The organism is Actinoplanes sp. L3-i22 (assembly GCF_019704555.1).
GTDB lineage: Bacteria > Actinomycetota > Actinomycetes > Mycobacteriales > Micromonosporaceae > Actinoplanes.
On sequence record NZ_AP024745.1, the window covers coordinates 1,760,989 to 2,683,734 of the forward strand.

Consider the following 922,746-nt stretch of genomic DNA (forward strand, 5'->3'; position numbering starts at 1 on the left):
CCTGCAGGGCGCGTTCGGCGCGGCGCTGGCCCCGGCCGCGCTGTCGCTGCTCTCCACCACGTTCACCGAGGCCACCGAGCGTGGCAAGGCGTTCGGCATCTTCGGCGCCATCTCCGGCGCCGGCGGCGGCATCGGCCTGCTGCTCGGCGGCGTGCTCACCGAGTATGTGTCCTGGCGCTGGTGCCTCTACGTCAACCTGGTGATCGCCGCGATCGCCGTGGTCGGCGCGCTGCTGAAGCTGAAGGACGAGCCGGTCGACAAGGCCGGCCGGATCGACGTGCCGGGCGCGATCGCCGCGATCATGGGTCTGGTCGCCCTGGTCTACGGCCTGGGCCACAAGGAGGGCCACGCCTGGACCGACTTCTGGACCCTCGGCCCGATCCTGTTCGGCCTGGCCGTGCTGGTCGCGTTCGTGCTGATCGAGCGCCGCTCGCCGCACCCGCTGCTGCCGCTGCGCGTCGTGCTCGACCGTAACCGTGGTGGCTCGTACGCCTCGATCGCGATCGCCGGCGCCGGCATGTTCGGCCTGTTCCTCTTCCTCACCTACTACCTGGTCCAGGTGCTGGGCTTCACCGCGGTGCAGACCGGCCTGGGCTTCCTGCCGATGCTCGGCTCGGTCATGCTGACCGCCACCACGGCCGGCTCGATCCTGACGCCGAAGATCGGCCCGCGCCCGCTGGTCCCGCTGGGCGCGCTGATTGCCGCCGGCGGCATGCTCTTCCTGACCCGGCTGGAGCTCGACTCGACGTACGCCAGTGGGGTCCTGCCCGGCCTGATCATCGTCGGCCTGGGTCTCGGCCTGGTCTTCGCGCCGACCCAGAACGCCGCCACCGCGGGCGTCGAGCACCACGACGCGGGTGTCGCCTCCGCGATGATCAACACGGTTCAGCAGATCGGCGGCTCGATCGGCACCGCGTTGCTCAGCTCGTTCGCCGCTTCCGCGGCCAGTGACTACCTGGTCGGCAAGAACGCCGGCGACAAGCTGGTGCAGGCGCAGGCCGCGCTGGAGAGCTACCACACCGTGTTCTGGTGGTCGACCGGCTTCTTCGTGCTGGCCGCGGTCGTGGCGGCGGTCCTGTTCCGCACCGGCCCGCTGGACGTGGACCCGGACGCGCAGCCGGCGATGGCCCACTGATCCCGGCTGGTCCTCGGGGGTGCCCCATCGGCGGGGGTCACACCTCCTGAGGGCCGGCCGAACCGTGAGCCCGGTCGCGCGACATGCGCGGCCGGGCTTCGGCGTTCCAGCGGGGCTTTGGTGTCCGGCAATGCGAAGCAAAAACCCGGCCGCGCGAAGGTCGCGCGGCCGGGTTTCAACGTTCTTGCTGCTCAATGGGCCTGCCGGTTATCCACACCGCGAGGTTGTCCACAGGGTGTTCGCGTGATCTTGCGGAATCGCGGGACAATGTCGGCGAGGCGGTCAGCCCCCGTGGTGGGTGGGGACTCTCTATCGGGTCAGCCCGTGGCCGTAGGGGAACAGCGGGTCCGTGGTGTCGTTCGGGACGTCCTCGCGGGACGCCTCGACCGCGGCCATCGATGAAGGTAGCTCGAACGGGAGGGTCCCGGTCCACGGCGCGCGGCCGAACAGCACGTCCAGCAGTGCCTCGTCGCTCACCCCGAACGTGCCGGTCAGCGCGGCCGCTGTCCCCGCGAGCGGGGTGAGCACCGCTGGCCGGTCCAGCCAGACGTCGACCACGGTCGGCAGGGCGCCGGCCAGTTCGAGGACCGGGTCGAGTTCCTCCTTCGTCCATTCCAGCCGACCGGCGTGGAAGAAGGCCTCGAATCCGCCGCCGCGCGGCTCGTAGGGCGCCGCCCGCCGGACGATCGCCACGTCGGCTTGCGCCGGGTCCTCGGTCACCTTCGCGTAGCCGGCCGCCACCACCGGGTCGACCCCGTCCAGGTAGACGGTGATCCCCTCGGTCAGCGGCAGCACCGGGGCCGGCGCGGCCGCCGGGGTCGGGGCGGCCGCCGGGGTCGGGGCGGCCGCCGGGCGGTCGGTCAGGACCACCACCGAGCGGCGCTGTCCCTCCAGGCCGGCGGCCCGGAAGGCGGCCTGGCCGGCGATCTTCTCGGCGGCGGCCGGGTCGACGAAGCGGCGGTCGTCGAACAGGCCCAGGCGGAACTTGTCGCGCAGGATGCGGCGGGCCGAGACGTCCAGCCGGGCCTCGGTCAGCTCGCCCCGCTCGACGAGTTCGATGATCAGTTCCGGGCACTGCTCGCCGCCGAGTTGGTCGGCGCCGGCGTCCAGGATCTTGCGGACCCGGGCGTGCCGGTCGAGGTGTTCGACGCCCCAGGCGCGGGCCGGCATCGGCGTGCCCATGATCTCGGCGTCGGTGACCAGGCCCCAGTCGGTGCAGACCACGCCGTCGAAGCCGTAGCGCTGCCGGAGCAGGCCCTCGATCACGTCCCGGTTGAAGCCGAACCCGACCTCCTCGTACGTGGTGTCCACCGGCATCCCGTAGTACGGCATGATCTGCGCCGCCCCGGCCGCGAACGCCGCCTCGAACGGCTTCAGGTGGTAGTCCCACATGCCGCCCGGGTAGACCTGCTCCCGGCCGTAGGCGAAGTGCGCGTCCTCGCCACCCTTCTGCGGGCCGGCGCCGGGGAAGTGCTTGACCATCGCGACGACGCTGTCCGGGCCGAGCGAAGGACCTTGAAACCCTTGGACGTACGCCGTGATCAGCGACGACACCACGTCGGCGTCGGAGCCGAGCGTGCCGCTGGTGCGCGCCCAGCGCGGCTCGGTGGCCAGGTCGGCCATCGGGTGCAGGGCGACGCGGATGCCGGCCGCCAGGTACTCCTGCCGGGCGATGTCGGCGAACCGCCGTACCAAATCGGGGTTTTTGGTGGCCCCCAGGCCGATCGGCTCGGGCCAGGCCGAGAAGCCGCCGGAGGCGGCCGAGGCCGCGGGGTTGTCGATCACGCCGTGCCGGGGGTCGGTGGAGACGGTGACCGGGATGCCGAGCCGGGTGTCCGCGGCGATCTGCTGCACCCGGTTGTGCCACTCGGCGATCTTCCGCGGCGTGACCGGGCCGAAGGTCAGGATGTTGAAGTGGTTCAGCTGACCGGTTCGGATCAGCTCCTCGGTGGCCGGGATCATCGGGTCGCCGGCGGCGAGCGTGCCGTCCGGGTTGACCGCGGCCATCGTGTGGAACATCAGTCCGGCCTTCTCGGCCAGGGTCATCCGGCCGAGCAGATCGGTGACCCGCTCCTCGATGGGGAGCTCCGGGTTCTGGTAGTCGTGCATGTCCAACCCCTTCAACAGATTCAGCGAGCGCCGCGGATCATGCGGACCAGCACCGAGCCGGCCACCGCGACGACCGCGCCGAGCAGGAACAGCAGGCGGTAGTTCGAGCCGCCGGCCCCGACCGCGAGGATCGGCGCGGCCAGGATCGGCACCAGCGACTGCGGCAGCGCGTTCGCGATGTTCAGCACGCCCATGTCCTTGGCGGCGTCGTCCGGGTTCGGCAGCACGTCGGTGGCGAGCGCCAGGTCGACCGCGAGGTAGACGCCCTCGCCGAGGCCGAACAGCGCGGAGGCGATCAGGAAGACGGTGAGGTTGCCCGCGAAGGCGATCAGCGCGAGCGAGGCCGCGATCACGATGCCGGCGCCGAGCACGAACGGCTTGCGCTGCCCGGTCCGGTCGGAGAGCGTGCCGCCGAACGACGAGCCGGCGATCAGCCCGACGGTGCTGATCAGGGTGGCGACCAGGATGCCGCCGGCCACGTTGTCGGTGGTGTAGCCGAACCGGTCGATCAGCAGGTAGGCCTGGTAGGTGGTGACGCAGGCCAGGCCGGTCCAGATCAGGAACCGGCTGAGGATGTTCCAGGCGAAGTCCGGGTACCGGCCCGGGTGGATGTAGAAGGTGCCGAGGAACTCCTTGAACCCGTACGGCGCGAAGTGGCCCTTCTCCGCCGGGCGGTCCTTGAGGACGACCACGAGCAGCCCGATCGTGGCGACGCCGATCGCCGCCGGGACCATGAACATCAGCACGGTGTTGGCGAGGGCGGCGGCGAGCGCGCTGCCGGCCAGGATCGCGACCGAGGTCATCAGGCCGAGGATGCCGCTGACCTTGCCGCGCTGCTGGGGCGGGATCTGGTCGGGCAGCAGCGCGGTCAGCGTGGCCAGGGTGGCGTTGATGCCGAGCTGGGCGAGGGCCCAGCCGGCGGTCAGCGTCGGGATGTTGTCGCCGAGCGCGACGATCAGCAGGCCGATCGAGCCGAGCAGCATGCCGCCGAGCAGCCAGGGGCGGCGGCGGCCGAACCGGGAGGTGGTCCGGTCGGACATCGCGCCGAAGAACGGGTTGCCGATCAGCGCGAGGACCGCGCCGACCGAGAGCACGGTGCCGAGGGCGGCGGACTTGTCGTCCGGGGCGATCTGCGCGACCCGGATCGACATCGTGACGATGACCGGGGTGAGGATCGTGAGGTAGGCGCCGAGCATGGCGAGCGCCATCGCGACGATCAGCTTGGTGGGGGCGTTCGGCCGCTCGGACAGCACGGGCGTCGTCGTCGGCCGGGATTCGACAGTGGTCATCGCACACCTCGGAACACGGGTTATCGGGAGAGGCGGGGACCGGGCCGGCTTCCGGTTTGTTAACGCCTTGTTTTCGTAAGGTATCGATTGGAACAGCACCGAACCAGAGGCTGTGAGGCCTGGTCACGGCCGTGAATTGCCTGTGTCGCCGTTAAATATGTACGGTTTGCGGCTTTCCGATCGTGATCACGGTCACCGTGCGGCGTGGATTACGTCCAGGTACGGCAAAACCCCGGCGTAGGCTCGAACGGTGACCGGCCGTCGCGTTCACCTCGTCCGCCGTGACCTGATCTTCGCGGCGGTCCGCGAGGCGGGCCGGATCAGCCGCGCGGACCTCGCCAAGCGCACCGGCATGGCCCGGATGACGATCACCGGACTGGTCGCCGAGCTGATCGAGGCCGGCCTGCTCGCCGAGACCGACGCGGCCGCCGACGGCAGCCGTCCCGGCCGCCCGGCCCGGCTGCTGACGCTGGGGGAGCGGGCCGGGGTGGTGGTGGGTGCGGTCGTCGGCGGCGACGGCATCCGGATCGCGGTCGCCGATCTGTCCGGCCGGATCCTCGACGAGCGGCTGCACCCCGGCGGCGACCCGGCCGGGCTGGCCGATCTGCTCGGCGCGTGCACGAGCCAGCGCGTCTGGTCGACGGTCGTCGGACTCTCCGCGCCGCTGCTCAACGGCGTCGTGCAGCCCGGCACCGTGCTGCCCGGCTGGGCCGGTCACGACCCGGCCCGCGAGCTGACCGCCCGCCTCGGCCACCGGGTCACCGTCCGCAACGGCGCCGACCTGTGCGTGCTCGGCGAGGTCGCGCACGGCGTCGCGGCCGGCCGGCGGGACGTCTGCTACCTGCGCGTCTCCACCGGCATCGGCTGCGGGCTGATGCTCGGCGGGCACGTGCACCCGGGCGCGTCCGGGGTGGCCGGCGAGCTCGGGCACGTGCAGGTCGACGAGACCGGGGCGCTCTGCCGTTGCGGCAACCGCGGCTGCCTGGAGACGATCGCCGCGCCGCGGGAGATCCTGGCGACGCTGGCGGCGACGTACGGCGAGCCGGTCACCGCGGCCCGCGCGGTCGAGCTGTCGCACCACGACGCCACCGTCGAGCGGGTCCTGGCGGACGCCGGGCGGATGGTCGGGCGGGTGCTGGCCGACCTGGCCAACACGGTGAACCCGGAGCTGGTGGTGCTGGACGGGCCGCTGATCGAGGCGGACGGGCCGGTGCTGGCCGGGGTGCGGGAGGCGATGCGGCGGTACGCCCAGCCGGAGGTCGCGGAGAGCACCGAGATCCGGATCACCGGGCTGGACGGCCGGGCCGGGCTGCTGGGCGCGGTGACGCTGGCGCTGCGCACCACGCCTGCCTCACGCGGCGACCGCACATTGCAGGAAATATCCATAAAAGTCGGGCAGCACGAACGGATCGTTCGCCGCGAAGTGATCACCGATCTTCTACGGGCCCGTGGTGCGACCACTCGCAGCGACCTCGTCCGCCTCACCAAACTGCCCCGCGCCGCGATCTCCGAAGCTCTCGCGGAGATGCGGCACGACCGGGTGATCGAGTCCTGCCCGCCCCCGGTCCGCTCCGGCCGCCCGTCCCCCGCGTTCCGCCTGGCCGCCCCGCCCGGCGTCGTGCTCGGCATGGCGATGGACCTGGACGGACTGCGCGCGATCCTGACCGACCGGGCCGGCAACCGGCTCGCCGAGGGGTTCCGCCCGCTCGCCGCGGGAGTCGACGGGCGGGTGCTGATCCGGGCCGCCGCGGAGTACGCGGCGGAGTTGCTCGCCGGCCACGACCCGCGGGCCGCCGTCGCGCTCAGCGTGCCCTCGCCGGTGCATCCGGTTACCGGTGAGTTCGGCGTACGCAGTGTTCTTCCGATGTTCTCCGGCTTCGCCCCCGCCGAGATGATCTCCGGGATGCTCGGCTGTCCGGTCGTGGTCGGCAACAACGCCCAGCTCGCGGCGCTTGCCGAGGCCCGGCGAGGGGCCGCCCGGGGCGCCCGGGACGTGCTCTACCTGAAGGCCGCGCAGTACGTCGGCGCCGGCATCGTGGCGGCCGGCCGGTCGTACGGCGGCGCGATCGGCTACGCCGGCGAGATCGGTCACCTGACCGTCCGGGACATGGGCCCGCTCTGCGTCTGCGGCCGGCGCGGCTGCCTCGGGGCGTTCCTGATGCCGTCGTACTTCGGCGCGCTGCTCGACAAGCCGACCGAGGACCGGCTGCTCGAGCTGGCCGGCGGCGGCCACGGCCCGGCCCGGCGGGCGCTGCTGGACGCGGGTCGCCTGATCGGGCGAACCGTCGCGGTCGTCTGTGACCTGCTGAACCCGGCCGTGGTGGTGGTCGGCGGACGGTTCACCGAGCCCGGGCCGTACGTCGTCGACGGCATCCGGGAGGCGTTGCAGCGGCACTGCGCGCCGAGCGCCGCCGCGAGCCTGACCGTGGTCCCGGCCGCACTCGGCGCGGAGGCCGAAGCGCTCGGGGCGGTCGAGTCGTTGCTGTGAGGGAAGCGGGTGCGGGAAGCGGGCAAAGGGCCGCGTTCAGCCGTGCCCGGGGCGGAGACTAGAGTTCGGCTTGCGGCTCGCCCCGGGCCGGCAACGCTGCCGACGAAGACGCTCCCGGGGGCTCTGACGAGCTATCTGCATCTCGCTACCCGTTCAGGGGAAGGACGAGGAGAAACAATGCGTATCGGCGTGCTCACCGGTGGCGGCGACTGCCCCGGTCTCAACGCGGTCATCCGTGCCGTGGTCCGCAAGGGCGTGACCGCTTACGGCCACGAGTTCGTCGGCTTCCGCGACGGCTGGAAGGGCCCGCTGGAGGGTCTGACGAAGCCGCTCGGCATCGCGGAGGTCCGCGGCATCCTCCCGCGCGGCGGCACGATCCTGGGCTCCTCCCGCACCAACCCCTTCAAGATCGAGGGCGGCGTCGAGCGGATCAAGGCCAACCTGGCCGAGCAGGGCGTCGACGCGCTGGTCGCGATCGGCGGCGAGGACACCCTCGGCGTCGCGACCAAGCTGAACGACCTCGGCGTCAACGTCGTCGGCGTGCCGAAGACGATCGACAACGACCTCAACGCGACCGACTTCACCTTCGGTTTCGACACCGCGGTGAACATCGCGATGGAGGCCATCGACCGGCTGCACACCACCGCCGAGTCGCACCACCGCACCCTGGTCGTCGAGGTCATGGGCCGGCACGCGGGCTGGATCGCGCTGCACGCCGGTCTCGCCGGTGGCGCCAACGTCATCCTCCTGCCGGAGCGCAAGTTCGACGTCGAGCAGGTCGCGACGTACGTGACCAAGCGCTTCCAGGTGGAGTACGCGCCGATCGTCGTCGTCGCCGAGGGCGCGCAGCCGCTCGACGGCCAGATGGTCACGCACAACCAGGAGCTGGACAGCTTCGGTCACGTCCGCCTCGGCGGCATCGGCCAGTGGCTGGCCCAGCAGCTGGAGGAGAAGACCGGCAAGGAGGCCCGCACGGTCGTCCTCGGTCACATCCAGCGCGGTGGCACGCCGACCGCGTTCGACCGGGTCCTGTCGACCCGCTTCGGCCTGCAGGCGATCGACGCCGTGCACGAGGGCGACTTCGGCAAGATGATGGCGCTGCGCGGCACCGACATCGTCCGGGTTCCGCTGATCGAGGGCACCGGCGAGCTGAAGACCGTTCCGCTGTCGCGTTACGAAGAGGCCGAGGTCTTCTTCGGTAACTGATCGTGTTGTGATGAAGGCCGGCGTCCTCGACGCCGGCCTTCATTCATGAACGGAGAACGCGTTGCCCAAGCACACCGTCGCGATGCTCGGCACCGGCAAGATGGGCGAGCTGGTCGTCGCCGGCCTGATCCGGTCCGGCCGACCGGCCGACCGGGTGCTGGTCACCGTCCGCCGTCCGGCCCGCGGCGCGGAGCTGACCGGGAAGTACGGCGTCACCGTGGTCGGCACCGCCGAGGCGGTCGAGCGCGCCGACATCCTGGCGGTCGGCGTCAAGCCGCAGGACGCGGGCAAGCTGCTCGACGAGATCGGCCCGGCGCTGCCCGCCGGCAAGCTGGTCGTCTCGCTCTGCGCCGGCCTGCCCACCGGCTTCTTCGCCGCCCGGCTGCCGGAGGGCACCCCGGTCATCCGGGTGATGACCAACACCCCGGCGATGGTCGGCGAGGCGATGACCGCGATCTCCGCCGGCGCGCACGCCACCGAGGAGCACCTGGCGATCGCCGACGAGATGTTCGCGCCGCTCGGCGCGACCGTCCGCGTCCCGGAGTCGCAGCAGGACGCGGTCACCGCGCTCTCCGGTTCCGGCCCGGCCTACTTCTACCTGATGGCCGAGGCGATGATCGAGGCCGGCGTGCTGCTCGGCCTGCCCCGCACGGTCGCCCACCAGCTGATCGTCCAGACCGCCGTGGGCTCCGCGACGATGCTCCGCGACTCCGGCGAGCACCCGGTCCAGCTCCGCGAGGCGGTCACCTCTCCGGCCGGCACCACCATCGCCGCCCTCCGCGAGCTGGAGAACCACGGCGTTCGCGCGGCCCTGCTCACCGCCCTGGAGGCGGCGCGCGACCGGGCCCGCGAGATCGCCGCCCAAGCCCTTTAAAACCTTTCCGCGGTACGGCCGAGCCACCCCACAACCGCAGCCCGGAGCCCCTGGTCCAATTCCGCGACGCCGCGGCCGGTCCAGGCCCCGGCCCGCGGCTTGCGCGTCAGTCTGTGGCCCGCGACCCGATCCCGCCGCCAGGCCCGGCCGCGCCTCCCGGCCCGGCTGGTCCTCAGTGCTGCTTCAAGACCGCTGAAGCAACCCTGACCACCAGCCGGCCGGGCGCGAGTCGCGGCCGGCGCCCGCCCCGGGATCGGTCGCGGGCCACCGACTGACGCGCAAGTCGCGGGCGGGGCCGGGGCCGGGATCGCGTCGCGCCGGGCGGGGCGGGCGGGTGCTCACGTCGTACCAAATCGGGGTCTGAAGGTTTTTCAGTACCAGATGGCGATGCGGGAGCCGTTCTCCTCCTCGGGGGGTGAGGGGAAGGACAGCGCCGTGTCGGTGGCGACGCGGTGGGCGGTCCAGGCGACCGCGGCGGCGTCCAGGATGTCGTCGGGTGGGGCCTGGCCGGCCGGGCCGAGCTGGTCGGGGAGGGTGATGCCGTTGCGGGCGAGGAGCTCGCGGCGGCGGGACTGACCGCTCCAGGTCTTCTTGGCGAACGGCAGCGGCTCGCCGGCCATGGTGCGGAAACTGACCTCCGGATGGGCCTCGAAGAGCAGCCGGGGGTGGCGTTCCCAGAGGGCGTTCGCCTCGAGCAGCTTGGGCCGCAGCGCCCAGGACTGGCGGCTCAGGCCGGCGCCGGTGAGCTCGCGGCAGAGCCGGTTGGCGGCGGCGAAGTCCGGCTCCATCCAGACCGCGCGCGGTGGCACCCGGAAGACGCTGCCGCGACGCGGGCCGAGCTGGTCGGCGGCGAGCGTGTCGGCGGCCCGCCAGCGGTCCGGCAGCATGCCCAGGGGGATGTCGACGCCGATCACCGCGGCGCCGGAGCTGCCCGCGACGATCTCGTAGAGGGTGGAGGCGAGGACCGCCCGCCCGAAGGCGCCGTCGCGGAGCTCGACCCCGACCCAGCCGAGCGCGTAAGCGTCGACCCCGATCACATGGATGCTCATCGGCCGCTCAGCGGGGCAGCAGCTTCTCGACGGTCGCGACCAGCTCGGGATCGTCCGGCTCGACCCGCGGGCTGAACCGGGCGGCCACCGTGCCGTCGGGCGCGACCACGAACTTCTCGAAGTTCCACTGGATGTCCGGCCCTCCGCCGATAAGCTCGCCGTAGAGCGGATGCCGGTCGGCGCCGTTCACCTCGGTCTTCGCGGTCATCGGGAAGGTCACGCCGTAATTGGCCCGGCAGAACTCGTCGATCTCGGTCGCGGTGCCGGGCTCCTGGTTGCCGAACTGGTCGCAGGGCACGCCGAGCACCACCAGACCCCGGTCGCGGTAGGTGTCGTAGAGGGGCTGCAACTTGTCGTACTGCGGGGTCAGACCGCAGCGCGAGGCCACATTGACCACGAGCAGAACCGAACCGCGGTAGCGGTCCAAATCGGTCGTGCCGCCGGTAAGGGCGTCAATGTCGACGTCGTAGATGGTCATGGCGAAAGCCTACGCGGTGTAGTGGCTTGAACGCACGCCGTGTTCAGCTCGCGGATGCCGTTAAAGAAACCTTAAAGGTCTTGACCTCACTTGACTGGTGTTAATCAATGTGACTACGGTCTCCTCATCCTCTCTCTGGAAAGTTTCCTAAATATTAAAGGAGACCCCGTGGGCAAAACCCTCCGCCGGGCGCTGCTCGTCAGTGCGGTGGTGATCGGCGCTTCGGCCTCGGTCCCCCTCGTGCAGGCGAACGCCGCGACCGCGTGTGCCACCGCCTGGTCTGCCACCGCTACATATGTGAAGGACAACGTCTCTTCGCAGAGCGGCCACAACTACACCGCCAAGTGGTGGACCCAGAACGAGTCGCCGGCCACGCACAGCGGCCAGTGGGACGTCTGGATCGACAACGGCGCGTGTGGTGGCACGACCACCCCGACCACCGCCCCGACCACCACCCCGCCCACGACCACCCCGACCACCGCGCCGACGACGACGCCGCCCACCACGACGCCGACGACCGCCCCGACCACCGCGCCGCCCGGAACCAGCGGCAAGAACGTGGTCGGCTACTTCGCCGAGTGGGGCATCTACGGCCGGAACTACCACGTCAAGAACCTGGTGACGTCGGGCTCCGCCGCGAAGCTGACGCACATCCTGTACGCGTTCGGCAACACCACCGGCGGCCAGTGCTCGATCGGTGACTCGTACGCCGACTACGACCGCGCGTACTCCGCGGCCGAGAGCGTCGACGGCGTCGCCGACACCTGGGACGCGGGCGCTCTGCGCGGCTCGTTCAACCAGCTGCGCAAGCTGAAGAAGCAGTACCCGAACCTCAAGGTGATCTGGTCGTTCGGCGGCTGGACCTGGTCCGGTGGCTTCACCCAGGCCGCCGCGAACCCGACGGCGTTCGCCGACTCCTGCTACAACCTGGTCAAGGACTCCCGCTGGTCGGACGTCTTCGACGGTATCGACGTCGACTGGGAGTACCCGAACGCCTGTGGCCTGAGCTGCGACGCGTCCGGCCCGGACTCGTACAACAAGGTGATCACCGCGCTGCGCAACAAGTTCGGCTCGAGCTTCCTGGTCACCTCGGCGATCTCCGCCGACGGCTCCAACGGTGGCAAGCTGGACGTGGCCGACTACGCCTCCGGCATCTCGAAGCTGAACCTGGTCTTCCCGATGACCTACGACTACTTCGGCGCGTTCGCGGCGCAGGGCCCGACCGCCCCGCACTCGCCGCTGACGTCGTACACCGGGATCCCGACGGCCGGGTTCTACTCGGACGCCGCGATCCAGAAGCTGAAGAGCAAGGGCGTTCCGGCCAGCAAGATCCTGCTCGGCATCGGCTTCTACGGCCGCGGCTGGACCGGGGTCACCCAGGCCGCTCCGGGTGGCAGCGCGACCGGCGCCGCGCCCGGCACCTACGAGGCCGGCATCGAGGACTACAAGGTCCTCAAGACCAGCTGCCCGTCGACCGGCACGGTCGCCGGCACCGCCTACGCCAAGTGCGGCAGCAACTGGTGGAGCTACGACACCCCGGCGACGATCGCGGGCAAGATGACGTACGCCAAGAACCAGGGTCTCGGCGGCGCGTTCTTCTGGGAGTTCTCCGGCGACACCAGCAACGGTGAGCTGATCACCGCGATCAAGGGCAACCTCTGATCCGCAAGCGGTAAATGCGGGGCACCGGGTCCAGACCCGGTGCCCCGTTTTCGTAGGCTCTACCCATGCGCCGTGAATGGCATCAGCTGAGCCATCCGGGAGTCGCGACCTCCCGCCCGTCCACCGATTCCGCCGAGGACGAGGCCCTGGGCCTCGACCGATGGCGTGCACTGCCCCGGGTGCAGATGCCGCCCTGGCCGGACATGGACGAGGTCGCCTCGGTCTGTGGGGTTCTCGGCAACGTCCCGTCCATCGTCGCGCCGTACGAGGTCGACCAGTTGCGGGCCCGGCTCGCCGAGGTCTGCGAGGGCAAGGCCTTCCTGCTCCAGGGCGGCGACTGCGCGGAGACCTTCGCCGACAACACCGAGAGCCACCTGCTGGCCAACGCGCGGACGCTGCTGCAGATGGCGGTGGTGCTGACGTACGGCGCGTCGATGCCGGTGGTGAAGGTGGCCCGGGTCGCCGGGCAGTACACCAAGCCGCGGTCGTCGCTGACCGACTCGCTGGGGCTGCCGGCGTACCGGGGCGACATGATCAACGCGCTGGACCCGGACGAGAAGGCGCGGATCGCCGACCCGCAGCGGATGATCCGGGCGTACGCGAACTCCGCCGCCGCGATGAACATGCTCCGCGCCTACCTGGCCGGTGGCCTGGCCGACCTGCACGGCCTGCACGACTGGAACAAGGACTTCGTCCGGGCCTCGCCGGCCGGCGAGCGCTACGAGGCGATCGCCCGCGAGATCGACCGGGCGCTGGACTTCATCCGCGCCTGCGGCATGACCGACAACGAGGCCCTGCGTACGGTCAGCCTCTACTGCTCCCACGAGGCGCTGGCCCTGGAGTACGACCGGGCCCTGACCCGGGTCTCCGGCGGCAAGGCGTACGGGCTCTCCGGCCACTTCCTGTGGATCGGTGAGCGCACCCGGCAGCTGGACCACGCGCACATCGACTTCATCAGCCGGATCTCCAACCCGATCGGCGTCAAGATCGGCCCCGGCACCAGCCCGGAGACCGCGATCGAGCTGTGCGAGAAGCTGAACCCGGAGAACATCCCGGGCCGGCTCACGCTGATCAGCCGGATGGGCAACGGCAAGGTGCGCGACGCCCTCCCGCCGATCGTGGAGAAGGTGCACGCCACCGGCGCCAAGGTGGTCTGGCAGTGCGACCCGATGCACGGCAACACCCACGAGTCGTCGAACGGGTACAAGACCCGGCACTTCGACCGGATCGTCGACGAGGTGCTCGGCTACTTCGAGGTGCACCGCGGCCTCGGCACCCACCCGGGCGGCATCCACATCGAACTGACCGGTGAGGACGTCACCGAGTGCCTCGGCGGCGCGCAGGGCATCGAGGACCTGGACCTGCCGGACCGGTACGAGACCGCCTGCGACCCGCGGCTGAACACCCAGCAGAGCCTGGAGCTGGCCTTCCTGGTGGCGGAGATGCTCCGTGGTTGATCTGCGCTCGGACACCGTCACCCGCCCCACCGACGGGATGCGCGAGGCGATGGCGACCGCCGTGGTCGGCGACGACGTGTTCGGGGACGACCCGAGCGTCAACGCGCTGGAGCAGCACGTCGCGACGATGTTCGGGCACGAGGCGGCGCTGTTCGCCCCGTCCGGGACGATGGCCAACCAGATCGCGCTGCAGCTGGTCGCCCCGCCCGGCGGGGAGCTTCTCGCCGGGGCGGACGCGCACGTGGTGACGTACGAGCTGGGCGCCGCCGCGGTCTACGGCGGCATCTCCACCCGGACCTGGGCGTCGACCGGTGCCGCGCTGAACGTGGACCGGATCGCCGCGATGATCCGCCCGGCCGGCTTCCCGTCGGTGCCGACCGCCGCGATCGCCGTCGAGCAGACCCACAACCTGGGCGGTGGCGGGGTGATCCCGCTCGCGACCCTGCGCGACCTGCGCGCGGTCGCCGACGCGCACCGGGTCGCGCTGCACTGCGACGGTGCCCGGATCTGGCACGCGCACGTCGCCGACGGGGTGCCGCTGGCCAGCTACGGCGCGCTCTTCGACACCCTCTCGGTGTGCCTCTCCAAGGGCCTCGGCGCCCCGGTCGGCTCGCTCGTGGTGGGCAGCCGGGAGCGGATCGCCCGGGCGCGGGTGATCCGCAAGCGGATGGGTGGCGGCATGCGGCAGGCCGGCATCCTCGCCGCGGCCGGCCGGTACGCGCTGGACCACCACGTGGATCGGCTCGCCGAGGACCACGCGCGGGCCCGCCGGCTCGCCGAGGGCCTGGCCCCGCTCGGGGTGGTGGACCCGGACCGGGTGCGGACCAACCTGGTCCCGCTGGACCTGACCAAGGCCCCGATGGACGCGCCGGAACTGGCCGCCGAGGCGGCGCGGCGGGGCGTGCTGATCGCGGCGATGCTCCCGAAGCTGGCCCGCCTGGTGGTCCACCTGGACGTCGACGACGAGGGCATCGACGAGGCGATCTCGGTGCTGAGCGTGCTGCTGGCGTAGGAAGCAATCGACTGGCAACCCAGATCGGCGCCGGATATTCGCAGGTCCGGCCGGGTGGGCCCGATACGTGGTTTCGTTATGACGAAGACACCTCGGGCCCGCCGGGCCACCGCAATCACCGCCGCCGTGGTCGCCGTTGCCGGCACCGTCGCGGTCGCCATCGCTGAACCGTCCGCCGCGTTCTCCGCGCCGGGCCTGGTCCGGGTTGCTGACGTGGGCCCGGTAATCTCCAGCATCACGCCGCTGATGGGCGTCGCCGCCGGCGGCACCTCGGTGACCATCTGGGGCTCCGGCTTCAAGGGTCTCACCTCCGACGACGTCCCCACCGTGATGTTCGGTGACCAGCCGTCCACCGACGTCTGGCCGGTCTCGGACACCAAGCTGATCGCCGTCGCCCCGCCCGGGAGCATCGGCAACGCCCTGATCAAGGTCACCACCCCCGCCGGGACCAGCAAGAACACCGCGTCGATCTTCGGCTACCGGCTGAAGCTGGGCGTCGACTTCGACAGCGCGCCGGCGAAGGCCACCGGCGGCAACGAGGTGGTCGCCGCGGTCGCCGACGGGACCGTCGGCGCCACGTCGTCCCAGTTCGCGGCGCTGCGGATCACCGCGAAGGTGGGCGGTATCCCGGTCACCAAGGTCTCCTGGGTGGACGAGAGCCACGTGAAGATCGTGCTGCCGGCGGTCACCAAGGCGGCGCCCACGAAGATCCAGCTGGTCCAGGACGGCTACTCCGGCCCGGAGTCCACGTCGGTGGTCAACTACTACCCGGTGATCAGCTCGGTGACGCCCGGCTCGGTCGGCGTGGCCGGCGGCGACACCGTCAAGATCACCGGGACCGGGTTCGGCGGGGTGGACCCGAACGACACCGGCGCGGTGACCTTCGGGGGCGTCAACGCGTCGTACTTCCAGGTGGTCTCCGCCGTTCAGATCGACGCCGTGGTGCCGTCCGGTGACGTCGGCAACGCCGTCGTGAAGGTGACCACCACGGGCGGCGTCAGCCCGGACGGGGTCAAGGTCGCGTACCGCAACCCGCTCACCTTCGACAGTGGGCAGTACCTGCGGGCCAACGGCGGCGTGCACCTGCTGACGGTCACCGGCGGCACGCTCGGCGCCAACCTCGCCGAGTTCACCGCCGCGACGATCACCGCCCGGATCGGCAACACCAAGCTGCCCGTCGCCTACGTCGACCCGACCCACCTGAAGGTCACGACGCCGGCCATGAACGCCGAGACCGCCGACCTGACCCTGTGGCAGGACGTGGTGTCCGGCCCGGCCACCACGATGCCGGTCGCGCCGGTGGTGACCAGCCTGTCCAAGGTCGACGACACGATCGCCGGCGGCGCCATGGTCAAGGTCAAGGTGGCCGGTGCCGGGGTCGCGAAGTCGGCGAACTTCATGTTCGGCGACAACCCGGCGGTCTGCCCGGCCAGCGGCGCCGGCTCCGGACTGGTGTTCACCTGCACCGTCCCGGCCGCCGACGAGGCCGGCCCGGTCTGGGTCACCTTCACCGCGGGCACCGGCACCACCAGTAAGTTCACGGCTCCGGCCGCCTTCAGCTACACCGACATCGACTGATCGGGCGGGCAGCATGACGTACTCGAAGAAGTCCCGCGCGGCGGCGGGCGTCGCGGCCGCGGCCGCGGTCCTGGTGACCGGCGCCGCGAGCCAGGCCGGCGCGTTCGCGTCGGTCCGCGCCGCGGGCACCGCCGACCCGGTCGAACTGAGCGTCGACTTCCCCGACCGGACGCCGGCCCGCGCGGCCGGCGGCACGGTCATCCCGGTGACCGTCAGCGGCGGCACCGTCGGTGCGACCGCGGCGCAGTTCAGCGCGCTGCGGATCACCGCCCGGGTCGGCGGCCTGTCCGCCCCGGTCGCCTGGGTGGACGAGACCCACCTCAAGATCACCACGCCGGCCACCACCAAGGCCACCGCGGCCCCGATCCAGCTGAGCCGCAAAGGCACGGCCGGGCCGGAGTCCGCGGCGAGCGTGGCGTACTACCCGGGCCTGGTGGCGGTGAACCCGGCCAAGCTCAGCTCGCTGGGCGGCACCACGGTCACGATCAGCGGCACCGGCTTCCTCGCCGTGGACCCGGACGCGCCGGACGCGGTCACCTTCGGCGACGCGGCCGCGACCGCGGTCACCGTCATCTCCGCCACCAAGCTCACCGCGGTCGCCCCGGCCGGGACGAACGGCCTGGCCAACGTGCGGGTCAAGACCGACGGCGGGACCAGCGAGGTGAACTCGGCCAGCCGGGTCAACTACCGGGCCGCGCTCAGCATCGACACCGCCGCCGGGCCGACCGCGAAGGCCAGCGGGGGCTCGATGCTCGTCACGATCAGCGGCGGCACGGTCGGCGCGAGCGCCAAGGAGTTCTCCGCCGAGCGGATCACGGTGGCCGCGGACCGGAAGAGCCTGCCGGTCACCTGGGTCGACGAGACCCACCTGAAGGTCATCATGCCGCCGGTCGCGGCCGACACGTCACACCTCACCGTCACCCACGACAACATCGCCGGCGAGCCCGCCGAGGTGAACATCGCCCCGGTGGTGACCAGCCTCTCGGCGAAGTCCGACACGATCGCCGGTGGCACCAGGATCGTCGTCCGGGTGGCCGGCGCGAACGCCGCCGAGTCGACCGGCTTCCGGTTCGGCGACAACGACGCGCAGTGTGCCAAGCAGGGCTCCGGGGCGACCCTGGCCTTCCTGTGCACGGTCCCGGCGGCGACCGCGGGCGGCCCGGTCGCGGTGACCTTCGCCTCCGGCTCCGGCAAGGCCAGCCACTTCACCGCGGCGGCGATCTTCAGCTACACCGACAACTGAGCTGAGTCCGATGGCCGCGCTCCGCTCGGCGGCATAGCGCCCCTGCAGGCCGATGGCGAGGGCACCCTCGCCATCGGCCTGCTATGCGTGCTGGGTCGCCGTCAGAGCGGACGCCGCTTGCGCGAAGCCGCGGATCAGCGGGTGGGCGAGACCGCCGTCGCCGGCCAGTTCCGGTTGGAAGAGGGTGGCCAGGTAGAACGGGTGGGCGGGGAGCTCGGCCACCCGTACCTCGCCGGTCTGGTCGTGGCCGGTGAAGCGCATCCCGTGCGCCGCCAGCAGGTCCAGGTACGCGGGGGACAGCCCGTACGAGCAGTGGTACCGCTCGACCGTCCGGGACGAGCCGAGCAGCCGCTCCACCAGGGAGCCGGAGACCAGGTCCACGGCCGCCTCGTGGCCGGCCAGCGAGCAGGACAGTGCCACGATCAGGTCGTCCCCGGCCGGCGGCGCGCCGTTCTCCGCGTGCTTCGCCGAGGTGAGCCCGCAGACGTCCCGGGCGAAGTCCAGCATCGCGTGCTGGAACCCGCCGCAGGTGCCGAGGAACGGGATCCGCCCGGTGCGGGCGGTCCGCGCCGCGGTGACGGCGCCGGCCTCGCTGCGGTACGGACTCCCCGGCACCAGCCAGATCCCGGCGAACCCGCGCAGCACCTCGGGGTCCTCCGCGTCCGGCGTCGGCACCCAGTAGACGTCCAGGTCGAGCCCCTCGCTCTCGCGCAGGGCGTCGACGATCACGGGAATGCGGCTGTGCGCGCGAACGGTCGGGGAGCGGTCACCGACCAGGGCGATCGAAATCATGCTCCCATCGTCGGCCGCGATCGAGATCAGGTCCAACGATCGTTCCTGCATCGTGCATTAGGGTCGCTGATGTGGATCCGCATCTGCTGCGCACCTTCGTCGCGGTCGCCGAGACCGGTTCGTTCTCCGCCGCCGCCGAGCGGCTGAACTTCACCCAGTCCGCGGTCTCCCAGCAGATCGCCGCGCTGGAGGCGGACCTGGGCACGCCGTTGCTGACCCGGCGGCCGGTCGCGGTGACGGCGGCGGGCGAGCGGCTCCGGCGCCACGCCACGATCCTGCTGGTCCGTCTCGAGGCCGCCCGCGCCGACGTCACCCGCACGTCCGCCCCGCCGGGCCGGCTGACCCTGGGCCTGACCCCGCTGGCCTGGTCCGCCCCGGTCGCCGCGGCCCTGACCCGGATCCGTGCCGAGTCCGCCCGGCTCGCCACCCGCCTGCTCGTCGCGGACCTGGACCGGGTGGTGGCGGCGACCGCCACCGGCGCGATGGACCTGGGCCTGGTCGACGGCTTCACCGCGCCCAGTGACCCGCTGCGCCTGCCCGAGCCGGGCGACCCGGGCGCGCTCGGGGTGACCGAGTGCCCGGCCGTCGTCGCCGTGCCGGCCGGGCATCCGCTGTCCCGGCGCACCTCGGTGGACCTGGCCGACCTGGCCGACGCGTACTGGATCGACGCCCCCGCGGTCGCCCCGTTCCGCCGGCTGCCGGTCGACGGCCTGCGGGCCGGGCTGCACTACGACGGCGCCGAGGTGACCGTGCTGACCGGGCTGATCGCGGCCGGCCACGGCCTGGCGGTGCTGCCCGAGCGGCTGCTCGCCGGCCGCTCCGACCTGGTCGCGGTGCCGATCGGCACCCCGCGCCTGGTGCACCGGGTCGAGCTGCTGCGCGCCCCGGGCACCGACCCGGCGGAGCCGGCCAGTCGCCTGACCGCGCTACTCAAGGCCTGATTTTGCTGATCGCGCTGATCTCGGCGGCCGGCAGCGCCGCCTGGTAGGCGCGGACGTCCGCGATCGACCCGGCGAACCGGTCGGTCCACGCCCCGTTGTACCAGGACCGGGCGATCTGGGCCGGCCCGGTCGCGTTCCACGGATCGGTGTGCTCGGCGGTGTCCTCGGACTTCCCGTTGACGAAGAGGGTGATCTCGTCCTGGCTCGCGTCGTACCGGGCGGCCAGGTGCGTCCAGGTCCGCAGCTTCGGCGTGCTGGTCGACGACGGGCCGTCCACCACCGGCTTCGCGACGTCCGACTCCGGCATGATCAGCCGCCACGAGTCGGTCAGCTTCTCGTACTTGAGGATGAACCCGCTGCTCACGTCGCCGGGCTGGGACAGCACGCCGTGCGGCGCGCTCTTGTCGGTCAGGTACACCCAGGCCGTCACGGTGAAGCTGCGGTCGGTGCGGACCGCCGGCGCGTCGGTCGCGGCGTAGCTGTCGGCGGTCGCGGCGGTCAGGCTCAGTGCCTTCGGGCCGGTGGCGCGCCAGCCGGCGGCCGAGCTCAGCGTCGCGGTGTTGCCGTTGCCGGACGCGTCGCAGGCGACCGGGCCGGCGCCCTCGTCCAGCGGCCACCACGCGGCCGGGGCGTGATCGCCGCCGGCGACCAGGTCGGTGGTGGCGGGCGGGCAGGCCGGGGCCGCCGCCGCGCCACCGGTTCCGGCGGCGACCGGAACGGTGGCGGCCGGGGTCGCGGCCGGGGGCGGCGCGTCGGTGCCGTCGGCGCGGATCCGGAGCACGCCTACGGCGGCTCCGACGACCAGGATCAGGGCCAGGGCGGCGATTCCGGCGAGGCGGCGGCGCTTTTTTCCGCCGTACGGCGATGAAGGTCCCGGCAAAGATGTCGGGCGCAGCGCGGCCGGAGCGGTGAGGCGGGTGTACGTCGCGTCGGACAGCACCGGGTACGTGCCGGACGGCGCCTGCAGCACCGGGAACGGGCCGGACGGGACGGCGAGTGCGGGGGAGAGCAGGCGGGCGGCGACGTCCCGGAGACGGTAGGCGAACTCGGCCGCCGAGCTCGTCGTCAGGCCGTCGCCGAGCAGCCGGAGCAGCCCGGGCACCCCGGCCAGGTCGGGGGAGAGCTCGGCCGGCGTGATCACTCCCGGACGTCCGGTCAGTGCGTGGCCCAGCAGCCCGGCCAGCGCGGCGACGTCGTCGCGCGGCGGACGCCGGCCGGCCAGGAAGGCGAAGCCGGTCAGCAGCGGCCGTCCGTCGGCGGCCAGCAGCACGTGCTCGGCGTCCAGCCGGCCGTGCGTCACCGGCGGGTGCATGGCGTGTGCCCAGGCCAGCGCGTCGGCGAGGACCGCGGTCAGGGCGAGTGCCCGGTCCACCGCGATCGGCCCGGACCGCAGGGCCGCGGCCAGCGTGTCGCCCTCGACCAGGTCGGTGACCAGCCAGGCGCGGCCGGTCGCGGTCACCCCGCCGGCCCGGACCGGGACGATGCCGGGGTGGCCGCCGAGCCGGACCGCTGATCCGTATCGGTCGGCGAAGTCCTGTTCCTGGGTGCGGCCGGCCACGTAGCCGTGCAACAGCTGGAGCACCACCCACTCCTGGGAGTGCTCCTCCCAGGCCTGGTAGACGTCGGCCTCGGCGCCGGAGCCGATCCGTCGCATCCGGGTGTAGCCGCCCGGGGTGTCGATCCCCGGTCCGCGCGCGTCGTCCACCGGTCCGGCCTCCCCTCGGCTGATCTTGCTTGGTGCCGCCCCCGAGGAAACGCGAAAGGGGCCGGTCCGGCAAACCGCCGGACGGCCCCAACAAACTCACCAAACGGACAAGACCTATGTGTCCCGCAGGCCCTTGAGCAGGGCGATGTCGGCCGCGTGACCCTCGTGCTCGACCGACGGGGTCTCCACGATGATCGGCACGCCGGTGGTCGCCGGGTGGCTGAACAGCTCGGCGAACGGGGCCGTGCCGATCGTGCCCTTGCCGATCGTCTCGTGCCGGTCGCGGGTCGAGCCGCAGGCGTCCTTCGAGTCGTTCGCGTGGATCAGCTGCAGCCGGCCCGGGCCGGCCGCGGTGACCAGCGCGTCCAGCGTCGCGGTCATCCCGCCCGGGGTGGCCAGGTCGTGCCCGGCCGCCCAGGCGTGGCAGGTGTCGAAGCAGACGCCCAGCCAGGGGTGCCCGTCGACGGCCGCCAGGTACGCCGCCAGATCCTGCACCTTCGAGGCCAGGCTGCGGCCGCCGCCGGCGCTCGGCTCGACCAGCAGCTTCGGCAGGCCCTCCGCCGCGGCCGTCTCGAGCAGCGGCAGCAGCTGCTCGTGCAGCTGGTGCATGGCCTTCTCGGCGTGCGCCTCGTCGACCGAGCTGCCGGCGTGGTAGACCACGGCCGTCGCGCCGATCGCCTTACCGCGCCGCAGCGCGTGCTCCAGCGTGGCGATCGAGCGCTCCACGGTCAGCTCGGTCGGCGAACCGAGGTTCACCAGCAGCGAGGCGTGGATGTACGCGGGCAGCGCCCGTTCGCCGATCCCGTCCCGGAACAGCACGTCCTGCTTCGGGTCGCCGGGCGGCAGCGCCCAGCCACGGGAGTTGGAGACGTACACCTGCAGGGTCTCCGAGCCGGCCGCGTCGGCGTACGGGAGGGCGGCCTTGGCCAACCCGCCCGACGTCTTCGTGTGCGACCCGATCCGGCGGTCTAGTAGCACGTGATCTGCACTCCGCTGCCGGGGTTGACCGGCGTGTTGGGGCCGGGGTTCTGCCCGTGGACCGCGGAGTTCGGGTTCAGCGGGTTCAGGTTGTTGACCTGCACCTGCAGGCCCAGCCCCTTCAGCGTGTTCTCCGCCTGGCCGCACGGCTGGTTGTTCAGGTCGGGCATGGTGACCTGCGGCGGGCCCTTGCTCACGTCGAGGGTGATCTCGGCGTTCTTCTCCACGCCGGTGCCCGCCTTCGGCGTCTGCGCGAGGACCTGGTCGGCCGGCTGGTCGCTGTCCTTGGTCCGCTCCAGCGCGGTCAGGCCGAGCGCCTGCAGCTTGCCCCGGGCCTCGTTGATGTTCAGCCCGACCAGGTTCGGCACGGTGATCGGGGCGCGGCCCTTGCTCAGCGTCACGGTGACCGTGTCGCCGGGCTTCATCTCGGTCCCGACCTTCGGGGTGGTGGAGATGACCACGCCCTCCGGCACGGTGTCGCTGTAGGCGCCCTTGCCCTCTTTGTACTTCAGGCTGAGCTCTTCGATCGCGGCCTTCGCGGCGGCCGCCTCCTGGCCGGCCACGTCGGGCACCGGGTGCACCTCGGGGCCGAGCGACAGGATCAGGGTGAGCGTCTCGCCCTTCACCACCCGCTCGTCGGCCGCCGGGTTCTGGCTGACCACCGAGTCCTTCGGGACCTGCGGGCTGTACTGCCCGGGCTCGGCGTAGACGATGCCGAAGCCGCCCTTCTGCGCGGCCGCCTCGGCCTCCGCCTTGGGTAGGTTCACCAGGTTCGGCGCGTCGGTGTAGCGGCCCAGCGTGACCCACCAGGTGCTGCCGAGCACGACCAGGGCGATCACCGCGATCAGCGAGGCCAGGGTGACCCGGCGCCGATCGGCGAAGAAGCCCTCGCGGCCGCGCGGGTCGGCCGCGCCGCGCCCGTACGCCGTGGTGCGGGGCGCGCCGCTCTGTGCGGGCAGCCGCGCCCAGGACGGCGGACGCTGGGCGCCCGGCTGCTGGTAACCACCCGGGGACGGCGGGAGCATGGCGGTCGCGTCGGCGGTCGGCACGACCGGCACGATCGTCGTCGCGTCGGCGGCCGGCGGGCGGCCGGGGACCTGCGGCATCATCGCGGTCTGCAGGTTGATCGCGCCCAGGCCGTCGCGGACCGCCTGGACCTCGGTCAACAGCCGGCCGGCGTCGGTCGGCCGCTCGGACGGGTTGCGCCGGGTGGCCCGGGCGACCAGCTCGTCGAGCGGGCGCGGCAGGCCGGGCACGGTCTTCGACGGGGCCGGGACGTCGTGGTCGACGTGCTGCCAGGCCACCTCGACCGGGTCGGCGCCGTCGTACGGCACCTGGCCGGTGAGCATCTCGTAGAGCACGATGCCGGCCGAGTACACGTCGGTGCGCGCGTCCGCCTGGCCGGCCTGGACCAGCTCCGGCGCCACGTAGGCCACGGTCGCCATCAGCTGGCCGGACTCGTCCACGGTGCTCGCCTCGATGGCCCGCGCCAGACCGAAGTCGGCGACCTTGACCACCGCGTCCACCAGGTCCGCGGCACCGCCGCTGGGCGCCTCGGCGACCAGCACGTTCTCCGGCTTGACGTCGCGGTGGACCAGGCCGGCGCGGTGCGCGGCGGCGATCGCGGCGAGCATCTGCTCCATGATCGCGAGCGCCTCGACCGGGTTCAGCCGGCGTCGCTGGGCCAGCAGGTCGCGCAGGGTGCGGCCCTGCACGAACTCCATCACCAGATACGGCAGACCCTGGTGGCGGCCCTGGTCGTAAACGGCCACGACGTTCGGGTGGGTGAGCCGGGCGATCGTCTTCGCCTCGTCGGTGAACCGGTCGACGAAGTGCACGTTCGTGGCCTGGGACGGGTGGATGATCTTCAACGCCACGGGGCGGCCGAGTCGCTCGTCGGTGGCGCGGTACACGGTCGCCATGCCACCACGGGCGACGCGACCGGTGATCCGGTAGCGCCCGTCAATCGTTGTGCCGATCAACGTATCGGCGACTGTGGTGTCCATCGGCGTGAAGTGTATGTGTCTTTCCCGTGAGGGTGCCCCAGGATGTCACAGCTGAGTCCAAACGGGTACCTGGACCACTGTGACCTGCACCGATTGACAGCTGCCCGGTACCGCATTCCGGTTTTATCCGGTTTTCTGCCAGTGCCGGCGGCCGTGCGGGCGCTTACCGACGGTGTCCTCACCGCTCGCGCCGGCGCTGGGATCCGTCGATGCGCTGGGCCCGGCGGACGCTCCGGCCGAGGTGGATCCGCCCGGCTCAGGGCCGGTGCTGTCGCTGGTGGCCGGCACGGTGGGGGTCGGCACCGGCGGAGTGACACAGTCACACTCCGGAGTGGTGGCGGGTGGGCGGTGCGGGGTCGCCCGGCCCGTCCCGCCGCCGGAGATGCCCACCTTTGCCGGTTCGGGCGCGGGCGCGTCCGTGGTGGTCGGACGCGGACGTGCGGCCCCCGGCCCGGTGCCCGTGCGGATCTTGTCGTCGGCCGGGCGCGCCGGTCGGCCGGCGGTGGTGGGGTCGTCGGCGGTCGCCGGGTCGCCGGGGGGTGCCGGGGCGGCGGCCGTGGTCGTGGCGGGCCGGTCGTCGGCCGCCGCGAGACCCCGGGTGACCAGCAGATACGAGCCGATCGCGCCGGTCAGGGCGAGCAGGCACAACGCCGTTACCGCCACAAATCGCCGAGGTGGCCGGGCGTCCGTCTCCGGCGGGACGGTGCGCCACTCCATCTGCGCGCCGGGGAACGTGCTCAGCCCGGTGGAGGTGACGTCCGGCCCGTCCGGGCGGTCGGCGGGGCGACCGCGCAGGTCGTAACGGAACGAGCGCCAGGCCCCGGCCAACTCGCCGCGCATCCTCAGCCACAGGCTCATCAACTGTTCTCCGATCTGGTCTGGCACGCTGTACGCGTGAGTGAACCCGTCATCACCGAACCGGCCGGTTGGATTAATTTGCCGGACGTTTCCGAGAAGCTCGGCGTGTCGATCAGCAAGGTCCACCAGATGCTCAAGGACGGCGACCTGCTCGCCGTCCGCCGTGACGGCGTGCGTCTGGTACCGGCCGAGCTGGTGGTCAACGCCACCGTCCTGAAGCACCTGCCCGGTGTGCTGAACTTGCTCCGTGACTCCGGGTACAACGACGAAGAGGCCCTCCGGTGGCTGTACGCGCCGGATCCGAGCATCGGCGGCAATGCCGCGATCGCGCTCGGCGGGGATCTGGCCCGGGAGGTCAAGCGCCGTGCGCAGGCGCTCGGTTTCTGACCGGAAAAATCATTAGATGCGGCATTTGACGTACGTGTCGGTGCTCGCCGGCTGCCTGGCCGGCGCGCTCTGGCTGGAGCCGTTCCTGCGGGTCAACGTGCTCCGCCGGGGGCGTCGGCTGCTGCTGGCCGTGCTCCCGGTGGCGGCCGTCTTCGTGCTGTGGGACCTGGCCGCGATCGCCGCCGGGCACTGGCACTTCGACCCGGGTCAGATGACCGGGATCTTCCTGGGCGGCGGGCTGCCGCTCGACGAGGTGCTGTTCTTCCTCGTCGTGCCGGTGTGCGCGATCCTCGGGTTCGAGGCGGTCCGGGCGGTGCTGCGGCGCCCGGTGGGGGACGAGTGAGTTACACCACGGCTGCCGCGCTCGGGGTGGTGGCCGCGGTCGCGCTCGACCTCTTCGGGCTGCGGACCCGGCTGGTGACCCAGGTGACGTTCTGGGCGGCGTACCCCATTATTTTTGTCTTTCAGTTGATCTCGAACGGCATTCTGACCGGCCGGGACATCGTGATGTACGACCCGGCCGCGATCATCGGCTGGCGCCTGGTCCATGCACCGGTCGAGGACCTGCTCTTCGGGTTCGCGCTGGTGCTGAGCACGCTCTCACTGTGGGTGACGCTGGGTCGCCGAGGCGTTCAGCGTCACCCGTCCGCGGGCGAGGGCCGGAGCCTGCTGGACCGGATCAGACGGTCCGGCGGGTAGCCGCGTCGGCGAGCCGGCGCAGCACGTCACGCGCCTCCTCGTCGATCGGCGCCGCGGCCAGGGCGGCCAGCGAGCCGGCCATCAGCTCGTCGATCCGGGCCTCGGTCGCGGCCAGGGCACCGCTGTCCCGGATCACCGTGCGTAGTCGCTGCACCCCGGCGTCGTCCAGCCCCGGGTCGCCCAGCGCGGCGTCCAGCTCGGCCCGGCCGGCCTCGTCCAGCGCCCCGAACGCGGACGCCACCAGGTAGGTCCGCTTGCCCTCGCGCAGGTCGTCGCCGGCCGGCTTGCCGGTCTGCGCCGGGTCGCCGAACACCCCGAGCACGTCGTCGCGGAACTGGAACGCCTCACCGAGCGGCAGGCCGAACGCCGAATACGCCGCGTGCACGTCCGGACCGGCCCCGGCCAGCGCCGCGCCGAGCAGCAGCGGACGCTCCACGGTGTACTTCGCCGCCTTGAACCGGGCGACCTTGCCGGCCCGCTCCAGCGAGGTGTCGCCGGTCGCCTGGGTCAGCACGTCCAGGTACTGCCCGACGGTCACCTCGGTGCGCATCGTGTCGAAGACCGGGCGGGCCCGTTCCAGGTCGGCCGGCGGCATCCCGGACCGGTGCAGCAGCTCGTCCGACCAGACCAGGGCCAGGTCGCCGAGCAGCACCGCGGCGCAGTCGCCGAAGCCGGCCGAGCCGCCCCGCCAGCCCTCGCCGGCGTGCAGCTTCTCGAACCGGCGGTGCACCGACGGCACCCCGCGCCGGGTGTCCGAGCGGTCCATCAGGTCGTCGTGGATCAGCGCGCTGGCCTGCACCAGCTCCAGCGCCGCGACGGCCGCGACCGCCTCGTCCGAGTCGGTGCCGCCGGCCCCGCGGAACCCCCAGTACGCGAACGCCGGCCGCAGTCGCTTGCCGCCGCCCAGCACGAACTCGGTCACCGTGGCGGCCACCTCGGCCAGCGCCGGGTCGATGTCCAGCAGCCGGTCACGCTGCCCGGCCAGGAAAACGGTCAGCGCCTTGTCGACACGCGGCCGCAGTCCGGCCAGTTCGAGCGGGGAGTTCGTCACACCGCGACGCTACTTGTTCGGGCAGTTTCGCCGGTAAACCGGCCCGGTAGAGTTCCCGGTGTGTCTCTCGGTCTCCCGTCCAAGCTGCCCGGCACCCCGGCGATCGGCGAGCTGATCCGCGGGTCGGCGCCGACGTTCTCGTTCGAGTTCTTCCCGCCGAAGACGCCGGACGGGGAGCGGCTGCTCTGGCAGGCGATCCGCGAGCTGGAGTCGCTGCGGCCGAGCTTCGTCTCGATCACCTACGGCGCCGGCGGCACCACCCGGGAGACGACCGTCGCGGTCACCGAGCGGGTCGCCACCGAGACCACGCTGCTGGCGATGGCCCACCTCACCGCGGTCGACCACTCGGTCGCCGACCTGCGCAACGTGATCGGCCGGCTGGCCGGCGCCGGGATCCGCAACGTGCTCGCGCTGCGCGGCGACCCGCCGGGCGACCCGATGGGTGCGTGGGTGCGGCACCCCGAGGGGGTGGACTACGCGGCGGACCTGGTCCGGCTGATCCGGGAGTCCGGTGACTTCAGCGTCGGGGTGGCGGCCTTTCCGTACAAACATCCCCGCTCGGCCGACGTGGCCGGCGACACCCGCAACTTCGTCCGCAAGTGCCGGGCCGGGGCGGACTACGCGATCACCCAGATGTTCTTCGACGCCGACGACTACCTGCGGCTGCGCGACCGGGTGGCGGCGGCCGGCTGCGACACCCCGATCGTGGCCGGGGTGATGCCGGTGACCCGGATGGCGACCATCGAACGGTCCACGCAGCTCTCCGGGGCGCCGTTCCCGCCCGCGCTGCTGCGCGAGTTCGAGCGGGTCGCCGGGGACGACGCGGCGGTGCGCGAGCTCGGCATCGAGAAGTGCGCCGAGATGTGCGCGCGGCTGCTCGACGAGGGCGTGCCGGGCGTGCACTTCATCACCATGAACCGGTCGACCGCCACCCGCGAGGTCTGGCAGCGACTCGCCCCGGCGGACGTCGCCGCGGCCGCGTAACGCGCCGATGACCTGGGACGAGTACGCGGTCGCCTGGTCCGGGCTGCACGGCGGCTTCGACCCGCGGAAGGGGTCGCGGGTCGTCCGGGGGTGGGTGCGCACGGCGTACAAAATCGGATTTTGGTTGAGCGGTAAGCGGGTGTCGCCGATGACGGTGACCACCTGCGGTCTGCTGATCTGCCTCGGCGTGCCGGCCGCGGTCCCGGTCAGCCTGCTGCTGGCCGCCGTGCTGGTGCTGGTGGCGGCGCTCGCGGACGGCCTGGACGGCGCGGTCGCCGTGGTGTCCGGCCGGGTGACCAGAATCGGTTTCGTGTACGACTCGGTCGCCGACCGCCTCGGCGAGGCCGCCTGGCTCGGCGCGTTCTGGCTGGCCGGCGCCCCGGGCTGGCTGGTGACCCTGGCCGGGGCGGCGAGCTGGCTGCACGAGTACGTCCGGGCCCGGGCGGTCGCGGCCGGGATGTCCGAGATCGGGGTGGTCACCGTCGGCGAGCGGCCCACCCGCGCCCTGGTCGCCGGTCTGGGCCTGGCCGCGCTCGCCGCGGTCGATCTGCCCTGGGCGCCGCCGGCGCTCTGGGCCGGCCTGCAGATCGCCGCGCTGGTGCAATTGTCGGTGGTCGTCCACCGAGCTCTGCGTTGACCTTTAATCAGTTGTCCGGCTTCGATGCCGCGCCTATTTTCTTTCTCAGCAGTAACGCCCTCTGAACTGCTGATTCTTGGGGAAAATAGAGTTGACGGAGGTGAAACGGAATGAGCGCGGTGCTGGTTTTGAACGCCGACTGCGGGCCGCTGCACCGGGTCAGCCTCCGGCACGCGATCCGGATGCTGTTCCGTCAGGTGGCGGTGGTGCACGAGGCGCAGCCGGACGCGACCATGGGCATCTACCAGGTGCCGACCGTGGTGCGGCTGGTCAGCTACGTGGTGACCCGCTGGCGGCACGGGCGCGGTCCGGGCTGGACCCGGGCCGGGGTGCTCGCCCGGGACAAGCGCGTCTGTGGCTACTGCGGCGAGCCGGCCACCACCATCGACCACGTCCTGCCCCGCTCGCGCGGCGGCGGGAACGAGTGGCTGAACACCGTGGCGGCCTGTGGTCGCTGCAACAACCGGAAGGGCGATCGGACGCCCGCGGAGGCCCGGATGCCGTTGCGCGTGACGCCGTACGCGCCGGCCTGGGTGACCTTCGCCTGATAGCCGGCGGCCGGCGGGTGCACACGGGGACTCGCCGGCCGCCCTTTGCACGCCGCGTGCGGCCGCTTGGCCGCCGTTGCCTCGCCGGATCGTCCGGTAGCGGATTATCCGGAGCTAACCTGGTGACATGGCCGCTCCGGAACGAACCGTGCTCGATGTCAGCCGTCTGCTCAACGAGGCCGGCCACACGCTGACGAACCGGCTGGCCGGGGCCCTCGCCGAGGTCGATCTCACGCCCCGGACGCAGTGCGTGCTGGTGCACGCGCTGGAGGAGGAGCGGACCCAGATCCAGCTGGCCGCGCTCGCCGGGCTGGACAAGACGACCATGGTCAGCACCGTCGACGACCTGGAGCGCCGGGGTCTCGCCGAGCGCCGTCCGTCGGCCGCCGACCGGCGGGCGCGGATCATCGCGGTCACCGAGAAGGGGCGCCTCGCCGCCGAGGAGGGGCAGCGGATCGTGGACCGGGTGCACGACGAGGCCCTGTCCGCGTTCCCGGCCGAGGCGCGGGCGACGTTCCTGACCCTGCTCGAGGCGATGGCGGCCGACCAGGTCTCCGGTCCGGTGCGCCGGGCCCGGGGAATGTAGGGCACCAGATCATCCCGACCTAGATAGTTCCGAAGCGGATTATCTGTTACGGTCGGGTCATGAGTCCTTCTCGTGGGGCAACACTGTTCGTGCTGTGCACCGTCGCGCTGATGATCGTGCTGGACAGCACCATCGTGGCCGTGGCGATCCCGGCCATCCAGCGGGATCTCGGCTTCACCCCGGCCGGCGTCGCCTGGGTGGTGAACGGCTACCTGGTCGCGTTCGCCGGGCTGCTCCTGCTCGCCGGCCGGCTCGGGGATCTGCTCGGCGCCCGCCGGGTCTTCCTCGCCGGACTGCTCGTCTTCACCACCGCCAGCCTGCTCTGCGGTCTCGCGCCGAACGCCGGCCTGCTGGTCGCCGGCCGGTTCGTGCAGGGCGCGGGCGGCGCGCTGGCTTCCGCGGTGGTGCTCGGCATGATCGTCCGGCTCTATCCGGAGCCGGGTCCGCAGGCCCGGGCCATGGGCATCTTCAGCTTCACCCAGGCCGGCGGCGCCGCGATCGGCTTCGTGGTCGGCGGCGTGCTCACCGGCCTGGCCGGCTGGCCGGCGATCTTCCTGATCAACGTCCCGATCGGGCTGGCCGCCTGGTTCCTCGGCCGCCGGCTGTTGCCCACGGCCGTCCCGGCCGCCGGCGGTCGCATCGATCTGCTCGGCGCGTTGCTGATCACCGCGGGTCTCTCGCTGGGCGTCTACGCCATCGTCGCGGTCGGCGAGCCGGCTCCGGCGGCCCCGGCCTGGTTGCTCGCCGCCGCCGCGGTCCTGCTGGTCATCGCTTTCGTGGTACGGCAGGGCCGGGCCCCCGTGCCGCTCGTGCCGCTCCGCCTGCTGCGCCGCCGGTGGCTGCTCGCCGCGAACGCCGCGGTGATCCTGATCCTGGCCGCCGGGATGGGCTTCCAGTTCGTGAACACGCTGTTCCTGCAGCGGGTGATGGGCTTCGACACGTTCCGTACCGGGCTCGGTTTCCTGCCCACCCCGATCGTGATCGGCCTGGTGTCGCTCTTCGCGGCGGCCCGGCTGACCGCCCGCTTCGGCGCGTGGCGGGTACTGCTGGCCGGCCTGGCGCTGCTCAGCGGTGGCCTGGCGCTGCTGGTCCGGGTGCCGGTGCAGCCGTCCTACCCGGTCGACGTGCTGCCCGCGCTGATCGTGATGGGCCTGGGTATCGGGGTGACCGTCCCGGCGGTGATGATGCTGGCGATGGCCGGGGCGTCCGATGCGGACACCGGTCTGGTCTCCGGGTTGAACAACACCGCCCAGCAGGCGGGCGCGGCCCTCGGCCTGGCCGTCCTCGCCGCGGTCGCGGCCGGGCGGTCGTCCGAGCGGCTCGCCGCGGGGGTTCCGGAGGTGGCCGCGCTGCGTGACGGGTACAGCCTCGCCTTCCTCACCGCGGCCGCCTTCGCCGCCGCGGCCCTGCTGATCGTCCTCGCCGCCCTGCGCCACCCGCCGACCCCGGCCGCTCCGGATCGCCCGGCTTCGGCCGACCCGGATCGTTCCGTCGGGGTGGCCTGCGCTGTGGACGGCTGACCGGTCCGGCGCCCTTATCCGGCTATTTCCGTCAGGTGGGCCGCCGGCTCGGGGGCTGGGCGCCGGGTGCTGGGGCGGCGGCCGCGGGAGCGGTCCCGCTCCAGCCACCATTCGGCGATCAGCAGCGGGACGGTCCAGCCCAGCCAGGCCGCCGCCGCGGAGGCCACCCAGCTCAGCAGCCCCACGTCGCCGTGGAACGTGGTGTCCAGCTGCGGGGACAGGGTGATCACGAAGACCGCGGCCCAGACGCGGTTGGTGATGATCGAGGCGGTCAGCGCGAAGCTGCGGATCATCCAGCGCCGGTGCTCGCCGAAGCGCCGGGCCCGCGCGGCCCGCCAGCCGGTGATCGTCACGGTCAGCCACAGCACGGCGAGGAGCACGTCGCTGGCCCGGGTCGCCGGACCGTACGGCGTGAACGCCCCGATCGTCAGCGCGCACAGCCCGGCCGGCAGCACGCCGCCGAACACGTAGGCCCGGCCGATCCGCCGGTGCGCGACCGGGTGCCGCCGCCGGAACCACGGCCAGATCTGGAGCACCGCGGTGACCAGCGCCACGCTGCCGAACAGCACGTGCGGCACGAGCAGCCAGAAGTGCGCGACGCCGAGCGACGCCGGCTGCGGCACGCGGGACCGCGCCGGGTCGAAGCTGAGGTACGGCGGGATCGAGAACGCCACGAAGATCACCACGATCGCCGCGAACGGGACGATCCACGGGCGGCGCCACCATCGGGTCATTGCCGGTTCTCCCATCTGCGTATGGCCTACGCAGTTAAGCGTATGACGTACGCAGTAATTGGCCAAGCCCCTACGATGTGCCAATGGCGAGCGAGTTACCCCGTACGTTGAAGGTCCTCTGGGGTGTCGCGGAGCGACCCGCCCGCGGCCCGCAGCCGACGCTGAGCCTGGACCGCATCGTCGCCGCCGCGATCGAGATCGCGGACCGCGACGGCCTCGCCGCGCTCTCCATGGCCCGCCTCGCGGAACGGCTCGGCTGCGCCCCGATGTCGCTCTACCGGCACGTGGCCAACAAGGACGAGCTGCTGGTCTTCATGCAGAACGCGGCGCCCGGCGAGCCCCCGGAGCTGCCGGCCGGCTGGCGCGACGGCCTGGCGACCTGGGCGCGGGCGCTGCGCGGCGTGCTCTACGCGCACCCGTGGATGCTGCAGGCCACGGCCGGGCGGCCGCCGCTGGAGCCGGGGCAGATCGCCTGGTTCGACCGCGGGCTGGCCGCGTTCCGGGACACCCCGCTCAGCCATCCGGAGCGCGGTGACCTGATGCTCGCCGCGCTCTACCTGGCCCGCGGCGAGGCGCACATCAACGCGGTGCTGCTCAGTGGCGTCCCGGACGTGACCGCGGACTACGGCGAGCTGCTGGCCCGGTTCGTCACCGCGGAGCGCTTCCCGGCGCTGGCCGAGGCGGTCGCGGCCGGCGCGTTCCGCGGCGACCGGCCGGACAACTCCTTCGAGATCGGCCTGGCCCGGCTGCTCGACGGCATCGAGCTGCTGATCACCGCGAAGGGCGGCTGAGGGCTGCTGATGGCTCGGACTGTCGGCAGTGGACGCCCGGTGGTCGAGGGTGCGACCAACGGCAGGTGAAGCCCTGCCGAACAGTCGACTTTCGGTAGTCGCATGATTGCATCCCGTCACTCGACTGAGCGATAGTGATCATGCAGCTCCGAGAGCCCTTGGAGGGGTGATGTCGGCGACGGCTGCCAGCTCACGGCTCGTCGCGGGCGAGCCACCGATCAACTTCGCGGCCCACCAGTTCCGTGCCGGCAACATCGCCGGCGCGCGTGACGACTTCGAGCAGATGCTCGCCGTCCTGATCACGGCGATCCACCCGGCGGCCCGGGCGATCGCCGCCAACCCCGGCGACTGGGGCATCGACGTCCTGCTCGGCGAGCTCTCCGGCCTGGTCATGATCTGGCAGGCCAAGTACTTCTGGCCGATGGTGGCCGGGTCGGCGCGGGCGCAGATCCGGGAGTCCTTCGACTCCGCGCTGGCCGCGGCGGCGCGCAACGGCTACCAGGTGAGCCGCTGGGTGCTGTGCGTGCCGTCCAGCCTGGACCCGGAGACCGCGCGCTGGTGGGACCGCTGGCGGGCGCGCCGGCAGCGGGAGACCGGGGTGGTGATCGAGCTGTGGCACGAGACGGTGCTGCGGGAGATGCTGGTGCGGCCGGACGCGCGGCACGTGCGGCGGCACTACTACGACCCGTACTTCCCGGCGGAGCCACCAGCGCCGCGGCGGCCGCTGCGGGAGCTGGACCGGGCCGCCGCCGCGGACTTCGAGCGCGCGCTGTTCGTCCGCCAGCTGCGCGCGGCCGGGCACGTCGAGGTGGAGGCGGCCAAGCACGAGTACTTCAACGCCGACCTGCTCACCCGGGAGATCCGGGACAAGGGCGTGCCGGCCGAGCTCGACGCGCTGGGCGAGGCGGACAGCGTCGCGTACGGCATCTGGGAGGCCCGGTTCAACGCCGCGAGCCAGGCCCACCCCGCCGATCCGGTGCTGCCCGGCCTGCACGCCGCGGTGATGCGGGAGATCCGCGAGTCCGGCGCGTTCCCGGCCGGCCTGAACGCCGGCCGGGTGCACCGCTGCGGCCTGATGCACCACGTCGTGCAGGGCCGACGGGCCGGCTGGGTCCGGCACTGGCGAGAGATCGCGTCGGCATGACGCCCGACGACGTGGCGGCGTTCCGCTGCGCGCGGCTGCTGGTGCTGCTGCACCTGCTGGAGCCGCTCGACCCGGAGGGCACCGACGCGGAACGGATCGGCCTGTACGACTTCTTCGCCGCCCACCCGCTGCTGCTGTTCCGGGCGGGCGACCCCGAACGGCTGAACCTGCGACTGTCCGGATTCGACGATCGGGCCCTGGCCTACGCCAGCCCCGCCCAGCGGTTCGTCACCGCCCAGCAACGACTTCCCGGCGACCTGCTGCTGCTGGTCCGCTCGGGGCTGGCCGAGCAGCGGGCCGACGGGCGGATCAGGTTCCGGCTGACCGGCGCGGGCCGGGCCGCCCGGCGGCAGGTGAATGCGGCATATGCCGTTTCGTACCGGACGGCTGCCCGGGCCGTCGTGCGACGACTGCGCCCCCTCAGCGGACGTAGGCTGCGGTGGGTCGCGCGTTTATGCCTGGTGGAGGCCACGCGATGAGAAACGGGATACGCATCCGACGGCTGCGGCTGCACGCCGGCGGCCGCACCTACGACGTCGACTTCCGCACCGGGAGCGACCTGACCAGGCCGCTTTCGATCATCGCGGGCGCGTTCGGCACCGGGAAGACGACGATCCTCGAGTTCGTCGACTACTGCCTCGGAGCGTCCGACCATCCCCGGCATCCGGAGATCACGCCGAAGATCCGGGCGGCGACCCTCGAGGCCGAGCTCTCCGGGACGCCGTACCTGATCCAGCGGATCGTCGGCGAGCCGTCAACGTTCGCCTACGTCCTGCCCGGCCGCCTCGACCACATCGGTCCGGCGGCCGTCCCGGAGCGCCGCCCGCTGCGCCCGGCCGGCGCGCCGAACAGCCTGTCCAGCTTCCTGCTCGCGCACTGCAAGCTGGAGGGCGTGCGGCTGCGGGCCGGCGACACCGACCCGCTCAGCTTCCGCGACCTGATGTGGCTGTGCTTCCTGCCCAACGACCGGCTCGACGACCGCAACCTGCTCTTCGAGAACGTGCCGATGAAGAACTTCAAGCTCCGCCAGGTGTTCGACGTGGTCTTCGACGTGCACGACGACCAGGCGATCGAGGTCGGCCGGCGGATCCGGACGCTGGAGGCGGAGATCGACGCGGCGTCCGCCGCGCACCGGACGGCCGGTTCGGTGATCGCCGAGCTGGCCCCGGGCACCCGCGCCGAGCTGGAAGAGCAGGCCCGCGACGCGAAGGCCGAGATGGCCGGCTGCACCGCCGCCCTGGCCGAGCTGGACGCCCGCGTCCGGGCCGACACCGGGTTCGCCGAGGACCTGCGCGAGCGGCACCGCGCGGCGGCCGGCTCGGCCCGTGCGGCCGCCGGGGCGCTGCGTGACCGGGAGACCCAGGCGCAGCGGATGGCCGGGCTCCGGGTCACCTACGCCGACGAGGTCAGCAAGCTCGTCATGCTCGCCGAGGCCGGCAGTCTGTTCCCGCCGATGCGGCTCGACCTCTGCCCGTCCTGCCTCAACCAGGTCGCGGCCGGCGACGCGCGCTGCGCCACCTGCGACACGCCGCTCGACCCGGCGCCGGCCGGACCGCCGGACGTGCAGGCCGAGCTGCGGTCGGCGCGGGCCCGGCTGGCCGAGCTCACCGAGTACCTGGACACGCTGGAGCGGGAGATCCCCGGGCTGCGGGCGGCAGCGGTCCGGACGACCGAGGCCGAGGCGCGGGCGGCGGCGGAACTGGACGCGGTGACGGCCGGGGCGGTCACGCCGTACCTGGCGCAGCGGGACGCGGTGACCCGCCGCCGGGAGGAGGCGAGCTGCGCGCTGCAGCAGGCGGTGGCCGCGCTGCGGCTGGTGCAGAGCCTGGAGCGCCGGGCGGCGGCGGTCGCCGACCTGTCCGCGCAGCTCACCACGCTGCGGACGGAGACGCCGCTGGGGGGCGGGCACGGCGAGCGGGCCGCGGTGGTGGCGCGGGTCAGCCGGCGGTTCCGCGACATTCTGCGCGAGTGGCATTTCCCGCGGGCCGGGGAGGCGTTCGTGGCGGAGGACCTGACCCCGTTCGTACGGGGAAAGCCCTATGCCTCGGCGTCGCCCGGCGGCCGTACGCTGATCGCCCTCGCCTGGCAGCTCGCGATCTTCGAGATCGCCTGGGAGACCCGGTCCTCGCACCCCGGATTCCTGCTGGTCGACAGCCCGCAGAAGAATCTCGGCCAGACCTCCGGGCCGGAGGCCGGCGACGGTCCCGGCATCGACCGGGTCTACCGCCACCTCGAGGACTGGCTGGCCGGCCCGGGCGCCGGGGCGCAGATCGTGGTCGCCGACAACACGCCGCCGCCGACCGCGGCCGCCGACGTGATCGTCCGCTTCTCCCGCCGCGCCGACCGGCCGCCCTACGCGCTGATCGACGACCAGTTCGACTGACCTTGGCATCGGCCCGGCCGCAGCTCGTATTTTGGAGAGGTGACCCGGGATGAGGCGTGGAGTCCCTTGACCGACGACCTCGCCACGCTGGCGGAGACGCCCGACGAGGCGGCGGCGGTCGATGACCTGCTGGTCCGGATCACGGTAGCGGCCGCCGACACGATCGCCGGGGTGGACTACGCGTCGATCACCGCGTGGCGGGGCGCCGGCTACACGACGGTCGCGGCCAGCAGCGCGCTGAGCCGGGCGGTGGACGACGCCCAGCACGCCGAACGCGCCGGCCCGTGCGTCGAGGCGGCCCGCACGGCGGTGCCGGTCGGCGTGCCGGACATCGCGGCGACGATGTCGTGGCCGGGCTTCCACCGGCAGGCCACCCGGCTCGGGCTGAGCATGTCGCTCTCGGTGCCGCTGTTCACCGCCGGTGGCACGGCGGCCGGGGTGCTCAACCTCTATGCCCGCCGGCCCTCGGCGCTGACCGCGCTGACCGCGGCCGTGCGGGACGTCTACGCCGAGGAGCGGTTCGTCCCGACCCAGGAGTTCGACGCCGGCTCGGAGCGGTTCCTGACCGGGCTCGGGCTGGCGTTGCGGACCCGCGCCACGATCCAGCGGGCCGTCGGTGCGGTGATGGCCCACGATGGATGTGACGCCGCCCAGGCCGGCCGGATCCTGCTCGCCCGAGCCGCGGCCCCGGGCGAGTCGTTGTTCACGGTGGCGAGGCGAGTGATCGGGGAGACGGTGCCGGAGTCCGGCGACGAACTGCGGGTGAGCACGGCCCGGGGCGCCGACGGCGTCACCCGGATCGTGGTGAGCGGCGACCTGGCGATGCCGGTCGACGCCGAGGTGGTCGCCCGGCTGACGGCGCCGCCGGACGGGCCGGCGGCGAGGCTGGAGCTGGACCTGTCCGGCTTGACCTTCTGTGACCTGTGGGGCCTGCGGATCCTCGGCGAGCTGCGGGACCGGACGGTGGCGGCGGGCGGTCAGGTCCGCGTGGTGGCCGCCTCCGTGTCGATGCGCACCCTGCTGGAGCTGACCGGGACGGCGTCCTATCTCGGTTACGCCTCCGGCGCCGACCCGGTGGAGTGACCGGGCAGCGGCTGACGCAGCAGCACCCGGATGCCCTGCGGGGTGCTGACGATCCGCATGCCGGGGTTGATCCGGCGGATCAGCCAGAGGCCCGCGTGGTCGGTGCTCGCCGGCCACGGCGTGTCCACCCGGATCGCGAAGCCCTCCGGCAGGCCCGGCCCGTCGTCACTGATCTCGCACCACAGCTCGCCCTCGTGCTGCCACAGCCAGAGCCGCCCGCCGCCGGCGTGTTCCCCGGCGTTGGTGGCGGCCTCGTGGATGGCGAGCAGGAAGCTGTCGGCGGCCGAGCCGGACAGCCCGGCGGCGGCTATTCGCTGCCGGACCAGCGCCCGCAGGCTGCCCAGGGTCCCCACGCTGACGCGGTGGGCCAGCAGCACCGGCCCGGCGCCGTTGGGCCGCCCGGCGATCGGCACGCCGGCGATCACCTCCCGGGCGGTCTCGCTCAGGCTCTGCCCGGTCCGCTCGGCGTGCCGGTGCAGCTCGGCGAGGGCGGTGTCGACGTCGAGGCCGAGCAGCTCGGCCAGGATCCCCCGGGCCCGCTCGACCGCGACCCGGGCGGTGAGCAGCCGCTGGGCCTGGGCGGCGAGGACGGCGTGGTACTCCGTGTCGTGCCGGAGCAGCAGCCCGGCGGTGGCCAGGTTGGCCAGCGCCTGGGCCAGCCGGAGCTCGTCGTCGCTGAACGGCCCGGCCTGCTGGCGGAGCAGGCTCAGCACCCCGACGACGTCGCCGCGCACCCGCATCGGCAGCGCCGTCATCGAGCGGAAGCCCAGCTCGGCGGCGAGCCGGGCGAACGCCGGCCAGCGGTTGTCGGCGCGGCCCAGGTCCGGGTCCGACATCGGCTGCCCGGTGACGTAGCACCAGGTGCTCGGCGCGGCGGGGGCCTCGAACAGCATGACCCGGGGGGTGTACTCGGGTGAGGCGGCCAGCAGGCGCAGCGTGCCCCGGTCGTCGGCGACGAGCACCCCGGCCGCCTGGGCGTTCAGTACGTGCACGCACCGATCGGTGATCCGGTGCAGCATCCTCTCCGTGTCGCTGTCGGTCACCAGCGTGTCGGACAACTCCACCAGGGTGTCCACCATCGCCGGTTCGTGGGCTGCGCTCACCGGTTCCTCACCTGTCCTCACCGTCGTCCAGGTCGTTGAAGCGAATCCGGCGCGTGACCACGTCGCCGGCCAGGTCCTCGAGATCACGTCCGGTGGCGAACGCGTGGGCCCGCAGGCGGGCCAGCGCGTCCTCGACCGGGAGCCCGAGTTGCACGCTGATCATGCCGGTGGCCTGATGCACCTCGGCCCGTCGGAGGAGATTGCCACCGGGCGTGTCGCCGCGCACGGACGTCTCACCGTCCGGATGCTCCGCGGTCTGGGCCAGCAGGAGCTCGGTCAGCGCGTCCGCGAAGATCAGCGCGTCGGCGAGGGTCGCGTCGGTCAGGTCGCCGGCGGTCTCACGGTACAGATCCAGCGCGCCCACCCCGGTCGCGCCGACGCGCAGCGGCACCGCGAACACCGCACGGGCGCCGGCCGACACCGCGGCCGGGGCGAACGCCGGCCACCGGCTCTGCCATCCGGCCTCGAGCAGGTCCCCGGCGAGGATCGGGACGGCCCCGGTGTACGCGTCCCGGCACGGCCCCTCGCCGAGGAGGAACTGCAGCTGTTCCACCCGGGCGCTGATCGCGTCGCTGGCGTACCAGACCAGCTGGGTCTCCGGGGTCATCACGGTCACACCGAGACCGCGGACGCCGGTCAGGCCGGGCAGACCGGCCCGGCAGAGGGCGTCGATGTCGGAGCCGCGGGCGGCGATCAGATGCTCCATCTCGGACCGTCGACCGGGGTCATCCACACCGATCACGGCCGGCCCCTGGGCGGCGTCGACGGCGAGCTGTCGTCATAGCGGGAACCTCCGGCACTGCCTCTGGAACGATCGTCCGGTCGTCCCGCCAGACGTACCTCACCCGAAAAGGCAGACTCATCGCCACCATACCGCGCGGGAACGGCGGCGCTGTCGGTGATCCGATTGACATCACCTGCGCCGGTTACCAGCCTGAGCCGAATGGCACATCGCCCGGTCGTCACGCTCCAGCCGTTGTCAATGTTCTGTTGACAATTGGTAGAGTGGCCGGATGGCCGACCTGAGCGAGCTGCGGGAGATCCGGGAGCGGCGTGCCCGCCTCGACGCCGAGGAACTGGCGCTGATCGACCGGGCCCGGCGCGACGGCGCCACCTGGCCGGCCATCGCCGCCGCGCTGGGCCTGGCCAGCCGCCAGGCGGCCGAACAACGCCGGCATCGCCTGGCTCAGGCCGCCGGCCGCGACTCCCGGCCCCGACGCGAGGCAATTGACGAGGGGTACGGCGCCGGCCCCGCCCACCTGCGCGAGGCCGTCATCGACCTGCACCACCGGATCGGCGCCGACCGCCGCTGGGACGGCCGTCTCCCGCGCGCCGCCCTGGTCCGCGAGACGCTCGCCGCCGCCGTGGACGCCCCGCCCGGCGCCCTCTTCGACCTGGTCACCGAGGCGCTCGCGGACCTCGGCCCGAGCCACTTCCCGGCCCCCCTGCGAGCCGCCGTCGACCGCCTCCGCGCGAGTCTCGAGGCCGCAAGCCCGGATTGACAGCGTCTCAGTCAACGCAGCAGGATATGAGTCCAGCCAACTCAATCCTGGGGTGACGCATGCGCCGGAACGCCGTGCTGTTCGTGCTGATCTCGCTCTGCTCCGGTTTCGGCAGTTTCGCGATGAGCCTCGCCGCCGGCCTCTGGATCCTCGACCTCACCGGCTCCGCGGGCCTGGCCGCCCTGGCCGGCCTCGGCACGTACGCCCCGGTCCTGGCCGCGCCCTGGCTCGGCGCCCTGGTCGACCGCCTCCCGCGCCGGCCCCTGCTGATCACCGTCGACCTGGTGATCAGCGCCGCCATCCTGGCCCTGCTCGCCGCCCCGTCGGCGATCTGGATCTACCCCGTGCTGCTGGTGCGCGGCCTCAGCTACGTCCTGCTCGACGCCGGTGAGACCGCCCTGCTGCCGGCCGCCCTCCCGCCGGAGCTGCTCGGCTCGGTGAACGGCTGGCGCTCCAGCGCGCAGGAGGGCGCCAAACTGCTCGCGCCGCTGGCCGGCGCGGCCCTCTACGCCTGGCGCGGGCCGCATGCGGTGGTCCTGCTCTGCGCGCTTCTCCCGCTCCTGACCGCCGCGCTGTACGCCCTGGTCCGCCCGCTCCCGGGGCGGGCGGGTCGGGAGGGGGTGGACCAGGGCGTACAGCGCGTCGCGGAGCCGGTGACCCTGGGCTGGAGCAGCGTCCGGCCCGGGCTGGTCGCGCTGTGGCGGGAGCCGCTCCGGACCCCGGTCCTGGTCGCGGCGGTGGCGATCGCGGTCTCCGGGATGACCAACGCCGCGGTGCTGCTGCACCTGGTCGGCGGGCTGCACCGGGCCGCCACCGACCTGGGCATCCTGTCCAGCGCCCAGGGCGCCGGCTCGATCGCCGGTGGGCTGCTGGCCGGTCGCCTGCTCACCGGCCGGCCGGCGGCCCGGGTCGCCGCGGCCGGGGCGGGGCTCTTCGGTGCGGCCTGTGTGGCCTGGTCGCTGCCCTGGTGGCCGGCGATGATCGCGGGGAGCGTGCTGGCCGGGGTGGGTCTGCCGTGGACGCTGATCGCCGGGATCACCGCGATCCAGACGGGCACCCCGGAAGAGCTGCTGGGGCGGGTCGGCGCCACCGGCACGATGGTCATGTTCGGCCCGATCAACCTGGCCATTCCGCTCGGGGCGGCGCTGTCCGGGCTCGGTGCCCGCCCGCCGCTCCTGCTCGGCGCCGCCGGGGTGCTCACCGTGGCGCTGCTGGCCGGCCGCCGTCGCTACCGGGCGATCAGTTTCAGGTAGTCGAGGACGTCCTGGGGGTTCTCGGTCGCACAGCCCACGTAGTTGTCCGGGCGGATCAGGAGCAGGGCTTTGTCCCGTACGTCGAAAGCATTTTGCGCGGCCGCGGCCTGGAGGTGATGGACCGGCAGGTGGTCCCACGAGCCGAGGTTTTCCCACGAGCCGAAGGCGAGCAGTGTCGGGTGCGGGCCGCGCAGCAGGTCGAAGACCCGGCGGCCGTCGCCGAGCGGCGCGTCCGGGGCGCGGTCGCCGGCCCGCACCGCACCCGGCGTCGCGCGATGTTCCGCGGCGAGCGGGCCGCCCCGGTAGTTCAGGCTGAGCTGACGCAGCACCGGGTCGTCGCGGCGCATCGCGTCGGCCTGGTTGCCGACGTGCCGGCGGTGCAGGTCGGTGCTGATGCCGAGCACGTCCGCGGCGACCGGCAGACGCTCCGCCTGGTAGGTGTCCAGCAGCGCGTCGTCGCCGGTCGCGAGCTTCCAGCCCAGGTTGTACCCGTCCTGGATACCGGTGTTGAGGCCCTGGCCGCCGGCCGGCGAGTGCACGTGCGCGGCGTCGCCAGCCAGGAACACGTCGCCGACCCGGAAGCGGGCCGCCATCCGGATGTTCGCCCGGAACCGCGACGTCCACCGCACCTCGGTGATCGTGATCGCCGGGTCGACCGACGCGGCCAGCTCCGGGACCGGGGTGTCCGTGGGCGGCGCGGTGAGCTGCCACCAGTCGCCGTCGCCGGGCAGCGGGCACAGGCCGAGCCGGAACCCGGGGTCGCCCGGCCAGACGTGCCAGTGCGAGCGATCCAAACCGGTCAACTGGACGTCGGCGATCAGCAGCCGCTCGTCCTCGTGGGTCGAGCCGAGGAACTCCACCCCGAGCGCCCGCCGGACCGTGCTGCGCCCGCCGTCCGCCCCGACCAGGTAACGCGCGGTGACGATCTCGCCGGTGTCGAGCGTGACCCGCACGCCGGTGTCCTGCTGCTCGACCGTCTCGACGCCGACCCCGAACTCGACCGGCACCCCGTCGGCGAGCAGCTCGGAGGTTCGCCACTGGGGGACCATCAGCAGGTTCGGCCACGGCACCGCGGGGGTGGGCTCGTGCAGCTCGTCCATCCGCCACTCGACGGTCGCCCCGTCCGGCCGGTGCACCCGCAACGCCGGGTAGTCACCGCCGGACTCCTGGAACCGGTCGAGCAGCCCCAGGTCGTCCAGCACCTCCAGGGTGCGCGGCTGGAGGCCCTTGCCGCGGGAGCCCTCGAACGGGCGCGGCGACTTCTCCACGATGCGGAACGGCACGCCGTATCGCTGCAGCTGGCGGGCCACGATGAGGCCGGTCGGGCCGGCTCCGGCGATTAGAGTGAACTTTGATTCAGTGAACATAGATTCACCGTAGGGCGCTGATACGCTCCGGTCAAGGCGTCGGGATTTCGGATGGTGGTGACGGGGTGCTCCGCAAGGAACAGGCGGCGCAGACCGAGGCGGAGCTCAAGGCGGCCGCGGTCCGGGTCTTCGAGCGCGCCGGCTATCTGAACACCAAGATCACGGACATCACCGCCGAGGCGGGGCGGGCCACCGGCTCGTTCTACAAGCACTTCGCCGGCAAAGAGGCGCTGCTCGCGGCGCTGCTGGAAGACCTGCTGGCCGAGGGCGACGCGAGCGCCGAGATGGCCGGCCACGGCACCGACTTCCGCGATCGGGACGCGGTCCGCTGGCACGTCGCGGCGTTCTGGCAGACGTACCGGCGGCATCGGGTGGTCATGCTCGCGCTGCAGCAGGCGGCGCTGGTGTCCGAGACGTTCGCCCAGCGCAGCCGTGATCTGATGGCGCCCGACCTGGGCCACATCGCCGACCATCTGGCGGCGCTGTCCCTGCCCGGCGACCCGGTCGTCTGCGCGTCCCTGTTCGGCACGACGATCAGCGCCTTCGCTGCGACCTGGCTCTCGGCCAACCGTCCTGAGCTGGGCCGCGAGCTCTCCGACGATGAGGCCATCGACACCCTCACCGACTTCCTGCATGCCGGATTGGGCGGCCTCAATTCCTTTTCCCGTACGTCGTGAGAGCGCGCCCGTCCGCACGTCCCGCGATCTCCGCTTGCCTTGCGGCCGCGGCGCGGCTCGCTCCGTGCGTCCTGCGACCTTTCGCGCGCCCTGCGGCCTTTGCTCGCCCTGCGGCCTTTGCGCGCCCTGCGGCCTTTGCTCGCCCTGCGGCCTTTGCTCGCCCTGCGGCCTTTGCTCGCCCTGCGGCCTTTGCTCGCCCTGCGGCCTTCGCTCGCCCTGCGGCCTTCGCGCGTCCTGCGATCTTCGCGCGTCACGCGGCCTTCGCTCGCCTTGCGGCCGCGGCGCGGCTCGCTCCGCGCGGCTGGTGCTGACGGTCGTTGCGGGGCCTGCGGGCAGCCGTGAGCGCCGGCCGGAGTCGCGCGGGCCGGCTGTCGCGGGCGGTCAGCTCAGGCCGGTGAAGATCACGGCGAGGATGCGTTCGCGGAGCGGGGCGTTCCAGCCGCCGTGCAGGGCGCCCTGGGTGACGCTGATCAGCAGGGCCATCACCTCGGGAAGCTGAATCTCCGGGCGGACCGCTCCGGCGGACTGCGCCTCGGCCAGCAGGGTGCCGACGGCCTGCTCCAGGTGGCCGATCACGTCCGGGAGCTGGAGGTCGACGCCGGCCCGGGCGAGCAGCTCGACGACCGCGCGTTTGCCGGCCGCCTGCGCGACCAGCTGGGTGAAGAACGCGAACAGGGCGTCCGGGCCGCTCAGCTCGCCGGCCTCGGTGACCAGGCGGGCGAGGAGGCGCTTCATGATCGCGGAGAGCAGGGCGTCCTTGGTCGGGAAGTGCCGGAAGACGGTGCCGATCGCGACGCCGGCTCGGCGGGCCACCTGCTCGGTCGACGCGCTCGCCCCGAACTCGGCGAAGACCGCCTCGGCCGCGTCCAGAATCTTCGCCCGGTTCCGCTGGGCGTCCACCCGCAGTGGCGGCCCGTCCTCGGCGAGCAGCGGCCAGAGCCCATGCGTCGGCGGGGTGTTCTCGCCGCGCCCTCGCGGCGGTGTGTCGCCCTCGCCGCGCCCACGCGGCGGTGTGTCGCCCTCGCCTCGCCCACGCGGCGGTGTGTCGCCCTCGCCTCGCCCACGCGGTGGCGTGTCGCCCTCGCCGCGCCCACGCGGTGGCGTGTCGCCCTCGCCGCGTCCGCGCGGCGGTGTGCCGCCCTCGGGGCGGCCTGGTGGCGGCGGGGTGCCCTCGGGGCGTGCGCGGGTCGGCTCGGCGTCCTGAGCGACTCCGTGAGCCGATGTGGCGCCTGGTGTGAGTCCGCGGGCCGGGGAGGTGGTCTCGGGAGATCTTGGGGTGGGGTCTGGCAAGTTGAGTCTCCACTCATTATTGTTGGGCGGGAAGCTGAGTTGGGACTCATCTTATCGGAGGTGTGCGGTGACGCCGCAGGAGATCTTTGCGCGGATGCGGGAGCGGTGGCTGGCGGGGGAGCCGACCTATGACGGCGCGATGCTGGCCGGTGACGTCGTGGTGGAGACGCCGTTCGCGGCGCCGGGGCGGCCCACCCGCACCGAGGGGCGGGAGCGGGTGATCGAGCAAGCGCGGGCCGGGCGGGCCGGCTTCCCGGTGCGGTTCGACGAGTGCCGGGGCGTCGTCATCCACGAGACCACCGACCCGGACGTGATCGTCGTGGAATATGAGCTGGTCGGCACGCACGAGGTGACCGGGGCGCAGGCGTCGGCGCCCTTCATCGGCGTGCTGCGCACGCGGGACGGGCTGCTCGCCGGCTGGCGGGAGTATCAGCACACGATGGCGATCGCGGCCGCCTTGTCCACATGAGAGTTCTGTCTTGGTCGGCAGTGCGAGTTGTCCCTGCGTTCCCGAACAGCTCTGAGTGCCGGCTGGGTCGGGAGGCGCGGGGCCGGCTGGGCCGGGAGGCGCGGGGGCGGCTGGGCCGGGAGGCGCGGGGGCGGCTGGGCCGGGAGGCGCGGCTGGGTCGGGACCGCAGGGGCGGCTCGCGGGGTCCTTTGAAACCGCGACCACCCGCGGACGTCGCCCTGGAGGGCCTCGCGTTTTTGGGCGCCCCGCGCCCTGCGGGGCCCGGAAGGGTCCCCGCGGGAGCGACGATCAGTTATTGGCCGCAGCCGAGGCAAGAAAGGGCTTGATCTTGATCTTCATGAAAGCCCCGAAACCGGGCGTCCGGCACGCCGTTGTGCCGGACACCTGGAGATTTGTCCGGTGGCGGAACACCTGTCGTGTTCCGCCACCGGAGCCACCGGCAGCTCCGGAGACGGCAACCTCCGGGCTCGCCCAGGCCCCGAGAGCGGCCTGGAACAGCGGCGGGATGAGGTCAGCTCTTCGCGATCGCCTTGCGGTAATCGCTGTTGAGGCGGCCGATCAGGCTCAGCGGGATGCCCTTCGGGCAGACCTCCGCGCACTCGCCCATGTTGGTGCAACCGCCGAAGCCGGCGTCGTCCTGCGCCTGGAGCATGTCGATCGCGCGGCTGTCCCGCTCGGGCTGGCCCTGGGGCATCAGGCCGAGGTGGGTGATCTTCGCGGCGGTGAACAGCATCGACGAGCCGTTCGGGCAGGCGGCCACGCAGGCGCCGCAGCCGATGCAGGTGGCCGCCTCGAACGCGGCGTCCGCGTCCTTCTTCGGCACCGGAGCGGCGTGGGCGTCCGGCGCGGTGCCGGTCGGGGCGCTGATGTAACCGCCCGCCTGGATGATCTTGTCGAAGGCGGTCCGGTCGACGATCAGGTCCTTGATCACCGGGAAGGCGGCGGCGCGCCACGGCTCGACGTCGATCACGTCGCCGTCGTTGAACTTGCGCATGTGCAGCTGGCAGGTGGTGGTGGCCTTCTCCGGGCCGTGCGCCACACCGTTGATCACCATGCTGCACGCGCCGCAGATGCCCTCGCGGCAGTCGTGGTCGAACGCGATCGGGTCGTCGCCGTCGAGGATCAGCTTCTCGTTCAGGACGTCGATCATCTCGAGGAACGACGCGTCCGGGGAGATGTCCTTCACGTCGTAGGCGACCATGCGGCCCCGGTCGTCGGGACCGGACTGACGCCACACCCGTACCTTGATGTCCATTACTTGTAGCTCCGCGTGCTCGGGTGGACGTATTCGAAAACGAGCTCTTCCTTGTGCAGGGTGGGCTTGCCGTCGGCGCCGAAGTACTCCCACGCCGCGGCGTAGCCGAACTCGTCGTCGTGGCGCAGCGCCTCGCCGTCCGGGGTCTGCGACTCGGCCCGGAAGTGACCGCCGCACGACTCCCGCCGGTGCAGCGCGTCGATGCACATCAGCTCGCCGAGCTCGATGAAGTCGGCGACCCGGCCGGCCTTCTCCAGGTTCTGGTTGAGCTCCTCGCCCTTACCGGGCACCTTGACCCGGGTCCAGAACTCCTCCTTGAGCGCCCGGATCAGGCCGATCGCCTTGGTCAGGCCCTCCTCGGAGCGCTCCATGCCGCAGTACTCCCACATGATGTGGCCGAGCTCGCGGTGGAAGGAGCCGACCGTCCGGTCGCCGTCGATCGACAGGAACTTGGCGATCCGGTCCTCGACCTCCTTGCGGGCGTCGACGACGGCCGCGTCGGTGGTGGAGACCTTCGGGAACGGGCCGGCCGCCAGGTAGTTGTTGATCGTGTTCGGCAGCACGAAGTAGCCGTCCGCCAGGCCCTGCATCAGCGCGGACGCGCCGAGCCGGTTGGCGCCGTGGTCGGAGAAGTTCGCCTCGCCGACCACGAACAGGCCGGGCACGGTGGACTGCAGGTCGTAGTCGACCCAGAGCCCGCCCATCGTGTAGTGCACGGCGGGGTAGATGCGCATCGGCGTCTGGTACGGGTCGTCGCCGGTGATCCGCTCGTACATCTCGAAGAGGTTGCCGTACTTAGCCTCGACCGCGGGCTGCCCCAGCCGCTTGATCGCGTCGGCGAAGTCCAGGTAGACGCCGAGCCCGCCGGGGCCGACACCGCGGCCCTCGTCGCAGACGTTCTTGGCGGCCCGGGACGCGATGTCCCGCGGCACCAGGTTGCCGAACGACGGGTAGATGCGCTCCAGGTAGTAGTCGCGCTCGTCCTCGGGGATGTCGGCGGCGCGGCGGGTGTCCTTCTGCGCCTTCGGCACCCAGACCCGGCCGTCGTTACGCAGCGACTCGGACATCAGGGTCAGCTTCGACTGGTGCGAGCCGGACTCCGGGATGCAGGTCGGGTGGATCTGCGTGTAGCAGGGGTTCGCGAACAGCGCGCCCTTGCGGTGCGCCCGCCACGACGCCGTGACGTTGCAGCCCTTGGCGTTGGTGGACAGGAAGAACACGTTGCCGTAGCCGCCGGAGGCGAGCACCACGGCGTCGGCCAGCTCGGTGGTGATCTCGCCGGTGACCATGTCCCGGACCACGATGCCGCGGGCCTTGCCCTCGACCAGGATCACCTCGAGCATCTCGTGCCGGGCGTTCATCTCGACGTTGCCGAGCCCGATCTGCCGCTCCAGGGCCTGGTACGCGCCGAGCAGCAGCTGCTGACCGGTCTGGCCCCGGGCGTAGAACGTGCGGGACACCTGGGTGCCGCCGAACGAGCGGTTGTCGAGCAGGCCGCCGTACTCGCGGGCGAACGGGACGCCCTGCGCCACGGCCTGGTCGATGATGTTCACCGACTCCTGGGCCAGCCGGTACACGTTGGACTCGCGGGCACGGAAGTCGCCGCCCTTGACCGTGTCGTAGAACAGCCGGTAGACGGAGTCACCGTCGTTGCGGTAGTTCTTCGCGGCGTTGATGCCACCCTGCGCGGCGATCGAGTGCGCGCGGCGCGGGCTGTCCTGGTAGCAGTACGACTTGACGTGGTAACCCTGCTCGGCCAGCGTCGCCGCCGCGGAGCCGCCGGCCAGGCCGGTGCCCACCACGATGATCGTCAGCTTCCGGCGGTTCGCCGGGTTGACCAGCTTGGCGGAGAACTTGCGGCGCTCCCAGCGGGTCTCGATCGGGCCGTCCGGGGCGGCCTTGTCGACGACCGGGTCGCCCTCTTTCCAGAAATCCGTCTCAGTCATCTCAGTCCACCAATCCGGTCAGCACCGCGAACGGCACCGAGAGGTACCCGACTACCAGGACCGCGGAGAGCACCAGCGCGATCGCCTTGGCGCGGCGCTGACCCTTCTCGGTCTGCTGGCCCAGCGTCCGGGCCGCGCTGAAGATCCCGTGCCACAGGTGGAACCCGACGGCGATGATCGCCAGGGCGTAGAAGAGCGTCACGTACCAGCGGTCGGGCGCGAAGTCCGCGACGACGTTGGCGTACGGGTGCTCGTGGTCTCCGACCGGGTTCACCGTGCCGGTGGTGAGGTCGAGGATGTGGAAGATGATGAACAGGAAGACGATCACGCCGCCCCAGCGCATGGTCCGGGCGGCGTAGCTGCCCTGGACCTTGGGCCGGTGCGCGTACTTGACCGGCCGGGCCTTCTTGGCCCGGATGGTCAGCACCACGGCCGTGTAGATGTGCGCGAGCACGGCGAGGGTCAGAACGCCTCGCTGGATCCACAGGTACCACATGTGCGGCAGCAGCGGCGTGCCGAGATCCCGCAGCCAGTGCGCATAGTGATCGAAGTCGGGGCCGCCCAAGAAGATCTTGAGGTTGCCGATCATGTGAACGTAAAGGAAGAGCACCAGCAGGATGCCGCTGACGGCCATGGTGATCTTCAAGATGATCGACGAGGGCCGGACCACCTTGCGCGGAGTGGGCGTTGCCGTCGCCCCTGCCGCGTTCTTGGTTTTAGGAACTGAAGTGTCTACCGCCACAACCTGGACGGTAAGAAGTCCTGAGCTATTCGTCTAATGCATGATCGGGCCGGTTGCCATAGAGATAGGCTATTACGGTGCAGCTGCAACAACTCCGGTACTTCTTAGCAGTGGTGGAGACGCGACATTTCACCCAAGCAGCGGACATTATGGGCATCTCGCAACCTACGTTGAGTAAGCAGATTCACACCCTGGAGTCCTCACTCGGGGCCCCGCTGTTCGAGCGGATGCGGGGCGCGGTCAACCTCACCGTGGCCGGCGAGACCCTCCTGCCGATGGCCCAGCGGATCGTCGCCGACGCCGACGCGGCCCGCGACGCGGTGCAGGACATCGTCGGCCTTCGGCGCGGTGAGGTGCGCCTGGGCGCCACCCCCAGCCTCTGTTCGTCCCTGGTCCCGGCCGTGCTGCGGACGTTCCGGGCCGACCATCCCGAGGTCAAGCTGCACATCAGCGAGGGCAGTTCGCAGGACCTGATCGCCGGCCTGCTCGCGCACTCCCTCGACCTGGCGCTGATCGTCCAGTCCGAGCAGGGCGTGGACCCCAGCCTGACCACCACCGAGCTGGTGCGGGAGAGCCTGGTGGTGGCGTCGGTGGCGGACGGGCCGCCGCTCACCGTCGCCCGGCAGCTGGAGCTCGGCGAGCTGCGGCACACCCCGATGGTGATGTTCCGGGAGGGGTACGACATCCGCGACGTCACCCTGCACGCCTGCGAGCGGGCCGGCTTCACCCCCAAGCTCGCGGTCGAGGGCGGCGAGATGGACGCGGTGCTCGCCTTCGTCGAGGCCGGGCTCGGGGTCGCGCTGGTGCCGAGCATGGTGCTGGCCAACCGGCCGCTGCTGCGGGCCACGCCGCTGGCCCCGCCCGGGATGCGCCGGACGATCGCGATGGCCCAGCGCCGGGCGGCGGTGCTGTCGCACGCGGCGGCCGCGCTGCGTGAGGTGGTGCTGGAGCACATCACCTCCGGCCGGCTCCCGTTCGGAGTACGCGCTCTCTGAGCCTCCGTCCACTTAGGGTAGTCAACTGCCCACCACTTGTTTACAGTCCAGGGTGTGTGGATTGGCGAGTTCCACGACCCGCGACTCGTCGAGGTCTACGACGCCGAGTGTCCCTGGGGCTGGGACGACGACTTCTTCATGGCCGTGCTCGCCGAGCGCTCCGCTCATCGGGTGATCGACCTGGGCTGTGGCACCGGCCGGCTGGCCATCGCGATGGCCGGGGCGGGACACGAGGTCACCGCCGTCGACCCGGCGCCCGCCGCGCTGGCCGCCGCCCGGCGCAAGCCCGGCGGCGCGGGCGTGCGATGGCTGCAGGGCTCGGCCGGGCAGTTGCCCGCGCGCTCCTTCGACGCCGCGTTCATGACCAGTCACGTCGCCCAGTCCTTCGTGGACGACGAGGAGTGGGACGGGGTGCTGCGCGGGCTCCGGCGGGCGCTGCTCCCGGAGGGGCGCCTCGTCTTCGACAGCGGTGACCCGGCCCGCGAGCCGTGGGAGCTGTGGAACCCGGAGGACTCCTGGCGCACCGTGGTGCTCGGCGACGGCCAGGTGGTGGAGGCGTGGAGCGAGTCGGAAGAGGTCGCTCCGAACGTCTGGCACGTCACTGAGCGCTACCGGTTCGACGACGGACGGGATCTGGCGAACTCGGCGACCCTGCGGTTCCGGACCGAGCCGGAACTGCGTGACTCGCTGCGCGAGGCCGGGTTCCGGGTGGACCGGATCTACGGCGGCTGGGGCCGTGAGCCGGTCGGTCTCAGCGGAGACGGCGAGTTCATCGTGATCGCGATCGCCACTCCTCGATTGATGTCTTAGTGATTGCGGATGTGCCGAGATGTTGTGCGGAACCTTAGGAGCCATTGCGTGACATAAATCCGGGACTACTATCCGCAACCATCGGTGTCGGCCTTTACTGACAGTTGTCGATCTTCACGCGATGTCGAGGTGGCATGCCAGAGAACGAGTGGTCCGACCCACGACTGCCGGAGCCGGTCGAGTGGGGCCAGCCGCATCACGACCCGCCGCCCGGGCGGGCTCGTGCGCTGCTGGCCGCCGCGGTCGTCGTCCTGGTGCTCCTCGCCGCGGGCGGCATCGCCTGGCGACTGATGAGCAACCGCGGTGGTGCCCCGGTCGCCCAGCCCAGCGCGCCCGCGCCGACCTCGGCACTGACCGCGCCGCCCTGCCCCGCGCCGAAACTGCGGGTCGCCGCCGCGCCCGAGATCGCCCCGGTGATCCAGCACGCCGCCACCGGTCTCGCCCAGAGCGGGCAGCGCTGCTCGGAAGTCCTGGTGCAGGCCCTCGAGCCCGGCGCCGCGCTCGCCGCCAAACCGCAGGCCGACGTCTGGATCCCGTCCAGCAGCGCCTGGCTGGCCGCCGCCAGGTCACGCGGCGCCGGCTACACCGTCAGCGGGCCGCCGCTCGCCTGGTCACCGCTGGTCATCGCCGGACCCGAGGCGATCGGCAGCCTCTTCGCCCCGAACGGCGCGACCTCCTGGACCGCGATGGTGCAGGGCGCCATCCAGAAGCGGCTGCCCGCGGTCCGGATGCCCGACCCGACCCTGGCCACCACCGGACTGCTCAGCGTCTTCGCCATCCACCAGGCCACCGCCAGGGCCAACGCGGATGCCGGCATCGCCCAGCTGCAGGCGCTCACCCTGCGCAGCCGGCTGGAGAGCGCCTCGGCCGACCCGGCCGGGCTGCTCAAGCAGATGGCCGGGGAGGTCGACTCGACCGCGGCCACCTACGACGTGGGCGTCTTCCCGACCACCGAACAGCAGCTCGCGGCGTATCAGAAGGAGACGCACGACGTACGGCTGACCGGCGCGCCGCCGGCCGACGGGCAGGTGGACGCGGACTATCCGTACGCCGTCCACAAAGGTGCCCAGGCCGACCTGGTCAAACGGCTGCGTGAGGCGATCACCGCCGACGATCTGACCGCGGCCGGGTTCCGGTCCGCGGCCACCAAGGGGGCGCTGCCGCTGCCCGCCGACCCGGCCGCGCTGTTCGGGGCGGCGCAGCAGTGGGCCGGCTACAAGTCGGTGGCGTTCCAGGTGCTGCTGCTGATCGACGCGTCCGGCTCGATGAACGAGAAGATCACCGACCGGGCCGGGCGGACCGTCACCAAGGCGTCGCTGCTCCGCGAGTCCGGGGCCAGCGCCGCGCAGTTGTTCGGCGATGACACCAGCATCGGCATGTGGTTCTTCGGGACGCCAGCCGCGAACAGCCCGGCGCACACCGAGGAGGTCCCGTTCGGGCCGATCATCGCGGGCAGCGACGGGAAGACCCGGCGGGACCAGCTCGCCGCGAAGATCGGCGGGTACCGGCCGGTGGCGAACGCGGGGACGCCGCTCTACCAGACCGTGCTGGACGGGGTCGCCGAGATGCGCGGCCTGTCCCGGCCGAACACGGCGACCGTGGTGGTGGTGCTCACCGACGGGTCGGACGGCGGGACGCGGTTCAAGATGACCAACGCGGACTTCCTGAAGAAGCTGACCGCCGCCGCTGATCCGGCCCGGCCGGTGCCGGTGATCGCGGTGGGCTACGGCCCGGACGCGAACATGCCGGCCCTGCAGGGCATGGCCAAGGCGACCGGCGGCCAAACGATCGCCGCCCGCAACCCCGCCGACCTGGCCGCCGGGATCGCCCAGGCATTCCTGGCGGCGCATGCCAAGTCTTGATCGCTGGGTCTGATGGCCGCGCTCCGCTCGGCGGCATTTCGCCCCGTTGGGTCGTTGCGCTCGTGGCAACGACGGGCGAAATGCGTGGTGGTTGCGCTCTCGGCGACGACGGGCGAAATGCGTGGTGGTTGCGGTCAAGGCACCGCGGGGCCGATCTGGGCGGCGGCGATCTGGGCGGAGAGGGTGACCATGGGGAGCCCGCCGCCCGGGTGCGCCGAGCCGCCGACCAGGAACAATCCGTCGACCGGGCCACGGTTGGCCGGGCGGATCAGGCCGCCGGCGGTCCCGTAGATCGCCCCGCCCGGCGCCCCGGTCGCGTCGGCCAGATCGGCCGGCGTCCGGATCTCCGCGAAGACCAGACGATTTCGTACGTCCGGTCCGCGCGCGGCGAGCACCTCCAGAACCCGGTCCCGGTACGCCTCGGCCAGCCCCGCCCGCCGCCAGTCCACCTGGGCCTCCCCGGTGCCCTGCGGCGCCGCGTTGACCAGCACGAACCACGCCTCGTGCCCGGCCGGCCGAACCGCCGGATCCGGCGCCCGGGTGACGAACACCGTCGGATCGCCGGCTGGGCGCGCCCGCCGCCCGGGCCCGCCGAACACCGCGTCGAACTCGGCGTCGTAGTCCCGCGGGAAGAACACGTTGTGATGGGCCAGCTCGCGCGTCTCCCCGCGCACGCCGAGCAGCAGCACGAACCCGGCCAGGCTGCGATCCGCCAGCCCGGCCAGGGCTCTCGGGGTGGGCAGCAGGTCGCGGTAGAGCGTGGCGGCGTCCACGTTGGAGACGACCACGTCGGCGCGGACCTCACGCCCGTCGGCCAGCCGGACGCCGGACACCTTCCGGCCTGCGCGGACCTCGTGCCCGTCGGTCGGCCGGACGCCGGGCACCTTCCGGTCGGCGACGATCGCGGCGACCGGGGAGTCGAGCTCGATCCGGACGCCCAGCTCCGCACACCGGGCCCGCAGCGCCTCGGCCAGCGTGCTCAGACCACCCGGCAGATACCAACCCCCGAAGGCCAATTCGGCGTACGGAATGGCGGCCAGTGCCGCCGGCGCCCGGCGGGGATCGGCGCCGGCGTAGGTGGCATAGCGGTCCAGCAGCATCCGCAACCGCCGGTCCCGCAGGTAACGACGGCCCAGCGCGCGCAGCGACCGGCCCGGGGCGATCGCGGCCAGGTCCCGGACCCGCCAGGAGAGCCGGGCCAGGGTGGCGGCGGTGACCGGGCGCTGCAGCACCGACTCCCACGAGGCGTGCCAGACGCGCTCGGCGCGACGCCAGAAGCGGGCCCAGTCGTGCGCCGCCTCCGGCCCGAGGGCGGTGGCGATCCGCTCCAGGAAGACGTCGTGGTCGGCGGACGAGTCGAGGACCGTCCCGTCCGGGAAGAAATGCCGGACGACCGGATCCAGCGGCTCGGGGCGCAGCGCCAGGCCCAGGCCGGTGAAGACGTCCGGCAGGGTGAGCAGGCTCGGGCCGGTGTCGAAACGGAAACCGTCCCGCTCGAAGGAGGCCAGCTTGCCGCCGACGGCGCCGGATCGCTCGTGGACGGTGACCCGGTGGCCGGCCCCGGCCAGCCGGACGGCCGCGGCCAGGCCGCCGACGCCGGCGCCGATCACCACGATCTCACTCATGCTTCCCACCCCTGCCACTTGCCTGTTTGCCTGCTTGCTTCAGCCCGCTCGCCCGTCCCGCGATGATGCGTGATTCTCGGCGGCTCCGTCGGATGGAATGCCGTTCCTGTGGATAACCGTGAGGGGGCGGCCGCGCCAGGAGAGGCGACCGGTCCGCCGCCTGTGGACAGACAAAACGATCAAGTATCCGAAGAGGAGGATGGAGACCGGATGGGCCAGGGCGTCCGGGAGGGCACGGCTGCCGGTGGCGCGGGCGGTGATCACCCGGCCGGTGACGCCGAGGAGGTAGGCGAGCAGCGCCGGGAGCACGGCGAGCGGGGTGAGCAGCGGCGGGACGACGTACAGGAGAAGGAGAAGGACCACGACGGCGGCCGCGCCCGCGGTGGAGCCGAAGCTCGACCAGAGCGATTTGGCGTAGCCGTCGGTGAGGTCGCGCCAGGAGTCGTACATGCGGCAGGTGGCCAGGTGGGAGCCGTCCGCGAGGGCGATCCGGCCGCCGGTGCGCTTGACCGCGCGGGCCAGGGCGATGTCCTCGAGGATCTCGTCGCGGACCGCGGCGTGGCCACCGGCTCGCTGGTAGCCGGCGCGGTCCAGGACCAGCCACTGGCCGCCGGCGGCGGCCAGCGACGGGCGCGGGGAGCGTTCCATCGCGCGCAACGGGAGGAAGGTGAGCCAGGACCATTGCAGGAGCGGTTGGACGAGGCGGCCGGTGCCGACGATCTCGGGGTACGGGCTGAGCAGGGTCACGCCGGTCCGGCGGAGCAGGTCGGCCGCGCCGGCGACGGCGTCCGGCGCCAGGACCACGTCCGCGTCGACGAACATCAGCACGTCCGGCCGCGAGCCCGCGCGATCCGGTAATGAGCCTGCGCGATCCGGTATCGAGGCTGCGGGATTTGGCATCGAGGCGCCGCGATCCGGCGAAATGTCCGGGATGGACGATTCGGTGGCGGCCTGGACCAGCTGGTGGCAGGCGTGCGGCTTGCCCAGCCAGCCGGGTGGGGGTGGGGCGCCGGTGTGCAGGTGGAGGCGTTGTCCGAGGGCCGGACCGGCGATCGACCGGACCACGTCGGCGGTGCCGTCGGTGGAGCCGTCGTCGAGGACGTGGATGGTCAGGTTCGGGGCGCCCTGCTGGGCGAGCAGGGATTGCAGGCACGGGGTGACGCGGCCGGCCTCGTTGCGCAGGGGGAGGAGGACGGCGATGTGCTCGGTGGTGGTCGCGTTCCGGGGCGGGCGGCGCAGCAGGAGCGCGTTGACCGCGGTGTGGCCGGTGAGCAGCACCAGCGGCACCAGCAGGAGCCAGAGCGCGGTCATCCGAGACCGTGCCGGGCGGCCTGGCGAGGGTTGGTCGTCGGCGGGCCGGGGGTGGTGAGCGGGCGAGGGTTGGTCATCGGCCGACCGGGGGCGGGGTTCGGAGGCGGGGGATGAGGGGGAGGACGGCGGTGCCCATGAGCAGGGCGCCCCAGGCGGCCGAGGCCGGCAGGGACAGGAAGACCGCGTGGGCGAGCACCGACGAGGCGTAGGTCCAGAGCCAGAGCGCGAGCGCCGGCGCGTCGGACGGTGCCGGGAGCGTGGCGGCTTGACCGGCGGCCGTCGACAGGGCCGCCATCAGCAGCAGGGCGAAGCCCAGCCAGCCCAGGTAGTTGCCGATCGGGACGCCGGGGACGCCGGGGAGCGCGGGGACCGGGTCGGCCCACCGCCAGTAGTGCTCGGCGACCATCTGCGGGTCGAGGAAGAGGTCCCAGGTGGCCAGTCCGGCGCCGGCGAGGGCGATGCGGGCGAGCCGGCCGCGGGCCACGCGCAGTGCGGCGAGCCAGGCCGGCCAGGCCATCCAGGTCCAGGCCAGCGGGATGATCAACGGGACGTCGAGCAGGCGGGGGCCGAGGCGGCCGGAGTACTCGTAGGTGCCGAACGGGAAGCCGGTGGCGACCCCGATCGCCTCGACCGCGAAGCCGCCGAGCGTCGCGGTCAGCAGCAGCGCGCCGACCGCGCGCGGGCCGCGGGCCAGCAGGGCGTGGGTCAGCGAGAACGCGACGCCGAGCAGCACGGTGGCCACGGTCAGGTGGGCGCGGGTGTCACCCTCGGTCAGCGGATAGCAGATCTGCGCGAGCACGAGCACCCCGAGCAGCCCCCAGGGCAACCAGCGGGCGGCCGCGGTCAGAGGCGAGGCGGGCCCGGTCGAGCGCTGGGCAGGATCGGTCAGCCGCCGGGTGGGGGTGAGCCCGCGGGTGAGGAGAAACGGCCGGGGGGTGGGGAGGAACGGCCGGCGGGTGGGCACGGACGGGCGCCGGGTGGGCATCGGTCAGGTGCCGGCTATGCCGGGGGCGTCCTCGACCGGGCGCTCGGCCAGCGGCAGCTCCCGGCCCAGGACGGCGAACGCCCGCTCGTCGCCCGGGAAGTAGAAGTGCCGCAGGACGTCGACGAAACCGTACCGCCGGTACAGCCGCCAGGCGCGGGACGCCTGCTCGTCGGCCTCCGGCGTGGAGAGCAGGACGGTGCGGCCCTTGGCCATCGCGAGCAGGGCGCGCAGCTGGCGGGCGCCCACCCCGTGCCCCTGGGCGGTCGGCCGGACGTGCAGCTCGACGACCTCGAAGCAGTCGCCCAGCCACTGCCGCCGGGAGTCCTCGTCGACGGCGAACTTGACCTGGTCGTGCCACCACTGGCCGGGCGCGGAGGTGTATCCGTACCCGAAGCCCATCAGCCGGCCCTCGGTGGTCAGCGTGGCCACCGCGCGGAACCCGGGCCGGCGCACGTGCGAGCCGATGTACCCCCGGCGGGTCTGCAGCAGCTCCTGGCGATAGCCCATCGCCTCGCCGTAGACACCGACCACGTCGTCGAGCCGCCGGAGCAGGTCGTCCGGCTGCCACGCTACGAGCCTCATCGCTCCGTCCGCTCCCGTCCCTGCGCCCAGCCCAGCACGGACCGGTCACCACTGATCCCGTGCACCGCGAACCGGGCGAAAAGCTCCTCGGCGTACCAGCGGTCGGCCGGGGTCCGGGCGATCGCCGCGCGATGCTCCGGCTGACGGTACGCGAACGCGGTGAGATCCGCCGCGCCGCGCCACACGCTGACCGTGCCCTGCCAGCCGATCGGCGCCTCGCCGACACCGAATCGGGCGAGCAGCCCGGGCGCCTCGGCGACCTCCCGGGCCACGGCCGGGATCGCCCGCCAGAACCGCAGCGCCCGGGTCGGCCGCAGCCGGGCCCGGGTCAGCGCCAGCACCATGCCGTCGTGGCGGCGACCGGTGGGCCGGAACGGACTCCGGCCGGACCACGTGCCGCGACTGATCAGCGGTTCCAACTCGATCCGGGCGTGACTTTCGGCGATCCGGTCCCAGGCGGGGAACCGTACCGGGAAATCGCTCACCGTGAGCGCCGCCCACCGGGAGAGATCGGCGTCGCCCGGCCCGAAGGTCGTTCCGGTCCCGGTGCCGAGGAATTTGCCGAACCGGACGCCGCGCAGGTGATGGCGGGCGAAGGCCATGCGCAGCATGGCCGGGCCGAGGGCGCGTCGCGGCACCCGCCAGACGTGCAGGGTGACGTCGTCGCGCATTCCGGTCAGGTTAGCCCCGTCGCGGTCCGGCTCGACTCCCACAGGGCGGCGGCCAGCTCCGGGTCGCGGGCGTGCGCGGCGGGGCGGGCCACTTTCCGGCCGTCGTAGTAGGCGCCGTTGGTCAGCTCCGAGGTGGTGCAGAGCCAGGCCAGCAGCGCGCCGGCGGCCTCCGGGGTGACCAGGCCGGGCGCGTACCGGTAGAAGAACCGGGTCAGCCTGCCGGAGCCGAAGTTGGTGCGGACCACGCCGGGGTGGAAGGAGACGCTCAGCACATCCGGCCAGCGGCGGGCGGCCTCCGCCGCGAAGAGGATGTTGGCCGACTTGCTGGCCCCGTAGGAACGCCATTGACTGTACGACTTGTACTCGTCCGCGAAGTTCGTCCCAGGCCGGCCCTGCATGTGCGCGCGGGACGCCGTGTTCACCACGCGACCGCCGGCCAGCCGCTCCCGCAGCAGGTTGGTCAGCAGGAACGGGCCCAGGTGGTTGCACTGCATGGTGGCTTCGAAGCCGTCCACGGTCTCCCGCGGGCGGGCGATGATGCCACCGGCGTTGTTGGCCAGGACGTGGATCTCCGGGAGTTCGTCGAGCAGGTTCGCGGCCAGTTGCCGTACGTCGGCGAGGTTTTCGAAATCGGCCCGGAAGTGCAGCGGAGCGCGACCGTTCCCGGCCGCCTCGACCCGGGCGGCGGCCGCCGCCAGGCGGTCCGGATCGCGGCCGACGAGCACGATCTCGTCGCCGGCCGCCGCCAGTTGCTCGGCGGCGGCCAGGCCGATGCCCGAACTGCCGCCGGTGATCACGATCGTCTGCGGCATGAACGCCTCCTGGGGCCCGAACTGTCGTACGCCTAGTGCATCCTGACATCTGCACGTGGCGGAGGAGAGGGTCAATGAGCACCGAGATAAACGTTCCGGCGGTGGTGGAGCCGGTGCGCGAGCGCGTGTCCCAGCGCCCCCTGTCCCGATGGCTGCTGGCCAATCGGGTGCATCCGGTCGGCCCGGAGTCCGAGCACACCGAGCACGAGCAGGCCTGGTGGAAGGTGATGTGCCTGACCGGGGTGGACTACTTCTCCACACTGTCCTACCTGCCGGCGATCGCGGCCCTCGCGGCCGGCGCGCTCTCCCCGCTGGCCACGCTGCTGATCGTGGCGCTGACCCTGCTCGGGATGCTGCCGATGTACCGGCGGGTGGCCAAGGAGAGCCCGCACGGCCAGGGCTCGGTGGCGATGCTGGAGAAACTGCTGCCGTTCTGGCGCGGCAAGATCTTCGTGCTGGTGCTGCTCGGGTTCGTCTGCACCTCGTGGATCATCACGATCACGCTGTCCGCGGCCGACGCCACCGTGCACATGTCGGAAAATCCGTATCTGCCCGGGTTCATGCACGGCCACGAGGTGCTGATCACCGTCGTGCTGCTGCTGGTCCTCGGCTTCGTCTTCCTGCTCGGCTTCAGCGAGGCGGTCGGCGTCGCGATCCCGCTGGTCGCGATCTTCCTGCTGCTCAACGCCGTGGTCACGATCGTCGGCCTGGTCGACGTGTTCGGCACCCCGGGCGCGTTCTCGGCGTGGACCGACCGTTTGACCGAGCACGGCAGCGGGTTCATGGACATCGTCGGCCCGTCCGTGCTCGCCTTCCCCGCGCTGGTGCTGGGGCTCTCCGGCTTCGAGACCGGGGTCAGCATGATGCCGCTGATCAAGGCCGAGGACATGGCGTCCCGGGTGCGCAACACCCGCAAGCTGCTCACCACCGCCGCGGCGATCATGAGCGTCTACCTGATCGCGACCAGCTTCGTGACCACGGTCCTGATCCCGCCGGCCGAGTTCGAGGCCGGCGGCGCGGCGAACGGGCGGGCGCTGGCCTACCTGGCGCACGAGAAGCTCGGCGAGGTCTTCGGCACCGTCTACGACATCAGCAGCATCCTGATCCTCTGGTTCGCCGGGGCGTCCGCGATGGCCGGCCTGATCAACATCGTGCCCCGCTACCTGCCCGGTTACGGCATGGCGCCGGAGTGGGGCCGCGCCGTCCGCCCGGTGGTGCTGGTCTACACGGTGATCAGCGTCGGCATCACGATCGCCTTCGGCGCCGACGTGAACGCGCAGGCCGGGGCGTACGCGACAGGCATCCTGGCGATGATGGTCTCCGGCGCGGTCGCGGTGACCATCTCGGCGTGGCGGGCCCGGCAGCGCGGCGCCGGCCTCGGCTTCACCGCGCTCACCCTGGTGCTGCTCTACGCCCTCGGCGACAACATCGTCGAGAAACCGGACGGCATCGCGATCTCCGCGGTCTTCATCGCCGGGATCATCCTGGTCTCGCTGATCTCCCGGATCACCCGGACCACCGAGCTGCGCGCCGACCGGATCGAGTTCGACGAGACGGCCCGGCGCTTCATCGCCGACTCGATCGTGCACGACGGCGAGCTGAACGTCATCGCCAACCAGCGGCAGTCCGGCGAGCCGGCGGAGTACGAGGCCAAGGAGGGCGAGCAGCGCGGCATGAACCCGGTGCCCGGCCGCGCCGACATCCTCTTCCTGGAGATCGACGTCGTCGACCCGTCCGAGTTCAGCGACGTCCTCAAGGTGCGCGGGATCGAGGTCGGCCGGCATCGCGTCCTGCGCGCGGAGAGCCCGGCCGCGCCGAACGCGATCGCGGCGATCCTGCTCGCCCTGCGGGACGCGACCGGCGTGCGGCCGCACTGCTACTTCGAGTGGGCGGAGGGGAGCCCGCTCGGGCATCTGTTCCGCTACCTGCTGTTCGGTCGCGGCGACACGGCGCCGGTGGTCCGCGAGATCCTCCGGCAGACCGAGCCCGACAGCGAGAGGCGCCCGGGCGTCCACGTCGGTTGAAAAACAATTATTTGGTACGTCGTGAGCCCGGTCCCGTGCGGTCGGGCGCCGGCTCCCGCAGAGCCGGCGCCAGTGCCGGCGTGACCGCGACCGAGGCGGCCGCCAGCAGCGTGATCGCGCTCGCCGGCGAGGTCAGCTCGGCGAGCGCGCCGGCCAGCGCCGCGCACACCGCCTGCATGGTCAGCATCCCGGAGCCGTGCAGGCCGAGCGCCTGGCCACGGCCCGGCTCGCCGACGATCCGATCACCGCGGAGCGGGTCGAGGCGGCGCTGCGGCCGCACTGGATCGCGGACTTCGTCGCGCCCCCGCCGGCCGCCGTGGAGCAGCCGTTCGACGCCGAGGTGGCGGTTGTCCGGGACACCCCGCCCGCGGACGCCCGGCGGAACCTCGCGGACGGACTGGACGGGCGGCTGCCCGGGGCGCTCGACCGGGACGACCTCGGCGCGCGGATCGCGGAGTTGCTGACCTGGATCTGGCGTACCGCGATCGAGCCGGACTGGCCGCGGCGCCGGCGCCTGCTGGAGGCGGACGTGCTGGCCCGGACCCGGCAGCTCAGCCTGGGCGGATGGCAGGCGGCACTGGACCGGATGCGCGGCGGGATGCGGTGGCTCGGCGGGGGACGCCTGCAGATCAACGCCTACGACTGTCCGCCGCGGGACATCTCCGGGGCTCAGTTGCTTTTCGTGCCGAACACGCTGGGGCGGGGCTGGTGACCCGGCGGCGGGCCGGGCGGAGTGTGCTCTACATGCGGACGGCCGCGGGGGAGGCGGTTGTCGGGGCGTCCGGGCCTTCCGGCGGGATGTTCTGAGCGGCTGTTCGGGTGATTTGTGGCCTTCGCGGACCCTGCCCCGACCGGGCGGCCGGAGTTCGATCATCTGTTCGAAAAAGTGGCGCCTGGCTGCCGTGGAGGTTGCCTTTTTGTCGTAGGCGGGTGTTAGTCTCTGCAGTAGTTAGAACGGATGTTCGAAAGGGCGTTCGATCCGACCCCGGGAGCGTGTTTCGCGGCGTGTCTTCCGGGCGCGGCACCGCGAAGTGCCGCATGCGTGGTCCGGGCATTCGCGGGTTCGGGCCTCGTGACAAGGCAGGCCGTCGCTCGCTGCCCCCGACCCCCGGTGGCGGGCGACGGACCCGCCGGTAGCCGGCCGGCCGGGTGTGGTGTGGGGAAGCTTCACATCCGGCCGGTCTGCTCGCCGGGGCTCCCACTGCCCGTGGAGCCCCGGCACCCCGGCCTCACGGTCGCTCCCCCGGAGCGGCTCAGGTTTGGCCCGTTGCGCCTTCCTCCGCAGCGGTCCGGTTCGGCCAGTACGTCCGGATGCGGAACAGGCGAGGAGAAACGACCATGGCGATCACCGCGGCCCCCGGCCTCACGCCGGTCCCCGGGCAGGATTCCGCGCCCGGCGCGACCGCCCGGGCCGACGCGCCCACGGTCCCGGCGCACATGCTGCCGCACCGCAGCCCCACTCAGCTGCTGGCGATGGCCCGGCAGGGCCTGTCCGAGGCGGCGCACACGACTCCCGACGGCTTGCGATACGCGGCGGCGCACCTGGCCGCTCTGCGCGCGGCCGCGGCTCTGCTCGCCGCCCGGGCTCGCCCGGCCGCACCCGGGCGGCGTACCAGGGCGACCAGTGTCTGGTCGCTGCTGGTGCTGGTCGCGCCGGAGTTCGGCGACTGGGCGGGCTATTTCGCCCTCGGCGCCGGCAAACGCGCGGCGGCCGAGGCCGGCATCCCGCATGTGGTGAGCGCCCGGGAGGCGGATGACCTGCTGCGGGCGGCGGAGCAGTTCGTGACGGTGGCGGAGTCGTCGCTCGGGGTTTCCTATCAGCCGCCGTTGGCGGCCTGACCGCTCGGATCATCGCTCGTGGACCCGCCGGCTCGATTCGTCGCCCTGACCCGCCAGCTTGATCGGTTGGCTCGACCTCCCAGTTTGATCCGCCTACCTGAGTTGTTGGCCCGAGTTGTCGCTTTGAGCGGACGACCGGACGACCGACGGCTCGACGGCCAGACCGACCTCCCGACGTCCGGCTGCCCGACCCGGCCGCCCCACGTCCGGCCGCTCGGATGCCCGACGTCCCGGCCGGCCGGTCGGTTGGTCGGCCGGCGAGGCCGGGGGCGCTCCGCGCGGTTGGCCCGGCTGATCTGAGCGGTTGGCCTGGGCTGGCGTGGGCGGCCTGGACCGGTCGGGCCTGGGGCGGTTGGCCTGGGGCGGTTGGCCCGGGTCGGTTGGCCTGCCGGGTTGAGCGGCTGGGGTGAGCGGTTGGTTTGGACCGTGGGCTTGGTTCGTCGGCTTGAGCTGTCGGCGGGCGGTGCCGCGGGCCGGTAGCGCCTGGCCAGACACTGCCGGCCCGCCGCATCGTTCGTCGATCTTTCCGCGCTGAGCTGTGGCTTGGGCTTCGTGCGCCGCCCGCGAGGCTGTCGCTCGCTTGATCCCGTGCGGGTCGCCCGGGGGATGCCGTGGGGATGTCGCCCGGTGGGTGCGTGGGGTGTCGGCCGCTTGATTCGGCGGGAGTTGTCGGCTGGCGGGTTCCGCGAGGGGTCGTCGGTCGGGTGGGTTTCGTGGGGGTTCGGTTGGTGGGTTGCTGGGGGCCGTGCTTCGGAGAGGGGCGGATTCGGGGCTGGGGTGGGGTGTCGCCGCGGTTTGAGGAATACACGGGGAACAGAGCGGGGCACGATGGCTGGGCGCATGATCAGCGGGACGGCGGCCCTTGCCGGGCTGGTACGGCCCGCGAGCGAGACGGATCGGCCGGGTGCGCACCGGATGCTTCCGGTCGTGGCTGAGCTGGGCAATCTGTTGCCCGGCGGGGGGCTGCGACGAGGTAGCACGGTGGCGGTGGCCGGTGGCCGGGCCGCGTCCGCCGGTGGTGGGACCTCGCTGATGCTGGCTCTGCTCGCGGCCGCGTCCCGGGCCGGTTCCTGGTGTGCGGTCGTCGGACTGCCGACGCTCGGGGCGCTCGCCGCGGCCGAGACCGGTATCGCGCTGGAGCGGCTGGCGCTGGTTCCCGATCCGGGGCCGGACTGGCCGACCGTGGTGGCCGCGCTGATCGACGGGGTGGACGTGGTGGTCACGGCGGTGCCGGGGGCGGTCTCCGGGCCGGTCGTGAGCCGGCTCGCGGCCCGGGCCCGGCAGCGGGGCAGCGTGCTGATGCCGTTCGGCGCCTGGGCCGGTGCGGACGTGAATCTGCAGGTCAGCAACGGTCAATGGGAAGGGCTCGGGGACGGGTGGGGCCGTCTGCGCCGTCGTGAGGTCACGGTTACCGCCAACGGGCGGGGGGCGGCCGCGCGCTCCCGGGAGATCACGCTCTGGATGCCGGGCCTGACCGCTCGCCCGAACACCGTGGCGAGCCGCGGCGCCGGGCCGGACTTGCGTCCCGGCACTCCCGCGATCCCGCCGCCCGCGGAGGGGCGGCCGCTCCGCTCCGTGCCCGAGTCGGTCGAGGCCGCCGTGTTGCGTCCGGCGGAGGGTCGGCCGCTTCGCTCCGTGCCCGAGTCGGCCGAGGCCGCCGTGTTGCGTCCGGCGGAGGGTCGGCCGCTTCGCTCTGTCCCTGAGTCGGTCGAGGCCGCTGCTTCGGGTTCGGCGGAGGGTCGGCCGCTTCGCTCGGTGCCGGCGGTGCCGGCGGTTCCGGCGGTTCCGGCGGTTCCGGATGGCTGGTCGTCCTGTTCGGCCGGAGGGTCGGGGCGGGCCGGGGTGGCGCCGGGTGGGGCTGACAACTCTTGGGCCGGGGAGAGCGGGCGGCGGCAAGGAAGTGGGCGGAGGCGGCGTGGAGCGGGCTCGGCCGTGCTTCTGCGGGATCGGCTCGGGGTGGGTTTGGCCGTGGATCAGCAGGGTGTGAGCGCGGGCCGGGACGGTGCGGGTTCGGCTGGGGATCTCGGTGGGGCGGCCTCGGGTGCGGCGAGGGGTGGGGCGGGCTCGGGGGCGGATCGGGACGGGGCGGGCCGGGAATCTGTGGGCCGAGGTGCTGCGGGGCTGGGTGCTGCGGGGCTGGGTGCTGCGGGGCTGGGGGATGGCGGGGGGCCGCTGGGGGCGTCGGTGGGGGAGTGATGGGGGTGGCGGTGCGGACGTTGCTGGTCTGGTGTCCGGACTGGCCGGTGGTGGCGGCGGAGATCGTGCTCGGGGTGCCGGCGGCGGAGCCGATCGCGGTGTTCTCCGGTAACCGGGTGCTGGCCTGCTCCGAGGCGGCGCGGCGGGAGACCGTGCGGCGGGGGCTGCGGCGGCGGGACGCGCAGGGGCGGTGTCCGCAACTGATCGTGGTGGAGCATGACCCGGGGCGGGACGCGCGGGCGTTCGAGCCGGTGGTGGCGGCGATCGAGGAGGTCGCGGCCGGGGTCGAGGTGGTCCGGCCGGGGGCGTGCGCGCTCGCGGCGCGTGGGCCGTCGCGGTACTACCGGGGGGAGGAAGCCGCGGCCGAGCGGATCGTCGAGCACATCGCGCAGACCTGTGCGGTGGAGAGCCAGATCGGGATCGCCGACGGGGTGTTCGCGGCCGGGATCGCGGCCCGGGACGGGAAGATCGTCGAGCCCGGGCGGACCGCGGACTTCCTGGCCGGGTTCCCGGTCGAGGCGCTGGAGCGGCCGGAGCTCGCCGACCTGCTGCGCCGGCTCGGGGCGAAGACGCTGGGCGAGTTCGCGGCGCTGCCGGCCGGGGACGTGCTGACCCGGTTCGGGTTCGACGGGGCACTGGCGCACCGGCTGGCCGGCGGCGGCGATCACCGGCCGCTCGCGGTCCGGCAGCCGCCGGCGGACCTGGCGGTCACCGAGACGTACGACGAGCCGCTGGACCGGGTGGACACCGCCGCCTTCGCCGGGCGGGTGCTGGCCGAGCGCCTGCACGAACGGCTCGCCGGATACGGGCTGGCCTGCACCCGGCTCGGGGTCGAGGCGGTCACCGCGGACGGCCAGGAACTGCACCGGGTCTGGCGGCACGACGGCCTGCTCACCGCGGCCGCGATCGCCGAGCGGGTGCGCTGGCAGCTCGACGGGTGGCTGACCGGCGCCCGCCGGAACGCGCCGGCCCGGCCGACCGCGGGACTGGTCCGGCTGAGCCTGATCCCGGACGGGATCCTCGTGCACGCCGGCCTGCAGCCCGGCCTGTGGGGCGACGCCGGCGCCGAACGGGACCGGGCGCACCGGGCGTTCAGCCGGGTGCAGGGCCTGCTCGGGCCGGAGTCGGTGGTGACGCCGGTGATCGGGGGCGGGCGGTCCGGGGACGATCAGGTCCGGCTGGTGCCGTGGGGTGACGAGCGGTCGCCGAGCCGGCCGGCCGCGCCGCACGAGGAGCCGATCCCGGGGCTGCGCACGGTGCCGGTGCTGGACCGGTCGATCGCGCCGGATCTGCCCCGCCGGCCGGTCGAGCTGCGAAGTCTCCCGGCCCCGATCCCGCCGGCGGAAGGCGACGGGTCACCGGCGGAAGGCGACGGGTCACCGGCGGAAGGCGACGGGGCGCCGACGGAGAGCGGCGGGGCGCGGGCGGGAGACCGCGGGGCGCGGGCGGAGGGCGGCGGGGCGCGGGCGGGAGGCGGCGGGGCGCCGGCGGAGGGCGGCGGGGCGACGGAGGAGCGGGCCTCGCACCTGCGGCTGATCGCGGAGCCGGGCGCCGTGGCCGACGTGACGATCGGGAACGGGGCTACGGCCGTACCTCCGAAGCGGTTGGGGGTTAAAAAGCAACCACCCTGGCCTGGTCGTCTGGCCCGGCCGTCACCCGCGGTGGTGCTGGGGGAGCCGATCGCGGCGGTGGTGCATGACGAGACCGGGATGCCGGTGGGGGTTTCCGCGCGGCTCGAGTTGACCGGGGTGCCCACCACGCTGACCGTCGATCGGGCGGCGCCGCTGGCGATCCGGGGGTGGGCCGGGCCGTGGCCGATCGACGAGCGGTGGTGGGCGGGGGAGGAGGCCCGGCGGCGGGCGCGGTTCCAGATGATGCTGGCCGACGGCCGGGCGGTGCTGATCTCGCTGGCGGCGGGGCAGTGGACGGTGGAGGCGATCTATGACTGACGGCCGGGTGGCGCGATGAGTTTTCACAATCCCGAGCGGTCCTGGGCTGAGATGGAACGCATCCTGTCCGGAAAAACGGATAAATCCGATCCGGCGGCAGGCGGCAAGGGCGCGGCCCGCGGCGGCGGTCCGGCGAGCGGTGGGGGTGCGGCAGGCAGCGGCGGTCCGGCGAGCGGTGGGGGTGCGGCAGGCGGTGGGGATGCGGCAGGCGGTGGGGATGCGGCGAGCGGTGGAGGCTGGCGAAGCGGCGGGACCGCGACGACCGGGGGGAACGGGGGACCGGGGTTCGGCGGCCGCGGGCTCTGGGCGGATCCGGGCCCGGCCCCGGTCGTCGACCCGATCGCGATCGACGGCGACGGCGGGGACTCCCCGGCCTGGACCCGCAAGCGGGAGCCCTACCGAGCCACCCCCGGCCTGGTCCGAGCCGAGTCCACGGTCGACTACGCCGAATTGCACTGTCACACCAACTTCAGCTTCCTGGACGGCGCCAGCCACCCTGAGGAACTGGCCGAGGAGGCCGCCCGGCTGGGCCTGACCGGCCTGGCCGTCACCGACCACGACGGCTTCTACGGCGTGGTCCGCTTCTCGCAGGCGGCCCGTGAGCTGCGGCTCCCGACGATTTTCGGCGCCGAGTTGTCGCTCGGCCTGACCCGTCCGCAGAACGGCGAACCGGACCCGGAGGGCACCCACCTGCTCGCCTTGGCGCACGGGCACGAGGGCTACGCCCGGCTGGCCCGGGTGATCTCGCAGGCCCAGATGCGCGGCGGGGAGAAGGGCAAGCCGGAGTACGGGAGTCTGGAACAGATCGCCGAGATCCTGAAGGACCACGTCCTGGTGCTGACCGGCTGCCGCAAGGGCCCGGTCCGGTCCGCCCTGGCCACCGCGGGGATGGACGCCGCGGGCTGGGAGCTGGACCGGCTGGTCGACCTGTTCGGGGCGCCGAACGTGGCGGTCGAGCTGACCGATCACGGTCATCCGTACGACGCCGACTACAACGACGCGCTCTTCGAGTTGGCCCACCACCGCCGGCTGGAGGTGGTGGCGACCGGGAACGTGCACTACGCCACCCCGTCGCGCCGGCGCCTGGCCACCGCGCTCGCCGCCGTCCGGGCCCGCCGCGGCCTGGACGAGATGGACGGCTGGCTGCCCGCGGCCGGCACCGCCCACCTGCGCAGCGGCGCCGAGATGGCGCGCCGGTTCGGCGGCTATCCGGGGGCGGTGGCGAACGCCGCCATGTACGGCGACGGCCTCGCCTTCAACCTGGACCTGGTGGCGCCCCGGCTGCCGGACTACGACGTGCCGGCCGGGCACACCGAGATGAGCTGGCTGCGCGAGCTGACCATGCGCGGGGCCCGGGACCGGTACGGCTCGCCGGAGGCGCACCCGAGGGCCTACGCGCAGTTGGAGAAGGAGCTCCGGATGATCGAGGAGCTCGGCTTCCCCGGGTACTTCCTGGTGGTCTACGACATCGTGGACTTCTGCCGGCGGGAGAAGATCTACTGCCAGGGGCGGGGCTCGGCGGCGAACTCGGCGGTCTGCTTCGCCCTGTGGATCACCAACGTCGACGCGGTCGAGTACAACCTGCTCTTCGAGCGGTTCCTGGCCCCGGAGCGGGACGGCCCGCCGGACATCGACGTGGACATCGAGTCCGACCGGCGCGAGGAGGTCATCCAGCACGTCTACACGAAGTACGGGCGGGAGCACACCGCGCAGGTCGCCAACGTGATCTCCTATCGCCCCCGCTCGGCGGTGCGGGACATGGCCCGGGCGTTCGGCTTCTCGGCCGGCCAGCAGGACGCGTGGAGCAAGCAGATCGACCGCTGGGGCGACATCGCGGACGCCGACACCGATCTGCCGGCGGTCGTGAAGGATTTCGCCAACGCGGTCCAGAGCTTCCCGCGCCACCTGGGCATCCACTCCGGCGGCATGGTGATCTGCGACCGGCCGATCATCGAGGTCTGCCCGGTCGAGTGGGGACGGATGCCGGGCCGCACCGTGCTGCAGTGGGACAAGGACGACTGCGCGGCCGTCGACCTGGTCAAGTTCGACCTGCTCGGGCTGGGCATGCTGTCGGCGCTGCACTACGCGTACGACATGATCGACAGTGAGCTGGACATCGGCACGATGCGGCTCGACGACCCCGAGGTCTACGCGATGCTCTGCCGGGCCGACTCGGTCGGGGTGTTCCAGGTGGAGAGCCGGGCGCAGATGGCGACGCTGCCGCGGCTCAAACCGGACAAGTTCTACGACCTGGTGATCGAGGTGGCGCTGATCCGGCCCGGGCCGATCCAGGGCGGGTCGGTCCACCCGTACATCCGGCGGAAAAATGGCCTGGAGCCGCCGCACGTGCCGCACCCCCGCATGGAGAACGCGTTGCGGAAGACCCTGGGCGTGCCGCTCTTCCAGGAGCAGCTGATGCAACTGGCCATCGACGTGGCCGGTTTTGATCCGTCCGAGGCCGATCAGTTGCGGCGCGCGATGGGCTCGAAGCGGTCCGCCGAGAAGATGGCGAAGATCAAGATTCGGCTGTACGAGGGAATGGCCGCCAACCAGATCACCGGGGAGCTCGCCGACGACCTGTTCCACAAGCTCTCCGCGTTCGCCAGCTACGGCTTCCCGGAGAGCCACGCGATGAGCTTCGCGTACCTCGTCTACGCGAGCGCCTGGCTCAAGCGGTACCACCCGGCGGCGTTCTGCGCGGCGTTGCTGAACGCGCAGCCGATGGGCTTCTACTCGCCGCAGACCCTGGTCGACGACGCCCGCCGGCACGGGGTGGAGGTGCGCCGGCCGGACATCAACCGCAGCGACGCGGCGGCCGTGCTGGAGACCACCCCGGAGAGCCGGCGCGCGGCCGAGCCCGGCGAGCCGCCGCACGCGTGGGGGCTCGGGGGACCGGCCGTGCGGCAGGGGCTGAAGGCCGTGCGGACGATCGGGCCGGAGCTCGCCGAGCTGATCGAGGAGGAACGTCGCGAGCACGGGCCGTACCGGTCGATGACCGATCTTGCCCGGCGGACCGGATGCTCGACCGCGCACCTGGAGGCGCTCGCCACCGCGGACGCCTTCGCGAGCTTCGGCCTGTCCCGGCGCGAGGCGCTGTGGGCCGCCGGAGCGGCCGCCCAGGACAAGCCGGACCGGCTGCCCGGGACGGTGACCGGCACCGAGGCGCCGATGCTGCCCGGGATGAGCGAGGTCGACGTGCTGATCGCGGACGTCTGGGCGACCGGGCTGTCGCCGGAGACCCATCCGGCGCGGTTCCTCCGGTCCACGCTCGACGCGGCCGGGGCGCTGCCGATCGCCGCGCTGCCCGCGGTCGACGCCGGGAACCGGGTGCTGGTCGGCGGGATCGTGACCCACCGGCAGCGGCCGGCGACGGCGGGCGGGGTCACCTTCGTGAACCTGGAGGACGAGACCGGGATGCTGAACGTGACCTGCTCGCCGGGGCTGTGGCTGCGGTACCGGCGGGTGGCGCGGAGCAGCTCGGCGCTGCTGGTGCGCGGGAAGCTGGAGAAGGCCGAGGGGGTGCTGAACCTGGTGGCGGATCGGCTGGAGACGCTCACTCCGCCGGTCACCCCGGCGTCCCGGGACTTCCGCTGAGCACGGCGGGTGGGCTTGTCGCCGTACGGGAAGAAGGGGTTTGATTTTTGGGTATTTGCCGGAAATTGGGGGATTAGTGGCATAGGGTGCGACTCCAGGAGTCATCGGGGAGGGCACCATGTTGTTCCGGATCTGTACCAGCCTCGCCGCCGCCGCAGCGGTCCTCGCCGTCGCCTCGCCCGCCGTCGCCGGGCCCACGCCCGGACCGGCGGCCGGCTCGCGGCTGACCCTGACCCGGGTGGCCGACGCCGGCGGAGGCGCCGCCGCGGTCAAACTGACCTGCGACCCGGACGGCGGCGGCCACCCCGACCCGGTGCGGGCCTGCGCGCAGCTGACCCGCGTCGGCGCGAACCCGGCCCGGCTCAAGGCCGCCGACCGCTACTGCTTCCTGCTCTACAAGCCGGTGACCGCGCGGCTCAGCGGAGTCTGGCGGGGACGCACGGTGAAGTGGGCGCACACCTACGGCAACAGTTGCGAGATGAACCGCGCCACAGGTGTCCTGTTCGATTTTTAGCCTTGTCCCGGCCGCTACGCTGCTCGGGTGGACACCGCAATGGCACGTACCGGCCGGCCGCACGTCACCGCCCGCACCGCGGCGGTCTGGGCCGTCCTGCGCCGTGAGCTGGACCGGCACGCCGGCCGTGAGCTGACCGTCCTCGACGTCGGCGGCGGCACCGGTGGGTTCGCCGTGCCGCTGGCCGAGGCCGGGCACACCGTCACCGTGATCGACGCCAGCCCGGACGCGCTGGCCGCGCTGACCCGGCGCGCCGCCGACGCCGGGGTCGCCGCCCGGGTGCACGCCGTGCAGGGTGACGGCGACGCGCTGGCCGGGCTGGTCGAGCCGGGCAGCGCCGACCTGATCCTCTGCCACGCCGTGCTCGAGGTGGTCGACGACCCGACCCGGGTGGTCGCCGCGATCGCCACCGCGCTGCGCCCCGGGGGCGCGCTCAGCCTGCTGGTCGCCGGCCGCGCCGCCGCGATCCTCGGCCGGGCGATCAACGGCCACCTGCGGGCGGCGTCCGCGCTGGTCACGGACGCGGAGGGCCGCTCCGGGCCGCGGGACACGCTGCGCCGGCGATATGACGCGGAGACCGCCGCCGAGCTGTTGCGGTCCGCCGGGCTCGAGGTCGAGCAGACCCATGGGGTACGGGTGGTGGCCGACCTCCTCCCGGCCACGGTGATCGAGGAGGACCCGCAGGCGGTGCTGGAGCTGGAGCTGGCGCTGAGCGCGCAGCCGCCGTTCCGCGACATCGCCTCCCAGCTGCACCTGTTCGCCCGCCGGCCATGACGTCGGCGCCCTTTCCCGAGGACGGCCTGCACCCGGACGCGCTCCGGGTGATCCGGCCGGCCTACGGCACCGGCAGCCTGGCCGACCTGCTGCCCAGCGTGAGCGCCGTGCTCGGGGTTCCGGGCGCGGCCGACGTGCTCGGGCTGACCGCCCGGCTGGACGGGGTGGACCGGGTCGCCGTCCTGCTGGTCGACGGGCTGGGGGCGTACCAATTGCCGCTGGCCGCCCCGCATGCCCCGGTCCTGGCCGACCTGGCCGCCGGGGGCCGCGGGCACGCCGGCACGCTGACCTCCGGATTCCCGTCCACGACCCCGGTCAGCCTGGTCACGCTCGGCGCCGGGGTGCCGCCGGGCGCGCACGGCGTGCTCGGGTTCACCGTCCGGCGTCCGGACGGGCGCCCGCTCACCCACATCCTCTGGGGCGACGACCCGGATCCGCGCGAGTGGCAGCCGGTGCCGACCCGGCTGGAGCTCGCGGCCGCGGCCGGGGTGCGGGTCACCGTGGTCAGCAAGCCGCAGTTCGAGGGCAGTGGGCTCTCGCTCGCCGCGAACCGGGGCGGGGCGTACCGGGGCGCCGCGGACGGCATGGCGGTCGCCGACGGGATCCTGGCCGCGCTGCGTGAGGCGGACGGGCCGGCGCTGGTCTACGGCTACCACCCGGATCTCGATCACTTCGGGCACGAGGACGGGGTCGGCTCGGAGACCTGGCGGGAAGCCGCCCGCGGGGTGGACAAGCTGCTCGACCGGCTGGTGCACGGGCTGCCCCCGCGGTCCGCGCTGCTGGTGGTCGCGGATCACGGCCAGCTGAACGTGCCGCTCGAGGGCCGGCGGGACATGGCCGAGATCCCGGCGCTGCGCGAGGGCGTGGTGGCGGTGGCCGGCGAGCCGCGGGTGCGGTACCTGTACGCGGCGGACGGCGCGCTCGACGACGTGCTGGCCACCTGGCGCGGGATCTTCGGGGACGACGCCTGGGTGACCACCCGGGACGAGGCGATCGACGACGGCTGGTTCGGGCCGGTGCCGGCCGGGCACGCCGATCGGATCGGGGACGTGGTGGTGTTCTGCCGGGGCCGGGCGATCGCGGCGGCCTCCGGATGGGAGCCGCCGAAGGCGGGACAGCTCGTGGCGTACCACGGATCGGCCACCGCGGTCGAGATGACCGTGCCGTTGTTGATCGCCAGGTGAACTACGGGCATCTGTATCACTCGATGTCGCTGGCGTTTCACCTGCCGTAACTGGCCTGGTGAGACGGGCTTTTCGGACAGATCGATCTTCTGGGCCAGGAAAATCACCCGCACTCGGCCGTCGTCCCGCTTTCCGACCCGCCAACCCCCTCGTAGACTTGCGTGGTAAGGCAGCCGACGGCTGCCCCGGCCCCACGTGGGCCGGACATGCGCCCGGGGAGGAAAGCCGTGCCGCTCTCGGAGCACGAGCAGCGGCTGTTCGATCAGATCGAGCGGTCGCTTGCCGAGGACCCCAAATTCGCCTCGGCTGTGCGGGCCAACGACCCGCGTTTCCACGCACGGCGCCGGCTCATCATCGCCGCGTTCGTGATCGTGCTAGGTCTCGGTCTCGTCGTTTACGGGGCCGCCTCCGGCACGGTGTTGCTCGGGGTCGCCGGTTTCGTCGTGATGCTCGCGTCGGCGGCCTTCGCGATGCAGTCGCGTAAACGTGGCCAGGCCCCCGACCTCAAGTCCGTCGGCGGGACAGCCTCCCGGCGGACCCGCCAGGGTCGCCGTGGGAACGGTGGCCTGCTGGACCGACTTGAAGACCGTTGGAAGCAGCGGCCGGAGGGGCATCGCTGAGGGCGGCCCTCTAGCCGGCATTGACGAGCGGCGGCCATCCGGCCGCCGTCGTCATTCTTGCTGTTCTCCCACCTCTCACGCTTACCCATTTCGCGGTACGGCCTCAGCCCCGCCCCGCGCCTGCCTGCCCACGCGCCCGGTCCCTGCCCGCGCCGGGCCCCGCGCCGCACCCACCGCGCGCCCGGCCCCGCCCGCGCCTGCCTGCGCCGGGCCTCGCGCCTGCCTGCGCCGGGCCTCGCGCCTGCCTGCGCCGGGCCTCGCGCCGCCTCGCGCCTCGCGCCGCCTCGCGCCTCGCGCCGCCTCGCGCCTCGCGCCGCCTCGCGCCGCACCCACCGCGCGCCCGGCCCCGCCTTCGCACCCGCCCGGCCTCGCCTCGCGCCCACTCCCACCAGCCGAGTTCGCGCCCTGCTCGCGCTGACCTGGATGTGCGGAAGGGGCGCCGCCCTGGTGGACGGCGCCCCTTCCGGGGTGTTTCAGCGGATCCGGGTCAGCGGATCCGGGTTGGTGGGGCTGGGTCAGCGGGCCCGGGTTGGTGGGGCCTGGTCAGCGGGCCTGGGTTGGTGGAGCTGGGTCAGCGGGCCTGGTCAGCGGGCCCGGGTTGGTGGGGCTGGGTCAGCGGGCCCGGTTGAGCAGGCGGCGTGGGTTGAAGCGGGTCATGAACTCGCCGAGACGGCCGGAGAGCTCCACCGTGCGAGTCCCCGCCTCGGCCAGCCCCAGCCGCCAGCTGAGCAGGATCGACGGCGGGAACAGCGTGGCCCGCAGCCGGACCCGGGCGGTAGCCGAGTGGGCCATCCCGGAGCGAACCCGGCGCAGCGCCGACGTCAGCTCCGCACCCTGCATCGGCTGCCGCGCGTAGCGGGCCCGCTCCTCGGCCGTACCGAGCAGTTCCGCCGCGGCGGCCGGCTCGGCGGACAGGACCGATTCGCGGATCAGCCGTTGGGCGGTGAGGCGCGGGGTCTCGGTCGGATCAACCGTGATCTGGAAGTCGACCATGGTGTCGACCAGCTCGTCCCAGGCCGCGTGGGCGTCCTCCCGGGCCTGTGCGGCCTCGGTGGTGACCACGATCCCGGTGACCGCGCCGGCCGGCCCCGGTACGGACGGATCCACCACCGCGGGCGGCGGCCCGACCGTCGCCGCGTGGCGCTGGCGTCGCAGCAGGACCCGGCGTAGTGCCGGGACCAGCAGCAACGCGATCAGGGTGGCGATCACCCCGAAGATCAGCAGACCGGTCCAGTTGTTCTCGTCGGAGCTGAACCCGCCGGTCGCGGCCGCGCCGCCGCCGTCGTTCGCCTGGTCGGGGCGGTCGTTCGCCCCGGCTGCCTGGGACGCGCTGGAGCCGGGCACCGGGGCCGCCGTCGTCGAGGCGGTCGGTGCGGCGGTCTTGTCGACGTCGGGCGCCCAGTCGGAGCGGGCCGAGCCGGTCACCCCGGTCGACGGCGTCGCGTCGAACGGGACCCACCCGAAGCCCTGCAGGTAGACCTCGGTCCAGGCGTGCGCGTTGCGGTTGGTGATGACGTACGTGTTCCCGTCCTGCACGCTGCCCCGGGTGAACCCGAACGCGACCCGGGCCGGGATCCCGGCGGCGCGGACCATCCAGGCCATCGCCGCGGCGTACTGCTGGCAGTAGCCGACCTTGTTGACCAGGAACGACTCGATCTCGGAGAGGTTCCCGGTGGACTGGGTCTGCAGGCTGTAGGAGAACCCGTTCGACTTGGCGAACGAGCTGTAGATCGCCCGTACCTTGTCGTAGTCGGTGGCTTTGCCCTTGGTCAGCCGGGCGACCTCTTTGTTGACGTACGCGTTCACCGGCACGACCGTGTACGCCCGCCGGATCGGGTCGTCGCGTTGCAGCGTCGGCGCGGTCCGCAGCTCGGCCGGCGTGTAGTCCGGGCGCAGGTAGTCGATCGAGTACTTCTGCTTGCTGGTGGTGTTCCGGCCGGAGTAGAGCACCTGCTGGTTCCCGTCGTACGCCCAGCTGCCGGTGAGGTTGCTGATCCCGACCGGGTACGAGTAGAGCGGCGCCATGCTCTGCCGCAACTGGTCACTGATCTCGATGTCGGCGTGGTACCGCTGGAACGTCGTCTGGTTGGTCGCGGCCTCCCGCTGCGGGTCCGGCAGGCTGCCCTTGTTGAGCGTGGTCCCGTTCGGCGGCTGGTTCCCGAAGCCCTCGGCGGTGAGCTGGTCGGCGACGCCGAACCGGAGGTAGAACGGCTCCTTCTCGGTCGTCGTCACCTTGAGCAGGTTGACCGTGGTGTTCTGGGTGAGCTGGCCGCTGAGCGAGGCGAACAGGTCGATCTTCCCGTTGCCGCCCTTGCCGAGCCCGCCGGCGGCGCCGGGGCCGCTCTGGGTGAGCTGGGACAGCAGGCCGCCGGTGACGGTCGGCACGATCAGCGGCAGCAGCACCGCCACCAGCACGCCGACCAGGCCGAGCCGCCGGCCGGCCGAGGCCAGCGGGGACGGCTCCCAGACGTCCACGTCCCGTCCGTCGCCGGTGAACCGGCGGCCGAACCGGCGCACCCGGTCCACGTTGTCGGCGACCAGCAGCCAGAGGTAGCCGCAGGCGCCCACGATGAACGGGGTGACCGGCACGCTGTCCAGCAGGACCGCGACCGGGATGGAGTAGATCGCCAGCATCGGCAGACCGGCCAGGGCCGGCCGCCGGAACACCGCGGTGAGCAGGTCGACCACGATCGCGACCACGCCGATCCCGAGGGCCGCGACGAACAGCAGGCCGTCCCGGTCCGGCACCGGCACCGCGTACGACCGGGTGTCCTGCCCGGCCTGCTGGATCAGCTCACCGAAGTGCGCGATCGTGGCCGGCGTCGGCACCAGCAGCTCGTGCCCGCTCGGGAAGATCCAGGTGAGCGTGACGACCAGGGCCACCACCATGCCCAGCGCCTGCGCCCAGGTGGGGAAGCGCAGGGTCCGGGTGAGCACCGCCGCCCCGGCGATCATCACCACGGTGAGGATCACCTGGAGCAGCCAGGTCCACTTGTCGAAGATCGTCGAGAGCGGCGCGGCGGAGAGCACCGTGGCGCCGGCCGCGACCAGCCCGAGTCGGCGGCGGCCGGTCATCGGTTCACCCCGCTGACCGTCTCGGCCATCGCCGCGCGATAGGCGAAGCCCTGCGAGCCGCGGCCCACCGTGGGCCAGAGCGCCGGCAGCGTGTCGCCGTGCCCGACCCGCACCGACCGCCAGCCGCTGCGCACCAGCGCCAGCGACGCGGCCGCGTGCTCCCGGTCCGACTCCTGCCGGTCGCCGTCGGTCATCGAGATCCAGGTGGAGCTGTCGATCGCGAACCCGATGCAGGTCGCGCCGTTGCCCCGGAGCTGGCTGAGCAGGTGCGCCTCGGTCGTGGTGAGCGTGCCGAACAGGCCGATCACCAGGCCGCCGTCGGAGCGCCGCCGGACCTGTTCGACGAGCAGGGCCAGGTCACTGTTGGACAGCGTCTTCACGTCCGCCAGGGCGTCCAGGATCAGGCCCTCGCCGCCGCTCTCGTGCCCGTCGATGTCGTCCCCGGTCCCGGTCACCAGGCGCACCTTGTAACCGGCCTCGCGCAGGTGGGCCGAGATGCTGGCGGCCGCCGCGACCGCCCACTCGAAGCTGGCCGTCGGGCCCTCGCCGCGGTGCGCGTGCGCCCGGGTGTCCAGGACCACCGTGGCCCGGCTCTCCCAGGGCTGCTCCTCGCGCCGGACCATCAGCTCGCCGGTCCGGGCGGTGGAGCGCCAGTGCACCCGCCGCAGGTCGTCGCCGCGCCGGTACTCCCGGGTGGCGGCGTCGTCCTCGCCGTGCACCGCGATCGACCGGGCCCGGCTCTCGCCGGAGCCCGCGTACTCCCCGGCCAGCCGCACCCGGGGGAGCGGCGTGACCTGCGGGATCACGGTGAGCCGGTCGACGCTGGGGAACGAGCGGGTCAGCTCGCACAGCCCGAACGGGTCGGTCAGCCGGATCACCAGCGGACCGATCGGGTACCGGCCGCGCACGTCGGCGCGCACCGTGTACGCCACCGAGCTGGCCTGCTGCGCGCCGAGGCGTTCCAGCACCACGCGCGGGCGGCTGCCCAGCGCGTACGGCAGGCGGTCCTCCAGCAGCATGGTGCCGGTGGGCAGCCGGGACAGGTTCTGCAGGCGCAGGATCACCCGCGCGCTGGAGCCGACCGGGGCCCGGCCCGGTTCCAGCGAGCGGGTGCAGGCCAGCTTGTAGCGGCTGCGCCCGACGTACGCCGCGGCCAGCAGCGGCAGCGCGGCCAGCAGCACCGCGACCCGGAGCAGGTCGCGCTCGCCGAGGATGAGCGCCGAGATACCGGCGGCGATCGCGGCCGCCAGGAACGAGCGGCCGCGCGTGGTGAGACCCCGCAGCGCCTCCCGCATGCTCACCGCCCCCGGGACTCGTACTGCGTGCCGCCGCCGGCCCGGGTGTCGTAGGGGTTCCGGTTCGCGTGCGGGATCGGCAGCCGGTGCACGATCTCCGAGACGATCGTGTCGGTGGTCCGCCGGTTGAGCTGCGCGTCCGGCGTCAGGATGATCCGGTGGGCGAGGACCGGGACGGCCAGCGCCTGCAGATCGTCCGGCAGCACGTAGTCGCGGCCCTCCAGCGCGGCCACCGCCTTCGCGGTGCGGATCAGCTGGAGCGTGCACCGCGGGGACGCGCCGAGACGGATCTCCGGAGCCTCCCGGGTCGCGGTGACCAGGGCGATCGCGTACTGCTGGACGGCGTCGGCGGCGTGCACCGCGCGGGCCGTCTCGATCAGCCGGCGGATCGTCGCGGCGTCGGCCACGGCGCGCAGGTCGTTCAGCGGGTCGTGGTCGCTCTGGCCGCTCAGCATCGCGAGCTCGGCCCGTGGGTCCGGGTACCCCATCGCGATCCGGGCGGTGAACCGGTCGCGCTGCGCCTCCGGCAGCGGATAGGTCCCCTCCATCTCGATCGGGTTCTGGGTGGCCACCACCATGAACGGGGCCTGCAGCTCGTAGGTCGTGCCGTCGACGGTGACCTGTCGTTCCTCCATGCACTCCAGGAGGGCGGACTGGGTCTTCGGCGACGCCCGGTTGATCTCGTCGCCGACCACCAGGTTGGCGAAGACGGCGCCCGGCTTGAACTCGAAGTCGCGGGTCTCCTGGTTGTAAACGCTCACCCCGGTGACATCACTGGGCAACAGATCGGGGGTGAACTGGATCCGGCGGACCGAACAGTCGATGGAGCGGGCGAGAGCCTTGGCGAGCTTCGTCTTGCCCACGCCCGGCACGTCCTCGATCAGCAGGTGGCCCTCGGCCAGCAGCACCGCGAGGGCCAGTCGCACCGTCGCGCTCTTGCCCTCGATGACCTGCTCGATGTTGGCCGTGATGGCTTGTGCGGCGGCGCGGAACTCGGCGCTGGTCAGCGGTCCTGTCGGCTCGCCCCAGGTCGGCGTTGTCACGGGCTTTCCTCCAAGTGATACGTACCCCGAGCAGTGGATCACCCAGTGTCAGGGCACCCCAAGGTTGCGGGCGCCCAGCGGTCCGTGGGCCTCCGGCGCTCGCCGCCCGTTCCTGACAGGTTATCCCCGCCCGCACACCCCTCCGAAAGGCCGGAACGACCGGGGTTTTCTGGAAAACGGGACGAACATGGTCCATCTACCGACAGTGATCGGATTCCGGAACCGAACATCCCCGGCGGCATACCGGTCGCCGTGCGTGACGGCGGGCGGGTATCATGGCGCGCATGGCTCGGCGTGTTCTGCTCCTTAGCCGGCCGTGCTGATCACACATCGGTGACAGCACGGCGCCCCCTCCTGCGTGAGGGGCTTTTTTATGCCCGGAGCGCGCGAACCCCAGCCCTTCTGACGTAGACGAGATGGTGTTGAGAATGAGCGAGACCGAGAACCCGTTCCGCTACACCGCCGCGCTGGCCGGCGAGATCGAGCTGCGCTGGCAGCGGTACTGGGCGGAGAACGGGACGTTCCACGCGCCCAATCCGGTCGGCGAGCTGGCCGATCCGGATCACCCGCGGGCCGGCGCGCCGAAGCTGCACGTCCAGGACATGTTCCCGTACCCGTCCGGCTCGGGCCTGCACGTCGGCCACCCGCTGGGCTACATCGGCACCGACTCGTACACCCGCTACAAGCGGATGACCGGTTACAACGTGCTGCACCCGATGGGCTTCGACGCGTTCGGCCTGCCGGCCGAGCAGTACGCGGTGCAGACCGGCACCCACCCCGCGGTGACCACCGCGGCCAACGTCGAGCGGTACCGGCAGCAGCTGCGCCGCCTGGGCCTGGCCTACGACGAGCGGCGCTCGTTCTCCACCACCGACCCGGAGTACTACCGCTGGACCCAGTGGATCTTCCTGCAGGTCTTCAACTCCTGGTTCGACCCCGAGCTGAACAAGGCGCGCCCGATCACCGAGCTGATCGCCGCCTACGAGGCCGGCGAGCGCGGTGCCGAGTGGGCGACCCTGTCCCCGGTCGAGCGGCGCAAGGTGATCGACGGTCACCGGCTGGCGTACATGTCCGAGGCGCCGGTCAACTGGTGCCCCGGCCTGGGCACCGTGCTGTCGAACGAGGAGGTCACCCCGGACGGGCGCAGTGACCGCGGCAACTACCCGGTCTTCAAGCGCAGCCTGAAGCAGTGGATGATGCGGATCACCGCGTACGGGGACCGCCTGATCGAGGACCTGGACACGCTGGAGTGGCCGGAGCCGGTCAAGCACATGCAGCGCAACTGGATCGGCCGGTCCCAGGGCGCGCATGTTGATTTTTCCGTTGATTCCGACAAAATCACCGTCTTCACCACGCGTCCCGACACCCTGTTCGGCGCCACGTACATGGTGCTGGCGCCGGAGCACGAGCTGGTCGAGAAGATCGTGCCCGCGGCCTGGCCGGCCGGCACCCACGAGGCCTGGAAGGTGGCCGCGACCCCGGCCGAGGCGGTCGCCGCCTACCAGGCCAGGGCCGCCGCCAAGACCGAGGAGGAGCGGACCGCCGACGGCAAGGTGAAGACCGGCGTCTTCACCGGCGCCTACGCGGTCAACCCGGTCAACGGCGAGAGCATCCCGGTCTTCGTCGCCGACTACGTGCTGGCCGGCTACGGCACCGGCGCGATCATGGCGGTGCCGGCCCACGACGAGCGGGACTTCGAGTTCGCCACCGTCTTCGAGCTGCCCATCGTCCGTACCGTCGCAGGCCCTGAAGGGTTTGAAGGTGCTTGGACGGGCGACGGCGTCGCCGTCAACTCCGGATTCCTGGACGGGCTGAACAAGGCCGAGGCCAAGGCCGCGATGATCGTCTGGCTGGAGGAGCAGGGCAAGGGCGCCGGCGCCACCACCTACCGGCTGCGGGACTGGCTGTTCAGCCGGCAGCGGTACTGGGGCGAGCCGTTCCCGATCGTCTACGACGAGACCGGCCTGCCGATCGCGCTGCCCGACTCGATGCTGCCGGTGGTGCTGCCGGAGACCGACGACTTCTCGCCGCGCACCTTCGACCCGGACGACGCGGACACCGAGCCGGAGACCCCGCTGTCCCGCAAGAAGGACTGGGTGCAGGTCGAGCTGGACCTGGGGGACGGCCCGAAGACCTACACCCGCGAGACCAACACCATGCCGCAGTGGGCCGGCTCCTGCTGGTACGAGCTGCGCTACCTGGACCCGCACAACGACGAGGTGCTGGTCGACCCGGTCAACGAGGCCTACTGGATGGGCCCGGAGGCACCCGGCGCGTCCGGCGGCGTCGACCTGTACGTCGGCGGCGTCGAGCACGCCGTGCTGCACCTGCTGTACGCCCGCTTCTGGCACAAGGTCCTGTTCGACCTGGGCCACGTCTCCAGCTTCGAGCCGTTCCACAAGCTGTTCAACCAGGGCTACATCCAGGCGTACGCGTTCCGCGACGCCCGCGGCGTGATCGTCCCGGCCGAGGAGGTCGTCGAGCGCGACGGCAAGTGGTACTACGGCGACCAGCAGGTCAACCGGGAGTACGGCAAGATGGGCAAGTCGCTGAAGAACGTGGTCACCCCGGACGAGATGTGCGAGCAGTACGGCGCCGACACGTTCCGGGTCTACGAGATGGCGATGGGCCCGCTGGACGTCTCCCGCCCCTGGGAGACCCGCGCCGTGATCGGCTCGCAGCGCTTTCTGCAGCGTGCCTGGCGCCTGGTCGTCGACGAGGAGACCGGCGCGACCCGGGTCACCGACGAGCCGCTGGACCCGAAGTCCCGCAAGGTCCTGCACAAGGTCATCGCCGGCGTCCGCGAGGACATGGACGAGCTGCGGTTCAACACCGCGATCGCCAAGCTGATCGAGCTGACCAACACGCTGACCCCGCTGCCCACGGTGTCCCGCGAGGCGGTCGAGCCGCTGGTCCTGATGATGTCCCCGTTCGCGCCGCACCTGGCCGAGGAGCTGTGGGGCAAGCTGGGCCACCAGGGCACGCTGGCCTACGCGGACTTCCCGGTCGCCGACCCGGCCCAGCTGGTGGCCGACTCGATCACCTACCCGGTCCAGGTCAACGGCAAGGTCCGCGGCCGGGTCGAGGTCTCCCCGGAGACTCCGGAGGAGGAGGTCCGGGCGCAGGCCCTGGCCGCCGTCGCCGAGGCGCTGGGCGACAAGACCCCGAAGAAGGTCATCGTGGTCAAGGGCCGCCTGGTCAGCGTCGTCGTCTGAGTCGCTTCAAGATCAAGATCAAACCCCTGCTTGGGTACGTCGTCAAGCGCTCCGTCCGCCCGGTGCCACCGGATGGGCGGGGCGCTTGGTCGTTCCCGGACCGATCGGCCGGCCGGCGGCCGGACCGGCCTGGTGGAAAGTGCCGGGCCTCGGCTGGTGCTCAGGGTCGCATCGCGGGTCCGGAAGCGGCCCTCAGCGCCAGCCGGGGGCCTGGGCCGCGGCACGGCCTGGAGTCCGGCGCGGCTCGCGGACGGTGCGCGGCGGGACACGGTGGGGCGCGGGCGGGGCTTCGGTCGTACCGAGGGAAAGAAGTGAGCGGGAGTGGCGGCGCCTGAGTGAGCCCGGGAGGGGATCAGGCGGGCGCGGCGGCGCGGCGGGAGGTCTGGCGCCAGCGCAGCACGATCGCGGTGGAGAGGATGAAGCTGATGATCGCCGGGGCGATCGTGATCGGGCTCATCCTGCCGGGGGCGACCACCGCGGCGCCGATCACGGCGTAGGTGACCGTGGACGGGATGGCGGCGATCGTGGTGCCGAGCAGGTAGCGCTTGCGGCAGACGCTGGTGGTGCCGTAGGCGTAGCCGACCAGGCCGAACGGGGCCAGCGGAAGGAACCGGACCAGGAGCACCGCGGCCAGGCCGCGACGGTTCAGCCAGCCGTCCAGGCGGGCCAGCCGGCCGCCGGCCTTGGCCTGCAGCACGCCGCGGCCGGCCCAGCGGCCCAGATAGTAGGTGGCGGTGGCGGCGATCAGGGCGGCGGCCATCGCGGCGATCGCGCCGGTCGCGGCACCCAGCAGGGCGCCGCAGGCGACGGTCACCGCGGTGCGCGGGACCAGGACCGACAGCAGCAGGCCGCCGAGGACGGCGACCGCGACCGCGGCACCCGGGCCGAGCGCGACGACCGCGTCGCCGATCTCCCGCATCGGGAGCAGGGCGGCCGCCGCGGCGAGACCGCCGATCGCGACGGTGAGCAGGCCGAACCGGACGAACCGGTGCTTGCGGCCCACCGGCGTCCGCTCCGCCGCGGCCCGGTCGACGACCACGACGGCGGTTGAGGCTGAGGGGACCGGGTCGAGGACCGCGGTCGCGGTGGGCTGGCTGATCGGCGCAGCCTGAGAGTCCCCGGGAAGGGCGCCCGTGGAGTGATCAGGTTTGTCGGTCATGCAGGCCTACCGCCCCAACTGTCGTCGGTTCAGGACAAGGTCGTGCTGCTGTGTTCCGCGCTCGTCTTCGTCGTCATGTGGTCCTCACGCCGGGAGGGCGGCGGCGAGCCGCTCACCCCGGAGACGCTCGGACCAGGTGTCGTCAAGGGGCGCAAGCCTATCCGCGCCGGTGGACCAACGCAGTAGCAGATCGGCTAGCGCTGGGTTGCGAGACAGCGCCGGACCGTGACTGTAGGTCCCGATGATCTTCCCGGCCCAGGCTCCCTCGGTCTGGCCGTCGTTGCCGATGCCACCGGTCACCCGGGCCAGCGGCGCGGCGTGCGCGCCCAGGTGGGTGCGGCCGCCATGGTTCTCGAAACCGGTCAGCGGGGGGAGCCCGAGCCGCGGATCGATGTCGCCGCGGAGCTCGCCGACCGCGCGGGTCTCACCGCGGTCGGAGTTGATGTCGAGCAGACCGAGCCCGGCACATTTGGTCCCCTTGGCGAAGAACGAGTGACCGAACAGCTGGTAACCCGCGCAGATGGCCAGAACCGAAGCACCCTGGGCGACGGCCCGGTGCAGACCGCCGTCGGTGATCAGCCGCTGGGCGGCGAGCGCCTGCGGGCCGTCCTCACCGCCGCCGATCAGGTAGATGTCGGCGGTGGTCGGCATCTGCATGTCCGAGCGGACCTCGTAGGTCTCCACCGGGATGCCGCGCGCGGCCGCCCGGTGCGCCAGGATCAGCATGTTGCCCCGGTCGCCGTAGGTCGACAGCAGATCGGGGTAGATCCACACGATCCGCAGCGTGCTGTCGTTCATCTCTGGACCTCTGTCCTACGGTGCGGGAACGGCTCAGTTGACACGGTCGAGCCCGGCTCGGATGTCCTGGAACGCCGTGTAGTTGGCGATCACCTCGAGACGGCCCGGCGGCACCTGCGCCAGCGCCTCGTCGAAGGTGTGTACGTGCTGGAACGGGACCTGGTTCACCTGGAGGCGGACGGCCAGGTCGTACGCCCGGTCACCGGTGATCAGCACCGGCCGGTCACGCAGCGGGGCGAAGTCGACGTCCCACAGCCAGGAGGTGTCCAGACCGTCGGGGTCCCGCGCGTTGATCGAGAGCAGGGTCGGCGCCTGGTCGGCCATGTCGAACGCCTCGAGCCAGCTCGCCGGGTTCTTCGCCAGGAGCAGGCGGATGTTGCGGCCGTCCCGGTCGACCTGCGCGTACCGCCCGGCGATCGAGGTGACCCGGGAGAGGCGGGGCAGCGCCTCGATCGGGCGAACCCCGAACTCGCCGGCGACCGCGAGCGCGGTGGCCGCGTTACCCAGGTTGACCTTGCCGGGGAGCTGCAGCTTGACCAGGTGCCAGTCGCCGCGCGGGTCGATGACGCCGTCCTCCTCGACCACCCACTGCGGGGCCGGGCGGCGGAGCGGGCAGCCGGTGCACCACCAGTCGCCGTTGGCCCGCTCGATCGGGTGCCCGCTCTCCGGGCAGACGAACGAGTCGTCGTGCCAGCGCTGGCCGGCACTGAACCAGGTGCTCTGCGGGCTGGAGCTGGCCGCCCAGACGACCATCGGGTCGTCCGCGTTCGCCACCACCTTGATCTCGGGGTGGCCGGCGAGCGCGGTCTTCCACAGCTGCGCCATCATCGCCACCTCCTTCGCCCGGTCCAGCTGGTCCCGGGAGAGGTTGAGCAGCGCGACCACCTTGGGCCGGGTGGCCTGGATCACCTGGGGCAGGTAGTGCTCGTCGGTCTCCAGCACCGCGAACGGGGTGTGCCCCTCCTTCGCCAGCGCCGAGGTGTGCCCGGTGGGCATGTTCGCGCCGTACCCGTTGGTGGCGACCCGGCCGAGCACGCCGAGCGCGGCCGCGGTGAGCCGGGTCGTGGTGGTCTTGCCGTTGGTGCCGGACACGAGCGCCACGGCACGGCCGGACGCCAGGTGGGCCAGGAGGTCCGGATCGATCTTGAGACCGATCCAGCCGCCGATCACCGACCCGTCGCCGCGTCCCGCGGCCCTGGAGAGCGCGGCCGCCGTCTTCGACGCGGTGGTCGCGACAATGGCCCGTAGAGGCATCTTCCCGTCCGTCACGCCAGCGAGGGTACCGGACCCGAGGGTTACGTCGAGTTGCCGGAAGGCCTGGATCACCGGACCAGGCCGGGTAGTCCGAACGGGTTACCACGTTTGCGCCGATGGTTGACGTTCCGCGATCACGAACGGGTTACCACCTGAGTTTTTGTGTGTTCTGGTTCACTGGGGGTGATCGACAGTGCGTGTGCGGTCGACTACGAAGCGCGATGACATTTGTCTCGCGGAGGTAACAAACTGGACAGGGGCCAGTGTGCCAACTACGCACAGTGACGAGACGGCGTCTAACGTTCATGGGCGAAGTCGGGTACCAAAGATTCACCGGCGGCATCCGCTCGCCGGTTCGCGCTCAACCGGTTCACGCCGAGCCCTGCCCCGGACCGGTGGACGCGACCACCTGCACGAACAGAAACGCTGACTAAGGCATCAGGGGGCAGGGACGGGGGAACCAATACCCGGTCCGCGCCGCGCCGTCCCACCCGACGACGCGGAGGCAGGACCTTGGGGTGAAGCCACCACACGGTGGCCGGGCAAGCCTTCCCGCCCGAACCCGACAGCTAACCTCGCAGGCGTGCCGGAGGGAAAACCTGACCGTGCACGAACACCGTTCGGGCCGCCACCGCGCGAGCCGCAGCCGTCGCATGTCCGGTGCCACCACCGCGGCACTTTCTCTGGGGTTCTGCCTCTGCGCCGGCCAGCTGATGGCTTCGTCACCCGCGTCCGCGGCGACGACACCCACCGCGCAAACCGCGACCACCGCCGCCGAGTCGGCTGCGGTGAAGCCCACGTTGACCTACCGGGTCAACACCCTGAACCTCGCCTGGGGTTCGACTCTCAAGGTCACCGCCAAGGTCATCGACCCACGTACCGGGAAGATCGCCAAGGGCACCGTTCGCCTGCAGGGGTACCGCAACGGCAAGTGGGCGAACCTGGACACCGACACGTCCAAGACCGGGACGGTCACGCTCACGTCCAAGCCGAAGTCGGCGATCTACATCCGGACCGTCTTCACCGGGTCCGGGTACACGCAGTTCACGAGCATCCGCAAGAAGGTGTCGATCAAGGCCAGCGGCGCGAAGGTGCTGGCCGAGGCGAAGTCGCACACCGGCGCGCTGTACAAGTTCGCCGCCGCCGGGCCCAAGCGCTTCGACTGCTCCGGGTTCACCAAGTACGTCTACAAGAAGGCGGCCGGCAAGTCGCTGCCGCACAAGGCGAACAGCCAGCAGAAGTACGGCAAGGCGGTCAGCAAGTCGAGCAAGAAGGTCGGCGACCTGATCATCTTCCGGTCGGGGTCGTACGGGTACCACGCGGGCATCTACGCCGGTGGTGGGTACATGTACGACTCGCCGCACACCGGCGCCCGGGTCGGCAAGCACAAGATCTACGGCAGCAACTACGTCGTACGTCGTCTGGTCGCCGCCTGATCGGGGTCGATCCGCTCGGCGCGCCTGCCGGGCGGCGGTTCGCCGCCGTGACGGCTGACGCCGGGCAGTGATCCGCCGGGTGGTTGACGGCGGGCGGGGCCTGGCTGCTGGAGGTCTCGCCGGACGTATTCGGCGGACAGCACCAAGTAAATAAGGGACAACGCCAGTGGGGCGCGACCCGAACCCGGGGTCGCGCCCCACTGGCGTTCCCACCCGCCCGGCCGGGCGGGTGGGGCTGCCTCGCGCCGCCGAAAGCAGCCCTGATCGCCGGCCGCCGGTCTCGGCCGGCGTTGAGGGCTGCCTCGCGGCGCGGGAATGGGCCTGAGCGCCAGCAGGTCTTTGCCGCAGCCGGCGGCCTCGATCACGCTGCCGGCGGTGCGGGCGGTCACCGCCAGGAGCCGCCGCAGAGCCGGCGGCGCCGCCGCGGTCGAGCCGAGGGCGGCGGCGCGGCTGGGGGGTGTTTGTGGAGGGATTGCGCGCTCCACAGTCGCCGCTCGTGGGCTCCACTTTCCTCCCTCGCGGCGCTCCACTTTCCTCCCCACCCGCGGGTGAATCCCTCCACCAGGGGGTTTTCGGCCGGTTTGCGCGGGACTTATCGAACCTCGTGCGCCGGATGTCGGAAACCGGACCTCGTGGATCATGCTCGCGCCCTCCACTTCGAGCCACCCCCTGTGAACTGGGATTACGTCCGCGAAAACAGCTCGCGAGCACTCGCTTTCGGGTTGCAGGTGGAGGGAAGTGGAGTAGAGTGGGGCCCAGTGGCAGGACCGAGGAACCGAACCATGGGACTCGACCCGCGGAGCCTGCCGGCCCGAGTTGACAGGCGGTCCGCCCCCTCCGCGAAGGGGTAAACCGCCACGGCAAGGGGGTGGGGGCCGGATGTTCCTCGGCACGCATACCCCCCGGCTGGACGAAAAGGGCCGGCTGATCCTCCCGGCGAAGTTCCGCGACGAGCTGGCGGGAGGTGTCGTGATCACCAAAGGACAGGAACGCTGTCTGTACGTGTTCCCGATGCCGGAGTTCCAGCGCATCGCGGGCCAGCTGCGCGAGGCGCCGGTGACCAACAAGCCGGCGCGGGCGTACAGCCGGGTCTTCTTCGCCAGCGCGCACGACGAGGTTCCCGACAAACAGGGCCGGGTCACCATCCCCGCACATCTGCGGGAGTACGCGAGTCTCGGCCGGGATCTCGTGGTGATCGGGGCCAGCACCAGGGTCGAGATCTGGGACAAGCAGTCCTGGGACGACTACCTCTCGGCGAGCGAGCAGGAGTTCGCCGACATCGAGGAGGGGGTGCTGCCCGGCGGACTGTAGGGCGTGGCACTCGGTGGGCCGCTGGGAGTGCGGCCCGGACGCCACTGCTGCCGTACTGCGAGATCTCCAGCCGCTCCCGCTCCTGGCGCCTCTTCCCCGGCGCCAGGCGCGTGTCCGGGTCCGGGTTCACCGGGGCACGGACAGAGCGGATGGGGATCTGGCGGTACGGACGGGCGGCCGGGCCGGAACGGGCAGCGATATTGGTAACAACCGAGTGTGAAACGCGAACGGGTGGGTCAATGGGGGTCGACATGGGGGAGCCGCGCGGCACGCACGTTCCGGTGCTGCTGGAACGGTGCCTCGATCTGCTCGGCCCGGCTCTGGCCCGGCCCGGCGCGGTGCACGTCGACTTCACGCTGGGTCTCGGTGGGCACGCCGAGGCGGTGCTGGAGCGGTTCCCGGAGGCGGTCCTGATCGGACTGGACCGGGACACCGAGGCGCTGGCCCATTCGCGGCACCGGCTCGCCCGCTTCGAGGAGCGGATCCATCTGGTGCACGCCGTCTACCACGAGCTGCCCCGGGTGCTCGACGAGCTGCGGATCCCGGCGATCGACAGCGGGCTGTTCGACCTGGGCGTCTCCTCGTTGCAGCTGGACGAGGCGGACCGCGGGTTCGCCTACGCCCAGGACGCCCCGCTGGACATGCGGATGGACCAGTCCCGCGGGATCACCGCGGAAGAGGTCGTCAACACGTACGAGCCGGGTGCGCTGGTCCGCATCCTCCGGCAGTACGGCGAGGAGAAGTTCGCCCCGCGGGTGGTCTCGTCGATCGTGCGGGAGCGGGCGAAGGCCCGGATCGTCTCGACGGCCCGGCTGGCGGAGCTGATCAAGGACGCCATCCCGGCCGCCGCGCGGCGAACGGGTGGAAATCCCGCGAAAAGGTCGTTCCAGGCACTACGCATTGAGGTCAACGCCGAGCTTGACGTGCTCGAATCCGCTATTCCGGCGGCTTTGGACGCGTTGTCGCCCGCCGGGCGACTTGTGGTGATGAGTTATCAATCTCTGGAGGACAGGATCGTCAAGCGCGCGCTCACCGCGAGGGCGCGCAGCACCGGGCCGATCGACCTGCCGGTCGAACTGCCCGGGACGGGTCCGACGCTGCGGCTGCTGACCAGGGGGTCAGAACTGCCCAGCGAGGCGGAGGTGGCGGAGAACCCGCGGGCGGCTTCGGTGAAGCTGCGCGCGGTGGAACGGATCGACGAGCTTCAGAGCAGGGCGAACCAGCAGCCCGGGACCGGCCGCGAGCGGCCCCGGACGGCTGGCAGAGGTGGGGGACAGGGGCGGCGACGCCCGGGGCCGAGCCATGAGGGGGAGGGGGAAGCATGAGCGAGCGAACGAACGCGCCGCGGTCGGGGGGCCGTGCGGCGCAACCGCGGTCCACGGCCGGCGAGCGTGGACGCGGGGCGGCCCGCGAGGCCGCGACCGGCGGGATCGACGCGCGGGGGGCGCGTAGGTCCGGCCGGACCGGTGCCGGCCCACGGGGCGCCGACACGCGCCGGTCCGGGATGCGGAGCGACGAGGGGCGCGGGGGCGCCGGGCTGCGCGTCGAGGGGGACATCCAGGTGCAGATCGAGGGCACCGCGGCGAAGCGGCTGGACACCGGCGAGGCAGCCGTTCCGGTCCTGCCCCGCCTGCGGGTCGCGCCGCCGATGCCGATCCGGGCGCCGCGGCCGATGTTCGCGGCCGGCCTGATCGCCCTGGTGCTGCTCGGCGTGGTCGGCATTCAGCTGATCAACACCAAGGCCATGGAGCAGACGTTCCGGCTCGAGGCGCTGCGCAAGAACCAGGCCACCCTGGACGAGCAGCAGCAGGAGCTGCAGCAGCAGCTGAACCAGGTGTCCAGCCCGGGCAACCTGGCGGCCGCCGCGCGCCGGCTGGGCCTGGTGCAGGCGAACCCGCCGGCGATGATCCGGCTGCCGGACGGCAAGATCATCCGGACGCCGTCGCCGGGCAAGGGCCAGACCTCGGTCACCGCCCAGGAGTCGCTGACGACGGGCGCCGCGAACGCACCCGCCACGCCGGCGACCCAGGGCGCGACCGGCCAGAACGCGACCGGCCAGAACGCGACCGGCCAGAACGCGACCGGCCAGAACGCGACCGGTCAGAGCACCACGGGTCAGAACACCGGCCAGACCGCCGACGGCCAGAACGGCGCCGACCAGAACGCTGTGGGAACGGGGCAGTAAGCCGTGTCGCCGCGAGCCGACGACGAGACGCCGCGCCGGGGCACTCCGCCCCGGCGCGGCGCGTCCCGTGCCGTCCCCGCCGAGGGACAAGACGAGCCCGAGCGCCCCGAGCGGCGCGGTTTCTCCGGCATCGGTGAGGCGCGGGCGTACACGCCGCGCGGCCGCACGGTGGCCGAGCGCGGACGCACCCCGCGGACCGGGCGCACCGCGGACCCGTTCCGGCCGGCGTTGCAGGTGGTCGAGGGCGGCGAGGGCGGGACCCGGGCCCGGCAGCGCGGCGCACGCCCGGCCGAGCCCCGCGAGACCGGCCGCGAGCGGACCGAGAAGCGCACGCCGGAGAAGCGGACGCCGGAGAAGCGGGAGCCGCGCGAGGCGCGGGAGAACAAACGCGAGACCACCCGGGAGACCGCCGCGCCGGCGAAACGGCCGCGGCCGGCCGAGGCGCGCGACGATTTCCGGGTACGGCGTGATCCCCCGCCCGCCCGGGCCGCCGCTTCCCGCCGTACCCCCAAGCCGGAACCCGGACCACGGCGGACGGTGACCGAACGCAGCCGCCGCGGCCCGGTCCGGGCGCCGGCCCGCCGGCCCCGGCCGGTGCCGGCCGAACCGCCGAAGCTGGCCAACAGCACGCGCCGCCTGCGGCTCGGCACGGTGCTCGCGCTGTCGCTGTTCGTCATGATCGGCGTGCGGCTGGTGGTGCTGCAGGTGGCGACGTCGCCGACCGAGGTGCAGAGCCTGGTCAAACTGCGCGAGAAGCGGCTCAGCACGGTCGAGCTGCCGGCGCCGCGGGGCAGCATCATGGACCGCAACGGGGCGATCCTGGCGAACAGCGTCGAGGCGCGGTACATCTACGCCGACCCGGAGAACGAGAAGCTGCAGCGCGACGTCCCGGGCACGGCCGGGAAACTGGCCCCGCTGCTCGGCGTCGCGCCGTCCACGCTGATCGCGCTGATGCAGCGCAAGCAGGTGATGGGGACCTGGCTGAAGTTCCGCTACCTGAAGCGGGGCGTGGACATCTCGATCGCCGGCGAGATCGAGGCGATGAAGCTGCCGGGCATCTACACGCACATCGACGAGCGGCGGGACGTGCCCGGCAAGGACCTCGCGGCGAACCTGATCGGGTTCACCGGGGACAACCAGCACGGCCTGGAGGGCCTCGAGGCGCGCTACGACGACCTGCTGCACGGCACCGACGGCAAGCGGGTCTTCGAGACCGGTGCGGGCAATCTGAACGTGCCCATCACCGGCGGCTACGAGCAGGAGACCGCGGCCAAGCCGGGCAGCTCGCTGAAGCTGACCATCGACCGCTGGGTGCAGTACAACACGCAGCGGATCCTGGACGCCGAGGCGGAGAAGAACCACGCCACGGTGGCCGGCGCGGTGGTGATGGACATCAAGACCGGCGAGATCGTGTCCCAGGCCAGTTACCCGTCCTACAACGCGGCCAAGCCGCAGGACTACGACCCGGCGGACCGGATCGACGTGCCGACCGCGGTGGTCACCGACCCGGGCTCCAGCCACAAGCCGTTCGTGATCGGGGCGGCCCTGCAGGAGGGGCTGATCACGCCGGACTCGACGATCGAGGTGGCGCCGGCGATCCGGAAGGGCGACACCTCGTTCAAGGACAGTCACCAGCAGGCCAAGGGCACCCAGCTCTCGATCGCCGGGATCCTGGCCTACTCGTCCAACGTGGGGACCATCCGGATCGGCGACCAGCTGGGCAAGGACAAGATCTACGAGTACCAGCAGAAGTTCGGGCTGGGCACGGCGACCGGCGAGGGCATGCCCGGCGAGGCGAGCGGGCTGCTGCTGAAGCCGGACGAGTGGAGCGGCTCGGCGTACGGCTCGGTCCCGATCGGCCTGAGCGTCTCGGCGACCCTGGTGCAGATGGCGGCCGGCTACGGCGCGATCGCCAACGACGGCGTCTACATCCAGCCGCACCTGATCAAGTCGACGATCTCCGGCGCCGACGGGACGGAGACGCCCGGGCCCGCCCCGGAGACGCACCGGGTGCTGGACGCCAAGATCGCCGCCCAGCTGCGGACGCTGATGGAGGCGGTGACCGAGGACGACGGCACCGGCGTCAAGGCGCAGGTCCCCAGTTACCGGGTGGCCGGCAAGACCGGCACCGGCGGGATGGTCGTCGACGGGCAGTACACCAGCCACAACGCGAGCTCGTTCGTGGGCATGGCGCCGGCCGAGAACCCGCGCTACGTCGTCGCGGTCGCGATGGACGTGGCGAAGGGCACCGGCGGCGAGGTGGCCGCCCCGGCCTTCTCCCAGATCATGTCCTACACCCTGCTTCATAACTTTGTGCCACCGTCCACCACGAAGCCGCCGACCTTCAAGATCCATGGATGAGATCAGGGCGCATGGCGTTGACGGGAACGCGCGGAGTACCGGGTAGGGTCTGACGCCGTGTCCGGCATTCCCCGACCCGAGACCGTCGCACCGTTGCCGTTGAGCCAGCTCGCGCAGCTGCTCGAGGCCACGCTGCACGGTGGTGACATCGCTGTCACCGGGGTCACTCACAGTAGTGGCGCAGTGCGCCCTGGCGATCTTTACGCGGCGCTGCCCGGCGCGAACCGGCATGGTGCCGAGTTCGTCGCCGACGCGGCCCGGCTCGGCGCGGTGGCGGTGCTGACCAACCCGGACGGGCGCGACCTCGCGCTCGCCGCCGGGTTGCCGGTGCTGGTCGCCGAGGATCCGAGAGCGGTGCTCGGCGCGGCCGCCGCGGCGATCTACGGCGAGCCGTCCCGGCGGCTCACCATGATCGGCATCACCGGGACGGCCGGGAAGACCTCGACGTCGTACCTGGTGGAGGCCGGGCTGCGGGCGGCCGGGAAGGTCACCGGCCTGGTCGGCACGGTGGAGACCCGGCTCGGCGACTTCGTGGTCAAGAGCGTGCGGACCACCCCCGAGGCGCCCGACCTGCAGGCGATCCTGGCGGCCGGGGTGGAGCGTGGCGTGTCCGCCGTGGTGATGGAGGTGTCCAGCCACGCCCTGGTGATGGGGCGGGCCGACGGGATCCGCTTCGCGGCCTCCGGCTACACCAACTTCGGCCAGGACCACCTGGACTTCCATCCGACGTCGGAGGAGTACTTCGCGGCGAAGGCCCGGCTGTTCGACGGCCGGTCGGCGATCGGCGTCCTGAACTACGACGATCCCGCCGTCATGTCGCTCTCGTCACCTGAAACGGTGACTTATTCGGCGACCGGCGACTCGGCGGCGACCTGGTGGGCCGCCGACGTGCGGCCGTCCGCCTTCGGCCAGCTGTTCACCGCGCACGGGCCCGGCGGCCGCACCGTCGCGACCGGCGTGGCGCTGCCCGGCCTGCACAACGTGGCGAACGCGCTGCTCGCGCTGGCGCTGCTGGCCGCGGTCGGGATCGACCCGGAGGTCGCGGGCCGCGGGATCCTGGAGTGCCGGGGCGTGCCCGGCCGGCTGGAGCAGGTCGAGGCGGACAGCGAGGTGCTCGGCGTCGTCGACTACGCGCACAAGCCGAACGCGATCGTCGCCGCCCTGGCCGCGCTGCGCGAGCTGGCCACCGCCCGCGGCGGGCAGCTGATCTGCGTGCTCGGCGCCGGCGGCGACCGGGACCGGGGCAAGCGCCCGCTGATGGGCGAGGCCGCGGCGCACGGCGCCGACCTGGTGATCATCACGGACGACAACCCCAGGACCGAAGACCCTTCTTCGGTACGGGAGGCCGTGCGCCGTGGCGCCGAGGAGGCGCACACCGCCACCAAGGTGGTCGAGGTGGCCGGCCGCCGTGCGGCGATCGACGAGGCGGTCCGGCTGGCCGCGGCCGGCGACGTGATCGCCGTCCTGGGCAAGGGCAACGAACAGGGTCAGGAGGTGAACGGCCAGGTGCTGCCGTTCGACGACCGGATCGAGCTGGCCGCGGCACTGGGCGGTCGCTCATGATCCCGCTCTCCCTCGGCGAGATCGCCACGATCACCGGCGGTCGCCTGGTCAACAGCGACGGCGCGGAGACGGTCACCGGCGGGGTCGAGTACGACTCCCGCAAGGTCGGCCCGGGCGGCCTGTTCGTGGCGTTCGCCGGCGAGAAGGCGGACGGGCACGACTTCGGCCCGAAGGTGGTCGCGGCCGGCGCGGCCGGGGTCCTCGGCACCCGCGACGCCGGGGTGCCCGGTGTGGTGGTCGAGGACCAGCTGGACGCGCTGGCGAAATTGGCCCACGAGGTGGTCGGGCGGCTGCCCGAGCTGACCGTCGTCGGGCTGACCGGCTCGTCCGGCAAGACCACCACCAAGGACTACCTCGGGCAGCTGCTGTCCCGGCTCGGGCCGACCGTGGCGCCGGCCGGGTCGCTCAACAACGAGCTGGGCTTTCCGTACACGGTGCTGCAGGCCGACGAGAAGACCCGCTTCCTGGTGCTGGAGATGGGCGCCCGCGGGGTGGGGCACATCCGGTACCTGACCGACATCGTCCGGCCGTCGATCGGCGTGGTCCTGAACGTGGGGGCGGCGCACCTCGGCGAGTTCGGGTCGGTCGAGGGCACGGCGCTGGCCAAGGGGGAACTGGTCGAGGCGCTGCCGGCGGACGGCGTGGCGGTGCTGAACGCGGACGACGCGCTGGTGTCGGCGATGGCGTCGCGCACCGGGGCGCGGGTGCTGCTGGTCGGCGAGGCCGAGGGCGCGGACCTGCGGGCCACCGAGGTCGCGGTGGACTCGGCGGGGCGGGCTTCGTACGTACTGAAGCATGGTTTTGATCGGGGAGAGGTCCGGCTCGGGGTGGCCGGACGGCACCAGGTGGCGAACTCGCTGGCCGCCGCGGCGGTCGCGCTGACCGCGGGGATGGCCTTCGCGGAGCTGCTCGTCGCGCTCGGCGAGGTGGGCATCGTCTCCGGCCGGCGGATGGACGTGTTCGAGGGTCGCAACGGCGCGACCGTCGTCGACGACTCCTACAACGCGAACCCGTCGTCGACCGCGGCGGCGCTGCACGCGCTCGCCGCGATGGGGACCGGCAAGCGCACCACCGCCGTGCTCGGCTACATGGCCGAGCTCGGTGACCACGAGGTGCCCGGGCACGCCGAGGTGGGCCGCCTGGCCGCCGAGCTCGGTGTGGACCGGCTGATCGTGGTGGCGGAGAACGCCCGCCCGATCCTGGACGGGGCCGCGGAGGTGGGCGGATGGCGGGGCGCCGCGCACCTCGCCGCCGACCAGGCCGCCGCGATCGAGTTACTCCGGAACGACCTGCGCGCCGACGACGTCGTGCTGGTCAAGGGTTCCCGGTACCGCACATGGGACGTCGCCGACTGGCTCCGGCGTTCCGAGGAGGTTCAGCCCACGTGAGGGCAGTCATCGTCGCGGCCGCGGTCGCCTTTCTCATCTCGCTGTTCGGCACCCCGGTCGCGATCAGGGTCTTCTCGGCGCTCAAGGCCGGACAGCCGATCCGTACCCTCGGCCCCGCCTCGCACCAGGGCAAGCGGGGCACCCCGACGATGGGCGGCGTGGCCTTCATCCTGGCGACGGTCTTCGCCTACGTCGCCGGCCACCTCGCCCTGACCACGCTGCCGGACCGGCAGATCGCCCAGGAGCGGCCGACCATGACCGCCCTGGTCCTGCTCGGGCTGCTGGTGTTCTGCGGCGCGGTCGGCTTCATGGACGACTTCCTGAAGATCCGCAAGCGCAACTCGGACGGTCTCAGCGCCAAGGGCAAGCTGCTCGGCCAGCTGATCGTCGGCACCGCCTTCGGTATCGCGGCGCTCTACTTCCCGAGCACCAACGGCCAGACCGTGGCCAGCGAGAAGATCTCCTTCATCCGGGACGTGAGCTGGCTGGACGTCGGCAAGGTCGGCGCGGTGATGGTCTTCGTCTTCGTGATCATGGCGATGTCCAACGGCGTGAACCTGACCGACGGCCTGGACGGCCTGGCCACCGGCTCGTCGATCCTGGTCCTCGGGGCGTACTCGCTGATCGGCTTCTGGCAGTACCGGCACTGGTGTGGTGACGACAACTACCGGAGCACCAGCGCGCTCACCGAGGCGCACTGCTACCAGGTGCGAGATCCACTGGAGATCGCGCTGATCGCGGCGGCCGCGGCGGCCGCCCTGGTCGGCTTCCTGTGGTGGAACACCAACCCGGCCCGGATCTTCATGGGCGACACCGGGGCGCTCGGCCTCGGCGGCCTGATCGGCGGCCTGGCGGTGGCCACCCGGACCACGCTGCTCTCGGTGATCATCGGCGGGTTGTTCGTGATCATCACGATGTCCGTGGTCATCCAGATCATCTCGTTCAAGACGACCGGTAAACGGGTGTTCCGGATGTCGCCGCTGCAGCACCACTTCGAGCTGGCGGGCTGGTCCGAGGTGAACATCGTGGTCCGGTTCTGGATCATCGCGGGCATCTGCGCGTCGATCGGCCTGGGCCTGTTCTACAGCGACCATCTGGCGGTCATGGGTTAGCGAGGTTCGGCGTGACCGGGGGGCTGTGGCGATCGCGCCGCGGCCCCCCGGCGTTTCCCGGGGTGTTGGCCAATGCCGCCGTTTTCCCCCGAAAGGGTCTGATTTCTTCCTAGGCTGATGAGCGCCAACCATCGCCCAGAGGACGGATCCATCGATGATTTCTCGTGTCCTGCTCGCCTCGGCGGGTGCCATGGCAACCGTACTGGCCGGCGCCACCGCGGCGGTCGCCGGCGACCGGGCCACCCCACCGCCGGGCACCGCCGACGCCTTCGCCGCGGCGACCGCGGTGGTCGCGACGATGCGGGTGTGCGTGGTGCGGAAGACCGGCGCCATGCGCTGGGTCTCCGCCGACACGACGAGCTGCCGGAGTGGCGAGACCATGCGGTCCTGGAACCAGATCGGCCTGCGCGGTGTCCCGGGCCTCCCCGGCGCCCCTGGCGCGCCCGGCGAGCCTGGCCCGGCCGGCTCGGTGGGCCCGTCGGGGCCGCCCGGTGCGTCCGGTCCGCAGGGCGCTACCGGCCCGGCCGGCGCTACCGGCGCGACCGGTCCCACGGGTGCTGCTGGTGCCACCGGCCCTGCTGGTGCCACGGGCCCTGCTGGTGCCCCCGGAATGATGGGTATGCCCGGGATCAGTCTCCCCGGTATCCCCGGTCCTGCCGGTCCCACGGGCCCCGCTGGTCCCGCCGGATCGATGAGCGTCGTCTCGGAACCTACGGTTCTGAACTCCGGCTCCACTACCTACGAGGTGACCTGTAGCTCGGGTCAGGCCATCGGCGTCAGCCTCGTCGTAGCCGCGGCGGATGCCGGCAAGTTGATCGGCAGCTACCGGCATGCCTCGATTCTCACCAAATGGGAGCTCATCTTCTCGCCCGCCCTGTCGGTGAACGCCTCGGCATATACCTTGTGCGCCGCCTGACCGTGGTCGTGGCGCACGCGACAAACCCTCCTGCGACACGCCATCGACGGTGCACGTCGATGGCGTGATCGCCGGACGATGATGGGGGCATGGCGGACGACCGTTCCCCGAAGGCCCGCCCGTCACTGAGCCGGCAGTTCCTGCCCGCCGTGCACGGGCTGCTGGCCCGCCCCCTCTCGTCCTACTACCTGCTGATCGCCTGCGCCGGCCTGCTCCTGCTGATCGGGCTGACCATGGTCTTCTCGGCGACCAGCGTGAAGGCGTACGCCGCCAACGGGAACGCGTTCTCGGCGATCTCCAGCCAGGCGGTGTACGCCCTGCTCGGCCTGGTCGCCTTCTGGATCTGCCAGCGGCTGCCCGCGATCACCCTGCGCACCCTGGGCAAGTACGTGCTCGGCGCGTCGATCCTCCTGCTCACCTTCCAGAACCTGGTCGTGATGATCAAGGACATCGGCGCGCAGGAGAGCGAACCGGTCGGCCCGATCTCGGTCAGCCTGCTCTCGCTCTCCTTCGGCGGGGTCAGCCTGCAGCCCTCCGAGCTGGCCAAGCTCGGCATGGTGCTGTGGGGCGCCGACGTGATCGCCCGCAAGGGCCCGGCCCTGGGGCACTGGAAAGAGCTGGCGATGCCGCTCTTCCCGGTGATCGGCCTGCTCTTCATCCTGGTCGGCTACAACGACGTCGGCACCATGCTGGTCCTGCTGGCGCTGATCGTCGGCCTGCTCTGGGCGGCCGGCGTGCGGATGCGGGTGTTCGGCGCGCTCGGCGTGCTCGGCCTGACCGGGATCGGCCTGCTGATCGCGGCGGCGTCCCGGGGCGCCGGCTCCGGCTCGGCGGACGCGACGAACTACCGCGTGCAGCGGCTGACCGCGTTCCTCACTCCGCTCGACAAGTGCAACGCCGACGTCTGCTACCAGCTGATCCAGGGTCGCTCGGCGATCTTCGAGGGCGGCTGGTTCGGCGTCGGCCTGGGCAAGGGCGCGCTGAAGTGGGGCTGGGTCCCGGAGGCGGAGAACGACTTCATCTACGCGATCGTCGCCGAGGAGCTCGGCGTGGTCGGCTGCGCGGTGGTGCTGGCGCTCTTCTCGGTGCTGGCGTTCACCGGGTTCCGGATCGCCCGCCGCTCGGCCGACCCGTTCCGCCGGCTCGCGGCCACCGCGATCACCACCTGGCTGGTCGCCCAGGCCGTGATCAACATGGGCGGGGTGGTCGGCCTGCTGCCCATCACCGGGCTTCCGCTACCGTTCATCTCCGCAGGTGGCAGTGCCTTGATCGTGGCCATGGCGGCGATCGGGATCCTGGCCTCGTTCGCCCGTGCGGAGCCGGACGCGGCCCGGGCCCTGAACGCCCGTCCGACCTCTCGATGGGTACGACTAGTCTGGGCCCCGCTGCCGCCGGTTCCCCCGCCCCGGCGGCCGGGACAAGCGCGTGAGACGCCCGTGGGCACGGGGGGCGAGAGGAGAAGGTGATGGTGCAGCTGCGGTCGGTGGTGCTCGCCGGAGGAGGCACCGGTGGACACATCTATCCGCTGCTCGCTTTCGCCGACGCCTTGCGCCGGCACTTCCCGCACATCCGGATCACCACGCTCGGCAGCCCCAAGGGGATGGAGAACCAGCTCATCCCGGCGGCCGGCTACGACCTGCGGGTGATCCCGGCCTTCCAGCTGCCCCGGTCGCTGAATCTGGACCTGCTGCGCACCCCGGACCGGATGATCAAGTCGGCCGCCGCGGCCGGCGACATCATCGACGAGGTGGGTGCCGAGGTGGTCGTCGGGTTCGGCGGCTACGTCTCCACCCCGGCCTACGTGGCCGCCTGGCGCCGCGAGCTGCCGATCGTGATCCACGAGGTGAACGTGCCCCCGGGCGTCGCGAACCGGATGGGCATGAAGTTCACCAAGCGGGTCGCCGTCGGCTTCCCGCACCAGCTGGAGCAGGCCGAGTCGCTGCGCAACGCGCGCCTGGTCGGCGTCCCGCTGCGGACCGGGATCACCCAGATGGACCGGCCGGCGCTGCGCCCGCAGGCGCTCTACCACTTCGGACTGCGCCCGGACCTGCCGGTGCTGTTCGTCTCCGGCGGCTCCTCCGGCGCGCGGACGATCAACCTGGCGGTGGCCGCGGCGGCCAAGCGGCTGGCCCACGCCGGCATCCAGGTGCTGCACGTGCAGGGCGGGCGGAACGACCCGTTCGAGGTGCCGACCGACCTGCCGGTGCCCTATGTCGTCGTGCCCTACCTCTCCGAGATGCAACTCGGATACGCTGCCGCCGACCTGATGCTCTGCCGCGGCGGGGCGATCACGGTGGCCGAGACGACCGCGCTCGGCCTGCCGGCGATCTACGTGCCGTACCCGTTCAGCAATCAGGAGCAGCGGCGCAACGCGCTCCCGGTGGTCGAGGCGGGTGGCGGCATGCTGGTCGACAACAGTGAGCTGACCCCGGAGTGGATCGAGCGGAACATCGTCCCGCTGGCGCGTGACCGGCAGCGGCTGGCCGCGATGGGCCACGCCGCCGCCGGGTACGGCCGTCGCGACGGTGACGAGCAGTTGCTGCGCTTCGTTCTGGAGGCGGTGGACCGATGAGGCCCGTTGAGCCTGTGACTGAAGGAGAGACCTGGTGAACACGGCGGAGCTGACGCCGGCCGGTGAGACGACCGCCGAGGACCTGGGCAGCGTCCATCTGATCGGGATCGGCGGGGTCGGCATGGCCGGCCTGGCCCGTCTCCTGCTGACCCGGGGCATCCCGGTCTCCGGCAGCGAGCTGCGCGAATGGCCCGCCCTGGCGGGGATGCGCGCGCTCGGCGGGACGGTGCACATGGCCCACGAGGCGTCGAACCTGGACGGTGTCGACACGGTCGTCTACTCCACCGCGATCCCGAAGGATCACGTGGAGATGGTCGAGGCGCGCCGGCGCGGGCTGCGGGTGCTGCACCGCTCCGAGGCGCTCGCGGCGGCGATGACGGACCGGCAGACCATCGCGGTGGCCGGCACCCACGGCAAGACCACCACCACCTCGATCATGACGGTGATCCTGCAGCACGCCGGGCAGGATCCGTCGTTCGTGATCGGCGGCGAGATGTCGTCGGCCGGGTCCAACGGCCACCACGGCAGCGGGCCGCACTTCGTGGCCGAGGCCGACGAGCACGACCGCTCGTTCCTGATCTACCGCCCGCACGTGGCGATCATCACGAACATCGAGGGCGATCACCTCAACAACTGGGGTGACCTGGAGACGCTCAAGGCGGGCTTCCTGGAGTTCGGCGAGCTGGCCGACGGCTTCGTGGTGACCTGCGCCGACGGTCCCGGCACCGAGGAGCTGATCGCCGGGCTCCGGGCCAAGGGCAAGACCGTCTACACGTACGGCGAAGCCGAGGACGCCGACCTGCGGATCAGCGACGTGGTGTCGACCGTGAGCGGGGTGCGCTACCACGCCGAGCTGCACGGCGAGTCGCTGGGCGAGCTCAAGCTGGCGATGCCCGGCAAGCTGATGGGCCTGAACAGCGCGGCGACCGTGCTCACCGCGCTCAAGCTGGGCCTGCCGCTGGACAAGATCGCCGAGGCGCTGGCGTCGTTCCCGGGCGTCCGCCGCCGGTTCGAGCGCAAGGGCATCGCGGCCGGCGTGCGGGTCTACGACGAGTACGCGTACCACCCGACCTCGGTGCTGGCCGCGCTGCGCACGCTGCGCGAGGTGGCCGGCGACGGGCGTCTGCTGGTGGTCTTCCAGCCGTACCGGGTGTACCGCACCCGCGATCTGCAGGCCGAGCTGGCCGAGGGCCTGGCGGTCGCCGACCAGGTGATCGTGATGGAGGTGTTCGGCCCGGGGGAGACCCGGGGGCCGGGCGAGGGCGGGCTCGCCCTGACCGCCGCGATCGACCTGCCGGCCGAGAGCCGGGTGTTCGTCCCGGACTGGGAGGACGTACCGGCCGAGGTGGTCCGCCGCAGCCGTCCCGGCGACGTGGTGGTGACCATGGGCGCGCCGCCGATCTCGCTGATGGGTGACGAGCTGCTGGCCGCGCTGGCCGAGGCGGACCTCCAGCCGGGTCTCGCGGGCTGACCGTGGCGGGCGGGGGCACGCGCAACTGGCGCCTGGTGCGGGCGGACACCGACGCGGTGCCGCCGTCCGCGCGCCGGTTCATGGCCCGCGCCCGGCAGCGGAAGTTCCGGGCCGCCCTGCCCTGGCTGGTCGGCGCCGGCGCGCTGTTGGTCGCCGGCGGCGTGGCCTGGGTGGTCTACGGCACCTCGCTGCTCGGCGTGCGGACCGTCGACGTGGTCGGCGCCCAGACGCTGGACCCGCAGGAGGTGCGCGCGGCGGCCGCGGTGCCGGACCGGCGCCCGCTCGCCCGGGTCGACCTGGATCAGGTCAGTGCCCGGGTGCGCGGCCTGGCCCCGGTCGGCAAGGTGACGGTGACCCGCAGCTGGCCGTCCACGCTGCGGATCGAGGTGGTCGAGCGGGTCGCGGTGGCCGCGGTCCCGACCGGTGCGCAGTTCACCCTGATCGACGGCGGGGGCGTGCCGTTCCGGGTGGTCGCCGCGGCGCCGGCCGGCCTGCCGCTGGCCAAGCTCGCGACCCCGGGGCCGGCCGACTCGAGCACCGGCTCGGCGCTGACCGTGCTGGCGGCGCTCAGCGCCGATCTGCGCGAGCAACTGGTCGCCATCTCGGTGACCTCGCCGGCCGGCATCCGCCTGGAGCTGCGCGACGGCCGGGTGGTGATCTGGGGGGACGACACCCAGAGCGAGCGCAAGAGCGAGGTGGCCACGGCGCTGGTGAAGCGCGCGGGCAAGGAGTTCGACGTCAGCGTCCCGAAAATCGTGACTATTCGCTAACCGGGGTGCTAACCAGACAAAGGCGTACGAACGGAATATAAGCGTCGAGGTTACGGGTCAGTCGGATACTCACCTGGTAAGCGGACGCGACACGCCGTCCGGGTTCTTTGGTCCCGGCGCGATGTCCGCATACGTTGCGTCGAGAGGTTCTTATGGTTGACATAACTATAAACCTCTAGTAGAGGGTGAGGGTTTCCTCGCCCTCCCTTGTACGGCAGTGGATGTCGAAGTGCGGATCCCTCGTCGGAGCCGCAGGGGCCCTCGACATCCGCCAACCCCGGAAGGGAAGGCTGAGCCCGATGACACCTCCGCACAACTACCTTGCGGTCATCAAGGTCGTAGGCATCGGCGGCGGCGGCGTGAACGCCGTGAACCGCATGATCGAGGTTGGGCTCAAGGGCGTCGAGTTCATCGCGATCAACACCGATGCCCAGGCCCTGCTGATGAGCGACGCCGACGTCAAGCTGGACGTCGGCCGGGAACTGACCCGCGGCCTCGGCGCCGGCGCGCAGCCCGAGGTCGGCAAGAGCGCCGCCGAGGACCACCGGGACGAGATCGAGGAGGTCCTCAAGGGGGCCGACATGGTCTTCGTGACGTGTGGCGAGGGCGGCGGCACCGGTACCGGTGGCGCCCCCGTGGTGGCCAACATCGCCCGCAAGCTGGGCGCGCTGACCATCGGCGTGGTGACCCGGCCGTTCTCGTTCGAGGGCAAGCGGCGTCAGGTGCAGGCCGAGGCCGGCATCGACGAGCTGCGCAATCAGTGCGACACGCTGATCGTGATCCCGAACGACCGGCTCCTGGCGCTCGGCGACCGCGGCATCAGCATGATGGACGCGTTCCGCCAGGCCGACCAGGTGCTGCTCTCCGGTGTTCAGGGCATCACCGATCTGATCACCACGCCGGGTCTGATCAACCTGGACTTCGCCGACGTCAAGAGCGTGATGAGCAACGCGGGCAGCGCGCTCATGGGCATCGGCAGCGCGCGCGGCGACAACCGCGCGGTCGAGGCGGCCGAGCGGGCGATCTCCAGCCCGCTGCTGGAGCAGAGCATGGACGGCGCGCGCGGCGTGCTGCTCTCCATCGCCGGTGGCTCCGATCTCGGTCTGTTCGAGATCAACGACGCGGCGCAGCTGGTCACCGACGCGGCCCACCCGGACGCGAACATCATCTTCGGCGCGGTCATCGACGACGCGCTCGGCGACGAGGTGCGGGTGACCGTGATCGCGGCCGGATTCGACGGGGGCTCGCCCTCGTACAAGCCGGCCGAGGCGCCCGTGCGCAAGCAGCACAACCCGCCGGCGGTCAGCTCGTCGGCCTCGCTGCCGGCGATCGCGCCGGTCCCGCCGTCCACGCCGGCACCGCGCAAGCACGTGCTCTTCGACGATGTGGACGTGCCGGATTTCCTGAAGAACGGTTCCTGACCGTACTGATGGCCGATGGGAATGATCGCGGGGCGGTGGGTGGGAACTGAAGATTGGCGGCGGGCCCAGCTCGCCGCCAATCTCGAGCACGTGCATGAGCGGATCGCGGCGGCCTGTCAGGCGGCCGGTCGTCCGGCCGGGTCGGTGACCCTGACCGCGGTGACCAAGACGTACCCGGCGAGCGATGTGCTGCTGCTCGCCGGGCTCGGCGTCACCGACGTCGGGGAGAACAAGGACCAGGAAGCGTCCGGCAAGGCCGCCGAGGTGTCGGCCGCCGGTGTGCGCCTGCGCTGGCACTTCGTCGGCCAGGTGCAGCGCAACAAGGCAAAATCCATTTCGGCGTACGCCGATGTGGTCGAGTCCGTGGACTCGCTCCGCCTGGTCGCGGCGCTGGACCGGGCCGCCGCCGCGGTGCGCGGCGAGCCGCTCGAGGTGCTGATCCAGGTGAGTCTGGACGGTGATCCGGCCCGTGGGGGCGTGGCCGGTGACGATCTCTGGCGGGTATCCGACGCGGTGGCCTCTTCGGACGGTCTGCGGCTGGGCGGCCTGATGGCCGTCGCCCCGCTCGGCCAGGAACCCGGGCAGGCCTTCGCGCGACTGGCCGAATTGGCTGGTCAGCTCGTCGCGACGCATCCCGGCGCGACGACCGTCTCGGCGGGCATGAGCGGGGACCTGGAAGAGGCCGTCCGGCACGGGGCGACACACGTACGGATCGGTACATCTTTACTCGGGATGCGAAACTCGCTGCGGTAGCCTTGCGGCGGGCAGCAAACTACACAGGTGTTGTTTTACGCGACGCGTCCTCACGGGGCGGCGGTGGCGTCCGACGACGCAGCGTCGCAGCGGGTCACGGGTCCGAATCGGACTCGATGTCCGGCTCGCCAGGGGGGACGCGGCACGCCAAGAGGGGGCGCGGGCCGCAAGAGCGGACGGAGGTGGGGGCATGAGTACTTTCCGTAAGGCGGCCGTCTGGCTGGGACTCGCCGAGGAGGAGGACGACCGCGACTACGAGGAGCGTGGGTACGCGGAGCGGTCCTCCTACCGGTCGTCGTCCCGGGGCGGCCGCGACCACGATCGTGACCACCGCTACTCCGCGAGCGACCGGTACGCCGACGGCGGCTTCGAGGACGACGAGGTCGAGGAGGAGCGCCCGGTGCCGCGGTCGCGCCCCGAGCGGGACCGGTCCGAGCGGTCCGGCCGGCTCAGTGAGCGCGCCTCCTCGGTCCGCGCCGAGCTGGACCGGGACGAGGACGACCGGATCGAGCGGGGCAGCAGTGTCCGCTCTATCACCCGCCCCTCGGTGGCGCCCGAGCAGTCCTCGGCGATGACCTACTCCACCCGGGAGAACCTGGCACTCGCCCCGCAGCCGGTGCACCAGCCGCAGGTGCAGCACCGGCCGATCGAGGACGAGCAGCGGTATCAGATCACCACGCTGCACCCCACGACGTACCGCGAGGCGCGGACGATCGGCGAGCACTTCCGGGACGGCGTGCCGGTCATCATCAACCTCACCGAGATGGATGAGTCCGATGCTCGCCGACTGGTCGACTTCGCCGCCGGGCTGGCGTTCGGCCTGCGGGGTACGATCGAGCGCGTGACCAACCGGGTTTTCCTGCTCTCACCGGCAAATGTCCAGGTCACCGCGGAGGACAAGGCCAAGATCGCTGAGGGCGGCTTCTTCACCCAGAGTTGACCCGAACGAGGGATCCGCCTGACGTGCTGTCGATCGTGTTCCAGATCCTCTATCTGTTGGTGTACTTCTTCTTCCTGCTGCTGCTGGGCAGGTTCGTGTTGGGAGCGGTGCTGCAGTACGGGCGTCGCTGGCAGCCCGGGCGGGGAGCCTCGGCCACACTCGAATTGGTGTGGAGCGTCACGGATCCACCTCTCAAGGCGTTGAGGCGTGTGATCCCACCGCTGCGCATTGGTAACGTGAGTTTGGACCTGGCTTCCATCGTGCTGCTGGTTATCCTGTTCGTGCTCATGCAGTTAGTGCTGGGTAATCTCATCTTGAGCTACAGCTAGACAGCAGCCCCAACCGCGGCCGCGACTGACCCGAGGAGTTTCGATGCCGCTGACCCCGGCCGACGTGCATAACGTCGCCTTCAAGAAGCCCCCGATCGGCAAGCGGGGGTACGACGAGGAGGAGGTCGACGCCTTCCTGGATGAGGTCGAGCGCGAACTCGCCCGTCTGATCGAAGAGAACAACGAGCTGCGCGCCCAGGTGGAGCGCGGCGGTCGGGGTGGCGCGCCAGCCGGTCCGAGTGCCGACCCCCGCCTCGCGGCCGAGCTCAACGACCTGAAGGGCCAGCTTGACCGCGTCCAGCGGGACAAGTCCGCGGCCGAGCAGGCCGCCCGGCAGATGCAGGCCGAGCTGGAGCAGGTGCGCGCGCAGGGCCCCGGCCCGGGCGCCGGCGGCCCGACCGGCGCCGACGGTGAGCAGCAGGCTCTCCGGGTGCTGATGATGGCCCAGCGCACCGCCGACGACCACGTGTCCGACGCCCGCCGCGAGGCCGACAAGCTGCTCTCCGACGCCCGTTCCAAGGCGGAGGAGGTCACCCGGGAGGCCCGGGCCAAGGCCGACGCCCTCGAGCGCGACGCGCGTCAGCGGCACCAGGAGGCCATGGGCGGCCTGGACGCCAAGCGGACCGCGCTGCAGAAGCACATCGAGGAGCTGAAGCAGTTCGAGCGGGAGTACCGCACGCGGCTGAAGGCCTACCTGGAGAGCCAGCTGCGCGACCTCGACGGCCGTGGCCAGGGTCTGGAGGCCGAGATGGCGCGGGCGGACGCGAGCCGTGCGGTCGGTGGCTCCGGCGGTCTCGCCGCGGCCGGCCTGGCCGGTTCCTACGGTGGCCGTACCAACGCCATCGAATCGGGTCGCTGACCACAGCCCCGCACCTCGACGAGGATGAGCCATGATTCCTGCTAGTCTCCCGCTCATCCTCGTCGCGGTGGTATGCATCGCGATCGGCCTGGTCCGCGGGTCGAGCAGTCTTCTCATCGTGTCGATCGTGGCCAGTCTGCTGGCCGCGGTCGCCCTCGTCATCGGCGGCCGGCAGAACGCGGCTCGCCAGGCGGCGGCCCCCGAGCCGGCCGACATGCCGGACCCGGCGGATGACTTCCCGCCGCCCCCCGGTCCCGCTCCGCGCCGCACCGCGGGGGCGCCCGACGCCCACGATTCTGCCCCGGCCGGCGCCGCGTCCGCAGCCGATTCCGGGTACCCCGGCGACTCCACCACCGCGACGGGACGGACCGACCCGATCGGCTCTCCCGCCGCTGATCACGTATACGTGGATCGGCCGTCGGCAGATCAAGGACCAGACCAGGATCTTCCCCGTACGGGGGAACGCGCGCCTGACGCGGGAACACATCTGCCGGACGAAAGCGTCGTATCGCCCGGCTCCCGGGCGGACTATCAGGCCGCCTCGTCGACGATCGGCGCGGCCCGCGGCGGCGCGGACGACGACCAGGCGTGGCGCCGGCCGACCGCCGAGCCGGGGGACGAGCAGGCCTGGGCCCGCCCGGTCCCGGAGCCGGCCGCCGAGCCGTTCGAGCCCGCCGCCGGCCACCCCGGGCCGTCCGCCGGTCCGGTCCTCCCCGGGCCGGGCTCGGGGGCCGACGCCGAGGGCGCGGATCCGGCGCTCGTGGACGAGTTCGCCGAGCCGGACGACGACGATCCGGACGACGAGCCGCTGCCGCAGTCGGTCCGGCCGACCGACGCGTTCCAGGTGGCCCGGCTCGACGTCGAGGTGCTGGTGGTGGACGGGCGGCCGAGGTACCACATGGCCGACTGCCCGCACCTGGTCGGCCGTCTGACCGAGCCGCTGCCCGCGGCCGAGGCGGTCGAGCTGGGCTTCAGCCCGTGCGGCCTGTGCCGCCCGGTCGACCGGCTGCTCGGCGCGAACGTCCGCCGCTGACGCACCGCGGCCGGCTCGGGCCGGGTGCTGGAAAGGACTACGGGCATGGCGGCGCGGGGAGTGCCGGCCGGGGTTTCGGTGGCGGTCCGGGTCCGGCCCGGGGCGGGGCGGAACCGGGTCGGTGGGACGTATGCCGGGCCGCACGGTCCGGCGCTGATCGTCGCGGTGGGGGCGCCCGCGGTGGACGGCCGGGCGACCGAGGCGGTGCGGCGGGCGCTGGCGGACGCGCTCGGGGTCCGGGCCGCCGACGTGGCGCTGCGGATCGGCGCCACCAGCCGGGACAAGGTCTTCACCGTCGACGCCCCGGCCGCGGAGCTGGAGCCCCGTCTGGCGCGGCTGCTCGCCGCCTGAGCCGCCGGTCGATGCCGGGCCGAGGGGCCGCCGCGGGGGCCGGGTCCGGCTGACAGCAGGTGATGGCGAAGTGGCCCAGAGTGTATCGTCGTGTATCCGGCGGGCCGGTGGCGTGTTCGTGCCGGTTTGTCGTGGGATGCGGGGCCGGGGTGGGCGCGGGCAGGACCGCCCGGCGCGCCGCGAGGAATGCAGGGAGCCGGCGGGACTGCCGTGGAGGGCACCGTCGCCGGTTCGAGGAACCGCTGATCGCCGCGCCGGGCGCGGCCGAGGGAGCGACGATGGCCAAGGCAACCGACATCCGGTCCGCGCAGAGTGGTGCGAACGGCGGCGCGGGACGCACCCGCTCCGCGGCGGAGACCGAGGAGATCCGGGTAGCTCTGGTGACGCGGCTGGGCGAGCTGCAGGCCGAGTACGATCAGGCGCTCAGTGAGATCACCGCGCTGTCGCGCGAGCGGCTCGCCGACTCGGCCGGGGACGACCAGGCCGACACCGGCACCAAGACGTTCGAGCGGGAGCAGGAGATCACCCTGGCGAACAACCTGCTCGAGCGGATCACACAGGTGGAACGCGCCATCGAGCGTCTCGGGCAGGGCAACTACGGTTGGTGCGAGAAGTGCGGTAACCAGATTCCGGTGGAACGACTGGCCGCCTTCCCGTCCGCGACTCTCTGTGTCTCGTGCAAGCAGTTGGAGGAAAGACGCTGAACGCCGAAAAGGCCCCCCGGTTCGCCCCGCGCGCCGTGGCCGTGCTGGGCGCGACCGCGCTCATCGCGCTGGCGATCGACCAGTGGGTGAAGCACCTCTCCACCGAGAATCTCGACCCGAACGAACCGGTCAAGATCTTCGGTGGCCTGATCTATCTCTCCCTGCTGCGCAACAGCGGGGCGGCGTTCAGCTTCGGCAGTGCGTACACCTGGATCTTCCCGCTGATCACGCTGGTGGTGATCGGCTGGATCGGCTGGATGGCGACGAAGCTGCGGTCGGCGCCGTGGGCGCTCGCGCTCGGGCTGGTGCTCGGCGGCGCGCTGGGCAATCTGACCGATCGGCTGTTCCGCGCGCCCGGCCCGTTCCAGGGGCACGTGGTCGACATGATCAGCGTGTTCGCGCCGTACGGCGAAAGGTTCGCGGTCTTCAACATCGCGGACAGCTGCCTCACCGTCGGGGTCTGCCTCGCGGTGCTGCTCGAGCTGACCGGGCGGCAGCGTGACGGCAGCCGCCTGAAGGGCAAGAGCGAAGCGAAGGCGGAATCGGACACTTCAACCGGAACGGAGGAGACGGCATGAGCGGCTCACGTTCCCTTCCGGTTCCGGATGGTCTTGACGGCATGCGGCTGGACCAGGCGGTCTCCCGGCTCTTCGGGCTCTCCCGGACGGCCGCGGCCTCGCTGGTCGAGGCCGGCGACGCGCTGGTCGACGGCATTCCCCGGCCGAAATCGGACAAGGTCGCCGCGGGCTCCTGGCTCGAGGTGACCCTGCCGCCGCCGATCACCGCGCCGGTGATGGTCGCCGCGCCGGTGCACGGGCTGACCGTGATCTACAGCGACGACGACATCGTGGTGGTGGACAAGCCGGTCGGCGTGGCCGCCCACCCGAGCCCGGGCTGGACCGGACCGACCGTGGTCAGCGGCCTGGCCGCGATGGGGCAGAACGTGGCCACCAGCGGCGCCGCCGAGCGCCAGGGCATCGTGCACCGGCTGGACGTCGGCACCACCGGGCTGATGGTGGTCGCCAAGTCCGAGGTGGCCTACAGCGTGCTGAAGCGGGCGTTCAAGGAGCGCGAGGTGGAGAAGCGCTACCACGCCGTGGTGCAGGGCCACCTCGATCCGCTGCGGGGCACGATCGACGCCCCGATCGACCGGCACCCGACGGCCGACTACAAGTTCGCGGTGATGTCCGACGGCAAGCCGAGCGTCACCCACTACGACACGCTGGAGGCGTTCCGCTCCGCCAGCCTGGTCGACGTACGGCTGGAGACCGGGCGCACCCATCAGATCCGGGTGCACTTCTCGGCGATGCGGCACCCGTGCGCCGGCGATCTCACGTACGGTGCGGATCCGACCCTGGCGGCCCGGCTGAAGCTGGACCGGCAGTGGCTGCACGCCAAGGAGCTGGCGTTCCTGCACCCTCGTACGCATGATGAGGTCCGGTTCGTCAGCGAGTACCCGGCTGACCTGAAGTACGCCCTCGACGTCCTGCAGGACGTCGGCTGACCTGCTGATTCGGGAGACACACGGTGGGACCCGCGCCTCGACTGCGAGCGGTCCTCGTCAGGTTCGGGGGCGGCTCGCTCCGGTTGCAGCTGATGACCGGAGCGGCACTGGCCGCTACCGCCACGCTGGTCCTCGCCGTGGCCTGGGCCGGGGGCCCGGGCGGCCGGGGTGACGACGACCCGGGCGACGTGGTGCGGGTCGGCGTGGTCGAGGGCCAGACCGTCGGTGGCTACCTGAACTCGGCCCGGCGCGAGCTGAGCATGCTGACCGACCCGTCCGGCCCGGCCGCCGGGGACACCTGGGCGCTGGTCAGCCTGCGCGACTACACCGCGCCGGGGCAGCTGGCGGCGCTGCTGGCGGACGCGGCGGTGGCCCAGGTCTACGCCCGGGTGCCGCTGCCGGACGCGCGGACCCAGGTGTCGCTGATCCCGGTCTACACGATGCCCGCCGACGTGACCACCGGGATGCTCGACGCGGCGCTGGTCCGCGATCAGGAGCAGGCCGACTACTCGCGGCTGGAACGCTCGCTGCCCGGCGAGGGACAGCGCGAGCAGCGGCTGCGGCAGACCTACGCGACGGCTGCCCGGACGGCGGCGCGCGAGGCCGCGGCGTACCGGGAAGGGTGTTCCTGTGTGTTCGCGGCGGTGATCCGCGCCGCTCCGGCGACCCTGGACGGCATCGCGTCCCGCCCCGGGGTCCGCGCCGTCGATCCGGCCCCCGAGGTGCGCAGCCTGGACCGGACCGAGTTCCGCCCGCCGCTGCCGGAGGAGAGCGGCACGGTGTCCGCGGAACCGTCCGCGACGCCTGTGCCAACCGCGCCGCCGGACGTTGCCACGGCCCCCTCGGCCCGATTACCGTCGTCGATCGGGATCATTGTGACTTCTGCCTCACCCAGTGCCGGGGAACCTGCCTCGGCGCCTGCCGCCGGCTCGTCGGCGGAGCCGGTTGACGTACCCTCGGAGGCGGAGATGAGCACAGCTCACGCCAGTTCCGGCGCGCCTTCGCAAAGTTCCGGCGCTGAACCGGAGCGGTAGTTTTTCCGTCTGAAGAAACGTTCGGGTGGATGCACGTGCACGACCGGCGTGCCGCCATGTGATCAAGAACGACAGGGGGATGGGCACTCGGTCGGTGGCCCGAATAGGGTCTCGTCCGTAGCCTGTCTTGGCGAGACCCCCTCGCCGGAGCACGTCGTCGGGTAGGCGCAGAAAGGACACGCCGTGGACGGGACCGAGACCGGCTGGGGCCGGCCTGCGGAACCAGCCCCGCGCTGGCGAGCCCTGCTCGACCGGGCCCGGCATGGTCACCGGGCCGAGGAGCCCGCGGAGGAGCCGAAACCGGAGCCCGCCGCGGTTCCGCAGCAGTGGGACCAGCAGGCGCAGCCGACCCGTGGATCGGCCCGCCCGGTCAATCCGCTGGACAACCGGGGCTTCGAGGCGCCGCGCCGCGGCCCGGAGCCCGAGCCGCGCCAGCCGGCCGGCGACCCGGCCCAGCGGGCGATGCCGCAGCGGCCGATCAACCCGCTGGACCCGCGCTGGCAGGCCCGCCCCGAGCAGCCGCAGCAGACCAGCTTCTTCGACCCCGCGCCGCGCTCGCCGCAGCCGGCGGCGACCCCGCCGGCCGCCCCGCCGCAGCCGCCGTCGCGGGGCGCCTACCCGCCCGCGCCGGGCTATCCGCCGCCGGTGCCGCAGCCGCAGCCCAACGGGTACCCGCAGCCCAACGGTTACCCCCAGCCGAACGGCTACCCCCAGCCCAACGGCTACGCCCAGCCGCCGCAGGCGTACGCGCCGCCCGCGCCCCCGGTCGCCCCGCCGGTCGCGCCGCGGCCGGTGTCCCCGCCGCCGCCCGCGCCGATGGCCCCGCCGGTCCAGGCCGCCCCGCCCGCCGCGCCCCGGCTGGACCCGGCCTCCTCCGGCGCCCGGATCGAGTGGCGGCAGTCCCGCGCCGACGACGGGATGGAGCGGGCCGTCGGGGTGATGCGCCGCAAGCTCGGCCAGCCCCGGGTGCTGGCGTTCGCCAATCCCAAGGGCGGCGTGCACAAGACCACCGCGACCGTGCTGGCCGCGGCCACCATCGGCAGCGTCCGCGGGCGTGGCGTGCTCGCCTGGGACGACAACGAGCTGCGCGGCACGCTCGGCCTGCGGGCCGGCAGCGCCCGGCACGCCCGGACGATCAAGCACCTGCTCGCCGACCTGATGCGGATCGAGAACCTGCACGGCGACGCGCTGCTGCAGGAGCTCGACGCGTACCTGCGGCACGCCTCCGACGGGTCGTACGACGTGCTGGCCGGCGAGGAGAACCCGCGCTTCGCCCAGCGGCTGGACCAGGACACCGTGCGCCGGGTGATGGACCTGCTGCGGCGGACCCACGACGTGATCTGCGTCGACACCGGCAACAACGTGGAGAGCGTGAACTGGCAGACGGTGATGCGCACCGCCGACCAACTGGTGATCACCACGGTGCCCCGGGAGGACGCCGCCTTCACCGCGGACTGGATGCTCGACGTGCTCGAGGAGAGCGGGATGGGCGAGATGGTGGCCAACGCGGTGACGTTGATCTCCTGTCCGTCGCCGGGCGTGCTGCCGCTCCTGGAGGACTTCAAGAAGCACTTCGCGACCCGGACCCGCGCGGTCGCGGTGGTGCCGTACGACCCGGCCCTGGAGGTCGGCTCGTCGATCGAGTACGCGGACCTTCAACCGGAGACCCGGCAGGCTTGGCTGCGGGCCGCGTCGGTGATGCTCGAGCCGTTCGCGGAGTAAGCTGAGCGACCTCGCCAATAGAAGAGGGGGCCCGGGTGTCAGACTCCTTCGTGCACCTGCACGTTCACACCGAGTATTCAATGCTCGACGGAGCGGCCCGGATCAAGGAACTCATCGGGGAGGCGAAACGGCTCGGCATGCCGGCCGCCGCGATCACCGACCACGGCAACATGCACGGCGCGTACGAGATGTACAAGCAGTCCAAGGACGCCGGGATCACCCCGTTGATCGGGGTCGAGGCCTACGTCGCGCCGGACTCGCGGCTGAACAAGACCAGGGTCAAGTGGGGCCGTCCGGAGCAGAAGAGCGACGACGTCTCCGGTAACGGTGCGTATACGCACATGACCATGTGGGCCCGGAACGCGGTCGGCCTGAAGAACCTGTTCCGGCTCAACTCGCGGGCCTCCATCGAGGGCCAGCTCGGTAAGTACCCGCGGATGGACTTCGACATCATCGCGGAGCACGCCGAGGGCATCATGGGCACCACCGGCTGCCCGTCCGGCACCGTGCAGACCCGGCTGCGGCTGGGCCAGTTCGACGAGGCGCTGAAGTCCGCCGCGCGGTACCAGGAAGCGCTCGGGAAGGACCACTACTTCCTCGAGATCATGGACCACGGCCTGTCGATCGAGAAGCGGGTCCGCGACGGCCTGCTGGAGATCGGCAAGAAGCTCAACATCCCGCCGCTGGTCACCAACGACTCGCACTACACGTACGAGGAGCAGGCCGCCGCCCACGACGTGCTGCTGTGCGTGCAGACCGGCAGCAACGTCGCCGACCCGAACCGGTTCCGCTTCGACGGCAACGGCTACTTCGTGAAGTCGGCCGAGCAGATGCGCGCCGTCGACTCCTCCGAGGCCTGGCAGGAGGGGTGCCGCAACACCCTGCTGGTCGCCGAGAAGGTGGACATCGACGGGATGTTCACGTTCAAGAACCTGATGCCCCGGTTCCCGATCCCGGACGGCTTCTCCGAGGAGGAGTACTTCCGGCACGTGGCGTACGAGGGGCTGCGCAAGCGCTTCCCGGCCGGCATCCCGGACACCCACGTCACCCAGGCCGAGTACGAGCTCGGCGTGATCATCAGCATGGGCTTCCCGGCGTACTTCCTGGTCGTCGCGGACTTCATCCAGTGGGCGAAGGACAACGGCATCGCGGTCGGCCCGGGTCGTGGCTCCGCCGCCGGCTCGCTGATCGCGTACGCCATGGCCATCACCGACCTGGACCCGATCCAGCACGGGCTGATCTTCGAGCGGTTCCTCAACCCCGAGCGCGTCTCGATGCCGGATGTCGACATCGACTTCGACGAGCGCCGGCGCGCCGAGGTGATCCGGTACGTGACCGAGAAGTGGGGCGACGACAAGGTCGCCCAGATCGCCACGTTCGGCACGATCAAGGCGAAGGCCGCGATCAAGGACTCGGCCCGGGTGCTGGGGTACCCGTTCGCGGTCGGCGACCGGATCACCAAGGCCATGCCGCCGGACGTGATGGGCAAGGGCATCACCCTCGGCGGCATCTTCAACAAGGACGACAAGCGCTACAACGAGGCCGGCGAGGTCCGTTCGCTGTACGAGACCGACCCGGACGTGAAGAAGGTCATCGACACCGCGCGCGGCATCGAGGGCCTGATCCGGCAGACCGGTGTGCACGCGGCCGGCGTGATCATGAGCGCCGAGCCGATCATCGACCACATCCCGCTGATGCGCCGGGCCGCCGACGGCGTGATCATCACGCAGTTCGACTACCCGACCTGCGAGGGCCTGGGCCTGCTGAAGATGGACTTCCTGGGCCTGCGGAACCTGACGATCATCGACGACGCGAACAAGAACATCGAGCTCAACCACGGCGCGCCGCTGGACCTGCTGGCGCTGCCGCTGGACGACAAGCCGGCGTACGAGCTGCTCACCCGCGGCGACACGCTGGGCGTGTTCCAGCTCGACGGCGGGCCGATGCGGTCGCTGCTGCGGCTGATGAAGCCGGACAACTTTGAGGACATCTCGGCCGTCCTGGCGCTGTACCGGCCGGGCCCGATGGGCGTCGACTCGCACACCAACTACGCGCTCCGCAAGAACAAGCTCCAGGAGATCACCCCGATCCACCCGGAGCTGGAGGAGCCGCTGCGGGAGATCCTCGAGCCGACCTACGGCCTGATCGTCTACCAGGAGCAGGTGCAGCGCGCCGCGCAGATCCTCGCCGGGTACACGCTCGGCCAGGCCGACCTGCTCCGCCGGGCGATGGGTAAGAAGAAGAAGGAGATCCTCGACAAGGAGTTCATCCCGTTCCGCGACGGTTGCCGCGAGCACGGGTACTCCGACGAGGCGATCCAGGCGGTGTGGGACGTGCTGGTCCCGTTCGCCGGCTACGCGTTCAACAAGGCGCACTCCGCGGCGTACGGCCTGGTCTCCTACTGGACGGCGTACCTGAAGGCGCACTACCCCGCCGAGTACATGGCCGGCCTGCTCACCAGCGTCGGCGACGACAAGGACAAGATGGCCGTCTACCTGGCCGAGTGTCGTCGGATGGGCATCCAGGTGCTGCCGCCGGACGTGAACCAGTCGGCCGGGCCGTTCACCCCGATCGGCAAGGACATCCGGTTCGGCCTGGGCGCGGTCCGCAACGTCGGCGGCAACGTGGTGGAGGCGATCGCCCGCTGCCGCAAGGAGAAGAGTGAGTACACCGACTTCTACGACTTCCTGTCGAAGGTGGACGCGGTGGCCTGCAACAAGCGGACCATCGAATCGCTGATCAAGGCGGGCGCGTTCGACTCGATGAAGCACAGCCGCAAGGGGCTGCTCGCCGTGCACGCCGAGGCGATCGACGCGTACGCCGGGGTCAAGCGCAACGAGGCGGCCGGCCAGTTCGACCTGTTCGGCGCGTTCGGCGACGAGAACGGCGGCTCCTCGGCCACGGTGGCGATGCCGACCATCCCGGACAGCGAGTGGGACAAGCGCGACAAGCTCACCTTCGAGCGGGAGATGCTCGGGCTCTACGTCTCCGACCACCCGCTCGCCGGGCTGGAGCAGGTGCTGCAGAGCAACGCGGACGTCAGCATCGCCGCGCTCAACGAGGACGGCACGGTCCAGGACGGGCAGATCGTCACGATCGCCGGCATTCTGACCGGCGTCCAGCGCCGGATCACCAAGCAGGGCCGGGCCTGGGCGTCGGCCACCGTGGAGGACCTCGCCGGCGGCGTCGAGACGCTGTTCTTCCCGAACACCTACGAGGTGATCGGCCAGTACATCGCGGAGGACGCGATCGTCGTGGTCAAGGGCCGGGTCGACCGGCGTGACGACACCCCGCGGATCATGGCGATGGACATGTCCATCCCCGATGTCTCGCACAACCCGGACGGCAAGCCGGTGGTGCTGACCATGCCGATCACCAAGGTCACCCCGCCGCTGGTCGACGAGCTCAAGGACATTCTGGCCAGCCACCCGGGCGACACCGAGGTGCACGTCCACCTGCAGAACGGGAAGCGGACCACGGCCGTCCGGCTGGTCGCCGCCCGGGTGGCGGCGACGCCCGCGCTGCGGGCCGACCTGAAGATGATCCTGGGTCCCGCGGCCGTCGCCTGACGCGCGGGCCGGATCTGGAAGGATCAGAGGGTGCAACCTGAGGAGCCCTTGACACCGCAACCGGTCGGGCCGTCCTGGTGGCGGCCGCAACAGACCAGCCGCCGGCCGTGGCGGCGGACGCTCGCCGTCGCGTTCGGCAGCGCCGCGGTGGTCACCGTGCTCGGCGCCCCGCTCGGGCTGCTCTGGCACCAGGTGTCGCCGTCGGTGCCGGTGATCGACGCCGGCGCCAACGGCATCGTGGTCAACGACCCGTCGCCGGAGCAGTACATCGCCGCCGACGGCTGGCTCACCCTGCTCGGGATCGGCTTCGCGCTGATCGTGGCGATGGCCGCCTGGATCCTGCTGCGGCGGGACCGCGGGCCGGCCCTGCTGCTCGGCGTGGTCGCCGGCGCGGCGGCCGCGGTGCGCTGGATCGCGGTCCCGATCGGCGAGCTGCTCGGCAAGGACGCCTACGAGCACTGGCGGGCCACGGCCACCCAGGGCGCGACGTACCTGGCGCCGCCGGCCCTGCACTCGGTCGGGCCGACGCTGGTCCCGCCGTTCGTCGCGGCGATCGTGCTGACCCTGCTGGCCGGTTGGTCGAACGACCCGGATCTGGACCAGCCGGGCGCGCAGCCCGGTTACGGCCCGAACCACGGGGAGTACGACTCCTACGAGTCGCCGGTGGTCAGTTCGGGCTGGCCGGCCGGGCCAGATCCGACAGCGGCACCGGCACCGCCCGCACCCGGGCCAGCAGACCAGCCTCACGGTTGAGCAGCCGCAGCTCGGCGCGCAGCCGGGCGGCGGTGTCCGGCGCGGCCAGCAGCGCGTGCCGTTCCTCGACGGTGAGCTGGGCGGTCGCGGCGACCAGGTGGGAGAGCACGGTCGGGTCGTCCGGCAGCTGGTCGAGGATGTCCGCACTCGGCCGGAGCAGCTCCAGGTAGGCCTGGAACGCCGTCAGGACCCGTGGTCGCAGCAGCTCGGCCAGCTGGTCCGGGGTCTCGTCGGGCAGCCACTCGACCCGCGCGGTCAGGTAGGCCTCCGGGCCCTGGCTCACCTCGAGCACCCGGAAGCGGCGGCGCCCGACGGTCATGATGTCGAACCGGCCGTCCGGCAGCTCGGTGACGTGCCGCAGCTCGGCGGTGCAGCCCACCTCGAACAGCTCGGCGGCGCCGACCGGCGTGGGCGGCGGGGCCGGACCGTCCCCGGGCTCGGGCGCGACCTCGGTGCCGTGCCGGAAGGTGACCACGCCGAACTCAGCCGGTGGCTCCGCCGGTTGGGCCTGCAATTCCCGCACGAGGGCGCGATAACGCTCCTCGAAGATGTGCAGGGGCAGCACCAGACCGGGAAAGAGCACCGTGCTCAGCGGGAAGACCGGCAGCCGATCGCTCACGCGTTCAGCCTAGTCGTCCGCTGACCTTGGTCAACCCGGTCGGTAAACGGGTCGCGGCGAGTCGGTCGTGATCGATACCGTGCCGCGATGCCATCGAACTTCGACTGTCTGGGTCTCGGCGGGCTCGATCGGGCCGCCTTCAACCGTCTGCTCAGCCCGATCATGGCCGAGTCCGAGCTGCTCGGCGAGCGGGACGGGCGGACCGTGCGGCGCTGGACCGACCCGTCCGGCGTCCGGCTGATCCTCACCCTGCGCGGCGACGACCTGCAGGAGATGCTGCCGTCCTTCGCCGGCACGCCCGGCGCCCGGCTGCGCGCCGCCCGGCGGGTCAACGACGAGATGATCGTCGCCGACGTGGTCGACGAGGAGGGCGAGCAGGTCACCATGCTGGCCGCCGCGGCCGAGCAGCTGCATCTGCTCGACGGGCCGCTGGACGGCCTCGGCTCGGTGGTCGCGCTGGGCGGCGGGGTGACCGTGCACGCGGACGAGGCGGCCTACCACGCGTCGGACGCGAGCATCCTGGGCACGCCGGAGGAGGGGAAGGAGCCGGTCCGGATGGGCGCCGAGTCGTTCATCTCGTACGGCGTCTTCGACCAGGCCGACGGCGAGCCCTACGCCCAGCTGGCCGGCGTGGTGCTGGCCGCCGAGCGCCGCCGGGTCCGGATCTCCGGCGGCGAGTTCACCGTGGCCCGGGTGCGCACCGCCGGTTTCGAGTCGGACGTCTGCCTGCCGGGCGACCTGCCCACCCCGGCCCCGGGCGCGGTCCTCGGCGGCGTCGTGTACCTGGTCGCCGACCTGCCCTTCGAGGCCACGCCCGAGCCGCAGCGCCGTGCCTGGTGGCGCAGGTGACAGATCCCAACGCCTGGGCCGGGCCGGTCGCGGCGACGGTCCGGCCGGGGCTGCCGCCTAGACTGGTGCCGTGCTGAATCGGATCGACCTGCGCGGCTCCCGCCGGGACCCGCGCGGTCTGCTGCCCCGTGCCCAGCTCGACGTCTCCGTGGCCGTCGAGAGGATTCGTCCCGTTGTCGAGGCGGTCCATGAGCATGGGTTCAGCGCGATCCGGGAGGCGACCGAGCGCTTCGACGGCGTGACGCTGGAGCGGCTGCGCGTGCCGGCCGAGGCGATCGCCGCCGCGGCCGAGACCCTCGAGCCGGAGGTCCGCGCCGCCCTGCTCGAGTCGATCAAGCGGGCCCGCAAGGTGCACGCCGACCAGCGGCGGACCGACGTCACCACCCAGGTGGTCGACGGTGGCACGGTGACCGAGCGCTGGGTGCCGGTCAGCCGGGTCGGGCTCTACGTGCCCGGCGGCCTCGCCGTCTACCCGTCCACCGTGGTCATGAACGTGGTGCCGGCCCAGGAGGCCGGTGTCGAGGGCCTGGTCGTGGCGTCGCCGCCGCAGGTGTCCAACAACGGCCTGCCCGATTCGCGGGTGCTGGCCGCGTGCGCGCTGCTCGGCGTGACCGAGGTCTACGGCGTCGGCGGCGCGCAGGCGATCGCGATGCTGGGCTACGGCTCCCGCGGCGCAGCCGCGCAATCAGGCTCTGCCGGTGCGGTCGATTTCGAACATTGCGAGCCGGTCGACGTGATCACCGGACCGGGCAACATCTGGGTGACCGCGGCCAAGCGGCTGCTGCAGGGCCGGGTCGGGATCGACGCCGAGGCCGGGCCGACCGAGATCGCCGTCCTGGCCGACGAGACCGCCGACCCGCGGCACGTCGCCGCCGACCTGATCAGCCAGGCCGAGCACGACCCGCTCGCCGCGAGCGTGCTGGTCACCGACTCGACGGCGCTCGCCGACGCGGTCGAGGCCGAGCTGGCCATCCAGGTCACCACGACCAAGCACGACGAGCGGGTGCGCACCGCGCTGGGCGGGGAGCAGTCCGCGATCGTGCTGGTCGACGACCTGGAGCAGGGGCTCGCGGTGGTCGACGCGTACGCCGCCGAGCACCTGGAGATCCAGACGCGGGACGCGCGGGCGTGGGCCATGCGGGTCCGGAACGCCGGCGCGATCTTCGTGGGCGCCTGGTCGCCGGTGTCGCTGGGGGACTACGCGGCCGGGTCGAACCACGTGCTGCCGACCGCCGGCTGCGCCCGGCACTCGTCGGGGCTGTCGGTGCAGTCGTTCCTGAAGGGCATCCACGTCATCGAGTACGACGAGGCGGCGCTGCGCGACGTCGCCGGTCACGTGGTGACGCTGGCGAACGCGGAGGACCTCCCCGCGCACGGGGATGCCGTGAAGGTGAGGTTCGACCGGTGACGACGATCGACGAGTTGCCGATCCGGGACGATCTGCGGGGCAAGTCGCCGTACGGCGCGCCCCAGCTGGACGTGCCGGTGCGGTTGAACACGAACGAGAACTCGTACCCGGTGCCGGAGGACGTGGTCGACGCGATCGGCAAGGCCGTCCAGGCCGAGCTGCGCGATCTCAACCGCTACCCGGACCGGGACGTGATCGCCCTGCGTACCGAGCTGGCGGCCTATCTCGGCCACGGGCTGTCCACGGCGAACGTGTGGGCGGCGAACGGGTCGAACGAGGTGCAGCAGCAGCTGCTCCAGGCGTTCGGCGGGCCGGGGCGGAAGGCGTTGGGCTTCGGGCCGTCCTATTCGATGCATCCGCTGCTGGCGCAGGGGACGGGCACCGAGTGGATCGGTGCGCTGCGGGACCCCGATTTCGGACTGAATCCCGAAAGAGCCGTCGAGGAAATCCGCAAGCACGACCCTGACCTGGTCTTCGTCTGCTCGCCGAACAACCCGACCGGGACAGCCCTCGACCCCTCGGTGATCGACGCGGTGCTGGAAACCGCACGCGGCATGGTGATCGTCGACGAGGCGTACACCGAGTTCGCCCGCCCCGGCACGGTGAGTGCGCTGAGCCTGCTCCCCGGACACCCCCGCCTGGTGGTGAGCCGGACGATGAGCAAGGCGTTCGGCTTCGCCGGCGGCCGCCTGGGCTACCTGGCCGCCGACCCGGCCGTGGTCGACGCGGTCCAGCTGGTCCGGCTGCCCTATCACCTGTCCGCGATCAGCCAGGCCGCCGCGCGGGCGGCCGTGGTGCACCGCGAGTCGCTGCTCAAGACCGTCGAGGCGATCAAGGAGCAGCGCGACCGGATCGTGGCCACGTTGCGGGGTCGCGGAGTCCAGGTGGCCGACAGCGATGCGAACTTTGTCCTGTTCAAGACGCGGCCCGATCAGAAGGCCGCGTGGCAGGCCTTCCTCGATCGCGGTGTGCTGATCCGCGACGTGGGCCTGACCGGCTGGCTGCGCGTCACCGCCGGCACCGAATCCGAGACTTCCGCATTTCTGCACGCCGCCGAGGAGATTCTGTGAGCCGCACCGGGCGGATCGACCGCGTTACCAACGAGACCAAGGTGCTCGTCGAGATCGACCTCGACGGCACCGGCAAGGGCGACCTGAGCACCGGCGTCGGCTTCTACGACCACATGCTCAACCAGCTCGCCAAGCACGGCGGCTTCGACCTCACCGTGCGGACCGAGGGCGATCTGGAGATCGACTCGCACCACACCATCGAGGACACCGCGATCGCGCTCGGCGAGGCCTTCGCGCAGGCGCTCGGCGACAAGCGAGGCATTCGACGGTACGGCTCGGCCACCATCCCGATGGACGAGGTGCTGGTCCGGGCGGCCGTCGACCTGTCCGGCCGGTCCTACGTGGTGCACGACGAGCCGCTGCTCACGCCGTACATCGGGCCGGTCTACGCGACCAGCATGACCCGCCACATCTTCGAGGCGTTCGGCCACGCGGCCAGGGTGACCCTGCACGTGGACGTGCTGCGCGCCTGCCGTCCGGGCGGTCACCCGGACGCGCACCACGTCGTGGAGGCCCAGTTCAAGGCGTTCTCCCGGGCGCTGCGCGAGGCCGTCGAGATCGACCCGCGGAACGCCGGCGCGCTGCCGTCGACCAAGGGCGTGCTCTGAGATGACGAACGTGGTGATCCTCGACTACGGGTCGGGGAATCTGCGCTCGGCGGAGCGGGCCGTCGCCCGTACCGGCGTGGAGGTCGTCGTCACCAGCGACCTGGACGCCGCGGCCGCAGCCGATGGTCTCGTCGTGCCCGGCGTCGGGGCCTACGCGGCGTGCATGGCCGGGATCCACGAGCTGGGCGCCGGTCCGATGATCGCCGCCCGGGTCGCCGCGGGCCGTCCGGTGCTCGGCATCTGCGTCGGCATGCAGATCATGTTCGACTCCGGGGTGGAGCACGGGGTGGAGACCAAGGGCCTGGGGCTGCTGCCCGGCTCGGTCACCCGGCTGCACGCCGAGCGGATCCCGCACATGGGGTGGAACACCGTCACGGTGCCGGCCGGCTCGAAGCTGCTCGCCGGGCTCGCTGCCGACACCCGGTTCTACTTCGTCCATTCGTACGCCGCACGGGATCTTGATCTGTTGCGGGATGCCGCCGTGACGATCGCGGCCCACGACCAGCCGTTCGCGGCCGTGGTGGAGGCGGGCGCCCTCAGCGTCGCCCAGTTCCATCCGGAAAAATCGGCCGATGCCGGATTTGAGCTGCTGCGCACCTGGGTCACCACGCTGCGATGAGAGAGCTTGCGAACGAATCCATGGACTCAGTCTTCAGCTCAGCGCGGCGCCGGAGCGCAGCGGAGGTGACGCGCTGAGCAAGGAACGTGCGCGACGGCGGGCCGAGCGGCTCGTCGTCGAAGAGCGAGAGAAGGCCGTCCGGGCCCGGAAAGTGGCCCGGCGGCAGCGACGTCGTGCCCTGCTCAAGAAGCTCGAGCTGCCGAAGATCGGCAGCGACGGCCGCCTCTACCAGCGCAGCCGGCGCCAGCGGGCCGGCATCGCGATCGTGCTGCTGCTGGCGATCGCCGCGGTCTGGATGTTCATCCCGGAGACGGCGCTGCGGATCCTGCTCACCGTCCTGCTAGTCCTGGCCGCCCCCGCGCTCGTCGTCGTGGTGCTCGGCCGCCGTTCCTCCTAGGGAGAAAAGTGACTCTTCAACTGCTGCCCGCCGTCGACGTCGCGGACGGTCAGGCGGTCCGCCTGGTCCAGGGCGCCGCCGGCTCGGAGACCGCCTACGGCGACCCGCTCGACGCCGCGCTGGCCTGGCAGAACGACGGCGCCGAGTGGATCCACCTGGTCGACCTGGACGCCGCGTTCGGCCGCGGCTCGAACGCCGAGCTGCTCGCCGACGTGGTCCGCCGCCTGGACGTCAAGGTGGAGCTCTCCGGCGGCATCCGCGACGACGAGTCGCTGACCCGGGCACTGTCCACCGGCGCGCAGCGGGTCAACATCGGCACCGCCGCCCTGGAGGACCCGGAGTGGTGCGACCGGATCTGCGCGGAGTACGGCGACCGCGTCGCGATCGGCCTCGACGTCCGCGGCCGCACCCTGGCCGCCCGCGGCTGGACCAAGGACGGCGGCGACCTGTACGAGGTCCTCGCCCGCCTGGACAAGGCCGGCGCCACGCGGTACGTGGTCACCGACATCACCAAGGACGGCACCATGCGTGGCCCGAACCTGGAGCTGCTCCGCGAGGTGTGCGCCGCCACCGACCGGCCGGTGATCGCCAGCGGTGGCGTCTCCACCCTGGACGACCTGCGCGCCCTGGCCACCCTGGAGTCGATCGGGGTGGAGGGCGTGATCGCCGGCAAGGCGCTCTACGCCGGCGCGTTCACCGTCCGACAGGCTCTCGACGCCCTGCTCGAGACCCGGTAGTCCGACTACCCGGACGATGAAGTAATTGTCGCTGGTGCTTAACGGTTCCCGCCCGCCAGGCTGGGAGCCATGAAGCCGCGTGACATCGCCCTGGCCGTCGCGGTAGCGGCGGTCTGGGGCGTCAACTTCGTCGTCATCGAGACCGGGCTGGACCACTTCCCGCCGCTGCTCTTCTCCGCCCTGCGCTTCGGCCTGGCCGCGTTCCCCGCGGTGCTGTTCGTCGGCCGCCCGCAGGTCCCGTGGCGCTGGGTCGCCGCCGTCGCGCTGATCCTCGGCGTGGTCAAGTTCTCGCTGCTCTTCGCCGGGATGGCGGCCGGGATGCCGGCCGGGCTCAGCTCGCTGGTCCTGCAGAGCCAGGCGATCTTCACGATGCTCTTCGCCACGCTCTTCCTGCGCGAACGGCCCCGCCCGGTGCAGATCGCCGGGCTGGCCGTGGCCGGCGCCGGCGTCGCCCTGGTCGCCACCCGGATGGGCACCGGCCTGCCGGCCTTCCTGCTGGTGATCGGCGCGGCGGTGGCGTGGGGCCTGTCGAACGTGGCCACCCGCCGGGCGTCCCCGCCGGACACCCTGCGCTTCATGGTCTGGGTCAGCGCGCTCGCGACCGGCCCGCTGATCGTGCTGTCGCTGCTGATCGACGGCCCGTCCGCGGACCTGGCCGCGCTGCGCGGGATCGACACCGAGGCGATCCTGGCGCTGGCCTACATCGCGTTCCTCTCCACGCTCGGCGGGTTCGGCGCGTGGGGCTACCTGATCCGCAGGCACGGCGCGGCCACCGTCGCCCCGTTCTCGATGCTGGTCCCGTTCTTCGGCATCGCGTCGGCGGCGCTGATCCTCGGCGAGCCGGTGCACGCGATCGACGTCGCCGGCGGGGTGCTGGTCGTCACCGGCGTGCTCGTGGGACTGGTCTCTTTCCGGCCGGTCCCGGTCGTTAGGGTGAACGCATGACGGTCGCGGTGCGTGTGATCCCCTGTCTCGACGTGGACGCCGGTCGGGTGGTGAAGGGGGTCAACTTCGTCGACCTCCGGGATGCCGGCGACCCGGTCGAGCTGGCCGCCGCCTACGACGCGGCGGGCGCCGACGAGCTCACGTTCCTCGACGTGACCGCGTCGTCCGACGACCGCGGGACGATGCTGGACGTGGTCCGGCGTACCGCGGAATCGGTTTTCATCCCGCTCACCGTCGGCGGCGGGGTCCGCTCGGTGGCCAACGTGGACGTGCTGCTGCGGGCCGGCGCCGACAAGGTCGGGGTGAACACCGCGGCGATCAACCGGCCCGAGCTGATCAGCGAGATCGCCGAGCGGTTCGGCAACCAGGTGCTGGTGCTGTCGCTGGACGTGCGCCGCTCCGCGGACCAGCCGTCCGGGTGGGAGGTCACCACGCACGGCGGGCGGCGCAGCGCCGGGCTGGACGCGGTCGAGTGGGCCGCCCGGGTCGCCGAGCTGGGCGCCGGCGAGATCCTGCTGAACTCGATGGACGCCGACGGGACCAAGGCCGGCTTCGACCTGGAGCTGATCCGGGCGGTCCGGGCGGTCGTCGACATCCCGGTGATCGCCAGCGGCGGGGCCGGGGCGGTCGAGCACTTCCCGCCGGCCGTCGCGGCGGGGGCGGACGCGGTGCTGGCCGCGAGCGTGTTCCACTTCGGCGACCTGACGATCGGCGAGGTCAAGCAGACCCTGCGCGACGCCGGCAATCCGATCCGCTGATCAACGGCCGTCAGCCAGCCGCATGCTGTACTCCCGCACCGCCGCGTTGTACGTCGCGTCCTCCAGCGCCCAGTCCGTGTAACCGGGCTCGGCGGCCCGGTTGAGCTGCGCCTGCAGGGTCATCACCGCGGACGACAGCCCGCTGAACGGCCGGGTCCGCCAGAGCTGCTCCCCGGCCGGGGCGACCTCGATGATGTCGTCCTCGACGGTGATCAGGCCGGCGCCGGCCAGGCGGCGCACGGACTCCTCGAGCTCGGTGCGCGCGGGCACGCTGTGGTGCAGGAAATCGGCCGCGGCCAGCAGATCGGCGAGCGTCGCTCCGGACACCGGCAGGGCGGCGTGCAGCGCCCGGTCGCGTTCCAGGCGCTCAGCGATGACCGCGGAGACGAAGATCCACGCGTCGTTCCAGTTCCAGCCGCCGGCCCCCATGCCGCAATGATGCCGTGTGGTCGGCATGTCCGGAAGCGAATGTGTCCGGATGATCACCGGCTCATGGCGGGGGTCAAAACAGGACGTTCATCTTTAGACAAGTGCATAGGCCGCACATCGGGGTCGACCCGTCTCAGTGTGCGGGCACCGCACCGATGTGCGGCTGGCGCCCACGCTCGGGCACCGTCAGCTTCGGCAGGAACAGGTGCACCAGCGGGCCGATGGCCAGCGCGTACGCGATCGTCCCCACCCCCGCCGTCCCGCCCAGCAGCATGCCGGCGCCGAGCACGAGCAGCTCGATGCCGGTCCGGATGACCCGGATCGACAGCTTCGGGAACCGCGCGTGCACCCCGGTCATCAGCCCGTCCCGCGGGCCGGGGCCCATCCGGCTGCCGAGGTACAGCCCGGTCGCGAACCCGTTCAGCAGGATCCCGCCGACCAGATCGCCGACCTTGGCCGGGATCGTCGCGCCGGCCGGCAGCAGGGCCAGCGCCGCGTCCGCGGAGAAGCCGACGATCACCAGATTGGCCACCGTGCCGACGCCCGGGCGCTGCCGCAGCGGGATCCAGAGCAGCAGCACCGGCACGCCGACGAGCAGCACGATCCAGCCGAAGCTGATCCCGGTCGCCTCGGACAGTCCCTGATGGAAGACGTCCCACGGGTTCAGGCCGAGCCCGGATTCGATCATCAGGGCCATGCTGGCGCCGTAGAGGACCAGTCCGGCGAGAAGCTGTGTGACGCGTCGAACCAGGATCATGCTGCCACTCTCGATGCCAATTCCGCGATGTTAAAGTGCCAATCGTCGGGAGGTGGCTATGACCACGTCGGTTCGCGGGGACCAATTGGCCCGGTTGCTCGGTCGGTGGCACTCGTTGCCGGGCCGTCACCGGAGTCCGGACTATGCCGCGCTGGCCGCCGCCGTGCGCGGGCTGCTGGCCGACGGGCGACTGCCCCTCGGGGTGCGGCTGCCCGCCGAGCGGGAGCTCGCCGAGTCGCTCGGCGTGAGCCGGACGACGGTGTCCGCGGCGTACCGGGCGCTGCGCGAGAGCGGCCACCTGACCAGCCGCCGCGGCGCCGGCAGCTGGACCACGCTGCCGAACGGGCACCGGGTCGCCACCTCCGGCCTGTGGACCCCGGACGACGACCTCGACATGATCGACATGGGGGTGGCCGCGTCCGCCGCGCCGGTCGAGCTGGTCCCGGCCGCCCGCGCCGCCGCCGAGGAGCTGCCGCGGTATCTGGGCAGCGCCGGCTACCACCCGACCGGCCTGGCCGAGCTGCGCGCCGCGGTCGCCGAGATGTACACGAACCGGGGCGTGCCCACCTCCACCGAGCAGATCCTCATCACCAGCGGCACCCAGCAGGCGCTCGACCTGGTCCTGCGCCTGACCGTGCCGGCCGGCGCGCCGGTCCTGGTGGAGACGCCGACCTATCCGAACGCGCTGGCCGCACTCTCCGCCCGGCGCGCCCGGATCAGCACGCACGGCATGGACACCGCCACCGGCTGGGACGGCGAGCTGCTGCTCGGCGCGCTCCGGCAGACCCGGCCGCGGCTCGCCTACATGATCACCGAGTTCCAGAACCCGACCGGCCACCTGATGCCCGCCGACCTGCGCGAACGGATGGTCGCCACGGCCCACGCGGCCGGCACCGAACTCGTCGTCGACGAGTCCTTCGTGGACCTGCCACTCGACGATCCGGAGATGCCGCCGCCGGTCGCGGTCTTCGACCGGCACTCCCGGGTCCTGTCGATCGGGGGGATGAGCAAGCCGTACTGGGGTGGCCTCCGGATCGGCTGGGTGCGCGCGTCGGCCCCGCTCGTCCAGCGCCTCGCCGCGATCCGGGTCGGCGTCGACATGGCCAGCCCGGTCCTGGAACAACTCGTCGCCGTCCAACTGTTGCGCCTGGCGCCGTCGATCGTCGAGGCCCGCCGCGCCCAGCTCCGATTCCGCCGGGACGCGCTGGTCACGGCGTTGCGCGAACAGCTGCCGGAGTGGCGCTTCTTCGTCCCCGGCGGCGGCGTCACGCTCTGGGCCGAGCTCGACGGCCCGATCTCCAGCACCCTCTCCCGCGCCGCCGAGGACGTCGGCGTCCGCCTCGCCCCGGGCCCGCGCTTCGGCCTGGACGGCACGCTGGAACGCTTCCTGCGCCTGCCCTTCACCCTCCCCGCGGATGACCTGGTCGAAGCGGTCCGCCGGATCGCCTCGGTCCGCCACGACCTCGACCGCGGCGCCCGCCCCAGCTGGCGAACCCCCTCAGTGATCGCCTGACCAGCTCTTTCCCCAAAACCTTCAAGATCAAATTCTTCTTTGCCTCGGTCCGCCGGGGTACAGATCGTCGCTCCCGCGGGGACCCTTCCGGGCCTCGCAGGGCGCGGGGCGCCCAAAAACGCGAGGCCCTCCAGGGCGGCGTCCGAGGGTGGTTGCGGTTTCAAAGGACCCACGCGACGCCGCGCCCCACACCTCGCTCCGGCCGCACCTCCCGGCCCAGCCCGCCCGCGCCCGCGCTGCCCGCCCGAGCCGCCCGCTAGCGCCCGCCAGCGCCCGCCCGCGCCAGCGCCCGCCCGCGCCAGCGCCCGCCCGCGCCAGCGCCCGCCCGCGCCAGCGCCCGCCCGCGCCAGCGCCCGCCCGCGCCAGCGCCCGCCCGCGCCAGCGCCCGCCCGCGCCAGCGCCCGCCCGCGCCAGCGCCCGCCCGCGCCAGCGCCCGCCCGCGCCAGCGCCCGCCCGCGCCCGCGCCTGCTCCCGCGCCGCCCGAGCCGCGCCTCGCCCGGCCGCGCGCCGGCCGGCTCCGGCTGGTTCTTACGTTGTTATCGGGCTCTGGAACGACCTCGGGTGCCGGCCGGAGAGCGCGGTGCGGAGGGACGGCGGCTGGTCAGGCGGTTGGGCCCTGGTAGAGGCCGAAGCGGTTGCCGTCGGCGTCGAGCAGGGTCGCGATCAGGGGGCCGCCGACGTCGTGGATCGAGCGCTCCTCGGTGGCGCCGGCCGCGAGCAGCGACTCCACCTCGGCCGCGATGTCGTCGACGTGCCAGAAGACGACCGGGCCGGCGGCGACGTCACCGTGCGGGTCGAGACCCAGCTCCGGGCCGCCTTCGGGCCGGAAGCCCACGTAGTAGGGCGCGTCGGCATACGGCTCGACCCCGAGCAACCTGGTGTACAGGGCCTTGGCAGCGTCCAGGTCCTTGACCGGGACGGTGATCGTGCGGATCGGCATGTCTCCCCCTTCGTCACGTCGGACCCGTGCAACGTATGACGGACTCCGGCCGGGGCGGGCGACGATGAGCGAATCCGGCCGGTGCGCCCGGCTCTTCCGGGCCCGGGAACAACGGCGAAAGCCGGCCGGCCGCGATGCGGAAGCGCACCCGGTCGTCCGGGTGGTCGATGAGGGCCGGCCCGCGCCGCCGGCCGGACCCCGGCGGCGCTCGCGTGGGTCCTTTGAAACCGCGACCACCCACGGACATCGCCCTGGAGGGTCTCGCGTTCTGGGCGCGCCAGCGCCCTGCGAGGCCCGGAAGGGTCCCCGCGGGAGCGACGATCTGTACCCCGGCGGACCGAGGCAAAGAAAGGTTTCAAGCAGCAGAAAGGCCGCCTCCGAGAGCAGAGGCGGCCGTTCCGGAACGGGCTAGATCTGGGCGAGCGAGCCCTCGTACATCTTCTCGATCTGGCCGGCGAAGTTGGTCTCGACGCTGCGGCGCTTGATCTTCATCGACGGCGTGATCTCGCCGTTCTCGATGCTCAGGTCGCGGGGCAGGATGGTGAACTTCTTGACCGTCTCCCACCGGTTGAGCTTGCTGTTCAGCTCGGCCAGATAGCCCTCGACCAGCTTGTGCGTCTCCGGCGCGGCGACGATCTCCGCGTAGCTCTTGCCGGCGAGCGGCCCGTCGGCGGCCCAGCCGGCGATCGCGTCCTCGTCCAGGGTGATCAGCATGGTGACGAAGTTGCGGGACTGGCCGACGACGATCGCCTGCGACGTGTAGGGACAGACGGCCTTGAACGCGCCCTCGATCGCGCTCGGCGCGATGAACTTGCCGCCGGACGTCTTGACCAGGTCCTTCTTGCGGTCGGTGATGCGCAGGAAGCCGTCCGCGTCCAGCTCGCCGATGTCGCCGGTGCGCAGGAAGCCGTCCTCGGTGAACGCTTCCGCGGTCGCCTCGGGCAGGTTGTGGTAGCCGCGCATCACCGGCGCGCCGCGCAGCAGCACCTCGCCGTCGGTGTCGATGCGGACCTCGAGGTCGCCGAGCGCCTCACCGACCGAGCCGATCTTGAGGCGGCCGTGGCGGTTCACGAAGTTCGCCGCGGAGGCCTCGGTCATGCCGTAGCCCTCCAGGATCGGCAGGTTCGCCGCGGCGAAGAACTCGGAGATGTCCCGGCTGAGCGCGGCCGAGCCGCTGACCAGCACGCGCAGGTTGCCGCCGAGCCGGGACTGCAGCTTCGAGAAGACCAGTTTCTCGGCGACCGCGTACTGCGCCTTGAGGCCGGCCGGGACCGGCTTGCCGGCCTGCTCGAGGGCGACCTTCTTCTTACCGGTCGCGACGGCCCAGGTGAAGATCTTCGGCTTCAGGCCGGAACCGGAGAGGCCGCTGGTGACGGTCTTGTTGTAGACCTTCTCGAAGATCCGCGGCGGGGCGCACATCAGCGTCGGCCGGATCACGCCGAGCAGGTCGATCAGCTTGTCCACCCGGCCGTCGACGTAGGTCGGCACGCCCACGTGCACGATGCCGCAGAGCAGCGTCTTGCCGAACGCGTGCGACATCGGCAGCCACAGGTAGTGCAGGTCGGTGGGGGAGAACAGGCCGGTGCTCTCCTGGGCCACGCCCTCCCAGGTCCAGGCGCGGTGCAGCAGCTCGACGCCCTTGGGGCGGCCGGTGGTGCCGGAGGTGTAGATCAGCGTCGCGATGTGGTCCGGGGTCAGCTCGGCGACCACGTCGTCGATCAGGCCCGGGTCCCGCTTGAGGGCCGCGGCGCCCAGCTCCTCCAGATCGGCCAGGGTGATCTGCGGCGGGGTGGCGCCGGCGTCGGCCGCGCCGTCGATCAGCACGACCTTGGTCAGGCTGGTCGTCGCGCCGGCGATCTTCAGCGCCTGCTTCGGGTTCTCCGCGATCAGCACCTTCGACCCGGAGTCGGACACGATGAACGTGGTGTCCTCCGGCTCGGTGGTCGGGTAGACCGTGGTGGCGGCCGCGCCGGCGGCGTTGATGCCGAGGTCGGCGAGGACCCACTCCAGCCGGGTGCTGGACAGGATCGCGACCCGGTCCTCCAGCCCGACGCCGAGCTCGCGCAGCCCGGCGCCGATCGCCGTGGCCCGCTCACCCACCTGGCGCCAGGTCAGCCAGCTCATCCCGGAGTCGTCCGCGTTCGGCCCGGCGAACGCCCGCGCGTCGGGGGTCTTGGCCACGCGCTGGAACAGCATGTCCGGGATCGACCGGTAGGGAACCTCGAGAGCCATCAAGCGCCGCCTTCAAAACCTCAACGGGGGGACGTAACGTCGTTGTTACCGCAGGGTAATGGGATGGCGGTGACACGGCTAGAGCGCCCCGGAAACTGACGTCAATCCTAGTCGCTACGGTGAGCCCATGGCTTTCCTGGTGATCGGCGGGACGGGTGTCGACACCGTGGTCCCGGTGGCGGATCTGCCGGTGCTCGGCGCGGACTCGGCGCGGCCCCGCGGCCCGATCGAGGACCATGTCTCGCACACCGGCACCTGCGTGGCCCTCGGGCTGCGCGCCCTGGGCGAGTCCGTGCAGGTCATCGACACGATCGGCGACGACGGCCCGGGGCGCCGGGTGATCGCCGCGTTCCGCGAGTGGGACATTCCGCTGCGGGTCGTGCCGGCCGCCGGCGGGACCCGGCGGGCGGTCAACCTGATGAGTCCGGACGGCCGGCGGCTGTCGCTGTACGACGGGCGGGACGTGCCCGGCTACCGGTTGCCGGTGGCGTACTACGAGCCGCTGCCGGCCGGGATCCGGCACGTGCACGTGACGATCATGGACTGGGCCCGGCATCTGCTGCCGTCGCTGCGGGCGGCCGGGGTGACCATCTCCACCGACCTGCACGACTGGGACGGGGCGAACCCGCACCACCGGGACTTCGCGCTCGGCGCGGACGTGGTGTTCGTCAGCGGGGTGGCCCTGCGGGACGGCGCGGCCCGGCGGATCCTGGCCGACGGGGTGGCCTCGCACGTGGTGGTGACCCGGGCCGCCGCCGGGGCGGACCTGTTCACCCGGGCCGGGATGACGCACCGGGACGCGGCCGACCCGGGCGGGCCGATCGTGGACTCGAACGGGGCCGGGGACGCGTTCGCCGCCGCCTTCCTGACCGCGTGGACCGCGGGGAAGAGCGACGGCGAATGCCTGGCGGACGGGACGGTCGCGGGCGCCTACGCCTGCACCCGGACGGTCGGGGCGGATGCGTTCGTCACCGCGGAGGAGTTACGGACGAGAAGCGGACGGCTGTCAGAGCAGTGAGACGGCGGGGCTGCCGAGCAGCGACACCGCGGGATTGGTGAGCAGCGAGACGTCGCCGCCCGGGTTGAGCAGGGACACGCCCGGGTCCTTCGCGGCCGCCGGACCGGCCGCCACCCCGAGCGCACTTGCCACCACGAGCAGCACCACCGCTGCCCGGAACCCGCCACGTCGGATTCTCATGTCATCCCCCTCGAGTTTCTTACTGAGCTACTGATGCTCCGTTCCTGAGCGTAGGCGCGGAACTACGCTGCCGGGCATCCTGGTTTGTCTATACCGTCGAGGCGTGGATCTGGTGATCGAGACCGGTCCGGGCCCGGGCGGGACGACCGCCGCGGTGTACCGGGCGTTGCGCGCGGCGATCGCGGACGGCCGGCTGCCCGCCGGGCACCGGCTGCCGGCCAGCCGCGCGCTCGCCGCTGACCTGGGCGTCTCCCGGGGCAGCGTGGCCGGGGCGTACGAGCGGCTGGTCGCCGAGGGGCACCTGACCGCGCGGGTCGGGGCGGGAACGTTCGTCGCCGCGGCCCGCGCGCCCCGGAAGACCCCGCGCCCGGTGGCCGACCCGCTGCGGCCGAGCCCCGGCTGGGCGGTCGACCCGGTGCCGACGAGTGGGGACGGGCCGCCCCCGCGGTACGACTTCCGGGTCGGCATCCCGGACGCCGGGCTCTTCCCGTTCGACACCTGGCGGCGGATGGTCGCCGCCGAGCTGCGGCTGCGGGCCAACGGGCCGGGGACGTACGCCGATCCGTACGGTCACCCGGCGTTGCGGGCCGCGATCGCCCGCTATCTCGGGTACGCCCGCTCGCTCCGGGCGACCGCCGGCGAGGTGCTGGTCACCAACGGGGCGCAGCACGCGTTCGACCTGATCGGCCGGGTGCTGCTGCGGCCCGGGGACACGGTCGCGATGGAGGAGCCGGGATACCCGCCGGCCCGGGCGCTGTTCGCGTCGCTCGGCGCGCGGGTGGCCGGCGTCCCGGTCGACGGCGAGGGGCTGGTGGTGGACGCGCTGCCGGCGCACGCGCGGATCGTCTACGTCACGCCGTCGCACCAGTTCCCGCTCGGGCCGGTGCTCAGCCTGGACCGCCGCCGGCAGCTCCTGGACTGGGCGCGGCGCCGGCAGACCGCGATCGTGGAGGACGACTACGACAGCGAGTTCCGCTTCGGCAGCCGTCCGCTGGAGCCGTTGCGGGCGCTCGACCAGTGCGAACGGGTGCTCTACGTGGGGACGTTCTCGAAGAGCATGCTGCCCACGATCCGGACCGGGTTCATCCTCACCCCGCCCGGCCTGCGGCCCGCCCTGGCCACCGCCCGGCAGCTCACCGACGGCCACGGGCAGGTCGCCGTGCAGGCGGCGCTGGCCCGCTTCATCGAGGAGGGCGAGCTGGCCCGGCACGTGCGGCGCGCCCGGCGGGAGTACGCGGCCCGGCACGATCGGATCGTGGCGTTCCTGGGGCGGCTGCCGGGGTTGGACGTGGTGCCGTCGGCGGCCGGCCTGCACGTGACCGCGCTCGGCTCGCTCGTGACCGACATCTCCGAGAAATCGCGGCAACGCGGGCTAGCGATCGACGACCTGAGCGCCTACGACGGCGGGCGCAGCGGCCTGGTCCTCGGCTTCGGCGCGGTGAACCCGGAATTGATCGACGAAGGCCTGACGATTCTGTCCGAATTTATCGGTTAGCACCTGATAGGTCAGCGCGCCGGCCGCGAACCCCAGACTCAGCAGCGCCGGCCACCCGTTCAGCCACAGCAGGCCGCAGACCGCCACGAACGCGACCCCGGCCACCACCCGGGACCAGCCGCGGGGGAGCAGGCGCAGCGCCGCCGCCGTGCCGATCACGTAGACCAGCGTGAAGCAGCCGGTCACCAGCAGCGCCGACCGCGCCACCGGCAGCCGCAGCAGCGCGCACCCGAGGCTGACCACGAGGATGACGGTGAGGGAGCGGCGCCGGCCCCCGAACACCCGGGCCGGCAGCGCGCCGTCCCGGGCCAGCGCCACTCCGAGCCGGCCGGCCCCCGCGAAGTACGCGTTCACCGCGCCCAGCGTCAGCACCACGGCGACCACCGCGGTCACCGTCCGGACCGGCCCGCCGACGCCGATCGCCAGCAGATCCGCGAGCGGCGCCCGGCTGGTCGCCAGGCCGGGGCCGAGGGTCAGCACGCTGACCGCGGCCACCGCCAGGTAGAGCACGCCGACCACGGCGACCGCGAGCATCGTGGCCCGGGGCACGTCGCGGCGCGGGTTCCGGTACTCCGCGGACAGCGACGAGAGCGCCTCCCAGCCGGCGAAACCCCAGACCAGGATCGCCGCGGCGGCGCCCAGCCCGGCCCAGCCGTGCGGCGCGAACGGGGTCAGGTTCGCGAACCTCAGGTGCGGCAGCGCGGCCAGCACGGTCACCACCAGCAGCAGGGCCAGGGTGCCGGTGAGCACCAGCTGCACACGGCCGGAAATGCGAAGACCGAAGAGATTCATGACGTACGCCGTGAGCACCACCCCGAGGAACGTCAGCAGCTCGGTGGTCCGGCCGCCGCCGAGCGCGTCCGCCACGTACCCACCGGTGAACGACGTGGCGACCGGCGCGCCCAGTGGCACCGCGAAGAAGAAGCACCACCCCACGGCGGCGGACGCGCGTCGTCCGAAGGCCATGCCCGCGTACGTCGCCACCCCGCCCCCGTCCGGGAAGCGCGCGCCGAGCGCCGCGAACGTCCAGGCCAGCGGGGCGGAGAGGAGGATCAGGGCGAGCCACGCGAGCAGCGCGGCCGGTCCCGCGGCCGCGGCGGCCAGCGCCGGCATGGAGATGAGCCCGGTGCCCAGCACGGCGCCGATCGACAGCGCCGTGCCCTGAGCCACCGAGAGTCGGGCGGTCATGGGACGAACCTAGAGCCCGATTGGCCCGTACGCTCAGGCCAATCTTGTGGGTTTTGAATGAGCCAATCAGAACCCGAAACTGGCCCCGCGCAGTCGCTCGGCCACCGCCGGGTCGCCCTCGATCTGGACCCGGGCGATCCGCTGCCGCCCGGAGAAGAACAGCGCCAGCTCACCCGCGTCGCCGGTGATCCGCACCTGCGGGGCCGGGCCGGTGCGCACCGGCGGGAACCCGTCGGCGACCACCTCGGCAACCACGCCGGCCCGGCGCAGCGCCATCCGCGAGGTGAGCTTGCCGCTGCGCCAGAGCGCGGCCTGGTGCCCGGCGGGCAGCGGACGCGGCTCCCACGCCGGGGCGGCGCGGCGGACGTCCTCGTGGTGGATGAAGAACTCCAGGGTGTTGGCGAGACCATCGGTGAGCGGGTTGCTGACCGGGCTCCAGACCGGGGGCTGACGCACCTCGGCGATCAGGTCGGGGTACGGCAGCGCGGCCTTGGACAGGCGCACCCGCTCACCGTAGGAGTGGAGTGCCGGGACGAGCATCCCGACCGAGGCGTCCGGGCGACGGTCCCGGATCACCAGATGAGCGGCCAGATCCCGGGTGGTCCACCCGGTGCACAGCGTCGGCGCGTCCGGGCCCTCGCGCAGCAGCAGGTCGGCGAGCAGCCGGCGTTCCTGGCGGGCGTAGTCGTTCATCCACCGATCGTATGCAGGATCACGTGCTCCCCGGTAACCGGAACGAGGCAGGTCCGTGCTGAGCACGCGGCGTAGCCCAGCCTGACCTGATAGCGATCGCCGTCCCCGGAGAACGCGCCGACCCGGGTCTTCCCGCCCGGGGCCGCATGGAGTCCCTCGCATCGATGATCATGCGGCGGGGGAGGCCGGCTGGTCAGGCCACTTGTCGCTGCCCGAATTTCCGGGGGCGGGGATTCGTGGGTGTAATCGTCACCACAATGTAAACACTGGGGTGGCGGCCACTCGTTCGGCAGGATGGGATCGGTAAGGCCGGATTCGCCGGTCAATACTTACCAGTCAGGTAGGACATTGAGCAGCAGGGCCAGCCGCGACGTGCTGGGACGGGGTCTGCGGGTGCTCGGGCACGCGATCCGTACCGAACCGCGCCTCTTCACCATCGGGACCATCGGCAGCAGCCTGTTCGGGCTGCTCATCATCGCGAACTCGTACGTCGTCGGCTGGGTGATCGGCGACATCGTCGTCCCCGCCTTCGCCGCGCATCGCGCCCGCACCGGCGAGCTCGCCCTGGTCGCCGCGGTCTTCCTGGGGATCAGCGCGCTGCGCGTGGCAAGCATCTTCGGCCGCCGCCTCGGCGCCGGGTACATGCAGTTCCACCTCCAGGCGCGCTATCGCCGGGCGGTGACCGGGCGTTACCTGGCGCTGCCGCCGGCCTGGCACCAGCGGCACGCCACCGGCACGCTGCTCTCCAACGCGAACTCGGACGTCGAGGCGGCCTGGGGCCCGATCGCCCCGTTCCCGTTCGCGGTCGGCACGATCGTCATGCTGATCGGCGCGCTGATCTCGCTGTTCGTCACCGACTGGGTGCTCGCGCTGGTCGGCGCCACGCTGTTCCCCGGATTGTTCGGGCTCAACCTGGTCTACTCCCGGCGGATGTCGCCGCGGCAGATCCGGGTCCAGCAGAACCGGGCGAAGGTCAGCGCGGTCGCGCACGAGAGCTTCGACGGCGCGCTGGTGGTCAAGACGATGGGCCGGGAGGCCGACGAGTCGCGCCGGTTCGGCGTCTTCGTCGACGAGCTGCGCGACTCGCTGATCGCGGTGGGCCGGCTGCGCGGCCTGTTCGACCCGCTGATGGACAGCCTGCCCAGCCTCGGCACGCTCGCCGTGCTGCTGCTCGGCGCGTGGCGGATGCAGACCGGCGCGATCACGGTCACCGAGCTGGTCAGCGTCGCGTTCCTGTTCACCGTGCTGGCGTTCCCGGTGCGCGCGATCGGCTGGGTGGTCGCCGAGCTGCCGCGCAGCGTGGCCGGCTGGGACCGGGTGCAGGCGGTGCTCGGCGCCGAGGGCGATCTCGCCTACGGCGAGGGTTCGCTGCCCGGTCACGGCCCGGCCGAGTTGCGGTTCGAGCACGTCAACTTTCGGTACGGCGACGGCCCCGCGGTCCTGCACGACGTCAGTTTCACCGTGCCGGCCGGAAAGACCGTGGCGCTCGTCGGCGCGACCGGCTCGGGCAAGTCGACGATCGCCTCGCTCGCCGTGCGCCTGGTCGACCCGGAGTCCGGCGGCGTCGGCCTGGACGGGGTGAAGCTGCCGGATCTGGCGCTGTCCGCGCTGGCCGCCGCGACCGCGCTGGTGCCGCAGATCCCGTTCGTGTTCGACGACACGGTGCGCGGCAACATCGCGCTGGACCGGCCCGCGGTCGACGACGACGCGGTCCGGTCCGCGATCGGGCTGGCCCAGGCCGAGCGGTTCGTCGACCGGCTGCCGGCCGGGCTGGACACCGCGGTCGGCGAGCGTGGCACCTCGCTCTCCGGCGGGCAGCGGCAGCGGCTCACGCTGGCCCGCGCGCTGGCCGGCAAGCCCCGCCTGCTGGTGCTCGACGACGCCACCAGCGCGGTCGACCCGCGGGTGGAGGCGGACATCCTGAACGCGCTGCGCGGCGGGGACGCGGACGCGTCGATCCTGGTGGTGGCGTACCGGCGGGCCACCATCGCGCTCGCCGACGAGGTGGTCTTCCTCGATCGCGGCCGGGTGGTGGCGACCGGGACGCACGCCGAGCTGATGACGTTCCACGCGGGCTACCAGGCGCTGGTCACGGCGTACGAGAAGGAAGCAGAGAAGTGAGCACGGCTGAGGGAACGATGGCCACGGTCAAGCGGGGGCTGGCGCTGTCGCCGGAGCTGCGGACCGGGCTGGGCGGCACGATCGTCCTGGCCACGCTGCAGATGGCCGGCCGGGTCGCGGTGCCGATCGCCGTGCAGCAGGGCATCGACCACGGCATCCGCGCGGCCGGCGGCCCCGACCTGGGCGTGGTCGGCGAGATCGTGCTGTTCACGCTCTGCGCGCTGCTGATCTCCACGCTGTGCGGGTACCTGATGACCCGGCGGCTCTTCACGGTCAGCGAGACCGCGCTGGCCGCGCTGCGGTCCCGGGCGTTCCGGCACATCCACGACCTGTCGATGCTGCACCAGCAGTCCGAGCGGCGCGGCTCGATGGTCTCCCGGGTGACCAGCGACGTCGACCAGATCTCCCAGTTCCTGCAGTTCGGCGGGGTGCAGCTGTTGCTCGCCTCGGGCCAGCTGCTGGTCTCGGCCGCGGTGATGTTCGTCTACTCCTGGCAGCTGGCGCTGGTCGTGCTGGTCGCGTTCGGCCCGGCGGTCGGCGTGATCCGGCTGTTCCAGACCCGGCTGCGGGCCGTCTACCAGGCGTCCCGGGAGCGGACCGGGGTGATGCTCGGCGCCATCGCGGAGAGTGTGGTGGGCGCCACGGTGATCCGGGCCTACGGGGTCTCCGGCCGCACCCAGGCCCGGCTGGACACCTCGATCGAGGATCTCCGGCAGGCCCAGCAGAAGGCGCTGAAGACCAGCGTGACCAGCTTCTCCAGCGGCGAGATCGGGGCCGGGCTGGCGATGGCCGGGGTGGTCGTGGTCGGGGTGCTGCTCGGGGCGGACGGGGATCTGACCGTCGGGCAGCTGACCGCGTTCCTGTTCCTGGTGACGCTCTTCATCCAGCCGGTGCAGATCGCCACCGACATGCTGAACGAGGCGCAGAACGCGGTGGCCGGCTGGCGCCGGATCCTGGACGTGCTGGACGTCGAGCCGGACGTGGCCGACCCGGACGACCGGGGCGTGCCGCTGCCGGCCGGGCCGCTGTCGGTGCGCTTCGCCGACGTCTCGTTCCGGTATCCGGGCGGCCCGATCGTCCTGTCGGACGTCGATCTCGAGCTGGCGGCGCGGCGGAAGTATGCCGTGGTGGGGGAGACCGGCAGCGGGAAGACCACGTTCGCCAAGCTGCTCACCCGGCTGATGGATCCGGCCGCGGGCGAGGTGCTGCTCTCCGGGACGCCACTGACCTCGGTGCAGTTCTCGTCGCTGCGGTCGCGGGTGGTGATGGTCCCACAGGACGGGTTCCTCTTCGACGCCACCATCGCGGAGAACATCCGCTTCGCCGAGCCGGCGCTCACCGACGGGCAGCTGCTCGACGCGTTCACCGAGCTGGGGCTGGCCGACTGGCTGGGTGGTCTGCCGGCCGGGCTGGAGACCCCGGTGGGGGAGCGCGGGGAGGCGCTCAGCGTCGGGGAACGGCAGCTGGTGGCGCTGGTCCGGGCGTACGTGGCGGACCCCGACCTGCTGGTGCTGGACGAGGCGACCAGCGCGGTCGATCCGGCCACCGAGGTGCGCCTGCAGCACGCGCTGGACCTGGTCACCCGCGGCCGGACCACGGTGGCCATCGCCCATCGACTGTCCACCGCGGAGGCCGCGGACGAGGTGATCGTCGTGGACGCGGGCCGCGTCGTGCAACGCGGCCCGCACGCCCAGCTCGTCGCCGAGCCGGACTCCATCTACGCAAAGCTCTACGCCAGCTGGCTTGAACAGACACGCTGACCAGGTTTTACCTGGTGAGATGGTGTGTCGCTCGCCCCGGCCGCAACCGCGACCGGGGCGAGAAACCCGCCATCTCAGCGATGCATGAGCTTTATCGCGCGTAGTACTCGACGACGAGCTGCTCGTCGCAGAGCACCGGGACCTCGGTGCGCACCGGCACCCGGATCACGGTGGTGCGCAGCTCCTCCAGGACGGTCGACAGGTAGGGCGCGGTCGGCCCGTCGTTGTGCGCGCCGGTCGCCGCGATCTGGAACGGCGGCTTCTGCCGGCTCGTCTCCTTGACCTCGATGACCTGGCCCGGCTTGAGCTTGTAGCCCGGCCGGTCCACCTTCTTGCCGTCCACCGTGAAGTGACCGTGCACGACCAGCTGACGAGCCTGGTAGATGGTGCGGGTGAAGCCGGCCCGGAAGACGGTGGCGTCGAGACGGCGCTCCAGCAGGGTGACCATGGTCTCGCCGGTCTTGCCCTCGGCCTGGTGGGCGGCGTCGTACGCGGCCCGCATCTGGACTTCGCTGATGTTGTACTGGTGCCGCAGACGCTGCTTCTCCAGCAGCCGGACCTGGTAGTCCGAGCTCTTGCGCCGGCCGCGGCCGTGCACGCCCGGCGGGAACGGCCGCCGCTCGAAGTACTTCACACACTTGCGGGTGAGAGGGATGCCGAGCGCCCGGGAGAGCTTGGCTTTGGGTCGCGAGTTGTTCACGCCGGATCTCCTGTTACGGTTAGCCTTGCCTAACTTAGGTAAGCCTAACCGGTGCCCGGAGGTGCTCGACATGCAACCCAGTCCCGCCGAGATCGCGCGTACTCTCGCCGCCGGTCACCTGCCCGCCGTCGCCCACATCGCCTGCCACCCCGGACCGCTTCCGGTCCGGCACGTGACCGACGCCCAGGGGCGCCCGCTGCTGCTCGTGCCGACCGGGAGCACGCTGGTCACGGCGCTGCGGCCGCAGCCGGGGAACGATGACACCGCGCTGGTTCTCGACATCCGGGACGTCCCGCCGATGTCCACGTCGCCGGCGCTCGGCCGGGTCTGGGTCTCCGGCTGGGCCGCTCGCCTCACCGGCGACGAGGCCCGCGCCGCCGCGCTGGACTACGCCGACACCGACGCCTGCGGAGATCTGCTGGACGTCGGCGGGACCCAGGCGCTGTACCGGATGGACGTGGCCGAGGTGCGCTTCGAGCGCACCGAGAAACTGGTCGAGATCGACCCGGACGACTACGCCGAGGCGTCCCCGGACCCGCTGCGGGCCATCGAGTTCGACCTGATCGCGGACCTGGCCGATCACCACATGACCGAGATGGGCGACTACGTGCGCCGGCAGCTCGGCAAGGCCGCCCGGCCGGGCGACGAGCCCAAGGTGGTCCGCCTGGACCGCTACGGCTTCCTGGTCCGGATGGGCTCGCGCAGCGCCCGGCTGGCCTTCCCGCGCCCGGTGACGGACCGCCACGACCTGGCCCACCTGCTGCACCCGATCCTGTGCGGTCGTTGCTCGGCGTAGGGGGTTTTCCGCAACCACCCGCGGACGTCGCCCTTGCGGGCCTCGCGTTCTGGGCGCGCCAGCGCCCTGCGAGGGTCGGAAGGGTCCCCGCGGGAGCGGCGGTCAGTTATCGGCCGCAGCCGAGGCAATAAAAAAAGATTTTGAAAGGCTCGGGATCCTCTCTCCCTCCTTCTGCCGCCGTCGGGTGGGGGGATCCCGTTCGCCCCGTCCGAAGGTGCCGCGGAGGGCGGGGTAACGCAAAAGGCGGGCAGCCCCGTGCCGGGGGCTGCCCGCCTTTTCGCGTGCCGGCGGATTACAGCGAGAGGATGCGGTCCAGGAACTCGCGGTAGCCGCGCATCGCCATCCGCATGCTCTCGGTGTCCGTGGTGCCGGTGCCGCGCAGCGGGTCGAGATCGTCCCGCTCGGCCAGCAGCACCTCGGTCAGCTCGTTCACCGCGTCGGTGAGCAGGTCGTGCGCCCGGGTCAGCGCGTTCACCGGGTCGTCGACGAACTCCGCCTTCACCTCGTGCCAGGCGGCCCGGAAGTGCCGGGCGGCGTCCTCGTCCCAGATGTTGGGACGGATGATCGCGCCCTCCTCGCCGCCGAGGGACGACTCGGAACCGAGATCGTCGTCCTCGGCCGCCGCGCGACGGCCCGGCCGGCGAACCGGCTCGGCGTCCTCGAGGCTGGCCGAGCGGCGGGCCGCCGGGCGCTCGTCGTCGACCAGACCGCGCCGGAGACCGCCGACCGAGACGCCGGTCAGACCGGACTCCGGGTACGGCTGGAACTCGAGCGGCGGCGGCGTGACCGAACCGGCCTGCGGCGCGGCCGGGGTCACCGAGGCGACCCCGAAGGCCTCGCCGGAGCGGCCCAGGCTGTAGCCGGTGGTGGCCGGCGAGCCGAACGCGAACCCGGTCTCCGTGGACTGCGGCAGGTCGGACGGCGCGCGGGTGGCCGGGATCTGCGGCATCGGCGCCGGATGCGTCGGCGTCGGGTACACCAGCTCCGGCAGCTGCATGGTGGCCGAGCCGGTCACCGGCGCCGGCGGCGGACCCGGGGCGGTCGGCGGGGCCGGGCTGAACGGCTGGACCGGACCGGCCGGCTGGGCCTGGCCGAGCGGCGGGACCGGGCCGAGCGGCTGGGCCGGGGAGACCGGGGCCGCGGAGGCCGCCGGGTCGAGCGGCACCGGGGCCGGCTGCTCGCCGTTCGGCTCCGGCGTCAGCGTGCTCGCCGGGTGGTCCGGGGTGAAGTCGGTCGGCAGGTACGGCGCCGGGGCGTACCCCGGCGACACCGGCGCGCCCGACACCGGGCCGGCCGGCCCGCCCGAGGTCGGCGGCTGGACCGGGACCGACGCCCAGCCGGCGGCCGGGTGGACCTCGACCGGCTCGTCGAGCGGGCCGTCCGCCACGGGCGCCTCGTCCTGGCCCGGCATGTCGCCGGGCTGTGCGTACCCGGGGGCTCCTGCCCGTCCGTTCATGTGTTCACGTCCGTTCTCGTCGCGTGGTCCCGCCTCCTCGGCGGGGTCCTGGCCGGCCTCCGGCGACGTGTCGTCCGCCGGCTCGTCCTCCGGTGCGGCACCGGTGGACTCCTCGTCGGCCGGTGATTCGGCGACTTGAGCGTCGCCGGGCGTCTCCTCCGCGGCCGAAGCCTCCGCCTCGGAGGTGTGCCCGTTGACGCCGGCGTGCGCGTCCGGGGCCCGGCCACCGAAGAGGAAGCGCCCGGTGCCGCCGAGCCGGAATCCCCCGAAAGAGGTATCCCGTCCCGGTGTTTCGGCCTCGGGCTCCCGAGACTCTACGTCCTGGCCAGGCTCCGGCTCGTGGTCCGAAGGGACCGAGTGATCAGAATCGCCGTGCCGGGGGCGGGTCGGCGGGGTCCCGCCGCGGTCGCTCCGACCTGGGCCGGGGACCCGGCCGGCGGCCCGGTTCAGCCCGAACGGATCGCTGCCCGGCAGCTCGCCGGGGGTGCCGTGGAAGCCGTTGGCGTCGCCCGGGCCGTGCGGTCCGCGGGCCGAGGCGATCGGCGCGAACGGGGACCCCGGGTGCGGTCCGAACGGCCGGGAGGACCCGGTCATCAGGTCGATGGGCAGCGGCGGGAGGGTGAGCTCCGGCTCGATGGCCCGGCGGGAGCCCAGGGACACCATCTCCGGCTCCGGCACTGGCTCCGCTTCCCGCGTCTCCTCCGCCGGGGGCAGATAGGCGGAGGGCAGATAGCTCGACTCGGCCTCGGCATCGGGACGAACCTGCCAGAATCGGGCGAGTCCGGGTGCCGGCCGGGCATTGTCGGGGCTGGACGTCGGCTCCATCGGTAAACCACTCCCGTCGCAAGGCGCGCCCACCGGTGCTTGGAGCTGCGCAGACACACCCGGCGGCGGGCGCCGGGGCATCTAGGCGGTACGGCGCCCCGCCGACGGTACCGTCCCGATCGGTCCGGCACATCCCCTGTGACCGGATCGTGGGCCCTCCATGCCGCGTGCAAGATATCCGCCCGCGATGCGGGACAATCGTGCTCGTGTCAGATGCAGAGACTTCCCTGGACGCGGCGATCGCCGCACGGCTCAAGCGGACTCCGGACGGCCTGGTCGCCGCGATCGTGCAGGAGCACGGCACCGGCGACGTGCTGATGCTGGCCTGGATGGACGCGGAAGCCCTGCATCGGACGCTGACCACCGGCCGGGCCACCTACTGGTCCCGCAGTCGCGGGGAGTACTGGGTGAAGGGCGCCACCTCCGGTCACCACCAGAAGGTGCGGAAGGTGGCGCTGGACTGCGACGGGGACGCGCTGCTGCTGACCGTCGAGCAGACCGGGGCGGCCTGCCACACCGGCACCCACACCTGTTTCAGCGAGGAACTGGAGGTGGCTCAGTGACCAGCGGAGCGACACTTCCCGACGAAGACCGATTCGTCCGTACGCATCGTCGGGTCATCCCGGTCACCCGCAAGCTGCTGGCCGACGGGGAGACCCCGGTCGGCGTCTACACCAAGCTGGCCGGCGGCCCCGGCACCTTCCTGCTGGAGTCGGCCGAGCAGGGCATCGCGTGGTCCCGCTACTCGTTCATCGGCGTCCGCAGCGTGGCGACCCTGATCGAGCGGAACGGCGAGGCGGCCTGGCTGGGCACCCCGCCGGCCGGGGTGCCGCTCGACGGTGACCCGGTCGAGGTGCTGCGGCAGACCGTGGCGGCGCTCGCCGACGGCCCCGCGGCCGACGACCTGCCCCCGCTGACCGGCGGCATGGTCGGCTATCTCAGCTATGACCTGGTCCGGCGCTTCGAGCGGCTGCCCTCGACGGCCGAGATCGACGTGCCGCTGCCCGAGCTGGGCATGATGCTCGCCACCGACCTGGTGGTGCTCGACCATCACGACGGCTCGGCGCTGCTGGTCGCGAACGCGGTGCTGGCCGAGGACGCGGACGACGCGGCCCGCCGGGCGGCGTACCACCACGCGGTCGGCCGGCTGGACGCGATGACCACCGCGCTGTCCCGGCCCACCCCGCCGATGGTGTCCACGGTGCATCGGCGGCCGGCCGGCGAGCCGGTCAGCCGGACCGTCCCGGGCGACTACCAGAAGGCGGTGGAGCAGGCCAAGGAGGCGATCCGGGCCGGCGAGTGCTTCCAGATCGTGGTGGCCCAGCGGTTCGAGCGGCCCACCGACGCGAACGCGCTGGACATCTACCGGGTGCTGCGGGCCACCAACCCGAGTCCGTACATGTACCTGCTGCGCTTCGACGACTTCGACATCGTCGGCTCGTCGCCGGAGGCGCACCTCAAGGTCAGCGCGAACCGGACCGCGCTGCTGCACCCGATCGCCGGCACCCGCTGGCGGGGCGCCACCCCGGAGCAGGACGCCGCGCTCGCCGCCGAGCTGCTGGCCGACCCGAAGGAGCGCTCCGAGCACGTGATGCTGGTCGACCTGGGCCGCAACGACCTGGGCCGGGTCTGCGAGCCGGGCAGCGTCGAGGTGCCGGAGTTCGCCCGGATCGAGCGGTACAGCCACGTCATGCACATCGTGTCCACCGTGGTCGGCCGGCTGCGGGCGGACCGGACCGCGTTCGACGCGCTGGCCGCGACGTTCCCGGCCGGCACGCTCTCCGGCGCGCCCAAGGTCCGGGCCATGGAGATCATCGAGGAGCTGGAGCCGACCCGGCGCGGCCTGTACGGCGGCACGGTCGGCTACTTCGGCTTCGCCGGCGACATGGACATGGCGATCGCGATCCGGACCGCGCTGCTCAAGGACGGGGTGGCCTACGTCGGCGCGGGCGCCGGCATCGTCGCCGACTCCGACCCGGCCGCCGAGGAGCAGGAGACCCGGAACAAGGCGGCCGCCGTGCTGGCCGCGATCGCCGCCGCCGAGACGCTCCGAGCGGCCCGATGAGCCGTCGCTCGCACGCCGCCGCGGTCCTGGCCTGTCTGGCCGGGGCCGGCCTGACCCTGTTCGCTGTCACCCGTACGTGGTCGATGACGGTCGAGCACCGCACCGGGCTCTCGGATCTGACGACCGTCCGGACCGGCGCCGACGAGCAGCCGTGGCTGATCGGCCTGGCCGTGGTCGGGCTCGCCGGGGCCGGCGCGCTGCTCGCCACCAAGGGCCTGGCCCGGCGGGTGCTCGGCGGTGTGCTGCTGCTGGCCGGGCTGGGGGTGGCAGCCGGCGGGGTGCTGGCCCGGGCCGGGCTGGACGCCGGCGAGGCCGGGGCCGGGGCCGCGTTCTGGCCGGTGGCCTGCGTGCTGGGCGGGGTGGCGGTGGCGGCCGGCGGGTTCCTCGCCGCGCGCCACGGGCACCGGTGGGCGGCGATGTCGTCGCGGTACGAACGGACGCCGGCCACCGCGGCCGTCCGCCGGGAGAGCTCTGAGCTGGAACCGGCGGACAACCGTGCCGCCTGGGACGCCCTGGACAGGGGCGACGATCCGACCGTTTAGGGCCGGGCGTTTATTCGCGTCATCAGCAAACCCGGTTTTTTCCGCGGACCGGGTTTTTCAGCGGACCGGGCTTTCAGCGGACCGGGGCGGCGGCCGTGCGGGCGCGGTGCCGGGCCGCGGACCGGGTGCGCCGCGGGCGGGTGGCGACGATCGCGGCCACCGCGCGGCTGGTCTCGGCCCGGGCGGCGGCCCGCGCCCGGTCCGCCTCGATCGCCGACCAGGCGTTGTCGCTGGCGGTACGCATGTTGTCCGGGCCCACGACCGCCCGCTGCACGCCGGTCACGACCTCGGCGGCGATGGCGACGAGGGTCCGGGAGACCTCGGCGAAACCGGCTGTCTGAGGGGTCTGATCAGTGGCCATTGGTCGACTCCGCATCATCGTCCGGGTGGCGGCGCCGTCGGCGCCGTCGACTAGTCTGCCCGAGCCACACGATGCCGGAGCCGTATTTCCACACCGTGACGGCCCGGTCAACGCAAAGTACGGTCGGCCGTTCGGGGGAGGTGCCCCAGCACAGCGGCCTGAGGGCCGTTCGCTCGATGTGAGCGAAGTGACATGCGGGGCGGGCAGCCTGGCATTATGCCCCAGTCCAACTCGTGAGGCGCGCCATACCCCGGGAGCCCGGGGGCCTGCCTCGCCGCCTAGCATCGGGCCGAAGACACCCGGAGAGGGGAGTCATTACGTGACATCCGATCAGGCGGAAGCGGGCAGTGGCGGACCCGCGCGGCCGCAGAACGTACTCGAGGAGATCCTCGCCGGTGTGCGCGAGGACGTAGCGGCACGTCAGGCCGCGACTCCACTGGAGCAGGTACGCGAGCTCGCGGCGGCGGCGCCGCCGGCGATCGACGCGTACGCGGCGCTGCGCAAGCCCGGCGTGGCGGTGATCGCCGAGGTGAAGCGATCGTCGCCGTCCAAGGGCGCGCTCGCCGACATCCCCGACCCGGCCGAGCTGGCCGGGGAGTACGCGGCCGGCGGCGCCCGGTGCATCAGCGTGCTCACCGAGGGCCGGTGGTTCGGCGGGTCGCTGGACGACCTGGTGGCGGTGCGCGCCGCCGTGAAGGTGCCGGTGCTGCGCAAGGACTTCGTGATCTCCAGCTACCAGGTGCACGAGGCCCGGGCGCACGGCGCGGACCTGGTGCTGCTGATCGTCGCGGCGCTGGAGCAGAACGCGCTGGTCGGCCTGCTCGAGCGGATCGAGTCGCTGGGCATGACCGCCCTCGTCGAGGTGCACAACGAGGAGGAGGCGGACCGGGCGCTCGAGGCGAACGCGAAGGTCATCGGCGTGAACGCCCGTGACCTGCGGACCCTCGAGGTGGACCGGTCGGTCTTCGAGCGGATCGCCCCCGGCCTGCCGAACAACGTCGTGAAGATCGCCGAGTCCGGCGTCCGCGGCCCGCACGACCTGATCCGCTACGCGTCGGCGGGCGCCGACGCGGTGCTGGTCGGCGAGGGCCTGGTGACCCAGAAGTCGCCGCGCGACGCGGTGGCCGAGCTGGTCAACGCCGGGAACCACCCGGCGACGCCCAGGCCGGTGCGATGACGGCGCCGTCCCTTCCGGATCTGGCCGGCCACTTCGGTAGGTATGGTGGCCGGTTCGTTCCGGAGGCGCTGATCAAGGCTCTCGACGAGCTGGAGGCGGCGTACCGCTCGGCCAAGGTTGACCCGGAGTTCCAGGCGACCTTCAAGGACCTGCTGCTGAACTACGCGGGCACCCCGTCGCTGCTGTACCCGGCGAAGCGGCTGTCCGCGAAGCTCGGCGCGGAGATCCTGCTCAAGCGGGAGGACCTGAACCACACCGGCGCCCACAAGGTGCGCAACGTGCTGGGCCAGGCGCTGCTCGCCAAGCGGATGGGCAAGCCGCGGGTGATCGCCGAGACCGGCGCCGGCCAGCACGGCGTGGCCAGCGCGACCGCGGCCGCCCTGCTGGACCTCGAGTGCGTGGTCTACATGGGCGAGACGGACACCCAGCGGCAGGCGCTGAACGTGGCGCGGATGCGGATGCTCGGCGCCACCGTCGTCCCGGTCACCAACGGCTCGCGCACCCTGAAGGACGCGCTGAACGAGGCGCTGCGCGACTGGGTCTCGACCGTGGACTCCACGCACTACCTGCTCGGCACGGCGGCCGGCCCGCACCCGTTCCCGGAGATCGTCCGGGACTTCGTGAGCGGCATCGGCGTCGAGGCCCGGCAGCAGTGCCTGGATCAGATCGGCCGGCTGCCGGACGCGGTCGCGGCCTGTGTCGGCGGCGGCTCCAACGCGATCGGCATCTTCCACGAGTTCGTCCCGGACCCGTCGGTGCGGCTGTACGGCTTCGAGGCCGGCGGCGACGGCGTGGAGACCGGCCGGCACGCGGCGTCGATCACCGGCGGCTCGGTCGGCGTGCTGCACGGCAACCGGACCTATCTGTTGCAGGACGAGGACGGGCAGACCATCGAGTCGCACTCGATCTCGGCCGGCCTGGACTACCCGGGCGTCGGCCCGGAGCACGCCTGGCTGCACGACACCGGGCGGGCGACGTACGAGCCGGTCACCGACGCCGAGGCGATGGCGGCGTTCCAGCTGCTCTGCCGGACCGAGGGGATCATCCCGGCGATCGAGAGCTCGCACGCGCTGGCCGGGGTCGCGAAGATCGCCCCGCGGCTGCGCGAGGAGCTGGGCCGCACCCCGACCATCGTGGTGAACCTGTCCGGCCGCGGCGACAAGGACGTGCACACCGCGGGCGCCTACTTCGGCATCCTCGACCCGGTCGAGGCGGTCGTCCCCGGGGAGAACACGTGAGCATCGCGGACACTTTCGCGAAGGCGAAGGCCGAGAACCGCGCGGTGCTGGTCGGCTGCATGCCGGCCGGCTTCCCGACGGTCGACCACAGCATCGAGCAGATGATCGCGATGCACGAGGCCGGCTGCGACGTGATCGAGGTCGAGCTGCCGTACTCCGATCCGGTGATGGACGGCCCGGTGATCCAGAAGGCCAGCGACATCGCGCTGGCCAACGGCGTCCGGACCAGGGACACCCTGAAGATCATCGAGGCGGTGTCCGCGGCCGGCGCCACGGTCGTCCTGATGACCTACTGGAACCCCATCGAGAAGTACGGCGTGGACGCGTTCGCCCGCGACCTCGCCGCCGCCGGGGCCACCGGGCTGATCACGCCCGACCTGATCCCGGACGAGGCCGCCGAGTGGATCGCCGCCTCGGACAAACACCGGATCGACCGGACGTTCCTGGTCGCGCCGTCGTCGACCGACGAGCGGATCGCGATGACCGTGGCGAACTGCCGGGGCTTCGTCTACGCCACCGCGCTGATGGGCGTCACCGGCGCCCGTACCTCGGTCTCCTCGCAGGCTCCCGAGCTGGTCGACCGGATCCGCAAGGCCGACCCGGCGATGCCGGTCGGGGTCGGGCTGGGCGTCGGCAACGGGGACCAGGCCGCCGAGGTGGCCGCGTTCGCGGACGGCGTGATCGTCGGCAGCGCGCTGATCCGCTGCGTGCTGGAGGCGCCCGACCGGGCCGCCGGGCTGGGCAACCTGCGGGCGCTCAGTGCCGAGCTGGCCGAGGGCGTGCGCCGCCGCTGATGAGTATCAGCTGGTTGTTACGCACCCTCCCGGCGATGGCCGGCGAGCTGTCGCACTTCGACCTGGACCGCACCCCGGCCGAGCCGCGCGAGCTGTTCCTGCGCTGGTTCGGCGAGGCGGTCGCGGCCGGGGTACGCGAGCCGCACGCGATGAACCTCGCCACGGTCGACGAGGACGGGCTGCCGGACGTCCGGGTCCTGCTGCTGCGGGACGTGGACGAGCGGGGCTGGCAGTTCGCGACCGACCGCCGCAGCGCCAAGGGCCGGCAGCTCACCGCCCGGCCGGACGCGGCCCTCGGGTTCTACTGGCCGGAGCAGGGGCGGCAGGTCCGCGTACGCGGAAAGGTCTTCGATCTGGGTCTTGCGGCCTCGGCCGCGGATTTCCTGTCGCGCTCGCCGGTCTCCCGGACGGCGTCGCTGAGCAGCGTGCAGAGCGACACGATGGCCGAGGACTCGGACATCACCCTCGCGCTGCAGGAGGCCGAGCGGCTGCTGGCCGCCGACCCGGACTTCGTGCCGGAGAGCCACGCGGTCTACGCGGTGGTGCCGGTCAGCGTGGAGTTCTGGCAGGGCGATCCGGCCTCGCGACGGCATCCACGGCTGCGCTACCGCCGTTCGGCCGATTCCTGGGTGAAGGAACGGCTCTGGCCCTGAATCGGGACCTCCCTGGGCATTGCGTGCTGGCCCGGCGACGGTAGCGTGTGCACCCGTGAACTACGCCCTCATCCCCAGTCCCACCACGTCGGTGTGGCACCTGGGCCCGTTCCCGCTCCGGGCCTACGCGCTCTGCATCATCGCCGGCATGGTCGTCGCGACCCTCCTCATGGAGCAGCGGCTGCGTCACCGGGGCGTGGCGCCCTGGGCGTCGCTGGACATGGTGGTCTGGGCGGTGCCGTTCGGCATCGTCGGGGCGCGGCTCTACCACCTGATCACCTCGCCGCAGGACTACTTCGGCTCCGGGGGTGACCCGGTCCGCGCGCTGTACATCTGGGAGGGCGGCCTCGGGATCTGGGGCGCGGTCGCCGGTGGCGCGGTCGGCGCCTGGATCGCGGCCCGTCAGATGGGCATCCCGCTGAGCGTCTTCGCCGACTCGCTCGCGCCGGCGCTGCCGATCGCGCAGGGCATCGGCCGGTTCGGCAACTGGTTCAACAACGAGCTCTACGGCAAGGTCACCACGCTCCCGTGGGGCCTGCAGGTGCACGAGATGGACTCGGCCAACCCCGGCCACGCCACCATGATCGACGGTGAGCCGGTCACCCGCCCGGACCTCTACCACCCCACCTTCCTGTACGAGGCGATCTGGGATCTCGGCGTCGGCGGTCTGGTCTGGCTGCTCGACCGGAAGTTCAAGTTCGGCCGCGGGCGGGCGTTCGCGCTCTACGTGATGGCGTACACGGCCGGCCGGTGCTGGATCGAGGCGCTCCGCACCGACGAGGCCAACCACTTCTTCGGCATCCGGCTCAACGTGTTCGTCTCGATCGCGGTGTTCCTGGGTGCGGCGATCTACTTCATCGTGATGCGCGGGCCGCGGGCGTACCTGGTGCCCGTCGACGCCCCGGACGTCGCGGTGGAATCGGCCGGCGACGTCTCCGCGGTGGACGTGTCCGCGGAGGCCACCCCGGCCAAGAAGCCGGCGCCGGTGGCGTACCAGGTGGTCACCGAGGAACAGTTCCTGGCCTATCAGGCGACCGGCGTGCTGCCGTCGCCGGAACCGGTGCTGGTGACCAGCCCGGCCGGCCCGGCCGCCGACTCGGCCGACGCGGCTTCCCCCGGGTCCGCTTCCTCGGGGTCCGCCTCCGCGGACGGGGGCGACGGCGACGAGCCCGCCGACCGGCCCGCCGACGAGCGCTGACCCACCGGAAAGGCGAGCGGCACATGCGTACGGCCGTGGTGGTGGGCGCCGGAATGGCCGGTCTGGCCGCGGCCGGCGCGCTGTCCCGCACCGGATGGCGGGTCACGCTCCTGGAGCGTGCCGAACGGATCGCCGCCCCACCCACCGCCGTGGTCCTCTGGCCCAACGGCCGCCGCGCCCTGGACTCGCTCGACCCGGACGGCGGCTGGTCGGCGTGCGCGTCCCCGCTGCCCGACGGCGGGGTGCGCCGCCCGGACGGCCAGTGGCTGATCCCGCCGCGCCAGCGGGCCGGCGCGACCGGCCCGGTCCCGGCCGTCGCGCACCTGGAAGACCTCTACGACGCGCTGGTCGCGGGCCTCGGCGACACCGAGATCCGGACCGGCTTCGACGTGACCACGGTCCGCACCGGCCGCCGGGAACGCCCCGCGGTCGGCGACGGGCACACCCTGATCGAGGCGGACCTGCTGATCGCCGCGGACGGCATCGACAGCCGGGTCCGGGCGGCGGTGGCTCCGGAGGCCGCCGCGGTCGGCTCCGGCTTCGCGGCGTGGCAGGCGGTGATCCCGGCGTACCGGGTCCCGAAGCTCTCCGCGGGGCAGGCGCTCGGCGGCGAGACGCTCGGCGCCGGATACCGGTTCGTCGCCATCCCGCTCGGCGCGCACGCGGCCGGCAAGGGCGGCATCTACTGGGTGGCGACCGCGGCCGGCGCCCCGCGCCCGGAGCCGGCGGCCACCCAGCTGGCGTTGCTGCAGCGCTGGTTCGCCGGCTGGCACGAGCCGGTCGGTGAGCTGCTCTCGCTGACCCGGCCCGAGGAGCTGGTGCCGCAGGGCGTGCGGGAGTTGCGGCCGCTGCCGCGGACCTACGCGTTCCCGTCCGGCCCCGGCGGCGTGCTGCTGATCGGCGACGCCGCGCACGCCATGCCGCACCACCTCGGGCAGGGCGCGTGCCTGGCCTTCGAGGACGCGGCGACGCTGCAGTCGCTGGTCGGCGGGGCCGCGCCCGGCGCCGATCTGGCCCGGGCGCTGGAGCAGTACACCCGGTTGCGCCAGCCGCGGACCACCACGGTGGTGCGGCAGAACCGGCGGATGTCGGCGGTGGTCCAGGCTCGGGGGCGGCTCGCGCTCCGGGCCCGGGACGCGGCGCTGAACCACATGCGGCCGCGGCTCCTCGGCCGGACGCTGGACCCGGTGTCGGACTGGTCGCCGCCGGAATAGGCGGCGTCCGCGCTGCTCGCGGGCACGGCCTGGTCGCTGTCGGCTTGCCAGGCGGCGTCCGCGCTGCTCGCGGTTCCGGCCGCCGGTTCCGGCCCGGCCTGGTCGCCAACTGCTTGCGGGGTACGTCGTGACCGGCCGGCCGGGCTCGGCTGGTGGTCAGGGCTGTTCAGGGCGCTGTTTTCGACCCTCAGCGCCAGCCGGCGTGCCGGAGCCCGGGCGCCGGTGTGCGGTGCGGGATCCGGATCTTGGGACTGATGACGTTCTTCACCGGTGGTTCACATGTTGGAGACAGATCGGCCGAGCACGCCGGGACGCTCGGACGGAACGTGGATCCGAGCGCGTCGGTAACGAGCTATTGCGCGCGCGGTCCTTACGTCGTACCAAATGATGGGAAGTGTGAGGGAATCGCGCGGGGCCTCAGAGCGGCACGGCCGCCGGCTCCGCGATGCACGCCGTGCCCACCCGGCGGAAACCCACCTTGGTGTAGAGCCGCGCCACGTCGTCGTCGCCCGCGGACAGGAAGATCAACTCGACACCGCGGCTGATCAGGTTGCGGGCCAGGGTCGCGGTGAGCTGCGACGCGTAGCCGCGGCCGCGCGCCGACGGCAGCGTGGCCACCCCGGCGATCTCGGCCACGTCGCCGGCCCGCTGGCTGGTGCCGGTGGCCAGGATGCCCTCCTCCGGCGACTCGGCGACCGCGGTCTCGTAGTCCCCGCCGGCCAGCATCGCGCGGAGCCCGCCGACCGCCTCGTCGCTGAGTACGAGGTCCGCCGCGGCGTCCCGTTCGGACGGTCCGGCACCCGAGACGACCAGGGATTTCTCGGTCATCTCGACCGGTGATCGATGGGCCGGCGCGGCGAATCCGAGGCGGGCCACGGCCCGGGACGCGGCCAGGTCGGCGTGCAGGCCGGGGTCGGCCGGGTCGAGCACCCGGATCGCGGCGCCGGGCACCGGCAGGTCCGGCACCAGGGCCTGCGGGTCGAGGCCGAGCAGCGGCGCGAGCAGCACGTCGAGGCCGGCCGAGCGGGCCACCGCGAGCAGGTCCGGCGTGGTCTCGTGGACCCACTCGAACGTCTCCGGAAGACCCAGCTCACGCTGCCTGGCCCGGCAGGCGGTGAGGTCGGCCGCGGAGGGCGTGGGGGCGCCCCGCCGGGGGCGTGCGTAATAGGGCCAACCCTCGCCCTCGCGGACGAAGAGCACCAGGGAGCCGATCTCCTCGACCCGGGCCCAGGGCCGGGGCAAAGCGTCGTAGAACTGTTCGAGCCGGTCGAAGTGGTCGGAATCCGCTCGTGCCATCGCGCGAGACTACCGGTCCCCGGTGCGGCTGTGCTATTCAGTTCGTCCACACAAACCCTGATCCCGGGGCTAGGTGTGATCAATCCGCACCTGGCGGAGATCAGTGTCTCTTAACGTAGACTCAAGAGACTTTGCAGGGCCGACGTCGTCCCGACCTTGATCCGAAACACCAGAGACGACAGGAGGCCCGGTGGCATATCCGCATCCCCAGGGGTTGTACGACCCGGCGCATGAACGTGACGCCTGCGGCGTGGCCTTTGTTGCTGACATTCACGGCCGTCGTAGTCATGACGTGGTTGCGAAGGGTCTGTCGGCACTGATCCGCCTGGACCACCGGGGCGCGCGTGGCGCCGAGCAGAACACCGGCGACGGCGCCGGGATCATGATCCAGGTCCCGGACGAGTACTACCGCGCGATCACCGATTTCGACCTTCCCGAGCCCGGCGAGTACGCGACCGGTCTGGTCTTCCTGCCGACCGACCCGGCCGAGGCCGCCCGCGCCGTCAAGGTGATCGAGAAGTACGCGCTCGTCGAGGGCGGCGACCTGCTCGGCTGGCGCGAGGCCCCGGTGGACCCGGCCGGCCTGGGCGCGACCGCCGAGGACGCCCGCCCGGCGATCCGCCAGGTCTTCATCGCCGCGCACCGGCTCGTCGACTCGCCCGCCGGCCCGGCCGGCCAGCGCCTGTCCGGCCTCGAGCTGGACCGGGTGGCGTTCTGCATCCGCAAGCAGGCCGAGCGCGAGACCTCGCAGCGCGGCGTCCCGGCGTACTTCCCGTCGCTCTCCTCGCGCACGGTCACGTACAAGGGCATGCTGACCCCCGAGCAGCTCCCGGCGTTCTTCCCGGAGCTCGCCGACGAGCGGGTCACCTCCGCGATCGCGCTGGTGCACTCCCGGTTCTCGACGAACACGTTCCCGTCGTGGCCGCTGGCCCACCCGTACCGGCTGATCGCGCACAACGGCGAGATCAACACGATCCGCGGCAACAAGAACTGGATGGCCGCCCGCGAGGCGCTGCTGTCGACGCCGAACCTGCCGGGCAACATCAAGCGGCTGTTCCCGATCAACTCGCCGGAGGCGTCCGACTCGGCCAGCTTCGACGAGGTGCTGGAGCTGCTGCACCTGTCCGGCCGCAGCCTGCCGCACGCGGTGCTGATGATGATCCCGGAGGCGTGGGAGAACGACCCGGGCATGGACCCGGCGCGGCGTGCCTTCTACCGCTTCCACGCGAGCCTGATCGAGCCGTGGGACGGTCCGGCCGCGGTCGCGTTCACCGACGGCACGGTCATCGGCGCGGTGCTGGACCGCAACGGCCTGCGCCCGGGGCGCTGGTGGCACACCCGGGACGGCCTGGTCGTGCTCGGCTCCGAGGCCGGCGTGATCGACCTGGACCCGGCCGAGGTGGTCGCCAAGGGCCGCCTGCAGCCGGGCAAGATGTTCCTGGTCGACACCGCGGCCGGGCGGATCGCGCACGACGACGAGATCAAGGCCGACCTGGCCGCCGCCCAGCCGTACGCGGACTGGCTGCACGCCGGCCTGATCGAGCTCGCCGACCTGCCGCCGCGCGAGCACGTGATCTACACGCACGACTCGGTGCTGCGCCGTCAACAGGTCTTCGGCTACTCCGAGGAGGAGCTGAAGATTCTGGTCGCGCCGATGGCGCGGACCGGCGCGGAACCGCTCGGCTCGATGGGCACGGACACGCCGATCTCGCCGCTGTCGAGTCGCCCGCGGCTGCTCTTCGACTACTTCCACCAGCTGTTCGCGCAGGTCACCAACCCGCCGCTGGACGCCATCCGGGAGGAGCTGGTCACCAGCCTCGCGATGACGATCGGGCCGGAGGGCAACCTGCTCGACCCGGGGCCGGCGAGCTGTCGGCAGATCGCCATGCCGTACCCGATCATCGACAACGACGAGCTGGCCAAGCTGCTCTCCATCGACGACGACGGGGACCTGCCCGGGTTCAAGGCGGTCCGGGTCTCCGGGCTCTACCCGCTGCGGGACGGCGCGGCCGGCATCAAGGCCCGGCTCACCCAGATCTGCCGGCACGTGTCCGAGGCGATCGAGGACGGGGTGCGCATCCTGGTGCTCTCCGACCGGGACTCCAACGCGGACCTGGCGCCGATCCCGTCGCTGCTGCTCACCGCGGCCGTGCACCAGCACCTGGTGCGCGAGCAGACCCGGACCCAGGTGGCGCTGGTCGTCGAGTCCGGGGACTGTCGCGAGGTGCACCACGCGGCGGTGCTGATCGGCTTCGGGGCGGCGGCGGTCAACCCGTACCTGGCCTTCGAGTCGGTCGACGACCTGATCGCCACCGGCGCGCTGACCGGCATCGACCCGCGCAAGGCGGTGCGCAACTACGTCAAGGCGCTCGGCAAGGGCGTCCTGAAGATCATGTCCAAGATGGGCATCTCCACGGTGTCCTCGTACTGCGGCGCGCAGGTGTTCGAGGCCGTCGGCCTGGAGAACAAGCTGCTCCAGCGGTACTTCGCGGGCACCTCGGGCCGGATCGGCGGGATCGGCCTGGCCGGCATCCACGCCGAGGTCAAGGCGCGGCACGAGAAGGCGTACCCGGCGAACCCGGCCGAGCGGGCGCACCGCCGGCTCGAGGTCGGCGGCGAGTACCAGTGGCGCCGCGAGGGCGAGATCCACCTGTTCAACCCGGAGACCGTCTTCCTGCTGCAGCACGCGACGCGCAGCAAGCAGTACGACGTCTTCCGCAAGTACACCGACAAGGTCAACGAGCTGTCGGCCCAGGCCGGTCACCTGCGCGGCCTGTTCAAGATCTCGCCGGACCGGCCGCCGGTCGACATCGGCGAGGTCGAGCCGGCCACCGAGATCGTCAAGCGGTTCTCCACCGGCGCGATGAGCTACGGCTCGATCTCCGCGGAGTCCCACGAGACGCTCGCGATCGCGATGAACCGGCTCGGCGCGAAGTCGAACACCGGCGAGGGCGGCGAGGACGTCGAGCGCCTCTACGACCCGGAGCGCCGTTCCGCGATCAAGCAGATCGCCTCCGGCCGGTTCGGCGTGACCAGCGAATACCTGGTCAACGCGGACGACCTGCAGATCAAGATGGCGCAGGGCGCGAAGCCCGGCGAGGGTGGCCAGCTGCCCGGCAACAAGGTGTGGCCGTGGATCGCCAAGACCCGGCACGCCACCCCGGGCGTCGGCCTGATCTCGCCGCCGCCGCACCACGACATCTACTCGATCGAGGACCTGGCGCAGCTGGTCCACGACCTCAAGATGGTCAACCCGGCCTCCCGGGTGCACGTCAAGCTGGTCTCCGAGATCGGCGTGGGCACGGTGGCGGCGGGTGTCGCCAAGCTGAAGGCCGACGTCATCCTGATCTCCGGCCACGACGGCGGCACCGGGGCGTCCCCGCTGAACTCGCTCAAGCACGCCGGCACCCCGTGGGAGCTGGGCCTGGCCGAGGCACAGCAGACCCTGCTGCTGAACAAGCTGCGGGACCGGGTCACCGTGCAGGTCGACGGCCAGCTCAAGACCGGCCGGGACGTGGTCGTCGCGGCCCTGCTCGGCGCCGAGGAGTTCGGCTTCGCGACCGCGCCGCTGATCGTCTCCGGCTGCGTCATGATGCGCGTCTGCCACCTGGACACCTGCCCGGTCGGCATCGCCACGCAGAACCCGGTGCTGCGCGAGCGCTTCACCGGCAAGCCGGAGTTCGTCGAGAACTTCTTCATGTTCCTCGCCGAGGAGGTCCGCGAGCTCCTCGCCGAGCTGGGCTTCCGCACCGTCGAGGAGGCCATCGGCCACGCCGAGATCCTGGACGTGGCCGACGCGATCGACCACTGGAAGGCCGGCGGCCTCGACCTGTCGCCGATCCTCTACGTGCCCGAGCTGCCCGAGGGCGCGGCCCGCCGCGGCGTGGTGGCGCAGGACCACGGCCTGGAGAAGGCGCTGGACAACGAGCTGATCGCGCTCGCCCAGCCGGCCCTGATCAAGGGCAAGCCGGTCCGGCACGAGCTGAAGACCCGCAACGACCAGCGCAGCGTCGGCGCGATGCTGGGCGGCGAGGTCAGCCGTCGCTACGGCGGCAACGGCCTGCCCGACGACACCATCGAGTTCACCCTGCGGGGCACCGGGGGCCAGTCGTTCGGCGCGTTCCTGCCGCGCGGCGTCACCCTGCGGCTGATCGGCGACACCAACGACTACGTCGCCAAGGGCCTGTCCGGCGGCCGGGTGATCGTGCGTCCGGCCGAGGACGCGCCGTTCGTCGCCGAGCAGAACACCATCGCCGGCAACACCATCCTGTACGGGGCGACCGCCGGCGAGGTGTTCCTGCGGGGCCGGGTCGGCGAGCGGTTCGCGGTCCGTAACTCGGGGGCCGCCACGGTCGTCGAGGGCGTCGGGGACCACGGTTGTGAGTACATGACCGGCGGCACGGTGGTGGTGCTCGGCCCGACCGGGCGCAACTTCGCGGCCGGCATGAGCGGCGGCAAGGCGTTCGTGCTCGGGCTGAACCAGGACCTGGTGAACCCGGAACTGGTCGACCTGGCGCCGCTCACCGAGGAGGAGCGCGACCTGCTGCGCTCGCTGGTCGAGAAGCACCACGCGGAGACCGACTCGTCGGTCGCCGAGCGGCTGCTGAAGGACTGGCCGGCCGCGGCCGAGCGGTTCACCGCGGTGGTGCCGCGTGACTACAAGCGTGTGATGGAGCTGATCAGGACCGCCGAAGCCGCCGGTCGCAACGTGGACGAGGCGGTCATGGGGGTTACCAGTGCCTGATCCGAACGGTTTCCTCCGCTACGAGCGGCAGCTCCCCAAGCGGCGTCCGGTCCCGCTGCGGCTGATGGACTGGAAAGAGGTCTACCCGCCCGCGGGCGAGGAGCTGATCCGCGACCAGGCCACCCGCTGCATGGACTGCGGCATCCCGTTCTGCCACGAGGGCTGCCCGCTGGGCAACCGCATCCCGGACTGGAACGACCTGGTCCGGACCGGTGCGTGGGAGTCGGCGATCGAGTCGCTGCACGCCACGAACAACTTCCCGGAGTTCACCGGGCGGCTCTGCCCGGCGCCGTGCGAGGCGGCGTGCGTGCTCGGCATCGGGGACGACCCGGTGACCATCAAGCAGGTCGAGGTGGAGATCGCCAACCACGCGTTCGCGCGGGGCCTGGTCGCGCAGCCGGCGCCGGTGGCGTCCGGCAAGTCGGTCGCGGTGGTCGGCTCCGGGCCGGCCGGGCTGGCGGCCGCCCAGCAGCTGGCGCGAGCCGGGCACGCGGTCACCGTCTACGAGCGCGACGACCGGATCGGCGGGCTGCTGCGGTACGGCATCCCCGACTTCAAGATCGAGAAGCACGTCATCGACGAGCGGCTCGAGCAGATGTCCGCCGAGGGCGTGGTCTTCCAGGCCGGCGTCGAGGTGGGCGTCGACCTGACCGCCGACGACCTGCGGGAGCGCTACGACGCGGTGCTGCTGGCCGCCGGCGCGCTGGCCGGCCGGGACACCGCGGAGACCCCGGGCCGCCACCTCAAGGGCGTCCACCTGGCCATGGAGCACCTGGTGCCGGCCAACCGGATCGTCGCCGGCCTGCAGGACACCACGCCGATCGACGCCAAGGGCAAGCACGTGATCATCATCGGTGGCGGCGACACCGGGGCCGACTGCCTCGGCGTCGCGCACCGCCAGGGCGCCGCGTCGGTCACCCAGCTCGACCAGTACCCGCTGCCCCCGGAGTTCCGGACCGGCCTCAAGGATCCGTGGCCGACCTGGCCGGTGATCCTGCGCAACTACGCCGCGCACGAGGAGGGTGGCGACCGCGTCTTCGGCGTGGCCGTGCAGGAGTTCGTCGGCGACGACCAGGGCAACCTGGTCGCGATCCGGCTGGCCGACGTGTCGGTGCAGCGGATCGACGGTGTCCGGACGGTCGTGGTGGCCCCCGGCTCGGAGCGCGAGGTGCGCGCCGACCTGGTGCTGCTGGCGATCGGCTTCGACGGCACCGAGGACCAGCCGCTGCTGTCGCAGTTCGGCCTGACCCGCAACCGGCGGAACGTGCTGAACGCGGACAGTGACTGGCAGACCGAGGCCGAGGGCGTGTTCGTGGCCGGCGACATGCACAAGGGCGCGTCCCTGATCGTCTGGGCGATCGCCGAGGGACGCTCCGCGGCGGCCGCGATCCACGACTACCTGGGCGCCGCCGGGGACCTTCCGGCACCCGTCCGCTCCGACCAGCAGCCGCTGGCGGTCTGACCGCTCCACAGCCTCACCCACAACCCCTTTGCGCTGGTCGCAGAGGGGTTGTGGCATGTGGCGTCGGGCGCCCGGGCGGGACCGTTAAGCTGACCCGGCGGTCGCTGAAGCCCGCGGACGACGCAGCGAACCCGTGAGTTCCCGGGCTGACCTCGCCGTCGACACCCGCAATTCATGCCGAGGACGGGGGTCGGCCGCCGAGCCGCCCCAGGAGAAGGACTAGCCTGATGGCCGTGACACGCCGCGTAAAGATCGTCTGCACGATGGGCCCCGCCACCAAGTCGCCGGAGCGGATGCTCGGCCTGGTTGAAGCGGGCATGAACGTGGCCCGGATGAACTTCAGCCACGACACCCGGGAGAACCACCGGGAGATGTACGAGCTGGTCCGCGCCGCCGCGGAGCAGGCCGACCGCCCGGTCGCCATCCTCGCCGACCTCCAGGGTCCGAAGATCCGGCTCGGCAAGTTCGCCGACGGCCCGCACCGCTGGGAGACCGGCGACCGGGTCGTGATCACCAGCGACGACATCCTCGGCACCAAGGAGCGGGTCTCCTGCACCTACACGCCGCTGCCGCTGGAGGTCAAGGCCGGTGACCGGCTCCTGATCGACGACGGCAAGGTCGCCGTCGAGGTGACCGGCGTCGCCGACGGCAAGGACATCCAGTGCCTGGTCACCGAGGGTGGCCCGGTCAGCAACAACAAGGGTGTCTCGCTGCCGAACGTCGCGGTGAGCGTCCCCGCGATGAGCGACAAGGACGAGCAGGACCTGCGCTTCGCCCTGAAGCTGGGCGTCGACCTGGTCGCGCTCTCGTTCGTCCGCTCGCCGGAGGACATCAAGCTGGTCCACAAGGTGATGGACGAGGAGGGTCGTCGCGTCCCGGTCATCGCCAAGGTGGAGAAGCCCGAGGCGGTCGACCACCTCGAGGCGATCGTGCTGGCCTTCGACGGTGTCATGGTCGCCCGTGGTGACCTGGGCGTCGAGCTCCCGCTGGACCAGGTCCCGCTGGTGCAGAAGCGCGCCGTCCAGCTGTGCCGGGAGAACGCGAAGCCGGTCATCGTCGCCACCCAGATGCTCGACTCCATGATCGAGAACTCGCGCCCGACCCGCGCCGAGGCCTCCGACGTCGCCAACGCGGTGCTCGACGGCGCCGACGCGGTGATGCTCTCCGGCGAGACCTCGGTCGGTAAGTACCCGGTGCTCACGGTCAGCACGATGGCCAAGATCGTCACCACCACCGAGGGCGGCCAGCTCGGCGTCCCGCACCTGCAGCACGACCCGAAGACGCACGGTGGCGCGCTGACCATCGCCGCCGCGCAGATCGCCCGGAACATCGGCGCCAAGGCGCTGGTCGCGTTCTCGCAGACCGGTGACACCGTGCGCCGCCTGGCCCGGCTGCACGTCGACCTGCCGCTCTACGCGTTCACCCCGGTCGCCGAGGTGCGCAACACCCTGGCGCTGAGCTGGGGCGTGGAGACGTTCCTGACCGACTTCGTCGAGCACACCGACGACATGTTCCGTCAGGTCGACGCGAACGTGCTGGGCCTCGGCCTGGCCAAGCCCGGCGACTACGTGGTCGTCGTGGCCGGCTCCCCGCCGAACGCGCCCGGCTCCACCAACACCCTGCGCGTGCACCAGCTCGGCTCCCTCGTGGACCCGTCCGCCGTATGACGCAGCCCCTGTCGGGTCAGGCCGCCGTCGACCAGCTTCTGGAGATTCTCGACCTGAGGCAGGTCGACGAGGCCACCTTCACCGGGGACAGTCCGCAGACCGGTGCCCAGCGCGTGTTCGGCGGCCAGGTCGCCGGGCAGGCGCTGGTCGCCGCGGGCCGCACGGTGGATCCCGGCCGGAACGTGCACTCGCTGCACGGCTACTTCGTCCGGCCCGGTGACCCCACCGAGCCGATCACGTTCCACGTGGAGACGATCCGGGACGGAAGATCCTTTTCCGTACGCCGTTCCACCGCGAAGCAGCACGGCAAGACGATCTTCTTCATGTCGGCGTCGTTCCAGGTCCTCGAGGAGGGCCTGGATCACCACGAGCCGGCGCCGGACGGGATCCCCGCCCCGGAGGACGTCCCCACCATGCGCGACTGGGTGGAGAAGTACCCGAACCGGCGGAGCGTCTTCAACGCCAGTCCGCAGGCGGTCGACGTGCGCTACGTCGGCCAGCCCGGCTGGGTGCCGCCCGGGGACCGGGACGCCGACCCGCAGCAGCGGGTCTGGATGCGGGTGGACGGCAAGCTGCCGGACGACCCGCTGATCCACGCCTGCGCGCTGACCTACGCGTCCGACCTGTCGCTGCTGGACGCGGTGCTGTCCTACCACGGCGAGGTGTGGGGGCCCGGGGGTGTGGTCGGCGCGAGCCTGGACCACGCGCTCTGGTTCCACCGGACGTTCCGGGCCGACGAGTGGTTCCTCTACGACAGTGCCAGCCCGTCGGCGAGCCGGGCCCGCGGCCTGGCGAACGGCCGGATGTTCACCCGCGACGGCCGGCACATCGCCAGCGCCGTCCAGGAGGGCCTGCTCCGCCGCGTCGGCGCCTGACAAAAGGCGCCAGGCAAAAGGCGCTGGGCAAAAGGCGCTGGGCAAGGCGGGCGGAAAGCGCCGGAAACGCCTGTAGCTCCGCCGGCGGTGGATCCCGGCCTGGCGACCGGCCGGGTAACGGATCCACCACCGGCGGAGCCGGGGACAGGACTTACTCAGTGACCGCCGGCCGGAAGATCCGGCTTGGCGGCGTTTCCCGCCGGGGTGCCCTCGATGCCCGCCGGGCTGTCCGGCACCGGCGGCAGATCGTGCGCGTCCGGCACCGTCGGCCCACCCGGCCGCGGCCCGGTGATCCCGGCCTGCGCCAGCATCGCGTCCAGGTCCGCGGTGGTCCGCACGACCCGGTCGTGGTACGTCTCCCCGTGCACCGCGATCTCCGCCGCGGCCGCGGAGGTGGTGCCCGGGGAGGTCGAGCCGGCGGCGTCCCGGGCCCGGTGCCGGGCCGGCCGGCGCGCCTCGAAGTCGGTGTGCCCGGCGGAGTACCCGGTCAGCCCGGCGGCCCGCTCCGGCGGTAGTTCCAGCACGTCCCGGCCCTTCGCCGCGACCTCGCGCAACCGCAGCGCGGTGACCAGGTCGGCGACCGCCCGCAGCACGCCCAGCCCGCCGAGGACGACCACGACGCTCTCCGCGCCCCGGGTCAGCGGGCTCGCCGACACGAAGCCGAGCCCGGTCTCCAGCACGCCGACCGTGACGAGCAGGCTCCACACCCGGTCCGTGCCGCGGGTCATGGTGCCGACCGCCACGTCGACCGCGCCGCGGACCAGCAGGTACCACCCGGTCAGCGACGCCGTGGTGGTCCAGCCGGCGTCGTCGCTGAGCAGCATGGCCGCGCCGGTGGCGCCGAACAGGGCGGCCAGCGCGACGTTCAGCCACCAGGTCTTCGTCCCGGCCAGCGCGCGCAGGGCCTCGCAGACCGCGCCGAACAGCACGATCGGCCCGGCCACCCCGGCGATGCCGGCCGGCTCCAGCCGCAGCACGCTCCAGCCGATCACCAGCCAGGCGGCGGCCGCGAACATCAGGAATCCCCACATGCCTCCACGCAGTGGTGAAGATCCGGACCACAACATGAGGCCTCCCGCTGATGCTGTCCATGCCATGACAGCACCCGGGGAAGGTGGCGGCGGGGTGAACGCCGAGATTGCCCGGTGACCCCGGGCGATTATGAGACCCTTTTTCGGTACGGGGTAAACGTCGTACCGGAAATGTCGTAATGCTTTTTTCCGGCACCGCCGGAGGCGTGCCGCCCCGCCCCGCAGCGGCACCGCGCCCAGCAGCGCTGACGTGAGTGAATGTTTCCGCCGGATGTGTCCCGTGTCACCGCATGGTCAACGATGAATGGGAGTCTCGCCAGGTGGGGGCGCGAGATGGTATTTCTGGTGTCCCCGGTGGGATTCGAACCCACACTGAATGGATTTTGAGTCCATCGACTCTGCCGGTTGGTCTACGGGGACAGGTGGCAAGGCCACACCGCGGGAAAGCGGCGGTGCCAAGCTCAGCGAGAGACAGCCTACCTACTACGCTGGGGAGGGTGACACCCAGATACCGGGGTGTCGCGACAGAAGAGGTTGGGGGAAGAGGTTCCGTGGCCGACACGCAGGCTGGTGCCGAGCGCAGGCGGGTGCTCATCGCCGAGGACGAGGCCCTGATCCGGTTGGATCTCGCCGAGATGCTCGTCGAGGAGGGCTACGACGTCGTCGGTGAGGCCGGTGACGGCGAGACCGCCGTCCGCCTGGCCGAGGAGCTGAAGCCGGACCTGGTGATTCTGGACATCAAGATGCCGATCATGGATGGGCTGGCCGCCGCCGAGCGGATCGCCGGCGGGCGGATCGCCCCGGTCGTCATCCTCACGGCGTTCAGCCAGCGGGATCTGGTCGAGCGTGCCCGGGCAGCGGGCGCGATGGCCTACCTGGTGAAGCCGTTCCAGAAGTCCGACCTGGTCCCGGCGATCGAGATCGCGCTGTCCAGGTATTCGGAGATCGCCGCGCTGGAGTCCGAGGTGGCCGGGCTGACCGACCGCCTGGAGACGCGCAAGTCCGTCGAGCGGGCCAAGGGCGAGCTGATGACGAAGTACGCGATGACCGAGCCGCAGGCGTTCAAGTGGATCCAGCGCACCGCGATGGATCACCGGATGACCATGCGCGAGGTCGCGGACCGGATCCTGAAGGAAGCCGAGGGTGAAGCCACCCCCGCTGGATAGCCACCGTTCGACTATTGGCCCTTGACCAGAAGTTGAGGCTCAGTAACGGCTTTGTTACGGGCGACTGTGTCGCTCCTCTCTGAAGCTATGATCCCCGCCAGTCTTCGCGACATCGCTGGCGGGGATTTCTGCTGCTAAACACGAGGAGCATCGTTGCGTAGAGCCGTGATCATCTTCACGGCCGTTCTCGGATTTGTGTTGACGTCTCTGGGGTTGGGCGCCACGAGCGCTCTCGCCGCGGGTGAGTCTTTGCAAGGCACGTTGGTCAACGCCGGCCAGCCAGTGGCCGGCGTTGTGATCAACGTTTCCGACGAGAGCGGCAATTCGGCCGGTACGTCGACCTCCGCCGCGGACGGCAAGTGGTCCGTCGCGGTCAAGGGGCCGGGTACCTACAAGGTCGACCTGGACACCACGACGCTCCCTCAGGGCGTGACCGTCACCAACGGTCGCCCGAGCCTGACTCTGACAGTCTTCGAGGGTGCCGCCCGCAACGTGCTGTTCCCGCTGGGCGCGGCCACCGCGCCGGGGAGCAAGCCGGCCGACAGCGGGGGCTCGTCCACCGCTGACCGGGTGTTCGACCTCATCTACACCGGCATTCACTTCGGCCTGATCATCGCGCTGGCCGCGCTCGGCCTGTCGCTGATCTTCGGCACCATGGGCCTGACCAACTTCGCCCATGGCGAGTTGATCTCCTTCGGCGCGCTGGGCTGCTTCTTCCTCAACGTGAAGCTCGGCCTGCCGCTGATCCCGTCGGCGATCCTGGCGGTGGTGCTGGGTGGCGCGTTCGGCTACTTCCAGGACCGGGTGTTCTGGGGCTGGCTGCGGAACCGCCGGACCGGCCTGATCGGCATGATGATCATCTCGATCGGTATGGCCCTGGTGCTCCGCTACGTCTACCTGTACTTCTTCGGTGGCGACACTCGGCAGTACACCGAGTACGTGGCGCAGCCCGGCATGGACCTGGGCGTCATCTCGGTCGCCCCGAAGAACCTGCTCATGGACGGGGTCGCGATCGTCGTCCTGGTCGTGGTGTCACTGGCGCTGACCAAGACCCGGCTCGGCAAGGCCACCCGCGCGGTGTCGACGAACCCGTCGCTCGCGGCGGCCTCCGGCATCAGCGTCGACGCGATCATCCGGCTGGTCTGGACGATCGGCGGCGCGCTGGCCGCGCTCAGCGGTGTCATGCTCGCCCTGTTCCAGGGCGTGAACTACCAGATGGGCTTCCAGATCCTGCTGCTGGTGTTCGCCGCGGTCACCCTCGGTGGTCTCGGCACCGCGTTCGGCGCCCTGATCGGCAGCCTCGTCGTCGGCCTGGCGACGCAGCTGTCCACGCTGTGGATCCCGACCGAGCTCAAGAATGTCGGCGCCCTGGTGGTGCTGATCGTGATCATCCTGTTCCGGCCGCAGGGCATCCTGGGCCGCCGCGAGCGGATCGGCTGAGGGAGGCTCGATGAACTGGGACGTAATCTTCGGTGTTTCGCTGGAGTCGCTGCTCAACGCCACCATGATCGCGTACGCGCTGGCGGCGATCGGCCTGAACGTGCACTTCGGCTACACCGGCCTGCTGAACTTCGGCCAGTCGGCGTTCCTCGGCGTGGCCGCGTACGGCCTGGCCATGACCGTGTCCACCTTCAACCTGCCGTTCTGGCTCGGCATCGTGATCGGCCTGCTCGGCGCGGTCGTGCTGGCGCTGCTGCTGGGCATCCCGACGCTGCGGCTACGGGCCGACTACCTGGCCATCGTGACGATCGCGGCGGCCGAGATCGTCCGGCTGCTGTTCCGCTCGGTCACGCTGAGCGAGTGGACCGGTGGCTCCGACGGTCTCCAGCGGTTCTCGGACGACTTCTACGCGATGAACCCGTACAGCAAGGGTCTGGAGATCGGGGTTGTCAGTTTCGACAACCGTGAGCTGTGGGTGATGACGGTCGGCTGGCTGCTCATCGCGTTCTCGCTGCTGATCGTCTTCCTGGCGATGCGCAGCCCGTGGGGCCGGGTGATCAAGGCGATCCGGGAGGACGAGGACGCGGTCCGGAGCCTCGGCAAGAACGTCGTGTCGTACAAGATGCAGTCGCTGATCCTCGGTGGCGTGCTCGGCTCGCTGGGCGGCTTCGTCTTCGCCCTGAGCCGCGCGGCCGTGCAGCCGGACACCTACGGCACCGAGTTCACGTTCTACATGTACACGATCGTCATCCTGGGCGGCGCCGCCCGCGTGTTCGGCCCGGTCGTCGGCTCGATGATCTTCTGGGTCCTGCTCGCGTTCATCAACGCGCTGCTGCCGTCGCTGATCAGCGAGGGGTACATCCCCACCTGGATCATGACGCCCGTCCAGGCGGGTGCGGTCGGCTACATCCTGGTCGGTCTCGGCCTGGTCCTCTTGCTGATCTTCCGTCCGCAGGGCATCTTCGGTGACAAGAAGGAGGTCATGCTCGATGGCCGATGACATCACCGCCGTCCCGCCCGGTGTGGCCCGGGCGGCCGAGGCACTCAAGGACGTCCCGCACGAGCCCGGTGCGAAGAAGAAGGACCCGATCCTGGTCGCCGACTCGGTGGTGCGCCGGTTCGGCGGTCTCACCGCGGTCAACGTCGGCCACGTGGAGATCCAGCGCGGTGCGATCACCGCGCTGATCGGCCCGAACGGCGCCGGCAAGACCACCTTCTTCAACCTGCTGACCGGCTTCGACCGCCCGGACGAGGGCAAGTGGGAGTTCAACGGCAAGTCGCTGGCCGGCGTGCCCGCCCACAAGGTGGCCCGGCAGGGCATGGTCCGCACGTTCCAGCTCACCAAGGCGCTGTCCCGGCTCAAGGTGATCGACAACATGCGGCTCGGCGGCACCGGTCAGAAGGGCGAGAAGTTCTGGCAGGCGCTGGTTCCGGCGCTCTGGCGGGACCAGGAGAAGGAGATCACCGAGCGGGCCGACGAGCTGCTCGCCCGGTTCAAGCTCGACACCAAGCGCGAGGACTTCGCCGGCAGCCTCTCCGGCGGCCAGCGCAAGCTGCTCGAGATGGCCCGGGCCCTGATGGTCCAGCCGGACATGGTGATGCTGGACGAGCCGATGGCCGGCGTGAACCCGGCGCTGACCCAGTCGCTGCTCGGCCACGTCAAGAGCCTGCGCGAGGACGGGATGACCGTCCTGTTCGTCGAGCACGACATGGACATGGTCCGCGACATCAGCGACTGGGTGATCGTGATGGGCCAGGGCAGCGTGATCGCCGAGGGCACGCCGGACACCGTGATGGCCGACCCGCGGGTGATCGACGCGTACCTGGGCGCCCACCACGACGGCACCCAGCACGACCCCGAGGCCGTGGCCGAAGAGGTGCCCGGGGCGGCCGAGACCCCCGAGACCCCCCAGGCCTCCCAGGCTTCCGGCGAGGAGAAGGCGGCGACCACCGATGAGTGACGAGTCCAGCAACGAGGTCGGCGACCGCTCCGAGCACCTGGCGGCCGCCGAGGGCGCCCTGGTCCGGGCGGACGACCTGATCGCCGGCTACCTGCCCGGCGTCAACATCCTCAACAACTGCGACCTGTACGCCAAGGAGGGCGAGCTGGTCGGCATCATCGGCCCCAACGGCGCCGGTAAGTCGACCCTGCTCAAGGCCCTCTTCGGCCTGGTGAACATCCGTTCCGGCGACGTCGTGCTGCGCGGCGAGAAGATCACCAACCTGAAGGCGAACAAGCTGGTCGCCAAGGGGATCGGCTTCGTCCCGCAGACCAACAACGTCTTCGGCAACCTCACCATCGAGGAGAACCTCGAGATGGGGACGTTCCTGCGGCCGAAGCGCTTCAAGGAGCGCTTCGAGTTCGTCTCGGGGTTGTTCCCGGCGCTGGGCACCCGCCGCAAGCAGCGGGCCGGCTCGCTCTCCGGCGGTGAGCGCCAGATGGTGGCGATGGGCCGGGCCCTGATGATGGAGCCCAGCGTGCTGCTGCTCGACGAGCCGTCGGCGGGCCTCTCGCCGGCCATGCAGGACGAGGTCTTCTTCCGCACCAAGCAGATCAACGAGACCGGCGTCACGGTGATCATGGTCGAGCAGAACGCCCGCCGCTGCCTGCAGATCTGCGACCGCGGCTACGTGCTGGACCAGGGCCGCAACGCCTACACCGCGTCCGGCCGGGATCTGATGCACGACCCCAAGGTGATCGAGCTCTACCTGGGCACGCTCGCCCGCGCCTGACCCGTACCACCGCCGAGGCCCTGGACCGCTTGCCGGTCCAGGGCCTCTGCCATGTCAAAACCCATCCGACGGTACGGACGTGAGCCGCCCCGACCGCACCCGTCCCGGCCCCCTGGCGTGGCACGAGAGGTAGTCCGTGGTCCGGGCCGCCCGGCGACCGTCCGGGCGACGCTGTCGGCCCGCGAGGCACTCCCGGGCCGAGCTTGCGGCCGCGCCCCACCCTCCCGGCTGGCACACAGGGCTGTTTTCCGTCCTGCGGCGAGCCGTCAGCGCCGGCCGGGGGCGGGTGGCGCGGCCGGGAGCCCGCGCCGGGATCGGATCGCGGGCCACCCACCACGCCCGGATACTCGCCGGACGGCCCGGACCACGGACCACCTCGCGTCCGTGGACCAGGGACGGGGAGCGTGCTTTTGGGGGCCGGCCAGGCCGTACCGTCGCATCGGTTTTGGGGTGGAAAAGGGGCGAGGGCCCGGCCAGACGGCCGAGCCCTCGCGGGTGGTGCGGTGAATCAGGAGATCTTGCCGGACTGGTACGCGACGTTCTTGTACGTGTTGTCCGCGCCGTACTGGTAGATGCCGATGGTGGCCTCGGCCGGGTCACCGGCGTCGTTGAACTCGATCGGACCGCTCACGCCGTCGTAGTCGATGTCCTTGCCGGCGTCCAGCAGGGCCTTGCAGTCCTTGAACGTGGTGCACTTCTCGCCACCCTTGCTGACCGCGGCCAGCTGCTTCGAGTACTCACTCGGAGCGTCGCTCTTGGCGGCCGTGGCGGCCAGGGCGGTGAGGATGGTGGCGTCGTACGACTCCGCCGAGTACGAGAAGTCCTTCAGCGACGCGTCGACCGTCAGCAGCTGCTTCTTGAAGTCGTCGGTCGCCTTGGCGCCCGGCAGGGTGCCCTTCGCGCCCTCGAACGTGCCGGCCGGGAACTCCTTGCCGTAGTTCGACAGGTTGCCGTCGACGAAGTACCACTTCTTGGTCTTCGCGGTCAGGCCCGCCTCGACCAGCTTCGGGACGATCTTCTTGGTCTCGTCGAAGCCGATCATGACGATCGCGTCCGGGTTCGCGGCCTTGATCTTGCCGACCTCGGCGGAGAAGTCCGCCGCCTTCGGGTCGTAGACCTCTTCGGCGGCGACCTGGCCGCCACCGGACTCGATCGCGGCGCGGGCGCTCTTGGCGAGGCCGGTGCCGTACGTGTCCTGCATGACCAGCAGGCCGACCTTCGCGTTGCCGTCGGCGACGATGAGGTCACCGAGGACGCGGCCCTGCAGCTGGTCCGGCGGCGCGGTCCGGAAGTAGAGGCCCTTGTCGTTGTACGTCGTGAACTGGTCCGACGTGTTCGCCGGCGAGATCTGGACGACGCCCGCGCCGGTGATCTTGTCGATCACGGAGAGGGAGACCGACGAGGAGGCGGCGCCGATGATGACGTCGGCCTTCTCGGCGAGCAGCTTGTTCACGGACTGGCTGGCGATGTCGGTGGAGGTGTCACCGGAGTCGGTGTCGCTCTCCACGACGTCCTTGCCCAGCACGCCGCCGGCCGCGTTGATGTCCTTGACGGCGAGCTTGACGCCGGCGAACTCCGGCGGGCCGAGGAAGGCGAGAGAACCGGTCTGCGGCAGCAGGGTGCCGATCTTCAGCACGCCGTCGCCGGCGGCCGAGGTGGCGGCCGAAGAGGAACCGGTGGTCGGCTCGTCGCTGTTCTTAGAGCACGCGCCCAGTGCAAGGGAAGCGGCACCCAGCACGGCGACGCTGCGCCATGCGAAGTTGCGGCGGATCATCAATTCTCCTTTGTCCAGCTGCGGTGGGCGGGGTGACGCCCCAACGCCATGTTGCTGATGGAGGCAACTTAATGAGCCGGAGACCGCTGCACTAGGTGCAAAGTGCTGCTGCAACAGGACAGTTGCGTAGTCGTAACCTTACCTATCGGTCAGACCGATCCTGGCGGTCGCGTCACCGGGTGACCGGCCGTATCCCCTGGCCGTGCGGCCAGAATCGGTCGGGCCGACGGGGTGCCTCGGATGTGCGGCAGGATGACCAGGGCCGGATCCGAGCGGATCTCACACTTCCCAACCCCGGCTCGGCGCGGCAATGTATCCAGCCGTAACACCCCTGAACTTCACCTAGGAGTCACCATGTTCCGCAGCCACTCCGGCCGGGCGATCCTCGGTCTGGCTGCCGCGGCGGCGCTGACGCTGTCCGCGGCCGCGTGCGGTTCCGAGTCCGACGACACGTCCACCGGCTCCGCGCCGGTGGCCAGTGCCTCGGCGGACACCAGCCTCGCCGACAAGGTTCCGGCCGACATCAAGTCCGCCGGCAAACTGATCGTCGGCACCGACTCGACGTACGCCCCGAACGAGTACATCGACACCGACGGCAAGACCATCGTCGGCTTCGACGTCGACCTGTTCAACGCGGTCGGCCAGAAGCTGGGCCTGACCACCGAGTGGCAGACCGCCAAGTTCGACAGCATCATCCCGGGCGTCGGCAGCGGGAAGTACACCGTCGGCGTCTCGTCGTTCACGATCAACGCCGACCGGATGAAGGAGGTCAACATGATCTCCTACTTCTCGGCCGGCACCCAGTGGGCCGCGAAGACCGGCGCCACGCTCAGCCCGGACGACGCCTGCGGCAAGAAGATCGCGGTGCAGACCGCGACCGTGCAGGCCGACGACATCAAGGCCCGGTCGAAGAAGTGCACCGACGCCGGCAAGGCGGCGATCACCGTCGACCAGTACCAGGCCCAGTCGGACGCCACCAACGCCGTGGTGACCGGTAAGGACGAGGCGATGCTCGCCGACTCGCCGATCGTGGCGTACGCGGTGAAGCAGACCAGCGGCCAGCTCGCGCTGCTCGGCGACATCTACGACTCGGCGCCGTACGGCTACGCGGTCGGCAAGACCCAGACCGAGTTCGCGAACGTGCTCGCCGAGGCGGTCAAGGCGCTGATCGCGGACGGCACCTACAAGACGATCCTCGACAAGTGGGGCGTCACCGCCGGCGCGATCGACACCCCCGCGGTCAACCCCCCGGCATGACCGAGCCGACCGAGACCGGACGGGAGCGGCCGGCGGCGATCAAGGCCGTGCCCGTCCGGCACCCCGGCAGGTGGGTGGCGATCGCCGTGCTCGCGGTGCTCGTCGCGATGTTCCTGCACCTGATCTTCACGAACGCCGGCTTCCGCTGGTCGTTCATCTTCTCCTCGTACGCGCCGGGCAAGCGCGGCGTGATGTTCACCGAGCCGGTCCTGGAGGGCCTGCGCGGCACGCTGCTGCTGACGGTCTTCTCGATGCTGATCGGCGTCGGGCTGGGCATCGTCGTGGCGATCATGCGGCTCTCGCCGAACAAGGTGCTCTCCTGGGTCGCCTGGGTCTACACCTGGTTCTTCCGGGCCGTGCCGCGTCTGGTGCTCGCGGTGATCTTCGGCAACCTGAACATCCTGTGGACCCGGATCGGCTTCGGCCTGCCGTTCGACAAGCAGATCGGCCAGCTGTTCGGGATCGACAACTTCGACGGGCAGATCTTCAGCATCAAGTCGACCGACCTGCTCGCCGGGTTCGTGGCCGGCATGATCGCGCTGGGCCTGTCCGAGGCGGCCTACATGGCGGAGATCGTCCGGGCCGGCATCCAGTCGATCGACACCGGGCAGTCCGAGGCCGCGGTGGCCCTGGGCATGTCCCGCGGCCAGGTGCTGCGCCGGATCGTGCTGCCGCAGGCGATGCGGGTGATCGTGCCGCCGACCGGCAACGAGGTCATCGCGATGGTCAAGGACACCTCGCTGGTCGCCTACGTGCCGGTGACCGGGGAGCTGTTCTTCCAGCTCCAGCAGGTCGAGGCCCGGACGTTCATCGTGCTGCCCTGCCTGGTCGCCGCGCTGATCTGGTATCTGATCATCTGCAGCGTGCTGATGGGCGTCCAGTTCTTCGTGGAGCGGCACTTCAGCCGGGGCTACGGCGCGGCCGACAAGGCGCGGCTGCGGCTGCGGGACATCCAGGTCGAGCAGGGCGGGCGGGTCACCACATGACCGAGATGGTGCGGGCCGAGAACGTACACAAGTATTTCGGTTCTCTCGAGGTGCTCAAGGGTGTCGACCTGACCGTGCCGCAGGGCGGGGTGAGCTGCGTGCTCGGCCCGTCCGGCTCCGGCAAGTCGACGTTCCTGCGCTGCATCAACCACCTGGAGAAGCTCAACGCCGGCCGGATCCTGGTCGACGGCGAGCTGGTCGGGTACCGCGAGCGCGGCGACAAGCTGCACGAGCTGAGCGAGCGGGACGTCGCCAAGCAGCGGCAGGCGATCGGCATGGTCTTCCAGCGGTTCAACCTGTTCCCGCACATGACCGTGCTGGACAACGTCATGGAGGCGCCCTGCCGGGTCAAGCGGGAGAGCAGGGCGGAGGTACGGGATCGCGCCCTGGCCCTGCTCGACCGGGTCGGCCTGGCCGAGAAGGTCCGTGGCTACCCGGGCCAGCTCTCCGGCGGGCAGCAGCAGCGCGTGGCGATCGCCCGGGCGCTGGCGATGCGGCCCAAGGTGATGCTCTTCGACGAGCCGACCAGCGCGCTCGACCCGGAGCTGGTCGGCGAGGTGCTCGAGGTGATGAAGGGCCTGGCCCGGGACGGCATGACGATGATCGTGGTGACCCACGAGATCGGCTTCGCCCGGGAGGTGGCCGACGAGGTGGTCTTCATGGACGGCGGCGTCGTCGTCGAGAAGGGCCCGCCGGCCGAGGTGCTGGGAAATCCGCAGCAGGAACGCACCAAGGCATTCCTGAGCAAGGTGCTGTAAAGCGGGCGGGGCGGTCGGCAAAGTTGTCGTAGGTCCGGTCTAGAGTTCCTGGACGTGAGTGACGACGTGACGACCCCCCGCCTGCTGCTGTTGGACGGCCACTCGCTGGCGTACCGGGCGTATTTCGCGCTGCCGGTGGACAACTTCTCCACGGTCACCGGCCAGGCCACCAACGCGGTGTTCGGCTTCACCTCGATGCTCATCAACATGCTGCGCGACGAGAAGCCGACGCACATCGTGGTCTCGTTCGACCTCTCCCGCCGCTCCTTCCGGACGGAGAAGTACGCGGAGTACAAGGCCGGCCGCTCGGAGACCCCCGCGCCGTTCCAGGGTCAGGTCAGCCTGATCAAGGAGGTGCTGGAGGCGCTCCGCATCCCGGTGGTGGAGAAGGAGAACTACGAGGCCGACGACGTCATCGCCACCCTGGCCACACAGGGCCGTGCGGCCGGCATGGAGGTGGTCATCTCCTCCGGCGACCGGGACGCGTTCCAGCTCGCCGACGAGCACACCACGATCCTCTACCCGGTCCGCGGCGTCTCCGAGGTGTGGCGGATGACCCCCGAGGCGATCGAGGCGAAGTATTTCGTGCCCCCGTCGCGCTACCGGGACAAGGCCGCCCTGGTCGGCGAGACCAGCGACAACCTGACCGGGGTGCCCGGCGTCGGGGACAAGACCGCCGCCAAGTGGATCAATGAGTACGACGGGCTGGACGGCGTCATCGCCAGTGCCGACAAGATCAAGGGCAAGGCCGGCGAGAGCCTGCGCGCCCACCTCGCCGAGGTGATGCGCAACTACGACCTGAACAAGCTGGTCTGCGACCTGGAGCTGAGCCTCCGGCCGGAGGACGCGCGCTGGCCCGGGTGGGATCGCGAGGCGGTCCACCAGGTCTTCGACGCGCTGGAGTTCCGCGTCCTGCGCGAGCGGCTCTACTCCTACCTCGAGGCCGTCGAGCCGGAGGCCGAGTCCGGCTTCGACCTGGAGGGTCAGCTCCTGCGCCCCGGGCAGGTCGCCGCCTGGCTCACCGAGCACGCTGCCGCGGCCCCGGTCGGCGTCGCCGTCACCGGCAGCTTCGGCCGCGGCACCGGCCAGGTCACCGGCATCGCGGTGGCCACCGGCAGCGGCCCGGCCGCCTGGTTCGACCCGGCCGCGCTGGACGAGAGCGACGAGGGCGCGGTCGCCGCGTGGCTCGCCGACCCGGCGCGCCCCAAGGTGGTCCACGACGCCAAGCCGGCCCGGCTCGCCTTCCGCGCGCACGGCTGGCAGCTGGAGGGCGTCACCGTCGACACCGCGATGGCCGCCTACCTGGCCAAACCCGACCAGCGGGCGTATGACCTGACCGACCTGGCGCTGCGCTACCTCAAGCGCGAGCTCAAGGTCGACGCCCCGGCCGCCGACAACGGCCAGCTCGCCCTCTCCTTCGAGGTCGACGGCACGGACACCGCGGCGGAGGAGGGCGTGATGCTCCGCGCCCGGGCCACCCTCGACCTGGCCGACGTGCTCACCGCCGAGCTGTCCCGGGACGGCGGCGAGTCGCAGCGCCTGCTCGCCGAGGTGGAGCAGCCGCTCTCCGAGGTGCTCGCCGAGATGGAGAACCGGGGCATCGCCGCCGACACGGCGTACCTCTCCGAGCTGGAGTCGCACTTCGCCGCCGAGGTCAAGGCCGCCCAGCAGTCCGCGCACGAGGTGCACGGCCGCGAGTTCAACCTGGGCTCGCCCAAGCAGCTGCAGGAGATCCTCTTCGTCGAGCGCAACCTGCCGAAGACCAAGAAGATCAAGTCGGGGTACACCACCGACGCCGACGCGCTGCAGGACCTGTTCCTCAAGACCGAGGACCCGCTGCTGGCCCACCTGCTCCGCTTCCGGGACATGGCCAAGCTGAAGTCGACCGTCGACGGCCTGCTCAAGTCGGTCTCCGACGACGGGCGCATCCACACCACGTTCAACCAGACGGTCGCCGCGACCGGCCGGCTGTCGTCCACCGATCCGAACCTGCAGAACATCCCGATCCGTACTGAAGAGGGCCGGCGGATCCGCCGCGCGTTCATCGTCGGCAGCGGGTTCGACCAGCTGATGACCGCCGACTACAGCCAGATCGAGATGCGGATCATGGCCGACCTGTCGAAGGACGAGGCGCTGATCGCGGCGTTCAACTCCGGCGCCGACTTCCACGCCGCCACCGCGTCCTCGGTCTTCCACGTCGAGCTCGGCGCGGTCACCGCCGATCAGCGGCGAAAGATCAAAGCCATGAACTACGGACTTGCGTACGGATTGAGCTCCTACGGCCTGTCCAACCAGCTGACCATCGGCAACGACGAGGCCAAGGCCCTGATGGAGGAGTACTTCTCGCGCTTCGGCGGGGTCCGCGACTACCTGCAGTCGGTCGTCGTCCAGGCCGGCAAGGACGGGTACACCGCCACCATCCTCGGCCGCCGCCGCTACCTGCCCGACCTGAGCAGCGACAACCGGCAGCGCCGCGACATGGCGCAGCGGATGGCGCTGAACGCGCCGATCCAGGGCTCCGCCGCGGACATCATCAAGATCGCGATGCTGAACGTGGACAAGGCGCTGCGGGACTCGGGCCTCACCTCCCGGATGCTGCTGCAGGTCCACGACGAGCTGGTGTTCGAGGTCGCGCCGGGGGAGCGGGAAGCGCTCGAGGAGCTGGTCCGCCGCGAGATGGGCGGGGCGTACCCGCTGGCCGTCCCGCTGGAGGTCTCGGTCGGCACCGGTCAGGACTGGAACGGCGCCGACCACTGATCACCCGCCAGGGTGGGGGTTTTGGGCCCGTTCGGGGGCCGCGGGGCGTTTCGGGCACCCCGGGGCCACCCTGGTTTGCCCGGATCTGCCACGCTGGACCGATGTCGAGCCGATCGATATCGATGGAACCGACCGTGAGCGCGGCCGTGCCGCGCGTGACCGCCTCGGTGATCGGGATTCCACCCGACGGCGTGCGGTTCACCGAGGACGCCGGGCTCACCGCGGCGCCGCTGGAGGCGTCCCGCGCCACCGCCTTCGCCACGATGTTCAAGGCGCTGGGGGATCCGGTCCGGCTCCGGCTGCTCTCGATGATCGCGTCGGCGCCCGGCGGCGAGATCTGCGTCTGCGACCTGAGCAGCGCGTTCCACCTGACCGGGCCGACGATCTCGCACCACCTGCGGATCCTGCGCGAGGCCGGCCTGGTGGACAGCGATCGCCGCGGCACGTGGGTGTATTACCGCGCCGTGCCGGCGACGCTGATCCTGCTGGCCGGCCTGTTGCACGGGGGCCCGTCCCTCGACGGGTCCTGAGCGGTCAGGCCGGCAGGTCGCAGACGAAGATCGCGGTGCCCGGGAAGAGGCGGCCGCGCAGCGGGCTCCACTGGCCCCAGGTCTCCTCGTGGCCCGCCGGCCACTCCGGCTCCACCAGGTCGCGCACCACGAACCCGGCCGCCACCAGCTCCCGGATCCGGTCCCCGACCGTGCGATGCTGCTCCAGGTAGGTGAGCTGGCCCTGCTCGTCCCGCTCCACGTACGGCGACCGGTCGAAGTACGAGTTCCGGGCGAGCAGCCCGCTCTCGTCCGGCTCGTCCCAGAAGATCCAGCGCATCGGGTGGGTGACCGAGAACACCCAGCTGCCGCCGGGCCGCAGCACCCGGGCCACCTCGCGCATCGCGGCCGCCGAGTCGTCCACGAACGGGATCGCCCCGAACGCCGTACACACGATGTCGAAGGAATCCGCCCGGAACGGCAGCGCCATCGCGTCCGACTGCACCAGCGGCACGCTCACCCGGCTGCGCCTGGCCGCCGCGACCGCGTGCCGCAGCATGCCCGCGGACAGGTCCATCGCCACCGGCCGGGCGCCCTGCACGCGCAACCACCGGGCTCCGGCCGCGGCGCCGGCGCCGAGTTCCAGGATCTTTTTCCCGCGTACGTCGCCGAGCAGTCCCGCGTCGGCCTCCCGCACCCGCTCCGGGCACCAGACGAAGTCCACGTCCCCGAGGAACGCGCCGTGCTCGTCCTGGTAGTCGTCGGCGTCCAGATCCCACCAGATCCGGTTCGCGTCGCGGGTCTCGTCCTCGGTCACCCGGCGGCCCGAGCCCCCGTTCGCCCGGCCGTGCGGGGGAATTTCAGTCACTCGACCACGGTACGGCAGGCGCGGCGGGCGTCCTTATTCGGCATAAAACGGTCATGCTGGCGGGTTCTGCCCGAACAATGTGCCGCGGTCATCAGGAGGGCTTGCAACCTGTGGTAATGCGCACGGTAAGCTAGTCGATGCGCTCGCGGAACGTGTGCCTCGGCAGGGAGCAGGTTCCACGGTCGCCGGTCTCGGCATGATCGACTGGCAATGATCAACTCCTCCAGGGTTGGGTCGTCTCGTTCGTTCGTGCCGCTTCCGGCGGCAGTTCCGTCGAGCGCGGGAGACACCACGAATCCATCCGTTCGGAGCAACTGTCCACATGACGAGCAGCATCGAGGCCACCTCGAGCGCCAACCGTGTCACCGTCGACGACCTCGGCTCTGAGGAAGCTTTCCTCGCAGCCATCGACGAGACCATCAAGTACTTCAACGACGGCGACATTGTCGAAGGCACCGTCGTCAAGGTCGATCGGGACGAGGTCCTGCTCGACATCGGCTACAAGACCGAGGGCGTCATCCCCTCGCGCGAGTTGTCGATCAAGCACGACGTGGACCCCGCGGAAGTGGTGTCGGTCGGTGACCACATCGAAGCCCTCGTCCTCACCAAGGAGGACAAGGAAGGGCGTCTGATCCTCTCGAAGAAGCGCGCTCAGTACGAGCGGGCTTGGGGCACGATCGAGAAGATCAAGGAAGAGGACGGCGTCGTCCGCGGCTCCGTCATCGAGGTCGTCAAGGGTGGTCTCATCCTGGACATCGGCCTCCGTGGCTTCCTGCCGGCCTCCCTGGTCGAGATGCGTCGCGTCCGCGATCTGCAGCCGTACGTCGGCCGCGAGCTCGAGGCGAAGATCATCGAGCTGGACAAGAACCGCAACAACGTGGTTCTGTCCCGCCGCGCCTGGCTCGAGCAGACGCAGTCCGAGGTTCGCACCGAGTTCCTCAACAAGCTGCAGAAGGGCCAGGTCCGCAAGGGCGTCGTGTCCTCGATCGTCAACTTCGGCGCCTTCGTCGACCTTGGCGGCGTGGACGGCCTGGTGCACGTCTCCGAGCTCTCCTGGAAGCACATCGACCACCCCTCCGAGGTCGTCGAGGTCGGCCAGGAGGTCGAGGTCGAGGTTCTGGACGTCGACCTGGACCGCGAGCGCGTCTCGCTGTCGCTGAAGGCGACGCAGGAGGACCCGTGGCGTCAGTTCGCCCGGACCCACGCGATCAACCAGATCGTGCCGGGTAAGGTCACCAAGCTCGTTCCGTTCGGCGCGTTCGTCCGCGTCGATGACGGCATCGAGGGCCTGGTGCACATCTCCGAGCTGGCCGAGCGGCACGTCGAGCTGCCCGAGCAGGTCGTCCAGGTGGGTTCGGACGTCCTGGTCAAGGTCATCGACATCGACCTCGAGCGTCGCCGGATCTCGCTGTCGCTCAAGCAGGCCAACGAGGGCTTCGTCGAGGGCGAGGAGCACTTCGACCCGACCCTCTACGGCATGGCCGCGACGTACGACGCCGAGGGCAACTACATCTACCCCGAGGGCTTCGACCCCGAGACGGGTGAGTGGCTCGAGGGCTTCGACAAGCAGCGCGAGACGTGGGAGAAGCAGTACGCGGACGCCCGCGAGCGCTGGGAGGCCCACACCAAGCAGGTGCAGGCGTCCCGCGACGCCGACGCCGAGGCTGCGCTCAACCCGGCTCCGGTCGGTGGCGTGACCACGTCGTCGTCCACCTCTTCGTCGAGCTCGTCGGCCCCGACGCGCTCCGCCGAGGAGCCGGCCGGCACGCTGGCCACCGACGAGGCTCTCGCTGCCCTGCGCGAGAAGCTGGCCGGCGGCAAGAGCTGATCGGCCCGGCTGTTCCGGTAAGGAACCGGTTGCTCCGGTAGTGCACTGAGAAAGACCGTCTCGGCTTCGGCCGGGGCGGTCTTTCTCTGTTTCGGCTTTCTCTGTTCCGGGCCGGGGTGCTTCCGTGCTTCGGGGCGGTCTTTCCGTGTTCCGTGCCGGTTGTTCTGCGGGGTGGCCTCTCCGCGCTCCGGGCCGGTCGTTCGGTGTTCCGGGCGGTGCGGCCTTTGTGTTCCGGGCCGGGGCGACTAGCACATTCGCGGGCCTGGTTCTGGTTTTCCACAGCGCGGGGTTGTCCACAGGGCCGCCACGTGATCTTGCGAAAGTCCGGGAGAATGGAGCCTCGGGCGGTCAGCCCCCTGGTGGGTGGGGACTCGACGGTTGGCGGGGACTCGACTGGTGGGCTGCCTGGCGTTCGCCAAGTCGTGACGGGGCTCGGCGCGCCGGTTGAGCGCCGGGCCGGGATACTGATTTCATGCTGATGGTCGGTCTCACGGGTGGCATCGGTGCCGGCAAGAGCGCCGTCTCGGCACGGCTGGCCGAGCGCGGTGCCGTGGTCATCGATGCCGACAAGCTGGCCCGTGAGGTGGTCGAGCCGGGCACCGAGGGGCTCGCCGAGATCGTCGCCGCGTTCGGGTCCGGGGTGCTCACCGCGGCGGGCGAGCTGGACCGTCCGGCGTTGGGGGCGAAGGTCTTCGGCGACGAGGAGGCCCGGCGGACGCTGGAGCGGATCATCCACCCGCGGGTCCGGGCGCGCACCGCCGAGCTGGTCAAGGCCGCGCCGCCGGACGCGATCGTGGTCAACGACGTGCCGTTGCTGGTCGAGACGGGGCTGGCTCCGACGTACCATCTGGTCCTGGTCGTCTCGGCGGACCGTGACGTGCGGACGCAGCGGCTGATCCGCGACCGTGGCATGTCGGCGGCGGAGGCCGCCGCCCGGATCGGCGCGCAGGCCGACGACGCCACCCGGCAGGCCGCAGCCGACGTGGTCCTGCCCAACGAGGAGGATCTCGCCGCCCTGCACGCCCGGGTCGACGCGTTGTGGCGTGACCGGCTGGTCGACTTCGAGCGCAACCTCCGGTTCGGAGATGCCGCCCGCAAGGGCCCTGAGCTGCGCGTCGTCCCGGCCGACCCGGCCTGGCCGCAGGCCGCCGACCGGCTCGTCGCACGGATCCGGCACCACCTCGGCGAGGCCGTGGTGCATCACATCGGCTCGACCGCGGTGCCCGGCCTGCCGGCCAAGGACATCATCGACCTCATGCTTTCGGTACGAACGCTGGCCGCGGCCGACGCGCTCGCCGGCCGCCTGGCGGTGGCCGGTTTCCCGCGCCGCTCGGGGGAGTGGGTGGACAACGCCCGCGGGCTGCCCGGGGTGACCTGGCCGAAGCGGGTGCACGGCTCGGCCGACCCGGGGCGGCCGATGATCCTGCACGTCCGGGTGGTCGGCTCGCCCGGCTGGCGGTACGCGCTGCTCATGCGGGACCACCTGCGCGCGGTCCCGGAGGCGCGGGACGCCTACGCGGCGGCGAAGGCGGAGCTGGCGCTGCGGTTCGCGGACCGGGCCGGGTATGCGCGGGCCAAGGAGCCGTGGTTCGACGACGAGGCGCGGGCGGCGGACGACTGGGCGCTGGCGACGGGCTGGCAGCCGCCGCTCTCCTGACCCCGGGTCTCGATCTCGGGAGCCGGCTAGCGGCGCTCGCGGCGGTCGGTCGGCGTGTCGCGCGACCCCTCGCGGGTGCGCGCGCCGGAGCCGGGGCGCATCGACCGCGATGCGGCGCGGCTGGACCGATGGGTGGTCCCGACCGCGCGCGTCGACCGCCGCGAGCGGCCTACCCAGCCAGGGTAGGGGCGGGCGAAAGACCCGACAATGGCGTACGGCGCGGCCGAATGTGCACCATCGGCACGGCCGGGGCGACGGGAGTCCCCGGCGGGCGGCGGGCGCTGCCGGAACTTGTCATACCCCCGACGTACGGTGGTGGGCATGGCGCTCGACATCCCACGACTCGACGGCCGGTTCGAGGTCATCAGCGACTACAAACCGGCCGGTGACCAGCCCGCGGCAATCGACGAACTGGAGCGGCGGGTCCGCAACGGCGACCGGCACACCGTGCTGCTCGGCGCGACCGGCACCGGCAAGAGCGCGACCACCGCGTGGCTGATCGAGCGACTGCAGCGGCCGGCGCTGGTGCTCGCGCCGAACAAGACGCTCTGCGCCCAGCTCGCCAAGGAGTTCCGCGAGCTGATGCCGAACAACGCCGTCGAATACTTCGTCAGCTATTACGACTACTACCAGCCCGAGGCGTACATCGCGCAGACCGACACCTACATCGAGAAGGACTCGTCGGTCAACGAGGAGGTCGAGCGGCTCCGGCACTCGGCCACCATGTCGCTGCTGACCCGGCGCGACACGATCGTGGTCGCCACGGTCAGCGCGATCTACGGCCTCGGCACCCCGCAGGAGTACATCGAGCGCGCCGTCAAGGTCAAGGTCGGCGGCGAGGTCGATCGGGACAAGCTGCTGCGCCGGCTCGTCGACATTCAGTACGCGCGCAACGACGTCGCCTTCCAGCGCGGCACGTTCCGCGTCCGCGGTGACACGCTGGAGATCATCCCGGCGTATGAAGAGCTCGCCATCCGCGTCGAGCTCTTCGGCGACGAGGTGGAGAAGCTGTATTACCTGCACCCGCTCACCGGCGAGGTGGTCCGCGAGGTCGACGAGCTGATCATCTTCCCGGCGACGCACTACGTGGCCGGTCCGGAACGGATGGAGCGGGCGATCCGCGACATCGAGGCCGAGCTGGGCGAGCGGCTGGCCGAGCTGGAGCGCCAGGGCAAGCTGCTGGAGGCGCAGCGGCTGCGGATGCGGACCACCTACGACATCGAGATGATGCGCCAGGTCGGCTTCTGCAACGGCATCGAGAACTATTCGATGCACATGGACGGCCGCCAGCCCGGCGAGCCGGCGTACACCCTGCTCGACTACTTCCCGGACGACTTCGTCACCGTCATCGACGAGTCGCACGTCACGATCCCGCAGATCGGCGGGATGTATGAGGGCGACGCCTCGCGGAAACGGATCCTGATCGAGCACGGCTTCCGGCTGCCCAGCGCCGCCGACAACCGTCCGCTCCGGTGGGACGAGTTCCTCGAGCGGGTCGGCCAGATGGTCTTCCTCTCCGCGACCCCGGGCAACTGGGAGATGGAGCGGGCGCAGGGCGAGTTCGTCGAGCAGGTGATCCGGCCGACCGGCCTGGTCGACCCGCAGGTCGTGGTCAAGCCGACGAAGGGCCAGATCGACGACCTGATGCACGAGATCCAGCTCCGGACGGAGAAGGACGAGCGCGTCCTGGTCACCACGCTCACCAAGAAGATGTCCGAGGACCTCACCGACTATCTGCTGGAGAACGGGATCCGGGTGCGCTACCTGCACTCCGAGGTGGACACGCTGCGCCGGGTCGAGCTGCTCAAGGAGCTGCGCAAGGGCGACTACGACGTGCTGGTCGGGATCAACCTGCTGCGGGAGGGGCTCGACCTGCCCGAGGTGTCGCTGGTCGCGATCCTCGACGCGGACAAGGAAGGGTTCCTGCGCAGCGGGCGCTCGCTGATCCAGACCATCGGCCGGGCCGCCCGGAACGTGTCCGGCGAGGTCCACATGTATGCCGACAAGATCACGCCGTCGATGCGGGCCGCGATCGACGAGACCGACCGGCGGCGCGCCAAGCAGATCGCCCACAACGAGGCGAACGGGATCGTCCCGCAGGCGCTCCGCAAGAAGATCCACGACATCCTCGACGACATCTACCGGGAAGCCGAGGACACCGACGCGATCGTCGGCGGCGCCGGCCGCCAGATGTCCCGGGGCAAGGCGCCGGTGCCGGAGACCCGCTCGAAGGCCCGCGGCTCCACGGTCCCGGCCCGCGAGGGGATGGCCCGGGTCGAGCTGGCCCAGCTCATCCAGGACCTCAGCGACCAGATGCTGGGTGCGGCGCGCGAGCTGCAGTTCGAGCTGGCCGCCCGGATCCGCGACGAGATCGGCGAACTGAAGAAGGAACTCCGCGGAATGGACGCCGCCGGCGTGAAGTAACCGCGCCGCCACAGCGACCCGGCCGCCGCCCCCGCTTCACCGCGCCCAAACGGCGGCCCGCCTGGCCCGGCGCGGCCACGCGGCCGCCGCCCCCGCTACAGCGCGCCCAAACGGCGGCCGGCCTGGCCCGGCGCGGCCGCTGGCCGGGTCCGGGCGCGGTTGCCGGGCCGGAGGTGCGCTTGAGCACGGTCACACGGCGGCCGCCCCGCTTCATCGCGGCTCCGCGGGGGCCAGCCTGGTCCCGCGCGATTGTTGGGCCGGCGGTGTGCTTGAACGCGGCCACGCGTCGGCCGGTCTGGTCCGGCGCGGTTGCCGGGCGGCGATGCGCTTGAACGCGGCGGGCGGACCGCTTCGCCGCGATCACGCGGCGGTCGGCCTGGTCCGGCGTGGCCGCCTGGCCGAGGATCGCCCGAGCCGGCCCCGGCTCGTCAGCTGGGGGCCTGCCTGGCTGGTGGGTGGGCCGGTGGGCGCCTGGCCGGCTTGCGGACGGGGCCGGTAGGCGGCTGGCTGGGCTGGGCCGGCGAGTGCCTGGCTGGGCCGGTGGGCGGCTGGCTGGGCCGGTGGGTGCCGGGGTGGGGCGGGCGATCAGCCGGCGAAGAAGTCGTGGTCGGGGTTGGGGCGGGCGGAGGAGGCGGGGAGGTCGGCGAAGTACTCGGTCAGTGGGGGCTGGGCGAGCGTTGCCGCGATCAGGGCGCGCCACTGGGCGAAGCGTTCGGTGCGGCGGAAGTTCTGCTCGTGGGCCTCGACCGAGTCCCATTCGATCAGCAGGGCGAAGCGCGTGCCGGATTCGGTGCGGCGCTTGACCTGTAAGCCACGGCATCCCTCGGCGCCCGCGATCACCGGCCGGGCGAGCTGGTAGGCGGCGACGAAGTCGTCCTCCCGGCCGGGTAATACGTCGATTAGCGTGACTTCGAGGATCATGCCCGCAAGCGTCCCATACGCACCAGATGGCTAGCTTACTAGGATGCCTTAAGGGTCGTTCGGCTCAGCCGCGCGAGGTTGTCCTCTCTGGCCGATCTCACGGGGTTCTCCCAGCTCAAACACAACCCATCGCGGAACGATCATGTGGTGGCCGGCGACGCTGAAGAACGACATACGTGGATGGGGCGCCGGAGGCGCGCGGGCACAAAGGCGCGCCGACGAGAGGGCGCGGGCGCAAAGGCGCGGCGGCCAGACGGCGCGGGCGCAAAGGCGTGGCGACAAGGGGTGCGGGCGCGCCGACAAGAGGGCGCAGGGCGAGGCGATGGGGTGGCGCGGCAACGAGAGCGGCGTGGTGACGACGCCAGCGCGGCGCGGCGAGGCGGGGCGAAGTGGGTCGGGCGCAGGGGTGCGGTGATGAGGTGGCGGGGCGGGGAGTGATTACAGAGCGCTGACGTGCGCTACCGATCAGTGAGGTGATGGAGTGACCTGAGTGAAACGGGCGCTCCCCATCCGCGGTCCTTGCCACCTGAGAGTGAATCCCAGGTCACCACCGGCCCATGATGATCACGCCATGATGTGACCCCAGGCCCCAAAACCGCTGGTGGGGACCGCTCCGGCTCCCCGACCCAAGGTAAAAGCAGGGTTGCCCGAAAATTACGTACCGGTAATGCCTGCCCTGAGTGGTTTGAGTTGCGAACCCGGTTACTTCTCGCCGCCCGGTGTGTCGATCGGGGTCGGGATGCGCAACAATAGGCAACGTGGGAGGGGAGTATTCCCCCGCTCCGGTCTCGTCAACACGGAATGACTCGCTCGGGTGACCAGCGAGGAAACCCGGGGCCGGGGGTCGCGGAACGTCAGCGGCGGAAGAGACCTCCGACAGTCGCACGTTGCTGTTCTTTTCGCCGGATCTTGAAAAAGCTGGCAAAAGGACAGCGACGACTCGTGTCTGCCGGAGGTTCACGTTGAACGTTTCAGCCTGGGTTTGGCTCGCCACACTGGTGGCGTTGGTGGCCGTCCTCGCCGTCGATCTATTGATCATCGGGCGTCGGCCGCATGAGCCCTCCATGAAAGAGGCCAGCGGGTGGGTGGCGTTCTACGTCGCGCTCGCTCTGCTCTTCGGCGTCGGGGTCTGGGCCGTGGCCGGTGGCCAGTCCGCCGGCGAGTTCTACACCGGTTGGCTCACCGAGTATTCGCTGAGCGTCGACAACCTCTTCGTCTTCGTGATCATCATGGGCCGGTTCGCGGTGCCCCGCCGGTACCAGCAGAAGGTGTTGTTGATCGGCATCGTGCTCGCGCTGGTCATGCGGGGTGCGTTCATCGCCGCCGGCGCCGCGCTGATCGCGCAGTTCTCCTGGGTGTTCTACATCTTCGGGGCGTTCCTGGTCTACACGGCCATCACGCTCGTCAAGAACGGTGAGAACGACGAGGAGGACTTCAAGGAGAACCTGCTGATCCGCTGGGCGAAGCGGGCACTGCCGATGTCCTCGTCGTTCGGCGACGGGCAGTTCCGGGTGGTCACCGCGGCCGGCAAGCGGCTCTTCACGCCGATGCTGATCGTGATGATCGCGATCGGCACGACCGACCTGATCTTCGCGCTCGACTCGATCCCGGCGATCTTCGGCATCACCAAGGAGCCCTACCTGGTCTTCACCGCGAACGTGTTCGCGCTGATGGGCCTGCGTCAGCTGTACTTCCTGCTCGGCGGCCTGCTGGAGCGCCTGGTCTACCTGAACGTCGGCCTGGCCGTGGTGCTCGCGTTCATCGGCGTGAAGCTGTTCCTCGAGGCCCTGCACACGAACAGCCTGGACTTCATCAACGGCGGCCACGGCCTGCACTGGGCCCCGGAGATCCCGATCTGGCTCTCCCTGCTGGTCATTCTCGGCACCCTCGGCATCGCCACGGTCGCCAGCCTGGCCAAATCCTCCCGGGACCGGAAAAGGGAACTCGTAACCACAGGCCAGTAAAACCCGCAAAAACCGACTATTCGGTACGGCGTGAGCACCCGCACCACGAGCACTCCGGGCCCAGGCGACTCCCATCGCCTGGGCCCGTCCTCGTCGGCGCCCACGTCGAACCCGAGTCTCCGGAAGCCGGCCGAGCCGGGCGCGCGCGAGGACGACTACCGCCCGCGAGCGCCGTGCTCCGCCCGTACGGGAAAGCAGTCGGTCTGAAGCCGGACCAACGGCGAACCGTGAGCGAAGGGGCCGGACCGACAGCGAACCGTGAGCGAAAAAGCCGAGGGAAAGAGGAACGCCCCCGCCGAAAGGCGAGGGCGTTGCCGGATCTACCAGTTGCCGGCGGAGCGGCGTGTGACTACTGGTGCTTGCGGCGCGAGGCGGCGCGGCCGCGAGCGTTCTGGTCGAGCTCGACCTTGCGGATGCGGATCGCGGTCGGGGTGACCTCGACGCACTCGTCCTCGCGGCAGAACTCGAGGGACTGCTCCAGCGACAGCTTGCGCGGCGGGATCAGGCGCTCGGTGTTGTCCGCGGCGGCGGCCCGCATGTTCGTGAGCTTCTTCTCCTTGGTGATGTTGACGTCCATGTCGTCCTCGCGCGAGTTCTCGCCGACGATCATGCCCTCGTACACCTCGGTGGTCGGCTCGACGAAGAGCTGACCGCGCTCCTGCAGGTTGATCATCGCGAAGCCGGTGACCGGGCCGGACCGGTCGGCGACCAGCGAACCGTTCTGCCGGGTGCGCAGCTCGCCGAACCACGGCTCGTGGTCCTCGTAGAGGTGGTGCATGATGCCGGTGCCGCGGGTCTCGGTGAGGAACTCGGTGCGGAAGCCGATCAGGCCACGCGCCGGGACCAGCCACTCCATCCGGAGCCAGCCGGTGCCGTGGTTGGTCAGCTGCTCCATGCGGCCCTTGCGGGTGGCGAGCAGCTGGGTGATGGCGCCCATGTACTCGTCGGGGGCGTCGATGGTCAGACGCTCGACCGGCTCGTGCACCTTGCCGTCGACGAGCTTGGTGACCACCTGCGGCTTGCCGACGGTCAGCTCGTAGTTCTCCCGGCGCATCTGCTCGACCAGGATCGCGAGGGCCAGCTCACCACGGCCCTGCACCTCCCAGGCGTCCGGGCGCTCGGTGTTCAGGACGCGGAGCGAGACGTTACCGATCAGCTCCTTGTCCAGCCGGTCCTTGACCATCCGGGCGGTGACCTTGGCGCCCTTGACCTTGCCGACCAGCGGCGAGGTGTTGGTGCCGATGACCATCGAGATGGCCGGCTCGTCGACCGTGATCAGCGGCAGCGGGATCGGGTTCTCCGCGTCGGCGAGGGTCTCACCGATCATGATCTCGGCGATGCCGGCGACGGCCATGATGTCGCCCGGGCCGGCCTTCTCGGCCGACTTGCGCTCCAGGCCCTCGGTGATCAGCAGCTCGGAGATGCGCACGCTGGAGACCGTGCCGTCGGTCTTGCACCAGGCGACGGTCTGGCCCTTGCGGATCCAGCCCTCGCGGACCCGGCAGAGCGCCAGGCGGCCCAGGAACGGCGACGCGTCGAGGTTGACGACGTGCGCCTGCAGCGGGGCGCCCTCGGTGAAGGTCGGGGCCGGGATGGTGTTCAGGATCGTGCTGAACAGCGGCTCGAGGTCGTCGCTGTCGTCCGGGACGGCGCCGTCCTTCGGCTGGTTCAGGGTGGCGATGCCGTCGCGCGCGCACGCGTAGATGATCGGGAACTCGATCTGGTCCTCGTCCGCGTCCAGGTCGAAGAAGAGCGCGTACGTCTCGTCCACGACCTCCTTGATCCGGGCGTCCGGACGGTCCACCTTGTTGATCACCAGGATGATCGGCAGGCGGGCGTGCAGCGCCTTGCGGAGCACGAAGCGGGTCTGCGGCAGCGGGCCCTCGGACGCGTCGACGAGGAGCACGACGCCGTCGACCATGGTCAGGCCGCGCTCCACCTCGCCGCCGAAGTCGGCGTGGCCCGGAGTGTCGATGATGTTGATGACGACCGGGTCACTCTCGGCCGGCTTGTAGCTGATCGCGGTGTTCTTGGCGAGAATGGTGATGCCCTTTTCCCGCTCCAGGTCCATGGAGTCCATGGCGCGCTCGGCCATCTCTCCACGTGCGTGGGACTGACCGCCCTGTCGGAGCATGGCGTCGACCAGGGTGGTTTTGCCATGGTCGACGTGAGCGATGATGGCGACATTACGGAGGTCGGTGCGGGTCTGCATGCCTCTATTGTCCCCGGCTCAGGTTGCCGTTCGTGACACGGGGTCAAGTCCAGAACCTTGTAATCGTTTGGGCGATTTGCCGGACGGCGGAAGGTGATCTCCAGTTGTTAGTGTTCCCCTTCGATGTCTCTACGGGGAGGACTTCGTCGATGAAGGTTCGCTTGCTGGCCGCGGCCGCTGTGCTGATGGTGACCGCTGGGTGCGGTCTGCTCGGCGGTGGTGGCGACGACAAGGCGTCGGGCTCGGCCCCGGTGGCGGTCGAGTCGTCCGCGTCGGAGGAGCCGACCACCCTCGAGGAGACCGGGACGCCGGAGCCGGTGGAGACCACCTCGGCGCCGGCCCCGAAGCCGTCCAAGACCTCGAAGAAGCCGACGGCGAAGCCCACCCCGACCGAGGACCCGAACAACTTCGAGGTCTCGGCGTGCTCCACCACCAAGGGCAGCGCGATCGCCAAGACCAAGGTCAAGGCGGCGCTGAAGACGGCCGCCGGCAAGATCTACTGGACCAACGAGGCGCCGCAGCTGAAGCTGAACTATCCGCTGGTCAAGGCGATCGCGTGGCACGAGAGCGGCTGGCAGACCAACGTCTTCAACTGCGACGGCGGCCAGGGCCTGATGCAGCTCATGCCGGACACCGTCGACATGATCAACGGTCGGTTCGGGCTGAGCTACAACGTGACGAACTACACGCAGAACGCGACCGCCGGGGCCAACTACCTGGCCTGGCTGACCCGCTACATGTCGCAGAAGGCGTTCGGCGAGGACAAGGTGTTCGACCTGAGCGCGAGCAAGTGCAAGACGCACAGCTCGTGGTGCCTGCTCAACCTGGTGATCTCGGCCTACCAGTTCGGCCCCGGCGACGTGCTGGCGAACGCCAAGACGAAGAAGCTGCCGAACCCGGCGTACGTGGATTCGGTGCGCTCGCTGATGTCGTCCTGCTTCTGCGACAAATACTGATCCGGGGTGGTCCCAGGCCCGCCGGGACCGCGAGCTACACTGGTTGGCGGACCCGAGACCCCGCTTACCAGCCGTTTTGACCCTCTAGTCACAGCGGTTGTAAGGTCTCGGGGTTGTCGTGTGTCGTTGATGCTGGCGAGCTGCGTTGTCTCGGCCCGCAGCTCACCCTAAGGAGCCTTACCCGATGCCTCCCAAGAAGAAGACCCATGAGGTAACCCTCGCACTCGAGGCGGGTAACGCCGCGATGGTCGACCTCGGTAAGATGCTCGGCCCGACCGGCGCCAACATGCGCGCCGTCAAGGTGGAGTACGACGAGGCCACCTCGAAGAACCGGGGTGAGATCATCCCGGTCATCGTGTCGGTCTACGAGGACCGCAGCCACACGCTGGTCTACAAGACCCCGCCGACGAGCTTCCTCATCCGCAAGTCCCTGGGGATCCAGTCCGGCGCGTCGAACCCGCTTACCCAGCACGTGGGCACGCTCAGCGCGACCCAGGTCAAGGAGATCGCGGAGCGCAAGCTCCCCGACCTCAACGCGAACGACATGGACGCCGCCATCAAGATCGTGGCCGGCACCGCGCGTTCGATGGGCGTCAAGGTCGCTTCCTGACCCAGCGCTTCTGAAAACGGCCCCGAGCTCCGGCTCGGGGCCGTTTCCCGTTCCGGCCCCGCTTCCGGCCTTCTCTCGTTCCGGCCCCGCTTCCGGCCGTCTCTCGTTCCGGCCCCGCTTCCGGCCGCCTCGTGCCGGCCCGCTTCCGGCCGTTTCTGTTCCGGCCGCGCTTCCGGGGTCCGGCTGCTTCCGGGGTCCGGCTGCTTCGTGGTCCGGCGCGGGGTCGGTCCGGGTCGCTTCACCTAGAAGATCAACTTCTTCATTGCCTCGGCTGCGGCCAATAACTGATCGTCGCTCCCGCGGGGACCCTTCCGGGCCTCGCAGGGCGCGGGGCGCCCAGAACGCGAGGCCCTCCAGGGCGACGTCCGAGGGTGGGCACGGTTTAAAAGAACCCACGCGAGCCGGTTGCCGGCTCAAGCCCCAGCCGCGCCTCACGGTCCCGGCTGGCGCTGAGGGTTGTTCCCGGGCCCGGGAAGAGCCGTGAGTGCCAGCCGGGGACGCGAGTGGCGCTGGTGGCCAGGTTGGGGTGCGGCTTCGGGTCCGGCTGGGGCGGGGCAGCCGGGGGCGGGGTGGGGTGGGTCAGCGGGACTTCGGGGTGATTACCTCGTCGAGGAGGCCGTAGTCCAGGGCCTCGGCGGCAGTGAGGGAGCGGCCGGCGGACAGGTCGTCCTCGACGCGGCTGCGGGGCTTGCCGGTCACCTCGGCCAGGCGGACCACGACCTCCTCCAGCTCCCGCAGGTGCTGCCCGGCCGCGGCGGCCACCTCGTCGGCGGTGCCGGTCACCCCGGCGGCCCGGGGTTCGGTGAGTTTGAAGCGGGCGTGCCGGTAGGCGGCCCGCCGGTCGGCGGCGGCCAGCACGGCCAGGGCCGCACCCCCGGCCTCCGAGGTGACCAGGGCATGCACCGGCGACACCAGCGCGTCGATCACGTCGACGACGGCGAGGGCGGCGCTCAGGTCACCCCCGGGGCAGGCCACGTGCAGCTGGATCGGCGCCTGGCCGGCCGCGTCCAGGGTGAGCATCGCGGCCGAGACCCCGGTCGACGCCTCGCTGGTCAGGTGGCCGCGCAGCATGACGATCCGCTGGTCGAAGAGTCGCTCCTCGAGCCAGCCGGGAATGCCCGGGCCGCCGGGTGGCAGGTCGAACGGCTGGTGCGGCTGCTGCGGGGGAAATCCCCACCGAGACGGATCATGTCGGAAATTCACGGGCGCCTCCGCGGATCGCAGCGTCTCCGGCCAGCGTACGCGCGAAATCTGCCGATAACCGGGAGCCGTTAGGGTCCGGACATGTCCGGTCCTCGTCGCCGATCCGCCCTGTTGGCGCGCCTGGCCGACCGGCCGACCGGCAGCGTGCGGAGCGCGATCGTCGACGATCTGCGGGCGATCATCCTGTACGGCGAGGTCCCGCCCGGCTCGGCGATCCCGCTGGACGCGGTCGCGGCCGCCTTCGGGGTGAGCCGGATCCCGGTCCGGGAGGCGCTGATGACGCTGATCGGCGAGGGTCTCGTGGATCATCGGCCGAACGGCGGCTACCGGGTGGCGATGATGACCGCCGGTGAGTTCGGCGAGATCTACCTGGTCCGGGAGGCGCTCGAGGCGGCGGCACTGCGCGCGGCGGTGGCCCGGGCCACCGCGGAGGACGATCGGCAGGCGAGGTCCGCCCTCCGGGCCCTGGACGCGGCGATCGAGGCCGACGACGGGGGTACGGCGTATCACGTCGAGAGCCGCCGTTTCCATCTCGCGCTGATCAGCCCGTGCCGGATGCGCCGTCTGCTGCACATGCTGGAGGCGGCGTGGAACATGACCGAGCCGTTGCGCCCGATGTCGCATCTGACCGCTCCGGATCGCGAGTTGCTGCACTCGGACCACGCCGGGATGCTCGCCGCGTTCCTCCGCCGGGAGCCGGATGCGCTGGCGCAAGCGTGCGCCGGCCACCATCACCGTCTGCAAGGGTTCATCTCCGCATTGCCGCAGCACACCGGACTGTTCGCCGAGGGAGACTGATTTCACACTGTCCACAGTGTGGGATAGGGCCTGCCGGATCAGCGTTCGGAACGGCCGTGGGAGCGCTCCTGGCCTGCTGCGAAGGCCGGACACCGGGAGTTCAGCGCTCCGATTGACGATCGATTGACGTGCCCGGAGCGTCGCGTCGCTGACATTCGGAGACGATCTCTACCGGTAGCGTGCCGCCGTGCTGATCGCAGAACGTTACCGCCTGGTAGGGCCGTTGGGCCAGGGCGGCATGGGCCGCGTCTGGGCGGCCCGGGATGAACTTCTCGGCCGGGACGTGGCGATCAAGGAGCTCGTGCCGCCGGCCGGGCTGACCGAGGCCGAACTACGGTCGCTGCGCGAACGCTCGATCCGGGAGGCCCGCTCGATCGCCCGCGTCGAGCAGGCGAACGTGGTCCGGGTCTTCGACGTGGTGTTCGACTCCGGCGAGCCGTGGATCGTGATGGAGCTCGTGCCGTCCCGGTCGCTCTACGACGTGATCCAGGCCGACGGCCCGATGGCGCCGGAGCGGGTGGCCCGGATCGGGCTGGGCGTGCTCGCCGCGCTGCGGGCCGCGCACCGGGTCGGGCTGCTGCACCGGGACGTGAAGCCGGGCAACGTGCTGCTCGCGCACGACGGCCGGGTGGTGCTGACCGACTTCGGGCTGGCCAGCGCGGCCGGGGACTCCAGTATGACCAGCACCGGGGTGGTGCTCGGCTCGCCGTCCTACCTGGCCCCGGAGCGGGCGCTGGACCAGGACCTGACGGCGGCCGCGGACCTGTGGTCGCTGGGCGCGACGCTGTACGCGGCGGTCGAGGGCCGGCCGCCGTACGCGAAGTCGTCGCCGCTGGCGACGCTCGCGGCGCTGGCCACCGAGCTGCCGGCGCCGCCGGAACGGGCCGGGGTGCTGCGGCCGGCGCTGGTCGGGCTGCTGCAGCGGGATCCGGCGCAGCGGGCCGACGGCGAGACGGCCCATCGGCTGCTGCTGGACGCGGCGGCCGGCGGGCGACCGGGACAGTTCGCCCGGCAGTTCAGTGAGCGGACGTTCGCGGGTCCGACCGAGCGGATGCCGGCTATCGCCGTACCCCAAGCGGCAGTGACCAGGACCACGGCGAACCCGCCGCCGGAAAGCGAACCGGCGCGAAGCGAACCGGCCGGAAGCGAAGCGGCCGGAAGTGGGCAGGCGGGCGGGCAGGCGCCGGATCTGCCCGGGCCGACCGTGCGGCCGGAACCGGCGGAGAAGCCGGCGGCGCGGCCGCGCTGGCGCCGCCGCAGCCTGATCGCGGCCGTGATCGTGCTGGTCGCGACCGGCGCCGGGGTGGGCGTCCTGCTGGTGGACGGCGGCGGCGAGTCGAGCGCGCAGGAGCCCGGCGCGACCTGGATCGGCTCCGAGCCGGCCGTCGACGACCTGGCGGCGACGCCCACCGGAGCCGTCCCGTCCCGCGCCGGCGCCCCGTCCGGGAGGCCGGCCGCCAAGCCGACGCAGCCGGGCCGCTCGCCGGGCGGCACGGTGACCGTGACGGTGACCGCCCCGGGCGGCGCCGCGCCGACCGCGACCGGCACCACCGCCGCGTCCGCGCCGGGCCGCCGGATCCAGAGCCATGGCACCGGGACGTGTCTCTACGCCCCGGCGACCACGGGCAAGGTCCAGCTCTGGAGTTGTGCCGACACCGATCCGTTCCGGTTCGACTTCCCGTCGGACGGGACCATGCGGGTCCGCGGCAAATGCGCCCAGATCGACAGCACCGCCGACGGCACCCAGGTGCACCTGGCCACCTGTACCGGCGGGACCAAGCAGCAGTTCAACTACAACGCCGCGTCCGATCTGACCAGCGGCTGGGCCGACAAGTGCGTCGACGTGCCGGACAGCAGCGCGGCCAACGGCGTGGTCGCCCAGATCTGGGAGTGCACCGGCGCCGAGAACCAGAAGTGGACCTACTGAGTCACTTCAGGTAGGCCGCCAGCGGGATGTTCTGCGCCCGCAGGGCGGTGGCGATCAGGCCGGCGATCTGTTTGGCGCCGGCCGCCTCGAAGTGGGTGTGGTCGTTGCAGAAGAACGCGCCGACCGCGCCCGAGGTGTAGTCGCCGTTGTTCGGGCACAGCCCCAGCGAGTTGTAGAGGGCGACGCTCTTGGCGTGCAGGTCGATCACCGGCACGCCGTTGGCGGTGGCCGCGTCCTTCGTCTCGGTGACGAAGCCGCGGTTGCCGACCGCGACGCTGCCGCTGCAGGTGATCGCGGCGACCGGGGTGACCAGGATCGGATGCGCGCCGCGCGCCTTGGCCGCGGACGCCATCACGCCGAGCAGCTCCTTGAAGCGGGCCGAGCCGACGTGCCGCGGGCAGGCCGTGTCGCCGTCGTTGATCCCGAACTGGATGATCAGGTAGTCGCCGGACTTGATCCCGGTGCTGGCGTTCAGCATCGCGGTCCACCGGGAGCTGTACGCGGTCGAGCTGAGCGTGCACTCGCCGGCCGCGTTCTTGACGGTGGTGACGTTGCCCTCGTACAGCCAGGTCTGGACGCTGCGGCCGCCGACCGCGCTGTTCTTCACGGTGACGTCGCTGGTGAAGTACGGCGCGAACTGGCTGCCCCAGCCGATCGGGCAGGTGCTGGCGTTCATCATCGTCGAGTCGCCGGCCATCCACACGGTCACCGGCGTGGCCGCGAGGGTGGTCGTCGCCGGCGTGGTGGCCGGGCAGTCGGTGGTGGCGGCGAGCGCCGAGGTCCCGTTCAGCCGCTGGGCCAGGATCGGGCCGAGCTTGGCGGCGATCGCGGCGTGGCCCTTGTCGTTCGGGTGCACCGAGTCGCTCAGGCCGTCGGCCGGCAGCCAGCCGGTGGTGTCCACGTAGTACACGTTGGCGTCGCCGGCCGCGTTGCGGGCCTGCACCGCGGCCTGGGTCTCGGCCGCGTACCGGCCGATGAACGTGCGCATCGCGATCAGCGCCGCGTTCGGGAACTTGGCCCGGATCCGGGTGAGGAACGTGGTGTACTTCGCCTGGAAGTCCGCGCCGCTCACGCCGTGACTCTTGTCGTTGGTGCCCAGGTTGATCACCACCGCGCCGGCCGTGTAGCGGGCGAAGTTCCACTGGTCGGTGCCGGCCTGGCCGCCGCTGGACATCCAGTAGCGGGTCTCGTGCGCCCAGCAGCCGTCGGTGGTCTCGGCCAGGCACATGCCGCCGATCGCGATCTGGGTGTGGTCGACGCCGAGCTGCTCACCGGTCACGAAGCCGTAGTCGGTGACGGCGAGCTGGCTGCTGGTGGTGCCGGCGGTGATCGAGTCGCCGACGAACTCCACCAGCTTGGCCCGGGCCGGCGGTTTGACCGTGGTCGCGCCGGAGTCCAGGACCAGGCCCTGGAAGACCGCGTCGCCGGTGTACGAGCCGGCCACCTGCCGGTAGCTGACGATCAGCGTGTGGGTGCCGGCGGCCAGCGCGGTCGGCGTCAGGTTGACCGTGCCGGACACCTTGCTGAACGCGGTGAACGGCTTGCCGTCGATGCTGGCCCAGAGGTCGATCGTGTTGCGCTGCCTGAGTTTCACGGTTTTGCCGGTGAAGCCGGTCCGCAGGTACGCGCCCGCCCAGTACGGCACGTACGCGGCGCTGTTCGAGGTGTTCCAGCGGCCGACGAAGCTGATGTTGGGGTCGGTGGGCGAGCCGTCACCGGTGGCGGCCGTTGCGGGGGAGCCGACGGCCAGGCCGGCGACGAGCAGGAGCGCGGGCAGCACGAAGCGTGCCCAGGTTCTCGGGGACATGCCGTTCTTCCTTCTGCTGACTACGGGGGATGTACAGCAGCGGCGGGCACGGCTCCGAGGTTGAAAGCTTTCAGGGGATTTTCGACGACGAGGCCGCCCCGTTGCGGGCGTAACAATATCGACACATATCGATCAACACAAGATATACGGTTCCGCACATCCCCGTGAAACAGCGAATACCTAGCGTGACGCCATGGCCGACACCCTCCCGAGCACGCACCACGAGGACCTGGTCGAAGCCGCCGGCATGCCGGTCGGTAGCGGCGTCATCAAACCTTCCTACGACTTGCGTCTGACCAATCAGGACCTGGCCCCGCTGCGCAAACAGACATGGGGCTCGTACAACATCTTCGCGTTCTGGATGTCCGATGTGCACAGCGTCGGCGGGTACGTGACCGCCGGCAGCCTGTTCGCGCTCGGCCTGTCGAGCTGGCAGGTGCTGGTCTCGCTGGTGGTCGGCATCACGATCGTCTACTTCTTCTGCAACCTGGTCGCCAAGCCCAGCCAGATGACCGGCGTGCCCTACCCGGTGATCAACCGGGTGGCGTTCGGGGTGCTCGGGGCGAACGTGCCGGCCATCATCCGCGGCGCGATCGCGGTCGCCTGGTACGGCATCCAGACCTACCTCGCCTCGGCCGCGCTCGACGTGGTCGTCCTCAAGATCTGGCCGAGCCTGGCCCCCTGGGCGGACGTCGACCAGCACGGCTTCCTCGGGCTGCCGGTGCTCGGCTGGTGCACGTACGCGCTGCTCTGGGTGCTGCAGGCGGCGGTGTTCTGGACCGGCATGGAGACGATCCGTAGGTTCATCGACTTCTGCGGGCCGGCCGTCTACGTGGTGATGTTCGCGCTCACCGGCTACCTGATCCACAAGGCCGGCTGGGGCGCGATCGACCTGAACCTGGGCGACGTGAAGTACCACGGCTTCGACGCGCTGCCGATCATGCTGGGGGCGATCGCGCTGGTCGTCTCGTACTTCTCCGGCCCGATGCTGAACTTCGGCGACTTCTCCCGGTACGGCAAGTCGTTCACCGCCGTGAAGACCGGGAACTTCCTCGGGCTGCCGGTCAACTTCCTGATGTTCAGCATCCTGACCGTGGTCACCGCGAGCCTGACCCTGCCGGTCTTCGGCGAGCTGATCACCGACCCGGTCGAGACGGTGTCCCGGATCGACAGCACGTTCGCGATCGTCCTCGGCGCGCTGACCTTCACGATCGCCACCATCGGCATCAACATCGTCGCGAACTTCATCTCGCCGGCGTTCGACTTCTCCAACGTCAGCCCGCAGAAGATATCCTGGCGGGCCGGCGGCATGATCGCCGCGGTCGGCTCGGTGCTGATCACGCCGTGGAACCTGTACAACAACCCGGACGTCATCCACTACACGCTGGAGACGCTGGGCGCCTTCATCGGGCCGCTCTTCGGGGTGCTGATCGCCGACTACTACCTGATCCGCAAGCAGCAGGTGGACGTGGACGCGATGTTCACGATGGCGCCGGACGGCAAGTACCACTACAAGCGGGGCTACCACCCGCCGGCGATCATCGCGACCGCGGTCGGAGCGGTGGTCGCGATGGTGCCGGTGCTCTGGACCGGCGGGCCGCACATGCACACGATCGCGCAGTACAGCTGGTTCATCGGGTGCGGCCTGGGCTTCCTGGTCTACCTCGGCCTGGTGAGGAAGCCGGTGGACGCGACCCCGGCCGACGCGGATCCGGCGGCCGACGAGGCAGTCCCGGCCTGATGCGCATCCGGGTCATCAATCCCAACACCACGGCGTCGATGACCACGCTGATCGAGGCGAGCGCCCGGGCCGTCGCCGGCCCGGGCGTCGTCGTCGAGGGCGTCACCCCGGCGATGGGGCCGGCCTCGATCGAGAGCCACTACGACGAGGCGTTGTCGGTGCCCGGCCTGCTCGCCGCGATCGCCGCGGGGGAGCGGGACGGCGCCGACGGCTACGTGGTCGCGTGTTTCGGGGACCCCGGTCTGGACGCGGCCCGCGAGATCGCCGCCGGGCCGGTGGTCGGCATCGCCGAGGCCGCGATGCACGCGGCGACGCTGCTCGGTCGCGGTTTCAGCGTGGTGACAACCCTTGCCCGTACCCGGGGAAGGGCTCTTGACCTGGCCGTTCGTTATGCCCCGGCGGGCGCCTGCCGGGGCGTCTGGGCGTGTGACATCCCCGTCCTCGACCTGGACCGGGACCCGGCGGCGCTGGCCCGGGTGGTCGCGGTGGCCCGGCAGGCCCTGGCCCGGGACGGCTCGGACGTGATCGTGCTCGGCTGCGCCGGGATGGCCGCGTTCTGCGCCCAGGTCTCCGCGGAGCTGGGCGTCCCGGTGATCGACGGCGTCTCGGCGGCCACCCTGCTGGTCCAGTCCCTGATCACGCTGGGCCTGCGTACCTCGAAGCGGGACGAGTACGCCGCGCCGCTGCCGAAAACGTATATCGGTCCGTTGACGGAGTTCGGCATCATGCGGTCGTGCTGACCGACATCCCGGAGGCCCGGCTGCCCGCCGCGGCCGGAACCGTGCTCGACCTGGCGCCCGCCGGAGCGCCCGCCACCTGGCTCACCCTCGACGACACCGGCCGGATCGGCCGGTGGGAGCTCGGCACCGGCGCCTGGCGGGAGCTCGCCGCGACGAACCGGACCGAACAGCCCCGCCTGCACGCCGGTCCGGCCGGCACGTTCGCCGCGGTGGTCGAGGACTACGGCCGGTACGGGACGGTCGTCGACCTGCGCACCGGCCGGGTCACCATGGAGCTGGACGGCGAGGACTACTGCGCCGAGCACATGCCCTTCGGGTTCGTCCTCACCGAGCGGGCCGGCCGGACCCTGGCCGTGCACCGGACCGCCTGGAACCGGCTCGACGTCTCCGACGCCGCCACCGGCGAGCTGCTCACCCCGCGCGTCATCGGCCGGGAGGAGCACGACCTCGACTACTTCCACGGCGCGCTGTACCTGAGCCCGGACGGGTCCCGGCTGCTCGACGACGGCTGGGCCTGGCATCCGGTCGGGATCCCGGCGGTGTGGAGTCTCGCCGACTGGCTGGGCGGGAATCCGTACGAGTCCGAGGACGGGCCGAGCCGGCTCGACGTCTGCACCCGCACGTACTACTGGAACCACGCGATGACCTGGATCGGCGACGACCTGGTGGCGATCGAGGGGATCGGCGAGGACGACGACGCGATGACGCCGGGCGCGCGGATCTTCGACATCACCCGGCGGGCCGTGCCGGAAGGGTGGTCCGTGCCGGCCGCGGTCGAGATCGCCACGATTCCCGGGCCGTCCGGCCGGTACTTCAGCGACGGGCGGCGGTTGTTCAGCTCGGACGAGGCCGGCCTGCGCGCCTGGGACCCGCGGACCGGCGAGCTGCTCGGCGCCGAACCGGATTTCCGGCCGACCCACCACGACCCGGCGAACCGTATGCTGCTGCGCCTCGACGGCGATCGGGTGCACGGCGCCACTTATTTCTGACCGGCGTGCAACCCGGCGGGAACCGGAGTCGTCAGGGAGGTGTGACAGCGAAGGAGGACTCGTGAGAAGCGAGCGCGACGAGCAGTTCCACCGCTTCGTGGTGTCCCGGAGATCCGGTCTGGTGCGGACTGCCACCCTGCTGACGGCGGGCGACGCCCACCTGGCGGAGGACCTGGTCCAGTCGGTGCTGACCAAGCTCTACGTGGCCTGGCCGGCGTTCCAGCGGGCGGACAATCCGGACGGATATCTGCGCCGGGTGATGGTCAACGCGTTGACCGACGAGCGGCGACGCTGGTGGCGGCGGCGGGAGGAGCCGATGGCAGACGTGCCGGACCTTCCCGAGGCCGAGCCGGCGCGGCACGGCGAGCTGGCCGAGGGGCTGCGCGCGGCCCTGAAGCAGTTGCCCCCACGGATGCGGGCGGCCCTGGTCTTCCGCTACGTCTACGACCTCGACGTCGCTGACACCGCCGACGCCCTCGGGTGTTCCGAGGGCACGGTGAAGAGTCAGACCTCCCGGGCGCTCGACCGGCTCCGGGTGGTCATCGGCCAGAACCCCACGCTCGCCCACCGTTGAAGAGAGTCAGTCGATGACGAATTTGCGTGACCAGCTCGCCGACCTTGCCGGGTCGCCGGGCGAACCCACCACCACCCAGGCCGACGCGGACCTGGCCCGCGGCCGCTCCGCCCTGCGGCGCCGCCGGGTGCTCCAGGGCGCGACCGGCTCCGCGTTCGTGGCCGTGATCGCCGCCGTGGCGATCGGCGTCACCACCGTCGGCGGTCCCGGCGCAGGCAGCGGGAGCGCCCCGCTGGCCGGGGGCACCACCGCGGCCACCACCACCGCCACCGTGTCCTTCGAGCTCGTGGCCTACAAGGGCGAGCAGCCGGCCGGCTTCTCCGTGGACAAGGTCCCGGCCGGCTTCGAGGTGCAGGGCGTCGACGATTCCGTGCTGACCCTGGCACCGAAGGGCGCCAAGCCGCGGAACAGCGCCGAACCGCAGGGCGATGCCCCGGACACCGACCCGTACAGCTTCGTCGGCAAGGTCGCGGTGACGCTGCAGTCGCTCGACGAGAAGGGCACGCCGGCGGGCCAGAAGGTCAAGGTCGGCGACACGACCGGCACCCTGGTCAAGAAGGAGGGCGACAAGGACGGCCGCACGCTGTACCTGCCCCAGCCGAACGGCATCAACCTGCAGGTCCAGGTCTGGGACGGGATCGGCTGGACGGCGGACGAGATCACCGCGTTCGCCGCCGGGATCCACGTGAACGCGAACGCCAAGCCCGGCCGAGGTTGAGATGAGACCGGGTCCCGGGCACGCCAATTGCCCGGGACCCGGGGATCTACCAGCCGCGCTCGCGCCACTCGCCGAGGTGCGGGCGCTCGGCGCCGAGCGTGGAGTCCTTGCCGTGCCCCGGGTAGAACCAGGTGTCGTCCGGGAAACGGTCGAACAGCTTGCGCTCGACGTCGCCGATCAGCGACGCGAAGTTCGCCTTGTTCCCGCGGGTGTTGCCGACCCCGCCGGGGAACAGGCTGTCCCCGGTGAACAGGTGCGTGCGGCCGCCGCCGGGCTCCTGGTAGGCCAGGACCACCGAGCCGGGCGTGTGCCCCACGATGTGGATCACCTCCAGCGTGTGCCCGCCGACCTCGACCGTGTCGCCGTCGTGCAGCTTGCGGGTCACCACCGGCAGCGGCCCGGCGTCCGCCTCGTGGACCAGGGACCCGGCGCCGGTCGCCGCGATCACCTCGTCCAGCGCGAACCAGTGGTCCTGGTGCTGGTGGGTGGTCACCACGCTGGTCAGGCCGGTGTCGCCGATCAGCTCGAGCAGCACCGCGGCGTCGTTCGCGGCGTCGATCAGCAGCTGCTCGCGGCCGGCGCTCAGCAGGTAGGCGTTGTTGTCCATCGGGCCGACCGAGATCTTGTGCAGGGTCAGCCCGCCGCGCAGGTCACGGGTGCCGGGCGCGGAGCCGGTGTACTCCTGGGACATCTATTTCCACCTTGCCGGTCGGGGGAGCTCGCCGTCGGGCGAGACGGTCAGGTCGGCGCCGTCGGCGCGGCCGGCCAGCCACGCCGCGATCGAGCGGGTCGGCCCGCCGATCACCGGAGTCGTGTCCGAGGGGGTGCCGACGTGCAGCGGATGGTCGACGCCGGCCGGGTGCAGCACCATCGCCGGGGCCGACCCGGGCAGGTCGCCGGCGATCTCCCGGAGCAGCCGCAGCGCGAACGCGTCCGACCAGTCCGCCGGGGAGTAGCCGCGGCCCAGGTCGACGTGGTGCACCTCGACCTCGCGCAGCCGGGCCCACGGCACCGCGGCCGCGGACGGCACGATCGACGGGTAGCGGAACGTCCAGGCCTCGGCCGGCATCGCGGCGGCCGCGTCGGCGAACCGCTCGTGCGCGGCGCGGAGGTCGGCGATCTGCTCGTCGAGCGGCCGGCCGGCGCCGGCCTCGATCGCCGCGTTGCGTGCCTCGGGAGACGCGTAGGCCGGGGTCTCCACCCCGGTCCGCGCCCAGGTCAGCAGATTCGTGTACGCCTCGGCGTTGCGCGCGAGGTGGGTCAGGACATGCCCGACGGTCCAGCCGGGCAGGGCGGACGGCTCGCCGAGCACCGAGTCGTCGAGGCTCCCGGCGGTCCGCAGCAGCGTTTCGGTGGCCTGGTCCACGTCGGTCATCAGGGCCAGCGGATCGATCGTCACGCCGACGACACTAGCGTCCACGGGCCCGCGGAATTCACTTTCGCCGCGCTGGGCCGGACCGTACCGTCGGATCTCAGGACACGCCGTTGGAAGCGAACCCGCGGAGGAGGTGAAGCACGTGCTTGTCGTCGTCGCGTTCCTTCACCCGGGGGCCTCCGCCCCCTCTTCTCGACCGTAAAGGGTTCAAAATGTCGTTCGATCTGTCCCAGCTCGGCTGGGACGAGACCTTCGCATCCTCGTTCCGTCGCTATGACCGTTCCGACACCGTCCCCGGGCGGGTGCTGCGCGCCGACCGCGGCGTCAGCACCGTCCTCACCGCGAATGGCGTGACCCGCGCCGGCCTGGGCGGCGGCGCGCTGCTCGAAGCCGCCCGCGATCCGTCCCGGCTGCCGTGCGCCGGCGACTGGGTGGTGCTGCGCAACTGGCCGGACCGCCGGGTAACCCTGGAGCTGGTGCTGCCGCGGCGCACCACGCTGATCCGCCGCACCGCCGACAAGGACTCCTCCGGTCAGGTGCTGGCGGCGAACATGGACACCGTCGCGGTGGTCGAGCCGATCTTCCCGGAGCCGAGCGACGCCCGCGTCGAACGCCTGCTCGCCCTGGCCTGGGAGTCCGGCGCCGACCCGGTGGTGGTGCTCACCAAGAGCGACACCACCCGGGCGCCCGAGGCGGTGGCCCGGCAGTTGGCCGAGCTGGCGCCGGGCGTGCCGGTGTTCCCGGTCAGCGTGCAACGCGGCACCGGCCTGGACCGGCTCCGCGAGCTGGTCACGCCGGGCCGCACGCTGGCGCTGCTCGGCAGATCCGGCGCCGGCAAGTCGACGCTGGCCAACGCGCTGGCCGGGACGACCGTGATGCCGGTGCAGGCGATCCGGGACGCGGACGGCAAGGGCCGGCACACCACGGCGTACCGGAATCTGGTCACCGTTCCCGGCGGAGGGAGCGTGATCGACACCCCGGGCATCCGGGGTGTCGGTCTGTTGGACACCGGTTCCGGGCTGGACCGGGCGTTCGCCGACGTGCTCGAGATCGCCGGGCAGTGCCGGTTCGACGACTGCCGGCACGATGCCGAGCCGGGGTGCGCGGTGCAGGCCGCGCTCGCCGACGGGTCGCTGCCGCCGCGGCGGCTGGCGAGCTGGCGCAAGCTGCACCGGGAGGTCGCCGTGGAGAGCCGGCGGCGTTCGGTGCGCCTGGCGACGGCGCCGCGCCGCCGTCAGCATTGAGACGTTCAAGAACACAAGACCGCTTCTTGGGTACGGCGTGAGCCCTGTCACGTCGTACCCGGGCAAGGGTCGGCAAGGCCTTTGGTTTTGGGTGATTGTCGACGGGCTCTGGCAGAATCCGGCCGGTGCATGCGGCGGAAGAAATCGTGCAGGAGCGGGACGAGACGGTCGTCACCGAGAGCCGGAACGGGTTCACGGGCTGGCGGCGGTTCGATCTCTGGGTGCTGCTGAGCTTCCTGGCTCTGGCCGCGCTGGTGATGATCCAGCTGTGGATCGACCCGAACGGGCGGGTGCTGGCCGGCAACCGGGACGACCACGGCATCTTCCTGTTCATGCTGGCGCACGGGGAGCGCGTGGTCTTCGACGGCGCGCCGCTGTTCTTCGAGAGTCACCTGAACGCGCCGGTCGGCGTCAACATGATGGCGAACACCGCGATCCTGCTGCTCAGCCTGCCGATGGCCCCGGTCACGCACTTCCTCGGCGGCGGCGTCTCGGTGGTGTTCCTGATCACCTTCGGCCTGTTCGGCACCGCCGCGGCGTGGTACTGGCTGCTCGCCCGGCACCTGGTCCGCAGCCGTTGGGCGGCGGTGCTCGGGGCGGCCTGGTGCGGGTTCGCGCCGGCGATGATCTCGCACGCCAACGGCCATGTGAACTTCGTCAACCAGTACCTGGTGCCGTTCATCGTGTGGCAGGTGCTGCGGCTGCGCGAGCCGGGCCGGGTGGTCCGCGGCGGCCTGATCCTGGGCGCGCTGATCCTGCTGCAGATCTTCATCAACGAGGAGACGCTGCTCTTCATCGCGATCACCCTGCTGGTGTTCGTGGTGGCCTACGCGTTCCTGCGGCCCCGGGAGGTGCGCGCGGCGGCCGGGCGGTTCGTGGCCGGTCTCGCCGTCGCCGGGGGGCTGGCGCTCGCGGTCGCCGCCTACCCGCTGTGGATCCAGTTCTTCGGCACCGGGCACTACCACGGGCAGCCGTTCGAGCCGGACACGATCGTCACCGATCTGCTGTCGCTGCCGGCCTTCCCGCGGCAGGCGCTGGCCGGGATCGGCCCGGTGGCCAAGCGGCTGAGCCTGAGCCCGACCGAGGACAACACGTTCTGGGGTCCGTTCGGCGTGGTGATGATCGTGGTGGCGATCCGGATGCTGTGGCACTCGGCGGCCGCCCGGGCCGCGGCGATCGCCGGGTTCGTGCTGCTGATCTGCTCGATGGGCCCGGCCCTGCAGGTGGCCGGCTTCCGGACGTCCATCCCGCTGCCGTTCGCGCTGGTCAGCCACGTGCCGGTGATCGACCTGGTGAGCGTCAGCCGGTTCGCGATGGTGCCGGCCACGATCATCGGCGTGCTGCTGGCGCTGGCCGCCGACCGGATCGGGGAGTACCCGCCGGAGCGGCGCCGCCGGTTCTGGATCGGGATGGCGCTGGCGCTGGTCCCGCTGATCCCGAAGCCGCTGCCGGTGGTCCAGGGGGACCCGGTGCCGGCCTTCATCAGCGCCGGGATGTGGAAGCGGTACGTGCCCGAGGGCCGGACCCTGGTGTCGGTCCCGCTGCCCGAGGTGACCTACGGGCGGACCGGCCAGCGCTGGGCGACCCTGGAGAACCTGGACTACGCGACGCCGGGTGGCTACTTCATGGGCCCGGTGAACCCGCCGTCGGACGACACCGGGTCGTGGCGGGCGCCGGCCACGTTCACCAACGACCTGCTGGTCCGGGTCCAGTTGACCGGGATGCGGCCGTACCTGACCGCCGGCGATCGGGAGCGGATCACCGCGGACCTGACGCGCTGGCGGGCGGCGGTGGTGGTGCTGGTGCCGCAGGCGAAGAACGCGGCGGCGCTGCGGGCCACCCTGGTCGACGTGCTGGGCCGGCCCGAGCAGGTCGGCGGCGCCGAGATCTGGGTCGTGCGGTAACTCCCCCGGGGGAGTGACGTTCCAAGGTCCGTTCTGCGGGAATGCCCGCCATGTGGACGGCGCTGTACCTGGGCCGGGGGAAATTGTCGTACCCCGAAGCTAGAGTGGCGAGTCGTCTTTGGCACACCTGTACGGACTAGAGTGCTGACCGACTTTCATACACCTGTACGGAGAGGCTAGTAGTGGCCGACCGACTGACTATTCGTGGCGCCCGCGAGCACAACCTGCGCGACGTCAACCTCGACCTGCCCCGCGACGCCATGATCGTCTTCACCGGCCTGTCCGGTTCGGGCAAGTCCAGCCTCGCGTTCGACACGATCTTCGCCGAGGGCCAGCGGCGATACGTCGAGTCCCTGTCGTCGTACGCGCGACAGTTCCTCGGCCAGATGGACAAGCCGGACGTCGACTTCATCGAGGGCCTCTCCCCGGCCGTCTCGATCGACCAGAAGTCGACCTCCCGCAACCCGCGCTCGACCGTGGGCACGATCACCGAGGTCTACGACTACCTGCGGCTCCTGTTCGCGCGGACCGGCATCCCGCACTGCCCGGTCTGCGGCGAGCGGATCAGCAAGCAGACCCCGCAGCAGATCGTCGACCGGGTCCTGGCGATGCCCGAGGGCACCAAGTTCATGGTCCTCGCCCCGGTCGTCCGCGGCCGCAAGGGCGAATATGTGGACCTCTTCGCCGAGCTGCAGTCCAAGGGCTACGCCCGGGCCCGGGTCAACGGCGTGGTGCACGCGCTCACCGAGCCGCCCAAGCTGAAGAAGCAGGAGAAGCACACCATCGAGGTGGTGGTCGACCGGCTCAGCGTGAAGGCCGGCAGCAAGCAGCGGCTGACCGACTCGGTGGAGTCCGCGCTCGGCCTGGCCAACGGCGTGCTGCTGCTCGACTTCGTCGACCTGCCGGAGGACGATCCGGAGCGCGAGCGCCGCTTCTCCGAGCACCTGGCCTGTCCGAACGACCACCCGCTGGCGATCGAGGACCTGGAGCCCCGGGTCTTCTCCTTCAACGCGCCGTACGGCGCCTGCCCCGAGTGCACCGGCCTCGGGACGAAGAAGGAGGTCGACCCGGAGCTGATCATCCCGGACGAGGAGAAGAGCCTCGCCGAGGGCGCGATCCAGCCGTGGGCCGGCGGCACCACCCAGGAGTACTTCACCCGGCTGCTGGAGGCGCTGGCCCAGGCCGAGGGCTTCAAGCTGGACACGCCGTGGCGGGCGCTGCCGAGCCGGGCGCAGAAGACGATCCTGCACGGCTCCGAGGACCAGGTCCACGTGCGCTACCGGAACAAGTACGGGCGCGAGCGCTCCTACTACACCGGCTTCGAGGGCGTGGTGCAGTGGATCGAGCGGCGCCACAACGACACCGAGAGCGACTGGTCGCGCGACAAGTACGAGGGGTACATGCGCGACGTCCCCTGCTCGGTCTGCGGCGGCGCCCGGCTCAAGCCCGAGGTGCTCGCGGTGACGCTGGCCGGCAAGAGCATCGCCGAGATCTGCAACCTGTCCGTCGGTGACTGCGCCGAGCTGCTCTCCTCGATCGAGCTGGACGAGCGGCAGAAGCTGATCGCCGAGCGGGTGCTCAAGGAGATCAACGCCCGGCTGCGCTTCCTGGTCGACGTCGGCCTGGACTACCTGTCGCTGGACCGCGGCGCCGGCACCCTGTCCGGTGGTGAGGCCCAGCGCATCCGGCTGGCAACCCAGATCGGCTCCGGCCTGGCCGGCGTGCTCTACGTGCTGGACGAGCCGTCCATCGGCCTGCACCAGCGGGACAACCACCGGCTGATCGAGACCCTGAAGCGGCTGCGCGACCTGGGCAACACGCTGATCGTGGTGGAGCACGACGAGGACACCATCCGCACCGCGGACTGGATCGTCGACATCGGCCCCGGCGCGGGTGAGCACGGCGGCCACATCGTGCACAGCGGCACCGTCGAGGGGCTGCTGGCCAACGAGCAGTCGCCGACCGGGGCGTACCTCTCCGGCCGGAAGTCGATCCCGCTGCCGGCGACCCGGCGGCCGGCGACCGACGGGCGCGAGGTGGTCGTGCACGGCGCCCGCGAGCACAACCTGCGGAACCTGACCGTCCCGTTCCCGCTGGGCCAGTTCATCGCGGTCACCGGGGTCAGCGGCTCGGGCAAGTCGACGCTGGTCAACGACATCCTGCACACCGTGATGGCGAACCAGATCAACGGCGCCCGGCAGGTGCCCGGCCGGCACGTCAAGGTCACCGGCCTGGAGCACGTGGACAAGGTCGTCGGGGTGGACCAGTCGCCGATCGGTCGCACCCCGCGGTCGAACCCGGCCACCTACACCGGCGTCTTCGACCACGTCCGCAAGCTGTTCGCGGAGACCGCCGAGGCCAAGGTGCGGGGCTACGGCCCGGGCCGGTTCTCGTTCAACGTCAAGGGCGGCCGGTGCGAGAACTGCTCCGGCGACGGCACCATCAAGATCGAGATGAACTTCCTGCCGGACGTCTACGTCCCCTGCGAGGTCTGCAAGGGCGCGCGGTACAACCGGGAGACGCTCGAGGTGCACTACAAGGGCAAGACCATCTCCGAGATCCTGAACATGCCGATCGAGGAGGCGGCGACCTTCTTCGAGGCGCTGCCGGCCATCCACCGGCACCTGAAGACCCTGGTCGAGGTCGGTCTGGGATATGTGCGTCTCGGCCAGCCCGCGACCACCCTCTCCGGCGGCGAGGCGCAGCGCGTCAAGCTCGCCTCCGAGCTGCAGAAGCGGTCCACCGGCCGGACCGTCTACGTGCTCGACGAGCCGACCACCGGCCTGCACTTCGAGGACATCCGCAAGCTGCTGATCGTGCTCAACGGCCTGGTCGACAAGGGCAACACGGTGATCACGATCGAGCACAACCTGGACGTGATCAAGACCGCCGACCACCTGATCGACATGGGCCCGGAGGGCGGTCACAAGGGCGGTCTGGTGCTCGCCACCGGCACCCCGGAGGAGCTCGCCGAGGTGCGGGAGAGCCACACCGGGCAGTTCCTGCGGCACATGCTCGGCCTGACCGGCGACGGCAAGGGCTCGCCGGCGGCGGTCGCGCGCGCGGCGAAGGCCAACGGGGAGAAGCCGGCCGCCACGAAGCCGAGGGCCACCCGGTCGCGGGCAAAGGCGACGGTCTGAAAACCTACTTTTGTACGTCGTTCCGCGGCGGCTGTGGCTCCGGCCACAGCCGCCGCGGCGGTTTTAGAGAACTCTTAGATGACTCATAGCAACGGGCGCTACCAGGTCCCCTAGGGTCGACCGGGCGCCGCCGACGGGACATCCGTGGCGGCGTATGCGTACGAATGCGGAGAAACCCGTCGCGAGAAGCGGGGGTCGATTTCGTCGCACGCATGAACCGATCGCGGTGGCAGCCGCGTACTCAGGGGCGACTCCGCGTGACATCGGACGCGGACCATGTACTTGGAGGGCGTTACATGACTGACGTGCAGACGAGGGCCGACGTCGACACCCGGTGCGAGCAGACGGAAACGGGCAGCCGCTCCACCCGTCGCTGCGTCCTGCTGGGCGCCGGTGGCCTCGGCGCCGCGGCGGTCCTGACCGCCTGTGGCACCGCCGCCTCCACCACCAGCAACCCGAACGGCTCCGACTACGCCGCCGACCCGGCCCCGGCCGGCAGCAAGGGCGCGGCGGCCGGTGGCACCACCGGCGGCGGCACCACCGGCGGGAAGACCGGCGGCGGCGCGGCGGCGGGCGCCTCCCTGGCGCTGGTCGCGGACGTGCCCGCGGGCGGCGGCATCATCGCCGGTGACCTGGTCATCACCCAGCCCAAGCAGGGCACGTTCAAGGCGTTCACCAAGGTCTGCACCCACCAGGGCTGCGAGGTCAACGAGGTGAAGGACGGCACGATCAACTGCCCGTGCCACGGCGCGAAGTTCTCGATCGAGGACGGTTCGGTGAAGGGCGGTCCGGCGCCCAAGCCGCTCGCCGAGACGAAGGTCAAGGTGGACGGCGACAAGATCGTCGCGGCGTGATCGCCGGCCACTGAACGCGGGCCGGAGGTCCGGCGCCGTGGCGGCGGCACCGGACCTCCGGTCGGGCAATTCTGTCAGTCCCACGCACTACTGTTGTGGTTGTGCCAGACCCGTCCACTTATCGTCCGGCGCCCGGTACCATTCCCGACGCTCCGGGCGTCTACCGTTTCCGCGATCCGGCCGGCCGGGTGATCTATGTCGGCAAGGCGAAGAGCCTGCGCAGCCGGCTGAATTCCTACTTCGCCGACACCTGGTCGCTGCACCCGCGCACCCAGCAGATGGTCACCACGGCCGGCTCGGTCGACTGGGTGACGGTCGGCACCGAGGTCGAGGCGCTCCAGCTGGAGTTCTCCTGGATCAAGGAGTTCGACCCCCGCTTCAACGTGAAGTACCGCGACGACAAGTCGTACCCGTTCCTCGCCGTCACCCTGAACGAGGAGTTCCCCCGCCTGCAGGTGATGCGCGGCGCCAAGCGCAAGGGCGTGCGCTACTTCGGGCCGTACTCGCACGCCTGGGCCATCCGCGAGACGCTCGACCTGCTGCTGCGGGTCTTCCCGGCGCGTACCTGCTCGACCGGCGTCTTCAAGCGGTCCGGCCAGATCGGCCGCCCCTGCCTGCTGGGTTACATCGGCAAGTGCTCGGCGCCGTGCACCGGCCAGGTCAGCGCGGCCGAGCACCGGGCCATCGTCGACGACTTCTGTGACTTCATGGCCGGCAAGACCGACGCGTTCGTGCGCCGCCTGGAGCGCGACATGCTGCGGGCCTCCGAGGAGCTGGAGTTCGAGCGCGCGGCCCGGCTGCGCGACGACATCGCGGCGCTGCGCCGGGCGATGGAGAAGCAGACCGTCGTGCTCGGTGACGGCACCGACGCCGACGTGGTCGCCTTCGCCGAGGACCCGCTCGAGGCCGCCGTCCAGGTCTTCAACGTGCGCGACGGCCGGGTCCGCGGCCAGCGCGGCTGGGTGGTGGAGAAGGTGGAGGAGCTGTCCACCGGCGACCTGGTCCACCACTTCTGCACGCAGACCTACGGCGAGGCCCAGGGCGAGGCCGACGTGCCCCGCGAGCTGCTGGTCCCGGCCCTGCCGGACGACGCCGACGCGCTCGCCGACTGGCTCTCCGAGCGGCGCGGCAGCCGGGTCAGCCTGCGGGTCCCGCAGCGCGGCGACAAGAAATCCCTGATGGAGACGGTGGCTCGCAACGCCCTCCAGTCGCTGCAACGGCACAAGCTGAGCCGGGCCGGTGATCTGACCATCCGGAACAAGGCCCTGGAGGAGATCGCCGAGGCGCTCGGGCTGGAGTCGGCGCCGTTGCGCATCGAGTGTTACGACGTCTCGCACATCCAGGGCACCGACGTGGTCGCCTCGATGGTGGTGTTCGAGGACGGCCTGGCCCGCAAGGCGGAGTACCGTCGTTTCGCCGTACGGGGCAACGCGGACGGCACCGGGCTGGACGACCTCGCCGCGATGAGCGAGGTGATGCGGCGCCGCTTCGCGCGGTACAAGGCGCAGGTCGGCGCGGACGCCCCGCGGGACCTGCCGGAGCCGGCCGCTGACGAGACCGGGACGGCGACCGGGACGGCGACCGACGAGGTCGAGACCGCCGAGCTGCCCGGGATCGACCCGCTGACCGGCAAGCCGCGACGCTTCGCGTACCCGCCTCAGCTGATCGTCGTGGACGGCGGCGAGCCGCAGGTGAACGCGGTCGCCACGGTCCTCGCCGAGATGGGCGTCACCGACGTGGCGCTGTGCGGGCTGGCCAAGCGGCTGGAGGAGGTGTGGCTGCCCGGCGACGACTTCCCGGTCATCCTGCCGCGCACCTCGGAGGCCCTCTACCTGCTGCAACGCGTGCGGGACGAGGCGCACCGGTTCGCCATCACGTTCCACCGGGAGCGGCGCTCCAAGCGGATGACCGAGTCGGCGCTGGACACCGTGGCCGGCCTGGGCGAGACCCGGCGCAAGGCGCTGATGCGGCACTTCGGATCGGTGAAGCGGCTCTCCGCCGCCACTCCGGAGGAGATCATCGAGGTGCCGGGGATCGGCCGGCGGACCGCCGAGGCGGTGCTGGCCGCGCTGAATCCCACGACGACGCCCCCATCGGGGGAGGCGCGGAACACATCCGAGCCGCCGGCGGCTCCGTAATGGATGACATCGGGTCGATGGCGGTACCCAGGGCGGACACCGGACAACCTGTCCGGCGGCCGGACCGGTACCCATCGGCCTACCATGTTGTGTCCGTCCGCGTGGTGCGGACGAAGCGACGCGGGAGGCGTGCGTGACCGAAGCGATGCCCGAGTTCGGACCCGGCGACGTGGTCGACCCGGACGAGGCCGGCACCGACCTGGTGGTCGTCACCGGGCTGTCCGGCGGTGGCCGCAGCACGGTGGCCCGGGCCCTGGAGAACGTCGGTTTCTACGTTGTCGACAACCTGCCACAGGCGCTGATGCTGGAGATGGCCGAGCTGGCCTTCGCGGCCGGCGGCGCGGCCCGGCGTACCGCGATGGTGCTGGACGTGCGCAGCCGCGCGTTCTCCACCGATCTGGCCGGCGCGGTGCGCGCCCTCAAGGAGCGCGGCTTCTCGCCGCGCGTGGTCTTCGTGGACGCCGACGACGAGGTGCTGATCCGGCGCTTCGAGTCGGTGCGCCGCTCACACCCGCTGCAGGGTGACGGCCGGCTGGCGGACGGGATCGCCGCCGAGCGCAAGCTGCTCGAGGAGGCCCGCGAGCAGGCCGACGTGATCATCGACACCAGCCACCTCAACGTGAACCAGCTGCGCCGCCGGGTGGAGGAGCTGTTCGGCGGGGAGGACGCGCGCAAGCTGCGGATCACCGTGCTGTCCTTCGGCTTCAAGTACGGCCTGCCGCCGGACGCCGACTACGTGCTCGACGCCCGGTTCCTGCCGAACCCGTTCTGGGTGCCGGAGCTGCGCGAGCACACCGGCCTGGAGGAGGGCGTGAGCAGCTACGTGCTCGGCCAGGAGGGCGCGACCGATTTCGTGGCCACCTACGCCGGGCTGATCGCGGCCACCGCGCCCGGCTTCGAGCGCGAGGGCAAGCGCTATCTGACCGTGGCGATCGGGTGCACCGGTGGTAAACACCGGAGCGTGGCGATAACCGAGGAGTTGACTTCGCGGCTCAGCGCAATGCGCCTTTCGGCACACGCCTCGCACCGCGACCTGGGGCGCGAGTGACGGCCCGGCCGGTCCGGGTGGTGGCGTTCGGCGGTGGGCACGGCCTGGGCGCCTCGCTGCGGGCGCTGCGGCACACCGCGGCCGAGGTGGAGCTGGACATCACGGCGATCGTCACGGTCGGTGACGACGGCGGCTCCAGCGGCCGCCTGCGGGTCGAACGGGACGCGCTGCTGCCCCCGGGTGACCTGCGCCAGGCGCTCGCCGCCCTGGCCGATCAGGACCCGACCACCCAGCTGACCGCCCGGGTGATGCAGCACCGGTTCGTGGCCATGCACGAGCCGGGGGTGAGCCCGTTGCCCCCGGTGGTCCGCGGCCCCCGGCTGGAGCGCCGCGCCGACCGCAGCAAGGACAGCCTGGCCGGGCACACGGTCGGCAACCTGCTGCTGCTCGGGCTGATGGAGATGCTCGGCGACCCGGTGCGGGCGCTGGACCACGCGGCCGCGATGGTCGGCGCGCGGGGCCGGGTGCTGCCGATGGCGCTGCACGCGGTCGGCATCGAGGCGGACGTGTCGGTCGGCGACCCGGACCGCCCGGGCGAGGTGGTCACGGTCCGCGGCCAGCACTCGGTGGCGGTGGCCGGCGGCCGGGTGGAGGCGGTCCGGCTGGAGCCGGCCGACCCGCCGGCCTGTCCGCAGGCGGTCGAGGCGGTCCGTGGGGCGGACTGGCTGATCTTCGGGCCGGGCAGCTGGTACACCAGCGTGCTGCCGCACCTGCTGGTGCCGGGGCTGGCCCGGGCGATCGTGAGCAGCCCGGCGCGCCGGCTGATCACCCTGAACCTGGGCGCGGACAAGGAGACGCAGGGTCTCTCCGCCGCCGAGCACCTCGGCACCCTGCACCGCTACCTGCCCGACCTGCGGGTGGACACGGTGCTGGCCGACGTGAAATGGACGCCCGAGCCGGAACCGGTACGTGTCGCCGCGCACCAGATGGGCGCCGATCTGGTATTGGCACCCGTGGCCGTTGCGGACGGGAGCCCACGGCATGATCCTGAGGCACTGGGTGTTGCACTGGTGCCAGTATTGGGCTCCGCTCGTTAACTACTGGCGTAGGTGCGGCACACATTGTCCATGATCCGGCGCATGAGGTGACAACACGATGGCGATGACGGCAGCGGTCAAAGACGAGCTGAGCCGGGTCGACGTGCCCAAGCCCTGTTGCCGGCGGGCGGAGATGGCGTCCCTGCTCCGGTTCGCCGGTGGGTTGCACATCGTTTCCGGCCGGGTGGTCGTCGAGGCCGAACTGGACACCGGCGCGGTGGCGCGCCGGCTCCGCCGGGAGATCGCCGATGTCTACGGCTACCCCAGCGAGGTCCACGTGCTGGCCTCCGGCGGCCTGCGCAAGGGCAGCCACTACATCGTCCGGATCGTCAAGGACGGCGAGGCGCTGGCCCGGCAGACCGGCCTGCTCGACGTGCGTGGGCGGCCCGTTCGCGGGCTCCCGCCGCACGTCGTGTCGGCGAACGTCTGCTGCGCGGTGGCCGCGTGGCGGGGCGCGTTCATGGCACACGGTTCCCTCACCGAACCGGGGCGCTCCAGCGCTCTGGAGATCACCTGCCCGGGGCCGGAGGCGGCGCTCGCGCTGCGCGGCGCCGCCCGGCGGATCGGCATCACCGCCAAGGAACGCGAGGTCCGCGGGGTGGACCGGGTGGTGATCAAGGACGGGGACGCGATCGCCGCGCTGCTCACCCGGATCGGTGCGCACTCCAGCGTGCTGGCCTGGGAGGAGCGGCGGGTCCGCCGGGAGGTGCGGGCCACCGCGAACCGGCTGGCCAACTTCGACGACGCGAACCTGCGCCGCTCGGCCCGCGCGGCGGTGGCCGCGGCGGCCCGGGTCACCCGGGCGCTGGAGATCCTCTCCGAGGACGCGCCGAACCACCTGACCTCGGCCGGGCAGCTACGGCTGGAACACCGGCAGGCGTCGCTGGAGGAGCTGGGCGCGCTGGCCGACCCGCCGCTGACCAAGGACGCCATCGCCGGGCGGATCCGGCGGCTGCTGGCGCTCGCCGACAAGCGGGCCCGGGACCTCGGCATCCCGGACACCGAGGCGGCCGTGACCCCCGAGATGATGGCCTGTTAGGTCACCCGGACGGGGTGATCTCGGTCACGTGCGGGCGGCCCTGAGCCGGTCGTCCGGCCGTACCATCAATGCCTTTGGATCTTGTGGCCCGGAAACCTCGCGCGGGTCTTTCCGGGACTTCCGGCCCGGGATCTCCCGGGCGGATTTAGATAACGTTCAGGTCGCGCCCCGCTGCGCCCGGGGCGGGGAGGCTCGGCTAGGGTCACTGGTGACGGCGACGGTGCCGGCAGTTCGGCCGATTCCCCGCTGTGACGTCGCCAATGTGTCTCTGCTGCGGCGTTCATCGCTCCTTCGGGCGCGGCGGCCGGACGCCCCCTGTGCAGGCCCTTCATGCGGCCGGCACGAGATCCTCCGCCGGTCGCATAATCCGGCGGACCGAAACGAGGAGACCACCTGTGACCATCCGGGTTGGCATCAACGGCTTCGGCCGTATCGGTCGTAACTTCTTCCGGGCGGTTCTCGCCTCCGGAGCCGACATCGAGATCGTCGGTGTGAACGACCTGACCGACAACGCCACTCTTGCCCACCTGCTGAAGTACGACAGCATCCTGGGCCGCCTGCCGCACGAGGTGAAGGCCACCGCCGACGAGATCACCGTCGCGGGCAAGACCTTCAAGGCGTTCGCCGAGCGCGACCCGAACAACCTGCCCTGGGGCGACCTGGGTGCCGACGTCGTGATCGAGTCGACCGGCTTCTTCACCGACGCCACCAAGGCGAAGGCGCACATCGACAAGGGCGCCAAGAAGGTCATCATCTCGGCTCCGGCCAAGAACGAGGACATCACGATCGTGATGGGCGTGAACGACGGTCTGTACGACGCCGCCAAGCACACCATCATCTCGAACGCGTCCTGCACCACGAACTGCCTCGCCCCGATGGCGAAGGTCCTGAACGACACGATCGGGATCGAAAAGGGTCTGATGACCACGATCCACGCGTACACCCAGGACCAGAACCTGCAGGACGGCCCGCACAGCGACCTGCGCCGCGCCCGCGCCGCCGCGCTGAACATCGTGCCGACCTCGACCGGCGCCGCCAAGGCCGTCAGCCTGGTGCTGCCGGAGCTGAAGGGCAAGCTGGACGGCTTCGCGCTGCGCGTGCCGATCCCGACCGGCTCGGCCACCGACCTGACCTTCACCGCCGCCCGGGACACCACGGTCGACGAGGTCAACGGCGCGATCAAGGCCGCGGCCGAGGGCGCCCTCAAGGGCATCCTGGTCTACACCGAGGACCCGATCGTGTCCTCGGACATCGTCACCGACCCGGCCTCCTGCATCTTCGACGCCGGCCTGACCAAGGTCATCGGTGGCAACCAGGTCAAGGTCGTCGGCTGGTACGACAACGAGTGGGGCTACTCGAACCGCCTCGTCAACCTGGTTCAGCTCGTCGGAGCCTGATCTTGAAGACTCTCGACGACCTGCTCGGCGAGGGTGTCTCGGGTCGGCGCGTGTTCGTGCGCGCCGACCTGAACGTCCCGTTCGACAAGGCAAACCCGGGTGTGATCAGTGACGACGGCCGCGCCCGCGCGGTGCTGCCGACGCTGATCGCCCTGCGTGACGCGGGCGCCAAGGTCATCGTGGCGTCCCACCTCGGCCGCCCCAAGGGCGCGCCGGACCCCAAGTTCACGCTCGCGCCGGTCGCCACGCGACTGGGCGAGCTGCTGGGAACGCCGGTCGTTTTCGCGGAGGACACGGTCGGGGCTTCCGCCACCGCCGCGGTCGCCGCGCTGGCGGACGGCCAGGTCCTGCTCCTGGAGAACCTGCGGTTCAACGAGGGTGAGACCTCGAAGGACGATGCGGTTCGTGGGGCTTTCGCCGATGAATTGGCGAAATTTGCTGACTTCTACGTCGATGACGCTTTCGGTGCGGTGCACCGCAAGCACGCGTCGGTGTACGACGTCGCGGCCCGCCTGCCGCACTACGCGGGTGGCCTCGTCGTCAAGGAGGTCGAGGTCCTGCGCAAGGTCTCCGAGACCCCCGAGAAGCCGTACGTCGTGGTGCTCGGCGGCTCGAAGGTCTCCGACAAGCTCGCCGTGATCCAGGCGCTGCTGCCGAAGGTGGACAAGCTCCTCGTCGGTGGCGGGATGTGCTTCACGTTCCTCAAGGCGCAGGGGCACGAGGTGGGCAAGTCCCTCCTCGAGGCCGAGATGATCGACACCTGCAGGGACCTGCTGGAGCAGGCCGCGGGCCGGATCGTCCTGCCGGTCGACGTGGTCGCGGCGACCGAGTTCTCCGCGGACGCCGAGCACGACGTGGTGGACGCCGCGGCGATCCCCGCCGACCGGCTCGGTCTCGACATCGGCCCGAAGTCGACGGAGCTGTTCGCGTCGGCGATCGCCGGTGCGAAGACCGTCTTCTGGAACGGCCCGATGGGCGTCTTCGAGCTCGCCCCGTTCGCCGCGGGCACCCGTGGCGTCGCCGAGGCGATCACCAAGATCGACGGCTTCTCGGTCGTCGGTGGCGGCGACTCGGCGGCGGCGGTCCGCACGCTCGGCCTGGACGAGTCCGCGTTCGGCCACATCTCCACCGGTGGGGGCGCGTCCCTGGAGTACCTCGAGGGCAAGACGCTGCCGGGCGTCGCCGCGTTGGAGAAGTGATGGGTGACGTGACCCGCAAGCCGATCATCGCCGGTAACTGGAAGATGAACCTCAACCACTTCGAGGCGAATCTGCTCATCCAGAAGCTGGCCGCCAGCCTGACCCCGGCCCAGCTGGACGCGGTCGAGACCGTCGTCCTGCCGCCGTTCACCGACCTGCGTACCGTGCAGACCGCGATCGAGGGCGACAAGCTCGGGATCGCGTACGGCGCCCAGGACGTCTCGCAGCACGTGTCCGGCGCGTACACCGGTGAGATCGCCGGTTCGATGCTGGCCAAGCTGGGCTGCTCCTACGTGGTGATCGGGCACTCCGAGCGCCGCGAGTACCACGACGAGAGCGACCAGCTGGTCAACGCGAAGATCAAGGCGGCCTTCGCGGCCGGCCTGACCCCGATCTTCTGCGTCGGCGAGGGCCTGTCCGTCCGGGAGGAGGCCGGCCACGTCGCGCACTGCACGTCGCAGGTCGACGCCGGCCTGGACGGGCTCAAGGAAGACCAGATCAAGCAGATCGTGATCGCGTACGAGCCGGTCTGGGCGATCGGCACCGGCAAGACCGCGACGCCGGACGACGCTCAGGAGGTCTGCGGAGCGATCCGGGCCCGCCTGGTCGAGAAGTTCGGCAGCGAGGTCGCCGAGGCGGTCCGCATTCAGTACGGTGGATCGGTCAAGGCGAACAACATCGCACAGATCATGGCGCAGCCGGATGTCGACGGCGCTCTGGTCGGCGGTGCGGCTCTGGACGCCGAGGGCTTCGCGGCCATCGTGCGGTTCCCGGAGCACGTCGCTCGCTAATTGTTGTCTAGTGCGTGCCCGGCCGTGGTAAACGGCCGGGCACCCGCTATTGTGGGACCGCTGCTGTGCCCTTCGAGAGGAATGAACCCGACCATGCCGATCGCGTTCGCGTACACGTTGATCGTGTTGCTGATGATCACCAGCGTTATCCTGACCCTGCTGATCCTGCTGCACCGGGGTAAGGGTGGCGGCATGTCCAGCATGTTCGGCGGTGGCGTGACCTCGAGCCTGGCCGGTTCCTCGGTCGCGGAGAAGAACCTGGACCGGTACACGGTTCTCGTGGGTGTCATCTGGTTCGCCTGCGTCGTCGGGCTCGGCTTCTGGCTGAAGCTCGCGGTGGCTTCCTGACCCGCGGGTAGAGTCGTAGAATCGCCGCGCGGCCGGTTTTACCGGCCGCGCGGCTTTTGTTTCCGAACGCCGGTTTTCTTTGCTCTGCCGGAGCATCCACGCTCTTTGTTGAGCCCTCCCCATGTGACAGGAGTGACGTCCGTGTCCAGTGGCAGCGCTATCCGCGGTAGTCGCGTCGGCTCCAGCCCGATGCGACCCGACGAGCGCACCGAGCCCGCCCCCCGCCGCCAGGTGAACTACTTCTGTGCGGCCGGCCATGACAGCCGCATCTGGTTCTCCGCCGAGGCGCCGGCCCCCGACACCTGGGACTGTCCGCGGTGCGGGCAGCCCGCCGGGCTCGACCAGGAACGCCCGCCCGGGCGGCAGCGGAGCGAGCCGTACAAGTCGCACCTGGCCTACGTGAAGGAGCGGCGGTCCGAGGAGGACGGCGCGGCGATCCTCGCGGAGGCGCTGGCCAAGCTGCGCCAGCGTCGCGGCCGGGCCTGACACCCGTCGCTCAGCACGGTCCCGGCCGGCCGCCGGGGCTGTTTCCGAGGCCTTGAGCCCGCCGACACCCACCCGGGTCGAGGCGGGCCTTTCGCTTGCGCTCAAGGCAACTGCTTCCGGGGTACGGCGGGGCCGGGCTCCCGCCGTACCGAAGCCGGCCGTTGATCTTGATCTTGATCCTGGCCCGGGAAACCGGGTCAGAGCGGGCTGGTGTCCCGGCCCAGGAAGAGCGCGCCGGAGTCCTGAACCGGCAGGTCCCGGAAGCCGAGCCGCTGGTAGAACGCGTAGGCGCCGTGGTTCGACGGCGCCATGCCCAGGTGCACCCGGTGCACCCCGGCGGCCCGCAGCCCGGCCAGGAACGCGGCCATCAGCCCCCGGCCCTGCCCCCGCCCCTGCCACTCCGGCAGCAGGTCGATGTGCAGGTGCGCGGGGTGGCCGGCGAGCTCGGGGTGGATCATCCGCTCCGGGTGCCGGTGCAGGTCCAGCATCTCCTCGTCGCGCGGGTCGCCGTCGACCAGCCGCGCCGCGGTGACCGGCAGCCACTCGGCCCGGTAGCGCTCGACGAACTTCGCGGTGTCCGCGGCGCCGATCACGTAGCCGACCGCGCGCCCGGTCCCGTCGTCGAGCACGTGCGCGTGCTCCGGCTCCAGGATCACGTAGGGCGCCGCCCAGATGTCCCCGAGCAGGCGGTCGGAGCTGTACTTCCCCCGGGCGTCCTGGCCCGCGTCACCGGTGCGGACGCAGATGTCGTAGATGGCGTCGAGGTCGCTCGATCGGTAGGCGCGTATCGCAACTGGCACCTACCGAAGTCTACGGATGGCAGCATGGTCGGAATGAACTGGACTCTCGAGGTGGTCGTCGTCCCGGTCGCCGATATCGACCGGGCCAAGAAGTTCTACGCCGAGCAACTCGGCTTCCAGGTCGACCACGACACGTCCTTCGGCGAGGTGCGCATCGTGCAGCTGACCCCGCCGGGCAGCGGCTGCTCGATCGTGATCGGCCGGGGCGCGGTGCCGGACATGCCGCCCGGCTCGCTGAAGGGCCTGCAGCTGGTGGTCCGCGACATCCGGGCGGCGCACGCCGAGCTGGTGGCTCGCGGGGTCGACGTCAGCGAGGTGACCACGCTGGGGGAGAACCCGACGCCGACCCCGGATCCGCTGGACAACGTCGGGTTCGTCTTCTTCAGCGACCCGGACGGGAACGGCTGGGCGGTGCAGCAGATCTCGTCGCGCGCCTGACTTTCTAGCGCTTCGAGGCCGCCGCCTCATCAAGAAGGAACAGCGTCTTGCGTACGCCGTGAGCCTGTCCCGCCGGAAGGTCCCCGCCCCGCAGCACCGTGCCGATCGGCTCGGCCTTGTCCGGCCCGGCCGCCACCAGCCACACCTCGTCGGCGTTCCGGATCGTCGCCAGGGTCAGCGTGATCCGGGTCGGCGGCGGCTTCGGGCTGTCGTAGGTGGCCACCGCGACCCCGCTGCGCTCCAGCACCGGGTGCCCGGGGAAGAGCGACGCCACGTGCCCGTCCTCGCCCACGCCGAGCATCAGCACGTCGAAGCGGAGCCCGGCCGCGGTCAGCTCCGCGGAGTAGCGCGCGGCGGCCGCCTCCGCGTCGTCGCCGTCCGGCCCGTCGCTGGCCGGCATCGCGTGCACCCGGGCCGGGTCCAGCGGCAGCGCGTCCAGCACCGCCGCCCGGGCCTGGGTCTCGTTGCGGTCCGGGTCACCGGCCGGCAGGAAGCGCTCGTCGCCCCACCACAGGTCCACCCGGGACCAGTCGATCGCCGCCGCGGCCGGCAGCTCCCGCAGCTGACCCAGCACCTTGGCGGCCACCCGGCCACCGGTCAGCACCACGCTCGCCGTGCCGTGCACCGCCTGCGCGTCGATGATCCGGATGACGAGCCGTGCCGCCACCGTGGACGCCAGGATGTCGGCGTCCGGAACCACCACGACCACGGTCTCACTCAAGTTGGCTCTCCTTTGGTGACGAAAGGGCCGCCCGCCACCGGCGGACGGCCCCTCACTCGAAAAAACGATGCTCAGCCGGCCATCGCGTCGGTCGGGCTGGCCGCCCGGGCCGCCAGCGCCGGATCCTTCCAGACGTGCACGCGCATCGGCGGGCGGAGGTCCAGACCGGACAGGCCGGCCATCGCCCCGAGCGCCTCCGCGTAGATCTGGTCGGCGTCGAGCCGGCGCAGCTCCTCGGCGAGCTCGTCGCCGACCGGCCGCTTCGGCAGCGGCATGTACCGGTCCTCCTGACCGGTCCGGCTGAACAGCGCGGTGCCCTCCTCGCGGGTGACCCGCACGCAGTCGCCGTTCTCACACTGCAGCTCGACCGAGAGCAGCCGCGGGGACCGGTCGGTGTGCTGGAGCACCGGCTCGATGCCGAGCCGGGACTTCAGCCAGCCGAGCATCAGCCAGGCGGTCGGGTCCTTCTCCGGCGCCACGATCGTCGCGCCGGTCACCCGGGCGTCGGTGGTGTCGAAGGCGCCGGCCACCAGGGTCCGCCACAGCGTGATCCGGGTCCAGGTGAGGTCGGTGTCGCCGGGCGCGTAGTCGACCGCCCGCTGCCGCAGCGCGGCCACCGGGTCGGGCGCCTGCGCGCTGTCGGTGATCCGGCGGTCCGAGATGATGCCGAGGAAGTCGTTGGCGATCATGTTCGGCGGCTCCTCGTGCCACCAGGTGACCACCGGGACGTCCGGGGCGAGCAGCGGGATGACGACCGACTCGGCGTGCAGCGCCAGCCGGCCGTACATCCGCATCACGACCGCCTCGGCCGGGCCCAGCCGGCCGCCGACGACGATCTCCGCGTCCAGCCGGCTGCGGCCGTCCAGGTCGGAGCGGACCACGATGAGCACCCGGCACGGGTGGGCCGCCGCCGCGATCGTCGCGGCCGCCTCGGCCTCCCGGACCTTCTTCTCCTCGACCACGGCGATCAGGGTGAGCGCCAGGCCGGAGGCGACGCCCCCGGCGCTGCGGCGTTCCGCGGTGAGGGCCTTGACGACCTCGTTACCGGTGGTGTCCCACAGCCCGATCATGCTCGCCTCCAGGCGCGGCCTTCGTTTTCCAGCATTTCGTCGGACGCCCGCGGGCCCCACTCGCCGGACCGGTACGGCTCCGGTGTGGTGCCCGCCCAGGCCGCCTCCAGCGGGTCGATGACCCGCCAGGACTGCTCCACCTCGGCGGCGTCCGGGAACAGCGTCCGGTCGCCGATCAGCACGTCCAGCACCAGGCGTTCGTACGCCTCCGGGCTGGACTCGGTGAAGGCCTCGCCGTACTGGAAGTCCATCGCGATGTCGCGGACCTCCATGGCGGTGCCGGGCACCTTGGAGCCGAACTTGAGCACCACGCCCTCGTCCGGCTGCACGCGCAGGATCAGCTGGTTGTGGCCCAGCATCTCCACGTCGGCCGGATCGAACGGCAGGTGCGGCGCCTTCTTGAAGAGGATCGCGATCTCGGTGACCCGGCGCGGCATCCGCTTGCCGACCCGCACGTAGAACGGGACGCCCGCCCAGCGCCGGTTCTGGATGCCCAGGCGGACCGCGACGTACGTCTCGGTCTTGGAATCCGCCGGGATGTTCTTCTCCTCCAGGTAGCCCGGAGCGCGCTCGCCGGCCACCCAGCCCGGCAGGTACTGCCCGCGGACCGAGCCCTTGGTGATGTCGGCCGGCAGGCTGATCGCCTTGAGCACCTTCAGCTTCTCGGCCCGCACCTCCTGCGGGTCGAAGCTGGTGGGCTCCTCCATGCCGACCAGCGCGAGCAGCTGGAGCAGGTGGTTCTGCAGCACGTCGCGGGCGGCGCCGGACGCGTCGTAGAACGCGGCCCGGGTGCCGATGCCGACGTCCTCGGCCATGGTGATCTGCACCGAGTCGACGTACTTCGAGTTCCACACCGGCTCGAACAGGCTGTTCGCGAAGCGCAGGGCCAGGATGTTCTGGACCGTCTCCTTGCCCAGGTAGTGGTCGATCCGGTAGACGTCGGCCGGATGGAACACGTCGTCGACGAGCTGGTTCAGCGAGACCGCGGTGGCCAGGTCGTTGCCGAACGGCTTCTCCACCACCACCCGGCGCCAGCCGCCGAGCTTGTCGCTGTCCGCCAGGCCGGTGCGGTTGAGCTGGTTGAGCACCAGCGGGAACGCGGCCGGCGGGATCGAGAAGTAGAAGGCCGTATTGCCCTGGATGCCGTTGCGCTCGCGCAACTGGTCCAGGGTCTCGGAGAGTTTGTCGAAGTCGTCGTCGTTGTCGAACGAGCCGGGAACGAACTGGAACTGGCTCGAGAGCCGCTGCCAGACGTCTTCCCGCCAGGGCGTACGCGCGCCCTTCTTGGCGGCGGCGTAGGCCAGCGACTCGAAGTCGCCGTCGCCCCAGTCCGCCCGGGCGAAGCCCACCACGACGAAACCGGGAGGCAGCAGACCACGGTTGGCCAGGTCGTACACGGCCGGGATGAGCTTCTTACGGGACAGGTCACCGGTGACCCCGAAGATCACCAGAGCGCAGGGCTCCGGAATCCGCGGAAGACGTCGGTCCTGTGCGGTACGCAGCGGATTACCCACGTTGCCATCCTGCCAGTTTTTCGCGAACGGAGCGGCCTGTCGCGAAGTGTTCCGCGACAGGCCGCAAGGTATTCGTCAGGCGCCGGCGCCGGCCGCCTTCAGCGACTTGTCGACGTTGACGAGCAGGTCCTTCCAGGCCGACTCGAACTTGTCGACACCCTCGTCCTCGAGGACCTTCACGACGTCGTCGAAGTCGATGCCCACCGACGCCAGGTCGGCGAAGACCTGCTTGGCGTCGCCGTAGTTGCCGGTGACGGTGTCACCCTTGGTCTCGCCGTGGTCCGCGTACGCCACGATGACCGACTCCGGCATGGTGTTCACCGTGCCGGGCGCGATCAGCTCCTCGACGTAGATCGTGTCGCGGAAGTCCGGGCTCTTGGTGGACGTGGAGGCCCACAGCGGCCGCTGCGGGTTGGCTCCGGCGGAGGCCAGCGCCTTCCAGCGGTCGGTGCCGAAGACCTCCTCGTACGCCTCGTAGGCCAGCCGCGCGTTGGCGATCGCGGCCTTGCCCTTGAGGCCCTTGGCCTCGTCGCTGCCGATCTTGTCGAGGCGCTTGTCCACCTCGGAGTCGACCCGGGAGACGAAGAACGACGCCACCGAGCCGATCTTGGACAGGTCGTGGCCGTTCGCCTTCGCCTGCTCCAGACCGGTCAGGAACGCGTCCATGACCGCCCGGTAGCGCTCCAGCGAGAAGATCAGCGTGACGTTGACGCTGATGCCGGCCGCCAGCGTCGACGTGATCGCGGGCAGGCCGGCCAGCGTCGCCGGGATCTTGATGTACAGGTTCGGCCGGTCGACGAGCCACCACAGCGTCTTCGCCTCGGCGACGGTCGACGCGGTCTCGTGCGCCTTGCGCGGGTCCACCTCGATCGAGACCCGGCCGTCGACCCCGTTGGAGGCGTCGTACGCCGGGCGCAGCACGTCGGCGGCGGCGCGGACGTCGGCGCCGGTCATCAACCGGACCGCCTCCTCCACCGTCACGCCCTGGACGGCCAGGTCACGCAGCTGCGAGTCGTAGGCGTCCGCGTCGGACAGCGCCTTCTGGAAGATGCTCGGGTTCGTGGTGACCCCGACCATGTGCTGCTCGCGGCGCATCTTGTCGAGCGAGCCGCTGGTCAGGCGAACGCGGGAGAGGTCGTCGAGCCACACTGCCACGCCCTGGGCGGACAGCTCAGCCAGTCTGTCGGTCATTACCTTCAACTCCTGTCAGTTGCCGGTCTTGTGACCGGTGATCTCGCCGACCTTGGCCAGCGAGGCGTTGGCCTTCGCCACGACGTTGTCCGCGGTGAAACCGAACTGCTCGAAAAGGATCTTGGCGGGGGCGCTGGCGCCGTAGTGCTCGATGCTGACCGCCTCGCCGGCGTCGCCGAGGATGCGGTCCCAGCTCATCCGGATGCCGGCCTCGACGGTGACCCGGGCCTTCACCCCGTTCGGGATGACCTCCTGCTGGTACGCCACGTCCTGCTGGAAGAACCACTCCTGGCAGGGCATCGAGACGACCCGCGTCGGGGTGCCCTCGGCCTCCAGGCGCTCCTGCGCGGTCAGCGCGATCTGCACCTCGGAGCCGCTGGCGATCAGGATCACCTTCGGGGTGCCGGTGGACGCCTCGGACAGCACGTAGCCGCCCTTGAGGGTGCCCTCGGCGGACGCGAACTTCGTCCGGTCGACGGTCGGCAGGTTCTGCCGGGACAGCGCCAGCGCGGTCGGCCGGTCGGTGTGCTCCAGCGCGCCGCGCCAGGCCCACGCGGTCTCGTTGGCGTCGGCCGGGCGGACCACGTCGAGGCCGACGATCGCGCGCAGCGCGGTCAGCGTCTCGATCGGCTGGTGCGTCGGGCCGTCCTCGCCGAGGCCGATCGAGTCGTGCGTCCAGACGAAGGTGACCGGCAGCTTCATCAGCGCGGAGAGCCGGACGGCGCCCCGCATGTAGTCGCTGAAGACCAGGAACGTGCCGCCGTACGGCCGCGTGCCACCGTGCACCGCGATGCCGTTCAGGATCGAGCCCATGCCGTGCTCACGGATGCCGAAGTGCAGCGTGCGGCCGTACTCGTTACCCGGGAAGGCCTTGGTGGCGTACTCCGACGGGATGAAGGACGGCTCGCCCTCCATGGTCGTGTTGTTGCTCTCCGCCAGGTCGGCGGACCCGCCCCACAGCTCGGGCAGGATCGGCGCGAGCGCCTTCAGGATCTTGCCGGACGCGGCCCGGGTGGCCAGGCCCTTCTCGTCCGCGGGGAACTCCGGCAGCGCCTTGTGCCAGCCGTCCGGCAGGGTCCGGGTGGCGAGCCGGTCGAAGAGCGCCTTGCCCTCGGCGTTGCCGGCGGCCCAGGCGTCGAACGCCTTCTGCCACTCGGCGTGCTCGGCCTTGCCGCGCTCGACGGCCTGCTGCGCGTGCTTGACGACCTCGTCGTCGATGGCGAACGGCTCGTCGGCGAAGCCGAGCAGCTCCTTGGTGGCGGTGATCTCGGCGGCACCCAGCGCCGAGCCGTGGATCTTGCCGGTGTTCCGCTTCTTCGGCGCCGGCCAGCCGATGATCGTCTTGAGGACGATGAACGACGGCTTGTCGGTCACCTGCTTGGCGGCCTGGATCGCCGCCCAGAGCGCCTCGACGTCCTCCACGTACGGCTCGGAGGAGCGCCAGTCGACGGTCTGGACGTGCCAGCCGTACGCGGCGTACCGGGCGCCGACGTCCTCGGACTTGGCGATCCGGGTGTCGTCCTCGATGGAGATCTGGTTGTCGTCGTAGATCACCGTGAGGTTGCCGAGCTTCTGCACCGAGGCGAGCGCGCTCGACTCGTGGCTGACGCCCTCCTCGATGTCGCCGTCCGAGGCGATCGAGTAGACGTAGTGGTCGAACGGGGACTCGCCGGCGGCGGACGCCGGGTCGAACAGGCCACGCTCGCGGCGGGCCGACATGGCCATGCCGATCGCGTTGCCGATGCCCTGGCCCAGCGGGCCGGTGGTGATCTCCACACCGGGGGTGTGGCCGTACTCCGGGTGACCCGGGGTCAACGAGTCCCACTGGCGCAGCGACTGCAGGTCGGCCAGCGAGGTGCTGTAACCACTGAGGAAGAGCTGAATGTAGAGGGTGAGGCTGGAGTGACCGCAGGACAGCACGAACCGGTCGCGGCCCGCCCAGTGGGGGTCGGTCGGGTCGTGCCGCAGCACGCGGTTGAACAGCAGATAGGCGGCCGGTGCCAGGCTCATGGCCGTGCCGGGGTGGCCGTTGCCGGCCTTCTCGACGGCATCCATGGCCAGCACCCGAACCGTGTCGACCGCCTTGCGGTCGAGGTCGGACCAGTTGAGAGCAGGAATGTTGGCACCCACGTCTGTTGTGCTCCCTCGGGCAGGATTGTGGAACCCTTTTCGGCTTGACCCTATCCAGTAGGGCTAAACGTCTGCGCAGCGAACGCCGTAGGCACATACGCTGTGAGCGGACACACGGTTGAAGTGTGTGATGGTCTCCACCCGTGCCGGGTGCCCCGAGCAGCGGAGACGGTGGCGCGTAGGCTGTCCGGGCGGCTCGGCCGGGTCGATCATCGACCGGCAGGCGGCCGCGAGTTGGTCCAAATGCCGGAAGGTGGCTGTCCGTGAGCATGATCACCGAGCGTTCCGTCCAGCGACGGTCGCCCGGCGTGGCGGAGCCTGCGCCACGCGTCGAGACACGACGTGACCGGATGGCGGTGTTCCGCGCGTACGTCGCGCTGACCAAGCCGGCCATCGTCGAACTGCTGCTGGTCACCACGGTGCCGACGATGATGCTGGCCGCCGGCGGGTGGCCGGACCTGGTCACCTTCTTCGCGGTGCTGGTCGGGGGCGCACTGGCGGGTGGCGCGGCGAGCGCGCTCAACTGTTACATCGACCGCGACATCGACGTCCTGATGAAGCGGACCAAGCGGCGGCCGCTGCCGACCCACCAGATCACCCCGCGCGCGGTGCTGATCTTCGGGTTGACGCTGGCGGTGGTGTCGGTGGTGCTGATGGCGCTGCTGACCAACTGGCTGGCGACCGCGCTGACCGCGTTCTCGATCTTCTACTACGACGTGATCTACACGCTGTGGCTGAAGCGCCGCACCCCGGCGAACACGTTCTGGGGCGGCGTCTGCGGGGCCGCGCCGGTGGTCATCGGCTGGGCCGCGGTCACCGGTTCGATCTCCGCGATGGGCTGGGCCCTGTTCGCAGTTGTCTTCTTCTGGCAGATGCCGCATTTCTACGCACTCGCCATCAAGTACAAGGACGACTACGCCCGGGCCGGCATCCCGATGCTCCCGGTGGTGCGCTCGGTGGCCCGGGTGAACTTCGAGATCATCCTCTACACCGTCCTCACCGTGGCGTCGTCGCTCGCCGCCTGGCCGCTCGGCCGGGGCCTCGGGCTCGGCTGGATCTACGGCGGGGTGGCGATCGTGACCGGCGTCGCGTTCCTCGGTGAGTCGGTGCGGCTGGTCTACCAGACCCGCAACGGCGGCATGGTGAAGCCGATGCGCCTGTTCCAGCTCTCCATCACGTACCTGACGCTGCTCTTCATGGCGATCGCCGTCGATGCGCTGGTCTGAGATCGCCCTCGGTGATCTGGTTACGGGGAAGTCGCACACGATGCCCGGATTGTGACGCGTGTCAACTACTGTCCGTCACTCATTAGGCTGATCTTAGTTAACCGACATATCGGTCGCAATTCGGGCATAACAATGCGTCAAAAAGCTAAACCCGCAGGTAACGGGTGTCACAAAAGGCATCCGGAGTACCCCGCGGCGCGTCGCTGATTGCTTAGGCTGCGAGTCATGGCAGAAGGTTCCGTAACGACGCTGACATCTGAGATCAAGTCTTTCGCCGCCGGGCACGGCGGTGCGAAGGCGGTCATCGAGTACGTCGGCAAGCGCGGCGCCCGCATCGTTCTCGTCGGCGAGGACGGCGAGTGGTCCGACCAGTTCGCCCAGGACACCGGCGTCGCGCGGCAGGCGTGCGAGGGTGCGGGCGTGCAGATCGAGAACGAGTGGGAGCGCGAGCTCCTGGAGCAGATGCGGCCCAGCAACGACCTCTGGCGGTCGATGGCACGCCGGAGCATGGCGCGCTGATGCCCGCCGTCGACGCCCGGGTCGCCCTGGTCACCTGCGCCGCCTTCCCCGACCTGTGGGAGGACGACCACCCGCTGCGCGACGGTCTGCGCGAGCGCGGCGTGGTCGTGGACGTGGTGCGCTGGGACGACACGGACGCCGACTGGTCCGTCTACGACCTCACCGTGATCCGCTCGCCGTGGGACTACGTCGCCCGCCACGACCAGTTCGTGGCGTGGGCGCGCGGCGTCCCGCGGCTGGCCAATCCGGCCGACATCATCGCCTGGAACACCGACAAGCGGTACCTCGGCGAGCTCGCCGCCGCCGGCGTCCCGGTCATCCCGACCGGCTTCGTCGCCCCCGGTGAGACCTGGGACCCACCGGCCACCGGCGAGTGGGTGGTCAAGCCGACCGTCTCGGCCGGCAGCCAGGACACCGCCCGCTACCTCCTGCCCGCCCAGCAGGCAGCGGCCCGGGCACATGTCACCCGCCTCACCGGCGCCGGCCGCACCGCGATGATCCAGCCGTATCTCTCCGCGGTGGACACGCTCGGCGAGACCGCGCTGCTGTTCCTTCCGGACGCCGCCGGCGACCTGACGTTCAGCCACGCCGTCCGCAAGGGACCGATGCTCACCGAGCACGGCGAGCACGAGATCAACCCGGGCAGCGAGGACATCACCCCGCGCACCCCGTCGGAGGCCGAGCTCGAGGTCGCCCGCCGCGCCCTCGCCGCCGTCCCGGACGGCGCGAAGCGCCTGCTCTACGCCCGGATCGACGTCATCCAGGGCCCGGCCGGCACGCCGCTGATGCTCGAGTTCGAACTGACCGAGCCCTCCCTGTTCCTCAGCGAGTCCCCGGACGCCGCCGCCCGCCTCACCAGCGCCGTCCTCGCGAGACTCTGACCCCTTAAAGACCACAATCTTTCCGCGGTACGGCCGTTCGGCCCGCCAACCGCACCAGCCCGTCCACGACCCACGGTCCGCGACGCCCGCGCCCCACCGGGCCGCCACGGCGCCGCCGCCTGGTGCGCGGGTGCGCGAGGTGGTCTCGCTCCGGGCCGCCGCCGCGCCGCCGCGCCGCCGCGCCGCCGCCCGGTGCGCGGGTGCGCGAGGTGGTCTCGTCCCGGGCCGCCGCCGCGCCGCCGCCCGGTGCCGACCGCCGCGTCCCCTCAGCCGGTTCCGTGCCCGGCTGTGGTTCCGCCGGTGACCATCCTGGCAGGAATCGAGATGCCGCGTCGGTTGCCTGTGGACAGTGCGCCACTGTGGAAAACCGCCGCTGAGCGGCGGCGTGTGCTAGGGGATCAGGCGGCGGGGACCGGCTCCTGGGCCGGCGTCGGCGCTGCGGAGGTGGGCGCCTCCTGCGGGAGGGCCGCCCGCTCGCGCATCGACCACAGCACCCCGAGCGTCGCCGTCCAGACCAGGCCGGCGCCGAGCATGTGGGCGGCGACCAGCGCCACCGGCAGGTGCGTGAAGTACTGCACGAAGCCGATCAGCCCCTGTGCGAACTCCACCACGACCAGCGTCAGCGCCGCGCGGACGGCGGCCGCCGGGGCCGGGACCGCGCGGAGCGCGAACCACAGCGCCACCGAGAGGCCGATCAGCAGGAACACCAGGTCCGCGTGGACCTGGGAGATCGCCGCCGGGTCCAGCCCGTTGCGCTTGGCGCCGCGGTCGCCGGAGTGCGGGCCGCTGCCGGTCACGATCACGCCGACCGCGACGACGGCCAGGCTGGCCAGCGTGGTGAGCGCGCCGAGGACGCGCAGCGGGGCGGGGACCAGCGGGGCCGGGCGGGCGTCGCCCTCGTCGATCCGGCGCCAGAACGCGTACGCCACGGTGATCAGCGCGATCGAGAGCAGGAAGTGCAGCCCGACCACCCACGGGTTCAGGTGGGTCAGCACGGTGATCCCGCCGACCACGCCCTGCATCGGGATGCCGAACCCGACCGCGACCGACAGCCAGACCAGGGACCGGCGGCGCGGCCGGTGGCCGAGCGCGCCCAGGAAGCACGCGATGGCCAGGAAGACCAGCACGAACGTGAGCATCCGGTTGCCGAACTCGATGACGCCGTGCACGCCCATCGCGGACGTCGTCGTGTAGGACCCGTCCGTGCACTTGGGCCAGGTGGGGCAGCCGAGGCCGGAGTCGGTGAGCCGGACCGCCGCGCCGGTGACGATCAGCGCGACGTTGGCGACCAGGGACGCCAGGGCCAGCGGGCGCAACCAGGCGGCGAACGGGCGTAACAGCGGCGCGAAGGACTTCACCCGTGGCATCGTACGCGCCAATTTGATCTTGAATTTAAGGCCCGGTGTGGTGGATCACCGAAGGCCGGTTTGCAGCTCCCGGAGGAAATACGTAACGTTGGCGTAGTGAAATACCAGGTGCAGCTAGGCGACGGTGCCGCGGCGACTGCCGCGGCGTCGGACGGCCGCACCCGCGATCGGGTCGCCCAGCTCCTGCAGCGTGGCCCGGCCACCGCCGCGGAGATCGGCGGCCAGCTGGGCCTGAGCCCGGCCGCGATCCGCAAGCACCTGGACGCGATGCTCGCCGATCAGCTGGTCGAGACCCGCGAGGTGCGCCGCACCGGCCCGCGCGGCCGGGGCCGCCCGGCCAAGGCGTTCGTGCTCACCGCCGCCGCCCGTGAGGATCTCAACCCGCACCACTACGACAATATCGCCGCCGCGGCGCTGCGCTGGATCGCCCAGCACCACGGCCCGGAGGCGGTCTCCGCGTTCGCCGGATCCCAGATCCAGGCGCTGGAGGACCGCTGCCGCACGGCCCTGCAGGAGGCCGGCCCCGACCCGCTCGCGCGGGCGGAGGCGCTCGCCGACGCGCTGACCGCGGAGGGCTACGCTGCCAGCGCGACCACGATCGCGTCCGGCGGACAGTTGTGCCAGCACCACTGCCCGGTGGCCCACGTGGCTGCCGAGTTTCCTCAGCTGTGCGACGCCGAGACCGAAGTCATCTCCCGGCTCATCGGCACCCACGTGCAGCGCCTCGCCACCATCGCGCACGGCGACGGGGTGTGCACCACGCACATCCCCGCCCCCATCCAACCGCCCCGCCCGCCGCCCCTAAAACGGACTGCGACTGCCTTTATGCACACCGCCGCAAACACGGTTAGGACAGATACATGACTGACCAGATCGTCACTCAGGAAGAGCACCTGGCCGCACTCGGTAAGTACGAGTACGGCTGGGCCGACGCCGATGTCGCGGGTGCGACCGCGCAGCGTGGCCTCTCCGAGGCGGTGGTGCGCAACATCTCCGCGCTGAAGAGCGAGCCGCAGTGGATGCTCGACCTGCGTCTGAAGGGCCTGCGTCTGTTCGACCGCAAGCCGATGCCGTCGTGGGGCGCCGACCTCACCGGCATCGACTTCCAGAACATCAAGTACTTCGTGCGCTCCACCGAGAAGCAGGCCGCCACCTGGGACGACCTGCCCGCGGACATCAAGAACACGTACGACAAGCTGGGCATCCCGGAGGCCGAGAAGCAGCGCCTCGTCTCCGGCGTCGCCGCGCAGTACGAGTCCGAGGTCGTCTACCACGCGATCCGCGAGGACCTGGAGGCGCAGGGCGTCCTGTTCCTGGACACCGACACCGCCCTGCGCGAGCACGAGGAGCTCTTCCGGGAGTACTTCGGCACGGTGATCCCGGTCGGTGACAACAAGTTCGCCGCGCTGAACACCGCGACCTGGTCCGGCGGCTCGTTCATCTACGTGCCGAAGGGTGTGCACGTCGACATCCCGCTGCAGGCCTACTTCCGGATCAACACGGAGAACATGGGCCAGTTCGAGCGCACGCTGATCATCGCCGACGAGGGCAGCTACATCCACTACGTCGAGGGCTGCACGGCGCCGATCTACTCGTCCGACTCGCTGCACTCCGCGGTCGTCGAGATCGTCGTGAAGAAGAACGCCCGGGTCCGTTACACGACCATCCAGAACTGGTCGAACAACGTCTACAACCTGGTCACCAAGCGCGCCACCTGCGAAGAGGGCGCGACCATGGAGTGGGTCGACGGCAACATCGGCTCCAAGGTGACCATGAAGTACCCGGCGGTCTACATGACCGGCGCGCACGCCAAGGGCGAGGTGCTGTCGATCGCGATGGCCGGCGCGGGTCAGCACCAGGACTCCGGCGCCAAGATGGTGCACGCCGCGCCGCACACCTCCTCGACGATCATCTCCAAGTCGATCGCCCGTGGCGGTGGCCGTACGTCGTACCGCGGTCTCGTCCAGGTCCTCGAGGGCTCCGCGCACTCGAAGAGCACGGTCAAGTGCGACGCGCTGCTGGTCGACACGATCTCCCGCTCGGACACGTACCCGTACGTGGACATCCGCGAGGACGACGTGAACATGGGCCACGAGGCGACCGTCTCCAAGGTCAGCGAGGACCAGCTCTTCTACCTGATGAGCCGCGGTCTGACCGAGGACGAGGCGATGGCCATGATCGTGCGTGGCTTCATCGAGCCGATCGCCAAGGAGCTCCCGATGGAGTACGCGCTGGAGCTGAACCGGCTGATCGAGCTGCAGATGGAAGGGGCCGTGGGTTAAAACCCGGCCACCTATTCAAAGCGGACATAAGGAAGAAATGACAACCGAGGTCATCGCCCCGCCGAGCACCAAGTCGCAGGTGCTGCGCTCCTTCGACGTCACCGACTACCCGGCCCTCAACGGCCGGGAGGAGGAGTGGCGTTTCACCCCGCTCAAGCGGCTCCGTGACCTGGTCAAGGCCACGTCGTTGACCGGCGCCGCCCCGTCGGTGGAGCACGGCGACCTGCCCGCCGGCGTGACGGTGTTCAGCGCCGACGACGTGGACCCGGTGCTCACCCCGTTCGACCGGGTCAGCGCGCTGGCCTACGGCTCGGCCGCCGGCGTCACCGTGATCGAGGTGGCGGCCGAGGCCGAGCCGGCCGAGGCCGCCGTGATCCAGGTGGTCGGCAAGGGCGGCGACGCCGCGGCCGCGCGCACCGTGGTGCGGGTCGGCAACTTCGCCAAGGCCACGATCGTGCTGGAGCAGACCGGCACGGTCACCCTGGCCGACAACATCGAGGTCGTGATCGGCGACAGCGCCCAGCTCACCCTGGTCACGGTCGCCGACTGGGACCGCGACGCGGTGCAGGCCCAGCACGTCAAGTTCCGGGTCGGCAAGGACGCCCGGGTGCAGCACGTGCAGGTCACCCTCGGTGGCGACCTGGTCCGCCAGTTCACCAGCGTGGAATACGCCGGTCGCGGCGGCGACGCCGAGCTCTGGGGGCTGTACTTCGCCGACGCCGGCCAGCACCAGGAGCACCGTCAACTGGTCGACCACAGCGTGCCGGACTGCCGCAGCTACGTGGGTTACCGCGGGGCGCTGCAGGGCGCGTCCGCGCACACCGTCTGGGTCGGGGACGTGCTGATCCGGGCCGCTGCCACCGGCACGGACACCTATGAGATCAACCGGAACCTCGTCCTGACCGACGGGGCGCGGGCTGACTCCGTACCCAATCTGGAAATTGAAACCGGCGAAGTGGCCGGTGCGGGACACGCGAGCGCGACCGGTCGCTTCGATGACGAGCAGCTGTTCTACCTGATGGCGCGCGGCATCCCGGAGGGCGAGGCGCGCAAGCTGGTGGTCCGCGGCTTCTTCGCCGAGCTGATCAACAAGATCCCGGTCGAAGCGTTGCGCGAGCGCCTGGGCGACGCCATCGAGGCCCGTCTGGTGGAGGCCGGCGCTTAAATGGCTTTCGAGAACGTCGGCCCGGTGACCGACATCGCGAAAGGCACCGCCCTCCAGGTGGAGGTCGACGGTGTCGAGATCGCGGTGGTGCACGCCGACGACGACAACTTCTACGCGGTACGGGACGAGTGCAGCCACGCCTCGGTGGCGCTCTCCGAGGGTGAGATCGACGGGTGCACGCTGGAATGCTGGCTGCACGGATCCCGTTTCGATCTTCGTACCGGGGAGCCCTCCGGACCGCCCGCCATCGACCCGGTGGCGGTCTACCCCGTCGAGATCCGCGACGGAGACATCTACGTTTCGACGACACCGAGCAATGGAGTAGAGCCGTGAGCACCCTGGAGATCCGCGACCTGCAGGTTTCGGTGAAGCTGCCGGATGGCGAGCTGAAGCCGATCCTCGCCGGGGTCGACCTCACCATCAAGTCGGGCGAGACGCACGCCATCATGGGCCCGAACGGCTCCGGCAAGTCGACGCTGGCCTACTCCATCGCCGGCCACCCGAAGTACCAGATCACCGGCGGCTCGGTGACCCTGGACGGCCAGGACATCCTGGCCCTGACCGTGGACGAGCGGGCCCGGGCCGGCCTCTTCCTGGCGATGCAGTACCCGGTCGAGGTCCCCGGCGTCTCGGTGGCCAACTTCCTGCGGACCGCGAAGACCGCGATCGACGGCGAGGCGCCGAAGCTGCGCACCTGGGCCGGCGAGCTGCGCGGGGCCATGGAGAAGCTGCAGATGGACCCGGCGTTCGCCCAGCGCAACGTCAACGAGGGCTTCTCCGGCGGCGAGAAGAAGCGGCACGAGATCATGCAGCTCGAGCTGCTCAAGCCGAAGATGGCGATCCTCGACGAGACCGACTCCGGCCTCGACATCGACGCGCTGCGGATCGTCAGCGAGGGCGTCAACCGGGTCCGGGCGAACGGCGAGACCGGCTTCCTGCTGATCACCCACTACGTCCGGATCCTGCGCTACATCAAGCCGGACTTCGTGCACGTCTTCGTCGGCGGCAAGATCGTCGAGGAGGGCGGCTCCGAACTGGCCGACCGTCTCGAGGCCGAAGGCTACGAGAAGTTCCTCGCCAAGGCCTGAGGAGACCGAGCATGAGTTTCGACGTCGAGCGGGTGCGCAAGGACTTCCCGATCTTCGAGCGGGAGGTGAACGGCCACCCGCTGGTCTACCTGGACAGCGCCAACACCTCGCAGAAGCCGGTGCAGGTGCTCGACGTCATGCGCGCGCACCAGGAGAAGCACAACGGCAACGTGTCGCGCTCGGTGCACACCCTGGGCACCGAGTCGACCGAGATGTACGAGGGCGCGCGGGCGAAGATCGCGAGCTTCATCGGTGCGGGCAGCCCCGATGAAGTGATCTTCACCAAGAACTCCACCGAGGCGATCAACCTGGTCGCGCACTCCGCCGGGCAGTTCCTCAAGCTCGGCCCGGGCGACGAGATCGTGATCTCCGAGATGGAGCACCACTCGAACCTGGTGCCCTGGCAGCTGCTCTGCGAGCGGACCGGGGCCACGCTGCGCTGGTTCGGCATCACCGACGAGGGCCGGCTCGACGAGTCCCAGCTCGCCGAGCTGGTCAACGAGCGCACCAAACTGGTCTCGGTCGCGCACATGTCCAACGTGCTCGGCACGATCAACGACCCAGCCGCGCTGGTGGCCCGGGCCCGTCAGGTCGGCGCGCTGGTCATGCTGGACGCCTCCCAGTCGGTGCCGCACTTCCCGGTGGACGTGCGCGCGCTCGGTGTCGACTTCATCGCGTTCACCGGCCACAAGATGCTCGGCCCGACCGGCATCGGCGTGCTGTGGGGCCGGTTCGACCTGCTCGCGCAGATGCCGCCGTTCCTGGCCGGCGGCTCGATGATCGAGACGGTCACGATGGCGAAGACCACGTTCGCCGCGCCGCCCGCCCGCTTCGAGGCCGGCACCCCGCCGATCACCGAGGCGATCGGGCTCGGCGCGGCGGTGGACTACCTGACCGGCATCGGCATGGACGAGATCCACCGGCACGAGCAGGAGATCACCGCGTACGCGCTGGACCAGCTCGCGGCGGTCCCCGGCGTGCGCATCTACGGCCCGGCGTCCCCGGTCAACCGGGGTGGCACCGTGTCGTTCGGCGTCGAGGGGGTACACCCCCATGACGTCGGGCAGATCCTGGACGCGCTCGGCGTCGAGGTGCGGGTCGGCCACCACTGTGCCCGCCCGGTCTGCGTGCGGTTCGGGGTGCCGGCGATGACCCGGGCCTCGTTCTACCTCTACACGACCACGGCCGAGATCGACGCCCTGGCGCGCGGTCTCGACCAGGTCCGGAAGGTGTTCGGCTGATGCTCGACGGGCTGTACCAGGACATCATCCTGGACCACTACAAGCACCCGCACGGACGTGGGCTGCGCGACCCGTTCGACGGGGAGGCGCACCACGTCAACCCGACCTGCGGTGACGAGATCACCATGCGGGTCAATCAAGATCTTTCCGAGATTTCGTACGACGGTCTGGGCTGCTCGATCAGCCAGGCGTCCGCGTCCGTGCTGCACGAGCTGCTGCAGGGCCAGGATGTCCACGACGCGTCGCGGATCCACCACGCGTTCGTGGAGCTGATGCAGAGCCGTGGCACCGTCGAGCCGGACGAGGACGTGCTCGGCGACGGCATCGCCTTCGCCGGGGTGGCGAAGTTCCCGGCTCGGGTGAAGTGTGCGTTGCTGCCGTGGATGGCATTCAAGGACGCGGCGGCCCGGGCCGGCGTCGAGGTGGGCGCGAGCCCGGAGGTGAAGGCATGAGCAGCGAGACCGATACCGTGACCCACGACCACTCCCATGACCACCACGGCCACGACCATGACCACCACGGCCACGACCATGACCACCATGGCCACGACCACGGCCACCACGGTCACTCGGACGACGGTGACACCGCGCGGACGCTGGCGGCCGCCCCGGCCGGCGTGACGTCGGCCGCCGACGACGAGGTGCCGAACTGGCTGGCCGAGGAGCGGGCCGCGGCCGCCGACGCCGGCGAGGTCGTCGAGGTCCCGGCGGCCGGTGTCTCGGCCGTCCCGGCCGTCGCGGAGACCGCGCCGGAGAAGACCGGGCCGGTCAAGAAGGCCACCCAGGACGAGGTCGAAGAGGCCATGAAGGACGTCGTCGACCCCGAGCTCGGGATCAACGTCGTCGACCTCGGCCTCGTCTACGGCACCCACGTCGACGACGACAACGTGGTCACGCTGGACATGACGCTGACGTCGGCGGCCTGCCCGCTGACCGACGTGATCGAGGACCAGACCCGGCAGGCGCTGACCACCGGCCCCGGTGGCGGCCTGGTCCAGGACTTCCGGATCAACTGGGTGTGGCTGCCGCCGTGGGGCCCGGACAAGATCACTGATGACGGTCGCGAGCAGCTCAGGGCTCTCGGCTTCAACGTCTGACCTGCTGGGTCGGGTCGGAAACGTACGTCCAAAGGGCGGCGCGCGAGAAGCGTGCCGCCTTTTGTCATTTTCCGGTGGTAGAAACCGGACATGACTCCGACTGCGCCCTTCCCCGAGCTGGTCACCCTGGTCGAGGAGCGGTCCGCGACGCTGCGGGCCGCCGCCGCGAGCGCCCCCGACATGGGTGCCCGGGTGCCCGGCTGTCCCGACTGGTCACTGCGTGACCTGGTCGCCCACCTCGGCGAGGTGCAGCGCTTCTGGGCGCTGGTGGTGACCGAGGCCGACCCGACCGGCCCGCCGCCGCGGGACCGCAAGGGCAGCACGTTCCCACAGAGCGACCTGCTCGAATGGTTCGGCGAGTCGACCCGGATGCTCGGGGCCGCCCTGCGCGCGGCCGGCCCGGACACGCCGTGCTGGGCGTGGTGGCCGGCGGGGGCGGCGCCGTACACCGCGGGGGCGATCGCGCGGCATCAGGTGCAGGAGACGGCCGTGCACGCGTACGACGCGCTGGAAGCCCTCGGCAAGCCGGAACCGCTGCCAGCCGGGGTGGCCGTCGACGGTGTCGGCGAGTTCCTCAGCACCTGTCTCGGGGCCCTCGGGGCGTGGCCGCACCGGCCGGCGCGGGTGCAGTTCCAGGCGATCGAGGGGCCGTCCTGGACGGTCGACCTCTCGCCGTCCGGGGCGACCGTGGACCCGGCGGCCAGCGGCGAGCCGGTGACCCGGATCCAGGGGACGGCCAGTGACCTGGTGCTGTTCCTCTATCGCCGGATCGCGCTGGAGGACGTCCGCATCGACGGGGACCGGGAGGTGGCCACCCAGCTCCGCACCTGGTCCCAGATCAACTGACCCGCCCGCGCCCGCGCCCCGCGTTCGCCCGCGTTTGCCTCGGACCGCGCCCGCCCGCCGCCTGATCCCGCCCGTGCCCGGCCTCGATCCGCGGCCGGGCCGTGCGGAAACTCCGGCATCGCGCCTGGTCAGGACCAGGCGCGATGCAGGGCCACCGCGAGCCGCCGCAGCCACGGCAACTCGTGCCCCTCGGCGACCAGCTCCGGATACTCCAGGGCGAAGTTGTCCCACTGCACATCCGGCCAGCCCAGCACCGACTGCGCGCTGAACTCGTCGGCCTCGCCCCCCAGCTCCGGCCGCATCAGGTCCCGGACCAGCGCGAGGTCGACACCGGTGTGCTCGGCCAGCAGCACCGCGTCGTACAGGTCCTTGCCCTGCGGATAGCGGTCGGTCGCCAGCCACAGCAGTTTCCAGGCCAGCGACAGCCCGGCGGTCGCCGCCGGCACCGGGCGCTGCACACCGGGCACCCGAACCAGCTCCGGCGGGATCGGCAACTCCTCGCCGAAGACCAGGTCGACCTGCACGGACCCGTCCGGGATGCCGCGCTGCTGGAACGGGATCACCAGGCGGAGACCGTCGGCCCGCTCGTAGGTCCAGATCGCGGACCGCCCGACCCGGTCCGGTCGCAGCCCGGCACCGGGCCGCTGAGCCAGCTCGGCGACGACCCCCTCGATCAGCGCCTGCGCCTCCGCACCGCCGCTGGTGACGGTGGCCGGCGTGACCACGAAGTCCAGGTCACCCGGCTCCCGGGCGGCCGCGCCGACCCAGGCCGGCATGGCGGCGCTGCCGCGGAGCACCAGATACCGCCCCCAGAATCCGCCGGCCAGCACGGTGAGGACGTGTCGCAGCGCGGCCCGCCGGGCGGCCCGCCAGCGCTCGCCGACCTCCGGATCGTCGAAGACCGGCTCGCCGGCCCGGTAGGCGTCGGCATGCTGCTTCAGCGCCGGGTCGAAGACCAGCCGCTGCAGCACGCCCGTGCGCTGCGGCACCGCGTGATAGGTGGCCGGGAAGTCGCGCGAGTACTCCGGAGCGATCCGGTCCCGGCGGTCGTCCCGCGCGGCGGCGGAGCCCGGCAGCCAGCCGCTGTCCAGCCGCAGGTTGTCGTCGAGCACCACGTACTCCTGCTCGACCGAGACCACCTCGTGCCCGGCCGCCCGCAGCGCGCCGGCCAGCAGCTCGAGCCGCTCCGACGCGACCGCCCGCCCGACCCGGTGGCAGCGCTGGTTGACGAACCGGACCTCGGCGCCGTCGGCCGACCTCGCCCGCGCGTTCCGCGACAGGCGGGCGCCGTGCGACTCGGCCAGCTCGGTGATCGGCCCGAGCTCGGTCCCGGCCGGCAGGCGCAGCTTGAGATGATGCTCGAAATATCGATACGCCGGCTCGCCGTGGACGTCGGACTCCTGCTGGGGCACCCCGACGGCCCACGGCGTCGCCTCGATCTTGGCGCGGATCGGCTCCAGCCCGGCCGCCCGCAGCCGGTCGCACCAGTCCTGCACGGCGACGACCTGGGCCATGAACGTGCCGCTGCCGTGCAGGGTCAGCATCGGCTGCGACGCCGACTCGCCCCGGTCCAGCTCGATGTGCAGGAACTTCACCCCGTGCTCGGCCGCGAACCCGGCCAGCGCCCCGGCCTGCCCGGCCGGCACGGTCACATGCGTCTCGAAGTCCCCCGATATCTCTGTCACGGCCGGGAGCCTAAGCCGTCCCTCCGACAATTTCGGCAAGATATCGAGCGGCGCGCATAGGATCCGGAGGTGGACACCTTCATCGCCCCCGATGGTCTCCGACTCGCTCTGCACCGCTCCGGCTCCGGCGAGCCGCTGGTGTGTCTCCCCGGTGGTCCGATGCAGGCCGGGACGTATCTCGGGGACCTCGGCGGCCTCTCCGCGCATCGGCTGCTGTTGATCCCGGACCTGCGCGGCACCGGCGACTCGGGTGCGCCGGCGGATCCCGCGACGTACCGTTGCGACCGCCAGGTCCCGGACGTCGAGGCGTTGCGCGAGCGGGTCCGCCTGGAGCGCTTCGACCTGCTCGGGCACTCCGCCGGCGCCAGCCTCGCGCTGCTCTACGCGGTCGCGCACCCGACCCGCGTGCGCCGGCTCGTGCTGGTCAACCCGAGCCCGCGCGCGGTGAACCTGGAGATCTCCGACACCGACCGGCAGCGGATCGCCGAGGCGCGGCGCGGCGAACCCTGGTTCCCGGAGGCGTTCGCCGCCCTCGAACGCGTGCGGACCGGCCGGGCCACCCCGGCCGACGGCCGCGCCCTCGCACCGTTCATCTACGGCCGCTGGGACGCGGAGACCCAGGCCTATTCGGCCCGCGAGGCAGGGCAGAAGAACAAGGTCGCGGCCGCGACCTACAACGCCGCGGGGGCTTTCAACCCCGATTGGGTACGGGCGGAGCTCGCCCGTCTGCCCGCATCCGTGCTGGTGATCGCGGGCGAGGCGGACATGCAGTTGCCGCCGAAGCACGCCGCCGAGTACGCGGGCCTGTTCCCGCACGCGGAAGTGGCGATGGTGCCGGACGGCGGCCACTTCGCGTGGCTGGACGACGCGGACTGGTTCGTACAGAAAGTCATCGGGTTCTTAAAAAATCGATCAACAGTGAGTTGATCACGTCGGGTCGCTCCAGACTCGGCAGGTGACCGGCCCAGTCGAGCTCGACGTGCCGCGCGTCCGGCAGAGTCGCGGCCAGGTGCAGCGCGATGTCCCGGAAATCCGGAAGGTCGTGTTTCCCGGAGACCAGTAGCGTCCGCGCGACGATCGTGGCCAGATCCCACTCGACGTCGATCTGCTCCGGCTCCGGCAGATCCGGTGGCTGCAGCTCGAAGACCCGGCGCTGCATGACCCGCACCGCGGCCCGCTGCTCCGGCCCGGCCGCGGGCCCGAGCCACTGCTCGACGTTCACCTCCACCGCGCCGTCGAGATCCCCGGCACTCAGCAGCGCATCCTCCCGCTCGGCGAACGCCCGCCGCTCGGCGCTCTTCGGAAACCCGGGCAGCGCCGAACAGAGCAGCACCAGCCCGGCGACCCGCTCCGGCCAGCGCGCGGCGATCTCCAGCGCGATCTGCCCACCCCCGGAGGCCCCGACCACGGTCACCGGCCCCTCCGCGACCAGCTCGACAACATCCTCGGCGTCGTTCCAGGGCGTCCCCGGGAGCGGACTCTCCCCAAACCCCCGGAAGTCACACCGAGTCACCCGGAACCCAGCCGCGACAAGCGCAGAAACCTGCGAATCCCACATCCGTCGATCACAGACGGTCGAGTGCAACAACAGGACACCGGGCCCATCCCCGGCCACATCACACGCAATCCTCATCCGATCGACCCTAGTGACAGCCCCCCTCCACCCGCACCCGGGTTCCAGCCCACCCAGCCCCACCAACCACCCAGCCCCGCCAGCTACCCCGCGCCAACCGCCCCGCCCCGCGCCAACCGCCCCGCCCCGCGCCAACCGCCCCGCCCCGCGCCAACCGCCCCGCCCCGCGCCAACCGCCCCGCCCCGCGCCAACCGCCCCGCCCCGCGCCAACCGCCCCGCCCCGCGCCAACCGCCCCGCCCCGCGCCAACCGCCCCGCCCCGCGCTGCCGGCCCGCCCCGCGCCGCCCAGCCCTGCCGCCGTGCCCCGCGCCGCCTCGCGCCGTGCCCCGCGCCGCCTCGCGCCGTGCCCCGGCGCCGTGCCCCGGCGCCGTGCCCCGGCGCCGTGCCCCGCGCCGCCCCGCGCCCCGCCGCGCCGCCCAGCCCTGCCGGCCCGCCTCGCGCCGCCTCGCCCCGCCGCGCCAACCGCGCCGCGCCGTCAAACGGCCTCGACCCCCTCCGCCGCCGATGGCTGGTGTCCGTCTCCAGGGCGTGCGTCGGCTGCGGGTGATGGGTGGCTGAGGCCGGCTTTCCAGGCGGCGTAGCGGCTGGGTGCGGTGGGCGACGCCGGATTGCGGTTCCTGGATGGCTGAGGTTGCCCTGTCGGCCGTATTTTATTTCGGCAACAATTGAGGTTGCATTACCAAAGTCGGCAACATTCGCAGGATGTGCTGAAGAATGGCGGGACAAGCGCTTACACATGAGCCTCGGCGGCTGCCATGATTGTTCTATGACGCAGCTATCATTGTTTAGTAGGAGCCAAATCAGTGGCCTGCGGGACCGGACAGCATTCCGCAATTATTCGGCAAGCCGCGACGAATTCCGCCGCGAACACGAAAGGCACCGAGCCTGGGGCCTGAAGCGCCGCCACGCCGAACGCCTACGCCAGATCCGCGCCCGAACCACCGCACCGCCAACCGCACCGCCAACCGCACCACCCGCCTCGGGCACCGTCGCACCACCTGCGACCGACCCCGCCGCGGATACCGCCGCACGACCCACCGACGGCCCCACTCCGCCCGCCGCCGTGCCGCCAGCCCCACCCCGGACATCGCCGCCCGCTGCCGCGCCGCCCGCTGCCGCGCCGCCCGCTGCCGCGCCGCCCGCTGCCGCGCCGCCCGCTGCCGCGCCGCCCGCTGCCGCGCCGCCCGCTGCCGCGCCGCCCGCTGCCGCGCCGCCCGCTGCCGCGCCGCCCGCTGCCGCGCCGCCCGCTGCCGCGCCGCCCGCTGCCGCGCCGCCCGGGGCTGTGCCGCGCGGGGCCGGCCTTGCCCCGGACGCTGCCTCTGTGCAGGACGCCGGGCCCCCGCAGGCTTCAGCCCTCGCGCATGGTGCCGGGCCCGCGCATGGTGCCGGCTAGCAGTTGTCCCCAACGCGAGCCATCCGGGCGGAGCCCGCGCGGCCCTGCGGAGCCCGCGCGGCCCTGCGGAGCCCGCGCGGCCCTGCGGAGCCCGCGCGGCCCTGCGGAGCCCGCGCGGCCCTGCGGAGCCCGCGCGGCCCTGCGGAGCCCGCGCGGCCCTGCGGAGCCCGCGCGGCCCTGCGGAGCCCGCGCGGACGGGAGCCGCCCGAGCGGCTCCTATGCGGCTCGCGCGGACGGGAGTCGCCTGGCGGGGCCTGCGCGGCCCGCGTGGCCCCACGCGCACGGGAGCCGCCCGAGCAGCTCCCGTGCGGCCCCGTGCGGACGGGAGCCGCCAGGGCTGAGCCCGCGCGGCCGGCAACCGATCGGCCGCAGGCCGGCACGTCCGTTGAGGCGGTCACGTCCGCTGACGCGCGTCCGTCGCCGGCCGGAAGCAGCGCCCGCGGGCGTGCGCCGAAATCGCCCACTCGAATTCCGTCGAAAACAAATTCCACCTACCGTCCCCCGAGGGGAAATGATTCCTCCCGTCTAGTGAAAGCTGCTGACACCTCCACCCTGAATGGCGAAATTTATCGCCACGACCCGCTGACTATTGACCCGGCCCCCAGTGGCCCCTCCGCAGACCATTATGGCAAATTCGGGAAGACCGCAGGGCCGCCTGTGGATAACCCATCGCCGCGGAAACAATCAGAGATGAGTCGTCCACAGATGACCCGCGAACCGCGATCACGGAGCCGAAGTGACCGGCTCGCGCCTCACCGGGTTCTTAAAACCGCAACCACCCACGGACATCGCCCTGGAGGGCTTCGCGTCCTGGGCGCGCCAGCGCCCTGCGAAGCCCGCAAGGGTCCCCGCGGGAGCGACGATCAGTTATCGGCCGCAGCCGAGGCAATGAAGAACTTGAATTTGATCCTCACGCCCCGCACCTTCCCGGCGACACACCGTCACAGATAGGGTCCGATCATGGCGACAGTCGCAGAACTGATCCTGATCAGACACGGGCAGAGCCTCGCGAACGTCCTCTTTCCGGAGGCCGATGCGCAGGAGCTGCTGGAGGTCGCCCTGAGCGGCCGCGATGCGGATGTCCCGCTGACCGATCTCGGTCAGCAGCAGGCCCGAGCGGTAGGCGCCTGGCTGGCCGCCCTGCCGGGCGATCAGCGCCCGGAGACGATTGTCACTTCGCCATATCTGCGGGCAAAAGAAACCTGGCGGCTAGCCGCGGAAGCCTCGGGCCTGGCGACCCCGGAGCCCCGGACGGACGACCGGCTCGTCGACCGCCTGCTCGGTGAGCTGGAGATGATGACCCGCGCGGCGATCGCGGCGCGGTATCCGGAGGAGGCCGAGCGGCTGTCCGAGTCCGGCATGTGGGAGTACCGGCCGCCCGGCGGCGAGTCGTTCGCCGACATCCGGGTGCGGCTGACCGCCTTCCTCGACGACCTGCACCGCGAGCACGCCGACCGGCGTGTGGTCGTGGTCGCGCACGACGCCGTGGTGCTGATGACCCGTGCGGTGCTCGAGGATCTGGACTGGGCCGAGCTGGCCGCGCTCGAACAGGCCGAGGGGTCGGTGCGGAATGCGTCGATCAGCCGGTTCGTGAACGACGGAAACAGTCTCAAACTTGACCGATACAACGTGATCGACCACCTGCCACCGGCCTGAACCATCGAAACGACATCGACGAGTATCTTCCAAAGATTTCTTTGCATGGATAGGTTGGGTCGATGCCCGCACCCTCCGGCGCGCCCGGTCCGCACACGTTGCGTGGCCTGGCGCACCCGCTCCGCGTCCGGATCCTCGCCCTCCTCCGCGAGCACGGCGCCTCCACCGCCACCCGCGTCGCGGAGCGGCTCGGCGAGTCGTCCGGAGCGACCAGCTACCACCTGCGCCAGCTCGCCGCCTATGGCTTCGTCGAGGACGTGCCGGGGCGCGGCGCCGGCCGGGAACGCTGGTGGCGGACCGTCGCGCGGCGCAACGACACCGCCCACCACCTGCGGGCGGCCGCGGCCGACGGCTTCCACCGGCTGCACGAGTTCCTCGGCGGCGCCGACGACATGCCACCCGAGCTGCTGGCCGGGGTCGCGATCGACGACCTCACCCTGCGGCTGACCCCGGCCCAGGCGGTGGAGCTGGTGTCCCGGATCCGCGCGCTGCTCGGCGACCTGCCCACCGAGCCCGGCAGCGAGGAGTTCGTCGTGCAGTGGCAGGTGTTCCCGCGGCTCGCCCCGCGGAGGCAGGCGTCGAGGAGGAACCAGCGGTGAGGCGCGGACTGGCCGGACTCCTCACGGCCGAGGCGATCTCCCTGCTCGGCAGCCGGATCACCTTCGTGGCGCTGCCCTGGCTGGTGCTGACCACCACCGGGTCGGCGCTGATGGCCGGCGTCGCCGGGTTCGCCGAGATGCTGCCCTACGTGCTCGCCGGCCTGCTCGGCGGCCCGATCGTGGACCGGGTCGGCCCTCGCTCGACCGCGGTCGCCGCCGACGTGGCCAGTGTGCTCGCGGTCAGCGGCATCCCGATCCTCGCGGCGACCGAGAACGTGTCGTACCACACCCTGCTCGGCCTGATCGCCGTCGCCGGAGCGCTGCGCGGCTTCGGTGACACGGCGAAGCGCGCCCTGCTGCCCCGGGTGATCGCCGGAGCCGGCCTGAGCACCGAGCGCGGCACCACCCTCTACGACGGGATCAGCCGCGCCGCCACCCTGCTCGGCCTGCCGCTGGCCGGCCTGCTGGTCGCCGCGGTCGGCCCGGCCCGGGTGCTGCTGGTCGACGCGGCGACGTTCGGCGTCTGCGCCATCCTGATCTCGGTCTACGTGCGCACCGGAGCGACCGCCCCGGTCCCGGCCGGGGAGGACGAGGGCGGCTACGCGGCGGCGCTGCGCTGCGGGTTCCGCTACGTCCGCCAGGATCGTCTGATCATCGGCATCATGTCGCTGCTGTTCGCGACGAACCTCTTCGACCAGGCGTTCGCGACCGTCTTCGTCCCGGTCTGGGTCCGCGAAGGCCCGCACGGCCCCGCCGCGTTAGGTGTCCTGGGCAGCGCTTTCGGCGCCGGCGCGGTGGCCGGCAACATCCTGTGGACGATCGTCAGCCCCCGCCTGCCCCGCCGCGCCACGTTCGCGGTCTGCTTCCTGCTCGGCGGCCCGGCGCAGCTGTTCGCCCTGGCCCTGTCCGACACGTTGTGGCTGGTCCTGGTGGTGGCCGCGGTCGCCGGCGCGCTGATGTCCACGATCAACCCGATCCTGCTGGCCGCCGTCTACGAACGAGTCCCGTTCCGCGTCCAGGGCCGCGTCATGAGCGTCCTCATCGCCTTCTCCTGGGCGGGCATCCCGCTGGGCGGCATCCTGGGCGGCTGGGCCGCCGACGAGCTCGGGCTGCGCACGGGCGCATTGCTCGCCGGAATCGGCTATCTCGCGGTCACCCTCGGCCCATTCCTCTTCTCCGCGTGGCATTCCCTCGACGAACATCGCGTGATCACCACAAAGACGCTGGTCACCGCAAAATAATCAAAATCAAGGTCCAGAAATTCATTGCCTCGGCTGCGGCCAATAACTGATCGTCGCTCCCGCGGGGACCCTTCCGGTCTTTGCTGGCCGCTGGCGCGTCCAAAACGCAAAGCCCTACAGGGCGACGTCCGAGGGTGGTCCCGCTTCAAAAGAACCCCGCCACCCGCCGGCCACTCCCGGCCCAGCCGCGCCTCACCCCGGGCCGGCTCCCGGAGACCCGCAAACACGACGAGACATCCCTGAGGCCCAGCCGAACAACGCGAGCGTCGCATGATGCGAACGAGATCGCCGGGCCGACCAGGAGTTTCTCGCTCGTCTGAGCTGACGGTAATTCGGTGGCCGGGCTGCTGGAGCGGCCCGCATGATGACGGCGTGATCGAGCTGAAGGCCTACCCCGCTGTCCTGATCGCTGCGGCCGAACGGCCCGCGCGACAGCAGCCGGCCGTCCGGGAAACGGCGGTGCCGAAGCAGCTGTCATGAGCGCCCGGTTCTCGAGCCGGGTTGCGGTCATGAATGGCTGGTCGTTTGCCGGGGAGCGGTCATGAGTGGCTGGTCGTTTGCCGGGGGGCGGTCATGAGCGCCGCGTTTCTGGCCGGGGTGGTGGCCGGGTATGGCATCGCGGTGCCCGTCGGGGCGATCGGGGCCCTGATCGCGGGGCTCAGCGCCCGGACGTCGCTGCGGGTCGGGGCCGCCGCCGGGATGGGTGCGGCCACCGCGGACGGGATCTACGCCGGCATCGCGGTGGCCGGGGGAGCGGCGGTGGCGAGTGTGATCGCGCCGGTCGCCGAGCCGCTGCGCTGGTTCGGGGCGGTCGTGCTGCTCGGGTTCGCGGCGTGGACCGCGTGGGGCGCGATCCGTGGGCCGGGAAGTGGCGAGCGGGCGGACCGGCCGACCACGGCGTTCCGTGCGTATGCCGGGATCCTCGGACTGACCCTGCTCAACCCGGCCACCGTGATCTACTTCGCGGCGCTGGTCCTCGGCAGCGGTGGTGCGGGCGGCGGTGTCTGGTTCGTGCTGGGCGCGTTCCTGGCCTCGGCGAGCTGGCAGCTCCTGATCGCCGGCGGCGGTTCGCTGGTGGGCCGCCTGCTGACCGGTCCCCGGGGTCGCCTGCTCACGGCGTTCACGTCCAGCCTGGTGATCGCCGTCCTGGCGATCCGGCTGGTCACCGGCTCCTGACCGGCCCGGCTGGTCATCGGCTTCTGACCGGCCCGGCTGGTTACCGGCTTCTGACCGGCCCGGCTGGTTACCGGCTCCTGACCGGCCGGCTGATCACCGGCTCCTGACCGGCCCGGCTGGTCACCGGCTCGCGGCGATCCGGCTGGGCATCGGCTGCTGACCGATCCGGCACCCGGTTCGAGGCCCGGATCAAAGGGTTGCGCGCGAGGATTCGTACCTTATAGGTGTTTTGATGCTTCTCGGATTGACAGCGGGGACAGGACGGCGGCGTGGGCGGTCAGGTAGGAGCGGACCGCGGCCGGGTCGGTGCGGGCGTAGTGGCGCAGCGCCCAGCCGATCGCCTTGCGGACGAAGAAGTCCCGGTGGCCGGCCTGCCGGGTGCAGTAGGTGAACAGCCGGGTCGTGTCGGTCTCCGTGCCGTAGTGCAGCTGGTGCAGGATCGCCGTGCGGACCAGCCACAGGTTCGCCGAGCCTGACCAGTCGTCCATCCGGCTGGTCAGGGCCGGGTGGCGGCGGACCAGGCCGCCGACGAAGCGGGTGGCGAGCGGGTCGATCGTGTCCCACCAGGACTTCGTGGTGATCAGCTCGTCGGCGACGGCGAGGAAGCCCGGGCCCGGGACCTTGACGTGGGTGACCAGGTAGTCGCAGGCGAACTGCTGGTACTCCCGCTCGTCGCGGGCCCAGCAGGCGCGGGCGATCGTGGCGAGCTCGGCCTCGGTCGGCCGCGGCAGGCCGGTCAGGGTGGCCCGGGCCGCGGATCGCCGCGCGCCGGCGCTCAGGCCGAGGAACGGGAACTGGTCCCGCATGTACGCCTCCATCGCCGGAGCACGCACGTCGTCCCGCCCGGCCTCGAAGTCGTTGGTCAGCCGCCCCATCAACGTCGTCGCCAGCCCAGAAGAACCGGCAAATCGACCAAAATCACCCGGCTCGGCAAGTCGCGTGGGCCCGGCAGGCGCCGCGGGCTCAGCCCCATCGGAGTCGGCCAGGCCGGCCGAGGTGGCGGTGCTGGCCGGGCCGGCCGAGGTGGCGGTGCTGGCCGGGCCGGCCGAGGTGGCGGTGCTGGCCGGGCCGGCCGAGGTGGCGGTGCTGGCCGGGCCGGCCGAGGTGGCGGTGCTGGCCGGGCCGGCCGAGGTGGCGGTGCTGGCCGGGCCGGCCGAGGTGGCGGTGCTGGCCGGGCCGGCCGAGGTGGCGGTGCTGGCCGGGCCGGCCGAGGTGGCGGTGCTGGCCGGGCCGGCCGAGGTGGCGGTGCTGGCCGGGGCGGGTGAGGTGGCGGTGCTGGTCAGGGCGGCTGCGGTGGCGGTGCCGCCCAGGGCGGCCGAGGTGGCGGAGCTGGCCGGGCCGTCAGCGGCGGCCGGGCGGGCGGCATCGGCAGCGGCGCCGGAAGAGCCGGAAGAGGACGTCCTCATGCCGCGGATCCTGCCACCGTAGTCTGACAAGAATGGGTGAACGGCCGGCCGCCGGCGGCGGGAAATGGGTGGACGTCGCACCGGAGCGGCTCGAACGCTGGCTGGTGAACTTCGCGGGCCGGCACGGGCCGTACCGGGAAACGGGTTTGACCTTGATCGCCGAGGACGGCGCGGAAGCGACGCTGCAGGCACCCCCGGGCGCGGGCGAGCCGGCGACCGTGGACGAGCTGATCGCCGCGGCGCACGCGAAGCGCCGGATCGGTTTGCTGCTCGCGCGCAAAGGGGCGGTCGCGGCCGGCGTCGCCGACGGCACCGAGCTGGTCTCCTCCAAGGTGGACACTCACTATGTGCAAGGACGGACAGCCGCCGGTGGCTGGTCGCAGCAGCGCTTCGCGCGCCGCCGCGACAATCAGGCCAAGGCGGCCACCGCGGACGGCGCCGGCATCGCCGGACGCATTCTTCTTCCCGAGGTACGCACGTTGACCGCGCTCGTGACCGGTGGCGACCGCGCCGCCGTCGACGCGATCCTGGCCGACCGCGCCCTCGCGCCGCTCGCCGAACTGCGCGCCGGCCGCCTGCTGGACGTCCCGGAGCCACGCCACGTCGTCCTGGTCAGCGCGGTAGCGATGGCCCGCGCGGTCCCGATCCTGATCCGAGAGCCGTAAGAGAAGCGAGCCGTAAGAGAAGCGAGCCGTAGAAACAGAGATCCGGCCGCCGTCCCGCGCCAGGTGCGGGTCGGCGGCCGGAAGTCACCGCGGGTGCAACGAGTCAGTCACCCTCTTTGACAGCCCCCGGAGCAAAGGTGTCGCACTGCTTCGGATCGCCCGAGTTGTACCCGGTACTGAACCACTTCTGCCGATCCGCCGACGTCCCGTGCGTGAACTCGGCCGGGTTGATCGTGCCACCGCCACGTTGCTGCAGTGTGTCGTCACCGATCTGCCCGGCGGTCTGGATGCCCTCCTGGATGTCCGTCGCGGTCAGGCTCTTGAAGATCTTCTGGCCCTTGGCGTCGGTGGTGCTGGTCGCGCCCTTGGCCCAGGCCCCGGCATAGCAGTCGGCCTGCAGCTCCAGCTTGACCGACTCGAGGTTGGCCTGGTCCGGATTCGAGTTCTGCGCCTGGCGCATCTTCGCCTCGGTGCCGAGCAGGTCCTGCACGTGGTGGCCGTACTCGTGGGCCAGCACGTACGGCTGCGCGAACTCGCCCGGAGCGCCGAGCTCCTTCGCCAGCTGCTGGTAGAAGGTCAGGTCGATGTAGACCTTGTTGTCGGCGGGGCAGTAGAACGGGCCGACGCCGGAGTCGGCGGCGCCGCAGCCGGTGCTGACCCGATTCGAGAAGATCTTGGTGGTGGCCTTCTCGTACTGCTTGCCGAACGCCTTGGGCAGCTCGGTGGCCCAGTATGCCTGGATCGAGTTGACGTAGAGGACGTTGCGGCAGTCCATCTGCTTGGTGGCGTCCGACTGCTTGCACTCGGACTCGATGGCCGCGTTGTCGCTGCTCGACGAGCCGCTGCCACCGCCCAGGTTGTTGATGCCGAAGTACCCGCCGACCAGGGCGAGCAGCACCGTGACGATGATGCCGGTCAGGCCACCACCACCGATCGGCAGGCCGCCGATGCCGCCTCCGCCACCGCCCGATCCACGAGCGTCCTCGACCTGACTGGTGTCGATCTCGGCGTTCTCATTGAGTTCCATGCCGTCCTCACTTCGCCACGGTTGCCAGGCGTGTACCCGATGATCTTGCCCGCTAATCGAGTGGGAGGTCGCACCGCCCGCCGGGTAGTATGGCCGCGTGCTGCTCTGCGAAGGCTGACCTGCCCAGCGCCGACCGTCCATCGGGATGGCCGGCGTTTTACTGCGCCCTGAGTCAGCCCCATCATCGAGAGCGAGAATTTTCATGATCACCGCCACCGGGCTCGAGCTCCGCGCCGGCGCGCGCATTCTGATCTCCCCGACCACCCTGCGGGTCCAGCCCGGCGACCGGATCGGCCTGGTCGGCCGCAACGGCGCCGGCAAGACCACCACGCTGAAGGTGCTGGCCGGCGAGGGCATTCCGTACGCGGGCCAGGTCGAGCGGACCAGTGAGATCGGTTACCTCCCGCAGGACCCGCGCACCGGCGACCTGAACGTGACCGGCCGCGACCGGGTGCTCTCCGCCCGCGGGCTGGACACCATCCTCTCCGAGATGCAGAAGCTCGAGGTGCAGCTCGAGGAGAGCTCCGAGGACAAGCTGATCCGCCGCTACGGCCAGCTGGAGGACCAGTTCTCCGCGCTCGGTGGCTACGGCGCCGAGGCCGAGGCCGCCCGGATCTGTGCGAACCTGGGCCTGCCGGACCGCGCGCTCGCGCAGACCATCGGCACCCTCTCCGGCGGTCAGCGCCGCCGGATCGAGCTGGCCCGGATCCTGTTCGCCAACTCCGGGCAGAACGGCAAGGGCATCCTGCTGCTCGACGAGCCGACGAACCACCTGGACTCGGACTCGATCGCCTGGCTCCGCGGCTACATGGCGCAGCACAAGGGCGGCCTGATCGTGATCAGCCACGACGTCGAGCTGCTCGACGCCGCGGTCAACAAGGTCTGGTATCTGGACGCCAACCGCTCGGTCGTCGACATGTACAACATGGGCTGGAAGACGTACCTGGAGGCGCGCGAGACCGACGAGCGCCGTCGCCGCCGGGAGCGGGCCAACGCGGAGAAGAAGGCCGGCGCCCTGATGGCCCAGGCCGACAAGATGCGGGCCAAGGCGACCAAGACGGTGGCCGCGCAGAACATGGCGAAGCGGGCCGAGAAGCTGCTCGGCGGCCTGGACGAGGTCCGGACGTCGGACCGGGTGGCGAAGGTCCGCTTCCCGAACCCGGCCCCGTGCGGCAAGACCCCGCTGACCGGGCACGGCCTGTCGAAGTCGTACGGCTCGCTGGAGATCTTCGCCGATGTCGACGTGGCCGTGGACCGCGGCTCCCGGGTCGCGATCCTGGGTCTGAACGGCGCCGGCAAGACCACCCTGCTGCGGATCCTCGGCGGCATGCTCAAGTCCGACACCGGTGAGGTGCGCGCCGGGCACGGCCTGCGGCTGGGCTACTACGCCCAGGAGCACGAGACCCTGGACGTGGACCGGACGATCCTGGAGCACATGCGCAGCGCCGGCTCCGAGCAGACGGACACCGAGCTGCGGAAGATCCTGGGCGCGTTCCTCTTCTCCGGCGACGACGTGGACAAGCCGGCCGGGGTGCTCTCCGGTGGTGAGAAGACCCGGCTGGCGCTGGCCACCCTGGTCTGTTCCGGGGCGAACGTGCTGCTGCTGGACGAGCCGACGAACAACCTCGACCCGGTCAGCCGGGAGCAGGTGCTGGACGCGATCGCCAACTATCCGGGCGCGATCGTGCTGGTCACCCACGACGCCGGCTGTGTGCAGGCGCTCAAGCCGGACCGGGCGATCCTGCTGCCCGACGGCGACGAGGACGCGTGGAGCGACGACCTGCTGGAGCTCGTCGAGCTCGCCTGACCTCGTTGCGGACGGCTGCCGGTGATCCTTGGATCATCGGCATCGTCAGTTGTCAACTGGTGCCCACACAGACAGTGCGATGTTCGGGCGTTTGCGGGCACGTCGGACTTGCGCCCGTACGCGCCGCACGTCCCGCACAGCCCCGTCACAGTGCATGCACAGCGTGTCCGTACGGTGTCGCACAGTGCTGCCTCGATCGAGTGTTTCTGCAGGTGATCGATGGTCTTGGAGAGGCTGCCGAGTCTCCGGGGGCGCCCCGTAAATGTCGCCCGCGCCGCTGTCAGCAAACAGTCTGACATTGATGCCCGTGGTAACCGTCAAGTTCCTGACAGTAATAAATGGGCACGTTCCTCGGCACGAGATGCCTGGCGCATGATCGTTGGAGGCGGTGTAATAGGTGGGACCGTATCTGACCGCACTGTCTGCGACGTGAGGATTCAAGATGGCAGCCACTGGCACAGCTACCAGTACTGAGAAGGGTCGTCGAATCGTCGGTAGCGAGCGGCAGTCGCTCGCCAAGGACCTGGTGAAGCGTTACACCTCGGGGGAGAGCATCCGGGCCCTTGCCGCTTCCACCGGCCGCTCCTATGGATTCGTCCACCGCGTGCTCACCGAATCGGGCGTGCAGTTGCGCCAGCGTGGCGGCGCCCGCCGTCGCAAGAAGGCGTGACAGCCGACAACGCCCAGCCGGTAAACACGTCAACGGCCGATGAAGTAGGCGTTCGCTACGAACAGGCCGGGCCGGTCGCGACGGTCTCGTTGTGCCGGCCCGACGTTCTCAATGCACAGACTCCGGCCATGTGGGCGGAGCTCAGCAACATTTCCCGGAAATTGCCTGGCGACGTCCGCGTCGTCATTGTGCGAGCCGAAGGCCGTGCGTTTTCGGCAGGCCTGGATCTGTCTGTTGCCAAGGGTGACAGCGATTCCTCACTGGCTCGTCTGGCGCAGTTGTCAGCCGCTGACTGCGCCGATCGGATTGCGGGGTTCCAGACCGCGTTCACGTGGTTGCGCAGTCCGTCCATCGTGTCCATCGCGGCGGTGCAGGGACATGCCATTGGCGCCGGCTTCCAGTTGGCGTTGAACTGTGACATGCGAGTGCTCGCCGAGGACGCACGGTTCTCGATGGCCGAGGTGAAACTCGGTCTGGTGCCCGATCTGGGTGGGACGAAACGACTCGCCGAGCTGGTCGGGCCGTCCCGGGCACTGGAGATCTGCCTGACCGGTCGGCGGATCCCCGCCGACGAGGCGGACCGGATCGGCCTCGCCACCGCCGTGGTGCCGCGGACCGAGCTGGACTCCGCGGTCGCCGACCTGACAGCCGCCGTGCTGGCCGGGGACGCGGGCGCGGTCGCCGAGATCAAGGGCCTGCTGGCCGGGGCACCCGGCCGGTCGTACGCGGAGCAGGACCGCGCCGAGCGGGAAGCACAGACCCGCCGGCTAGCGGAGTTGCTGGGGCCCGGAGAGTGAGAACCGCCCAGGGCAGCGGGGCGGTTCCCACCGAGGAATAGTGCTGTCACCTCCCGGGTTGCTGACTCCCGGGAGGTGACGGGTAAATGAGCATGACGAGCTGGAACATGCTGCGCTCGATCCAGAGTGCCGACCGGGTCGCGAAGCACCAGGTCACACCGGGCATCACACGACGGATCGCGCGTTTCGCCCAGCCCTACCGCCGGGACATCGCGGTGTTCCTGCTCGCCGTGGTGTTCGACGCCGGCATCGGCGTGGCCACCCCGCTGCTCGCCGGTGACGTGATCAACACGATCACCAAGGGCGGGTCGGAGGCGGCCGCCACGGTGATCCGGATCGCGCTGTTCATCGCCGGGCTCGCGGTCGCCGACGCGCTGCTCTCGCTCGCCCAGCGGTGGTACTCGGCGCGCATCGGCGAGGGGATCATCCTCAGCCTGCGCACCCGGGTCTACGACCACGTCCAGCGGATGCCGCTGCAGTTCTTCACCCGCACCCAGACCGGTGCACTGGTCAGCCGGCTCAACAACGACGTGGTCGGCGCGCAGCGCGCGTTCACGTCGACGCTCTCCGGGGTGCTCAGCAACGCCATCCAGCTGATCCTCACCGCGGTGGTGATGTTCAGCCTGTCCTGGCCGATCACCGTGCTGTCGCTGGTGCTGCTGCCGCTCTTCATCATCCCGGCCCGGCGGGTCGGCAAGCGGCTCGCCGAGATCACCCGGGAGTCCTACGACCTCGACGCGAAGATGAACGCGACGATGACCGAGCGGTTCAACGTGTCCGGGGCGCTGCTGGTCAAGCTGTTCGGCCGCCCGGAGGCCGAGGCCGCTAAGTTCGGCGAGCGGGCCGAGCGGGTGCGCGACATCGGCGTACAGCAGGCGATGTTCTCCCGGACCTTCTTCGTCGCGATGTTGCTGGTCGCGTCGCTGGCGCAGGCGCTGACCTACGGCGTCGGCGGCTGGCTCGCGGTGCACGGCGAGGTCTCGGCCGGCACCGTGGTGACGCTCGCGCTGCTGCTCACCCGGCTCTACGGCCCGCTCACCGCGCTGAGCAACGTCCGGGTCGACGTGATGAGCGCGCTGGTCTCGTTCGACCGGGTCTTCGAGGTGCTCGACCTGGAGCCGGGGATCGCCGAGAAGCCGGACGCGACGCCGATCCCGGCGGGCTCCGGGCGGATCGAGTTCCGGGACGTGCGGTTCCGCTACCCGAGCGCGGCCGAGGTGTCCCTGGCGACGCTGGAGGACGTGACCGCCCTGGACCGGACGGAGAACGCGCCGGTCCTGCACGGCGTCGACTTCACCGTCGAGCCGGGGCAGCTGGTCGCGCTGGTCGGCCCGTCCGGCGCCGGCAAGTCGACCACGTCGATGCTGGTCTCCCGGGTCTACGACGTCTCCGGCGGCGCGGTGCTGGTCGGCGGCGTCGACGTGCGCGACGCGACCCTGGACTCGCTGCGGGACACCGTCGGCGTGGTCACCCAGGACTCCCATCTGTTCCACGAGACGATCAAAGAGAATTTGGCGTACGCCCGTCCCGGCGCCACCGAGGACGAGATGTGGGCCGCCCTGGACGGCGCGCAGGTCGGTGACCTGGTCCGGGACCTGCCGGAGGGGCTGGACACCGTGGTGGGGGAGCGCGGCTACCGGTTCTCCGGCGGCGAGAAGCAGCGGATCGCGATCGCCCGGCTCCTGCTCAAGCAGCCGTCGATCGTGATCCTCGACGAGGCCACCGCCCACCTGGACAGCGAGTCCGAGGCGGCCGTGCAGCGGGCCCTGTCCGCGGCGCTGAAGGGCCGGACCGCGCTGGTCATCGCGCACCGGCTCTCCACGATCCGGGAGGCCGACCTGATCGTCGTGCTCGAGCACGGCCGGGTCGTCGAGCGGGGCACGCACGAGGAACTGGTCGAGGCCGGCGGGCTGTACTCGGATCTGTACCGTACCCAGTTCGCCACCCCGGCGCTTACCGTGGAGCCGTGACGGGTCTCCTGGTCTTCGCGGTGGTGCTGGCGGTCCTGCTGTGGGCGTTCGCCCGCTTCGGGAGCTGGGTGAAACGCAAGGGCATCGGCGGCGGCATCATGGGGCCGATCGACGAGGTGTGGCGCCCCAGCGCGGACCGGTCGCGCCGGGAGACCGCCATCCACGAGCAGCGGGTGCTGCCGCCGCGGCCGGGCGACGACAGTCCTCAGTAGAACGCTGCTTCCCGCAGGGCGCCGAACTCGCGGATCAGGTCCGGGAGCTGGAAGTGCGCGTTCAGGCCGCTCGGGTTCGGCAGCACCCAGACCGGGACGCCGCCGACCGGGTCCGGCTGGCGGCCGATCTTCGCCTTGGGGCGCGCGAACGCGGTCCGATAGGCGGTGACGCCGAGCACGGCCAGGAACCGGGGCTGCTCACGGCGTACCAAATCGGCAAGAAGGTCTCCACCAGCGACCAGTTCCCGCGGGGCGAGCTCGTCGGCGCGGGCGGTAGCCCGCGCCACGACGTTGGTGATGCCGAGACCCAGCGCGGGCAGCAGATGCTGCTCCGAAGGATGCAGCAGGCGATCGGTGAAACCGGCGCCGTGCAGCGTCGGCCAGAACCGGTTGCCCGGGCGCGCGAAGTGATGACCGGTCGCCGCCGAGTAGAGGCTCGGGTTGATCCCGGAGAACAGCACCCGCAGGTCCGGCCCGACGAGATCCGGAATGGTCCGCCCACCGGCGGCCGCGACCTCGGCCGCCGAAGGCTTGACGAAATCGGTCACAGGGCGCGCAGGGAGCCGCCGTCGACCGGCACCACGCAGCCGGTGATGTAGCTCGCGGCCGGCGACAGCAGGAACGCCGCGACCCGGCCGAACTCGGACGGCTCGCCGATCCGCCGGACCGGGATCTTCTCCGACACCTCCGCCGCGGCGGTCGCCGGATCGCCGGTGAGCTGGAACAACTCCCGGTTCCGGTCGGTCATGAACCGGCCCGGCATGATCCCGAGCACCCGGATGCCGCGCGGACCGTACTCGTCGGCCATGTCCTTCGCGGCCATCGCCAGCCCCGGGCGCAACCCGTTGGACAGGCCCAGCCCGGTCAGCGGCGCCTTGACGGAAGTGGACAGCACCAGGCCGATCGCACCGCCCTCGGGCAGCGCCGACGCGAACGTCCGCACCGCGCGCACCGAGCCCAGGAACACCGTCTCGAACGCGGCCCGCCACTGGTCGTCGCTCATGCTCGCGGCCGTGCCCGGGGCCGGCCCGCCGACCGAGATCAGCGCCCCGTCCAGCCGCCCGAACCGCTCGGTCGCGGTGTCCACCAGCTCGCGCGGCGCGTCCGGATCGGTCAGGTCGGCGGTGACCCCGACGGCGTTCTCCGCACCGAGCTGGTCGATCGCGTCGGCGATCTTGTCCGCGTCGCGGGAGGAGATCACCACCCGGGCACCGTCGTCGATCAGCGCCTGCGCGGTGGCGAGACCCAGCCCCCGCGAGGCGCCGGTGAGGATGAAGACACGATCGGCCAGCCCGAGATCCATGCCGCCTATCCTCCCAGAGCGGCGGCGGTGGCCGCGTCGGCCGGGAGGAACGCCTCGATCGCCAGCTCGGCGAGGGTCACGTCGCGGGGCGTGCCGAGCACCGAGGTCATGGTGAAGAAGCTGAGACCGGCGTACCGGAACGGGATGACGACCCCGAGCGGCCCGCCGGCGATCTCGCCGCCCGGATATCCGCCCAGCTCGGCGCGGAGATCGCGGAGCACCGGATCGGCGGTCGCGGCGATCTGCCGGTCCAGCCGGTGCAGCAGGTGCGTGCGCCACTCGGCCAGGTTCCCGGTCCGCGGCGCCAGGCCGTCCGGGTGCAGGGCCAGCCGCAGCACGTTCACCGGCGGCTCCAGCAGCTCCGGCGCGCAGTCCTCGGTGAAACGCGTCACCGCCGGGTTCGCGTCGATCATCGTCCAATGCCGATCGACCAGGACCGCCGGATTCGGCCCGTGCCCGGCCAGCACCTGCCGCAGCCCGGTCAGGATCTCCGCCAGCGGCGGACCACCCAGGTCCGATTCGGAATAGGCCGGCGCGAAACCGCCGGCCAGCAGCAACTCGTTGCGACTGCGCAGGGGTACGTCCAGCTGCTCCGCCAACCGCAGGATCATCTCCCGGGTCGGCCGGGACCGGCCGGTCTCCACGAAGGACAGATGCCGCGCCGAGACACCGGCCCGGCCGGAGAGGTCGAGCTGGCTCAGTCGCCGTTCGTCCCGCCAGGTCCGCAACAACTGCCCCACGTCGCTCATGCCGTGAGCCTATTACCTCTCGGGTAATCGCCAGCATTACCTGGTAGCGGCAGGCTGAGGTCAGTTCCCATCGTGAGAGGACGAGATGATGAGTGACTTCGACGCCGTGATCGAGCGGTACCTGGCCGTCTGGAACGAGACCGATCCGGCCGCCCGCCGCGCCGCGATCGCCGGCCTGTTCGCCGACGACGTCCACTACGTCGACCCGGTCGCGGCGGTGCACGGGCACGCCGGGCTGGACGGGCTGATCGGGGCGGTCCACCAGCAGTTCCCCGGCCTGGTGTTCAGCGCCGGCGGGCCGGTGGACGCGCACCACGACCAGGCCCGGTTCACCTGGCACCTGGGCCGGCCGGGCGAGGAGCCGCTGGTGATCGGATTCGACGTGGCCGAGCGGGACACGTCCGGACGGATCGCCCGGGTGTACGGCTTCATCGACAAGGCCCCGTCGGGTATGTAGAGAGCATGACGGCTTTGGTGACCGGCGCGTCCCGGGGACTCGGCGCGGAGATCGCGCGACGGCTCGCCCGGGACGGCCACCCGGTCGCGGTGAACTACCTGCCCGACCGGGCGGACGCCGAGCGGGTCGCCGCCGGGATCGTCGCGGCCGGCGGCGTCGCGGCCGCCTTCCGGGCCGACGTGACCGATCCCGCGGCGGTGACCTCGCTGGTCGCGGCGGTCCAGCAGCGGTTCGGGCCGGTCGCGGTGCTGGTCGCCAACGCGACCGGGCCGCAGCCGGCGGTCCCCGCGCTGGAGCTGACCTGGCAGGACCATCTGAACCAGCTGGAGTTCTTCGTCAAGTCGCCGACCCTGCTGATGCGGGCCGTCGCGCCGGGGATGCGGGCGCTCGGCGGCGGGCGGATCATCCACATCGGCTCGGACCTGCCGGAACGCGCCGAGCCCGGGATGTCCGCCTACAGCGCGGCGAAAGCGGCCCAGGCCTCGCTGACCCGGACGCGGGCGCGGGAACTGGGGCCGGACGGCATCACGGTGAACATCGTGGCGCCCGGCTGGATCCCGGTGGAACGGCACGCCGCGGTGGACGTCGCGCACGTGGAGGCGTACCGGCGGGACGTTCCGCTGGGCCGGATGGGCACGCCGGCCGAGGTGGCGGACGTGGTCGCGTTCCTGGCCTCGGACCAGTCCCGCTTCGTCACCGGCGAGCGGATCACCGTCAACGGCGGCCACACCATCGGTTGAACGTCAGGCGCGGGTCGACATGATCGCGGACAGGCCCTGGATCACGTTGCCGACCACGTGGGTCGGGGCGAAGCGGTTGTCCATCCACTCGCGGCCGCGGTGCAGCCAGACGCTGGGCAGGCCGAGCGCCGCCGCGCCGCCGATGTCGGACTCGGGGCTGTCGCCGACGACCCAGGCGCCGGCCAGCCGCATCCGGACGCGCTGGGCGGCGAGGGCGAAGATCCGCGGGTTCGGCTTGCTCACCCCGGCCTGCTCCGAAATCACCCAGTCGGCGACATAGCGGTCCAGGCCGGTGCGCCGGATGCGGCCCTCGGACTGCTCGGCCGCGCCGTTGGTGACGACGACCGGGATCAGGCCCGCGTCGGCGGCGATCTCCAAGGCGCAGCCGACCATCGGATCGAGGCGCTCGAACGCGAGCGGTCCCTCGTGGAGCTCGTCGACGAGGTCGATCGCCGGCACTCGTAGCTGGTAGCGGTCCCGCAGCTGGTCGGCGAGGTCCCACCGGGAGGTCAGGCCGTCGGCGTCCACGGCGACCAGCCAGTCAAGATCATCTTGCGAGGCGCCGATCTCGTCGAGGAAGCCTTTCGCCCACAGCCGGAACGCACCGCTGCGGTCGAGCAGGGTGTCGTCCAGGGCGAGGAAGACTAGAGGCACTCGCGCACCTTACGTGAGGTGCGGCGGAAGCGAACAGTCCAGGACTGTAAACAAAGCGCGGAACCCTTGACGTAATTCGCATCATCCGATCGAGGCTTAAAAAGCCGTACGTACGGATTGCTAGTCTGCGGGGCCACATGACACGATCAACCGCATGCCCAGGGTAAGCCAGGACCAGCTCGACGCCCGCCGCCACGAGATTCTCACGGCGGCGCGGGGCTGTTTCGCGCGGTTCGGCTACGAGGGCGCCACGGTCCGCCTCCTGGAGGAGGCGACGGGCATGTCCCGCGGCGCTATTTTCCACCATTTTCGTGACAAGGAGTCGCTGTTCCTGGCGGTCGCCGAGGACGACGCGGTCACCATGGCCGAGACCGTCGCCCGCAACGGCCTGGTCCAGGTGATGCGCGACCTGCTCGACCGCGCCGGCACCAGCGACGGCGACACGGCCGGCTGGCTCGGCACCCAGCTCGAGGTGTCCCACCGGCTGCGCACCGACCCGGCCTTCGCGAAGCGGTGGGCCCAGCGCTCGGCCGCGATCGCCGACGCGACCCGGGAACGCCTCCAGCGCCAGCGCGAGGCCGGGGTGCTGCGCCAGGACGTGCCGGTCGACGTGCTGACCCAGTTCCTCGAACTGGCCTACGACGGCCTGGTCCTGCACCTGGCCACCGGCCGTCCGCCCGGCGACCTCGCCCGCGTCCTGGACCTGGTCGAGGACGCCGTCCGCCACCACTAGGCCGCCGCCCGCCTCCACTGGGCCGCCGCCCGCCACCACTAGGTCGCCGCCCGCCGGCCATCGGCGCGGGCGGATCACCCTGCCGCCAGACGGCGATCTCGCTGGTTGGTCGCGCTTCATTATCAAGATCAAATTCTTTATTGCCTCGGCTGCGGCCAATAACTGACCGTCGCTCCCGCGGGGACCCTTCCGGGCCTCGCAAGGGCGCGGGGCGCCCAGAACGCGAGGCCCTACAGGGCGATGTCCGCGGGTGGTAGCGGTTTCAAAGGACCCACGCGAGGCGGCGGCCGGGTCGAGGCCCAGCCGCGTGTCGCGGTGTCGGCGATAAATCGGTTGCGGTGGTGCTGCGGGGTGGGCGAGAGTCGGCGGCGCTGGGAACGTGCTGTTCGGCCGATCTGGGCCGGCGCGAGAGAGAAGGGGGTGGCCACGAGATGGCTGTCTTTGTGATGCCCGCTGTTACGGCTTCCCCGAAAACTTCTTTCTCCGAGGAGAATCTCCAGTGCGTGAGCACGATTCCGACGGGCCGGCGACGATGCGCCGCGGCCGTCGCAAGTTCGACGACGACGAGTCCGATTTCCTGAAGCGTGGCCGGCTGGAGCCGGCCCTCAAGGAGGACCCCGACCTGCCCGAGGAGGGCGATCGGTGGTCCAGCTGGGACGGTGCGCTGCACGGTCCCGACCCCAGACCTGACTGGGTCCGCGCCGAGCACGGCGCGGTGGACACCGAGCTCGGGATCCTGAAGACCGGCAAGGAAGCGGACGTCTTCCTGGTCCGGCGCTGGCTGCCGGCGACCGGGCAGGTCAGCATGATCGCCGCCAAGCGGTACCGGGACGGCGAGCACCGGATGTTCCACCGGGACGCCGGCTATCTCGAGGGCCGCCGGGTGCGCCGCTCCCGGGAGATGCGGGCGATGACGAACCGCACCTCGTTCGGCAAGGAGCTGATCGCCGGGCAGTGGGCGGCCGCCGAGTTCGACGCGCTCGGGCGGCTGTGGCAGATCGGCCAGGAGAGTGGGCTGGTCTGTGTGCCGTACCCGGTGCAGCTGATCGGCACCGAGGTGATGCTGGAGTTCATCGGCGACTGGGAGACCGGGGAGGCCGCGCCGCGGCTCGCCCAGATCCGGTCGGGCGCCGACGAGCTCGAGAGCCTGTGGGGGCAGATGACCGACGCGCTGTCGGTGCTGGCCCGGGCGCAGGTGGCGCACGGCGACCTGTCGCCCTACAACACGCTGGTGCACCAGGGGCGGCTGGTCCTGATCGACCTGCCGCAGATCGTGGACGTGGTCGCCAACCCGCGCGGCGCCGAGTTCATCGCCCGGGACGTGACAAACGTGGCGAACTGGTTCCGCGCCCGCGGTCTGCCGGTGGACGCCGAGCGGCTGATCGACCGGTTGCTGTTCGAGGCGGGACTGCGGTGAGGGGCCGCCCGCGGCCCGGCCCGCGTCCGATCCCGACCCTGGCCTCCCGGATCACCGGATGCCGCCGCCCACGCGACACCCGCCCAGCGGGCCGCTGAGTTGCCGCCGCCGGCACAGCGTCTGCTCGGCTGGGTGGGCGGCTTGCTCCGGCTCGCTCGGCAGCGCGAGGCGTTGTCGGTGCCGGCGTGGGCGCTGCCCGGCTGGGCGGTGAGTGGCCGGGGCCCGTGGGGCATCGGCTCAGCGGGCGGCTGAGCTGACGACGCCCGCTCGGCGGATCGCTGAGCGGGCGGTGACGTGGTGCGCGGCCGCCGGGCGAGGGCGGCCGCGACCGGGTCACTGCAGGTAGTTCTCGACCTCGCTGACGCTGTGGGCCTGCTCGGTGTCGGGGTTGTTGCCGAACTCACGGGCGGCCCGGCGGCGGCGGAGCAGGTCCCAGCACTGGTCGAGGGACTCCTCGACGTCCTTGAGGCGGGCGTGCTCCTCGGTGGAGGAGATCGAGCCCTGGCTCAGCTGCTGCCGCAGCTGGTGCTCCTCTTCGACCAGGCCGTGAATGCGGGTCAGCACACTGTTGTCATCCATCCCCGAAGCCTATTCACCTCGGCGGCGAACGCGGAGGACCCCCACACGTGTCCGATGTCGCACTGACCCGCTCCGGGCCGGCCGCGCGTGGCCGGTCGGCGCCCGATGAGGCGTGATCGGGCCCGGCCGCCGCCCGATGGCGCGTGACTGAGGCCGGCCGGCGAACGACGGTGCGTGGCTCCGAGGGGGCCGCGCATCACGGTGCGTGGCTCGGAGGGGGCGGGGCGTGACGGTGCGTGGCTCCGTTGAGGCGGGCGTGGCGATTCGGGGGATTTGGTGGGGGCGGGGTGGTTTGGGGCTGCCCGCGAACGGCGACCGTCTATGCGCGGATCGGCGACCCCCGCCGGGCGAGTCAGCGGAATTTGATCAGTGTCTCTAGATTCATCGACGTGGCTACGGGATGGATGCGGCGGCTGAGACAGGTGACCGGGGACGGTGCCGGCCCGGCTCAGCGGGCGCTGGCCTCGCTCGGTGCGGCGCGGCGGGCGCACGACGCGGGTGATCCGGCGACCGCGGTGCGGCTCAGCGGGGAGGCGGTGACCCGGTTGCGGGCGCTCGTCGGGTCCGGGGCGCGGGTGGCCGAGCCGTCGCTGTGCCGGGCCCTGCTCGATCAGTCCGGGTATCTCCAGGAGCGGTCGGCGTACGACGAGGCGGTGGCGGCTGCCGAGGAGGCGGTGACGCTGGCCCGGGCCGAGCCGGGGCGGGCGCCGATGCTGGTGGTCGCACTGACCGCGCTGGCCGTGCGGCTGGTGGGCGCCGGGCGGGTGGCGGACGGGGCGGAGGCGGCCCGGGAGGCGTTGACGATCGGGGACGTCCGGCCGGATCCGGAGCCGGCCCGGCTGGCGACCGGCCTGGCCGGGGCTCTCGGCCGGGCGGGATGGCACGACGAGGCGCTGGTGCAGAGCGAGCGGGCGGTCGGCATGTGGCGTGCGCTGGGCGGCGGGGCGGGGTATCCGCTCGGGCAGGCGTTCAGTGATCACGCCGGGCTGCTGTACTCGGCGGGGCGCTGGGCGGACGCGATCGAGTACAGCGCCGAGGCCGTGGCGTACTGGGGTGGCCGGCCCGCGGAGCAGCCGGATCGGCTGGCGCTCGCGCTGACCAACCACGCGATCATGCTGGGCCGGGTCGGCCGGGACGAGGAGGCGCTGGCCGCCGCGGCCGCCGCCGAGGCACTGCGCGGTTGACTTTGATCTTCGGGTTGAACCGCAACCACCCGCGGACGTCGCCCTGGAGGGCCTCGCGTTCTGGGCGCCCCGCGCCCTGCGAGGCCCGGAAGGGTCCCCGCGGGAGCGACGATCAGTTATCGGCCGCAGCCGAGGCAAAAAAGATCTTGAAGTTTGGTCTGGAAATGCGGAACGCCCCGCTTCCTTGGGGGAAGCGGGGCGCCGGTGCGGTGCAGCGTCAGTCGCGGAGCATCTTGCGGAGGACGAACTGCAGGATGCCGCCGTTGCGGTAGTAGTCCGCCTCGCCGGGGGTGTCGATGCGGACGACCGCGTCGAACTCCAGGCCGGTGTCGGTGGTGACCTTGACCGTGCGCGGGGTGGTGCCGTTGTTGAGCTCGGTGACGCCGGTGAACGAGAACGTCTCGGTGCCGGTCAGGCCGAGCGACTCGGCGGTCTGGCCCTGCGGGAACTGCAGCGGCAGAACGCCCATGCCGATCAGGTTGGAGCGGTGGATGCGCTCGTAGCTCTCCGCGATGACCGCGCGGACGCCGAGGAGCATGGTGCCCTTGGCGGCCCAGTCGCGGGAGGAGCCGGAGCCGTACTCCTTGCCGGCCAGGATGACCAGCGGGACGCCGGCTTCCTGGTAGGCGACCGACGCGTCGAAGATGGTGGTCTGCTCGCCGGTCAGGTGGTTGACCGTGAAGCCGCCCTCGACGTCGTTGAGGAGCTGGTTGCGCAGCCGGATGTTGGCGAACGTGCCCCGGATCATGACCTCGTGGTTGCCGCGGCGCGAGCCGTAGCTGTTGAACTCGGCGCGCGGGACGCCGTGCTCGGCGAGGTACTTACCGGCCGGGGAGTCGGCCTTGATCGAGCTGGCCGGGGAGATGTGGTCGGTGGTGACCGAGTCGCCCAGCTTGGCCAGCACGCGGGCGCCGGCGATGTCGTTCACCGGGCTCGGCTCGGCCTGCATGCCCTCGAAGTAAGGGGGCTTGCGGACGTAGGTGGAGTCGTCGGACCACTCGAACGTCTTGCCGGTCGGCGTCGGCAGCGACTGCCACTGCTCGTCGCCGGCGAAGACGTCCTGGTACGCCGTGGCGAAGCCCTCGGCGCCGATCGCCTGCGCGATGGTCTCGTCGATCTCCTGCGCGGACGGCCAGATCTCGTTCAGGTAGACCGGCTTGCCGTCCGACCCGGTGCCGAGCGGCTCGGTGGTGATGTCGATGTCCATCGAGCCGGCCAGCGCGTACGCCACGACCAGCGGCGGGGACGCCAGGTAGTTCATCTTGACGTCCGGGTTGATCCGGCCCTCGAAGTTCCGGTTGCCGGAGAGCACGCTGACCGCGGTCAGGTCGGCCTCGTTGATCGCGGCCGAGACCTCCTCGGGCAGCGGGCCGGAGTTGCCGATGCAGGTGGTGCAGCCGTAGCCGACCAGGTTGAAACCGATCTTGTCCAGGTACGGCGTCAGGCCGGACCGGTCGTAGTAGTCGGAGACGACCTTGGAGCCCGGCGCGAGGGTGGTCTTGACCCACGGCTTGCGGGTCAGGCCACGCTCGACGGCCTTCTTGGCGAGCAGCGCCGCGCCGATCATGACCTGCGGGTTCGAGGTGTTGGTGCAGGACGTGATGGCGGCGATGACGACCGCGCCGTGGTCCAGTTCGTACTCGACGCCGTCCTCGCCCTTGACCCGGGTGGGCTTGGACGTGCGGCCCGCGGCACCGGCCGCGGCGCTGAACACGAACGGCTTGTCGGCGTCGTCGTCGACCCCGTTGGCCGGCGAGTCGCTGGCCGGGAAGGACTCCTCGCTGGCCTCGTCGGCGTGGCCGTGCGGCGCGGCGTAGGTCGGCAGCGCCTCCCGCCACATCGACTTGGCAGCGTTCAGCGGGACGCGGTCCTGCGGGCGCTTCGGGCCGGCCAGCGACGGGACGATCGTGGCGAGGTCGAGCTCCAGCTTCTCGCTGAAGTCCGGCTCGGCGTTCGGGTCGAGCCACAGGCCCTGACGCTTCGCGTACGCCTCGACCAGCGCGATCTCGGCGTCACTGCGACCGGTCAGGCGAAGGTAGTCGATGGTCTGCGAGTCGATCGGGAAGATCGCGGCGGTCGACCCGTACTCCGGCGACATGTTGCCGATGGTGGCCCGGTTCGCCAGCGGCACGGCGCTCACGCCGGGGCCGTAGAACTCGACGAACTTGCTGACCACACCGTGCTTGCGCAGCATCTCGGTGATGGTCAGGACCAGGTCGGTGGCGGTGGTGCCGGCCGGCGCCTCGCCGGACAGCTTGAAGCCGACCACGCGCGGGATCAGCATGCTGACCGGCTGGCCGAGCATCGCGGCCTCGGCCTCGATGCCGCCGACGCCCCAGCCCAGCACGCCCAGGCCGTTGACCATGGTGGTGTGCGAGTCGGTGCCCACGACGGTGTCCGGGTAGGCCTGGCCGTTGCGCTCCATGATCGTGCGGGCCAGGAACTCGATGTTGACCTGGTGCACGATGCCGGTGCCCGGCGGGACGACCTTGAACTCGTTGAACGCGGTCTGGCCCCAGCGCAGGAACTGGTAGCGCTCCCGGTTGCGCTGGTACTCCAGCTCGACGTTGCGCTGGAACGCGTCCTCGCGGCCGAACAGGTCGGCGATCACCGAGTGGTCGATGACCAGCTCGGCCGGGGCCAGCGGGTTGACCTTGGTGGGGTCGCCGCCCAGGTCCTTCACGGCCTCGCGCATGGTGGCCAGGTCGACCACGCAGGGGACGCCGGTGAAGTCCTGCATCAGCACCCGTGCCGGGGTGAACTGAATCTCCACGCTGGGGTCAGCGTTCTGGTCCCAGTTGCCGAGTGCGCGGATGTGGTCGGCGGTGATGTTCGCGCCGTCCTCCGTACGCAGCAGGTTCTCCAGGAGGATCTTCAAGGAGTAGGGGAGCCGGTCGTGGCCCTCCACCTTGTCGATCGTGAAAATCTCGTAGCTCGCGTCTCCGACGCGCAGCTCGCTCTTCGCACCAAAGGTGTCGAGGCTGGCCACCGTCATCTCCTTCACACCCAGCGACTGGAAGTCAAGTCTTTCGCACCGAAAGGGCGACCTTCGGGTTAGGTTTGCCTAACTCTCGGCTGTGCCGTATCAGCTAAACCGTACGTCCGTCTTGCTAGCCATCGCAAGGCGGGGTGCACGTCCTGATCCTCGCAGCCGGGCCGGGTCCACCGGGCACGGGTTTGCGTTCGTCGATATCCGGGCACGTTCGCGCGCATGACGACCCAGGCGGATCTGGATCAGCTCACCGACTTCTTCGGCCGGTACGGGGCCGCGCTCACCACCGGCGACATCGCCGTCATCGCGGGCTGCCACGCGCTGCCCGGGATGGTGGTGGCCGACTCGTACAGCTTCACGTTCAGCTCACCGGCCGCGGTGGCGCTGTCGTTTCTGGGCGCCGCTCCCACGTATCGGGATCAGCGGATCGTCGCGGCCCACGCGCAACTGCACGACGTGCAGCGGGTCTCGACCGCCCTGTCACTGGTCGAGGTCGAGTGGGAATACCTGGACAGCGGTGGTGGAGCGGTGTCCGGCGAGCGCTACCGGTACCTGATCCGGACCGGCGCGGACGGGCCGCTGATCACCACGGTGATCGCTTCCCGCTGAAAACGTCGTATCCCGGTGCGACGATGTGGCGGTGTCGTGGCTGATCGTTCACTACCACCGTCCTGACGGCGACTACTCGGGCTGGTCGCTCCACGCGTGGGGGGATGTCGCCCCCGGCCAGGAAGTGACCTTCCCCGGTGGGCAGCCGTTCGCCGGGGAAGACGCGGACGGGCGTTTCGCCTGGGTGCGGCTCGCCCCCGGGGCCACCGAGGCGGGCTTCGTCGTGGTGCACTCCGCCGGCGCCAAAGACGTCGACCTCGACCGGGCCGTTGACGTCCGCACCCAGCGGGAGATCTGGCTGCGCTCCGGTGACCAGCGGATCCATTCCGCGCCCGGGACGCCGCCTGCGCCGCCTGCGGCGGACGAAGCCGTGATCCACTACCGGCGACCGGGCGGGGACTACTCCGGGTGGGGCCTGCACTGCTGGGAGGGCGTTCCGCTCTCGATCAAAACCTATTGGCGTACGCCGTTGGCACCCGCCGGCTTCGACGGGTTCGGCGCGGTGTTCCGGGTGCCGCTCAAGCCGGACGCCGTCGGCCTGCGGTACGTGCTGCACCACGGTGAGGAGAAGGACCTCCCCGACGACCAGCGCCTCGACCTGACCGTCACCCGGGAGGTCTGGCTGGTGGCCGGCGAGGTCGAGCCGATCCGCCCGGAGCTGGGCACCCTCGGCCCGGAGCTGGACCCGGCCCGCTCGCACGCCGTCTTCCTGGACCGGACGACCATCGCGCTGCCCGAGTGGCTCGCCGCCCGGGCCACCACGTTCGAGCTGCTCAGCGGCAAGACCGCGCTGCCGCTCACGCCCCGGCCGGGCGGGCTGTTCCAGGCGCAGAGCCGCCGCTTCCCGCACCTGCGGGCGTACCGGGCCTATGCCGTCCGCGACCTGGCCGACGTCGAGCTCGGCGAGCTGCTGCGCGACCGGCTGCTGATCGAGGGCCGGGTCACCGGCGGCGAGGTGACCGCCCGGACGTCGGTGCAGCTCGCCGGCGTCCTCGACGACCTGTACCTGGAGGCCGCCGACGCCGACCTGGGCCTGACCCTGGACGTGGACGTCCCGCGGCTCGCGGTCTGGGCGCCGACCGCCCGGGACGTGCGGCTCGAGCTCTACCGCGACCCGTCGGCGGAGCCGCGCCTGATCCCGATGGACCGGGACGACCTCAACGGCGTGTGGTCGGTTCCGGTCAAGCGCAAGTGGCTCGGGCGGTACTACCGGTACCGGGTGGAGGTCTGGCAGCCGGCCGCCCAGCGGATCGTGACGACCAGCGTGACGGATCCGTACTCGGTGTCGCTGGCCGCCGACTCCACCCACAGCCAGCTCGTCGACCTGTTCGGCGACCCGGAGCTGGCCCCGCCCGGCTGGGCCGGGCTGACCAAGCCGGACCCGGTCGCGCCGGCCCGGATGCAGATCGCCGAGGTCTCGGTCCGGGACTTCTCGATCTTCGACGGCTCGCTGCCGCCCGAGGAACGCGGCACGTTCCTCGGCTTCACCCGGCCCGGCTCGGACGGGATGCGGCACCTGCGCTCGCTCGCCGAGGCCGGGCTCACCCACCTGCACCTGCTGCCGGTCAACGACTTCGCGACCGTCCCGGACCACCGCGCCGACCAGGCCCGGCCCGCCTGCGACCTGGCCGCCTTCCCGCCGGACTCGCCCGAGCAGCAGCAGGCCGTGACGGCCGTCGCCGACCGGGACGGCTACAACTGGGGCTACGACCCGTGGCACTGGACGACGCCGGAGGGCAGCTACGCCACCGACCCGGGCGGGACCGCGCGGATCCGGCAGCTGCGCGCCGCGGTGGCCGCGCTCAACGGGGCCGGGCTGCGGGTGGTGCTGGACGTCGTCTACAACCACACGATGGGCGACGGGCTCGACCGGTTCAGCGTGCTCGACCGGATCGTCCCGGGCTATTACCACCGGCTGCTCGCCGACGGGAGCACCGCCGAGTCGACCTGCTGCCCGAACACGGCGCCGGAGCACATGATGATGGGCAAGCTCGTCATCGACTCGCTGGTGACGTGGGCCAAGGCGTACAAAATCGATGGTTTTCGGTTTGATCTGATGGGTCATCACCCGCGGTCGAACATCCTGGAGGCGCGGCTCGCCCTCGATCACCGCGTCGACCACGGGCGGGACATCTGCCTCTACGGCGAGGGCTGGAACTTCGGCGAGGTCGCCTACGACGCGCGGTTCGCCCAGGCCACCCAGGTGAACATGGCCGGCACCGGGATCGGCTCGTTCAACGACCGGATGCGCGACGCGGCCCGTGGCGGCGGCGCGTTCGGCGACGACCCGGGCGTGCCCGGCTTCGCCACCGGGCTCGGGTCGCGGACCCCCGGGTTCCTGCACGACCTGATCAAAGTCGGACTTGCGGGCGGGCTGGCGACGTATCGGTTCGTCAACCACGACGGGGTGGAGCGCAGCGGGGCGCAGGTCGACTACAACGGCTCGCCGTGCGGGTACGCCGCCTCGCCGGACGAGACGGTCAACTACGTCGACGCGCACGACAACGAGATCCTGTACGACGCGATGGCGTTCAAACTGCCGGTCACCACCCGTGCGGTCGACCGGGCCCGGATGCAGGTGCTCGCGCTGGCGCTGGTGGTGCTCGGGCAGGGGGCCGGGTTCGTGGCGCTCGGCAGTGAGCGGCTGCGGTCCAAGTCGCTCGACCGGAACTCGTTCAACTCGGGGGACTGGTTCAACCAGATCCGCTGGGACCCGGGGCAGGGCAACGGGTTCGGCGTCGGGCTGCCGCCGCACGCCGACAACGCCGACAAGTGGGACTTCGCCCGGCCGTTGCTGGCCGACCCGGCGTTCGTGCCCAGCGCCGAGGTGATCAACCTGGCCGCGTCCCGGTACCGGGAGCTGCTCCGGATCCGCCGCTCGTCCCCGGTCTTCGGGCTGCCCACCGCCGAGGAGGTGCAGCGGCGGGTGACGTTCCCGCTCGGCGGGCCCGGCGAGACCCCCGGCGTGATCGTGATGTGCCTGGACGGGACCGGCCTCGACGAGCGGTGGCGGCGGCTCGTCGTGGTCTTCAACGCCACCGACGAGCCGACCTGCCAGACCGTGCCGGACGAGGAGGGGCTGCGCCTGCACCCGGAGCTGACCGCCTCCGCCGACCCGCTGCTGCGTGGCGCCTCGGCCGTCGACAAGCTCGACGGCGCCGAACTGACCGTCCCCGCCCGGCAGGTCGCGGTGTTCGTGGCCGACCTCGCCGGATGATCGACGAAGCCCGCGAGCACATCGCGAACGTCGTCGCGCGCGGCCGGGTCGACTGCCTCACGATCGTCGACGACACCGTGGAGTACCTGCACGGCGAGGGCGACCCGGCGGAGATCCGGGCGCTCGCCTGGCAGCTGGCCGGGCCGGCGTTCGAGGCGCACCTGGCCGCCCAGGCGGGCTGGCCGGAGCGGACCGACAGCGATCGGGTCACCGCCGCGTTCCGGGCGCTCGACGCGGCCGGGATCGTCGCGCGGGAGGAGTTCGCCTGCTGCCGGAACTGCGGGGTCACCGAGATCCGGGACGAGGCTTCGACCGGGCGGGGGTACGCGTTCTATCACCTGCAGGACGCGGAGGGAGCGGCTCGGGGCGAGGGGCTGCACATCGCCTTCGGCCCGTTCGCCGGCAGCGCCTCCGCGAGCGAGGAGATCGGCGCGGAGGTCGCGGCCGCACTGCGGGCCGAGGGGCTCGACGTGTCGTGGGACGGTTCGGCGGGCCGGCGGATCAGCGTGCGGATGGCCTGGGCCCAGCGCCGGCACGGGCGGATGGCGGCGTACCTGACCGAGAGTCCGGCCGCGTCGCCGGTGATCGAGGTCGAGGTGATCCGCGGGCGTGCGGTCCCCGGCCTCGGCGGGCCGACGCCGGCGGTCCAGCTCGAACGGCTGGTGCTGCCCTGGCTGCCGGCCGGGGTGACGGTGCGGCTCACCTCGCCGGGCGAGGCGTCGGCCTCCCCGGGCGGGGTGTCGGCCTCGCCAGGCGGGGCGTCGGCCGAGGTGCATCGGGAGTTCGACCGGCTGGTCGGCGGGGACGGCCGCCGGGTGTCGAGATTCGCCGCGCTGCGGCTCCTGGACCCGTCGGCCGGGTCGGAGCCGGGCGACGCCGAGCCGGCGCTGCTGGACGTGACATTTCAGAGCATGCCGAGCGGACCGCGGGAGAGTCAGGCCCGGCCGCTGACCCTGCCGGAGACCCTCGACGTCCTGCGGAGGCTGCCGACCGGGACGAACTCCTGGCTGGCCGCGGGCAGCCGCTCCGACGAGCTGGTGCAGATGCGCTGGGAGGACGGGCAGCTCTGGCTGGAGACACCGGACGTCGCCATCTCGGCCTCGATCGGCAAATACGCGACCCTGGCCGAGGCCGAGCAGGTGCTGACGATTCTGGCCGAGCAGGATCGGGTGGCGATCCGCGAACTGCCCGACGTGATCACCAAGCCCTGGTGACCGCCGGGCTCGACGCGCTGCGCTAGATTGCGCCGCGTGGCACGCCGGTGGTCGGCGGGCCGTCGAAGCGGAGGTCGTGGTGCGGTTCGAGCGTGCCCTGTGCGCGTTGGCCCTCGTCGGAGCGGTTGCCGGGTGCAGCTCGTCGTCCGACGACGCGAAAATCACCGATCCGGGCGCGTCGGCCCCGGCGTCGGCCGGAGCCCCGGTCGTGGCCGGGTCCGCGCCGGCCTGGACCGAGCCGGCGTCCTACTCGTTCGTGCTGACCCGGGGCTGCGACGCGGCCAAGCCGGTCGGCAAGTACCAGGCGACCGTGCAGGGCGGCAAGATCGCCAACTACGGCCGGGTGGGTGGCTCCACCGCCGCGCCGGACCCGTCGGCGGACGTCGACCTGGGGCCGGTCACCGGGGACGAGGGCGAGGAGATCGAGGTTCCGACGCTGGCGGAACTCGTCGAGATGGCGCAGACGAGCGCCGAGGACGGCGGTCAGGTCTCCACCGAGTACGACTCGGGCGACGGCCACCCGGTCAAGGTCTCGATCAACGTGACCGGCGAGGCGGACGGCACCGAGTGCTGGATCGTCTCCGACTACAAGGCCGGCTGACCCCGGCCCGTCGGACGCCGGCCGGGCTCGATCAGGCCCGGCTACAGGGCGGGATGGTCGAGGAACGCAGCCAGGAAGAACTCGGCTCCCGCCCCGAACGCGCCGGCCAGCGCGAACCCGATCGCCGCGTCGACCGGCCCCGGCGCGTGCTCGGCGGCCCAGTCGACCCGCACCTCGCCGGTGTCCGCGATGGTGAAGTCACCGACCGGGAAGCCGTCCCGCAGCAGCCGGCTGCTCTCCGGCGTCCGTGGCCGGTACACGTACTGATGGCCCTCGTGCTCGGCCACCACCCGGTAGGAGAACCGCGACCACCGCCCGGCCCCCGGCCGCAGCGTGACCGGCAGGTCGTCGACCATCATCCGCAGGTGCAGCCGGTCCCGCGTGCCGATCGGGACGTGCGGCTGCAGCTTCGGATCATGGACCCGCTCCACGACCGCGGTGTGCCGCCCGGCCCCGGCCCGGACCTCGACGGCCACCACGCCGTCGCTCCGCCGGACGTCGACGATGAAGGCGCGGGCATCGGTCACGGCGGCTCCCCGTTACGCGAGGTCGGCAGGGTCCGCCAATCCTCGCATCACCCCGCAAACCCCGCACCCGGACACGAGCCACCCGCAACGCCACGCCGCGCTGTGGCACCGCCCGGTGCCGAGTGCCCACCGGCGCCCGGCACCGACACCCGGAACCGTCAGCCGGGCAGCCGGGGCCCGGCCTCCCGCTGAGCCGCCAGCCACGTCTCGACCTCACCCGACGTACGCGGAAGGCCGTCCGAGAGATTGCGGCAGCCATCGGCCGTGACCAGGACGTCGTCCTCGATCCGGATCCCCATGCCGCGCAGCTCCTCGGGCACCAGCTCGTCCTCCGGCTGGAAGTAGAGCCCCGGCTCCACCGTCAGCACGTAGCCCTCCCCGAGCGCCCCTTCCCGATAGGTCTCGTTCCGCGCGTGCGCGCAGTCGTGCACGTCGATCCCGAGCATGTGCCCGAAGCCGTGCAGCGTCCACCGCCGGTAGACCGTGCTGTCCTCGGCCATCGCCTCGTCCACGCTCACCGGCAGCAGGCCCAGGTCGTTCAGCCCCTCGGCGAGCACCCGCATGCACACCTGGTGCACGTCCTTGAAGAGCACGCCGGGCCGGATCGCGTCCATGCCGGCCTGCTGCGACGCGTACACGATTTCGTAGACCTGGCGCTGCAGCGGCGTGAACGTGCCGGAGACCGGGACCGTGCGGGTGATGTCGGCGGTGTAGAGGTTCGGCCCCTCCACACCCATGTCCATCAGCAGCAGCTCACCGGGCGTGGTGACGCCGGTGTTCCGCACCCAGTGCAGGATCGTGGCGTGCGCGCCGGCGCCGACGATCGAGGTGTAGCCCACGTCGTTGCCGTCGTGCCGCGCCCGCAGCCCGAAGACGCCCTCGAGCAGGCGCTCCTTGACCCCGCGGTCGGCCGGCAGGACCCGGGCCACGTCCTCGAAGCCGAGCACGGTGGCGTCGATCGCGCCCTGCAACTGGGCGATCTCCCACTCGTCCTTGACCAGCTTGAGCTCGGAGATCGTCCAGGCCAGCTCACGGTCCCGCGGGCGGGCCCGGTCCGGCTCGTAGGCCAGGATCGCCCGGTCGACGTTCGGGTCGAGGCCGCGCAGCACGCGGGTGCGGCCGGGCGCGGACAGGGCCAGGGCGGAGCCCAGGTGGCCCAGCGAGGCCGTCTCCAGGCCCAACTCGGTCGATTTCTCGCCGAGGGTGTGGGTGCGGCCGACCCAGAGCTCGCCGTTGCGGTCCCGGAAGAACCGGTCGGTCTCCTTGGAATTGCGCTCCCGGGTGAAGACCACCGCCTCGTGCCCGGACGCGGTCGGGTGCAGCACGAGCACACTGTCCGGATCGCGGTCGCCGGTCAGGTAGAAGAAGTCGCTGCCCGGCCGGAACGGATAGTCCGTGTCGTTGGCGCGGACCTTCTCGTTCCCGCTCGGGATGATCAACGTCTCACCGGGGAACGCCTCGGAGAGGGCCGCCCGGCGCTTCGCATAGTTCGGCACCTCGGGCACCGGCGCGACGGAGATCGGATCCTCCCGCCAGCCGGTGCGCATGAACTGCAGAAACGCTTCCGGGAAGGCGGGGTCGTGCGACTCCGTCTTCGGCGCGGGCTGCGCGCCGCCGTCCTTCTGCGCCATTGTGGGGTGCCTCCGTTCGCCAGCTGTAACCCGACGTTACCGCTTGCCCCCGACGAAAAGCAGGGCCGGTGGTTCGCCCCCACATTCAAGATCAAATTCAGGCCCAAACCCAAATTCTTCATTTCCCCGGTCCGCCGGGGTGCGGATCGTCGCTCCCGCGGGGACCCTTCCGGGCTTCGCAAGGGCGCGGGGCGCCCAAAACGCAAAGCCCTACAGGGCGACGTCCGTGGCTGGGCACGGTCTACCCCAACCCCAACCCCAACCCCACGTCGCAGTCCCAACCCCACGTCGCCGTCCCGGCCCCACGTCGCCGTCCCGGCCTCGCGCCGCCGTCCCGGCCTCGCGCCGCCGTCCCAACCCCACGCCGCCGTCCCGGCCTCGCGCCGCCGTCCCGGCCTCGCGCCGCCGTCCCGGCCTCGCGCCGCCGTCCCAACCCCACGCCGCCGTCCCGGCCTCGCGCCGCCGTCCCGGCCTCGCGCCGCCGTCCCGGCCTCGCGCCGCAGCCCCAACCTCGCGCCGCCGTCCCGGCCTCGCGCCGTGGCTCCAGCCGCGCCCAGCTCCGGCCGGTCTCATAGCAGGTGCGCGGCGGCCTGATGGGTTATCCACATCGATGCGTTGTCCACAGGCCGGAAACGTGATCATGGGCTGTTCCGGGACAATGGCGAGTGGTGGATCCCCCAGGGTTGGGTGGGCTGGGGGGTTGCGCTGTCACGGGTCGGGGCGAGATCTCGGGGCGGCCTCGTCGGCGCAGGTCAGTGGGCGTTGCCGTACCCGAAAGGCAGTTTGAGACAACCCACGCGAGCCCCGGCGGTCCCGGCGACGCCCGGCGTGGTTTTGGTCGTCTCCGCGTGCAGGACCAGGGACTTCGGCAGCTGGTCGTCGGGGAACATCCAGTGCTGCTCCCGGCTGACCGTCGCGGCCCCGCGGGCGTTCGTGGTGAAGTCGAGCCAGATCTCGTTCGCCGGGTTGGCGTAGCGGGGGTCCGCCGACGGCTTCTCCCTGGTCGCGGCCGGGTCGTGCTGGTGCTGGTAGTGCGGCCCGGCGCCCTTCGGGTCCTGAGCGCACTCGGCGACGTGCATGTGCGCCCCGTAGGCGCGGGCCGGCACCAGTCCGGTCACCTCGAGCCGCACCCACAGGTTGTGCCCGGTCGAGCTGAACTCGACCTGCGCGGTCGCCCCGAGCGGCACGATCTTCGGGTCATAGGTGATCGCCTGGGCGCCGGGCCGCCAGGTCTGAAAGACGGCCGGCCCGGGCGCCGGAGCACCCGCCCCAAGCCGGCCAGCACCAGAGCGCAGGCCAGCGCCGGAGCGCAGGCCAGCGCCGGAGCGCAGGCCAGCGCCGGAGTGCAGGGCAGCGCCGGAGTGCAGGGCAGCGCCGGAGTGCAGGGCAGCGCGAGGCGATGGGGCCGCGCCAGCTGGCTGAGCCGCGTCGGACGGCTGAGCGGCCCGCTGCGCGGGGCTGACGGGCGGGGCGGCGGCCGCGGGCTGGGCGGCCAGACAGGCCGCGGCGAGGGCCGCAGGCAGAGTGTGAAGCATTCGGCTGGCAAACATGCCTTAATTCTCTCAAAAGAGGATTTATCCGGTGAGGGAACCTCAGGCTGGATTTCCCCGCCCCGGAGCGCGAGGCTGAAACCCCACCCCGGCGAAGCGCGAACCCCCTGCGGCAAGCGCCCCGCCGACCGGACGAAAAACGGACGAAGGAGCGGCATGGGCTACGCGGTGGTGCTCGGCGAGGCGCTGATCGACCTGCTCGAAGCCGACCTCGGCGGTGAGCAGATCTACCGCCAGGCGATCGGTGGCGCGCCGCTCAACGTCGCGGTGGGCGTCGCCCGGCTGGGCGGCCGGGTGGAGTACGCCGGCACCCTGAGCACCGACGTCCTCGGTGACCGGATCGCCGCGTTCCTGCGCGAGGCCGGCGTCGGCGACAAGAGCGTCCGCCGGGTGCCCGTCCCGACCACCCTGGCGGTGACCACGTTCGAGGGCGCCGAGCCGGCGTTCACGTTCTACGGCGAGCCCCCGTCGTACGCCCTGCTCGCCCCGGACGACCTGGACCGCCCGTCGCTGTCCGGCGGCGACGTCCTCTACACCGGCTCGATCTGCCTGCTCCGCGAGCCGTTCCGGGCGACCGCCCGGGCGGCCTGGGCCGAGTTCGACGGTCTCCGCGTCTTCGACCCGAACGTCCGCCCGAAGCTGCTGCCCGACGCGGCCGCCCTGGACGCCCTGCGGGACCTGGTCGAGGAGTTCTTCGCCGCCGCCGATCTGGTGAAGCTCAGCTCCGCCGACGCCCAGCTGCTCTACGGCGACAGCGATCCGGCCGCGGCCGCCGACCGGATCCGCGCGCTCGGCGCGAAGGCGGTCGTGGTGACCTGCGGCGCCCAGGGCGCGCACGTGGCGGCGCAGGACGGCGCCGCCATGCTCCCGGCCCCGTCGGTCGCCGCGATCGACGCCACCGGCGCCGGCGACTCGGTGATGGGCGCCCTGGTCAGCCGGTTGCTGGCGGAGGGCCGTCCCGGCGGCCTGGCGGACTGGCAGCGGCACGTCCGGTTCGCGCTGGCGGTCGCCGGCCTGGTCTGCGAGCGTCAGGGCGGCGCCACGGCGATGCCGACCCCGGCCGAGGTGACCGCCCGCTGGGGCGAGATCTGAGCCCGGTCTCGTGGATCACGAGACCGGGCTCAACCGTCGAAGGCCCGGGCGATGAACTTCTGCCGATCGAGCAGCACCCGCTCGACCCGTACCTCGGCCACGACCCGCTCCCCGTCCCGCACGGTCACGTCGAAGTACAGCGTCCGCCCGTCCACCCGGACCAGCGTCGCCTGCGCCACCACGGTCCGCCCGAGCGGTGTCGGCGCCCGGTGCTCGACCTGGGCCCGGGTGCCCACGCTGGTGATCCCGCCGGGCATCTTCCGGGCGGTGGTGGCCACCGTGGCGGCCTCGGCGAGCGCGAGCACCCGCGGCGTGGCCAGCACCGGCACGTCACCGGAGCCGACGGACTGGGCGGTGTCGGCGTCGGTGACCGTCAATTCCACCCGGGCACCCATCCCGGGCGCGAACTCCGGCAGCTCCATGCGCACAGCTTAGGCCTGCGGGGGCCGCTGCCAGTACGTGTCGTCGGCGGCCCGACCGACCGGCGGCGGCACGAAATCCACCGGAGGCGCCGCAAAACCAGCCGCGAAACCGGCCGCGGAGCCAGGCGCGGATCCGGCCGGGGCAACCGGCGAGACGGGCGCCACCGGCAGCGCCCGCCGAGCCTCCCGGGCCCGCCGCGCCAGCTCGTCCGCCAGCGCCCACGCCTCGGCGAGCTCCCGGTCCCGGGCCGCCGCCGACCGGGTCCCGGCCGTGTCCGCGTAGACCGTCGCGAGCCCCAGCATCCGCTGCAGCGGCCCCTGCACCACCCGGACGCTCTGCAGCCGGGCGTACGGCACGATCGTCATCTCCCGGGACACCCGCCCCTGCCGGGTCACCAGCACGTCCTGATGCAGCCCGACCCCCATGAACCGCAGCCCGACCGGGTGCAGCCACCGCACCCGGGCCGGCGGCGGCGTGGTGGCGAGGGTCAGCAGGTCGACGCCGGGCAGCACGGTCCCGATCAGGAACCGGGCCGCGTGCTGGTCGCCGACCGGCAGGAGCCGGTCCGAGCCGGTGTCGTTGCCGCGGTCCGGCGAGTCGTAGCCGGCCACGTCGAGCTGCAGGTAGAGCCAGTTGCTGAGCCGCCACAGGAACGGCCAGGTGATCCGGACCGCCTGCACCCGGTTCAGCGGCAGCACCTGGCTGCGCGTCTCGGTCAGCCCGTAGTGCAGCAGCAGCCGCCCGCCCGGGTCCCGCGCCAGCCGGAAGTTCCAGTCCCGCAGCACCCGGCGGATCGGCTGGAGCAGCACGCCGGCCATCGCGGTGACGGTGCTGGCGATCCCGATGAAGGTCCACGAGCCCTCCATCACGAACTGGGTGACCACCCACGCGATACCGATCGGCAGCAGGAACGCCTGCGGGGTGAGCAGCTGGCTGATCAGCAGGTCCCGATTGCTGACCCGGAAGAGCGAGGTGGAGACCGCCCGGTTCACCGCCGGGTCCGCTTCGGCCGAGGCCGACGATTCGGGGGTACGGCCGGAGATCGCCAGCAGTCGTTCCCGGAGCGCCGACGCCTCGCGCACCGTCAGGTACGCCAGCGGCGCCTCGGTCTTGCTCCCGCCGACCACCTCGAGCCGCAGCTCGGCGAGCCCGGTGAGCTGGGCGAGCAGCGGCCGCCGGAGCTCCACGGACTGCAGCCGGTCGAGCGGGATGGCCCGGTTGCGCCGCCACAGCAGCCCGTCGGAGATCCGCAGCTCCCGCGCCACGACCTGGTAGCCGGTGTTCCACCAGCCGACCGCCGAGAAGATCACCGCGCCGATCGCGACGACGCCGACGACGGCCGCGAAGTGGACCAGGCCGAGCCGGTTCAGGGTCTGCCAGGAGAGCGCCACGATGATCACCGAGAGCGTCTTGGCCCCGTGCAGCAGCGGGCTGAGCGGGTGCAGCCGCTGCCGGCCGGCCCGCTCGGGTGCCCCGGTGGTGGTCACAGGCCTTCGGCCCGGTCCTCGCCGAGGGCGGTGAGCCGGTCCCGCAGGCGGGCGGCCTCCTCGGGCGGCAGGCCGGGCACCCGGGCGTCACTGGCCGCGGCGGCGGTGTGCAGCTGCACGGTGGCCAGCCCGAACGCGCGCTCGATCGGGCCGGCGGTGACGTCGACGTACTGCATCCGGGCGTACGGCACGATGGTCAGCCGCCGGACCAGCAGCCCGTGCCGCACCATCAGGTCGTTGTCGCGTTCGGCGTAGCCCCAGGCGCGCACGCCGCGGACCGCGACGGTCGCCCGCCAGACGCCGAACAGCAGCACCGCGGCGATCCCGGCGAGCCAGCCCCACTGGCGCAGGAAGATCCACGCGACGGCGAGACCGGTCACGAAGATCGCCTGCCCGGCGGCCAGCCCGATCAGTTCCACGGTGATCAACTTGGGTGAGACGGGACGCCATTGCACCGTGTCCGGCCACGGCTGCAGGGCATCGACGGCGATGGGCACGGAAGGGTCACTCACATCTAGAGCCTAGGAGACGGAGGCATCGTCCGACGACACGAAAGGCGTCACTTCCCGGAGGAACGAGCGCGCTTCCAGGAACGCACCCAGGGTCACTCGATGATCGTCGCAGGCCAGCCACGTCTTGCGGTAATCCGGCGTATGCAATTTGGGATTGTTCCAGAGCAATTGCCAGGCAGCGGGCGCACGGCAGCCTTTGGCGGAGCACTGCGGGGGAAGTTCCTCAACCATGTCGACCAACATAAGGGAAACGACTCGGGAGAAATAAAAGGAGTTATGCGCCGGGCGACCACGGGGGAAGTCGCCCGGCGACACCGCAAATGCTACACGGTTCAAAGACTTACGTATCCACCCGGTGAGCGTGCCCGTTCCGGCGGATCGCGCAGAAAGATCAACATGTTCGGCCGATAGTGCCCTGGGCTGCGGAGATCTTCGGCTGCCGGGATGATGATGACGGCCAGGTGACGGGAGTGGTTTCTATGCTCCTAGGAACCTCTCAGCCGTGTGTAGTTGTCTGTCGTGTAAGTCTTGAGCGTCGGCATCCGCGCCGGCGCATCTTGACCGTTGTGGAGGACCGGTGGCGCAGCCCAGCACGCCCGAGACCGAGACCAGCCCGGAGGCACCGGTGCCACCGGCGCACGACGCGTCACAGCTCGAGCGGGCGATGTTCGAGGTCAAGCGGGTCATCGTCGGCCAGGACCGGATGGTCGAGCGGATGTTCGTGGCGCTGCTCGCCCGCGGTCACTGCCTGCTCGAGGGGGTGCCCGGCGTGGCCAAGACCCTCGCCGTGGAGACCCTGGCCAAGGTGGTCGGCGGCACGTTCTCCCGGGTGCAGTTCACCCCGGATCTGGTCCCGGCGGACATCGTCGGCACCCGGATCTACCGGCAGAGCAACGAGAAGTTCGACGTCGAGCTCGGCCCGGTGTTCGTGAACTTCCTGCTCGCCGACGAGATCAACCGCGCGCCCGCCAAGGTGCAGTCGGCGCTGCTCGAGGTGATGGCCGAGCATCAGGTGTCGATCGGCGGCAAGACCTACGAGGTGCCCGACCCGTTCCTGGTGATGGCCACCCAGAACCCGATCGAGCAGGAGGGTGTCTACCCGCTGCCCGAGGCCCAGCGGGACCGCTTCCTCATGAAGATCGTCGTGGGCTACCCGACGGACGCCGAGGAACGCGAGATCGTCTACCGGATGGGCGTCAGCGCGCCGGAGCCCAAGCAGGTCTTCGCCCCGGAGGACCTGCTCGCCCTGCAGCGCCGGGCGGACCAGGTGTTCGTGCACAACGCCCTGGTCGACTACACCGTCCGGCTGGTGCTGGCCACCCGCGCCCCGGCCCAGCACGGCATGCCGGACGTCGCCCAGCTGATCCAGTACGGCGCCAGCCCCCGCGCCTCGCTCGGCATCGTCCGGGCCACCCGGGCCCTGGCCCTGCTCCGCGGCCGGGACTACGCGCTCCCGCAGGACCTGCTGGACGTCGCGCCGGACATCCTGCGCCACCGCCTGGTGCTCAGCTACGACGCGCTCGCCGACGACATCCCGGCCGACCAGATCGTCGCCCGGATCATGCAGGCCGTGCCGATGCCGTCGGTCGCCTCCCGGCAGGGCACCTCGCCGAACGGCGGGCCGCAGCCGCCGATGCCGAACGGCGTGCACCCGACCAGCGGCGTCCCGGCCGGCGCGCCGGCGTTCCCGCAGAGCGGACCCTGGCCGCACCCATGAGTCGACCCGTCGGCACCCCGCCGGCGCCGCTGGACGAGGCGGCGCGGGCCGAGGCCGTGCTCGCCCGCCTGCAGTTGCTGGTCACCCGGAAACTGGACGGCCTGCTCCAGGGCGACTACGTGGGCCTGTTGCCCGGCCCGGGCACCGAGGCCGGCGAGTCCCGGGAGTACCGTCCCGGCGACGACGTGCGCCGGATGGACTGGGCGGTCACCGCGCGCACCACGAAGCCGCACGTGCGGCGGACGGTCGCCGACCGGGAACTGGAGACGTGGATGGCGATCGACCTGTCGGCCAGTCTCGACTTCGGCACCGCCAAGTGGCTCAAGAAGGACCTGGTGATCGCCGCCGCGACCGCGGTGACCCACCTGACCGCGCGCGGCGGCAACCGGATCGGTGCGGTCGTCGGCACCGGCTCCGCCGTACCGGAAAGTGGGTCTTCCCGGTTTTTCAAGCGGCGGACGGCGGAGACCGGGGCGCCCGGCCCGTCGGTGGTGCGGATGCCGGCCCGGCCGGGCCGCAAGGAGGCGCAGGGCCTGCTGCGGGCGATCGCCCGGACCCGGGTGCGGCCCGGGCGCGCCGACCTGGGCGAGTTGATCGACCTGCTGAACCGGCCGCCCCGGCGGCGCGGCGTGGCGGTGGTCATCTCGGACTTCCTGGCCCCGGTGGAGAGCTGGTCGCGGCCGGTGCGCAAGCTCGGCGTGCGGCACGACGTGCTGGCCATCGAGGTGGTCGACCCGCGCGAGCTGGAGCTGCCCGACGTGGGCGTGCTCACCCTGAGCGACCCGGAGACCGGTGACCTGCACGAGGTGCAGACCGCCGATCCGGAGCTGCGGCAGCGGTACGCGGCCGCGGCCAACGAGCAGCGCGGCGCGATCGCCCGGGCCCTGCGCGCGGCCGGCGCCTCGCACCTGCGGCTGCGCACCGACACCGACTGGCTGCTGGACATGGTCCGTTTCGTGGCCGCCCAACGACACGCACGCACCCGGGGGACCACTCGATGATCCGCTTCCTGGCTCCGTGGTGGCTGCTCACGCTGCTGCCCGTTCTCGTCGTCGCCGGCGCCTACGTGTGGCGTCAGCTCCACAAGCGGTCGTACGCGATGCGCTTCACCAACGTCGACCTGCTGCGCACCCTGGCGCCGAAGGGGCTGGGCTGGCGCCGGCACGTCTCGGCCGGCGCGTTCCTGCTGATGCTGGCCGCGCTGGCGTTCTCCACCGCGCGCCCGTCGGTCGACGAGGAGCAGCCGCTGGAACGCGCCACCGTGATGCTCGCCATCGACGTGTCGCTGTCCATGCAGGCCGACGACGTCGCCCCGACCCGGATCGAGGCCGCGCAGGAGGCGGCGAAGGCGTTCGTCAACGAGCTGCCGCCGACCTACAACCTGGGCCTGGTGTCGTTCGCGAAGGCGGCGAACGTGCTGGTCGCGCCGACCAAGGACCGGTCCGAGGTGCTGGCCGGGATCGACAGCCTGACGCTGGCCGAGGCGACCGCGACCGGTGAGGCGGTGTTCACCTCGCTGGACGCGGTGCGCACGGTGCCGTCGGACGGGGCGGACGGCGCGCCGCCGGCCCGGATCGTGCTGCTCTCCGACGGCTACCGGACGTCCGGCCGGTCGATCGAGGACGCCGCCACCGCGGCTGCCGGGGCGAACGTGCCGGTCAGCACGATCGCGTTCGGCACCGACACCGGCGTGGTCGACATCCGGGGCCAGCTCCAGCGGGTGCCGGTGGACCGGCTCTCGCTGCAGGAGCTGGCGGAACGGACGAAGGGCTACTTCTACGAGGCCGCGTCGGTGAGCGAGCTCAAGAAGGTCTACGAGGACATGGGCAGCTCGATCGGGCACCGGACGGAGCCGCGCGAGGTCACCCAGTGGTACGCGGCGACCGCGCTGCTGCTGGCCCTGGTCGGCGCGGCCACGAGTCTGCTGTGGACGTCCCGCCTGCCCTGAAGTTTCACCAGGGCAGGGCGCGGCAGCCCGGAGCTCTTCGAAAGGCGAGAGCTCAGGGCGTGTTGTGCGAGGCGAGGACGAAGAGCAGGACGACCCATGCCGACAGGACGGTCAAACCGAGGGGAGCGATCAGGTTCTTCATGATGGTGCCACCTACTTCCGCTTCGTGACTGGCGGTTGATGCGCACAGCTCACGTCGCGGCCATGCCCGGACCCTGAGTGCCGCGGCGCACACGACACGACCGGCTTCCCCGCGAAACGCGAGGTCGAGCCGGTGGGAACGGGTGGGAGGTCTGGTCAGCGGTCAGAAACGCTGACGAGCGTCCCGGCCACGACTAGGAGGATCGCTATCTCGCACAGCGATCACCTCCGGAAAGTCGTCGGGCCAGGGAACCGCCGGGAACTGTACCCCTTAAAGACAACTTAAGAAACTCGGGATCTCCGCAGGTGGCACGGAACACCCGGACGGGTCATTCGCCCGCGGCGACCAGGCCGGTCTCGTAGGCGAACACGACGGCCTGAGCGCGGTCACGAAGCGCCAGTTTCGTCAGGATCCGCCCGACATGTGTCTTGACCGTCTGTTCCGCGACGATCAGGTCGGCGGCGATCTCCTGGTTCGACCGGCCGCGCGCGATCAGCCGCAGCACCTCGGTCTCGCGCGGGGTGAGCGCGTTCAGCGCGACCGGGCGGGCCCGGTTCCGCTGCGGGCGGGCGGCGAACTCGGCGATCAGCCGCCGGGTCACCGACGGCGCGAGCAGCGCCTCGCCGGCCGCCACCACGCGCACCGCCTGCACCAGGTCGGCGGCCGGCGCGTCCTTGAGCAGGAAGCCGCTGGCCCCGGCGCGGAGCGCTTCGTACACGTAGTCGTCCAGGTCGAACGTGGTGAGGATGAGGATCCGGGGCCCGCCGGAGGGGCCGCTCGTGAGCCGCCGGGTGGCCTCCAGCCCGTCCATCACCGGCATCCGGACATCCATCAGGATCACGTCCGGGTTCAGGTTGCGGGCGGCGGTGACCGCGGCCGCGCCGTCCGCCGCGTCGCCGACCACCAGCAGGTCGGGCTGCGCGGCCAGCAGCGCGCCGAAGCCCTGCCGGACCATCGCCTGATCGTCCGCGATCAGCACCCTGATCATCGCGCCTCCGGCTGCCGTGGGATCCGCGCGAGCACCTGGTAGCCGCCCGCGCCGTCCGGCCCGGCGGTCAGGTCGCCGCCGAGCAGGGCCACCCTCTCACGCATCCCGATCAATCCGTGACCCGGTTTGTGGGCGGGGTCCGGCGGGCTGGTCAGCTCGTTGCGGATGCTCAGCTCCAGGCGGTCGTCGTCGGCGCGAGCGGTCAGCGACACCGGGCCGCCCGGCGCGTGCCGGCCCGCGTTGGCCAGGGCTTCCTGCACGATTCGGTACGCCGTGAGCCCGGCCGTCCCGTCGATCCCGCCCAGCTCCGGCAGGTCGCCGGTGACCGGCAGCCCGGCCCGCCGGACGGTCGCCACCAGCTCGGCGATCTGTTCATACCCCGGCTGGGGCGCCCGTTCCACCGCCTGGTCCTCGGCCCGGAGCACGCCGAGCAGCCGGCGCATGTCGGTCAGCGCCTCGCGGGCCGCCGCGGCGATCGTGGCCAGCTCGTCCCTCGCCTCCGCGGGCAGCCCGGCCAGCCGGTACGGCGCGGTCTCGGCCTGCACCGCGATCATCGACATGTGGTGCGCGACCACGTCGTGCATCTCCCGGGCGATCCGGGTGCGCTCCTCCAGCACCGCCCGCTTGGCCCGTTCCAGCTCGTTGAGCTCCTCCTGCTCGGCGAGCAGGGCGCGGGTGCGGCGGCGCCGGGACCAGATGTCGCCGAGCGCCGCGATCGCGACGATCAGCACGGTCGCGCCGGCCACGTTGCCGCGCGGGGCGAAGGCGTAGAGCGGGATCAGGGTGAGCCCGGTGGCCCAGACCGTGACCATCGACTCGCTGACCGCGGCGAGCCGGCCGAGCACGTAGAGCGTGGTGAGGATCTGCACCGGATTCCACGGCCAGGGCTCGGCCGGGCGATGGAAGACCACGCCGGCGAAGAGCATCACCAGGACCAGCCGCCAGGCCAGCACCGGCCGGCGGTGCGCGACCAGCGGGGGCAGCACCGAACCGGCCGCGATCGCGGCCGCGAGATAGGGGTTGAGGCCGCGGTCCTCCAGCAGGTAGGCCCACGCGCCCATGCCGATCGAGACGGTCACGAGCAGCAGCAGCGGCGCGAAATAACGCCACACCCGTCGCCGGATCCGGGGCCGGGGCGTTTCCCTTTTGAACGCCAGGGAGGACAACGGCCCCATGACCGTGTGACGCGCCTCGGGGCGGATAGTCTCCATGCTCAGCAGGTTAGGACGGCATGCTGGTCTTGTCGTCGCCCTGCGGTACCCCCTACCAGGGTATGACCCGTACCTCTCGAAGGAGTGCGCTGTGCCTCGCACCGTGTTGGTGACCGGCGGAAACCGTGGCATCGGCCTGGCCATCGCCCAGGCGTTCGCCAAGCAGGGCGACCGGGTCGTCATCACCCACCGTGGGTCGGGCGCGCCGGAGGGCCTGTTCGGCGTGCAGTGCGACATCACCGACGCCGAGTCGGTCGACGCCGCGTTCAGCTTCGTGGAGACCGAGATCGGTCCGGTCGAGATCCTGGTCGCGAACGCCGGCATCACCGACGACACGTTGCTGCTGCGGATGTCCGAGGACCAGTTCGAGCGAGTCATCGACACCAACCTGACCGGCACGTTCCGGGTCGCGAAGCGGGCCAGCGCCAAGATGCTCCGGGCCAAGTGGGGCCGGATGATCTTCATTTCCTCGGTGGTCGGCCTGTACGGCGGCCCCGGCCAGGTGAACTACGCCGCGTCGAAGGCGGGCCTGGTCGGCATGGCCCGTAGCATCACGCGGGAACTGGGCACGCGGAACATCACGGCGAACGTGGTCGCGCCCGGTTTCATCCAGACCGAGATGACCGACGTCTTGCCGGACTCGCGCAAGGCCGAGATCATCAAGGCCGTCCCGGCCGGTCGTCTCGCCACAGCCGACGAGGTCGCCGCCGCGGTGACCTTCCTGGCGAGCGACAGCGCGGCGTACATCTCGGGCGCCGTGCTCCCCGTCGACGGAGGTCTGGGGATGGGGCACTGAGTTTTTCCGAGAATTCTTTTCAGGAGAGAATGTTGTCTGGACTGCTGGCCGGTAAACGGCTGCTCGTCACCGGCGTCATCACCGACGCCTCGATCGCCTTCTCGGTGGCGAAGCTCGCGCAGGAGAACGGCGCCACCGTCGTGCTCACCGGCTTCGGCCGGCTCTCGCTGGTGGAGCGGATCGCCAAGCGGCTCCCCGAGCCGGCGCCGGTCATCGAATTGGACGTGACCAACCAGGAGCAGCTGGATTCGCTGACCTCCCGGGTCCGTGAGCACGTCGACGGGTTGGACGGCGTTGTCCACTCGATCGGCTTCGCTCCGCAGAGTGCCCTGGGCGGCACGTTCCTGGAGACGCCGTGGGAGGACGTGGCGCAGGCACTGCACGTGTCGACGTTCTCCTACAAGTCGCTGGCGACCGCCTGCCTGCCGATGATGGACCGGGGCGGTTCGATCGTCGGCATGACCTTCGACGCGACCAAGGCGTACCCGCTGTACGACTGGATGGGCGTGGCCAAGGCCGGGCTCGAGTCGGCGTCCCGCTACCTCGCCATGTACCTGGGCAAGCACGGGATCCGCAGCAACATCGTGTCGGCCGGCCCGCTGCGCACGATGGCCGCGAAGTCGATCCCGGGCTTCAGCGACTTCGAGGACGCCTGGACCCAGCGGGCGCCGCTGGGCTGGGAGCTCACCAACCCCGAGCCGACCGCCCGGGCCGTGTGCGCCCTGCTCTCCGACTGGTTCCCGGCCACCACCGGCGAGATGGTCCACGTCGACGGGGGCTACCACGCCATCGCGGCGTGACGGCGTGACACCGCCGACAGGAGTCGGGTTCGCCCGCGTTTGGTGAGTTGCGCGGTGGCAGGATGGGCGCGTGGTGGCTTACGACGCGTTCGTCCTGCTCTCCTTCGGTGGGCCGGAGAAACCCGATGACGTGATGCCGTTCCTGCGCAACGTGGTGCGCGGGCGCGGCGTTCCGGACGAGCGCCTTGCCGAGGTGCGTGAGCACTACATGCACTTCGGCGGGGTGTCCCCGATCAACCAGCAGTGCCGCGACCTGCTCGACGCGGTCCAGGCCGAGTTCGCCGGGCACGGCATCGCCCTGCCGGCGTACTGGGGGAATCGCAACTGGCATCCGATGCTGGCGGACACCGTCGCGCGGATGCGTGACGACGGCGTCGAGCACGCGCTCGGCTTCGCCACCAGCGCCTACGGCGGATATTCGTCCTGTAAGCAGTACTGGGAGGACATCGCCGCGGCCCGCAAGCACGTCGGGCCGAAGGCGCCGCTGATCAGCAAGCTGCGGCAGTTCCACGACCACCCCGGGTTCGTCGAGCCGCACGCCGAGGCGGTCCGCGCCGCGCTGACCGGCCTGGACCCGGCCCGCCGCGCCACCACCCGGGTGGTCTACACCGCGCACTCCATCCCGGTGGGCATGGCCCGCAACGCCGGGCCGGACGGCGGCCGCTACACCGCCCAACTGGAGGAGACCGCCCGGCTGGTCCAGGCCCGGGCGGCGGCCGATCTGAGTCACGACCTGGTGTGGCAGAGCCGGTCCGGCCCGCCGCAGGTGCCCTGGCTGGAGCCGGACGTCAACGACCATCTGGCCGCGCTCGCCGACAAGGGCGTCACCGACGTGGTGGTCAGCCCGATCGGCTTCGTCTCCGATCATCTCGAGGTCATCTGGGACCTGGACAACGAGGCCAAGGAGACCGCGGCCCGGCTCGGCCTCGGCTATGCCCGTGCCGCCACCCCCGGTGTGCACCCGCGGTTCGTCGCGATGGTGCGCGAGCTCGTGCAGGAACGGCTGAGTGATCAACCGCACACGACGCTCGGTACGCTCCCGACCTGGGACGTCTGCCCGACGAACTGCTGCCCCCCTGCGAAGCGACCTGGAGCCACTTCATGAAGGAACGCAAAGCCATCGAGAGCTGGCTCACCGACATGGACGGCGTGCTCGTCCACGAGGGCGAGCCGGTGCCCGGCGCCCCCGAGTTCGTCAACCGGATGAAGGCGTCCGGCAAGCCGTTCCTGATCCTCACCAACAACTCCATCTACACCCCGCGTGACCTGCAGGCCCGGCTGACCCGGATGGGCTTCGAGGTGGACGAGCAGTCGATCTGGACGGCCGCGCTGGCGACCGCGCAGTTCCTCGCCGACCAGCGGCCGGGCGGTACCGCGTACGTGATCGGCGAGGCCGGTCTGACCACCGCGATGCACGCGTCGGGCTACGTGCTGACCGAGTTCGACCCGGACTACGTGGTGCTCGGCGAGACCCGCACCTACAGCTTCGAGGCGATCACCAAGGCGATCCGGCTGATCAACGGCGGCGCCCGGTTCATCTGCACCAACCCGGACGCGACCGGCCCGTCCAACGAGGGCCTGCTCCCGGCGGCCGGCTCGGTGGCCGCGATGATCTCCCGGGCGACCGGGGTGAAGCCGTACTTCGTCGGCAAGCCGAACCCGATGATGATGCGCTCGGCGCTGAACGCGATCGGCGCGCACAGCGAGTCCACCGCGATGATCGGCGACCGGATGGACACCGACGTCCTCTGCGGTCTCGAGGCCGGCCTGGAGACGATCCTGGTGCTGACCGGCATCAGCAGCCGGATGGAGTCGGAGACGTATCCGTACCGCCCGTCCCGCATCGTCAACTCGGTCGCCGACCTGATCGACGAGATCTGACCGTACTCAGCAAACCGGCCGGCCGCCCGATCAGAATTAGGTGATCGGACGACCGGCCGTCCTGATCGCCCTCGGACTGCTGATGGGTGGTCTGCTCAGTGGTGCCCTGGTCTGGCGGTCGACCGGCGCCGCGTTCACCGACACCACCGGCAACACCGGCAACCAGTGGCACTCCGGCCAGGTCAGCATCACGTCCGCGCCGGGTAGCGCGCTCTTCGCCCTCGGCGGCGCCAACCTGCGGCCCGGCGACACCGCCGACCAGTGCGTCACGGTGACCTACACCGGGAACGTGCTGGCGACGATCAAGCTCTACCAGAACGCGTACACCGCGAGCGGGCTCGCCCAGTACATCCAGATGACGGTGCTGCGCCGGGACGGGACCGGGGCCGCCGACTGCTCGGACTGGGCCGGGCTGGCCAACCAGTCCACCGTGACCACCAGCTCCGACCTGGTCTGGCTGAGCACCAACGCGAACACGTACGCGACCGGGCTGGGCGCGTGGACGGCGTCCACCACGACGACCAAGACGTACCGGTTCACCTACACGCTGAGCTCGTCGGCGCCGAACAGCGCGCAGAGCAGCACCACCGGCGCGTCGTACACCTGGGAGGCGCAGGCCTGATGCGGCGGGTGCTCGGCGGGTTGCTGGTGCTGCTGGTGCTGATCACCGGCAGCGCCCCGCCCGGTGTCGTGGCGGCCACCTGGACGGCGTCGACCGTCTGGTCCGGCAGCCCGACCAGCACCACCTTCCCGGACGGGCCGGTCGCGCTCTGGGGCTACACCTACGACGGCGTCTCCGGGCTCGGCGGCCTCGACCAGGGCTATCCGGCCCAGGTCGGCACGTCGAACTGGACCGCCGTCTCGTCCCGGGACGAGACCACCTGCGGCATCCTCACCGGCGCCGACCAGATCTACTGCTGGGGCGACAACACGTACGGCCAGTCGGGCACCACCCAGGCGCAGACGATCGTGGTGGTCCCGGCCCGCGAGCAGACCAACGCCGCCTGGTCCGCGCTCAGCGTCGGCGGCCGGTTCACCTGCGCGCTGGCCAAGCCCACCCCGACGCTGACCTGCTGGGGCGACAACACGGCCGGCGAGCTGGGCGTCGGTGACTACGCGGCGCACAGTCCGGCGGTGTCCCAGGGCGCCACGACGTGGAGCGCGGTGGCCGCCGGCGGCACCTTCGCCTGCGGCATCCAGCTGGCCACCGAGGCCCTGTACTGCTGGGGCGACAACACCAGCGGCCAGCTCGGCGCCGGCGTCACCGGCGGCACCCAGAACGCCCCGGCGCTGGTCAGCTCGGCGACCTGGACCGCGGTCACGGCCGGCACCGACTACGCCTGCGCGCTGCGCGCTGCGCAAGACCGTGGCGACCCTGTGGTGCTGGGGCAACAACGCGAGCGGGCAGCTGGGCGCCGGCGCGGCGGTCCAGAACACCCCGGTCCAGGTCGGCTCGGCGGCGTGGAGCACGGTCGCGGCCGGCGCCGGCTCCACCTGCGGGGTGCACCCCGACGGCACGCTCTGGTGCTGGGGCGGCAACGCGCTCGGCCAGCTCGGCGTCGGCGACACCACGAACCGGGCCGCGCCGGCCCAGGTCGGCACGGCGACCGGCTGGACCGCGGTCGCGCCCGGCCGCGACCAGACCTGCGGCCTGCGCGGCACCGGGGTGATCTGGTGCTGGGGGAGCGGCGCCGCCCAGCAACTCGGCAACGGCGACCCGGCGACCCGGACCGATCCCAAGGAGATCGTCGGGCAGACCGGGTGGGCGAAGCTGACCGGCGGCGGCCGGCACGCCTGCGCGATCAAGTCGACCGGCAAGCTGTACTGCTGGGGCGACGCGGACCACGGGGAGCTCGGCATCGAGCCGAAGAGCCGGACCGCGTACTTCGCCCCGCGCACCGGGGCCGGCCCGTTCACCACGCTGGTGCCCGGGTCGACGTTCTTCTGTGCGAGCAAGGCCGACAGCACCCTGTGGTGCCTCGGCCAGAACCTGCGCGGCCAGCTGTCCACCGGCGACTACGCGCACCGCTACGCCTTCACCCAGGCGGCCGGCCCACCGAGCGGGACCTGGGCGAACCTCTCGGCCGGCTGGGACCACATCTGCGGGGTCAGCACCACCCACAACGCGTACTGCTGGGGCCGCGACCCGAACGGCCGGGGCGGCACCGGCACGGTCCGGTCCAGCGCCACCGCGAACGTCACCGCGCCGGCCGCGGTGCTCGGCGGCGCGGTCTGGAGCCGGCTGGCCGCGTCGGCGTACAGCACCTGCGGGATCCGGACCGACACCACGCTCTGGTGCTGGGGTGGCGCGGGCAACGGCGCGCTCGGCGACGGCGTCGTCTACAGCAGCAGCGGCGCCCAGCCGACGCCGCAGCCGGTGACCGCGGCTGGGACCGGCACCTGGCGCGCGGTGGCCGGCGGCGACTACTTCCACTGCGGCCTGCAGACCGACGACAGCCTCTGGTGCTGGGGCAACAACGCGGCCGGGCAGCTCGGCGCGAACCTCGACCCGGCCGTCGCGGCGAACGTCTCCCGAACCACCCCGCAGGCGGTCGGCGCCGGGTACCAGTCGCTGTCGGCGGGCTACGAGCACGCGTGCGCGATCACACTCACCGGCGCGCTCTACTGCTGGGGCCAGAACACCAGCGGCGAGATCGGGCAGGGCGCGGTCACTCCGGCGTACTGGTACGTCCCGCAGCCGGTGACCGCGGGCGGCACGAACAACGACTGGGCCCAGGTGATCACCGGGCTGAGCTTCACCTGCGGCCGCAAGATCGACAACCGGGTGTTCTGCTGGGGCACCAACGGCAACAACGAGACCGGCAGCGCCGCCGCGAGCCCGGTGCTGACGCCGGCCCTGGTCAGCGGCATCCTGCCGAGCTCAATCGGCACCGCGCTGCACGCCTCCACGGTGTTCGCGCTGTTCTGAGCCGCGCCGGTGGCGGCCGACCGGCGGCCCCGCCCAGCCCCAGCCGGCCGGGACGAGCAGGCAGAGCGTCATCAGGGCCAGCCCGGTCAGGGCCACCTTCGGGTAGTCCCGCCGGAGCCACCACAGCATCGGCAACCCGGCGTACGGCACCCGCAGCCGTCCCATCCCGGTCACCGCGCCGACCGGCACCGGGGTGGAGTCCGCCACCCGGTTCGCGTCACCCTTGGTGATCAGCCGGCCGTCGTCGCCGATCCGCTGGACCCGGTGCAGCACCGCCCGCCCGGGCCGGCTCGGGTCCCGGAAGCGGATCACGTAGCCGGCGTGGATGTCCTTCCCCGGCACCGGCGCGGTGACCACCACGTCGCCCGCCCGGATCGCCGGCTGCATCGACCCGCTCACCACCACCGACGACGACCAGCCGAACAGCACCGGGACGAGGGTCCAGAGCAGCAGCCCGGCGGCGGCCGACAGCAGCCCGACCGCCAGGATCGAGAGCAGCGCCAGCGGGCCGGCGCGCCGCCCGCGGTGTGCAAAGTCGGTCACAACACGTGATCGTTCCTCAACTTCGGCCGTTCCGCTCCGATCTGAGCGGCCATGAGGGAGAAACGTGGTCCCGTGGCCGTCGCCGCCGGGCTGGCCGTGGGCCTGCTGATCAGTGGGTTCACGGTGTGGAACGCGTCCAGCGCGGCCTTCTCCGGCACCACCGACAACACCGCCAACCAGTGGGTCTCCGGCGCGGTGAACCTCGCCGACAACGACGGCGGCGCCACCGCCATGTTCGCGTCGGCGGCCAAGCAGGGCACCGCGGCGCTGAGTAAGTGCATCGAGGTCACCTATGTCGGTGACATCGCCACGCCGGCCGCGAACGTCCGCCTGTACGGCGACTCCACCAAGGTCGCCGCCGCGGACTTCTCCACCTACATCGGCCTGACCGTGGAGATCGGCTCGTTCAGCGTCGCGCCCGGCGTCGACCCGACCGCGTCCTGTGCGAACTTCGTCGCCGACGCCGTCGCCCCGCTGGTCAGCAGCACCCTCTACACGTTCGAGAACACCAAGACGTCGTACGCCAGTGGGGTCGACACCGGATGGCTGCCGGCCATCGGCGCCAAGAAGGCGTTCCGGTTCACCACCCAGATCCAGAACACCGCCGCCGCCGAGAACAACAGCATCACCGGCATCCCGTTCACCTGGGAGCTGCGCGGCTGAGATAACGTCGCTGGCGTGCCGGCGTGGGAAGAGTCTTATCTGGGTCAGTTGCGGGAGTCGGTCGGCCCGGGCCGGGTGCTGATGACCGTCGGCGCGCGCGCCGTGCTGCGCGACGACGACGGCCGGGTGCTGCTGATCCGGCGCAGCGACAACGGCCGGTGGGCGTTCCCGGCCGGGACCATGGAGCTCCAGCAGACGCTGCGGGACTGCGCGATCCGCGAGGTGCTGGAGGAGACCGGGCTCGCCGTGCACCGGGTCACCCCGTTCGCGCTCTACTCCGGCGAGCAGCTGGCGGTGAGCGCCTGGGGGCAGCCGTACCAGCACGTCACGCTCGCCTGCCGGGCCGACTCGTGGTCCGGTGAGCTGCTGCGGGAGACCGACGAGACGATCGACGCCGGGTTCTACCCGGTCGACGCGCTGCCGGACGGGGTCGGGCCGAGCACCCGGCGCACCCTGGACGACCTGGCGCGCTTCGAGTCCGGCGCCAGCTTCGTGCTCTCATGAGCGAGGTCGTTGCGGCTGCTTGGGTGTGTGTGCGGGATCGGTCAGTGCTGGTCGTCCGCGCGCACGACTCGGACGCCTTCTACCTGCCCGGCGGCAAGCCCGAGCCTGGGGAGACCCATGCCGAGGCCGCCGCCCGGGAGACGCTGGAGGAGGTGGGCATCGTCGTAAAAGCAGATCAACTGCAATTTTTCCGTACGATCGAAGCCCCCGCCCACAATCGACCACCCGGCACCCGGGTCCGGCTCGTGACCTTCCTCGGTGAGCCGTCCGAGCCGGACGCCACCCCGGCCGTGGCCAACGAGATCGCCGAACTGGGCTGGTTCACCTCCGCCGACGCGGCGCGCTGCGCCCCGGCGATCCGCCTGCTGCTGGACGAGCTGGTCAGGGCCGACCTGATCGACTGAGCTCGAACCACCGGGCCGCCACCTGGGTGTGCAGGCTGAAACCCAGCTCGGCCGGCCCGCGCAGGACCTCGACCCCGAGCGTCTCGTCGCCCTGCGGCGCCGGTGGCAGCCCGGAGGTGTCCGGGAGGCGCGGGAACAGTCCGAAGACGAGCAGCGTGCCGTCGGGGGCACTGAGGGCGTCGAAAAGACGTACGTCGGCGGGGTCGGCCTTCAGGCCGGTCTCTTCGCCCAGCTCCCGGGTCGCACCGGCCTGCCACGTCTCGCCGAACTCGATGAATCCGCCGGGCAGCGCCAGCCGGCCCTCGGCCGGTGGGATGCCCCGCCGCACCACCAGCAGACCGGAACCGATCGGCTGCAGCGCCACCGCGACCGGCGTCGGGTTCCGGTACGTCGTCTCCCCGCACGCCGTGCACCGCCGCGGCCAGGACTGGTTCGGCACGAACCGCGCCCCGCAGAACGTGCAGTGCGCGTGCCTGTCGGGCGTCATGCCGCCGCCTCCGCTGCGCCCCGGCGTCGGCATGACGTAGTGGCTGAGCCCGATGATTCGCTCGCCGGCTCGCTCATGCGTGCAACGGCGCGTTGCAGGCGGCGACCAGGGCCTGCCGGCACGCGGCGGTCAGCGGGCGCAGGGCCTCGTCCCGTTGCTGCGCCTCGTAGCCGTTGACGGCCCCGCCCGGCGCGTTCGTCCCGGCCAGCGCGAGCACCTGGTCGAGCACGCTGGCCCGGGCGAACAGCCGCCGCGACCGCGGGTCGAAGCCGACCGGCAGGGTGGCCGCGCTGTCCGGCCGGCGCAGCGCCTGCAGCGCCCCGGCCAGCTCGGGCTTCCACTGCGCCACGTCCAGTTTGGTGAGCCGGGTGGTGGCCTCGGCGAGTGCGGTGGTCAGCTCCGCCTCGGCCTCGGCGGCGCCCATCTGGAACACCGGCCGGTGTTCCGGCGCGGGCAGCACCTGCCAGACCACCGTCTCGAACTCCACTCCGGAGCCGGACGTGTGCCGGCGGACCTCGGGCACCACCCCGAACTCCGGTGTGATCACCGCCTCACCGGCCAGCAGCGCGGCGCCGGTCAGCGCGCCCGGGCCGGGCAGGCCGCGGGGGTCGCCGGGGACCGGGAGGACCAGCCGGATCTCGTCCGGATGCAGCTTCGCGAAGATCGGCAGGCCCTGACCGAGCGGGACATCGGTCCAGGTGCCCGGAGCATCGGCGACGAGGTGCTCCTCGTCGGCGGCGATCTCGTCGGCCAGGTCGTCGAACGGAATCAGTCCGGCGCGCCAGGCCCGCACCCAGGCCACGAATCGGGTGGACCGGCGGGCGGTGCGGGTGGCCGCATCTGCTGCGGGTGACATGCGAGCAAGGGTACGTGCCACCCGGGAACCTTGTCTCGACTCGGAGCGTCACCCCGGCGTGTCCGAAAGTACGGGCTACCGTGCGACTCATGTATGGGGAGGACGTGCTGTCCGGCAACTGGCGCCGGCGAAAAGTGATCCCGGCGGTGGACGCCGAGCCGGACCTGGTGGTCGAGGACGCCGACTCCGGGTTCTGCGGCGCGGTGGTGGGCTTCGAGCTCGGCGCCGTGGTGCTGGAGGACCGGTTCGGCAAGCGCCGCAACTTCCCGCTCGCCCCGGCCGCGTTCCTGCTCGACGGGCAGCCGGTGACGTTGCGCAGGCCGGCGCCGGGCGCCACGCCCGCGCAGCGCCGGGTGACCGCGTCCGGGTCGATCGCGGTGGCGAACGTGCCCGCCCAGGTGGCGAAGGCGAGCCGGATCTGGGTGGAGGGCATTCACGACGCCGCCCTGGTCGAGCGGATCTGGGGCGACGACCTGCGGATCGAGGGCGTGGTGGTGGAGCCGCTGGACGGCATCGACGACCTGGCCGGGGCGGTGCGTGGGTTCGATCCGGGCCCGCGGCGCCGGCTCGGCGTGCTCGTCGACCACCTGGTGCCGGGGTCGAAGGAGAGCCGGATCGTGGCCGCCGTCACCCACCCGGACGTGTTGATCACCGGCCATCCGTACGTGGACGTCTGGCAGGCGGTCAAGCCGCAGCGGGTCGGCCTGAGCAAGTGGCCGGTCATCCCGCCGGGCCGCCCGTGGAAGGAGGGCGTCTGCGCCGCGGTCGGCGTCCGCACCCCACAGGACATGTGGCGCAAGATCCTCGCCTCGGTCCACAGCTACAAGGACGTCGAGACCCCCCTCATCAACTCCATGGAGCGCCTGATCGACCACGTCACGGTCATCGAGGACTGAGGACGCGGCCGATCCGGGCCGCCGCTTCGGTGAGGCGGTCGGGAGAGTGCGCGGCGTAGCCGAGGACCAGGCCGGGTGGGCCCGGCCGCAGGCGGTGCCAGCTCAGTGGATGCACCAGCACGCCCTCAGCCCGCACCCGCTCGGCGATCGCGACGTCGTCCCCGGACGGCAGCTCGGCGAGCAGGTGCAGCCCGGCCGCCACCCCGCGCACCCGGGCCCGCGGCAGGTGCGCCCGCAGCCCGGCGAGCAGCGCGTCCCGGCGCGCCCGCTGCCGGGCCCGGACCGTGCGCAGGTGCCGCTCGTAGTCGCCGTTGGTCAGCAGCTCGGCCAGCACCAGCTGGGGGAGCGCCGAGGTGCCCAGGTCGCTGGCGTGCTTGGCGGCGAGCAGCTCGGCCTGCATCCCGCGCGGCGCGATCAGCCAGCCCAGCCGCATCCCCGGCGCCAGCGACTTGGAGATGCTGCCCAGGTAGGCGACCCGTTCCGGGGCGGAGCCCTGCAGCGCGGCGACCGGCGCGCGGTCGTAGCGGTGCTCGGCGTCGTAGTCGTCCTCGAGGATCAGCCGGTTCCCCTCCCGCGCCCAGGCGAGCAGCTCGCGCCGGCGGTCCGGGGCGAGCACCACGCCGGTCGGGAACTGGTGTGCCGGGGTGAGCAGCACGGTGTCCAGCCCGGTCGCCCGCAGCGGCCCGACGAGCAGGCCGTGCTCGTCGATCGGGACGGGCTCGGTCCGTACCCCCCAATGTCGTAATTGATCGCGAGTGCCGCGCGAACCGGGATCCTCGGCGGCCATCGCGGCTTCGCCGCGGCCTTTCAGAACCTGCGCCAGGAGCGCTTGACCTTGCGCTACACCGCCGCACACCAGCACGTCGTCCGCGTCGGCCCTAATTGCGCGGGTACGGGCGAGCCACGCCACGACCTCAGCGCGCAGTCGCGGCGTGCCGCCCGGGTCGCCGTAGCCGAGGTCGGCGGCGGTCACCCGGTCCAGCACCGCGCGTTCCGCCCGCAGCCAGGCGGCCCGCGGGAACGCGGCGAGATCCGGCACCCCGGGGGACAGGTTCAGGTCGATGCCGTCCGGCGTGGAGAGCGGCAGCCGCAGCTCGTGCAGCGTCCGCCGCCGGTCCGCGGCCGGGCGCGGCGCGATCGAGGCGGTCCGGGTCACCACGGTCCCCGAGCCGGTCCGCGCGTCCGCGAGCCCCTCGTCGACCAGCCGCTGATAGGCCTGCACCACCACGCCCCGGGAGACGCCCAGCTCGGCGGCGAGCAGCCGGGTCGCCGGCAGCCGGGCCCCGGGCGCCAGCCGCCCGGCCGCGATCGCGGTCCGCAGGCCGCCGGCGAGCCACCCGGTCAGCCCCTTGGCGGGCGCCTGCTCGGCCCGCAGCTGCAGAAAGTCGGAGCCGGAAATTGGTCCTCCTCATCGCGCCCGGATTGGTCCTCGAACCGGACCAAGTTCACCCCGAGGATAGCGGCATGAAGGCGTTACCCATCCTCGCCGGCGCGGCCGGCATGGTCTTCGTGGGCGGCAGCGTCGCGGTCTCCGGCCACCTCGCGGACGCGCCGAATCTCACCGTCCAATCGCTCCGGTACGCCGTGGCCTGTCTGCTCCTGATCACCTGGGCGCGCCGGCGGCGGACCCCGGTGCGCCGCCCCCGCGGCCCGGAGTGGCTCTGGCTGCTCGGCGTCACCCTGGCCGGGCTCCTGGTCTTCAACATCGCCCTGGTCCACGGTGCCCGGCACGCCGAGCCGGCCGTTCTCGGCGTCGCGGTGGCCTGCGTCCCGATCCTGCTCGCGGTCGGCGGCCCGGGGCTGTCCGGCCAGGCCCCGGGCCGCCGGGTGCTGCTCGCCGCGGCCGTGGTCACGCTCGGCGCGATCCTGGTCGAGGGTCTCGGCCGGGCCGACGCGGCCGGTGTCCTGTGGGCGGTCGTCACGTTCGTCTGCGAGGCGCTGTTCACCCTGCTCGCGGTCCCGGTGCTGGGCCGGCACGGGCCGCTCGGCGTCTCGGTCCACGCGACCTGGATGGCGGCCGTCCTGTTCGGCGTCCTCGGCCTGGCGATCGAGGGCCCGGCCGCGGCGCTGCGCCTGCACGCCGACGACGTGCTGGCCGGCGCGTACCTCGCGGTCGCGGTCACGGCCGTGGCGTTCCTGCTCTGGTACACGTGCGTGACCCGCCTCGGGCCCGGCCGGGCCGGGCTGCTGACCGGGGTGGCCCCGATCTCGGCCGCGCTCACCGGCATGGCGCTCGGCGGCCCGGCCCCGGACCCGCTGGTCTGGCTCGGCATCGCGGTCGTCGCCGCCGGCCTGGCACTGGGCCTGACCACCCGGACCCCTGCCCCGGAGCCCGTCCTGGCTCCGGTCTGACCTGCTCCGCGGGAGGGCCACGGGACCGGGCTCACGGCGTACCCAAGCAGGGTTTTCAAGATTTTTAAGCGAGATGCCGGGGGTCGCGGCTGTAGACGAAGGTGGCGATGTCGATGGTGGCCGGCTCGCCGTCGGCGGACCGTCGCACGGTGAGGACCTCGCCCTCGTTCTCGCCGGAGCGTCCGCGCCAGCGGTCCGGCGCCTCCCGGCGGAACTCGGTGCGGTGGTGCGGACCGGTCATCACCAGCGCGTCGCCGTCCGGGGCGACGTCGTACTCGCGGCCCATCCACCACCAGCGGCCGCAGATCTCGGCCGCCTCGCCCCGCGGCGGCGCGGGCGGCTGCCAGGCGGCCACCGGCGCCGCCGGCTCGCTGTCCAGCACCGTCGTCAGGGTCCGCAGGCTCAGGTGCTTGATGTTCTCCGGGCCGGCCAGGCCGTAGGCGTTCGCGAAGAGCACGACGCCCAACCGGCTGCGGCGGTGCACCGCGAAGTGCGCGACGTAGCCGGGCATCGATCCGCCGTGGCCGATGTAGACCCGCTCGCCGACCCGGAACAGCTGCGGGCCCAGGGCGTGCCCCTCGGTCCAGGACTCCAGGTCGGCGATGGTCACCGGGTTGCACATCTCGTCGACGGTCTCCCGGGCCAGCACGCCCGGCGCCGGATCGGCCAGGAAGCCGGCCCACTTGGCCATGTCGGTGACCGTCGACCAGAGCTGGCCGGCCGGGGCCATCGCCCCGGCGTCCGGGCGCGGCTCCTCGTGCGGCGCCCCGCCGAGCGCGTGCACGACGTAACCGCGGGCGTACGGCTCGATCGGCAGGTAGCTGGTCCGCTTCATGCCGAGCGGGTCGAGCACCCGCTTGGTGACCAGCTCGGCCCAGCTCTGCCCGGTGACCCGGCTGAGCACCGCGCCGAGCAGGCCGTAGGCGAGGTTCGAGTACCGGAAGCGGCGGAACGGGGGACCGGTCAGCTTCTCGTACGTCAGCCCGCCCAGCAGCTGATCCACGTCACCGCCGTCGCGGCGCTCCCACCACGCCCCGTCCGGCTCCCGCTGCAGCCCGGAGACGTGCCCGAGCAGCTGGCGCAGCGTCACCCCGCCGATCGGGGTGCCCGGCAGGTGCCGGTAGAGCAGGTCGTCGAGGGCGAAGAACCCCTCGTCGCGCAGCTGCATGACCAGCGTCGCGGTGATCGTCTTGGTGATCGAGCCGACCCGGTACTGCGTCTTCGGGTCCGGTCGCGGGCTCTCCCCGGCGCCCGCGAAGTGCAGCACCGCCCGGTCGCGCACCACGGCCAGGGCGAGCGACGGCACCCGGCCGTGCGCCTGTGCCCGGGCGGCGATCTCGTCGATCCGCCGGACGGTCTCCGGAAGCAGTGTCACGGTGGGGGCCCTCCTGGTGTGCGACTGATGGGTCTAACTGTCCGAGCGGCATTCGGCTACGCGAATCTCGACATCGCCGGGGATGCGTGGACGTGACACGATCGAAGATGTGGAAGCCGTACTCTGGATCGTTCTCGCTATCGCCCTGGTGATCGGCGAGGCGTTCACCGCGACCATACTGATCATCTTCTTCGCCGCGGGAGCGGGCGCGGCGGCGCTGGCCGCCGCCCTCGGGGCGAACCTTCTTGTGCAGGTGATCGTGTTCGCCCTGGTCTCCGGGCTGTCGGTGGCCGCGATCCGGCCGGTGGTGATGCGGCACGCCCGGTCCGCGCTGGAGAGCGGGGACACCCCGTTCGGCATCGAGGCGATGGAGGGCCAGCACGGCACCGTGCTGGAGGATGTCGACGCCGACCACGGCCAGATCAAGATCGACGGGGAGATCTGGCAGGCCCGCTCGTTCGACGGGCGGGAGTCGTTCCCGGCCGGTCAGCGGGTCCGGGTGGTCAAGGTTCGTGGCGCCACCGCCCTCGTCTGGCACGATGACCTGCCCGATCACTGAAGATCCACCAATCACATAAAAGAGAGGCGCGCCATGGGAGCAGTCGTCGCAGTCCTCGTCATAGTCATCGTGCTGTTCGCGGTGATCACCGTTGTCCGGTCCATCCGGATCGTCCCCCAGCAGCGGATGGACGTCGTCGAACGGCTCGGTAAGTACAAGCGGACCCTGAGCCCGGGCCTGAACCTGCTGGTCCCGTTCGTCGACGCGGTACGCAGCAAGGTCGACATGCGCGAGCAGGTGGTCTCCTTCCCGCCGCAGCCCGTGATCACCTCCGACAACCTGGTCGTCTCGATCGACACCGTGCTGTACTTCAAGGTCGTCGACCCGGTGCGGGCCACCTACGAGATCTCCAACTTCCTGCAGGCGATCGAGCAGCTCACCGTCACCACGCTGCGGAACGTCATCGGCTCGCTGGACCTGGAGCGCGCGCTGACCAGCCGTGACCAGATCAACAAGCACCTGTCCAGCGTGCTCGACGAGACCACCGGCCGCTGGGGCATCAAGGTCACCCGGGTGGAGATCAAGGCGATCGAGCCGCCGCCGAGCATCCGCGACTCGATGGAGAAGCAGATGCGCGCCGAGCGGGAGCGCCGCGCCACGATCCTCAACGCCGAGGGTCACAAGGCCGCCCAGATCCTCACCGCCGAGGGTGAGAAGCAGGCCGCGGTGCTGCGCGCCGACGGTGACCGGCAGTCCCGGATCCTGCAGGCCGAGGGTCAGGCCAAGGCGATCCGTACGGTGTTCGACGCGATCCACACGGCGAACCCGTCCCAGAAGGTGCTGGCCTACCAGTACCTGCAGGCCCTGCCGCAGATCGCGAACGGCACCGCGAACAAGGTGTGGATCGTCCCGACCGAGCTGACCAAGGCCCTGGAGGGCCTGGGTGGCGCGCTCGGCGGCCTGGCCAACATGGTCGGCGACGTGCCGCTGGCGAAGGTCGACCCGCAGGAGGCCGAGCGCGAGGCGGTCGCCGCCGCGGCGGCCGCGACGGCCGAGGCGGAGCGGGTGAACGCCGAGGTGCGGGCGGCCGAGGCGCAGGTCTCCGGCGACCCGGACAAGACCGCGGCGCTGCCGGTCGCGCCGCCGGTGCCGCCGGCGTCGGCGATCGGCGGGGCGGACTACAACGGGGCGAACCAGCCCGAGCGGGCCTGACGGCCCGACTTTTAACGGACGGCCTGCCCGATTCGGGACAGGCCGTCCGGCATTTCTAGATATTTCCTGAGATGCGGCTCACAGCTTCCTGCGAATTTGGCATGCTTCGACTCGGATTTCCGACTGGTTTCCCCCGGCCGCTCGGCGTGTTGACCCTGCGAGCGAGGCGGAGCCATGAGCATCAGCCATCGTCAGACCGCGAGCGGCCGGCCCTTGCGGGTCGCCCCGGCCTGGGTCGGCGCCGCGCCGGCCGGGTCCTCCGCGGACCACTACCTGCTGCCGGTGCGGGACGCCGTCTGGATCTGGTCGGTCCGGCGGTTCGCCCGGCTGGCCCTGTGGGCGCTCCCGGCCGCCGCGGTCCTCTACGGCTGGTTCACCCTGGGCGTGACCGTCCCGCCCGGCCCGCTCCCGGTCGGCCTGCTGGCCGGCTGGCTGGCCACCATCTCGCTGATCGCCCTGGCCGGGCTGCTCGCCGGATCGCGGACCCGGCGGATCGCGATGACCGGCCTGCTGATCGCCCTGGCCGGCGCCACCCTGCTGCTGCCGCTCGCCGCGCTGCCCGCGGCGACCGCCGCCGACGCGGTCGCGCTCACCCCGGCCCAGGTGCCCATGCTGATCGAGATGGCCTGCGCGATCGCCGGCGGCGGCGTACTGCTGCTCGGCTGGGCGGTGTTCCGCTCCAAGCTGGTCAACCCGGCCGACGGGGTGCTGCTGATGCTCGCCGCGGTGGCGCTGGGCGCCGGCTCCTACGCGCCCAAGCCGCTGCCGACCGTGGGCGCGCTTCTGCTGCTCGCCGCCGGGATGGGGCTCGCCTGGACGGGTGGCCGGTTGGTGCCGCGTACCTGAAGATGTCCCCATCTGCTTTCTTGGAAGGGGACAGCCATGGCACGAGTGATCGCGGACATCTCGATCTCCCTGGACGGCTTCGTCACCGGGCCGAACCCGGGCCCGGACAACGGACTCGGTGACGGCGGCGAGGCGCTGCACACCTGGGCGCTGCACCCCGACCCGGTCGACGCCGACGTGCTGGACTCGACGGTCGCCGCCACCGGCGCGGTGATCATGGGCCGCCGGTTGTTCGACATCATCGACGGCCCGGGCGGATGGAACGACGAGATGGGGTACGGGGCGGACCGCGCCGCCGAGCCACCCGTGCTCGTGGTCACCCGCAACCCGCCCGAGCAGGTGCGCCTCGCCGACCGGATGACGTTCGTGGTCGACGGCGTGGCGAGCGCGATCGCCCAGGGCGTCTCGATCGCCGGCGACCACGACGTGGTGATCATGGGCGGCGCCGAGGTGATCCGCGGGGCGCTGGCCACCGGTCTGGTCCACGAGCTGCGGATCCACCTGTCGCCGGTGCTGCTGGGCGCGGGCACCCCACTCTTCACCGGCGGCAAGCTCCGGCAGTTGCGCCAGGTCCACGCCCGCCCGTCCGGCCAGGCCACCCACCTGACCTACCTCGTGGATTGACCCGCCCGACCGGGTGAACGCCCTGGTCGCCGCCGTGGTGGGGGCGGCGGCTTCCGGGAGCATCGGGCCCATGCGCTCCCGCGGGCCGGTCCCACGCCGGCCGCCCCGCCCGCCCGATCCGCCGTTCACGAAGGTGCTCGCCGACCTCAGCGTCGGGCTCGGCGCCGTGACCGCGCTCATGTACTACTTCGGCTGGGTGATGACCCGCTCGATGGCCCGGGCGCTGGGTTTCGACGTCTCGGCGCTGCGCCTGGAAACGGCTGACTACCTGATGCGGAGTGTCAGCTTCTTCTTCGTGCCGGCGATGGTGCTGCTCCTCGCGGTGCTGCTGGTGCGGCAGGTGCACCGGCGGATCCTGGCGCCGTTCCTGGCCCGGCGCCGGCCGCCGGTCGTCCTGCGGATCGCGCGGCTGCTCTCCTGGTCATGGCTGCCCCTGGCGGTGCCGGCGGTCTACCTGTCGTCGGTCCGGTCGTGGAGCTACCCGCTGCCGGCCGGCCTCACCGCGGCGATCCTGCTGGCGGAGTACGGCCGCTGGATGGTGCGGTCCCGGACCGGCGAGGATCCGTGGACGCGCGGCACCCGGATCCTGGTCGGGGCGTTGCTGGCGATCGCGGTGTTCTGGTCGGCCGACCGGCTGTCCCGCGGCGCCGGGCGGATGTTCGGCGAGGATCTGGCCGAGCGTCCGGCGCAGCTTCCGGCCATCGTGCTGTACAGCGACAAGGATCTGTCGCTCGACGCGCCCGGGGTGGTGGTCACCCAGCTGCGGGGGCCTCGGGCCGAGTACCGGTACCGCTACGCCGGACTGTTCCTGTTGGAGCGGTCCGACAATTGGTACTTTTTACTATCGGATCGACCGAGTCGGGTCATAATCCTCAACGGAACCGCCGACGTACGCATGGAGTTCGTCGCGCCCCGCCGATCGGATGTGACGCCTTGATCAAGCTTGCACTTGCTCTCACGCTGTCGCTGGCGACGGCGCTGACCGTTGCCCGTCCCGGCGGGGACCACGCGTCGGCGGCCGGCGCGACGACGGCCAGGCCTACGTCGTTCAAGTCGAGGGTGATCGGATGGTTCAAGGAGAACACCCCCGGGGGCATGCCGACCGTCCCCCCGTCGACGACGCCGAGCCCTGGCGACACCAGTCCGGCGATCATGGCGACCCCCACTCCGGACAGCGCCAGGACGCCGACCGCGGGCTGGACGCCCGGGGTCGGCTCGCCGCGGGACCGGATCTTCGGATCCCTCCTGTTCCGGGACTGCGGCCAGGCGCTGCGGCAGACCCGGGCGGCGGACGGGGCGGCGCTGCCCGAGGCGCAGCGGGGGCTGTACGAAGGTACGGCGGCCGCCTGCCTGGCCGCCTTCGACGGGCGCCCGGACCTGTGGCCACTCGCCGGCCGCCGGCTCGATCAGGCCCAGGAGAGCGGCCTGGACTGCCCGGACAGCGTGGTGTTCCAGCTGCTCAGCGAGATCGTGACGGCGCACCGTGAGGAGCCCACCGCGGAGCTGGTCAGAGAGCGCGGGTATGAGGTGCCGTGCGCTCCGGTGTGGTCGCGCCGCGGGTGAGTTCGTAGAACGTGATGGCGGCGGCCGTGGCGACGTTCAGCGAGTCCACGCCGTTGTGCATCGGGATGGCTACCCGGACGTCGCTGGCCTTCATCGCCTCGGCGGTGAGGCCGGGGCCTTCGGCGCCGAGGAGGAGCGCCGGCCGTACCCGCTGATCTGGGGTCAGGTCTTTGAGGGCCACCGCGTCGGGCGCCGGCGTCATCGCCAGCAGGGTGAATCCGGCCGCGCGGATCGTGGCGAGCGGGTCCGGCCAGGTGTCCGTCTTCGTGTACGGGATCGCGAACACCTCACCCATGCTGACCCGCACCGCCCGGCGGTAGAGCGGGTCCGCGCAGTTCGGCGAGAGCACGATCGCGTCGATGCCGAGGGCGGCCGCGCTGCGGAACAGCGCCCCCAGGTTGGTGTGCGTGTTCAGGCCCTCCAGGACGGCCAGGTTCCGCGCGGTGGCGAGCAGGTCGCCGAGGGCCGGCAGCGGCCGGCGGTGGAACGAGGCGAGGATGCCCCGGTGCACGTGGAAGCCGGTGATCGACTCCAGGACCGGTGGGGCGGCGGTGTACAGCGGCGCGTCCCCGGGCAGGCCGGTGAGCTGATCGGCGCGCTTCTCGTCGACGAGCGCCGAGCGCATCCGGTACCCGGCGCGCAGCGCCCGCTCGATGACCAGCTCGCCCTCGGCGATGAACAGCCCGTTGGGCGGCTCCCAGCGGGTCCGCAGTTCGAGGTCGGTCAGGGCGCGGTAGTCACCGATGCGGGGGTCGTCCGGGCTGGTGATGGCGATGGCTGGCACACCGAGCATTCTGCCGACCCGGGTCCGGCGGGCCGTCCGGTGCCTCGGGAGGTCTGAACGGGCGGAACCGGCGACGGGCCGTACCGATGGTCGCCGTCGGGGTGTCGGCGGGCGGGACGTGCGGGAAGATGGGCGCAGGTGCTCCGCCACATGCGGCAGTACGGTTGTACTGTTCGGTCGTTCCGCGTCTCGGGGGGTGTCAGTTGTCGTCTGCTCCGGGATCAGACCCTCATCTGCTCGCCCTGCTGCGGGCCATCCGGCTGCGCAAGAGCGCCCCCGACGCGGCCGAGGCCGGCGCCGCGGACACGGCCGCCGCGCTGTCCGAGATCGCCGCGACGCGGCGGGACGAGAGCCGGCCGCCCAGCAAGCCCGCGATCATCAGCAACCCCGCGATCGTCAGCGTCCCCGTGGTGGCCGGCGAGGCACCGGTGGAGACGGAGGATGTCCCACCGGGCCGGGTCGGCGGCGTCGGCGCGTCCGGCCGCAGCGCCCCCGGTCCACAGAACTCGGCTGACGGGCCTCCGCGAAACCCGGCCGGCGATGGCCCGCAGCCGCCTCGGGGAGCCGGCTCCGAGCTGCTCTGGCGCGGTGGCCAGGGCGCCGCGCTGGGCCGTTCCGGGCTGGGCGGGCGTCGTCCCGGCGCCCCCGGGCAACCGGACCGGGCCGGGGCGAACGCGGCCTACGGCGTACCCCTCAATCGGGTCAATCCGATCACCGGGATCAACCCGTCCGGCCCGGTGACTCCGGTGCCGGCCGTCCCGGGCGTGGCCCCGGCCCGTCCGATCGGCCCTACCGGGACCGAGTTCCCCTCGGTCACCCCGGCGGAGTACGCCGCGCACTTCGCCCAGAAGACCACCCGGCGCGACCTGCCCGCCGACGGCATGGACCCGGGCGACACCATGGCGCTGCGCGACACCCAGCGCCTGCTCAGCACGAGTCTGACCTTCGCCGGCGGCGTCGACGAGGTGGCCGGCCGGCTCTGGCACGCGCTGCTGCAGGCCCAGCCGGACCTGCTGACCCTGCTGCCCGGCACCCCGGCCTCCCAGCGGGCGCAGCTCGCGCGCGGGCTCACCTGGCTGGTGCACCGGCTCGACGACCCGCCGGCCGTGGTCGCCGGCTGCGGGCAGCTCGGCGCCGCGCTGGCCGAGTGCGGCCTGCAGTGGAACCAGTTGCAGATGGTCGGCGCGGCCCTCGCCGAGGCGATGCGGGCCGGGATGGCGCCGGGCGTCTGGCGGCAGGACTTCGACCAGGCCTGGCGCTGGACGTGGCAGCACGTCCACGAGTGGCTGGTGCACGGCGGCACGCTGATCGCCTACCAGCCGACCGTCTGGGACGCCGAGGTGATCAGCCACGAGCTGCGCCGCCCCGACCTGGCGGTGGTGCGGCTGCGGCCGTTCCTGCCGCTGCCGTGGCGGCCCGGGCAGTTCGCCCGGGTCGAGGTCGACGCCGTCCCCGGCATCTGGCGGCCGTACTCGCTGGCCGGCGCCCCGCACCTGGACGGCGTGGCCGAGCTGCACATCCGGGCCAAGACCGAGACCGGGGTCAGCGGCACGCTGGTGCACGACACCCGGGTCGGCGACCGGGTCCGGATCAGCCGCGCCGAGGGCGAGATGGGCCTGCCGGCCGAGCCGGGTCGCGGCGTGCTGATGATCGCCGGGGACACCGGGGTCGCGCCGATGAAGTCGATGCTCGCCCACCTGGCCGTGGTGCGCGATCCGCGGCCGGCGGTGCTGTTCTGGGGCGTGCGGAACGCCGCCGAGCTCTACGACATCGAGGAGCTGACCGAGCTGGCCCGCCGGGCGCCGCGGGCGACCGTGGTGCCGGTGATCTCCGAGGGCGACCCCGGGCCGTACCCGTTCGGGCTGGTCACGGACGCGGTGGCAGCCTACGGGGAGTGGTCCCGGCACGAGGTCTACCTGGCCGGTCCGCCGCTCATGCTGGCGGCCACGGCGATCGCGCTGCGGCAGTTGGGTGTCGACCCGCGCCGCATCCACCACGACGCCCCGGAGTGATCTGCCGGCGCCTTCCGGTCCCTTCGGCGCAAGCTTCAGGCAACTGCTTTCGCCGTACGGCGTGAAGCCCGCCCCGCTCGTTCACCCAGCCGGCGCGGCCCGGCCGTTTGCCCCGGCCGGCGTGGTCCGGGCGTTTTGCCCACTTGTGCACCTCGGGCAGGGCAGACTCGGTTCGCGGGCGAGGTTGCCCAGGACCTGACGCAACCGGCGGTGTCCGCCGCGCGGCAGCCCGTCCCGCCCTGCCGTCGTGCCCGGCTCGGCGGCCCGATCGGCTTCGGGGGCCTGGATGGAGATCGACGACCACCTCCTCGGGGCGGCCGCCCCCGGACTGCGCACCGTGCTCGCCGACACCGCCCTGCCCTCGCTGCGGCTGACCGTCGGCGGCGCCTGCGCCCCGGACACCCCGGCCACCCGGCTCGGCGGCGTGCCGCTGCTCGCGCCGGACGCGGACTGGCCGCGATCGCCCTCGGGCGACGCCCAGTCCTTCCTGGGCCAGCTGAACTGCGACGACGTCAACGCCGGGCTCGGCGCCGCGATCCTCCCGCCGGGGACCGTCCTCGGGTTCTTCTACGACTGGATCGAGCAGCGCTGGGGCTTCGACCCCGCCGACGCCGGCTACTGGCACGTGACGGCCACCCCGCTGGCGGCGGCCGCCCCGGTCGCCGGCCAGGCCGAGGAGTCGTTCACCGCGCGCGCCGTCACCAGCGCGCTGGTGTGCACCGTCCCCGGGCTCGACGAGCCGCCGGTCGGCGCCGTCCGCACGGACCGGCACTGGTGGCGGCGCCGCGACCCGGTCGAGGACTTCTACGACGCGCTGGAGAACGACGAGGAGATCCCGGTGCACCGGGTCTTCGGCTGGCCCGACCTGGTCCAGGGTCCGATGCAGCTGGAGTGCCAGCTCGCCGCGAACGGCATCCACCACGGCAACCCGGCCGGGGTGGAGGGGGCCCGGGTCGAGGAGCTGACCCCGGGCGCCGGCGACTGGCTGCTGCTGTGGCAGATCGACACCGACGACACGATGGACTGGATCTGGGGCGACTCCGGCCGGTTGTACTACTGGATCCGCCGCCAGGACCTGGCCGCACGACGGTTCGACCAGGTCTGGCTCGTGCTGCAGTGCGCGTAGTGACCCGGGCCGGCGGGCTGCCGTCGTACCGAATCGGGTTTTTGCTGTTAAAGGGCTTCGGTCAGAATTTTCAGGTAGGCCGGCGGGATGTGGTGCTCGCCGCCGGGGGTGAACACGTTGCTGTGCGACGCGTCGTCCCACGCCGAGGCCGGCACCGCGGCCCGCAGCGCCACCAGCACCGGCGCGTCGTCGGTCAGCAGGGAGAGCGCCACCAGGCACTCCTCGGCCTCGCCGACGCACTCGAACGGCTTGTGCGCGTCCACCCCGAGCAGCTCCAGGAAACCGGGCGCCTGCGCCACGTCGGCGAACAGGTCGCGCCCGAAGATGTGCGCGAGCCGCTCCCGCGACATGTGCGGCGCCATCGCCAGGAACACGAACCGGCACTTCGGGCAGTCGCCGCACCACCGCGCGGTCGGGTCGTGCAGCTTGAAAGCCTTGTTACAGCTTGTAACAACATCATCGTACGCTGTGTAACCGGCGAACAGCTGCGCGATGTGCAGCTCGGAGAGCGTCCGCAGCAGCGAGAAGTACGGGTCGACGAGCCCGGTGTGCGCCCGCACCGCGTCCCGCAGCAGCCCCTCGGCGAGCACGCCCTTGGACCACTGGTGGTTGACCTCGTGACCGTTCCAGATCAGGTTCGGGTCGGAGGCGGAGCGCTCGTTCGACATCACCACCGGGCCGAGCCCGTGCCAGATCGCGGTGGCGATCGCGATCAGCGAGTTGATCGCGGTGACCGGGATGTGCCCGTTCAGCGCGCCGGCCTTGTTCAGCTCGAACAGGCGCGGGTCGAGCTTGCGGCGGGCGGCCAGCGCGGCGAGCCCGGACGCGGCGTTCACGTTCTCGATCACCGGGTTCGGGTTGACCGAGAACGGCACCGGGTCGAGCCCGGCGGCCCGCAGGATCTCCAGCGTGACGATCGAGTCCTTGCCGCCGCCGACCGCGGACAGCGGCCGCCCGGTCACCTCGACCGGGGTCGCCGCGGGCAGCGTGCCCGGCGTCTCCACGGTCAGCTCGAGCACGTGCGGAAGCTGGTTGCGGTACGCGTACTCGGCCAGGCCGTCGGTGTAGACCCGGGTGAACCAGGCGGTCACCTCGGGCGCGAACGGTCGCGGCGCGAGCACCCGCGGCGGCGCGCCGACCTTGTAGTAGCTCACCCCGGCGACCACGTGCAGCAGCTCCAGCACCCGGTGGAAGGCCGCCGGGACGGCGGGCGCCGCCGGCACCGGAAACGTGATCGTCTCGGTGAAACGCAGCGGCTCCGGCCCGTCGAGCACGTAGTCGAACGTGGCGACCCCGGTCGACGGGTCGAACGCGTACGAGGGGAAGCGCATGACGTCGAACTGCACCCGGGAACTCCTGTCTGAGGGCCGACCGGCAATATTAGTGCGGTCCCGCGAAAAAACGACTTGGGGAGACGACGTGCGCCTGGCAGACCTGCGCGGCCGATCGGTGGCGGTCTGGGGTACCGGCCGGGAGGGCCGGGCCGCGGTGCACGCGATCGCGCCGCACGAGCCGTCCCGCCTGCTCGTGGTGAACGACGGCGCCGGCTATCTCGACGACCCGTGGGACGACCCGCGCGCCCCGCTGGCCGGCGGCGAGCACGCCTTCGCGGCCCTGGCCAGCGCCGATGTCATCGTACGCTCGCCCGGCGTGCCGTCCACCCACCCGTTCATGGCGGACCTGCGCGGCCGGGGCATCCCGGTCACCGGCGGCAGCGCGCTCTGGATGGCCGACCACGCCGCGCAGACCGTCGGGGTCACCGGCAGCAAGGGCAAGAGCACCACGTCCAGCCTGCTCAGCCACCTGCTGGCGGCGGTCGGCCGGCCCAACGCGTACGGCGGGAACATCGGCGTCCCGCTGCTCGACCTCCCGCCCGCCGAGCTGTACGTGCTGGAGCTCTCCAGCTACCAGTGCGCGGACCTGACCGACTCGCCCCGGGTGGCCGTCGTCACGTCCCTGTTCCCGGAGCACCTGGACGCGCACGGCGGCGAGCGGGAGTACTACCGCGACAAGCTGAACATCCTCGCCCACGGTCCGGATCTGATCGTGGTCAACGGCGCCGACGAGCGGCTGCGCGACGAGATCCGCGGCGTGCTCGACCGCAACCACTTCCCGCCCGTTCCGGCCGCCGCCGAGGACTCCCGCTTCCGGGTCGAGGACGGCACCGTCTTCTGCAGCGACGACGCCCTCTTCGACCGGGCCGCGCTGCGGCTCCGGGGCCGGCACAACGAGCGCAACCTGTGCGTGGCGCTGGCCGTGCTGGACGGCATGGGCATCGACGTGGTCGGCTCGCGCACCGAGCTCGAGGCCGCGGTCCGCGCGTTCCAGGGCCTGCCGCACCGCCTGACCGAGATCGAGGACCCGTCCGGCGTCACGTTCGTCGACGACACCCTGTCCACCGCGCCGTACGCCACGATGCACGCCGTCGAGGCCTTCGAGGACCGCCCACTCACCGTGTTGGTCGGCGGCACCGACCGCGGCCTCGACTACGCTCCGTTGCGAGGATTCCTCGCCTCTCGCGAACTCACCGTGATCGGCATGCCGGACAGCGGGCCCCGGATCCTGGCCGAGTTGTCCGGCCTTCCCAAGATCACCACGCATCACTCCGCGGACCTGGCCGACGCTGTCCGGATCGCCCGCGAGGTGACCCCGCCCGGCGGGGTGGTCCTGCTCTCGCCGGCCGCGCCGAGCTACGGCCGCTTCCGCAACTTCGAGCACCGCTCCGAGGCCTTCCTGGCCGCCATCGCGGCGACCGCCCCCGAGGCCGCCGCGGAGTAACCCGCGGCCCCTGAGCCCGGCCGCCCTGCCCGCGGCCCCTGAGCCCGGCCGCTCTGCTCGCGGAGTAGCCCGCGGGCACTGAGCCCGGCCGCCCTTGCCCGCGGAGTGGCACGCGGCCCCTGAGTCCGCCGCAGACCGGCTCGCGGTCGGCCGCCCCACCGCGAGTAGCCCCACCCCGCCGGCCACCGCCACGGGCCGCCCCAGCCGCATCCCGCGCCGGCTCAACCTCGGCTCGCAGTGGCCGGCCGGCCGTCCGGGCTCCTCCGGCGTTCCGCGGCTCCTCCGTGACGTCTCCGGCGGTCGGGAGTCGGGGCTGGGCGGGATGTCGGGCCTGCGGCGAGAGATCTCTCGGAAACCTTTTTCGCGGGCGTGGCGGCGGTTTCTGGGAGCCGACCGGCCTGCCGGCGGCGGTGGGCCGGGGCTGGGCGAGCGGGTGACGGCCGGCGGCGCGGGTCGGTGAGCAGCGGCGACGGCGTCCAGATGGACGGAAGGTGAACGGCGGGCCGGTCGGCTCACGCCGTACCGGAAATAATTTTGATCTTGTTTCTGGAGTAACGGCGAGGTTTCGTGGAGTCACCGGAACCAACCGATCGGTCCACCGGCGGATAGCCGATCAGCCCAGCCGAGCCCGCCGAACCGGCGAGGACAAAACGGGCGCAAGCTGGACATGTGATGGCGGCCACGTCGTAAGGGTTATTTCCGGATCGATGACTGTCATCCGGTGCCTCCGAAACACGCGTTCATCGCCCCAGGTCAGGTAACGGTTTGAAAACTTCGCCCACAGTCTTGACACAGGGGGGCGGTTAGTAAGAACTTTTACCGCGACAGTAAACAGTCCTTCCTGAAAGGGTGTCCGATGGCTGAGCCGGAGATGGACGGCACCGCGTCGACCGCGGTCGCTGACTCGCCGGCCCGCGACCAGGCTGCGCCCACAGGGAGCGACCAGACGATGCGGGACCGGCTTGAGCAGGGCCTATGGGTCCGCGGTGAGTCCCGCAACCGGGCCGAGAACGGCCGCGCCGAGCGGGTTGAGCGGGACGCGGAGCGCACCGACCTGCCGGACCACACCCGTTCGGCGAATGAAAATAGCGACCAAGGGGTTCTTGTCCGGGTTCGCACGCAGCTGCCGGAGTTCACCGGAGCCCTGCAGCGCGTCGCCGAGCAGGTGCTGACCGACCCCGCGGGCGCCTCCCGGGCCACCATCGTCGAGCTCGCCGAGCGGTCCGGCACGTCGCCGGCGACCGTGACCCGGTTCTGCCGGGCGCTCGGCTTCGACGGCTACGCGGATCTGCGACTGGGCATCGCCGCCGAGACCGGGCGCGCCCGGTCGGCCGGCTGGACGGTCGACATCGGCCGGGAGATCCAGCCCAACGACCCCCTGGAGCGCGTGCTCGGCCAGATCATGGCCGCCGACACCAGGGCCATGCATGACACCGCCTCGCTACTCGATCTGGCGGAGGTGGCGCGGGCCGCGGTGGCGATCGCCGGCGCGGCGCGGGTGAACATCTTCGGGGCCAGCGGAAGCGCGCTGGTCGGCGAGGAGATGCAGTTCAGTTTGCACCGCATCGGCATCCCGGTGTGGGCCTGGACCGACGTGCACAACGGTCTGGCCAGCGCCGCGCTGTCCCGGCCCGGCGACGTCGCGCTCGGGATCTCGCACAGTGGCGAGACCGGCGAGACGATCGAGCTGCTCGCCGAGGCGAGCAGCCGGGGCGCCACCACCATCGCGCTGACCAGCTTCCCCCGTTCCCCGCTGGCCGAGCTCGCGGACATCGTCCTGCTCACCGCCACCCAGGCGACCACCTTCCGGCCGGATGCCCTGTCGGCGCGGCATCCGCAGCTGGTGGTCCTCGATCTTCTGTACGTAGCCGTCGCGCAGCGAACCCACGAACGCTCGCACGCCGCTTTCCAGCGGACCGCTCAGGCGGTTCACGGGCACAAAGCGGCGAAGGACGCCTGAAATGCACCACACCCACCCCTTTATGAATGATTTTCCTTCGGGAGGAAAAGTGAAGCGCAAGATCGCGGTCGCCGCGGCGCTCGCTGCGACGCTGCTCGGCACCGCCGCGTGTGGTTCCAAGAGCGACGACAACAGCGCCGCCTCGACCACCACCAAGATCGACGGCACCGGCAAGACCATCAAGGTCTGGCTGATGGTGGACGCCCAGACCTCCTGGAAGAACGTGGTCGACGACGCGACCAAGCGGTTCACCGCGGCGACCGGCGCGCAGGTGAACGTCGAGTACCAGCAGTGGGCCAACCACCTCACCAAGCTGGACGCGACGCTGGCCGGCTCGGACGTGCCGGACGTGGTCGAGCTCGGCAACACCGAGTTCTCGAAGTACGTCTTCAACGGCGGCTTCGCCGAGGTCAACAAGTCCGAGTTCGAGAACAACGACAGCTGGCTGTCGGGTCTGTCCGGCGCGTGCGAGCTGGACGGCAAGTACTACTGCGTGCCCTACTACGCCGGCGCCCGGGTGCTGATCTACCGGACCGACCTGTTCAAGGCCGCCGGGATCGCCGCCGCGCCGAAGACGTACGACGAGTTCCTCGCCGACGCCGACAAGCTGCAGGCGGGCAACAAGGACAGCAAGTTCGGCGCGGTCTACATGCCGGGCCAGTACTGGTACGCCGCGATGTCGTTCGTCAAGTCCACCGGCGGCGAGATCGCCAAGAAGGACGGCGACAAGTGGGCCGGCCAGCTCTCCCAGCCGGCCTCGCAGCAGGGCCTGCAGCGCTGGGTCGACATGGTCAAGAAGTACTCGAAGGCCGACGTCACCAAGAACGAGAACGACCAGGCCGGCATCTTCTCGCAGGGCCAGGCGGGCATGTTCTACGGCAACGCGTGGGAGCAGGGCGTGGCCGAGGAGGTCCACAAGGACCCGAACGACGCGACCTCCCCGCTGGTCCCGACCAAGGTGAAGGGCAAGCTGGCCGCCGCGCCGATGCCGGAGATCCCCTCCTTCCTCGGTGGCTCGAACCTGGGCGTGACCCAGAAGAGCGCCAACAAGGAGCTCTCCGCTCAGTGGATCAAGGCGTTCACCGACAGCACCTCGATGGCCGGCCTGGTCAAGGCGAACGCGCTGCCGAACGCCACCTCGCTGATGGACAAGGCCGCCGCCGACAACCCGACCATCGCCCCGGCCGCGCTCGCCGCGAAGCTGAGCTGGTTCCCGCCGAACGCCGAGAAGTGGGCCGACGTGGAGAAGGGCAACGTTCTGCAGACCATGCTGACCGACGTCCTGACCGGCAAGAAGAGTGTCGCCGACGCCACCAAGTGGGCCGACGACCAGATCAACGCCACGCTCAACGAGTCCTGACGACCTCGTGCCGCCCGCCCCGGCGGGTGGGCGGCACACCCCATCGCGGAAGAGGACTTGACTGATGTACGCCGTCGACTCCCCGACGAACCGGCCGCAGGTGGCGTCCGGCGGGGTGACCGAGCAGAAGCCGGCCACCCGCCGGCGGACGCGGCGCCGCCGCCACGACGCGCGGACGCCCTGGCTGCTCGTGGCGCCCACGCTGCTGGTGCTGGCGCTGATGCTGGGCTACCCGCTGTACCGCATGATCGTGCTCTCCTTCCAGAACATGCGGCTGCGGGAGCTGCTGACCGGCCTCACGCCGTCGTGGGTCGGCTTCGAGCAGTACCAGAAGGCGCTGACCGACTCGACGTTCTGGGGCGTCGTCGGGCGGACCGCGGCGTTCACCGTGGTCTCGGTGACCGTCTCGGTGCTGGCCGGCCTGGGCGTGGCGCTGCTGATGCGCCGCGTGCACCGCCGGGTCCGGCTGGCCATGATGATCGCGATGATGTTCGTCTGGGCGCTGCCGCAGCTGGTCGCGGCGCAGGCCTTCGTCTGGCTGACCGACTCCGACTTCGGCGTGCTGAACTACCTGATCGACAAGATCCCCGGGGTCGACTACGCGAACCACAGCTGGTTCGTGAGTCCCCTGCAGGGCTGGACGCTGATCACCGTGCTGGTGGTCTGGGCCGGCATCCCGTTCCTGGCGATCTCGCTGAGCGCGGGGCTGACCCAGGTGCCCAAGGAGCTGCTGGAGGCCGCCACGGTCGACGGGGCGACGGCCTGGCAGGCGCTGCGCAACATCACCCTGCCGATCCTCAAGCCGCTGCTGACCATCGTCACCACGCTGTCGGTGATCTGGAACTTCGGCCTGTTCACCCAGGTCTGGGTGTTCCGCTCCGGGCATCCGGAGCCGTACTTCCAGACGCTCGCGACGTTCTCGTACACCCAGGCGTTCGGCCAGTCCCGGTACAGCTACGGGTCGGCGATCGCGGTGATCACCGTGCTGCTGATGCTCGGCGTGATGGTGTTCTACATCCGTCAGATGTTCAAGATCGGGGAGGTGGACTGATGGCTGCCGCACGTCATGACGAAGGTGTGGTGACCGTCGGCCGCAGCCGGGTCGGCACGGTCTTCGCGAACACCGGCGGGGTGCTGTTCGCGCTGGTGATGATCTTCCCGGTGTACTGGGTGCTCAACACCGCGTTCAAGCCGCGCGAAGAGGTGATGAGCTACCAGCCGTTCTTCTTCCCGGCGCACCCGACGCTCGACAACTTCCGGTCCGCGATCAAGGCCGAGAACTTCCTGTCCGGCCTGCTGAACGGTCTGCTCATCACCGGGATGGCGGTGGTCGCGGCGCTGATCATCGGTTTCCTCGCGGCACTTGCCATCGCGCGTTTCAACTTCTACGGTCGCCGGGCGATGATCATGATCATCCTGTGCGTCCAGCTCGTTCCCCTGCTCGCCCTGCTCATCCCGCTCTTCCTGATGCTGCAGGGCTGGCACCTGACCAACAGTCTGGTCGGGGTGGCGCTGGTCTACCTGGTGCTGCTGCTGCCGTACACGGTCTGGACCCTGCGTGGTTTCATCGCCGGCATCCCGAAGGAGCTGGACGAGGCCGCGATGATCGACGGTTGTACCCGGGCCCAGGTGTTCTGGCGGATCATCCTGCCGCTCACCGGCCCCGGCCTGGTCGCCACCGCGGTCTACGGATTCATCCAGGCCTGGAACGAGTTCATCATCATCAACACGCTCAACAGCCCGGGCAAGCAGAACCTGATGGCCTGGCTGTTGCAGAACCAAACGGAACGCGGTACCGCCTGGGGCCCCCTCATGGCCGGTGCGATCATCACCTCCTTGCCTGTGGTGATCTTCTTCCTGTTGATCCAGCGGAACATCGCCACCGGGCTGACCGCCGGCGCAGTCAAGGGCTGAACCAACTTTCTGTTACACCTTGAAAGGACATCGATGTCTGAGATGACGACTTCCCGTCGTACTTTGCTCCGCCGTGCCGCCGCGGTCGGCCTGGTCGCCGCCCCCGGCGTGAGCTTCCTGAGCGCTTGTGCCGGCTCGGACGACACCCCCACCACCCCGCAGGCGACCGGCGCCAAGTCGTCGGACAACCCGCTGGGTATCGACCCCAAGGCCGGCGTCGAGATCGTGATCTTCGACGGTGGTCTGGGCACCAAGTACGCGACCGACGTCGACACCCCGCTCTTCAACAAGAAGTGGCCGGACGCCAAGATCACGTACTCGGCCACCCAGCAGGTCGCGACGACGATCAAGCCGCGGCTGAACGCCGGCTCGGCGCCCGACATGATCAACAACTCCGGGTCCGACATCATGGACTTCGGCGCCATCGTGAAGGCCGGCCAGGCGGCCGACCTGACCGACCTGTTCGCCGCCCCGTCGCTCGACATCACCGGCAAGACGGTCGCCGACACCCTGGTGCCGGGCGCCATCGAGCAGGGCACCTACGACGTCGAGGGCGGCCGCAAGCCGTTCGCGGTGAACTACTCCTTCACCGTCTTCGGCCTCTGGTACAACAAGAAGCTGTTCGACAAGAACAGCTGGACCGTCCCGGCCACCTGGGCCGATTTCACCGCGCTGCTCGACAAGATCAAGGCCGCCGGCATCACGCCGTTCGGCTACGCGGGCGCCAACGCGTCGTACTACATGGTCCGCGCGATCATGACCAGCGCCGCGAAGATCGGCACCGAGCAGGTGCTGAAGGACATCGACAACCTCAAGCCGGGCGCGTGGACCAACGACGCGATCCTGCAGGCCGCGAAGGCCTGGGGCGAGGTCGGCACCAAGTACATCGACAAGTCCTTCCTGGGCCTCAAGCACACCGAGGTGCAGCTGCAGCAGGACCAGGACAAGGTCGCGTTCTACCCGTGTGGTTCGTGGCTGGAGAACGAGCAGGCCGCCAGCACCCCGGCGACCTTCGAGTACGCCATGATGGCGTTCCCGAGCGTCACCACGGCGGACAAGCTCCCGGCGACCGCGATCAACGCCGCGGCCGGCGAGATCTACTTCGCGGCGGCCAAGAGCAAGAACCCGCAGGGTGGCAAGGAATACCTGCGGACCATGCTCTCCAAGGCGGCGGCGCTGGAGTTCACGAAGCTCACCAAGTCGCTTACGGTGGTTTCCGGAGCGGCCGACGGCCTCACCATCAGCCCCGGCCTGACCAGCGCCAACGACGCCCTGAGCAAGGCCGGCAAGGACGTCTTCATGGGTTACCTGTTCGACACCTGGTACAAGAAGCTGGACGACGCCTCCCGTGAGGCCGCCAACCAGCTCATGTTCAAGGGCGGCGACGCGCAGAAGTTCTGCGACACCATGGAGGCCGCTTCGCAGGCGGTCGCGAAGGACTCTTCGATCACCAAGTTCACCCGTTCCTGATCCGTCTTTTTCACACCCCTAGGTAGGCGCCATGCGGCACGGCAAGTATCCCTTCATCATCGGTTTCCTTGTCGTGCCGCTGGCGCTCTACTTGGTCTTCGTGGTCGGCGCCTATCTGCAGATGTTCCAGCTGTCCTTCACGGACTGGTCGGGCTTCGGCGGCTTCAAGTACGTGGGCTTCGACAACTTCGTGAAGCTGTGGGACGACCCGGTCTTCTGGATCGCGCTGCGGCACAACGTCTACATCCTGATCGCGATGCCGATCGTCACCATCGCGATCGCCCTGTTCTTCGCGTTCCTGCTGAACGTCGGCGGCAAGAGCAAGGGCGGCACCACCCAGGGCGTCCGGGGCTCCAAGGTCTACCGGATCGTCTTCTTCTTCCCGCAGCTGCTGGCGCTGGCCATCGTCGCGGTGATCTTCGGCCGGGTGTTCGGCTCGGACCGGGGCGGCATGCTCAACGGCCTGTTCCCCAGCTCGTGGTCGCCGTGGCTGTTCCTGGCCGACGAGCGGTTCGCGCTGGCCTGTATCGCGCTGGTGCTGATCTGGCAGCAGATCGGCTTCTACGTGGTGCTCTTCTCGGCCGGCATGGGCTCGATCGGGCAGGAGATCTACGAGGCCGCCGCGCTGGACGGCGCCACCAAGGTCACGCTGTTCTTCCGGATCACGCTGCCGCTGCTCTGGGACACCCTCCAGGTCGCCTGGGTCTACCTCGGCATCGCCGCGTTCGACCTGTTCGCCCTGGTCAACATCATGTCGGTGAACAAGGGCGGGCCGAACAACGCGACCCAGGTGCTGAGCTACCAGATCTACCTGAACGCCTTCCAGAACTCGCAGGCCGGTTACGCCTCCGCGATCGGCGTGGTGCTCTTCTTCCTGACCCTGACGTTCGCCGCACTGACCCTGCGGGTCACCCGTCGCGACACCGTGAACGCCTGAGCCGCGGAGATCACAATGACGAATCTCGTTACCGACCCGCCCGCGGTCGCCACCAAGCCCGCCCCGGCACCCGCCCGGGAGCGGCGGGGCAACCCGCTCAACGGCCTCGCGCACATCGCCCTGTTCGTCTGGGCGCTGGCCACCGCCGGCCCGCTGATCTGGGTGCTGCTCGCCTCGTTCAAGAGCAACACCGAGATCTTCCTGGGCAAGCCGTTCGCGCTGCCCGAGCACTTCTCGTTCAAGACGTACACCGATGCCTGGACCGAGGCGCACATCGGGCAGTACTTCATCAACAGCATCATCGTGGTCGCGATCAGCACGGCCGGCACCATGCTGCTGGGCTCGATGGCCGCGTACGTGCTGGCCCGCTACAAGTTCCCGGGCAACCGGGCGATCTACTACCTGTTCGTCTCCGGCCTGGCGTTCCCGACGTTCATGGCGCTCGCCCCGATCTTCGGCATCGTGAAGAGCATGGGCCTGCTGAACACGTTCACCGGCCTGATCCTGGTGTACATCGCGTACTCGCTGTCGTTCACGGTCTTCTTCCTGACCGCGTTCTTCCGCACCCTGCCGATGGAGATCGACGAGGCGGCGCTGGTGGACGGCGCCGGTCACCTGCGGCGGTTCTTCCAGATCATGATGCCGATGGCGAAGTCCGGCCTGATCAGCATCACGATCTTCAACATCGTCGGTCAGTGGAACCAGTACCTGCTGCCGGTCGTGATCATGCAGGGCGCCGGCTCCGACTCGAACTGGGTGCTCACCCAGGGCATCGCGAACATCAGCGTCCAGGCCGGCTACCACGCCGAGTGGTCGACGCTGTTCGCCGCGCTGACCCTCTCGATCATCCCGATGATCATCGTCTACGCGATCTTCCAGCGGCAGATCCAGGCGGGTCTCACCGCCGGCGCGGTCAAGTAGCCGAGCCAGGATGTCGTACCCGGCGAGCAGAATGACCATGTGCTCGTAGCGGTACTTCCCGACGGTCGGCTGCAGGATCTGCAGGCCGACGGCCGGCCGGTCGGGTCGCCCCACCCGGCGCCCGACCTGCCGGCGGCCATCGCCGCGCGCGAGGCCGCCGAGCAGCCGCGCTGGGTGTGGCCGGCCACCGCCGACGTCTACCCCGCGCTGCTGCGGGCCGGGGTCCGGGTCGCGCGCTGTCACGATCTCGAGCTGACCGAGGCGTTGCTGCTGGGGCAGGCCGGTCGCTGGGGTGAGCCACGGGGGCTCGCCGCGGCGGTGGCCCGGCTGCACGGCCGCCCGGTCCTGCCGGACCGGATCCGGCCCGAGGCCGAACCCCCGGGCTTCGCGCAGGGTTCGCTGTTCGACGCCATCTCCGCTCCGGTCCAGGTCACTGCGGAAGACCTGATTGCGCTGTACGGCGATCAGCAGCGCCGTCTCGCCGGAACCGACCACCCCGGCCGCTTCCGGACCCTGGTCGCCGCCGAGTCGGCCGGCGCCCTGATCGCCGCCGAGATGGGCCGCACCGGCCTGCCCTGGCGCGCCGACGTGCACGACCGGCTGCTGCGCGAGCTGCTCGGCCCGCCCCAGCCGGTCGGCCCGCCCCGCCGCCTGGCCGAGCTCACCGCCGAGATCAACGCGGCGTTCGGCACCCACGGGCTGCACCCCGACCTGCCGGCCGAGGTGATCCGCGCGTTCGCGCGAGCCGGCATCCAGATCCCGAACACCCGCCGCTGGGTGCTGCGTGAGGTCGACCACCCGGCGGTCCGCCCGCTGCTGGAGTTCAAGGAGCTCTACCGCCTCTGGACCGCCAACGGCTGGACCTGGCTGGACTCCTGGGTCCGCGACGGCCGCTTCCGCCCGGAATACACGCTGGGCAACGTGGTCTCCGGCCGCTGGGGCGCCCGCGGCGGCGGCGCCCTGCAGGTGCCCAAGGTGATCCGCCGCGCGGTGATCGCCGATCCCGGCTGGCGGTTCGTGGTCGCCGACGCGAGTCAGCTGGAGCCCCGGGTGCTGGCCGCGGTCTCCGGCGACCGCGGGCTGGCCCGGGCTGCCGCCGCGGGCGACCTCTACGCCGCGCTGGCGAAGGACTCGTTCGACGGTGACCGGGCCAAGGCCAAGGTCGCCCTGATCGGCGCGATGTACGGGCAGACCGGCGGCGACGCGATCCCGGCCCTGGCCGTGCTCCGCCGGAGCTACGCGACCGCCTTCGAGTACGTGGAGCAGGCCGCCCGGGTCGGGGAGAACGGCGGCCTGGTCCACTCCTGGCTGGGCCGCACCTGCCCGCCGGCCTCGGCGCCCCGCGACGCCGGCCTGGATCCCCCGGACGAGGCGGTGCCCCCACCCGGACGGGCGAGGGGACGATTCACCCGGAACTTCGTGATCCAGGCCACCGCCGCCGAGTGGGCGCTCGTGCTGCTCGCCACGCTGCGCACCGCGCTGGCCGGCACCCGGGCCGAGCTGGTCCTGTTCGTGCACGACGAGGTGGTCGTGCACTGCCCCGCTGACCAGGCCGAACAGGTCGCCGACACGGTCCGGGAGTGTGCCGCGACGGCCGGACGGATGCTTTTCGGCGCCACCGAGGTCAGGTTCCCGCTGGACGTCTCAGTGGTTGGTTCCTACGCCGACGCGAAATGAGGAAGTGGGTAAAGTTGGTGGTCCGGCCGAGAGGCGCTGCAGCGGGCCCACCCGTCACGCTCGACCGGTGAACTCCCGGAACAAGGGCGCCTCCGACTTCTCTCGGAGGTGTGTACCCGTGACTCAGACCGTCACCGAGCTGCGCGAACTGCTCGCTGAGCGGGTCCTGGTGCTGGACGGCGCCTGGGGCACGATGCTGCAGGGCGCCCGGCTGACCCCGGCCGACTACCGTGCCGACCTGATCCCGGCCGACCACGAGCAGGACGTCACCGGCGACCCCGACCTGCTCAACCTGACCCGGCCGGACGTGGTGCTCGACGTGCACCGGCAGTATCTGGCGGCCGGCGCCGACATCACCACCACGAACACGTTCACCGCGACCACCATCGCCCAGGCCGACTACGGGCTGGAGCACCTGGTGCACGACATGAACGTGCAGGGGGCCCGGCTGGCCCGGCAGGCCGCCGACGAGGCGGCGGCGCGGGACGGGCGGCCGCGGTTCGTCGCCGGCTGTGTGGGACCGCTGAACGTGACGCTCTCGTTGTCGCCCAAGGTCGACGACCCGGCCTATCGCGCGGTCACCTTCGATCAGGTGAAGACGTCGTACGCCGAACAGATCCTGGCGCTCGCCGAAGGCGGCGTCGATCTTCTGATGATCGAGACGATCTTCGACACGCTGAACGCCAAGGCGGCGGTCGCGGCGGCCCGTGAGGTCGCCCCGGAGCTGCCGCTCTGGATCTCGGTCACCATCGTCGACCTCTCCGGCCGGACCCTGTCCGGGCAGACCGTGGAGGCGTTCTGGCGCTCGGTCGAGCGGGCCGAGCCGCTGGTCGTCGGCCTGAACTGCGCGCTCGGCGCGGCCGAGGTGCGCCAGCACGTGGTCGAGCTGGCCCGGCTGTCGAACACTTTCGTCGCCTCGCACCCGAACGCCGGCCTGCCGAACGCGTTCGGCGGCTACGACCAGACCCCCGCCGAGACCGGCGTGCTGATCGGCGAGTTCGCCGAGTCCGGCCTGGTCAACATCGTCGGCGGCTGCTGCGGCACCACCCCGGCGCACATCGCCGAGATCGCCGCGGCGGTCTCCTCGTCGGCGCCCCGGGTGATCGCCCCGCCCGCGCCGGCCACCCGCTTCAGCGGCCTGGAGCCGTTCGAGATCGGCCCGGACACCGGGTTCGTGATGATCGGCGAGCGGACCAACGTGACCGGCTCGGCCAAGTTCCGCCGGCTGATCGAGGCCGACGACTACCAGGCCGCCGTCGACGTGGCGCTGGACCAGGTCCGCGGCGGCGCGAACCTGCTCGACGTGAACATGGACGCCGACCTGCTGGACAGCGAGCGGGCGATGACCACGTTCCTCAACCTGATCGCGACCGAGCCCGAGGTGGCCCGGATCCCGATCATGATCGACAGCTCGAAGTGGAACGTGCTCGAGGCCGGCCTCAAGTGCGTCCAGGGCAAGGGCGTGGTCAACTCGATCAGCCTGAAGGAGGGGCCCGAGCCGTTCCTGGCGCAGGCCCGGCGGATCCGGGACTTCGGCGCCGGCGTGGTGGTGATGGCCTTCGACGAGCAGGGCCAGGCGGACACCGCCGACCGCAAGGTGTCGATCTGCGGCCGCGCCTACGACCTGCTGGTCGAGGACGGCTTCGAGCCCACCGACATCATCTTCGACCCGAACGTGCTGGCCGTGGCGACCGGCATCGCCGAGCACAACGGGTACGCGAAGGCGTTCCTGGACGCGCTCCCGCGGATCAAGGCGCGCTGCCCGGGCGCCCGGACCAGCGGCGGCATCTCCAACCTGTCGTTCGCGTTCCGCGGCAACGACATCGTCCGCGAGGCCATGCACTCGGCGTTCCTGTTCTACGCGGTCCAGGCCGGGCTGGACATGGGCATCGTCAACGCCGGCCAGCTCGCGGTCTACCAGGACATCCCGGCCGACCTGCTGGAGCTGGTCGAGGACGTGCTCTTCGACCGCCGGGAGGACGCCACCGACCGCCTGGTCACCTTCGCCTCCACGGTCACCGGCAGCGGCGCCAAGCGGGAGATCGACCTCTCCTGGCGCGAGGCGGAGGTCGAGCAGCGGCTCAGCCACGCGCTGGTGCACGGCATCGTCGACTTCATCGAGGCGGACACCGAGGAGGCCCGGCTGAAGCTGCCCCGGGCGCTCGACGTGATCGAGGGCCCGCTGATGGACGGCATGAGCATCGTCGGCGACCTGTTCGGCTCCGGCAAGATGTTCCTGCCCCAGGTGGTCAAGAGCGCCCGGGTGATGAAGCGCTCGGTGGCCTACCTGCTGCCCTACATGGAGAAGGACAAGACCGAGGGCTCCCGCGGGCAGGGCAAGGTGGTGCTCGCCACGGTCAAGGGCGACGTCCACGACATCGGCAAGAACATCGTCGGCGTGGTGCTGGGCTGCAACAACTACGAGGTGATCGACCTCGGCGTGATGGTCCCGACCGCCAAGATCCTGGACGTCGCGATCGCCGAGGGGGCCGACGCGATCGGGCTGTCCGGCCTGATCACGCCGTCGCTGGACGAGATGGTCGCGGTCGGCGCGGAGATGCAGCGGCGCGGGCTCAAGCTGCCGCTGCTGATCGGCGGGGCGACCACGTCCAAGCAGCACACCGCGGTGCGGATCGCGCCGGCGTACGACGGCTCCACCGTGCACGTGCTGGACGCGTCCCGGGTCGTCGGCGTCGTCGCCGACCTGCTCGACACCGACCGCTCGGTCAAGCTCGACGAGGCGAACCGGGCCGACCAGGAGCGGCTGCGCGAGCAGCACGAGAAGCGGCACGCCGTGCCGCTGCTCACCGTCGCGCAGGCCCGGGCGAACCGGGAGCGGGTCGACTTCAGCGAGCTGCCCACGCCCGCCTTCACCGGGGTCCGCGAGGTGCAGCCGACCATCGCCGAGCTGCGCGAGATGATCGACTGGCAGTTCCTCTTCCTGGCCTGGGAGCTGAAGGGGAAGTACCCGGCGATCCTCAAGGAGCCGGTGGCCAGGGAGCTCTTCGACGACGCCAACGCGATGCTCGACCAGATCATCGCGGACGGTTCGTTCCAGGCCCGCGGCCTCTACGGGTTCTGGCCCGCGCACAGCGACGGGGACGACATCCGGCTGGCGAACGGGCGCGGCTTCCCGATGCTGCGCCAGCAGTCGGAGAAGCCGGCCGGCCGCGCCAACCGCTGCCTCGCCGACTACATCGCCCCGGCCGGCGACCACCTCGGCGGCTTCGCGGTCGCCATCCACGGCGCGGAGAAGCTGGCCAAGAAGTACGAGGCCGAACAGGACGACTACAAGGCGATCATGGTCAAGGCCCTGGCCGACCGGCTGGCCGAGGCGTTCGCGGAGTACCTGCACCTCAAGGCCCGCCGCGACTGGTTCGAGCCGGGCTCGCAGCCGAAGCTGGCCGACCTGCACGCCGAGCGCTTCCGGGGCATCCGGCCGGCGCTGGGCTACCCGGCGAGCCCGGACCACAGCGAGAAGAAGGACCTGTTCCAGCTGCTCGACACCGGCCGGATCGGGATGCAGCTGACCGAGTCGTTCGCGATGACCCCGGCCGCGGCGGTCAGCGGCCTGATCTTCGCCCACCCGGAGGCGAAGTATTTCACCGTCGGCCGGCTGGGTAAGGATCAAGTGGAGGACTACGCCGCCCGGCGTGGCATGCCGCTGGCCGAGGTGGAACGCTGGCTGCGGCCGAACCTGGCCTACTCGATCGACTGACGGGGGAGCGGCGATGGTGCCGATCGTGGTGATGGGTGTCGCGGGCTGCGGCAAGAGCACGATCGGCAGGGCCCTGGCGGAACGGCTCGGGGTGCCGTACGCGGAAGCCGATGATTTTCATCCACCGGCGAACGTGGCCAAGATGCACAGTGGGGTGCCGCTCACCGACGAGGACCGGGCGCCCTGGCTCGCGGCGATCGCCGGTCAGATCGCCGCGGCCGGGGCAGACGGGCTGGTGGTGAGCTGCTCGGCGCTCAAGCGGGGGTACCGGGACGTGCTGCGCGGCGGGAATCCCGAAGCGTTCTTCGCGCACCTCGTGCTGACGCCCGAGGTGGCCGAGGCGCGGGTCAGCAAGCGTGTCGGGCACTTCATGCCCGGGGTGCTCGTGCAGTCCCAGTTCGCGATCCTGGAGCCGCTGGCGGCGGAGGAGAACGGGGTGGGCGTGGACGCCACGTTGCCGGTGGAGACGATTGTGGAGAAGGTGCTGAGCCGGCTTTCCCGTACCCAATAATTGTTTTTGGGGTTGTGAAAAGCCGGCCCGTGCTACTTCGAGGCCCACACGTCCAGGTGGAGGCGCTCCAGCAGGATCGGCGCGAACAGACCGATCAGCGAGACGAACGAGATGATCGTGAAGGCGGTGGTCAGGATGACCGTCTCGGTCTTGCCGCCGACCTTCACCGCGAACTGGTTCGGGATGCCGATCATGCGCCACATCCGGCCGCGGCCGGTCGGGATCGGCCAGAAGATCGGCACGCCGTTCTTCGTGATCATGTCGCCGAGCAGGTGCACCACGCAGCCGGCGCCGACCGCGAAGCCGAGCAGCGGATAACCGCGGTCGCCGGGCAGGTTGGCCGCGGTGAACCAGGCGATGCCGGCCGAGGCGAGTGTCACGATCAGCCAGCCGGCCTTCTCCGCCCACTTCTCGAACAGGCCGCGCAGCGCCAGGCCGGCCATGAAGAAGATGATGCCGACCACCGCCCACTTGCCGTAGTGCGCGGCCAGCGCGGTGGTGCCCCAGCCGATCAGCGCGGCGAACGGCAGGGTGTGCGTGAACGTCCGGTGCCCGTGGTCCCGCTTCGGGTCCCGGCTCTGCCGGGTCGCCGTGTAGATGCCGAGCGAGATCTTCTCGATCACCTCGGCCACGAACAGCGAGATCACCCCGAACGTCCGGGCGACCGTGGCACCACCCTGGTTGGTGGTCACCTTCCCGGACAGATCAAAATCGGGCAGCAGCGCGCCACCGGCGGCCATCGCGGTGCCCACGCCGATCATCAGCGGCGTCTGGTGGTAGTCAGCGAACTGGTCGAGCGCCCAGCTGCCGGCCAGCCAGGCGGCCGCCCCCGACAGTGCGTGCGATGGACCCATCATGAGCGTCGTCCCTCCCCGAACAAACTGCGACACTGTCGCAGAGTGCGGGACGAAGATCAACGACTGCCGGGTCCACAGCGGAGTGGAGTCGGCCACCCGACAGTTTCCGGTCAGTGGCGCGGGTGCATCCGGTGGGTGTGGGCGAACTCGTAGCGGCCCTGCCGGGCATGCCGGAGCAAGCCCGTCATCAGGAAGAACAGCGGGAACAGCGGCCAGAAGAAGTGCGCTCCGGAGAGCACCCAGAGCGCGGTCAGCAGGCCCGCGACGATCATGATGAAACTGGCGTGCCGCTGCAGGGAACGGCGTGTCGCGGCTCGGCGGTGCGGCGTGCGGGCCAGGGCCTGGCGCCCGCCGAACGGCAGATCCCGGGTGAGCACGTCCAGCTCGTCGCGGTATTTCGCGGCATAGGTGGTGGTCAGGCGCTCCTCGCCCTCGTCCAGGCTGAGGCGGCCCTCGGTCATCGCGGCGCGCAGGATCTCGGCGATCTCCTCGCGCTCGGTGTCAGAGGTCCGCAGCCGGGCCGGCCCGGACCAGGTCGCTTCTTCGGGATGCACGATGTCCTCCTCGGTTTTCCTGATCCCCAGGGTCCGCGCGGGGCAGGGCCGCGGCGTCGGCCCGGCGACGCATTCGGGAGCGGTGCATTTCAAGATCAATTGCTGATTTTGTACGACCTGGGTCGTACGCGGGGAGGTGGGATACGCCCGTGGGCGTACGTGGGGATCCTGACCTGCGGCCGATGTCGTGGGGGCTGCGGTGACGTAGTTTCGGCTGCATGAGGGAGCGTGGCCGGGACGGGCGCCGGGGGCCGGAGGGTCGCCGGGGTGACGACGGCTGCTCGGTGCCCGACGCTTCTTCCTCGTCCTCTTCCCCCGCGGGTCCCGACCCCTCCCCTTCCGGGCCGGGGCCGGATGCGGAGCGGCCCGGGTCGCCCTGGCGGCGGCGGGTGCGGCAGGCGCACGGTGGGTGGCCGCACAGCGCGGTGATCGCGACGACGGTGATCCAGATGGTCAGCACCAACGTGCTGTCCGGTCACGGCCGGCTGCTCCAGCCGTGGACCAACTTCACCACCCTGCTGCTGCTGGCCGGTCCGGCCGCGCTCTTCCTGCGCCGCCGTGCGCCGCTCACCGCGTTCCTGGCCGCCTCGGCCGCGTCGATCTACCTGATCACCCACCTGTCGCTGCACGCCGGCTACGCCGTCCCCGCCGTCGTCGCGCTCTACTCCCTGGCCCGGACAGGCCGGCGCCAGGCCGCGCTGATCGGCGCCGCGACCGTCTGGGCGGTCTGGCTCGGGGTGGTCCTCGGGTTCGCCGGCCCGCTCGGGCTCGACGAGGCGGTCCGGCCGAAAACCGGGCAGGCCTGCCTGGTCGCCACCGTGCTGGGCGTGGTGATCCTGCTCGGCGGCGCCGCCCGCATCCGCGCGGAAAACTACGCCGAGCAGGCCAAGGTCCGCGCCGAGCAGGCCCGGGCGCGCGCCGAGCAGGAGCGCCGGCTCGCCTCCGAGGAGCGGCTGCGGATCGCCCAGGAGCTGCACGACGTGCTCGGCCACCACCTGTCGCTGATCAACGTGCAGGCCGGTGTCGGGCTGCACCTGATGGACCAGCGGCCCGAGCAGGCCCGGGAGGCCCTGACCGCGATCAAGAGCGCGAGCGCGGAGGCGCTGCGCGAGGTGCGCTCCGTCCTGGGCGTGCTGCGCACCGAGGGGGAGGCCGCGCCGCGCCAGCCCACGCTCGGCCTCAACGGCCTGAGCGAGCTGACCGCGTCGGCCGGCATCCCGGTCCGCCTGACGGTGACCGGCGAGCCACGGGAGCTGCCCGCCGAGGTCGACCGGGCCGCCTACCGGATCGTCCAGGAGGCGCTGACCAACGTGCGCCGCCACCACGCCGGGCCGCAGCCGGAGGCGGACGTCGCGGTGGGCTACCTTCCGGCCGCGCTGTACCTCTCGATCCGCAACGGCGGGCCGGCGACGGCGGAGCCGCCGGTCCCGGTTCCGGAGGCGGACAAGGGGAGCGGGATCGCGGGGATGCGGGCTCGGGCGGAGAGTCTGGGCGGCCGGTTGGAGGCGGGGTGCCCGCCGACGGGTGGCTTCCTGGTCACCGTCATCCTCCCCACGAAGCCACCACCCGACGCCACCTCTCCGGCCGATGCCCCCGCCGCTGCGTCGGCCTCCTCCGCCGCGTCGCCCCCGGCCGCCGCGTCGCCCCCCGATTCCGCGCCTGCGCCCGCATCGCCTGCTGCCGCCGTGGCGCCCTCTGAATCCGCGCCTGCCGCCGCGTCGGGCGTTGGCGTGGCTCCCGGCGGCTTGCCGTCTCGGGACTCGGATGACGACGCGGAGTGGAGGCCGGGCTTGAACGGTGCGGGTCGCCGCGAGCCGGGGGAGGGCGATCGGGTGCACGAGGTGCCGGTCGTGGGCGGCGATGTTCGTGGCGGGGCGGGAACCGACAGCGGAGCGGGCACGGGCGGCGGAGCGGGAACGGGCGGCGGGGTGGCTGTGGGTGAGGGCGATGGGGGTCGGCGGGGGCTGGGCCGGCGTGGTGGTGCGGAGGGTTCGGACGAGCGTGTGACATCTGAGGGGGAGAGATGATCTCGGTAGTGCTGGCGGACGATCAGGCGCTGGTCCGGGCCGGGTTCCGGGCTTTGCTCGACGCGGAGCCGGACATCCAGGTGGTCGGCGAGGCGGCCGACGGGGTGCAGGCGGTGAACCTGGTGCGGGCGACCCGGCCGGACGTGGTGCTGATGGACATCCGGATGCCCGGCGTCGACGGCCTGGAGGCGACCAAGCGGATCGCCGCGGACCCGGCCTGTGCGGACACCCGGGTGGTCATCCTGACGACGTTCGAGCTGGATGAGTATGTGTTCGAGGCGCTGCGGACCGGGGCCTCCGGGTTCCTGGTCAAGGACACCGAGCCGGTCGAGCTGATCCGTGGCGTCCGGGCGGTGGCCGGCGGTGACGCGCTGCTGTCGCCGAGCGTGACCCGGCGGGTGATCGGCGAGTTCGCGGGCTCCGGCGCGGCCCGCCGGCCCGAGCCCCCGCGCGAGCTGGACCAGCTCACCGACCGCGAACGCGAGGTGATGGCCCTGGTCGCCGAGGGCCTCTCCAACGACGAGATCGCCAGTCGCCTGGTGATCAGCCCGGCTACCGCGAAGACCCACGTCAGCCGCACCATGATCAAGCTTGGCGCGCGGGACCGGGCCCAGCTGGTCGTCTACGCCTACGAAGCCGGCCTGATCCGCCCCGGCTGGCTCGCCTGACCTCCACCGGCCGGTCTCGCCTACCCCGCTGAGTGCTGTGCCGGTGGGCTTGGGCGGCGGGGCTTGGCTGAGCGTTGTGTCGGCGGGCTGAAGTCGGCTGTGCGGGCCGCCTGGACCGGCTGGCTGGACCGGGCCGGGTGGCTGGGCTGGGCTGGGCTGGGCTGGGTGGCCGGGCTAGACCAGGTGGCTGGGCTGGGTGCCGGGCTGGGCTGGCCGGGTGGCTGGGCTGGGCTGGGCTGGGTGCCGGGCCGGGCCGGGTGGCTGGAGGCCGGGGCGTGGGGCGGGGCTGGCTGGGTGGTCAGAAGCCGCCTTCGCCGGGGGTGGCGAAATACGGTGGGGCGTCTTCCTCCAGGGCCAAGGTCAGCATGCGGTGGGTGAACTGGTTCAGTTCGGGGAGGGCGTCCAGCGGGAACCAGGCGACCTCCAGGGACTCGCTGTCGTTGACGCGGGCCTCGCCGCCCACCGCGCGGCAGCGGAAGAACATGTTGACCATCTGGCAGTGGTCGCCGTTGACGTAGGTGACCTCGTGGGCCACCACGCCGGCCAGCCGTTCGATCTTGACCTGGACGGCGGTCTCCTCCTCGACCTCGCGGAGCACCGCGTCGGCCGGCTGTTCGCCCGGGTCCATCAGGCCGGCGATCAGGTTCCATTCCGCGTTGTCGCTGCGCTGGTGGAGCAGGACCTCGCCGCGGTCGTTGAGCACGATCGCCGCGACGGTCGGGAACATGATCAGCTCTTGGCCGACCCGGGCTCGCAGGTTCCGGACGTAATCGGAGGCAGGCATGCCTCGAACCTATCCGCGAGCGGTTGCCACGGTGTGAACGTCCCGTGCGATCACCGAATCGGCGTCGCGGCGGAAATTCGAGACTCGATGGTCGGGTCAGTGGTGGGCGGTGGAGGAGGCCGGGACCTCGGGGGCGATTACCGCCTGGTTGCGGCCTGCCGATTTGGCGACATAAAGGGCCTCGTCGGCCGCCCGCAGAAGCTCGGCCGGGGAGGCGAGGGGGCCGGGGGCGGCGGCCGCGCCGACCGAGGCGGTGACCGTGATCAGGGTCTGGTCGGTGACCTCGATCGGGAGGTCGGCGACGGCCTTGCGGGTGCGTTCGGCGATGATCGGCAGCTCGCCGGCGGTGACGTGCGGGACCAGGGCGATGAACTCCTCCCCGCCGTACCGGGCGAACACCGTGCCCGCGCGCCCGCCGGTGTTGAGCCGCTGGGCGAGCTCGCGCAGGACCCGGTCGCCGCCCGGATGCCCGTACGTATCGTTGATCTTCTTGAAATGGTCGATGTCGATCATGAGGAGGCCGATGTCGTAACCGGCGCGGGCGGCCCGCCGGCACTCGGTGACGAGCGCCTCCTCGAAGTAGCGGCGGTTGCGCACCCCGGTCAGCCCGTCCGTGTCGGCGGCCTGCCGCTGCGCCGCGACCAGGCCCGCCATCCGGGCCAGGACCAGCAGGAACATCACCGCGCAGGCGGCGCTGGTGAGCGGCACGTTCAGGTCCCGCCCGGCCAGGTTCTCGCCGAGCTGCAGACCGGGCACCATCAGTACGGCGATGGTCAGCATGGTGAGCCGGGCCGGGGTCGCGGCCGGCGTGGTGGCCAGGCCGCGGGTGTCGAAGTCGCGCATCGTCGGGTGCAGCGCGCACGCGCCGATCAGGCCGAGCGAGACGACCCAGAGCCCGCCGGTGAACGGTTCGGTGGTGTTCTCCCCGCCGAGCAACCCCACCACGGCGTACACGGTGTCCGCCGCGAACATCAGCAACAGGAACCCGAAGAGCAGCCGCAGCGCCGGACTGCGCCCGCCCGAGCGCAGCACCAGCCGGATCGCCAGGATCAGCAGCATCAGGTCGAGGATCGGGTACGCCGCCTCGGTCAGTTTCGCCGACAGCGTGAGCGTCGAGTCGTGGGCCACCGGCTCGACGAAGAACTCCCAGCTGAGCAGCCCGGCGCTGATCGCCACGACCAGCGCGTCCAGCCCGGTGGCGAGGTCCCAGCCCGGGGTGCGCCGCCGGATGAAGGTCAGCACCGCCGCCCCGGTCAGCAGCGAGCTGGTCAGGTAGAACACGTCGCTCGGGGTCGGCTCGGTCATCGCCCCGGTGCTCCACACGTCGAAGCTGTAGAGGACGTCCGCGACGGCGTAGCAGGCCTGGGCGACGGCGAGGGCGATCCAGCCGGCCGGGCGGGCCGGCCGGTTCAGCAGGATCCCGATCACGATCATGACCGGGGTGGCGCAGGTGATCGTCAGGTACGGGATCTCGTAGCCGAGGAACGGCAGGCCACCGATCTGCCCCAGGCAGCGCAGCAGCGCGCAGACGGCGACGACGACGAGCCAGACTCGCCATGGCCGGATGCGTTCCATGGGACAAGCGTCGGGGCCTTCGGTTGCAGATCGGGTGCGTTGCCGGAGTGTCAGAGTTTTCGGGCCCGCAGATGCTCGGCCACCGACCAGGCCTGGAACGGGCAACCGGTGCCGGTGTGCGGGGCGTCGCCGTCGGCGGTCTCCGAGATCGAGCCGAGGCCGTACTCCTCCAGGTGCCCGGTGATGTCGCCGAGCACATCGGGCAGCTCGACGCCGAGCCGGTGCCAGGCTTCGACGTACGGGCCGGTGAGCCACGGCCAGACCGTGCCGGTGTGGTACGCCCGGTCCCGCTCGCCCGGCCCACCCGCGTGCCGCCCGTGATAGCCGTTCGTGCCCGGCGCCTGGCTGCGCAATCCGAGCGGGGTGAGCAGCGCCGCCCCGATCCGGGCCAGCACGGCCGGGTCCGGTCGCAGCGGCGCGTGCGGCAGCGACCAGGCCAGCAGCTGGTTCGGCCGTGTGGTGGGATCGCCGAGCACGTCCCGCAACTCCCCGGACGGGGTGGGGAAGGACCGCGCGAAGCTGTCCCGGGCCTTGGCGTGCAGGGCCGTGAACGCGTCACCGAGACCGGCCAGCGCGTTGACCCACAAAGCATTGATATCAACCGCTTTCCCGGTACGGGGTGTCACCGGCACCCCGTCCACCCGCGCGTCCATCCAGGTCAGCGCCGCCCCGGGAGCGCCCTGGACGAGCAGGCCGTCGACCGGGTCGGCCTTGATCCCGTAGCGGGTACCGGACAGGTGGTGATCGATCACCGCCACCAGCGCGGGCCGCAACGCGGCGGCGAGGTCGGTGTCGCCGGTGACCGTCACGTGCCGGTCCACCGCGTGCAGGAACCACAGCGTCCCGTCCGCGGTGTTGTACTCGACCGTCCCGGTGTCCGCGGTGTTCGCCAGCATCCCCTCGGAGAGCGTCGCGGCGTACGAGAGCAGCAGCTCCCGGCCGAGCGAGAAGCGCCCGGTGGCCAGGAACAGCCCCTCGTAGCTGATCATCGTGTCCCGCGACCAGGCGCCGAACCACGGGTACCCGGCGACCACGTCCGGCCCCTTGATCACGAACGCGTCGGCGGCCAGGACGAGCGCCGCGTCGGCGGGCGCGGCGGCGGCGACCACCTCGCGGTTGCGGCGCCGGGTGGCGTCCACGGCGGACCCGGCGACCGGGGGATCGTCGAGGTCACCGGCCCAGGCGAGGACCTCGACGGGACGCTCGAGGGCGGAGGTGAAGCTACCCACGTACCGCAAATTTTCTTGATCTTGAAGGCCGCGCGCCGCCTCCTCGCGGTAACGGACCCCCCGGAACCACTCGCCGGCCGCGGCGAAGCCCGGCCCGGCGATCCGGTAGGCGCCCTCGACGACGCAGCCGTCCGCGGTCGTGGCCACCGAGAGCGTGGGACCCTGCTCCGCGTGCGCGTCGCGCCACGCGCAGAGCGCCTCCAGCGTGAGCCGGACCGGCGCGCCGGCGATCTGCCGGTGCACGATCGAGACGGCCGGCCGCCCGTGGACCGTCGCGATCTCCCGCTCGATCACCACGTCGCCGATCCGCCACCGCCACCGCGGCACCCCGTCGATCAGCGCGAACGACGACAGCAACTCGTGCCCGCGCGGCTCGATCGCCCCGCCGGCCCACTCGTGACAGCCCAGCCGCACCCGCGCGCCGGAGGCCAGGGTCAGCACCGGATCGAGGGACGCGAGGCCCAGCATGCGGGACGCGGGTGTTGTTCCCGCCACTATCAGTAACCCGTGATACCGCCGCGTGCGCAGCCCCGTGACGGTGCCCATGGCATAGCCACCGACCCCGTCGGGTAAAAGCCACTCACGGGTCGATCCGCTGGTCAGATCGGTACATAGCTGTGGTCCGAAGACGATCGGCCGCACGGTGGACATGGAAGGGGACCTCCGACCATGGGGAAGAATCGGCGAGGCCGACACACTTGACACCAGACCGTGACAGTCTCAGTGTGATCGACTCCTGACCGTAATTTCGTGGGGATGGTGAGAACGGACGTGTCGGAGCGGGATCGGCTGGCCCAGGCCGACTCCGGCGAGCAGCCGTGGCGCGCCTGGGGTCCCTACCTCTCCGAGCGGGCGTGGGGCACGGTCCGCGAGGACTACAGCGAGCACGGGACGGCGTGGGACTACTTCCCGCACGATCACGCGCGATCCCGGGCGTACCGGTGGAACGACGACGGGATGGCCGGCGTCTGTGACGATCGGCAGACGTTCTGCTTCGCGCTCGCGCTCTGGAACGGCAAGGACCCGATCCTCAAGGAACGGATGTTCGGCCTCGGCGGCGACGGCGGCAACCACGGCGAGGACGCCAAGGACTACTGGTGGTACCAGGACTCGACGCCGACCCACTCGTGGATGAAGTGGCGTTACCACTACCCCCAGGCCGAGTTCCCGTACGACCAGCTGGTCCGGGTGAACGGGCAGCGCTCCCGGACCGAGAGCGAGTACGAGCTGGTCGACACCGGCATCTTCGACCAGGACCGGTTCTGGGCGGTGACCGTCGACTACGCCAAGTCCTCCCCGCGCGACATGTGCATCGCCGTCACCGTCTCCAACCGCGGCCCGGAGAAGGCCACCCTGCACGTGCTGCCGACGCTGTGGTTCCGCAACACGTGGTCCTGGGGGCTGCCGAACCGTCCACAGCCGTCGCTGACCGGGACCCCGGGCCGGATCGCCGGGCGGCACCGCTCGCTCGGCTACGTGACCCTGGACGCGGAGGGCACGCCACCGGCGCTGGTCTGTGACAACGAGACCAACTCCCAGCGTCTCTGGGGGCTGCCGGGCCGCAGCCCGTACCCCAAGGACGGGATCAATGATTTTCTGATCTCGGACATGCCGACGGTGAATCCGAACGGGACCGGCACCAAGGGATCGCTGCACTACGAGCTGACGCTGAAGCCGGGGGAGACCCGGACCATCCGGCTCCGCCTGGCGCAGACCGACGCGCCGTCGCCGCCGCTCGACCTGGGCCGGGACTGGACCGCGGTGATGCGCGACCGGCTCGCCGAGGCCGACGCGTTCTTCGCCGGGATCATCCCGGCCGCGGCCTCCGCCGACGAGGCCGCGGTGGCCCGGCAGGGCATCGCCGGTCTGATGTGGGGCAAGCAGTTCTACCACTTCGACGTGAAGCAGTGGCTGGTCGGCGACCCGGGCAACTCGCCACCGCCACCGGGCCGGCGCTACGGGCGCAACAACGGCTGGTGGCACATGAACAGCTTCGACGTGATCAGCATGCCGGACCCGTGGGAATACCCCTGGTACGCCGCGTGGGACCTGGCCTTCCACTGCGTGAGCATCAGCCGCGTCGACCCGGGCTTCGCCAAGTCCCAGCTCCTGCTGCTGCTCCGCGAGTGGTACATGCACCCCAACGGCCAGATCCCCGCGTACGAGTGGTCGTTCGCCGACGTGAATCCGCCGGTGCACGCGTGGGCCGCGCTGCGGGTCTTCGAGATCGACGGCGGCCGCGACTACGACTTCCTGTCCCGGGTGATGCACAAGCTGCTGCTCAACTTCACCTGGTGGGTCAACCGCAAGGACGTCGGCGGCAACAACGTCTTCGAGGGCGGCTTCCTCGGCCTGGACAACGTCGGCCCGTTCGACCGGTCGGCCGCGCTGCCGGTCGCCGGCGTGCTCGAACAGTCCGACGGCACGGGCTGGATGGCGATGTACGCCCTCAACCTGCTCGACATCTCGATCATCCTGGCCCTGCACGACCGGTCCTACGAGGACATGGCCACCAAGTTCCTCGAGCACTTCATGTACATCGCCGAGGCGGCGTACCGGCAGGGGCTCTGGGACGAGGAGGACAGCTTCTTCTACGACGTGCTGCGCCTGCCGGACGGGCACAAGGTGCCGCTCAAGGCGCGCTCGATCGTCGGCCTGCTGCCGCTCGCCGCGACCACCCGGCTCACCTCGGAGACCCTCAACCGGCTGCCCGAGGTGAACGCGCGCGTCCGGTGGATGCTGCACAGCCAGACCGACTACGGCGACGTGATCAGCGCGCGGCGGCTGGGCGGCGCGGACCGCCGCCGCCAGCGCCTGCTGAGCATGGTCGGCCAGGAACAACTGCTGCGGATCCTGGCGCGGTTGCTGGACCCCGAGGAATTCCTTTCGCCGTACGGGCTGCGCACGCTCTCCCGGGCCCACCTGGAGAAGCCGTTCACGGTGTCGCTGGGCGGCTCCGACTTCACCGTCGGCTACGAGCCGGCCGAGAGCACCAGCGGCCTGTTCGGCGGCAACTCGAACTGGCGCGGCCCGGTCTGGATGCCGGTCAACTACCTGCTGGTCGAGGCGTTGCGGGAGTTCGCCGAGTTCTACGGCGAGGACCTGCGGGTGGAGTACCCGACCGGCTCGCAGACCAAGGTCTCGCTCGCCGAGGTCGCCGACGACCTGGCGCGCCGGTTGATCGCGCTGTTCGTCCCGGACGCGGACGGGCATCGCCCGATCTACGGCGCCACCGAGCTGTTCCAGATCCACCCGGACTGGAAGGACCTGGTCGTCTTCCCGGAGTACTTCCACGGCGACAACGGGGCCGGCCTGGGCGCCTGGCACCAGACCGGCTGGAGCGCCCTGGTCGTCGACCTGATCCTCACCCTCCACGAGCCCCGCTGATCCCCGGAACAACGCGACGAGGGCACACCGATCGGTGTGCCCTCGATGCTCGGAACGGGTCAGTGGCCGCGGCTGACGATCTCCTCGGCGACGTGGCGGAGTTGTTCGTGGTCGGGGTGGAAGCCGGCCGCGATGTCCGGGTGCAGACCGGCCTTCGCCTGGTCCAGGAGCATCGTGGTGACCTGCTCGACGTTCTCGCCGGCGTACCGCTGCCGGATCTTGACCGTCGCGGCCTGCAGGGCCGAACTGAGCTGGTCCTCCAACGGGCCGCGCAGTTTTTCTTCCACCGGGGTGAGCGTCTGCGGATCTAGAGTGACGTGCGGCTCAGCCAAGATGTCCTCCGAAGGTCAACGACGCTGTGCGGGTACCCGTCGACCAACCCTCAGTAAACCCCGCCGGGTGTTCCCCGCGCTCAGTTTTCACCTCCACGGATGAACCGAACACCGTCTCCTCGATCAACCGCCGCCGCGACAACCGGGGAAGCCGGTTCAGCACCGGCCGCACCTGCGCCTGGCTGACCAGCCGATGCCGCCGCACGGTGGCCAGCACCATCGCCGCCTCGGCCCGGTCGCCGGCCCACTCCACCGCGTCGACCAGTGCCCGGGCCGCGGTGGTGCACGGCGGGGAGACCGTCGGGCAGATGTCCACACTGCTCAGTCGCCGGGTCCGGTGCACCCGAACCCCGTCCGGTGGATCCCGGTCCGGCCGGCTGCTGTGGACCAGCACGTGCACCGGCAGGACGCCGAGCACCAGACCGCCGGCCGGCCACCCGGCCCAGTCGAAGCGGCGCAACCCGAACACCCGCAGCGCGCTCGCCCCGGCCAGCAGGGCGGGCCGCCCGTTGCCGGCGGCGAGACTGGCCGCCCACCACATCTGGCGCTCGCCGGCCTCCTCGGGCCGGGCGCAGTAGAGACCGCGGTGAATGCGTTGCCACTCGCCGGCCCGGACCCGGTGCCGGACGGTCTTCTCGCTGAGGAACCGCCGCGCCTGCTGCCAGGTGATCAGGCCGGCCTGACGGATCAGGAGCGCGTTCATCGTCTGGGCGCTACGTCGATCGATCGGCATGCTTCCAGCATTCGCGCTCTGACCTGCGCTCTCCAGCCCCTGTGGACAACGCCGGCCGGGGACCGCGGCGTGGGCCCGGATCCGGGGGCGACAGCAGGACACAGAACGGGTCGGTGGCCCAAGGTGAGGCTCTCGATCCCCTTGGACCACCGACGCCCTATCGCTACCCGTTCGTGAGCGGGCTAACCACTTCCGCCAGCAAAGGTGGGAGAAGTTCCCGAAGAACGTCGATGCCGTCCCGGCTCAGCACCGACTCCGGATGGAACTGCACCCCGGCGAACGTGCGCCCGCGCAGCGCGTGCACCGCCCCGTCCGCCGGGTCCCGGGCGATCTCCACCGGCCCGTATCCGGACGTGATCGTCGTCCCGTCGGCGACCGCCGCGAAACTGGAGTAGAAGCCGACCCGCCGGACCGTCCCGAACAGGTCCACGTCCCGGGCCAGCCCCTGATAGGTCTGCGCCCGCCGGAACAGCGCCAGCCCCAGGTGCGCCGCGAGCAGCTGCTGGCCCAGGCAGACCGCGAACAGCGGCCGCCCGGACGCCAGCCGGGCCGCCACGATCGCCCGCATCGCCACCATCTTCGGCTCCCCGGGCAGCAGTGACGGGTCGCCCGGGCCGGGCCCGACCACCAGCAGGTCGGCGTCCGGCACCGGGGCGGACCACGGCACCACCGAGACGGTCAGCCCGAGCGCCTTCAGCTGGTGCGCGAGCATCGCGGTGAACGTGTCCTCGCCGTCCACGATCACCGCGGACCGGCCCAGGAGCGCCGGGACGGCGAGCGCCCCCGCCTCCCGGGAGTCCAGCCAGAACCGCGCCAGGTCGGTGTTCCGCCCGGCGAGCGCCGCCTGTTCGGCCGGGCCGGCCACGGGCGGGAGCGACGTCCGTACCGGAATGGTCGCCGCACCCAGAGCGGACAGCAGGCCGGCCGCCTTGGTGTGGGTCTCGGCCACCTCGCCCGCCGCCGTCGAGTGCCGGACCAGCGTCGCCCCGACCGGCACCCGCAGCGTGCCGTCCGGCGTGATCTCCGCGGTCCTGATCAGAATCGGCGCGTCCAGCGACTGCGTGCCGTCGTCGTCCACCGACAGCAGCGCCAGCACCCCGGCGTAGTACCGCCGCCCGCGCCGCTCGTGCCGCGCGATCACCCGGCACGCGTTCTCGATCGGGCTGCCGGTCACCGTCGGCGCGAACATGGTCTCCCGCAGCACCTCCCGGACGTCCAGCGAACCCCGTCCGGCCAGCAGATACTCGGTGTGCGTCAGGTGCGACATCTGCTTGAGGTACGGCCCGGCCACCTGCCCGCCGTGCTCGGCGACGGTCGCCATCATCTTCAGTTCCTCGTCGAGGACCATGTACAGCTCCTCGACCTCCTTCGGATCCCGCAGGAAGTCGATCAACTCGCCGGATCCGTGCCGGAACGTCCCGCTGATCGGATTCATCATCACGATGCCGTCGTTGACGCTGACGTGCCGTTCCGGCGTCGCCCCGACCAGCGTGCGCGTGCCGGTATGCACCAGGAACGTCCAGTACGTCCCCTGCTCCTGGGTCAGCAGCCGCCCGAACGCGGCCCGCGCGGCGTCCACCGGATCCCCGTCCACCGACGCCTCGAACACCCGATGGATCACGAAGTTCGCACCCTCGCCGTGCCCGATCTCGTCCCGCAGCACGTCCTCGACGATCGTGCCGTACTCGTCGTCGTCAAGATCGAACCGCCCGCCGGAGACCCGCAGCTCACCGGCGGGAAACTCACTCAGCGGCCGGGTCGTCCGCTCCCTGACCAGCAGGCACTCCAGCGGCGCCCCGTCGTCGACACAGTCGAAACCCCGTTCGGCGATCTGCCGATAGGGGACCACGGCCAGCACCGGTTGCCCGGGTTCGAGCGGAATGTTCGCGAGCGTATCCACGGTGATCACGTCACCGGTGAGCACCTCGACGTACTCGGCGCCGTCGCGGTGCAGAAGAGCGAAAGGCATGGTTCCTCGTTCCGGGCCAGGCGTCCGCCCACCGAGATCGACCATGCAGAAACGGCCGCCTCGACGAGGCGGCCGCGGTTGTTACGCGCGAAGTGGGGCCGCCGTCAGGCGTGCCACCACATGCTCAAGCGCGTGCTCATGCCCGGCAGCCTAGCCGCGCGCTCCGGCCCGGCGCCATCCCGCCGCGCGCGATTCCCACCATTCAAAACCATGCGACGGTACGGCCGTGAAACGCCCGCCCCCACGAGACACGCGGCGGCCCGGTCCGTCCCACCCCGGCCGCGCCTTGCGCGCCCGGCCTCCCGTCCCGCTCAGCGGTCCCCTCCCCGCAGCCCCCCGGCCCGAATTCAGGCGGCGAAGGCGAGCCGGACCGCGGACCGCGCCCACCGCATCCGGCCGATCGCACAGTCCGGATGCTCGCCGAACTCCTGAGCGACCAGCGCCGCACACCCACTCTCCCCGAGGCGGGTGACCGCCGCCGTGATCGCCTCCCGGATCACCTCCAGCGTCGGCTCCTGCGAACGCTGCACGTCCGAGACGAAGAGTGCTTCGGTACGGACATCGTCGACAATCGCGGTCATCGGTCCCTCCCCGGTCGGGTCAACGGCATGCTTGGTGGCGCGAAGATCAGCACACTCCTGCCGGGTGGCAGCCCAGGCGCACCCGGGTTGCAGCCGGGTTGCGAACGCCAATCCAAGGACCGCCCGCCATATCCTCTGATAACCCGATATGGTCATCATGACTGATACCGATCGAGGGGAGCTGCCGTGACCACGGTCCTGGTGGCCGACGACGACGCCGACATCCGCGACCTGGTGGCCTTCAAGCTGGAGCAGGCCGGTCTCGAGGTGCTGACGGTCGGGGACGGTCAGGCCGCCGTCGAGCAGGCCCGTGCGCACCGCCCCACCCTCGCCGTCCTGGACGTCTCCATGCCGTTGCTGTCCGGCATCGAGGTCTGCCGCCTGCTCCGGGCCGACCCCGCCACCGCCGGCATGCTGATCATCATGCTCACCGCCCGGGTCCAGGAACAGGACGTGGAAGGCGGCTTCAGCGCCGGCGCCGACGACTACGTGACGAAGCCCTTCAGCCCCCGGGAACTGGTCTCCCGGATCCAGGCCCTGCTGACCCGGGCCCGCACCTGACCACGCCGAACGACCGGCGGCGCAATGCGCCACCGGCCGTCCGGAACAAGTGCACTAGCTGAAGTCGTAGCCCCCGCCGGTCCCCGGAACCTTCGACGGCAGCCCGCGCCGGACCCGCTCCGCCCGCAGCCCGGTGTCGATGATGTCCCAGGCCGCGCCCACCGCCACCAGCCCGATGATCCCCAGGTTCAACCAGTGCCGGAAGTCCCCGCCGTGCAGATCGAGGAACCCGTGGAACTCCGGGTTGAAGAACCGGTCGGTGGCCAGCAGCCAGATCAGCGGCGCGGCCCACGCCACCGTCAGGATCGCGTTCACCACCGTGACCGTCCGGGTCCACGTCCCGATCCGGTGCAGCCACACGTAGTAGAACGCCCGGAGCACGAACAGCCCGATCAGCACCGGCCACCAGAACGTCCAGTTGGCCGGGTCGAGCAGCGGCACGTCGGTGAACGTGAACTGCTGCAGGACCAGGGCGGCGATCAGCAGCACGAGCCACACGATCCCGGTGATCATCTGCCCCAGGGTGGCGCGATGACCCTCGTACCTCGGAAGGTCCTTGAGCGACCAGTTGACCTTGAGCTGGGTGCCGGTCCGTTCCGCGATGGCGAAGACCAGGGTGACCCAGAAGCAGAGGTGCGCGCCGACGGTGAACCCGCTGCCGACCACCCCGCCGATGATCTTGCCGATGTTCGGGTCGTCGATGATCTGGACGACCACGCCGACCGTGACGACGATCGGCAGGATGGTCCAGAGCAGCACCTTGAGCAGGCGCCGCCAGAGCGGGAATAGTTCCGGCCCGATCAGGTAGAGCGGGCGCCCCGCGTACTGATCAGCGAGTTTCTCCGGATCGCCGAGCTCGGTGAGGGTGGTCTCGACGGCGGCCTCGGGGGTCTCCCCGGCCTCGATCCGGGCGTCGACCGCGTCGTCGATGGACGCGCGCAACTCCCGGTCGATGTCGGCGCGCTGCTGCTCCGGGATGCGGCGCAGGGCGGTGAAAACGTAGCGGTCAACCAGGTTCGTCATTACTCCGCACCTTCCTTGAAGAGGTCACCGATGGCGCGGTCGATCCGCGCCCATTCGTCGCGCAGGGTGTCGGCGAGGGTCTCGCCCTGCTCGGTGGTCCGGTAGAACTTCCGCGGCCGGGGCTCCTCGGTGTTCCACTCGCTGGTCAGGAGCCCCTGCGCCTCGAGCCGGCGCAGCAGCGGGTAGAGCGTGTTCGCCTCGACCTCGAAGCCGGCCCGGCTCAGCGTCTCGAGGAGCGAGTATCCGTAGCCGGGGGTGCGCAGGACGGTGAGGCTCGCGACGACCACGGTGCCGCGCCGCAACTCCTGCAGATGCCCCGCTAGCGTCGCATCCATTGTCATGTGAGAAACGATAGTGTGCGACGCACACTATGGCAAGCGGATACAGCAAAGTAGCCCACAACCATATGGTTGCGGGCTACTTTGAGGGGATATGTCTAGTCGTTGACGGCCTTCAGCAGCCCTTCGAGGGCAGCGGCGGTGAACGGGCTGCCCGGGAACATCGCCATCCGGCTCAGCGGCAGGCTGTTCAGCATCATCAGCATGCCCGGGTCGGACGCCATCGCCGCCATCGTCGAGTCCCCGGCCCCGGCCGCCGCCGAGGCGAACAACTCGCCGAGCAGGTCGGCGCCGCGCGGGTCGGCGAACCACTCGCCGACGCTGGACTCCGCGGTCAGCGGCACCCGCGCCGGGTCCCCGGCGACGTGCTGGGTGGCCGTCGCCCGGATGTCCCGCGACGACGCGCCGACCTCGACCAGGTAGGCGCCGTCCTCGACGATCCACCGGTCGAGCCGGGTGTCCCAGTAGGCCAGGTCGTCCCGCTCGACGTGCAGCACCACGTCCACGGTCTGACCGGCCGCGACCGGCACACTGGCGAAGGCCTTCAGCTCGCGCGGCGCCCGCCGCACCGCGGACCCGGGCAGGCTGAGGTACGCCTGGACGACCTCCCGGCCGTCCCGCCCGCCGGTGTTGGTCACCGGGACGCGGATCTCGAGGCCGGCCGGCGACGACGAGACCGTGGCCACGCCGTACGAAAAAGTGGTGTAAGAAAGTCCGAAGCCGAACGGATAGGACACCGCGGTCCGGCGCGCGTCGAACCCGCGGTAGCCCACGTGCAGCCCCTCGCCATACCGGACGTGCCCGTGCTCCCCGGGAAAGTCCAGGTAGGACGGGTGATCCTCGATCCGGACCGGGATCGTCTCGGCCAGCCGCCCGGACGGATCGACCCGCCCGAACAGCACGTCCGCGATCGCGCTGCCGCCGGCCTGCCCGAGCAGCCAGCCCTCCACGATCGCCGGCACGCGCGCCTCCCACGGGCTGGTCAGCAGCACCGCGCCGTTGGAGAGCACCACGATCGTGTTCGGGTTGACCGCGGCGACCTGCTCGATCAGCGCGAGGTGCTCGGCCGGCAGGTCCAGCGAGTCCCGGTCGGCGCCCTCGGTCTCGTGCACGGTGCCGACGAAGACGAGCGCCACGTCGCTGGCCCGGGCCGCCTCGACGGCCTCGGCGGGGTCGTCATAGCCCGCCGCGAACGTGACGGCGGCGCTGGTCGACGCCTGGATCTGGGTGAGCGCGTCGTCCAGCCGGGTCGGCGTGATCTGCGAGCTGCCACCGCCCTGATACCGCGGCGTCCGGGCGAACTCGCCGAGCACCGCGATGGACTGGCCCTCCGCGCGCAGCGGAAGGAGCCCGCCGTCGTTCTTCAGGAGCACGATCGCCCTTCCGGCGATCTCCCGGGCCAGGTCATGGTGCGCGGCCGCGTCATAGCTTCCGGCTTCGCGCTGCCCGGCCTTCAGGATCATTTCCCGTACGAGGTCAGCCGACGCCCGCAGCGCGGCGGCGTCGAGCGTCCCGTCCGCCACCGCGTCCGCCAGCGCCTGGTCCCCGGTCGCGTCCGGCCCGGGCATGGTCAGGTCCAGCCCGGCGCGGACCGCCGCGACCCGGTCGACCACGGCGCCCCAGTCCGACACGACCAGGCCCTCGAAGCCCCACTCGTCCCGCAGCACCTCGGTGAGCAGCCAGTGGTGCTCGCTCGCGTACACCCCGTTGACCCGGTTGTAGGCGCACATCACGGTCCACGGCTGGGCCTTGGTCACCACCCGGTGGAACGCCCGCAGATACATCTCCCGCAGCGTGCGCTCGTCCAGGTCGGCGCTGACCCGCATCCGGTCGGTCTCCTGGCTGTTCACCGCGAAGTGCTTGAGCGACGCGCCGACCCCCTTGCTCTGCAGGCCGCGCACCCACTCGGTGGCGAGCACGCCGGTCAGGATCGGGTCCTCGGAGAAGTACTCGAAGTTGCGGCCGCCGAGCGGGCTGCGCTTCAGGTTGACGCCCGGGCCGAGCAGCACGGCCACGTCCATCGCCCGGCACTCGTCGCCGAGCGCCTCACCCATCCGGCGCAGCAGCTCCGGATCCCAGGTGGAGGCGCTGGCCACGGCCGGCGGGAAACAGGTGGCCGGGACCCCGGCGAGCAGGTCACCGGCGGCGGCCTGCATGCGCACGCCGTGCGGCCCGTCGGTCACGGTGATCGCCGGAAGACCCGCCGACTCGACGGCGGTGGTGCTCCAGAAGTCGCTGCCGCTGGTGATCGCCGCCTGCTCGGCGGTGCTGAGCTCAGGGTTCATGACGTCGGCCCGTCCCTTACTGAGTACCTACTAGGTATTAACTACTTGGTAACATAGCCAGGCCCCCGGGTCGTGGGCAAGAGGCTGCCGATAGGAACACGCTGTGACCACCGCATCACCCCGCCGCCGCGACCGCGCCCGGCTGCCGGCCCCCGAGCGCCGCCGGCAGATCATCGACGTGACCACCCGCCTGATCGCCGAGCGCGGCTTCTGGGGCCTGTCGATGCAGGATGTCGCCGACGACTGCGGCCTGACCGTGCCCGGCCTGCTGCACCACGTCGGCTCGAAGGACCGGCTGCTGGTCGCGGTCCTGGAACACCGCGACGAGCAGGACCACCGGTCGCTCACCGAGGCGCTCGGCCGGCCGGAGACCGAGGTGCCACTACCCGAGATCTGCGCCGCCCTGGTCGAACGGAACGCGGCCCAGCCGGAGATCGTCCGGCTCTTCGCGGTCCTGGAGGTCGAGTCGCTGGCCCCGGACCACCCGGCCCACGAGTACTTCCGCGCCCGCCAGGAGAACACCATCCGGGTGATGACGACGCTGGCCCGGACCCACGGCGTACCGGAACCGGAAACCCTGGCCCGGCAGGTGATGGCGCTGATGGACGGCCTGCAGATCCAATGGCTCCGCGACCCCGAAGGCCTCGACCTGATCACCGCCTGGAACACCGCCGCCAAAGCCCTGTTCTGACGGGTGGGTCAGGCGCCCAGCCAGGCGCGGACTTCGGCGATCTCCTCGTCGCTCAGGGCGATCGCCGCCGCCTCCGCCCGGTTCAGCACGTTGTCGGCGAAGGCCGACGCGATCTCGGCGGCCTGCGGCGGCGGCTGCCGATACAGCGGCGCCCCGCCGAACGCCGTCCCCCGGGTCACGAACGCGATCGCGCTGCGGCTCACGTCGACCCCCTGGGCGGCCAGCTGATCGCGGGCCCACCGGGTCGCCTCGGTCAGGTTGAAGTGGTGCCCCCCGGCGTAGTCGGCGAGCGCCTGGTAGACCGGCGGCCACATCTCCCGGGCCAGCCGCGGCAGGCTGAGCAGCGCCGACAGCCGGCCGACCGGCTCCGGGGCCGGGCCGGTGCTGACCCCGGACTCGGGCGGGTCGTGCCGCGCGGAGTCCCACAGGAAGTGGTTGGAGTATTTCGCGGCCGGCAGGCTCAGGCTCTCCAGCGCGCGGACGAACCCGCCGTTGCCGAACCAGTTCGTGTCGTCGATGCTCGGGCCGAGCTGGCGGCGCAGGTCGTGGGCGAGCGACGCCAGGTTGAGCGGGCCGCCGGCCGCCGTGTAGCGCCAGGTGACCAGGTCCCGGAACTGCTCGAAGGAGACCGGCGTCTCCGGGTCGACCGGCGTCACCGGCGCCTCGTCGCTCTCCACCGGCTCGCCCTGGACCAGTTCGAGCAGCTCCTGGCTGGTGATCAGCCGGTCGGCGACGGCGATGAACGCCTCGGCCGCGTCGGACGGCGAGACGATCGTGGTGCGCCGGTCGGCGCGACGAAGTCGTACCAGCAAGGGGGTCATGTCGGAATCGCCGGAGGCGATGACGAATTCCTCGAACGTCACCGGGTCGGCGACCGCGTCGACGGCGTCGACCACCATCCGGATGTCGGCGGCGTTCTTGGTGTGGGTCAGCCGTGGGCAGTCGATCACCTCGAAGCCGGCGTTGACGAAGAACGGCCGGAACTGCGAGTAGTAGAGGCGCTGCTGGGTGGCGCCGGTGTCCGGGTTGGGCACCCAGCCGCCCGGGTTCATGTAGCAGCGCAGGATCAGCCAGCGTCGCGGGCCGTCGACGGTCAGGGACGTGGTCAGGCGGACCAACCACGCGGCCGGGTCCTTGGCGAACTGGATCGCCACGTCCGGGTCCTGCTTGATCAGTCCGCTGAACACGTTGTCGAAGTCCAGATACAGTGCGGCGCGTACACGGGCCATGACGGAGAACCTACCGTGCCTGCGCCGCACAAACTCTCAAAGGCGACGACGGCGGCCCGCGCCGGCCACCAGCGCGACGCCGACCGCGGCCAGTCCGACCTGCAGGGCGAGCTCGATCCAGTCGATGCCGTCGGTGTCGTCGACCCCGAGGGCCGCCGCGATGAACGTGCCGGCCAGCCCGGCCACGACCCCGACCAGCAGGGTCAGCCAGATCGGCAGGCTCTGCTTGCCGGGCACCACCAGGCGCCCGAGCCAGCCGATGATCAGGCCGAAGACGATGCCGGTGAATATGCCGTTGATCTCCACGACTCAGCTCCTTTGACGGTCAGTGCGTGTCCACGATCTCGCGGCCGAGCGGCCAGAACGCCACCGGCGCCAGCTTGAAGTTCGCGAACCCGAACGGGATGCCGATGATCGTGACGCACTGGGCGATCCCGATCACGATGTGGTGCAGCGCGATCCACCAGCCGAAGAGGACCACCCAGAGGACGTTCGCCAGGACCGAGGGGGCGCCGGCGCCCGGGCGGGACACGACTTCCCGGCCGAACGGCGCCAGCGAGTAGATCGCGATGCGTCCGGCGGCGATGCCGAACGGGATCGTGACGACCAGCGCGAAGCAGATCAGCGCGGCGAGGCCGTAGCCCAGGAACATCAGGAAGCCGCTGCCGAAGATGAACCACAGAACGTTGAGAATGAATCGCACAAGCCACAGCATGAACCTGGGGGGCCACCCTTAGGGGTACGGGTCGCACAGGATGGACGCCGCGGTCCCGCCGGAGCGCGGTTGGCTGGGTCGTGCGACTCGTCCAGGTTCTCGATCTTCTGCACCGGCTTCACGAGGCCAGCGGCCACCCGGAGATCGCCGCGGTGGAGCGCTTCGGCACCGACGCCGCGCCCGGCGGCCCCTCGCCGGCGGGACTGCGGCTGCGCTACGACACCGGGTCGTTCGCGTACCTCTGGGGCGCGGTCTGGGCGGGGGAGACGCCGATGGCCGTACCGGAGGAATTGCCGCCGCCGAATCGCCGGGCCTCGCGTGCCGCGGTTTTCGCGGCCCAACTGCTGGACGCCGCCCGCCCGGCGGATCTGCGCGGCTGGGAGCTGGTCGCGCTGCGCGATCTGGGCCCGGTCGCTGAGCGCGGCAAGGTTCCCCTCGGCTTAAGGATCAACTGCGCCGACGGTACGGCGTTTCTCCTGCGCGCCACCGCGGCGGGCGGCCCCACCCGGGAGCCGGACACCGAACCCCACCCGGACTACCGCATCCCGGTCATCGCAAGCTGAAGACCTCGCCGCGCGGGGTGAACGGGAGTCGGGCGCCGCGCGGCATCAGGTACGCGTGCGCGCGCCGGACCCGCAGCACGTCGCACTGCCCGTCGGTGATCACCAGGATCGGACCGTCCGGCGGGAAGTCCGGCGCGCGTTCCAGCAGCGTGATCGCCGGCTGCAGGACCGTGCCGCCGCGACCGCGGACCCGGACCCGCCCGGCGATCTCGTCGACCGGCAGGTACCCGGCGTCGTAGGCGGCCGCGTCGCAGAACACCACGCGGGCCGCCGGGACGTCCCGGGCCGTGGCGTACGACGCGATCGCGCCCAGCGCCTTGCCCATCAGCGTGGTGCTCATCGAGCCGGACGTGTCCACCACCACCCCGAACGTGGCCCGCCGCACCGGCTCGTCGGGCCGGTGCCACCCGGGGCGCGGGATGTCCGGCGTGGACGCCTGACGGCGGGACGGGCGGGCGTACGACCGCACCGGCTCGGCCCCCGGCACGTGCTCCTCGAACCACCGGGCCAGCCGCACGTCCCATGGCAGCGGCGGCTGCTCGAGGACCCGGATCTCCTGCTCCAGGCCGGCCGGGAGCAGCCCGCGGCCGGTGCTCAGGTGGTAGGCGTGCCCGGTCAGCAGCGCCCGCCGGCAGTACTCGTCCAGGTCCACGCCGCCCGCGCGCCGGCCGGCCCAGACCGGCGGCTCGCCCAGCATGTCGCCGAGCCCCCGGCCCCGCAGCGTCGCCAGTTTCCGCATCCGCCGCAGGTCCCCGGCGATCCGGTCGTAGACCGTCTCGGCCGAGGCCGCCGCGTCGGTCAGCGCCGGGTCGTACAGCGTGCCGTCCGGCATCACCCCGACGCCCATCTCGATCAGCCAGCCGTTGATCACGTAGTCGCAGGCGACGTTCCACAGGTACGGGTCGCGGTGCCCGGCCCGGTCGGCGTGCCGGAGCGCGGCGTGCAGCATCTCGTGCGCGAGCACGAACCGCCACTCCGGTTCGCTCAGCCGCCGCACCGGGTTGACGTAGATCTCGCCGGCCTCCGCCGACACCGCGGCGATCGCGATGTCCTGCTCCCGGGCCAGCTCCCGGTCGTCGACCAGGGTGAATCCGGCCGCCACCCCGCCCAGCAGCGGGTAGTGCTGCAGGAACCAGCTGAACGCCAGGTCGTACTCCGTGCGGTGCGGCCCGGAGCCGAACTCGGTCGCCCGGGCGCCGCCGGCCATCTCCACGCCGACGGTCGCCGCCTCGGTCAGCCCGAGCGCGAACCGCTGCGCCCAGTCGACCCCGTGGCCGCGGCCCGGCGCGCAGTCGTCGCGCAGCGGGGTCACGTCCGGCGTGGCGGCGCCGCAGGCGGCCAGCTCGGCGGGCACGCCGGTGTGCCGCCACCGCTCGGCGAGGGCGGCCTCGTCGGCGGTCGGCAGCGTGTCCGGCACCGGGACCGGCGGCCGGCCCAGCTTCACCTCGCGCTGGAAGCGGGCCACCGCGACGCAGGCGGCCGCCCGGGCCGCGTCGTCGGGCAGCGCGTCCGGCCGGGTGTGGCCGAAGCCCAGGTGCAGCAGGCAGTGCGCGAGCACCCAGTGCCACTCGTCGGCGTCCAGCCGGCGGTGCCGGGTCAGCCGGATCACGCCGTCCTCGTTGACCTGGGCGATGCCGGGCAGGCCACCCTCGGTGAACCGGTAGTCCGCGCCGCGCTGCCGCCAGCTGTCCTCGACCATCGGCGCGAAGATCCGGCTGTGCGCGATCCCGTCCCAGGCGCTGCGGAAGTCGAGGCTGTCCGGGTCGGGCTGCTCGGTGCGACGGGCCATCGCGGCCGCCTCAGGCCCGCGCCGCGACCAGGCGCGGCAGGTCGCGGCTGATCTCGACCAGGAACCAGGCCGGCAGCACCGGGCGACCGGCCTGATCCGGCGCGATCACCGGGCGGCCGCACTCCAGGGACAGCTCGGCGAGCTCGACCAGCATCGCCTTGGCCCGGTGCGCGAACTGGCGCAGGCCCGGCGACGCGTGCTCCTTGCTGGCCGGCAGGTCCTTGGTGAGCCGCGCCCGGAACGCCTCGGCCAGGAAGTAGAGCAGGTCCCGGTCGGCCGGGGCGGCCGGCCAGCCGACGTCGCCGCGGACGATCGCCTCCAGCCCGAAGCGGTGCCGGACGATCTTCACGTAGCCGGTGAACGCGGTGGCGTGCGGCGGGCCGAGCGTGCCGGCGGCGAGCAGCCGGATCATCTCCTCGCCGACCCCGTCGCCGTACGAGTGCAGCGCGTCGGAGAGCATGTGCCAGCTGCGCGGGGTGGAGAACGTCTCCTCGGTCTTCGGCGGGGCGGACCACAGGTGGTCGGGCCGCTCGGCGAGGTAGCCGAGCACCCACGGGTGGATGCCGGCGGTCGCGGCCCAGTTCACCCAGTCCGGGTACGCCGCCCGCAGGTGCACGTGGATCATGCGGTTGACCAGTGCCGACGCCATCGGACGGGCGAGCGCGTTGTCGCTGGCCCGGTTCCCGGCGCCGATCACGATGGAGCCGGCCGGCAACTCGTACGCCCCGATCCGGCGGTCCAGGATCAGCGAGTAGAACGCCTTCTGCACGTCCGGCGAGGACGCGTTCAGCTCGTCCAGGAACAGGCAGTACGGCTCGTCCCGGGCGATCGTCTCGGGCGGCGCGAACCGGCTGCGCCCGTCGATCAGCTCCGGGACGCCGATCAGGTCCTCCGGGGCGAGCTGGGTGCCGACCAGGGTGACGCAGTCCAGGCCGAGCGCGGCGGCGAAGTCGCGCACCAGCGAGCTCTTGCCGATGCCCGGGGCGCCCCACAGGAACACCGGCCGGGCCACCGCGACATGCAGGAGCAGGTCGGGCAGCTGGGCCGGGGTCACCGTGATCGCGGAGTGCATGGCGATCAGTCTGCCGGGCACTCGCGATCGACGGCAGCGATTATCCGCCGCCGGTCATCGAGGCGCCGGCGCCGTTCGTGGTGGCGAGGTACGTGGTGGCGGGCAACCGGCCATCGGCCGTACGGGAACCCTCAGCGACCTTGGGATCGGCGGACCGGAAGCTGACCGCCTCGCCCTGCCAGGAATTGTGGGTCGCCTTGACCGCGCCGGAAAGGACCTGCTCACCCTGGGTGTTGCCGAGCGCGACGTTGTAGCGCAGGGCGGCCGGCGCGGTGCCGACCGCGAACCCGAGGCCGGTGTTCTGGAACGCGGTGTTGTTACCGAGCGTGAGCGCCGCGGTGTTGCCCTCGTCGACGAAGCCGTGCCCGCCGTTGTTCCACGCGGCGTTGTGCCGGATCGTGTGCGCGGCGGCCGTGGACGGGGTGCCGCCGCCGATCGCGAAGCCGTTCGCGCCGTTGCGGAACGACCAGTTGTACTGCACGGTCACCGCGCTCGCGAAGTCGCCGAGGTTGATCCCGTCGCCGCCGTTGCGGAACGCCCGGTTGCCGCGCAGCTGGTTGCCGCCGCCGTCGCCGAACTGGACCGCCAGCCCGGAGCCGCGGTTGTCGTGGAAGTCGCTGTCCAGAACCTGGTTCCCGCTGGTCCCGGCGTCGCGGAGCATCAGCCCGGCACTGCCGGCGCCGTGGATGACGAGGCGCTGAAAGAGATCATTTTTACAAGATTGGCAGACGTACGCCTGGCCGGGCGCGCCCGTGATCTCCAGGTCCCGCACGGTCCAATAGCTCGCTTGCTGGGTGATCGCCCACTTGTCGGCGGGGATGCCGGACATGTCGAGGATCGGGCGCTCGCCGGTGGCGGCGGTCAGCGTGATCCGCTTCGTGGCGGTGCCGCTCGTGGTGATCGTGATCGGACTCGTGGTCCTGTAGGTGCCGCCCCGAAGGGCGATCGTCTGGCCCGCTTTGACGGTGGCGACCGCCTTGGCGACGGTGGCGTAGGGGTGCTCGGCGGTGCCGTCACCACTGTCGTTGCCGGTCGGTGAGACGAAAATTTCGGCTTTTGTCGGAACTTTTGCCGATGTTGTGGTCGGGGCCGGCAGGGCGCTCGGTGGCGGCGTGGTCGCGGAGGCGGTGACCGCCGGCGGCGCGACCGACAGCGGAGCGCCCGGCTCGGCGGGGGAGTGGTAGACCGCGTACGCGAACCCGCCGCCCACCACGGCCGTCGCCGTTGCCGCCACCAGGACCTTGTTCTGCAGCGCGGCGACCAGCACGGTCCCCTTCGCGGCGGAGACCACGGCCGGCGCCGCCGACCCGCTGTGGATCGCCGCCTGCACGGCCGCGGTCAGCGCCAGCGGCACCGGCAGCGCGGCCATCCCGAGCAGCAGCTGCTCCGGCGGGACCAGCCCGCCCTGGCGGACCCGGCAGCGCGCGCAGTCCCGGACGTGCCGGGCCAGCCGCTTGCGCCAGACCGAGTCGGTGGTGCCGTCCCAGAACCGGACCAGGTCCGACAGCTCCGGGCAGAGCGGCCTGGCACGCAGTGCCCGGACCACCCCGCGGGCCAAATCCACCTGCGCCTTCATCCGCTGCACCCGGACCGCGGCGTGCTTCGGCTTGACCCCCAGCGAGGCGGCCAGCTCGGCCCGGCCGATCCGCCCGGACGCCTCCTGCCACCAGAGCGCGAGCAGCTCCCGGTCGGTGTCGTCGAGCCAGCGGCCGGCCTCGGCCAGCTCCCGGCGCTGCTCGGTGACGACCAGCTCGGCGGTGGTCCGCTCGGCGAAGTCGCCGGCCGGGTCGGCCACGTCGACCGGCTCCGGGTGGCGGCGCAGCAGGGTCATCTTGCGGGACCGCAGGTGCATCTGGACCTGCCGGTACGCGATCGCGACCAACCATGACCGGAAGCGGTCAGGCTGACGCAGGGTGGTGAGTCCGCGGATCGCCTTCAGCATCGTCTCCTGGACGATGTCGTCGACGTCCGGGTGGCCGTCCAGGGCCCGCCCGACCACGTTGTAGATCAGCGGCAGGTGTCCGGTGACGAGCCGGTCGAGGGCGTCGAGATCGCCGGCCTGCGCGTCGCGGACCAGGTTCGTGGTGTCCCACGCGACCGTCGCCCGACTCTCCGACACCGTCTCGCCCTCTCCGTAGTTCCCGCTCTCAAGCTCGCGAGCTGCGACAACGTCCTCCGGCCGGGGATCGGGCCGTATCGTGGCACGCCTTTCGGAGGGTCGTCAAAAATTCTTTCCAAGATTTTTGTTGTCGGCGGGGCGGGCCCGCATCTACGAAGTGCCGCCCTCCCCCAGGGGTGACAGCTTCCCCGAGAGGACATTGTTTTGTCGAGAACATCCCGAAAAGTCGCCATCGCCACACTGCTCGCCGCCGTCCCCGCGGCCGCGATCACGTACGCGGTGCTCCCCTCCGACGCGGCCACCACGACGGCGTACACCGTCGCCGCCGACGGCACCGGGAAGTACCGGACCGTGCAGGCCGCCGTCGACGCGACGACCAGCGGAACGATCACCATCAAGCCGGGCACGTACCGGGAGATCGTCACGATCCCGGCCACCAAGTCGCACCTCTCGCTGGTCGGCGGCGGCGCCTCGGCGAACGACGTGGTGATCGTGAACAACCGCGGGGCGGCGACCTACGGCACGTTCTACACCCCGACGATGTACGTCTACGGCGACGACTTCCTGGCCCGGAACCTGACCGTCGCGAACGACTTCGACGAGACCGGCCTGACCAGCGGCACCCAGGCCGTCGCGCTGCGGGTGGACGGCGAGCGCGCCCAGTTCAACTCGGTCAAGCTGCTCGGCGACCAGGACACCGTGCTGGTCAACGACGGCGCCCGGGCGTACTTCGCCGGCGCGTACATCGAGGGCACGGTCGACTTCATCTTCGGCGGCGGGACCGCGGTCTTCAACGCCTGCAAGATCTACGAGAAGCGGACCACCGGCGGCCCGATCACCGCGGCCAGCACCCCGGCGACCCAGACCTACGGCTTCCTGTTCTACAAGTCCACGATCACCGGCAAGACGAACGCCACCACCCAGCTCGGCCGCCCGTGGCGGGCCGCCGGCCAGGTGGTCTTCCGGGAGACCAGCCTGAGCGCGACGATCGCCACCGGCCAGCCGTGGATCGACATGTCCGGCAACAAGTGGCAGAGCGCCCGCTTCTTCGAGTACGCGAACACCGGCGCGGGCGCGACCACCAACGGCAACCGCCCGCAGCTGACCGCCGCGAAGGCGGCGAGCTACACGCCGCAGAAGTACCTGGCCGGCACCGACGGCTGGAACCCGATCGGCTAGGCGCGATCCCGCTCCGGAGCCGGCGTCTCGACGGGACGCAGCCGGTCCCGGGTGATGTCCGCGATCGTGCGGGCGCCGGTGAGCGCCATGGTCAGATCCAGCTCGGCGAGCACGTTGCGGATCACCTCGGCGACACCGTGCGCGCCGGCCAGCGCGAAGCCGTACAGGTGCGGGCGGCCCAGCAGCACCGCGTCCGCGCCGAGCGCCAGGGCGGTGAACACGTCCGCGCCGGTCCGGATCCCGCTGTCGAACAGCAGCGTGGGCTCCGGCCCGAGCGCGGCGCGGATCCGGACCAGCGCGTCCAGCGACGCCACCGCGTTGTCGACCTGCCGCCCGCCGTGATTCGAGACCACCACGGCGGCGGCGCCGATCTCGAAGGCGCGGCGTGCGTCGTCCGGATGCAAAATCCCCTTGAGTACGAACGGAAGCCCGGTCCGCTCCGGCAACGTGGCCAGGTGCTCCCAGTTCAGCCCGGGGTTGGAGTAGATGTCCAGGAACGTCTCCACGCTGGCCCGGGGCGCCGGCGAGCGCAGGTTCGCCCAGAACGGGCCGGGGTGGTTGCGCGACATCGCGATCAGCGCCCGGATCGCGCCGAGCGTCACCCGCGGCCGCTCCCGCGGCTGCTTCGCCCGCTCGGCGGCGATCTCCCGGAACACCGGGTCGGAGGTGTACTGGGCGATCCCGAGCCCCTTGGCGAACGGCAACGAGCCCAGGTTCAGGTCCTGCGGCCGCCAGCCCAGCACCGTGGTGTCCAGGGTCACCACCAGCGCGCCGGCCCCGACCCGCTCGGCCCGGGCGATCAGGCTGTCGACCAGCCGCTCGTCCTTGCTCCAGTAGAGCTGGAACCAGCGCGGGGTGTCGCCCATCGCGGCCGCGCTCGCCTCCATCGGATGGCAGCCCTGGTTGGAGAAGACGTACGGCGTGCCGGTCGCGGCGGCGCCGGTGGCGATCGCGACGTCGCTGTCCCGGCCCATCAGCGCGGCGGCGCCGACCGGGGCCAGCAGCACCGGGCTCGGCAGGCGCGTGCCGAGCAGGTCCACCGAGAGGTCCCGGTCGACCGCGCCGGCCGCCATCCGCGGCTCGATCGCCCACCGGTCGAACGCCTCCCGGTTGCGCCGCACGGTCCGGCCCTCGCCCGCCCCGCCGGCCACGTACGCCCAGGCCTCGGCGCTGCTCACCCGTTTCGCGCGGCGCTCCAGCTCGGCGAAGTCGGTCGGCACGACCGGGCGGCGGCCCAGCGTTCCGGCCCGGTAGAGGGTCGACTGACGGGCCAGTCCGGTGTCCGGCATCGCGAGGCTCCTCAAGTTGTCGGACCCCCTGCGTAGGCTGCGGGTCGTGAGGGGGGATCCGAGCATTCTGCATGTCGACCTGGATGCGATGTTCGCCGCCGTCGAGCAGCGGGACAAGCCCTCCCTGCGCGGAAAGCCGGTCGTGGTCGGTGGCGTCGCCGGGCGCGGCGTGGTGTCCACCGCGTCGTACGAGGCCCGCGTCTTCGGGGTGCGCTCCGCGATGCCGATGGCCCAGGCCCGCCGGCTGGCCCCGTGGAGCACCGCCTACCTGTCCCCGCGCTTCGCCGCCTACAAGCGCACCAGCCAGGTCGTGATGGCCCTGCTCGCCACGGTCTCCCCGCTGATCGAGCAGGTCAGCATCGACGAGGCGTACGTGGATCTCGCCGTCACCGACCACGACCGCAGCGTCGCGGGGGTGACCGCGCTCGCCCTCGACCTGAAGACCCGGATCGCCACCGCCACCGGCGGCGTCACCGGCTCGATCGGCGCCGCGTCCTCCAAGCTGTTGGCGAAGATCGGCTCGGACCTGAACAAGCCGAACGGCCTGACCGTCGTCCCGCCCGGCGACGAGCTGGCCTTCCTGCACCCGCTGCCGGTCAGCAAGCTCGGCGGCGTCGGCCCGGCCACCGAGCAGCGGCTGCACCGCTCCGGCATCCGCACGGTCGGGCACCTGGCCGCGGTCCCCCTGGACGATCTCGTCGACTGGTTCGGCCAGTCCCACGGCGCCGGGCTGTTCCGGCTGGCCCGGGCGCAGGACGACCGGCCGGTGGTGAGCGAGCGGGAGGCGAAGTCGGTCTCCGCGGAGGAGACGTTCGACATCGACGTCACCGACCCGGTCCGCCTGCGGCACGAGCTGGACCTGCTGTCCGCCCGGGTCGCGGGCCGCCTGCGCGCCGGCGGGCTGGCCGGCCGCACGGTCAACATCAAGGTCCGCCACGGCGACTTCACCACGATCACCAGGGCGGTCACCCGGGACCACCCGACCGACGACGGCCGCCTGATCGCCCAACTGGCCCGCCGCCTGCTCACCGAGGTCAACACGTCCGGCGGCATCCGCCTCCTCGGCGTGGGCGTGTCGACTCTGACCGACTTCGCCCAGGACGACCTCTTCACCGACGACCCCGGCGCCGACCTCTTCAACACATTCCCACCCGCCACAGATGTCCCCGACGAGCCAGCAATGGCCGCCGCCCACCCCGCCACCTATTTCGCCGCCGCCCACCCCGCCGCCAGTCAGCCCGTTTCCGCCGGCCTTCCCGTCGCCGCCCAGCCCGCCGCCAGTCAGCCCGTTTCCGTCGGCCTTCCCGTCGCCGCTGGCCAGCCCGTCGCCGGCCAGCACGCTGCCACCGGCCAACCCCCTGCCCCCGGCCGGCCCTCTGCCGTCGCCGCCGCCCGTCACACCCCGAGCCCCACCGCCGACCTGCCACCTCCCTCTCCGGCCTCGCTGGCCCCTCCGGCCGCCTCGTCCCCTTCAGCCGCCTCGGTTCCTCCGGCAGCTTCGGCCGCTGAGGCACCACCCGGGCCTCAGCTCTCCGAGCCGCCAGGTCTGTCCTCGCCGTCGGCCGATCAGCCGCCGGGCCCGTCGTCAGTGGCGGACGAGCCCTCGTCGCCGGTGCACCAGCCGCCGGCCTCTCCGGTCGACGCCGCTGCGGTGGAAGGGGCCGAGGCGGAGCCGGTGTTCTGGCGGCCAGGCCAGGACGTGCTGCACGACGAGCTCGGCGCGGGCTGGGTGCAGGGGAGCGGACTCGGCCGCGTGACGGTCCGCTTCGAGGGCCCGCGAACCGGTCGCGGCCCCGTGCGCACCTACGCCGTCGACGACCCGCAACTCCACGCCACCGACCCGCCCGACTGGGTCGAAGCCTGATTCTATCGACGATTCGGCGGCCGCTTGAGTTATCCACACTGGGCGGCTGTCCACAGGCGACCAGCACGATCTTGGGGATTTAGGGCAGGCTTGATCCCAGTGGAGGTGGCCCCCCTCTGGGAGGGCGGGTCCTGTTCTTTTTAAGTCGGCCCCGTAATCGCCGTACCCCGCAATCGGGTTTGATCTTGAGGGTTTTGTGCCGGGATGTGCGGATGGCGCGACGCGCTGGGGTTGACCGAGAACGATGCGTGTGGCGCGGGTTGGCAAGGCGATTCGGGGGGAGTACGAACGGATCGAACGCATCACCGCAGGAGGCCGGAATGACCACCGTTGCGCCGCGGCCGATTCAAAAACGTCCCTGGCCGGTTCGCCGCGAGGTGCGCGGTTCGTGGCTGGCCCGCACGATCAGAACCACCGATGCCAAGCAGATCGGCATCATGTACATGGTCACGGCGTTCGCGTTCTTCATGGTCGGCGGCCTGATGGCGCTGCTGATGCGGGCCGAGCTGGCCCGCCCGGGGATGCAGATCCTGTCGCCCGAGCAGTACAACCAGATGTTCACCATGCACGGCACGATCATGCTGTTGCTGTTCGCGACCCCGATCCTGTTCGCTTTCGCGAACTTCGTCGTCCCGCTCCAGATCGGCGCGCCGGATGTGGCGTTTCCCCGGCTGAACGCGTTCGCCTACTGGCTGTATCTGTTCGGTGGGACGATCGCGATCGCCGGTTTCGCGCTGCCCGGCGGCGCCGCCGACTTCGGCTGGACGGCGTATGTGCCGCTCAGTGGCGGCATGCACTCCCCGGGGACCGGCGGCAACATGTGGGTCGTCGGGCTGGCGATCTCCGGGCTGGGCACGATCCTCGGCGCGGTCAACATGATCACCACGATCCTGTGCCTGCGCGCGCCCGGCATGACCATGTTCCGGATGCCGATCCTGACCTGGAACATCCTGCTCACCAGCCTGCTCGTGGCCCTGGTCTTCCCGTTCCTGGCGGCGACGCTGTTCGCGCTGGCCGCCGACCGGATCCTGGAGGCCCAGGTGTTCAATGTGGACACCGGCGGCCCGATGCTCTGGCAGCACCTGTTCTGGTTCTTCGGACACCCCGAGGTGTACGTGGTGGCCCTCCCGTTCTTCGGGATCATCACCGAGGTCATCCCGGTGTTCAGCCGCAAGCCGGTGTTCGGGTACAAACCCCTGGTCGCGGCCACACTGCTGATCTCCGGGCTGTCGATGAGCGTCTGGGCGCACCACATGTTCGCCACCGGTCAGGTGCTGCTGCCGTTCTTCAGCCTGCTCAGCTATCTGATCGCGGTGCCGACCGGGATGAAGTTCTTCGTCTGGATCGGCACCATGTGGCGCGGCCAGTTGTCGTTCGAGACGCCGATGCTGTTCGCGATCGGGTTCCTGGTGACGTTCCTGCTCGGCGGGCTGACCGGGGTGCTGCTGGCCTCGCCGCCGGTCGACTTCCACGTCCACGACTCGTACTTCGTGGTGGCGCACTTCCACTATGTCCTGTTCGGCACGATCGTGTTCGCGGTGTTCGCCGGCATCTACTTCTGGTTCCCGAAGATGTTCGGGCGGATGCTCGACGACCGGCTCGGCAAGGTCCACTTCTGGCTGACGTTCATCGGGTTCCACATGACGTTCCTGGTGCAGCACTGGCTGGGTGCCGAGGGGATGGCCCGGCGGTACGCGGACTACCTGCCCAGCGACGGGTTCACCACGCTGAACACCGTCTCGACGATCGGCTCGTTCATCCTCGGGGCGGCGACCCTGCCGTTCCTCTACAACGTGTGGAAGTCGTACCGGGCCGGGGAGCCGGTGACGGTGGACGACCCGTGGGGGTACGGGAACTCGCTGGAGTGGGCGACCTCGTGCCCGCCGCCGCTGCGCAACTTCGACCGGATGCCGCGGATCCGGTCGGAGCGGCCGGCGTTCGACGCGAAGTTCCCGCAGCTCGCGGTCGCGGGGAGCGGGGGGACGCCGACGGAGGGCTCGTTGGTGCACGGGGAGGACCTGTCGGACGAGCGCGAGGCGGCCCGAAAGCAAGCGAACGGATAATTCGGACCAAAGCGGTAGATAGCCGCATTTGCCGGTATGCCCGAATGATGAGTGACTACTGAGGCTCCCGTAGCCGGATTTAGGGCTAGTCCGATGAAACGTCGGACACTTCCTCCTATGTCCGGAAGGATGCTTCATGTCGATCGCCCGTCGCCCTGTTCCCCGGCCGCGCCGCTCCCACGGCGCCACGCCCGCCGCCGTAGCCGCCGTCGCCGTAGCGACCCTGGCCATCCCGTCGGCCCCCGCGTACGCCGGTGGCACAGCCTGCGTCCACGGGCGGTTCGCCGCGACGTCCCAGGCCGACCTCGCCAAGATCACTATCCTGGACCCGAGTCCGCTCGCCCCGGGCCTGCCCGCGCTCGCCGACGTCCGGCTCGCCCCGTCCCGCGGCGACGTCCTCGCGACCAACACCACCGGCCGGTCCGTCGCCACCGCCAGTTACGCCGACGCGAAGCTGCTCGGCATGCACCTGCCCGGCCTGCCGCTGCAGAACGCGGTCGCCAACCACGTCGCGCCCGGCGGCCCGCCCGGCCCGGTCGACGTCGCGCTCGCCACCCTCAACGCCGGCGGCCTGGCCACCGCCCAGCTCGGCAAGGCCACCGCCGCGGCCACCTGGACCGACCGGTACCACTGCGGACAGACCGGTCCGCTCACCCGCGCCGCGACCATGGTCGAGGGCCTGAGCATCCTCGGCGGCGCCGGCACCACCCCGGCCATCCAGGCGGTCAGCGGCCTCACCCACCTGCCCAGCCGGACCAGTCTGCTCAAGGTCGGCCCGACCGGCTCGACGCAGAGCGCCACGGATCTGGTCAAGCTCGGGGGCGGGCGGATCGGCGTACGCTCCGGGGCCGGCATCGCCCTCAGCGACCTGACGCTGTTCGGCGGCACCCCGCAGGAGATCACCGCCAAGGTGCTCAACCAGCCCACGCTGGAGGCCGTCGCCGGCGGCGACCGGAAGCACTCCAAGGTCACCTACCAGCCCGCCGTCCTCGCGGTGACCGCCGCCGGCAAACCGCTCACCGGCCTGGACAGCGAGCACAGCAGCGTGTCCCTGAGCCTGCTCGGCAAACTCGCCGCGGACCGTCCGGCCGCCCTGCTCTCGGTCCGCCTCTCGCTGGGCGAGGCAAACCAGAAAATCACCGATTCGGACGTACGGGCGGATGCCGCCGCCCTCCGCATCGAGGTCAAGCTCGGCTCGGCTCACCTGCTGGACGTGGCCCTGGGCTACCTGTCGGTCTCGGCGACCGCCCCGTGCCGGGTCGGCGCCGCGGTCCCCCGCGACCAGGTCCCCGACACGGACACACCCCCGAAGGACCAGCCGGTCGACCAGCCCGCCCCGGCCACCACGACCACGTCCCCCACACCCGCCAGCAGCCAGATCATCGCCGGCGGCAACCCCGCCGACAGCACCCCCGGATCCGGAGCCCTGGCCCTGACCGGCGCCAACGCGGCAGCGGTAGGCCTGGGCGGCCTGGCCCTGGTGGTAGGCGGCCTGGCCGCCCTCTTCCTCACCCGCCGCCGCCGAACCGGCGCCCACGCCGCCCGCTGACCTCCCGGCGCCGACTCCCGACCGGCCCGCTGACCTCCCAGCGCCGACTCCCGACCGGCCCGCTGGCCCCCGACGCTGGCTCCCGGCCCGCCTGCTGGCCCCGGGCCCCGGGATCCTGTTCGGTCCTGGGGCCGCTGATTTCCCCGGCGTCGGTTCTCGCCGCCGCAGCACTTGTCGATCCGGACGCTGAGCTCCCGGCTACCAGCGCTCGTGATCGCCCCGCTGCGACGCCGAGCACCGATCCGGCCGGTCCCGCCCGCGCCTACGCGCCGGGCAACGGCGGGACCGGCCGCCAGATGCCCCGCGAGCGGCCGGCTGTTCTCCGGTGTCGGTGTCGGTGTCGGTGTCGGCAAGGCCCCGGTTCCGCCCACCGCATGCCGCTCCACCCGGCCTCTCGCGGGGCTTCTCCCGAAGCCCCCGGCACGGCCAGGGCGGCATTTTCCGCGGCGCGCCCGGTTCCGGTACCGGGAGATGGTTGCCTTCCACCTCCGGACATGGTTGTGTCCGCGTCTACCGAGGAAGTCGCTCGTTGAGCCGGGCGGGTCCCGCCAGCCGATGGGGGTCGGCAGGCAGACCCGCCCGGCGACTACTCCGGCGGTCGGTCACCGCCCCACCCGTGGGGATTCGCTCCGGCGACCGACCGCCGGTATTCCTCTCCCCACCTCAGCCGCCCCGGCGGTTCAGCCCACCCCCAGCGCCTAGCCGCAGTCCAGCGCCCAGCCCGCCTCCAGCGCTCAGCCGCAGTCCAGCGCTTAGCCCGCCCCCAGCGCTCAGCCGTAGCCCGGCGTTCAGGCCCACCCCGGCGTTCAGCGCCACCCCGGCGCCCAGCCCACGCCGCGCCCCGGCATCGGCTCGGCCCCCTTCCGGTTGTCCGTGCCCTCGCGGTGGGTCCCGTTCGGGCCGGAAGGCCCCGGCGGAGTGCCGATGGGCCGGGTGGGCAGGCTGAGGATCCGCCATAAGATGACCGTGTGCCGCCGCAGAACCTCCCACCCCGGGACGCGATCCGCCTCGCAGCCGGGGAACTGTTCGTCCGCGACGGTTACGGCGCCACCACGGTCCGCGCCATCGCCGCGGCGGCCGGCTGCGACCCGGCCCTGGTGATCCGGCATTTCGGATCCAAGGAAGGCCTGTTCCTCGCCACGGTCTCGGTCTCCGGCGACCTGTCCGCAATCCTGGCCGGCCCGCTGGAGTCGATCGGCCGCGAACTGGTCCGCTACGTCCTGGCCGGCGCCGACAGCCCGGTCGCCGGCGTCTACCGCGCGCTGCTGAGCGCCTCGGACCGCCCGGAGATCAAGGACCGCCTCCGCGCCTCGATGCACGACGTCTTCGTAGCCCCACTGGCCGAACGCATCGGCGGCGCCTACCCCGAACTCCGAGCCCGACTGGCCGCCGCCCAGTTCGCCGGCCTGATCAACGCCTGCTGGCTGGTCCGCGACCCAGCCCTGGCCTGCGCCGAACACAACGCCGTCATCACCCTCTACGGCGACGCCATCCAACGCCTCCTCACCTGCGCCGACCCCACCCAATAACCCACCCCGCACCCAACCCAGCCACCCTGCGCCGCCCAGCCCGCCCCGCGTTGGGCCGGGCCGCCCCGCGTTGGGCCGGGCCGCCCCGCGTTGGGCCGGGCCGCCCCGCGTTGGGCCGGGCCGCCCCGCGTTGGGCCGGGCCGCCCCGCGTTGGGCCGGGCCGCCCAGCTCGCGCCGCCCTGGGGGCCGGTTCGCGCGCATCGAGCCCGCGCCGCGCTGCCCGCGCCGCACCCGCGCTGCCCGCGCCGCGCTGCCCGCGCTGCGCCTGCGCCCGCGCTGCCCGCGCCGCACCCGCGCTGCCCGCGCCGCGCTGCCCGCGCTGCGCCTGCGCCCGCGCTGCCTGCGCCGGGCCCGCCCGGTTCGCGCGGCGCCGGTTCGCGCGGCGCTGAGCGGAGGCTGCGCTAGGCCGCGTCGCAGCGCCGCGAGGCCGTGCTTTGCCGTGCCACGCCGCACCGTGGGAGGACGCGCCGCACCCCGCTGGGGTGAAGATCGCGACTCGGTGTGTGACGGCGCGGAGTGCCGGGTCAAGCTCGCGGATACGAGCCCGAGTCTATGCCGTTTTCGCTGGCCGAATGGGTTATCCACAGTGGTGGTTTGTCCACAGGCCGCCGGCGTGATCTTCCGCTTTTTTGGGATAATGGCGGTGGCGGCCTGCCCCCTGGAGAGGGCGGGGTCTCGGGGGCGAGAGGGCGCCGATTGGGGCTGGCTGCGGGGCAAGTGCCGAGAGAGGCTAGCAGCGGGCGGTGCCGAGAAGGGCTGGCCCAGGCAGCCCGAGGGGGCTAGCTGCGGGCGGTGAGGTGCTGGCGGCGGTTGCGGTGCCAGGTGCGGAGGCGGCCGGCCGGGCGCTGGTTGAGTACGCCGGTGTTGGCCTGACCCGTGCACAGGCCGGCCGTCGGGATCGGGGCGAAGGTTCCCAGGCAGGCCAGCGCGGCGGTGAGGTTGCCCGTCGACGGGTAGGCGGGGAAGGTGGTCGCCGCTTTCAACCCATTTGTCAGGCCGGTGGCCCTGTCGCCGGTGACATCGCGATCGGCGACGCCTGCTGTGGCCGAGGTGCTGGAGCCGGTGGCGGCGACCGCGTTGGAGCGGCCGGTGGCAATCGTGCTGGGGGTGGCGGTGGTGATCGTGGCGGCATTGGCCGCAGGGCTGCCAGCGGTGATCGTTGCCGCGTTGGCGGCGGGGCCTGCGGTCGTGATCGTGGCGGCGTTGGTGGTGGCGCCGGCGGCCGTGATTGTGGCGGCGTTGGTGGCACCGGCGGCGGTGATCGTGGGGGCGTTGGTGGTGAGGCCGGCGTGGGTGGCCGGGGTGGGGCCGGCCGTGACGGGGGCGGCGTTGGGGCGGAACCGGAGCGACTGGCCGCGCAGCGTGTTGCGCCGGGTGTGGCGGGTCAGCCGGGCGGGTGGTGCCGTGATCGCGGGGGTGGCCTCGTCCGCGGGTGCCGGCGTCTGCGGCGTGTGGCGGCGTGCGGCGAAGACCCAGCTGCGCAGGATGACGTAGCGGACGCCGCCGACCAGGCTGCCGGTCAGGGCCAGGATCAGGGACTCCGTCAGGGATGACGGGTGTGGCCCGGCGATTCCGGCGAACCACGGCGCGACCGCGAGGTTGGCCAGGTAGACGACGACCGACGTGAGGCCGGCTTCGCCGTGGAGGCGGCCGATCGCGTTGGTGGTCACGTTGAACGTGACTCGGCGGTGGGCCTCGGTGTTGGCCGGGGTGACCACGAGCAGGGCCAGCCAGCTCGCCCAGGTAGCGGCGAGCACTTCACGGACGGAGACGTACACAATCGTCTGCAGGACCGTGCTCAGTGCGCCGACCAGCATGAACCAGAAGAGCTGGCGGGGCACGGTCGCGTTCCACGCGGATGGTCTTTGCATGACTGAACGCTTTCGGACAGCGATGGTTACCGCCGTAGTGTCAACATCGTTGACGGGCGCTGTCAACGATGTTGACAGGGTGATGCGGGTTACCCTGTGCCATCGCGTGGTGGCGGTGTGAGGTGGCTTCTGTCCGGTTTACTGGACCGCTTCAGGGTAGAAGATGGCGATTTGCCCGGCCAAATTCTGTGCGTACGCCACGCGGGCGCCCGCGGAGACTGCAACCTTGCCGTTACCGGGCCGTTTCCGATCGGCGATGCCCGCCAACGGCCGTACGTCGCAATCGGGTGTTGAAGTCACAGCGGAGCGCTCGGCGCGGGACGGCCGTGCCCACCGCGGACGCCGCGTCCCCGGGCGACCGCGTCAGGTGGGCGGGAGACGCGGGACGTTGCCGGTCATCGCGAGGTCCACCAGCTGGTCGACGGTGTGCCGGGGGAGGACGGCGGGGCGGCCGGTGACCCGGTACGCGACCAGGCCGTGCCACAGGTCGAGGACCGCGTCGACGTCCACATCGGCCGGCAGGTCGCCGCGCGCGATCCCGCGTTGCAGCACGTTGCGGGCGATGTCCCGGCGCGGCGCCACCACCTGGTCGCGGAGCCGGGCGAGCGTGCCCGGATCGTCGCTGGTCGCGGCGACCAGCAGGGTCATGGTGCTGCCCGGGCCGGCCGTCAGGTACTCGATGATCAGGTTGAACAGCGTGGTCAGCTCGGCGCGCGTGTCGCCGGTGTCGGGGACCGGGAGGACCGCGGAACGTTCCACGATCAGGTCGCAGATCAGGGCGGGTTTGTGCGGCCAGAAGCGGTAGACGGTCTTCTTCGAGACGCCGGCCCGGGTGGCCACCTCGTCGATCGTCACGTTGAGGTATCCGGCCTCGTCGAGCAGGCCCTCGGCGGCGGCGAGGATGCGTGAACGGGCGTGCGGGTCCGGCGGGCGGCCCCGGCGGCGGGCGGCCGGGACGGTGTCCGCGGCGCTCGTCGGGATCATGGCACTCCTCGTGATCGATCGAATGATGATCATCATGCCGATGTGATCGTGACTGTCAATATGGGAACAGGGTGTTTCCGCTGGGTGTCCCAAGCCTTGGAAAACCCCTAAAGTTTTCGAAACTGAGCGTTCCGCAATGAGGTGATCGGCAAGATCATCGCGGGGGTGGTCCGAATGTCCGGAGTGGAGGAAGCCCGGCCGTAAGGAAGGTTCCTATCTTCCTAGGACGCCCAACGCGACGCGACGGACGCCCAATGCGAACGGCGGACGCCCAACGCGAGGTAGGGCTCAAGCCGGCAGAACCGAGCGGCCGGCAAGGTAGTCCTCGAACGTCCGGCGTGGACTCCACCCCTGCGCCCGAGCCCGCCCGATGTCCAGCACGACCGGCACGGTCACCTGCTCCAACCCGTACCGGGAAAGGGCCGGCTCCCGCCCGGTGAAGCGCGAGACCGCCGTCCCCACCCCGGCCACCGCCCGGGCCAGCGCAATCGGCACATGCCGCACCGGCACACCGCAGGCCGCCGCAACGATCGCGTCGCGGCGATAGGGCGCGGCGTCCGCAATGTTGTAAGCCCCGGCCGGCCACCCGACCGCGGAAAGACTGGCGCCAACCGGCTGTCCGACCGCGGAAAGACTGGCGCCGGAGGGCCAGCCGACCGCGGAAAGGCAGGCGTCGGCCAGGTTCTCGACGGCGGTCAGGCTGAGCGGAATGTCCGGCCCGGGTAGCAGAACGCGTCCGCCCCTGATGGCCCGGCGCAGGCGCGGCAGCAGGTGCGGATCCCCGTCACCGTAGACCGCGCGAGGCCGGAGAACCACAGCTCCGGCGGCCAAGGCAAGCCTCTCGCCGGCGGCTTTGGTCTTCCCGTACGCCGTCAGCCCGCCCAGTGGCTGGTCCTCCCGGATCGGCTCGCGGCTGGGCGTGTACACGCTGGCGCTGCTGACCCAGACGAGCGGGCGCCCGCCGACGGCGGTGAGCAGCCGAGCCGTCCCCTCGACGTTGACCGCGTGGAACCCGGCGTCCCGCCCGGGCGGTGGATCGCCCACCGCCGCGGCCAGGTGCAGAACGACGTCGGCGCCGGTGAGGTCGGGCGCGCCACGGGTCGCGTCCCAGTACCGATGCTCGCCCACCGGCCCGGGCCGCCGACCGAGACAGATCACCTCGGCACCGACCGCCGCGGCAGCCCGCGCCACCGCGGAGCCGCAGAAGCCGCTGGCCCCGGTGACCACCACCCGGAGGCTCATCGCGTGGGGGCCAGGATCAGGCGGGACCAGCCGGGCAGGGCGCTGCGGCGATCGACCCGCGCGCTGACCACCCGGGGCCGATGGACGGCGAGCGCCCGCAGCGCGTCGGTGAGCTGGTGCCGGGCCAGGCGGGCGCCCGGGCAGGCGTGCGGCCCGACCCCGAAGACCAGCTGCGCGACCTGCGCGGGCACCGGATCGGCCGGGTCGGGGTCGAGCCGGTGCGCGTCCACGGCGTGCCGGGCCACCAGGATCAGGCGGTCACCGGCGTGCACGGGGCAGCCGCCGACCGTTCCCGGGGCGGCGGCCACCCGGGGGAGCAGCGGCGTCGGCGCGGTCACCCGCAGGAGCTCGGCGGTGAGCGCGTCCGGATCGGTCTCCGCGAACGACCACAGGTCCGCGTCGGCACACCAGGCCGCGGCCCGGGGCAGCGCGGCGACCGTGGTGTTGATCGCCGCGACGGCCAGCATCACGGCCAGCGCGGAGTGCGGCGTGAGCAGGGCGGCGAGGTGGGCGGTCGCGGCCTCGGCGGTGCGGCGGGCACCGGGCCGGGGCAGGCCCGGCAGATGCTCGCGGGCACCGGCGGCCGCGGCGGCCCGGGCGGCCCCGGCCAGCGCGCGCGGATCGACGTCCAGATCGAGCAGGGCGGCCGCGGTCGCACCGGCCATCTCGGCGGTCACGTCGACCAGGTCGATCCGGCCGCCGGAGCCGAGCGGCGCCAGCCGACGTTCGAGAACCGCGGTCCAGACCGGCCGCAGGCGCTGCACCCCGTCGGCGCTCAGCGCGTCCGAGAGCTCCCGCCGTGAGCCCCGATGCCCCGCACCGTCCTGGTTGAACAGCAGTTCCCCGCCGGTCAGCTCGCCGGCGGCGCCCCCGGTCGTCCCGGCCGCCGCCCGGTCGAGCGGCACCCGGGTGAGACCGTCCCGGAACGCCTCCCGCGAGTGGACCAGAACCGTCTTGCCCAACCGCGTCGCGGGCCACCGCCGGGTGGCCGCGAGCAGCCCGAACAGCACCGGATGGCTGACCAGATAGACCCGCCGGTCGCGCCGCCGGGCCCGCCGTGGGCCGGTCATCGGACGTGCACCTCGTTCGACGTCGCGGGACGCCAGCGGCGATCCCAGTACCAGAGCAGGGTCCGCCGGGCGCCCCAGGCCCGCAGCCGCCGCAGGCTGTTCTCCACCACGAGGTCCTCGGCGCGCACGATCCGGCCGGTGTGCCGCCGGGCCCGGTTGAGCAGCGTGACGTCCTCCGAACCGTCCTCGAGCCGCTCCCGGGCGGTGCCGCCGCAGCGCTGGTACAGCGAGGCGGTCACGGCCAGGTTGTGCCCGTGGATGAGCACGTACGGCGTCCGGAACTCGGCCCGCCGGTGATCGCTGCGATACCGCCCGTAGAGCGCGGCCAGCCGGACCGCACCCGGGAACACGTAGCGTTCGAGGATCGACGGCCGCTCGTCCCGCCGCGGCACGCTCCGGCCGCAGACCAGTTCCGCCCCGGCCGCCAGGTGCCGCCGGGCGGTGGCCACCCAGTCCGGTGCCGGCCGGCAGTCCGCGTCGGTCCGCAGGAGCAGCACCGCCCCACCGGCGATGGCATGCCGGAATCCGGTGTCGGCGGCCGTCCCGGCGCCACGTTCCGCTTCGCTGATCACCTCGACAGGAAACGGCGCCGCGAACCCGAGCACCACCCCCGCGGTGTCGTCTGTGGACGAGTTGTCCACAACCACGAGCGTGAAGTCGGTGTCGGTCTGGGCCGCGAGCGCCGCCAGGGTCGCCCCGATCGACGCCGCCTCGTTGTACGCGGGGACGATCACCGCGAGCGGCCTCATCGTCGTACCCCGGAAAGGGCCAATGCCGCAGCCGCCGCGCGGTCCGGTTTCCGGGAGCGCCCGGCCAGCGGCACGGGTGCGAAGAGCACCCGGTCCGGCCGCGCCGCCCCCATCCGCCGCAGTGGCTCCCGCAGCGCGGCCTCCACGGCGGCCCGGTCGGCGCCGGGTGACGTCTCCACGATCGCGACCACGTCCTCGTCGCCGTCCCCGGCCGGCACCCCGACCAGGATCGCCAGGGACACCCCCGGGACGTGCAGCGACGGCTCGTAGAGTCCGGGATAGATGTTCTCGGCCCGGCGCAGGATCATGTCCTTGGCGCGTCCGGCGAGCACCACGTTCCGCCCGTCGAGCCGGGCGATGTCGCCGGTGGCGACCCACTCGTGCGGTTCCGCGCCGAGGTACCGGTCGCAGACCCCGGCCCCGGCCAGTCGCAGCTCCCCGCCGGGCGTGAGCTGGGCGCGGACCCCGGGCAGCAGCTCGCCGACCGGATCGCCGTCGCCGGGGTGCGCGGCCTTCGCCCCGGCCTCGATCGCGGCCGCCGGGAAGACCTCGGTCAGTGCGTAGACGCACCAGGCCTCCTCGGCCCCGGCCGCCCGCACCCGGCTGAGCAGCGCGGCCGACACCGGCGCCGACCCGCTGTAGACGCGGCCGCGGAACGGCACCCCGGCGTCCAGCGCGGCCCGCAGCAGCGGCGGCGTCAGGTAGGTGGCCTGCGGTTTCAGCGTCGCGATCTGCCGGGCCAGGGTCCGGGGGCGGCGTGTCGGCACGGCCACCGGCGCCCCGGCGGCCAGCGACGGGACCAGCACGAAGAACATCCCGCCGAGGATCGGCACGCCGGCCCGCGGCCGGACCAGGTCCGCGACCGCGCGCATCCCGGTGCCGAGGCCGGCCCGGGTGTGCACGACGGCGCGCGGGCTGGCGGTCGTTCCCGAGGTGAAGATGATCACCGCGTCGCCGTCGCCGTCGAAGACCGGGGGTGGCGTGCCGCCGGGCCGCAGCGACGGAGCGGAGCCGGGCAGGCGGCGGCCCACGGTGACGGTCGGGGCGAGGCGGGACAGGTCCGGCAGCGACAGGCCGGCCCGGCGGGCGAGCGGCGCGGCCCAACTCGCGACGGCCTGCGCGGCGGCGTCCGCCACGATCAGCGCCGGCCGCGCCAGGCCCAGCCGCGCGACCAGGACGTCCGGGCCGGCGGACGGGTCGAGGACGGCGATCCGCAGCCCCATCCGGTACGCCGCGAGCAGGACCGCCAGCGAGCGTGGCCCGGGGCGGACGGCGACTCCCAGGGTGTCCCCGGGGCGCAGGCCGCGGGCGTGCAGGGCGCCGGCGTACACATCGCGCAATGCCGCCAGATCTCCCCGGGAGATCCCGCGCCGGCCCAGCAGGGCCGGGGTGTCGTCGCCGGGCCGGAGGCCGGCGTTCAGTTCGTCGAGCACGGCCGGCTACCTGGGATCCGGGGTCAGCGGGCCGCTGCCCTGGTCGAGGTACCACTTCGCGGTCCGGACGACACCGTAGGCGCGGAGCCGGCGGGTCGAGTTCTCCACGATCATGTGGCGGCTGTGGGTGATCGCCGCGGTCGTGCCGCGGACCCGGTTGAGGAACATCCGGTCGGTCGGCGACGGGCGTCGCGGCATGCCGCCGCAGGCCTGGTAGAGGCCGGCGGTGATGGCCATGTTGTTGCCGGCGTGCATCCGGTACGGCGCGAGGTAGCCGTCGCCGCGGTGCGCGGGGCGGAGTCGGCCGAACGCGGCGGCCAGCGCGACCAGCGCGGCGAAGAACGCGCGCCCGGCCGGCCCGTGCTCGTCGTGCCGTGCGGTGATCTTTCCGCAGACCATTCCGGCGCCGGCGGTCAGTTCGGCGCGGGCCGCGGCGACCCAGCCGGGGCGGGGCAGGCAGTCCGCGTCGGTCCGGACCAGGAACGTCGCTCCGGCCGCGATGGCGTGCCGGAACCCGGTGTCGACGGCGCAGCCGACCCCCTTCTCGGTTTCGGTCAGCACGTGGACCGGGAACGGCGCGCACCCGGCGAACGCGCGGACCGTGTCGGCGGTCGTGTCGGTCGAGCCGTTGTCGACCACGAGCAGGGTGAAGTCCCGATCGGTCTGCGCCGCGAGGGCGTAGAGGGTGGCGCTGATCCGGGCCGCCTCGTTGAACGCCGGGACGATCACCCACAGATCAGTCGCGGTCACGAGCGCTCCCACACCATCGTCATGATGCTGACCCCGCCGCCCAGCCCCATCAACAGCACCCGATCCCCCGCTTCAAGATCAGGAAAAACCCGATTGAGCTGTACGCCGAGGGTCGCGCTCGCCACGTTCCCGAGTCCCGTCACGGTCACCTCGAGCCGGTCCCGCGGCACGCCGGTGACCTCGACGAACCGGTCCAGGTAGGGCAGCGTCACCTGGTGCACCAGGATCTTCGCGTAGTCGGTGTGCTCGAACCCGGTGCGGGCCCGGACCCGGTCCAGGATGCTGGCGCCGACCTTCTCGAACACGCCGCGCAGCCGGTGCCCGTCGCCGGCGAAGTAGGTGTGCTCGTCGCCGCGCGGATGCCGGGACCCGCCGCCCGGGATGCCGCCGACCGTCCAGTGCCGCGAGTGCGTCTCGGTGTCGATGTCCAGGATGCCGCCGCGCTCGACCGGCTCGACCACCACGGCGGCGCCGGCGTCGCCGAAGGTGAACCCGGCGAACGCCCGGCGGGCCTGCTCCAGGCTGTCGACCCGGCCGCGCATCACCCGGGTCGGGGTCTCGCCGGTGACGACCAGGGCACGCCGGGCCCGCCCGGCCAGGATCATCGACCGGGCGACGTCGATCCCGTTGACGAAGCTGTTGCAGGCGTTGGTGACGTCCAGGGCGTGCGCGCGGCTGCCCAGCGCGGTCTGCACGATGTGCGCCGTGGCCGGCTCGACCATGTCGCGGGAGGCCGAGGCGAACAGCAGCAGGTCGATGTCGAGCGGATCGAGATCGGCCTGGGCCAGGGCCTCGCGGGCGGCGTGCAGGGCGAGGGTGGAGGCGTACTCCTCCGGGCCGGCGATCCGGCGGCGCTCGATGCCGGTGAGGCGGGCGAACAGCCCGCGCGGCAGGCGGACCCCGCCGGCGGCGGCCACGCCGTCCTGCAACTCGCCGGTGGTGACTTCGCGTTCCGGAAGGTACGCGCCCACCCCGGTGATCCCGACATACATGCGCGACATTGTGCCCTAGTCGAGCGACTCCAGGACCATCGACAATTTGGGCAGCTCAGCTGCCCATTCGGAACGTGTCGTACGCCACTCGACGACGTATGTTCCGTCGTCGGTGCCGACCACCCGGCGGACCCCGCGCATCGGCCCGCTCTCCGGATCGGTGTACGTGTACTCCCACACCGCGTCGGGCGGCTCGAGCAGCGCCTCCATCCGCACCCGCCGGTACGCCACCAGGCGCACCGAGCGCTCCTCCTCGACCAGCGCGGCGACCACGTCGTCGGGCGGGTGCGGCCACCGGCTGATCCGCAGCGTGACCCGCTCGCCCGGGTCACTGAACGTGACCGTGCCGAGCATCCGGCTCGACGGCCAGCCGGCCGGGACCGCGACCCGGAAGCCGCCCGGGTCCTCCCACCAGGCGAAACCGGCCGGCGCCGGGATCGGCTGCTCGCCGCCCTGGGCGCTGCCGCCGACCGCCAGCGCGCCGATCAGGGTGAGCGCGGCGGCCATCGCCGGGACCCGCCGCCGGATCTTCGAGCGGGGCGGGGTGATCACCCGGCGCAGCAGGTCGGCGGTCTCGCGCGGGCTGATCCGGGCGGCCGGGTGGTGGCGCAGCAGCCCGGCCAGGACCGGGGTCAGCGGCCCGGCCCGGCGCGGGGCGTCCGGCGGGCCGGCGGCCAGCGCGCGCAGGGTGGCGGCGGTGCTGCTGCGCGCGTACGGCGGCCGCCCCTCCACCGCGTGGTAGAGCGTCGCCCCGAGCGACCACATGTCGGAGTCGGCGGTCGACGTCCGTTCGAAGAGCCGCTCCGGCGCGATGTACTTCGGCGAGCCGAGCACCACGCGCGCCGCGGTCAGCGCGGCCACCCCGGGCGCGGTCACCGCCGGTCCGAAATCGATCAGCACGATCCGGCCGTCGTCACCGATCAGCACGTTGCCCGGCTTGACGTCGAGGTGCAGCAGCCCGGCCCGCAGCGCGGCGGTCATCCCGTCCAGCACGGCCAGGCCGATCTGCGCGACCCGGGCCGGTGGCAGCGGGCCCTGCTCCTGGATGACCTGCTGCAACGAGCGGCCGGCGACGAACTCCATGATCAGCCAGGGGCCCTCCGGGTCGGGCAGCACGTCCAGCGTGCGGATCACGTGCGGGTGCCGGACCCGGGCCACCGCCTGCGCCTCGCTGACCGCCCAGGTGCGCACCACGGCCCGCTGGTCGGGGTGCAGACCCTCGGGAATCGTGCACTGTTTGATCGCGACGTCGACGTGCCGGACAGCGTCGTGCGCCAGCCAGACATGGCTCATTCCCCCCGAGCCGAGCGGCCGGATGATCCGGTAACGGCCGGCTATGACCGTCTGCACCGTTACCAACGTGGCACCCCCGATATTGGCAAACAGTAATCGGAACGCTACCGCGCGTAGACAGCCAATGCCTGTCGGATATCGGGCGGTCCAGGGAACGCCACGCGGCGTACCGTCTAATGCGGCCTCCTTCGTGGACCTTCCCGGGCGGTGTGGCTGATGCGGCGTGCTCTGGCCTTGTTGATGCTGTTCTGCCTGCTCACTTTCGGGTCCGCCGCGGGCGCGGCTCCGGCGTCTCTCGCGGCTCCGGCGCCGGCTGCGCCGGAGTTGGCGGTACGTCTTCAAGCCCTGCTCGCCGAGCACGCCGTCCTCGCCGCCGACCTGATGCGCAGCCGGATCCGTGGCGACGCGGACTTCGCCCAGGCCGCGGATGCCGCCCTCGGCCACAACACCGACGCGATGGCCACCCTGATGCGCCAGCTCTTCGGCGCCGGCATGGTCCGCGACTTCGCTCCCCTGTGGTCGGAGCACGTCGTCGAGCTGGTCGCCTACGCGAGCGCGATCGCCGCCCAGGACGAGACCGCGAAAGCCCACGCGAAGGCGGAGCTCTCCGAGTACGAGGAGGAGCTCAGCCGGTTCTTCGCCGGCGCCTCGCACGGACGGCTCAGCACGGCCGCCGCCCACCACGCCCTCGACATGCACGTGCGGCACCTGACCGGGCAGGCCGACGCGTACGCCGCCCACGACTACGCCACCGCCGACCGCGACTACCGCGAGGGCTACCAGCACATGTACGAGCTGGGCGGCACGCTCGCCGACGCCCTGCTCCCGGCCCGTGACCGGGCCGCCCTGCGCGAGCCGATCTGGCGGCTGCGCTCCCGCCTCGGCGAGCTGCTCGCCGAGCACGTCGTCCTGGTCGAGGACGTGACCCGGGCCGCGGTCACCAACACCCCGGACTTCGACGCCGCCGCCGCGATGATCAACGCGAACACCCGGGACGTGACCGCCGCGATGGACACCCTCTTCGGCGCCGGCGTGGCCCGTCGCTTCCAGGACGTCTGGGGCTTCCACGTCGAACAACTCGTCGGCTACTCCGCCGCGCTGGCCGGCGCCGACACCGCCGGGCTCACCGGGGCCAAGACCAACCTCCATGGGTACGAGGATCGGATGGGCGCCCTGCTCAGCGAGGTCACCGGGAAGCGGATGAACGCGGCGGCGCTGGCCGGGGCGTTCCGCGGACACGACGACCTGCTGCTGCGGCACGCCGACGCCTACGCGGCGCGGGACTACACGGCCGCGCACGACCTCGCCGAGAAGGCCTATCAACACGGGTTCGACATGGCGCGGGAGCTCGCCGACGCGTTCGGGGCGACGGTCGCGGCGCGGCTGCCGGTCGGCGGGGCGCAGACCGGCTACGGCGGGCTGGCCGGGACGGGGCGCTGAGGTGGGGCGCGGGCTGATTCCGTACGGGAAACCGGCCTTTGTGGTTTTGCTCCTCGGTCTTGTCCTGGCGCCGGAGACCGTTTCCGATCGCGCCCCCTCGCCGGCGCCGGCGGTGGTCACGGGCCCGCTCGTGGCCCGTGGATTCCGGTCATCGCAGACGTTCAGCGAGGTGGCCGCGCCGGTCCGGCTGCGGATTCCGGCGCTCGGGATCGACAGCGCGATCGAGCAGCTCGGGCTGCGGAAAGACGGGACGATCGAGGTGCCGGGGACGGTCGAGGTGGCCGGTTGGTACCGCCTCGGCGCGCGTCCCGGCCAGCCCGGGCCGGCGGTCATTCTCGGTCACGTCGACTCGAAGACCGGGCCGGGGATCTTCGCGCGGCTGAGCGGGGTGAAGGTCGGGACGCCGGTGGTGGTCGCGCGCGGTGACGGGAGCAGCGTGACGTTCCGGATCACCGGGGTGGCGCAGGTGGCGAAGGTGCGCTTTCCCACCGATCTGGTCTACGCGCCGACGCTGGATCCGACGTTGCGGCTGGTCACCTGCGGGGGCAGTTTCGACCGATCCCGAGGGAGTTACCGGGACAATGTCATTGCTTTCGCCGATCTGGTCTAGCGGGGTGGCGGCGCTTCTGGCCGTCACGCTGGTGTCCGCTTCCGGGGCGCCTTTTGCCGTCGGGCCGAGGTCGGCTCTGCGGGTGCCACCTGCGGTAACTCCGAAGTCGGCGCTGGGGGTGCCGCTCGCCGGCACTCCGGTGTCCGCGCCGTTGCCGATCAATGCGGAACTTTCCTCGCCGGGGCGGACGACCCTGGTGGTTGATCTGAGCGCGGCTCCCGCCGGCTCCGGGTCCGTTCTTCCTTCTGCTCCTGGGAGCGCTGCTCCTAGGAGAACCGCCTCCGCGAGCCCTGCTCCTGCTCGCTCGACTCCTAGCAGTGCCGCTCCTGGGAGCCGTCCTCCTGGGACTGCTGCTCCTGGGGGTGCGGCCTCTGCCGACTCGGACTCCGGGGGTGTGGCCCGGTCCGTCGCGGTGAACCTCGACGGGACGCCGCAGCCCGCCGAACTGCACCCGGTCGTCTCGTCCGCCCTGGTCATGTCCATAGTGGTCGACGCCTCGGCGGCCGGCGCGGACGCGCTGCCGAGCTGGCTCAGCGCCGCCGCCCGCTTCAGCCTGGCCGCGCCGACCGGCACCCGGACCATGCTGATCCCCGACCGCGAACCGGCCAAGGTGCTCACCGGCCCGCTGCCCGGCCCGGCCCGCGTGGTCCGCGCGCTGAACACCGTCCGCCCGGCCGGCGATCGGGACACGGCGGCCGCGCTGACGCTTGCCGCACAACAATTTCCGGGTACGGAGGTGGGCCGCGGCGTGACCCTCCTCTACACCTCGGCGGAGCGGGCCGACGGCCTGACCGCCACCCAGCTGGCGGATCGTTTCCGGTCCGCGGGCATCCTCCTGGTCGTCATCGGCACGTCGGACCCCGACCGATACTGGTCATCGGCTGCCGCGGCGACCGGCGGCTTCTACGCCCCGGCCGGTGACCCGGTCGTGGTGCCCGCACTGGATCAGGTGGAGAGCACGTTGAGCGCCCGCTACCTGGTCCGCTTCGCCACGCCCGCCACGCTTCCGGCCCACGCGTCGATCTCCATCCGCACCGGCGACGTGATCCTGTCCGCGGAGACCACCCTCGGCGGCCCGGCCGGCCCCACCCGGCACCCGCGCTGGTTCCTCGTCGTGGTGCTCGCCCCGCTGCTGCTGTTCCTCCTGCTCCTGGCGTTTCTGCTGGTGCTGGCGGGATGGCGCAACCGGCGCACCCGGCTGTCCCGGACCGCGCCGTCCTCACCCAGCGGGATCCTCCCCAACAGCCAGCCACTCCCACCTCCGCTGTCCCGCTCCACCCCGTTACCGGAACAGCGCCACCCGGGCCGGATGCGCCCACCCCCACACGGCCACGCCACCGTCGCGAACCCCACACCCCAAGACGACCCATGACCCTGACCGCAAGCCCACCGAGCCGACCCGGCCACATGCCCGCGTCGGCTCGCTCGGCCGCCACGCTGGCTCAGCCACCTGCCCGTGTCGGCTCGCCGGCCGTGCCGGCTCGGCCACCTGCTCGTGTGGTGGGTGGGGACTATCTGCGGGCGGTTGCTCGGGAGGGAAAAATGCTGGTCAGGGGACCGGGATGAGGGTCCATTGGAGGCCGCCCTTGGCGTCGTGCCAGGTGCGGACGCCGGTGGTGGGGACGGCTGATTTGTCCGGGCCGTAGCGGGCGGTCCGGACCGCATCAGCGGAGCCCTCCGCCGACAGGAGCAGGTACTGCACATGGTGGCCCGCAGGGTCGCCGAGGGCGGCCGGGAAGTCGCGGTCCGGGGTGATGACGAACTGGCGGGGGCGGTCGCTGGCCAGGACCACGCCGAACGCGTAGGCCGCGTCGGTGAGTACCGCGCCGTCGGGCAGGTTCATCGTGTCGAGGTCGGTGGCTACCTGGGCGTCGACCTGGGCCAGGTTGCGGCGGCGTTCGGCGCCGGAGGCGGTGACCCACTCGGATTCCTCGCGGGACAGGTCCGGCTTGCTGAGCACGACGATCGTGCTCGGGATGGCGATGAAGGCCGCGAGGTACGCGACGACGACCAGCGCCCGCCGCGCGACGCCACCGCTGGAGGGCGCGCCGCCGCCGGAGGGCGCGTGGCCGCGGGTCGGGGGCTGGTCAGGGGCATCGGCCGGCAAGGATCGCCGGCGGACCCAGCCGGGCAAGGTGAGCGCGGCAGACCGGGTAGCCGAGCCGGTCGGGCTGGCAGGGGTGGCTGAGGTGGAAAGGGCGGCTGGGGCGGTAAGGGCGGCCGGGGTGGCTGGGGCGGTAAGGGCGGCCGGGGTGGCTGGGGCGGAAAGGGCGGCCGGCGCGGCCCAGGCGATCAGGTGGCCGGCGGTCAGGACGGCCAATGGGATGACCGTGATGTTGAAGCGGAGCCAGCCGAACGACGTGCCGGACAGGAACGCCAGCGCGTCGAAGGCCAGGACCGCGCCGAGCACCGTCACCGGCGCCAGGATCCGGAAGTCGCGGCGGCGCCAGGCCAGCAGCAGGGCGATCGCCACCAGGGCCAGCGCCAGCGGGGACAGGCCGATCAGCTGCTGTGACCAGTAGGCGGCCCGGCCGGGCAGGTCGTCGCCGGTCATCGAGGTGATGTAGGTGGCGTTCGTGGACACCTGGGTGGAGTTGCCGTAGACCGACGAGAACGTCGCGAACCACTGGTCGACGATGATTTTGCTGGCCGCCGCCCAGAGCAGGAACGCCAGGATCGGGGGCATGCCGACGATCACCGCGTCGGCGCGGGCCAGGGACCACCGGCGGGCGTGGTCTGCCGCCGTACGCAGGAAGGTCGTCAAACCCACGACGACCGTGACCGCGGCAGCGGGAGCGAGCGCCTCGTACCTCGCGCCGTAGCCCACCGCCAGGGCCAGCCCGAGCGGCACGAGCAGTTCGGTGCGGCCCTCGGCGAGCCACATGTGGAAGTACCGGACCGCGAGCATCAGGCACAGCAGGAAGCAGGCCTCGCTCATCCCGTTGCCGGCGTAGAGCAGCGTCATCGGGTGCAGCGCGAAGGCGGCGGTGAGGACCAGGCGCGGGACCCGCCGCACGCCGATCCGGCGCAGCACGTCGTGGGCGACCGCGACGGTCGCGGTCATCAGCAGCGCCGACGCCAGTACCGCGAGCAGGCCCTGCTGGGTGAGCGCCGGGAAGATCTTGGCGAGGGGCAGGAACGGCAGCAGGATCAGCGACGGCAGCGGGTTCCAGACGAAGCCGATCGCCGCGAGGTGCGGGTCGCGGCTGTAGAGGACGTAGTAGCCGTTCGCGACGCGGCTCATCGCGTCACCGGGCAGCAGCTGGTTCCACCAGAACCAGATCGCGACCGCGAGGTAGACGGCCGCGCAGGCCAGCACGACCAGGCGGCGTTCTCTCGAGGCGGACGACCGGCTGGGGGCGCGGACCGCGAGATCAGTTGACATCGGCCACCTCCGCCTTGGCCGACGGGAGGTGCAGACCGTGCGTGGTCTTCTCCCAGTACGACGGTTTGAACACCAGCTGCCACGCCGCCTTCGCCCCGGCCAGGCTCATCATCGCCCAGTACCCGGGGGACAGCAGCGCCGTCCCGAGCAGGTCCGGCCGGTCCATGGTCCGGACCGACAGCACGTTCAGGTAGATCACCGTCGCGTTCCCGAAGACCAGGCAGAACAGTCCGAGGTAGTAGTACGGCGAGATGAAGATCTCCTGGAGTACGGCCGGCCGGGCCAGGAACCACAGGACCGTGGTCGCCCACAGCACCGCGTTGAGCAGGGCGGCCAGCGGTGTCCCGCCGACGAACAGGTTCAGGCAGAGCAGCCCGCGCCAGCCGAGCTGGGAGAACGTCGCCCGGGGGGACCGCAGGTGGACCAGCCAGGTCATCAGGTAGCCCTTGTACCAGCGGCTCCGCTGCTTGATCCAGTTGATGAAGTCGGAGTTCGCCTCCTCCAGGGTCACCGAGTGCAGCACGCCGACCCGGTACCCGGCCCGGGCCAGCCGGATCCCGAGGTCGGCGTCCTCGGTCACGTTGTACGGATCCCATGCCCCGAGCTCGCGCAGCTCCGCGGTCCGGAAGTGATTACTGGTCCCGCCGAGCGGGATCGGCATCCGCAGCGCGACCAGGCCGGGCAGCAGCGACCGGAACCAGGTCGCGTACTCCAGCGCGAACCACTTGGTGATCCGGTTCTGGTCCACGTTGAAGTAGCTGAGCTCGGCCTGCAGGCACACGTAGGACGAGCCGAGCCGGCGTAGCGCGACCACCGCCCGCCGCAGCTGCAACGGGTCCGGGATGTCCTCGGCGTCGTAGATCGTCACCAGCTCGCCGGTGGCCCGCTCCAGGCCGACGTTGCAGGCCTTCGGCTTGGTCTTCGGCTGTGACTCGGGCACCACCAGGATCTGCGCCCACGAGCCGGTCAGCGCCGCCTCGGCCGCATCGATCGTCTCCCGGTCATCCTCCTCCAACAGCAGGATGACCTCGAGCTTCTCCCGCGGATAGTCCAGCGCGCCGAGATGTTGCATGAGAAGACCGATCACGGACGGTTCCCGGTACGCCGGCACCAGCACCGTGTAGACCGGAAGTTCCGCGTCCGGCACCGCCCGGGCCTCGTCGTCCTCGACCCGGACCTGGTGCTCGCCGCGCCCGGCGGCGTAGACCAGGACCACCCGGAACACCAGCGCCGCGGTGTAGGCGAGCGTCACGATCGCGACCACGGTCTGCAGCACGAGCATCGGCCGCAGCACCGCGACCACCCCGATCAGCACGAGCGCCACGATCAGGCCGTAGCGCTGCAGCCGGGTCAGCACCATGTGCGCGGAGAACACGCCGAACTTCGCGCTCATCGGGCCGCCTCGGTCAGCGACAGCGCGGCCGGCAGCGAGGTCAGGCCCATCAGCACGGCCGCGACGACGAGCGTGACAAGCGCGAACCGGGCCCGCGGCAGGTAGGGGCGGACGACCCGGGGCGCGGCTTGCGGCGCGCGCCGCGACCACCGTCCGATCAGGATCACCACGACCAGGGCGAGCAGCACGTCGAGGACGACCGGGAGAGCCGCGATCCGGAACGCCGCCGGGCCGAGGATCCGGCCGACGAGCAGCACCGACAGCACGCCGCCGACGGTCACCGCGGCGAGCAGGGTGGCCCCGGTCACGATCCGCCGCAGGGCGGCGAGCCGCCCTCCGAAGATCACCAGGGCGGCGATCACCAGACAGACCATTCCCCCGAGGAAGGCGATTCCGGGCAGGTCCGCTGTGGTCAGGGTGAGCGTCGATTGACGGTACGTCGTGAGCAGCGCCCCACCGTCGTCGACCGGCCCGGCCGGCCGCCCGAGCAGCGCCACCACCTCGCGCAACCCGGTGTTGACCGGATCCACGACGGCGGCCGGGAGCACCCCGGCGATCGCGACCACCGGCAGCAGCAGCGCCCACCGCAGCCGGGCCGCGGTCCGCGTCCCGACCAGCAGGATCGCCGCCCCGGCCAGGTAGGCGAGCGCGGCCGGCACCAGCCAGCCGGTCCGGTCCGGCTCGGGCATCAGCAGCAGGAGCGTCGCCGCCGCGGTCAGGCAGCCGCCGGCGAGCAGCCCGTCCACCTGCCGGTCGTGCACGTCCGGCTCGTCCTGCCCGGGCCGCACCCGCCCGGCGATCAGCGCCGCGGCCGCGACCAGCGGAATCATCAACGGTACGGCGGTGCCCCGGTGCCACACGTCGTTCCAGCCGATCGCGAGCAGCGCCGGGAACGCCACCGCGGTCAGCACCACGGCCAGGAACAACCGGGTCTGCGCCGCTCGCCGGACCGCGCCGAGCAGCCGCCACGCCTCTGGGCCGCCGCCGGCCGGGGTGCCGTAGACCCAGGCGCTGGTGACCGCGTAGCGCAGCACGAAGACGACCACGATGGCGGCCACGTTCGCCGACAGGTAGTGCAGGCCGCCGACCTGCACCAGGGCGTAGAGCAGGCCCAGGTGGATCGGTGTCAGCGTGTTGTTGACCAGCAGGAACCGGCCGAACCGGTGCCCGGCCGCGCGCTCGCCGGGCGGCATCACCAGCCGGTCCACGATCGCGAAGTTGCCGACGATGGCGACCTGCACGGCCAGGAACGCGGCGAGCAGGTAGGGCAGCCCGGCCACCTCGCCGAACGCCCAGAGCGCGGCCGAGTTGACCGCCGTGCCGAGCGCCCCGGCCACCGCGAACCCGGCCATCCGGCCCGGCGCGGAGTCCGGCCGGCGCATCGCGGCCAGGCGCAGCGCGGCGAGTTGCCGCAGGTAGCGCAGGCCCTCGCGGAACGACGCCTTGCTCTCGCCGGCGTGCCGCGGCTGGAACGTGTACGGCACCTCGGCGATCCGCCGGATCCGGCTGCGGACCAGCACCTCCAGCAGGATCTTGTAGCCCTGCGGGCGCAGCTCGGCGGTCCGCACCCGGTCCTTGCGGACGGCGAAGAAGCCGCTCATCGGGTCGGTGACCGCGCGCAGCCGGCGCGGGAAGAACATCTGGGCGAGGGTGCCGGTGGCGCGTGAGACACCGCGCCGGAACCCGCCGCTGAGGCCGTCGACCCGGCCGGGCACCCGGTACCGGCTGGCGACCACGGCCTCGGCCCGGTCGACCCGGCCGGCGGCGAGCAGCTCCGGGACGGTGCCCGGCGGGTGCTGCAGGTCGCCGTCCATCACCACGACCCATTCGGCGCGGGCCGCGTCCAGGCCGGCGGCGACGGCGCCACCGAGGCCGCCGGTCCGCTGGCCGGCGGGGCGGTGCAGAAGTCGTACCAAATCGGGGTCTTGATCCTGAAGTTGAGAGATCACCCGGGGCGTCTCGTCGTCGCTGTCGTCGACGAAGACGATCTCGGCGGAGATCGTGCCGAGCGCGGCGCGCAGCTGCTCGACCAGTGGACCGACGTTCTCCGCCTCGTTGCGGGTCGGCACCACCACGGTCACCGCGGGTGGTGATTCAAGCCGGGTTGCCGGCATCAGGACTCCTTCTGGGTGAAGCGGGCGAGGGCGCCGCCGCCGTTCTCGTAGTACTCGACGACGACGGTGTGCTGACCTGCGGAGATGTCCACATCGGCGGGGAATGTCAGGGGGCCGTGGTCGGACCAGCCGTCGATCACGGTGACGCCGTCGAGCCGGACCCGGATGCCGTCGTCGCCGGTCGCGGCGAAGTGGTAGGTCCCGGCGGGGTACGTCGCGGTCCTGGTCCAGCGCGCGGAGAAGCCGTCGGCCGGGATCGCCGGATCCGGTGAGCCGCCGCCCCAGTCGAAGGCGACCGCGTCGTCCTGCCTGGTCACGGCGGGTGCGCCGGCGAGCGTGGGGTTGGCGAAGTACTCGCCGGTCCAGGTGTCGACCGGGCCGACGTCGCCGATCCGTTGATAGCCGAAGCGGGCCAGGGCGCCGCCGCCGTTCTCGAAGTACTCGACGCGCAGCGTGTGGGTGCCGGAGAGCACCAGGCGGTCGGTGCTGAACGTGTCGTTCTGGTTGATCCACTTGTCGACGATCGGGGCGCCGTCCAGGTAGACGCGGATGCCGTCGTCGCTGGCGCCGGAGAACCGGTAGATGCCGGCGGGCAGGGTGTCGGTGCGGGTCCAGCGGGCGACGAAGTGGTCGTCGTGGATCGCCGGGTCCGGCGAGCCGCCGCCCCAGTCGTTGCTGATCGTCGAGTCCGTCCGGGAAAGATCAGGCGCACGGTCCGGGATCGCGGGCTCGGTGGAGTTCCAGAACTCGGCGGTCCAGTCCGGTGGGTCGGCGGCGTCGGCGGTCTGGTGGACGGCGAGCTCGGCGACCGCGTCGCCGAAGTTCTCGTAGTACTCCATGGTGATCGTGTGCGGACCGCCGCCGAGCAGGGTCTTCGCGGTCTGGGTGTGGCTGCTGGCGTCCTGCCAGGCGTCGATCAGCCGCAGGCCGTCGACGGTGAGCCGGACGCCGTCGTCGGCCGTGGTGGTGAACTCGTATTCGCCGGGGGCGAGGCTGAGGGTCCTGGTCCAGCGGGCGGCGAAGTGATCCGCGGGGATCGCGGGGTCGGGAGAACCGGTGCCCCAGTCGTGATCGATTGCCGACTCTTTTTTCGTTATTTGTCCCTTTGTAGAGGGAATTGTCGGCGATGATCCAGCGCCGGTGATGTCCCAATATTCGGCGTTCCAGCTGTCGTCGGGCTGGTCGATCGCGCCGAACCAGTCGAGCTTGGCCAGCGCGTCCCCACCCTGGTCGAAGTACTCCAGGGTGATCGTGTGGGTGCCCGCGCCCAGGTCCCCGATCCAGTCGAACGCGGTCCCGGACTGGCCCTGCCACTGGTCCAGCACCAACTGCCGGTCGATGTAGAGCCGCACCCCGTCGTCGGCGACCGCGGTGAAGCGGTACCGCCCGGCGGCCAGGAACTGCTTCTTGGTCCAGCGCGCGGAGAACCCGTCCACCGGCACCGCCGGATCCGGCGAGCCGGCGCCCCAGAGGAAGTCGATCGCCCGGTCGTTGCGGGTCAGCACCGGGGTGCCGCTCAGGTTGGTGTTCGGGTAGAACGTCGCGGTCCAGTCCGGGGACTTCGCGTACGACGCGGTGTACGTCGCGGCCTGCTCCGGCGTGACGATCGTGTGCCGCATGCCCTTCCCGTCCGACCAGCCGGTGAAGTGGTAGACGGTGCCGTCCGCGCCGGTGGCGGTCGGCGGCGCGTACAGCTCGCGCTGGAAGCCGACCACGCCGAGCCGCTCGTGCGGCGTCTCCTCCGGGATGCCGTCCAGGTACAGCGGCAGGCCCGGCGGATCGGTCGTGATGGTGAACGTGCTGGTCACCGGCCGGATGTTGATCGACTTCGAGGCGCTGAGCCCGTTCGCGTCGGTGGCCGTGGTGGTGATCTCGTACCAGGTGTCGGCGGACGACTCGCCGGTGACCGGGATGGTGAACTGCCCGGCGCGGCCGATCAGCGGGCCGGCGAACGGGTGGATGTGGGTGCCGTGGTGCAGCACCACGGTGGTCCGGATGTCGCTGTCGTCCAGGTCGAAGCCGGCCGCGTCGGTGGCGAACGAGTTGTACGTGATGGTGTCACCGGCGCGGTACGTCGATCCGTCCGCGGGGACCGCTATCCGGACCGTGGGTGGGATGCCGACCTGGATGATGATCGGGATCGCGGGACTGGCGTGGCCCTCGCTGTCGGTGACCGTCAGGTCCACCTCGTACACGCCGGTGGTGGTGAAGGTCTTGACCGGGTTCTTGGTGGCACTCGTCGTGCCGTCGCCGAAGTCCCAGGCGAAGGTCAGGTCGTCGCCGTCCGGGTCGGTGCTGCCCTCGGCGGAGAAGTGCACGGTCAGCGGCCCGGCGCCGCCGGTCACGTCGGAGCCGGCTACCGCCGTCGGCGCGTGGTTGCCCAGGCTCCAGGTGACCTTGTAGAGCCGGCCCGGGATGTAGGTGATGTAGTACAGCGCGCCGTCCGGGCCGATCTTCATGTCGACCACCGAGCCGGCCGCCGCGTCGAAGTCCTCGACCGAGGTCGCGTTGCCGTTCGCGTCCAGCTCGGCCCGCCGGATGAACCCCTTGGCGTAGTCGCCGAAGAAGAGACTGCCCTGGTAGTCGGCGGGGAACTGGTCACCGCGGTAGATCGGGCCGCCGACCGCCGCGGCGCTCTCGCCGGCGTGCGGGTACGTGTAGATCGGGTCGATGAACCCCGCGCAGTCCGCGGTGCACTTGCCCTCCTTGAGCGGCCACCCGTAGTTGCCGCCCTTGACGATGTGGTTGACCTCCTCCCAGGTGTAGTCGCCCACGTCGCCGCCGTAGAGCTCCCCGGTCAGCGGGTCGAACTGGAACCGCCAGGGGTTGCGGAAGCCGTACGCCCAGATCTCCTGCTGTTTCCCGGCCTGGCCGTAGAACGGGTTGTCCGGCGGGATCGACCCGTCCTTGTTGATCCGCAGGATCTTGCCGTGCGGGTTGCTGAGCACCTGCCCGTTGCTGGAGTAGCCGTTGTCGCCGACCGCGAAGTACAGCTTGCCGTCCGGGCCGAACCGGATGCTGCCGCCGACGTGCAGCTGCTGGGAGAGCGATTCGGTCTTGAAGATCTCGAACGGCCCGTCGGCGCCGACGTCGCCCGACGCGTCGAAGCGGACCAGGCGGTTGTGCAGGTCGAGACCGGTGTAATAAAAGTAGACGTAATGGTTCGTGACGCCGAAATCGGGATCGAACGCGATACCGATGAGACCGCGGTCACCGGTCGGTTCGGACGGCAGCACCGCGAACGGCGTCGCCAGCACGTGACCGTTCTTGTAGATCTTGATGGTGCCCGGACGCTCCAGGATGAAGATCCGCCCGTCCGGCGCGAACTCGAATCCGGACGGTTCGTTCAGATCGGCACCGATGACCAGCGATGTCTGGAAATCCGCGGGTGGCGCCGCTTGTGCCGGAATTGCCAGAACAGTTGTCGCCAGGATCGTCAGAATGATCAATAGTGCCCGCACGGAATCCCCCCAGATTCGACCGCAATCCCGAACTTAGGGGGAGGGCATTTCCGTCGTGGCGCGCCTTTCTGAAAGGGCAGTGACGCCAATAATTCGATGCTGTTTCGGCGAGGTCCTCAGTAGAGATTGAGTGAATGCGTACGTCCATGCAGGAACCGGACCGACCGGGATCGACCGGGCGGCGGCGTCGCGGCGGGGAGCAGCGTAGGGCGTCGTACCGAGAAAGTGAAGATGATGACATTCTCGTTACCGGCCGGTAACGTGACTGGTCGGTAAGGGGGTGGGACAGATGCTCTACGGAACCCCGACTGTGCGTCGCCGAGACGCCCAGCGCAACCGTGCGGCCATCGTCCTGGCTGCCGGCGAGGTGCTCACCGAGGGCGACCCGGTCGCCCTGATGCCGGAGATCGCCCGCCGGGCCGGCGTCGGTCAGGCCACGCTCTACCGGCACTTCCCGGACCGGCACGCGCTCACCGCCGCGGTCATCGAGCACCAGCTCGACCGCCTGGAGGAGGCCGCCGCCGGACTGGCCGCCCACCCGGAGCACTTCCGTCAGCTGCTGCGCTCGGTGCTGCACACCCAGATCGCCATGCGCGGGCTGGTCGTGCTGATCCGGCGCCTCGACGTGCCCACCCAGCACCGGTACCGCCAGCGTGCGCTGGCCGCGCTCGGCGGCCCGCTGCGCCGGGCCCGGGAGGCCGGCCACGTCCGCGCCGACCTGGTCCCGGACGACCTGGCGCTGCTGTTCACCATGGTCCAGGGCGTCGCCGAGGCCACCGGCGACGCGGCGAGCGCCCGGGCCGCCGCCGACCGCTCGGTGGACCTGATGCTCGACGGGATCTGTCTCACCGCCGCCGACTGACGCCGGGCGCTCAACTATTGCACCGACCCGCCGATCTCTGTCCTCGGACCGGACATGAGGGTGGGGCACTGTGCAGGTATCCGAGATCGGCGGGCTCGACGCGCAGGAGCGCGCCGAGCTGGAGCGACTGCGTCAGGCGGCCGAGCACGCCCCGGCCGAGGCGGAGCGCGCCGACCGGCGGACCCGGGCACTGCTCGCCGCCGTGGCGGCCCAGCGCGCCGTCACCGCCGTCGCCCAGGACCGCGAGCGGGTGCTGCGGGTCGCCGCCGAGCAGGCGGTGGCCGCGTTCCCGGCCGCGTGCGGCGCGATGGTCGAGCTGATCGAGGACGACCTGCTGCGCTACGTGGCCGGCGCCGGCATGCTCGCCGACCACGTCGGCAAGCACCAGACCATCGCCGACTCGGTCAGCGGCTCGGCGCTCGCCGACGGCCGGCCCACCCACTGCACCGACGTCGAGACCGACGAGCGGGCCAGCGTCGGCATCTGCCGCGCCACCGGGGTCCGCTCGATGTGCGTGACCCCGCTCTACCACGGCGACCGGGCGATCGGCGTGCTCAAGATCGCCAGCAGCCGGCCGTACGCGTTCGACGCCGACGACGCGTACCACCTGGAGCTGGTCGCCGGCACGGTCGGCGCCGCGCTCCGGCACGCCGAGGACTACGAGGCCAACGTCGCGCTGCTCGCCGAGCGCACCGGGAACCTGGCCGCCCTGGAGGCGATCCAGACCCGCTTCCGGCACCTGTTCGAGAGCTCGCCGCTCGGCCTGAGCCTGTGCAGCCTGGAGGAGGCCACCTTCGGCCGGTTCCTGGAGGCGAACCCGGCGATGACCGAGATCACCGGCTACCCGGCCGACGAGCTGAGCGCGATGCGGTTCCACGACCTGCAGCACCCGGACGACGCCTCGCTCGCCGACTCCGCGCTGCGCAAGCTGGTGGCCAGCGACGTCGAGACGATGAAGGTGGACCGGCGGTGCCTGCGCCGGGACGGGAACACCGTCTCGGTGGTGGTGCGGGTGGCGCGGGTCCGGGACGCGGCGGGCGAGGAGTTGCCGTACGTCGTGGTCCAGGTCGAGGACGTCACCGCGAGCCGCGCCGCGGACGCCGCGATGCACCGGCAGGCGCGCCTTCTCGAGCTGATCCCGGCCGCGGTGATCGTCCGGGACCTGGCCGGCGAGATCCTCTGGTGGAACAGCGGCGCGCAGCGGCTCTACGGCTGGTCGGCCGACGCCGCGCTGGGCCGGGTCACCCACCGGCTGTTCAACACCACGCACATCGGCGGCGCCACGGCCGAGGACCAGTGCGCGGCACTGGAGCGCGACGGGCACTGGGACGGCGAGATGCAGCACCTGACCGCCACCGGGCGCACCGTCACGGTGCTCAGCCGGCAGGTCGTGCACGAGCCGGCCGGCGGCGACGAGGTCCAGGTCCTGGAGATCAACACCGATGTCAGCGCGGCCCGGGCCGCGCAGCAGGCGGTCGCCCTCAACGAGCAGCGGTTCCGGGCCCAGTTCTCGCAGTCCGCGGTCGGCCAGGTGGTCCGGGGCCTGGACGGCACGCTGATCGCGGTCAACGAGGCGTTCGCCGGCATGCTCGGGCGCCGTACCGAGGAGTTGGTCGGGCACACGGTCGAGGAGCTGATGCACCCCGACGACGCCGCGCTCGCGCACCGGCACATCGCCCGGCTGTTCACCGGGGAGGCCGACGCGTACGCCCACGAGGTCCGGCTGCGGCACGCCGAGGGCCACTGGCTCGACGCCGAGGCCACCATCTCGGTGGTCCGCGCCGCCGACTCGCGCCCCAAGCACCTGATCGTGGTGGCCACCGACATCTCCGCGCGCCGCGCCGCCGAACGCGCCCGCGACCAGGCGGCCGCCGCGCTCTCCGAGCGCAACCTCGAACTGGAGGCCGCCGACCAGCTCAAACTCGACATGATCGGGATGCTGGGCCACGAGATCAGCAACCCGCTGTCGTCCATCCTCGGCTACAGCGAGATCCTCGCCGGCGCGATGGACCCGGCCGACCCGCACACCCGCCAGATCAAGATCATCAACCGGCAGGCGGAGCGGCTCGACGAGATCGTCCGCGAGGTGCTGGCGATGGTCACCCTCGACGCCGGCAACATCAACGCGGTCCGGAAAAACCTTTCCTTGCGTACGGAGGTGGCCCGCGCCCTGGACGCCACCGACAACCGGCACGTCGAGGTGACCGGGCCGGACGCCGAGGTGCTGTTCAATCCGTCCCACCTGCAGCAGATCGTGGTCAACCTGCTCTCCAACGCCGCCAAGTACGCCGGCGGGGCGAGCGCGCTGCGGATCGGGGCCGGCGGCGGCCGGATCCACCTGCGGATCGAGGACACCGGCCCCGGGGTCCCGGCCGAGTTCCAGCCCCGGCTGTTCGAACGGCTGGCCCGCGCCGACCAGACCGCCGGGACGATCCGCGGGACCGGACTCGGCCTGTACATCGTCCGCAGCCTGGCCCGGGCCAACGCGGCCGACGTCCGCTACGAGCCGAACCCGGCCGGCGGCTCGGTCTTCGTCGTCGAGGCCGCCGCCGGGTAGGCCCGGTTGCTCAGAACACCACCGTCCAGCCCTCGCGGGCCTGGTCGGCGGTGTAGGCGACGCCGTCGACCTTCAGGCCGGCCGCGTCCAGCAGGGTGATCGTGCCGCCCCGGTTGCCGAGCGCGACCGGCGCCGCGACCGGCACCGGCAGCGCCGCACCCGCGGGCAGCCGGCCCCGCAGCGGCAGCCGGTTGGTGGCCCGGTCCAGCAGGGCCCAGCCGGTCAGGTCGATCTCGGCCGGCGACGCGTTGAGCAGCGTGACCGTCTCCGCCTCGGGGGCCGGGCCGACCGGGTTGACCAGGGCGGCGACGATCCGGACCAGGTGATCGGGCTCGCCGGGGCCGGGCGTGGGCGCCGGGCCGGGCGACGGGATCTCCGGCAGGCGATGACCGGTGATGTCGTCGGTGTGCCAGGCCTGGTTCTGGAAGGCCAGGAAGATCGCCACCCACCGGTCGCCGAACCGCAGCAGCAACCCGCCGTCCTGGAAGACGCCGTCGTCACCGGCGAACCGGCCGTCGTTGCCCTGGTTCATGTGGACGTCGTGCACGCCGTTGCCCGGCGCGAAGTGGAAGATCTTGTCGGCGATCGTCTCCGGACCCCAGGCCTGGCCGAAGATGTACGCCCGGGCCGTGGCGTCGCCGAGCGCGCGGCTGACGTAGTGGTCGAGCAGGTCGCCGAGATCGTTCTCCGGCCCGGGCTCGGCGGTCGGCACCGGGCGCATGTCCTGGCGCTGGAAGAGGTTGCCGCGGATGTAGTCCAGCGCCGGGCCGCCCGGGCGGCTCTCCAACTCGGTGAACCCGTCCGGCAGCGCGGTCAGCCGGTCCAGCAGCGGGTGCGCGAAATCGTCCACCGCGGCGAAGAGCAGCTCGGGCGGGGACGACTGGGAACGCACGTTGACGGCGGCCCGGTAATCGGTGCCGGCCGCTCGTAGGTGGATCTGATAATGCGGGGTGTCGGTGGTCTCGATCCGGCGGTCGATCACGGCCGCCCGGAGAACGCCGTACCGTTTGATCGGCATGCCGGGCAGTCAACCCGCTGCTCGCGGGGCCCGTCAATCAGCCGATCTTCCAGTGTGGAATGGTAGATCCGGCGTCGCTCACCGGACATGTCGAATTCATTGACAGCTATGGTGGCCGCGCCTAATGTCGCCTCGATTTCGCCCGGCGGTGGCGTGCGACCTGGAGGGTGTCCATGAGTCTGTCGTCGATGGCGGAGGACGCCGCCCTGCGCCTGCAGGGCACCCCCGGCGCCTCCCCGAAAGCGGCGGCCGCCACCGCGGCCGCGGTCACCGCCGACGAGATGTCCCGCGGCGCCGAGCCCGGCGCGGCCAAGACCGCCGGGGAGAACGCGGCCCGCTCGTCCGCCGGCACCAGCGTCGCCGGCTCGGTGCTGACCCAGCTGGTGAAGTACGTGCCGACCGAGACGATCTCGGTCTACCTGGCCGTGCAGGCCGCGCTCGGCACCGTCTCCGCGCCGGCCGGGCAGGCCCAGTGCCAGGCCGGCTTCACCGCGCGCTGGGTGTGGCTGATCGTCCTCGCGGCGGCGACCGTGCTGCTCACGGTCGGGTTGTCGTATCGCAGCCAGAAGCAGGTCGCGCCGAACGCCCGGTTCAAGCTCCCGCTCGTCGAGTCGGCGGCGGCGACCTCGGCGTTCCTGGTGTGGGCGCTGGCGTTGCCGACCACGCCGCTGAACGACTTCTGCGGCTACGACGCGCGCGCCTGGGGGCCGGTCCTGCTGCTCGCCGGGACGACGATCATCGCGACCACGGCGTACGTCTTCGGCAAGACCATCACCTGGGAGAAGGTCCTCCAGGACGACGCCCGCTGACCGGTCCCCAGACGGCTGGCTCGGGCAACCGGATCGCCGCGGCGACGAGCAGTGAGCCGGGGAACCAGGCGACGAGCCAGATGTCCCACAGGCCGAAGCCGACGATGAGGCTGAGGTACATCCACGGCAGCCAGCCCAGGGCCAGGAAGGCGAAGCTGAGGGCGCGGAAGCCGGCCCGGCGGCCGCGACGGCCGTGCTTCCACAGCAGGCGTAGCGACACATTTCCGGCGCCGAGCCCGCACAGCAGGCCGTAGGCCAACGCCTCCACGAGATAGTGCTCGCGCTCCCCGGGTGACAGGTAACGGAACACGAGCGCGGCGAACAGAATCTGCGGAACCACGGTGTAGGCCGTGATCCAGATGCGTCGCCACCGGACGAAGTCGGCCCGGCTGTAACTGATGATTCCGCCCATGGTGGCGGGAATTCCGCGAGCCATCTCCACCCCCGTGAAGTCGATGGGCGGGATCGTAGCGATCGCGTTCTGAGCTGCGGAAAGCGGATCATGAATGCGTTCGTATTGTCGTGATCGTGCCGTCGAAGGAATGGTGGGGGATGTGAAGGCAATGGTCCGCATCGATGACGGAATCCGGTTGCGGACGTGGACGACCGGGACGGCGACGCCGGCGCCCGCGGTGGTGCTGCTGCACGGCGGGCCGGGGCTGTGGGACTACCTGGCGCCGGTCGCGGCGATGCTGGACCCGCTGACCGTGGTGCACCGGTTCGATCAGCGCGGGTGCGGCGGCTCGGACGCGTCGGGGGAGCAGTCGATCGCCCGCTACCTGGCGGACCTGGAAGCGCTCCGGCACCACTGGGGACACGAGCGGTGGGTGGTGATCGGCCACTCGTTCGGGGCGACGCTGGCGCTCCACTATGCCTTCGAGCATCCCGGCCGGGTCGCCGCCCTGGGCTATCTCAGCGGCGTCGGGGTGGGCGATTGGCGGGGCGCCTTCCGGGCGGAATGGCTGCGGCGCACGACGGTGGCGCAGCGGGAGCGACTGGCCGAGCTGGCGGCGCGGCGCGACCGGGACCCGGCCGAGGAGGCCGAGTTCCGGGCGCTGTGCTGGTTCACCGATCACGCCGACCCGGTGGACGGGTGGCGGTGGGCTCGCGAGGACGCCCGGGTGGAGCACCCGATCAACTGGGGCGCGAACCGGGCACTGATGGCCGAGACCCGGCGGTGGTCCGACGACGAGGTGCTCGCGCGGGCGGGCCGGCTCGGCATGCCCTGCCGGTTCGTCCACGGGGAGCGGGACCCGCGGCCGGGCCGGACGGTTGCCGACCTGGCCGCGGCGGTCCCGGACGCCCGCTTCCACGTGCTGCCCGGCGCCGGCCACCACCCGTGGCGGGAGCGTCCCGCGGATCTGAAGCGGCTGCTCCAGGAGCTGATCGGGCGCCGTGCCCGGGAACGGGCGGCGGATCAGGCGCGGTAGTGGCCGGCCGCCAGGTCCTCCAGCAGGGTCGGGTGGGTCGGCTTCCAGCCGAGGTGCTGCTGGGTCGCCTCGCTCGACACCTGCGAGTCCAGCGCGAACAGCCGGCCGATCCAGCCGAAGTGCTCGTCGACCCGGCTGTCCGGAATTGATTCCACCGGCACGTCCTGGCTCCGGCCGATCGCCTCGGCGATCTCCTTGGTGGGGATACCCGGCTCGGCGGTGATGTGCAGGATCGGGCCGGCCGACGGGTCCTCGATCGCCAGGCGGATCGCCGACGCGGCGTCGCGCACGTGCACGGCCGGCCAGTGACTGGCGCCGTCACCGACGTACCCGGAAATGCCCTTGTCTTTTGCGATCTTGGCGAGGAACGCGGTGAAGCCGTAGTCGCCCGCGCCGTGCACGGTGGGTGCGAAGCGGGCGATCAGCGGGCGCACCCCGCGGTCCGCCAGAGCGAGCGCGACCAGCGCGTTCGCCTGCCGCGGGTGGCCGGACGCGTCCGGCGCGTCCGGCTCGGTGAGGACCCGGCCGGGGCCGGCGCCGAGGACGCCGGAGGCGATCAACAGCGGCCGGCCGGTGCCCGCCAGGCCGGCGCCGAGCGCCTCGATGGCCTTGCGGTCGGTCTCCGCGGCGTCGGCCATCCGGGAGAAGTCGTGGTTGTAGCCGAGGTGGACGACGCCGTCCGAGTCCGCGGCGGCGGACCGCAGCGCCTCCGGGTCGTCGATGGTGCCGCGGAGGACCGACGCGCCGAGCGCGGCGATCCGGTCGGCGGCGGCGTCCGAGCGGGCCAGGCCGGTGACCTGGTGACCGGAATTGAGCAGTTCGGTGACGGTGGCGGAGCCGATCCAGCCGCTGGCGCCGGTGACGAAGACATGCATGACAGCCTCCACAGGACGTGATGTCACTTGATGACATCACCATAGCGCATGTGATGTCACTTGATGACATGGCTACGATCACGGGATGGTGCGCTGGGAGCCGGGAGCCGGTGGACGTCTGCGGGAAGCGGCGATGGAGCTGTACGTCGAGCGCGGCTTCGAGCAGACCACGGTGGCCGAGATCGCCCAGCGGGCCGGGGTCACCGCCCGGACGTTCTTCCGGCACTTCGCGGACAAGCGGGAGGTGCTCTTCGCCGGCTCGGAGGAGCTGTCGAAAGGGCTGGTCCAGGCGATCGCCGAGGTGCCGGCCGGGGCGGGCGCGATGGCGGCGATCGCGGTCGCGCTGGACGCCGGCGCGGACTTCCTCGGGCTCGACCACACCCGGTCCCGGCAGCGTCAGTCGATCATCGAGGCCAACCCGGAGCTGCTGGAACGCGAGCTGATCAAGATGGCGCGACTGGGCCGGGCGCTCGCCGACGGGTTGCGGGCGCGCGGGGTCGGCGATCCGGAGGCGGCGCTCGCGGCGGAGACCGGGATCGTCGTGGTGCGGGTCGCGTTCGGCCGCTGGGTGTCCGAAACCGATCCCGGCGACCTGAAGGCCGTCATGCGCGACACGCTGGCCGCCTTGCGCACCGTGACAAAAGCCTAGGCAACGCCGGTGAGGCGCAGGCCGGCCCAGAGTGCCACGACCGCCGCGACCAGGCACAACGGCACGGTCGCCAACCCCAGCAACAAGAATTCCGAAGTACGCGGGGCGGCGTCCCGAGCGTGCAGGATCCGCCGCCAGAGCAGCGTCGCCAGCGACCCGACATAGGTCAGGTTCGGTCCCACGTTCACCCCGATCAGCACCGCCAGCAGCAGCCCGGGGGAGTGCGCCGCGGCCGGCAGCAGCACCAGCGTGGCCGGCAGGTTGTTCAGCAGGTTCGCGAGCAGCGCCGCCAGCCCGGCCACGGCCAGCAGCGCAAGCAGGTCGCTGTGCCGCGGGACCAGCCCGTCGATCCAGTCGCCGAGCCCGTTGGTCCGCACCGCCAGCACCACCACGCCGAGCCCGAGCACGAACGCGCAGAACATCGGGTTCGCCTCGGCGAGCAGGGTGCCGACCCGGACCCGGCCGCGGCGCAGCAGCGGCACCGCCAGCGCGAGGGCCCCGGCCGCCGCCACCCAGGCCGGCTCGACCCCGAGCGGCTGTAGCGCGGCGAACCCGGCGAGCGTCGCGGCCAGCACGACCAGGGCGTACTTCGGCGCGGGCCCGGGCGCGGGCGGCTCCGAGGCGCGGCCGCGCAGGTCCCGGGCGAAGAAGAGGCGGAAGATCACGTACTCGACGGCGATCACCGCGAGCCACGGCACCGCCATCAGCGCCGCGAATCCGGCGAAGCTGAGCCCGCTGGCCGCGAACGCCAGCAGGTTCGTCAGGTTCGAGACCGGCAGCAGCAGCGACGCGGAGTTCGCCAGGTGCGTGCAGGCGTAGACGTGCGGGCGCGGCCGGACCCCGGCACGCGCGGCGACGGTCAGCACGACCGGGGTGAGCAGCACGACCGTGGCGTCCAGGCTGAGCACCGCGGTGGTCAGCGCGGCCGCCGCGAAGACCGCGGTCAGCAGCCGTCTCGGACGGCCGCGGCCGAAGCGGGCGACGGCGGTGCCGGCCCACTCGAACACCCCGTGCACCTCGGCGAGGTGCGCCAGGACCAGGACGGCGGCGAGGAACAGCACGGTCGGGAGCAACGCCCGTACCTCGTCGAAAGCCTCGCCGGGGGCGACCAGGTGGAAAAGGACGCAGATCAGCGCCGCGGGAACCGCGGCGACCGCTTCGGGAAGACCGCGCGGCCGGGCGACGGCGAAACCGAGCACCGCGCCCAGCAGCACGAGCGCGACGATCGTGGACACCGCCGCAGCCTGCCCGATCCGGCCCGCGGACAAACCAGCGGGGGCCGGAGTCACATGTCAGCCGACCGTGGCCGGGCTCTCCTTGGCCACCGGCCGCAGCCGCAGCCGGGTGATCGCCCGCCCGGTCACCTCGACGACCTCGGCGGTGTGCCCGTCGATCGAGACCGTCTCGCCGGGCGCGGTCGGGATGTGCCCGAGCCGGGCCAGCACCAGCCCGGCGACCGTGGTGTAGTCGCCCTCGTCCACCTCCTCGATCTCGACGCCGATGTCCGGCAGGTCGTGGATCGGGAACGTGCCGGGCAGCAGCATCGCGCCGTCGTCCTCGCGGACCACCGACTGCACGTCCCGGTCGGTCTCGTCGTAGATCTCGCCGACCACTTCCTCGACGAGGTCCTCCATCGTGATGATCCCGTCGATCGCGCCGCGCTCGTCGACCACCATGGCGAGCTGCTGGCGCTGGGTGCGCAACTGGCGCATCGCGTCGGTGATCTTCAGCGTCTCGGGCAGGAAGACCGGGGTGAACATGTGGTCGATGACGTGCCCGTCGGCGCCGATCAGGTCCCGCAGGTGCACCACGCCGAGCACGTCGTCCAGGCCCAGCGGCCCGGTCACCGGCGCCCGCGAGTGCCCGCCCTCGACCAGCAGCTGCAACGCCTGCGGGGAGCGCATCACGGCCGGCAGGATCAGCACGTCGCGGCGCGGGACCAGGATCTCCCGCAGGGTCCGGTCGGCGATCTCGAACGCGCCGCTGATGATCGTGCGCTGTTCCGGGGTGAACTCCTGCTGCTGGGCGACCATGTCGCGGATCTCCTCGGTGCTGACCTCCTCGCGGCCCGCGTTCGGGTCGCCGCCGGCCATCCGGACCACCAGGTCGGTGGCCTTGCCGAGGAACCAGATCACCGGCCGGGAGAGCGTCGCCAGCACGTCCAGCGGCCGGGCCACCAGCAGCGCCCAGCCCTCGGCGCGCTGCATCGCCACCCGCTTCGGCGCGAGCTCGCCGACCACCAGCGTGAAGAACGTCAGGATGATGGTGATCACGAAGATCGCGGCCGGCTCGGCGGCGGTGCCGAGGAAGCTGAGCGGCTCGATCAGCGGCTGGGCGAGCGAGACGGCCGCGGCCGCCGACGCCAGGAAGCCGGCCAGCGTGATGCCGATCTGAATGGTGGCGAGGAACCGATTCGGATCCCTGGCGAGCTTGGCCAGCGTGCGCCCGGTGCGGGTCTGCCGCTCCAGGCGTTGCAGCTGGCTCTCCCGGAGCGAGATCAGCGCCATCTCACTGCCGGAGAACGCCGCGTTGAGCAGGACCAGCACTACGACGAGAACAACTTGCCACCCGTATCCGCCCACGGCGGACATCAACTCCCTCGCAGAGATCATCGACCCGGCGTCGATCGCGGCGCCGAGTCAGGTCAAGGTACCCAGCGAACCTGAATGCCACTCTCAGGAAACGCCCTTTTCGTAACGGTGTCGACAATGCGGAGCGGTGGCGGTACGTGGCCGGGGCTGAGAGGCTTTTCGGCATGAACGTGGTGGTGTGGGTTCGGGAGGGGGTTTGGCCCGCGGCGGTCGACGCGGCGCGGGAGCTGGCCGGCGCCGACGACCGGGTGACGCTGGTGCACGTGCTCGACCCGGCGATCGCGGCCGGGGCGCACGCGGCCTACGCCGGGCTGCTCGGACGCGGTAGCCGGGTGCGGCGGGACCCCGGGACCGCCGTCGAGGCCGCGGCCGTGGCCGTCGCGAACGAGATCATGGCGGCGGCTCAGGAGCGGCTGGGGCGGGACGCGGCGACCGTCTTCCGGCGCGGGCGGATCGAGCGGGAGGTCGTCGCCGCGTGCGACGGGATGGACCTGCTCGTGCTGGCCCGGGACGGCGACGTGGACCGGGCGGGGCCGAAGAGCCTGGGCCCGGCCGGCCGGTTCGTCGTCGATCACGCGCCGTGCCGGGTGCTGCTGGTGTGGCCCGCGCCATAGCGGTGTGAACAGGGCGTCAACATCGAGCGGTCCGGCGTCTGCGGGGTGTGAACAGATCTGCCGCCGGGCGCGCGGCCGAGGTTCAGTTCGGGCGTACCCGAAAAAACCTCGACTGAGGAGTCGTCCGTGGCTGATCTCGGCTTCGTCGTGCTCACGGTGGCGCTGTTCGCCGCGCTGACCGTGCTGATCCGGGCGGTCGAACGCTGATGAGCGCCGTCAACCTCGTCGGCCTGATCGTGGCCGTCCTGCTGGCCGCTCTGCTGGTGGCCGCCCTGCTCTTCCCGGAGAAATTCTGATGGCCGGCTGGCTTCTCGTGCTCTCGCTGGTCGTCGCGCTGGTCGCGGTCTACCGGCCGTTCGGCGACTACATGTACCGCGTGGTGGTCGGCGGGAAACACACCGTCGTCGAGCGCGGTGTCTACCGCGCGGTCGGCGTCGATCCCGCGACCGAGCAGACCTGGGGCGTCTACGCCCGGTCGGTGCTCGCCTTCTCCGCCGTCTCGATCCTCTTCCTTTATCTGCTGCTGCGCGTGCAGGACAGGCTGTGGCTGTCGCTGGGCATGGACCCGGTGACCAGCCACATCGCCTGGAACACCGCGGTCAGCTTCGTGACCAACACCAACTGGCAGGCGTACTCGGGTGAGTCCACGATGGGCCACCTCGCGCAGATGGCCGGCCTGGCGGTGCAGAACTTCGTCTCGGCCGGCGTCGGCATCGCCGTCGCGGTGGCGCTGCTGCGCGGCTTCGCCGGGCGCCGGGCGGGCACGCTGGGCAACTTCTGGGTCGACCTGACCCGGATCACGCTGCGGATCCTGCTGCCGATCTGCGTGCTCGTCACGATCGTCTTCATGGTCGGCGGGGTGGTGCAGAACCTCTCCGGCGGCACCGACGTCACCACGCTGACCGGGGCGACCCAGCACCTCACCGGCGGGCCGGTCGCCTCCCAGGAGGCGATCAAGGAGCTGGGCACGAACGGCGGCGGCTTCTACAACGCCAACTCGGCGCACCCGTTCGAGAACCCGTCGGTGTGGACGAACTGGCTGCAGATCTTCCTGATCTTCCTGATCCCGTTCAGCCTGCCGCGGGTCTTCGGCCGGATGGTCGGACAGAACCGGCAGGGCTACGCGATCGTCGCCGTGATGGCGGTGCTGGCGCTGGCCAGCATCGCGCTGACGGTGGGCTTCGAGACGCACGGGGCCGGCACGGTGCCGCAGGCGGTCGGCTCGGCGATGGAGGGCAAGGAGACCCGGTTCGGGGTCAGCGGCTCGGCGGTCTTCGCGGCGGCGACCACGCTCACCTCGACCGGGGCGGTGAACAGCTTCCACGACTCGTACACGTCGCTCGGCGGCATGATGCCGATGGTCAACATGATGCTCGGCGAGGTCGCCCCGGGCGGGGTCGGTTCCGGCCTCTACGGCCTGCTCATCCTCGCGATGATCACGGTGTTCGTGGCCGGTCTGATGGTCGGGCGCACGCCGGAGTACCTGGGCAAGAAGATCGGCGGCCGGGAGATCAAACTGGCCTCGCTCTACTTCCTGGTCACGCCGGTCCTGGTGCTGGCCGGCACCGCGGCGGCGTTCGCCACCGGGCACAACTCGACGGCGCTGAACACCGGCCCGCACGGCCTCTCCGAGGTCCTCTACGCCTTCACCAGCGCGGCCAACAACAACGGCTCGGCGTTCGGCGGCATCACCGTCAACACGCCCTGGTGGGACACCGCCACCGGACTGGCCATGCTGATCGGCCGGTTCCTGCCGCTGATCCTGGTCCTCGCGCTGGCCGGCTCGCTGGCCAGACAGCAGCCGGTGCCGGAGTCCGAGGGCACGCTCCCGACCCACCAGCCGCTCTTCGTCGGCATGGTCGTCGGCGTGACCGTCGTGCTCGTCGCGCTCACCTTCCTCCCCGCACTCGCGCTCGGCCCCATCGCGGAGGGTCTCTCATGACCGTCGTCCTGGAAAAACCACCAACCAAACCGACAATTGCCACGGTACGGCGTAACGCCCTCCCCGACGCACTGCGGAAACTCGACCCGCGCACCATGTGGCGCAACCCGGTCATGTTCATCGTGGAGATCGGCGCCGTCTTCACCACGGTCCTGTCGATCACCGACCCGAGCGTGTTCGCCTGGCTGATCACCGTCTGGCTGTGGCTGACCGTGCTCTTCGCGAACCTGGCCGAGGCGGTCGCCGAGGGGCGGGGCAAGGCCCAGGCCGCCGCGCTGCGAGCCGCCAAGCAGGACACCGTCGCCCACCTGCGGGACGGCCGGACCGTGCCGGCCCCGGAGCTCAAGCTCGGCGACGTGGTGGTGGTCGAGGCCGGGCAGATCATCCCCGGTGACGGCGACGTCATCGAGGGCATCGCCAGCGTCGACGAGTCGGCGATCACCGGCGAGTCGGCGCCGGTGATCCGCGAGTCCGGCGGCGACCGGTCCGCGGTCACCGGCGGCACCAGGGTGCTCTCCGACCGGATCGTCGTGCGGATCACCCAGCGGCCCGGCGAGAGCTTCGTGGACCGGATGATCGCCCTGGTCGAGGGCGCCGACCGGCAGAAGACGCCGAACGAGATCGCGCTGAACATCCTGCTCGCCGCGCTCACGATCATCTTCCTGCTGGCCGTGGTGACCCTGCAGCCGCTGGCGATCTTCAGCAAGGCGTACCAGGCGGCCGCGCCGGACACCACCGCGATCGACGCCCACGGCGTGACCGGGATCGTGCTGGTCTCGCTGCTGGTCTGCCTGATCCCGACCACGATCGGGGCGCTGCTCTCGGCGATCGGGATCGCCGGCATGGACCGGCTGGTGCAGCGCAACGTCCTCGCCATGAGCGGGCGCGCCGTCGAGGCGGCCGGCGACGTGAACACGCTGCTGCTCGACAAGACCGGCACGATCACGCTGGGCAATCGGCAGGCCGCTGAATTCGTACCCGCAAATGGGGTTGATCCTCAGGTTCTGGCGGACGCCGCGCAGTTGAGCAGCCTGGCCGACGAGACGCCCGAGGGACGTTCGATCGTGGTCCTCGCCAAGAACGAGTACGGCCTGCGCGAGCGCGAGCCGGGGCTGATGGCCACGGCCGTCTGGGTGCCGTTCAGCGCGCAGACCCGGATGAGCGGCGTCGACCTCGGCGACCGGAAGATCCGCAAGGGCGCCGCCGCCGCGGTGCTCAAGTGGGCGCGGGGGAGCAGCCCGGAGGTCGACGCGATCGTCGACCGGATCAGTGCCGAGGGCGGCACCCCCCTCGTGGTGGCCGAGAACGATCGGATCCTCGGCGTGATCCACCTCAAGGACGTGGTCAAGTCCGGGATGAAGGCCCGGTTCGACGAGATGCGCAAGATGGGCATCCGGACCGTGATGATCACCGGCGACAACCCGCGCACCGCGGCGGCGATCGCCGCGGAGGCCGGCGTCGACGACTTCCTGGCCGAGGCCACCCCGGAGGACAAGCTCGCCTACATCCGTAAGGAACAGCAGGGCGGGCGGCTGGTCGCGATGACCGGCGACGGCACGAACGACGCCCCGGCGCTGGCCCAGGCGGACGTCGGGGTGGCGATGAACACCGGCACGTCGGCCGCCAAGGAGGCCGGCAACATGGTCGACCTCGACTCCGACCCGACCAAGCTGATCGAGATCGTCGAGATCGGCAAGCAGCTGCTGATCACCCGGGGCGCGCTGACCACGTTCTCGATCGCGAACGACATCGCCAAGTACTTCGCGATCATCCCGGCCATGTTCGCCGGGGTCTACCCGGGCCTGGACACGCTCAACGTGATGCGGCTGCACTCGCCCGGCTCGGCGATCCTGTCCGCGGTCGTCTTCAACGCCGTGGTGATCGTCTTCCTGATCCCGCTGGCGCTGCGCGGGGTCCGGTACCGGCCGTCGTCGGCGAGCGCGCTGCTGCGCCGCAACCTGCTGATCTACGGCCTGGGCGGCGTCGTCGCGCCGTTCCTCGGCATCAAGCTCATCGACCTGTTCGTCCAGCTCATCCCCGGGATCTGATCCACATGCGCCTACCTGCCTGGCTCGCTCAACATCTCGCGGCGCTGCGCGCGCTGCTCGTCTTCACCGTCCTGCTCGGCCTGGCCTATCCGCTGCTCTTCGTCGGCCTCGGCAAGATCCCCGGGCTGGGGGAGGACCGGACGCTCATCGGTCAGTCCTTTACCGACGCCGACGGCAACCCGGTGCCGAAGTACTTCCAGAGCCGTCCGTCGGCGGCCGGCGACGGATACGACCCGACGTCGACCGGCGCCAGCAACCTGGGACCGGAGGACGTGGTCGACACCCAGGACCGGAAGAGTCTGCTCACCCGGGTTTGCGAGCGCAGCCTCGCGGTCGGGAAGCTGGAGGGCATGGACGGCAGCCGCCCCTACTGCACTGCCGACGGGGTCGGCGCGGTGCTCGCGGTCTTCTACCGGGACGGGTTCACCGGGCCGGTCACCCGGGTGGTCTCGGTCAACCAGACCGGGGTCCCGTTCGTCAGCACCTATCGGGGAGTCGGCGTGGAGTCCGCCAAGATCGGCGAGGATTATGTGGCGCTGGGCGGGGTGATCACCCCGATCCGCGGTGACGCGCCGGTCGATCCGGTGGTCCCGGCAGACGCGGTCACCGCCAGCGGCTCCGGCCTCGATCCCGATATTTCCGGACAATACGCAGATCTTCAGGCGGCTCGGGTGGCCCGGGAACGCGGCGTCACACTGGACCGGGTGCACCAACTGATCAGGGAGAACACCTCGAGTGGCGTGGTCAACGTGCTGAAGCTGAACACCGCGCTGGACGGCGTGAACCATCCCACCACCCCTAAAACGGACTAAAGGCCTTTATCGTGGGTCGCGGTGAACTGCGGATCTATCTCGGCGCGGCGCCGGGTGTGGGCAAGACCTACGCGATGCTCGAAGAGGCGCACCGCCGCGCCGAGCGGGGCGCCGACGTGGTGGTCGCCTTCGTCGAGACGCACGGCCGCAAGCACACCACCGCGATGATCGGCGACCTGGAGGTGCTGCCCCGCCGCGAGATCACCTATCGCGGCGTGGCCTTCACCGAGACCGATCTCCCGGCCGTCCTGGCCCGGCGGCCGGAGATCGCGGTGGTCGACGAGCTGGCGCACACCAACGTGCCCGGCGCCGGGCACGCCAAGCGCTGGCAGGACGTCCAGGACCTGCTCGACGCCGGGATCAGCGTGCTGACCACGGTGAACGTGCAGCACCTGGAGTCGCTCAACGACGTGGTCGCCCGGATCACCGGCGTCGAGCAGCGGGAGACCGTGCCGGACGCCGTGGTCCGCGCCGCCGAGCAGGTCGAGCTGGTCGACATGACCCCGGAGGCGCTGCGCCGGCGGATGGCGCACGGCAACGTCTACCAGCCGGAGAAGATCGACGCGGCGCTCGGCAACTACTTCCGGGCCGGGAACCTCACCGCGCTGCGCGAGCTGGCCCTGCTCTGGCTCGCCGACAAGGTCGAGGACCAGCTCGACCGCTACCGGGCCGACCACGACATCGACGCCACCTGGGAGACCCGGGAACGCGTGGTGGTCGCGGTCGCCGGCGGCCCGGAGGGCGACACGCTGATCCGGCGGGCCGCCCGGATCGCCGCCCGCACCAAGGGCGCCGACCTGATGGCCGTGCACGTGACCCGCAACGACGGGCTGGCCGGCGTCGACCCGGCGGTGCTGGCCAAGCAGCGCCTGCTGGTGGAGAGCCTGGGCGGGACGTACCACCAGGTCGGGGGCAGCGACGTGTCCCGGGCGCTGCTGGAGTTCGCGCGCGGGGTGAACGCCACCCAGATCGTGCTCGGCGCCTCCAGCCGGGGCCGGTTCGCCCAGCTGCTCACCGCCGGCGTCGGGGTGACCACCACGGCGCTGTCCGGGTCGATCGACGTGCACCTGGTCACCCACGAGCGCGCCGGGCAGGGCCGGCGCCGGGAACGGATGCCGGCCGCGCTGTCCCGGGGCCGCCGGCTCGGCGGGTTCCTCACCGTGCTGCTCGGCCTGCCGCTGCTGACCGCGGTGCTCGCCGCCGTGCCCGACCCGCCGCTGGTCAACGACATCCTGCTGTTCCTGGCCGCGGTGGTCGGGGTGGCGCTGATCGGCGGGCTGTGGCCGGCCCTGCTCGCCGCGGTCGCCGGGTCGCTGCTGCTGAACTGGTTCTTCACCCCGCCCTACGGCCGGTTCACCATCGCCGAGGGGCAGAACCTGCTGGCCCTGGCGATCTTCGTGGTGGTCGCGGTGGCGGTCAGCTGGGTCGTCGACACGGCCGCCCGCAAGACCCGGCAGGCGGCGCGGGCCGCGGCCGAGGCGCAGACCCTGGCCGTGGTGGCCGGCGGGGTGCTGCGCGGGCAGCGGCCGTTGCTCGCGCTGCTGGACCGGCTGCGCGAGACGTTCGCGCTGCAGTCGGTGACGCTGCTGGAGAAGGGCGTGCCGGTGGCCGGGGTGGGCGAGCCGGCCTGCGCCGAGCCGGCCGCGGCGGACGTCGTGGTACAGGCCGACGAGGGGCTGTTGATGCTGCTCAAGGGGCACACGCTGGACGCGTCCGACCGGCGGATCGTGGAGGCGTTCGCGGCCCAGGCCGCGGTCGCGCTGCGCCAGGAACGGCTGGCCGCCGAGGCGGCCACCGCGCGACCCCTGGCCGAGGCGAACAAGCTGCGGACCGCGCTGCTCGCGGCCGTCAGCCACGACCTGCGTACGCCGCTGGCCAGCGCCAAGGCGTCGCTCGCCGGCCTGCGCAGCGCCGAGGTGGAGTTCGACGAGGAGGATCGGGCGGAGCTGCTGGCGACCGCGGACGAGTCGCTCGACCGGCTCGATCGGCTCGTCGCGAACCTGCTCGACATGAGCCGGCTGCAGTCCGGGGCGCTGGGTGTGACGCGGATCCCGGTGGGCGCCGAGGAGGTCGTACCCAGGGCGCTTGATGATCTGGGCCCGGAGGGCCATGGGGTTTCCGTTCGGGTGCCGGATGACCTGCCGCTCCTGGCGACCGACCCGGGCCTGCTGGAACGGGTGCTGGTCAACGTGATCGCGAACGCGCTGCGCTACAGCCCGCCGGACCGGCCGCCGATGGTCACCGGCAGCAGTCACGGCGACACCGTCGAGTTGCGGATCATCGACCACGGGCCGGGCATCCCGGAGGACCGGTGGGACGATGTGTTCCTGCCGTTCCAGCGCCTCGGCGACCGGGACAACCACAACGGCGTCGGGCTCGGCCTGGCGCTGTCCCGCGGTCTGACCGAGGCGATGGGCGGCACGCTCACGCCCGAAGAGACCCCCGGAGGCGGCCTCACCATGATCCTCGCGCTGCCGGCCGCCACATGACCATCCGGATTCTGGTGGTGGATGACGAGCCGCAGATCGTGCGCGCGCTCAGGATCAACCTCAAGGCGCGAGGGTACGAGGTGGAGACCGCCCGCGACGGCGCCGCCGCCCTGCACGTCGCCGCCCACTTCCACCCCGACCTGGTGGTGCTCGACCTCGGCCTGCCCGACATGGAGGGTGCCGAGGTGATCGCCGGCCTGCGCGGCTGGACCACCGTGCCGATCATCGTGCTGTCCGGGCGGGCCGGCAGCGCCGACAAGGTGGAGGCGCTGGACGCCGGCGCGGACGACTACGTGACCAAGCCGTTCGGGCTGGACGAGTTGCTCGCCCGGATCCGCGCGGTGACCCGGCGGGTGCAGCCGGCCGGGACCGAGTCACCCCTGGTCAACATCGGACATTTCGAAGTCGACCTGGCGGCCCGCTCGATCAGCGGCGACGTGAAGCTCACCCCGACCGAGTGGCAGCTGCTGGAGCACCTGCTCCGGCACCCGGGCAAGCTGATCTCCCAGCGGCAGCTGCTGCACGACGTGTGGGGGCCGCAGTACCAGACCGAGACGAACTACCTGCGGCAGTACATGGCCCGGCTGCGCCGCAAGTTGGAGGACGATCCGGCGCGTCCGCGGCACCTGCTCACCGAACCGGGCATGGGATATCGCTTCCGGCCATGAGCTTTCCGCTACATCTCTGCGCGAACAGGCCGATTGGTCAAAGGACGGTCCTGTACGGCAGAGGAGAGCGGCGTGCGATGGTTCGGTTCGCGGGAGGCCGGCGAGGAGGTCGCGCGGCCCGTCCCACGTGACATCGAGGCCCTGGAAGAGCTGGTCCTGGCCCTGGACTCGGCGATCGACGAGACCACGGCCTGGCGGATCACGGTGGCCAGCACGGTCGAGTCCTACGACTTCGGATACGGCGCCATCTGGATCCCCGAGGGCGGCCAGCTGAAGTTGCTGCACGAGGTCGGGCGGATCAGCTCGCAGGTGCAGGCGGTCACCGCCGGTTCGGTGCTGCGGCCCGACACCGGCCTGATCGGGCGCGCCTACCGGACCCGGCAGACGGCGGTCGCCGAGTCCCCGGACGAGTGCGGCGACTGCCGGCGCTGCGAGGCCGCGATGAAGGCCGGAATGATCGCCGGGGCCGCCATCCCGGTGGTCCGGGGCACCGAGGTGCTCGCGATCCTGGAGTACTACTCGCCCACCCCGCTCTACCTGGACACCGCGCGCCGGGAGAAGCTCGCCGCCATCGCCCGGATCGCCGAGCGGGCCCGGACCAGCGCGGTCGCCGCGGCCGAGCTGCGCCAGGCGGCCGACGACCGGATCGCGGTCACCACCGTGGTCAACCAGCTCGGCTCGGCGCAGGACAGCCAGTCCGCGCTGCGGGCCGCCCTCGACGCGGTGCGCAAGGCGTTCGGCTGGGCGTACGGCTCGTACTGGGAGGTCGACCCGAACGAGAACGTGCTCAAGTTCCAGGTCGAGTCCGGCTCGGCCGGCGACGAGTTCCGCAAGGTCACGCTGGCCGCCACGTTCGCCGAGGGGGTGGGCCTCTCCGGCCGCGCCTGGCGGGCCCGGGACCTGGTCTTCGTCCGCGATCTGTCCGACCTCACCGACTGCGTGCGGGCGCCCGCCGCCGGCCGCGCCGGGGTCCGCTCCGGGGTCTGCTTCCCGATCATGAGCCACGACCAGATCGTCGGCACCATGGACTTCTTCACCACCGAGTACATCGACCTCTCCGAGTCCCGGGCGGCCGCCCTGCGCAACGTGCAGCAGCTGACCAACCAGCGTCTCGAGGTGCTGCGCGCCGGCGAGCGGTCGGCGACCAACGCGCGGGCGCTGCTGGACACCGTCGAACGGCTGCGCAACGCCAGCGGCGACGCCACCGCGGTCGCCGAGCAGGCGGTCACCCGCGCCTCGGCGATGACCGCCGAGGTGGCCGCGCTGGGGCAGGCCTCCACCGCGATCGGCGACGTCATCAAGATCATCGAGTCGATCGCCGAGCAGACGAACCTGCTCGCGCTCAACGCCACCATCGAGGCGGCCCGGGCCGGGGAGGCCGGCAAGGGCTTCGCGGTGGTCGCCGGCGAGGTCAAGGACCTGGCGCGGGAGACCGCCGAGGCGACCCAGAAGGTGGCCCAGCAGATCGCCGGGATCCAGGCCAGCGCGGAGACCGTCGCGGCCGGCATCCACACCACCAGCGAGACGATCGGCAAGATGGACGCGGTCCAGGTCCGGATGAACGACGTCCTCGCTGAACAGGCTGAAATGGCCCGCGCTCTGGAAGGGTGAGCGTTTTTTCGGGCATGGTGAGGTGCATGACTGGCGTACGACTTCTGGTAGGCACACGCAAGGGCGCGTTCATCCTCACCTCGGACGGGACGCGCCAGGACTGGAAGGTCGACGGGCCGCACTTCGCGGGCTGGGAGATCTACCACCTCAACGGTTCCCCGGCCGATCCGGACCGGCTCTGGGCATCCCAGACGTCCGGCTGGTTCGGCCAGATCATGCAGCGCTCCGACGACGGCGGGCAGAACTGGCAGGCGATCGGCAACGACTTCGGTTACGCCGCGCCGGTCGGTGACCACCTCTGGTACGACGGCACCGCCCGCCCGTGGGAGTTCAAGCGCATCTGGCATCTGGAGCCGTCCCGGACCGACCCGGACACCGTCTGGGCCGGCGCCGAGGACGCCGCGCTCTACAAGTCCACCGACGGCGGGCAGAAGTGGGAGGAGCTGACCGCGCTGCGGCAGCACCGGACCGGCCCGTCCTGGCAGCCCGGTGCGGGCGGGATGTGCCTGCACACCATCCTGCTGCACCCCACCGACCCGGAGCGGATGTACGTGGCGATCTCCGCGGCCGGGGCGTTCCGCACCGACGACGGCGGCGCGACCTGGCTGCCGATCAACGCCGGCCTGCGCTCCGGCGGCATCCCGGACGAGGACGCCGAGGTCGGGCACTGCGTGCACCGGCTCGCCATGCACCCGTCCCGGCCGGACACGCTCTTCATGCAGAAGCACTGGGACGTGATGCGGACCGACGACGCCGGCGGCCGGTGGCGCGAGATCAGCGGCGACCTGCCGACCGACTTCGGCTTCCCGATCGCGGTGCACGCCCACGAGCCGGAGACGATCTACGTCGTCCCGATCACCAGCGACTCGCTGCACTATGTGATGGACGGCAAGCTGCGCGTCTACCGCAGCCGCAGCGGTGGCGGGGAGTGGGAGGCGCTGACGACGGGCCTGCCGCAGTCGCACTGCTACGTCAACGTGCTGCGGGACGCGATGGCCGTGGACACCCTCGACGAGTGCGGCATCTACTTCGGGACCAGCGCCGGGCAGGTGTACGCGTCGTCGGACAGCGGCGACACCTGGACCGCGGTGGTGCGCGACCTGCCGCCGGTGCTCTCCGTCGAGGTCCAGGTGCTGCCGTGATCCGGGTGGAGCTGCCGGTGCACCTGCGGACGCTGGCCGGCGCCGGCAAGGAGGTCCGGGTCGAGGTGGACGGGCCGGTCACCCAGCGGGCCGTGCTGGACGCGGTCGAGCGGGACTATCCGATGCTCGCCGGGACCATCCGGGACCGGGCCAGCGGGCGGCGGCGGCCGCTGGTGCGGTTCTTCGCCTGCGAGGAGGACCTGTCCAACGAGTCGCCGGACGATCCCCTGCCGGAGCGGGTGGTCCGCGGCGAGGAGCCGTTCATGGTCGTCGGCGCGATGGCCGGCGGCTGACCTCGTTGTTCCGGTGTCCGGGGCCGCCCCGGACACCGGGCCGGACTCAGTTGCCCTTCGGCGGTGGCTTCTGGTCCCGGGGTGGCGCGATCGTGATCGTCCGGGCGCCGCCGACGCCGATGCCGTTGATGTTCACCACCTGCGGCAGGGAGCCGAAGTCGATCGGCCAGTCGTTGTTGCTGATGATCACCACTGAGCTGCGGTTCGCACGCCAGTGCGCGCAGTCGTGGTGGGTCCAGAGGCCGGTCTCGGCCCCGATGCGGTTGAACGTGTCGCACGCGGCCCGCACGTCCGGATCATCCTTCGGCCCGGCTTGCGCCGGCCCCGCGGCCATCGCCAGCACGGCGAGGACCCCGCCGCTCACGGCCGCGATCTTTGTCGCTGTTCGCATGTGATCACTTCCTTGCCTGTACGCCGTTGACCTCAGCTGACCACGGGAACGGCGGCCGCTCTCCCGGATCGGGGAAAGCGGCCGCTCCGGGTGCTCTCAGCTCAGGTGCTCGAAATGACGATCGGTTCACTCGATCGGACGAACTAGCAGGATTTAACCGTAAAAAGGTTATCTGATGCGGTATATGGGCAGGCTCGCCGGACGTGCGGGGGCATACCATCAGGGGCATGGTGAGGCGTACGGGCGCGGCGACCCGCGAGGAGATCCGCTCGGCGGCGACCCGGCTGTTCCGTGAGCGCGGCTACTCCCGCACGTCGGTGCGGGACATCGCGGCCCTCGCGGCGAGCAACCCGGCCCTGGTGATCCGGCACTTCGGCAGCAAGGAGCTGCTGTTCCTGGACACCATGCAGCTGACCATCGACGACGAGCCGCTGCTCGCCGTGCCCCCGGCCGAGTTCGGTGAGCGGTTCGTCGCCCGGCTCCTCGCCGACGACGACATCCGTGGCGTCTACCTGGCGCTGGTCCGCGGTTCGAACGAGCCCCAGATCAAGGAGCGTCTGCAGGCCATCCACGAGCGCACCTTCGTCGGCCCGCTGCGCTCCCGCCTGACCGGGCCGGACGCCGACCTGCGGGCCCGGCTGGCGGCCGCGGTTGTCGGCGGTCTGCTCTACGCCCTCTGGGTGGTCGGCGACACCCACCTGGTCGCCGCCGACCCGCACGACCTGGTCACCCGCTACGGCGCCCTGCTCCAACAGCTGATCACCCCACCCTGACCCGCGCCCGGCACACCGCCCCCGCCGGGCCCGCAACCCCGCGCTGTGGCCCGGCTCCGCGCATCGCTCGCGGTCCCGGCTGGTCGTCAGGGTTGCTTCAGCGGGTGTGCGGCAGCCGTGAGCACCAGCCGGGTCCGCGAGCCGCGGCTGGGCCGGGAGTGGGTGCCGGCTCGCGGGGTTCTTTGAAACCGTGACCACCCGCGGACGTCGCCCTTGCGGGCCTCGTGTTCTGGGCGCCCGCGCCCTTGCGAGGCCCGCAAGGGTCCCCGCGGGAGCGACGATCAGTTATTGGCCGCAGCCGAGGCAATGAAGAATGTGATCCTCAGGTTTTGCTCGGGAATGCGTTGTCGAAATGGTGCCGGTTATTGGATGGACCAGCCGCCGTCGGAGGGGAGAATGACGCCGTTCAGATTGACCGCGTCGTCGCTGAGCAGGAACGTGATGGCGGCGGCCAGGTGCTCGGCGGCCGCGACCGCCGGGATGAGCTGCAGGAACGGGCCGGTCTTGCCGAGGCCGAACGCGGACTGGTTGGTGGGGCGCATGCCGGTGGCGACGCCGCCCGGCGCGACCGCATTGACGCGGATGCCCTCGCTGCCGTACATGAACGCGGTGTTCTTGGTGATGCCGACGACCGCGTGCTTGGACGCGGTGTAGGCGATTCCGGCGGCATTTCCGCGCAGCGCGGCTTCCGAGGCGACATTGACGATCGCGCCGCGGCGGGCGGCGAGCATGGCCGGGATCGTCGCGCGGGTGAGTTTGAAGACGCCGTCGACGTTGACCGCGAAGACCCGGTCCCAGACCTGGTCGGACGTCTCGTGGACCGGGGTGAAGTCGTCGACGACGCCGGCGATGTTGGCCAGGCCGTCGATCCGGTCGCCGGCGGCGGCGACGATCTCGGCGATGTCCGCGTCCCGGGTGATGTCGGCGGTCACCGGCACGATCGCGTCGCCGAGGTCGTCGGCGAGCGACTTGAGGCCCTCGGCGGTGATGTCGACGGCGATCACCCGGCCGCCCTCGCGGGCGATGCGGGACGCCGTGGCGCGGCCGATGCCCGAGGCGGCGCCGGTGACGATCACGGTCTGGCCGGCGAAGCGGCCCGGGGTGATCTTCTCCCGCCAGGCGCCGGTGTCGGTCTCCTCAGTCGGGAGCACGCCGCCGTTGACCTGCAGGACCAGCGCGTCGACGGCTTCCTGGGGGAACTGGCCCTGGCTGAGCGCGACCAGCTGCTGCAGCGGCAGCTGCCGGACCGGGCTGAGCTTGGACTCGTCGAACGTGCCGCCCTGGCCGAGCAGGTGGCGCAGCGCGGGGCCGCCCTCCGGGTGTGCCAGCCAGTCGCCGATGGTGCTGGCGGCGGTCAGGGTCTTGGCCATGTTCGATCCTTCCGGGGGAGTACGACGGGGGTGTGCAAGCGAAGTCAACTTAGTTTACTTGGCGGCCGGAGGGGAAGGGCCGGGGAATTCCGGGATCGCCGCCCGCGGGGCGGGCCGGGCCGCAAGACTGAGGCTCATGACCAGCGGTGACACGGCCGCGATGGTGAGCCGGCGCCAGACGAACATCGTCTTCACGGCGATCCTGCTCGGCATGCTGCTCGCCGCGCTGGACCAGACGATCGTCTCGACCGCGCTGCCGACCATCGTCGCCGACCTCGGCGGCGCCGGGCACATGTCCTGGGTGGTCACGGCGTATCTGCTGGCCGAGACGATCTCGACGGTGCTGGCCGGGAAGTTCGGCGACCTGTTCGGGCGCAAGACGGTCTTCCAGATCAGCGTGCTGGTGTTCGTCGGCGGCTCGGTGCTGTGCGGGATCGCGCAGGACATGGTGATGCTGATCGGGGCGCGGGCGATCCAGGGGATCGGCGGCGGTGGCCTGATGGTGACCGCGATGGCGCTGATCGCGGACGTCATCCCGCTGCGCGACCGGGGGCGGTACCAGGGCGCGCTGGGCGCGGTCTTCGGCGTCACCACGGTGGTCGGGCCGACCCTGGGCGGGCTGTTCACCGATCATCTGAGCTGGCGCTGGGCGTTCTACATCAACGTGCCGGTGGCGATCGTGGTGCTCGGGATCGCGGCCCGGGCCATCCCGTCGATCCGGTCCGGCACCCGGCCGGTCGTCGACTACGCCGGGATCGCCCTGGTCGCGCTCGGGGCGTCCAGCATGATCCTGGCGCTGTCCTGGGGCGGCAACGAGTACGCCTGGGGCTCGTTCACCATCGTCGGCCTGTTCGCCGCCTCGGTCGTGCTGCTCACCGCGTTCGTGCTGGTCGAGCTCAGGACGCCGGAGCCGATGCTGCCGATGCGGCTGTTCCGCAACTCGGTGTTCGTGGTCTGCTCGACGCTGAGCTTCATCGTCGGGTTCGCGATGCTCGGCGCGATGACGTTCCTGCCGACGTATCTGCAGTATGTGGACGGTGTCTCGGCGACCGGGTCCGGGGTGCGGACGCTGCCGATGGTCGCGGGGCTGTTCCTGACCTCGATCCTGTCCGGCAACCTGGTCAGTCGTACCGGTAAATATCGGATTTTTCCGATCCTTGGCGGCGCGGTGCTGAGCGTCGGGCTGTGGCTGATGTCGACCATGGGACCGGGGACCGGCGCGTGGCTGATGTCGCTCTACATGTTCGTGCTCGGCATGGGGATCGGGCTGAGCATGCAGGTGCTGACGATCGTCGTGCAGAACACCGTCCCGTACGCCGACCTGGGCACCGCTACCTCGGGCGTCACGTTCTTCCGGACGCTGGGCAGCTCGTTCGGCACGGCGATCTTCGGCACGTTGTTCAGCAACAAGCTCGCCACCTTCCCGGCGGTCCAGAACCCGGCCGCGGCCAGCCCCGAGGCGCTGCACCGGCTGAGCGGCGCGCTGGCGGATCCGATCATCGCGGCGTACGCGGACACCATCGCCTACGTCTTCCGCTGGGTCGTCCCGGTCGCCGTCCTCGGCTTCGTCGTCGCGTGGTTCCTCAAGGAGCTGCCGCTGCGCGACGGCGCCCGCTCGCACGCCACCGACGTGGGCGAGGGCTTCCAGGCGCCGGCCCCCACCGACCGGGTCGCGCAACTCGAGCGGGCGATCAGTGACACCATGCGCAAAGCCGGACATGACCGGACGGTGCTGGACGAGATCCTGGCCGATTCGGGTGGCCGGCTCAGCCGTTCGCAGGCCTGGGCGATGGGACAGACGCACCTGTACACGCGGGCGCGGGGGCATGCCGACGTGGACGCGATCGCGCGGACCCACCGGATGCCGCCGGAGGTGCTGCAACCCGCGTTCACCGACCTCTGCCAGGCCGGATACGCCAGACTCGACGGTGACACGGTGCGTCTCACCGAGTCCGGCCAGGAACAGTTCGACCGGGTGCGGCAGGCCTGGCGGGAGTGGCTCGACGCCCGGCTGGAGGATTTCACGATGACCGATCCCGGCGACCGCGCCCTGCTGGACCAGGCGCTGACCAACATCGCCACGAGGTTGGTGGACGAGCCCGCGCCGGCCGGTTCCCCCGGCCGAGCCTGATTCTCCGCGCGCCGGGTCGGTTAGGGTTCCGCCGTGGGATTGCTGGACAGGTTCGTCTCTCCCCGGCGCCGATTCGCGGCGCTGGCTCTCCGCGTCGCCCGGAGAACTCCCGGCGTCGAACGTGCGGTGGCCCGCCCGGAGGACTTCTCCATCGCGATCTATCGCACCGGTTCGCCCGGGCCGGCCCACATCTACCTCGCGAACATCTTCCGCGAGACCGAGGGCGCGACCGCCGCTGAGCGCAAGGAGCGCCTCGCGAAACTGGTCCGCATCATGGCGGCTCCGCCGCCTCAGGACAATTGGGATTCGGTACGGACGAAGCTCCGTCCCGTGCTGCGCCCGGTAACCTTCGGCTCCGCCGGGCCGCCCGGCATGCGACCCCCGATCTCCCGGGCGGCGCTGCCGTACCTCAAGGAGTTGGTCGTCGTCGACCAGCCGGACGCGATGGCCTACGTCGTCCCGGACCGGGTCGACGAGTGGGGTGTCTCCGCCGAGGAGGTGTTCGCGACGGCCCGCGCCAACCTCGCCGAGATGGCCCGTGCCTCGCTCGACCAGCCGTGGCCCAGCGGACAGCCGCTGATCAGCATGCTCGACGACGGTGACGCGTACTTCACCTCCCTGCTGCTCGCCCCGGGCTGGCTGGCCGAGGTCGGCGAGCGGCTCGGCGGCCCGGTGCTGGCGTTCGCGCCGGACAACAACACCCTGCTGCTCTGCCCGCTGCCGGAGACCACCGCCGAGCCGTTCTACGCCCTGGTCGACCAGCACTTCAAGGAGGCGCCGCGCAGCCTGTCCCCGGTCGGTTACGTGGCCGGGTCGCAGGGGCGGGCGGTCGCGTACACGCCGCCGCCGGGCCACCCGCACTTCCTCTCCGCCCGCCGGGCCGAGACGCTGCTCGCCCTGACCGAGTACCACGGCCAGACCGACTGGCTCGCCGAGCAGTACGCGCAGGCCGGCGTCGAGGTGCACGTCGGCGGCCTGCTCGCGGCCGAGCCGGTCGGCGGCGTCCCGGAGACCGTCGCGGTGTGGACCGCGGGGGTCAGCACGCTGCTGCCGAAGGCGGACACCATCGCGTTCGTGCACCCGGACTCCGGCCCGCAGTTCCGGGTGCCCTGGGACGCGGTCGCCGAGCGGGTCGGCCTGGAGGCGGAGCCACTGCTCGCCCCGGCCCGCTACCGCGTCGACGACTGGCCGTCCCCGGCGGTGCTGGCCGAGCTGCGTCAAGAGATCGCCTGAACACTCAGCTTGAAGATCCCACTGGACTCGGCCCCCGGGGCAGGGGGCATGCTTGGTTCATGGCGCCGATCGATGAGGAAGAAGCCCGGTTGCACGTCGGTCCACCGGCCGACCGCGCGGCCGGGCTCAAGGCCGTCCGGCTGAGCTTGGCCAACGCCGTGCAGCAGATGGGCGTTCGCAAGACCGTCCGCAACCTGCGCACCCTCAATCAGCACGACGGCTTCGACTGCATGAGCTGTGCCTGGCCCGACCCGCAGGGCCACCGGCACGCCGCCGAGTTCTGTGAGAACGGGGCGAAGGCGGTCGCCTGGGAGGGCACCCGGGACACCGCCGGCCCGGCGTTCTTCGCCGCGCACCCGGTCGCCGAGCTGGCCCAGCAGACCGATCACTGGCTGGAGAAACAGGGCCGGCTCACGCACCCGATGATCCGCCGCGAGGGCGGCACCCACTACGAGCCGATCTCCTGGGCCGACGCGCTCGCCCTGATCGGCGCGCACTTCCGGGAGCTGGCCGATCCGAACGAGGCGGTCTTCTACACCTCCGGCCGGGCCAGCAACGAGGCCGCGTTCGTCTATCAGCTCTTCGCCCGCGCGCTCGGCACCAACAACCTGCCCGACTGCTCCAACATGTGCCACGAGTCGACCGGCTCGGCGCTGACCCGCACGATCGGCGTCGGCAAGGGCTCGGTCACCCTGGAGGATCTGCACCAGGCCGACCTGATCGTGATCTCCGGGCAGAACCCGGGCACCAACCACCCGCGGATGCTGACCGCGCTGGAGATCGCCAAGCGCGACGGCGCGAAGATCCTGGCGATCAACCCGCTGCCCGAGGCCGGCCTGCTGCGCTTCGACAACCCGCAGAAGGCGCGCGGCCTGGTCGGCGGCGGCACCGGGCTGGCCGACCGGTTCCTGCGCATCCGCTCCAACGGTGACCTGGCGCTCTGGCAGGCGATCGGCGGCCTGCTCCTGCAGAAGAACGTGGCCGACCAGGAGTTCATCGACTCGTCCACGGTCGGCTTCGAGGCCTGGGCCAAGCACGTGGCGAACGTGGACCGGGAGGCCGTGCTCGCCGCCACCGGGCTGGAGTGGGCCGAGATCGAGGCGGCGGCCGACATGCTGGCCTCGTCGAAACGGATCATCCACTGCTGGGCGATGGGCATCACCCAGCACCGCAACGCGGTCGCCACGATCAAGGAGTTCGTCAACGTCGCCCTGCTGCAGGGCATGATCGGCAAGCCGGGCGCCGGCCTCTGCCCGGTCCGCGGGCACTCCAACGTGCAGGGCGACCGGAGCATGGGCATCTGGGAGAAGCCGCCCGCGGTGTTCCTGGACCGGCTGCGCGACGAGTTCGGCTTCGAGCCGCCCCGCGAGCACGGGGTGGACGCCGCCGACGCGGTCCGGGTGTTCCGGGACGGGCGGGCCAAGGTCTTCCTCGCGCTCGGCGGCAACTTCGTGGCCGCGATGTCGGACACCGAGGTGACCGCGGCCGCGATGCGCGGGGCCGAGCTGACCGTGCAGATCTCCACCAAGCTCAACCGCAGCCACCTCGACGCCGGGCGGGTCGCGGTGATCCTGCCGACGCTCGGCCGTACCGAGCAGGACCTGACCGGCGGCCAGGTGCAGCGGATCACCGTGGAGGACTCGATGTCCGCGGTGCACGCCTCGCGGGGCCGCTCCGAGCCGGCCGGGCCGCTGCTGCGCTCCGAGGTCGACATCATCTGCGGCATCGCCCAGGCCACCCTCGGCGACCGGCACGAGATCCCGTGGTCCGACTTCGCCGAGGACTACGGGCGGATCCGGGAGCGGATCGGCCGGGTCGTGCCGGGCTGCGACGACTACGCGAACAAGGTCGACAACGGCGGCTTCACCATGCCGCACCCGCCGCGCGACTCGCGCACGTTCCCGACCCGGGAGGGTAAGGCGGTCTTCACGGTCAGCCCGCTCGAGGTGATGACCGTGCCGGAGGGCCGGCTGGTGCTGCAGACGCTGCGCAGCCACGACCAGTTCAACACCACGATCTACGGCCTCGACGACCGCTACCGGGGGATCTACTCGGGCCGCCGGGTCGTCTTCATCAGCGCGGCCGACCTGGCCGAGCTCGGTTTCGCCGACGGCGACCTGGTCGACCTGACCTCCGAGTGGGCCGGCGAGGAGCGGCGGGCCGAGCGCTTCCGCCTGGTGGAGTACGACACCCCTAAGGGCTGTGTCGCCGCCTACTACCCGGAGACGAACCCGCTCGTCCCGCTCGACTCGCAGGCCGAGGAGAGCGGCACCCCCACCTCGAAGTGGGTGATCGTGCGACTATCTCCTAGTAATTCAGTCTGATATGTGGGAAGGGTGTGTAATGCGGGCCACTTCTTACTGGTGAACGGGCTGTTACGTCCGTACGTTGCCATCCATGATCAACCGTCGTAGCCTTCTCGCCGCGTTCGCGGGCACCACCCTTACCGTCGCCCTGGCCGCCTGCGGGGACAAGGACGAGCAGCCTGCCGCGGCCGGCACGCTCCGCAAGGTCCAGATCGCGCTGGACTGGACCCCGAACACCAACCACACCGGGCTGTACGTGGCCCAGGCCAAGGGCTTCTTCAAGGCGCACAACCTGGACGTCGAGATCGTCCAGCCGGGCGACGCCGACCCGGCCTCGCTGGTCGCCGCGGACAAGATCCCGTTCGCGATCAGCGCGCAGGAGGCGCTGACCCAGGCCCGCGCCCAGGACGCCCCGGTGGTCTCGATCGCGGCGATCATCCAGCACAACACGTCCGGCTTCGCCTCGCCGAAGGACCGGAACCTGACCCGCCCCGCGCAGTACGCCGGGAAGACCTACGGCGGCTACGGCGGCGCGATCGAGGAGCCGCTGCTCAAGACCCTGGTCAAGGCGGACGGTGGCGACCCGGAGAAGGTCAAGGTGGTGAACGTCGGCGAGGCCGACTTCCTCACCGCGACCAAGAAGGGCATCGACTTCGAGTGGATCTTCTACGGCTGGGACGGTGTGAACGCCGAGCTCAAAGGCGCGCCGGTGAACATCCAGTACGTCAAGGACTACGACAAGGCGCTGGACTTCTACACCCCGATCCTGATCACCAACGAGAAGCGGATCAGCGGTGACCCGCAGCTGGTCAAGGACTTCACCGCGGCGGTCTCCGAGGGGTACACGTACGCCGCGAAGAACGCCGCCGAGAGCGCCGACATCCTGCTCAAGGCCGCGCCCGACCTGGACGCCGAGTTGGTCAAGAAGAGCCAGGAGTGGCTGAGCCCGAAGTACCAGGACGACGCGGCGCGCTGGGGTGAGCAGAAGGACGCCGTGTGGACGGACTTCTCCGCGTGGCTCTACGACCAGAAGGTGCTGACCACCAAGGTGGACGCTTCGAAGGCGTACACCAACGACTTCCTGCCCTCGGCGTCGTGACCTGGCGCAAGTGGCTGCCGCCGGCGATCACGCTGATCGTGCTGATCGCCGGGTGGCAGATCTACACGAGCGTGTCCGGGATCGACAAGTGGCTGCTGCCCAGCCCGGCCGACATCTGGGCCGCCGCGGTCGAGCAGCGTGCGGCGCTGACCACGCACACCCTGGCGACGACCGAGCTGACCCTGTACGGCCTGGCCGCCGGGGTCGCGGCGGGCCTGCTCATCGCGATCGTGCTGCACCTGGTGCCGTTCCTGCGCGCGGCGGTCTACCCGCTGCTGGTGATCAGCCAGAACGTGCCGATCATCGCGCTCGCCCCGCTGCTGGTGATCTGGCTCGGCTTCGGCATCGCGCCGAAGATCGTGGTGATCGTGCTGGTCTGCTTCTTCCCGGTGGCCGTCGCGACGCTGGACGGGCTGGGCCGCAGTGACGCGCTGATCGCCGACTACCTGCTGATGAGCGGGGCCGGCCGGCGGCAGCTGTTCACCAAGCTGCAGTGGCCGAACGCGCTGCCGACGATGTTCTCCGGGCTGAAGATCGCCGCGACGTACAGCGTCTTCGGGGCGATCATCTCGGAGTGGCTCGGCAGTGAGCAGGGGATCGGCCGGTACATGATCATCCAGAAGTCGGCGTTCCGGGCGGATCGGATGTTCGTGGCGATCGCCATCGTGGTGATCCTGGCGCTGGTGATCTTTGGACTTGTCGCACTTCTGGAGCGGCTCACGGTGAGGGGGCGGCGTCATGGCTGACACGCTGCGGGTGGCTGCACTCGATCACAGTTTCGCGGACCTCCAAGTCCTGAAAAATCTGGACATCTCGGTGGCGGAGGGCGAGTTCGTCTCGATCGTCGGGCCGTCCGGCAGCGGAAAAAGCACGTTGTTTCAGCTCATCGGCGGCCTGCTCACGCCGACCGCCGGGACCATCGAGATCAACGGCGTCGACGCGATCGGCCGTCGCGGACTGATCGGCTACATGCCGCAGCAGCCGGCGCTGATGCCGTGGCGCACGATCGAGGCCAACGTCGTACTGTCGCGGGAAATAGCGGGTAGAGCGGACCGCAAGGTCGCCCGCGAGTGGTTGGCCCGGGTAGGTCTCGATGGTTTTGCCCGGTCCTACCCGCACCAGCTCTCCGGTGGCATGCAGCAGCGCGTCGCGTTCCTCCGCGCGCTCATCTCCGACCAGGAGCTGCTCTGCCTGGACGAGCCGTTCAGCGCGCTGGACGCGATGACCCGCTCCGAGATGCACCGCTGGCTGCTGGACATCTGGGAGGCGAACCGTCGCTCGGTCCTGTTCGTCACCCACAACATCGAGGAGGCGCTGCTGCTCTCCGACACCGTGTACGCCTTCTCGCACCGCCCCGCCACGGTCCTCGAGAAGATCACCGTGCCGTTCGACCGCCCCCGCCGCGCCGACGTCGTCGACGACCCGGAGTTCGTCAAACTGCGCCGCCACCTCACCGATCTGCTGACAGGTAGCCCGTCATGACCCTCACCCACGTGCGCGTGATGCTCGAATACTTCCACCCGTGGACGAACGCCGCCGGCCTCTACGTCGCCAGCCACCAGGGCTGGTACCGCGACGCCGGCCTGGACGTCGAGCTGACCGTTTTTGATCCGCTGCGCGGCGACACCCTGGAACACCTGGTCCGCGGCGAGGCGCACCTCGGCGTCTTCCCGACCAACCGGCTGCTGGTCCGCAGCGCCGCCGGCCAGCCGCTGCACGGCGTCGCGTCGATCAACCACCGCGGCATGGAGACCATCCAGACGGTGGCCGGGCGCGGCATCACCCGCCCCCGGGACCTGGCCGGCCGGCGGCTCGCGCTGAACCCGACCCCGCGCGGCGTCGCCATGGTCCGGCACCTGATCGCCGCGGACGGCGGCGACCCGGACGCGGTCGAACTGGTCGACAGTGGATACCGCGAGCTGAGCGTCGACGACATCGCGGCCGGCACGGTCGACGCGACGTTCGGCGGATACTGGGCCTGGGACGCGCTGTTCGCCCAGCTCCCCGGCTCGGAGCGGATCGTCTGGCCGGTCGACGAGATCGGTGCGCCGCCGTACCACAGCTACCTGCTCGGCACCGGGCCCGCGCTCACCGACCCGGCGCTGCTGGCGGCGTTCCTCGAGGCGACCGCCCGCGGCTACCGCGCCGCCACCGACGACCCGGCCGCCGCGCTCGACGTGCTGGACCGGGTCATCCCGTACTTCCCGCGCCCGATCCTGGCCCGCTCCCTGGAGCTGATCGCGCCGACCTGGTGGCACGGCGACCGCTGGGGCACCATCCGCCCGGAGCTGATGACGCCGTACACCGACTGGCTCGCCGCCAACGCCATCCTCCCGGCGACGTTCGACTGGCGCGAGGCGATCCACCCGACGGCCCTGCCCGCGACCACCTCGGTGCTCACGGAGCTGCCGCGATGACCGCTTTCAACCATCACGCGGCCCGCTGCCCGCTCACCGGGGTGCCGCGATGACCGGGCCGCTGCTGGCTCCGGCCGATGTGGAGGTACGCCGTCAGCGGGGCGAAGTGCTGATCCTGGACGCCACCGTCGACTTGGCCTCGGCCCGGCACGACGGCGATCACCGCTCGGTCCCGGGCCTGGCCGGCTGGCGCGGCGCCCACATCCCCGGCTCCCGCCACGCCGACCTGCTGCACGAACTGAGCGATCCGGCGGCCCCGTACCACTTCGCGGTCCCGTCCCCGTCCGCCCTGGCCGCGGCCCTGGCAGACCTCGGGGTCCGGGACGGTGTCCCGGTCGTCACCTACGACCGCGCCGGTGGCCTGTGGGCCGCCCGCCTCTGGTACCTGCTCGACTGGCTCGGCCTCGACGCCTACGTCCTGGACGGCGGCTTCAAGGCCTGGCAGTCCGCCGGCCTCCCCGTCACCAGCAACCCTGCCGCAGCCGGGGGCACCAGCCGTGAGCCGTCGGCTGGTGCTGGCGGTTCTTTCGGCGGTCGTGAGGCAGCGGTGGGTGCCAGCCGTGAGCCGTCGGCTGGTGCTGGCGGTTCTTTCGGCGGTCGTGAGGCAGCCGTGGGTGCCAGCGGTGGGTCGGCGGCTGGTGTTGAGGGCTCGTTCAGCAGCTCCGACACGCCGCTGAGTGCTGGCCGGGGCGTGGGGCTGACGGTGCGGGTCCGGGATGGGCGGTGGGTCGGGAAGGGGGACCTGGCGGCGTGGCTGGCCGGAGACGTGGACGCGACCGTGCTGTGCGCACTGAACCCCGAGGCGTTCGCCGGCGAGGTCCCGACCCGGTACTCGCGGCGTGGGCACATCCCGGGTAGCGGCAACCTCCCGGCACGGTCACTGACCGGTGCGGACGGCCGCTTCCTGCCGGAGCCGGAGTTGCGCGCCGCGCTCGGCGGTCTGGTCGAGGACCCGGCGCTGGTCTGGCTCTACTGCGGCGGCGGCATCTCCGCGACGGTGGTCGCGCTGGCGCTGGCCGCGGCCGGCCGACGCGACGTGGCGCTTTACGACGGCTCGCTGGAGGAGTGGTCGGCCGACCCCACGCTGCCCGTCGAGCTCGGCCGCGCAGGGATCATCGAGTGACAAATCCCGACATGTCCGATGGCCCGCCCGCAACCGTACGACCCACCCACCCTGGGGGAGGAGCCGCTGGTCAGTATGGCGGGAATTCGCAAGATCGGGTCGGTGGCCTGTGGACAGAGCGCCAGTGTGGAAAACCTCCGGGGGTGGGTGCGGAGCGGCCTACGATGGGTGGCGTAGTGCTCGGGCCGCAGGTGCGGGAGCTGCTGGAACGGCCGGAGTTCGCGATCCTGTCGACCGTCGAGCCGGACGGCGGTGCGCAGCTTTCGGTGATGTGGGCCGGGTGGGACGGCGACGATCTGCTGATGGCCACCAAGGGCGGGCGGCGGAAGGTCCGCAACATCGAGCGTGATCCGCGGGTCACGGTGCTGCTGCACGATCGGGCACGGCCGGCCCGCTATGCCGAGATCAGGGGGACCGCCCGGGTCACCGGGGAGGACGCGCACGCCCTGGTGAACGAGTTGGCGCGGCGCTACACCGGCGCGGCGCACGTGGTGACCGATCCGGTGCAGGAGGCCGATCGGGTCGTCCTCCGGATCACCCCGTCCCGGGTGCGGTACATCGCATGAGCGACGACACCGAAAAATCCCGAAAAATCGGGCAGGGCGCGGGCGGGCAGGCAGCCGCAGCCGGGCAAGTGGGCGCGAGCGGGCTGGGTGCCGCGGAGGCGCGAGTGGGCGCGAGCGGGCTGGGTGCTGCGGATGGGGAAGCGGGCGCGGGCGGGCTGGGTGCCGCGGAGGCGCGAGTGGGCGCGAGCGGGCCGGGTGCCGCGGATGGGGAAGCGGGCGCGGGCGGGCAAGTGGGTGCGGGCTGGCTGGCGGCCAACGTCGAGCGGGTTCTCGCCTGGTCCCAGGATCGGGAGCCGTCCGCGGGGGAGCGCCGCGTATTGGCCGTCGAGGGTCGGTCCGGCTCCGGCAAGACCACCCTGGCCAGGGCGATCGCCGACCGCCTGGCGGCCCCGCTGATCCACATGGACGACCTCTACGCCGGCTGGGACGGCCTCGACGAGGGCGTCGCCAACCTGCGCGACTGGGTCCTGGAGCCGCTGGCGAACGGGCAGCCGGCGAGCTGGCGCCGCTGGGACTGGCCGGCCCATGAGTACGCCGAGAGCCACCCGGTCCCGCCCGCGCCCTGGCTGATCATCGAGGGCGTCGGTGCCGGCGCGCGTGTGCTCCGCCCGTACCTGAGCGGAATTGTCTTTTTGAACAGCGCCGCAGCCGTGCGCAAACGGCGCGCCCTGGCCCGGGACGGGGAGACCTATGCCCCGCACTGGCAACGGTGGGCCGCGCACGAGGACGCGTTCTACGCGGGCGGCATGCCGGCGGATCTGATCATCGAGAACGAGGAATCCTGAATCCGCCGACCCCGGATCCGTGGGCGGCACCCCGCCGGTGAGCTCGCGACGAGCGTGCCGATTCGCGGGTAGCTCCGCTTCCGGGACTGTTCGGCGTTGCGCCGGTGACCGGGGCAGGATGAGGGGATGAGTGATCGACTTATCGGGGTCAGCGGGGCGACCGGGCAGCTCGGCGGGCGGGTGGCGGCGCGGCTGGCGGCTCTCGGCGTACGGCAGAAATTGCTCGTGCGAGATGTGGCGCGAGCGCCGAAGCTGGCCGGCGCTGAGGCGGAGGTCGCGCCGTTCGACGACGGCGAAGCCTGTCGTGCCGCCCTTGCCGGCCTGGACACGGTCCTGATGGTCTCGGCGTCGGAGACGCCGGACCGGGTCGCCCAGCACCGCACGTTCATCGACGCCGCCGCGGCCGCCGGGGTGCGGCACCTGGTCTACATCTCGTTCTACGGCGCGGCGCCGGACGCGACGTTCACGCTGGCCCGCGACCACTTCGCGACCGAGCGGCACATCCGCTCGACCGGCCTGGCCGCGACGTTCCTGCGGGACAACCTGTATGCGGACTTCCTGCCGATGCTGGCCGGCGAGGACCGGGTGATCCGGGGCCCGGCCGGGGACGGGCGGGTCGCCGCGGTGGCCCAGGACGACATCGCCGACGCGGCCGTCGCGGTGCTGCGGGATCCCGGCGCGCATGCCGGCCGGACCTACGACCTGACCGGGCCGGAAGCGCTGACCCTCGCCGAGATCGCCGGCCTGATCGGGGCGCGGTATCACGCGGAGACGGTGGACGAGGCGTACGCCTCCCGCGCGTCCTACCACGCTCCACAGTGGCAACTGGACGCGTGGGTCTCGACCTACACGGCGATCGCGGCCGGCGAGCTGTCCGGGGTGACCTCCCATATCGCCGAGCTGACCGGTCACCCGGCCACCTCGGTCGCCGACCTGCTGGCGCGGGCGTGAACGTTCGCTGAAGACTACGGATGACCTGCGTCGCCGCGCTCCCGCCGCCATAGCATCGAAGTCCTTGAGGGCTTGCGGAGGCGGTCATCGAATTCTGGTGGAGCGTCGCGCTGGCGACGCTGGGTGTGGTGGTGCCGAGCATCGCGGCGTTCTACGAGTTCGTCCTCAAAGGCCGGAAACGTCTCGGCTTCCGGGTGCAGATGGACACCACGACGACGAACGTCGCGGAGACCGACGCCGAGCTGCCGGGCGCGCTGCTGGAGCTGCAGAACCACGGTGTCCCGCTGAAGAACGCCTCGCTGGTGCTGCTGCGGGTGGAGAACAACGGCTTCACGTACATCGACACGCACGACTACGTGGCGCTGGACGACGACCGGTTCGGGATCCGGTTCTTCTTCCCGAACCGGAAGGTCGTCGGCACCGTCATCACCGAGCTGAGCAACGACTCGCTGCGGGCGAACTTCCGCGACCTGCGGACCGCCTTCCGGGAGGAGAGCGACAAGCACCCGGCCGGCGGCGTCGTCGAGCTGCCCAAGGTGCCGATGAACCGGTCCGCGCACTACAAGGTGCTCGCCGCCCTGGAGCGGGTCTCCGGGGTCACCGGCGAGCCCGGCCCGCCGATCCTCGAGGGCGACATCAAGGACGGCCGGATCGTCGAGTCGCAGAGCCGGATCGGCACGCCGAAACGCATCATCGCCCTGGTCGGCTTCCTGGTCGTGCTGGTGCTCGCGCAGCTGGTGGTCTTCCTGCGCAGCGACAGCGGCGCCCCGCTCGACTGCACCACCGGGCACGTCACGGTCTACGGCTCGACCGCGTTCAAGCCGATCGTCGAGGAGGCCGCGGACGCCTACGGCGATCTGTGCCCGGGCGCGTCGTTCGACTTCGCGATGGCCGGCAGCGGCGAGGGGGTCGCCGCGCTGGACGATCGGGGCCGGGCCGGTGCGAAGGGCGAGTTCCTGGCCTTCTCCGACGGGCACAAGGCGGACGGGATGCCGGCGCTGATCGGCCGGCCGATCAGCTTTTTCCTGTTCGCCCTGGTCGCGAACCCGGACGCCGGGGTGCGGGACCTGACGTCGGCCCAGGTCAAGGACATCTACGCGGGCAAGGTCACGAACTGGAAGGCGGTCGGCGGCAAGGACCTGCCGATCCGGTTGATCCTCCGGCACCGCGGCTCCGGCACCCGGGCCGCGTTCAAGGCGCGCGTGCTCGGCGACGGGACCGAGGCACCGGCCACCGTGGACGTCTGCCCGCGCGAGTCGGCCGGTAGGAGCTTCATCTGCGAGGTCGGCGACACCGCGAAACTGCTGGAGACGGTGGCCGGCACGTCCGGGGCGCTGGGGTACAGCGAGGCCGGCGCGGCGGCCGGCGAGAAGGGCGTGGTCACGGTCCGCCTCGACGATCACCCGCCGACGGTCGAGGAGGCCGACGCGCATCTCTACCCGTTCTGGGAGACGGAGTACGCGTACACGGTCGGGGAGCCGGCCGCCCGTTCGCTGGGCGCCAGCTTCCTGCGTTTCCTGACCACCCAGGTGGGCAGCGACATCCTGCGCTCGCACGGCCTGCGCCCCTGCCCCGAACTGGCGAACCCGGCGCGCTGCCAGCCGGTCTGAGAGGGTGTAACGGTCAGGGTGATCGACGGCAAGGTCATTCTGGTCGTATGGTGGTCCGGCGGCTGAACGCAAGGTGACGGAGGGTGCTCCGATGCTTGGTCCCGTCCTGGAGATTCGCACCGCTGACGATGGCAGCGTGATCATCAGCCCGCACGGGGCCGGTGATCCGGGCCGGGCCGACGAGTTCCGGCTCGCGCTGGTGCACACGCTGCGCCGGGTGCGCCCGGTGACGCTGATCGTCGACCTGACCGACGTTCCCGAGGTGGATCCGATCGAGCTGGGCTCGGTGGTCGCCGCCTGTGATCTCGGCGACGACCACCACGTGACGGTCCTGGTGCGCAGCCCTAGTGGGGCCGTCACCGACCGCCTGACCGCCGCGGGTGTTCCCCGGCAGCGGGTCAGCTCTACCCTTTGACCGCGCCGGCGGTGATGCCGGCGACGAAGTGGCGCTGCAGGAACGCGTAGGCCAGCACCATCGGCAGCGACGCGACCACCACCCCGGTGAACAGCAGCGGATACTCGGTGAGGTATTCACCCTGGAAGTCGAGCAGCGCCAGCGGCAGCGTGCGTTTCGCCGGGTCGTCGATGAACAGCAGCGGATACAGCAGGTCGTTCCAGTGCATGACGACCAGGAAGATCGCGGTCGCGGCCAGCGAGGGCGCGGAGACCGGCACGGCGATCCGCCGGTACGCCGCCCACGACCCGGCCCCGTCGATCTCGGCCGCCTCGAAGAGCTCGACCGGCAGCGTGCGCATGAAGCCGGCCAGGATGAATACCGCCACCGGCAGCGTGACCACCACGTTGACCAGCATCAGCCCGGTCAGGCTGTTGCGCAGTCCGAGCCGGTCGAACTGGACGTACTGCGGGATCATCACCGCCTGCGCGGGCACCGCCAGGCCGAGCGCGAAGATCCCGAACAGGATCCGCGACGGCCAGCGCGGCAGCCGGGCCACCGCGAACGCGACCAGGCTGCCCAGCAGCAGCGTGACCGGCACCGAGACGGCGACCACCAGGATGCTGTTGCCGAGCACCCGCAGCAGGTCCTGCTTCGCCAGGATCGTGACGTAGTTGTCCAGCGTCGGCCGGGTCGGCGGGCCGAACGGCGACGCGAAGAGATCCGCGGTGGTCTTGAAACTGCCACCCACGATCACCACCAGGGGTACGACGATCAGCAGCGAGTAGATCGCGAGAACCAGCCGCCTCATCCGTGGGCCACCCGCGCGGCTCGGTTCTGCAGGAACGTGACGAGCGCGATCGCGACCATGAAGACGATCGACTCGGCCGCCGCGTACCCGAGTTGCGAGTTCGCGAACGTCGAGTAGATCCGCGTCGCCAGCACGTCCAGGCTGGAGCGCGGCGGGTTCCCGGCCAGGCCCAGGATCAGGTCGAACGCCTTGAACGACTGCAGCGTGGTGTACGCGACCACCAGCGCGGTGGCGGGCGCGATCATCGGCCAGGTGACGTGCCGGAACTGCTGCCACCGCCCGGCCCCGTCGGTGCGTGCCGCGTCGTACAGCTCGCCCGGGATCTGGTTGATGCCGGCGATGTAGACGACCATCATCTGCCCGGCGTGGAACCAGATCTGCGCGACCGCGACCCAGAGGATCGCGGTGCCCTCGTTGCCCAGGTACGCCGACTCGAACCGGCCCAGTCCGACCCCGCGCAGGACCGCGTTGGCCAGCCCGAAGTTCGGGTCGTAGACGAACTTCCAGATGAACGCGACCGACACCGAGGACAGCACGGTCGGCAGGAAGAACAGCGCCCGCAGCCACGTCGAGCCCCGGCTACGGGCGGCCAGCAGCACCGCCAGCAGCAGCGCCAGCGCGGTCTGCCCGAGCACCACGACCAGCAGGAACTTCAGGTTGTTGGTGAGCGCGTGGCGGAACAGGTCGTCATCGGTCACGACGTCGGTCAGGTTCGCGGCGCCGACGTCGTGGAACGCCGGGCTGTAGCCGTCCCAGTCGGTGGTGGCGTAGCGCAGGCCCTGTACGGCGGGCAGCAGGAAGAATCCGCCGTACAGGGCGAGCGCGGGCGCCGCGAACAGGTAGAGGGCGCGGCTGCTTCTCATTTCTTCTGGTCGACGACCTTCTGCGCGGCCTCGGCGGCCTCCTCCGGGCTCTTGCCGCCGACCACCTGCACGGCCGCGTTCTCCACCGCGCCGCGGACGTCCAGGTTGCTGAACTGGAAGCGCGGGGCGAGCGCGGTCTTCCTGGTCAGCCACGGGGCGAGCGCCTTGAGGTCGGCGTTGGTGTACTCGACGCCCTGGACCGTGACGTGCTGCGCGGTGCCGTTGGCGTAGACGCCGGCCACCGCCGGGTCGGACAGGTGGTCGAGCCAGGCCTGCGCGGCGTCCGGCTTGGACGACTTCGCGTTCACGCCGAGGATGAACGTCGCGTTGAAGACGCCCTCGTACTTCGCCTTGTCGGCGGTGGTGGTGATCGGCGCGAGCAGGTCGATCGGGAACGTCGCGCCGAGCTTGCGCACCCCGGAGACCTGGAACGAGCCGGTCGCGAGCAGGCCCGCTTTGCCTTGCGCGAACAGGGCCAGCGCGGCGTCGCTGCTGGTCCCGGTCGCCCCCTTCTGCAGGTACGGCGTCAGCTGCTGATACTGCTTGAGGACGGTCAGGAACCAGTCGTCGGTCACCTTCGCCTCGCCCGTCTCGATCTTGCCGAGCGCGTCGTCGGTCGGCGCGTTGTTGACCACCATCACGTTGAGCAGCTGACCGGCGTTGGCCGCGTCGCCGCCCGGCCAGGCGATCGGCGTGACGCCCTTGCCCTTGAGTGTCTCGAGCAGGGCCAGGAAGCCGTCCCAGTCCTTGGGCGTCTCGGTCACCAGGTCGCGGTTGGCCAGCGGGGTGTTGAAGACCAGCTGGTACGGCAGGCCGAGCTGCTTGCCGTCCTGCGCGCCCGCGGTGATCAGGTTCGGCTCGTACTTCGCCACCAGCGCCCGGCCGGTCAGGTCGGTCCAGACGCCGGCCTTGGCGATCTCCAGGAACTGCGCCCCGCGGAACGCGGTGAACGCGTCGCCGACCGAGCCGCCGCGGAGCTTCTGCAGGGCGGTGCTCTGGTAGTCGTTCGACGGGGAGATGTCCTGCCGTACCGAAAGCTTGGCGTCCTTGATGATCTGTTCGAAGACCTCCTTGTCCTCGGCCCGCCAGTGGGCGAAGGAGATCGGGCCGTCCGTTGTGGAGGTCGACGAGGACGAACCGCCCGGGCCCGCGCAGGCGGCCAGGAGGGACGCCGCGCCGGCGCCGGTGGCGAGTCGAAGGAGCTGGCGACGGGAGTAAGACATGGCGGAGATATTTACAGATCTCCTATAGATCAACAAGGTGATCTACGGCATGTGCACGTTCCCAGGTCGCTAGTTGACGGTGGCCGGTTCGCTGATCGGTGTCAATGGCTCCGGTCCATAGGCGACCGATCCGGGCAGCGTGAACGCGAAGATCGTGCCGCCGCCCGGGTTCGGCCCGGCGTCGATGTGGCCGCCGTGCCGCTCCACGATCCGCCGGCAGATCGCCAGGCCCAGGCCGGTGCCCGGGTGCGCGATCCCGTTGCTGGCCCGGTGGAAGCTGTCGAAGACCGCGGCGTGCTCGCCGTCCGGGATGCCGATGCCCCGGTCCGCGATCCGCACCCGGACGCCGCCGTCCTCGTCGGTGCGCCCGGTGATGTCGATGCGCGGCGCCTGCCCCGGCGGGGTGTACTTGATCGCGTTCCCGACCAGGTTGTCGACCACCTGCCGGAGCAGCACCGGGTCGGCGTAGACGTCCGGCAGCGGCCCGACGAACACGTCCGGCTGGGCGCCCGCCTCCAGGTCCGGCGAGTCGGTCCGGGTGGTGACGACGTCGTCGACCAGGGCGCGCAGGCTCAGCCGCTCGACCCGCAGCGTCGCGTCCCGGGCCGCGGTGTAGTCCAGCAGCTCGGTGATCAGCCGCTGCATCCGGGCCGCGCCGTGCAGGACCTTGGCGGTGCCCCGGCGGGCCTGCTCCAGGGTCGGCGCGCCGGCGCCGGCGGCCAGGTCGTCCAGGGCCTCGGTGATCAGCTCGGCGTACGCGGCGACCACGGTCAGCGGCGCCTTCAGGTCGTGCGCGACCACCCCGGCGAAGCCGCGCAGCTCGGTCTCCACCCGTTTGCGGTCGGTGATGTCGTGGAACACCGCGACCGCCCCGCGCCGCCCGCGCGCGATGTCGATCGGACGGGCGGACACGCTGATCATCCGCCCGTCCGGGTGGTCAGGGTTCCGGACCACCATCTCCACGTGGTCGACGCTCTCCCCGGTGAGCGCCCTGACCAGTGGCATCTCCTCGGCCGGGTACGGCGTGGCGCCGTCCGCCCGGTACAGCTGGTAGTGCTCCTGCCATTCGTCGGCGCCGCCGGCCGCGTCCTCGGACTGGCCCAGGATCTCCCGCGCGGCCGGGTTGTGCAGCAGGAACTCGCCTTCCGGGCCGACCACGCCGACCCCGTCGCTGATGCTGTCCAGCACCGCGCGCAACAGCTGGGCCTGCCGTTTCGTCTCGGCCTGCTCGGCGACGAACTGGGCGGTCCGGGAGCGGACCCGGTCCCGCGCCCGGTCCCGCCCGGCGGCCCCCACCCAGACCAGCGCGGCCAGCAGGAGCACGAGCAGCAGGCCGCTGCCGGCCACCGCGATCGGCAGCGCGGTGTCCGCGCCGGGCAGGTCGCAGCGGCCGGCCGCCAGGCGCAGGGTCCAGGTCGAGTCGGCGACCGGGACCTCGGCCACCCGCCGCAGGTCGATCGCGCCCTTGCTCGGGTTGTGGATGGCCGCGACCGCGACGGTCTGGCCGTCCGGGTTGTCGGCCTCCAGGCGCAGGTCGGTCAGGTCCTGGCCGGCCGCGGCCAGGGTCGCGCTCATGAAGTCCCGGCCGCGTACCCCGAGCAGGATCCAGCCGAGGAACGTCTGCCGGGCCCCCTGGAAGACCGGGGCGGTCAGCACGAACGAGTTCTGCCGCTGCTCCGCCGGCAGGTTCCGGTCGACCAGCAGCTGGTACGTGTCCGAGACCGAGACCTGCCGGGTGCGCCGGGACTCGGCCAGCGCCGCGGCGGGTGCGGCGGCCTGCATCGCGTCCAGCCCGGGGGCGCCGCCGGTGCCGTCGAGCTGGGCGACGTAGACCGAGAACGCGTGGTCGCCGGTGCCCTTGGGGCTGAACGTGAGATCCGGCGCGCCGCGGTCCCGCCAGGTCTGCTGGACCCGCTGGACGTCGTCGTCGGCGGCCGGGACGACCAGGGCGATCGAGGTGCTGCCGGCCAGCTTCATCAGGCGCAGCGGGGCGGTGATCTCGGCGAACTCGCTCGCGGTCAGTGTCTGCTGCGCGCCGGCCGCGGCCGCGGTGGTGCGCAGCGTGTCGAGGTAGCGCCGGGTCTCGGCCTGGACCGCGGCGACCACGGTCGCGGTCCGCCGGTCCATCTGTACGTCGCCGGCGGCCTGCTCGTTGCGGTGCAGCAGCACGCCGGCGCCCAGGGCCAGGGCGCAGCCGACCACCGCGACCAGCGCACTGGCCGCGGTGGCCCGCCACGATGGTCGGCCACGCCTCACGTCCTTCTGATCGGACCCGGCGGCATATCCCTAAGCGCCCCGGGGGAGGAGCCATCCGACCCGGCGGACGAGATCGACCGGGTTGAGCGGTTTCGCCAGGTATTCCTCGGCGCCGGAGACGAACGCCAGGTCGATGTCGGTCTCGGTGGCCATGCCGCTCAGCATGATCACCGGGATGTCGGCGGTGGCCGGGTCGGCGTGCATCTGGTAGCAGACGCTCAGCCCGTCCAGGCCCGGCATCACGATGTCCAGGATCACCAGGTCCGGCCTGGTCTCGCCGACCAGGGTCAGCGCGGTGCAGCCGTCCGCCGCGGTCACCGTCTGGTAGCCGGCCATCTGCAGTTTGAAGGTGACCAGGTCGCGGACGTTCTCGTCGTCGTCCACGACCAGGATGGTCGGGCCGACCAGCGTGGGGCGGGCGGTACGGGCGGTGCGGGCGGATTCCAGAACGGCCGTCACGGCGACTCCCGACGTCTGAGGATGAGGTGCCCGCAGACATCGGCCCCGGTCCGCCCCGCGCCAGCTAAATCTCGGTTGCGATCAGGATGCGGACTGCCACTGCTCGGAGCCGAAGACCTCGTAGCGGATCCGCTCGTCCGGGATCCCGCGCCGGTGCAGGCCGGCCCGCACCTGCTGCATGAACGGGACCGGGCCGCACAGGTAGACCTCGGCCTCGGGGTGCAGCGGGATCTCGTCGACGTCGATGCGGCCGGTGCTGTCCTCGTACCAAAGCTGGCTGGTGAAAGTGCGCAGGCGGGTGCCGTGGTGATCCATGTCGGCCCGCAGTGGATGCCGCTCGGCGCTGCGGTCGGCATGCACGGCGACCACCTCGCGGGCCGGCGCGGTGCGCGCCACGTGGTCCAGGATGGCGGCCATCGGGGTGATCCCGACGCCCGCGCTGACCAGCAGCAACGGGGCGGCTCCGGGGCGCAGGACGAGATCGCCGTACGGCTGGCTCAGCCGCAGTTTGTCGCCGGCCTCGACCCGGTCGTGCAGGAATCCGGAGATCAGTCCGTCCGGGGCGCCGGCCCGGCCGCGGACCCGGCGCACGGTGATCCGCAGTGTCCCGGCGTTCGGCGCCTGGGACAGCGAGTACTGCCGCAGCTGGCGGCCGCCGTCCGGCAGATCCACCGCGACCGTGACATATTGCCCCGGCGTGAAGTGCGGCGCGGGAGCCCCGTCCACCGGCGCGAGCAGCAGGGAGACCGTGTCGTGCGCCTCGGCGATCTTGTTGATCACCAGGTAGTCGCGCCACGGGTCGGCGCCGTCCACCCCGGCCTCGGCGTAGAGCCGCGCCTCCCGGCCGATCAGCCGCGCGGCGAACAACCAGTACACCTCGTCCCAGGCGGCGGCGATCTCCGGCGTGACCGCGTCGCCGAGCACCGTGCCGACCGCGCGGAGCAGGTACTTCCCGACCGTCGTGTACTGCTCGGGGCGGATCCCGAGCGCGCAGTGCCGCTGCGCGATCCGCTCGACGATGTGGTCGAAGACGGCCGCGTCCGGGCCGGCGCCGATCAGGTGCGCGGCGAACGCGGCGACCGCGCCGGCCAGCGCCGACCGCTGCTCGCCGGTGGCCTGGGCGCTGCGGCTGAACAGGTTCGTCAGCTGCGGGTTCTCGGCCAGCATGGTCGAGTAGAACTCGCCGGTGATGGCGTCGAGGTGCGCGCCGACGACGGGCAGCGTCGCCCGGACCACCGGGACACTTGTTGCGGACAGCATTACTGACCTCCACGGGAGATGCTGAGCAGCGTCTCGCGCACCGGCGGCGCGGCGAGATCGCCGATCGTGATCGGGTCCAGTGCGACGTAGAACGCCTCCTGCGCGAGGCGCAGCGCGCCCCGGAGCCGGCAGTTGCCCCGCAGCGGGCAGGGCGGGTCGCCGTCGCAGTCGACCACCTCGGCCTCGCCCTCCAGGGCCCGGACCAGGGCGCCGACCGACTGGGCGCGGCCGGCCGCGGCGAGCCGGACGCCGCCGCCCCGGCCGCGGACGGTCTCCAGCAGGCCGCGGTGCTGCAGGGTCTGCACCACCTTGGCCAGGTGGTTGCGCGGGACGGCGAGGGACTCGGCCAGCTCGTCGACGGTGAGCCGGTCGTCCCGCGCCGCGCTGAGCATCAGGATCCGGAGACCGATGTCGGTGGAGCGGTTCAGTCGCACGGGTCGACCGTACTTTAAAAAGGACTCTCAGATACCTCTTTGAGAGAGTCCTCACGTCCCCGATGTTCAGCGATTCGCCGTCCGTGCCGAACTGGGGGTTAGAGAGTCCAGCCGACACGAGGCGAAACCCTTATGAGTCTTCGGATGTTGCCGAGCACCGCGCGGTTCGCGGCGCTCTACCTCGTCGCGATCGTGGCGGGCCAGCTCACCGTCCTGGGTAAGCCGGACGCGATGCCGGTCATCTGGCCGGCCACCGCGGTCGCCGCCGTCTGGCTGGTCAACCGCAACGACTCCCGCTGGCGCTGGGCCGACGCCGTGGTGCTCGGCGTGCTCACCGCGGTCGCGCTCGTGGTCACCGGCATGAGCCCGGGCCTGGCCCTGGTGCACGGCGCCGCGGCGATGATCGAGGCGGCGGTCTTCGCGATCGCCGCGATCCGCTGGCTGCCCGAGGTCTGGACGCCCGGCGGCCGGTCGCTCGGCACGCTCGGCGACCTGGTCCGGGTGCTGCCGGTGGCCACCGTCGCGGCGCTCGGCGGGGCGGTCCTCGGCGGCATCGGCGAACAGCTGATCACCGGCGACCACTCGCCCACCACGGTCGCGGTCTGGCTGGTCCGCGACGTGGTCAGCGTGCTGATCTTCGGGGGCGCCGCCCGCCGGCTGCGGGACCTGCCGTCCAGCCGGCAGAACTGGCTGGAAGCGGTGATGATCTACGCGATCTCGGCCGCCGCCTACTTCTACGTGTTCTCGGTCAACCAGGACCTGCCGATCGGCTTCGCGCTGCTGCCGCTGACCGTGTGGGCCGCGCTGCGGCTGCCCACCGTGCTGGCGATCGGGCACGTCATGGTCTTCGGCACCACGGCCGCGGTGTTCACCCTGCACGACCACGGCCCGTACGCGATGATCGGCGCCAGCAGCCTGATCATCCAGCTCTACATCGGGATCCTGGCGCTGGTCGGCCTCTCCCTCGCGTTCAGCCGCGACGAGCGCGTCGGCCTGATCGAGCGGCTGCGCGCCTCCGAGCACGAGGCCACCGAGAAGGCCGGCCTGATGACCACGATCATCAACTCGATGACTGAGGGCCTGGCGATCCTCGACCAGAGCGGCCACCTGGTGCTGCGCAACCCGGCCGCCGGGCGGCTGCTGGGCAGCACCGAGAAGGTCACCGGCGGGGTGTCCCTGGGCAGCGACTACGGCTTCTTCCACCCGGACGGCGCCCCGCTCGCCGACGCCGAACTGCCCTACCAGCGGGCCCTGGCCGGCGAGGACGTGCAGCCGATGGACGTGCTGATCCGCAACGCCGCGGTCCCCGAGGGCCGGATCGTCCGGTTCAACGTCGCCCGGCTGGCCAGCCCCGGCGGCTCCCAGCACGTGGTGGTGGTCTTCCACGACGTCACCGCGGACCGGCGGCACCGCGACGAGCTGATGTCGTTCGCCGGGGTGGTCGCGCACGACCTGCTCAACCCGCTCACCACGATCGAGGGCTGGGCCGAGGTCCTGGAATCCGAGCTGGCCGGGTACAAGCCGGCCGAGCGGGTCAGCCGGATCCAGCGGGCCGCCGCCCGGATGCGGACGTTCCTCAACGGGCTGCTCGCCTACACCGCCGCCCGCGACGGCAAGCTGATGCCCACCACGATCAACCTGCAGCTGCTGCTCGCCGACATCGCCAACAGCCGCTACGACCAGGCGGAGAGCAACGGCGCCCGGCCCCCGCAGTTCGCCTTCGGGCCGCTCGACGCGGTCGACGCCGACCCGGTGCTGGCCCGGCAGCTGTTCGAGAGCCTGATCGACAACGCGCTCGACCTGGCCACGCCCGGCGTCGCGCCGCAGATCAGCGTCTCCGCGCAGCCCGCGCCGAACGGCATGCTGCGGATCGACATCCTGGACAACGGGCGGGGCATCCCGGCCGGCATGCGCCAGGCCGTCTTCACCAACTTCCACCGCGGCGAGGGCCACGGGGGATCCGGGCTGGAGCTCGCCGTGTGCAAACGGATCGTGGAACGGCACGGCGGGACGATCGAGGCGACCGCCAACCCGTACGGCGGCGGCACCCGGATGACGTTCACGCTGCCGGCCGGGCGCTCGGCGTACGCGCGCACCCTGGAGAACCAGTGGCAGCAACGCCCGCAGGCGACCGGAGCGACCGCCCTGCACCCCAGGTAGCCCTCATGACCGGCGCCCCCCGACCGACCAATACCTGTAAGGGACCGCAGCTCAAGGGAGATTCTTCGATGGCGGGCACGCAGTACGCCGGCGCGACGCTGGAGCAGGAGCGCCTCGCTGCCCTCCGGAGCTACGAGATCCTGGACACCGGCGCCGAGCGCGACTTCGACGAGATCGTCAACCTCGCCGCGCACCTCTGCGACAAGCCGATCGCGCTGATCAGCCTGATCGACGCGGACCGCCAGTGGTTCAAGGCGCGGGTCGGCACCGACGTCTGCGAGGGCCCCCGGGACGAGTCGTTCTGCAACCACGCGATGCACGACCGGGACGTCATGCAGGTGCCCGACGCGCGGCTCGACCCGCGATTCGAGACCCTGCCGATGGTCGCCGACGACCCGCACATCCGCTTCTACGCCGGCGCGCCGCTGATCACGCCGGAGGGCAAGGCGCTCGGCACGCTCTGCGTCGCCGACTCCGAGCCCGGCCTGCTCACCCCGCCCCAGCAGCGCGGGCTGCGGGCCCTGGCCCGGCACGTGGTCACCCAGCTCGAGCTGCGCAAATACGCCCGGGACATGCACGCGCTGCACCAGCGCCTGTTCAACGCCGAGCAGGTCAAGGACGAGTTCATCGCCCGGGTCAACCACGAGTTCCGCACGCCGCTCACCGCGATCAACGGCTACATCGAGATGCTCGGCGACCCGGAGCTCCCCTCGGAGAGCCGCGACGGCTTCCTGCAGCGCGTCCAGCGCAACTCCGACCGCCTGCTCGCCCTGGTCAACGACATGCTGCTGGCCGCCCAGGTGAGCGCGGACAGCCGCGACTTCGCCCGGGTCCCGGCCGACCTCGCCGTCCTCGCCCGCACCTCGGTCGACGCCAACCGCCCGCTCGCCGAGGCCAAGGGCCTCACCATCACCGCGGAGACCGACGGCCGGGTCTTCGCCGACGTCGACGTGCGCCGGATGAGCCAGGCCCTGGAACGCCTGATCCTCAACGCGGTCAAGTTCACCGACGCCGGCACGATCACGGTCCGCGCCGAGGCCCGCGACGGCCACGCGATGCTCCTGGTCCGCGACACCGGCATCGGCATCAGCGCCGATGACCAGACCCGGGTCCTGGCCCCGTTCCGCCGCTCCGCCGACGCCGAACGCGCCGAGGTCCAGGGATTGGGCCTGGGCCTGAGCATCGTCAAGGCCATCACCGAGGGCCACGACGGCGAGGTCAGCATCGAGAGCACCCCGGGCGAAGGCAGCACCATCAGCATCGCCGTCCCGTCCTCCGGCCCCTACCCAGAGCTCTGACCAGGATCTTCGCTACGATCAAGATCAAATTCATCATTGCCTCGGCTGCGGCCAATAACTGATCGCCGCTCCCGCGGGGACCCTTCCGGGCCTCGCAGGGCGCAGGGCGCCCAAAACGCGAGCCCCTACAGGGCGACGTCCGCGGGTGGTCCCGGTTCCAAAACCCCCGCGACCCGGCGGCCACGCCCGGCCCGGCGGCGCTCCCGGCCCGGCCGCACTCCCGGCCCGGCCGCACTCCCAGCCCAGCCGGGCTCGCGGCCCAGCCACGCCTCGCGGCCCCGGCTGGCGCTGAGGGCTGCCTCGACCACTCCAAGACACCCCTGAAGCCCAGCCGAGGGCCGCGACCGCCGCTGCGGCCCGCCCTCGGCGCGGCGGGGGAGCGGCTGGCCCGTGGCGTGGCGGGGGAGCGGCCGGCCCGTGGCATGGCGGGGATCGGCTGGCCCGTGGCGCGGCGGGGGAGCGGCTGGCCCGTGGCGTGGCGGGGGAGCGGCCGGCCCGTGGCATGGCGGGGATCGGCTGGCCCGTGGCGCGGCGGGGGAGCGGCTGGCCCGTGGCGTGGCGGGGGAGCGGCCGGGTTTGTGGTTGTGGGTCGGGGGTCAGGTGGGGAAGGCGGCGTTGATCTCGTCGTCGTGCAGGGAGCGGGCGCGGAACGTGGTGGTGCCGGTGGTCAGCAGCTCCTGGGCGGCGTCCCGCATCGCGCCGTAGGCGGCCCAGGCCAGGGCACCGCCCGTGGAGACCCGGCGGACGCCGAGCGCGGCCAGCTCCGGGACGGTGGGCGCCCCGCCGACGGCCAGGACGTTCACCGGCGCGGGCACCTCCCCGACCACCCGGGTGATGTCGGCCGGAGCGCGCAGCCCGGGCGCGTAGACGACGTCCGCGCCCGCCTCCCGGTAGGCCCGCAACCGCGCGATCGTGTCGTCGAGGTCGGTGTGCCCGTACAGGTAGTTCTCCGCACGGGCGGTCAGCGCGATGCCGTGCCGGGCGCAGGCCTCCGCCGCCGCGGCGACCCGCTCCGCGCCGGTCGTCAACGTCTCGACGCGGTCGGTGGCCGGGTCGTAGTCCTCGATCGAGATGCCCGCCGCACCGGCCGCGGCCAGCAGGTCGACCGTCTCGCCGATGCCGGCCGCGGTCTCCGCGAAGCAGCGCTCGGCGTCCACGTTCAGCGGAACGCCGACCGCGGCGGTCAGCGCCGCCACGTGCGCGACCAGCTCGTCCCGGGTCACGTGCTGGTCCTGTTTCCCGAGCGTGGCCGCGAACCCGGACGACGTGGTCGCCAGCGCCACGAACCCCAGGCTCGCCAGCAGCCGCGCCGAGCCGGCGTCCCACGGGTTCGGCATGATGAACGTGCCGCTCTCGTGCAGTTCCTTGAAGCGCTCCCGCACCGCAGTCATGACCCGACCCTAACCGCCCGCGCCGCGCCCACCGCAGCGGTCCGCGGCCCCGGGCCGGCCGCCGGGATTCGGTCGCGGTCAGGTGGTCAGCACCGCCTTCGCCCGGGTCGGCCGCCGGGATTCGGTCGCGGTCAGGTGGTCAGCACCGCCTTCGCCCGGGGTGGCCGCCGGGATCCGGTCGCGGTCAGACGGTCAGCACCACCTTCGCCCGGGCGTGCTCGGTCTCCAGGTAGCGCAGCGCGGCCGGCGCCTCGGCGAGCGGGAACGTGCGGTCGATGGCCGGCGTGACCTGACCCGATTCGGTCAGGCGGCGCAGCTCGTCGAGGAGGGCCCGGCTCGCCACCGGAGTCGGGACGACCAGCCGCCGGCGGCGCAGGAACCGGGCGAGCAGCATCCCGCTGAAGATCAGTGGCATCGGCCCGATCAGGCTGCCGCCGGTCGACACCCCACCGCCGGAGAGGACCAGGGTGCCGCCCGGCTCGAGCAGCCCGAGCAGCTCCCGCAGGCGGTGGTTGCCGACCAGGTCGAGGACCACGTCGTACGCAATCGGGGGTTTCGGGAAATCGCCGGTGGTGTAGTCGATCACGTGGTCGGCGCCGAGCTCCCCGGCCAGGGCGAGATTGCGGGTGCTGCAGACGGCGGTCACCTCGGCGCCGAACGCCTTGGCGATCTGCACCGCGAACGTGCCGACACCGCCGGACGCCCCGTTGATCAGGATCCGTTGCCCGGACCGCAGGCCGGCCTCGCGCAGGCAGACCAGGGCGGTGCCCGCGGCCAGGGGGAGGGCGGCGGCCTGGGCGAAGGACAGGTTCGCCGGTTTCGGGGCGACGAGCTCCTGCGGGACGCAGACGAATTCGGCGAAGGCGCCCTGGGCGTGGCCGGGGTCGGTGAAGACCTCGTCACCCTTGGCGAACTCGGTCACGCCGGGCCCGACGTCGGCGACCTCGCCGGCCACGTCGCGCCCCCGGATCCGCCGGCCGGGGCGGGTGAGACCCATGCTGGTGCGCATCACATACGGATCCCCGCGCATGAAGTGCCAGTCGTAGGCGTTGAGTGCCGCCGCGCGGACGCGGATCAGCACCTCGCCCGCCCCCGGTACCGGGGTCTCCACCTCGGCCAGCCGCAGCTGCTCGGGGCCGCCGTACCGATCCTGAACGATGGCTCTCATCATCGGCTCCTCTCGAGGTGTACGCCGTACACCTGCAATTCGAGAGTAGGTGTACGCCGTACACCCGTCAAGCGCCGGAAGTAGGGTTGGCACGTGGATGTTGCCGAGCGGCGGGTTCCGCTCAACCGGGACCGCGTGCTGGACGCCGCGGTGGACCTCGCCGACCGCACCGGCCTGGAGGCGCTGAGCATGCGCAACCTCGCGCACGAGCTGGGCGTCGTGCCGATGGCGCTGTACAAGCACGTCGCCAACAAGGACGAGCTGCTCGACGGCATGCTGGACCGGGTGATCGCCTGGATCACCCCGGCCCGCGACACGACCGCCCGGGCGCCCGGGTCGAGGACCCCGGATGCCCCCGGCCTGGACTGGAAGATCGCGGTCCGGGAACGCATCCTCGGCGCCCGTCAGGCGCTGCTGCTGCACCCGTGGGCCTGGCGCCTGATCGACTCCCGCACCGACCCGACCCCGGCGATGCTCGCCTACCTCGACTCGGTGGTCGGGATCTTCCTGACCGGCGGCTTCTCGGTGGACCAGACGCACCACATCGTGCACGCGCTGGGCACCCGGATGCTCGGCTACACCCAGGACCTGTTCGTCGACTCGCAGCCGACCCCGCCCGAGGTCCAGAAGGCGATGGCCCGCGCCATGGCCGACAGCTATCCGAACCTGGCGACGATCGCGATGGCCGCCGCCCACGACGAGTCGTCGATCGTCGGCGCCGGCTGCGACGACCAGTTCGAGTTCGAGTTCACCCTGGACCTGCTGCTGGACGGGTTCGAGCGGCTACCCCGCTGACTCGAGCTCCAGGTCCAGGGTGAAGACGCTGCCGACGGGGTCGCCCGGCCGGTAGGCGACCCGGCCGCCGTTCGCCTCGGCCAGGCTGGCGACGATGTGCAGGCCCAGGCCGTGCCCCTCGGCGGCGGTGCCGGCGGCCCGGGTGTACCGCTCGAACAGGTGCGAGCGCAGCTCCTCGGGCACCCCGGCGCCCGCGTCGTGCACGCCGATCTCGACCCGGCCGTCGGTGACCTCGACGGTGATCCCGGTGGCCCCACCGCCGTACTTCCGGGCGTTGGTCAGGAAATTGACCAGGATCTGGCCCAGGTGGGCCGGGTTGGCCAGCACCGACAGCGGCGCCGGGCAGGAGATCGGCACCACGGTGTCGGCGGCGTCCGCCGCGTCCTGCAGCGCGGCGGCCAGCGGCACCGGCCGGCGTTCCGTGGTCAGCTCCCCGGCGTCGAGCTTGCACATCGCGAGCACGTTGTGCCGCAACTCGTCGATCCGGTGCGCGCCGGTGATGATCCGGGTGGTCAGGTTCGACAGGAACGGGGGCAGCTCGGCGTCACTGAGCACCTCGCCGTACCCCATGATCGCGGTCAGCGGCGTCCCGATGTCGTGCGACAGCATCCCCATCAGGTCGAGTTTCAGCTGGTTGGCGCGCTGCAGCTGCTCGTTGCGCTCGGCCAGTACGGCCTGTGCCGCGTCCCGCTCGCACCGCGCCCGGACCTGCTCGGTGATGTCCTGCACGATCCCGATCAGGTGCAGCGGCCGCCCGTCCGCGTCCCGGATCAGGCGCACCCCGGTCTGCACGTCGATGCTGCGCCCGTCGGCGTGCAGCAGGCGCTTGACCCGCTCGTACGAGTCGCGTTCCTCGGCGAACAGCCCGGCGAGCGCCGCGGTGTCGGCGTCCCGGTCGTCCGGGTGGGTCAGCAGCATCACGCCGTACCCGGCGAGCTCGCTCGCGGAGCGCCCGACCATCCGCGCGTACGCGTCGTTGACGTGCAGGATGTTCCCGTCCAGCCCGACGATCACCTGCCCGATGGTGGACTGGTGGAACTGCACCCGGAAGCGGCGCTCGCTCTCCTCCCGGGCCTGTTCGGCGCGCCGCCGGCCGGTGATGTCGGTGTTCGTCTCGATGATCTCGAGCCCGGTCCCGCCCGCCGCCGGCCGCGACACGTGCCGGCTCAGCACGACCACGACCTGCCCGTCGGCGCGCCGGTGCTCGAGCTCGCCGGCCCAGGACCCGATCTCCTCCAGCGCCAGCTCGACGTCCGGCAGCCGGGTCGGGAAGCGGGTCGACAGCAGCCGGTGGATGTTGCGCCCGAGCGCGGCGGAGGCCGGCCAGCCGTACATCTGCTCGGCGCCCTGGTTCCAGAACCGGATGGTGCCGTCCGGGTCCCGCACGATGATCGCGGCCGGCGCCGCGTCGATCAGCTCGGCCTGCCGGCGCAGCTGCTCCTCGGTGGTCCGCCGGGCGCTGATGTCGTGCAGGAACGCGTGGAACACCGGGCGCCCGCCGGCCATGTTGGTGGCCTGGAGGGTGAACTCGACCGGGAAGGTCCGCCCGTCCCGGTTCACCGCGGGCAGCTCCAGGCGCTGCCCGGCCAGCACCGACGTGCCGGTCTCGCGGACCCGGTCCAGCCCGCGGCGGTGCGCCTCGCGGTGCTCCTCGGGCACGATCAGCTTGCTCAGGTCGGCGCCGACGGTCTCCTCGCGGACCCAGCCGAAGAGCCGCTCGGCGGCCGGGTTCCACTCCTGGACCAGCCCGTCCGCGTCGATCGACACGTACGCGTCCTGGGACACCTCCAGGATCCGGCGGACCAGCGCGGACGTCTCCTCGGCGTGCTGCGCGGCCCGGACCAGCTCGATCTCCGACGCGACGGCGGCCGCCAGATCGGACAGGATCGCCAGGTCCGGCTCCGACCACTCACGGGGCGAGCCGTCGATGGCGCAGAACGCGCCGAGCGTCTGCCCGTCGACCCGGATCGGCATCCCGGCGTACGCGACCACCCCGATCTCGGTGATCGCCAGGTTGTCCTTGACCAGCGGATTCTCCCGGGCGTCGGTGACCACCAACGGCCGGTCGCCGTCCACGACGTGCTGGCAGAACGAGTGCGTGAGCGGGGTCTGCCCCAGCGCGGCCCACGCCGGCGGCAGCCCGAGATGGCTGGCGAACACCTGCCGGTCGTCGAGGACCAGCGAGACCAGCGCGGTCGGCACCTCGAGCAGCCGGGCCGCGAGGTGGGTCAGCCGCCGCAGCCCGGGCGACTCCGGGCCGTCGAGCAGACCGGTGGCGCGCACCGCCGCGACCCGGTCCGCGCTGTCCGTCCGACGCACTGCCACGCTTCGTTCTTCGGCATCCCCGGCCGCGAACTGAGGGCGGAATTTGTCACGGTGCAAAGACCACGCCGCTAGCGTGGAGGACATGTCCACTGTGTGGTTCGTCGGGGTGTCGACCGGCCAGTCGTTGATCAACGCGGCGTTCCCGCTCTGGACCCGCGACCTCGGCCGGGAGATCCGCCTGGTCGGCCGGGACCTGCCGATCGGCGCGCCGACCGCGGCCTACCGGGCGCTCGCCACCGAGCTCCGCGACGACCCGGACGCGCTCGGCGCGGTGATCACCTCGCACAAGGTCGCGCTGCTGCGGGCCGCGCGCGACCTGATCGGCACCCTCGACCCGCTCGCCGCCGAGTGCGGCGAGGCCAACGCGCTGCGCAAGAACCACAAAACCCTTTCGGCGTACGCCCGTGACCCGCTCTCCGTCGGCCGCGTCGCCGACGAGATCTGGCCCTCCGGTGAGCAGGTGATCTGCCTCGGCGCGGGCGGCACCGCGATCGCGCTCGGCCGGCACCTGCTGTCCCGCCCGGAACCGCCGAAGCGGCTGGTCTTCGCCGACCGCGACGAGGCGTCCGCCCGGCACCTGCGGGAGGTGCTGGCCCCGTGGGTGGAACGCTCCGGCGTGGACCTCGAGGTCCGGATCGGCCCCGGCCCGTGGGACGCGCTCGTCGAGTCCGGTGCCGACGGCTCGCTCCTGGTCAACGCCACCGGCCTGGGCAAGGACCGGCCGGGCAGCCCGCTCTCCGACGACGCCGGCTTTCCGCGCGGGGCGGTCGTCTGGGAGCTCAACTACCGTGGTGACCTGGCCGTGCTCCGGCAGGCCCGGCGGCGGGACGACCTGGTCACGCACGACGGCTGGAGCCTGTTCTGCCACGGCTGGGCGGCCGCGCTCGGCCCGATCCTGGACCTGGCCGACGAGGTGGCGACCGCCCGTCGCTTCGCGGAGCTCGCCGCCCCGCTGCGCCCCTGAGGGGCAGGCAGGGCCTACGCCTGCTCGTACGCGGCGAACTGGTCGAGCAGGCTGTGCGGGGCGTTCTCGTCGAAGCAGAGCGCCAGGTTGCGAGCCGCCTCCCCGGCCGCTTCGGCGCTGCGCGGGAAGAGCTCCGCCTCGTACGTCGCAAGCGCTTTTTCGACGTCTCCCGGATGGGCCGCGAGGGCCTCGCCCAGCCTGGCGCCGTCGAGCATCGCGAGATTGGCCCCTTCCCCGGCGAACGGCGACATCACGTGCGCGGCGTCGCCGACCAGCGTCACGCCGGGCACCCGCGCCCACCGGTGGTCGATCGGCAGCGCGTTGATCGCCCGTGCGACGAGCGCGCGGTCCGCCTCGGCGAACAGTGCGTGGAACTCCGGCGCCCAGTCGTGGAACTCGTCGGCCAGCACCGCCTTCGCCTTGGCGGTGTCCGCCCAGTCGACGCTGTCGATCCAGTCCGCCGGCTTGGTGAGCGCGATGTAGATGTGCAGGCTGCCGTCGGTCTCGCGGTGCGCGAGGAACCCGTTGCCGGGGCCGAGCGCGAACAGCATGCCGCCGCCGACGGTCCGCGCCGGGCCGGGATGCCGGGTGTCCGCATCGAGAAGATCCACTTCGACGAACGACATCCCGGCATAGGCCGGCTTCGCCGCGGAAAGAAGCGGACGTACGCGGGACCAGGCACCGTCCGCGCCGACCAGCACCCCGGCGGTGACCGTCGAACCGTCCGCGAAGGTCAGCTCGCGGTTCTCGCGCACCCCGGTGACCTTGCTGCCCCAGCGGATCGTGCCCGCCGGCAGCGAGTCCAGCAGCAGCTGCCGCAACTGGCCGCGGTCCACCTCCGGCCGGGTGCCGTCGCCCTCGTCCGTCTCGTCGGTGTGCACGGTGCCGTGCTTGTCGAGGATCCGGGTCGCCTCGCCGCCCGGGTGGATGATCTTCCGGAACTCGTCGAACAGGCCGGCCGCTTTGAGCGCGACCTGGCCGTTGTAGTCGTGGATGTCGAGCATGCCGCCCTGGGTGCGGGCCTCGGGCGAAGCGTCCAGCTCGTAGATGGTCGCGGGGATACCGTGAACGTGGAGCACCCGGGCGAGAGTGAGGCCGCCGAGCCCGGCGCCCACGATCGTGACTGGTGTGGTCATCGTGTTCCTCCTGGTCTGTGCGTTCGTCCTACGCTAGCGAACGCATTCTTGACGAACATGTTCTTCAGAGATATCGGGCGCCATCCGCTGCCGGTCGCAGCGGATGCGTCCCCGCTCAGTCCTCGGCGATCTCCGGCGCGGGGCGGGCCACGCTCTCGATCCCCGCGATCAGCGCCGCGAAAGCCCACGTCAATCGCTGCGGCCCGGTCCCGGCGAACAGGTCGTCCCGGGTCCACGCGATGTTCGGATGCTCCGCCTCCGACGCCTCCCGCAACGCCAACTCGAACATCCGCACCTCCTCCTCGGCCCCGACGATCTCCCGTCGGGTCCCGTGCTCGGCCGCGGCCGCCGTCCCGTGCTGGAGCAGCAGGTCCACGCCCCAGGCAGCCTGCCCGACCGGCACCCCGCCCTCGCGCAGCAGCCCGAGCACCGCCTCCACGAACCGCAGGTAGTGCGGCCCGGACGGCCGCAGAGTCAGCACCGACCGGGCCAGACTCGGATAACCGAACAGCATGCCGGTGTACTCCCGCATCAGCGCGATCAGCTCGGCCCGCCACCGCTCGCCGGCGCCGGCCGTGGGCAGGCGCAGGTCGGCGAGCAGCTCGTCGAGGATCGCGCCGTGCAGCTCGGCCATGTTCTGCACATACACATAGAGCGATGCCGGCCCGGTGTCCAGCTCGGACGCGAGCCGGCGCATGGTCAGCTTCTCCAGGCCCTCCTCCCGCATGATCCGCAGCGCCACCCCGACCGCGCCGGCCCGGCTGAGCGGGGGCTTGGCGGGCCGGTCGCGGCGGCTGACGGGGACTCGGCGGGGGCTCATAACACGATCGTAGCGAACATGTTCGTCAACGCCAACCAGGAACCCGGAAGACCATCAACCAGCAACCGGACGACCACCAACCAGCAACCCGGAAGCCCTGCCGAGCAAACCCGGAACGGCGCCGGCCAAGTGCCCAAAACGGCGCCGAAAGAGCAGCTCAGGGCACCGCACCCAACATCGTCAACACGTCGGTGAACATCGTCGTCGTCGCCACCGGATCCAGGTGCTCCGCCTGCCAGCCACGGCTCCGCACCCCCTGCAACACCGCGATCATCGTGGTCCGCGCGGTCCGCAAGGTAGCCGGCGAGAGCAGCACCGCCGAAGTCCCGTCCGCATACGCCGCCCGGGACGCCGCCCCGAGCGCCACCAGCGCCGCCGCCGACCCGTTCAGGATCTGGGCGACGTGCAGGCGGTCCCGGTCCAGGTTGAAGGCGGCCACGTGGACGGCCAGGCCCAGGCCGGCGAGGAGGCGGCCGGTCTCGTCGCCGCTGAGCACGGCCGGCATGGTGGCCGAGTCGTCCTCGACCGCCGCGGCGCCGTCGCCGAAGCCGGTGACCAGCTCGGCGGCGATCTCGGGCGGGACGGCCAGACCGGCCAGTGGGATGTCCGGAAAGCGGCGGCGCAGCGCGGCCTCGACCGCGTCCCGGATCACGTAGCCGGGCACCACGCGGTGCTGGTCGGCGAGCCGGCGCATGATCACCGCGACGATGTCGTCGGGGGTCATCGGCCGCTCCATCCACCTACCGTATCGGGGCTCAGCCGGTGGCGGGCAGGGTGACCCGGGCCGTGGTGCCGCGTAGGTCGCTGGTCACCTGGAGTGAACCGCGATGCGCGGCCACCGCGGCCCGGGCGATCGCCAGGCCCAGCCCGACGCCCGGTACGGCCTGATCGCGGGCGTGCCGGCCGCGGAAGAAGCGGTCGAAGACGTACGGCAGCTCGTCGGCCCGAATGCCGATGCCGCGGTCGATGATCTCCACGGCCGGAGCCGGCGTGTCCGTGACCCGGACGACGATCGGCCGGTCCACCGGGGTGAACAGCATCGCGTTGCGCAGCAGCTGTTCGACCGCGTGGGCCAGCCGGGCCAGGTCGGCGCGGACCATCACCGGCGCGGCGGGCCGTACGTCGATCGGCTCGGAGCGCAGCGCGGCGAGTGCCCGGCAGGACGCCAGCGCCGCGGTGACCACGGTGTTCAGGTCGATCGGGGCGACCGGCTCGGGCAGTGGCGCGTCGTGCGGGCGGGTGCCGGCCAGGATGTGGTCGACCATCGTGACCAGGCGCTGCCCGTTGCGGTGGATCGGGTCGATCAGCCGGCGGTAGGGCGCCAGCTCCTCGTTCTCGCAGAGCAGCTCGAGGTAGCCCTGGATGCTGGTGACCGGGGTCCGCAGCTCGTGCGTGATCGTGGCGATCAGATCCTCCTCGCGCTGCTCGGTGCGGGCCAGGTAGTCGCCGAGCTCGGCCATCCGCAGCCGGGTGCGGATCGCGGCCAGGTGCGTCGCGGCCTGCCCGGCGAAGATGTTGAGCGCGTCGATCTCCCGGTCGGCGACCTCGCGTGGCTCGTCGTCGATCACGCACAGCGCGCCGAGCACGTAGCCGTCCTCGTCGATCACCGGGGCGCCGGCGTAGAACCGGAGGTGGGGCGCGCCGACCACGTTGCGGTACGACGAGAAGCGCGGGTGGAGGGTCGCGTCCGGGACGATCAGCGGCTTGCGGGCCGGGATGATCGTCGCGCAGAACGAGACGTCGAGCGGGGTCTCCGGGACGCCGAGGCCGACGTCGCCGGCGAACCACTGCCGCTCCCGGTCGATCAGCGAGATCGCCGCCATCGGGGTGTCGAACATGGTCGCGGCGAGCCGGGTGAGTTCGTCGAGCACCTTCGGCCGGGGCTGGTCGAGCACCTGGTAGCTGTGCAGCGCGGCCAGCCGCGCCTCGTCGCCGACCTGGTCGTTCATAGCTTGACCATCGGTTCTACCTCGATATTGCTGAGGACCGGCGCGGCCGGCAGGGTGAAGGTGAACCGGGAGCCGCCGCCGGGGTTGTCCGCGGCCACGATGGTGCCGCCGTGCCGCTCCACGATGCGTTTGCAGATGCCCAGGCCGAGGCCGGTGCCGGCGTACGCGGCGGTGCGATGGGCCCGGTGGAAGTCGCCGAAGATGGCGTCGTGCTGACCGTCCGGGATGCCGATGCCGTTGTCCGAGACGCTGATCCGGATCCGGTCGCCGGCCCGGGCGGCGGTCACGATCAGGGCCGGTGTGACGCCGGGGGCGGTGTACTTGATCGCGTTGCCGATCAGGTTGTCCAGCAGCTGCCGGACCAGCACCGGGTCGGCGTGCACCGCGGGCAGCACGTCGACCACGAAGCGCGGCCGCGGGTGGCCGGCCGCGATCGACGCGTCGACCCGGGCGCCGGTGATCTCGGCGACCAGTTCGTCCAGGTCGACCAGGGCGGGTGCGACCTGGGCGTCGCGCGCGGTGGTGTAGTCGAGCAGCCCGTTGATCAGGGTGCGCATCCGGCCGGCGGCGCGGTGCACCCGGGCCAGGCCGTCGCGGGCCCGCTCGACCCCGGCCACGCCCTCCAGCGCCTCCTCGGCCGCCTCGCTCCAGCCCTCGACGGTGGTCACCGGGTTCAGCAGGTCGTGCGCGACCACCCCGGCGAAGCCGGCCAGCTCGTCGCGGTGCTGCCGCTCGGCGGTGACGTCGTGGAACAGCACCACGGCGGTACGCCGGCCGCCCGGCTCGGCGAACGAGTCCGCGGTGACCCGCAGGATCCGGCCCTCCGGGATGCCCGGGTTGCGGACCAGGAAGTCCTGGCTCAGGACCGGTTCGCCGGCCAGCGCGCGGTGGTGGGCCATCTCGGCCTCGGCGACCGGGCGGCCGTCGAGGTGGAAGAAGCCGTAGCTCTCGCTGCTCCGCATCCGGTGGTCCGGGCTGACCTGGCCGCCGAGCAGCCGTTCGGCGGCCGGGTTGCGCAGCAGCACCCGGCCGTCGTCGGCGATCACCGCGAGGCCGTCGGCCATCGAGTCGACGATCGTGGTCATCAGGTCGGCCCGCCGGGACGCCTCCTCGCGGTGCGCGGCCAGTTCGGCCTTCTCCGCGGCGAGTTCGGTGAGCAGCGCGGCCCGCTCGTCCCGGCCGAGCGCCAGGGCCAGGCCGACGACGGCGACCAGGGCCACGAACAGCTGCGCCAGGAAGGCCCGGGCCGCGTTGTCCTGGACGGCCGCGAACGGGCCCAGCCCGCGCAGCGTGAACACCACCGCGATGCTGGCGGTGACCAGGCTGTGCAGCGCGACGTAGGGGGTCGCGAGCCGGGTGCCGGCCCAGACGGTCACCGCGATCAGCACGAAGGTCAACGGCAGACCATGACCAAGACCGAAGCCCGCGGCGTACGCCGCGACGGTCGTCACGGCCAGCCCCACGTACTCCGCGACGCGCCGCCGCGGGGTGACCGCGAGCAGCGAGAGCCCGTGCCGCCACCAGCCGCACAGGTCACCGTGCCGGTCCCGGTAGCCGTTCGCGGCGTGCCCGACGCTGAGCGCGACCGCCCCGAGCAGCAGCACGCTGGCGGTGTTGCGGGCCAGCCAGACGGCCGCGGCGGCCCAGGAGAACTCCCCGGTGAGCAGCCAGATCGCCAGCGGGCCGAGGGTCGAGCCGGAGAGCGTGGCGGTGAACGCCGCGGCGAGCAGCCCCCACAGGTCGCGCGGGCTGCGCATCGGGTCGGTGCCGCCGGTGCCCCACAGGCCCGGTCGCCAGCGCTGGAAGAGCAGCAGGAAGACCGCGACCTGGAGCAGGTTGGCCATCACGAACACCAGCGCGAGCCGCAGCGGCGCGCCGGTGGCCATGTTCACCACCATCGTGACCAGCGCGAACGCGGCCGCGTCGGGCCAGTTGAGGCGGGCCTGCCGCTGGGCGCAGAACCAGATCACGGCGACGCCGGCGGCCGGCCAGACCAGGCTGAGGTTGGTCGAGTCCATCACGGTCAGCCGGCCGGCGAAGCAGGACAGCGTGTAGGCGACGGCGAACAGCAGCGTGCGCAGCAGTGACCTGCGGTACGACACCACTGCCTCCCCCACGTGCGACCGGATCTGCTCGGTGGCCTATCGGCCCGGCCGGCTCCGATCTGAGGCGGGGCCCGGTCAGCCGAAGTGCAGCCGCATCCGGTCGGTGTGCCCGGACCAGGTCAGGGTCAGCTCCCAGCAGCCCGGGGCGGGGATCTTCACCCCGGAGGGGCCGGCGCCGTCCGGCAGCTCCTGCCGCGCGGTCCGCCCGTCGGTCCGGACCGCGTCGATGATCAGCGGGCCGGCCGCCTCGACCGGGAGCCGGGACACCCAGAGGATCTTGGTGCCGTTCGCCGGGTCGGCCACCGCCGGGTACTGGAACGGGACCGCCATCAGGTCACCCCGGTCGCCGAGCAGGTGCGGGGTGCCGGAGCCGTCGCCGGTGAATCCGGCGCGTGCCCACTCCGGGAGCGCCGCGCGGCTGATCCCGGCGTCACAGTCGCCGGAGGAGACCGGCGACGGTGCGGGCGCCGCCGTGGGCGAGGGCCCCGTGCAGGCTCCCAACATCAAAAACACAACTGCTGCCGCCGTACGTCGTAAAAGCCTCACACCCGCACTGTCGCAGCGACCGTGACCAGCGGCTATGTCCTGGCGTCGCGAAGCGCGCCATGTGCCTTTTCGCCGGGAATCGGGAACCGAACCGGCTCAGGCCTTGCGCGCGACCGCGTGTTTCCCGGAGGCCTTGACCGTCCAGGCGGCGGTGGCCTTGGTCCAGGGGTTCGTCGCGCTGATCCGGACCCCGCCGGTGACGTCGGCGATCGCGAGGACCTTGACCTCGAAGCTGCTGTTGGCCGACGCGACCTCGGCGCGCGCCCACTTGCGCAGGTTGGCCACCTTGACGGTCTTCTTCCCGGACTTGCTCTCGATGACCTGGGCGCTGCTGGTGGCCGCGTACTTCACCTTGGCGGCCATGTTCAGGTATGCGACGGCCCGGTCCAGCGTCACCCGCGCGATCGACTCCGCCCCGGTCGGCAGCGGCACCGTCTGCGCGCCGTAGTTCCAGGTGAAGGTCTCGTCGACGCCGGTCGCGGTGACCTTGACGCCGGTCAGCACACTGCCGGCGTCGGCGCTGAAGGTGAGCGAGTTCTTCTCGTCGTCGGCGTAGTGGTAGTCGGTGGTGCCGTCGTCGTGCACGGTCTTGGTGCCGGCGTGCCGGGGGTCGCTGACGACGAGCACGGACGGGGCCGGTAGGTGGTAGGTCACCCACTCGTCCAGGGTGAGCTTGGCGTTCGGGGTGAAGGCGTACTTGGCGGTGGGGTGGCCGGCCATCTTGGCGGCGGCGCGCTCGGCGGTGCCGTCCAGGAGGTCCCACTCGCCCTTGCCGGTCAGGGCGTACCCGGTGAGGCCGGTCATGTCCGGGTTCGAGCTGGTGATGTAGCCGCTGCCCCGCACCGGGTCGGAGGCGAACTTCCCCGAGGCGCTCGCGGTGTGCCCGTCCTCGGTGAAGGTGGCCTGGAAGTCGCCGCCGTAGCCGGGAAGTTCCGCGGTGGCGGTCGGGCCGGCCACGTTCTTGAGCGCCGCGGACATCTGGGCGGCGGTCAGCGGCGTGGTGGTGTCGGCGGCCAGCGCGGCGCCGGGCGCGAGGAGCACCCCGGTCGCGAGCGTGGCGGTGGTGAGGGCGAGGGCACGGAACACCGGCGGTGGCCTTTCTCGAGGGCTGCGTTCCCAGCTTGCGGGACACCTCGGTCACTCGCTGGGAGTTGGCCCGATTCCTCGATCTTGGGGCAGAAGTGCTGGTCAGGGCACGTGTTCAGATTCCGTGAAACCCGACAAACAAGCCGGATGGTGCGATAAAACGACCTAGAGACAGTAGGCATGAAATCCGACGAACGGGGTACCAGCGGTGGCGACTCCCACGCAGTCCGAGATCCGCGACGAAGAGCAGGAACAACGGCGGCAGAGCCTGAGTACGGCGGCCGCGCGGAACCTGACCACGACCACCAAGACGGTTCCGCAGATGCAGGAGATCACCTCCCGGTGGCTGCTGCGCAAGCTGCCCTGGGTGCAGGTGTCCGGCGGGGCCTACCGGGTGAACCGGCGGATGACCTACCGGATCGGCGACGGGCGGCTCAGCTTCACCAACGTGGGCGCGCAGGTCCGGGTGGTCCCGGCCGAGCTGCGGGAACTGTCGGTGCTCAGCGAGTTCGACGACGTCGCCGCGCTGGGTGCGATGGCCGACAAGTTCGTGCAGCAGGAGTACGAGCCGGGTCAGGTGATCGTCGAGTTCGGCTCGGTCGCCGACCAGGTCTACCTGATCGCGCACGGCAAGGTCAGCAAGATCGGGGTGGGCGCCTACGGCGACCCGGTCGCGCTGGGTGTGGTCGCCGACGGCGAGGCGTTCGGCGAGCACGCGCTCACCGACGACGCGGGGATCTGGGACTACACCGCCAAGGCGATGACCGCGGTGACCCTGCTGACCCTGCCGCGCCGGGCGTTCGCCGAGATCCTCGAGCAGAGCGACCAGCTGCGCACGCACGTCGAGAAGTTCCGCGCCAAGAACCGCCGGCCGCAGAACAAGCACGGCGAGGCGGCGATCTCGGTGGCCGCCGGGCACAAGGGCGAGCCGCAGCTGGACGGCACCTACGTGGACTACGAGGAGACCCCGCGCGAGTACGAGCTGAGCGTCGCGCAGACCATCCTGCGCGTGCACACCCGGGTCGCCGACCTCTACAACGAGCCGATGAACCAGCTGGAGCAGCAGCTCCGGCTGACCGTCGAGGCGCTGCGCGAGCGCCAGGAATACGAAATGATCAACAACCGTGAGTTCGGCCTGCTGCACAACGCCGACCTGCGGCAGCGCATCCACACCCGGGGCGGCCCGCCGACCCCGGACGACCTGGACGAGCTGCTCAGCATGCGACGCAGCACCAAGCTGTTCCTGGCCCACCCGCAGGCGATCGCCGCGTTCGGCCGGGAGTGCACCAAGCGCGGCATCTACCCGCCGATGGTCGACATGGACGGGCACACCGTGATGGCCTGGCGCGGCGTGCCGATCCTGCCCAGCGGCAAGATCCCGGTGACCGAGACGCACACCACCTCGATCCTGGCGATGCGGACCGGGGAGGCGGACCAGGGCGTGGTCGGGCTGCACCAGACCGGGATCCCGGACGAGTACCAGCCGAGCCTGTCGGTGCGGTTCATGGGCGTGAACGAGCAGGCGATCATGTCGTACCTGGTCAGCGCGTACTACTCGGCGGCGGTGCTGGTGCCGGACGCGCTGGGCATCCTCGATCACGTCGAGTTGTCGCACTGACCATGGCCGGGACCCTTGCACCGGATCTCGGCCGGGACATCCTCCGCGATCTCGCCGGGGCGCCGGCCGGTGATCTCGGGGCGGTGCTCACCGCCGTACCGGCGAAATTTGATCTTGATCTGAACGGGCTCGGCACGTCGGCGGCCCGCGCTTTCCGGCCCGCGCCGGCGCCCTCGCCCGCGCCGGCGACCGAGCAGCCGCGGCTGTTCTGCCCGGGGCCGCTGCGCGACGACCGGGAGCTGGGGGAGCGGGTCAACGGGGCCGTGGTGCGGTGGGCCGAGAAGATCGGCATCTACCCGGGGCGCCTGGACAAGCTGCGGGCGGCGAACTTCGGCCGCTACATGATGCTCGCGCACCCCGTCACCAGCGACCCGGACCGGCTGCTCGCCGCGACGAAATGCCTGGTCGCGGAGTGGGCGGCGGACGACTACTACGTCGACGAGGTGTCCCTGGGCGCCGATCCGATGGTGGTCGGCTCGCGGCTGGCCAACCTCTACTCGGTGGTCGACCCGGCCTCGCTCACGCCCCGCTACCAGGCCGACTTCGAGGAGCACCACAAGCTCCAGCCGATCTCGGTGGCGTTCCGCAGCGCGATGGAACACCTGGCCAGGTACGCGAGCGTGGCGCAGATGGCCCGCTTCCAGCACCAGATGGCGATCCTCTTCGTCGCCTGGGCGCAGGAGGCGGACTGGCACGCCAACCGGCGGACCCCGCCGGTCTGGGAGTACCTGGTGCAGCGGCACCTCAACAGCTACCTGCCGCCGATGATCCTGATCGACGTGATGGGCGGCTACGAGCTGCCGCCGGGCGAGTTCTTCGACCCGCGGGTGCGGACCGCGTTCACCACCGCCGGTAACGCCGCGGTGCTGATCAACGACCTGTACTCCGGGAAGAACGAGTCCGAGAACGATCACAACCTGCCGACCGTGCTCGCCGCGGAGGACCGGCTCACCCCGCGCGAGGCGGTGCTGCGCACCGTGGACATCCACAACGAGCTGATGACCAGGTTCGTGAGCTCGGCCGCCGAGCTGAGCGCCGCCGGCTCGCCGACGCTGCGGCGGTTCCTCGCCGACACGTGGGCGTGGCTGGGCGGCAGCCGTGAGTGGCATGCCACGAGCGGCCGCTACCACTCGACCGACTAAGGAGGATTTTTCGTGACAACCACTGCTATTTCGCCGCTGCGGACCGACTTCGAGCGCTCGGTCGCCAACTACTGGAACACCAACCAGGTCGACCCGGTGAACCTTCGCCTCGGCGAGGTCGACGGCCTCTACCACCACCACTACGGCGTCGGCGAACCCGACTGGGGCGTCCTCGACGGGTCGGCCGAGAGTCGCGAGCAGCGGCTGATCGCCGAGCTGCACCGCCTGGAGAGCGCCCAGGCCGACCTGCTGCTCGACCACCTCGGACCGATCCGGCCCACCGACGCGCTGCTCGACGGCGGCTCCGGCCGCGGCGGCACCAGCATCATGGCCAACGCGCGGTTCGGCTGCCGGGTCGACGGCGTGTCGATCTCCGAGTACCAGGTCGGCTTCGCCAACGAGCAGGCCGCGCTGCGCGGCGTCGACGACCAGGTCCGGTTCCACTTCCGGAACATGCTGGAGTCCGGCATCGGCTCCGACTCGCGGCAGGCGATCTGGACCAACGAGACGACGATGTACGTCGACCTGTTCGACCTCTACGCGGAATTCGCCCGGATGCTCCGCTTCGGCGGGCGCTACGTCTGCATCACCGGCTGCGCGAACGACGTGACCGGCCGGCGCTCCAAGTCGGTCAGCAAGATCAACGAGCACTACACCTGCGACATCCACCCGCGCAGCGACTACTTCAAGGCGCTCGCGGCCAACGATCTCGTCCCGATCAACGTGGTCGATCTGACCGCGGCCACCATTCCGTACTGGGAGATGCGTGCCCGGTCGGAGGTGGCCACCGGGATCGAGGAGGCTTTCCTCACGGCGTACAAGGAAGGCAGTTTCCACTACCTCCTGATCGCCGCCGACCGGGTCTGACCAGCCCGGCCGGAAGTGCCGCCGCCGGGGGCCTTGCCCCCGGCGGCGGTTTTCTACCCTCCGGCGGTCGGCCGCCGAGCGCAACCGGGCCTTGGCCCTGGTACGGCTGGCCCATCTGGCCCATCTGGGCGTCGAGCCTGCCGAGGCCCGCTGAGCCCGCCGGGCGCCGCGGGTCTCCGCCGGCTCTGCCTTTCTCGTCGAACCCGCCTGCCTGCACGGCCGGTTCGGAGCCTCCTGCACGTGGACCGGATCGCACTCCTGCGCGGGCTCGGCCTGACCGGATAGGCCTGGCCTGGCCTGGTGTCGGCAGGTGGCTGCGCGGCGAGCGGGGCTGGTGGAGCGGCGGGGCGCATCGGTTTGTGCGGGTGGTGGAGGGAACCGGGGTGTAGTCACCCGGATGGTGGTGTCCGGTAGTGAACCTGGTGGGTGGTTGGTCCGCTGGGGTATCGGCTGGCATAGGGTCTGGTCGTTACCAGTTCGGGCGAGGGAGTACCCACCGATCATGAGCGTTACCAGGGGACTTGCGGCACGCTGCGCGAAGGTGGTGGAGGCGCCCTGGTTCAACGGGGCCGGGTTCGGGGTCATCGTGGTGAACGCGGCGACCCTCGGGCTGGAGACCTACCGGCCGGTGGTGCAGGCGGCCGGGGCTGAGCTGCGGGTCATCGAGATGCTGTGCGTGGCCGGGTTCGTGCTGGAGTTGCTTGTCCGGTTCGGATCACATCTGACCGCGCCCGGTGGGTTCTTCCGGGACCGGTGGAACCTGTTCGACCTGGCCATTGTGGTGGCGCCGCTGCTGCCCGGGGTGCGGGAGAACGTGACGCTGCTCCGGCTGCTGCGGCTGGCCCGGATCGTCCGGACGTTCCGGCTCTTCCTCAGCCTGCGGGTGATCCTGGTGGGGATCCGGCGGAGCCTGCCCGGGCTGGCGAGCTTCCTGCTGGTCACGGTGCTGCTGCTGTACGGGTACGCGATGCTCGGCTGGATGATGTTCGGGCACGCCTACCCGGAGCGGTACGGGACGGTCGGGCAGGCGATGCTCACGCTCTTCCTGCTGCTGTCGCTGGACGGGATCACCGACACGCTCGGGGCCGGGCGGGAGGTGACCGAGTGGGCGGTCCTCTACTACGTGTCCTACATGGTCACGGCGTGCTATCTGCTGACGAACCTGCTGGTCGGGGTGGTGCTGACCGCGCTGCAGGACGCTCACGAGGCGGAACGGGCGTCCCAGCAGCCGGGCGCCAAGACGGCGACCCGGCCGGACCGGCCGATGCCGGAGGCGGCGTCGGTCGGGGTGCTGGCGACCGACCCGGCCCTGCCACCGCCGCCGGGCCCGGCACCGACTCCGCCGACCCAGGGCCTCCCGCCGGCTCCGCCGACCCAGGGTCTCCCGCAGACTCCGCAGGCCCAGGGTCTCCCGCAGACTCCGCAGGTCCAGGTCCTCGCGCCGGCTCTGTCAACCCAGGGGCTCGCGCCGGCTGCGCCGGCCCCGGGGGCCGTGGTGACGCCGAACGCGGACGTGCGACGCCAGCTCGCGCAGCTGCGGGCCGCCGTCGACGCGCTGGAGGCGCAGCTCACCGCGAACCTGGCCGGGTACCACGACACCGCGCACGCGCTGGCCGTGCACGGGCACAACCCGCACGGCGGCCCGGCCGTCATGCACACCAAACCGATCCCGGCCGATGAGTCGGCGTAGGCACAGCCCCGGCGAACGGCCCGCTCAGGCGCGTGGTCCCGGGTAGGTGGGTGGCCCTGCGCAGGTGGGTGGCCCTGCGCTGGCACTCGTGGTTGTCCGCGGCGCTCCGTTCAGCCGTGAGCGTCAGCGGAGGCGGCAAGCGGCGTGTGGAGGCGGTGTGCGGAGGCTGCGAGCGGTGTGCGGAGGCGGCGTGCGGAGGCGGCGAGCGGCGTGCGGCGTGCGGAGGCGGCAAGCGGTGTGTTGACGTGTTGACTTGACTGTTGACTGCACTTGACGGCTGTGGCAACTCAACATGTTGAGCGCGTCATGTTGAGTCAACACGTCAACATGACCGGCCATCAAGGCGGCCGGGGCGTGGGTAGCGTGTGGACCATGCAGCAGAGGACACTGGGGGGCCTGACGGTCTCGGCGATCGGGTTCGGCGCGATGGGGATGAGTCACGGCTACGGGCCGGGGCCGGACCGGGACGCGAACGTCGGACTGCTCCGGGCGGCGGTCGAGCGCGGCGTCACGTTCTTCGACACCGCCGAGGTCTACGGGCCGTGGGTCAACGAGGAGCTGGTCGGCGAGGCGCTCGAGCCGTTCCGCGGGCAGGTGGTGATCGCCACCAAGTTCGGGTTCGTGATCGACGCGGACGGTCGGCAGCAGCCGGGCACGGACAGCCGGCCGGAGAACATCCGGCGGGTCGCCGAGGCCTCCCTGAAGCGGCTGCGGCTGGACACGCTCGACCTGTTCTACCAGCACCGGGTCGACCCGGACGTGCCGATCGAGGAGGTCGCCGGCGCGGTCCGGGAGCTGATCGAGGCGGGCAAGGTGCGGCACTTCGGGATGTCCGAGGCGGCGGCCGGGACGATCCGGCGGGCGCATGCCGTGCAACCGGTCACCGCGGTGCAGAGTGAGTATTCGCTGTGGTGGCGCCGGCCCGAGGACGAGCTGCTGGACACGCTCGGGGAGTTGGGGATCGGGTTCGTGCCGTTCAGCCCGCTCGGGCGGGGCTTCCTGACCGGGAAGATCGGGGCGGACACCGTCTTCGCGGAGAACGACATGCGTAACGGGCTGCCGCGGTTCTCGGCCGAGGCGCGGGAGGCGAACCAGGCGCTGGTCGAGCTGATCGGCCGGCTCGGGGCGGCCCGCGGGGCGACGCCGGCGCAGGTGGCGCTGGGCTGGCTGCTGGCGCGGCGGCCGTGGATCGTGCCGATCCCGGGCACCCGGCGGCTGGAGCGCCTCGACGAGAATCTCGGCGCGCTCGACCTCGAGCTGAGCCCCGAGGACCTGGCCGAGATCGAGGCCGCGGCCGCCAAGATCGAGGTCCTCGGCGGCCGCTACCCGGAGCAGATGGAACGGATGACCAACCTCTGACCGGGGGTTGGTTTTGGGTCCTTTGAAACCGCAACCATCCGCGGACGTCGCCCTGTAGGGCCTCGCGTTCTGGGCGCCCCGCGCCCTGCGAGGCCCGGAAGGGTCCCCGCGGGAGCGACGATCAGTTATTGGCCGCAGCGTCGGAAATGAAGAATTTGATCTTCAAAGTCCCTAACTGGCGGCGGCGCGGCGGGCGGTGTATTCGTTGGCGCGCTGGGCCGGGTAGGGGACCAGGTTGTCCGGTTTTTCGTCATAGGTCTCGGACCAGCGGCGGCTGTTGCTCTCCAGCGAGTCGGCGTCGTAGACCGATCGGCCGTGGAACCGCTGGGAGTAGTCGAGCATGCCGTCGACCAGGCGGTCGACGTCGGCGCCCGGCCGGACCACGAGGCGCATGAACTGGCTGGTCATGCCGAGCTTGTTGCCGCACTCGCGGGTCATGATCCCGTGGTTGGCGACCAGGTAGTCGCGCAGCGCCACGCCGGACCATTCGGTCGGGAGTTTGACCAGGTAGAAGTTGCCCTGCGAGGGGAACACCGTGAGGCCGGGGATGCGCTGCAGCTCGCGGCCCATCGAGCGGCGGTCGCGGCTGAGCAGGCGCAGGCTCTCCTCATACTCCATCTCGTGGTCCTGGATCATGTGGACGACCTTCTCCGCGAGGGAGTTGAGGTTCCACTTCGGCAGCATCTTCGCGATCTTGCCGGCGATCGCCGGGTTGGCCAGCATGTAGCCGAACCGGATGCCGTGCAGGCCGAAGTTCTTGCCGAGCGACTTGAGGACGACCGCGTTCGTGCGGATCACCGCGTCCGGGCCGACCGACGGGTAGCGCTCGGCGTCCGAGAAGTCGATGAACGACTCGTCGATGACGACCAGGTCCAGGTCACTGAGCTGGTCCATGAACCGGATGATGTCGCGGCGCGGCAGGTAGTTGCCGTCCGGGTTGTTGACGTTGCAGACCACCGCGACCCGGGAGCGGCGCTCGCGGATGAACTCGACGTACTCCTCCAGGTCGAGCCGGAAGCCGTCGCGCTCCTGCAGCGGGAACATGTCGACCCGCTTGCCGGTCTCCAGCGGCTGGTCGGTCCACCGGCCGAAGGTCGGGATCGGGATCGCCAGGCTCTCCTTGACCAGCAGGTGGTCGATCCAGGTGATCAGCTCGGTCGAGCCGTTCGCCATCGCGACCGTCTGCGGGTGCAGGTTGAGCACGCTGGCCAGCTTCTTCGTGATGGTGGCCGAGTCGCTCGGGTAGTACTTGAGGATGCTCTTCAGTTCCCGGGTCAGTTCGTCGAACATCTCCGGGGTGGGGAAGTACGGGTTGCACGGGATGCAGAAGTCGACGATCTCCGCGCCTTCACCGGCCGCTCTCGCAAGGTCGAAGTAGGAAGCGCTGTGCGATCCCTTGTGCAGAATCGAAGTGTCGATTCCGGTCCGTGCCACGGTGTCCTCCCGATGCCCTCGGTGACATTGCGCCGACGGGTACGAACCTCGCAGCCCGATCGTTCACAACATCGTTGATCCCTGCGGAGGTTTAAGCCGGAGGAAAGGAACGACATGCGGGGGCTATTGCGTACGGGTTTGATCGGTCTCGTGGTGCTGAGCTCGGTGACCGTGGCGGACGAGGTGCGAGCCGTGACCCGCCCGGAACCGGGGGTGTCGATCAGCCGTTTGTGGAACCCGCCCAAGCTAGGGTGACAGGGTGAAGACCGGCTGGCCCGCCGCACCGGCGATCTACGAGATCGATACCTGGCCGTGGCTGACCGGGCTGGCCCGGCGCCTGGGCCGCCCCGTCACCCTGGCCGACGTGCCGGCCGGAGTCTGGGACGAGGTCGCCGTCCCCGGCATGGACGCGGTCTGGCTGATGGGCGTCTGGGAGCGCAGCCCGGCGGGCCTGGCGGTGGCCCGGGTCAACGACGGGCTGCAGCGCGCGTTCCGGAACGCGCTGCCCGATCTCGAGGCCGCCGACGTGGTCGGCTCGCCGTACTGCGTGCGCCGCTACCGCGCCGATCAGCGGCTCGGCGGGCCGGCCGGGCTCGCGCGGGCCCGCGAGGAACTGCGCCGGCGTGGGCTGAAGCTGATCCTCGACTACGTGCCGAACCACGTCGCGCCGGACCACCCGGCGGTCACCCGGCACCCGGACTGGTTCATCCAGGGCACCGAGGAGGACCTGGCGAACGATCCGACCGGCTGGTTCCACGCGGGTGGCCGGGTGATCGCGCACGGGCGGGATCCGTACTTCCCGCCCTGGCCGGACGTGGCCCAGTTGAACGCGTTCGCGCCGGGCATGCGGGCGGCGACGCTGGCCGGGATGACCGACATCGCCGCCCAGTGCGACGGCATGCGTGTCGACATGGCGATGCTTTTGATCAACGACATTTTTTCTCGTACGTGGGGACAGCACGCCGGCCCGCCCCCGGAGTCGGAGTTCTGGCCGGCGCTGATCGGGGAGCTGCGCGCCCGGCACCCGGAGATCGTGCTGATCGCCGAGGTCTACTGGGACACCGAGTGGCAGCTCCAGCAGCAGGGTTTCGACTTCTGTTACGACAAGCGGCTCTACGACCGGCTCGCGCACGAGGACGCCGGTGCGGTCCGGGAGCATCTCGCCGCCGGTCGTGACTACCAGGACCGGCTGCTCCGCTTCCTGGAGAACCATGACGAGCCGCGGGCCGCGGCGACCATGCCGGGCAAGCGGAACCGGGCCGCGGCGGTGGCGATGGCGACCCTGCCCGGGGCGGCGCTCTGGCACGACGGGCAGTTCGAGGGGCGGCGTACGCATCTGCCGGTCTTCCTCGGCCGGTACCCGGACGAGCCGGTCGATCCCCGGTCGCGGGATTTCCACCGGCGGCTGATCGAGGTGGCGGCGAGCGTCCGGCAGGGGGAGTGGCGGCTGCTGCCGACCCAGGGCTGGCCGGACAACGCGTCACACCGGGACCTGCTCGCCTGGTCCTGGGACGCGGCCGTGGTGGTGGTCAACTTCTCCGGGCGGCCGGCGCAGGGGCGGGTGGACCTGCTGCCCTGGCCGGGGCTGGCCGGGCGGGCCTGGCGGGTGACCGACCGGCTGGACGGGCGGGTGTTCGAACGGTCCGGCAGTGAATTGGCGGCGGACGGCCTTTTCGTTGATCTGCCGCCCTGGGGATTCCACGTGCTCACCTTTTCCTAGCAATTACCTATCAGCGACCTATCCCTTTCCTGTGAGTATTTCTTTTCAGCGTTTTCGCAGGTAGGCCCAGTTTGACAGGTCGCTGACGGGAACCTCATAGGTGCTTTCCGGTTGTGCTCTCTCCGGGGGTTTGTCAACAATCTTGTGACCCATCCCCACCTTTCTATGAGGAGTATTTCCGTGACGGACGAAAAGGTCCGCGGCACCCGGCGCTGGCGTGGTTTCGCCCTGGCGGCGACCGCGCTCGCCGTGCTCGGCGCGGGCATCGCCACCGCCAACGCCGCCACCAGCCCGGCCTCCCCGGCGGGCAACCGGACGAACGCCGCGCCGAAGGGGCCGTACCAGGGCGTGCCCGGTGTGGTCGCCGCGGCAAATGACTTCCTGGCCACGCTCAGCGACGACCAGAAGTCCGAAGTGGTGCTGGACTTCACCCAGGCGAACGCGACCGCCTGGTCCAACCTGCCGTGCGCCGGCACCTGCCGGCCCGGCATCGAGCTCGGCTCGCTCACCGACGAGCAGCTCACCGCGGCCAAGGCGGTGCTGCAGGCGGCGACCGGGACCGGGCAGGGCAGCGGTTTCGACCAGATCAAGAAGATCATGGCGGCCGACGACCTGCTCGCCGCGGACAGCAGCGGCTCGGTCGGGGGCGGCGGCACCCCGCCGTCGGCCGACCCGTCCGCGTCCACCGACGCCTCCGCGGCGCCCGCGCCGTCGGGCTCGGGTGGGCCGCCGGCCGGCGGTGGCAGCGGTGGCCCCGGCCTGACCTACGGCAGCGGCTACTACTACCTGGCCTTCCTGGGCACCCCGTCGACCACCGGCACCTGGGAGCTGAACTTCGGCGGTCACCACCTGGCCGTCCACCTCACCTACACCAAGGGCAAGGTGACCAGCGCCAGCCCGTTCTTCATCGGCGTCGAGCCGATCAGCTACACCGACAGCACCACCGGCGCCACCGTCGAGGCGATGGCGCAGCAGAAGAACGCGATCGCCGCGCTGACCGCGAGCCTGACCACCAAGCAGAAGACCGCGGCCACGATGGCCGAGTCGTTCGGCGACGTACTGGTCGGGCCGCAGAAGGACGGCCAGTTCCCGGCCACCAAGGAGGGCGTCTCGGTGAAGACGTTCTCGCCCAAGCAGAAGCAGCTCGTGCTCAACGCGATCAAGGCGTGGGTCTCGATCAGCGACGCCGCGACCGCGCAGCAGCTGATGAAGGTCTACCAGTCCGAGCTGGACAAGACCGTGGTCGGCATCTCCGGCGGCACCGGCTACGACACCCAGGGTGACTACGTGCGGATCGACGGGCCGGGCGTCTGGATCGAGTTCGTCTGCCAGAACGGCGTGGTCTACAACACCCAGATCCACTACCACACCGTGTACCGCGACCACACCCGTGACTACGGTGGAGAGTTCTCCTTCTGATGATCCGGGCACTCATCACCGCGCTGGTGGTGACGGCGGCGCTCCTTCTCGGGGCGTCGCCGGCCTCGGCGCATCCCATGCCGCACTCGGTGGTCCTGCTCGACGTGCACGACACGTCGGTGACCGCACACCTGCAACTGCCGGCCGGTGACCTGGACATCGCCCGTAGGAACGAGCCGATCGCGGCCTACCTGGCCGAGCACGTCAAGCCGGTCACCACCGACGGCCGGGCCTGGACGGTCACCGTCGGCGACCTCGCGGTCAGCTCGGCCGAGCAGACGTCGACCGGTCCCTACCAGGAGGTCACCGCGACCGCGACGCTGACCCCGCCGGCCGGCGGCGACGTCCGGCACTTCACCTTCGGGTACGACGTGATCGTCCACCAGGTCGTCACGCACACCGTGCTCGTCTCGGTCCGGCAGGACTGGGCCGCCGGGCGGCTGTCCGGGAACGTTCAGGTCGGCACGATCGGGATCGACAACCGGACGATGACCGTGCCGGCCCTGCGGGTGAACCTGGGCGCCGGCAGCCGGTGGTCCGGGTTCGTCGCGATGGTCGAGCTCGGCGGCAACCACATCCTGGCAGGCACCGATCACCTGCTCTTCCTGCTGATCCTGTTGCTGCCGGCGCCCCTGCTGGCCGCCCGCGGGCGGTGGTCCGGGTTCGTCCGCCCCCGCGAGGCCGTCAAAAGAATTGGGGGTACGACGCTGGCCTTCACGGTCGGACACTCGGTGGCCCTGGCGGTCAGCGCGCTGACCCACCTGGACATCCCGGCCTGGCCGGTCGAGGCGTTCATCGCGGCCAGCATCCTGGTCGGGGCGGTGCACGCCGTACGTCCCATTTTTCCTGGTCGCGAAGCGGCCGTTGCCGGTTTCTTCGGCCTCGGCCACGGGATGGCCTTCTCGTTCACGCTGGCCGAGATGCGGCTGTCGACCGGGCGCCTGGCGCTCAGCCTGTTCGGCTTCAACCTGGGCATCGAGCTGGTCCAACTGGTCCTGGTCGGGCTCGCCCTGCCGGCCCTGGTGGTGCTCGCCCGGACCCGGTTCGGCCGCCCGTTCCGCCTGGTCGCGGCCGGGATCACCGGGCTGGCCGCGACCGGCTGGCTGATCGCCCGGCTGGGCCTGCCGAACCCGGTGGCCTCGGCCGCGGACAGCGTCGGCACACACTCCACGGCGCTGCTGATCGCGCTGGCCGGGACCGCCGTGGCCGCCCTGGCCGCGCTGATCTCGGAGCCAGTGCGGCGATGTGCGTCGCGGGGGCTTGCCTCCGGGTGATGCTCTCCCCTAAAGGGGGAGAGGGAGAGGCCAGATGATCGGCTGGGACCGCAACGTCCTGCTCCGGCGTTCGGACCGGGTGGAGAGCCTGCTGCTGTTCGTGCTGGTGCTCTCGTTCCTCGGCGGGGCGCCGCTGCTGGCCTGGTGGGCCGGGGAGGCCGGGTACCGGTCGGACGTGCGGGCCCGGGAGTGGGAGCGGGCGCACGTCTTCCGGGTGGACGCGGTGCTGGTCGAGGACGCCGGGGTGATCGGGGCGGCCGGTACCCGGACCGCCTCGCCGCAGGCGGCCCGGGCGACCTGGACCGCGCCGGACGGGTCGGCGCACAGCGGGATCGTGCAGATCGGGACGGACGCGCGGGCCGGCGCCCGGGTGGCGGTCTGGGTCGACGACAGCGGCAGCCTGCACGGGCCGCCCGGCCGGCACAGCCCGGCGTCGCAGGGGATCCTGGTCGCGGTGGCCACCGTGCTCGGCCTGGGCGCCGTGCTGACCGGGTTGCACCGGATCGTCCGCGAGGTGCTCGACCGGCAGCGGGACCGGGCCTGGGCCCGGGAGTGGCGGGAGGTCGGCCCGCGCTGGAGCCGTGATCCGCGCTGGCGCTGACCGGCGTGTCACGATGAGGAGCGTGAGCAGCCACGAGCAGCGCTTGCGGGACCTCCGGGTGTTGCGCCGGGTCCGGGACCGCATCGACCGGGACTATGCCCAGCCTCTCGACGTGGAGGCGCTGGCCCGCGGCGCGCACATGTCGGCCGGGCATCTGAGCCGGGAGTTCCGGAGCGCGTTCGGCGAGTCGCCGTACGGCTATCTGATGACCCGCCGGATCGAACGGGCCATGGCGCTGCTGCGGCGCGGCGACCTGAGCGTGACCGAGGTCTGCTTCGCGGTCGGCTGTTCCTCGCTGGGCACGTTCAGCACCCGGTTCACCCAGCTGGTCGGGATCTCGCCGAGCGCGTACCGGAAGACCGCCGCCGGGGCCACCGAGGGCATCCCGGCCTGCGTGGCGAAACAGGTCACCAGACCGGTCAGGAATCGAGAAGCCCGGCCGGTGCCGCGTTCCTAGCATGGTCGGCATGGACATTCGCATTCACGCCAGCTTCCTCCCGCACGACGACGCCGAGGCCGCGATCGGCTTCTACCGCGACGTGCTCGGCTTCGAGGTGCGCAAGGACGTGGGCTACAACGACATGCGCTGGATCACCGTCGGGCCGAAGGGGCAGTCGGTCTCGATCGTGCTGCACCCGCCGGCCGCCGACCCGAGCATCACCGACGACGAGCGCCGGGTGATCGCCGAGATGATGGCGAAGGGCAGCTACGCCGCGCTGACCCTGGTCAGCGAGGACCTCGACGGGGTCTTCGAGCGGCTGGTGGCCGGTGGCGCGGACGTGGTGCAGGAGCCGGCCGACCAGCCGTACGGCATCCGCGACTGCGCCTTCCGCGACCCGGCCGGCAACCTGATCCGGATCAACCAAGCGGAAGCGTAAGTTTCACCACCGTCCCGCCGGTGGGGGAGTCGTCGAGCTGAATCGCCCCGTTGTGGCGCTCGACGATGCGCAGGCAGGTGGAGAGCCCGATCCCGTGCCCCTTGCGCGAGTTCGGGTCGACCTGCGCGAACATGTCGAAGATCCGGTCCCGGTGCTCGACCGGGATGCCGATGCCGTTGTCGGTGACCGTCAGGTGCCAGCCGTCCGGCTCGACCGAGCAGCTGATCCGCACGCGCGGCGCCCGGTCCGGATGGCGGTACTTGATCGCGTTGTCCACCAGGTTCTGCAGCAGCTGGCGGAGCAGCGTCTTGTCCCCGGTGATGATCGGCAGACTGCCCTGCACGGTCACCTCGGCGCCGGCGTCCTGGATCAGCGTCCGCAGGTCCGCGGTCACCTGATCGACCACCCCGTTCAGGTCCACCTCGCCGGGCTGGCACGGCGCGTGCCCGGCCCGGGCGTAGCTGAGCAGCGCCTGCACCAGCTGCTGCATCCGCTCGACGGCCCGGAGCGCGCCGCCGACCCACTTGGCGGCGCGCGCGTCCATCTGGTCGCTGTACTCCTCGTCGAGCAGGTCGAGGTAGCCGTGCGCCCCGGCCAGCGGCCGGACCAGGTCGTGGCTGACCGCGGCGGCGAACCCCTCCAGCTCGTCGTTCGACCGTTCCAGCTCGATCACCGCGGCCTGCAGCTGCTCCTCGCGCTGGGCCACCTCGGCGTGCGCCTGTTCGAGCCGGCGCTGGTAGATCCGGTCCTGGGTGACGTCGGTCAGGGCGACCACCGCGCCGATCCGTTCGCCGCTGTCCGCGTACAGGCCGCGGCCGGTGGCGATCACGGTGATCCGCTCGTCGGCGGCGGTCTCGATGATCATCTCCGCGTGGTCGATCGGCTCCCCGCGCATCGCCTGGGCCAGCGGCCCTTCCCCCGGGCCGAGCCGGGAGCCGTCCGGCCGGTGCAACCGGAAGTGGCGGCGCATCTCCTCGAGCGGCGTCGTCTGGTCGCCCTCGACGCCGGCCCACCGGCGGGCGGTCCGGTTCAGCACGGTCATCCGGCCGGTCTCGTCGGCCGCCGCGATCCCGACCTCGACCGTCTCCAGCATGGTGTCGATGAACTTGTGCGCGCGCTCGGCCCGCGCGGTCAGGTCGTCGGCGAGCCGGGCCTGGCGGCGCCGCTCGAACAGGCCGACCACGATCTCGCCGAGGTCGGCCAGCCGGGCCATCTGCCGCTCGGTGAGCGTCCGTACCCGGTGCTCCTCGAACACGCAGAGGGTGCCCAGCACGTACCCGGACGGGGTGATCAGCGACGTGGACGCGTAGAACCGGACGCTGCCCATCCGCCCGTCGACGTACGGATTGTTCGCGTACAACGGGTTCTTGCTGGCGTCCGGGATCTGGATCGTCTCCCCGGCCAGGAAGTGCACGTCGCACATCGACTCGCTGCGCGGCTGCTCGCCGGGCTCGAAGCCGATCGCGGTGAGCTGGCACTGCCGGTTCGCGTCGATCAGGTTCAGGGTGGCCTGCGGGACGTCGGCGACCATGGCGGCGACCCGCACGACGGCCTCCAGCTCGTCGTCGGCCGGCTCGTCGAGCAGCTGATATTCGTGCAGCGCGGCCAACCGGGCCAGCTCCGAGTCCGGGAGCTCGAGATCGATCAGAGCGGTCACGCACTCTGATCGGCACCTTCGGCCGAGCGGCTTAGCTGCTGCTATTGAAAGGACTTGATGAGCTGCAGCACGGCCGGGCCGATCAGGATCACGAAGATCGCGGGCAGCATGCAGAACATCACCGGGAAGATCAGCTTGACCGGCACCTTCTGGGCCATCTCCTCGGCCCGCTGCCGGCGCCGGACCCGCTGGTCCTGGGCGTGCTCGCGGAGGATGTTGGCCACCGAGATGCCCAGCTCACCGGCCTGCACCAGCGCGGTGACCAGGCGCTTCAGGTCACGGACGGTGGTCCGTTCGGAGAGCGAGCGCAGCGCCTGGGCACGGGACACGCCGAGCCGCATCTCCTGCAGCACCCGGCGCAGCTCGTCGGCCATCGGGCCGGTCAGGCTGCGTCCCACGTGGTCCATCGCGGAGTCCAGGCCGAGGCCCGCCTCCACGCCGATGACCAGCGCGTCCATCACGTCCGGCAGCGACCGCAGCAGCTGCTGCTGGCGCTTGACCCCGGCGTTGTACAGCAGCACCCGCGGCAGCAGGAAACCGGCGGCGAGTCCGAACAGGGCGCCGGACAGCCCGCCGGCGCCGCCCTTGACCGACTGGCCGACCGCGGCGCCGAACGCGCAGGTGGCCACGGCGCCCAGCGGCCGGACCCGGATCACCCGGCTCAGCGGCCAGGCGGCCGGGTTGCCGGCGTAGTCCAGGCCGTGGATCAGCCGCTGCCGGTCGCGGTCCGAGGTGACCGCGTCGCCGAGCCGCTCCACCAGGATCTGGGTGATCGAGCGGAGCCGGCGGATGTACGGGTGGCCGGTCTCGACCTGGATCATGCCGCTGGCGCCGTACTGGGCCAGGGCCCGCAGGATGCGGTCCCGGCGGGGGGCCGGCAGGGCCGCGGCGGTCGCGGCGAGCAGCACCGCGGCGGCCATCCCGACGGCGGCGGCGACGGCGATGACGTAGCCGGTCACGTCAGACCTCGACCTTGACCACCGCGCGCAGCCAGACCGCGCCGATCGCCATCAGCGTGATCGCGACGACCAGCATCACGATGCCGATACCCTGGTGGAACATCGGGGTCAGGTAGGTCGGCTGGGTCAGCCATATGCCGCCGGCGGCGAGGAACGGCATGGCCCCCAGGACGTACGCGGAGACCCGGCCCTCGCCGGACAGCGACCGCACGTGCCGCTGCAGGTAGGCCCGCTCGCGCATGGTGTCCGCGGTCGTCTGCATCACCTCCACCAGGCTGCCGCCGACCTCCTTCTGCAGGCGCAGCGCCATCACCAGCCAGATCATCTCGGCGCTGCGCATCCGCTCGCCGATGCGCTCCAGCGCGTCCTCGAAGTCGCCGCTGATCCGGGTCTCGGACAGGGCCCGGCGCAGCTCGGTGGCGACCGGCCCGTCGTCGTCGCGGACCGTGGCCTCGACCGACTGGTGCAGCGTGAAGCCGGACCGCAGCGAGCTGATCATGAGTTGCAGGGCGCCCGGCAGCTCGTCGGCGAACGACTGCTCACGACGCCGGATCCGGGCCTTGAGCACCGCGTTCGCCCCGAGGAAGCCGCCCGGCAGGCCGAGGATCACGCCGAACAGCGGGCTGAGCAGCGCGCCCAGCAGCACGGCCAGCCCGATCGCCGCGCACCCCCGGACGATCAGCCACTCCGACGGCCGCAGCGTGCCGCCGAGCCGGTCCAGCAGCGGGCCGCTGCGCTCGGCCAGCCGCAACAGCCCCGGATGCTGCTCGATCCGGCGGCCCTGGGCGGTGAGCAGCCGGCGCAGCAGCGGGTCCGAGCTCGTCTCGCGGTGCACCGAGAAGTGGCGCAGCGTGGCGAGCCGGCGCTGGATCGGCGTGCGCCCGAGCGTGGCCTGCAGGATCACGAAGACGATCACGAACACCGCGGACGCCGCCGCGGAGACCGCCGCGATCAGGGCGAAGCTCATGGCTCACCGCCGCCGGGCGGCGAACATGGTGGCCGGGAGGGTCACGCCGTACATCTGCAGGGTGTCGGTGAAGTGCGGGCGGATGCCGGTGGTGCGCAGGCCGCCGGTGCCACCGGGCAGCTCGGCGCCGGCCGACGCGTCGTACAGGAAAAGATCCTGAAGGGTGACCACGTCGCCCTCCATGCCCACCACCTCGGTGATGTGGGTGACCTTGCGGGTGCCGTCCTTGAACCGGTTGACCTGCAGGATCAGGTCCACCGCGGAGCTGATCTGGTCGCGGATCGCGCGGATCGGCAGGTCCATGCCGGCCATCAGCACCATGGTCTCCAGCCGGGACAGCGCGTCCCGCGGCGCGTTCGCGTGCAGCGTCGTCAGCGACCCGTCGTGGCCGGTGTTCATCGCCTGCAGCATGTCCAGCGCGGCGCTGTCCCGGACCTCGCCGACCACGATCCGGTCCGGGCGCATCCGCAGCGCGTTGCGGACCAGCTCGCGGGTGGTGACCGTGCCGCGGCCCTCGGAGTTCGGCGGCCGGGACTCCAGGCGCACCACGTGGTCCTGGACCAGCTGGAGCTCGGCGGCGTCCTCGATGGTGACGATGCGCTCGTCGGTCGGGACGAATCCGGAGAGGATGTTCAGGATCGTGGTCTTGCCCGAGCCGGTGCCGCCGCTGACCACGACGTTGCGCCGGCCGCGCACGCACGCGTCCAGGAACTCGGCGGCCGGGCGGGTCAGCGTGCCGTACTGCAGCAGGTCGCCGACGGTCAGCGGGACGGCGGCGAACTTGCGGATGGTCAGCGACGAGCCGTCCAGGGCGATCGGCGGGACCACCGCGTTGACCCGGCTCCCGTCCGGCAGCCGGGCGTCCACGGTGGGGCTGGCCTCGTCGACCCGGCGGCCGACCCGGGAGCAGATCCGGTCGATGATCCGGCGCAGGTGCGGCTCGTCGTCGAACTCGGCGGTGGTCTTCTCCAGGCGGCCGAACCGCTCGACGTAGACCGAGCGCGGCCCGTTCACCATCACCTCGGTCACCGACGTGTCGCGCAGCAGCGACTCGATCGGGCCGTGGCCGAGCACCTCGTCGACCACCTCGCGGGTGATCCGGGCCCGGTCCGCGCCGGAGAGCGGGGTCTCCTCCCGGGCCAGCAGGTCGTTGAGCGCCTCCCGGACCCGGGCGTCCAGGTCCTCGCTCGGGTTGTTGCTGTAGAGCGTCGGGCCCAGCTCGTCGGCGAGCCGTCGCTGGATCCGCAGCCGCACCTCGTTGACCTGGTCGGTGGGCTGGCGGCCGGCGGCCCGGTAGCGGTCGCCGCCGCGGGCCTCGGTGGGTGGCGCGGGCGTGGCGTTGGCGCCGCTCAGCCGGCTGGAGAGACTCACTGGAACAACCTTCCGAGGAAGCCGCGGCGCTTCTGCGGCGTCGTGTCGACGCCGGCCACCCGGTCGGCGAGCTCGCGGATGGCCCGGCTGACCGGATGCAGCGGGTCGGTCGTCGCGATCGGCTCGCCCTGGTTGACCGAGACCGGCACGTCCCGGCTGGACGGCACCTGCACGGCGAACGGCATCCCGACCGCCAGCTCCACCTCGGTCGGGCTGAGCCCGACCTGGGTGTTGGCCCGGTTGAAGACCAGCAGCCGCTTGTCCTTGGGGTAGTCGAGCAGGTCGAACATCTCCGAGGTGAGCCGGACCGACTTCAGCGTCGGCAGGTCCGGCGTGACGATCGGGATGAACCAGTCGGACATGTCCAGCGCGGCCAGGACCTGGTCGGTGACCACCGACGGGGTGTCCACCACGACGTAGTCGTAGAGCGGGCGGGCCACGTCCAGCAGCTCCACCACGAACTCCCGGCGCACCTGCTCGCCCTCGGCCGGGCTGGCCGGCGCGAGCAGGGTGTCCAGACCCGGCCGGTACGTGGTCACGATGGACCGCAGCCCGGGCTCGTCGAGCCGCCCGGCCATCTGCAGGCCACCGGCGATGCTGCGCTCCGGGGACAGCTTCATCATGATCGCCACGTCGCCGAACTGCAGGTCCAGGTCCATCAGCAGCACCCGCCGCCCGGCGCCGGCCAGCGCCACCGCCAGGTTCACCGCCACCACGCTGCGACCGCAGCCGCCCTTGCCGGCGAAGACCGTGACCACCCGGGCGTACGGGGCGTGGTCGCCGGCCCCGCGCATGCTGGTGCTCAGCGCCTTGGACAGGTCGACCGAGCGGACCGTGGCGTTGCGGAAGCCGTCGTCGTCCTCCTCGGCGATCAGCTCCCGGATGCCGGACTGCAGGGCCCGGAGCACCACGTTGGACTCGATCGTGGGACGGATCAGCACCACCCCGATCACCGGCCGTTGCAACCGTTGATAGGCGGTGAACATCAGCGCCTCGTCCAGGTCCACTGTCGCGCCGATCACCACGAGCAGGGTCTCCGGGTAGCGCGGCAGGTACGACTCCAGCTCGCTCATGCTCTTGAGCATCGTGCCGCCGATCGCCCGGAAGTCGTTGCCCCAGTGCGTGCGCCGCTCATCGTCCGGCTCGACGTAGACGTACTGGCTCACTTGACCACCCAGCTCGTGTCGACTGCCGGGCCGTTGCTCGCGGTGGCGTTCGGCCCGAGCAGCGCCAGGTAGAGCTGCCCGCTCTGGACGGCGTGCACGAGCCGCAGCGCGTCGGTGTCGTCGACGGCGAGGGTGACGACGTAGCGCTGGACCGCCTCGCCGACGTTGGTCCCGTTGCTGGACAGCGCCTTGTTGACGTTGCCGGCGACGGCCCCGCCGGTGGCCGATCCGCTCGGGCCCGGGGTCGGGCTGACCCCGGCCGGGGCGGACGTCGGCTCCGTGGTCTCCAGCGGCAGCTGCTGAGCCTCCCCGATGGTGATCACCCGCGCCTTGGGCAGCAGGAGCTCGGTCATCGGGATGGTCTCCTTGTCCTTCGAGATCAAGACCTTGACCTGGAACGTGTAGTAGACCGCGACCTGGTCGCCGGCGGTGATGTTGCCGGCCACCTGCGGCGCCACGTTCAGCGCCACCGAGACGGCGAGCGACTTGCGCGGCACCGGGATCCGCTCGGTGTGCGACGGCGACGGCTCCACCAGGACGAAGAGCGTCTTCATGATCAGCTGCTTGGGCTGCAGGTCGGCGCCGAGGCGGAGCCGGTCGAGCGCGCCGTCCCAGGTGCTGAGCGCGCCGCTGGGCACCGTGACGGTCGGGACCAGGAGCCGCTCGGTCAGGCCCCGGCTGCGGATCTCGGCGCCGCTGGTGCCGGTCGGGATGTGCTGCTTGGCGACCAGGATCCAGGTGCCCTCCTTGCCGCTGAGCGCGCGCCGGTCGGCGGTCCGGGCGTAGGACAGCACGGCCACCCCACTGATCCCGGCCAGCACGAGCGCCGCCAGGAGGATCAGGATGCGCCGTCGCATGTCCTCACCTTCTCAAGCACGGGTCATCCGGTCCGGCCGATCATCATCGCGCCGAAATTGGGCGAGGTCGCGAACTGGGTCGGTATGTGGCTGGTGATCAGAGTCTTGGTGAAATATCCGTAAATACAGGACTGCAGTGCGCACAGGGTCTTCTGGACGCCCGTCACGACCGACGGCAGCGAGGTGAACAGGCCGGTCAGCAGGCTGCCCAGGCCGCTGCCCAGGGTTTCGTACCCGGTCACCACGAACGGCGCGAAGCCGATCACCCGGTAGAAGGACGGCAGCAGGTTGAGCAGGGCCACGCCCCGGTCGAAGATCGGCACCAGCACCGGCTGCCCGGAGGCCACCAGCGCGTTCAGCCGGTTGATGCAGGCGGTCGCCGCGGAGGCGTTGCTGAGGCTGATGGTGAAGCCGCCGACCCAGCTGTCCGCCGACCCGTTGGTCGCCGGGATGTTGGTGAGCCCGCAGGTGGCGTTCGGTGAGTTGACCGCGACCAGCCCGAGCAGCGCCGTCGAGCCGTTCGGCTGGCCCAGCCAGGCCCAGCCGCTGACCGTCTCCGCCGGGTTGGTGGCGCAGGAGGTGGACAGGATGCCGTTGCTGATCGCGATGTAGTCGGTGGTCGGGCTGGAGAGGCCGAGCAGCGAGTACACCCCGGTGCCCTGCAGCAGCGGATTGAGCGCGCCGAGCAGCGGCGGGGCGAAGTACTTGGTGTAGTTGCCGGTGATCCGCAGGAAGTCGCACTTCGAGATGCCGAGCGCGAAGGTGTCGGTGACCGCCGGCACGCCCCAGGCGACCCGGCCGCAGGCGCCCATCTTGGCGCCGGTGTACGGGGTCCCGGCGATGCCCGACCCGAACAGCGGCGGGACCACCGTGCTGTTGTCGGCGTTCTTCGTGGTGGTGCGGACCTCGACGTATTTGAACGGCCCCGACGAGACCGGCAGTGCCGGGCAGGTGATCGGGGTGTTCCAGGCGCCGGGGCAGCCCGGGTCGAGGGTGGTGGTGCCGGTCGCGGAGACGGTGTAGATGCACAGCTGCATGTCCGAGTGGAGATCCTTGGCGTTCTTGTCGGCGTACTGCTGCGCGTTGTTCTTCTGCAGCGCGACCGTGCAACTGGCCGAGACCAGGTTGTTGTCGGCGGTGGCGGCGCAGGCCTGGGCGACCTTCCAGGACGCGGCGTCCGCGCCGCTCTGCAGTTGCTCCCGCTCGGCGTAGAGCGCACCGATGTCGATCACCAGCGCGGCCATGCCGAGCAGCACCCCGGTCCCGGCCAGGACGGCGACGAGCGCGGTGATCACCCCGTGCTCGCCCCGCGGCGGGAACAGGGCACGGATCAGCCGACGCACGACATCACGCCGGTCGCGCTCATCGTGATCGTCCCCATGGTCTGCCCGCCGACCAGGGTCACCAGCGCGATCATCGGCGTGATCGGCGTGTACGGCCGGGTCAGCACGACCTTGCTGTCGGTGCCGGCGATCGAGGCGGCGGTGCAGGGGGTGACGGTCTGGGTCACCGACGGCGCGGCGGTGGTGCCCACGATGCCGTTGACCTTCGCCTGCACGGCCGCGGCCGTGCCGTTGAGGGCGCCCAGCCGGGCGCCCTCCCGAGCCGCCTCGGTGAGCTGGATGTACTGCTGAAGCAGTCGCCCCATGTCGATGATGCCGAACAGGATCAGCAGCATCACCGGCATCACGATGGCGGTTTCCAGCGCCGCGGCGCCCCGGTCGTCCTTACCGCGCGGAACTCTCCGCTCCTTGGGCGAGAACCATACGCAGCATCCCGGCCAGCCGGTCCGCCGTATACGGTTTCGCGACGAATGGCGACCCGGCACGGATCAGCCCTTTCTTGATGGCGATTTCCTCCGGCACGCCGGAGACGTAGACAATCTTCATGCCGGGGCGGACCTCGGAGGCGGATCGGGCGAGCTCCCCACCGGAGACCCCGGGCAGGCCCAGGTCGGTGAGCAGCACATCGATCGCTCCGCTGTGCACTCGGCAGGTCATGATGGCGCTGACCGGGTCTTTCGCGACCAGCACGTCAAACCCGCGCATCTCCAGCATCTGTGCGGCGAGCTCACGCAGGTCCTCGTCGTCCTCAACGAGAAGGACGACCGGCCCCTGCCGCTCAGTGGCTTTCCACATCATTCCTCTCCTGTGCACGAGGAATCCGGCGACGACTGCTCCCGTCGTTGCCGTTCTCCACGCTATCCACCCGGAAGGGAACACCGTCGCTTATTCGGGAAATGGCCTTCGATGAGATCGGCCCGGTGTTACGTGCCGTCCGGCACCAATTGCCGGATGACAAATTCTGTGCGGCGGCCCGGATCCGGGGGTGAGCGGCGCCCGGAGCGCCCGCTGTGACTGCCCCTCGCGAGCCACAGCCGGCGCCCCGCGGGCCCGCGCCGGAGATCGCACACCACGACTGTCCGTGTGAACGCTAACTACGTTGCGCTGATGTCACGTTTCGCCCCGGTTACAGTTCGGGGTCTTGACAGATCAAGAGCGTCGATGGGTGAATGTGTTCAATCCTGATCGTACAAGTGATTGATCAACTAACGTTTGCGTGTGAAGCCGTTTGGCTTTGAGGGGGCACCATGTTCAATAGCGTACGTTTTTCGCGCCCTAAGACCGTCGCCGCCGCGTTCGCCGCGGCCGCCCTCCTGCTCGGCTCGGGCGCCTGCGCCAAGAGCGAGGACTCCGGCGACACCGCCGGCACCGGGGCGGCCCCGGCCGCCTCGCAGGTGGTCCAGTCGGCCGCGCCGGGAGCGGCCAGCTGCACCCTGGACCAGTACGGCGCGTCCAAGATCGACCTGAAGACCGCCACGGTCGGCTTCTCCCAGTCGGAGAAGGAGGCGAACCCGTTCCGGATCGCCGAGACCCAGTCCATCAAGGACGAGGCGGCCAAGCTGGGCATCACCAAGCTCAAGACCTCGAACGCGAACTCCCAGTTCAACAAGCAGATCAGCGATGTCGAGCAGATGATCGACGCCGGTGTTCAGCTGCTGGTGATCGCGCCGCTGAACTCGGACGGCTGGGACTCGGTCTTCGCCAAGGCGTCGGCGAAGCACATCCCGATCATCACGATCGACCGGAAGATCAACGCCACCGCCTGCAAGGACTACCTGACCTTCATCGGCTCCGACTTCGCCGAGCAGGGCAAGCGGGCCGCCGACGCGATGGCCAAGGCGCTCGGCAACAAGGGCGAGGTGGCGATCCTGCTGGGCGCTCCCGGCAACAACGTCACGACGCTGCGGACCAGCGGTTTCAAGGATGAGATCGCCAAGGTCGCGCCGGACATCAAGATCTCGTTCGAGCAGACCGGCAACTTCTCCCGGGAGGACGGGCAGAAGGTCGCCGAGCAACTGTTGCAGTCAAAACCGAACATCAACGGAATCTACGGCGAGAACGACGAGATGGCGCTCGGCGCGGTGACCGCGCTGAAGGGCGCCGGCAAGAAGGCCGGCGACGTCAAGATCGTCTCGATCGACGGCACCAAGGGCGCGGTGCAGGGCATCGTGGACGGCTGGTTCTCGGCGGTGATCGAGTCCAACCCGCGCTTCGGCCCGCTGGCCTTCGACACCGCGACCAAGTTCTTCGGCGGCGAGCCGGTCGGCCAGGACATCGTCATCCAGGACCGCGCGTACGACGAGTCGAATGCCAAGACCGATATCGGCAGCGCGTACTAGAGAGCGCTCTTTCAGCCGGCGCCCGGCTCGCCGCAAAGGCGGGCCGGGCCCCGGCGACCAGCACTGATCCGGCCGGCCATCGAGCCGGCAGCGAGGAAACCGGCACGGAGGAGGGCGGCGCATGGCGCTGCTGGAAGTCGCCGGCGTATCCAAGATCTTCCCTGGCGTGCGCGCTCTGGACGGGGTGTCCTTCACCCTGCGACCGGGCGAGGTGCACGCGCTGGTGGGGGAGAACGGCGCCGGCAAGTCGACGTTGATCAAAGTGCTCACCGGGGTCTACCAGCCGGACGCCGGCGAGCTGTACTACCGGGGTGCGCCGGCCCGCTTCGCCACCCCGCTGGACGCCCAGCGCGCCGGCATCTCGACCATCTACCAGGAGGTCAACCTCGTCCCGCTGATGAGCGTGGCGCACAACCTGTTCCTCGGCCGGGAGCCGCGCAACCGGTTCGGCCTGCTGGACGAGGCCCGGATGGTCCGCGAGGCCACCGAGATCCTGGCCGGCTACGGGGTCCGCACCGACGTGCGCCGCCGCCTCGGCACGCTGGCCCTGGGCGCGCAGCAGATGGTCGCCCTGGCCCGGGCCGTGATGGTCGACGCCCAGGTGGTGGTGATGGACGAGCCCACCTCGTCGCTGGAGCCACGCGAGGTGGAGACGCTGTTCGGGGTGATCCGCGAGCTGCACACCGCGGGCATCGGCATCATCTACGTCTCGCACCGGCTGGACGAGCTCTACCAGGTGTGCGACGCGGTCACGATCCTGCGCGACGGCAAGCTCGTGCACACCGGGAAGATGGCCGACCTGGAGCGCCGCAAGCTGGTCTCGCTGATGCTCGGCCGCGAGTTCGGCGAGGACTTCACCAGCTTCAAGGAGGAGGAGAGCCCCGAGCTCTCGGCGAAACCCCCGGTGCTCCGGGTGAGCGGCCTGACCAGCCGACCCCGGCTCAACGACATCAGCTTCGACGTACGGCCCGGTGAGGTTGTCGGGCTCGGCGGACTGCTCGGCGCCGGCCGCAGCGAGACCGTCAAGGCGATCGGCGGCGCCTACCCGGTGGACTCCGGCGAGATCGAGGTCGGCGGCGTCAAGCTGGGCCGGCCGAGCACGGTCCGCGCGGTGCGCGCCGGGGTCGCCACCCAACCCGAGGACCGCAAGGCCGAGGGCATCGTCGCCGGCCTGTCGATCCGGGACAACATCGCCCTCGCGATCCTGCCCCGGATGACCACGATGGGCCTGGTCAGCGACAAGAAGATCGACGCCGTCGTGGCCACCTACATGACCCGGCTGCGGATCAAGGCGTCCAGCCCGGACCAGGTCGTCGGCGACCTGTCCGGCGGCAACCAGCAGAAGGTGCTGCTCGCCCGGCTGCTCGCCACCGGCCCGAAGGTGCTGCTGCTGGACGAGCCGACCCGGGGCATCGACGTCGGCGCCAAGGCCGAGGTGCAGGCGCTGATCGACGAGCTGGCCGCCGAGGGACTGGGCGTCGTGCTGGTCTCCTCGGACGCCGAGGAACTGGTCGAGGGCTCGGACCGGGTGGTGGTGCTGCGCGACGGCGCGGTGGTCGGCATCCTCACCGGCGACCGGGTGACCACCGAGGCCCTGATGGCCACGATCGCGGAGGCCGCGGATGACCACTGAGACCCTGTCCCGCCCACGGGCGGCGTTCAACCCGGCGTGGCTGCCGCGCTACGGCGTCTACGCCGCGATCGTGCTGCTGATCGTCGTCAACATCGCCTTCACCCCGTACTTCCTGACCTTGAGCAACCTGCGGATCCAGCTGATCCAGGCGGCGCCGGTGGTGATCGTCGCGCTGGGGATGGCCCTGGTGATCGGCACCGAGGGCATCGACCTGTCGGTCGGTTCGGTGATGGCGCTCGCGGCCGCCTTCATCCCCCTCTACCTCGGGTACGGCGTCCTCGCCGCGATCATCGTCTCGCTGCTGGCCGGCGTCGCGATCGGGCTGATCAACGGCGTCCTGGTCGCGAAGGTCGGCCTGCAACCGATCGTGGCCACCCTGGCCCTGTTCGTCGGCGGCCGCGGCCTGGCCGTGGTGATCTCCGGCGGTCAGCTCAAGGACATCCGCAACGACGACCTGCTCTATCTCGGCTCGGGTGACTTCCTGGGCGTGCCGGTGCTGGTCTGGATCGCGGCGCTGCTGGTGCTCGTGGTCGCGTTCGTGATCCGGCGCACGGTGTTCGGCCGGCGGCTGCTGGCGGTCGGCGGCAACCGGCCCGCCGCGGAGCTGGCCGGCCTGCCGGTCAAGCGGGTGCTGATCGGCGTCTACGTGTTCTGCGCGGTGCTCGCCTCGATCGCCGGCCTGCTGTCGGTGGCCCGCATCCAGTCCAGCGACGCCTCGGCGGTCGGCCTGCTGATCGAGCTCTCGGCGATCACCGCGGTGGTGGTCGGCGGGACGCCGCTCACCGGCGGCCGGGTCCGGGTGCTCGGCACCGTGGCCGGCGCCCTGCTCATGCAACTGGTGGTCGCCACCATGATCAAACACGATCTCCCGCCGTCCACCACCGAGATGGTGCAGGCCGTGATCATCCTGGTCGCGGTCTACGTGGCCCGGGAGAGGAGGACCCGGTGACCATGTCGATCTCCCTGCCCGCTTTCGACAAGGGCGGCGTGGTGCAGCGCCAGGGCGCACTCGCGGTGCTGGTCACCGTGGTGGTGATCAGCCTGGCCGCGTTCCCGGGGTTCCGCAGCGCGGACAACGCCGGGACGATCCTGGTCGCCGCGGCGCCGCCGATGCTGATCGCGCTCGGCATGACCTTCGTGATCATCACGGGCGGCATCGACCTCTCGGTCGGCTCGCTCTACGTGCTCGGCGGGGTGATCGCCGCCTGGGCCTCGCAGTACGGCGTCGTCGCCGCGCTGGCCGCGCCGCTGCTGGTGTGCGGGGCCATCGGCGTACTCAATGGGATTTTGATCTCGAGAACCGGGATGGCGCCCTTCATCGTCACCCTCGCCGCCCTCCTCGGCGCCCGCGGGCTGATGCGCAGCATCAGCGACGAGGGCTCGACCACCTTCCTGGTCCGCAGCGACGTCTTCCACGACCTGGGCACCGGCTCGCTGCTCGGGATCGGCTACCCGGTGTGGCTGGCCGTCGTCCTGGTCGGACTCGGGGTCCTGGCGCTGAACCGGACCCGGTTCGGGCACGCCGTGCACGCCATCGGCGGCAGCGAGGACGCCGCCGCGCTGATGGGCCTGCCGGTCCGCCGGATCAAGGTCTGGGTGTACCTGCTCTCCGGCCTGCTCGCCGGGCTGGCCGGGGCGATCAACGCGGCCAAGCTCGGCTCCGGCGTCACCGTGCTCGGCAGCGGCATGGAGCTCGACGCCATCGCCGCCGTGGTGATCGGCGGCACGCTGCTCACCGGCGGTTCCGGATCCATCGCCGGAACGGTCGCCGGGGTGTTGCTGCTCGGCGTGATCCAGAACCTGATCAACCAGGTCGGCAACGTCAACAGCAACTGGCAACAGGTGATCAGCGGCACGTTCCTCGCCGCGGTCGTCGTGGTCCAGACCTATCTGGTCCGGTCCCGAAGAACCTAGTCCGCTCCCGCCGAACCGAAGGAGCTCCATGCCCCGCCTCGTCCTCCGAGCGGTGGCCGCACTCGCCCTGGTTGCCGGTGGTCTCGTCGCCACCGGCAGCCCGGCCGCGGCCGTCACCCCCAAGACTCCGCCGCTCACCACCCCGTGGACCGGCCAGGTCTCCACCACCAACCCGCTCCCCGAGTACCCGCGCCCGCAGATGGTCCGCGCGGACTGGCAGTCGCTGAACGGCGAATGGCAGTTCCTGAACCCGGACACCGTCGACCGCAACGCCGCCCCGCCGATCGGGCAGACGCTGCCGGAACGGATCCTGGTGCCGTACCCGGTGGAGTCCGCGCTCTCCGGGATCATGCGCAACGACGCCCGCGACCTGATGTTCTACCGCCGCACGTTCACCGTGCCGACCGGCTGGACCGGCCGCCGGGTGCAGCTGCACTTCGGCGCCGTCGACTACGAGGCCACGGTCTGGGTCAACGGCCGGCAGGTGGCCACCCACAAGGGCGGCTACGACCGGTTCGAGGTGGACATCACCGACGCGCTGACCAGCGGGAACAACGAGATCATCGTACGGGTCTACGACCCCACCGACGGTCGCGGCGAGGAGCAGCCGGCCGGCAAGCAGACGAACAACCCGAGCGGCATCTTCTACACGCCCAGCTCGGGGATCTGGCAGACGGTCTGGCTGGAGCCGACCGCGCCGACCTCGATCTACTCGGTCGACATTTATCCGAATATTTCCGCCAAAACGGTCAGGGTGCGCGTATTCACCCGCGGCAACACCGCCGGACATACCGTGCTCGCGGAGTCGATGGCCGGCGCGACCGTGATCGGCAGCGCCACCGGCGGCTTCACCGACTTCACGGTGCCCGTCCCGAACGCGCGGCTCTGGTCACCGGATGACCCCTATTTGTACAATTTGCGGGTCTCGCTCCGAAATTCCGCGGGGACAACCGTCGACCAGGTCACCAACTACTTCGGCATGCGCGAGGTCGGCACCAAGCTGGTCAACGGCGTCCTCCGCCCCACCCTCAACGGCGAGTTCGTCTTTCAGGCCGGCACCCTCGACCAGGGCTTCTGGCCCGATGGCCTGTACACCGCGCCCACCGACGCGGCCCTGGCCTCGGACCTGCAGAAGCACAAGGACCTGGGCTTCAACATGGTCCGCAAGCACATCAAGGTGGAGCCCGCCCGCTGGTACTACTGGGCGGACCGGCTCGGCCTGCTGGTCTGGCAGGACATCCCGTCCGGCGGGGACGCCACCAAGAGCGCCGCGCAGATCGCCGAGTACGAGTCCGAGGCCCGCGAGATCATCGACGAGCACCGGGCGTTCCCGTCGGTGATCACCTACGTGCCGTTCAACGAGGGCTGGGGCGAGTGGAACCTGGCCGACACCCAGCGGATCACCCGGGACCTGAAGGCGTACGACCCGACCCGGCTGATGAACCCGCACAGCGGCTTCAACTGCTGCGCCTCCAAGGGCGACCCGGGCACCGGCGACATCATCGACTGGCACATGTACACCGGCCCGGACTCGCCGACGCCCAGTTCGTCGCGGGTGGCGATCCTGGGCGAGTTCGGCGGCCTGGGACTGCGCACGCCAGGGCACGAGTACAGCCCCAACGGGCAGTACTTCGCCTACGAGCAGATGTCGTCGGGCGCGCAGCTCACCGACCGCTTCACCGGCATGATCCGGGACTCCGAGCGGCTGATGACCTCGAAGGGCCTGTCCGGGTTCGTCTACACCGAGATCACCGACGTGGAGGGCGAGTACAACGGGCTCTACACCTATGACCGCCAGGTGCAGAAGGTGGACACCGGTCAGGTGCGGACCGCGCTGACGAACCTGATCAACGCGTCGAAGAGCCAGAACGCCGCCGTGCCGCTCACGCTCGGGCACGTCCGGTCGTTCCGGGTGACCACGGCCGGGTACACCGACCGGTACCTGCGGCACGCGAACTCGCTGGCCCGCACCGATGTGATCAGTGGGGACACCGCGCGGCAGGACGCTTCGTTCCGTACCGTCGCCGGTCTTTCCGATCCTCGGTGTTATTCGTTCGAAGCGGTCAACTTCCCGGGCCGGTTCCTGCGGCACGCGAACGGGCAGGTCCGGATCGACACGGACACCGGCGGCACGTTCCGGGGCGACGCCACCTGGTGCTCGCGGGCCGGTCTCGCGGCCGGCGGGGCGTCGTTCGAGTCGGCGAACGTGCCGGGCTCGTTCCTGCGGCACCAGTCGGAGAACGTGGTGCTCGGCGTGAACGACGGCTCCGCCGGGTTCGCCGCCGACGCCACCTGGAACGTCGCCGACCCGGCACAGTGGCGCAGCTCGGTGCTCCTGCCCTTCGACGTGCGGCGCTCGCTGCAGGTCACCACCTGGGGCTTCACCGACCGGTACCTGCGGCACGCGGACAGTCTCGGCTGGACCGAGCACGTCGACGCCGGCAGCGCCGCGCTGCTGAAGAACGACGCCACCTTCACCCTGCGGCACGGCCTGGCCGACTCGTCCTGTTACTCGTTCGAGTCGGTGAACGTCCCGGGCCAGTTCCTGCGGCACGCCGACAGCCGGATCCGGCTGGCCGCCGGCGACGGCTCGGCGCTGTTCGCCGCGGACGCCACCTTCTGCGCCCGCCCCGGTCTGGGCGGCACCGGGGTGACCTTCGAGTCGATCAACATCCCGGGGTCCTACCTGCGGCACTTCGACTCGCAGGCCTGGATCTCGGCCGGCACCGCGGACGGCCGCAACCGCCCGCAGCAGCTCTCCGCCGACGCCTCCTGGACGGTGACGAACGGCTGGGCCTGACCGAACGGAGGTCCGGGCAGGGGCGTAGGTTCCGGGGATGACGCCGGTTCGGGGCACGCTGGTCAGGCCGATCCTCGCGTGGGTGATGCTGCTCGCCGGCTTCGCCGCGATCGCCGGGTCGTTCCTGCCCTGGGCCTACATCGACTTCCCCGCCGAGGGCCGCAGTCAGGTCTCCGGAAGCCTCGTGTCGGACCTGATCACCGCGTTCTTCGGGGTCGTGCTGGCCGGCTACGCGGTGCCGGTGCTGCGCGGCGAGCGCCTGCCGATCCCGGAGACGGTCGTCGCGACCGGCTCCGGGCTGATCCTGGTGCTGCTCGCGGCCTGGGACAGCCGGCACCTGCTGTCGATGACCGCCGCGCTGGTCGCCGACGACACCGGCGCCGGCACCGGGCCCGGCCTGTGGCTGTGCGGGATCGGCGGCCTGGCCGGCGCGATCGCGGCGCTCGCCCTGGCCGGCACGCACCGCCGGACGGATCAGAACCGGATCTCGGCGGCCAGCGGCAGGTGATCGCTGCCGGTCCGGGGGAGGGCGGTCAGTCGGGTGACCGTCATCGACCGGGCCAGCACCTGATCGATCCGGGCGACCGGGGTGGACGCCGGCCAGGTGAGCGCGAAGTCCGGCGGCGGCTCGCTCAGCGGGTGCAGGCCGCGGTCGTACACCGTGGTGTTCAGATCGCCGAGCACCAGCAACCGGGCCGCGGGGTCCGCGTCGACCAGCGCGTTCAGCTTTCCGGCGCTCTCGTCCCGCCGCCCCGAGGTCAGGCCGGTGACGCCGATCCGCACCGACGGCAGGTGGGCGACGTAGACCGCGACGTCCCCGGCCGGGAGATGGGCGACCGCCCGTAGCCCGCGATTCCAGTCCGCCCCGAGGTCGTGCGGCCGGATGTCGATCGCCGCCTCGGCGGTGAGCGGATAGCGGGACCACAGCCCCACGGTCCCCCGCACGGTGTGGAACGGCAGCTCCGCGTCGAGCACCCCGGCGTAGGCCGGCACCGCCGCCGGCAGCAGCTCCTCCAGCGAGACCAGGTCGGGATGCGCCGCGAGCAGCGCGCGGGCGGTCCCGGCCGGGTCCGGGTTCTCGTCGCTGACGTTGTGCTGCACCACGATCAGATCGGGCGTGCCGGTGTCGCGGGGGAGCAGGTACCCGCCGAAAGTGATCAGCCAGGCGACCAGCGGCAGCAGCGTCGCCGCGAGCCCCAGCAGCGAGCGCCGCAGCGTCGCGAGCAGCAGCAGGACCGGCACCGCCAGGCCGGCCCAGGGCAGGAACGCCTCGATCAGGTTGCCGTGCGGGATGAGACGGTGACCCAGGATGACCGTGAATGTCAGCACCGCGACCCACAAGATCGGCATCGGGGGATGTTATCTTATTTCGCATGCGAAATAATGAGACGGTACGGATCCCGGTCGCGACCGGCGGCGCCGTCACGGCCACGCTGTTCGCCCCCGGCGAGCCGGTCGCCGTCCTGGTCGTGCACCCGGCGACGGCCACCCCGCAGGGCTTCTACGCCTCGTTCGCCGGCTACCTGGCCGAGCACGGCATCGCCACGGTCACCTACGACTACCGCGGCACCGGCCGGTCCGGCTCCCCGCGCGACCACCGTGACCTGGGCATGCGCGACTGGATCGGAGCCGACGCCCCGGCCGTCGCGGCGTGGGCCGCCGAGCGCTTCCCGGCGCTGCCCCGGCTCGCCGTCGGGCACAGCCTCGGCGGCCACGTGATCGCCCTCGGCGCGGCCGGCCCGGAGCTGTCCGCCGCGGTGATCGTCGCCTCGCACGTCGCCGCGGTGCACACGATTCCGTCCTTCCTGGAGCGCGTCCGGGTCCGCGTCATGCTGCACGTCCTGGGCCCGGCCCTGGGCCGCCTGCTGGGCTACGTCCCGGCGAGCAAGCTGGGCCTGGGCGAGGACCTGCCGGCCACCGCGATGACCGAGTGGGGCTCCTGGGCGCGGATGCGGAACTACTTCTTCGACGACCCGTCGATGCGCGCCGCCGAGCGGGCCGCCACCGTGACCGCCCCGATCCTGGCCGTCGGCACCTCGGACGACCCGTGGTCGACGCCGTCCCAGATGGACGCGCTGACCGGCCACCTGACCGGGACGACGGTCGAGCGGCGGACCTATGCGCCGGCCGCCGCCGGGGTGCCGATGATCGGGCATCACGGCCTGCTGCGCCGCTCGATGCGCGACGCCGTCTGGCCGGAACTGGTGGCCTGGTTGCACGCCCACGCGGCCAAGGCGACAAGATGACCGCGTGCGCCTGCCTCGCCTGATCTTCCTGCTCTTCAACGCCGACCGCGCGGTCCGCCGCTGGATCGACGCCCGCTCCTCCGACACCGGGATCGGCGCGTCCGGCGCCGGCGTGCTGTTCTACCTCGCCGGCCACGAGAACGCCCTGATCGGCGACGTGACCGCGGCCCTCGGCGCGTCCCCGTCCGGCATGAGTGGCCTGGTCAACCGCCTGGAACGGGGCGGCTGCGTGACCCGCTCGCCGGACCCGGCCGACGCCCGCGCGGTGCGCCTCGCGCTGACCCCGCGCGGGCACGACGCCGTCGGCCGGGCCCGCGAACTGGTCGACGATCTGAACGACCAGCTGACCACCGGGTTCGACGACGCCGAGATCGCGGTGATCCAGCGCTGGCTGGAACACGTGACGCGGGTCTCGATGAATCGGATTGGCTAAAGCTCCCGGCCGAGCCGTCGAAGTGTGGTGTCGCAGGCAGCGAACGTAGCCTGCGCCTCCCGCACCGCCTTCGCCTCTGAGGAGACCCATGGCTGACTCCGTCGTCTACGACCAGATCCCCGTTGTCCGTGCGATCGGCCGGGGCACCACCTCGCTCGCCGCATTCCACGACGCCCTGGTGACCATGGAGTGCGGTTTCTACAACCTGGTCCGGCTCTCCAGCGTCATCCCGCCGGGCACCGCGGTCGACGCGAGCGGCAAGGCGCCGGTCCCGGTCGGCGCGTGGGGCGACAAGCTCTACTGCGTCTACGCCGAGCAGCACGCCACCCAGGTCGGCGAGGAGGCCTGGGCCGGCATCGGCTGGGTGCAGCGCCGCGACGGCAAGGGCGGCCTGTTCGTCGAGCACGAGGGCACCAGCGAGGCGTTCGTCCGCGAACAGATCAAGGCCAGCCTGGGCGACCTGGTCAAGGGCCACGAGGACGAGTTCGACGGCCCGGACTACGTGGTCCACGGCGCGGTCTGCGACGGCGAGCCGGTGTGCGCGCTGGTCCTCGCCCCCTACGAGACCGCCGCCTGGCGCGGCGTCGCCGCCAGCGAGACCCCCGGCATGAACTGACCAGCACTTTCCCGAATCGGCCTCGCCCCGCGTCTCCGGGGCGAGGCCTTTTTAAGATCAACTTCTTTTTTGCCTACGCTGCGGCCAATAACTGATCGTCGCTCCCGCGGGGACCCTTCCGGGCCTCGCAGGGCGCGGGGCGCCCAGAACGCGAGGCCCTCCAGGGCGACGTCCGCTGTTGGTTGCGGTTCCGAAAACCCACGCGACCCGATCCGTGGTCCCGGCCGGGCCGGCCGCGACTTCAGGGACTGGCGGCCAGGAACAGGAACGCGGCGAGCAGGCTCAGGTGAACCCCGCCCTGCAGCACGTTCGCCCGCCCCGGCACCACGGTCAGCGTGCCGACCGCCACGGTCAGCGCCAGCAGGATCATCTGCGTCCCGCCCAGCCCGAGCAGCAACGGCCCGGGCAGCCAGATCATCGCCACCGCGATCGCCGGGATGGTCAGCCCGATGCTCGCCATCGCCGAGCCGAGCGCCAGGTTCAGGCTGGTCTGCATGCGGTCCCGGCTCGCCGCGCGGACCGCCGCGATCGTCTCCGGCAGCAGCACCAGCAACGCGATCACCACGCCCACCACGGCCTGCGGCAGCCCGGCGCTCGCCACCCCCGACTCGATCGCCGGTGACACGCCCTTGGCCAGGCCGACCACCCCGACCAGCGCGACGAGCAGCAGACCGAGACTGATCAGCGTCGCCCGGTTCGTCGGCGGCTCGAGATGCTCCTCGGCGTCCACCACCCGGCCCTCGGTGGTGATCGGCAGGAAGTAGTCCCGGTGCCGGCGGGTCTGCACGGTCACGAAGAGCAGGTAGAGCCCGAGCGAGGCGATCGCCGCGAACCCGAGCTGGGCCGGCGAGAACTGCGGCCCCGGCCGGCTCGTGGTGAAGCTCGGCAGCACCAGGCTGAGCGTCGCGATCATGGCGACCGTGGCGAACGCCGAGCCGGTCCCCTCCGGGTTGAACACCGCGATCCGCCGCCGCATCGCCCCGACCAGCAGCGACAGCCCGAGAATCCCGTTACAGGTGATCATCACGGCGGCGAAGACGGTGTCCCGCGCCAGCGCCAGCGACTTCTCCCCGCCGCTGATCATCAAGGTGACGATCAGGGCGACCTCGATGACGGTGACCGCGACCGCCAGCACCAGCGAGCCGAACGGCTCACCGACCCGGTGCGCGACCACCTCGGCATGGTGCACGGCGGCCAGCACCGCCCCGGCGAGCAGCGCCGCGGCCAGCGCGACGGCGGGCGGCGGCAGGTCGCGCCCCCAGGTCAGCATGAGCGCGGCCACGGCCAGCACCGGGACGTACACCGTCCAGTGCGAGAGATACGAACGAATCTTGGGTGTCATCCACCAACTTTGCCAGAACCCACCGGATCCGGCCGGTCACCGCTTGTCGTTCCCGATCACCCTGGCCGCCTGCTCCCGGCCTACTCTTTCTTCCACCGGGGGCTCGAGGTGGGCCGCGGTCTGCCAGAGACTCGCGGTGAGCACCAGCTCGCCGAGGTTCCCGAGCCACGGCACGGCGACCCCGGCTCCCGCCGCGACCAGCATCGTCGCCGACCCGGCCAGCAGCCACGGCCACCGCGCCCGGACCAGCACCGCGACCCCGACCGCGAGCAGCACCCAGATGGCCACGATCGCCGGGATCGGCGGCCCGGTGGCGGCGGCATTGGTGTACCGCACGGTGTCCGCGTAGTAGGCCGGCTCCAGATCGAGCGAGACGATGTCCTGCCACACCCCGATCGCGATCATCAGCAGGGTCAGCCCGCCGAAACCCCACCGCGCCACCGGCCCGGCCAGCCACCGCACCCGGTAGCCCCGGCCCAGCCCCGCCCCCACCAGGATCAACAGCGGCACCAGCAGGGCGTGCGTGACGAACCGCGGCACCGACAGTCCTTCCAGGACGCCGCCGGCCCCGATCGGGCGGCCCGCCGCGATCACCGCGTTGTCCCAGATCAGCGCGGCCACGACGAGCATCAGCAACGGCAGCACCCGATCCGGGTGACGTCGCCACAGCTGGATCGTGGAGACCAGCAGCACCAGTTCGGCGACCGCGATCAGGCCGAAGACCGTACCGACCATTCGGGAACCCCGTTCCATCAATGGAAACGCTGTTCCGTGACGGTAGAGGGTGTCGCCAACGCTGGGCAAGCCTTCGGTTACCGGTTACGTGTGGTTCCCCTTGAGTACACCTTCGGCCGTTGTGATCAGCTCATGGTCGGTGCGGTCATCATTGTTCTGGCAGTCTGGGCGGCCTCCGTCGTCTGGTTCGTCTACCTGGGTTCCGCCGAGCGGAACCCGGCCACCCGGACCTGGCGCTTCACCCCGGTCCTGATCATGGGTTTCGCCATCCCGCTGGCCGCGGCGTATGCCCGGGCCGACTGGTCCACCTTCAGCTCGCTGCTGGTCGCGGTCCTGGCCGCCCTCGCGGTCCTCACCTTCCTGCTGCGCCCCGCCCGCCTCTGAACCCCGCGGCCGCCGCTGAAACTCCGGCCCGTCGCTGAGTTCCGCGGCCACCGCTGAACTCACGGCCCGCCGCTGAACTCCGTGGGTGCCGCTGAACTTCCGGCCCGCCGCTGAACTCCGTGGATGCCGCTGAACTTCCGGCCCGCCACTGAGCGCCGTGGGCGCCGGGCATACTCGGTCGTTGTGACGAACCGGACGCCCCGCCTCGAGATCGAGTACTGCACCCAGTGCCGCTGGCTGCTGCGAGCCGCCTGGCTGGCGCAGGAGCTTCTGACCACGTTCCCCCGCGATCTCGGCGAGGTGGCGCTGGTCCCCGGCGTCGGCGGCGTCTTCGAGGTCCGGCTGGACGGCGAGTCGCTCTGGAACCGCAAACCGGACGGCTTCCCCGACCTGCCCGAGCTCAAGCGCCTGGTCCGTGACCGGGTGGCGCCCGGCCGCGACCTGGGCCACTCCGACCGCAAGGACACGCCCCCGGCCGAGCCGCAGCCGTCCTGACCGTTCCGACCGCGGGCCGGCGACTCCGGTCGAGCCGCAGCTGTCCTGACGCTACTACCGCAGGGACGCGACCCCGGCTGAGCCGCAGCCGTCCTGACCGCTCAGCGGACCGGCTCAGCGGTCCGGGCTCAGAGGTCCGGGCTGTCGGCCGGGGCCATGATGCGCAGCGCGTTCGCGTCGATGGCGATCCGCATCGGGGTGGTGCCCCGCGGCTCCCCGTCGACCTCGACCGGGACCGGCCGATCGGTCTCCAGCCAGAGCTCCCGCACCGCGAGGAACGGCCGTTCACGCAGCGTCCGGCGATGCCCGGTGGCCGCGTTCCGGGCCGTCTCGCGCAGCAGCTCCCGCCGGGTGCTCCCACCGACCGGATAGGCCACGAGCAGCCGGTCGTCGGCGTGCGCGTCCGCGGTGATCGGCCGTCCCGCGTGGAAGCCGCCGTTCGCGACGTACACCTGATGGGTCTTGAATCTCAGCTCCCGGCCCTCGGCCCGGATCATCGCCCGCAGCGGCCGGTGCCGGGCGAGCAGCCCGAGCGCCGTCATCGGGTACGCGAGCCGCCCCATGATCCGTTTCAGGCGCGGCGGTGCGCTGATCATGACCTGGGCGGAGAGGCCGATCCCGACGTGGTTGGTGAACGGCACGTCGCCGGCCATCCCCAGGTCCACGTCGATCACCTTGCCGTCGACGAGGGTGGCGATCGCGGCGTCCAGGTCCGGCGCGATGCGGACCGTACGGGCGAAGTTGTTGGTGGTCCCGAGCGGGAGCAGGCCCAGCGCGACGTCCTGGTGGGCGAGCATCCGCCCGGCGGTGCTGATCGTGCCGTCGCCCCCGCCCGCGATCAGCAGGTCGGGCCCCTTGCCGAGCGCCTCGGTGATCAGCGACTCCAGGTCCCCGGACTGCTCCAGCGCATACGCCCCGAGCAGCTCGAACCCGGCCGCGTCCAACCGCCGCCGGGTCTCCTCGTAGAGCAGCCGCCCCCGCCGCGACCGGGTGTTCACGACCAACGCCGCCCGCCGCCCGCGCCGGATGTCCGCACTGTGCTCTTCCTTGGTCCGCACCCGCCGACCCTATCCGCCACCCCACCCCGCACCCCCCACGGAAACAAACACGCAGAGTTCAAGGGGCTGCTTGGACAAAGGTGCCCCGCGGACCATCAAGGTCTGCGGGGCACCGAAGAAGAGCCGGGAATCCGAGAATCCGGGGGAGAGGGGCTCGGCGCCGGCGGGGCCGCCGGCGGCCGGGTCAGCTGTTGGCGATGAAGTCCGGGTGGGACAGCAGGAACGTGTCGATCTGGTCCTTCTTGATCGACTTCAGCAGGGTCATGCTGTCGTCGCTCAGCAGCTCGACGCTGCCCGAGCCCGGCACGTTCTCCGAGTTCAGCTTGCCCGCGTTGGTCTTGATGGTGATCAGCTTGTCCGGCTTGAGGCTGCGCATCGACAGCGCCCAGTCCGCCAGGTCGATCCCGCCGTTGTCGACCGTCATCGCCTTGCCGAACGCGCTCAGCAGCTTCGGCAGCTTGGTCGGCGAGTCGAGCCCGTCCTTCAGCGCCTGGTTGATGATCGCCTTGAAGAACTGCTGCTGGTGCCGCTGGCGACCGTAGTCCAGCGAGTTGTCGGCGAGCAGGTCCCGCTGGCGGACGAAGTCGAGCGCCTGGCCGGGCGTGAAGCAGTGGTTGCCCTTGGTGTACGTGTTCGGCGTCACGCCCGAGATCTTGCTCTTCAGCGTGCCGTCCGGATTGATCACGAACGGCTTGGCGGTGTTGCCCTTGGAGTCCTTGCCGAGGTGGATCGACTTGGTCGTGGTGTCCACGTACATACAGACCTTGCCGAGCACGTTGACCACGTCCCGGAAGCCCTGGAAGTCGATGATCGCGCCGGCGTCCGGCGTGATGCCGGTCAGCTCCTTGACCGTCATGGTGAGCAGCTCGAAGCCGTGCTGGAGCGCCTCGTTGCCCTTCAGGCCCCGGGTGCCGAAGGCGAACGCGGCGTTGATCTTCGTCTTGCCGCCGGCCCACTTCTGCTTCCCGTTGTCGTACGCCGGGATGTAGACGTAGCTGTCACGGGGGAGTGAAATCATGTATCCGCTGCTGTGGTCCTTGTTGATGTGCAGCAGAATGATCGAGTCGGACCGCAGCGGTTCGCCGTTGATCTGCGAGGGCCGCTGGTCGATGCCGACGAGCAGCAGATTCTTCTCGCCGTCCAGGCTCGCGTTCTTCTTCTCCTCGGCCGGTTTCGCCGAGCCGAGCAGGGATTCCTGCCCGACCGAGGAGGTCGCCGCGGCCACCGTCGCGTTCAACCCGATCGCTCCGCCACCGCCGGCCACCAGCAGCAGTGAGCCGAAGACCACCGTCCAGAGGGCCCAGCGGGGCGTACGGCGTCTGCGCTTGCTGGTCGTACGCAAGGGGTGTCTCCTCACATCGGGGCGGTGTTCCCGCCCCTGGCAATCTAGGGCGGTCGTTCCACCCATGAAGACGGGCGCCGCAGGCCGAAAGATTGCCCGCGGAAGGTTGAATTTTCCTGTGCGTCAGGTTGCGAGAAGCTGAACGTCGCTTCCGTGGCCGCGTCGTCGCTGAATGTTGCTCTCTTTTTCCACCCCGATCGGACGTCTTCCGTTCACCATCGCACCACCGGAGCGCCCTACGGTCCTGTCTGCCCAGGACCCTGCGGTCCAGACATTTTGCCCAAAGCGAGTCGACATGTCCCCAGAGCCGGATGTCAGTGTCGTCATTCCGACGTGTAACCGACCGGAGCTGGCCGTCCGCGCGGTGCGCGGCGCCCTCGGGCAGACCCACCGGAACCTCGAGGTGATCGTCGTGGTCGACGGCCCCGACGAGGCCACCGTCACCGCGCTGGGCGAGATCGGCGACCCGCGTCTCAGTGTGATCGTGCTCCCGGAGCGCGGCAAGGCCCCGAACGCTCGTAACACCGGCGCCCGGGCGGCCCGCGGCCGCTGGACCGCGATGCTCGACGACGACGACGAGTGGCTGCCCACCAAGATCGAGCGCCAGCTGGAGCTGGCCGCGGCGGCCACCGCGGAGTTCCCGGTGATCGCCTGCCGGATGATCAGCCGCACGCCGCGCGCGGACACCGTGATGCCCCGCCGGCTGCCCGGCCCGGACGAGCCGATCAGTGAGTACCTGCTGGTCCGGCGCGGGCTGTTCTACGGCGACGGGTTCGTGCAGACGTCCTGCCTGATGGCGCCGACCGCGCTCTGGCAGAAGGTGCCGTTCACCGTCGGGCTGCGCCGCGCGCAGGAGCTGGACTGGACGCTGCGGGCGATGCGCGAGCCGGGCACCGCGCTGATCTACGCCGAGGAGCCGCTGGTCCTCTGGCACCAGGACGAGAACCGGGACCGGATCAGCCTGCAGAACCCGTGGCAGGAGCAGCTGGCCTGGCTGCGCGGCAACCGTGAGCTGTTCACCCCGCGCGCCTACGCCGCGTTCACGCTCAGTGTGCTGAGCTCGATGGCCGCGCCGACCCGGAGCAGCCGGCTCTTCCGCGAGCTGCTCGCCGAGGCCCGCGAGCACGGCGACCCGGGCACGGTCGACTACCTTACGCACATGCAGATCTGGGCCCTCCCGCCGAGCGTGCGCCACCGCCTGCGCGACGTCGTGGTCGGCCGCGGCAAGCGGGACGAGCGCACGCGCGACATCGTGGCCGGTGGCAGGGGCAGGTCCGATGTCGGCTGAGCGCCGGGTCGCGATCTGGCGCAGCGCGATGCTGCCCGGCTCCGAGACGTTCATCCGCAACCAGGGCGACGCGCTGACCCGCTGGACGCCGGTCTACGTCGGCGCCACCCGGCACGACTCGGTGCTGTCCCGCCCCGACGACGTGATCGCCTTCCCGGCCGGGCGCGGCTTCCTGCGACTGCGCCTGACCGGGGCGTCTCCGCAACTTCATCAGACCATTGCCGGCGTACGTCCGAATCTGGTCCATGCCCATTTCGGGGGAGACGGCTGGCTGGTCAGTCACTCCGCCCAGCGTGCCGGCGTGCCCCTGGTCGTCACGGTGCACGGGCACGACGTGACCCGGCAGCCGTCCAGCCAGGGCGCCAAGGGCCTGCGCTACCGCCGCAATCTGCAGACCGTGTTCGCGCGGGCGTCGCTGGTCATCGCGGTCTCCGAGGTGATCCGCGGGCAGGCGATCAGGTGGGGCGCCGACCCGGCGAAGGTGCGGGTGCACTACACCGGCATCGCCGTGCCGGAGTCGGTCGAGGCGCTCCCGAAGAAGTGGGACGTCGTGTTCGTCGGCCGGTTCGTCGCCAAGAAGGGCCTCGACGACCTGCTGGCCGCGCTGGCCCGGGTCGAGTCGCGGCCGCGCGCGCTGATCGTCGGGGACGGCGAGCTGATGCCGGCCATCCGGGCCCGGGCCGAGGAGTTGGGCGTGGACGTCACGTTCACCGGCAGCCAGTCCCCCGAACAGGTGCATCGTCACCTGCTCGAGTCCCGGCTGCTGGCCTGCCCGTCGAAGACCGCGCCGGACGGGGACACCGAGGGCCTGCCGACCACGATCCTGGAGGCGGCCGCGCTCGGCCTGCCGGTGGTCGCCACCCGGCACAGCGGCATCCCGGAAGCGGTGCTCGACGGCGAGACCGGCCTGCTCAGCCCGGAGGGCGACCCGGCCGCGCTGGCCGTCTCGCTGACCCGGCTGCTCGGTGACGAGGATCTCCAGCGGCGGCTCGGCGAGCGGGCCCGCAGGCACGTCACGGCACACTTCGATCTGCTCGGCCAGACCAGCCGCCTGGAGGACCTGTATGACGAGGTCGTGGCGGGCGCTAGGCTGACCAGCTGACCACGCGCGGTGCCGCTACCTCTCCCGGAGCCGGTGCCCGGGAGAGGTGACCATGATCTGCACGCACTGCGGTTCCCCGGCGGCGCCGACGGTCGGCCCGTGCCCGGGCTGCGGCCGCCCGGTCACCGCCCCGGCGTCCCCGGCCGTGGGCGCGTCGTACCAGGGTCCGCCCGCCGACCCGACCGCGCAGTCGTACAGCGTGCCGGTCGACCCGTTCACCGGTCCGACCACCGGCGACCCGTTCAGCACCCCGCCGCCGCCCTCGTACGCGCCGCCGGCCGTGACCGAGCCGTTCACCCCGCCGTCGTCCGCGCCGCCGGGGCCGCCCGAGCCGTTCACGCCGACGCCGCCGCCCTACGCGCCGCCGATCTCGGGTGCCGGTTACCCGCCGGCCCAGCCGTACAGCCCGCCGCCGCAGTACGGTCCGCCCGCGCAGGCGCCGTACAGCCCGGCCCCGGGCCAGCCGCCCTACGGTGCGCCCGCCCAGCCCTACCCGGGTCAGCCGTACCCCGGACAGCCGTACCCGGGTCAGCCGTACCCGGGCCAGGCCTATCCCGGACAGCCGTACCCGGGCCAGCCCTATCCGGGGCAGCCGTACCCCGGTCAGCAGCCCTACCCGTACGGCCCGCCGGCGCCCAACAATCAGGTCCTGACCGTGCTCGCCTACGTCCTCGGCGGGTTCGCGGTCCTGCTCACGTCCCCGCTGATCGCCATCGTCGGCCTGGTCCTGGGCACGTTCGCGAAGCGCCGCAACGAGCCCAACGCCCGCCTCGCCATCAAGATCGTCACCGGCTGCCTGGTCGCCGCGTTCGTGCTGAGCCTGGCGCTGCGCAGCTTCACGTTCTGACCCGGTCCCGCATCAGCAGCAGGTAGAGGCCGCCCGACACCAGGATCCCGACCGGCAGCGACAGGTCGATCCCGGCGAGGGCGCCCGCCACCGGGCCGAGGTAGACCTGGGTGTCCGCGCAGAGCGCCGCCGCGACCATGCCGGCCAGCAGGGCCGCAGCACCGGCCCAGTTGACCCCGCCGCGGTACCAGAACGGCGCGCCCGGCCGCTCGTCGCCGAGCTGCTCGCCGTCGTACCGGTTGCGCCGCAGCAGGACGTCCGCGGCGTAGACCGCCACGCTCGGGCCGACCAGCACGATGGAGAGCTGCACCGCCTGGGTGACGGTGTCCAGGAAGTCCTTCGACAGGAACAGCGCGTACAGCGTGACCAGGATGCCGACCGTGCCGTCGAGCAGCACCGAGATCGACCGGCGGACGCGCACGCCGATCGCCTGCAGGGCCAGACCCGAGCTGTACGCGGTCATCGCGTTGTTCGCGATCAGCCCGAGCACCACCGCGAGCAGGAAGACCGGGTAGAACCAGCCCGGCAGGATCGCGCTCAGCGTGGTCTGCGGGTCGCTCATGTCGATCACCGTCCCGGCCAGCACGCCGAGCCCGGAGATGATCGTGCTGGGCAGGAACGCGCCGAGGAACGTCCAGCCGGCCACCGCCCGCGCCGGGGTGTCCCGCGGCAGGTAGCGGGCGAAGTCCGCGCTGTTCAGATACGACAGCGGCCCGGACGCGACGATCGCGACGCCGGCCATCCAGGCGGCCGCGAGCGCCGTCCCGTGCAGCTGCTCCGCGGGCTGCCAGGCCCAGTCGGCGTGGGCCAGGACGAAGCCGCCGAGGATCAGGAACGCGGTCCCCAGCACCGCGGAGAACGGCTGGTAGAGCCGGGTGATGGTGGCGTGCCCGTAGACGCTGAGGGTCAGCGTGACCACCGCGATCAGCACGGTCAGGACCACCTTGCCGGGCGTGCCCGGGTCCCAGCCCAGCACTCCGGCCAGCGCGAACGAGGCGAGCGCCGCGGCGGCCAGGTTCAGCGCCAGGTACGCGACGCAGAGCAGCCACCCGGTGATCGCGATGTTCACCCGGTTGCCGCGGATGCCGAACATCGCCCGGGACACCACCTCGCTCGGCGTGCCGGAGGATGTTCCGCTGGCCGCGAGGATCCCGATCAGCACCCAGAACAGGTTGCCGAGCACGGTCACCGCCAGGCCGGACCGCCAGCCGAGCCCGAGCGCGGTCAGCGACCCGCCGAGCATCAGCGAGACGTAGTTGACGTTCGGCGCGGCCCAGAGTGCGAACAGCTCGCGCGCGCTGCCATGACGCTCGGCGTCCGGGATGTGCTCGATCCCGCGTACCTCGATGTGTCCTGCTCTGTCGACCGGAGTGGCGTCGGTGGACGTCGTCATGGGACCTCCCGCACTAACGTATTGGTCGGGCGCTCAATTGCGTATTGGTCACACACCCAATAGCCTGCGATGCATGTCGTCAAGCCCTTCTCCGTCACGGACACGTAAAACCGCGGAAGATCGCCGGGCGGAGATCGTCCGGGCGGCCGGCACCGTGGCGCTGGCCGAGGGGCTGGAGAGCATCACGCTCCGGCGGATCGCCGACGAGCTCGGCGTGCGACCGGGACTGATCAGCCACTACTTCCCGGTCGCCGAGGAACTGGTGGCCGAGGCGTTCGGCGCCACCGCGTCCGCCGAGCTCGACGAGCTCCTGCCCCCGTCGGACGACAGTCCGCTGGACCGGTTCCGGCGGTTCTTCGAAGCGTCCATCGGCGAGATGTTCGACGACGTGAGCCGGTTGTGGCTCAACGCCCGTCACCTGAGCCGGTACCGTCCGCTCCTGTTCGCCGAGGTCAACCGCCAGCAGGACAGCTGGAGCGCGCGGCTCACCGCGGTGATCGCGGACGGGCTGGCCGACGGTGGGTTCACCGCCGCGGACGCCTCGATCGCGGCCACCCGGATCCTGGTCGCGATCGACGGCGTGAGCACGTACGTCAATGTCGGTGCGATCCCGGCCGGCGCCGCGGAGTTCGCCGTGCTGACCGCCGAGCGCGAACTCGGCCTCCCGGCCGGGACCCTGGCCGGCGCCGGTTAGCCGCACCGCCGCGCCGGCTCACGGGCGCCCGGCCATGGCCGTACCCAAGCCGGTTGAGCAGCCCGGACGCGGCCGGAAGCGCGCCCTGGAAGGGTGACCAGCCGGCCGCCTCGCGGGATCCTGAGCCCGCGCGGAGGTGCAGCCCTCACCGGAAAGGATGTCCGCTCCGGGGGTTGATAAGTACTGTCGGGCTCATGGGCGAACATTTCGATCTTGTGGTGCTTGGTGCTGGTCCGGGGGGATATGTCGCGGCGATCCGCGGTGCGCAACTCGGACTCACCACCGCGATCATCGAGGACAAGTACTGGGGCGGCGTCTGCCTCAACGTGGGCTGCATCCCGTCGAAGGCGTTGCTGCGCAACGCGGAGCTCGCGCACATCTTCACCCACCAGGCGCAGACGTTCGGCATCGAGGGAAAGGTGACCTTCGATTTCGGGGCCGCCCACCAGCGCAGCCGCACCGTCGCCGACGGGCGGGTCAAGGGCGTGCACTTCCTGATGAAGAAGAACGGGATCACCGAGATCCAGGGGCGCGGCGTCTTCACCGACGCGCACACGATCCAGGTCGGCGACCGCGCCGTCACGTTCGACAACTGCATCGTGGCGACCGGCGCGAGCACCCGGCTCATCCCCGGCACGTCGGTGACCGGCCGGGTCGTCACCTATGAGGAGCAGATCCTCGACCCGGCGCTGCCGGACAGCGTGATCATCGTGGGCGCCGGCGCGATCGGCGTCGAGTTCGCGTACGTGCTGCGCAACTACGGCGTCGACGTGACCATCGTGGAATTCCTCGACCGGATGCTGCCGCTCGAGGACGAGGACGTCTCCAAGGAGCTGCTCCGGCAGTACCGCAAGCTCGGCGTCGACGTCCGGGTCGGCACCAAGGTGGAGGCGATCGACGAGGGCGCCGACTCGGTCCGGGTCACCGTCTCGAAGAACGGCAGGACCGAGACGCTCGAGGCCGACAAGGTGCTCCAGGCGATCGGCTTCCAACCCAACACCCAGGGCTACGGCCTGGAGACCACCGGCGTGTCGGTTTCCGGCCGCGGCGCCATCGAGATCGACGATCATTGCCGTACGAACGTGGCCGGCATCTACGCGATCGGGGACGTCACCGCGAAGCTGATGCTCGCGCACGCCGCCGAGGCGATGGGGGTGGTGGCCGCCGAGACGATCGCCGGGGCCGAGACGATGGCCCTGGACTATCGGATGATCCCGCGCGCGACGTACTGCCAGCCGCAGGTGGCCAGCTTCGGCTGGACCGAGGCGCAGGCCCGGGAGCAGGGCTTCGACGTCAGGGTGGCGAAGTTCCCGTTCACCGCGAACGGCAAGGCGCACGGGCTCGGCGACGCGACCGGCTTCGTGAAGATCATCAGCGACGCGCAATACGGCGAGCTGCTCGGGGCGCACCTGATCGGACCGGACGTGACCGAGCTGCTGCCCGAGCTGACCCTGGCCCAGCAGTGGGACCTGACCGTGCACGAGGTGGCGCGCAACGTGCACGCGCACCCGACGCTCGGCGAGGCGGTCAAGGAGGCGATCCACGGGCTCGCCGGCCACATGATCAACTTCTGATTCGCGGTCGTCGGTACCGCGATCGCGGTATGCCGAATACCTGCCTGGGGATGACGACCGGCGCCCGATAGTCGGGAACGCTGGACCCCGTGACCCTGACCGCGGTGGATGCCCGGCCCGGCGCCCCCGCGAAACGGCCGGGGTGGCGGCGCCGGCTGGGCTACCTGCCGTTCGTGCTGGTCGCGGTCGTCGCGGTGGGCACCCTGCGGGACCGGCTGCCGGATCCGGGGGAGTTCCTCGGGGCGCTGCGCGCGGCCGACTGGCGCTGGGCGGTGGCGGCGCTCGTGGCCGGGGTGCTGTCCCAGTTCGCGTACGCCGAGCAGCAGCGCCGGCTGCTCGGCGCGCTCGGCGTGCGGGTGCCGCCGCGGCGGGCGGTGGCGATGACGTACGTCCGATCCGCCCTGAGCATGGCCCTGCCCGCCGGATCCGCGGCGTCCGCCGCCTACGCCTTCCAGGTGTACCGCCGGCACGGCGCCACGTCGGCGATCTCGGCGACCGCCACGCTGATCTCCACGGTCGTCACGGTCCTGTCGCTGACGCTGCTGTACGCCGCGACCTGGTCCCCGGTCGCGACCGGAGCGGCCGCCCTGCTCGCCCTCCTGTACTGGATCTACCGGAGAGTCCGCGGCCCGGCCGGCTCCGCGCCTGCGCCGCTGACCGAATCCGACCACCCGCCGCACCCCGGCCGGCTCGCCGGGGTCCGGCGCGTGCTCGTCGCGCCGGCGACCCGGCTGCTGCGCCGGCCCTCGGTCGCCCAGGCGCTGCTCGACGCCCGGTCCGTCCCGCCCCGGACCTGGCTCGCCGTGGTCCTGGCCGGCGTGGTCAACTGGCTGCTGGACATGTCCTGCCTGGTCCTCGCGGCCGCCGCGGTGCACGCCGGGATCGGCTGGAGCCGGCTGGCCCTGATCTACCTGGCGGTCCAGGTGGTCCGGCAGATCCCGCTCACCCCGGGCGGCATCGGCCTGATCGAGACCAGCATGCTGGCCGGCCTGATCGCCGACGGCGCCCCGCAGGCCACCGCCGCCGCGATCGTCCTGATCTACCGCCTGATCTCGTTCTGGCTGATCCTGCCGGCCGGGCTGGCCGCCCACCTCACCCTCCGCCGGCCCCTTAGGGGCGATCGAACTGCTGGCGGACGGCGCCGAGACCGAGGGTGAGCGCCGGGCCGGGGAGGCCGGATTCCAGCCCGTACCGTCGGCCGGGGTTCTTCCGATCGACCAGGTCGCGCCAGAGCTCCGCGACCGGGTCGCCGGTCCCGGGCAGCGCGTGCCCGGCCGCCGACAGCAGGCGGGCCAGGTCGCTCTCCTGGCGGAGCCGCTGCTGCTCGAAGATCCGGCTCCACTGCAGCAGCGAGGTCGACCCCTCCACGGTGTCCGGCACCGTCTCGTCCAGCATCGGCAGCGGGTGGGCCGCCGCCCACGCCGCCAGCTGCGCCCCGGTCACCGCGCCGGGATCGCCGTCCGCGCTGCGCGCCAGCGCGTACGACAGCAGGGCCGTGGTCTCCACCAGCAGATGCTGCACCGGCACGAGCACGGGCGGATCGAGCCACCAGTGGTCCGCCTCGAGCAGGTCGGCGGCACGCCGGGTCGCCGCCCGCCACCAGCCGTCATCGCCGGCGGCCAGGGCGTCGGTGTAGGACCACAAGAAGGTCACACACTGTGCCTATCAGCGGCGTTTGACACGAGTCAATCGCGGTCGTTCCGGTGGGTGACACCCGTGGGCACTTGACAGTCCACGATGGCTTATCGATTATCGATGTATCGAAAAACGATAAGGGGGTACGTCGTGAAGACCGAACCGCTCACCGAGTTCCACCGCGTCCTGCTGATCGCCGCCCTCGGGTCCGCGAGCGTCTGCGTCTTCGGCGTCGCCGACACCCTGACCCGCGGCGCGGTCGTGGTCAGCCCCGGCGCCACGTCCGCGGACGTGGTCGTCGCCGACCCGAGCGGGGCCCAGCTGGCGCTCTCCGCGGCGGCCGGCCTGCCGACCTGTCTGCTGGCCACGGCGATGCTGGTGCTGCTCTACCGGCTGGTCGGCGCGGCCCGGCGCGGGGATCCACTGTTCAGTGCCCGGACGGTCGGCAAACTCCGTACCGTCGGATGGATTTTGCTCGTCGGCGGCCCGGCGGCGAGCGCGCTGGAGTTCCTGGCGCGGTTCGCCCTGAGCGGCACCGTCGGCCCGGGCGGCAACTACGCCGAGTTCGACCCGGCCCGGGTGGCGATCTGGATGGTGACCGGTTTCGGCCTGCTCGCGGTCGGCGAGATCGTCCGCCGCGGCCAGGACCTGCGCGCCGAGCTGGACGAGGTGATCTGATGCCGCCGGAGGAGGAGCACCGCGTCGAGGTCCACATCGACAAGCTGGCCGCCGACCGGGGGCTGACCCTGACCGAGCTCGCCGATCGGGTCGGCATCACCCTGGCCAACCTGTCGGTGCTGAAGAACGGGCGGGCCCGGGCGATCCGGTTCAGCACGCTGACCGCCCTGTGCGACGCCCTGCAATGTCAGCCCGCCGACCTCTTCACCGTCCGCACCCCGTCCTGACCGGCAGCGTCAGTCCGCTGGCCTTTTCGCCGTCCGCATCCCGTCCTGGCCGGCGGCGTCAGTCCGGGTCGGTGGCTCGTTCGTTCGCGTGCCGGCGCGCCTCCTGCTCGGCCCAGCCGGGCACGGCGCCCGCGGCGAGCCAGGCTTCGAGGCCGGTCAGGTCGACGGTCCAGGCCGCTTCCGGCTCGGCCGCCGCGTGGTCCAGGAAGACCCGCTCGGCGCGGCGGGCCAGGGCGAGCACGTCGACGCCGGGCCGATGCAGGGAGCTCCACACCTCGGCCTCCATGGCGAGCGCGGCGGTCTCCCAGGCCGGCACCGGTGAACCGCCGTCGCCCCGGCGAAGCGCCGCGATCCGGGCGTCGTACGCGGGACTGACGTACCTCTCGAAGTCGGCGAACGGCGACTGATCCATCGGCAGCGCGTGCGGGAGCACCCGGCCGATCCGGGTCAGGCCGGCCGCCTTCACGACCTCGAACCACCGGTCGTCGGCCCGGGTCCGGGCGTCGTCATCGTGCTGGCCGAGCAGCTCGCGCAGCCGCCCGGAGTCGGCCCGCAGCCCGGCCGCCGCCGACCACGCGACCAGCTCCGCGGCGACCTCGCCGGGATCGCGCTCGACCGGTTCGGCCCGGTCGCGCCGCGTGTGCCGGTAGCCGCAGGGCCGGTCGGAGTTCCACAGGTGGGTCGGCGGGCCGGGCTGCCCGGGGAGCGCGGCGCACAGCACCGCGCAGTGGCCGTCGCTGACATACGCGGCCAGCACCGGGTGACCGGTCGACGCGGCGAGTGCGGCCGCCGGCCCGGCCAGGTCCGGCGGGTCGTCGGAGCCGCCGGTCTCGAGCATCTGCCAGCCGTCGTGGAGATTCCGCAGCCACTGATGCCGGTGCCCGAACCCGGCGATGCCGTCCGCGTCGATCAGCGTGCCGCGCGACCGCGCGACCACGATCGTTCCCCAGTAGCCGCCCATCAGGGGAGGGTACTGCGGTGGAAGATGATGACGCCGCTGGTCCGCAGCACGACCCGGTATCCGTAACCCGGTAAGCGGTCGAGGGCGGCAGCCATCGTCACGGGCGCCGCCATGGAGGTGTCCGGCGGGTTGCTGACGGCGATCCACTCGGGTCGGACGCCGGCCCGCGGGTACGCGGGGAAGAAGTAGACGGTGCGGCGGGAGGCGAGCTGCGGCGCCAGCCGGTTGTCGGCGGCGACCCGGGCGTTGTCCGGTATGTGGGCCAGCGCCAGGCGTACCTGCCGGGCCTCGGCGTCGGTGGCCCAGACGCCCGGGCTCAGCAGGCCGCGTAGTGGCAGGGGCGTCAGCAGCGTCGCGGCAACGGCGATCACGCAGGTGGCGTGGATTGCTACCAGCGCCCGGCGCCGGGTCCCCGTCGTGGTGAGCGCGTCGAGGAACGCCACGAACACGATCGGCATCAGGACGGCGCTGTACTGGAAGCCGGTGCCCCAGTAGAGCGGATTCGTCGACCAGAACCGCCAGGCGAGGGTCGGTAAGACGGCGAGGAGCAGCGGGGAGCGTAGTGCTAGGAACAGCGTCGGCGCGACCAGCCACAGCAGGGTGTGCAGCTTGATGACGGGCAGGACCAGACGGTGCAGCGGGTCCTGGCCGTCGAGGGCCGCGCTTTCGGCGTACGGGTAGACGTGGGCGGGATTCAGCGCCGGCAGGATCGCGCCGACGATCACCAGGCCCGAGCAGATCGCGATCAGGCTCATCGCCGTGCCGAGGCGTCGCCGGCCGTGCAGCGCCACCAGCAGGCCGATGACCGCTACGGTCGCCGCCAGGTCCTCCTTCACCGCGATGAGCGGCAATGCCCACGCGGCGGCGGCGCGGAAGCGCCGTTCGACGAGCGCGGTCAGGCCGAACGCCAGCAGCGGAACGGCGAAGGCGACCTCGTGGAAGTCGAAATCGACAGTCGACTGCAAACCCCAGGACAGCCCGTACGCCAGGCCGGCGCTCACCGCGGCCCCCCGGCCCGCGATGCGGACGGCGAGCCGGGTGATCGGTATCGACGACGCGGCGATCAGGGCGGCCTGTGCCACCAGGAGGGTGATCGGGCTCGGGAACAGCCGGTACAGCGGGGCGAGCACCACGAGGACGGGATGGAAGTGGTCGCCCAGCAGGTTGAATCCGGGTGCCTTGATCGTCGCCTCAGGGGCGCCGAGGTGGGCGTAGCCGCGTACCGCCTGTTCGAAGATGCCCAGGTCGTATCCGCTGGTCTTCAGCTCCAGATGTCGATGTATCGACCAGCAGGCGTAGGCCAGGAACAGCGCGGCGGCCGGCAGATACGGCACCGCGGCGGAGCGGGGTGCGGCCTGCGCGGTGGCAGCCTGGGAACGGACAGCGGTGGCGGACATGGGAGCGAGATTCGAGCGTGGGGCCTGAACCGCCGCTGAAGTGACCTGAAGACGTTTCAGGCATGCGGTGACTTCGGCAGCTCTGCGACGAGGCGGGCGCCGCTGGTGGCGTCGGCCGCGTACAGGCGACCTCCGTAGCGTTCGGCGATGTCCCGGGCGATCGCCAGGCCCAGACCGGCGCCCCCGTGGCGGCGATCGCGGGCCTCGTCGACACGAGCGAAGCGTTCAAAAACCCGTTCCCGGTCGGCTTGCGGGATGCCGGGGCCGTCGTCGTGGACCTCGACTCGAACGAGGCCGGGCTCGGGTTCCGTGACGGTCACGTCGATGCGCTCGCGCGCGTACCGGGCGGCGTTGTCCAGAAGGTTCTTCAGCATTCTGCCCAGTTCTTCCTCGCGCCCGATGACCAGCGCGGGCCCATCGGCCACCACGGCGAACCGCTCGTCGGGCGGCACCCGGTAGCGCCGCTCACCGACCAGTTCCTCGGCGATCGCGGCTATGTCGACCGGCTTCCCGCGAGCCGGTGCCGTCCGTTCCAGGCGCGCGAGCAGCAGCAGGTCGTCGGTGAGCTGCTGCAGCCGCTCGGTTCCGGTGCGCAGCACCTCGGGGTCGACAGCGGCGCCGTGCGTGGCGGCGACCTCGGCGGCGTTGCGCAGGCCGGCGAGCGGGCTGCGCAGCTCGTGCGCCGCGTCGGCGACGAACCGGCGCTGCCGCTCGGCCGCGTCGGCGAGCCGGTCGAGGGTTTCATTCATGGTGGCGGCCAGCCGGGCGATCTCGTCGCCGGTACGCGGCTGGGGCACCCGGCTGCTCATGTCCGCGGCGGTGATGTGCGCCAGCTCGTCGCGCATCCGCTCGACCGGGCGCAGCGCGCGTCCGGCGGCCCACCAGGCGACCATGGCGACGAACAGGATGGCGGCAGGAAGACCGAGGCGCAGCCAGCGGTCGACCGGGGCCACGGCCGCCTCCGCGTCCAGCGGAGAGATGAGCAGGTAGACGGTCGCGCCCGAGGGGCTGACGTTGTAGGTCACCAGGGTGACCTCGCGACCGTCGAGCTGCCCCGGTGCGCCGCTGCGGGCGGGTCGCAGGCGGACGTCGACGCGGCTGAAGAAGGACTCATCGAACTGTGGTGCGATCGCGGGGAAGGTCAGACCACTTTCCCGTACGTAGTAGGCCAGTTGATTCTGCGCCAGCAGCACTTTGCCGTGCTCGTCGACCACCGCGAAGCTGATCCCCATGCCGTAATAGGGAAACTCGTACCACTCGTCGTATCTGCAGCGCGCGGGATCCTTCTCGATATTGCATTCCGCTCGGCTGGTGGCCAGCGCGCCCCCGTCCGCGTTGAGCCTTGCCGCAGGCGTGTCGTAGGTCGAGGCGATGGCGCGGGCCTGTGACTGCGCGGTCGCGACGGACCCCGTCACGCTGTTCGCGTGAATCACCTGGCGCAGCCAGAGCGCCCCGCCCCCGAGGCACAGTGCGGCCGCCAGCGCCGCCGCGGCCGCGGCCCGAACCCGGACCGGCAGCTGCGGCCTAGGCACGGGCGTCGACCAGTCGGTAGCCGGCGCCGCGGATCGTCTCGATGCTCAGCAGGCCGAACGGCACGTCGATCCGGCGACGCAGGGCCCGGATATAGACCTCGACGATGTTCACATCGCCGTCGTAGGCCGCATCCCACACCTCGTCCAGGATCTCCGCCTTGGTCACCACCGTGTTGGCCCGGCGCGCCAGGCAGGCCAGGACCGAGAACTGTTTGGCGGTCAGGATGATCGGGGTCGGCCCGCGCGAACAGACCCGCTGCGCCTGGTCGACGACCAGATCACCGACCTTCAGGCGCGCCGGTCGGGGCTCACCACCCCGGCGCAGCAGGGCCCGTACGCGGGCCAGCAGGACGACGTACGAAAAGGGCTTCGTCAAATAGTCGTCCGCCCCGGTGTCCAGGGCCTCCGCCTCGTCGTACTCGCCGTCCTTGGCGGTCAGGACCAGCACCGGCGTACTCACCCGGGCCTCCCGTAGCCGGGCGCACACCTGATAGCCGTTCATCCTCGGCAGCATCAGATCCAAGATGATTGCTTGATAGCCCTCGCTCAGGGCCAGTTCGAGCCCGATGCTCCCGTCATGAGCCACATCGACGGTGTAGCCCTCCGCGGTCAGGCCGCGACGCAGGGACTCGGCCAGTTCACGCTCGTCTTCCACGATCAGCAGCCGCACCGGGCCATCCTGCCAGCTTCCGGCCGCCCGAACCTGAAGTCCTGTTCAGCTTGCCGAGGCATGCGGACCTGCCGCGATCCGGCCACCGATCGACCTCCGGAGGTAACCCAGAGTCCGGCCCGGTCGCGGCGGCGTCACGACGGGGCGCGGAGAACGCAATGTCGCGCAGAATGCGGAGTGTGAAGCGAGTTGTGGTCGTCGGGTGTGGGGGATCCGGGAAGACCGTGCTCGCCCGGCGGCTCGGGGAGCGGCTGGGGCTGGCCGTGACCAGCCTGGACTCGCTCTACTACGGGGTGGACTGGCAGCCCGCGGAGGCCGGGGACTTCGCCGCGGCGCAGCGTGAACTGGTGGCCGGTGAGCGGTGGATCGTCGAGGGGAACTACGCCTCGACGATGGCGATCCGGCTGGCTCGGGCGGACACCGTGGTCTTTCTCGACCTGCCTGCGCCGGCCTGTCTGGCCGGGATCGTCCGGCGCAGGCTGCGCTATCGGGGTGGCCGGCACGCCGACGGGGTGCATGACCGGATCAACTGGGCTTTTCTGCGCTATGTCGTGGGCTATCGGCGGCGGATGCGGCCGCGCGTGCTGGCCCTGGTCACCGACCATGCCGGGCACGCCGAGTTCGTCCGGCTCACGTCACATCGGCAGGCCGATCGCTGGGCGGCGGGCTGAGTCGCGATGCCGGGCCGGCCGCCGGGTCAGCCGCTCGGCAGGAGGGTGAGCAGCTTCTTGAAGACGACCGACTGACCCGGGCCGGTCGGCATGGTGACCAGCGCGCGCCACGCCGCGTCGAGGGCCGCGGCCCGTTCGGGTTCCGGCAGGGCGGCGGTGAGTTCCAGGGACAGCAGGGCCCGGTCCTCGGGGTCGGGCACGGACCGGACCGCGTTGAGCTGCTCGGCGTCCGGCCGGAGCCCGACGAGGGTGCGCGCGCGGACCGTGGCGTCCCGGATGCCGGTGGCGGCCCGCACCGCAGTGGCCAGCTGCGCCGGGTCGAGGCGGGGCGCGATCTCGGTCAGCGCCTCCCCGAGGAAGACCTCGTCCCCGATGGTGAGCACCACGTTGAAGGCCGCACCGACCTGTCCACCCATGAAGGACGTCAGATAGTCGATGCTGCGGGCGATGTCCCATGGCGCGGTCTCCGGGCTCATCCGCCCCAGGAGTTCGGCGGCCTGGCCGGGGGTCAGCCGTGGAACACGGAACATCCCTGTGTCGAGGTGCGGCAGGATCGTCCGTACCGCGGGATCTTGAAGGTTTTGCGGAAGGTAGGGGATCACCTTGACCAGGGCGTGCATCGGAAAGCCGAGACGCTCGGACGGCGGGAACGGCTCACCGAGCCGGGCCGGCGCGACCGCGGCGGCGAACACGGCGGCCACCTGGGCCGGGGTCGCGAAGGGCGCGATCGCCGCGAAGTTGGAGTTCATGCCGCGCGCGTAGGCCGCCTGTTCCGCCGCCAGGAGCGCACTCACCTGATCGTGGCCGGCGAGCGGCAGCAGGTCCGTCAGGTCCAGCAGGTTCCATGGTTTCACCTGGGCGTCCATGGCCGCGACGGCAGCCGCCACCGAGGCCGCGATCGCCGCCGTCCGCCGCGGCGCCGGCAGGTGCGGGGCCACCCGGGCGAGCAGCACGCTGCGGATCCCGTCGTCGCGGACGTCGGCGACGGCCTCGGCCAGGGCGGCGAGTCGCGTGGCGTCGAGGAGCGGGGCCAGCCGCCCGATGACGGCGCGATACTCCGCCGGATCCGCGCAGACCGTCGCCGGCAGCGTGCCGAGCTGTGCCGCCGAGAGATGTTCGCCCAGGTGGATCAGAAGAGACGGGCTTCGGGCGATCAGCCGGTCGAGCTGACCCGGCTCCAGATAGGGGATCAGGGCCGGCAGGTCGAACTCCGCGTGCCGCTCCAGCCGGACGAGCAGCCGCTCGACCGCGGCCGCCCGCTCCACGCCGGACAGATGTGGCAGCAGGTCGATCAGCGTGTAGTAGTCGAGCGGCCCGGACCTGATCCGCTCGACCTGAGCCGGCGTCGCCTGCTTCAGAACCGCCGACAGCACCCGGCCGCGCTGGTACCCGTCGGTGAACGGCACGTCCAGCACCGCGTCGAGCCGCTCGACCGGAAGCCGCGGCACCAGCTCGGCCAGGGCCGAGGCCCGGCTCCCCTCGTCGGCGAGGTCGGTCGCGAAGGCGAGGAGGTCGTCGAGCGTCAGTGGATCGCCAGCCACAGTGCCACCGCCAGGAACCACAGGTTGGTGCTGAGCAGGTAGATCCGCTCGGCCAGCCCGAAGATCCCCCGCAACGGCCGGGCCAGCAGCGTGACCACCACCCCGAGCAGCGCCACCGCCGCCGTCCACCGCAGCACCACCAGGAAGATCCCGAGAGAGTCCGGCGTGAAGCTCCGCAGCGGCCCGGTCAAGTCGGCGATCGCGAGGTAGACGAACGTGAACGACGCGATCGCCAGGACCAGGTGGATCCGCCCGGTCATGGTCGGCCGGGATCCCTCCAGATCGGTCGGGAACAGCGCCATCGCCAGCCGGGTCACCGGGATGAGCAGCAGGAACATGTAGTCGACGGCGGCGAACGGGCCCTGGCCGAGGCCGTCGGCCAGCGCGCCGGTCAGGGCCAGGACGCCGAGGCTGTTCGCGATGACCGCGAGCCGGAACAGTCCGGCGGTCGGGCCGACGCCGTAGTCACTGACCGCGTCCCGGACCAGGTCGTACTCGGTGCGCCGGACGTGCAGGGCGACGAAGATCGCGAAGTAGGCGAGGAGCAGGACGGCGGCGATGACTGCCAGGAGGGACGCGGACAACGGTGACAGCCTCGAATCGGTAAGCGCGCAACGACGGAAGCCGATTTTAGGCTCCCGCGGCGCTCCCGTGTGGGGTAGGCATGTTCCATGACCGCATACCGGATCAGCCGTCGACGATTGTTCGTGTCCGCCGGGGCCGGTGTCCTGGGCCTGGCCGTGGTCAACACGGTGAGCGCGTGTTCGACGTCCTCCCCGCCGTCCCGGCCGGTGCCGACGGCCGGCGGGTCGCAGCCCTCGGCCGAGCCGCTGCCCACGTCCACCGCGCTGCCGACCGGGTGGAACCGGGTCAACCTCAGCTACGTCTCGGCGTACCTGCTGCTCCGGGGCAAGGAGGTGGCGATCGTGGACACCGGCACGCCCGGCTCGGAGTCCGCGATCGAGGACGGGCTGAAGGCCGCCGGCAGTGGCTGGTCCGCGGTGAAGCACGTCATCCTCACCCACTACCACGATGATCACATCGGTGGGCTGAGCGGGATCGAGCCGCAGGTCAAGGCCACGTTCTACGCCGGCTCGGTGGACCTCGGCAACATCATCTCGGACAAGCCGCTGAAGCCGCTGAACGAGGGCGACGAGGTCTTCGGGCTGCGGATCGTCGACACGCCCGGGCACACCCGCGGCCACATCTCGATCTTCGAGCCGGGGACCGGGACGCTGGTCGCCGGGGACGCGCTGCGCACGCAGAACGGGCTGGAAAGCTCCGACCCGCAGTACACCACGGACCAGAAGCTGGCGACCGCCTCGGTGAAGAAACTGGCCGGGCTCGACATCAAGGCGATCCTGCCGGGGCACGGCGAGCCGCTGACCGCCGGCGCGAAGGAGGCCTTGCAAAAACTGGCGGCGTCCCTCTGACCCGAGGTCCGCCGCCAGCTCACGCTGCGCTTCTCAGCGCTGTTTCTTGAGCTTTTGTACGGCGGTCCGGGTGATCGCCTCGAGCTCGTGCTGGTCCGGCACCTCCAGGTTGGCGAGCAGCACCGTGAGCGCCACGCCCCGCACCGAGACGGCGATCATCTTGCCGTGCACGGTGGTCCGGGGGCTGTTCAGGTCGACCTCGAAACGTACGCCGGCAGCCTTGTTCCCGAACTTCGGCACGTCCAGCGGGTACGTCGCCATGTGCAGCGCGTCCGGCGACCCGGGCTTGCCCTCGTCGTAGGTCGGGCAGCGTCGCGGCGCGTCCGCGACACCGGCGACCACGTCCCGGGCGGCCCGGTCCCCGGCCGGGTTGATCGCCTCGATCAGCACCGGCCCGGTGTCGCCCTTCATGAAGGCCACCCGAACCGTCCCGGTGCCCTTCGTCGCCTGGTCGCTGGGCTTGGGCAGCGGGTTCTTGACCGGATCGTGCGGCGGCGGCGCGATCGGGTTCGCGAGCGGCGTGCCGGGCGGCGAGACGGCGATCCGCGGGCTCGGGTGCACCGGAAGGCCCGGCCCGGTCGGGTTCCCCGGCGCGACCGGCCGGTCCGGGACGCCGGGGCCGGGTTGCGCCGGCGGCTTCTTGTCGCAGGCCCCGATCTGCGAGCCGGTGTCGCTGAACGCCTTCAGCGCGTCCGGCATCGGCACGTAGCCCTGGGGCAGGTCACCCGCCGCCAGCAGGGCATCCGTCAGGTTGCCGGGCTTGGGCTTGCCGGGTGTGGGCTTGCCGGGTGTGGGCTGGCCTGGCGTGGGCTGGCCTGGCGTGGGCGTGCCGCCCGCGTCGGCGACGAGCAGCGACGGCTCGACGGCATCCGCCATCAGCTGCGCCAATGCGGTGTTCCGGGCCGGCGTCCAGGTCGGGCTCGCGGCGTAGGCCCGGTGCGTGTGGGCGATGTCAGCGGTCAGCGCGGCCGCACCGGTTCCCGCGGAGACCAGAAACGCCAGCGGCAACCCTAGTGCCATTTTGACCGATTTATGCCGAATCATCTGCATTCGCCCACCATAACGGCGCCCCAACGGGACGACGGCTCCCTTCCCGGGATTCCGCCAGAACCAGCCCCTCGGGTCGCGGAAGCGAACGGGTGGCGCCGCTGGGGACGGAGACCGCGGGCGGGCGGCTCAAGACGTACGTTAAATGTGGTTTTTGGAATGGTTTGGGGTGGGACGATCCCAGGATGGAGCAGGACGTGCTGGCGGCCCCGATCAGCGGGCTGACCTCGAGCGAAGCCGCCGCCCGGAAACGGCGCGGCGAAGCGAACACACAGGTCAAAGGCGGCTCGCGAAGCTACGCGGAGATCCTGCGGACGAACGTCTTCTCGTTCTTCAACATCATCCTGTTCGTGATCGGCGTCGCCCTGCTGACCCTGCAGCGATACAGCGACGCCCTGATCAGTGTCGGACTCGGCCTGATCAACGCGATGATCAGCGCGGTCCAGGAGATCCGGGCCAAGCGCAAACTGGACCGGCTCCAGCTGCTGGACCGGGGCGCGATCGTGGTGATCCGCGACGGCGCCGAGCTGGAGGTCCAACCCGAGCAGGTGGTGCGCGGCGACACCATCAAGGTCGCGGCCGGCGACCAGATCGTCGTCGACGGCCCGCTGCTGGACGGCGGCCGGGTCGAGGCCGACGAGTCCCTGCTGACCGGCGAGTCGGACCCGATCGCCAAGGAACCTGGCGATGATTTGCGGTCAGGCAGCCTCTGCGTCTCCGGCGAGGGGTACCAGCTGGCCCGGGACGTCGGGGTGAACAGCTACGCCGGCCGGCTGACCGCCGAGGCGCGCCGCGCGACCACCGACCGGACACCGCTGCAACGCCGGATCGAGTTCATCGTCCGGCTGGTGATGGTCCTGACCACGCTGATGAGCGGCGCGATCCTGGCGCAGGCCGCGATCGAGGGGTTCACCCTGCTGCGGGTCGTGCAGATCACCGCGGTGCTGTCCGGGCTGGTGCCGTACGGCCTGTTCTTCCTGATCGCGCTCGCCTACACGGCCGGCGCGGTCCGGATCGGCCGGGCCGGCGCGCTGGTCCAGCAGGTCAACGCGGTCGAGTCGATGAGCAACGTCGACGTGGTCTGCACCGACAAGACCGGCACGCTGACCACCGGGCACCTGGCCGTCGACGAGATCCTGCCGATCGGCGAGCGGGAGTACGCCGAGGTCGCGCACGCCCTCGGCGGCCTGGCCCACAACGTCTCCACGCCGAACCTGACCGCCCTCGCGCTCGCCGCCGAGCTGGCCGGCCCGGTCTGGGAGGTCCGCGACGAGGTGCCGTTCGCGTCGTCGCTGCGCTGGTCCGGCCTGGTCACCGACGAGGACACCTGGGTGCTCGGCGCCCCGGACGCGCTGGCCGCGCGACTGCGGAAACCGCTGCCCCCGGACGCGGTCAGCGGGCGGACCGGCCGGGGCCTGCGGGTGCTGCTGCTGGCCCGGGCCGAGGAGACCGGCGCGCCGCTGCGAGGCGCCGACCAGAAGCCGGAGCTGCCGATGCTGGAGCCGTACGGCCTGGTCGCGCTCGGCGACGAGCTCCGCCCCGAGGTCACCGAGACGGTCCGGAAGTTCCGCGGCAGCGGGGTGGACCTGAAGGTGCTCTCCGGCGACGACCCCCGGACCGTCGCGGCGATCGCCGACCGGGCCGGGATGGACGCCGGCGTGCCGGTCCCCGGCGCCGACCTGGACGAGCTCGACGACGCCGAGCTGGACGCGGTCGTCGCCCGGACCACGGTGTTCGGCCGGGTCGCGCCCGAGCACAAGGAGCGGATCGTCCGCTCGCTGCGGCGGCAGCGCCGGTACGTCGCGATGATCGGCGACGGCGTGAACGACGCCCGCGCGCTCAAGCAGGCGCACGTCGGCGTCGCGATGCGCAGCGGCAGTCCGGTGACCCGCGACGTCGCCGACATCGTGCTGGTCGACGACTCGTTCGCGGTGCTGCCCCCGGCCCAGGAGGAGGGCCGGCGGATCATCAACGGGATCGGGATGTCGCTCTACGTCTTCATGGCGCGGGTGGCCAGCCAGGGCCTGGTGATCCTGGCGGTGACGATGCTCGGGCTGGGCTTCCCGTACTCGCCGACCCAGGTCGGGCTGACCCTGTTCACGGTGGGGGTGCCGACGTTCTTCCTGACGTTCTGGGCGAAGCCGGTCGCGCCGGACAAGCGACTCTTCGCGAGCATGGCCCGCTTCGTCCTGCCCACCTCGATCATCACGGCGGGCGTGGGCACGACCGTCTACACCCTGCTCTACGAGGTGATCTCGCTCGGCTTCAGCTCCGGCCGCACCCCGGCCGAGGTGATCGACCAGTTCGAGCGCTACACCGGCCTGCGGTACGGCACCGACACCGACTTCGCCACCGCGTCCGCGACGATCGCCGCGCAGACCGGCCTGTCCACGTTCTTCTGCTTCGCGTCGTTCATCATGATCCTGTTCCTGGCCCCGCCGAACCGCGTTTTCGCCGCCTGGACCCCGATCACCGATGACAAACGCCCCGCGTTCCTGGTCGGCGGCCTGATCCTGGCCTTCCTGGCGGTCCTCAACGTCCCGGCCCTGTGGACCTACTTCGGCCTGATCGGCCCGGCCCTCCCGGTCGCCGCGATCGTCCCGCCCGCCCTGCTGATCTGGTTCCTGGCCCTGACCGCGGCGTTCCGCTTCAAACTCCTCGACCGAGCCCTCGGCGTCCACAACCTCCACCGCTAAAAGATCAAACCCTTGCTTGGGTACGACGTGAGCCCCGCCCCGCGCTTGTCCGCCGCGCTTGCCCGCCTCGTCTGCTCGCCTCGTCAGCCCGGCGCGGCTGCCGAGGTGGGGCGGACCCCGCGGCTCTCGAAGACCTCTTTCGCGGCGAACGTGGCGTTGAGCGCGCGCGGGAAACCGGCGTAGACGGTCGTGTGCAGCATCGCCTCGACGATCTCATCCGGAGTCAGGCCGACGTTGAGCGCGGCGCCGACATGGACCTTGAGCTGCGGTTCGCATCCGCCGAGCGCGGTCAGGACGCCGATGGTGACCAGCTGACGGGACCGGGCATCGAGGCCGGGCCGGTCGTAGATGTCGCCGAACGCGAACGCCGCGACGTGGTGGCCCAGCGCCGGGGAGACCCCGGCGAGCGAGTCGATCACCGCGGTCCCGGCGTGGCCGTCAATGGCGGCGAGAACGTCCAGGCCGTGGTCGCGCCGGCCGAGGTTGCCGGGGCTGGTGACGTCGTGCTGTGCGGTACTCATGGCTGGGTCGATCCTCCGTAGGTCGCGATCTTGTACTCGGTGGCGGCCAGCGCCAGCTGGATCTGGGCGAGCTGGGCCCGCAGCGTGTCGCGGTGCTCCATGAGCAGGTCGAGCCGGTCCGGAATGGTGCCGTCACCGCGGTCGACCAGCTCGACGTACTGACGCAGGTCGCTGATCGGCATCCCGGAGGTGCGCATCCGCGTCACGAACACCAGCCGCCGGACCGCCGGGGCACCGTAGACCCGGTGCCCGGCCGGATTACGCGGCACGGTGACCAGACCGGCCCGCTCGTAGTACCGCAGCGTGTGCGCACTCACGCCGACATGCCGGGCCGCCGTCGCGATGTCCCACTGCCGACCCTGATCGTCGATGACCAGGTCTTGCAGAGCCTCGACGGAAACCCCGCCCGGCGGGTCGACGGCAAGCCGCAACGCCTCCGCCAACTGCTCGTTCACGTCCATGGCCCCGACGGTAGAGCTTCGAGCGCACTCCAACGCAAGTGCGGGCGAGGTCAAGGGCGTCGCTAGATTCGAGGTCCGTAAGCCGGAACCACCGCGCGGCCGGCCAGCCCCGATCGGCAGGTGTCATGAAGGTCCCTACATCGCTGATCGGCTGCCACGTCGACCGGATCGCGTTCGACTACCAGGTCCGCCTCAACCTCTCGGCCCTCGACCCCGACGAGGGCTACCGGGTCGACGCCGAACTCGTCATCGAGACACCCTTCCTGCTCTGCGATCGCGCCGGCGAATGGCACGAACTCGACCCCGGCACCGGCTCGGCCCTCGGACCCGCCCTGGACCTCTTCCGACGAACCGTCACCACCGTCGAGATCCGCGCCAAAGGTGCCCTCCACCTCACCTTCGATGAAGGGTTCCAGCTACACGCCGGCCCGCACCCCGAGTACGAGTCCTGGAGCCTGACCGGGACCGGCGTCGAGCCGATCACCGTCGGCCCCGGCGGAGAAACCGACTGGCAGCTTCCCTGAACGCCGGTCCCGCCGACCTCCGGTACTGGGCCTGACCAACGTCGTTCCTAGCCGGCGTTGATCTGTAGATGGACTGGTCGTCAGAGGTTGTCGAGGCTGAAGTGCATGTTTCCGGTGCGCGGCTTGATCGCGTACCTGTGACGGACAGCGCTACATGTCACCGGCCAGCAAGGACAGTTGTCACCTAACGGCCGGTCTTGCGGCGTTCCGCAGGTGCCGACTCGGCGCGAGCCTCCGTAACCCTTGCGCAGTGTGACGGGTCCCCGCATGCCAACCGCGGATCGCGGCATGAGAGTTGAACAGGTAGCCCACAGTTTGCCTCTGCTACCTACGTTATTCGACCGACTATCAAGGCGCGTCGCGGCTAAGGCGACTTGGCGATAGGCCGGCGCTGCCAAATCGAGGACAAGTCTCTCCGGGAGCCGTAAAATTCCGGTGTGCCGAGATACAAACCAGAGCAGTGGTTCTGCTTGGAGAGCTGCGATTCCGATGAATCGAAGCGGCAGGTTAAAATTACCGAAGACAAGTATCAATATATTAGAATTAAAGCCAAGCAAGATATGGCAGCAAATTGGGAGTTTGAGTTCAAGTTCCCACCTGGAATGCATGTCTCCAGGGGTGAGGCCAAGAGCCAGTGCTGCTTAGTGGAGCTTCTCGACTGGATCAATTCCAAGGGCGCCATTCCTGCAAAATCGAATCCGAAGCCGACGCTTGTTCGAGTTAAGGCAGACGAGTCGTGGATGGGGGGCGCCCGGACTGCGGTTGAGTCGACCCTCAACCGGCTGGTTGATGAATTTTTGGATAATCCGTACCTGCACAGAGTTGAGCACTCCATCCACATGCGCCTGTACGAGGCACTTCTAGACGGAACCGAATTCGGCAGACCCTGCCATATAGGCGACTCGGCATATCGCACAACCTTGCTTCACAAGGAGTGGCCTGAAACGATTCCGCGGCCCGATAAGAAAGGGAGGGGGAACTTTGATCTGGCCATCTTGGCTCCGAACCAGTTGCAAGAAGCGACGTTGCCACAGTTTGTTGGCGGTCACATTGCAGCTGCTATCGTTATCGAAGTCGGGCTAAATTACGGATTCAGTCATCTTGATGATGACCGCAAAAAGCTCTTAAATAGTGAGGTTGAAGCGGGATACCTTCTGGATTTGCGTCGTATTGGAACTCCCGACGAGAGCAGCATTGCTCTCGCGCGCAAACCGAGCGCATCCATTAAGACCGCGCTTGGTCATTACATGCGCGCAAGTCAATCAATACGCGAGTATGTTTGATAAATATCTTCACCTCGGGTAGCGACTAACGAACATGCCACGACGAGACTCGGCTCGAACAACCTCTCATCAAGCAGATCCGGATGTCGGTGAGCTTCTGCCGATCAGGCGGCGGCGAAATTCCAACAAGTCGGCAGGCCGCCGTTACACAGAGCACAGGTGAAGTCGCTGTCGCGGACGATGTTGCGCTCGCCGCAGTACGGACACTGCCGGAACACCAGCTTCGTGGTGAAGCCCCTGGGGTGCTTGAGCCCCAAACGGTCGAGTGCTGCGGCCACTGCCGCCCAACAGTCCGGGTCGGGGCAGTAGCCGGTCGATTGATTGGTCACCTCAAGCACGTGCCGAGCGCCGGCTGTGCCAGCGAACATCATCTCACCCGCGGCCAGTAGATCCCGGCCAGCCGCAAGGGCGACATGCTCGCTGCGACGCGGGGCGAGCCTGAGCGAGCCGTCGAGCGCAACGACGAAGGTGAACGGCTCGTCCAACTCGTCTCGTGTGCGCCCGGCAAGCCAGCGGTCAAGAACAGCGTGGGAGCCGGCAGTGGCCGCCTCCGTGGAGGGAAGTTGGTCCTGGAGTTCTGCCGGACCGACATAGCGATACGGGCCCGGATTCTTCATCGCGCGACGGTAGCCAGCCATAGCAAAGTTCGTCGACCCAGTTTCGCGGCCGACAGCTGGGACTGTTGACGGGTGACGGACTACTCAGGCGCGCGACTTGCGGCAGATGAGGGCGGGCTACTCGTACCCGGTTGCGGACCGCAGGATTTCGGCGAACAAACGCCAGGAGGCTTGCTCCTGGTCATACTCCGGCGCGTCGCCTACGCGGGCGCCGGCGAACGCCGATAGCCCGTCGAGGAAACGAGTCAGGGTGCCGTTCTCCCATTCGGCCGCACCTCTCGACTGGAAGTCGGCCAGCACCGCCGAGAGGAAGCGGGCGAAGTCATCGCGCGTCTCGACGTTGCTCGGGTCAGCGTCAGTAGCTCGTCCGGTCTCGTAGTCCACGGCACCATGGTGCACGGCGCCGCTGGCAGTTGCGTGCTGCCACGGCGCCAAGTGGTGGTGCGTCACTGGGAGTTGGCGGGGCGGGCTGCCCGGCGTAGCACGATGACAGCGGCATGTGAGTGCGACGTCTATCGCTGGCCCGGCGATGGCGCCAACGATGCTATCGACGCCGTCTCGATGGCGGTCTTCTCGGCGCGGGGCGACACGTCATAGTCACAAGATCATGCACGCTCGATGGCTGAGGAGATCGTCCGCTAGTTCGTTGATGCGCCAGGTGGCGCCTACGGCGCGCAGGGCTTGCTGGACCGTTCGTTGCTCCTGCTCCTTGGGGTCGGGATCACCGAAGGCGGGAAGCGCCATCAGTAGGGAAGTGGGTTGTTCGGGAAGCAGTCCCCACGGCAGTCCAGCGCCAGCGTATTGGACCTCCGAGACGTCCGACCGCCGCACGCCGTCCTGAGCGTCAGCGTCCAAGAGCCAGTCGATACCGGCGTCGTCCGGAAGGTTGCACACGATTAAATGCATTCTCCCTCCAGCTATGGGGACGGTGAACACGGGCCACTGATCGGGCTGCTCGAACCGTTGGCAGTAGACATCCAGGTCTGCGAGATCTACATCGAATGCTTGGGGTGCTGAGCGGGCCATGCCGACCTGCAGCAAGAACGCCGGCCAGAACAGCGCGTCGGCCGCCCAGCCTGTCGCATCTATAAGCGGCGAACACGCCAAAGGGGGTTGGAAACCGTCCAGGTACTCGGGAATGTGCACGGCCTATCCTATGTGAGATACCCAAGGAATATGCCCGAGCGCAACCCGACCCCGAGTGCTCTTGTCGGCACGAGCGGGTGTCGGCCAGCCCTCAGCCGTGGTGACGCCTTGTAGCGAGCGGATCGCGGCATGAGAGGAAACCCAGATCATGGCATGTTGTGACTATTTATTGCGCGACAATGACGTCTTCCGGAGACTTTCAACGTTGTAGTTCGTCGATCTGATTAAGCACGTCCTGGGCTTCCTCGTTTCGCCCCAGGTCAATGAGAAGGTCTGCCAACATGCTCAAACTGCCGTGAAGCGCGGCGGCAAAGACGGCAGCACTCTCAACTGATTTCCGCCGGTAGACCTCGACGGCTTCGGTGGTGGCGGTCAGCGCTTCCTCCCGCCGCCCCAGCCCCGACAGCATCGTGCCGAGGTTGTTCAACGACATGGCGAGGTCGGGTTCGAACGCGCCCGGGTTGGCCGCGGCCAACCGCCGGCGCACCTCGACGGCTTCGGTGGTGGCGGTCAGCGCTTCCTCCCGCCGCCCCAGCCCCGACAGCATCGTGCCGAGGTTGTTCAACGACATGGCGAGGTTGGGTTCGAACGCGCCCGGGTTGGCCGCGGCCAACCGCCGGTAGACCTCGACGGCTTCGGTGGTGGCGGTCAGCGCTTCCTCCCGCCGCCCCAGCCCCGACAGCATCGTGCCGAGGTTGTTCAACGACATGGCGAGGTCGGGTTCGAACGCGCCCGGGTTGGCCGCGGCCAACCGCCGGTAGACCTCGACGGCTTCGGTGGTGGCGGTCAGCGCTTCCTCCCGCCGCCCCAGCCCCGACAGCATCGTGCCGAGGTTGTTCAACGACGTGGCGAGGTTGGGTTCGAACGCGCCCGGGTTGGCCGCGGCCAACCGCCGGTAGGCCTCGACGGCTTCGGTGGTGGCGGTCAGCGCTTTCTCCCGCCGCCCCAGCTCCGACAGGTGGTTGCCGAGGTTGTTCAACGACGTGGCGAGGTTGGGTTCGAACGCGCCCGGGTTGGCCGCGGCCAACCGCCGGTAGGCCTCGACGGCTTCGGTGGTGGCGGTCAGCGCTTTCTCCCGCCGCCCCAGCCCCGACAGGTGGTTGCCGAGGTTGTTCAACGACGTGGCGAGGTCGGGTTCGAACGCGCCCGGGTTGGCCGCGGCCAACCGCCGGTAGGCCTCGACGGCTTCGGTGGTGGCGGTCAGCGCTTCCTCCCGCCGCCCCAGCTCCGACAGGTGGTTGCCGAGGTTGTTCAACGACGTGGCGAGGTTGGGTTCGAACGCGCCCGGGTTGGCCGCGGCCAACCGCCGGCGCACCTCGACGGCTTCGGTGGTGGCGGTCAGCGCTTCCTCCCGCCGCCCCAGCTCCGACAGCATCGTGCCGAGGTTGTTCAACGACATGGCGAGGTCGGGTTCGAACGCGCCCGGGTTGGCCGCAGCCAACCGCCGGCGCACCTCGACGGCTTCGGTGGTGGCGGTCAGCGCTTCCTCCCGCCGCCCCAGCCCCGACAGCATCGTGCCGAGGTTGTTCAACGACGTGGCGAGGTCGGGTTCGAACGCGCCCGGGTTGGCTGCGGCCAACCGCCGGCGCACCTCGACGGCTTCGGTGGTGGCGGTCAGCGCTTCCTCCCGCCGCCCCAGCCCCGACAGGTGGTTGCCGAGGTTGTTCAACGACATGGCGAGGTCGGGTTCGAACGCGCCCGGGTTGGCCGCGGCCAACCGCCGGTAGACCTCGACGGCTTCGGTGGTGGCGGTCAGCGCTTCCTCCCGCCGCCCCAGCCCCGACAGGCGGAGGCCGAGGTTGCTGAGGAAGCCGGCAAGGTCGCGGATATGGGTGGGTTCGTCGAGACGTACGAGGTCACGTTTGAGGGCGACTGCTTGCTGACAGTAGGTGAGGGCTTCGGTGCGGCGGCCGCGTTGACTGAGGCGTAGCTCGAGGTGCCAGGCGGTGGTGGCCAGCTCCGCGAGGGCGGTGGTGTCGCCGAGGGCGAGGGCTTGTTGGTAGTGGTGGTGGGCTTCGCGGAGGTCGTCGATGTCCTGGTCGGCGGGTTGAGGCCAGACCTCGACGCGCCAGCGCCAGTAGTCGGCGGCGTGCTGGTGGGCGTTTAGGAGGGCTGCGGTGTTGCCGTCGGCGTGTTCGCGTCGGTGCAGTTCGGAAGCGGTCCAGCGGTGGACGAACACGTATGCCTGACCACGTGGTGTGGTCTCGGTGAGCAGGCTGCTGGATGTGCAGGCGCCGAGCGGTGCGGCCAGGTCGATCTCGACGTGTACCGGCGGCGTGGGCAGCACGCCCAGGTGCGGGTCGAGCAGCTCCCGCACCGGCGCGGGTAGCCGGGCCACGTCGACCGGGCCGGGCGGTAACTGGGCTTTGGTGAGAATGTCCTGGATAGCCTGCTGTGCGACCTGGACGGCTGCGGTGTTCGCGGCGTTCGGGTCTGGGGTGCCGAGTTGAAACGCTAGGGCGTGGTGGTCGACGGCTCGGCGGTAGACGGAGGCGCCCACCAGCAGCGCGCGGGCGTGCGGGATCGTGTCCAGGTCGGCCAGCAGGTCGTCGAGCAGGACATCGTCGGCGGCCAGCGCGGCGGTTTCGGCCAGCGCCGCGTCGAGCCGGCCGTGCTCGGACAGGTAGCGGTCGATGTCGGCGGTGGGGTGGCCGCGCGCGGTCAGCCGGGCGGCAGCGGCTTTAACCAGACGGATCCGTACGTCGGCGAAGCGGGCCTGCCCACCGGCAAGTAGCGCGTCGAGGTACTCCAGGCAGCGGGGATGGCCGCCGACGGCCCGCCACACCTGCTCCAGCTGGGTCTCATCGAGCCGGTCCAGCCGGGGCAGGGCCCAGGCCAGTTTCATGGTCTCGGCTGACGACAGCGGGCCGACGGGGTGGAAGGTCAGGGCGTGTTCGGTGTGCTCGGGCAGAGTGAACCGGTAGCGGCTGGTGATCAGAAGCCGGGCGGCGCCGGCCTCGGCGACCAGCCGGGACAGCAGCTGCGCGAGGTTCGGGTCGGCCACTTCGCGGGGGCCGCCGCCGTGCGGTGCACTCAGGTTGTCCTCGAAGTTGTCGATGACGATCAGCAACGGGACCGTGGGGAACACCTGGCGGATGAGGATCTCCAGCCGGCGCTGCCAGCTCAGGCTCCCGTCGCGAGCCTGCCGCAGCCCGGTCAGGACCGAGGCGCCGGCCCACACCGTGCGCGAGACCTGCAACGTGTCGGTGATCGCGTCCAGGATCGTCTCGATGGCCTGGTCGACCGTGACCTGGTTACGTATGACGGCCACCAGCCGGGCGCCGTCCGACTCCACCACCCGGGCGATCAACTCGTCGGCCAGGGTGGTCTTACCAACCCCGCCGACGCCGTGCAGCACAATACCGGACATCGACTGACTCAGCAGGCGGGCGGGCAGCCGACGCTGCTCCCAGCGGCGGCCGACAACCTCGCCGGGCTGGCGGCGCAGCACCCCGGTGGTGGCCGGGGCGGCGAGACCCGCCGGGCCGGGCCGGTCGGGGTCGATCACCGGGAACCAGCCGGCCCCGGCCAGCACACTGACCGCCGCCCACTCGCTCAGACCGATCGCCTGCCCGGCCGAAGTGGGCTGCTCCAGCTCCCGCTGGACCTCGCGGCGGGCCTGCGCGGCCGCGGCGATCACGTCCGCGCCCGGGTCGGCCGCGACGTTCTGGTAGATCTTCGCGAACATCCGGGTCGCGTACACATCAGTGATGGCGGTCTGGCTCGCGATCACCACGCTCGCCCCGGCCGCCAGCAGGCCCGCGGCGAACGAGCCCCCGCCGGACGACACGCCGGACTCGGTGCCGGTGTAGCAGGCCGCCAACGTGACCACCGGCGGCATCCGCCCGACCGGGATCGCCTCCCGCACGAACACGTCGACGTCCACCCTCCGGGCCGCGCCGGTCTCGTCCTCCAACTCCAGCACGCCCGGACCACCGTGCCCGGACAGGTGCAGCACATGCGCCGGCCACTCCATCAACGCGGCGCGGATCTCCTGCGTCGTGGCGAAATGCACGATCCGGACCTCGGCCTCGTGGGCCCGCGCGGCGCGTACCGCTTTGAGAACGTTACGCAGCTCCCGCTCGTAGTCGAGCAGCCCACCACCGCCCGACAGCGGCGACGAGATCGCCACCACGATCCGTAACGGGCCACCCGTCGGCGCCGCCACCCCCGCACCGACCCTGCGGTACAGTCGGACCGCACTGTCCAGGCACAACGGCGATACCGCACCCGGCAACCACAACGTCTCCCACGGCAGCCGTGCCAGCTCACCGCCGACCTGGATGCCCAGCCGCACCGGCAGATCCCGTGCCCGCGCCCGCTCGTACTCCCGGCTCAAACCCGCAACAACCGCGTCCGGCAGCAGATCCGCGGCCAGCAGCCGCCCCACATTCCCGGCCGCCGCCCCGACCGGATCCCCTAACAGCGCATCGATGTCCCGGACACCCGCCAAGCCCGCCCGCGCCCGGACCAGCCGATTCGCCGCGTCCGCCAACCCGGCCGACACACCCTGTTGACGGCCCGACACGTCAACCTGCCCACCAGACAGCTCGACCTCACCGTCGCCGCCGATCCGCAGCACCAGATCGACCGCCGAGGCCTCGACCAGCGCCCGGCCCGGCATCTCGCCGTCTTCGGCGAGCGCGTCGACCAGCGGCTCGGTACCCAGGCCCAGCAGCTCACGAGGCAGGCAGGAATCGATCCGGACCGCCGTCAAAAACCCCAGGCCCTCCCGCCGGTGGTGGGCCGACACCACCCCCACCACGCACCCGGCGACCCAGACTGCGGCACCAGACATCGCCTCCCACGGCGACACCCCCGGATCCGGGTCCTCCCCGGGCGGATCGACCCTAATCTCCAGCGTCTGCGACTTCGGGTTGGACAACCCGGCGATCGACCCCACCGCGTGGTGCGCCTCCCGCACCAACACACCATCGGACGCCTCGCGCAGCTTCCACCGGGGAAACCCGACGACCTGCGCCTGGACCTGCCGCGCCGTCACCGTCAACCGCCCGAACCTGGCCGGGGTCACCGCCACCCCATCGACCCGCTCCAGCCGTACCAACGCCGCATCCGCCGTGAGATCACTCCACGCCACCGTCCCCGGCGCCGACCACTCACCCGGCTGCTCCGCGTCGAAACGCAGCGTCACGACTGTCGCGTCAGCCACCACGTGCGCGGCCGTCAGGACCATATCGTCGCGGACCCGATAACCCGACCCCCGCCCCGCCGAACCATCCGCGCGAACGACGATCACCTCGGCGACCCGGGGCGAGGCGAGCGCCTCCCACCGCCCTCGCCCGGACACCTCACCGGACACCGATCACCGTTCCCCCTCTGCGACCGAACCGGAGATCAACGGCGGCCGATCCGGCGCGTCCGCACGGCGCGGATGCAGCACCAACTTGATCCGCTGGGTCACCACCGACGCGCGCTTCGCCCCCCACTCCGCGTCCACCACCACCAGCTTCGCCTTCACCCCCGGCTGCGACGACTTCTCCACCGCCACCGTCAACTCCAGCTCCACCGGCCCCGCCTCGAACCGCAGATCCGTGTGCTCACCCGCCCACATCGCACGACTCATCTCATGGCGCAGCTGCCAGATCAGATCAGCCAGCTCGATACCGTCATCCACCCAGACTCCCCACCCAGCCGCATCGGACCAGACAGTCAACCGCATCCCAACCACCCACGGACACAGCGAAGAAGACACCACCTCAACAGAGTCCAAGATCCGACAGAATCAACCAACGCCATCAACCGTCACAGGGTCCGTAACGCATGGGCCCATTGAATGGGAGGAAGTGTCAATTCGACCCCCCCAACAATCAGAGGAACTTCGTTTCCAGCCGCCCGCTTCGATTCGACCTCATTCCGTCGATTCCCGACACAACATACTCGGCAGGAATCCCTTCTGACACACATGATCAAGTGCGATCATCTCGGCAAAGGAGCGCACAGGATCACGGGCTCCGACCTTCGCCAATCGACGTCTGACGGCCCAGCCGACCCGAGGTGCGGGGTCGCAGTAGTTCATCTCGAACCAATCATAGGGGAGAGGCGTCCTGCGGAAACAGTGTCGAAAGGCTCCGTGAGCAGCGTCGAAACCTTCCATCGGCTGACGTCGTCTTGCGGCTCTTTTTGGAGCGGATTGTGCCATGGCTGGGCCCGTTGATCTTTATGGTCGTCCAAGCCGCGCTTGTGGTAAGCCGGGTGGCCGTCCTGCCTTGGGTGGCATCCGTCGCACAGGCACCGCCCTGACGCGGTCTGGTCGCCTTCGGTGCGCGGTGGTTTGCCGGCCGGGCCGGTCACCCCGGAGGCACCCTGGTCTAGGGCGGGCAGCCCTGGCCGCCGGAGGCCGTCCCTGGGTCGTAGGGCCGGAGGCTCTGCCCACCGGGGGTGCGTTGCATATGACCTATGACCGAGCACGCCCTGCGGCCTCTGGGCCGGGAGGCTGAACCCTCGGAGATACGCGTTGGTACAAATCCTCGATGTCGGTCTGCTGGGCCTCCTCCAATGCTGCAGTCTGGAGGTGCTGGGCACGCTCGACGATCACTCGGTCGGACAGTCGTTTACAGACCTCGTGCAGCTGCCTCACGCCGTCCACGTCGAACGAGATGTGTCGTCCGGTGAGCACGCGGTGATTCCTTGCACGGCCCGGCTTTCTGCGTCCGGAGGGCTCGGCACCGCACCGACGGTGATCATTTCAAAGGGATTGACCGAGTGCTCGACGTGCTTTGAGCGCGTGTCGAGTACGTGTCGGTGGAAATCCCGCACGTCGCCTTCGAGGCCGAGCTTCGTGAGGTCGCCTTCTTTCAATGCGGAGCGATTGCCGCCGTTGAAGCAGCGGGCGTACGTGATGACCGCAGCAGTGAACAGGGCCTGCATCAAGACCCCATCAGGCGTCTCCTCGCTCATCGCCGCCACAAGCTTTCGGCAACAGCGCATGACGAACAGGATGTCTTGGTTGACTGCGCCAAGATCGGCCAGCAACTTTGCGTAGCGTCCGTCAAGCTGCGCGATCGGCAACTGGGTAGTCACGCTCTCGTGATTGCTACTCACGGCGGCCATGATGCCTATGTCCAGCTGTAGACCGATAGTGAGTTACCACGATGAGGTGAGACCCCCGACGGCCTGATCCTGAAGAACCTGTGCGCGGCAGCACGCGCTCCGGCACTTCTACGCGTCGGCCCTGCTGGGACGTCGGTGAGAGCGTGAAGGCGGTCGCGGAGTGGCTGGGCCATGCGAACGCCGCCTTCACGCTTCGTGTGTACGCCCATCTGATGCCGGACAGCCCGCATCGAGCCCGACGTGCGCTGGATCGGCTCTTCGACGCGCCAGAGCCCGATGACGGCCCAGCGACGGCCCAGAGCGGGAGTTGATCTGCAGATGGCCAGGTCGTCAGAGGTTGTTGGGGCTGAAGTGCATGTAGTCCTTCAGGGACTTCCAGCGGCCGCCCCACGCAAAGCCGTTCGTCGTGAAAGCCGTCTCCGCGCCGCCGGGGTGGATCATGCCGGTTCGGTAGGGGGTGCGGGGGATCCAGGGCTCGCTGTGCGGCGGGTCGAGGTAGGTGCCGCGGATCATCGGGTTCTGGCGCGGGTTCACGTCGATGGCCAGGCCGTACGCGTGCTGGGACCACTTCGTCGTGCCGGCCACGTTGCGGCACTCGTAGCCGCTGGTCAGGACGGTGCGATCGGTCAGGCCGGGCAGGTTGCGGGCGACCGGCTCCATCACCATGATCGGGAAGCGCCACTTGTAGAGCAGGGCGAACGCCTTCTGGGTGGCCGGGACGATGGTGCGGCTGACGATCAGGCTGCCGTCGTGGGTGTTGCCGGCGAAGTCGGTGTACTTGACCCAGACCCGGCGCAGGTCGGTCGCGGGGACCGGGCACTTCTTCGCCGGGTCGCCGTTCGCCTCGGCCGCGGTGAGGGTCTCCGACCAGGTGCTCCAGGCCGGCCGGGCGCGATGGGAATCGGACAGTCGCAGGGCCGCGTCCGGCGTGATCACGTCGTCGGCCTCGAGGTTGTTCCAGCGGCGCAGGTCACCGACCGTGACGTGGTACTGCCGCGCGATGGCCGACAGCGTGTCCCCCGGCCGGACGATGTGCGCGGCCGGGGTGGCGGCGGAGGCGAGGGTCGGGCAAGGGGTCAGGAGGAGTACCGCGAGCAGGGGTTTCAACACGTGATCCAGGGTCCGGCCGGGAGCGCCGGCCCCGCAGCCGAACGCCCGGACACCAACTCGGAAGAAGTCCGGGCTCAGAAGAAGTCCGGGCCGGGCCCGTGGTGGTGCCCCATCCCGAGGATCGAGTCGAGCAGCAGCATCCCGCCGAGCGTCCCCGCTCCCGCCGCCAGCGCGGTCTTCCACCACGGCGTCGCGTACCACCCGGCCGGCATCGGCAGCCCGTCCCGGAAGCCGCCCGGGTAGTAGTGCGGAGTTTCCGCGCTGGCCCGCGGCCCGACCCGGTACCCGCCGTACAGCTCCTGGTCGGCCGTCACCACGCCGGCCCCGCGGGCGAGGTCGGGCGGCGGCAGCTCCGGCCCGGGGTCCAGGCCCATGGTGATCCGCGCGGCCCGCACGTAGGCCAGCCCTTCCAGCGCGGACTCCCGGACCAGCCGGTACTGGGTGACCGTCCGGGCCTGGGCCAGCTGCCCGCCGGCCGCCTGATGTCTTTCGGTCGCGTCGACCAGCGCCTGCCGGGCCAGCCCGCCGTCGTCGCGCAGGTTCACCAGCTGGCCGCCGAGCCGTTCGTACCACCGGACCGCGTCCGCGCGCGCGTCCGACACCGCGGTGTCCTCCCGCACGCTCGTGTCACGCCGGCCCCTGGCCAGCAGGAACGACGCGCCGATGCCGGCCAGCAGGAGGAGGAGAAGAATCGTCATGTCCTCGATGCTCGGCACGCCGGCTGTGCGTGGCCCATGAGCAGAGGATCAAATTCCTTGGGGGTACGGCCGGTGCCGCTCGCCAGGCGCACAACACCCGCGGGAATGTTCAGGTTCCGGTGGCTCCGGTCGATCAGCATAGGTGCAGACGGCTACGGAATGAGTGCGTTCAGTGACGGAATCCCCCCAGGTGCTCCCCGACGGGCCGCACACCGCTGAGCTGACCGGTCTCGATGTGATCGACGAGCTCGGGCGTGGCGCCTTCACCATGGTGCACCATGTCCGGCGCGGCGACCGCGACTATGCGTTGAAGCGTCCCCTCGCCGACGCCGGTGAGCTGCCCGAGATCCGCACCGCGTTCCAGCGCGAGGCGGCCCTGCTGGCCTGCATCGACGACCCGGGCGTGGTCGGCGTGCACGCGGTCGGCGAGGTCGGCGGCGTGCCCGGCATGGTGCTCGAGCACCTGTCCGGCGGCGCGCTGTCCGAGCTGCTGGTCTACGGCGTGCTGTCGCCGGAGCGCACGGTCGGGCTGGCCGCCCAGCTGGCCCGCGGCCTGGCCGCCGCGCACCGGGTCGGCCTGGTGCACCGGGACATCAAGCCGGACAACATCATGATCGCCAAGGACGGCGCCGCCAAGCTGATCGACTTCGGTCTGGCGCAGCTGGGCCGGGACCCCGACGAGGACTCCGACCAGGCGGTCGGCACGTTCCTGTACACCTCGCCGGAGCAGTCCGGGATGTTGCGCCGCCCGGTCGACGGCCGCTCCGACCTCTACTCGCTCGGCGTGGTGCTGTTCGAGTGCCTGACCGGCCGGCTGCCGTTCGAGGCCGACGACGTCGGGGAGCTGCTGCGGCTGCACCTGGCGGCGCCGGTCCCGGACGTCCGGGAGAAGCGACCGGACCTCGATCCCGCGCTCGCCGCGGTGATCCACCGCCTGCTCGCGAAGGACCCGGACGACCGCTACCCGGACGCCGGCGGGCTGCTCGCGGCGCTGCGGCACTGCCCCGGTGGCGAGGCCGCCGAGGCGCCCGCGGCCAGCCGGTGGCCGATGTGCGGGCGGGACGCCGAGGCGGACCGCCTGGCCCGCCGCTGGGAGCGGGCCCGGGCCGGCCTCGGTGGCGTGGTGCTGATCCACGGTGGCCCCGGCTCCGGCCGGACCCGGCTCGCCGAGCACGCCGCCGGGCTGGCCGCCGCGAACGGCTGCGTGGTGCTCTCCGGCACCTGCCGGCCGGACGAGCCGGCGCCGCTGGCCGTGCTCCGGGAGGCCGTGCAGGCGTCGATGGCCCGGATCCACCGGATGCCGGCCGAGGCCCGCGCGGTCGCCGAGAAGAACATCGTCGAGGCGGCCACCGCGGCCGGCGTCGCCCAGGTGATCAAGCTGTTCGGCGACCTCGGCGTGCTCGAGGTCACCGGCCCGGCCGCGGCCGGCGACGAGCACGTGTTCGCGGCCGGCGCGGCGTTCCTCGGCGACCTGGCCGTACGCGCCGACGGCATGATCCTGGTGATCGACGACGCGCACCTGATCGACACGGCCACCCGCCGGATGCTCGACGCACTCGCCCCCGACCTGCCCGGCCTGCCGCTGCTGGTGCTGCTCACCGACACCGTCCCGGACGCCTGCGAGCCGGGCGAGCTGGACCTGGGCGTGCCCGGCACGCTGGAGCTGACCTGCACGCCGCTGCCGCCCGCGGTGGTGGCCGAGGTGGTCGCGTCCCGGCTGCCCGGCGCCGAGGTGCCGGCCGAGCTGGCCCGGCACGTCACGGTCCGCACCGACGGCACCCCGCTCGCCGTGATCACCTACCTGATCCGGCTGCTCGACGCGGGTCTGCTCGGCCCGCTCTGGGGGACCTGGCACCTGGACACCGCGGGCGCCGACGCGCTGCCGTCCGGCGCCGGGGTCCGCGACCTGCTCGCCGCCCGGCTGACCGGGCTGCCGCTGCCGGTGCTGGACCGGCTCACCACGGCCGCGGTGGCCGGTGTCCGGTTCCGCCCGGAGGGCCTGCCCGCCGGGGACGGCGAGGAGACCCTGGCCGCGCTCGCCGCCGGCCTGGAACGGCACGTGCTGGAGGTGCGCCCGGGCGGCTGGTACGCCTTCGTCCACCCCCAGCTGCGGGAGAGCCTGCTCGACCGGCTCACCCCCGGCGAGCTGTGCCGGACCAACGCGGCGCTGGCCGCGGCGCTCGACGGCCTGGAGCCGGAGCTGCGCGACGAGGCGCACCCGTACACCGTGGCCCGCTACTACCAGGGCGCCGGCAACGCCGCCCCGGTGGCCGAGCGCCGCCGCGCCGCGGCCGACGCCGGCCTGCGGGCTCTGGCCGACCAGGCGCCCGCCGACGCGATCGGCTACCTGACCGAGGCGATCGACGGGGATCCGGCGCCGTCCACCACGCTGCTGCACGCGCTGGCCCGGGCGCAGCTGCGGGCCGGCCGGTTCGACCAGGCCGACGCGACGCTGGACATCGCGCTGGAGGCGGAGCCGGACCGGCTGCGGCGGGCCCGGATGGACATCACCCGGATCGAGCTCAACCACACCACCTGGAACGACACCCGGGCCCTGGAGGCGGTTCAGGACGCGTTGCGGGAGCTGCGCAAGCCGCTGCCGGGCAACAAACTGCTGCTGGTGGCGTCCACGCTCGGCGCCGCGTTCGCGGGCGGGGTGGTACGCCGTACCCGAATCGGGTTTGGATCTGCCGAAGGCGGGCGGCGCGAAGCGCTCGCCGTGCTGACCGCCGTGCTGGACGCCGGCGGATTCGCCGCCGCGATCGGCCTCCGGTTGCGGGAGGCGGGCGTCTTCGCGCTGCGGTCGCTGTACGCGGTCAACCGCCTCGGCCCCAGCCCCGAGTACGCCCGGGTGTACGCCCTGGTCGGCTACGTGATGTCGATGGCGAAGCTGCGCGGGACCGGCGAACGCTGCCTGCGCCAGGCCGCCCGGGTCGCCGCCGAGCTGGGCGACCCGGCGCTGATCGCCTACGTCGACTGGATCCAGGGCTGCGCGATGCTGCTCGGCGGCTACGACGACGGCACCGCCTGGGAGAAGGCGATCAGTCAGCACGCCCGCTGGTACGAGCCGGCCCAGCTGCTGCCCGGCCACGCCTCGCAGGGGCTGCGTCAGCTGCTGCGCGGCTACACCACCGACGCGGTCCGGGAGTACGAGCGGGGCCTGCGCGGCGTCGCCGACCCGGCCATGCTGCACGGCACGTCGCTCGGCATGCTGGGCGCGATGATCCCGGCCTACCAGGGCCGGTTCGGCGAGGCCGCGACCGCCCTGCAACGGCTGCGCGAGGCGTTCCCGCCCGGCGCCGGCACCAAGGTGCAGCGCGCCAACAACCTCACCGCGCAGGTCTGTGTGCTGCTCGAACAGGGTGAGGTCGGCGAGCCGTTCGACGCGGCGATGACCGAGTTCCGCGAGCTCGGCTTCCGCGACCGGGACCTGATGGCCCAGCACAAGTGGGTCCTGGTCTTCTACGCGCACTCCCGGCTGATCCGGCTGCGCTACAGCAGCGACGAGGACCGGCCCGCCCGGCTGGCCGAGGCGGTGCGGGCGATCCGGGACGTGGGCCGCTCCGGCGGCACCCCACTGATCAAGCTCTCGTACGCGATGTGCCAGGCCTCGCTCTGCCAGCTCACCGGCGATCAGGAGCGCGGCATCCGGCTGGCCGACGAGGCGGAGAAGCAGGCCCGGACGCTTGACGCGCCGATGGCGCTGTACGAGATCCATCGGATCCGGGCCCGGGCGATGCGGGCCCTCGGACAGGGCCACGAGGCGGACCGGCAGGCCCGGTCCGCGCTCGCGCTGGCCGTGTTCTACGGCTGGGAGCAGCGGCGGCGGCAGACCCGGACCGAGTTCGGGGTGGACGAGGGGGCGAGCACGCACCGCCGTACCGTCGCCGAACGCCGCGGCGCCGGGAACGGCCGCAACCGCAGGCTGGAAGCGCTGCAGCAGATCAGTACGGCGGCCGCCACGGTCCTCGACCCGCGGCAGCTCGCCCAGGTCGCCCTCGACGAGATGCTCCGCATCCTGGGCGCCGAGCGCGCGCTGTTCTTCCTGCTCGACGAGGCCGGCCAGCCGGTCCGATACGCCGGGCGGGACGCGGCCGGCGACCTGACCGACACCATCGAGTACGGCGCCACCCTGGTCGGCCGGGTCGCCGAGAGCGGCGAGGCGGTCGTCGTCACCGGCACCGAGCAGGGCGCCGCGCTCGGCTCGCGCAGCGCCGTGGTGCACGGCCTGCGCAGCATCCTGGTCGCCCCGGTGCAGTTCAAGGGCCGGATGGTGGGCGTCGTCTACCTGGACAGCCGCCTCGCCCGGGGCATCTTCACCGACGACGACGTCGAGGTGCTGACCGCGGTGAGCAGCCACGTCGCGGTCTCCCTGGAGACCGCCCGGGCCGCCCAGCTGCACCTGGCCGTGCAGGCCGCGCAACAGCAGCAGGCGCTCGCCGAGATGCTGCGCGCCAGCCTGGCCGAGCTGACCGGGATCCTGGAGCCGGACCGGCTGCTGCGCCGGCTCAGCGGCACCCTGCGGACGTCGCTCGGCGCCGGCTCCGGCTGCCTGGTCACGCCCGAGGGGGAGGTGCTCGAACCGGCCGAGCTGGCCGGCCTGCGCCTCACCGACGAGGAGATCGCCGCGCTGGCCGAGCTCACCGAGCCCGCCCTGCTCGACCCGGCCGGCACCGGCAAGCTGCGCGAACGGTTGCTCGACGGCGACCCGGCGGCGCTCGCCGTGCCGCTGGACGGCCGGGACGGGCGGGCCGGGGTGGTGCTGCTCGGCGGGGACGCGCTGGACGACACCAGCCGGCAGGTCGCGGCCGCGCTGTCCTCGCAGGGGATGACCGCCTACGACAACGCGCGCCTGTTCAGCCGGGTGCAGGAGCTGGCCACCACCGACGAGCTGACCGGGCAGCACAACCGGCGGCACTTCTACGCGGTGGCCGGCGCGCTGGTGCAGGCCGCGGCCCGCAACGGGCGGCCGCTCGCGGCGGCCATGCTGGACATCGACAAGTTCAAGAACGTCAACGACACGTACGGGCACGGCGTCGGCGACGAGGTGATCCGGACCGTGGCCGGCCGGATCCGGGCCGTGCTGCGCCACTCCGACGTGCTCGGGCGCTACGGCGGCGAGGAGTTCGCGATCGTCCTGCCGGATCACGGCGGCGAGGCGATGGAGCTCGCCGAGCGGGTGCGCCTGGCGGTCGGCGGGCAGCCGGTCGAGACCCAGGCCGGTCCGTTGACGATCACGATCAGCATCGGTTTGACCCGATTGGGTGATGACGCGACTACGTTGGACGATCTTCTCGCTCGGGCGGATCACGCCCTGTACCGGGCAAAGGAGGCGGGCCGGAACCGGGTGATGGCCGAATGAGATGGAGATGCGCAGGTGAATGGGGTCGCGGTCCATTGACGTAGCCCCTTATTATCTGTGCGCCCGTCCCTTGATCACGAGGTGTGCCGTTGCGAAGCTTCTCCGTCCCTGAGCGGATAGGTGGCTTCGGCGTGCTCGTGGCCGGAGCCGCGGCCCTCTGGCCCACCGTCACGACCAGCACCGGTGTAGGCGTGCCCTGCATGTTGCGGACCCTGACCGGTGTGCCGTGCCCGGGCTGCGGTCTGACCACCGCGGCCGTTGCGCTGGTCAGAGGCGAGTTCGGGACAGCGTTCCAGGCCAACCCGGTGATTTTCGGGTTGGCCGCCCTCGCGGTCGTCGTCGGTCCGCTGGTGGCGCTTCGGGCCACCGGTGTGCTGGCTCCGCCGAGGCCGTGGTCGCCCGTCGGGCGTCGACGGATGGGATGGCTGGCCGGGCTGCTGGCCATGGCGAGCTGGCTTTTCCAACTGCACCGGCTCGGCGTGAGCTGGGCCTGATAAAAGGACCCGTGATATGACATATCCCCCTAACCCCAACGACCCGTACGGTCAGCCGCAGCAGCCCTACGGCCAGGGCGAGCAGCCCCAGCAGCCGTACGGCGCGCCGCAGCAGCCCTATGGCGCGCCGCAGCAGCCCTACGGTCAGGCCCCCTACGGCCAGCCCGCCTACGGCGCGCCCGGTTACGGCCCGCCGCCGGTCGTCGGCTACGCGAGCTGGCTCCAGCGTGTCGGCGCCTACCTGATCGACGTGATCGCCGTCGTGCCGATCAGCATCCTGGGCAGCACCCTCGGCATGGACAAGGACCCGGTCACCGGTCTGCCCACGTACAACGCCCTGTACTGGGTGTTCTACCTGCTCTCGATCGCCGTGGTCGGCTACAACCGGTGGTACCAGGGCGGCACCACCGGCCAGAGCTGGGGCAAGAAGGCGCTCGGCATCCGCCTGGTGGACGCCAACACCGGCCAGAACATCGGCGGTCTGAAGGCGTTCCTGCGTGACCTCGCGCACTTCGTCGACTTCATCATCTGCTTCATCGGCTACCTGTTCCCGCTGTGGGACGCCAAGAAGCAGACGCTGGCCGACAAGATCGTCAGCACGGTCGTCATCAAGTAAGGCACCTCGGAAAGCCCCGCCCAGCTCGGCCGGGCGGGGCTTTCCGCTGTCCGGGTCCCGGTATGTGGACACCTGTGACCGGCGTGACGTCCGGTAGGTTGGGGCCCGTGCGGGAGTTGCTGCGGCCGGTCGTCGTCGCGCCGATGGCGGGTGGCCCGTCCACCCCGGAACTGGTCCTCGCCGCCGGCCGGGCCGGCGCGCTCGGCTTCCTCGCCGCCGGCTACAAGACCCCGGAAGCTGTCGAGGCCGAGGTCCGCTCGGTGCGAGCTTCCACCATTGCGCCGTACGGACTGAATCTCTTCGTCCCGATGCCCCCCGCCCCCGGACGAGGCCGCCGTGGCGCGCTACCGGGATGCCCTGCGCCCCGAGGCGGAGCGCTACGGGGTGGAGCTACCGCCGCTGGGGCTGACCGACGACGATCACTTCGCGGCCAAGGTGGAGCTGGCGATCGCGTACCGGATCCCGCTGGTCAGCTTCACCTTCGGGGTGCCGTCGGCCGCGGTCGTGCGCGCACTGCGCGACGCCGGCTCGGCGGTGCTGATCACCGTCACGAGCGGCGCCGAGGCGCGCCGGGCGCTGACCGTGGAGCCGGCCGGGCTGATCGCCCAGGGCGGGAGTGCGGGCGGGCACGCCGCGACGCTCGATCCGGCCGGATATCGCGGTGAGCGTGGCGCCCCCGAGGTGCTCGCCGAGGTGCTCGCGGTGACCGATCGGCCGGTGCTGGCGGCCGGCGGCGGCGACGTTCCCGGGCTGCGGTCGGCCGGTGCCGCCGCGGTCCAGTGCGGCACGGCGTTCCTGCTGGCCGAGGAGGCCGGCACCCGGGCGGTCCAGCGGGCGGCGATGCGCTCCGGGGAGTTCCGGGAGACCGTGGTGACGCGGGCGTTCACCGGGCAGCCGGCCCGGGCGCTGCGCAACCGGTTCGTCGAGGCGTACTCGGCGATCGCGCCGGTGGGCTATCCGGCGATCCACCACCTGACCGCACCGATCAGGGCGGCGGCGGCCCGCCAGGGCGACGCATCGGCGCTGAACCTGTGGGCCGGGGTCGGCCACGCCACCACCCGCCCGGGTTCCACCGCGGCGCTGGTGGACGAGCTTCAGGCCTGACCCCTACGGCTGGGTGGACGCGGCCTGCTCGGCGTCGGCCAGGATCTGGCGGGCGCCCTGGCGCATCAGTGACACCGCGACCGCCGTGCCGAGCAGCACGGGATCCTTCTCCCACTCGTGCGCGTCGGCCACGTCCTTGCCGCTCGGTGAGATCACCCGCGCGCGCAGCCCGATCCGGCCGTCCGGCTCGGTGCGGGCCAGCGCCCCGATCGGCGAGGAGCAGGAGCCCTGCAGGATGTGCAGCATCGTGCGCTCGGCGGTGGTCTCCGCCCAGGCGCGCGTGTCACCGATGCTGGCGGCCAGGTCGCGCACCGCGGCGTCGTCCTCGCGGCACTGCAGGACCAGCGTCCCGGCGCCGACCGCGGGCACCATCGTGTCGACGTCCAGCGGGTGGGTGAGCCGGTCGGTCTCGCCGATCCGCTCCAGCCCGGAGACGGCCAGCAGCAGCGCGTCGTACTCGCCGGCGTCCAGTTTCGCCAGCCGCCGGTTCGCGTTGCCGCGGATCGGCTTGACCGACAGGTGCGGCCAGTGCAGGCCGATCTGCGCGATCCGGCGGACCGCCGACGTGCCGATCACCGTGCCCGCCGGGACCTGGTCGATCGGGATCCCGGCCGGATGGACCCACGCGTCGCGCACGTCGTCGCGCGCCAGGTAGGCGGCCATCACCGTGCCGGCCGGCGCGGGCCGGTCGCCGGGCACGTCCTTCACGCAGTGCACGACCAGGTCGACCTGGCCGGCGAGCAGCGCCGCGTCGACCTCCTTGGTGAACGCGCCCTTGCCGCCGAGCTGCGCCAGACTGCCCTGCCAGCGATCACCGCTGGTGGTCATCGACTGCACCTCGACCCGCAGGTGTGGGTGCCGCGCGACCAGCATGGCCTGGACCCGGTCGACCTGCGCGAGCGCCATCGGGGAGTTTCGGGTGCCGATACGCACCGTCCGCGATTCGGGCATACGGGCAGGGTACGCCCGACCCGTCCGGGTGACGGCAGCCAGGCCGCAAATCCGACAACATTAACGATCGTTAATACTTAACAGATTGTTCTCGGCCGGGCGCGACATTCGACCTGCGAGCCGGTGTAGGTTCGTTTTCGGGTTGATTCTGGTCGGCCGGATGAAGAACCGTCCGGTGGCCCTCCCCGGGTGCTCGCGGGAGATCCTCGCGGCCATTGGTGAAAAGGATTCCGAAAATGCGTGCTGCGGTGCTGGCCGGCGTTGTCCCGGTCGTCCTCCTCCTCTCCGGTCCGGCCCAGGCGGCGCCGAAGGCCGCGACCGGCGTGCTCGGCACCTACGGCTTCGGCCGGGCCGCGGTGATCGGCGCGGGCGGGCAGAGCGCCGGCCTCTGGTCGGTCGCCGGCACCCACCCCGGGGTCGCCGGGGACGACCTGGTGATCACCTACACGCCGCGGCACCGGCCGCACTCCGCCGAGCACGCCGTCTACACCGCCCGGTTCGACCAGGTCAGCAACCCGCGGACGGAGTGCGAGCGGGTCGGCGCCGATGGCGTGGCGGCGCGCGTCTGGGTCTCGTTCCGGTGCCGCACCGGCATCGCGCCGAACTACACGCTCCTGGTCCGGTGATCCCCTTCGACGGTCCGGACGAGCCGGTGCCGCCACGCCCCGAGGAGGCGCCCGCGGCCTGCTGCGGTGCGTTCTGCCGCCCGCTGGACACCGCCTGGCGCGCCTCGGTCTGCCGCGGTCAATTCACCTGGATCGCCGGCTCACGAAAACGCTCGCACACGCTTTCGTATGCGCGGGGTCAATGACTTTACTGGGGGGAGATCCCGGTTCCTGCCGTCCTTTTCGGGGCGGCGGGAACCGGGCTCGAAATGTTTCCGGAAATCAGGACCCGACGGCCGGGAGAATGCGGCCGGACAGGTCGCCGAACGACAGCCGGGTGCCGTCCGCGGCCGGCGCCGTCGCGGTGATCGTGACCTCGTCGCCGTCCTCCAGGAACGTGCGGGTGGCGCCGTCCGGCAGGGGCAGCGGTTCGGCGCCGTTCCAGGACAACTCGATCAGCGAGCCCCGCTCCGCGCGCCCCGGCCCGCTCACCGTGCCCGACGCGAACAGGTCACCGGTGCGCAGCGACGCCCCGTTCACCGTCATGTGCGCCAGCTGCTGAGCCGCGGTCCAGTACATCCCCCGGAACGGCGGCCGGCTGACCACCGCCCCGTTCAGCCGGACCTCCAGCGACAGGTCCAGCCCCCACGGCTCGGTGTCGTCCTGGAGGTAGGGCAGCAGCGCCTGGTCGCGCGCCGGTGGCGTCACCCGGGCCGCCGACAGTGCCGCCAGCGGGACCACCCACGCGGACACCGAGGTCAGGAACGACTTGCCCAGGAACGGGCCGAGCGGCACGTATTCCCAGGCCTGCAGGTCCCGCGCCGACCAGTCGTTGACCAGGCAGACCCCGAAGACGTACGACGGGAAGTCCCGCACCGCCACCGGAGTCCCGAGCGCCGACGGCACCCCGACCACGAACCCGACCTCGGCCTCGATGTCCAGCCGCCGCGACGCCCCGAACTCCGGAGCGCCGTCGACCAGGTACTGCCCCCGCGGCCGGACCACCGGCGTGCCGGACGGCCGCACGGTCCCGGCCCGCCCGTGGTAGCCGATCGGCAGGTGCTGCCAGTTCGGGGTCAGCGGCGGCGACCCCGGGCGGAACATCCGGCCCAGGTTCTCCGCGTGGTCCCGGGAACTGTAGAAGTCCACGTAGTCGGCCACCTCGAACGGCAGCCGCATGGTCACCGCATCCCGCGCCAGCAGGTACGGCGTGACCCGCTCCCGATGGGCCGGATCGGTCAGCCACGCGGTGATCATCGAGCGTAGGGCGGCCCACGACTCCGGCCCCTGCGCCATGAACGCGTTGAGCGACCCGGTCGCGTGCACCGGATCCCCGGTCAGCCCGGCCAGGTCGAGCACGTGATCGCCGATCGCCACCCCGGTACGCGGTGGGTTCCCGGAGGCGTCGGTGAAGATGCCGTAGGGCAGGTTGGTGATCCCGAATCCCGTGGATTCGGGCAGGTCGAGCCAGGTCATTGGGTGATTCTCTCCGGGAGCAGGCCGAGGCGGGCGAGATCGTGGACGGGTTCGGCGACATCGCACGTGCCGAACGAGGTGAAGACCGACCGGGCGTGCGCGACCTCCGCGGCCGACCAGCCGCCGAGCTCGGCCGCCATGGCCGCGGCGTCGGTACGCCGCAGGTGCGCCTCGGCGTCGTCGAGATCGCCGGCCGCGAGCAGCACGTTGAGGAACCCGTGATGGTCGAAACCGGTCGCCGGGTCGGTGTGCCGGACGGCGTTGTGCAGCCCGGCCGTGCACTTGAACGCGATGCCCCGCGCGGCGCACGCCCGGATCGTCGCGGCCAGCTCGGCGGCCGGCGGGAACAGGTCGGCGCGCACGCCACCGGTGCGCAGCTTCGCCCGGCAGCCGGTGCCGGCGATCGCGTCGAGGACCTCGTCGCGCCCGCCGGTCCGCGGGATCTCGACGGCGCGGGGGACGTCCGGGGCCAGGGCGGTCGCCAACGCCCGTACCGCCGAATGCGCCTGCGCACCGTCGACCGCGACCGAAGCCTCGACCGTGACCAGGCGCAATCCCGGGTTTTGGGCGATCTTGCCGGCCGCGGCCGGCAGGTCGGCCGGCGAGGTGATCAGCGCGAGGTCCAGCGGCGGCCCGGCCGGATCGAGGTGCGCGCCGATCTCGGCCAGCCGCGCCGCCGGCACCACGAACGGCCCGAGCAGGTCCCCGTGCGGCCCGGCGAGCGCGCGGCGGTGCGCGGGCACCGCCCCGGCCATCGGCGCGTTCCCGGGCGGGAACAGCGCCGCGTCGTCGAAGAGCCCCGCGAACAGCCCCGTCATGCGGACGGGCCGCGGCCGGACCAGGACCAGGCGTAACGCCCGTCGTCCGAGGCCAGCCCGGCCTCGCCGAGATCCAGCGGACGGAAAGTGTCGACCATGACCGCGGTCTCGTCGAAGAACTCCGCCCCGAGCGAGCGCTCGACGGCCCCGGGCTGCGGCCCGTGCGAATGCCCGCCGGGGTGCAGCGAGATCGAGCCCTTGCCGATCCCGGAGCCCTTGCGCGCCTCGTAGTCCCCGTCGACGTAGAACATCACCTCGTCGGAGTCCACGTTCGAGTGGTAATACGGCACCGGCACGGCGAGCGGGTGGTAGTCGACCTTGCGCGGCACGAAGTTGCAGATCACGAAGTTCTGCCCGGCGAAGACCTGATGCACCGGCGGCGGCTGGTGCACGCGCCCGGTGATCGGCTCGAAGTCGGCGATGTTGAACGCGTACGGATACAGGCACCCGTCCCAGCCGACCACGTCGAACGGATGCTCCGGCACCACGTGGATCGTCCCGCCGCCGCGGTGCTTGACGTAGATCTCGACGTCGGTGCCCTCGGCCAGCAGCGGCTCGACCGGCCCGCGGAGATCCCGCTCGCAGTACGGCGCGTGCTCCAGGAACTGCCCGTACCGGGACAGATAGCGCGCGGGTGGGGCGATGTGCGAACTCGCCTCGATCGCGTACGTCCGCAGCGGCTCGGCCCCGTCCGGCACCCAGCGGTGCGCGGTCATCCGCGGGATGACCACGTAGTCGCCCCGGCCCACGGTCAGCGCGCCGAACACCGTCTCCACGGTCGCGGCGCCGCGCTCGACGTAGACGCACTCGTCGCCGATCGCGTTGCGGTAGTACGGCGAGATCTCGGTGGAGACCGCGTACGAGATCCGCACGTCGGCGTTGCCCAGCACCAGGCGGCGCCCGGTGACCGGGTCGGCCTCCTTGTACTCCAGATCGTGCAGGCGCAGGTGCCGCGGGACGAGCGGGGCGTTCGCGGTCAGCGACTGATCGGGCAGCTGCCACGGGCGCGCGTCGACGATCGCCGACGGGATGCCGCGGTGGTACAGCAGCGACGAGTCGGAGGAGAAGCCCTCCTCGCCGACCAGCTCCTCGGCGTACAGCCCGCCGTCGGGGCGGCGGTGCTGGGTGTGCCGCTTCGGCGGGATGTGGCCCACCTGCCGGTAGAACGTCACGCATGGCCTCCTGAAGGCTCCCTGCGGACCACTCCGGCGGATCGCGCCGCAGTGGTCCCTGGACATGCAGTCGTCACCAGGGGTGGTGGTGACGACTCCGTGTGCTACGGAATTTACGAGGCGGTAACAGACTGCACAAGTGGTCTCGTAGGTTCGCACCGCGATCAAATCCCGGTAACCTACGCGCGGGAAGGGGATTACGTGCCGAAGATCGTCGATCACGATCAGCGTCGTTCCGAGATCATCGAGGCGTTTCTCACCGTCGTCTCGCGCGACGGGCTGGCCGCCGCCACCAGCCGGGCCATCGCCGCCGAGCTGAACATCGGCACCGGCGCCCTCTGGCACTACTTCGACGGCTTCGACGAGGTCGCCGCCGGCGCCTACCTGCGGATCACCGACCGCACCAACCGCCGGATCGCCGCCGCGACCGCCGGGCTGCGGGGGCTCGCCGCGTTCTACGCGATGATCCGCGAGATCCTCCCGCTGACCAAGGAGACGCTGGACGAGGCGTTCGTGGTCGTCGGCTTCTGGGGCCGCCTCGCCGCCAACTCCAAGATCGAGGAGGCGCCGGAGCTCGGCGACGTCTGGGCCGGCCAGATGGCCGACCACTTCCGCGAGGCGATCGCGGACGGCGAGCTGCGGCCGGACTTCCCGATCCCGGACGTGATCGACACCCTCCTGACGATCTGCCTTGGCCAGCAGGTCAACGCCGTGATGACGATGGTCGACCCGAGCCGGCTGGTCGCCATGGTCGATCATTGCCTGCGCCCTTGGCGCCTTTAGAACCCTTGCTTGGGTACGGCACCAGCCCCCGGCCGCCAGCAGCCCCCTGAGCCCCGCCCGTCGAAGTCCGCCTGGCGCCCGCGCGCCCGGCGCCCGCGCGCACGTCGGCCCCGCGCACGTCGGCCCCGCGCACGTCGGCCCCGCGCACGTCGGCCCCGCGCACGTCGGCCCCGCGCACGTCGGCCCCGCGCACGTCGGCCCTGTGCACGTCGGCCCCGCGCGCAGCCCGTGCTCGCGCTCACTTCCGCAGCCCCGCGAGCAACACTCGTGGCAACCGTAGGCACCAGCTCGTTCGGCTCGGCTGGTCGTGAGGGCTGTTCAATCGCGCCGGGGCAGCCCTGACGACCAGCCGGGAGCTTGCGTCGGCGGCGGAGCGCGCCCACGGCGTACCCCCGAGGCCACCGCAATCGGCAACTCCCGCCGGTGGCGGCCGCAGCCGTGACCAACAGCGGGCGGTGCCTGGCAAGCAAACAGCGAGCAGGCCGCAGCCGTGACCGACCGGCGGGCCGCGCGGGTCGCAAGCCGGCAGCGAGCAGGCCGCGGCCCGCGACCATGATCAACGGCGAGCGATACCCGGCAAGCACGCCGTGACCAGGGGCGGAGGGCGCCCGGCAAGCCTTCGGGCCCGGTTCGAGTTATCCACACTGGCCGGTTTTCCACAGGCCGCCAGCATGATCTTGGGCTTCCCGACGACAATGGCCAAAGGGCGGCCTGCCCCCGGTTGGGGTGGGGTCCCGGTGCCGCGAGATGCCGTAGGGCTCAAGCAAGAGCCACCGGGACCGAAACCGCCGCCCGTAGATGCGCGACGGCCCGATCCAGCGCCTCCTCCGCCGGCGCCGCGATGTCCGGCCGTACCCCGACCCCCTCCCAGTTCCCGCCGGTCAGCGGGCTGACCGACCGCGCCACCGGGATCGACGCCTCCAGATGTGGGTGGACGGCGAAGCTCTCCCGCGGATGCGCCCCGCCCCGCGTCGTCTCGCCGATGATCGTGGCCCGCCCGCGTTCCTGCAGGTCGTAGGCGAGTTCCTCACCCCCGGAGAAGGTGCTGGCGCTGGTCAGCACGGCGACCGGGCGGTCCGGTCCGAAGCGGGGCCCGGCCAGGTGCGCGGCGGTCCAGTACTGGCGGATCGCATCGTCCTTGCGGGCGTAGATGCCGCTGAGGTGGAACGGCTCCGGGCCGAACAGGTAGCTGCAGAACAGGGCGACCGTGTCGGGCACCCCGCCCCGGCAGCGCCGGACGTCGACGATCAGCGCCGACGCACCCGCGACCAGGGTCATCGCGGCGGCGATCGGGTCGCCGGCCGTGGTGGGCGGGAAGAACAGCGGGGTGATCTCGATGAGCCCGATGTTGTCGTCGAGGCGTTCGACCTTGCCGATGCCGCCGCCGGTGCGGGCCGCCCACTCGGCCAGTTCGGCGAGGTCGGCCTCGTCGTCGCCGTGGTCGGCGCGCAGCGGTGTCGCGCTGTGGATCAGGCGCAGATGCTTGTCGCCGTTGATCGACCGCAGGTCCTCGGTGACCCGTTCGGCCAGCTCGGCGGCGTCGAGGCCGTCCGGATAGCCGTCGAGTGCGGCGGCGATCCGAGGGGCGAGCTCGGGGAAGACGTAGTGCTCGGCGAGCAGGTCGGCGACCTGCCGTACGACGGTGTTGATCTCGTCCTGGCGCATGTCCGCAGTCAAGCACGTCGATTGACCGGGCGGCACACCGTCGTGGCGACGATGTGTCGGCCGGCGTGACCACCCGCTACTGGTAGCCGCGGATCTGGCAGAACGCCTTGGTCAGGTCGGCGTTCCGGGCGTCCCACACCGCGCCCCCGGTGGACGTCGCGATCTGCTTCATCTGCGACTCGGCGGCCTCGCCGAGCATGATCGGGAACACCGCGACGTGCTGCGCGGACCCGCGGGCGGTCAGGTATTTCTTGAACGCGGCCAGATCCTTGCCCCGGTTGCTCTCGCCGTCGGTCATCAGCACGATGCTGACGAACCGGTCCTTGTCCGTGGCCGTGTCCAACCGCCGGTAGGCCTCGACCAGCGAGTCGTACACCGCGGTGTTCCCGCCGACCTTCAACTGGTTGACCGCGGTCCGCAGCTCGTCCCGCGACGGCTGCGGGTTCCCGGCGTCCACGGTGACCGTGATCGGCGCCTTGGGACGGTCGCTGAACGGCAGCAACGTCACCTCCTCGCGGCTGCGGAACCGGCAGTACGTCCCGGTCAGTGACGTGTTCACCCCGGTCAGCCCGCTGAGCGCGGTCTTCAGCGCGGCGATCCGCGGGCCCTTCATCGACCCGGACACGTCCAGCACGTAGACCGTGCGCGACGGCCGGCGCAGCCGGTCCTGGTACGCCGTCAGCAGCCCCTCGATCGCCGGCCGGGTCGACGGGAACGGCAGCTCCACCGGGGTCACCGGCAGTCCGGCCGGCAGCGCCACCCCGGGCACGCCGGGCCGCCGCGCGGTGGCCGCGCCGATCCGCTGCTGCACCGCCGAGCCGCGCAGGTAGTCGCCGAGCAGCTCGTGGGCGTCCCGGGCCACGGTCGACGCCCCGGTCAGCAGGGTCAGCGGATAGTCCGCGCTGACCACGCCCTCGGCCGGGTAGACCACGGTCAGCGGCTCGCTCAGCTTCCCGGAGCGGTTCAGCTCCACCAGCGACGCCTCGTACGTGACAAGCGCGTCGACCGAGGCCCCCGGCTGCGTGAACGCGTCGGTGAGCCACCCGGACGACCCGGCGGTCACCCGCTGCCCGCTGAAGAAGCCGGTGAGCGGCGCCGCCACCCGGTTGATCGCGGCGTCGTCGAGGGCCCGGCCGGTGCCGTCGAGCGCGGTGGCGACCTCGACCAGCGCCGAGAACCCGGTGTTCGAGCTGGCCGGGTCGGTCATCGCGAACGTGAAGTCACCCCTGGCGGCCGCCGCGGCGATGTCCTTCCAGGTGACCGCGCCGGTCCAGCCGAGTCGCCGGGCGGCCGCGGCGCGCACGCCGAGCACCACCGGCGACCCCATGATCCGGGTGGCGGTGCCGAGCCGCTTCTTCGCCTCGGGGATCGTCTCCAGGTAACGGTCGGAGGAGAACCAGACGGCGTCGTACTTCCCGTCGGCCTTGCCGGTCGCGACCGTCTCGGCCCCTTCCAGACTGCCGATGAAGTCCATCTTGACGGTCACGCCGGTGGCCTTGGCCGCCTCGTCGAGGATCGGCTGCATGTCGGCGAGCTCGCTGCCGGCCAGCACCCGCAGCGTGGTCGGCGGGCCCGGGGTGATCACCGGATCGCCGGGTGGGACGGCCGGCTTGTCGGCGGTGCAGCCGGCCAGCAGCAACGCGGTCGCGAGAAGAGCCAGGCGGCGTCTCATTCCGCGCACCCCGCCGCCTTGTCCAGCAACGTCTCGAGGACCTTGTAGGCCGGCGGCTCGACCACCACCGGTGGATTGGGCCGGTCGGCGAGCGTGCGGCCCTGCGGGCGGAATCCGTACTCGGCGGCCAGGTCCTTCAAGCTCGGATCGTCGCGCAGCAGCTCGCCGACCTTGCGGCCGCCGTCGCTGAGCGGGACCAGCTCGTGCCAGGCGTACACGGTCGGGCTGGGGAACAGCAGCACGTGCTGCCCGTCCTGCGGCACCCGCTGGGTGGACACCTTGTCGAGGAACTGCGACTCGTAGACCAGCGCGATCGGCGTCCGGGTCGAGCCGCCGGTCAGGTACTCCTCGAACAGCACCCCGCTGGTGTCCGGCTTGAGCCCCTGGTCGGCCATCAGCCGGCACATGTCCGGCAGCACCTTGGTGACCGAGGCGGCCGAGGTGACCGGCTTGTCGCCGTTGAGCACCGCCGAGACGATCGACAGGAACATGATCGCCGAGTTCGAGTCGGCCGGGTCGGTGGTGCGCATCAGCACCACGTTGCCGTTGGCCGAGGCCTCGTTGCCGGGCAGCTTCTTCCAGCTGGTGCCGGCCCGGTCCAGCTCGATCAGCTTGCGGACCGAGATCACCTCCTGGCCGCCGACGGTCTGCACCACGCCGGCCCGGCGCAGCACGGTGACCGTGTCGGTGAAGGTCGCGACGCCCATCACGGAGGCGAACGGCTTGAACGACTCCTTCACGTGCAGCGCCGACTTGATCTTCTCGGCCGTCGGGGTGCTGGACGGGAACGCGAAGTCGTACCGCGCCGAGTCGCCGGCGAGCAGGTCGACCATCTCCCGCGAGCCGGTCGGGTCGATCCGCAGGCGCAGCCCGGCGCACTGGAAGACCTTGGCGACCCGGGGGTCGCGCAGGAACGGCTCCTTCTCCGAGCCGACGATCCCGCGCACGTCGGTGACCTTGCCGGCGCAGTTCGCGGCGTCCGCGCCGGTGCGGCCCCGGCCGAGCTTCCAGCCGACGACCAGGATCAGCGCGACGCTGATCGAGACCGCCAGCACCCGTACGAAGCCCTTCATGCGTTCCCTTCCTTGCTCGGGGTGAAGCCCCAGGTCAGTCCGGCGCCGGCGACGGCCAGCGCGGGCACCACCCACCAGGCGGCGATCAGATCGGCGCCGAGGAGGACGCCGCCGGTCGCGGCGCCGGCGACGGCGCCGGCCGCCGGCCACCAGGACCTTTTGCGGGTACGGGGTTCCGGCGCCGGATGCACCGCCAGGTAGGCCGCCTCCCCGAACTCGGTCGCGCTCGCCCACCGCTGGTCCGGGTCCTTGGCCAGGCCCTTCGCGATCACGTCCTGGAGCGCGACCGGCACGGTGTCGGGCAGGTCCCTCGGCTCGTCGGTGAGGTGCGCGTGCAGCGGGAACGACAGCCCGGTCGGCCCGTAGGGCACCCGGCCGGCCAGGCACTCGTAGAGCACCACGGCCAGCGAGTAGATGTCCGCGCGGTGGTCCGCGGTCTGGTCGGTGAGGCGTTCCGGGGCGATGTACGGCGGCGTCCCGACCAGCTGCCCGACCCGGGTGATGTTCGGGTCGTGCGGGTCGATCCGGTGCGCGATGCCCCAGTCGATCAGGTACGCGTGGTCCGACCCGCTGCGGTGCCCGGCGTCGAGCAGGATGTTGGACGGCTTCACGTCCCGGTGCCGCAGGTTCTTGTCGTGCGCCGCGGCCAGCGCGTTCGCGACCTGCTGGATGATGTCGACGGCCCGCTCCGGGGTGAGCGGGGCGGTGCGGATCTCGGTGGCCAGGTTGCGGCCCCGGATCAGGCGCATCGCGATGTACGGCGGCGGCCCGACGCTGAAGTCGTAGACCGCCACCACGTACGGGTTCTCGATCTCGGCGGCCAGCCGCATCTCACGTACGAAGCGCTTCCGCAGCTCAGGATCGGCCAGGGCGACCGAGGTGAGCACCTTCAGGGCGACGGTGCGCTGAGTACGCGAGTCGACGGCCTCCCACACCTCACCCATGCCACCCTTGCCGAGCAGGGTGACTTTCTGGTACGGGCCGACCATGTCGGACAAGGTCCACTCCGGAGAGTCAGCAGGTAGGTGCGGGACGCCGTCATGGTAGGACCGTCGCGCCCCCTCACCAGGCCACGAACGTGTGAACAATCGGCGATCTTGAGAGGTCCGGTTCTGTTCATCCGTCGTACCGAAATCGTTGCTCTTGAATTTTTGATGTGCGGATCCACTGCGGCGACCGTCCCGCAACGAAAGGCACCTCCTTGCGCTCCCAGCACACAGGCCGCCGCCTGGCGATCGCGTCCGCCGCCGCGGTCGTGGCCGGCTCGGCGATCGTCGCCACCACCAGCGCGCAGGCGGCGACCGGCGCCGCCGCCGACCACCTGCTGCTCTCCCAGGTGAAGGTCACCTCGTCGGCGACCGGGGTGACGCTGACCCGGCTCACCGGCGCGGGCGCCGCCGACGGCACCGCGATCGCCCTGCCGGCCGCCGCCTCCGGCGCGAACAAGCCGTTCACCCTGGAGGGCGACTCGGCCGCGGTCGGCGCGCTGGCCCGCTCGTCCGACGGCCGCTACGTCACGCTGGCCGGCTACTCGGCGGTTCCGGGCGCGTCCACCGCGTCCGCGCCACGGGTCGTCGCCCGCGTCGACGCCGCCGGCTCGGTGGACACCTCGACCACGCTGGGCACCTCGTTCACCCAGGAGAAGGTGCGCGGCGCGGTCACCGACGACGGCAGCCGCTTCTGGGTCACCGGCCACGGCGCGACCGCGAGCCCGAACGGCGGCCTGGTCCAGGCGACGCTCGGCGCGAGCACCGGAACCGTGCTGGCCAGTGGCAGCGACGCGCTGAACAACACCCGGACCGTGCAGCTGTCCGACGGCAACGTCTGGTTCGGCAGTGAGAAGGGCTCGGCCGGGCTCTACCGCGGGACCACCCGGGTGATCGCGCTCGGCTCCGACGGCGCCGGGCCGATCTCGTTCACGCTGCTCGACCGGGATCCGGCGGTGCCCGGGGCGGACACGCTCTACGTGGTGCAGGAGACGGTCGGGGTCTACAAGTACTCGTCGGACGGCTCGGCCTGGACCAGTCGCGGCAAGATCTCCAGCACCTCCGGCTGGACCGGCCTGACCGGCGTCGTCGACGGCTCGAGCGCCCGCCTCTACGGCATCAACGGCGACGGCGCGAAGAACACCCTCGTGCAGCTCACCGACACAGCCACATCAAATTCAACCCCATCAATTTCTTCCCGTACGACCATAGCCACCGCCCCGAGCGGCAATGCGTTCCGCGGCGTCGCCGTCGCCCCGAGCGGCACCTCGACGCCTTCGACGAGCCCTTCCGCTTCGACGAGCCCGTCGACCTCGACGAGCCCGACGGCGAGCCCGAGCGCCAGCCAGCCGACGTCCACGCCGACCATCGCGCTCTCCTCGGCGTACCTCTCCAGCGCCGTGGGCGCCACCGGTGACCCGACGGTGACCGCGACCGTGGCGCAGACCGGGGGAGACGCGAACGCCCTGGTCGTCACGGCCACGGCCAGCTCGAATACCGCGGTCGCGACCACCGCCGACGTCACGGTCACCGGCACCGGCGGCACCCGGCAGATCGCCGTCGCGCCGCGCGCCAAGGGCTACACCGACCTGACCCTGAAGGTCACCGCCCCGAACGGCAAGTCCGCGGCGACCACCCTGCACCTGGCCGCCTCCGCGGCCGTGCAGGACGCCGCCGACACGCGCTACCTGACCGGCGCCAGCGACTCGTCGGCCGCGATCGACGCCGGTGACGGCTACCTGATCGTCGCCGACGACGAGACCAACGTGCTGCGCCTGTACCGCCGGGACACCTCCGGCGCGCCCGTGCGGACCTGGGACTTCAGCAGCCAGGCCGGGGTCAGCATCGAGATGGACCTGGAAGCCGCGGCCCGGACCGGCGACACGATCTACTGGGTCGGCTCGCAGGGCAACAGCAAGAGTGGCGAGCTGCGGCCGGACCGCACCGCGCTGTTCACCACGAAGATCACCGGGACCGGCGCGAGCACCCAGCTCACCTTCGGCGGGGTCTACCACGGGCTGCGCGACGACCTGATCGCCTGGGACAAGGCCAACGGCAACCGGTTCGGCTTCGCGGCCGGCGCCGCCGCGGGCAACATCCCGAAGCAGATCGACGGCTTCAACCTGGAGGGCCTGGAGTTCGCGCCGGGCAGCACCAGCACGGCGTACCTCGGCTTCCGCGCACCCCTGGTCGGCGGCAGGGCGGTCGTCGTCCCGGTGACCAACCTGGACAAGCTGACCAAGGCCACCTTCGGTACGCCGATCACGATGGACCTGGGCGGCCTGACCGTCCGGGACATCCGGAAGAACGCGAGCGACCAGTACCTGATCATCGCGGGCTCGTGGGCGGCCGACGACAACAGCGACCCGTACGCGCTCTACTCCTGGGACGGCGTCGCCGCGCACGCCCCGGTGCTGGTCCGGTCGCTGCCGACCGCCGACCCGGGCGCCTGGGAGGCGATCGTCACGGTGCCCGACCTGACCGTGGCCGGAGCCCGGGCCCAGCTGCTCACCGACGCCGGCGCCGCCGACCTCTACGGTGACGGCGCCGAGGCGAAGGACCTGTCCCACGCCGAGTGGAAGAAGTCCCGCGCGACCTGGTTCACGGTCAATTGAGAAACGCCGCGCCCGGGGCTCTTCCCCGGCCCCGGGCGCGGCGTGACTTACGTACAGTGATCGACATGCCTCCGACCCTGAGCGCCGGGAAGACCCGGGACGCGTTGCGCAACGCCGCCCGCGTCTCGTGGCAGAGCCTGCTGATCCTGCTGCTCACCTATGTGGTGCTGGAACTGCTCGGGATGGCCTGGTCGGTGATCTGGCCGCTGGTGGTGGCCCTGCTGCTGACCACGCTGACCTGGCCGCCGGTCCGCTACCTGCGCCGCAAGGGCTGGCCGCCGGCGCTGGCCGCCTCGCTGGTCACGATCCTGTTCCTGGCCCTGATCGCGGGCATCGTGGTGCTGATCGTGGTGCCGGTCTCGGGGCAGGCAGGCCAGCTCGGCCAGGGCGTGGTCGACGGCATCCAGACCGTCCGGGACTGGGCCTCCGGCCCGCCCCTGAACATCAGCGACGCCCAGGTCGACAACGGCCTGAACACGGCGATCGACAAGGTGCAGGCGAGCGTCGGCAGCATCGCCAACGCCACCCTGAGCGGGGTCAGCACGGTGGTCAACGGCCTGGTCACCACGATCCTCGCGCTGTTCCTGATGTTCTTCTTCCTCAAGGACGGCCCGCGGTTCCTGCCCTGGCTGAGCCGTCAGCTGCCCGGCCGGCTGGCCGCCGACGTCCCGGAGATCGCCGGCCGCAGCTGGAACACGCTCGGCTCGTTCGTCCGCTCGCAGGCGTTCGTCGGCCTGCTCGACGCGGTCTTCATCGGCATCGGCCTGTGGATCACCGGCGTCAAGCTGGTCCTGCCGCTGGCCGTGCTGACCTTCGTCACCGCGTTCATCCCGATCGTCGGCGCGGTCTTCGCCGGCCTGGTCGCGGTGCTGATCGCGCTGGTCTTCAGCGGCTGGGTGAAGGCGCTGATCGTGCTCGGCATCATCCTGCTGGTGCAGCAGCTGGAGGGCAACGTCTTCCAGCCGATGATCCAGAGCCGCGGCCTGGGCCTGCACGCCGCGGTGGTGCTGCTCGCGGTGACCCTGGGCGGCAACCTGGCCGGGATCGTCGGCAGCCTGCTGGCCGTGCCGGTGGCCGCGCTGATCGCGGTGACCTGGAACTACATCCGCGAGCAGCTCAGCGATCCGGCCCCGGAGGTGGTCGAGGACGCCGTGCCCGACCCGGTCCCGTCGCCGGCGGCTGAGCCGGCTGTCGGCGCCACCGCGGACGGCAGCGAGTAGCGAGTCGGCGGTCGCCGCCCGGCGGCGGGATGTCATGCTGCGCCGATGAGGTTGTCGCAGCGTGCCCAGGACGTCGAGCCGTTCCACGCGATGGCGTTCGGCCGTCGCGCGGGGGAGCTGGAGGCGGCCGGCCACCACATCGCCCGGCTGGGCCTGGGCGAGCCGGACTTCGGCGCGCCGCCCGCGGTCCGCGCGGCGATGCGCGAGGTGATGGACGGGCGGCCGCTGCCGTACACCCCGGCCTTCGGCCTGCCGGCGCTGCGAGCGGCGATCGCCGGCTTCTACCGCGACCGGCACGGCGTCGAGGTCGACCCGGCCCGGATCGCGGTCACCCCGGGCGCGTCCGGCGCGCTGCTGCTGGCCGCGGCGGCGACCACCGACCCGGGCGACGAGGTGATCGTGGCCGACCCGTCGTACCCCTGCAACCGGGCGCTGGTCGAGACGTTCGGCGGCACGGTGATCACCGCCGCGACCAGCCCGGCGTCCCGCTTCCAGCTGGACACCGCCGCGGTCGACCGGGTCTGGACCGACCGGACCACCGCGGTGATGGTCGCCAGCCCGGCCAATCCGACCGGCACGTCGATCCCGTACGACGAGCTGGTCGCGGTCTGCGCCCGGGCCCGCGCCCGCGACGCCTGGCGGATCGTCGACGAGATCTACCTGGACCTGGCCGACCCGGCCCCGGACGGCACCCCGCCGCGGACCATCCTGGCCGCCGACCCGGACGCCATCGTGATCAACAGCTTCTCCAAGTACTTCGGCATGACCGGCTGGCGCCTGGGCTGGTGCGTCCTGCCGGCCGTCCTGGTCCCGGCCGCCGAACGCCTGGCGATGAACTACTTCCTCTGCGCGTCCATGCCCACCCAACTGGCCGCCCTGGAGTGCTTCACCCCGGAATCCCTGGCGGTCTGCGAGGAGCGTCGCCAGGAGCTGCTGGCCCGCCGCGCGATCGCCCTGGCCGGCCTGGCCCGCATCGGCCTGCCGGTCCCGGTCCCGCCGGACGGCGCCTTCTACGTCTACTTCGACGTCGCCGCGACCGGCCTGGACGCCTGGGAGTTCTGCGGCCGCGCGTTGGAGGAAGCCCACGTCTCGGTCACCCCGGGCCGCGACTTCGGCACCGCCACCGCGGAAACCCACGTCCGCCTCTCGTACGCGGCGTCGCGCGAGACCCTCCACGAGGGCCTCGCGCGACTTGAGACGTTCGTCCGCGGCCTACGCCGGTAGCCGCGGCGGCCGGTCAGTCCACGAAGGTCACGGTCTCCGGCAGCGGGGCGCGGCGAATGCGTGGATGGGTGACCGCCGGGTCGGCGAAGCCGATCGACATGCCGCAGAACAGCAGGCGTTCCGGTGGTGCGGCGGTCACCTCGGCGACGCTGCGGTGGTACTCCGCCCACACCTCCTGAGTGCAGCTGTGCAGGCCCTCGGCCCGCAGCAGCAGCATCACGGTCTGCAGGTAGATGCCGGTGTCCGCCCACCGCGGCGCCGGCATGTCCCGGTCCAGGTAGCAGAAGAGCGCGGTGCCGGCGCCGAAGCAGGCCCAGTTCCGGGCGCGGATCCGGGCCCGGCCGGCGAGATCGCCGCGCGCGACACCGCGGGAGCCGTAGAGACCCTCGCCCAGCGCGGCCAACCGGTCGAGGTAGGGCGGGCCCATCTCCGGCGGAAGGTTCGCGAACTCCCGGTCGTCGCCGCGGTCACCGGCCGCGACCCGCTCGCCGACCGTCTTCGTCAGCCGGCCCAGCGAGTCGCCGGACACCACGTAGATGTTCCACGGCTGCAGGTTGCTGCCCGAGGGCGCGTCGGCGGCCGCCGTCAGCACCCGTTCGAGAACCGCGCGGGGCACCGGCCGATCGGTGAACTGGCGGATCGACTGCCTGGTGCGCACGGCCCGGTAGACGTCCATCAGCTCAGCTCCGGGACCGGTCGCGGACAGGCCGGCCGGGTCAGCGCGAAGTACGACGCGGCGGCCACCAGCAGCCCGAGTCCCCACAGCGTGTAGCCGCCCATCTCCAGCAGCAGGGGCAGGAACGGGCCGCCGAAGTCCCCGCGGATCCAGGCGATCATCCCGGCGATCCCGAAGTACGCGGTCAGGCCCGCCCCGATGAACAGTCCGGTGCCGAGCACCAGCCACCGGGGCACCGCCCGTCCGCGCAGTGGCCCGGTCCAGGCCGGCCAGAGCCGTCCCCACCGGTGCGCCAGCGCCAGCGGCAACAGCGTGCCGGCCAGGCTCATCAGGACAATGAAGATCACCATTCCGGTCCACGAGACGCCCGCCTGATTCACCGAGGACTGCCACCGCCCGGTGATCGTGTCGTCGAGCCACACGCCGATCCGGGCCACGAACCCGGCGACGGCCAGGTAGGTGGCCGCGAACGCCCAGCGGGGCGCCGGCTCCGCCCGGCTCTCCGGCGACCGTCCGTGGACCCGCCCGCAGGACTCGCACGGATGCCGGGCCAGCCGCCGCTCGTCCGCGGCGAGGACCAGGCAGAGGAGTCCGCCGGCGACGCCGCCGCCGGTGGCCAGCAGGGTGACGACGGTGCCGGTCGTGACGCCTTCGAACAGCAGCGACACCACCATCACCGGGAACAGGAACGAGTACAGGCACAGGGCGACGCCGGCGACGGCGTTGAGCGCCGCGAGCAGGTAGTGCCCGGTGCCGGTGACCGGGTAGCGGACGGCCACCGCGGCGCAGAGGCACCCGGCCGCCGCCAGCGCGCCGATGGCCACCGGAACCCAGCCGCCCGGGAAGTAGGACTCCCCGTCATGCAGGAAACGCGGCTCGTGGCCGATCGCCCACCACATGTGGATCATGAGGTAGGCGATCTGCCAGGCCGCCGCGACAAGCCGGAACCATCGATTTCGTGCCATGTCGCAGACGCTAGGAGCCGGCCCGCCGGGCCACCTCCCCCATGGGAGGGAACTCCCCCCATCCAGTGGTGACCCGCCGCCCTACTTGAGGTAGATCGTGTCCGTGCCGACCTTGCCCGGGGCCGGGTTGCCGGTCTGGTCGAGGACGTAGACGCGCAGGTTGCCCTGGCCGCTGAGCGAGATGGTCAGCGAACCGCCGGTGACGACCTGCTTGGCGCCGGTGACCGCGTCGACGTAGGTGCCGTTCGGGATGCCGGTGAACGTGGCTCCGCCGGAGACCGTGATCAGGGCGAAGCTGTCGACGGTGCCGGAGGTGTAGCGGCGCTTGTAGGCCATGCTGCCCGACACGCCGTCGGTCGAGTACTGGCCCATCTGCAGGGCCGGGACCGCGCGGCGGATCTGGTTGAGCCGCTGCAGGTGCTTGACCAGCGGCTTGGACAGCGTGGTGGCCACGTTGCCGGTGGCCGAGGAGACCACCCCGTAGTCGGACGCGGTGACCGTGCCACTGACGTTGTCGCCGTAGTACGCCCGGCCGGTGGTCGCGAGCGGGCAGGTCGGGCCGCAGTCGATCTGCTTGCCGGCCTGGAACTCGATCTCCGAGCCGTAGTAGAGCGTCGGGATCCCGCGGAACGTCCACATCAGCGACATGTTCTCGGCCCAGGCGTCGGTGCCGCCGGAGTAGCGGGTCGACGACTTGTTCGGCCCGTAGTCGTGCGAGTCCACGTAGACCGTGTTGTACGTGGCGTCGTTGACCGAGTCGTCGGAGTCCTTGCCGTTGTTGAACGCGTTCTGCGCGTCCCCGAAGTTCATGTGCATGCGCATGTCGATGATGTTCATGCCGGAGAACTGGCTGTGGTCCGGCGCGTGGTAGGTGTTGCCGTTCAGGAACGCGTTCGTGCTGGTCGGCTGATTGCCCGTACCCAAATTGTTTTCGTAGTTGAATTGTTCCAGCGCGGCGGCGACGTCGTCGTCGGAGTAGGTCTTGCGTTCCTTCCAGGTGTAGAACTGCGCCGAGTGGTTCACCGAGCCGCGGTTCCACTTGTCGTTGACGAACGCGGCGACCTCACCGAAGACGTAGAATTCGTCGGCCTTCGTGGCGCCGTACTTCTGCACCAGGTGGTCGTGCAGCGCGGGCAGGAAGCGACGGTTCCAGGTGACCCGGGGGATGTGCACGGCGGTGTCGATCCGGAACCCGTCGACGCCCATGTCGATGTATTTGTTGTACGCGTCGATCAGGTATTTCTGCACGGTCGCGTTCTCGGTGTTGAAATCGGCCAGGTCCTCGTGCAGCCAGCAGGACCGCGAGTCCTCGCCCTCCCAGTTCCCGATCCAGCACTGGTGGTACAGGTCGGACGGGAACATCTTGGCGGTCGGTGACGGCCACTGGCAGTTGTAGAGGGCGTACCCCTCCTTGCTTTTCGCCCCGGTCGCGGTGCCGTAGTTCGGGCAGGTGTTCCCGGCCGGCGCGGTGCTGCTCCACAGATCGCCGTTGTAGGGATATCCCGCGCTGTTCTCCTCCAGCGGGTTGTATTCCTTACCGGCGACTTTCTCGCTGTAGTACCAGCTCCACTGGCTGTCCCGGACGCCGTAGACGGTCGGCGTGAACAGGCCGTTCGCACCCCACCGGGAACTGTGGTTGTAGACCACGTCCTGATAGATTTTCAGGCCCTTGGCGTGCGCCGAGTCGATCAGATCCTGGTAGGACGCGCCGGTCGACTCCAGCCGCGGGTCGACCCGGTAGAAATCCCAGCCGTGATAGCCGTGGTAGTCGTAGTCGGAACGGTTCAGCACCACCGGCGTGATCCAGATGGCCGAGAAACCGAGCCCCTTGATGTAGTCGAGCTTGTCGACCAGCCCCTTGAAATCACCGCGGAACATCGGGTCGTTGTTGGCCGCGTTCCCGGAGGCCACGTTCTGGCTGCCGCCCCGGTCATTGCTGGTGTCGCCGTCGTAGAAACGCGCGGTCAGCACGAAATAGATGCTGTCCTTTCGTGGGTCGCCGCCGAGCATCGTGCCCTGGGTGACCGGCGCGGCCTCGCCGGTGGTCACGGTCGCGGCCGCGCTCGCCGCCGAGACATTGCCCGCAAGATCAAGAGCTTTGACCGTGTACGTGTACGACGTCTTGGCCGTGAGCCCGCGATCCGAGTACCCGTTCGTCGAGCTGGTGAGCGTCGCCGACCCACGGGTGATCTGGTAGCCGGCCACGCCCACGTCGTCGGTCGACGCGGTCCAGGCCAGCGTGACGGTGGTGTTGACCGCCGTCGCGGTGAGCCCGGTGGGGGCGCTCGGCGCGGTCGTGTCCGGGGGCGCGGTGGCGCACGGGCTGGCGGCGTTCGCGGTGACCACGCCGGCATTGACCGTGCTCACCCCCGTACCCAGGGAATAGTTCTTTCCGGAATTGCTGTCCCAGGTTCCGGAGCCGTTGTTGAACGTGGCCTGCCAGGTGGTCGCGGTGCCGAGGCTGACCGTCTCGCGCACCCAGCCGGCGCACGCCTCTTCGTCCATCACCACGCCCGGGACCGTGGTCCAGGAGCCACCGGTCGGGGCCCAGTGCAGGTACGTCGTGGGGTAGCCGGTCTTGTACCAGACGGTCGCGGTGTTGGTCGCCGACGTCGAACAGGGGGCGACCGAACTGACCGCACCGCCGGTGATCGTGACCGTGCCCGTACCCACGCTGTAGTTGGCCCCGGCGTTGTTGTCCCAGGTTCCGGAGCCGTTGTTGAAGACGACCTGCATCCCGGCCGCGGTGCCGAGATCGACCTCCTTCTGGTACCAGCCGCTGCAAGAGCTTGCGGCCATCGCCACGCCCGGCACCGTGGTCCACGCGCCGCCGGTCGGCGCGTAGTGGATGTTGACGGCGGTCCAGGAACTGGCCGGTTTGTAGTAGACGGTGACCGCGTTGGCCGCGCGTGCTGCCGGTGCGGCCAGCACCAGCAGGGGGATCACGCAGAGTGCGGCCAGCACTCTTCGGAGGAATCTGGGCACGGCGGAGCCTCCAGGGGCGAGGGGGACGGCGCTGAGCAAGCACGTGACAGGCCGGAAACCCGGCGTTCATGTGTGAACGGAAGGTAGCAAGTTCTTGCAGTTCCTGAAAGAGCTTCCCGTCAATATGCAAGCAGCCCCGCAATCGACCACCACAAATCACCCCGCCCCGCCCCGCCCCGGCGCCCGCCCGCACACGTGCCACCCGCCGCGCCCCGGCGCCCGCCCGCGTGCCGTCCGGTGGGCTCCGCGCTGCCGTCCCCGGCGCCCCCCGGCCGTCCTCGCGGTCCGGGACGGGCCCGGAGGGCGTCCGCACTTCGTCCGTGCGCGGACGAGGCTGTCGACCACCAATGTGGCCGGCCGCGCCGCGAATGCGGCCAACGGCGCCGACGTGCCGCCCAACACGAGCCAACGTGTTGTCCAACGCGGTCCAACCCGTCGCCGGATCGGGGCCTGCGTGTTTGCCCCGGGCACGTGGTGTGTTGCCGGACAGGTGCCGAACGCGAGCCGGGTGTTGGTCTGCATGGTGTCCACCGCGGATCTACGCAGGTGGCCGACTCGGATCGGCGAAGGCTCGGCGATCCCGGTGGCCGGCCGGGGCGGTCCGGGCGGTGCGTCGGCGGCTGACCGGGTCGGCGAGGCGTGCCGGGCGATGTCGTGTGCCTACCCCGGTCTGTGGGGCGGACCTCGCCCCGGCCCTGGGGGCGGCCCGGCGTCGGCCTCGTACGGCCGGGTCCAGGTGGGCCTGTGCATGGCCGACATCGCAGGTCGGAGGCCATCTGTCGGGTCCCGGCCGTAGCCCGACAGTTTCCTCCTGGGGGAAACTCCCGAACGGGGGAGCAGCCGTTGTGGTCATCCGCCGATGCGGATCCCGGCCTCGCTCAGGTACCGCAGCCTTGGTTCTTCTGGTGAAGTCGTACCCGGAGTCCATCCGGATGATCAGGGCGGCGGCTGAGGAGATGAGACCATGAGCGACAAGAAGTACGCGGAGACCTTCGAGGCGACCGAGGCCGTCTGGCGCAAGAGCAGCCGCAGCAATGGAACCGGTGGCGACTGTGTCGAGGTCACGGACCTGGCGGATGGCGGGTTCGCGGTGCGGGACAGCAAGGACCCGGACGGCCCGATCCTGTTCTTCACGCCGGCTGAGCGGGCTGCTTTCGTCGCCGGTGTGCGGGATGAGAACCTGCTCTGAGCCCTGTAGCCGGCTAGTTCGCGCGGGTGCCGCCGGTGCTCATCGGCCGAGGTCAGGTCGGGGGTTGATAGATCGCCATGGATCGTGGCGGTCCTTGTGTTCCGCATCTGCGGCGAAAGTTTTCCGTATTTTGCGGGGTGTAAATTCCGTATTTTGCGCGAGTTGGATTCCGCGTTTCCGGGGCGGGCGCGGGCGGCGGGGAGCCGGCGGCGGTTGCGGGGGTCCGTGGGGGCGGGGCTGCGCCCGTACGGAAAAGGGGTTTTCTCGGCGGCGGTGGGTGAGGGGACCCGGATCGCAACCCGGGAATTGTGCAGGGGGTTGGCCGGGCCGCCGATTTTCGGGGCTGCACCAAGGGAGCAGCGTCGCTGCCCTGCAGAGCAGCGGAGGAAATGGCGATGACTGTTCCGATGACGGCCGGCTCGGTGGAGGCCCGTTTCGCGTCCGCCGAGCGGTACCGGGCCGCGGTGGCCGAAGTGCCCGAGGTTCTCGAACTGGTCGCCGAGGCCTGCCACGCGCCGATGGCCGCGCTGAAGGTGGTCGGCGGCGGGGCCGCGCATTTCGCCGCGACGCTCGGGATCCGGACCGTGGTCGACGTGCCGCAGTCGATGTCGCTCTGCGACGCGGTGGCCGCCGCGAACGACACGATGATCGTCGGCGATGCCAGCCGGGACCCCCGGCTCGCCACCCATCCGCTGGTCCAGGGGACCGAGCACGTCCGGTTCCTGGGCGCCGCGCCGCTGCACCACGAGGGGCAGATCGTCGGCGCGCTCTGCGTCTTCGACGATACGCCGCGGCGCCGCAACAGCGAGGCGACCATCCGGCTGCTGTCCCGGATCGCCCGCCGGGTGGATGCCGAGACCGGCCTGCGGCACCTGGTCAGCACGCGGCCGTTCCCGGCCGGGCTGGATCAGGACGAGGTGGTCTCGGCGATCTCGCACGAGATCCGTACGCCGCTGGCCAGCATCCGCGGCAACCTGGAACTGCTCACCGAGATGAGCGCGATCGCGCCCGGCTTCGAACGCCGGGTCGACGCGATCACCCGCAACGCCGACCGGCTCTGCCGCACCGTGGACAACCTGCTGCGCGCGGTGAACCAGCAGATGCACGAGCCGGTCGGCGAGCGCAAGCTGGTCGATCTCGGCGCGGTGCTGTCGTCGGTGGTGGCCACGATCCGGTCCGGCCGGCTGCGGGTGACCGCGCCGGACGGCCCGGTCTGGGTGACCGCCGACCCGCGGCTGCTGGAGGTGGCCCTCGAACATCTGGTCAGCAACGCGCTGGCGTTCGGCGAGGGCCACCTGGTGGAGCTCGGGCTGGACGCCTACCCGATGCCGACGCTGACCGTTCGTGATCACGGCCCGGGGCTGCCCGAGGGGGAGCTGGTGGCGCTCGGCGCGCCGTTCCTGCGCGGTGACGACGCGCGGCTGGCCCAGGCGCCGGGGCTGGGGCTGGGGCTGGCGATCAGCCGCCGGATCGTCGAGGCGCAGGGCGGGGTGCTGCGGCTGGAGAGTTCGCCGGGCACCGGGGTGACCGCCCGCATCATGCTGCCGGCGGCCCACCTGCTGTAAAACGGGGGCTGCGCGTCCACAGTGGTGGGCGTAACGTCGGCGGCCATGAGTGACCTAATCGAAAGACGTCTCTCGGGGCTGCTCGCGGCCGGCGCCACCGCGCTGCTCGCGGTGGCCGGCCTGGCCGCCCCGGCGTACGCGGGCACCGGCCACGCGAGCCCAGGCGCCGCCGGTCTCGGCGACCGGCTGTACCCGCTGCTCGGCAACGGCGGCTACGACGTGCAGAACTACGATCTGACGATCCGCTACCCGGCGAAGGATCCGGCCCAGACGATCAGCGGGGACGTGACGATCACCGCGGTCGCCACCCAGAACCTGTCCCGCTTCGACCTCGACTTCGCCGGCAAGTCGGTCGGCAAGGTCGAGGTGAACGGCCGCGCGGCGACGTTCAGCCGGGACGGCGACGAGCTGATCGTCACGCCGGGCCACGCGCTGGCCCGGGGCAAGCGCTTCTGGGTCACGGTCAGCGGCTTCACCGCGACCCCGATCCCGGCCAACGCGGATTCCCCGGCCGGCTTCGTGACCACCGCGGACGGCACGGTGATGGCCGGTCAGCCGAACCAGTCGCACCAGCTGTTCCCGAGCAACGACCACCCGCGGGACCTGGCGACGTACACCATCTCGATGGCCCGCCCGGCCGGCTGGGCCGCGGTCGCGAACGGCCGGCACGTCGGCGACCGGACCCGCGGCGGCACGGTGACCTCGGTCTACCGGGAGAGCAAGCCGATGGCCAGCGAGCTGATCCAGCTCGCGGTCGGCGACTTCACGGTGTTCCAGCGGCCGTCGGTCGGCGGCGTGCCGATCCGCGACGTGGTGCCCACCCGGCTGGCCGCGGACCTGCTGCCCAAGGCCGACGTCGAGCGCTCCCAGCTGGCCTGGATGGTGAGCAAGGTCGGGAAGTACCCGTTCGAGGAGTACGGCTCGCTGGTCATCGACACCGACCTCGGCTTCGCCCTGGAGACCCAGACCCTTTCGCTGTACGACACGGGCCTGTTCGCCACGCCCAAGTTCGTGCTCGACCCGATCATGGCGCACGAGCTGGCGCACATGTGGTTCGGCGACAGCGTCGCGCCGTACCAGTGGAGTGACGTCTGGCAGAACGAGGGCCACGCCACCTGGTACGAGCTGGCCTACGCCGACGAGCACGGCCAGTTCCAGGATTACACCGGCGAGACCGATCTGGAGTCGTACTTCAAGAAGGTCTATGCCCGGGGTGATGTCTACCGGGCGCGGTACGGTCCGGTCGCGCACCCGCTGAAGAGCGACTCGATCTGGGACGTCTTCAACCCCAATGTGTACGACGGCGGCGCGCTCGTCCTCTACGCCCTGCGCCAGAAGATCGGGGCCAAGGCGTTCGACGTCCTGGAGCGGAGCTGGGTCGCGAAGTACCGCGGCGAGACGGCTTCCACGCAGGACTTCATCGCGCTCGCCTCGAAGATCTCCCACCAGAACCTGTCCGGCTTCCTGAACGACTGGCTCTACGGCACCACGACGCCGCCGATGCCGGGCCACCCGGACTGGACCGTCACCGCGCCGCCGGCCGCCGCCGCGGCCAAGACGCTCGCCGCACCGGCGCACGCCTACCCGCACCGCTGACCGAAACGGGTCAGCCGACCATCTGCTCGGCGAAGGCCACCAGGCGCTGCGCCATCGCGTCGTCGGTGACCAGAAACTGCAGGCCGAGCTCCTGCTGCCCGGGTGATTCGACCACGTTGACCACCCGGGCATGCACGGTCATCGTCCCGTCCGAGCCGCTGGTCAGCTCGGCGTCGACGGTGGCGCCCTCGGTGAACTGCCGCTCGCCGGCGACGATGCAGCGCAGGCCGCCCGCACTGAAGTTGATCAGGGTGGCCTGCGCCGAGCTCTGGCCCGGGCGGCGCAGGGCGACCCGCCCGGCCGCGGCGATCCGGTCGTGCTCGCGTCGTTCGAGCCGGCTGGCCAGGTCGGTCATCTCGTCGACCCGGCCCAGCGTCGCGGCCATCTGCGCGGCCAGCCGCTCCATCAGCGTGCCCTGCTCGGCGGCGACCGTGCGCAGTGACGTCGCCGCGTCGCCGACCCCGCCGATGCCGTCGATCATCGTGCTGATCGTGTCGGACATCGCGGTGGTGTCCTGGCGCAGGTCGTCGATGGTCCGCAGGATCTGGTCGGTGGACTCGGCGGTGTGCATGGCGAGCTGCTTGACCTCGTCGGCGACCACGGTGAAGCCGTAGCCCAGCTCGCCGGCCCGGGCCGCCTCGATGGTCGCGTTCAGCGCCAGCAGCCGGGTCTGCCGGGCGATCCCGGTGACCAGCTCGGCGGTCGAGGCGACCCGGCGCAGGCTGTGCTCCAGCGAGGCGATCACCCGCTCGGCGTCGTGCGCCTGGCCGACGATCGCGTTGGTGGCGGCGTCGGCCACGCTGATCCGGTCGTCGATCACCTCGGCCGCGGTGCGGACCTCGCCGACGTTGTCGGTGACCTGGCGCAGCTCCTCGGCGATCACCGTGGTGGACTCGTCGATGATGTCCTGGGTGCGCCGCCGGAACTGGGTCTCGGCCTGCCGCTGGTGCAGGAACCCGGCCCGCAGCTGCTGCTCCCGGGCCACCTCGGCCTGGGCCAGCGCGTCCTCCTGATCCGACAGCCGGTCCCGGGCCACCACCAGCGCGCGGCCGATGTCGCCCATCTCGTCGCGGCTCTGCGGCAGCGGGCGCGGCGCCAGGTCGGAGGCGGCGATCGCGGTCACCGCCTCGACCGTCTGGCGCACGTCGTGGCTGGTCCGCCAGACCACGCCGGCCGCGCACCAGAGCGCCAGCAGGAAGCCGCCCAGCGAGATCCCGACGACCAGGCCGCGCTCCATCGCGTTGTCGTCGATGCGCCCGGTGAGCAGGTCGGTGAGGGCGCTGGTCAGCGGCCGTACGGTGGCCGTCGCCGCGTCCGCCACCTCGACCGGCTCGGCGGCGGCCGAGGGCGTGCTGAGCGTCTCGGTGATCCGCTGGTCCAGCGCGGTGATCGTGTCGGCCAGGGTCTGCACCGGGGTGAGCCGGTTCGCCAGCCCGGAGTTGTCGGTGTTTTTGGCCGCGGTCGCCACGTCCCGGCGCAGCGCGTCCGCGGCCGCCTCGAGCCGGCCGGCCAGCACCGCCTTGGCCGCGATCCCGCGCCGGGTGGTCAGCGTGGTGTCCGGATGGGCCGCCTGCAGCGCCGCGAGCAGCGCCTGCGGCACCTGCACGATCTGCGCGTCCATCACGTAGAACGAGTCCAGGTCCGGGTCCAGGATCAGGTTCGAGTTGTCGCCGACCGTGGTGACCAGCGTGACCAGCGCGGTGGCCAGGGCGATCCGCGCGGCGCCGGAGCCGTCCCCGATCTCCGGCAGCTTGCCCAGCTCGTCGCCGAGGTCGAGCTCGGGGTGCGCGGCGACCGCGGACCGGATCGCGTCCAGGTCCGGTCTGCGCCCGGCGGCGGTGTCGGCGAGCGCGGTCAGCATCGGGCTGAGCACCGCGACGCCCTGCCGCTCCTTGCTGCTGAAGGAGAGGTCCTTGGCCTTCTCGGTGGCGTACATGCCGGTGGCCAGGGCGCCCGGCACGAGCAGCGCGAGCACGACCAGGCCGAGCCGCATGCCGGTGCGCAGCCGGTCGGTGATCGCCAGCACCGGGCGGAGCGGGAAGGGAGGCTGTTTGGGGTTCAGGGTCCGGCCTCCCTCGTCGCAAACATACTGCCTGTCGGTATCTTCCCGGTTTCTACCGTCTCTGCGGCGAAAAGCCGGAAACCGAGGGTGACCTCCGACCGTTGCCTTTCTTTACCGGTGCGCAGTAGCGTGATCACCGTCACTATCCAAGGGGGCGACGGCATGCGGGTTGCGGGCAAGACCCTGGTGGTGATCGGTGCGGGTGGTGCGCTGGGCCGCGCCGTGACGGTGGAGGCGATCCGGCGGGGCGCGCGGGTCGCGGCCGTCGACGCGGATCCGGCGGCGCTCGCCGAGACCGCACGCCAGGTCGTCGCGCCGCTGCTGCTCTCCACCCACGTGGCCGACGGGGTCGAGGGGCTGCCGGCGGTGCTGATCGCGCGCTGGAGCGCGGTGGACGGGTTGATCCACTGCGCCGGCGATCCCGATCAGGTCGTCCGGACGTTCCTGCCGCTGTTGCGGGCCCGGCCCGAGGCGCACCTGGTCACGATCGGCGACCCGGGCGGCGATCGGGCCGCGGCGAAGCGGTTCGCCGCCGCGCACTCGGGCACAGGGGTGCGGGCCGCGATGGTCTTCCCGGTGGGGGAGGCGGCCTACCAGGCGGCCCGCGACGTGCTCGACGGGATGGCCCGCGACTCCTACCCGGTGCTGGTCGGCGCGGAGCGGCGCTCGATCGTCGCCCGGGTCATTCGAGGAACCCGCTGAGCAGCCCGGCGACGACCGTGGCCGTGCCGAGGAGCCCGAGCGTGCCGAGGATCAGGCCGGTGATCGCCATCTTGCGGCCGTGGCGCACGTGCTTCGCCGGGCCCCGCAGTGCCTTGACGCCGAGCACGATGGCGGCGATCGAGCTGAACGGGGCGAGCATGCCACCGCCCCCGCACAGGAACAGCGGGATCAGCAGGAAGCCGGCCATCAGCGCGAGCATCGGCAGCTTGCTCTCCGACGGGGCCGGCGGGGGTGGCCCGGGCATGGCGACGTGGACGAGGCCGGCGGCGGGCAGGTCGTAGACCACCGTGGACAGCTCGCCCCAGGTGCGGGACGCGTAGGCATACCGCGACCGCTCGCTGAACTCCTCGATCGACAGGCGGCCCTCGGCGGTCGCCGCGCTCAGCTGCGCGACGATCGCCTCGCGGTCGGCGTCCGAGACCCGGACGTGCGGCGACGGATACATGTCCGCAAGGCTACCGGTGATCAACCACTGTCGCGTCCTCCGGCCGGGCGTATCCCGGCGGGCGTCACAGGTCCATCGCGTACACCCGCAACGGCCGGCCGGTGTCCGGCTGGACGGTCTCCCGGTCCAGCCGCATGCCCAGTTTCACCATCACCCGGGCGGACGCCTCGTTGCCGACGATGTGCACGCTGACCAGGCGTTTCAGCCCGAACTCGGAGCGCGCCTGGTCGACCACGGCCCGGGCCGCCTCGGTCGCGTAGCCCTGCCCCCAGGACGACCGGCCCAGGCGCCACCCGATCTCCACGGCCGGCATGATCTCCGGCAGGAACAGCGGGGTCGCGAGCCCGGTGAAGCCGATCAGCTCGCCGGTGGCCCGCAGCTCGACCGCGTACAGGCCGAAGCCGTGCTGCTCCCAGTGCCGCCGCCAGAGCGCGATCCGCGCGCCGGTGCCCGCCCGGTCCAGGGTGCTGCCGTCGTGGATGTAGCGCATCACCTCGGGGTCGGCGGTGATCGGGGCGAACGCGTCGGCGTCGTCGTCGCGCCACTGCCGCAGCAGCAGTCGCGGGGTGGTCAGCGCGGGCGCTTCAAGTGATCTTGGTGACTCAGCCATGTCCACTTGGTACCAGACCGCGGCATATGTAGCCAGCCGTTAATCCCCTGGACTTGACACGGCCAGGCAGGATTCGGGGACTTCGATGCCGGGCGTACGGGGGTTTGACCATGGCAGTTCGGGCGGATGGTCGCCGTACGCCGGAAATATCCCGATGGTGAGCCGCCGGGCGGTCCTGCGCACCGCCTTGGCCGGCGCCGCCGGGATCGCCGCCGGCGCGGTCGGCGCCCGGGAGATCCCGCACTGGCTGGGCTGGGACCGGCCCCCGGTGGCCGGTGGGTACGCCGCCGCGGCCGACGACCTGGACGCGGTGCACCACCCCGGCGTGGCGGTCCACTACTACGTGGAGACCACCGAGCCGCTCGTCGCGTTCACGTTCGACGACGGCCCGGCGCCGCACTGGACGCCGATGGTGCTCGACGCGCTGGACGCCGCGGACGTGCCGGCCACCTTCTTCATGGTCGGCCGGCAGCTGGAGCGCAACGCCGACCTGGTCCGCGGCCGGCTGGACCGGCACGCGGTCGGCAACCACTCGTGGGCGCACGACGACCTGGCCACCCTCGACCTGAACGGCGCCCTGGAGTCGCTGGGCCGCACCGAGGACGAGATCAAACGCCAGCTCGGCCGCCCGGTCGAGCTGCTGCGCCCGCCGTTCGGGCACCTCGGCGGCTCGACCATGCTGGCCGCCGACCGGATGGGCTACGACGTGGTCCTCTGGTCGAAGGCGATGCGCGAGAAGATGTTCCACGACGACCCGATGGGCCAGGCCCGCGACATCGTGGACTCGGTGCGCCCCGGTTCGATCATCCTGGCCCACGACGAGGGCGACGACCGGCGGCTGGTCACCGTCCGCGGCCTCCCGGTGATGTTCGACGGCCTGCGCAAACGCGGCTTCCGGATGGTCACCGTCCCGGAGCTGATCGCGGCGGGAAAGGCGCCGGGCACGGCGAGTCACTGATCGGCGAAAACCAGCCGCTTCGCTTGCGGTGCGCCGCGGCGCGAGGTCCGACACGATTTCCGGTACGGCGTTCCGGCGCCACAAGAACAACAGCCGGGCTGGTCAACGTCGGTCAGGCGACGAAGTATCCGTTCTCCAGGTAATAGGCCGCCCCGTCGGCGCGGGCGCGGATCGCGGCGATCACCCGGCGGGCCAGGTTCTCCGGCAGCAGGGCCACCGCCTCCTCCGCCGTGCACCACGCCCAGCTGCGCAGCTCGGCGAAGGGCAGCCGGATCCGGGCCGTCTGATCGGGGGTGATCACCCCGCCGTCATAGATCATCATCAGGCCCTCGGTGGTGTCCGGGACGGGTGGCACCCAGTCGGTGACCAGGAGCCGGCCCACCCGGACCAGCACACCGAGCTCCTCGCGGAGCTCGCGAACCGTCGCCGCGTGCGGCGACTCGTTGGCCTCCACCGAGCCGCCCGGGACCTCCCAGTGCGGCTTGTAGGCCGGCTCGACCAGCAGGACGCGTCCGAACTGGTCGGAGAGCAGAGCGCCGGCGCCCATGCGCTTTCGCGGGAGCGTCGCCGTGTAGTCGCTCGCGGTCACGCCGACAGATTAGACCCGGCCGCGGGGCATTGGGGGGCGGCAATGTTACGAGAAGTAGTGCGGGAGCTGTGCTTTTCACCGCCAATCGCTGATCTTTCCCAGACCCGATCCGCTGGGCACGACGGTGACCGTCAGGGACGTGTCGTTGGTGCCGGAATTGTCGCCACCGGAGTTGTCGCCGGAGTTGTCACCGGAGTTGTCACCGGAATTCCCGCCGTTGTCGTCGCCGCTGCCCGGGTTGTCCTCGCCGTTCGGGTCCGGGGTGTCGTCGCCGTCCAGCGGGTCGGTCCCGCCGGCGAACTCGTCGAGGTCGCTGACGCCGTCGCCGTCGTGGTCCTCGTCGCCGTCCGGGGTGCCGTTGTCGTCGCTGTCGGTGCTCTCCGGGTCGTCGCCGAGGGTGAACTCCTGGGCGTTGGTCAGGCCGTCGCCGTCCAGGTCCTCGTCGCCGTCATTGACCCCGTTGTCGTCGCTGTCGGCCTCCTCGGGGTCGTACCCGAGCTGGTAGTCCTCGGCGTTGGTCAGGCCGTCCTCGTCCAGGTCCTCGTCGCCGTCGAGCACGCCGTTGCCGTCGCTGTCCTCGTCGCGCGGCAGGTAGCCGAGGTCGAACTCCTGGCCGTTGGTCAGGCCGTCGTCGTCCGGGTCGGCGTCGGCGTCGTCCTTGCGCGGGTTGAGCCGGTTGGCGACCTCCCAGCCGTCGGTCATCCCGTCCTTGTCGGTGTCCGCGTTGCGCGGGCTGGTGCCGGCCTTGTACTCGGCCTTGTTGTTCAGGCCGTCGCGGTCCTTGTCGGCGCGGGCGTCGTTCTTCTTGGGGTTCAGGCCGTTGGCCGACTCCCACTTGTCCGGCATGCCGTCCTTGTCGGTGTCCTTGGTGGCCGCGCTGCTCTTCTGCGCGTGCTGCGAGCTCGCGGCCTGGGCGGCGCCGGACATCGCGAGCAGGGTCACGGAGGCGGTGGTGGCGGCGACGGCCACGGCGACGGAACGGCGGAGCTTCACGGTGGGGGTCCCTCTCGGTCGATCAGTACGGGGTGTAACCACCGTAGGACGGCCGGTGACCCCGTGGCGTTTTCGGACCCGACCTGCCCCGGACCCGCTCCCGATCCGCTACTAAGCCGGGCCCTAAGGGCACGTTCTCGGGGGAGTGTCCGGGTTCGCCCCGGATGGCCGGGACCGGGCCGTCCGGAAAGGTAGTCCTCGATCTTGAGTCCAACGTGGAGGTGCGGGATGAATCGACGTGCATTGCTGGGCGGGGCATTGGCGGGCGGGGTGCTCGCGGTGACCGGCGGTGCTCCGGCGTACGCCCGCGGGTCTGCGACGACCTCGAGCCCGGCGCTGCCGCAGCTGAACCCGGCGGCCCTGGCCGCCGCCCTGAATCCGCTCGGCGACGAGGTCAGCGGGGCCCTGGTCCGGGTCGAGGGCTCGGCCGGGCGCTGGCAAGGGCGGGCCGGCGTCGCCGAGATCGGCACGAACAAGCCGGTGCCGTGGGACGCCCGGTTCCGGATCGGCAGCATGACCAAGGCGTTCACCGCCACCGCGGTCCTGCAGCTGGCGGCGGCCGGGCTGGTCGACGTGGACGCGCCGCTGCGCCGCTACCTGCCGGACCTGCTGCCGGAGGGGTACACCGGGACGGTCCGGCACGCCATGAACCACACCCACGGGCTGCGCGGGGTGCCGATCCCGAACAAGGACCGGGAGTGGTTCCTCGCGCACCGCTACGACACGTTCACGCCGGAGTCGCAGGTGCTCTGGACCGAGCCGCCGCTGTTCGAGCCGGGCACCCGGCAGCAGTACAGCAACCTCGGCTTCACCGTGGCCGGGCTGGTGATCGAGCGGGTCACCGGGCGGCCGTACGCGGACACCGTGCGCCGCGGCATCCTGCGCCCGCTCCGGCTGCGCGGCACGTCGCTGCCCGGCACGCGGCTGGACGTGCCGGGCCCGCACGCCCACGGCTACGAGCGCATCGTCGAGGACGGCGAGACCCGCTACATCGACGTGACCAGGTCGAACCCGACCCTGCAGTGGGCCGCCGCGGAGATCATCTCGACCACCGGGGACCTGGACGACTTCCTGGTCGCGCTCTTCGGCGGGCACCTGCTGCCCAAGCGTCAGCTGGCCGCGATGCTGACCGTGCCGGACGTGTCGACCTATGCGCCGGGGGAGCCGGAGGACGGCGCCGACGCGGTCTACAGCGCGGGCCTGACCCGGATCCCGATCGGCGACCTGGTGCTCTGGGGCAAGTCCGGCGACCGGCCCGGCTACAACAACGGGATGGGCGCGACGCTCGACCTGGCCCGGCGGCTGACGTTCTCGGTCAACACGCTGGCCATGGGCGGCGAGCAGCCGCTCACCGCCCAGAAGATCATCGTCGCGGCCCTCACCTAGGCCAAGGTCGCGGTGAAGTGGCTCAGCGCCTCGGTGACCAGCGGATCCAGGTCGGCGCCGACGAAACAGTGGTCGGCGCCGGGGACCAGCCGCAGCGTGACCGGGGCGGACAGGGCGGCCAGGCGGTCGTGCAGCTCCTGACTCTGCGCGGCCGGGACGACCCGGTCGCCGGTGCCGTGCACCAGCAGCATCGGCGGGGCCTCCGCGGCCACGTAGGTGACCGGGGCGGCCGCCGTGGCCTCCTCGGGCAGCTCCTGCACCGGCCCGCCGAGCAGCCGGCTCTCCGGCGAGTCCGGCTCGTCGTGGCTGCCCCGCATGGTCAGGAAGTTGCCCGGGCCGTACCAGATCACCGCGGACCGGACGGCGTCCGAGACGCCCCGCACCCCGTCCCGGCCGGCCAGCGCCGGGTCGGGGTCGTCGCCGGTCAGCGCGGTCAGCGAGGCCAGGTGCCCGCCCGCCGACTCGCCCCAGACCCCGAACCGGGACGGATCCAGGCCCAGCTCGGCGGCGTATCCGCGGAGCCAGCGCACGGCCGCCTTGAGATCGTGCAACTGGGCCGGGAAGCGGGCCTCGCCACTGAGCCGGTAGGTCACCCGGGCCAGCGCGAAGCCGGCCGCCAGGATGCGCTCCGGGATCCCGGCGGCGGCCAGCTGCGGGGACTCGCTCTTGTTGGAGCCGAACAGCCATGCCCCGCCGTGCACCCAGATGATCAGCGGGCGGGGCGGGGCCGGGGCGGCGGGGCGGAACAGGTCGAGGGTCAGCGGCCGGAAGCCGGGGACCTGGGCGACGACGGCATCGCGCCAGCACAGCCGGTCGCCGTCGAGGACGGGCGCCGGTGGGCGGTAGCGGTGCGGGTCGGGCGGGGGCGGAGTCGATTCGGCGGTCACGATCTCACCTCGTACCAGAAATGCCCTTGATCGCAAGGCCGGACGGCCGCCGCCGTACCGGAAAGATGCCGGTCGCTGGGCGCTTTGTCTTTGATAGCGTGTCGGCCACCCGGAGAACCGTGAGCCTGGCAGGGCAGATGTCGGAGACCGCACGGCGGCGCGCCGCCTATGCGAACGGCGAGCGCAAACGCGCCGAGATCGTCGACGCGGCGCTGGCCGTGTTCGCCCGGAAGGGGTTCCGGCGGTTCTCGCTGCGGCAGATCGCCGAGGAGCTCGGGACCACGCACGTGTCGCTGCGCTACCACTTCGGCACCAAGGACGGGCTGCTGCGGGCGGTGCTCGACGAGCGCGAGGACCGCGACCGGCCCTGGCGCGAGGGCGTGCTGCGGGAGAAAGGCCTGTTCGACGGGGTGCCGGAGATCATCCGGCGGAACGCGACCCGGCGCGGGGTGGTCCATCTGGACGCGACGCTGCAGGCCGAGGGGATCGCGGACGATCACCCGGTGCACGAGTTCGTGCGCCGCCGGGAGCAGGTGTTCCATCAGGACCTGCGGCGGCTGCTGGAGATCGAGCGGGACGGCGGGCGGCTGCGGGCCGGGCTGGATCCGGGTGTGGTGGCGTGGCAGCTGGTGGCGCTGATCGAGGGCCTGCAGGTGCAGTGGCTGTACGACGAGGGCGTAGACGTTTCGGGGCATTTGTCCGCTTTTATGGACTACCTGCGGGCGTAAGCCTGCGGTGGGAGGTAAAAGAGAAATGTCCGCTTAAGGCGCTGAATCGCGTGATACTGGGCTTCAGGCTGCCCAGATCCGGAGGAAGAGGCGATGCCGTGCGCCGGCTATCCGGAACCACAGCAAGGCATAGGTGACTACGAGGTTCCGAAAACCGTCCGGACAAAACCTGTAAACGAATTGTTAACCCCTCGTATGAACGATTCCGCGACATGTCGTTGAAGGTTCTGTACATCGCCGGGTGGGGTCGCAGCGGCACCACCATCGTGGACAACATCCTCAATTCCTATGACGGGGTCTTCTCGACCGGCGAGCTCTTCTATCTGTGGAGCCGCGGTCTCCTCGAGGGCCGCAAATGCGGATGCGGCTCGGTCCTGACCCGCTGCGCGCTGTGGGCGAGCATTCTCGACACCGCGTTCGGCGCCGACCGGCCCTGCCCGGAGCGGATCTCCCGGTTGCAGCGCGAGTCGATCCGGGTCCGCCACACCCGGTCGCTGACCGGCCCGGTCCCCAGCGCCGGCGCCCAGGAGTACCGCGCGGTCACCAACCGGCTCTACCACGCGATCGCCGAGGTCACCGGCGCGCGGCTGATCGTCGACTCGTCGAAGGTCCCGTCCGCGGCCGCGTTGCTGCCCGGGATGTCGGGGATCGAGCCGTACCTGCTGCACATGATCCGCGACCCGCGCGCCGTCACGCACTCCTGGATGCGCGCCACCGCGAAGGCCGACCGGGTCCAGGAGCGGCCGGCCGCCGGCACCATGCACTGGCTGGTCCGCAACGCCCTGGCGGAGCGGCTGGCCGGCGCGTACGGCGGCCGGTACCGGCTGCTGCGCTACGAGGACTTCGTCGCCGCGCCCCGGGCCACCATCGACGGCCTGCTGGCATTCGCCGGGGTGGCGGCCGGCGCCGGCCCGTTCACCGGCGACAGCACGGTGCGCCTCGACGTGAACCACACGATCGCCGGGAACCCCGGGCGGTTCCGCACCGGCGAGGTGGCGCTGCGCGTCGACGACCGGTGGCGGGCCGAGCAGACCGCCGGGCCGCGGCTGACGGCGACGGCGGTGGCCTTTCCGCTGCTGCACCGGTACGGCTATCGGACCCGTACGAGCCGGCCCAACCGCCCGGCGACAACCCGGGGGTGAACCGGTAAAGTCTGGCCCCCGCGATAATCCCCGATCGCGGTTCAAGGACAATTTAAATCCCCCTTAGGAAATGCTTAAGACGATGCGGAAAATCAGCATGAGATGGGTGCCGGCGGCGCTGGCCGTGACCCTCACCCTGGCGGTCGGCGCCTGTTCCAAGGACTCCACGTCCTCGACCGCGTCGGCCGATCCGGTCGCCGCCGAGGCCTCCGCATCGGGCGCCGCCGGCCTCCCGGCGTCCGCCGCGCCCAGCGGCTCGGCCCTGCCCAGCGGCGCCGCGTCGGCCAAGCCGGCCACCGCCGCCACCGGCGCCTGCGGCCGGGTCAAGTCGGCCAAGCCGGTCACCCGGGTCACCGAGGTGAAGCTGCCGGCGAAGGTCGTCGGGTACGGCGCCGAGGGCGACACCGACAAGCTGCCGATGGCGATCGCGGCCCGGCCCGACGGCGGGTCCTGGCTGGCCTGGCTCGGCACCGACGGCAAGGTCCACCTGGGCCACCTCGGCTGCGACGACAAGCTGGTCGGCACGCCCACCAGCTTCACCGGCATCGACCTGCAGGACGTGCAGGCCGACAAGACCGGCGGGGTGCTGCTGCTCACCCGCAAGGGCAACTGCGGGGACACCCCGCTCTGCGGCGGCACGTCCAGCCCGTGCAACACCATGCACATGATCCGCTTCGACACGGCCGGCAAGCTGGTCTGGGAACGCCAGGTCACCAACCTGACCGGCAGCCGTACCGGGTACGACGACGGCGCGCGGTTCGTCTGGTGGTACCAGCACCACGGGCGGCTGGCCAGCGACGGCAAGACCTACGCGGCGTACTTCGGGGTCGCCATCACGGTCAAGAACGGCAGCTGCGTGGACATCCACGAGGGTGACCGGATGCAGGTGGTCAACTCCAGCGGCTCGCTGGTCAGCGGGCACAAGGACGCGTTCGAGGTGGGGTGCAGCCACGCCTGGACATCGCGGATCGTCTGGGATCCGAAGACCGGGCACTACGTCACGGTCTGCGCCACCGACAACAGCTGCCGGATCGCCAGACCCAATCCTTACCGTACGGTCGCGGCCGGCACCTGCGACGGGACACTCTTCGGCGGCGACCTGGTGCTGGCCAAGTCGGCCGGCTACTGGACGGCGTGGAGTCAGGGCGGCAAGGCGCGGCTGGAGCACTTCACCAGCGCCAAGTCCGACAAGACGGTCAGCACCGGGGCCGCGACGCAGCATCCGCACCTGGTCACCTACGGCGCCGGGCGGATGCTGCTGAGCTGGCAGTCCGGCTCGTCGATCGCCGCGCAGGCCTACGACTCGGGCACCGGCAAGGCGGTCGGCGCGAAGTTCACCGTCAACGCCAAGGACCACAACTACACGGCGTTCAAGGCCTACGCCGACGGCAGCGTCGCCTACCCGGCGGCCGGCAGCTCCACCTCGGCCATCAAGATCGCCCGGGTCCTGCCGCTGAGCTGACGCTCCGCACTCCTCGACGGCCCGCCGGCTTCCCCGGCGGGCCGTCCTCGCTTCCCCTCCTGCCCACGTCACGGCCGCCGCCGGTCCAGCTCCGATTGCGGGGGTACGCCGGTAAGCCCGCCCCACCATCTCCACCCGCCCGTCCCCGCGCCGCCTTGTCCTCGCGCGGCCCTGTCCTCGCGCGGCCTTGTTCTCGTGTGGCTTTGTTCTCGTGCGGCCTTTGTCCTCGCGCGGGCGGCGAGGCGTTGGTCACGGGGTCGGCTCAAGGGCATCGGCCGCCCCGGTCGCTGATTAGGCTGAGGCTGATCAACTGGGGTGCGAACGGCGGGAGTTCGGGAATGCGGTACGTCGCTATCGGGGACAGCTTCACCGAGGGGATGGGCGACACCCAGCCGGACGGCAGCGAGCGCGGCTGGGCCGACCTGGTCGCGACCGGCCTGGCGGCGGGTCTGGGCGAGCCGATCCAGTACGCGAACCTGGCGATCCGCGGCCGCCTGCTGCAGCCGATCGTCACCGACCAGCTCGACGCCGCGCTCGCCCTCGACCCGAAGCCCACGCTGCTGTCGCTCAACGGCGGCGGCAACGACATGATGCGCCCCGGCAGCGACATGAACACCCTGGTCGCGATGACCGAGAAGGCGATCGAGCGCTGCCTGGCGGACGACGTCAAGGTCCTGATGCTCTTCGGCGCCGACCCGTCGAGCCGGCTGCCGTTCGGCAGCTCGATGCGCCGTAAGGGCGATGCCCTGACCGCGGCGGTCGCCCCGTTCGCCGAGCGCTACGGCCTCACCTTCGTCGACATGTGGCACGACAAGGAGATCCAGCGGGCGGGTTACTGGTCCGCTGACCGCCTGCACCTCAACGCCGCCGGCCACCGCCGGGTGGCGAGCGTGGTGCTGACCGCTCTCGGCCACCCGACGCCGGCCCACGTGATCGACCCCGGCCCGTCCGCGGGCGGCGGTCTGCTGGCCGAGGCCCGCTACTACCGCGAGCACGTCCTGCCCTGGGTCCAGCGCCGCATCCGCGGCCAGTCCTCCGGCGACAACCGCACCGGCAAGTACACGACCTGGATCTCGGTCCCCTCCACCCAGCCCGCCTGACGGCCGGACGCCGGCTGCCCGGCCGGCCTTGAGAGCTGGACGCCGGCTGCCCGGCCCGCCTGACGGCGAAGGGCCGGTCGCTCAGTTCAGCTTGCCTGCGGAACGAGTGCCGGCGGGGCGCCGGAGAGGCGACGGCGCCGGGCGGTGAGATCGGTGGCCGCCGCCGCCCACCGCGGGTGGTCGAACGTGAATCCCGCGTCGGTGAGACGGCCCGGCACGACGCGCCGGCTCTTCAGCAGCAGCTCGGTGTCCGACCGCAGGGCGAAGGCGCCGAGCTCGGCCATCTGCCGGGTGGCCGGGAGACCGAACGGCACCCGCCAGGCCGAACGCAGCTCCCGCATGAACTCGCGCTGGGTCAGCGGGTGCGGCGCGGCCAGGTTCACCGCCCCGGCGAGGTCGTCCCGCCCGATCAGGAAGCGGACGGCCCGCACGAAGTCGTGGTCGTGGATCCAGGACACGTACTGCCGACCGCCGGCGACCGGCCCGCCGAGGCCGAGTCGCGCGAGCCGGCTCAGCACGTCGAAGACCCCGCCATGGTCGGGGCTCATCACCATCGCCGACCGCAGCGCGACCTTGCGGGTGTGCGGCGTCGCGGCTCGTTCCTGCGCGGCCTCCCAGTTCCGCGCGATCTCGATGCTGTAGCCCCAGTAGCCGGGCACGCCCGGCTCGTCGCCGCCGATCAGGCCGTCGTACTCGTCGTTGGGCGCGTCGAACCGGTGCGCGTAGATCGTCGCGGTGCTCATCTGCAGCCAGACCTTCGGCGGCCGGGCCGCCGCGGCGATCGCCTCGCCGACGACCCGCGCCGAGTCGATCCGCGAGCTCATCATGGCCGCGAGGTTCGCCTCGGTGTACCGGCAGCTCACGCTGCGGCCGGCCAGATTCACGACGGCGTCGCTGCCGTCGATCTCGGCGGCCCAGTCCCCGAGCGTGGCGCCGTCCCAGCGGACCTGGCGGTCGCCCTTCGGAGCGCGGGTCAGGACCACGACCTCGTGGCCGTTCTCGGTCAGCGCCCGGTCCAGGATCGCGCCGACCTGGCCGGTGCCCCCGGGAATGACGATCTTCACAGCGCCCCCTCGATTCGCCACTTGAGCAGTCGCTCAAACACCAGCATAATGCCGTTTGAGCGATTGCTCAACTGGTCGCTGGGTAGCGAGAGAGCGTGATGCGTGATGTGGGAAGTCCCTGCTCATCCCGGGCAGCGGGTGGCGTGGCCCCGGGCGTTGTTCGTCCGGTGGTCCCTGAAATGGGTCGGCCTGTTCGCCGCCGTTCAGTTCGTGGGAGTCGTGCTGGCGATCATCTGGGTGTGGTGGCCGGGCGGCCGGACCGGCGACGACTTCCGCTCGGTGGGCGCTGTGGTCAAGTTCTTGGTCGTCCCGCTGATGGAGATCCGCCTGGTAGAGGCCGTCGTCTCGGTCGTCATCCTGTGGGCGATCGGCCGGAAGTGTGCTCCCCGGCGGTTCCGGGGCCGGAGCTTGCGGCTCTCGGCGCTGCTCTGGCTTCCGTTCGAGGTGATCTTCGTGCAGGCGAATGAGTACAGCCTGGTGTGGCTCGTGGCAGCGATCGCATGCGGCTTCCTGGTGCGGCAGCCGGAACCGGACTACCTGGGCCCGCGAAAACCGCGAAAAGGGTGCGGGAGGGGTGGGGAGGAGGCGCTGCAGGGGCCTGGACGGCCGCGAGGGCGGGCCGGCTCGCGGTGAGCGAGGGGCTCGGTTGGCCGCGGGTGTTGGCCGGGCCGCGGTGAGTGAGTGCTTGCGGCCCAGCGGCGAGACGAGCGGTCAGGCGAAGACGATGGTGTGTTTGTCGTGGCGGATGACGCGGTCCTCGCTGTGCCAGCGGACCGCGCGGGACAGCACCGCCCGCTCCACGTCCGCCCCGCGCCGCTGCAGGTCGGCGACCGTGTCGGCGTGCGAGACCCGGACCACGTCCTGTTCGATGATCGGGCCCTCGTCCAGGTCCTCGGTGACGTAGTGGGCGGTCGCCCCGACCAGCTTCACGCCGCGCAGCTTGGCCTTCGCGTACGGCCCGGCGCCGATGAACGACGGCAGGAAGCTGTGGTGGATGTTGATGATCGGGACGCCGACCCGCTCGATGAAGCCGCCGCTGAGGATCTGCATGTAGCGGGCCAGCACGATGAAGTCGACGTTGCCCTGCAGCAGTTGCAGGTGCTGCGCCTCGGCGCCGGACTTGTCCGGCCCGGCCGACGGCACGTGGAAGAACGGGACGCCGAAGAAGCGCACCTCGTTCGCGGTGTCCGCGTGGTTCGAGATGACCATCGAGACGTTGATCGGCAGCTCGCCGCGGCGGTGCCGCCAGAGCAGGTCGAGCAGGCAGTGGTCGTCCTTCGACGCGAAGATCGCCACCCGCTTCGGGACGGACAGGTCGCGCAGCGTGTACTCCAGCTCGAAGCCCTCGGCGAGCTTGGCCCGCAGGTCCAGCTCGACCTGCGGCAGCTTGGCCTTGAGGTGGTCCAGCGCGAAGACCGTGCGCTGGAAGAACGCGCCGCCGTGCGGGTTGTCCGAGTACTGATCCAGGGACACGATGTTGGCGTCGTGCTTGCCGAGCACCGCGCTGATCGCCGCGACGATGCCGGTCCGGTCCTTGCCGTGCACGATCAGGACGGCCTGGTTGTCGGTGGGCCCGGTCGGTGTGTGGACCGCGGGCGAGCTCTGGGTCACCGTCACGCCGGTCCTCCTTTCTGTCACGGGCACTGCGAGAGCACCAGCACTACAAGATCCGACCAGGGATTCTTCCGTAACCCGGGGGTGCCCGGTGGCCCGGGTCCATCCGTCGGGATCAGGCGGGCCGGGGCAGCGCCCCGTCGCGCAGGGCCCGGCCGGTGCGGACGGCGACGATCGTCCAGGCCGCCAGCAGCGCCGCGTAGAAAACTACCGCGAGCAGGGCGAACATCGTCGAGCCGAGGTGCGCGGCGAGTGCCGAGGTGCCGGTCACCATGGTGCCGACCGGGAACGTGAACGACCACCAGCTCAGCGCGAAGGGCAGGTGGTCGCGGGCCGCGCGCACGGTCACGGCTGCGGCCAGACCGGCCCAGAGCAGAGCAAAACCCCACGTGGGTACGCCGTAAAGGGCCCCGAGCACAGCGAACCCATGCCCGTACGGGCCGGGCAGCACGCCCGTGCCCGCGTCGCCGAGCGCGTTCGCCGCCGTGATCGACTGGCCCAGCGGCCCGAGGCCGATCCAGAGCGCCGGGACGGTGGCGGCCGGCCCGATCCGCCGGGTCGCCAGCCGCTGCCAGATCATCGACAGCACCACGAACGACGCGATCAGGCTCAGCCCGAACATCGCCCAGCACCCGAGCAGCAGCGTCAGCCGCAGCTGCCCGGCCGGGAGGTGCGGGACCAGCAGCGCGCCGGTGGTCGCGGACACCATCGGCGGCACCACCGGGATCAGCCAGGAGCCGCTCGCCCCGTCCCCGCCGTCCCCGTGCCGGGTGAACTGCAGGTACGGCACCGCGACCGCGGCCACCAGCCCGAGCACCGTGCCGGCCGTCCAGAGCACCGCGTCCACCGCGACCGCGGCGGTGGTGCCCAGCACGTCCCGCCCGGCCAGCAGCGTCGCCGCGCCCACCGTGAGCAGGGCCATCGGCGGGGCGCCGTAGAAGTGCGCGAGCACCGGGTCGGACCGGTGGGCGAGCGCGGCGCGCGGGTGCCGCAGCACCCCGGTGACCAGCACGATCAGCAGCGTGGCGGCGAGCAGCCAGGCGCCCAGGGCGAACGTCCGCAGGCCGGGCGGCTGCCAGGGGAGCGAGACCGCGGCGACGGACAGGATGCCGGTGCCCATCACGGTCGCGAACCAGTTCGGCGTGGGCCGGACCGGCCGTCGCCGGGACGTGGCCGGCACCGGGTGGCGGGGCGGGGCGAAGGGCCGGGTGCTGAGCATGAGTCCACGATCGGACGGAACCGCCCTGGCCGGTAGCGGTGTCGTTGTTGTGGAGTCACAAGCAGCGGTTGTGACTCCGTACCATCAAATCTTGTGACCCTGAGCCCCCGCATGCCGGACCTGACCGCCCTGCAGATTCTTCTCGCCGTGGCCCGGACCGGGACGCTGAGCGCCGCCGGGCGCGAGGCCGGGCTGACCCAGCAGGCGGTCTCGGCGCGGCTGGCGGCGCTGGAGAAGGTGACCGGCGTGCGCCTGGCGACCAGGACCACCCGCGGCGCGCGGCTGACGCCGGAGGGCGTCGTGGTGGCGCAGTGGGCGGACCGGTTGATCCGGCTGGCCGAGGAGGTGGACGCCGGGCTGGCCGCGCTGCGCGAGGACAGCCACACCCGGCTGCGGGTCAGCGCGAGCCTGACCGTCGCCGAGCATCTGCTGCCGAGCTGGCTGGTCAGTTGCCGGGCGGACACCGCGCGCCGGGGTGGCACGCCGCCCGACGTGGTGCTCACCGCGGCCAACAGCGACCAGGTGGTCGAGCAGGTGCTGGCCGGCACGGCGGATCTGGGGTTCGTCGAGGGGCCGAGCATGCCGGCCGGGCTGCGCAGCCGGGTGGTCGCCCGCGACGAACTGGTCCTGGTGGTGCCGCCGGATCATCGGTGGGCGCGCCGCCGGACCGGGGTGACCGTGGCTGAGCTGGCCGGGACGCCGCTGGTGACGCGTGAGCGCGGCTCCGGTACCAGGGATTTCCTCGGCTCGGCGCTGCGGGCGACGGGCCGGGAGCCGGCGCCGGCGGTGCTGGAGCTGTCGACCACCGCGGCGGTGCGGGCCGGTGTGCTGGCCGGGGCCGGCCCGGCGGTGCTCAGCCGGCTGGCCGTCGAGGACGACCTGCGGACCGGGCGGTTGCGGGCCGTCGAGGTGCCCGGGCTCGATCTGCGGCGGGAGCTGCGGGCGATCTGGACCGGGGCCCGGACGCCGCCCGCCGGCGCCGTCCGGGTCCTACTCGGTCACATTCAGTCGCTGGGCGGCGGATCCGCCAGCGGCCAGCCGCCGGCGGCCAGATGAGCGGAGACCCGGACCACGTCGGCCGGGGTGGCCTCCTGCAGCATCGTGCCGTTGATCATGTCCTCGATGTCCGCGCCGGTGATCGGGCCGTCGCCGGGCTGCGCCTGGGTGGCCAGCTCCTGCGCGATCTTGCGGACCTCGTCCTCGGTCAGCTTGCGGCGCAGCAGCCCGAGCAGCACGACGTAGTCCTGCCGCGGGACACCCTCCGGGTAGCCGGCCCGGAGCCACCCGACGGCGCGGGTGACGAAGTTCGACCGTTGCTCGCTCAATGTCGTCTCCGGTCAGTGCTTGTCGACGATGGTCGGGTAGACGTGCTCGAAGCTGAGCGCCTTGCCGAAGCCGGTGGCCACCACGAACGTGATGCCCAGGGCGATGCCCAGCAGCACCACGGCGAACGCGAGGTACCCACCGGCGGTGCCGACGGCGTGCGGCTTCGGGCCGGCCGTGCCGGTCTCGTGCACCTCGGCCTCGCCGCCCGCGCCGTACGCGAGCGACCGGATGCCCAGGGCGAAGACGGCCGGCAGCCCGGCGCCCAGGATCAGGCTGGCGGCCAGCACCTTCCAGGCGCCTTCGAAGGCCAGGGTCAGGTTGTGCATGGTTTCTCCTCGCCCGCTCAGCTCGCCGCGCCGGCGGTGGCCTTCGGCGCCTCGGCCGGGGCGTCCCACTCGTCGTTGACGTTGTTGTGGTCGATCGGCTCGCGGCGCGAGCGCAGGTACATGTAGACCGCCAGCGCGACCAGGATCGCGAAGACCACCAGGGCGCCGCCGAGGCCGCCGATCAGGTCGGCGATCCACCACGTGACGGCGCCGACCACGGCCGCCGCGGGCAGCGTGATCAGCCAGGCCGCGACCATCCGCCCGGCGACCGACCAGCGCACCTGCGCGCCCGGCCGGCCGACGCCGGAGCCCAGGATCGAGCCGGTCGCCACGTGCGTGGTGGACAGCGCGAACCCGAGGTGGCTGGAGGCCAGGATCACCGCGGCCGACGCGGACTCGGCGGCCATGCCCTGCGGCGAGGAGATCTCCACCAGGCCCTTGCCCAGCGTCCGGATGATTCGCCAGCCGCCCAGGTAGGTGCCGAGCGCGATGGCCAGCGCGCAGGCGAACTTGACCCACAGCGGGATGTTCTTGGTGTCGGTCCACTCGCCGCTGGCGATCAGCGCGAGCGTGATGACGCCCATCGTCTTCTGCGCGTCGTTGGTGCCGTGGGCCAGCGAGACCAGCGAGGCGGACCCGATCTGGCCCCAGCGGAAGCCGTTCTCGGTGAACCGCCGGGCCACCCCGATGGTGATCCGGTAGATGATCCAGGTGCCGGCCGCGGCGACCACACCCGCGATCACCGGCGACATGACCGCCGGCAGCAGCACCTTGCCGACCACGCCGTCGAGCTTGGAGCCGTCGCCGTTCCACTTGACGCCGGCCCAGCCCAGGCCGGCGATCGCGGAGCCGATCAGGCCGCCGAACAGGGCGTGCGAGGAGCTCGACGGCAGGCCGAGCAGCCAGGTGAGCAGGTTCCAGAGGATGCCGCCGACCAGGCCGGCGAGGACGATCAGCAACAGGGCCATGCCACCGTCGGCCAACAGCTCCGATTTCGGTGTGCCGTCACTGTTCTGGATCTTGACCACCGCGTTCGTGACGGTGAGCGCGACCTCGACCGAGAGGAACGCGCCGACCAGGTTGAGCACGGCGGACAGGAGCACAGCAACCTTGGGACGCAGCGCGCCGGTGGCGATCGAGGTCGCCATCGCGTTGGCCGTGTCGTGGAAGCCGTTGGTGAAATCGAACCCTAGGGCGGTGATGACCACGAGGATGAGGACCACGGTTGTTTCGGTCACGGGAAAATCGTCTACCCCGTACCGGGGCCCAACCAGCCTCCGGCGGGCGGTTATATAGAGTTCGCCGCCGATTGGCCTGGATGAATAATCAGGTTAACCAATCATTCGCCGCCGCATCGGTTTCAGCTCTCGGCCGGCCTGGTGACCGGCCAGGTGAGCACGTCGTCCGGGATGGCCGGGTCATGAAGAGCGCGGGTGTCGCGGCCAGGAATCGTACAACCCTCGGCCACCACGAGACGGGCCACCTCGATCGCGCCGTGCGCCTGGAAATGCGTGTTGTCCGCGACGCCGTCCGGATAGTTCGGTGAGATCCCGGCGTCGAGCCAGAGGAAATAGTCCTTTGTGGTCTCCGGCCCGAGTTTCGACCAGAGGTCGAAGGAGAGCGCGGTCAGGTCGATCAGCGGGGTCCCGGTCTGCTCGGCGAGGGCGCGCATGGCGTCCGGGTACTCCCCGTGCGACAGGTACGGGGTGCCGTCGGCCCGGAAGCGGCGCCGCTCCACCGGCGTGACCAGCACCGGGCGCGCGTGCGCGGCGCGCGCCCCGTCCAGGTAGAGCCGCAGGTAGTCCTGGAACGTGGTCCACGGGTCGGTCCCGCGGGCCGGGTCCTCGACCTTCTCGTCGTTGTGGCCGAACGAGACCAGCAGCGTGTCGCCGGGGCGGATGGCGGCCAGGATCAGGTCGAGCCGGCCCAGGTCGGCGAAGCTCTTCGAACTGGCGCCGGAGAGGGCGCCGTTGACCACGGCGACGTCGTGCCGGAGGAAGACCGGCAGGGCCTGGCCCCAGCCGGCCCGGGGGATGTCGGCGATCGCGTACGTCGCGGCGGTCGAGTCGCCGGCGACGAAGACGGTGGTCCGCCGTTTCGCCTCGGCCACGGCCGGCAGGCCCAGTACGCCGGCGGCCGCGCCGCCGAGGGATGCGCGCAAGAGGGTTCTCCGATCGAGTGTCATGCTCGCCATCAAATCAGCGAACGTCGATGCAGGCAAGCGCTTTCCTCATGGTGAAGACGTTGATTCGGATCTCTCCCCGCCGGGTATCACAGACCGCATGACGGAGCGGGAACAGCTGGACCGGGAGGACGAGGAAGAACGCGAACTGGTCCGCCCACCCGACGTCAACCGCGACGCGAACCGCTCCGCGACCCGGCTCGAGCTCTTCTTCGACCTGGCCTTCGTACTGTTCGTCGGCCGCTGCGCGGACGTGCTGGCCTCGGACGAGACGCTCACCGGCGGCTTCCGGTTCGTGGCGATCCTGGTGGCCGGGTGGTGGGCGTGGGCCAGCGCCACGCTCTACGCCAACCGGTTCGACACCGACGACGCGATCTTCCGGCTGCTCACGCTCGCCGGGATGGCCGGGGTGATCGTGATGGCCGCGTCGGCGGAGCAGGCGATCGGGGCGCACGCGCTGTGGTTCGCCGCCGGGTACGCGCTGCTGCGGGTGGTGCTGGTGCTCGGCTACCTGCGGGTGTGGCGGACCCTGCCGGAGGCGCGGGCCGGGATCCGGCCGTACCTCTGGGGGCACGCCGCAGGCGCGGTGTGCTGGACCGTCTCGCTCGCCGTGCCCGGGCCGGGCCGGTACGCCCTCTGGGCGATCGGGGTGGTTCTCGACCTGCTCGGGCCCACCCTCGCGGCCCGGGTCCCGGACGCGCCGCCGCTGCACATGGAGCATCTGCCGGACCGGTTCGGGCTCTTCGTCATCCTGGTGCTCGGCGAGTCGGTGGCGGCGACCGTGGTCGGCCTGCGCGACGGGCACTGGGCGGCCGAGGTGGTGCTCGCGGCGATCTGCGGATTCCTGGCCGCGGCCGCGCTCTGGTGGTCGTACTTCGATCTCTCCGGCGGGGCCGCGAAGCGCCGCCTGGTCCAGGAGGGCGACGGCGGCACCCACCAGGGCGTCCACGACTTCTACGTGTACGCCCACCTGCCGGTCGCGGTGAGCCTGGCGGCCGTGGCGGTCGGGCTGGAACACGCGATCCTGCACGGCGCGGAGGAGCACCTGCCGCTCGGCACCCGGGCCGTCCTCGGCGCCGGTCTGGCCGGCTACCTGCTCAGCGCCGCGGTGATCCAGGGCGTGCTGTCCCGGCGGTGGCGGGCCGTGCTGCTCTGGCCCGGCCTGGGCGTGCCGCTGGTGCTCGCGGTCAGCCTGCTGCCCGGGCTCTCGCCGGTGGCGATGGTGGCGCTCTGCGCGACGGTCCTGATCGGCGGGGTGATCACCGGCGTGGTCCAGCACCGGGCCGGCGAGATCCGGGTGGCCAAAGTCTGAGCCCCACATGCCCGAAATCGCGGGTGCCGAGTAATTACATTTACTGCGGACAATGCGCGTACGGGGGTGGGCGAGTGGCCGGTTGGTGGCGGAAGCGATGGCCGAGGATGGTCGGCTTCGATGCCGGATTCATCCCGCAGTTGCTCTGCGTGGCGGACGCGACACCCGGCGGCGTCTCCGGAGCGCTGTGCGTGCTGGTGGTGTCGCTGGCCGTCGGCGCCGGGCTGATCCAGGCCGGTGACCCGCGCCGGAAGTCGGCCGGAAGGTTCCTCTGCCTCGGCGCCTGGACCGGTCTGGGAGTGCACGCCGGGGTCGTCATGATCTTCCACTTGTCATGATCCGACCCGTGCGCCGGACGCCACCGGCCGGTACTATCCGTGACTTGCACGCTATGACCCGGGCGTGCGCCTGCTCACATCAAGCCTGGTCAGCGACTTCGGGGCCGCGTGATCATGCCCACGGGCGGTAACGTGCCGCTGTTGCGTAGGATTTCGGGCCGCACCACGTCCGCCGACGGGAACCGAGGAATGCGATGCCGCTCACCCCAGCTGATATCCACAACGTGGCCTTCAAGAAGCCGCCGATCGGCAAGCGGGGGTACGACGAGGAAGAGGTCGACGCCTTCCTCGACGAGGTCGAGCAGGAGCTGATCCGCCTGCTCGAGGAGAACAACTCGCTCCGGGGCCAGGCGCAGCGCGGCGGCGGTGGCGGTGGCGGCGGAAACCCGGCCGCGACCATGGTGATCACCAATGAGTTCGCCGACCTGCAGGGTCAGCTCGAGCGTCTGCAGGAGGCCCGCGCCCGGGCCGAGCAGAACGCCCGCAACATGCAGCAGCAGCTGGAGCGGGCCCGCAGCGCCGTCCCGTCCGGCGCGCTGGCGACGGTCGGCGACGACGACCGCAACGCCCGGGTGCTGATGATGGCCCAGCGCACCGCCGACGAGCACATGCGCGACGCGCAGCGCGAGGTCGAGGCGCTGATGGAGCAGGCCCGCGGCAAGGCCGACCAGCTCACCGCCGAGGCCCAGATGAAGGCGAGCACGATCGAGAGCGACGCGCGCCGCAACCACGCCGAGGCGATGGACAGCCTGGTGGAGAAGCGGGCCCAGCTGATCGACGAGATCGACAAGCTGGGGCAGCTCGCGTCGGGCTACCAGCAGGCGCTCACCAACCACGTGACGCAGCAGCTCATGGACCTGACGAACGGTCCCGACACCGCCGAGTGACCCGGCCGGCTCTCGTGGCCCCGTGGACCTTTTTTGGTCTGCGGGGCTTTTTCATTGAACGCGCTCCATCTTCTGGCTGTATTCGGCGACACAGGGGGTGAGCGTCGCTTCACAGGGCGTCCCCGGAACGGCCGATGTGGAGGGGCGTTGTGGGGGACTATTCGAACTTCTCGCCGGAGTCGTCGGACTCATCCGGCTTCGTGTCCGCCGATGCCGCTGACGGCCGGGTCTGGGTCGAACTCGACTCCGACGGCCGGCTCAGCGATCTCTACCTGGACCCGCGGGTGTCGTACCTGCCGCTGGAGGAGCTGCGCGCGGCGCTGATCGCGGCCTTCACCGCGGCCCAGGACCAGGTCCAGGACCAAACCGGGAAAACCACTTCCCGGTACGGCGCGGCGGTCGCCCCGGAACGGCTCCGGAACGCGCTCGCCGAGGCGTCGGACACCGCGGAACGCCGGTTCGCCGAGATCTCCACCGCCCTGAACGACCTCAACCGGCGGGCGGCCCGGCCGTGGTGAACGAGCGGCTCCGCCTCGACCCGGAGCACGTCGCCGCCGCCGGGCGGAACCTGGCCGGGATCGCCCAGCGGATGGCCGACGACCTGACCACGCTGGAGGCGGCGGTCGGGGCCGGGTCCGACCCGTGGGGCACCGACGAGACCGGGAGCGTGTTCGCCCTCGCGTATCGGGCGGTGCGGGACGTCGCGCTGGACGCGATGGGGTCGTACACCGAGCAGGTCGGGTTCGCCGCCACCACGCTGGTCATGCTGGCCGGCTCGGTCGTCGACTCGGACGAGGCCGGGGCGGCCGACATCTACGGGGCAGGCGGTTCGGTGCCCAGCCCGACCCCGAACCCCGGGCCGGGTCCCACGCCCGGCGGAGGTCCCGCCCCTGCACCCGCTCCCACCCCGGCGCCCGCGCCCGGCAGCGGGGGGTGACCGGCCATGACGATCACGCTGCCCAGCGAGCTCACCGAGCCGCTCAGCTGGATCGGCCTGGAGTGGCCGGAGGCTGACGAGGACCAGCTCGCCGCCGACGGCCGGACCTGGATCGACCACGGCACCCGGATGCGGGCCCACGCCGACCAGGCCAACGCGGCCGCCCGGGAGGTCTGGCTCGGCAACGAGGGCGCCACCGTCGACGCGTTCGAACAGTGGTGGAACGGCCCGGACGGCCCCGGCCACCACCTCGCCGAGGCGGCCACCGCGTCCGAGATCATCGGCGGCGCGCTGATCGCCATGGCCGGCGTGACGGTCGGGCTGAAGGCGGCGTTCATCGCCCAGCTGACCGCGCTGGCTTTCGAGGTCGGGCAGGCGCTCGCCACCGCGACGGTCTCCGCGGGGGCGACCCTCGCGGAGATCCCGGTGTGGATCACGCTGACCCGGGTCGCCATCAAGAAGCTGATCCACGAGGCGATGGCGCTCATCGAGCGGGAGATCGCCGCGATGCTGCGCAAGGCCGCGAAGATGCTGGAGAAGGCCGGCGCCAAGAAACTCGCCGAGAAGACCATCAGCGGCAGCGAGCGGACCGCCTTCAAGGGCCTCATGCACCAGGTCCAGAACGCCGACGTGCGCAGCCCGTTCAATGGCGCGAACTTCTACTCCGGGAAGCAGCCGAACGGCGAGCGGATGGGCGATTATGCCGAGAAGCAGGTGGACGGCGTCACCAAGATTCTCATCGAGCAGACCCCAGGTGGTCGGCGGTTCGACGACATGCACCTCTACGACAAGGTGACCTCACCGATCAGCAACCCTCAGGCGGACGAGGTCTGGTTCCGGCTGTCCGAGCGATATGCCCAGTCGGCCTCGGGCGAGGCGACGGCGTGGACTCACAGCCCCTCGTTGAGGAGCGCATGGCTCAGGGTGGAGAAGGGCGCGCTTGAGAAAAATCCGAACATCACGAAGATTAATGTCATCGACCCCTTTCCCTGAGGTGATGAGGAGTCCGGCATGACTGTTCGGAAACTGCGCCCCCAGTGGGCGCTGCACGTCGAGTCCGGGGTGACCCTCGGCGGTGCCGGGCGCGACGCGATGGAGGTCGAGCTCGACGGGCACACCCTGAACCTGCCGGTGCAGCGGGGTCTCAACGAGCTGTGGTTCTACATCCCTACCCAGTTGAGATGGGACGACAACGGGGAGCTGCTGCCGCCCGAGATCGCAGACAACCTGCAGGCGATCATTACCGAGATCGCGGAATTCTGGGGAGCGGAGTCCGAGTTCCGGAGCATCTTCCGGTGACCGGCCCGGCGACGGTTGCCGCCGGGCCGATGTCAGAGCCGGGTCAGATTGCCGGGGTGGCCGGGTCGTCCCAGAAGACGTAGAGGGCCTTGTACGGGACGGCTTTGGACTCGCCGGTGGTGCAGGTGCCCTCCGGCTTGACGCCGCCCGAGGTGTACAGGCGGCTGATGAAGTCGGCCTTGCTCAGCACGCCCTTGCCGGAGTGGCTGGTGACCTCGAGCAGCAGCTCGGCGATCGTGCCGGTGCGCGGCGACTCCTTCAGCTTCTTCGCCGTGACCAGGGAGTTGTCGCGGAGCGACTGCCAGCTCGGGCCGGCGAAGTGGTGGATCCGGCCGCCGGTGCCGAGCAGCTGCGCCTCGGGCGTCGAGGTGGCCGGGTAGGCGCCGGTGGTGGCGCCGGCCGGGACCACGCAGGTGTAGTTCTGGGTGCCGTTGACGACCACGTACGCCCCGATCGGGCGGGAGCCGGCCGGCGGGCGGATCGCCTCCGGGATCGCGTTGGTGACCGGTGCGACCGCGTTCGTGTTGGACGCGGCGGACGAGGTGGCCACGGAGGTCTCCGCGGCCGAGGCGTTGTACGTGACCGCGCCGATGGTGCCCCCGGCGACCACGAGGCTCCCGGTCAGCGCGAACGCACGGATCCGGGAACGTTTGGTACGGAACATCGAAAATCCCCCACATATGTCTGGTGAGCCCCCTGCCCACCGTCTGCATTCACGGGAATCCGTCCACGATGGATCGAGATCAACTTGATTCCTGCCCCTTTGGGCACCGGAAATTCATCGATCGTCCCCTTCTCGCGATCTGCCGTTCACCCGCCGCCGGAGATCCGGCTAATCCGAACGATGTGACCCGGCAGCCCTTCCGATCAAGCTGATCGATCTGTCAGCATCCCCGCCAGATCTGCTACGAGGAGGACGAATGGGCTGGCTGCAGCGGCTTCTCGGCCGGGAGGAGCTCCCGCCCGAGCCGGAGCTCCCGTTTCGGCTCACCTACGACCGGGAGGAGATCCGCTACTGGGAGGACGATCGGAGCTACGGCTTTTTCTGGAGTCCGGGCCTGATCGCGGTTCCGGATGAGGACAAGTGGTCGAAGGTGATGCCGGACTGGCTGCTCGGCCGTCGCGACGAGGTGCTGGCGAATCTCCGGCAGCACACCAATTGCAAGATCGAGGAGGGCGGCTACTGATACCGCGATCCGCGCCAACCGGGCTGGGTGCGGCCGCGGGATCGACGGGTTCGGGGTTTGGCGCAACCACCCTCGGACGTCGCCCTGGAGGGGCTCGCGTTTTGGGCGCCCTGCGCCCTGCGAGGCCCGGAAGGGTCCCCGCGGGAGCGACGATCAGTTATTGGCCGCAGCCGAGGCAAGAAAGCATTTGATCTTGATGGTTTGGTGAAGCGGCCCGGCGTGTGGAGTGGGTGCCGGGCCGCTTCGGTGGGGTGGCGGATCAGTGCTCGTGCAGGGTGTGGATGCGGCTGAGGCCGGCCGTGCGGGCCAGCGTGATCCGGTCGATCTCGGTGTACGGCTGCCCGCTGCCCGGCAGAGCATCCGCCAGCGTCCGGATGGTGAACGTGGTCCGCTGCCCGCGCCGGGCCGGCACGACGTCGACGGCGATGAACGCGTAGTCGTCGTAGCGGACCTGGGACCAGTCCACGGTCTCCGGAACCTTGGTGCCCGCCGGGTAGCCGGAGGCGTTGACCGCGGTGCCCGCCGCCGACCAGTAGTAGCTGTTCACGATGTTCTCGGTGTTGTTCTCGGTGACGTTGGCGCCGCCCGGCGGGGTGTACCCGCGGTACCGCTGGCCCTCGGGCAGCAGCTGCGCGCCCTCCGGCTCGATCCCGGTCGGGGCGGGCGCGGCGGCGCTCGGTGCGGGCCGGAACGGGTAGCGCGGCCGCCCGCCCGAGCCGGCGGTGATGTACGTGACCCCGTCGGTCGCCGGGTGGATCGTGGAGCCGTCCGGCGCGCCCTTCGAGCGGCGCCCGTTCTTGATCGGGTCGGTACGTTCGAGCAGGTGGTTGTGGCCCTGCACGACCAGGTCGACCTGGTACTTGGTGAACAGCGGGTCGAGCGCCGAGCGCACCGCGCCGTCGGAGGCGTGGTTGTTGGTGGTCGAGTACGCGCAGTGGTGGAAGAACGCCACGATGAAGTCGACCCGGCCGGCCAGCTCGGGGTCGGTCCGCCACGCCTTGAGCGTCTCGTCCAGCCACTTGACCTGGGCGCCCTTGGAGTAACCGGTGTTCGTCTGGATCTCCGCGGACAGGTCGTTGGCGTCGACCGAGATCACCCCGACGTTGCCGTAGATGAAGCGGTACACCGACGGGCAGGTCTTCGGCCCGTTGGCCGGCAGGTCCAGGCGCTTGATGTGGCCGCCGTAGCCGTGTGACCCGCTGTCGCCGAGGAACGCCGTGTTCCCGTAGAGCGGCTCCATGTCGTGGTTGCCGGTGGCGAACATCCACGGGGTGAACGCCGCCTGCGACTCGATCTGATTGAAGAACACATCCCAGACGTACGGGTTGTACAGGTTCGTCCCCGCGGCCGCGCCCGTGGTGAGCGCGCCGGAGTCGTCGGCCGGCAGCCCGGTCCCGGACGGGTCGGCGTAGCAGATGTCCCCGGCCAGCAGGGTGAAGACCGGGTGCTGGGAGGCCATCAGGTTGGTCTGGGTGACGGCCGGCGTCGGGTCGGTGCCGCCGGTGCCGGCGACCGGGTCGGTGGCGCTGTAGTAGTTGTTGTCGAAGACGGCCTTGGGCCAGGCGCCGTTCGCGGCGGTGACCGCGGCCGGGTCCTGACCCCAGGCGTACTTCGGGTCGACCGGCGCGTTGTTGGTGCCGACGTCGCCGAACGCGGTGAACGTGAACGGCTTGGGCACCCGCAGCGAGAAGTGCTCGTCCGGGGCGGTGGTGAAGTGCGCGTCGCCGGAGACGGTGCCGTCGGAGAGCCGGACCCGGTAGTGGTAGACGGTGTCCGAGCGCAGGCCGGTGAGCTTCGCCTTGAGGTAGAACTGGCTGCCGATCGGGCCGCCGGGGATCGCGTACTGGCCGACCAGGTGCTCGATCTCGGCCTCGGCCCGGGAGCCGTAGTGGCCGGGCGCGGTGCCGACCTCGACGAAGGCGCGCAGGCCGCGCGGCAGGCTGCCGGTCTTGCTGACCAGCTGTGCGGTGACCGCCATCGCGGCCTGCGGCATGCCGTCCCGGCCGGGGACGAACGAGAGGTGGCGGCCGGAGACCACCACGCCGGCCGTGCCGGCGGTGCCGCCACCGGCCGCGAAGGCCGCGTCGGCGAGCTTGAACTGGGCTGCCGCGAAACCGCCGGCGCCGGCCATGACCGCCTTCAGCGCCGTGCGGCGGCTGATCGACTCCTTGGCGAGCTCCCGGGTGTTCCATTCCGTGTACTCGTCCACGTTGGTCGGACGATTGCTTGAGAAAGGCGTCACGAAGGCATCCTGATCCTCCTGCTGAGGCATACGCATGCCAACAGGTTGAACAGCGAGAGAATGCCGGAGATCTTCTCGGTTAACCGTCCATGAAATAGACAGCGGACTTTGAGGTAACTTTGATTGACAAATAGAAGATCATGGGGTTATGCAGCCCGGACGTGGCGGGGGTGCCGGCGAGATCGCACCCCCGCCGCCGGGTCACGGCTGATTCACGCTGACCTGATTCGGCAACTGGATGTACGGGAACCGGTGCCGGAAGCCCGCGCTGTTGGCGTCGACCCCGTCACCCAGGGTCTTGACCGCGTCCGGCGGGTTCGGCAGCAGGATGCCCTCGGCGGCCTGCAGCGTCACGTCGATGACGTCGTCGGCCAGGCGCCGCCCGTTCGGGAAGCCGGCCAGGTCACCGCCGACCACGCCGAGCCGGTTCGGGGTCTCGGCCGGCGGCACCGCCATGTTGAGGCGCAGCTGCTCGCTCGGGGCGAACATCTTCTTGTTGACGTCCTTGTTCAGCAGCTGCGAGTTCAGCTCGGCGGGCACCGGGCCGCCGCACTCCTTGCAGACACCGGTCAGGAACACCTCGGCCAGATCCGTCCGCGGGGTCTTCGGCGCCGGGATGTGGTAGATCGCGTCGATCAGCTTCGGCACGCCGGGATTGAGGACGTACTTGCCGAACTGGGCGTCCTTCTCCGGCGGGCTGGCGTTGAACAGGTTCTTGCGGTTCACCGGCAGGACGACCTCGTTCACCAGCGGCATGCCCAGCCGCGACACCTGCTGCGGCTTACCGGGCTTGCCGGTCATGTCCGCGCCGATCCGCGAGGTGGTCGACCAGATGCCGACGACCGGGTTGCGCATGGCGTCGCCCTTGAACGCCAGGTTGGCCTTCGGCACCCGCAGGGCGATGGTGTTGACGTTGTAGCCCTTCAGGGTGTCCTGACCGACCTTGCTCAGGTCACCGCCGTAGAGCAGGTCGAAGATCCGCAGGTCGGCGAAGAACGGGTCGTCGGCCTGGCCGGCGAACGACTTGGATCCGGTCCCCGCGGAGGTGATCGCGGCATTGGACAGCGCCGGGTAGTCCGGCATCGACGCGGTGCCGGTGAACGACGGCGCGACCGGCGCGGCGGCCAGGATCAGCTTCGTCCCGGCGGGGGTGATCCGCTCCAGCCGGTAGGTCTGCCGGAGGTTGAGGTCCGGGTCGGTCAGCGAGGTGACCTGGCCGGTGTTGTACAGGAACATCCCGGAGTCCTGGTACGTCGTGGTGAACGTCCAGCGGTAGGTGATGTCCGGTTTGGCGTCGCCGTTGTTGTCGATGTTGAGGTCGTACGCGGTCCCGGCCGCGAACGGGTAGAAGTTCGGGCCGCCGTTCGCCTCCTCGAACGGCTGCCAGTTCGCCACCATGGTGACGGTGTCCGGCTGGTCCGGGCTGACGAACGCGTACAGGTCGGTGTTGTCCAGGCTCGGCGTGCTCGCGATCAGGGGCGCCTCGCGGTGGGAGGACGCGTGACCCTGGAGCGGCGCGAGCGTGGCCACCAGGGCGGCCGAGGCGCCGAGCGCGGCGACCGAGAGCAACCTTCGGCGTGGAGTGGACGGGACGATTCTCATGGTTCCCCCGAATCAGGCGGAACGGCGGCGTCGGTGCCACCGCCCCAGCCTCCTGTCTAGTCCGCCGCGTCGATTTGCACCGGTTGAACGGGTTTAATTACTTGCGTCGCTGCCACCCGGGCGGCCGGAATGGCGGACGATCAGGGGCATGCGGAGACGTTGGACGCGCCCGGCCCTGGTCACGCTGCTGGCGGCGGTGGCCCTGCTCGGCGCGGGCGCGACGCTGGTGCCCGGGCGCGCTCCCGGCCCGGCCACCGTCGTCGACCGGTCGCCGGCGCGGGAGCTGGACGCCTTCGTCGAGCGCACCGAGACCCACCTCGCCACGGTGCCCGGCGACTGGCAGGGCTGGGCGGCGCTCGGGCTGGCCCGGATCCAGCTCGGCCGGATCACCTACGACCCGGCGAACTACGCGGCGGCCGAGACCGCGCTGCGCCGCTCGCGGGCGGTCCGCCCGGACGGCAACGCGTCCGCGCTGACCGGGTTCGGCGCGCTGGCGGCGGCCCGGCACGACTTCCGGGGCGCGCTGCGCTGGGCGCGCCTGGCGGTCGCCGCCGACCCCTGGTCGGCCGACGCGTACGGGGTGCTCACCGACGCGTACGTGGAGCTCGGCCGCTATCCCGAGGCCGGCACCGCGGTCCAGCGGATGCTCGACCTGCGCCCGGACACCGGGTCGTTCGCCCGCGCCTCCTACCAGTTCGAACTGCACGGCGACCAGCGCCGCGCGTGGGAGCTGATGACCCGGGCCCGCGAGGTCGCGACCAGTCCCGACGAGATCACCTTCGCGCTGACCCACCTCGGCGAGCTGGCCCTCGGCGCCGGGGACCTGGACACCGCCGCCGCCCAGTTCGCCGAGGGGCTGGCCCGGGTGCCCGGGCAACCGGCCCTGCTCGCCGACCGGGCCCGGGTGTCCGCCGCGCGCGGCGACCTGGCCGCGGCGATCACCGACCTGCGGGCCGCCACCACGACGCTGCCGACGCTCGACCACCTGATGACGCTCGCCGACACGCTCACCGCGGCCGGGCAGACCGCCGCGGCGGCCGAGACCGACGACCTCATCCGGGTCACCACCCGGCTGCCCGGTGCCACCCCGGCGACCACCGACATCGACCTGATCCTGTTCGCCGCCGACCACGGCGACGCGCGGACCGCGGTCGCCCGGGGCCGGGCGCTGCTGGCCGCCCGGCCCGGCGTCCCGGTGGAGACCGCGTACGCCTGGGCGCTGCACGCCGCCGGCGACGACCGGGCCGCGCTCGGGCACGCGAACCGGGGACTGCGGCTGGGCACCCGGGACGCGCGCGCCCACTACTACCGGGCCGAGATCCGCCTGGCGCTGCACGACCGGGCCGGCGCGCGAGCCGACCTGGCCGAGGCACTGAAGATCAACCCCAACTTCTCCCTTCGGTACGGCGTCCGCGCCCGTACCGTCCGCACCGAACTGGGTGGCCCCGCGTGATCCGCAGAGGTTTCGGCCTGCTCCTGCTCGGTGTGCTGGGCGCGCTGCTGTCCGGCACCGCGGCGCAGGCCCATCCGCTCGGCAACTTCACCACCAACCAGTACGCGGGGTTGCGGGTCACCGGTGCCGGCGTGGACGTCGACTTCGTGCTCGACCTGGCCGAACTGCCCGCGTACCAGGCCCGGACGACCGAGATCGACACCGACCGGGACGGGACGAGTTCCCCGGCCGAGCGGGACGCCTGGGCCGCGCGTACCTGCACCGCGGCGGCCGGCGCGAGCACGGTGACGGTCGGGGACCGGAGTCCGCGGCTCACCGCCGAGCCGGCCGGGCTGACGTTCCCGGCGGGCGCGGGCGGGCTCACCACGCTGCGGCTGGGGTGTGTCCTGCACGCGGACGCGCGGATCGGGGCCGCGACCACGGTCGGTTACCGCAGCACGCTGTTCGCCGACCGGATCGGCTGGCGGGAGATCACCGCGGTCGGGGACCGGTACACCATCACCCGGTCGGACGTGCCGGCCGGGACGATCAGCGGGCGGCTCACGGCGTACCCGAGCGGGGTGGTCTCCTCCGATGTCCGGGAAGCCACGTTCAGCGTGCGGCCCGGTGGGCCGGCCGCCACCGCGCCGTTCCCGGTGACCGGCACGACGCCGAGCCGCGGCGCGGACCGGCTCACGCTCTGGTTCACCGGGCTGATCGGGCATCCCGAGCTGACCCTGGGCGTCGGGGTGCTCGCGTTCCTGATCGCGGTGCTGCTGGGCGGCGCGCACGCCGTCGCGCCCGGGCACGGCAAGACCATCATGGCGGCCTACCTGGTCGGTTCGCGGGGGCGGGCGGCGCACGCACTGACCGTGGCCGGCGCGGTCGCGGTCACCCACACCGCCGGGGTGCTCGCGCTCGGCCTGCTGTTCGCCACGTCGCTGCAGTTCGCGCCGGACGCCATGTACGGATGGCTGCGCGTGGTCAGCGGGCTGCTCGTCACCGTGGTCGGCCTGCACCTGCTGTACCGGGCGGTCCGCCGGATGCGCGCCCACCCCGCGCACCATCACCACCACGACCAGCTGATCCTGGCGGGCCACCACCACGAGCACACGCACGGTCACAGCCACAGTCACGGCGGTGCCACGCACACCCACTACGTGCCGGAGCCCGACGAGCCGCTGCGGATCCGGCCGCTGCTGGCCATGGGGTTCGCCGGCGGCCTGTCGCCCAGCCCGTCCGCGGTGGTGGTCCTGCTCGGCGCGGCCGCGCTCGGCCGCGCCTGGTACGGCGTGCTCCTGGTGCTGGCCTACGGCATCGGCCTGGCCGCCACGCTCACCGGCGTCGGCTTCGCCCTGGCCCACTGGGGGGAGCGGCTGCGCGCGGCCGGCTCCGGGCGCTGGAGCGCGGTGCTGACCCGGCGGCTCCCGGTCGCCACCGCCGCGGTCATCGTCGTCGTCGGCCTCGGCATGACCCTGCTGGCGGCGCCGAGCACCTGGCGCTGAGCGGGCGGGAGCGGCGGCGGACGAGCCGCCGCCCCCGGCACCGCTAGCGCAGCTGGATCCGGTAGCGGACCTGGGTGACGCCGTCCTCGGCGGTCACGGTCACCACCCGGGTGGTCCCGGTCCGCGCGACGGTCACGGTCGCATAGGGGTCCGCCGTGGTCGCGGTGATCACCGCATGTTCCGGATGCTTCGTTGTGATTCGGTACGTCGTGACCGCCGGATCGAAGCCACGAATCGCCCGCCCGTCGACCTCGATCCCGGCCGCCGTCGCGTCCGTGCCCACGCCCGGCGCCTTCGCCGAGACCTGCAGCTCAGCCACGGTCAGATACCCGTTCGGCACGGCCGTGAGCACCACACACACTGTCGATCCCGCGCCGTCCGGCACCGGCACGTCCACCGCGAGCGGACTGTCGACACCGACCGGGACCACCGGCCCGGACACCACGCAGGCGCCGCTCGCGTCGGGCACGCCGGCCTGAACGCTCTGCGCCAGCCCGCCGCCGGACGAGTTGTCCTTGTAGAAGTGCACGGTGAGGCCGGACGGCGAGGTCCCGGCGGGCAGCGTCGCGGTGAGCGTGTCCGTGGCGTTGCGGTCCGCCGACTTCCAGTTCGACCAGGCCTTGTCGGTGGTGTCGCCGTTGGTCAGCCCGGCCGTGGCGTAGCCGGGCTCGGTGTAGGTCGCGGCGACCGAGACGCCGCCGGTCAGCGGGCTGTCGACCGGGGTGGTGACCTGGACGCGCACCGCGGCGGGAAGCCCGAGATCGGGAACCGTGCCGCGGACCGTGACCACTCCGGTCGCCGGGTAGGTGGCGGCTTCCCAGGTCACGGGCACGTCGGCCCGGCCGCCGTGCTTACCGACCGCGACCACCGTCGCGGGCAGCGCCGGCTGCCCGCCGGGGAACGTCTTGGCCCGGCCGGGCTCGGTCGAGGTGAAGACGTCGACGGTCACCTCGGCCGTCGCGCGGTGCGTCGTCCCGAGCACGTCGGTGGCCGTCCCGCGCACCGTGACCAGGCCTGGCTTACGCCACGCCTTCTCGGCGGGCAGGTTCCAGACGACCGGCAGCGAGTGTTTTCCGTCGGTGACGGTCGCCGGCAGGGTCGGCGTCCGGCCCGGCACGGTGTAGGTCTCGGCGGTCCGGAGAGCGCCGATGCTCTCGTCGATGGCCGTCCAGCGCTGGTTGCCGCCCGAGGTCGGCTGATAGAGCCCGACGGTCGCGCCGTCCGCGGTCGAGCCGCCGTTCACGTCCAGCAGCCGGCGCGCGTCGACGTTGATCAGCGTGTAGGTCCCGTCGCCGGTGGTGGAGACCCGCCACAGGGAGTCGAGGGTCTGCCCGGTTCCGGCGTTGGTGATCCGGTAGGCGTCACCGACCGGCTCGAACGTCCACAACTGGTCGGTGGCGGTCGCGGACGAGGTGCGGATGGTCAGGCCGGGCGCGAGCGACTTCCCGCTGGCCACGCCCTGCAACCGGTAGGGGTGCCCGGGCACGAGGTGCGGCCCGGCCGCCCCGGAGACGCCGCTGACCAGGAACGTGGTCACCGACTGGGCCGGGACGGAGAGGGTGGCCGTCGTGCCGGCCACGCGGACCGGCGAGCCCGGCACGAGCTTGCCGTCCGCGCTGGTCACCACCGGTGTGACGGTGGCGCCGCGGCGGATCGACGCGAACTTCGACAGATCCAGGGTGACCGACTCGGCGGTCGTCGCCGGGTTGACGTGCACGACGGTCGCGCCGGTGTCGCTGACCGCGGCCAGGCTGCGGGAATCGGAGACCTTCACGAAGTGGTCGCCGGGCTTCACGTAGTGGGTGAAGTTCCGGATCGTGTCGTACTTCGTGTTGGTCTTGATCGGGCAGGTGGCCAGGGTGTCCGCCGCGGTGCAGTCGAACGGCACGTGGATCTCACCCCACTGCAGGTTGCCCTCGGCCTGCATGTTCCTGGCGTCCTCGATCGGCTGCCAGAGGACCCAGGCCGACGGCTCCAGCTCGCGGATGTCGTCGACGATGCGCTGGGCCATGCCGAGCCCCGAGTCCATGCTCGTGTAGTCGTGACCCCAGCTGCCCTCGACCTCGCTCATCCAGAGCGGCTTCTGCTCGGCCTTGGCGATGTCCCGGACGCTGGTCCGCTGCCCGGTGCCGTAGGTGTGCACGTTCAGCCGGTCGACGGCCGCCCGGGCCTCGGCGGTCCAGTCGTAGAAGTCGGTGACCATGGTGCCCGGGTTGGTCTCGTCCGGGGCGGCGATGGTTCCGTCCCAGACGCGGTTCAGCGCGGCGATGACCGCGGCCTGCGAGGCGGGGCCGGCGTGGGCGCCCTCCTGGCGGCCGCCGGTGGGCCGGCCGTTCGCGCCCAGCGTCGTACCCCAGTAGTTGGTGTTGGGTTCGTTGAGCGGCTCGATGGAGTCGAAGGTGATGCCGTGGGCCTGTTCCAGGTGCTCGGTGACCCGGGTCAGGTACTGCGCGAACTCGTCGGTCTTGTCGGCGCGGATCTGGTCGGTGGTCGCGCTGAAGCCGCCGCTGACGTAGCCGCTGACGGTCTGGAAGTACGGCGGCGAGTTGCTGAACGCCTCCCAGTGCGTCACCTTGTCCTTGATCTGGTCGACCCACCAGCGCTGATTCGGGTCGGCGTCCCAGTTCCAGTCCGCGTCGTCGGCCGGGTTCCACCAGTCCTTGTCGGCCGGCGTGTACTGCTGATCGGTCGTCCAGAAGCCGGGCACCGCGCCGCCCGGCCGCAGGTAGGGCTGGACGGTCGGCGCGTTCCCGCCGCCGATGTTGAAGCGGGCGATGTTCAGGTTCAGCCCGTCGGCCCCGAAGACCAGATCGACCAGGCGGTTGCGGATCTCGTCGGGGTAGCCGCCGGTGGCCTCGGACATCCAGGCCAGGCTGGTGCCCCAGCCCTGCCAGGCGGCGCCCTGATAGGAGGGGTCGGGGGTGATCTTGACATTTTCAACAGCCGGCGCCGGGGCGACCAGCGAAGAAGCGCTCAGTAGAGCGGCGAGCAGGATCCTCATGCGTGACCCTTCGTGTTTACGTAAACATCGGTGGTCGTAACAGTCTGGAAACGGACCAACATCGATGTCAAGAGCTCAGACGATCACCGATCAGAGCCAGGTTCTGGATCGCCGCAAGCCCGTACAGAGCGGTGGTATTGGTGTCCACCCAGGACGCTTCGTCCACCGGGTTCAGCACCTCCGGGCCCTCCCGGCGGGTGGTCTGCCACGGGGACGCGTCGGTGTAGCCGTCGGTGCCGGTGAACTCCTTCCACGCCCGGGCGGCCAGCGCGGCGTCGTTCAGCCGGACCGCCGCGTACGCGGAAAGCCTGGAATGTCCCTGCTTGAGGATCAGGTTGCCGAAGTCCGCGCCGGTCTCGGCCGCCTGCTCGGCCTTGGTCGCGTTGAACAGCCGGCAGTACTGCAGCCAGGCCTGCTCGAAGCCGGGCACGTCGACCAGCCCGATCAGCTCGGCGCAGATCTCCACCTGGCCGAACATCGCGCTCAGGTGCGACACGCTGACCGTCTTGGCGGCCACCGCGAACTCGCCGGTGTCGATGTCGTAGAGGCCGCTGCCGGTGACGAAGCCGTTCGGCATCCGCGCGATCGTCCGCATCGTCGCGAGCAGCTTCTTCTGCGCCGTCGCGGCTTTGGGGCCGCGCCGCTCCCACTCGGTCAGCCAGGCCGCGGCCAGCCCGCTCCAGTCGGTGCCGAGCCCGATCGAGAGCGCGTGCGGGTCCGGCGTGTACGGCTCGGTCCGGATCTTCCGCAGCGGATCGAGCGCCAGGAACGTCTGGTCCGAGTCGACCAGCTCACGCATCAGGTCACCGCACCGCTCGTCGGCGGTCAGGTAGTAGTAGACGCGGCGGTAGACGGCCGTGCTGATCCGCTGCTGCTTGGCGCTGTCGGCCCAGTGCAGCACGCCGTGCCGGGTTCCGAGCCCGGCCCACTTGCCCAGGTGGTAGACGTCGACCTCGCCGGTGTGCCGGGTCATCGCCTCGGCGAAGCGGAAGATGTCGGCGCGGCCCGACCGCAGGTACGCGAACCACAGCCACAGGTCGGGGGAGAGCTCCGAGTTGTCCCACGCGTAGCCGCCGACGTCGTAGCGCCAGACGTGCCGATCCACGTCCGGCGTGTGCATGATGTCGCCGTAGTTCCAGAAGCCGTACCAGTGGCGCTGTTCGCGCTGCTTGCGGTAGTAGTCGAAGAGGAAGTCGAGCCGGTCCTCGATCTTCACCCGGGCCGGGGTGGACCGGTCGACCGGGGCGAACAGCCCGCCGAACGCGCCGCTCGACGCCAGGTGCTCCGGCGGGGCGACCAGCTGCGGGGGCGTGGCGACCGTGCGGGCCAGGGCGGCGAGCTCGGCGGCCGGCGGAGTGGCGGGCAGCGCCCAGAACGTCAGCTCGGTGGTGCGGGCGATGCCGTAGGGCGTGCCGAAGCCCGGCTCGTAGTCCTCGTACGTGATCTCCAAACCTTGCAACTGCTTCGGGTACGTGTCCTGCCCCATCCCGTCGTGATAGAAGCGCGTGTCCATCGGCCCGGCCTCCGGCGACCACATCCAGATCGTCGCCTCCGCCTGGTCCGTGGCGGCGTTGCGGATGTCCAGCTGGGACGGGTGCCGCTGCCAGAAGTCGCGCATCCCGAAGCCGAGCCCGCCGCTGGCCCCGCCGACGTAGCCGAACCCCTGGGCGCGCTGCCCGGCGTCGGCGGTGATCCAGCCGTACCCCGGCTTGGTCCTCTTCTTGATCGTGAAGCCCTCGGAGGAGGCCTGGCTGAGCGTGTAGTCGCCCCACGCCGGGATCAGCTCGAGCCGGGTGGTGACCCGCTGGTCCCAGGTGGCCGGGTCGGGCAGCTTCTCGCCGGCGATCTGCGCGGCGCGGACGTTGGCGCCCGGGTCGCGGCGCAGCCCGGTGATCCCGCGGACCGCCTCGCGCAGCAGCCCGTCGCCGTCACCGCTGAGCCGCACGTGCCGGTCGTGCAACGCGTCGCGCATCGGCACGCCCACCCGCACGCCGAGCCCGGCGATGAACTCGCTGCTCCCGTCGGTGTCCAGGATGAACGTGTGCACCATCCGGACGTGCTCGGCGCCGGAGTAGAGGTAGAGCCGCACGCTGAACGGCAGCCACGACCTACCGCGGCGCTGATGCGTGCCGTCGATCCGGATCACCGCGCGCACCGGCCCGCGCTGCTCCACCCGGACCTTCGTGATCGTGCTGGTCAGCTGCTCGCTCTCGGCCCGGTGGTCCTCGATCTTCCGCTGCCGCAGGCTGATCAGCCGCAGGTCCCGGGCGATCTCGACGCCGTCCCGGGTGATCGCGCTGATCAGCTGGGACCCGCGCTTCTCGACGACCACCTTGATCACGCCGGTGTTGACGGTGACCTGCTGCTTCGTCTCCACGACCAGCACCGGCGGGGTCTTGCCGGGGCTCGGCGTCCCGCGGGTCAGCGTGTAGGCCTCGCTCAGCGGCGCGTCCGCCGGGATCGCGTGCGCGCTCCACTTCAGCGTGCCGTCCGGCCAGTAGGCGAGCGGCCAGGTCTGCACCGGCACGGTCGTGCCGTCCGCCGCCGCCAGCGTAAAGGCCTGGTCCGGGGCCAGCGCGCCCGTCGGCCAGGGCACCCCCCAGGTGTTCCCGACGCCTGCGGCGGGCTTCCCCTCCAGCCAGCGGAGTTCGACCGGGTCCGCGGTGCTTGCGGTTTCCCGCTTCTCCGGTACGGCGGCAGCCGCGGGCAGGCGCTCGGCGATCAACCCCAGAGTGGGTGCGGCGGCGACGCCACGAACGAAGGTACGTCGTGAGATTTCCGGCATGTCGTTCTCCTTAGCCTTTGAGACCGGACGTGGCGAAGCCCTCGACCAGCAGCCGCTGGAACGCGGCGAAGAACAGCAGGATCGGCACGAGCGCGAGCGCCGACAGAGCGAGCATCGGCCCGTACGCGTTCGGGTCGGTCACGTCGATGAACAGCCGCAGGGCGAGCGGCAACGTGTACTTCTCCGGATCGGACAGATAGATCAGCTGGCTCAGGAAGTCGTTCCAGGTCCAGATGAACGTGAAGATCGCGGTGGTGACCACGGCCGGCCGGATCAGCGGCAGGATCACCGCCGGGAAGATCCGGATCGAGCCGCAGCCGTCGAGCCGGGCCGCCTCGTCCAGCTCCCGCGGGATGTTCCGCATGAACTGGACCATCAGGAACACGAAGAACGCGTCGGTGGCCAGCAGCTTCGGCAGGATCAGCGGCCAGAACGTGTCGACCGTGCCGAGCCGCTGGAAGATCGTGTACTGCGGGATCAGCACGGCATGCGTGGGCAGCATGATCGTCGCGAGCATGACTGCGAACAGCGGTTTGCGCAGCCGGAAGCGCAGGCGGGCGAACGCGTACCCGGCCAGCGAGCAGCTCACGATGTTGGCCGCCGCGCACCCGGCCGAGACCAGGATCGAGTTGACGAAGAACCGCCAGACCGGCACCCCGGCCAGGTCACCGGCGAGGTAGGCGTAGTTGTCCAGGATGGCGTGCTTCGGCAGCAGCGCCAGGCTCTGCAGGATCTCCCCGGACGGCTTGAACGACGCGGCGGCCAGCCAGACGATCGGGTAGAGCAGCGGGATCAGCAGGGCCAGCACGAGCAGATGCCATCCGACCCGGCGGATCATGCCTCGCCACCGTAGAAGACCCAGCTTCGCGACGTACGGAACAGCAGCGCGGTGATCGCCGCGACCGCCACCAGCAGCAGCCACGCCATCGCCGAGGCGTAGCCCATCTTGAACTCGACGAACCCCTTCTCGTACAGGTAGAGGGTGTAGAACAGCGTCGAGTCGCTGGGCCCGCCGGTGCCGTTGCTCAGCACGTAGGCGCCGGTGAAGACCTGGAACGCGCGGATCGTGTCGAGCACCAGGTTGAAGAAGATCACCGGCGACAGCATCGGCAGCGTGATCGACCGGAACGTCCGCCACGGCCCGGCCCCGTCCACCGCCGCCGCGTCGTAGTACTCCCGCGGGATCTGCTGCAACCCGGCCAGGAAGATCACCATCGGGGCGCCGAACTGCCAGACCGCGAGCAGCACCAGCGCGAGCAGCGCCCGGTCCGGCTGCCCGATCCAGTCGTGGAAGATCACCCGCCACACCACCGCGACGCTGACGCTCGCGCCGAGCAGCGACGGCGCGTAGAACGCGGACCGGTAGGCGCCCCGCGCCCGGCTGGGCCGGTTGATCAGCATCGCCACCCCGAGCGCCGCGGCCAGCTGCACCGGCACCGAGATCGCGACGAACTTGGTGGTCGCCGCGACCGCGTTCCAGAAGTGCGGGTCGCTCGTCAGGATCCGTACGTAGTTGTCCAGCCCGGTCCACCGCGGCGCGGTGAACAGGTCGTAGTCGGTGAACGAGAGGTACAGCGACGCGGCCATCGGCCCGAGCGTGAGCAGCAGCGCGCCGGCGATCCAGGGGGAGAGGAAGAGGTACGCGACCGACGGCCGCTCACCGGTGTGCATCCGCTCAGGCCCCGAGCGCTTGCTTGATCTCGCTCATCAGCCGGGGCGCGGCCTGCTCCGGCGTGGCCGTCGCGTTCATCACGTCGTCGTAGATCCGCTGGAACTGGGTCTTCACCACGCCCGCGCCCTTCGGCGGCGGCGCGGGCGCCGGCAGCAGCTTCGGGGTGACCAGGGCCTCGTAGTCGGCGACCATCTTCCACTCGTCGGTCAGCGTCCCGCTCAACGTCTTGCGGATCGCCAGGTTGGCCGGCAGGCCGCGGCTCATCCCGAGCAGCGCGCCGGCCTCCGGGTCGTTGAGGAAGAAGTCCACGAAGGTCAGCGCGGCGTCCGGGCTCTTCGTCCGCTGCGCGATGCTGATCATCATGGGCGGCTGGGTGACCTGGCCGGTCCCGCTGCCGGCGGTCGGGAACGCGGAGAGCTTGAACTCCCCGCCGTAGGTGTCCCACGAAGTCATCCCGACCGTCGAGTCCGGCGCGAACTCGGCGGTCGACTCCTTGCGCGGGAACGGCGTGCCGGTGGTGTTGCTGGTGACCGCGGGCGGGGTGAGCGCCTTCGCGTCCTTGAACTCGACCGCCAGCTGCCACCAGCGGACCACCTCGGCCTCGGTGTAGCCGAGCTTGCCGTCCGGCGTGTAGAGGTCCTTGCCCTGCTGGCGCAGCCAGTCTCCGAACCAGTCCTCGATGCCGAAGAAGTCGCTGATCCCGCTGACCTTCGGGCCGAACTTCGCGCTCACCTTCGCGCCGGCGTCCCGCAGGTCGTCCCAGGTCCAGCCGTCGGCGGGGAGCTTCGCGCCGGCCTCGGCCCAGCGCGTGGCGTCGTACTGCAGCACGTGGGTGGTCTGGCCCATCGGCAGGCCGTAGGTCTTGTCGCCGATCAGGCCCTGGGTGAACAGCTTGGACTCCAGGTCGGCCGTCTTGATCGTGCCGCCCAGGTGCGAGGTGAGGTCGAGCAGGGTGTTGCGCTCGGCGTACTCGCGGATGTAGCGCTCGCTCATCTGCAGCACGTCGGGGGCGTTGCCGCCGCTCATCTCGGTGGCCAGCTTCTGGAAGTACGGGTCGAACGCCGCGTACGTCGTCTTGACCGTGATCTCCGGGTGCCGGGTGTGGAACAGGTCGACCACCTGCTGGGTCACCTTGGCCCGCTCCTCGCTGCCCCACCAGGAGAACCGCAGCGTCTTGCCGCTGTCCCCGCTGTCCCCGCACCCGGCGGCCGCCGTCCCGGTCCCGGCGAGGGCCAGCCCGGCCACCCCGCCCCGGAGAAGTGTTCGCCTGCTGACCGCCATGACGCCTCCCGCATCCCTGGAACGTTTCAGAGCACGACGAAATCGCCGCCGCGGCGGGGCCTTCCGGGGCGTTGGGGATCAGCGACATTCGATGCGCCGGGGCAGCATCGCACGCTCGTCGATCGATAGTCAACGATGCTGCAGGTGCGGCCAGCACAGGGAATGCGGTTTCCTGTCTGACCTTTCCGGCGCTCGGGGCCGCCTCGGCGGGCCGCCAAATCCTACCCGTCCGATAATATTTACATGATTCGAACACGCCATTCGGCCGATCGCCGCCGCGCATCGTCAATGGTGGATGCATGCGTAAATTACCGGCCGCCCTGGCCGCCGCAGCTCTCGTCGCGACCGTCGGTCTCGTCGCCTCCGCCGGCGCGCCGCCGGCCCCCGCGCGGGCTGCCGCCACCCCACCGAACATCGTCTTCGTCCTGGTCGACGACCTGGCGTGGAACCTGGTCCAGCACATGCCGAACGTGCGGCGGCTGCAGACCGACGGCACGACGTTCACCAACTACACCGTCACCGACTCGCTGTGCTGCCCGTCCCGCTCGTCGATCTTCACCGGGAAGTTCCCGCACGACACCGGCGTCTTCACCAACGAGAGCCCGGACGGCGGCTTCGCGGTCTTCCACAACCGGGGCAACGAGTCGCAGACCTTCGCCACCGCCCTGCAGGCCCAGGGGTACCGCACCGCGTTCCTCGGCAAGTACCTCAACGGGTACCTCCCCAAGGACCTCTACACGCCGCCGGGCTGGACCGAGTGGTACGGCGCGGGCAACGCCTACGGCGAGTACAACTACAACCTGAACGAGAACGGCACGCTGGTGCACTACGGCACCACCGACGCGGACTACCTCACCGACGTGGTGAGCGCCAAGGGCCAGTCGTTCATCGAGCGCTCGGCCGCGGCCCACCAGCCGTTCCTGATGGAGATCGCCACGTTCGCGCCGCACGGCCCGTTCACCCCGGCCCGGCAGGACCTCGACAAGTTCCCCGGCCTGACCGCTCCGCGGACCCCCGCCTGGGACACCCTGCCGGCGGACGCGCCGACCTGGCTGGCCGGCAACGGTCCGCTCACCGCCGCCGAGATCCAGAAGATCAACACTGACTATCGGAAGCGGGCGCAGGCCGTGCAGGCGGTCGACCGGATGATCGCCGGCCTGCGTCAGCAACTCGCCGACTCCGGGGTCGCCGACAACACGTACGTGGTCTTCAGCTCCGACAACGGCTTCCACATGGGCGACCATCGCCTGGTCGAGGGCAAGCAGACGGCGTACGACCACGACGTGGTGGTGCCCCTGGTGGTCGCCGGCCCGGACGTGCCCGGTGGCGTCAGCCGCCCGCAGATCGTGCAGAACATCGACCTGGCCCCGACGTTCCAGCGCATCGGCGGCGCCGCGGTCGCCGACGACGTCGACGGTCGCTCGCTGCTGACCCTGGTCACCGGCGGGACGACCGCCCCGTGGCGCACCGGGTCACTCATCGAGCACCACGGGCCGGGCGCCAGCCCCGACGACCCCGACGTCCAGGACGCCCGCAACGGCATGCCGACCACGTACGAGGCGCTGCGCACCGAGACGTACACCTATGTGGAATACGACAACGGCGAGCGCGAATACTACGACCGGACGGCGGACCCGGATCAGCTGCGGAACACGTACGCCGGCCTCTCGGCAGCCCGCAAGACGGCGCTGCACGCGGACGTCGCCGCCCTGACGAACTGCCACACGGGCACCACCTGCTGGACCGCCGGCCACGTCGGCTGACACCGGCGGTTTCAGCGCCGCATCAGAGCCGTTTCAGACCACCCGGGCACCCTGCGAGGGCTTCACCATCAAAAGTCGACGCGGAGAACGGGAAAGGTTTCCCATGAAATGGCGAAAAGTGCTGGCCGGACTGGCGAGCGTGGTGACCGCCGCGCTCGTGGTCCAGACGATGACGGCCGGCCCGGCGCTGGCGGACAAGGACGGGTCGTCGACGTCGCTGAGCCTGCAGAGCGGCACCGCGTTCGCCGGGGCCCTGGACCGGGACGTGATGACGGTCGGCGTCTCGGCCGGCAACCCCAGCGGCACCTTCGGGGTCAGCGGCGGCGGGAAGTCGCTGTGCTTCGGCTTCATCAGCGGCTCGGCGACCTGCACGATGCCGGCCCGGGCCCTGGCGCCCGGCACCTACTCGCTCACCGCCGTCTACGACGGGAACGAGGACACGTTCCCGTCCGCCTCCGGTGCGGTGCCGCTCACCGTGGTGCTGCAGCCGAGCACCACGAGCATCCAGATCCTGGACCCCTTCGGATCCACGGTGCCCGGTGATCCCCGGCTGGTCCTCGGCCAGGAACAGGGCTACTCCATCAACGCCGGCGTCCGCGGCAACGTGGCGGGCACGCCGACCGGGTCGATGACCGTCACGGCCGCCACCGCCTCGGGAACGTTCACCCTGTGCAGCGGCACGCTGAACAGCTTCGGGGATCTCGCCGCGTGCTCCCTGGGGGCGAGCACGCTGCCGGCCGGCACCAACCAGATCACCGCGACCTACTTCAGCGACGGCGTCTACGCCGGCTCCGTCACGAGCCGGCCGATCACCGTGTTGCCGGTGCAGTCGACGACGACCACGCTGACGCTGTCGAGCCCGTCGGTGCCGTTCGCGAGCGAGCAGGACGAGGTCCTCACCGTCCGGGTCACGAACGCCGGCGGCGGCACGCCGACCGGGACCGTCACGATCAAGACCGGGTCGACGACGATCTGCACGTTCGGCCTGAGCGGGGGCACCGGCCACTGCAGCCCGACCGCCAGCCAGCTGCGGCCGGGTAGCTATCCGCTGACCGCCACCTACAACGGCGACGCCACCGACACACCGTCCGCGGACAGCTCGAAGACCCTGGTCGTGGCGAAGGAGCCGACCACCACGATCCTGACCGCGTCGGCGGACGTCCTCGCGTTCGGCAACGAGGACGCCGAGTTCTTCACCGTCCAAGTCATCCCGGCGGTGAGCGGGATCCCGACCGGGAACGTCACCATCAAGAACGGCGCGGTGGCGCTGTGCACGATCCTGCTGGCCAACACCGACGGCTGCTTCCTGAAACCGACCCAGCTGAAGCTGGGCTCCTACCAGGTCACCGCCACCTACAACGGCGACAGTACGTTCGCCGGCTCCACCTCGGCGCCACAGCCGATCACCGTGGTCGAGTCCCTGATCCGCAAGAACGCGGCCCGGTAACACCGACCCACAAGCTCAGCCCCGGGCCCTGCCACCCGGGGCTGAGCCGGTTGACAGCCACGCCGGCGGTCGCGGCGCCGACTCCCGTTCAGGTCGTGTGCCGCCCCGATCAGGCTTGCGCGGGATCGGCGATGACCACGAACGTCGGCGGCCGGCCCGGATCGTTGCGTGCTCGCGGGGTGCCGGGCGGAAGAGCCGGAGCCAACGCCCGGAACACCCGCTCCGCGGCGGTCATCTCGTAGTCGCGGAAATCCTTCGTGGCCAGCAGCCAGAACCCACCCTCGGTCAGCGGCTCCACCTGCTCGAACGCGCCGGTGGCGAGCAGCGCGGGGCGGCCGCCGAGCCGATCACCCACCTCTTGCGCCACGATCGTCAGCCAGGAGTAGCCCCGGAGCCGTTCCCGGGTCCGTAGTATCGACTGCTTCGGATCCCGGTTCTCCCGTCCCGACCAGCGCTCCAGCGCTGTCCGGCCCTTGTCCCGCCAGTAGTCCACCTGGCCGAAGCCCGGGTTGAGCCGGTCGGCGGCCTGCCGGATCGCGGCGAGCCACCGCTGCTGCTCGGCGGGACCCGAATCCGGGTCGGTGAACCGGTCAGCCGGCACGTCCGCGTCCAGGACCAGCCAGCCGGGCGGCTCGCCGTCGAGGATGAGGGCTGCCTGTCGCATCGGCCAGGCGCCGGCGGACAGGATCCGGTCACCGAGGAAGCCGTCCTCGTCGAACCGGCCGATCCGCACCGTGACCTTCCAGTTCGGAAGATCGGTCAGCTCGGCCCGGAGCCATTCCCAACCCGCATCGCTGAGATGACGCCACTCGCTGCCCGGGTAGCCCCCGTCGATCGAGCGTGCGACCTCGATGAGGCCGTACAACTCACCGGGTTCGCCCTGCGGATCCGCCGAGGAGGGGTCGAGGCCGGTGACCGCCGGCAGGCCGGCGAGTTTCGCCCGCTCGGCCGGCGCCAGCGCCTGAGTCAGCGTGTCGAACCAGACGTACGCGGCCTCACCGAGCGGTCCTCGGCCGGTGTCGACGTTCAGCTGGATATCGAGCGTGAAATATCCCATCGGCGGAACCCTACTGCTGGGCGGGGGCCTCCTGGAGAGGGTCAGAGGGTGGTGATCAGGCCGCCGTCGATGGTGAAGTCGGCTCCGGTGATGTTGGCGGCGCGGGCGCCGGCCAGGAACGTCACCAGGTCGGCGACCTCTTCGGGGCGGGTGAAGCGGCCGGTGATCGAACCACCCGCCACCTGCTCGGCGATGGCGGCCGGGTCACCGCCGGTGGCGCCGGCCACGGTCGCGGCGACCCCGCCGGCGCCCAGCCACAGGTCGGTCGCGACCGGGCCGGGACTGACCGTGTTGACCCGGACGCCGGCCGGGCCCACCTCTTTGGACAGCGACTTGCTGAAGCTCGCCAGCGCCGCCTTGGCCGCGCTGTAGTCGATCACCAGGGGGTCGGGCAGGGCCGCGTTGACCGAGCCGACGGTGACGATGCTGCCCGCGCCGGCCGTGAGCAGATGGGGCAGCGCGGCGCGCGTCATCCGTACGGCGGAAAAGAAGTTGATCTGGAAGGTCTTTTCCCAGTCGTCGTCGGTGACCGACCGGAATCCGGCGACCCGTGGCCGGACCGCGCCGACGTTGTTGACCAGCACGTCCAGGCGCCCGAAGGCCGACAGCGCGGCCTCGACGACCGCGGCCGGCGCCTGCGGATCGGCCAGATCGAGGGCGACCGTGCGCACCCGGCCGGCCGCTTCCAGCTCGTTGAGCTCGGGCGATCCGCTCCTCGAGACCGCCGTCACCGACGCCCCCTCGGCGACCAGGGCGCGCGTGACGGCCAGCCCGATGCCCCGGCTCGCTCCGGTGACGATGACGCTCTTTCCCGACAATTCAAGATCCATGACAAAAACCTTCCTTCGCGTACGGATTCAGAGGCCGGACAAACTCAGAATTCAGAGGCCCTGGCGGCGCAGCCAGGCGAGCGTGGTGTCGGCGACGTCGGTCCAGCCGTTGTCGATGGTCAGTGAGTGGCCGCGGTCGGGGAATTCGGTGATGTCGGTGACGGCGTCGGAGTGCCGGTACTGCTTGAGGGTGGCGCGGACGACGGCTTCGGGGACGGTGTGGTCCTTGCCGCCGGTCATCAGCAGCAGCGGTCCGCGGTTCTGGTTGGCGGTGTCGACCTTGGCGGGTGAATGCGGGCTGAAGTTCGCGGCGGCGGCTTCGAACAGCGGCTTGCCGGGTGCGGGGATGGTCCACTGCTCGAAGAGGGCGTCGGATTCCTCGGCGGGGATGGCGTTGCCGAAGGCGTAGCGGAATTGCTCGGCGGTCAGGGAGACGGCCCGGTGTTTGTTGGCCGGGTTCTTGAACACCGGCAGGGTGGCCCGCAGCGCGGACAGCGGTAGCGGCAGCACCCCCTTGATCTGTGCGGCGTCGATGGCGACGGCGGCGCGGCCCAGGTCTTGTCCGAGTAGTTTCTGCGCGATCATGCCGCCGAAGGAGTGGCCGATCAGGATCGGTGCGGTGTCCATGCCGCGGATGATTCCGGCGTAGTGCTCGACGACGTCGTCGATGCCGTGGTCGGCGATGCTCTCGGGGTTCTCGCGGGCCTCGGTGACGGTGTCCGGGTCGCCGGGCCAGCCGGGGGCGATCGGGGCGTAGCCCTCGGCGGTGAACTTCTCGATCCAGGTGTTCCAGGAGGTCGCGTGGAGCCAGAGGCCGTGGATGAAGATGATCGGGGTCTGCGTCGTCGTCATGCGATAAGCACACCAGTCAGACCCCCATCCCCGAATCATGGAAACCCCCCAGTCCCACCGGGAGGGGACCCCAGGGCCGGGGTGATCTACTTGGGGGGTGCGATCGGTTCCGTTCATCGGGCGCCGCGACGAGCGGCGCGTCCTGCAAGATCTGCTGGACGGTGTCCGGGACGGGCGCAGCGGCACCCTGGTGCTCTCCGGTGAACCCGGGACCGGCAAGACCAGCCTGCTCGACCGGGTCGCCGCCAGTGACCCGGACCTCCGGGTGGTCCGGATCTTCGGGGTCGAGTCGGAGATGGTGCTCGGCTTCGCGGCCCTGCATCGCCTGCTGCGCCCCTGGCTGACCGGGATCGACGCGCTCCCCGCCCCGCAGCGCGACGCGTTGCGTACCGCGTTCGGTGGCCTGGCCGGCGGCGCCCCGGCCGACCGCTACCTGGCCGGCATGGCGGTGCTCACCCTGCTCGCCGACGCGGCCGTGGCGCAGCCGCTGCTCTGCGTCGTCGACGACGCGCACTGGCTGGACCGGGCCTCGGCCGAGGTCTTGGCGTTCGTCGCGCGCCGCCTGCACGCCGAGACCATCGGGCTGGTGTTCGCCACCCGCCCGCAGGGCGACACCCGCCGGCCGGGACTCGGTGTTCTCGACGGGCTGCCCACCCTGACCGTGCCGGGCCTGTCCAGCGACGACGCCGGGAACCTGCTGACGGCCAGCATCACCGGCCGCCTCGACGGCGCGGTCGCCGCCAAGCTCGTCGACGGCACCGGCGGCAACCCCCTGGCCCTGGTCGAGCTGGCCGGCTCGCTGAGCGCGGAACAGCTGACCGGCACCGCCCCGCTGCCGCAGTCCCTGCCGGTCGGCACGCTGCTGGAGTCGCACTACCAGCGGCAGATCGAGCAGCTCCCGGCCGAGACCCGGGAACTGCTGCTGCTCGTCTCGGCCGCCCCGCCGGACGACGCCACCCTGCTCTGGCGGGCCGCCGCGCACCTGGGCGTCGCCGCCGACCGGGCCGATCCGGCCCTGGCCGCGGGCATCCTGACCGACTCGCTCGACTTCCGGCACCCGCTGATCCGCTCGGCCGTCTACCGGGGTGCCGGCGCGACCGACCGCCGGCGCGTGCACGCCGCCCTGGCCGCGGTCTCCGACCCGGTGCTCGACCTCGACCGGCACGCCTGGCACCGGGCGGAGGCGACGATCGGGCTCGACGAGGCGGTCGCCGCCGAGCTCGAGCGGGCCTCCGAGAGCGCGCGGACCCGCGGTGGCTACGCCGAGCAGGCCGCCTTCCTGTCCCGCGCGGCCGAGCTCTCCCCGGACCCGCGGGACCAGGCCGCGCGCCTGGTCGCCGCGGCCCGCGCCCACCTGGCGCTGGGTGAGCCGCGCGCCGCCCGCGCCCTGCTCGACCGGGCCGAACGCGGCCTGGCCGACCCGGTCCCGCGCGCGCTCGCCCGGCAGGCCCGGGCCACCGCCCAGATCTACTCCGGACGCTTCACCGACGTGCCCGCGATGCTGCTGGCGGCGGCCGAGTCGATCGCCGGTCAGGATGCCGGGCTGGCCCGCAAGATGATGTTCGAGGCGCTGCAGGCCATCGTGTTCAGCGACGACCGGGCCACCACGGTCACCCTGCGGGATCTGGCCCGGCAGGTGCTGGCGTCACCGGCGGCGCAGACCCCGGCGCCGACCCACACCGACCTGTTCCTGACCGGCTTCGCCACCCGCACCGCCGTCGGCTACCGGGCCGCCGTGCCGCTGATGCGGGCCGCGCTGGCCGCGCTGAACACCGCGGAGAACCTCGCCGAGGAGTGCCTTCCGCTCGCGGTGATCAGCGCGTTCACCGCCGAGGACGTGTGGGACGACGAGGCCGGCCGGGCGGCGTGGCAGCGCCTCGAGGCCCACGACCGGGCCAACGGCGCCCTGGGGACCCTGCTGACCACGCTGATGGTCGGCGCCACCTGGGAGATGCGGGCCGGCCGGTTCGCGGCGGCCGCGGCCCGGCACGACGAACTGGCCGAGCTCAGCGACGTCCTGCGGCAGGCGCACCCGAGGATCCAGCAGGTGGAGCTGCTCGCCTGGAGCGGGCGGGAGGCCGAGGCCCGCGCGGCGGCGACCGCCGACGTCGGGTTCGACGACGTCATCAACAACTCGCTGGCCGTCCTGGAGATCGGTCTCGGCCGGTACGCCGAGGCGCTGACCGCCCTGCTGCCCTCGTTCGAGCGGGACATGCCCGGCGTCGCCAACCGCTCGCTGCACGACATCGTCGAGGCCGGCGTCCGCGGCGGGGACCACGAGGCGGCGAAGGCGGCGCTCGCCCGGATGCTGGAGCGCGTCCCGGTCAGCGCCACCCCGTGGGGACTGGGCCTGCTGGCCCGGTGCCGCGCGCTGCTGGCCGACGACGATGCGGCCGAGCCGCTCTACCGCGAGTCGGCCGACCAGCTGGCCAAGACCCAGATCAAGATCGAAGAAGCCAGGACCCATTTGCTGTACGGCGAGTGGCTGCGCCGCGCCCGGCGCCGCGCCGACGCCCGGGTCGAGTTGCGTACGGCCTACGACATGTTCACGAAAATGGGCGCCACCGCCTTCGCGGAACGGGCCCGCACGGAGCTGACCGCCACCGGGGAGCGGCCGCAGGACCGCGAGGCGCCGGTCACCCACGGCCTGACCCCGCAGGAGAAACAGGTCGCGACGCTGGCCGCGGCCGGGGCCACGAACACCGAGATCGCGGCCCGGCTGTTCCTGAGCACCTCGACCGTCGAGTACCACCTCACCAAGATCTTCCGGAAACTCGCCATCACGTCCCGCCGCAAACTGGCCGCGGCCCTGGGCGACGACGGGTGAGCCCGGAGCCGGAAGCCCCGGGCCCACCCGCGGTCAGTGGCTCTTCTTCGCCGAGACGACGATGCCGCCGCTGGTCAGGCGGGTCGGCAGCGGCTGGCTGAAGACCGTCCGGCCGGTCCGGGCGTCCCAGATCCGGACGGCCAGCCGGTCGGTGCCGTCGACCGCGGAGACCAGGAACCGGTAGGAGCCGGCGCCGTTGATCGTGCCGGTGCCCTGATAGGTCGCGGTCCCGCCGACGATCAGCGGCGCGGTCTGCGACGTGGACCGGAAGTCCAGATCACCACCCGCGAACCGGAGCCACGTGCGGCCGCTGCCGGATCCGCCGACCTTCTTCGCGGCCGCGGCGGATCCGGCGGCATTCTTCGAGGCTGCGGCCGATCCGGCGGTGAAGGCGAACTCGACCGTGCCGCCCGCGCGGATGCCGTCCAGGCAACCGGCCGATGCGGTCAGGGTGCCGTTGCCGGCGACCTGACCGCCGCCCGCGACATACGTGACCACGTGCGGCGCGGTCACCGTGGACGCGGCCCCGTCGTCGTCACGGACCGTGACCGACGGCTCGAAGACGTCACCCGTGGTGTAGGCGTGCGTCACCACGCAGAGTCCGCCACCGACCGTGCCGGTCGAGGCGGAACCGTCGCCCCACGACGCCGTACAGGAAAGGGTGTCGTTGGCGCCGCGGTCCGTGACCGGAACGCTGAGCGTGACCACCCTGCCGGTCGCGACCGGCTCGGTCGGCGCGCTCGGAGCCGACGCGGCCGGGCTGACATTGCCCACCGTGACCAGCGCCGAGTCCCGGCTCCCGCCGGCGGCCAGCGTGACCGTGTAGGTGCCGTCGTCGGTGCAGGTCACCGCCGTCGCAACGGCGTGCGCGTCGGCAAAGGCACAGGTGGCGCCGGCGTCCACGTCGTCACCCGCGGTCCAGGACCACGTCGGCGGGTTGGCGTCGTTGGAGACCGAGCCGGTGATCGGGATCGCGCTGCCCTCCGGGCCGGTGACGTCCGCGCCCGCGTGCGCCACGGTCACCGGGTCCACGCTCTCCAGCGTCGGCACCACCGGGTTGATCTTTCCGTCCGCACCGAACGTGAGCCGGTCGATCGTGGTCTCCCGGTGCGTGCCGTCGCCGCCGGGGATCGCGAACCGGTGGTACGCGATGTACCAGTCGTCGCTGTTCGGGGCGCGGACCACCGAGTGGTGCCCGGTCCCGAGGATGCCGAGCGACGCGTCCTTGGCCAGGATCACCCCGATCCGGTCGCTCCACGGCCCGGTCGGCGAGCTGCCGGTCGCGTACGCGACCCGGTAGTCCGCACTGCGCGTGTCGTTCTCCGACCACATGAAGTAGTAGGTCCCGTTCCGCTTGATCACGAACGAGCCCTCGTTGTAGTTCGCCGGGTGGTACGTCTTCACCTGCGCCGGGTCGAACGAGACCATGTCGTCGTTCAGCGGCACCTGGTAGGAGTTGCCGTTGCCCCAGTACAGGTAGGACTTCCCGTCGTCGTCGGTGAACACCGCCGAGTCGATCATCTGCCCGCTGTAGCTCCCGGACGCGACGAGTGGTTTGCCAAGCGCGTCGGTGAACGGCCCGGCCGGGTTGTCGGCGACCGCCACGCCCAGCTGCTTGGCCGTGTTTCCGCTGGCCAGCCCACCGGAGAAGTAGAAGTAGTACTTGCCGTCGCGGGTAGCGATCGTCGGCGCCCAGGCGCTGTTGTCGGCCCACGAGACGTCCGGCCCGAGGTCGAGGATCACCCCGTGGTCGGTCCAGTGCGTCAGATCCTTCGACGAGAACGCATGGAATTGTGTGCCTGACCAGCTCGCGAACCCGTCGGTCGTCGGATACATCCAGAACGTGTCGCCGAAGACGGTGATGTTCGGGTCGGCGTTCAACCCCGGCAGAACCGGGCTTCGCATCACCAGCGCTGAGACGGTCCAGGTCCGCTTCGCACCATCTCCGCCGATTATTTGGTACGTGACGGGCCGGCTGAAGTCCTGCACCGTCCCCGACGCCGGGCTGATCGTCGCCCCTTCGGCCAGGGTGAACTGCGGCGCGAGCGCGGCCACGTCGGTGCCCTCGGCGACCGGCAGTTTCACCGTCCCCGCCGCGTCGTCGACGATCGCGTCCACCTTGAGCTGCGGCAGGGTGACCCCGCCGACCGACGCGCCCTTCCCGGCCAGGTTCAGGATCTGCGCGCTGGTCAGGGCGGTGTTGTAGATCCGGAAGTCGTCGACCGATCCGGAGAAGTACGGATCGGCCGAGTAGAGCGACCTGCCGACGTACCCCGAATAGCTTTTCGACGCGTCGTAGAGGTCCCCGGGTTTGACGGTGACCCCGGTGGCCGAGGCGACCTTGCGCCCGTTGAGGTACATCGTGGCCGTGCCGGTCGGGCCGTCGACGGTCACCGCGAGGTGCTGCCAGCTGCCGCCGGGCAGCGCCGCGCCGGTCGCCAGCTTCGACTCGGCCGACCAGCTCCCGGTGGTGATCGCCGAGTAGAGCACCGACGAGCCGTTGGACGGGCTGGTGAACAGGTACTTTGTGCTGTCCGGGCCGAGGCCGTAGATCCACTGGTTGACCGTGGTGGACGCGGTCCATTTGGCCCAGAGCGAGACGGTCGCGCTGGTCGCGCCCTTGAGCACGCCGTTCGGGATGGTCACGTAGGAGCCGCCGGAGAGGGTGACCGCGGTGCCGTCGAGCGCCGGCTTGTTGAGGTAGGTCCCGTCGAAGCCGTTGCCCGAGGAGTCCTTGGCGACCGTGCCGCCGGTCTCGTCGAACTTGTACTGCAGGCGCAGGCCGGGGGCGGGCGCCGGCGGCTCGTACCGGGCGGAGATCCGGTCGTACTCGGCCTGGGTGACCGGCAGGACCGTGCCGTGCCGGGGCCGCGCCGGCAGCGTGTACCTCGTCTCCGCCGTCCACTTCCCGGAGTCCAAGTCGGTGGTGGAGAACGGCACGTAGCCGCGGCCGCCGTACTCGTCGATGAACAGGTACCACTTGTCCTCGGTGTTGCTCTTGAAGACCAGCGGGCCCTCGCCGCGCGACAGGTCGGGGGAGCCGATGCACTCGGAGACGAAGTCGTAGTCCAGGTCGAGGACGTCGGTGGACTTCTCCTCGATGACGTACTTGCTGCACGGCGACGACGAGCCGTTGTTCCGCTCGTCCTTGGTGAACCGATAGTACTGCCCGTCGTGCTCGACCATCGTCGAGTCGATCACCGAGTAGCCCGGGTCCTTCCACACCTTCGGCTCGCTGAACGTGTAGAAGTCGCGGGTGGTCGCGTACATCATCTTGTTGTAGGTGGTCCCGGTGTGCCCGGTGTCCGCCGCGTCATAGATCTTCGAGGCCCAGAACACGACGTACGCGCCGAGCTTGTTGTCGTAGAACGCCTCCGGCGCCCAGGTGTTGCCGGCGGTGTCCGGGGAGACCTTGACCAGCCGCTGGTTCGTCCAGTTGACCAGGTCGGTGGACTCCCACACCATGATCGATTTGCTGCCGGAGCGCTGCGAGGCGTCCCAGTCGCCGTTGCCGTAGATCTTGAGGTCGGTGGCGATCTGGTAGAACTTGTCGCCCTCGGGCGAGCGGATGATGAACGGGTCGCGCAGGCCCTGGGTGCCCAGCGTCGAGGTGAGCACCGGCTGCCCGTCGTTGATCTCACGCCAGCTCAGCGGGTCGTTGCCGTTGCTCAGCGCGTGGTAGATCTGCTCGCCGTTCGCGTAGCCCTCGCCGGTGAAGTAGCTGAACAGGTAGCCCTTGAGCGGCTCCTGCGCGGGCAGTTCCGGCACCTTCGCGAGGAAGTCCCGGGTCGCGCTCGCGCTGCCCCTGGTCACGGTCGCGGTCAGCGTCACAGTGGCCGGGCCGGTGCCGTGCGCGGGCCGGTGCACCTCGCCTGCGGCGCTGATCACGGCCGGGTCGCTGCTGGTCCAGGTCGCTGTCGTGCCGCCGGCTCCGCTGCCGGGCAGGGCGAGATTTCCCCGTACGTCGTCGATGTTCCTGATCTGCAGGGTCTTCGCCGCCGCCTCGGCCGTGGCCGCGTCGTCGAGCTCGGCCCGGACGGTGATCGCGAAGGTCTTCGCGGCCTGGACCGTGCCCCGCCGGATCGTCGCGGTCAGCGTGGCGTGCGCGTCGGGCTGCCCGGCCCGCGGGCGGGTGACCGCACCGGCGTCGGTGAGCACCGCGGAGTCGCTGCTCGACCAGGTCAGTTTCGAGCCGTTCGCGGCGGTCGCCGGCAGGCTCAGGTTCGCCGTCAGCGCGCTGGTGTCGCCGAGGTCGAGGGCCTGCCGGTCGGCCTCCACCGCGGTCTCGTTGACCGGCGTGGCCAGCGTGTCCACCTCGTCGGCGGCGAGCGCCCGGTCGTAGACCCGGATGTCGCGCAGGCCGCCCTTGAGGTACCGGTCGCCGGTGTAGAGCGAGCGGCCGAAGTAGTTCGCGCTGGTCGAGCCGCCACCGATCGCGCTCGGCGGGATGCTGATCGCGGTGTTCGTGGCGACCGCGACGCCGTCCTCGTAGAGTGTCCCGGTCGTCCCGGTCTGGGTGTAGGCGACGTGCTTCCAGGCGTTGCGGGTCAGGTTGTAGCCGGTGGCCGGCCGGGTGTTCTGCTCGCCGCTCCAGTTGCCCAGCGAGATCGCGTTGCGGAAACTGTCGCCGGTCGCGAAGAGGTAGCCGTTGCCGTAGCCGGTCGACGTATCGGTGTTGCCGAATCCGTAGAGGAAGTACGGCGTCGCCTGTGCACTGTCCAGCTTCACGTCGAACGCGACGGTGACCGCGTCCAGATCGGCCAGTAGATCGTTCGGCGCCCGCACGTACGTGCTGGTCCCGTCGAGGGTCAGCCCCTGTTCGCCGGTCCAGGTCGCGCCCGTGACGGCACCGTCGCGGCCGTGGCCGGAGGCGTCGGCGGCGACCGCGCCGGACTTCTCGTCCAGCTTGTACCAGAGCAGCAGCCCGTCGTCGGCGGCCGCGGCGGCGGGGGAGGTGATGGCGAGCGTGCCGGTGAGGAGGGAGGCCATTGTCAGGAGCGTTAACAATTTAGACCGAGGCATGATCTTCCTTGCTGACGTGTCGTCGGTGTTTCCCGAGTGTTAACGCTCACAAGAACCGAGTCAAGATCCTCGATGCGATGGGTGTGCCGGATACCCGGTGTCGGCAGGACGACTGGAGCACCCCGGACCCGCCGCCGAGTTGTAGCGTCGCCCGCGTGCGGGTGAGGCTGCTCGGATCCGTCGATGTGGAGGGTGAGGGCGTGCCGCGGCCGGTGTCCGGCCTGCGGCGCCGAGCGGTGCTGGCCGTGCTCGCGCTCGCCGCCGGCGAGGTGGTGAGCACCGACCACCTGATCGACGTGGTGTGGAACGGCCGGCCGCCGGCGACCGCCCGGAACACGTTGCAGAGCCACGTCTCCTACCTGCGGCGCATGCTCGGCGGCCGGGAGAGCATCGTGGCCCGGGCACCCGGCTACCTGCTGACCGTCGGCACCGATCTGCAGGTCGCCGCCGACCTGATCGAGGAGAGCCGGCAGACGGCCGACCCGGACCGCAAAGTGGCCCGGCTGGGCGCTGCCCTGAACCTGTGGCGGGGTCCGCCGCTGGCCGGTCTGACCGGGCTGAGTCGCCTGGAGGGCGAGGCCGAGCGCCTGGCCGGCATCCGTCTCGACGCGGTGCGGGCCCTGCTGGACGCGCGTCTGGCGCGGGGCGAGCACGCCGCGGTGGTCCCCGAGCTGACCGAGCTGATCCGGCACCAGCCGCACCACGAGCACCTGCACGGGCAGTTGATGCTCGCGCTCTACCGCGCCGGGCGGCAGGCCGACGCGTTGCGGGTGTACCAGCGGTTGCGCCGCAGCCTCGCCGACGACCTCGGCGTCGATCCCGGGACGCCGGTCAGCGAGTTGCAGGCCGCCGTCCTGCGTCACGATCCCTCGCTCGACCCGCCGGAACCCCGTACCGAGCCGGATGGGCGGGACGGGTCGGTACCGCGGCAGCTGCCCGGCGACGTCCCCGGCTTCACCGGGCGCGACAGCACGCTGGCCGAGCTGGACGCGCTGCTCGAGCCGGCCGCCGAGCCCTGTGCGGTGCGGGTCGCCGCGATCACCGGCACCGCGGGTGTCGGCAAGACCGCGCTGGCCGTCCACTGGGCGCACCGGGCCGCCGGCCGTTTCCCGGACGGGCAGCTGTTCGTGAACCTGCGCGGGTTCGCCCCGGAGGCACGTGCCGTGGACCCGGCGGAGGCGGTGCGCCAGTTCCTCGACGCGCTCGGCGTGCCGGCCGGGCGGATCCCCGCCGACCCGGACGCGCAGGCCGCGCTCTACCGGACCCGGCTGGCCGGTCGGCGCACGCTGATCGTGCTCGACAACGCGCGCGACAGCGCCCAGGTGCGGCCGCTGCTGCCCGGCTCGCCGGACTGCCTGGTGGTGGTGACCAGCCGGCACGAGCTGTCCGGACTGGTCGCCGAGGGCGCCCGGCCGATCGGCGTGGAGTTGCCGGCGGCGGCCGAGGCCCGCGAGCTGCTGGTCCGGCGGATCGGCGCCGCGCGGGCCGCCGCGGAGCCGGACGCGGTCGACGAGATGGTCGCCCGGAGCGCGCGGCTGCCGCTGGCGCTGACCGTGGTGGCCGCCCGCGCGGCGATCCACCCCCGGCTGCCGCTGCGCACGGTGGCCGCCGAGATGCGCAACGCCGGCTGCCGGCTGGCGGTGCTCACCGGCGACGACCCGAGCAGTGACGTGCGGGCGGTCTTCTCCTGGTCGTACCGGGCGCTGACCCCGCCGGCCGCCCGGTTGTTCCGGCTGTTGTCGCTGCACCCGGGACCGGATCTGTCGGCGCCGGGGGCGGCCGCGCTCGCCGGGGTGCCGGTGGAGCGCGTCCGTCCGATGGTGGAGGAGCTGGCCCGGGCGAGCCTGCTGATGCAGCACGCGGCCGGCCGATACGGGTTCCACGACCTGCTGTGCGCCTACGCGAGCGGCCTGGCCGAGCAGGTCGACCCGGCCGAGGACCGGGGCGCCGCGGTGCGCCGGGTTCTCGACCACTACTTCCGCTGCGCGTACGCGTCCGACCGGCTGCTGTATCCGGCGCGCGACCCGCTCACCCCGCCACCCGCGCCACCCGCCCCGGACGCCGGGCAACCGGGCGACGAGCAACAGGCGCTGACCTGGTTCGCCGCCGAGCATCGCACCCTGCTGGCCGCCGTGCACCTGGCCGTCGCCACGCACCTCGACGATCGGGTCTGGCGCCTCGCGTGGACGATGGTCACCTTCCTCAACCGCACGGGCCACTGGCACGACCTGACCACCGTCGGCTTCACCGCGCTGGCGGCCGGGCGGCGGCTGGGCGATCAGTTCGCGCAGGCGCAGGCGCACTGCTTCCTGGCGTACGCGAAGACCCGGCTCGGCCACTTCGAGGCCGCCGACACCGAGTTGCGGCAGGCTCTCGCGCTCTTCGACAGCGCCGGTGACCGGGCCGGCCGGGCCCACGTGCACCTGAACCTCGCGTACACCATGGACCGTCGCGGCCGGTGGCCGGACGCGCTCGGGCACGCCCGGCTGGCCCTGGAGCTGTACCGGTCGGCCGGCCACGAACGGGGCCGGGCCATCGCGCTCAACTCGGTGGGCTGGTGCCACGCCCTGCTCGGCCAGTACGAGCAGGCCCGGGACTGCTGCCTGGAGGCCCTGCCGCTGCTGGTGGAGCTGGGCGACCGCAACGGCCAGGCCGACACCTGGGACAGCCTGGGGCTGGCCCAGGCCAGGCTGGGCCGGCACGACGAGGCGATCGCCTCCTACCGCCACGCGGTCGACCTGATCCAGCGGCTGGGCGACCACTACCGGGAGGCGACCACGCTGGTCAACCTGGGGGAGGCGCAGCACGCGGCGGGGGACGCGGCGGCCGCCGGCGAGACCTGGTGCCGGGCGCTGGCCATCCTGGAGCGACTGCGGCACCCGGACGCTCCGGTGCTGCGCGACCGGCTCGCCGGTCTCGCCGTCCCGTGCCTGGGGTGATTCGTTTCAGCGCCGCATCAGCGCCGTTCCAGCGCCCCTTGCGACGATCTGCGGTGACAGCCGGCGACCGGGCCGGACCCGGCCGCCTCACGAGGGGGAAGGAAACCCATGTTCCGCATTCTCGGCAGTGCCGCCGCGGTGGCGACGGCGCTGGCTCTGGCCGCTCCGGCGGCCGCGGTCGCGGACACGCAGACCGACTACTCGATCAACCTCAGCAAGAGCTCGGCCACCCTGGTCGAGGGTGGCATCGCCACGAACCATCTGACCTTCACCGTGATCCCCCGGCTGGAGGACACCCGGGTGACCCTGAGCGTGACCGGGCTGCCCAGCGGCGTCACGTCGCGGTTCCTCCCGGCCACGCCGTTCCTGGACGGCAGTTCGAGCCTGTTCCTGACCGCTCCGGCGCCGGCGCCCGTCGGCACGTACACGGTCACGATCAACGCGCTCACCCGCAACAGCAACCCGGAGGCCGCATCGGCGAGTTTCACGCTGACCGTCCTCGGCGGTTAGCACTCCGGTGACCGGTCATGGCCGGGCGCTGTCGCGGTTCGCGGCGGGCCCGGCCATGATCCGGTGGTCCGAAGTGCTCAGCGCGCCGGGGTACGGGCGCCGGTGGCGGCCAGCTTGTGCAGCAGATCGGTGGCGGTGAACGGCTTCTCCACGAAGGCGATGTCCCCGTCCAGGACGTGGGTGCTGCCGAGCAGGCCGTTGCTGTAGCCGGACATGTAGATCACCGGGAGGCCGGGCTGGCGCTCGGTGAGCAACTCGGCGAGCCGGGGGCCGGACATCTCCGGCATGATCACGTCGGTCAGCAGCACGTCGCAGCCGTGCTGGTCGTACATCGCCAGGGCCTGCCGGCCGTCGGTGGCGACCTGCACGCGATAGCCGTTGTCGGTCAGGATCCGGGTCACGATCCGGGCCAGGGCCACCTCGTCCTCGACGACCAGCACGGTCCGCCCGTCGCCGCGCGGCGGCCGGGCCGGTCGGCCGTTGCCGGGAACCGCCCGGGCCACCGGGCCGTCGACCAGGGGCAGGTAGATCCGGAAGGTGGTGCCGACGCCGGGCTCCGAGTAGAGGTTCACGCTGCCGCCGGCCTCGGTGACGATGCCGTACACGGTGGCCAGGCCCAGCCCGGTGCCCTTGCCACGCGGCTTGGTGGTGAAGAACGGCTCGAAGATCCGTTCCGCCACCGCCGGCGGCATGCCCTCGCCGGTGTCGCTGATCTCCAGCCGGGCGTAGCGGCCGGCCGGCAGCGGCGGCTGCATGTTGACCTCGTCGCCGTCCAGGTCGGCGTGGTTCGCCTCGAGCACCAGGGTGCCGCCGTCCGGCATCGCGTCCCGGGCGTTGATCGCCAGGTTGAGCAGCACCTGCTGGAGCTGCCCGGGGTCGGCGTGCACGGTCAGCGGCGTCGCGGACGGCACCACCACCAGGTGGATGTGCTCGCCGATGGTCCGCTCCAGCATCGCCTCGATCTCGGCCAGCGCCTGGTTGAGCGCCACGTTGCGGGGCTGGATCGCGTCCCCGCGGGTGAACGTGAGCAGCTGCCGGGTCAGGTTGGTGGCCCGCTCCACCGCGGTGCGCACCTGGATCAGGTCGCCCTGCACGGCCGGCCGGTCGGCGGTCTCCTCGATCGCGAAGTCGGTGTAGTTCGCGATGATCGCCAGGATGTTGTTGAAGTCGTGCGCCACCCCGCCGGCCAGGTTGCCCAGGCTCTCCATCCGCTGCGCCTGCTGGGTGCGCTCCTGCACGGCGCGCTGCCGTTCGGCGTGCTCCTTGGCGGCGGTGATGTCCCGGGCGACCGCGGAGATGCCGGTGATCGTGCCGGTGTGGTCCCGGATCCCGGTGATCATCAGAGAGATGTCCACCGGGGTGCCGTCCTTGCGCACCCGGCGCGCCTCGTAGGTGGCGCTGCGGGCGCCGTCGCGGATCTGGGCCATCACCTCGCGCTGCTTCCCGGCGCCGCTCTCGTCGCCGGTGACCACGGCGATCGACCGGCCCATCACCTCCTCGGCGGTGTATCCGAAGACCCGCTCCGCGCCGTGGTTCCAGGCGGTGATCAGGCCGTCCGGGGTGATCCCGAGGATCGCGTCGTCGCTGTGCTCGACCACCGTGGCCAGGGTGACCCGGTGCGCCTCGGCCACGTCCCGGGCGGCCCGCTCCCGGGCGTCTGCCTCGTCCAACTGGTGCCGGGTCACCGGGTCGACATAGATCGAGCCCTTGTCGAGCAGCACCCCGTAGCCCCGGCGCAGCGTCCAGTAGTAGATCGCGACGGTGGCGGTGAGCGTGTCCCAGACCGCCGAGGTCCAGAACCAGTTGCCCGGCTGGGCGTGCGCGAGGTGCTCGCCGGGCCGGATCGCGGCCAGCAGCGCGGTGAACGCGTGCAGCCCGTGCCCGACCGCGCAGCTGAAGAAGATCATCGCGGTCGTGCCGGCCAGCTTGTTGCTGCGCAGTTGGCCGGCCCGGGTCACGGGCACCACGATGGCCACCGTGATCGCCGTATAGGCCACCATGATCACCAGGTTGGCCAGCAGGAACATCTGGTCCGGCACGCTCGTCTGATCGGCCGTGCCCCGGAGTAGCTGAGGTGCGTTCCAGGTGTCTGACGGAACCGCGCAACATCCTGGACACGACATTGTAATGGGAGCGCTCCCATGTAACGATGACGGTCACTGTCTACGCTCCCTGTCCCCGAAGGGAACACTCCGATGCGCGCTCTCGCGCGGCTGGCTCTCGCCACTCTTGTGGTCGCGGCCCCGCTCACCGCTGTCGTGGCCGCCCAGGCAGCCGACGACCCCACCCCGATCACCGTCCTGACCAGCGATTTCGAGGACGGCACGGTCCAGGGCTGGGGTGGCCGGTCGGCCGAGGTCCTGACCAACAGCACCGCCGTCGCGCACGGCGGCACGCACAGCCTCGCGGTCACCGGCCGGACCGCGACCTGGAACGGGCCGGCGCTGAGCGTGCTGGGCACGTTCACCAAGGGCACGGCGTACACGATCTCCGCCTGGGTGCGGCTGGCCGACGGGTCGGACAACGCCCGGCTCAGCGTCGAGCGCCGGACCGCCGGGACCGCGACCTACGAGACCGTGGTCGGCAACACCGCGGTCACCGCCACCGGCTGGGTCAACCTGACCGGGCACTACACGCTCTCGGCCGACGTCGACTTCCTCAGCGTCTACGTCGAGACCGCCTCCACCACCGGTTCGCTCTACCTCGACGACGTGACCGCCAGCTACGTGCCGGCGCTGCCGATCCAGACCGACATCCCCGCGGTCAAGGATGTGGTCACCGAGTTCCCGGTCGGCGCGGCGATCACCGGCGCCGAGATCACCACCGAGCACGGCGACCTGCTGGCCCGGCACTTCAACTCGGTCACCCCGGGCAACGCGCTGAAGTGGGACGCGACCGAGCCGACCGAGAACACCTTCACCTACACCCAGGCGGATCCGCTGATCGCGTTCGCCAAGGCGCACGGGATGAAGGTGCGCGGGCACACGCTGGTCTGGCACAACCAGACACCGGCCTGGGTCTTCGCGGACGCCACCAAGGAGGTGCTGCTCGCCCGGCTGGCGAACCACATCCGGAACGTGGCGGCCCACTACGGCGACACGATCGGCACCTGGGACGTGGTCAACGAGGTGATCGACGAGTCGCAGTCCGACGGCTTGCGCCGCAGCAGCTGGTACACGATCGCGGGCCTGGACTACATCCGTACGGCGTTCCGCACCGCCCGCGAGGTCGCGCCGAACGCCAAGCTCTGCATCAACGACTACAACACCAACGTGCCCGCCAAGCGCGACGCCCTCTACAACCTGGTCGTCCAGCTCAAGGGCGAGGGCGTACCGATCGACTGCGTCGGCCACCAGATGCACGTCAACGTGAGCTGGCCGTCGATCGCGGACACCGAGGCGATGCTGAAGAAGTTCGAGGGGATCGGCGTCGAGCAGCAGATCACCGAGATGGACGTCAGCATCTACACGAGCAGCGGGGAGTCGTTCCCGACGCCGCCGGCCGACCGGCTGCTGTCCCAGGCCTACATGTACCGGGACATGTTCGCGCTGTTCCGCAAGTACCAGGCCGACATCACCTCGGTGACGCTGTGGGGGCTGGCCGACGACAACACCTGGCTGGACACGTACCCGGTGGCCCGCAAGGACGCGCCGTTGCTGTTCGACACCCGGTTGCAGGCCAAATCGGCGTACTGGGGAGTGGTCGACCCCGCCAAGATCGGCGGCACCTCGTCGCCGTCCCCGAGTGCGTCGACCAGTGCCTCGGCGTCACCGTCGCCCTCGACCTCCACGGGAGCCGGATCCTGCGCGGTGACCTACCGGGTGACCGGCAGCTGGCCCGGCGGGTTCCAGGGGGACGTGAAGATCGCCAACACCGGAACCTCGGCGATCGCCAACTGGAAGCTGGCCTGGACGTTCCCCGGCGGCCAGACGATCTCGCAGCTCTGGAACGGCTCGGTGGTCCAGTCCGGCTCGGCGGTCACGGTCACCGGCGCCGCCTGGAATGCCACGATCGCCGCGGGCGGCTCGGCCTCGGTCGGCTTCCTCGGGTCGTGGACCGGCAGCAATCCGGTCCCGGCCGCCTTCACCGTGAACGGGACCGCCTGCACGGTCCTCTGAGTGGAAACGGGTTCTCCGAAAGTTTCGGGACATTCGTCAAGTTGATCGCCAGTTCACCGGTTGACTCGTATAGACGTAGAGCTATACGTTACCGACACGCGATCGGCATTTTCCCGAAACTTTCGGAGCGCTTCATCCACCGGAGGCGTACCCATGCGAAGTCATCTCGCGGGCGCGATTGCTGTGCTCGCCCTCCTCAACCCGATCCCCGCCCACGCCGCGCCGACTGATCAGCAGACGGCCGGCTACCTTTCCACCACAGCCGGGCCCGGCCGCTTCCCACTCGTCGAGCGGGGCACCGCCGCACCCGTCGTGACCAGCGCCGAGGACTACCCGGGCGTCCTCCGGGTGGCCGGCGACCTGCGCTCCGACATCGGCTCGGCCACCGGTGTCACCCCGGCCGCCGTCCTCGGCGGCCGGGACCCGATCATCGTCGGGACGATCGGCCGCTCCGCCCTGATCGACCGGATGATCGCCGCCGGCCGGCTCGACGCCAGGGGCATCGCCGGGAAGTGGGAGACCTCGCTCCAGCAGGTCGTCGACCACCCGCTGCCGGGCGTGCGCCGGGCATTCGTGATCGCCGGCAGTGACCAGCGCGGCACGATCTTCGGCGCCTACGACGTGTCCCGGCTGATCGGCGTCTCGCCCTGGCACTTCTGGGACGACGTGCCGGTCCCGCACGCGGACGCGCTCTACGCCCTGCCCGGGCGGCACAGCCAGGGCACACCCAAGGTCAAGTACCGCGGGTTCTTCATCAACGACGAGAACCCGGACACCGGCACCTGGGCGCCGGCCTTCTTCGGGCCGGGCAAGGCGCCCGGCTACCCCGGCGGGCTGAACGCCAACTACTACGCCAAGGTCTTCGAGACGATGCTCCGGCTCAAGGCCAACTACCTGTGGCCGGCCGTCTGGGGCCGGGCGTTCGCCGAGGACGACCCGGCCAACCACGCCACCGCGAGCTACTACGGCGTGGTCATGGGCACCTCGCACGAGGCGCCGATGATGCGCGGCATCGAGGAGTGGAACCGGCATCCGGCCGGCACCGGCGAGTGGAGCTTCCGCCGGAACCCGGACGCGATCAAGGACTACTGGCGGACCGGCATCGAGCGGATGCGCGACCAGGACATCGAGGGCGTGGTCACGCTCGGGATGCGCGGCAACGGCGACGTGAGCCTGCCCGACGGCGACGGCATCGACCTGATGAGCTCCATCATCGACAGTCAGCGGCAGATCCTCGGCGAGGAGGGGATGCTCGGCGCGCCGCAGGTGCAGACCCTCTACAAGGAGGTGCAGCGCTACTGGGACCAGGGCTACCGGCCGCCGGACGACGTGACAGTGGTCTTCTGCGACGACAACTGGGGCAACATGCGCAAGCTGCCCGACCCGTCGTTGCCGGCGCGCAGTGGCGGCTACGGGCTCTACTACCACTTCGACTACGTCGGGGACGGCCGCAACTACAAGTGGGCCGACACCGCGAACCTGGTCAACACGTGGGAGCAGCTGCACCGGTCGTACACCTCCGGGGTTGATCGTCTCTGGGTGGCGAACGTCGGGGATCTGAAGAACGACGAGGAGCCGACCCAGTTCTTCCTGGACTACGCGTGGAATCCGGACGCGATCCCGCTGAGCGGCCTCGGCGCCTGGGAACGCCGCTACGCGGCGGAAAGCTTCGGCACGTCACTGTCCGCTCCGATTGCGGAAATTCTTTCCCGGTACGGCGTTCTGCAGTCCCGCCGCAAGCCGGAGCTGCTCAACCGGCGGATCACACTCGACCCGGCCAAGGACCCGAGGACGGATCCGACCGCGGTGGTCTACGACGACCAGGGCAATCCGTTCAGCCTCACCGACTACGGCGAGATGGACCGGGTGGTCGCCGAGTGGCAGGCGCTCGCGGCGCGCACCGAGAAGCTCCGCGCGCGGGTGCCGGACGCCTGGCAGGACGCGTTCTTCCAGCTCGTCTACTACCAGGTGGCGGCGACCGCGAACCTGTACGAGCTGCGCCGGGCCGAGTTCACCAACATCATGTACGCCGCGCAGGGGCGGGCCGCGACCAACGACCTGGCCGACGAGGCGGAGGCCCGGTTCGCCACGGATCAGGCGCTCAACGCGCACTACAACACCGCGCTGGCCGGCGGGAAGTGGAAGGACTGGCAGCTCCAACCCAAGATCGGGTACGGGAACGTGGCCCGCTACGGGCCGAACGCGCCGTGGCAGCAGCCGGAGTTGAACAACGTGGCGCTGCCGGACGAGATCTACCCGTACCTGAAGCGGATCGAGGTGCCGGCCGGGGCGTCGCTCGGGGTCGGGCTCGACGGCGGGGACAGCGCGGTGCTGCCCGAGTTCAGCCCGTGGCAGGCGCAGGACCGGCAGTACGTCGACGTCTACAACAAGGGGACGACGCCGTTCGCCTACCGGATCACGACCCCGGTCCCGTGGGTGCACGTCACCTCGGCGTCCGGGACGGTGACCAAACAGGTCCGGGCGTACGTCTCGGTCGACTGGAAGCGGGCCCCGGCCGGGGTCACGTCCGTACCCCTGACGGTGGAAGGCGCGGGAAGCGCGGCCGTGGTCCGCGCCCCGATCCGCAACCCCGGGATCACCCCGCGGGGGTTCGCCGAGGCCAACGGGTACGTGTCCATCCCGGCGACCGGCTTCGATCAGAAGTCCGGGAGCTGGCGGGTGCTGCCCGGGATCGGCAAGACCGGCGACGGGATCATGCCGGTCAGCGCGTCGCCGCAACTGTCCTACCAGGTCACGCTGACCACGACCGGGCCGGTCGAGATCTCCGCGCTGCTGGCCCCGCGCAACGGGAGACTGCGGTACACGATCGCCGTGGACGGCGGGACGCCGCAGGAGGTCGACGCGGTCGCGGCGACCGGCGCGAACGACACCACGATGAACCGGCAGTGGGCCCGCAACACCTCGGACAACGTCAACGTCACCACCACCACGCACGAGATCGGCCGGGCCGGGACGCACACCGTGACGTTCCGGGCGATCGACTCGGCGGTGATCCTGCAGCGGCTGATCGTCGACACCGGCGGGGTCAAGTACAGCTATCTCGGCCCGCCGACCAGCCGGAGGTTCTCATGAAACGGCGCGCACTCCTGGCCGGTTCCGCCGGCGCCGTGACGGCCGGCCTCGCCGCCCCGACCGCGGCCACCGCCGCCGCCCCGTCCTCGTGGGTGCACACCTGGACCGCGATGCCGCAGCTGACCGAGCCGGGGAACCTGCCGCCGGCGCCGTTCACCGGCCCGGACGCGGTGCTGGTGGACACCACCCTGCGGCAGACCGTGCACACGTCGATCGGCGGCAAGCGGCTGCGGGTGCGGATCTCGAACGCCTTCGGGACCACCGACCTGCCGCTCACCGCGGTGTCGGTGGCGCTCCCGGTGGACGGCCGACCGGGGGTGTCCGGCATCGTGCCGGGGACCTCGCGGACCCTGACCTTCGGCGGGGAGCCGTCGGTCGTGGTGCCGGCCGGGGCGCAGATCGTCTCCGACCCGATCACCCTGACCGTCGCCGCGCGGTCGAACCTGACCGTTTCCGCCTACCTCGCGGCCGGGCAGGCGGGCCTGAACCTGACCTCCCACCCGGGCTCCCGGACCACCTCGTGGCTGGTCAACGGCGACCAGTCGGAGAAACCGGAGTTGTCCGGCGCGGCGCCGGTCGACCACTGGTACCTGATCAGCGGCGTCGAGGTGACCGCGTCCTCGGCGGCCGGCGTGGTGATCATCGGGGACTCGCTGACCGACGGCCGGGGATCGACCACCAACGGCAACGACCGGTGGCCCGATCAGCTCGCGGCGCGGCTGCGGGACCCCCGGCTGGCCGTGCTCAACCAGGCGGCCGGCGGAAACCGGGTGCTGCACGACGGGCTCGGGCCGAACGTGCTCGCCCGCTTCGACCGGGACGTGCTCGGGGTCAGCGGGGCGGCCTGGGTGCTGATCTTCGAGGGGGTCAACGACATCGGGACGGCCGAGGCGACCGAGGCCGGGCAGCGTCAGGTGATCACGGCGCTGACCGGGGCGTTCCGGCAGTTGGTGCTGCGGGCGCACGCCCAGGACCTGCGGGTCTACGGCGCGACGATCACGCCGTTCGGGGGGAACACCGGGTATGACGATCCGGGTGGGCTCCGGGAGCGGGCCCGGGTCGCGGTCAACGGGGTGATCCGGGGCGGCCTGTTCGACGCGTATGTGGACTTCGCGGCGGCGGTGGCGGACCCGGCCGCGCCGTCCAGGTTGGATCCGGCCTTCGACGTGGGCGATCACCTGCACCTGAACCCGGCGGGGTACGCGGCGCTGGCCGCCGCCGCGCCGCGCCGCCTGTTCTGACGTTCCGCTGGGTGGGCCCGTGGCTCTCGGCCGCGGGCCCGCGTGGACGACCGCTACGGCTCCTCGTCCTGCGCTCGAATGAGGTGGCGCAGGCGAGGGTCGTCGATCGCGGTGGCCATTGCCCGCAGGGCTTCGGTGAGAGGGCAGCGCGGATCTCAGGATCGTCCGCGGGCGATTGCCGGGCCAGGGCGTAGGTGGCCCAGTTCCGCACGTCCGGAGCGGGGTCGGCGGAGAGGTTGATCAGGGCTTCGACGGCGGTGGGTTCCGGGCGCCCGCCGAGTCCGAAGGCCACCGAGAAGCGGACGTCGGGGCAGGGATGGGTGTGCCACCGGACGAGCCCGGGGACGGCGAAAGGGGTACGGCCGGTGGCCGTACCCCTTTGAGCTTTGCCTTGGTCAGGGAATGCTGATCTTGCCGGTGAGGGTGTTGAAGATGGTGGAGATCTGGTTGCCGAACCCCGTGACGGCGACGATGCAGATGCCGGCGATGAGGGCCGCGAGGAGTGAGTACTCGACGGCGGTGGCGCCCCGGTCGTCGCCCGGGAGAAGGTAACGGGCGCGGAGGTATGCCGCGATCATGTTGAGCTTTTCCATGGCGCATCCTTGCGAGGGGGCACCGCCGGAGCGGTGGAGTCGAGGTTCGCTGTGGCCGGCGTCCGGGGCGGGCACCGGGATTCCGGCCGTCAGATGTCGTTCGTCAGGTGATGACGAGCTTGCCGGTCAGCGTGTTGAAGATCGAGGCGACCTGCTTGCCGAACGCGGTGACCGCGACGATGCAGATGCCGGCGATGAGAGCGGCCAGGAGCGAGTACTCGACGGCGGTCGCGCCCTCGTCGTCGCTGTGCGGCGAGAAGTACCGGGCGTGTACGTAGGCGAAGATCATGTTGAGCTTGTCCATGGCTGTCTCCTTGTCGGCGGGTGCCGCCGGGGTGGCGGCTGGCGGCACCTGTCACTTCGTCCGGCGGTGCGTGGGCTGAAGCCCGATCGCGGTGCAGTACAGGTGTTACGGGTTGCGGAATGCCGCGCCGAGCACGGCGCCGGTAGAGCGGGAAGAGCGAGGGGAGCCGATGGCGCCGCTCAGGTGATGACGAGCTTGCCGGTCAGCGTGTTGAAGATCGAGGCGACCTGCTTGCCGAACGCGGTGACCGCGACGATGCAGATGCCGGCGATGAGAGCAGCCAGGAGCGAGTACTCGACAGCCGTCGCGCCCTCGTCGTCGCTGTGCGGCGAGAAGAAGCGGGCGTGTACGTAGGCGAAGATCATGTTGAGCTTGTCCATGGCTGTCTCCTTGTCGGCGGGCGCCGCCGGGGTGGCGGCTGGAGGCACCTATCACTTCGTCCGACCAATGGCCCGCTGAAGCCTGATGGAGTTGCAGATCAGGTGTACCGCGTTGCGGAATGTGATCAGTGGGATCAGCACGGCCGCCGCCGATTTGCCCCGGTTGCCGGTCGGGTGCCGGGCTACGCGGCGGGCACGGCCACGCGCGGCCGGGCGAGGAACGTCGCCACCAGCGCGACCACACAGAGCACGGCGAGGCTGAGGAACCCGGCCCGGAACGACCCGGTCGCGTCCTTCACCGCGCCGAGCGCGTAGACGAACGCGAAGCTGCCGAGGTTCGCGCAGAAGTTGCCGAACCCGCTGAGCAGCCCGGCCCGCCGCGACCCGAGCACCGCGATCGGCAGCGCGAACAGCGGCCCGAAATACACCTGCACGACCACCGAGATCATCGCGACCACGGCCAGCACGGCCGGCATCCCGGGTACGTAGGTGAGCAGCGCCAGCCCGGCCGCGAGGGTCGCCAGCGAACCGCCGATCACCAGCAGCGGCCGGCCGATCCGGTCGGAGAGGTAGCCGCCGAGGTAGTTGGCCGGCGCGGTGAGCGCGGCCCCGAGCGCCGCGACCAGGCCGGCCGCGGTCAGCGACTGGCCGCGGTCCACCACCAGCCAGGTGGGCAGCCAGAACGTGAAGCCCTGCGCGACCGCCAGCCGCGCGAACTGGATCACCCCGGTCAGCCAGACGATCCGGTGCCGGAGCAGGACGGGCAGGTCGGCGACGCGGACCGGGTCGTCGCTCGGCGGTTTCCGGACGGCCGGTCCGGCGGCGCGGCGGTAGAGCAGCAGGGTGCCCAGCCCGGCCGCCGCGAACAGCCCGAACAGCAGCCGCCAGCCGACGTGCCCGACCAGCAGCGGCCCGATCGAGCTGAGCAGGATGTTCGACGAGAAGCCGCCGGCCACGTACAACCCCATCGCGGTGGCGCGCCGGTCACTGGGGAATTCCGCGCTGATCAGCATCAGCCCCGGCGCGAACACCAGCGCCCGGAAAAACCCAGAAAAAGCCTGATTCAAAAGCAGCATTTGGTACGACGTGAGCACCGCGAACAGGGCCGCGAGCAGGTTCGTCCCCAGCAATCCGACCAGGAACAGCGTCCGCGGGGAGAACCGGTCGGCGAGGAATCCGGACGGCACCTGCATCAGGGCGTACACCAGGTTGCTCGCCGCCGCGAGCGTCCCCGCCTGGGCGAACGTCAGCCCGAGGTCGGTGCGGATCAGCGGCAGGAACAGCGCGATCCCGCCGAAGATCAGCGCCTGGGTGCTCTGGCAGACGACGAGGAGGGTGATGATCGCGCGGCGCACCGGGCGATGATCGCACGCCCTCAGAGAATGGGCATGCGCGCCGAAGAGGGTGGGGTCGACCACCTTCCGCCCGTCGAGGGGACAAACGGTGCGCCTGCCACGTCTCACCATCAAGCTGCGCCTGATCGTCTGCGTGGTGCTGCTCACCGGGCTGTCGCTGTCGCTGGTCGCCGGGTACATCTCGCGGCAGAGCTCGGCGGAGGCCCGGCGCACCGGCTTCGCGTACGCCCAGGAGGTCGCCGCCCGCAACGCCGCCTCGGTGCAGCAACAGCTGATGGTCGCGATGAACACCGCCCGGGACCTGACCGAGGCGATGGCCGCCGAGTCGACCTCCGGCGGCACCCGCGCGACCGCGAACGCCGAGCTGAAGGCGATCCTCACCGGTCACTCGGCGTTCCTCGGGGTGTGGACGGCATGGGAGCCGGACGCGTTCGACGGCGCGGACCGGCGGTACCGCAACGCCGACGCGCGGCACGACGCCAGCGGGCGGTTCGTGCCGTACTGGTTCCGGGACGGCGATGCGATCAAGTCGGCGGTGCTGACCGACTACACCACCGCGGGCGCCGGCGACTACTACCTGATCGCCAAAAACACCGGAAAAGAAAAGGCGATCGAGCCCTATACGTACGCGGTGGGCGGCAAGGACGTGCTGATGACCTCGATGGCCGCGCCGATCGTCGAGGGCGGCAGGACGGTCGGGGTGGCCGGCGTCGACCTGCCGCTGGACTCGGTGGCCGCCGCGGTCGCCGCGATCAAGCCGTTCGGCACCGGCTCGTCGATGCTGGTGAGCTCGAACGGTCTGCTCGCCGGGGGTGGGGACAGCGCGCAGGCGGGCAAGGCGGCCGACGCCGGGGTGGTCGCGCTGGCCGGCCGGGCGGCCCAGTCCGGGACCGCCGCGCAGCGGATCCTCACCGGCGACGACGAGCGGGTGCAGATCGCCGCGCCGCTGAGCCTCGGCGCGACCGACACCTGGTCGCTGATCGTCACGGTGCCGACCGCGACGATCCTGGCCGAGGCGACCGCGGCCCAGCGCACCAGCATGTGGATCACGGCGGTCGTGGTGCTGCTCGCCGCGGTGATCGCGTTCCTGCTGGCCCGCTCGGTGGTCCGGCCGATCGAGCAGCTGCGGGACCGGATGGCGCAGATCGCGGACGGCGACGGCGACCTGACCCAGCGGGCCGAGGTGACCCGGGACGACGAGGCCGGGCAGCTGGCCGCGGCGTTCAACCGGTTCGTGGAGAAGGTGGCCGGCACGGTGCGCGGCATCGCCGGATCGGCGGACGAGGTACGGGCGGCCACCGACCGGCTCAACGCGACCACCACCCGGCTCGGCGCGGACGCGGCCCAGGCCTCCGACAAGTCCGGCACCGCCTCCGAGGCCACCCTGACGGTCAACGAGGGCGTGCAGTCGGTGGCCGCCGGGGCCGAGCAGATGAGCGCGTCGATCGCCGAGATCGCGTCGAGCGCCGCCAAGGCCGCCGAGGTGGCCAACAACGCGCGGGTCGCCGCCGAGGGCACGAACAGTCAGGTGGCCGCGCTGGGCACGGCGACCGAGGAGATCGGCGACGTGGTCAAGCTGATCACCACGATCGCCGAGCAGACGAACCTGCTGGCGCTGAACGCGACGATCGAGGCGGCCCGCGCCGGTGAGCTGGGCAAGGGCTTCGCAGTGGTGGCCGGCGAGGTGAAGGAGCTGGCCCAGCAGACCGCCCAGGCGACCGAGGAGATCACCAACCGGATCGCGGCGATCCAGGCGATCAGCGGCAGCGCGGCCACCGCGATCGGCGAGATCGTCCAGGTGATCGCGACCATCGGCGACTACACCACGTCGATCGCCTCGGCGGTGGAGGAGCAGACCGCGACGACCAACGAGATGAGCCGGGGCGTCGCCGACGCGGCTGGCAGCACCGGGCGGGTGTCCGAGGCGATCGCCGAGGTCGCCGAGGTGTCCCAGAAGGCGTCGGCGAACGCGCGGGACGCGCAGGCCGCGGTCGCCGACCTGTCCCGCCTGGCGGGGGACATGACGGCCCTGGTGAACACGTTCCGTTACTGACGGTCGGCAGGACTGTTTACGTTAACATCGCTTCGTCTCGATGCGCTATGCCTGCTGGGGTGGCTGTTCGTCATCTTCACGTCTGGCCGCCGACCATGGTTTCCATGTGTCGGTGACGTTACGAATGTGTCATGCGAGCACGAATCCCCACCGCGCTGTGCGCGGTCCTGCTGGCGACGTTCTTCACCGTCCCCACCTCCCCCGTGGCCGCGGCCACCAACGGCTTCCGCGGCGTCAACTGGGCCGATCAACGCGACAACTTCGTCGACGACACCCTCGTCCTGGGCGGGCTGAGCACCTCCGACAGCTACGCCACGACGCAGGCCAAGGCGAACGCGATCCTGACCGGCTTCGTCAACAACCTCGGCGCCAACACAGTCCGGATGCCGGTCAACTACGCGACCGTCGCCGGGTCCTACTGGGCGTCCTACACCGGCGCCATCGACATGGCCACGTCCAAGGGCCTCAAGGTGATCCTGAGCTACTGGGAGGGCGCCAGCTCCCGGGACGGCCTGGTCGACAACGCCACCCAGTACTGGTCGTTGTGGCAGACGATCGTGACCAAGTACTCGTCGAACGCCAACGTCTACTTCGAACCCTTCAACGAGCCGTACGGCTACAGCGACGCCGACTGGAAGAACCTGGCCGCCCAGTGGCTGACCACCTACTCCGGCGTCCCGAAGGCACGGGTGATCATCAGCGGGGCCGGCTACAACCAGCGGCTGACCACGATCGCCACCGACACGCGCTTCGACGGCACGCTCATCTCCCGGCACATCTACCAGTTCTTCGACTCCGCCCGGCACACCGAGGACTCGTGGCGGGAGGCTCTGCGGACCAGCGTGGGGTCGTACGCCAGCCGGGTTCTGATCACCGAATTCGGCGCGACCATGACCGACGGGCGCAACTACAACGCGCCCTCGACGACCAACGACTTCGTCGCGTTCATCCGCGGGACGGCCGCCGAGGCACGGGCCGAGGGGCTGGGCACGGTCTACTGGCCGGGCGTGCGGATCGCCGACCCGTACCGGCTGCAGGAGATCAGCGGCAGCGGCACCGCGCTGACCCTGACCACCACCAACAACTCCGGGCGCGACCAGCTGCGCTACTCGTGGGGCCTGGACGTCACCGGCAACACGCTGCTCACCCACTACCGCGTCACCAACCGCAACAGCGGCAAGGCGATGGACGTGGTCGGCTCCTCGATCGCGGAGAGCGCCGAGGTCAAGCAGTACACCTGGAACGGCGGCGCGAACCAGAAGTGGTCCTTCGAGGACCTGGGCAACGGGTACGTCCGGGTGGTCAACCAGTACAGCGGCAAATGCCTGAACGTGGCGTCCGCGTCGACCGCCGACGGGGCCAACGTCATCCAGTACACCTGCGGGAGCGGGACCAACGAGCAGTGGTCGTGGGTCGCCTCCGGCAGCTACTACACGCTGGTCGCGCGGCACAGCGGCAAGTGCCTGGACGTGGTCGGGTCCGGGACCGCCGACGGCACCGACATCAGCCAGTACACCTGCAACGGCGGCACCAACCAGCAGTGGACCAGGACCGCGGCATGAAGCGGCTGCTCTCGCTGGCACTCATCGCGGTTCTGGTCGCGTTCTGGGGCGCCCCGGCCCAGGCGGCGGCGGTGACGATCACCAACGGGACCCAGTTCGGCGGCGTGCACGCGCACGGCGGCGGCGTTATCAAGGTCGGCTCGTACTACTACTGGTTCGGCGAGAACCGCAACGCCGACGACACGTTCTACGCGGTCAGCGTGTACCGCTCGACCGACCTGCAGAACTGGGAGTTCCGCAACAACGTGCTGACCCGGTCGTCCGCGTCCGAGCTGGCCTCGGCCAAGATCGAGCGGCCCAAGGTGGTCTACAACGCGTCCACCGGCAAGTACGTGATGTGGATGCACAAGGAGAACGGGACGGACTACGCCGAGGCCCGGGCGGCGGTCGCGGTCTCCGACACGGTGGACGGGAATTACACGTACCAAGGCAGCTTTAGGCCTTTTGGTTCTTATATGTCGCGAGACATCACTCTTTATCAGGAGGGGACGGCCGCCTACATGATCTCGGCGGCCGACGAGAACAAGGACCTGATGATCTACCGGCTCACGTCCGACTATCTGAACGTCGAGTCGGTGGTCGGCAACTTCTGGAACGACGCGTCGCGGGAGGCGCCGGCGCTGTTCAAGCGGGGCAGCACCTACTTCATGCTGACCTCGGGGACGTCCGGCTGGAACCCGAACCAGTCGAAGTACGCGACCGCGTCGAGCATCTCCGGGCCGTGGACCGGGTGGACGAACTTCGGCGACGCGACCACGTACAACTCGCAGCCGGCCTACGTCCTGCAGCTGGGCAGCAGCTACCTCTACCTGGGCGACCGTTGGGCGGGTGCCTGGGGCGCCGCGGTCAACAGCTCGGAGTACGTCTGGCTGCCGATCGCGTTCCCGTCGAGCACGTCGGCGTCGATCGCCTGGTCGCCGACGATCACCGTGGACGCGGCGGCCGGGACGATCACCGGCAGTGCGGTCCCCTGGTACCGGGTGACGAACCGCAGCTCGGCCAAGGTGATCGACGTCTGGAACTCCTCGACCGCCGACAACGCCGAGGTGCGCACCTATGCGGCTAACTCCGGCACCAACCAGCAGTGGGACTTCCGCACCACCGGCGGCGGCTATCTCCACGTGATCAACCGCAACAGCGGGAAGTGCCTGGACGTGGCGTCCGCGTCGACGGCGGACGGCGCCAACATCATCCAGTACACCTGCGGAACCGGCTCCAACCAGCAGTGGCAGTGGGTGGCGAACGGCAGCTACTACCAGCTCAAGGCCCGGCACTCCGGCAAGTGCCTGGGCCTGGCCGCCGACGCGGTCGACCTGCAGCAGACCACCTGCTCCACCTCCGCCACCGACCAGCAGTGGTCCCGAGCCGCTGCCTGACAACTGAGATCCTCCGAGTGCGGCCCGGCGGCCCTGCTGCCGGGCCCGTAGGCTCGGCTAGCGTGGATCTTGATCAGGCTGGGCTGCTGCTGCTCGGGGGTGTGGGCTCCGGCCTGACCGGCTCGATCGCCGGGCTCGCCTCGCTGGTCAGCTATCCGGTGCTGCTCGCGGCCGGGATCCCGCCGGTCGCGGCGAGCATGACCAACACCGTCGCGCTGCTCGCCGCCCCGGCCGGAACCGCGATCGGCGCCCGGCACGAACTGCGCGGGCAGGGACCGCGGATGCGGCGCGCCGCGGTGATCTGCGCGGCCGGCGGGATCACCGGGGGAGTATTGCTGAGGTGCACGCCGTCGGACGCGTTCGAGCTGATCGTGCCGTTCCTGATCGTGCTCGGGGCGGTCGCCCTGCTGTTCCGCGAGGGCCTGCGCGACTGGTACACCCGGCCCGGCCGGCGGCCACCGCTGGCCGTCGCGATCTTCCTGATCGGCATCTACGGCGGCTACTTCGGCGCGGCGGCCGGCGTGCTGCTGCTCGCGGCGATGGCGGTCGCGGCTACCGAGCCGCTCGCGGTCACCAATGCGGTCAAGACGGTCGTGCTGGGCGCCGCGAACCTGGCCGCGGCCATCCTCTACGCACTGACCGGGCCGGTGCACTGGCTTGCCGCCGGCCTGCTCGCCGCCGGGTGCCTGATCGGCAGCTGGATCGGCCCGGCGGTGGTGCGCCGCAGCCCGGAACGGCCGTTGCGGGTGGCGATCGCGGTCGCTGCCTTCGGGCTGGCGGGCTATCTATGGTGGACCGCGTGACAGGTGCGTTCGGCGGGCAGACGAATGTCGGCAGGTCCATGTTCTCCACGATCGAGCAGCGGGTGAAGCACGGCCTCGCGGGCCGGGTGCCGTCATGGCTCGGCACCCAGCAGCTGACGCTTGCCACCCTGCCGTTGAGTGCGGCACTCCTGGCCTGCGGCGCTCTCGCTTCCCGCTGGCGCGGCTGCTGGCTGATCGCGGCCGTGGTGATCGTGGTGCAGTACCTGACGGATCTCGTCGACGGCGAGGTCGGGCGGCGGCGGTCCACCGGGCTCGTCCGATGGGGTTTCTACACCGACCATCTGCTGGACTTCGTGTTCCTGTCGATCGGGCTGGTCGGCTACTGCCTGGGCGTGCCCGAGGTTCCACTCGCGCTCTCGCTCGGGTTCATGCTGATCGTGCAGACCCTGATCGTGAGCACCTACCTGGAGTTCGGTGTCACCGGCGTCGCCCGCTACAAGCATTTCCGGGTCGGCCCGACCGAGCTGCGGATCAGCATGATCGTGGCCGACCTGGCGCTCTATCTCACGGGCACCCGGTGGCTGGTGGTCGCCGCGCCCTACCTCGTCGGCGGATTCGCGGTTCTCCTGCTCGCGTGGACGTATCGCGGGCAGCGCACCGCCCGCCGGATCGACGCCGTCGAGTGACGTGCCGGACGCGCTGATCCGTGCCGGTCGATGCGGTCTGGGTTAGGGTCACAGTCCGGTTTGCAGGCGACTCCTGGGCGGTGGAATCGATGCTGAGTGGACTGAGACGCCGACTTGCCGGCGGTCGGCCGGAAGTCACTCTGGAGGAGGCCGCCGCCAGGCTGACCGACCGGATGCGCGATCGCGAGGATGCCGAGTTCCGGCAGCTCGTCGGCAACCGCGCGGAGATGCGCATCGTTCTGGAGAGCCAGGACGACGAAGCCACCTTCGGCGCGTTGCGCGCGGCGGAGTTCGGGGAGATCGGCGCGGTCTATCTGAAGATCCAGTCGCAGCGGATGGTGATCCTCGGCGCGGGTGGGTCCGGCAAGACCGTCCTGCTCATCAAGCTCGCCCGAGATCTGCTGGATCCGGGCGCGAGGCATCCGACGAGCCTGATCCCGGTGCGCCTCTCCCTGGCGAACTGGGACAAGGAGCGCCGCACGTTCGATGATTGGCTCCTCGACGAGATCGAGGCTCTCCCGTTTCCGCGCGGGCAGGCCGAGCAACTCCTACGGCACGACCTGATCCTGCCGTTGCTCGACGGCCTCGACGAGATGGATCCGCACGCCGGGGACCAGGCGCAGGCCGGTCCTCGATCCAGCGCGGTGTTCAAGAGCTTGCACGAGCGGGTCAAACCCATGGTGCTGACCTGCCGGACCGAGGTCTACGAGGCGATCGCCGCGGGAAACGAACCGGTGAACCATGGATTCGTCGGCAAAGTGGCCGCGCTGACCGCGGACGAGATCGCGGCCCGGCTCGTCCACGCCGACGACGTGCCGGACGACTGGTGGAATCCGGTGCTGATCGAGCTCTCCCGGGACGACAGCCCACTCCTGACCGAACTGGCGACGCCGTGGCGACTGTCCATCGTCAGTTCTCTCTACGGCCCGCACAGCGAGTCGAATCGGGACCCGGCGGTTCTGGTCGACGACGTTCGCAACCCGGACCAGATGCTCTCCCACTATGCCGACAATCTGATGAAGAAGACCGGGCATCCCGGGCCGACGCATCGCACGCTGCGTTCCATCGCGCGGTATCTCGCGGACAACCGGGACGAACGCCCGGAATTTCGTGATCGGCGGCGGTCCAGCGTCGATTTCGTCGTCCATCAGCTCTGGCCCATCGCAGGGCGCGGCGTTCCCCGCCTGGTTCATGCCGTGCTGGCTGCCCTGTTCTGGCTGCCGACGATCGGGGCGCTGACCTGGTTCCTCGGCCACTCCGGATTCGACCCGCTGCTGCGGATCGTGACCATCGTGCTGGTCGTGGGGCTGGCCGGCTGGGCAGTGTGGTCGAACTCGGGCGAGTGGCCGCATCCTCGGAAGATCGATACCCGCCGGATCCGGACCAAGCTGGGTTGGACCCGGTTGGGCGTGGCGGCCGCGACCGGTGCCGGGCTGGCCCTGGTCGGCGCTCTGCTGGGTACCCCCTGGTTCGGTGCCGGGCTGGCGGTCGGGTACTTCGCCTCGTTCGGACTGGGTTCGTGCCTCGCCGTTCGCGACTCCCTCGGCCCGTTGCGGTTGGGGCTCGTCTCGGTGGGCATCGCACTCGTGCTCACGGTCGCCGCGTGGGCCGTGGCGGGCGAGCGGGGCCTGCAGATCGGCGTGGCAGCGGGTCTCGCCGTGGGCGGCTTCACGCTGGTCAGCTCCGTACCGATCGCGTTGTTGGTGAATCGTCGCGCCGATCCCGGCTACGTCCAGAATCCGGTCTTCAAGGCGGATTTCGTCCGGAACGACTTTCTGGTCGGCGTCATGTCCGGAGTGTTCGCGGGTTCGGCCATCTACCTGAGCCTGATCTCCGAGCACGGTTTCGGGCTGGGCGTGCTTCCGTCGGTGTTGTGCGGGCTGGCGATCACGGTCACGGTCGCGTTCGGCACGGTGGCGCAGACCTGGCTACGCCACGTGAGCATGGTTGTCTGCCGGCGCGGCTCGGTCTCGCCGTTCCTCGACTCGGTGCTGGCGCGGGCATATCACCAGGGCCTGCTCCGCCGCAGCGGCATCGCCTACCAGTTCAGGCACGTCGAGTTGCAGAACTACTTCGCCGGTCAGGGAGACCTCACACGCGATTGACGGCTCGTTCGTATTCCTGGACCAGTCGCGAGGCGAGCAGGTCACTCACCGGGCCCGGTGCGCTGAGCAGCCACTGGCGGCTGATCGTGGTCTCCACCGGGACCCGGATCGGCTCGATCCGCTGATGCGGGAACCGCAGCCGGGTTCCGTGCGACCTGGCGAGCAACTGTGCCGGTTCGACGCCGACGGCGAGCCCGACGTGGGGGCCGGCCCGGAGATCCAATGAGACGAGGACTCCGAGCAGTTCCCGGATCTGTGCCGCGGCCCCGGGCTGATCCAGTAGCACGACGTCGTCCCGCGGCGTCACCGGTGCCCAGGCCGACCACTGACCACTCCTGGTCACGGCGAGGCCTGGCACCTCGGCCGGGCTGGCGCCGACCACCAGGCAGGCGATGTCGGTGGTGGGTGGGTCGCCGGCCCGGACCACCTCATCGGTCCGGCTGCGCAGTGACAGGCCCGGAGGGAACAGACCGCTGGCGGCACCGTGCCTCGCCAGGATTTCCGCGGTGTCGTCGAAACTGGTCAGTGCCAGCACCGGAAAGTGATCGTCGGCCGGTACCAGGTGGAGCTCGAACGCCGGTGGTCTGGCGCGACTCTTGTTCCGGTCCAACTCGGCACGCCATGTGGTCGGGATCGCCCGGTCGAGCGGCCGCAACATCGGCTGGGTGCGATCGAGGTGGTCGTCCGGGAAGGTCGGCGGCTGCCCGCGAGGCGCGGGCCGGCCCTCGATCGCGGCCATCACCGCGTCCAGCGTGTCGGTTTCCGACAATCCGTAGACGGGCAGTGACTTGGTGGCGCTGAGCATGCCGCCGACCCGCAGGTCCTGGGGAAGTACCGTGATGAATCGCTTTGCTGGGCTTTGCTGGAACTCGCCGAATGCCGCGGCCCATACCGGGTCGGCCTTCAGGCCCTCAAGATACGTCTCGGAGAGGACCATGAGCGTCACGTCGTTGTGTTCGATCGCGCTATGGATCTCCCATACCTGGTTCTGTCCCGGCTGGATGTCGAGCGAATCCCAGAAGACCTCGTGGCGGCCGTTGAATTTCTCGGACAGGTGATAGCGCAGCCAGGACGCGTACTGATCTTGCGGGCTGGCGCAGATGAGGATTCTCAGATCGACGATGGCGGGCCGCCCGGGAACGGTGGCGGGCTCTTCGGGCGGACCGGCCCCTCCTGCACACCCACCAGCAGGGCGGTGCGGGCGTCGTCCTCTGTCATGTCATAGAGCTTGATGTGCACGATCGGGCTCAGCAGGCCACTCAGCCGGCACTCCTCGATCATGGCCGGGATCACGATGCGCCTGACGCCGAGCGGGTCGTCGGCGAACGCCGCGGCCCACTCGGCGTGAGTGAATTTCGCCTTCAGATAATGTGGCGAGAGGACCGGGATGACCTTTTTGGACTTGATCAGCGCTTGGTGCATCGCCACCACGAAGTTGTTGCCGGGGCGAAAGTCCCATGCCTGAATTATCGTGGAATATCCGGCACCTTCCAGAGTGCTGGAGATCCACTCGGCCCACGTCTTGTCATTCGCGTTGTAGGACACGAAGAAATCGATCTTGGCAGCACCCATCGGAACCCTCTCCTGTGGATCGGCGAGATCAATGATAATGCCGCCGATGCCCAGCAGGACGTGTGATGGTGGGTGGGTGCGGGGTCCTGTCGATGCTGTCGTCGAAGCCGGAGGCACGGTATTTCACGGTGCCGGCGCACAGCCGCCGCGGGCGGTGCTGATCCAGGGGATCGGGCGCGGCCCGGTCCGGCGGGTCAGACCGGGTCGAGGCCGAAGACCTCGGCGAGGCCGGTTACCTCGATGGCCTGGCGGACCGGGGCCGACGGGCGGGTCAGGATCATGGTGAGGCCCGCGGCGGCGGCGCTGTTGCGGACGCCGACGAGGGAGCCCATCGCATACGAATCGATGAAGGTCACCTCGGCCAGGTCGAGGGCGAGCTGTTTGCAGGGGGAGCCCGCGACCGCTTTCTCCAGGCTGTCGCGTAATTCGTCGGCCACGTCGACATCAAGTTCCGGCGCGAGCAGGATCGCCTCGATCGTGTCGCCGTCGGCGCTGGTGCGGTAGGACACGATGGCATCTGTGGTCATACCAGGTCACGCTACCCACCAAACGCCACCCGTATTCATGATCACCCCGGGAGTGGGGCCGCGGGGAGCGACCGATCGGCCCGGGGACAGGGCCGCGAGGAGCAAGCGGTCGGCCGGTTTGCGAGGGTTGCGAGGGTCGCGGGAAGAGCGGGCGGCGAGGCCGCGGCGAGTGGGCGGGTGGTCACTCCGGGGGCGGGGCGGCCGTGGAATCGCGGACGCGTAGGGACGGGCTGATCACCATTCGGTGCGCTGGCCGGTCCGGGTCGGCGAGGCGGTCGGCGACCAGGCGGACCGCGGCCCGGCCGATCGAGCGCCGCGGCGGCCGCACCGCGGTCAGCGCCGGGCTGAACAGCCCGGCCACCTCGTCGTCGTAGGCGACCACGGAGAGCTGCCCGGGCACCGCGATCCGGCGTTCCTCGCAGCGCTGCACCAGCGCGATCGCCTCCGGGTCGGCGTGCACGAGCACCGCGGTGGTCCCGGTCGCCCGGCAGCGGTCGAGCACCTGGTCGAGGGCGGCCGCGCACTCCGGGCTCTTCGCGTCCGGGACCTCGGCGTCGACCGTGGCGGCCGGGTCCAGGCCGAGTTCGGTGACCGCTTCCAGCCAGCCGCGATGCACGTGCGGGCGGGTCGGGCTGTGTTCGGCGAGGACCACGCCGACCCGGCGGTGTCCGAGATCGACCAGATGCCGGACGGCCATCGCGGCGCCCAGCGCGTGGTCGGTGACCACCGATTCCAGCGCGACGTGGAACGGGCCGGTGGCCGCGGTGCGCTCCATCAGCACCACGGGCAGGCCGGTGCCGGCCAGCCAGTCGATGGTCCGGCCGGCGGTCGGCACGTCCATCCGGGGTGCGACGATCAGCGCGTCGACGCCCTGGTCGACGAGACGGATCAGCTGGGGGCGATCATCTTCGGTCTCGTACGACGAGCCGCGCAGCACGATCCGCATCTCCAGCTCGCGCGCCGCCTCCTCCGCGCCACGCGCGACCGCGGGATAGTAGTAGTCCAGCGACGGCACCAGCATGCCGAGCGAGGTGATCTCCGGCTCGAGATCCGGCGGGGTGGTGGAGCCGGGCAGCGTCACACCCCCGTGCACCCGCCGGACCAGGCCTTCCGCCGCCAGCTGGGCGATGTCCCGGCGGATCGTGACGGCCGCCGCGCCGAGCGTCTCGGTCAGGTCGGAGATCCGCAGCACGCCGTCCCGCCGCAACGCCTCGAGCAGCCGGGCGCGCCGGGTCTCCGGCAGCGGGCCCCGTTTGTCCGATGTGTTCACCGCTGCTGCTCCTTCACGGTCAGGTCGAGGGTACCGATCGGGCCGAGCCCGCTCACGTCGATCTCCAGCCGGGTCAGCCGATCGCCCCACACGTCGCTGAGCAGGGGATCGTCCAGCTCCCGGACGGTGGTCGCGCACGGCACCGGCGGGCTCCAGGTCAGCCGCAGCACGCCCGCGCCGTTCAGCGCGGTGACCACGGCGCGCCCGGCCCGCACGCGCACCTGGCCGGCCACGACCAGGTGGATCCGGGTCGGTGCCCGACCGGCCGGCGTCAGCTCCCACTGATCCCGAACGGTCACCGCGGCCGCGACCCGGTCGAGGCGCGCGGTCCGCCGCCACTTCCGGATCCCGGCCTCCGGATAGGCCTTTCCAAGATCCAAAGACAATTGAGCGTACGTCTCGTCGCCGCCCACCACGACGTCCCCGCCCGAGTGCCCGCCGCCGGGCGCCTGCTCCCGCCCCCGGATCTCCGGGACGTTGTGCCACGAGCTCCGCATCATCCACAGCTCGTAGCGATCCGGCCCGAACGTCTGCGCGGTGTACGTCGGCCGCCCCGGGTCCACCAGCACCGGCACCCCGTGCAGAGCCACCACGAACCCGCCGACGTCGTTGTGGTTGTGGTTCTCCCCGTTGTGCCCGCCCTTGACCGCCAGGGCCAGCCCGGCCGAGCTCCCGCCCGCCATCCGCGCGACCAGCACCTGCGTCGAAGGCAGCCACACCTCCCGCGCCAGCCACGACTCGCCGGCCGGAGCGGAACCGGCCGGAGCGGAGCCGGCCGGAGCGGAGCCGGCCGGAGCGGAGCCGGCCGCCGAGATCCAGCCGGGATCGGTCAGCGCCCGCAGCAGCCGTCCGAGCCCGTCACCCTCGTGAGCCCCCGAAGATCGCGTCTCCGAAGACTGCGCCGCCGCGTGCGCGAGCGCCTCGTCGTCGCCGACCCGCCGGGCCTCCCGATACAGGTTCTGCCAGGGCTGGTCACCGGACGGCCGGGCCGAACAGTCGGCGAAGTTCACATACCAGGGGCCGCCCAGGTGCATCCGATGCGGGAACGCCACGGTCTCCCGCAGCGCCGGAACCGGCGCCGCGGACAGCACCCCGTCCGACGCGTACGCCAGCACGTCCAACGCTTCGAGCAGCCGCCCGGCCCCGTTCCACCAGTACGCGTACCCCTCGTCGATCGCCCCGTCCGCGGGCAGGCTCGCGACGTACCGATCGAGGCCCTCGACCACCAGCCGGACCAGCTCCGCGCGCCGCTCCCCGCCCGGGACCAGCCGCAGCGCGGCGACCAGCACATTCCCGTGGATCCACGGGTTCCAGTTGTGCGGCCGCCCGTCGAGCCCGATCCAGTGCCAGTCCCGCCGCTCGGCGAACGGCCGCAGCACCCGCCGCTCCACCTCGTGCCGGATCCGCGCGCGCAGGCCGGGCGTCCGCTCGTCCAACTGCGCGCCGAGCAGGTGGTCGATCCAGGCCAGGTCCGCGGCCACCTCGCCGGCGCCGAGGTCCAGGTACGGCTCGGTCACCGTCGGCACCACCGCCCCGAACCGCGCGAACGTGTCGTCGTGCGCCGGCCAGCACCAGCTGCTCTGCTCGCACCAGAGGGTCACCCCGTCGGTCACCTCGTCCAGCCACCGCTCGTCGAGGGTGACCGCCGCGAGCACCGCGGCCCGGGCGACGCGCTCGTGCCGGGCCCAGACCACCTGCTCGTACCCGTCGCGGTCACCGTCCCGGAAGTACCGCGCGTAGCCGCTGGCCAGCGGCACCGGCCAGGGTGTCCCGAGGTCGGCGGCGGCCCGGGTGCGCAGCGCGTCCAGGGTCGCGGCGTCCGGCGCGGCCCAGACCGCGCGGTCGCCGGCGGGCGGCACCGGCAGGCATCGGCCGGGTGATCGCAGCATCCCCGGGGCGACGGCCGGCCAGGCCCGCGCGAGGGGTCCGGTGAAGGTCATGTCCCCGTCCCAGGCGATCGAAAGTGATCGGATCAGATCACTTCGGCGATCATAGATGCCTCCGTAGCGGGTTGGAAACACCCACTCTGGACCGTCGTTCGGGGAAACTCCAGGTCCCAGCCTTAGATCGCTTCTGATTGCATCAGTCTGTTCAAGACATTGACATGCTCGATTGTGAGCGTTTAACTTCCTCGAAACCGAGAAACCGAGCCGTTCGCTCCCCTTCGGAGGGTTGCCGCGTGCCTGAGGATCCGTTGCCCCCCGCCCGCACCCCCGACTGGAGCCGGACCGACTGGCTGCGCTTCGCCGACCGCATGCTCGCCGCGGCCGGCCGGCACGCGAGCCCCGGCTTCGCCCGCTACGACCTGCCCGGTGCCGAGGGTGGTTACGGCCACGACGTGGACGGCCTGGAAGGCTTCGCGCGGACGTTCCTGATGTCCGGTTTCCGGATCGCCGGGGCGCGCGGCGTAGGCGTCGACGAGCTGATCGAGCGGTACGCGACCGGCCTGGCCACCGGCGTCGACCCGGCCTCGCCGGAGCGCTGGGTCCGGCTCACCGAGCACGGCCAGGCCAAGGTCGAGGCGGCCAGCATCGCGCTGATCCTGGACCTGACCCGCCCGTGGATCTGGGACCGGCTGGACGACGGCGTGCGGGAGCGGGTGGTGGACTACCTGTCGCCGGTGGTCGGCGACGACACCTACCCGCAGATCAACTGGGTCTGGTTCCGGCTGGTCACGCAGACGTTCCTGCGCTCGGTCGGCGGCCCGTGGTCGGCCGCCGACATCGAGTCCGACCTGGCCGCGCACGACTCGTTCCGGCGCGCCGACGGCTGGCTGTCGGACGGGCCGAAGCGGGCCTACGACCACTACACCGGCTGGGCGCTGCACCTGTACCCGATCCTCTGGGGCCGGATGCGCGGCGCCACCCCGGACAAGCGCTGGGTTGACGACCTCGACCGGTTCCTGCAGGACGCGGTCGCGCTGATCGGCGGGGACGGGTCGCCGCTGCTGCAGGGGCGCAGCCTGATCTACCGGTTCGCGGCAGCGGCGCCGTTCTGGGCCGGCGTGCTCGCCGAGGTGCCGTCGACGTCGCCCGGGCAGCTGCGGCACGCCGCCGACCGGATCGTGCGGCACTTCGCCGATCGGGGCGCGCCGGACGCGGACGGGCTGCTCAGCATGGGGTGGCACGGACCGTGGCGGCGGCTCGCGCAGTCGTACTCCGGGCCCGGCTCGCCGTACTGGGCGAGCAAGGGGCTGCTCGGGATCGCGCTGCCGGCCGACCATCCGGTGTGGACCGCGCCGGCCGAGCCGCTGCCGATCGAGCGCGGCGACTTCCTGCGGGTGGCGCGCGCGCCGGGCTGGGTGATCTCCGGGACCCGGGCCGACGGGATCGTGCGGGTGACCAACCACGGGACCGATCACGGGTTCGTGGGGCAGGCGCACGCGGACTCGCCGCTCTACGCGCGGCTCGGCTACTCGACGGCGACCGCGCCGGTGCTCGACGAGTCCGGGTGGACCGATCCGGTGGACCAGTCGGTGGTCCTGGTCGACGCGGGCGGCCGGACGACGCATCGCAGCGGCATGCGGCTCATCGCCGTACGCGAAGAAGGTCTTGCCGGCTCGGCCGGCCCGGTTTTTTGGGCGACCTCGTGGAAGACCGGTCCCGATCACGGTGAGGGGCGGGCCGCGGAGCTTCGCGAGGCGGGGCACCTCACCGTCGTCTCACTGGTCCGAGGGTCCTACGAGGTGCGGCTGGCCCGGGTCGACGCGGCTTCGCCGGAGGCGGTCCGGCTGCGGATCGGCGGCTGGACCGGCCCGCTCTCGCGCCTGTCCGCGATCCTGCCGCCCGGCGGCGGGTCCGGAACCGATCAGCACGCGGACGCCGGGCCGCTGGCCGGCCCGGTGCGCGTGCCCTGGATCGACCACCCGGTCCGGGTGGGCGTCTGGACCGCCACCCTCATCGGACTCGGCGCCGGCCTGCCCGAGGACCCGCGCTGCGCCGTCGAGATCGGCGACGACGTGCGGGTCACCTGGCCGGACGGCGTGCGCACGCGTCACCACAACGTTCTGGAGGAGATGGGATGAAACGCTCAATAGCCGCTGTCCTCGGCGCTGTCACGGCGCTCTCGCTCACGCTGACCGGGTGCGGTTCGGGTGACGACGAGGGGGGTGCCGACGGAAAGACCACGCTCACCCTGGCGGGCTGGAGCCTGGCCACCACGCCCGAGTTCAAGGTGCTCGCCGACGGGTTCCACGCCGCGAACCCGGACCTCACGGTCGAGCTCAAGGAGTACGACCCGAAGAACTACGACACCCAGATGATCGCGGACCTGGCGGCCGGCAAGGCCCCGGACGTCTACGTGCAGAAGACGTTGAAGAACTTCTACACGTACCAGAACGGCAAGCAGCTGCTCGACGTCTCGGACGTCGCGTCCGGGCTCGGCTCGACCACCAACGGGCTCTCGGCCTACCAGGTCGAGGGCAAGACGTACGCGATCCCGTACCGGCAGGACTCCTGGGTCATCTACTACAACCGGGCGCTCTTCGACCAGGCCAAGGTGAAGTACCCGGACGCGTCGTGGACCTGGGACGACTACGCCGCGGCCGGCAAGCAGCTGACCACCGGGCTGAAGGCGGCCGGGTCCAAGGCGCTCGGCATCTACGAGCACACCTGGCAGTCGACGCTGCAGGGCTTCGCGCTCGCGCAGACCCCCGGCGCGGACCTGAACAGCGGGAACTTCGGGTACCTCAAGCCGTACTACACCCGCGCGGTGGATCTGCAGAAGGCCGGCGCGCAGGTCGGGCTCGGCGACGCGACCACCAACAACCTGACCTACCAGGCGCAGTTCGGCAAGCAGCAGGCGGCCATGATGACCATGGGCACCTGGTACATCGCGACGCTGCTCAGCCAGCAGAAGAGCGGCGACGCGGACAAGTTCGAGTGGGGCATCGCGCCGGCGCCGCAGCTGGACAAGTCCACCACCGGCCTGTCCGCCACCCCGGTCACCTTCGCCGACCCGACCGGGATGGGGATCAACCCCAAGATCAACAAAGACAAGATCGACACTGCCAAGAAATTCCTTGCGTACGTCGGTAGCGCGGACGCCGCGAAAGCGCTCGCCGGGATCGGCATCACGCCGGCGAACACCGACGCCGCGGCCGACACCATCTTCGCGATCCCGGGCGTGCCGACCGACGCCGTGTCCAAGTTCGCGTTCACCAAGCACGACACCAAGCCGGAGAACCCGGTCGGCAAGTACACCGCGCCGCTGCAGAACATCCTCAACGACCTGCACACCGGAGTGCTGTCCGGCACGACGGACATCGACACCGCCATCGCGCAGGCGCAGGACAAGGCCAAGAACGAGGTACTGAACAAGTGACCACCGTGAGCCCGGCCCCGTCGCGACGGGGCCGGGTGACCGCCCGGAACACACTGCTCGGCTGGAGTTTCCTGCTGCCGAACTTCGTCGGCTTCGCGGTGCTCACCATGGTGCCGGTGGTGCTGCTGTTCTACTACGCGTTCACCACCTGGGACATCTTCGGCGGCGCCGAGTGGTCCGGGCTGGACAACGCGCGGCAGATGATGCACGACAGCAGCTTCTGGACCGCGGTCAAGAACACCGTCTACTACACGGTCTTCCACATCCCGCTCACGCTGGTGGCGTCGCTCGGGCTGGCGGTGCTGCTGAACAAGCGGCTGCGGGCGGTGGCCTTCTTCCGTACCGTCGCGTTCTTTCCCTACATCGCGTCGATCGTGGCGGTCGCGCAGGTCTGGAACATGCTGTTCAGCCCGGGGTACGGGCCGGTCAACGCGATCCTGCGGGCGGTCGGCGTCGACAACCCGCCGGGCTGGACCACCTCCGCGGACTGGTCGATGCCGGCGGTGATCCTGGTCGGCACGTGGCGGGAGATGGGCTACTTCATGCTGATCTTCCTGGCCGGGCTGCAGACCGTGCCGGGCGAGCTCTACGAGGCGGCCCGGGTCGACGGCGCCAACGCGTGGCAGCGGCTGCGGGCGGTGACCCTGCCCTGCCTGCGCCCGACCACGTTCTTCGTCGTGGTGATGCTGACCATCAACAGCTTCAAGGTGCTCGACCTGATCCTGGTGATGACCAACGGCGGCCCCGGCCAGTCCACGCTCGTGCTGGCCCAGTACGTCTACCGCAAGGGCTTCGAGGAGAACCAGTTCGGCTACGCGTCCGCGGTGTCGGTGGTGCTCTTCCTGCTCTGCTTCCTGGTGACCATGGTCCAGTTCGTGGTCAACCGGCGAAGGGAGGCTTGATGACCACGCTTTTAACCCCTGCTTCGGTACGGACCCAGGCGCCGCCCCCGGGCCGGCGGACCGGCAACCGGCTCGGCCGGCTCCTCGGCTACCTCGCGATGCTCGTCGCGTCGATCGCGGTGCTGCTGCCCTTCTACTGGATGATCGTCTCGTCGCTGAAGACCAACAACGAGGTCTTCACGCTGCCGGTGACGTGGCTCCCGGCGAAGCCGCAGTGGCACCACTACGTCGACATCTGGACCCGGTCGGACATGACCACCTGGCTCGGGAACACCATGCTGCTCTCCGTGGCGGTGACGTTCCTGCAGGTGCTGACCGGCAGCTTCGCGGCGTACGGCTTCGCGAAGATCCGGTTCCCCGGGCGGGACGCGCTGTTCCTGCTGTACATCGGCACGCTGGCGGTGCCGTGGCAGTCGTACATGATCCCGCAGTTCGTGCTGCTCTCGAAGTTCCACCTGTCGAACACGCTCTGGGCGATCATCGCGATCCAGGCGTTCGGCGCGCTCGGCGTCTTCCTGATGAAGCAGTTCTACGAGTCGATCCCGGACGAGCTGGTCGACGCGGCCCGGATCGACGGGATGAGCGAGTACGGCATCTACCGCCGGATCATGCTCCCGCTCTCCACCCCGGCGCTGGCCAGCCTCGCCCTGCTCACCCTGGTCAGCACGTGGAACGACTTCCTCGGGCCGCTGCTCTACCTGCGCTCCAGCGACCTGTGGACGATCCAGCTCGGCCTGCGCACGTTCATCAGCCAGTACAGCGCCGAGTACGCCCTGATCATGACCGGGTCGGTGCTGTCCGTGCTGCCGATCGTGGTGATCTTCCTGCTCGGCCAGCGGTACTTCGTCGAGGGCGTCGCGACGACGGGACTCAAGGGATGAGACGGCATCTCGGCCCGATCTTCGACCTGACCTACCTGGTCCTGATGACGAACGTGCTGCTGTCCGTGACGGTGCTGCCGCTCTTCTTCGTCCCGCTCGCCGCGCCGCTCGCGGCCCCGGCCCTGTGCGCCGCGTTCGCCGTCTTCGCCGGGCACCCCGGCCCGGTCGCGGGCACGTTCCTGCGGGCCTGGTGGGCCACGCTCCGGAAGGCGACCGCGCTCGGCGGGCTGGCCGCCGGCGCGCTCGTGCTGCTCGGGGCGGACATCCGGGCGGCGTGGGGGCGGCCGGCCGGCGCGGCGCTGATCCCGGTGCTCGCCGTGCTGATCGTGCTGGTGCTGGCGACCACGCTGCTGAGCCTGGTCGCGCTGGCCGAGCGGCCCGGCGCGCGCCTGCGGGACGTGCTGCGGGCGAGCCTGCTGCTGAGCGTGCGCCGCTGGTACCTGACGCTGCCGTCGCTGCTCGTGCTGGTGCTGTTCCAGGGCCTGTTCATGGCGAAACCGGTGCTCGCGTTCGCGCTGGCGGCGAGCCCGCTGCTCTACGCGGTCTGGGCGAACAGCCGGTACACGCTGGCGCCCGTCCTCATCCACCCTCAAGGAAGGACCCTATGACGGCGATCGACGTGACCGCCGCCGCGGTGACCGCGGCACTGTCCATCATCGACGCGAATCTGGCCGAGTTCGGCGACCGGTATCCCGACGACACCACGGTCGGCGACCGCTATCCGATGCGGGCCGCCAACACCGGCTGGACCACGAGTTTCTGGCCCGGGATGATCTGGCTGGCGCACGACCTGACCGGGGACGAGAGGTATCTGGCGGCGGGGACGGACCACGTGCGGAGCTTCGCGTCGCGGGTCGCCGACCGGGTCGACGTCGACACGCATGACCTGGGCTTTCTGTACACGCTGTCGTGCGTGACGGCCTATCGCCGTACCGGCGAGAAGCGGGCGAAGCAGGCGGCGCTGGCGGCGGCCGACCACCTCCTGGCTCGCGTCCTGGAACCGGCCGGGATCATTCAGGCGTGGGGTGACCTGCGGGATCCGGCGCAGCGCGGGCGGACGATCATCGACAGCCTGATGAACACGCCGCTGCTGTTCTGGGCATCTGCGGAGACCGGGGACCCGCGCTACGCCGACGCGGCGCGACGGCACGCGGAGCAGTTGCGGGACCACATCCTGCGGCCGGACGGGAGCACGTTCCACACGTTCTACTGGGATCCGGTGTCCGGGGAGCCGCTGCGCGGGGAGACCGAGCAGGGGCACGCGGACGACTCGTGCTGGGCGCGCGGGCAGGCGTGGGGGATCTACGGGTTCTACCTGAACTATCGGCACACCGGCGACGCCTCGTTCCTCGCGGCGGCGCAACGGTGTGCGGATCACTTTCCGGCTGACGACGTACCTTATTGGGATTTGTCGCTCGTCGATGTGGAGCGGGATTCCTCGGCGGCGGCGATCGCGGTCTGCGGGCTGCTGGCGCTCGGGCGCCGGGACGCCGCGGGAACCGTCCTCGGCTCGCTGATCAGCGACTACACCAGCCCCGGGAACGCGCTGCTGCGGCACGGCGTCTACGACAAACCCAAGGGGATCGGGGTCGACGAGGGCACCCTGTGGGGCGACTACTTCTACCTCGAAGCACTGACCCGCGTGACCCGTCCCGACTGGACCGACCCCTGGTAAGGAGCTGTCATGGACTACAAGTACCACTGCTACATCCCGGCCGAGAACGGCCGCAACGAGCTGCCGTTCAACCCGTGCTCGCTGCTCGACTTCACGCTGCTGCGGCTCGGCGCCGGTGAGTCCTGGTCCGGCGAGTCCGGCGACCGGGAGATCCTGGCGGTGATCCTCAGCGGGAAGGCCACGTTCACCGTCGGTGGCGTCAAGTTCGCCGAGGTGGGCGGGCGGCCGAACGTGTTCTCCGGCAAACCGCACTCGGTCTACGTTCCGGCCGGGTCGGACGTCACCGTGGAGGCGCACGGGCCGGTCGAGATCGCGCTGCCCAGCGCGCCGTCCGACCTGGTCACCGAGCCGTATGTGATCGCGCCCGCGCAGGTGGCGGCCGGGCGGTGGGGGGCGGCCAACTTCGGGCGCACCTACCACCAGATCCTGACCGAGATCGCCCAGCCGGAGCTGCCCGCGCGGCGGCTGATCGTGGGGGAGACGTTCACGCCGAGCGGGAACTGGAGCACGTACCCGCCGCACCGGCACAAGGTGGACAACCTGCCGGCCGAGGCGGCGCACGAGGAGATGTACTACTTCAAGGTGTCGCCGGGCGACGGCTTCGGGATCTGCCGGATGTACACCGACGAGGGGTACGAGGAGAACTTCACCGTCCGCGACCACGGGGTCCACATGATGCCGGAGGGGTATCACACCGTGGTCAGCGCGCCCGGGTACATCACGTACTACCTGTGGTTCCTGGCCGGGACGCAGCGGACCCAGGGGGCGTTGGAGGACGTCGACCTGAAGTGGGTGGGTAAGGCCGTGCCGCTGCTGAGGGACCTGGGGCATTGACGATTCTGGACCCGTTCCGGCTGGACGGGCGGGTCGCGCTGGTCACCGGCGGGAACCGGGGGATCGGGCGGGCCGTGGCCGTGGGGCTGGCCTCGGCCGGGGCTTCGGTGGCGGTGCTGTCCCGCTCCGCGCCGCCGGAGCGCGAGGAGCAAATCGGAAATGTCGGGTCTGGGGCGACCGCTCAGTGGATTCGCGGTGATCTTGCGGACTTCGACCCCGGGGCGGTCGTCGGTCAGGTGGTGGACTCGCTCGGCCGGCTCGACATCCTGGTCAACAACGCCGGGATCATCCGGCGGGCGGACGCCGTCGACACCACCGATCAGGACTGGGCCGACGTGATCGGGGTCGACCTGGACGCGGTGTTCCGGCTCTGCCGGGCCGCCGGGCGGGTGATGCTCGCCCAGGAACGCGGCTCGATCATCAACGTGGCGTCGATGCTGTCGTTCCAGGGCGGCATCCGGGTGCCGGCCTACGCGGCGGCCAAGCACGGCGTGGTCGGGCTGACGAAAGCGCTGGCCAACGAGTGGGCCGGGCGCGGGGTCAACGTGAACGCGATCGCGCCGGGCTACATCGCCACGGACAACACCGCGGCGCTGCGCGCCGACGCGCGGCGGGACGCGGCCATTGTGGAGCGGATTCCGGCGGGCCGCTGGGGCACACCCGAAGACCTTGCGGGTACGGCGGTGTTCCTCGCGTCCGATGCCGCCCGCTACGTACACGGCGCGGTCATCCCGGTCGACGGTGGTTGGCTGGCCCGCTGAGGTTTTAGGAGCGGCGCTCGGTGGTGACCAAGGTGTCGGTCTCGCCGGGCGCCTGCGGCTCGCGGGTGGTGCGCTCGACCTCGACGAACCCGGCCTTGGCCGCGACGGCTGCCGACGCCGCGTTTGCCGCGTCGAAGCGGACGGCGACCCGCTCCACCCCGTCGAGGGTGAGCGCCACCCGGGTCAGGGCGCCCACGGCCGCGGTCATCCAGCCGCGGCCGGCCCACGCCGTACGCATCCAGTAGCCGATCTCCAGCGTGCCCGGCCCCAACCGGGTCATCAGGCCGATCGAGCCGACCAGATCGCCGACCGTATTGAAGATCGCGTAGTTGAACTCGGTCCCGTCCGCCCAGTTCTTCACCGACCGCTCGATGAACTCGCGGTTCTCCTCGACGCGGTAGTCGTCGTGCGCCCAGGGCATGAACGGCTTGAGTTCCGGGAGTGACTCGTTGACCGCGGCCGCGGCCTCGGCGGCCCACGCCGGCTCCCAACGTTTCAGGACAAGTTCCCCGGCGTTAATCATTTCAGGCGCGTCCATGGCGGCCAGCGTGCTCCATCGACGCGTCCGCGGGCAAACCCAATTCGGGAGTCACGGCGGGTCCAGTTTCCACGCCGTGTGGTGCATCGGCACCGTTTCCCCGGACTCCGCGCACGCTCCGGATTGTTTCGATTACGTTGCGATACCGGACGAGCGGGACGGTCACCGGGACCGCCCGCGATCTCAAAGGGGAGAACGACCATGAGCACGGCCACGTACGCACCGACCAGCCCACAGGTCACTCCGTTCGGTCCGCTGGGCGACCAGCAATTCGGACAGTGGGGGAGCCCGCAGCAGTTCGGGCAGCAGGGCGGCCTTCCCGGGCTGCACCAGCAGTTCGGGCAGCAGGGCGGGATTCCCGGGCTGCACCCGCAGCAACTGCAGCACGCCGTGCAACCGCAGCAGATCCAGCAGATCATCGCCCAGCAGATCCAGCAGCAGCAGATCCACCAGGCGATCGCTCAGCAGCAGGCCCAGCAGCAGATCCAGCAGGCGATCGCCCAGCAGATCCAGCACCAGATCCAGCAGCAGCAGGTCCAGCAGGCCATCGCGCAGCAGATCCAGCAGCAGATGGTCCAGCAGTCGATGGCGCGGCAGTGGCAGCAGCCGCTCGGCGGCAACTACGGCAACCCGTTCCAGCACCTGCCCATGTGGAACTGACCGGAGCCGGCGGTGACCTATTTCAGCGGCGCCTACCTGACGGCGCCACAGCCGCCGGTCTGGGGCGCGTTCGCGGCGGAGGCCGCGGGGACTGAGGCGATGCGCCAACCGGCGGCCGCGATCATCCAGCGGTGCTACCGCTGGCTGGAGGCGGCCGAGCCGATCCTGCCGCAGGCCGTGGCCGTGGCACCGGTGCTCGTCACCGCGGTCCAGCAGTACGCGGCCCAGCAGTACCCGGCCAGCCTGCAACAGGTGGCCGTGGTGGTGCAGACCGTGCAGCAACTGCGGGCCGCCGTACCGGGCCTGCCGCCGCTGTGAGAGACACCGCACGCCGGACCACGGCCGGATCCCGGGCGCAGACCGCCCGGGGTCCGGTCGCCCGAGGTGATCTGGAGGACCCCATGAACGACCGCAATCCCGGGAAGAAGCGCCGCGACGACGACACCCCGGCGGCCCGGCCGGTCGGCGCCCGCCGCGAGCGCTACCTGCTGGCCGGGCCGGAGCGTTTCCTCACCCAGCTGGAGACCGATCCGGCCACCACGCTGCACCGGGTGATCCCCTCGGCGGACGGCTTCCCGGCCGTCGCCGTGGTGGAGATGGAGGCGGACCGGGCCGCGATGCTCGGCGCGACCGGCGCCGTGCACGTCGAGCCGGACCTGCCCCTGCAATACGCGCGGCCGGGCGCCGGCGCCGGCACCCGGTTCGCCGACCCGGGCGTGCTGCCGCCCGGCGATCCGGCCCCGATCGGCTTCCTGGTCCGGGGCAGTGACGGCCGCCCGCTGCCGGGTGCCGAGGTCTACCTGATGAGCGAGGCGTTCCCGCTGCGCGGGGTGACCGGCGAGGACGGCGTCGCGGTGATCGACACGCCGGCCGGCGCGCTGCCCGCGCTGGACGGCGTCTACGTCAAGCCGCGGCACGATTACTGGGCGGTCTGGCTGGGCCGGCCCGACCTGACCGCGGACGCGCCGAACCTGATCACCTGCCCGTCGTTCGCGGAGACCTTCCCGGGCTTCCCGGAACGCCCGCTGGACGGCTGGGCGCGGCGGGCGCTGCGGTTCGACGCGCTGCCACCGACGTTCCGCGGGGACGGCGTGCGCATCGCGATCATCGACTCCGGCGCCGCCGGCACCCACCCGGACCTGGCCGGCCGGGTCACCGCGGGCCTGCCGGAGAGCGACGACGGCGGCTGGCGGGTGGACACCGTCGGGCCCGGCTCGCACGCCGCCGGGATCATCGGCGGCAAGGACGACGGTTACGGCATCGTCGGCGTCGTCCCCGAGGCCGAACTGCACGCCTGCAAGATCTTCCCGGACGGGCGGTTCAGCGACCTGATCGAGGCGCTCGACTACTGCCTCGCCCAGCGGATCGACGTGGTGAACCTGAGCCTGACCAGCGCGCAGCCGTCGCTGCTGGTGGCCCGCAAGATCGAGCAGGCCCGGCAGGCCGGGATCGCCTGCGTCTGTGCGGCCGGCAACTCCGGCGGGCCGGTCGGGTTCCCGGCGTCGATGCCGTCCGTGCTGGCGGTGGCCGCGATCGGCAAGGTCGGCGAGTACCCGCCGGAGAGCTATCACGCGACCCAGGTGTACGGCGTGCCGACCGTCGACGGGTACTTCGCGGCGTCGTTCAGCAGCCACGGGCCGGAGATCGACGTGTGCGCGCCGGGCGTCGCGATCGTCTCGGCGGTGCCCGCGGCCAACTACGCGGCGTGGGACGGGACGTCGTTCGCCGCGCCGTACGTCACCGGGCTCGCCGCGCTGCTCCTCGCGCACCATCCGGAGCTGCGGGAACTGTTCCCCGGCCGGGACGCGACCCGGGTGGACCGGCTGTTCGAGCTGATCCGGGGCAGCTGCCGGCCGCTCGCGCCGATCGACCGGAACCGCAGCGGAGCCGGTCTGCCGGACGCGGTGGCGGCGCTCGGACTGCTTCCGCCGGTCACCACGACGCCGCCGGCGCATCCGATGCTGGCCGAGCTGTGGCAGATGATGGCGCAGTCCGGACTGATCGGCGTCAACGTGCCGACGGTGGCCGAGCCGGGCATCTCGCTCACGGTTCCGGCCGGGGAGCCGCTGGATCCGCTGCGCGCGGCGATGCGCTCGGCCGGCCTTCTGCCCCTTGACCCACAACAAGCTTAAAACCGCTTTTCCCGTACGGATTCTGCCGCGCGGCCGCCTGAACGCCGGGCGGCCGCGTGCCCGTTTCTCGCCGTTCTCGGGCGGCCGCACTCCGGGCCGTCCTTTCTCGGGCGGCCGCTTTTTATCGGGCGGCTGCCGCCGGATCGCCTTTTCTCAGGCGGCTGCGTTGCGGTGGTGGCGGCCGGGCTTGCCGGCGTACATCCGCGCGTCGGCCCGGGCGATCAGCCCGGCCCGGTCCACGCCGCTGCCGGCGGTGGCCCGCGCCGCGCCGATGGTGACGCCCACCGACACCGAGCCGGCCGGCAGCTCGATCGGCGCGCGGACCGCCGCCTGGATCCGGTCCCGCAGGCCGGCGATCTCGGTGTCGGCGCCGCCCCGGCACAGCACCAGGAACTCGTCGCCACCCAGCCGGCCGACCTCGCGGTCCGGTCCGGCGGTCGCGGCCAGGCGCACGGCGACCGCCCGCAGCACGTCGTCACCGGCCGCGTGGCCGTACCGGTCGTTCACCGGCTTGAAGCCGTCCAGGTCGCAGAGCAGCACGATCACGTCGTCCGGGCCGGTCAGCGCCCGGTCGATCTCGGCCATGATCCGCCGCCGATTGTAGAGATCGGTCAGCTCGTCGTGCGAGGCCTGGTGGGCGAGCACCCGCTCGGCCCGCTCCCGCTGGCCGGTGAGCTGCTTGAACCGGACCAGCACCAGCGGGATGATCAGCATCGTCGCGAGCGGCAGCTGCGGGCCGGCCGTCTGGTCGCCGCGCAACGCCTGGACCGCCGCGATCCCCGGGTTCACGCTGAGCGCCAGGCCCAGCCAGAACAGCCGGTACCGGCCGTCCGGTCGCTCGACGACGGCCTGCGGCTCGACCGCCGCGGGCGCGCCCGGGTGCACCGCGCCGGCCGCGATGGTCAGGAACGCGGCGAGCATCAGCACCCCGGACACCGCGCCCCGGTGCGGCACGCTCAACGCCCCGACGGTCATCGCGCCGCCGGTCAGCACCACGGTGAGCAGCAGGTACGCGATGGTGCCGCGGGCCGCGCCGGTCGCCGCCACCGCCATCCGGAGCAGGCAGCCGGCGCACGCGCTGAGCAGCAGCACGTCGGTGAGCATCTGGGTCTGGCCGAGCGGGGTGGAGCCGGCCGGCAGGTGCGACTGGAAGACGAAGACCCAGAGCGCGCCGCCCGCGCACATGCCGAAGATCGCGGCGTCGATGATGCCGCCGGCGTCCGCGCTCATCCGGTGCCGGACCGCCATCGCCGCGCCGACCAGGAACAACCCGTGCGCGACGGCGAGCAGCAGGTCGGCCGGCGCGCCCTCGCCGCGGCCCAGGTGGCCCTCGACGATCCAGTACGGCCAGAGCAGGTGGTCGGCGAGCAGCAGGACCAGGCCGCCGATCGCGAGCATCCAGGGCCGCCGGTGGGTGAGGTGCCCGGAGATCAGCGCCTGGCCGAACAGCGCGATCGACAGCACCACGACCAGGGTGTAGATCACCACCCGGGAGTGTCCCGCGGTCAGGGCGTACCCGGTGCCGCCGGCGAGGACGCAGGCCAGGAACCCGGCGTGGACTATCCACGCCGGGGCGGTGGCTCGGGGCCAGCGCATGCGGTCTCCGCTCTTTCGGCTCGACCGGCACTCATCGGCGGCCGCCCGGCGGAGCTGAGCGGAAGAGCCCCGGGGTGTCCGCTTCCCGTTCCGGGCGCTTTCCGGCTCCGGATCCGTTTTTGTCCCGATCGCGACGAGTGGGCCGCCGGCGTCCGGACGAACAGAGGATATGCCCCAATTCTCCGGAAACATACGGTGATATCCGTCAGTCGGCGGCGGCGGGACGCCCCATCGCGGACCTGGGACGACCCACCGCCGGCTCACACCCCCGCGTCCCGCGCCCGCTCGCCGCCGCCGTTGAACGCTTCCGTCCGTGCTGCCGAAACCCGCGAGGCCGCGGCTGGGCCTGGTGTGGCACAGCTGGCTCGCGTGGGTCCTTTGAAACCGCTACCACCCGCGGACGTCGCCCTGGAGGGTCTCGCGTTCTTGGGCGCCCCGCGCCCTGCGAGGCCCGGAAGGGTCCCCGCGGGAGCGACGATCAGTTATTGGCCGCAGCCGAGGCAAGGAAGAATTTGATCTTCAGGGGTTGAGGCCGGGAATGCCGGCGCCCGGCTGAAATGGATCAGCCGGGCGCGGGAAGCTGGGCTGGGGGTCAGCCGAAGGTGGTCGGCTTTTTGGGGCAGCCGTTTTCGGACTGCCACTTCTTGACGGCGGCGACCGGGGACCTGTTCTTGCCGGCCTTCCAGGAGTCCAGGTAGGGCCACGGGAAGATGGTGCCGCGCTGGTTCCACCAGTCGCCGACCTTGGCGCAGGCCGGGGAGATGCCGAAGTGCAGGTGGCAGGCGCTGGCGTCGCCGGTGTCGCCGATCTTGCCGATGGTCTGGCCGGCGGTGACGCGTGCGCCGATCTTGACCTTGGCGTCGATCTTCGACAGGTGGGAGCCGTAGTAGCGGACGCCGTCGTCGCCGAGGAACGAGATCGACAGGCCGCCGCGGGTCTCGCCGGCGTTGACCGAGGCCTTCCAGCGGTCGACCCGGTTGACCACGAGGATCGTGCCGTCGGTGACCGCGCGGACGGTGTTTCCGCAGTTCGTGATGATGTCGGTGGCGGCGTAGTCGTGGTGGGTGTGTGCGTACGAGTTGTTGCCGACGACCGGGAAGACGTACTTCAGCGCCTTCTTCGTGGCGCTCGGGGTGACCGAGGCCGACGCCGCCGCGGAGGTGGGTGCGGCGGGCGGCGCGCTGGTCACCTCGAGGGACGGCACGTCGGCGGTCGGCGCGGCCGAGCCCGTCTGGCTGACGAAGTACGGCTCGTCGCTCGTGCCGCCGCAGGCCGCCAGCGCCAGCGCCGTCATCATGGCCGCGACCCCGGCCACGAACTTGCGCATGGTGCGTCCCCCTTCAGGCCGATCGGGTCCACGGCCGCGGACCCGATCGCCCACTCTAGGCAACGATGCCGCCGAGGGCGACCTGAGCGGGTCAGGCGGGGCGGGACAATTCCGTGATGATCCGGTCGATCTCGGCGAGGGCGTACCCGGCGAGCCGCTTCTGGGCGGTGATCGCGCCCGGGTCGGTCTCCTCCAGGTCGCCGAGGACCACGATGTTCTCGTCGTTCAGGGTGGCCGCCGGCGCGGTGTAGTTGAAGCTGCCGACGATGGTGAGCTGCTCGTCGATCACCATCAGCTTGTGGTGGATCTTGCGGACGCCGTTGCCCGGCGTGTTCTCGAACAGCTGCGCCCCGGCCTTGCGCAGCAGCTCGGTCGCCGCCCACTTCTGCGAGCCCTGCCCACGGTCGAGCACCCCACGCACCGGGATGCCGGCCCGCAGCATCCACGCCATCGTGTCGTCGATGCCGGACGACTGCGCGAACGTGAACATCGCGAAGTCGACCCGGGTGGCCGCCTTCAGCATCTGCTTCATGATCTCCATCTCCGGGCCCTGCTCGGGCGCGAAGACCGGCTTGACCCGGATCCCGCCGAGCCGGAACTCGCGCGGCTTCGGCTCGTGGCGTTCGTGCAGGTCACCGAAGGTGCCGCTGCGCAGCCGCTCGAACTCGGCGAGGTAGAGGTCGCTCGCCGACCGGCCGTGCAGCACCACGACGTGGTTCAGGTTGTTGCCCGGCTTGTCGAGCATGCCCGGCGGGTTCGTGCCGGTGTCGGTGTGCGTGAAGTTGGCCGAGCCGGTGAGCACCGCCGCGGTCGGCTTCCCCGGGTCCCGGACGATGAACTTCTGGTGGAAGATGTTCGGGTTCAGGTCGGTGACCAGGTCGATCCCGGCGCGCAGCAGCGCCGCGTGGATCACCCGGTTGCCCTCGTTCTCGCCGCCCGCCAGCCACGGGTCGGCCGCCGGCTTCGCCTCCCGCAGGTAGTCGCCCTCCAGGATGATCTGCGTCCGGACCCGGCGCGCCCTGGCTCCCACGATCGCGTCGGCGATCAGCCGGGAGTCCAGTTCCTGCACCGCGACCAGCAGCCGGGTGGTCGCGCCGTCGATGAAATTGCGGATGACCGCGTCCAGGTCATCCGGCCCGCCGAGGACCGGCGGACCCGCGTAGAACTCGATTCCGCCCAGGTCGACACCCATGCGGCAAGTGTGTGCCCGGGGTGCGCGGCGGGGTGTCGGCTGGCCGACCCTGGCCCGGGGAGCAACCGGAAGGACTATCGGCCGTCGATATTCTGGCGGGCGTGACGGTACGTGTGATGGTCGTCGACGACCACCCGATGTGGCGCGACGGGGTGGCCCGGGACCTCGGCGACGCCGGATACCTGGTGACCGCGGCGGTCGGCGAGGGCCGGCAGGCGCTGCGGGTGGCCGCCGCCGCCCGGCCCGACGTGGTCGTGCTCGACCTGCAGCTGCCCGACCTGTCCGGGGTCGACGTGATCCGCGGGCTGCTCGCCGCGCTGCCCGGGGTGCGGATCCTGATGCTGTCGGCGAGCGGCGAGCAGCGCGACGTGCTCGACGCGGTCAAGGCCGGCGCCACCGGTTACCTGGTGAAGTCGGCCGGCCGGGAGGAGTTCCTGGACGCCGTGCGACGGACCGTCGAGGGCGAGCCGATCTTCACGTCCGGGCTGGCCGGGCTGGTGCTCGGGGAGTACCGCAAGCCCGGTGGGCCGCGGCTGACCGAGCGGGAGACCGAGGTGCTGCGGCTGGTCGCGAAGGGGCTGTCGTACAAGCAGATCGCCGAGCGCCTGGTGCTCTCGCACCGGACCGTGCAGAACCACGTGCAGAACACGCTCGGCAAGCTGCAGATGCACAACCGGGCCGAGCTGGTCCGCTACGCCCTGGAGCAGGGGTTCCACTAAAGGTCGACGAGGACGTTCCGGTCGCCGCGGACCACCAGGACGCGGCCGTCGGGGCTCACCGCGAGCTGCTCGCGCCGCCCGGCGCCGGGGTAGACGTCCAGCGGCGTCCGGGTGCAGTCGTTCGGGCCGGTGCAGCGCCACACCACCTCGCGCCGGAACTCGGGCGGCGTTCCGGTGCTGATCCGGAATCCGGAATCCGGCTCGGTGGTCAGCGCGGCCGCCACGTAGACCGCGTCGTCGGCGGCCACGATCGCGCCGGATTCGCCGGTGCCCGCGTCGCCGAGCTGCCAGCGGCGCGTGCCGTCCCAGATCTCGCTGCCCTGCAACGAGAGGGTCCGCCGCGGCGAGGCCGTCCACGCGGTGCCGGCGGCGTCCTGCTCGGCGCGCCGCGGGTTCGCGCAGCGGACCGGGTCGCAGGTGTAGCGGGCGATCGAGTGACCGATCCAGAACACCGCGGACGGCCGCCCGTCGGTCCCGATCATCACCCGGGCGCGCTGCCCGGCGGGATAGCCGTCGGCCGGGGTGCGGTCGGTCTCGCCGAGCGCGTGGCGTTCCGGGTCCGCGCAGGTGGCGTCCGCGCACCGGATCATCGAGAGGCGGTAGCGGCCGTACTGCCCGCCGGTCACCGGTGCGGCCAGAAAGAACCAGATCGCGCCATCCGGCGCGGCGGCCGCGGCCGCCTCGGTGTCCGCGGTGCGGTCCAGCCGGTCGTCGGCCGAGGTCCGGATCGGGAGGTACGCGGTCCGGCAGCCGTCCCGCACGCATCGGGCGAACTGCACGAACGGGCCGCCGGTGTCCGGCCCGCCACCCACCACCGCCTTGACCACCGTGCCGTCCGCGCCGATCGAGACCGCGCCGTACCCGTCGCTCGCGATCGGCAGCCCGGTCACCCCGTGGAAATTCGCGCACAGGTCGTCGTCGCAGTAGCGGATCCCGGCGGTCGTCACGATCACCGGGTGCTGCCCGGCCGGCCAGGCCACCGCGACCGGATCCCCGCCGGTGCCCCAGCCGGTGCGGATCACCGGCGCCTCGAACGGGTTCTGCACCGCGACCCCGATCGTCAGCACCGCGGTGAGCCCGGTCGCGATCGACGGCCAGAGCCGGCCCGGCTGCTCGGCCGGCGCCTCGCCGGCCCGGCTCGCCACCACGCCGGCCTGCACCGCCAGCACCGCGGCCAGCAGCAGCGCGTCGAGCAGCCGGTCCGCGTACGGCACCGGGCCGGCCAGGTTCCGCAGCACGGCCAGCCCGATCGGCGCGACCACCGCGCTGAGCAGGACCGCCCCGGCCGTGACCCGGCCGGTGCGCGGGGTGACCAGGCCGGCGGCGAGCAGCCCGGCCAGCCACAGCGTGCCGATCACCAGTACGCGGCCCCACATCGGCTCCGGCCGCGGGTTGCCGTCCAGGATCACCATGCCGTCGCCGTCGGCGAGCAGGTCCAGCAGCGAGGCGGCGAGCAGGTACGCCGTGACGACGAGCAGCAGCACGCCGGCGAGCGGCCGCCGGGCCGCCCAGGAGCGGTGGAAGCCGGACGTGAGCGAAGACATCCGGGGAGGATACGCAGCGATCAATGACCGTGGGTCTCGTCGTCCCGCAGTTCGTCGTCCCGCAGGAGCTTGCGCAGGGCCACGTCCTGCTCGCCGGCGAGCTCGGCCAGGCGCGGGTCCACCTCCCCGCGCTGGACCAGGGCCAGGACCTGGAGAACGCCGTCGTGCATCGGCCCGGCGAGCCGGTCCCGCTCGGCCTCGGCGGCCTCCCGGCGGATCTGCTCGGCCTGCCGGCGTCGCGCCCAGCGCTCGGACAGGTGCCGGGCGAGCCCGAGGCCGCCCACCGCGCCGGCGGCGACCAGGAGCAGCAGGCCGGTGGTGGCGAGGTGCTTCGTCGGATCCAGGTAGTCGTCCGCCTCCAGGTAGGTGACGTCCAGCACCTGTACCAGGCCGGAGGCCATCAGCCCGGCGAGCGGGCCGTACACCGCGGGCAGCGAGCGCCGCGCGGCCACCGCCGGCGTGACCGCGGCGGCCACCGCGGTCACCGCCGCGACGACCAGGACCAGGATGAGCACGGCGGGCACCGTCCGGTGCCCGGTGCCGATCCGGTCCGGCGCGCCGCCGGTGGCCAGGTCCGCGACGAACAGCGAGGTGGCCGCGGTCACGCCGAGGACGCCGGTCGCGGCCACCGGCCATCGGGTCGCGGTGGCGGCGAGCCCGAGCGCGACCCCGGCCAGGAGCCCGGCGCACCGGGCGGCGGCGTCGTGCTCCAGCGCGAAGTACACCAGCGCCAGCGGCACGGCGAGCGCGGCCTGCGCGACCGTCATGGTCAGCGCGCCGCCGAGCGACCACGGGCCGGCGACCGCCGCGACCGCCGCGGCCAGCACCAGGGTGACCGCGCCGGCCACGGCCGCCATGAGGTGCCGGTGGCCGGCCAGCTCGCCCGACGCGATGCCGAGCAGGCCGGCCAGGTCGCTGCGGGACACCTGGGACAGCGGGATGATCGCGAACAGGGCCACCCCGGCGAGCACCGCCGTCCGGGCCCGGGCCCACAGCGGCCGGTCGCTCCGCGGGTCGGCGTTCTCCCGGTCCGCCCACTGCACCCGCCAGGCGAACGCCAGCAGCGCGAACAGCGCCACCGCGGTCATGCCGAGCCAGAGCAGGACGAGCTGCTGCCGGCCGAGGCTCGAACCCCGGCCGATCAGCGCGGTGTCGAACAGCCGGGCGCCGAGGGCCAGCCCGGCCATCGCCGTGCCCCACCGGTGCGCCCCGCCCCGCCACAGGCTCTGCGCGCAGGCCAGGACGCCGATCAGGGCGAAGGCGCGGGTGACCGGCCCGGTCAGGTAGAGCACCAGCCCGAGCTCACGCGGCAGCACGTCCCACCCGATCAGCACCTGCGGCACGCTCAGCAGCGCGGCCACCACCAGCTGGAGCGGCCACCGCCGCAGGGTCATCAGGGCCAGCACGATCGCGGCCAGCGGCGGCCCGATCACCAGCGGCGCCGCGACGCCCGGCATGCCGTAGTAGTAGTCGTTGCCGGCCGCCGGGATCATCGCCAGCCCGGACTCCGCGCCGGTCGGCATCGTGGCCAGCAGCAGGCAGCCGCTCAGCCCGGTGACGATCGCCGGCATGCGGTACCGGTTCACCGCGGCACCCAGAACTCGACCTCGGTGCCGTCACCCGGGCGGCTCTCCACGGTCATCGTCCCGTGCAGGTCGGTGATCCGGCCGCGCATCGACTGGGCCACGCCGAGCCGGCCGTCGCGCTCCGCCTCGTCGAGCCGGCCGGCCGGGATCCCGGCCCCGTCGTCGCGGACCGTCACCCGGACCCCGTCGCCCTCGTCCTCCAGCAGGATCCAGGTGCGGGCGCCGTCGCCGGCGTGCCGGCGCACGTTGTCCAGCGCCGCGCGCACCGCCGCGACCAGTTCCCCGGCCGTCGCCTCGGCCAGCGGCACCGCCTCGGCCGGGGCGGCCACCTCGATGCCCGGCGCGGCCAGCTCGGTCAGCGCGGCCCGCAGATCGGCCCGGTCGCCCGGGCGCGCGTCCGGGACCAGGGTGCCGCCGCCGGCCAGCAGCCGGCGCAGCGCCGCCTCCTGCTCGCCGGCGAGCACGGCCAGGTCCGAGCCGCCGTCCTGGCGCTGGACCATGGCCAGCACCTGGAGGACGCCGTCGTGGATCGGGCGGGCCAGCCGGTCCCGCTCGGCCGCGGCCGCCTCCCGGCGGATCTCCTCGGCCCGCCGGCGTTCGGCCCAGCGCTCGGTCAGGTAGTGCGCGACCCCGAGCCCGCCGACCGCCGCGCCGGCGACCAGGAGCAACAGGGCCGAGGTGCTGAGGTGCGTGGTGTCGTTCAGCGTGCTCGACGTGGGCAGGCCGTTGCTCTCCAGGTAGGTGGCCTGCAGCGTCTGCGACCCGGCCACCGCCAGCACCCCGGCGAGCGGGCCCAGCACGGCCGGGACCGCGCCGCGCCCGGCCAGCGGCGCGCAGGCCGCGGCGGTGACCGCGGTGCCGGCCGCCACGACCAGCACCAGGATCACCAGGCCGGGGACCACGCGGTGCTGCTCGCCGAGGCGCTCCGGGTGACCGGTGGTCGCGGCGTACGCGATGAACAGCGCCGTCGCCGCCGCGACCGTGAGCCCGCCGGCCGCCGCCACCCGCCACCGGCTGAGCACCGCACCGGCGCCGAGCGCGACCCCGGCGAGCGCACCCACCCAGCGGGCCGTCCCGTCGTACTGGAGCGCGTAGAACGCCAGCGACAGCGGCGTGACCACCGCCGCCTGCGCGGTCGCGACGGTCAGCGCGCCGCCCAGCGGCCACAGCCCGGCCAGCGCGGCCAGCCCGGTCGCCAGCAGCAGGGCGACCGCGCCGATCATCGCGACCTCGGCGTACGGATGCCGCTGCAACGTGGACGGGGCCACCCCCATCAGCGCCGCGACATCCGAGGTGGACAGGTACGACAGCGGCACGGAGAGCGCCAGGACCAGCGTCCCGGCCAGCGGCACCCGCAGCCGGCGCCACGACCACGGCGAGCCGTCCGCGGGACCGGCCACGTCCGGCCCGGCCCGCCACAGCCTGGTGAGCGCGGCGGCGGCACCGGCCAGACCGGCCACGACCAGGGCGTACCGCCAGTGCGGGACGCCGGCCCCGGTGCTGTACCACCCGGCCTGGGCGTCCAGCAGCGCCGAGCCGAACAGCCGCGCGCCGAGGGCCAGCCCGGCCAGCGCCGCGCCCAGCCCGGCCGCCCCGCGGCGGAGCAGGCTCTGCGCGCCCGCCAGCACCCCGATCAGGGCGAACGCCGGCGGGACGGTCTCCAGCGCGAGCCGGACGAGATAGCCGGTCCGATCCGGCGCCACCAGGGCCCAGCCGGACAGCAGGCCGCCGGCCACGATCAGGTACGGCCACCGGCGCAGCAGGAACAGCGACAGGCCGATCGCCACGATCGGGGCGAGCACCAGACCCCACTCGGTGCCGTGGTACTCCCGGCCGTGCCCGGTCACCGCCGCGAACAGCGGCAGCCCGCTGTTCGCGGGGGCGGGCGCGGCGGCGAGCAGCAGGCAGCCGCTCAGGCCGGCCAGCAGCGCGGGCCACCGGCCGGTCCAGGACGCATTCATGACGCTGAGCATGTCAGACCGAATTCGGCCACCCGATCGGCCCGCCGGGAGCGGTCCGGGCGGGCCGTCGCGTGGATCGAGCGGTAGATCGTGCCGCGCGGGGCGGCGCCCGGGTGCGGCAGTCGCGGGGGCGGCCCGTCCGGGTGGTGCTCGAAGTGCCACCACTCGTTGTCGTAGACCCGATAGAGGCTGTGCAGCGCCCCGTGCCGCTCCAGCCACTTCGCGCCCTCACTGGGCCGGACGTCCAGTGCCGTCCCCGCGACATGCCGGGACTCCTCCGGCGGCAACGCCCACCGCCGGGCCTCGGTGACCGATCCGCACCGCCGTACCTCGGCGCGGTAGATCTCGCCCTGAGCGGCGGGATCGCGGTAGCCGGAGGTGAGACCGAGCAGCACGCCGTGCTCCCACAGCGCCCGGGTGCGGGCCGCCTCGAACGCCGCCCGCGCGCCCGGGGCCAGCCCGTCCAGGCACTGCGCCGGGAAACGGGCGGTCAGCGCCCACCGGCAGGCGGTCTGCCGGACGCGGCCGGGGGCGACCGCGGCGGCCATCGGGGCCAGCGCGAACGCCAGCATCCGGGTGGCCGCGGCGTAGACCGGATCGCGGCGGCGGGGCGGCTCGGCGGCGTCCCGTTCGGTGTCGTGCAGGTGCATGTACTCAAGATCCCGGGTCGCGGGCCCGGACTCATGAGTACGAGTACTCAGATCGTTCTGAACGGGTCCGCGCGGCGCGGCGTACAAGCCGGTGTCGGGAGTGGACGACACGGGGGGATGCCATGAGCGATCTACACATGGAGCCGGATGTGGTCGAGCGGTGCGGTGACCGGCTGACCGACAGTGGTGCCGCGGTGTCGGCGCAGGCCCGGTCGTTCTCCGGGACGCGGGCGCTCACCGCCGCGCATCCGGGCCTCGCAGCCGCGCTCACCCTGGACTTCTGCCGCCGCAACTGGTCGGATCGCATCGACAGCCATGGAGCCGAGACCACGCTTTTAGGAGACAACTTCCATTTCGCCGTACGGGATTATCTCGTCGCCGACGCCCGGCACGCCGCCCTGTTGCGGGGCCACAGCCGGGTCCCCGGTGAGTGACATGGTGAGCCTGGCGCAACTGCGTGACCTGGACGTCGCGGCCTGGGACACCGGCGCGAACGAGTGGGCGGCGCGGTACACGAACCTGCTGGCCCAGGTCCGTGACCTGCACGACAACCTGGATCCGCAGCTGGCCGCGGGCGCGTGGACCGGGGCCTCCGGCGACGCGGCGCTGGCCCACGTGCGGGCCGTGACGACCGGGCTGGAGATCGACGCGCTGGAGTGCCAGGCGGTGTCGCTGGTGCTGTCCGGGCTCACCCACGCGTTCCGGATCAGCCAGAACAGCCTGCGGAGCGCGCTCGGGGCGGCCCACGCCGACGGCTTCCCGGTCACCGAGGACGGCCAGGTCGGCCTCCCGGACACCGAGCTGGCCCGCCACGACCCGGACTACGCCGAGTCCTACCGCGATCGGCGGATGCTTCTGCAGGAGCTGGTCCGGCAGGCGGTGGACGCGGCGACGACGGCCGATCAGAAGGCCTACGAGATGCTCGACCACCTGAGCCAGCAGACGTTCCAGACCGACGTGGCGGTGGCCCTGAACGAGGATGTCGGCATGGCGTCGAAGCTGGAGATCGACCTGATCGCCGCGACGGTGCCGAGCGGCAGCCCGGCGGCGGTCGGCGCGTGGTGGTCCGGCCTGTCACCGGAGGATCAGCAGACCTTGCGGATGGCTGCCCCCTGGGCGTTGGAGAACCTGCCGGGAATCCCCGCTGAGGTGCAATCCGTCCTGCGCGGAACCGACGGCTACGACCGCACCGGGGTCGCCAAATGGGCCATCGACCATTGGAATGACGAGAGTGCGGACGTTTTCCGCAACAACTGCACGAACTTCGTCTCCAACGCTCTGGAGGGTGGCGGTATGCAGGAGCATCTCGACCCTTGGCTCGGCACTCTCTCCGACAACTCCTGGGGCAAGGGCGTGCAGTTCGGCAAGGACGTGACGATCGACGGCAAGCCGCTCGATCGTCTCGATTACTCGCACTCGTCGAGTTGGGCGCAGGCCCAAGACTCCTACGACTTCTGGCAGGAGCACGGCACCGAGGTGAGCCTGACCGAGGCCCAGCCGGGGGACATCGTCTACTGGGAGCAGACCGAGGCGGGCGACGGCGCGGCGGCCGGCGAGGTGCACCATGCCGCGGTCGTCACCGGAGTGGTCGACGGCGACATCCGATACACCCAGCACACTTTCAACCAGGTGAACGCGTCGCTCGATGCCCGTGCCCCGATCGGTGAACTCTCCGGGTCGCCCGATCAGCAGATCCATGTCGTTCGCCCGCAACCGGATTGGTGACCAATGACGACCACGGCGCAGCGCAGTCGACTCGGCGGATGGATGCTCGCGGCCTCGGTGGCGAGCCTGCTCGCCGGGCTGATCCTGATCAGGTCGGTGACGGCCCTCAACGCCCTGTTCGACCGGGATTGGCAGGCGGCACTGAACCGTCTCTGCCAATCCCCACCCCCGCGGTTCCCGGAGGTCTCCGCGGCCGCGGTGCCGCTGGGCATCACCGCGACCGCGCTTTTCCTGGTGGGGGCGGTGCTCGCCGGCCTCGCCGGGCGGTGGCTGCCGCCGTCACGATGGCGTGGCTGGGTCGTCGCCCTGCTCGTCATCGCCGGGCTGATCGGAGCCATCTACAGCGGGCTGGCCGGCATCTCGGGCCCACTTTCCGACGGGGGAAACCAGGCGTCCTGCCTCTGATGACGGATACTCGTGGGTAACAATCCGGAAAGGTCGGTGTGACGTCATGGTGGACGTGAATCGCACGGCGTACCGCACGTGCCCGCTCTGCGAAGCCGCCTGCGGCCTGGCGCTCACCGTCGCCGGCGACGTGATCACCGCCGTCCGGGGCGACCGTGACCACGTCTTCAGTCACGGGTTCGTCTGCCCGAAGGGCGCCACCTTCGCCAGCCTCTCCAGCGATCCCGACCGGCTCCGCCGGCCGATGATCCGCCGAGGTGGGCGGCATGTCGAGGCCGCCTGGGACGAGGCGTTCGCGGTGGTCGAGGCCGGCCTCCGGCCGATTCTCGCGACGTACGGGCCGCAGTCCGTCGCCGCCTACCTCGGCAACCCGAACGTGCACACGATGGCCGGCGGCCTCTACGTCACGCCGCTGCTCAAGGCCCTCGGCACCCGGAACGTCTTCTCCGCCAGCACGGTCGACCAGATGCCCAAGCACGTCTCGTGCGGCTACCTCTACGGCAGCCCGCTGGCGATCCCGGTGCCGGACCTGGACCGCACCGACTTCCTGCTGATGCTCGGCGCCAACCCGTGGGAGTCGAACGGCAGCCTGGCCACCGCCGCCGACTTCCCGGGGCGGCTCAAGGCGATCCAGGCCCGGGGCGGCCGGTTCGTGGTGGTCGACCCGCGACGCACCCGGACCGCCGAGCACGCCGACGAGCACCTGTTCATCCGCCCGGGGACGGACGCGTTCCTGCTGTTCGGGATCGTGCACACGCTGTTCGCGGAGGGTTTGGCCGACCTCGGGCGGCTCACGCCGTACGTCCAAGGGCTTGAAGATCTTGAAGGTCTTGCCGTTGATTTCGCTCCGGAGGTGGTGAGCGCGGTCTGTGACGTGCCGGCCGACCGGATCCGCGGGCTGGCGCGGGAGCTCGCGGCGGCGCCGACCGCGGCGGTCTACGGGCGGATCGGCACCTGCACGGTCGAGTTCGGCACGCTGACCAGCTGGCTCGTCGACGTGCTGAACGTGCTGACCGGGAACCTGGACCGGCCCGGTGGGGTGATGTTCCCGATGGCCGCGCACCTGCGGCCGAACGCGCGGCCGGGCGGGCGCGGGTTCACCACCGGCCGCTGGCACAGCCGGGTCCGCGGGCTGCCCGAGGTGAAGGGCGAGCTGCCGGTCGCGACGCTGGCCGACGAGATCGAGACGCCGGGGGAGGGCCAGGTCCGGGCGCTGCTGACGGTGGCCGGGAACCCGGTGCTGTCCGCGCCGAACAGCGGCCGGCTGGACCGCGCGCTGGCCGGGCTGGACTTCATGGTCAGCGTCGATCCGTATCTGAACGAGACCACCCGGCACGCGGACGTGATCCTGCCGCCGCTGGACGCGACCCAGAAGGGGCACTACGACTTCTCGTTCCTGGCGCTGGCGGTGCGCAACTTCGCGGCGTACTCGCCGCCGGTGTTCCCGGCCGATCCCGGCGGGATGGACGAGTGCGACGTCCTGGCCCGGTTGATCATGATCGTCTCCGGTCAGGGCGCCGGCGCCGACCCGGCGGTCCTGCACGACCGGATGCTGGCCCAGGCGTTGGCGAAGTCCGGTCTGGACGAGGCCGCCGGGGACGGCCCGGCCGAGCGGCTGCTCGACGTGGCGCTGCGCTCCGGCGCGTACGGTCTCTCGCTGAACGACCTGCTGGCGGCCCCGCACGGGGTCGATCTGGGCCCGTTGCGGCCGCGGGTCCCGGAGGTGCTGCGTACGCCGAGCGGCCTGATCGAGCTGTGCGCGCCGCCGCTGGTCGCGGAGGTGGAGCGGCTGCGCGCGGCGCTGGACCGGCCGCGTCCCGGCCTGGTCCTGATCGGTCGCCGACACCTGCGGTCGAACAACAGCTGGATGCACAACGTGCCGGCGCTGGTGAAGGGCCGCTCGCGGTGCACCCTGCAGATCCACCCGGTCGACGCGGACCGGCTGACCCTCGCCGACGGTGGCCCGGCCGCGGTCAGCTCGCGGGCCGGGACGCTGTCCGCGCAGGTCGAGGTCACCGACCGGGTGATGCCGGGGGTGGTCAGCCTGCCGCACGGCTGGGGTCACGACCTGCCCGGCGTGCGCCTCGGGGTGGCCGCCGAGCATCCCGGGGTGAACTCCAACATCCTCACCGACGACCTGGTCATCGATCCGCTCTCCGGCAACGCGGTCCTGAACGGCATCCCGGTGGAGGTCAAACCCGGCTGATCGGCTTGCTATGCAACTCGTTGCATAGGATGATGCGGAGATGGCGCTGGAGCACGCGATCCTGGTCTCCCTGCTGGAGCAGCCCGGGTCGGGATATGAGCTGGCCCGCCGGTTCGAGCGGTCCATCGGCCGGTTCTGGACCGCGACGCACCAGCAGATCTACCGGGTGCTGAAGCGGATGGAGTCGGACGGCTGGGTCACCGCGGTCGACGTCGGGCAGGACGGCCGGCCCGACAAGCGGGACTTCTCGGTCTCCGCGGCCGGGCGCGACGTGCTCACCGGGTGGCTGCGGGAGCCGGTGCAGCCGGAAGCCGTGCGGCACGACCTGGCGGTGAAGGTGCGCGGGGCGGCGTTCGACGACCCGGCCGGGCGGGCGGCGCTGATCTCCGAGGTGGTGCGGTACCGCGCCGACCACGAGGAGCTGCTCGCGCGCTACCTCGCCGGGGAAAAACGCGATTTTTCCGGACAAGAACCTGATGCCGGCCAGCGACTCCAGCACGTCGTGCTGCGCGGCGGCATCGCCTACGAGCGGATGCTCCTCGACTGGCTCGACGAGGTCCTGATCGAACTCCGAAAGGAATCCTGAACAGTGCTGTTCAACCCGAACACCGCCGACTTCGCGCAGTTCGACGACGAGACCCGCCGGCTGCTGCGGGCCACCGTCGACTTCTTCGAGGAGCGCGGTAAGAAGGCGCTGATCGACCGGTACATCAACCGGTCCTGGTACGACGACTTCCTGGCCTTCTCGGCCAAGGAGGGGCTGTTCGCGACGTTCCTGACGCCGGGCGGGTCGGGCGACAAACGCTGGGATACCGCGCGTAACGCCGTACTCAGCGAGATCCTCGGGTTTTACGGGTTGGATTATTGGTACGTCTGGCAGGTCACCGTGCTCGGTCTCGGGCCGGTCTGGCAGAGCGGGGCGGACAGTGCGCGCCGGCACGCGGCCCAGTTGCTGGACGAGGGCCATGTGATGGCTTTCGGACTGTCCGAGCGCAGCCACGGCGCCGACATCTACTCCACCGACATGGTTCTGACGAAGACCGAGGACGGCTATCTCGCCAACGGCACGAAGTACTACATCGGCAACGGCAATGTCGCCGGGCTGGTGTCGGTGTTCGGGAAGACCGACGACGGCTACGTCTTCTTCACGGCGGACAGCCGCCACCCGGACTACCACCTGATCAAGAACGTCGTGAACAAGCAGATGTACGTGAGCACGTTCGAGCTGCGCGACTACCCGGTGCGCGAGCAGGACATCCTGCACACCGGGCAGGACGCCTTCGACGCCGCGCTGAACACGGTCAACGTCGGCAAGTTCAACCTGTGCACGGCCGCGATCGGGATCTGCGAGCACGCGATGTACGAGGCGGTCACGCACGCCCACCGTCGCGTCCTGTACGGCAAGCCGGTCACCAACTTCCCGCACGTGCGACGGGAGCTGTCCGACGCGTACGTCCGGCTGGTCGCCATGAAGCTCTTCAGTGACCGCGCCGTCGACTATTTCCGCTCGGCCGGCCCGGACGACCGCCGCTACCTGCTGTTCAACCCGATGACCAAGATGAAGGTCACCACCGAGGGCGAACGGGTCGTCGACCTGATGTGGGACGTGATCGCGGCCAAGGGCTTCGAGGCGGACACCTACTTCGACAAGGCGGCGATGGACATCCGCGGCCTGCCGAAGCTCGAGGGCACGGTGCACGTCAACCTGGCGCTGATCCTCAAGTTCATGCCCAATTACCTGCACCACCCGATGGCGTACGACGCGGTGCCGACCCGCCACGACGCCGCCGACGACGAGTTCCTGTTCCGGCAGGGCCCGGCCCGCGGGCTCGGCGCGATCCGCTTCCACGACTGGCGGATCGCGTACGACAAGTTCGCCGCCCTGCCGAACGTCGCCCGCTTCCGGCAGCAGGCCGACGCCCTGGGCAGCCTGGAGGTGGCCCAGGAGCAGCACGCCGACCTGGACTTCCTGCTCTCGGTCGGCCAGTTGTTCGCGCTGGTCGTCTACGGCCACCTGATCCTGGAGCAGGCCGAGCTGACCGGTCTCGACGCGTCCGTACTGGACGAGATCTTCGCGGTGCTGGTCCGCGACTTCGCCCAGCACGCGACCGACCTCCACGGCAAGACCGCGACCACCGACGAGCAGGCCGCGTGGGCACTTGACCAGGTGCTGCGCCCGGTGGCGGACGAGGCGCGCACCGCCGCGGTATGGAACGAGGTGCTTTCGCTCGTCGGCGCGTACGAGATGCGGCCCTGAGTTATAAACAGGCATGGCCGTTGACCTGACCGACCCCGTCGGCGACGATGACGCGCGCGATGACCTCATCGCCTACTTCAACGAGGACGGCGAGCGGAGATACACCGGCCGCCGCTTCGACTCGTTCGCCGGCGGGGGCGACCTGCCCGGCGTCCAGGACGTGTTCACGCCCGAGGACCTGCTGGCCGTGCAGGCGCTGTCCGTCGTGGTCCCGTCCGAGACGGTGTTCGACCTGCTCGGCGGGCCGCTGGGCCGGGAGCTCACGGCGCTGCTGGCCCGGGTGCCGGTCGACGTCGAGCTGGGCACCCGGGACGCCCGCAAGCTCGTCCAGGGCCCGGTGCTGGAGGCGTGGCAGCTGCTGAAGGAGCAGAAGCGGATCGGCTACGTGACCGCCGGCAAGCTGATCGCCCGGAAACGGCCGCACCTGATCCCGGTCTACGACGAGGTGATCCGGTGCCAGTTCGGCGGGCCGCAGCAGGTCTGGATCCGGTTGCACGACCGGCTCCGGGAGGACGACGGCCAGCTGCGCGGGATGCTCGCCGCGCTGCGGACCCGGGCCCAGATCTCGCCGCGGATCAGTCTGCTGCGGGTGCTCGACGTGGTGCTGTGGATGCGGCACCACGCCGAGCATCTCGACAAGGACTGTCCGGGGTTCGGCACGGTCTCGCTGGACCGGCTGTGGCCGGAGTCAGAGGAAGAGTGAGCCCTCGTCCGCCTTCTTGACCAGCAGCGGCGGCGGGTCGAACCGGTCACCGTAACGTCCGGCCAGCTCCCGGGCCCGGGCGACGAACCCGGGCAGCCCGCCGGCGTACTGGTTGACGTACTGCAGCACGCCCCCGGTCCAGCCCGGATACCCGATGCCCAGGATCGACCCGATGTTCGCCTCGGCGACCGTGGTCAGCACCCCCTCGTCCAGGCACTTCGCCGACTCGATCGCCTCGATGAACAGCATCCGCTCGATGAGGTCCTCGAACGGGACGCGGCTTCGGGACGAGGCGAACGCTTCGAGCCCGGGCCACAGCCCGGCGCGCTTCCCGTCGACGTAGTCGTAGAAGCCGGCGCCGGTCGACCGGCCCTGGCGACCGAACTCGTCGATCATGCGGTCCAGGACCTCGTCGGACGGGTGCGGCACCCAGGAGTCGCCGGCCGCGGCCCGGGTCTCGTCCCGGATCCGCCGCGGCAGGGTCAGCGTCAGCTCGTCCATCAGCGCGAGCACCGGCGCCGGGTAGCCGGCCTGGCCACTGGCCTGCTCGATGCTGGCCGGCGGAACGCCCTCGGCGAGCATCGCCATCCCCTCGCCGGTGAACGTGCCGATCACCCGGCTGGTGAAGAAGCCGCGCGAGTCGTTCACCACGATCGGCGTCTTGCGCAGCAGCCGCACCACGGCCAGGGCGCGGCGGACCGTGTCGTCACCGGTCTTCGCCCCGCGGATCACCTCGACCAGGGGCATCCGGTCGACCGGGGAGAAGAAGTGCAGGCCGAGGAAGTCGGCCGGCCGGGTCACCCCGTCGGCGAGCAGCGTGATCGGCAGCGTCGAGGTGTTCGAGCAGAGCAGCGCGTCCGGCGCGAGCACGCCCTCGAGCTCGGCGAACACCTTCGCCTTGACCGCCGGGTCCTCGAACACCGCCTCGATCACCAGGTCGGCGCCGGCCAGGTCGGTGACGTCGGCGGTGGCGAGGATCCGGTCCGGGTGCCGGGCCTTCGCGGCGCCGCGCCGGGCCGCTTCGATCGAGACATCCTTGAGTACGACCTCGAGCCCGGCCCGCGCGCACACGTCGGCGATGCCCGCGCCCATCATCCCGGCGCCGAGCACCGCGACCTTGCGGATCGGCGGGGTCGCGCCGATGTCCCGGGCCTCGGCGGCGTTCTTGTCGTAGAAGAACGCCTTGATCATGTTCTTGGTGATCTGCCCGGTGACCAGCTCGACGAACCAGCGGCTCTCGATCGTGAACGCGGTGTCCACGTCGACCTGCGCACCCTCGACCGCTGCGGCCAGGATGTTCCGCGGCGCCGGGTAGGGGGCGCCCTTGAGCTGCTTGCGCAGCGTCGCCGGGAACGCCGCCAGCTGCGCGTGCGGGATGCCGCCGGGAATCCGGTAGCCGGTGCGGTCCCACGGCTGCGCCGCGTCCGGATTCGCGAGGATCCACTCCCGGGCCGCGCTCAGCAACTCCTCCGGCGTGCTCACCAGGCGGTCGATCAGTCCCAGATCGCGGGCGGCCGCGGCACGGTGGCGGGTTCCCTTCAGCAACACCTGGGTCAAGGCCGGCACCAGACCGAGAAGCCTTACGGTACGGACGACGCCCCCGCCCGCCGGCAGCAGCCCGAGCGTGACCTCGGGCAACCCGACCTGCACCGCCGGGCTGTCCAGCGCGACCCGGTGATGGCAGGCCAGCGCCAGTTCGAGCCCGCCGCCCAGCGCCGCCCCGTTGATCGCCGCGACCACCGGCCGGCCCAGCCGTTCCAGGCGCCGGAACTGGGCCTTCACCTCGTTCGCCGAGTCGAACGCGGCCCGGCCCTGGTCCGGCCCGGTCGAGCCGAGCTGGTCCAGGTCACCGCCGGCGAACCAGGACTTCTTCGCGGACACCAGGATCACCCCGGTGATCGTGTCGCGCTCGTGCTCCAGCCGGGCGACGGTCGCCGCCATGCTGCGGATGTACGCCTCGTTCATGGTGTTGGCGCCGCGCGCCGGGTCGTCCAGGGTGAGCAGCACGATCCCGTCGGCGTCCCGCTCCCAGCGGATGGTCTCGGACATGCGGTTCTCCCTTAGAGACGCTCGACGACGGTGGCGATGCCCATGCCGCCGCCGATGCAGAGGGTGGCCAGGCCGTACCGGCCGCCGCGGCGGTCCAGTTCGTCGACCAGGGTGCCCAGGATCATGGCGCCGGTCGCGCCGAGCGGATGGCCCAGCGCGATCGCGCCCCCGTTCACGTTGACGATCTCCGGGTCCACCTTGAGGTCGTCGATGAAGTGCAGGACGGCCGCCGCGAACGCCTCGTTCATCTCGACCAGGTCCAGGTCACCGACGGTCAGGCCGGCCTTGGCCAGCGCCTTGCGGGCGGCCGGGGCCGGCCCGGTCAGCATGATCGTCGGCTCGGCGCCGCTGACCGCGCCGGCCACGATCCGGGCCCGCGGGGTCAGCCCGGCCCGCGCGCCGGCCCGCTCCGAGCCGACCAGGACCAGGGCCGCGCCGTCGACGATGCCGGACGAGTTGCCGGCCGTGTGGACGTGCTCGATCCGCTCGACCCAGTGGTACTTCTGCAGCGCCACCGCGTCGAAGCCGGCCAGGTCGCCGAAGGACGGCTTCAGCTCGCCCAGGCCGTCGAGGGTGGTCCCGGGACGGACGTGCTCGTCATGATCCAGGATCAGCAGACCGTTGCGGTCGCGGACCGGGACGATCGAGCGGCTCTGGTCCGGCGCGGCCGCCGCCCGCTGCTGAGAGCGCAGGGCGTAGGCGTCCACGTCCGCCCGCGAGTACCCGTTCAGCGTGGCGATCAGGTCGGCGCTGATGCCCTGCGGGACGAAGCTCGTCGCGAGGGCGGTCTCCGGGTCCTGCGCCCAGGCGCCGCCGTCCGAGCCCATCGGCACCCGGGACATCGACTCGACGCCACCGGCCAGCACCAGGTCCTCCCAGCCGGAGCGGACCTTCTGCGCCGCCGTGTTCACCGCCTCCAGGCCGGAGCCGCAGAACCGGTTGAGCTGCACGCCGGCCACGGTGTGCGGCAGGCCGGCGGCGAGCGCCGCGACCTTCGCGAGGTCCGAGCCCTGGTCGCCGAGCGGCGAGACGACGCCGAGCACCACGTCCTCGATGTCCGCCGGATCCAGGCCGGGGTGGCGCCGCCGCAGCTCGCCGATCAGGCCGGTGAGCAGCGAGACCGGCTTGACCCCGTGCAGCGAGCCGGTCGGGCGGCCCCGGCCGCGCGGGGTGCGGATCGCGTCGTACACGAATGCCTCGGTGCCCATCCAGGGTCTCCCATCGATCGCCGTCCCATGCGAATCTCGATTAACTTATTCCTCTGTTTTCCCTTCCTGTCAAGGATTTCAGAGTTGATGGACAGGGGATGCTAGATCAACTTTCTGGGGCTCTTCACACGACGGTAACCGCGGTTTACTGTGCCGACATGCACGACGGTCTCTCCGTGGCTGCCGCGGATCCGCCGGGTCGTCGGCGACCAGCTTGAAGGAGGCAACCCCGATGGACTCCTCCCTCGCCCGACGGTGCGCGGACACCGCCCGCGGGCTGACCGTTCCCGCCCTGCTGCACCGCAACGCCACCGAGTTCGGCGACCTGCCGGCCCTCGGCGTCCTCGGCGAGCCGGACACGCTGACCTGGCGCGAGCTGCGCGACCGGGTCGCCGCGATCTCCCGCGGTCTGGCCGAGCTCGGCCTCGCCGCCGGCGACCGCCTGCTGATCAACATGTCGGCCCGGCCCGAGCACTGGCTGGTCGACCTGGCCGCGGCGCACCTCGGCGCGATCCCGTCCACCGTGTACAGCACGCTCGCGCCGGCCCAGCTCGCCTACGTGGCCCGGCACAGCGGGGCGGAGATCCTGGTCCTCGAAGGGCCGGCCGAGCTGGCCCGGTGGACCCCGCTGCTGGCGTCGCTGCCGGCGGTGCGCCACGTGATCGTCGTCGCGCCCGGCTCCGACCGGTCCATTGATCTTCAGCAGGTGGCGTCCCGGGGCGAGGCCGCGCACCGGGCCGACCCGGCGGCATTCGAGAAGGCGTGGCGGGCGGTCCGGCCGGACCAGCCGGTCACCCTGCTCTACACGTCCGGGACCACCGGCGACCCGAAAGGCGTGGTGCTCACCCACCACAACGTGATCTACCAGTCGGTGGTCCTGGCGGCGACCGTCCCCACCCCCGACCACGCGCCGTCGCTGGCCTACCTGCCGCTCGCGCACATCGCCGAACGGATGCTCGGCATCTACAACGCGATCTACCGCGCCGGCCACGTCACCATCTGCCCCGACCCGGCTCAGCTGCTGGCCGGGCTGTCGGAGGTCCGCCCGGTCTCGTTCTTCGGCGTGCCCCGGATCTGGGAGAAGATGGTCGCCGGCATCCAGGCCCAGCTCGCCGCCGCCGACCCGGCCGTCCGCCGGGCCGTCGAGGCCGCGCGCGAGGTGGCGCTGCAGGCCTACCGGGTGCGCGCCGCCGGGCAGCCGCTCTCACCCGAGCTGCGCACCCGGCTCGACCTGGTGGACACCCGGGTGCTGCGGCCGCTACGGGCCCGGCTCGGGCTGGACAACGTGCTCTGGCCGGGCAGCGGCGCCGCGCCGATCCCGGTCGAGGTGCTGCTCTACCTGGCCGGCATCGGGATCGACGTGCTCGAGGTCTGGGGGATGACCGAGACCACCGGCACCGCCACGATCAACACGCCCGACCACTTCCGGACCGGGACGGTCGGGCGGGTCAACCCGGGCATGGAGGTCAGGCTGGCCGGGGACGGCGAGATCCTGGTCCGCGGGCCGCTGGTCTGCGCCGGCTACCTCCAGCCGGACGGCAGCGTCGCGCCGGTCACCGACGCGGACGGCTGGCTGGCCACCGGCGACGTGGGCACGCTCGACGCCGACGGCTACCTGACCATCACCGACCGGAAGAAGGAGCTGATCATCAGCTCGGGCGGGAAGAACATCGCGCCGGCCCAGATCGAGAGCCTGCTCCGCGCCCACCCGCTGATCGCCCAGGCGGTCGCGATCGGCGACCGGCGGCCGTACATCACCGCCCTGATCGTGCTCGACGACGAGACCGTGCCGGCCTGGGCCGCCCGGCACGGCCTGACCGGCACACCCCTGGCCGAGCTGGCCGCCCACCCGGACCTGCTCGCCGAGATCACCGCGGCGGTGGCCACGGCCAACGACCGCCTGTCCCGGCCCGAGCAGGTGAAACGCTTCCACGTGCTGCCCCACGGCTGGACCCCGGAGACCGGCGAGCTGACCCCGACGCTGAAACTCCGCCGCCGGGTCGTCCAGGAGCGCTACGCGGCGGCGATCGGCGACCTGTACGCCGGGTGAAGCGGGCCGCCGTGGTTTGCACCCAGCGGGCAGGATGGTCCGGTGATCGAAGATCGGGTCCGGGCCGGCGTGGCCGCCGCGGCGCTGGCCGTGCTGCTCGGCGGGTGCGCGCAACCGGGGACATCGGGGACTGTCGAGGCTGGGGACGGCGTCTCCGACACCGTCCCGGTGTGGAGTGCGCCGCCCAGCGGCCCGGCCGGCCCGGCCGGCCCGGCCAGCCCGGTTCCCACCGAGACCGCGGTGACCTGCCCGCCGGACGGGGTGCGGGTGGCGGCGGGGACCGGGGACGCGGCGTCCGGGCTGCGGGTGCTCGGCATCACGCTCACCAACTGCGGCACGAAGGTCTACCGGGTGAACGGCTACCCGTCGCTGCGGGCGCTGGACCAGGACCACCAGGTCCTCGACGTGACCATGCTGAACGGGGCGAAGCAGGTCCTGCACACCGACCTGCCGTGGGACGGGCCGCCGAAGCCGGTCGTCCTGAAGCCCGGGCAACAGGCCGGCGTGGGCATCGCCTGGCGCAACACCTACGACGACCTCACCGACCCGCCGGTGACCGTGACCTACCTGGAGGTCACCCCGTCGGCCGGCGGCCCGGCGCAGGTGATCGCCCCGCCCAGCGGCCTGGACCTCGGCAGCACCGGGCGGATCGCGGTGAGCGCCTGGCAGCTCGATGCGGACCCGACCGGCGAACGCTGACGACTCAGGTGAATTTCCGGACGATCCGGCGGGCCGCTCGCGTGGCGGCCTCCGGCAGCGGGGAGCCGGCGCCGGTGCGGCGGGGTGGGATCGGCATCGGGGGGCCGCCGGCGGTGGGGCCCGCGTAGGCCGCGGTCAACCGGGCGGCGACCGCGGCGCGGCCGTAGCGGGCGTCCAGGGTGGCCCGGGCGGCGGGCAGGTCGAGGGTGGTGAAGCGGTCCTTCAGGCGGCGGTAGGCGGCCACGATGACGGCCGGGTCGGTGGTCGGCTCGAAGACCGCGCCGGCCGTGTCCCGCAGGCCGGCCAGGGTCTCGGCCGGGCCCTCGCTCAGCGCGGCCAGCACCGGGGTGCCGGTGGCCAGCGCCTCGACGATCGTCATGCCGAACGTCTCGCGGACGCTGGCGTGGGTCAGCACGTCGTGCTCGTGCAGCAGCGTGGACACCTGGTCCGGGCCGACCGGGGGGCGCCGGGTGATCCGGCCGGTCAGGCCGGCCGCGGCGACCCGGGCGTCGATCTGCTCGGCCAGCGGGCCGGTGCCGACCAGGGTCAGGGTGAGCGCCGGGTCCTCGGCCGCGACCGTGGCGAACGCGTCGATCAGGGTGAGGACGCCCTTGTGTTCCATCAGGCGGCCCAGGTAGAGCCAGCGGTTCGGGGCCTTCGGCGGTTCGGGGCGGACCGTGAACGCGTCGAAGTCGATCACGTTCGGGACCACGTGCAGCTTGCCGGCCTGCTCGGGGAAGTAGCCGGCGAGCTGGACGCGCAGGCTCTCGCTGACGCAGAGCAGCGCGTCGGCGCGGTCGAGCATCCGCGCGTAGCGGTGCTGCAGGCCGGGCTGGGCGAACACCTTGTCGAGGAACGTGGAGTGCTCGGTGACCACGATCCGGGCGTCCGGGCGGGCCAGCCGGGCGGCCACCACGCCGCCCATGATGCCGGTGTGGGCGTGCACCACCGGCGCCTCGATGCGGCCGGTCGGCAGAGCCGCTCGGAGGGCCGCCGTCTGCTCATCCCCGTACGCCGAATAATCGCCGCCGGCCGGAGTCGGGACCGCAACCCTGGTGATCTCTCCTTCGAGGTCGTCGAAGACGACCGAGTTGCCGGAGCGGACCGCCTGCCGTTCCGCGGCGACGCCCAGCAGCTGGCCGCGCAGCCGGCCCGGCGGGTAGAACCAGCTCTGGGTGTGCAGGACCGAGATCCGGGCGAAGCGGTCCCGGACCGCGCCGGTCGAGGAACGGACGAACGCCCCGGCGAATGGGTCGTCCGGCGACGGGTACCAGGGAGTGATCACGGCGAGGTCGGCGGGCGCGGTCCGGCGGTCCGGCTCGGCGCTGGGCTCGAGGCGGGTGTCCAGGCCGTAGCAGGCGGCCAGCGCCTCGGGGTCACCCGCGTAGGCGACGTCCGCGGTCCCGGCCAGCCGGCGGGCCTCGGCGCGGGACCCCACCGGGCGTATCTCGACGGAGGGGTCGGCGGACACGGTGTCCCAGACGGGATCGTCGATGCGGACCAGGCTGACCGAGTGGCCCTCGCCGGCCAGGCGGGCGGTGTGGGTGACGGCGGCGCGCGCCCGGCGCGTTCCGAGGGCAAGGTAGGTGATGTTCATTTCCGGCGGCACGCTATTCATCGGGGGAGGCGGGAAAGTGAACAGGTCATGTCCAGTAATTGCACAAGAGCCCTTGATGATCTTCGTGGTTCCGGGTGACCGTACACTCGCGCCATCATGAAGGTTGTCATGCTCGTCGACAACGGTGTGCACGGTGATTCGCGGGTCCAGAAGACCGCGCGGTCGGCGGCCGAAGCCGGTTGGAACGTAACCCTGCTGGGCTGCTCGCCCGACGACGTCGAGCATTCCTGGCACCTCGGCGGCGCCGAGGTACGCCTGCTGCCGATGGGCGGCGGCTCGTCCGGCGCCGGCGGTGGCGGCCTGAAACGCCGGTTGGTCGAGCGGGGCGGGGTGCCGCTCGCGCTGGCCCGCAAGGCGCGCCGGCCGGTCGAACGGGCCCAGGTCCGCTACTGGCTGGCCCGCGAGGGCGACCGCGCCTGGCGGCGGCTGGAGCCCGGCCTGTGGAACTACGAGCGGGCGTTCGGCAAGGTGATCGACGAGCTGGCGCCGGACCTGATCCACGCGCACGACTTCCGGATGCTGGGCGTCGGCGCCCGGGCGAAGGTGCGCGCCGCGGACGCCGGGCGCACCGTCAAGCTGGTCTGGGACGCGCACGAGTTCCTCCCCGGGGCGCGGCCCCGCCGGGACAACGCCCGCTGGCTGCCGGCCCATCTGGCCTACGAGCGGGAGTTCGTGCCGTACGCCGATGCCGTGGTCACCGTCTCGGAAGCGCTCGCCGACCTGCTCCAGCAGGAGCACGGCCTGGCCGTGAAGCCGGGCGTGGTGCTGAACGCGCCGGCCCGGTCGGACGACGGGGACGTGCCGGACCTGCGGAAACTCTGCGGGGTCGGCCCGGACACCCCGCTGCTGGTGTACAGCGGCTCGTCCAGCCCGCAGCGCGGCCTGGACACGATCGTCGAGGCGCTGCCGTCGCTGCCGGGGGTGCACCTGGCCCTGGTCGTGTCGGACCCGTCGGCGCCGCACATCCAGGCGCTGCTGAAGGGGAACGTGCACGCCGTCCCCTACGTCCCGGCCGATCAGGTGTTCCGGTTCCTCGCGCCGGCCGACATCGGGGTGATCCCGATCCACCACTGGCCGAACCACGAGATCGCGCTGATCACCAAGTTCTTCGAGTACTCGCACGCGCACCTGCCGATCGTGGTGAGCGACGTGCGCGCGATGGCCGAGGCGGTGCGCGCCACCGGGCAGGGCGAGGTCTTCCGGGCCCGGGACGCGGCCGACCTGGCCCGGGCGGTGCAGGCTATTCTCGCTGATCCGAAGCGCTACCGGGCGGTCTACGACGGGCCGGACAGCCCGTTGCCCGGCTGGACGTGGGAAGCGCAGGCGGACCGCTTGAACACCCTTTATCAGGAGCTATTGCGATGAGCACTCCGGATGTGACCGTGGTGGTGGCGGTCTACAACACCATGCCGTACCTGACCGAGTGCCTGAACTCGCTGGTCCGGCAGACCATCGGGGCGGACCGGATGCAGATCGTCGCGGTCGACGACGGCTCCACCGACCGCAGCGGCGCCGAGCTGGACCGCTTCGAGCGCCGCCACCCCGGCCTGGTCACGGTCATCCACCAGGAGAACTCCGGCGGGCCGGCCGGGCCGTTCAACCGCGGGATCGAGGCGGCGACCGGCCGCTACGTGTTCTTCATCGGCGCCGACGACCTGCTCGGGCCGGAGGCCCTGGAGCGCCTGGTCACGGCCGCCGACGAGTACGGCTCGGACGTCGTCCTGGGCCGGGTGGTCGGGGTCAACAGCCGGCACATCTACCAGGACATCTACCAGCGCAGCGAGCCCGACCTGGACCTGTTCGACTCGCCGCTGCCGCGGTCGCTGGCGAACACCAAGCTGTTCCGCCGGGAGCTGCTGGAGGAGCACGGGATCCGGTACCCGGAGGACATGCGGATCGGCAGCGACCTGCCGTTCACCCTGGCCGCCTGCTTCCACGCCAAGAAGATCTCCGTCCTTGCGGACTACGACTACTACTTCGCCGTACGCCGGTTCAGCGCCACCAACATCACGTATCTCAGTCGCCACGGTCTCCGGATCGAGACCGTCGACAAGATCATCACGTTCGTCGCCAACCTGATCGAGGCCGGCCCGCGCCGCGACGCGATCATGGTGCACCGCTTCGACCACGAGGTCGCGCGCCTGCTCGAGGACGACGTGCTGCGCCTCGACCGGCCGACCCAGGAGCAGCTGCACGCGACGGTGGGTCGGCTCGCTGAGGCGTACCTGACCGACGGGATCGCCGCGCGGCTCGGCCCGGAGACCCGGATCCGGCTCGCGGTGGCCCGGCACGGCGATCTCGACGACCTGCTCGCGGTGATCCGGCAGGACGCCGAGGGCGGGGTGCCGCCGACCGTCGAGCGCGACGGCCGCCGGTTCGCCGCCTACCCGGGCTTCGGCAAGCTGCCCGACGAGTGCTTCGACGTGACCGACGTGGCCGACTGGGACGCCAAGCTGGACGCGACGGCGTTCACCTGGGCCGGCGACCACCTGGTGATCACCGCGAGCGGCGGCCGGCCGGGCAGCGTGAGCGCCGAGGAGATCCCGGCCGTCGTCGAGACGACCGGCGCGACCGTGACGATCCGCCTCGACGTGGCCGAGGTGCTCGCCCGCAGCGGCGACTCCGGGCAGCGCCGCGCGGTGTCCGCCCAGCCCGGAACGTTCGACCCGGCGCACGCGCTCGGCGCCCAGACGGCCACCGGCGCGTCCGGCGCCGCGGCGGTCCGCGCGGCCCGCGCCCGGATGCCCCGGCCGCTGGTCCGGCGCCGGGGCGGCCGCCTCTTCGCGATCGCCCCGACCGTCGACGAGTCCGGCCGCCTGATGATCTCGGTGGTGCCGCTCACCGCCCGGCGGGTGCTCTCCCGGCTGCCGCGCCCGTCGGCTTTGAAGCGGGCCGCCGGCTGAGCACCGCGTCGCGCAGCCGGTGCCGCAGGCCGGGCGGCAACGCCCAGATCTGCAGGTAGGTCAGGTAGTCGACGAGGCCGGGGCGGCCGTTGCGGCGCGCCTCGGCGAGCACCTCGCGGAAGACCGCGAAGCTGCGGGTGGTGGCGGCCATCGAGCCGAGCACACTCATCGCGAACGCCGCGTACGCCCGCGGGGTGAACAGCGGCCGGCTGTCCCGCAGCCAGGCCAGCTGCTCCCGCCACGGCATCTCCAGGCTGATCCGCTCGCGGTTCTCGTCCTGGTGCCAGAGCACCAGCGGCTGCGGGGCGAAGACCAGCTCGACGTCGTCGTGCCGGGTGGCCCGCAACGTCCAGTCCAGCTCCTGCTGGCGGCGCAGCCCGACGGTGAACGGCACCCGCCGGAACAGCTCGGTCGGGGCGAGGATCGTCGAGGTCTGGATGAAACCGTCGCCGTAGAACAGACCACGCCGGACGGTCAGGTACTCACTGATCGGCTCGTCCGGCCCGGGCAGCCGGCGCGGCATGATCGAGTCGGCGCGCGGCGTGCGGTTGATCAGCCGGCTGGCGACGATCGGCGTGGCGACCGTCGCGGACGCGGCCACCCGCAACTGCACGGCCAGTTTCTCCGGCAGCCACTCGTCGTCGTCGTCCAGATACGCGGTCCACTCGCCGGCCGCCTCCTGGGCGCCGACGTTCCGCGCGTTCGGCGCGCCACCGCGCTCGGGCAGCACCAGCACGCGGACCCGGTCGTCGCCGAGTGCGGCGAGCGCCTCGGACGTGCTCTCGTCCGGCCCGTCCACCACGACGATCACCTCGAGCGACGCGTGGGTCTGAGCGAGCGCGCTGCGGACCGCGCGCGTGACGAGATCGGGACGGAAGCGCGTAGGAATGACAACGCTAACGTCTGGTTTAGCCCCCATTACCGGGACGTTAAGCTATGCGCGCAAAGCGGAGATGAATCACAAGTGACGCCAGAGCGGCACTGAGCAGCAAAGTCCACCGGACAGGCCGGACCGGTGTCGCACGATCGTGGTGGCTCGATCACCCGCCCGGATGAGGGCCGTTCGGCCAGGTCAGGGCCGGCGCAGATGCTCGGCCGGGAAGTCCGCCGACGGCGCTTGCGCGCCGAGGTCGGCGGGCCGATATCCCGCCGGATATCCCGGATAGGTGCGATTTTTCGAAGAAACCCCCAACACGGACGTACGGCGAGGCCGGCCGAACCACCGCAGGGTCAGCGCCCGCACCCGCAGCCCGAGTTCCCCGGCCGCCCCGACCCAGCGGGGCGCGGCCGGGAAACCGAACGCCCGCAGCATCGGCTCGTCGAGCATCCCGCGGACCGCCAGGCGCACCGCCGGGCGCAGGAACGCCGGGAACCAGGCCGCGAACAGCCCGACCGTGTACTCGCCGACCCGCTGGTTCGTCGCCGAGAAGACGAAGTGCCGGTCCTCGTAGTCCTGCTTGAACCGGGCGAACGCCGCGTAGCCGGCCGGGATCCCGGGGATCCCCATCCGCTTGCCGACCTCGCGGTAGTAGTGGAACGCGGCCAGCCGCTCGTGCTCGTGCGGCGGACGCCACCCGAACCGGTCGAGCCAGGCGATCGGCTCGAAGACAAAGGTGGACAGCACGTAGCGCATGTCATCGTCACTGATCGTGAACCGGCCGTGCGCCCGGTTCACCACCCGGAGCGCCTCCCGGCCGCGCGGCGAGTCGTAGCCGTGCGCGGCGATCTCCGCCATCAGCAGCGCGGTGTCGTCGTAGCGCTTCTGCGGGCGGTCCCGGAACTCGCCGGTCGCCGCGAGCAGCGCCGAGATGCTCGGCACGCAGTACGTCCGGAACAGCGCGAGTTCCAGCGCCCGGGTGTAGTCCCACGGGAACTCGCGCCCGGCGGACAGCTGGTAGATCTCCAGGTGGTCGCGTTCCGGATCGAGCCCGGCGATCCGGTCCCGCAACTCGTAGCGTCGGCGTGACATCATCTCGATCAACTCCCGTGCGATCACATAGGACCCGGGGTCGTGCCCGATCGCATCATCGCGCGCTCCGCGTTGATAGCGTGACCGGATGCGGCCCCAATTGTCCGACGAGGTGGCCGCCGCGCTGCGCGGCCGGATCATGTCCGGGGAACTGCGCCCCGGCGCGCGGATCCGCCTCGAGGAGGTCGCGGCGCAGCTCGGCGTCAGCATCACCCCGGTCCGGGAGGCGCTGCTCACCCTGCGCGGCGAGGACATGGTCGAGCTGGAGCCGCGCAAGGGGTACGTGGTGGCCCCGCTCTCCGAGCAGGACGTGATCGACCTGTTCCGGCTGCAGGGGGACATCGCGGGGGAGCTGGCCGCCCGGCTCGCCGAGCGGATCACCGACGCCCAGCGGGACGAGCTGACCCTGGCCGACCGGGCGCTGCAGCGGGCCGCGCGGTCGCGCCGGGTCGACGAGATCGAGCAGTTGGAGTACGCGTTCCACCGGACCGTCAACGTGCTGGCGCAGGCGCGCAAGCTGAGCTGGTTCCTGCACGTGGCGACGCGGTACACGCCGGCCCGGTTCTACGCCGCCGACGCCGGGTGGCGGGAGGCGATGCGGGCGGATCACGAGGCGCTGCTGACGGCGTTCGCGGCCCGTGACCCGGCGGCGGCCCGCGAGTCGATGACCCGCCACTTCACCGACGGCGCCGACCTCCTCGTCAAACACCTCCGCGACCTCGGCATCTGGCAGTAGCCGCGCCCCACCCTCCCCGGCCGTCCGCCAGGACCCCCACGCGCCGCCAGACACACCCCAAGACCCAGCCGTGCCGCGCCCAGTCGTGCCGCGCCCAGTCGTGCCGCGCCCAGTCGTGCCGCGCCCAGTCGTGCCGCGCCCAGTCGTGCCGCGCCCAGTCGTGCCGCGCCCAGTCGTGCCGTGCCGCGCCGCGCCGTGCCGCGCCACGCCCAGCCGCGCCGCGCCCAGCCGCGCCATGCTCAGCCCGCCCGAGCCCAGCCCAGCCGCACCGCACCCAGCCCGGCCGCGTTGCGTCGCGTCCAGCCCGGCCGCCCCAATCCGGGCCGCGTCCAGCCCGCCCCAGCCCGGCCGCTCCAAGCCCAGCTGGGCCGCGCCGCGCGCAGCCCAGCCGCCCCAAGCCGGGCCGCGCCGAGCCTGCCCCGCCCGGCCGGCTGCCCCAAGCCCAGCCCGGTCGGGGCCCGCCTGCGGCGCCGCCCTGCGGCCCCGGCCCGCGCGAGGCTCGCGGCTTTCGGCTGGTGGTGAGGGCTTGTTCGAGGGCCGGGACGACCCTGAGCGCCAGCCGGGAGCGTGCCGCGCGCTGTGTCCCTGGGTTGCGCCAGCTGTGTCCCTGGGTCCGCTACAGGTAGAGAGGGGGCCGTAAAAGAGCAGGTCCCGCCCTCCCTGAGGGGGGCCACCGCCTCTGACGTAATTGTCGCGCGATTCGCCAAGATCGTGTTTGGGGCCTGTGGATGACGCGGCAGTGTGGATAACTCCCACGGGTTCGGATCTTGGGGTAAACCGCAACCACCCTCGGACGTCGCCCTGGAGGGTCTCGCGTTTTGGGCGCCCCGCGCCCTGCGAGGCCCGGAAGGGTCCCCGCGGGAGCGACGATCTGTACCCCGGCGGACCGAGGCAATGAAGAACTTGATCTTGATTTTCATCTGCTGCCCGCGGCACGGCCGCCCCTCGCATGGCGGATTTTGAACAGGCGGACGGCGCGCGCGAGGACGGCCGCGTCACGGTCGAAGGTCATCAGGGCCAGCGGGGCGGGGAAGCGCCGCCAGGCGACCGACTGGGCGCGGCTGAACTCGCGGAGGCCGTCGGCGCCGTGTACCCGGCCGAAGCCGGAGTCGCCCAGTCCGCCGAAGGGCAGGGCCGGGACGGCGGCGAAGCCGAGCACCGAGTTGATCGAGGCGGCGCCGGCGCGCAGGCGGCGGACCAGGCCGAACGCGGTGCGGCGGTCGCGGGTGAAGATCGAGGTGGCGAGTCCGTAGCGGGAGGCGTTGGCGAGTTCGACGGCCTGGTCGAGGTCGTCGACCGGGTTGACGACGACGGTCGGGCCGAACGTCTCCTCGGTGATCGCGGTGGAGTCCTCCGGGACTTCGGCGAGGATGACCGGGCTGATGTACGGCGGCCGCACCGACTCCACCCCGCCGACGACCGCACGGCCGCCGCGGGCGATGGCGTCGGCGACGTGACCGCGAACGATCGCCGGCTGCTCGGGCGTGGTCATCCGGCCGTACGGCGCAAGGTCTTGATCTCCGGGTTTCAGGTTTTCCGCGATGCTCCGGAGTTTGGCCAGGAAGAGCGGGTAGGCGGCGCGTTCGACGTAGATCCGTTCGACGCCGGCGCAGGTCTGGCCGGCGTTGCCGAAGCCGCCGAACGCGGCCGCCTCGGCGGCGGCGTCCAGGTTCGCGTCGGCCGCCACGATCATCGCGTCCTTGCCGCCGCCCTCGACCACCAGCGGGGTGAGTGTTTCCGCGCAGGTGGCCATGACTTTCCGCGCGGTCGTGGCCGAGCCGGTGAACGCGATCTTGTCGACGCCGGCCCGGCAGAGCGCCGCGCCGGTCTCCCCGGCGCCGGTGATCACCTGGAGGACCGGCGGGCCGGTGACCGAGACCGACCAGGCCTCGGCGAGCCAGAGGCCGGTTTTCGGGGTGTGTTCGCTGGGTTTGAAGACGACCGCGTTGCCGGCGGCGAGCGCGTACGAGATCGACCCGAGCGGCGTGTAGACCGGATAGTTCCACGGGCCGATCACGCCGATCACGCCGAGCGGCCGGTATTCCAGGGCGGCACCGTGGTCGGCGGCGAGCAGCCCGGAGCGGACCCGGCGGCGGCGCAGCACCCGGCCGGCGTTGCGGGCGGCCCAGTCCAGGTGCTCGACGGCCAGCATGATCTCCAGCAGGGCGTCGCCGTGCGGCTTGCCGGTCTCGGCGCGGATCACGTCGGCGAGCTCGTCGCAGTGCGTGGCGAGGTGCCGTTTCCAGGTCAGCAGATGGTTCTTGCGGTCGGCGGTGGCCCACCAGGTCGCGGCCTCGCGGGCCTGGGTGACCGCTGTGTCGACGTCGGTCATTGCGCGCCTCCAGGACTCGCCAGATTTGATATTTGATATGTTACGTTCGATGTCAATCCCCAGGTGATCACAGGGAAGTGATTGACATGAGTCTTGATTTCTCCGACGAGCAGCTGGCTTTCGCGGCGGCGGTGACCGATTTCTGCAAGCGCGAGACCGGCACCCGGGAGCAGCGCGGGAACGGTCCGCACCACCAGGCGGTCTACGAGAAGATGGCCGCGCTCGGGTGGCTCGGCGTGACCGAGTCGAGCCTGGTCGACACGTGCGTCTTCCTGGAGCAGACCGCGTACGGGATGGCCCCGATCGGCGGGTTCGCCACGTCGGCGATCGTGGCCGGCGCGGTCCGGCGGTTCGGGACCGAGTGGCAGCGGACGCTGGTCGGGGGAGGGCTGGCCGGCGGGCGTACGTTCGCGATCGCGATGTCCGAGCCGGAGGCCGGCAGCGACGTCGCGGCCCTGACCTGCCGGGCCGAACCCGGCCCGGACGGCGGCTGGGTGATCAACGGGCAGAAGACCTGGTGCTCGAACGCGCACTTCGCGGACGCGATCCTGCTCGTCGCCCGGACCGCCGGCGGGCCCGGCGACCACGACGGGCTGACCATGCTGCTGGTCCCGGCCGGGACGCCCGGGCTGCGGGTCAGCGGCATCGACACGATGGGCGGCCGGGAGGTCAACGACCTGTACTTCACCGACTGCGCGGTGCCGGCCGACGCGGTGGTCGGCGCGGTCGGCCAGGGGTGGCGGCAGCTGATGGCCGGGCTGAACCTGGAGCGGCTGATCCTGGCGGCGCTGATGCTCGGGACCGCGCGGCGGGCCTTCGACGACGCGCTCGCCTACATCAAGGAGCGCAAACAGTTCGGGCGGGCGATCGGCACGTTCCAGGTGCAACGACACCGGATCGCCGACCTGGCGACCGAGCTGGAGTGCTGCCGGCTGCTCGTCTACCGGGTGGCCGAGCTGGCCGACCGCGAGCCCGGGCGGGTGCTGGCCCGGGAGAGCTCGATGGCGAAGCTGAAGGCGACCACGCTCGCCAAGGAGGTCGCGCTGGCCGGGATGCAGATGATGGGCGGGTACGGCTACGCGACCGAATACGACATGGAACGGCACGTCCGGGCGACGCTCGTCTCGACGATCTACGGCGGCACCAGCGAGATCCAGCGCGACATCATCGGAAAGACATATGGGCTCTAAATACTGAAGATCCGGCCCGGTCTTACCGATCTTTATCAGGACAGGACCGGGGAGGGTGGGGTTGACGACGTTCGCGCGCCTGCGGCGGGATCCGGTCCTGCTCACGCTGGTGGGTCTCACGCTGCTCTGCTGGGTGCTCTTCTTCGCGCTGGACGGCCGGACGGTCGACCAGACCCGGGTCTACTGGACCGGGCAGGTGCCGCTGGACTTCGCGCTCGCCTACGGCGGGTGGCGGCTGCGGAACCTCGCGCACGCCCGGTTCCGCCGGTTCTGGACGATGATCAGCTTCGCCGGCGGGTGCTTCACGGTCGGCGACAGCTACCAGGCCGTGCACACGCTGGTCGCGCCCGGCACCCCGTCGCTGGACGGCGGCCCGGTGCAGACCGTGCTCTTCGCGATCGGCATGACCAGCAACGTCATCGCCTGCCTGATCTTCCCGCAGGGCCTGAACACGCTCCGGGAGAAGTTCGTCTTCTGGCTGGACGCCACCACGGTGCTGGTCGGCGGCGGCGTGGTCGCCTGGTGCTTCGCGTTCAACCCGGTCTCCGGCGGCGACGTCAACCGGGTCAACGACAGCGTCACCGCGGCGCTGGTGCTGGTCGCGACGTTCTCGGCGACCAAGGTCGCGCTGGTCCAGTTCCCGCCGATGCGCCGGATCGCGGCGTGGCCGATGGTCAGCGCGGCGATGGTCCAGGGCGTCGCCACGTTCCTGCCCGGCGACTTTCAAACCCTTGATCATCCGTACGTCTTCACGATCCGTCTCGCCCCGTCCCTGCTGATCGCCCTCGGACCGTGGATCCAGCAGGTGATCGTGCGGTCCGGCGAGTCGCACCAGCCGGTCAAGCGACGGCCGTACAGCCTGCTGCCGTACGGCATGGTCGGCATCACCTTCGTGGTCTTCTTCATGATGCTGCCCGACCAGACCAGCTCCCAGATGCTCGGCGCGACCGTCGGCGTCGTCGTGATCACCTGCCTGGTCGCCGGCCGCCAGCTGGTCGCGTTCCACGACAACTCGCTGCTGCTCGGCCGGCTCGACGTGGCCATGGAGGAGCTGCGGGACCGGGCGTCGTACGACGGCCTCACCCGCCTGGCCAACCGCACCCACTTCGGCGACCTGATGCGCGACCGCCTGATGGGCGACTGCGACGGCGACGGCGCGGTCCTGCTCATCGACCTCGACGACTTCAAGACGATCAACGACACGATGGGCCACGCGTCCGGCGACACCCTGCTGGTCGAGGTCGCGCAGCGGCTCCGGTCCGCGGTCCGCGCCGACGACGTGGTGTCCCGGCTCGGCGGCGACGAGTTCGCCGTGCTGCTCCCCGGCGCCAGCCCGGACGTGGCCGGCCGGGTCTGCGCGGAGATCCTGCGCCGGCTCGCCGAACCGATCGAGATCCAGCACCACACCATCGTCACCCGGGCCAGCGTCGGCGTCACCCAGGCCCGCTCCGGCGACGACCCGCAGGCCCTGCTCAGCAAGGCCGACATCGCGATGTACGAGGCGAAACGCCGCGGCAAGGCGATGTGGGTCGCCTACACCGAGGAGATGGGCTCGCGGATCAGCGCCGAGGCGGTGCTCATCCGGGAGATGAACACGGCCATCGAGGAGGGCGAGTTCAGCCTGGTCTACCAGCCGATCGTGCGGCTGTCCGACGAACGGCTGACCGGCGTCGAGGCGCTGATCCGGTGGAACCACCCGACCCGCGGCATGGTGTCGCCGGTCGAGTTCATCCCGATCGCGGAACGCACCGGGCAGATCGTGGCGATCGGCCGGTGGGCGCTGCGCGAGGCGTGCCGGCAGGCGGCCGTCTGGCGCGCGGAGTTCCCGGGCGCGTTCATCGTCGGGGTCAACGTGGCCGGACGCCAGCTGCGTGACCCGGAGCTGGTCGCCGACGTCGCGGCCGCCCTGCGGGTCAACAAACTGCCGCCCGACTCGCTCAGCATCGAGGTCACCGAGACCGCGGTGCTCGACGACGAGGAGTCGAACGAGGCGCTCGTCGCGCTGCGCGGGCTCGGCGTCAAGCTCGCCCTCGACGACTTCGGGACCGCGGCGTCCTCGCTCGGCCTGCTCCTGACCTGCCCGGTGACCACCCTCAAGCTGGACCGCTCGTTCGTCGAGTCGATCAACACGGTCGGGCGGCAGTCGGCGGTCGCGACCGCGGTGAGCCAGATGGCGGCGGCGCTCGAACTGGGCTCGGTGGCCGAGGGCATCGAGACGGCCGAGCAGCGGGATCTGCTGCGGAACCTCGGCTATCAGTACGGGCAGGGGTATTACTGGTCGCGGCCGGTCCCGCCGGGCCGGATCGCCGAGTTGCGGCAGGCGGACCTCTCACCGTTCGCCGTGTGATTTCAACAGCGATTGGCGTACGGCGGTGACAGCCTGCTCGTCGGTGGCGCCGAGGCGGCGCGCGACGGCGACGTAGGCGGCCGCGTGCTCGGCCAGCAGCCGGTCCCGGTCCTGCGACGGTGCCACGTCGGCGACCCGGGTGCCGCCTCCCCGGCGGGACGTGACCAGGCCGGACAGCTCCAGCTCACGGTAGGCGCGGGCGACCGTGCCGACCGCCAGCCCGAGGTCCGCGGCGAGCTGGCGCAGCGGGGGGAGCCGCTCCCGGGCCGGCAGGACGCCGTGCTCGATGAGCGCGGCGAGCTGCGCGCGGATCTGCTCGTAGGGCGGGACCGGGCTGGTCGTGTCCACCCGCAGGTGAGCGGTCAACGGATCGCCCGGGCGGTGAAGAAGCAGGCGCCGAGCCCGGCCGTCGCCGCCAGGACCAGGACCGCCGGGTTCAGCGCCGGCGCGCAGGCGACCCGGCTCAGGGCGCCCGCCGCGAACAGGGCGGAACCGGCCAGCGGGGCGGTGATCAGCACCCCGCAGGCGGCCGTGATCGCCCCGGCGGCGGCGCGGCGCGACCGGTCGTCGGTGGTGCTGTCCGGGCGGTGCACCACCGTGCGGACGGCGACCGCCGCCATCGCCAGGCCGAGCAGGACCGCGACGGCGATCGGCAGGCTGTAGAAGCGGCCCGGCCACGGGGTCTCGCTGAACGTGACGTCGCCGCAGGTGACGGTCAGTGCGCGGCCGGCCCGGCCCAGGTCGTCGGCGTCCGCGGTCAGGCCGGTCATGATGAAGAACGCCGCGGCCAGGACGGTGAACCCGGCGACCGCGCGGGTCGTCCGGCGCGGCAGGAACGTGCGCGCCGCGCGGACCCGCAGGCTCGCGGTGCGGGTCGGGCCGGCCGGGGCGCGGACCGTGAGCTCGCCGAGGATCACGCCGGCGAGCAGGCAGAGCGCGAACGCCGGGGCGGCCAGCGCCAGGCCCAGGCCGAGCCGGGCCGCCGGGGCGGTGGCCACGGCGACGGCGGCGAGCAGGCCGGTGGCCAGCCCGGCCAGACGCCAGAGCAGCGTTCGTCTTGTATCAAGCATGCGGTACAAGTTAGTGGTTTGTGTCAACACAAGTCCAGGCCTGCCGGGTGGTGTCCCGGCGGGCGGCGTGCTCGTAGACCGCCGCGGTCAGCCAGGCCTGGGCCAAGCGGTGGGTGTCGTGCGGGTCCAGGCGGCCGAAGACGTCGCGGGTCCGCTGCCGGCCTGCCGCGCCGAGGCCGGTGAGGACCGTGCTCGCGGTGACCAGGTGGGCGGCGGCGAGCCGGCGGGCGTCCGCGTCGACGCCGGAGAGCAGCACCGCCCGACCGGCGGCGGCGACCCGTTCGACCTGGTGGCGCAGTAGATGAAGGGGCGGCGGCTCGGCGCTCGCGGACGGTTGACCGGGTGGCGGGGTGGCCGTGGGCGCGTCCAGGTCGGCTCGGATCAGGGTGGTGGCGCCCAGGTCGACATGGCCGCCGTGGGCGGGGCCGAGCCAGGCGGCGGCGAAGGCCAGGCCGTCCACCCGGCGCGGGCCGGTGAACCGGCCGATCAGGCGGATCCGCCGGCCGGCGGCCTGGGTGGCGAGCAGGCGGAGATTGCCGACGTAGGGCAGCGCCGGGTCCTCGTGCGGCGCGGCGACCGCGATCGTCAGCCCACGCCCGGTGCTCTGCTCGTCGATGGCCAGCAGCAGCCCGTGCGGGTCCGCGCCGAGGACGGTGCCGTCGAGGAAGGCCAGGTCGTGGGCCATCGGCCGGTCGCCGGCGGGGAGCGCGGCGGCGGTCAGCCAGCGCGCGGCCTGGGCGCCCGGACCGGTCTGCCAGAGGGCGTCGAGCGGCGCCTCGAACCAGGTGGCGCCGGACGCGGTGACCGCCTGCCGGGCGCGCCCGTGGCTGAGCCGGCCGGCCGCGGAGGCGTGCGCGTTGATCGCGTGCAGCCCGGCTCGGGCCAGGGCGTGGTGGTTGAGCCGGACCTCGCCCAGATCGACCGAGGTCCGGACCGCGGCGGCGGTGGCCGGCTGGTCGGCGGGCCGGACGTCGGAGACCACCCAGAGCCGGCCGGTCGCGTCGGCCAGGTAGGTGGCCGCTCCGGCGTGCCCGGTCGCGGCCCGGACCGGCTCGCAGAACAGGCCGTACAGTCGCAGGTCACCGACCGGTTCGTAGTCGCGGCGGGCGGTGCCCATGGCCGTACCGTCGCCGGTTTTGATCCGATGGCAGGCGGCCAGCACCTCGCGCAGGTCGTCGGTGAGGTCGGCCAGGTGGAAGGCCGGGTCCTCGCGCCGGGCCGCCCGCAGCCGCTCGACCACCCGGATCGCGGCCGCCGCCGGGCCGTGCAGGCCGGTCGCGCGGGCCTGATGGACCGCGCGCAGCAGGTCGGCCTGGGCGATCGCGCCCGCGCCGGGGATGCCGTTGGCGAGCACCGCGGCCGCGGCGGACCACAGGGTGTCGGCGGCGGCTTCCTGAACCGCGCTCACCGTCGGTTCCACCGTCGTGGTCGCGCCGGCGGTGCTCGGCTCTTCCGGAACCGGCTCGCCGGTGTGGACCGGGGCGGCGCTCAGCACCGCCGCCCGGTGCAGGCAGCGCGGCGCGAGCAGGCAGCCGCAGACGGCGTCGTCCGGGACCAGGACCGGCACCTTCAGGGTGATCGTCACCTGATCGTCCGGGCGGACCGTGACGACGTCGCCGGCGGACTCGACGGGCCAGGCCGCGGCCTGCGGCACCGCCTCGTCCAGGCGTTTGCGCAGCCGGGCGGGGAGGGCCGCGACCGCCTCGGCGGTCACCGCGGGATCAACCGGGGGCAGACTCATCGCACCTGATCTCCGATCCAGCCGGCCAGCTCGGCCGGGCTCAGCGCGGCCACCGGCATCCCCGCGCCGACCAGTTGCGAGGCGATGCCGGTGCTGTACCGCGGGCGTCCCCGGTCGTCCAGGCCGGCGCAGCCGAGCAGCGTGGCCCCGTCGTCGGCGAGCGCCCGCGCCGCCGCGAGCAGGTCGCCGACCGGGAAACCCTCCTCGAAGTCGCTGATCGTGACGATCATGGTCCGGCTCGGGACGAGCATGATCTGGCGGGCGTACCGCAGGCCGGCCGCGATGTGCGTGCCCCCGCCGACCTGGACCTCCAGCAGCAGCGACAGCGGGTCGGCGACCCGGTCGGTGAGGTCGATGACCTCGGTCGAGAACGTGACGAAGTGCGTCCGCAGCGCCGGCACCCCGGCCAGCACCGACGCGGTCAGCGCCGCCCAGATCGTCGACTCCTCCATCGAGCCGGACACGTCGACGAGCAGGATCATCTGCCAGTCGACGCTGCGCCGGCCCAGGCTCCGGAACACCGGGCGCTCCGGCAGCAGCCGCGGCCGCCCGGCCGCGTCGCGCCGCACGGTGTGCAGGTTCTGCCGCACGGTCGCGGCCAGATCGAGCCGGCCGGTCGGGCGGCGGGTCGGCCGGGGCATGCCCAGCCCGGTCAGCGCGGGGCGGATCCGGCGGGCCAGCCGCGCGGTGAGCTCGGCGGTGAGGCGCGCGATCAGCGGGCGCAGCCGGGCGAGCCGGGCCTCGGGCAGGCCGCCGGCCATCGACAGCACGGCGTGCAGGAGGTCGATCGAGGGGCGGATCCGGTCCGGGTCGGCGGCGAGGACGGCGTCGAGGCGCCCGCGTTCGGCGGCGCGGGCCAGGACCTCGTCGCGTACCGAAGCTCCGAAGAGGTTTTCCAGATCTTCCAACCAGACCCGGGCCTCCGGGTACGCGGGTTCGCGCCCCGCCCCGCCGACGTCGACCGGGTAGGCGCCCTCGCCCCGCCCGATGCCGTAGAGCTCGTCGAGCGCCGCGGCGAGCCGCCGTTGCCGGGCCGGCAGCCGGTCACTCTGCCGCCCGAGCAGGAGCCGCCACCGCTGACCGGGAGTGATCTCACCCGCGGCCGCCGCCGGCCGGTCGGGGACGTTCTCGCCGGCGGGTGTGGCCGGCTCGGGATCGGTGGTGAGGGGCAGGCCCAGCGCGGTCACCGCGGCGCGGCCGGCGCGGTCGGCGGCGACCCAGCCGGCCACCGTCGCGGCGTCGGTGGCCAGGTGCGGGTCGATGTCGCCGTGCCGGTCGCCGACCGTACGCAGCAGGCGGTCCCGATCGGCCGGGCTGAGCGCGTCGAAGCCCCCGCGCAGCGCCGGCAGCCGCCGGACGAAGTCGTCGTCGCTCATCCGGTCCACGGTGTCCAGCAGCGGCGTCAGGAACTCGCCGCCGGACTGCAGCAGCGCCCCGGCGACGCTGAGCGCGCCGCGCAGCCGGTCCGTCGCCCCGGCGTCCGACAGGTCCACCCAGGACGCCAGCCGGGTCCCGAAGGCCTCCGGCTCCTCGTGTCCGAGCAGCACCCCGACCGCGCCGGCCGCCCCGCTCATCAGCGGCGAGCCGTCCCGGGCCAGGCCCTCGATCGCCCGGCCGAGCCGGAGTCGCCGCCCGGCCTCGTCCGCCGCCTGGACCAGATCCAGCAGGGCCCGGGCATCCTCGATCCGGGCGGACCCGGCCAGCCCACCGACCGCCGCGACCGCCGCCGCATGCAGTTCGTCCCGGGCCGCCGCCAGTCCCTCGCCCAGCTGTGCCCCGACCGCGGCCTCCGCATCGGACCCGGCGGGTGTGGTCGTGGACCCGGGTGCGGGCGTCGCCGCGGGCAGGCCGGGGAGGTGGCCGCGGGCGATGCGACCGAGCAGGTGCAACGCGGAGATGATCTGCTGGATCGAGCCGCCGTGGGCGACCGCCCGGCGCACGTCGGCGATCCGGGTGGCGGTCAGCTCGGGCAGGCCGCAGACCGCGGCCCGGTCCAGCCCGGCCAGCGCCTGCTCGGCGGTCGGGCCGCCGGCCCGCTGCTCGCGGCGCCGGCGGGTGGCCAGCAGGCCCGCCGCGGCCTGGGCGAGGGTGACCCCGTGCAGCCCGGCGAGCGCCAGGCCCGCGTCGGTCGCCGGGACCCACTCCACCCGCCAGGTGGTGGTCAGCGTCTCCCCGCCGGTGACCGGCCCGGCCGGCCCGGCCTCCCCGTAGGTCGCGCCGCACGCCGCCAGCCGGCGGATGGCCAGCTCGCGGGCCCGGTCGGTGGGGGAGCGCAGCGGATCGAGCCGGACCCGCTGCGCCGGATCGCCCGGCCCGGGCAGCTTCAGCGCGGCCAGTTCCCGTTCCACCGCCGGCCGCAGGCCGGTGACCGGCGCGCCGCCGGGCAGCCGCCCACGCCGCCGCCCGACCAGCACCTCCTCCATGGCCCGGGCCACCCCGCGCCCGGTCCCGGCCGGAGCGCCCTGGGCCAGCACGCTCTGCAGGGCCTCGACCAGCTCACCCCGGCCCGGCGCGGGCAGCCGGCGCAGCCCGGCGAGGTCCCCGGCCAGCCGGGCCACCTCGGCGGCCTCGGCCGGGCCGGCCGGTTGGCCCTGCGCCCGCAGCGCCCGCGCGACCTCGACCGCGAACCGGTCGGTGGCGGCCCGGAGCAGCCGGGGCTCGGCGCCGGCCTCGAAGACCGCCTGCTGCCAGCGCGGATCCCGGATCCCGGCGGGATAGCCGGACCGCGCGTCCAGCAGGTCGAACGTGTAGGGAACCAGCGAAACGACCGGCTCGTCCCCACCCGTGGCCGGGGTCGCCCCGGGCCCGTCGAGCAGAGCGGGCGCATGAAACGCCCCGACGACCGCGGCCACCCGCCCCGGGACGCGCGCGAGGTGAGCCCGCATCCAGGCCTCCCGCCGCAGATCAAGCGGATCCACCCCGTGCCGGATCGCGTCCTGCCGCAGCGCCCACCCCGCGGCCAGCGCCGCCCGTCGCACCGCGTCCGGCGAGCTCCCCGGCGCCTCCGCCTCGACCCACCGATCCCAGAGATCGTCCCCGGCCCGCCCGGAGACCGTGGCGTGCACGGCTTCCTCGAGCCCGCCCCCGGCCGTCCCGGGCAACCGTTCGCCCGCCCAGGCGGGATCGGTCAACGGCAGGTCCCCGCAGATCACCGGCACCCCGTGGCGCCGCGCCCACCGGACCGCCGCCAGCTCCGGGCTGAAGTCCGCGAGCGGGTAGAACGCCAGCGGCCGATCCGCCCCGGCCGCGGCGAGTGCGACCGGTGCGACGGTGTCCGGATCGGACAGCCAGGGCACCCACGGCTGCATCTCGGCGGGCAGCTCGACCAGCACGGACTCCGGCTGGAACGCGTCCAGCAGCGCGGGCACGGCCACGGCGACGACCGGTGAGTGGTGCCGCACTCCGATGAGGTGGACCCGCGGGTCACCGGCGAGACGGTCGAGGACCGTACGCAAATCGGATTTTTCTGGTTTTTCAGGCTCGGAGGACATCGCGGTGTTCCCATAGCTGGCGCCACATCCGCGACCCGGCCTCGGCCCGTCGTCGCAGGGCGCCGTCCCAGTACGCCAGCAGCCGTTCCGCGTCGGACGGATCGTCCTTCCGGACCACCCCGAGCAGGTGCCCCGGCAGCAGCGACAGCGGATCCGGGCCGGGCAGGTACGCCGCGGACAGCCCGATCGACGCGGCCACCGCGACCGCCTCGGCGGTGCTCATCACCGACGACGGCCGTTCGACCTCCCACCCCTCCGCGCTGATCCCGTTGCGCAGGTCCCGGAACGCGACGACCAGCGTCTCCAGCACCGCCTCGTCCACCGCGAACCGCGCGCCGCCGCGCTCGACCGCGGCCCGGGCCTGCCGCGCGACCAGCGCGACCTCCGCGTCCAGGTCGGCGATCGGCGGCACCACCTCGAAGTTGAACCGCCGCTTGAGCGCCGCCGACATCTCGGACACCCCGCGGTCGCGCAGGTTGGCCGTCGCGATCAGGCAGAACCCGGGCACGGCGTAGCCGACCGCCGCGTCCTGCCCGGTCAGCTCCGGCACGCTGATCCGCCGCTCCGACATGATCGAGACGAGTGCGTCCTGGACCTCGGGCAGGCAGCGGGTGATCTCCTCGACCCGGGCGACCGCGCCGGTGGTCATCGCGGTGAGGACCGGGGACGGCACGAGCGACTCCGCGGACGGGCCCTGGGCCAGCAGCAGGGCGTAGTTCCACCCGTACCGCAACTGGTCCTCGGTGGTCCCGGCGGTGCCCTGCACGGCGAGGGCGCTGGTCCCGCAGATCGCCGCCGCGAGCAGCTCGGACAGCATCGACTTGGCGGTGCCGGGCTCGCCGACCAGCAGCAGCCCGCGTTCCCCGGCGAGGGTGACGACGCAGCGTTCGACCAGGGCCCGCTCGCCGACGAACTTCGGCTCGATCACCCGCCCGCCGACCGGGACGCCGCCGGATCCGGCGATGAACGTGACCACCGACCGGGGTGTCATCCGCCAGCCGGGTGGTCGGGCCCCGGTGTCGGCGGTGGCGAGAAATTCCAGCTCATCGGCGTACCGATGCTCGGGCGGGTCGATCTGACGAGCGGCGGTCACCGGGTCTCCTCCAGGTCGTGAAAGCGGGGCACGTCACCGTCGGTGACCCGCGCCCAGGCCGTGCGGAACAGGCGCGGCACCGGGGTCGGTGGGACGGGCAGGCCGCCGTACATCGAAATCTTCCAGGTCTCGACGGGCAGCCTCGGCGCCCGGGCCGCCTGCCAGCCACCCGGCAGGAAGACCGGGCGCCCGGCGCGGGCCCGCTTGGCGGCGACCACCAGGCCGGCCTCGGTCAAGGCCCGCTGCGCTTCGCGCAACGCCTTGACCGACCAGCCAGTCCATTTCTGTACGGATCTGTCTCCCGGATCCGGCAGCGCCAGCAGCTGCAGATAGTAGGCGGCGGCGTCGGCGCCCAGCCGGTGCCGCTCGCGCACCGCGCCGACCAGGTCCGGAACGCTGATCCGGGGATCGTGAAGATAGCCGCGCACCCCGCCCGGCACGGCCACCACCGCGTCGATCCACTCCGACAGAACGGTCCGGAGAGCCGTGGCCGTGCCCTCGTCGACGAACCCGATCGCCGGATCGTCGATTCCGGACAGCCGGCTCGGCGCGACATGGTGGAACACCGCCGATCCCCGGGCCACGCCGTCGACCAGCGCCGGCCCGGCCTCCGGACGCTCGCCGGCCTCGTGCGACCCATGGCCGACCAGCAGGTCCGGGTTTCGCAAGCGGTCCCGGACCAGCCGCAGCGCCGCGGGCAGCGCGGCCCGCACCGGATCGTCCGCGGCCAGGTGATACGCGAGCCAGGGCAGCGCGACGGCCGCGTCGGCCAGGTACTGCCCGTCGAACGGAACCCCCTGATCAGAAACGGTCCGCTCGTCGGTGCTCAGCCAGTCACCGGGCGCGGGCGCCGCGATCGCCTGCAGCACGGGCGCGGCCCGGAACTCCCCGATCACCTTCCCAAGATCAATAACCAGATCCTCCGGTACGGCGGCCCGCCGCCCCCGCAGCCCGATCCACACCTCGGCGATCGCCGCCACGTCCGGCCCCTCGTCCCACAACCGGCCCGGCTCCACCGGCATCGCCGCGTCCAGCAGCGCCACCCGCTCCGCGAGGCTCAGCTGCCGCAACCCCCGCCGACCGGTCTTGGCCTGCGCCGACGCGAGTCCCAGGAGCCTGCGCTGGACCGGCGTCAGGAAGTCCGCCTCCGCCCTGGCGATCCCGGGGAGCCCGGCCAGCAGCAGCACCGCCTCGGACCGGGCCATCCCGGTCGCCGCGACCAGTTCCGCGGCCGCCGCCGGTCGCCACGGCGCGGGCCCCCGGTCGGCCAGCAGGCGGAGGAACTCCCGCAGCCGGTCACCGGCGAGCCGTCCGCCGGGCCGGAACGAGCCCCGCACGGTCATCTCGGCCGGCAGCCCGAACTCGCCGTCCGGCGCGACCTGGATCCCGGTGCGCCGCCACCCGGCCGACCCGTCGTGCTCGGGCGCGAACATCAGCGTCGTCCGCGAGCCCTCGCGCAGCACGTACGTCTCGCCGATCGGCATCCGTTCCTGCGTGATCGAGTAGACCTGGACCGGGTGGCCGGTGCCGTCCAGCGGTGTCCCGGCGACCGCGCCGAGCAGGACGGCCAGGGCCGCCCGCCGGTCGTCGCCGGTGAGCGGGCTCGCGGCGCGCAGGGCGAGCGCGCCGAACCCGGCGACCAGGCTCGTCCACTGCGCGGAGACCGCCGACAGCGGCCCCGCATCGGCGGTCTCCGGTTCCGCGAGCATCGCCCCGGCCCGCTGGATCTGCTCCAGGATCCGGTCGCTGCCCGCCCGGCCGCGGTAGTACGTGGTGTTCCCGGTGCAGAGCCCGTCCCAGGCCAGCCGCAGTGCGCTGTCACCGGCCGTCGGCGCGATGGCGGCCACCGGCTCCAGCAGCGGCGCGATCTCCGCGATCCGCCGACGCAGCGTCACCGCCCGGGCGACGACCGCGGCGATCCGGGCACGCAGAACCGGATCGGTGACCTCGGGCAGATGCTTCGCCTCGGGCCCGGCCATCGAGTCGTCGGCGTCGAGCAGCGCGGCCGCGGTCGATCTGGTCAGGGCCCGCAGCGCGGCCGACCCGGCCTCGTCGCGCGGTCGCATCGCGTGCCACCACTCCACCGGCGGCACGGTCCCGGTCACGTCGGGTTCGTCGGAGACCAGCCGCCCGTCGGCCGTCCACAGCCGGACCTCGCCACGCGGGTGACCCCAGACCCGGGTGACCGCCAGCGGCTCGGTGGCGCCCGGCAGCAGCAACGCCCCGACCAGCATCTCCAGGTCGTTGCCCCGGGAGTCACGCTGCCGGTGGCGCTGCGGCAGCGTGACCCGCCGCCCGTCGATCCCCTCGCCGGCCAGCAACTCGCCCTCCTCGGTGACCCGCCAGCCGGTCAGGCCGTCCCGGGCGCCGAGCGGCGACCCGGCGAACTCCGGCGGGACCGGCCGCAGCCGGCCGAGGGCCGGCACGACACCGGGCACCGCGAAGAACTCCGGCACGCTGAACCGGCCGCCTTCACCGGTCCGCGGGTCGAACTCCCGCCACCGCCAGGCGTCCTCGTGCCATTCACAGCGCCAGTACGCCCGGCCGTCGGTGGCCATCCGGTACGACTCCTGGTCGAGCGCCCGTGGCTCGCCGGCCCGCAGCGGCCCGGCGCCGATGGTCAGGCCACCGCCCGGGACCGGCAGCGCGTCCGGCATCCCGGCGGTGTCCCGCATGTGGCCGGTGAACACGTCGTTCGGCCGGGACGTCCAGTACGCCACCCGCTGCCCACCGGCGGACCGGATCACCAGCAGGTCGCCGTCCACGAACGTGCACTCCCGGGTGGTGTGCGCCGGGAACGGGAACACGTGCTCGGTGATCCGCCCGTCCGGCGCGACGATCCGCGCGGCCGAGCCGTCGTGGATCAGCAACTCCGGCCACGCCGTTCCGACCTCCGGCCGGATGAGACCGCTCGCCGCCGCCTCGTACGCCGGCCAGGTCAGCTCGGCGAGCAGCCCGGCCCGCAACGATCGGGCCAGCACCGCGGGCAGGTCCACGGCGAGCAGCCGCCGGAACCCGTCCGGCGCGAGCGCCACCCCGGCCGGCGACCACAGCGCGCACAGCTCCACCAGGGCGTCGTCGAGCGCGCCCAGGGTGGTCGCGCCGGCCGCCTCGTCGACCAGCTCGGCGAGCACGTCCCGGACGCCGGCCGCACCGAACGACCGCCGCAGGATCGGCTCCGGCAGCGGCGGCGTGGCCAGCGAGGTGCTGCCGCGCTGCCGGCCGAACCTGCGGCGCACGCCATCCCGGAGCAGCGGCCGCAGCACCGGGTCGGCGGCGACCGTGGTCAGGTCCCGCCCACCGGGAGCCCACTCGGGCACCACGAGGCGGGCGGCCGGGCCGATCGGGCCGATCCGGGCCGGCACGCCCAGGCTCCGGCACAGGTCGAGCAGTTCGAGGTCGGCGGCCACCGGCACCGAGGCGATCTCCAGCCCACCCTCCGCGACCAGCCGCGGCGCCAGCCGCTCGACCAGGGCGAACAGGGCCGACCGGGGCACGCTCAACCGCCTGCGCCGGAAGCGCGTCAGCCAGCCCGCGGCCGGGACGCCGGCGCTGCCGTCGATCAGCCCGGCCAGCGCACCGGTCGCCTCCAGCACCTCCAGCCACAGGTCACCCAGGGCGAAGTCGCTGAACGGCGGATTCGGGAGGATCTCCAGCAGGCGCGCCCGCACGCGAGCGTCCCGCTGCCCCAGACGGATCAGACTCTTCCGGTACGACCGCCACAGCGCCGCCGGTCCACGAGCCGTCGCCGGATACGTCAGCAGCAGCGCCGCCACCTCGTCGGCCTCCCGCTCGGCGTCCAGCCCGGCGGCCGCCGCGAGCCGGTTCAGGTCGGCCGCCATCGTGCCGTGCGGCGGCAGCCCGCCCGCCACCCGCCGCAGCGACAGCGCCTTGACCAGCTCGTACGCCCGCGCCTGGCTCTTTCGCCCGCCGACGTCCCGCGCGTACGCGCTGAGCAGGCCCGCGGTCAGCGCCCCGGCCAGCGCGAACTCCAGGTGCACGTCGCGCACCCGCTCCTCGTCCACCACCAGCCCGTGCGCCTGCTCGGCCCGCCGCGCCTCGGCGAAGCAGGTCCCGGCCGCCCGCGGGTTGTCGGCGGCCAGGTACGCCCGCCCGGCCTGCTCCCAGAACGTCGGCAGCAGCTGCGGTGCGGCCACCCCGAGCCGCCCGGCCAGCACCGCATAGCCGTCCCGCGCCGTGCCGGGCTTGACCCGCGCCACCCGGGCCAGCCTCGCCATCTCCTTGACCAGGGCGAGCGCGTGCCCCGCGTTGGCCGGGTCGTGCACCAGCGCCCAGGCCGGAAACCCCAGGCCACGCCGCATCCCGTGGCCGACCTCGGCGGCACCGGCCGCCGCGAAGCCGAGAAACTCCAGGCTCAGGTCCTCGGCCTCGCCGGTCGTCGCCCCGACCAGCCGCACCACGGTCCGCCCGGCCAGAGCCGGATGCCGATAGGCCCGCGCGGTCATCACGTCGGCCACCGCCGGGTCCCCGGGCCCGGCCAGGATCGCGCCGGCCTCCAGCAGCCCGCTCATCGCGGCCCCTCCGCATCGAGGTAGCGCGGCCGGTCGCCGGCCTCGGCCCGGGCCCACGCGGCGCGGAACAACCCGGGCACCGGCAGCGGCACCAGCAGCGTCTTCCCGGCCTCGGCGTACATCGGCAGTTTCCAGGTCTCCACCGGCAGATGCGGCGCCCGCGCCGCGCGCCACCCACCGGGCAGGAAGACCGCCCGCCCGGCCCGCTCCCGCTTCGCGGAAACCACCAACCCGGCCCCGGTCAAGGTCCGCTGTGCCGCCCGCAACCCCGGAAGATCAAGATCAAGCCATTCGCGTACGTTCTTGTCCCCGGGATCCGGCAGTGCGAGCACCTGGAGGTAATACGCCGCGGCGAGCGGGCCCAGCCCGTGCCGCTGCCGCACCTCCTCGACGAGATCGGGCACGCTGACCCGCGGATCGTGCGGATCCCCGCTCGCCCCGTCCGGAGTGGCCACCACCTCGTCCAGCCACCCGGCCAGCACGATCCGCAGCGCGGTGGCCGACTCGGTGTCCACCAGCCCGAGCGCCGGGTCGTCCGCCCCGCTCAGATGCGCCGGCGCGAGGTAGTGCGCCACGTGCGTGCCGTAGGTCGTCCCGTCGACGAGCGCCGGCCCGGCTTCCGGCCGGCTCGCCACCCGGTGCAGGCCCCACCGACCAGCAGGTCCGGGTTCCGCAGCCGCTCCCGGACCAGCCGCAGCGCCCCCGGCAGCGCCGCCCGCCGCGGATCGTCCCAGCTCAGCCTGTACGCCAGCCAGGGCAGCGCGACCGCCGCCGTCCGCAACCACTCGGCCGTGAACGGCGTTCCGTGGCCCGCCCGGTTCCGGATCTCGAACATCCCGTTCGGCTCACTGCGCCCGTCCGTGCTCAGCCAGTCCCCTTCAGCCGGTGAAGCAACCGCCCGCAGGACGTCTTGCGCCCGCTCGGTGTCGCCCAGCAGCCGCCCCAGCCCCACCACCAGCTCATCCACCACACCCGCGCCCGTAGCGGAAGCCGGACCAGAGGCCACCTCGGCGGGCCCGGCATCGCCCGATTCCACCCGAGCTTCCGCGAACGCCGCCGCCCAGACTGCCGCCCCGCTCAGATGCGCCGGCACCTGGGCGAGCCGGCTCCGCACCTGGATCGCCCGCTTGACCAGGTCGATGATCCGCTCACGCAGGACCGCATCGGTCACCGCGGGCAGACACTCCGCCACATGCGCGCCCACCATCCCTCGCACGTCGAGCAGCGCGGCCGCGGTCTCCTCGTCGAGGACCCGCAACGCCGCCGACCCGGCCTCGTCCCGCGCCCGCAGCGCGTGCCACCAGGCCAGCGGCGGCACCGTCCGGCTCCCGGCCTCGTGCTCGCCGAGCGGGTGCCGGCCGTCGGCGGTCCAGACCCGGACCCCGCGCCCGCCCCGGCTCACCGGCAGCGGCTCACCGGCGCCCGGCAGCGACACCGCGGCCACCGGCGCCTCGTCGAACCGCCGATGCGGCCCGCGCGGCCCCGGCACCGAACGGCCGTCGATCCCGGTCCCGGTCATCGCGCCGTCGGCGGTCCGGCTGACCCGCCACCCGGCCAGCCCGTCCCGGACCCCGAGCGGCGACTCGGCGAACGGCACCGGCCGCAGCGTCGCCTCCGCCGGGACCAGGTCGTCACCGGCCGCGGCGAAGAACGCGGGCCGGCTCACCCGGCCACCCCGGCCGGTCCGCGGATCGAACTCCTGCCACCGGTGACCGTGCTGGGCCGGCCAGGCCGCGCCCGGGTTGGCCGGCTGGTAGCGCCAGAACGTCACGCCGTCCCCGGCCAGCGGCCAGCGGTCCGGCGAGACGGCCCGGGCGTCCCCGGGATGCACGGCCCGCAGCCCGGTCGTCAGCCCGCCGCCCGGAACCGGCAGCGCCGGCGTCAGCCAGCCCTGCGCCGGGTCCACCCGCCAGTCGCCCTCGATCACCTCGTGCGGCCGCGACGACCAGTAACCGGCCCGCCCGCCCGGGCTTCGCCAGTGCACCAGCAGGTCACCGTCGACCAGCAGGCACCGGATCTCCGGCGCCCAGTCCCGGGGCGCGTGTGCTTCCCCGGTCGCGGGGAACCGGAAGCCATGCTCGGTGACGTGCCCGTCCGGGCTGATCACCAGCGCGGTCCGCTCGTCGTGCAGCACCAGCTCGGGCCAGGACACGCCGACCTCGATCCGGTCCAGCCGGGCCGCCGCCGCCTCGTACGCCGGCCAGCTCAGCTCCGCCACCAGCCCGGCCCGCAGGGTCCGGGCCAGCACGGCCGGCAGGTCCACGGCGGTGAGCCGCGCGAACGCCGCCGGTGCGGTGGCCAGGCCGGCCGCCGACCACAGCGGGGACAGCACGGCCAGGTCCGCCTCGACGCCGGCGACGGTGCTGCCGGCGCTCTGGGCGGTCAGCGTCCCGACGAGCTCGACCAGCACGTCCCGTACGCCGGCCGCGTCGAAGCGCGCGACCAGCAGCACCTCGGGCATCGCCCGGCCGACCGGCTGCCGGTCGCGGAACCTGTCGAGCATCTCCCGCACGCCGCGCAGCAGCCGGGGCCGCAGGGCAGGGTCGGCGGCGATCGCGGCGAGATCGCGGCGACCGGCGCCGGCGTCGGCGGCCCACTGCTCGACCTCGAACCCGTTGGCCGGATGCCCGTCGCCGATGTCCACCGGAACCCCGGCGGCCCGGCACAGGTCCAGGACGTCCAGGTCGGCGTCCCACGGACGGTCGGCGAGGGTCACCCCGCCCTCGGCGATCAGCCGGGGCACCATCCGCTCGACCAGCGCGAGCAGCCGGGCATTGCGCCGTGTGTGCCGGTACACGTGGCGGTGCAGGTCCAGGAAGCGCGCCAGCCAGCGGCTCGCCGGGCCGGTCGGCGCGGCCAGGTCGGCGGCCGCCCCGGTCGCCTCCAGCAGCTCCAGCCACTGCTCCCGGATGTCGGTGTCCCACCCCGGCGGGCTCGGCATGATCTCCAGCAGCCGGGCCCGGACCGCCGGGTCCCGCTTACCCAGCCGGATCAGGCTCTTCCGCAGCGACTTCCACACGCCCGGGTGGGAACGGGCCATGGCCGGATAGCCGAGCAGCCGGGTGACCACGTCGTCGGTCTCCCGGTCGGCGTTCAGCCCGGCCGCCCGGGCCAGCCGGGCCAGGTCGGTGACCAGGCCGGCGTGCGGCGCCTGCCCGCCCGCGACCCGTTGCCGGCTCAGCGACCGGACCAGTTGGTAGGCCTCCGGGGCGGGCCGTCGCTCGGCGACCCCGCGGGCGTACGCGCTCAGCATCGCCGCGGTCAGCCCGCCGGCCAGGGCGAACTCCAGGTGCACGGCGCGGACCCGGTCCTCGTCCACGGTCAGCCCGTGCACCTGCTCGGCCCGGCGCGCCTCGGCGAAGCACGTCCCGGCCATCCGCTGGTTGCCGACGTCCAGGAAGGCCCGGCCGGCCTGTTCCCAGAACGTCGGTAGCAGCCGTGGCGCGGCGTCCCCGAGCCGGGCGGCCAGCGCGGTGTACCCGTCCTTGGCGTTGCCCGGCTTGTGCCGGGCCGTCCGGGCCAGCCGCTCCATGTCCTTGACCAGGGCGAGCGCGTCCCGCCCGTGGTCCGGGTCGTGCACCAGCGCCCAGGCCGGGAACACCAGCGTCCCCGGCCGCCCGTGCCCCACCTCGGCCGAGCCGGCGGCCGCGAAGCCGAGAAACTCCATCGCGAGGTCCTCGGCCGGCCCGACCGTGGCGCCGACCAGCCGGACCACGGCCCGCCCGGCCAGCGCGGGGTGCCGGTAGACGCGGGCGGTGATCGGGTGCGGGCCGGTGCCGGGCAGGATCCCGCCGGCGTCCAGGACGCCGGTCATCGGCTGTTCTCCCCGAGGTCCAGGTAGCGGGGCACGTCCCCGGCGGTGATCCGGTCCCACGCGGCGGCGAACAGCCGCGGCACGGATCGGGTCACCACCGGCAGGTGCCCGTTGTCCAGGTAGAGCGATTCCTTCCAGGTCTCCATCGGCGGCCGCGGCGGCTTGTTGGCCTGCCAGCCGCCGGGCAGGAACACCGGCCGGCCGGCGCGTTCCCGTTTGGCGGCCACCACCAGCCCGGCCCCGGTCAGTGCCTGCTGAGCCGTCCTGAGGGCGGCCGGCTTCCACCCGTTCCACCCCTGCACCGCCCGGTCGCCCGGGTCGGGCAGCGCGAGCAGCTGCAGGTAGTACGCCGCGGCGTCGTCGGTCAGGCCGTGCCGCTCACGCACCTCGGCGACCAGCTCCGGCACGCTGACCCGCGGGTCGTGCGGGTCGCCGGTGACCCCGGCCGGGGCGGCCAGCGCCTCGTCGATCCAGCCGGACAGCACGACCCGGAGCGCGGCCGCGGTGCCCTGGTCGACGAAGCCGAGCGCCGGGTCGTCCGCGCCGGTCAGGTGGGCCGGCACGAGGTGGTGCGCGGTGTCGTCGCCGTAACTGTCGCCGTCCACCAGGGCCGGCCCGGCGTCCGGTCGTTCGCCCTGCTTGTGCCGGCCGCGGCCGACCAGCAGGTGCGGGTTGCGCAGCCGCTCGCGGACCAGCCCCAGCGCCGCGGGCAGCGCGGCCCGCAGCGGATCGCCCCACGGCAGGTGGTACGCCAACCAGGGCAGCGCGATCGCGGCGAGCTGAAGGTGCACGGCGTCGAACGCGGTGCCCTCGGCGGCCTTCGTCGTGAGCGTCCGGTATCGATCGTGGGTGCTGCGCCCGTCGGTGCTCAGCCAGTCCCCGGCGGTCGGCGCCGCGATCGCCTGCAGCACGGACGCCGCCTGCGCGCCGTTGATCACCCGGGCCAGCTCGGCGACGAGCGTCTCCGGCACGGCGACCCGCCGCCCCCGGATCCGGATCCACGCCGCGGCGAGCCCGGCCACGTCCGGCCCGTGGTCCCAGAGGTCGGCCGGCTCGGCGGGCAGCGCCGCGTCCAGCAGCGTCATCCGCTCGGCGAAGCCGAGTCGCTGCAGGGCGGCCCGGCCCACCTTGGCCTGCGCCGCGTTCAGGCCGAGCGTGCCGCGCTGCGCGGCGGTCAGGAAGTTCGCCTCCCACTTGTGGATCGCCGGCAGCCCGGCCAGCAGCATCGCCGCCTCGGCCCGGGACATGCCGGTGGCCGCGGTCAGCCCGGTCACCGCCTCGGGCCGCCACGGCGCCGGGCCGCGCTCGGCCAGCCGGTCCAGGAATGCGGTCAGCCGGGCCCCGGCCAACCGCCCGCCGGACCGGGCCTCGGACTCGACGGTCAGGCCCTCGGGCAGCCCGAAGTCGCCGTCCGGCGCGATCTGGATCGCCGCGCGCCGCCACTTGTCGGGCCCGAGCACGTAGTAGTTCCGCTCGGGTGGGAAGAGCACGGTGACCCGGGGGCCGTCGCGGTGCACGAACAGGCCGGTGCCGTCGCTGCGGGCCTGGCCCACCTCCAGGGTCCGCAACGGCGGGCCGGACCCGTCCAGCGGTGTCCCGGCGACCGCGGCCAGGAAGGCGGCCAGCGCGGTCCGGTCGGTGTCGCCGGTCAGCGGCGACGCCGCGCGCAGCGCCACCGCGCCCAGCCGGGCCAGCAGCCCGGGCCAGGTCCCGTGCACCGCGGGCAGGTCGGCGTGGCTGACGCCATCCGGTGCGGCGAGCAGCGCCCCGACCCCGGCGATCTGCTCCAGGATCTGGAAGCGGGGCGCCGCCGAGTAACCCCAGCCGGACTCCCGCCCGGCCAGCCCGTCGATGGCCCGCCGCAGGTCGTCGTCGTTCGCCGGTGGCCGCTCCCGCACCGCCGCCGGGCTCCCGCCCAGGTGCCGCGGGATCTCGGCGAGCCGCCGCCGCATCCGGACCGCGCTCATGACCACCTCGGCGAGCCGGTCGCGCAGCACCGGGTCGGTGACCGCGGGCAGGTGCGTCACCAGGTTCGCGGTGATCGCCTCGCGCAGCGCCGGCGAGCTGGTCACCGCGTCGTCGACCACCAACAGCGCGGCCGCGGTCGCCTCGTCCAGGGCGCGCAGCGCGGCCGAGCCGGCCGCGTCCCGGGTCCGCATCGCGTGCCACCAGTCCAGCGGCGGCACGGTGCTGGTGGTCTGGCCCTGCAGGGCGACCAGGCGGGCCCCGTCCGCGCTCCAGATCCGCAGCTGGTCGTGGGCCGGGCCGCGGCCCTGGTGCCGGGAGATCGGCAGCGGCGCGGTCGCGCCGGGCAGCAGCACCGCGCCGACCACCAGCTCGTGGTCGGCGCCGACCACCACCCGGCGGCCGTCGACGCCCTCGCCGGTGATCGTGCCGTCCGGCGCCCGGGTCACCCGCCAGCCGGCCAGGCCGTCCCGCACGCCCAGCGGCGAGCCGGCGAACTCGGCCGGCACCGGCCGCAACTGGCACAGCTCGGGCAGGAGGTCGTCGCCGGCGGCGGCGAAGAACGCCGGGGCGCTGACCCGCCCGCCGTCGCCGGTACGCGGGTCGAACTCGCGCCAGTGCCAGGTCCGCTCGGCCCAGCCGGCGTCCGGGTCGACCGGCTCACGCCGCCAGAAGGCCGGCCCGTCCGAGGCCAGCTGGACGAACTCGTCCCAGCTCACCTTCCGGTCGCCGCGGTGCAGCGGACGCCGGCCGTTGGTCAGGCCGCCGCCCGGGACCGGCAGCACCGGCCAGTTGGTCATCCGCCACTCGCCGTCGGTCACCTCGTCCGGCCGGGACGACCAGTAGCCGGCCTGGCCGTCGTCGCCGTACCAGTGGACCAGCAGCTCGCCGTCGACCGAGGCGACGCCGATGCGGTTCCAGTACCGCCCGGGGGCGTGCTGCTGCCCGGCGGCCGGGAAGCGGAACACGTGCTCGGTGACCCGGCCGTCCGGCGCGATCACCTGGGCCGCCTTGTCGTCGTGGAGCACCAGCTCGGGCCAGGCGACGCCGACCTCGTGCTTGCTCAGGCGGCCGATCGCCGCCTCGTACGCCGGCCAGGTCAGCTCGGCCATCTGCCCGGCCCGCAGGGTCCGGGCGAGCACGGCCGGCAGGTCCACGTCCAGCAGAGCGCGGAAGCCGTCCGGCGCGAGGGCCATGCCGGCCGGGGACCAGAGCGCGGCGAGCTCGGTCAGGTCGGCGTCGAGACCGGCGACGGCGTTCGCGCCGGCCTGCCCGGTCAGCTCGCCGATGATCTCGACCAGCAGCTCCCGGCTGCCGGCCGCGCCGAACGCCGCCGCCAGCGTCTCGTCCGGCAGGGCCGGGCTGGTCAGCGCGAGCCCGTCGCGCAGGTAGCCGATCGCCTGCCGGACGCCCAGGCGCAGCCGGGGCCGCAGCTCCGGGTCGGCGGCGATGGCGGCCAGGTCGCGGCGGCCGGGCCGGTCACCGCGGGCCCAGGCGGCGACCCCGAAGCCGTTGGCGGGGTGGCCGGTGCCGATCCGGACCGGCACGCCGCCGGCCCGGAGCAGGTCGAGGATGTCCAGGTCGGCGTTCCACGGCTGGTCGGCGATGGACACCCCGCCCTGGGCGATCAGGCGCGGCGTCATCCGCTCCAGCAGGGCCAGCAGCCGCGGGTTGCGCCCGATCGACGGCCCGAAACGGCGGCCGCGCACGAACCGCTCCAGCCAGCCGGCGGCCGGGCCGTCCGGCGCGGTCAGGCCGTCGGCCGCGCCGGACGCCGTCAGCAGCTCCAGCCACAGCTCGACGAAGCCGGTGTCCCACCCGGGCGGGTCGGGGATGATCTCCAGCAGGCGGGCGCGCACGCCGGCGTCGCGCTTGCCGAGCCGGATCAGGCTCGCCCGGTACGCCTTCCACACCGCGGGGTGCGCCCGGCCCATCGCCGGATAGCCGAGCAGCTGCGTGACCACCTCGTCGGCCTCGTGCCCGGCGTCCAGCCCGGCGGCCTTGGCGAGTCGTGCCAGGTCGGCGGCCATCGTGGCGTGCGGTGCCAGACCACCGGCGACCCGGCGCAGGGCGAGCGTCTTGACCAGCTCGTACGCCTCCGGAGCCGGCCGCCGCTCGACCACCTCCCGGGAATACGCCGCCAGCATCGTCGCGGTCAGCCCGCCGCCGAAGGCGAACTCCAGGTGCACGTCGCGGACCCGGGCCTCGTCGACGACCAGCCCGTGCACCTGCTCGGCCCGGCGCGCCTCGGTGAAGCAGGTGCCGGCCATCCGGGAGTTCTCCGCGGCCAGGAAGGCCCGGCCGGCCTCCTCCCAGAACGTCGGCAGGAACTGCGGGGCGGCGGCGTCCAGGCGCCTGGCCAGCTCGGTGTAGCCGTCCTTGGCGTTGCCCGGCTTGCCCCGGGCCACCCGGGCGAGCTTCGCCATCTCCTTGACCAGGGCGAGCGCGTGCCGCCCGTTGGCCGGGTCGTGGACCAGCGCCCAGGCCGGGAAGCCGAGCGCCTGCCGCTCGCCGTGCCCCACGTCGGTCACGCCGGCCGGGGTGAAGCCGAGGAACTCCATGGTCAGGTCCTCGGCGGGGCCGACGGTCGCGCCGACCAGACGGACCACCGTGCGGCCGTCGAGCACCGGGTGCCGGTACGCCCGGGCGGTGATCACCTCGGTGGTCGTCATCGGTCGGACTCCTCCTCGGTGACCCGGCCGGCGTGCAGGTGGGCGGCCATCCGCAACCCCTCGGACCAGGCCACCGGCGGCACGTTCGCGGTGGCCAGGTGCTCCCCGGCGGCGTCGGTGAAGGCCAGGTCGGAGGTCTCGGTCTCGTAGCCCGGGTCGCCCTCGCCGATCCAGACCGAGGCGACCACGATCCGCCCGTCCTCCCAGATCCGGCAGACGGCCGTGCCGCCCTGCACGCGATAGCCGGCCGAGGTGGCCCGGGACTGGACGTGCCGCAGCTCCTTGAACTTGGCGTCGCCGTAACGACTCAGCTCGCGCCGCTGCCCGGCCTCGTCGGCCGGCTTGTGCCAGACCTCGCGGAACAGCTGCAGCGTGCCCTGCTCGACGCCCAGGTCGCCGGCGAACTCGCGCAGGTCCGCCAGGTCGGGCAGCCGGACCGGGTGCGGGATCAGCACCTGCTCGGCGGTGAACCGGGTGGACTCGCCGTCCAGATCGACCACGCCGAGGCCCTTGTCCACGTCGGCGTCGCGCAGCAGGGCCGCGGTGGCGAGATCCGCCCCGACCGGCACGACCACCAGGTCGCGCAGCACCGCGCGCCACGCCTCGTCGGCCCAGACCTGGGTGAGCACCGCGACCGGCACCGGCAGCGAGCGGATCATCCAGCGCTCCACCTCGGCGCGGCAGGTCGCCTCGTGCCGGGCCAGCCACTCGATCAGCTGGCGCAGGCCGGTCACCGCCTCGTGGTCCTTGATCGCTTTGGGCACGCTCTTCAACTGCTTGCCCGCGGTGGTGCGCGCGATCACCCTGCGACCGTCGACGCTCACCTCGTAGTCGGCACCCGCCGCTACCCAACCCATGGCCATCCCCCTCGCCGAACGTGAGGCGGATTGTGCCAGCGGGCACCGACAAAAACGGGGGCCCGGCGAACCGGACCCCCGAAAAAACCTTCGAACCGACAATCAGACGGTACGGCCCCGGATCGCCTCGATGATGCGCGGCCGCAGCTCAGCGGCCTTGATCACGGCGTCCACCGACCCGACCTCGACGGCCCGCTGGATGCTGTGCACCTTGTCGAACTCGGCGGCCACCTCACCCAGCTTCTCGGTCCGCACCGAGGTCCGCAGGTCGTCCAGCTCGGCCGCGAGCGAGCTGCGCTCCGCGCCGGCCGCCGCGGCGACCCGCCCCTCCAGCTCCCGGACCCGCGGGTCGGCCGCGGTCCGGGCGGTCACGTCGCCGCTGAAGACGACGGCCGCGGCCGAGGCGCCGCCGAGCACCGAGGCGAACGAGCCCTCGACCGCCAGCACCGTCATCGACGGGTTGAGCTGCTTGGAGAAGACCACGAACGCGCCGCCGTGGTAGCGGGAGATGACCACGAAGACGATCGGGCCGGAGAAGTTGACGATCGCCCGGCCGATCTCGGCGCCGTACTCCAGCTGCAGTTTCCGCATCGACTCGGGCGAGCCGTCGAAGCCGGACAGGTTGGCCAGTACGACGAGCGGACGGTTGCCGCTGGCCGTGTTGATCGCCCGGGCGGCCTTCTTCGACGAGCGCGGGAACAGCGTGCCCGCGTTGTACGCGTCCGGCCCGTCGGTGGGCGGGAACCCGCGACGAGGCACCGATCGCGACTCGATCCCGAGCAGACAGACCGGGATGCCACCCAGGTGCGCGTCCTGCACGACCGCGGTCTCGGCGTCGGCCATCCCGGCCCAGCGCTCCAGCACGGTGTGGTCCTGGTCGGCGAGCGCCTTCATGACCGTACGGATGTCGAAGGGCTTCTTGCGGTCGGGGTTGGAGGTTGCGGAGAAGATCTCGCCGACCGTGGTGAAGTCGCTGCCCTCCACGACGTGCGGGAAGTCCGAGACGTCCCGGTCCAGCGGGTCGGACGTCGGCACCTCGCGGGGCCCGGCCTCACCGGGCACCACGTAGGTGTGGTCGTAGTGCGACATCAGCACGTCCCGGGCGGCCATCAGGTTCGGCGCCCAGTACTGTGCCTGCCCGTTCGGCCCCATCACCCGGTCGTAGCCGCCGATGCCGAAGTTGTCCTCGGCCGACACGCCACCGGCGAAGTCCAGCGCGTGCTTGCCGGTCAGCACCATCGCCGAGTCCGGCGTCATGACCAGGATGCCCTTGGTGTGCATCAGCATCGTGGCCTCGGCGTTCCAGTACGGCTGGGCGCCCACGTTGATCCCGGCCACCACGATGTTGATCTCGCCGCCGGCCTGGGTGAACTCGACGATCCGCTTGAGCGCGGCCGCCACCCAGTCCATGTTCTCGGTGCCGGAGGTCATCGAGATCCGCGCGCCGGAGGACAGCGCGTACCACTCCAGCGGCACGCCCAGCGACGACGCGAGGTCGAGCGCGGCGATCACCCGGCGGCACTCCGGCTCGGAGAGCGCGCCGAGCGACTTGGTCGGGTCACCCAGCAGCACGACCCGCTTGATGCCCTCGGGGTGCCGCGGTGTGACCGTGGTGACGACGCCCGCGACCAGGGCCGCGGTGTTCTTGCCCTTGGCCCGGTCGACCGGGATCAGCGCGTGGCTTCCGTCCAGGTCGTACTCGCTGAACGAGCCGAGGAACTCGGTCAGCTCGTACGGATAGACGGTGTTCCGGCTGCTCGCCCGCAGCACCTTCTGCCGGTAGCCGTCCAGCGGCTCGATCGGCTCGCTCGACGGCGGGCCGAGGATCAGCTCGGTGCCACCGGTCGCGCTGAACGTGATCCGCACGTTCACCTTGACCAGCTCGCCGGTCTTCTCGTCGCGCCGCCGCGCGATGAACAGGATCTCCTCCAGGCCGGCGCCGGCCGTGGTCGGCGACACCCGCCGGGCGATCATCTCCATCTCGTTGTACGTGAGGCCCAGCTCCGGCCACACGTAGATGACGATCCGGTTGGTGCTGAACCGCTTGTCCGACGGCCGCCGGGACTGCGCCCGCCGGATGCCGTCCAGGCAGGTGGCGATGGTGTCCTCGGTGGTCGGCAGCGCGACCAGCCGGCCGTCCTGCTCGCGCAGTTCGGTCAGGTCGCGGATCTGCGCGAACGCGACCAGCCGGTCGTCGCCCGGGTTCTCCCGGGCGACGCACTGGAAGAGGTAGATCTCCTCGTCCGCGGACGGCAGCCGGGTCAGGTCGAACTTGCGGAGGCGCTCCAGCTGCATCCGCTGCGCGATGTAGGGGTGCAGCCCACGGATCAGCCGCTCCTCCTCCATCCCGGTGCTCGACGGCCGGAACGTGAAGTGGTGGTGCATGACCGCGCCGCTGCGCCCGGCGACCGTGGTGGTCAGCCGCCGCACCTGCCCGGGCAGCGTCCGCTGGCTGATCACCTCGTGCAGGGCGAGAGCCATCTCCTCCGGGTCGGCCGGCTGGCCCTCCCAGGCGAGGTAGACGTCGGCGTCGACCGGACCGCCCTGCGCGGCCATCTCGGTCAGCCCGTTCAGCACCCCGTCCAGGTTGTCGAACCGCTCGGCGGCCGACGCGAGGCGCGCCCCGTCCCGCTCCGCAACGACAAACCCGACATTCTTAAAATCTTGCTTTTGTACGCCGGTCAGGCCCTTGTTCCCGTAATAGCGCCGGGTCAGCACCTCGAGCAGCACCGAGTTGTCCAGGTTGTGGCGGACCAGGCGCTGGCCGAGCAGCCGGACCAGCGGCTCGGTGCTGCGGACCATGTCGGCGATCCGCTCGTCCCGGTCAGCGGCCTGCGGGAACTCGTCCAGGTGCCGCAGGTGCTTGCGGATCTCCGCGTAGACGCGGGCCCGGTTGCGCCGCAGCAGCGGCTGGCCGAACCAGGTGAAGACCACACCGCGGGCCAGGTCGGCGACCGCCGGGAAGCGCACCTGGGTGGCGGCGATCAGCCGCTCCAGGGCGAGCCCGGCCGGCTCGTGCAGGGTGGCGTCCGGCGGCGGCTCCTGCAGCCAGGAGCGCAGCAGGGTGGCGATCGCGGCCGCGTCCACCGAGGCCCGCTGCTGGGCCAGGAAGATCCGGAACACCGCGGCCTCGAGGGCCGGCGTGCGCTCCAGGTCGGCGACGCCGTAGTGGCCGAGCGCCTTGGCCAGCCGGGTCTGGAACGACTGCGGCAGGCCGGCCCGCTCCACGTCCAGGCTCTGCAGGTAGGCGTGGAAGTACTCGCGCGCGCTGTGCACGTGGGTGTCGCCGCCGCCGTCCTCGCCGGCCGGCCGGTTGCGGCTCAGCTCGGCCAGGTCGGCGAAGACCTCCATCAGCGCGATCTCGCGGTCCAGCGGCCGGTGCCCCTCGCCGGCGGCGGCGGCCCGGGCGGCCAGGTAGTCGCCGAGGACCCGGCGCTCGTCGTGCGGGTCGGCGTCGAAACCGAGCAGCAGGCTGCGCAGGTCCTCCACGCCGCGGGCGGCGCGGCGGCGGGCCGGCTCCTGCTCGGGCGTGGCCGGCAGGTCCACGTCGACCGTGGTCTCGGCGGCGGCCTGCTCCTCCTCGTCCCCGCCGATCGGGTCCAGGCGCATCAGCGCGGCGCCGGAGTCGACCTTGGCGCCGACCGCGACCAGCACCTCCTTGACCCGGGCCCGGAACGGCGCGCGCAGCACCGCCTCCATCTTCATGGCCTCCAGGACCAGGACCGGCGCGCCGGCCTCGACCTCGGCGCCGGGCTCCAGCGGGGTGGCCACCACCAGGGCCGGCATCGGGGAGCGCAGCACGCCGCCCTCGTCCCGGCTGACCCGGTGGGTGACGCCGTCGACCTCGACCAGGGTGATCGCGCCGTGCGTGCCGGTGAGCAGCCGGTGCCGGACGTCGTTGACGGTGATCCGGCCGGTGTGGCTGTCGAAGCGCTCCAGGGTGACGTCGGCGAGGCGGACGTCGGCGCCGGCCTCGATGCCGACCCGGAACCGGTGCGCGCCGACCCGGGCGACCCGCACCCGGTACGTCGTCCCGCGCAGCTTCAGGTCGAGCGGCGCCCCGCTCTCGTGGCGCACCTGCGGCCGCCCGCCGAACGCGGTGGAGAGCAGGCGCTGCTGCTCGACGTGCTCCTCGTCCTCGTACGCCTCGATCGCCGCGGCGGCCAGGGCCACGCCGGAGTGCCGGTCGGAGACCAGCCGGCCCTCGCCGCGCACCCGGTCGATCCAGCCGGTGTCGGCGCTGCCGTCGATCACCTCGGGCTGGTCGAGCAGGTCGAGCACGAAGCTCTTGTTGGTGGCGCCGCCCTCGATCACGACCGTGGTCTCGGCCATCGCGCGGCGCAGCCGGCCGAGGGCCTCGTCCCGGTTCTTCCCGTACGCGATGACCTTGGCGATCATCGAGTCGAAGTCGCCGGGGATGCTGTCGCCCTCGCTGACGCCGGTGTCGACCCGGATGCCGGGGCCGGCCGGGAAGTCGAGGCGGGCGATGCGGCCGGGGGAGGGGGCGAAGTCGCGGTCCGGGTCCTCGGCGTTGAGCCGCGCCTCGATGGCGTGCCCGCGCTCGATCGGCCGGTCGCCCTCCAGGCGGTTGCCCAGGGCCACGTGGATCTGCAGCTTGACCAGGTCGGTGCCGGTCACGTACTCGGTGATCGGGTGCTCGACCTGCAGGCGGGTGTTGACCTCGAGGAACGCCAGCAGGTCCTCACCCGGGTGGTAGAGGAACTCGACGGTGGCCGCGCCGCGGTAGCCGACCTTGACCGCGAGCCGCTCGGCGGACGCCTTGAGCTCGGCGGCCCGCTCCGCCGGCATCACCGGGGACGCCGACTCCTCGATCACCTTCTGGTTGCGGCGCTGCACCGAGCAGTCCCGCACGCCGATCGCCCACGCGGTGCCCTGGCCGTCCGAGATGACCTGCACCTCGACGTGCCGGGCGCCGGTGACCAGGCGCTCCAGGAAGACGATGCCGCTGCCGAACGCGCGGGCCGCCTCCTGGCTGGTCCGCTCGTAGGCGTCGGTCAGCTCGTCGGCCGAGGTGACCTTGCGGATGCCGCGGCCGCCGCCACCGGCGGTCGCCTTCAGCATCAGCGGGTAGCCGATCCGCTCGGCCGCCTCCAGCGCGGCCTCCAGCGTCTCGACCGGCCCGCGGCTCCACGCCGCGACCGGGACGCCGACCTCCTCGGCGATCAGCTTCGAGCCGATCTTGTCGCCGAGCTTGCGCATGGCGTCCGCGCTGGGCCCGATGAACGTGATCCCGATCCGGTCGCAGAGCTCCGCGAACGCCGGATCCTCGGCGACGAAGCCCCAGCCGACCCAGGCGGCGTCCGCCCCGGTGGCGACCAGCGCGTGCTCCAGACCCTTCAGGTCCAGGTACGGCCGGGAGGCCGCGGGACCCAGGTCGTACGCGATGTCGGCCTCGCGGACGAAGGTGGCGGTCCGATCGACGTCGGTGTACAACGCGACGGTCTCGATCGGCGCGCCGGTCTCCGCGGCGAGCTCCCGGACGGCGTGAATGAGCCGCATTGCGGCCTCACCACGGTTGACGATGGCGATTCGTGTGAACACCCGATCGAGCCCTTACCTCGGCAAAAACCTTCGCCAGGAGACTACAGGTGGTAGAGGCGAATAAACCGCAAGCGCCCCTCCCTGAGCTGGCGTTAGGGGTTACTGGCCAGTAGTCGGACCGGGGTGGGCGACCCGGCCGCCCGCTGCCGGGCGGCCGGGTCACGGCATCAATGGGAATAGATCTCCATCTCGTAGAGTGAGAAACCGTAGCTGGTCGCGCGGGTCTGCCCGGTCAGCCGGACATACCGGGCGTTTGACGCGGTGAGCTGCACGTTGTCCACCCCGCCGTCGCCTGCGGCGACCGAACCGACCGGGGTCCAGGTGGTCCCGTTCGTCGAGGTTTCGATTTTGTACGTCTTCGCGTACGCCGACTCCCAGGACAGCACCACGCGGGCCACCGGGGTGCTCGCGCCGAGATCCACTTGGATCCACTGGTTGTCCGCGTACGCGCTCGCCCACCGCGTGGCGGGCTTGCCGTCCACCACGTTGGCCGCCGGGTAACCCGATTGGGTGCTCAGCGCGGTCACCGCCCTACCGGCCGCCAGGTTGCTCACCGTGTCCCCGCGCTTGGCCGGGAACGACACCACCTGCTGGTAGGTCGGCCGGTTCTGCCAGCCGATCAGGTCGTGGGTGATCCCGCCGAGCGGGCTCTGCAGGATCGCATCGGCACACCACTGGTCGCCGGCCGTGCAGTGCTCGTCGGCCGGGTAGGTGGTCGCCGCCGGCTCGGCCAGCGCCGCGCTCAGGCTGGTCAGCAGGGCGCCGCGGCAGGTGCTGACGGTGCCGCCACCGCAGTACTTCGTGGACCAGTTCGGCACCGGGTCGCCGAGCGTGGCCCGCAGGTCCTTGCTCACCCAGCCCCACCACCCGTACTGGAAGGAACTGCCCTTGTGCCCTTGCGCCTCGTTGGCGGAGGTGGGCAGGTCGGAGCGCGGCCCGGTCTGGCCGCCGGACGGCGACTCGTTGATCTGCAGGGCGTCGACCAGCGCGTCGAACAGGTCACTGCCCAGCCCGGCGGAGAACTCCGCCTGCACCAGGCGCGGCCACCAGGCGTCGAAGATCCGGATGGCGTCGGCGTCCGCGTACGCCTTGCTGTTCGCCGCCGTCTCCCTGCGCAGCGCGCCGCCGGTCAGCCAGGTGCGCAGCTTGGTCAGCGCGGCGGCCTGCGCCGAGTCGGTCACCGTCGCGGTGTCGATCACCCGCAGCAGCACCGGCAGCACCTGCTTACCGCGCAGATCGGTGAGCCCGGCCTGCTCGACGACCTTGAGCAGCGACGCCCGGTCGTACTTGGTCCCGGCCGCGATCCCGGCCCTGAGCGGCGCGTCCAGCAGGTCGGCCCGGTGCACCGCGCCGAAGCTGAAGTTGCCGTCCGCCGCCGAGTAGTCGGCCGCCTGCTTGTTGTTCCAGCTCACGAAGTAGTCCTGGTTGACCGCCTTCGGATGGACCGTGTTGCCGTTCCAACCGGTCCATTCGTTGGCGGCGTCCCCCCAGTTCGGCAGGTTCGGGTCGACGGTGGCCGGCCGCGCCGGCTGGGCGCCGGAGGTGTACATCGCGTTCTCGGTCGAGTTCACGTAGAACCAGTTGAACGCGAACGGGATGTTCGACGCCGAGTTCTGGAACGCGGCCGCGGTGCCCATCTGCTCCGGCTCGTTGAACATCTGGAAGCCGATCGCCGAGTCCGCCTCGTGCCGGTACGTCGACCGCAGCCCGGTGAACGCGACCGGCGCCCCGCCGACCGTGCCCCGCCAGGTGACCAGGCCGTACTTCGTGCGCTGCACGGTCAGCCGGTAGGAGCCGGCCGCGGTGGAGTCGGCGGTGGTCGGATTCCACGCGTTGGTCCGGGTCAGGCTCTCCATCGCGGTGCACGTCCCGTGGTACAGGTAGGACGTCGAGGCGGTGGTCGGCGTGCTGCCGTCGGCATTGCACAACCGGACGGCGTACGTGTCGGTGATGTCCTGGATCGACGAGGTGGCGCTCCACGCGTAATCCGGCCCGCGGCCCAGCAGCGTGTAGAGGTTCAGCCCGCTGAACGCCACGCCCCGGCTGCTGATCCCCGGCCCCTGCAGCTCCTGCAGCATCAGCAGCTGGGGCGCGAAGTAGCCGGTCTGCGGCCCGAACACGGCGACCGGGTGCCCGGTGGCCGAGTTCGCCGCGGAGACCACCGCCGCGTTGGACATGCCGCGGCTCGCGCTGTCGATCGTCAGCGTGCTCAGCGACTCGGCGATCGCGCTGGTCCCGCTCGTTCCGGTGGCGGCCGACCCGGTCTTGTCGAAGACGATCTCTTGCGGCACCGCGCCGGCATCCGGCATGGCGACGCCCGAGGCCGTCGGACTCCCTTGCCCGTACGGGAACGACTGCCCGTTGTGCAGGGTCAGCACCGCCTCCGGGTCGTTCTGCGACCGGAACTGCTGCCACACCTGGTCACCGACGGTCGCGCCGTACTTCGCCCGGGCCGCGACCCGGACCAGCGCGGACTGCATCTCGGTGCCGCCGCCCCCGCCGAACAGGCCACCGATCACCCCGGCGACCGCGATCAGGTCGGTCGGCACGAAGTCCTCCGGGCCGCCCGCGTTGGTGACCGAGTCCAGGTGGCCGGTGAGCACGTACTCGCCCGGGCAGTCCCGGGCGGCCATGCAGTCGTCGATGTACTTGTTGATCCCGGCCAGGTACTGCAGGACGTCGTCGTAGAGCTGCGCGCCCCGGGTGCCGGACGCCCGCAGCGCGTCGAGCTGCGCCTGCAGGTCCGCCTCGGTGTACGGCGAGGTGCGCCAGACGCTCTGCTCCAGCTCCCGGTTGCCCTCGGCGCCACCGGCGAACGAGGTCAGCGAGCCGCGCGCCACGTGCCGCATCAGGTCCATCAGGAACAGCCGGTCCTGGGCCCCGGCGTACCCGGCGCCGTACATCGTCCCGGCCCGGGTCGTCCCGGTGACGTGCGGGATGCCGAGCGCCTTGTCGCGCACGATCGTCACGTCCGAGCGCGGGGTGACCGTGCTGGCCACGTTCGCGGCGGCCACGCCGTACGCGGAGTCGTTGAAAAAGGTGTTGATCTGTCCGGGCGTCAGCCCGGTGTAGTTGTAGGCCAGGTTCGCATACGGCGCGAGCTGGTCGTCGGAGTGCGCCGGCATCGTGCCGAACACCTGGTGGGCGAGGATCTGGGCCAGATCGGCGTCCCCGTTCTGCCCGGGCGGCAGGATGTCGGAGCACTCGCCGAGGCAGTAGTCGTTGGTGGCGTAAGCCGCGGTGGCCGGCTCCGGATTCACCTGAACGAGGGCTGCGGAGGTCAGGAGCGAGACGGACAGCACAGCACTGAGCTGCAGAAAGCGTCGACGCATGGACGGTCCCTTCAGGGCACGCTCGAACGCGAAAATAGTTCATACATGTTAAATCTTCGATGTCTTGCAACGCCAGAGCGAACCGTCGCCGTCCCGTCCCCCATTCGGGGTTCATGTTGCAAATTGCACGCGCCACTGTCCGAGCCCAGACGCTTTTCGGACTCGACGTCCCTCCATAGAGGTGTTGACCGTTCACTCATCCGCGCCAATCCTTGGCGGCGGTCACGGAACGACAACAGACGAACACTGGCGGCGAAGGGAAAGCGACATGAGGCGCAGGGCCCCGCGCGATCAGACCATCCGTGGCCGCGTCGTGCGGATGCTGGCGCTACCGCTCGCCGCGATGCTCACGCTGCTCGCCGTGATCTACGTCGGCGAGATCGGCCGCTACCGCAACGCGGCCTCCACCGCACACCGGATCACCGTGATCCTGGCCCTGCAGAACCTGGTCCAGGAACTGCAGAACGAGCGCGGCCTGACCGTCGCGGTGATCGGCGGCAACACCGGCTTCCGGGACCGGATCGCCCCGGCCCGCCAGCGGGTCGACCAGCAGCGCGCCGCGGTGCGGGCGGCGCTGGACGGCGCGGACTCCGCCCACCTCGACGAGTTGGACGGGCTCACCCGGATCCGGAACAGCGCGGACGCCGGCCAGGCCGCCCGCGGCGACACCTTCGACTTCTACACCGGCCTGATCCAGAACCTCGGCGACGACACCCGGCACCTGGAGATCGTCGACGACCTGAACCTGCGCCGCGGCGCCGAGTCGCTGGAGATGCTCACCGAGGTCAAGGAGGCCACCGCCCAGGAGTGGGTGTTCCTGGACGGCGTGATCACCGCCGGCGGCTTCCAGGCCGGCGAGTTCTCCACGCTGCTCAACATCGTCGCGTCCCGCGACCTGTCGCTCGCCGAGTTCGACGAGTTCGCCGACCCGGGCGCCGCGTCCGCCAAGACCAGGCTGCTGGGCAGCGCCGCCGCGCGGCAGGCCCGGGCGGTCGAGGCCGCCGCCCTGCGCGCCGGGGACCGGCAGAGCCTGCTCGCCGACTCCGGCGCCTGGTGGACCGCGGTCGCCACGATGCTCGACGACCTGACCGGGCTGGCCGGCCAGATCGGCGCGCGCACCCTGGACCGGGCCCACGAGTTGCAGAAGAGCGCGACCACCCGGCTCGGCGTGCTCTCCGGCGTGGTGCTGCTCTGCCTGCTCGGCTCGGCGTATCTGGCGATCGGCGCCACCCGCTCGCTCGCCGAACCGCTCGCCGAACTCGCCGGCGAGGCCGACCGGCTGGCCGGGGAACGACTGCCCGAGGCGGTCCGGCGGGCCGCGGCCGGCGAGGAGACCGAGCCGCCCGAACCGGTGCCGGTCGCGGCCGGCGCGAGCGTCGAGGTGCGCCGGGTCGCCGGGGCCCTCGACCGGGTGCGGGCCACCGCGTACACGCTCGCCACCGAACAGGCGCAGATCCGCCGCGGCACCTCGGAGTCGCTCGCCGACCTCGGCCGCCGCAACCAGAACCTGCTCCGCCGCCAGCTCGGCTTCATCACCCGGCTGGAGCGCGAGGAGTCCAGCCCGAACGGCCTGGCCAACCTGTTCGAGCTGGACCACCTGGCCACCCGGATGCGCCGCAACGCGGAGAGCCTGCTGGTCCTGGTCGGCGCGGCCAGCCCGCGGCAGTGGCCCGGCCCGCTGCCGCTCACCGACGTGATCCGCGCCGCGGTGTCCGAGGTGGAGGAGTACCGCCGGGTCGTGCTGCGCCGCCTCGACGAGGCGCAGGTGCACGGCTCGGTCGCCAGCGGCCTGGCCCACATGGTCGCCGAACTGGTCGAGAACGGCCTGACCTTCTCCCCGCCGGACGTCGAGGTGGAGATCCATGGCCGGCGGATCGGCGACGGCTACCTGATCGCCGTCTGCGACCAGGGCGTCGGCATGAACAACGAGGACCTGGCCCGGGCCAACCAGCGGCTGCGCGGCGAGGGCGACTTCATGACCGGGCCGGCCAAGTTCCTCGGTCACTACGTCGTCGGCCGGCTCGCCGCCGACCTGAACGCGGTCGTCCAGCTCACCCCGTCCGCGGTGACCGGGGTGACCGCCCGGATCAGCCTGCCCGCGGCGCTGCTCGCCGAGCCCGGCCACCTGCCGCCCGCGCCGGCCGCCACCCGGCCACCGGTGTCCGAGGCGCACTTCGAGCAGCCCCGGACCGCCGACCCGGTACGGATCCGGCCACGCGCGCTGGAGGTCGACTACGTCGTGGTCACCGACCGGCCGGCCATCCCGGCACTGGGCGTGGGCGCCGAGGGTCCGGGCGCGGGCATTGAACGTACGGCCAATGGTTTGCGGAAACGCATCCCCCGGGCCCGCCGGGCGGACCGCGAGTCCGTGCCCACGCCGCGGGAAGAACCGACGGTGGAACTGAGCAACTCACCGGACGCGGTCCGTGACCGTCTGACCGCTCTGCGCGACGGCATCCAGCGCGGGAGTTCCCGCGACCTCGCCGCGACATTTGAGGAGACCCGATGAGCGTCGAAGCCCCCGCCGACCGGCACCAGTTCAACTGGATGCTGGGGAACTTCGTGCATCAGACCGACGGGGTCCGCGACGCCGTGGCGGTGTCCTCGGACGGCCTGCTGGTCGCCGGCTCGGACGGCCTGGCCCGCGCCGAGGCGGACCAGCTCGCCGCGATCGTGTCCAGCATGGCCAGCCTGGCCCGGACCGCGTCGCGCCGCTACGAGTTCGAGGGCCTCAAGCTCATCATGATCGAGATGCGCCGCGGGTTCCTGGTCATCTCGGTCATCCCGGGCGGCAGCTGCCTGGGCGTGGTGGCCGGCGGCGACGCCGACCTCGGCCTGGTCGGCTACGAGATCTCCCGGCTCGCCGAACGGTTCGGGGAGCTGCTGACCCCCGCGCTGATCGCCGAGTCCCGGCAGCACCTGCCGCGATGAGCGCTCCCGAGGACGGGCCGCTGGTCCGGCCGTTCATGCTCACCGGCGGGCGCACCCAGCCGATGCACGACGGACTCCGGATCGAGACCCAGCTGTACGCCGCCCCGGCCGCCCTGTCCGCACCGCTGCGCTTCGAGGCCCGCCGGATCGTCGAGCTGTGCCAGGCCCCGCGATCGATCGCGGACCTGGCGTCGGCCCTCGGCGTGCCGCTGGGCGTCGTCCGGGTCATCGTCGCGGACCTGATCACCGAGGGGTTCGTGCTCGTGGACGACCTGCCGGGGGAGTTCACCACCACGCTCATCGAGAGGATCCGCGATCGTGTTCGGGCGATCTGAGACGGTCATGCCGTCAGCGCCGGTCGCCGTCAAGATCGTCGTCAGCGGCGGCTTCGGGGTCGGCAAGACCACCTTCGTCGGCGCGGTCTCCGAGATCGAGCCGCTGGTCACCGAGGCCGAGATGACCGAGAAGTCGATCGGCGTCGACGACACGTCCGGGGTCTCCGAGAAGACCACCACGACGGTCGCCCTCGACTTCGGCCGGATCACCCTGGACGAGGCGCTGCTGCTCTACCTGTTCGGCACCCCCGGCCAGGACCGCTTCGCGTTCCTCTGGGACGACCTGGTCGACGGCGCCCTCGGCGCGATCGTGCTGGTCGACACCCGCCGCATCGAGGACTGCTTCCCGGCCATCGACTACTTCGAGGACCACGACATCCCGTTCATCATCGGCGTCAACACGTTCGACGGGTCGCGGCGCTTCGACCACACCGAGATCCGCGAGGCCCTCGGCCTGGACACCGACCTCCCGCTGATCGACTGCGACGCCCGCCGCCGCGAGTCAGTCAAAATGGTCCTGGTTAAACTCACCGAACGCGTCCTCACCCGCCGCCTGGAACGCGCCGGCCTGTCCTAGAGATCCGCGGCACCCGCGACCTGCCGCACGCCGGGCCCTCCGGCGCCGCCACCGACCTGCGCAGCGAGGTGAGCAACACCTACAACCCGGCGAAGCGCACCCTCGACGCGATGGACCAGCACGCCTACGCCATCATCACCCTGCGCCGGCAGGCCGAGGAGATCCTGGTGGCGGCCCGGACCGTCGGCTACACCGTCGACACGGCCGTGGTCACGATGACCGCGCCGGCCTCCGCCTACTCGGCCGGGATGCTCGACCACACCGCCCGCGAGACCGGCGCGCTGCTCAACGACCTGCGCGCGGTCGTCGAACGCGCCCGGGCCCTCGACGACGCGACCGCCAACATGATCACGCTCAACCTCCCCTCGCCCGAGGCGGGCTTCGGGACGGATCAACTTCACGCCCTTTCCGGTACGGACCTCCAGGCGCAAGCCGGGCGCACCCCGGCCCAGGTTCGCGCGTGGTGGGCGTCGGCAGGACCTCGCCTCGGTCGAGGCGCGCACGCGGTATCTGCGGGCCATGTCCGACCAGGGCCGGCTCACCGAGGTGTACCCGAACGTGCCGGACCCCCGGACCCCGATGGAGATCGAACTGGCGGAGCTGGAGTCCCGGCGGAGCGACCTCGCCGGCAAGCTCCGCGGCCTGGATGCGATCAGCGCCCGCCTCGCCGATCCGGACCCTGACAAGCCGCCTGCCTTTGTGGTCGGCCTGTCCACCGCCGACGACGGCAAGGCGATCGTCGCACTCGGGAATCCGGACACCGCCGACAACGTCCTCACCTATGTCCCCGGCACCGGGGAGGACCTTTCCAAGGTGGACGCCGGCATCCGGCGAACCGGTTCGATGGCGGCGGACGGCGCGGCCATCGCGCCGGACCGGGCGACGGCTGCGGTGTACTGGTTCGGCTACGACGCGCCGGACGACATCATCGGCAACGCCGGGTCCAAGTCGTACGCGGCCGACGGCGGGCCGGTGCTCGACCGGTTCCAGAGTGGTCTCCGGGCCACCCATGAGGGTGACATCCCGTCCCGCAACACCGTGCTGGGCCACAGCTACGGCTCGACCGTCATCGGCCATGCGGCGATGAGCCCCAGCATCAGCGCCGACGCGCTAGTGTTCGTCGGATCGCCTGGAGTCGATGTGGACAACGTGTCCGAGCTGACCGGGGTTCAGCCCGAACAGGTGTATACCACCCGGGCGGCCTACGACCGGATCCGCATGGTCCCCGATGTGGGCTGGGTGCACGGCAACGATCCGAGTGACCTGGACTTCGGTGCGCGGGTGTTCGCCAGCGATCCGGGCAACCCCGACGACGAGTCCGCCACCCACTCCGCCTACTGGGATCCCCACAACGTGGCACGCCACAACATCTCGATGATCGTCACCGGCAGGATGTAGCGAGGTATCCGAACGTGAAGATGCGAAGACTTGTCAGTGCCCTGGTCATGGCGTCCACTGCCATGACGGTCACGGCATGCGGAGGGTCGGGCGAAACCTCCGGGCCGACCGTGACGAAGGCGCAGGCGGCCCAGCGGGTCGATGAGCTTCTCCGGGAGGCGTTCACGCAGTTGCCGGCCGGCGCCTCGCTGAAGGTCGACTACCGGTCGGACGGTTCGGCCTGTGACGATCCGGCCGACAACGGCCCGGCCGGCCAGGTGTTCGCCGAGAGCCGGTCCTGGATAGTCCCGCCGGGCAACGGCAGCTGGCCGGCCGATCAGGCCGTCCCGGTGCTCGTGGCGTTCTGGCAGCGGAAGGGCTACAAACTGCACGCCGACCGCCGCTCGGACTCCCGGTATCCCACCTATGTCGTCGAGACCCCGGACAGCTACTACGTGAGCATCGACGGCTGGGACCGCACGGATCACCTGGACTACACGCTCAGCGGCAGCTCGCCCTGTGTGTGGGAGAACGGGACACCGGACCCGGAGTAGCCGCCGGGCGGTAAGGTCGGCGCGATGTTGCCGCGGACCGTACTGGACGTGCTCGCCGAGCTGGCTCCGGCCGCCGCCGAGCGCACCCTGGACGTGACCCGCGGCTCGCAGGCGCTGGTCTGGCTGGACACCGCCGAGAAGGCGCCCCGGCAGAAGGCGATCGAACGCCTCGCCGCCCTCGACGCGCTGCACCGGGAGGAGCGGATCCTGCACCGGGGCTGGGGTTTCCTGGCCGGCGGCACCGAGGTCGAGGGTAGGACCCGCAAGATCCGGCTGCCGCTGCTCAGTCAGCCGGTGCGCCTGGAGCGCTCCCTGCTGGCGTACAAGCTGGTCCCGGCCGGCGACGTCGAGGTGACCCCGCTGGTCGCCGACCAGGAGCTGGCCGCGGCCTTCGAAGCCGCGCCCGGCCTGGCCACGCCCGGGTGGCTGGAGGCGACCGGCAGCGGCGCGTGGCTGCGGTCGGTGGCCGATGCCACCGGCTTCCCGGTCGGCGCGACGGTCGGCCCGAAGCAGCGCATCCCGGCGGACGGCCTGGTCCTGGTCGCCGCCCCGGCGCTGTTCGTGGTCCGGGACGTCTTCGGCGCCGGGCTGGCCGACAGTCTCCGCAGCTGGGCCGGTCGTGAGCTGTCCGGGACGGCGCTGGCCGCGGTCTACGGCGAGGCCCGCGAGCCGGGTCCGGGCCGCGGCGCCGACCCGGTGCTGTCGCCGCTGCCGCTGACCACGGCGCAGACCCAGGTGGTGATCCGGGCCCGGTCGGAGCCGGTCGTGGTGGTGTCCGGCCCGCCGGGCAGCGGCAAGAGCCACACGGTGGTCGCGGCGGCGCTGGAGGTGGTCGATCGGGGCGGTTCGGTGCTGGTCGCGACCCAGTCCCCGCACGCCGCGGAGGTGCTCGCCGGGCTGCTGGCCCGCTATCCGGGTCCGCCGCCGGTGCTGTTCGGCGACGCGGGCGGCCGGGCCGGGCTCGAGGCCGAGCTCACCGCGGGCGCGGATCAGGGGGTCGAGGCTTCGCTGATCCGTTCCGGTCAGCAGCGGGTCCAGGCCGCTTTTGATCTGGTACGGACGAGACGCGCGACCGTCACCGAGGCACTGGAGGTGGAGCAGCGCGCGGCCGCCCTCCCCACCTGGCAGCCGCTCCTGCCGCAGCTGTCCGCGGAGGTCCCCGGCGCCTTCGACGAGGCCGTCGACCCGGGCGAGGTCCGGCGGCTGCTGTCGGTCGAGCCCGGCGACGGCTGGTGGTCGCGGCGCCGGGCCCGAGCCGCGCGGCGGAGCGCGTACCGGTTGCTGGGCGTTGCTGACGCCGTACCGGAAATGGTTTTGCTCGATGCTCTTGCCGCGGCGGACGCGCAGCGGTCGGCGGCCCGGCTGGCCGCGACCGGCGGCACCGACCTGGCCGCCGCCTGGACCGCCCTGCACCGCGCCGAGCAGGATCTTCGGGAGGCCGCCGGGCAGGCCATGCGGGACAGCGCCCGGAGCGCCGAGCGCTGGGACCGGGACGCCCGCCGGGCCGCCGGCGCCCTGGCCACGGCCCTGCGCGCGGGCCGCAACCGGCGCCGCGAGCTGCTCGCCCGGATGGCCGCCGCCCCGCTGGTCCGCGCGCTGCCGTTGTGGATCGGCACGGTCGCCGACGTCGAGGACCTGCTCCCGCCCGAGCCGGGCCTGTTCGACCTGGTGGTGATCGACGAGGCGTCGCACGTCGACCAGATCCGGGCCGCCCCGGTGCTGGCCCGGGCCCGGCGCGCGCTGATCGTCGGCGATCCGCGGCAGCTGCGGTTCGTGTCGTTCGTCAGCGACGTCGACGTCACCCAGGTCCTGGATCGGCACGGCGCCGACGAGCGCCTGGACGTGCGCCGGGTCAGCACCTACGACCTGGCCACCGGCGCCGCCCCGGTGACCTGGCTGGCCGAGCACCACCGCAGCGTGCCGCACCTGATCGACTTCCCGGCCCGGCGGTTCTACGACGGCCGGGTCGCGGTGCTGACCCGGACCCCGCTCGCCGACGAGACGGACGCCATCGACGTGCTCCACGTCCCGGGCGCGGCCCTGGTCAAGGGCGTCAACGAGGCCGAGGTGGCGGCCGCGCTCGAGACGGTCTCCGCCCTGGCCGCCGCCGGGCAGCGCGGGATCGGCGTGATCAGCCCGTTCCGCGCCCAGGCGGAGGCCCTGGAAGCGGCTCTGCTGCGGGCCTTCCCGGCCGAGCGGATCGAGGAGCTGCATCTGCGGGTCGGCACCGTCCACGCGTTCCAGGGCAGCGAGGCCGAGGTGGTCGTGGTGTCGCTGGCCCTGCTCGACGGGGACTCGCCGAGCCGTCGCCGCTTCGTCACCGACCCGCAGCTGTTCAACGTGATGACCACCCGGGCCCGCCGCCGCCTGATCGTCCTCACCTCGCTGACCGCCCCGACCGGCCTGATCGGCGACTATCTGCGGCATGCCGAGGGGCCGCGGGCGGTGGACCCGGGCGCCGAGCCGGAGGGCTGGGCCGCCGAGCTCGCCGCCGAGTTGAAGCTGCTCGACGTCCCGGTGCGGCCGGGTTACCCGGTCGGGCCGTGGACCCTCGACCTCTGCGTGGGCGCGGTCGGCGTCTTCTGCACGGTCCACCCGGACGGCCCGGCCGCGCACCTGGAACGGCAGAGTGCCCTGCACCGCGCGGGCTGGCGGCTGGTCGACGCGTTCCCCAGCCGCTGGCACGGCGACGTCCGCCGCGCGGCCCTGGAGCTGGCGGCGCTCGAAGCGTATCGTCGTCCGTAAATATTTTCGCCTACGCGGGGGACCGTGCGATGAGGCGTTTCACGGGTGCGATGCTGGCTGTCATCCTGCTGCTGGCCGGGTGCGGTAACGACGACACAGATGATCAGAAGCAGACCGACAAGGTCACCTACCTGACCGCCTTCGGCGCGGTCGGCCGGGACGCCTTCGCCTGGGTGGCCCAGGAGAAGGGCTACTTCCGGGACGCCGGGATCGACGTCACGATCCAGCTCGGCGCCGCGACCGGCGAGAACCTGAAGGTGCTGGCCGCCGGCCGGGCCCAGTTCGCCAACCTCGACCTGACCGGCACCTGGATCCTGGCCGGCAAGGGGCAGTATCGGGACGTCCGCGCGATCGCCGCGATCCACCAGCAGACCCTGGTGTCGATCGTGTCGCTGGAGGGCTACGGCGTCACCAAGCCCAAGGACCTGGAGGGCAAGCAGCTCGGCGCCGCGACCGGCTCGGTCAATCAACTGCTCTTCCCGGCGTACGCGAAGCTCGCCGGCGTCGACCCGGCCAAGGTGAAGTGGGTCAACGCGCCACCGGCCCAGCTGCCCGCGCTGCTGGCCAGCAACCGGGTCAACGCGCTGAGCACGTTCCTGATCGGCGCGAAGGGCCTGTCGAAGGCGGCCGGTGGGAAGCCGACCGTGGTGCTGCCCTACTCGCAGTACCTGCCGGAGCTGTTCGGCAACGGCATCATCGCGCCGCTCGCGATCACCCGGGATCAGCCGGACCTGGCCCGCCGGTTCCGGGACGCCGCGCTCAAGGGCCTGCAGTACTCCCTGGAGCACCCGGAGGAGGCCGCGCAGATCATGAAGAAGGCGCAGCCGGCCGCCGACGTGGCCGCCGCGGTCGGCGAGATCACCCTGATGGCGCCGTACGTGAAGCCGTCCGGCGTGATCGACCGGGACCGGGTCGCCGCCGAGATCGCCACCCTGGAGAAGAACGCGCTGATCCCACCGGGCCTGACCCCGGACTCGATCGTCGACTTCGCGCTGGCCCCGGCGAGCTGACCGGCATGGTGGCGGCGCGGTACTCCTTCGACAACGACGACCCGATCGCGGCGGGCCGGCACTGGCTGCTCGCCGAGGTGCTGGACCGGTTCACCGTCGAGCGGCTGTCCGAGCTCGGCGACCTCACCGGCGCGCGGTGCCTGGAGGTGGGCGCCGGCGGCGGCAGCATCGCGGGCTGGCTCGCCGACCGCGCCGGGCCGGCGGGGTCGGTGCTGGCCACCGACATCAACCCGCGCCACCTGCGCGGTGGCGGATACGCGGTGCTGCGGCACGACCTGAGCACCGAGCCGATCCCGGACCAGCCGTGGGACCTGATCCACGCCCGCCTGGTGCTGTCGCACCTGCCGGCCCGCGCCGACATCCTCGCCCGGCTGGCCGCGGCGCTCGCTCCGGGCGGGACGCTGCTGATCGAGGAGTGGGTGTCGGCCTACCGCGGCCTGGTGCTGGCCGCGCCGGACCCGGCGGCCGCCGCCCTGGTCGAGCGGTACCACGACATCCTGGTCGGGCAGGTGCTGCCGGGCAACGGCGGCGACCCGGCGTGGGGGAGTTCGGTGCACGGCGCGATGCTGGCCGCCGGGCTCATCGGGGTGAGCACCGAGATCCGCGCCTCGGCCTGGTCCGGCGGCCACGCCGGCGCGCTGCTCATCGCGGCGAACATCGAGCAGCTGCGGACGGAGTTCCTGGCCGCCGGGCTCAGCGCGGACGAGCTCGCCGAGCTGACCCGGCTGGCCAATGATCCGCGGCTGGTCATCCGCGGGCACTTCACCTACTCCACGGCCGGGCGCCGGTGAGCCGCTGGTGGCCGCCGGTGCTCGGCACGTTCGGGGCGGTCGCGCTCTGGTGGGGCGCGACCGCGGTGTTCGGCATCCGGCCGCTGTTCCTGCCGGCCCCGCCGGACATCGTCGCCGCGTTCCGCGCCCAGCCGGCGTACCTGCTGCGGGAGGCCGGCGCCACGCTGGCCGTGACCGTCGCCGGCTTCGCGCTGGCGGTGCTGGCCGGCCTGCTGGTGGCGGTGACCCTGACCGCCTCGCGCACGCTCGAACGGGCCACGCTGCCGGTGCTGGTGGCGCTCAACTCCGTACCGAAAGTGGCAGTTGCCCCTCTTCTTGTGGTGTGGCTGGGCTTCGGGAACCAGCCGAAGATCGTGCTGGTGCTGCTGATCTGCGTGTTCCCGATCGTGGTGGCGACCATGGCCGGGCTCACCTCGACCCCGGCCGAGCTGGCCGAACTGGGCCGGTCGCTGTCCGCGCCGGGCTGGCAGACGTACGTCAAGATCCGCCTGCCGTGGGCCCTGCCGCAGATGTTCACCGGCCTGAAGGTGGCCGTCTCGCTCGCGGTGATCGGCGCGGTGGTCGCGGAGATCAGCCAGCCGGGCGGCGGGCTCGGCGCGGTGATCGTGCTGTCCGGCATGTCGTTCGACACGCCGCTCGCCTTCGCCGCGATCGTGCTGCTGGCGCTGCTCAGCACCGTCCTGTTCTACCTGGTGGTGGCGCTGGAGCGGCTGCTGGTGCCGTGGGCCCGGGCGATCAGCGGATGATCCGGCTGGACCGGGTGTCGCGGTCGTTCGCCGCCCGCGACGGCGACGTGGTGGCCCTGCGGGACATCGACCTGGACATCGCCGAGGGCCAGTTCGTCGCGGTGATCGGCCGCTCCGGGTGCGGCAAGTCGACCCTGTTGCGCCTGATCGCCGGGCTGCTCGCGCCGACCGGCGGGGCGGTGACGATCGACGGGACCCCGGTCGGCCGGCCGCGCCGGGACGTGGCGCTGATGCATCAGCTGCCGGCGCTGCTGCCGTGGCGCACCGCGCTGGGCAACGTGCTGCTCCCGGCGGAGATCCACGGGTTGCCGCGCGCCGAGTACCGGGCGCGGGCCGTGGAGCTGCTGGACGCGGTCGGCCTCGCCGGGTTTCACCAGCGGCATCCGTACGAGCTCTCCGGCGGCATGCAGCAGCGGGTCGCCCTGTGCCGGGCCCTGATCCAGCGGCCCCGGGTGCTGCTGATGGACGAGCCGTTCTCGGCGTTGGACGCGCTGACCCGGGAGGAGCTGGCGACGCAGTTGCAGGAGATGCACCTGGCCGCGCCGGCCACCACGGTCTTCGTCACGCACTCGATCGCCGAGGCAGTGCTGCTCGCCGATCGGGTGGTGGTGCTCAGCGCCATGCCCGGCCGGATTCGGGCAGTGCTCGAGGTGAACATCCCGCGGCCACGGTCGTTCGGCCACAACGCGCACGTCGCCCAGGTCGCCGAGTGCGTCGCGGAGCTGCACGACCTGCTCCTCAGGGACTGACCCAGGCTCGTCCTGGGTTACAGTTGTTTCAGATATCGTTGATCCGGGGAGGCCGCGATGCCGCGTTCGAGCGTTTTGGGCGAGGCGACTCACATCGAGCCGACCTTGGATGATCGTGAGCGTGCGGCCGCGATCAGTCATGCGACGGCCGGGATCTCCCAGGCGACCCTTCGGTTGCCCGACGGGCAGGAGATTGCCCTGCCGGAGTCCTTGGTTGCCGTGCTGATCGCTTCTGCCGGGCAGCTATCGCAAGGCCACGGCGTCACCGTGCTTGCTACCGAGGTTCGTCTGACCCCGGCCGAAGCCGGGGAGTTGCTCGGGTTGTCCCGGCCGTTCGTGGCCAGGTTGCTGGACGCCGGAGAGATCCCGTCGGAGCGTCTGCCCGAGAGCAGGCATCGGGTAGTGCGTCTGGAGGATGTGCTGGAGTTCAAGGTGCGCCGAGAACGTCGGCGGGCGGGCCGTCGACTCGTCGCGGACGCGGTTCAATCCGCGGACCTTCCCTACTGACCGCAGCGGCGCTCCCGATGGCCGTTCTCGGTCATTCATGGACCTCATGCTGGCCCTGACCGAGAACAGCGTGCATGAGGTGCTTTTGGGCGCAGGCTTGCGGAGTGGGAACGGGTCATCGTTCGGGAGGAACGGCGATCCGCAGCCTCCGCCGCAGCGATCACGGCCGCGATCCGTGAGTATTTCGCCGACAGCGAGGTTCCTGAGCCCGCCTACGCTGACCTGGTCGAGCGGATGCCTGGCAAAGATCCTGACGACCGGGTCCACATGGCCGCCGCCATCGCCGGTCGCGCCGCAGCGATCGTGACCTGGAATCTCGCCGACTTCCCCGCTGACGAACTGGCATCCCATGGAGTGCGGGTCTGCACGCCGGACAACTACCCGTGCGGCTTGCTCGATGCTTGGCCGGACGAGGTCCTCGACTCCGTTGTCCGATTGGCCGGCGAGAAGCGCCATCCGCCGATGACCCCGCTCGACCTGACCAACCTGCTCGCCAAAGCCGGCGTACCGGCGCTCGCCCAGCGGCTACAGACCCTCTTGACCGAACGCGATCCCGATTGATCGACAGTGCGCGCCCAGCGCGATTCGAACCTGCGACCGTCGGAGTAGGAGACCTGTCGGGCGCTGTCGATCATCGTTGTTCACCGATCATCATCCTGACCAGGGAGGAAGCCCGTGGTGGCGGTGGTCGTCTCATTCAAGATCACGATGCCTCATTGCCAATGATGCCGATCATGGGTAACTAAGCGGGTAACGGCTCGCCTGACCAAGCTGGCCGAAGCGCCGCCCTCCCAGCCGCTGATGGGGTGATACGCCTACAGCGTGGAATGCTGTTTCCGTGACGACTGGTAAGTACCTTGGTCCGACACTGGTGACCGCAACCGTGGTTCCTGCCCGCGCGGCCTACTTGGTACGCCCAGACAGCTCATCAGGCTTCTTGAGGGCGGTTCAGGAGGCCAGCACCCGTTGGGGCGGTCTAACCGAGCCCATCTTGCCCGTAGACGATGACGGTTCACTTGCGAAGTGGTGGACAGAAGTCCTGGAACTATCTGACGTCCAGGCCCTTGTGAATGTGGACGTTTCACCAGAGAAAGCATCTAAGGTCGGCGCGACGTTTGGCCTTCCGATTGTGGACATCGCTCACATTGATGAGCGGGAGCCGACCAGCATGACTGGCCATCCAACGCACTTCGCGCCGGTGATGCATCCGGATCTTGGCCCGCTCTTTGTTGCGCCGCCGAGCGAGGGGCAACTATGGGCGGCCGCAGCGGTCGGAGCATTGACTCCTCAACATTACGACTCTCTGATCAAAATCGGTGGCTCCAACGTAGTTCAGATACCGCAGCCTGATCAGTTGGCGCGGGCACAACTCCGTGGTCAAACCCTGATAGGGCAGACAGCGAGCCAGTTTGCAGTGTCGCAGGCTGGGTCCAATTTCATCGGCGAACGTCCAATGGTAATTGTCCTCACCGATGGCAAGTCATTCACAGATTGCATTTACTTTTGGAATCTCCGAGCCCTGATTCCTTTAGGTCTTCTGGACTGGCCGATGGCCATCCTGCCGGCGGGTGATCTGCCAAATTGGCTGAATATCGATCAATTGGTCCAAGCAGCCTTTGCGCGGTCGGGGGCTTTTGCGCCTGACGTGCTATTTATTAGCTCTAGCCTCGCTGAGGCAGACGTTCATGAGGCTGCTGCTGTACTCGGACTCACCCGATCTGAGAGCGATAAGATCAAGGTCGGCCTGACCTTTCCAGCTCGGACAAGAGTGCCTCCATACACCTACAAAATGGGTGGTGATATTCGTTTCTTGTTTGCGGAAGATCGGCAGTATGGCGTGGGAGTAGACGCCGATGTCCATCTGTTCCGTGGACAACTAAGCCCGGTGACTTTTCGGAATCCAGTTTCGTTCGAATCTGAGATTGCGCACGGCTTGTTGAGGCTGAGTGGAGGGCCGCTTTCGCGCCTGCCACGACGAGCCTCAACTGCTCGACTTATTCGCGATGATGCCAGATGGGTACGCGACGGAGTGGAGATAAACGTCCAACTCCGAAAGGAATATCGTCTGACGCTCGGAATTCCTACGCTGGAAGAGGCGACGTATGCGGCGCTTGGCGACGTTGTGGGCGGCCAGGAGTTGTCGGATAAAGGCCGAATTGGAGAAGCTCTTAGGCGCGGCTTGGATTTGACGAAGCTTCTCCAGGCTGGCGTTTATGAAGCCATAATCTCGCTTACGACTCCTCGATCGAAGGAGCTTCTTCGTGAGCTAAAAAGGGCCGGGGGAGTAGAGGTTCCTGAGGGTCGTTTGATCGAAATCGCAGCCTCTTGGGGCGGGCGATCGGAGCGGCGCTATCGCACGGCCAGTCAGGTAGCGTCGGAGATCGGGGACTCGGGACAGCGGGCTTTGGAGTCGCTTTGCTCGATTGGATGGGCCGAGCGAGGGTTCGAAGTCAATTGCAGCCTATGCGGTGTTCGCTCTTTTGTGCCGTTGTTGGCGACTACGGACATGGCCAGATGCCCCGGGTGTGGCACTGAAAATACGTATACAGTCGCGTCGTCCGGAGACACTCTCGCAGTTCAGTATCGACTCAATGCTTTGGTCGATCGCGCGGCCGATCAAGGTGTGATTCCTCACCTCCTAGTGGAAGCCGCAATATGCGGCACCGCGGAAAGAGGATTTTTAATACCTGGCCTAAACGTTGTATTCAGAGATGGCGGGAAAAACGAAGTCGATGTCTTCGGCGTGCTGGATTCGCGGATGCTTTCCGGTGAAGTAAAAACTAAAGCTTCTGAATTCAATGACGGGCAGATTTCCCGTGACATAGAAGTCAGCCGACGGCTTGGCGTTGACCTCCATCTCATCGGATGTATCCAACCCATTCCGGATGCAACTCGCAGCGCTGTCGAAACTCTTTGCCTTGAGGCAGGACTTGAAATGATGGTCTGCGATGGCCCTATTCTGCGACCTGCCGCTCCTGTTTATGGTGGCGCAAGGCTTGTTTAAGCAGCGGGTTTCGGGTGCTGAATATAAGGCAGGCTTTAGCATCGCCACACTACTACTTAAGAAGAGAGACTATAAGACTTCCCGCTCCGCAGACAGCGGCGATTACAGTCGCCAGTAACATAATCTGCTTGTTTAGATCATCGTCCCTATGTGCGGTCCATATCCACCGTGCGGAATTGACAACTCCTCCAAGGAGGCGCTTGATTAATGATTCCGTATCGATAATCGGCCGCAGCGTCACGCCGCTGGAGGTTGCCCAAAACGTAGAATCCTGCCGCGAACGAGCCAAGCACGAAAAAGCTAAATACTGCACCTAGAAATGCGAGTCCGATTCGATCCTCCAGAACCGGACGTGTTTCGGTGTAGAGCCACCCAAGTCTTGCGACCTTGTCCAGTATTAGCAACGGAACGCTAAGGGCGATTGCAGGCCCAGCGGCAGCGCCGGCGTAGTCTCGCTTTTGCCCGCGCTTCTCCGCCCCTTTCAGTAATTCCGCAACGTTCCAATAAGACTCCGGCAGCTCATCGCCGGGTCCTTCGTATTTCAGCGAAACGAAGCGTCGTTTAGGACCAGGGACCTCAAGGCTGAAAAGCCGGTCGCCGCTCCTGGCCGAAAGCTCAAAGCTGTATATTCGCCCCTTGGGGGCAATTTCGATTAGCTCATCCAGCGATGAGGACTTGGTGAATACAGTCTTCCGTGACCAGGTGCTCTGTGGCGAATAAGCACCTATTTGCCAAGTAACCTCATCTGCGTCCAGCTCGCTGCTAATCTTTCGCAGGTCGTCTGTCAAAAGTCGCACCGCTCGAAATCGAGCGGAAGCAGATGTGCGCTTCTCGATTGTCACCGAGCCAGTCTATACAAGGCGACCGTAGTGCCTCCACATCGGAGCGCTGGCAAAATCGGGGATTGGTGCTCTCATTCCAAAGTCTCAAATATCCACTATTCAGTGGATTGGCGCGTGGCCATTCTTCCGCGTGCGCATCGCCTAGTCGGCTATCGGCACCAGTCATGAGTGGCTGCCTCTCGTCTCAAGGGCACCTTGGGGGCATGACCCCTCAGAGCCGGGCAAGAGGACCGCCGCGTGATAGCACCCGCCAATCTGCCACGGTTTGGGAGTCGGCGTGAAGGCATAGATTGAGAACCTTCGACTCTTGACTGTGGGTAATTGGGCGGTCACGATGGCTGAGCGCGCAACACTTCGCAACCTTCGAGGCAGGGAGTTGGCCGTGCGCCTAACCTTTGTAGCCAAGGACCCGAACTCCAACCCGACGAACTCGCCGACCCTCTACCGGACTGACCGGGGTAGCTGGTTGGTGCAGGGCTTCGTTGTGACTGATCCTGACGCGCTGGCGGAGATGGACATTCCGGAGGGAGAGTCTGTGGTCGAGATCCCGGACAGGATGATCCAGTTCTTCACCGAGGAGGGCCGTGGCGTCGCTGGATGAGGCGGAGTTCGATCGCCTGCTCCGTACCTTCGAGAGGTCGTCAGACCACCTGGAGACGCGTGACGCCTACGGAACCGAAGTTGAGATTCCGTACATGGCCAAGTGGGCGGCTCAGGAACCTGACGATCTGAGCTGGCTTGATGACTGGTGTTCCACTCTGCGGAGCCATGTGGCCGCGGGCAAGAGCGTCCGTCGGGCGCGGGTGGTCTCTGAGCCGCTGAGCGACTACCAACTATGGAGTTTCAGCATTGCCGGCCCGATGGTCGACGCCGGCGAAGACATCCGGTGGACTCCCCGTTCGCAGGTGTCGTCGCTAGCTCTGCCGGGAAACGACTTCTACCTGTTCGACGACCGGCTCGTGGTCTTCCTGCTCTACACCGGGAACGGACTGAACGCCGGTATGGAGACCTCGACCGACCCCGCGGACGTCAACCTATGCCGATCCGCGTTCGACGCGGTGTGGAAGCTCGCGATCCCGCATCGTGACTACGAACCCAAGTAGCTCCGCCAAGCAGGCGCAACAGGCGCTCGGCGCCCGACTCCGTGAGATCCGCAGAGATGCCGGACTCTCGGGGCGGGCGCTGGCTGCTGCAACCGGTCAGCACTACACCAGGGTGAGCAAGCTGGAGAACGGCGTCCAGCAGCCGACTTCCGATGACATTCGTGACTGGTGCCGGGCCTGCGGCGCTGACGCTCAGGCACCAGATCTTCTCGCAACGCTGCGGGCGGTCGAGTCGGCCTACATGGAGTACCGCCGCCAAGCGCGCGCTGGGATGAAGCGCTTGCTGGGCGTCCGTGCCCCGACCCTGTACGAACAGACTCGCCTGTTCCGCATCTATGAGCACAACGTGATCCCTGGCCTCTTCCAGACGCCCGACTACTGCGCGGCCATGCTGTCGTTCTGGAGCCGCTTTCTGGACGTCCCCAATGATCTGGAAGAAGCTGTCGCTGTCCGGATGGAGCGCCAGAAGGTCCTCTACCAGCGAGGTAAGCGGTTCGCCGTAATCCTGGAAGAGCAAGCACTGCGAACCTGGTTCGGGGATGCCGAGACTCAGGCCAACCAACTCGACAGGCTGTTGACCGTCATGTCACTTCCCAGTGTGGCTTTGGGAGTGATTCCGCTGATGGTTGAACGCGGAGCCGTGCCGTCGGCAGGGTTCTGGATCTTTGACGACCAGTTGGTCGGTTTGGAGATTCCCACCGCCAGCGTCGAGGTTACCCAGCCAAGCGAGATTGAGCTGTATGGGCGGATGTTCGAGAACCTGCATCAGGTTGCTTTGTACGGGAAGCCGGCGAGGGATCTCATCACCCGTGTGGCGGGCGAGTTGAGCTGACGCAACTATTCGCAACATCATGGACCCGGGAGATCTCCCTCACCTAGCGTCAATCCCTGTTGCCAATGACGGGTGTGACCCATGGTGCTGATAGTCGCAGTTGTCTCGCTGGCCGTCGGGTTCGTCAGCGGTGTCCTCAGCCTGAAGGCCAAGAACCGCTGGTGTCCCGGTTGCGGGACGAGCCTTGCCTGCCTCGCCTGCGAGGAGGTGAAGAGTGGAGCACCGCGTCCCGACCACGAGGCGTGAGGTCATGTCGAGCGTCATCCTCAAGGTGAGCGTCATGGGTGGCTATTCGGTTGAGCCGGAGGGCGACTACATCGGCTGGATCCATGCCAGCGTCGGCGATCGATGGAGCCCCTACGTGAGGCGTCCCGGCACCAGCGGCGACCTACTCGGCCGGTTCACTCAAGAGGAGGCTGTGAAGGTGATTGTGACCGCCTGGGACGCGGGCGCGGCGCTGCCGAACGGATGCCGGGCATGACGGAGAAGCGTGAGTATCCGCCAGCTGTTCTCGTGCATGCCGAGTCGTGTCCCGACGTGGCGACTCTGCGACGACGCCGGGTGACCCTGATCCCGATGATCACGCCTGTCATAGCCCAGACCTACCCGAACGGCCGGATGCACAACTGCTTTCACTTCTCGTTGCAGAGTCAAGGTGTGGTCGAGACGGTCCAGTACCCGCCGCATTCGTACGAGGAGTCGACGGTGATGTACGACGACGCTGCCATTCCGTTGTGCACGGTGTGTATGGGTACGCATGGAGTCCTGGACCGTCTGATCCTGCCCCCGGGTGTGCGTAGCTGACGGGTATCGGAGCGGGCGGGTAGCAGGGGCCTGATCTTCAACTCTCCGCACCACCTGAACGAGCCGGAGGGCGCGGATCAGAGCAACCCCGCCAAGCGTCACCCACGCCTTTCATGGGCGGCGGGCTTCCTCTGGCAGTTCCGCACACCTCGCGCATCGGACTAGCGGTTCAGCTTTTTGTAGATCGGGGCGAGCTGCTTGTGCAGGCTGGTGTAGATCTCGTAAATATCGTCATAGGTCGCCCGATCCGCCCCCGGCACAAAGCGATCATCATTTCGTGCTAAATCCGAAATGTCAGAAAAGCCGATCAGCCCCGCGCCGACCGCCCCGATCCACCCCGCACCCCGCGCGTTCACCACCACCGGATTCGCGTCCCGCCGGATCTCCATCCCCAGCACATCCGCGAAGATCTGGCACCACGAGTTCGACCGGGCCGCCCCACCCGTGATCACCATCGACGACACCGGCGCCCCGAGGAACTTGTTCACGGCGCCGGCCATCCACCGGGTGTTGAGCGCGACCCCTTCGAACACCGCCCGCAGCAGATCCGACCGCGACGTCTCCAGCGAGATGTTCAGGAACCCGGCCCGCAGATGCGGATCGTCGACCGGCGCCCGCTCCCCGTAGAGCCACGGCATGTAGAGCACCCCGTCCGCCCCCGCCGGAACGGTCGGAATGATTTTGTCGAACGCGTCGAAAATGGTGCCCTCGTCGCGACTGATATGACCCGCGGAGAGCAGCGGATCGTCGTACTCCACAATTTTGTCCCGCAGCCAGGTCAGATTCGCCCCGGCGGTCGCCTGCAACGCGGTCATCAGATACCGGTCCGGCAGCGCGCACGGGATCGACGCGATGCCGCTGCCCACGTCGGTCTTCTTGGCCGGCACGTGCGCCGCGATCCACGACGACGTCCCGAGATACAGATGCGGCTCGTTGTCCCGGATCGTGCCGGCCCCGATCGCCGCCGCGGTGTTGTCGATCGCTCCCGCCACCACCTGCACGGACGTGGGTAGGCCGAGGTGATCGGCAGCGCTGGGGGCGAGCGTGCCGATCACCTCGGTGCATTTCACGATCGGCGGGAACTTGTCCGCGTCGATCCCGCTGGCCGCGACCAGCGACGGCGCGTACCGAATATCCGTCGCTTTTCGATTGTCGGTGACCCACGAGGTGAGAATGGAGTCCACGGTCGCGACCGTGCGCCCGGTCAGCTTCAGGTTGATCCAGTCGAGGACATTCAGGAACGTCTTGGTCCTGGCGTAGACCGAAGGCATCTCGTCGCGCACCAGAAGCATGTGCGCCGCCGGATCTTTTCCGGTCATCGACGGCATCCCGCCGGTCAGCCGGAGCCACCGGGCGATTTTGAGGACCGAGATTCCGCCGTACGACGGAAACCCGCCGAACTGCTTCCGCAGATGCCCCGCCCCGCGCATGTCGAGCCAGCTGATGCACTGCGTCAACGGCTCCCCGCGCGCGTCCACCGCGATCGTCCCCTCGCCCTGGGTGGACGAGCAGACGGTGGTGACCGCGCGCACGTGCTCGGGGAAGTCCCGCCCGAGGTCGGCGACGACCTCGGCCAGGGCGTCCCACCAGGCGACCGGGTCCTGTTCGGCGCCGCCGCCGGGCAGCACGGTCAGCGGCACCGGCCGTTCGGCCCAGCCGGTGACCGTCCCGTCCGCGGCGACCAGGGCGGCCTTCATCCCGGAGGTGCCCAGGTCGATCGCGAGGATCTGCGGAGCGACCGGCATCTAGACTCCTTCGACCAGCGCGAAGACCTGGTCGAAACGCGCGAGGGCGTCGTCGATGACCTCGTCGGTGTCGGCCATCGAGGTGTACATCCGGGACCCGGCGAGCGTGATGATGCCGTGTGCCGCGTACGCCGCGCCCATCTGCTCCATCAGCGTCTTGCGCGCCTTGTTCTCCTTGAGCAGCTTGATCGGGTCGCGCATGCTGAGCAGCATCACGCCGCTGCACTCCAGGTGCACGATCGACCCCTGGTTGTACGCGACGTACGGCAGCCCGTACTTGTCGATCAGCTTCTGCAGTCCGCGGGTCAGCCGGTCCCCGGCCCGTCCGGCGATCACCGGCGCGTTGGTCCGGGCCATCTCCTGGATCGCGAAGTACCCGGCCGCGCAGGACAGCGGGTTCGCCGAGAGCGTGCCGCCGACCTGGATGTGCGCGCCGCTCTTGCCGTCCAGTCCGGAGCCGAACACGCTCATCACGCCGGCCTTGCCGCCGACCCCGCCGGCCATCGGGTAGCCGCCGGAGACCGCCTTGCCGAAGACGGTCAGGTCCGGGGTGACGCCGAAGTAGCCGGCCGCGCCGCCCAGCCCGGTCCGGAATCCGGTCACCACCTCGTCGAAGACCAGCAGCGCGCCGAACTCGTCGCAGAGCTTGCGGACGGCCGCGTTGTAGTCCTTGGGCACCGGCCGGGTCCCGGACTCCGGGCCGAACGGCTCGACCACGACCGCCGCGGTGCCGCCGCGCAGCCGGTTCTCGATCAGCTTGCGCTTGAGCGTGCCGAGGTCGTGCGGGAACGTCTCGCGAGTCCGGCCGGTGGCGCCCCACGGGATGCCCTTGGCGTTCATCCGGAACGTGCCGGGCACCCGGAGGCCGTACACCATGGTGTCGGACCAGCCGTGATAGGCGCCGCCGACCTTGATCACCATCTTCTTGCCGGTGTGCGCGCGGGCGGCGCGGACCGCGGCCATCACGGCCTCGGTGCCGGAGCCCAGCGACCGGTACATCTCGATGTGCGGCATGTGCTGGTTGATGATCTCGGCGAGCTTCAGCTCGTACTCGTGGAACAGGCCGGTGACCGGGCCGCTCTCCTTGATCACCGCGGCGACCTGCTCGTTCACCGGGCCGTAGTTGCTGCCCAGGATCGTCGGCCCGCCGGCCTGCAGGAAGTCGATGTAGACGTTGCCGTCCCGGTCGGTCAGGTGCGCGCCCTCGGCCTTGTCGATCGCCAGCGGGAACGGGTAGTTGAACGCCAGGTTGTGCTGGACCCCGCCGGGGATCAGCTTCTTGGCCCGCTCGGTGATCTCCTTGCTGGCCACGCACTTGGTCTCGAAGTAGTTCAGGGTGTCCAGCAGCGCGTCGTGCCGCAGCCCGCGCACCGGCTGGGCGACAAGTGCCTTGAGTCGCCGCATGGTGTCCGGCACGTCGAGGTACTCGCTGATCATGTAGCCGAGCTCGGACTTTTCCGAAACCTCCGAGATGTCCGCAACAGCGACCGACGGCAACTCTTCCTCGTCCGGCACCCGCACCGGCTCGACCGCGTCCACGATCTGCGAGGCGATCCGCTTCTGGTCCTTCTTCAGCTTGCTGAACGCGATCTCCCGGATCGTCGCCGGGATCGTGTAGACCTTCCCGGCCTCCGAGGTCAGCGCCATCAGATAGGCGATCGACACCTTCTCCAGCAGCGCCATGTTGAACACCGCGCGGGACGGATCGGTCCCGACCGCGATCACCCCGTGGTTGGCGATGATGAACGCGTTGTCCCCGCTCACCACCTTCTTCTGCGCGTTCTTGGCCAGGAACGTCGTCCCGGACGGCGCGTAGTCGATGATCGCCACCTCTTTGCCGAGGAAGCGCACCTGCTCGTCGGTCAGCGCCGGGATCGGCTTGCGCAGAAAGGCCAGGGCCGAGGCGTACGGCTGGTGGGTGTGCACGATCGCATTCACATCCGGCCGCTCGCGGTAGATGTTCGCGTGCATCCCGCACTCGATCGACGGCACCAGCCCGCCCGCGCCACCCGGATCCGGCACGTGTTTGCCCTGGAAGTCGACGATGCAGACGTCGTCGACGCGCATCTTGTCGTAGTCGTAGTTGCTCGGCGTCACGGCGTAGAGCTCGTGACCCGGGATCCGGACCGAGACGTTGCCCTCGGTCGCCTTCAGGTAGCCGCGATCGAGCATCGTCCGGCACATGTCGACCACGTGCTGGCGGGACATCCGGTGTTTCACGAGCGCTTCCGATCCTTGGACGACAGGTGTGACCGGCACCATCGTCACTCCGTAACAGGTATGAAGCCAGGTCCTCCGGCCAGCAATGTACGACCCGCTCGTTATCACCGGGTGACAAAATTCGACGATGACCACCCCGTGGCAGCGCGTGCCGACCGACCTCGCGGCGGCCATGCGGCCCCGTCTGCCGGCCACCGTCCCGGCGATCGCCGACGCGGTCACCGCGGCCAACCCGGCCCTGGCGGCGACCTCGAAAACCAAGGCCGAAACCTCAAGAACAAAATTCGACCGCGATTTGCGTACGGCGGTGCAGGTCGCCCTGGATCGCTTCCTCGACCTGGCCGGCACCGACGAGCCGGCCCTCCCGCCCCCGATCCGTGAGGTGTTCGTCGCCCTGGGCGCCGCCGAGGCCCGCGAGAACCGGGGCCCGGAGCTGCTGCTCGGCGCCCTGCGCACGGCGGCCCGGCTGCTGCTGCGGGCCGCGTCCCAGTCGCTCGCCGAGTCCCGCCCGGTCACCGTCGACGAGATCATCGACCTGTCCGACGCGACCAGTGCGTTCGTCGACGAGCTCGCCTCGGCCTGCACCGACGGCCTGGCCCGCCAGCTGCGCGAGCAGGCCGGCGAGGGGGACCGGCGCCGCCGCCGCGCCGCCGACCTGCTGTTACGTGGCGGCGCCCCGGCCGACGTGGCCCGCGAGGCGGTCACCGCGATCGGCTGGCCGGCCCTGGACCGGATCGTCCCGGTGCTGCTGCCGCCGGACCAGGCCCGCGACGCCCGGTTCCGGTTCGCCGCGGACGGGGTGGTCGCCGAGCGCGCCGGGGACGCGGTCCTGCTGCTGCGCTCCGGCCCACGCGCCGAGCGGCCGGTGCTGGCCGAGGCCCTGGCCGGCCGGGCCGCGGTGGTCGGCCCGGCCCTGCCGTGGGCCGAGGTCCCGGAGGCGGTCCGCCTCGCCGAGCGCGCCGGCGAGCTGATCGGAACCGGTCCGGACCCGGTCTTCGTCGAGGACCACTTCGCCGCCCTCGCGCTGCGCGGCGAGCCGGGCGCGCTGGCCGCCCTGTCGTCACGGCGCCTCGCCCCGCTGGCCGGCCTGCGCCCGGCCCAGCGCGAGCAGCTCCTGGTCACGCTGGCGTCCTGGTTGCGGCACTGGGGTTCGCGCGCGGCGGTGGCCGCGGAGCTCTTCGTCCACCCGCAGACCGTCAGCTACCGGCTGCACCGGCTGCGCGACCTGCTCGGCCCCGACCTCGACGACCCCACCGCCCGCTTCGAGCTGCAACTGGTCCTCACCCAGCGGACCTGACCCGCGCCCGGGCCAGCAGCATCCGCCGGGCCGGCCGCTCCACCGCGACGTTCAGCACCCAGGCCGCGGCCACTCCCAGGACCAGCGCGGACAGCGTCACCGCCGCCGCCCGTCCGGTGCTCAGGTCCGCGTCGCCGACCAGCAGATCGAACCGTTGCAACACCAGCAGGTGCACCAGATAGAACGCGAACGACAGCTCACCCAGCCGGACCGTCACCCGGTTCCGCCACGGGGTCCACCGGCCGGCCAGGTCCGACCGGGCGGCCGCGAGCAGCACCAGCGAGAAGCCGGGCAGGGTGTACGCGGCGACGTTCCACGGCTCCGGCACGTGCCCCGCGAACCGATAGCCGGCCACGGTCAGCACCGCGGCGGCGCCCCACAGCCTCGCCAGGTTCGGCGTGATTTTCCTGGTCAGACACGCGAGCACGAGCCCGCAGGCGAACTCGGGCAGCCGCCCCACCGGAGTCCAGTGGAAGACCCACTCGCCGTCCGGAACCACCAGCGGCCCGGCCACCGTCACCAGCCACGCGCCGACCGCGACCAGCACCAGAGCGTCCGTGCGCAGCCCCGCCACCCCGGCCGCCAGCAGCGGGAACAGCAGGTAGAAGAACGCCTCGCAGCTGAGCGTCCAGCTGACCGCGTTCACCCCCTGGTAGTAGGCGATGTCCGGCACCCAGGACTGGGTCAGCGTCAGGTTCGCGACCAGGATCCGCACTCCGGGGACCGGCCCGATCGCCAGCACCACCAGCGCGGTCACCAGGTGCAGCGGATAGACCCGGGCGAACCGCCGCCACCAGAACTCCCCGGTCCGCTCCCGCGCCGACGACCACATCAGCACGAAGCCGGACAGCACGAAGAAGAACGAGACCCCGGTCGACCCGGCCGCGAAGAGCCGCTCCTGGACCCGGGCCGCAACCCCGTCCGGAAACCAGCCGACGATCTGCAGATGAAAGCCGAACACCAGAAACGCCGCCACCCACCGCAGCCCGGTCAGCGACGGCAGCTGCCCACCCGGCGCCACCGCCCGCGCGCCGTTCCCGCCGTTCCCGCCGAGCGACGCCGCCTTCCCGCCGGGAGCCACCGCCGAAACGTAACACCCGATTAGTTCGCTTTCGCCGGGATTGGCCGAGCCGGCTCTCGCGACCCGGCCCGGCCGCCCCGCAGGTCACCGCCGGTGCGTCACGGCCCCAGGGTGATCTCGCTGACGGCGAGCCGCTCGGCCGGCGCGCCCGGGGCGGCGGCCGGTTCGTAGAGCTGGATCTCGTGTTCGCCGCGGGTCGCCGTGCCGGGCACCGGGAAGCTCAGGAACAGCTCGGTCACCCCCGGCGTGCCGAAGGCGGCGTACCTGATCAGCCGGTAGGTCACCGGCTGCCCGTCGAACCGCAGCTCCAGCGGGCTGCGGCGACCGGCGTGCCGGTAGGCGAGCACCGGGATCCACTCCCCGGCGCTCGCGGTGCCCGGCGTGACGAACCTGGTGCATGGCGTCGCCGGAGCCGAGGCCCCGGCGGGTGCGGCGACACCGGTGAGGAGACCGGCGAAGAGTACGAGCGGAGCCCAGCGTGTCCTGGTCATGACGTTCCCCTTCGGATCGTCGGGAGGTGGCTGACCATCCGGTTGTCGTCCGCTCCGGTTCCGGCCCGGCACCGCAGCGGTATCAGCCCGGTATCGGCACCGTTGACACCCGGGTTCACCAGGGCGGACAGTCCGAGGATGGCAGTGGCGGTGCTCGGTCCACTGACGATCGGCGGCGACGGGCCGCCGGTCCGGGTGGGGCCGCGCGACCGGGTCGTGCTGGCCGCCCTGGTGGCCGCCGGCGGCGAGGCGCTGCGCCTCGACCGGCTCGCCGAGGCGATCTGGGGCGATCGGCCGCCGCCCTCCTGGCGCAAGGTGCTGCACGGCTGCGTCGCGCGGCTGCGCCGGCGGCTCGGGGCGGCCGCGATCGTCACCGTGCCGGACGGCTACCGCATCGCCCTGGCGGCGAGCGAGATCGACGCCCGCTGCTTCGAACGGCTGCTCGGCCGGTCCCGCGAACTGCTGCTGCTGGATGCCCCCGACCACGCGCTGTTCGTCGCCGGGGAGGCCCTCGCCCTGTGGCGCGGCCCGGCCCTGCCCGAGCTGGAGGCGTGGGAACCCGGCCGGATCGAGGCCGGCCGGCTCGCCGAGCTGCGGCTGGACGCCGAGGAGTTGCGGGTCGAGGCGGCCCTGCGGGCGGGCCGGCAGATCGAGGTGCTGGCCGACGCACAGGCGCAGGTCGCCGCGGCGCCGTTGCGGGAGCGCCGGTGGGCGCTGCTCGCCGAGGCGCAGTACCGGTCCGGCCGGCAGAGCGAGGCCCTGGCCGGCCTGCGCCGCGCCCGGCAGGTGCTCGGCGCCGAGCTGGGCCTCGACCCGGGGCCGGAGCTGGCCGAGATCGAACGCGCGATCCTGCGGCAGGACCCGTCGTTGCGCCCGGTGCCGCCCCCGCCCGCCGAGTCGGCCTGCCCCTACCTCGGCCTGGTCGCCTACGACGTCGGCGACGCGGAGACGTTTTTCGGCCGGGCGGAGGAGACCGCCGAGTGTCTGCGCCGGCTCGCGGCCACCGGCGTGCTGGTCGTGGCCGGCGCCTCGGGCAGCGGCAAGTCGTCGCTGGTCCGGGCCGGGGTGGCGGCGGCCCTGCGTCGACCGGGCCGGCCGGTGACCGTGCTGCGTCCCGGCCACCATCCGATGGCGTCGCTGATCGCACTGCCCGCGTCGGGCCCGCCGCCGCCGCTCGTCGTCGACCAGTGCGAGGAGGTGGTGACCCTGTGCCGGGATCCGGCCGAGCGGGCCGCCTTCCTCGACGCGCTGGCCGCCCACGCGGAACGGGCGCCGCTGGTGGTGGCGCTGCGGGCGGACCGGCTCGGTGCGGTCGGCGACCATCCGGCCTTCGCCCGGCTGGTGGAGACCGGGCTCTATCTGCTCGGCGCCATGCGGGAACCGCAGCTGCGCACCGCCGTCGAGGAGCCGGCCCGGCACGCCGGACTGGTGCTCGAGACGGGTCTGGTGGACCTGCTGGTCCGCGACGTGGAAGGGGAGCCGGGCGCGTTGCCGCTGCTGTCGCACGCGCTGCGGCAGACCTGGCGGCGCCGCGCGGGCCGCACGCTCACCGTCGCCGGCTACCGGGCCATCGGCGGCATCCGCGGCGCGGTGGCGAACACCGCCGAGGACCTGTACGAGCAGACGCCGGCGGAATACCGGCCGGTGCTGCGCGACCTGCTGCTGCGCCTGGTCGCGGTCACCCCGGACGGCGAGGCCAACCGGGGCCGTGTCCCGCGCCGCCTCGTCACCACCGGCCCCGGCCAGGAGCAGGTGCTCGAGGATCTCGTCGCGGCCCGGCTGGTCACCGCCGACCGCGACACGGTGTCGCTGGCCCACGAGGCCCTCACCCGGGTGTGGCCGCGCCTGCGGTCCTGGCTGGACGAGGACGCGGAGGGCCAGCGGATCCGCCGGCACCTGAGCATCGCGGCCGACGCGTGGGAGGCGATGTCCCGGCCGGACAGCGAGCTCTACCGCGGCGCCCGGCTGGCCCGGGCCGCGGAGTGGCGCGACCGTGACGCGCCCGGCCTCAACCCCACCGAGGAGGCCTTCCTGACCGCGGCCCGCGACCTGGCCGACGCCGAGCGGGCGCTGGCCGTCCGGGCCCACCGCCGGCTGCGGATGCTGCTCGCCGCCGCGGTCGTGCTGCTGGTGGTGGCCGGTGGCGCCGCGGCGTACGCGGCACGCCAGGCGGATCGGGCCGGTGCGGCCGCCGTCGCCGCCGAGGCCCGCCGGATCAGCGCGCTCGCCCAGACCACCGGGAACGCCGACCAGTCGCTGCTGCTGGCGGCCGGCGCGGTACGGATGGACGACACCGCCGTCACCCGGGCCGGGCTGCTGGCCGCGCTGGCCCGCAATCCCCAGCTGATCGGCGCGCTCCGGGGCCCCGAGCGGGTGCCGAGCCGGCTGGGGATCAGCGGCGACGGCTCGGCGCTCGTCGTGCTCAACGGCGCGCACCTCGGCATCTTCGACACCCGCACCCAGGCCGGCTCCTGGCAGGCTGCCGAGGTGCCCGCCGACGAGTTCCCGGCCGCCGTGGCGATCCGGCCGGACGGCGGGCAGATCGCCATCCCGTACGGGTCGGTCGGAACGTCCGCGATCCGCCTCGTCGACCCCCGGCGGCCGGCCGTGCGGTCGGTCCAGGCGGTCCGGCCGGCCTTCGACGCGGCGGCCACGGCGGCCGCCTACAGCCCCGACGGGCAGCGGCTCGCGGTCGTCTACCGGATGGATCGGCACACGTTCTCCCAGGTCCGGGTCTGGTCGGTGGCCGCCTTCGACCGGCCGCCGGCGATCCTGACCACCGCGGCGTCCAGCGACGCGGTCCGGTTCAGCCGGGACGGGCGCCGGCTCTGCACCACCGGCCCCGAGGGGCAGGTGGTCTTCGACGTGGCCACCGGCCGCCGGCTCCGGTCCTACGCCCTGCCGGACCCGCCGCTGGAGCCGAGCCCCGACGGGCGGCTCTTCGCCGCCGCGGGGCCGCGCGCCGGCGAGGTCGTGCTGATCGATGCCGGCTCGGGCCGCGAGCGCGCCCGGCTCGCCGGCGGCGGCACCGCCCGGGTGCAGCAGCTGCGGTTCTCACCCGACGGGCGCCTGCTCGCCGCGGCCGCGGCCGACAACTCCACCACCGTGTGGACGCTCGCCACCCGCAAGCCCGCCGAGGTGCTGCACGGCCACGCCACCGCGGTCGTCGACATGGCGTTCGACCGGGACGCGGCCACGCTCTGGACCAGCGACCAGGAGGGCCTGACGCTGATCTGGGACCTGCGCGGCGAGCGGCGGTTCGTGGCGCACCGCGTGCTCCCGGACCTCGGCGGTCCCGCGATCACCGACGTCGCGATCGCTCCGGACGGCGGCACGGCCGCGTTCGCGTCGACCGTCACCGCCGGCGGCCGCCCGCACGGCCGGCTGAGCATCGTCGACCTGGGCAGCGGCCGGGCCCGGGCGGTGATCGACACCGGACCCGGCGGGCTGCGTGGCATCGCCTGGCGCCCGGGCGGTGGCCAGCTCGCGACGTCCGGCCAGGACGGGTTCGTCCGGGTCTGGAACTCGGCTACCGGCCGGCGGGTGGTCGAGCGTCAACTGTCGTACGCCGCGGTGCCCGGCCTCGTCTACTCCCGCGACGGCACCCGGCTGATCGTCACCGACGACCGGGTGCAGCAGCTGGACGCCGACCGCCTGCGGCCGGTCACCGAGCTGGTGCAGCTGCCCGGCGCGCCGGCCCAGCGCTCGGTGCTCAGCCCCGACGGGCGCACGCTGGTGGCGTTCGCCGCGCCGCCCGGCGGGACGGCCCGTACCGTCGCAGTAGTTGATCTTGATGATCATCGCTCCCGCGAGTGGGGGATCGGCGTCGCCGGGGTCGCGGCCGCCTTCGCCCCCGACGGCCGCCGCCTCGCCGTCACCGGCTACGCCGGCGAGGTGGAACTGCTCGACACGGCCACCGGCGCGCCGGTCCGGGCCGCGGTCGACGCCCACGACGGCCCGGCCGGCCCGGCCGCCTTCTCGGCCGACGGCCGGACGATCGTGGTCGGCGGCACCGACGGGCGGGTCACCGTGTGGGACGGCCGCACCGGCGAGCCGCTCGGCGCCATCGCCCCCGCGCCGCCGGGCGTGCGCACCTACCCCACGTTCCTGCCCGACGGGCACACCGTCCTGATCGTCTCCTCGGACGGGGCCACGCACACCTGGGACGCGCGCCCGGCCGAGTGGATCGCCGAGGCCTGCCGCATCGTCGGCCGCGACCTGACCCCGGCGGAACGCGCCCAGGCCGCCGGCGACCAGATGCCCGCGCACGCCTGCTGACCGTCGTTCCGCCGCCGACCCGGCCGCCCGCCGGCACAAGATTAGTACTAGTGTACGAATCTTGTCGGCGGGGCTGTCTGGCCCGGACCTACGACCGGGAGTGGGCGGCATGCGGATGACGCGAGCGACCGCGACACCGTGCCCGAGGGGCGCTGCCCGCCGTGAGCGGCCCGCCTCGTCGCCGCTGGCGGCCCCGGAGTCGGCGATCGTCGAGTACGCGCGCACCCTCGCCCGGCACGTCGACCGGACCGGGTCCGGCCCGGCGAGCTGGGCCTACCCGACCTCCGCGCATCTGCTGCTGGCCGAGGGCCGGCTGTTCACGCCCGCCCCGCTGTCGGCGGCGACCCGCCGGACGCCGGGCTGGCGCTGCTACCGCAACGCCGCGACCGTCGCCCGCCGGCACGGCCTGCTCTACGCCGAGGGCCTGGCGGCGACCCGGATCGCGGGCACGTTCTGGAGCTTCCCGCACGCGTGGTGCGTCACGCCGGAGGGCAACGCCGTCGACCCGACCTGGGAGTCCGGCCACGGCCTGGCCTACCTCGGCATCGCGCTCACCGACCCGGCCCACTGGCCGACCGACCAGCAGGGCAGCCTCCTCGAGGACCACGCCCACGGCACCCCGCTGCTGCGCGACGGCGTCCCCGACGACATGACCGCTCCACTGGGCCGCCCGATCCCGGCGCCGAGGCAGGGGATGCGTGGCGCTCCATTGAGGACTGACGGGCATTGTCTATGATCACTGTCTGGTGGCCGCCCTGTCGGAGGAGAGTTCGATGACCGATCCCGCGATCGACATGACCCGGCCGAGCAGTGCCCGGGTGTGGAACTACCTGCTGGGCGGCAAGGACAACTTCGCCGTCGACCGGGAGCTGGGGGAGGCGCTGCGGTCGGCGAACCCGGGGATCGCGGCGGTCGCCCAGTCCCAGCGGAAGTTCCTGAGCAACGCGGTCACGCTGCTCGCCGGTGAACTGGGCATCCGGCAGTTCCTGGACATCGGCACCGGGCTGCCGACCGCGGACAACACGCACGAGGTCGCACAGCGGACGGCGCCCGAGTCGCGGATCGTCTACGTCGACAACGATCCGCTGGTCCTCACCCACGCCCGCGCGCTGCTGACCAGCTCGTCCGAGGGCGCGACCGCGTACGTGGACTCCAACGTCGAGGACCCGGAGCGGATCCTGAGCGAGGCCGCCCGGACGCTCGACCTCAGCAAGCCGGTCGCGCTGACCATGATCGGCATTCTGGGCAACGTCGCCGACTACGCCGAGGCCCGCTCGATCGTCGAGCGGCTCCTCGCCGCCGTGCCGTCGGGCAGCTACCTGGCGGTGAGCGACGGGACGAGCACCAGCGCCCAGAGTGTGGAGAGCCAGCGGGTCGCCAGCAAGAGCGGCCACCCGTACAACCTGCGTACGCCCGAGGAGATCGGCGCCTACTTCGAGGGCCTGGAGCTGCTCGAACCCGGCCTGGTGCCGACCTCGCTGTGGCGGCCCGAGCCCGGGACCGAGCCGGCCGCCCTCGACGTCTACTGCGCGGTGGGCCGCAAGCCCTGACGCGCCACTCCGCTGCCGGCCCAGCGGCGTGCGGCCGTCGCGGATGAAACAACGACCACCGAAGATCAACCCCATGCCTGGGTACGACGTCAGCCCTGTCATGTTGACGTATTGACTGGATCGACTTGATTGATCAATGTTGACGCTCGTTGCGTACATGTACATGTTGATGTCATATGGACCGTCAACATGTACATGCACGGCAGTGCACAGACGCAGTGCACAGACGCAGTGCACAGGCGCAGTGCACAGGCGCAGTGCACAGACGCGGTGCGCTCGAGCGGCCGTCGCGGAGGAGACAGCGGCGAGCGGCGCTGACGGGTAACGGCTGAGCGGTGGCGCCGGCCGGGGTGGTTGGCGAGGATGTCGGGATGATCGACACGGCCCGGCGTCATGAATTTCGTGTGCTCGCGTCCGCTCACCCCAAACTGCCGGTGCTGCTCACCGCCGGCCGGTTCGCCCGGCGGCTGCGGCGGGTGCCGCGGATCGGGTGGGTCACCTCGGATCCGCTGACCGCGCGGCGGATCCTCAACGATCCGGAGCACTTCACGCTGCTCGGCGAGGGTGGCGTCGGCCACCTGTGGGCGCAGGTGCTCGGCGACTGGGTCTACGAGATCTTCGACGGGCCGGGGCACCACCAGCTGCGGACCCGGACCCGGGATCTGTTCACCGACGAGAACGCCCGCCTGCTCACCGAGCGGGTGGTCGGCCCGCGGCTGGCGGAGGCCGGTGCGGAGCTGCGGGCCGGGCGGACCGTCGACATCGCCGACCTGGCCCGGGTGCTGGTCGGCCGGATCGTCGCGGACCTGTTGCGGATTCCGGTGACCGAGGCGGGCGACGACGCGTACCGGAAGATTTTTGCCACCGGTGAGGAGCTCGCCTCCTTGGCCCTCGGCACCACCGCCTCCACTCACCTGGCCCCGGAGACGATCGCCCGGGCGAAGGTGATCGTGAGCCGGCTGACCGCGAACGTCGCCGGTTCCTGGCGGACCGCGCCGCCGGAGACCGTGCTCGGCCGCTGCCGTGAGCTGGGCCTGGAGCAGCAGCAGGCGGAGGGCCTGGCGACGCTGCTGATGGTGGCCGGGACCGAGACGGCGGCCAGCGCGATGGCCCGGACCGTGGCGCTGCTGCACGACACCGGCGCGCAGCATCGGCTGCTGCGGGAGCCGGAGCTGCTGCCCGACGCGGTGCGCGAGGGGCTGCGGGTGACCACGCCGGCGCCGCTGATCGGCCGCGCGGTCGCCGCCGACGTGACGGTCGACGGGCGGCTGCTGCGGGCCGGGGAGCGGGTCCTGATGCTGACCTACACCGCGAACAACGCGGCCGGCGGCTTCGACCTGGACCGCGGCTACCTTCCGGACCAGCGGCAACTCTGGTTCGGCGCGGGGCGGCACCTGTGCCTGGGCGCGCCGGTCGCCCGCGCCGAGATCACCGGGATGCTGCAGACCCTGCTGGACACCGGCCGCCCGTGGCGGATCGGCGGCCGCGCTTACCGCAAGCGGGTGCTGATCCCGTCCTACGCCGCGCTGCCGGTCTCGATCGCCGCGTAGACGTCGTACTCGTGGATCCAGCCGACCATCTGCGGCAGCCCCGCCAGCCGGGCGTTCCGCTCGTCGGCGGCCGGCCCGTCCGGCACCTGGAAACAGGTCGCGTTCGCTCGCGAGCCCAGCTGGATCTGCCGCGTCCGGGTCTTCCGTAGCTGCTCATAGCGCTGGAGTGCCTTTTCAAAAGACAAACCGATGGAGAGGTACGCCGCCAGGGCCGCCGCGTCCTCGACCGCCTGGTTCGTGCCCTGTCCGGCGTGCGGGAGCATCGGGTGGGCGGCGTCCCCGAGCAGCGTGACCCGGCCGGTGCTCCACCGTCGCAACGGCTCCCGGTCGTAGAGCGCCCACCGCCCGGTCTCCGCCGAGTTGGCCAGCAGCTCGGTGACGACCGGGCTCCAGCCCTGGAACGCGGCGACCGCCTCGGCCGGCTCGCACCGGGCCGACCAGGATTCGAGGGTCCATTCCGGGTCCGGCACATACGCCACGAAGTTGATCAGCTCGCCGCCGCGCACCGGATAGGCGACCAGGTGCCGGCCGGGGCCGAGGAAGAAGGTCAGCCCGAACCGGTCGCCGCCGGGCACCCGGTCGACCGGGACCAGGCCGCGGAAGCAGCTCATCGCCGAGAAGACCGGCTCCTCCGGGGCGGTCACGTGGTCGCGCACCGCGGAGCGCAGGCCGTCCGCGCCGACCACCACGTCCGCCTCGGCGGTCGACCCGTCCGCGAAGGTGAGCCCGACGCCGTCCGGCGACTCGTCCACGGCCACGCAGCGGTGGCCCAGGTGCGGCTCACCGTCGTACGCCGAAAGCAGTAATTGATGGAAATCGGCCCGGTGCAGACCCAGGAACGGGCCCCCGAACCGCTGCTCGTACCAGTCGCCCATCGGGTGCTCGAAGAAGATGTCGCCGCCGCGCCAGTGGTGGAACTCGATGCGATGCAGGTTCGCGGAGATGTCCCGAACCGCCTTGCCGAGACCGAGCGCGTCGAGCACCCGCATCCCGTTACCGCCCAGCGACACCCCGGCGCCGATCTCGCTCAGCTCGCTCGCCTGGTCGTAGACGTCGACCTGGAAGCCCTTCCGCTGCAACGCGATCGCCGCGGTCAGCCCGCCGATCCCCGACCCGACAACCGCAACCCGTGCCATGCCCAACCCCCGTGGTCGACCCTCGTCGAGGTAATCGAACCTCATTGAGGTCCACTGAGGAAGGGCATGGCGTTCCTAGGTTGATCAGTACTTCTGCTTGGTGACCGATCGGATCCAGGCCGCGATGTTGTCGGTGCGGGCGGCATTTTCCACGCCGGTGTGCGGGCAGCTGGGACCGTTGCTGACCACGCCGGCCAGGGTCGCGACGCCGCGGCGCTCGGTGAAGTACGGCGCGCCGGAGTCGTAGGGGCAGGGGGTGGTGTCCGGCTGCGGGGCGTAGCCGTTCAGCCCGAGCACCGCGTCGTCCACCGACACGATGATCAGCTGGCCGGTCTGCAGCCGGGTCGCCGGAACGGGGTTGGTGCTGGTCAGCGAGCCGTAACCGGTGACTCGCAGCACCGTGCCGACCTTCGGCTCGCGAAAGCCGACCCGGATCGGGCGCACGTCGCGGATCGGCTTCTCCAGCTTGGCCAGCGAGACGTCGGCGGTCGCGGACTGCTTGACCGCGACCACCTTGAGCTCGTGGCCGCCGGTGCCGGTCAGGTCGGTGCGACCGACGGTCGCGGTGGTCAGGTCGGCGACCGGGTACTCCACCCGGACGCCGTTGGCGTCCCGGAAGCAGTGCCCGGCCGTGATCACCCACTGCGGGGCGATCAGCGCGCCGGAGCAGGCGCTGTTGCGCCTGCCACCGTCCGCGGTGGGGATGCCGGTCATGGTGAGTTTGACGGAGAAGCGGTACTTGCCGATCGGCACGGGTTCGCCGTTGGCGACGGCGCTCGCGGGAACGGCGCTCCCGGCGAGCACGCTCAGGAAGGTGATGGCCGCGATGGCCCAGCGGGTCCTGCCTCGCACAGTGATAGTCCTTTCCGGACAGTCAGGCATCGGACCGTATCGACCCTAACCACTGAGTCAACCCGCAAACCTGACAAACGGGCCCCGGCTCGGTGCCGGGGCCCGTCCGTCTCAGGAGGCGGTGCAGGTCAGCGTGGGAGTGGTGACGTTGCCGGAGGCGATCAGACCGAATTCGGCGGAGGCGCCGGGCTGCAGGGCCCCGTTCCACGAGACGTTGCGGACGGTCGTGGTGGTTCCACTGACGGTCAGCGTGCCGTTCCAGACCTGACTGATCGACTGGCCGGAGCCGAGCGTCCAGGACACCGTCCAGCCGGACGTCACCCTGCTGCCCGCGGTGACCTTGACGGTCGCCTGGAAGCCGCCCTGCCACGCGCTCGCCACCGTGAGGACCGCGGTGCAGCCGGTCCCGGCGGGGATCGAGGGCGAGGTGGACGGGGAGGATGACGGCGAGGTGGACGGAGACGTCGAGGGGGACGTCGACGGCGAGGCCGAGGAGGACGACGGCGAGGCGGTCGGCGAGCTGGTCACCGGCGGGTTCGGCGCGGAGCTGGCCAGGCTGTACGCGAGGTCGGGCTGGAACGACCCGGCCGCGTACCTGCAGCCGTCGGCCTCACCGGGCGGCTTCACCCAGAGGTACGCGTCCACGTCGCCGTCGTTCGTCGCGGTCGTCGGGTAGGCCCCGATCCGCCGGTCGGTGTTGTCGTCCCCGCACCAGTCGCCGGACGCCCCGCCGTTGCGGCTGGTGTCCACGACCAGGTGCTTCCCGCTGACGCCGCGCCCGTTGAGCGCGCCGATGACCGCCTTGCCGAAGTTGACCTCGGCCGACGTGGCGTTGAAGTTCGACACGTTGGTGTAGAAGCCGTCCGCGTCCGCGACACCGGCCGCGACCAGACGGCCGGCCTGCTCGGCGGCGCTGTTCCAGGCCGAGTGGCCGGCGTCCAGGTAGACCTTGGCGTTCGGGTTCGCCGCCTTCAGCGTCCGGGTCGCGGTGGCCAGGGCCTGGTCGCGGGCGGTGATCTCGCTCGAGCTCAGGCACGTCTGCAGCGCGATCGAGTCCGGTTCCAGGATCACGATCGCGGTCCGGTTGCCGAGGTTCGCGGCGACCGCGTTGATCCAGCTCTGGTACTGGGTGAGGTCCGGCGCGCCGCCGGCGCTGGCGCCGCCGCAGTCCCGGTTCGGGATGGCGTAGGCGGTCAGGACCGGGATCTGGTTGGCGGCGTTCGCCGCGCCGACGTACGACGACACGTCCGCGCCGATCGTGGACAGGTTGAAGTTGCTCAGCCAGTGCGAGGCGGGCTGGCTGGCGACCTTGTCGCGGATCACGGCGGTCCGGGAGTCGTTCGGGTTGGCGGCCACCCACCGGGCGACCGCGGTGCCGGTGTCGCGGTAGAGGGCGCCGCTGATCGTGCCGGCTTCGGCGGTGCCGCCGGTGATCAGGACGGCGCCGGCCGCGACGGTGGCACCGGCGGCGGCCGCGGTGAGCCATCTGAGGCGAGGGGACATGGCTTTCCTCCGAGGGGAGAGGGGCCTTCTGGGAGCGCTCCCACCGTAACGATGCCGTCATCAGTTAGCAATCCGTGGGAATCGATGTCCGCCGCCGATGATCTTCAGGCGGTTCAGGGAATTGCGTGACCAGGGGTTTTAGGGCACCCTAAGCTAGGTAAGCCTAACCAGGTAAAGGTCTCCGGTTTTATAAAGGTGCTGCCCGATGTACGTCTGTATCTGTCACCGCGTCCGTGAACAGCAAGTGCGCGCCGCGATCCGTTGCGGGGCGCGGGACGAGGAGTCGGTCGGTGACGCCTGCGGAGCCGGGACCGGTTGTGGCAGCTGCCTGGACCGGATCGTCGACCTGATCGAGGAGGAGGGGAACACCGACACGCGACTACCGTCCGCCGCCTGACCGTTACGGGCAGTACGCTTACCCCCAGATAGCCATATTATGGGGGTATTTGGCATGCAAGGCGACGCCCGCGTCATCGAGTTCCTCAACGAGCAGCTCACTGCGGAACTGACCGCGATCAACCAGTACTTCCTGCACGGCAAGATGCAGGAGAACTGGGGTTACACCGTGCTCGCGAAGCACACCAAGGCCGAGTCCATCGACGAGATGCGGCACGCCGAGGTCCTCACCGACCGGATCCTGTTCCTCGAAGGGCTTCCGAACTACCAGAAGCTCTTCGCGCTGCGGATCGGTGAGACCGTCAAGGAGCAGTTCGAATGCGACATGAAGGTCGAGGTGGAAGCCGTCGACCGGCTGCGCCGCGGCCTGGAGTACATGCGCTCGATCGGTGACGTGACCTCCGCCCGGATCTTCGAGGACATCCTGAGCGACGAGGAACACCACGTCGACTACCTGGAGACCCAGCTCGGCCTGATCGAGAAGCTGGGCGAGGCGCTCTACCTGCAGAACGTCACGGAGCACCCGGAAGCGGGCTGACCACCGGTCGCGGTGGGCCGCAGGGGAGGGCGGCCCACGGCCCCGGCGCGGTCGTTCCGGCGGCGCGGCGTGAGGCGGCGCGGCCCGGGGTGACGCGGCCCGGGGCGGCGCGGCTCGGGGCGGCGCGGGTCAGCGGAAGCCGGTGAGGGTCAGCAGGACGAAGCCGGCGGCGGTCAAGGGCAGGGTGAACACCAGGACGATGCCGCGGCGGGGCCAGCCCGGGGTGATCAGCGCGGTGGTCGCCAGACCGAGAACGATCAGCACGGCCCCGGACGCCGCCTGGCCGCCGGCCGAATAGCTCGGGTCGCCGATCCGGCGCAGCTGCAGCGCGGCCTCGGCGAACAGGACCGCGCCCGGCAACGCCAGCGCGACGTCGCGCAGCAGCCGGGGCACGCTCGCGCGGCGGGCCAGCACGCCACCGGTGCCGAAGACCAGGGCGGCGATCACTCCGAACCCCGCCCAGAGCACGGCGTTGGCATCCCACATGTTCCTCAGGTCGTCGTGCTGGATCACCGCCGCGGCCAGGTAATACGCCGGGACGGCGACGACCAGCTGGACTATCGCGGCGAGCACGCCGACCGGCAGGCTCCACCGGTTGAGCAGGGTCAGCAGGAACGCCGCCACCGCCCAGACCGCGATCGAGTTCCCCAGGTCACCCAGCGGGAACGGCACGAACTTGATCCACACGAAGTCGAGGACCCCGAGCAAGAGCCCGGCCACCGGCGCCACCAGCACCGCCGGGCGGGCCGGTCGGCTCCCGGCGGCCTCGCGTGGACTCCGGAGCACCTCATCGATCTGCATGCCAAGAGCCTAGGAACCCCGGGCATGCCCGCACATCCGACTTCGGTAGGGGTGCGCCGCGCGGCCGATCGGCCGAATGGCCGACCCCGGCGCGGGGCCGTCCGGGAACCATGCCGGGCCCGACCCGGGCACGGCGATCCCGGCGGGTCATCCGAGGACCACGGTCATCTCCACGCGGCGGTTCTCGGCGCGGTGCTCCGCGGTGTCGTTCGGCGCTTTCGGGCGGGCCTCGCCGTACCCGGCGGCGGTCAGCCGGTCCCCGGCGACGCCGAGTTCCAGCAGGCCGGAGCGGACGGCGTCGGCCCGGGCGTGGCTGACCGCGAGGTTGGTGGCCTCCGAACCGCGGTCGTCGGTGTGCCCGTCGATCCGGACCTTCGCGCTCGGGTTCGCGGTCAGGAGCGCGGCGACGTCCGTCAGGGACTCCCGCGAGGCCTCGGTCAGCTCGGCGCTTCCGGTCCGGAATTCCAGCGGGGGTACGGCGGAGAGCTGCGGCTGCAGGTCGGCGACGGTCACCCGGTCGACGACCGGGACGCCGGCCCGCCCGGCGGTGTCGAGCAGGGCGGTCCGGGTGGTCTCGGCCGCGGCGCTGCCGCTGAGGGTCAGGGTGCCGGACTCGAGCCGTACCCCCAAGTCGTTGATTTTGATCGGAAGTGCGCGCAGCAGGGTGGGCAGGGCGGTGAGCGCGGCGTCGGCCGTGACCCGGTCGTCCACCGCGACCCGGTCGTCGACCGTGCCGAACGTCGCGGCGGCGGCGTCCCGCAACGTGGTCTTCGTCTCGGTGGTCGGCACCGTGCCGGTCAGCGTGGCCCCGCCCGCGGCCGCGGCCAGCAGGAACGTCGCGGGCGTGGGAACCGCGGGGGCCACCACCGTGACGCGGACCGCGCGGACGCCGCGGATCCCGGCCACGACCGGAGCGGCGCGGTCGGCCCGGGCTCGGGTCTCGGCCACGATCAGGGCGTCCCGGCCGGCGAAGGAGACCTTCGCGTCGGCCTGCCCGGCGGCGGTGAGGGCCTGGGCGGAGCGGTGCGTGAGGTCGTTCTCGATGTGTTGCCGGTTCGGGCCGAGCTGGGCGGTGAGCAGGCCGGCCAGGCCGAGGACGGTGAGCAGCAGGGCGAGCCAGAGGCGCCGGTTGGCAGTGATCATCGCGCGGCCTCGGCGTTCTTGGCGATGACGTCGCGGGCGATGGCGTCCTGGGCGGCCTCGGTGTCGCGGCCGGCGATCAGGCGGGCGGTGAGCTCGGCGAACGCCGCCTCCTCACCGTCCGCGAGCAGGCGGGCCTGACGGCTCCAGGTGACGATGCTCGGCGCGAAGGTCATCCCGGCGGCCCGGATGGCGCGGCGTTTCGTGTCGTCGCCGGCCTCGGCCAACTGGGCGAAGGTGCGGATCCCGGCGGCCCGTAGCGCATCGGCCATCTTGGGGCCGATGCCCTCGATCCGTTCCAGCTCGTCGTTCTGGATCTCCATCGGCTGTTCGGTTGCCGGCGCCGCGGACTTCCGGGGGCGGGGCTTCGGTTTGGAAGCCTTTTCGGGGTTGTCCCGATTTGCCTCGGGGACCGTTTCCGGAACCTCGCTCACGGTGACCGTTTCCGTGCTTTCCAGCTTTTTCTGAGGAGCCGTGGAAACGGTCGTGGAAACGGCTTCCGGCTTCCGGGCGCGACGCACGGTCAGGCGGCCGACGATGATGCCGAGCAGGAACGCGAGCAGGATGAAGACGAGTGATTGGCCGATGAACCAGGTCACGATGACCTCCGGAAAAGGGCGCGGAGAAGCGCCGTGGAGCGAGCGGGAAAATGGTGTTTCGAGGGGGTAGCGCGCGATACCGGATTTCCCGCGTCCGGGAGCCGTGACAAGATCAGAATATAGCCTCGCGTGCATCTGGCAAAATGCACTCCCGGAATGCAGTGGGTAGGTGTTCCACTACGGAATGAATGACATTTGCGGGGTTGCCCGCGGTGGCATTCCGGGCGATCGTGGTGAGGTGGGGTCTCGCGCCGGAGATCGGCGATACGTAGACTGCCGCCGCCCGTCCGGATGATCCACAGGAGTGCCACAGGTGCCCGCTTCGCAACTGGGATCCGACCCCGACCAGACCGCGGTCGCCGCCGCCGTCCCGCGGCCCCGGCGCTCCACCGAGAACACCGGCACCGCGGTGACCGCCCCGGCGGAGACCGCGCGGACCGGTCTCGCCGCCGCCTGGCCGGCCCTCGTGCTCTACGCGGTGCTGCGCGCGATCGGTCTCGCGGTCGTCTGGGTGTTCGCCGCCGAGCAGCACAAGAGCCTGCTCAAGCTGCTCGGCAACTACGACGCGGCCTGGTACGTGACGATCGTCCAGCGCGGCTACGACACGGGGATCCCGCTCACCCCGGCCGGCGGCCTGGCCACCACGAACCTGGCGTTCTTCCCGCTCTTCCCCGGCCTGACCGCGATCGCCGACCCGGTCCTGCCGGGCGGGGCGGACGTGGCCGGCATCGCGGTCTCCTGGCTGGCCGGGATCGCCGCGGCCTGGGGGATCTACGCGCTCGGCGCGCACGTGCGCGGCCGGACCGCCGGGATCCTGCTCGCCGGCCTGTGGGCGGTCATCCCGCACGGCTTCGTCGAGTCGATGGGGTACACCGAGACGCTGTTCACGGCGCTCGCCGCCTGGTCGCTGCTCGCGCTGCTGCGCCGGCAGTGGATCACCGCCGGGGTGCTGTGCACGCTGGCCGGGCTGACCCGGCCGACCGGCTCGGCGCTGATCGCGGTGCTCGGGGTGAGCGCGCTGATCGCCGTCGTGCGGCGCCGGGACGGGTGGCGGCCCTGGGTGGGCGGGGCGATCGCGCCGCTCGGGTTCGTCGGCTACATCGTCTGGGTCGGGGATCGGCTCGGACGGGCGGACGGCTACTTCCACGTGCAGAAGGACGCCTGGAAGATGTCGTACGACTTCGGTCAGTACACCCTGCGGACCGCGCACGGGCTGCTGGTCAAAGCGGGCGCGCCGAACATGTACGTGGTGACGCTGGTCGTCCTGATCGCGTTCGCGCTGCTGCTGGTCCTGGCCACGGACAGGCTTCCGTGGCAGCTGACCGCGTACTCGGCGATCATCCTGGCCATGTCGTTCTTCGGGGACGGGTACTACCACTCCAAGGCGCGGCTGCTGATCCCCGCGGTGCCGCTGCTGATTCCGGTCGCGGCGGCGCTGGCCAGGTCGCGCCGGACGGTGGTCGTCGCGGTGCTCGGTCTGCTCACCCTGGTGTCGGCGCTCTACGGGGTCTACCTCAGCCTGGTGTGGCACCACTCCCCGTGACCCGGCCGCGTCACCCAACCTCGGCTCGGCTAGTTGACCCCTCGGACCTTCATGATCGAAGGACGGGGGAGCGGTGGACATCACACAGCGACGGCGGACGGCCGCGCCACCACGCGGCGGAGGGCGGCTCGCGGTCGTCGACGGGCTGCGCCTGTGCGCGGCGCTCGCGGTGGCGATGTTCCACTACACGGCGATCAACTCGGTCGCGTTCTGGGGCGATCGGGCGCCGTTCGGGCGGCTGGCGCACCTGACCGCGTACGGATGGCTGGGTGTGGAATTGTTTTTCATGATCAGCGGGTTCGTCATCTCGCTGAGCGCGTGGGGTCGGACCGCCGGAGGATTCGCGCGGTCCCGGCTGATCCGGTTGTTCCCGGCCTACTGGGCGGCGGTGCTGCTGACCGCGGCGGTGGCGGTGCTGGTGCCGACGTTCGGGCTGCCGGTGAACGCGCGGCAGGTGGTGGTGAACCTGACCATGCTGAACGAGCCGCTCAAGGTGACCTCGGTGGACCTGTCGTTCTGGACGCTCTGGGCCGAGGCGCGGTTCTACCTGCTGTTCGGACTGCTGGTCTGGGCCGGGCTCAGCCGGGGGCGGGTGCTGTGGTTCGGGTACGCGTGGCTGATCGGGGCGGTGATCTCGGTGAACTCGGGGATGCCGGTGCTGGTCACGGTGCTGCAGCCGGCGTATGCGCCGTATTTTGTGGCGGGGATCGGGTTCTTCCTGATCCATCGGTTCGGGTCGGATCTTCGGCACTGGGGGCTGGTCGGGCTGGCCTGGGCGCTCGCCATCTACTCGGTCGGGGCGCGCGTCGAGCACTCCGCCAGGACTGAGCATCGGCCGCTGTCGGTGACCGTGGCGATGCTGATCGTCACGGGGTTCTTTCTGGTGCTGGCGGTGGTGGCGGTGGGCTGGACGGCGCGGATCCGGTGGCGGTGGCTGACCACGGCGGGGTTGCTGACCTATCCGTTCTATCTGTTGCACCAACGGGTCGGGGGGACCCTGCTTCAGCATTTTCACTTCCTTCCCCGGTACGGGGCGTTGGGCGCGGTTGTGGGGGTGATGCTGGTCGTGGCTTGGCTGTCGCATCGGTTCCTGGAGCGGCCGTTGGCTGGATATCTTCATCGGCGGCTGGCGCCGGGGGCTGTTGATGTGGTTCGCGGCGCTCGCTCGGGTGTTTTGTCTGGCTCGGGGGCTGCGGCTGTTTCGGGCGTGGCGGCTGTTTCGGGGGCGGGTGGGCACAGCGAGGCGGTGGCGATCGCCGCTGAGGAGCCGGCTCCGGGTGCGGTCGGGGCGTGGGCGAACACGGTTACGCAGCGGACCACCAGTCCCTGAGCCGGCCCGCCGCCCGGCGGGGATCAGCAGTCGAGGGCCTGGGTGGACAGCCAGGTGGCCAGGCCGGCGCGGTCGATCAGGGTGATCCGGCAGCGCAGCGCGACCTCGCGGGCCTGCGCGGTGGGGCGCCCGGTGGTCACCAGCAGGGCCACGTCGGCGCCGTGGATCTCCCGGGCGGTGCCGGCGAAGCGCTGGACGTGCGGGCTGCCCAGATTGCCGGCGAACCGTTTGCACTGGACGACCACGCGGCGGCCGTCCCGCGTGCAGGCGAACACGTCGGCGCCCATGTCGCCGCTGCCGCCGACCACCCGGACGCCGCGGAACCCGCTGGCCCGCATCAGCCGGGCGGTGAAGTGCTCGAACTGCTCGCCGGTCATGCCGTCGGTGACCGCGACCTCGCGCTCGTGCGCGGCGATCCGGCGGCGCTCGGCGGCCCACAGCCAGGTCGCTAGGGCCGCCGCCGCGGTCAGGCCGAGGGCGATCAGGGTGGCCGCCAGAGGGTGTGCCCGGGCCTGCTCGACCAGCACGAACAGCAGGGCGATGAGCCCGAGGCCGGCGATCGCGGTGAGGGGACCCTGGGTTCCGGCTTTTCGTCGCCGGCGTCTTCGTCGAGCCATGCCTGCACGGTAGGCGACCGGTACGACACCTTTGGTGATCGTCATTCGTCCGTCCCGCTGAGTTGGGTGCTCGCCGGGTCCATGGTCGGGCTTGCTTGCTGGGCTCGCTGGGCCTGTTTGCTGGCCTTGCTTGCCGGGCTCGCTTGCCGGGCCTTATGGGGCGGGCGCGCGAGTTCGGTGCGTGAGCCGGGTCGCAATCCTTGGCAAGAGGCCAGTGGCCTCTTATGCTTGGGTGCGTAAGGTTCCACTGGCCTCTTAGGGCTGGCGGTGCGGATGAGGGGGAGACATCATGAACAACGTCTGGCTGATCACGGGCACCTCGCGTGGGCTGGGCCGGCAGATCGCCGAGTCGGCTCTCGAGGCCGGCCATCGCGTGGTCGCGACCGCGCGGCGGCCCGAGCAACTCGATGACCTGGTCGCGAAGTATGGCGAGCAGGTCCGGGCGATCGCCCTGGATGTCACCGATCCGGCTGCCGCGCGTGCCGCGATCGACGTCGCGGTGCAGGCGTTCGGGCGGCTCGACGTGCTGGTCAACAACGCCGGCTATGCGGATGTCGCGGCGATCGAGGACATGCCGGAGGACGAGTTCCGGGCGCAGATCGAGGCGAATTTCTTCGGCGTCGTCAACGTCACGCGGGCCGCGCTGCCGGTCATGCGCCGGCAGGAGAGTGGGCACATCATCCAGGTCTCGTCGGTCGGCGGCCGGGTCGGCGGGCCGGGCCTCGGCGCCTACCAGTCGGCGAAATGGGCGGTCGGCGGGTTCTCCGAGGTGCTGTCGCGGGAGGTCGCGGCGTTCGGGATCCGGGTGACGATCGCCGAGCCCGGCGGGATGCGGACCGACTGGGCGGGCACCTCGATGGCCACGCACCCGATCAGCAAGGACTATCGGCCGGTCATCGAGCCGGTGGTGGCCCGCATGCGCGCCGCCGACGGCACCCAGCCGGGTGACCCGGTGCGCATCGCCGAGGTGCTGATCGACGTGGCCGCCGACCCGCAGCCGCCGCTGCACCTGCTGCTCGGCTCCGACGCTGTCGCGGTCGCCCAGGCGCAGGCCGAGCGGATCGCCATCTCGGACGCACGGTGGCGCACGGTCAGCGAGTCGGTGAGCTACAAGCGGTAAGGGTCGGTGGGCTACGAGAGGTAAGGGTCGTTGGCCTGTCGGCGGTGAGAGTCGGCGGGCGATAGGCGGCGAGGGGCGGTGGGCCGTTGGCGGTGAGAGTTGGTGGGCGATAGGCGGTAATCTGGCTCGCGATGAGCCCTGACCTGGACTTCCAGCGCGCCCGCAGCCCCGAGCAGCGGGAGGCTCGGCGCGGCGCCATTCTCGGCGAGGCGGCGGATCTGCTCGCCGAGATGCCGCTGAGTGAGATCAGCCTGCGTGAGCTGGCCCGCCGGGTCGGGCTGTCCAAGACCAACGTGGTGCGGTATTACGAGACGCGCGAGGCGGTCTACTTCGCGCTGCTCAACCAGACCATCTCGGACTGGGTCGACGTGCTGGAGCTGCCCGCGGGCGAGCCCGGCGAGGTGGCCGACGCGCTGGCCGAGTCCGTTGCGTTGGAGCCGGTGATCTGCGAGTTGTGGAGTGCGCTCGGCTCCGAGTTGGAGCGCAACATCTCGGCGGAGGCGGTCCTGGAGTTCAAGCTCGCGCACAGCGCGCAACAGGCGCGGCTGGCCGAGCTGATCTCCGAGCGGATCCCGGCGCTCGAGGGGCCGGCCGCCCGGGAGTTCGTCGCGATGATGATCCTGCTGGTGGCGGGGCTGTGGCCGTTCGCGAACCCGGCGCCGCCGGTGGTCGAGGCGCTGCGGGACCCGCGGCTGGCGCATTCCCGGGTGGACTTCCAGGCGCGGCTGGGCCGGGCGCTGCGAGTCGTCCTCGACGGCCTGCTCTGACGGCCGTTCGGCTCGCGGCGCTTCGGCGGGCCGGTGGGCGGTGGGCAGTGGGCAGTGGGCAGTGGAGATTGCACCGCGAGCCGCCCGGACCCCGCACGGTCCGGGCGGCCCTGCTGTGCGAAACGTCAGCGAGACGCGTCAGCCGGTGACGGGCGTCGGCGACAGGCTTCGGTTTGTGGGAGCGTCAGTTGTAGGGGTCAGCTGATGTGGTACGAGTCGCCGTAGACCTTGAAGTCGAGGGGGGTGTTCAGGTCGAAGTTGCCGTTGTTCAGGAAGACTCGTTGGGCGGTGTCGATGCGGGTCACGTCGGAGTGGGCCTCCTCCTTCTTCATCTCCACGATGCGCTCGTCCATGAACGCGTTCAGCCAGGCCTTCTCGTCGCCACCCTGGGCCGGCGGCTTTGCCTTGGCCAGGGCGCGGCTGCGGATCGCGCGCATGCCCTCGTAGCCGTGCACGACCGAGGCGTCGTAGTACGCGAACTGGCCGAGGGCGCGAACGCCGTCCGCCTTGCCGTCGCGGACCGACGGGTTGAAGTACACCCGGTCCCGCTCGGACTCCTGCGCGGCCTGGAACACCGAGTCGGCCGCCGCGGTCTTCCAGTCCCGGGTGAAGTTCGGGTCGAGACCCGAGTGCGAGTCGGTGCCGTTGACGTTGCGCAGCGCCGGCAGGTACTTGGCCAGCACGTTCGACGGCTTGGTCGCGGTGTACGCCTCGACCAGCTCCAGCATGTCGCCGGTGCCGGAGCAGAAGCCGATGATCCCGGCCGTGTAGCCGCGCCCGTCGCCGATGTCCTCGATGTACGAGAACTGCGCCCGCCAGTTCAGCGACGAGTTCTCGGCCGCCGAGACGATCTGCATGGCGACGTCCTTCTTCGCCGGGTCGTCCAGGTTCTTGCCGGTCGGCGCGGTGGTCGCCGAGCTGGTCGGCGACGTCGGGGTGGTGGTGCCGCCGGGCAGCGTCCAGGTCTGGTTCGTGCCGCCGGCACACGTCCAGATCTGCAGCCGGGCCCCGTTGGCGGTGCTCTTGTCGGTGACGTCCAGGCACTTGCCGGACCCGGAGTTGATCAGGGTGCCGTTGCTGGCCGTCCACTTCTGCGCGGCGGTGGCGTTGCAGTCGTACAGCTGGATCTTGGCGCCGTTGGTCGTGGCCGCAGCCGTGACGTCGAGGCACTTGCCCAGCGACCGGATGGTCCCGTCGGTGTTGCCGACGGTCCACTGCTGGGCGGCGGAACTGTTGCAGTCGTAGAGCTGGATTGCCGTGCCGTTGGCGGTCGAGGCGTTGGCGACGTCGATGCACTTGCCGCCCAGGCCCTTGATCGGCCCAGCCGTGGCGGCGCTGGCCGGAAGCAGTCCGAAGACCACTACGGTACCTGGGATGACCAGGCCTAATGCTGCGTAGACGACTGTCCTGACGCGAATCATGGCGCTCCTCGTTGGAGGGGGGGAGAGGGGGTGGCGCGCGCGTTGGGGACGGACACTACGACTGTTAAGTTGATTTATCAATCCTGGTCTATCGCGAAGATCTGACCCTTGACACGGGACGGCGGGGGATCGACTATGAGCCAACTGTTAAACACTTTGCCAATCAGCAACCGACCGCTGGAGGAGCTCCGTTGACGCGTCTGGCCGGCTCGTCCAAGCTGCTCCGCGCCATGAACGAGAGCGCGGCGCTCGCCCACCTGCTCGACCCGGGCCGGCTGACGCGGGCCGATCTGCGCAAGCTCACCGCGCTGTCCACGCCGACGATCTCCGAGGTGCTGCGCCGGCTCACCGAGGCCGGGCTGGTCAACGTCGTCGGGCACGACAGCGGCCGCCCGGGCCCGAACGCGGAGATCTACTCGGCCAACCCGGACGCGGCGTACACGGTCGCCGTCTCCGTCCGCGACGTCGGCACCAGCGGCACCCCGTCGGTCGCGGCGGCGCTCGGTGACCTGACCGGCGCGATCCGCGCCCGGTTCGAGTCGCGCATCGACTTCCTCGCCACCGACCCGGTCGCGGCGGTGACCGGGGTGCTCGCCGAGCTGTGCGAGCAGGCCGGGGCGCCCGCCGACCGGGTCCGGTACGTGCAGCTCAGCGTCCCCGGCGCGTACGACCCGAAGACCGAGACGATCCGCCTGGTCGACGTGCCCGGCTTCGGCCGGCCCGGCCTGGTCCCGGAGATCGCCGCGGCACTGGGCACCGACATCGGCGTCGACAACGACGTCAACCTGGCCGCGGCGGCCGAGCGCAAACGCGGCGCCGCCCGGGACGCGGAGAACTTCGCGCTGCTCTGGATCGGTCAGGACGGCCTCGGTCTGGCCATCGACATCAACGGGACGCTGCTGCGCGGCGCCCGGGGAAGCGCCGGCGAGATCGGCTACATGCCGCTCTACTCGCCGGACTCCAGCCACCGCAAGGTCGATCTGCAGGACCTCTTCGGCGGCGGCGCGATCAAGGAGCTGGCCCGGGACCACGGGATCACCGGCGACACCCCGGCCGAGCTGGTCGCGGCGGCCGCCGGGCACGGCGAGTTCCTGGCCACGCTGGCCGACCGGATCGTGGTCGCGCTGGCCGCGGTGGTCGCGGTCCTCGACCCGTCCCTGGTCGTGCTGGCCGGGCCGACCGCCCAGGCCGGCGGCGACGCGCTGCTCGCCGCGGTGAACACCGCGTTCCGCCGGGCCGCCCCGCTGGAGTGCACGTTCGCCGCCACCTCCATCAAAGACGACGCGGTGCTGCTCGGCGGTCTCGACGCCGGGCTGGCCGCGGTCCGTGAAGCGCTCATCACCGCGATCCGCGACAGCTAGATACTGAGAGGTCCCCAAGTGAACAAACGGCTACCTCATGCCCTTTTTGCCCTGGCCACCGCCGCTCTGCTGACCACCGCCTGCACGCCGGCCCCCAAAGAGAACAAGATCGCCGACCCCGGTACGCAGGTCTCCGGGACCGTCGAGCTGTGGCACTTCTTCACCGAGCGGGAGGCCGCGGCGATCGACACCGTGGTTAAGGACTTCACCGACACCCACCCGAACATCAAGGTGACGGTCAAGTCCGGGCAGGACGACTCCAAGGTCACCCAGGCGATCGGCGCCGGCAACGGGCCGGACGTCGGGCTCTCCTACTCCACCGACATCGTCGGCAAGTTCTGCTCGTCCGGCGCCTGGGTCGACCTCAAGCCGTACCTGGACCGCGACAAGGTGGACGTCAGCCAGCTCAACGCGACGGTCCGGTCGTACACCGAGTTCCAGGGCAAGCGGTGCGCGATGCCGTTCCTGGCCGACGCGTACGGGATGTTCTACAACAAGGACCTGTTCGCCAAGGCCGGCATCGCCGAGCCGCCGAAGACCCTCGACGAGCTCACCGCGGACGCCAAGAAGCTGACCGTCAAGAACGCCGACGGCTCGCTCAAGCGGGTCGGCTTCCTGCCGCTGTTCGACTTCTACGAGAACGCCGCCGCGCACCTGGCCCCGGCCACCGGCGCCAAGTGGCTCACCGAGGACGGCAAGAGCGCGGTCGGCACCGACGCCAACTGGAAGACCCTGCTCACCTGGCAGAAAGACCTGGTCGACTGGTACGGCTACGACAACCTGACCAAGTTCAAGGCCAGTCTCGGCGACGAGTTCAGCGCCGACAACGCGTTCCAGAAGGGCCAGGTCGCGATCAACATCGACGCCGAGTACCGCCTGGCCTTCCTCAAGGACCAAACCCCCGATTTGAAGTACGGCGTAGCGCCGCTCCCGACCAGTGACCCGTCCCGCTACGGCGGCGGCTACGTCACCGGCAACATCGTGGGCATCTCCAAGAACGCCAAGAACCCCGAGGCGGCCTGGGAGCTGATCAAGTACCTGACCACGAACGACGCGGCGGTCACCAAGCTGGCCGGGCTGATCAAGAACGTGCCGACCACCACGAAGTCGATCGCCGACCCGGCGCTGAACGCGGACCCGGACTTCAAGGCGTTCATCGACATCTTCAACAACCCGAACTCGCTGACCTCGCCGCCGACCGCCTCCGGCCCGGCCTACCAGGAGACGTTCCAGCAGTTCCTGATCAAGTACCAGTCCGGCAAGGTGGCCGACCTGAACGGTGGCCTGACCGACGCGGACAAGCAGATCAACAGCGTCATGACGCTGGGCGGCTGAGCCATGGACGGCGTTCGCCTCCGCCGGGGCCTCACCACGTTCTCCTTCCTGGCGCCCGCGTTGATCGGCATCTCGGTGTTCTTCATCTACCCCCTGCTCTCGGCGGTCTACTTCTCGTTCACGAAGTTCGACCTGCTCTCCGTACCGCAGTGGGTGGGGCTGGACAACTACCGGCAGATGGCGGACGACCCGTTCCTGCTCCAAGCGGTGCGCAACACCCTGTGGATGGTGGTGGTGTTCGTCCCGGCGCGGATCATCGGCGCGATCGGCCTGTCGATGCTGCTCGCCCAGTTCAAGCGGGGCGCCAGTTTCTTCCGGACGGTCTTCTACCTCCCGGCGCTGGTCCCGCCGGTGGCCGCCACCATCGCGTTCGTCTACCTGCTCAAGCCGGGCACCGGCCCGGTGAACCACCTCCTCGAGATGATCGGCATCGACGGCCCGCTCTGGTTCAACTCTCCGGTCTGGGCGAAGCCGTCGCTGGTCCTGCTCGGCCTCTGGGCCGTCGGGGACCTGATGATCATCTTCCTGGCGGCTGTGCTGGGCGTGCCCGAGAGCCTCTACGAGGCGGCGTCACTCGACGGCGCGAACGCCTGGCACAAGTTCCGGTCGATCACCCTGCCGACGATCCAGCCGGTGGTGCTGTTCGCGGCGGTCACCGGCGTGATCTACACGCTGCAGTACTTCGACCAGGCGGCGGTGGCCGGCTCGGTCGCCAGCGGGCAGGCCACCGTCGGCGCCGGGATCTCGCAGTCCTTCGGCTACCCGGAGGGCTCGACGTTCACCTACCCGCTGTGGCTCTACACCGTCGGCTTCCGCTACAGCGCCCTCGGTTACGCCAACGCTCTGGCCATCGCCCTGTTCGTGGTCGCGCTCGCGGTCACCGTCATCCTGCTGCGCCGCTCCAAGGCGTTCTCCGGGGAGGAATCGTGACCACGGTCCTGGACCGGCCGGTGCAACGGCCGGTCACCATCACGCAGGCCAAACGGCAGAAGCGGCTGGCCTGGATCGCCCAGCACAGCATCGGGATCGTGCTGGCGATCATGTTCGTCACCCCGGTGGTCTACCTGGTGCTGCTCTCGCTGATGACCAGCAACCAGGCGCTGACCAGCGACTACTGGCCGAACACGTGGCACCCGGAGAACTACGTCAAGGTGTTCCAGGGGACGCCGCTCGGGCACTACCTGCTCAACACGGTGATCTACGCCGTGTCGGCCACGGTGCTCACGCTGGCGTCGAGCGTGCCCGCGGCGTACGCCCTCGCGAAGTTGAGGTTCCGCGGCCGCAACGTGCTCTTCCTCGTGATCATCTGCGTGATGATGCTGCCGCCGCAGGTGGTCACCGTGCCGCTCTACCTGATGTGGGCCCGCTACGGCCTGACCGGCTCGCTCTGGCCGCTGATCATCCCGGCGCTGTTCGGGGACGCGTTCTGCATCTTCCTGCTGCGCCAGTTCCTGCTCACCATCCCGAGCGAGCTGCTCGACGCGGCCCGGGTCGACGGCGCCGGCGAGTGGCGCACGCTGCTGAAGGTGGTGCTGCCGATGGCCCGCCCGGGCATCGCCGCGGCCGGGCTGTTCCAGTTCTTCTTCTGCTGGAACGACTACTACGGGCCGCTGCTCTACACCAGCGAGAACGAGAACTCCTGGACGCTCTCGCTCGGGCTGGCCTCGTTCCGCACCATGCACCACGTCGACTGGAACCTGGTCACGGCGGCGACCGTGCTGGCCATGGCTCCGCTGATCATCATCTTCTTCTTCGCCCAGCGCGCGTTCGTGCAGGGCATCACGCTGACAGGATTCAAGGGTTGAAAATCGCGGTCGTCGGTGGCGGATCCACCTATACGCCAGAGCTCGTGGACGGCTTCGCCCGGCTCGGTTCGATGGTCTCCGAGCTGGTCCTGATCGATCCGGCGGCGGACCGCCTGGACATCGTGGGCGCGTTCGCGGCGCGGATCTTCGCGAACTACGGCCACCCCGGCAAGGTCACCTGGACGACCGATCTGGACGCCGGCGTGACCGACGCCGACGCCGTGGTGATCCAGCTGCGCGTCGGCGGCCAGCGGGCCCGGATCACCGACGAGACGTTCCCGCTCGACTGCGGCTGCGTGGGTCAGGAGACGACCGGGGCCGGGGGCCTGGCCAAGGCGCTGCGGACGGTGCCGGTGATCCTCGACGTCGCCGAGCGGATCCGGCGGCGGGCCAAGCCGGGCGCGTGGATCGTGGACTTCACCAACCCGGTCGGGATCGTGACGCGGGCGCTGCTCGACGCCGGGCACAAGGCGGTCGGGCTGTGCAACGTGGCGATCGGCTTCCAGCGCCGGTTCGCCGGTTACCTGGGCGTCGATCCGTCCGCGGTGGTGCTCGACCACGTCGGGTTGAACCACCTGACCTGGGAGCGGGCAGCCTATGTGGACGGCGTCGATCGCCTGCCCGCGCTCATCGACGGTCACCTGTCGGAGATCTCCGGCGAGGTGGACATCGCGCCGGAGATCGTCACCATGCTCGGCGCCGTACCGTCATATTATTTGTCGTATTTTTATGCCCATGACCGGCACGTGCGTGAGTCGATCGGGGCGCAGACCCGCGGCCAGCGGGTAGCCGAGATCGAGGCCACCCTCCTCGAGATGTACCGCGACGTCACCCTGGTCGAGAAGCCGAAACTGCTCGGCGAGCGCGGCGGCGCCTACTACTCCGAGGCCGCGGTCGGCCTGCTCGCCTCGCTGTTCGGCCTCGACGACGACGCCGTCCACTCGGTCAACGTCCGCAACGACGGCCTGCTGCCGTTCCTCCCCGCCGAGGCGGTCATCGAGGTCTCGGCCCGGGCGGGCCTCGACGGCCCGGCTCCGCTGCCGGTCACCCCCCTGCCGCCCGACCTGGCCGGCCTCATCACCCACACCTGGGGGTACGAGGAACTGGCGCTCGACGCCGCGCTCAAGGGCGGCCGTGATCGCGTCTACCGCGCGCTGCTCGCCCACCCGCTGATCGGCCAGCACGAGTATGCCGACGCCCTGGCCGACAAGCTGATCGCGGCCGGCCGCGCGCACCTCGCGTGGGCCCGATGAGCCCGCTGTTCCTGGCGGCCGACGGTGGGAACTCCAAGACCGACGTGGTCCTCGGCGACACGTCCGGCCGGGTCCTCGCGTTCGTCCGCGGCGGCACGTCGTCCCCGCACAACGTCGGCCTGCCCGGCGCGATCGCGGTGCTCGGCAAGCTGATCACCGAGGCGCGCGCCGAGGCCGGCCTGCCACCCGGCACCATGATCGACTCGCTCGCCGTCTACCTGGCCGGCGCCGACCTGCCCGACGAGGTGACCGCACTGAACGCGGCCGTCGCCGGGCAGGGCTGGGCCCGGCACACGCAGGCCGACAACGACTGCTTCGCCCTGCTGCGCGCCGGCACCGCGATGCCGGACGCGGTCGCCGTGGTCTGCGGCGCCGGCAACAACTGCGTGGGCCGGGCGGCGGACGGGCGCACCGCCCGGTTCGTGGCGCTCGGCCCGATCTCCGGCGACTGGGGCGGCGGCCACGACCTGGCCGACCACGCCCTGCGCGCGGCCGCCCGCGGCGAGGACGGCCGGGGCGACCCCACCGCGCTGTCCGCCGCGGTCGCCGCCCACTTCGGCCGGCCCACGGTCGAGGCGGTCAGCATCGGCCTGCACCTGGGGGACCTGCCGATGGACCGGATCCCGGAGTTGGCCCCGCTGCTGTTCGAGATCGCCGCCACCGGCGACGAGGTGGCCGCGGCCCTGGTCACCCGCCAGGCCGAGGAGATCCTCGCCCAGCACCGCTCGGCCGCCGGGCGGCTCGGCCTGCTCACCCGCCCGCACGCCGTGGTCCTGGGCGGCGGCGTGCTGCAGGCCCGCCATGCCCAGCTGCACGAGCAGGTGATCCGGGGCGTCCAGGCCCAGGCCCCCCAGGCGACGATCACGGTCCTGGACGCCCCTCCGGTCACCGGCGCCGCCCTCCTCGCCCTGGACACCCTGGACGCCGCCCCGGACGCCGAGTCGGCCCTGCGCGCCACTCTCTCCCGGGTCACGGCCGGGGCCCGCGAGCAGGCCCCGGCCCCGCTCTGAGCCGCACCGGTCCCGGCCGGCCCGATCGGTTGGCGATCGACGGCCGGTTCGTGGGCTCGGCGGTCCTATGTGCATCACGTTATGATCCGGCGACGGACGGTGAGTAGCGGGACGGGGGCTTGCTCTTGAAAGATGTCTGCCGATCATGACGCGGCTGCGGATGATCATCACGAAGAAGGCCCGCCCCTGGGGGTTCGCCCTGCTCGCCGGGATCGCGCTGGTCATGCTGGGGATGGGGCACGTCTACGCCGGGTACGCGCGGGACCTGCTGGTCAACCTGGGGACCAGCGTGCTGGTGGTGGCGCTCACCTACGCGATCTTCGACCCGATGTTCCAGGAGCTGCGCAACGCGCGGGTCAGTGAGCAGCCGTTCTTCGACGACGTCCGGTTCAGCCGCAACGTGGAGTACGCGGCCACGGTGGTGCGGATCATGGACACCGGCAACCACATCCTGGAGGGGCGGCAGCGCGACCGGTTCCTGGAGGCGCTGCGGGTCGCCGCCGAACGGGGCGTGCAGATCCAGATCCTGCTGCTCGACCCGGACGCGAAGGCGACCGAGCAGCGCGCCGAGGAGATCACCCCGGTCGACGTCCGGGGCGTGATCGTCGAGAACCTGCGCTACCTGTACCGGTGCAAGTCCGGCATGACGCCGCTGCACGCCGACAACCTGGTGGTCAAGACGTACGACGCGCTGCCCGCGCTCCAGCTGCACCAGTGGGACGACCGGGCGCTGATCTCGTTCTACCCGGTCGGCACCCGGGCATCGGCGTCACCGCACCTGGAGATCAACGTGAGCTCCTCGCTCGGCCAGTTCGCCGAGCGGCGCTTCCACGAGCTGTGGCACAACGAGATCACCACGACGCTGGACCAGTGGTGGATGACCGAGCTGTCGTTCTGCCGGGACGGCACGCGGGTGGCCAGCCGCGAGGTCCGCTATGCCGAGCACCGGGGCGACGTGTTCATCGACGGCGCCCACATCGCCGACCTGCTGATCGATTTCGGCCGCGAGCACATCACCGCCGAGGACAACCCGGGCCGCCGCCCGTGCGACGAGGAGTGCGCCTACGCGATGACCCGGCTGCCGGCCGCGGCCGGGCTCTACGAGGAGGTCATCGCCGAGTTCAACCACAAGTACGGCGAGGCCGACCGGCACCGCACGATCGAGCCGGTCATCCTCCGCCTCGAACTCCTGGACCGGGTCGCCGCCGCCTGACGAGCATCCCGGCCGCCGAGATGACCGGCTGGGACGCGGTGGACGCGTGAGCGCGCCCGCCGGGGGGAGCCGGCGGGCGCGGGTGGTCAGGGGAGGCGGTGGTGGTCGCCGAGCATGTCGTCCAGCGGGACGTCGGTGGACTGCTTGGCGGCGAACGTCGCCGGGACGCCTGCCCAGCGGCGCAGCAGGGCCGTGGCCTGGGCCGCGTCGGCCGGGGCGAGCTTGGCGATGTTCGCGCCGTGGTTGGCGCCCGGGGCGACGAACAGGGCCGAGTCGCGGCGGCTCGGGGTGAAGCGCTCGGCGCCCCACGGGTCGTTCTGGCCGTAGATGAAGAGCATGCGCTCCGAGGCGGTCCGGACCCAGAGGTCGACGTCGATCATCGGCACCGGGTTGTGCTTGCGGCGCAGCTCGGGCGGCAGTGACGAGTTCGCCGTGTACAGCCCCGGGTAGTCGCGCAGGCCGCGCAGGTGCTCGAAGCGCAGGCTCGGCCAGCCCAGCTGACTGGCCGCCTGGTAGTAGTACGGCCAGTAGGGCTCCAGGCCCTGGTCGGTGTAGAAGCTCCAGCCGGCGATGCCGTCGATCCAGGCGTACAGCTCGTCGTCGGTGGCCGTGGCGGCCGGGACCGTGGCGCAGTCCGCGGCCAGGCTGTACTGCCAGAACGCCCAGACCGTGTCGAGCACGGTCATCTCGAACGAGCGGTCCGCGGTGCCGATGGTCCGGCTGAACGTCCAGCCGTTCGCGGCGGCGTCCGCCGCCAGGCGCGGGACCAGCCGCTCCCGGCGGAGCAGCGCCTGCTGCTGGACGCCGTCGAGGGCCGCGCGGCAGGACGGCGTGCCGACCGTGTCGAAGAACTTGTCGTACGCGCTGTCGGCCGGGTTGATCACGTCGTCCGGCGCCACGTAGGCGACCACGCCGTCGACGTCACCGGGGTAGAACCGGCGGTGGTAGACCGAGGTCATGCCGCCCTTGCTGCCGCCGGTCTGGATCCAGTTGCCGGTCAGGATGCCGTCGAAGGCGGTGACGATCCGGTGCTCGTCGGTCGCCTCCTGCCAGATGTTCAGGTCCGACCAGTCGGCCGGGGCCGGGCGGGACGGGGTGAAGAACCGGTGCTCGACCGAGATCTGGTTGGCGTTCAGCAGTGCCGTCGGCTCGGTCTGGGTCGGCCGCGGGCTGGCGGCCAGGCCGTAGCCGTTGGTGAACAGCACGGTCGGGGACGTGCTCGACCGGTGCAGCAGCGTCAGGCGCTGCTCGAAGGTGCCCTGGGACGGGTGGCGGTGGTCGGCCGGCTGACGGTAGGTCAGCACGAAGAACCGGTAGCCGGTGCCCGCGGTGTCGGATATGACGGTCAGGCCGGGGACGGCCCGCAGCTGGTCGAGCAGCGGATCGTCGGCGGCGCGCGCGGCGGTGGCCGGGGAGAGGACCACCAGCAGGGAGGCGAGGATGGCCACGATGCGAGATCTCACGCCCGCCACCATATCGATGAATGGAGCTGCGTGGATCGATGGGAACTCGTTGTCCGTGCTGACCTGCACCTGAAGGGCTGTTCGCGACGGTACCGTCACTTCGGAGAGGATTCGACCGGACCGCGATCCGTACCCAGAAAGATCCGACAATGATGGTCAAGACCACCGAGGAACCGCAGCCGTGGACCGCCCCGACCGCCAGCGCGTCGCTCGGCGGCGGCCCGGCCCGGACCTGCCGGGTCTCGCGGGAGAGCGACGGCACGCTCCGGCTGAGCCTCACCGGGTTCGCCATGGTCGGCGTCGACGTGGCCCTGCTCTGGACGCAGAACGGCTCCGGCTTCAGCATCGTGGGCACGGTCGTGCCCCCGCCCGCCGAGGGCATGCCCGGCGTGTACATGCGGGTGGACACGACCGTGGGCGCCGTCGACCGGCGACGCTCCCGGCGCGTCTCGGTGCAGGTGCCGGTCGTGCTGATCCTGCCCTCCGGGCAGATGTTTCCCGGCCTGGCGATCGACCTGTCGCTGGGCGGGGCGCGGGTGATCGTCGATCTCGACGTCGACGACCTCGGCGAGGAGGCGCTGATCGACCTGGTCGACGGCCTGGCTCCCGGGGAGTTGGTCACCCTCGAGGTGCTGCTGCCGGACGGCCCCGCGGAGTTCAACGGTCAGGTGCGCGGCAGCGACGAGCCGGGCGACGTCCGCCTGCTGTTCGTGGACATGGACGCCGAGATCCGGGCCCGGCTCGACGCCTTCCAGCGGACCCAGTGAGACGCCGCGGTCAGCCGCCGGTGACGGTGACGGTGACTTTCGCGGACGGGTGCTGGCGGCTGGCGCAGACGTAGCGGCCGGGCTCGTCGAGGGCCAGGATCTGGGTCTCGCCGGCGTCCAGCCGGGTGTGGTCACCGTTGCTGCCCGGCGTGCAGGTCACGCTCTGGGTGGCGCCCGACTCGTTGACCACGGCGAAGTTCTCGGTCGCGACGACCTTGACCGCCGACGGGGTGAAGGCGCCGGCCTTCGTGATGGTGAGCTCCGGCTCCGGGGCGCCGCAGCCGCTGTCGCCGGTGACCGTCAGACGCAGCTCGGCGGCGCCGGTCCGTACCGTGAAGGTGCCTTTGTCGGGGAATTGGATGACCTGGCGCTCCTGGAGGCCGATGACGCTGGTGACGATCCCGGCGTCCGGTTCCGAGCGCAGCGGGTGCGCCGTCTTCGACCGGTTGACGACGGCCAGGAACGCGCCGCGCTGGATGGTCAGCTTCGCCGGGGTGAACGCGTACCCGGAGCCGCTGTCGTCGATCACGACCTTTGTCGCCTTCGTGCAGTCGGCCGAGGCCTTCCGGGTGGCGGCCGGCCGCGTCGTGGTCCGCTGCGGCTGGGCGCCGGCCGACCCGGCCGGGGCCGTGGCCGGTGCACAACCGGCCAGCGCCACCATCGACAACGCCAACGCCACGTGCCTGACCTCGCGCATCACTGCCACCTTTGCCCGCCCTCCCCGCATTCGCCAGGGAGAACGGGCGCGGCCCGGATTCGGATCAATCGGGCCGCTCCCCGGCTTGCGGACGGAGGACCCGGTGACCCGTGCGGCGGGAGCTACAGGGCCACGAACTTCAGGCCGCGGGCCTTGAGGGTGGGGAGCACGACGCTGAGGGCCTTGAAGGTCTGCGAGCGGTCGCCGCCGCCGTCGTGGCAGAGCAGGATCTGGCCCGGCTTGGCGGCCAGCATCCGGCTCTCGATCTTGGCGACGCCCGGCTGGGTCCAGTCGCGCGGGTCGTTGCTCCAGTCCAGCGGGAGCAGGCCGGCCTGGGCGACGTCGCGGAGCAACTGCGGGGACCAGTCACCGCCGGGCGAACGGAACAGTTTGGGGGCGTACCCCGTGGTTCTGCTGATTTTGTTCTGGGCTTTCCGGATCTCCTGCTGGGCGATCTTCTTCGCCTTGGCGCCCAGCTTGGTGGGGTGGCTCCAGGTGTGGTTCGCGAGCTGGTGGCCGGCGGTGGTGACCATCTGGGCGACGTTCTCGTGGCCGAGCACCTGGTTGCCGATCATGCAGAACATCGCCGGGACCTGGTAGTGGTCCAGCAGCTGGAGGATCTTCGGGGTCCAGATCGGGTGCGGGCCGTCGTCGATGGTCAGGGCGATCGCGTCGGAGGGGAACGCCTGGCCGCCGGTGGCCTTCGTGTACTCGGCCAGCGTCGAGATCGGCTTGCGCTGGACCGGGAGCGGGGAGGCGGTGACGGTGCTCTCCGGGGTCCGGGAGCGGATCACCACGGGCTGGCCGGGGGTCGGTTTCGCCTGGTCCTTGCCGGGGTCGTCGTCGGACGCGGCGTAGACGGCGACGGCGCCGGCGGTCAGGGCCGCGCCGGAGATCCCGAGGAGCAGTTTCCGCCGGGTCAGGAAGGCGCCGCGGAGGCCGGTCGGGGCGGCCGGTTCCGGCGGCGGCGGGGTGATCGCGGCCGGGGTTTCCTGGGCCGGCGTTTTCCTGGGTGGTGGCTTGGCGGGGAGGGCGACGGTCAGGTCGTCCTTGAACGCGGCGGCGGGGATCGCCACGGTGGCCTCGTCGGGCACCGGTTGGGCCTTGAAGGCCACGGTCTTCTCGTCGGCCGGCGGCTCCGCGCGGACCACGACGGTCTTCTCGTCGGGCTCGGGTTCGGGCCCGGGCTTGATCGCGACGGTTTTCTCGTCGCCCGGTGTCTCGGCCTTGATGGCGACGGTGGCCTCGTCCGGCTCGGGCTCGGGCCGGATCAGCTCGGTGGCCTCGTCGGCCGGGATCGGCGCGGTCTCCTCGTCCGCCGGGGTCGCCGCGGTGGGCTCGTCCGGGGAGGCGTCGGCCGGGATCGCGACGGTGGGCTCGTCCGGTGCCGGGGTCGCCGGTAGCGCGACCGTGGCCTCGTCCGCCGGTGGCGCCGCCTCGGGTTCGCCGGGCTTCGTCACCTTCGGCTCGTCGGACATCAGTTCCTCCCCTTCGGCCTGGCACCTGCCGACATGTCCGCGGTGCCGGTCGCCGAACTGCTCGGCTCACCAGCGGGCGACGCTAGCACTCTCGGTCAATTTCAGCCGAAAGGGTGACATTTATCGATCAATTTTGATCCGTGGGCTGGGCGTCGTGCCGCTCGTCAACTTTCCGGTTTACCCGCCGTCCCCGGCGATGCCGCCTACGCTCGGGCAGAACCTGAAGGATCGTCCGGGGGAGCGGTGATGCGCCAAGCGGTCTGGCTCGTCTTCGGCCTGATCCTGGTCGCCTGGGCCGCGACGGGGGCGATCCGGCTCATGATCAACCATGATCCGGGCGCGCTGCGTTACCTGCCGGGTGGCTACCCCGTCCAGCTCGGCGCGTACGTCGTGCTGGCGCTCGTCGGCCTGCGATGCGCCCGGCACAACCGGGTCCAGGCCAACCCCGAGAACGACCCACATCGATGATCTGACTCCCGTCCCCGCTCCAAACAGGACGCCGGCACGCTAGCGTCGGGCTGTAGAGATGTCGGTCTATGGTTCGGGAGTTCAGATGGGGATACGCAGACGGGCCACGGCTGCCGTCGGTGCGCTGGTCGTGGTGGCGAGTCTCGCGGTGAGCGGCCCGGCGGCCGCCGCCGCTCCGGCGCCCGGGGGTGTCACGCACGAGGAGAATCCGCGGGTCCCCGAGGGCGCGGTCTGGACGGAGGCCTACTTCCCGTCCGCCGATCACAGCGGGGTGCAGCTGCACGCCGACGTCCTGCGGCCGGCGAACCTGTCGCCGGCGGTGCGGACGCCGGTGATCCTGGCGGTCGGGCCGTACTTCGCGCACGCCGGCCAGACCGGGCCGGAGGGCTGGGCGCAGACCGGCCCGTCCAGCCGGTTCGCGGACTTCACCAGCGGCACCGGGCTGTTCGCGCGCGGCTACACCTACGTGATGGTCGACCTGCGCGGCTTCGGCGGGAGCACCGGCTGCCTCGACTGGGTGGGCCCGGGGGAGCAGGCCGATGTGCGGGCCGCGATCCAGTGGGTGGCCAAGCAGTCCTGGTCGACCGGCAAGGTGGGCATGTACGGCAAGTCCTACGACGCGGTGACCGGTCTCGTCGGCAACAACCTGGAGCTCCCGGCGCTGAAGGCGGTCGTCGCCCAGGAACCCGTGTGGAACATGTACAACTACCTGTTCAGCAACGAGGTGCCGCGGCCGAACGTGACCGGCACGCCGAACGCGTACAACGGCATTGCCACGATGGCGCCACTGGCTGACGACACCGATCAATACAAGACCAATGCGGCGTACGAGGTCAGCCACCCCGAGTGCCTCGCCGACAACCTCACGAACAACAACAACCCGGATCTGGACTCGCCGTACTGGCGCGCCCGGAACCTGGCCGCGCGGGCGAAGGGCACGAGCACCCCGCTCTTCATCACCCAGGGCTTCATCGAGAACAACACGAAGCCCGAGGACGTCGAGGAGTACCTCGGCAACCATCACGGCGTCGAGCGGGGCTGGATGGGGCAGTGGGAGCACGTCCGCGGCAACGAGACGAACGCCGCGGGGCAGTTGCTGCAGGGCCGCGCCGGGTTCTTCGACGAGGTGATGCGCTTCTACGACCACTACCTCAAGGGCGTCCGGCCGGCGGTCCAGGACCCGGCCTTCGCGATCGAGGACAGTACGGCCGCGTGGCGGGCCCAGCCGACCTGGCCGGTCTCCTCGTCGTCCAGCGCGGCGAGCCTTCCGGACGGGCGGTACGTCGACGACGGCGCCCCCGCGACGCTGGCCGCGCCGGCCGAACAGCAGTGGGACATGGAGCACTTCACGGATCCGGCCCCGCCCGCGTCCCTGCGCCTCGCGCCGCTCGCGGCCGCCGCCGACCCGAACAGCTACTTCAGCTGGTCGAAGCCGGTGACGTCGCGGCTGCGGATCACCGCCACGCCGAAGATCACGCTGACCGCGAGCGCGCCGGGCAACGTGCTGGTCCGGCTCTGGGATGTCGCCCCGGACGGGACCGGGGTGATGTTCGACGAGAACGTGGCGCTGATCGAGGCGGCCGGCCGGGTCGGGTTCGACCTGAAGTCCACCGACTGGACCCTTGCGGCGGGTCACCAGCTGGGCGTCCAGATCGGCACGATCAGCAGCAACGGCTGGCGGGACACCCCGAGCGGCAACACCATCGGGGTCAGCCGGGCGCGGCTGGGCCTCGACCTGCAGAACCCCCGGTTCGACGTGCCGACCCAGGGGGACCGGTCGCCGTTCCTCGACACCTACCTGCGGCAGTACACCCGGACGCTGACCGGGGTCGGCGCGGGGACCTTCACGCTGACGCCGCACGGCGGGCACTGATCGGCTGCCGGGTGCGGACCGGCCGGACCTCCGGACGGCCCGCACCCGGCACCGGTAGGCTCGGCGGCCTCGTCCCCGAGACTGCGGAGCGAAGTGGTGAACGAATCCGGCCCGGTGGCCCGGCGACAGGCCGAGCTGCGGCTGCGGGTCGGCGAACACCTGGACTCCGGGGAGGTGCTCCTCGGGGCGGTGTGGATCGCCCGTACCTCACATGTGCCGTTGATTTCCAAGATCACGCAGTGGCAGGGTGCGCCGCACGGGCTCCTGGGCCGCAACGAGCCGGCGCCGCGCGCCTTTCCGGCCGGCAGTACGGCCGCTGACCTGGACCGGCACCTGCCCGAGGACGACACGGCGATGGCGCTCGCGCTGACCGGCGCCCGGCTGCTGATGCTGGCCGTCGGTGAGCCGCCGCCGGCGCCGGCGGTCGTCCCGCCGGCCGGGCTGCTCGATCGCGTCAAGCGGCTGCTCGCTCCGGCGGAGCCCGCGCCGCTGCCACCGCTGGCGCCGGTCTGGCAATGCCCGCGGGCCGGCCTCGGCGCCGTCGCCGTCAGTGATCCGGAGGGCCGGCTCGCGCTGCGCTTCGCGGACGGTTCCGGGCTGTCCGTGGACGCCCCGGCGATGCTGGCCACTCCGTTCGCGGAGGCGGCACAACGGGCGTGAGCAGCCGTATTTGTCCGTTCGGGCGAAGAATAGTGCTGATCATGCCGAATCACTGGTTCGGCTCGACCCGGTGGCTGACAGTGAGGGGAGTGGAATCCGGCCGGGGAGTGGTTCGATGTCGCACGACCTTCGCAGTCGCCGCCGCCCGATCCGGGCCGCCCGGTCCGTCTCGCCGATCAAGCTGACGGTGGCGCTCGTGGGCTCCGGGATCGCGGTGATCGTGCTGTTCGCGGCCGGGATCGCGGCCGAGCAGTACCACAGCCGGCGGCCGGTCGCGGCCACCAGCCCGTCGGTCAAGGCCACGCCGGCCGGGCCGGGGCTGGGGGACGCGGTGCGGGACGGCAAGCTGGTGTTCGTGGTGTCCCGGGTGGACTGCTCCCGGAAGACGATCGGGATCGAGCACTTCAAGCGGACCGCCGCCGGGAAGTTCTGCGTGGTCAGCCTGTCGGTGCGGAACGCCGGGGACGGCGCCAAGTACTTCGTGGGAAAGGCGCAGAAGGCGTACGCCGGCGACACCGAGTACCGCAGCGACGAGCTCGCCGGGATCTACGCGAACCGGGGGACCGAGGCGTTCCTGCGCAAGCTCGATCCGGGCGAGAAGGTGTCCGGGAAGCTCGTCTTCGACATTCCGAAGGCCGCCAGGCTGACCCGGCTCGAACTGCACGACTCGTTGCTCTCCGGCGGGGCCGGCGTCACCGTGAGCTGACCCCGCCGAGTCGGGCCGTCAGTCCTGTCGCGGGTTGGGCTGCTCCTGCTTGGCGGCCATCTGGGTGAGGATCTCGTTGACCGCGGCGGTCTGCTCGGCCTCGGCGGCCTTCGCGGCCACCCGGTCCGCCTCGGTGGTGCGGGCCAGGTACATCAGGTAGACCGTCACCGCGAGCAGCGGCAGGCTCCAGATCAGCGACGTGTGCGAGTCGTCGGTCAGCCCGCCCAGGACGACCAGCGCGTCCGGGACGGCGATGAACCAGGAGAGCCGCCGCACGCCGAGCCGGCCCGCCGGGTTGCCGTGGTACCACATCAGGGCGCCCTTGAGCAGGCCCAGGCCGAGGATCGCCGGGACCCCGGCGAACACCAGGACGAACAGCAGGACGATGATCCGGGCGCCGGTGTTGTCCGGGCCGTGGGTCCAGGCGCCGTAGAGCATCGCGCCCGCGGCGGCCAGCGGCAGCAGGCTGTAGGCGGCGGACAGCCGGCCGCCCAGCCGGTCCTCGGGCGTCGGGACCACGCCCGGCAGCGGGCGGGTCTGCCAGTCGGTCAGCGCGTCGCCGTGGTTGCGGAAGAAGACGGTGACCATCGCCGCGGTGGCCGCGCCGGCCGGGACGGCGATGGCGAGTCCCTTGAGGACCTCGCCGTCGAACAGCAGGCCGAGGCCGAAGCACATGATGATGAAGGCGAACGCGAACAGCAGGCGTATCGGGCGGTGTGCCATGGTGGTGAAGCTCCCCGTGGTCGATGTCTTGTAGCGGTCCAGCACCCTACACGGCTGACCTGTGCCATTTAACATCGATGTGAAGCTATGTCTAATGGGACCGGGTCGCCTCGTGATCGGACAGCGCGCCTTCCAGCCGCGCGATCGCGGTGCGTATCGCCGGGTCCCGGGTCGACAGGTTGCCGGTCACGTCGCGCAGCGACTCGATCTCGGCGAGGTTCGCCCGCACCGCCTCGTAGTCGCCGCATCCGACGTTGATCTGGGCCCGGTCGATCAGGACCTTGAGCATGTAGCCGCTCGGGTCCGGCAGCAGCGCGGTGGCCGCGATCGACTCGTCCGACCGGCGTAGCGCGGCCTGCCAGCGCCCGGCATGCCGCTCGATCTGGGTGAGGAACGTCAGGGCCGCCTGTTCGGCGAGCTGGGCGATGTGGATCGCCGGTGCCGTCGCCGGATCCCGAACCACGGCGATGACCTCCTCGAACACCGGGATCGCGGCGTCCCCGGAGTCGTTGCCGATCATGGCCATCCCCAGCTGGATCAGGGCGTTCGGAACACCCTCCAGGTCGCCCACGGCCCGGAGGCCGGCGACGGCCGCTCGCGAGTAGCCGATCTGCTCGGCGTGGCGTCCCTGGGATCGCAGCGCCCAGCTGACGTAGTAGTTGGCCCAGCCGATCTGCCGGCGATCACCGGACCGGACGGCACACTCCAGGGCCAGGCGGGCGTGGTCCAGGGCCGCGTCGCCGTTCTGGTGCAGGGTGGCGATGTAGACCCAGGCCAGGTATCCCTCGTGGATGGCGCGCAACCGATCGTCGCCGAGCCGCTCGGCGGCCCGGCTGGACAGGGTGTAGACGTCCTCCCAGCCCGGCCAGGCGAACCAGCTGTCGCCGAACCAGTGCAGCGCCTCGGCCACGTCGATCACCCGCTGGTCGGCGCCCGCCTCGGCCGCGGCGTGCAGGGCCGGCAGCCAGTTCTCGGCCTCGGCCCGGATCCAGGCGCCGGCCTCGGCGGTCGAGCCCAGCTCGACCACCTCGGTGCTGCCGGCCTTGCCCGGGCCGTAGTCCGGCTCGAAGTGCCGGCCGGCCACGATCACGGTGTCGATCAGCCAGTCGTCGCGGCGCCGCACCGCGGCGCTCCGATCGGCCGCGACCTCCTCCCGCTCGAACGCCGCCGTGGCGTAGAGCCGCAGCAGGTCGTGGAACTCCAGCCGGCCGTCCGGCCGCTGCTGGAGCAGGCTCAGCTCGATCAGGTCGTCGAGCGCGTCCTCGGTGACCGGCAGCGGCTCCTGGACCAGCACGGCCGCCAGCTCGGGGCCGGTCGACGCGCCCGGCACCAGGGCCAGGCGGCGGAACAGCCGCCGGGTCACCCCGGACAACTGCTGGTACGACAGGTCGAACGCGGCCTTCACCTGCAGGTCGCCCGCGGACAGCGCCTCCAGCCGGCGCTCCTGGGCCGACAGCCGGGCGATCAGGTCGTCGGCGGTCCACCCCGGGCGGCTGGCCAGGCGGTTGCCGGCGATCCGCAGCGCGAGCGGGATGTGCACGCACAGGCCGGCGATCCGGCGCAGCTGCTCCGGCGAGGCACCGGACCGTTCCAGGATCGCCCCCAGCAGCGCGGTCGAGTCCCCCTCGGGCAGCGGATCGAGGCGCAGCCGGTGCACGTCCTCCAGGCCGCTCAGCGAGCGCCGGCTGGTCACCAGCACCACGGCCGGGCCGGCCGGGGGCAGCGCGGGACGCACCTGGCTCTCGCTGACCGCGTTGTCCAGCACGATGACGAACCGCTGACCGCGGATCAGGCTGTGCCACAGGGCCGACGACTCGTCCACGTCGCGCGGGACCGCCCGGACGTCCGGGCTGACCGCCCGGATCAGCCGGCTCAGCACGGTCAGCGGGGTGAGCGGCTTGGCGTCGAGCCCGCGCAGGTCGACGAAGAGCTGCTCGTCGACCGGCCAGGACCGGGCGGCCCGGACCGCGAAGGTGGTCTTTCCGACGCCCGCGGTGCCGCTGATCGCCACCACGGGCGCCGGGGACCGGTCGTCGGCGCCCCGGACCCAGGTCGCCACCGTGGCGAGATCGTCGGCGCGACCGGTGAAGTCGGCCACCTGGCGCGGCAGCGGACTGCGGTTGGCGGGCGCCGGCGGTGGGGCGTTGCGGCCCTCGCGGGCGGCGGTCAGCAGCGCCTCGCGGCCGGCCGCGGCCACGCCCAGGCCGTCGGCCAGCGCCTCCACGGTGCGCGGGCGCGGGCGGCGGCTGACCCCGCGCTCCATGTCGCTGATCGACCGGTCGCTGACGCCGGACGCCGCGGCGAGCTGCTCGATGGTGAGATCCGCGGCGGCCCGGAACCGCCGGAGAAGTTCACCGAACGAAGCCTCGTCGGTCATCGTCGTCCTCCCGGGTCGCTGATCGTGGCTCTTCGTTCTACCGGATCGCCGGTACTGCGTCTTCACTTCGTGGTGCACCCCTCCTCAACGGTGGTCGAATGGGCTGCTCAACGCCGGAAAGGAGACCCACGGTGGCGGTCGGCACGGTACGTCTCCAGATCCTCGGGCCGCTGCGGGCCTGGCGCGGCGACGTCGAGCTGGCGACCGGCCCGCGTCAGCAGGCCTACCTGCTCGCGCTGCTCCTGGCCCGCCCCGGACGGCCGATCAGCACGAGCGAGCTGGTCGACCTGATCTGGGAGGGTGACGCCCCGGCCAGCGCGCTGAACGTCATCCACAAGTACGTCGGCTCGCTGCGGCACGTCCTGGAACCGGGGCTGGCCCCGCGCGAGGCCGGGTCGCACCTGCTCCGGCGGGGCAGCGGCTACCTCTTCGAGGCCGGGCCGGGCACGGTCGATCTGGAGATCTTCCGCCGGCTCGTCGCCCGGGCCGACGCCGACCTGGCCGGTGACCGGCCGGAACCGGCCCTCGATCATTACGTGGCGGCGCTGGAAATGTGGCGCGGACCGGCCGGCGACGGACTGACCGGCGGGGCGGACGCGACGGCGATCTTCGCCGGGCTCGACGACGAGTTCTTCGAGGCCTGCGGGAAAGCGGCTGGGCTCGCCGTCTCGGCCGGCCGGCCCGAGCGGGTGCTGGCGCCGCTGAGCCTGGCCGCCTCGATGGCGCCGCTGCACGAGCCGGTCCAGACCGGCCTGGTCACCGCGCTCGGCGCCGCGGGCCGGACGGCCGACGCGCTGGCGCTGTTCGCGGCCGTGCGCACCCGGCTCGCCGACGAGCTCGGGATCAGCCCCGGGGCGGCGCTGCAACAGGCGTATCTCCGGGTGCTGGATCAGTCGGTCATGCCGCCGGCCGTCGCGGCGGCCCCCGAACCGGAACCGGCGGGCCTGGTCGGACGGGCCGGGGAACTCGCCCAGCTGGACCGGGCGATGGCCGCGGCGACCGCCGGCGGCAGCTCCCTCGTCCTGGTGCGGGGCGAACCGGGGGTGGGGAAGACCGCGCTGCTGGAAGCCGCGGCCGAGCGGGCCGGGAAAGCCGGTGCGCTGGTCGCGTGGGGCCGCTGCCTGGAAGGCGACGGCATACCGACGATGTGGCCGTGGGCGCAGGTGGTCGACACGATCCACGGGCGCCGGCCGGCCGGCGCCCGTGCGGACTGGCCGATCGGTCCGTCGATCGACACCGGCACCCGGTTCCGGCTGTTCGAACAGGTCGCCGCGCTCGTCGCCGGGGCGTCGGCCGAGCGGCCGATCATGATCGTCGTCGACGATCTGCACTGGGCCGACGTGGCCTCGCTGGACCTTTTCGGTCACCTGGCCGCCGAGCTGCCGTCCGGAACCGTGCTCGTCGGCGCGCTGCGGGATCACGCGCCGGAGCCGGCGCCGGGACTGCTGCGGGTGCTCGCCGCCGCGGCCCGGCGGCCCGGGCACCGGCGGATCCGGCTCGGGCCGCTCGGTCCGGCCGACGTGGCCGAGCTGGTTCGCCGGGAGAGCGGGCGGGAGATCGCGGCCGGCGTCGGGGACCGGGTTCATGCCCGTACCGATGGCAATCCGTTCTTCGTCCTGGAACTTTCCCGGCTGCTGGCCGGCGGGAGTGGCGTGCTGACCCCGGACGACGCCGGGCGGGTGGGGGTGCCCTCGACCGTGCGGGACATCGTCCGGGGCCGGACGGCCGGCCTCGACGAGTGCACGCGGTACCTGCTCCGGGCGGCCGCGCTGATCGGGCGGGAGGGCGACATCGGGCTGCTGGCCCGGGTCACCGGCGTCGGGCCGCGGGTGTGTCTCGAACGGCTGGAGGTGCTGGAGTCGCTCGCGCTGATCGGGCAGGTCCCGGCCGACCCGCACCTGTTCCGCTTCCGGCACGACCTGGTCCGCGAATCGGTCACCGCGGCCACCCCGCTGTGGCAGCTGACCCGGCTGCACCTGTGCATCGCGGACGCGCTCGACGACGTGGGCCCGGCCGGGGCAGCCGTCACCGAACGCGTCGCGCACCACCTCTGGTCGGCCGGCCCGCTTGTCGAACCGGAGCGGACCGTGACCGCGCTGCGGCGTGCGGGCCGCCACCCCGCGCGTGAGCTGCAGGATTCCCTGTCGCGCTGAACGCGCCCCCGCGGTCGTTCACACTTTTTCCACTGGCGTCGGCCACCATTCCGGCGACGGGCCCCGGCCTTCATCTCTCCCCGGCCGGGGCCCGCTCCCGTCAAGTGATCGTAAACAGTCACTCCACTGGCGCTGAATACCGTTCGTGCAGCTCCGGGTTCCGGGGCCGGCGCGGGAGGGGTATTCACCATGGACGACGTTCGAACCGTGGACGAGAGCTACACCGAGCTGGTCGTCCGGCATCGTGCTCCGGTCCGTGCGTACGCGCTCAAGCTGACCGGGAACTCCGGCACCGCCGAGGACGTGGTGCAGGAGACGTTCCTGCGGGCCTGGCGGAACCGGGAACGACTCGCCATGGGCGCGGGCTCGATCCGCTCCTGGCTGTTCACCGTCGCCCACAACCTGGCCGTCGACGTGCTGCGCGGGCGGCAGGTGCACCTGGTCGGTGACGACGTGCTGGACCGGCTCCAGCGGCCCGTCCGGGACCACGCCGAGATGGTGGCCGACTCGGCCGTGCTGCGGCCGGCCCTGTCCCGGCTCTCCGCCGAGCACCGCGCCGTCGTGTTCGAGCTGTACTACCGGCGCAGCAGCGTGGCCGAGGCGGCGCGACTGATCGGTGTCCCGCCCGGCACGGTCAAGTCCCGTGCGCACAACGCCGTCCGCGCGTTGCGCGCCGACCTGGCCGCCGCGGCCTGACCGGCCTTCACCCCCACTTCCGAAGGGCTTCCGTTGAGCAGGCGGCACACGTCCGGCTTCGACATCCTCGACCTGGACGGCGACCCGACACCGGGCGACCCGGAGCAGATCGAGCAACTCGCCCAGCGCTACGAGGGGATCCGGGACGACGCGCGGGTCGCGGTGCAGCTGCTGGGCAAGGGCGGCACCCTGGAGAACGCCAAGGGCGAGGCCGCCGAGAAGCTGCGCGACCTGCTCGGCGGGCTGCCCGGCAAGCTGCAGGCCACGGTCGACTCGTTCGACGAGGCGGCACAGGCCTATCGGACGTACGCCCAGGTGTTGCGCGAGCAGCAGGGCGAGATCGACCGGGCGATGGACCAGGCCCAGCCGGTGGCCGGCGCCGCACGCCAGGAGAAGCCGGCCGCGGCGGCCGACGCGACCGAGGAGCAGCGCGCCCAGGCGCAACAGGACGGCGAGCGGATCGGCGCGGCGCAGGCCACGCTCTCCGCCGCGCAGCGGCTCGCCCGGGACGCGCGTGGCCTGCGGGAAGCGGCCTCCGAACGGGCCAGCCAAGCCTTGGACGACGCGGCCGCCAAGTCGATCAAGCCGCGGAACTTCCTGCAGAAGATCGGTGACTTCTTCGCCGACCATCCGTTCCTGCAGATCATCATCGACGTGCTGATCGCGGCGGTGGCGATCATCGCGCCGGTGGTGGGGATCCTGCTGGCGGCCGGGTCGCTGATCGTCTCGGTGGCGTCGCAGGCGGCGAACGGCGAGTTCAAACTGGGCACGCTGCTGGTCGGGCTGGTGTCGCTGATCCCCGGCGGCAAGGTGTTCGGCAGCATCATCTCGGGGGCGGAGAAGATCGCGGCGCCGCTGGTCACCTCGATCCGGACCACGGCGTCCGGGATCGGCAAGATCGTCACGAACAACAAGGTGGTCGCCGGGGTGATCAATATCGGCGGCAAGGGTGGCGGGGCGGTCAGGACCACGAGCATCGAGTTCGGTAAGGGTGTGGTGGAGGACATCGCCACCACCGGGCTGAACAACGCGACCACCGATCCGGAGCCGTTCAACCCGGCGACGATCGTCGGGGGTGCGGCGGTCGGTGGGGTGGTGGCGGGCGGGATCGGGTTCGGCAAGAGCCGCCGCGACAAGGGCGGCTCCGGAGCGCCGGGCGACGTTGACACCCCGGCGCCTGTTCCGCGTGCGGCTCCGGAACCGAGCCCGGTGCCAGCTCCCGCTCCCGCTCCCGCTCCCGCTCCCGCTCCCGCTCCCGCTCCCGCTCCCGCTCCCGCTCCCGCTCCCGCTCCCGCTCCTGCTCCGGCTCCCGCTCCGGAACCGAGCCCGGTGCCCGCTCCCGCTCCGCCGGTCCCGGTGCCGCCCGGGCCGGCCAAGCCCGAGGCCGAATCGGGGGCGAGCAGCGATCCGGCTCCGGCGACCACCGCGGGCCCCGTCGATCCGGCTCCGGTGTCGCCCGGGACGCCTGCGGCGGGTCCGGCCGCGCCGCCGTCGGAGGGCGGCGCGGCGGGCGGGACGGTGACGCCCGGCTCTGCGGGTGGCGGCGCGGATCCCGTTGCGCCCGGCGTCACCCCGGCGGCTCCCCGCCCCGCGGATGACCAGACCGAGGTCGAATCTCCTGCCCGGCCCGCGGATGACCAGCCCGGGAGCGAGGTCGCGGGCGGGCGGCCCGCGGATGACCCGGCGCCGGACGGCCGGCCCGAAAGTGGGCCGGCCGCCGACGGGGAGTCGGCGGCCGAGCCGACCTTCGTCGACGGCGTCAAGCACCGCGCCGGCCCGGAGGCCGAGGCCGTGGCCGGGGCCGTCGCCTCGTCCGGGACCAAGATCGGCATCACCGAGGTGCAGAGCGACGGCGAGGACACCGACGAGGCCGTGCTCGACGAGGCGATCGCCAACGCCGCCAAGGCCGGCGGGGCCCAGCGCAACGCGGCCGTCGACCAGGTCGACACCCACATCCGGAAGACCCGGCGCTGACACCGGCCGGCGACTGCCGGCCGCGGATCCACACCGTGAGGAGCACCACCATGCCCGATTTCGCCGTCAACACCGAGGAGACGTCGCAGACCTCCGCGGCTCTGCTGAACGACTTCTCGCAGCTGCAGGACAAGCTGACCGAGGTACGCGGGAAGGTGCAGAACCTGCTGTCCCAGGGCTACCGCACGCCGGCCGCCCAGCAGAAGTTCCAGCCGTTCTTCGACGAGTTCGCCAAGGGCTTCGACCAGGTGAACCAGGGCCTGCAGGGGATCGGCAACTACGTGCGCTCGGTCGGCGAGGCGTTCGAGTCCACCGACTCGGACCTCGGTTCGCGGCTCGGCTGAGCGGAGTCCGCCCGGCGCCGGGGAGGCGCCGGGCGGCCCCCTGCCCCCCAGAACGTAAGGAAGGAAGGTACGAGGTGCGTCTCAACGTCAGCCTGTTGTCCGACCCCGCGACGACGGCGGATTCCCTTGTCGTGGAGGCCGAACCGGGTACGTCGGTGGGCGCCCTCACGACCGGCCTGGCCGCCGCCGTCGGCGCCGGTCCGGGCACCCTCTATCGAGGCGCCACCCCACTCGACCCGGCGTTGTCGCTCGCCGAGGCCGGCGTCGGTGACGGCGCCGAGCTGGGGCTGGAGCGGCCGGGCGGGCGGCCGGTGGACCGGGCCGGTGCGGTCGAGCTGCGGCTGGTCGGCGGCCCGGGCGCGGGGAGCATCGTGCTGCTGCCGCCGGGCGACTACGAGCTGGGCGGCGCCCCGGCGTGCCGGGTGTGGCTGGCCGGGGACGTCCCGCCGGTCGCCGCCCGGGTGCGGGTCGGCGCCGACCGGATGGTCGAGGTCACCGCGGTGTCCGCCGTGGAGGTCGACGGCGAGCCGCTGACCGGCGTCGCGCCGTGGCCGGCCGGGCGGCAGCTCAAGATCGGCGAGAACCTGGTCGAGCTGGCCGTCGGCGTGCCCGCGCGGGCGCCGCTGAGCCGCGCGGCGGATGGTTTCAGCTGGGAGTTCAACCGGCCGCCGCGGTTCTTCCCGCAGGTCCCGGGTGGGCAGTTCCGGTTGCCGCCGGAGCCGGGCAAGCCGGAGAAGAGCGTCATCCCGCTGGCCACGATCCTGCTCACCCCGGCGATCGGCGCGCTGGTCGGCATCCTGGCCACCGGCAGCTGGCGGTTCATCTTCCTGGCGCTGGCGTCGCCGGCCGCGGCGCTGCTCACCCAGTTCGGCAGCAAGCGTCGCAGCCGCCGCGGCTACGACGAGCGCGTCGGCGATTACCAGGAGAAGCTTTCCCGGGTACGGGCGGACATCGACGCTTCCACGCTGGAGGAGCAGAAGGCGCGACGGTACGCGTATCCGGATCCCGCTCTGATCGGGCAGATCGCCGCGCTGCCCGGGGACCGGCTGTGGGAGCGCCGCTCGCGGGACGACGACTTCCTCGCGCTGCGGGTCGGTACGAGCACGGTCCCCTCGGCGGTCCGGGTCGAGGATCCGGCCCGCGACGAGCACCGCCGCACGGTGGTGCCGGAGCTGAGCGAGGTCCCGGTTCCGGTCGACGTGCGGGCGGCCGGTGTGGTCGGGGTGTCCGGTGGGCCGGGCCGGCTGGCGCCGTGGCTGGTGGCCCAGGCCGCGGTTCTGCACAGCCCGGACGACCTGCGGATCTGTGTGCTGACCGACCGGGCCGGCGAGGACCGCTGGGGCTGGGTGCGGTGGCTGCCGCACGTGCGGACGGCGGGCGAGGACGCGTACGCCTGGATCGGCACCGACGCGGAGTCGGTGTCGCGCCGGGTGGCCGAGGTGAATCGCCTGATCGCGGCGCGGGCCGCGGCGAACGACGGCAAGCGGGCCGAGGGCGATCCGGACGTGCTGGTGGTGCTGGACGGCGCCCGCCGGATCCGGTCGCTGCCGGGCACGATCGCGCTGCTTCGGGAGGGCCCGGCGGTCGGCGTGTACGCGCTGTGCATCGAGGCGGAGGAGCGGCTGCTGCCGGAGGAGTGCCGCACGGTCGTCTTCGCGGGCGCGGGCGGGATCTCCGTACGTACGGCGAAAGGGGTTTTGATCGGAATTCAGGCTGATGAACCACAGGCGGCCTGGTTCGATCGGACGGCTCGGGGGCTGGCTCCGCTGAACGCCGCCGGCGATGGGGACGAGGCGGTGCTGCCGCAGTCGGCCCGGTTGCTGGACGTGCTCGGGTTGGAGCCGCCGACGCCGGAGAAGGTGGCCGGTGGGTGGGCGGTCCGGCCGCGGAGCACGACCGCGGTGCTCGGGATCGGTCTGGACGGCCCGTTCGCCGTCGATCTGGTCCGCGACGGTCCGCACGCGCTGATCGCGGGGACCACCGGCGCGGGCAAGTCGGAGCTGCTGCAGACCCTGGTGGCGACGCTCGCCGTGGCGAACCGGCCGGACGAGATGACGTTCGTGCTGGTCGACTACAAGGGTGGCAGCGCGTTCGCGGAGTGCGAGCAGCTGCCGCACACCGTCGGCATGGTCACCGACCTGGACACCCATCTGGTCGGGCGGGCGCTGACCTCGCTCGGCGCCGAGCTGAAGCGGCGCGAGCACGAGCTGGCCCGGGCCGGCGCCTCGGACATCATCCGGTACCAGGAGATGCGGGCCCGGGACGCGGCGATGGCCCCGATGCCCCGGCTGGTGCTGGTGATCGACGAGTTCGCGTCGATGGTCCGGGAGCTGCCGGATTTCGTCACCGGCCTGGTCAACATCGCGCAGCGGGGCCGGTCGCTCGGCATTCACCTGGTGCTGGCGACGCAGCGGCCGTCCGGGGCGGTCAGCTCGGACATCCGGGCCAACACCAACCTGCGGATCGCGTTGCGCACCACCGACCAGGGCGAGAGCCGGGACATCATCGACGCTCCGGACGCCGGGGAGCTGTCGCCGCGGACGCCGGGGCGGGCGTACGCCCGGCTCGGGTTCGCCGCGCTGCTGCCGTTCCAGGCCGGCCGGATCGGCGGGAAGCGGCCGGTGCTCGGCGAGCGCGCCGATCAGATCGAGATCGAGGTGACCGAGGTCGGCTGGGCGGCGCTCGGCCGCCCGGTCGCGGTGCGCCGCAAACCGGCCGGGCCGGGCGGGCCGCTCGGCACCGACCTGCGCGAGCTGGTCACCGCCGTGGTCGCGGCGACCGAACGGATGGGCATCGGCCGGCAGCCGAGCCCGTGGCTGCCGGCGCTGACCGACCTGATCGGCTGGACCGAGTTGCCCGAGCCGCCGCCGGTCCGGACCGCCGGTGACCTGGGGCCGGTGTACTACGGCACGGTGGACCTGCCGGCCGAGCAGGCCCGCGAGCCGCTGGCGTTCGACGTCGACCGGACCGGTCACCTGTTCGTGGTCGGATCCAGCCGCAGCGGCCGGTCGCAGGCCCTGCGGACGCTGGCGGCGGCGCTCACCGCCCGGCATTCCAGCGAAGACCTGCATCTGTACGCGATCGACTGCGGCAACGGCGCGATGCTGCCCCTGGCCGGGCTGCCGCACACCGGCGCGGTCGTCGACCGGTTGCAGACCGAGCGCCTCGACCGGATGCTGACCTGGTTCGGCGCGGAGCTGACCCGGCGGCAGACGCTCTTCGGCGAGCAGGGCGTGGCCGACCTGACCGAGCAGCGCCGCAGTGCGCCGGCGGGCGGGCGGCTGCCGCACCTGGTGCTGCTGGTGGACCGGTTCGAGGTGTTCGAGCGGGACTTCGCCACCTTCGACAACGGCAGCTACCTGGACCGGATGTTGCGGCTGCTGCGGGACGGCGCCGGGGTCGGCATCCACGTGGTGCCGGCCGGGGATCGGGTGCTCGGGGCGGGCCGGTTCGCCGGGGCCACCGAGGAGAAGCTGATTCTCAAGCTCAACGACCGGACCGACTACTCGCTGATCGGGCTGAACCAGAAGGACGTGCCGCCGGACCAGCTGCCGGGGCGGGTGCTGCGGCTGGCCGACAAGGCGGAGGCGCAGATCGCGGTGCTCGGGCCGGACGTGTCCGGGCAGGGGCAGGCGGCCGAGCTGACCCGGCTGGCCGCGCGGCTCACCGAGCGCGATCTGGCGGTGCCGGCCGAGCGGCGGCCGCGCCGGTTCGCCTCGCTGCCGGACCTGATCACGTACGAGCAGGTGCGCGCGCTGGTCCCGGGCGGGGCCCGGGAGCTGACCGCGTTCGTCGGGGTGGGCGGCGACGAGGTGCAGCCGCTCGGGCCGGACTTCGGGGACGTCCCGACGTTCGCCATCGGTGGCCCGCCCCGCTCCGGCCGCAGCACCGCACTGCTCGCCGTGGCCCGCTCGTTGCTGGAGCGTGGCTCCGGCCTGATCGTGGTGGCGCCGCGCCGGTCCCCGCTGCGGGATCTGGAGGGGCAGCCCGGCGTGACCGCGGTGGTGCGCGACGCCGGTATCGCCGCGGCCGACTTCCGCAAGCTGCTGCAGAGCATGCCGCAGGAGACCGGGGCGGTGGTGATCGACGACGCCGAGCTGGTGACCCAGTCGGCGATCGACGGCGACCTGAACACGCTGGCCAAGGGCGCGGCCGGGAACGGCTGGGGGCTGGCCGTGGCCGGCAACGCGGAGGCGCTCAGCCTCGGTCTGGGCGGCTGGCTCACCCAGGTCAAGCGCAACCGGACCGGGCTGCTGATCGCGCCGCAGTCGGTCACCGACGGCGAGCTGATCGGGGTGCGGATCCCGCGCGGCATCGTCGGCCAGAGCGGCACGCCGGGCCGGGCCTACCTGCACCTGGGCACCGGCACGCTGATCGCGGTGCAGGTCCCTTCGTCGTCGATCCGGCCGGCGGAATGACGCAGGTGGGCGGTCCCGATCAGGGGACCGCCCACCTGCTGTCGGTCAGACGAAGCGGAACGTGCCGGTGATCGCGTCGAACAGGTCGAACATCGCCTCGGCGAGCGGCAGGTTCGGGCTCACCCCGGTCACCACCAGGAACATCCCCGGCTCGCCGGGCAGCGGGATGATCGTGTGCATGGCCAGCATCACCGCCGACTCGGTGTCGGTGAGCGCGACCACCTCGGTGCCGGTGATCCGGGCGACGACCCCGATCCCGGGCAGCTCGGCCGAGCCGACCGTGCGGTCGCCGTACCCCTCCGGCCCGGCCGGGCGGCTCAGCTGCGCGGCGATGTCGGTCAGCGACAGCTCGGCGCCGTCCGGCACGGCCGCCCCGAACACCGACACGAACGCCATCAGCAGGCCCTCGGTCTCGTCCCGGGCGATCAGCCCGGCCGCCGACATGGCGCCCTGCTTGCGGGCCGACCGGACCAGCTTGCGGACCTGCCGGAACAGGTCGTCGACCGCGGCCCGGGCGGCCGGCGTCGGCGCCTGGGACCGGAGCGCCGCCTGCTCCCGGGTGAAGTCGCGGTTGCCGAGGTCGTAGTCGATCCAGCTGTCCGGGATCTGGAGGGTGAACCGGCCTGGCGCGCGCACCGGGGCGGTCACGATCCGCTGCCCAGGCTGTTGCCGGAGTCCTGGTCGACCTTGTCGAAGCCTTCGATGATCTTCTGCATCGCCTCGCCGATCTTCTCGCACTCGCGGTGCAGCTGCTTCCGGCCGTCGCCCCAGCGCTTCTCGAAGTGCTCGGCGGCGTCGCGGACCGGCCGTCCGACGACGGCGCCCAGATCGCCGGGGCCCCGGGTCACGTCGATGTGGTCCAGCACCCGCTGCAGGGACGCGCGGGCCTCTTCCAGCTCGTCGCGCGGGATCTTGATATCCGCCATGGGCGCTTCACGCGCCGGCCGCCGATCCGGTTCACCGATGGTGAGCCGGACCACACCGGGCGAACCGATCGGCCGGCTCGGCCGTGATGGCGCCGCTCGTTCCGATCGATCCCGGAGGTGTCACCGTGGCCCGGTTCCCGGCCCGCGTATTCGTCCTGCCCGTGGCGGCCGTGCTGCTCGCCACCGCCGCGTGCGGCGATCCGGGCGCCGCGCCCGCGGCCGCCGCGGAGATCCAGCTGGTGGACGGGGCGGCCAAGGTCGCCGGGCTCACCGGCGACGGCCGCGGCGCCGGCTCCGCCGCGCCGAGCTCCGCGCCGGCGGTGAGCGCGGAGACACCCAACTGGGTTCAGCTGTCCACCAACCAGGCGCCGATCGGCACGACCGTCACCGAGGTACGCGGCTTCACCCTGTACCGCTTCGACAAGGACAAGGCCGACCCGTCCACGGCGACCTGCGTCGACGACTGCGCGGTCACGTGGCCGCCGGTGCTGATCAAGCCGGGTGGCCGGGTCTTCGTGGACGGCATCAAAGAGGCGAGGATCGGTGCGGTGCGCCGCCCGGACGGCACGGTCCAGGTCACCCTGGCCGGCTGGCCGGTGTACCAGTTCGCCGGGGACAAGGTGCCGGGCGAGCTGAACGGTCAGGGCGTCGGCGGCACCTGGTTCGCGGTCAAGCCGAACGGCGGCAAGATCGACGACCTCGTCGTCGCTGCCACCGGCAAGGCCGCCGACCCGGACAAGACCACCCTGCTCGCGGCCAAGCAGACCGGCAGCGGTGCGATCGTCACCGATCAGGACGGCGCGACGCTGTACCGCAACGACAAGGACTGCACCGGCGACTGTGCCGCGCAGTGGCGGCCGGTGGTCGCCGACGCCGGCAGCAAACTGCGGGTCGACGGCATCGACACGGATCGGGTCGGCACGAAGAAGCGCGACGACGGCACGGTTCAGCTGGCCCTGGACGGCTCGCCGCTCTACCGCAACGCGGCGGACAAGAGCACCGGCACGGTCATCGCCAGCGCCGCCGAGCGTGGCTGGAACCCGGCCCGATGATCCGCCGGATTCTGCTGCTGCTCGCCGCGGTGGCGTTCGCGGTCACCGTCGCGCCCGTCGCCGCGGCCGCCGACGACGTGGTCAAGGTGGCCGTCGTCCGCAGTACCGGGCAGAACGGCGGCGAGCCGGACTCGCTGGCGCAGGTCGCCCGGCGGACCCTCGGCGACCCGGGCCGGGCCGGCGAGATCTTCGCGCTGAACCGGGGGCGCGCCCAGGCCGACGGGGGCGCGCTGACCGACCCGGCCACGCTGCGTCCCGGGTGGATCCTGCGGCTGCCGGACGACGCGACCGGGCCGGACGTGCGGCTCGGCCGCATCGGCGTCGCGGCGAAGCCGTTCCTCACGTGGAAGGTCGTGCTGGCACTGATCGGCGCGGTGGTGCTCGCGGCGCTCACGCTGCTCGTGGTGTTCCGCCGCCGGATCGTGCGGTGGGTCCGGGCCCGGATCCGGGACGCCGGCGAGAAGTCCCGGCTGCGTCGTCGCATCCGCGAGCGTGCCGAGCTGCGGGCGACGCTCGCGGCCGCGTTCGCCGACGACCGCCGGGCTGCCGACCTGGCCCAGCGGTCGGTGGTCGAACTGGACGGGCAGGGCGTGGAGGCGTACGCGATCAAAATCGGTAAGCGCGAGGTGACCGCCTGGGTGACCGCCGCCGGGCCGCCCCTCGCGCCGTGGCGCGGCACCGGTGAGACCGTGTGGACCCGCCCGGTCGACGGGCCGTTCGCGCCGGCCGGTCCGACCCCGATCGTGCCGTGCCCGGCCCCGGTCGGTGGCGATGACGACGGGGTCCTGTTCGCCGATCTGACCTGGCTGGACGGGGTGCTCGCGATCGGCGGCGATCCCCGGGTGGCCGCCGACGCCCTGGTCCACCTGCTCGCCGGCCTGGCCCGGTCCCGCCCCGACCTGCGGGTTCTCGGCGTCGTCGACGGCCCGGCGATGCCGTCGCAGGCGCTGCGGCCGCGGTCGGTGGCGGAGCTGCCGCCGCGCCCGGGCGGACCGGCGGCTCCGGACGGAACGGTCCTGCTCGCGGCCCGGCGGCGGGGGCTGGCCGGCCTGGTCGTGATGAGTGTGGCGCCGGTGGGCGACGATGCCGCCCGGCTGTTCGCGTTCTGCGGGCCGGGCGGCGATCACGTGGCGATCGTGGTCGGCGATCTGCCGGGGGCGCACTGGCAGTGGACCGCCGACCCGGACGGCACGCTGCACGTGCCGATCCTCGGTGTCACGGTGACCGTGCCGTCGGTGCGGCGGATCTGAGATCCCGGGTCAGGCCGCCGGATTCGTCAGGGCGGCCATGGCCCGGTGCTCGGCGACGGCGTCCACCGGTGGCATCGCACAGCCGCGGTCGCGGATGTGGGCGAGGAGTTCCGGGTCCGGGCTCAGCGCGTACGTCCGCAGGTAGTAGGCGACCGCGTCGGTCCAGATGAACCGGCCGTCGGTCCGGAAACCGGCCGGCACCACGGCGCCCGCCTCGGTGTCGTAGACGTCCTGTTCGCGCAGGGTGGTGGCGAGCAGGAGGTGCCCCTGTTCCAGATAGCCGAGCACGTCGGCGGCCTCGTCCCCGGCCAGCAGCGGATGGTCGGCGCGGAACTGCCCGCCGATCACCGGGGCCCAGGAGTCGAACACCCGGGCCACCGTGACCGGCCCGGCCTCGGCGGACGCCCAGAGCAGGGCCGCGCGCCCGCGGGCCATCCGCTGGTACGGCGGCAGCTCGACCCCCGGTCCGTACGCCTCCACCGGCGCGTCGCCGAGCGCATCCTGCAGCCGGGCGGTGGCGTCGGGCAGCGTCGCGGCATCACCCGCGGTCTCCAGCAGATAGACCCGGACCGGAAGGCCGTCCGGGTCGCCGGGCCGCGGCGAGCGCCAGGCCCGCCACAGCGCCACCGGCCCGGCGACCTGGTCGAGGGCGGCCACCGCGGCCGCGTCGTCCCCAGGTGTCTCCGGACCGGTCAGGTCCAGCAGCAACGGCGTCGGCCCGGCGGGGAACGGCTCGGGCCGGGCCGGCCGGAACTCGAACGGCGGACACTCGTGCCCGATGGCCGGCGCCGCCCCGGCCGGCATCACGGTTCCGGGCAGGACCCGGGCGAGCAGCTCGGCATCGTCGGCGGCGATCGGCACGCCGGCGCCGAGCACCGCCTCCAGCACCAGCCGCGCGGACTCCGGGACCAAGCCCCGCGCCAACCGGTCGCGCGCGTCGCGGACCACCTCGTCCGGGGCCCAGCCGGCCACCCGCAGCAGCAGGCGGTGCATCAGCACGACCACGCGGTCGTCGGCGTCCTGGGTGGTCATCTCTGCTCCTTGGATCAGGTGGTCGGGCGGCCCGTCGGCCACGGGCGCCCGTCGGGGGAGTAGCCGATCGGCGGGCCGGTGAATGCCTCGCCGGCGGTGGTGTTCCACAACGGCCCGGGTGCGGCCTGAACCGTGATGCCCGGCCGGTGGCGGGCGGGTCGATCGCCCCGGCCGGCGTACGGCAGGCCGGCGACCGTGCTCAGGGCCGCGGCCATCTGGTCGTTGGCCGGGTCGGTGACGGCCGTGCGCCAGGCGGCGAAGTACGCGGCGACCGCGCCGTCCTGGTCGGCGTGGAAACGGACCAGCGCGTCGCCCTGGATCTGGCCGGCCAGCTCCCGGGAGGCGGCCGCCAACAGGGTCCGGGCGGCCTGGTGGCGGGGGTCGTCGCGGACCATGGCCGGCTCGGAGTCCCACGGGCGGACCTCGCCGGCCGGGCGTACCGACAGGGTCGGCGTGCCCGCGGCCAGGGTCTCGGCCCAGGTGCCCGCGCCCTCGGTGACGACCAGGCGGGCGCGGTCGCGCAGCGCGGCCATCCCGGCCGGTGACTGGGGCGGCAGCGGGACGACACGGAATCCGTCCGGGCCGTCCTGCGCCTCGGTGTCCCCGATCACCAGCACCACGGTCCGGTGGCCGGGCCGGGCGGCGGCCCGGATCCGCCGGGCGGTCTCGTGGAACGGAGGGACGCCCGCGAGACCGGCGCCGTAGTAGACGAGCACCACGTCGACGTCCGGGCCGGCGATGTCCGCCGGTAAGGTCGCGGCCGGAGCGGCCGGGGTGTGGCGCTGGTAGACCGGGAAGTCGGGGACGACGTCGCTGAGCGGCACCGTCCGGCCGCCGGCGTAGCGGATCTGCGGTGGGACGCCGTGCCACAGGAACGGCTCCTGCACGATGACGTCGCCGTGCGGGCTGATCCGATCGAGATGGGGCTGCCAGTTGGCGGTGAAGTAGTCCTCCATGGCGTCGGCCGGGCGGTCCCGGCCGGCGTCGACGGCGGGCAGGACAGTGAGGACCGTCCCGTCGATCGGCGGGATGTCGGCCAGCTCGATCTGGCGTTCCTCGGGCTGGTCCCTGCGCAGGCGATCCCGGAACGCGTCCTGGAGCCGGGCGGTGACGTGGCTGCTCGGGGCGCCCGGCCAGCGGTGCAGCTTCCACTCCGCCTCGAGCCAGCGGGCGGCGCCGGGGGCGTCCGGCCTCGAGGAGGTGCCGGCGAAGACGGCGGAGGGGTGCGCAGCGATCCCGCCGAGCGGGCGCATGATCACTTCCAGGGCGCCGTATCGGCCGTGCCACTCGCCGTGGAACATCTCGTACGAGGCGACCGGGTCGTCGAGGTCGGCGGCGCGGCCCAGGTTGCCGGCGTAGAAGAGGGTCTTGTTCGCCGGGTAGGTGAGTACCACCCGGCCCGGGTAGCCGGTGGCGGCCAGGCCGTCGAGCGCGGAGACGGCGGCGGCCTGGTGTCCGAGGCCGGCCGATCCCGCGTCGATCAGGTGGACGGTCCGGTAGCGCTCGGCGAGCCTCGCGCCGACGGCGGTCGGCTCCGGAGCGGGACCGGTGATCGGCGGCGGGGTGGCCAGATCGGCCCGCCGGGTCGGGATGTCCGCGGTGGGCGGCAGTTCCGGTTTCTGGATCCGGGTTCGCCAGGTTGGCACGCTGCTCGGACCCGGCGGCGGTGGCGGCGCGGCCCGGCGGCGGGCCGGCACGGCGTCCCGCAACCGGCCGATCTCCTCGGCGGTCACCGGTTCGCCGGCAGTCTCCGGAGCCTCGGGCGGCACCGCGACCGGCGGCGCGGCATCCGGGCCCGGCGGGGCGGGCCGCAACATGAAGACCGGCACGATCGGCGCGACCTGGCCGTCGGCGTGGTGCGCCGGCCGTCGGTGGGTGAGCACGGCCGCCGGCGGTGCCGGAAGAGTCCAGTTCAGCAGCCCGGGGGCGGTCGCGTCGAAGCCGATGCCATCGAGGGGCAGGTTGCGCGGCTGGACCGGATCGTCGTCGACGCCGTGGCGCGTCTGCGTGAGCTGGTACCACTTCGAGCCTCTGCCGGCTAGGTGCAGCCGCCCATCAGGGGAGGTCCAGACCTCACCGTCGGCCGCGATGACTCCCCTGTTGGCGGGAAGTCTCCTGATCAACTGATCGGCGAATCCGTCCCGCGCTCCGAGGTTCGAGCCGATGAGCACGATTCTCCGGCCGTTCCAGAGCGGATCCGCGGCGATCTCAGCGGCCAGCGCCTTGGGGGTGACGATGTCCGGACCGACCTGCAGCCCCTGACCGGTGCCGCGTCCGAAGAGCAGGTAATGGCCGGTCCTGCTCACTCGCCGGGACACCGCCTCGGCGTGCGCGACGAAAACCTCGTTCTGTGGCGCCGGCGGCATCTTGATCAGGCGATAGGTGTTCACTCCGCTCGTCGTCATGGTGTGCGCGGCCCTGGTCGGGGCCGGCGGTGCCTGGTGCTGATGAAGGGCCGGGTACTTCTCGACGATCCAGGCCGGCTCGTGGGGAAGCCGCCGAGCGCGTGGCGCCGGCCCGGGAGCCGGCACCAGAACCCGGCGCACCCGGGGTGCGAAGGAACGCCACCCGCCGGTGTTGTTCTTGTCGGGGAAGGTCGCCAGAAGACAGGTGGAAGCCGGCCATGCCTGGTTTTCGGTGTCAAGGGCGGGAGCCGGGTCATTGCGCTCGCGGTAGACGAATCCGACCTCGACATCGGCGGCCCAGACCCGTCGGCCGATCTTGTCGGCGACGGCTTGGGCGACGTTGGCGCCCCGGGCGACGTCGATGCCGACGTCGCACATCAACAGCACCACCTCGTAGTCGTGGTTCAGCCCCAGCGACGGGTCATGGCTGATGAGCCGGGCGGCGTTCTCAGCGTCGATGTAGACGGTTTCCCCATTGGTCAGGGCAATCTGGATCGATGTCGGGCTGCCATGGGTCGTGAAGATGTGAACGGGGACATCGGTGCGCCAGGGAACCTCTTCCACGAGGTCATCGCCGTTACTCCGGCGGCGTCTCCAGTACAGCCCCAGGTCCGGGTTGATCGACTTGAAGTGCTCATAGGCGGTCACGGTCCCGTGGCCCGAGGTCGCCTCTTCCCGGTCGGCCACGTAGTCGCGGAAGCGATGTTCCCGTCCGCCGGGCGTGTACATGGCCAGGCTGTCGACAGCACTGATCGGGATCAGACGGCCATCCAGGGATGAGATGGCCGGAACCGGGTCGGTCGGGGAAGCCAGGACGGTCGCGACCGAAAAGGCACTCAGGGTGACCGTGTCGGGTGTCCCGGATGTCACCGTGTTGATGCTGGTCAGATTGGGGCCGGCAAATACGGACCGATATCGGATCTCGGTCTCGATCTCCTGGGCCACGCTTGCCCAGATGCTCTTCGCGATGGTGTCGTTCGGCGCCTCGATGAGAATGTTGCTCAGGTCGCGCCCGTATTGCACGTCCGAGACCAATTGGTGGACGAAGGCTCGGATCGAGATCATTTTACGAGCGTCGTCGTCGAAGCGGACGGCGCGCGTCGCGCGAATGGCGTCGGGGTCCGGAGCGGCGGGTCCGGGCCGGCGGCGTACCAGATTGTCGACGCCCATCGCGGCGAGGTGCTGGACGCGCCGGGCGTCGGGTGAGGACCGGACCATCGGGTGAAGCGAGTCGATGATGAAGGCCGCCTCGCGATCGGAGATGTCGATCTGGTGCCGGAGCAGCGCCGTTGCCCGGACGAATCCGGTCAGCTCGGCTCTCGCCGCCGGCAGGGCTTCCGGACCGGGGCGGCGGGGGTGTCGTGGCGCGGCACTGAGCATGACGATTCTGGCGTCGGATTCGCTGTCGCCGAACGACCAGAGCTCGGTGTACACCTCCGGCCGCAGCATGGCGATGCCGTGGTGCCCCGGGTCGCTCGGATTGTTCGCAGCGCTGCGAAGATTGCGGTCGATCGCCCTCTTCACGACATCGGCGAGGCTCCGTTTGTCGCTTCGGACCCGGATCGGCCCGACGTGGGTTCCCTGCCGGATGTCCTCGACGATCCGCTGGGTGAATGCCGTGACCTGCTCGCGCTCGAAAGCGCCGAGGGCGTAGGCCGGCATCTCGATGCGTACCCGGGGCTCGCCCGCGCGGTGCTCTCCCGGAGCGAGACCGGTGATGATGGTGGTCGCCAGGTCGGCCGCGTACCGATCGTCGACCCGGTTCGAGGCTGGCCACCCGGCCTTCGTGGAGGCGGCCTTGATCTGATCGCCGGTAGCCGGACCGGCGCCGTGCCGGGCCAGGGCCGCGGCAACTTTTTCCCGGACGTACGGCGTCTCGTACCAGAGCGCGACGCCGGGTTCGGCCCAGCGGAAAGCGGCGTGCATGTCCGGGCTGACCGGCCGGTCGACCGCGGCGCCGGAGAGGTAGGGGCCGGTGTCGCGCGGCGTGTCGGGGACGGTGTCCCGGGTGAGATAGGTCTTCCAGGTGCCGGCCGGCGGGAGCTGGGGGCGGCCGTCGGCGGCGTACGTGATCTCGCCGGTGACGAACGCCTCCCCGTCCGTGCTCCAGAGCGGCCCGTCCGGGGCGTGGACCGGGACGCCGTCGAGGAGCTGGGAGAGCTCGGCGGCGTATCCGCCGGGGACACCGGCGTAGCAGGCGGCGACGGTGACCGGCTGACGGTGGAACCGGGGATCGCGCCGGATCCGCCCGGCCAGCTCGGCCGGGCCGATGAGGAGGCCGTCGAGGGTGCCGTGGGCGACCACGGTGTAGTGCCCGGGCCGGTGGGGCAGCCGCCGGCCGGCGTCCAGGGTGGCGTGGTCGGCCGGGTCCGCCAGCACGATCTTGACGGTGCCCGTCACCTGCGGGGGCACCGGGTGGCGGTGTGCGGCGAGGTTGTCCCGCAGGGTGAAGTACCGCTCCGGAACGGGGGAGTCGTGGTCGCCGGCGAGGCTGTCGATGAGGCCGGTGAGGTGGACGCTCATCCCGATCAGCTGCAGGCGGCTGAGCCCGGCCCAGCGCGGGTCGTCCGGGTCCTGCAGGTGGTTCAGGGCCCAGGCGGTCAGCAGATCGGCCCGGTGGTCGTGGAGCGTGCCGAGCTCGTCCTGGAGATCGGTCAGGTAGGACCGCAGGTTGCCGACGTTGCCGAGCAGCGGGCGCATGTCCGGGCCGGTCCAGTGCGGGGAGGCCGCGTTGGCGGCGTCCCGGAGTCGTCGCTCGGCCTCGGTGATGCGCTGCTGGAGGTCATTGCGGTATCCGGCGATGCCGTCGGGATGTTCGGCGATCTTCGCGATCGCGCGCATGTCGTGGACCGCGGCGGACCGGGCCGGGTCGTCGCGGAACTCCCGGGCGACGGCGTCCAGATGGCTACCGGGAATGTCGTAGAGCTTCGCCGTGAAGACCGCCAGCTTCTGGCCCGCCCACTGTTCGGCGACGGGCCGTGCCGCCGGACGCGCCGTTTCGTCCGGCGTCCCCGGGGCCGCGGGTTCCAGGCCGAGGAAACGGTTGCCGTCGGCGCGATTGACGGCGATCCTCTGCGGTCTTCCGGGGTTGACGACCTGCAGCGGCCCGGTGCCGTGGTCGTCGAGGACGACGATGGTGGCGTCGAGCGTGGCCGCGATCGTGTGCAGGATGTCGTCGCCGAGGACGGAGTCGATGAGGGCCGGGGCGGTGGTGAGCGCTTGGCGGACGAGGTGGTTGGTGTCGGTGTCCGTGCCGGGATCGGTGGTCTGCCGCAGGAGATGGACGTCGCCGGGGCGTCGTCGTCCGTTCCGGACCGTGTCGGCGATGAGCTGTTCGGCGGTACGGGGGTGGGGCAGTTGCTCGGGCTGGAATCGTTCGCCGACGCCTCGGCGCAGGGTGTCGGCGTCCTCGTCGAGGGTGGCGCCGGGGGTGCGGGCCCAGCCGGGCAGGGTGACGTGCTGGGCGTCGGCGCTGGTGAGGACGGCGTGGAAGATGGTCTGCGAGCCGACTCTGGCCGCGACGGGGGCGTGGGTGCTCCCGAGCTCCCGGCGGCTCCCGGTGTCGTCGGACCGGGCAGCGACCGGCTCCGATGAGCCGGGCATGGGCTCGTCGATCGGTACGGCGTTCCGCCCCCGGGCCCGCCGCCGGCGGAACATCCTCAGAGCCGCCTCGACCCGGGGCTTCAGGTATTCGCTCTCGAGGATCTGGTGACGCGGTTCCAGGTAGTCCCGGCGCTCCCGCAGCGTGGCCGCGTCGACGGGCAACTTGGCCAGCATGGCGTCGCGCAGGACCGAGTCCGGCTGCTCGCGGTAGTGCTCGACGAGGCCGGCGAGCGGGCCCAGGGCTTCGGTGACGGCCTGATACTGCTCGCGGATGTCCTCGGCGCCGGCCAGGCTGAATTCCGTCAGGACCCGCTGGACGACGATCTCGTTCTGGTTGTCGCTGATCTCCTGCCGCGCCCGCCGCAGGTCGGTGGTGTCGAATCCGCCGTCGCGGGCCAGCGGGATGACCTGGTCGAGCAGCGCGGTGAGCTCGGGCAGCAGCCGGTCGCGGGACCGCCATCGGAGCCGGCTCCGGTACTCGGCGTCGGACTGCGGGATCCGGGCCGCCGGGGTGCCGCGGTACTCGTCCAGCAGGACGAGCAGGCCGGGGCGGATTCCGATGCCGTCCCGGGCGGTCGCGACCAGCTCCGGGTCGGCGTCCCGCCGCTCCAGCTCGGCCACGATCCTGGTGAGCTCCGCACTGGTCCGGGTGAGCACGGCGGCGCGGAAGCCGTCGATGACCGCCCGCCGTCCCGGGACCCGCGCGCCGATCGCGAAGCCGGCCGCATCCAGCACGCGGACCAGCTCGCGCGACGGCTCGTCGTCCAGCGGCTCGATCGCGCGCGCGGGCTCCTCCGGGGCGGCCGTCCCGTCCGGCAGCACGAACGGGTCCGCGGCCGCGCCGTCCTCGTCCCAGACGCCCGGCATGTCCTCGTAGCGGTCGTAGCCGGGCGGTACCTCCGGCACCAGGTCACCGGGGAGCACCACCGGCTCCGGGTCGTGCGGCGTCTCGTCGGCCGGGTCGGTCTCCCGCCAGTGCCCGGGCACCTCGGGGATCTCGTCGGTCAGGTCGTCGGTGGCTTCCGGCTCCGCTTCCGCCGCGGCGGGCTCGCCGTCGATCCAGTCGCCCGGAACCTCGGGATCGCCGGGATCCTCGGTGGGCCCGGCGATGCCCGCGGCCGTGTCGGCGGCGGTGTCGGCGGCCGTGCCGGCGGGACCCGCGTCGTCCGGGTCGGGGTCCGGCTCGGCGGCTTCGATCTCGGCGGGCGGCGGGGGGAGCAGGACTTCGAGGTGGTGCTGAAGGACGTTCAGGCGGCCGTGGGCCGAGATCCGCCCGTCCGGATCCACGGCATCGTCCAGGAGGAGGTCGAGGTGGCGGATCTGCCGGTTGACGTGCTCCTTCATCTGGAACAGCTGGAGGCGGCTGAATCGCGCCCACCCGGGGTCGGCCGGGTCACCGAGATGCCGCAGCGCGTGGACGGTGAGCAGGTCGGCCCGGCCGGCCAGACCGTCGAGCTCCCCGGTGAGGTCGGCGAGATCCCGCTCCAGCCGCCGATGGACCCACACGTCCTGCTCGGTCACGCCCTCGGCGAGCGGCGAGCGCGCCTCGCGGAGGTGACCGCGGGTATCGGCGATCCGCTGCTGGAGGTAGCGCCGGTGCCTGTCGATGCCGTCGGGGGTCGCGGTGATCCGGGCCATCTCGAGCATGGTGGTGACGGCGGTGGAGCGGCCGGCGTCGAGAGCCGATCGGGGCGCCTGGGCGGCGAGCAGGTCCGCGTCGAGGGTGTAGAGGTAGGCCCGGAAGGCCTCCAGGCGCTGACCCTCCCAGGGCTCGGCGCCGTCCCAGGCCATCTCCGGCGGCGTGCCGACGGGCGCGAGGCCGAGGAATCGGTTCCGGTCCGCGCGGAAGACGTACATCTTCCGCGGTTGTCCGGGGTTGATGCTCTGCAGCGTGCCGGCGCCGTGGTCGTCGACGATGACGAGGGTGACGTCGAGCGCGACGGCGACCGTGTGCAGGATGTCGTCGTCGAGGACGGAGTCGAGCAGCGTGGGCGTGGTGGTCAGGGCCTGCTGGACGAGGTCGGCGCTGCCGGTTCCGGCGGTGGTCGTCTGCTGCAGGAGCCGGACGTCGCCCGGGTGCCGGCGCCCGTTCCGGACCGTGTCGTCGGTGAGTTGCCCGGCGGTCCGGGGGTGGGCCAACTGGCCCGGCCGGAATCGCCGGCCGATGCTCCGGCGCAGGGTGGTGGCGGCCTCGTCGAAGGTGGCGCCGGGGGCATGGGCCCAGCCGGGCAGGGTGATGTGCTGGGCGCGAGCGCTGTTGACGATCGCGTGGAAGATGGTCTCCCGGCGGTACGCGCCGGCGATGCGGGCGTGGCTCCGCCGTACCTCCCGATGGTTCTCGGTCTCGCCGGCCGGGGTGACCGCCGGCTCCCACGCGCCGGGCAGCAGGGATTCCTCGCCCGGTGTGGTGGAGACGTCGTCGCGGTTCCGCGGCTGCAGCCGGCGGAACGCCCGCTCGGCGGCCTCGACGCGGGGCCGCAGGTACTCGCTGTCGACGATCCGGAAGCGCGGCTCGTAGAAGGCGTTCAGCCGCTGCAGGTCGGCGGCGTCGGCGGGCAGTTTGGCGAGCAGGGCGTCCCGCTCGACGGAATCCGGCTGACGCTCGTAGTGCTCGGTGAGCTCCTGATTGGCCTTCAGCGCCTGGGCGACGCGCTGATACTGCTCGCGGATCTGCTCACTGCCGCCGATCCGGATCTCGTTGAGGATCTGCTGGACCCGCAGCTCCTGTTCGTTGTCGGCGAGCTCCTGCCGGGCCCGCCGCAGGTCGGTGACGTCGAATCCGCCGTCCCCGGCCAGGGTGATCGTCCGGTCCAGCAGCGCGGTGAGTTCGGGCCGGAGCCGGTTGCGGGCCCGCCCGGCCAGCTGCCGGCGGTACTCGGCGTCGGTCTGCGGGATCCGGGCCGCCGGGGTGTCGCGGTACTCGTCCAGGAGCGCGAGCAGGTCCCGGCGGGCCCCGGTGGCCTCCTCGGCGATGCCGATCAGGTGCGGATCGGCGCCTCGCCGGTCCAGCTGGGCCGCGATGGCATTGACCCGCGAGGCGGGAAGGACGCCGAGGATCGCGCGGAACCCGCGGCTGACCTCGTGTCGTCCCGGAACCGGCTCGGCGATCGCGAGACCCGCGTCGCGCAGCGCCGGAGCCAGGTCGTGCTCCTCCATCAGGACCAGGTCCGACCAGAGCCGGTCGTCCGGCGGGCCGGCGGGAGCCTCGTCGATCTCGTGCCAGAACGCCGCGGTGTCGCCGGTACCCCAGTGCACCGGCCGATCGGCGGGCGGGTTCGCCGCGTCGTTGCGGGGCGCCGCGCCCGGCAGGTTGGCGGAGTGGGAGGTCACCACGGTGGTCGGTTGCGGTGGGGGTGGGGTGTTGAAGCGCTTCCAGGTGTCACCCGGGGCCGCCGCCAACGGCTTCGGGCGCCCGGTCTCGTCGTACTCGATCCCGGCGACGAACGCCTGCCCGGACGCCGTGGTCCAGGCCCGGCCGGCGGGCGCGATGACGTCGATGCCCGGCAGCGCCCGGGACAGCCGGGCCGCGAAGCCCCCGGCCTCGTCGGCGCCCGCGTCGCAGATCATCAGGGTGATCGGCCGTTCCCTCCAGGACCGGTCGGTGGCGATGATCCGGGCGAGTCCCTGCGGGGTGATCTCGTGGCCGTTCAGCCGGACGGTGCCGTCCACGCTGTGCGCGAAGATCACGTACCGGCCGTCGGCAGATGGGAAACGGCCGGCGGCGTGACGGTCCGCAGCAGCGCCGGGACCGTCACCCACCAGGACCCGGCCGGCGCGGACGGCGGTGCCCGGGGCCCCGGTCGCATACGTGACGTGGCCGGCCGGGTCGATCGAGCGCCACAGCCGCGTGTCGGTCCGCGGATTCGGCGGCGGGAAGTTGTACACCTGCCCGGACTGCACGTCGGTCACGTGGATGCGGACTTCCGTGGCCAGTGCGGCGGCGGCCAGGACCGCGTTGTGGGCGGCGAGGATCTGGCCGCGCTCGTCGGCGGTCACCGGTCGTACGCGATCGAAGGTCTCCTGGTTCTTGCCTTTCCAGGGATTGTGGACGGCGGGCGGCGCGAGCAGGGCCTTGACGAAGTCGCCGTCGTGATAGGGGTTGCGCAGCCGCTGGTTGGCCAGTCGCTGCAGGGCTGCCCGGTTCGCGTTCCGGCCGACGGCGAGGACCTGGTCGCGGATCTGTTCCGGGTCGGTGGCCAGCCCGGGGATGCCCGCGGCCGCGAGTGCGGTGTACAGCGAACCGCCCCGGATCCGCGGGCTGCCCTGCTCCTGCGCGACGTGCCGGGCGAACTCGGCGGCGGCCCGGAACGCGGCCCGGAGGTCGCCCGAGGTGCTGGACGCCAGCCGCAGGGCGCCGGCCTCCCGGAGGTCGGACGAGGCCAGGCCGACGGTCGGGTGGAAGACGCGCTGCTTGAGCTTGTTGCCGTCGTCGGTCAGCGTGGGCGGATGGGCGGCATGGCTCTGCGCCGGAGCGCCCTTCTGCAGGTGGGCCAGGCCCAGGCGGGCGACGTCGGTCTCGATCGCCGACCCGGCGAAGTCGGTGAGGAACGCGACGCCACGGCTGGGGTGCCGGTTGTACTGAGCCTCCGCCTGCAGGGCCGGGGCGGATCTGGTCCCCAGTTCCCGGGCCAGTTCCTCGGCGTAGACCCGTTGCAGGCCGTCGGCGAGGAACAGGAACTCGCTGCCGTTCCGGCCGAACTTGACCTCCGGCGGGCGGCTCCGGGCGGTGGCCGCGACCTGCGCGGCGATCACCAGACCGTCGACGAAGAGGTTCGGTTCGGGGTAGTACGGAACGAGCGGGTGGATCCCGGTCAGCCGGTCCCGGGTGGCCATGTCGTCGCGGATCGCGACGGCCAGCTCGTCCACGAAGGTCGACTGGTCGAGCCGCGGGAGCCCGTCCCGGATCTCCTGCTGGTCCCTGGCCGGTGTGGCCGGATCAGCGAGTTTGCCGGCCGCCCGGTCGCGGATGTCCTGGATCAGCCGCCGGGGGTCGCCGCCGACGCGGTAGCCACCGGCGAACATCAGCGGGCGCAGCGGCGCGGGCCGGCTGCCGGCGGGGCCCGGCTCGAATCGGGTCAGCCGCTCGAAGTGGTCGAAGATGTGGGCGCCGCCCGGCACCGTGCGGGAACCGGTGTCGAAATCCTGGACGGACACGTACGGGTAGTGCTCGGCCGCGGCCAGGGCGGCGATCGCGGCCACGGTCGCCGAGCTGGTCAGCACCCCGTTGCGGGCCGTGCCGTACGGGAATCCGCCGGTGTTCCCGAGAGCCGTCCCCACGACGGCGACCGGGTGGCCGATCGCGGCGATGATCCCGTTCGCCCGGCGCACCCCGTCATTGAGAACGGGCGACCGCCCCGGATCCTCGCTCGTGTTGACCCCGAACACGAACGCGACCCGGCCGGTATCGGCCCGGCCCTGCAGAATCGCCGTCACCACCGTCGGGATCCGCGCCACGTCGCCGACCGGCAGGATCACGTTGACCACGAACGCCGGCCGGACCGGCTCCCGGATCAGGCCGGCGGAGGTGGCCCGGTAGTCGGTGATCGGCGGCTTGCCCTGGACGAGCTGACGGAACAAGGCGTTGTCGGCGCTGGGCGGGGCCGGCCGGGTCGGCAGGCCACCGGTGTCCAGGACGGCCGGGCCGTCGGCGAGCGGCAGGTCGCCGCGGTCGGCGGAGAGCACGGCCTCGGCGATCGTGACGATCTGCCCGAGGTGGCGCGGGAGGATCCGCGCGCCGTCCCCGGGCTCGGTGGCGGCCATCAGCGAGTTGTCGTCGCCGGCCCGGCTGAGGACCCGGTTGTCGGCGTACTCGTCGGGCAGGCCCAGGTAGTGGCCGATCTCGTGGGCCAGGGTCAGCTCACCGTCGCCGGTGGACCACGTGGTCTGGGTGGTGGCCGGCGGCTTCCCGCCGTACAGCGCGATGGTGGTGTGCGCCTGCGCGGCGTCGTCGGTGAACTCGACGGTGACGTGGAACAGATCGTCGTCCGGGCCGATGCGATGACCGCCGTTGAAGGCGCGCTCCACCGCCCGCCCGGCTTTCCGGCGGACCGCGTCCACCTCGGCGCGCGCGACGTCGTCCTGCGGGTCGAGCCGCACCTTGACCGTGAAGTCCTGGACCCGGGTGCCGTCGGCGGTGGTGAGGACCCGGTGGTCGTAGGCGATCAGCCCGGCGACCGCGGTGAGCTCCGGCCGGGTGACCTCGGCCGTCGGCACCGCCAGGCCCGCGGCCCGGTACGACTCGGCGACCACCTCCGGCACGATCCCGGTCCACTCGCCGGACGCCACCACGTCGAATGCCGTGGTGCCGGCCCGGCGGCGCGCGGGCGTCGCGGCTCGCAGCGCCCGGATCTCGGCGGCGGAGCCCTGCCCGGCAACGACCTCCACGCCCTCGGCGGTGGCCTGGCGATCCGGGCCGTTGGGACCGGCGGTGGCCTTGCGTTCCGGGCCGGTCGGGCCGGCGGCGGGGATCGCGGCGGTCGCTTCCGGGGTCGGTGCCGGACTCGCGGTGCTGGGCAGGTCGACGGTGAGTCCGGCGGGCGGTGCTGCGGCCGGGGCCGGGGCCGGGACGGACGCGGCCGGACCTGGAGCCTTCGGAGTGGCCGGTGCTGGGGTGGCGGCGGCTGGACCTGGAGCCTTCGGAGTGGCTGGTGCCGGGGTGGCGGCGGCTGGACCTGGAGCCTTCGGAGTGGCTGGTGCCGGGGTTGCGGCGGGCTGGCCGGCGGCCGTCGGTGTGGCCGGCGCCGGGACGGCCGCGGATTGGCCCATGGTCGGCTGGACGCTGGGCTGAACGGCGGTCGTTGGGGCGGCGGTCGTTGGGGCGGCGGCCGGTGGAGTGGCGGTCGTTGGGGTGGCGGTCGGTGGAGTGGCGGAGTCGAAGCCCGGCAGGCCACCGGCGACCTCCGCGGTGGGCGCCGGCGGGGGAGACGACGGCGTGGCAGGCGAGCCGGTGGCGGCGCTCGTGCTGTTGCCGGGGCCTGCTGCCGATGGCGAGGCGCCGCCGGTCGTGGCCTTGACGCCGTTTTGGTTGCCCGTGCTGGTTTGGCTACCCGCGCTGGTTTGGTTGCCCGTGCCTGTGCCTGTGCCCGTGGCCGCGTTGCCGCTCGAACCTGCGCTGGTGGTTGCCCCGGACGTCGAACCGGTCCCGGTGCCACCGATCGCGGAGTTGCCCGTGCCGACTCCGGCGGGCGAGCCGGTGCCGGTGCCCGCCTTGACGCCAGTTCCGGCACCGACGCCTGCCCCGGTGCCGGTGCCGGTTCCCGCACCTGCGCCGGTTCCCGCACCTGCGCCGGTTCCCGCACCTGCGCCGGTTCCTGTGCCTGGGCTGGTTCCTGTGCCTGGGCTGGATCCTGTGCCGGCTCCGGGGCCTGGACGGGTCACGGGTGGGGCGTTGACGCCGGCGGTCGGGGTGGGGGACGGGGCTGATCCCGTACCCAAATCGGGTTTTGGGGTCAGGTCTGGGTTTGGTTGTTGCTGTGTGCCGTGCTGGTTGGCGCCGCCGATGTCGTGGGCGAAGTCGTGGGCCATGCCGCCGAGCACCGAGGAGGTGAACGTGTGGATGCCGAAACCGCTGCCGCCCATGCCGGTCATCAGACCGAAAATGCCCTCCAGCACGGTCTCCGCGCCGCCGGCGATGCCGTGCTTGCCGATCTGGGTCTGGCTGAACTTGGGGAAGAACTTGTTGCCGATCTTCTGGATGCCGCTCGCGCCCGCGCCGATGAAGACGCCCGCGCCGAATGACGTGGCCAGGTCTTTGATGTCGATCTTGTGGCGGTTGCCCTCGAACATCTGCATGCCCTGGGCCGCGGCGCCCTGCCAGACCTCCTCCAGGCCCTCCTCGATCCCCTCCCAGACCAGGTGCAGGAACCGGCTCCGGAGCCGCAGCCGCATGCCCTTGATGAGCAGCGACACGATCTCCTGCCCGATCTTGATCAGGCCGGGGACGGCCGGCGCGCCGAAGCCCGACGCGAGCGCCATGGCGATCTCGACGACCTGGGTGAACGCCGCGATGACGACGTTGTACTGGGTGGACTCCGATTCGAGCGCGAAACCGTAGGCGGCGTCGCCGAGCTTGTAGGTGATGTCGCTGCCGGCCGGCAGGTACCGGGTCAGGTCCGACTGGTACTGCACGAACGCGTCCGCGGCCGGGCCCTGCAGGCTGCTGCCGAGGTCGCGGCCGACCGTGCTGGTGCCGCCGGTGGCGTTCATCAGGTCGGCGGTGAACTGGTACAGCTCGTCGCCCATGTTGCGGAGCTCGGACGGGTCCGCCTCCGGGAACTGCTCGCCGACCCCGTAGAGCATCAGGTCGTAGGCCCACTGCCACTCGGGGTCGTTGGGGATGTGGAAGTCAGGCATGTCCCTGATCGCCCGCGGGGAAGCCCAGGTAGAGCGGGCGGTAGCCGGCCGCGGTGTGGTCGACCGCCGGGTTGTCGGCGACCGCGAACAACTGCCGGCCGTGCTCGTCGAAGGAGCCGGAGAGCGGCGCGACCGAGTGGTACCGGGCCACGTCGACGAGCACGCTGCCGTCGTCCTGCAGCGGCAGCGCCTCCACGCGATGCCCGGGCGGCACGACCGCCCCGACGACGGAGGCCGGGACGCCGGGGATGTCGGCTCGTGCCGCGCTTTCGCCCGTGCTCAGAGGGACCGCGACGGCCGGGACGGCGGCGATGTCGGCTCGTGCCGCGCTTACGCCCGGGATCATGGGGTCTTCGACGGCGGCGCCGAGGCGGGCGTCGGCGAGCGTGTGGCCCTCGCCGGGTCTGGCCGCCCCGACGACGGATTTCGGAACCCCGCCGATGTCGGCGCGCGCCGCGCTCTCGCCCGAGACCATGGGCGACTCCACGGCCGCGCCGAGCGGCGTTCCGCCGAGTGCTCCGCCGACCGCCCCGCTCGCCGCGGCCGCCGAACCGGGCGGCTGCTCGAAGAAGTTGACCAGCTGGTGGGAGGCGTCCTGGGCGTTGTCGTCGGCCTCGCGGTAGTAGCGGGCCGCCGTCCGCAACCCGGTCGCGGCGTACGCCAGCTTGCCCTTGGTCGCCCCGATCGCGTTGTCCACGGTGTCCACGCCGTCGACGAACCGGTCCCCGAACGCCCGGCCGCCGTCGTCGTCGCCCCACGCCGACTGGTACCGCATGCGGATCGAGTCGAGCCGGCGCTGGTACGACTCGTACAGGTCGGCGTGCCGATCGATCGACTCGCCGACCGCGGCCACCCCGTCCGGGTCGACCCACAGGGTTCCGCCGGGCTGGCTCATGACTGCGGCCGTCCCATCCCGAGGATCTCCCGCACGCTTGTCGCGATCCGCGGCTGGGCCGGCATGAACGCGTCCGGCCCGGCGGTGCCGCGGACCAGCTTGTGGGCGTCGAGCCCGGCCGGGAGCATCGGCGCGAGCAGCTCGGCGGCCTCGTTCAGCACCTGCTCCTTGGCCTCGGCGTAGGTGGCCAGCACCAGCTTGGTCAGGTCGGCGGTGGCCAGCCGCTTGTGTGCGCCGGTGGGGAACTGGATGTCGGTGAGGACGCCGTTCTGCCCGACGGTGACGCTGACCTCGCGCCGCGGGGAGGTCGCGGTCGCCGAGAGCTCGCTCATCCGCCGCTGCATGTCGGCCAGGCCGCTGCGCTGGCGCTCGTACTCATCGAGGAGCCGCTCGATCCGATTGCCGTCGTCCATGGGATCCAGTGAAGGGTCGCGCGAGGCGGGATCGGAAGGCGGCGGCGCGGATCAGGGACGAACGCGCAACCGGCGCTTCCCGATGACTACGGCCGGGCGGCGTGCCCGTGCAGTCCTGCCCGCCCTTTCTTACCTTCGCCTCGCCGCGGAGGTCGACCGCGGGGTGCCGGCCGCCGAAGCTTGCCCGTGCCAACGCAGCCGACGCGAGGAGTCCGGAATGGCGCAGTCCCAGGTAACTACCACCCAGGCCGGCATGCAGAGCGCCGGCCAGGAGTTCGTCAACAAGTCCGGCGACTTCAACGGCTCGCTCAAGAGCATCGACACCGAGATCGGCACGCTGGCCACGCACTGGACCGGCACGGCGTCGACGAACTTCCAGAACGCGATGGCCAGCTGGCGCAGCTCGTTCGCCGCCGTCATCTCCGAGCTCGACCACATGGCCGAGGTGATGGGCGCGACCCGGGTCGGCTACGGCGCCGCCGAGGACAACGCGACCGCGCGGGTCGGCCAGTTCGGCGACGGCCTCCCCCACTTCTGAGCGACAGGGATCAACGATGAGTGACTACAGCTTCAACTTCACCGAGGCCAGCAGCGTGCTCGCCTCGATCAACACGATCAACGGCCAGATCCAGAGCGCGCTCGACGAGCTGGAGAACAACGTCAAGTCGAGCCTGGCCGAGTGGACCGGTGCGGCCCAGGCGGAGTACGAGACCTCCAAGCTGGCCTGGCAGAAGTACGCCGGCGAGATGGTGACCAAGCTGGGCACGGCCCAGACCACGCTGTCGGGCATCGCGGACAACTACGGCGATGTCGAGAAGCACCACATGAACGCCTGGCAGAACCAGCGCTGACCGCCGGTACCGCCGCGCCGGGCCCGGATGCCCGGTGGCCGCCGTACCGTCCCGTGACGATTCCGAGGGATGAACATGGCTGACGATTTCGGCTACCCGCCGAGCGTGGACGCGATCGACAAGGTGGATCCGGGCCTCTGGAAGGAGATCGCCGACAAAGAGGCCTCGTGGTACACCCCAGGGTCGATCCGGGCCTCGGTGGAACACGCCCAGCAGCACCACGGCGGGAACAAGAGTCCTGTCAAGTCGGGCCCGCAGGGCGAGGGCGGCCAGGGGGACGACGGCAGCCAGGAGGAGCAGCGGATCGCCGACATCGTCAAGGAGCACTTCACCGAGGAGGAGTGGAACGCGCGGGTCAAGGCGTACAACGACAACCTCGGCGATGGTGACCCGAAGCCGGAGGCGTTCGATCCGAACAAGGATTACGCCTCCAGCGACGACCCCGGCTTCGTCCCGCCGCCGACCACCGCCTGGGACCAGGGCGACAACCCGAACCGGCAGCTGACGGTCAGCACGGCCGCGCTGACCTGGATGGCCGACCTGGTCGGCGCGGCCGGCAAGGCGAACTTCTTCGTCGACGCGCAGAACAAGCTGAACGACGTCGACCCGCGGCCGGGCGGTTTCAACCGGGCCCGTGCGTTGCGGGCGCTGATTCTCGGCACCACCGGCGGGACCAGCCTGAAGAGCGACACGCACGCGCTGATGATCGCGGTCGACGACACCCTCACCTCGGTGCAGACCAACCTGCGCGCCCTGGCCACGCAGTACGCGGAGGCCGAGGACTTCAACAGCATGACCGCCGACCAGCTCAACGACGTCATGGAGGGGAGCTGGAACAAGCTCGACCACCTCGGCGACCACGGCACATACCAAGGGTCGACGACCGGCGGCGCCGTCTAGCCGGCGGCGTCTGGCGCAGGAACCACGGCAGGAATCGAAGGAGCGGGCGGGGCATGCCGGACAAGAAGAACGATCCCTGGAAGAACCCCCAGTACGGGGATTCGACGTTCATGCCCAACCAGCCCGATCTGACCGACGGTGATCTGCCCGACTACCGGGTCTGGGCCACCGAGTACGCCGGATGGCGCAAGATCGAGGCCTCGGTGCTCGGCGGCTCGGCGCTGGGCGGCAGTGCCGACGCCGCCGCGTACGCCCACGGCCTGGTCAACCCGGAGTCGCTGGTCCAGGCGGCGGACGCGTTCAACTACTCCTGGCAGGGCCTGCTCTGGCTGGAGAAGACCGTCCGGGAGGGCGCGAAGGCCATCGCCGGAGACGGCAAGGCCTGGCAGGGCACGGCGGCGGACGCGTTCCTGGAGCGGATGAACGGGCTGGCCGACCAGCTCAAGTCCCAGGCCGACCACCTCGGCGGCGGCGGTGACGGCCAGGGCGCCTATTCGGTGCCGGCGAATCTGATGAACGGCGCGAACACCCTCGCCTGGGCGCAGCAGTGGATCGTCTACCTCGACGAGCAGTGGGGGATCGTCGCCAAGGCCAACGGCGCCGATTTCAACAAGGAGACCGGCTCGGTGTCGATCAGCGCGACCCCGGAGTCGGCGAAGATGGCCGCCGCGATGGCCGACGTCGTCGAGGTGCTGGCCGAGCAGTACCAGATCACGATCAACAAGGCCGAGCCGGTCGACCCGGACGTCGCCAAGGTGAAGGATCCGACGCCCCCGCCGACCCCCGAGGTCAAGACGCCGGACACCCCGGGCGGTGGCGGCGGCCCGACCGGTGGTGGCGGCGGAAACATCCCCAAGATCAACACCCCCGACGTGGGTACGCCGACCGGGGCGGGCGGCGGAGGGAACGTCAAGACGCCGACCCCACCGAGCCTGGGCGGCGGTGGTGGCGGTGGTGGCGTGAACATCCCCAGCGTGGCGAGTCCCGGCGGCACCGGCCCCGGATCGATCGGCAACCCCAACCTGCCCGGCGTCGGCGGCGTGGGCAACCCGCCCGGCAGCGTCGGCGGGGCCGGTGGCGTGGGCAACCTGCCCGGCGTCGGCGGTGTCGGCGGCCTGCCCGGTTTGGGCGGTGGCCTGGGTGGTCTGCCCGGCCTCGGCGGCATCGGCTCGGGTACCGGAGGCGGTATCAAGGGCGGCGGTGCGGCGGTGAGCCCGCCCAAGGCCACCGCTCCGTCCGGTGGTGGCGGTGGCGTCGGCGACGTCGAGGACTTCGAGCCGCCGGCGCTGTCCAGCCCGGGTGGGCTCGGCGGCGTCGGCAGCGGCACGGGCGCCGGGATGCCGGGCGGGATGCCGGGCTCAGGCGGTGGACCGGCCGGCGCCGGTGGCGGGGCCGGCGTCCCGGACGCACCCGACGCCGGTGGCCTGCTCACCGGGGACAGCAGCGACTGGACGCCGGCGGCCGGTGGCATCGGACTGCCCGAGGCGCCGTCGGGTGTCGCGGCCGGTGGCGCGGGCCTGGGCGGTGGCATGCCGGGCGGGATGCCCGGCGCCGGTGGCGGTCAGCCGGGCGGATCCGCAGGTGTGCCGGACGCTCCCGACGCGGGTGGCCTGCTGGGCGGTGACGAACAGGATTGGAGCCCGGTGGTCGGCGACGTCGGCGTTCCGGACGCGCCGTCGGGCGTCGCCGCCGGTGGCGCGGGCCTGGGCGGTGGCGTCCCCGGCATGCCGGGGGGCGGCGCGGGTCAGCCGGCCGGCGCCGGTTCCGGGGTGCCCGAGGCCCCCGACGCGGGTGGCCTGGTCGAGGGCGACACCGAGGACTGGGCGCCGGCCGCTTCGGTTGAACCGGCCCTCGGGGTGGCGGCGGCGATGACAGCCGTCGCGGCCACTGCGGGCGGAAAGACCCATACCCCAGCGCGAGTCCCGGCCCCGGCGGCGAGACCGGCCGCGCAGCCGATGACCCCGGCAGCGGGACCGGCTGCGCACCCGCCGGCGCCCGCGGTGGAGGCGCCACCGCCGCCCACCCAGGAGACCGCGATGGGCACGGCCGCGGTCCGCCCGAACCGCGACGGCATGGTGGCGATGCCCGAGGTGGCCCTGCGCGCGCCCGAGGACGAGGACGCCGAACCGGAGCGCCCGGCCGCCGCCGAACTGCTGCGGGCCGAGAGCGTCTGGGGCACGCCCGCGCCGGTCGCGGCGACCGGGCACTTCGTGCCCGTGCTCACCGTCGGCGATGAGGACGACGACACCTCCGGGTGGGACGACGACACCTCCGGCTGGCTCACCGACACCGACACCGACGAGGACGAGGACCGATGACCGACAACACGCCTGCGCGCAAGGTCTGGCGCCGCTCGGCCGGCACCCCGGGGGACCCGGAGCCGGCGGTGCGGATCAGCTGCGGCGGTCCGGACCTGACCCGGGAGGAGTACTACCGCCAGATGGTGGCGAGGCGCGAGGCGTACGCCAAGGAGCAAGCCCAACGGAGAGCGGAGGCCGATGCCGCGGCCGCAGCCGAGGCCAAAGCCGCGGCCCGCGCGGACGACGAGGACCCGGACCGGGCCGCCGAGCGGTACCGCAACGACCGCTACTCGGTGAAGCTGCTCCGCCAGGACACCAACACCTGGGGCGGCGGCGGCAACGACGCGGGAGCGCTCGGATGAGCACCGTCACGGTCAAACGGCCGCCCCGCGCGGCCGGCCCGGAGATGCCGTCCGGCGACGTCGAGCTGCAGGAGCCGCCGGTGATGGCGGAGGAGGCGCCGCTCGACTTCCGGTCGTTCGCCATGGTCGTGCCGACCGGTCTGGGCATGGGCGCGATGATGGCGATGTTCGGCGTCTACCAGCGCGCGCCGATCATGTACGTGATGGGCGGCGTGATGGCCGCCGGCATGGTCGTGATGGGCGTGGTGCAGGTCGGCAAGGCCGCCTCGGACCGCAAGAGCAAGATGCGCGGCGAGCGCCGGGACTTCCTGCGCTACATCAACCAGCTGCGCAAACAGGCCCGCGCGGCGGCCGCCGAGCAGCGCGAGGCCGCGCTCTGGAACAACCCGCAGCCGAACTGGCTGTGGTCGCTGGCGATGGGCGGCCGGCTCTGGGAACGGCGGCCCGGCCACGACGACTTCGGCCGGGTGCGGATCGGCCTGGGCCGGCAGAACGCGGCGGTGACCTTCACCCCGCCGTCGACCAAGCCGATCGAGGACCTGGAGCCGCTCGCGTCCATCTCGCTGCGGCGGTTCCAGGAGACCTACCGTACGGTCGGCGGCATCCCGATCGCGGTCGGGCTGCGCAGCTTCACCAGCATCGAGTTCGAGGGCCACATCGATCCGGCCCTGGAGCTGGCCCGCGCGATGGTGGCCCAGCTGATCACCTTCCACGCGCCGGACGAGCTGCGGATCGCCGTGCTCGCGCCGGAGGCGAACCGCGAGCCGTGGGACTGGGTCAAGTGGCTGCCGCACAACGCGCACCCCACCGCGATGGACGCGGCCGGGCCGGTGCGCCTGTTCGCCGGGACGCACGACGCGCTGCTGGACGTGCTCGGCCCGGAGTTCGGCGAGCGCGGCGACCACGACCGGGACGCCCGGCCGACCGCGAGCGAACCGCTGGTCGTGATCATCGCGCACCTGGCCGACCTGCCGGACGGCTCCCGGCTGCTCGGCGCGGGCCTGCGCAACGTGGTGCTGCTCGACCTGACCGGGGACATGCCGGGCGGTCCGAAGGTGCTGCGGCTGACCATCGAGGACGATCGGGTCAGCTACCCGGCCGGCGCGACCGTCGGCTCGGCGGTCCGCGACGGCCTCGGTGTCGCGCAGTGCGAGGCGCTGGCCCGGATCGTCGCGCCCAAGCGCACCGGCGGGATGCTCGAGATCGTCGACGAGCCGATGGCGAGCAGCTTCGAGCTGACCGCGCTGCTCGGGATCCGTGACGCGCAGACGTTCGACGCGCCCGCGCTCTGGCGCAGCCGGCAGCCCCAGCGCAGCCGGCTCACCGTGCCGATCGGGGTCACCGAGGACGGCGAGGTCATCGAGCTCGACCTGAAGGAGTCCGCGCAGGGCGGCATGGGCCCGCACGGCCTGCTGATCGGTGCGACCGGTTCGGGCAAGAGCGAATTGCTCCGTACGCTCGTGATGGCGCTCGCCGCGACCCACTCCTCGGAGATCCTCAACCTGGTGCTGGTCGACTTCAAGGGCGGCGCCACGTTCCTGGGCATGGACCGGCTGCCGCACACCTCGGCGGTGATCACCAACCTGGCCGACGAGCTGCCGCTGGTCGACCGGATGCAGGACGCGCTCAACGGCGAGATGACCCGCCGCCAGGAGCTGCTGCGGGCGTCGGGGTACGCGTCGCTGTTCGACTACGAGAAGGCCCGCGCGGCCGGCGCCCAGCTGGTGCCGTTCCCGGTGCTGCTGATCATCGTGGACGAGTTCAGCGAGCTGCTGTCGAGCAAGGCCGAGTTCATGGACCTGTTCGTCTCGATCGGCCGGCTCGGGCGCAGCCTCGGCGTCCATCTGCTGCTGGCCTCGCAGCGGCTCGACGAGGGCCGGATCAACCGGGTCGAGGGGCACCTGTCGTACCGGATCGCGCTGCGCACGTTCTCGTCGATGGAGTCGCGCTCGGTCATCGGCGTCACCAAGGCGTACGAGCTGCCGCCCGAGCCCGGCAACGGCTACCTCAAGCTGGACACCACCAACCTGGTGCGGTTCAAGGGGGCGTACGTCTCCGGCCTCTACACCGGACGACTGGCCCGGCCCGGGACCACCGACGGCCCGGCCCGCCCCGAGCTGGACGTGGTGCCGTTCACCACCCGGCAGGCCGCCGTCCGCTACGACCCGGCGGCCGACCGCGCCGCCGAGATCGAGCGGGCCGCCGCGGCCGCGGACGAGCAGCGCGACCAGGACGAGCAGGCGATCGGCCCGAGCCTGGTCGACGTGCTGCTCGACCGGCTCGCCGACGCCGGCCCGCCGGCCCGGCAGGTGTGGCTGCCACCGCTGTCGGTCGCCCCAACCCTCGACGCGCTGCTGCCGAGCGTGGTGCCCGATCCGGTCCGCGGCATGACCGTCAACGACCCGGCGGCCCAGGGCCGGCTGCGGGTGCCGGTCGGGATCGTCGACCGCCCCCAGGACCAGCTGCGCGAGCTGCTGATCGCCGACCTGCACGGCGCGGACGGGCACGTCGCCGTCGTCGGCGCGCCGCAGAGCGGCAAGTCCACCCTGCTGCGCAGCCTGATCCTGGCGCTGGCACTGGTCAACACCCCGCGCGAGGTGCAGTTCTACGGCCTCGACTTCGGCGGTGGCGGCCTGTCGTCGATCGCCGGGCTGCCGCACGTGGGCTCGATCGCCACCCGGATGGAACGCGACCGGGTGGTGCGCACCATCCAGGAGGTCGGCCAGGTCATGGAGCGCCGGGAGGCCGAGTTCGCCGCCCGCGGCCTGGACTCGATGACGTCCTACCTGGCCGCCCGGGCGCGCGGGGAGATCGACGACCCGTTCGGGCACGTCTTCCTGGTGGTCGACGGCTGGTACACGATGAAGCAGGACTTCGCCGACCTGGAGAGCCGGATCCAGGAGCTGGTCTCGCGGGGCCTGTCGTTCGGCATCCACGTGGTGGTGACCGCGACCCGCTGGTCGGAGATGCGGACCTGGTTGCGCGACGTCACCGGCACGAAGTTCGAGCTGCGCCTGGGTGACTCGATGGAGTCCGAGCACGGCTCGCGCCGGGCGGCCACCGTGCCGAACCAGCCGGGCCGCGGCCTGACCGGCGGCGGGCTGCACTTCCTGGGCGCGCTGCCGCGGATGGACGCCGGGATGGACTCGGCCGACCTGGCCGAGGCGACCAAGGCGGTGGCCGAGGAGATCGCCACGTTCTGGCCGGGGGCACCGGCACCGGGCGTACGGATGCTGCCCGCCCGTCTCCCGGTCGATCAGCTCCCGGCGCCGGAGCCGGAGTTCACCGTCTGCACCGGCCTCGACGAGCAGCGTCTCGCCCCGGTCCGGCACGACTTCATGACCACCCCGCACCTGCTGGTCCTCGGCGACTCGGAGACCGGCAAGTCGAACATGCTGCGGCTGGTGCTGCGGGCGATCCAGGAGCGCTACACCCCCGAGCAGGCCAAGGTGGTGCTCGGCGACGCGCGCCGGGACCTGGATCTGGCCGTACGCCCGGAATATCTGGTGGGTTTCGGCTTCACCGGCGACAAGCTGTACGAGCTGGCCGGCCAGGCCTCGGTCTCGATGAACAAGCGGGTGCCCGGCTCGGACATCTCGTCCGAGCGGATGCGCCGCCGGGACTGGTGGGAGGGCCCGGAGCTGTTCGTCGTGGTCGACGACTACGACCTGATGACCCGGGGCACCGGCATCGGCTCCACGCTGGAACCGCTGCTCCCGTTGCTGGCCCAGGGCACCAGCATCGGCCTGCACGTGATCGTCGCGCGCAGCACCTCGGGCGCGATGCGGGCGATGAACGACCCGGTCATCCGCCGGATGTGGGAGCTGGGCACGCCCGCGACGCTGCTGTCGTACCCCAAGGAAGAGGGCAAGTTCCTCGGCGAGGCCGTCCCTCGCCGACTGCCCCCGGGCCGGGCCCAGTTGGTCACGCGCCGGGGAGTGACGCTCATGCAGACCGGACTCGTGGGATGACGGCCGGCCGTACCGAAAGGGGGCCGCGGTGACCACCGCGACCGAGACACCGCTGTGCCGGATCACGGTGACCGGCCCGCAACGCCGGGCCGACCTGGCCGTTCCGCCGACCGTCACGGTCGCCGCGCTGCTGCCCGTGCTGCTGCGGCACACCTCGGACGGCACCGGCGGGTCCGGTGACGGCTTCGAGGGCGCGTGGGTCCTGCAGCGCCTGGGCGAGCCGCCGTTCGCGCTGTCCGGCACCCCGGAGAGCCTGGACTGGCTGGAGGGCGAGGAGCTGTACCTGCGCCCGGCCGAGGACCCGCTGCCCGAGCTGGACTTCGACGACGTGGCCGAGGGCATGGCGACGATCGTCAACCGGCGGCCGGACCGCTGGCAGCCGGAGCATCGCCGGCCGCTGTTCGTGATCCTGTCGGCGGTGGTGATGGCCCTGGTCGCGGCGGTGCTGACCGCCCGCGGCCCGGCCCTGGCCCAGGTGATCGCGGCCGGGGTGGTGGCGGTGATCTTCACCGGCGCGGCGCTGGTCTGCGCCCGCCGGGTCCCGGACGGGTTGTTCGCGCTGCTGTTCGGGTTCGGTGCGGCGGCGTTCGCCGGGCTGGGCGCGGCCCGCGCCGTGCCCGACGACTACGAGCTGCTCGGCGCGTCGGTCGCCGTGCTGGCCGTCTCGGGGTTGCTGCTGCTGGCCCAGCGGACGGTGACGCCACACATGCCGTACGCGCCGATGTTGGTTCTGGGTTTGACCGCTCTTGTCGCGACCCTGCTGCTGCTCGTCGGGATCGGCTCGGTGATGTCGGCGGCGCAGACCGCGGCACTCGGCGTCACGGTGTTCGCCGGGATCGTCGTGGTGTCGCCGCGGGTCGCGGTGAAACTCGCCCGGCTGCGTGGGCCGCAACTGCCCAAGACCGGGGCCGACATGGCGTACGACGTCGAGCCCGCCCCCTCCGACGTGGTCCGCGACCGCACCAACGAGGCCGACACGTACCTGACCGTGACGATGGTGACCACCGCGCTGCTGGTCCCGGTGCTGTTCCACCTCACGTTGCGCGAGCCGGGCTGGACGAGCTGGGCCTACGTGGTGATCATGTCGGCCGCGCTGCTGCTGCGCGCCCGGGCCTTCTTCGGGCTCTGGCAGCGGCTCGGGCTGACCCTGGCCGGCGGCGCCGGCAGCGTGCTGGCCGTGCTGCGGCTCGCCGATCTGCTGCCCGGGGCCAGCTGGTGGATCCTGCCGGCGGTGCTGCTCGGCCTGATCGTCCCGCTGGTGATGGCGGCGATGCGGCCCTGGTCGCGCCGGATGCTGCCGTTCTGGGAGTACACCGCGACGTTCTTCGACGTGGCCACCGGCGTGGCGGCGCTCCCGGTCCTGGCCCACCTTCTCGGCCTGTACGCCTGGGCCCGCGGGCTGTTCGGGTAATCGCGCGTGCAGACTCAACGTGACCACGTACATGCCCAGGTCTTCATGGTCGGGCGACTCAGCTCCGCCCTGGTCGAGGGCGACCCGACCGGCGCCGCGATCCCCGGCCGGCGGCTGCAGACCGGCCTGTCGATCGGCGTGCTGCTGGCCCTGCTGCTGGTCGGTGGCTTCGCCGTGTACGGCTGGATCGTGCCCGGCGGCAGCAGCGCCTACCGCCAGGACGGCGTCATCCTGGTGGAGAAGGAGACCGGCGACCGCTACGTCTACGTCGACGGCGCCCTGCACCCCACCCCGGACATGGCCTCGGCCCTGCTGATCAAGGGGTCCGGAGCCCAGGTCAAGCTGATCTCCAAGGACTCGATCAAGAACGTGCCGCGGGGCTATCCGATGGGCGTGGCGGGCGCGCCGCCGCGACTGCCGGAACCGGGCGCGCTGGTCTCCGGCCCCTGGCTGGCCTGCCTGCCCGGCTCGGTGGTGCCCGGCTCGAAGACCGCGGGGCCGGGCCTGGACCTGATCCCCGGCGCGCCGGCCGCGCCGCTGCCGGCCGGCGGCTTCACCGTGGTGCGGGCCAGGAACAACGTTCCGTACGTGGTCACCGGGCAACTGCGGTTCCGGGTCGCCGACCCGGCGGTGCTGGTGGCCCTGGGCGCGGCGGCGATCGACCCGCCGCCGGCCCCGAACGCGTGGCTCGGCACGCTCGGCGCCGGTCCCGACCTGGGCCCGGCGCCGATCCCCGGGGCGGGCGACCCCGGACCGGAGGTCGGCGGCAAGGAGTACCCGATCGGTGCGCTCTTCCGGCAGCGCTCGGACTCCGGCACCGACCAGCTCTTCGTGCTGCGGCAGGACGGGCTCGCGCCGATGAGCCGCACCGAGTTCCTGTTCGCGGACGCGGCGAGCCCGGACGCCCCGGTCGAGCTGGATCCGGCCGCCGTCGTCGGGGCGGCCCGCTCGGCCGACCGGTCCCTGCTGGACCGGCTGCCCGACCTGGCCGCGCTGAAGCCGCAGGCGCTCGGCGGGCGGGCGCTGTGCGTACGCCAGCAGGCGGTTTCCGCCCAGATGGTCAGCACCGAAGTGGTCCTCGTCGATCCCGCCTGGTCCGGTGTGGACTCGGCCGGCCGGGCCACGGTGCTGACCCCGATCGGCTCGGGCATGGTCGTCACGCCGTGGCCGGCCACCACCGCGGCCGGCACCAAACCGCCGATCGTGTTCATCTCCGACCAGGGGTACGTCCACCAGGTCGCCGACGACGAGTCGGCCGGCGCGCTGCGCCTGGACGCGGCGCAGCCCGTCCCGTTCCCCTCCGCTTTGCTGGCGACGATGCCGCAGGGCCCCGTACTGAGTCGCAAGGCCGTCACCGGCCTGCCAAGGGGTTGACATGGCATCAGTGATCAAGAATCTGCTCCGCGGCACCGGCGGGGACGAGCCCGCCGGGGTGGTGCCGCACACCATCGGCAACGCCCTGGTGCTGCACGGCGAGGACGGGGTCAGCCCGGAGGCCCAGTCGCTCGCGCTGTCGGTCGTCGCGGACACCGAGCACGACGTGGTCGTCCTCGACCTGGTCGAGGGCATGCCGATCGGCTCGTGGGAGACGATGGCCGGCGTCCTGTCCCGCCGCCGGCGCACGATCCGGCTGATCACCTGCGGGGAGAGCCACACCGCGGCGGCGATGGCCGGGCAGTGGTTGTCCGAGCGGCTGCGGCGTACGGTCATCGCGCCCACCGGCGAACTGGTCCGCAGCGCCGCCGGTGTCCTGTTCGCCGGCACCACCCCGGGCAGCGGCTGGGTGCGCTTCCGGCCGGGCCGCCCGCCGGTCTGGGACGCCAAGCGGTACCCGGCCCCGGTCTGGGACCGGGCCGCCACCGACACCCGGGCGTCCAGCTCGACCGCGGAGATCGAGCCGCTCCCGGGCGGCGTCTGGATCCACGACGTCCGCGACACCGGACGCGTCGGGGAGCACCGGCAGCGGCTGGTCGCCGAGCTGCCGTGCCAGCCCGACGTGATGACGGTCCTGCTCGGCTGCCCGGGCACCGCCCCGCTGGCGCTCGACGACGTGGTCCGCTTCTGGCGTGACCTGGACGAGGACACCCGGCAGCGGACCCGGTTCGTCCAGTACGGCCAGGTCCGGCTGCCCGAGGGCGAGGCGTTCGGTCAGGCGCTCGCCGACCTGCTGGGCGCGCCGGTCGTCTGCTACACCGGCGTCCCGGTCGGCACGCCGCGGAAGCACGAGATCCGGGTCGTCGGGGCGGACGGCGTGCCCGGCTGGCCGCCGTTCGCGCTCGAGCTCGGCTACACCCCTCGCTCGCACCCGAACTCCAAGCCGCGCCGCCCGGCGGTGCTCAGCCATCGGCCGCCGCTGGCCCGGAGCGAGGAGGTCGCCCCGCGGGTCTACTGGTACGCCCCGGACGCGGTGGTCGAGGTGGTCCAGTCCGGCCTCTGGGTGCGCCCGGTCGAGGAGCCGCCCAACGGCGACCGGATCCGGGCCGCGACGCTCGACATCCGCGGCAATACCCTGGTCTTCGACGACAGCGAGGGCGCCCGGACGGACCGCATGCGGGAACTGGCCAAGGACCTGGCCGACCGGCTCACGGCCGAGATGGGCCGGCGCGACGGGCTGTTCCCGGCCTCGGTGCTGGTGCCCGGCCAGGCGCCGGCCGGGCGGGCCGGGGCGGTGCTGCGGGCGACCGAGCTTCCGCCGCCGCCGCTCGTGCTGGCGCTGGGGCCGTCCGAGCCGCCGGCCGCGCTCGAACCGCCGCCGGCGACGTTCTCGGTCGCCGCCGCGTTCGAAGCGCCGACCAGCCAGTTCCCGGTGATCGCGCCGCGGGGCACCGCCGCCGTCCCGGCGCCGGAGACGCCCGCGCCCCTGGACGAGGAGGTGACCATCTGGCTGCGATCGGACCTGCTGGCGCCCGCTCCGGCCGCAGCCCCCGAACCGATCGTCCACCCCGAGCCCGTCGCGGTTCCCGAGCCGGTCCCGCCGCCCGACCCGGTCCCGCCGGCCGAGCCGATCGCTCCGCCGCCGCCGATCGCTCCGCCGCCGCCGATCGCGCCGCCCGAGCCGTTCGCCCCGGCCGACCTGATCCAGGTGGCCGGCCCGGTGCTGCCGGGTCCGCCGGCCGAGGTCCCCGCCCCGATCGAGGCCGTCGCCACCGAGGGGGGAACCGAGCCCGCGGACCCGCCGCCCACCCCCGTTCCGGCCGAGACCGCCGCGCCCGTGGAGATCGCCGCGACCACCGGCCTCCGGATCCAGCGGACCCCGCCCGCGGCCGCGGCCGCGGTCCTGCCCCGACGCGGCCTCGACGAGGAACGCACCTGGCTGCGCCGCTCCCTGAGCCGCGACTTCGACACCATGTCCAGCTCGGTCGCCCGGATCATGTCCGAGCATCCGGGCCTGCAGGCCTCGGCCGACGTCCCGAAGGCGGACATCCTGGCCGACTCGGTCGCGGTCCGGCTCTACCTGTCCCGGCGCGGCGCCGGGGTCGACGCCGGTCTGCGCGACGGCCGGAAGGGCGCGCACGTGCCGTTCGCCCGCTGCGCCGTCTCCGGCCTGTCCCGGCTGCCGTCGTTCCGCGGCACCACCGTGGTCCGGACCTCGCCGACCGGGCCGGAGTGGGAGTTCTACCGCAGCCGCGCGACGGTCACCGAGTGGGCGTTCCTCAACGTCCTCACCGGCCCGTGCCGGACCCAGGACGGCGACACCGACGTGCTGGTGTGGTCGATGACCGCCCGTCGCACCACGCTGCTGGAGCCGGACGGCGACGACCGGGTCGAGGACCGGGTGCTGTTCCTGCCGGGCACCCATTTCAAGGTCCTCGAGCTGCACGAGCCGGCCGGTGGCGAGGCCGGCGCGATCCTGATGCGCGAGATCGGCGCCGAGGAGATCGGCGACGACGGCCGGGTGGCCGCCGGCCGGGTCTCGCTCGACGAGCTGGCCGTCAACGCGCTGCGCCGCAGCCGGGAGCGCTGGGCGTCGGCGGAGGCGCGGCAGCGGATCGGCCCGGGCTCGGCCGGTCGTTTCCTCGATCTGCCGGGCCTGATCCGGGACCACCGTGCCGAAGGAGAGAGCTGATGAGCCCGCAGGTGCTCGAGGTCGGCGGTGGCCGTCCCGGCGCGTTCTCGACGATCGGCGCCGCGCTGGCCCGGGCCGAGGCGGGTGCGACGATCAGCATCCATCCGGGGCGGTACGCCGAGAAGCTGGTGGTCGGCAACCGGATCACGCTGAGCGCGGCCGGCGGCCCGGTCGAGGTGCGCGTGGAGCAGGGCAGTGTCCTGGCCGTGCACGGGGAGGGCGCCCAGCTCCGTGGCATCGACCTGGCCAGCGCCGACCCGAAACTGGCCGCGGTCGACGTCTACTCCGGTGAGGCGGCGCTGGACGGCTGCCGGATCTCCGGCGGGTCCTGGGTCACCCTGCTGTCCCGCCTGGACGGGTCGCTGGCGCTGCGCGGCTGCCACGTGACGAGCACCGCCGGGGCCGGCATCGTGGTCACCTCGCCCGGCCCGAGCACGATCGAGGACACCGTGGTCGCCGGGGTGCCCACCTCCGGCGTGGTCGTCACCGATCAGGGCGTGCTCACCCTGCGCCGGTGCACGGTCAGCGACGCCGGCGCCAACAGCCTCTGCGTGAACGGCTCCGGGCGGCTCACCGTCGAGCAGGCCGAGGTGACCGGGGCCGGCAAACCGGCGATCGTGGTCGAGCAGCGCGGCTGGGCCCGGCTGTCCCGGCTGACCGTCACCGGCAGCGGCAACGTCGACCTGTTCCTGCGCGGCGGGATCGACGCGGTGCTCAGCGACTCGACCTTCACCGGCGCGGCCGTGCAGGCCGCGCACGTCACCGACGGCGCCGCGCCGCGCTTCGAGCGGTGCACGTTCGCGTCGGCCGGGCACACCGCCGTGCACGTCAGCGGCGAGGCCCGCCCGGTGCTGGCCGACTGCGTGATCGCGGACAGCCCGGTGGGGCTGGCCGTGGACGGCGGGAGCACGGTCGCCGTCCAGCGGTTGCGCGCCACGGCGACCACCGGCCCGGGCCTGTCGGTCAGCGCCGGCGCCACCCTCGACGGCGCCGACCTGACGGTCGAATCCGGGACGGCCGTCGCGCTCGAGGTGAGCGACGGCGGTCGCGGCACGATCAAGGACTCGCAATTCACCGGTACGGCGGAAGCCGGGCTCACCGTCGGTCCGGGCGCCCTACTGGCCCTGACCGCGACCCAGGTGCGCGGCACCGGCGTCCGGGTGACCGGCGGTGAACTGCGTCTCGACGACAGCGACCTGGCCACCGCACCCGGCGACGCCGTCGAGGCGGGCGCGGGCGCGGTGGTCACCGCCTCGCGCACCCGGATCCGCCGTCCCGGCCGCAACGGGGTCAGCCTGGCGCCCGGCAGCCGTGGCGTCTTCACCGAGTGCGAGGTGCTCGGCAGCGGCGCCGCCGGGTTCGACGTGGACACCACCGAGCCGGTGACGATCGACCGTTGCGCGGTGCGGGAGAGCCGGGGCGAGGACGTACGCCGCCGCGACGACGCCCGGGTGACCCTGACGGCGCTGGACACCGGCCGTCCCACGGCCCGTCCGGGCACGCCGGCGCCGGACCCCGCCGAGCCGGCCGGGCCCGGCGCGCCCGAGCCCGCGGGCGCGGCCGACGGCCCGTTGCGCGAGTTGAACGCGCTGATCGGTCTGAAGGGCGTCAAGCAGGAGGTCACCGCGCTGATCAATCTGATCAAGGTGGCCCAGGCGCGGCTGGCGAAGGGCCTGCCGATGCCGCCGATGAGCCGGCACCTGGTCTTCGCCGGGCCGCCCGGCACCGGTAAGACCACGGTGGCCCGGCTCTACGGCTCGGTCCTGGCCGAGCTGGGCATCCTGTCGCAGGGCCACATGGTCGAGGCGGCCCGCGCCGACCTGGTCGGGCAGTACATCGGCTCGACCGCGATCAAGACCACCGAACTGGTCACCAAGGCGATCGGCGGGGTGCTGTTCATCGACGAGGCGTACACCCTGTCGGCCGGGTCCGGCGGGTCCGGCCCGGACTTCGGGCAGGAGGCGATCGACGCGCTGATGAAGATGATGGAGGACCACCGCGACGAGCTGGTCGTCATCGTCGCCGGCTACTCCGAGCTGATGGAGAAGTTCCTCGCCTCCAACCCCGGTATGGCGTCCCGGTTCACCCGGACCGTCGAGTTCCCCAACTACTCGGTCGCCGAGCTGGTCACGATCACCTCGAACCTGTGCACCAAGCACTACTACGAGCTGACCGACGACGCCGTCGACGCGCTGACCGCCTACTTCACCCGGATCCCGCGCAACGCCACGTTCGGCAACGGCCGGGTGGCCCGCAAGCTGTTCGAGGCGATGATCAACCATCAGGCCTCGCGGCTGGCCACCAGCCCGCCCGAGCGGGACAACGAGCTGAACCGGCTCACCGCCGCCGACGTGGCGCCCGAGCTGGAGCTGCTCGACGACCTGCCGGCCGCGTCCGCCGATCAGCCGGACGCGGCCCACAACCCGCGTGGCGCGATCACCGCGGCGCGCAGCTGGCGGCGGGTCGGCGAGCTGGTCGGCGCCGTCGAGTTGCGCGAATCCATCGGGGCCGCCCTGCTGCAGGCGTGCGAGCTGCGGAACCGGCGCCGCGCGTACGGGAAATCGGTAAATGTTCTGCTCGCCGGCGAAGCCGGCAGTGGCCGCGGCGAGTTCGCCCGGCTCTACGCCGCGGCCCTGTCCGAATTGGATCTGGTGCCGATCGGCCAGCTGGTGCGCGTCGCCACCGCCGGGCAGCTCGCCCCGCAGTGGCCCGGGCACGCACGCGGTCTGGCCCGCACCGCGCTGACCGATGCCGAGGGTGGCGTGCTGCTGGTCGACTACACCGAGGACGGCGGCGCCGGGCCGGAGGTGATCGAGCAGCTGGCCGGGCTGATGCGGCCGGCGCTGGGCAATCCGGTCGTCGTGCTGCTGGGGGAGGAGCCCGCCCTGCGGTCGTTGCGGGCCGCCGTGCCGGCCCTCGCCGAGGTCTTCGGGCAGCATTGGTCGGTGCCCGGCTACTCCCGCGACGAGCTGGCCGAGATCGTGGCGCGGCATCTGGTGCGGCGCGGCCACGAGGTGCCCGACGACGTCCGGGCGGCGCTGCTGGAGCTGACCGCCGCGCTGCCGGGGCAGACCGTGCGGGCCGCGCACCAGCTGTCGTCCACGATCACCCGGACGGCCGCCTCCCGGACGCTGACCGTCGCCGACCTGACCGGGATCACCGGCCGCGGCGCCCTGACCGGCGGCCTCACGGCCGTCGGCTGACCGGAGGAACCAGATGCAACCGCACTTCACCGAGTTCGCCGAGCACGCCCGGCAGTTCGAGCAGCAGATGCGCGACGCGCAGGCCGAGTTGGAGCGGGCCGTCGTCACCGGCGGCTCGGCCGACGCGACGGTCACCGTGGTGGCGGACGGCCTGGGCCGGACCCGGGCCGTCCGGGTCGAGCCGGTGGTCTTCGAGCGGCGCGACGCGCCCGCCCTGGAAGCGGCGATCCTGCAGGCGATCCGGGCCGCCGCCGACAACGCGAGCCGCCTGGCCGGCGCCCGGATGGGCCCGATCGAGCTGCACCTGAGCTGATTCAGAGGCTCTCGATCAGGAACCGGCGGATCAGCGGCACGGTCTCCTCCAGGGCGCTCTCCAGCAGGAAGTGCCCGCCGTCGAGCAGGTGGACCTCGGCGGTGGGCAGGTCCGCGGTGAACGCGAGGGCGCCGGCCGGCGCGAAGATCGGGTCGTCCCGCCCCCAGACCGCCAGCAGCGGCACCTGGTGCTCGCGGAAGTACCGGTGCACGGCCGGGTACAGCGGCGGGTTGGTGGCGTAGTCGCGCATCAGCTGCAGCTGGATCAGGTCGTTGCCGGGCCGGGACAGCAGCTCGTAGTCGTGCCACCAGGTGCTCGGGTCGACCAGCGACGCGTCGGCGACCCCGGTCAGGTACTGCTGCCGGGTGAACTCCAGGGTCAGCGCCGGCCGGACCGCGGCCTCGGTCTCGGCCGTCCGGGCGTCCCAGTAGTGCCGCAGCGGCTCGAAGAACGCCGGCCGGAAGCCCTCCTCGTACGCGTTGCCGTTCTGGCTGATCACGGCGGTGACCGAGCCCGGGTCGGCCAGCGCCAGCCGCCAGCCGATCGGGGCGCCGAGGTCCTGCACGTACATCGCGTACCGGTCCACGCCGAGCTGCGCGAGCAGGCCGCGGGTCAGCGCGGCGAGCGAGTCGAAGGTGTAGTCGAACGCGGCGGCCGGCGGCGCGTCGGACTGCCCGAACCCCAGCAGGTCGGGGGCGATCAGGTGCCAGCGGTCGGCCAGCGCCGGGATCAGGTTGCGGAACATGAACGAGCTCGCCGGGAACCCGTGCAGCAGGACCAGGGTGGGCGCGTCCGCCGGCCCGGCCTCTCGGTAGAACAGGCGGTGGCCCCCGACCTCGGCGTATTGATGATGAATGCGTGCCATGGCTGGCGACTGTAGGCAGCGGCACTGGACAAACGGTGGATACGGACGGTCAGGCGCCGGCGTCCAGCTCGGCGAGGAACCGCTCGGCACGCCGGGTCAACAGGTGGGCCTCGGCCGCGGCCGAGCGGGCGCGGGCCCGCTCCGCGGCGGCCCGGACCACGGCGGGCGGTTCGCCGCGGGTCTGCAGCAGGCGCGCCCGGACCAGCAGGAGCAGTCCTTCGGCGAAGCGTTCGCCGAGGGTCGCCATGGCCCGCTCGGCCCGGTCGAGGGCGTAGCCGGCCCGGTCGGCGCGGCCGTCCGCCAGCCACATCTCGGCGATCAGCGCGTACTGGAACGGCAGTCCCCACTGTGGCGGGTCGACCAGGTCGGCGGCCAGCAACTGCTCGGCCTCGGCGGCCTCGGCGGCCGGGTCGCCGCCGGTGAGGGCGCGGGCCCAGCACCCGTACTGCCGGATGTAGTGGTCGATCTGGGCGCGCAGGCGGGCCAGGTCGGCGGCGACCCAGCGGTCGCTGACTCGCCGGGCCAGGGCCGCGTCCCCGGCCATCGCGGCGATCATGCCGGTGAAGAAGGCCCAGACCGAGACCGCGTGCGGCGCGGCCGGCTTGTCCCAGACGTCCACGACGGCCAGGGCCGCGTCGACCTCGCCGTACAGGGCGATCGACATGGCCTGGTAGGGCGGTCCCTGCCCGGGGATGGTGCCGTCGCGCCGCAGCGGCGTGTCCGCCGGCCGGATGTCGCCGGCCGGATCCGTCTCGGTGAACGACCGGTACGACGCGCCGACGTTGCCGATGTCCAGCTGGTGCAGTCCCCAGGCCTGCCGGGCGTAGCTCCGCGCGACCGGATCGGTCGACGCCAGGCCGTGCTCGTGCATCCGGCGGGCCACGCTGCCGCGGTCCGGCGCCATCGCGGTCAGCGCCCCGGCCACCCGGATGAACAGGAAGTCGGCGGCCTCCGCCGTCCGGCCCAGGGCGTGGGCCAGCTGTTCCCCGCGCTCCAGCAGGTCCATCGTCGGGGTGTCGTAGCCGGCCTGCCGCCGGATCACGACGGCGAACAGGGTGAGCGCGGACAACTCCTGCTCGGTGAGTCCGGCCGCCCGGGCGACCTGGGCGGCCGAGCGCAGCTGCCGGTTGGCGGACTCGAACGCGAGCTTGGCGGCCGCGCGGCGCCCGGCCCGGATCAGCGTGTCCGCGATCCGGACCGGCTCGGCCAGGTGCCCGGCCGACCACAGGTGGTAGGCGAGCCGTTCGGTGATCGACTCGTCGTCGGGATGGGTCTGTTCCAGGGCGTCGGCGACGCGCAGGTGCAACCGCACCAGCCGCTGTCGCGTGGTGGTCTCGGTGACCGACTCCCGGACCAGGTCGTGCGCGAAACGCAGCGACGACGGGTGCTCCGCGCTGGATTCGAGCAGGCCGAGCGCGTGCAGCGGTTCCAGGCGTTCGAGGCAGTCGGCGACGTACACGCCGGCCGCGCGGGACAGCAGCCGCAGGTCGACGTCCCGGCCGATCAGCGCGGCGACGTGCAGCAGGTCGCGGGCCCGGTCGTCGAGGCCGGCCATCCGGTCGCGGACCACGTCGCGCACGGTCGCCGGCACGCCCGCCCCGGCGGAGACCTCGCCGGCACCGAGCGTGCCGGCCTCACTGAGCAGCCGGGAAAGTTCCAGGACGAAGAACGGATTGCCTTCGGTACGGGCATGGATGGCGCGCGCCACGGCCTCGCCGGGGTCATCACCGGACTCGTGCCGGATCAGCGCCGCCACGTCGCCCGGGGCGAGCGGCCCGAGCCGGAACCGGCGGTGCCCGGGCAGCCGACCGGCCGCGGCCAGCGCCTGGGAGAGTTCGGAGCCGATCGTCGGCGCCCGGTCCCGCAGCGCCCCGATGATCGCGGCCCGCTGCGGCAGCCGGCCCGCGAGGTGGCTGAACAACCGCAGCGAGGTGGTGTCGGCCCACTGCAGGTCGTCGAGGATCAGCAGGGTCGGGCGGTGCGCCGCGGCCTCGGTGACCAGCGCGACGACCTGCTCGAACAGCTGGAACTGGGCGCTGCCGCCGGGCAGTGACCGACCGGCCTCGCCGCCCGGCGCGAGCAGGCTCCCGAGCTGCCCGGCGAGCCACCGGTCCCGGTCCGGCGCGGGCAGCCCGCCGACGATCGTGCCCAGCGCCTGTTCCCACGGCCACATCGACGGTGTCCCGTCGCCTTCCAGGCAGGAGCCCCAGACCACGGTCGCGCCGAGCCGGGCGGCCTCCGCGGCGGTCTCCTCCAGCAGCCGGGTCTTGCCCACGCCCGGTTCGCCCTCGACGATGCCGATCCCGGTCCGGCCGGTCAGCGCGCTCTGCACGGTGTGCCGCAACACGGCCAGCTCGTCGATCCGCCCGATCAGCCCGGTCGCCCCGGCCGTCGGTGCCCGGTCGGCGGCGACCGCCGGGCCGGCCGGGTCGGGAGCCTGCGCCAGCACCCGCCGGTGCGCGTCGGTCAGCGCCGGGCCCGGGTCGATGCCCAGCTCGTCGGCCAGCCGGTCGCGGATCGCGCCGAACACGGACAGGGCCTCGGCCTGGCGGCCGGCGGCGGCCAGTACGGCGACGAGCGCGGCGTGCACCGGTTCGTGGAACGGCGCCATCGTCGCGGCCAGCCGTAACGCCGGAAGGACCCGCTCGGCGCGGCCGGTCGCGACCGCGATCCCGGCGGCGGCCGTGCACGCGTCGTAGAACTCGTTGTCGACCGCGGCGAAGATCGCCGTCGCGCCGGCCCGGTCGGCGATCCCGTTGCCGGTCGGTCCGTGCCAGAGCCCGAGCGCCGCGGTGTAGTGGTCGAGCGCCGCGGCGTCGTGCCGTTGGGCGGTGGCGGACCGGGCCGCCGTCACGGCGGTCCGGAACGCGGCCAGGTCCAGCACCGCGGGGTCGGCGACGAACAGGTAGGAGTTGCCGCGGAGCTGCAGGAACGATCCGGTCCCGCGGGCCGGGAGGGCGGGCTCGAGCATCCGCCGCAGCGCGCCGACGTGCTTCTGGACGATGTTGAGCGCGCTGGCCGGGATGTCGTCGCCCCAGATCAGGTCGATCAGCTCGCCGGTGCCGGCCGGCATGCCGGCCCGGGCCAGCAGCAGGGCCAGGAGCAGGGCCTGTTGCCGGGGCCCGGGATCCAGCTCGGCGCCGTCGCGCCAGATGCGCAGCGGGCCGAGGACCTGGAGGTAGGGCTGGCCCCCGCCGGTGGGCGGGACGGCGGGAACGGGCACCGCCGGACTCTACCGTGCCTGGCGGCCCCCGTCTGACCTGCGTTGATAGATCACCGTAGTGACCGGCCGCACAAGTCCTTCAGTTTTGAAATAACTTGGATGGGGGTGTGGTTGTGGAGGTCAGCGGCCCACAAAGGACCGCGAGGAGCAAGGAGCGGGTTCTCATGGCTAGCAAGACGATCGCGGTTGTCGGCGCTACTGGTGCTCAGGGCAACGGTGTGGTGCGGGCCATCCTGGCGGCCGGCGGCGACGACTTCAACGTGCGGGCGCTGACCCGGGACGTGACCTCGGCCAAGGCACGCGAGCTGGCTGAACTAGGCGCCGAAGTGGTGGTGGGTGACTATTCCAGTCCGGAGGGTCTGGCCGAGGCGTTCGCCGGTGCGGACGGGGCGTTCCTGGTGACCGATTTCTGGACGCACATGGATCCGGAGAAGGAGCAGGCGTACGTCCGGAACCTGATCGACGCGGTGCAGAAGGCCGGCGTCAAGCACGTGGTCTGGTCGACGCTGGAGGACACCCGGGAGCTGATCCCGGTCGACGACCCGCGGATGCCGACGCTGCTGGGCACGTACAAGGTGCCGCACTTCGACGCGAAGGCCGAGGCGGACGAGTTCTTCCGGGCGGCCGGGGTGCCGACGACGTTCCTGCGGACCACGTTCTACTACGAGAACCTGGCCGACGCGCTGGCGCCGGCGCGGGACGGCGAGGGCCGGCTGGTTCTGAACATTCCGATGGGGGATGCGCCGCTGGCGGGTATCGCGTCGGGTGACATCGGCCGGGTCGCGCTGTCGATCTTCCGCGGTGGCAGCGAGTACGTGGGTCGTACGGTGAGTATCGCCGGTGATGTGCTGACCGGTAAGGAGATCGCCGAGGCGCTGGCCGACGCGCTGGGGGAGCCGGTGGAGTACCGTCCGGTCACCCACGATCAGTTCCGGGCGTTCGGGTTCCCGGGTGCTGACGAGTACGGCAACATGCTGCAGTACTACACGGAGTTCGCCGCCGAGTTCACCGGCCCGCGTGACCCGGCCAAGGTCCGCGAGCTGACCCCGGAGGTCCGGTCGCTGCGCGAGTGGCTGGCCGAGGTGGGCTACCGCCTCCCGAACGCCGCCTGACAGTAGAACGGGGCGGGGACGTGACCCATCGGTCACGTCCCCGCCCCCGTTCTATTTGACCGGCGGAACGGTGAAGTCCTCGGTCGGGGAGAGGTCGGCGGCGCCGTCTGTGCTCGCGTTCACTCCCATCCCGCGTGCGGCGAACACCTGCCAGATCCTGTCCTGGCCCCGGCCGTGGTCGACCACCCGGTCGGCCAGCAGGATCGCGTTGCGCATGTCCAGGTAGGACGGGTCGGCCGGGGCCAGCTCCATCGCCCGGGTCACCAGCGAGCGGGCCGTCCAGCTGCCGATCGACCGGCGCAGGTCCCACAGCGTCTGCGCCCAGATCTCACCGTCGGCGTGGATCTCCGCCCCGCCCGACGAGCGGATCCTGGCGTAGTCGCCGTACGTGTAGCCGCCGCTGCCCGCGGTGGCCGTGCCCGCGCAGACCGGCTCGGTGCTCGCCACCGGGCAGTCGATCGGCTCGCTGCGCACCGAGCGCCCGGCCAGGATGTAGTCGCCCTCGCGGACGTCGCCGTCCACCGCGTCGTCCCGCTCGTAGGCGCTGTCGACCAGGTAGTCCAGGCCGTACCAGTCGCCCCAGGCCTCGCCCATCGCGAGCGCCTGCGCGCCGCTCAGTGTGCCGTTGCCGGCGGCGTCGACGACCAGGCGCTCGGACAGGCCGTGCGTGTACTCGTGGAAGACGATGTCGGCGGCGTCCCCGGAGTTGCCGGCCAGCACCGACGCGGACCGCTGGAACAGGTACATCTGCATGCGCGGCGGGATGCCGTCCGGGCCGGTCGTCATGTTGGCGTTGTTGTCGTGGTCGGCGTCCGGCAGGCCGTCCGCGGTGTTCGCGCCGTCCATCGACTGACCCTGGACCGCGTCCCCGTCGACCGCCTCGAAGTTGCCGGCCGCCCGGGTGAAGCCGATCGGCGCGGCGTTCAGGTGGTCGTGCCAGGTGCCCAGGTAGGCGAAGAGCTGGGCGGCGTTCTGGGCCCGGTTGGCCTGCCAGGAGTTCGGCACCGCCGGGTTCCACGAGCACTGCCGCTGGGCCGAGCACGGGGCGCCGACCTGGGCGGAGAAGTCGGTGAACGGGAAGTCGAAGCTGCCCGTGGCGGCCGGCCGGACCTCCTCCGACGGCTGCGCGACGTCATCGTCGTCGACATCCGAGTACACGTGCGCGTTGCCGCCGGACAGCACCGGGGCGTTCCTCGGCAGCCACTCGGTGAGGTTGACCGGGTGCTGGGTGCCGCCGGCCGCGGCGCCCGGGTAGTTCTCCCAGGTCAGCGCATGGTCGTTGGCGACCAGGCTGCGGCCGGACAGCACCGTGCCGTCAGCCGCGTCGACCACGCTGAGGTACCCCTCGGCCATGCCGACCACCTCCCACGCCAGCCGGGGGCCGGTCGTGGTTCCGAAGTAGACCTGACGGGCCCGGCCGCCGTCGGAGAACGTCGCCGACTTCGCCGCGGTCGAGCGCAGCGTCGCCGCCGAGGTGCCCGGCATCGCCGCCCGGCGGGCCGCGATCGCGTCCAGCGTCGCGGCGCCGGCCGTGGCCGGCAGCCCGGCCAGCGGGGAGCCGTCGACCGCGATGATCCGGCCGTCCCGGGCGACGTGCACCTTGACGCCGCTGCCGGCGACCTCCACGCCGCCGACGTTCTGGGTGAAGCTCAGGTGGTGGGTGCCCGCGATGTCGACGTAGTCCTTGCGCAGCCGCAGGCCGGCCAGCCCGGCCGCGGCGGCGCCGAAGACGGCCCGGTGCGCGGTCAGGTAGTCCCGGGCGATCTTCTCCGGGGCTTCCCCGCCGGGTCCGGTGAGGAAGCCGTCGAGCCGGGCGATCTGCCGGAGCGTGCCGGCGTCGAACGCGACGACACCCTGCGCGCCGAGCGACTCCCGCAGCGACCGGGCCGCGGATTCGCCGGCCTGCGCGGCCGCCGGCAGCAGCGCGGCGCACAGCACCGCTGCCGACCCCGCGGCGACGGCATGTCGGACATAGATAGTTTTCATGATCGGTACGGTAATTGTCCTGAGTGGACAAAAAAGATAGCCGGACTTTACGGGGCTCAGAAGGGCAGGGTCTGCAGCCCGGTCCGGCCGCTCTGGTCGCTGCCCACCAGCTTCTGGTCGACGTTCAGGATGCCGTACTCGCCCCGCAGCTCGAACTGACCGGAGTCGCCGGCCGGCACCACCGCCCAGATCTGGGCGGCGTCGCCGTCGTCGCAGGGCTTCAGGGTCAGGGCCACCTGCGGGGTGTCGGCCACGCACTCGCCGGGCCGGGCCACCGGGACGATGACCACCCGGTTCGTCCCGGTGACCGGCGCGGCCCGCAGCGACATCTCGGTGGAGGCGTCCTTCACCGAGCCGGTGAAGTCGACGACGTCGCCCGCGCCGATCTGCATCCAGAGGTCGGCGCCGTCGTCGGCCACGTCGATCAGCACCCCGCGGTCGAGGTCGACACCGATCCGCCGGAGCCCGGTCAGGTCCGACGTGACCTTCGAGGTGGCGGTGCTGGGGGTGATGGCCGACGACGACGGCGGGGGCTGGGCCGGGTGCACCGTCGCGTCCGGGTGCCGTCGCAGGGTGGCGCCGACGCCGGCCGCCGCGACCAGGACCGCGGCGAAGGCGGCGCCGGTGGCCCGGTTGCGCCGGCGGCGGTCGCCCCGGCGGCGGATCTCGGCGGCGGCCGGCATGGTGGCCGTGCGCTGGACCTGGGTGGCGTATGCGTCCAAGCCGTCCTCGAGGAACCTGTCAGACATCGCTGGGCCTTCGTTCGGTCTCGCGGGTCTCGTCGTCGGCCAGGTACGCGGCCATGGCGCGCCGGCCCCGCGCCAGCCAGGTGGTCACCGTGCCGGCCGGGATGCCGGTCTCCCGGTGGATCTCGGCCACACTCAGCCCGACGAGATGATGCAGCACGATCACCCGCCGCTGGTCGGCGGGAATCCGGCGCAGCGCGGCGACGATCGCCACGTGGTCCGGCCCGAGCGCGTCGACGTGCGCGCCGGCGTGCTCCCGGCGATGGGCGTGCCGGCGGTTGAAGGCCTTGCGCCAGGCGCTCACCGCGTGGCGGTAGGCGACCTGTCGTACCCAGGCCTCGGGGTTGTCGTAGGTGCTGATCTTCGACCATCGGTTCCACGCCCGCAGGTACGCCTCGGCCACGGCGTCCTCGGCCTCCGCCGGGCTGCCCACCATCATCGAGACGTGGGCGAGGACCCGGCGCGCGGACGTCGCGTAGAACGCGTCGAAGTCCTCGGCGTCACGCATCCGCCGCTACGAGAACTTCTTGGTCTGCAGGCCCACGTAACCGCCCCCGCTCACGATCTTCCCGTTGTCGACGCTGATCACGCCGAACTTGCCGTGCAGCTCGAACTGGCCGGAGTCACCGGCCGGCACGATCGTGAAGATCTGGGTGGCCTGGCCGGACACGCAGGTCTCCAGCTTCAGCGCGGTGCCCGAGGTGTCCGCGACGCACGAGCCCGCGCCGAGGTCCTCGTTGTAGAACGGCGGCTTGATGACCACCCGGTTCTTCTGGCTCACCGGCGCGGCCTTCAGCGACATCATCGTCGAGTCGGTGGCGCTCGTGCCGGTGAAATCGACGACCCCGTTCTTGCCGACGGCCAGGTACCGGTTCAGGCCGTCGTCGGCGACGTCGATCAGCACCCCGGCGTTCAGTGTGATGCCGAGGCTCTTGAGCTCGCTGAGGTCCGAGGTGGCGGCGGCCGGCTTGGCCGGGGCCGGGGTGGCCCTGGTCGTCGAGGCCTTCGTCGGCGTGGCCGCGGCGGTGGTCGTGGTGGGCGCGGCGGCGTCGCTGGCCGGGATGACCACGACGTCCGTCCCGGCGGAGGACGCGCCCGGGGCCGCGGCCGGGAGCCCGGAGGCCGCGCTCTCCGGGGTCGATCCGGAGTTGGCGCACGCGGACAGCGCGGCGGCGCTCACGAGGGCGACGGCTCCGGTGATGATCGAGCGCATGGGGGTCTCCTTGTCGGCGGATCCTGCTTCGGTTGCTCTGACACGCTTCGGCGGCCCGGCTGATTTCACCGTCGGGTAACGAAGTGATAACGGTGAATCGGGCGCCAAGGAGATCGTGCGGGACACCGGTGCAGAGCCAGTGAATCCGGATAAACAGTTTGTGAAGTCGGGCGCTCTACCGTCGCCGCGATCCCTACAGAGAGGTACGTGCCTTGCGAGTGGAGCGAACGATCCGGAGGACCCTCGGCCGGTTGACGGCCGTCGTGGCGATGGTGGCCGTGCTGCTGGGCGTGGCCGTCGCGCCGGCCTCGGCGAGCGACTACTTCCCCGACTACGTGTCGATCAAGGCGTCCGGCAACTACAGCGCCGAGGTCGTCTTCCCGGACCGGGGTGGATACAGCAGCACGGTGGTCGCCCCGGGCGGCACCTGGACCAAGAAGATGTCGAACCTCAACTACACCGAGACGATCGAGTTCTACGGCTACTACAGCAGCGGGCAGACGTTCCTGATCCTGCGGCTGCAACGCAACCTGCACTCGCGCGGCATCCTGCTGGGCCTGGGCGGCACCACGGCCCGCCCGGTGGTCCAGGGCTGACCGGCGACGGCGCCGGGACCGGACGGGGTTCCGGCGCCACCGTGTATCGCGAGGGCAGTCCGGTGTGTGGTCCCGGGCAGCCCGGCCGGTCCGCGCTGTTCACCCGCCGGGCCGGTTGATGGACTTGTCCCGTGCCGATCGATCGTGACGACGACCTCCCGTTCGCGAGTGAGCTGTTCCTGACGCTCGCCCGCGAGGGCCGGCTGGTCCTGGACGCCGCCGACGCGGACCGGGCGATAGCCGGCCTGCAGCACGCGCTCGACGTCGTGCGCGCCCGGCTGGGCGCCGTGCGGGACCGGACCGGCCTCGATCCGGGGCCGGCCGCGGGCTTCGCCGGCGACGGATCCGCCGAACTTGTGAACGCCGTCTTCATCGAGCAGATCGCGCCCGGATTTCTCCAGCGGGCCGCCGTCGAGCTGCCCCGATACATCGCCGCGCTGCGCGCCGCACGACGTCCCGCGGCGGTCCGCGAGCCCGGCTGACCGGACGATCAAGAGCGGTGTCCAGTCCCGCTCCAGAGGCGCTCTCCACACTTGCCCCCGATCGTGGACGGGAGCCGGAAGGTGGCAGCGGAAGTGGTTCGGGTGGTGGTGCGTTCGTCGGATGCGATCAGCCGGGAGGGGCTGGAGAGCTTCCTGCGGTCCAGTCCTCAGGTGACGGTGCCGGCCGAGCGGGAGGCCGCGGACGCCGACGTCGTGGTCGTCTGCTGCGACCGGTTCAGCTCGGAGGTGATCGCGATGCTGCGCCTGGCGGCGGCCGAGAAGGGCGCGCCGGTCGTGCTGGTCGCCGACGAGATCACCGGGACCGACCTGCTGATCGCGGTCGAGTGCCGGGTGGTGGGCATCCTGCCGCGGGCCGCGGTCAGCACCGAGCGGCTGCTGCACGCCGTGCTCGCCGCGGCGTCCGGCGGTGGCGTCATGCCCCCGAACCTGGTCGGCGAGCTGCTCAAGCATCTGGAGCGGCTGCAGAGCGAGGTGCTCGCCCCGCACGGACTGAACGCGTCCGGGCTGACCCCGCGCGAGGTGGACGTGCTGCGGCTGATGGCCGACGGCCTGGACACCAACGAGATCGCGGGGGAGCTGTGCTACTCCGAGCGGACGGTCAAGAACGTGATCTACAGCATGACGAACCGGCTCAACCTGCGGAACCGGTCGCACGCGGTGGCGTACGCGATGCGCACCGGCATGATCTGAGCACGCCGCCCGAGCGAGAGGTACATCGATGTCCGAGTGGCCGCTGGAGCCCACGGAGCAGGAGACCGACGAGCCGGCGACCCCGGCCGAGGAGGCACCGGAGCATCCCCGCGGACCCCGGATCTGGGCCGCCGTCTGGGCCCGTTTCCTGCGCTCGCCGTCGATCCGGATGGCCGTCGGCGCGGTCGTCACCGTGGCGATCGCGGTGGCCGGGGCGTTCGGGGTAGCCGGCGTTCAGCGCCCGGTGCCGACCGCGGCGGTCACGGCGAGTTCCGCGCCGGTGACCGGGCCGGCGGTGGTCGAGACGGCCGGGCACGCCGCCGCGCTTCCGCCCGCGCCGGCTCCCGGGGCGACGACGCCACTCGCGGCCGAGCCCACCCGTACGGCGGAAGGTCTTTCGGTCTCGGCGAAGCCGGTGGTGGTCGCCGGGACCACCGCGGCGGCCGCGCCCAAGGCGGTCACCTATGCGGCGATCGCCGGGATCGGGTGCACCGGCGCGGGCACCAGCTACGCCCACTACGGCTGGTTCAAGGCGGGCAACGGGGGCTGGTGGACGCTGGCCCAGGGCAGCACCCGGGAGGGCGGTTGCGGCGGCCAGTTCGACGACATGCCGTTGTCCGGGCAGGTGCACGTGGACACCGCGGGCCAGGCCATGGTGTTCGGGTTCCGGGTCGGCGGCGCCGCGCAGACCTGCGCGCTCGACTTCTACGTGCCGACCAGCCCCAGCGCGCGCGACGTGGTCGTCCACCCGGTGCACTTCGCGGTGCTGACCGGGACCGGCGTCGACAGCCCGGTCTACACCTCGCCGGCCGGCGACAGATTCCTGTCCCAGCGTGACCACCACGAGAGCTGGCTGTCGCTGGGCAGCTATCCGGTCCGGAACGGCACGATCGGCATCAAGATCACAAACCGGGGTTCCCCGTACGGCTATCCGGTCTCCGACCCGCACGTCGCGGGCGGCGCGGTCCGGGCCAGCTGCGTCGCCGCCTGACCGTCCACCAGGAACTCCCCGCCGTCCACCCCCGTCGGCGGCGGGGACGGGAGCGGTGGCGCCGCGGACCCCCGTGCCCGGCGCCACCGCGACCTGACCGATGTTGATAAGGGTGCCCCGGACGTGACACGACTGCGTGTGGAGCTGATGGGCTCGTTGCGGCTCTGGCGCGACGACGCCGAGCTGGACGGCGGCCCGCGCCAGCAACGCTGCCTGCTGGCCCTGCTGCTGGCCCGGGCCGGTCAGCCGATCGGGATGACCGACCTGGTCGGCCTGATCTGGGGGAACGAGGGCCCGGCCAGCGCGGTCAACGTCGTGCACAAGTACGTCGGCGCCCTGCGCCGCCTGCTGGAACCCGGCCTGCCGTTGCGCGCCCCCGGGTCGTTCCTGGCCCGGCACGGTACCGGCTACCGGTTCCTGGCCGTCCCCGGGATGCTCGACCTGCTGGAGTTCCGCCGCCTGGTCGCCGAGGCCCGGTCCAGCCTGGCCGGCGGCCGCCCGGACCAGGCGGTCGACCGTTACGCCGAAGCGGCCCGCCTGGTCCGCGGGCCGGCCGGCGACGGCCTGGCCGACAACGCGACCGCCGCGACCGCCTTCGCCGGCATCGACGGCGAGTTCTTCGACGCGGTCGTCGCGGCGGCCCGGCTCGCGGTCCGCACCGGCCGCCCGGCCGAGCTGCTCGCCCCGCTCCGGCTGGCCACCGAGATGGCTCCGCTCAGCGAGCCGCTGCACGCCGGCCTGGTCACGACGCTCGCCGCGGCCGGGCACCGGGCCGAGGCGCTGGCGCGGTACCGGCAGATGCGCGACCGGCTCGTCGCCGAGCTCGGCGTCGAGCCCGGACCGGAGCTGACCGCGGCCCAGCGGCACGTGCTGACCCGGGACGCCGACCCGGCCGTCCCAGCGTCGGCCGCCGCCCCGCCCCGCCCGGTGCGCCCGGCGCAGCTGCCGCCCGATCAGCCGCTGTTCGCCGGGCGCGAGACCGAGCTGAGCCGGCTGCTCGAACTGGCGGCCGGGACGCGCGACGGCCGGCGCACCGGTCCGCTGGTGATCGCCGTCGACGGGATGGCCGGGGTCGGCAAGTCCACCCTGGTCACGCACTTCGCGCACCGGGTGGCGGCGGACTTCACGGCCGGTCAGCTCCACCTCGACCTGCAGGGACACCTGGGGGAGGGGAGCCTGTCGGCCGGGGCGGCGCTGCGCGCGCTGCTGCACGGGCTGGGCGCCCGCGCGCCCGACGTGCCGGACACGTTCGACGCGCTGGTCGGCATGTACCGCAGCCTGACCGCGGGGCTGGACATCCTGATCCTGCTCGACAACGCGTACGACCCGCCCCAGGTGCGCCCGCTGTTGCCGAACTCGGCCGGGAGTCTGGTGCTGATCACCAGCCGGCGGGCGCTGACCGGCCTGGCCGTGTCGGCCGGCGCCCGGCTGTTCCACGCCCGCCTGCCGGAGCTGCCCGAGGCCCGCGAGTTGTTCCGGGTCCGGCTCGCCGCCACCGGCCGCCGGTTCGGCGACCAGGCCCGCCTCGACGAGATCATCGAGCTGTGCGGGCGGCTGCCGCTGGCCCTCGCGATCCTGGCCGCCCGGCTCGGGGCGCGCCCGCAGCTGTCACCGGCCACGGTCGCCGCCGACCTGCGCGACGGCGCCCGGCGTCTCGACGCGTTCACCGAGCGCGGCGGCGCCGATCCGCGCGGCGCGTTCGCCTGGTCCTACCGGCAGCTGAGCCCGGGAGCGGCCCGGTTGTTCCGCCTGCTGTCGGCGGCGCCGGGGCCCGGCATCACCGCCGAGACCTGGGTCCGCCTGGCCGGGCAGGACCCGGAGCGCACCCGGGCCGAGGTGGAGGAGCTGGCCGAGGCGGCGCTGATCTGCGTCGGACCGCACGGCGTCATCGCCTGGCACGTGCTGGTCCGGGCGTACGCCGCGGAGCTGCTCGCGCTGAGCCCCTGAGTCAGGTGCCGGTCGGCCGGTACTCGCCGAGGGCCGGGCGGGTGCCGGCCAGGCCGCGCAGCACGTGCGCCTCGCCGATCCGGTCACCGGCCGCGCGGGCCGCGTCCAGCGAGACCCGCACGACCTCCTGCCAGTCGTCGAACCGCCCGCTCATCCGCAGCAGCGGCCCGAGGACCTGCGCGAGCTGCCACGCGGCGACCCCGGCCCCGGCCCGTGCCGCGAGCCGGACGGCCGCGCACAGGACCTCCCGGTGGCTCTCGAACCACTGCCGCGCCTCGGCCGCCGAGGCCGGGTGCTCCGGGACGACGCCGGGGAGCGGCGGATCCGGGACGACCCGGGCCGGCGGCGGGGCCAGCAGCGAGAGCACCCGGAAGCAGCTGCCCAGGTAGTGCTGGAGCAGCCGGGTCGCCGCCGTGGCCCGGTCCGCGGCCGGCTCGCCGGCCAGCAGCAGTTCCTCGCCGCACGCCCGGACCAGGACATGCGCCGAGTAGCCGCCGTGGTCGTCCTCGTCGAGCAGGCCGGCCTCGACGAGTTCGCGCAGCAGCGGGCGGATGACCGACGGCCGCTCGCCGCCGAGACTCGCGCAGGCGGCCAGGGTGACGGCCGGCGCCGGGGTCAGGGCGAACAGCCGGAACAGCCGGGCCGCGGCCGGGCTCAGCCGCTGGTACGACCAGGTGAACGTGCTCCGCGGATCGGTCATCCCGGGCCCGCTCGGAAACGCGGCGAGCCGGTGCGGCCCGTGCCGCAGCTCGGTGGCGACGGCGGCCGGCGACAGCCGCGGCCGGGCACTCAACCGCCCGGCCAGGGTGGCCAGCGCCAGCGGCAGACGCCCGCACAGGTCGACGATCTCGTCGACGACGCGGGCCTCGGCGGGCCGGTCGAGGCGCCGGCGGAACAGCGCCCCGGCCGAAGCCGCGTCCGGCAGGTCGACGTGCATCAGGTGGGCGCCGTCCAGCGCGGCCAGACCGATCAGCGGTGTCCGGCCGGAGACCAGCACCAGGCACCGCGGCGAGTTCGGCAGCAGCGGGCGGACCTGCGCCTCGTCCTCGGCGTTGTCGAGCACGATCAGGAGACGCCGGCCGGCGATCAGGCTGCGGTACGCCCCGGTCGTCGCCGGGACGTTCGCCGGTACGCCGAATGAGGTCGACAGCCCGTGCAGAGCCTCGCCCGCGGTCAGCGGTTCGGTGTTCCCGCGGAGGTCGAGGTAGAGGTGACCGTCGGGGAACTCCTCGGCGACCTGATGCGCGAAGCGGAGGGTCAGTGCCGACTTCCCGACCCCGCCCATCCCGTGCAGAGCCACCACCAGCGGCCCGGTTCGCGGCCGGGCGAGCAGCTCGGCCAGCGTGACCAGCTCGCTCGTCCGGCCGACGAAGGTCCGCAGGCCGGGCGGAAGCTGAGCCGGCGGCGCGGCGGCCCCGGCCGGGACCACGCTCCGTTCGAGGACCTGCCGCTGCGCGTCCCGCAGCGCCGGCCCGGGGTCGATGCCGAGCTCCTCGGCCAGGCGGTCGCGGACCGCCCGGAACGTCGCGAGCGCCGCCGCCTGCTGTCCGTCCGCGGCCAGCGCGGTGATCAGGCTCGCCTGGACCTGCTCGTGCAGCGGAGCCATCGACGCGGCCAGCCGCAGCGCCGGCAGCACCCGGGCGGCCTGCCCGAGCGTGGCGGCGAGCTCGGCGGCGGCGGCGCACGCGGCGTAGAACTCCCCGTCCAGGCCGGTGGCGATGGGCGCGCCGGCCGCTCCCCGGATCAGCGCGTCCCCGGTGGAGCCGTGCCAGAGCCGGATCGCCTCGACGTAGTGGTCCAGCGCGTCGGCCGGGTTCCCGGCCCCGCGACCGGCGTGCGCGGCCCGGGTCAGGGTGCGGAACCGGGCCAGGTCCAGAGCGTCCGGACCGGCCGCGATCAGGTACCCGGTGCCACGGCGCAGCAGGTACGAGCCGGACGCCCGCGGGGACAGCCCGGGCTCCAGCAGCCGCCGCAGCGTGCCGATGTACTTGTGCAGGATGTTGAGCGCGCTGGCCGGCGCGTCCTCACCCCAGATCAGGTCCACCAGGTCGTTCGTGCTGACCGGTCGGCCGGCCGCGGCGAGCAGCAGCGCCAGCACGTGGGCCTGCTGCGGCGGCCCGGTCTCCAGTTCGGCGCCGTCCCGCCACAACCGGAGCGGACCGAGGATCTGGAAACGCGGGCCGGGCGGACCGGTACGGCGTGCTGCGGACATGTGTTCTCCCCCTGATCGCGGTGAGGCTGATACTGGTCGGCAGTGGACGACAGGGGAACGGCTTGCGCCGCGGACCGGCCAGGCCGGCCGACCACACTGGCCGGTGGCCGGCGTCGCCTCAGTCCGGCTGAAGAGGCGAGGTCAGTGCGGTTGAAGTGATTGTTCAGTCGCATTCCGCAGACTGCGGTCAGCATCCGGGGACGGATGCCGGAACGTTGATCACCGACAGCCGGGGGCCCGTTGTGAACACCGATGCCGACAGACCGGTCGCGTTGATCGGCCGCGATGACGAGTGCCGCGCGCTCGACGAGCTGATCGGGTCGGTGCGGGCCGGTCACAGCCGCGCGCTGGTCCTGCTCGGCGAACCCGGCATCGGCAAGAGCGCCCTGTTGGAGCACCTGACGAACAAGGCCGATGACGTACGGGTCCTGCGAGCCACCGGCATCCGGGCCGAATCGGAGCTGCCCTTCGCCGGCCTGCACCAGATGTTCGGCTCGATGATCGAGCGCATCGACGGGCTCCCGGCCCCGCGTCGCACCGCCCTGCGGGTCGCGTTCGGCATCGAGGACGGTGCCCGCCCGGACCGGTACGTGGTCGCCCTGGCCGTCCTCAACCTGGTCGGCGACCTGGCCCAGCCGGGACCGGTGCTCTGCCTGGTCGACGACGAGCAGTGGCTGGACCGGCCGACCGTGCTGGCCCTGTCGTTCGTGGCCCGGCGGATGTCGGCCGGGGCGGCCGGTTTCGTGTTCGCGTCGGCCGGCGGCACCGCCGAGCTGGACGGGCTGCCGGCGCTCACCGTGTCCGGGCTGTCCGCCCGGCACGCCGGGGAACTGCTCGACTCGGCGCTGACCGGCCCGCTGGACCCGAGCGTCCGGCACCAGATCGTGGCCGAGACCAGGGGAAACCCGTCGGCGCTGCTCGACCTGCCGCGCGGCGTCGGGCCGGCCGCGCTGGCCGGCGGCTTCCGGTTCCCCGGCGCGATGCCGCTGCCGCGCGGCGCCGAGGCCGGCTACCGGGACCGGCTCGCCGCCCTGAACCCGCCCGCGCGGCAGTTCCTGCTGCTCGCCGCGGCCGAACCGGTCGGCGACGCGACGACGTTGTGGGCGGCCGCGGCCCGCCTCGGCCTGGAGCTGACGGCGGCCACCGACGCTCTCGCGTGCGGCCTGGTCATGATCGGCGCCCGGGTCGAGTTCCGGCATCCGCTGGCCCGGACCGCCGTCTACCGCGCCGCGAGCCTGGCCCAGCGCCGCGAGGCCCACGACGCCCTGGGCGCGGTCACCGACCCGGGTTCGGCCCCGGACCGCCGGGCCTGGCATCGGGCGTACGCCGCGACCGGCCCGGACGAGGTGACCGCCGACGAGCTGGAGCGATCCGCGGATCAGGCCCGTTCCCGGGGCGGGCTGGCCGCGTCGGCCGCGTTCCTGGAACGGTCGGCCGCGCTCACCGTCGACATGCGGGCCCGGGTCCGCCGCCTGCTCGCCGCGGCCGAGGCGACGCGGGACTCGGGGTCCCTGGAAACCGCCCTCGGCCTGGTGGAGTCGGCCGGCTCGGCGCTCCTCGGCGACGAGGACCTCGCCCGGATCCTGCGGATCCGCGGACTGGTCGGGCTGGAGCAGTACCGGCGTGCGGAAGGCGTCGGCCTGCTCCTGAAGGCCGCCGCGGGATTCCGGGCCACCAACCGGGCAGCGGCCGTCGAAGCGGGTCTGGAAGCGCTGGTCGGGGCGCTGTCCGACGCGGAGCCCGACGACGCGCTGATCGCCCGGACGGCCGCCGCGGTGGCCGAGCTCGCCGACCGGCCGGCCGATCCACCGACCGTCACCGACCTGCTGCTACGCGGCCTGCACCGGCGGGTCACGGTCGGCTACCCGGCCGCCGCGCCGGTGCTGCGCCAGGCCGTGCAGGCCCTGGTCGCGGCCCGGCCGTCGGACCGCTGGTCGGCGTTCGGCGCGTTCCGGCTGATCCTGATGCTGCCCGCGGAACTGATGGACGAACGGGCGTGGGGAGTCCTGGTCGCCCGGCAGGTCGCGGCCTGCCGGCGGGACGGTGCCCTCGGCGTACTTCCGGCGGCCCTGAATTTCGCCGCCTACCAGCGCGTCTACGAGGGCGACTTCTTCGCGGCCGAAGCCCTGCTCGGCGAGGCGAACTCGGTCGCGGCGGTGACCACCGGCCGGTCGAACGCGCACACCGAGCTCATCGTCAGCGCGTGGCGCGGCGAGGAGGCCCGGACCCGCGAGCTCGGCGGTCAGGTGCGCGCGTCGATCGCGGCCGGGCGCGGCGCGTTCGGGTTCTGCGCCGACTACGCCGACGCGCTGCTGGCGAACGGGCTCGGCCGGTTCGACGTGGCACTCCCGGCGGCGCGACGGGTGTTCCGGGCCGACCAGATCCCGCTCGGCCCGGCGGTGGCCGCCGAGCTGATGGACGCGGCCGCCCGCACCGGCGCCACCGACGACCTGCGCGACGTCCGCGACCGGCTGGCCGAACGCCTGGCCTGCGGACCCGGCCCGTGGCTGTCCGGCCTGCACGAACGCAGCCTGGCGCTGCTCGCCGGCGACGACGCCGAGCACCACTTCCGCGAGTCGGTCCGGCACCTCGGCGAGACCCGCGGCCGCCTCGAACTGGCCCGCTCGCACCTGATGTTCGGCGAGTGGCTGCGCCGGCGGGGCCGCCGCGGCGACGCCCGCCGGCACCTGCGCGAGGCGCACCAGAGTTTCCGGACCCTGGGCGCCGCCGCCTTCGCCGGCCGGGCGGCGCGCGAGCTGTCCGCCACCGGCGACGCCGGGGCCCGGGCCGCCGAGGAGCAGCGGGCCGAGCTGACCGCGCAGGAGGCGCAGATCGCGAGGCTGGCCGGGGACGGCCTGACCAACCCGGAGATCGGCGCCCGGCTGTTCATCAGCCCGCGGACGGTCCAGTACCACCTGCGCAAGGTGTTCCTGAAGCTCGGCATCATGTCGCGATCCCAGCTGCGCCAGGCCCTCCTGGCCCCGGCCTCATAGGTACCCCTGGCGCAGGGCATGCGCGACGGCGTGGGTCCGGTTCCGTGATCGGAATCGGACCGTGATGCCGTGCAGCACGTTCTTGACGGTGCGGTCCGAGCAGCCGAGCCGCCCGCCGATCTCCCGGGTGTCCAGGCCGTCGGCCAGCAGCCGCAGCACGTCCAGCTCCCGCTCGGTCATCGGACCCTGGTCGCCGGGGGCTTCCCGGCGCAGCCGCAGCACCGCGTCGACCAGTTGACCCACCGCCTCGCCGGGCAGATCCCGGTCGTCGCGGGCCGCCGCGCGGACCATGTCGGACAACCGTTCCGCGGTGACCCGGTGCCGGAACAGGACGGTCGAGACTCCGCTCTCCAGCACGCTGAGCAGCTGTGCCTCGCTCAACCCCGAGACGATCAACACCACCTTTCGGGTACGACACCAGGCGCGCAGATCGGTGAGCACCGGGCCCCCGAGCCGATCGGCGACGACCACCACGACCGCGACCCGATCGTCGTCCGCGGCCCGCAGGTCGATCCCCGGGCTGTCCCGCAGGAGGCAGGTCAGGCCGGCGTGGATCAGCGGATCCGCGCTGTGCACGGCGACCGGGATCCGGCGTGGGTCTGACATCGGGACAGGATAGGAACCGGGCACTGACGATCCACTGAACTCGGACTGACATCCGGTGGTCCCGACCGGCGGGACTGCCCGATCGGGCAGCGTGCGAAGCCGACCGGGCAGGTAGGCTACGCCGGTCAATCAGCTGCGGAACCCTTCCCCGCAGTCCGGCAGCGATGCCCGATCGAGCAACGCCGTCGGCTTCGGAGGTGGTCCCGGGATGGCTCCCGCCCTGCGCCTGGAGATCCTCGGGCCGCTCCGGCTCTGGCGCGACGGGTCCGAAGTGGACCCGGGCCCGCAGCAGCAGTCGCTCCTGCTGGCGCTGTTGCTGGCCCGGGCCGGTCAGCCGGTGAGCGTGGCCGAGCTGATCGACCTGATCTGGGGCGAGGACGCGCCGGCCAGCGCGGTGAACGTCATCCAGAAGTACGTCGGCACGCTCCGCCGGCTGTTCGAGCCCGACCTCCCGGCCCGCGACGCCGGCGCGTACCTGCTCCGCCGCGGCAACGGTTACCTGTTCACGGCCGGTTCCGCCGGGCTGGACCTGCGCACCTTCCGCGAGCTGGTCGCCACGGCCCGCGCCGAGCCGGCTCCCGGGACAGCGCTGGAGCACTACCTGGCGGCGGTCGGGCTCTGGCGCGGCCCGGCCGGTCACGGGCTGCCGCACGGCCCGGCCGCGATGGCCGCCTTCGGCGCGCTGGACGGCGAGTTCCACGACGCGTGCGTGGCGACCGCCGCGCTGGCGGTGCGGCAGTGCCGGCCGGCGACCGCGTTGCCGGCGCTGCGCCTGGCCGCGTCGACGGCGCCGTTGCACGAGCCGGTGCAGGCCGCCCTGATCGTCACCCTGGGCGCGGCCGGGCACCGGTCCGAGGCGCTGTCGGTGTACCGCGAGGTGCGGATCCGGCTGGCCGCGGAGCTCGGCGTCGACCCCGGCCCGGCCCTGCGCGACGCCCACCGGCGGGTCCTGGCCCCGGTTTCCGCCCCGGCCGCCACGATCGCGCCGCCGGTGCCGGCGGACCCGGTCGACGCGGCGCACGGCCTGGTCGGGCGGGCCGAGGAGATGGCGATGCTGCGGCACACGGTGGCGTCCGCCTTCGCCGGCGGCACCGGACTGGGCCTGGTCGAGGGCGAGCCGGGGGTGGGCAAGACCCGCCTGCTGGCGGAGGTCGCCGCCGAGGCCGGCCGGCGCGGCGCGCTGGTCGTCTGGAGCTCCTGCACGGACGGCGACGGGACCCCGTCGATGTGGCCGTGGGTGCAGGCGATCGGCACGATCCTCGACGGGCTGTCGCCGGCGGCGCGTGAGGAGTGGCTCGCCGGCGGACTCGGCCGGCTGGTGAAGCCGCACGCCCACGACGTCCCCGAAGCGCCGGTGCTGCCCGACAGCGGCGCCCAGTTCCGGCTGTTCGAGCAGGTCCTCGCGCTGGTCGGGCAGGCCGCGGCGGAGCGGCCGACGCTGCTGGTGATCGACGACCTGCAGTGGGCGGACGTCGGTTCGATGGACCTTTTCGGTCACCTGACGGCCCGCCTCCCGGCCGGCGTCGTGGTGGTCGGCGCGCTGCGGGACCGGGCTCCGGCGCCGACGTCCGAGCTGTCCCGGATGCTGGCGGCGGCCAGCCGGGTGCCCGGTCACCGCCGGATCCGGCTCGGGCCGCTGGATCTGGCCGCGGTGACGGATCTGGTGCGTCGCGAGGCCGGCCGCATTCCGGATGAGGACACGATCAAGAGCATTCATTCCCGTACGGCGGGAAATGCGTTTTTTGTCCTTGAAGTGTCCCGAATGATCGCCGACGGTGGCGACGCCGCGTCGGCGGCCGGCGTGCCCTCCACCGTGCGTGACGTGGTGCTCGACCGGATGTCCGGAATCGGCCACGAGGCCCGTGAGCTGCTGCGGATCGCCGCGCTCGTGGGCCGGGACGTGGACGTCGCGCTGCTCGCCGAGATCGCCGGCATCGACGTCGAGACCTGCCTCGAGCTTCTCGAACCGGTCGGCGCGCTGGGCCTGCTCGAACCCCGGCCGGAGGATCCGTTCCGGTTCCGCTTCGCTCACGACCTGGTCCGCGAGGCGGTCGCCGAGACCACCCCGCCGGGCCGGGCCAAACCGCTGCACCTGCGGGTCGCGGACGCGCTGCGCAGCCTCGACCCGAGTGGCGAGTCGGTCGCCGAACGCCGCGCCTACCACCTGTGGGCGGCCGGGCCGCTGGCTGATCCGGCGCACACCGCGGAGGCGCTGGTGCACGCCGGTCGCCGGGCGGCCGTCAAGTCCGCGTTCGAGGCGGCCGAGCGGCACCTGCGATCCGCCGCGCAGGTCGCGCGGACCGCCGGACTGGCCGAGTGGGAGCTGTCCGCCCTGCTGGAGCTCACCACGATCGTCGGGATGCGGTCGATGTACGGCTCGGCCGCGCTGGACCTGATGACCCGGGCCGAGCAATTGGCCCGGGAGCTGGGCCGGGACCGGCAGGCCACCGACTTCCTGTTCTCGCGCTGGGCCGCGCACGCCCAGGCGATCGAGCTCGACCGCAGCGGCCCGCTGGCCCGCCAGATGCTGGAGCGTGGCGAGGCGTCCGACGACCCGGTCCTGCGCGAGTACGGCGTGCACGCCTGGGGCATCCACCAGTGGGCGGTCGGCAACATCGGCGCGGCGTTCCGGTACCTGAGCCGCTCCGGCCGCGACCTCGCCCCGCGCGGGGAGGACCCGCTCCGGCACGACCTGCAGCTGCTCTCGGCCGGGATGCTGGCCGAGACGACCGCGTTGCACGGCGACGTCCCGGCGGCGTGGGCGGCGGTCGACGCGCTGGAGGACGCGGCGGGGGACGACCCGTACGTGATCACGGTGTGGGCGACCTTCGCCGTCCGGATCGCCGCGCTGACCGGCGAGCCGGACCGGGCGCTGCGGGCCGCGCGGCGCGGGATCGCCGTCGACCCCGAGTTCAGCTTCGCCTTCCTCGGCACCTACCAGCGGCTGGCCCGCTGCTGGGCGCTCGCCGTGACCGGCCACGACCCGGCCGGCGCGGCGGCCGAGGCCGAGCGCGTCATCGCCACCATGCTGCTCGACCCGCCCCGCTCGTGCGTGGCCACCTGGTTCGGCCTGCTCGCCGAGATGCGGCTGGCGGCCGGCGCCCTGGACGAGGCCGGCGCCGCCCTCGACCGGGCCGACCACTTCCTCGCCGCCCACGGCCAGCGCTACCCGGAGGGTCTGCTCCTGCTGTTCCGGGCCCGGCTGCTGCACGCCCGGGGCGAGCCGGTCGCGGTGGTCCGGGCGGCCGCCGAGCGGGCGCGCCGGCTGTCCGCCGACCGCGAGGCCCATCTGTTCGCCCACCGCGCCGACGAGTTCCTGGCCACCCTCGGCGACACCTAGGCCCGTGCGGGTGTCGCCTCGACGGTGTCCGCGCCCGACCGGCGGCGGTGGCGGCCGGTGTAGCGGGCCGGCTCGGCGCCCCCGGCCGGCTCCCCGGATCGGTCGGGCGGCCAGGCCAGCCCGACCGGCCCGGCGGCGCGGTGGTTCGTGTCGTTGCTGATCGCTGACTCCGGCATGCTGTCCGCCTCACTTCTCCCTCGACGAAGGTGACCCTCGCCGCTGAAATTAGGCGCACCCACTGGACATCAGGTGGATTTTTACTGGGCGGGCCGGCCTATGCCGCGGTCGCCACGAGGCCGAGGTGGCGGGCGATCAGCATGCGCTGGACCTCGGAGGTGCCCTCGCCGATCTCGAGGATCTTGGCGTCGCGGTAGAAGCGGCCCACCGGGTAGTCGTTCATGAAGCCGTAGCCGCCGAAGATCTGGGTGGCGTCGCGGGCGTTGTCCATGGCGGCGTTGGAGGCGGCGAGTTTCGCGATCGAGGCCTCCTTCTTGAACGGTTTGCCGGCGAGCATCTTCGCCGCTGCCGCGTAGTACGCCATCCGGGCGGTGTGGGCCCGTACCTCCATGTCGGCGATCTTGAATTGAATGGCCTGATAGTGACCGAGGTGGTGACCGAAGGCCTGCCGCTCGCGGGCATAGCGGACCGACTCGTCGACGCAGCCCTGGGCGAGCCCGACCGCGAGTGCGGCGAAGGCGACCCGGCCCTCGTCGAGAATGGACAGGAACTGGGCGTAACCGCGGCCCTGTTCGCCGAGCAGGTTCGCGACCGGCACGCGTACGTCGTCGAAGGCGAGCTCGCGGGTGTCCGACGCGGCCCAGCCGACCTTGGAGTACTTCTCGCTGACCGTGAACCCGGGCGTGCCGGACGGGACGATGATCGCGGAGATCTGCTTGCGGCCGTCCCGCTCCCCGGTCACCGCGGTGACCGTGACCAGCGCGGTGATGTCCGTGCCGGAGTTGGTGATGAAGCACTTGGAGCCGTTGATCACCCACTCGCCGTCCTCCACCCGGGCGGTGGTGCGGGTGGCGCTCGCGTCGCTGCCGCCGCCGGCCTCGGTCAGGCCGAAGGCGCCGAGCCGCTCACCCGCGGCGAGCTGCGGCAGCCAGGCGGCCTTCTGCTCGTCGGTGCCGAAGCGGAAGATCGGCATGGCGCCGAGGGAGACGCCGGCCTCCAGGGTGACGGCGACCGACGAGTCGACGCGGGCGAGCTCCTCCAAGGCCAGGCACAGCGCGAAGTAGTCGCCGCCCATCCCGCCGTGCTCCTCCGGGAACGGCAGGCCGAACAGGCCCATCGCCCCCATCTTGCGGACCAGGTCGTAGGGGAACGCCCCGCGTTCGTAGAAGTCCCCGATGACCGGGGCGACCTCCTTCTGCGCGAAGTCCTCGACCGTCGCGCGGAGCGCGGCGTGCTCGTCGGAAAGTTCAAGATCCATCGCTGGCTCCCTCGATGATCAACAGGACGGTGTCTTTGGCGACGGTCGCGCCGACGCGGGCGTGCAGCTCGCGGACGGTGCCGTCGACCGGTGCGGTGAGGGTGTGCTCCATCTTCATGGCCTCCACGACGGCGACCGTCTGACCGGCCGTGACGTGGTCGCCCTCGGCGACCGCGACGACGGTCACGGTGCCCGGCATCGGCGAGCGGACCGGCCCGCCGGCCGCGGCCGCGGGACCGCCGGCGGCGTCGAGGGCCTCCTGCCGGCGGACCGCCCAGGCCTGGCCGTCGCGGCCGATCCAGAGGATCCCGGCCGGGTCGCGGGCGATCGCGTACATCCGGGTGGTCCCGTCCTGGCTGTGCCGGCCGTCCGGACCGGTGCTGATCCGGATCGGCGGCCCGCCGTCGACGGTGATCTCGGCGTCGGCCGCGCGCCCGCGCGAGCGGACCTCGACCGGCGGGTTCCCGTCGATGACCAGCCGGTGGGTCGTCCACGCCCGGCCGCCCGGCCGCCATCCGCCGGGGATGTCGAACGGGTCGACGACCCGCCCCGATCCGGCCGGGGGTTCCAGGTCGAGCAGGGCGGTGCCGATCGCGGCGCCGATCACGTCGGCCGGCGGCCGGTTCTCGGTGAGGGTGTCGAGGCGGCGCCCGACCAGGCCGGTGTCGAGGTTCCCGGCGCGTACGTCCGGGTCGGCCAGCAGGGCACGCAGGAAGCCGATGTTCGTGCCCAGTCCGAGCAGGACGGTCCGGCTCAGGGCGGCGTCCAGGCGGCGCAGGGCCTCGGCCCGGTCCCCGCCGTACGCGATGATCTTCGACAGCATCGGGTCGTAGTCCGAGCCGACCAGGCCGCCCTCGGCGATCCCCGAGTCGACCCGCACCCCGGGCAGGCCGTGCGGCTCGCGCAGGGTCAGGATGCGGCCGCCGGTGGGCAGGAAGCCGGCCGCGGGGTCCTCGGCGTACACCCGCACCTCGATCGCATGGCCGCGGGGGAGCAGCGCGGCCGGCCAGGGCGCCGGCTCGCCGGCCGCGACGCGCAGCTGCATCTCGACCAGGTCGACGCCGTACACCTCCTCGGTGACCGGGTGCTCGACCTGCAGCCGGGTGTTCATCTCCATGAAGAACCAGTCGTCGGGCCGGTCACCGGCCACGATGAACTCGACCGTGCCGGCGCCGACGTAGCCGACGCTGCGGGCGGCCTCGCAGGCCGCCGCCCCCATCGCGGCCCGGCGCTCCGCGGTGAGCAGCGGCGACGGCGCCTCCTCGACGATCTTCTGGTGCCGGCGCTGCAGCGAGCACTCCCGCTCGCCGAGGTGCACCACATTGCCGTGCCCGTCGGCCAGCACCTGGATCTCGATGTGCCGGGGCGTGGTGATCAGCCGCTCGACCAGCAGGGTGTCGTCGCCGAACGAGCTCCGCGCCTCCCGGCGCGCGCTCGCGATCACCGCGCGCAGGTCGCCGGCGTCGTGGACCTCGCGCATGCCCTTGCCGCCGCCGCCGGCCGACGGCTTGAGCAGCACCGGCAGGCCGGTCTCGTGGACGGCGGCGATCAGGTCGTCGTCGGACAGGCCGCTGCCGTCGGAGCCGGGCACGACCGGGACACCGGCCTTGGCCACGGTCTGCTTGGCCCGGATCTTGTCGCCCATCGCCTCGATGGCCGGGGCGGGCGGGCCGATGAAGGTGATCCCGGCGGCCTCGCACGCGGCGGCGAACGCGGTGTTCTCGCTGAGGAACCCGTACCCGGGGTGGATCGCCTGCGCCCCGGTCGCCCGCGCCGCGGCCAGCACCGCCTCGATGGACAGGTACGACGCGGTCGCGGCGGCCGGCCCGAGCCGGACCGCGACGTCGGCCGCGGTCACGTGCGGGGCCCGCGCGTCGGCGTCGGAGTACACCGCGACCGCGCGGATCCCGAGCCGGCGCAGGGTCCGGATGACGCGGACCGCGATCTCGCCACGGTTGGCGACCAGCACGGTGGAGAACATCTCGCTCACGTCCCTCATCACATCCGGCTTCATGGTCCTCACATCCGGAAGACGCCGAAGCCGGGCTCGGCGAGCGGGGCATTGGCGGCGATGGACAGCGACAGGCCGAGCACGGTCCGGGTGTCGGCCGGGTCGATCACCCCGTCGTCCCAGATCCGGGCGGTGGAGTAGTAGGGGTGGCCCTGGGTCTCGTACTGGGCGCGGATCGCGTCCGGGTCGTTGGCGCTGCCGACCGTGCCCAGCACGGTCGCCGCCTGCTCGCCGCCCATCACCGAGATCCGGGCGTTCGGCCACATGAACAGGAACCGGGGCGAGTACGCCCGGCCGCACATCGCGTAGTTCCCGGCGCCGAACGAGCCGCCGATCACCACCGTCAGCTTGGGCACCCGGGTGGTCGCCACCGCGGTGACCAGCTTCGCGCCGTGCTTGGCGATGCCGCCGGCCTCGTACTCCCGGCCGACCATGAACCCGGTGATGTTCTGCAGGAACACCAGCGGGATCCCGCGCTGGTCGCACAGCTCGATGAAGTGCGCGCCCTTGAGCGCCGACTCGGCGAACAGCACGCCGTTGTTGGCCACGATGCCCACCGGATGGCCGTGCAGGTGGGCGAACCCGGTGACCAGCGTGTCGCCGTAGTCCGGCTTGAACTCGGCGAACCGGGAGCCGTCGACGATCCGGGCGATCACCTCGCGGACGTCGTACGGCGTACGCGGATCCGTCGGCACCACCCCGTAGAGCTCGCCCGGATCGACCGCCGGCTCCTCGGTGGGGATCCGCGGCCAGGGCGCGGGCGTGCGCGGGGCCAGGGTCGACACGATCGACCGGACGATGCGCAGCGCGTCGGCGTCGTCGTCGGCGAGATGGTCCACCACGCCGGACACCTTGGCGTGCAGGTCCCCGCCGCCCAGGTCCTCCGCGGTCACGATCTCCCCGGTCGCCGCCTTCACCAGCGGCGGCCCGCCGAGGAAGATGGTGCCCTGGTTGCGCACGATCACCGCCTCGTCGGACATGGCCGGCACGTAGGCGCCGCCGGCCGTGCACGACCCCAGCACCGCCGCGATCTGCGGGATCGCCCGCGCGGACATCTGCGCCTGGTTGTAGAAGATCCGCCCGAAGTGCTCCCGGTCCGGGAACACCTCGTCCTGCCGGGGCAGGTAGGCACCGCCCGAGTCGACCAGGTAGATGCAGGGCAGCCGGTTGTGCAGCGCCACCTCCTGCGCCCGCAGATGCTTCTTGACCGTCAGCGGGTAGTAGGTGCCGCCCTTGACCGTGGCGTCGTTCGCGACGATCACGCACTCGCGGCCGGCGACCCGGCCGACCCCGGTGATGATGCCGGCCGCCGGCGCCTGGTCGTCGTAGAGGCCGTGCGCGGCCAGCGGGGACAGCTCGAGGAACGGCGACGACGGGTCGACCAGGCTGTCGACCCGGTCCCGGGGCAGCAGCTTGCCGCGGTCCACGTGCCGGGTCCGGGACTTCTCCGGCCCGCCCAGCCGAGCCGTCGCGAGCTGCGCGTTCAGGTCGGCGACCAGGGACCGGTGCGCCTCGGCGTTGCGGTCGAACGCCGGCGTGCCGGGGCCGCTGCGGGTACCCAGTACCGGGGTCGTCATTGCTGCCTCCACGGGGTTCAGGCGCCGGTGAGCGCGGTGACGGCGCGCGACGGGCTGGGCCGGCCCAGGACACCGGCCATCCAGCGGCTGGTCTCGGCGAGTTTGCCCAGGTCGATACCGGTCTCGATGCCCAGGCCGTGCAGCTGCCAGACCAGGTCCTCGGTGGCGAGATTGCCGGTGGCGCTCTTCGCGTACGGACACCCGCCGAGCCCACCGGCCGAGGCGTCCACGGTCGTCACCCCGCGCTGCAGCGCGACCAGCGTGTTGGCCAGTGCCTGCCCGTACGTGTCGTGGAAGTGCACCGCGACGTGCTCCACCGGCGTACCGTCCGCGACCAGGGCGTCGAGCAGCGCTGCGACCCGGCCCGGCGTGCCGACGCCGATCGTGTCGCCCAGGCTGAGCTGCGTGCAGCCGAGCTCCATCAAGCGGCGGGCCACGGCGACGACCTGGGCGATCGGCACCTCGCCCTCCCAGGGATCACCGAAACACATCGAGACGTACGCCCGGACGCCCAGACCCTCAGCACGGGCCCGCTCGACGACCGGGGCGAACATCGTCAGCGACTCGTCGACGGTGCGGTTCAGGTTGCGCCGGGCGAACGTCTCGGTCGCGCTGGCGAACACCGCGATGTCGCGCACCCCCAGTGCCAGGGCCCGGTCCAGCCCACGCTGGTTCGGGACCAGCACCGGGTAGCGGACCCCGTCGGCGAACGTCAGCCGCTCCAGCAGCTGCTCCGCGTCGGCGAGCTGGGGCACCCATTTGGCCGGCACGAAACTGGTCACCTCGACCATCGTGTGCCCGGCGGCCACCAGGCGTTCGACGAACTCCGCCTTGATCTCGACGGGCACGACGGCGGACTCGTTCTGCAGCCCGTCGCGCGGCCCGACCTCGCAGATCGTGACCCGCGACGGGAGGCCGGGAAGGGCGGTGACGCCGTAGTCCACGTCTTCTCCTAGGGATCCGCGTCAGTGGGGATACCCGAACGCTAACTGACCGCTCGTACGGTCAGCAAGTGCACCTTCGTATAGTGGTCGGGTGACCGGCCGAATTCCCCGTGCGAGCTCCCGCGACGCGATTCTGCGAGTGTTCGCCGAGCAGGTGGCCGAGCGGGGTTACGCCGACACCAGCCTGGGCGACGTCGCGGCGGAGCTGGGCCTGAGCAAGGGCACGATCGTCCACCACTTCCGCAGCAAGGAAGCGATGCTCGGCGAGTTGCACGTAGCGTACTTCGGCCGGCGTTTCGCCGAGGCGGACTTCATCGCGGCCGAGCTCGACGATCCGGTCCGGCGGCTGATCGCCATGATCTACGCCCTGCTGAAGGCCCACCGCGACGACCGCGCCGCCAGCCTCGCCTGCCTGCGCGAGCTGGTCCGGTACTTCGAGGGCGAGGTCGCCGAGTACGTTCGCGGCCAGCGGGTCGCGTACACCGAGATCCTGGTCGGCATCCTGCGCGACGGGGTGCGGCAGGGCGTCCTGCACACCGGCGACCCGCGGATGACCGCGCTGCACATCTTCGGCATGTGCAACTACGCCTGGACCTGGTACCGGCCGGACGGCCCGCAGTCCATCGAGCAGATCGCCGCCCAGTTCACCCACGACATCCTCGGCGGCCTCACCCACCCGGCCGGCGACGCCGCCCTGACCGACCGGATCGACGAGGCGATCGCGACGGTCCGCCGGGCCTCGGGCGGCGTGCCCCACCCGGTCTGACCGTTCCGCTTGCTCATCGGATGCTCATCGGGGCACGGCAACCTGGTGATCAGCGCGCCGGACGGCCGGCGGTGATCACGAGGGGGACCCATGGACCTGAGGCTCAGCGGTAAGACGGCATTCATCAGCGGATCCACCCGAGGCATCGGGTACGCGACCGCGAAGGCCCTGGCGGGTGAGGGCGCCGACGTGCTCCTCAACGGCCGCGACCAGGCGAAGCTCACCGAGGCCGTGGCAGCCCTGCGCCGCGAGGTGCCCGGCGCCTCGGTCAGCGGCCTGCCCGCCGACTTCGCGGTCACCGGCGACGTCGACCGGCTGTGCGACCAGCTCCCGGCCGTCGACATCCTGGTCAACAACGTCGGGCTCTTCGAGCTCAAGGACTTCGCGCTGATCTCCGACGACGACTGGCGGCTCTACCACGAGGTCAACGTGCTCAGCGGCGTCCGGCTGGCCCGCCGGCTCCTGCCGGGCATGCTCGACCGGGGATGGGGCCGGATCGTCTTCGTCAGCAGCGAGTCGGGCGTCAACATCCCGGCCAACATGATCCACTACGGCACCTCCAAGGCGGCGATGCTCGCGGTCGGCAACGGCCTGGCGAAGCTCACCAAGGGCACCGCGGTCACCGTCAACTCGGTGCTGGGCGGCCCGACCTATTCCGACGGCGTCGCCGGCACGGTCCGGGCGCTGGCCGGCGCGCAGTCCCTCCCCGAGGAGCAGATGAAGGCCGCGATCATCGGGATGAACCAGACGACCCTGCTGGGCCGCTTCATCGAACCGGCCGAGATCGCGAACGCGGTGACCTTCCTCGCCAGCCCGGTCGCCTCCGCGATCAACGGCTCCGCCATGCGCGTCGACGGAGGCGTCCTGACCTCCCTGCTGTGAGTTACGGCGCGATCGTCTTGCCGGCGAACTCGACGAAGGCGCCGGTGGCCGGGTGGGTGGGCGGCCGCGGCCACACCAGGTGGACGGTCACCGGCTCGGCATCGGTGATCGGCAGGCAGCGTCACCGGGTACGAAATCCGCTGAGCCCGGCGCGCCGGACGGTCCGGTACCCGCGCGGTGATCTTGCTGATGCGGGCCCTGTCGCCGGGGCCCGCATCGCGGTCGGTCAGCGACTCACCTCAGACCTGGTGGTCGGGGAAGGTGATTTCGACGAGGCGGCTCACGCGCAGCCAGTCGGCCAGGTGCGTGGGCTGGGCGATGGTGCCCGGGTTGCTGGGCTGGTTGAGGTCGGCGACGACCTCGGTGAACACCGCCCGGCGCTCGTCCGGGTCGGTGACCGGCCGGGCCCGGGCCCGCAGATCGGCCCGGACACCGTTCTTGAGGTGAACCGTGAAATCGGGGTTGCCCAGCAGGTTCGCGTACCAGCTCGGCGGCCGCAGCAGCCCGCTGTTGAGGTAGAACCGCCCGCGCACCCGGTAGAAGAAGATCTCGATCCGGCGGGGGCGGCCGGTGCGACGGCCGATCGTGGTGATGTCGATGATCCGGGCGCGGGTCGATGACGCGGGGGTCAGCTCCAGCGCCCGGCGGATGGCGGCCTCGGTCGGCATGCGCGTCAGCCGATGCCGGCCGGCAGGGCGGGGCCCAGCAGCAGGCCGCCGTCGAGCACCAGCTCGGTCCCGGTCGCGAACGACGCCTCGGGCGAGGTGAGGTAGAGCAGCGCCGCGCTGACGTCGGCCGGGTCGCCGAGGCGGGGGATCGCGAACGGCGCCGGATCGTAGAAGTCCGAGATCGGCCGCTCGCCCGGCGCGGCCGGCTCGTGGATCAGCCTGGTCGAGATGACCCCGGGGTGGATGGCGTTGACCCGGATGTTGTCCCGGCCCAGTTCGAGGGCGGCGCTCAGGGTCAGACCCCGGATCGCCCACTTGCTGGCGACGTAGGAGGCGTAGAGGGCGGTGCCGCCGTACGCCATCGTCGAGCCGATGTTCACGATCACCCCGCCGCCGGCCCGCCGCATCGCCGGGGTGACGGCCCTGATCCCGAGGAACTGCCCGGTCACGTTGACGGTGAGCGCGCGTTCCCAGAGGCTCAGGTCGGTCGACTCGATCGGGGCGGCCGGATTCTGCACGCCCGCGTTGTTGACCACGATCGTCAGCCCGCCGAAGGTTTGTTCGGTCGCGGCGACGGCGGCCGTCCAGTCCGCTTCGCGGGCCACGTCGAGCCGCACCGCGAGTGCGCGTCCGCCCAGCTCCGCGGCGATTTCCGTGGCCTTGCTCAGGCCGCCGGCGGTGCTGCCGATGACGACGTTCGCGCCCTCGGCGTGGTAGGCCCGGACGTGGCTCTCGCCGAGTCCGCCGGTGCCGCCGGTGATCAGGGCGGTCTGGTTGGTGAAGCGTGGCATGGCGAGTCCTTCGAGCGGTGGAGTGGTGAGCTGACCGGCTCACCTCGCCACCAAAGATACGAAGACAAGAGTGGTGAGTCAAGTGACTCACCTCGCCATCCGGCATACTGGTGCCCATGAGCACCGAGCCCTCGGCGTACCACCGGCGCGTCGCGGAAGAGAAGCGCGCGGCCATCATCGAGGCCGCCACCGGCCTGTTCCTGGCCGCCGGTTACGACGGCACCTCGCTCGCGAAGATCGCGGAGGCGGCCGGGGTCTCGAAGGCCACCCTGTTCAAGCAGTTCCCCACCAAGGCGGCGCTCTTCGACGCGATCGTGACCGGGTCCTGGCAGGTCGAGGCCGCCGACGGCCCGGAGCCGTCGGCCGGGGACCTGCGCTCCGGGCTGACCACCATCGGTCACCGGTACGTCGAGCTGCTCACCCGCCCCGGCATGACCGCGCTGTTCCGCATCGTCATCGCCGAGCTGCCGCGCTTCCCGGAGCTGGGCGAGGCCCAGTTCAGCCGCGGCAAGATGCCGTACTTCGAGTCGGTCAGCCGCTACCTGGCCGCCGCCGCCGAGGCCGGCTCCGCGAAGGTCGGCGACCCCGACCTCGCCGCGACCCAGTTCCTCGGGATGATCTCCAACTTCGTCTTCTGGCCCACCCTGCTGCTCACCGACTGGGCCCCCGCCCGCTCCGCGATCGACCAGGCCGTGGCCGAGGCGGTCACCACGATGACCGCCCGCTACGGAATCTGACCCGGCGCGCCGGGCCGCCCCGGGTCCGGACCCGGGGCGGCAGTCGCCCGACGTCACCCGGTGGGGTCTCGCGGGTCGCCCCTGGCCGGGCGTTTCACTACGTACTGTGGACGACATGATCAAGGACGAGGCGCGCGGCGTGTTCCGCCGCTGCCTGCCCGTCCTCCTGGCGTTCCTGCTGGCCGTCGCCGGCGTGACGCCGGTCGCCCGGCCGGAGCCCGGCCGTGTCGTCCCCGCCGGGGAGCAGCACGAAGCCCGCACCGAGCCGGCCAGCGATTCCGCCGCCGACGACCAGCGGGCCGCGATCGTGGTCACCGACCGCGAGCAGGTCCTGACGGCGCAGCACACCGTTTCGGTCGGTGTCTCCCGCGCGCCGCCCGTCACCGCCGTTTAAGCACGCATCGAAGGCGGACCATCCGCCGTACTTGCTCAGCGCGTCGACGGCCGGAGGCCGTCCGCCTCCGTTTCTCTCCCGTAAGGACTCCCGACGGTGAACCTCCTGTCGCAGACACTGCTGACCGACTCGACGACCCTGGTGATCATCTGGATGATGCTGATGGTGGCCGCGCTTCCGGCCATGATGCTGCTGGCGAATCCGCAGTCGGTGCACCGCCCCGGCCAGCTGGCGATGGCCGCCGTCGACCTGCTGCGCGCCCACCTCGAGGCCCGCGAGCAGGCCCGGCGCGAGGCTGCGGCCGCGGTGCGGTTCGCCGGCCAGGCAAAGATCGCGGCGGTACGGGCGGAGCAGGCGCTCAGCCATCGGCAGCAACTCTGGCACGAGGCCGGACAGCACACCGGCGACACCTGGCTGAGCTGGCAGGCGGCCGAGCAGCGGGTGACCCGGGCCCGTACCGCGTCGGCGTTCACCGCGTCCCCGGCCGCGCAGGCGGCGGTCGAGTTCACCGACCGGGAACGTTTCCTGCACCGCAGCGTGCACGCGGCGGTGCGCCGAGGCGACCTGCCGGCCTCCGCGCTACCGGCCGCGATGGCCGCCCGGGACGGCTGGAACCCACGCCTGCACCCGGTCGACCAGGAGTTGGCCCTGCTCCGCGCGGTCGCCGAGCACCGCCGGCACCGCCACCGCCAGGCCACCGCCGCCGAACACTCCGCCTGGCAGAACATCCTGCAAGCCACCGCGACCCGCGACCGTCTGCACACCGAAGCCCTCGCTGCCGCCCACCATGCCGCCCGGCACCCGCTACGCCCCGGCCGCGCACATCGGACCGTCCCGGCGCCCCGCCCGGCCTGGACCCATCAACCGGCCTGATCCGCTCCTCCCGACGACCGCGATCAACATCTTGATACGGTTCGATGTCGTCCGGCGGGGGTCCGGGCAGCATCGGGGGAGTAGCAGTGCGGCGGATTTCCGCGTGGAGCATCATCCCGGTCGTGGCGGCCGCGATCATCGGCGTCGCCCCGCCGGCCCGGGCGGACGCCGACCCGTACGCCTTCACCTCGGCCGACGTCGGTTTCATCGACGGCGCTGACACCGAGGGACGCCCGGACCGGATCGCGGCGATGGACGACTACCTCGGCGACAAGAAGCCGATCATCCGCCTCGACCTGCAATGGGACCAGGTCCAGCCGACCAGCGACGGCGCACCGAACTGGCAGCGGCTGGACCAGACCGTCGACGCCGCCTACGCCCGCGGCGTACGCGTGCTGCTGATCCTCGACTACACGCCGAGCTGGGCCAACGGCGGCAAGGAACCGAACTGGCTACCGGCCGACGACGAGACCTGGACGACGATCGTCCGGCAGACGGTGGCCCACTTCGGCCCCAAGGTGCAGGCGTACGAGATCTGGAACGAGCCGAACTACGTACGGTTCGCCAGCTACGGCGACAACAGCACCACGGCCCGGATGCAGCGCTACTGGGAGCTGGTCGAGGCCGCCTACCCCGAGATCCACGCCGCCTGCCCCGGCTGTGCGGTGCTGGCCGGTGGCTCCGGCGGCGGTGACGCCTACGAGAAGGACGGCGTCATCTACAACGACAACGAGGCCATCGACTGGCTCGACTACGGATACCGCAGCGGCGGGGCCAGGTTCATGGACGCCGTCGCCTACCACCCGTATCCCGACTGGGGCGGCGGCAACCTCCCGTCGTACGCGCAGGATCCGTGCACCGGCACGGTCAACTGGTACCGCTACTGGTCCGGGTTCGGGCCGGACGACCCGACCTGCGGTGGCCTGGCCGCGCTGCGCGACGTGATGGTGCGCAACGGCGACGCGGACAAGAAGATCTGGGGCACCGAGTTCGGGTTCCCGACCCAGGGCTCGCGGCAGCCGCAGTCCGCGGAGCGGGTCCGGGACGCCCTCGAGGAGGGGGTGCGGATGTGGCGCTCACGCCCGTACACCGGACCGCTCTTCATCTATTCCTTCCAGGACACCGCGGCCGACAACGAACTGTGCGTGCGGAACCCGGCCGACGGCGAGTGCCACTTCGGCCTGCGGGACAGCGCCGGCCGGCCGAAGGAACCGATCTACAGCGACCTGCGCGCGGTGCTCGACGGCGAGAACTGGCTGCCCACGCTCGCCCCGGGCCGCTCCCTGTTCCGCGGCGCGGCACTGAAGTCCGCCAACGGTCAGTACACGCTCTGGATGCAGGCGGACGGCAACCTGGTTCTGTACGACCTGCGCGGCACTACCGCGAAAGCCGTCTGGGTGCAGGGCAGCCAAAAGGCCTACCGGCTCACCGACCAGCCGGACGGCAACCTGGTCCTCTACGACTACGCCGACCGTCCACTGTGGGCCACCGGCACCGAAGGCCGCGGCGCCTCGCCACTGCGCCTGGGCGACGACGGTGCGCTGGTGCTGCAACCGGCGAACCAGACCGAGCCGAGCTGGAACTCCAGCGACCTGTTCGCCAGCGGGGTCGAGACGTTCCAGGCGGGCAACGCCTGGACCAACTCGGTCTCCAGCACGGCGCCCGGCGGCGGCCTGCGCAACGTCGGCGGCATCACCGGCACGCTGACCGGCCCGGAACTGCTCAACGGGACCAGCCCGACCGGCGCGCACTCCGGCGGGCGGGTGCTGATGTACTCCGGCAAGGACACCAGCGCGAGCACGTCGTACGCGTACACCCGGGTCTTCGGTTTCGGCGACCTGCCGATCACCTCGACCACCCGGCTGTCCTACTGGATCTACCCGCAGAGCAGTACGACCAGCTGGGGCCTGGCCACCGGCACCAACAGCTCGTGCGTCGCGATCGACCTGATCCTGGTCAACCCGGCCACCGGCGCCCGCACCAGCCTGCGCGACTCCGGCGCCAAGGACCAGCGCGGCAACCGGGCCCACCCGGCGTACCAGTGCGGCAAACTCACCCTCGACACCTGGAACCTGGTCAGCGTCCCCCTCGGCGCCGTCGCCGCCGGCAAGACGATCGCCCAGCTGGACATCGGTTACGACCAGGCCGCCGCGACCGGCGGCTACCGCGGCTACGTCGACGACATCCGCATCACCCGCTGACCCCACCTCGGCTCGGCGAGCACGCAGGCCTGGGGTAGGGCCAGCTATACCCCACAGGTAGTGCAGCCTCACCCGGTTGTGCTACCTCCTGCGCCATCGCGCTCCGAATGGTTCCTTCTCTAGCGTCGCCCTATGCGATTCCCATCGACCACGACAACCGGTGCCGCCGAATCAGCACCGGGTTCCGGCCGCAAGACCATTCGACTGCATTCGATTTCCGTCGTCGGGTCGCTGCTGGCGGCCGGCGCAGTTCTGGTGACAGCATTCGTGCTCGGTCCCGCCGCCCTCCTGAGACCCCATTTCGGGGCTTACAACAACGACGAGGTACGGCGGGACGCCATCGGCCGTGCTCTCGTCGAGTATTGGCGAAGCGGAGCCCCGGAGTTCCCCGCCCGCCTGACGACACTGGTCGACTACTGGTTCCAATGGCATGTGATCAAGGTGGTGATCAGCACGTTGCTGGTCATTGTCCTCACCCTGCTCAGCATCGCGCTGTGGCGGCGATACCTGCGGGTCCGGGCCGGGTACGCGGTGGTTGCCACGGCCGCGACGGTGTTGACGGTTCTCGCCGTGGGAGTGCTGTCGGTGAACATCCAGGTGGCGGTCGTACCGTTGATCGCCTTGCTGCCGCTGCTACCCGGTAGAACCGCCGACGGAAAGCTCGCACAGGTTTTGGGTGAGATGCGCGAAGGTCTGGCGGAATCGGCCGGCCCGCACGCCGGCTCCCCCGCGCTGACGGTATTGCTCGGCGAGGCGGAGCGATACCTGTGGGTCGGTGTGGCGATCTCCGCCCCGCTGATGGTGGCAACCGCCCTGGCGAGCGCCCATTTCTGGAAGCGGCGTTTCGCCGGTGACCCGAGCGCCACCCGCGTCAGATTCATGCACAGCACACTTGGTGTGATCACGGCCCTGACCGCAGGTCTGCTGCTGCTCCTGTCGGTGGCCGGCGCCCTCGCGGCGCGGGAACCCGCCACCTGGCTGCACGGCGTCATCGGTGCGAGCTGACACCGCTCCGCCGCGCCGGACGCGGCTCACCTCCGACGGGTCAGGACGCCGTCGGCGCAGCGTGCCGGCGCCGTCCCCGGTTGTGCCGTTTGACCTCGTACATCCTGGTGTCGGCGGCGGCCATCAGATCGTCCGCGCCGGTTTCCGGACCGCCCGTCGCGACGCCGACGCTGGCGCCGATGGTCACGAGCCGGCCCGGCAGGGCGAAGGGCAGTCCCATGTCCGCCATGAGCTGCCCGGCCCGGGTTCGGGCGTCCGCCGCGTCGGTGACCCCGGGCAGGATCGCGGCGAATTCGTCTCCGCCGAGCCGGCCCAGCAGGTCCTGATCGCGCAGGCCGGCCCGCAGCCGTTGGGCGGCGGCCACCAGGAGCGCGTCGCCGGCGGCGTGGCCGTGACCGTCGTTGACCGCCTTGAAGCCGTCCAAGTCGATGAAGAACAGCGCCACGACCTGCCCGGCGGCAGCGTCCCGGAGCGCCGTCTCCAGCACCCGCAGCACCTCCGCGCGGTTCGGCAGGCCGGTCAGTGGATCGTGTGCCGCCGCGTGGGCGAGCCGGGCCTGCTGGGCTCGCCGGTCGCTGATGTCGCGCTGGTTCGAGACGATGCCACGTACGGCCGGATGGTCGAGGGCGTTGCGCAGGGTGACCTCGTGCCAGTGCCAGGTGCCGTCGCGGTGCGCGACCCGCAGTTCGAGGCGCCCCTGGCTGTCGGCGCCGGCGTCGGCGACGTCGGCCAGGGCGGCGCGGGCCCGCTCCTGGTCGTCCGGGTGGAACAGATCGAGATAGGCGGTGTGCAGCAGGTCGTCGGCGTCCCAGCCGCTGACCCGGCGCACGGCGGCGCTGACGTGGGTGAGCCGGCCACCGGCGTCGATCACGGCCACCACGTCCGAGGAGTCCTGCACCAGTGCCCGGTATCGTTCCTCGGTGCGTTCCAGGGCGAGCCCGGCCCGCTCGGCCCGGGCCGCGCTGAGCCCGAGATTGCTCAGTCCGAAACCACCCAGGAGCAGGAGGATGGCGGCGGCGCCGTGCGAGTGGGCCGGGGCCACCACCGACGGTACGACGCCGAGTTGGACGGCGACCTGGATCGCCACGGTCGCCAGTACCGTGATCACGGTTGCCGGGCGCCAGGCGCGGGAGCCGCTCCAGCCGATGTGCGGGGTGCCGATCAGGATCACGGCCGCGGGCAACAGGAAGCCCCAGCCGGCCAGGGCCAGCACCACGCCGAGCAGCGCGGTGGCGCACACCAGCCGAAGTACGACTCGGTTGTGCAGATGGCCGCCGCCGAGCCGACGCTGGAACCGCTCACTGCCGGACGCGCCGAACAGGGTGGCCAGGGTGGCCACCGGCAGCGGCGATCCGAGGATCGCACCGTGCCGTTCGCCCCACACCGCCAGCGCCCAGACCGTGAGGAACAGGAGCGGCGCGCCCACCCAGAGCGGGACGACGTCGGTCGTCGGAATCGCGCCGAGTGCCCGCGGCCGCGCATGCGTCACGTCGCTCCTTCGCCACCGGGACCGGTCACGCCAGTTATCGGATGGCCGGAGCCGGATCTGAGGAGATGGGTCAGCGGCAGGTAGAAGTCAACGGCCGGTCGCCGGCAGCCCGGCCGTTCGTCCTGGCGACCGCGATCGCTACCTGAGCCCGGCGGTGATGACTTCCACGGAAGCCTTGAATGCCTCGATCGCCTCCGCCCGGTACTGCGGCTTCTTGTCCCGTCAACGTTTTGTCCAGTGCGTCAAAGACCGCGCTGAGTTCGGCCTCCGTGGCTCGTTGGACAGTGGACACTGCCGGCGACGGCGGCGTCGACTCACCGTTCCCGGGGTCGGCGGGCGAGTCGCAGCCCGCCAGAAGGATCATGACGACTGCGCCGGTCACCATTCGTCTCATCAGCGGGTCTGCTCCGTCTCGTAGTCGGGACCGTTCGGGTCGTCGTCGCCGGGGGTCGTGTCGCTGACGTCCGAGGACGCACCAGGAACGTGCACCTGCCGGCCGCTGCGGTCGGTGTCCCCGGCCCAGTCTTGGTACACGCCGATGACGATCGGCACTGACGACGTGAGTCGCAAGAGCGGAGGTAGAGCCGGAATCGGTGATCAGGTTTCGCTCGGCTCCGGACCCCATCAGGCTGTGGCGATCCCGAACCCGATGTGCTGCCGCAGGCTTGATCCGGACGATCCGGCGGTCGGTCACGGAGCGGATCAAGGAGACGCAGAGGCCTATCAGCAGATGAGTCTGCGGCCGACCTATGCCCCGAAAACCAAAACGGTGCGTGCTGATGTCGATCTCAGCACACACCGTAGGGATTTGGTACGTGTCCGGAGATCGACACAGACCAATGCCCTACCGATCCTATCTATAACTATCTCACTGTAGTAGGGATCCGGGAACGCCGTCCGAGTGGGTTCACTCGGACGGCGTTTTCGTATGGCCTCTGTGAACTCAAGTGGAAGAGTACGGCCAGGGCTGGCGGGGAGCTGGGGCGACAGGGCCAGCGGGGAAGCGAGAACGCGGATTGTCGTCGCTGATACTCGATTCGAGCCCGCCCGTATCGCAGATAACGGGCGGGCTCGAACCCGGTGGGCCGTGTGGGGCTCGAACCCGGTGGGCCGTGTGGGGCTCGAACCCGGTGGGCCGTGTGGGGCTCGAACCCGGTGGGCCGTGTGGGGCTCGAACCCGGTGGGCCGGATGTGGCACAACCCGAACCGTATTCACGCTGCTCAGGGGCCGATCGTGACCCTGACGGCCGTACGCCGACGCCTACCCTGACCAGCTCACCGACAGCCACCCGCCGCAGCGCCGTCCGCTGGACCCGATCCGCGAACAGCATCGGTGCTGCGGCCCCGACCACTCCCGGTGGATCATGACAGCCAAGGCAGTCACTGCCCGCCGGTGGTCCTCCGCCGACGACCGATATGCGGCGCTTGGCTCCCCGCATACCCAGAACAACGAAAGCATGGCCGCGCGGGAACGAGACCCGCCTTACCGGACACGCGACCAAGTCCAGATCTGCCATCCAGATTGCCCGTTGAGGCCGCATGTCGAGGCACTAGCGCACCGAGGTCTACGCCTCGCCCCCGTCTTCCCGACGGATACGCTCGTACTGGCGATCTGCGGCGTCTATGAAGGCTTTGCCGACTGCGTGCAGGACGCCGGGAACGACGCGACGGGTGATGTCACGGAAGATCGGGTTTTCCGGGCGGCGGGCGCCAGGGTCGCTAGAGGAAGACATCGTCATGTCTCGTAGACTGACACGGCTGGCTGCTGCGACGCAAGAGGACTCCTGTATTCTTCTCTCCATGGTTGATTACGAGGGTCCGCTCCAAGTTGCGGCGGGGACGCCGGGCAACCATCGCTTCGGCGCGATACTCAAGAGCCTGCGCGAGCGCAGCGGCCTTAGCCCTCAGCAGCTGGCGGATCAGACGGGAGTGCACGTCTCGTTCGTCCGGGGCATCGAGCGGGGCGCTCAGGCACCGTCGGTGGCGACGGCCCGGCCGCTGCTCGCGTACCTGGGGGACCAGGACCGGATCCGATGGCTGGACGGAGATCCCTGCGACCTGCTGGTCCGCGACCCAGAGTCCGGGCGGGATGTCGCCTTCACGTTCCAGGCAAAGGTAAAGGGCCAGAACCGGCGAGCCTCCGAGGTCGTGGCCCTCACTGCATCGACCGTCGCGGAAAACCCCGGGCTCCTGGCTCTCGTTGGAGCGCTGGCCGCGGTGCTGGCGCGAAAGCCGGCCCTCGGAAGTGCCCTGGCGTCTATGGGGATGGAGGCAGTGAAGTCGCGGACGACGTGGACAAGATCCGAAGCCGCGGAGTCAACCTCACCCTCGATGGCCGAAGCGAAACCCTCGATGGCCGAAGCGAACGACGGTGTCTCGGATCAGTCCGCACCTGCTGACGGCGACAGGTGGCGCAGGGTGATGGTGCTGCTCGCCGCGGCGGACGACGACCTGCTGGCGAGAGTGGAAAGACTACTTGCTGACCAGCTAGTAGCAGATTCCTAGTGCAGCGTCATGCGGTGCGACGCTTTCGCGAGCACTATCACTGATGAAGGTGCGCCGTCTCCCACTGGCGCAGGGCGTTCCTCGGGCCGAAGGCCACGCGGCAACCTTCTATCGTGGACTCCGGCCGGCGCGGGAACGTTGGACTTGCAGGAGTACACCACTCGCGTTCAGGCGATATCTGGCCATAGGGACACTTACCTGATGTTTTTCCGCGATCAGGTCGGGAGTTGAGGCGGCGTATGCCTCTCGAAGCAGCAGCGGCCTGGGTAGAAGCAGGCAGCCGGCGAGCCAGTTCGCCTCCTCTTCCTGTTCGGGGTTGCAGGTGAAAAAGGTGTGACCGGCAAGCTGCTGAATCTCTCGGATCTCATGGTTGAGGATCACGTGCGCGATTTCATGTGCAATGTCGCTGTTGGTACGCCCGGTCTCGCTGAGCGGGTTGCAGACGATGACAGTCCGGCCGCCGGGCAGGTGGAACGTCGCCGCCGAGAACGCACCGGGTTGCAGCTCGTCGAGTTCCTCAAGGTCTGCACGGTCGACGAGATCGTCGGCGGGATGAATCTCGATGTGGAGATGCGCCGCGAGCTTGCGGATCGGCATATGGGCGTGCGGTTGAAGCCCGAGCTCAACCCGGGTGCGGTCGGCCAGTCTTTCAGCCTCGGTCTTAAAACCTCTTCGCATCAGAGCGCCTACCTCGCCCGCCTCAATATTCGTCTCATGGCATGGATTCCAGCTTCTGCTGCATCTGTTCAAGCAGGCCGGAGAGTTTGCGTGAGGCTTCTGGCTTGAACGTCGCCGATGCCCGAAGGTGCACGCGTATCGGCCGTTCCACAGTGGCGAAGCTGGTGTACAGCTCGCGGACAAGCCCGGCGATCTTCTCGGCAGCCGCATCAGTCAGGTTCGGGTCCCGGGCAAGGTGGTGCGCGATCAGCTCCGGGGTGTTCTCGGTCCGAATCCGAGGCGGCTGGAAGAACCGCTCAGGCGACAGGCCGAGCCAGTGCACGATGCGCCGGAAGTTCGCGAGGTCGGGAAGGTCACCCTTCTCTACACGCGCCAACGTGTTGAACGGCACTTCGGCCTGCTCGGCTGCGACACGCAGGCTAAGACGGCCTCGCTTGAGGCGCTCGGCATGCACGAGCCGTCCCAACAGTTCGATGTCGATCGGGTCGCTCACCTACACCTCCATCGCCGAGCGCAACCGGTTGTTGAGATCAAAATATCTCTTCTGCCAATTGGCGCATACCCGAGGGCCGACACATGTCCAGCGCGCACCCAACCCAATCAGTTTGTACCTCGATCGGTACATCCCGTAGAGTCTTCCGCGTCAAGCGTAGCTCGACGCGTCTGCGCGTCGGGCTACGTCCATGCGCCAGCCGACGCGGGAGGGGTGTCAGCTGGCGCTCGTTGCAGATTTGGGGGGAACCATGACGCACAGTCTTCGCGGGTCAGAAGTCCGGCGGCTGCCGGACGAGGCGGCACCAGGGGTAGCTGATACGCGGCTGTTGCCGAACGACGCCTTCGCCGCCGCCTGGTCGGCGATCGTGTTGCCGGACGGGATGAAACAGCGGTTGCTACGGACGGCGGTCGCCGAAGCGCATCTGCGCGCGGCAGTTCCGTTCGACGCGCTGCCGCTTCACGGGGTCATTCTGCTCACGGGCAAACCCGGCGTCGGCAAAACGACGATGGCACGGGGTCTGGCCAACCAGGTGGCCCGCACCATCCCGACCGCTTCCGAGTGGTTGTTCGTCGAGGTCGATCCGCACAGCCTCGCCAGTTCGTCGTTGGGACGCAGTCAGCGCGCGGTGGAGCAGTTGTTCGGCACCCTGCTTCACGAACACGCCGCCGTCGGCCCGATGATCGTGTTGCTCGACGAGGTGGAGACCCTGTTCACCGACAGGGCAGCGCTGTCGATGGAGGCTAACCCGATCGACGTGCACCGGGCGGTAGACGCCGCGCTCGTCGGGCTCGACCGACTCGCCCGGCGCCACCCGCAAATGCTGATCCTGGCGACGACTAACTTCAGCGACGCGCTCGACCCCGCGCTGGCCTCGCGCGCGGACTGGATCGTCGAAGTACCGTTGCCGGATCGCGCTGCCCGGCGACAGATTCTCGAACTCACCGCTGCGGCGGTCGCCGCCGCGTTCCCCGGAGCGAGTCGGCTGCTGGAACCCGCGCTGCTGGACGCGGCGGCTAAGGACTCGGAAGGCCTCGACGGCCGCCGGCTACGCAAAGCCGTCGCCGCCGCCTGCGCCTACCGGCCGGAGGTGCAGGGCGATCCCGATCGGGTTACCGGCCAGGATCTGCTGGCGGTACTACGCGATGAAGGCGGTCACCGATGAGCGTCGCATCACGGCAAGTGCCGTCCGTGCCTGTACGCACGTCGGTCTCGACCTGGAACACGATCATCGACCTTCTCACCCCACCGGGTGCCAGCGCTCGCACTGACTTGGTGGCGGTCACGAGCACAGTGGCCATGCTGATCGCCGAGGAGTACACCGGCGAGGCTCCCATCGTGGTGATGCCAACCGCGGGAGACCGGGTACGGGTCTACACGCTGCACGGCTCCGCCGCAGTCGAAGGCGAGAACCCAGCGGCCCTGGCGACCTGGCCACTGGCCGAGCCTGGCTGGCGAATTTCGCTACCGTGCGGCGCGGTCGACCTAGACGAGGCCCGTGCCGCGTTGGGTTCCTATCCGCATTTCGAGGTTCGGGACCTCACCGAAGGCATCGCCACGGTGAGTGCGGTGTCGCAGCAAGGAGCCAGCGAACGTGTCGTGATCGACTACACGGAACTGGAGCGATCGTGACCACGGCCGTACGCGTCAACACCCACGCTCACGCGACCACGCATGTCGCGACGAACATGCTGCGCGGGATGAAGCAGATCATCCAGCAGAGCGGCCTGAGCATCACCAAGATTCGGGGTCAGTGGGAGGTGCTGGAGGCCGGTATCGCTGCGTGGCTCAACTCCGGCCACCTCAAAGGCCTCGTGCTGGAAATCTACGACCCGGGTAAGCGCGTTGGTGACGATCTAGTAGGACGATTCGACTTCACCATCGACTACAGCTACTACGGCGACGGCGACGGCGAGTTGTGGCTGGACCCGGACACCGTCTCCTACACGGTGCTCAAGAACGGCTCCTACCCGTCGCGCTGCAACTACCGGCTGATCGCCGACACCGCCCCCGGTTACCCGTCGGTGGACGGCTGGTCCAATACCACTCTCCGCTCGACCGCCGGGTTCACCCGGCACTCCGTCGGGACCGCCATCGGCGGCGGCAGCCTCGGCGCTGGCCTGCACTACTACACCAGGAGCAACGGATGATCAGCGTCAACGACGCGTTTTACAAGTTCCGCACCAACCTGGAGACCACCGCCAGCGAGGATGCGTCCGCGAGCGCCCGACAGAAGCGTATCCGTGAACAGCTCGACGCCGACGACACCCTCGACATCATCCGGGACTTCCTCACCGGCGCCTATCGCCGGCACACGAAGACCAAACCGCTGCGTGACGTCGACATCATGATCGTGCTGGGCAACACCGAATACCTCGACAGGCATCCCCACGACATCCTCGAAGTCGTCCGGGCCGCCCTGGTCCCCTACTACGGCGAAGCTCGTGTCATCTGCGACCGGCGCGCCGTCCGGGTGGACTTCGGGGTCCGCGTTGTCGACGACGTCAGCGACGCTGACGAGGTGGTGTCGTTCGACGTCGTACCCGCCTTCGTCAACGGCGACCACTACCTGATCCCCGATGACGTCACCGGGGAGTGGGTGCACACCAACCCAGAACTGCATCGCGAGGCGGCTCGGGACGCCAACGGGGCCTTCGCGGAGCAGTGGAAGCCTCTCGTCAAAATGATCAAGAAGTGGAACGAGATCGCTGGCCATCCGGTCGAGCCGTCCTTCCTCATCGAAGTGATGGCCCTGGAACTAATCACCGGGCCGTGGACCGGCAGCCATCCTCGAGAACTCCGGCAGTTCTTCGCCAGCGCCGCCAGCCGCATCGACGAGGGCTGGCCCGACCCGGCCCATATCGGGCCCGACATCTCCGACGTCTTAGACGGTGACAAGGTGAAGATGAACAATGCCCGCACGGCACTGCGCACGGCTGAGGCCGCCTGCACGGTAGCGATCAACCTCGACCGGACCGGGCGCACCGGCGAGGCCCTGAACGCCTGGCGTGCCCTGTTCGGACCGCTGTTCCCGCTCTCGTGACGGGCACACCACAGGCCCGGCCCGTGCCCGAAGGATCGTCGGCCCGCATCACCCAGCGCCAGGATGAGTCGCAGCACCTCGACCGGCTACTCGCCTATAGCCGCGATTTCCAGATTGCCCACCGCTGGCGCCGCGCCCGCGCCCTCGGCACGTTCGCTCTTGCCGCGGTCGGCCCGTTCATATCGTTGTTCTTCCCTGCCACCACGGATCTTGTCGCCGCCATCAGCGCCGGATGGCTTGTTCTCGGCCGGACTCTGCTGACCGGAATGGAACAACGAGCCACCCAGCACGCCGCCCGAGTTCAAGAACTATACGACACCAACCTCTTCCACATGCCCTGGAACACCGCACTCGCCGGCCGCAAACCCGCGCCCGAAGATGTGGCAGCCTCCGCCCGCCACATCACCGACGACAGCAACTACCGCAACTGGTACAGCGTCGACCTCGGCACCACCCCCTGGCCCGCCGACGCACTGCTCTGCCAGCGCCAAAGCATGGTGTGGAGCCGCCAGGAACACCGCGCCTACAGCGCCACCATCCTCACCACTGGTGTGATCTGGTTCATCATCGGACTCGCCATCGCCCTCGTCAGAGACATCAGCCTCGCCGACTACTTGATCAAGATCTTCCTACCAAGTGCCCCAGCATTCCTCGACACCATCGAACTCGCTCGACAGCATTGGCAACACTCGAATGCACGACAGCAGGCAGAGCATAAGATCGACGATCTTTGGCAGGCGTACATCGCCCGGCCGGACGCACTCGCCATCAGTGACTGCCGTCAGGTCCAGGACGCAGCCTTTCTACTGCGCCGTGACGGACCTCGAGTACCGAACCTGTTTTACAAAATCCGCCGGGCGAAATCGGAAGCCAATACGAAAGCCGGAACTGTAGCCCTGCTGAGTGAAGGCAGTGCTAAGCATCCATGAGCGGTCTAAAACGTCCTCACTGAGTTGTTGCCTGGCTGTCCCGGAGCAAGATGGGCTGCTCGGTGCCACCCCTATTCATAGCCACCCGCTCATGGAATCACGCCTGACAGAAATGAACCGCATACTCGCAGCTCAAAGGTCAATCGTGACCTTAACAGCTATCCGCGAACGCACTTGCTTGCCGATCTACCACATGTCGTCGGCGATAGCGCAGCTACGATCGGAAGCCTCTCACGGTTGGTTCGGTCCGCGGGCAAAGCGATTACGCCTGTCTCCCCCCATTGAATCTCATAGAGCCATCGACTGGGGTGCGCCATGGGGATCTAGCGGCGCGGAGGTGTGGTGGACCAAAGAGCGGATCTTCAGCGGCTTGCGGTCTCCGGTCCGGATGATCCCTTTTTCGAGCAGTGGTATCAATGATCGGATCACGTGTTCTGGCCGGTAGACGGTCTCGAAGAGTGTGAAGGTGCGCAGGTCTTGGACGCTAGTTGGTCCGTTTTCCCGTAACTTCCGTTCGAGTAGACGTGTCAGGGGGCCGAGGATCGGTTCGTCGATGTCGAAGAGGGTTTCGGCTTGTTCGTCTCGCGGGTCGCGGAAGCCGACGCCTTGGACGGGGTCGACTTCCCACAGGCTGTCTTTCATCTTCTGCACGCCGAGGGGGTGCCCTGTGCCGAAGACGAGGTAGAGCGGCTGGCCGTGCCGGGGAACGAGCTCGAAGTCCAGCAGGTATTTGAATCCAGCGGTCTTGAGGGTCTGGCGGTAGCAGGTCAGGATGTGTCGGCTCTTTGCTGCGGGCGCCAGGTCGGTCACGGTTCGCCAGGTGGGGTCACCTCCGAAGAGTTCGTCGCCGGCCTCACCCATGTCGCTGACGAACCGGACGAAGTGCTGAGGGAAGAAGGTGACGATGACTTCGCTGGACACGTTCGTCGCGAGACGTTTGAGGAGACGGTAGGGAATCGGGGCATTTCCCCATGAATCAAGATTGGCGAAGATCGGCTTGCCCCAGGCGTGCATCCCGTCCAGGGCTGCTTCGAGATGGTCCTTGCAGGTGCCGGTGACGACTTTGACCGGCATCGCATCCTCGGATCGTGGCCGCTTCGGGAAGGTCTCTTTCAGCGTCTTGTTGAGCAGGTCGGTGCATCGCTTGTCGTCATCGACGAAGATGATCCGCGCGACCCCTTTGTCCGCTGGGACTTGGCTGGTGAGAGCCTTGATGGCGACAATGGGAGAGCCAAACTCTCCGCCACTGTAGATGCCGGGGCCGGAGAAGCCCTCGGCATACGTCACTGACGGCCACGGCTTCGATCGGCGGTTCAGGAGGATGGGGAACCATCGCTCCAGATAGCGACGGTAGATGTCGTGCTTGGCGCCTGTGTGCTCATCGCGTTTCCACGGCACGTCGCCTTTGACCGGCATACACCCTCCTGGCTACAAATAGTCAGGAGTCAGTCTCTCACCGCTACCAAGGCAAAGGGAACCCGTCAGTCAGCGACCGGAGCGGCTGGACTCATGCCGGCGCGATGGAGGCCCGGCGAGGCATGGCTGAGTGTTTGCGCCCGTCGAGGTCACGTCCACCGGCCTTCGGCGTCCGCCCGCCCCATTGCTTGAAGAAGAATGCAGTTCCAGAGGCTTCACATTGATCGCGGATCCCTCGTACCCAATCTGGATCCATCGGCCGGCAGTTGCTCCCGGACTCACCGCCGACGATCAGCCAGTCGATCCCAGTCAGGTTGAGAGCGGGAAGGGGGCCGAGCAGCGGTTCGGCGGAGACGAACAGCACGGCTGCGGGTACACCCCGCAGCTCATCGACTCTGCTCAACTGGTCAACGCTCTCGACGCTGACCCCCATCCATACGTTCGGCGGCCAGTCGAGAAGCGGGGCGACCTTCGCGAGTCGAGCCGCGCGTTTGGTGAGTACCTGGTAGGTATGCCGGGGCGTCTCTCGCATGACATCGAATACCTGACTGACATAGTCCAGCGGAACCCGCGCGTGGAACAAGTCGGACATGGAGTTGACGAAGACGACGCGTGACTCCCGCCAGCGACGGGGAATGTCCAAGGCGTCGCGGTGAACTGTGACTCCGAAGCCTGGGCCCGATGTTCGGGGGTCGCCGTCGGCTTGGTACTTAGCGGACCCCATGGCCTTCAGCCTCTTGGCAAGGGAGAGGGCGTAACAGTTGTCGCACCCGGGTGAGACACGGTCACATCCGGTCGTCGGGTTCCATGTCGCCTCGGTCCACTCGATGCTGCTGCGGTCTGCCATCAGATCACCTCCCCTGAGGTACCAATACTGTCGAACATCTGTTCTGTAAGGAAGAGATCACGCGATGTTGCACTCGACTGGTATCTGCGACCGACCGTGGAGCGTGGGGCACATGCGATCTGCTGCGGCTCCACTCCACTACAGCTGATCCACCCCCGTGGCCGCCTCCAAAGCGGCGGCGACGGCTTCGAACTCGACGAGCGCGGCGGTGAGATCCTCAACGATCTCGCGGGCTATGACCTCGGGGGCGGGCAGATTGGCCATGTCTTCGAGAGACTCGTCACGAAGCCAGGTGATGTCGAGGTTGGTCTTGTCGCGAGCGATTAGCTCGTCGTACGTGAAAGGCTTGAACCGTTCGGTTTCAACTCGCTCGGAGCGGAGTTTTCCCGGCAGGTAGCTGGCGACGAAGTCGTCAAGGTGGGTCCGGCGCAGCGGGTTCTGCTTCAGGGTGAAGTGCTGGTTGGTCCGCAGGTCGTAGATCCACAGCCGGTCAGTCCAGGGACGTTCCGCGGCGGGCTTTTTGTCGAAGAACAGCACATTGGCCTTGACACCCTGGGCGTAGAAGATCCCGGTGGGCAGCCGCAGCATGGTGTGCAGGTCGAAGTCGTGGAGCAAGCGACGGCGCAGAGTTTCGCCGGCACCGCCCTCGAACAGCACGTTGTCGGGAAGAACCACCGCAGCGCGACCGTGGATAGCGAGAATGGTGGCGATGTGCTGCACGAAGTTGAGCTGCTTGTTGGCGGTGGTGACCCGGAAGTCGGTGCGGGAGATGGCCCGCTCCTCGCCGGCCTCCCGACCGTCCGCACCGACCATCGTCAAGGACGACTTACGGCCGAACGGCGGGTTCGACAGCACGACTGAATAGCGGTCACCGGGGTCGGCGATCAAGGCATCCTTGACGTCGATGAGGCTGTCCCCGGTGGGGGTGCCGATGCCATGCAGCAGCAGGTTCATCGCGGCGAGCCGGGCAGTGCCATCCACCAGCTCGACGCCGTGCACAAATCCGTCACGCAGGTGAGTGCGTTCGGCCGGGGTCAGAGTTTCGGCGTTGCGGGCAGCGTGGTCGTGAGCTGCGAGCAAGAACCCACCGGTCCCCGCTGCCGGGTCGACCACGGTGTCACGAACGGTCGGGCGTACGCAGTCAACCATCGCCTGGATGACCGCGCGCGGCGTGAAGTACTGCCCGGCGCCGGACTTGATGTCCTCGGCGCCCTTGGACAACAGTTCCTCGTACGCGTCGCCCTTGACGTCCGTGCCGGTCGCCGACCAATTCTCCTTGTCGATCAGGTCCTTGATCAGGCGCTTGAGCTTGGACGGGTCCTGGATGCGGTTCTGCGCCTTGCGGTAGATCGTGCCCAGCGTGCCGGGCTGCCGCGCCAGCTCCTCCAGGATGTGACGGTAGGTGACTTCCAGGTCATCACCTTCGGCGTCGAGTAGCCGCTGCCACGAGCAACTCTCGGGGACGATGCGTTCCGGTCGCAGCGGACGAGTTTCCCGCTCATGAGCCATCTTCAGGAACAGCAGGTATGTCAGCTGCTCGGTGTACTCAATCGTGCCTACCCCATCGTCGCGGAGGACGTGGCAGTACGACCACAACTTGTCTACAAGCCGCCGCGCCTCAGACACCCGCCAACTCCTCAACCATATCTACGTCACATGCCAGCCCGGTCAACCGCCCGGTAAAGGCCGCATCCAGAAGCGACTTACGCAAGGCCTCTGATCGGGCCAAGCTAGACGTCACCTGCTTGGTCAGCCGATCAATGCCGGCGAGCTGATCACTGATTTGTTGCACCAACCCCGTCTGCATATCTCGCGGAGGGATCGGCAAAGGCATTAGCCGAATTTTAGACAGGCTGATCGAGGCAAGGTTGGTGGTCTGCTTGCCGTTATGTTCGGCCCAAGGCGCGCCCAATGTATTCGCCGCCCATGAGAGAAGCCGTGGATCGATCCTATCGTCTCGCACCCGGGCACGGAAGACGTGGTTCTGGTGGATGCAATCGTCGATCTGACCCTCCCAGATCCAACCCCGGGCGAGTTTGTCGCGGTCTCCGCCTTCGTTAAGTAGGACATCGCCGGGCTTCAGCCGAAGCGCAGCGGCTTTTGACGGAGCGACCCGGATCGTGGCAACGTAGTCCAGCCTGAGGTGGCCACGTTGAACATTCGCCACCCTCAAGTAAGGAACCTCAACGAATGCCGGATCGTCCTGTCGCTTAGAGTCTTTCGTAACCCCGCCAACGACATCAGCGACATCAGCGAGTCGTAGCCATTGCCAGCCGTTAGGCAAAAGGGGGAAGGCCCCGTCATCCACGCCGACCTCAGGCGGCAAACGATGCTCGCGCGGGCCGGGAAGATTTGCCCCAGTCAGGGCTTCGCGCAGAAAAGCCTCACGTAACGCTGAAAGCCTTCGCGTCGAACGAATGAGTCCGGCTTCGGCGGCATCGAGTCTCGAAAGATGGTCTTCAAGAATATCAACGATTCGCCGCTGTTCTGAAATGTCTGGGAAGCTGAAAGGAATGCTACGTACATCGCCTCCAGCGATCCCGGACTGCCCAGCTGTCGTTTTAATCCGAGGCTCAAGGAAGCTGCGCACGGATTGCGATTCCAGATATAAAGCAGCAAATCGACTGTCGATTACGTCAGGCCTTAAAACTACCCTTATCAACTTGTCAGGATGCAATAACGGTCCAGCATGCTTCGGGACTAGCGCACACCTGCCGACCAGGTCCCGGCTGCCGTTGTAGCGCGTAAGGAGAAGATCGCCGGGATCAATAGAAAACTTCGCTACCGTCTCCGCTTCGATCCCGTCGACGTATTTACGAGCAGTCAAGTCCAGCCTTCCGCCCTTAACCGCCGAGATGCGAAGGATCGGAATTCCTCCTGGCTCGTCGGACGGCCGTCGCGCGAAAATGCCGTTGCGAATCGAAATGGCGATATTGCCCAAATTGTCGGTGCGCCATCCGGCCGGAAGGGTGTTCATGCGGTGAGTTCGGTGTTGAGTTGGTCGACCAGGTCCGCGGTGGCCGGGCCGAGGTCGCGGATGGCACCATCGATGCCGCCACGTTCGGTGAACGGGGCGTTATCGAGGTCGTCGGGGTTGATGCCGGCGGATGCAGCGATCACTTGGGCCATGCGGTCGAGCCACCACCTTTGTGTGTCAGTCAGGCAAACGCCTGCTTGTTCTTGCTGGCGCAGCCAGCCCGCGTACCGTTCCCGGACCTTCTCTGCGTAAGGCACGAGGTGATCATCTTGCCCGACGGTGTATCGGATCAACGAGACCAGGTCGGTTAGGGTACGCCGGTCGTTGTGCCAACGGACCCGGGTGGTGTCGATCGCGGCGTACGCGGCCCAGATCAGGTCGGGTGTCCAATTGCGGGGCGGGCGCTGGATCCTGTCGGCGAGTTCCTGGATGTCGGCGAAAGAGATCTTCCGGTCCCGAGCCTCGGTGAGCAACTGGATCGCGGTGATCTCGTCGCGGTGTTCGGTGAGGTAGTCGCGCCAGGAATCGACGATGGACTGGGCGCGGGAGGTGTCGACCACCCCGTAAGCGTCTTCCAGGGCGTCGACGCTGACCTCGTCGATGATTCGGTCGTGCGCTCGGCGCAGTTCGAGGATCCGAGCGCGAAGGTCGGGGTTGGCGGCGATCGGGCGGACCGCCGCATCAAGCAGGTTTTGGATGGCGGCGGCCGGATCGGCCGCTGTCGCGGTGATGCGCGCTTGGGTGTCGGGGTCGACGGCGTCTACCAGGCCGCGGACGATGTCGCGGACCGGGGCCCCGGCGACCTGGTCGAGCTCGACACGTTCTGCTGGTGTGAGCTTTAGTTCCAGCGCCGCCAGCCGGGACGCCAGGGTCGCCGTCTCCGCCTCAGTCAGGGTGAGGGTGGCGGCCTTGTCCAGGAGTTTTTGCAGGCTGATGTTCTTGTCGCGGTTCAGGGGCGGGTCGACGAAGTCGTGTTCGGTGACCCCGACCGCATCCACGATCACGAACCGGGTCTTCTCGGCGGCATCGGGGGTGACGGCCTGGAAGTCGGCGGAGGCGATAGTGCGAGCGCCACGACCCTTCATCTGCTCGAAGTACGCAGCGGAGCGCACGTCACGCAAGAAGAACACGCACTCCAGCGGCTTGACGTCCGTGCCGGTGGCGATCATGTCGACGGTCACCGCGATCCGCAGGCTCGCCGATGTACGGAATGCTTGAAGGTGACCTTTCGGGTCTTTAGCCTGATAAGTGATCTTCGCCGCGAAGTCGTTGCCCTTGCCGAAGACTTCCCGCACGGTAGTGACGACCTCCTCGGCGTGCGCGTCGTCCTTGCAGAAGATCAGAGTCTTCGGAACGGTACTGCGGCCGGGGAAGATCTCGGTGAACAGCCGATCGCGGAACGTTTCGAGCACGAGCCGGATCTGCGAGGTCGCGGTGACCGCCCGATCGAGCTGGCGTTTGGTGTATTCGAGGTCATCATCGAGGGTTTGCAGGCGCTGCACCCGAGTGCGACGGTCGACGGCCGGCACTACGGTCCCGGCTTCGATGGTGGAGCCCTGCTCGCTGATCTGCGTGCGGATGCGGTACAGGTCGAAGTCCACGTTGACGTTGTCGGCCACCGACTGAGGGTAGGTGTACTCCGACACCAGGTTCTGCCGGAAGAACCCGAAGGTCTGTTTGCCGGGTGTCGCGGTCAGCCCGACGATGTGTGCGTCGAAGTACTCCAGAACGCGTCGCCACACCCCGTAGATCGAGCGGTGAGCCTCGTCGACGATCACCAGATCGAACGTCTCCGGCGGAATCTGCTGCTGATAGGTGACGCTCACCGGCTCGTCCGGGACGAAACCATCCAGCCCGGGATCGTCGTCGGCAGAAACAGTGTCGCCACAGAGTGCCTTGTAGACCCGCTGGATGGTCGAGATGACCACACTGGAACTGGCCAGCATGCCCGCTCCGGTCAGCTTGTCGACGTTGTACAGCTCAGTGAAGCGGCGCCCGTCGCCCGGGGTCCGATAGTTCTGGAACTCCGCCACCGTCTGGTCAGCGAGGTTGTTCCGGTCGACCAGGAACAACACCCGTCCGAAGCCGCCGTACTTGAGCAGCCGGTAGCTTTCGGTCACTGCGGTGAACGTCTTGCCCGCACCCGTGGCCATCTGCACCAGCGACCGGTCAAACCGCTGCTCGGCCAAGGAGCGCTCGATCCCGCTGATCGCGGTGACCTGCGCCGGCCGCAGTCCCTCCGCAGGCAGGGCCGGGAGGTGACGGACCTTCGCCCGCCACGTCGGGCGGTCCGGGGCTGCCTGGGCGTCGCGCACGAACCGGGCAAGCGTCTCCGGCCGGGGAAACGTGAACACGAGGCGGGCGCGCGGCTGAGGGTCGTAGCCGTTGGTGAAATGGGTCTCGGAGCCGCTCGCTTCGAACACGAACGGCAACCGGTCGTCTCGGGTCAGCGCCCGCAGGCGTACGGCCGCGGGTAGGCCGGTGGCGTACATGGCCGACTGCCACTCGACCCCGGACAAGGCCGTTCCGACAGGCTTGGCTTCGATCACCCCGACTACCTGCTGATTTACGTACAGCAGGTAGTCGACTCGGCCGTGCCCTGCTGCCATGATCGATTCGCGGACCGCAACGCCAGGCCCGGCGAACAGGTTCAGCGCAGATTTGTCCTGCACCTGCCACCCGGCCTCAGTGAGCTGCCGATCGATCATGACGCGGGCCCTCTGCTCGGCCTGAAGCCGAATCTCACTCACCGAATCCGCCACGTGACTACGCTAACGGACCGAGTCGAATGCCGGGAGCCCGCTACCACGCCGCCGGCCGATCCGGATGAGGAACTCGTTTTCTTCGGGGAAGACGTCGTTGTCACTGAACTCGGCCAACGTCCGAGCGATGGCCACCTCGAAGTCGGCAAGCCGGTCCCCGAACAGATGAGGGGCGGCAAACGAAGTCGAGTAGAGGTAGCCGAGGATCGTCTCGGTCGACCAGAGACGGCGTACTGGGACGCGTAGCTCTTCGACCTGGCAGAACTGAGACTCCTGCATGATTTCGCTGTAGGGGCGGTCGTGGTGGCTGAATATGCCTGTTCCAGCCCGGCGTCGCTCTCCCAAAAAAAAGTCCAGGATGACGGCGCGAACGGCATCTTCCCAAGGGCTGCCTGCCGCCCAGAAGCTGTTGTCGCCGAAGATCACTACGGCGCCGTCCGGAGCAACCTGAGTGGCTAGTCGTTCTAGCACAGTTGCTTGATCGAGCCAGTGGAATGCCCGGCAGATAGTGACCAGATCGGCGTGCCAGTCCTCGGGTGGTGTGAATTCTTCCGCTGAGCAGCATTGCAGAGTCATTCGTGTATTTTTGGGGACTTTGGCGCGTACAGCCGCTTCGGCAGAAGTCAGCATGTCTGCGTCTGTGTCGATGGCGATGATGTCGTCGAACCTGGTCAGCAGTGCCTCGACGACGAGCCCCGTTCCGGTGCCGATGTCCAGAAGCCGTCTTGGATGTCGGCCAAGGACCGCAGCGGCCAGGATTTCGGCGACATCTCGCGGGATGCCGGGGCGGTATTTGCGGTAGTGCTCGGCGGTTCCGGCGAACGTACTCATCGACATCTCTCCGCGGGAATCTACTTGTTTCCGGAAATCGACGTTACTGTCCTTGGCCGCGGACTGCGTATCACCTGCTCAATCCTGATCAGTAGCCGGTTCAGCTGGGCCAGGGATTCGGTAGGGATGCGTCCGCGGTCAAGGCCGCATGCGCGGACAACTTGCCTGAGGCTTCGGACTTGTTCGGCGGTGGCGAGTTTTCGGCAGCCGGGGTGGGCGAGGACGTCTCGGGCGGCGTACCCGTCGCGGTGGGCATGGTGCAGGAGGTCCAGGGCGAGGGTGGCTGCCTCGGGTTGTTCGATGCCGGCAGCGTCGATGAGGCTCAGTTGCAGCCTCGTCCAGAAGACCAACTGGCCTGGTTCGGGTTCAAGGCGTCGGTGTAACTGCGAAGTGTCAGCCCGGTCGGTGTGGGGGCACAGGAGATTGAGGCAGCCTGTCACGGCGTTCTCCCACGGTTCGCCGGGCACGGTGGTTCGGAGTAGGTGGTCGGCCCGGTTTGTGCGTCCGGCGAGGATATGGGAGATGACGGCGATCTGTCGGCCGTCGAGCATGCGTTGTCCGATGCCGTGGTGGTGTTCGAGGCGTTGTCGGGCTTCGTCCCAGCGGTCTGCGGATGCCAGGGCGTGGGCCCCGGTGCCGAGTAGCACCGTCCAGACCCATTGCCGTAGTTCTTGGTGGGCGTCGCCGGTTGGGGTGAGGTCGGCGGTAGTGATGGTGATGCCGTCGATGGTGACGGTGGTGCGGTCGGTGACGGCCTGGTGGAGGGTTTCGAGGATGGTCCAGGCGGTGGTGCCGTCGGCGGCGCGGATGCGGAGCCGGGCGAGGTTGACGATGGGTTCGAGGGCGTTGCGGTCGGGGTGTGGTCGGCTGAGGGTGGCGTGGGCGAGGCGGTGGCACCAGTGGCGGGCCAGGTCGTGGGCGCCGCAGTCGGAGGCGATCAGGGCAGCGAGGTTGAAGACGGCGGTCGCGGTCGCGAGATCCCCTGTCGAGGTGGCTTTGTCGGCGAGGGTGTGCAGGTCCGCGATGCGTTGGGGTAGTGGGGTGCAGGCGGGTCGGGGCCGGGCGATCAATGGGAATCGGCGGGCGGTGCTGGCGTCCATCACGCCGCTGCCTGCTCGGTCTCGGTGGTGATGGTGGGGTCGTTGCCGAAGACGACAGTGCGGGCGGTGCTGGCGAGTGCGGCTTGTTCGTGGTCGGGGATGCCGCGCCGGTTCCAGGCGAAGATGACGTGGTGGGTGAGGACGTCTCGCAGGCCCCGGTGCAGGTGTCCGTCGTCGTTGAGGCGGCGGAGTGCTTTGCCGCTGGTGGTGAAGGCTTCGAGCCAGGTGGTGGCGACGGCGAGTGGGGCTCCGGCTTGGGTGAGGCTGGCCGGGGCGACGGTCAGCAACCGTCGAACCGGGTCGAGCAGGTGTCCGATGGAGTCGGCGGGGTCGCGGTGGTCGGCGGCTCGGGCCCAGACGTCGCCTTGTTCGTACCAGTCCAGGCCGGCTGCGCGCAGCATCTCGGCGCACAGCAGCAGCGACATCTCGCGGGTGCGGGTCGGGCGCGGCGGGCTGGGTGTCGGGGTGAACAGGTGGCGGCTGTCGAGGTGCCAGAGGCGGTGGGCGATTCTCATGGCCCGGTGTCCGCCGAAAGCGTGGACCTCGGGTTCGTAGACGGTCTCGACGACGTCGGCGAGGTGGCCGGCCCGGTGTAGAGCGGTGAGGCAGTCGGTGATGTGGGTGTGGGCGCTGCCGGTGCGCGTGGGCAGGTACCGCAGCCGCCAGTGGGTTCCTTTGCGGACGATGAACCAGGCGCTGACCAGCCGGGTGTCCTCGGCGCGCATGAGGATCGGGATGACGTGGGTGACGGCGGTGCGCTCGGCGTCGCGGTGATCGGCGAATCCGATGATGGCTTGCTGCCAGCCGAACTCGTGCATGGAGTTCTCCGCGGGAGAGTCAGGACAGGAGGAGGAAGGCGTCCCAGTCGGTGTGGCAGGTGTCGGTGTGCGCGGTGTGCAGGGCGAGTACGGCTCCGGCGGTTCCGTTCATGAGCTCCGGCGTGTCGGGCGGCGTGGTCGCGAGTTGCCGGGCGAGGTCGTCGGCCAGATCCGGGATGTGCCTGTTGAGCTGGGCGGCTGTATGGCTGTTGCTGGTGATGGCGGTGCGCCAGGCGGCTTGCAGGAGTCCGGCTTTGCCGTGGCAGAGGCCGGGTTCGGGGAGCAAGGTGCGCCAGGCGGGTTCCCGGATCGCGGCGAGCATCGCGGTTTCGGCATGCTCCTGCCGGACGGTGTCATGGAGGGCGAGCCCGGCAAGTTGCTGAGCGCGGGCGGTTCCGGCGGTGCCGTAGCACCAGGACGGCCGGTGCCGCGACGGTGCCGGATTGGGTGGGTCGGTGACGTACTGGGGCCACCAGTAGGCGCGGCTGCTGCTGTCGGGCTGGCGGTGCTGGTCGGTCCAGGAGCACAGGTGGGCGAGCGCTTCGATGGTGCCGGGTGGGTGCTGACCGGTGCGGATGGCGAGAGCGAGTAGGGCGATGACGGCGCTGATGCCGTGGGCGACGCCGAGGTTGCCGTGCCCGTTCGGGAATCGGGGGTCGGGGGTGCCGGCCAGGCCGGAGTCCAGCCACCAGGGCGGCCGATCGGGTCGGTCCGTGAGAGGTTCGGTGAGCCGGTTCAGGTAGGTGATGACGTCTCGGGTTATCGGGTGGTCGGGGTGGCGGCGCAGGTGGTAGACGCCGTACCCGGTCAGGCCGTGGACGAGGTCGAACTCGCGCATGGGCAGCGGTTGTCCGGCGTCCAGGCGGGCGGTTGCAGCGGTCAGCCGTTCGCGGGTGAGAGCGATGGTCCGCTCGGTGAGGGCGGTCGCGGCGCGCTGGTAGCCGCCCAGGGTGGTGGTGGCGGTGTGTAGGAGCAGAGCCAGGGTGGGTGTGCCGTGGAACAGGTTGGCGTTGGGTCCGGCGCTCACCCCTCCGGTGGCGGCGGCCTGGACCCAGCGGTGAGCGACGGCTTCATCGCCGTTCCCGGAGATGGCGCGTTCCAGGTGCAGCAGGGCGATTCCTGCCGCACCTCCGGCAAGAGAAGCGGGGCGGGTCCGCTCGCCGGAGGACTGGTCGATGATGGTGGGGTCGGCGAGCTGCGCCGCGATGCAGGTCAGTAGATCGCCGGTGTTCTGGCTGGTCGGGGCGGTGTGGGTCATGAGGTGCTCCGGGCGCGGGCGGCCCAGCTGAGGGCGGCGGCGCGGGCGAGGTGCAGGCAGACGGCTTCGGCGGCCCGGTCCGGGCCGGCGACGCGGGTGTGGTGCAGGTGCAGAAGATCGGGCAGCAGCGTGACCGGGTCCACGCCCCTGGCATCCAGAGCGTCCCGGTAGCTGGCGAGGGCGACGGCCCGCGCTTGCCAGGCGCCCAAGACCTGATGGCCAAAGGGCGCTGCGGTCAGGGCGGTGCGGGCCGGGTCGGACAGGTGTACCGCCTGTTGGTAGACGGTGCGGGCGGGGGCGGACCGCTGGGTGCGGACGTGGTCGGTGAGCCATCGCCGGGCTTCGTCAGGGTCGCCGAGCAGGGCGGCGGTGAGGTCGAGCATGCTCGCGGCGGTCAGCGCCTGCAGCGACGGTCCGCCCCGGCTGGTCGTGGCGGTCAGTTGGGCCATGACGGCGGCGGAGTCAGCGGCGAAGAAGGCTTCCGCGGCCGGGTAGGTGGCGGGGCCGCCGAAGCGGGCGGTCTCAGGGTAGTCGGTGTCGAGTTGGGTCCTACTGGTCAGGCCGTGTTCGCGGAGCCGCCGGGCCCACCAGCGCAGGGTTGCCGGGTCGTTGCCGGTCAGGCGCAGCCGTAGGTGCGGGTCGGGATCGTGGTAGCGCTGGAACCACCAGGGGCCGGGCATCTGAGTGAGCAGCTCGCTGAGGTGGTCGGTGAGGATGCGGTCCTGAACCGTTAGGTCGGCGTACACCTTCAGCAGAGTGCGATGGCCGCCGGGTAGGAAACCGTGGTCACGGACCTGCACCACGTCGGTAGGTAACCGGGGAACGGGTACGGGCCGAGCGGTGGCGGCGAGCGGGATGACGATCTCGTGGGCTCGGTCGCCGATCCAACCCGCACCCGCGGGTGCCTGGCTCACGATCGCGACCCGGTAACGGCCGAGGTAGTCGCGCAGCAACGCCTGGTGGGAAGGTTCGTCGAGGTCGATGACCAGGCATTGATCACCGCTGCCCAACGCGACCCTCGGCGGGCAGCCGGTCATCTGGCGCCACTGCCGAAGCCGACTACTCCAGATCGGCCAGGCAGCGGCAGGGTCGGGCAGTTCGTCAGCGGTCAGCCGCCACCGGGCGGCGCTGAGCACGGTCCGGCCGTACCACAGAGCAGGCAGGAAGGGCAGTTCGCGGGCAGCGGGACCCCAATCGAACGGATGGCACGGGGCGGCCAGCGCGGTGCAGGCCTCGGCCAGGAACCGGGTGATCGGCATCATCTGCCGATCCGGTTCCACGGCGGTGATCGGTACCGGCTGGATCGGCCGACGCCGGGAGAGGCAGATCAGATAGAGCTGTTGAGGGTCGGCGGTGACGGCGATGTCGTCCACCGTGATCCGCTCCGGGTTGCCGTCAGCGCGGAATTCACCCAGCGAGATGAGGTACGGCAGGACGCGGGGCGAGCGGGCCACGTCCATGCTGATCGCGTACCGGGTCGGTGCCGCGAGCTGCGAGATCAGGGCACCCTCGACGATCGGTGGGGTGCCCGCTGCGTACGCCGTAGCGAATCGCTGCTGGTCGGCGGGATCGAGCAGGTCCAGGATCCGTCCGGTGCTGGTCCCGGCGTTGCGGGAGACCCGGACCACCGACAGGCTGAACCGGCCGTCGCGGATGCTGTCGAGGTCGGGAGCGTGCGCGCGTACGGTCAGCTCGGTGGTGACCTGCACCGCCTCCGGCCGCTCTTCGCCGCACCAGGCGGCGATCGTCGTGTCGTCGAGAGCGATCTCCTGCTGCCGGGCCAGCGCTGCCCGTTGGGCCACGGCGACCAGGGTCCGGTCTCGGTCGGTGACCGGCGCCGCCGGTGCTGGGGCTGCGTCGGCGAACCCGGCGGGGTAGCCGAGACCGAGGACCGGGTCTACGGCATCGAGCACCGGCACCAGGGCGTACGGGCCGAACCGTTCGAGGAACCGGCGATGCCAGCTCGCCCAGCCCGCCGGCGCCGAAACAGCGAGGCGGGTCAGCGCGGACGCGACCCGGCATGCCTCGGCCGTCACCCCGGCCGGTAGCGCGACGTCGCAGTCCAGCCGCAGATCGACTCCGACCGCCGGCGTATCGGCAACCACGGTGGCGGTGGTCGCGGCGAGGTCACGCCGGTAGGTGGCGGCAGCATCGCCGCTCACGGCATGGTCGTGCTCCTGCTTCTGTTTGACGATGCTCCGCAGCACGTCCACCAGCTCAACCGCACCGCCGTCCCCATCGGCAGTCGAATCCGTGTCCTCGAGAAGCAGACGGTCCAGGACATCCAGCAGGACGGCGAGCGGATCGGTGCAGGTCGTCGAGGGCCGCAGCTCGGTGACAAGCAGCCGCTGCCGGACCAGCTGGGCGAGCAGCCGGTCAACGGCCGCGGACGTCCCGCCACACGCGGCGGCGACCGTCACCGCCAGCTCCCGAAAACGAATCGGCGCGTTGGCGGCGGTGAGGGCAGCGGTGACGGGGGCGGTGGCACGGACCCGGACGTGGACCGGGGCTCCGCCCGGTGCCGTACTGGCGCGGTGCTCCAGGATCAGGTCGCCGCCCCGCTCAACCAGCAGATCGTTCGCGCGGACCCGCAGGTGCCGGCGGATGCTCGGGTCGGCCTCCAACCGATCCAGAACGTGCTCCAGCCATGCGGTTCGGATTCGGGCCACCGGCCGATGAGCCGTACCGAACCGAACCTTGGCCTGGTCCTTGACGGTGGCTGCGGCGACACCGGCGAAAAGTCCGTACGGGGTGGCGCGGGTGGTGGCACGCAGCAGGTAGCGCATGACCGCCAGGACCACCCGTCGGACGTCGCGCTCCGGCGCCCTCCCTGATTGGACAGCGCGGATGCGGCTGGTGAGGTCGGGGCTCGCGTACTGCAGGGCTGCCGCGAATCCGGGGATCTCCAGCGTCCGGGTCAGCCACGGCATCCACGAAGCCGCAGTGCCGTCGATCAGGTCCGGCCACGCGCCGACCTGATCCGGAGTGCAGACTGCCGCTCTGACCAGCACCGCGTCATCCAAGCTCCGGTACACGGCCCCTCCCTCCCGTTCGTTGTGATTCGGCGCAGGTCGGGGTGCCCGGCAACCTGCCCAGGGCACCCCGACAGCTGCTACCGCTTGCCGGTGGTCAGCAGGTGGTGCAGGCGGACTGGCACGTGGTGCCGCAGTTGTCGCCGGTCATCTTGATGATGTGTTGGACGCTGTCGCCGGCCTCGACGAACGTGATGTCCAGGTCGAAGCCGGTCTCCGGCTCGTCGACGTTCGGCGGGACAACGGTGGTGCGTTCGATGGTGGGTGCGGTCACAGCAACCTCCTCTGATCGGGGGGATAGCGGGATCTTCCCGGCCCGCGTGGAAACGGGGCCGGAAACTCTTCAGGACCAGCTGATCGCGAGAATGCCGTGGCGCTTCACCGACCGCCATCCGGCCAGACCGGTGACGTCGGTACCGGCCGGGTAATACACGATGCGGGCGGCACCACGCCGGAAATGGTCGGTGCCCCAGTCCCGGACCAGGGCGAGCATCTGCTCCCCGACCTGCTGCGCCTGCGGCCCGTGCGCCCGGACCCCGGCCTCGTAGCCGCTGGCGAATTTCTCGCTCTCTCGCTTGATCCGGTAGGCGAAGTTGCCGCCTTGGACGAGCACCGGGATGCCATGGCGCACGGCGGGCTCGACGACGCCCTCGTCGACCGCCTTCTGCGCGGCGTGCAGCATCACCATCCCGGAGCCTCCGTTGGTGAGCTGGAACATCGCCAGCTCGTCGGGCATGTCGAACGGGGTTCCGGCCCACAGATCGACCGGCGCACTGCTCAACGCTGCTCGCAGCGCGGGCACGTCGAAGTCGACGTCGTACTGCGGGTCGACGTACAAGCCGAGGTCCGCGGTGATGGGCACCAGCTGCTCGGCGCTGGCCCCGTCCCCCTGCATGGGTACGAAGCCACCGAGCCGGTAGTTGTCGGCCGTCAACGTCTGGCCGGTACGGTCGAACGCGATCATCCGGGTGATCCCGCTGAACCGCAGCGGCACCACGATCCGGCCAGTGTCCGTGAGCTGTTCGAGCCAAGCCTGTGGGACGTCAGCGGCTCCCACGGTGACGATGATCCGGTCATACGGGGCATATTCCGGAACGCCGTACTGGGCATCGGCGAGCACCACGTTGACCCGGTCGTATCCCGTCGCAGTGAGACAGGCACGGGCCCGCTCCACCACGCCGGCGTCGATGTCGACGGTTGTCACCGCGCCGGTCGGGCCGACGACCTCCGCGATCAGCGCCGCGTTGTATCCCCCGGAGCCGATCTCCAGGACCCGCATGCCGGGCTGGACGTCGGCCATCTCCAGCTGGATCGCCTGAATGTGCGTGGCCGAGACGACGCTCGACTGGCTCCCGTCGGCGAACAGCACAGGCTCCAGCGTGGTGTGCGTGTCGTACACCTTGGCAAGGTCGCTCTCCCTAGGGGCGAATGCGTGCCGGGGCACCGTCGCGAGCGCGTCAGCCACCCGTTCGGAGTGCAGTAGGTCCTGCTCACGCAACGAGGCCACCATCGCCGCGCGGAGCACGGCCGGGTCAGGGGTCGGGGTCACTGTCATGATCGCTTCTCATTTCCGGTCATCGGGTCGGTTCTGGTCATGGAAAGGTCTAGCGCCTGGCCCGGGTCGCCTGATGCGGCGCCTCGCGCCGAAGACGGCGTCTCCTCGTATCGAGTGACAGGTGACGCCGGTTTGCTGGCGACACCTGGCCTAGTAGTAGGCGACCTTCGGATCCGTCGGGGCGGTGGGTGGTCGGGGCGCCAGCTCAGGACGGGCACGGGGCCGCGGTCGAGGAGTTGCCAGTCACCGAACAGGGTGGCCGCAGATCGCATCGGCCAACGTGGGGCGACTCGGGCCCGGATTGCGCGTCGGCAACCGCGACGTACGGGAGAAGACAACGACCGCCGTCTCGCGCCGCCAGCAAGGCCCAGAGGATCCACACTTCACGCAGCAGCCCGTCGATTTGGAAGTCGCATGATCGGTGAGAACTGCGCAGGCCGCCACCAATTGCTCGTCAGCGGAGAGCCCGTGGTAGGCATCCCTCGACGGTTCAGATATACCAGCCAGGCTCTTCATCTTCGCTCCTCCTCAGTATAGGTTTGCGAAAAAGTGTGTTCGTTTCGACGATAACTAATTAAGCGCCGGTAGAGGAATGTTGGCTTTCTAGGCTGAGCTTTCAGGTTTGATGGCTACCGCGCCATAAACCGAGACGTCTTCGGCCTTTGGTGTATCGGCAGAGTCACGTCGCCAGTCGCTGACCGCCGTGACGCCGGGGTTGACTAGGTCCAGCCCGTCGAAGAAACGCAGGAACTTCGTACGGCTACGTCCGATGAAGCCCTCAGCCCCCGTAACGCTCTTGGTAGTAAAGGCTCGCGTGACGTCGGCGTCCATAAAGTCGTAGGTGGCGTGCGAGGCGGCGAGGTAGCTGCCGGCGGGTAGCGCCTGCATCAAGGTGTTTACGGCCGTGTACGCCTGCACGTCGTCGGGCAGGAAGTGCAGCACGGCGACGAGCAGCAGACCTACCGGTTCGCGCAGGTCGAGGACGTTTGTAAGGGTTGGGCCGCCGAGAATTTTGGCTGGATCAGTTAGGTCAGCGTCGATGTAGGCGGTGCGACCTGCGGGGTGGCTGGTGAGCAGCGCGCGTGCGTGGCTGAGCACGAGTGGGTCGTTGTCGACGTAGACGATGCGCGCGGCAGGCTCGACAGTCTGGGCGACCTCGTGCGTGTTGGGGGTTAGGGGAAGGCCGGTGCCGATGTCCAAGAACTGCCGGACGCCTGCCTCTTTAGCCAGATACCGGACGGCGCGATGCAGGAACCATCGGTTTTCCCTAGCGGAAAGGCGAATGTATGGATGCAACTTCTCGATGGCGTCGCCGGACTCACGATCGGCGGCGAAATTGTCCTTGCCTCCGAGCCAATATTGGTACCGGCGGGCGGGATGCGCGACGCTAGTATCGATTATCGAATTTTGGTCGACGCCCATCGGCGGAGGCATTTTCTCGGGCTCTCGTTAGGCGGATAAGGCTTCTAGGGTGAGGTGGTGTGCCGTTGCTGGGGGGCTTTCGTGAAACGGCACACCACCTCGGCACCGGCTCGCCAGGCGGGGGCGTTGAGCCGGTCGACCAGATGGTTATCCGGCAGCGCCGGGCCTGGGGGGACGCCACATCGGAAGCGCCTGCGGGCTGTCCTCGGCCAGCAGGTACGGCGGGTGGGGTTGGTAGCCGTGCCGCAGGTAGAGCTGCTGGTTGCGAAGGCCGGTGGCCTCCAGGTACGCCGGGATGGCGTGTTTGTCGAGGTACCGGTGGTGGCACTCCAATAAGGCGCTGCCCAAGCCGTTCCCGCGCAGGCGGGGACGGACGGCGAGGAAGGCGAGGTAGTGATGCGCGCCGGCCGGGTGGTGTTCCTCGAGCGCCGCATCGAGCGCCTGGAAACGCGGCAGCGCTTCCGGGCCGACCGCGTCGGCGAGCCGATGCTGGTAGCGGGGAATCGGCACCGCAGCAATCGGGGCCGAGCCGAGCGTGTGCCAGACTGCCACAGCCTCGCCGTCACCGGCGAGTTCAACCCAGCCGGTGCTCAACGCGTGCTCGGCGAGGATCCGGAAATAGCCCGGGTAAACGGCGGCCCGGGTAGCGGGCTCGGGGATCAGCCAGTCGGCGAAGTCGCCGTCGTGGAAGCCGGTTGCGAGAGTGTCGACGATCGTGTCCAGGTCACCGAGTCCGGCGGTGTGGATCGTCACGTTGGGTGAAGTATGGGTCATGGCCGTGCTCACCGTCGGGCTGCCGCGGGTGCGGGCGGGAGGCCGACGACGGGCGGCTCCGGAGGTCGGCTGGTGCCGATCGCCCGATAGACGTCCGGTTTGGCTAGGCGCAGCCAGGCCGCCCAGATCAGGCCGAGGACAAACAGGACAGCGAAGCTGCCAGGGAAGATCCAGCGCAGCGGGTCATCATCGGCGACACCGAGCAGGGTCTGGAACTGCTGCAACGTCTCAACCAGCACCACCCCGAGCAGCAGCACCGAGACGATCGGGGCTACGACGCCACGTGCGATGCCGATGCCGTAGGACCGGTTGACGACGTGTCGGAAGAATGTAGCGGTCGCGGCGCTGGTGATTACCATCAGCACGAGCACCCCGAAGCCGCCCTCTACGGTCAGTTGGAAGAACAGCTTTGTCAGCGGGTCCCAGCCGTTGATCGCGTACAGGGAGACGATCACCAGGACGATCACGCTCTGCGTGATTGACGCGGAGATGGGCGCGTGGCTACGCGCGCCGGTCTGGGCCAGGCGCCGGGGCAGGACGCCTTCGCGGCCGAGGGTGAACAGGTAGCGCGAGGCCACCGACTGGAACGCGAGCGCGGAGGCGAACAGGCTGGACAGCAGCAGGAAGTGCCCGGTGGTGATCAGCCAGGTCGGCACGTACGGAGCGGCGAGGTTGAACATGGTGTTCGTGCCGTCGCTCGTGCTCTTCGCGACGATGTTGTCGGTGCCGGCCGCGACCACCATCGCGAGGGCGGTCCCTCCGTAGACCAGGCCGACGATGCCGAGCGCGAGATAGGTCGCCAGCGGCACGGTACGGCGCGGGTCTTTCGACTCCTCCGACAGGTTGCCAGTGGCCTCGAAGCCGACGAAACCGGCAATGGCGATTGCGCAGGCGGCACCGAACCCGGCCACGAGGATCTGACCTGGGGAGATCGCGGTGTAGGAGACGTGGCCGCCTGCCGGGTGCGCGAACATCACCACGGCGAGGATCACCGTCACCAGGACCTCGGCACCGAGCAGAACCGCAAGGACCTTTCCGACCACGTCAACGTGCAGCACGCCTAGAACGGCGATGATCACCCAGGCGGCCAGCGCCCACGCCCACCACGGCGTGCCCCAGCCGAGCTGATCGGCCAGCAAGGGCTTAGCGACCGCGCCGAAGCCGCCCAGCAGCCCGGCGCCCATCGTGCTGTACGCGAAGAGCGCGATGGCCCCGGACCCGACTCCGGCGGGCCGGCCCAGCCCCTTCGCCGGGAAGGTGTAGAGCGGCCCGGCGCTGATCGAGCCTCGGCTCATCGCCGTGTATCCGGTACTGAACAGAATCAGCAACGCGGCGATGACCAGATAAGCAAGCGGGATCGCGACGACCCCGGCGACAGCCCATCCGGTCGTCGCGCCACCGGCGACCACCGTCAGCGGGGCGATAGCGCCGCCCACGATCGCCACCACGGTCCACACACCGAGCCGGTTCGCGGCCAGCGCCTGGCTGACCCGGCTCGGTGGCGGTGAGGCTTGCACTGTTGTCACGACAGAAACTCCTTGATGAGGGGAACGACTACGACCCGGCGCGGGCCGCGAGGGGAAATTGAGACGTTCAGTGCAGACGGCTCGCGGAAGCGGCCATCACCGCGTCGAGCCGACGCCACAGCTCAGGAAAGGGCTCCGGCAACCGGTCGGGGGCGCCGAGCAACCTCGCGACCCCGTCCGATGGTTGGCCGTCGAACACCCATCGGTCCGCGCCCGTCGCCCGGCACAGCCCCAGCAACGTCAGATCCAAGTAGTCAAGCTCACCGCCACGTAGCGGATGCAGCAGCCGGATCGCAGGCCACACAGCCTCGTTCGCGTTGGCCGGTCGATAGACGACCGATCTACCGAGCAAACGGCGAGGCCGGCAGACGTGCAGATGCCCGGCATCCACCAGCCTCTGCGAGACCTGATCAGGCGCGAGAGGGGCCAAGTAGGCAAGCCACGTCTCGACCGGCAACAGATCAGGCTCCGAATAGATCACCATCAGGAACTCGTTAGCGATTCGGTCAGGCACCAGCGCAGCGGGTGCACCGCCGGAAATCGCCGCAGCTTGGATGCGGTAGGCCAGGGCCGCACTGACTTCTGAGGCGAGGCGAAGGTGACCCTCCCGATTGAGCACGACCTGGCCGCCGAGCAGCAGTTCGATCATCAACGCCGCGCCCAAACCCAGGCCGATCAACGCGGAGTCCGCCCGTCGGCTCCCCGAGCGGTCGCTGTGTACCACTCGCCAGAAGTCGTCAGCCAGTTGAGGCCATCCTGCAGCCGACCAGGTTCGATCCATCCGGCAGTGGGTTCCGGGCGTGATCAGCCGATGCCGCCACCAGTCATACTCGCCAGGGGCAGGTCTACGTGCCCGGAAGGCGCCGCTGGTCTCCGGCACCGCGGGCTGTGCATACGACGGCGTGGCGGAGACCCCATACCGCCGATCCGGCTGAACGTGGGACGGCGCCATAGGCTGCGAATATGGCCTTGCGCTCGCATCTTCCGCAGGTGACCACGGAGGCCTGGTCGCCATCGCATCCGACGGTGAGTGATGACGGCCGATCATCTCGAACCTCGCCGTCCAGCGTCCGCGCTCAACGGCACAGCCACGGGATTCATTGGACCGCCCTCCCTGGACGACGCACTCATGAAGAGTTCTCAGCCGCCGTCACCGGGTTCTGGGGAGTTCCTGCGAGGTGCGGCAGATTTGTCGGTACCAAGGAGTTTGGTCAACGATGTCGCCTGAAAGTGACACAGATCAGTGTCACTCACCGATCCAGGGCGGCTGCGCAGCGTCGCGCGGCCGCGATGCGTACGAGGCACTACGGTTGAGCGCGCGTCCCTACTAGGCGATGATCGCTCGCCCGAGGCAGCCGTCTCCGACGAGTTTGACGAACTGGCCACGCGGTATGTGGAGTAGATGGGTGTATCGCCAAGTGCAGCTCAAGCCGGGCCGATGACCTGGGCAGGTTAGGAGATCGAACGTGTATGTAGTGGGCGGTCACGGGTACGTCGGTTCTCGCGCTGTCTTCTATGCGGAGGCGGGAGGAGACGACGTAGTCGTTGTGAGCCGAGGCGGAGACACTCGCGGCGGCGTGCCGAGCGTTGCATGGGATGACTTCCTGATCGATCTACGGCAGCGTGCCGGCCAACCATCCTCCATCGTCTGGATCCTCGACGGTGCGAAGCATGACGAGCTAGAGCGGCTCAACGCACTGCTGAGGGTGGTTGACGAATCGACTTACGTAGTTGGGGTGTCATCGTGCACCGTCTACGGCAATCGGCACGGAGAGGTCTGCGTCGAAAGCACACCGCTGAGCCTCGTGACGCCAAACGCTGAGCTCAAAGCCGCTTGCGAGGATTCACTTGAGGCGGCACCGGTCTCCTACGGGATCCTGAGGCTAGGCGCGCTTTACGGAGTTGATGATCGGGGAATCCGCCGTGACCGGGTCGAGAAGTGGGTCACCGAAGCCGCTCAAGTCGGAACGGTGACTGTCCCGGAACCGAGCCATTGGCGCGGTTGGCTGCATCGTGACCAAGCGGCTCGGGCGCTCGTTCGTGCCGCCCGAGACAGAGTTGAGGGGACATTCAATGTCACGTCCTCGAACTATCGCTTCGGCGATGCGGCATCGTTCGCTGCGGACCCGTTCGGCGCAGAAGTAAGGGGCGACGGGAAGGACGATCCTATGGATTACCAGATCGATTCGTCGCTTGCCGTCAAGCAGCAACTCCTTGATCATCAAGAGGGCGAGGACCTCCCCTCGACCGTCGCTGCATTCGCGGCTACCCACAGGCGATAATGGCTGCACAGCGTTGTAGATGTTCTTGCGGAAATTACACGACCGGGTCCGGTGACGAGATGATGGACTACGACGACGATCTAGGAATCGGCAGGCGAATCTCTGAAGCGCGCAAGCTTCGCAGGATGAGCCAGGAGGAACTTGCGGCCAGGATCCCCTTCAGCCTGTCGATGCTGCGGAAGGTCGAGCAGGGAAAGAGAGACGCGACGCCGGCGTTCACTGCGGCAGTAGCAAAGTGCCTTGCTACAGACGTAACCACTCTCACCGGCCAGCCGTACGACCAGCATGGCAGGGGCCGCGACCGTATTCACGCCTCCATGCCCAGCCTTCGGCAGGCGCTGACGTACTGGGACCTGAGCCCCCAGCTCGACAAGCCGATCCGAACCTGGGATGTCCTTCGTGCCGAAACGGTGATGGCGGCGGAGCTGCGTCGCACCGCCCAGCACCAAAAGTTGGTGCAGGTGCTTCCAGACCTGCTCCTAGAGGTCACCGCTGCCACGCACGAGAGCACCGAAATCGAGAAGGAGCGGTACTTCGAGCTCCTGGCAATCCTGCTGTTCGCTGCCCACTCAGTCACGTACAAGACGGGGTATCTCGATTTGTCCAGCGTGGTCGAGGACCGCATCAACTGGGCGGCCTCGCGGTCGTCCGATCCGCTCATGGGAGCGCTCGCGGCTTGGGCTCGTACGACTTCGATGCTTCAGAACGGCTCGTACGACATCGGTCTTCAGTTGTTAGATCGCATGCAAATGGCGATCGACCCGATTCGTACTGACCAAGAGAAGACGGCGCTGCCGGTTTCGGGGTCATTGCATCTACGTTCGGGAATGCTCGCAGCGCGCGCCGGGGACGGTGATACCGCAAACGCGCATTTGAGAGAAGCCAGAAAGATTGCGGCGCACCTTGGCGGCGATGACCACGACGGCGGTTGGCATCAACTCTCGTTCGGCCCGGCGAACGTCAGCATTCACGAAGTTGCGGCCCGCATTGAGCTTGGGGATGGCACCGGCGCGGTGGCTTTAGCGCACGACCTGAAGATCCCGGCCAACCTGCCTCCGATCCGAGCAGGACATCACTTCGTAGACCTATCCAGAGCTCAACTCTGGGAGGGAGAGCGCGAAGCGGCTCTCAAGAGCCTTTACCAGGCAAGGAGACTTGCGCCGCAACAGACTCGGCATCTTCCGACAACGCGCGAGGTACTGCGGATGTTAGTGAGGGCGCATCGGAGAAGTAGCGAACCGTTGGCAAAGATGGTCAGTTGGATAGGCGGTGAGCTGTAGGCATTGATAAGAGAAGCACAAAACCAGACTCGGGCGAATGGCTCCTGCCATCCGCAGTGGAAGGGTGCGGGCGGCGGATCGGGCTGCCTTTATATGTGCGTTCACTCGCGTAATGCGTCGTGGTCTGCAACCTTGGGCTGAGGCCGACGGGCCACGCGAGTAAACGATCGCCTCTATAGCTTTGAGGCAGTACCTAGCGCCCTGTCTCGTTGAATGCCAGAACTTGGCTGGGCAATTCGTTTAGAGATTCGATTCGCATCGTAGGGATACTTTGAGCATCTGTATCGTTCTGCTGAATCGTGGCCCACGGCCCCCTGCGTATAAGTGCTGTCCTGAAGCCGGTCGCTAGGGGCCGGACGGATGTCATTATCCAGCCGATCGCCGACATGCAGAGTCTCTTCGGGCTTGTGTGGTGTGACATTTGCTAGGGCACGAAAGAAGGCCGTGTCCGGCTTCGAGAATCCCCAGTCGTCAGAAGTAGCGACCAGGTCGGCCGGAAGCTTCAATTTCCGCAGGATGCCTCCAGCTCGAATCGTCTGATTGCCAGCGATTCCAACCCAAAGGCCCGCGTCGCGCAGAGCCTTCAGTGCGGGCGAGTCTCGTTCACCAGGCATTCGCCGACATCGAAGACAACTGCGCGGATCATGGGTGCAGCCTATCCGGGGCGTTCAGTATCGGTCGCTATGGGCGTTCGGGGCCCGCTGTCCGGCGACCTGGTCCTTGCTCCGATGTGGTCGGCAAATCACGCGGCCTCGTGACCTCGGATGAAACGCAGAAAGAGCCGGGGTGTGCAGGTGGTGGGGAGGGATAAGCCCTCCCCACCACGCGCATTCAGTTACTGCTCACGGGAACGCGTTCCGCCGTCCCTCTTGGGATTGCCTAGCACTCGGACGGTGGAGCTCAGCTTGATGGGCAGGTCCTCGTCGCCTTTGAGGAACGGTTCGATGTCGATAGTTTTGTGGAGGCTCCAGCCGGGTCCGTGTGCCTGCTGGCGTTCGTGGCCGGAGACCCAGTACCGATGGTCGGGCTTGGCGCGCGTGCGACCTGTTGGCGCTTCGGGCTTCCACGTGCCCGATGTGTCGCTGCGGGGTTTGATCTGCACGATCCGGACGTCGGGGGCTGGGCGTTGACTGCGCTGGTAGGCCTTGGTGGTGCCCTTCGGAAGTGTGGCTGGGACTGATTCGGCCATCTGTTGTTTGATCAGGAGCCAGGTGGTGACGAGCGGTCCGAGTGGATGGCTGCCATCGAGCGCGGCGCGATTGGGAACGTGTTCGGCGTGTATGGGGAGAAGCCAGCCGATCTCGTGTCGCAGGGCGGGCATGAGGTCGTCGTCTAGAGCGCTGCCGATGCTGCGGTAGCCGATGAGTTGCCAGCCGTCGGAGCCGGGTGTCCAGGAGACGGCGGCGAGTTGCCCGGTGCCGCTGACGGGTCCGGGCCAGGCGAGTAGCCCTGCCTGGGCGGGAAGGAGCTCGTCGGTGATCCGGGCGGGTGGTTGGTCGGCGCTGTGTGCCTTCACCCGGCGGGTGAATTCCTCGTTGATCCAGTACATGGGTATGAGGTCGAGTTGGCTGGCCAGAGTCTGGCGTTGTCCGGGGTTGTTGAGGGGTTCGGGGAGATCCGCTGCGCAGCGGAGTAGTCCGGTGAGACGGTCGCGGACCTTCGGCAGCATCTCGACGGTGATCCGGGCGGCCGGCCACGTCGTCGTGGTGAGGAGCGTGCGGCCTTCGCGTCCGAAGACGATGCCGCGGTACAACAGGTCGAGTTGCGTGTACTCGTCACTGCCGGCCTGCCATCCCACGATGCCTGCGCACCGGGCAGTGAGGGCGTCGATGTCGTTGGCCTCGATGTGCTGTGCGCACCGGTAGCAGACGTGCCAGTGGTCGTTGTAGGTCCGGAGGATACCGGCTTCGAGCGCCAAGAACTGGATGAGGCCGGTCCGGTAGTTCCAGACCGGTAGATCGTCGGTGCAGGTGTGGCATCGGTCGAAGGGGCGGCGGACGTGGCCGGCATCCACGGGGACGACTTCGTGCGGTGCTTCGACCACGGGGTGGCGGTATTCGACCTGGTCGCGGTGCCGGTGCTCAGTGAGAACTCTGCGGCAGGTGGCGCAAGCCATGCGGGTCGTGAGGTTCATGCGCCGCCTCCGTTCTGGTGGCGGCGCTGGTCGCGAAGGCGCGGTCCTCGGCGGGGCCGGTGGCCGGGCATAGTCATGCCGGGCCGATGGAAGACGTACCGGTTCCCGCCTTGCTGCTTGGCGTGGTACATGGCCATGTCGGCGTGGTGCAAGGCAACGCCTTCGAGCAGGTCGGTGCTGGAGGCGACGGCGATGCCGAGGCTTGCGGTGATCGTGACGGTGATCGGCCCGTAGTCGGCGCGGACCTCGACCGACTCGGCGATGACGCTGGTGAACAACAGGGCCATATGGGCGAGCCGGGTAGTGTCCAGCGGCGCGATGACGGCGAACTCGTCGCCCGAGAGCCGCGCGGCCTGGCCGCCGTAGAGGGCGGCGAGTCGCCCGATCCGGACGGCGGTCGCCTTGAGCAGGTCGTCTCCGGCGTCGTGGCCGTACGCGTCGTTGACCTCTTTGAACAGGTCGAGGTCGATGAGCACAGCTACGATCTGCCGGTGCTGAACGGACGCGGCGATGGCGGTGTGGATGGCCCGTAGGCCGGTGCGGTTGTGCAAGCCGGTGAGCGGGTCATGGGTGAGCTGCCAAATCTTGTCAGCCAGCTCGTTGCGCAGCCGGGCAATGTTCGGCCGGGTAGCTCTGCGACTGGTGAGGAAGCCGATGGCGGCTCCGACTGTGGCCGCCACGAGGGTGGCGATCACGAGGGGCGTGGTGAACACTGGGTTCCTCCATCTCGATGGAGAAACCCGGGACGCGCGTTTTCGAGGCGAGGCGTCCCGGGTTCCTGATACGACGACGGCCCGCCAATGGCGGGCCGTTTTTGTGCTTCGGGCCGCCATTGGTGGCAGCCCGGGTCAGGCGATCTCGGGCTTCGCGATCGAGCCGTCGAGACTCCAGGTGGCGCCGACGCGAGCCGGGTACCGTCCAGCGGAGCCCTCGATACCGGGGTAGGGCGTCGGGTAGGGCTCGTCGGTGCGGGGCCGCCGGCCGATGACCTGTATGGAGCCGTTCGGAGTTCCTTTGGGACGCAGCTCGTAGCGCTCGGCCACGCTCCTGACGTAGTCGATGTCAGAGGCGTACGGCCGGTAGTCGCCGCGCAGGATGGTGCCGCCGAGACGGTCGCAGCAGCTGACGACGACGGGGTATCGGCCGGTCAGGGCGACGGTGACGGTGTGGCCGCAGGTCAGGTCGAACTCGAACACGCACAGCCGGTACTCCGCGACGTCCTCGGCGGCCGGGTTGTTGGGCGCGGACGGGGCGCAGGACTGGCAGATCGGGCCGAGATCGGCCTGGTATCCGGCGTCGCACTCTTCGCACACGATGCGCAGGCAGGCGCGGCATTCACCGGAGGCGACGTCGTTGAGGTTGGTGCCGCAGAAACCGCAGTCGCCGGTCAGGCATTCGTCGGTGTGCTGGCGGGGCCGGTGTTGGTGGCAAAGGTGGTTACCCACGATGGCCGCGCAGGTGCTGGTGAACCGTCGTGGGGTTCAGCCCACGGCCGGTCCAATCTTCTGGCTCGCTGATGCGTCGCCAGCCAGCGAACTCACACGCCAGCCACGTGATGTCCGCGTTAGGGTCGAGGACAGAGATGACGTCACCGGTCGACAGGGACCTCAGCCTCAGTAGCCGGTAGGTACAGGCGAGGAGGAAATCCATCTCGCCGTGATGAGTCGTTCCCCCGCGGTCGCCCTTTAGCTGGTCGAGGTCCGCGTTCAACACGTGGTACGTGTGCTCGGCGATCTGCTCAGGGCTGGTTTCGGCAGGCAGGTGCCGCCAGTGGGAGATGACCTTCGTGAGGCGGTGGCCGGGCTCGTACTGGAAGAATTGGGTGCCGATGTTGTGGAAGACAGCGATGAAGAACAGCGTCATGATCGGGCCTTTCGGTGTCTGAGCGGAATTCATGCCGGTGCTGCGAGAGCGGCCTGCACGTGGTGGAGGGCTCGGCGTTCCAGGCTGCGGACGGCCGCGACGCTGCGGTCCATGTGCCGGGCGGCAGCGTCGCGCGGGTGGCCGTCGAGGTAGCGCAGCTGGATCGCGCGCCGCTGAGCGGTGGTCAGTCGGGCCATCGCGTGGGCGAAGGCGAGCCGGCCGAGCCGGGCAGGCGCGCCTCCGGTGGCCGGTGCAGCGGGCGCGGGAGCGTGGTCGCGGACGGCGTACGCGGCGCGGACGTACCTGCGCTGGGACCATTCGTGCTGGTTGGATGCCTTCGCGGCGTGCCAGATGAACCAGCCGCGCACGTCGAGCAGTGCGGCGGACAGGTCCGCCAGGGCACCGGTGAACGTTTCCTGCACGAGGTCCGGGATGGCGTCACGGTCGTGGCCCCGTAGGCGCACGCTGACGTAGCGGGTGACCGGTTCCCGGAACATGAGGTACAGCTCCGCGAAGGCGTCGCGGTCACCGAGCTGGGCGCGGTCGAGCAGCGCGAGGACAGCGGGGGCGGCCTCGGGGTGCCGGCGCCGTGAAGCCGCGACGAGGTTTTGACGTGGCGTACCGGGGTGCTGGTACGGCATGGGATTCCTCCGTCCATGAGGGATGGAATCCGGGCACGCCGATCGGCCGTGCCCGGAGGATGCGCGGGTTCGCGCGGTCGGCCGGGCACGGCCGAAGCTGTGGTGCGGGAGCGTTAGGCGGGGTTCATCAGGTCACTCGCGGTTGTGCCGCCGACTGTTGGGCTCACGGCGATAGACGTGGTGCTCGATTATGTCGACTTCCAGCCGCTTGACCAGGTCGTCCGGAATCACGGCGTACGGCTCGACAGCGGCCACGATGACCTGGGGATCAATGACCTGCTCCAGTAGCCCGAGGTCGACGTAGTCCGGCGGGTTGTCGGGATCGGTGTCGGGGTCGTAGTCGAAGTCAGCGACGGTGCAGAACAGGGTGCGGTGGGGGTTCCAACCAACCCGGATGGTGTAGCGCTCGAAGCCGGGCTTCGGGTCGAGGGAGTACAGGCTCATCAGCAGTCCCTTCGGGAAATTTGGCCAGGGTGGTCGCGCTGGCTACGGCTCAAGGCCGCGCAGCTGCAGGTGGGCCTCTTTGAGGTGCCCGGCGAGGAGTTCGCTGTTGGCGCCGGCGGTGCTGAGGCTGTCGGTGATGGCTCCGAGCAACGCGGCGGGCACTTCGGTGGTGCCGGGGTACGCGCAGGCGTAGGTGTTCGAGGCGATGTGCTGAACCGTCTGGGTCAGGTGTGCCTGCAGCAGGTTGAGGCCGTTGATCAGCCGGGCTACCTCGGTGAGGTCGTGGCACCGGGCGTAGTGGCTCATGGCGTCGCTGAGGTAGTCGGCGGCCAGCAGGGCCACGTGCGTCGCGGCGACGGTGAGGGCCGGGTCGGCGGGGAACCGGTGGCTGAGCATGTCGGCGAGCCGGGCGATGAGGGCCTGGCCGTACTTGCCGAGTTTGGGTGCGTAGGGGAGTTGGGCGAACCAGTCGGTGTCGGGCAGGTACCAGCCGGGTTTGAGCATGTTGTGCCTCCTGCGGACAGCAAGAAGGCGGCCACCAGGTGGTGACCGCCGGAGAAATGGGGGTGTGGGTTACCGCGCCCTGTCCGCGCGGGCGGAGGGCGTTAGCGGTATGAGTGCCGGATCCGAGGCTGGCGGCGGCGGCCGACCGTGATGGTGGGCGCTATGCCGTCGCGCGGAGCAGGGGATCAGGGGACAGAAGTAAGGAGAGCCTTCAGCCTAGAGCGCTGAAGGTTCCCGGCGCCGTGCTGTCAGGTCGGCCGGTCTGGCGGCACCTGACAGCGCCGGAGTCCCCGCATCAGCTGTCAGACAGTGGCAGCTTGCGTATATCGATCACCGAAGCAGTTGCTCCGCCCCAGGAGGATGGACACATGGATCAAACCGATCGAGGGCGACGCGGCTTCCAGCTGCTGCGTGACGTCCATGTCAACGTCCTTGCGAACTTGGTCGCAGCAGTGGTGATTTTCCTGCTGGGTGCGGCCGTGGGACTGTTTCCCCGGTCGAGAGAAGCCGTAGTAACCGCAGTACTCGTGCTGTTCATGGTCGTCGTCTACTTGCTATCGATCGTCGGCGAGGTGACCCGGAACTCTCACCATCAGGGCCTGTACACGTCAGGCTCACTCGTTGCTCTCGGTGGTTTCTTTGCAACCGTTGGGATCACACAGGCCAACGGTGATCCGCTCTTTTGGTGGATCTGCGTGCCACTAAGCGCGCCGGCCCTGGCTATCGGCGGCTGGGGAGTCTACCGCGAATATCGGGCGATGAAGGCTGCTCAGGCCGCGGATCGTCGACTCAAGGGTCTGTCCTGGTACGAGCCGCAATGAGCGCCTCGCGCAGGTCAGCCAGCATGGAGCGATCGTCCTCGTGGCCAGTGGCCTTGTCGTACTCCGCGAGCTTGAGGGCGGTGTTTGCGAGCGCCTGGATTGCTGTGGCGATGTCGCGCATGTCGCGGAACGGCGGCTCGTCGGCGGCCTTCTCGTTGTAGTCGTTCTCCTTGCCGGCGAAGTCGTAGACGACGGTGGGGGAGAACATCATGACCCATGAGCTTGCCGGCGGCGCCGAGGGCATCGAGCTGCAGCTGGGCGCGACGTGCGGTGCCGGCTGCCTTTTTCGCCGCGGTGGCGGCCGCTGTGCGGGTGCGTTCGGACGTCAGGTCCAGATCTTCGGCGATCTTCGAGATCGTGCGACCGGACCGGCCGAGTTCGGCGGCGATGGCGTTGCGGGACTTGCCTTTTGCGTGTAGCTCGGCGGTGCGGAGCCGTTCCTCATCGGTGATGGGCCGGTGTCCTTGGGCCATGGTCACCTCACCGGGCTGTCACCTAATGGACCCTACGCTCAGCCAGGGCGATGTCGCCGCGCGGCTCGACTGGTTCGCTTCCAACATGGAACTCAGCAATACACCGCAGGTAGGACTTGTCGTGATCGCTGGCTATGGGCCTTTGGCAGGTCACCACATCCGAAAATACATCCTCAAGATGTGACGTATAGCACCATGTAAAGTCACGGAGTGTAACAATTCAGCCCGCTTAGGCGTCAAAAGCCCGTTAAATTGATAACTCTGAGTAGCTACGGAAAGTCGTGGCCGTCAAGCCCATCAGCGAGGGGTGGTGCTGGCGGACTTAACGTCTTCACCGGGAAGCAGCCCCAATGCGAGACGGCCCGCTGGCAGGCGGGCCGTCGAGTCGCTCTACCCGGCAATGACCGTGCGATCAGGCATCACTAACAAAGGAGCAACTTGACTACCGTAGCCAATACTCCCGGACAGGACCAGCGCGACCCTGCGCACCGGGCAGGAGTCATCAAGGCCGCGCTCAAAACCGGCGGCGGATCGGCTGCTGGCGTTGCGGGGATTCTTGCTGCGGCCGCGTTCGGTGCGGTGTCGACGCCGTTGGCCATCGTGGCGGTTGTCGTCTTCGGTGTGATCATGGTTGGCGCGCTGGTGGTCGCGGCTCGCGGATAGTGCACTGGGGCGGGCCGCCCTCCCAGTAGGTCCGCACCCAACCCTCATTCCGCCACAGTCGCAACTGGTTCGGCCACCAGCACCCCCAACTGGCTGGTGGCCGAACGACCTTCGCATGTGTTGGGGGTGTGTGTAGTGGCGGAGGCAGGATTCGAACCTGCGACCTCGCGGGAGATGAACCCGGCGCGCTGCCGCTGCACTACTCCGCATCTGTTGCTGACGTACGTGCTTCAGCAGTCAAGACAGGTCGGCTACCTTTTGTTGGTGGTGTCGACAGTGTTCGGCTGCCCGGCTTCTTGATCAAGGCAATGAGATCTAAAATTCGCGGATGGACGTGCGGATTCCGATGTTCTGGCAGTCTGTTGATGCTGAAATCGGCATCCAGTCATGCAAATTTGGAGCATTCCGCATTTCTGTCGGCTTCGTGACAGTAATAAATGGGCACACTTATTCGCTCGGTACGCATTGTCGTGCAGCTCGTGCCATCCGTAGGCTCAACTTGACCACCTGAGGTCGGGGCCGCACGTGGGCCTCCGAAGGAAGGTGGTGAGAAGGGATGGAGCCAGATGCCCCGCAGGGGGAAGGCAGTAGTCGTCTGATCCGCATGCTTTACGCGGTCGCGGCCGTTGCGAGTTCGGCGGCAACACTCATTGCTGCCCTGCAAGGCTGCGGGCATTCCTAGCCGCTGGCTAGGAATGCCCGCAGGTTCCGCAAACGGGGTCTCCATCGGTGGTTGCGCAGCCCAGGTGGGGGCCCCGTCCCATCCCTTCAGACGTTACAGCGATTCGGAGGCTTTTCCGATCCCTCTGAGCAGCCAAGCGAAATTGGGCACGTCGATCAAAGTTCTTGATGTGCGCCGCCTGCCCGCCTGGCGACCACTGCCTACAGGTCATCGGCGCGCGGTTCGGCCGGCAGCCTGAGGACCCGCTCTGCCTGAACCAAGCGGTCCGATCGAAGGAAGTCGCGAGCCCTGCATATTGCCGAACTTCCGCGTAGTCACTGCCCACTAGAGTTGGTCCGAACCCGAGTGTCCGGATGGCATGGCGAGCCCACCGGACACCCGCATTCGCCGCGTTGGCACTTGAGTTCGCTGGAACTCGCGGAGTTCTAGCAGCGGCGCAAGACGAGGACATCCTCGTGTGCGATGAGGTGGACGGGGACGCCTTCGGCGCGGGCTCGGCGCACGGCCATGAGCCCGAACATGGAGGCGCGGTGCACGATCTGGCCGTCGCGGACGGCGGCGAGCATCGCCGCGCACCGCTGTACCGGGACCAGTCCCGCTGACTGGGCGACGGCGAGGAGTTCGCCGGGCAGATCGATCAGGTCGTTCCGCTGGCGGCGTACCGGTCGGCAGGTGATCACCACGGTGCCCCCGGGACGCAGCAGTTGATGCGAGGCGGCCAGGATCGTCGCGAACCCGTCGAGCAGGCGGGACCATCCCGCATACGCGAGATTGCCGCGTTCCCGGTCCCCATAGAGGTGGTCCCGCTTGCGCACCCCGGTGCTGTCCGTCCGGACGAGACCGTGAGTCCCGCGCCCGTACGGAGGTGAGGTGAGCACGAGTCCCACCTGACCGACCGCGGATGCCGGGACCAGGTCGAGCAGGCCGGTGGCGTCACCGTTGACGACCTTCGCCGCGCCGGCCGCGCCTTGCGACGAAGCCAGGGCGACGTTCTGCTCGGCCAGCGCGGTGAACCGGGGCTCGATGTCGATGCCGATCGCGTCGCGGCCCAGGTGCATGGCCTCGACCAGGGTGGTGCCGGAACCGCACATCGGATCGAACACCAGGTCACCGGGCGCGGTGAACGAGCTGATCGCGTGCGCGGCCACGGCTGGCAGCATCTTGCCCGGGTGGGTGGAGGTCTCCGGGACGTAGCGGCCCCGGCGCTGGTCACGAGCCGGTTGCTGGCAGGTCAGCCAGACCGAGGTGACCGGCATGGAATCCTCAGCCATCCCGCCCTCCGTCCTGCGCCGAGCTGCGGGTCAGAATCAGCACGTCGGTGTGGATGTCGAGCCGGGTCTGCTCACCCCGGCGAGGCGGCCGGTCGGCCGCCACGATGTGCTGCAGGTACGACAGCCCGGCCTTCTTCGCCGCGGCGATGACGTCGACCGGAAGGACGACATCACCGTGCGGCAGCAGGACGGCGACGCAGCCACCCGGGGTAAGGCTGGCGCGGCAACGATCGAAGAAGTCGCCCGGCTTAGTGGGCTCGGTAGGGGGCCAGCTGGTAACGATCAGCGACGCGGTGTGCCAGTCCCAGCCGACCGTTCGGGTGTCTTGAAGGTGGCTGCGGCGGCGGGCGGCGATGATCGCGCGGGCCAGTTGCGGCCCGGCGGTGAGGTCGGTGATCAGGTCGGCCGGGTGGGTGAGGTTGTGCACGAGCCGCACACCCAGCGCGTTGGACATGGTCTCGCCCGCCCTCGGGGCGGGAACCGCCCACACGGTGATCGGCACGGGCGGGTCGCCGGACACCATGTCCCCGACGGGAACCGGTGCCTGCCGGTGTTTTCTCTCGGTCATCGGCTTGGTGGCCCCCGGACCGGCGGGCGTACTGACGATCCCCAGAGCATCGCTGTCAGGCCGATCGAACTCGACTCCGTCCTGTCAGGACCGGTCACCCCAGCAACCTGACGGGCTCGGGACGCGGGTCGCCGGGGCCGCGAATCTGTCCGGACCGGTCACGACCTGTCGCAAGCTGACAATCGCTTCTGGTGTCAGGCCGGGCTGTCCCAATCAGTGGCCTCGGAGCGTTCGCATCCGGCGAAGCGCTCCCGTCGAGGGGACCACCATGGCGACGACTACCCGCCCCCGTACGGCCGATACCGCTTTGACCAGTGCGGAGAAGGCTTTCGAGTTGCTGACCTGCGAACCGGCTCCGCTGGTGTTCGACGCCCGGCCCGTGCCGGGCCTGCCGGACACGACGATGCCGCTGGACCGGCTGCGCACCCTGCTGGTTTACGAGCGGTACGACAGCGACACCACCGACATCCTGTGGCGGCAGCTCGCCCGCCACGCCCGTGAATGGGGACCGGCCTGGGTCGTCGGCGCGATCGGAGTCGCGCTGCCCGCCCTCACGCACCTGGCCGCGAAGGTCAGCCATGGCCAGCCCCGGCTCGCCGACGACGTCGACTCCGAAGTCCTGGCCGGCTTCCTGCTGGCTCTGCGCACCACCGACCTCGACAAGCCGCGGCTGTGGCTGCGCATGTGCTGGACCGCCTGGCGCGCCGGGGCCGCCGTCATCAAGGACCAGGAGAGCGAGGAACTGCCGCTGGAGCTCTCCAGCGGTTCCCGGACGCCGCGCATGCCCTACGGGCACCCGGACCTGTTGCTCGGCCGGGCTGCCGCTGCCGGCCTGATCAGCGACGAAGCCGCCGAGCTGATCAGCGCGACCCGCTTCGGGGACGCGCTGATCGAGCAGCTCGCCGCCGAGCAAGGAACCACGGCCCCGGCGCTGCGTATGCGGCGCCGCCGCGCCGAGCGGGTCGTGGCGGCCGCAGTAGCCCGCGGCGATCTCTCCGGCCCGTTCCGCTCGTTCACCGAGGGTGAGGCGGCAGCCTGAGAACCCTCGCCGTCGTGGCACGAAGGCCGCACCGTGCGCCACGCCCGGTGCGGCCTTTCGTGTTTCACAACCCCTTCGCGCCGTGCCGTTTCGCCGGCGGCGCGGAGCCGTCACGGATCTTGTCAGGGCGTGACAGGAGTTCGCCGAGTTCGATCGGGCTGACAGCACGGATCTGGGCGGTGCATGTCATCCACGGCATGCCCGCCCGGTGAGGACCATCTCCTGCGGCGAAACCCGATGGTCCGGCATGTCTGGCGCGGCGTACTGACACCGCAGCCCTTCGCCACACGCGAGGAGGAGCGCCCCCAACCGGACCCGCACGGTTCTCGTCCGGTCCTCACCGCGGCGGCCCCGCAGAACTCCTGTGGAGCGCCGCGAATGCACACCACTCTCACCGTCTTGTCCGATCTCGCCGTGGCGGCTGCCGTACAGCCGCTCGCGGCCCCGAAAACCCTGCCGCAGGTCATCGACGGCATCACCGGCTGGATCATGGGCATCATCGCGCTCGTCGCGACGATGTACCTGGTCATCGGTGGCCTTCGCTACATGGCCGCCGGAGGCGATCCCGCCCAGGTCGAGCAGGCCAAGGGCAACTTCAAGTCCGCGTTGATCGGCTACGCCCTCGCCGTGTTGGCCCCGGTGGTCTTGAAGGTGCTCCAGGGAATTCTGGGCGGCTGATCACATGACCGACTGGCTGATGGACGGCCTGGTCGGCTGGCTCGCCGAGAAGGTCGTCGACCTTCTCGGCGCGCTGGTGGCCCTGCTGACCTCGACGGTGTTCATGTCACCGGACGTAACCGTTCTGCCGCAGGTCACGTCGATCGCCGACAAGAGCGCACTGGTGGTCAACGCCTGCTTCATCCTCGCCATCATCGCGGTCGGCATCGCCTCGATGACCGGCGACTCGATTCAGATGCGCTACAGCATCAAAGAACTGATTCCCCGATTGGTCGTCGGGTTCGTGCTGTCCGCGTTCGCGATGCCGCTGACCGCCGAGTTGATCAGCATCGCCAATGCGCTGACCGTGTCCATGACCGGCGTTTCCGCGCCGACGACGGAGACGATCAACTTCGTCCAAGCCCGCCTCCAGGAGGCGTTGTCCGACGACGACAACGCGGTGCTGATGGCCATTATCGGCCTGCTGATCGTCGTGCTGATGTTCATGCTCGCCGTCAGCTGGCTGTTCCGGGTCGGTGTGCTGCTCGTGCTAGCAGGAATCGCCTCCGTTGCGCTGGCCTGCTACGCGACCCCGTGGACGCAAGGAGTCGCCGACCTGTGGTGGCGGTCCCTGCTGGGCTGCTTGGTCACGCCTACCCTGCAAGCCGTTGCCTTCACAGCGGGCATCGATCTTGTTCTGAACCCGAGCGCGAACCTGCCGATCGTCCTCGGCCAGCCCAACTCGGACGTGATGAATCTGCTGCTGGTCATCGTGCTGCTGTGGGTCACGATCAAGATCCCATCACTGATGGGCAAGTACGTGACGCAAAAGGGATCGAACATCGGCGGGATTGTGCTGCGCGCGGTGTTCATCCAGGGCATCGCCCGCCGTGTGCCGCTGTTGCGAGGCATGCGATGACCGGCGAGGACACCACGCCCCGCGCAGCGGTTCCGGCCAACGTCAACGACCCCGACCGGATTGCGTTCGGGCTCACCTTCCGTCAGCTCGCCATCATCGGCGGACCCGGCTTGGCCGGGCTCGGGTGCTACCGCGCCTTCGGCCCGCTGCTGCCACCGGTGGTCTGGATCGTCGCCGGGATGATCCTGTTCGCCGTCACGGTCGTGGTCGCTCTGGGCCGCCGTGACGGCCTGCCGCTGGACGTGTGGCTGCGCCACGGCGTCGCCCTGTCCCGCAGCCCGCGCACCGTGACTCCGGGTCAGCCGCGCGCCAGCTCGGTGGCGGTCGTGGCCGGCCAGCCGAAGATTCCGGCGCCGCTGCGCTCGCCGATCACGAGCATCAGCCCGGCCGGAGTCCTCACCAGCGAGGGCAGCAGCAAACGGCTGATCGCGTGCGGCACCACGAACATTCACCTGCGCACCGGCAGCGAGCAGGCCGCGTTGCTGGAGGGGTTCGGCCGGTTCCTCAACTCGCTGACCGGCCCGGCGCAACTGCTCGTCACGGCACAACGGCATGACCTGAGCGTGTACGCGCAGGCGACCGCCGACTTCGCGCCGCGCCTGCCGCACCCGGCGTTGCAGACCGCCGCCGACGACTACGCGGCGTTTCTGCTCGATCTCGACGCCGAGCGTGATCCGCTGCGCCGCCAGGTCCTCGCGGTCATCACCGGCGAACACGGAGCCGACGCCGCGGTGCGTGCCTTGTCCGGCCTTGGTGTCGAAGCCGTCGCGTTGGACGGGCCGGCCGTTGCCTCGGCTCTGGCCCACGCCGTCGACCCTTTCAACCCTCCGGTGCCCGGCCCGCGTGCGGTGCCCGGCACCCCCATCACTGTGCGGAGCACCCCGTGAACCTGTTGAAGACCAGTAAGAACGTCGCGGCCGGGGAGGGCATGCCCTCCCCGGCCGCGCTGTCGATCACCCCGGCGCACGTGAAGGTCGGCGACGGCTACGCCACGACGGTCGTCGTGTGCGGCTACCCGGCCGAGGTCGGCCCGGCCTGGCTCGACCCGCTGCTGTCCTACCCCGGCCGCGTCGACGTCGCCATCCACATCACCCCGGTCGCGCCGCAACTGGCCGCGCCGATGCTCAAACGCCAGCGGGCCCGGCTCGAATCGTCCCGCCGTCTGGACGCCAACCAGGGCCGCCTCGGCGACCCGATGACCGACGCGGCAGCATCCGACGCAGCCGACCTGGCCGAACGGGTGGCCAGGGGCGCGGCGAAGCTGTTCGAGACCGGCATCTACGTCACCATCCACGCCCGCGACCTCGACGAACTGCGCACGATCACGGCCGGGGTGAAGTCGGCCGCCGCCAGCGTATTGCTGGATCTGCAACCGGCCACGTTCCGCCACCAGCAGGGCTGGATCGCCACCCTGCCCGTCGGGGTGGATTCGCTGCGGATGCGCCGCATCCTCGACACCACCGCGTTGGCCGCGGCGTTCCCGCTCGCCTCAGCGGATCTCGCCGCCCCAGCCCCGGGCGTCGTCGCCGCACCCGACGGCGTGCTCTACGGGCTGAACACCACCAGCAACGGCGTGGTCCTGTGGAACCGGTGGGCGCAGGACAACCACAACTCGGTTGTGCTGGCCCGCTCGGGCGCGGGCAAGAGCTACTTCGTCAAACTGGAAGTCCTGCGCAACCTGTACCAGGGCACTGCGGTGTCGGTCATCGACCCGGAGGACGAGTACACCCCGCTCACCGAACACGTCGGCGGCACGGTCGTGCAGCTCGGCGCGCCGAGCGTGCGGGTCAACCCGCTCGACCTGCCCGCCGACGACCGACCCGACACGCTCACCCGGCGCGGCCTGTTCCTGCATACCCTGATTTCGGTCATGCTCGGCGCGACCCCGCCGCCGGCCGAACGAGCCGCCCTGGACCGGGCGATAACCGCCACCTACGCCCGCGCCGGGATCAATGCCGACCCGGGCACCTGGCGCAGGCCCGCCCCACTGCTGCGCGACCTCGCCGCGACGCTGGCCGACGACGACGACCCCGCCGCTGCCCAGCTCACCGCGCGGCTCGCCCCGTGGACGGTCGGGAACTTCTCCAGCCTCTTCGCCGGCCCGACCACCGCCGCCCCGGGCGCACATCTCGTGGTGTGGTCGCTGCGCCACCTGAGCGACGAGCTGCGCACGGTCGGCACACTGCTCGCCCTCGACGCGATCTGGTCGAGCATCGACGCTCCGACCACCAGCGCACGCCGGCGGCTCGTCGTGGTCGACGAAGCGTGGCTGCTGATGCGCGACGCCGAGGGCGCGAGGTTCTTGTTCCGCATGTCCAAGGCCGCTCGCAAACGCTTGGCCGGGCTGTGCGTGATCACCCAGGACGCCGCCGACGTCCTGTCGACCGATCTCGGCCTGGCCGTGGTCTCCAATGCCGCGACCCAGGTCCTGATGCGCCAATCCACCCAATCGATCGACGCGGTCACCGAGGCATTCGGCCTGACCGCCGGAGAAGCCCGAATGCTCCTCGCCGCGTCGCGCGGGGAGGGCCTGCTCGTCGCCGGGCGGTCGCGGATTCCGTTCCGCAGCGTCGGCTCGGCCACCGAACACCAGATCGCCGTGGATGCTCTGGAGTTCGAGTCAACTTTCCGAGATTCCGCGACGAACTCTGGAGGGGACGGTCCCTACAGAGGTTAGCGAGTGGCTCAAGTTTGCGAACTGCTGACCTCGATTGGCTCCAGGCCGGGTCGACTACGCTGATCGACCCGGCCGCGTGAGGGTTCAAGGGGGTAGCGGCCCCGTGTCGGCGTGCGCGCCTGATACAGCCAGTCGAGGCATCGGCGCCGGACACTCTGGCTCGATGGCGGCCACTCGAGGCGAGGTTCTCGTACCGACCGCATGGGCAGTGTCTTCGCCGGAGGCCAATCAAGCCTGGATCGCGGCATGTGGAGTGTGGGGGGTCATAAACCGAATGGTCTCCATGCTACTTTCCTGCTCCTGCGTTCGGTGCAATCATTAACGCCAGAATGACGCTAATCTTAATCTGCGACCTACTTCGAAGAGCCGGTTATTCGATCGGTTCGAACAGGGCAGTAAACTTTTCATCGGAGAACACCATGAGCTGATCTGCGATTTTGACGAGCCATTGCTGGGGAGCCACCACCAAATCAGGGCCGTCGTTGTAGATGCGCAGGCTGCCTGGATTTATCCCGTCCGCATTGGTAAAGCTTGCGCGGGGACGGGCAGACTTGGCGAAGCTTCCAACTTCCCCGGCGTTTCCTTCAACGAGCTTGATAGCTTCAATGTCATTTCGCAGTCGATACATTTACTTCTTCTCTATTCCGCTGAATTTTCGTTCTTAGAATAACGAGCTGAGTGATCGGATTTCTGAAGTCACCGGCGGAGGAGTGACAACATTATGGCCTCACCGATCGGGCCCCCGCCGTGGCCGTTCGCAAGTGCAGTTATCTTGTGCTACGGCGTGCGGGCCCGAAACTCGGCCTCTTTCGTCCTGCAGGGGTCGCATAAGTTCTTGGCCTTCTCCGAGTCGCCCGGCCACCGCTCGCAAATGTCTTTGACGGTTTTGTCGCATAGTGCGCTAGCGCGCGCGTCTGGATCTGTTGCGTTATGCCAAACGGCGTGCCAGGGCGTAGGGAGCCCTTCTCCCATAAGCGAAGACTTGCCGCGCGTACCGCGGACAACCTTCAAGTTCATATTCGCGGTGCCGAGATGAAGTTCGGTCATTTTCTCATTGTCGCACAGAATGTGCGTACGTTAGCGCGTTATCCGAACCCCTAGCAGAAATGTCGGAGGTGACCGTCGAAACAGGCCGCTACGTAGCTCACGCACATCGGCGCAAACCGCGGGCCAAGCTGGCGAAGTGGCCGTCACGTTCGAGCAGTTCGCAGTAGAAGAGTTCGAGGAATCAACGATCCTCCTCTTCTTCATCCGAATCTTCCTGCGGGACTGCCCAGTCCGGAAGGTCGGCCGCGGCATACCTCAACAAAGCCAAAACGCTCTGGCGCAATTTTGCAGCATGCTTCAGTACCTCCGGCCCGTCTGGGTCGTCGGCCATTGCTGCAACAAACAAGTTGGTGCAACGCGACAAATCCCTTAGTTCTTTGTCTGGGGGCCGATCGAGCAGTGCGGCGGCCTCTTGCTCCAACTGGCGCACAGAAAATGCCATGTCCGCGAGATCTTCTCGGAGCCGAGCGAAAACAAGGAACGACCTTAACCTACCGACTTCAGCCTTGTTGTCCGCGCCCTTCGGCGGCGCGGGCCGGCCAGCGAGTATCTCCAGATATCCGGCGTAGGTTTCCGCATCCATAGCTAAGCCGCCCGGCGCGTTAACGGCAGAAGCGTCGCGTATGACCCAGGGGGAGGGAACCTGTTGCTGATCGCTGGTTTTAAGATCGAGACCTCGCTGGCTTCGACGGAGTAGCCATAGCAGGTCCAGAACATTGCTCGCTTCGCGCCGTATGTTTTCCCTCAAGCTTGCGCATCGGGACAAGCTCAGCCGGATTGATAGCGGTATCTCTGCGCCTAGAATGAGCAGTAAACCCAAAGGTGGTGCAGAAGCCACATTGGTCCAGTATCCGCTCTTAACGACTGGTCCCCAAAGGGATAGCAGCCAACCGGCGAGGGACAGTGCCGTCAGTGCGACGACAAGGATAGAACTTTCTTTTATTCCAGACCTGTAAAGTCGCATGTTCCGGAGTAGGGATCGCACCGTTCCTCCCCAAGGCCATCGTTGATACGGGCCGCTTAAGATCGAATGTGCCTGAAGAAGGACCCCAGGGCAACATCGGTACCTGCGTCGAGCGCGACTTCACCCGAGCAGCGCACTCGTCTCGGCCAGATCCGGATACTGCCTGAGAGAAATCTGCGCACAACGACGGTCCTGGCTGTCGAGCCGGAGCTGGCTGGGCGGGTCATCGTGGGGTCGTGGACGAGGAGACCGTAGTGGCGTAGCGGCTGGCGCCTTCGACGGATAGGCCGAACATGTCCATGAGGCGGCGGATGTCGCCGCTGGTGGCGTGGGCTTCGTCGAGGATCCGGGCGAGGCGGATGTGCTGCCCGGCGATGCTAAGTTGATGCCGAATCCACCAGTGGCTGACCGGGCGAACGTTGATCGCGTTGCGGACGTGGATGAACAGGTGCGGGTTGGCGGTGTGTGGCCATGTGGCTTGTCGGTAGTCGAGCCAGGCGGCCAGGCGGGTGCGGACCGGCGGGGCCAGGGGGATGACCTGTTCGCCCAGATGCAGTCGCCCGTCGTGCAGGTCGGTCAGTTGCAGGTGGCAAAGCTGGATGACGCGCACGGCGTGGAAGGCGAGCAAGGCGGCCAGCGCGGCGGTGGCCGGCTGGCTGGAGTTGAGGTCCGCGCGGACAACCTCCAGATTGACCGACGCGGGCGACTGGGGCTGAGGCGCGCTGAGCCGGGCGGTCGGGTTGACGAAGACGAGCTTGCGGGCCTTGAGGATCCGGAAGATCGATCGCAGGCCCTGGAGCATGGTGTAGCGGGCCAGCGGCGCGCCGGGCAGCACGGCGCGGACCTCGTCGACGCCGATCTCGCGCAGCGACGGATGTGCCGCCGCGAACTGGCGTGAGGCGGGAAGCGCCCAGCGCAGCTGGGTGGTGATCGTGGCGTCA

763 protein-coding genes, 2 tRNA genes, 9 pseudogenes and 1 riboswitch (2 of these 775 cut by a window edge) are annotated in these 922,746 nt (G+C 71.4%); of the genes and pseudogenes, 448 read left to right on the forward strand and 326 right to left on the reverse strand.

Features of this window, described 5'->3' with window-relative positions; all coding sequences use genetic code 11:
- Window positions 1-1,135, forward strand: the 3' portion of a protein-coding gene (locus L3i22_RS08155; protein WP_221326369.1) for a DHA2 family efflux MFS transporter permease subunit. The gene continues 368 nt to the left of window position 1, outside the view; 1,135 of the gene's 1,503 nt are visible here — the last part of the coding sequence; its start codon lies off the left edge, out of view; it ends in the stop codon at window positions 1,133-1,135.
- A 309-nt stretch (window positions 1,136-1,444) separates the two neighbouring features.
- Here the strand turns inward: L3i22_RS08155 and L3i22_RS08160 are convergent, their stop codons facing one another.
- Entirely contained in the window at window positions 1,445-3,244 is a 1,800-nt protein-coding gene (locus L3i22_RS08160) for a glycoside hydrolase family 3 protein (RefSeq protein ID WP_255658039.1), read from the reverse strand.
- A gap of 20 nt (window positions 3,245-3,264) precedes the next feature.
- The gene (locus tag L3i22_RS08165) at window positions 3,265-4,533 is read right to left on the reverse strand and encodes an MFS transporter (RefSeq protein WP_221326370.1); all 1,269 of its coding nucleotides are present in this window, start codon (window positions 4,531-4,533) and stop codon (window positions 3,265-3,267) included.
- Window positions 4,534-4,783: 250 nt separating this feature from the next.
- On the opposite strand from L3i22_RS08165, the gene L3i22_RS54295 reads away from it, so the two are divergent.
- From L3i22_RS54295 to proC, 3 genes are all read left to right on the forward strand, one after another.
- Window positions 4,784-7,021 (forward strand): ROK family transcriptional regulator, encoded by a 2,238-nt coding sequence (locus tag L3i22_RS54295; RefSeq protein ID WP_221326371.1) that lies wholly within the window; start codon window positions 4,784-4,786, stop codon window positions 7,019-7,021.
- Between the two features lie 177 nt (window positions 7,022-7,198).
- Window positions 7,199-8,227 carry a 6-phosphofructokinase gene (locus tag L3i22_RS08175; RefSeq protein WP_221326372.1) on the forward strand — a complete coding sequence of 343 codons (1,029 nt, stop codon included), beginning with the start codon at window positions 7,199-7,201 and terminating at the stop codon, window positions 8,225-8,227.
- Between the two features lie 82 nt (window positions 8,228-8,309).
- Window positions 8,310-9,101: a pyrroline-5-carboxylate reductase gene (proC, locus tag L3i22_RS08180; protein WP_221329846.1), complete on the forward strand. Its 792-nt coding sequence runs from the start codon at window positions 8,310-8,312 to the stop codon at window positions 9,099-9,101.
- Between the two features lie 371 nt (window positions 9,102-9,472).
- Here the strand turns inward: proC and L3i22_RS08185 are convergent, their stop codons facing one another.
- Together L3i22_RS08185 and L3i22_RS08190 are read right to left on the reverse strand one after the other, a co-directional pair.
- Window positions 9,473-10,150, reverse strand: a complete 678-nt coding sequence (locus tag L3i22_RS08185) for a DUF429 domain-containing protein (protein ID WP_221326373.1) — start codon at window positions 10,148-10,150, stop codon at window positions 9,473-9,475.
- 7 nt (window positions 10,151-10,157) lie between these two features.
- Window positions 10,158-10,628: a glutathione peroxidase gene (locus L3i22_RS08190; protein ID WP_221326374.1), complete on the reverse strand. Its 471-nt coding sequence runs from the start codon at window positions 10,626-10,628 to the stop codon at window positions 10,158-10,160.
- A gap of 168 nt (window positions 10,629-10,796) precedes the next feature.
- Here L3i22_RS08190 and L3i22_RS08195 point away from each other — a divergent pair, with 168 nt between their 5' ends.
- From L3i22_RS08195 to L3i22_RS08215, 5 genes are all read left to right on the forward strand, one after another.
- A complete protein-coding gene (locus L3i22_RS08195) occupies window positions 10,797-12,290 on the forward strand; it encodes a glycosyl hydrolase family 18 protein (protein ID WP_221326375.1) in 1,494 nt (497 codons plus the stop codon).
- A gap of 65 nt (window positions 12,291-12,355) precedes the next feature.
- Window positions 12,356-13,747, forward strand: coding sequence for a class II 3-deoxy-7-phosphoheptulonate synthase (locus tag L3i22_RS08200; protein WP_221326376.1), 1,392 nt, complete (start codon window positions 12,356-12,358; stop codon window positions 13,745-13,747).
- A complete protein-coding gene (locus L3i22_RS08205; RefSeq protein WP_221326377.1) occupies window positions 13,740-14,759 on the forward strand; it encodes a low specificity L-threonine aldolase in 1,020 nt (339 codons plus the stop codon). The genes L3i22_RS08200 and L3i22_RS08205 overlap by 8 nt, the downstream gene beginning before the upstream one ends.
- A 78-nt stretch (window positions 14,760-14,837) precedes the next feature.
- Window positions 14,838-16,337: an IPT/TIG domain-containing protein gene (locus tag L3i22_RS08210; protein WP_221326378.1), complete on the forward strand. Its 1,500-nt coding sequence runs from the start codon at window positions 14,838-14,840 to the stop codon at window positions 16,335-16,337.
- Window positions 16,338-16,350: 13 nt separating this feature from the next.
- Entirely contained in the window at window positions 16,351-17,580 is a 1,230-nt protein-coding gene (locus L3i22_RS08215) for an IPT/TIG domain-containing protein (RefSeq protein ID WP_221326379.1), read from the forward strand.
- A gap of 81 nt (window positions 17,581-17,661) precedes the next feature.
- On the opposite strand, the gene L3i22_RS08220 is transcribed toward L3i22_RS08215, so the two are convergent.
- Window positions 17,662-18,372 (reverse strand): hypothetical protein, encoded by a 711-nt coding sequence (locus L3i22_RS08220; RefSeq protein WP_221326380.1) that lies wholly within the window; start codon window positions 18,370-18,372, stop codon window positions 17,662-17,664.
- Between the two features lie 71 nt (window positions 18,373-18,443).
- On the opposite strand from L3i22_RS08220, the gene L3i22_RS08225 reads away from it, so the two are divergent.
- A complete protein-coding gene (locus tag L3i22_RS08225) occupies window positions 18,444-19,313 on the forward strand; it encodes a LysR family transcriptional regulator (protein WP_221326381.1) in 870 nt (289 codons plus the stop codon).
- Here L3i22_RS08225 and L3i22_RS08230 read toward each other — a convergent pair.
- From L3i22_RS08230 to L3i22_RS08245, 4 genes are all read right to left on the reverse strand, one after another.
- A complete protein-coding gene (locus L3i22_RS08230) occupies window positions 19,303-21,018 on the reverse strand; it encodes a LamG-like jellyroll fold domain-containing protein (RefSeq protein ID WP_221326382.1) in 1,716 nt (571 codons plus the stop codon). The two genes, L3i22_RS08225 and L3i22_RS08230, sit on opposite strands and share 11 nt — an antisense overlap.
- A 114-nt stretch (window positions 21,019-21,132) precedes the next feature.
- Window positions 21,133-21,996, reverse strand: a complete 864-nt coding sequence (locus L3i22_RS08235) for a deoxyribonuclease IV (RefSeq protein ID WP_221326383.1) — start codon at window positions 21,994-21,996, stop codon at window positions 21,133-21,135.
- Window positions 21,987-24,002, reverse strand: a complete 2,016-nt coding sequence (pknB, locus tag L3i22_RS08240; RefSeq protein WP_221326384.1) for a Stk1 family PASTA domain-containing Ser/Thr kinase — start codon at window positions 24,000-24,002, stop codon at window positions 21,987-21,989. The genes L3i22_RS08235 and pknB overlap by 10 nt, the downstream gene beginning before the upstream one ends.
- 123 nt (window positions 24,003-24,125) lie before the next feature.
- Window positions 24,126-24,860: a hypothetical protein gene (locus L3i22_RS08245; protein WP_221326385.1), complete on the reverse strand. Its 735-nt coding sequence runs from the start codon at window positions 24,858-24,860 to the stop codon at window positions 24,126-24,128.
- Between the two features lie 36 nt (window positions 24,861-24,896).
- Between L3i22_RS08245 and L3i22_RS08250 the strand changes: the two genes are divergently transcribed.
- From L3i22_RS08250 to L3i22_RS08260, 3 genes are read left to right on the forward strand one after another with little or no spacing between them, the layout of a single operon-like run.
- Complete coding sequence (locus L3i22_RS08250; RefSeq protein ID WP_221326386.1) at window positions 24,897-25,247, forward strand: Rv2175c family DNA-binding protein; 351 nt, start codon at window positions 24,897-24,899, stop codon at window positions 25,245-25,247.
- Between the two features lie 16 nt (window positions 25,248-25,263).
- Window positions 25,264-25,590: a lycopene cyclase domain-containing protein gene (locus tag L3i22_RS08255; protein WP_221326387.1), complete on the forward strand. Its 327-nt coding sequence runs from the start codon at window positions 25,264-25,266 to the stop codon at window positions 25,588-25,590.
- Window positions 25,587-25,946: a lycopene cyclase domain-containing protein gene (locus L3i22_RS08260; RefSeq protein ID WP_221326388.1), complete on the forward strand. Its 360-nt coding sequence runs from the start codon at window positions 25,587-25,589 to the stop codon at window positions 25,944-25,946. The genes L3i22_RS08255 and L3i22_RS08260 overlap by 4 nt, the downstream gene beginning before the upstream one ends.
- On the opposite strand, the gene L3i22_RS08265 is transcribed toward L3i22_RS08260, so the two are convergent.
- The gene (locus L3i22_RS08265; RefSeq protein ID WP_221326389.1) at window positions 25,927-26,997 is read right to left on the reverse strand and encodes a polyprenyl synthetase family protein; all 1,071 of its coding nucleotides are present in this window, start codon (window positions 26,995-26,997) and stop codon (window positions 25,927-25,929) included. The genes L3i22_RS08260 and L3i22_RS08265 overlap by 20 nt on opposite strands.
- Before the next feature lie 60 nt (window positions 26,998-27,057).
- On the opposite strand from L3i22_RS08265, the gene metF reads away from it, so the two are divergent.
- From metF to L3i22_RS08290, 5 genes are all read left to right on the forward strand, one after another.
- On the forward strand, window positions 27,058-27,981 hold the full coding sequence (gene metF / locus L3i22_RS08270) for a methylenetetrahydrofolate reductase [NAD(P)H] (protein ID WP_221326390.1): 924 nt from the start codon (window positions 27,058-27,060) through the stop codon (window positions 27,979-27,981).
- 7 nt (window positions 27,982-27,988) lie between these two features.
- Complete coding sequence (locus tag L3i22_RS08275; protein ID WP_221326391.1) at window positions 27,989-28,618, forward strand: CDP-alcohol phosphatidyltransferase family protein; 630 nt, start codon at window positions 27,989-27,991, stop codon at window positions 28,616-28,618.
- A 110-nt stretch (window positions 28,619-28,728) separates the two neighbouring features.
- Entirely contained in the window at window positions 28,729-29,166 is a 438-nt protein-coding gene (locus tag L3i22_RS08280) for an HNH endonuclease (RefSeq protein ID WP_221326392.1), read from the forward strand.
- A 127-nt stretch (window positions 29,167-29,293) separates the two neighbouring features.
- Window positions 29,294-29,752: a MarR family winged helix-turn-helix transcriptional regulator gene (locus L3i22_RS08285; protein ID WP_221326393.1), complete on the forward strand. Its 459-nt coding sequence runs from the start codon at window positions 29,294-29,296 to the stop codon at window positions 29,750-29,752.
- 59 nt (window positions 29,753-29,811) lie between these two features.
- Window positions 29,812-31,272, forward strand: a complete 1,461-nt coding sequence (locus L3i22_RS08290; protein ID WP_221326394.1) for an MFS transporter — start codon at window positions 29,812-29,814, stop codon at window positions 31,270-31,272.
- Window positions 31,273-31,286: 14 nt separating this feature from the next.
- Here L3i22_RS08290 and L3i22_RS08295 read toward each other — a convergent pair whose 3' ends face one another.
- On the reverse strand, window positions 31,287-32,006 hold the full coding sequence (locus tag L3i22_RS08295; RefSeq protein WP_221326395.1) for a DUF2306 domain-containing protein: 720 nt from the start codon (window positions 32,004-32,006) through the stop codon (window positions 31,287-31,289).
- 83 nt (window positions 32,007-32,089) lie between these two features.
- Here L3i22_RS08295 and L3i22_RS08300 point away from each other — a divergent pair, with 83 nt between their 5' ends.
- From L3i22_RS08300 to L3i22_RS08320, 5 genes are all read left to right on the forward strand, one after another.
- Window positions 32,090-32,797: a TetR/AcrR family transcriptional regulator gene (locus L3i22_RS08300; protein WP_221326396.1), complete on the forward strand. Its 708-nt coding sequence runs from the start codon at window positions 32,090-32,092 to the stop codon at window positions 32,795-32,797.
- Window positions 32,798-32,966: 169 nt separating this feature from the next.
- Window positions 32,967-33,941, forward strand: coding sequence for a hypothetical protein (locus tag L3i22_RS08305; RefSeq protein ID WP_221326397.1), 975 nt, complete (start codon window positions 32,967-32,969; stop codon window positions 33,939-33,941).
- Window positions 33,938-34,420 (forward strand): hypothetical protein, encoded by a 483-nt coding sequence (locus L3i22_RS08310; RefSeq protein WP_221326398.1) that lies wholly within the window; start codon window positions 33,938-33,940, stop codon window positions 34,418-34,420. The genes L3i22_RS08305 and L3i22_RS08310 overlap by 4 nt, the downstream gene beginning before the upstream one ends.
- Complete coding sequence (locus tag L3i22_RS08315) at window positions 34,417-36,324, forward strand: DNA recombination protein RecN (protein ID WP_255658042.1); 1,908 nt, start codon at window positions 34,417-34,419, stop codon at window positions 36,322-36,324. Before L3i22_RS08310 ends, L3i22_RS08315 begins: the two co-directional genes overlap by 4 nt.
- Before the next feature lie 39 nt (window positions 36,325-36,363).
- On the forward strand, window positions 36,364-37,407 hold the full coding sequence (locus L3i22_RS08320) for a GAF domain-containing protein (RefSeq protein WP_221326399.1): 1,044 nt from the start codon (window positions 36,364-36,366) through the stop codon (window positions 37,405-37,407).
- Here L3i22_RS08320 and L3i22_RS08325 read toward each other — a convergent pair.
- Both L3i22_RS08325 and L3i22_RS08330 read right to left on the reverse strand, forming a co-directional pair.
- Window positions 37,377-38,510, reverse strand: coding sequence for a GAF domain-containing protein (locus L3i22_RS08325; protein WP_221326400.1), 1,134 nt, complete (start codon window positions 38,508-38,510; stop codon window positions 37,377-37,379). The genes L3i22_RS08320 and L3i22_RS08325 overlap by 31 nt on opposite strands.
- A gap of 7 nt (window positions 38,511-38,517) precedes the next feature.
- The gene (locus tag L3i22_RS08330) at window positions 38,518-39,216 is read right to left on the reverse strand and encodes an ANTAR domain-containing protein (protein WP_221326401.1); all 699 of its coding nucleotides are present in this window, start codon (window positions 39,214-39,216) and stop codon (window positions 38,518-38,520) included.
- Between the two features lie 307 nt (window positions 39,217-39,523).
- Between L3i22_RS08330 and L3i22_RS08335 the strand changes: the two genes are divergently transcribed.
- Both L3i22_RS08335 and L3i22_RS08340 read left to right on the forward strand, forming a co-directional pair.
- A complete protein-coding gene (locus L3i22_RS08335; RefSeq protein ID WP_221326402.1) occupies window positions 39,524-40,012 on the forward strand; it encodes a hypothetical protein in 489 nt (162 codons plus the stop codon).
- Between the two features lie 59 nt (window positions 40,013-40,071).
- A complete protein-coding gene (locus L3i22_RS08340; RefSeq protein WP_221326403.1) occupies window positions 40,072-41,265 on the forward strand; it encodes an MFS transporter in 1,194 nt (397 codons plus the stop codon).
- Here the strand turns inward: L3i22_RS08340 and L3i22_RS08345 are convergent.
- Window positions 41,241-42,632: an FAD-dependent monooxygenase gene (locus tag L3i22_RS08345; RefSeq protein ID WP_221326404.1), complete on the reverse strand. Its 1,392-nt coding sequence runs from the start codon at window positions 42,630-42,632 to the stop codon at window positions 41,241-41,243. The two genes, L3i22_RS08340 and L3i22_RS08345, sit on opposite strands and share 25 nt — an antisense overlap.
- 65 nt (window positions 42,633-42,697) lie before the next feature.
- Between L3i22_RS08345 and L3i22_RS08350 the strand changes: the two genes are divergently transcribed.
- On the forward strand, window positions 42,698-43,309 hold the full coding sequence (locus L3i22_RS08350; RefSeq protein ID WP_221326405.1) for a TetR/AcrR family transcriptional regulator: 612 nt from the start codon (window positions 42,698-42,700) through the stop codon (window positions 43,307-43,309).
- Window positions 43,310-43,690: 381 nt separating this feature from the next.
- Here L3i22_RS08350 and L3i22_RS08355 read toward each other — a convergent pair whose 3' ends face one another.
- The gene (locus L3i22_RS08355) at window positions 43,691-44,209 is read right to left on the reverse strand and encodes a TetR/AcrR family transcriptional regulator (RefSeq protein WP_255658045.1); all 519 of its coding nucleotides are present in this window, start codon (window positions 44,207-44,209) and stop codon (window positions 43,691-43,693) included.
- A 457-nt stretch (window positions 44,210-44,666) separates the two neighbouring features.
- Here L3i22_RS08355 and L3i22_RS08360 point away from each other — a divergent pair, with 457 nt between their 5' ends.
- Complete coding sequence (locus L3i22_RS08360) at window positions 44,667-45,068, forward strand: nuclear transport factor 2 family protein (RefSeq protein WP_221326406.1); 402 nt, start codon at window positions 44,667-44,669, stop codon at window positions 45,066-45,068.
- A 511-nt stretch (window positions 45,069-45,579) separates the two neighbouring features.
- Here the strand turns inward: L3i22_RS08360 and L3i22_RS08365 are convergent.
- From L3i22_RS08365 to L3i22_RS08375, 3 genes are read right to left on the reverse strand one after another with little or no spacing between them, the layout of a single operon-like run.
- Window positions 45,580-46,323, reverse strand: coding sequence for a succinate dehydrogenase/fumarate reductase iron-sulfur subunit (locus L3i22_RS08365; RefSeq protein WP_221326407.1), 744 nt, complete (start codon window positions 46,321-46,323; stop codon window positions 45,580-45,582).
- Window positions 46,323-48,269 carry a fumarate reductase/succinate dehydrogenase flavoprotein subunit gene (locus tag L3i22_RS08370; RefSeq protein WP_221326408.1) on the reverse strand — a complete coding sequence of 649 codons (1,947 nt, stop codon included), beginning with the start codon at window positions 48,267-48,269 and terminating at the stop codon, window positions 46,323-46,325. The genes L3i22_RS08365 and L3i22_RS08370 overlap by 1 nt, the downstream gene beginning before the upstream one ends.
- Before the next feature lies 1 nt (window position 48,270).
- On the reverse strand, window positions 48,271-48,939 hold the full coding sequence (locus tag L3i22_RS08375) for a succinate dehydrogenase cytochrome b subunit (protein ID WP_221329849.1): 669 nt from the start codon (window positions 48,937-48,939) through the stop codon (window positions 48,271-48,273).
- 143 nt (window positions 48,940-49,082) lie between these two features.
- On the opposite strand from L3i22_RS08375, the gene L3i22_RS08380 reads away from it, so the two are divergent.
- The 3 genes from L3i22_RS08380 (at window position 49,083) to L3i22_RS08390 (ending at window position 52,678) form a co-directional block, all read left to right on the forward strand.
- Window positions 49,083-50,006, forward strand: coding sequence for a LysR family transcriptional regulator (locus L3i22_RS08380; protein WP_221329850.1), 924 nt, complete (start codon window positions 49,083-49,085; stop codon window positions 50,004-50,006).
- 54 nt (window positions 50,007-50,060) lie between these two features.
- On the forward strand, window positions 50,061-50,816 hold the full coding sequence (locus tag L3i22_RS08385; RefSeq protein WP_255658046.1) for a class I SAM-dependent methyltransferase: 756 nt from the start codon (window positions 50,061-50,063) through the stop codon (window positions 50,814-50,816).
- A gap of 134 nt (window positions 50,817-50,950) precedes the next feature.
- Window positions 50,951-52,678 (forward strand): substrate-binding domain-containing protein, encoded by a 1,728-nt coding sequence (locus L3i22_RS08390; protein WP_221326409.1) that lies wholly within the window; start codon window positions 50,951-50,953, stop codon window positions 52,676-52,678.
- Window positions 52,679-52,812: 134 nt separating this feature from the next.
- Here the strand turns inward: L3i22_RS08390 and L3i22_RS08395 are convergent, their stop codons facing one another.
- From L3i22_RS08395 to L3i22_RS08420, 6 genes and pseudogenes are all read right to left on the reverse strand, one after another.
- A complete protein-coding gene (locus L3i22_RS08395; protein ID WP_221326410.1) occupies window positions 52,813-54,303 on the reverse strand; it encodes an NAD(P)/FAD-dependent oxidoreductase in 1,491 nt (496 codons plus the stop codon).
- 117 nt (window positions 54,304-54,420) lie between these two features.
- A pseudogene (locus L3i22_RS08400) lies at window positions 54,421-55,614 on the reverse strand (glycosyltransferase family 2 protein); the annotation flags it as partial.
- A 73-nt stretch (window positions 55,615-55,687) separates the two neighbouring features.
- Window positions 55,688-56,599, reverse strand: coding sequence for a carotenoid biosynthesis protein (locus L3i22_RS08405; protein ID WP_255658048.1), 912 nt, complete (start codon window positions 56,597-56,599; stop codon window positions 55,688-55,690).
- 3 nt (window positions 56,600-56,602) lie between these two features.
- A complete protein-coding gene (locus tag L3i22_RS08410; RefSeq protein WP_221326412.1) occupies window positions 56,603-57,181 on the reverse strand; it encodes an N-acetyltransferase in 579 nt (192 codons plus the stop codon).
- Entirely contained in the window at window positions 57,178-57,852 is a 675-nt protein-coding gene (locus L3i22_RS08415; protein WP_221326413.1) for a monooxygenase, read from the reverse strand. Before L3i22_RS08415 ends, L3i22_RS08410 begins: the two co-directional genes overlap by 4 nt.
- A 5-nt stretch (window positions 57,853-57,857) precedes the next feature.
- Complete coding sequence (locus L3i22_RS08420) at window positions 57,858-58,664, reverse strand: SDR family NAD(P)-dependent oxidoreductase (RefSeq protein WP_221326414.1); 807 nt, start codon at window positions 58,662-58,664, stop codon at window positions 57,858-57,860.
- A 74-nt stretch (window positions 58,665-58,738) separates the two neighbouring features.
- On the opposite strand from L3i22_RS08420, the gene L3i22_RS08425 reads away from it, so the two are divergent.
- Window positions 58,739-60,688 (forward strand): amino acid transporter, encoded by a 1,950-nt coding sequence (locus tag L3i22_RS08425; RefSeq protein WP_221326415.1) that lies wholly within the window; start codon window positions 58,739-58,741, stop codon window positions 60,686-60,688.
- A 7-nt stretch (window positions 60,689-60,695) separates the two neighbouring features.
- On the opposite strand, the gene L3i22_RS08430 is transcribed toward L3i22_RS08425, so the two are convergent.
- Window positions 60,696-60,875 (reverse strand): hypothetical protein, encoded by a 180-nt coding sequence (locus tag L3i22_RS08430; protein ID WP_255658049.1) that lies wholly within the window; start codon window positions 60,873-60,875, stop codon window positions 60,696-60,698.
- A gap of 9 nt (window positions 60,876-60,884) precedes the next feature.
- Here L3i22_RS08430 and L3i22_RS08435 point away from each other — a divergent pair, with 9 nt between their 5' ends.
- From L3i22_RS08435 to L3i22_RS08475, 9 genes and pseudogenes are all read left to right on the forward strand, one after another.
- Window positions 60,885-61,400: a hypothetical protein gene (locus L3i22_RS08435; RefSeq protein WP_221330615.1), complete on the forward strand. Its 516-nt coding sequence runs from the start codon at window positions 60,885-60,887 to the stop codon at window positions 61,398-61,400.
- A 725-nt stretch (window positions 61,401-62,125) separates the two neighbouring features.
- Window positions 62,126-62,527 (forward strand): SAV_6107 family HEPN domain-containing protein, encoded by a 402-nt coding sequence (locus L3i22_RS08440; RefSeq protein ID WP_221329853.1) that lies wholly within the window; start codon window positions 62,126-62,128, stop codon window positions 62,525-62,527.
- An 828-nt stretch (window positions 62,528-63,355) separates the two neighbouring features.
- Window positions 63,356-64,120 (forward strand): annotated as a pseudogene (locus L3i22_RS08445) (hypothetical protein); the annotation flags it as partial.
- Between the two features lie 602 nt (window positions 64,121-64,722).
- Window positions 64,723-66,672, forward strand: coding sequence for a DNA polymerase Y family protein (locus tag L3i22_RS08450; RefSeq protein WP_221326416.1), 1,950 nt, complete (start codon window positions 64,723-64,725; stop codon window positions 66,670-66,672).
- Between the two features lie 15 nt (window positions 66,673-66,687).
- Window positions 66,688-70,266: an error-prone DNA polymerase gene (locus L3i22_RS08455; protein ID WP_255658050.1), complete on the forward strand. Its 3,579-nt coding sequence runs from the start codon at window positions 66,688-66,690 to the stop codon at window positions 70,264-70,266.
- 118 nt (window positions 70,267-70,384) lie between these two features.
- The gene (locus L3i22_RS08460; protein WP_221326417.1) at window positions 70,385-70,780 is read left to right on the forward strand and encodes an SSI family serine proteinase inhibitor; all 396 of its coding nucleotides are present in this window, start codon (window positions 70,385-70,387) and stop codon (window positions 70,778-70,780) included.
- 39 nt (window positions 70,781-70,819) lie between these two features.
- A complete protein-coding gene (locus L3i22_RS08465) occupies window positions 70,820-71,554 on the forward strand; it encodes a methyltransferase domain-containing protein (RefSeq protein WP_221329855.1) in 735 nt (244 codons plus the stop codon).
- Window positions 71,551-72,738, forward strand: a complete 1,188-nt coding sequence (locus L3i22_RS08470) for an alkaline phosphatase family protein (RefSeq protein WP_221326418.1) — start codon at window positions 71,551-71,553, stop codon at window positions 72,736-72,738. Before L3i22_RS08465 ends, L3i22_RS08470 begins: the two co-directional genes overlap by 4 nt.
- Window positions 72,739-72,965: 227 nt before the next feature.
- A complete protein-coding gene (locus tag L3i22_RS08475; protein WP_221326419.1) occupies window positions 72,966-73,358 on the forward strand; it encodes a DUF3040 domain-containing protein in 393 nt (130 codons plus the stop codon).
- A 612-nt stretch (window positions 73,359-73,970) separates the two neighbouring features.
- Here L3i22_RS08475 and L3i22_RS08480 read toward each other — a convergent pair.
- Genes L3i22_RS08480 through L3i22_RS08490 form a run of 3 tightly spaced genes read right to left on the reverse strand, consistent with a single transcriptional unit; the run spans window position 73,971 to window position 78,771 of the window.
- Window positions 73,971-76,433, reverse strand: coding sequence for a DUF3488 and transglutaminase-like domain-containing protein (locus L3i22_RS08480; protein ID WP_221326420.1), 2,463 nt, complete (start codon window positions 76,431-76,433; stop codon window positions 73,971-73,973).
- Complete coding sequence (locus tag L3i22_RS08485; RefSeq protein ID WP_221329856.1) at window positions 76,430-77,728, reverse strand: DUF58 domain-containing protein; 1,299 nt, start codon at window positions 77,726-77,728, stop codon at window positions 76,430-76,432. Before L3i22_RS08485 ends, L3i22_RS08480 begins: the two co-directional genes overlap by 4 nt.
- A gap of 2 nt (window positions 77,729-77,730) precedes the next feature.
- The gene (locus tag L3i22_RS08490; RefSeq protein ID WP_221326421.1) at window positions 77,731-78,771 is read right to left on the reverse strand and encodes a MoxR family ATPase; all 1,041 of its coding nucleotides are present in this window, start codon (window positions 78,769-78,771) and stop codon (window positions 77,731-77,733) included.
- 428 nt (window positions 78,772-79,199) lie between these two features.
- On the opposite strand from L3i22_RS08490, the gene leuS reads away from it, so the two are divergent.
- Complete coding sequence (leuS, locus tag L3i22_RS08495) at window positions 79,200-81,986, forward strand: leucine--tRNA ligase (protein WP_221326422.1); 2,787 nt, start codon at window positions 79,200-79,202, stop codon at window positions 81,984-81,986.
- Window positions 81,987-82,338: 352 nt separating this feature from the next.
- Here leuS and L3i22_RS08500 read toward each other — a convergent pair whose 3' ends face one another.
- The 3 genes from L3i22_RS08500 to L3i22_RS08510 form a co-directional block, all read right to left on the reverse strand.
- Window positions 82,339-83,145 carry a TVP38/TMEM64 family protein gene (locus L3i22_RS08500; RefSeq protein WP_221326423.1) on the reverse strand — a complete coding sequence of 269 codons (807 nt, stop codon included), beginning with the start codon at window positions 83,143-83,145 and terminating at the stop codon, window positions 82,339-82,341.
- A gap of 84 nt (window positions 83,146-83,229) precedes the next feature.
- Window positions 83,230-83,943, reverse strand: a complete 714-nt coding sequence (locus L3i22_RS08505; RefSeq protein ID WP_221326424.1) for a type 1 glutamine amidotransferase — start codon at window positions 83,941-83,943, stop codon at window positions 83,230-83,232.
- A gap of 33 nt (window positions 83,944-83,976) precedes the next feature.
- A complete protein-coding gene (locus L3i22_RS08510; RefSeq protein ID WP_221329857.1) occupies window positions 83,977-85,197 on the reverse strand; it encodes a Mur ligase family protein in 1,221 nt (406 codons plus the stop codon).
- A 414-nt stretch (window positions 85,198-85,611) separates the two neighbouring features.
- A riboswitch (cyclic di-AMP (ydaO/yuaA leader) is annotated at window positions 85,612-85,796 on the forward strand.
- A gap of 54 nt (window positions 85,797-85,850) precedes the next feature.
- On the opposite strand from L3i22_RS08510, the gene L3i22_RS08515 reads away from it, so the two are divergent.
- The 27 genes from L3i22_RS08515 to L3i22_RS08645 all read left to right on the forward strand — a co-directional run bounded on the left by L3i22_RS08515 (window position 85,851) and on the right by L3i22_RS08645 (window position 117,254).
- On the forward strand, window positions 85,851-86,633 hold the full coding sequence (locus tag L3i22_RS08515) for a C40 family peptidase (protein ID WP_221326425.1): 783 nt from the start codon (window positions 85,851-85,853) through the stop codon (window positions 86,631-86,633).
- An 879-nt stretch (window positions 86,634-87,512) separates the two neighbouring features.
- A complete protein-coding gene (gene mraZ / locus L3i22_RS08520; protein WP_221326426.1) occupies window positions 87,513-87,944 on the forward strand; it encodes a division/cell wall cluster transcriptional repressor MraZ in 432 nt (143 codons plus the stop codon).
- Window positions 87,945-88,093: 149 nt separating this feature from the next.
- Entirely contained in the window at window positions 88,094-89,269 is a 1,176-nt protein-coding gene (gene rsmH / locus L3i22_RS08525) for a 16S rRNA (cytosine(1402)-N(4))-methyltransferase RsmH (protein ID WP_370644416.1), read from the forward strand.
- A 179-nt stretch (window positions 89,270-89,448) separates the two neighbouring features.
- On the forward strand, window positions 89,449-90,129 hold the full coding sequence (locus tag L3i22_RS08530; RefSeq protein WP_221326428.1) for a hypothetical protein: 681 nt from the start codon (window positions 89,449-89,451) through the stop codon (window positions 90,127-90,129).
- 168 nt (window positions 90,130-90,297) lie between these two features.
- The gene (locus L3i22_RS08535; RefSeq protein WP_370644529.1) at window positions 90,298-92,490 is read left to right on the forward strand and encodes a penicillin-binding transpeptidase domain-containing protein; all 2,193 of its coding nucleotides are present in this window, start codon (window positions 90,298-90,300) and stop codon (window positions 92,488-92,490) included.
- Between the two features lie 57 nt (window positions 92,491-92,547).
- Complete coding sequence (locus L3i22_RS08540) at window positions 92,548-94,053, forward strand: UDP-N-acetylmuramoyl-L-alanyl-D-glutamate--2,6-diaminopimelate ligase (RefSeq protein ID WP_221326430.1); 1,506 nt, start codon at window positions 92,548-92,550, stop codon at window positions 94,051-94,053.
- The gene (murF, locus tag L3i22_RS08545; RefSeq protein ID WP_221326431.1) at window positions 94,050-95,441 is read left to right on the forward strand and encodes a UDP-N-acetylmuramoyl-tripeptide--D-alanyl-D-alanine ligase; all 1,392 of its coding nucleotides are present in this window, start codon (window positions 94,050-94,052) and stop codon (window positions 95,439-95,441) included. Before L3i22_RS08540 ends, murF begins: the two co-directional genes overlap by 4 nt.
- Window positions 95,438-96,553, forward strand: coding sequence for a phospho-N-acetylmuramoyl-pentapeptide-transferase (mraY, locus tag L3i22_RS08550; protein ID WP_221326432.1), 1,116 nt, complete (start codon window positions 95,438-95,440; stop codon window positions 96,551-96,553). Before murF ends, mraY begins: the two co-directional genes overlap by 4 nt.
- Window positions 96,554-97,244: 691 nt before the next feature.
- Window positions 97,245-97,469, forward strand: coding sequence for a hypothetical protein (locus L3i22_RS08555; protein WP_221326433.1), 225 nt, complete (start codon window positions 97,245-97,247; stop codon window positions 97,467-97,469).
- Between the two features lie 89 nt (window positions 97,470-97,558).
- Complete coding sequence (locus tag L3i22_RS08560; RefSeq protein ID WP_221326434.1) at window positions 97,559-98,935, forward strand: FtsW/RodA/SpoVE family cell cycle protein; 1,377 nt, start codon at window positions 97,559-97,561, stop codon at window positions 98,933-98,935.
- The gene (murG, locus tag L3i22_RS08565) at window positions 98,935-100,041 is read left to right on the forward strand and encodes an undecaprenyldiphospho-muramoylpentapeptide beta-N-acetylglucosaminyltransferase (protein ID WP_221326435.1); all 1,107 of its coding nucleotides are present in this window, start codon (window positions 98,935-98,937) and stop codon (window positions 100,039-100,041) included. The genes L3i22_RS08560 and murG overlap by 1 nt, the downstream gene beginning before the upstream one ends.
- A gap of 34 nt (window positions 100,042-100,075) precedes the next feature.
- Window positions 100,076-101,512, forward strand: a complete 1,437-nt coding sequence (gene murC / locus L3i22_RS08570; protein WP_221326436.1) for a UDP-N-acetylmuramate--L-alanine ligase — start codon at window positions 100,076-100,078, stop codon at window positions 101,510-101,512.
- Between the two features lie 2 nt (window positions 101,513-101,514).
- Entirely contained in the window at window positions 101,515-102,282 is a 768-nt protein-coding gene (locus tag L3i22_RS08575; protein ID WP_370644417.1) for a cell division protein FtsQ/DivIB, read from the forward strand.
- 299 nt (window positions 102,283-102,581) lie between these two features.
- Window positions 102,582-103,703 (forward strand): cell division protein FtsZ, encoded by a 1,122-nt coding sequence (gene ftsZ, locus L3i22_RS08580; protein WP_221326437.1) that lies wholly within the window; start codon window positions 102,582-102,584, stop codon window positions 103,701-103,703.
- 21 nt (window positions 103,704-103,724) lie between these two features.
- Window positions 103,725-104,456, forward strand: a complete 732-nt coding sequence (locus tag L3i22_RS08585; protein ID WP_221329859.1) for a YggS family pyridoxal phosphate-dependent enzyme — start codon at window positions 103,725-103,727, stop codon at window positions 104,454-104,456.
- Between the two features lie 190 nt (window positions 104,457-104,646).
- Window positions 104,647-105,396 carry a cell division protein SepF gene (locus L3i22_RS08590; RefSeq protein WP_221326438.1) on the forward strand — a complete coding sequence of 250 codons (750 nt, stop codon included), beginning with the start codon at window positions 104,647-104,649 and terminating at the stop codon, window positions 105,394-105,396.
- A gap of 23 nt (window positions 105,397-105,419) precedes the next feature.
- A complete protein-coding gene (locus L3i22_RS08595; RefSeq protein WP_221326439.1) occupies window positions 105,420-105,725 on the forward strand; it encodes a YggT family protein in 306 nt (101 codons plus the stop codon).
- Window positions 105,726-105,768: 43 nt separating this feature from the next.
- Window positions 105,769-106,584 (forward strand): DivIVA domain-containing protein, encoded by an 816-nt coding sequence (locus tag L3i22_RS08600; protein ID WP_221326440.1) that lies wholly within the window; start codon window positions 105,769-105,771, stop codon window positions 106,582-106,584.
- A 67-nt stretch (window positions 106,585-106,651) separates the two neighbouring features.
- Complete coding sequence (locus L3i22_RS08605; RefSeq protein WP_221326441.1) at window positions 106,652-107,617, forward strand: hypothetical protein; 966 nt, start codon at window positions 106,652-106,654, stop codon at window positions 107,615-107,617.
- 45 nt (window positions 107,618-107,662) lie between these two features.
- Window positions 107,663-107,968 carry a DUF167 domain-containing protein gene (locus L3i22_RS08610; protein ID WP_221326442.1) on the forward strand — a complete coding sequence of 102 codons (306 nt, stop codon included), beginning with the start codon at window positions 107,663-107,665 and terminating at the stop codon, window positions 107,966-107,968.
- A gap of 278 nt (window positions 107,969-108,246) precedes the next feature.
- The gene (locus L3i22_RS08615; RefSeq protein ID WP_221326443.1) at window positions 108,247-108,672 is read left to right on the forward strand and encodes a TraR/DksA family transcriptional regulator; all 426 of its coding nucleotides are present in this window, start codon (window positions 108,247-108,249) and stop codon (window positions 108,670-108,672) included.
- Window positions 108,645-109,250, forward strand: coding sequence for a signal peptidase II (gene lspA, locus L3i22_RS08620; RefSeq protein ID WP_221326444.1), 606 nt, complete (start codon window positions 108,645-108,647; stop codon window positions 109,248-109,250). Before L3i22_RS08615 ends, lspA begins: the two co-directional genes overlap by 28 nt.
- Window positions 109,247-110,176 carry an RluA family pseudouridine synthase gene (locus L3i22_RS08625; protein WP_221326445.1) on the forward strand — a complete coding sequence of 310 codons (930 nt, stop codon included), beginning with the start codon at window positions 109,247-109,249 and terminating at the stop codon, window positions 110,174-110,176. The genes lspA and L3i22_RS08625 overlap by 4 nt, the downstream gene beginning before the upstream one ends.
- 92 nt (window positions 110,177-110,268) lie before the next feature.
- Window positions 110,269-111,210, forward strand: coding sequence for a hypothetical protein (locus L3i22_RS08630; protein ID WP_255658054.1), 942 nt, complete (start codon window positions 110,269-110,271; stop codon window positions 111,208-111,210).
- A gap of 183 nt (window positions 111,211-111,393) precedes the next feature.
- On the forward strand, window positions 111,394-112,932 hold the full coding sequence (locus L3i22_RS08635) for an AAA family ATPase (protein WP_221326447.1): 1,539 nt from the start codon (window positions 111,394-111,396) through the stop codon (window positions 112,930-112,932).
- A gap of 35 nt (window positions 112,933-112,967) precedes the next feature.
- Window positions 112,968-116,501, forward strand: coding sequence for a DNA polymerase III subunit alpha (gene dnaE, locus L3i22_RS08640; RefSeq protein ID WP_221326448.1), 3,534 nt, complete (start codon window positions 112,968-112,970; stop codon window positions 116,499-116,501).
- A 30-nt stretch (window positions 116,502-116,531) separates the two neighbouring features.
- On the forward strand, window positions 116,532-117,254 hold the full coding sequence (locus L3i22_RS08645) for a hypothetical protein (RefSeq protein WP_255658055.1): 723 nt from the start codon (window positions 116,532-116,534) through the stop codon (window positions 117,252-117,254).
- On the opposite strand, the gene L3i22_RS08650 is transcribed toward L3i22_RS08645, so the two are convergent.
- Window positions 117,169-117,873: an LON peptidase substrate-binding domain-containing protein gene (locus L3i22_RS08650; RefSeq protein WP_221326449.1), complete on the reverse strand. Its 705-nt coding sequence runs from the start codon at window positions 117,871-117,873 to the stop codon at window positions 117,169-117,171. The two genes, L3i22_RS08645 and L3i22_RS08650, sit on opposite strands and share 86 nt — an antisense overlap.
- A gap of 87 nt (window positions 117,874-117,960) precedes the next feature.
- On the opposite strand from L3i22_RS08650, the gene L3i22_RS08655 reads away from it, so the two are divergent.
- The 9 genes from L3i22_RS08655 (at window position 117,961) to hisF (ending at window position 125,264) form a co-directional block, all read left to right on the forward strand.
- Window positions 117,961-118,722: a hypothetical protein gene (locus L3i22_RS08655; protein WP_221326450.1), complete on the forward strand. Its 762-nt coding sequence runs from the start codon at window positions 117,961-117,963 to the stop codon at window positions 118,720-118,722.
- A gap of 70 nt (window positions 118,723-118,792) precedes the next feature.
- Window positions 118,793-120,130 carry a histidinol dehydrogenase gene (gene hisD, locus L3i22_RS08660; protein WP_221326451.1) on the forward strand — a complete coding sequence of 446 codons (1,338 nt, stop codon included), beginning with the start codon at window positions 118,793-118,795 and terminating at the stop codon, window positions 120,128-120,130.
- Entirely contained in the window at window positions 120,127-121,200 is a 1,074-nt protein-coding gene (locus L3i22_RS08665) for a histidinol-phosphate transaminase (protein ID WP_221326452.1), read from the forward strand. The genes hisD and L3i22_RS08665 overlap by 4 nt, the downstream gene beginning before the upstream one ends.
- Window positions 121,197-121,808 (forward strand): imidazoleglycerol-phosphate dehydratase HisB, encoded by a 612-nt coding sequence (gene hisB / locus L3i22_RS08670; RefSeq protein ID WP_067704411.1) that lies wholly within the window; start codon window positions 121,197-121,199, stop codon window positions 121,806-121,808. The genes L3i22_RS08665 and hisB overlap by 4 nt, the downstream gene beginning before the upstream one ends.
- A 1-nt stretch (window position 121,809) precedes the next feature.
- Window positions 121,810-122,427: an imidazole glycerol phosphate synthase subunit HisH gene (gene hisH / locus L3i22_RS08675; protein WP_221326453.1), complete on the forward strand. Its 618-nt coding sequence runs from the start codon at window positions 121,810-121,812 to the stop codon at window positions 122,425-122,427.
- Between the two features lie 151 nt (window positions 122,428-122,578).
- Entirely contained in the window at window positions 122,579-122,824 is a 246-nt protein-coding gene (locus L3i22_RS08680) for a hypothetical protein (protein WP_370644418.1), read from the forward strand.
- Between the two features lie 8 nt (window positions 122,825-122,832).
- On the forward strand, window positions 122,833-123,561 hold the full coding sequence (gene priA / locus L3i22_RS08685; protein ID WP_221326454.1) for a bifunctional 1-(5-phosphoribosyl)-5-((5-phosphoribosylamino)methylideneamino)imidazole-4-carboxamide isomerase/phosphoribosylanthranilate isomerase PriA: 729 nt from the start codon (window positions 122,833-122,835) through the stop codon (window positions 123,559-123,561).
- 69 nt (window positions 123,562-123,630) lie between these two features.
- Window positions 123,631-124,506 (forward strand): EamA family transporter, encoded by an 876-nt coding sequence (locus L3i22_RS08690; RefSeq protein ID WP_221326455.1) that lies wholly within the window; start codon window positions 123,631-123,633, stop codon window positions 124,504-124,506.
- Window positions 124,503-125,264 (forward strand): imidazole glycerol phosphate synthase subunit HisF, encoded by a 762-nt coding sequence (hisF, locus tag L3i22_RS08695; RefSeq protein ID WP_221326456.1) that lies wholly within the window; start codon window positions 124,503-124,505, stop codon window positions 125,262-125,264. The genes L3i22_RS08690 and hisF overlap by 4 nt, the downstream gene beginning before the upstream one ends.
- Here hisF and L3i22_RS08700 read toward each other — a convergent pair whose 3' ends face one another.
- Together L3i22_RS08700 and L3i22_RS08705 are read right to left on the reverse strand one after the other, a co-directional pair.
- Window positions 125,265-125,720, reverse strand: a complete 456-nt coding sequence (locus L3i22_RS08700) for a hypothetical protein (RefSeq protein ID WP_255658056.1) — start codon at window positions 125,718-125,720, stop codon at window positions 125,265-125,267. It lies immediately after the preceding gene.
- A 106-nt stretch (window positions 125,721-125,826) separates the two neighbouring features.
- On the reverse strand, window positions 125,827-126,450 hold the full coding sequence (locus L3i22_RS08705; RefSeq protein WP_221326457.1) for a YitT family protein: 624 nt from the start codon (window positions 126,448-126,450) through the stop codon (window positions 125,827-125,829).
- Between the two features lie 58 nt (window positions 126,451-126,508).
- Between L3i22_RS08705 and L3i22_RS08710 the strand changes: the two genes are divergently transcribed.
- Window positions 126,509-127,963: a PLP-dependent aminotransferase family protein gene (locus L3i22_RS08710; RefSeq protein WP_221326458.1), complete on the forward strand. Its 1,455-nt coding sequence runs from the start codon at window positions 126,509-126,511 to the stop codon at window positions 127,961-127,963.
- Between the two features lie 601 nt (window positions 127,964-128,564).
- On the opposite strand, the gene L3i22_RS08715 is transcribed toward L3i22_RS08710, so the two are convergent.
- Together L3i22_RS08715 and L3i22_RS08720 are read right to left on the reverse strand one after the other, a co-directional pair.
- Window positions 128,565-128,903, reverse strand: a complete 339-nt coding sequence (locus L3i22_RS08715; protein ID WP_221326459.1) for a VOC family protein — start codon at window positions 128,901-128,903, stop codon at window positions 128,565-128,567.
- A 408-nt stretch (window positions 128,904-129,311) separates the two neighbouring features.
- Window positions 129,312-131,135, reverse strand: coding sequence for a long-chain fatty acid--CoA ligase (locus L3i22_RS08720; RefSeq protein WP_221326460.1), 1,824 nt, complete (start codon window positions 131,133-131,135; stop codon window positions 129,312-129,314).
- A 127-nt stretch (window positions 131,136-131,262) separates the two neighbouring features.
- Between L3i22_RS08720 and L3i22_RS08725 the strand changes: the two genes are divergently transcribed.
- Window positions 131,263-132,153, forward strand: coding sequence for a carbohydrate kinase family protein (locus L3i22_RS08725; protein WP_221326461.1), 891 nt, complete (start codon window positions 131,263-131,265; stop codon window positions 132,151-132,153).
- Here L3i22_RS08725 and L3i22_RS08730 read toward each other — a convergent pair.
- A complete protein-coding gene (locus L3i22_RS08730) occupies window positions 132,142-132,333 on the reverse strand; it encodes a hypothetical protein (RefSeq protein WP_221326462.1) in 192 nt (63 codons plus the stop codon). The two genes, L3i22_RS08725 and L3i22_RS08730, sit on opposite strands and share 12 nt — an antisense overlap.
- Before the next feature lie 154 nt (window positions 132,334-132,487).
- Here L3i22_RS08730 and L3i22_RS08735 point away from each other — a divergent pair.
- A pseudogene (locus tag L3i22_RS08735) lies at window positions 132,488-133,660 on the forward strand (PLP-dependent aminotransferase family protein); the annotation flags it as partial.
- A 45-nt stretch (window positions 133,661-133,705) separates the two neighbouring features.
- Here the strand turns inward: L3i22_RS08735 and L3i22_RS08740 are convergent.
- Both L3i22_RS08740 and L3i22_RS08745 read right to left on the reverse strand, forming a co-directional pair.
- The gene (locus tag L3i22_RS08740; RefSeq protein WP_221326463.1) at window positions 133,706-135,016 is read right to left on the reverse strand and encodes an amino acid permease; all 1,311 of its coding nucleotides are present in this window, start codon (window positions 135,014-135,016) and stop codon (window positions 133,706-133,708) included.
- 66 nt (window positions 135,017-135,082) lie between these two features.
- Window positions 135,083-135,709, reverse strand: coding sequence for a TIGR03085 family metal-binding protein (locus L3i22_RS08745; protein ID WP_221326464.1), 627 nt, complete (start codon window positions 135,707-135,709; stop codon window positions 135,083-135,085).
- 348 nt (window positions 135,710-136,057) lie between these two features.
- On the opposite strand from L3i22_RS08745, the gene L3i22_RS08750 reads away from it, so the two are divergent.
- Together L3i22_RS08750 and L3i22_RS08755 are read left to right on the forward strand one after the other, a co-directional pair.
- The gene (locus L3i22_RS08750) at window positions 136,058-137,830 is read left to right on the forward strand and encodes an ABC transporter ATP-binding protein (protein WP_221326465.1); all 1,773 of its coding nucleotides are present in this window, start codon (window positions 136,058-136,060) and stop codon (window positions 137,828-137,830) included.
- 17 nt (window positions 137,831-137,847) lie between these two features.
- Window positions 137,848-139,590 carry an ABC transporter ATP-binding protein gene (locus L3i22_RS08755; protein WP_221329863.1) on the forward strand — a complete coding sequence of 581 codons (1,743 nt, stop codon included), beginning with the start codon at window positions 137,848-137,850 and terminating at the stop codon, window positions 139,588-139,590.
- A 91-nt stretch (window positions 139,591-139,681) separates the two neighbouring features.
- Here L3i22_RS08755 and rpsD read toward each other — a convergent pair whose 3' ends face one another.
- The gene (gene rpsD / locus L3i22_RS08760; RefSeq protein WP_221326466.1) at window positions 139,682-140,290 is read right to left on the reverse strand and encodes a 30S ribosomal protein S4; all 609 of its coding nucleotides are present in this window, start codon (window positions 140,288-140,290) and stop codon (window positions 139,682-139,684) included.
- A gap of 70 nt (window positions 140,291-140,360) precedes the next feature.
- Here rpsD and L3i22_RS08765 point away from each other — a divergent pair, with 70 nt between their 5' ends.
- Entirely contained in the window at window positions 140,361-141,086 is a 726-nt protein-coding gene (locus tag L3i22_RS08765; protein WP_221326467.1) for a DUF2470 domain-containing protein, read from the forward strand.
- Window positions 141,087-141,378: 292 nt separating this feature from the next.
- On the opposite strand, the gene L3i22_RS08770 is transcribed toward L3i22_RS08765, so the two are convergent.
- Window positions 141,379-143,367, reverse strand: coding sequence for a hypothetical protein (locus L3i22_RS08770; RefSeq protein ID WP_221326468.1), 1,989 nt, complete (start codon window positions 143,365-143,367; stop codon window positions 141,379-141,381).
- Window positions 143,368-143,573: 206 nt separating this feature from the next.
- On the opposite strand from L3i22_RS08770, the gene hisI reads away from it, so the two are divergent.
- Genes hisI through L3i22_RS08785 form a run of 3 tightly spaced genes read left to right on the forward strand, consistent with a single transcriptional unit; the run spans window position 143,574 to window position 145,974 of the window.
- Window positions 143,574-143,930 (forward strand): phosphoribosyl-AMP cyclohydrolase, encoded by a 357-nt coding sequence (gene hisI / locus L3i22_RS08775; RefSeq protein ID WP_221326469.1) that lies wholly within the window; start codon window positions 143,574-143,576, stop codon window positions 143,928-143,930.
- Complete coding sequence (locus L3i22_RS08780) at window positions 143,927-145,432, forward strand: anthranilate synthase component I (protein ID WP_221326470.1); 1,506 nt, start codon at window positions 143,927-143,929, stop codon at window positions 145,430-145,432. The genes hisI and L3i22_RS08780 overlap by 4 nt, the downstream gene beginning before the upstream one ends.
- Window positions 145,429-145,974 (forward strand): Trp biosynthesis-associated membrane protein, encoded by a 546-nt coding sequence (locus L3i22_RS08785; protein WP_221326471.1) that lies wholly within the window; start codon window positions 145,429-145,431, stop codon window positions 145,972-145,974. Before L3i22_RS08780 ends, L3i22_RS08785 begins: the two co-directional genes overlap by 4 nt.
- Before the next feature lie 73 nt (window positions 145,975-146,047).
- Here the strand turns inward: L3i22_RS08785 and L3i22_RS08790 are convergent, their stop codons facing one another.
- The gene (locus L3i22_RS08790) at window positions 146,048-146,335 is read right to left on the reverse strand and encodes a hypothetical protein (protein WP_221326472.1); all 288 of its coding nucleotides are present in this window, start codon (window positions 146,333-146,335) and stop codon (window positions 146,048-146,050) included.
- 319 nt (window positions 146,336-146,654) lie between these two features.
- Between L3i22_RS08790 and trpC the strand changes: the two genes are divergently transcribed.
- Genes trpC through L3i22_RS08820 form a run of 6 tightly spaced genes read left to right on the forward strand, consistent with a single transcriptional unit; the run spans window position 146,655 to window position 152,609 of the window.
- The gene (gene trpC, locus L3i22_RS08795; protein ID WP_221326473.1) at window positions 146,655-147,512 is read left to right on the forward strand and encodes an indole-3-glycerol phosphate synthase TrpC; all 858 of its coding nucleotides are present in this window, start codon (window positions 146,655-146,657) and stop codon (window positions 147,510-147,512) included.
- A complete protein-coding gene (trpB, locus tag L3i22_RS08800) occupies window positions 147,509-148,750 on the forward strand; it encodes a tryptophan synthase subunit beta (protein WP_221326474.1) in 1,242 nt (413 codons plus the stop codon). Before trpC ends, trpB begins: the two co-directional genes overlap by 4 nt.
- A complete protein-coding gene (gene trpA, locus L3i22_RS08805; protein ID WP_221326475.1) occupies window positions 148,747-149,544 on the forward strand; it encodes a tryptophan synthase subunit alpha in 798 nt (265 codons plus the stop codon). The genes trpB and trpA overlap by 4 nt, the downstream gene beginning before the upstream one ends.
- A gap of 14 nt (window positions 149,545-149,558) precedes the next feature.
- A complete protein-coding gene (locus tag L3i22_RS08810; protein ID WP_255658059.1) occupies window positions 149,559-150,197 on the forward strand; it encodes a pyridoxal 5'-phosphate synthase in 639 nt (212 codons plus the stop codon).
- Window positions 150,198-150,252: 55 nt separating this feature from the next.
- A complete protein-coding gene (lgt, locus tag L3i22_RS08815) occupies window positions 150,253-151,395 on the forward strand; it encodes a prolipoprotein diacylglyceryl transferase (RefSeq protein ID WP_221326476.1) in 1,143 nt (380 codons plus the stop codon).
- 23 nt (window positions 151,396-151,418) lie between these two features.
- Complete coding sequence (locus L3i22_RS08820) at window positions 151,419-152,609, forward strand: NAD(P)/FAD-dependent oxidoreductase (protein WP_221326477.1); 1,191 nt, start codon at window positions 151,419-151,421, stop codon at window positions 152,607-152,609.
- Window positions 152,610-153,026: 417 nt separating this feature from the next.
- Here the strand turns inward: L3i22_RS08820 and L3i22_RS08825 are convergent, their stop codons facing one another.
- Window positions 153,027-153,905, reverse strand: a complete 879-nt coding sequence (locus L3i22_RS08825) for a GNAT family N-acetyltransferase (protein WP_221326478.1) — start codon at window positions 153,903-153,905, stop codon at window positions 153,027-153,029.
- Between the two features lie 190 nt (window positions 153,906-154,095).
- Between L3i22_RS08825 and gltB the strand changes: the two genes are divergently transcribed.
- From gltB to L3i22_RS08845, 4 genes are all read left to right on the forward strand, one after another.
- On the forward strand, window positions 154,096-158,649 hold the full coding sequence (gene gltB, locus L3i22_RS08830; protein WP_221326479.1) for a glutamate synthase large subunit: 4,554 nt from the start codon (window positions 154,096-154,098) through the stop codon (window positions 158,647-158,649).
- Window positions 158,642-160,111, forward strand: a complete 1,470-nt coding sequence (locus L3i22_RS08835) for a glutamate synthase subunit beta (protein ID WP_221326480.1) — start codon at window positions 158,642-158,644, stop codon at window positions 160,109-160,111. Before gltB ends, L3i22_RS08835 begins: the two co-directional genes overlap by 8 nt.
- 227 nt (window positions 160,112-160,338) lie before the next feature.
- Window positions 160,339-161,778 (forward strand): pyruvate kinase, encoded by a 1,440-nt coding sequence (pyk, locus tag L3i22_RS08840; RefSeq protein ID WP_221326481.1) that lies wholly within the window; start codon window positions 160,339-160,341, stop codon window positions 161,776-161,778.
- A complete protein-coding gene (locus L3i22_RS08845) occupies window positions 161,775-162,653 on the forward strand; it encodes an acyl-CoA thioesterase II (RefSeq protein WP_221326482.1) in 879 nt (292 codons plus the stop codon). The genes pyk and L3i22_RS08845 overlap by 4 nt, the downstream gene beginning before the upstream one ends.
- Before the next feature lie 155 nt (window positions 162,654-162,808).
- Here the strand turns inward: L3i22_RS08845 and L3i22_RS08850 are convergent, their stop codons facing one another.
- Both L3i22_RS08850 and L3i22_RS08855 read right to left on the reverse strand, forming a co-directional pair.
- On the reverse strand, window positions 162,809-163,684 hold the full coding sequence (locus L3i22_RS08850; RefSeq protein ID WP_255658061.1) for a hypothetical protein: 876 nt from the start codon (window positions 163,682-163,684) through the stop codon (window positions 162,809-162,811).
- A gap of 343 nt (window positions 163,685-164,027) precedes the next feature.
- Window positions 164,028-164,104 (reverse strand) — tRNA-Leu (locus L3i22_RS08855).
- A gap of 131 nt (window positions 164,105-164,235) precedes the next feature.
- Between L3i22_RS08855 and L3i22_RS08860 the strand changes: the two genes are divergently transcribed.
- The 5 genes from L3i22_RS08860 to L3i22_RS08880 all read left to right on the forward strand — a co-directional run bounded on the left by L3i22_RS08860 (window position 164,236) and on the right by L3i22_RS08880 (window position 169,023).
- Window positions 164,236-164,850: an ANTAR domain-containing response regulator gene (locus L3i22_RS08860; RefSeq protein WP_221326484.1), complete on the forward strand. Its 615-nt coding sequence runs from the start codon at window positions 164,236-164,238 to the stop codon at window positions 164,848-164,850.
- 294 nt (window positions 164,851-165,144) lie between these two features.
- Entirely contained in the window at window positions 165,145-166,290 is a 1,146-nt protein-coding gene (locus L3i22_RS08865) for a branched-chain amino acid ABC transporter permease (protein WP_255658062.1), read from the forward strand.
- A gap of 10 nt (window positions 166,291-166,300) precedes the next feature.
- Window positions 166,301-167,290 carry a branched-chain amino acid ABC transporter permease gene (locus tag L3i22_RS08870; RefSeq protein WP_221326486.1) on the forward strand — a complete coding sequence of 330 codons (990 nt, stop codon included), beginning with the start codon at window positions 166,301-166,303 and terminating at the stop codon, window positions 167,288-167,290.
- Complete coding sequence (locus L3i22_RS08875; protein ID WP_221326487.1) at window positions 167,280-168,251, forward strand: ABC transporter ATP-binding protein; 972 nt, start codon at window positions 167,280-167,282, stop codon at window positions 168,249-168,251. Before L3i22_RS08870 ends, L3i22_RS08875 begins: the two co-directional genes overlap by 11 nt.
- Window positions 168,244-169,023, forward strand: a complete 780-nt coding sequence (locus tag L3i22_RS08880) for an ABC transporter ATP-binding protein (RefSeq protein WP_221326488.1) — start codon at window positions 168,244-168,246, stop codon at window positions 169,021-169,023. The genes L3i22_RS08875 and L3i22_RS08880 overlap by 8 nt, the downstream gene beginning before the upstream one ends.
- A 508-nt stretch (window positions 169,024-169,531) precedes the next feature.
- Here the strand turns inward: L3i22_RS08880 and L3i22_RS08885 are convergent.
- A complete protein-coding gene (locus L3i22_RS08885; RefSeq protein WP_221326489.1) occupies window positions 169,532-170,797 on the reverse strand; it encodes an ABC transporter substrate-binding protein in 1,266 nt (421 codons plus the stop codon).
- 354 nt (window positions 170,798-171,151) lie between these two features.
- Between L3i22_RS08885 and L3i22_RS08890 the strand changes: the two genes are divergently transcribed.
- The 5 genes from L3i22_RS08890 (at window position 171,152) to L3i22_RS08910 (ending at window position 177,085) form a co-directional block, all read left to right on the forward strand.
- Entirely contained in the window at window positions 171,152-172,054 is a 903-nt protein-coding gene (locus tag L3i22_RS08890) for an ABC transporter substrate-binding protein (RefSeq protein ID WP_221326490.1), read from the forward strand.
- Window positions 172,051-173,040 (forward strand): amino acid ABC transporter permease, encoded by a 990-nt coding sequence (locus tag L3i22_RS08895; RefSeq protein ID WP_221326491.1) that lies wholly within the window; start codon window positions 172,051-172,053, stop codon window positions 173,038-173,040. The genes L3i22_RS08890 and L3i22_RS08895 overlap by 4 nt, the downstream gene beginning before the upstream one ends.
- Entirely contained in the window at window positions 173,037-173,798 is a 762-nt protein-coding gene (locus L3i22_RS08900; protein WP_304523457.1) for an amino acid ABC transporter ATP-binding protein, read from the forward strand. The genes L3i22_RS08895 and L3i22_RS08900 overlap by 4 nt, the downstream gene beginning before the upstream one ends.
- A gap of 54 nt (window positions 173,799-173,852) precedes the next feature.
- Window positions 173,853-176,555 carry a DNA polymerase I gene (gene polA, locus L3i22_RS08905; protein ID WP_221326492.1) on the forward strand — a complete coding sequence of 901 codons (2,703 nt, stop codon included), beginning with the start codon at window positions 173,853-173,855 and terminating at the stop codon, window positions 176,553-176,555.
- Window positions 176,556-176,689: 134 nt separating this feature from the next.
- Window positions 176,690-177,085, forward strand: a complete 396-nt coding sequence (locus tag L3i22_RS08910; RefSeq protein WP_255658063.1) for a metalloregulator ArsR/SmtB family transcription factor — start codon at window positions 176,690-176,692, stop codon at window positions 177,083-177,085.
- Between the two features lie 4 nt (window positions 177,086-177,089).
- Here the strand turns inward: L3i22_RS08910 and L3i22_RS08915 are convergent, their stop codons facing one another.
- Window positions 177,090-177,911, reverse strand: coding sequence for a class I SAM-dependent methyltransferase (locus L3i22_RS08915; RefSeq protein WP_221326493.1), 822 nt, complete (start codon window positions 177,909-177,911; stop codon window positions 177,090-177,092).
- Between the two features lie 322 nt (window positions 177,912-178,233).
- Here L3i22_RS08915 and rpsA point away from each other — a divergent pair, with 322 nt between their 5' ends.
- The 3 genes from rpsA (at window position 178,234) to uvrB (ending at window position 183,820) form a co-directional block, all read left to right on the forward strand.
- Window positions 178,234-179,739: a 30S ribosomal protein S1 gene (gene rpsA / locus L3i22_RS08920; RefSeq protein WP_221326494.1), complete on the forward strand. Its 1,506-nt coding sequence runs from the start codon at window positions 178,234-178,236 to the stop codon at window positions 179,737-179,739.
- A 472-nt stretch (window positions 179,740-180,211) separates the two neighbouring features.
- The gene (gene coaE, locus L3i22_RS08925) at window positions 180,212-181,396 is read left to right on the forward strand and encodes a dephospho-CoA kinase (protein WP_221326495.1); all 1,185 of its coding nucleotides are present in this window, start codon (window positions 180,212-180,214) and stop codon (window positions 181,394-181,396) included.
- A 321-nt stretch (window positions 181,397-181,717) separates the two neighbouring features.
- Window positions 181,718-183,820: an excinuclease ABC subunit UvrB gene (gene uvrB, locus L3i22_RS08930; protein ID WP_221326496.1), complete on the forward strand. Its 2,103-nt coding sequence runs from the start codon at window positions 181,718-181,720 to the stop codon at window positions 183,818-183,820.
- Window positions 183,821-184,405: 585 nt separating this feature from the next.
- Here uvrB and L3i22_RS08935 read toward each other — a convergent pair.
- Entirely contained in the window at window positions 184,406-184,741 is a 336-nt protein-coding gene (locus L3i22_RS08935) for an antibiotic biosynthesis monooxygenase (protein WP_221326497.1), read from the reverse strand.
- Window positions 184,742-185,703: 962 nt separating this feature from the next.
- On the opposite strand from L3i22_RS08935, the gene L3i22_RS08940 reads away from it, so the two are divergent.
- Window positions 185,704-186,705 (forward strand): TerC family protein, encoded by a 1,002-nt coding sequence (locus L3i22_RS08940; protein ID WP_221329867.1) that lies wholly within the window; start codon window positions 185,704-185,706, stop codon window positions 186,703-186,705.
- A 349-nt stretch (window positions 186,706-187,054) separates the two neighbouring features.
- On the opposite strand, the gene typA is transcribed toward L3i22_RS08940, so the two are convergent.
- The gene (gene typA, locus L3i22_RS08945; RefSeq protein WP_221326498.1) at window positions 187,055-188,917 is read right to left on the reverse strand and encodes a translational GTPase TypA; all 1,863 of its coding nucleotides are present in this window, start codon (window positions 188,915-188,917) and stop codon (window positions 187,055-187,057) included.
- 149 nt (window positions 188,918-189,066) lie between these two features.
- Here typA and L3i22_RS08950 point away from each other — a divergent pair, with 149 nt between their 5' ends.
- Together L3i22_RS08950 and L3i22_RS08955 are read left to right on the forward strand one after the other, a co-directional pair.
- The gene (locus tag L3i22_RS08950) at window positions 189,067-189,873 is read left to right on the forward strand and encodes a transglycosylase SLT domain-containing protein (protein ID WP_221326499.1); all 807 of its coding nucleotides are present in this window, start codon (window positions 189,067-189,069) and stop codon (window positions 189,871-189,873) included.
- A gap of 184 nt (window positions 189,874-190,057) precedes the next feature.
- On the forward strand, window positions 190,058-190,483 hold the full coding sequence (locus L3i22_RS08955) for an uL11 family ribosomal protein (protein ID WP_221326500.1): 426 nt from the start codon (window positions 190,058-190,060) through the stop codon (window positions 190,481-190,483).
- A gap of 579 nt (window positions 190,484-191,062) precedes the next feature.
- Here L3i22_RS08955 and L3i22_RS08960 read toward each other — a convergent pair.
- Window positions 191,063-191,686, reverse strand: a complete 624-nt coding sequence (locus L3i22_RS08960) for an ATP-dependent Clp protease proteolytic subunit (protein WP_221326501.1) — start codon at window positions 191,684-191,686, stop codon at window positions 191,063-191,065.
- Between the two features lie 81 nt (window positions 191,687-191,767).
- On the opposite strand from L3i22_RS08960, the gene L3i22_RS08965 reads away from it, so the two are divergent.
- On the forward strand, window positions 191,768-192,484 hold the full coding sequence (locus tag L3i22_RS08965) for a GntR family transcriptional regulator (protein ID WP_221326502.1): 717 nt from the start codon (window positions 191,768-191,770) through the stop codon (window positions 192,482-192,484).
- A 187-nt stretch (window positions 192,485-192,671) separates the two neighbouring features.
- Window positions 192,672-194,411 carry a serine/threonine protein kinase gene (locus L3i22_RS08970; protein ID WP_221326503.1) on the forward strand — a complete coding sequence of 580 codons (1,740 nt, stop codon included), beginning with the start codon at window positions 192,672-192,674 and terminating at the stop codon, window positions 194,409-194,411.
- Between the two features lies 1 nt (window position 194,412).
- Here L3i22_RS08970 and L3i22_RS08975 read toward each other — a convergent pair whose 3' ends face one another.
- Window positions 194,413-196,218: a GDSL-type esterase/lipase family protein gene (locus L3i22_RS08975; protein WP_221326504.1), complete on the reverse strand. Its 1,806-nt coding sequence runs from the start codon at window positions 196,216-196,218 to the stop codon at window positions 194,413-194,415.
- Window positions 196,219-196,411: 193 nt separating this feature from the next.
- On the opposite strand from L3i22_RS08975, the gene L3i22_RS08980 reads away from it, so the two are divergent.
- The 5 genes from L3i22_RS08980 (at window position 196,412) to L3i22_RS09000 (ending at window position 200,980) form a co-directional block, all read left to right on the forward strand.
- Complete coding sequence (locus L3i22_RS08980; protein WP_255658064.1) at window positions 196,412-197,959, forward strand: NCS1 family nucleobase:cation symporter-1; 1,548 nt, start codon at window positions 196,412-196,414, stop codon at window positions 197,957-197,959.
- A complete protein-coding gene (locus tag L3i22_RS08985) occupies window positions 197,959-198,699 on the forward strand; it encodes an aspartate/glutamate racemase family protein (RefSeq protein WP_221326505.1) in 741 nt (246 codons plus the stop codon). Before L3i22_RS08980 ends, L3i22_RS08985 begins: the two co-directional genes overlap by 1 nt.
- Complete coding sequence (locus L3i22_RS08990) at window positions 198,693-199,688, forward strand: hypothetical protein (protein ID WP_221326506.1); 996 nt, start codon at window positions 198,693-198,695, stop codon at window positions 199,686-199,688. The genes L3i22_RS08985 and L3i22_RS08990 overlap by 7 nt, the downstream gene beginning before the upstream one ends.
- A gap of 61 nt (window positions 199,689-199,749) precedes the next feature.
- Window positions 199,750-200,262 carry a SigE family RNA polymerase sigma factor gene (locus tag L3i22_RS08995; protein WP_221326507.1) on the forward strand — a complete coding sequence of 171 codons (513 nt, stop codon included), beginning with the start codon at window positions 199,750-199,752 and terminating at the stop codon, window positions 200,260-200,262.
- A 13-nt stretch (window positions 200,263-200,275) separates the two neighbouring features.
- Window positions 200,276-200,980 carry a hypothetical protein gene (locus L3i22_RS09000; RefSeq protein ID WP_221326508.1) on the forward strand — a complete coding sequence of 235 codons (705 nt, stop codon included), beginning with the start codon at window positions 200,276-200,278 and terminating at the stop codon, window positions 200,978-200,980.
- A gap of 46 nt (window positions 200,981-201,026) precedes the next feature.
- Here the strand turns inward: L3i22_RS09000 and L3i22_RS09005 are convergent, their stop codons facing one another.
- Together L3i22_RS09005 and L3i22_RS09010 are read right to left on the reverse strand one after the other, a co-directional pair.
- Window positions 201,027-201,671: an MBL fold metallo-hydrolase gene (locus L3i22_RS09005; RefSeq protein WP_221326509.1), complete on the reverse strand. Its 645-nt coding sequence runs from the start codon at window positions 201,669-201,671 to the stop codon at window positions 201,027-201,029.
- The gene (locus L3i22_RS09010) at window positions 201,672-202,379 is read right to left on the reverse strand and encodes a maleylpyruvate isomerase family mycothiol-dependent enzyme (RefSeq protein ID WP_221326510.1); all 708 of its coding nucleotides are present in this window, start codon (window positions 202,377-202,379) and stop codon (window positions 201,672-201,674) included.
- 188 nt (window positions 202,380-202,567) lie between these two features.
- Between L3i22_RS09010 and rsgA the strand changes: the two genes are divergently transcribed.
- The 13 genes from rsgA (at window position 202,568) to L3i22_RS09075 (ending at window position 218,980) form a co-directional block, all read left to right on the forward strand.
- Entirely contained in the window at window positions 202,568-203,599 is a 1,032-nt protein-coding gene (gene rsgA / locus L3i22_RS09015; RefSeq protein ID WP_221326511.1) for a ribosome small subunit-dependent GTPase A, read from the forward strand.
- Between the two features lie 125 nt (window positions 203,600-203,724).
- On the forward strand, window positions 203,725-205,503 hold the full coding sequence (locus L3i22_RS09020) for a hypothetical protein (RefSeq protein WP_221326512.1): 1,779 nt from the start codon (window positions 203,725-203,727) through the stop codon (window positions 205,501-205,503).
- Between the two features lie 182 nt (window positions 205,504-205,685).
- The gene (gene uvrA / locus L3i22_RS09025) at window positions 205,686-208,643 is read left to right on the forward strand and encodes an excinuclease ABC subunit UvrA (RefSeq protein ID WP_221326513.1); all 2,958 of its coding nucleotides are present in this window, start codon (window positions 205,686-205,688) and stop codon (window positions 208,641-208,643) included.
- Window positions 208,644-208,939: 296 nt separating this feature from the next.
- Window positions 208,940-209,497, forward strand: coding sequence for a Rieske (2Fe-2S) protein (locus L3i22_RS09030; protein ID WP_221326514.1), 558 nt, complete (start codon window positions 208,940-208,942; stop codon window positions 209,495-209,497).
- Between the two features lie 101 nt (window positions 209,498-209,598).
- Window positions 209,599-211,635, forward strand: a complete 2,037-nt coding sequence (gene uvrC / locus L3i22_RS09035; protein WP_221326515.1) for an excinuclease ABC subunit UvrC — start codon at window positions 209,599-209,601, stop codon at window positions 211,633-211,635.
- 145 nt (window positions 211,636-211,780) lie between these two features.
- Window positions 211,781-212,683 (forward strand): RNase adapter RapZ, encoded by a 903-nt coding sequence (gene rapZ, locus L3i22_RS09040; RefSeq protein ID WP_221329869.1) that lies wholly within the window; start codon window positions 211,781-211,783, stop codon window positions 212,681-212,683.
- Window positions 212,680-213,720, forward strand: coding sequence for a 2-phospho-L-lactate transferase CofD family protein (locus L3i22_RS09045; protein ID WP_221326516.1), 1,041 nt, complete (start codon window positions 212,680-212,682; stop codon window positions 213,718-213,720). The genes rapZ and L3i22_RS09045 overlap by 4 nt, the downstream gene beginning before the upstream one ends.
- A gap of 58 nt (window positions 213,721-213,778) precedes the next feature.
- Window positions 213,779-214,759: a DNA-binding protein WhiA gene (gene whiA / locus L3i22_RS09050; RefSeq protein WP_189335820.1), complete on the forward strand. Its 981-nt coding sequence runs from the start codon at window positions 213,779-213,781 to the stop codon at window positions 214,757-214,759.
- 395 nt (window positions 214,760-215,154) lie between these two features.
- Entirely contained in the window at window positions 215,155-216,156 is a 1,002-nt protein-coding gene (gene gap / locus L3i22_RS09055) for a type I glyceraldehyde-3-phosphate dehydrogenase (RefSeq protein ID WP_221326517.1), read from the forward strand.
- Complete coding sequence (gene pgk, locus L3i22_RS09060) at window positions 216,153-217,355, forward strand: phosphoglycerate kinase (RefSeq protein ID WP_221329870.1); 1,203 nt, start codon at window positions 216,153-216,155, stop codon at window positions 217,353-217,355. Before gap ends, pgk begins: the two co-directional genes overlap by 4 nt.
- A complete protein-coding gene (gene tpiA / locus L3i22_RS09065; RefSeq protein WP_221326518.1) occupies window positions 217,355-218,146 on the forward strand; it encodes a triose-phosphate isomerase in 792 nt (263 codons plus the stop codon). Before pgk ends, tpiA begins: the two co-directional genes overlap by 1 nt.
- A gap of 93 nt (window positions 218,147-218,239) precedes the next feature.
- On the forward strand, window positions 218,240-218,494 hold the full coding sequence (gene secG, locus L3i22_RS09070; protein ID WP_221326519.1) for a preprotein translocase subunit SecG: 255 nt from the start codon (window positions 218,240-218,242) through the stop codon (window positions 218,492-218,494).
- Window positions 218,495-218,635: 141 nt separating this feature from the next.
- Window positions 218,636-218,980: an RNA polymerase-binding protein RbpA gene (locus L3i22_RS09075; protein ID WP_221326520.1), complete on the forward strand. Its 345-nt coding sequence runs from the start codon at window positions 218,636-218,638 to the stop codon at window positions 218,978-218,980.
- Window positions 218,981-219,177: 197 nt separating this feature from the next.
- On the opposite strand, the gene L3i22_RS09080 is transcribed toward L3i22_RS09075, so the two are convergent.
- Window positions 219,178-219,780, reverse strand: a complete 603-nt coding sequence (locus L3i22_RS09080; RefSeq protein WP_221326521.1) for an N-acetyltransferase — start codon at window positions 219,778-219,780, stop codon at window positions 219,178-219,180.
- Window positions 219,781-219,813: 33 nt separating this feature from the next.
- On the opposite strand from L3i22_RS09080, the gene L3i22_RS09085 reads away from it, so the two are divergent.
- On the forward strand, window positions 219,814-220,218 hold the full coding sequence (locus L3i22_RS09085; RefSeq protein WP_221326522.1) for a VOC family protein: 405 nt from the start codon (window positions 219,814-219,816) through the stop codon (window positions 220,216-220,218).
- A gap of 4 nt (window positions 220,219-220,222) precedes the next feature.
- Here L3i22_RS09085 and pgl read toward each other — a convergent pair whose 3' ends face one another.
- From pgl to tkt, 5 genes are all read right to left on the reverse strand, one after another.
- Window positions 220,223-220,939: a 6-phosphogluconolactonase gene (gene pgl, locus L3i22_RS09090; protein WP_221326523.1), complete on the reverse strand. Its 717-nt coding sequence runs from the start codon at window positions 220,937-220,939 to the stop codon at window positions 220,223-220,225.
- A 71-nt stretch (window positions 220,940-221,010) separates the two neighbouring features.
- Window positions 221,011-222,009 carry a glucose-6-phosphate dehydrogenase assembly protein OpcA gene (locus tag L3i22_RS09095; RefSeq protein ID WP_221326524.1) on the reverse strand — a complete coding sequence of 333 codons (999 nt, stop codon included), beginning with the start codon at window positions 222,007-222,009 and terminating at the stop codon, window positions 221,011-221,013.
- On the reverse strand, window positions 222,006-223,523 hold the full coding sequence (gene zwf, locus L3i22_RS09100) for a glucose-6-phosphate dehydrogenase (RefSeq protein WP_221326525.1): 1,518 nt from the start codon (window positions 223,521-223,523) through the stop codon (window positions 222,006-222,008). The genes L3i22_RS09095 and zwf overlap by 4 nt, the downstream gene beginning before the upstream one ends.
- 75 nt (window positions 223,524-223,598) lie before the next feature.
- Window positions 223,599-224,714: a transaldolase gene (gene tal / locus L3i22_RS09105; RefSeq protein WP_221326526.1), complete on the reverse strand. Its 1,116-nt coding sequence runs from the start codon at window positions 224,712-224,714 to the stop codon at window positions 223,599-223,601.
- A 15-nt stretch (window positions 224,715-224,729) separates the two neighbouring features.
- On the reverse strand, window positions 224,730-226,844 hold the full coding sequence (tkt, locus tag L3i22_RS09110; RefSeq protein ID WP_221326527.1) for a transketolase: 2,115 nt from the start codon (window positions 226,842-226,844) through the stop codon (window positions 224,730-224,732).
- A gap of 269 nt (window positions 226,845-227,113) precedes the next feature.
- On the opposite strand from tkt, the gene L3i22_RS09115 reads away from it, so the two are divergent.
- The 3 genes from L3i22_RS09115 to L3i22_RS09125 all read left to right on the forward strand — a co-directional run bounded on the left by L3i22_RS09115 (window position 227,114) and on the right by L3i22_RS09125 (window position 229,470).
- Window positions 227,114-228,070 (forward strand): heme o synthase, encoded by a 957-nt coding sequence (locus tag L3i22_RS09115; protein ID WP_221329871.1) that lies wholly within the window; start codon window positions 227,114-227,116, stop codon window positions 228,068-228,070.
- Window positions 228,071-228,295: 225 nt separating this feature from the next.
- On the forward strand, window positions 228,296-228,589 hold the full coding sequence (locus L3i22_RS09120; protein WP_221326528.1) for a hypothetical protein: 294 nt from the start codon (window positions 228,296-228,298) through the stop codon (window positions 228,587-228,589).
- The gene (locus L3i22_RS09125) at window positions 228,589-229,470 is read left to right on the forward strand and encodes a RimK family alpha-L-glutamate ligase (RefSeq protein WP_221326529.1); all 882 of its coding nucleotides are present in this window, start codon (window positions 228,589-228,591) and stop codon (window positions 229,468-229,470) included. The genes L3i22_RS09120 and L3i22_RS09125 overlap by 1 nt, the downstream gene beginning before the upstream one ends.
- A gap of 398 nt (window positions 229,471-229,868) precedes the next feature.
- Here the strand turns inward: L3i22_RS09125 and L3i22_RS09130 are convergent, their stop codons facing one another.
- Window positions 229,869-230,837: a heme A synthase gene (locus tag L3i22_RS09130; RefSeq protein WP_221326530.1), complete on the reverse strand. Its 969-nt coding sequence runs from the start codon at window positions 230,835-230,837 to the stop codon at window positions 229,869-229,871.
- 78 nt (window positions 230,838-230,915) lie between these two features.
- Between L3i22_RS09130 and L3i22_RS09135 the strand changes: the two genes are divergently transcribed.
- From L3i22_RS09135 to L3i22_RS09175, 9 genes are all read left to right on the forward strand, one after another.
- The gene (locus tag L3i22_RS09135) at window positions 230,916-231,701 is read left to right on the forward strand and encodes a helix-turn-helix transcriptional regulator (protein ID WP_370644532.1); all 786 of its coding nucleotides are present in this window, start codon (window positions 230,916-230,918) and stop codon (window positions 231,699-231,701) included.
- The gene (sufB, locus tag L3i22_RS09140; protein ID WP_221326531.1) at window positions 231,698-233,119 is read left to right on the forward strand and encodes a Fe-S cluster assembly protein SufB; all 1,422 of its coding nucleotides are present in this window, start codon (window positions 231,698-231,700) and stop codon (window positions 233,117-233,119) included. Before L3i22_RS09135 ends, sufB begins: the two co-directional genes overlap by 4 nt.
- Before the next feature lie 37 nt (window positions 233,120-233,156).
- Entirely contained in the window at window positions 233,157-234,284 is a 1,128-nt protein-coding gene (gene sufD / locus L3i22_RS09145) for a Fe-S cluster assembly protein SufD (RefSeq protein WP_221326532.1), read from the forward strand.
- Window positions 234,285-234,617: a non-heme iron oxygenase ferredoxin subunit gene (locus L3i22_RS09150; protein WP_221326533.1), complete on the forward strand. Its 333-nt coding sequence runs from the start codon at window positions 234,285-234,287 to the stop codon at window positions 234,615-234,617.
- Window positions 234,614-235,372 carry a Fe-S cluster assembly ATPase SufC gene (gene sufC, locus L3i22_RS09155; RefSeq protein WP_221326534.1) on the forward strand — a complete coding sequence of 253 codons (759 nt, stop codon included), beginning with the start codon at window positions 234,614-234,616 and terminating at the stop codon, window positions 235,370-235,372. Before L3i22_RS09150 ends, sufC begins: the two co-directional genes overlap by 4 nt.
- Window positions 235,373-235,383: 11 nt before the next feature.
- Complete coding sequence (locus L3i22_RS09160) at window positions 235,384-236,613, forward strand: cysteine desulfurase (protein WP_221326535.1); 1,230 nt, start codon at window positions 235,384-235,386, stop codon at window positions 236,611-236,613.
- A complete protein-coding gene (sufU, locus tag L3i22_RS09165; RefSeq protein ID WP_221329872.1) occupies window positions 236,610-237,065 on the forward strand; it encodes a Fe-S cluster assembly sulfur transfer protein SufU in 456 nt (151 codons plus the stop codon). The genes L3i22_RS09160 and sufU overlap by 4 nt, the downstream gene beginning before the upstream one ends.
- A gap of 200 nt (window positions 237,066-237,265) precedes the next feature.
- Window positions 237,266-237,709: a metal-sulfur cluster assembly factor gene (locus L3i22_RS09170; RefSeq protein WP_370644533.1), complete on the forward strand. Its 444-nt coding sequence runs from the start codon at window positions 237,266-237,268 to the stop codon at window positions 237,707-237,709.
- A gap of 90 nt (window positions 237,710-237,799) precedes the next feature.
- Window positions 237,800-238,555 (forward strand): maleylpyruvate isomerase family mycothiol-dependent enzyme, encoded by a 756-nt coding sequence (locus L3i22_RS09175; RefSeq protein ID WP_221326536.1) that lies wholly within the window; start codon window positions 237,800-237,802, stop codon window positions 238,553-238,555.
- A gap of 128 nt (window positions 238,556-238,683) precedes the next feature.
- Here the strand turns inward: L3i22_RS09175 and L3i22_RS09180 are convergent, their stop codons facing one another.
- Window positions 238,684-240,240, reverse strand: coding sequence for a nucleotidyl transferase AbiEii/AbiGii toxin family protein (locus L3i22_RS09180; RefSeq protein ID WP_221326537.1), 1,557 nt, complete (start codon window positions 240,238-240,240; stop codon window positions 238,684-238,686).
- A gap of 69 nt (window positions 240,241-240,309) precedes the next feature.
- On the opposite strand from L3i22_RS09180, the gene L3i22_RS09185 reads away from it, so the two are divergent.
- Window positions 240,310-241,167, forward strand: coding sequence for an alpha/beta fold hydrolase (locus L3i22_RS09185; RefSeq protein ID WP_221326538.1), 858 nt, complete (start codon window positions 240,310-240,312; stop codon window positions 241,165-241,167).
- Here L3i22_RS09185 and L3i22_RS09190 read toward each other — a convergent pair.
- Window positions 241,130-241,873, reverse strand: coding sequence for an alpha/beta fold hydrolase (locus L3i22_RS09190; RefSeq protein ID WP_221326539.1), 744 nt, complete (start codon window positions 241,871-241,873; stop codon window positions 241,130-241,132). The genes L3i22_RS09185 and L3i22_RS09190 overlap by 38 nt on opposite strands.
- A 2,354-nt stretch (window positions 241,874-244,227) precedes the next feature.
- On the opposite strand from L3i22_RS09190, the gene L3i22_RS09195 reads away from it, so the two are divergent.
- The 4 genes from L3i22_RS09195 (at window position 244,228) to L3i22_RS09210 (ending at window position 247,939) form a co-directional block, all read left to right on the forward strand.
- On the forward strand, window positions 244,228-244,923 hold the full coding sequence (locus tag L3i22_RS09195) for a histidine phosphatase family protein (protein WP_221326540.1): 696 nt from the start codon (window positions 244,228-244,230) through the stop codon (window positions 244,921-244,923).
- A 62-nt stretch (window positions 244,924-244,985) separates the two neighbouring features.
- Window positions 244,986-245,522: a transcriptional regulator gene (locus tag L3i22_RS09200; RefSeq protein WP_221326541.1), complete on the forward strand. Its 537-nt coding sequence runs from the start codon at window positions 244,986-244,988 to the stop codon at window positions 245,520-245,522.
- Window positions 245,519-246,763, forward strand: coding sequence for an MFS transporter (locus L3i22_RS09205; protein ID WP_255658067.1), 1,245 nt, complete (start codon window positions 245,519-245,521; stop codon window positions 246,761-246,763). Before L3i22_RS09200 ends, L3i22_RS09205 begins: the two co-directional genes overlap by 4 nt.
- A 573-nt stretch (window positions 246,764-247,336) precedes the next feature.
- Window positions 247,337-247,939 carry a LysE family transporter gene (locus tag L3i22_RS09210; protein ID WP_221326543.1) on the forward strand — a complete coding sequence of 201 codons (603 nt, stop codon included), beginning with the start codon at window positions 247,337-247,339 and terminating at the stop codon, window positions 247,937-247,939.
- A 218-nt stretch (window positions 247,940-248,157) separates the two neighbouring features.
- Here the strand turns inward: L3i22_RS09210 and L3i22_RS09215 are convergent, their stop codons facing one another.
- Complete coding sequence (locus L3i22_RS09215; protein ID WP_221326544.1) at window positions 248,158-248,814, reverse strand: DNA alkylation repair protein; 657 nt, start codon at window positions 248,812-248,814, stop codon at window positions 248,158-248,160.
- Window positions 248,815-248,935: 121 nt separating this feature from the next.
- On the opposite strand from L3i22_RS09215, the gene L3i22_RS09220 reads away from it, so the two are divergent.
- A complete protein-coding gene (locus L3i22_RS09220) occupies window positions 248,936-249,367 on the forward strand; it encodes a hypothetical protein (protein ID WP_221326545.1) in 432 nt (143 codons plus the stop codon).
- Window positions 249,368-249,377: 10 nt separating this feature from the next.
- Window positions 249,378-250,010 carry an acVLRF1 family peptidyl-tRNA hydrolase gene (locus L3i22_RS09225; RefSeq protein ID WP_221326546.1) on the forward strand — a complete coding sequence of 211 codons (633 nt, stop codon included), beginning with the start codon at window positions 249,378-249,380 and terminating at the stop codon, window positions 250,008-250,010.
- A gap of 103 nt (window positions 250,011-250,113) precedes the next feature.
- Here L3i22_RS09225 and L3i22_RS09230 read toward each other — a convergent pair whose 3' ends face one another.
- Window positions 250,114-251,037, reverse strand: coding sequence for a neutral zinc metallopeptidase (locus L3i22_RS09230; protein WP_221326547.1), 924 nt, complete (start codon window positions 251,035-251,037; stop codon window positions 250,114-250,116).
- Window positions 251,038-251,239: 202 nt separating this feature from the next.
- Between L3i22_RS09230 and L3i22_RS09235 the strand changes: the two genes are divergently transcribed.
- The 5 genes from L3i22_RS09235 to L3i22_RS09255 all read left to right on the forward strand — a co-directional run bounded on the left by L3i22_RS09235 (window position 251,240) and on the right by L3i22_RS09255 (window position 256,493).
- Window positions 251,240-252,844 carry an ABC-F family ATP-binding cassette domain-containing protein gene (locus L3i22_RS09235; protein WP_221326548.1) on the forward strand — a complete coding sequence of 535 codons (1,605 nt, stop codon included), beginning with the start codon at window positions 251,240-251,242 and terminating at the stop codon, window positions 252,842-252,844.
- Window positions 252,845-253,286: 442 nt separating this feature from the next.
- Entirely contained in the window at window positions 253,287-253,514 is a 228-nt protein-coding gene (locus tag L3i22_RS09240; RefSeq protein ID WP_014441759.1) for a helix-turn-helix domain-containing protein, read from the forward strand.
- Window positions 253,511-254,311: an enoyl-CoA hydratase/isomerase family protein gene (locus tag L3i22_RS09245; RefSeq protein WP_221326549.1), complete on the forward strand. Its 801-nt coding sequence runs from the start codon at window positions 253,511-253,513 to the stop codon at window positions 254,309-254,311. The genes L3i22_RS09240 and L3i22_RS09245 overlap by 4 nt, the downstream gene beginning before the upstream one ends.
- Before the next feature lie 92 nt (window positions 254,312-254,403).
- Window positions 254,404-256,281 carry an ABC transporter ATP-binding protein gene (locus L3i22_RS09250; RefSeq protein WP_221329874.1) on the forward strand — a complete coding sequence of 626 codons (1,878 nt, stop codon included), beginning with the start codon at window positions 254,404-254,406 and terminating at the stop codon, window positions 256,279-256,281.
- Window positions 256,278-256,493 (forward strand): hypothetical protein, encoded by a 216-nt coding sequence (locus L3i22_RS09255; protein ID WP_221326550.1) that lies wholly within the window; start codon window positions 256,278-256,280, stop codon window positions 256,491-256,493. Before L3i22_RS09250 ends, L3i22_RS09255 begins: the two co-directional genes overlap by 4 nt.
- Here L3i22_RS09255 and mug read toward each other — a convergent pair.
- Genes mug through L3i22_RS09270 form a run of 3 tightly spaced genes read right to left on the reverse strand, consistent with a single transcriptional unit; the run spans window position 256,487 to window position 258,545 of the window.
- A complete protein-coding gene (mug, locus tag L3i22_RS09260; protein WP_255658068.1) occupies window positions 256,487-257,041 on the reverse strand; it encodes a G/U mismatch-specific DNA glycosylase in 555 nt (184 codons plus the stop codon). The two genes, L3i22_RS09255 and mug, sit on opposite strands and share 7 nt — an antisense overlap.
- The gene (locus L3i22_RS09265) at window positions 257,038-257,796 is read right to left on the reverse strand and encodes an SDR family oxidoreductase (RefSeq protein WP_221326551.1); all 759 of its coding nucleotides are present in this window, start codon (window positions 257,794-257,796) and stop codon (window positions 257,038-257,040) included. Before L3i22_RS09265 ends, mug begins: the two co-directional genes overlap by 4 nt.
- 5 nt (window positions 257,797-257,801) lie before the next feature.
- A complete protein-coding gene (locus L3i22_RS09270; RefSeq protein ID WP_221326552.1) occupies window positions 257,802-258,545 on the reverse strand; it encodes a helix-turn-helix domain-containing protein in 744 nt (247 codons plus the stop codon).
- Window positions 258,546-258,633: 88 nt separating this feature from the next.
- Between L3i22_RS09270 and L3i22_RS09275 the strand changes: the two genes are divergently transcribed.
- Both L3i22_RS09275 and L3i22_RS09280 read left to right on the forward strand, forming a co-directional pair.
- Window positions 258,634-259,002 carry a nuclear transport factor 2 family protein gene (locus L3i22_RS09275; RefSeq protein WP_221326553.1) on the forward strand — a complete coding sequence of 123 codons (369 nt, stop codon included), beginning with the start codon at window positions 258,634-258,636 and terminating at the stop codon, window positions 259,000-259,002.
- Window positions 259,003-259,007: 5 nt separating this feature from the next.
- Complete coding sequence (locus L3i22_RS09280; protein WP_221326554.1) at window positions 259,008-259,742, forward strand: SDR family oxidoreductase; 735 nt, start codon at window positions 259,008-259,010, stop codon at window positions 259,740-259,742.
- Between the two features lie 3 nt (window positions 259,743-259,745).
- Here L3i22_RS09280 and L3i22_RS09285 read toward each other — a convergent pair whose 3' ends face one another.
- A complete protein-coding gene (locus tag L3i22_RS09285; protein ID WP_221326555.1) occupies window positions 259,746-260,396 on the reverse strand; it encodes an HAD family hydrolase in 651 nt (216 codons plus the stop codon).
- Window positions 260,397-260,550: 154 nt separating this feature from the next.
- Between L3i22_RS09285 and L3i22_RS09290 the strand changes: the two genes are divergently transcribed.
- Complete coding sequence (locus L3i22_RS09290) at window positions 260,551-261,129, forward strand: TetR/AcrR family transcriptional regulator (RefSeq protein WP_221326556.1); 579 nt, start codon at window positions 260,551-260,553, stop codon at window positions 261,127-261,129.
- 499 nt (window positions 261,130-261,628) lie between these two features.
- Window positions 261,629-262,546 (forward strand): serine protein kinase RIO, encoded by a 918-nt coding sequence (locus tag L3i22_RS09295; protein ID WP_370644422.1) that lies wholly within the window; start codon window positions 261,629-261,631, stop codon window positions 262,544-262,546.
- Between the two features lie 333 nt (window positions 262,547-262,879).
- On the opposite strand, the gene L3i22_RS09300 is transcribed toward L3i22_RS09295, so the two are convergent.
- The gene (locus L3i22_RS09300; protein WP_221326557.1) at window positions 262,880-263,125 is read right to left on the reverse strand and encodes a DUF2630 family protein; all 246 of its coding nucleotides are present in this window, start codon (window positions 263,123-263,125) and stop codon (window positions 262,880-262,882) included.
- 389 nt (window positions 263,126-263,514) lie between these two features.
- Here L3i22_RS09300 and L3i22_RS09305 point away from each other — a divergent pair, with 389 nt between their 5' ends.
- On the forward strand, window positions 263,515-264,309 hold the full coding sequence (locus tag L3i22_RS09305; RefSeq protein WP_221326558.1) for a hypothetical protein: 795 nt from the start codon (window positions 263,515-263,517) through the stop codon (window positions 264,307-264,309).
- A 217-nt stretch (window positions 264,310-264,526) separates the two neighbouring features.
- On the opposite strand, the gene acnA is transcribed toward L3i22_RS09305, so the two are convergent.
- Window positions 264,527-267,313: an aconitate hydratase AcnA gene (gene acnA / locus L3i22_RS09310; RefSeq protein ID WP_304523458.1), complete on the reverse strand. Its 2,787-nt coding sequence runs from the start codon at window positions 267,311-267,313 to the stop codon at window positions 264,527-264,529.
- Window positions 267,314-267,520: 207 nt separating this feature from the next.
- Here acnA and L3i22_RS09315 point away from each other — a divergent pair, with 207 nt between their 5' ends.
- The 4 genes from L3i22_RS09315 to L3i22_RS09330 all read left to right on the forward strand — a co-directional run bounded on the left by L3i22_RS09315 (window position 267,521) and on the right by L3i22_RS09330 (window position 272,942).
- Window positions 267,521-267,910 carry a hypothetical protein gene (locus tag L3i22_RS09315; RefSeq protein WP_221326560.1) on the forward strand — a complete coding sequence of 130 codons (390 nt, stop codon included), beginning with the start codon at window positions 267,521-267,523 and terminating at the stop codon, window positions 267,908-267,910.
- Window positions 267,911-267,941: 31 nt separating this feature from the next.
- The gene (pulA, locus tag L3i22_RS09320; protein ID WP_221326561.1) at window positions 267,942-271,127 is read left to right on the forward strand and encodes a pullulanase-type alpha-1,6-glucosidase; all 3,186 of its coding nucleotides are present in this window, start codon (window positions 267,942-267,944) and stop codon (window positions 271,125-271,127) included.
- Complete coding sequence (locus tag L3i22_RS09325; protein ID WP_221326562.1) at window positions 271,124-272,341, forward strand: hypothetical protein; 1,218 nt, start codon at window positions 271,124-271,126, stop codon at window positions 272,339-272,341. Before pulA ends, L3i22_RS09325 begins: the two co-directional genes overlap by 4 nt.
- A gap of 79 nt (window positions 272,342-272,420) precedes the next feature.
- The gene (locus L3i22_RS09330; RefSeq protein WP_221326563.1) at window positions 272,421-272,942 is read left to right on the forward strand and encodes a hypothetical protein; all 522 of its coding nucleotides are present in this window, start codon (window positions 272,421-272,423) and stop codon (window positions 272,940-272,942) included.
- A gap of 41 nt (window positions 272,943-272,983) precedes the next feature.
- Here L3i22_RS09330 and L3i22_RS09335 read toward each other — a convergent pair whose 3' ends face one another.
- The 3 genes from L3i22_RS09335 to L3i22_RS09345 form a co-directional block, all read right to left on the reverse strand.
- Window positions 272,984-273,469 carry a hypothetical protein gene (locus L3i22_RS09335; protein ID WP_221326564.1) on the reverse strand — a complete coding sequence of 162 codons (486 nt, stop codon included), beginning with the start codon at window positions 273,467-273,469 and terminating at the stop codon, window positions 272,984-272,986.
- A gap of 158 nt (window positions 273,470-273,627) precedes the next feature.
- A complete protein-coding gene (locus L3i22_RS09340; RefSeq protein ID WP_221326565.1) occupies window positions 273,628-275,100 on the reverse strand; it encodes an aminopeptidase P family protein in 1,473 nt (490 codons plus the stop codon).
- Window positions 275,101-275,852: 752 nt separating this feature from the next.
- Window positions 275,853-276,635, reverse strand: a complete 783-nt coding sequence (locus L3i22_RS09345; protein ID WP_221326566.1) for a superoxide dismutase family protein — start codon at window positions 276,633-276,635, stop codon at window positions 275,853-275,855.
- A 171-nt stretch (window positions 276,636-276,806) separates the two neighbouring features.
- Here L3i22_RS09345 and L3i22_RS09350 point away from each other — a divergent pair, with 171 nt between their 5' ends.
- Window positions 276,807-277,742, forward strand: a complete 936-nt coding sequence (locus L3i22_RS09350) for a carbohydrate kinase (RefSeq protein ID WP_221326567.1) — start codon at window positions 276,807-276,809, stop codon at window positions 277,740-277,742.
- 29 nt (window positions 277,743-277,771) lie between these two features.
- On the opposite strand, the gene L3i22_RS09355 is transcribed toward L3i22_RS09350, so the two are convergent.
- The 4 genes from L3i22_RS09355 to L3i22_RS09370 are packed head-to-tail and all read right to left on the reverse strand — an operon-like array spanning window position 277,772 to window position 280,395.
- On the reverse strand, window positions 277,772-278,164 hold the full coding sequence (locus L3i22_RS09355) for a thioesterase family protein (RefSeq protein WP_221326568.1): 393 nt from the start codon (window positions 278,162-278,164) through the stop codon (window positions 277,772-277,774).
- Between the two features lie 9 nt (window positions 278,165-278,173).
- Window positions 278,174-279,652: a PH domain-containing protein gene (locus tag L3i22_RS09360; RefSeq protein ID WP_221326569.1), complete on the reverse strand. Its 1,479-nt coding sequence runs from the start codon at window positions 279,650-279,652 to the stop codon at window positions 278,174-278,176.
- Window positions 279,649-280,164 carry a PH domain-containing protein gene (locus L3i22_RS09365; RefSeq protein WP_221326570.1) on the reverse strand — a complete coding sequence of 172 codons (516 nt, stop codon included), beginning with the start codon at window positions 280,162-280,164 and terminating at the stop codon, window positions 279,649-279,651. The genes L3i22_RS09360 and L3i22_RS09365 overlap by 4 nt, the downstream gene beginning before the upstream one ends.
- Window positions 280,165-280,173: 9 nt before the next feature.
- Window positions 280,174-280,395: a hypothetical protein gene (locus L3i22_RS09370; protein ID WP_255658069.1), complete on the reverse strand. Its 222-nt coding sequence runs from the start codon at window positions 280,393-280,395 to the stop codon at window positions 280,174-280,176.
- Window positions 280,396-280,741: 346 nt separating this feature from the next.
- On the opposite strand from L3i22_RS09370, the gene L3i22_RS09375 reads away from it, so the two are divergent.
- From L3i22_RS09375 to L3i22_RS09385, 3 genes are read left to right on the forward strand one after another with little or no spacing between them, the layout of a single operon-like run.
- A complete protein-coding gene (locus L3i22_RS09375; protein WP_221326572.1) occupies window positions 280,742-281,881 on the forward strand; it encodes a MoxR family ATPase in 1,140 nt (379 codons plus the stop codon).
- Window positions 281,878-282,882, forward strand: coding sequence for a DUF58 domain-containing protein (locus L3i22_RS09380; RefSeq protein WP_221326573.1), 1,005 nt, complete (start codon window positions 281,878-281,880; stop codon window positions 282,880-282,882). The genes L3i22_RS09375 and L3i22_RS09380 overlap by 4 nt, the downstream gene beginning before the upstream one ends.
- Window positions 282,879-283,829, forward strand: a complete 951-nt coding sequence (locus L3i22_RS09385) for a VWA domain-containing protein (protein ID WP_221326574.1) — start codon at window positions 282,879-282,881, stop codon at window positions 283,827-283,829. Before L3i22_RS09380 ends, L3i22_RS09385 begins: the two co-directional genes overlap by 4 nt.
- A gap of 470 nt (window positions 283,830-284,299) precedes the next feature.
- On the opposite strand, the gene L3i22_RS09390 is transcribed toward L3i22_RS09385, so the two are convergent.
- Window positions 284,300-284,959 carry a response regulator transcription factor gene (locus tag L3i22_RS09390; RefSeq protein ID WP_221326575.1) on the reverse strand — a complete coding sequence of 220 codons (660 nt, stop codon included), beginning with the start codon at window positions 284,957-284,959 and terminating at the stop codon, window positions 284,300-284,302.
- Window positions 284,956-286,170, reverse strand: coding sequence for a sensor histidine kinase (locus tag L3i22_RS09395; RefSeq protein ID WP_255658070.1), 1,215 nt, complete (start codon window positions 286,168-286,170; stop codon window positions 284,956-284,958). The genes L3i22_RS09390 and L3i22_RS09395 overlap by 4 nt, the downstream gene beginning before the upstream one ends.
- 91 nt (window positions 286,171-286,261) lie before the next feature.
- Between L3i22_RS09395 and L3i22_RS09400 the strand changes: the two genes are divergently transcribed.
- The 5 genes from L3i22_RS09400 to L3i22_RS09420 all read left to right on the forward strand — a co-directional run bounded on the left by L3i22_RS09400 (window position 286,262) and on the right by L3i22_RS09420 (window position 290,269).
- The gene (locus tag L3i22_RS09400) at window positions 286,262-286,966 is read left to right on the forward strand and encodes a beta-ketoacyl-ACP reductase (protein ID WP_221326576.1); all 705 of its coding nucleotides are present in this window, start codon (window positions 286,262-286,264) and stop codon (window positions 286,964-286,966) included.
- Between the two features lie 32 nt (window positions 286,967-286,998).
- Window positions 286,999-287,766: an enoyl-ACP reductase FabI gene (fabI, locus tag L3i22_RS09405; RefSeq protein ID WP_221326577.1), complete on the forward strand. Its 768-nt coding sequence runs from the start codon at window positions 286,999-287,001 to the stop codon at window positions 287,764-287,766.
- Between the two features lie 73 nt (window positions 287,767-287,839).
- Window positions 287,840-288,871 carry a ferrochelatase gene (locus L3i22_RS09410; protein WP_221329878.1) on the forward strand — a complete coding sequence of 344 codons (1,032 nt, stop codon included), beginning with the start codon at window positions 287,840-287,842 and terminating at the stop codon, window positions 288,869-288,871.
- Complete coding sequence (locus L3i22_RS09415; protein ID WP_370644534.1) at window positions 288,811-289,647, forward strand: HAD-IIA family hydrolase; 837 nt, start codon at window positions 288,811-288,813, stop codon at window positions 289,645-289,647. Before L3i22_RS09410 ends, L3i22_RS09415 begins: the two co-directional genes overlap by 61 nt.
- A gap of 40 nt (window positions 289,648-289,687) precedes the next feature.
- Window positions 289,688-290,269, forward strand: coding sequence for a hypothetical protein (locus tag L3i22_RS09420; RefSeq protein WP_221326579.1), 582 nt, complete (start codon window positions 289,688-289,690; stop codon window positions 290,267-290,269).
- 289 nt (window positions 290,270-290,558) lie between these two features.
- On the opposite strand, the gene L3i22_RS53395 is transcribed toward L3i22_RS09420, so the two are convergent.
- Window positions 290,559-290,735 (reverse strand): hypothetical protein, encoded by a 177-nt coding sequence (locus tag L3i22_RS53395; protein ID WP_255658071.1) that lies wholly within the window; start codon window positions 290,733-290,735, stop codon window positions 290,559-290,561.
- 76 nt (window positions 290,736-290,811) lie between these two features.
- Here L3i22_RS53395 and L3i22_RS54570 point away from each other — a divergent pair.
- Window positions 290,812-290,937 (forward strand): annotated as a pseudogene (locus L3i22_RS54570) (hypothetical protein); the annotation flags it as partial.
- 76 nt (window positions 290,938-291,013) lie between these two features.
- Complete coding sequence (locus L3i22_RS09430; protein ID WP_221326580.1) at window positions 291,014-292,576, forward strand: hypothetical protein; 1,563 nt, start codon at window positions 291,014-291,016, stop codon at window positions 292,574-292,576.
- Here L3i22_RS09430 and L3i22_RS09435 read toward each other — a convergent pair.
- Window positions 292,529-293,119 (reverse strand): signal peptidase I, encoded by a 591-nt coding sequence (locus tag L3i22_RS09435; RefSeq protein ID WP_221326581.1) that lies wholly within the window; start codon window positions 293,117-293,119, stop codon window positions 292,529-292,531. The genes L3i22_RS09430 and L3i22_RS09435 overlap by 48 nt on opposite strands.
- 72 nt (window positions 293,120-293,191) lie before the next feature.
- Here L3i22_RS09435 and L3i22_RS09440 point away from each other — a divergent pair, with 72 nt between their 5' ends.
- Genes L3i22_RS09440 through L3i22_RS09450 form a run of 3 tightly spaced genes read left to right on the forward strand, consistent with a single transcriptional unit; the run spans window position 293,192 to window position 294,690 of the window.
- Complete coding sequence (locus L3i22_RS09440; protein ID WP_221326582.1) at window positions 293,192-293,782, forward strand: hypothetical protein; 591 nt, start codon at window positions 293,192-293,194, stop codon at window positions 293,780-293,782.
- Window positions 293,783-293,797: 15 nt separating this feature from the next.
- The gene (locus tag L3i22_RS09445) at window positions 293,798-294,286 is read left to right on the forward strand and encodes an NUDIX domain-containing protein (protein WP_221326583.1); all 489 of its coding nucleotides are present in this window, start codon (window positions 293,798-293,800) and stop codon (window positions 294,284-294,286) included.
- Window positions 294,283-294,690 carry an NUDIX domain-containing protein gene (locus L3i22_RS09450; RefSeq protein WP_221326584.1) on the forward strand — a complete coding sequence of 136 codons (408 nt, stop codon included), beginning with the start codon at window positions 294,283-294,285 and terminating at the stop codon, window positions 294,688-294,690. The genes L3i22_RS09445 and L3i22_RS09450 overlap by 4 nt, the downstream gene beginning before the upstream one ends.
- Here L3i22_RS09450 and L3i22_RS09455 read toward each other — a convergent pair.
- Window positions 294,668-295,177 carry an NUDIX domain-containing protein gene (locus L3i22_RS09455; RefSeq protein ID WP_221326585.1) on the reverse strand — a complete coding sequence of 170 codons (510 nt, stop codon included), beginning with the start codon at window positions 295,175-295,177 and terminating at the stop codon, window positions 294,668-294,670. The two genes, L3i22_RS09450 and L3i22_RS09455, sit on opposite strands and share 23 nt — an antisense overlap.
- A 73-nt stretch (window positions 295,178-295,250) precedes the next feature.
- Window positions 295,251-296,033 (reverse strand): hypothetical protein, encoded by a 783-nt coding sequence (locus L3i22_RS09460; RefSeq protein ID WP_221326586.1) that lies wholly within the window; start codon window positions 296,031-296,033, stop codon window positions 295,251-295,253.
- 89 nt (window positions 296,034-296,122) lie between these two features.
- On the opposite strand from L3i22_RS09460, the gene L3i22_RS09465 reads away from it, so the two are divergent.
- Window positions 296,123-296,929 carry a DUF3097 domain-containing protein gene (locus L3i22_RS09465; RefSeq protein ID WP_221326587.1) on the forward strand — a complete coding sequence of 269 codons (807 nt, stop codon included), beginning with the start codon at window positions 296,123-296,125 and terminating at the stop codon, window positions 296,927-296,929.
- On the opposite strand, the gene L3i22_RS09470 is transcribed toward L3i22_RS09465, so the two are convergent.
- Entirely contained in the window at window positions 296,916-298,328 is a 1,413-nt protein-coding gene (locus tag L3i22_RS09470; RefSeq protein WP_221329879.1) for a PLP-dependent aminotransferase family protein, read from the reverse strand. The genes L3i22_RS09465 and L3i22_RS09470 overlap by 14 nt on opposite strands.
- 65 nt (window positions 298,329-298,393) lie before the next feature.
- Here L3i22_RS09470 and L3i22_RS09475 point away from each other — a divergent pair, with 65 nt between their 5' ends.
- On the forward strand, window positions 298,394-299,281 hold the full coding sequence (locus tag L3i22_RS09475) for a DMT family transporter (RefSeq protein WP_221326588.1): 888 nt from the start codon (window positions 298,394-298,396) through the stop codon (window positions 299,279-299,281).
- A 64-nt stretch (window positions 299,282-299,345) separates the two neighbouring features.
- On the opposite strand, the gene L3i22_RS09480 is transcribed toward L3i22_RS09475, so the two are convergent.
- A complete protein-coding gene (locus L3i22_RS09480; RefSeq protein WP_221326589.1) occupies window positions 299,346-300,656 on the reverse strand; it encodes a serine hydrolase in 1,311 nt (436 codons plus the stop codon).
- An 82-nt stretch (window positions 300,657-300,738) separates the two neighbouring features.
- Here L3i22_RS09480 and L3i22_RS09485 point away from each other — a divergent pair, with 82 nt between their 5' ends.
- The 6 genes from L3i22_RS09485 to L3i22_RS09510 all read left to right on the forward strand — a co-directional run bounded on the left by L3i22_RS09485 (window position 300,739) and on the right by L3i22_RS09510 (window position 305,400).
- Complete coding sequence (locus tag L3i22_RS09485) at window positions 300,739-301,215, forward strand: NfeD family protein (RefSeq protein ID WP_370644425.1); 477 nt, start codon at window positions 300,739-300,741, stop codon at window positions 301,213-301,215.
- A 33-nt stretch (window positions 301,216-301,248) separates the two neighbouring features.
- A complete protein-coding gene (locus tag L3i22_RS09490) occupies window positions 301,249-302,367 on the forward strand; it encodes an SPFH domain-containing protein (RefSeq protein ID WP_221326591.1) in 1,119 nt (372 codons plus the stop codon).
- Window positions 302,368-302,541: 174 nt separating this feature from the next.
- A complete protein-coding gene (locus L3i22_RS09495) occupies window positions 302,542-303,213 on the forward strand; it encodes a hypothetical protein (RefSeq protein WP_221326592.1) in 672 nt (223 codons plus the stop codon).
- A 36-nt stretch (window positions 303,214-303,249) separates the two neighbouring features.
- Window positions 303,250-303,837: a dihydrofolate reductase family protein gene (locus L3i22_RS09500; RefSeq protein ID WP_221326593.1), complete on the forward strand. Its 588-nt coding sequence runs from the start codon at window positions 303,250-303,252 to the stop codon at window positions 303,835-303,837.
- A 70-nt stretch (window positions 303,838-303,907) separates the two neighbouring features.
- Window positions 303,908-304,774 (forward strand): hypothetical protein, encoded by an 867-nt coding sequence (locus L3i22_RS09505; RefSeq protein WP_221326594.1) that lies wholly within the window; start codon window positions 303,908-303,910, stop codon window positions 304,772-304,774.
- Window positions 304,771-305,400, forward strand: a complete 630-nt coding sequence (locus tag L3i22_RS09510) for a hypothetical protein (RefSeq protein ID WP_221326595.1) — start codon at window positions 304,771-304,773, stop codon at window positions 305,398-305,400. Before L3i22_RS09505 ends, L3i22_RS09510 begins: the two co-directional genes overlap by 4 nt.
- Here the strand turns inward: L3i22_RS09510 and L3i22_RS09515 are convergent.
- Complete coding sequence (locus tag L3i22_RS09515; RefSeq protein ID WP_221326596.1) at window positions 305,345-306,184, reverse strand: RNA methyltransferase; 840 nt, start codon at window positions 306,182-306,184, stop codon at window positions 305,345-305,347. The two genes, L3i22_RS09510 and L3i22_RS09515, sit on opposite strands and share 56 nt — an antisense overlap.
- 203 nt (window positions 306,185-306,387) lie before the next feature.
- On the opposite strand from L3i22_RS09515, the gene L3i22_RS09520 reads away from it, so the two are divergent.
- Together L3i22_RS09520 and L3i22_RS09525 are read left to right on the forward strand one after the other, a co-directional pair.
- Complete coding sequence (locus L3i22_RS09520) at window positions 306,388-308,196, forward strand: FAD-binding oxidoreductase (protein ID WP_255658073.1); 1,809 nt, start codon at window positions 306,388-306,390, stop codon at window positions 308,194-308,196.
- 286 nt (window positions 308,197-308,482) lie between these two features.
- Complete coding sequence (locus tag L3i22_RS09525) at window positions 308,483-309,322, forward strand: YwqG family protein (RefSeq protein WP_221326598.1); 840 nt, start codon at window positions 308,483-308,485, stop codon at window positions 309,320-309,322.
- Between the two features lie 47 nt (window positions 309,323-309,369).
- Here L3i22_RS09525 and L3i22_RS09530 read toward each other — a convergent pair whose 3' ends face one another.
- Window positions 309,370-310,653, reverse strand: a complete 1,284-nt coding sequence (locus L3i22_RS09530; protein WP_221329880.1) for a hypothetical protein — start codon at window positions 310,651-310,653, stop codon at window positions 309,370-309,372.
- Window positions 310,654-310,741: 88 nt separating this feature from the next.
- On the opposite strand from L3i22_RS09530, the gene murD reads away from it, so the two are divergent.
- The 11 genes from murD to L3i22_RS09585 all read left to right on the forward strand — a co-directional run bounded on the left by murD (window position 310,742) and on the right by L3i22_RS09585 (window position 326,568).
- Window positions 310,742-312,100 (forward strand): UDP-N-acetylmuramoyl-L-alanine--D-glutamate ligase, encoded by a 1,359-nt coding sequence (murD, locus tag L3i22_RS09535; RefSeq protein ID WP_221326599.1) that lies wholly within the window; start codon window positions 310,742-310,744, stop codon window positions 312,098-312,100.
- A gap of 856 nt (window positions 312,101-312,956) precedes the next feature.
- Entirely contained in the window at window positions 312,957-314,060 is a 1,104-nt protein-coding gene (locus L3i22_RS09540; protein WP_221326600.1) for a MurR/RpiR family transcriptional regulator, read from the forward strand.
- A gap of 49 nt (window positions 314,061-314,109) precedes the next feature.
- Entirely contained in the window at window positions 314,110-315,420 is a 1,311-nt protein-coding gene (locus tag L3i22_RS09545) for an extracellular solute-binding protein (RefSeq protein WP_221326601.1), read from the forward strand.
- Window positions 315,421-315,484: 64 nt separating this feature from the next.
- Window positions 315,485-316,471, forward strand: coding sequence for a carbohydrate ABC transporter permease (locus L3i22_RS09550; protein ID WP_221326602.1), 987 nt, complete (start codon window positions 315,485-315,487; stop codon window positions 316,469-316,471).
- Complete coding sequence (locus tag L3i22_RS09555) at window positions 316,471-317,334, forward strand: carbohydrate ABC transporter permease (protein ID WP_221326603.1); 864 nt, start codon at window positions 316,471-316,473, stop codon at window positions 317,332-317,334. Before L3i22_RS09550 ends, L3i22_RS09555 begins: the two co-directional genes overlap by 1 nt.
- 33 nt (window positions 317,335-317,367) lie before the next feature.
- Window positions 317,368-318,804, forward strand: coding sequence for an N-acetylglucosamine/diacetylchitobiose ABC transporter substrate-binding protein (ngcE, locus tag L3i22_RS09560; protein ID WP_221326604.1), 1,437 nt, complete (start codon window positions 317,368-317,370; stop codon window positions 318,802-318,804).
- Window positions 318,805-318,835: 31 nt separating this feature from the next.
- Window positions 318,836-319,741, forward strand: coding sequence for a carbohydrate ABC transporter permease (locus L3i22_RS09565; protein WP_221326605.1), 906 nt, complete (start codon window positions 318,836-318,838; stop codon window positions 319,739-319,741).
- Window positions 319,742-319,756: 15 nt separating this feature from the next.
- Window positions 319,757-320,662 carry a carbohydrate ABC transporter permease gene (locus L3i22_RS09570; protein WP_221326606.1) on the forward strand — a complete coding sequence of 302 codons (906 nt, stop codon included), beginning with the start codon at window positions 319,757-319,759 and terminating at the stop codon, window positions 320,660-320,662.
- Between the two features lie 39 nt (window positions 320,663-320,701).
- On the forward strand, window positions 320,702-322,339 hold the full coding sequence (locus tag L3i22_RS09575) for a bifunctional 3'-5' exonuclease/DNA polymerase (protein ID WP_221326607.1): 1,638 nt from the start codon (window positions 320,702-320,704) through the stop codon (window positions 322,337-322,339).
- Window positions 322,340-322,457: 118 nt separating this feature from the next.
- A complete protein-coding gene (gene metH, locus L3i22_RS09580) occupies window positions 322,458-326,057 on the forward strand; it encodes a methionine synthase (protein ID WP_221326608.1) in 3,600 nt (1,199 codons plus the stop codon).
- Window positions 326,058-326,070: 13 nt separating this feature from the next.
- Entirely contained in the window at window positions 326,071-326,568 is a 498-nt protein-coding gene (locus L3i22_RS09585) for a gluconokinase (RefSeq protein ID WP_221326609.1), read from the forward strand.
- A gap of 32 nt (window positions 326,569-326,600) precedes the next feature.
- Here the strand turns inward: L3i22_RS09585 and L3i22_RS09590 are convergent, their stop codons facing one another.
- Window positions 326,601-327,425 (reverse strand): metal-dependent hydrolase, encoded by an 825-nt coding sequence (locus L3i22_RS09590; RefSeq protein ID WP_221326610.1) that lies wholly within the window; start codon window positions 327,423-327,425, stop codon window positions 326,601-326,603.
- Between the two features lie 110 nt (window positions 327,426-327,535).
- Window positions 327,536-327,979 (reverse strand): DUF1707 domain-containing protein, encoded by a 444-nt coding sequence (locus tag L3i22_RS09595; protein ID WP_221326611.1) that lies wholly within the window; start codon window positions 327,977-327,979, stop codon window positions 327,536-327,538.
- A 389-nt stretch (window positions 327,980-328,368) separates the two neighbouring features.
- Here L3i22_RS09595 and L3i22_RS09600 point away from each other — a divergent pair, with 389 nt between their 5' ends.
- The gene (locus tag L3i22_RS09600) at window positions 328,369-330,006 is read left to right on the forward strand and encodes a sensor histidine kinase (protein WP_255658074.1); all 1,638 of its coding nucleotides are present in this window, start codon (window positions 328,369-328,371) and stop codon (window positions 330,004-330,006) included.
- Complete coding sequence (locus L3i22_RS09605) at window positions 330,003-330,674, forward strand: response regulator transcription factor (protein ID WP_221326612.1); 672 nt, start codon at window positions 330,003-330,005, stop codon at window positions 330,672-330,674. The genes L3i22_RS09600 and L3i22_RS09605 overlap by 4 nt, the downstream gene beginning before the upstream one ends.
- A 298-nt stretch (window positions 330,675-330,972) precedes the next feature.
- Here L3i22_RS09605 and L3i22_RS09610 read toward each other — a convergent pair whose 3' ends face one another.
- The 3 genes from L3i22_RS09610 to L3i22_RS09620 form a co-directional block, all read right to left on the reverse strand.
- A complete protein-coding gene (locus tag L3i22_RS09610; RefSeq protein ID WP_221326613.1) occupies window positions 330,973-331,458 on the reverse strand; it encodes an NUDIX domain-containing protein in 486 nt (161 codons plus the stop codon).
- 96 nt (window positions 331,459-331,554) lie between these two features.
- A complete protein-coding gene (locus L3i22_RS09615) occupies window positions 331,555-333,033 on the reverse strand; it encodes a diguanylate cyclase (RefSeq protein ID WP_221326614.1) in 1,479 nt (492 codons plus the stop codon).
- Between the two features lie 50 nt (window positions 333,034-333,083).
- The gene (locus tag L3i22_RS09620; RefSeq protein WP_221329881.1) at window positions 333,084-334,904 is read right to left on the reverse strand and encodes an amylo-alpha-1,6-glucosidase; all 1,821 of its coding nucleotides are present in this window, start codon (window positions 334,902-334,904) and stop codon (window positions 333,084-333,086) included.
- A 114-nt stretch (window positions 334,905-335,018) separates the two neighbouring features.
- On the opposite strand from L3i22_RS09620, the gene L3i22_RS09625 reads away from it, so the two are divergent.
- On the forward strand, window positions 335,019-337,649 hold the full coding sequence (locus tag L3i22_RS09625) for a glucosidase (protein ID WP_221326615.1): 2,631 nt from the start codon (window positions 335,019-335,021) through the stop codon (window positions 337,647-337,649).
- A 59-nt stretch (window positions 337,650-337,708) separates the two neighbouring features.
- On the opposite strand, the gene L3i22_RS09630 is transcribed toward L3i22_RS09625, so the two are convergent.
- The 4 genes from L3i22_RS09630 to L3i22_RS09645 form a co-directional block, all read right to left on the reverse strand.
- Window positions 337,709-337,981, reverse strand: a complete 273-nt coding sequence (locus L3i22_RS09630; protein ID WP_221326616.1) for a hypothetical protein — start codon at window positions 337,979-337,981, stop codon at window positions 337,709-337,711.
- Window positions 337,974-338,714 (reverse strand): type IV toxin-antitoxin system AbiEi family antitoxin domain-containing protein, encoded by a 741-nt coding sequence (locus L3i22_RS09635; RefSeq protein ID WP_221326617.1) that lies wholly within the window; start codon window positions 338,712-338,714, stop codon window positions 337,974-337,976. Before L3i22_RS09635 ends, L3i22_RS09630 begins: the two co-directional genes overlap by 8 nt.
- A 163-nt stretch (window positions 338,715-338,877) precedes the next feature.
- Window positions 338,878-340,683 (reverse strand): chorismate-binding protein, encoded by a 1,806-nt coding sequence (locus L3i22_RS09640; protein ID WP_221326618.1) that lies wholly within the window; start codon window positions 340,681-340,683, stop codon window positions 338,878-338,880.
- A gap of 347 nt (window positions 340,684-341,030) precedes the next feature.
- Window positions 341,031-341,264, reverse strand: coding sequence for a hypothetical protein (locus tag L3i22_RS09645; protein WP_221326619.1), 234 nt, complete (start codon window positions 341,262-341,264; stop codon window positions 341,031-341,033).
- A gap of 186 nt (window positions 341,265-341,450) precedes the next feature.
- Between L3i22_RS09645 and L3i22_RS09650 the strand changes: the two genes are divergently transcribed.
- Window positions 341,451-341,825, forward strand: a complete 375-nt coding sequence (locus tag L3i22_RS09650) for a response regulator transcription factor (RefSeq protein WP_221326620.1) — start codon at window positions 341,451-341,453, stop codon at window positions 341,823-341,825.
- 54 nt (window positions 341,826-341,879) lie between these two features.
- Here the strand turns inward: L3i22_RS09650 and L3i22_RS09655 are convergent, their stop codons facing one another.
- The 3 genes from L3i22_RS09655 to L3i22_RS09665 all read right to left on the reverse strand — a co-directional run bounded on the left by L3i22_RS09655 (window position 341,880) and on the right by L3i22_RS09665 (window position 345,471).
- Window positions 341,880-342,848, reverse strand: a complete 969-nt coding sequence (locus L3i22_RS09655) for a permease prefix domain 1-containing protein (protein WP_221326621.1) — start codon at window positions 342,846-342,848, stop codon at window positions 341,880-341,882.
- Window positions 342,848-343,189, reverse strand: coding sequence for a PadR family transcriptional regulator (locus L3i22_RS09660; RefSeq protein WP_221326622.1), 342 nt, complete (start codon window positions 343,187-343,189; stop codon window positions 342,848-342,850). Before L3i22_RS09660 ends, L3i22_RS09655 begins: the two co-directional genes overlap by 1 nt.
- 95 nt (window positions 343,190-343,284) lie before the next feature.
- The gene (locus tag L3i22_RS09665; RefSeq protein WP_221326623.1) at window positions 343,285-345,471 is read right to left on the reverse strand and encodes a glycoside hydrolase family 3 C-terminal domain-containing protein; all 2,187 of its coding nucleotides are present in this window, start codon (window positions 345,469-345,471) and stop codon (window positions 343,285-343,287) included.
- A gap of 103 nt (window positions 345,472-345,574) precedes the next feature.
- Here L3i22_RS09665 and L3i22_RS09670 point away from each other — a divergent pair, with 103 nt between their 5' ends.
- Window positions 345,575-346,162: a TetR/AcrR family transcriptional regulator gene (locus L3i22_RS09670; RefSeq protein ID WP_221326624.1), complete on the forward strand. Its 588-nt coding sequence runs from the start codon at window positions 345,575-345,577 to the stop codon at window positions 346,160-346,162.
- Window positions 346,163-346,170: 8 nt separating this feature from the next.
- Here the strand turns inward: L3i22_RS09670 and L3i22_RS09675 are convergent, their stop codons facing one another.
- From L3i22_RS09675 to L3i22_RS09685, 3 genes are read right to left on the reverse strand one after another with little or no spacing between them, the layout of a single operon-like run.
- Entirely contained in the window at window positions 346,171-347,391 is a 1,221-nt protein-coding gene (locus tag L3i22_RS09675; protein ID WP_221326625.1) for an NYN domain-containing protein, read from the reverse strand.
- Window positions 347,392-347,427: 36 nt separating this feature from the next.
- Complete coding sequence (locus L3i22_RS09680; protein ID WP_221326626.1) at window positions 347,428-347,697, reverse strand: GlsB/YeaQ/YmgE family stress response membrane protein; 270 nt, start codon at window positions 347,695-347,697, stop codon at window positions 347,428-347,430.
- A gap of 19 nt (window positions 347,698-347,716) precedes the next feature.
- On the reverse strand, window positions 347,717-348,106 hold the full coding sequence (locus L3i22_RS09685) for a YccF domain-containing protein (RefSeq protein WP_221326627.1): 390 nt from the start codon (window positions 348,104-348,106) through the stop codon (window positions 347,717-347,719).
- 80 nt (window positions 348,107-348,186) lie between these two features.
- On the opposite strand from L3i22_RS09685, the gene L3i22_RS09690 reads away from it, so the two are divergent.
- A complete protein-coding gene (locus L3i22_RS09690) occupies window positions 348,187-348,669 on the forward strand; it encodes a hypothetical protein (protein ID WP_221326628.1) in 483 nt (160 codons plus the stop codon).
- Here L3i22_RS09690 and L3i22_RS09695 read toward each other — a convergent pair.
- The 3 genes from L3i22_RS09695 to L3i22_RS09705 are packed head-to-tail and all read right to left on the reverse strand — an operon-like array spanning window position 348,656 to window position 353,649.
- Window positions 348,656-350,458 (reverse strand): hypothetical protein, encoded by a 1,803-nt coding sequence (locus tag L3i22_RS09695; RefSeq protein ID WP_221326629.1) that lies wholly within the window; start codon window positions 350,456-350,458, stop codon window positions 348,656-348,658. The two genes, L3i22_RS09690 and L3i22_RS09695, sit on opposite strands and share 14 nt — an antisense overlap.
- A 10-nt stretch (window positions 350,459-350,468) precedes the next feature.
- Window positions 350,469-351,512, reverse strand: a complete 1,044-nt coding sequence (locus L3i22_RS09700) for a MoxR family ATPase (RefSeq protein WP_221329882.1) — start codon at window positions 351,510-351,512, stop codon at window positions 350,469-350,471.
- 58 nt (window positions 351,513-351,570) lie between these two features.
- Window positions 351,571-353,649 (reverse strand): sigma-70 family RNA polymerase sigma factor, encoded by a 2,079-nt coding sequence (locus L3i22_RS09705; protein ID WP_255658076.1) that lies wholly within the window; start codon window positions 353,647-353,649, stop codon window positions 351,571-351,573.
- 204 nt (window positions 353,650-353,853) lie between these two features.
- Here L3i22_RS09705 and L3i22_RS09710 point away from each other — a divergent pair, with 204 nt between their 5' ends.
- Window positions 353,854-354,828, forward strand: coding sequence for a pectinesterase family protein (locus tag L3i22_RS09710; RefSeq protein ID WP_255658077.1), 975 nt, complete (start codon window positions 353,854-353,856; stop codon window positions 354,826-354,828).
- On the opposite strand, the gene L3i22_RS09715 is transcribed toward L3i22_RS09710, so the two are convergent.
- A complete protein-coding gene (locus tag L3i22_RS09715; RefSeq protein ID WP_221326630.1) occupies window positions 354,825-356,117 on the reverse strand; it encodes an alpha-hydroxy-acid oxidizing protein in 1,293 nt (430 codons plus the stop codon). The genes L3i22_RS09710 and L3i22_RS09715 overlap by 4 nt on opposite strands.
- Before the next feature lie 46 nt (window positions 356,118-356,163).
- Here L3i22_RS09715 and L3i22_RS53405 point away from each other — a divergent pair, with 46 nt between their 5' ends.
- The 4 genes from L3i22_RS53405 (at window position 356,164) to L3i22_RS09740 (ending at window position 363,122) form a co-directional block, all read left to right on the forward strand.
- Window positions 356,164-357,981 carry a DNA polymerase IV gene (locus L3i22_RS53405; protein WP_255658078.1) on the forward strand — a complete coding sequence of 606 codons (1,818 nt, stop codon included), beginning with the start codon at window positions 356,164-356,166 and terminating at the stop codon, window positions 357,979-357,981.
- A gap of 320 nt (window positions 357,982-358,301) precedes the next feature.
- Window positions 358,302-360,044 carry a cytochrome c oxidase subunit I gene (ctaD, locus tag L3i22_RS09730; RefSeq protein ID WP_221326631.1) on the forward strand — a complete coding sequence of 581 codons (1,743 nt, stop codon included), beginning with the start codon at window positions 358,302-358,304 and terminating at the stop codon, window positions 360,042-360,044.
- Window positions 360,045-360,180: 136 nt separating this feature from the next.
- A complete protein-coding gene (locus L3i22_RS09735) occupies window positions 360,181-361,593 on the forward strand; it encodes a hypothetical protein (protein WP_221326632.1) in 1,413 nt (470 codons plus the stop codon).
- A gap of 968 nt (window positions 361,594-362,561) precedes the next feature.
- On the forward strand, window positions 362,562-363,122 hold the full coding sequence (locus L3i22_RS09740) for a TetR family transcriptional regulator (protein WP_221326633.1): 561 nt from the start codon (window positions 362,562-362,564) through the stop codon (window positions 363,120-363,122).
- A 779-nt stretch (window positions 363,123-363,901) separates the two neighbouring features.
- On the opposite strand, the gene L3i22_RS09745 is transcribed toward L3i22_RS09740, so the two are convergent.
- The 9 genes from L3i22_RS09745 to L3i22_RS09785 all read right to left on the reverse strand — a co-directional run bounded on the left by L3i22_RS09745 (window position 363,902) and on the right by L3i22_RS09785 (window position 373,563).
- Window positions 363,902-364,993: a GtrA family protein gene (locus tag L3i22_RS09745; RefSeq protein WP_221326634.1), complete on the reverse strand. Its 1,092-nt coding sequence runs from the start codon at window positions 364,991-364,993 to the stop codon at window positions 363,902-363,904.
- Between the two features lie 363 nt (window positions 364,994-365,356).
- Complete coding sequence (locus L3i22_RS09750; RefSeq protein WP_221326635.1) at window positions 365,357-365,977, reverse strand: TetR/AcrR family transcriptional regulator; 621 nt, start codon at window positions 365,975-365,977, stop codon at window positions 365,357-365,359.
- Window positions 365,978-366,265: 288 nt separating this feature from the next.
- Window positions 366,266-367,219: an NAD(P)-dependent oxidoreductase gene (locus L3i22_RS09755; protein WP_221326636.1), complete on the reverse strand. Its 954-nt coding sequence runs from the start codon at window positions 367,217-367,219 to the stop codon at window positions 366,266-366,268.
- Entirely contained in the window at window positions 367,216-368,289 is a 1,074-nt protein-coding gene (locus L3i22_RS09760) for a cytochrome P450 (RefSeq protein WP_221326637.1), read from the reverse strand. The genes L3i22_RS09755 and L3i22_RS09760 overlap by 4 nt, the downstream gene beginning before the upstream one ends.
- Window positions 368,286-369,038 carry a glycosyltransferase gene (locus L3i22_RS09765; protein WP_221326638.1) on the reverse strand — a complete coding sequence of 251 codons (753 nt, stop codon included), beginning with the start codon at window positions 369,036-369,038 and terminating at the stop codon, window positions 368,286-368,288. The genes L3i22_RS09760 and L3i22_RS09765 overlap by 4 nt, the downstream gene beginning before the upstream one ends.
- Window positions 369,035-370,471, reverse strand: a complete 1,437-nt coding sequence (locus L3i22_RS09770) for a class I adenylate-forming enzyme family protein (RefSeq protein WP_221326639.1) — start codon at window positions 370,469-370,471, stop codon at window positions 369,035-369,037. Before L3i22_RS09770 ends, L3i22_RS09765 begins: the two co-directional genes overlap by 4 nt.
- Window positions 370,472-370,477: 6 nt before the next feature.
- Window positions 370,478-371,221 carry a glycosyltransferase family A protein gene (locus tag L3i22_RS09775; protein ID WP_221326640.1) on the reverse strand — a complete coding sequence of 248 codons (744 nt, stop codon included), beginning with the start codon at window positions 371,219-371,221 and terminating at the stop codon, window positions 370,478-370,480.
- The gene (locus L3i22_RS09780) at window positions 371,218-372,213 is read right to left on the reverse strand and encodes a 3-oxoacyl-ACP synthase III family protein (protein WP_221326641.1); all 996 of its coding nucleotides are present in this window, start codon (window positions 372,211-372,213) and stop codon (window positions 371,218-371,220) included. Before L3i22_RS09780 ends, L3i22_RS09775 begins: the two co-directional genes overlap by 4 nt.
- A 15-nt stretch (window positions 372,214-372,228) precedes the next feature.
- Entirely contained in the window at window positions 372,229-373,563 is a 1,335-nt protein-coding gene (locus L3i22_RS09785; protein WP_221326642.1) for a serine/threonine-protein kinase, read from the reverse strand.
- A 159-nt stretch (window positions 373,564-373,722) separates the two neighbouring features.
- Here L3i22_RS09785 and L3i22_RS09790 point away from each other — a divergent pair, with 159 nt between their 5' ends.
- The 3 genes from L3i22_RS09790 (at window position 373,723) to L3i22_RS09800 (ending at window position 376,928) form a co-directional block, all read left to right on the forward strand.
- Window positions 373,723-374,946 (forward strand): hypothetical protein, encoded by a 1,224-nt coding sequence (locus tag L3i22_RS09790; RefSeq protein ID WP_255658079.1) that lies wholly within the window; start codon window positions 373,723-373,725, stop codon window positions 374,944-374,946.
- 130 nt (window positions 374,947-375,076) lie between these two features.
- Window positions 375,077-375,556: a class F sortase gene (locus tag L3i22_RS09795; protein ID WP_255658080.1), complete on the forward strand. Its 480-nt coding sequence runs from the start codon at window positions 375,077-375,079 to the stop codon at window positions 375,554-375,556.
- Between the two features lie 394 nt (window positions 375,557-375,950).
- Entirely contained in the window at window positions 375,951-376,928 is a 978-nt protein-coding gene (locus tag L3i22_RS09800) for a hypothetical protein (RefSeq protein ID WP_221326643.1), read from the forward strand.
- 177 nt (window positions 376,929-377,105) lie between these two features.
- On the opposite strand, the gene L3i22_RS09805 is transcribed toward L3i22_RS09800, so the two are convergent.
- The 4 genes from L3i22_RS09805 to L3i22_RS09820 are packed head-to-tail and all read right to left on the reverse strand — an operon-like array spanning window position 377,106 to window position 385,909.
- Window positions 377,106-378,941 (reverse strand): hypothetical protein, encoded by a 1,836-nt coding sequence (locus tag L3i22_RS09805; protein ID WP_221326644.1) that lies wholly within the window; start codon window positions 378,939-378,941, stop codon window positions 377,106-377,108.
- Complete coding sequence (locus L3i22_RS09810; protein ID WP_221326645.1) at window positions 378,931-380,334, reverse strand: glycosyltransferase; 1,404 nt, start codon at window positions 380,332-380,334, stop codon at window positions 378,931-378,933. The genes L3i22_RS09805 and L3i22_RS09810 overlap by 11 nt, the downstream gene beginning before the upstream one ends.
- Window positions 380,331-382,448 carry a glycosyltransferase gene (locus tag L3i22_RS09815; RefSeq protein WP_221326646.1) on the reverse strand — a complete coding sequence of 706 codons (2,118 nt, stop codon included), beginning with the start codon at window positions 382,446-382,448 and terminating at the stop codon, window positions 380,331-380,333. The genes L3i22_RS09810 and L3i22_RS09815 overlap by 4 nt, the downstream gene beginning before the upstream one ends.
- A complete protein-coding gene (locus tag L3i22_RS09820; RefSeq protein WP_221326647.1) occupies window positions 382,448-385,909 on the reverse strand; it encodes a PA14 domain-containing protein in 3,462 nt (1,153 codons plus the stop codon). Before L3i22_RS09820 ends, L3i22_RS09815 begins: the two co-directional genes overlap by 1 nt.
- A gap of 310 nt (window positions 385,910-386,219) precedes the next feature.
- On the opposite strand from L3i22_RS09820, the gene L3i22_RS09825 reads away from it, so the two are divergent.
- Entirely contained in the window at window positions 386,220-386,771 is a 552-nt protein-coding gene (locus tag L3i22_RS09825) for a TetR/AcrR family transcriptional regulator (protein ID WP_255658081.1), read from the forward strand.
- A gap of 70 nt (window positions 386,772-386,841) precedes the next feature.
- The gene (locus L3i22_RS09830; RefSeq protein ID WP_221326649.1) at window positions 386,842-389,328 is read left to right on the forward strand and encodes a PAS domain S-box protein; all 2,487 of its coding nucleotides are present in this window, start codon (window positions 386,842-386,844) and stop codon (window positions 389,326-389,328) included.
- A 10-nt stretch (window positions 389,329-389,338) separates the two neighbouring features.
- On the opposite strand, the gene L3i22_RS09835 is transcribed toward L3i22_RS09830, so the two are convergent.
- The gene (locus L3i22_RS09835; protein ID WP_221326650.1) at window positions 389,339-390,346 is read right to left on the reverse strand and encodes a DUF2278 family protein; all 1,008 of its coding nucleotides are present in this window, start codon (window positions 390,344-390,346) and stop codon (window positions 389,339-389,341) included.
- A gap of 173 nt (window positions 390,347-390,519) precedes the next feature.
- Here L3i22_RS09835 and L3i22_RS09840 point away from each other — a divergent pair, with 173 nt between their 5' ends.
- Entirely contained in the window at window positions 390,520-391,155 is a 636-nt protein-coding gene (locus L3i22_RS09840) for a hypothetical protein (RefSeq protein ID WP_221326651.1), read from the forward strand.
- On the opposite strand, the gene L3i22_RS09845 is transcribed toward L3i22_RS09840, so the two are convergent.
- A complete protein-coding gene (locus L3i22_RS09845; RefSeq protein WP_221326652.1) occupies window positions 391,118-391,729 on the reverse strand; it encodes a hypothetical protein in 612 nt (203 codons plus the stop codon). The genes L3i22_RS09840 and L3i22_RS09845 overlap by 38 nt on opposite strands.
- Here L3i22_RS09845 and L3i22_RS09850 point away from each other — a divergent pair.
- Window positions 391,719-392,585: an alpha/beta fold hydrolase gene (locus L3i22_RS09850; protein WP_221326653.1), complete on the forward strand. Its 867-nt coding sequence runs from the start codon at window positions 391,719-391,721 to the stop codon at window positions 392,583-392,585. The genes L3i22_RS09845 and L3i22_RS09850 overlap by 11 nt on opposite strands.
- Here L3i22_RS09850 and L3i22_RS09855 read toward each other — a convergent pair.
- Window positions 392,573-393,460 carry an SDR family oxidoreductase gene (locus tag L3i22_RS09855; protein WP_221326654.1) on the reverse strand — a complete coding sequence of 296 codons (888 nt, stop codon included), beginning with the start codon at window positions 393,458-393,460 and terminating at the stop codon, window positions 392,573-392,575. The genes L3i22_RS09850 and L3i22_RS09855 overlap by 13 nt on opposite strands.
- An 85-nt stretch (window positions 393,461-393,545) precedes the next feature.
- Here L3i22_RS09855 and L3i22_RS09860 point away from each other — a divergent pair, with 85 nt between their 5' ends.
- Window positions 393,546-394,109 (forward strand): TetR/AcrR family transcriptional regulator, encoded by a 564-nt coding sequence (locus L3i22_RS09860; protein ID WP_221326655.1) that lies wholly within the window; start codon window positions 393,546-393,548, stop codon window positions 394,107-394,109.
- On the opposite strand, the gene L3i22_RS09865 is transcribed toward L3i22_RS09860, so the two are convergent.
- A complete protein-coding gene (locus tag L3i22_RS09865; protein ID WP_221326656.1) occupies window positions 394,106-395,344 on the reverse strand; it encodes an SLC13 family permease in 1,239 nt (412 codons plus the stop codon). The two genes, L3i22_RS09860 and L3i22_RS09865, sit on opposite strands and share 4 nt — an antisense overlap.
- Window positions 395,345-395,401: 57 nt before the next feature.
- Window positions 395,402-396,721, reverse strand: coding sequence for a hemolysin family protein (locus L3i22_RS09870; RefSeq protein ID WP_255658082.1), 1,320 nt, complete (start codon window positions 396,719-396,721; stop codon window positions 395,402-395,404).
- 143 nt (window positions 396,722-396,864) lie between these two features.
- On the opposite strand from L3i22_RS09870, the gene L3i22_RS09875 reads away from it, so the two are divergent.
- The 10 genes from L3i22_RS09875 to L3i22_RS09920 all read left to right on the forward strand — a co-directional run bounded on the left by L3i22_RS09875 (window position 396,865) and on the right by L3i22_RS09920 (window position 408,319).
- A complete protein-coding gene (locus L3i22_RS09875; protein WP_221326657.1) occupies window positions 396,865-397,314 on the forward strand; it encodes a universal stress protein in 450 nt (149 codons plus the stop codon).
- Window positions 397,315-397,520: 206 nt separating this feature from the next.
- Window positions 397,521-397,610: a potassium-transporting ATPase subunit F gene (locus L3i22_RS09880; RefSeq protein ID WP_221326658.1), complete on the forward strand. Its 90-nt coding sequence runs from the start codon at window positions 397,521-397,523 to the stop codon at window positions 397,608-397,610.
- Entirely contained in the window at window positions 397,610-399,256 is a 1,647-nt protein-coding gene (kdpA, locus tag L3i22_RS09885; RefSeq protein ID WP_221326659.1) for a potassium-transporting ATPase subunit KdpA, read from the forward strand. The genes L3i22_RS09880 and kdpA overlap by 1 nt, the downstream gene beginning before the upstream one ends.
- Window positions 399,253-401,304: a potassium-transporting ATPase subunit KdpB gene (kdpB, locus tag L3i22_RS09890; RefSeq protein WP_255658083.1), complete on the forward strand. Its 2,052-nt coding sequence runs from the start codon at window positions 399,253-399,255 to the stop codon at window positions 401,302-401,304. Before kdpA ends, kdpB begins: the two co-directional genes overlap by 4 nt.
- Before the next feature lie 5 nt (window positions 401,305-401,309).
- Entirely contained in the window at window positions 401,310-402,116 is an 807-nt protein-coding gene (locus L3i22_RS09895; protein ID WP_221326660.1) for a potassium-transporting ATPase subunit C, read from the forward strand.
- A gap of 11 nt (window positions 402,117-402,127) precedes the next feature.
- Window positions 402,128-404,605, forward strand: coding sequence for a DUF4118 domain-containing protein (locus tag L3i22_RS09900; protein ID WP_221326661.1), 2,478 nt, complete (start codon window positions 402,128-402,130; stop codon window positions 404,603-404,605).
- A complete protein-coding gene (locus L3i22_RS09905) occupies window positions 404,602-405,273 on the forward strand; it encodes a response regulator (RefSeq protein ID WP_221326662.1) in 672 nt (223 codons plus the stop codon). The genes L3i22_RS09900 and L3i22_RS09905 overlap by 4 nt, the downstream gene beginning before the upstream one ends.
- 72 nt (window positions 405,274-405,345) lie before the next feature.
- Complete coding sequence (locus L3i22_RS09910; protein WP_221326663.1) at window positions 405,346-406,884, forward strand: methyl-accepting chemotaxis protein; 1,539 nt, start codon at window positions 405,346-405,348, stop codon at window positions 406,882-406,884.
- A 26-nt stretch (window positions 406,885-406,910) separates the two neighbouring features.
- Window positions 406,911-408,026 carry an exo-alpha-sialidase gene (locus tag L3i22_RS09915; RefSeq protein ID WP_221326664.1) on the forward strand — a complete coding sequence of 372 codons (1,116 nt, stop codon included), beginning with the start codon at window positions 406,911-406,913 and terminating at the stop codon, window positions 408,024-408,026.
- Window positions 408,023-408,319, forward strand: a complete 297-nt coding sequence (locus tag L3i22_RS09920) for a MoaD/ThiS family protein (protein WP_221326665.1) — start codon at window positions 408,023-408,025, stop codon at window positions 408,317-408,319. The genes L3i22_RS09915 and L3i22_RS09920 overlap by 4 nt, the downstream gene beginning before the upstream one ends.
- Before the next feature lie 46 nt (window positions 408,320-408,365).
- Here the strand turns inward: L3i22_RS09920 and L3i22_RS09925 are convergent, their stop codons facing one another.
- The gene (locus L3i22_RS09925; RefSeq protein ID WP_221326666.1) at window positions 408,366-408,710 is read right to left on the reverse strand and encodes a hypothetical protein; all 345 of its coding nucleotides are present in this window, start codon (window positions 408,708-408,710) and stop codon (window positions 408,366-408,368) included.
- Between the two features lie 227 nt (window positions 408,711-408,937).
- On the opposite strand from L3i22_RS09925, the gene L3i22_RS09930 reads away from it, so the two are divergent.
- Window positions 408,938-409,483 (forward strand): TetR family transcriptional regulator, encoded by a 546-nt coding sequence (locus tag L3i22_RS09930; RefSeq protein WP_221326667.1) that lies wholly within the window; start codon window positions 408,938-408,940, stop codon window positions 409,481-409,483.
- A 362-nt stretch (window positions 409,484-409,845) separates the two neighbouring features.
- On the opposite strand, the gene L3i22_RS09935 is transcribed toward L3i22_RS09930, so the two are convergent.
- Window positions 409,846-410,853: an SDR family NAD(P)-dependent oxidoreductase gene (locus tag L3i22_RS09935; RefSeq protein WP_221326668.1), complete on the reverse strand. Its 1,008-nt coding sequence runs from the start codon at window positions 410,851-410,853 to the stop codon at window positions 409,846-409,848.
- 136 nt (window positions 410,854-410,989) lie between these two features.
- Between L3i22_RS09935 and L3i22_RS09940 the strand changes: the two genes are divergently transcribed.
- The 13 genes from L3i22_RS09940 to L3i22_RS10000 all read left to right on the forward strand — a co-directional run bounded on the left by L3i22_RS09940 (window position 410,990) and on the right by L3i22_RS10000 (window position 425,489).
- Complete coding sequence (locus L3i22_RS09940; protein ID WP_221326669.1) at window positions 410,990-412,984, forward strand: MDR family MFS transporter; 1,995 nt, start codon at window positions 410,990-410,992, stop codon at window positions 412,982-412,984.
- A 33-nt stretch (window positions 412,985-413,017) separates the two neighbouring features.
- Window positions 413,018-414,217, forward strand: coding sequence for a hypothetical protein (locus L3i22_RS09945; protein ID WP_221326670.1), 1,200 nt, complete (start codon window positions 413,018-413,020; stop codon window positions 414,215-414,217).
- 59 nt (window positions 414,218-414,276) lie between these two features.
- Window positions 414,277-416,541 carry an FdhF/YdeP family oxidoreductase gene (locus L3i22_RS09950; RefSeq protein WP_221326671.1) on the forward strand — a complete coding sequence of 755 codons (2,265 nt, stop codon included), beginning with the start codon at window positions 414,277-414,279 and terminating at the stop codon, window positions 416,539-416,541.
- A 73-nt stretch (window positions 416,542-416,614) separates the two neighbouring features.
- Window positions 416,615-417,622: an ABC transporter substrate-binding protein gene (locus L3i22_RS09955; RefSeq protein WP_221326672.1), complete on the forward strand. Its 1,008-nt coding sequence runs from the start codon at window positions 416,615-416,617 to the stop codon at window positions 417,620-417,622.
- Complete coding sequence (locus tag L3i22_RS09960) at window positions 417,619-418,368, forward strand: ABC transporter permease (RefSeq protein WP_221326673.1); 750 nt, start codon at window positions 417,619-417,621, stop codon at window positions 418,366-418,368. The genes L3i22_RS09955 and L3i22_RS09960 overlap by 4 nt, the downstream gene beginning before the upstream one ends.
- Window positions 418,361-419,104: an ABC transporter ATP-binding protein gene (locus L3i22_RS09965; RefSeq protein ID WP_221326674.1), complete on the forward strand. Its 744-nt coding sequence runs from the start codon at window positions 418,361-418,363 to the stop codon at window positions 419,102-419,104. The genes L3i22_RS09960 and L3i22_RS09965 overlap by 8 nt, the downstream gene beginning before the upstream one ends.
- Window positions 419,101-420,039 carry an ABC transporter substrate-binding protein gene (locus tag L3i22_RS09970; RefSeq protein WP_221326675.1) on the forward strand — a complete coding sequence of 313 codons (939 nt, stop codon included), beginning with the start codon at window positions 419,101-419,103 and terminating at the stop codon, window positions 420,037-420,039. The genes L3i22_RS09965 and L3i22_RS09970 overlap by 4 nt, the downstream gene beginning before the upstream one ends.
- A gap of 49 nt (window positions 420,040-420,088) precedes the next feature.
- Window positions 420,089-421,162 carry a sulfurtransferase gene (locus tag L3i22_RS09975; RefSeq protein ID WP_255658084.1) on the forward strand — a complete coding sequence of 358 codons (1,074 nt, stop codon included), beginning with the start codon at window positions 420,089-420,091 and terminating at the stop codon, window positions 421,160-421,162.
- A 164-nt stretch (window positions 421,163-421,326) separates the two neighbouring features.
- A complete protein-coding gene (locus tag L3i22_RS09980) occupies window positions 421,327-421,728 on the forward strand; it encodes a PPOX class F420-dependent oxidoreductase (protein ID WP_221326676.1) in 402 nt (133 codons plus the stop codon).
- A complete protein-coding gene (locus L3i22_RS09985) occupies window positions 421,725-422,513 on the forward strand; it encodes a hypothetical protein (protein ID WP_255658085.1) in 789 nt (262 codons plus the stop codon). The genes L3i22_RS09980 and L3i22_RS09985 overlap by 4 nt, the downstream gene beginning before the upstream one ends.
- A 126-nt stretch (window positions 422,514-422,639) precedes the next feature.
- Entirely contained in the window at window positions 422,640-423,464 is an 825-nt protein-coding gene (locus tag L3i22_RS09990) for an SDR family oxidoreductase (protein WP_221326677.1), read from the forward strand.
- A 131-nt stretch (window positions 423,465-423,595) separates the two neighbouring features.
- Window positions 423,596-425,074: a PstS family phosphate ABC transporter substrate-binding protein gene (locus L3i22_RS09995; protein ID WP_255658086.1), complete on the forward strand. Its 1,479-nt coding sequence runs from the start codon at window positions 423,596-423,598 to the stop codon at window positions 425,072-425,074.
- Between the two features lie 91 nt (window positions 425,075-425,165).
- Window positions 425,166-425,489, forward strand: coding sequence for an STAS domain-containing protein (locus L3i22_RS10000; protein WP_255658087.1), 324 nt, complete (start codon window positions 425,166-425,168; stop codon window positions 425,487-425,489).
- Here L3i22_RS10000 and L3i22_RS10005 read toward each other — a convergent pair.
- The 7 genes from L3i22_RS10005 to L3i22_RS10035 all read right to left on the reverse strand — a co-directional run bounded on the left by L3i22_RS10005 (window position 425,479) and on the right by L3i22_RS10035 (window position 432,774).
- Window positions 425,479-426,279, reverse strand: a complete 801-nt coding sequence (locus L3i22_RS10005; RefSeq protein WP_221326679.1) for a carbohydrate ABC transporter permease — start codon at window positions 426,277-426,279, stop codon at window positions 425,479-425,481. The two genes, L3i22_RS10000 and L3i22_RS10005, sit on opposite strands and share 11 nt — an antisense overlap.
- Window positions 426,276-427,142 (reverse strand): carbohydrate ABC transporter permease, encoded by an 867-nt coding sequence (locus tag L3i22_RS10010; protein ID WP_221326680.1) that lies wholly within the window; start codon window positions 427,140-427,142, stop codon window positions 426,276-426,278. Before L3i22_RS10010 ends, L3i22_RS10005 begins: the two co-directional genes overlap by 4 nt.
- Window positions 427,139-428,365 carry an ABC transporter substrate-binding protein gene (locus L3i22_RS10015; RefSeq protein ID WP_221326681.1) on the reverse strand — a complete coding sequence of 409 codons (1,227 nt, stop codon included), beginning with the start codon at window positions 428,363-428,365 and terminating at the stop codon, window positions 427,139-427,141. Before L3i22_RS10015 ends, L3i22_RS10010 begins: the two co-directional genes overlap by 4 nt.
- Before the next feature lie 69 nt (window positions 428,366-428,434).
- Window positions 428,435-430,621 carry an ATP-binding protein gene (locus L3i22_RS10020; protein ID WP_255658088.1) on the reverse strand — a complete coding sequence of 729 codons (2,187 nt, stop codon included), beginning with the start codon at window positions 430,619-430,621 and terminating at the stop codon, window positions 428,435-428,437.
- A 30-nt stretch (window positions 430,622-430,651) separates the two neighbouring features.
- On the reverse strand, window positions 430,652-431,080 hold the full coding sequence (locus tag L3i22_RS10025; protein ID WP_255658089.1) for a response regulator transcription factor: 429 nt from the start codon (window positions 431,078-431,080) through the stop codon (window positions 430,652-430,654).
- A gap of 81 nt (window positions 431,081-431,161) precedes the next feature.
- Window positions 431,162-432,340 (reverse strand): globin domain-containing protein, encoded by a 1,179-nt coding sequence (locus L3i22_RS10030; protein ID WP_221326682.1) that lies wholly within the window; start codon window positions 432,338-432,340, stop codon window positions 431,162-431,164.
- The gene (locus L3i22_RS10035; RefSeq protein WP_221326683.1) at window positions 432,340-432,774 is read right to left on the reverse strand and encodes an Rrf2 family transcriptional regulator; all 435 of its coding nucleotides are present in this window, start codon (window positions 432,772-432,774) and stop codon (window positions 432,340-432,342) included. Before L3i22_RS10035 ends, L3i22_RS10030 begins: the two co-directional genes overlap by 1 nt.
- A 144-nt stretch (window positions 432,775-432,918) precedes the next feature.
- On the opposite strand from L3i22_RS10035, the gene L3i22_RS10040 reads away from it, so the two are divergent.
- Both L3i22_RS10040 and L3i22_RS10045 read left to right on the forward strand, forming a co-directional pair.
- Complete coding sequence (locus tag L3i22_RS10040; RefSeq protein WP_255658090.1) at window positions 432,919-434,934, forward strand: ATP-binding protein; 2,016 nt, start codon at window positions 432,919-432,921, stop codon at window positions 434,932-434,934.
- Between the two features lie 68 nt (window positions 434,935-435,002).
- Entirely contained in the window at window positions 435,003-436,232 is a 1,230-nt protein-coding gene (locus L3i22_RS10045) for a GAF domain-containing sensor histidine kinase (RefSeq protein ID WP_221326685.1), read from the forward strand.
- A 596-nt stretch (window positions 436,233-436,828) separates the two neighbouring features.
- On the opposite strand, the gene L3i22_RS10050 is transcribed toward L3i22_RS10045, so the two are convergent.
- Together L3i22_RS10050 and L3i22_RS10055 are read right to left on the reverse strand one after the other, a co-directional pair.
- Window positions 436,829-437,623, reverse strand: a complete 795-nt coding sequence (locus tag L3i22_RS10050; protein ID WP_221326686.1) for an isocitrate lyase/phosphoenolpyruvate mutase family protein — start codon at window positions 437,621-437,623, stop codon at window positions 436,829-436,831.
- Between the two features lie 184 nt (window positions 437,624-437,807).
- Window positions 437,808-438,791: an NAD(P)-dependent alcohol dehydrogenase gene (locus tag L3i22_RS10055; protein ID WP_221326687.1), complete on the reverse strand. Its 984-nt coding sequence runs from the start codon at window positions 438,789-438,791 to the stop codon at window positions 437,808-437,810.
- 93 nt (window positions 438,792-438,884) lie between these two features.
- Between L3i22_RS10055 and L3i22_RS10060 the strand changes: the two genes are divergently transcribed.
- Window positions 438,885-439,586, forward strand: a complete 702-nt coding sequence (locus tag L3i22_RS10060; protein ID WP_221326688.1) for a TetR/AcrR family transcriptional regulator C-terminal domain-containing protein — start codon at window positions 438,885-438,887, stop codon at window positions 439,584-439,586.
- Here L3i22_RS10060 and L3i22_RS10065 read toward each other — a convergent pair.
- Window positions 439,575-441,911 carry a PAS domain S-box protein gene (locus L3i22_RS10065; protein ID WP_255658091.1) on the reverse strand — a complete coding sequence of 779 codons (2,337 nt, stop codon included), beginning with the start codon at window positions 441,909-441,911 and terminating at the stop codon, window positions 439,575-439,577. The genes L3i22_RS10060 and L3i22_RS10065 overlap by 12 nt on opposite strands.
- An 82-nt stretch (window positions 441,912-441,993) precedes the next feature.
- Here L3i22_RS10065 and L3i22_RS10070 point away from each other — a divergent pair, with 82 nt between their 5' ends.
- On the forward strand, window positions 441,994-442,875 hold the full coding sequence (locus L3i22_RS10070; protein WP_221326690.1) for a hypothetical protein: 882 nt from the start codon (window positions 441,994-441,996) through the stop codon (window positions 442,873-442,875).
- Between the two features lie 14 nt (window positions 442,876-442,889).
- On the opposite strand, the gene L3i22_RS10075 is transcribed toward L3i22_RS10070, so the two are convergent.
- The 7 genes from L3i22_RS10075 to L3i22_RS10105 form a co-directional block, all read right to left on the reverse strand.
- Window positions 442,890-444,011, reverse strand: coding sequence for an NAD(P)/FAD-dependent oxidoreductase (locus tag L3i22_RS10075; RefSeq protein WP_221326691.1), 1,122 nt, complete (start codon window positions 444,009-444,011; stop codon window positions 442,890-442,892).
- A gap of 115 nt (window positions 444,012-444,126) precedes the next feature.
- On the reverse strand, window positions 444,127-444,831 hold the full coding sequence (locus tag L3i22_RS10080) for a TetR/AcrR family transcriptional regulator (RefSeq protein WP_221326692.1): 705 nt from the start codon (window positions 444,829-444,831) through the stop codon (window positions 444,127-444,129).
- A 157-nt stretch (window positions 444,832-444,988) separates the two neighbouring features.
- The gene (locus L3i22_RS10085) at window positions 444,989-445,567 is read right to left on the reverse strand and encodes a hypothetical protein (RefSeq protein WP_255658092.1); all 579 of its coding nucleotides are present in this window, start codon (window positions 445,565-445,567) and stop codon (window positions 444,989-444,991) included.
- A gap of 19 nt (window positions 445,568-445,586) precedes the next feature.
- The gene (locus tag L3i22_RS10090) at window positions 445,587-446,780 is read right to left on the reverse strand and encodes a GAF domain-containing sensor histidine kinase (protein WP_221326693.1); all 1,194 of its coding nucleotides are present in this window, start codon (window positions 446,778-446,780) and stop codon (window positions 445,587-445,589) included.
- The gene (locus tag L3i22_RS10095; RefSeq protein ID WP_221326694.1) at window positions 446,777-448,882 is read right to left on the reverse strand and encodes an ATP-binding protein; all 2,106 of its coding nucleotides are present in this window, start codon (window positions 448,880-448,882) and stop codon (window positions 446,777-446,779) included. Before L3i22_RS10095 ends, L3i22_RS10090 begins: the two co-directional genes overlap by 4 nt.
- Before the next feature lie 78 nt (window positions 448,883-448,960).
- Window positions 448,961-449,386 (reverse strand): hypothetical protein, encoded by a 426-nt coding sequence (locus tag L3i22_RS10100; protein WP_221326695.1) that lies wholly within the window; start codon window positions 449,384-449,386, stop codon window positions 448,961-448,963.
- 141 nt (window positions 449,387-449,527) lie between these two features.
- Window positions 449,528-450,517, reverse strand: coding sequence for a hypothetical protein (locus L3i22_RS10105; RefSeq protein ID WP_221326696.1), 990 nt, complete (start codon window positions 450,515-450,517; stop codon window positions 449,528-449,530).
- A 208-nt stretch (window positions 450,518-450,725) separates the two neighbouring features.
- Between L3i22_RS10105 and L3i22_RS10110 the strand changes: the two genes are divergently transcribed.
- The 5 genes from L3i22_RS10110 to L3i22_RS10130 all read left to right on the forward strand — a co-directional run bounded on the left by L3i22_RS10110 (window position 450,726) and on the right by L3i22_RS10130 (window position 457,193).
- The gene (locus tag L3i22_RS10110; protein WP_221326697.1) at window positions 450,726-452,135 is read left to right on the forward strand and encodes a family 2B encapsulin nanocompartment shell protein; all 1,410 of its coding nucleotides are present in this window, start codon (window positions 450,726-450,728) and stop codon (window positions 452,133-452,135) included.
- Window positions 452,136-452,137: 2 nt separating this feature from the next.
- Complete coding sequence (locus tag L3i22_RS10115) at window positions 452,138-453,277, forward strand: family 2 encapsulin nanocompartment cargo protein terpene cyclase (RefSeq protein ID WP_255658093.1); 1,140 nt, start codon at window positions 452,138-452,140, stop codon at window positions 453,275-453,277.
- Between the two features lie 12 nt (window positions 453,278-453,289).
- The gene (locus tag L3i22_RS10120) at window positions 453,290-454,144 is read left to right on the forward strand and encodes a geranyl diphosphate 2-C-methyltransferase (RefSeq protein WP_221326698.1); all 855 of its coding nucleotides are present in this window, start codon (window positions 453,290-453,292) and stop codon (window positions 454,142-454,144) included.
- 502 nt (window positions 454,145-454,646) lie between these two features.
- Entirely contained in the window at window positions 454,647-455,834 is a 1,188-nt protein-coding gene (locus tag L3i22_RS10125; protein ID WP_221326699.1) for an ion transporter, read from the forward strand.
- Window positions 455,835-456,206: 372 nt separating this feature from the next.
- Complete coding sequence (locus L3i22_RS10130; protein WP_221326700.1) at window positions 456,207-457,193, forward strand: aldo/keto reductase; 987 nt, start codon at window positions 456,207-456,209, stop codon at window positions 457,191-457,193.
- A gap of 171 nt (window positions 457,194-457,364) precedes the next feature.
- On the opposite strand, the gene L3i22_RS10135 is transcribed toward L3i22_RS10130, so the two are convergent.
- Window positions 457,365-458,627, reverse strand: coding sequence for a histidinol-phosphate transaminase (locus L3i22_RS10135; RefSeq protein ID WP_221326701.1), 1,263 nt, complete (start codon window positions 458,625-458,627; stop codon window positions 457,365-457,367).
- Window positions 458,628-458,886: 259 nt separating this feature from the next.
- Here L3i22_RS10135 and L3i22_RS10140 point away from each other — a divergent pair, with 259 nt between their 5' ends.
- The 6 genes from L3i22_RS10140 (at window position 458,887) to L3i22_RS10165 (ending at window position 464,519) form a co-directional block, all read left to right on the forward strand.
- Window positions 458,887-460,347, forward strand: coding sequence for an alpha-amylase (locus L3i22_RS10140; protein WP_221326702.1), 1,461 nt, complete (start codon window positions 458,887-458,889; stop codon window positions 460,345-460,347).
- A gap of 180 nt (window positions 460,348-460,527) precedes the next feature.
- The gene (locus L3i22_RS10145) at window positions 460,528-461,766 is read left to right on the forward strand and encodes a DUF3500 domain-containing protein (RefSeq protein ID WP_255658094.1); all 1,239 of its coding nucleotides are present in this window, start codon (window positions 460,528-460,530) and stop codon (window positions 461,764-461,766) included.
- Window positions 461,766-463,040: a HupE/UreJ family protein gene (locus L3i22_RS10150; RefSeq protein WP_221326704.1), complete on the forward strand. Its 1,275-nt coding sequence runs from the start codon at window positions 461,766-461,768 to the stop codon at window positions 463,038-463,040. The genes L3i22_RS10145 and L3i22_RS10150 overlap by 1 nt, the downstream gene beginning before the upstream one ends.
- Window positions 463,041-463,074: 34 nt before the next feature.
- Window positions 463,075-463,641, forward strand: a complete 567-nt coding sequence (locus L3i22_RS10155) for a hypothetical protein (protein ID WP_221326705.1) — start codon at window positions 463,075-463,077, stop codon at window positions 463,639-463,641.
- A 13-nt stretch (window positions 463,642-463,654) separates the two neighbouring features.
- Window positions 463,655-464,098: a helix-turn-helix transcriptional regulator gene (locus tag L3i22_RS10160; protein WP_221326706.1), complete on the forward strand. Its 444-nt coding sequence runs from the start codon at window positions 463,655-463,657 to the stop codon at window positions 464,096-464,098.
- Window positions 464,099-464,108: 10 nt separating this feature from the next.
- Window positions 464,109-464,519, forward strand: a complete 411-nt coding sequence (locus L3i22_RS10165) for a VOC family protein (protein WP_221326707.1) — start codon at window positions 464,109-464,111, stop codon at window positions 464,517-464,519.
- Here the strand turns inward: L3i22_RS10165 and L3i22_RS10170 are convergent.
- From L3i22_RS10170 to L3i22_RS10210, 9 genes are read right to left on the reverse strand one after another with little or no spacing between them, the layout of a single operon-like run.
- On the reverse strand, window positions 464,500-466,176 hold the full coding sequence (locus tag L3i22_RS10170) for an ATP-binding protein (protein WP_255658095.1): 1,677 nt from the start codon (window positions 466,174-466,176) through the stop codon (window positions 464,500-464,502). The genes L3i22_RS10165 and L3i22_RS10170 overlap by 20 nt on opposite strands.
- Window positions 466,177-466,217: 41 nt before the next feature.
- On the reverse strand, window positions 466,218-467,135 hold the full coding sequence (locus L3i22_RS10175; protein WP_221326708.1) for a type II secretion system F family protein: 918 nt from the start codon (window positions 467,133-467,135) through the stop codon (window positions 466,218-466,220).
- Between the two features lies 1 nt (window position 467,136).
- Window positions 467,137-468,102 carry a type II secretion system F family protein gene (locus L3i22_RS10180; RefSeq protein WP_221326709.1) on the reverse strand — a complete coding sequence of 322 codons (966 nt, stop codon included), beginning with the start codon at window positions 468,100-468,102 and terminating at the stop codon, window positions 467,137-467,139.
- Window positions 468,103-468,105: 3 nt separating this feature from the next.
- Window positions 468,106-469,473, reverse strand: coding sequence for a CpaF family protein (locus tag L3i22_RS10185; protein ID WP_221326710.1), 1,368 nt, complete (start codon window positions 469,471-469,473; stop codon window positions 468,106-468,108).
- Entirely contained in the window at window positions 469,470-470,639 is a 1,170-nt protein-coding gene (locus L3i22_RS10190; RefSeq protein WP_221326711.1) for a P-loop NTPase, read from the reverse strand. The genes L3i22_RS10185 and L3i22_RS10190 overlap by 4 nt, the downstream gene beginning before the upstream one ends.
- Window positions 470,636-471,496 carry an RcpC/CpaB family pilus assembly protein gene (locus tag L3i22_RS10195; RefSeq protein WP_221326712.1) on the reverse strand — a complete coding sequence of 287 codons (861 nt, stop codon included), beginning with the start codon at window positions 471,494-471,496 and terminating at the stop codon, window positions 470,636-470,638. Before L3i22_RS10195 ends, L3i22_RS10190 begins: the two co-directional genes overlap by 4 nt.
- A gap of 23 nt (window positions 471,497-471,519) precedes the next feature.
- Window positions 471,520-472,839, reverse strand: a complete 1,320-nt coding sequence (locus L3i22_RS10200) for a Tad domain-containing protein (protein WP_221326713.1) — start codon at window positions 472,837-472,839, stop codon at window positions 471,520-471,522.
- Entirely contained in the window at window positions 472,827-473,324 is a 498-nt protein-coding gene (locus L3i22_RS10205; RefSeq protein ID WP_255658096.1) for a TadE/TadG family type IV pilus assembly protein, read from the reverse strand. Before L3i22_RS10205 ends, L3i22_RS10200 begins: the two co-directional genes overlap by 13 nt.
- The gene (locus L3i22_RS10210; RefSeq protein ID WP_221326715.1) at window positions 473,224-473,634 is read right to left on the reverse strand and encodes a response regulator; all 411 of its coding nucleotides are present in this window, start codon (window positions 473,632-473,634) and stop codon (window positions 473,224-473,226) included. Before L3i22_RS10210 ends, L3i22_RS10205 begins: the two co-directional genes overlap by 101 nt.
- 452 nt (window positions 473,635-474,086) lie before the next feature.
- Between L3i22_RS10210 and L3i22_RS10215 the strand changes: the two genes are divergently transcribed.
- The 6 genes from L3i22_RS10215 (at window position 474,087) to L3i22_RS10240 (ending at window position 482,033) form a co-directional block, all read left to right on the forward strand.
- Window positions 474,087-475,178, forward strand: coding sequence for an ABC transporter substrate-binding protein (locus tag L3i22_RS10215; protein WP_221326716.1), 1,092 nt, complete (start codon window positions 474,087-474,089; stop codon window positions 475,176-475,178).
- A gap of 121 nt (window positions 475,179-475,299) precedes the next feature.
- Window positions 475,300-476,811, forward strand: a complete 1,512-nt coding sequence (locus L3i22_RS10220) for a sugar ABC transporter ATP-binding protein (protein WP_221326717.1) — start codon at window positions 475,300-475,302, stop codon at window positions 476,809-476,811.
- Complete coding sequence (locus tag L3i22_RS10225) at window positions 476,801-477,760, forward strand: ABC transporter permease (RefSeq protein WP_221326718.1); 960 nt, start codon at window positions 476,801-476,803, stop codon at window positions 477,758-477,760. The genes L3i22_RS10220 and L3i22_RS10225 overlap by 11 nt, the downstream gene beginning before the upstream one ends.
- Before the next feature lie 2 nt (window positions 477,761-477,762).
- The gene (locus tag L3i22_RS10230; protein ID WP_221329896.1) at window positions 477,763-478,725 is read left to right on the forward strand and encodes an ABC transporter permease; all 963 of its coding nucleotides are present in this window, start codon (window positions 477,763-477,765) and stop codon (window positions 478,723-478,725) included.
- Between the two features lie 28 nt (window positions 478,726-478,753).
- On the forward strand, window positions 478,754-481,525 hold the full coding sequence (locus tag L3i22_RS10235; RefSeq protein WP_255658097.1) for an AbfB domain-containing protein: 2,772 nt from the start codon (window positions 478,754-478,756) through the stop codon (window positions 481,523-481,525).
- 37 nt (window positions 481,526-481,562) lie between these two features.
- Window positions 481,563-482,033, forward strand: coding sequence for a hypothetical protein (locus tag L3i22_RS10240; protein WP_221326719.1), 471 nt, complete (start codon window positions 481,563-481,565; stop codon window positions 482,031-482,033).
- Here L3i22_RS10240 and L3i22_RS10245 read toward each other — a convergent pair.
- Window positions 482,000-482,875 carry an endonuclease/exonuclease/phosphatase family protein gene (locus L3i22_RS10245; protein ID WP_221326720.1) on the reverse strand — a complete coding sequence of 292 codons (876 nt, stop codon included), beginning with the start codon at window positions 482,873-482,875 and terminating at the stop codon, window positions 482,000-482,002. The genes L3i22_RS10240 and L3i22_RS10245 overlap by 34 nt on opposite strands.
- 23 nt (window positions 482,876-482,898) lie before the next feature.
- On the opposite strand from L3i22_RS10245, the gene L3i22_RS10250 reads away from it, so the two are divergent.
- The 3 genes from L3i22_RS10250 to L3i22_RS10260 all read left to right on the forward strand — a co-directional run bounded on the left by L3i22_RS10250 (window position 482,899) and on the right by L3i22_RS10260 (window position 484,820).
- Window positions 482,899-483,771, forward strand: a complete 873-nt coding sequence (locus tag L3i22_RS10250) for an alpha/beta fold hydrolase (RefSeq protein ID WP_221326721.1) — start codon at window positions 482,899-482,901, stop codon at window positions 483,769-483,771.
- Between the two features lie 4 nt (window positions 483,772-483,775).
- The gene (locus L3i22_RS10255; RefSeq protein ID WP_255658099.1) at window positions 483,776-484,204 is read left to right on the forward strand and encodes a MarR family winged helix-turn-helix transcriptional regulator; all 429 of its coding nucleotides are present in this window, start codon (window positions 483,776-483,778) and stop codon (window positions 484,202-484,204) included.
- 88 nt (window positions 484,205-484,292) lie between these two features.
- A complete protein-coding gene (locus L3i22_RS10260) occupies window positions 484,293-484,820 on the forward strand; it encodes a pyruvoyl-dependent arginine decarboxylase (protein WP_221326722.1) in 528 nt (175 codons plus the stop codon).
- A gap of 241 nt (window positions 484,821-485,061) precedes the next feature.
- Here L3i22_RS10260 and L3i22_RS10265 read toward each other — a convergent pair whose 3' ends face one another.
- Both L3i22_RS10265 and L3i22_RS10270 read right to left on the reverse strand, forming a co-directional pair.
- Entirely contained in the window at window positions 485,062-486,162 is a 1,101-nt protein-coding gene (locus tag L3i22_RS10265; RefSeq protein WP_221326723.1) for a calcium:proton antiporter, read from the reverse strand.
- Between the two features lie 36 nt (window positions 486,163-486,198).
- Window positions 486,199-486,915, reverse strand: a complete 717-nt coding sequence (locus L3i22_RS10270) for a hypothetical protein (protein ID WP_221326724.1) — start codon at window positions 486,913-486,915, stop codon at window positions 486,199-486,201.
- Between the two features lie 114 nt (window positions 486,916-487,029).
- Between L3i22_RS10270 and L3i22_RS10275 the strand changes: the two genes are divergently transcribed.
- Window positions 487,030-487,281 (forward strand): hypothetical protein, encoded by a 252-nt coding sequence (locus L3i22_RS10275; RefSeq protein ID WP_221326725.1) that lies wholly within the window; start codon window positions 487,030-487,032, stop codon window positions 487,279-487,281.
- A 183-nt stretch (window positions 487,282-487,464) separates the two neighbouring features.
- The gene (locus L3i22_RS10280; protein ID WP_221326726.1) at window positions 487,465-487,776 is read left to right on the forward strand and encodes a SelT/SelW/SelH family protein; all 312 of its coding nucleotides are present in this window, start codon (window positions 487,465-487,467) and stop codon (window positions 487,774-487,776) included.
- 128 nt (window positions 487,777-487,904) lie between these two features.
- Here the strand turns inward: L3i22_RS10280 and L3i22_RS10285 are convergent, their stop codons facing one another.
- Together L3i22_RS10285 and L3i22_RS10290 are read right to left on the reverse strand one after the other, a co-directional pair.
- Entirely contained in the window at window positions 487,905-488,834 is a 930-nt protein-coding gene (locus tag L3i22_RS10285) for a diacylglycerol kinase family protein (protein ID WP_221326727.1), read from the reverse strand.
- 184 nt (window positions 488,835-489,018) lie between these two features.
- Window positions 489,019-490,176, reverse strand: coding sequence for an LCP family protein (locus L3i22_RS10290; protein ID WP_221326728.1), 1,158 nt, complete (start codon window positions 490,174-490,176; stop codon window positions 489,019-489,021).
- 295 nt (window positions 490,177-490,471) lie between these two features.
- Between L3i22_RS10290 and L3i22_RS10295 the strand changes: the two genes are divergently transcribed.
- Genes L3i22_RS10295 through L3i22_RS10305 form a run of 3 tightly spaced genes read left to right on the forward strand, consistent with a single transcriptional unit; the run spans window position 490,472 to window position 493,413 of the window.
- Window positions 490,472-491,464 (forward strand): glycosyltransferase, encoded by a 993-nt coding sequence (locus L3i22_RS10295; protein ID WP_221326729.1) that lies wholly within the window; start codon window positions 490,472-490,474, stop codon window positions 491,462-491,464.
- The gene (locus L3i22_RS10300; protein WP_221326730.1) at window positions 491,454-492,566 is read left to right on the forward strand and encodes a glycosyltransferase; all 1,113 of its coding nucleotides are present in this window, start codon (window positions 491,454-491,456) and stop codon (window positions 492,564-492,566) included. The genes L3i22_RS10295 and L3i22_RS10300 overlap by 11 nt, the downstream gene beginning before the upstream one ends.
- Window positions 492,567-492,618: 52 nt before the next feature.
- Window positions 492,619-493,413, forward strand: a complete 795-nt coding sequence (locus tag L3i22_RS10305; protein WP_221326731.1) for a hypothetical protein — start codon at window positions 492,619-492,621, stop codon at window positions 493,411-493,413.
- On the opposite strand, the gene L3i22_RS10310 is transcribed toward L3i22_RS10305, so the two are convergent.
- Window positions 493,403-494,806 (reverse strand): cytosine permease, encoded by a 1,404-nt coding sequence (locus L3i22_RS10310; protein WP_221326732.1) that lies wholly within the window; start codon window positions 494,804-494,806, stop codon window positions 493,403-493,405. The two genes, L3i22_RS10305 and L3i22_RS10310, sit on opposite strands and share 11 nt — an antisense overlap.
- Before the next feature lie 73 nt (window positions 494,807-494,879).
- Between L3i22_RS10310 and L3i22_RS10315 the strand changes: the two genes are divergently transcribed.
- The 3 genes from L3i22_RS10315 to L3i22_RS10325 all read left to right on the forward strand — a co-directional run bounded on the left by L3i22_RS10315 (window position 494,880) and on the right by L3i22_RS10325 (window position 498,231).
- Window positions 494,880-495,500 (forward strand): TetR/AcrR family transcriptional regulator, encoded by a 621-nt coding sequence (locus L3i22_RS10315; protein ID WP_221326733.1) that lies wholly within the window; start codon window positions 494,880-494,882, stop codon window positions 495,498-495,500.
- Between the two features lie 194 nt (window positions 495,501-495,694).
- Window positions 495,695-497,074 carry a dihydrolipoyl dehydrogenase gene (lpdA, locus tag L3i22_RS10320; RefSeq protein ID WP_221326734.1) on the forward strand — a complete coding sequence of 460 codons (1,380 nt, stop codon included), beginning with the start codon at window positions 495,695-495,697 and terminating at the stop codon, window positions 497,072-497,074.
- Window positions 497,075-497,163: 89 nt separating this feature from the next.
- Window positions 497,164-498,231 carry a YbhN family protein gene (locus tag L3i22_RS10325; RefSeq protein ID WP_221326735.1) on the forward strand — a complete coding sequence of 356 codons (1,068 nt, stop codon included), beginning with the start codon at window positions 497,164-497,166 and terminating at the stop codon, window positions 498,229-498,231.
- Here the strand turns inward: L3i22_RS10325 and L3i22_RS10330 are convergent.
- A complete protein-coding gene (locus L3i22_RS10330; protein ID WP_221326736.1) occupies window positions 498,185-498,727 on the reverse strand; it encodes a hypothetical protein in 543 nt (180 codons plus the stop codon). The two genes, L3i22_RS10325 and L3i22_RS10330, sit on opposite strands and share 47 nt — an antisense overlap.
- A 132-nt stretch (window positions 498,728-498,859) precedes the next feature.
- On the opposite strand from L3i22_RS10330, the gene L3i22_RS10335 reads away from it, so the two are divergent.
- Together L3i22_RS10335 and L3i22_RS10340 are read left to right on the forward strand one after the other, a co-directional pair.
- A complete protein-coding gene (locus L3i22_RS10335; protein WP_221326737.1) occupies window positions 498,860-499,387 on the forward strand; it encodes a DUF2975 domain-containing protein in 528 nt (175 codons plus the stop codon).
- Window positions 499,387-499,614 carry a helix-turn-helix transcriptional regulator gene (locus L3i22_RS10340; RefSeq protein WP_221326738.1) on the forward strand — a complete coding sequence of 76 codons (228 nt, stop codon included), beginning with the start codon at window positions 499,387-499,389 and terminating at the stop codon, window positions 499,612-499,614. The genes L3i22_RS10335 and L3i22_RS10340 overlap by 1 nt, the downstream gene beginning before the upstream one ends.
- 58 nt (window positions 499,615-499,672) lie before the next feature.
- Here the strand turns inward: L3i22_RS10340 and L3i22_RS10345 are convergent, their stop codons facing one another.
- The 4 genes from L3i22_RS10345 to L3i22_RS10360 form a co-directional block, all read right to left on the reverse strand.
- Window positions 499,673-500,575 (reverse strand): hypothetical protein, encoded by a 903-nt coding sequence (locus L3i22_RS10345; RefSeq protein ID WP_221326739.1) that lies wholly within the window; start codon window positions 500,573-500,575, stop codon window positions 499,673-499,675.
- The gene (locus tag L3i22_RS10350; protein WP_221326740.1) at window positions 500,575-501,972 is read right to left on the reverse strand and encodes a DUF2079 domain-containing protein; all 1,398 of its coding nucleotides are present in this window, start codon (window positions 501,970-501,972) and stop codon (window positions 500,575-500,577) included. Before L3i22_RS10350 ends, L3i22_RS10345 begins: the two co-directional genes overlap by 1 nt.
- 56 nt (window positions 501,973-502,028) lie before the next feature.
- A complete protein-coding gene (locus L3i22_RS10355) occupies window positions 502,029-503,405 on the reverse strand; it encodes a cell wall metabolism sensor histidine kinase WalK (RefSeq protein WP_255658100.1) in 1,377 nt (458 codons plus the stop codon).
- 91 nt (window positions 503,406-503,496) lie between these two features.
- Window positions 503,497-504,174, reverse strand: coding sequence for a response regulator transcription factor (locus L3i22_RS10360; protein ID WP_221326742.1), 678 nt, complete (start codon window positions 504,172-504,174; stop codon window positions 503,497-503,499).
- Between the two features lie 179 nt (window positions 504,175-504,353).
- On the opposite strand from L3i22_RS10360, the gene L3i22_RS10365 reads away from it, so the two are divergent.
- Window positions 504,354-504,845 carry a topology modulation protein gene (locus tag L3i22_RS10365; protein WP_221326743.1) on the forward strand — a complete coding sequence of 164 codons (492 nt, stop codon included), beginning with the start codon at window positions 504,354-504,356 and terminating at the stop codon, window positions 504,843-504,845.
- A 26-nt stretch (window positions 504,846-504,871) separates the two neighbouring features.
- Here the strand turns inward: L3i22_RS10365 and L3i22_RS10370 are convergent, their stop codons facing one another.
- Both L3i22_RS10370 and L3i22_RS10375 read right to left on the reverse strand, forming a co-directional pair.
- Window positions 504,872-506,386 (reverse strand): hypothetical protein, encoded by a 1,515-nt coding sequence (locus L3i22_RS10370; protein WP_221326744.1) that lies wholly within the window; start codon window positions 506,384-506,386, stop codon window positions 504,872-504,874.
- Window positions 506,368-506,970, reverse strand: coding sequence for a DUF998 domain-containing protein (locus tag L3i22_RS10375; RefSeq protein WP_221326745.1), 603 nt, complete (start codon window positions 506,968-506,970; stop codon window positions 506,368-506,370). Before L3i22_RS10375 ends, L3i22_RS10370 begins: the two co-directional genes overlap by 19 nt.
- 87 nt (window positions 506,971-507,057) lie before the next feature.
- On the opposite strand from L3i22_RS10375, the gene L3i22_RS10380 reads away from it, so the two are divergent.
- Window positions 507,058-507,819 (forward strand): MBL fold metallo-hydrolase, encoded by a 762-nt coding sequence (locus L3i22_RS10380; protein ID WP_221326746.1) that lies wholly within the window; start codon window positions 507,058-507,060, stop codon window positions 507,817-507,819.
- Window positions 507,820-507,852: 33 nt separating this feature from the next.
- On the opposite strand, the gene L3i22_RS10385 is transcribed toward L3i22_RS10380, so the two are convergent.
- A complete protein-coding gene (locus L3i22_RS10385) occupies window positions 507,853-508,839 on the reverse strand; it encodes a hypothetical protein (protein WP_221326747.1) in 987 nt (328 codons plus the stop codon).
- Between the two features lie 212 nt (window positions 508,840-509,051).
- On the opposite strand from L3i22_RS10385, the gene L3i22_RS10390 reads away from it, so the two are divergent.
- Window positions 509,052-511,562 carry an HAD-IC family P-type ATPase gene (locus L3i22_RS10390; RefSeq protein WP_221326748.1) on the forward strand — a complete coding sequence of 837 codons (2,511 nt, stop codon included), beginning with the start codon at window positions 509,052-509,054 and terminating at the stop codon, window positions 511,560-511,562.
- A gap of 83 nt (window positions 511,563-511,645) precedes the next feature.
- Here L3i22_RS10390 and L3i22_RS10395 read toward each other — a convergent pair whose 3' ends face one another.
- Together L3i22_RS10395 and L3i22_RS10400 are read right to left on the reverse strand one after the other, a co-directional pair.
- Window positions 511,646-512,083 carry a carboxymuconolactone decarboxylase family protein gene (locus L3i22_RS10395; RefSeq protein ID WP_221326749.1) on the reverse strand — a complete coding sequence of 146 codons (438 nt, stop codon included), beginning with the start codon at window positions 512,081-512,083 and terminating at the stop codon, window positions 511,646-511,648.
- Window positions 512,080-512,544 (reverse strand): MerR family transcriptional regulator, encoded by a 465-nt coding sequence (locus L3i22_RS10400; protein ID WP_221326750.1) that lies wholly within the window; start codon window positions 512,542-512,544, stop codon window positions 512,080-512,082. The genes L3i22_RS10395 and L3i22_RS10400 overlap by 4 nt, the downstream gene beginning before the upstream one ends.
- A gap of 125 nt (window positions 512,545-512,669) precedes the next feature.
- On the opposite strand from L3i22_RS10400, the gene L3i22_RS10405 reads away from it, so the two are divergent.
- Both L3i22_RS10405 and L3i22_RS10410 read left to right on the forward strand, forming a co-directional pair.
- The gene (locus L3i22_RS10405; protein ID WP_221326751.1) at window positions 512,670-513,068 is read left to right on the forward strand and encodes a DUF6188 family protein; all 399 of its coding nucleotides are present in this window, start codon (window positions 512,670-512,672) and stop codon (window positions 513,066-513,068) included.
- Between the two features lie 437 nt (window positions 513,069-513,505).
- Complete coding sequence (locus L3i22_RS10410) at window positions 513,506-514,351, forward strand: hypothetical protein (RefSeq protein ID WP_221326752.1); 846 nt, start codon at window positions 513,506-513,508, stop codon at window positions 514,349-514,351.
- A 104-nt stretch (window positions 514,352-514,455) separates the two neighbouring features.
- Here the strand turns inward: L3i22_RS10410 and L3i22_RS10415 are convergent, their stop codons facing one another.
- From L3i22_RS10415 to L3i22_RS10450, 8 genes are all read right to left on the reverse strand, one after another.
- A complete protein-coding gene (locus L3i22_RS10415) occupies window positions 514,456-514,968 on the reverse strand; it encodes a TFIIB-type zinc ribbon-containing protein (RefSeq protein ID WP_221326753.1) in 513 nt (170 codons plus the stop codon).
- 117 nt (window positions 514,969-515,085) lie between these two features.
- Entirely contained in the window at window positions 515,086-515,352 is a 267-nt protein-coding gene (locus tag L3i22_RS10420) for a hypothetical protein (protein WP_221326754.1), read from the reverse strand.
- A gap of 213 nt (window positions 515,353-515,565) precedes the next feature.
- Window positions 515,566-516,114: a hypothetical protein gene (locus L3i22_RS10425; protein WP_221326755.1), complete on the reverse strand. Its 549-nt coding sequence runs from the start codon at window positions 516,112-516,114 to the stop codon at window positions 515,566-515,568.
- Window positions 516,115-516,313: 199 nt separating this feature from the next.
- A complete protein-coding gene (locus L3i22_RS10430; RefSeq protein ID WP_221326756.1) occupies window positions 516,314-521,434 on the reverse strand; it encodes a tetratricopeptide repeat protein in 5,121 nt (1,706 codons plus the stop codon).
- Window positions 521,435-521,437: 3 nt separating this feature from the next.
- On the reverse strand, window positions 521,438-521,749 hold the full coding sequence (locus L3i22_RS10435) for a trypco2 family protein (protein ID WP_221326757.1): 312 nt from the start codon (window positions 521,747-521,749) through the stop codon (window positions 521,438-521,440).
- A 959-nt stretch (window positions 521,750-522,708) separates the two neighbouring features.
- Entirely contained in the window at window positions 522,709-523,176 is a 468-nt protein-coding gene (locus tag L3i22_RS10440; RefSeq protein WP_221326758.1) for a hypothetical protein, read from the reverse strand.
- A 339-nt stretch (window positions 523,177-523,515) separates the two neighbouring features.
- Complete coding sequence (locus L3i22_RS10445) at window positions 523,516-524,295, reverse strand: M15 family metallopeptidase (protein WP_255658101.1); 780 nt, start codon at window positions 524,293-524,295, stop codon at window positions 523,516-523,518.
- Between the two features lie 74 nt (window positions 524,296-524,369).
- A complete protein-coding gene (locus tag L3i22_RS10450) occupies window positions 524,370-524,993 on the reverse strand; it encodes a DUF2076 domain-containing protein (protein WP_221326759.1) in 624 nt (207 codons plus the stop codon).
- 172 nt (window positions 524,994-525,165) lie between these two features.
- Between L3i22_RS10450 and L3i22_RS10455 the strand changes: the two genes are divergently transcribed.
- From L3i22_RS10455 to L3i22_RS10470, 5 genes and pseudogenes are all read left to right on the forward strand, one after another.
- Window positions 525,166-530,355: a diguanylate cyclase gene (locus tag L3i22_RS10455; protein ID WP_221326760.1), complete on the forward strand. Its 5,190-nt coding sequence runs from the start codon at window positions 525,166-525,168 to the stop codon at window positions 530,353-530,355.
- Between the two features lie 83 nt (window positions 530,356-530,438).
- On the forward strand, window positions 530,439-530,849 hold the full coding sequence (locus tag L3i22_RS10460) for a DUF2752 domain-containing protein (protein ID WP_255658102.1): 411 nt from the start codon (window positions 530,439-530,441) through the stop codon (window positions 530,847-530,849).
- Between the two features lie 16 nt (window positions 530,850-530,865).
- Window positions 530,866-531,465 (forward strand): RDD family protein, encoded by a 600-nt coding sequence (locus L3i22_RS10465; RefSeq protein WP_221326762.1) that lies wholly within the window; start codon window positions 530,866-530,868, stop codon window positions 531,463-531,465.
- 143 nt (window positions 531,466-531,608) lie between these two features.
- Window positions 531,609-531,719 (forward strand): annotated as a pseudogene (locus tag L3i22_RS53410) (nitronate monooxygenase); the annotation flags it as partial.
- An 82-nt stretch (window positions 531,720-531,801) separates the two neighbouring features.
- A complete protein-coding gene (locus tag L3i22_RS10470) occupies window positions 531,802-532,569 on the forward strand; it encodes a nitronate monooxygenase family protein (RefSeq protein ID WP_255658103.1) in 768 nt (255 codons plus the stop codon).
- A 3-nt stretch (window positions 532,570-532,572) separates the two neighbouring features.
- Here the strand turns inward: L3i22_RS10470 and hemC are convergent, their stop codons facing one another.
- Window positions 532,573-533,520 (reverse strand): hydroxymethylbilane synthase, encoded by a 948-nt coding sequence (gene hemC, locus L3i22_RS10475; RefSeq protein WP_221326763.1) that lies wholly within the window; start codon window positions 533,518-533,520, stop codon window positions 532,573-532,575.
- 236 nt (window positions 533,521-533,756) lie between these two features.
- Here hemC and L3i22_RS10480 point away from each other — a divergent pair, with 236 nt between their 5' ends.
- Window positions 533,757-534,146 carry a hypothetical protein gene (locus L3i22_RS10480; protein ID WP_221326764.1) on the forward strand — a complete coding sequence of 130 codons (390 nt, stop codon included), beginning with the start codon at window positions 533,757-533,759 and terminating at the stop codon, window positions 534,144-534,146.
- A 261-nt stretch (window positions 534,147-534,407) separates the two neighbouring features.
- Here the strand turns inward: L3i22_RS10480 and fahA are convergent, their stop codons facing one another.
- From fahA to L3i22_RS10495, 3 genes are read right to left on the reverse strand one after another with little or no spacing between them, the layout of a single operon-like run.
- Window positions 534,408-535,601 carry a fumarylacetoacetase gene (gene fahA, locus L3i22_RS10485; protein ID WP_221326765.1) on the reverse strand — a complete coding sequence of 398 codons (1,194 nt, stop codon included), beginning with the start codon at window positions 535,599-535,601 and terminating at the stop codon, window positions 534,408-534,410.
- Window positions 535,598-536,419, reverse strand: coding sequence for a hypothetical protein (locus L3i22_RS10490; RefSeq protein WP_221326766.1), 822 nt, complete (start codon window positions 536,417-536,419; stop codon window positions 535,598-535,600). Before L3i22_RS10490 ends, fahA begins: the two co-directional genes overlap by 4 nt.
- Window positions 536,416-537,591 (reverse strand): homogentisate 1,2-dioxygenase, encoded by a 1,176-nt coding sequence (locus tag L3i22_RS10495; RefSeq protein WP_221326767.1) that lies wholly within the window; start codon window positions 537,589-537,591, stop codon window positions 536,416-536,418. Before L3i22_RS10495 ends, L3i22_RS10490 begins: the two co-directional genes overlap by 4 nt.
- A 201-nt stretch (window positions 537,592-537,792) precedes the next feature.
- Between L3i22_RS10495 and L3i22_RS10500 the strand changes: the two genes are divergently transcribed.
- On the forward strand, window positions 537,793-538,374 hold the full coding sequence (locus L3i22_RS10500; protein ID WP_221326768.1) for a TetR/AcrR family transcriptional regulator: 582 nt from the start codon (window positions 537,793-537,795) through the stop codon (window positions 538,372-538,374).
- On the opposite strand, the gene L3i22_RS10505 is transcribed toward L3i22_RS10500, so the two are convergent.
- The 5 genes from L3i22_RS10505 to L3i22_RS10525 all read right to left on the reverse strand — a co-directional run bounded on the left by L3i22_RS10505 (window position 538,295) and on the right by L3i22_RS10525 (window position 543,773).
- Entirely contained in the window at window positions 538,295-538,582 is a 288-nt protein-coding gene (locus L3i22_RS10505) for a pentapeptide repeat-containing protein (RefSeq protein WP_221326769.1), read from the reverse strand. The two genes, L3i22_RS10500 and L3i22_RS10505, sit on opposite strands and share 80 nt — an antisense overlap.
- A 551-nt stretch (window positions 538,583-539,133) precedes the next feature.
- A complete protein-coding gene (locus tag L3i22_RS10510; protein WP_221326770.1) occupies window positions 539,134-540,039 on the reverse strand; it encodes a S41 family peptidase in 906 nt (301 codons plus the stop codon).
- A 76-nt stretch (window positions 540,040-540,115) separates the two neighbouring features.
- Window positions 540,116-541,711: a VWA domain-containing protein gene (locus L3i22_RS10515; RefSeq protein WP_221326771.1), complete on the reverse strand. Its 1,596-nt coding sequence runs from the start codon at window positions 541,709-541,711 to the stop codon at window positions 540,116-540,118.
- Window positions 541,708-542,784, reverse strand: coding sequence for a hypothetical protein (locus L3i22_RS10520; RefSeq protein ID WP_221326772.1), 1,077 nt, complete (start codon window positions 542,782-542,784; stop codon window positions 541,708-541,710). Before L3i22_RS10520 ends, L3i22_RS10515 begins: the two co-directional genes overlap by 4 nt.
- Complete coding sequence (locus L3i22_RS10525; RefSeq protein ID WP_255658663.1) at window positions 542,781-543,773, reverse strand: serine/threonine-protein kinase; 993 nt, start codon at window positions 543,771-543,773, stop codon at window positions 542,781-542,783. The genes L3i22_RS10520 and L3i22_RS10525 overlap by 4 nt, the downstream gene beginning before the upstream one ends.
- A gap of 212 nt (window positions 543,774-543,985) precedes the next feature.
- Between L3i22_RS10525 and L3i22_RS10530 the strand changes: the two genes are divergently transcribed.
- From L3i22_RS10530 to L3i22_RS10540, 3 genes are all read left to right on the forward strand, one after another.
- Window positions 543,986-546,385 (forward strand): DUF3616 domain-containing protein, encoded by a 2,400-nt coding sequence (locus L3i22_RS10530; protein ID WP_221326774.1) that lies wholly within the window; start codon window positions 543,986-543,988, stop codon window positions 546,383-546,385.
- A 65-nt stretch (window positions 546,386-546,450) separates the two neighbouring features.
- Window positions 546,451-547,605, forward strand: coding sequence for an AI-2E family transporter (locus L3i22_RS10535; RefSeq protein ID WP_221326775.1), 1,155 nt, complete (start codon window positions 546,451-546,453; stop codon window positions 547,603-547,605).
- Window positions 547,606-547,650: 45 nt separating this feature from the next.
- Window positions 547,651-548,829: an aminotransferase class I/II-fold pyridoxal phosphate-dependent enzyme gene (locus L3i22_RS10540; protein WP_221326776.1), complete on the forward strand. Its 1,179-nt coding sequence runs from the start codon at window positions 547,651-547,653 to the stop codon at window positions 548,827-548,829.
- A 13-nt stretch (window positions 548,830-548,842) separates the two neighbouring features.
- On the opposite strand, the gene L3i22_RS10545 is transcribed toward L3i22_RS10540, so the two are convergent.
- The 3 genes from L3i22_RS10545 to L3i22_RS10555 all read right to left on the reverse strand — a co-directional run bounded on the left by L3i22_RS10545 (window position 548,843) and on the right by L3i22_RS10555 (window position 553,455).
- Entirely contained in the window at window positions 548,843-549,505 is a 663-nt protein-coding gene (locus L3i22_RS10545; RefSeq protein WP_221326777.1) for a nitroreductase, read from the reverse strand.
- On the reverse strand, window positions 549,505-550,470 hold the full coding sequence (locus tag L3i22_RS10550; protein WP_221326778.1) for a hypothetical protein: 966 nt from the start codon (window positions 550,468-550,470) through the stop codon (window positions 549,505-549,507). Before L3i22_RS10550 ends, L3i22_RS10545 begins: the two co-directional genes overlap by 1 nt.
- An 81-nt stretch (window positions 550,471-550,551) precedes the next feature.
- A complete protein-coding gene (locus L3i22_RS10555) occupies window positions 550,552-553,455 on the reverse strand; it encodes a carbohydrate binding domain-containing protein (RefSeq protein WP_221326779.1) in 2,904 nt (967 codons plus the stop codon).
- A gap of 964 nt (window positions 553,456-554,419) precedes the next feature.
- Between L3i22_RS10555 and L3i22_RS10560 the strand changes: the two genes are divergently transcribed.
- The 3 genes from L3i22_RS10560 (at window position 554,420) to L3i22_RS10570 (ending at window position 557,805) form a co-directional block, all read left to right on the forward strand.
- Window positions 554,420-554,644 carry a DUF397 domain-containing protein gene (locus L3i22_RS10560; RefSeq protein WP_221326780.1) on the forward strand — a complete coding sequence of 75 codons (225 nt, stop codon included), beginning with the start codon at window positions 554,420-554,422 and terminating at the stop codon, window positions 554,642-554,644.
- A gap of 395 nt (window positions 554,645-555,039) precedes the next feature.
- Window positions 555,040-556,209: a GAF domain-containing sensor histidine kinase gene (locus L3i22_RS10565; RefSeq protein WP_221326781.1), complete on the forward strand. Its 1,170-nt coding sequence runs from the start codon at window positions 555,040-555,042 to the stop codon at window positions 556,207-556,209.
- 45 nt (window positions 556,210-556,254) lie between these two features.
- On the forward strand, window positions 556,255-557,805 hold the full coding sequence (locus tag L3i22_RS10570) for a M1 family metallopeptidase (protein WP_221326782.1): 1,551 nt from the start codon (window positions 556,255-556,257) through the stop codon (window positions 557,803-557,805).
- A 10-nt stretch (window positions 557,806-557,815) separates the two neighbouring features.
- Here the strand turns inward: L3i22_RS10570 and L3i22_RS10575 are convergent, their stop codons facing one another.
- Complete coding sequence (locus L3i22_RS10575) at window positions 557,816-559,831, reverse strand: methyl-accepting chemotaxis protein (RefSeq protein WP_221326783.1); 2,016 nt, start codon at window positions 559,829-559,831, stop codon at window positions 557,816-557,818.
- Window positions 559,832-560,029: 198 nt separating this feature from the next.
- On the opposite strand from L3i22_RS10575, the gene L3i22_RS10580 reads away from it, so the two are divergent.
- On the forward strand, window positions 560,030-560,569 hold the full coding sequence (locus tag L3i22_RS10580; protein ID WP_221326784.1) for an SDR family NAD(P)-dependent oxidoreductase: 540 nt from the start codon (window positions 560,030-560,032) through the stop codon (window positions 560,567-560,569).
- Here the strand turns inward: L3i22_RS10580 and L3i22_RS10585 are convergent.
- Together L3i22_RS10585 and L3i22_RS10590 are read right to left on the reverse strand one after the other, a co-directional pair.
- On the reverse strand, window positions 560,550-561,035 hold the full coding sequence (locus tag L3i22_RS10585) for a DUF1707 domain-containing protein (protein ID WP_221326785.1): 486 nt from the start codon (window positions 561,033-561,035) through the stop codon (window positions 560,550-560,552). The two genes, L3i22_RS10580 and L3i22_RS10585, sit on opposite strands and share 20 nt — an antisense overlap.
- A gap of 64 nt (window positions 561,036-561,099) precedes the next feature.
- Complete coding sequence (locus L3i22_RS10590; protein WP_221326786.1) at window positions 561,100-561,645, reverse strand: GNAT family N-acetyltransferase; 546 nt, start codon at window positions 561,643-561,645, stop codon at window positions 561,100-561,102.
- Window positions 561,646-561,799: 154 nt separating this feature from the next.
- On the opposite strand from L3i22_RS10590, the gene L3i22_RS10595 reads away from it, so the two are divergent.
- On the forward strand, window positions 561,800-562,603 hold the full coding sequence (locus tag L3i22_RS10595; protein WP_221326787.1) for a polysaccharide deacetylase family protein: 804 nt from the start codon (window positions 561,800-561,802) through the stop codon (window positions 562,601-562,603).
- Window positions 562,604-562,715: 112 nt separating this feature from the next.
- Here the strand turns inward: L3i22_RS10595 and L3i22_RS10600 are convergent, their stop codons facing one another.
- Both L3i22_RS10600 and L3i22_RS10605 read right to left on the reverse strand, forming a co-directional pair.
- Window positions 562,716-563,192 (reverse strand): NUDIX domain-containing protein, encoded by a 477-nt coding sequence (locus tag L3i22_RS10600; protein ID WP_370644431.1) that lies wholly within the window; start codon window positions 563,190-563,192, stop codon window positions 562,716-562,718.
- 75 nt (window positions 563,193-563,267) lie between these two features.
- Window positions 563,268-564,185: a Midasin gene (locus tag L3i22_RS10605; protein WP_221326788.1), complete on the reverse strand. Its 918-nt coding sequence runs from the start codon at window positions 564,183-564,185 to the stop codon at window positions 563,268-563,270.
- A gap of 228 nt (window positions 564,186-564,413) precedes the next feature.
- On the opposite strand from L3i22_RS10605, the gene L3i22_RS10610 reads away from it, so the two are divergent.
- Window positions 564,414-565,571 carry a serine hydrolase gene (locus L3i22_RS10610; RefSeq protein WP_221326789.1) on the forward strand — a complete coding sequence of 386 codons (1,158 nt, stop codon included), beginning with the start codon at window positions 564,414-564,416 and terminating at the stop codon, window positions 565,569-565,571.
- Here L3i22_RS10610 and L3i22_RS10615 read toward each other — a convergent pair.
- A complete protein-coding gene (locus tag L3i22_RS10615) occupies window positions 565,568-566,458 on the reverse strand; it encodes an alpha/beta hydrolase (RefSeq protein WP_221326790.1) in 891 nt (296 codons plus the stop codon). The two genes, L3i22_RS10610 and L3i22_RS10615, sit on opposite strands and share 4 nt — an antisense overlap.
- Before the next feature lie 137 nt (window positions 566,459-566,595).
- Here L3i22_RS10615 and L3i22_RS10620 point away from each other — a divergent pair, with 137 nt between their 5' ends.
- The 4 genes from L3i22_RS10620 (at window position 566,596) to L3i22_RS10635 (ending at window position 570,890) form a co-directional block, all read left to right on the forward strand.
- Window positions 566,596-567,186 carry a TetR/AcrR family transcriptional regulator gene (locus tag L3i22_RS10620; RefSeq protein ID WP_221326791.1) on the forward strand — a complete coding sequence of 197 codons (591 nt, stop codon included), beginning with the start codon at window positions 566,596-566,598 and terminating at the stop codon, window positions 567,184-567,186.
- 212 nt (window positions 567,187-567,398) lie between these two features.
- A complete protein-coding gene (locus L3i22_RS10625) occupies window positions 567,399-568,328 on the forward strand; it encodes a sulfotransferase (RefSeq protein ID WP_221326792.1) in 930 nt (309 codons plus the stop codon).
- Window positions 568,329-568,425: 97 nt separating this feature from the next.
- Complete coding sequence (locus L3i22_RS10630) at window positions 568,426-569,790, forward strand: hypothetical protein (RefSeq protein WP_255658104.1); 1,365 nt, start codon at window positions 568,426-568,428, stop codon at window positions 569,788-569,790.
- A gap of 338 nt (window positions 569,791-570,128) precedes the next feature.
- Window positions 570,129-570,890, forward strand: a complete 762-nt coding sequence (locus L3i22_RS10635; RefSeq protein ID WP_221326794.1) for an SGNH/GDSL hydrolase family protein — start codon at window positions 570,129-570,131, stop codon at window positions 570,888-570,890.
- An 86-nt stretch (window positions 570,891-570,976) separates the two neighbouring features.
- Here the strand turns inward: L3i22_RS10635 and L3i22_RS10640 are convergent, their stop codons facing one another.
- A complete protein-coding gene (locus L3i22_RS10640; protein WP_221326795.1) occupies window positions 570,977-571,954 on the reverse strand; it encodes a TIGR01777 family oxidoreductase in 978 nt (325 codons plus the stop codon).
- Between the two features lie 219 nt (window positions 571,955-572,173).
- On the opposite strand from L3i22_RS10640, the gene L3i22_RS10645 reads away from it, so the two are divergent.
- Window positions 572,174-572,587 carry a hypothetical protein gene (locus L3i22_RS10645; protein ID WP_221326796.1) on the forward strand — a complete coding sequence of 138 codons (414 nt, stop codon included), beginning with the start codon at window positions 572,174-572,176 and terminating at the stop codon, window positions 572,585-572,587.
- Between the two features lie 78 nt (window positions 572,588-572,665).
- Here L3i22_RS10645 and purU read toward each other — a convergent pair whose 3' ends face one another.
- Both purU and L3i22_RS10655 read right to left on the reverse strand, forming a co-directional pair.
- Window positions 572,666-573,571: a formyltetrahydrofolate deformylase gene (gene purU, locus L3i22_RS10650; protein ID WP_221326797.1), complete on the reverse strand. Its 906-nt coding sequence runs from the start codon at window positions 573,569-573,571 to the stop codon at window positions 572,666-572,668.
- Window positions 573,572-573,683: 112 nt separating this feature from the next.
- The gene (locus L3i22_RS10655) at window positions 573,684-574,787 is read right to left on the reverse strand and encodes a TDT family transporter (protein ID WP_221326798.1); all 1,104 of its coding nucleotides are present in this window, start codon (window positions 574,785-574,787) and stop codon (window positions 573,684-573,686) included.
- A gap of 93 nt (window positions 574,788-574,880) precedes the next feature.
- Here L3i22_RS10655 and L3i22_RS10660 point away from each other — a divergent pair, with 93 nt between their 5' ends.
- On the forward strand, window positions 574,881-575,843 hold the full coding sequence (locus tag L3i22_RS10660) for a LysR family transcriptional regulator (RefSeq protein WP_221326799.1): 963 nt from the start codon (window positions 574,881-574,883) through the stop codon (window positions 575,841-575,843).
- On the opposite strand, the gene L3i22_RS10665 is transcribed toward L3i22_RS10660, so the two are convergent.
- The 4 genes from L3i22_RS10665 to L3i22_RS10680 all read right to left on the reverse strand — a co-directional run bounded on the left by L3i22_RS10665 (window position 575,792) and on the right by L3i22_RS10680 (window position 578,600).
- A complete protein-coding gene (locus L3i22_RS10665; RefSeq protein ID WP_221326800.1) occupies window positions 575,792-576,112 on the reverse strand; it encodes a DUF3349 domain-containing protein in 321 nt (106 codons plus the stop codon). The two genes, L3i22_RS10660 and L3i22_RS10665, sit on opposite strands and share 52 nt — an antisense overlap.
- 12 nt (window positions 576,113-576,124) lie before the next feature.
- On the reverse strand, window positions 576,125-576,439 hold the full coding sequence (locus tag L3i22_RS10670) for a hypothetical protein (protein ID WP_221326801.1): 315 nt from the start codon (window positions 576,437-576,439) through the stop codon (window positions 576,125-576,127).
- A gap of 17 nt (window positions 576,440-576,456) precedes the next feature.
- Window positions 576,457-577,677: an inorganic phosphate transporter gene (locus tag L3i22_RS10675; RefSeq protein WP_221326802.1), complete on the reverse strand. Its 1,221-nt coding sequence runs from the start codon at window positions 577,675-577,677 to the stop codon at window positions 576,457-576,459.
- A gap of 122 nt (window positions 577,678-577,799) precedes the next feature.
- Window positions 577,800-578,600, reverse strand: a complete 801-nt coding sequence (locus tag L3i22_RS10680; RefSeq protein WP_255658105.1) for a rhamnogalacturonan acetylesterase — start codon at window positions 578,598-578,600, stop codon at window positions 577,800-577,802.
- Window positions 578,601-578,721: 121 nt separating this feature from the next.
- Between L3i22_RS10680 and L3i22_RS10685 the strand changes: the two genes are divergently transcribed.
- From L3i22_RS10685 to L3i22_RS10715, 7 genes are all read left to right on the forward strand, one after another.
- Window positions 578,722-579,933 (forward strand): low temperature requirement protein A, encoded by a 1,212-nt coding sequence (locus L3i22_RS10685; RefSeq protein WP_221326804.1) that lies wholly within the window; start codon window positions 578,722-578,724, stop codon window positions 579,931-579,933.
- Between the two features lie 107 nt (window positions 579,934-580,040).
- Window positions 580,041-580,271 carry a hypothetical protein gene (locus tag L3i22_RS10690; protein WP_221326805.1) on the forward strand — a complete coding sequence of 77 codons (231 nt, stop codon included), beginning with the start codon at window positions 580,041-580,043 and terminating at the stop codon, window positions 580,269-580,271.
- Window positions 580,272-580,465: 194 nt separating this feature from the next.
- Window positions 580,466-581,158 (forward strand): DivIVA domain-containing protein, encoded by a 693-nt coding sequence (locus tag L3i22_RS10695; protein WP_221326806.1) that lies wholly within the window; start codon window positions 580,466-580,468, stop codon window positions 581,156-581,158.
- Between the two features lie 149 nt (window positions 581,159-581,307).
- On the forward strand, window positions 581,308-581,676 hold the full coding sequence (locus L3i22_RS10700; protein ID WP_221326807.1) for a YbaB/EbfC family nucleoid-associated protein: 369 nt from the start codon (window positions 581,308-581,310) through the stop codon (window positions 581,674-581,676).
- Window positions 581,670-582,095, forward strand: coding sequence for a hypothetical protein (locus tag L3i22_RS10705; protein ID WP_221326808.1), 426 nt, complete (start codon window positions 581,670-581,672; stop codon window positions 582,093-582,095). The genes L3i22_RS10700 and L3i22_RS10705 overlap by 7 nt, the downstream gene beginning before the upstream one ends.
- Window positions 582,096-582,101: 6 nt before the next feature.
- Complete coding sequence (locus L3i22_RS10710) at window positions 582,102-583,088, forward strand: hypothetical protein (RefSeq protein WP_221326809.1); 987 nt, start codon at window positions 582,102-582,104, stop codon at window positions 583,086-583,088.
- Window positions 583,089-583,106: 18 nt separating this feature from the next.
- Complete coding sequence (locus L3i22_RS10715; protein ID WP_221326810.1) at window positions 583,107-583,394, forward strand: hypothetical protein; 288 nt, start codon at window positions 583,107-583,109, stop codon at window positions 583,392-583,394.
- A gap of 43 nt (window positions 583,395-583,437) precedes the next feature.
- On the opposite strand, the gene L3i22_RS10720 is transcribed toward L3i22_RS10715, so the two are convergent.
- Window positions 583,438-584,058 (reverse strand): DUF3455 domain-containing protein, encoded by a 621-nt coding sequence (locus L3i22_RS10720; protein ID WP_221326811.1) that lies wholly within the window; start codon window positions 584,056-584,058, stop codon window positions 583,438-583,440.
- A gap of 256 nt (window positions 584,059-584,314) precedes the next feature.
- Between L3i22_RS10720 and L3i22_RS10725 the strand changes: the two genes are divergently transcribed.
- Window positions 584,315-584,581 (forward strand): hypothetical protein, encoded by a 267-nt coding sequence (locus tag L3i22_RS10725; RefSeq protein ID WP_221326812.1) that lies wholly within the window; start codon window positions 584,315-584,317, stop codon window positions 584,579-584,581.
- A 259-nt stretch (window positions 584,582-584,840) separates the two neighbouring features.
- Here the strand turns inward: L3i22_RS10725 and L3i22_RS10730 are convergent, their stop codons facing one another.
- A complete protein-coding gene (locus tag L3i22_RS10730; RefSeq protein ID WP_255658106.1) occupies window positions 584,841-586,823 on the reverse strand; it encodes a metallophosphoesterase family protein in 1,983 nt (660 codons plus the stop codon).
- Window positions 586,824-587,024: 201 nt separating this feature from the next.
- Window positions 587,025-588,425, reverse strand: coding sequence for a DUF4331 domain-containing protein (locus L3i22_RS10735; RefSeq protein ID WP_221326813.1), 1,401 nt, complete (start codon window positions 588,423-588,425; stop codon window positions 587,025-587,027).
- Between the two features lie 148 nt (window positions 588,426-588,573).
- Here L3i22_RS10735 and L3i22_RS10740 point away from each other — a divergent pair, with 148 nt between their 5' ends.
- Together L3i22_RS10740 and L3i22_RS10745 are read left to right on the forward strand one after the other, a co-directional pair.
- Window positions 588,574-589,878: a hypothetical protein gene (locus tag L3i22_RS10740; RefSeq protein ID WP_221326814.1), complete on the forward strand. Its 1,305-nt coding sequence runs from the start codon at window positions 588,574-588,576 to the stop codon at window positions 589,876-589,878.
- Window positions 589,875-591,362, forward strand: coding sequence for a nickel/cobalt transporter (locus tag L3i22_RS10745; protein WP_221326815.1), 1,488 nt, complete (start codon window positions 589,875-589,877; stop codon window positions 591,360-591,362). Before L3i22_RS10740 ends, L3i22_RS10745 begins: the two co-directional genes overlap by 4 nt.
- A gap of 43 nt (window positions 591,363-591,405) precedes the next feature.
- Here the strand turns inward: L3i22_RS10745 and L3i22_RS10750 are convergent, their stop codons facing one another.
- The 5 genes from L3i22_RS10750 to L3i22_RS10770 form a co-directional block, all read right to left on the reverse strand.
- A complete protein-coding gene (locus L3i22_RS10750; protein WP_221326816.1) occupies window positions 591,406-594,363 on the reverse strand; it encodes an RICIN domain-containing protein in 2,958 nt (985 codons plus the stop codon).
- Window positions 594,364-594,430: 67 nt separating this feature from the next.
- Window positions 594,431-597,148 carry a hypothetical protein gene (locus L3i22_RS10755; protein ID WP_221326817.1) on the reverse strand — a complete coding sequence of 906 codons (2,718 nt, stop codon included), beginning with the start codon at window positions 597,146-597,148 and terminating at the stop codon, window positions 594,431-594,433.
- Window positions 597,149-597,158: 10 nt separating this feature from the next.
- Window positions 597,159-597,986 (reverse strand): carbohydrate ABC transporter permease, encoded by an 828-nt coding sequence (locus L3i22_RS10760; protein WP_221326818.1) that lies wholly within the window; start codon window positions 597,984-597,986, stop codon window positions 597,159-597,161.
- Window positions 597,983-598,819 carry a carbohydrate ABC transporter permease gene (locus L3i22_RS10765; RefSeq protein ID WP_221326819.1) on the reverse strand — a complete coding sequence of 279 codons (837 nt, stop codon included), beginning with the start codon at window positions 598,817-598,819 and terminating at the stop codon, window positions 597,983-597,985. Before L3i22_RS10765 ends, L3i22_RS10760 begins: the two co-directional genes overlap by 4 nt.
- Window positions 598,820-598,823: 4 nt before the next feature.
- Window positions 598,824-600,101 carry an ABC transporter substrate-binding protein gene (locus L3i22_RS10770; protein WP_221326820.1) on the reverse strand — a complete coding sequence of 426 codons (1,278 nt, stop codon included), beginning with the start codon at window positions 600,099-600,101 and terminating at the stop codon, window positions 598,824-598,826.
- A 299-nt stretch (window positions 600,102-600,400) separates the two neighbouring features.
- Here L3i22_RS10770 and L3i22_RS10775 point away from each other — a divergent pair, with 299 nt between their 5' ends.
- Together L3i22_RS10775 and L3i22_RS10780 are read left to right on the forward strand one after the other, a co-directional pair.
- Window positions 600,401-601,864: a sulfatase gene (locus L3i22_RS10775; RefSeq protein WP_221326821.1), complete on the forward strand. Its 1,464-nt coding sequence runs from the start codon at window positions 600,401-600,403 to the stop codon at window positions 601,862-601,864.
- 103 nt (window positions 601,865-601,967) lie between these two features.
- Entirely contained in the window at window positions 601,968-603,311 is a 1,344-nt protein-coding gene (locus L3i22_RS10780; RefSeq protein WP_221326822.1) for an Ig-like domain-containing protein, read from the forward strand.
- Between the two features lie 109 nt (window positions 603,312-603,420).
- Here the strand turns inward: L3i22_RS10780 and L3i22_RS10785 are convergent, their stop codons facing one another.
- Genes L3i22_RS10785 through L3i22_RS10795 form a run of 3 tightly spaced genes read right to left on the reverse strand, consistent with a single transcriptional unit; the run spans window position 603,421 to window position 606,050 of the window.
- Complete coding sequence (locus L3i22_RS10785; RefSeq protein WP_221326823.1) at window positions 603,421-604,368, reverse strand: hypothetical protein; 948 nt, start codon at window positions 604,366-604,368, stop codon at window positions 603,421-603,423.
- A 41-nt stretch (window positions 604,369-604,409) separates the two neighbouring features.
- Window positions 604,410-605,198 carry an SDR family NAD(P)-dependent oxidoreductase gene (locus L3i22_RS10790; protein WP_221326824.1) on the reverse strand — a complete coding sequence of 263 codons (789 nt, stop codon included), beginning with the start codon at window positions 605,196-605,198 and terminating at the stop codon, window positions 604,410-604,412.
- A gap of 51 nt (window positions 605,199-605,249) precedes the next feature.
- The gene (locus tag L3i22_RS10795; protein WP_255658107.1) at window positions 605,250-606,050 is read right to left on the reverse strand and encodes an alpha/beta hydrolase; all 801 of its coding nucleotides are present in this window, start codon (window positions 606,048-606,050) and stop codon (window positions 605,250-605,252) included.
- Between the two features lie 97 nt (window positions 606,051-606,147).
- Between L3i22_RS10795 and L3i22_RS10800 the strand changes: the two genes are divergently transcribed.
- Complete coding sequence (locus L3i22_RS10800) at window positions 606,148-608,877, forward strand: LuxR family transcriptional regulator (protein ID WP_221326826.1); 2,730 nt, start codon at window positions 606,148-606,150, stop codon at window positions 608,875-608,877.
- A 33-nt stretch (window positions 608,878-608,910) separates the two neighbouring features.
- On the opposite strand, the gene L3i22_RS10805 is transcribed toward L3i22_RS10800, so the two are convergent.
- Window positions 608,911-613,866, reverse strand: coding sequence for a family 43 glycosylhydrolase (locus L3i22_RS10805; protein ID WP_221326827.1), 4,956 nt, complete (start codon window positions 613,864-613,866; stop codon window positions 608,911-608,913).
- 188 nt (window positions 613,867-614,054) lie between these two features.
- Here L3i22_RS10805 and L3i22_RS10810 point away from each other — a divergent pair, with 188 nt between their 5' ends.
- The gene (locus L3i22_RS10810; RefSeq protein ID WP_221326828.1) at window positions 614,055-616,838 is read left to right on the forward strand and encodes a BTAD domain-containing putative transcriptional regulator; all 2,784 of its coding nucleotides are present in this window, start codon (window positions 614,055-614,057) and stop codon (window positions 616,836-616,838) included.
- Window positions 616,839-616,946: 108 nt separating this feature from the next.
- Window positions 616,947-617,348, forward strand: a complete 402-nt coding sequence (locus L3i22_RS10815) for a hypothetical protein (protein WP_221326829.1) — start codon at window positions 616,947-616,949, stop codon at window positions 617,346-617,348.
- A gap of 77 nt (window positions 617,349-617,425) precedes the next feature.
- On the opposite strand, the gene L3i22_RS10820 is transcribed toward L3i22_RS10815, so the two are convergent.
- Window positions 617,426-619,387 carry a PAS domain-containing sensor histidine kinase gene (locus L3i22_RS10820; protein WP_255658108.1) on the reverse strand — a complete coding sequence of 654 codons (1,962 nt, stop codon included), beginning with the start codon at window positions 619,385-619,387 and terminating at the stop codon, window positions 617,426-617,428.
- A 156-nt stretch (window positions 619,388-619,543) separates the two neighbouring features.
- On the opposite strand from L3i22_RS10820, the gene L3i22_RS10825 reads away from it, so the two are divergent.
- The 3 genes from L3i22_RS10825 (at window position 619,544) to L3i22_RS10835 (ending at window position 625,800) form a co-directional block, all read left to right on the forward strand.
- Complete coding sequence (locus L3i22_RS10825; RefSeq protein ID WP_221326831.1) at window positions 619,544-621,466, forward strand: endo-1,4-beta-xylanase; 1,923 nt, start codon at window positions 619,544-619,546, stop codon at window positions 621,464-621,466.
- Window positions 621,467-621,619: 153 nt separating this feature from the next.
- The gene (locus L3i22_RS10830; RefSeq protein ID WP_221326832.1) at window positions 621,620-624,559 is read left to right on the forward strand and encodes a glycosyl hydrolase 115 family protein; all 2,940 of its coding nucleotides are present in this window, start codon (window positions 621,620-621,622) and stop codon (window positions 624,557-624,559) included.
- Window positions 624,556-625,800 (forward strand): GDSL-type esterase/lipase family protein, encoded by a 1,245-nt coding sequence (locus L3i22_RS10835; protein WP_221326833.1) that lies wholly within the window; start codon window positions 624,556-624,558, stop codon window positions 625,798-625,800. The genes L3i22_RS10830 and L3i22_RS10835 overlap by 4 nt, the downstream gene beginning before the upstream one ends.
- A 169-nt stretch (window positions 625,801-625,969) precedes the next feature.
- Here the strand turns inward: L3i22_RS10835 and L3i22_RS54575 are convergent.
- The 5 genes and pseudogenes from L3i22_RS54575 to L3i22_RS10855 form a co-directional block, all read right to left on the reverse strand.
- Window positions 625,970-626,119: pseudogene (locus L3i22_RS54575) on the reverse strand (HEAT repeat domain-containing protein); the annotation flags it as partial.
- A gap of 76 nt (window positions 626,120-626,195) precedes the next feature.
- A complete protein-coding gene (locus L3i22_RS10840; protein ID WP_221326834.1) occupies window positions 626,196-626,393 on the reverse strand; it encodes a Flp family type IVb pilin in 198 nt (65 codons plus the stop codon).
- Between the two features lie 103 nt (window positions 626,394-626,496).
- Entirely contained in the window at window positions 626,497-626,697 is a 201-nt protein-coding gene (locus L3i22_RS10845; RefSeq protein WP_221326835.1) for a Flp family type IVb pilin, read from the reverse strand.
- 179 nt (window positions 626,698-626,876) lie between these two features.
- Window positions 626,877-627,077, reverse strand: coding sequence for a Flp family type IVb pilin (locus L3i22_RS10850; RefSeq protein ID WP_221326836.1), 201 nt, complete (start codon window positions 627,075-627,077; stop codon window positions 626,877-626,879).
- A 182-nt stretch (window positions 627,078-627,259) separates the two neighbouring features.
- A complete protein-coding gene (locus L3i22_RS10855) occupies window positions 627,260-628,432 on the reverse strand; it encodes a nitrate/nitrite transporter (protein ID WP_221326837.1) in 1,173 nt (390 codons plus the stop codon).
- Window positions 628,433-628,520: 88 nt separating this feature from the next.
- Between L3i22_RS10855 and L3i22_RS10860 the strand changes: the two genes are divergently transcribed.
- The 6 genes from L3i22_RS10860 (at window position 628,521) to L3i22_RS10885 (ending at window position 636,978) form a co-directional block, all read left to right on the forward strand.
- Window positions 628,521-630,485: a methyl-accepting chemotaxis protein gene (locus tag L3i22_RS10860; protein WP_221326838.1), complete on the forward strand. Its 1,965-nt coding sequence runs from the start codon at window positions 628,521-628,523 to the stop codon at window positions 630,483-630,485.
- 131 nt (window positions 630,486-630,616) lie between these two features.
- Window positions 630,617-632,047 (forward strand): RICIN domain-containing protein, encoded by a 1,431-nt coding sequence (locus L3i22_RS10865; protein WP_221326839.1) that lies wholly within the window; start codon window positions 630,617-630,619, stop codon window positions 632,045-632,047.
- Window positions 632,044-633,423, forward strand: a complete 1,380-nt coding sequence (locus L3i22_RS10870) for an RICIN domain-containing protein (protein ID WP_221326840.1) — start codon at window positions 632,044-632,046, stop codon at window positions 633,421-633,423. Before L3i22_RS10865 ends, L3i22_RS10870 begins: the two co-directional genes overlap by 4 nt.
- A gap of 62 nt (window positions 633,424-633,485) precedes the next feature.
- A complete protein-coding gene (locus L3i22_RS10875; RefSeq protein ID WP_221326841.1) occupies window positions 633,486-634,226 on the forward strand; it encodes a sulfite exporter TauE/SafE family protein in 741 nt (246 codons plus the stop codon).
- Entirely contained in the window at window positions 634,223-634,873 is a 651-nt protein-coding gene (locus L3i22_RS10880; protein WP_221326842.1) for a CDP-alcohol phosphatidyltransferase family protein, read from the forward strand. Before L3i22_RS10875 ends, L3i22_RS10880 begins: the two co-directional genes overlap by 4 nt.
- Before the next feature lie 20 nt (window positions 634,874-634,893).
- Entirely contained in the window at window positions 634,894-636,978 is a 2,085-nt protein-coding gene (locus tag L3i22_RS10885) for an NACHT domain-containing NTPase (protein ID WP_221326843.1), read from the forward strand.
- Here L3i22_RS10885 and L3i22_RS10890 read toward each other — a convergent pair.
- The 5 genes from L3i22_RS10890 to L3i22_RS10910 all read right to left on the reverse strand — a co-directional run bounded on the left by L3i22_RS10890 (window position 636,965) and on the right by L3i22_RS10910 (window position 642,287).
- Window positions 636,965-638,101: a toll/interleukin-1 receptor domain-containing protein gene (locus tag L3i22_RS10890; RefSeq protein ID WP_221329901.1), complete on the reverse strand. Its 1,137-nt coding sequence runs from the start codon at window positions 638,099-638,101 to the stop codon at window positions 636,965-636,967. The two genes, L3i22_RS10885 and L3i22_RS10890, sit on opposite strands and share 14 nt — an antisense overlap.
- Window positions 638,089-638,550, reverse strand: coding sequence for a toll/interleukin-1 receptor domain-containing protein (locus tag L3i22_RS10895; RefSeq protein ID WP_221326844.1), 462 nt, complete (start codon window positions 638,548-638,550; stop codon window positions 638,089-638,091). Before L3i22_RS10895 ends, L3i22_RS10890 begins: the two co-directional genes overlap by 13 nt.
- Window positions 638,551-638,744: 194 nt before the next feature.
- Window positions 638,745-639,077, reverse strand: coding sequence for an STAS domain-containing protein (locus L3i22_RS10900; protein WP_221326845.1), 333 nt, complete (start codon window positions 639,075-639,077; stop codon window positions 638,745-638,747).
- Between the two features lie 181 nt (window positions 639,078-639,258).
- Window positions 639,259-640,347 (reverse strand): substrate-binding domain-containing protein, encoded by a 1,089-nt coding sequence (locus L3i22_RS10905; protein ID WP_255658112.1) that lies wholly within the window; start codon window positions 640,345-640,347, stop codon window positions 639,259-639,261.
- A complete protein-coding gene (locus L3i22_RS10910; RefSeq protein WP_221326846.1) occupies window positions 640,344-642,287 on the reverse strand; it encodes a heparinase II/III family protein in 1,944 nt (647 codons plus the stop codon). The genes L3i22_RS10905 and L3i22_RS10910 overlap by 4 nt, the downstream gene beginning before the upstream one ends.
- Window positions 642,288-642,526: 239 nt before the next feature.
- Between L3i22_RS10910 and L3i22_RS10915 the strand changes: the two genes are divergently transcribed.
- The 8 genes from L3i22_RS10915 to kduD are packed head-to-tail and all read left to right on the forward strand — an operon-like array spanning window position 642,527 to window position 650,722.
- Window positions 642,527-644,371, forward strand: a complete 1,845-nt coding sequence (locus L3i22_RS10915; protein WP_255658114.1) for a DUF2264 domain-containing protein — start codon at window positions 642,527-642,529, stop codon at window positions 644,369-644,371.
- Window positions 644,368-645,669, forward strand: coding sequence for an ABC transporter substrate-binding protein (locus tag L3i22_RS10920; protein ID WP_221326848.1), 1,302 nt, complete (start codon window positions 644,368-644,370; stop codon window positions 645,667-645,669). Before L3i22_RS10915 ends, L3i22_RS10920 begins: the two co-directional genes overlap by 4 nt.
- The gene (locus L3i22_RS10925; protein WP_255658115.1) at window positions 645,666-646,571 is read left to right on the forward strand and encodes a carbohydrate ABC transporter permease; all 906 of its coding nucleotides are present in this window, start codon (window positions 645,666-645,668) and stop codon (window positions 646,569-646,571) included. Before L3i22_RS10920 ends, L3i22_RS10925 begins: the two co-directional genes overlap by 4 nt.
- On the forward strand, window positions 646,571-647,452 hold the full coding sequence (locus L3i22_RS10930; RefSeq protein ID WP_221326849.1) for a carbohydrate ABC transporter permease: 882 nt from the start codon (window positions 646,571-646,573) through the stop codon (window positions 647,450-647,452). The genes L3i22_RS10925 and L3i22_RS10930 overlap by 1 nt, the downstream gene beginning before the upstream one ends.
- Entirely contained in the window at window positions 647,449-648,060 is a 612-nt protein-coding gene (locus tag L3i22_RS10935; protein WP_221326850.1) for a hypothetical protein, read from the forward strand. The genes L3i22_RS10930 and L3i22_RS10935 overlap by 4 nt, the downstream gene beginning before the upstream one ends.
- Window positions 648,057-649,127, forward strand: a complete 1,071-nt coding sequence (locus L3i22_RS10940; protein ID WP_221326851.1) for a glycoside hydrolase family 88 protein — start codon at window positions 648,057-648,059, stop codon at window positions 649,125-649,127. The genes L3i22_RS10935 and L3i22_RS10940 overlap by 4 nt, the downstream gene beginning before the upstream one ends.
- Window positions 649,128-649,136: 9 nt before the next feature.
- Window positions 649,137-649,961, forward strand: a complete 825-nt coding sequence (gene iolB, locus L3i22_RS10945; RefSeq protein ID WP_221326852.1) for a 5-deoxy-glucuronate isomerase — start codon at window positions 649,137-649,139, stop codon at window positions 649,959-649,961.
- Entirely contained in the window at window positions 649,958-650,722 is a 765-nt protein-coding gene (gene kduD, locus L3i22_RS10950; RefSeq protein ID WP_304523460.1) for a 2-dehydro-3-deoxy-D-gluconate 5-dehydrogenase KduD, read from the forward strand. The genes iolB and kduD overlap by 4 nt, the downstream gene beginning before the upstream one ends.
- 4 nt (window positions 650,723-650,726) lie before the next feature.
- Here the strand turns inward: kduD and L3i22_RS10955 are convergent, their stop codons facing one another.
- A complete protein-coding gene (locus tag L3i22_RS10955) occupies window positions 650,727-651,260 on the reverse strand; it encodes a GNAT family N-acetyltransferase (protein ID WP_221326853.1) in 534 nt (177 codons plus the stop codon).
- Window positions 651,261-651,461: 201 nt separating this feature from the next.
- Between L3i22_RS10955 and L3i22_RS10960 the strand changes: the two genes are divergently transcribed.
- The 3 genes from L3i22_RS10960 (at window position 651,462) to L3i22_RS10970 (ending at window position 654,052) form a co-directional block, all read left to right on the forward strand.
- The gene (locus tag L3i22_RS10960; RefSeq protein WP_221326854.1) at window positions 651,462-651,920 is read left to right on the forward strand and encodes a hypothetical protein; all 459 of its coding nucleotides are present in this window, start codon (window positions 651,462-651,464) and stop codon (window positions 651,918-651,920) included.
- A 12-nt stretch (window positions 651,921-651,932) separates the two neighbouring features.
- Window positions 651,933-652,238 carry a hypothetical protein gene (locus L3i22_RS10965; protein ID WP_221326855.1) on the forward strand — a complete coding sequence of 102 codons (306 nt, stop codon included), beginning with the start codon at window positions 651,933-651,935 and terminating at the stop codon, window positions 652,236-652,238.
- Window positions 652,239-652,321: 83 nt separating this feature from the next.
- Window positions 652,322-654,052, forward strand: coding sequence for a S8 family serine peptidase (locus tag L3i22_RS10970; protein ID WP_221326856.1), 1,731 nt, complete (start codon window positions 652,322-652,324; stop codon window positions 654,050-654,052).
- A 153-nt stretch (window positions 654,053-654,205) separates the two neighbouring features.
- Here L3i22_RS10970 and L3i22_RS10975 read toward each other — a convergent pair whose 3' ends face one another.
- The 3 genes from L3i22_RS10975 to L3i22_RS10985 all read right to left on the reverse strand — a co-directional run bounded on the left by L3i22_RS10975 (window position 654,206) and on the right by L3i22_RS10985 (window position 658,167).
- The gene (locus L3i22_RS10975; protein WP_221326857.1) at window positions 654,206-655,648 is read right to left on the reverse strand and encodes a GGDEF domain-containing protein; all 1,443 of its coding nucleotides are present in this window, start codon (window positions 655,646-655,648) and stop codon (window positions 654,206-654,208) included.
- Window positions 655,649-656,240: 592 nt separating this feature from the next.
- Entirely contained in the window at window positions 656,241-656,975 is a 735-nt protein-coding gene (locus L3i22_RS10980) for a M23 family metallopeptidase (protein WP_221326858.1), read from the reverse strand.
- A gap of 91 nt (window positions 656,976-657,066) precedes the next feature.
- Complete coding sequence (locus L3i22_RS10985) at window positions 657,067-658,167, reverse strand: phosphatidylserine/phosphatidylglycerophosphate/cardiolipin synthase family protein (RefSeq protein ID WP_221326859.1); 1,101 nt, start codon at window positions 658,165-658,167, stop codon at window positions 657,067-657,069.
- Window positions 658,168-658,283: 116 nt separating this feature from the next.
- On the opposite strand from L3i22_RS10985, the gene L3i22_RS10990 reads away from it, so the two are divergent.
- Window positions 658,284-658,886, forward strand: a complete 603-nt coding sequence (locus L3i22_RS10990; RefSeq protein ID WP_221329905.1) for a response regulator transcription factor — start codon at window positions 658,284-658,286, stop codon at window positions 658,884-658,886.
- Here L3i22_RS10990 and L3i22_RS10995 read toward each other — a convergent pair.
- Genes L3i22_RS10995 through L3i22_RS11010 form a run of 4 tightly spaced genes read right to left on the reverse strand, consistent with a single transcriptional unit; the run spans window position 658,883 to window position 664,627 of the window.
- Complete coding sequence (locus L3i22_RS10995; protein ID WP_221326860.1) at window positions 658,883-660,430, reverse strand: hypothetical protein; 1,548 nt, start codon at window positions 660,428-660,430, stop codon at window positions 658,883-658,885. The genes L3i22_RS10990 and L3i22_RS10995 overlap by 4 nt on opposite strands.
- Window positions 660,431-660,450: 20 nt before the next feature.
- Window positions 660,451-662,016, reverse strand: coding sequence for a hypothetical protein (locus L3i22_RS11000; protein ID WP_221326861.1), 1,566 nt, complete (start codon window positions 662,014-662,016; stop codon window positions 660,451-660,453).
- Complete coding sequence (locus tag L3i22_RS11005) at window positions 662,013-663,977, reverse strand: ATP-binding protein (protein ID WP_221326862.1); 1,965 nt, start codon at window positions 663,975-663,977, stop codon at window positions 662,013-662,015. Before L3i22_RS11005 ends, L3i22_RS11000 begins: the two co-directional genes overlap by 4 nt.
- Complete coding sequence (locus L3i22_RS11010; RefSeq protein WP_221326863.1) at window positions 663,974-664,627, reverse strand: D-alanyl-D-alanine carboxypeptidase family protein; 654 nt, start codon at window positions 664,625-664,627, stop codon at window positions 663,974-663,976. The genes L3i22_RS11005 and L3i22_RS11010 overlap by 4 nt, the downstream gene beginning before the upstream one ends.
- Window positions 664,628-664,749: 122 nt before the next feature.
- Between L3i22_RS11010 and L3i22_RS11015 the strand changes: the two genes are divergently transcribed.
- From L3i22_RS11015 to L3i22_RS11045, 7 genes are read left to right on the forward strand one after another with little or no spacing between them, the layout of a single operon-like run.
- The gene (locus tag L3i22_RS11015; RefSeq protein ID WP_221326864.1) at window positions 664,750-665,061 is read left to right on the forward strand and encodes a hypothetical protein; all 312 of its coding nucleotides are present in this window, start codon (window positions 664,750-664,752) and stop codon (window positions 665,059-665,061) included.
- 1 nt (window position 665,062) lies between these two features.
- Window positions 665,063-666,352 carry an amidase domain-containing protein gene (locus L3i22_RS11020; protein ID WP_255658665.1) on the forward strand — a complete coding sequence of 430 codons (1,290 nt, stop codon included), beginning with the start codon at window positions 665,063-665,065 and terminating at the stop codon, window positions 666,350-666,352.
- A gap of 3 nt (window positions 666,353-666,355) precedes the next feature.
- Window positions 666,356-666,757, forward strand: coding sequence for a hypothetical protein (locus L3i22_RS11025; protein WP_221326866.1), 402 nt, complete (start codon window positions 666,356-666,358; stop codon window positions 666,755-666,757).
- A 46-nt stretch (window positions 666,758-666,803) separates the two neighbouring features.
- Window positions 666,804-668,963 (forward strand): molybdopterin oxidoreductase family protein, encoded by a 2,160-nt coding sequence (locus tag L3i22_RS11030; RefSeq protein WP_221326867.1) that lies wholly within the window; start codon window positions 666,804-666,806, stop codon window positions 668,961-668,963.
- A 40-nt stretch (window positions 668,964-669,003) separates the two neighbouring features.
- Window positions 669,004-669,549 (forward strand): PadR family transcriptional regulator, encoded by a 546-nt coding sequence (locus L3i22_RS11035; protein WP_221326868.1) that lies wholly within the window; start codon window positions 669,004-669,006, stop codon window positions 669,547-669,549.
- A gap of 3 nt (window positions 669,550-669,552) precedes the next feature.
- On the forward strand, window positions 669,553-671,220 hold the full coding sequence (locus L3i22_RS11040) for an acyl-CoA dehydrogenase (RefSeq protein WP_221326869.1): 1,668 nt from the start codon (window positions 669,553-669,555) through the stop codon (window positions 671,218-671,220).
- 13 nt (window positions 671,221-671,233) lie between these two features.
- Window positions 671,234-671,923: a DUF6308 family protein gene (locus L3i22_RS11045; RefSeq protein WP_221326870.1), complete on the forward strand. Its 690-nt coding sequence runs from the start codon at window positions 671,234-671,236 to the stop codon at window positions 671,921-671,923.
- Here L3i22_RS11045 and L3i22_RS11050 read toward each other — a convergent pair.
- Window positions 671,909-673,972, reverse strand: a complete 2,064-nt coding sequence (locus L3i22_RS11050) for a 3-hydroxyacyl-CoA dehydrogenase NAD-binding domain-containing protein (protein WP_221326871.1) — start codon at window positions 673,970-673,972, stop codon at window positions 671,909-671,911. The genes L3i22_RS11045 and L3i22_RS11050 overlap by 15 nt on opposite strands.
- A gap of 11 nt (window positions 673,973-673,983) precedes the next feature.
- Window positions 673,984-675,180: an acetyl-CoA C-acetyltransferase gene (locus tag L3i22_RS11055; protein ID WP_221326872.1), complete on the reverse strand. Its 1,197-nt coding sequence runs from the start codon at window positions 675,178-675,180 to the stop codon at window positions 673,984-673,986.
- 232 nt (window positions 675,181-675,412) lie between these two features.
- Between L3i22_RS11055 and L3i22_RS11060 the strand changes: the two genes are divergently transcribed.
- Both L3i22_RS11060 and L3i22_RS11065 read left to right on the forward strand, forming a co-directional pair.
- Window positions 675,413-677,230, forward strand: a complete 1,818-nt coding sequence (locus L3i22_RS11060) for a long-chain fatty acid--CoA ligase (RefSeq protein WP_221326873.1) — start codon at window positions 675,413-675,415, stop codon at window positions 677,228-677,230.
- Between the two features lie 42 nt (window positions 677,231-677,272).
- Window positions 677,273-677,929, forward strand: a complete 657-nt coding sequence (locus tag L3i22_RS11065) for a DUF4232 domain-containing protein (RefSeq protein ID WP_221326874.1) — start codon at window positions 677,273-677,275, stop codon at window positions 677,927-677,929.
- Between the two features lie 4 nt (window positions 677,930-677,933).
- Here the strand turns inward: L3i22_RS11065 and L3i22_RS11070 are convergent, their stop codons facing one another.
- Window positions 677,934-679,526: a glycosyltransferase family 4 protein gene (locus tag L3i22_RS11070; protein ID WP_221326875.1), complete on the reverse strand. Its 1,593-nt coding sequence runs from the start codon at window positions 679,524-679,526 to the stop codon at window positions 677,934-677,936.
- Between the two features lie 129 nt (window positions 679,527-679,655).
- Between L3i22_RS11070 and L3i22_RS11075 the strand changes: the two genes are divergently transcribed.
- Together L3i22_RS11075 and L3i22_RS11080 are read left to right on the forward strand one after the other, a co-directional pair.
- Complete coding sequence (locus L3i22_RS11075) at window positions 679,656-680,912, forward strand: glycosyltransferase family 4 protein (RefSeq protein ID WP_221329906.1); 1,257 nt, start codon at window positions 679,656-679,658, stop codon at window positions 680,910-680,912.
- On the forward strand, window positions 680,909-682,450 hold the full coding sequence (locus tag L3i22_RS11080) for a glycosyltransferase (protein WP_221326876.1): 1,542 nt from the start codon (window positions 680,909-680,911) through the stop codon (window positions 682,448-682,450). The genes L3i22_RS11075 and L3i22_RS11080 overlap by 4 nt, the downstream gene beginning before the upstream one ends.
- On the opposite strand, the gene L3i22_RS11085 is transcribed toward L3i22_RS11080, so the two are convergent.
- Both L3i22_RS11085 and L3i22_RS11090 read right to left on the reverse strand, forming a co-directional pair.
- A complete protein-coding gene (locus L3i22_RS11085; RefSeq protein WP_221326877.1) occupies window positions 682,386-683,369 on the reverse strand; it encodes a glycosyltransferase family 2 protein in 984 nt (327 codons plus the stop codon). The genes L3i22_RS11080 and L3i22_RS11085 overlap by 65 nt on opposite strands.
- A 153-nt stretch (window positions 683,370-683,522) precedes the next feature.
- On the reverse strand, window positions 683,523-684,422 hold the full coding sequence (locus L3i22_RS11090) for an oxygenase MpaB family protein (protein WP_255658116.1): 900 nt from the start codon (window positions 684,420-684,422) through the stop codon (window positions 683,523-683,525).
- A gap of 85 nt (window positions 684,423-684,507) precedes the next feature.
- On the opposite strand from L3i22_RS11090, the gene L3i22_RS11095 reads away from it, so the two are divergent.
- Window positions 684,508-685,155: a GntR family transcriptional regulator gene (locus L3i22_RS11095; protein WP_221326878.1), complete on the forward strand. Its 648-nt coding sequence runs from the start codon at window positions 684,508-684,510 to the stop codon at window positions 685,153-685,155.
- 916 nt (window positions 685,156-686,071) lie between these two features.
- Here L3i22_RS11095 and L3i22_RS11100 read toward each other — a convergent pair.
- Window positions 686,072-687,487 carry an aldehyde dehydrogenase family protein gene (locus L3i22_RS11100; protein ID WP_221326879.1) on the reverse strand — a complete coding sequence of 472 codons (1,416 nt, stop codon included), beginning with the start codon at window positions 687,485-687,487 and terminating at the stop codon, window positions 686,072-686,074.
- Between the two features lie 86 nt (window positions 687,488-687,573).
- Between L3i22_RS11100 and L3i22_RS11105 the strand changes: the two genes are divergently transcribed.
- Together L3i22_RS11105 and L3i22_RS11110 are read left to right on the forward strand one after the other, a co-directional pair.
- On the forward strand, window positions 687,574-688,677 hold the full coding sequence (locus L3i22_RS11105; protein WP_221326880.1) for an acyl-CoA dehydrogenase family protein: 1,104 nt from the start codon (window positions 687,574-687,576) through the stop codon (window positions 688,675-688,677).
- 61 nt (window positions 688,678-688,738) lie between these two features.
- Window positions 688,739-691,024 carry a bifunctional diguanylate cyclase/phosphodiesterase gene (locus L3i22_RS11110; RefSeq protein WP_221326881.1) on the forward strand — a complete coding sequence of 762 codons (2,286 nt, stop codon included), beginning with the start codon at window positions 688,739-688,741 and terminating at the stop codon, window positions 691,022-691,024.
- Here L3i22_RS11110 and L3i22_RS11115 read toward each other — a convergent pair.
- The 12 genes from L3i22_RS11115 to L3i22_RS11170 form a co-directional block, all read right to left on the reverse strand.
- Window positions 691,007-691,390, reverse strand: coding sequence for a GntR family transcriptional regulator (locus L3i22_RS11115; protein WP_221326882.1), 384 nt, complete (start codon window positions 691,388-691,390; stop codon window positions 691,007-691,009). The genes L3i22_RS11110 and L3i22_RS11115 overlap by 18 nt on opposite strands.
- Window positions 691,387-692,094, reverse strand: coding sequence for a hypothetical protein (locus L3i22_RS11120; protein WP_221326883.1), 708 nt, complete (start codon window positions 692,092-692,094; stop codon window positions 691,387-691,389). Before L3i22_RS11120 ends, L3i22_RS11115 begins: the two co-directional genes overlap by 4 nt.
- Before the next feature lie 10 nt (window positions 692,095-692,104).
- On the reverse strand, window positions 692,105-693,835 hold the full coding sequence (locus L3i22_RS11125; protein WP_221326884.1) for a hypothetical protein: 1,731 nt from the start codon (window positions 693,833-693,835) through the stop codon (window positions 692,105-692,107).
- Window positions 693,832-697,326, reverse strand: coding sequence for a DUF5682 family protein (locus L3i22_RS11130; RefSeq protein WP_221326885.1), 3,495 nt, complete (start codon window positions 697,324-697,326; stop codon window positions 693,832-693,834). The genes L3i22_RS11125 and L3i22_RS11130 overlap by 4 nt, the downstream gene beginning before the upstream one ends.
- Window positions 697,310-698,419, reverse strand: coding sequence for an AAA family ATPase (locus L3i22_RS11135; RefSeq protein WP_255658117.1), 1,110 nt, complete (start codon window positions 698,417-698,419; stop codon window positions 697,310-697,312). Before L3i22_RS11135 ends, L3i22_RS11130 begins: the two co-directional genes overlap by 17 nt.
- Window positions 698,416-702,951, reverse strand: coding sequence for a hypothetical protein (locus tag L3i22_RS11140; protein WP_221326886.1), 4,536 nt, complete (start codon window positions 702,949-702,951; stop codon window positions 698,416-698,418). The genes L3i22_RS11135 and L3i22_RS11140 overlap by 4 nt, the downstream gene beginning before the upstream one ends.
- Window positions 702,948-703,526, reverse strand: coding sequence for a hypothetical protein (locus tag L3i22_RS11145; RefSeq protein WP_221326887.1), 579 nt, complete (start codon window positions 703,524-703,526; stop codon window positions 702,948-702,950). The genes L3i22_RS11140 and L3i22_RS11145 overlap by 4 nt, the downstream gene beginning before the upstream one ends.
- Window positions 703,496-706,765, reverse strand: a complete 3,270-nt coding sequence (locus L3i22_RS11150) for a hypothetical protein (RefSeq protein WP_221326888.1) — start codon at window positions 706,763-706,765, stop codon at window positions 703,496-703,498. Before L3i22_RS11150 ends, L3i22_RS11145 begins: the two co-directional genes overlap by 31 nt.
- Window positions 706,762-711,402 (reverse strand): hypothetical protein, encoded by a 4,641-nt coding sequence (locus L3i22_RS11155; RefSeq protein ID WP_221326889.1) that lies wholly within the window; start codon window positions 711,400-711,402, stop codon window positions 706,762-706,764. The genes L3i22_RS11150 and L3i22_RS11155 overlap by 4 nt, the downstream gene beginning before the upstream one ends.
- Window positions 711,399-712,259, reverse strand: coding sequence for a DUF4132 domain-containing protein (locus L3i22_RS11160; protein WP_221326890.1), 861 nt, complete (start codon window positions 712,257-712,259; stop codon window positions 711,399-711,401). The genes L3i22_RS11155 and L3i22_RS11160 overlap by 4 nt, the downstream gene beginning before the upstream one ends.
- A gap of 102 nt (window positions 712,260-712,361) precedes the next feature.
- Complete coding sequence (locus L3i22_RS11165; RefSeq protein WP_221326891.1) at window positions 712,362-717,821, reverse strand: carboxyl transferase domain-containing protein; 5,460 nt, start codon at window positions 717,819-717,821, stop codon at window positions 712,362-712,364.
- Between the two features lie 167 nt (window positions 717,822-717,988).
- Entirely contained in the window at window positions 717,989-721,153 is a 3,165-nt protein-coding gene (locus tag L3i22_RS11170; protein WP_221326892.1) for a penicillin acylase family protein, read from the reverse strand.
- Window positions 721,154-721,421: 268 nt separating this feature from the next.
- On the opposite strand from L3i22_RS11170, the gene L3i22_RS11175 reads away from it, so the two are divergent.
- From L3i22_RS11175 to L3i22_RS11240, 14 genes and pseudogenes are all read left to right on the forward strand, one after another.
- Complete coding sequence (locus L3i22_RS11175) at window positions 721,422-723,662, forward strand: nitrate- and nitrite sensing domain-containing protein (RefSeq protein WP_221326893.1); 2,241 nt, start codon at window positions 721,422-721,424, stop codon at window positions 723,660-723,662.
- Window positions 723,659-724,084, forward strand: a complete 426-nt coding sequence (locus tag L3i22_RS11180; protein ID WP_221326894.1) for a roadblock/LC7 domain-containing protein — start codon at window positions 723,659-723,661, stop codon at window positions 724,082-724,084. The genes L3i22_RS11175 and L3i22_RS11180 overlap by 4 nt, the downstream gene beginning before the upstream one ends.
- A complete protein-coding gene (locus L3i22_RS11185; RefSeq protein WP_221326895.1) occupies window positions 724,081-724,419 on the forward strand; it encodes a DUF742 domain-containing protein in 339 nt (112 codons plus the stop codon). Before L3i22_RS11180 ends, L3i22_RS11185 begins: the two co-directional genes overlap by 4 nt.
- A 7-nt stretch (window positions 724,420-724,426) precedes the next feature.
- Window positions 724,427-724,996: an ATP/GTP-binding protein gene (locus L3i22_RS11190; protein ID WP_221329909.1), complete on the forward strand. Its 570-nt coding sequence runs from the start codon at window positions 724,427-724,429 to the stop codon at window positions 724,994-724,996.
- 2 nt (window positions 724,997-724,998) lie between these two features.
- Window positions 724,999-726,394, forward strand: a pseudogene (locus tag L3i22_RS11195) (alpha/beta hydrolase); the annotation flags it as partial.
- A 110-nt stretch (window positions 726,395-726,504) separates the two neighbouring features.
- A complete protein-coding gene (locus L3i22_RS11200) occupies window positions 726,505-726,927 on the forward strand; it encodes an LppA family lipoprotein (RefSeq protein WP_221326896.1) in 423 nt (140 codons plus the stop codon).
- A 24-nt stretch (window positions 726,928-726,951) separates the two neighbouring features.
- Complete coding sequence (locus tag L3i22_RS11205; RefSeq protein ID WP_221326897.1) at window positions 726,952-729,672, forward strand: DEAD/DEAH box helicase; 2,721 nt, start codon at window positions 726,952-726,954, stop codon at window positions 729,670-729,672.
- Window positions 729,673-729,701: 29 nt separating this feature from the next.
- Window positions 729,702-730,682 (forward strand): ABC transporter substrate-binding protein, encoded by a 981-nt coding sequence (locus L3i22_RS11210; RefSeq protein WP_221326898.1) that lies wholly within the window; start codon window positions 729,702-729,704, stop codon window positions 730,680-730,682.
- A gap of 5 nt (window positions 730,683-730,687) precedes the next feature.
- Window positions 730,688-731,473 carry a class I SAM-dependent methyltransferase gene (locus tag L3i22_RS11215; RefSeq protein WP_255658118.1) on the forward strand — a complete coding sequence of 262 codons (786 nt, stop codon included), beginning with the start codon at window positions 730,688-730,690 and terminating at the stop codon, window positions 731,471-731,473.
- On the forward strand, window positions 731,470-732,219 hold the full coding sequence (locus L3i22_RS11220; protein WP_221326899.1) for an ABC transporter permease: 750 nt from the start codon (window positions 731,470-731,472) through the stop codon (window positions 732,217-732,219). The genes L3i22_RS11215 and L3i22_RS11220 overlap by 4 nt, the downstream gene beginning before the upstream one ends.
- A complete protein-coding gene (locus L3i22_RS11225; protein WP_221326900.1) occupies window positions 732,216-732,968 on the forward strand; it encodes an ABC transporter ATP-binding protein in 753 nt (250 codons plus the stop codon). Before L3i22_RS11220 ends, L3i22_RS11225 begins: the two co-directional genes overlap by 4 nt.
- 57 nt (window positions 732,969-733,025) lie before the next feature.
- Window positions 733,026-733,475, forward strand: coding sequence for a helix-turn-helix domain-containing protein (locus tag L3i22_RS11230; protein WP_221326901.1), 450 nt, complete (start codon window positions 733,026-733,028; stop codon window positions 733,473-733,475).
- A 108-nt stretch (window positions 733,476-733,583) separates the two neighbouring features.
- A pseudogene (locus L3i22_RS11235) lies at window positions 733,584-734,036 on the forward strand (PIN domain-containing protein); the annotation flags it as partial.
- Window positions 734,037-734,313: 277 nt separating this feature from the next.
- A complete protein-coding gene (locus tag L3i22_RS11240) occupies window positions 734,314-736,479 on the forward strand; it encodes a hypothetical protein (RefSeq protein ID WP_221326902.1) in 2,166 nt (721 codons plus the stop codon).
- Between the two features lie 146 nt (window positions 736,480-736,625).
- Here the strand turns inward: L3i22_RS11240 and L3i22_RS11245 are convergent, their stop codons facing one another.
- The gene (locus tag L3i22_RS11245) at window positions 736,626-737,321 is read right to left on the reverse strand and encodes a hypothetical protein (RefSeq protein WP_221326903.1); all 696 of its coding nucleotides are present in this window, start codon (window positions 737,319-737,321) and stop codon (window positions 736,626-736,628) included.
- 382 nt (window positions 737,322-737,703) lie between these two features.
- Here L3i22_RS11245 and L3i22_RS11250 point away from each other — a divergent pair, with 382 nt between their 5' ends.
- The 5 genes from L3i22_RS11250 (at window position 737,704) to L3i22_RS11270 (ending at window position 740,060) form a co-directional block, all read left to right on the forward strand.
- On the forward strand, window positions 737,704-737,922 hold the full coding sequence (locus L3i22_RS11250; RefSeq protein ID WP_052164059.1) for a hypothetical protein: 219 nt from the start codon (window positions 737,704-737,706) through the stop codon (window positions 737,920-737,922).
- Window positions 737,906-738,424 carry a DUF6879 family protein gene (locus L3i22_RS11255; RefSeq protein WP_221326904.1) on the forward strand — a complete coding sequence of 173 codons (519 nt, stop codon included), beginning with the start codon at window positions 737,906-737,908 and terminating at the stop codon, window positions 738,422-738,424. The genes L3i22_RS11250 and L3i22_RS11255 overlap by 17 nt, the downstream gene beginning before the upstream one ends.
- Window positions 738,405-739,256, forward strand: coding sequence for a helix-turn-helix transcriptional regulator (locus L3i22_RS11260; protein WP_221326905.1), 852 nt, complete (start codon window positions 738,405-738,407; stop codon window positions 739,254-739,256). Before L3i22_RS11255 ends, L3i22_RS11260 begins: the two co-directional genes overlap by 20 nt.
- Before the next feature lie 250 nt (window positions 739,257-739,506).
- Window positions 739,507-739,737: a hypothetical protein gene (locus tag L3i22_RS11265; RefSeq protein ID WP_221326906.1), complete on the forward strand. Its 231-nt coding sequence runs from the start codon at window positions 739,507-739,509 to the stop codon at window positions 739,735-739,737.
- Entirely contained in the window at window positions 739,734-740,060 is a 327-nt protein-coding gene (locus L3i22_RS11270; protein WP_221326907.1) for a hypothetical protein, read from the forward strand. Before L3i22_RS11265 ends, L3i22_RS11270 begins: the two co-directional genes overlap by 4 nt.
- A 161-nt stretch (window positions 740,061-740,221) precedes the next feature.
- Here L3i22_RS11270 and L3i22_RS11275 read toward each other — a convergent pair whose 3' ends face one another.
- Window positions 740,222-741,805 carry an FGGY-family carbohydrate kinase gene (locus tag L3i22_RS11275; RefSeq protein ID WP_221326908.1) on the reverse strand — a complete coding sequence of 528 codons (1,584 nt, stop codon included), beginning with the start codon at window positions 741,803-741,805 and terminating at the stop codon, window positions 740,222-740,224.
- Window positions 741,806-744,025 carry an aminotransferase class III-fold pyridoxal phosphate-dependent enzyme gene (locus L3i22_RS11280; RefSeq protein WP_221326909.1) on the reverse strand — a complete coding sequence of 740 codons (2,220 nt, stop codon included), beginning with the start codon at window positions 744,023-744,025 and terminating at the stop codon, window positions 741,806-741,808.
- Window positions 744,026-744,152: 127 nt separating this feature from the next.
- Here L3i22_RS11280 and L3i22_RS11285 point away from each other — a divergent pair, with 127 nt between their 5' ends.
- Window positions 744,153-745,322 (forward strand): PucR family transcriptional regulator, encoded by a 1,170-nt coding sequence (locus tag L3i22_RS11285; RefSeq protein WP_221326910.1) that lies wholly within the window; start codon window positions 744,153-744,155, stop codon window positions 745,320-745,322.
- Here the strand turns inward: L3i22_RS11285 and L3i22_RS11290 are convergent.
- Both L3i22_RS11290 and L3i22_RS11295 read right to left on the reverse strand, forming a co-directional pair.
- A complete protein-coding gene (locus L3i22_RS11290) occupies window positions 745,306-746,403 on the reverse strand; it encodes an acyltransferase (RefSeq protein WP_221326911.1) in 1,098 nt (365 codons plus the stop codon). The two genes, L3i22_RS11285 and L3i22_RS11290, sit on opposite strands and share 17 nt — an antisense overlap.
- Window positions 746,404-746,501: 98 nt before the next feature.
- Window positions 746,502-746,894 carry a hypothetical protein gene (locus tag L3i22_RS11295; protein WP_221326912.1) on the reverse strand — a complete coding sequence of 131 codons (393 nt, stop codon included), beginning with the start codon at window positions 746,892-746,894 and terminating at the stop codon, window positions 746,502-746,504.
- Window positions 746,895-747,032: 138 nt separating this feature from the next.
- Here L3i22_RS11295 and L3i22_RS11300 point away from each other — a divergent pair, with 138 nt between their 5' ends.
- The 4 genes from L3i22_RS11300 to L3i22_RS11315 all read left to right on the forward strand — a co-directional run bounded on the left by L3i22_RS11300 (window position 747,033) and on the right by L3i22_RS11315 (window position 754,272).
- Complete coding sequence (locus tag L3i22_RS11300) at window positions 747,033-751,172, forward strand: BTAD domain-containing putative transcriptional regulator (RefSeq protein ID WP_221326913.1); 4,140 nt, start codon at window positions 747,033-747,035, stop codon at window positions 751,170-751,172.
- Window positions 751,173-751,281: 109 nt separating this feature from the next.
- The gene (locus L3i22_RS11305) at window positions 751,282-751,908 is read left to right on the forward strand and encodes a hypothetical protein (RefSeq protein ID WP_221326914.1); all 627 of its coding nucleotides are present in this window, start codon (window positions 751,282-751,284) and stop codon (window positions 751,906-751,908) included.
- A gap of 37 nt (window positions 751,909-751,945) precedes the next feature.
- Complete coding sequence (locus L3i22_RS11310; RefSeq protein WP_221326915.1) at window positions 751,946-752,722, forward strand: SAM-dependent methyltransferase; 777 nt, start codon at window positions 751,946-751,948, stop codon at window positions 752,720-752,722.
- Between the two features lie 371 nt (window positions 752,723-753,093).
- Window positions 753,094-754,272: a cytochrome P450 gene (locus L3i22_RS11315; protein WP_255658119.1), complete on the forward strand. Its 1,179-nt coding sequence runs from the start codon at window positions 753,094-753,096 to the stop codon at window positions 754,270-754,272.
- On the opposite strand, the gene L3i22_RS11320 is transcribed toward L3i22_RS11315, so the two are convergent.
- From L3i22_RS11320 to L3i22_RS11330, 3 genes are all read right to left on the reverse strand, one after another.
- Window positions 754,239-755,408: an FAD-dependent monooxygenase gene (locus L3i22_RS11320; protein WP_221326916.1), complete on the reverse strand. Its 1,170-nt coding sequence runs from the start codon at window positions 755,406-755,408 to the stop codon at window positions 754,239-754,241. The two genes, L3i22_RS11315 and L3i22_RS11320, sit on opposite strands and share 34 nt — an antisense overlap.
- Window positions 755,409-755,492: 84 nt before the next feature.
- Window positions 755,493-756,260 carry a trypsin-like serine protease gene (locus tag L3i22_RS11325; RefSeq protein ID WP_255658120.1) on the reverse strand — a complete coding sequence of 256 codons (768 nt, stop codon included), beginning with the start codon at window positions 756,258-756,260 and terminating at the stop codon, window positions 755,493-755,495.
- Between the two features lie 111 nt (window positions 756,261-756,371).
- A complete protein-coding gene (locus tag L3i22_RS11330) occupies window positions 756,372-757,763 on the reverse strand; it encodes a glycoside hydrolase family 6 protein (RefSeq protein ID WP_221326918.1) in 1,392 nt (463 codons plus the stop codon).
- A gap of 205 nt (window positions 757,764-757,968) precedes the next feature.
- Between L3i22_RS11330 and L3i22_RS11335 the strand changes: the two genes are divergently transcribed.
- Window positions 757,969-758,160: a bacterioferritin-associated ferredoxin gene (locus L3i22_RS11335; RefSeq protein WP_221326919.1), complete on the forward strand. Its 192-nt coding sequence runs from the start codon at window positions 757,969-757,971 to the stop codon at window positions 758,158-758,160.
- Window positions 758,161-758,214: 54 nt separating this feature from the next.
- Window positions 758,215-758,697: a bacterioferritin gene (gene bfr, locus L3i22_RS11340; protein ID WP_221326920.1), complete on the forward strand. Its 483-nt coding sequence runs from the start codon at window positions 758,215-758,217 to the stop codon at window positions 758,695-758,697.
- Between the two features lie 129 nt (window positions 758,698-758,826).
- Here bfr and L3i22_RS11345 read toward each other — a convergent pair whose 3' ends face one another.
- The 3 genes from L3i22_RS11345 to L3i22_RS11355 form a co-directional block, all read right to left on the reverse strand.
- Window positions 758,827-759,498 carry a DUF6518 family protein gene (locus tag L3i22_RS11345; RefSeq protein ID WP_221326921.1) on the reverse strand — a complete coding sequence of 224 codons (672 nt, stop codon included), beginning with the start codon at window positions 759,496-759,498 and terminating at the stop codon, window positions 758,827-758,829.
- A gap of 147 nt (window positions 759,499-759,645) precedes the next feature.
- Window positions 759,646-760,641: an OmpA family protein gene (locus L3i22_RS11350; RefSeq protein WP_221326922.1), complete on the reverse strand. Its 996-nt coding sequence runs from the start codon at window positions 760,639-760,641 to the stop codon at window positions 759,646-759,648.
- Complete coding sequence (locus tag L3i22_RS11355) at window positions 760,638-761,237, reverse strand: DUF4332 domain-containing protein (protein WP_255658123.1); 600 nt, start codon at window positions 761,235-761,237, stop codon at window positions 760,638-760,640. The genes L3i22_RS11350 and L3i22_RS11355 overlap by 4 nt, the downstream gene beginning before the upstream one ends.
- Window positions 761,238-761,550: 313 nt before the next feature.
- On the opposite strand from L3i22_RS11355, the gene L3i22_RS11360 reads away from it, so the two are divergent.
- Both L3i22_RS11360 and L3i22_RS11365 read left to right on the forward strand, forming a co-directional pair.
- Window positions 761,551-762,780 carry a hypothetical protein gene (locus L3i22_RS11360; RefSeq protein WP_255658124.1) on the forward strand — a complete coding sequence of 410 codons (1,230 nt, stop codon included), beginning with the start codon at window positions 761,551-761,553 and terminating at the stop codon, window positions 762,778-762,780.
- A 73-nt stretch (window positions 762,781-762,853) separates the two neighbouring features.
- Complete coding sequence (locus tag L3i22_RS11365; RefSeq protein ID WP_221326924.1) at window positions 762,854-764,110, forward strand: acyltransferase; 1,257 nt, start codon at window positions 762,854-762,856, stop codon at window positions 764,108-764,110.
- Window positions 764,111-764,133: 23 nt separating this feature from the next.
- On the opposite strand, the gene L3i22_RS11370 is transcribed toward L3i22_RS11365, so the two are convergent.
- Window positions 764,134-764,727 carry a restriction endonuclease gene (locus tag L3i22_RS11370; protein WP_221326925.1) on the reverse strand — a complete coding sequence of 198 codons (594 nt, stop codon included), beginning with the start codon at window positions 764,725-764,727 and terminating at the stop codon, window positions 764,134-764,136.
- Between the two features lie 289 nt (window positions 764,728-765,016).
- Here L3i22_RS11370 and L3i22_RS11375 point away from each other — a divergent pair, with 289 nt between their 5' ends.
- Complete coding sequence (locus L3i22_RS11375) at window positions 765,017-765,847, forward strand: oxidoreductase (protein WP_221326926.1); 831 nt, start codon at window positions 765,017-765,019, stop codon at window positions 765,845-765,847.
- A 131-nt stretch (window positions 765,848-765,978) separates the two neighbouring features.
- Window positions 765,979-766,614 (forward strand): TetR/AcrR family transcriptional regulator, encoded by a 636-nt coding sequence (locus L3i22_RS11380; protein ID WP_221326927.1) that lies wholly within the window; start codon window positions 765,979-765,981, stop codon window positions 766,612-766,614.
- Window positions 766,615-766,811: 197 nt separating this feature from the next.
- Here the strand turns inward: L3i22_RS11380 and L3i22_RS54305 are convergent, their stop codons facing one another.
- On the reverse strand, window positions 766,812-767,975 hold the full coding sequence (locus tag L3i22_RS54305; RefSeq protein ID WP_304523461.1) for a chitosanase: 1,164 nt from the start codon (window positions 767,973-767,975) through the stop codon (window positions 766,812-766,814).
- 251 nt (window positions 767,976-768,226) lie between these two features.
- Here L3i22_RS54305 and L3i22_RS11390 point away from each other — a divergent pair, with 251 nt between their 5' ends.
- From L3i22_RS11390 to L3i22_RS11420, 7 genes are all read left to right on the forward strand, one after another.
- The gene (locus L3i22_RS11390; protein WP_221326929.1) at window positions 768,227-769,396 is read left to right on the forward strand and encodes an ROK family transcriptional regulator; all 1,170 of its coding nucleotides are present in this window, start codon (window positions 768,227-768,229) and stop codon (window positions 769,394-769,396) included.
- Between the two features lie 18 nt (window positions 769,397-769,414).
- The gene (locus tag L3i22_RS11395) at window positions 769,415-770,731 is read left to right on the forward strand and encodes an ABC transporter substrate-binding protein (RefSeq protein WP_221326930.1); all 1,317 of its coding nucleotides are present in this window, start codon (window positions 769,415-769,417) and stop codon (window positions 770,729-770,731) included.
- A gap of 3 nt (window positions 770,732-770,734) precedes the next feature.
- On the forward strand, window positions 770,735-771,661 hold the full coding sequence (locus tag L3i22_RS11400; protein ID WP_221326931.1) for a carbohydrate ABC transporter permease: 927 nt from the start codon (window positions 770,735-770,737) through the stop codon (window positions 771,659-771,661).
- Window positions 771,658-772,536 (forward strand): carbohydrate ABC transporter permease, encoded by an 879-nt coding sequence (locus L3i22_RS11405; protein WP_221326932.1) that lies wholly within the window; start codon window positions 771,658-771,660, stop codon window positions 772,534-772,536. Before L3i22_RS11400 ends, L3i22_RS11405 begins: the two co-directional genes overlap by 4 nt.
- Window positions 772,533-773,789 (forward strand): 6-phospho-beta-glucosidase, encoded by a 1,257-nt coding sequence (locus tag L3i22_RS11410; protein ID WP_221326933.1) that lies wholly within the window; start codon window positions 772,533-772,535, stop codon window positions 773,787-773,789. Before L3i22_RS11405 ends, L3i22_RS11410 begins: the two co-directional genes overlap by 4 nt.
- Complete coding sequence (locus L3i22_RS11415) at window positions 773,786-774,799, forward strand: N-acetylglucosamine kinase (RefSeq protein ID WP_221326934.1); 1,014 nt, start codon at window positions 773,786-773,788, stop codon at window positions 774,797-774,799. The genes L3i22_RS11410 and L3i22_RS11415 overlap by 4 nt, the downstream gene beginning before the upstream one ends.
- A 145-nt stretch (window positions 774,800-774,944) precedes the next feature.
- Complete coding sequence (locus tag L3i22_RS11420; RefSeq protein WP_221326935.1) at window positions 774,945-776,012, forward strand: hypothetical protein; 1,068 nt, start codon at window positions 774,945-774,947, stop codon at window positions 776,010-776,012.
- Between the two features lie 86 nt (window positions 776,013-776,098).
- Here the strand turns inward: L3i22_RS11420 and L3i22_RS11425 are convergent, their stop codons facing one another.
- Window positions 776,099-777,475, reverse strand: a complete 1,377-nt coding sequence (locus L3i22_RS11425; protein ID WP_221326936.1) for a S28 family serine protease — start codon at window positions 777,473-777,475, stop codon at window positions 776,099-776,101.
- A 149-nt stretch (window positions 777,476-777,624) separates the two neighbouring features.
- Between L3i22_RS11425 and L3i22_RS11430 the strand changes: the two genes are divergently transcribed.
- Window positions 777,625-778,242 (forward strand): PilZ domain-containing protein, encoded by a 618-nt coding sequence (locus L3i22_RS11430; RefSeq protein WP_255658129.1) that lies wholly within the window; start codon window positions 777,625-777,627, stop codon window positions 778,240-778,242.
- A 10-nt stretch (window positions 778,243-778,252) separates the two neighbouring features.
- Here L3i22_RS11430 and L3i22_RS11435 read toward each other — a convergent pair whose 3' ends face one another.
- Together L3i22_RS11435 and L3i22_RS11440 are read right to left on the reverse strand one after the other, a co-directional pair.
- On the reverse strand, window positions 778,253-778,939 hold the full coding sequence (locus L3i22_RS11435; protein WP_221326937.1) for a hypothetical protein: 687 nt from the start codon (window positions 778,937-778,939) through the stop codon (window positions 778,253-778,255).
- A 122-nt stretch (window positions 778,940-779,061) separates the two neighbouring features.
- Window positions 779,062-780,417, reverse strand: coding sequence for a polysaccharide deacetylase family protein (locus tag L3i22_RS11440; protein WP_221326938.1), 1,356 nt, complete (start codon window positions 780,415-780,417; stop codon window positions 779,062-779,064).
- Between the two features lie 246 nt (window positions 780,418-780,663).
- Here L3i22_RS11440 and L3i22_RS11445 point away from each other — a divergent pair, with 246 nt between their 5' ends.
- From L3i22_RS11445 to L3i22_RS11460, 4 genes are all read left to right on the forward strand, one after another.
- On the forward strand, window positions 780,664-780,885 hold the full coding sequence (locus L3i22_RS11445; RefSeq protein WP_221326939.1) for a hypothetical protein: 222 nt from the start codon (window positions 780,664-780,666) through the stop codon (window positions 780,883-780,885).
- An 85-nt stretch (window positions 780,886-780,970) separates the two neighbouring features.
- A complete protein-coding gene (locus L3i22_RS11450; RefSeq protein ID WP_221326940.1) occupies window positions 780,971-782,758 on the forward strand; it encodes a CocE/NonD family hydrolase in 1,788 nt (595 codons plus the stop codon).
- A gap of 96 nt (window positions 782,759-782,854) precedes the next feature.
- On the forward strand, window positions 782,855-783,418 hold the full coding sequence (locus tag L3i22_RS11455) for a hypothetical protein (protein ID WP_221326941.1): 564 nt from the start codon (window positions 782,855-782,857) through the stop codon (window positions 783,416-783,418).
- A gap of 115 nt (window positions 783,419-783,533) precedes the next feature.
- Entirely contained in the window at window positions 783,534-784,124 is a 591-nt protein-coding gene (locus L3i22_RS11460; RefSeq protein WP_221326942.1) for a DUF4352 domain-containing protein, read from the forward strand.
- Between the two features lie 18 nt (window positions 784,125-784,142).
- Here the strand turns inward: L3i22_RS11460 and L3i22_RS11465 are convergent, their stop codons facing one another.
- Window positions 784,143-784,847, reverse strand: a complete 705-nt coding sequence (locus tag L3i22_RS11465) for a hypothetical protein (RefSeq protein ID WP_221326943.1) — start codon at window positions 784,845-784,847, stop codon at window positions 784,143-784,145.
- A gap of 91 nt (window positions 784,848-784,938) precedes the next feature.
- Window positions 784,939-787,224 carry an XRE family transcriptional regulator gene (locus L3i22_RS11470; protein WP_221326944.1) on the reverse strand — a complete coding sequence of 762 codons (2,286 nt, stop codon included), beginning with the start codon at window positions 787,222-787,224 and terminating at the stop codon, window positions 784,939-784,941.
- A 131-nt stretch (window positions 787,225-787,355) separates the two neighbouring features.
- Between L3i22_RS11470 and L3i22_RS11475 the strand changes: the two genes are divergently transcribed.
- The 5 genes from L3i22_RS11475 (at window position 787,356) to L3i22_RS11495 (ending at window position 796,809) form a co-directional block, all read left to right on the forward strand.
- Window positions 787,356-789,377, forward strand: coding sequence for a BTAD domain-containing putative transcriptional regulator (locus L3i22_RS11475; RefSeq protein ID WP_221326945.1), 2,022 nt, complete (start codon window positions 787,356-787,358; stop codon window positions 789,375-789,377).
- Window positions 789,378-789,566: 189 nt separating this feature from the next.
- Window positions 789,567-790,073: a sigma-70 family RNA polymerase sigma factor gene (locus L3i22_RS11480; RefSeq protein WP_221326946.1), complete on the forward strand. Its 507-nt coding sequence runs from the start codon at window positions 789,567-789,569 to the stop codon at window positions 790,071-790,073.
- 33 nt (window positions 790,074-790,106) lie between these two features.
- Window positions 790,107-792,047, forward strand: coding sequence for a hypothetical protein (locus tag L3i22_RS11485; RefSeq protein WP_221326947.1), 1,941 nt, complete (start codon window positions 790,107-790,109; stop codon window positions 792,045-792,047).
- 50 nt (window positions 792,048-792,097) lie between these two features.
- The gene (locus L3i22_RS11490) at window positions 792,098-792,391 is read left to right on the forward strand and encodes a WXG100 family type VII secretion target (RefSeq protein ID WP_221326948.1); all 294 of its coding nucleotides are present in this window, start codon (window positions 792,098-792,100) and stop codon (window positions 792,389-792,391) included.
- 74 nt (window positions 792,392-792,465) lie between these two features.
- On the forward strand, window positions 792,466-796,809 hold the full coding sequence (locus L3i22_RS11495; protein ID WP_221326949.1) for an FtsK/SpoIIIE domain-containing protein: 4,344 nt from the start codon (window positions 792,466-792,468) through the stop codon (window positions 796,807-796,809).
- Between the two features lie 45 nt (window positions 796,810-796,854).
- On the opposite strand, the gene L3i22_RS11500 is transcribed toward L3i22_RS11495, so the two are convergent.
- Complete coding sequence (locus L3i22_RS11500) at window positions 796,855-797,457, reverse strand: hypothetical protein (RefSeq protein ID WP_221326950.1); 603 nt, start codon at window positions 797,455-797,457, stop codon at window positions 796,855-796,857.
- On the reverse strand, window positions 797,454-797,735 hold the full coding sequence (locus L3i22_RS11505; RefSeq protein WP_221326951.1) for a hypothetical protein: 282 nt from the start codon (window positions 797,733-797,735) through the stop codon (window positions 797,454-797,456). Before L3i22_RS11505 ends, L3i22_RS11500 begins: the two co-directional genes overlap by 4 nt.
- 125 nt (window positions 797,736-797,860) lie before the next feature.
- Between L3i22_RS11505 and L3i22_RS11510 the strand changes: the two genes are divergently transcribed.
- Window positions 797,861-798,787, forward strand: a complete 927-nt coding sequence (locus L3i22_RS11510) for a hypothetical protein (RefSeq protein ID WP_221326952.1) — start codon at window positions 797,861-797,863, stop codon at window positions 798,785-798,787.
- On the forward strand, window positions 798,784-800,037 hold the full coding sequence (locus L3i22_RS11515) for a hypothetical protein (protein WP_221326953.1): 1,254 nt from the start codon (window positions 798,784-798,786) through the stop codon (window positions 800,035-800,037). Before L3i22_RS11510 ends, L3i22_RS11515 begins: the two co-directional genes overlap by 4 nt.
- 9 nt (window positions 800,038-800,046) lie before the next feature.
- Here the strand turns inward: L3i22_RS11515 and L3i22_RS11520 are convergent, their stop codons facing one another.
- From L3i22_RS11520 to L3i22_RS11535, 4 genes are read right to left on the reverse strand one after another with little or no spacing between them, the layout of a single operon-like run.
- Window positions 800,047-801,069 (reverse strand): hypothetical protein, encoded by a 1,023-nt coding sequence (locus L3i22_RS11520; RefSeq protein ID WP_221326954.1) that lies wholly within the window; start codon window positions 801,067-801,069, stop codon window positions 800,047-800,049.
- Between the two features lie 14 nt (window positions 801,070-801,083).
- Window positions 801,084-815,429, reverse strand: coding sequence for a hypothetical protein (locus L3i22_RS11525; RefSeq protein WP_221326955.1), 14,346 nt, complete (start codon window positions 815,427-815,429; stop codon window positions 801,084-801,086).
- The gene (locus tag L3i22_RS11530) at window positions 815,422-816,324 is read right to left on the reverse strand and encodes a hypothetical protein (protein ID WP_221326956.1); all 903 of its coding nucleotides are present in this window, start codon (window positions 816,322-816,324) and stop codon (window positions 815,422-815,424) included. Before L3i22_RS11530 ends, L3i22_RS11525 begins: the two co-directional genes overlap by 8 nt.
- Window positions 816,321-816,737 carry a YbaB/EbfC family nucleoid-associated protein gene (locus L3i22_RS11535; protein ID WP_221326957.1) on the reverse strand — a complete coding sequence of 139 codons (417 nt, stop codon included), beginning with the start codon at window positions 816,735-816,737 and terminating at the stop codon, window positions 816,321-816,323. The genes L3i22_RS11530 and L3i22_RS11535 overlap by 4 nt, the downstream gene beginning before the upstream one ends.
- A 217-nt stretch (window positions 816,738-816,954) precedes the next feature.
- On the opposite strand from L3i22_RS11535, the gene L3i22_RS11540 reads away from it, so the two are divergent.
- From L3i22_RS11540 to L3i22_RS11590, 11 genes are all read left to right on the forward strand, one after another.
- Window positions 816,955-817,275: a WXG100 family type VII secretion target gene (locus L3i22_RS11540; RefSeq protein ID WP_221326958.1), complete on the forward strand. Its 321-nt coding sequence runs from the start codon at window positions 816,955-816,957 to the stop codon at window positions 817,273-817,275.
- 16 nt (window positions 817,276-817,291) lie between these two features.
- Window positions 817,292-817,588, forward strand: a complete 297-nt coding sequence (locus L3i22_RS11545) for a WXG100 family type VII secretion target (RefSeq protein ID WP_221326959.1) — start codon at window positions 817,292-817,294, stop codon at window positions 817,586-817,588.
- Window positions 817,589-817,663: 75 nt separating this feature from the next.
- Window positions 817,664-818,488, forward strand: coding sequence for a hypothetical protein (locus tag L3i22_RS11550; RefSeq protein ID WP_221326960.1), 825 nt, complete (start codon window positions 817,664-817,666; stop codon window positions 818,486-818,488).
- A 53-nt stretch (window positions 818,489-818,541) separates the two neighbouring features.
- Window positions 818,542-820,806 carry a hypothetical protein gene (locus tag L3i22_RS11555; RefSeq protein ID WP_221326961.1) on the forward strand — a complete coding sequence of 755 codons (2,265 nt, stop codon included), beginning with the start codon at window positions 818,542-818,544 and terminating at the stop codon, window positions 820,804-820,806.
- Window positions 820,803-821,150, forward strand: a complete 348-nt coding sequence (locus L3i22_RS11560) for a hypothetical protein (protein ID WP_221330616.1) — start codon at window positions 820,803-820,805, stop codon at window positions 821,148-821,150. The genes L3i22_RS11555 and L3i22_RS11560 overlap by 4 nt, the downstream gene beginning before the upstream one ends.
- Window positions 821,147-825,121 (forward strand): type VII secretion protein EccCa, encoded by a 3,975-nt coding sequence (eccCa, locus tag L3i22_RS11565; RefSeq protein WP_221326962.1) that lies wholly within the window; start codon window positions 821,147-821,149, stop codon window positions 825,119-825,121. Before L3i22_RS11560 ends, eccCa begins: the two co-directional genes overlap by 4 nt.
- Before the next feature lie 28 nt (window positions 825,122-825,149).
- A complete protein-coding gene (gene eccD / locus L3i22_RS11570; RefSeq protein ID WP_221326963.1) occupies window positions 825,150-826,532 on the forward strand; it encodes a type VII secretion integral membrane protein EccD in 1,383 nt (460 codons plus the stop codon).
- 6 nt (window positions 826,533-826,538) lie between these two features.
- Complete coding sequence (gene eccB, locus L3i22_RS11575) at window positions 826,539-827,906, forward strand: type VII secretion protein EccB (protein WP_221326964.1); 1,368 nt, start codon at window positions 826,539-826,541, stop codon at window positions 827,904-827,906.
- Window position 827,907: 1 nt separating this feature from the next.
- Window positions 827,908-830,598, forward strand: a complete 2,691-nt coding sequence (locus tag L3i22_RS11580; protein ID WP_221326965.1) for a hypothetical protein — start codon at window positions 827,908-827,910, stop codon at window positions 830,596-830,598.
- Window positions 830,598-833,801, forward strand: coding sequence for a right-handed parallel beta-helix repeat-containing protein (locus L3i22_RS11585; protein ID WP_221326966.1), 3,204 nt, complete (start codon window positions 830,598-830,600; stop codon window positions 833,799-833,801). Before L3i22_RS11580 ends, L3i22_RS11585 begins: the two co-directional genes overlap by 1 nt.
- Before the next feature lie 13 nt (window positions 833,802-833,814).
- A complete protein-coding gene (locus tag L3i22_RS11590) occupies window positions 833,815-834,114 on the forward strand; it encodes a YbaB/EbfC family nucleoid-associated protein (RefSeq protein ID WP_221326967.1) in 300 nt (99 codons plus the stop codon).
- A gap of 1 nt (window position 834,115) precedes the next feature.
- Here the strand turns inward: L3i22_RS11590 and L3i22_RS11595 are convergent, their stop codons facing one another.
- On the reverse strand, window positions 834,116-834,979 hold the full coding sequence (locus tag L3i22_RS11595; protein ID WP_221326968.1) for an alpha/beta fold hydrolase: 864 nt from the start codon (window positions 834,977-834,979) through the stop codon (window positions 834,116-834,118).
- Window positions 834,980-835,028: 49 nt separating this feature from the next.
- Window positions 835,029-838,202: a BTAD domain-containing putative transcriptional regulator gene (locus L3i22_RS11600; protein ID WP_221326969.1), complete on the reverse strand. Its 3,174-nt coding sequence runs from the start codon at window positions 838,200-838,202 to the stop codon at window positions 835,029-835,031.
- Between the two features lie 164 nt (window positions 838,203-838,366).
- Here L3i22_RS11600 and L3i22_RS11605 point away from each other — a divergent pair, with 164 nt between their 5' ends.
- Window positions 838,367-839,314, forward strand: a complete 948-nt coding sequence (locus tag L3i22_RS11605) for an NmrA/HSCARG family protein (protein ID WP_221326970.1) — start codon at window positions 838,367-838,369, stop codon at window positions 839,312-839,314.
- 51 nt (window positions 839,315-839,365) lie between these two features.
- On the opposite strand, the gene L3i22_RS11610 is transcribed toward L3i22_RS11605, so the two are convergent.
- The 4 genes from L3i22_RS11610 to L3i22_RS11625 are packed head-to-tail and all read right to left on the reverse strand — an operon-like array spanning window position 839,366 to window position 843,259.
- The gene (locus tag L3i22_RS11610) at window positions 839,366-841,300 is read right to left on the reverse strand and encodes a M36 family metallopeptidase (RefSeq protein ID WP_221326971.1); all 1,935 of its coding nucleotides are present in this window, start codon (window positions 841,298-841,300) and stop codon (window positions 839,366-839,368) included.
- 56 nt (window positions 841,301-841,356) lie between these two features.
- On the reverse strand, window positions 841,357-842,049 hold the full coding sequence (locus L3i22_RS11615; RefSeq protein WP_221326972.1) for a hypothetical protein: 693 nt from the start codon (window positions 842,047-842,049) through the stop codon (window positions 841,357-841,359).
- Window positions 842,042-842,554 carry a sigma-70 family RNA polymerase sigma factor gene (locus tag L3i22_RS11620; RefSeq protein WP_221326973.1) on the reverse strand — a complete coding sequence of 171 codons (513 nt, stop codon included), beginning with the start codon at window positions 842,552-842,554 and terminating at the stop codon, window positions 842,042-842,044. Before L3i22_RS11620 ends, L3i22_RS11615 begins: the two co-directional genes overlap by 8 nt.
- A 6-nt stretch (window positions 842,555-842,560) precedes the next feature.
- Complete coding sequence (locus L3i22_RS11625; RefSeq protein WP_221326974.1) at window positions 842,561-843,259, reverse strand: hypothetical protein; 699 nt, start codon at window positions 843,257-843,259, stop codon at window positions 842,561-842,563.
- A 251-nt stretch (window positions 843,260-843,510) separates the two neighbouring features.
- On the opposite strand from L3i22_RS11625, the gene L3i22_RS11630 reads away from it, so the two are divergent.
- From L3i22_RS11630 to L3i22_RS11650, 5 genes are all read left to right on the forward strand, one after another.
- On the forward strand, window positions 843,511-843,855 hold the full coding sequence (locus L3i22_RS11630; protein ID WP_221326975.1) for a hypothetical protein: 345 nt from the start codon (window positions 843,511-843,513) through the stop codon (window positions 843,853-843,855).
- A gap of 131 nt (window positions 843,856-843,986) precedes the next feature.
- A complete protein-coding gene (locus tag L3i22_RS11635; RefSeq protein WP_221326976.1) occupies window positions 843,987-844,337 on the forward strand; it encodes a hypothetical protein in 351 nt (116 codons plus the stop codon).
- Window positions 844,338-844,418: 81 nt separating this feature from the next.
- Window positions 844,419-845,048 carry a response regulator transcription factor gene (locus L3i22_RS11640; RefSeq protein ID WP_255658130.1) on the forward strand — a complete coding sequence of 210 codons (630 nt, stop codon included), beginning with the start codon at window positions 844,419-844,421 and terminating at the stop codon, window positions 845,046-845,048.
- A gap of 28 nt (window positions 845,049-845,076) precedes the next feature.
- A complete protein-coding gene (locus L3i22_RS11645; protein ID WP_221326977.1) occupies window positions 845,077-846,039 on the forward strand; it encodes a hypothetical protein in 963 nt (320 codons plus the stop codon).
- A 123-nt stretch (window positions 846,040-846,162) separates the two neighbouring features.
- Complete coding sequence (locus L3i22_RS11650) at window positions 846,163-847,986, forward strand: BTAD domain-containing putative transcriptional regulator (protein WP_255658131.1); 1,824 nt, start codon at window positions 846,163-846,165, stop codon at window positions 847,984-847,986.
- Window position 847,987: 1 nt separating this feature from the next.
- Here the strand turns inward: L3i22_RS11650 and L3i22_RS11655 are convergent, their stop codons facing one another.
- Complete coding sequence (locus tag L3i22_RS11655) at window positions 847,988-850,198, reverse strand: BTAD domain-containing putative transcriptional regulator (RefSeq protein ID WP_221326978.1); 2,211 nt, start codon at window positions 850,196-850,198, stop codon at window positions 847,988-847,990.
- A 242-nt stretch (window positions 850,199-850,440) separates the two neighbouring features.
- On the opposite strand from L3i22_RS11655, the gene L3i22_RS11660 reads away from it, so the two are divergent.
- Complete coding sequence (locus L3i22_RS11660; RefSeq protein WP_221326979.1) at window positions 850,441-853,191, forward strand: AAA family ATPase; 2,751 nt, start codon at window positions 850,441-850,443, stop codon at window positions 853,189-853,191.
- On the opposite strand, the gene L3i22_RS11665 is transcribed toward L3i22_RS11660, so the two are convergent.
- Window positions 853,186-853,797: a LuxR C-terminal-related transcriptional regulator gene (locus L3i22_RS11665; RefSeq protein WP_221326980.1), complete on the reverse strand. Its 612-nt coding sequence runs from the start codon at window positions 853,795-853,797 to the stop codon at window positions 853,186-853,188. The genes L3i22_RS11660 and L3i22_RS11665 overlap by 6 nt on opposite strands.
- 208 nt (window positions 853,798-854,005) lie before the next feature.
- Between L3i22_RS11665 and L3i22_RS11670 the strand changes: the two genes are divergently transcribed.
- A complete protein-coding gene (locus L3i22_RS11670; protein WP_221326981.1) occupies window positions 854,006-857,137 on the forward strand; it encodes an AAA family ATPase in 3,132 nt (1,043 codons plus the stop codon).
- On the opposite strand, the gene L3i22_RS11675 is transcribed toward L3i22_RS11670, so the two are convergent.
- From L3i22_RS11675 to L3i22_RS11695, 5 genes are all read right to left on the reverse strand, one after another.
- Complete coding sequence (locus L3i22_RS11675; RefSeq protein ID WP_221326982.1) at window positions 857,134-857,313, reverse strand: hypothetical protein; 180 nt, start codon at window positions 857,311-857,313, stop codon at window positions 857,134-857,136. The two genes, L3i22_RS11670 and L3i22_RS11675, sit on opposite strands and share 4 nt — an antisense overlap.
- A 98-nt stretch (window positions 857,314-857,411) precedes the next feature.
- The gene (locus tag L3i22_RS11680; protein WP_221326983.1) at window positions 857,412-858,572 is read right to left on the reverse strand and encodes an acyl-CoA dehydrogenase family protein; all 1,161 of its coding nucleotides are present in this window, start codon (window positions 858,570-858,572) and stop codon (window positions 857,412-857,414) included.
- A complete protein-coding gene (locus tag L3i22_RS11685; protein WP_221329917.1) occupies window positions 858,562-860,553 on the reverse strand; it encodes a biotin carboxylase N-terminal domain-containing protein in 1,992 nt (663 codons plus the stop codon). The genes L3i22_RS11680 and L3i22_RS11685 overlap by 11 nt, the downstream gene beginning before the upstream one ends.
- A gap of 38 nt (window positions 860,554-860,591) precedes the next feature.
- The gene (locus tag L3i22_RS11690; RefSeq protein WP_221326984.1) at window positions 860,592-862,160 is read right to left on the reverse strand and encodes a carboxyl transferase domain-containing protein; all 1,569 of its coding nucleotides are present in this window, start codon (window positions 862,158-862,160) and stop codon (window positions 860,592-860,594) included.
- A 17-nt stretch (window positions 862,161-862,177) separates the two neighbouring features.
- Complete coding sequence (locus L3i22_RS11695) at window positions 862,178-863,104, reverse strand: hydroxymethylglutaryl-CoA lyase (RefSeq protein ID WP_221326985.1); 927 nt, start codon at window positions 863,102-863,104, stop codon at window positions 862,178-862,180.
- Between the two features lie 91 nt (window positions 863,105-863,195).
- Between L3i22_RS11695 and L3i22_RS11700 the strand changes: the two genes are divergently transcribed.
- Together L3i22_RS11700 and L3i22_RS11705 are read left to right on the forward strand one after the other, a co-directional pair.
- A complete protein-coding gene (locus L3i22_RS11700; protein WP_221326986.1) occupies window positions 863,196-863,870 on the forward strand; it encodes a TetR/AcrR family transcriptional regulator in 675 nt (224 codons plus the stop codon).
- Between the two features lie 90 nt (window positions 863,871-863,960).
- The gene (locus L3i22_RS11705; RefSeq protein ID WP_221326987.1) at window positions 863,961-864,752 is read left to right on the forward strand and encodes an SDR family NAD(P)-dependent oxidoreductase; all 792 of its coding nucleotides are present in this window, start codon (window positions 863,961-863,963) and stop codon (window positions 864,750-864,752) included.
- A 239-nt stretch (window positions 864,753-864,991) separates the two neighbouring features.
- Here the strand turns inward: L3i22_RS11705 and L3i22_RS11710 are convergent, their stop codons facing one another.
- Both L3i22_RS11710 and L3i22_RS11715 read right to left on the reverse strand, forming a co-directional pair.
- Window positions 864,992-865,420: a nitroreductase/quinone reductase family protein gene (locus L3i22_RS11710; RefSeq protein WP_221326988.1), complete on the reverse strand. Its 429-nt coding sequence runs from the start codon at window positions 865,418-865,420 to the stop codon at window positions 864,992-864,994.
- Between the two features lie 5 nt (window positions 865,421-865,425).
- The gene (locus L3i22_RS11715; protein WP_221326989.1) at window positions 865,426-866,211 is read right to left on the reverse strand and encodes an SDR family NAD(P)-dependent oxidoreductase; all 786 of its coding nucleotides are present in this window, start codon (window positions 866,209-866,211) and stop codon (window positions 865,426-865,428) included.
- Window positions 866,212-866,327: 116 nt separating this feature from the next.
- Here L3i22_RS11715 and L3i22_RS11720 point away from each other — a divergent pair, with 116 nt between their 5' ends.
- The 5 genes from L3i22_RS11720 (at window position 866,328) to L3i22_RS11740 (ending at window position 871,421) form a co-directional block, all read left to right on the forward strand.
- Window positions 866,328-866,948, forward strand: a complete 621-nt coding sequence (locus L3i22_RS11720; RefSeq protein WP_221326990.1) for a TetR/AcrR family transcriptional regulator — start codon at window positions 866,328-866,330, stop codon at window positions 866,946-866,948.
- Window positions 866,949-867,063: 115 nt separating this feature from the next.
- Entirely contained in the window at window positions 867,064-867,342 is a 279-nt protein-coding gene (locus tag L3i22_RS11725; RefSeq protein ID WP_221326991.1) for a hypothetical protein, read from the forward strand.
- A gap of 96 nt (window positions 867,343-867,438) precedes the next feature.
- Window positions 867,439-868,215, forward strand: a complete 777-nt coding sequence (locus L3i22_RS11730; protein ID WP_221326992.1) for a hypothetical protein — start codon at window positions 867,439-867,441, stop codon at window positions 868,213-868,215.
- A gap of 86 nt (window positions 868,216-868,301) precedes the next feature.
- Complete coding sequence (locus L3i22_RS11735) at window positions 868,302-870,416, forward strand: cellulase family glycosylhydrolase (protein WP_221326993.1); 2,115 nt, start codon at window positions 868,302-868,304, stop codon at window positions 870,414-870,416.
- A gap of 132 nt (window positions 870,417-870,548) precedes the next feature.
- On the forward strand, window positions 870,549-871,421 hold the full coding sequence (locus L3i22_RS11740) for a hypothetical protein (protein ID WP_221326994.1): 873 nt from the start codon (window positions 870,549-870,551) through the stop codon (window positions 871,419-871,421).
- Window positions 871,422-871,461: 40 nt separating this feature from the next.
- On the opposite strand, the gene L3i22_RS11745 is transcribed toward L3i22_RS11740, so the two are convergent.
- Both L3i22_RS11745 and L3i22_RS11750 read right to left on the reverse strand, forming a co-directional pair.
- The gene (locus tag L3i22_RS11745) at window positions 871,462-872,910 is read right to left on the reverse strand and encodes a diguanylate cyclase domain-containing protein (protein ID WP_221326995.1); all 1,449 of its coding nucleotides are present in this window, start codon (window positions 872,908-872,910) and stop codon (window positions 871,462-871,464) included.
- A 393-nt stretch (window positions 872,911-873,303) separates the two neighbouring features.
- On the reverse strand, window positions 873,304-873,444 hold the full coding sequence (locus L3i22_RS11750) for a hypothetical protein (protein WP_221326996.1): 141 nt from the start codon (window positions 873,442-873,444) through the stop codon (window positions 873,304-873,306).
- A gap of 1,266 nt (window positions 873,445-874,710) precedes the next feature.
- Between L3i22_RS11750 and L3i22_RS11755 the strand changes: the two genes are divergently transcribed.
- Entirely contained in the window at window positions 874,711-875,415 is a 705-nt protein-coding gene (locus tag L3i22_RS11755) for a helix-turn-helix domain-containing protein (protein ID WP_221326997.1), read from the forward strand.
- A gap of 108 nt (window positions 875,416-875,523) precedes the next feature.
- On the opposite strand, the gene L3i22_RS11760 is transcribed toward L3i22_RS11755, so the two are convergent.
- The gene (locus tag L3i22_RS11760; protein WP_221326998.1) at window positions 875,524-876,093 is read right to left on the reverse strand and encodes an ImmA/IrrE family metallo-endopeptidase; all 570 of its coding nucleotides are present in this window, start codon (window positions 876,091-876,093) and stop codon (window positions 875,524-875,526) included.
- A 34-nt stretch (window positions 876,094-876,127) separates the two neighbouring features.
- Window positions 876,128-876,586, reverse strand: a complete 459-nt coding sequence (locus L3i22_RS11765; protein WP_221326999.1) for a helix-turn-helix domain-containing protein — start codon at window positions 876,584-876,586, stop codon at window positions 876,128-876,130.
- 250 nt (window positions 876,587-876,836) lie between these two features.
- On the opposite strand from L3i22_RS11765, the gene L3i22_RS11770 reads away from it, so the two are divergent.
- The 5 genes from L3i22_RS11770 to L3i22_RS11790 all read left to right on the forward strand — a co-directional run bounded on the left by L3i22_RS11770 (window position 876,837) and on the right by L3i22_RS11790 (window position 880,558).
- Entirely contained in the window at window positions 876,837-877,751 is a 915-nt protein-coding gene (locus L3i22_RS11770) for an AAA family ATPase (RefSeq protein WP_221327000.1), read from the forward strand.
- 134 nt (window positions 877,752-877,885) lie between these two features.
- Window positions 877,886-878,218 carry a hypothetical protein gene (locus L3i22_RS11775; RefSeq protein WP_221327001.1) on the forward strand — a complete coding sequence of 111 codons (333 nt, stop codon included), beginning with the start codon at window positions 877,886-877,888 and terminating at the stop codon, window positions 878,216-878,218.
- Entirely contained in the window at window positions 878,215-878,736 is a 522-nt protein-coding gene (locus L3i22_RS11780) for a hypothetical protein (protein ID WP_221327002.1), read from the forward strand. The genes L3i22_RS11775 and L3i22_RS11780 overlap by 4 nt, the downstream gene beginning before the upstream one ends.
- Window positions 878,733-879,629: a CBASS oligonucleotide cyclase gene (locus L3i22_RS11785; RefSeq protein ID WP_221327003.1), complete on the forward strand. Its 897-nt coding sequence runs from the start codon at window positions 878,733-878,735 to the stop codon at window positions 879,627-879,629. The genes L3i22_RS11780 and L3i22_RS11785 overlap by 4 nt, the downstream gene beginning before the upstream one ends.
- 23 nt (window positions 879,630-879,652) lie before the next feature.
- Window positions 879,653-880,558 carry an S-4TM family putative pore-forming effector gene (locus L3i22_RS11790; RefSeq protein ID WP_221327004.1) on the forward strand — a complete coding sequence of 302 codons (906 nt, stop codon included), beginning with the start codon at window positions 879,653-879,655 and terminating at the stop codon, window positions 880,556-880,558.
- A gap of 288 nt (window positions 880,559-880,846) precedes the next feature.
- Here L3i22_RS11790 and L3i22_RS11795 read toward each other — a convergent pair whose 3' ends face one another.
- The 16 genes from L3i22_RS11795 to L3i22_RS11870 form a co-directional block, all read right to left on the reverse strand.
- Window positions 880,847-881,974: a three-Cys-motif partner protein TcmP gene (locus L3i22_RS11795; protein ID WP_221327005.1), complete on the reverse strand. Its 1,128-nt coding sequence runs from the start codon at window positions 881,972-881,974 to the stop codon at window positions 880,847-880,849.
- 91 nt (window positions 881,975-882,065) lie between these two features.
- Window positions 882,066-882,821, reverse strand: coding sequence for a DUF5131 family protein (locus L3i22_RS11800; RefSeq protein ID WP_221327006.1), 756 nt, complete (start codon window positions 882,819-882,821; stop codon window positions 882,066-882,068).
- Window positions 882,822-882,959: 138 nt separating this feature from the next.
- A complete protein-coding gene (locus L3i22_RS11805; RefSeq protein WP_221327007.1) occupies window positions 882,960-884,447 on the reverse strand; it encodes a class I SAM-dependent DNA methyltransferase in 1,488 nt (495 codons plus the stop codon).
- Entirely contained in the window at window positions 884,440-885,798 is a 1,359-nt protein-coding gene (locus L3i22_RS11810; RefSeq protein ID WP_221327008.1) for a restriction endonuclease subunit S, read from the reverse strand. The genes L3i22_RS11805 and L3i22_RS11810 overlap by 8 nt, the downstream gene beginning before the upstream one ends.
- The gene (locus L3i22_RS11815) at window positions 885,795-888,560 is read right to left on the reverse strand and encodes a type I restriction-modification enzyme R subunit C-terminal domain-containing protein (protein ID WP_255658134.1); all 2,766 of its coding nucleotides are present in this window, start codon (window positions 888,558-888,560) and stop codon (window positions 885,795-885,797) included. Before L3i22_RS11815 ends, L3i22_RS11810 begins: the two co-directional genes overlap by 4 nt.
- 9 nt (window positions 888,561-888,569) lie before the next feature.
- Entirely contained in the window at window positions 888,570-889,397 is an 828-nt protein-coding gene (locus tag L3i22_RS11820) for a trans-aconitate 2-methyltransferase (RefSeq protein WP_221327009.1), read from the reverse strand.
- Window positions 889,398-889,411: 14 nt separating this feature from the next.
- A complete protein-coding gene (locus L3i22_RS11825; protein WP_221327010.1) occupies window positions 889,412-890,491 on the reverse strand; it encodes a hypothetical protein in 1,080 nt (359 codons plus the stop codon).
- A complete protein-coding gene (locus L3i22_RS11830; RefSeq protein WP_221327011.1) occupies window positions 890,491-891,309 on the reverse strand; it encodes a thiopeptide-type bacteriocin biosynthesis protein in 819 nt (272 codons plus the stop codon). The genes L3i22_RS11825 and L3i22_RS11830 overlap by 1 nt, the downstream gene beginning before the upstream one ends.
- Window positions 891,310-891,328: 19 nt before the next feature.
- Window positions 891,329-892,567, reverse strand: coding sequence for a lanthionine synthetase C family protein (locus L3i22_RS11835; protein ID WP_221327012.1), 1,239 nt, complete (start codon window positions 892,565-892,567; stop codon window positions 891,329-891,331).
- On the reverse strand, window positions 892,564-895,602 hold the full coding sequence (locus tag L3i22_RS11840; protein ID WP_221327013.1) for a lantibiotic dehydratase: 3,039 nt from the start codon (window positions 895,600-895,602) through the stop codon (window positions 892,564-892,566). The genes L3i22_RS11835 and L3i22_RS11840 overlap by 4 nt, the downstream gene beginning before the upstream one ends.
- Before the next feature lie 94 nt (window positions 895,603-895,696).
- Window positions 895,697-895,873: an FxLD family lanthipeptide gene (locus L3i22_RS11845; RefSeq protein ID WP_255658135.1), complete on the reverse strand. Its 177-nt coding sequence runs from the start codon at window positions 895,871-895,873 to the stop codon at window positions 895,697-895,699.
- A gap of 69 nt (window positions 895,874-895,942) precedes the next feature.
- A complete protein-coding gene (fxlM, locus tag L3i22_RS11850; protein ID WP_221327014.1) occupies window positions 895,943-897,154 on the reverse strand; it encodes a methyltransferase, FxLD system in 1,212 nt (403 codons plus the stop codon).
- Between the two features lie 603 nt (window positions 897,155-897,757).
- A complete protein-coding gene (locus tag L3i22_RS11855) occupies window positions 897,758-898,576 on the reverse strand; it encodes an SAM-dependent methyltransferase (protein ID WP_221327015.1) in 819 nt (272 codons plus the stop codon).
- A gap of 147 nt (window positions 898,577-898,723) precedes the next feature.
- Complete coding sequence (locus tag L3i22_RS11860) at window positions 898,724-899,329, reverse strand: GNAT family N-acetyltransferase (protein WP_255658136.1); 606 nt, start codon at window positions 899,327-899,329, stop codon at window positions 898,724-898,726.
- Between the two features lie 29 nt (window positions 899,330-899,358).
- Window positions 899,359-900,867 (reverse strand): APC family permease, encoded by a 1,509-nt coding sequence (locus L3i22_RS11865; protein WP_370644536.1) that lies wholly within the window; start codon window positions 900,865-900,867, stop codon window positions 899,359-899,361.
- Between the two features lie 76 nt (window positions 900,868-900,943).
- Complete coding sequence (locus tag L3i22_RS11870; protein WP_370644442.1) at window positions 900,944-901,924, reverse strand: GPP34 family phosphoprotein; 981 nt, start codon at window positions 901,922-901,924, stop codon at window positions 900,944-900,946.
- Window positions 901,925-902,351: 427 nt separating this feature from the next.
- Between L3i22_RS11870 and L3i22_RS11875 the strand changes: the two genes are divergently transcribed.
- Entirely contained in the window at window positions 902,352-903,158 is an 807-nt protein-coding gene (locus tag L3i22_RS11875) for an NAD-dependent epimerase/dehydratase family protein (protein WP_370644537.1), read from the forward strand.
- Window positions 903,159-903,217: 59 nt separating this feature from the next.
- The gene (locus L3i22_RS11880) at window positions 903,218-904,438 is read left to right on the forward strand and encodes a helix-turn-helix domain-containing protein (protein WP_221327019.1); all 1,221 of its coding nucleotides are present in this window, start codon (window positions 903,218-903,220) and stop codon (window positions 904,436-904,438) included.
- 173 nt (window positions 904,439-904,611) lie between these two features.
- On the opposite strand, the gene L3i22_RS54580 is transcribed toward L3i22_RS11880, so the two are convergent.
- From L3i22_RS54580 to L3i22_RS11920, 8 genes are all read right to left on the reverse strand, one after another.
- Window positions 904,612-905,052 (reverse strand): HAD family hydrolase, encoded by a 441-nt coding sequence (locus L3i22_RS54580; RefSeq protein WP_221327020.1) that lies wholly within the window; start codon window positions 905,050-905,052, stop codon window positions 904,612-904,614.
- Between the two features lie 221 nt (window positions 905,053-905,273).
- Window positions 905,274-906,572, reverse strand: a complete 1,299-nt coding sequence (locus L3i22_RS11890; RefSeq protein ID WP_221327021.1) for a hypothetical protein — start codon at window positions 906,570-906,572, stop codon at window positions 905,274-905,276.
- Window positions 906,569-907,285: a GGDEF domain-containing protein gene (locus tag L3i22_RS11895; RefSeq protein ID WP_221327022.1), complete on the reverse strand. Its 717-nt coding sequence runs from the start codon at window positions 907,283-907,285 to the stop codon at window positions 906,569-906,571. The genes L3i22_RS11890 and L3i22_RS11895 overlap by 4 nt, the downstream gene beginning before the upstream one ends.
- A 135-nt stretch (window positions 907,286-907,420) precedes the next feature.
- Complete coding sequence (locus L3i22_RS11900) at window positions 907,421-908,017, reverse strand: hypothetical protein (protein ID WP_221327023.1); 597 nt, start codon at window positions 908,015-908,017, stop codon at window positions 907,421-907,423.
- On the reverse strand, window positions 908,010-908,435 hold the full coding sequence (locus L3i22_RS11905) for a hypothetical protein (protein WP_221327024.1): 426 nt from the start codon (window positions 908,433-908,435) through the stop codon (window positions 908,010-908,012). Before L3i22_RS11905 ends, L3i22_RS11900 begins: the two co-directional genes overlap by 8 nt.
- Before the next feature lie 29 nt (window positions 908,436-908,464).
- Window positions 908,465-909,076 carry an RNA polymerase sigma factor gene (locus L3i22_RS11910; RefSeq protein ID WP_221327025.1) on the reverse strand — a complete coding sequence of 204 codons (612 nt, stop codon included), beginning with the start codon at window positions 909,074-909,076 and terminating at the stop codon, window positions 908,465-908,467.
- Between the two features lie 132 nt (window positions 909,077-909,208).
- On the reverse strand, window positions 909,209-909,520 hold the full coding sequence (locus L3i22_RS11915) for a hypothetical protein (RefSeq protein ID WP_221327026.1): 312 nt from the start codon (window positions 909,518-909,520) through the stop codon (window positions 909,209-909,211).
- A gap of 42 nt (window positions 909,521-909,562) precedes the next feature.
- Complete coding sequence (locus tag L3i22_RS11920) at window positions 909,563-910,024, reverse strand: hypothetical protein (RefSeq protein WP_221327027.1); 462 nt, start codon at window positions 910,022-910,024, stop codon at window positions 909,563-909,565.
- A 368-nt stretch (window positions 910,025-910,392) separates the two neighbouring features.
- Between L3i22_RS11920 and L3i22_RS11925 the strand changes: the two genes are divergently transcribed.
- Window positions 910,393-910,845, forward strand: a complete 453-nt coding sequence (locus L3i22_RS11925) for a hypothetical protein (RefSeq protein ID WP_221327028.1) — start codon at window positions 910,393-910,395, stop codon at window positions 910,843-910,845.
- Here the strand turns inward: L3i22_RS11925 and L3i22_RS53425 are convergent.
- On the reverse strand, window positions 910,814-911,056 hold the full coding sequence (locus L3i22_RS53425; RefSeq protein WP_255658138.1) for a hypothetical protein: 243 nt from the start codon (window positions 911,054-911,056) through the stop codon (window positions 910,814-910,816). The genes L3i22_RS11925 and L3i22_RS53425 overlap by 32 nt on opposite strands.
- Between L3i22_RS53425 and L3i22_RS53430 the strand changes: the two genes are divergently transcribed.
- Window positions 911,055-911,264: a hypothetical protein gene (locus tag L3i22_RS53430; RefSeq protein ID WP_255658139.1), complete on the forward strand. Its 210-nt coding sequence runs from the start codon at window positions 911,055-911,057 to the stop codon at window positions 911,262-911,264. The two genes, L3i22_RS53425 and L3i22_RS53430, sit on opposite strands and share 2 nt — an antisense overlap.
- Here the strand turns inward: L3i22_RS53430 and L3i22_RS54585 are convergent.
- A pseudogene (locus L3i22_RS54585) lies at window positions 911,241-911,318 on the reverse strand (helix-turn-helix domain-containing protein); the annotation flags it as partial. The gene L3i22_RS53430 and the pseudogene L3i22_RS54585 sit on opposite strands and share 24 nt — an antisense overlap.
- Here L3i22_RS54585 and L3i22_RS11935 point away from each other — a divergent pair.
- Together L3i22_RS11935 and L3i22_RS11940 are read left to right on the forward strand one after the other, a co-directional pair.
- On the forward strand, window positions 911,317-911,502 hold the full coding sequence (locus L3i22_RS11935) for a hypothetical protein (protein ID WP_221330617.1): 186 nt from the start codon (window positions 911,317-911,319) through the stop codon (window positions 911,500-911,502). The pseudogene L3i22_RS54585 and the gene L3i22_RS11935 sit on opposite strands and share 2 nt — an antisense overlap.
- A 254-nt stretch (window positions 911,503-911,756) precedes the next feature.
- A complete protein-coding gene (locus tag L3i22_RS11940) occupies window positions 911,757-911,981 on the forward strand; it encodes a hypothetical protein (protein ID WP_221327029.1) in 225 nt (74 codons plus the stop codon).
- Between the two features lie 136 nt (window positions 911,982-912,117).
- On the opposite strand, the gene L3i22_RS11945 is transcribed toward L3i22_RS11940, so the two are convergent.
- Window positions 912,118-912,190 (reverse strand) — tRNA-Met (locus L3i22_RS11945).
- A 119-nt stretch (window positions 912,191-912,309) separates the two neighbouring features.
- On the opposite strand from L3i22_RS11945, the gene L3i22_RS11950 reads away from it, so the two are divergent.
- The gene (locus tag L3i22_RS11950) at window positions 912,310-912,492 is read left to right on the forward strand and encodes a hypothetical protein (protein ID WP_221327030.1); all 183 of its coding nucleotides are present in this window, start codon (window positions 912,310-912,312) and stop codon (window positions 912,490-912,492) included.
- A gap of 596 nt (window positions 912,493-913,088) precedes the next feature.
- Here the strand turns inward: L3i22_RS11950 and L3i22_RS11955 are convergent.
- On the reverse strand, window positions 913,089-913,934 hold the full coding sequence (locus tag L3i22_RS11955; RefSeq protein WP_221327031.1) for a TRM11 family methyltransferase: 846 nt from the start codon (window positions 913,932-913,934) through the stop codon (window positions 913,089-913,091).
- Window positions 913,927-914,502 (reverse strand): hypothetical protein, encoded by a 576-nt coding sequence (locus L3i22_RS11960; protein WP_255658140.1) that lies wholly within the window; start codon window positions 914,500-914,502, stop codon window positions 913,927-913,929. The genes L3i22_RS11955 and L3i22_RS11960 overlap by 8 nt, the downstream gene beginning before the upstream one ends.
- A gap of 268 nt (window positions 914,503-914,770) precedes the next feature.
- On the opposite strand from L3i22_RS11960, the gene L3i22_RS11965 reads away from it, so the two are divergent.
- The 5 genes from L3i22_RS11965 to L3i22_RS11985 all read left to right on the forward strand — a co-directional run bounded on the left by L3i22_RS11965 (window position 914,771) and on the right by L3i22_RS11985 (window position 919,794).
- Window positions 914,771-915,541 carry a hypothetical protein gene (locus tag L3i22_RS11965; protein ID WP_221327032.1) on the forward strand — a complete coding sequence of 257 codons (771 nt, stop codon included), beginning with the start codon at window positions 914,771-914,773 and terminating at the stop codon, window positions 915,539-915,541.
- A 378-nt stretch (window positions 915,542-915,919) separates the two neighbouring features.
- Window positions 915,920-916,219 carry a pilin gene (locus tag L3i22_RS11970; protein ID WP_221327033.1) on the forward strand — a complete coding sequence of 100 codons (300 nt, stop codon included), beginning with the start codon at window positions 915,920-915,922 and terminating at the stop codon, window positions 916,217-916,219.
- Window positions 916,220-916,223: 4 nt separating this feature from the next.
- Window positions 916,224-917,117, forward strand: a complete 894-nt coding sequence (locus tag L3i22_RS11975) for a conjugal transfer protein TrbL family protein (RefSeq protein WP_221327034.1) — start codon at window positions 916,224-916,226, stop codon at window positions 917,115-917,117.
- A complete protein-coding gene (locus tag L3i22_RS11980) occupies window positions 917,114-918,004 on the forward strand; it encodes a PrgI family protein (RefSeq protein WP_221327035.1) in 891 nt (296 codons plus the stop codon). Before L3i22_RS11975 ends, L3i22_RS11980 begins: the two co-directional genes overlap by 4 nt.
- Before the next feature lie 41 nt (window positions 918,005-918,045).
- Window positions 918,046-919,794 carry a VirB4 family type IV secretion system protein gene (locus L3i22_RS11985; protein ID WP_221329922.1) on the forward strand — a complete coding sequence of 583 codons (1,749 nt, stop codon included), beginning with the start codon at window positions 918,046-918,048 and terminating at the stop codon, window positions 919,792-919,794.
- A 370-nt stretch (window positions 919,795-920,164) separates the two neighbouring features.
- Here the strand turns inward: L3i22_RS11985 and L3i22_RS11990 are convergent, their stop codons facing one another.
- From L3i22_RS11990 to L3i22_RS12000, 3 genes are all read right to left on the reverse strand, one after another.
- Complete coding sequence (locus tag L3i22_RS11990) at window positions 920,165-920,422, reverse strand: hypothetical protein (protein ID WP_221327036.1); 258 nt, start codon at window positions 920,420-920,422, stop codon at window positions 920,165-920,167.
- 600 nt (window positions 920,423-921,022) lie between these two features.
- Window positions 921,023-921,424 (reverse strand): hypothetical protein, encoded by a 402-nt coding sequence (locus L3i22_RS11995; RefSeq protein WP_221327037.1) that lies wholly within the window; start codon window positions 921,422-921,424, stop codon window positions 921,023-921,025.
- A gap of 604 nt (window positions 921,425-922,028) precedes the next feature.
- A protein-coding gene (locus tag L3i22_RS12000; protein WP_255658142.1) for a hypothetical protein crosses the window boundary here: on the reverse strand, window positions 922,029-922,746 show its 3' portion. The gene runs 665 nt beyond the window's last position; 718 of the gene's 1,383 nt are visible here — the last part of the coding sequence; its start codon lies beyond the right edge, outside the window; its stop codon occupies window positions 922,029-922,031.

Excerpts from the sequence above, each read along its gene's own strand:
- L3i22_RS11315 (WP_255658119.1), top strand. The coding sequence starts at position 753,094 with ATGATCGACACGGCCCGGCGTCATGAATTTCGTGTGCTCGCGTCCGCT.
- L3i22_RS08415 (WP_221326413.1), bottom strand. The coding sequence starts at position 57,852 with ATGCGCGACGACGTCACCCTGCACGTCTGGCGGGTGCCGCGACGCGCC.
- L3i22_RS09635 (WP_221326617.1), bottom strand. The coding sequence starts at position 338,714 with ATGCCGATCGATCGACGTAGCGCCCAGACGATGAACGCGCTCCTGATC.
- L3i22_RS11725 (WP_221326991.1), top strand. The coding sequence starts at position 867,064 with ATGATCAAGGACGAGGCGCGCGGCGTGTTCCGCCGCTGCCTGCCCGTC.
- L3i22_RS11740 (WP_221326994.1), top strand. The coding sequence starts at position 870,549 with ATGCGATTCCCATCGACCACGACAACCGGTGCCGCCGAATCAGCACCG.
- L3i22_RS08705 (WP_221326457.1), bottom strand. The coding sequence starts at position 126,450 with ATGATCCTGGTTCGACGCGTCACACAGCTTCTCGCCGGACTGGTCCTC.
- L3i22_RS08390 (WP_221326409.1), top strand. The coding sequence starts at position 50,951 with ATGCCAGAGAACGAGTGGTCCGACCCACGACTGCCGGAGCCGGTCGAG.
- L3i22_RS11180 (WP_221326894.1), top strand. The coding sequence starts at position 723,659 with ATGAGCGTCGAAGCCCCCGCCGACCGGCACCAGTTCAACTGGATGCTG.
- L3i22_RS10480 (WP_221326764.1), top strand. The coding sequence starts at position 533,757 with ATGCGTGCTGCGGTGCTGGCCGGCGTTGTCCCGGTCGTCCTCCTCCTC.
- L3i22_RS09555 (WP_221326603.1), top strand. The coding sequence starts at position 316,471 with ATGGCTGCCGCACGTCATGACGAAGGTGTGGTGACCGTCGGCCGCAGC.
- L3i22_RS09990 (WP_221326677.1), top strand. The coding sequence starts at position 422,640 with ATGAGTGATCGACTTATCGGGGTCAGCGGGGCGACCGGGCAGCTCGGC.
- L3i22_RS09465 (WP_221326587.1), top strand. The coding sequence starts at position 296,123 with ATGTATGGGGAGGACGTGCTGTCCGGCAACTGGCGCCGGCGAAAAGTG.
- L3i22_RS11835 (WP_221327012.1), bottom strand. The coding sequence starts at position 892,567 with ATGACCCACACCGCCCCGACCAGCCAGAACACCGGCGATCTACTGACC.
- L3i22_RS11430 (WP_255658129.1), top strand. The coding sequence starts at position 777,625 with ATGATGGTCAAGACCACCGAGGAACCGCAGCCGTGGACCGCCCCGACC.
- L3i22_RS09850 (WP_221326653.1), top strand. The coding sequence starts at position 391,719 with ATGGTCCGCATCGATGACGGAATCCGGTTGCGGACGTGGACGACCGGG.
- L3i22_RS09625 (WP_221326615.1), top strand. The coding sequence starts at position 335,019 with ATGGTGAGAACGGACGTGTCGGAGCGGGATCGGCTGGCCCAGGCCGAC.
- L3i22_RS11035 (WP_221326868.1), top strand. The coding sequence starts at position 669,004 with ATGGCGCTGGAGCACGCGATCCTGGTCTCCCTGCTGGAGCAGCCCGGG.
- L3i22_RS09815 (WP_221326646.1), bottom strand. The coding sequence starts at position 382,448 with ATGCCGGCAACCCGGCTTGAATCACCACCCGCGGTGACCGTGGTGGTG.
- L3i22_RS08285 (WP_221326393.1), top strand. The coding sequence starts at position 29,294 with ATGGCCGCTCCGGAACGAACCGTGCTCGATGTCAGCCGTCTGCTCAAC.
- L3i22_RS08160 (WP_255658039.1), bottom strand. The coding sequence starts at position 3,244 with ATGCACGACTACCAGAACCCGGAGCTCCCCATCGAGGAGCGGGTCACC.
- L3i22_RS10165 (WP_221326707.1), top strand. The coding sequence starts at position 464,109 with ATGGACATTCGCATTCACGCCAGCTTCCTCCCGCACGACGACGCCGAG.
- sufB (WP_221326531.1), top strand. The coding sequence starts at position 231,698 with ATGACTGACCAGATCGTCACTCAGGAAGAGCACCTGGCCGCACTCGGT.
- L3i22_RS09485 (WP_370644425.1), top strand. The coding sequence starts at position 300,739 with ATGCGTGGACGTGACACGATCGAAGATGTGGAAGCCGTACTCTGGATC.
- L3i22_RS08725 (WP_221326461.1), top strand. The coding sequence starts at position 131,263 with ATGGCTTTCCTGGTGATCGGCGGGACGGGTGTCGACACCGTGGTCCCG.
- L3i22_RS09450 (WP_221326584.1), top strand. The coding sequence starts at position 294,283 with ATGAGCGAGGTCGTTGCGGCTGCTTGGGTGTGTGTGCGGGATCGGTCA.
- L3i22_RS11185 (WP_221326895.1), top strand. The coding sequence starts at position 724,081 with ATGAGCGCTCCCGAGGACGGGCCGCTGGTCCGGCCGTTCATGCTCACC.
- L3i22_RS09130 (WP_221326530.1), bottom strand. The coding sequence starts at position 230,837 with ATGCCACGGGTGAAGTCCTTCGCGCCGCTGTTACGCCCGTTCGCCGCC.
- L3i22_RS09930 (WP_221326667.1), top strand. The coding sequence starts at position 408,938 with ATGGTGAGGCGTACGGGCGCGGCGACCCGCGAGGAGATCCGCTCGGCG.
- L3i22_RS10740 (WP_221326814.1), top strand. The coding sequence starts at position 588,574 with ATGCGGAGACGTTGGACGCGCCCGGCCCTGGTCACGCTGCTGGCGGCG.
- L3i22_RS09505 (WP_221326594.1), top strand. The coding sequence starts at position 303,908 with ATGCGCTCCCGCGGGCCGGTCCCACGCCGGCCGCCCCGCCCGCCCGAT.
- L3i22_RS09695 (WP_221326629.1), bottom strand. The coding sequence starts at position 350,458 with ATGGCCCGTCGCACCGAGCAGCCCGACCCGGACAGCCTCGACTTCCGC.
- L3i22_RS11470 (WP_221326944.1), bottom strand. The coding sequence starts at position 787,224 with ATGACCGACGAGGCTTCGTTCGGTGAACTTCTCCGGCGGTTCCGGGCC.
- L3i22_RS09275 (WP_221326553.1), top strand. The coding sequence starts at position 258,634 with ATGAGTGACTTCGACGCCGTGATCGAGCGGTACCTGGCCGTCTGGAAC.
- L3i22_RS09355 (WP_221326568.1), bottom strand. The coding sequence starts at position 278,164 with ATGGAGCTGCCGGAGTTCGCGCCCGGGATGGGTGCCCGGGTGGAATTG.
- L3i22_RS10625 (WP_221326792.1), top strand. The coding sequence starts at position 567,399 with ATGTCGTTGAAGGTTCTGTACATCGCCGGGTGGGGTCGCAGCGGCACC.
- L3i22_RS09985 (WP_255658085.1), top strand. The coding sequence starts at position 421,725 with ATGAGCGACGACACCGAAAAATCCCGAAAAATCGGGCAGGGCGCGGGC.
- L3i22_RS11960 (WP_255658140.1), bottom strand. The coding sequence starts at position 914,502 with ATGACCGAGAGAAAACACCGGCAGGCACCGGTTCCCGTCGGGGACATG.
- L3i22_RS11210 (WP_221326898.1), top strand. The coding sequence starts at position 729,702 with ATGAGGCGTTTCACGGGTGCGATGCTGGCTGTCATCCTGCTGCTGGCC.
- L3i22_RS11150 (WP_221326888.1), bottom strand. The coding sequence starts at position 706,765 with ATGACCGGCGTCCTGGACGCCGGCGGGATCCTGCCCGGCACCGGCCCG.
- whiA (WP_189335820.1), top strand. The coding sequence starts at position 213,779 with ATGGCGATGACGGCAGCGGTCAAAGACGAGCTGAGCCGGGTCGACGTG.
- L3i22_RS11275 (WP_221326908.1), bottom strand. The coding sequence starts at position 741,805 with ATGCCGGTCGCTCCGCAGATCCTCGCGATCGACCTGGGCACCTCCGGG.
- L3i22_RS08720 (WP_221326460.1), bottom strand. The coding sequence starts at position 131,135 with ATGGCTCTCGAGGTTCCCTACCGGTCGATCCCGGACATGCTGTTCCAG.
- L3i22_RS08500 (WP_221326423.1), bottom strand. The coding sequence starts at position 83,145 with ATGACCGACAAACCTGATCACTCCACGGGCGCCCTTCCCGGGGACTCT.
- L3i22_RS10830 (WP_221326832.1), top strand. The coding sequence starts at position 621,620 with ATGCGAAGTCATCTCGCGGGCGCGATTGCTGTGCTCGCCCTCCTCAAC.
- L3i22_RS08985 (WP_221326505.1), top strand. The coding sequence starts at position 197,959 with ATGCGCATCCGGGTCATCAATCCCAACACCACGGCGTCGATGACCACG.
- L3i22_RS08770 (WP_221326468.1), bottom strand. The coding sequence starts at position 143,367 with ATGGAGCCGACGTCCAGCCCCGACAATGCCCGGCCGGCACCCGGACTC.
- L3i22_RS08885 (WP_221326489.1), bottom strand. The coding sequence starts at position 170,797 with ATGATCCGCCGCAACTTCGCATGGCGCAGCGTCGCCGTGCTGGGTGCC.
- bfr (WP_221326920.1), top strand. The coding sequence starts at position 758,215 with ATGCAAGGCGACGCCCGCGTCATCGAGTTCCTCAACGAGCAGCTCACT.
- L3i22_RS11525 (WP_221326955.1), bottom strand. The coding sequence starts at position 815,429 with ATGCCTGACTTCCACATCCCCAACGACCCCGAGTGGCAGTGGGCCTAC.
- L3i22_RS11125 (WP_221326884.1), bottom strand. The coding sequence starts at position 693,835 with ATGAGTCTGCCCCCGGTTGATCCCGCGGTGACCGCCGAGGCGGTCGCG.
- L3i22_RS11230 (WP_221326901.1), top strand. The coding sequence starts at position 733,026 with ATGCCGCGTTCGAGCGTTTTGGGCGAGGCGACTCACATCGAGCCGACC.
- L3i22_RS08245 (WP_221326385.1), bottom strand. The coding sequence starts at position 24,860 with ATGAGCCTGTGGCTGAGGATGCGCGGCGAGTTGGCCGGGGCCTGGCGC.
- L3i22_RS09645 (WP_221326619.1), bottom strand. The coding sequence starts at position 341,264 with ATGACCGCGATTGTCGACGATGTCCGTACCGAAGCACTCTTCGTCTCG.
- L3i22_RS09810 (WP_221326645.1), bottom strand. The coding sequence starts at position 380,334 with ATGAGCGCGAAGTTCGGCGTGTTCTCCGCGCACATGGTGCTGACCCGG.
- L3i22_RS09975 (WP_255658084.1), top strand. The coding sequence starts at position 420,089 with ATGACCGGGCCGCTGCTGGCTCCGGCCGATGTGGAGGTACGCCGTCAG.
- L3i22_RS09540 (WP_221326600.1), top strand. The coding sequence starts at position 312,957 with ATGGCTGAGCCGGAGATGGACGGCACCGCGTCGACCGCGGTCGCTGAC.
- L3i22_RS10570 (WP_221326782.1), top strand. The coding sequence starts at position 556,255 with ATGAGTGACCTAATCGAAAGACGTCTCTCGGGGCTGCTCGCGGCCGGC.
- L3i22_RS10340 (WP_221326738.1), top strand. The coding sequence starts at position 499,387 with ATGCCGCCGGAGGAGGAGCACCGCGTCGAGGTCCACATCGACAAGCTG.
- ngcE (WP_221326604.1), top strand. The coding sequence starts at position 317,368 with ATGTCTGAGATGACGACTTCCCGTCGTACTTTGCTCCGCCGTGCCGCC.
- lpdA (WP_221326734.1), top strand. The coding sequence starts at position 495,695 with ATGGGCGAACATTTCGATCTTGTGGTGCTTGGTGCTGGTCCGGGGGGA.
- L3i22_RS11990 (WP_221327036.1), bottom strand. The coding sequence starts at position 920,422 with ATGTATCGACTGCGAAATGACATTGAAGCTATCAAGCTCGTTGAAGGA.
- L3i22_RS08175 (WP_221326372.1), top strand. The coding sequence starts at position 7,199 with ATGCGTATCGGCGTGCTCACCGGTGGCGGCGACTGCCCCGGTCTCAAC.
- L3i22_RS10260 (WP_221326722.1), top strand. The coding sequence starts at position 484,293 with ATGGCTGACTCCGTCGTCTACGACCAGATCCCCGTTGTCCGTGCGATC.
- L3i22_RS09160 (WP_221326535.1), top strand. The coding sequence starts at position 235,384 with ATGAGTTTCGACGTCGAGCGGGTGCGCAAGGACTTCCCGATCTTCGAG.
- L3i22_RS08740 (WP_221326463.1), bottom strand. The coding sequence starts at position 135,016 with ATGACCGCCCGACTCTCGGTGGCTCAGGGCACGGCGCTGTCGATCGGC.
- L3i22_RS09460 (WP_221326586.1), bottom strand. The coding sequence starts at position 296,033 with ATGTCACCCGCAGCAGATGCGGCCACCCGCACCGCCCGCCGGTCCACC.
- L3i22_RS11550 (WP_221326960.1), top strand. The coding sequence starts at position 817,664 with ATGGCTGACGATTTCGGCTACCCGCCGAGCGTGGACGCGATCGACAAG.
- L3i22_RS11435 (WP_221326937.1), bottom strand. The coding sequence starts at position 778,939 with ATGCGCGAGGTCAGGCACGTGGCGTTGGCGTTGTCGATGGTGGCGCTG.
- L3i22_RS10515 (WP_221326771.1), bottom strand. The coding sequence starts at position 541,711 with ATGAGACGCCGCCTGGCTCTTCTCGCGACCGCGTTGCTGCTGGCCGGC.
- L3i22_RS10350 (WP_221326740.1), bottom strand. The coding sequence starts at position 501,972 with ATGTCCGCCACCGCTGTCCGTTCCCAGGCTGCCACCGCGCAGGCCGCA.
- L3i22_RS08395 (WP_221326410.1), bottom strand. The coding sequence starts at position 54,303 with ATGAGTGAGATCGTGGTGATCGGCGCCGGCGTCGGCGGCCTGGCCGCG.
- L3i22_RS10695 (WP_221326806.1), top strand. The coding sequence starts at position 580,466 with ATGCCGCTCACCCCAGCTGATATCCACAACGTGGCCTTCAAGAAGCCG.
- L3i22_RS11010 (WP_221326863.1), bottom strand. The coding sequence starts at position 664,627 with ATGCACCTGCACGACACCGAACGGGACGCCGCCGAGCCGCCCCGCCGC.
- eccCa (WP_221326962.1), top strand. The coding sequence starts at position 821,147 with ATGAGCACCGTCACGGTCAAACGGCCGCCCCGCGCGGCCGGCCCGGAG.
- L3i22_RS08315 (WP_255658042.1), top strand. The coding sequence starts at position 34,417 with ATGAGAAACGGGATACGCATCCGACGGCTGCGGCTGCACGCCGGCGGC.
- L3i22_RS10450 (WP_221326759.1), bottom strand. The coding sequence starts at position 524,993 with ATGACGATTCTTCTCCTCCTCCTGCTGGCCGGCATCGGCGCGTCGTTC.
- L3i22_RS09585 (WP_221326609.1), top strand. The coding sequence starts at position 326,071 with ATGGTGCCGATCGTGGTGATGGGTGTCGCGGGCTGCGGCAAGAGCACG.
- L3i22_RS09350 (WP_221326567.1), top strand. The coding sequence starts at position 276,807 with ATGGGCTACGCGGTGGTGCTCGGCGAGGCGCTGATCGACCTGCTCGAA.
- L3i22_RS11285 (WP_221326910.1), top strand. The coding sequence starts at position 744,153 with ATGACCACCCCGTGGCAGCGCGTGCCGACCGACCTCGCGGCGGCCATG.
- L3i22_RS09385 (WP_221326574.1), top strand. The coding sequence starts at position 282,879 with ATGATCCGCTTCCTGGCTCCGTGGTGGCTGCTCACGCTGCTGCCCGTT.
- L3i22_RS10755 (WP_221326817.1), bottom strand. The coding sequence starts at position 597,148 with ATGCCGGAAATCTCACGACGTACCTTCGTTCGTGGCGTCGCCGCCGCA.
- L3i22_RS11520 (WP_221326954.1), bottom strand. The coding sequence starts at position 801,069 with ATGACCACCCAGGACGCCGACGACCGCGTGGTCGTGCTGATGCACCGC.
- L3i22_RS09905 (WP_221326662.1), top strand. The coding sequence starts at position 404,602 with ATGACCATCCGGATTCTGGTGGTGGATGACGAGCCGCAGATCGTGCGC.
- L3i22_RS09370 (WP_255658069.1), bottom strand. The coding sequence starts at position 280,395 with ATGGTTGAGGAACTTCCCCCGCAGTGCTCCGCCAAAGGCTGCCGTGCG.
- L3i22_RS09715 (WP_221326630.1), bottom strand. The coding sequence starts at position 356,117 with ATGCCGGACACCGGACTGGCCCGTCAGTCGACCCTCTACCGGGCCGGA.
- L3i22_RS09950 (WP_221326671.1), top strand. The coding sequence starts at position 414,277 with ATGGCGCCGATCGATGAGGAAGAAGCCCGGTTGCACGTCGGTCCACCG.
- L3i22_RS10310 (WP_221326732.1), bottom strand. The coding sequence starts at position 494,806 with ATGACGACGTCCACCGACGCCACTCCGGTCGACAGAGCAGGACACATC.
- L3i22_RS10150 (WP_221326704.1), top strand. The coding sequence starts at position 461,766 with ATGATCCGGGCACTCATCACCGCGCTGGTGGTGACGGCGGCGCTCCTT.
- hisF (WP_221326456.1), top strand. The coding sequence starts at position 124,503 with ATGACGGTCGCGGTGCGTGTGATCCCCTGTCTCGACGTGGACGCCGGT.
- L3i22_RS11465 (WP_221326943.1), bottom strand. The coding sequence starts at position 784,847 with ATGGCACACCGCCCGATACGCCTGCTGTTCGCGTTCGCCTTCATCATC.
- L3i22_RS08555 (WP_221326433.1), top strand. The coding sequence starts at position 97,245 with ATGAGCGTCGTCTCGGAACCTACGGTTCTGAACTCCGGCTCCACTACC.
- L3i22_RS11560 (WP_221330616.1), top strand. The coding sequence starts at position 820,803 with ATGACCGACAACACGCCTGCGCGCAAGGTCTGGCGCCGCTCGGCCGGC.
- L3i22_RS11085 (WP_221326877.1), bottom strand. The coding sequence starts at position 683,369 with ATGGGGGCTAAACCAGACGTTAGCGTTGTCATTCCTACGCGCTTCCGT.
- L3i22_RS09970 (WP_221326675.1), top strand. The coding sequence starts at position 419,101 with ATGACCCTCACCCACGTGCGCGTGATGCTCGAATACTTCCACCCGTGG.
- L3i22_RS11880 (WP_221327019.1), top strand. The coding sequence starts at position 903,218 with ATGATGGACTACGACGACGATCTAGGAATCGGCAGGCGAATCTCTGAA.
- L3i22_RS08600 (WP_221326440.1), top strand. The coding sequence starts at position 105,769 with ATGCCGCTGACCCCGGCCGACGTGCATAACGTCGCCTTCAAGAAGCCC.
- L3i22_RS09980 (WP_221326676.1), top strand. The coding sequence starts at position 421,327 with ATGGGTGGCGTAGTGCTCGGGCCGCAGGTGCGGGAGCTGCTGGAACGG.
- L3i22_RS11590 (WP_221326967.1), top strand. The coding sequence starts at position 833,815 with ATGCAACCGCACTTCACCGAGTTCGCCGAGCACGCCCGGCAGTTCGAG.
- L3i22_RS10545 (WP_221326777.1), bottom strand. The coding sequence starts at position 549,505 with ATGGACGTCTACCGGGCCGTGCGCACCAGGCAGTCGATCCGCCAGTTC.
- L3i22_RS08210 (WP_221326378.1), top strand. The coding sequence starts at position 14,838 with ATGACGAAGACACCTCGGGCCCGCCGGGCCACCGCAATCACCGCCGCC.
- hemC (WP_221326763.1), bottom strand. The coding sequence starts at position 533,520 with ATGCCCGAATCGCGGACGGTGCGTATCGGCACCCGAAACTCCCCGATG.
- L3i22_RS09835 (WP_221326650.1), bottom strand. The coding sequence starts at position 390,346 with ATGCCGATCAAACGGTACGGCGTTCTCCGGGCGGCCGTGATCGACCGC.
- L3i22_RS09300 (WP_221326557.1), bottom strand. The coding sequence starts at position 263,125 with ATGGATGACAACAGTGTGCTGACCCGCATTCACGGCCTGGTCGAAGAG.
- fahA (WP_221326765.1), bottom strand. The coding sequence starts at position 535,601 with ATGACCTGGCTCGACCTGCCCGAATCCACGGGATTCGGGATCACCAAC.
- L3i22_RS08330 (WP_221326401.1), bottom strand. The coding sequence starts at position 39,216 with ATGGAGCATCTGATCGCCGCCCGCGGCTCCGACATCGACGCCCTCTGC.
- L3i22_RS08515 (WP_221326425.1), top strand. The coding sequence starts at position 85,851 with ATGTCCGGTGCCACCACCGCGGCACTTTCTCTGGGGTTCTGCCTCTGC.
- L3i22_RS09345 (WP_221326566.1), bottom strand. The coding sequence starts at position 276,635 with ATGCTTCACACTCTGCCTGCGGCCCTCGCCGCGGCCTGTCTGGCCGCC.
- L3i22_RS10055 (WP_221326687.1), bottom strand. The coding sequence starts at position 438,791 with ATGAGAGCCATCGTTCAGGATCGGTACGGCGGCCCCGAGCAGCTGCGG.
- L3i22_RS11380 (WP_221326927.1), top strand. The coding sequence starts at position 765,979 with ATGAGCCCTGACCTGGACTTCCAGCGCGCCCGCAGCCCCGAGCAGCGG.
- L3i22_RS10075 (WP_221326691.1), bottom strand. The coding sequence starts at position 444,011 with ATGACCACACCAGTCACGATCGTGGGCGCCGGGCTCGGCGGCCTCACT.
- L3i22_RS11670 (WP_221326981.1), top strand. The coding sequence starts at position 854,006 with ATGGCTCCCGCCCTGCGCCTGGAGATCCTCGGGCCGCTCCGGCTCTGG.
- L3i22_RS11265 (WP_221326906.1), top strand. The coding sequence starts at position 739,507 with ATGTCGAGCGTCATCCTCAAGGTGAGCGTCATGGGTGGCTATTCGGTT.
- L3i22_RS10525 (WP_255658663.1), bottom strand. The coding sequence starts at position 543,773 with ATGGTCGGCCCGTACCAGAAAGTCACCCTGCTCGGCAAGGGTGGCATG.
- L3i22_RS11005 (WP_221326862.1), bottom strand. The coding sequence starts at position 663,977 with ATGAATGCGTCCTGGACCGGCCGGTGGCCCGCGCTGCTGGCCGGCCTG.
- L3i22_RS10770 (WP_221326820.1), bottom strand. The coding sequence starts at position 600,101 with ATGGCGGTCAGCAGGCGAACACTTCTCCGGGGCGGGGTGGCCGGGCTG.
- L3i22_RS11540 (WP_221326958.1), top strand. The coding sequence starts at position 816,955 with ATGGCGCAGTCCCAGGTAACTACCACCCAGGCCGGCATGCAGAGCGCC.
- L3i22_RS09250 (WP_221329874.1), top strand. The coding sequence starts at position 254,404 with ATGACGAGCTGGAACATGCTGCGCTCGATCCAGAGTGCCGACCGGGTC.
- L3i22_RS09390 (WP_221326575.1), bottom strand. The coding sequence starts at position 284,959 with ATGATCAGGGTGCTGATCGCGGACGATCAGGCGATGGTCCGGCAGGGC.
- L3i22_RS10085 (WP_255658092.1), bottom strand. The coding sequence starts at position 445,567 with ATGGAGCGGCCGATGACCCCCGACGACATCGTCGCGGTGATCATGCGC.
- L3i22_RS09455 (WP_221326585.1), bottom strand. The coding sequence starts at position 295,177 with ATGACGCCCGACAGGCACGCGCACTGCACGTTCTGCGGGGCGCGGTTC.
- L3i22_RS09475 (WP_221326588.1), top strand. The coding sequence starts at position 298,394 with ATGAAGGCGTTACCCATCCTCGCCGGCGCGGCCGGCATGGTCTTCGTG.
- L3i22_RS08465 (WP_221329855.1), top strand. The coding sequence starts at position 70,820 with ATGGCACGTACCGGCCGGCCGCACGTCACCGCCCGCACCGCGGCGGTC.
- L3i22_RS11795 (WP_221327005.1), bottom strand. The coding sequence starts at position 881,974 with ATGCCGGTCAAAGGCGACGTGCCGTGGAAACGCGATGAGCACACAGGC.
- L3i22_RS10670 (WP_221326801.1), bottom strand. The coding sequence starts at position 576,439 with ATGCACAACCTGACCCTGGCCTTCGAAGGCGCCTGGAAGGTGCTGGCC.
- L3i22_RS10735 (WP_221326813.1), bottom strand. The coding sequence starts at position 588,425 with ATGAGAATCGTCCCGTCCACTCCACGCCGAAGGTTGCTCTCGGTCGCC.
- L3i22_RS10195 (WP_221326712.1), bottom strand. The coding sequence starts at position 471,496 with ATGCGACGGCGCATCCTGATCCTCCTGGCGGCGCTCGTGCTGGCCGGG.
- L3i22_RS10080 (WP_221326692.1), bottom strand. The coding sequence starts at position 444,831 with ATGAGCCCCCGCCGAGTCCCCGTCAGCCGCCGCGACCGGCCCGCCAAG.
- L3i22_RS10245 (WP_221326720.1), bottom strand. The coding sequence starts at position 482,875 with ATGCCGATCTTGTGGGTCGCGGTGCTGACATTCACGGTCATCCTGGGT.
- L3i22_RS10955 (WP_221326853.1), bottom strand. The coding sequence starts at position 651,260 with ATGGACGCGCCTGAAATGATTAACGCCGGGGAACTTGTCCTGAAACGT.
- L3i22_RS08290 (WP_221326394.1), top strand. The coding sequence starts at position 29,812 with ATGAGTCCTTCTCGTGGGGCAACACTGTTCGTGCTGTGCACCGTCGCG.
- L3i22_RS11675 (WP_221326982.1), bottom strand. The coding sequence starts at position 857,313 with ATGCCGGAGTCAGCGATCAGCAACGACACGAACCACCGCGCCGCCGGG.
- rapZ (WP_221329869.1), top strand. The coding sequence starts at position 211,781 with ATGCCCGAGTTCGGACCCGGCGACGTGGTCGACCCGGACGAGGCCGGC.
- L3i22_RS09290 (WP_221326556.1), top strand. The coding sequence starts at position 260,551 with ATGCCCAGGGTAAGCCAGGACCAGCTCGACGCCCGCCGCCACGAGATT.
- L3i22_RS08845 (WP_221326482.1), top strand. The coding sequence starts at position 161,775 with ATGACGCAGCCCCTGTCGGGTCAGGCCGCCGTCGACCAGCTTCTGGAG.
- L3i22_RS10690 (WP_221326805.1), top strand. The coding sequence starts at position 580,041 with ATGGTCGGCTTCGATGCCGGATTCATCCCGCAGTTGCTCTGCGTGGCG.
- L3i22_RS08935 (WP_221326497.1), bottom strand. The coding sequence starts at position 184,741 with ATGATCCTCGAAGTCACGCTAATCGACGTATTACCCGGCCGGGAGGAC.
- typA (WP_221326498.1), bottom strand. The coding sequence starts at position 188,917 with ATGCAGACCCGCACCGACCTCCGTAATGTCGCCATCATCGCTCACGTC.
- L3i22_RS10990 (WP_221329905.1), top strand. The coding sequence starts at position 658,284 with ATGGTCGTCGACGACCACCCGATGTGGCGCGACGGGGTGGCCCGGGAC.
- L3i22_RS09270 (WP_221326552.1), bottom strand. The coding sequence starts at position 258,545 with ATGAGCGACGTGGGGCAGTTGTTGCGGACCTGGCGGGACGAACGGCGA.
- L3i22_RS09855 (WP_221326654.1), bottom strand. The coding sequence starts at position 393,460 with ATGCATGTCTTCGTCACCGGCGCCAGCGGCTGGATCGGCTCCGCCACC.
- L3i22_RS08715 (WP_221326459.1), bottom strand. The coding sequence starts at position 128,903 with ATGCCGATCCGCACGATCACCGTCCCGGTCAAGGACCTGGACGCTGCC.
- L3i22_RS10970 (WP_221326856.1), top strand. The coding sequence starts at position 652,322 with ATGAACGACCGCAATCCCGGGAAGAAGCGCCGCGACGACGACACCCCG.
- L3i22_RS09880 (WP_221326658.1), top strand. The coding sequence starts at position 397,521 with ATGAGCGCCGTCAACCTCGTCGGCCTGATCGTGGCCGTCCTGCTGGCC.
- L3i22_RS11680 (WP_221326983.1), bottom strand. The coding sequence starts at position 858,572 with ATGGATCTTGAACTTTCCGACGAGCACGCCGCGCTCCGCGCGACGGTC.
- L3i22_RS10050 (WP_221326686.1), bottom strand. The coding sequence starts at position 437,623 with ATGACTGCGGTGCGGGAGCGCTTCAAGGAACTGCACGAGAGCGGCACG.
- L3i22_RS10210 (WP_221326715.1), bottom strand. The coding sequence starts at position 473,634 with ATGTGGAAAGCCACTGAGCGGCAGGGGCCGGTCGTCCTTCTCGTTGAG.
- L3i22_RS10760 (WP_221326818.1), bottom strand. The coding sequence starts at position 597,986 with ATGATCCGCCGGGTCGGATGGCATCTGCTCGTGCTGGCCCTGCTGATC.
- L3i22_RS11055 (WP_221326872.1), bottom strand. The coding sequence starts at position 675,180 with ATGGGCACCGAGGCATTCGTGTACGACGCGATCCGCACCCCGCGCGGC.
- L3i22_RS10225 (WP_221326718.1), top strand. The coding sequence starts at position 476,801 with ATGACCACTGAGACCCTGTCCCGCCCACGGGCGGCGTTCAACCCGGCG.
- L3i22_RS11985 (WP_221329922.1), top strand. The coding sequence starts at position 918,046 with ATGCCCTCCCCGGCCGCGCTGTCGATCACCCCGGCGCACGTGAAGGTC.
- secG (WP_221326519.1), top strand. The coding sequence starts at position 218,240 with ATGCCGATCGCGTTCGCGTACACGTTGATCGTGTTGCTGATGATCACC.
- L3i22_RS11080 (WP_221326876.1), top strand. The coding sequence starts at position 680,909 with ATGAGCACTCCGGATGTGACCGTGGTGGTGGCGGTCTACAACACCATG.
- L3i22_RS10385 (WP_221326747.1), bottom strand. The coding sequence starts at position 508,839 with ATGGCACTAGGGTTGCCGCTGGCGTTTCTGGTCTCCGCGGGAACCGGT.
- L3i22_RS11535 (WP_221326957.1), bottom strand. The coding sequence starts at position 816,737 with ATGGACGACGGCAATCGGATCGAGCGGCTCCTCGATGAGTACGAGCGC.
- L3i22_RS08870 (WP_221326486.1), top strand. The coding sequence starts at position 166,301 with ATGAACTGGGACGTAATCTTCGGTGTTTCGCTGGAGTCGCTGCTCAAC.
- L3i22_RS11130 (WP_221326885.1), bottom strand. The coding sequence starts at position 697,326 with ATGTCCTCCGAGCCTGAAAAACCAGAAAAATCCGATTTGCGTACGGTC.
- L3i22_RS11170 (WP_221326892.1), bottom strand. The coding sequence starts at position 721,153 with ATGCGTCGACGCTTTCTGCAGCTCAGTGCTGTGCTGTCCGTCTCGCTC.
- L3i22_RS10070 (WP_221326690.1), top strand. The coding sequence starts at position 441,994 with ATGTCCACTGTGTGGTTCGTCGGGGTGTCGACCGGCCAGTCGTTGATC.
- L3i22_RS10725 (WP_221326812.1), top strand. The coding sequence starts at position 584,315 with ATGGGCTGGCTGCAGCGGCTTCTCGGCCGGGAGGAGCTCCCGCCCGAG.
- L3i22_RS10750 (WP_221326816.1), bottom strand. The coding sequence starts at position 594,363 with ATGAGGATCCTGCTCGCCGCTCTACTGAGCGCTTCTTCGCTGGTCGCC.
- L3i22_RS09660 (WP_221326622.1), bottom strand. The coding sequence starts at position 343,189 with ATGACAATGGATGCGACGCTAGCGGGGCATCTGCAGGAGTTGCGGCGC.
- L3i22_RS10160 (WP_221326706.1), top strand. The coding sequence starts at position 463,655 with ATGAGGAGCGTGAGCAGCCACGAGCAGCGCTTGCGGGACCTCCGGGTG.
- rsgA (WP_221326511.1), top strand. The coding sequence starts at position 202,568 with ATGTCGTTCGATCTGTCCCAGCTCGGCTGGGACGAGACCTTCGCATCC.
- L3i22_RS08690 (WP_221326455.1), top strand. The coding sequence starts at position 123,631 with ATGAAGCCGCGTGACATCGCCCTGGCCGTCGCGGTAGCGGCGGTCTGG.
- L3i22_RS10685 (WP_221326804.1), top strand. The coding sequence starts at position 578,722 with ATGACGGAGCGGGAACAGCTGGACCGGGAGGACGAGGAAGAACGCGAA.
- L3i22_RS08785 (WP_221326471.1), top strand. The coding sequence starts at position 145,429 with ATGAGCCGTCGCTCGCACGCCGCCGCGGTCCTGGCCTGTCTGGCCGGG.
- L3i22_RS09085 (WP_221326522.1), top strand. The coding sequence starts at position 219,814 with ATGAACTGGACTCTCGAGGTGGTCGTCGTCCCGGTCGCCGATATCGAC.
- L3i22_RS10825 (WP_221326831.1), top strand. The coding sequence starts at position 619,544 with ATGCGCGCTCTCGCGCGGCTGGCTCTCGCCACTCTTGTGGTCGCGGCC.
- L3i22_RS11270 (WP_221326907.1), top strand. The coding sequence starts at position 739,734 with ATGACGGAGAAGCGTGAGTATCCGCCAGCTGTTCTCGTGCATGCCGAG.
- L3i22_RS10920 (WP_221326848.1), top strand. The coding sequence starts at position 644,368 with ATGAAACGCTCAATAGCCGCTGTCCTCGGCGCTGTCACGGCGCTCTCG.
- L3i22_RS11515 (WP_221326953.1), top strand. The coding sequence starts at position 798,784 with ATGATCCGCCGGATTCTGCTGCTGCTCGCCGCGGTGGCGTTCGCGGTC.
- L3i22_RS11615 (WP_221326972.1), bottom strand. The coding sequence starts at position 842,049 with ATGTCTGACAGGTTCCTCGAGGACGGCTTGGACGCATACGCCACCCAG.
- L3i22_RS09860 (WP_221326655.1), top strand. The coding sequence starts at position 393,546 with ATGGTGCGCTGGGAGCCGGGAGCCGGTGGACGTCTGCGGGAAGCGGCG.
- L3i22_RS08430 (WP_255658049.1), bottom strand. The coding sequence starts at position 60,875 with ATGCTGACCATGCAGGCGGTGTGCGCGGCGCTGGCCGGCGCGCTCGCC.
- L3i22_RS09610 (WP_221326613.1), bottom strand. The coding sequence starts at position 331,458 with ATGCCTGCCTCCGATTACGTCCGGAACCTGCGAGCCCGGGTCGGCCAA.
- fxlM (WP_221327014.1), bottom strand. The coding sequence starts at position 897,154 with ATGACAGTGACCCCGACCCCTGACCCGGCCGTGCTCCGCGCGGCGATG.
- L3i22_RS11975 (WP_221327034.1), top strand. The coding sequence starts at position 916,224 with ATGACCGACTGGCTGATGGACGGCCTGGTCGGCTGGCTCGCCGAGAAG.
- L3i22_RS11800 (WP_221327006.1), bottom strand. The coding sequence starts at position 882,821 with ATGGCAGACCGCAGCAGCATCGAGTGGACCGAGGCGACATGGAACCCG.
- L3i22_RS11070 (WP_221326875.1), bottom strand. The coding sequence starts at position 679,526 with ATGAACATCACCTACCTTGCCCTCGGAACGCGCCGGGCGCGCGCCGCC.
- L3i22_RS11190 (WP_221329909.1), top strand. The coding sequence starts at position 724,427 with ATGCCGTCAGCGCCGGTCGCCGTCAAGATCGTCGTCAGCGGCGGCTTC.
- L3i22_RS08410 (WP_221326412.1), bottom strand. The coding sequence starts at position 57,181 with ATGAGGCTCGTAGCGTGGCAGCCGGACGACCTGCTCCGGCGGCTCGAC.
- L3i22_RS10010 (WP_221326680.1), bottom strand. The coding sequence starts at position 427,142 with ATGAGAAGCAGCCGCGCCCTCTACCTGTTCGCGGCGCCCGCGCTCGCC.
- L3i22_RS10240 (WP_221326719.1), top strand. The coding sequence starts at position 481,563 with ATGACGCCGGTTCGGGGCACGCTGGTCAGGCCGATCCTCGCGTGGGTG.
- L3i22_RS10230 (WP_221329896.1), top strand. The coding sequence starts at position 477,763 with ATGTCGATCTCCCTGCCCGCTTTCGACAAGGGCGGCGTGGTGCAGCGC.
- L3i22_RS08610 (WP_221326442.1), top strand. The coding sequence starts at position 107,663 with ATGGCGGCGCGGGGAGTGCCGGCCGGGGTTTCGGTGGCGGTCCGGGTC.
- L3i22_RS11810 (WP_221327008.1), bottom strand. The coding sequence starts at position 885,798 with ATGAACACCCTTCCGGCCGGATGGCGCACCGACAATTTGGGCAATATC.
- L3i22_RS09755 (WP_221326636.1), bottom strand. The coding sequence starts at position 367,219 with ATGAGCCTCCGGGTGGTGGTCACCGGGGCCAGCGGCTTCTGCGGCTCC.
- L3i22_RS09325 (WP_221326562.1), top strand. The coding sequence starts at position 271,124 with ATGATCGACGAAGCCCGCGAGCACATCGCGAACGTCGTCGCGCGCGGC.
- L3i22_RS10345 (WP_221326739.1), bottom strand. The coding sequence starts at position 500,575 with ATGGGCGGCTACTGGGGAACGATCGTGGTCGCGCGGTCGCGCGGCACG.
- L3i22_RS09115 (WP_221329871.1), top strand. The coding sequence starts at position 227,114 with ATGATCACCGAGCGTTCCGTCCAGCGACGGTCGCCCGGCGTGGCGGAG.
- L3i22_RS10870 (WP_221326840.1), top strand. The coding sequence starts at position 632,044 with ATGAAGCGGCTGCTCTCGCTGGCACTCATCGCGGTTCTGGTCGCGTTC.
- leuS (WP_221326422.1), top strand. The coding sequence starts at position 79,200 with ATGAGCGAGACCGAGAACCCGTTCCGCTACACCGCCGCGCTGGCCGGC.
- L3i22_RS11105 (WP_221326880.1), top strand. The coding sequence starts at position 687,574 with ATGAGTCTTGATTTCTCCGACGAGCAGCTGGCTTTCGCGGCGGCGGTG.
- L3i22_RS08190 (WP_221326374.1), bottom strand. The coding sequence starts at position 10,628 with ATGACCATCTACGACGTCGACATTGACGCCCTTACCGGCGGCACGACC.
- L3i22_RS09935 (WP_221326668.1), bottom strand. The coding sequence starts at position 410,853 with ATGGCCAAGACCCTGACCGCCGCCAGCACCATCGGCGACTGGCTGGCA.
- L3i22_RS10510 (WP_221326770.1), bottom strand. The coding sequence starts at position 540,039 with ATGCGCCAGGACGAGATCAACACCGTCGTACGGCAGGTCGCCGACCTG.
- L3i22_RS53430 (WP_255658139.1), top strand. The coding sequence starts at position 911,055 with ATGACCCATGAGCTTGCCGGCGGCGCCGAGGGCATCGAGCTGCAGCTG.
- L3i22_RS08425 (WP_221326415.1), top strand. The coding sequence starts at position 58,739 with ATGAGCACCGAGATAAACGTTCCGGCGGTGGTGGAGCCGGTGCGCGAG.
- L3i22_RS11785 (WP_221327003.1), top strand. The coding sequence starts at position 878,733 with ATGATCAGCGTCAACGACGCGTTTTACAAGTTCCGCACCAACCTGGAG.
- L3i22_RS11415 (WP_221326934.1), top strand. The coding sequence starts at position 773,786 with ATGAGCCCGCTGTTCCTGGCGGCCGACGGTGGGAACTCCAAGACCGAC.
- L3i22_RS11505 (WP_221326951.1), bottom strand. The coding sequence starts at position 797,735 with ATGGCGGATATCAAGATCCCGCGCGACGAGCTGGAAGAGGCCCGCGCG.
- L3i22_RS09230 (WP_221326547.1), bottom strand. The coding sequence starts at position 251,037 with ATGGAACTCAATGAGAACGCCGAGATCGACACCAGTCAGGTCGAGGAC.
- L3i22_RS09525 (WP_221326598.1), top strand. The coding sequence starts at position 308,483 with ATGGAGATCGACGACCACCTCCTCGGGGCGGCCGCCCCCGGACTGCGC.
- L3i22_RS10125 (WP_221326699.1), top strand. The coding sequence starts at position 454,647 with ATGAGCGTTACCAGGGGACTTGCGGCACGCTGCGCGAAGGTGGTGGAG.
- L3i22_RS09000 (WP_221326508.1), top strand. The coding sequence starts at position 200,276 with ATGACGAATTTGCGTGACCAGCTCGCCGACCTTGCCGGGTCGCCGGGC.
- L3i22_RS11025 (WP_221326866.1), top strand. The coding sequence starts at position 666,356 with ATGACGACCACGGCGCAGCGCAGTCGACTCGGCGGATGGATGCTCGCG.
- tal (WP_221326526.1), bottom strand. The coding sequence starts at position 224,714 with ATGACCGACAGACTGGCTGAGCTGTCCGCCCAGGGCGTGGCAGTGTGG.
- rpsA (WP_221326494.1), top strand. The coding sequence starts at position 178,234 with ATGACGAGCAGCATCGAGGCCACCTCGAGCGCCAACCGTGTCACCGTC.
- L3i22_RS10405 (WP_221326751.1), top strand. The coding sequence starts at position 512,670 with ATGAAGGTCCCTACATCGCTGATCGGCTGCCACGTCGACCGGATCGCG.
- L3i22_RS10805 (WP_221326827.1), bottom strand. The coding sequence starts at position 613,866 with ATGGCCTCCCTCCTCACCGGCACGCTCGCCATCACCTCCCCCGCCGCC.
- L3i22_RS11950 (WP_221327030.1), top strand. The coding sequence starts at position 912,310 with ATGGACGTGCGGATTCCGATGTTCTGGCAGTCTGTTGATGCTGAAATC.
- L3i22_RS11545 (WP_221326959.1), top strand. The coding sequence starts at position 817,292 with ATGAGTGACTACAGCTTCAACTTCACCGAGGCCAGCAGCGTGCTCGCC.
- L3i22_RS10815 (WP_221326829.1), top strand. The coding sequence starts at position 616,947 with ATGTTCCGCATTCTCGGCAGTGCCGCCGCGGTGGCGACGGCGCTGGCT.
- hisH (WP_221326453.1), top strand. The coding sequence starts at position 121,810 with ATGACGAACGTGGTGATCCTCGACTACGGGTCGGGGAATCTGCGCTCG.
- L3i22_RS09655 (WP_221326621.1), bottom strand. The coding sequence starts at position 342,848 with ATGACGAACCTGGTTGACCGCTACGTTTTCACCGCCCTGCGCCGCATC.
- L3i22_RS08955 (WP_221326500.1), top strand. The coding sequence starts at position 190,058 with ATGCCTCCCAAGAAGAAGACCCATGAGGTAACCCTCGCACTCGAGGCG.
- L3i22_RS09765 (WP_221326638.1), bottom strand. The coding sequence starts at position 369,038 with ATGAGGCCGCTCGCGGTGATCGTCCCCGCGTACAACGAGGCGGCGTCG.
- L3i22_RS08450 (WP_221326416.1), top strand. The coding sequence starts at position 64,723 with ATGGGGGTGGCGGTGCGGACGTTGCTGGTCTGGTGTCCGGACTGGCCG.
- L3i22_RS09955 (WP_221326672.1), top strand. The coding sequence starts at position 416,615 with ATGATCAACCGTCGTAGCCTTCTCGCCGCGTTCGCGGGCACCACCCTT.
- L3i22_RS08460 (WP_221326417.1), top strand. The coding sequence starts at position 70,385 with ATGTTGTTCCGGATCTGTACCAGCCTCGCCGCCGCCGCAGCGGTCCTC.
- L3i22_RS08365 (WP_221326407.1), bottom strand. The coding sequence starts at position 46,323 with ATGGACATCAAGGTACGGGTGTGGCGTCAGTCCGGTCCCGACGACCGG.
- L3i22_RS10715 (WP_221326810.1), top strand. The coding sequence starts at position 583,107 with ATGACTGTTCGGAAACTGCGCCCCCAGTGGGCGCTGCACGTCGAGTCC.
- L3i22_RS08440 (WP_221329853.1), top strand. The coding sequence starts at position 62,126 with ATGCTGCCGCACCGCAGCCCCACTCAGCTGCTGGCGATGGCCCGGCAG.
- L3i22_RS10030 (WP_221326682.1), bottom strand. The coding sequence starts at position 432,340 with ATGCTGTCCGCAACAAGTGTCCCGGTGGTCCGGGCGACGCTGCCCGTC.
- L3i22_RS10790 (WP_221326824.1), bottom strand. The coding sequence starts at position 605,198 with ATGGATCTTGAATTGTCGGGAAAGAGCGTCATCGTCACCGGAGCGAGC.
- L3i22_RS10895 (WP_221326844.1), bottom strand. The coding sequence starts at position 638,550 with ATGGGTGCTGCCAAGATCGATTTCTTCGTGTCCTACAACGCGAATGAC.
- L3i22_RS09875 (WP_221326657.1), top strand. The coding sequence starts at position 396,865 with ATGAACGTGGTGGTGTGGGTTCGGGAGGGGGTTTGGCCCGCGGCGGTC.
- L3i22_RS10270 (WP_221326724.1), bottom strand. The coding sequence starts at position 486,915 with ATGGAACGGGGTTCCCGAATGGTCGGTACGGTCTTCGGCCTGATCGCG.
- L3i22_RS08470 (WP_221326418.1), top strand. The coding sequence starts at position 71,551 with ATGACGTCGGCGCCCTTTCCCGAGGACGGCCTGCACCCGGACGCGCTC.
- L3i22_RS09745 (WP_221326634.1), bottom strand. The coding sequence starts at position 364,993 with ATGCAAAGACCATCCGCGTGGAACGCGACCGTGCCCCGCCAGCTCTTC.
- L3i22_RS10180 (WP_221326709.1), bottom strand. The coding sequence starts at position 468,102 with ATGAGCTTCGCCCTGATCGCGGCGGTCTCCGCGGCGGCGTCCGCGGTG.
- L3i22_RS10565 (WP_221326781.1), top strand. The coding sequence starts at position 555,040 with ATGACTGTTCCGATGACGGCCGGCTCGGTGGAGGCCCGTTTCGCGTCC.
- L3i22_RS10940 (WP_221326851.1), top strand. The coding sequence starts at position 648,057 with ATGACGGCGATCGACGTGACCGCCGCCGCGGTGACCGCGGCACTGTCC.
- L3i22_RS08530 (WP_221326428.1), top strand. The coding sequence starts at position 89,449 with ATGCGGAGCGACGAGGGGCGCGGGGGCGCCGGGCTGCGCGTCGAGGGG.
- L3i22_RS10305 (WP_221326731.1), top strand. The coding sequence starts at position 492,619 with ATGATCTGCACGCACTGCGGTTCCCCGGCGGCGCCGACGGTCGGCCCG.
- L3i22_RS11330 (WP_221326918.1), bottom strand. The coding sequence starts at position 757,763 with ATGTCCCCTCGCCTCAGATGGCTCACCGCGGCCGCCGCCGGTGCCACC.
- L3i22_RS10585 (WP_221326785.1), bottom strand. The coding sequence starts at position 561,035 with ATGTATCCGTCGCCGCACGTCCGGGTCTCGGACGCCGACCGCGAGGCG.
- L3i22_RS09280 (WP_221326554.1), top strand. The coding sequence starts at position 259,008 with ATGACGGCTTTGGTGACCGGCGCGTCCCGGGGACTCGGCGCGGAGATC.
- L3i22_RS09210 (WP_221326543.1), top strand. The coding sequence starts at position 247,337 with ATGAGCGCCGCGTTTCTGGCCGGGGTGGTGGCCGGGTATGGCATCGCG.
- L3i22_RS08765 (WP_221326467.1), top strand. The coding sequence starts at position 140,361 with ATGCAACCCAGTCCCGCCGAGATCGCGCGTACTCTCGCCGCCGGTCAC.
- L3i22_RS10000 (WP_255658087.1), top strand. The coding sequence starts at position 425,166 with ATGCTTGGTCCCGTCCTGGAGATTCGCACCGCTGACGATGGCAGCGTG.
- L3i22_RS10015 (WP_221326681.1), bottom strand. The coding sequence starts at position 428,365 with ATGTCTTACTCCCGTCGCCAGCTCCTTCGACTCGCCACCGGCGCCGGC.
- L3i22_RS10910 (WP_221326846.1), bottom strand. The coding sequence starts at position 642,287 with ATGACCTTCACCGGACCCCTCGCGCGGGCCTGGCCGGCCGTCGCCCCG.
- L3i22_RS09780 (WP_221326641.1), bottom strand. The coding sequence starts at position 372,213 with ATGTATGTCGGGATCACCGGGGTGGGCGCGTACCTTCCGGAACGCGAA.
- L3i22_RS08200 (WP_221326376.1), top strand. The coding sequence starts at position 12,356 with ATGCGCCGTGAATGGCATCAGCTGAGCCATCCGGGAGTCGCGACCTCC.
- L3i22_RS09760 (WP_221326637.1), bottom strand. The coding sequence starts at position 368,289 with ATGACCGGCCCACGGCGGGCCCGGCGGCGCGACCGGCGGGTCTATCTG.
- L3i22_RS10040 (WP_255658090.1), top strand. The coding sequence starts at position 432,919 with ATGTTGCCGAGCACCGCGCGGTTCGCGGCGCTCTACCTCGTCGCGATC.
- L3i22_RS08965 (WP_221326502.1), top strand. The coding sequence starts at position 191,768 with ATGTCCGGTCCTCGTCGCCGATCCGCCCTGTTGGCGCGCCTGGCCGAC.
- L3i22_RS08560 (WP_221326434.1), top strand. The coding sequence starts at position 97,559 with ATGGCGGACGACCGTTCCCCGAAGGCCCGCCCGTCACTGAGCCGGCAG.
- L3i22_RS10465 (WP_221326762.1), top strand. The coding sequence starts at position 530,866 with ATGACATATCCCCCTAACCCCAACGACCCGTACGGTCAGCCGCAGCAG.
- L3i22_RS08455 (WP_255658050.1), top strand. The coding sequence starts at position 66,688 with ATGAGTTTTCACAATCCCGAGCGGTCCTGGGCTGAGATGGAACGCATC.
- L3i22_RS11530 (WP_221326956.1), bottom strand. The coding sequence starts at position 816,324 with ATGAGCCAGCCCGGCGGAACCCTGTGGGTCGACCCGGACGGGGTGGCC.
- L3i22_RS09790 (WP_255658079.1), top strand. The coding sequence starts at position 373,723 with ATGCGGCGTGCTCTGGCCTTGTTGATGCTGTTCTGCCTGCTCACTTTC.
- L3i22_RS11655 (WP_221326978.1), bottom strand. The coding sequence starts at position 850,198 with ATGTCCGCAGCACGCCGTACCGGTCCGCCCGGCCCGCGTTTCCAGATC.
- L3i22_RS11445 (WP_221326939.1), top strand. The coding sequence starts at position 780,664 with ATGCGCCAAGCGGTCTGGCTCGTCTTCGGCCTGATCCTGGTCGCCTGG.
- L3i22_RS10850 (WP_221326836.1), bottom strand. The coding sequence starts at position 627,077 with ATGGACAAGCTCAACATGATCTTCGCCTACGTACACGCCCGCTTCTTC.
- L3i22_RS08710 (WP_221326458.1), top strand. The coding sequence starts at position 126,509 with ATGACCACGTCGGTTCGCGGGGACCAATTGGCCCGGTTGCTCGGTCGG.
- L3i22_RS09565 (WP_221326605.1), top strand. The coding sequence starts at position 318,836 with ATGCGGCACGGCAAGTATCCCTTCATCATCGGTTTCCTTGTCGTGCCG.
- kdpB (WP_255658083.1), top strand. The coding sequence starts at position 399,253 with ATGACCGTCGTCCTGGAAAAACCACCAACCAAACCGACAATTGCCACG.
- pknB (WP_221326384.1), bottom strand. The coding sequence starts at position 24,002 with ATGGACACCACAGTCGCCGATACGTTGATCGGCACAACGATTGACGGG.
- L3i22_RS08730 (WP_221326462.1), bottom strand. The coding sequence starts at position 132,333 with ATGAGAATCCGACGTGGCGGGTTCCGGGCAGCGGTGGTGCTGCTCGTG.
- L3i22_RS10490 (WP_221326766.1), bottom strand. The coding sequence starts at position 536,419 with ATGACGGGGCTGTTCGCGGGGCTCTTCGACGACGCGGCGCTGTTCCCG.
- L3i22_RS11090 (WP_255658116.1), bottom strand. The coding sequence starts at position 684,422 with ATGATGTCACGCCGACGCTACGAGTTGCGGGACCGGATCGCCGGGCTC.
- L3i22_RS10620 (WP_221326791.1), top strand. The coding sequence starts at position 566,596 with ATGTCGGAGACCGCACGGCGGCGCGCCGCCTATGCGAACGGCGAGCGC.
- L3i22_RS09495 (WP_221326592.1), top strand. The coding sequence starts at position 302,542 with ATGAGCATCAGCCATCGTCAGACCGCGAGCGGCCGGCCCTTGCGGGTC.
- L3i22_RS09215 (WP_221326544.1), bottom strand. The coding sequence starts at position 248,814 with ATGGGGCGGCTGACCAACGACTTCGAGGCCGGGCGGGACGACGTGCGT.
- L3i22_RS10315 (WP_221326733.1), top strand. The coding sequence starts at position 494,880 with ATGTCGTCAAGCCCTTCTCCGTCACGGACACGTAAAACCGCGGAAGAT.
- L3i22_RS08485 (WP_221329856.1), bottom strand. The coding sequence starts at position 77,728 with ATGCGGGAGGCGCTGCGGGGTCTCACCACGCGCGGCCGCTCGTTCCTG.
- L3i22_RS10265 (WP_221326723.1), bottom strand. The coding sequence starts at position 486,162 with ATGACACCCAAGATTCGTTCGTATCTCTCGCACTGGACGGTGTACGTC.
- L3i22_RS10795 (WP_255658107.1), bottom strand. The coding sequence starts at position 606,050 with ATGACGACGACGCAGACCCCGATCATCTTCATCCACGGCCTCTGGCTC.
- L3i22_RS09175 (WP_221326536.1), top strand. The coding sequence starts at position 237,800 with ATGACTCCGACTGCGCCCTTCCCCGAGCTGGTCACCCTGGTCGAGGAG.
- L3i22_RS11555 (WP_221326961.1), top strand. The coding sequence starts at position 818,542 with ATGCCGGACAAGAAGAACGATCCCTGGAAGAACCCCCAGTACGGGGAT.
- L3i22_RS09805 (WP_221326644.1), bottom strand. The coding sequence starts at position 378,941 with ATGTCAACTGATCTCGCGGTCCGCGCCCCCAGCCGGTCGTCCGCCTCG.
- L3i22_RS11605 (WP_221326970.1), top strand. The coding sequence starts at position 838,367 with ATGGCTAGCAAGACGATCGCGGTTGTCGGCGCTACTGGTGCTCAGGGC.
- L3i22_RS08880 (WP_221326488.1), top strand. The coding sequence starts at position 168,244 with ATGAGTGACGAGTCCAGCAACGAGGTCGGCGACCGCTCCGAGCACCTG.
- L3i22_RS08590 (WP_221326438.1), top strand. The coding sequence starts at position 104,647 with ATGAGTACTTTCCGTAAGGCGGCCGTCTGGCTGGGACTCGCCGAGGAG.
- L3i22_RS09735 (WP_221326632.1), top strand. The coding sequence starts at position 360,181 with ATGTCGATCGCCCGTCGCCCTGTTCCCCGGCCGCGCCGCTCCCACGGC.
- L3i22_RS09570 (WP_221326606.1), top strand. The coding sequence starts at position 319,757 with ATGACGAATCTCGTTACCGACCCGCCCGCGGTCGCCACCAAGCCCGCC.
- coaE (WP_221326495.1), top strand. The coding sequence starts at position 180,212 with ATGCTGATGGTCGGTCTCACGGGTGGCATCGGTGCCGGCAAGAGCGCC.
- L3i22_RS09845 (WP_221326652.1), bottom strand. The coding sequence starts at position 391,729 with ATGCGGACCATTGCCTTCACATCCCCCACCATTCCTTCGACGGCACGA.
- L3i22_RS08755 (WP_221329863.1), top strand. The coding sequence starts at position 137,848 with ATGGCCACGGTCAAGCGGGGGCTGGCGCTGTCGCCGGAGCTGCGGACC.
- L3i22_RS11100 (WP_221326879.1), bottom strand. The coding sequence starts at position 687,487 with ATGACCGACGTCGACACAGCGGTCACCCAGGCCCGCGAGGCCGCGACC.
- L3i22_RS10250 (WP_221326721.1), top strand. The coding sequence starts at position 482,899 with ATGCGAAATAATGAGACGGTACGGATCCCGGTCGCGACCGGCGGCGCC.
- L3i22_RS54580 (WP_221327020.1), bottom strand. The coding sequence starts at position 905,052 with ATGCCTGGTGAACGAGACTCGCCCGCACTGAAGGCTCTGCGCGACGCG.
- L3i22_RS10415 (WP_221326753.1), bottom strand. The coding sequence starts at position 514,968 with ATGAAGAATCCGGGCCCGTATCGCTATGTCGGTCCGGCAGAACTCCAG.
- L3i22_RS10400 (WP_221326750.1), bottom strand. The coding sequence starts at position 512,544 with ATGGACGTGAACGAGCAGTTGGCGGAGGCGTTGCGGCTTGCCGTCGAC.
- L3i22_RS09030 (WP_221326514.1), top strand. The coding sequence starts at position 208,940 with ATGACTGACGTGCAGACGAGGGCCGACGTCGACACCCGGTGCGAGCAG.
- L3i22_RS08215 (WP_221326379.1), top strand. The coding sequence starts at position 16,351 with ATGACGTACTCGAAGAAGTCCCGCGCGGCGGCGGGCGTCGCGGCCGCG.
- L3i22_RS10220 (WP_221326717.1), top strand. The coding sequence starts at position 475,300 with ATGGCGCTGCTGGAAGTCGCCGGCGTATCCAAGATCTTCCCTGGCGTG.
- L3i22_RS10300 (WP_221326730.1), top strand. The coding sequence starts at position 491,454 with ATGTCGGCTGAGCGCCGGGTCGCGATCTGGCGCAGCGCGATGCTGCCC.
- L3i22_RS10835 (WP_221326833.1), top strand. The coding sequence starts at position 624,556 with ATGAAACGGCGCGCACTCCTGGCCGGTTCCGCCGGCGCCGTGACGGCC.
- L3i22_RS11580 (WP_221326965.1), top strand. The coding sequence starts at position 827,908 with ATGGCATCAGTGATCAAGAATCTGCTCCGCGGCACCGGCGGGGACGAG.
- ftsZ (WP_221326437.1), top strand. The coding sequence starts at position 102,582 with ATGACACCTCCGCACAACTACCTTGCGGTCATCAAGGTCGTAGGCATC.
- L3i22_RS11910 (WP_221327025.1), bottom strand. The coding sequence starts at position 909,076 with ATGCCGTACCAGCACCCCGGTACGCCACGTCAAAACCTCGTCGCGGCT.
- L3i22_RS11620 (WP_221326973.1), bottom strand. The coding sequence starts at position 842,554 with ATGCGTGACGCCGAGGACTTCGACGCGTTCTACGCGACGTCCGCGCGC.
- L3i22_RS09615 (WP_221326614.1), bottom strand. The coding sequence starts at position 333,033 with ATGGAACGCATCCGGCCATGGCGAGTCTGGCTCGTCGTCGTCGCCGTC.
- L3i22_RS11120 (WP_221326883.1), bottom strand. The coding sequence starts at position 692,094 with ATGCTTGATACAAGACGAACGCTGCTCTGGCGTCTGGCCGGGCTGGCC.
- uvrB (WP_221326496.1), top strand. The coding sequence starts at position 181,718 with ATGGCGCTCGACATCCCACGACTCGACGGCCGGTTCGAGGTCATCAGC.
- L3i22_RS09120 (WP_221326528.1), top strand. The coding sequence starts at position 228,296 with ATGGCAGAAGGTTCCGTAACGACGCTGACATCTGAGATCAAGTCTTTC.
- L3i22_RS11350 (WP_221326922.1), bottom strand. The coding sequence starts at position 760,641 with ATGATCACTGCCAACCGGCGCCTCTGGCTCGCCCTGCTGCTCACCGTC.
- L3i22_RS08220 (WP_221326380.1), bottom strand. The coding sequence starts at position 18,372 with ATGATTTCGATCGCCCTGGTCGGTGACCGCTCCCCGACCGTTCGCGCG.
- L3i22_RS09200 (WP_221326541.1), top strand. The coding sequence starts at position 244,986 with ATGCCCGCACCCTCCGGCGCGCCCGGTCCGCACACGTTGCGTGGCCTG.
- L3i22_RS08280 (WP_221326392.1), top strand. The coding sequence starts at position 28,729 with ATGAGCGCGGTGCTGGTTTTGAACGCCGACTGCGGGCCGCTGCACCGG.
- L3i22_RS11925 (WP_221327028.1), top strand. The coding sequence starts at position 910,393 with ATGGATCAAACCGATCGAGGGCGACGCGGCTTCCAGCTGCTGCGTGAC.
- L3i22_RS11020 (WP_255658665.1), top strand. The coding sequence starts at position 665,063 with ATGGTGAGCCTGGCGCAACTGCGTGACCTGGACGTCGCGGCCTGGGAC.
- L3i22_RS09915 (WP_221326664.1), top strand. The coding sequence starts at position 406,911 with ATGACTGGCGTACGACTTCTGGTAGGCACACGCAAGGGCGCGTTCATC.
- L3i22_RS08745 (WP_221326464.1), bottom strand. The coding sequence starts at position 135,709 with ATGAACGACTACGCCCGCCAGGAACGCCGGCTGCTCGCCGACCTGCTG.
- L3i22_RS09965 (WP_221326674.1), top strand. The coding sequence starts at position 418,361 with ATGGCTGACACGCTGCGGGTGGCTGCACTCGATCACAGTTTCGCGGAC.
- proC (WP_221329846.1), top strand. The coding sequence starts at position 8,310 with ATGCTCGGCACCGGCAAGATGGGCGAGCTGGTCGTCGCCGGCCTGATC.
- L3i22_RS09380 (WP_221326573.1), top strand. The coding sequence starts at position 281,878 with ATGAGTCGACCCGTCGGCACCCCGCCGGCGCCGCTGGACGAGGCGGCG.
- L3i22_RS11370 (WP_221326925.1), bottom strand. The coding sequence starts at position 764,727 with ATGGCTCGACGAAGACGCCGGCGACGAAAAGCCGGAACCCAGGGTCCC.
- L3i22_RS09125 (WP_221326529.1), top strand. The coding sequence starts at position 228,589 with ATGCCCGCCGTCGACGCCCGGGTCGCCCTGGTCACCTGCGCCGCCTTC.
- L3i22_RS10840 (WP_221326834.1), bottom strand. The coding sequence starts at position 626,393 with ATGGAAAAGCTCAACATGATCGCGGCATACCTCCGCGCCCGTTACCTT.
- L3i22_RS11820 (WP_221327009.1), bottom strand. The coding sequence starts at position 889,397 with ATGTCGATGAGTACGTTCGCCGGAACCGCCGAGCACTACCGCAAATAC.
- L3i22_RS10960 (WP_221326854.1), top strand. The coding sequence starts at position 651,462 with ATGAGCACGGCCACGTACGCACCGACCAGCCCACAGGTCACTCCGTTC.
- L3i22_RS11755 (WP_221326997.1), top strand. The coding sequence starts at position 874,711 with ATGGTTGATTACGAGGGTCCGCTCCAAGTTGCGGCGGGGACGCCGGGC.
- L3i22_RS11855 (WP_221327015.1), bottom strand. The coding sequence starts at position 898,576 with ATGGGCGTCGACCAAAATTCGATAATCGATACTAGCGTCGCGCATCCC.
- L3i22_RS09895 (WP_221326660.1), top strand. The coding sequence starts at position 401,310 with ATGCGCCTACCTGCCTGGCTCGCTCAACATCTCGCGGCGCTGCGCGCG.
- L3i22_RS10130 (WP_221326700.1), top strand. The coding sequence starts at position 456,207 with ATGCAGCAGAGGACACTGGGGGGCCTGACGGTCTCGGCGATCGGGTTC.
- L3i22_RS11775 (WP_221327001.1), top strand. The coding sequence starts at position 877,886 with ATGCTGATCGCCGAGGAGTACACCGGCGAGGCTCCCATCGTGGTGATG.
- L3i22_RS11720 (WP_221326990.1), top strand. The coding sequence starts at position 866,328 with ATGAGCACCGAGCCCTCGGCGTACCACCGGCGCGTCGCGGAAGAGAAG.
- L3i22_RS08505 (WP_221326424.1), bottom strand. The coding sequence starts at position 83,943 with ATGAACGACAGCACGCTGCGGATCGTGTGGATCTACCCCGATCTGCTG.
- L3i22_RS10215 (WP_221326716.1), top strand. The coding sequence starts at position 474,087 with ATGTTCAATAGCGTACGTTTTTCGCGCCCTAAGACCGTCGCCGCCGCG.
- L3i22_RS11715 (WP_221326989.1), bottom strand. The coding sequence starts at position 866,211 with ATGCCACGCTTCACCAACCAGACCGCCCTGATCACCGGCGGCACCGGC.
- L3i22_RS11690 (WP_221326984.1), bottom strand. The coding sequence starts at position 862,160 with ATGACGACCCCGGTACTGGGTACCCGCAGCGGCCCCGGCACGCCGGCG.
- L3i22_RS08585 (WP_221329859.1), top strand. The coding sequence starts at position 103,725 with ATGATCGCGGGGCGGTGGGTGGGAACTGAAGATTGGCGGCGGGCCCAG.
- L3i22_RS11310 (WP_221326915.1), top strand. The coding sequence starts at position 751,946 with ATGACCGATCCCGCGATCGACATGACCCGGCCGAGCAGTGCCCGGGTG.
- L3i22_RS08345 (WP_221326404.1), bottom strand. The coding sequence starts at position 42,632 with ATGTTCACTGAATCAAAGTTCACTCTAATCGCCGGAGCCGGCCCGACC.
- L3i22_RS09500 (WP_221326593.1), top strand. The coding sequence starts at position 303,250 with ATGGCACGAGTGATCGCGGACATCTCGATCTCCCTGGACGGCTTCGTC.
- L3i22_RS11015 (WP_221326864.1), top strand. The coding sequence starts at position 664,750 with ATGAGCGATCTACACATGGAGCCGGATGTGGTCGAGCGGTGCGGTGAC.
- L3i22_RS08820 (WP_221326477.1), top strand. The coding sequence starts at position 151,419 with ATGCGTACGGCCGTGGTGGTGGGCGCCGGAATGGCCGGTCTGGCCGCG.
- L3i22_RS08950 (WP_221326499.1), top strand. The coding sequence starts at position 189,067 with ATGAAGGTTCGCTTGCTGGCCGCGGCCGCTGTGCTGATGGTGACCGCT.
- L3i22_RS10655 (WP_221326798.1), bottom strand. The coding sequence starts at position 574,787 with ATGCTCAGCACCCGGCCCTTCGCCCCGCCCCGCCACCCGGTGCCGGCC.
- L3i22_RS10975 (WP_221326857.1), bottom strand. The coding sequence starts at position 655,648 with ATGCGCTGGCCCCGAGCCACCGCCCCGGCGTGGATAGTCCACGCCGGG.
- L3i22_RS08300 (WP_221326396.1), top strand. The coding sequence starts at position 32,090 with ATGGCGAGCGAGTTACCCCGTACGTTGAAGGTCCTCTGGGGTGTCGCG.
- L3i22_RS08895 (WP_221326491.1), top strand. The coding sequence starts at position 172,051 with ATGACCGAGCCGACCGAGACCGGACGGGAGCGGCCGGCGGCGATCAAG.
- L3i22_RS08655 (WP_221326450.1), top strand. The coding sequence starts at position 117,961 with ATGCCATCGAACTTCGACTGTCTGGGTCTCGGCGGGCTCGATCGGGCC.
- L3i22_RS11610 (WP_221326971.1), bottom strand. The coding sequence starts at position 841,300 with ATGAAAACTATCTATGTCCGACATGCCGTCGCCGCGGGGTCGGCAGCG.
- L3i22_RS10045 (WP_221326685.1), top strand. The coding sequence starts at position 435,003 with ATGGCGGGCACGCAGTACGCCGGCGCGACGCTGGAGCAGGAGCGCCTC.
- L3i22_RS09490 (WP_221326591.1), top strand. The coding sequence starts at position 301,249 with ATGGGAGCAGTCGTCGCAGTCCTCGTCATAGTCATCGTGCTGTTCGCG.
- L3i22_RS11970 (WP_221327033.1), top strand. The coding sequence starts at position 915,920 with ATGCACACCACTCTCACCGTCTTGTCCGATCTCGCCGTGGCGGCTGCC.
- L3i22_RS11155 (WP_221326889.1), bottom strand. The coding sequence starts at position 711,402 with ATGACGACCACCGAGGTGATCACCGCCCGGGCGTACCGGCACCCGGTG.
- L3i22_RS11060 (WP_221326873.1), top strand. The coding sequence starts at position 675,413 with ATGGACTCCTCCCTCGCCCGACGGTGCGCGGACACCGCCCGCGGGCTG.
- L3i22_RS09530 (WP_221329880.1), bottom strand. The coding sequence starts at position 310,653 with ATGCGCTTCCCCTCGTACGCGTTCGACCCGTCGACCGGGGTCGCCACG.
- L3i22_RS08615 (WP_221326443.1), top strand. The coding sequence starts at position 108,247 with ATGGCCAAGGCAACCGACATCCGGTCCGCGCAGAGTGGTGCGAACGGC.
- L3i22_RS11175 (WP_221326893.1), top strand. The coding sequence starts at position 721,422 with ATGAGGCGCAGGGCCCCGCGCGATCAGACCATCCGTGGCCGCGTCGTG.
- L3i22_RS08340 (WP_221326403.1), top strand. The coding sequence starts at position 40,072 with ATGCGCCGGAACGCCGTGCTGTTCGTGCTGATCTCGCTCTGCTCCGGT.
- L3i22_RS08305 (WP_221326397.1), top strand. The coding sequence starts at position 32,967 with ATGTCGGCGACGGCTGCCAGCTCACGGCTCGTCGCGGGCGAGCCACCG.
- L3i22_RS11965 (WP_221327032.1), top strand. The coding sequence starts at position 914,771 with ATGGCGACGACTACCCGCCCCCGTACGGCCGATACCGCTTTGACCAGT.
- L3i22_RS10395 (WP_221326749.1), bottom strand. The coding sequence starts at position 512,083 with ATGAGTACCGCACAGCACGACGTCACCAGCCCCGGCAACCTCGGCCGG.
- L3i22_RS11760 (WP_221326998.1), bottom strand. The coding sequence starts at position 876,093 with ATGCGAAGAGGTTTTAAGACCGAGGCTGAAAGACTGGCCGACCGCACC.
- L3i22_RS10785 (WP_221326823.1), bottom strand. The coding sequence starts at position 604,368 with ATGGGATATTTCACGCTCGATATCCAGCTGAACGTCGACACCGGCCGA.
- murG (WP_221326435.1), top strand. The coding sequence starts at position 98,935 with ATGGTGCAGCTGCGGTCGGTGGTGCTCGCCGGAGGAGGCACCGGTGGA.
- L3i22_RS08510 (WP_221329857.1), bottom strand. The coding sequence starts at position 85,197 with ATGCCTCTACGGGCCATTGTCGCGACCACCGCGTCGAAGACGGCGGCC.
- L3i22_RS11685 (WP_221329917.1), bottom strand. The coding sequence starts at position 860,553 with ATGTTCTCCACCGTGCTGGTCGCCAACCGTGGCGAGATCGCGGTCCGC.
- L3i22_RS11420 (WP_221326935.1), top strand. The coding sequence starts at position 774,945 with ATGACGCGGCTGCGGATGATCATCACGAAGAAGGCCCGCCCCTGGGGG.
- L3i22_RS11345 (WP_221326921.1), bottom strand. The coding sequence starts at position 759,498 with ATGCAGATCGATGAGGTGCTCCGGAGTCCACGCGAGGCCGCCGGGAGC.
- trpB (WP_221326474.1), top strand. The coding sequence starts at position 147,509 with ATGACGGCGCCGTCCCTTCCGGATCTGGCCGGCCACTTCGGTAGGTAT.
- kdpA (WP_221326659.1), top strand. The coding sequence starts at position 397,610 with ATGGCCGGCTGGCTTCTCGTGCTCTCGCTGGTCGTCGCGCTGGTCGCG.
- L3i22_RS11205 (WP_221326897.1), top strand. The coding sequence starts at position 726,952 with ATGTTGCCGCGGACCGTACTGGACGTGCTCGCCGAGCTGGCTCCGGCC.
- L3i22_RS11375 (WP_221326926.1), top strand. The coding sequence starts at position 765,017 with ATGAACAACGTCTGGCTGATCACGGGCACCTCGCGTGGGCTGGGCCGG.
- L3i22_RS09235 (WP_221326548.1), top strand. The coding sequence starts at position 251,240 with ATGATCACCGCCACCGGGCTCGAGCTCCGCGCCGGCGCGCGCATTCTG.
- L3i22_RS53425 (WP_255658138.1), bottom strand. The coding sequence starts at position 911,056 with ATGATGTTCTCCCCCACCGTCGTCTACGACTTCGCCGGCAAGGAGAAC.
- L3i22_RS08335 (WP_221326402.1), top strand. The coding sequence starts at position 39,524 with ATGGCCGACCTGAGCGAGCTGCGGGAGATCCGGGAGCGGCGTGCCCGC.
- L3i22_RS09095 (WP_221326524.1), bottom strand. The coding sequence starts at position 222,009 with ATGATCGGGCTGTGGGACACCACCGGTAACGAGGTCGTCAAGGCCCTC.
- L3i22_RS10155 (WP_221326705.1), top strand. The coding sequence starts at position 463,075 with ATGATCGGCTGGGACCGCAACGTCCTGCTCCGGCGTTCGGACCGGGTG.
- L3i22_RS09265 (WP_221326551.1), bottom strand. The coding sequence starts at position 257,796 with ATGGATCTCGGGCTGGCCGATCGTGTCTTCATCCTCACCGGCGCCTCG.
- L3i22_RS10115 (WP_255658093.1), top strand. The coding sequence starts at position 452,138 with ATGGCCGGGACCCTTGCACCGGATCTCGGCCGGGACATCCTCCGCGAT.
- L3i22_RS11595 (WP_221326968.1), bottom strand. The coding sequence starts at position 834,979 with ATGGCACGCATTCATCATCAATACGCCGAGGTCGGGGGCCACCGCCTG.
- L3i22_RS11935 (WP_221330617.1), top strand. The coding sequence starts at position 911,317 with ATGGTCACCTCACCGGGCTGTCACCTAATGGACCCTACGCTCAGCCAG.
- L3i22_RS10275 (WP_221326725.1), top strand. The coding sequence starts at position 487,030 with ATGGTCGGTGCGGTCATCATTGTTCTGGCAGTCTGGGCGGCCTCCGTC.
- L3i22_RS11160 (WP_221326890.1), bottom strand. The coding sequence starts at position 712,259 with ATGGGTTGGGTAGCGGCGGGTGCCGACTACGAGGTGAGCGTCGACGGT.
- L3i22_RS11710 (WP_221326988.1), bottom strand. The coding sequence starts at position 865,420 with ATGCCGACCGAGGCCGCCATCCGCCGGGCGCTGGAGCTGACCCCCGCG.
- L3i22_RS08890 (WP_221326490.1), top strand. The coding sequence starts at position 171,152 with ATGTTCCGCAGCCACTCCGGCCGGGCGATCCTCGGTCTGGCTGCCGCG.
- L3i22_RS08165 (WP_221326370.1), bottom strand. The coding sequence starts at position 4,533 with ATGACCACTGTCGAATCCCGGCCGACGACGACGCCCGTGCTGTCCGAG.
- L3i22_RS11440 (WP_221326938.1), bottom strand. The coding sequence starts at position 780,417 with ATGTCCGACGAGCCGAAGGTGACGAAGCCCGGCGAACCCGAGGCGGCG.
- L3i22_RS10775 (WP_221326821.1), top strand. The coding sequence starts at position 600,401 with ATGCGTAAATTACCGGCCGCCCTGGCCGCCGCAGCTCTCGTCGCGACC.
- L3i22_RS08405 (WP_255658048.1), bottom strand. The coding sequence starts at position 56,599 with ATGCCCACCCGGCGCCCGTCCGTGCCCACCCGCCGGCCGTTCCTCCCC.
- L3i22_RS08825 (WP_221326478.1), bottom strand. The coding sequence starts at position 153,905 with ATGGCACGAGCGGATTCCGACCACTTCGACCGGCTCGAACAGTTCTAC.
- L3i22_RS11400 (WP_221326931.1), top strand. The coding sequence starts at position 770,735 with ATGGACGGCGTTCGCCTCCGCCGGGGCCTCACCACGTTCTCCTTCCTG.
- L3i22_RS10590 (WP_221326786.1), bottom strand. The coding sequence starts at position 561,645 with ATGGCTGAGTCACCAAGATCACTTGAAGCGCCCGCGCTGACCACCCCG.
- L3i22_RS10765 (WP_221326819.1), bottom strand. The coding sequence starts at position 598,819 with ATGCACACCGGTGAGCGGCCGTCGGTCGCGTACCTCTTCCTCTCCCCC.
- L3i22_RS10720 (WP_221326811.1), bottom strand. The coding sequence starts at position 584,058 with ATGTTCCGTACCAAACGTTCCCGGATCCGTGCGTTCGCGCTGACCGGG.
- L3i22_RS10995 (WP_221326860.1), bottom strand. The coding sequence starts at position 660,430 with ATGTCTTCGCTCACGTCCGGCTTCCACCGCTCCTGGGCGGCCCGGCGG.
- L3i22_RS08900 (WP_304523457.1), top strand. The coding sequence starts at position 173,037 with ATGACCGAGATGGTGCGGGCCGAGAACGTACACAAGTATTTCGGTTCT.
- L3i22_RS11305 (WP_221326914.1), top strand. The coding sequence starts at position 751,282 with ATGCGGATGACGCGAGCGACCGCGACACCGTGCCCGAGGGGCGCTGCC.
- L3i22_RS10610 (WP_221326789.1), top strand. The coding sequence starts at position 564,414 with ATGAATCGACGTGCATTGCTGGGCGGGGCATTGGCGGGCGGGGTGCTC.
- L3i22_RS09240 (WP_014441759.1), top strand. The coding sequence starts at position 253,287 with ATGGCAGCCACTGGCACAGCTACCAGTACTGAGAAGGGTCGTCGAATC.
- L3i22_RS09675 (WP_221326625.1), bottom strand. The coding sequence starts at position 347,391 with ATGGCCCGTGTACGCGCCGCACTGTATCTGGACTTCGACAACGTGTTC.
- murF (WP_221326431.1), top strand. The coding sequence starts at position 94,050 with ATGATCCCGCTCTCCCTCGGCGAGATCGCCACGATCACCGGCGGTCGC.
- L3i22_RS11905 (WP_221327024.1), bottom strand. The coding sequence starts at position 908,435 with ATGACGCTGTTCTTCATCGCTGTCTTCCACAACATCGGCACCCAATTC.
- L3i22_RS11075 (WP_221329906.1), top strand. The coding sequence starts at position 679,656 with ATGCTCGTCGACAACGGTGTGCACGGTGATTCGCGGGTCCAGAAGACC.
- L3i22_RS11300 (WP_221326913.1), top strand. The coding sequence starts at position 747,033 with ATGGCAGTGGCGGTGCTCGGTCCACTGACGATCGGCGGCGACGGGCCG.
- L3i22_RS09590 (WP_221326610.1), bottom strand. The coding sequence starts at position 327,425 with ATGATGGGTCCATCGCACGCACTGTCGGGGGCGGCCGCCTGGCTGGCC.
- L3i22_RS11830 (WP_221327011.1), bottom strand. The coding sequence starts at position 891,309 with ATGCACGAGTTCGGCTGGCAGCAAGCCATCATCGGATTCGCCGATCAC.
- L3i22_RS11095 (WP_221326878.1), top strand. The coding sequence starts at position 684,508 with ATGCGGCCCCAATTGTCCGACGAGGTGGCCGCCGCGCTGCGCGGCCGG.
- L3i22_RS08310 (WP_221326398.1), top strand. The coding sequence starts at position 33,938 with ATGACGCCCGACGACGTGGCGGCGTTCCGCTGCGCGCGGCTGCTGGTG.
- ctaD (WP_221326631.1), top strand. The coding sequence starts at position 358,302 with ATGACCACCGTTGCGCCGCGGCCGATTCAAAAACGTCCCTGGCCGGTT.
- L3i22_RS10550 (WP_221326778.1), bottom strand. The coding sequence starts at position 550,470 with ATGGCACGAAATCGATGGTTCCGGCTTGTCGCGGCGGCCTGGCAGATC.
- rsmH (WP_370644416.1), top strand. The coding sequence starts at position 88,094 with ATGGGGATCTGGCGGTACGGACGGGCGGCCGGGCCGGAACGGGCAGCG.
- L3i22_RS09005 (WP_221326509.1), bottom strand. The coding sequence starts at position 201,671 with ATGTCCCAGGAGTACACCGGCTCCGCGCCCGGCACCCGTGACCTGCGC.
- L3i22_RS11870 (WP_370644442.1), bottom strand. The coding sequence starts at position 901,924 with ATGATCGGCCGTCATCACTCACCGTCGGATGCGATGGCGACCAGGCCT.
- L3i22_RS11050 (WP_221326871.1), bottom strand. The coding sequence starts at position 673,972 with ATGTCCGAGACCATCCGCTGGGAGCGGGACGCCGACGGGATCGTGCTG.
- L3i22_RS08630 (WP_255658054.1), top strand. The coding sequence starts at position 110,269 with ATGACCGGAGCGGCACTGGCCGCTACCGCCACGCTGGTCCTCGCCGTG.
- L3i22_RS08420 (WP_221326414.1), bottom strand. The coding sequence starts at position 58,664 with ATGCCGCAGACGATCGTGATCACCGGCGGCAGTTCGGGCATCGGCCTG.
- L3i22_RS10520 (WP_221326772.1), bottom strand. The coding sequence starts at position 542,784 with ATGAAGGGCTTCGTACGGGTGCTGGCGGTCTCGATCAGCGTCGCGCTG.
- L3i22_RS10380 (WP_221326746.1), top strand. The coding sequence starts at position 507,058 with ATGACCGCATACCGGATCAGCCGTCGACGATTGTTCGTGTCCGCCGGG.
- L3i22_RS11460 (WP_221326942.1), top strand. The coding sequence starts at position 783,534 with ATGTCGCACGACCTTCGCAGTCGCCGCCGCCCGATCCGGGCCGCCCGG.
- L3i22_RS08625 (WP_221326445.1), top strand. The coding sequence starts at position 109,247 with ATGAGCGGCTCACGTTCCCTTCCGGTTCCGGATGGTCTTGACGGCATG.
- L3i22_RS09685 (WP_221326627.1), bottom strand. The coding sequence starts at position 348,106 with ATGCTGTGGCTTGTGCGATTCATTCTCAACGTTCTGTGGTTCATCTTC.
- L3i22_RS10845 (WP_221326835.1), bottom strand. The coding sequence starts at position 626,697 with ATGGACAAGCTCAACATGATCTTCGCCTACGTACACGCCCGGTACTTC.
- L3i22_RS11825 (WP_221327010.1), bottom strand. The coding sequence starts at position 890,491 with ATGGACGCCAGCACCGCCCGCCGATTCCCATTGATCGCCCGGCCCCGA.
- L3i22_RS08255 (WP_221326387.1), top strand. The coding sequence starts at position 25,264 with ATGCGGCATTTGACGTACGTGTCGGTGCTCGCCGGCTGCCTGGCCGGC.
- L3i22_RS10235 (WP_255658097.1), top strand. The coding sequence starts at position 478,754 with ATGCCCCGCCTCGTCCTCCGAGCGGTGGCCGCACTCGCCCTGGTTGCC.
- L3i22_RS10865 (WP_221326839.1), top strand. The coding sequence starts at position 630,617 with ATGCGAGCACGAATCCCCACCGCGCTGTGCGCGGTCCTGCTGGCGACG.
- L3i22_RS11030 (WP_221326867.1), top strand. The coding sequence starts at position 666,804 with ATGGTGGACGTGAATCGCACGGCGTACCGCACGTGCCCGCTCTGCGAA.
- L3i22_RS11955 (WP_221327031.1), bottom strand. The coding sequence starts at position 913,934 with ATGGCTGAGGATTCCATGCCGGTCACCTCGGTCTGGCTGACCTGCCAG.
- L3i22_RS08185 (WP_221326373.1), bottom strand. The coding sequence starts at position 10,150 with ATGAGCATCCATGTGATCGGGGTCGACGCTTACGCGCTCGGCTGGGTC.
- L3i22_RS11890 (WP_221327021.1), bottom strand. The coding sequence starts at position 906,572 with ATGAACCTCACGACCCGCATGGCTTGCGCCACCTGCCGCAGAGTTCTC.
- L3i22_RS09605 (WP_221326612.1), top strand. The coding sequence starts at position 330,003 with ATGATCTCGGTAGTGCTGGCGGACGATCAGGCGCTGGTCCGGGCCGGG.
- L3i22_RS08875 (WP_221326487.1), top strand. The coding sequence starts at position 167,280 with ATGGCCGATGACATCACCGCCGTCCCGCCCGGTGTGGCCCGGGCGGCC.
- L3i22_RS09940 (WP_221326669.1), top strand. The coding sequence starts at position 410,990 with ATGACCAGCGGTGACACGGCCGCGATGGTGAGCCGGCGCCAGACGAAC.
- L3i22_RS10985 (WP_221326859.1), bottom strand. The coding sequence starts at position 658,167 with ATGGGTGTCGACCTGGGCGGAATCGAGTTCTACGCGGGTCCGCCGGTC.
- L3i22_RS10900 (WP_221326845.1), bottom strand. The coding sequence starts at position 639,077 with ATGACCACAGATGCCATCGTGTCCTACCGCACCAGCGCCGACGGCGAC.
- L3i22_RS10580 (WP_221326784.1), top strand. The coding sequence starts at position 560,030 with ATGCGGGTTGCGGGCAAGACCCTGGTGGTGATCGGTGCGGGTGGTGCG.
- L3i22_RS09640 (WP_221326618.1), bottom strand. The coding sequence starts at position 340,683 with ATGCCTTTCGCTCTTCTGCACCGCGACGGCGCCGAGTACGTCGAGGTG.
- L3i22_RS11645 (WP_221326977.1), top strand. The coding sequence starts at position 845,077 with ATGTCCGAGTGGCCGCTGGAGCCCACGGAGCAGGAGACCGACGAGCCG.
- L3i22_RS09925 (WP_221326666.1), bottom strand. The coding sequence starts at position 408,710 with ATGCGAACAGCGACAAAGATCGCGGCCGTGAGCGGCGGGGTCCTCGCC.
- L3i22_RS09550 (WP_221326602.1), top strand. The coding sequence starts at position 315,485 with ATGTACGCCGTCGACTCCCCGACGAACCGGCCGCAGGTGGCGTCCGGC.
- L3i22_RS11335 (WP_221326919.1), top strand. The coding sequence starts at position 757,969 with ATGTACGTCTGTATCTGTCACCGCGTCCGTGAACAGCAAGTGCGCGCC.
- L3i22_RS10560 (WP_221326780.1), top strand. The coding sequence starts at position 554,420 with ATGAGCGACAAGAAGTACGCGGAGACCTTCGAGGCGACCGAGGCCGTC.
- L3i22_RS09395 (WP_255658070.1), bottom strand. The coding sequence starts at position 286,170 with ATGGAGACTATCCGCCCCGAGGCGCGTCACACGGTCATGGGGCCGTTG.
- L3i22_RS08975 (WP_221326504.1), bottom strand. The coding sequence starts at position 196,218 with ATGTCCCCGAGAACCTGGGCACGCTTCGTGCTGCCCGCGCTCCTGCTC.
- L3i22_RS11450 (WP_221326940.1), top strand. The coding sequence starts at position 780,971 with ATGGGGATACGCAGACGGGCCACGGCTGCCGTCGGTGCGCTGGTCGTG.
- L3i22_RS10630 (WP_255658104.1), top strand. The coding sequence starts at position 568,426 with ATGAGATGGGTGCCGGCGGCGCTGGCCGTGACCCTCACCCTGGCGGTC.
- L3i22_RS11225 (WP_221326900.1), top strand. The coding sequence starts at position 732,216 with ATGATCCGGCTGGACCGGGTGTCGCGGTCGTTCGCCGCCCGCGACGGC.
- L3i22_RS11140 (WP_221326886.1), bottom strand. The coding sequence starts at position 702,951 with ATGAGCGGGCTGCTGGAGGCCGGCGCGATCCTGGCCGGGCCCGGGGAC.
- L3i22_RS11705 (WP_221326987.1), top strand. The coding sequence starts at position 863,961 with ATGGACCTGAGGCTCAGCGGTAAGACGGCATTCATCAGCGGATCCACC.
- L3i22_RS10090 (WP_221326693.1), bottom strand. The coding sequence starts at position 446,780 with ATGAACGACCAGGTCGGCGACGAGGCGCGGCTGGCCGCGCTGCACAGC.
- L3i22_RS10635 (WP_221326794.1), top strand. The coding sequence starts at position 570,129 with ATGCGGTACGTCGCTATCGGGGACAGCTTCACCGAGGGGATGGGCGAC.
- L3i22_RS09315 (WP_221326560.1), top strand. The coding sequence starts at position 267,521 with ATGACGACCCAGGCGGATCTGGATCAGCTCACCGACTTCTTCGGCCGG.
- L3i22_RS10390 (WP_221326748.1), top strand. The coding sequence starts at position 509,052 with ATGGAGCAGGACGTGCTGGCGGCCCCGATCAGCGGGCTGACCTCGAGC.
- L3i22_RS10295 (WP_221326729.1), top strand. The coding sequence starts at position 490,472 with ATGTCCCCAGAGCCGGATGTCAGTGTCGTCATTCCGACGTGTAACCGA.
- L3i22_RS08295 (WP_221326395.1), bottom strand. The coding sequence starts at position 32,006 with ATGACCCGATGGTGGCGCCGCCCGTGGATCGTCCCGTTCGCGGCGATC.
- L3i22_RS11995 (WP_221327037.1), bottom strand. The coding sequence starts at position 921,424 with ATGGATGCGGAAACCTACGCCGGATATCTGGAGATACTCGCTGGCCGG.
- tpiA (WP_221326518.1), top strand. The coding sequence starts at position 217,355 with ATGGGTGACGTGACCCGCAAGCCGATCATCGCCGGTAACTGGAAGATG.
- L3i22_RS11490 (WP_221326948.1), top strand. The coding sequence starts at position 792,098 with ATGCCCGATTTCGCCGTCAACACCGAGGAGACGTCGCAGACCTCCGCG.
- L3i22_RS10710 (WP_221326809.1), top strand. The coding sequence starts at position 582,102 with ATGACGATCACGCTGCCCAGCGAGCTCACCGAGCCGCTCAGCTGGATC.
- L3i22_RS09340 (WP_221326565.1), bottom strand. The coding sequence starts at position 275,100 with ATGGCGCAGAAGGACGGCGGCGCGCAGCCCGCGCCGAAGACGGAGTCG.
- L3i22_RS11295 (WP_221326912.1), bottom strand. The coding sequence starts at position 746,894 with ATGACCAGGACACGCTGGGCTCCGCTCGTACTCTTCGCCGGTCTCCTC.
- L3i22_RS10780 (WP_221326822.1), top strand. The coding sequence starts at position 601,968 with ATGAAATGGCGAAAAGTGCTGGCCGGACTGGCGAGCGTGGTGACCGCC.
- L3i22_RS11480 (WP_221326946.1), top strand. The coding sequence starts at position 789,567 with ATGGACGACGTTCGAACCGTGGACGAGAGCTACACCGAGCTGGTCGTC.
- L3i22_RS09150 (WP_221326533.1), top strand. The coding sequence starts at position 234,285 with ATGGCTTTCGAGAACGTCGGCCCGGTGACCGACATCGCGAAAGGCACC.
- mraZ (WP_221326426.1), top strand. The coding sequence starts at position 87,513 with ATGTTCCTCGGCACGCATACCCCCCGGCTGGACGAAAAGGGCCGGCTG.
- L3i22_RS08980 (WP_255658064.1), top strand. The coding sequence starts at position 196,412 with ATGGCCGACACCCTCCCGAGCACGCACCACGAGGACCTGGTCGAAGCC.
- L3i22_RS11920 (WP_221327027.1), bottom strand. The coding sequence starts at position 910,024 with ATGCTCAAACCCGGCTGGTACCTGCCCGACACCGACTGGTTCGCCCAA.
- sufD (WP_221326532.1), top strand. The coding sequence starts at position 233,157 with ATGACAACCGAGGTCATCGCCCCGCCGAGCACCAAGTCGCAGGTGCTG.
- L3i22_RS10930 (WP_221326849.1), top strand. The coding sequence starts at position 646,571 with ATGACCACGCTTTTAACCCCTGCTTCGGTACGGACCCAGGCGCCGCCC.
- L3i22_RS11585 (WP_221326966.1), top strand. The coding sequence starts at position 830,598 with ATGAGCCCGCAGGTGCTCGAGGTCGGCGGTGGCCGTCCCGGCGCGTTC.
- L3i22_RS11320 (WP_221326916.1), bottom strand. The coding sequence starts at position 755,408 with ATGGCACGGGTTGCGGTTGTCGGGTCGGGGATCGGCGGGCTGACCGCG.
- L3i22_RS11915 (WP_221327026.1), bottom strand. The coding sequence starts at position 909,520 with ATGAGCCTGTACTCCCTCGACCCGAAGCCCGGCTTCGAGCGCTACACC.
- L3i22_RS11625 (WP_221326974.1), bottom strand. The coding sequence starts at position 843,259 with ATGCGCTCGATCATCACCGGAGCCGTCGCCCTCGTGAGCGCCGCCGCG.
- L3i22_RS10540 (WP_221326776.1), top strand. The coding sequence starts at position 547,651 with ATGAGGTTGTCGCAGCGTGCCCAGGACGTCGAGCCGTTCCACGCGATG.
- L3i22_RS08700 (WP_255658056.1), bottom strand. The coding sequence starts at position 125,720 with ATGCCGACCACACGGCATCATTGCGGCATGGGGGCCGGCGGCTGGAAC.
- L3i22_RS08480 (WP_221326420.1), bottom strand. The coding sequence starts at position 76,433 with ATGACCGGCCGCCGCCGACTCGGGCTGGTCGCGGCCGGCGCCACGGTG.
- L3i22_RS11215 (WP_255658118.1), top strand. The coding sequence starts at position 730,688 with ATGGTGGCGGCGCGGTACTCCTTCGACAACGACGACCCGATCGCGGCG.
- L3i22_RS10005 (WP_221326679.1), bottom strand. The coding sequence starts at position 426,279 with ATGAGGCGGCTGGTTCTCGCGATCTACTCGCTGCTGATCGTCGTACCC.
- L3i22_RS11665 (WP_221326980.1), bottom strand. The coding sequence starts at position 853,797 with ATGTCAGACCCACGCCGGATCCCGGTCGCCGTGCACAGCGCGGATCCG.
- L3i22_RS09840 (WP_221326651.1), top strand. The coding sequence starts at position 390,520 with ATGAGTCTGTCGTCGATGGCGGAGGACGCCGCCCTGCGCCTGCAGGGC.
- L3i22_RS08370 (WP_221326408.1), bottom strand. The coding sequence starts at position 48,269 with ATGACTGAGACGGATTTCTGGAAAGAGGGCGACCCGGTCGTCGACAAG.
- L3i22_RS11980 (WP_221327035.1), top strand. The coding sequence starts at position 917,114 with ATGACCGGCGAGGACACCACGCCCCGCGCAGCGGTTCCGGCCAACGTC.
- L3i22_RS11770 (WP_221327000.1), top strand. The coding sequence starts at position 876,837 with ATGACGCACAGTCTTCGCGGGTCAGAAGTCCGGCGGCTGCCGGACGAG.
- L3i22_RS10935 (WP_221326850.1), top strand. The coding sequence starts at position 647,449 with ATGAGACGGCATCTCGGCCCGATCTTCGACCTGACCTACCTGGTCCTG.
- L3i22_RS09665 (WP_221326623.1), bottom strand. The coding sequence starts at position 345,471 with ATGAACCCTGAGCTCAGCACCGCCGAGCAGGCGGCGATCACCAGCGGC.
- L3i22_RS08790 (WP_221326472.1), bottom strand. The coding sequence starts at position 146,335 with ATGGCCACTGATCAGACCCCTCAGACAGCCGGTTTCGCCGAGGTCTCC.
- iolB (WP_221326852.1), top strand. The coding sequence starts at position 649,137 with ATGGACTACAAGTACCACTGCTACATCCCGGCCGAGAACGGCCGCAAC.
- L3i22_RS09190 (WP_221326539.1), bottom strand. The coding sequence starts at position 241,873 with ATGAGGATTGCGTGTGATGTGGCCGGGGATGGGCCCGGTGTCCTGTTG.
- L3i22_RS10980 (WP_221326858.1), bottom strand. The coding sequence starts at position 656,975 with ATGCGCAAGTTCGTGGCCGGGGTCGCGGCCATGATGACGGCGCTGGCG.
- L3i22_RS09225 (WP_221326546.1), top strand. The coding sequence starts at position 249,378 with ATGGGTGAACGGCCGGCCGCCGGCGGCGGGAAATGGGTGGACGTCGCA.
- L3i22_RS08275 (WP_221326391.1), top strand. The coding sequence starts at position 27,989 with ATGACCTGGGACGAGTACGCGGTCGCCTGGTCCGGGCTGCACGGCGGC.
- L3i22_RS11045 (WP_221326870.1), top strand. The coding sequence starts at position 671,234 with ATGGCCGTTGACCTGACCGACCCCGTCGGCGACGATGACGCGCGCGAT.
- L3i22_RS09870 (WP_255658082.1), bottom strand. The coding sequence starts at position 396,721 with ATGATCTCTGCGAGGGAGTTGATGTCCGCCGTGGGCGGATACGGGTGG.
- L3i22_RS10595 (WP_221326787.1), top strand. The coding sequence starts at position 561,800 with ATGGTGAGCCGCCGGGCGGTCCTGCGCACCGCCTTGGCCGGCGCCGCC.
- L3i22_RS09195 (WP_221326540.1), top strand. The coding sequence starts at position 244,228 with ATGGCGACAGTCGCAGAACTGATCCTGATCAGACACGGGCAGAGCCTC.
- L3i22_RS10535 (WP_221326775.1), top strand. The coding sequence starts at position 546,451 with ATGCCTCCGACCCTGAGCGCCGGGAAGACCCGGGACGCGTTGCGCAAC.
- L3i22_RS09750 (WP_221326635.1), bottom strand. The coding sequence starts at position 365,977 with ATGATCCCGACGAGCGCCGCGGACACCGTCCCGGCCGCCCGCCGCCGG.
- pyk (WP_221326481.1), top strand. The coding sequence starts at position 160,339 with ATGGCCGTGACACGCCGCGTAAAGATCGTCTGCACGATGGGCCCCGCC.
- L3i22_RS08850 (WP_255658061.1), bottom strand. The coding sequence starts at position 163,684 with ATGTGGGGATTCCTGATGTTCGCGGCCGCCGCCTGGCTGGTGATCGGC.